This is a genomic window from Mucilaginibacter inviolabilis (genome assembly GCF_011089895.1).
Classification (GTDB): Bacteria; Bacteroidota; Bacteroidia; order Sphingobacteriales; family Sphingobacteriaceae; genus Mucilaginibacter; species Mucilaginibacter inviolabilis.
In genome coordinates this window covers 1-724,840 of record NZ_JAANAT010000004.1, presented here as the reverse complement: position 1 = coordinate 724,840, position 724,840 = coordinate 1, and the positions used below count along the sequence as shown (strand labels likewise).

Annotated in this window: 642 protein-coding genes, 8 tRNA genes and 1 riboswitch; of the genes, 330 read left to right on the top strand and 320 right to left on the bottom strand. The window is 41.7% G+C overall.

Translation table 11 applies throughout. The features are described from left to right. Positions 1-799 precede the first annotated feature (799 nt). The 3 genes from G7092_RS26645 to G7092_RS26635 all read right to left on the bottom strand — a co-directional run bounded on the left by G7092_RS26645 (position 800) and on the right by G7092_RS26635 (position 7,506). On the bottom strand, positions 800-2,668 hold the full coding sequence (locus tag G7092_RS26645; protein ID WP_166094513.1) for a RagB/SusD family nutrient uptake outer membrane protein: 1,869 nt from the start codon (positions 2,666-2,668) through the stop codon (positions 800-802). Between the two features lie 10 nt (positions 2,669-2,678). Then, positions 2,679-6,047, bottom strand: coding sequence for a TonB-dependent receptor (locus G7092_RS26640; RefSeq protein WP_166094511.1), 3,369 nt, complete (start codon positions 6,045-6,047; stop codon positions 2,679-2,681). A gap of 307 nt (positions 6,048-6,354) precedes the next feature. Beyond that, the gene (locus G7092_RS26635; RefSeq protein WP_166094509.1) at positions 6,355-7,506 is read right to left on the bottom strand and encodes a FecR family protein; all 1,152 of its coding nucleotides are present in this window, start codon (positions 7,504-7,506) and stop codon (positions 6,355-6,357) included. 157 nt (positions 7,507-7,663) lie between these two features. Here G7092_RS26635 and G7092_RS26630 point away from each other — a divergent pair, with 157 nt between their 5' ends. From G7092_RS26630 to G7092_RS26620, 3 genes are all read left to right on the top strand, one after another. Beyond that, entirely contained in the window at positions 7,664-8,272 is a 609-nt protein-coding gene (locus G7092_RS26630; protein WP_166094507.1) for an RNA polymerase sigma factor, read from the top strand. 168 nt (positions 8,273-8,440) lie between these two features. After that, positions 8,441-9,352 carry a lipase family protein gene (locus tag G7092_RS26625; RefSeq protein ID WP_166094505.1) on the top strand — a complete coding sequence of 304 codons (912 nt, stop codon included), beginning with the start codon at positions 8,441-8,443 and terminating at the stop codon, positions 9,350-9,352. A gap of 16 nt (positions 9,353-9,368) precedes the next feature. Continuing rightward, a complete protein-coding gene (locus tag G7092_RS26620; RefSeq protein WP_166094502.1) occupies positions 9,369-9,617 on the top strand; it encodes a hypothetical protein in 249 nt (82 codons plus the stop codon). Between the two features lie 88 nt (positions 9,618-9,705). Here the strand turns inward: G7092_RS26620 and G7092_RS26615 are convergent, their stop codons facing one another. Both G7092_RS26615 and G7092_RS26610 read right to left on the bottom strand, forming a co-directional pair. Further along, positions 9,706-10,341: a response regulator transcription factor gene (locus G7092_RS26615; protein ID WP_166094501.1), complete on the bottom strand. Its 636-nt coding sequence runs from the start codon at positions 10,339-10,341 to the stop codon at positions 9,706-9,708. Further along, complete coding sequence (locus tag G7092_RS26610) at positions 10,328-12,247, bottom strand: sensor histidine kinase (RefSeq protein ID WP_166094499.1); 1,920 nt, start codon at positions 12,245-12,247, stop codon at positions 10,328-10,330. Before G7092_RS26610 ends, G7092_RS26615 begins: the two co-directional genes overlap by 14 nt. A gap of 355 nt (positions 12,248-12,602) precedes the next feature. Between G7092_RS26610 and G7092_RS26605 the strand changes: the two genes are divergently transcribed. The 6 genes from G7092_RS26605 (at position 12,603) to G7092_RS26580 (ending at position 17,629) form a co-directional block, all read left to right on the top strand. Further along, complete coding sequence (locus G7092_RS26605; protein ID WP_166094497.1) at positions 12,603-13,022, top strand: hypothetical protein; 420 nt, start codon at positions 12,603-12,605, stop codon at positions 13,020-13,022. A gap of 58 nt (positions 13,023-13,080) precedes the next feature. After that, a complete protein-coding gene (locus G7092_RS26600; RefSeq protein WP_166094495.1) occupies positions 13,081-14,028 on the top strand; it encodes a DUF4407 domain-containing protein in 948 nt (315 codons plus the stop codon). 1 nt (position 14,029) lies between these two features. Further along, positions 14,030-14,488: a hypothetical protein gene (locus tag G7092_RS26595; RefSeq protein ID WP_166094492.1), complete on the top strand. Its 459-nt coding sequence runs from the start codon at positions 14,030-14,032 to the stop codon at positions 14,486-14,488. Positions 14,489-14,499: 11 nt separating this feature from the next. After that, on the top strand, positions 14,500-15,606 hold the full coding sequence (locus G7092_RS26590) for a peptidoglycan-binding protein (protein WP_166094490.1): 1,107 nt from the start codon (positions 14,500-14,502) through the stop codon (positions 15,604-15,606). Between the two features lie 11 nt (positions 15,607-15,617). Beyond that, positions 15,618-17,417 carry a helicase HerA domain-containing protein gene (locus G7092_RS26585; protein ID WP_166094488.1) on the top strand — a complete coding sequence of 600 codons (1,800 nt, stop codon included), beginning with the start codon at positions 15,618-15,620 and terminating at the stop codon, positions 17,415-17,417. Positions 17,418-17,482: 65 nt separating this feature from the next. Next, complete coding sequence (locus G7092_RS26580) at positions 17,483-17,629, top strand: DUF2147 domain-containing protein (RefSeq protein ID WP_166094486.1); 147 nt, start codon at positions 17,483-17,485, stop codon at positions 17,627-17,629. A gap of 219 nt (positions 17,630-17,848) precedes the next feature. Here G7092_RS26580 and G7092_RS26575 read toward each other — a convergent pair whose 3' ends face one another. The 3 genes from G7092_RS26575 to G7092_RS26565 form a co-directional block, all read right to left on the bottom strand. Further along, complete coding sequence (locus G7092_RS26575) at positions 17,849-18,274, bottom strand: 4-oxalocrotonate tautomerase (protein WP_166094484.1); 426 nt, start codon at positions 18,272-18,274, stop codon at positions 17,849-17,851. A gap of 113 nt (positions 18,275-18,387) precedes the next feature. Next, positions 18,388-18,978: a Crp/Fnr family transcriptional regulator gene (locus G7092_RS26570; protein ID WP_166094482.1), complete on the bottom strand. Its 591-nt coding sequence runs from the start codon at positions 18,976-18,978 to the stop codon at positions 18,388-18,390. Between the two features lie 149 nt (positions 18,979-19,127). Continuing rightward, positions 19,128-19,997 (bottom strand): helix-turn-helix domain-containing protein, encoded by an 870-nt coding sequence (locus G7092_RS26565; protein WP_166094480.1) that lies wholly within the window; start codon positions 19,995-19,997, stop codon positions 19,128-19,130. A 110-nt stretch (positions 19,998-20,107) separates the two neighbouring features. Here G7092_RS26565 and G7092_RS26560 point away from each other — a divergent pair, with 110 nt between their 5' ends. Genes G7092_RS26560 through G7092_RS26550 form a run of 3 tightly spaced genes read left to right on the top strand, consistent with a single transcriptional unit; the run spans position 20,108 to position 22,719 of the window. Then, entirely contained in the window at positions 20,108-21,256 is a 1,149-nt protein-coding gene (locus G7092_RS26560) for an FAD-dependent oxidoreductase (RefSeq protein ID WP_166094478.1), read from the top strand. A gap of 11 nt (positions 21,257-21,267) precedes the next feature. Beyond that, a complete protein-coding gene (locus tag G7092_RS26555) occupies positions 21,268-22,074 on the top strand; it encodes an inositol monophosphatase family protein (protein ID WP_166094476.1) in 807 nt (268 codons plus the stop codon). 9 nt (positions 22,075-22,083) lie between these two features. Further along, on the top strand, positions 22,084-22,719 hold the full coding sequence (locus G7092_RS26550) for an NAD(P)-dependent oxidoreductase (RefSeq protein ID WP_166094474.1): 636 nt from the start codon (positions 22,084-22,086) through the stop codon (positions 22,717-22,719). A gap of 240 nt (positions 22,720-22,959) precedes the next feature. Here the strand turns inward: G7092_RS26550 and G7092_RS26545 are convergent. Continuing rightward, positions 22,960-23,033: transfer RNA gene (locus tag G7092_RS26545), tRNA-Pro, on the bottom strand. Between the two features lie 187 nt (positions 23,034-23,220). Between G7092_RS26545 and G7092_RS26540 the strand changes: the two genes are divergently transcribed. Beyond that, a complete protein-coding gene (locus G7092_RS26540; RefSeq protein ID WP_166094472.1) occupies positions 23,221-24,462 on the top strand; it encodes an NAD(P)/FAD-dependent oxidoreductase in 1,242 nt (413 codons plus the stop codon). 4 nt (positions 24,463-24,466) lie between these two features. Here the strand turns inward: G7092_RS26540 and G7092_RS26535 are convergent, their stop codons facing one another. Next, on the bottom strand, positions 24,467-24,874 hold the full coding sequence (locus tag G7092_RS26535) for a DUF4199 domain-containing protein (RefSeq protein ID WP_166094469.1): 408 nt from the start codon (positions 24,872-24,874) through the stop codon (positions 24,467-24,469). A 241-nt stretch (positions 24,875-25,115) separates the two neighbouring features. Here G7092_RS26535 and G7092_RS26530 point away from each other — a divergent pair, with 241 nt between their 5' ends. The 8 genes from G7092_RS26530 to G7092_RS26495 all read left to right on the top strand — a co-directional run bounded on the left by G7092_RS26530 (position 25,116) and on the right by G7092_RS26495 (position 37,768). Next, complete coding sequence (locus G7092_RS26530) at positions 25,116-26,093, top strand: YeiH family protein (protein WP_166094467.1); 978 nt, start codon at positions 25,116-25,118, stop codon at positions 26,091-26,093. Positions 26,094-26,187: 94 nt separating this feature from the next. Continuing rightward, complete coding sequence (locus G7092_RS26525) at positions 26,188-27,333, top strand: methionine aminotransferase (protein ID WP_166094464.1); 1,146 nt, start codon at positions 26,188-26,190, stop codon at positions 27,331-27,333. A 115-nt stretch (positions 27,334-27,448) separates the two neighbouring features. After that, on the top strand, positions 27,449-28,234 hold the full coding sequence (locus tag G7092_RS26520; protein ID WP_166094462.1) for an amidohydrolase: 786 nt from the start codon (positions 27,449-27,451) through the stop codon (positions 28,232-28,234). 189 nt (positions 28,235-28,423) lie between these two features. Next, a complete protein-coding gene (locus tag G7092_RS26515; protein WP_166094459.1) occupies positions 28,424-29,698 on the top strand; it encodes a TolC family protein in 1,275 nt (424 codons plus the stop codon). 22 nt (positions 29,699-29,720) lie between these two features. After that, positions 29,721-30,824 (top strand): efflux RND transporter periplasmic adaptor subunit, encoded by a 1,104-nt coding sequence (locus G7092_RS26510; protein ID WP_235953941.1) that lies wholly within the window; start codon positions 29,721-29,723, stop codon positions 30,822-30,824. A 127-nt stretch (positions 30,825-30,951) separates the two neighbouring features. Continuing rightward, the gene (locus G7092_RS26505; RefSeq protein ID WP_166094458.1) at positions 30,952-34,092 is read left to right on the top strand and encodes an efflux RND transporter permease subunit; all 3,141 of its coding nucleotides are present in this window, start codon (positions 30,952-30,954) and stop codon (positions 34,090-34,092) included. Between the two features lie 423 nt (positions 34,093-34,515). After that, positions 34,516-37,119, top strand: coding sequence for a GH92 family glycosyl hydrolase (locus G7092_RS26500; RefSeq protein ID WP_166094456.1), 2,604 nt, complete (start codon positions 34,516-34,518; stop codon positions 37,117-37,119). A 283-nt stretch (positions 37,120-37,402) separates the two neighbouring features. Beyond that, a complete protein-coding gene (locus G7092_RS26495; protein WP_166094454.1) occupies positions 37,403-37,768 on the top strand; it encodes a magnetosome magnetite crystal formation protein family in 366 nt (121 codons plus the stop codon). Between the two features lie 167 nt (positions 37,769-37,935). Here G7092_RS26495 and G7092_RS26490 read toward each other — a convergent pair whose 3' ends face one another. Then, a complete protein-coding gene (locus G7092_RS26490; protein WP_166094452.1) occupies positions 37,936-38,814 on the bottom strand; it encodes a polyphosphate kinase 2 family protein in 879 nt (292 codons plus the stop codon). Between the two features lie 280 nt (positions 38,815-39,094). Between G7092_RS26490 and G7092_RS26485 the strand changes: the two genes are divergently transcribed. The 4 genes from G7092_RS26485 (at position 39,095) to msrB (ending at position 46,175) form a co-directional block, all read left to right on the top strand. Beyond that, positions 39,095-41,431 (top strand): penicillin-binding protein 1A, encoded by a 2,337-nt coding sequence (locus G7092_RS26485; protein WP_166094451.1) that lies wholly within the window; start codon positions 39,095-39,097, stop codon positions 41,429-41,431. Between the two features lie 175 nt (positions 41,432-41,606). Then, complete coding sequence (locus G7092_RS26480) at positions 41,607-44,822, top strand: DPP IV N-terminal domain-containing protein (protein ID WP_166094448.1); 3,216 nt, start codon at positions 41,607-41,609, stop codon at positions 44,820-44,822. A gap of 120 nt (positions 44,823-44,942) precedes the next feature. Further along, entirely contained in the window at positions 44,943-45,545 is a 603-nt protein-coding gene (locus G7092_RS26475; RefSeq protein WP_166094446.1) for a fasciclin domain-containing protein, read from the top strand. 153 nt (positions 45,546-45,698) lie between these two features. After that, positions 45,699-46,175: a peptide-methionine (R)-S-oxide reductase MsrB gene (gene msrB / locus G7092_RS26470; RefSeq protein ID WP_166094443.1), complete on the top strand. Its 477-nt coding sequence runs from the start codon at positions 45,699-45,701 to the stop codon at positions 46,173-46,175. On the opposite strand, the gene G7092_RS26465 is transcribed toward msrB, so the two are convergent. Further along, on the bottom strand, positions 46,165-46,521 hold the full coding sequence (locus G7092_RS26465; RefSeq protein ID WP_076370463.1) for a GIY-YIG nuclease family protein: 357 nt from the start codon (positions 46,519-46,521) through the stop codon (positions 46,165-46,167). The genes msrB and G7092_RS26465 overlap by 11 nt on opposite strands. Positions 46,522-46,607: 86 nt before the next feature. On the opposite strand from G7092_RS26465, the gene G7092_RS26460 reads away from it, so the two are divergent. The 4 genes from G7092_RS26460 (at position 46,608) to bioD (ending at position 49,626) form a co-directional block, all read left to right on the top strand. Further along, positions 46,608-47,384 carry an XRE family transcriptional regulator gene (locus tag G7092_RS26460; protein WP_166094441.1) on the top strand — a complete coding sequence of 259 codons (777 nt, stop codon included), beginning with the start codon at positions 46,608-46,610 and terminating at the stop codon, positions 47,382-47,384. A 74-nt stretch (positions 47,385-47,458) separates the two neighbouring features. Next, positions 47,459-47,830 (top strand): DUF4890 domain-containing protein, encoded by a 372-nt coding sequence (locus G7092_RS26455; RefSeq protein ID WP_166094439.1) that lies wholly within the window; start codon positions 47,459-47,461, stop codon positions 47,828-47,830. A 58-nt stretch (positions 47,831-47,888) separates the two neighbouring features. Further along, complete coding sequence (locus tag G7092_RS26450; RefSeq protein ID WP_166094437.1) at positions 47,889-49,016, top strand: aminotransferase class I/II-fold pyridoxal phosphate-dependent enzyme; 1,128 nt, start codon at positions 47,889-47,891, stop codon at positions 49,014-49,016. Further along, complete coding sequence (gene bioD, locus G7092_RS26445) at positions 49,009-49,626, top strand: dethiobiotin synthase (RefSeq protein WP_166094435.1); 618 nt, start codon at positions 49,009-49,011, stop codon at positions 49,624-49,626. The genes G7092_RS26450 and bioD overlap by 8 nt, the downstream gene beginning before the upstream one ends. Positions 49,627-49,715: 89 nt before the next feature. Here the strand turns inward: bioD and G7092_RS26440 are convergent, their stop codons facing one another. Further along, a complete protein-coding gene (locus G7092_RS26440; RefSeq protein WP_166094433.1) occupies positions 49,716-51,203 on the bottom strand; it encodes a RagB/SusD family nutrient uptake outer membrane protein in 1,488 nt (495 codons plus the stop codon). A 13-nt stretch (positions 51,204-51,216) separates the two neighbouring features. Further along, positions 51,217-54,375: a SusC/RagA family TonB-linked outer membrane protein gene (locus G7092_RS26435; RefSeq protein ID WP_166094431.1), complete on the bottom strand. Its 3,159-nt coding sequence runs from the start codon at positions 54,373-54,375 to the stop codon at positions 51,217-51,219. 355 nt (positions 54,376-54,730) lie between these two features. Between G7092_RS26435 and G7092_RS26430 the strand changes: the two genes are divergently transcribed. Further along, positions 54,731-55,636, top strand: a complete 906-nt coding sequence (locus G7092_RS26430) for a 3-hydroxyacyl-CoA dehydrogenase family protein (RefSeq protein ID WP_166094429.1) — start codon at positions 54,731-54,733, stop codon at positions 55,634-55,636. A 52-nt stretch (positions 55,637-55,688) separates the two neighbouring features. Next, positions 55,689-55,979 (top strand): YXWGXW repeat-containing protein, encoded by a 291-nt coding sequence (locus G7092_RS26425; RefSeq protein WP_166094427.1) that lies wholly within the window; start codon positions 55,689-55,691, stop codon positions 55,977-55,979. 149 nt (positions 55,980-56,128) lie between these two features. On the opposite strand, the gene argS is transcribed toward G7092_RS26425, so the two are convergent. Further along, complete coding sequence (argS, locus tag G7092_RS26420) at positions 56,129-57,895, bottom strand: arginine--tRNA ligase (protein ID WP_166094425.1); 1,767 nt, start codon at positions 57,893-57,895, stop codon at positions 56,129-56,131. Between the two features lie 86 nt (positions 57,896-57,981). Between argS and G7092_RS26415 the strand changes: the two genes are divergently transcribed. The 3 genes from G7092_RS26415 (at position 57,982) to G7092_RS26405 (ending at position 62,584) form a co-directional block, all read left to right on the top strand. Continuing rightward, entirely contained in the window at positions 57,982-59,424 is a 1,443-nt protein-coding gene (locus tag G7092_RS26415) for an arginine deiminase family protein (protein WP_166094423.1), read from the top strand. An 81-nt stretch (positions 59,425-59,505) separates the two neighbouring features. After that, positions 59,506-60,438, top strand: a complete 933-nt coding sequence (ctlX, locus tag G7092_RS26410; protein ID WP_235953940.1) for a citrulline utilization hydrolase CtlX — start codon at positions 59,506-59,508, stop codon at positions 60,436-60,438. Between the two features lie 751 nt (positions 60,439-61,189). Beyond that, positions 61,190-62,584 carry an arginine decarboxylase gene (locus G7092_RS26405; protein ID WP_166094420.1) on the top strand — a complete coding sequence of 465 codons (1,395 nt, stop codon included), beginning with the start codon at positions 61,190-61,192 and terminating at the stop codon, positions 62,582-62,584. A gap of 146 nt (positions 62,585-62,730) precedes the next feature. Here G7092_RS26405 and G7092_RS26400 read toward each other — a convergent pair whose 3' ends face one another. Next, positions 62,731-63,228: a hypothetical protein gene (locus G7092_RS26400; RefSeq protein ID WP_166094417.1), complete on the bottom strand. Its 498-nt coding sequence runs from the start codon at positions 63,226-63,228 to the stop codon at positions 62,731-62,733. Between the two features lie 338 nt (positions 63,229-63,566). Between G7092_RS26400 and G7092_RS26395 the strand changes: the two genes are divergently transcribed. Beyond that, positions 63,567-65,066: a malate:quinone oxidoreductase gene (locus tag G7092_RS26395; protein WP_166094415.1), complete on the top strand. Its 1,500-nt coding sequence runs from the start codon at positions 63,567-63,569 to the stop codon at positions 65,064-65,066. Positions 65,067-65,435: 369 nt separating this feature from the next. On the opposite strand, the gene G7092_RS30720 is transcribed toward G7092_RS26395, so the two are convergent. Next, positions 65,436-68,039: a M1 family metallopeptidase gene (locus G7092_RS30720; protein WP_166094413.1), complete on the bottom strand. Its 2,604-nt coding sequence runs from the start codon at positions 68,037-68,039 to the stop codon at positions 65,436-65,438. Positions 68,040-68,273: 234 nt separating this feature from the next. Here G7092_RS30720 and G7092_RS26385 point away from each other — a divergent pair, with 234 nt between their 5' ends. The 7 genes from G7092_RS26385 to G7092_RS26355 all read left to right on the top strand — a co-directional run bounded on the left by G7092_RS26385 (position 68,274) and on the right by G7092_RS26355 (position 75,862). Then, a complete protein-coding gene (locus G7092_RS26385) occupies positions 68,274-69,224 on the top strand; it encodes a glycosyltransferase family 2 protein (protein WP_166094411.1) in 951 nt (316 codons plus the stop codon). 89 nt (positions 69,225-69,313) lie between these two features. Further along, positions 69,314-70,282, top strand: coding sequence for a glycosyltransferase family 2 protein (locus G7092_RS26380; protein ID WP_166094409.1), 969 nt, complete (start codon positions 69,314-69,316; stop codon positions 70,280-70,282). A gap of 6 nt (positions 70,283-70,288) precedes the next feature. After that, positions 70,289-71,065, top strand: a complete 777-nt coding sequence (locus G7092_RS26375) for a glycerophosphoryl diester phosphodiesterase membrane domain-containing protein (protein ID WP_166094406.1) — start codon at positions 70,289-70,291, stop codon at positions 71,063-71,065. Positions 71,066-71,068: 3 nt separating this feature from the next. Then, positions 71,069-72,568 carry a GH3 auxin-responsive promoter family protein gene (locus G7092_RS26370; RefSeq protein ID WP_166094403.1) on the top strand — a complete coding sequence of 500 codons (1,500 nt, stop codon included), beginning with the start codon at positions 71,069-71,071 and terminating at the stop codon, positions 72,566-72,568. 80 nt (positions 72,569-72,648) lie between these two features. Continuing rightward, complete coding sequence (locus G7092_RS26365; RefSeq protein WP_202985425.1) at positions 72,649-73,836, top strand: 1-deoxy-D-xylulose-5-phosphate reductoisomerase; 1,188 nt, start codon at positions 72,649-72,651, stop codon at positions 73,834-73,836. An 18-nt stretch (positions 73,837-73,854) separates the two neighbouring features. Beyond that, positions 73,855-75,189, top strand: coding sequence for an RIP metalloprotease RseP (gene rseP, locus G7092_RS26360; RefSeq protein WP_166094399.1), 1,335 nt, complete (start codon positions 73,855-73,857; stop codon positions 75,187-75,189). A 223-nt stretch (positions 75,190-75,412) separates the two neighbouring features. After that, complete coding sequence (locus G7092_RS26355; protein WP_166094397.1) at positions 75,413-75,862, top strand: KTSC domain-containing protein; 450 nt, start codon at positions 75,413-75,415, stop codon at positions 75,860-75,862. Positions 75,863-76,188: 326 nt separating this feature from the next. Here G7092_RS26355 and G7092_RS26350 read toward each other — a convergent pair whose 3' ends face one another. Beyond that, on the bottom strand, positions 76,189-76,746 hold the full coding sequence (locus G7092_RS26350) for a DUF4199 domain-containing protein (protein ID WP_166094394.1): 558 nt from the start codon (positions 76,744-76,746) through the stop codon (positions 76,189-76,191). Between the two features lie 190 nt (positions 76,747-76,936). On the opposite strand from G7092_RS26350, the gene G7092_RS26345 reads away from it, so the two are divergent. The 3 genes from G7092_RS26345 (at position 76,937) to G7092_RS26335 (ending at position 79,390) form a co-directional block, all read left to right on the top strand. Then, complete coding sequence (locus G7092_RS26345; protein WP_166094392.1) at positions 76,937-77,401, top strand: hypothetical protein; 465 nt, start codon at positions 76,937-76,939, stop codon at positions 77,399-77,401. Positions 77,402-77,549: 148 nt separating this feature from the next. Continuing rightward, positions 77,550-78,521 carry an aldo/keto reductase gene (locus G7092_RS26340; RefSeq protein ID WP_166094389.1) on the top strand — a complete coding sequence of 324 codons (972 nt, stop codon included), beginning with the start codon at positions 77,550-77,552 and terminating at the stop codon, positions 78,519-78,521. A 47-nt stretch (positions 78,522-78,568) separates the two neighbouring features. Beyond that, positions 78,569-79,390: a helix-turn-helix domain-containing protein gene (locus G7092_RS26335; protein WP_166094386.1), complete on the top strand. Its 822-nt coding sequence runs from the start codon at positions 78,569-78,571 to the stop codon at positions 79,388-79,390. Positions 79,391-79,683: 293 nt separating this feature from the next. On the opposite strand, the gene G7092_RS26330 is transcribed toward G7092_RS26335, so the two are convergent. The 4 genes from G7092_RS26330 to G7092_RS26315 are packed head-to-tail and all read right to left on the bottom strand — an operon-like array spanning position 79,684 to position 84,277. Further along, entirely contained in the window at positions 79,684-80,268 is a 585-nt protein-coding gene (locus G7092_RS26330) for a DUF4199 domain-containing protein (protein WP_166094384.1), read from the bottom strand. 5 nt (positions 80,269-80,273) lie between these two features. Beyond that, entirely contained in the window at positions 80,274-80,942 is a 669-nt protein-coding gene (locus tag G7092_RS26325; RefSeq protein ID WP_166094382.1) for a hypothetical protein, read from the bottom strand. An 8-nt stretch (positions 80,943-80,950) separates the two neighbouring features. Beyond that, positions 80,951-82,201, bottom strand: coding sequence for a dihydroorotase (locus G7092_RS26320; RefSeq protein WP_166094379.1), 1,251 nt, complete (start codon positions 82,199-82,201; stop codon positions 80,951-80,953). A gap of 27 nt (positions 82,202-82,228) precedes the next feature. Further along, a complete protein-coding gene (locus tag G7092_RS26315; RefSeq protein WP_166094377.1) occupies positions 82,229-84,277 on the bottom strand; it encodes a BatA domain-containing protein in 2,049 nt (682 codons plus the stop codon). Positions 84,278-84,554: 277 nt separating this feature from the next. Between G7092_RS26315 and G7092_RS26310 the strand changes: the two genes are divergently transcribed. From G7092_RS26310 to G7092_RS26295, 4 genes are all read left to right on the top strand, one after another. Beyond that, complete coding sequence (locus G7092_RS26310) at positions 84,555-85,151, top strand: TetR/AcrR family transcriptional regulator (protein ID WP_166094375.1); 597 nt, start codon at positions 84,555-84,557, stop codon at positions 85,149-85,151. A gap of 16 nt (positions 85,152-85,167) precedes the next feature. Then, the gene (locus tag G7092_RS26305) at positions 85,168-86,310 is read left to right on the top strand and encodes an FAD-dependent oxidoreductase (RefSeq protein WP_166094373.1); all 1,143 of its coding nucleotides are present in this window, start codon (positions 85,168-85,170) and stop codon (positions 86,308-86,310) included. A gap of 38 nt (positions 86,311-86,348) precedes the next feature. Then, on the top strand, positions 86,349-87,068 hold the full coding sequence (locus tag G7092_RS26300) for a DUF72 domain-containing protein (RefSeq protein WP_166094371.1): 720 nt from the start codon (positions 86,349-86,351) through the stop codon (positions 87,066-87,068). 63 nt (positions 87,069-87,131) lie between these two features. Further along, positions 87,132-88,127: an aldo/keto reductase gene (locus G7092_RS26295; RefSeq protein ID WP_166094369.1), complete on the top strand. Its 996-nt coding sequence runs from the start codon at positions 87,132-87,134 to the stop codon at positions 88,125-88,127. Between the two features lie 214 nt (positions 88,128-88,341). Here the strand turns inward: G7092_RS26295 and G7092_RS26290 are convergent, their stop codons facing one another. From G7092_RS26290 to G7092_RS26265, 6 genes are all read right to left on the bottom strand, one after another. Then, positions 88,342-89,124 (bottom strand): hypothetical protein, encoded by a 783-nt coding sequence (locus tag G7092_RS26290; protein WP_166094367.1) that lies wholly within the window; start codon positions 89,122-89,124, stop codon positions 88,342-88,344. A gap of 16 nt (positions 89,125-89,140) precedes the next feature. After that, entirely contained in the window at positions 89,141-91,456 is a 2,316-nt protein-coding gene (locus G7092_RS26285) for a family 20 glycosylhydrolase (protein ID WP_166094364.1), read from the bottom strand. Between the two features lie 521 nt (positions 91,457-91,977). After that, a complete protein-coding gene (gene trxB / locus G7092_RS26280; protein WP_166094362.1) occupies positions 91,978-92,934 on the bottom strand; it encodes a thioredoxin-disulfide reductase in 957 nt (318 codons plus the stop codon). Positions 92,935-93,019: 85 nt separating this feature from the next. Then, positions 93,020-93,970 (bottom strand): toxin-antitoxin system YwqK family antitoxin, encoded by a 951-nt coding sequence (locus G7092_RS26275; protein WP_166094359.1) that lies wholly within the window; start codon positions 93,968-93,970, stop codon positions 93,020-93,022. Positions 93,971-94,082: 112 nt separating this feature from the next. Further along, positions 94,083-95,255, bottom strand: a complete 1,173-nt coding sequence (locus tag G7092_RS26270; protein ID WP_166094357.1) for a dipeptidase — start codon at positions 95,253-95,255, stop codon at positions 94,083-94,085. Positions 95,256-95,513: 258 nt separating this feature from the next. After that, a complete protein-coding gene (locus G7092_RS26265; protein WP_166094355.1) occupies positions 95,514-97,142 on the bottom strand; it encodes an acyl-CoA carboxylase subunit beta in 1,629 nt (542 codons plus the stop codon). Between the two features lie 228 nt (positions 97,143-97,370). On the opposite strand from G7092_RS26265, the gene G7092_RS26260 reads away from it, so the two are divergent. Together G7092_RS26260 and G7092_RS26255 are read left to right on the top strand one after the other, a co-directional pair. Continuing rightward, positions 97,371-98,141 carry a C1 family peptidase gene (locus tag G7092_RS26260; RefSeq protein WP_166094353.1) on the top strand — a complete coding sequence of 257 codons (771 nt, stop codon included), beginning with the start codon at positions 97,371-97,373 and terminating at the stop codon, positions 98,139-98,141. Positions 98,142-98,271: 130 nt separating this feature from the next. Further along, a complete protein-coding gene (locus G7092_RS26255) occupies positions 98,272-98,589 on the top strand; it encodes a cupin domain-containing protein (protein WP_166094351.1) in 318 nt (105 codons plus the stop codon). A gap of 131 nt (positions 98,590-98,720) precedes the next feature. Here G7092_RS26255 and G7092_RS26250 read toward each other — a convergent pair whose 3' ends face one another. The 4 genes from G7092_RS26250 to G7092_RS26235 form a co-directional block, all read right to left on the bottom strand. After that, entirely contained in the window at positions 98,721-99,305 is a 585-nt protein-coding gene (locus G7092_RS26250) for an LOG family protein (RefSeq protein WP_166094349.1), read from the bottom strand. Positions 99,306-99,399: 94 nt separating this feature from the next. Continuing rightward, positions 99,400-100,872: an IMP dehydrogenase gene (gene guaB, locus G7092_RS26245; RefSeq protein ID WP_166094346.1), complete on the bottom strand. Its 1,473-nt coding sequence runs from the start codon at positions 100,870-100,872 to the stop codon at positions 99,400-99,402. 255 nt (positions 100,873-101,127) lie between these two features. Continuing rightward, positions 101,128-102,405, bottom strand: coding sequence for a M16 family metallopeptidase (locus G7092_RS26240; RefSeq protein ID WP_166094344.1), 1,278 nt, complete (start codon positions 102,403-102,405; stop codon positions 101,128-101,130). A 33-nt stretch (positions 102,406-102,438) separates the two neighbouring features. After that, on the bottom strand, positions 102,439-103,695 hold the full coding sequence (locus tag G7092_RS26235) for a M16 family metallopeptidase (protein WP_166094342.1): 1,257 nt from the start codon (positions 103,693-103,695) through the stop codon (positions 102,439-102,441). Between the two features lie 221 nt (positions 103,696-103,916). Between G7092_RS26235 and G7092_RS26230 the strand changes: the two genes are divergently transcribed. Continuing rightward, entirely contained in the window at positions 103,917-104,474 is a 558-nt protein-coding gene (locus G7092_RS26230) for a HEAT-like fold family protein (protein ID WP_166094340.1), read from the top strand. 66 nt (positions 104,475-104,540) lie between these two features. Here G7092_RS26230 and G7092_RS26225 read toward each other — a convergent pair whose 3' ends face one another. Both G7092_RS26225 and G7092_RS26220 read right to left on the bottom strand, forming a co-directional pair. After that, positions 104,541-104,888 carry a phosphoribosylpyrophosphate synthetase gene (locus tag G7092_RS26225; protein WP_166094338.1) on the bottom strand — a complete coding sequence of 116 codons (348 nt, stop codon included), beginning with the start codon at positions 104,886-104,888 and terminating at the stop codon, positions 104,541-104,543. 186 nt (positions 104,889-105,074) lie between these two features. Further along, positions 105,075-106,691 carry a hydrolase gene (locus tag G7092_RS26220; RefSeq protein ID WP_166094336.1) on the bottom strand — a complete coding sequence of 539 codons (1,617 nt, stop codon included), beginning with the start codon at positions 106,689-106,691 and terminating at the stop codon, positions 105,075-105,077. A 190-nt stretch (positions 106,692-106,881) separates the two neighbouring features. Between G7092_RS26220 and G7092_RS26215 the strand changes: the two genes are divergently transcribed. Both G7092_RS26215 and G7092_RS26210 read left to right on the top strand, forming a co-directional pair. Beyond that, the gene (locus G7092_RS26215) at positions 106,882-107,280 is read left to right on the top strand and encodes a hypothetical protein (protein ID WP_166094334.1); all 399 of its coding nucleotides are present in this window, start codon (positions 106,882-106,884) and stop codon (positions 107,278-107,280) included. 86 nt (positions 107,281-107,366) lie between these two features. Further along, positions 107,367-107,555: a hypothetical protein gene (locus G7092_RS26210; protein ID WP_166094332.1), complete on the top strand. Its 189-nt coding sequence runs from the start codon at positions 107,367-107,369 to the stop codon at positions 107,553-107,555. A 61-nt stretch (positions 107,556-107,616) separates the two neighbouring features. Here G7092_RS26210 and clpB read toward each other — a convergent pair whose 3' ends face one another. Continuing rightward, entirely contained in the window at positions 107,617-110,235 is a 2,619-nt protein-coding gene (gene clpB, locus G7092_RS26205) for an ATP-dependent chaperone ClpB (protein ID WP_166094329.1), read from the bottom strand. A gap of 181 nt (positions 110,236-110,416) precedes the next feature. Between clpB and G7092_RS26200 the strand changes: the two genes are divergently transcribed. Beyond that, entirely contained in the window at positions 110,417-111,733 is a 1,317-nt protein-coding gene (locus tag G7092_RS26200; protein ID WP_166094327.1) for a sensor histidine kinase, read from the top strand. 5 nt (positions 111,734-111,738) lie between these two features. Here G7092_RS26200 and G7092_RS26195 read toward each other — a convergent pair whose 3' ends face one another. Together G7092_RS26195 and G7092_RS26190 are read right to left on the bottom strand one after the other, a co-directional pair. Beyond that, positions 111,739-113,010, bottom strand: coding sequence for a DUF1501 domain-containing protein (locus tag G7092_RS26195; RefSeq protein WP_166094324.1), 1,272 nt, complete (start codon positions 113,008-113,010; stop codon positions 111,739-111,741). Between the two features lie 19 nt (positions 113,011-113,029). After that, the gene (locus G7092_RS26190; RefSeq protein ID WP_166094322.1) at positions 113,030-115,009 is read right to left on the bottom strand and encodes a DUF1800 domain-containing protein; all 1,980 of its coding nucleotides are present in this window, start codon (positions 115,007-115,009) and stop codon (positions 113,030-113,032) included. Positions 115,010-115,189: 180 nt separating this feature from the next. On the opposite strand from G7092_RS26190, the gene G7092_RS26185 reads away from it, so the two are divergent. Both G7092_RS26185 and G7092_RS26180 read left to right on the top strand, forming a co-directional pair. After that, complete coding sequence (locus G7092_RS26185; protein ID WP_166094320.1) at positions 115,190-115,582, top strand: DUF4890 domain-containing protein; 393 nt, start codon at positions 115,190-115,192, stop codon at positions 115,580-115,582. 590 nt (positions 115,583-116,172) lie between these two features. Then, positions 116,173-116,496, top strand: a complete 324-nt coding sequence (locus G7092_RS26180; protein WP_166094318.1) for a hypothetical protein — start codon at positions 116,173-116,175, stop codon at positions 116,494-116,496. On the opposite strand, the gene G7092_RS26175 is transcribed toward G7092_RS26180, so the two are convergent. After that, complete coding sequence (locus G7092_RS26175) at positions 116,493-117,389, bottom strand: SMP-30/gluconolactonase/LRE family protein (protein WP_166094315.1); 897 nt, start codon at positions 117,387-117,389, stop codon at positions 116,493-116,495. The genes G7092_RS26180 and G7092_RS26175 overlap by 4 nt on opposite strands. 659 nt (positions 117,390-118,048) lie before the next feature. Here G7092_RS26175 and lysS point away from each other — a divergent pair. The 6 genes from lysS (at position 118,049) to G7092_RS26145 (ending at position 123,981) form a co-directional block, all read left to right on the top strand. Next, positions 118,049-119,770 (top strand): lysine--tRNA ligase, encoded by a 1,722-nt coding sequence (gene lysS / locus G7092_RS26170; protein ID WP_166094313.1) that lies wholly within the window; start codon positions 118,049-118,051, stop codon positions 119,768-119,770. A 265-nt stretch (positions 119,771-120,035) separates the two neighbouring features. Further along, positions 120,036-120,527, top strand: coding sequence for a YbhB/YbcL family Raf kinase inhibitor-like protein (locus G7092_RS26165; RefSeq protein ID WP_166094310.1), 492 nt, complete (start codon positions 120,036-120,038; stop codon positions 120,525-120,527). 11 nt (positions 120,528-120,538) lie between these two features. Then, positions 120,539-121,360: a helix-turn-helix domain-containing protein gene (locus tag G7092_RS26160; RefSeq protein WP_166094308.1), complete on the top strand. Its 822-nt coding sequence runs from the start codon at positions 120,539-120,541 to the stop codon at positions 121,358-121,360. A 5-nt stretch (positions 121,361-121,365) separates the two neighbouring features. Further along, the gene (locus G7092_RS26155) at positions 121,366-121,866 is read left to right on the top strand and encodes a DinB family protein (RefSeq protein WP_166094306.1); all 501 of its coding nucleotides are present in this window, start codon (positions 121,366-121,368) and stop codon (positions 121,864-121,866) included. A gap of 224 nt (positions 121,867-122,090) precedes the next feature. Next, positions 122,091-123,059 (top strand): NADP-dependent oxidoreductase, encoded by a 969-nt coding sequence (locus G7092_RS26150; protein WP_166094304.1) that lies wholly within the window; start codon positions 122,091-122,093, stop codon positions 123,057-123,059. Positions 123,060-123,063: 4 nt separating this feature from the next. Beyond that, positions 123,064-123,981, top strand: a complete 918-nt coding sequence (locus G7092_RS26145; protein ID WP_166094301.1) for a helix-turn-helix domain-containing protein — start codon at positions 123,064-123,066, stop codon at positions 123,979-123,981. 144 nt (positions 123,982-124,125) lie between these two features. On the opposite strand, the gene G7092_RS26140 is transcribed toward G7092_RS26145, so the two are convergent. Both G7092_RS26140 and G7092_RS26135 read right to left on the bottom strand, forming a co-directional pair. Continuing rightward, positions 124,126-124,347 (bottom strand): DUF6965 family protein, encoded by a 222-nt coding sequence (locus tag G7092_RS26140; protein ID WP_166094299.1) that lies wholly within the window; start codon positions 124,345-124,347, stop codon positions 124,126-124,128. Continuing rightward, on the bottom strand, positions 124,344-124,550 hold the full coding sequence (locus G7092_RS26135) for a hypothetical protein (RefSeq protein ID WP_166094297.1): 207 nt from the start codon (positions 124,548-124,550) through the stop codon (positions 124,344-124,346). Before G7092_RS26135 ends, G7092_RS26140 begins: the two co-directional genes overlap by 4 nt. Before the next feature lie 64 nt (positions 124,551-124,614). On the opposite strand from G7092_RS26135, the gene G7092_RS26130 reads away from it, so the two are divergent. From G7092_RS26130 to G7092_RS26115, 4 genes are all read left to right on the top strand, one after another. After that, positions 124,615-125,337: an SDR family oxidoreductase gene (locus tag G7092_RS26130; RefSeq protein WP_166094294.1), complete on the top strand. Its 723-nt coding sequence runs from the start codon at positions 124,615-124,617 to the stop codon at positions 125,335-125,337. A gap of 40 nt (positions 125,338-125,377) precedes the next feature. Next, positions 125,378-126,364, top strand: a complete 987-nt coding sequence (locus G7092_RS26125) for an amidohydrolase family protein (protein WP_166094291.1) — start codon at positions 125,378-125,380, stop codon at positions 126,362-126,364. 98 nt (positions 126,365-126,462) lie between these two features. Then, complete coding sequence (locus tag G7092_RS26120; protein WP_166094289.1) at positions 126,463-127,284, top strand: SDR family NAD(P)-dependent oxidoreductase; 822 nt, start codon at positions 126,463-126,465, stop codon at positions 127,282-127,284. Between the two features lie 58 nt (positions 127,285-127,342). Then, positions 127,343-128,239, top strand: a complete 897-nt coding sequence (locus G7092_RS26115; protein ID WP_166094287.1) for a helix-turn-helix domain-containing protein — start codon at positions 127,343-127,345, stop codon at positions 128,237-128,239. Between the two features lie 42 nt (positions 128,240-128,281). Here the strand turns inward: G7092_RS26115 and G7092_RS26110 are convergent, their stop codons facing one another. Continuing rightward, complete coding sequence (locus tag G7092_RS26110) at positions 128,282-129,046, bottom strand: class I SAM-dependent methyltransferase (RefSeq protein WP_166094285.1); 765 nt, start codon at positions 129,044-129,046, stop codon at positions 128,282-128,284. A gap of 301 nt (positions 129,047-129,347) precedes the next feature. On the opposite strand from G7092_RS26110, the gene G7092_RS26105 reads away from it, so the two are divergent. After that, complete coding sequence (locus G7092_RS26105; protein WP_166094283.1) at positions 129,348-129,563, top strand: hypothetical protein; 216 nt, start codon at positions 129,348-129,350, stop codon at positions 129,561-129,563. Between the two features lie 57 nt (positions 129,564-129,620). Here the strand turns inward: G7092_RS26105 and G7092_RS26100 are convergent, their stop codons facing one another. Next, positions 129,621-130,172 (bottom strand): DUF2892 domain-containing protein, encoded by a 552-nt coding sequence (locus G7092_RS26100; RefSeq protein WP_166094281.1) that lies wholly within the window; start codon positions 130,170-130,172, stop codon positions 129,621-129,623. 72 nt (positions 130,173-130,244) lie between these two features. Here G7092_RS26100 and ung point away from each other — a divergent pair, with 72 nt between their 5' ends. Continuing rightward, entirely contained in the window at positions 130,245-130,922 is a 678-nt protein-coding gene (gene ung, locus G7092_RS26095; RefSeq protein WP_166094279.1) for a uracil-DNA glycosylase, read from the top strand. Between the two features lie 122 nt (positions 130,923-131,044). Here ung and G7092_RS26090 read toward each other — a convergent pair whose 3' ends face one another. Continuing rightward, on the bottom strand, positions 131,045-131,515 hold the full coding sequence (locus tag G7092_RS26090; protein ID WP_090465496.1) for an Lrp/AsnC family transcriptional regulator: 471 nt from the start codon (positions 131,513-131,515) through the stop codon (positions 131,045-131,047). Between the two features lie 141 nt (positions 131,516-131,656). Between G7092_RS26090 and G7092_RS26085 the strand changes: the two genes are divergently transcribed. From G7092_RS26085 to smpB, 3 genes are all read left to right on the top strand, one after another. Continuing rightward, complete coding sequence (locus tag G7092_RS26085) at positions 131,657-132,310, top strand: metal-dependent transcriptional regulator (protein WP_166094277.1); 654 nt, start codon at positions 131,657-131,659, stop codon at positions 132,308-132,310. Further along, positions 132,307-134,190 (top strand): Nramp family divalent metal transporter, encoded by a 1,884-nt coding sequence (locus G7092_RS26080; RefSeq protein ID WP_166094275.1) that lies wholly within the window; start codon positions 132,307-132,309, stop codon positions 134,188-134,190. The genes G7092_RS26085 and G7092_RS26080 overlap by 4 nt, the downstream gene beginning before the upstream one ends. Positions 134,191-134,252: 62 nt before the next feature. Continuing rightward, positions 134,253-134,708, top strand: a complete 456-nt coding sequence (gene smpB, locus G7092_RS26075) for an SsrA-binding protein SmpB (protein ID WP_090465488.1) — start codon at positions 134,253-134,255, stop codon at positions 134,706-134,708. Between the two features lie 168 nt (positions 134,709-134,876). Here the strand turns inward: smpB and G7092_RS26070 are convergent, their stop codons facing one another. The 3 genes from G7092_RS26070 to G7092_RS26060 form a co-directional block, all read right to left on the bottom strand. Next, a complete protein-coding gene (locus G7092_RS26070; RefSeq protein WP_166094273.1) occupies positions 134,877-135,536 on the bottom strand; it encodes a protein-L-isoaspartate(D-aspartate) O-methyltransferase in 660 nt (219 codons plus the stop codon). A 201-nt stretch (positions 135,537-135,737) separates the two neighbouring features. After that, positions 135,738-138,227 carry a replication restart helicase PriA gene (priA, locus tag G7092_RS26065; RefSeq protein ID WP_166094271.1) on the bottom strand — a complete coding sequence of 830 codons (2,490 nt, stop codon included), beginning with the start codon at positions 138,225-138,227 and terminating at the stop codon, positions 135,738-135,740. Positions 138,228-138,310: 83 nt separating this feature from the next. Further along, on the bottom strand, positions 138,311-138,697 hold the full coding sequence (locus G7092_RS26060) for a DUF423 domain-containing protein (protein WP_166094269.1): 387 nt from the start codon (positions 138,695-138,697) through the stop codon (positions 138,311-138,313). Between the two features lie 85 nt (positions 138,698-138,782). Here G7092_RS26060 and G7092_RS26055 point away from each other — a divergent pair, with 85 nt between their 5' ends. Both G7092_RS26055 and G7092_RS26050 read left to right on the top strand, forming a co-directional pair. Further along, positions 138,783-140,378 (top strand): hypothetical protein, encoded by a 1,596-nt coding sequence (locus G7092_RS26055; RefSeq protein ID WP_166094267.1) that lies wholly within the window; start codon positions 138,783-138,785, stop codon positions 140,376-140,378. 138 nt (positions 140,379-140,516) lie between these two features. Beyond that, a complete protein-coding gene (locus G7092_RS26050) occupies positions 140,517-141,989 on the top strand; it encodes a DUF5723 family protein (protein ID WP_166094264.1) in 1,473 nt (490 codons plus the stop codon). A gap of 21 nt (positions 141,990-142,010) precedes the next feature. On the opposite strand, the gene tsaB is transcribed toward G7092_RS26050, so the two are convergent. The 4 genes from tsaB to rpmH all read right to left on the bottom strand — a co-directional run bounded on the left by tsaB (position 142,011) and on the right by rpmH (position 143,709). Then, positions 142,011-142,703 carry a tRNA (adenosine(37)-N6)-threonylcarbamoyltransferase complex dimerization subunit type 1 TsaB gene (tsaB, locus tag G7092_RS26045; protein WP_166094262.1) on the bottom strand — a complete coding sequence of 231 codons (693 nt, stop codon included), beginning with the start codon at positions 142,701-142,703 and terminating at the stop codon, positions 142,011-142,013. A gap of 124 nt (positions 142,704-142,827) precedes the next feature. Then, positions 142,828-143,070: a membrane protein insertion efficiency factor YidD gene (yidD, locus tag G7092_RS26040; RefSeq protein ID WP_166094258.1), complete on the bottom strand. Its 243-nt coding sequence runs from the start codon at positions 143,068-143,070 to the stop codon at positions 142,828-142,830. 1 nt (position 143,071) lies between these two features. Then, entirely contained in the window at positions 143,072-143,476 is a 405-nt protein-coding gene (gene rnpA, locus G7092_RS26035; RefSeq protein ID WP_166094582.1) for a ribonuclease P protein component, read from the bottom strand. A 74-nt stretch (positions 143,477-143,550) separates the two neighbouring features. Further along, positions 143,551-143,709 (bottom strand): 50S ribosomal protein L34, encoded by a 159-nt coding sequence (gene rpmH / locus G7092_RS26030; protein WP_110583460.1) that lies wholly within the window; start codon positions 143,707-143,709, stop codon positions 143,551-143,553. 141 nt (positions 143,710-143,850) lie between these two features. Here rpmH and G7092_RS26025 point away from each other — a divergent pair, with 141 nt between their 5' ends. Continuing rightward, entirely contained in the window at positions 143,851-144,726 is an 876-nt protein-coding gene (locus G7092_RS26025; RefSeq protein ID WP_166094255.1) for a ChaN family lipoprotein, read from the top strand. A gap of 113 nt (positions 144,727-144,839) precedes the next feature. Here G7092_RS26025 and mscL read toward each other — a convergent pair whose 3' ends face one another. After that, positions 144,840-145,250: a large-conductance mechanosensitive channel protein MscL gene (gene mscL, locus G7092_RS26020; protein WP_166094252.1), complete on the bottom strand. Its 411-nt coding sequence runs from the start codon at positions 145,248-145,250 to the stop codon at positions 144,840-144,842. Positions 145,251-145,441: 191 nt separating this feature from the next. Here mscL and rpoN point away from each other — a divergent pair, with 191 nt between their 5' ends. Further along, on the top strand, positions 145,442-146,917 hold the full coding sequence (gene rpoN / locus G7092_RS26015) for an RNA polymerase factor sigma-54 (RefSeq protein WP_166094250.1): 1,476 nt from the start codon (positions 145,442-145,444) through the stop codon (positions 146,915-146,917). A 131-nt stretch (positions 146,918-147,048) separates the two neighbouring features. On the opposite strand, the gene G7092_RS26010 is transcribed toward rpoN, so the two are convergent. Both G7092_RS26010 and G7092_RS26005 read right to left on the bottom strand, forming a co-directional pair. Beyond that, entirely contained in the window at positions 147,049-148,065 is a 1,017-nt protein-coding gene (locus tag G7092_RS26010; RefSeq protein WP_166094247.1) for a PorP/SprF family type IX secretion system membrane protein, read from the bottom strand. 126 nt (positions 148,066-148,191) lie between these two features. Next, positions 148,192-148,641, bottom strand: coding sequence for a response regulator (locus G7092_RS26005; protein ID WP_166094245.1), 450 nt, complete (start codon positions 148,639-148,641; stop codon positions 148,192-148,194). A 117-nt stretch (positions 148,642-148,758) separates the two neighbouring features. Here G7092_RS26005 and G7092_RS26000 point away from each other — a divergent pair, with 117 nt between their 5' ends. Next, a complete protein-coding gene (locus G7092_RS26000) occupies positions 148,759-150,894 on the top strand; it encodes a sensor histidine kinase (protein WP_166094243.1) in 2,136 nt (711 codons plus the stop codon). On the opposite strand, the gene G7092_RS25995 is transcribed toward G7092_RS26000, so the two are convergent. The 3 genes from G7092_RS25995 to G7092_RS25985 form a co-directional block, all read right to left on the bottom strand. Next, positions 150,895-151,599, bottom strand: coding sequence for an NUDIX hydrolase (locus G7092_RS25995; protein WP_166094241.1), 705 nt, complete (start codon positions 151,597-151,599; stop codon positions 150,895-150,897). It abuts the gene before it with no gap. A 487-nt stretch (positions 151,600-152,086) separates the two neighbouring features. Continuing rightward, positions 152,087-153,847, bottom strand: a complete 1,761-nt coding sequence (locus G7092_RS25990; protein WP_166094239.1) for an ABC transporter ATP-binding protein — start codon at positions 153,845-153,847, stop codon at positions 152,087-152,089. A 100-nt stretch (positions 153,848-153,947) separates the two neighbouring features. Further along, positions 153,948-155,699, bottom strand: coding sequence for an ABC transporter ATP-binding protein (locus G7092_RS25985; protein WP_166094237.1), 1,752 nt, complete (start codon positions 155,697-155,699; stop codon positions 153,948-153,950). A gap of 230 nt (positions 155,700-155,929) precedes the next feature. Here G7092_RS25985 and G7092_RS25980 point away from each other — a divergent pair, with 230 nt between their 5' ends. From G7092_RS25980 to G7092_RS25960, 5 genes are all read left to right on the top strand, one after another. After that, the gene (locus G7092_RS25980; protein WP_166094235.1) at positions 155,930-156,547 is read left to right on the top strand and encodes a MarR family winged helix-turn-helix transcriptional regulator; all 618 of its coding nucleotides are present in this window, start codon (positions 155,930-155,932) and stop codon (positions 156,545-156,547) included. 65 nt (positions 156,548-156,612) lie between these two features. Beyond that, complete coding sequence (locus tag G7092_RS25975; RefSeq protein ID WP_166094232.1) at positions 156,613-157,212, top strand: GNAT family N-acetyltransferase; 600 nt, start codon at positions 156,613-156,615, stop codon at positions 157,210-157,212. Between the two features lie 134 nt (positions 157,213-157,346). Then, a complete protein-coding gene (locus G7092_RS25970; RefSeq protein WP_166094230.1) occupies positions 157,347-158,036 on the top strand; it encodes an ABC transporter ATP-binding protein in 690 nt (229 codons plus the stop codon). A gap of 5 nt (positions 158,037-158,041) precedes the next feature. Then, complete coding sequence (locus G7092_RS25965) at positions 158,042-160,600, top strand: ABC transporter permease (RefSeq protein WP_202985424.1); 2,559 nt, start codon at positions 158,042-158,044, stop codon at positions 160,598-160,600. A gap of 4 nt (positions 160,601-160,604) precedes the next feature. Beyond that, positions 160,605-161,285, top strand: coding sequence for an arylesterase (locus tag G7092_RS25960; RefSeq protein WP_166094228.1), 681 nt, complete (start codon positions 160,605-160,607; stop codon positions 161,283-161,285). A 5-nt stretch (positions 161,286-161,290) separates the two neighbouring features. On the opposite strand, the gene G7092_RS25955 is transcribed toward G7092_RS25960, so the two are convergent. From G7092_RS25955 to G7092_RS25945, 3 genes are all read right to left on the bottom strand, one after another. Next, a complete protein-coding gene (locus G7092_RS25955) occupies positions 161,291-162,571 on the bottom strand; it encodes a serine hydrolase domain-containing protein (RefSeq protein ID WP_166094225.1) in 1,281 nt (426 codons plus the stop codon). 53 nt (positions 162,572-162,624) lie between these two features. Further along, a complete protein-coding gene (locus tag G7092_RS25950; protein WP_166094223.1) occupies positions 162,625-163,638 on the bottom strand; it encodes a LacI family DNA-binding transcriptional regulator in 1,014 nt (337 codons plus the stop codon). Positions 163,639-163,853: 215 nt separating this feature from the next. Further along, positions 163,854-164,570: a hypothetical protein gene (locus tag G7092_RS25945; protein WP_166094221.1), complete on the bottom strand. Its 717-nt coding sequence runs from the start codon at positions 164,568-164,570 to the stop codon at positions 163,854-163,856. 207 nt (positions 164,571-164,777) lie between these two features. Here G7092_RS25945 and G7092_RS25940 point away from each other — a divergent pair, with 207 nt between their 5' ends. Together G7092_RS25940 and G7092_RS25935 are read left to right on the top strand one after the other, a co-directional pair. After that, complete coding sequence (locus G7092_RS25940; RefSeq protein ID WP_166094219.1) at positions 164,778-166,088, top strand: PQQ-dependent sugar dehydrogenase; 1,311 nt, start codon at positions 164,778-164,780, stop codon at positions 166,086-166,088. Then, the gene (locus tag G7092_RS25935) at positions 166,088-166,549 is read left to right on the top strand and encodes a c-type cytochrome (RefSeq protein ID WP_166094217.1); all 462 of its coding nucleotides are present in this window, start codon (positions 166,088-166,090) and stop codon (positions 166,547-166,549) included. The genes G7092_RS25940 and G7092_RS25935 overlap by 1 nt, the downstream gene beginning before the upstream one ends. 114 nt (positions 166,550-166,663) lie before the next feature. Here the strand turns inward: G7092_RS25935 and G7092_RS25930 are convergent, their stop codons facing one another. From G7092_RS25930 to G7092_RS25905, 6 genes are all read right to left on the bottom strand, one after another. After that, on the bottom strand, positions 166,664-167,185 hold the full coding sequence (locus tag G7092_RS25930) for a tetratricopeptide repeat protein (protein WP_166094215.1): 522 nt from the start codon (positions 167,183-167,185) through the stop codon (positions 166,664-166,666). Positions 167,186-167,523: 338 nt separating this feature from the next. After that, entirely contained in the window at positions 167,524-167,766 is a 243-nt protein-coding gene (locus G7092_RS25925; protein WP_166094213.1) for a hypothetical protein, read from the bottom strand. A 34-nt stretch (positions 167,767-167,800) separates the two neighbouring features. Next, positions 167,801-168,550: an ABC transporter ATP-binding protein gene (locus G7092_RS25920; RefSeq protein WP_166094210.1), complete on the bottom strand. Its 750-nt coding sequence runs from the start codon at positions 168,548-168,550 to the stop codon at positions 167,801-167,803. Then, positions 168,547-169,416 carry an ABC transporter permease gene (locus G7092_RS25915; RefSeq protein ID WP_166094208.1) on the bottom strand — a complete coding sequence of 290 codons (870 nt, stop codon included), beginning with the start codon at positions 169,414-169,416 and terminating at the stop codon, positions 168,547-168,549. Before G7092_RS25915 ends, G7092_RS25920 begins: the two co-directional genes overlap by 4 nt. Next, positions 169,417-170,391 carry an ABC transporter substrate-binding protein gene (locus G7092_RS25910; RefSeq protein ID WP_166094205.1) on the bottom strand — a complete coding sequence of 325 codons (975 nt, stop codon included), beginning with the start codon at positions 170,389-170,391 and terminating at the stop codon, positions 169,417-169,419. 168 nt (positions 170,392-170,559) lie between these two features. After that, positions 170,560-171,018 carry an NUDIX hydrolase gene (locus G7092_RS25905; protein WP_166094203.1) on the bottom strand — a complete coding sequence of 153 codons (459 nt, stop codon included), beginning with the start codon at positions 171,016-171,018 and terminating at the stop codon, positions 170,560-170,562. A 75-nt stretch (positions 171,019-171,093) separates the two neighbouring features. Here G7092_RS25905 and G7092_RS25900 point away from each other — a divergent pair, with 75 nt between their 5' ends. After that, a complete protein-coding gene (locus G7092_RS25900) occupies positions 171,094-171,591 on the top strand; it encodes an SRPBCC family protein (RefSeq protein WP_166094201.1) in 498 nt (165 codons plus the stop codon). Between the two features lie 199 nt (positions 171,592-171,790). After that, positions 171,791-172,375, top strand: a complete 585-nt coding sequence (locus tag G7092_RS25895; RefSeq protein WP_166094199.1) for a riboflavin synthase — start codon at positions 171,791-171,793, stop codon at positions 172,373-172,375. Here G7092_RS25895 and G7092_RS25890 read toward each other — a convergent pair. Continuing rightward, on the bottom strand, positions 172,372-173,520 hold the full coding sequence (locus G7092_RS25890) for a tetratricopeptide repeat protein (protein WP_166094197.1): 1,149 nt from the start codon (positions 173,518-173,520) through the stop codon (positions 172,372-172,374). The genes G7092_RS25895 and G7092_RS25890 overlap by 4 nt on opposite strands. 118 nt (positions 173,521-173,638) lie before the next feature. Between G7092_RS25890 and G7092_RS25885 the strand changes: the two genes are divergently transcribed. Next, positions 173,639-173,929, top strand: coding sequence for a hypothetical protein (locus G7092_RS25885; RefSeq protein ID WP_076375385.1), 291 nt, complete (start codon positions 173,639-173,641; stop codon positions 173,927-173,929). A 26-nt stretch (positions 173,930-173,955) separates the two neighbouring features. Here the strand turns inward: G7092_RS25885 and G7092_RS25880 are convergent, their stop codons facing one another. Further along, the gene (locus G7092_RS25880) at positions 173,956-174,633 is read right to left on the bottom strand and encodes a hypothetical protein (RefSeq protein ID WP_166094194.1); all 678 of its coding nucleotides are present in this window, start codon (positions 174,631-174,633) and stop codon (positions 173,956-173,958) included. Between the two features lie 153 nt (positions 174,634-174,786). Here G7092_RS25880 and G7092_RS25875 point away from each other — a divergent pair, with 153 nt between their 5' ends. Both G7092_RS25875 and G7092_RS25870 read left to right on the top strand, forming a co-directional pair. Then, positions 174,787-175,707 carry a ketopantoate reductase family protein gene (locus tag G7092_RS25875; RefSeq protein WP_166094192.1) on the top strand — a complete coding sequence of 307 codons (921 nt, stop codon included), beginning with the start codon at positions 174,787-174,789 and terminating at the stop codon, positions 175,705-175,707. 246 nt (positions 175,708-175,953) lie between these two features. Further along, positions 175,954-176,481 carry a DinB family protein gene (locus G7092_RS25870; protein WP_166094189.1) on the top strand — a complete coding sequence of 176 codons (528 nt, stop codon included), beginning with the start codon at positions 175,954-175,956 and terminating at the stop codon, positions 176,479-176,481. A gap of 145 nt (positions 176,482-176,626) precedes the next feature. Here G7092_RS25870 and G7092_RS25865 read toward each other — a convergent pair whose 3' ends face one another. From G7092_RS25865 to G7092_RS25850, 4 genes are all read right to left on the bottom strand, one after another. Next, entirely contained in the window at positions 176,627-177,640 is a 1,014-nt protein-coding gene (locus G7092_RS25865; protein WP_202985423.1) for a hypothetical protein, read from the bottom strand. Positions 177,641-177,784: 144 nt separating this feature from the next. After that, positions 177,785-179,641: a Fe-S protein assembly chaperone HscA gene (gene hscA / locus G7092_RS25860; RefSeq protein WP_166094186.1), complete on the bottom strand. Its 1,857-nt coding sequence runs from the start codon at positions 179,639-179,641 to the stop codon at positions 177,785-177,787. A gap of 82 nt (positions 179,642-179,723) precedes the next feature. After that, positions 179,724-181,043, bottom strand: coding sequence for an MFS transporter (locus tag G7092_RS25855; RefSeq protein WP_166094184.1), 1,320 nt, complete (start codon positions 181,041-181,043; stop codon positions 179,724-179,726). A gap of 79 nt (positions 181,044-181,122) precedes the next feature. Continuing rightward, a complete protein-coding gene (locus tag G7092_RS25850; protein WP_166094182.1) occupies positions 181,123-181,932 on the bottom strand; it encodes an SDR family oxidoreductase in 810 nt (269 codons plus the stop codon). A gap of 184 nt (positions 181,933-182,116) precedes the next feature. Between G7092_RS25850 and G7092_RS25845 the strand changes: the two genes are divergently transcribed. Beyond that, a complete protein-coding gene (locus G7092_RS25845; RefSeq protein WP_166094180.1) occupies positions 182,117-182,770 on the top strand; it encodes a FadR/GntR family transcriptional regulator in 654 nt (217 codons plus the stop codon). Between the two features lie 27 nt (positions 182,771-182,797). Beyond that, complete coding sequence (locus G7092_RS25840; RefSeq protein ID WP_166094178.1) at positions 182,798-184,027, top strand: MFS transporter; 1,230 nt, start codon at positions 182,798-182,800, stop codon at positions 184,025-184,027. 117 nt (positions 184,028-184,144) lie between these two features. On the opposite strand, the gene G7092_RS25835 is transcribed toward G7092_RS25840, so the two are convergent. Then, the gene (locus tag G7092_RS25835; protein ID WP_166094176.1) at positions 184,145-184,951 is read right to left on the bottom strand and encodes a polysaccharide biosynthesis/export family protein; all 807 of its coding nucleotides are present in this window, start codon (positions 184,949-184,951) and stop codon (positions 184,145-184,147) included. A gap of 4 nt (positions 184,952-184,955) precedes the next feature. Beyond that, the gene (locus G7092_RS25830; RefSeq protein ID WP_166094174.1) at positions 184,956-186,116 is read right to left on the bottom strand and encodes a DUF1972 domain-containing protein; all 1,161 of its coding nucleotides are present in this window, start codon (positions 186,114-186,116) and stop codon (positions 184,956-184,958) included. 269 nt (positions 186,117-186,385) lie between these two features. Between G7092_RS25830 and G7092_RS25825 the strand changes: the two genes are divergently transcribed. Next, on the top strand, positions 186,386-187,054 hold the full coding sequence (locus G7092_RS25825) for an acyltransferase (RefSeq protein ID WP_166094172.1): 669 nt from the start codon (positions 186,386-186,388) through the stop codon (positions 187,052-187,054). Here the strand turns inward: G7092_RS25825 and G7092_RS31055 are convergent. From G7092_RS31055 to G7092_RS25780, 9 genes are all read right to left on the bottom strand, one after another. Beyond that, on the bottom strand, positions 187,051-187,323 hold the full coding sequence (locus tag G7092_RS31055; RefSeq protein WP_438861469.1) for a DapH/DapD/GlmU-related protein: 273 nt from the start codon (positions 187,321-187,323) through the stop codon (positions 187,051-187,053). The two genes, G7092_RS25825 and G7092_RS31055, sit on opposite strands and share 4 nt — an antisense overlap. 299 nt (positions 187,324-187,622) lie before the next feature. After that, positions 187,623-188,348, bottom strand: a complete 726-nt coding sequence (locus tag G7092_RS25815; protein ID WP_202985422.1) for an acyltransferase — start codon at positions 188,346-188,348, stop codon at positions 187,623-187,625. Continuing rightward, positions 188,332-189,474, bottom strand: a complete 1,143-nt coding sequence (locus tag G7092_RS25810; protein WP_166094170.1) for a glycosyltransferase family 4 protein — start codon at positions 189,472-189,474, stop codon at positions 188,332-188,334. Before G7092_RS25810 ends, G7092_RS25815 begins: the two co-directional genes overlap by 17 nt. A 1-nt stretch (position 189,475) precedes the next feature. Beyond that, positions 189,476-190,777: a glycosyltransferase gene (locus tag G7092_RS25805; RefSeq protein ID WP_166094168.1), complete on the bottom strand. Its 1,302-nt coding sequence runs from the start codon at positions 190,775-190,777 to the stop codon at positions 189,476-189,478. 28 nt (positions 190,778-190,805) lie between these two features. Then, positions 190,806-191,567 carry a glycosyltransferase gene (locus G7092_RS25800; RefSeq protein ID WP_166094165.1) on the bottom strand — a complete coding sequence of 254 codons (762 nt, stop codon included), beginning with the start codon at positions 191,565-191,567 and terminating at the stop codon, positions 190,806-190,808. Positions 191,568-191,578: 11 nt separating this feature from the next. Then, entirely contained in the window at positions 191,579-192,844 is a 1,266-nt protein-coding gene (locus tag G7092_RS25795; RefSeq protein ID WP_166094162.1) for a hypothetical protein, read from the bottom strand. 13 nt (positions 192,845-192,857) lie between these two features. Further along, positions 192,858-193,496, bottom strand: a complete 639-nt coding sequence (locus tag G7092_RS25790) for an acyltransferase (protein ID WP_166094160.1) — start codon at positions 193,494-193,496, stop codon at positions 192,858-192,860. 38 nt (positions 193,497-193,534) lie between these two features. After that, positions 193,535-194,896 carry a lipopolysaccharide biosynthesis protein gene (locus tag G7092_RS25785; protein WP_166094157.1) on the bottom strand — a complete coding sequence of 454 codons (1,362 nt, stop codon included), beginning with the start codon at positions 194,894-194,896 and terminating at the stop codon, positions 193,535-193,537. Positions 194,897-194,913: 17 nt separating this feature from the next. Then, complete coding sequence (locus G7092_RS25780; protein ID WP_166094154.1) at positions 194,914-197,316, bottom strand: GumC family protein; 2,403 nt, start codon at positions 197,314-197,316, stop codon at positions 194,914-194,916. Between the two features lie 282 nt (positions 197,317-197,598). Between G7092_RS25780 and G7092_RS25775 the strand changes: the two genes are divergently transcribed. The 13 genes from G7092_RS25775 to G7092_RS25715 all read left to right on the top strand — a co-directional run bounded on the left by G7092_RS25775 (position 197,599) and on the right by G7092_RS25715 (position 214,645). Then, complete coding sequence (locus G7092_RS25775; RefSeq protein ID WP_166094152.1) at positions 197,599-197,802, top strand: hypothetical protein; 204 nt, start codon at positions 197,599-197,601, stop codon at positions 197,800-197,802. Between the two features lie 333 nt (positions 197,803-198,135). After that, a complete protein-coding gene (locus G7092_RS25770; protein WP_166094150.1) occupies positions 198,136-200,688 on the top strand; it encodes a hypothetical protein in 2,553 nt (850 codons plus the stop codon). A gap of 483 nt (positions 200,689-201,171) precedes the next feature. Beyond that, positions 201,172-204,198, top strand: coding sequence for a SusC/RagA family TonB-linked outer membrane protein (locus tag G7092_RS25765; protein WP_166094147.1), 3,027 nt, complete (start codon positions 201,172-201,174; stop codon positions 204,196-204,198). Positions 204,199-204,217: 19 nt separating this feature from the next. Then, complete coding sequence (locus G7092_RS25760; RefSeq protein ID WP_166094144.1) at positions 204,218-205,843, top strand: RagB/SusD family nutrient uptake outer membrane protein; 1,626 nt, start codon at positions 204,218-204,220, stop codon at positions 205,841-205,843. A 251-nt stretch (positions 205,844-206,094) separates the two neighbouring features. After that, a complete protein-coding gene (locus G7092_RS25755) occupies positions 206,095-206,937 on the top strand; it encodes a phosphatidylinositol-specific phospholipase C/glycerophosphodiester phosphodiesterase family protein (RefSeq protein ID WP_235953938.1) in 843 nt (280 codons plus the stop codon). Between the two features lie 226 nt (positions 206,938-207,163). Continuing rightward, complete coding sequence (locus G7092_RS25750; RefSeq protein WP_166094142.1) at positions 207,164-208,216, top strand: UDP-N-acetyl glucosamine 2-epimerase; 1,053 nt, start codon at positions 207,164-207,166, stop codon at positions 208,214-208,216. 136 nt (positions 208,217-208,352) lie between these two features. Further along, positions 208,353-209,159: a cytidylyltransferase domain-containing protein gene (locus tag G7092_RS25745; protein WP_166094139.1), complete on the top strand. Its 807-nt coding sequence runs from the start codon at positions 208,353-208,355 to the stop codon at positions 209,157-209,159. A 32-nt stretch (positions 209,160-209,191) separates the two neighbouring features. Continuing rightward, entirely contained in the window at positions 209,192-210,055 is an 864-nt protein-coding gene (locus tag G7092_RS25740; RefSeq protein ID WP_317170014.1) for a transketolase, read from the top strand. 4 nt (positions 210,056-210,059) lie between these two features. After that, positions 210,060-210,998, top strand: a complete 939-nt coding sequence (locus G7092_RS25735; RefSeq protein ID WP_166094137.1) for a transketolase family protein — start codon at positions 210,060-210,062, stop codon at positions 210,996-210,998. 14 nt (positions 210,999-211,012) lie between these two features. Continuing rightward, positions 211,013-212,356: an aminotransferase class III-fold pyridoxal phosphate-dependent enzyme gene (locus G7092_RS25730; protein WP_166094135.1), complete on the top strand. Its 1,344-nt coding sequence runs from the start codon at positions 211,013-211,015 to the stop codon at positions 212,354-212,356. A 6-nt stretch (positions 212,357-212,362) separates the two neighbouring features. Beyond that, positions 212,363-213,166, top strand: a complete 804-nt coding sequence (locus G7092_RS25725; protein WP_166094133.1) for an SDR family oxidoreductase — start codon at positions 212,363-212,365, stop codon at positions 213,164-213,166. Positions 213,167-213,291: 125 nt separating this feature from the next. Next, positions 213,292-214,248 (top strand): sterol desaturase family protein, encoded by a 957-nt coding sequence (locus G7092_RS25720; protein ID WP_166094131.1) that lies wholly within the window; start codon positions 213,292-213,294, stop codon positions 214,246-214,248. 10 nt (positions 214,249-214,258) lie between these two features. Next, positions 214,259-214,645 (top strand): DMT family transporter, encoded by a 387-nt coding sequence (locus G7092_RS25715; RefSeq protein ID WP_166094129.1) that lies wholly within the window; start codon positions 214,259-214,261, stop codon positions 214,643-214,645. A 267-nt stretch (positions 214,646-214,912) separates the two neighbouring features. Here G7092_RS25715 and G7092_RS25710 read toward each other — a convergent pair whose 3' ends face one another. Further along, positions 214,913-215,887 (bottom strand): metallophosphoesterase, encoded by a 975-nt coding sequence (locus tag G7092_RS25710; RefSeq protein WP_166094127.1) that lies wholly within the window; start codon positions 215,885-215,887, stop codon positions 214,913-214,915. A 377-nt stretch (positions 215,888-216,264) separates the two neighbouring features. Then, positions 216,265-217,758, bottom strand: a complete 1,494-nt coding sequence (locus G7092_RS25705; protein ID WP_166094125.1) for a flavin monoamine oxidase family protein — start codon at positions 217,756-217,758, stop codon at positions 216,265-216,267. A gap of 366 nt (positions 217,759-218,124) precedes the next feature. On the opposite strand from G7092_RS25705, the gene G7092_RS25700 reads away from it, so the two are divergent. Both G7092_RS25700 and G7092_RS25695 read left to right on the top strand, forming a co-directional pair. Further along, complete coding sequence (locus G7092_RS25700; RefSeq protein WP_166094123.1) at positions 218,125-219,507, top strand: MFS transporter; 1,383 nt, start codon at positions 218,125-218,127, stop codon at positions 219,505-219,507. Positions 219,508-219,995: 488 nt separating this feature from the next. Then, a complete protein-coding gene (locus G7092_RS25695) occupies positions 219,996-220,880 on the top strand; it encodes a cyclase family protein (protein WP_166094121.1) in 885 nt (294 codons plus the stop codon). Positions 220,881-220,909: 29 nt separating this feature from the next. On the opposite strand, the gene G7092_RS25690 is transcribed toward G7092_RS25695, so the two are convergent. After that, positions 220,910-222,373 (bottom strand): tagaturonate reductase, encoded by a 1,464-nt coding sequence (locus G7092_RS25690; RefSeq protein WP_166094119.1) that lies wholly within the window; start codon positions 222,371-222,373, stop codon positions 220,910-220,912. Between the two features lie 307 nt (positions 222,374-222,680). Between G7092_RS25690 and G7092_RS25685 the strand changes: the two genes are divergently transcribed. Beyond that, a complete protein-coding gene (locus G7092_RS25685) occupies positions 222,681-223,712 on the top strand; it encodes a LacI family DNA-binding transcriptional regulator (RefSeq protein WP_166094116.1) in 1,032 nt (343 codons plus the stop codon). A 52-nt stretch (positions 223,713-223,764) separates the two neighbouring features. Here G7092_RS25685 and G7092_RS25680 read toward each other — a convergent pair whose 3' ends face one another. The 7 genes from G7092_RS25680 to G7092_RS25650 all read right to left on the bottom strand — a co-directional run bounded on the left by G7092_RS25680 (position 223,765) and on the right by G7092_RS25650 (position 235,237). Beyond that, positions 223,765-224,547: a hypothetical protein gene (locus tag G7092_RS25680; protein ID WP_166094113.1), complete on the bottom strand. Its 783-nt coding sequence runs from the start codon at positions 224,545-224,547 to the stop codon at positions 223,765-223,767. 41 nt (positions 224,548-224,588) lie between these two features. Continuing rightward, positions 224,589-225,320, bottom strand: coding sequence for an MIP/aquaporin family protein (locus G7092_RS25675; protein ID WP_166094111.1), 732 nt, complete (start codon positions 225,318-225,320; stop codon positions 224,589-224,591). Between the two features lie 36 nt (positions 225,321-225,356). Beyond that, positions 225,357-226,862 (bottom strand): glycerol kinase GlpK, encoded by a 1,506-nt coding sequence (glpK, locus tag G7092_RS25670; RefSeq protein WP_166094108.1) that lies wholly within the window; start codon positions 226,860-226,862, stop codon positions 225,357-225,359. 142 nt (positions 226,863-227,004) lie between these two features. Next, on the bottom strand, positions 227,005-228,600 hold the full coding sequence (locus tag G7092_RS25665) for a glycerol-3-phosphate dehydrogenase/oxidase (RefSeq protein ID WP_166094106.1): 1,596 nt from the start codon (positions 228,598-228,600) through the stop codon (positions 227,005-227,007). Positions 228,601-229,127: 527 nt separating this feature from the next. Beyond that, positions 229,128-230,759: a SusD/RagB family nutrient-binding outer membrane lipoprotein gene (locus G7092_RS25660; RefSeq protein WP_166094103.1), complete on the bottom strand. Its 1,632-nt coding sequence runs from the start codon at positions 230,757-230,759 to the stop codon at positions 229,128-229,130. A gap of 23 nt (positions 230,760-230,782) precedes the next feature. Next, positions 230,783-233,950, bottom strand: a complete 3,168-nt coding sequence (locus G7092_RS25655; RefSeq protein ID WP_235953937.1) for a SusC/RagA family TonB-linked outer membrane protein — start codon at positions 233,948-233,950, stop codon at positions 230,783-230,785. A gap of 48 nt (positions 233,951-233,998) precedes the next feature. Further along, positions 233,999-235,237 carry an ROK family protein gene (locus G7092_RS25650; RefSeq protein WP_166094101.1) on the bottom strand — a complete coding sequence of 413 codons (1,239 nt, stop codon included), beginning with the start codon at positions 235,235-235,237 and terminating at the stop codon, positions 233,999-234,001. A 332-nt stretch (positions 235,238-235,569) separates the two neighbouring features. Between G7092_RS25650 and G7092_RS25645 the strand changes: the two genes are divergently transcribed. After that, positions 235,570-235,929, top strand: a complete 360-nt coding sequence (locus G7092_RS25645) for a DUF1304 domain-containing protein (RefSeq protein ID WP_166094098.1) — start codon at positions 235,570-235,572, stop codon at positions 235,927-235,929. A 418-nt stretch (positions 235,930-236,347) separates the two neighbouring features. Here the strand turns inward: G7092_RS25645 and G7092_RS25640 are convergent, their stop codons facing one another. From G7092_RS25640 to G7092_RS25625, 4 genes are all read right to left on the bottom strand, one after another. Continuing rightward, positions 236,348-238,537 (bottom strand): alpha-galactosidase, encoded by a 2,190-nt coding sequence (locus G7092_RS25640; RefSeq protein ID WP_202985421.1) that lies wholly within the window; start codon positions 238,535-238,537, stop codon positions 236,348-236,350. 9 nt (positions 238,538-238,546) lie between these two features. After that, positions 238,547-240,235 (bottom strand): DUF4091 domain-containing protein, encoded by a 1,689-nt coding sequence (locus tag G7092_RS25635; protein ID WP_166094095.1) that lies wholly within the window; start codon positions 240,233-240,235, stop codon positions 238,547-238,549. Positions 240,236-240,556: 321 nt separating this feature from the next. Continuing rightward, the gene (locus tag G7092_RS25630; RefSeq protein ID WP_166094093.1) at positions 240,557-242,857 is read right to left on the bottom strand and encodes a glycoside hydrolase family 20 protein; all 2,301 of its coding nucleotides are present in this window, start codon (positions 242,855-242,857) and stop codon (positions 240,557-240,559) included. Positions 242,858-242,944: 87 nt separating this feature from the next. Next, a complete protein-coding gene (locus G7092_RS25625; protein ID WP_166094091.1) occupies positions 242,945-245,665 on the bottom strand; it encodes a GH116 family glycosyl hydrolase in 2,721 nt (906 codons plus the stop codon). A 212-nt stretch (positions 245,666-245,877) separates the two neighbouring features. On the opposite strand from G7092_RS25625, the gene mgtE (G7092_RS25620) reads away from it, so the two are divergent. Beyond that, the gene (mgtE, locus tag G7092_RS25620; protein WP_166094088.1) at positions 245,878-247,254 is read left to right on the top strand and encodes a magnesium transporter; all 1,377 of its coding nucleotides are present in this window, start codon (positions 245,878-245,880) and stop codon (positions 247,252-247,254) included. A 6-nt stretch (positions 247,255-247,260) separates the two neighbouring features. On the opposite strand, the gene G7092_RS25615 is transcribed toward mgtE (G7092_RS25620), so the two are convergent. Further along, positions 247,261-248,235: a sulfotransferase gene (locus G7092_RS25615; protein WP_166094086.1), complete on the bottom strand. Its 975-nt coding sequence runs from the start codon at positions 248,233-248,235 to the stop codon at positions 247,261-247,263. 6 nt (positions 248,236-248,241) lie between these two features. Continuing rightward, the gene (locus G7092_RS25610; protein ID WP_166094083.1) at positions 248,242-248,952 is read right to left on the bottom strand and encodes an aspartyl/asparaginyl beta-hydroxylase domain-containing protein; all 711 of its coding nucleotides are present in this window, start codon (positions 248,950-248,952) and stop codon (positions 248,242-248,244) included. 209 nt (positions 248,953-249,161) lie between these two features. Here G7092_RS25610 and G7092_RS25605 point away from each other — a divergent pair, with 209 nt between their 5' ends. After that, positions 249,162-250,751 (top strand): ABC-F family ATP-binding cassette domain-containing protein, encoded by a 1,590-nt coding sequence (locus G7092_RS25605; protein WP_166094081.1) that lies wholly within the window; start codon positions 249,162-249,164, stop codon positions 250,749-250,751. 127 nt (positions 250,752-250,878) lie between these two features. Continuing rightward, positions 250,879-252,498, top strand: coding sequence for a serine hydrolase domain-containing protein (locus G7092_RS25600; RefSeq protein WP_166094079.1), 1,620 nt, complete (start codon positions 250,879-250,881; stop codon positions 252,496-252,498). Positions 252,499-252,605: 107 nt separating this feature from the next. Here G7092_RS25600 and G7092_RS25595 read toward each other — a convergent pair whose 3' ends face one another. Both G7092_RS25595 and G7092_RS25590 read right to left on the bottom strand, forming a co-directional pair. Further along, positions 252,606-252,902, bottom strand: coding sequence for a hypothetical protein (locus G7092_RS25595; protein WP_166094077.1), 297 nt, complete (start codon positions 252,900-252,902; stop codon positions 252,606-252,608). An 87-nt stretch (positions 252,903-252,989) separates the two neighbouring features. Further along, complete coding sequence (locus tag G7092_RS25590) at positions 252,990-255,269, bottom strand: glycoside hydrolase family 3 N-terminal domain-containing protein (protein WP_166094075.1); 2,280 nt, start codon at positions 255,267-255,269, stop codon at positions 252,990-252,992. Positions 255,270-255,558: 289 nt separating this feature from the next. Here G7092_RS25590 and G7092_RS25585 point away from each other — a divergent pair, with 289 nt between their 5' ends. From G7092_RS25585 to G7092_RS25575, 3 genes are all read left to right on the top strand, one after another. Next, the gene (locus G7092_RS25585; RefSeq protein WP_202985420.1) at positions 255,559-256,017 is read left to right on the top strand and encodes a MarR family winged helix-turn-helix transcriptional regulator; all 459 of its coding nucleotides are present in this window, start codon (positions 255,559-255,561) and stop codon (positions 256,015-256,017) included. A 65-nt stretch (positions 256,018-256,082) separates the two neighbouring features. After that, positions 256,083-257,075 (top strand): NADP-dependent oxidoreductase, encoded by a 993-nt coding sequence (locus G7092_RS25580; RefSeq protein ID WP_166094072.1) that lies wholly within the window; start codon positions 256,083-256,085, stop codon positions 257,073-257,075. A 54-nt stretch (positions 257,076-257,129) separates the two neighbouring features. Continuing rightward, entirely contained in the window at positions 257,130-257,405 is a 276-nt protein-coding gene (locus G7092_RS25575) for a DUF4342 domain-containing protein (protein WP_166094070.1), read from the top strand. Positions 257,406-257,431: 26 nt separating this feature from the next. Here G7092_RS25575 and G7092_RS25570 read toward each other — a convergent pair whose 3' ends face one another. The 4 genes from G7092_RS25570 to G7092_RS25555 form a co-directional block, all read right to left on the bottom strand. Then, positions 257,432-257,905 carry a hypothetical protein gene (locus tag G7092_RS25570; RefSeq protein ID WP_166094067.1) on the bottom strand — a complete coding sequence of 158 codons (474 nt, stop codon included), beginning with the start codon at positions 257,903-257,905 and terminating at the stop codon, positions 257,432-257,434. Positions 257,906-258,025: 120 nt separating this feature from the next. Continuing rightward, positions 258,026-260,476 (bottom strand): TonB-dependent receptor, encoded by a 2,451-nt coding sequence (locus tag G7092_RS25565; RefSeq protein WP_166094064.1) that lies wholly within the window; start codon positions 260,474-260,476, stop codon positions 258,026-258,028. A 126-nt stretch (positions 260,477-260,602) separates the two neighbouring features. Beyond that, positions 260,603-261,754: a glycosyltransferase family 4 protein gene (locus G7092_RS25560; RefSeq protein WP_166094062.1), complete on the bottom strand. Its 1,152-nt coding sequence runs from the start codon at positions 261,752-261,754 to the stop codon at positions 260,603-260,605. A 149-nt stretch (positions 261,755-261,903) separates the two neighbouring features. Continuing rightward, positions 261,904-262,899 carry a hypothetical protein gene (locus G7092_RS25555; protein ID WP_166094060.1) on the bottom strand — a complete coding sequence of 332 codons (996 nt, stop codon included), beginning with the start codon at positions 262,897-262,899 and terminating at the stop codon, positions 261,904-261,906. Positions 262,900-263,415: 516 nt separating this feature from the next. Between G7092_RS25555 and G7092_RS25550 the strand changes: the two genes are divergently transcribed. From G7092_RS25550 to G7092_RS25530, 5 genes are all read left to right on the top strand, one after another. Next, positions 263,416-264,687, top strand: coding sequence for a DUF3108 domain-containing protein (locus G7092_RS25550; RefSeq protein ID WP_166094057.1), 1,272 nt, complete (start codon positions 263,416-263,418; stop codon positions 264,685-264,687). A gap of 8 nt (positions 264,688-264,695) precedes the next feature. Further along, the gene (locus G7092_RS25545; RefSeq protein ID WP_166094055.1) at positions 264,696-265,403 is read left to right on the top strand and encodes a hypothetical protein; all 708 of its coding nucleotides are present in this window, start codon (positions 264,696-264,698) and stop codon (positions 265,401-265,403) included. Positions 265,404-265,494: 91 nt separating this feature from the next. Then, entirely contained in the window at positions 265,495-266,667 is a 1,173-nt protein-coding gene (locus G7092_RS25540) for a metallophosphoesterase (RefSeq protein ID WP_166094053.1), read from the top strand. A gap of 225 nt (positions 266,668-266,892) precedes the next feature. Next, a complete protein-coding gene (locus tag G7092_RS25535) occupies positions 266,893-268,266 on the top strand; it encodes a right-handed parallel beta-helix repeat-containing protein (RefSeq protein WP_166094051.1) in 1,374 nt (457 codons plus the stop codon). A gap of 410 nt (positions 268,267-268,676) precedes the next feature. After that, a complete protein-coding gene (locus G7092_RS25530) occupies positions 268,677-270,140 on the top strand; it encodes a family 43 glycosylhydrolase (RefSeq protein WP_166094048.1) in 1,464 nt (487 codons plus the stop codon). 134 nt (positions 270,141-270,274) lie between these two features. Here G7092_RS25530 and G7092_RS25525 read toward each other — a convergent pair whose 3' ends face one another. Both G7092_RS25525 and G7092_RS25520 read right to left on the bottom strand, forming a co-directional pair. Beyond that, complete coding sequence (locus G7092_RS25525; RefSeq protein ID WP_166094046.1) at positions 270,275-270,889, bottom strand: YdeI/OmpD-associated family protein; 615 nt, start codon at positions 270,887-270,889, stop codon at positions 270,275-270,277. Between the two features lie 68 nt (positions 270,890-270,957). After that, positions 270,958-271,857 carry a helix-turn-helix domain-containing protein gene (locus G7092_RS25520; protein ID WP_166094044.1) on the bottom strand — a complete coding sequence of 300 codons (900 nt, stop codon included), beginning with the start codon at positions 271,855-271,857 and terminating at the stop codon, positions 270,958-270,960. A 182-nt stretch (positions 271,858-272,039) separates the two neighbouring features. Between G7092_RS25520 and G7092_RS25515 the strand changes: the two genes are divergently transcribed. The 3 genes from G7092_RS25515 (at position 272,040) to G7092_RS25505 (ending at position 273,773) form a co-directional block, all read left to right on the top strand. Further along, on the top strand, positions 272,040-272,831 hold the full coding sequence (locus G7092_RS25515) for a helix-turn-helix domain-containing protein (RefSeq protein ID WP_166094042.1): 792 nt from the start codon (positions 272,040-272,042) through the stop codon (positions 272,829-272,831). A gap of 70 nt (positions 272,832-272,901) precedes the next feature. Beyond that, positions 272,902-273,369 (top strand): hypothetical protein, encoded by a 468-nt coding sequence (locus G7092_RS25510; protein WP_166094040.1) that lies wholly within the window; start codon positions 272,902-272,904, stop codon positions 273,367-273,369. A gap of 185 nt (positions 273,370-273,554) precedes the next feature. After that, positions 273,555-273,773, top strand: a complete 219-nt coding sequence (locus G7092_RS25505; RefSeq protein ID WP_202985419.1) for a response regulator transcription factor — start codon at positions 273,555-273,557, stop codon at positions 273,771-273,773. 85 nt (positions 273,774-273,858) lie between these two features. Here G7092_RS25505 and G7092_RS25500 read toward each other — a convergent pair whose 3' ends face one another. The 4 genes from G7092_RS25500 to G7092_RS25485 all read right to left on the bottom strand — a co-directional run bounded on the left by G7092_RS25500 (position 273,859) and on the right by G7092_RS25485 (position 280,803). Further along, the gene (locus tag G7092_RS25500; protein ID WP_166094036.1) at positions 273,859-275,334 is read right to left on the bottom strand and encodes a RagB/SusD family nutrient uptake outer membrane protein; all 1,476 of its coding nucleotides are present in this window, start codon (positions 275,332-275,334) and stop codon (positions 273,859-273,861) included. Between the two features lie 11 nt (positions 275,335-275,345). Then, complete coding sequence (locus tag G7092_RS25495) at positions 275,346-278,468, bottom strand: SusC/RagA family TonB-linked outer membrane protein (protein WP_166094035.1); 3,123 nt, start codon at positions 278,466-278,468, stop codon at positions 275,346-275,348. 796 nt (positions 278,469-279,264) lie between these two features. Further along, entirely contained in the window at positions 279,265-279,858 is a 594-nt protein-coding gene (locus G7092_RS25490; protein ID WP_166094033.1) for a dihydrofolate reductase family protein, read from the bottom strand. Positions 279,859-279,927: 69 nt separating this feature from the next. Further along, positions 279,928-280,803: an alpha/beta fold hydrolase gene (locus tag G7092_RS25485; protein WP_166094031.1), complete on the bottom strand. Its 876-nt coding sequence runs from the start codon at positions 280,801-280,803 to the stop codon at positions 279,928-279,930. A gap of 141 nt (positions 280,804-280,944) precedes the next feature. Between G7092_RS25485 and G7092_RS25480 the strand changes: the two genes are divergently transcribed. Together G7092_RS25480 and G7092_RS25475 are read left to right on the top strand one after the other, a co-directional pair. After that, positions 280,945-281,925, top strand: coding sequence for a GlxA family transcriptional regulator (locus G7092_RS25480; protein ID WP_166094029.1), 981 nt, complete (start codon positions 280,945-280,947; stop codon positions 281,923-281,925). 213 nt (positions 281,926-282,138) lie between these two features. Further along, positions 282,139-282,870: a hypothetical protein gene (locus tag G7092_RS25475; protein ID WP_235953936.1), complete on the top strand. Its 732-nt coding sequence runs from the start codon at positions 282,139-282,141 to the stop codon at positions 282,868-282,870. Positions 282,871-283,016: 146 nt separating this feature from the next. Here G7092_RS25475 and G7092_RS25470 read toward each other — a convergent pair whose 3' ends face one another. The 4 genes from G7092_RS25470 to G7092_RS25455 all read right to left on the bottom strand — a co-directional run bounded on the left by G7092_RS25470 (position 283,017) and on the right by G7092_RS25455 (position 286,632). Next, positions 283,017-283,796, bottom strand: a complete 780-nt coding sequence (locus tag G7092_RS25470) for a tRNA(His) guanylyltransferase Thg1 family protein (RefSeq protein WP_166094024.1) — start codon at positions 283,794-283,796, stop codon at positions 283,017-283,019. Continuing rightward, a complete protein-coding gene (locus tag G7092_RS25465) occupies positions 283,786-284,232 on the bottom strand; it encodes an AAA family ATPase (RefSeq protein ID WP_166094022.1) in 447 nt (148 codons plus the stop codon). Before G7092_RS25465 ends, G7092_RS25470 begins: the two co-directional genes overlap by 11 nt. Positions 284,233-284,393: 161 nt before the next feature. Further along, positions 284,394-284,480 (bottom strand) — tRNA-Ser (locus tag G7092_RS25460). 82 nt (positions 284,481-284,562) lie between these two features. Then, complete coding sequence (locus G7092_RS25455) at positions 284,563-286,632, bottom strand: HD family phosphohydrolase (protein ID WP_166094019.1); 2,070 nt, start codon at positions 286,630-286,632, stop codon at positions 284,563-284,565. Positions 286,633-286,833: 201 nt separating this feature from the next. On the opposite strand from G7092_RS25455, the gene G7092_RS25450 reads away from it, so the two are divergent. From G7092_RS25450 to G7092_RS25400, 11 genes are all read left to right on the top strand, one after another. Beyond that, the gene (locus G7092_RS25450) at positions 286,834-287,688 is read left to right on the top strand and encodes an SPFH domain-containing protein (protein ID WP_166094017.1); all 855 of its coding nucleotides are present in this window, start codon (positions 286,834-286,836) and stop codon (positions 287,686-287,688) included. A 51-nt stretch (positions 287,689-287,739) separates the two neighbouring features. Next, positions 287,740-287,913: a type II toxin-antitoxin system antitoxin gene (locus G7092_RS25445; RefSeq protein ID WP_166094015.1), complete on the top strand. Its 174-nt coding sequence runs from the start codon at positions 287,740-287,742 to the stop codon at positions 287,911-287,913. Positions 287,914-288,148: 235 nt separating this feature from the next. Continuing rightward, positions 288,149-288,640 (top strand): hypothetical protein, encoded by a 492-nt coding sequence (locus G7092_RS25440; RefSeq protein WP_166094013.1) that lies wholly within the window; start codon positions 288,149-288,151, stop codon positions 288,638-288,640. A gap of 529 nt (positions 288,641-289,169) precedes the next feature. Beyond that, complete coding sequence (locus G7092_RS25435; RefSeq protein ID WP_166094011.1) at positions 289,170-290,348, top strand: acetyl-CoA C-acyltransferase; 1,179 nt, start codon at positions 289,170-289,172, stop codon at positions 290,346-290,348. A 96-nt stretch (positions 290,349-290,444) separates the two neighbouring features. Continuing rightward, positions 290,445-291,362 (top strand): hypothetical protein, encoded by a 918-nt coding sequence (locus G7092_RS25430; RefSeq protein WP_235953935.1) that lies wholly within the window; start codon positions 290,445-290,447, stop codon positions 291,360-291,362. A 114-nt stretch (positions 291,363-291,476) separates the two neighbouring features. Continuing rightward, positions 291,477-292,964, top strand: coding sequence for a POT-type proton-dependent oligopeptide transporter (locus tag G7092_RS25425; protein ID WP_166094009.1), 1,488 nt, complete (start codon positions 291,477-291,479; stop codon positions 292,962-292,964). Positions 292,965-293,078: 114 nt separating this feature from the next. Further along, positions 293,079-293,810, top strand: coding sequence for a polyprenol monophosphomannose synthase (locus G7092_RS25420; protein WP_166094007.1), 732 nt, complete (start codon positions 293,079-293,081; stop codon positions 293,808-293,810). Between the two features lie 169 nt (positions 293,811-293,979). After that, a complete protein-coding gene (gene ruvB, locus G7092_RS25415; protein WP_166094004.1) occupies positions 293,980-295,002 on the top strand; it encodes a Holliday junction branch migration DNA helicase RuvB in 1,023 nt (340 codons plus the stop codon). Positions 295,003-295,030: 28 nt separating this feature from the next. Beyond that, entirely contained in the window at positions 295,031-296,206 is a 1,176-nt protein-coding gene (locus G7092_RS25410) for a Gfo/Idh/MocA family protein (protein ID WP_166094002.1), read from the top strand. Between the two features lie 94 nt (positions 296,207-296,300). Continuing rightward, positions 296,301-297,191: a polysaccharide deacetylase family protein gene (locus G7092_RS25405; protein WP_166093999.1), complete on the top strand. Its 891-nt coding sequence runs from the start codon at positions 296,301-296,303 to the stop codon at positions 297,189-297,191. Positions 297,192-297,238: 47 nt separating this feature from the next. Beyond that, the gene (locus G7092_RS25400; RefSeq protein WP_166093997.1) at positions 297,239-298,066 is read left to right on the top strand and encodes a polysaccharide deacetylase family protein; all 828 of its coding nucleotides are present in this window, start codon (positions 297,239-297,241) and stop codon (positions 298,064-298,066) included. 1 nt (position 298,067) lies between these two features. Here the strand turns inward: G7092_RS25400 and G7092_RS25395 are convergent, their stop codons facing one another. Continuing rightward, on the bottom strand, positions 298,068-298,433 hold the full coding sequence (locus G7092_RS25395; RefSeq protein ID WP_166093995.1) for a SpoIIAA family protein: 366 nt from the start codon (positions 298,431-298,433) through the stop codon (positions 298,068-298,070). Positions 298,434-298,588: 155 nt separating this feature from the next. On the opposite strand from G7092_RS25395, the gene queG reads away from it, so the two are divergent. Further along, entirely contained in the window at positions 298,589-299,524 is a 936-nt protein-coding gene (gene queG, locus G7092_RS25390; RefSeq protein WP_166093994.1) for a tRNA epoxyqueuosine(34) reductase QueG, read from the top strand. A 116-nt stretch (positions 299,525-299,640) separates the two neighbouring features. Here queG and G7092_RS25385 read toward each other — a convergent pair whose 3' ends face one another. Further along, positions 299,641-300,669 (bottom strand): 3'-5' exonuclease, encoded by a 1,029-nt coding sequence (locus tag G7092_RS25385; protein ID WP_166093991.1) that lies wholly within the window; start codon positions 300,667-300,669, stop codon positions 299,641-299,643. 135 nt (positions 300,670-300,804) lie between these two features. On the opposite strand from G7092_RS25385, the gene G7092_RS25380 reads away from it, so the two are divergent. Together G7092_RS25380 and G7092_RS25375 are read left to right on the top strand one after the other, a co-directional pair. Next, positions 300,805-302,778: a DUF3858 domain-containing protein gene (locus G7092_RS25380; protein ID WP_166093989.1), complete on the top strand. Its 1,974-nt coding sequence runs from the start codon at positions 300,805-300,807 to the stop codon at positions 302,776-302,778. Continuing rightward, on the top strand, positions 302,778-304,688 hold the full coding sequence (locus G7092_RS25375) for a DUF3857 domain-containing protein (RefSeq protein WP_166093987.1): 1,911 nt from the start codon (positions 302,778-302,780) through the stop codon (positions 304,686-304,688). Before G7092_RS25380 ends, G7092_RS25375 begins: the two co-directional genes overlap by 1 nt. On the opposite strand, the gene G7092_RS30855 is transcribed toward G7092_RS25375, so the two are convergent. Further along, positions 304,675-304,803: a hypothetical protein gene (locus G7092_RS30855; protein ID WP_256367780.1), complete on the bottom strand. Its 129-nt coding sequence runs from the start codon at positions 304,801-304,803 to the stop codon at positions 304,675-304,677. The two genes, G7092_RS25375 and G7092_RS30855, sit on opposite strands and share 14 nt — an antisense overlap. 45 nt (positions 304,804-304,848) lie before the next feature. Between G7092_RS30855 and G7092_RS25370 the strand changes: the two genes are divergently transcribed. Continuing rightward, the gene (locus G7092_RS25370) at positions 304,849-305,601 is read left to right on the top strand and encodes a TMEM175 family protein (RefSeq protein ID WP_166093985.1); all 753 of its coding nucleotides are present in this window, start codon (positions 304,849-304,851) and stop codon (positions 305,599-305,601) included. A 9-nt stretch (positions 305,602-305,610) separates the two neighbouring features. On the opposite strand, the gene G7092_RS25365 is transcribed toward G7092_RS25370, so the two are convergent. From G7092_RS25365 to pyrF, 4 genes are all read right to left on the bottom strand, one after another. Continuing rightward, positions 305,611-306,189 (bottom strand): C40 family peptidase, encoded by a 579-nt coding sequence (locus tag G7092_RS25365; RefSeq protein ID WP_166093983.1) that lies wholly within the window; start codon positions 306,187-306,189, stop codon positions 305,611-305,613. A gap of 79 nt (positions 306,190-306,268) precedes the next feature. Continuing rightward, complete coding sequence (locus G7092_RS25360; protein WP_166093981.1) at positions 306,269-308,260, bottom strand: alpha/beta hydrolase family protein; 1,992 nt, start codon at positions 308,258-308,260, stop codon at positions 306,269-306,271. 87 nt (positions 308,261-308,347) lie between these two features. Then, positions 308,348-310,318, bottom strand: a complete 1,971-nt coding sequence (locus G7092_RS25355; protein ID WP_166093979.1) for an alpha/beta hydrolase family protein — start codon at positions 310,316-310,318, stop codon at positions 308,348-308,350. A gap of 221 nt (positions 310,319-310,539) precedes the next feature. Then, entirely contained in the window at positions 310,540-311,370 is an 831-nt protein-coding gene (gene pyrF / locus G7092_RS25350; protein ID WP_166094558.1) for an orotidine-5'-phosphate decarboxylase, read from the bottom strand. A 342-nt stretch (positions 311,371-311,712) separates the two neighbouring features. Between pyrF and rho the strand changes: the two genes are divergently transcribed. The 3 genes from rho to purS all read left to right on the top strand — a co-directional run bounded on the left by rho (position 311,713) and on the right by purS (position 314,509). Beyond that, positions 311,713-313,344: a transcription termination factor Rho gene (gene rho / locus G7092_RS25345; protein ID WP_166093976.1), complete on the top strand. Its 1,632-nt coding sequence runs from the start codon at positions 311,713-311,715 to the stop codon at positions 313,342-313,344. A 207-nt stretch (positions 313,345-313,551) separates the two neighbouring features. Then, positions 313,552-314,274 (top strand): CDP-diacylglycerol--serine O-phosphatidyltransferase, encoded by a 723-nt coding sequence (gene pssA, locus G7092_RS25340; RefSeq protein WP_166093974.1) that lies wholly within the window; start codon positions 313,552-313,554, stop codon positions 314,272-314,274. Then, a complete protein-coding gene (gene purS / locus G7092_RS25335; protein WP_166093972.1) occupies positions 314,255-314,509 on the top strand; it encodes a phosphoribosylformylglycinamidine synthase subunit PurS in 255 nt (84 codons plus the stop codon). Before pssA ends, purS begins: the two co-directional genes overlap by 20 nt. Before the next feature lie 188 nt (positions 314,510-314,697). On the opposite strand, the gene G7092_RS25330 is transcribed toward purS, so the two are convergent. Then, a complete protein-coding gene (locus tag G7092_RS25330) occupies positions 314,698-315,075 on the bottom strand; it encodes an Hpt domain-containing protein (RefSeq protein WP_166093969.1) in 378 nt (125 codons plus the stop codon). Between the two features lie 117 nt (positions 315,076-315,192). Further along, positions 315,193-315,672 carry a 2-amino-4-hydroxy-6-hydroxymethyldihydropteridine diphosphokinase gene (gene folK / locus G7092_RS25325; RefSeq protein ID WP_166093966.1) on the bottom strand — a complete coding sequence of 160 codons (480 nt, stop codon included), beginning with the start codon at positions 315,670-315,672 and terminating at the stop codon, positions 315,193-315,195. Positions 315,673-315,758: 86 nt separating this feature from the next. Here folK and sppA point away from each other — a divergent pair, with 86 nt between their 5' ends. The 4 genes from sppA (at position 315,759) to G7092_RS25305 (ending at position 321,317) form a co-directional block, all read left to right on the top strand. Beyond that, entirely contained in the window at positions 315,759-317,528 is a 1,770-nt protein-coding gene (gene sppA, locus G7092_RS25320) for a signal peptide peptidase SppA (RefSeq protein WP_166093964.1), read from the top strand. 491 nt (positions 317,529-318,019) lie between these two features. Next, positions 318,020-319,702: a DNA polymerase/3'-5' exonuclease PolX gene (locus G7092_RS25315; RefSeq protein ID WP_166093961.1), complete on the top strand. Its 1,683-nt coding sequence runs from the start codon at positions 318,020-318,022 to the stop codon at positions 319,700-319,702. A gap of 88 nt (positions 319,703-319,790) precedes the next feature. Next, a complete protein-coding gene (locus G7092_RS25310) occupies positions 319,791-320,756 on the top strand; it encodes a glycosyltransferase family 9 protein (protein WP_202985417.1) in 966 nt (321 codons plus the stop codon). 84 nt (positions 320,757-320,840) lie between these two features. Then, a complete protein-coding gene (locus G7092_RS25305) occupies positions 320,841-321,317 on the top strand; it encodes a SixA phosphatase family protein (protein ID WP_166093959.1) in 477 nt (158 codons plus the stop codon). Between the two features lie 287 nt (positions 321,318-321,604). Here G7092_RS25305 and dprA read toward each other — a convergent pair whose 3' ends face one another. Further along, positions 321,605-322,702, bottom strand: a complete 1,098-nt coding sequence (gene dprA / locus G7092_RS25300; RefSeq protein ID WP_166093957.1) for a DNA-processing protein DprA — start codon at positions 322,700-322,702, stop codon at positions 321,605-321,607. Positions 322,703-322,890: 188 nt separating this feature from the next. Here dprA and G7092_RS25295 point away from each other — a divergent pair, with 188 nt between their 5' ends. Both G7092_RS25295 and G7092_RS25290 read left to right on the top strand, forming a co-directional pair. Beyond that, complete coding sequence (locus G7092_RS25295) at positions 322,891-323,268, top strand: BlaI/MecI/CopY family transcriptional regulator (RefSeq protein WP_166093955.1); 378 nt, start codon at positions 322,891-322,893, stop codon at positions 323,266-323,268. Then, entirely contained in the window at positions 323,265-324,500 is a 1,236-nt protein-coding gene (locus G7092_RS25290) for a M56 family metallopeptidase (RefSeq protein WP_166093953.1), read from the top strand. Before G7092_RS25295 ends, G7092_RS25290 begins: the two co-directional genes overlap by 4 nt. Before the next feature lie 101 nt (positions 324,501-324,601). On the opposite strand, the gene rsmG is transcribed toward G7092_RS25290, so the two are convergent. From rsmG to G7092_RS25275, 3 genes are read right to left on the bottom strand one after another with little or no spacing between them, the layout of a single operon-like run. After that, positions 324,602-325,228 (bottom strand): 16S rRNA (guanine(527)-N(7))-methyltransferase RsmG, encoded by a 627-nt coding sequence (gene rsmG, locus G7092_RS25285; RefSeq protein ID WP_166093951.1) that lies wholly within the window; start codon positions 325,226-325,228, stop codon positions 324,602-324,604. Then, positions 325,218-325,823: an RNA polymerase sigma factor gene (locus G7092_RS25280; RefSeq protein ID WP_166093949.1), complete on the bottom strand. Its 606-nt coding sequence runs from the start codon at positions 325,821-325,823 to the stop codon at positions 325,218-325,220. The genes rsmG and G7092_RS25280 overlap by 11 nt, the downstream gene beginning before the upstream one ends. Beyond that, positions 325,814-326,932 (bottom strand): glycosyltransferase, encoded by a 1,119-nt coding sequence (locus G7092_RS25275; RefSeq protein ID WP_166093947.1) that lies wholly within the window; start codon positions 326,930-326,932, stop codon positions 325,814-325,816. Before G7092_RS25275 ends, G7092_RS25280 begins: the two co-directional genes overlap by 10 nt. A 271-nt stretch (positions 326,933-327,203) precedes the next feature. On the opposite strand from G7092_RS25275, the gene tgt reads away from it, so the two are divergent. The 5 genes from tgt (at position 327,204) to G7092_RS25250 (ending at position 332,656) form a co-directional block, all read left to right on the top strand. Then, positions 327,204-328,334, top strand: coding sequence for a tRNA guanosine(34) transglycosylase Tgt (gene tgt, locus G7092_RS25270; protein ID WP_166093945.1), 1,131 nt, complete (start codon positions 327,204-327,206; stop codon positions 328,332-328,334). A 106-nt stretch (positions 328,335-328,440) separates the two neighbouring features. Next, on the top strand, positions 328,441-329,544 hold the full coding sequence (locus tag G7092_RS25265; RefSeq protein ID WP_202985416.1) for an LptF/LptG family permease: 1,104 nt from the start codon (positions 328,441-328,443) through the stop codon (positions 329,542-329,544). Continuing rightward, entirely contained in the window at positions 329,541-330,449 is a 909-nt protein-coding gene (locus tag G7092_RS25260; protein WP_438861468.1) for a DMT family transporter, read from the top strand. Before G7092_RS25265 ends, G7092_RS25260 begins: the two co-directional genes overlap by 4 nt. A 1,024-nt stretch (positions 330,450-331,473) precedes the next feature. After that, positions 331,474-331,752: a hypothetical protein gene (locus G7092_RS25255; protein ID WP_166093940.1), complete on the top strand. Its 279-nt coding sequence runs from the start codon at positions 331,474-331,476 to the stop codon at positions 331,750-331,752. A 16-nt stretch (positions 331,753-331,768) separates the two neighbouring features. Then, the gene (locus tag G7092_RS25250) at positions 331,769-332,656 is read left to right on the top strand and encodes an NAD(P)-dependent oxidoreductase (RefSeq protein WP_202985415.1); all 888 of its coding nucleotides are present in this window, start codon (positions 331,769-331,771) and stop codon (positions 332,654-332,656) included. 122 nt (positions 332,657-332,778) lie between these two features. Here the strand turns inward: G7092_RS25250 and ispE are convergent, their stop codons facing one another. Further along, complete coding sequence (ispE, locus tag G7092_RS25245; RefSeq protein ID WP_166094551.1) at positions 332,779-333,585, bottom strand: 4-(cytidine 5'-diphospho)-2-C-methyl-D-erythritol kinase; 807 nt, start codon at positions 333,583-333,585, stop codon at positions 332,779-332,781. Between the two features lie 180 nt (positions 333,586-333,765). Between ispE and G7092_RS25240 the strand changes: the two genes are divergently transcribed. The 7 genes from G7092_RS25240 (at position 333,766) to G7092_RS25210 (ending at position 341,239) form a co-directional block, all read left to right on the top strand. Further along, positions 333,766-334,587 (top strand): thymidylate synthase, encoded by an 822-nt coding sequence (locus tag G7092_RS25240; RefSeq protein WP_166093938.1) that lies wholly within the window; start codon positions 333,766-333,768, stop codon positions 334,585-334,587. A 46-nt stretch (positions 334,588-334,633) separates the two neighbouring features. Further along, entirely contained in the window at positions 334,634-334,822 is a 189-nt protein-coding gene (locus G7092_RS25235; protein WP_166093936.1) for a hypothetical protein, read from the top strand. After that, the gene (locus G7092_RS25230) at positions 334,819-335,199 is read left to right on the top strand and encodes a type II toxin-antitoxin system death-on-curing family toxin (RefSeq protein WP_166093933.1); all 381 of its coding nucleotides are present in this window, start codon (positions 334,819-334,821) and stop codon (positions 335,197-335,199) included. The genes G7092_RS25235 and G7092_RS25230 overlap by 4 nt, the downstream gene beginning before the upstream one ends. Positions 335,200-335,245: 46 nt before the next feature. Continuing rightward, positions 335,246-335,728: a dihydrofolate reductase gene (locus tag G7092_RS25225; RefSeq protein ID WP_166093931.1), complete on the top strand. Its 483-nt coding sequence runs from the start codon at positions 335,246-335,248 to the stop codon at positions 335,726-335,728. A 115-nt stretch (positions 335,729-335,843) separates the two neighbouring features. Next, positions 335,844-338,837: a protein translocase subunit SecDF gene (gene secDF / locus G7092_RS25220; protein ID WP_166093929.1), complete on the top strand. Its 2,994-nt coding sequence runs from the start codon at positions 335,844-335,846 to the stop codon at positions 338,835-338,837. A 124-nt stretch (positions 338,838-338,961) separates the two neighbouring features. Beyond that, positions 338,962-340,275 carry an NAD(P)/FAD-dependent oxidoreductase gene (locus G7092_RS25215; protein WP_166093927.1) on the top strand — a complete coding sequence of 438 codons (1,314 nt, stop codon included), beginning with the start codon at positions 338,962-338,964 and terminating at the stop codon, positions 340,273-340,275. A 112-nt stretch (positions 340,276-340,387) separates the two neighbouring features. Next, complete coding sequence (locus G7092_RS25210) at positions 340,388-341,239, top strand: hydroxymethylglutaryl-CoA lyase-like TIM-barrel protein (RefSeq protein WP_166093925.1); 852 nt, start codon at positions 340,388-340,390, stop codon at positions 341,237-341,239. A gap of 86 nt (positions 341,240-341,325) precedes the next feature. Here G7092_RS25210 and G7092_RS25205 read toward each other — a convergent pair whose 3' ends face one another. The 7 genes from G7092_RS25205 to G7092_RS25175 all read right to left on the bottom strand — a co-directional run bounded on the left by G7092_RS25205 (position 341,326) and on the right by G7092_RS25175 (position 349,125). Then, positions 341,326-342,561 carry an ROK family transcriptional regulator gene (locus tag G7092_RS25205; RefSeq protein ID WP_166093922.1) on the bottom strand — a complete coding sequence of 412 codons (1,236 nt, stop codon included), beginning with the start codon at positions 342,559-342,561 and terminating at the stop codon, positions 341,326-341,328. A 213-nt stretch (positions 342,562-342,774) separates the two neighbouring features. Beyond that, a complete protein-coding gene (locus G7092_RS25200) occupies positions 342,775-343,494 on the bottom strand; it encodes a DUF2071 domain-containing protein (protein ID WP_166093921.1) in 720 nt (239 codons plus the stop codon). Between the two features lie 320 nt (positions 343,495-343,814). Next, positions 343,815-344,513 carry a DUF4288 domain-containing protein gene (locus G7092_RS25195; RefSeq protein WP_166093919.1) on the bottom strand — a complete coding sequence of 233 codons (699 nt, stop codon included), beginning with the start codon at positions 344,511-344,513 and terminating at the stop codon, positions 343,815-343,817. A 102-nt stretch (positions 344,514-344,615) separates the two neighbouring features. After that, positions 344,616-347,033 carry a glycoside hydrolase family 3 N-terminal domain-containing protein gene (locus G7092_RS25190; protein WP_166093916.1) on the bottom strand — a complete coding sequence of 806 codons (2,418 nt, stop codon included), beginning with the start codon at positions 347,031-347,033 and terminating at the stop codon, positions 344,616-344,618. Between the two features lie 440 nt (positions 347,034-347,473). Beyond that, positions 347,474-347,824, bottom strand: a complete 351-nt coding sequence (locus G7092_RS25185) for an alpha/beta hydrolase (protein WP_166093914.1) — start codon at positions 347,822-347,824, stop codon at positions 347,474-347,476. A gap of 45 nt (positions 347,825-347,869) precedes the next feature. Next, positions 347,870-348,487: an alpha/beta hydrolase family protein gene (locus tag G7092_RS25180; RefSeq protein ID WP_166093911.1), complete on the bottom strand. Its 618-nt coding sequence runs from the start codon at positions 348,485-348,487 to the stop codon at positions 347,870-347,872. 68 nt (positions 348,488-348,555) lie between these two features. Further along, entirely contained in the window at positions 348,556-349,125 is a 570-nt protein-coding gene (locus G7092_RS25175) for a Crp/Fnr family transcriptional regulator (protein ID WP_166093909.1), read from the bottom strand. Between the two features lie 166 nt (positions 349,126-349,291). Between G7092_RS25175 and G7092_RS25170 the strand changes: the two genes are divergently transcribed. Continuing rightward, positions 349,292-350,299, top strand: coding sequence for a Kelch repeat-containing protein (locus tag G7092_RS25170; RefSeq protein ID WP_166093908.1), 1,008 nt, complete (start codon positions 349,292-349,294; stop codon positions 350,297-350,299). Positions 350,300-350,354: 55 nt separating this feature from the next. Here the strand turns inward: G7092_RS25170 and G7092_RS25165 are convergent, their stop codons facing one another. Beyond that, complete coding sequence (locus tag G7092_RS25165) at positions 350,355-350,876, bottom strand: O-acetyl-ADP-ribose deacetylase (protein WP_166093905.1); 522 nt, start codon at positions 350,874-350,876, stop codon at positions 350,355-350,357. Between the two features lie 12 nt (positions 350,877-350,888). Continuing rightward, positions 350,889-351,203: a ferritin family protein gene (locus G7092_RS25160; RefSeq protein WP_166093903.1), complete on the bottom strand. Its 315-nt coding sequence runs from the start codon at positions 351,201-351,203 to the stop codon at positions 350,889-350,891. A 169-nt stretch (positions 351,204-351,372) separates the two neighbouring features. Between G7092_RS25160 and G7092_RS25155 the strand changes: the two genes are divergently transcribed. The 5 genes from G7092_RS25155 (at position 351,373) to G7092_RS25135 (ending at position 354,821) form a co-directional block, all read left to right on the top strand. Then, complete coding sequence (locus G7092_RS25155) at positions 351,373-352,119, top strand: DUF4262 domain-containing protein (protein ID WP_166093901.1); 747 nt, start codon at positions 351,373-351,375, stop codon at positions 352,117-352,119. Between the two features lie 22 nt (positions 352,120-352,141). Further along, a complete protein-coding gene (locus tag G7092_RS25150) occupies positions 352,142-352,699 on the top strand; it encodes a Crp/Fnr family transcriptional regulator (RefSeq protein WP_166093899.1) in 558 nt (185 codons plus the stop codon). Between the two features lie 76 nt (positions 352,700-352,775). Further along, positions 352,776-353,132, top strand: a complete 357-nt coding sequence (locus G7092_RS25145; RefSeq protein ID WP_166093896.1) for a VOC family protein — start codon at positions 352,776-352,778, stop codon at positions 353,130-353,132. 2 nt (positions 353,133-353,134) lie between these two features. Continuing rightward, entirely contained in the window at positions 353,135-354,010 is an 876-nt protein-coding gene (locus tag G7092_RS25140) for a hypothetical protein (protein WP_166093893.1), read from the top strand. A gap of 94 nt (positions 354,011-354,104) precedes the next feature. Further along, positions 354,105-354,821: a beta propeller repeat protein gene (locus tag G7092_RS25135; protein WP_166093891.1), complete on the top strand. Its 717-nt coding sequence runs from the start codon at positions 354,105-354,107 to the stop codon at positions 354,819-354,821. A 16-nt stretch (positions 354,822-354,837) separates the two neighbouring features. Here G7092_RS25135 and G7092_RS25130 read toward each other — a convergent pair whose 3' ends face one another. From G7092_RS25130 to fdhD, 4 genes are all read right to left on the bottom strand, one after another. Next, positions 354,838-355,089, bottom strand: coding sequence for a hypothetical protein (locus tag G7092_RS25130; protein WP_090464790.1), 252 nt, complete (start codon positions 355,087-355,089; stop codon positions 354,838-354,840). A gap of 201 nt (positions 355,090-355,290) precedes the next feature. After that, a complete protein-coding gene (locus tag G7092_RS25125) occupies positions 355,291-357,609 on the bottom strand; it encodes an FdhF/YdeP family oxidoreductase (RefSeq protein ID WP_166093888.1) in 2,319 nt (772 codons plus the stop codon). Next, complete coding sequence (locus G7092_RS25120; RefSeq protein WP_166093886.1) at positions 357,606-357,962, bottom strand: DUF7009 family protein; 357 nt, start codon at positions 357,960-357,962, stop codon at positions 357,606-357,608. Before G7092_RS25120 ends, G7092_RS25125 begins: the two co-directional genes overlap by 4 nt. Beyond that, the gene (gene fdhD, locus G7092_RS25115) at positions 357,946-358,815 is read right to left on the bottom strand and encodes a formate dehydrogenase accessory sulfurtransferase FdhD (protein WP_166093884.1); all 870 of its coding nucleotides are present in this window, start codon (positions 358,813-358,815) and stop codon (positions 357,946-357,948) included. Before fdhD ends, G7092_RS25120 begins: the two co-directional genes overlap by 17 nt. Before the next feature lie 620 nt (positions 358,816-359,435). On the opposite strand from fdhD, the gene G7092_RS25110 reads away from it, so the two are divergent. The 3 genes from G7092_RS25110 (at position 359,436) to G7092_RS25100 (ending at position 360,699) form a co-directional block, all read left to right on the top strand. After that, entirely contained in the window at positions 359,436-359,678 is a 243-nt protein-coding gene (locus tag G7092_RS25110; protein WP_076373395.1) for a MoaD/ThiS family protein, read from the top strand. A 174-nt stretch (positions 359,679-359,852) separates the two neighbouring features. Further along, positions 359,853-360,284: a GNAT family N-acetyltransferase gene (locus tag G7092_RS25105; RefSeq protein ID WP_166093881.1), complete on the top strand. Its 432-nt coding sequence runs from the start codon at positions 359,853-359,855 to the stop codon at positions 360,282-360,284. Continuing rightward, positions 360,277-360,699, top strand: a complete 423-nt coding sequence (locus G7092_RS25100; protein WP_166093879.1) for a molybdenum cofactor biosynthesis protein MoaE — start codon at positions 360,277-360,279, stop codon at positions 360,697-360,699. Before G7092_RS25105 ends, G7092_RS25100 begins: the two co-directional genes overlap by 8 nt. 185 nt (positions 360,700-360,884) lie before the next feature. Here G7092_RS25100 and G7092_RS25095 read toward each other — a convergent pair whose 3' ends face one another. The 5 genes from G7092_RS25095 to moaA form a co-directional block, all read right to left on the bottom strand. Next, positions 360,885-361,940, bottom strand: coding sequence for a HesA/MoeB/ThiF family protein (locus G7092_RS25095; protein ID WP_166093877.1), 1,056 nt, complete (start codon positions 361,938-361,940; stop codon positions 360,885-360,887). After that, positions 361,940-363,109: an NTP transferase domain-containing protein gene (locus tag G7092_RS30850; RefSeq protein WP_202985414.1), complete on the bottom strand. Its 1,170-nt coding sequence runs from the start codon at positions 363,107-363,109 to the stop codon at positions 361,940-361,942. Before G7092_RS30850 ends, G7092_RS25095 begins: the two co-directional genes overlap by 1 nt. After that, positions 363,090-363,560, bottom strand: a complete 471-nt coding sequence (moaC, locus tag G7092_RS25085; protein ID WP_166093875.1) for a cyclic pyranopterin monophosphate synthase MoaC — start codon at positions 363,558-363,560, stop codon at positions 363,090-363,092. The genes G7092_RS30850 and moaC overlap by 20 nt, the downstream gene beginning before the upstream one ends. Before the next feature lie 107 nt (positions 363,561-363,667). Further along, positions 363,668-364,864 carry a molybdopterin molybdotransferase MoeA gene (locus G7092_RS25080; RefSeq protein WP_202985413.1) on the bottom strand — a complete coding sequence of 399 codons (1,197 nt, stop codon included), beginning with the start codon at positions 364,862-364,864 and terminating at the stop codon, positions 363,668-363,670. A 111-nt stretch (positions 364,865-364,975) separates the two neighbouring features. Further along, positions 364,976-365,977 carry a GTP 3',8-cyclase MoaA gene (gene moaA, locus G7092_RS25075; RefSeq protein ID WP_202985412.1) on the bottom strand — a complete coding sequence of 334 codons (1,002 nt, stop codon included), beginning with the start codon at positions 365,975-365,977 and terminating at the stop codon, positions 364,976-364,978. 162 nt (positions 365,978-366,139) lie between these two features. Between moaA and G7092_RS25070 the strand changes: the two genes are divergently transcribed. Genes G7092_RS25070 through G7092_RS25060 form a run of 3 tightly spaced genes read left to right on the top strand, consistent with a single transcriptional unit; the run spans position 366,140 to position 368,345 of the window. Beyond that, positions 366,140-366,586, top strand: coding sequence for a hypothetical protein (locus tag G7092_RS25070; protein WP_166093872.1), 447 nt, complete (start codon positions 366,140-366,142; stop codon positions 366,584-366,586). 14 nt (positions 366,587-366,600) lie between these two features. Beyond that, positions 366,601-367,752, top strand: a complete 1,152-nt coding sequence (locus G7092_RS30920; RefSeq protein ID WP_166093870.1) for an XdhC family protein — start codon at positions 366,601-366,603, stop codon at positions 367,750-367,752. A 5-nt stretch (positions 367,753-367,757) separates the two neighbouring features. Next, positions 367,758-368,345: a nucleotidyltransferase family protein gene (locus tag G7092_RS25060; RefSeq protein WP_166093868.1), complete on the top strand. Its 588-nt coding sequence runs from the start codon at positions 367,758-367,760 to the stop codon at positions 368,343-368,345. Between the two features lie 154 nt (positions 368,346-368,499). Here the strand turns inward: G7092_RS25060 and G7092_RS25055 are convergent, their stop codons facing one another. From G7092_RS25055 to G7092_RS25035, 5 genes are all read right to left on the bottom strand, one after another. Continuing rightward, the gene (locus G7092_RS25055; protein WP_166093865.1) at positions 368,500-369,660 is read right to left on the bottom strand and encodes an aldose epimerase family protein; all 1,161 of its coding nucleotides are present in this window, start codon (positions 369,658-369,660) and stop codon (positions 368,500-368,502) included. Positions 369,661-369,721: 61 nt separating this feature from the next. Next, positions 369,722-370,777, bottom strand: a complete 1,056-nt coding sequence (locus G7092_RS25050) for a UDP-glucose--hexose-1-phosphate uridylyltransferase (protein WP_166093863.1) — start codon at positions 370,775-370,777, stop codon at positions 369,722-369,724. 412 nt (positions 370,778-371,189) lie between these two features. Continuing rightward, positions 371,190-372,059 carry an HAD-IIA family hydrolase gene (locus G7092_RS25045; protein WP_166093861.1) on the bottom strand — a complete coding sequence of 290 codons (870 nt, stop codon included), beginning with the start codon at positions 372,057-372,059 and terminating at the stop codon, positions 371,190-371,192. 107 nt (positions 372,060-372,166) lie between these two features. Then, complete coding sequence (locus tag G7092_RS25040) at positions 372,167-373,204, bottom strand: hypothetical protein (RefSeq protein WP_202985411.1); 1,038 nt, start codon at positions 373,202-373,204, stop codon at positions 372,167-372,169. 77 nt (positions 373,205-373,281) lie between these two features. Next, positions 373,282-374,640 (bottom strand): glutamine synthetase family protein, encoded by a 1,359-nt coding sequence (locus G7092_RS25035; protein ID WP_166093859.1) that lies wholly within the window; start codon positions 374,638-374,640, stop codon positions 373,282-373,284. A 119-nt stretch (positions 374,641-374,759) separates the two neighbouring features. On the opposite strand from G7092_RS25035, the gene G7092_RS25030 reads away from it, so the two are divergent. Further along, entirely contained in the window at positions 374,760-375,155 is a 396-nt protein-coding gene (locus tag G7092_RS25030) for a gamma-glutamylcyclotransferase family protein (RefSeq protein ID WP_166093857.1), read from the top strand. 65 nt (positions 375,156-375,220) lie between these two features. Here G7092_RS25030 and G7092_RS25025 read toward each other — a convergent pair whose 3' ends face one another. The 3 genes from G7092_RS25025 to G7092_RS25015 all read right to left on the bottom strand — a co-directional run bounded on the left by G7092_RS25025 (position 375,221) and on the right by G7092_RS25015 (position 378,882). Further along, positions 375,221-376,231: a glutamine synthetase beta-grasp domain-containing protein gene (locus G7092_RS25025; protein WP_166093855.1), complete on the bottom strand. Its 1,011-nt coding sequence runs from the start codon at positions 376,229-376,231 to the stop codon at positions 375,221-375,223. Between the two features lie 380 nt (positions 376,232-376,611). Further along, positions 376,612-378,096, bottom strand: coding sequence for a hypothetical protein (locus tag G7092_RS25020; RefSeq protein WP_166093853.1), 1,485 nt, complete (start codon positions 378,094-378,096; stop codon positions 376,612-376,614). Positions 378,097-378,162: 66 nt separating this feature from the next. Next, on the bottom strand, positions 378,163-378,882 hold the full coding sequence (locus tag G7092_RS25015; RefSeq protein WP_166093851.1) for an RluA family pseudouridine synthase: 720 nt from the start codon (positions 378,880-378,882) through the stop codon (positions 378,163-378,165). A 155-nt stretch (positions 378,883-379,037) separates the two neighbouring features. Between G7092_RS25015 and G7092_RS25010 the strand changes: the two genes are divergently transcribed. Next, entirely contained in the window at positions 379,038-379,520 is a 483-nt protein-coding gene (locus G7092_RS25010; RefSeq protein ID WP_166093849.1) for a hypothetical protein, read from the top strand. Between the two features lie 184 nt (positions 379,521-379,704). After that, entirely contained in the window at positions 379,705-379,932 is a 228-nt protein-coding gene (locus G7092_RS25005; protein ID WP_166093847.1) for a hypothetical protein, read from the top strand. A 75-nt stretch (positions 379,933-380,007) separates the two neighbouring features. On the opposite strand, the gene G7092_RS25000 is transcribed toward G7092_RS25005, so the two are convergent. From G7092_RS25000 to G7092_RS24980, 5 genes are all read right to left on the bottom strand, one after another. Beyond that, positions 380,008-380,697, bottom strand: a complete 690-nt coding sequence (locus tag G7092_RS25000; protein ID WP_076373414.1) for a response regulator transcription factor — start codon at positions 380,695-380,697, stop codon at positions 380,008-380,010. Between the two features lie 97 nt (positions 380,698-380,794). Beyond that, positions 380,795-381,919: a TlpA disulfide reductase family protein gene (locus G7092_RS24995; RefSeq protein WP_166093845.1), complete on the bottom strand. Its 1,125-nt coding sequence runs from the start codon at positions 381,917-381,919 to the stop codon at positions 380,795-380,797. 1 nt (position 381,920) lies between these two features. After that, positions 381,921-383,390 (bottom strand): Asp-tRNA(Asn)/Glu-tRNA(Gln) amidotransferase subunit GatB, encoded by a 1,470-nt coding sequence (gatB, locus tag G7092_RS24990; RefSeq protein ID WP_166093844.1) that lies wholly within the window; start codon positions 383,388-383,390, stop codon positions 381,921-381,923. Positions 383,391-383,836: 446 nt separating this feature from the next. Then, positions 383,837-386,491, bottom strand: a complete 2,655-nt coding sequence (gene alaS / locus G7092_RS24985) for an alanine--tRNA ligase (protein ID WP_166093842.1) — start codon at positions 386,489-386,491, stop codon at positions 383,837-383,839. 495 nt (positions 386,492-386,986) lie between these two features. Continuing rightward, entirely contained in the window at positions 386,987-387,607 is a 621-nt protein-coding gene (locus G7092_RS24980; RefSeq protein WP_166093840.1) for a hypothetical protein, read from the bottom strand. Between the two features lie 116 nt (positions 387,608-387,723). Between G7092_RS24980 and G7092_RS24975 the strand changes: the two genes are divergently transcribed. From G7092_RS24975 to G7092_RS24960, 4 genes are all read left to right on the top strand, one after another. Continuing rightward, positions 387,724-388,059: a MerR family transcriptional regulator gene (locus G7092_RS24975; protein ID WP_166093838.1), complete on the top strand. Its 336-nt coding sequence runs from the start codon at positions 387,724-387,726 to the stop codon at positions 388,057-388,059. A 148-nt stretch (positions 388,060-388,207) separates the two neighbouring features. Continuing rightward, positions 388,208-390,304: a ComEC/Rec2 family competence protein gene (locus G7092_RS24970; RefSeq protein ID WP_166093836.1), complete on the top strand. Its 2,097-nt coding sequence runs from the start codon at positions 388,208-388,210 to the stop codon at positions 390,302-390,304. A 75-nt stretch (positions 390,305-390,379) separates the two neighbouring features. Next, positions 390,380-391,024, top strand: a complete 645-nt coding sequence (locus G7092_RS24965) for a hypothetical protein (RefSeq protein WP_166093834.1) — start codon at positions 390,380-390,382, stop codon at positions 391,022-391,024. Positions 391,025-391,199: 175 nt separating this feature from the next. Further along, the gene (locus G7092_RS24960) at positions 391,200-393,077 is read left to right on the top strand and encodes an LTA synthase family protein (protein ID WP_166093832.1); all 1,878 of its coding nucleotides are present in this window, start codon (positions 391,200-391,202) and stop codon (positions 393,075-393,077) included. A gap of 139 nt (positions 393,078-393,216) precedes the next feature. Here the strand turns inward: G7092_RS24960 and G7092_RS24955 are convergent, their stop codons facing one another. Genes G7092_RS24955 through G7092_RS24940 form a run of 4 tightly spaced genes read right to left on the bottom strand, consistent with a single transcriptional unit; the run spans position 393,217 to position 396,501 of the window. Beyond that, positions 393,217-393,822 carry a hypothetical protein gene (locus G7092_RS24955; RefSeq protein WP_166093830.1) on the bottom strand — a complete coding sequence of 202 codons (606 nt, stop codon included), beginning with the start codon at positions 393,820-393,822 and terminating at the stop codon, positions 393,217-393,219. 2 nt (positions 393,823-393,824) lie between these two features. Then, positions 393,825-395,090, bottom strand: coding sequence for an adenosylmethionine--8-amino-7-oxononanoate transaminase (gene bioA, locus G7092_RS24950; protein ID WP_166093828.1), 1,266 nt, complete (start codon positions 395,088-395,090; stop codon positions 393,825-393,827). Beyond that, positions 395,087-395,527, bottom strand: a complete 441-nt coding sequence (locus tag G7092_RS24945; protein WP_166093826.1) for an NUDIX domain-containing protein — start codon at positions 395,525-395,527, stop codon at positions 395,087-395,089. Before G7092_RS24945 ends, bioA begins: the two co-directional genes overlap by 4 nt. Then, positions 395,527-396,501, bottom strand: a complete 975-nt coding sequence (locus G7092_RS24940; RefSeq protein ID WP_166093824.1) for a cation diffusion facilitator family transporter — start codon at positions 396,499-396,501, stop codon at positions 395,527-395,529. The genes G7092_RS24945 and G7092_RS24940 overlap by 1 nt, the downstream gene beginning before the upstream one ends. Positions 396,502-396,591: 90 nt before the next feature. Here G7092_RS24940 and G7092_RS24935 point away from each other — a divergent pair, with 90 nt between their 5' ends. Further along, complete coding sequence (locus tag G7092_RS24935) at positions 396,592-397,785, top strand: pyridoxal phosphate-dependent aminotransferase (RefSeq protein WP_202985410.1); 1,194 nt, start codon at positions 396,592-396,594, stop codon at positions 397,783-397,785. A 159-nt stretch (positions 397,786-397,944) separates the two neighbouring features. Here G7092_RS24935 and G7092_RS24930 read toward each other — a convergent pair whose 3' ends face one another. The 4 genes from G7092_RS24930 to G7092_RS24915 all read right to left on the bottom strand — a co-directional run bounded on the left by G7092_RS24930 (position 397,945) and on the right by G7092_RS24915 (position 404,820). Further along, positions 397,945-398,496 (bottom strand): hypothetical protein, encoded by a 552-nt coding sequence (locus G7092_RS24930; RefSeq protein ID WP_166093822.1) that lies wholly within the window; start codon positions 398,494-398,496, stop codon positions 397,945-397,947. 370 nt (positions 398,497-398,866) lie between these two features. Next, complete coding sequence (locus tag G7092_RS24925; protein ID WP_166093820.1) at positions 398,867-402,046, bottom strand: efflux RND transporter permease subunit; 3,180 nt, start codon at positions 402,044-402,046, stop codon at positions 398,867-398,869. Positions 402,047-402,073: 27 nt separating this feature from the next. After that, positions 402,074-403,276 carry an efflux RND transporter periplasmic adaptor subunit gene (locus G7092_RS24920; protein WP_166093818.1) on the bottom strand — a complete coding sequence of 401 codons (1,203 nt, stop codon included), beginning with the start codon at positions 403,274-403,276 and terminating at the stop codon, positions 402,074-402,076. A 200-nt stretch (positions 403,277-403,476) separates the two neighbouring features. Beyond that, a complete protein-coding gene (locus G7092_RS24915; protein ID WP_166093816.1) occupies positions 403,477-404,820 on the bottom strand; it encodes a TolC family protein in 1,344 nt (447 codons plus the stop codon). Positions 404,821-405,187: 367 nt separating this feature from the next. On the opposite strand from G7092_RS24915, the gene spt reads away from it, so the two are divergent. The 13 genes from spt to G7092_RS24850 all read left to right on the top strand — a co-directional run bounded on the left by spt (position 405,188) and on the right by G7092_RS24850 (position 419,460). Then, positions 405,188-406,399: a serine palmitoyltransferase gene (spt, locus tag G7092_RS24910; protein ID WP_166093814.1), complete on the top strand. Its 1,212-nt coding sequence runs from the start codon at positions 405,188-405,190 to the stop codon at positions 406,397-406,399. 106 nt (positions 406,400-406,505) lie between these two features. Beyond that, positions 406,506-407,624, top strand: a complete 1,119-nt coding sequence (locus tag G7092_RS24905) for a GNAT family N-acetyltransferase (RefSeq protein WP_166093812.1) — start codon at positions 406,506-406,508, stop codon at positions 407,622-407,624. Then, positions 407,621-408,607: an NAD-dependent epimerase/dehydratase family protein gene (locus G7092_RS24900; RefSeq protein ID WP_166093810.1), complete on the top strand. Its 987-nt coding sequence runs from the start codon at positions 407,621-407,623 to the stop codon at positions 408,605-408,607. The genes G7092_RS24905 and G7092_RS24900 overlap by 4 nt, the downstream gene beginning before the upstream one ends. 234 nt (positions 408,608-408,841) lie before the next feature. Continuing rightward, positions 408,842-410,158: an inositol-3-phosphate synthase gene (locus G7092_RS24895; protein ID WP_235953933.1), complete on the top strand. Its 1,317-nt coding sequence runs from the start codon at positions 408,842-408,844 to the stop codon at positions 410,156-410,158. Between the two features lie 651 nt (positions 410,159-410,809). Further along, positions 410,810-413,371, top strand: a complete 2,562-nt coding sequence (locus G7092_RS24890) for a DUF5686 and carboxypeptidase-like regulatory domain-containing protein (RefSeq protein ID WP_166093805.1) — start codon at positions 410,810-410,812, stop codon at positions 413,369-413,371. 29 nt (positions 413,372-413,400) lie between these two features. Beyond that, complete coding sequence (locus tag G7092_RS24885; RefSeq protein ID WP_166093803.1) at positions 413,401-414,120, top strand: CDP-alcohol phosphatidyltransferase family protein; 720 nt, start codon at positions 413,401-413,403, stop codon at positions 414,118-414,120. A gap of 267 nt (positions 414,121-414,387) precedes the next feature. Then, on the top strand, positions 414,388-415,014 hold the full coding sequence (locus G7092_RS24880) for a sterol desaturase family protein (RefSeq protein WP_166093801.1): 627 nt from the start codon (positions 414,388-414,390) through the stop codon (positions 415,012-415,014). 2 nt (positions 415,015-415,016) lie between these two features. Continuing rightward, positions 415,017-415,955 carry a phosphatase PAP2 family protein gene (locus tag G7092_RS24875; RefSeq protein WP_317170013.1) on the top strand — a complete coding sequence of 313 codons (939 nt, stop codon included), beginning with the start codon at positions 415,017-415,019 and terminating at the stop codon, positions 415,953-415,955. A gap of 215 nt (positions 415,956-416,170) precedes the next feature. Next, positions 416,171-416,959, top strand: coding sequence for a hypothetical protein (locus G7092_RS24870; RefSeq protein WP_166093797.1), 789 nt, complete (start codon positions 416,171-416,173; stop codon positions 416,957-416,959). Positions 416,960-417,128: 169 nt separating this feature from the next. After that, complete coding sequence (locus G7092_RS24865; RefSeq protein WP_166093795.1) at positions 417,129-417,695, top strand: CAP domain-containing protein; 567 nt, start codon at positions 417,129-417,131, stop codon at positions 417,693-417,695. Between the two features lie 162 nt (positions 417,696-417,857). Further along, positions 417,858-418,130, top strand: coding sequence for a hypothetical protein (locus G7092_RS24860; protein ID WP_076373439.1), 273 nt, complete (start codon positions 417,858-417,860; stop codon positions 418,128-418,130). Continuing rightward, positions 418,127-418,888, top strand: a complete 762-nt coding sequence (locus tag G7092_RS24855; protein WP_166093793.1) for an MBL fold metallo-hydrolase — start codon at positions 418,127-418,129, stop codon at positions 418,886-418,888. Before G7092_RS24860 ends, G7092_RS24855 begins: the two co-directional genes overlap by 4 nt. A 146-nt stretch (positions 418,889-419,034) precedes the next feature. After that, positions 419,035-419,460: a BLUF domain-containing protein gene (locus G7092_RS24850; RefSeq protein WP_166093791.1), complete on the top strand. Its 426-nt coding sequence runs from the start codon at positions 419,035-419,037 to the stop codon at positions 419,458-419,460. A gap of 178 nt (positions 419,461-419,638) precedes the next feature. Here G7092_RS24850 and G7092_RS24845 read toward each other — a convergent pair whose 3' ends face one another. Continuing rightward, on the bottom strand, positions 419,639-420,097 hold the full coding sequence (locus tag G7092_RS24845) for a hypothetical protein (protein WP_166093789.1): 459 nt from the start codon (positions 420,095-420,097) through the stop codon (positions 419,639-419,641). A 182-nt stretch (positions 420,098-420,279) separates the two neighbouring features. Here G7092_RS24845 and G7092_RS24840 point away from each other — a divergent pair, with 182 nt between their 5' ends. The 8 genes from G7092_RS24840 to G7092_RS24805 all read left to right on the top strand — a co-directional run bounded on the left by G7092_RS24840 (position 420,280) and on the right by G7092_RS24805 (position 429,098). Then, a complete protein-coding gene (locus tag G7092_RS24840) occupies positions 420,280-421,860 on the top strand; it encodes a GDSL-type esterase/lipase family protein (RefSeq protein ID WP_166093787.1) in 1,581 nt (526 codons plus the stop codon). Positions 421,861-421,960: 100 nt separating this feature from the next. Continuing rightward, the gene (locus G7092_RS24835; RefSeq protein ID WP_166093785.1) at positions 421,961-423,232 is read left to right on the top strand and encodes an alkaline phosphatase family protein; all 1,272 of its coding nucleotides are present in this window, start codon (positions 421,961-421,963) and stop codon (positions 423,230-423,232) included. Between the two features lie 15 nt (positions 423,233-423,247). Then, positions 423,248-424,093 carry a helix-turn-helix domain-containing protein gene (locus tag G7092_RS24830; RefSeq protein WP_166093783.1) on the top strand — a complete coding sequence of 282 codons (846 nt, stop codon included), beginning with the start codon at positions 423,248-423,250 and terminating at the stop codon, positions 424,091-424,093. Between the two features lie 236 nt (positions 424,094-424,329). Next, on the top strand, positions 424,330-424,872 hold the full coding sequence (locus G7092_RS24825; RefSeq protein ID WP_202985409.1) for a YbhB/YbcL family Raf kinase inhibitor-like protein: 543 nt from the start codon (positions 424,330-424,332) through the stop codon (positions 424,870-424,872). Between the two features lie 131 nt (positions 424,873-425,003). Further along, positions 425,004-426,629 carry an amidase gene (locus G7092_RS24820; RefSeq protein ID WP_166093781.1) on the top strand — a complete coding sequence of 542 codons (1,626 nt, stop codon included), beginning with the start codon at positions 425,004-425,006 and terminating at the stop codon, positions 426,627-426,629. A gap of 11 nt (positions 426,630-426,640) precedes the next feature. Further along, positions 426,641-427,045, top strand: coding sequence for a helix-turn-helix domain-containing protein (locus tag G7092_RS24815; protein ID WP_166093779.1), 405 nt, complete (start codon positions 426,641-426,643; stop codon positions 427,043-427,045). Positions 427,046-427,141: 96 nt separating this feature from the next. Continuing rightward, entirely contained in the window at positions 427,142-427,900 is a 759-nt protein-coding gene (locus G7092_RS24810) for an SDR family NAD(P)-dependent oxidoreductase (RefSeq protein ID WP_166093777.1), read from the top strand. Between the two features lie 271 nt (positions 427,901-428,171). Further along, entirely contained in the window at positions 428,172-429,098 is a 927-nt protein-coding gene (locus tag G7092_RS24805; RefSeq protein WP_166093775.1) for a DUF72 domain-containing protein, read from the top strand. Here the strand turns inward: G7092_RS24805 and G7092_RS24800 are convergent. The 4 genes from G7092_RS24800 to argH all read right to left on the bottom strand — a co-directional run bounded on the left by G7092_RS24800 (position 429,095) and on the right by argH (position 432,684). After that, on the bottom strand, positions 429,095-429,790 hold the full coding sequence (locus G7092_RS24800; RefSeq protein ID WP_166093773.1) for a DUF1345 domain-containing protein: 696 nt from the start codon (positions 429,788-429,790) through the stop codon (positions 429,095-429,097). The two genes, G7092_RS24805 and G7092_RS24800, sit on opposite strands and share 4 nt — an antisense overlap. A 169-nt stretch (positions 429,791-429,959) precedes the next feature. Further along, the gene (locus G7092_RS24795) at positions 429,960-430,163 is read right to left on the bottom strand and encodes a YwbE family protein (protein WP_112572483.1); all 204 of its coding nucleotides are present in this window, start codon (positions 430,161-430,163) and stop codon (positions 429,960-429,962) included. 18 nt (positions 430,164-430,181) lie between these two features. After that, positions 430,182-431,291 (bottom strand): TlpA disulfide reductase family protein, encoded by a 1,110-nt coding sequence (locus tag G7092_RS24790; RefSeq protein WP_166093771.1) that lies wholly within the window; start codon positions 431,289-431,291, stop codon positions 430,182-430,184. Positions 431,292-431,349: 58 nt separating this feature from the next. Continuing rightward, complete coding sequence (gene argH, locus G7092_RS24785) at positions 431,350-432,684, bottom strand: argininosuccinate lyase (RefSeq protein WP_166093769.1); 1,335 nt, start codon at positions 432,682-432,684, stop codon at positions 431,350-431,352. A 167-nt stretch (positions 432,685-432,851) separates the two neighbouring features. On the opposite strand from argH, the gene G7092_RS24780 reads away from it, so the two are divergent. Both G7092_RS24780 and G7092_RS24775 read left to right on the top strand, forming a co-directional pair. Next, positions 432,852-434,210: a hypothetical protein gene (locus G7092_RS24780; protein ID WP_166093767.1), complete on the top strand. Its 1,359-nt coding sequence runs from the start codon at positions 432,852-432,854 to the stop codon at positions 434,208-434,210. A gap of 134 nt (positions 434,211-434,344) precedes the next feature. Beyond that, positions 434,345-434,453, top strand: a riboswitch (SAM riboswitch). A gap of 422 nt (positions 434,454-434,875) precedes the next feature. Continuing rightward, positions 434,876-435,964 carry an acyltransferase family protein gene (locus G7092_RS24775; protein ID WP_166093764.1) on the top strand — a complete coding sequence of 363 codons (1,089 nt, stop codon included), beginning with the start codon at positions 434,876-434,878 and terminating at the stop codon, positions 435,962-435,964. Positions 435,965-436,120: 156 nt separating this feature from the next. Here the strand turns inward: G7092_RS24775 and G7092_RS24770 are convergent, their stop codons facing one another. The 5 genes from G7092_RS24770 to G7092_RS24750 form a co-directional block, all read right to left on the bottom strand. After that, the gene (locus tag G7092_RS24770) at positions 436,121-437,053 is read right to left on the bottom strand and encodes a bestrophin family protein (RefSeq protein ID WP_166093761.1); all 933 of its coding nucleotides are present in this window, start codon (positions 437,051-437,053) and stop codon (positions 436,121-436,123) included. 24 nt (positions 437,054-437,077) lie between these two features. Further along, positions 437,078-437,557 (bottom strand): hypothetical protein, encoded by a 480-nt coding sequence (locus tag G7092_RS24765; protein ID WP_166093758.1) that lies wholly within the window; start codon positions 437,555-437,557, stop codon positions 437,078-437,080. Between the two features lie 104 nt (positions 437,558-437,661). Further along, positions 437,662-439,029: a HAMP domain-containing sensor histidine kinase gene (locus G7092_RS24760; protein ID WP_166093755.1), complete on the bottom strand. Its 1,368-nt coding sequence runs from the start codon at positions 439,027-439,029 to the stop codon at positions 437,662-437,664. Further along, the gene (locus G7092_RS24755) at positions 439,013-439,711 is read right to left on the bottom strand and encodes a response regulator transcription factor (protein ID WP_166093752.1); all 699 of its coding nucleotides are present in this window, start codon (positions 439,709-439,711) and stop codon (positions 439,013-439,015) included. Before G7092_RS24755 ends, G7092_RS24760 begins: the two co-directional genes overlap by 17 nt. Positions 439,712-439,755: 44 nt before the next feature. Further along, positions 439,756-440,511, bottom strand: coding sequence for a YdcF family protein (locus tag G7092_RS24750; RefSeq protein ID WP_166093750.1), 756 nt, complete (start codon positions 440,509-440,511; stop codon positions 439,756-439,758). A gap of 416 nt (positions 440,512-440,927) precedes the next feature. On the opposite strand from G7092_RS24750, the gene G7092_RS30555 reads away from it, so the two are divergent. The 9 genes from G7092_RS30555 to G7092_RS24705 all read left to right on the top strand — a co-directional run bounded on the left by G7092_RS30555 (position 440,928) and on the right by G7092_RS24705 (position 450,027). Continuing rightward, the gene (locus tag G7092_RS30555; RefSeq protein ID WP_202985408.1) at positions 440,928-441,149 is read left to right on the top strand and encodes a YtxH domain-containing protein; all 222 of its coding nucleotides are present in this window, start codon (positions 440,928-440,930) and stop codon (positions 441,147-441,149) included. Positions 441,150-441,415: 266 nt separating this feature from the next. After that, a complete protein-coding gene (locus G7092_RS24740) occupies positions 441,416-444,094 on the top strand; it encodes an alpha-L-rhamnosidase (protein ID WP_166093747.1) in 2,679 nt (892 codons plus the stop codon). Positions 444,095-444,225: 131 nt separating this feature from the next. Beyond that, on the top strand, positions 444,226-444,876 hold the full coding sequence (locus G7092_RS24735; RefSeq protein ID WP_166093745.1) for an START domain-containing protein: 651 nt from the start codon (positions 444,226-444,228) through the stop codon (positions 444,874-444,876). A gap of 291 nt (positions 444,877-445,167) precedes the next feature. Further along, positions 445,168-445,908 (top strand): (Fe-S)-binding protein, encoded by a 741-nt coding sequence (locus G7092_RS24730; protein WP_166093743.1) that lies wholly within the window; start codon positions 445,168-445,170, stop codon positions 445,906-445,908. After that, positions 445,901-447,286 carry a lactate utilization protein B gene (locus tag G7092_RS24725; protein ID WP_166093741.1) on the top strand — a complete coding sequence of 462 codons (1,386 nt, stop codon included), beginning with the start codon at positions 445,901-445,903 and terminating at the stop codon, positions 447,284-447,286. Before G7092_RS24730 ends, G7092_RS24725 begins: the two co-directional genes overlap by 8 nt. Beyond that, positions 447,283-447,876 (top strand): LutC/YkgG family protein, encoded by a 594-nt coding sequence (locus G7092_RS24720; protein WP_166093739.1) that lies wholly within the window; start codon positions 447,283-447,285, stop codon positions 447,874-447,876. The genes G7092_RS24725 and G7092_RS24720 overlap by 4 nt, the downstream gene beginning before the upstream one ends. A 191-nt stretch (positions 447,877-448,067) precedes the next feature. Beyond that, a complete protein-coding gene (locus tag G7092_RS24715) occupies positions 448,068-448,811 on the top strand; it encodes an SDR family oxidoreductase (RefSeq protein ID WP_166093737.1) in 744 nt (247 codons plus the stop codon). A gap of 128 nt (positions 448,812-448,939) precedes the next feature. Then, positions 448,940-449,548 (top strand): TetR/AcrR family transcriptional regulator, encoded by a 609-nt coding sequence (locus G7092_RS24710; protein ID WP_166093735.1) that lies wholly within the window; start codon positions 448,940-448,942, stop codon positions 449,546-449,548. 80 nt (positions 449,549-449,628) lie between these two features. Further along, positions 449,629-450,027: a response regulator gene (locus tag G7092_RS24705; protein ID WP_166093733.1), complete on the top strand. Its 399-nt coding sequence runs from the start codon at positions 449,629-449,631 to the stop codon at positions 450,025-450,027. Positions 450,028-450,043: 16 nt separating this feature from the next. On the opposite strand, the gene G7092_RS24700 is transcribed toward G7092_RS24705, so the two are convergent. Continuing rightward, a complete protein-coding gene (locus G7092_RS24700; RefSeq protein ID WP_166093731.1) occupies positions 450,044-450,799 on the bottom strand; it encodes a hypothetical protein in 756 nt (251 codons plus the stop codon). A gap of 202 nt (positions 450,800-451,001) precedes the next feature. On the opposite strand from G7092_RS24700, the gene G7092_RS24695 reads away from it, so the two are divergent. The 5 genes from G7092_RS24695 (at position 451,002) to G7092_RS24675 (ending at position 453,620) form a co-directional block, all read left to right on the top strand. Next, positions 451,002-451,814 (top strand): oxidoreductase, encoded by an 813-nt coding sequence (locus tag G7092_RS24695; protein ID WP_166093728.1) that lies wholly within the window; start codon positions 451,002-451,004, stop codon positions 451,812-451,814. Positions 451,815-451,830: 16 nt separating this feature from the next. Then, entirely contained in the window at positions 451,831-452,637 is an 807-nt protein-coding gene (locus G7092_RS24690) for a helix-turn-helix domain-containing protein (RefSeq protein ID WP_166093726.1), read from the top strand. A gap of 56 nt (positions 452,638-452,693) precedes the next feature. Continuing rightward, complete coding sequence (locus G7092_RS24685; RefSeq protein ID WP_166093724.1) at positions 452,694-453,089, top strand: hypothetical protein; 396 nt, start codon at positions 452,694-452,696, stop codon at positions 453,087-453,089. After that, entirely contained in the window at positions 453,089-453,460 is a 372-nt protein-coding gene (locus G7092_RS24680) for a DUF1801 domain-containing protein (protein WP_166093722.1), read from the top strand. Before G7092_RS24685 ends, G7092_RS24680 begins: the two co-directional genes overlap by 1 nt. 88 nt (positions 453,461-453,548) lie before the next feature. Next, positions 453,549-453,620 (top strand) — tRNA-Arg (locus tag G7092_RS24675). Between the two features lie 220 nt (positions 453,621-453,840). Here G7092_RS24675 and G7092_RS24670 read toward each other — a convergent pair. After that, positions 453,841-454,029, bottom strand: coding sequence for a hypothetical protein (locus G7092_RS24670; protein WP_166093720.1), 189 nt, complete (start codon positions 454,027-454,029; stop codon positions 453,841-453,843). 645 nt (positions 454,030-454,674) lie between these two features. Between G7092_RS24670 and G7092_RS24665 the strand changes: the two genes are divergently transcribed. From G7092_RS24665 to G7092_RS24645, 5 genes are all read left to right on the top strand, one after another. Beyond that, on the top strand, positions 454,675-455,382 hold the full coding sequence (locus G7092_RS24665) for a hypothetical protein (RefSeq protein ID WP_166093718.1): 708 nt from the start codon (positions 454,675-454,677) through the stop codon (positions 455,380-455,382). A gap of 57 nt (positions 455,383-455,439) precedes the next feature. Next, positions 455,440-458,922, top strand: a complete 3,483-nt coding sequence (locus tag G7092_RS24660; protein WP_166093716.1) for an RHS repeat domain-containing protein — start codon at positions 455,440-455,442, stop codon at positions 458,920-458,922. A gap of 31 nt (positions 458,923-458,953) precedes the next feature. Beyond that, entirely contained in the window at positions 458,954-462,538 is a 3,585-nt protein-coding gene (locus G7092_RS24655; RefSeq protein ID WP_166093714.1) for a DUF6443 domain-containing protein, read from the top strand. A gap of 11 nt (positions 462,539-462,549) precedes the next feature. Further along, the gene (locus G7092_RS24650) at positions 462,550-463,179 is read left to right on the top strand and encodes a hypothetical protein (RefSeq protein ID WP_166093711.1); all 630 of its coding nucleotides are present in this window, start codon (positions 462,550-462,552) and stop codon (positions 463,177-463,179) included. Between the two features lie 424 nt (positions 463,180-463,603). Beyond that, positions 463,604-464,869 (top strand): hypothetical protein, encoded by a 1,266-nt coding sequence (locus G7092_RS24645; protein WP_166093708.1) that lies wholly within the window; start codon positions 463,604-463,606, stop codon positions 464,867-464,869. A gap of 52 nt (positions 464,870-464,921) precedes the next feature. Here the strand turns inward: G7092_RS24645 and G7092_RS24640 are convergent, their stop codons facing one another. Continuing rightward, entirely contained in the window at positions 464,922-465,140 is a 219-nt protein-coding gene (locus G7092_RS24640; protein ID WP_166093706.1) for a hypothetical protein, read from the bottom strand. A gap of 346 nt (positions 465,141-465,486) precedes the next feature. On the opposite strand from G7092_RS24640, the gene G7092_RS24635 reads away from it, so the two are divergent. Next, a complete protein-coding gene (locus G7092_RS24635; RefSeq protein ID WP_166093703.1) occupies positions 465,487-466,917 on the top strand; it encodes an MATE family efflux transporter in 1,431 nt (476 codons plus the stop codon). A gap of 165 nt (positions 466,918-467,082) precedes the next feature. Here G7092_RS24635 and G7092_RS24630 read toward each other — a convergent pair whose 3' ends face one another. Both G7092_RS24630 and ychF read right to left on the bottom strand, forming a co-directional pair. Beyond that, positions 467,083-467,538, bottom strand: a complete 456-nt coding sequence (locus tag G7092_RS24630; protein WP_166093701.1) for a nuclear transport factor 2 family protein — start codon at positions 467,536-467,538, stop codon at positions 467,083-467,085. Between the two features lie 36 nt (positions 467,539-467,574). After that, positions 467,575-468,678 carry a redox-regulated ATPase YchF gene (ychF, locus tag G7092_RS24625; protein ID WP_166093698.1) on the bottom strand — a complete coding sequence of 368 codons (1,104 nt, stop codon included), beginning with the start codon at positions 468,676-468,678 and terminating at the stop codon, positions 467,575-467,577. Positions 468,679-468,879: 201 nt separating this feature from the next. Here ychF and mgtE (G7092_RS24620) point away from each other — a divergent pair, with 201 nt between their 5' ends. Next, positions 468,880-470,250, top strand: coding sequence for a magnesium transporter (gene mgtE / locus G7092_RS24620; RefSeq protein ID WP_166093696.1), 1,371 nt, complete (start codon positions 468,880-468,882; stop codon positions 470,248-470,250). 214 nt (positions 470,251-470,464) lie between these two features. Here mgtE (G7092_RS24620) and G7092_RS24615 read toward each other — a convergent pair whose 3' ends face one another. Then, positions 470,465-472,105 (bottom strand): FMN-binding glutamate synthase family protein, encoded by a 1,641-nt coding sequence (locus G7092_RS24615; protein ID WP_166093694.1) that lies wholly within the window; start codon positions 472,103-472,105, stop codon positions 470,465-470,467. Between the two features lie 164 nt (positions 472,106-472,269). On the opposite strand from G7092_RS24615, the gene G7092_RS24610 reads away from it, so the two are divergent. Both G7092_RS24610 and G7092_RS24605 read left to right on the top strand, forming a co-directional pair. Further along, a complete protein-coding gene (locus G7092_RS24610) occupies positions 472,270-472,812 on the top strand; it encodes a YceI family protein (RefSeq protein ID WP_166093691.1) in 543 nt (180 codons plus the stop codon). A 288-nt stretch (positions 472,813-473,100) separates the two neighbouring features. Then, positions 473,101-473,721 (top strand): L-threonylcarbamoyladenylate synthase, encoded by a 621-nt coding sequence (locus G7092_RS24605; RefSeq protein ID WP_166093689.1) that lies wholly within the window; start codon positions 473,101-473,103, stop codon positions 473,719-473,721. An 88-nt stretch (positions 473,722-473,809) separates the two neighbouring features. Here G7092_RS24605 and trpA read toward each other — a convergent pair whose 3' ends face one another. The 3 genes from trpA to trpD form a co-directional block, all read right to left on the bottom strand. After that, positions 473,810-474,577, bottom strand: a complete 768-nt coding sequence (gene trpA / locus G7092_RS24600) for a tryptophan synthase subunit alpha (protein WP_166094534.1) — start codon at positions 474,575-474,577, stop codon at positions 473,810-473,812. 108 nt (positions 474,578-474,685) lie between these two features. Next, positions 474,686-476,494 (bottom strand): bifunctional phosphoribosylanthranilate isomerase/tryptophan synthase subunit beta, encoded by a 1,809-nt coding sequence (locus G7092_RS24595; RefSeq protein ID WP_235953946.1) that lies wholly within the window; start codon positions 476,492-476,494, stop codon positions 474,686-474,688. Between the two features lie 2 nt (positions 476,495-476,496). Then, positions 476,497-477,486, bottom strand: a complete 990-nt coding sequence (trpD, locus tag G7092_RS24590) for an anthranilate phosphoribosyltransferase (RefSeq protein WP_166093684.1) — start codon at positions 477,484-477,486, stop codon at positions 476,497-476,499. 288 nt (positions 477,487-477,774) lie between these two features. Here trpD and G7092_RS24585 point away from each other — a divergent pair, with 288 nt between their 5' ends. Further along, positions 477,775-478,722 carry an ion channel gene (locus G7092_RS24585; protein WP_166093682.1) on the top strand — a complete coding sequence of 316 codons (948 nt, stop codon included), beginning with the start codon at positions 477,775-477,777 and terminating at the stop codon, positions 478,720-478,722. A 99-nt stretch (positions 478,723-478,821) separates the two neighbouring features. Here G7092_RS24585 and G7092_RS24580 read toward each other — a convergent pair whose 3' ends face one another. The 5 genes from G7092_RS24580 to G7092_RS24560 all read right to left on the bottom strand — a co-directional run bounded on the left by G7092_RS24580 (position 478,822) and on the right by G7092_RS24560 (position 483,512). Continuing rightward, on the bottom strand, positions 478,822-479,637 hold the full coding sequence (locus G7092_RS24580) for an SDR family oxidoreductase (protein ID WP_166093678.1): 816 nt from the start codon (positions 479,635-479,637) through the stop codon (positions 478,822-478,824). Next, positions 479,624-480,457, bottom strand: a complete 834-nt coding sequence (locus tag G7092_RS24575) for a glycosyltransferase family 2 protein (protein ID WP_166093675.1) — start codon at positions 480,455-480,457, stop codon at positions 479,624-479,626. The genes G7092_RS24580 and G7092_RS24575 overlap by 14 nt, the downstream gene beginning before the upstream one ends. A 4-nt stretch (positions 480,458-480,461) precedes the next feature. After that, positions 480,462-481,079 carry a recombination mediator RecR gene (recR, locus tag G7092_RS24570; RefSeq protein WP_166093672.1) on the bottom strand — a complete coding sequence of 206 codons (618 nt, stop codon included), beginning with the start codon at positions 481,077-481,079 and terminating at the stop codon, positions 480,462-480,464. 49 nt (positions 481,080-481,128) lie between these two features. Then, a complete protein-coding gene (locus tag G7092_RS24565) occupies positions 481,129-482,166 on the bottom strand; it encodes an alpha/beta hydrolase family protein (RefSeq protein WP_166093670.1) in 1,038 nt (345 codons plus the stop codon). Between the two features lie 536 nt (positions 482,167-482,702). After that, the gene (locus G7092_RS24560; RefSeq protein WP_166093668.1) at positions 482,703-483,512 is read right to left on the bottom strand and encodes a hypothetical protein; all 810 of its coding nucleotides are present in this window, start codon (positions 483,510-483,512) and stop codon (positions 482,703-482,705) included. Positions 483,513-483,581: 69 nt separating this feature from the next. On the opposite strand from G7092_RS24560, the gene G7092_RS24555 reads away from it, so the two are divergent. Beyond that, on the top strand, positions 483,582-483,962 hold the full coding sequence (locus G7092_RS24555; RefSeq protein WP_166093666.1) for a DUF551 domain-containing protein: 381 nt from the start codon (positions 483,582-483,584) through the stop codon (positions 483,960-483,962). Positions 483,963-484,054: 92 nt separating this feature from the next. On the opposite strand, the gene G7092_RS24550 is transcribed toward G7092_RS24555, so the two are convergent. After that, a complete protein-coding gene (locus tag G7092_RS24550; RefSeq protein WP_166093663.1) occupies positions 484,055-484,852 on the bottom strand; it encodes an AraC family transcriptional regulator in 798 nt (265 codons plus the stop codon). A gap of 88 nt (positions 484,853-484,940) precedes the next feature. On the opposite strand from G7092_RS24550, the gene G7092_RS24545 reads away from it, so the two are divergent. After that, entirely contained in the window at positions 484,941-485,774 is an 834-nt protein-coding gene (locus G7092_RS24545) for an alpha/beta fold hydrolase (RefSeq protein ID WP_166093661.1), read from the top strand. A gap of 28 nt (positions 485,775-485,802) precedes the next feature. Here G7092_RS24545 and G7092_RS24540 read toward each other — a convergent pair whose 3' ends face one another. Beyond that, positions 485,803-486,357: a dihydrofolate reductase family protein gene (locus tag G7092_RS24540; RefSeq protein ID WP_166093659.1), complete on the bottom strand. Its 555-nt coding sequence runs from the start codon at positions 486,355-486,357 to the stop codon at positions 485,803-485,805. Positions 486,358-486,458: 101 nt separating this feature from the next. Next, positions 486,459-487,085: a DJ-1/PfpI family protein gene (locus G7092_RS24535; RefSeq protein WP_166093656.1), complete on the bottom strand. Its 627-nt coding sequence runs from the start codon at positions 487,083-487,085 to the stop codon at positions 486,459-486,461. Between the two features lie 301 nt (positions 487,086-487,386). Between G7092_RS24535 and G7092_RS24530 the strand changes: the two genes are divergently transcribed. Next, positions 487,387-487,965, top strand: coding sequence for a Crp/Fnr family transcriptional regulator (locus tag G7092_RS24530; RefSeq protein ID WP_166093654.1), 579 nt, complete (start codon positions 487,387-487,389; stop codon positions 487,963-487,965). 78 nt (positions 487,966-488,043) lie between these two features. Continuing rightward, positions 488,044-488,427, top strand: coding sequence for a VOC family protein (locus G7092_RS24525; RefSeq protein ID WP_166093651.1), 384 nt, complete (start codon positions 488,044-488,046; stop codon positions 488,425-488,427). Between the two features lie 78 nt (positions 488,428-488,505). On the opposite strand, the gene G7092_RS24520 is transcribed toward G7092_RS24525, so the two are convergent. The 3 genes from G7092_RS24520 to G7092_RS24510 form a co-directional block, all read right to left on the bottom strand. Beyond that, on the bottom strand, positions 488,506-488,712 hold the full coding sequence (locus G7092_RS24520; RefSeq protein WP_090464456.1) for a helix-turn-helix domain-containing protein: 207 nt from the start codon (positions 488,710-488,712) through the stop codon (positions 488,506-488,508). A gap of 3 nt (positions 488,713-488,715) precedes the next feature. After that, positions 488,716-489,261 (bottom strand): DUF2975 domain-containing protein, encoded by a 546-nt coding sequence (locus tag G7092_RS24515; RefSeq protein WP_166093649.1) that lies wholly within the window; start codon positions 489,259-489,261, stop codon positions 488,716-488,718. 78 nt (positions 489,262-489,339) lie between these two features. Beyond that, positions 489,340-490,752: an aminotransferase-like domain-containing protein gene (locus G7092_RS24510; protein WP_166093647.1), complete on the bottom strand. Its 1,413-nt coding sequence runs from the start codon at positions 490,750-490,752 to the stop codon at positions 489,340-489,342. Positions 490,753-490,852: 100 nt separating this feature from the next. Between G7092_RS24510 and G7092_RS24505 the strand changes: the two genes are divergently transcribed. Further along, the gene (locus G7092_RS24505; protein WP_166093645.1) at positions 490,853-491,749 is read left to right on the top strand and encodes a DMT family transporter; all 897 of its coding nucleotides are present in this window, start codon (positions 490,853-490,855) and stop codon (positions 491,747-491,749) included. 94 nt (positions 491,750-491,843) lie between these two features. After that, positions 491,844-492,608, top strand: coding sequence for a DUF4595 domain-containing protein (locus G7092_RS24500; protein ID WP_166093643.1), 765 nt, complete (start codon positions 491,844-491,846; stop codon positions 492,606-492,608). 110 nt (positions 492,609-492,718) lie between these two features. Here G7092_RS24500 and G7092_RS24495 read toward each other — a convergent pair whose 3' ends face one another. Next, positions 492,719-494,152, bottom strand: coding sequence for a glycoside hydrolase family 76 protein (locus G7092_RS24495; protein ID WP_202985407.1), 1,434 nt, complete (start codon positions 494,150-494,152; stop codon positions 492,719-492,721). Positions 494,153-494,351: 199 nt separating this feature from the next. On the opposite strand from G7092_RS24495, the gene G7092_RS24490 reads away from it, so the two are divergent. The 5 genes from G7092_RS24490 to G7092_RS24470 all read left to right on the top strand — a co-directional run bounded on the left by G7092_RS24490 (position 494,352) and on the right by G7092_RS24470 (position 500,964). After that, on the top strand, positions 494,352-495,665 hold the full coding sequence (locus G7092_RS24490; protein WP_166093640.1) for an Ig-like domain-containing domain: 1,314 nt from the start codon (positions 494,352-494,354) through the stop codon (positions 495,663-495,665). 197 nt (positions 495,666-495,862) lie between these two features. Further along, positions 495,863-497,347: a sodium:solute symporter gene (locus G7092_RS24485; protein WP_166093638.1), complete on the top strand. Its 1,485-nt coding sequence runs from the start codon at positions 495,863-495,865 to the stop codon at positions 497,345-497,347. Between the two features lie 23 nt (positions 497,348-497,370). Then, positions 497,371-498,078 (top strand): LOG family protein, encoded by a 708-nt coding sequence (locus G7092_RS24480; protein ID WP_166093636.1) that lies wholly within the window; start codon positions 497,371-497,373, stop codon positions 498,076-498,078. 278 nt (positions 498,079-498,356) lie between these two features. Beyond that, the gene (locus tag G7092_RS24475; RefSeq protein WP_166093634.1) at positions 498,357-499,613 is read left to right on the top strand and encodes a TCR/Tet family MFS transporter; all 1,257 of its coding nucleotides are present in this window, start codon (positions 498,357-498,359) and stop codon (positions 499,611-499,613) included. Between the two features lie 91 nt (positions 499,614-499,704). Continuing rightward, the gene (locus G7092_RS24470; protein ID WP_166093631.1) at positions 499,705-500,964 is read left to right on the top strand and encodes a TCR/Tet family MFS transporter; all 1,260 of its coding nucleotides are present in this window, start codon (positions 499,705-499,707) and stop codon (positions 500,962-500,964) included. A gap of 99 nt (positions 500,965-501,063) precedes the next feature. Here G7092_RS24470 and G7092_RS24465 read toward each other — a convergent pair whose 3' ends face one another. Both G7092_RS24465 and G7092_RS24460 read right to left on the bottom strand, forming a co-directional pair. After that, positions 501,064-501,660: a DUF502 domain-containing protein gene (locus G7092_RS24465; protein WP_166093629.1), complete on the bottom strand. Its 597-nt coding sequence runs from the start codon at positions 501,658-501,660 to the stop codon at positions 501,064-501,066. A 106-nt stretch (positions 501,661-501,766) separates the two neighbouring features. Continuing rightward, positions 501,767-504,229 carry a bifunctional UDP-N-acetylmuramoyl-tripeptide:D-alanyl-D-alanine ligase/alanine racemase gene (locus G7092_RS24460; RefSeq protein ID WP_166093627.1) on the bottom strand — a complete coding sequence of 821 codons (2,463 nt, stop codon included), beginning with the start codon at positions 504,227-504,229 and terminating at the stop codon, positions 501,767-501,769. Positions 504,230-504,288: 59 nt separating this feature from the next. Between G7092_RS24460 and G7092_RS24455 the strand changes: the two genes are divergently transcribed. From G7092_RS24455 to G7092_RS24445, 3 genes are all read left to right on the top strand, one after another. After that, the gene (locus G7092_RS24455) at positions 504,289-504,771 is read left to right on the top strand and encodes a regulatory protein RecX (RefSeq protein WP_166093625.1); all 483 of its coding nucleotides are present in this window, start codon (positions 504,289-504,291) and stop codon (positions 504,769-504,771) included. Positions 504,772-504,839: 68 nt separating this feature from the next. Next, positions 504,840-504,912 (top strand) — tRNA-Gly (locus G7092_RS24450). A gap of 141 nt (positions 504,913-505,053) precedes the next feature. After that, positions 505,054-505,138, top strand: a tRNA-Leu gene (locus G7092_RS24445). Between the two features lie 87 nt (positions 505,139-505,225). Here G7092_RS24445 and G7092_RS24440 read toward each other — a convergent pair. From G7092_RS24440 to G7092_RS24415, 6 genes are all read right to left on the bottom strand, one after another. Beyond that, positions 505,226-506,407, bottom strand: a complete 1,182-nt coding sequence (locus G7092_RS24440) for a serine hydrolase domain-containing protein (RefSeq protein ID WP_166093622.1) — start codon at positions 506,405-506,407, stop codon at positions 505,226-505,228. A gap of 242 nt (positions 506,408-506,649) precedes the next feature. Beyond that, the gene (locus G7092_RS24435) at positions 506,650-507,024 is read right to left on the bottom strand and encodes a hypothetical protein (RefSeq protein ID WP_166093620.1); all 375 of its coding nucleotides are present in this window, start codon (positions 507,022-507,024) and stop codon (positions 506,650-506,652) included. 45 nt (positions 507,025-507,069) lie between these two features. Next, positions 507,070-507,825 carry an SDR family oxidoreductase gene (locus G7092_RS24430; RefSeq protein WP_166093618.1) on the bottom strand — a complete coding sequence of 252 codons (756 nt, stop codon included), beginning with the start codon at positions 507,823-507,825 and terminating at the stop codon, positions 507,070-507,072. 72 nt (positions 507,826-507,897) lie between these two features. Continuing rightward, positions 507,898-508,470: a Crp/Fnr family transcriptional regulator gene (locus G7092_RS24425; RefSeq protein ID WP_166093616.1), complete on the bottom strand. Its 573-nt coding sequence runs from the start codon at positions 508,468-508,470 to the stop codon at positions 507,898-507,900. Next, complete coding sequence (locus G7092_RS24420) at positions 508,467-509,054, bottom strand: Crp/Fnr family transcriptional regulator (protein ID WP_166093613.1); 588 nt, start codon at positions 509,052-509,054, stop codon at positions 508,467-508,469. Before G7092_RS24420 ends, G7092_RS24425 begins: the two co-directional genes overlap by 4 nt. Positions 509,055-509,250: 196 nt before the next feature. Then, positions 509,251-509,706 (bottom strand): DUF6326 family protein, encoded by a 456-nt coding sequence (locus G7092_RS24415; protein WP_166093611.1) that lies wholly within the window; start codon positions 509,704-509,706, stop codon positions 509,251-509,253. Positions 509,707-510,005: 299 nt separating this feature from the next. Here G7092_RS24415 and G7092_RS24410 point away from each other — a divergent pair, with 299 nt between their 5' ends. The 3 genes from G7092_RS24410 (at position 510,006) to G7092_RS24400 (ending at position 513,402) form a co-directional block, all read left to right on the top strand. Further along, complete coding sequence (locus tag G7092_RS24410; RefSeq protein ID WP_166093607.1) at positions 510,006-511,181, top strand: YXWGXW repeat-containing protein; 1,176 nt, start codon at positions 510,006-510,008, stop codon at positions 511,179-511,181. A gap of 241 nt (positions 511,182-511,422) precedes the next feature. Next, positions 511,423-512,211: a LuxR C-terminal-related transcriptional regulator gene (locus G7092_RS24405; RefSeq protein WP_166093606.1), complete on the top strand. Its 789-nt coding sequence runs from the start codon at positions 511,423-511,425 to the stop codon at positions 512,209-512,211. Positions 512,212-512,346: 135 nt separating this feature from the next. Continuing rightward, positions 512,347-513,402 carry a flavin-containing monooxygenase gene (locus G7092_RS24400; RefSeq protein WP_166093604.1) on the top strand — a complete coding sequence of 352 codons (1,056 nt, stop codon included), beginning with the start codon at positions 512,347-512,349 and terminating at the stop codon, positions 513,400-513,402. 11 nt (positions 513,403-513,413) lie between these two features. Here G7092_RS24400 and G7092_RS24395 read toward each other — a convergent pair whose 3' ends face one another. Then, positions 513,414-513,698, bottom strand: coding sequence for a hypothetical protein (locus tag G7092_RS24395; RefSeq protein ID WP_166093601.1), 285 nt, complete (start codon positions 513,696-513,698; stop codon positions 513,414-513,416). Between the two features lie 249 nt (positions 513,699-513,947). On the opposite strand from G7092_RS24395, the gene G7092_RS24390 reads away from it, so the two are divergent. Beyond that, positions 513,948-514,373 carry an SRPBCC family protein gene (locus G7092_RS24390; RefSeq protein WP_166093598.1) on the top strand — a complete coding sequence of 142 codons (426 nt, stop codon included), beginning with the start codon at positions 513,948-513,950 and terminating at the stop codon, positions 514,371-514,373. 89 nt (positions 514,374-514,462) lie between these two features. Here the strand turns inward: G7092_RS24390 and G7092_RS24385 are convergent, their stop codons facing one another. After that, the gene (locus G7092_RS24385) at positions 514,463-515,443 is read right to left on the bottom strand and encodes a helix-turn-helix transcriptional regulator (RefSeq protein ID WP_166093595.1); all 981 of its coding nucleotides are present in this window, start codon (positions 515,441-515,443) and stop codon (positions 514,463-514,465) included. Positions 515,444-515,624: 181 nt separating this feature from the next. Here G7092_RS24385 and G7092_RS24380 point away from each other — a divergent pair, with 181 nt between their 5' ends. Beyond that, the gene (locus G7092_RS24380; RefSeq protein ID WP_166093593.1) at positions 515,625-516,287 is read left to right on the top strand and encodes a GIN domain-containing protein; all 663 of its coding nucleotides are present in this window, start codon (positions 515,625-515,627) and stop codon (positions 516,285-516,287) included. Beyond that, positions 516,277-517,494, top strand: coding sequence for an FAD-dependent oxidoreductase (locus G7092_RS24375; RefSeq protein ID WP_166093591.1), 1,218 nt, complete (start codon positions 516,277-516,279; stop codon positions 517,492-517,494). Before G7092_RS24380 ends, G7092_RS24375 begins: the two co-directional genes overlap by 11 nt. A gap of 59 nt (positions 517,495-517,553) precedes the next feature. Here G7092_RS24375 and tam read toward each other — a convergent pair whose 3' ends face one another. Beyond that, positions 517,554-518,321: a trans-aconitate 2-methyltransferase gene (gene tam, locus G7092_RS24370; protein ID WP_166093589.1), complete on the bottom strand. Its 768-nt coding sequence runs from the start codon at positions 518,319-518,321 to the stop codon at positions 517,554-517,556. Between the two features lie 128 nt (positions 518,322-518,449). On the opposite strand from tam, the gene G7092_RS24365 reads away from it, so the two are divergent. Beyond that, positions 518,450-519,130: a GNAT family N-acetyltransferase gene (locus tag G7092_RS24365; protein ID WP_166093588.1), complete on the top strand. Its 681-nt coding sequence runs from the start codon at positions 518,450-518,452 to the stop codon at positions 519,128-519,130. An 89-nt stretch (positions 519,131-519,219) separates the two neighbouring features. Here the strand turns inward: G7092_RS24365 and G7092_RS24360 are convergent, their stop codons facing one another. Beyond that, positions 519,220-519,465: a GlsB/YeaQ/YmgE family stress response membrane protein gene (locus tag G7092_RS24360; protein ID WP_166093584.1), complete on the bottom strand. Its 246-nt coding sequence runs from the start codon at positions 519,463-519,465 to the stop codon at positions 519,220-519,222. A 388-nt stretch (positions 519,466-519,853) separates the two neighbouring features. Between G7092_RS24360 and G7092_RS24355 the strand changes: the two genes are divergently transcribed. After that, positions 519,854-519,926: transfer RNA gene (locus tag G7092_RS24355), tRNA-Gly, on the top strand. A gap of 141 nt (positions 519,927-520,067) precedes the next feature. Next, a tRNA-Leu gene (locus G7092_RS24350) sits at positions 520,068-520,152 on the top strand. Between the two features lie 245 nt (positions 520,153-520,397). Here G7092_RS24350 and G7092_RS24345 read toward each other — a convergent pair. Continuing rightward, positions 520,398-521,018, bottom strand: a complete 621-nt coding sequence (locus G7092_RS24345; RefSeq protein ID WP_166093582.1) for a dihydrofolate reductase family protein — start codon at positions 521,016-521,018, stop codon at positions 520,398-520,400. Between the two features lie 360 nt (positions 521,019-521,378). Beyond that, positions 521,379-521,948: a dihydrofolate reductase family protein gene (locus tag G7092_RS24340; RefSeq protein ID WP_166093580.1), complete on the bottom strand. Its 570-nt coding sequence runs from the start codon at positions 521,946-521,948 to the stop codon at positions 521,379-521,381. A gap of 201 nt (positions 521,949-522,149) precedes the next feature. Between G7092_RS24340 and G7092_RS24335 the strand changes: the two genes are divergently transcribed. Beyond that, on the top strand, positions 522,150-523,217 hold the full coding sequence (locus G7092_RS24335) for a cobalamin-independent methionine synthase II family protein (protein ID WP_202985406.1): 1,068 nt from the start codon (positions 522,150-522,152) through the stop codon (positions 523,215-523,217). 85 nt (positions 523,218-523,302) lie between these two features. On the opposite strand, the gene G7092_RS24330 is transcribed toward G7092_RS24335, so the two are convergent. The 4 genes from G7092_RS24330 to G7092_RS24315 form a co-directional block, all read right to left on the bottom strand. After that, entirely contained in the window at positions 523,303-523,851 is a 549-nt protein-coding gene (locus G7092_RS24330) for an inclusion body family protein (RefSeq protein WP_202985405.1), read from the bottom strand. A gap of 195 nt (positions 523,852-524,046) precedes the next feature. Next, positions 524,047-524,850: a polysaccharide deacetylase family protein gene (locus tag G7092_RS24325; protein WP_166093578.1), complete on the bottom strand. Its 804-nt coding sequence runs from the start codon at positions 524,848-524,850 to the stop codon at positions 524,047-524,049. 64 nt (positions 524,851-524,914) lie between these two features. Further along, the gene (locus G7092_RS24320; RefSeq protein ID WP_166093575.1) at positions 524,915-525,808 is read right to left on the bottom strand and encodes an alkaline phosphatase family protein; all 894 of its coding nucleotides are present in this window, start codon (positions 525,806-525,808) and stop codon (positions 524,915-524,917) included. 129 nt (positions 525,809-525,937) lie between these two features. After that, entirely contained in the window at positions 525,938-526,312 is a 375-nt protein-coding gene (locus G7092_RS24315; protein WP_166093573.1) for a hypothetical protein, read from the bottom strand. A 196-nt stretch (positions 526,313-526,508) separates the two neighbouring features. Here G7092_RS24315 and G7092_RS24310 point away from each other — a divergent pair, with 196 nt between their 5' ends. After that, positions 526,509-526,781 carry a DUF1905 domain-containing protein gene (locus G7092_RS24310; protein WP_166093570.1) on the top strand — a complete coding sequence of 91 codons (273 nt, stop codon included), beginning with the start codon at positions 526,509-526,511 and terminating at the stop codon, positions 526,779-526,781. A gap of 62 nt (positions 526,782-526,843) precedes the next feature. Here the strand turns inward: G7092_RS24310 and G7092_RS24305 are convergent, their stop codons facing one another. Further along, positions 526,844-527,254, bottom strand: coding sequence for a DUF4267 domain-containing protein (locus G7092_RS24305; protein ID WP_166093568.1), 411 nt, complete (start codon positions 527,252-527,254; stop codon positions 526,844-526,846). Positions 527,255-527,470: 216 nt separating this feature from the next. Between G7092_RS24305 and G7092_RS24300 the strand changes: the two genes are divergently transcribed. Together G7092_RS24300 and G7092_RS24295 are read left to right on the top strand one after the other, a co-directional pair. Next, positions 527,471-528,508 carry a LacI family DNA-binding transcriptional regulator gene (locus G7092_RS24300; protein WP_166093566.1) on the top strand — a complete coding sequence of 346 codons (1,038 nt, stop codon included), beginning with the start codon at positions 527,471-527,473 and terminating at the stop codon, positions 528,506-528,508. 157 nt (positions 528,509-528,665) lie between these two features. Continuing rightward, positions 528,666-529,739: a phosphotransferase enzyme family protein gene (locus tag G7092_RS24295; RefSeq protein WP_166093564.1), complete on the top strand. Its 1,074-nt coding sequence runs from the start codon at positions 528,666-528,668 to the stop codon at positions 529,737-529,739. A gap of 317 nt (positions 529,740-530,056) precedes the next feature. On the opposite strand, the gene G7092_RS24290 is transcribed toward G7092_RS24295, so the two are convergent. Beyond that, complete coding sequence (locus G7092_RS24290) at positions 530,057-530,998, bottom strand: NAD-dependent epimerase/dehydratase family protein (protein ID WP_166093562.1); 942 nt, start codon at positions 530,996-530,998, stop codon at positions 530,057-530,059. A 168-nt stretch (positions 530,999-531,166) separates the two neighbouring features. Between G7092_RS24290 and G7092_RS24285 the strand changes: the two genes are divergently transcribed. The 9 genes from G7092_RS24285 to G7092_RS24245 all read left to right on the top strand — a co-directional run bounded on the left by G7092_RS24285 (position 531,167) and on the right by G7092_RS24245 (position 541,005). Further along, on the top strand, positions 531,167-531,760 hold the full coding sequence (locus G7092_RS24285) for an RNA polymerase sigma factor (RefSeq protein WP_166093560.1): 594 nt from the start codon (positions 531,167-531,169) through the stop codon (positions 531,758-531,760). After that, positions 531,757-532,212 (top strand): hypothetical protein, encoded by a 456-nt coding sequence (locus G7092_RS24280; protein ID WP_166093559.1) that lies wholly within the window; start codon positions 531,757-531,759, stop codon positions 532,210-532,212. The genes G7092_RS24285 and G7092_RS24280 overlap by 4 nt, the downstream gene beginning before the upstream one ends. A 45-nt stretch (positions 532,213-532,257) precedes the next feature. Continuing rightward, positions 532,258-532,695, top strand: a complete 438-nt coding sequence (locus tag G7092_RS24275) for a hypothetical protein (protein ID WP_166093557.1) — start codon at positions 532,258-532,260, stop codon at positions 532,693-532,695. Between the two features lie 84 nt (positions 532,696-532,779). Continuing rightward, the gene (locus tag G7092_RS24270) at positions 532,780-533,124 is read left to right on the top strand and encodes a hypothetical protein (RefSeq protein WP_166093554.1); all 345 of its coding nucleotides are present in this window, start codon (positions 532,780-532,782) and stop codon (positions 533,122-533,124) included. Positions 533,125-533,179: 55 nt separating this feature from the next. After that, positions 533,180-535,630, top strand: a complete 2,451-nt coding sequence (locus G7092_RS24265) for a TonB-dependent receptor (protein WP_166093551.1) — start codon at positions 533,180-533,182, stop codon at positions 535,628-535,630. Between the two features lie 84 nt (positions 535,631-535,714). Further along, positions 535,715-536,278 carry a TetR/AcrR family transcriptional regulator gene (locus G7092_RS24260; protein WP_166093549.1) on the top strand — a complete coding sequence of 188 codons (564 nt, stop codon included), beginning with the start codon at positions 535,715-535,717 and terminating at the stop codon, positions 536,276-536,278. 48 nt (positions 536,279-536,326) lie between these two features. Then, positions 536,327-537,247 (top strand): alpha/beta fold hydrolase, encoded by a 921-nt coding sequence (locus G7092_RS24255; RefSeq protein ID WP_166093547.1) that lies wholly within the window; start codon positions 536,327-536,329, stop codon positions 537,245-537,247. Positions 537,248-537,756: 509 nt separating this feature from the next. Further along, positions 537,757-539,160 (top strand): endonuclease/exonuclease/phosphatase family protein, encoded by a 1,404-nt coding sequence (locus G7092_RS24250; protein ID WP_166093545.1) that lies wholly within the window; start codon positions 537,757-537,759, stop codon positions 539,158-539,160. Between the two features lie 300 nt (positions 539,161-539,460). After that, positions 539,461-541,005: an arylsulfatase gene (locus G7092_RS24245; protein ID WP_166093542.1), complete on the top strand. Its 1,545-nt coding sequence runs from the start codon at positions 539,461-539,463 to the stop codon at positions 541,003-541,005. Positions 541,006-541,139: 134 nt separating this feature from the next. Here G7092_RS24245 and G7092_RS24240 read toward each other — a convergent pair whose 3' ends face one another. The 15 genes from G7092_RS24240 to G7092_RS24170 form a co-directional block, all read right to left on the bottom strand. Then, on the bottom strand, positions 541,140-541,778 hold the full coding sequence (locus G7092_RS24240) for an ankyrin repeat domain-containing protein (RefSeq protein ID WP_166093539.1): 639 nt from the start codon (positions 541,776-541,778) through the stop codon (positions 541,140-541,142). A gap of 167 nt (positions 541,779-541,945) precedes the next feature. After that, positions 541,946-543,745, bottom strand: coding sequence for a glycoside hydrolase family 35 protein (locus G7092_RS24235; protein WP_166093537.1), 1,800 nt, complete (start codon positions 543,743-543,745; stop codon positions 541,946-541,948). Positions 543,746-543,862: 117 nt separating this feature from the next. Further along, positions 543,863-545,185 carry a DUF3472 domain-containing protein gene (locus tag G7092_RS24230; protein ID WP_166093534.1) on the bottom strand — a complete coding sequence of 441 codons (1,323 nt, stop codon included), beginning with the start codon at positions 545,183-545,185 and terminating at the stop codon, positions 543,863-543,865. 9 nt (positions 545,186-545,194) lie between these two features. Beyond that, positions 545,195-548,308, bottom strand: coding sequence for a DUF5107 domain-containing protein (locus G7092_RS24225; protein ID WP_166093532.1), 3,114 nt, complete (start codon positions 548,306-548,308; stop codon positions 545,195-545,197). Between the two features lie 11 nt (positions 548,309-548,319). Next, the gene (locus tag G7092_RS24220) at positions 548,320-551,298 is read right to left on the bottom strand and encodes a glycoside hydrolase domain-containing protein (RefSeq protein ID WP_166093530.1); all 2,979 of its coding nucleotides are present in this window, start codon (positions 551,296-551,298) and stop codon (positions 548,320-548,322) included. Positions 551,299-551,330: 32 nt separating this feature from the next. Beyond that, entirely contained in the window at positions 551,331-552,341 is a 1,011-nt protein-coding gene (locus G7092_RS24215; protein WP_166093528.1) for a c-type cytochrome, read from the bottom strand. Next, entirely contained in the window at positions 552,341-553,750 is a 1,410-nt protein-coding gene (locus tag G7092_RS24210; RefSeq protein ID WP_166093525.1) for an aryl-sulfate sulfotransferase, read from the bottom strand. Before G7092_RS24210 ends, G7092_RS24215 begins: the two co-directional genes overlap by 1 nt. A 99-nt stretch (positions 553,751-553,849) precedes the next feature. Then, positions 553,850-555,370, bottom strand: a complete 1,521-nt coding sequence (locus tag G7092_RS24205) for a RagB/SusD family nutrient uptake outer membrane protein (protein ID WP_166093523.1) — start codon at positions 555,368-555,370, stop codon at positions 553,850-553,852. A 44-nt stretch (positions 555,371-555,414) separates the two neighbouring features. Next, entirely contained in the window at positions 555,415-558,495 is a 3,081-nt protein-coding gene (locus G7092_RS24200) for a SusC/RagA family TonB-linked outer membrane protein (protein ID WP_166093521.1), read from the bottom strand. A 528-nt stretch (positions 558,496-559,023) separates the two neighbouring features. Beyond that, positions 559,024-559,569, bottom strand: a complete 546-nt coding sequence (gene cysC / locus G7092_RS24195; RefSeq protein WP_166093518.1) for an adenylyl-sulfate kinase — start codon at positions 559,567-559,569, stop codon at positions 559,024-559,026. Positions 559,570-559,603: 34 nt separating this feature from the next. Then, entirely contained in the window at positions 559,604-561,553 is a 1,950-nt protein-coding gene (locus G7092_RS24190) for a M1 family metallopeptidase (RefSeq protein ID WP_166093515.1), read from the bottom strand. Positions 561,554-561,661: 108 nt separating this feature from the next. Then, entirely contained in the window at positions 561,662-562,678 is a 1,017-nt protein-coding gene (locus G7092_RS24185; protein ID WP_166093513.1) for a sulfotransferase family protein, read from the bottom strand. Next, positions 562,675-563,982 carry a chromate efflux transporter gene (gene chrA / locus G7092_RS24180; RefSeq protein WP_166093511.1) on the bottom strand — a complete coding sequence of 436 codons (1,308 nt, stop codon included), beginning with the start codon at positions 563,980-563,982 and terminating at the stop codon, positions 562,675-562,677. The genes G7092_RS24185 and chrA overlap by 4 nt, the downstream gene beginning before the upstream one ends. An 85-nt stretch (positions 563,983-564,067) precedes the next feature. Further along, the gene (cysQ, locus tag G7092_RS24175) at positions 564,068-564,853 is read right to left on the bottom strand and encodes a 3'(2'),5'-bisphosphate nucleotidase CysQ (RefSeq protein ID WP_202985404.1); all 786 of its coding nucleotides are present in this window, start codon (positions 564,851-564,853) and stop codon (positions 564,068-564,070) included. A 373-nt stretch (positions 564,854-565,226) separates the two neighbouring features. Further along, positions 565,227-566,297: an AI-2E family transporter gene (locus tag G7092_RS24170; RefSeq protein ID WP_166093509.1), complete on the bottom strand. Its 1,071-nt coding sequence runs from the start codon at positions 566,295-566,297 to the stop codon at positions 565,227-565,229. 647 nt (positions 566,298-566,944) lie between these two features. On the opposite strand from G7092_RS24170, the gene G7092_RS24165 reads away from it, so the two are divergent. The 3 genes from G7092_RS24165 to G7092_RS24155 all read left to right on the top strand — a co-directional run bounded on the left by G7092_RS24165 (position 566,945) and on the right by G7092_RS24155 (position 568,849). Then, a complete protein-coding gene (locus G7092_RS24165; protein ID WP_166093507.1) occupies positions 566,945-567,742 on the top strand; it encodes a HipA family kinase in 798 nt (265 codons plus the stop codon). Further along, positions 567,720-568,103 (top strand): DUF3037 domain-containing protein, encoded by a 384-nt coding sequence (locus G7092_RS24160; RefSeq protein ID WP_166093505.1) that lies wholly within the window; start codon positions 567,720-567,722, stop codon positions 568,101-568,103. Before G7092_RS24165 ends, G7092_RS24160 begins: the two co-directional genes overlap by 23 nt. Positions 568,104-568,231: 128 nt before the next feature. Beyond that, positions 568,232-568,849 carry a class I SAM-dependent methyltransferase gene (locus tag G7092_RS24155; protein WP_166093503.1) on the top strand — a complete coding sequence of 206 codons (618 nt, stop codon included), beginning with the start codon at positions 568,232-568,234 and terminating at the stop codon, positions 568,847-568,849. A 146-nt stretch (positions 568,850-568,995) separates the two neighbouring features. Here G7092_RS24155 and G7092_RS24150 read toward each other — a convergent pair whose 3' ends face one another. Together G7092_RS24150 and G7092_RS24145 are read right to left on the bottom strand one after the other, a co-directional pair. After that, positions 568,996-569,217 carry a YdeI/OmpD-associated family protein gene (locus tag G7092_RS24150; RefSeq protein ID WP_166093500.1) on the bottom strand — a complete coding sequence of 74 codons (222 nt, stop codon included), beginning with the start codon at positions 569,215-569,217 and terminating at the stop codon, positions 568,996-568,998. 266 nt (positions 569,218-569,483) lie between these two features. Further along, positions 569,484-572,231 (bottom strand): alpha-L-rhamnosidase, encoded by a 2,748-nt coding sequence (locus tag G7092_RS24145; protein WP_166093498.1) that lies wholly within the window; start codon positions 572,229-572,231, stop codon positions 569,484-569,486. A gap of 227 nt (positions 572,232-572,458) precedes the next feature. On the opposite strand from G7092_RS24145, the gene G7092_RS24140 reads away from it, so the two are divergent. Continuing rightward, positions 572,459-572,956: a DinB family protein gene (locus tag G7092_RS24140; RefSeq protein WP_166093495.1), complete on the top strand. Its 498-nt coding sequence runs from the start codon at positions 572,459-572,461 to the stop codon at positions 572,954-572,956. Positions 572,957-573,029: 73 nt separating this feature from the next. On the opposite strand, the gene G7092_RS24135 is transcribed toward G7092_RS24140, so the two are convergent. The 10 genes from G7092_RS24135 to G7092_RS24090 all read right to left on the bottom strand — a co-directional run bounded on the left by G7092_RS24135 (position 573,030) and on the right by G7092_RS24090 (position 584,590). After that, on the bottom strand, positions 573,030-573,230 hold the full coding sequence (locus G7092_RS24135) for a hypothetical protein (RefSeq protein ID WP_076373622.1): 201 nt from the start codon (positions 573,228-573,230) through the stop codon (positions 573,030-573,032). A 393-nt stretch (positions 573,231-573,623) separates the two neighbouring features. Further along, the gene (locus G7092_RS24130; RefSeq protein ID WP_166093493.1) at positions 573,624-574,454 is read right to left on the bottom strand and encodes an amidohydrolase family protein; all 831 of its coding nucleotides are present in this window, start codon (positions 574,452-574,454) and stop codon (positions 573,624-573,626) included. Then, positions 574,447-575,292: a fumarylacetoacetate hydrolase family protein gene (locus tag G7092_RS24125; RefSeq protein WP_166093491.1), complete on the bottom strand. Its 846-nt coding sequence runs from the start codon at positions 575,290-575,292 to the stop codon at positions 574,447-574,449. Before G7092_RS24125 ends, G7092_RS24130 begins: the two co-directional genes overlap by 8 nt. A gap of 26 nt (positions 575,293-575,318) precedes the next feature. Continuing rightward, on the bottom strand, positions 575,319-576,083 hold the full coding sequence (locus G7092_RS24120; RefSeq protein ID WP_166093489.1) for an SDR family NAD(P)-dependent oxidoreductase: 765 nt from the start codon (positions 576,081-576,083) through the stop codon (positions 575,319-575,321). A 266-nt stretch (positions 576,084-576,349) separates the two neighbouring features. Continuing rightward, positions 576,350-578,011 carry a UxaA family hydrolase gene (locus G7092_RS24115; protein WP_166093487.1) on the bottom strand — a complete coding sequence of 554 codons (1,662 nt, stop codon included), beginning with the start codon at positions 578,009-578,011 and terminating at the stop codon, positions 576,350-576,352. 75 nt (positions 578,012-578,086) lie between these two features. Further along, the gene (locus G7092_RS24110; protein ID WP_166093483.1) at positions 578,087-579,439 is read right to left on the bottom strand and encodes an alpha-L-fucosidase; all 1,353 of its coding nucleotides are present in this window, start codon (positions 579,437-579,439) and stop codon (positions 578,087-578,089) included. A gap of 21 nt (positions 579,440-579,460) precedes the next feature. Then, a complete protein-coding gene (locus tag G7092_RS24105) occupies positions 579,461-579,793 on the bottom strand; it encodes an L-rhamnose mutarotase (protein WP_166093481.1) in 333 nt (110 codons plus the stop codon). A gap of 613 nt (positions 579,794-580,406) precedes the next feature. Next, positions 580,407-580,937, bottom strand: a complete 531-nt coding sequence (locus tag G7092_RS24100; protein WP_166093479.1) for a GNAT family N-acetyltransferase — start codon at positions 580,935-580,937, stop codon at positions 580,407-580,409. A 135-nt stretch (positions 580,938-581,072) separates the two neighbouring features. Further along, positions 581,073-583,493, bottom strand: coding sequence for an ABC transporter permease (locus G7092_RS24095; RefSeq protein ID WP_166093476.1), 2,421 nt, complete (start codon positions 583,491-583,493; stop codon positions 581,073-581,075). Between the two features lie 224 nt (positions 583,494-583,717). Beyond that, on the bottom strand, positions 583,718-584,590 hold the full coding sequence (locus G7092_RS24090; RefSeq protein ID WP_166093474.1) for an AraC family transcriptional regulator: 873 nt from the start codon (positions 584,588-584,590) through the stop codon (positions 583,718-583,720). 138 nt (positions 584,591-584,728) lie between these two features. On the opposite strand from G7092_RS24090, the gene G7092_RS24085 reads away from it, so the two are divergent. The 4 genes from G7092_RS24085 to G7092_RS24070 all read left to right on the top strand — a co-directional run bounded on the left by G7092_RS24085 (position 584,729) and on the right by G7092_RS24070 (position 590,046). Then, on the top strand, positions 584,729-585,991 hold the full coding sequence (locus G7092_RS24085) for a hypothetical protein (protein WP_166093472.1): 1,263 nt from the start codon (positions 584,729-584,731) through the stop codon (positions 585,989-585,991). Between the two features lie 532 nt (positions 585,992-586,523). Then, the gene (locus G7092_RS24080; RefSeq protein WP_166093470.1) at positions 586,524-587,924 is read left to right on the top strand and encodes an ATP-binding protein; all 1,401 of its coding nucleotides are present in this window, start codon (positions 586,524-586,526) and stop codon (positions 587,922-587,924) included. Between the two features lie 178 nt (positions 587,925-588,102). Next, a complete protein-coding gene (locus tag G7092_RS24075) occupies positions 588,103-589,764 on the top strand; it encodes a response regulator (protein WP_166093468.1) in 1,662 nt (553 codons plus the stop codon). A 12-nt stretch (positions 589,765-589,776) separates the two neighbouring features. Next, on the top strand, positions 589,777-590,046 hold the full coding sequence (locus G7092_RS24070; RefSeq protein ID WP_202985403.1) for a UBP-type zinc finger domain-containing protein: 270 nt from the start codon (positions 589,777-589,779) through the stop codon (positions 590,044-590,046). 218 nt (positions 590,047-590,264) lie between these two features. Here the strand turns inward: G7092_RS24070 and G7092_RS24065 are convergent, their stop codons facing one another. From G7092_RS24065 to G7092_RS24030, 8 genes are all read right to left on the bottom strand, one after another. After that, the gene (locus G7092_RS24065; protein WP_166093463.1) at positions 590,265-590,699 is read right to left on the bottom strand and encodes a DoxX family protein; all 435 of its coding nucleotides are present in this window, start codon (positions 590,697-590,699) and stop codon (positions 590,265-590,267) included. Positions 590,700-590,879: 180 nt separating this feature from the next. Then, positions 590,880-591,866: a sugar phosphate isomerase/epimerase family protein gene (locus G7092_RS24060; RefSeq protein ID WP_166093461.1), complete on the bottom strand. Its 987-nt coding sequence runs from the start codon at positions 591,864-591,866 to the stop codon at positions 590,880-590,882. Between the two features lie 61 nt (positions 591,867-591,927). After that, positions 591,928-592,416 (bottom strand): hypothetical protein, encoded by a 489-nt coding sequence (locus G7092_RS24055; RefSeq protein ID WP_166093459.1) that lies wholly within the window; start codon positions 592,414-592,416, stop codon positions 591,928-591,930. A gap of 36 nt (positions 592,417-592,452) precedes the next feature. Further along, positions 592,453-594,642, bottom strand: a complete 2,190-nt coding sequence (locus G7092_RS24050; RefSeq protein WP_166093456.1) for a penicillin acylase family protein — start codon at positions 594,640-594,642, stop codon at positions 592,453-592,455. A 488-nt stretch (positions 594,643-595,130) separates the two neighbouring features. Next, positions 595,131-596,222 carry a DUF3810 domain-containing protein gene (locus G7092_RS24045; protein WP_166093454.1) on the bottom strand — a complete coding sequence of 364 codons (1,092 nt, stop codon included), beginning with the start codon at positions 596,220-596,222 and terminating at the stop codon, positions 595,131-595,133. A gap of 125 nt (positions 596,223-596,347) precedes the next feature. Further along, positions 596,348-596,866: a DUF2911 domain-containing protein gene (locus tag G7092_RS24040; protein WP_166093453.1), complete on the bottom strand. Its 519-nt coding sequence runs from the start codon at positions 596,864-596,866 to the stop codon at positions 596,348-596,350. A 276-nt stretch (positions 596,867-597,142) separates the two neighbouring features. After that, positions 597,143-597,343, bottom strand: a complete 201-nt coding sequence (locus tag G7092_RS24035; RefSeq protein ID WP_166093451.1) for a hypothetical protein — start codon at positions 597,341-597,343, stop codon at positions 597,143-597,145. A 103-nt stretch (positions 597,344-597,446) separates the two neighbouring features. Then, positions 597,447-597,686: a hypothetical protein gene (locus G7092_RS24030; RefSeq protein WP_166093448.1), complete on the bottom strand. Its 240-nt coding sequence runs from the start codon at positions 597,684-597,686 to the stop codon at positions 597,447-597,449. A gap of 182 nt (positions 597,687-597,868) precedes the next feature. On the opposite strand from G7092_RS24030, the gene G7092_RS24025 reads away from it, so the two are divergent. Beyond that, positions 597,869-598,498 (top strand): DUF47 domain-containing protein, encoded by a 630-nt coding sequence (locus G7092_RS24025; protein WP_166093446.1) that lies wholly within the window; start codon positions 597,869-597,871, stop codon positions 598,496-598,498. Positions 598,499-598,558: 60 nt separating this feature from the next. Here the strand turns inward: G7092_RS24025 and G7092_RS24020 are convergent, their stop codons facing one another. Together G7092_RS24020 and G7092_RS24015 are read right to left on the bottom strand one after the other, a co-directional pair. Further along, on the bottom strand, positions 598,559-601,033 hold the full coding sequence (locus tag G7092_RS24020; RefSeq protein ID WP_166093444.1) for a TonB-dependent receptor: 2,475 nt from the start codon (positions 601,031-601,033) through the stop codon (positions 598,559-598,561). Positions 601,034-601,161: 128 nt separating this feature from the next. Continuing rightward, entirely contained in the window at positions 601,162-601,575 is a 414-nt protein-coding gene (locus G7092_RS24015; RefSeq protein ID WP_166093442.1) for an EamA family transporter, read from the bottom strand. Between the two features lie 892 nt (positions 601,576-602,467). Here G7092_RS24015 and G7092_RS24010 point away from each other — a divergent pair. The 3 genes from G7092_RS24010 (at position 602,468) to G7092_RS24000 (ending at position 605,583) form a co-directional block, all read left to right on the top strand. Then, entirely contained in the window at positions 602,468-603,505 is a 1,038-nt protein-coding gene (locus G7092_RS24010) for a fatty acid desaturase (RefSeq protein ID WP_166093440.1), read from the top strand. Between the two features lie 174 nt (positions 603,506-603,679). Then, positions 603,680-604,510: a sterol desaturase family protein gene (locus tag G7092_RS24005; protein WP_166093437.1), complete on the top strand. Its 831-nt coding sequence runs from the start codon at positions 603,680-603,682 to the stop codon at positions 604,508-604,510. Between the two features lie 170 nt (positions 604,511-604,680). Beyond that, complete coding sequence (locus tag G7092_RS24000; RefSeq protein WP_166093435.1) at positions 604,681-605,583, top strand: hypothetical protein; 903 nt, start codon at positions 604,681-604,683, stop codon at positions 605,581-605,583. A gap of 567 nt (positions 605,584-606,150) precedes the next feature. On the opposite strand, the gene G7092_RS23995 is transcribed toward G7092_RS24000, so the two are convergent. Continuing rightward, positions 606,151-608,370, bottom strand: a complete 2,220-nt coding sequence (locus tag G7092_RS23995) for a putative Ig domain-containing protein (protein WP_166093434.1) — start codon at positions 608,368-608,370, stop codon at positions 606,151-606,153. 199 nt (positions 608,371-608,569) lie between these two features. Here G7092_RS23995 and G7092_RS23990 point away from each other — a divergent pair, with 199 nt between their 5' ends. Continuing rightward, positions 608,570-608,926 (top strand): glycoside hydrolase, encoded by a 357-nt coding sequence (locus G7092_RS23990; protein ID WP_166093432.1) that lies wholly within the window; start codon positions 608,570-608,572, stop codon positions 608,924-608,926. Between the two features lie 117 nt (positions 608,927-609,043). On the opposite strand, the gene G7092_RS23985 is transcribed toward G7092_RS23990, so the two are convergent. The 6 genes from G7092_RS23985 to G7092_RS23960 form a co-directional block, all read right to left on the bottom strand. Next, the gene (locus G7092_RS23985) at positions 609,044-609,250 is read right to left on the bottom strand and encodes a heavy metal-binding domain-containing protein (protein WP_166093430.1); all 207 of its coding nucleotides are present in this window, start codon (positions 609,248-609,250) and stop codon (positions 609,044-609,046) included. Positions 609,251-609,252: 2 nt separating this feature from the next. After that, a complete protein-coding gene (locus G7092_RS23980) occupies positions 609,253-610,704 on the bottom strand; it encodes a PepSY domain-containing protein (RefSeq protein WP_166093428.1) in 1,452 nt (483 codons plus the stop codon). A gap of 2 nt (positions 610,705-610,706) precedes the next feature. Continuing rightward, positions 610,707-613,058 (bottom strand): TonB-dependent receptor, encoded by a 2,352-nt coding sequence (locus G7092_RS23975; protein ID WP_166093426.1) that lies wholly within the window; start codon positions 613,056-613,058, stop codon positions 610,707-610,709. A 317-nt stretch (positions 613,059-613,375) separates the two neighbouring features. Beyond that, a complete protein-coding gene (locus G7092_RS23970) occupies positions 613,376-613,747 on the bottom strand; it encodes a hypothetical protein (protein WP_166093424.1) in 372 nt (123 codons plus the stop codon). Between the two features lie 502 nt (positions 613,748-614,249). Then, the gene (locus tag G7092_RS23965; RefSeq protein ID WP_166093422.1) at positions 614,250-614,606 is read right to left on the bottom strand and encodes a glycoside hydrolase; all 357 of its coding nucleotides are present in this window, start codon (positions 614,604-614,606) and stop codon (positions 614,250-614,252) included. 136 nt (positions 614,607-614,742) lie between these two features. After that, the gene (locus G7092_RS23960; RefSeq protein WP_166093419.1) at positions 614,743-615,108 is read right to left on the bottom strand and encodes a glycoside hydrolase; all 366 of its coding nucleotides are present in this window, start codon (positions 615,106-615,108) and stop codon (positions 614,743-614,745) included. A 182-nt stretch (positions 615,109-615,290) separates the two neighbouring features. Here G7092_RS23960 and G7092_RS23955 point away from each other — a divergent pair, with 182 nt between their 5' ends. Continuing rightward, positions 615,291-615,590: a hypothetical protein gene (locus G7092_RS23955; RefSeq protein ID WP_166093417.1), complete on the top strand. Its 300-nt coding sequence runs from the start codon at positions 615,291-615,293 to the stop codon at positions 615,588-615,590. 2 nt (positions 615,591-615,592) lie between these two features. Here G7092_RS23955 and G7092_RS23950 read toward each other — a convergent pair whose 3' ends face one another. The 3 genes from G7092_RS23950 to budA all read right to left on the bottom strand — a co-directional run bounded on the left by G7092_RS23950 (position 615,593) and on the right by budA (position 618,344). Next, positions 615,593-616,825, bottom strand: a complete 1,233-nt coding sequence (locus G7092_RS23950) for a DUF3179 domain-containing (seleno)protein (protein WP_166093415.1) — start codon at positions 616,823-616,825, stop codon at positions 615,593-615,595. Beyond that, on the bottom strand, positions 616,825-617,391 hold the full coding sequence (locus tag G7092_RS23945) for a carboxymuconolactone decarboxylase family protein (RefSeq protein ID WP_166093412.1): 567 nt from the start codon (positions 617,389-617,391) through the stop codon (positions 616,825-616,827). Before G7092_RS23945 ends, G7092_RS23950 begins: the two co-directional genes overlap by 1 nt. Before the next feature lie 146 nt (positions 617,392-617,537). Beyond that, positions 617,538-618,344 carry an acetolactate decarboxylase gene (budA, locus tag G7092_RS23940; RefSeq protein ID WP_166093410.1) on the bottom strand — a complete coding sequence of 269 codons (807 nt, stop codon included), beginning with the start codon at positions 618,342-618,344 and terminating at the stop codon, positions 617,538-617,540. 165 nt (positions 618,345-618,509) lie between these two features. Between budA and G7092_RS23935 the strand changes: the two genes are divergently transcribed. Further along, positions 618,510-619,217: a DsbA family oxidoreductase gene (locus G7092_RS23935; protein WP_166093408.1), complete on the top strand. Its 708-nt coding sequence runs from the start codon at positions 618,510-618,512 to the stop codon at positions 619,215-619,217. Positions 619,218-619,350: 133 nt separating this feature from the next. Continuing rightward, a complete protein-coding gene (locus G7092_RS23930; RefSeq protein ID WP_166093406.1) occupies positions 619,351-620,502 on the top strand; it encodes an MFS transporter in 1,152 nt (383 codons plus the stop codon). On the opposite strand, the gene G7092_RS23925 is transcribed toward G7092_RS23930, so the two are convergent. Beyond that, complete coding sequence (locus G7092_RS23925) at positions 620,503-620,676, bottom strand: hypothetical protein (protein ID WP_166093404.1); 174 nt, start codon at positions 620,674-620,676, stop codon at positions 620,503-620,505. A gap of 226 nt (positions 620,677-620,902) precedes the next feature. Here G7092_RS23925 and nhaA point away from each other — a divergent pair, with 226 nt between their 5' ends. Continuing rightward, a complete protein-coding gene (gene nhaA, locus G7092_RS23920; protein ID WP_166093402.1) occupies positions 620,903-622,204 on the top strand; it encodes a Na+/H+ antiporter NhaA in 1,302 nt (433 codons plus the stop codon). 172 nt (positions 622,205-622,376) lie between these two features. On the opposite strand, the gene G7092_RS23915 is transcribed toward nhaA, so the two are convergent. After that, a complete protein-coding gene (locus G7092_RS23915) occupies positions 622,377-623,507 on the bottom strand; it encodes a glycoside hydrolase family 26 protein (protein ID WP_166093400.1) in 1,131 nt (376 codons plus the stop codon). Positions 623,508-623,980: 473 nt separating this feature from the next. Between G7092_RS23915 and G7092_RS23910 the strand changes: the two genes are divergently transcribed. The 4 genes from G7092_RS23910 to G7092_RS23895 are packed head-to-tail and all read left to right on the top strand — an operon-like array spanning position 623,981 to position 626,903. Further along, positions 623,981-624,784: an MlaE family ABC transporter permease gene (locus G7092_RS23910; protein ID WP_166093398.1), complete on the top strand. Its 804-nt coding sequence runs from the start codon at positions 623,981-623,983 to the stop codon at positions 624,782-624,784. Position 624,785: 1 nt separating this feature from the next. Beyond that, positions 624,786-625,559: an ABC transporter ATP-binding protein gene (locus G7092_RS23905; RefSeq protein WP_166093396.1), complete on the top strand. Its 774-nt coding sequence runs from the start codon at positions 624,786-624,788 to the stop codon at positions 625,557-625,559. A 23-nt stretch (positions 625,560-625,582) separates the two neighbouring features. Beyond that, entirely contained in the window at positions 625,583-626,569 is a 987-nt protein-coding gene (locus tag G7092_RS23900) for an MlaD family protein (protein WP_166093394.1), read from the top strand. 16 nt (positions 626,570-626,585) lie between these two features. Next, positions 626,586-626,903 (top strand): DUF3784 domain-containing protein, encoded by a 318-nt coding sequence (locus G7092_RS23895; protein ID WP_166093391.1) that lies wholly within the window; start codon positions 626,586-626,588, stop codon positions 626,901-626,903. Between the two features lie 43 nt (positions 626,904-626,946). Here G7092_RS23895 and G7092_RS23890 read toward each other — a convergent pair whose 3' ends face one another. The 3 genes from G7092_RS23890 to G7092_RS23880 form a co-directional block, all read right to left on the bottom strand. Further along, on the bottom strand, positions 626,947-628,122 hold the full coding sequence (locus G7092_RS23890) for an acyltransferase family protein (RefSeq protein WP_166093389.1): 1,176 nt from the start codon (positions 628,120-628,122) through the stop codon (positions 626,947-626,949). A gap of 81 nt (positions 628,123-628,203) precedes the next feature. Continuing rightward, the gene (locus G7092_RS23885; protein WP_166093387.1) at positions 628,204-628,938 is read right to left on the bottom strand and encodes a hypothetical protein; all 735 of its coding nucleotides are present in this window, start codon (positions 628,936-628,938) and stop codon (positions 628,204-628,206) included. A gap of 280 nt (positions 628,939-629,218) precedes the next feature. Further along, positions 629,219-631,099 carry an SPFH domain-containing protein gene (locus G7092_RS23880; protein ID WP_166093384.1) on the bottom strand — a complete coding sequence of 627 codons (1,881 nt, stop codon included), beginning with the start codon at positions 631,097-631,099 and terminating at the stop codon, positions 629,219-629,221. A 334-nt stretch (positions 631,100-631,433) separates the two neighbouring features. On the opposite strand from G7092_RS23880, the gene G7092_RS23875 reads away from it, so the two are divergent. The 5 genes from G7092_RS23875 (at position 631,434) to G7092_RS23855 (ending at position 633,804) form a co-directional block, all read left to right on the top strand. Further along, on the top strand, positions 631,434-631,583 hold the full coding sequence (locus G7092_RS23875; RefSeq protein ID WP_166093382.1) for a hypothetical protein: 150 nt from the start codon (positions 631,434-631,436) through the stop codon (positions 631,581-631,583). Between the two features lie 49 nt (positions 631,584-631,632). After that, positions 631,633-632,040, top strand: coding sequence for a hypothetical protein (locus G7092_RS23870; RefSeq protein WP_166093379.1), 408 nt, complete (start codon positions 631,633-631,635; stop codon positions 632,038-632,040). Between the two features lie 167 nt (positions 632,041-632,207). Beyond that, entirely contained in the window at positions 632,208-632,753 is a 546-nt protein-coding gene (locus G7092_RS23865) for an RNA polymerase sigma factor (protein ID WP_166093377.1), read from the top strand. Then, entirely contained in the window at positions 632,734-633,003 is a 270-nt protein-coding gene (locus G7092_RS23860) for a hypothetical protein (protein ID WP_166093375.1), read from the top strand. Before G7092_RS23865 ends, G7092_RS23860 begins: the two co-directional genes overlap by 20 nt. Before the next feature lie 117 nt (positions 633,004-633,120). Continuing rightward, positions 633,121-633,804 (top strand): ATP-dependent Clp protease proteolytic subunit, encoded by a 684-nt coding sequence (locus tag G7092_RS23855; protein WP_166093373.1) that lies wholly within the window; start codon positions 633,121-633,123, stop codon positions 633,802-633,804. A gap of 299 nt (positions 633,805-634,103) precedes the next feature. Here G7092_RS23855 and G7092_RS23850 read toward each other — a convergent pair whose 3' ends face one another. The 6 genes from G7092_RS23850 to G7092_RS23825 all read right to left on the bottom strand — a co-directional run bounded on the left by G7092_RS23850 (position 634,104) and on the right by G7092_RS23825 (position 641,196). Next, on the bottom strand, positions 634,104-635,330 hold the full coding sequence (locus tag G7092_RS23850; protein WP_166093370.1) for a multidrug effflux MFS transporter: 1,227 nt from the start codon (positions 635,328-635,330) through the stop codon (positions 634,104-634,106). Positions 635,331-635,578: 248 nt separating this feature from the next. Beyond that, a complete protein-coding gene (locus tag G7092_RS23845; RefSeq protein WP_166093367.1) occupies positions 635,579-636,802 on the bottom strand; it encodes a BamA/TamA family outer membrane protein in 1,224 nt (407 codons plus the stop codon). Between the two features lie 229 nt (positions 636,803-637,031). Then, complete coding sequence (locus tag G7092_RS30550) at positions 637,032-637,349, bottom strand: YMGG-like glycine zipper-containing protein (protein WP_202985402.1); 318 nt, start codon at positions 637,347-637,349, stop codon at positions 637,032-637,034. A 103-nt stretch (positions 637,350-637,452) separates the two neighbouring features. Then, positions 637,453-638,262, bottom strand: a complete 810-nt coding sequence (locus G7092_RS23835; protein WP_166093365.1) for an alpha/beta fold hydrolase — start codon at positions 638,260-638,262, stop codon at positions 637,453-637,455. A 14-nt stretch (positions 638,263-638,276) separates the two neighbouring features. Continuing rightward, a complete protein-coding gene (locus G7092_RS23830; RefSeq protein WP_166093363.1) occupies positions 638,277-639,593 on the bottom strand; it encodes a gluconate:H+ symporter in 1,317 nt (438 codons plus the stop codon). A gap of 127 nt (positions 639,594-639,720) precedes the next feature. Further along, positions 639,721-641,196: an ATP-binding protein gene (locus tag G7092_RS23825; RefSeq protein WP_166093361.1), complete on the bottom strand. Its 1,476-nt coding sequence runs from the start codon at positions 641,194-641,196 to the stop codon at positions 639,721-639,723. A gap of 190 nt (positions 641,197-641,386) precedes the next feature. On the opposite strand from G7092_RS23825, the gene G7092_RS23820 reads away from it, so the two are divergent. Together G7092_RS23820 and G7092_RS23815 are read left to right on the top strand one after the other, a co-directional pair. Further along, on the top strand, positions 641,387-641,743 hold the full coding sequence (locus tag G7092_RS23820) for a response regulator transcription factor (RefSeq protein ID WP_166093358.1): 357 nt from the start codon (positions 641,387-641,389) through the stop codon (positions 641,741-641,743). A 1,023-nt stretch (positions 641,744-642,766) separates the two neighbouring features. Beyond that, positions 642,767-643,135 (top strand): response regulator, encoded by a 369-nt coding sequence (locus tag G7092_RS23815; protein WP_166093356.1) that lies wholly within the window; start codon positions 642,767-642,769, stop codon positions 643,133-643,135. A gap of 63 nt (positions 643,136-643,198) precedes the next feature. Here G7092_RS23815 and G7092_RS23810 read toward each other — a convergent pair whose 3' ends face one another. The 3 genes from G7092_RS23810 to G7092_RS23800 form a co-directional block, all read right to left on the bottom strand. Continuing rightward, a complete protein-coding gene (locus G7092_RS23810; RefSeq protein ID WP_166093353.1) occupies positions 643,199-643,570 on the bottom strand; it encodes a hypothetical protein in 372 nt (123 codons plus the stop codon). Positions 643,571-643,641: 71 nt separating this feature from the next. Next, positions 643,642-644,148 carry a GbsR/MarR family transcriptional regulator gene (locus tag G7092_RS23805; protein WP_166093351.1) on the bottom strand — a complete coding sequence of 169 codons (507 nt, stop codon included), beginning with the start codon at positions 644,146-644,148 and terminating at the stop codon, positions 643,642-643,644. 196 nt (positions 644,149-644,344) lie between these two features. Beyond that, complete coding sequence (locus tag G7092_RS23800) at positions 644,345-645,478, bottom strand: hypothetical protein (protein ID WP_166093349.1); 1,134 nt, start codon at positions 645,476-645,478, stop codon at positions 644,345-644,347. 232 nt (positions 645,479-645,710) lie between these two features. Between G7092_RS23800 and G7092_RS23795 the strand changes: the two genes are divergently transcribed. From G7092_RS23795 to G7092_RS23755, 9 genes are all read left to right on the top strand, one after another. Then, positions 645,711-648,821, top strand: a complete 3,111-nt coding sequence (locus G7092_RS23795; RefSeq protein WP_166093347.1) for a tetratricopeptide repeat protein — start codon at positions 645,711-645,713, stop codon at positions 648,819-648,821. 34 nt (positions 648,822-648,855) lie between these two features. Then, positions 648,856-650,718 (top strand): porin family protein, encoded by a 1,863-nt coding sequence (locus G7092_RS23790; protein ID WP_166093346.1) that lies wholly within the window; start codon positions 648,856-648,858, stop codon positions 650,716-650,718. 135 nt (positions 650,719-650,853) lie between these two features. Beyond that, positions 650,854-651,912, top strand: a complete 1,059-nt coding sequence (locus G7092_RS23785; protein WP_166093344.1) for an HU domain-containing protein — start codon at positions 650,854-650,856, stop codon at positions 651,910-651,912. Next, on the top strand, positions 651,909-652,622 hold the full coding sequence (locus tag G7092_RS23780; protein ID WP_166093341.1) for a MotA/TolQ/ExbB proton channel family protein: 714 nt from the start codon (positions 651,909-651,911) through the stop codon (positions 652,620-652,622). The genes G7092_RS23785 and G7092_RS23780 overlap by 4 nt, the downstream gene beginning before the upstream one ends. Then, entirely contained in the window at positions 652,619-653,017 is a 399-nt protein-coding gene (locus G7092_RS23775) for an ExbD/TolR family protein (protein ID WP_166093339.1), read from the top strand. Before G7092_RS23780 ends, G7092_RS23775 begins: the two co-directional genes overlap by 4 nt. Positions 653,018-653,119: 102 nt before the next feature. After that, positions 653,120-653,935: an energy transducer TonB gene (locus G7092_RS23770; protein WP_166093337.1), complete on the top strand. Its 816-nt coding sequence runs from the start codon at positions 653,120-653,122 to the stop codon at positions 653,933-653,935. A gap of 136 nt (positions 653,936-654,071) precedes the next feature. Then, positions 654,072-655,379 carry a bifunctional folylpolyglutamate synthase/dihydrofolate synthase gene (locus tag G7092_RS23765; RefSeq protein ID WP_166093335.1) on the top strand — a complete coding sequence of 436 codons (1,308 nt, stop codon included), beginning with the start codon at positions 654,072-654,074 and terminating at the stop codon, positions 655,377-655,379. A gap of 312 nt (positions 655,380-655,691) precedes the next feature. Then, on the top strand, positions 655,692-656,684 hold the full coding sequence (gene mgrA, locus G7092_RS23760) for an L-glyceraldehyde 3-phosphate reductase (protein ID WP_166093332.1): 993 nt from the start codon (positions 655,692-655,694) through the stop codon (positions 656,682-656,684). A 140-nt stretch (positions 656,685-656,824) separates the two neighbouring features. Then, positions 656,825-657,808 (top strand): Gfo/Idh/MocA family protein, encoded by a 984-nt coding sequence (locus tag G7092_RS23755; protein WP_166093330.1) that lies wholly within the window; start codon positions 656,825-656,827, stop codon positions 657,806-657,808. Positions 657,809-657,817: 9 nt separating this feature from the next. Here the strand turns inward: G7092_RS23755 and G7092_RS23750 are convergent, their stop codons facing one another. Continuing rightward, positions 657,818-657,994, bottom strand: coding sequence for a DUF6496 domain-containing protein (locus tag G7092_RS23750; protein ID WP_166093327.1), 177 nt, complete (start codon positions 657,992-657,994; stop codon positions 657,818-657,820). A gap of 204 nt (positions 657,995-658,198) precedes the next feature. Between G7092_RS23750 and G7092_RS23745 the strand changes: the two genes are divergently transcribed. The 4 genes from G7092_RS23745 (at position 658,199) to G7092_RS23730 (ending at position 662,544) form a co-directional block, all read left to right on the top strand. Continuing rightward, positions 658,199-659,293 (top strand): AI-2E family transporter, encoded by a 1,095-nt coding sequence (locus tag G7092_RS23745; protein ID WP_166093325.1) that lies wholly within the window; start codon positions 658,199-658,201, stop codon positions 659,291-659,293. A 336-nt stretch (positions 659,294-659,629) separates the two neighbouring features. After that, complete coding sequence (locus tag G7092_RS23740; protein WP_166093322.1) at positions 659,630-660,589, top strand: MBL fold metallo-hydrolase; 960 nt, start codon at positions 659,630-659,632, stop codon at positions 660,587-660,589. Positions 660,590-660,653: 64 nt separating this feature from the next. Beyond that, on the top strand, positions 660,654-661,541 hold the full coding sequence (locus tag G7092_RS23735) for an alpha/beta hydrolase (protein WP_166093319.1): 888 nt from the start codon (positions 660,654-660,656) through the stop codon (positions 661,539-661,541). A gap of 115 nt (positions 661,542-661,656) precedes the next feature. Next, positions 661,657-662,544 carry an alpha/beta hydrolase gene (locus G7092_RS23730; protein WP_166093316.1) on the top strand — a complete coding sequence of 296 codons (888 nt, stop codon included), beginning with the start codon at positions 661,657-661,659 and terminating at the stop codon, positions 662,542-662,544. Positions 662,545-662,610: 66 nt separating this feature from the next. Here G7092_RS23730 and G7092_RS23725 read toward each other — a convergent pair whose 3' ends face one another. The 6 genes from G7092_RS23725 to G7092_RS23700 form a co-directional block, all read right to left on the bottom strand. Continuing rightward, positions 662,611-663,183, bottom strand: a complete 573-nt coding sequence (locus G7092_RS23725) for a tetratricopeptide repeat protein (protein ID WP_166093314.1) — start codon at positions 663,181-663,183, stop codon at positions 662,611-662,613. 57 nt (positions 663,184-663,240) lie between these two features. Then, entirely contained in the window at positions 663,241-663,513 is a 273-nt protein-coding gene (locus tag G7092_RS23720) for an Ada metal-binding domain-containing protein (protein ID WP_166093312.1), read from the bottom strand. Then, the gene (locus G7092_RS23715; RefSeq protein WP_166093311.1) at positions 663,510-664,217 is read right to left on the bottom strand and encodes a 2OG-Fe(II) oxygenase; all 708 of its coding nucleotides are present in this window, start codon (positions 664,215-664,217) and stop codon (positions 663,510-663,512) included. The genes G7092_RS23720 and G7092_RS23715 overlap by 4 nt, the downstream gene beginning before the upstream one ends. Positions 664,218-664,227: 10 nt before the next feature. Next, positions 664,228-665,076, bottom strand: a complete 849-nt coding sequence (locus G7092_RS23710) for a bifunctional helix-turn-helix domain-containing protein/methylated-DNA--[protein]-cysteine S-methyltransferase (protein ID WP_166094524.1) — start codon at positions 665,074-665,076, stop codon at positions 664,228-664,230. A gap of 81 nt (positions 665,077-665,157) precedes the next feature. Continuing rightward, complete coding sequence (locus G7092_RS23705; RefSeq protein ID WP_166093309.1) at positions 665,158-665,691, bottom strand: GNAT family N-acetyltransferase; 534 nt, start codon at positions 665,689-665,691, stop codon at positions 665,158-665,160. 359 nt (positions 665,692-666,050) lie between these two features. Next, the gene (locus G7092_RS23700) at positions 666,051-667,253 is read right to left on the bottom strand and encodes a cation:proton antiporter domain-containing protein (RefSeq protein WP_166093307.1); all 1,203 of its coding nucleotides are present in this window, start codon (positions 667,251-667,253) and stop codon (positions 666,051-666,053) included. A gap of 288 nt (positions 667,254-667,541) precedes the next feature. On the opposite strand from G7092_RS23700, the gene namA reads away from it, so the two are divergent. Together namA and G7092_RS23690 are read left to right on the top strand one after the other, a co-directional pair. Beyond that, the gene (gene namA, locus G7092_RS23695; protein WP_166093305.1) at positions 667,542-668,627 is read left to right on the top strand and encodes an NADPH dehydrogenase NamA; all 1,086 of its coding nucleotides are present in this window, start codon (positions 667,542-667,544) and stop codon (positions 668,625-668,627) included. Between the two features lie 86 nt (positions 668,628-668,713). Then, positions 668,714-669,133 (top strand): OsmC family protein, encoded by a 420-nt coding sequence (locus tag G7092_RS23690; RefSeq protein ID WP_166093303.1) that lies wholly within the window; start codon positions 668,714-668,716, stop codon positions 669,131-669,133. 117 nt (positions 669,134-669,250) lie between these two features. Here G7092_RS23690 and G7092_RS23685 read toward each other — a convergent pair whose 3' ends face one another. The 3 genes from G7092_RS23685 to G7092_RS23675 all read right to left on the bottom strand — a co-directional run bounded on the left by G7092_RS23685 (position 669,251) and on the right by G7092_RS23675 (position 672,584). Beyond that, on the bottom strand, positions 669,251-669,652 hold the full coding sequence (locus G7092_RS23685; protein WP_166093302.1) for a hypothetical protein: 402 nt from the start codon (positions 669,650-669,652) through the stop codon (positions 669,251-669,253). Positions 669,653-669,733: 81 nt separating this feature from the next. After that, on the bottom strand, positions 669,734-671,143 hold the full coding sequence (gene dacB, locus G7092_RS23680; protein WP_235953932.1) for a D-alanyl-D-alanine carboxypeptidase/D-alanyl-D-alanine endopeptidase: 1,410 nt from the start codon (positions 671,141-671,143) through the stop codon (positions 669,734-669,736). Beyond that, positions 671,118-672,584: an APC family permease gene (locus tag G7092_RS23675; RefSeq protein WP_166093300.1), complete on the bottom strand. Its 1,467-nt coding sequence runs from the start codon at positions 672,582-672,584 to the stop codon at positions 671,118-671,120. Before G7092_RS23675 ends, dacB begins: the two co-directional genes overlap by 26 nt. Before the next feature lie 273 nt (positions 672,585-672,857). On the opposite strand from G7092_RS23675, the gene G7092_RS23670 reads away from it, so the two are divergent. The 5 genes from G7092_RS23670 (at position 672,858) to G7092_RS23650 (ending at position 679,123) form a co-directional block, all read left to right on the top strand. Beyond that, the gene (locus G7092_RS23670) at positions 672,858-675,098 is read left to right on the top strand and encodes a sodium-translocating pyrophosphatase (protein WP_166093298.1); all 2,241 of its coding nucleotides are present in this window, start codon (positions 672,858-672,860) and stop codon (positions 675,096-675,098) included. Between the two features lie 63 nt (positions 675,099-675,161). After that, the gene (locus G7092_RS23665) at positions 675,162-675,650 is read left to right on the top strand and encodes a hypothetical protein (RefSeq protein WP_166093296.1); all 489 of its coding nucleotides are present in this window, start codon (positions 675,162-675,164) and stop codon (positions 675,648-675,650) included. Positions 675,651-675,766: 116 nt separating this feature from the next. Further along, positions 675,767-676,429: a VOC family protein gene (locus G7092_RS23660; protein ID WP_166093294.1), complete on the top strand. Its 663-nt coding sequence runs from the start codon at positions 675,767-675,769 to the stop codon at positions 676,427-676,429. A gap of 403 nt (positions 676,430-676,832) precedes the next feature. Further along, positions 676,833-678,389, top strand: a complete 1,557-nt coding sequence (locus tag G7092_RS23655) for an amino acid permease (RefSeq protein ID WP_166093292.1) — start codon at positions 676,833-676,835, stop codon at positions 678,387-678,389. Positions 678,390-678,553: 164 nt separating this feature from the next. Then, positions 678,554-679,123, top strand: coding sequence for a MarC family protein (locus G7092_RS23650; RefSeq protein ID WP_166093290.1), 570 nt, complete (start codon positions 678,554-678,556; stop codon positions 679,121-679,123). A gap of 45 nt (positions 679,124-679,168) precedes the next feature. On the opposite strand, the gene G7092_RS23645 is transcribed toward G7092_RS23650, so the two are convergent. The 9 genes from G7092_RS23645 to G7092_RS23605 all read right to left on the bottom strand — a co-directional run bounded on the left by G7092_RS23645 (position 679,169) and on the right by G7092_RS23605 (position 688,743). Continuing rightward, the gene (locus tag G7092_RS23645; RefSeq protein ID WP_166093287.1) at positions 679,169-679,657 is read right to left on the bottom strand and encodes an SRPBCC family protein; all 489 of its coding nucleotides are present in this window, start codon (positions 679,655-679,657) and stop codon (positions 679,169-679,171) included. 12 nt (positions 679,658-679,669) lie between these two features. Next, positions 679,670-679,975: an ArsR/SmtB family transcription factor gene (locus G7092_RS23640; protein ID WP_166093285.1), complete on the bottom strand. Its 306-nt coding sequence runs from the start codon at positions 679,973-679,975 to the stop codon at positions 679,670-679,672. 84 nt (positions 679,976-680,059) lie between these two features. Then, a complete protein-coding gene (locus G7092_RS23635; RefSeq protein WP_166093283.1) occupies positions 680,060-680,431 on the bottom strand; it encodes a DUF4180 domain-containing protein in 372 nt (123 codons plus the stop codon). Between the two features lie 172 nt (positions 680,432-680,603). Then, complete coding sequence (locus G7092_RS23630; protein WP_166093281.1) at positions 680,604-681,779, bottom strand: RsmB/NOP family class I SAM-dependent RNA methyltransferase; 1,176 nt, start codon at positions 681,777-681,779, stop codon at positions 680,604-680,606. Beyond that, a complete protein-coding gene (locus G7092_RS23625) occupies positions 681,776-683,017 on the bottom strand; it encodes an ABC transporter substrate-binding protein (RefSeq protein ID WP_166093279.1) in 1,242 nt (413 codons plus the stop codon). The genes G7092_RS23630 and G7092_RS23625 overlap by 4 nt, the downstream gene beginning before the upstream one ends. Then, entirely contained in the window at positions 682,974-684,503 is a 1,530-nt protein-coding gene (guaA, locus tag G7092_RS23620) for a glutamine-hydrolyzing GMP synthase (protein WP_166093277.1), read from the bottom strand. Before guaA ends, G7092_RS23625 begins: the two co-directional genes overlap by 44 nt. A 613-nt stretch (positions 684,504-685,116) precedes the next feature. After that, positions 685,117-685,821, bottom strand: a complete 705-nt coding sequence (locus G7092_RS23615; protein WP_166093273.1) for an SDR family NAD(P)-dependent oxidoreductase — start codon at positions 685,819-685,821, stop codon at positions 685,117-685,119. 121 nt (positions 685,822-685,942) lie between these two features. Then, positions 685,943-687,721, bottom strand: coding sequence for an aromatic amino acid hydroxylase (locus tag G7092_RS23610; RefSeq protein WP_166093271.1), 1,779 nt, complete (start codon positions 687,719-687,721; stop codon positions 685,943-685,945). A gap of 71 nt (positions 687,722-687,792) precedes the next feature. Then, on the bottom strand, positions 687,793-688,743 hold the full coding sequence (locus G7092_RS23605) for a lysylphosphatidylglycerol synthase transmembrane domain-containing protein (RefSeq protein WP_166093269.1): 951 nt from the start codon (positions 688,741-688,743) through the stop codon (positions 687,793-687,795). Positions 688,744-689,016: 273 nt separating this feature from the next. Between G7092_RS23605 and G7092_RS23600 the strand changes: the two genes are divergently transcribed. Together G7092_RS23600 and G7092_RS23595 are read left to right on the top strand one after the other, a co-directional pair. Next, positions 689,017-689,886 carry a carbon-nitrogen hydrolase gene (locus tag G7092_RS23600; protein WP_166093266.1) on the top strand — a complete coding sequence of 290 codons (870 nt, stop codon included), beginning with the start codon at positions 689,017-689,019 and terminating at the stop codon, positions 689,884-689,886. A gap of 195 nt (positions 689,887-690,081) precedes the next feature. Next, positions 690,082-691,140 (top strand): agmatine deiminase family protein, encoded by a 1,059-nt coding sequence (locus G7092_RS23595; RefSeq protein ID WP_166093264.1) that lies wholly within the window; start codon positions 690,082-690,084, stop codon positions 691,138-691,140. 493 nt (positions 691,141-691,633) lie between these two features. Here the strand turns inward: G7092_RS23595 and G7092_RS23590 are convergent, their stop codons facing one another. From G7092_RS23590 to G7092_RS23570, 5 genes are all read right to left on the bottom strand, one after another. Further along, positions 691,634-692,380 (bottom strand): LytR/AlgR family response regulator transcription factor, encoded by a 747-nt coding sequence (locus G7092_RS23590; RefSeq protein ID WP_166093262.1) that lies wholly within the window; start codon positions 692,378-692,380, stop codon positions 691,634-691,636. Then, positions 692,377-693,411, bottom strand: a complete 1,035-nt coding sequence (locus tag G7092_RS23585; protein WP_202985401.1) for a sensor histidine kinase — start codon at positions 693,409-693,411, stop codon at positions 692,377-692,379. The genes G7092_RS23590 and G7092_RS23585 overlap by 4 nt, the downstream gene beginning before the upstream one ends. Before the next feature lie 206 nt (positions 693,412-693,617). Beyond that, on the bottom strand, positions 693,618-693,953 hold the full coding sequence (locus G7092_RS23580; protein WP_166093261.1) for a DUF4288 domain-containing protein: 336 nt from the start codon (positions 693,951-693,953) through the stop codon (positions 693,618-693,620). A gap of 103 nt (positions 693,954-694,056) precedes the next feature. Beyond that, positions 694,057-694,905: a LiaF transmembrane domain-containing protein gene (locus tag G7092_RS23575; RefSeq protein WP_166093259.1), complete on the bottom strand. Its 849-nt coding sequence runs from the start codon at positions 694,903-694,905 to the stop codon at positions 694,057-694,059. 487 nt (positions 694,906-695,392) lie between these two features. Then, positions 695,393-695,794, bottom strand: coding sequence for a LiaF transmembrane domain-containing protein (locus G7092_RS23570; RefSeq protein ID WP_166093257.1), 402 nt, complete (start codon positions 695,792-695,794; stop codon positions 695,393-695,395). A 653-nt stretch (positions 695,795-696,447) separates the two neighbouring features. On the opposite strand from G7092_RS23570, the gene G7092_RS23565 reads away from it, so the two are divergent. After that, positions 696,448-697,149 (top strand): L,D-transpeptidase family protein, encoded by a 702-nt coding sequence (locus tag G7092_RS23565; protein WP_166093255.1) that lies wholly within the window; start codon positions 696,448-696,450, stop codon positions 697,147-697,149. Positions 697,150-697,245: 96 nt separating this feature from the next. Here the strand turns inward: G7092_RS23565 and G7092_RS23560 are convergent, their stop codons facing one another. From G7092_RS23560 to G7092_RS23550, 3 genes are read right to left on the bottom strand one after another with little or no spacing between them, the layout of a single operon-like run. Then, on the bottom strand, positions 697,246-698,136 hold the full coding sequence (locus tag G7092_RS23560; RefSeq protein WP_166093253.1) for a flavin reductase family protein: 891 nt from the start codon (positions 698,134-698,136) through the stop codon (positions 697,246-697,248). An 11-nt stretch (positions 698,137-698,147) separates the two neighbouring features. Beyond that, on the bottom strand, positions 698,148-699,143 hold the full coding sequence (locus tag G7092_RS23555) for a fumarylacetoacetate hydrolase family protein (protein ID WP_166093252.1): 996 nt from the start codon (positions 699,141-699,143) through the stop codon (positions 698,148-698,150). Then, entirely contained in the window at positions 699,140-699,433 is a 294-nt protein-coding gene (locus G7092_RS23550; RefSeq protein WP_166093249.1) for a hypothetical protein, read from the bottom strand. The genes G7092_RS23555 and G7092_RS23550 overlap by 4 nt, the downstream gene beginning before the upstream one ends. Positions 699,434-699,798: 365 nt before the next feature. Between G7092_RS23550 and G7092_RS23545 the strand changes: the two genes are divergently transcribed. From G7092_RS23545 to G7092_RS23515, 7 genes are all read left to right on the top strand, one after another. Further along, a complete protein-coding gene (locus tag G7092_RS23545; RefSeq protein WP_166093247.1) occupies positions 699,799-700,956 on the top strand; it encodes a homogentisate 1,2-dioxygenase in 1,158 nt (385 codons plus the stop codon). A gap of 86 nt (positions 700,957-701,042) precedes the next feature. Further along, positions 701,043-702,167, top strand: coding sequence for a 4-hydroxyphenylpyruvate dioxygenase (gene hppD / locus G7092_RS23540; protein WP_166093244.1), 1,125 nt, complete (start codon positions 701,043-701,045; stop codon positions 702,165-702,167). Between the two features lie 46 nt (positions 702,168-702,213). Further along, positions 702,214-703,656, top strand: a complete 1,443-nt coding sequence (locus tag G7092_RS23535; RefSeq protein WP_166093242.1) for a P-loop ATPase, Sll1717 family — start codon at positions 702,214-702,216, stop codon at positions 703,654-703,656. Between the two features lie 16 nt (positions 703,657-703,672). Continuing rightward, positions 703,673-704,137, top strand: a complete 465-nt coding sequence (locus G7092_RS23530; protein WP_166093240.1) for a YciI family protein — start codon at positions 703,673-703,675, stop codon at positions 704,135-704,137. A gap of 3 nt (positions 704,138-704,140) precedes the next feature. Next, positions 704,141-704,800, top strand: a complete 660-nt coding sequence (locus G7092_RS23525; protein WP_166093238.1) for a DNA alkylation repair protein — start codon at positions 704,141-704,143, stop codon at positions 704,798-704,800. Positions 704,801-705,233: 433 nt separating this feature from the next. Continuing rightward, positions 705,234-706,712, top strand: a complete 1,479-nt coding sequence (locus tag G7092_RS23520; RefSeq protein ID WP_166093236.1) for a sensor histidine kinase — start codon at positions 705,234-705,236, stop codon at positions 706,710-706,712. Between the two features lie 13 nt (positions 706,713-706,725). Further along, positions 706,726-707,148, top strand: coding sequence for a response regulator (locus G7092_RS23515; protein ID WP_166093233.1), 423 nt, complete (start codon positions 706,726-706,728; stop codon positions 707,146-707,148). Between the two features lie 50 nt (positions 707,149-707,198). On the opposite strand, the gene G7092_RS23510 is transcribed toward G7092_RS23515, so the two are convergent. Together G7092_RS23510 and G7092_RS23505 are read right to left on the bottom strand one after the other, a co-directional pair. Next, positions 707,199-708,179, bottom strand: coding sequence for a type I phosphomannose isomerase catalytic subunit (locus G7092_RS23510; protein ID WP_166093231.1), 981 nt, complete (start codon positions 708,177-708,179; stop codon positions 707,199-707,201). 138 nt (positions 708,180-708,317) lie between these two features. Then, a complete protein-coding gene (locus G7092_RS23505; protein ID WP_166093229.1) occupies positions 708,318-709,547 on the bottom strand; it encodes an NADP-dependent isocitrate dehydrogenase in 1,230 nt (409 codons plus the stop codon). Positions 709,548-709,756: 209 nt separating this feature from the next. Between G7092_RS23505 and G7092_RS23500 the strand changes: the two genes are divergently transcribed. Further along, on the top strand, positions 709,757-710,464 hold the full coding sequence (locus G7092_RS23500) for a hypothetical protein (RefSeq protein ID WP_166093226.1): 708 nt from the start codon (positions 709,757-709,759) through the stop codon (positions 710,462-710,464). A gap of 57 nt (positions 710,465-710,521) precedes the next feature. Further along, positions 710,522-710,986 (top strand): hypothetical protein, encoded by a 465-nt coding sequence (locus G7092_RS23495; RefSeq protein WP_166093224.1) that lies wholly within the window; start codon positions 710,522-710,524, stop codon positions 710,984-710,986. A gap of 72 nt (positions 710,987-711,058) precedes the next feature. On the opposite strand, the gene G7092_RS23490 is transcribed toward G7092_RS23495, so the two are convergent. The 3 genes from G7092_RS23490 to G7092_RS23480 all read right to left on the bottom strand — a co-directional run bounded on the left by G7092_RS23490 (position 711,059) and on the right by G7092_RS23480 (position 713,748). Further along, positions 711,059-712,870 carry a DNA polymerase III subunit gamma/tau gene (locus tag G7092_RS23490; RefSeq protein ID WP_166093221.1) on the bottom strand — a complete coding sequence of 604 codons (1,812 nt, stop codon included), beginning with the start codon at positions 712,868-712,870 and terminating at the stop codon, positions 711,059-711,061. Positions 712,871-712,944: 74 nt separating this feature from the next. After that, positions 712,945-713,169, bottom strand: coding sequence for a hypothetical protein (locus G7092_RS23485; RefSeq protein WP_166093193.1), 225 nt, complete (start codon positions 713,167-713,169; stop codon positions 712,945-712,947). A 69-nt stretch (positions 713,170-713,238) separates the two neighbouring features. Next, entirely contained in the window at positions 713,239-713,748 is a 510-nt protein-coding gene (locus G7092_RS23480; protein WP_166093219.1) for a hypothetical protein, read from the bottom strand. A gap of 268 nt (positions 713,749-714,016) precedes the next feature. On the opposite strand from G7092_RS23480, the gene rpsF reads away from it, so the two are divergent. From rpsF to mtgA, 4 genes are all read left to right on the top strand, one after another. Next, complete coding sequence (gene rpsF / locus G7092_RS23475; RefSeq protein ID WP_166093217.1) at positions 714,017-714,382, top strand: 30S ribosomal protein S6; 366 nt, start codon at positions 714,017-714,019, stop codon at positions 714,380-714,382. After that, positions 714,382-714,645, top strand: a complete 264-nt coding sequence (gene rpsR, locus G7092_RS23470; RefSeq protein WP_022833472.1) for a 30S ribosomal protein S18 — start codon at positions 714,382-714,384, stop codon at positions 714,643-714,645. Before rpsF ends, rpsR begins: the two co-directional genes overlap by 1 nt. Before the next feature lie 15 nt (positions 714,646-714,660). After that, the gene (gene rplI / locus G7092_RS23465; protein WP_166093215.1) at positions 714,661-715,104 is read left to right on the top strand and encodes a 50S ribosomal protein L9; all 444 of its coding nucleotides are present in this window, start codon (positions 714,661-714,663) and stop codon (positions 715,102-715,104) included. Between the two features lie 116 nt (positions 715,105-715,220). Then, the gene (gene mtgA, locus G7092_RS23460; protein WP_438861467.1) at positions 715,221-715,985 is read left to right on the top strand and encodes a monofunctional biosynthetic peptidoglycan transglycosylase; all 765 of its coding nucleotides are present in this window, start codon (positions 715,221-715,223) and stop codon (positions 715,983-715,985) included. A gap of 228 nt (positions 715,986-716,213) precedes the next feature. On the opposite strand, the gene G7092_RS23455 is transcribed toward mtgA, so the two are convergent. Both G7092_RS23455 and G7092_RS23450 read right to left on the bottom strand, forming a co-directional pair. Then, positions 716,214-716,819 carry a YdeI/OmpD-associated family protein gene (locus G7092_RS23455; RefSeq protein ID WP_235953931.1) on the bottom strand — a complete coding sequence of 202 codons (606 nt, stop codon included), beginning with the start codon at positions 716,817-716,819 and terminating at the stop codon, positions 716,214-716,216. 39 nt (positions 716,820-716,858) lie between these two features. Further along, positions 716,859-717,341 carry an ABC transporter ATPase gene (locus G7092_RS23450; RefSeq protein ID WP_166093212.1) on the bottom strand — a complete coding sequence of 161 codons (483 nt, stop codon included), beginning with the start codon at positions 717,339-717,341 and terminating at the stop codon, positions 716,859-716,861. 45 nt (positions 717,342-717,386) lie between these two features. Here G7092_RS23450 and G7092_RS23445 point away from each other — a divergent pair, with 45 nt between their 5' ends. Next, the gene (locus G7092_RS23445) at positions 717,387-717,869 is read left to right on the top strand and encodes a hypothetical protein (protein ID WP_166093210.1); all 483 of its coding nucleotides are present in this window, start codon (positions 717,387-717,389) and stop codon (positions 717,867-717,869) included. Here G7092_RS23445 and G7092_RS23440 read toward each other — a convergent pair whose 3' ends face one another. The 4 genes from G7092_RS23440 to G7092_RS23425 are packed head-to-tail and all read right to left on the bottom strand — an operon-like array spanning position 717,870 to position 720,855. Beyond that, positions 717,870-718,268, bottom strand: a complete 399-nt coding sequence (locus tag G7092_RS23440; protein ID WP_166093208.1) for a hypothetical protein — start codon at positions 718,266-718,268, stop codon at positions 717,870-717,872. It lies immediately after the preceding gene. Between the two features lie 10 nt (positions 718,269-718,278). Beyond that, positions 718,279-719,067: a (Fe-S)-binding protein gene (locus G7092_RS23435; RefSeq protein WP_166093206.1), complete on the bottom strand. Its 789-nt coding sequence runs from the start codon at positions 719,065-719,067 to the stop codon at positions 718,279-718,281. Between the two features lie 19 nt (positions 719,068-719,086). Then, positions 719,087-719,527: a DUF2750 domain-containing protein gene (locus G7092_RS23430; RefSeq protein WP_166093204.1), complete on the bottom strand. Its 441-nt coding sequence runs from the start codon at positions 719,525-719,527 to the stop codon at positions 719,087-719,089. A 26-nt stretch (positions 719,528-719,553) separates the two neighbouring features. Continuing rightward, a complete protein-coding gene (locus tag G7092_RS23425; RefSeq protein WP_166093202.1) occupies positions 719,554-720,855 on the bottom strand; it encodes a 4Fe-4S dicluster domain-containing protein in 1,302 nt (433 codons plus the stop codon). 217 nt (positions 720,856-721,072) lie between these two features. On the opposite strand from G7092_RS23425, the gene G7092_RS23420 reads away from it, so the two are divergent. After that, positions 721,073-721,145, top strand: a tRNA-Phe gene (locus G7092_RS23420). Positions 721,146-721,663: 518 nt separating this feature from the next. Here the strand turns inward: G7092_RS23420 and G7092_RS23415 are convergent. The 3 genes from G7092_RS23415 to G7092_RS23405 form a co-directional block, all read right to left on the bottom strand. Beyond that, entirely contained in the window at positions 721,664-722,176 is a 513-nt protein-coding gene (locus G7092_RS23415) for a hypothetical protein (RefSeq protein WP_166093200.1), read from the bottom strand. Between the two features lie 646 nt (positions 722,177-722,822). Beyond that, positions 722,823-723,404, bottom strand: a complete 582-nt coding sequence (locus tag G7092_RS23410) for a hypothetical protein (protein ID WP_166093197.1) — start codon at positions 723,402-723,404, stop codon at positions 722,823-722,825. After that, on the bottom strand, positions 723,391-724,840 hold a 1,450-nt coding region (locus G7092_RS23405), incomplete at its 5' end, for an RHS repeat domain-containing protein (protein WP_166093195.1). The genes G7092_RS23410 and G7092_RS23405, both read right to left, overlap by 14 nt.

The following is a 724,840-nucleotide window of genomic DNA, read 5'->3' as shown; positions in this document are numbered from 1 at the left end:
CGCTTTCTTATAACGCACCGGAAGGGTTTAGTTTCCGATCGTTACGCTACATGATTTTCTATTTCTTAAAAGAACTTATCGCTTCACCATCCCGGATCCGCTTTATAATCTTGGAGTTCTTATACTCCTTAACTCTTCATTTTCTGTCCGTCAGAATCGCTCCGACTTCTCTCTTTTTTATCCAGGCCAACTCTCGTTTTCCCTTCTTTTATTTTACTGCCAAATTCGCTTTGGCTTTCCCCTTCTTTCTCTCTCAGCGTCTCCGCCTTTTTTCCTTCCTTCGTTTCGGGAGTGCAAAGGTAGTAACCTTTTTCTTATTTGCAAATAAAAATATCATATTTACATAATCAATTCATTTACAATTAAATAAAGTAAAACATAGATTATTATGGATTTAAACATGATCTATTTCTCACTTTTAGATTCTGTTGAAGCCCATTCACCCCTCCTCTGTCACCACCACCGCCATATATCCATGCATAGCGATCAAGAGACCACTGGTCCGACTCCGATATTATCAATTTGACAATCAATTTCTTACAATAGCTCGTAAAGACTTTTTTCTTTCTGATAAAACAAGAAATGGCTAAAACCAATTTAAAATGTCGGATAAAACGATCACCAACTCCATCAAACTTACCCTCAATTCTCAAAAGACACTTTCTTTGGATTGGCGCAGATGGTCAATAAAAGCGGTTGCCCTCGATTGGAACAACCGCCTAATAATTATGTGGTTATGCAATTGATGAAGCCTGTTGTTCTGCGCCAAAGGATAAACCCCTGAATATTCACATTAAATCTACCAGCCATAATTTTGAATAAGAGCAGGGTCGATATTGATTTCGGTTTGAGGGATTGGCATCAAATAATGTCGATCAGCAAACACGCGTGTCTGATCTACGACTGTTTTGTAGAACACCGCAACACCCGCAGCTTCACTGTTCGGGTCAAAACCCGTTGAATTTAACTCAGCAGAAGTTGGTCTGGCATTCAACCCATGCATATCACCATTGTCAACAGTCTTTGCAATCAACCAGCGGCGAACGTCCCAGAATCGCTGGTTCTCAAATGCAAATTCTATTCGTTTTTCGTTTTGAATCCTTTTGCGCATGCCTTCTTTTGTGTTATCAGAGGCGATGACAGGCAAACCAGGCATCGATACCCGGCTCCTAATCGCATTGACCGCGTTGTAGACATCGCTATTGGGGGCCGATAGATACTCATTCATGGCCTCCGCATAAATCAGATAGATTTCGGCTAGACGAATCAACGGGAAATTTCTGTTGGCGTTACCGCCACCTTTTAGATTTACCGATGGGTCTGCCCATTTTCTCCAATTGTAACCAGTTTCGCAGTTGGTGCCGGGTTTTGGCCATCCATCACAAGCGCCGCCATTATTGCCGAACCAAGCAAATTTCAGTGGCCTTGCATTGTTGGAATAGTTCCACACATCATATTGAAAGAATATCGTTGCGTAAAAACGGGGATCCCTGTTTTTATACATATTCGAGATATTGGAAACCGCTGTGTTTTGTATACCATCCCAAATTTGACCATTCCAAAAACCTGCTGTTTGGTAGCCCGATTGTGGGTCCGAAATCGGCCTGCCATTGTTCATCTCGTATGCGTCAACCAATTCTTGAAAGACGCTCATTTTCCCATTTCCATTTACCGCATTTGCATCGCGGCCATTGGGCATGTACGTCCCTTCAAAATCGCGATTGCCGCCGATAATCAGGGGCAATATAATCTCGTCGTAATTCCGGGTGAAGAAAAGCTGTGCGTAATTATCGACGGGATTCGATGGATTGGGATTAGATAGATTATAAGCGCCTAAATCCAATACAGCTTTTGCCGCGTTCGCGGCCAGGAGCCATTTGTTGTTATCGTATGTTTGTGGAAATAATAGGGTACCGTCAGCATTTTTGATGTTTGCGTACATCGTATTGCCGTTAAACAATGGACTGGCAGCGTAGACGAGTGTTCTGGCTTTCAAGGCGAGGGCAGCCCCTTTGGTAATACGGCCGTAATCACTTGATCCCTGAGGATAAGATACCGGTAAAATCCCTGCAATGACATCACATTCCGAAGTTATAAATTTCACCACGTCGTCAACGCTGTTCCTTGCCGTAGTGGTTGCTGCTGGGTCAGTAGTAGCCAAAACCTTATTAACCAAAGGAACAGCACCATACCTCCTAAAGAGCTCAAAATACTGGTTAGCCCGCAGAAAGCGCGCCTCTGCTTTATAAAGTGGAATGCGTGGCGTATAATAATCACTTCGCGATGCCGGGATCGGCGTTTTATCAATACTCGCAAGGAAAATATTTGCTGAACGTATATACTGGTAAGCTCCGTTCCAGATATCGAGTGAGTTATTGGTGGCATTCCATGCGCCGGAATTAAATGGCAATTCCGCAACGTTTTCCCAGTGGTTTTTACATTCGTCTGTACAGGCACCTAAAACTGTTCCTCCGCCGTGTATAAACTGAACATCACCGCTGTTTAGTGATGCATATAAATGAGCCCACGCGCTTTCTGCATTTTGAATATTATTGAAAACAGCGTCTTGCGTAACCAACTCTGTTGGAACCACATTAAGATATTTTTTACAGGAAGCCAAGCAAATGCTGGCTGCAATCATCAGGTATAGATATTTCTTGCTTTTCATGTCAAATGTTTTAGAATGTAAATTTCAGCCCGGCATTGATCACCTTTTGTTGTGGATACGTACCAGTTCCATTATTGCCAATTTCAGGGTCAAGATTGAAATCTTTCAACTTACTCCAGGTCAGGAGATTAATACCATTGACGAAAACACGGGCGTTGTCTATTCCGATACGCTTCATCCATATTGCCGGTAAAGTATAACCCAACTCGACAGTTTTTAAGCGGAGGTAATTTGACGAATAGATCCAAAAGGTGGAAGCTTGCTGGTTGTTCACATTGTCGGCAGAGGAAATGCGCGGGAACATATAATGGCCGTCGGGATTAGACGCTACCCAATGATTGTTGACCACCTGCACCAAAGCACTGGCGAATCGGGAAAATGGATAAACTCCGGAACCTGAAAGTAATGTCGATCCGCCAAGGCCACCCTGAAAGAGAACGCTAATGTCGAAATTTGCATAATGATAGCCCAAAGCAACACCAAACTGTGAAGTCGGATTTGCTACTTTTCCTGGCAAGTAACCTGCATCCAGGCTGTTAATGACACCATCTCCATTCAAATCCTTATATTTAATATCTCCGGGCTTTGTCACACCCAGACTGGATTGTGAGGGGCTATTATCGATATCTTGTTGGTTTTTAAATAAGCCCAGGGCGGTATAGCCATAGATTTCGTTGATACTTGTCCCCTTAAGTGCTTGCCATTCACGTCCCGGATAATCCGGCTGCGCATAAAACAGGATCTTATTATGCGCATAAGCGTAGTTGATAGTTATACTGTAGCCCTGATTTTTCCTGAAATCATGTCTGTGTGTCAGTGATATTTCATAACCGCGATTGTCAGTAATGCCTGCATTTACAGCCGGGATCTGAGGTAAACCGATGAAACCCGGAATTAGCTGAGAAGTAGCCAGAATATTTGTGCGACGTTCTCTGAACACATCGGCAGACAAGGATAGCATGCCCTTCCATAAGCTCAGATCAAGACCCAGGTTTAACTTTTTGGACCTTTCCCAGGTGAGCAATGTATTTCCGGCCTGTCCTTCCAGATAACCGCCATAGGAGTTACCATTGCTATTGAAACCAAACGTGTAACCGGAACCCGTTACCCATGTGCTTAGGTATAAGAATCTGCTGGAGCCTATTTTATCATTACCAACAAGCCCGTAGGAACCACGCAATTTAATCTGATCAATAAAATTAAGTGCAGGGTTATCTTTTATAAAGTGTTCATTGGAAGCTATCCAGCCAGTAGAGACAGCCGGGAAGAACCCAAAGCGATGACCTTGTGCAAAATTTTCTGAACCGTTGTATCCAAAATTGAATTCGGCAAGGTAACGGTCATCATAAGCATAGGCGGCACGTCCTAATACACCCTGATACTTATAAGGTAAACCGCCAATGGCATTACCGACACCGCCACCAACCGCATCAAAGAAACCTGACTGGTTATAGATAGCCATCGCTTTGACCGAATGTTTGCCAAAATCACGATCATAATTGATATAAGCCTCTAACACCGTACGACGGGAGCCATTGGCATTTACCTGATAATCTAATGTTCCATTACCATTGTTTACGATAACATAATGCCCGTTTGCAGCAAGATCAGTTTCCGTATCAGGCACACCTGGATTGAGCAGATATTGATAGGTAATATTGGAAAGCGGCCTGTTAACATTCCGGAAATTGTCATTATCAAAAGACAATCTTACCCGCGTACTCAGCCCTTTGGTTAGCCATCCTAAATCCCACTTAAACCCTGCCGTAGACTGCAGCTCCGTTTCAAACCCTCTGTAATAACCCGACTGGGTGAGGTCAACGTAAGGGGATTGATTGGTATTCGGCGCTGCTCCGGGGGATCCATCCGGGTTGGTAATCGGATAATACCAAGCCGGTGTTTGTTTAATATCGTTGAAAATCTGAGATGCACTTACCCCCGGATAGTTTCGGTCATATACGATCGCACCCAAATTAAGCTCCATCGTTAAGTTTTTGGTAAGGTTTAGATCAATGTTTGAACGGAAATTATACTTATGCGTAATGGCCTGAATATCATATTGGCTGACCGATTCTTCATAGTTATACAAGCCGTTTTGCTGCAGGTAGGATAAGGATATGAAATATCTTGCTTTTTCAGTCCCGCCGGAAACATTCAGATTTCCCTGTCGCAAATAGGAGAACGGCTTCAACATCGTTTTTGTCCAATCTACATTGGGATATAAATATTGATACGCCGGATAAGTCCTGTCCCGGTATTTATTCAGCAGGACATCTGAATAGGCGCTGGTATCTGCGAAAAGTCCGTCATTGACCAGCCCTTCTTTATACAGTTTCCTGCCGGTATAGGAATCAACATATCGGGGAAGGGATGTTGGCGACTGCCAACCATTCTGCGCAGTAGCCGAAATTCGTGAGGTTCCAATTTTACCGCGCTTGGTTGTGACCAGAATAACGCCGTTGGCACCCTGAATACCGTATATGGCAGTCGAAGCAGCGTCTTTGAGTATGCTGACATTTTCTACTTCGTTGGCATCCAGGCCGCTAAAATCCCGCTGGATACCGTCAACTAAAATCAAAGGTGACGAATTATTAGTGGTTCCGAAGCCCCGGATATTCAAATACGCACCGTCGGCCCCGGGTTCTCCGCTATTTTGAACAGTTAGCAGACCCGGTAATCGCCCGGCTAAGGCATTGCTCAAATTAGCAACAGGGCTTTGCTGTAGCTCTTTCGTTCCAATAGCCGCTATCGCTCCGGTCACCCGCTCCTTTCGCTGTGTGCCATAACCCACAACCACAATTTCCTGCAATCCTGTCCCCGGAGTCAACGCAAGAATACCAAGATCCTTTGCTGCGGCCACTTCCCTGGTTGTATATCCTATGAAGGAAATGACTAAGGTGCTATTTTCCGGAATACTTCTAAAATAAAATTCACCATTCTCATTTGTCGTCATACCCTGATTGGTACCTTTTATCTTTACAGAGGCACCGGGTAATGGTTTTCCGTTTTCATCGACAACGATTCCTTTGATTTCAATATCAGCCATTACAAGCTTATTTTTAGTAGGGATCGCTTCACTCGCACCTGTACTGCTCTTGATAACAATGATTTTATCGGCAAAGCTGTACGACAACGGCAACCCTTTCAATAGCTGGTCAAGGACGTCCTTAATCTCTGCATCCTTTACGTTTATAAATACAGGAGAGGAATCCCGAAGTAGCTTTTTCTTATAAAAGAAAGTATAACCGCTTTGCTTATCGATATCTTTTAAAGCTTTTTCTAGTGATACCCCGTTTTCTGACAGGGTAATCTTTTGGGCGAACACATTTGCTCTAACTTGCAGCGTAAAAGCAATCGTTAGTAAAATTATAAGCTTCATCAATAAAAATGTTCTTCGACATAAAAACAGAAATTCGCAGTTATTCGAACTACGTAGATTAATTTTCATAGTTTCGTTAGGTTTTTGGTTGGTTAAAATTAAACTGTGTCGGTTTTCTATTAATCTCAAGGCCAAAAACTTTCGCGTAAGCGGAATCAGCCGGTTGTGTTGGAAGCACCACCGGCATTTTTTTGGCCGAAATTTTCAAAGGGGGTCAGGTATCATTTTTCTTCATCATCAATTGGTTTAAAGGCTAATAATTGGTTTTCTTTATGTTTTTTTTTCTTTTGAAAGAATAGGTTAGTTGTTATTGCGATACGATGAGTTTTCGTCCGATTACTTTTACATGAATGTCATCTAACTTGAGCATCTGAATGACCTTCGAAAATGCTGCATTATCTGGTATCTCGCCATTATAGGTATCACCGTTCAACTGACCTTCGTAAACGACCTCGACATTGTACCAACGCGAAATTTTTCGCATCACTTCATGGATGTCTGCATCCTTGAATACGATTCGTCCACTGGTCCATGTCGTAAATTCGCCTGCATCAACAGTGATTTTTTCCAAATGCTCATTTTTGAAAACAGCCTGCTCATTTGGCGCAATAACAAGATTTGCTCCAGATTTCCGTCGCCCCTTCTGACGGACCTCGACCCGGCCCTCTAACAAGGTTGTTTTAACCGCATCTTCATCTTTATAGGCATTGATATCGAAGTGTGTACCGAGCACTTGAACGACCTGCTCTCCGCTGTTAACTTTAAAAGGTCTCCCTGCGTCATGGGCAACTTCGAAATATGCTTCGCCCTTCAGTTCTACTTCCCGGGTAGCTCCGGCAAATTCAACGGGATATCTGATTGAACTGGCAGCATTCAGCCAGACTTTGGTTCCATCTGCCAGGGTCAGCCGGTACTTACCTCCCTTGGGAGTGGTAACGACATTGTACAATTGAGTTGAATAGGTTCTAACCTTTGGCCTTATTTGATAGATCAAATTGCCGTCAGAAGTGTTTTCTGCTGAGACACGCTGAACGCTGAATAGCTTTCCAATACGTGATTTGTCAAGATTTAAGCGAGATCCGTCCGCCAACGTTAAAACAGCTATTTCACTGCCGGGCCTGATAGCATTTTTATCCATGTCACCGGTATAAGATGCCGCGCCTTTCTGCCTGAAATACCTAACCGCCAGGAATATCGCGCTAAGGAAAAAGACAAGAACGGCTGCCGCTGCTGCCCATCTCGAAAAATTAATCCTCTTCACCTTGTTATCGAAAATTCTGGCATACAGGTCGCTTTTCAGCTTTTTTTCAATTTCAGACCTATCGCCAAATTCGGAATGCCAGGGAGTATCTGACAAATCGAAGCTGTCACGATACTCTTCAAATAGTTTTTGTTCTTCCAACGTGCAGTTCCCGGACGTGCATCGCTGATATAGTTCCTGAAATTCTTCGTAAAACATGATTATAACGGTTACTGATATAGACAGTTCAGCGATTCAGTTCTCACATACTTTTTTAGTTTTTTTTAAAGTGCTTCAGGTCTGCCGTCGCGAAACAGCCAACAATAAAACTTTGTTATTAAATTGCAGGGTTCAAGTGTAGATTTAAAATCATTAAATGAGCAACCCCAATCAATCGGACAAAGATTTATTCGCCGCAGTACAACGCCACGATAAAAAAGCGTTTACGCTGCTGTATGATCGATACTGGGAGCTGGTCTACAAAAAGGCATATTCTTATCTAAAAGATACTGATACTTGCGCGGGCATTGTCAATGACATTTTCGTTAACATTTGGGAGAAAAGGGATGTCTTGAAAATTATTACATTCAAGAATTACGTCACGTCTGCTGCACGTTACAGGGTTTATAATGCGATTAGTTCGAACAATAGTTCACCCTTGACCTTTGTGAACGATTACCAAAGCCTTGATGCTTCAGTCGTAGTATATAACGACGCTGAAAGTAACATGCAGGTATCCGACCTCAAAAACAACCTGGATATTTTACTGGATCAGCTACCCGCAAGATGCAAAGAAATATTTCTTTTGAGCAGGGTTGGTCATATGAGCAACCATGAAATAGCTGAAAAACTTTCAATTTCAAAAAGGGCCGTTGAGAACCAGATATCACTGGCGTTAAAACACCTAAAACCTTATCTCAAAAATTATCCAACGGTTTTAATCATTGCAAAACTCATGATGCTTTATACCAGTCTGCGTTCTTAATACGAATAATCTTCATCAGGTAATGATTATGACATTGCCGATGGCGGTTTGCTGTTGCCGAGAGATCACTTTATTCGCAACTAGGTAAATGACGGATTGACTACAGAATAAATTTAAGCACGAAATATAATATTTGGTATATTCATTACCCTAAACATGATCACCGTTATGAAACCTTTAAACCTACACAAACTCTGGCCTGCACTCAACCGTACCGACTGGAACCTTAAAGCCTATACACTTGAAAAGACCGCCATTTGCTGCGCTTTTTCCAGAATGGCTTACTGGCAGATCCCTAAATATGAACTGGAAGGACATGACAACCTAAAGATCATGCCCTCCAGAGACTACCTGGAATTTGTAAAAAAGAAACAATGCCGGACAGTAAAGGAACTGCTGCAACAGGCAGACTTCGGACAAAACTTTATTATTGAAACCAAATCACTGGTATTGATAGCGCTTGACGTAAAAGGAACTTTATTTATCGCCATACGCGGTACCGCCAGTTTTCACGAGGCCTATACCGATCTCAAATTCCGTACGATTGGGATCAAAGGCGATCGAAGCATCCGCTATCATAAAGGGTTTTACGAGGCCGTCACCGAATGTATCGACCAGTTGGTTATCAAACTCCATAAATTTGATCCGGATATCCGGATCTATATTACCGGACACTCTCTCGGCGGGGCCATGTCGGCTATTCTGCATACCTTGATGTCCGGCAGCAACGCGTTTGAACATAACAAATATGCGCAAGCGTTGAAAGGCTACCGGTCACATTCCTGCTACACCTTCGGTATGCCAAGGTTTGGCAATAAAGAAGCCGTGAACATTTCCTCACCTTTTTCATTTTACCGGGAAGGCGATATAGTCCCGGGGCTACCACCCCGGTTTTTAGGTTATGCCAATAGCCGGTATGAATACCGTATTGACCGAAAAACGATTATCAGCAAAATCTTTATCGGCGGTAGCAACAAACTGCTGTGGGTTTATAACTGGGTAAGACGGCTTAATGTGAGCAATCATTTTATAGAGCATTACTATATTGACCTGTTTCATATCTATAAAAAAAGAAAATAACGGTAACCGGTTGATCTTGGCGCGTTCAACCACAACCAGCAGTCAGCCGGCAAACCTTTCGAACATCCTAATTGTTAAAAACATTAAAGGAGATTTTATACACTGGTATAACGGAGATTATCCCTCATCTTATAAAAATCAGCTGCCCAAGCTACAGGAAAAGGTGGTGAAAATTGCCAACAGGAGCCAGCACGGTTCTTTGGAAGCCAGATCAGCAGAATTGAGCATTTTGGCTGGTGATATATTCAGCGGTGTTTTTTCTTAAGTTGACTGACTGAATACGGGTTCTTTACAGGCGAACAATGCGACAGTCAGGATAATTATTTTCTCAACACATTTCATGATGCTGAACTTTATTTACATAATTGAGTCCTTGCAGCAAAAAGTCCCAGCTCCCCATCATTGCTGATCTCCAGTTTAATGTGGACGTTCTTTCGGTGTGACTTGACCGTATTTGCGCTTATCTTTAAAAACCCAGCAATGTTTTCAGATGTGAAGCCTTTGAGCACCAGGCATATCACTTCTATCTCGCGGTCAGACAACAACTTTTTTCTTAAACTATCATATTCTGGCATTTCCTTCGGATCGAACAATGGGGCTGGTGTAACCATGACAGGTTTCGCATCGCGTGCGTCCCGAAGTCCCTTGCGAAGGTCGTTAGCTGAAACATTTTTAGATAGATAACCACAAAGTCCATGCTTTTCAATAAATTTCTTAATACTTGTGTCCCAAAGCACGCTTAAGAAAAGGATCTTGATTTTGGGGAACTGCTCCCGGATCAGCGTTGCAGCTTTGAAACCATCCATGTACGGCATATTAATGTCTAATAGGATAATGTCCGGCTGATAATCTGTTACAGAATGCACCAGCTGATTGCCATCAGAAACAATTTTAATAACTTCAAAATCTTCCATCTCCCTAATGAGTGACGCCAGTCCCTGTGCGTTCAGGGCCATATCCTCGGCAATGATGATCTTAGTTTTTTCCATGGCTTTGATTTTTAAAGTTTGGTACATGAATGGTCACGTGTGTTCCTCCTTCACCAGAATCAAAAATGATCTCCCCTTTTATAAAGGCCACGCGACTGCGGATGTTGGTGAGGCCGATGCCTAAGTTTGCCGTGTGATTGGCGTCGAAACCAACACCGTTATCCTCAACGAAAATATCTACACTATTTTCGTTGATAAACAACTGGATAAATGCGCTCGATGCTTTAGCATGCTTCATGATATTACTGATCAGCTCATTGAGAATCTGGTAAACCATCAGCGCCACCGGTTTAGGCAATGACCGGTCATCCCCTTTGGTATATAATTGAAATTCGGTCGTCCTCAGCTGGTTCAGGGTCAGGAGCGTTTTTTCAAGACTGCGGATTAGCCAGTCGTTTTCAAAGCTTACCGGCGCTAATTCATGGGAGATCCTGCGTACATCCAGATAGGCGTTGTTGGCCAATTCTACCGAATTGCTGAGAACCGATTCCAACTGCGGGGCAGGCATGTCCGTAGTCGTATTGCTCAGCTGCCGCGACAGGTGTCCCAGTGCAGATGCGACGCCCTCATGAAGATTTTGAGAAATGCGTTCGCGGACACCCTCTTCTGCTGCAACGACAGAAGAAAGCAACATGTCTTTCTGGGCATCGAGTTCCCTCGCCAGCTGCCTGTAACTATATACGATACCAATAAAGACCACAACGGTTTCCCAGGCAATGCCCCATTGAATCAAGTTCGGATAGCTGGTGAGAACGTTTTTTTGATCTATATTGAAAAGTACCATCAGGATAAATTGGATCAGGCCCATATCAAAAACAACGATAGCTGCCAGGTAGAACCTTGCCGGTTTAAACCCTTGTTTTATCCGCTCGATAGCGCAGGCCAGGAAGAGCAGGCATTGAATAAACAGGACGACCGCCAACCCCTGTTCTGTATAACCCTGGAAAGCTAAAGCCTGTTTGAAAACAAAGTTTGCGAGGAGACAAAGCGCGGTCATCAGTATAATCAGGTACATGCCGATGTGTGCGATACGTCCAAAAATGGCGGGGCGTTCTTTATATTGAAGGAATTTGCGCATGATCAATGACATCAGGACGCCGAGGACACAAGGTGCAAGATGTTCGAAATAACCCGAAAATTCCGGGTGATGCGGGTAGAGGAACTGGATGTCTGCACCACACATCGTCAGGATCTCATAAAGCGCAACAACTACATAACCGCTGTAGAGCCAGTGGATACGGCGCTTGAGCGCGATAGCCAGTAAGACGTTAAGCAGAAATACCATGGCCATGACGGCAGTAAATATGCCAGTGATCATATAAAAGCGCTCTTCGCTGACCTGGAATTTTTTGGCCGGGGACAATTCAGGGAACATATGAAATTCGTCACCGTCATCAACATCAACCTTCATCACGACATATTTAGCCTCCCCGGATTTGAGCCTGATAGGAAAGACCATATCATAGGTGGGTATCATTCGTTTCTTAAAATCCAGATCGACCCCGGTTTGCCCGATCTGCCGGAAATCGCCTTGTCCTGTTTTGAAATATAATGTTGCCGTATCGACGACATGGCTGTGAAACTGAAAGTAGACCATCGTATCCACGGGCGCTGTATTCTTCAGCAGCAGTTTGAGCCAGAAGTGCCGGTAGATATCGATCTTTTGACTGAAGCCCCTCGCTGGCTCGATCTTAAAAAAATCAGCAGCCGGTATTTTACCGGCCAGGGTCTGCACGTCCAATTGTTTATTGGTGCCGTATAATAAAAGGTAGGTATCTACATCTGCGGTAGATTGCCTCCTGCCGACCATCAGTGTATCCTGCGCAACGGCCTTAGTCCATGAGCCTGCCAGTGCAAGTCCGCAAAACAACAAAATACCTTTCGCTAAGGATGCTAATTTTTTCATGGGTTTCCGATTGATCCGGGATAAAGGTAGCGGCTAATTGAATTTCGTCAATCCTCAAATGTGATGACGATTTTTTGTTTTCATGTAATCTAACTTTGGAATTATCGGGACGAAGATTGTACTGACGTTCAAATATATAAGAAAATGAATAACTAAAATAAACCATAACGACAAAGACTATTAATTAAAACACAAAACCATGTCATTACTAAGTTTTCTAGCGCTCGCTGCGCCCAAGGGGCTGCGGCGACTAATCGATGAAAAAATCGAGCAGATAGTTAAGGAGTCCAAAGCAGCTACTGACAATCAGGTTACTTCAGAAACAGCTGCACCGGACACCACTGTCACTGCCCCTTTGGCACAGCAGTCGCCTTCAGCTGCATCCTGGCGGCTGGCCTACCGGATGCGGCCCCATCAGCAGATGGGTAGCGATGATGCGGAGCTGCATCATTCCCACCAGGTATACCAGGACCATATCAACAGTCTGGCTGACGAGCATAAACTGATCCTGGCCCTGGAGATCGTTGAGAAAAAACGTGAGCTCCATCAGGCCGAGCTGGATCAGGCAACTATTGGCCCCGATACTGAACGGCAGGATCAATACCGGCAAAGGATCGCCAGGTTTAACGCCGAACTGGACGAACTGATAGCGGAATCGAAAATAAAAAACCATGTTACCGACGAAGCATCAGGTTGTCAGTTTGCGATCAATCTATACCGTAAAGGGTACAACATCGGTTTTCAGAAGCATTTCCTGATGACCGGGAAACAATAAATCAACGGGTTTTCCCGTAAGGGAAAACCTATTTAACCAAGCCATAAAATATAAGATCATGAAAAATATCTATTTAAAGCTGGTATGCTTCATTGCAGGCTACCGCTATGCGATCCTCAAAAATTACGACGGCTATTCGCAGCGTAAGATAGGCGTACTTGCCATCAGCATGATGTTCCCGGTGGGCATTTATGCTTTAGATGGCTGGCTGGTATCGCGCAATATTTGCCAGGCGTCGATCGGTGAGGCGGTTACCTCCAGCCTCGTGGCTGCCGGATTTATATTTTTGCTGGAGAAGGCTATTGTTATGACCAAGGTCTCCCTCGGCCTTTCGATCTTCCGTATCGCGGTAGCCTGCGGCCTTTCCTTTATTGGTGCCATTGGCTTGATGATCGATCTGTTTCACCAGGACGTTGACCGGCAGCTTGCCGTAATGCAGCAGGGGAAAAATGTCGAATACGCTAAAATAGTGGCTGACAAACACAAAAAAGAAATTGCGGATATGGACCGTTCGCTGGCAATGTATCTGGCACAGTATAAAAAATTCTCTGAGCTAGCGATCAGTGAGCCTTCTAATGTGAACGATCCGGGTGTTGGCAGGAAAACGCGTTACTATGAACAACAGCGCGATATCACTGAATCCCGCTTCCTGAAACCGCTGCGTGCAAAACGAGATAGTTTAGTGACAGTCATGGCCGGCGAAGTGGAAAAGGAGGCAAAGATTCAAGAGGGCAAAGTTGGGTTGCTGACCCGGATACAAGCCTTGTTCGATTTCTCCTTTGCAACAGGCTTTGGCCGGCTGCTGTGCTTCGTATGCCTGGGTGTCCTGCTGGGTTTAGAGCTTATGGTTCTCGCACTTAAAAATGGCATGCGTAAGTCCGCTTTCGAGCGTGATGAGGACGACTACAATGACAAGCACGAGCAGCGCAGCCAGGATGGCAAGAACAACCGTAACAAAAATGGTCATATGAGTATGACCTATCCTCTCCACATAGCTCATCAATAACATGAAAACAACATTCATCATTCTGCTGATATTGGTCGTTTGTTTCATCATTTACTGGCACCATCCGCGGTTCAAAGCCCATGGGCTACACCGCGCCATATTAACCACCTTTGGGATCGACCCCGATGGTGGCCAGTATTTCTACCGCTCAATCAAATGGTTGGGTTTCCTGCTCCGGTTTAATGCGTTTCCTTACGAGCTGAACCTCGATCAGATGGGGATTTATCTCATCCGCCGGCCCTGGCATGGTTTTAAGAAAAACAAATTCTTTTACCCGCTCTATATGGTCAAAATGGTCAATACGACGGAGTATTTCGGTCGCATCGCTAAAATAAATGTCTTTATTGATTATAACGGACAGAATACCCAGTTATCGATCCCGCGTTTCTTTTCTGTACAGGATGCACAGCAGTTTCACCGAAAATGGACCCTAAGTTTAATGACAGGCACTATTAACTAAGTAAAACGAACATGGCAGTATTTGACAAGTTTTTCGAATTTCTTCAACGGTCAGAACAGGGTTATCAAAATCACCCGGGCGATACCGGGAACCTGAATTCACGCGGAATTGCCGTAGGTACCAACCACGGCCTGTCGGCTAAGGTATACGAACAATACCTGGGCCGGGTACCCACCGAGCAGGATATGCGGCAAATGAGCCGCACGACGGCCAGGGAAGTCATCCACCAGGTTTACTGGAACCAGATGGTGCATGGTGACCAAATCAAATCCCAGATGGTGGCCAATGCAATCGGGGACGTCGCCGTGACCAGTGAAAAGGCTGGGATTTCGCTCGCCAACCAACGGCTCCTGCTTTCCGGTTACCCGGTTGCCGCGCACAACCAACATACCGAATTGCGCCCTGACGAGATCGGGGCATTAAATAGTATGACACCGCAACAGGAGGCTTTGTTCCTGAATGCATTCGCGGCCGACCAACGTGGGTACTACGCCGGGCTGGACGAAAGCCACGATGCGTTCAAACATGGCTGGGACAACCGGGTGGTTCACAATTTCCCGGAAACACCCGCCGAAGGCTGGGAGCAAGTTAAGGAGCAGGACTATTACCTGACTACAAAAGCAATACAACACGTTTTATGGCACGGTGCCCCCCATCAGGTGGACGGTCATTTCGGCGAACATACACAAGCGGAATTGCAGGAGTACCAGCGACTACATGAACTGCCACCGACCGGGCATTTGGACGAGGCAACCCGTGGTGTTTTACTGCAGGACATTATGGCTGATGATACAACCCGGAGCTGGGGGGAGCGAGAACAGCAGGATTCAGCGAACCGGGATCGGCATGCGCTTAGTGCAACTCCACATGTTCCGACGGCTCAGGACCATAGCTGGGCTTCCCCGGACAGCTTTTACGCGCCGGAACAACAAGCGTTAACTGATCAGTCTGCCGATCTGGGAAAAGTGCCCGAAGTGCTTGTTTCCCCGGATCAAAGCTGGTCCAGCGATAACCTGGTAGCCGATGTCGGGGCTGAACAACAAGTGAGTGATCAGCAGGTTTCGGCCGGTGCAGCCGACCAGCAAGTTAGTACAGGCATTTCTGATTCCATGAGTTAAAACTTATCATTATGAAACTGATATTTGAACGTGTTTACCAGGGCACTACCGAAGACCCGGTATTGCTCCTGAAAGATTATCTTTTACCGGGGGTGCGATTGGAATTCGGGAAATCTTCGGGCGGCTGGTTCTGGCATATCCACCTGCCGCATATACAGCGTGCAATGTTGCCTTCGGCCGTCAATGTGCTCATCCAAATACCGGTCAATACTTCACAGGCGGCAGCGCTGCCTTCCGACAAACTTTGGACATTGATCAACCGGCCTTTTAAACGGGGCCCAAACCCTTTCAACCGGACGATCACCCAACTGATCGACATACCCCTGGAATCACTTTTTTCAACCATTAGGGGGGATTTTTGGGTCGGCGCCGAGGTCTTACCGGATACCGATGGTTTCCTGCCAGGACTCAAAGACAGTTCCCATTGTGTGCGTATCATCACGGGCAGCCAGCTGGCCGCCGACCGCCTTAGCCGCTGGTTCGATGCGGAACCGGTAACTTATGAACACGGCAGGCGCGGTGAAGCGCGGATCTATGTAGGTTTCTCCGAATTACATTTTCTGTTCCGAGTACCGGTATTTATCGATGCTGTCCTGCCCCATTTGCAGGAGGTCCCTCAGGATATCATCCGGTATATTCAAGAAGATTCCGACCGGCTCTGCCGTGGCTTGCTGATCGCAGGACTTTCAGGTTCGGGCAAGACGACTACTGCCTGTAAAATACTTTCTGGCTTGCTGCAACAAAACAAACTTGCCTCGCTGCTGGTCACTGATGTTAAGGGGGAATACCAGGCTTTCGCCAAAGTGTACGGTCTAACTTACTTTGATATGGGACGCGACCTGAATTGTCTGAAACAACTGGGGGTCAACCCATTCATTCCCCTCGATGAGCTACGGCTGTCGAACCATATCGATCTGCTTTCGATATTACTGAGCATCGGCGCCAGCGGAGGTTCAGGTGTGCTGCTGCCCGCGTTTATGAAATTACTATTGGAGGGCTATTATTATGAGTTGCTTTGGCAGCCGCTGGTTAAAGACGGACTGCCGCCAGATATATTCGAACAGCGGCTCAGTCTGCTGAATATGACTGGATCCGAGCTTAGAAAACGGCTTGGCGGAACGTTCAGCATACTTAACCAGGCTCACTATAAATTATTCAATTACTGGAAAATGAACGCTTCGACCGTAATGAAGCGTATGTTTCAACAAGGTGGACAATCGAACGGCAGGGCGGAGATTATGGATGTGATTTCCAGTAGATTAGCACTTCTCGAGACATCAGTCATTTCCTACATGTGCTTTGAAAACGGACGGTCTTTCGACCACCTGAAGAATATGAAGCTGGTGTTAGGCTTGCGTGGGATGTCAGATAATTCGCTGCAGCAACTCATGGCGATGTTCTGCCTTTTCGGTATAAGTTCTGTGCTGAACGGTGAAGAGCAGCCACACCTCCGGCACCTTTTCCTGCTGGAAGAAGCCCACCATGTGGCTGGGCAGCCATCCGGCTCGGCCGAATTGCTGACGGTTTCACAATTGCTTGCCACCCAGGTGGAGCTGGGGCTGGTCCAAGGCCGCTCAAAGGGCTGCGGATTTATCATCGTGGACCAGCAACCCGGTACAAGGCTGATCTCCACTGTGACGGCCAATACCTCTATGAAGATATGCCATAACCTGTTAGGTAAAGATGGAGAGATCATGGCGCAAGCAATGGGGCTTACTGATGCCGTTAATTTTTCGACGCTCGGTGTCGGCGAAGCCTATATCAAACCGGCGGACCAATATCCAGCAGTTCGAGCGCGGATAAGGTTATAAGTACGGCTCATCACTAATTAATTTACTATTTTATATACATTATCAATCAATTAAAATCAAAAGCGATGAAAAAAATAATAGTATCACTGCCCCTGTGTTTTGTGGTGGCCACCGTAGCACAGGCTCAAACCAACTTGGAAGATCAAATACTGGGTACTTGGCCCAACCCAGATAAGGATGGTAAGATTGAAATTTACAAGACAGGTAATTAACTGGCCCGGGTAAAAGACATGTACCTGCCTTGTGGTTTGCGCTATAGAGTTACATTATTTATTTAATTGTTCGGATAACTATTGCTTAAGGTCGTTCATAAATGACGGTTCATTTGTATGCATCAACTATTTCAGAAAATTCATACCCGTCCTTAATATTACCAGCGCCTTTTTTAGGCACTGGTAACTATAAATAATAAATGTTTGGTCAATATTTTTTTAATAAGCATCATTGGTCTGAATCGCCTCCCCTAATTCAATGTTGGTATAGGCTTTTCCATTAATACCCCATGAACCATCTACTGCATGTACAACATTTACAAATACATTCTTCTTTAATAATTTACCATTGGATAGCTCAACAGCAATATTTGTAGCCTCCTCAACGTATTCATTAAGAATTTGCTGTGTCCCAAAACCGAAAGATGGAACTTTCCATTCAATAAAGGTAGAAATAACAGGAACACCGCCTGAAAATATAAGTTCCGGCGACACAGTGTTTAAATGACCTATAACAACCGGTGTCATAAATTTATTGCCGGTCAATCCATGCACTTTCAACATTAAGGCAGACAGTTGAGGCACAAGTTTTTTTTCGTTTTCTGGTGTAAAAACACCTTGAGTGGTAATAACTGTAAGTGGCATAATTATTAAATTTTAATTGTTAAATAACTATGCAAAGATGAAAACGAAAGAAAATATAAACGTTGTCATATGACAACGTTTTAGAAACCGTTTAAATTTTACTGAGAGATAATTTAAACGGTTTCTAAAAGTTTCGCTCTTAATTTGCTCAGAGTAGAATTAGTCATGCCCAAATAGGAAGCAACGGATTTACTTGAAATGCGATTTAATAGATCAGGTTCATGTTCCATAACCCACTTAAGCCTGTCAATCCCTTCCATACCTAGAAATATATATACACGCATTTGAGAATGTATAAATGCAAATTCTATAAAGCTATAATAGAACTTTGCAAGTTCAGGGAAGGATTCAAAAGCATTGTAAAAGTCTTTTCGGCTAATGACAAATATTTCAGAGGGCTCGTGGGCTATTAAATAATCTAAAGATTTTTTTTGAGTAATAAAGCTTGTTATCGCGCTTATTATACTATTTTCCAATGCGAATTTACCTGTTATTTCATTGCCCTTTTTGTCAATTTCATAAAGGCGTAAACAACCATTTGAAACAAAATAAAAATGTGTGCAAATTTGCCCTTCCTTTTCCAAAATTTCATTGCGTTTTACTTTCCTGAATTTAAAGAGAGCAGCTAATTTTTCAATGTCATCCTGATTTAATGCAGTATTCTCTTTCAGGTACCTCCTTAACTGTATTTTCGCTTTTTCCATAAAAATATCGACAGCGTTATTGTTTAACTAATCTTTATAAATTATTCAAAAAGAACAATAAATCCCACTATCTCCAAATTATTCATGTCTCCCAAGCCCAGCTTTCCGAAAATGCTCTTAAATTTATATTCTGCCATCATTCTTAGCAATTAAATTAAACGCTGTCTGTATTGAGCTGGCGTCAGGCCAACAACTGTTTTGAAAATTTTTATAAAGTGACTGGGCGTTAAATAACCTACCTGGTAACCTACCTCTTTTATGTTCAAATCAGTATAACGTAGTAATCGTCGCGCTTCCAGAATACAATGTTCTTGTATAGCTTCAGTAGCAGATCTACCCGTGATCCGTTTAACAGTATCATTAAGGTGTGCTGTAGTGATATTTAATTTTTCAGCATATATAGAGGGTTTCTTCCAATCTTTAAAATGCTGATAAAGCAGGTGCAGGAATTCTTGTTTAATCAGCGCGGGCCGGCTTTTCTTGTGATCAGTTTTAACTTCAGAAGCTGATATATTACCAGTAATGATATACAACAACCCCATGAGTAAAGCTCTTATTGCGCTTTGAGAAGTGATCAATGGCTTATAGTACAACTGACAGATCGTGAGGAATAAGCTATTTATCTGCTCTAACCAAACAGTAGGAACATTGTTAAAAGAAGGTGCCTGATCCTGCCAATCCTTTTCTAAAACACTTCTGATATCTTCATCAATCAAGGCCGCCTCAAAACTGACCGTCCAACCAGACAAGTGAGTTTGCGGTATTAATTGATGTACTTGCTCCGGAAAGATCATTAACAAACAGGGTGCGCTAAATTCGTGATCTTCAAAATCAATAACCGCTTTTAATTTGCCTTCCCATAGCGCTACCAACATATAATGATCATCGCGATGAGCAAATCCGGTCTGGTGTTCGCCCGGAGCCTTTTGGTCGAGGTCAAGCTTTTTCAAGGCAATGCCTTTTATATTACTCGCATGTATTCCAAATTCGGGAATTTGCCTATTGGTTCTGTTAGCCATATCGTTATTAATTAATTCTGCGATTTGAGGTATAATAGCAGCGATTTAATCTATACATCGTTTATAAATCCATCTTTCTTTGTATAAAATTAATCAAAAAGTAAAAGGCGATGGAGAATTCAAGTAAATTAACTGAACTGGCGACAAAAAAATTAAGGGTTGTAGTTGCCGGCGGCGGCTTGGTTGGCCTAACTGCTGGTATAGCACTGAAACGTATGGGAGCAGATGTTATAGTTTGTGAACAGGCTACGGAGATCAGGGCGGCTGGCGCTTCCATAGGCTTATGGAAAAATGCGCTGGATGTATTTGAAGACCTGGGAATGGGCGAACAAATGCGCAGCGTAGGTACACCGATAGAAGCCTGGTTTTATAATGCTGCCGGTCGCCGGTTCCGGGCTGAAGGATCCGGTGCAGAAGATCATTCTTTTGCATTATTTCCGCGGCCTCAACTCAATAACATACTTGCAGCGGCTATGGGAAATGACAATATTAATCTTCACGCACGCGTCGTAGGCTTTGAAGAAAACGCTGATGAGGTTAAAGTATTATTGGAAAACGGGGAACACATTTTAGCCGACCTGCTTATCGGCGCAGACGGTGTATATTCCAAAGTGCGAAATCAATTGTTACCAAATTATACAGCTCAGGAGCATAGCGGGCATCATGTATGGAGGGCTTTGGTTCCATCTGGTGATGAACCCCCGGTTGGAAGTGTCCTGACTATTGGCCATGAACGAACCCGGGGTGGTTATTTTCAAACATACGGGAATGAAACTACCTGGATGATCAATCAATTTGATAGTGCAGAGCCCCTTGGTTCAAACAAACAGGAAGCCTTAAAACGCGCAGCTCAAATGAACGATAATGGCTGGGGCGACGCTTTAATAAAATTAATTGAACGTACCCCCGAAGAAATGATCCTACACAACCAGATCATGTTTGTTCCTCCACTGCCTTCATGGGTATCACAGCGTGTAGCTTTGATTGGTGATGCAGCCCATGGACTATCCCCGCACATATCAGCCGGCGGAACTTTAGGGATAGAAGATGTAATTGTTCTCACCAATGCTTTAAAGACAACCCCATCTTTAGCAACCGCCCTAAAAATGTACGAAATCAACCGCATACCTCATTACAACAAGGTAAGGCAATTATCGTGGAATGTGGAAATAGCCCAGGGAGCCGAAGAGTATGCCCGGGAATATGCGGCCTTTAGTCATTGGATGCTTAATGAAGGTTATCAGGAATCACGTTCATAAAAATTAAAATCATGAAAAAAGACATTGATATTAAACAAATTATAAACCTGGTCAGAGGATTGGGTGGCAGCTTTTTAGGAGATTTCAAAAGCAAGCCCTTACCCGTAAACATGGACGATTTACGCGAACTTAGCCATGATATGGATATTCGCTTTCAAAAAGAACTCAAGTCAAAGCTGGAAACAATATATCCGCAAATTGGATGGCCTGAGGAGGAAACTGAGACTGCGCAACAATTAAAGCCTTTGGCCATCCCTGAATACTGGGTATGTGATGTGATGGATGGCGCAGTTCAATACGTTCAGCATCTATCGGGCTGGACAGTCAATCTTACCCTGATGAAATATGGAGAACCCTATTTTTCAGTCATTTACGATCCCATATTAAATGAAACATTCTGGGCGAAATCTAAAGAGGGTGCATTTATGAACGGCAAACGTATTGTACCAAATAAAAAGAAAAACCTTAATGAAATGCTTGCCGTTTGGGAGTATACACACCATAAGAAAGATGAATATCACATCTATCATCAAATGGGAAAAAGTGTCACCCATTTATTAGAACAATTCCTTTGTGTCCGAAACTATGGGCCGCATGCCTTGCAATTAGCCTATGTAGGCGCCGGCCGGATTGATTTATTTCATCAGGAAGATTTAGATACAACCAACTGGCTTGCGGGCTTATTTATTGCTAAAGAAGCAGGCGCTGAAATATTAACTACCGATGGTAAACCATGGAAATATGGCAGCAGCAGTTTACTGGTTGCAACTAAAGGTGTTGGCCGACAATTTTTAAAGGCGATTAAGAAAATTCAATAATTTAAAATCATGAATATCACTATTATAGGCGCAACTTCGGGTGTTGGGCTAAGCTGTGTTAAACAAGCTTTAGCACGAGGCTATCAGGTTACCGCATTATCTCCCAGAGCACAAGAGCTTCTTCAGGATGAGCCGATGCTCACAAAAATCAATGGTTCTGCTACCTCGCCGACTGACGTAAAAGAGGCCATTAAAAATGCAGATGCTATTTTGGTATGCATTAATACTAAGCAAAAAAGAGGGACTACCCTATTTTCGGAAATGGCAAATGTTGTTATCCCCGCAATGCAGGAAACTTGCCCGGACTCCGTTATATTGATTATATCTGGTTTTGGAGTTGGTAATAGCAAGCCTTATTTAGGTTTGTTTATGAAACTGGTCATTAACCTTTTATTAAAGGATCAATACAATGACAAGGCAAGAATGGAGGGTTTATTTGCAAAAAGTAAATTAAAATGGGAAATGATCAGACCGGGAGTCTTGTCTGATGCATTGCCAACAGGAAAATATCAGATATTCCCTGACCTCCATAAAGGAATGAAGATTGGAAAGATTACTAAAGATGATTTAGCCGGCTTCATGCTTAAAGAGGCTAACGAGAAAAACTTCATACTAAAAACTCCTGCGATTACTCAAACAATATAATTTTGTTAAAACATATAATGTCTATTGTATTGCTGCTATTGATAAAAGCTGGAGTAGCAGATAAATGATACGGGAACGAACATTTTTGTTGACTTTTATGCGTCATTCATAGAGTTATGAAGAAAATATAAATTAGAAATTTAATAGATTACTTTGGACTATAATTATTGAAATAGTCATAAAAAAACCCTCTAAATCTTACAATTTAGAGGGTTTTGATACTTATTGGTATCGCTTTTGTCGGGATGGCAGGATTCGAACCTGCGGCCTCCACATCCCAAATGTGGCGCGATACCGGGCTACGCTACATCCCGTTCCCGATTGGGTTTGCAAAAGTAGGATTTTAAATCAAGTTGCAAAACTTTTTTTAAAAGAATTTTCAAGTTAAATGCTAACCCATTCATTAGCACATATTTGAACTTAAAAAAAAATTCACATGAGTATTTATAGCACACAATCGTTGTTATTTAAACATATCAGAGCCTAATAAAACTTTAAATAATGAATCATGTTGTTCAAGCATACCTGCCTGAAAAATACATGAACCTTTACGAACAACATCCTTATTGGCTAATGAAGAACGGTATTGTTACCTCCTACCCTTCTTTAGATAAAGATCTCCGGATAGATGTGGCCATTATGGGTGCAGGTATCAGCGCTGCTTTAACTGCCTTTAATTTAAGAAACTCGGGATTGTCTGTAGCCGTTTTCGATAAAGGCCATACCGCGATGGGTAGTACCGCTGCGAGTACCGCCTTTTTACAATACGAGATTGACACACCGTTAAGTCAGCTAAAAAATTTAATTGGAGAAAAGGATGCGGTTAAAAGCTATGAGCTTTGCCGTAAGGCGATATATGATATCGGCGACCTGTGCGAATCATTTAAACCTAAATTTGATTTCCATCTACGGCCAAGTTTACAATATGCGAGCTTTAAAACCCACATCAACGCCTTACAGGATGAATTTAAACTTCGAAAGAAACATCATTTTCAAGTAGAATGGCTGGAAACATCAGATCTACGAAAAAAATTCAATTTTGACGCACCAGGTGCCATATTTTCTGCAGATGGCGGTGAGGTAGATGCCTATTTATTTACACATGCTTTATTTAAGGACTTTCAGCATGCCGGTCACCGGGTTTATAATAACACCGGGATAAAACAAATTGAATATTCAAAGCAGGGCATTAAACTGTACACCAACAATGATCATACTGTAAAAGCTAAAAAATTAATTATAGCCTGCGGTTATGAAAGCCTGCAATATATCCCAAAAAAGATCGCAGAGATCAATTCAACCTATGCCCTGGTATCAGAGCCCTTAGCCAATGAATTCTTTTGGCATAAAAATAGCCTGATATGGGAAACAGCAACACCATACTTATATTTCCGGGCGGTGAGCGAAAACCGCATTTTGGTTGGTGGACGGGATGACCCGTTTCATCATCCACACATTTACCCATCCGTAATTAACCGAAAAACGGAGTTATTAAAGAAAGCATTTTTGAAGAAGATTCCGCATATTCCTTTAGTACCTGATTTCAGCTGGGCCGGTGCATTTGCATCAACCAAAGATGGCTTGCCTTATATTGGTTCAATTATCGAAAGACCAAACACTTTTTTTGCACTAGGTTTTGGAGGCAATGGTATAACCTTTAGCGTAATAGCAGCAGAAATTATACACGATATGGTATTGGGTAAGAAAAACGCGAATGCTGATATTTTCAGATTTAACAGGTAATAACTTAATTCAGTTTACCCGACCGGTTCATCAGCGCGAGCGAAACAGCTACGCAAATCAATACCCCTATCAACGCCCCGCCCAGTAAACGGCCTGAAAAACCCAGAAAATTATTGCCCTGGTCAACATAATTCAGATAAACTAGGCCAGCCAGACAGGCGACGATGCCACCGATGACTAATATTCTGAAACTTTGAAAAAAGGCTTCAAAGAAACTCAGATTATTGTCTTTCTCATTTTCTTTATAGCTTTTCACTCCCATGTAAACACCTATCAGGGGTATTAAAATAGATAAATACTCAATAGGATAAACATGATTACCCGAATTGCTGTAACCAAAAGTGTGCATTACAAACAGCCAGGTTCCGCTAAAAACACCTACAACCAAACCACTAACAAATGCGTTTTTCATCAGCTCAGTATTAAATAGTACGTCTTACTAAATTTACATATAAAAAAGGAAATAATCAAAGTCAATTATTTTATGTAATGATTGTTTTACAGGGAAATAGATTATTATTTCATCCAACTTTAATCCTGTTCTCCTGTTAAAACAATTCTTTACTATAACCAAAAGTTATCAAGGATTGCTCTTTGTGATAAAAATCACGATGGGTAAAGCTTCACTTTTGTGGTGTTAAAACACACATCACATGCATACAAATCATCAATTTGCTAACAACACAAACGCAGTACTACTTAACGTAAGTTCCAATGCACGCATCATTATTTTTGCTGTGTGTATCATACTTTGCTTAACACCATTTGTAAGTCCGGCAGTGGCGCTCCTGATGGGGCTTGTCATAGCTCAGTTCACTGGCCATCCTTATCTTCATCTTAATCATAAAGCCACACACCTTCTATTACAGGTATCGGTGATAGGCCTGGGCTTTGGCATGAATGTACATAGTGCACTGCATGCTGGTAAAGAAGGTATTTTGTTCACAATAGCTTCCATCAGCGGAACACTTATTTTGGGATATTTCATGGGCAAATGGTTTAATATTGAAAGGAAAACATCTTTCCTTATTTCGTCAGGAACAGCAATTTGCGGTGGTAGCGCCATTGCAGCCATATCGCCGGTAATCAAAGCAGAGGAAAAGCAAATATCTGTAGCATTGGGCTGCGTTTTTATCTTGAATTCTGTGGCATTATTTATATTTCCGATGATTGGGCATCATTTAAATTTATCTCAAAACCAATTCGGTTTATGGTGCGCCATAGCTATTCATGATACCAGTTCGGTAGTTGGCGCGGCAAGTAAATATGGCGCACATGCTTTAGAAGTTGCTACCACCGTTAAACTGGCCAGAGCTTTATGGATCATACCGGTTGCTTTTTTATCTTCATTCCTGTTTAAAAACAATTCGCGCAAAATTAAAGTGCCCTATTTTATAGGATTATTTATCCTGGCTATGATCATTAACACCTATGTACCTGCCGTATCTATTATCAGCCCGTATCTTATAAAAATTGCCAAGACAGGCTTAACGCTTACTTTATTTTTGATTGGTGCCGGTTTATCCCGTACAATTTTATTATCAGTAGGTTTCAGGCCTCTATTTCAAGGCATATTGTTGTGGATAGCTATATCATCTAGTGCACTTTATGCGGTGATACATTGGGCATAATTATTTTTCTTATAAGAATAAATAATTTCAATAAACAAAAGAAACGTGTTTTTACGTATAGGTGGTTACCATTTTTTGTTTATTTTTAGCCCCGATGATACCCGTTGTTTCTAAACTCCCCCAAACTGGCACAACCATATTCACCATCATGTCGGCCTTGGCCAATGAGGTTGGTGCAATAAATCTTTCACAAGGTTTTCCAGATTATGATTGTTCTCCGGAGCTTATTGAATTAGTGAATAAGGCTATGAAAAATGGTCATAATCAATATGCCCCGATGGCAGGTGTAGTGAGCCTTCGTGAAAAAATTGCCGAGAAAACAGAAAAACTATACGGAGCAGTTTATAATCCGGATACTGAGATCACTATTACTGCTGGTGGCACTCAAGCTATATTTACGGCCATCAGCGCGGTTATACACCCCAATGACGAAGTGATTATTTTTGAGCCCGCCTTTGATTGCTATGCACCGGCTATCAAACTGATGGGAGGCGTTGTAAAGTCATTGGCGCTTGAGCCACCAAACTATCGTATTGCCTGGGATATGGTAAAAAGACTGATCAATCATAAAACTAAAATGATCATTCTTAACTCGCCGCAAAATCCAACATCCACTATACTGCACAAGCATGATATTGACGAGTTGAGCGCAATAGTTAAAAACCAGGACATATTGATATTGAGTGATGAAGTATATGAACACTTGATATACGATGGAGAAACACATCATAGCATGGCCCGGTATCCTGAATTGCAGCAACGTAGCTTTATAGTGGCTTCATTTGGTAAACCTTTTCATGCTACAGGCTGGAAAGTAGGCTATTGTATGGCCCCTGAGCACCTGATGAATGAGTTTAGGAAGATCCACCAGTTTTTAGTATTTGCGGTAAACACACCTATACAATATGCCATTGCCGAATACTTAAAAAATGAAGAAACCTATTTAGGTTTACGCGAGTTTTTTCAGCAGAAAAGAGACTACTTCAGAAAAGGGCTTGAACAAACCCGTTTTGAGCTGCTACCTTGCTACGGATCATACTTTCAGTCAGTCCGTTACAGCAACATAACAGATGAAAAGGATGCCGACTTTGCTATTCGTATGGCTAAAGAAAACGGGGTAGCTTCTATACCTGTTTCTGCATTTTACACCAAGGGGATCGACCACCATGTATTGCGATTTTGTTTTGCCAAAAGGCAAGAAACTTTAGATAAAGCCGTTGATAGGTTATTGAAGGTTTAATTTATGGTTAATATATTGTATATAAACCATAATTTTGGTTAATAGCAATGAGATAGATCAATTGTAATTTATTTTGACAAAGATCTGTCATCTATGAACTACTAAAATACTGCTTATGGATAATCTTAAAATTACTGTTTTTCAGGGTTACCTTTTTTGGGAAAATACCGATAAAAATTTACAGAATATATCGCTAAGATTATCAGGTGGTATACGCGAAAAAACGGATCTTATCATATTGCCAGAGATGTTCAGCACCGGTTTTACCATGGATGCCGAGAAACTGGCAGAATCCATGGATGATAAAACCATGAAATGGATGCTCAAAACAGCACAGCTATATGATTGTGTAGTAACCGGCAGCATTATTATAAAAGAAGGCGGTAAGTTTTACAATCGCCTTATCTGGATGCGGCCTGATGGTACTTATGAGCATTATGATAAGCGGCACCTTTTTGCATTAGGTAAAGAACATAACACCTATACTGCAGGTAACGAGAAGCTTTTTGTTAAACTTAACGGATGGGTAATTTGCCCGGTGATATGCTACGATCTGCGTTTCCCCGTATGGTTACGCAATATTAGTGAAAACGCCTACGACCTGCTCATTGTTGTGGCCAACTGGCCCGAACGCAGAGCATTACACTGGCGTACCCTTTTACCGGCACGTGCTGTAGAAAATCAAAGCTATGTGATTGGCGTAAACCGTGTAGGGCATGATGGCAACGAGGTTTACCACTCTGGTGATTCTACTTGTATCGACCCAAATGGTAACGTGGTATATTATAAACGCGATGAAGATGATGTATACACCTTCTCTATTATAGCCGATGAAGTGATAAAAGCACGCCGTGCATTGCCTTTTTTAAAGGATGCTGATACTTTTGAAATCGAAATCTAACTATTACAAATTCATTACTTCCTCTTCTTACTTATTATATTCAGCTGATTCTGAATGATTTTACAAAAGTCGGTGCTAAATATAATTTAAATTTAATTTATACCAAGGTTTCAAATTCGGCCATTTACTATCTTCATGGAAAATTCATACCTATTGTGAATGTTTGCAAAGTTGAATTGAACTAGGACTATGTATAAGATAAAACCCCTGCTTTTTTTATCAGTCGTACTTTTTATTTTTAGTACAAACGGGGCAGTCGCCCAAACTGACACACTCAAACTTACCTTCCAGGACGCCGAGAAACAATTTCTTGAAAACAATTTAAGCCTTTTAGCCCAAAAATATAATGTAGAAGCATCAAAAGCGCTCATACAACAGGCTAAGCTTTGGGACAATCCTGTATTAAGTACCGATCAAAACATTCATACCAGCGGAAGCAATAAGTTCTTTGACCACCGTAAAGGCCAGGGACAAGTGTTTGTGCAACTGAACCAGGTGTTTACCACTGCCGGCAAGCGAGGCAAACAGGTACAAATAGCCAAGGATGATGCCATGGTACAGGAGGCCGCTTTCAATGACCTGATGCGCAATCTGCGCTACAATCTGCGGCTTGATTTTAGTCAGCTGGCTACGCTTAACGCTCAACAAAGGGTTTATGAAAATGAGATCACTTCAGCCACTAACCTGGTAAAAGCCATTCAAAAATCATATGATGCGGGTAATACCTCTATGAAAGATCTGATCAGGCTTAAAGCTTTGCTTTTTGGGCTGCAGAATGATATGGTAGAGAATAATCGCCAGATTAATGACCTTCAAACCGAACTAAAAACTTTACTGCAAACCAAAGAAACTGCTTTTGTTGATCCCATCATTAATGATAAGCCAACAGAAAATGTAACGCTTGACATTCCTTCATTAATTGAACAAGCAAAAGCCAGCAGACCCGATTACCTGTCGAACCAGTATCAACTCAACTCGGCCACGCATAACCTTGCTTATCAGCGTGCATTAGCGGTTCCGGATATCACCATTGGCGCTTCATATGATAAAAACAGCAACTATGCGCCTAACTATTATGGTTTAGAAATTGGCCTCCCTCTGCCCTTTTTTAATCGTAACCAGGGTAACATCAAATCGGCCAAGTATAATCTACAGAGCCAGGAAAGCACTTTAAAACAAAGTGAGTTTCAACTTAAAAATGATGTTGTCGCTGCTGTAAATCAATATAAATTAAATCAACAGCTGTTTACTACCCAGCAGGTTGAATTTAATGAGCAGTACGATAAATTATTTAGCAGTATGCTCAAAAGCTTTCAGCAAAGACAGATCAGCCTGATTGAGTTTGTTGATTTTTTTGATACTTATAAAGATACCAAGCTTAAGATTTTGCAACAGCAGTATAATCTTCAAAAGTCTATTGCCGATCTCAATTTTGCCATCGGTATTCCTGTAATTAAATCCTGATAATTTTTATAAATATAAAATAATGATGAAAAGAGAAACGCTGTTATCCGGCATCTCCGCTTTACTATTGCTTGCCGCCTGCAAAGGCAAGCCCCAGCCTGTAGCAGAAAACCTGCCTGTTACCGTTAGCGACTCTATGGCGCGAATGATCACTATTGATACGGCCAAAACCACTGCCATGAAGGATGAACTTAGCCTTTCGGGTGAGGTATCTTATGATGACAACAACGTGATCAAAGTATTCCCTTTCGCTGGGGGACAAATACAGGAAGTCAAAGTTTCCCTGGGCGATAAGGTTACCAAAGGTCAAACGCTGGCTGTAATGCGGAGTGCGGATATTGCCGGTAATTACACCGATCTCACAGCAACCCGGTCAGACCTGGCTATTGCAAAACGCCAGTTGGAGCAGGCCGAATATCTATACAAAAATGGCATATCAAGCGAGCGAGATTATACAGAAGCCAAAGAAAACTATAATAAAGCTGCAGCAGCCAGCACTAAAATTCAACAGCAAATTGCCATCAATGGCGGCGGCAACACGTCGGCAAGTGGCTCACTGATCATCAAAGCCCCTGAGAGTGGTTTTATTGTTGAAAAAAGCATTACTGCCGGGAGTTTTATTCGCCCCGATAATAGTGGCAACATGTTCACCATCTCCAACATGAAAGATGTGTGGATATGGGCCAATGTGTTTGAATCTGATATTAGTAAAGTAAAAGTAGGTTATACAGCCAAAGTTACCACAGTAGCTTACCCGGGTAGAGTATTTATAGGCAAGGTTGATGCCATCAGCTCCGTTCTTGACCCTGATAACAAGGTAATGAAGATTAAGATCGTATTGCCCAATACGGATATGTTATTGAAGCCTGAAATGTTTACCAACGTAGTGATCTCTAATAACGATAAAGCTCAATCGGTAGCGGTACCTGCAAAAGCGGTTATTTTTGATAACAGCAAATATTACGTAGTAGTGTACAATAGTAAAAGCGATTTAAAAGTACGCGAAGTAAGCGTGATCAAAACAGTTGATGATGTAAGCTATATCTCCTCAGGCTTAAATGCAGGTGATAAGATCATCTCTAAGAATCAACTATTGTTTTATGATGCGTTAATGGGTGATAAATAGATTTTTTATTGGTATCAAGTAGCTAGTATCAAGTATCATGACCTCTAAGCGTGATATTTATGGTCTCCAAAAGATCTTGATACTTGATACTAGCTACTTGATACTAAATTAATTACAAGATACTAAAATGAATAAATTCATTAAAAATATAATCTACTTTTCATTAAGGCACCGCTACTTCGTGTTTTTCATGACGCTGGTGCTGGTAGTGCTGGGTATATGGAGCTACCTCAATACACCAATTGAAACGTTCCCCGATGTTACCAATACGCAGATCATCATTATAGCGCAATGGCCGGGCCGAAGTGCCGAAGAGGTAGAAAAAATGATCACCATACCTATGGAGACCGTTTTGAACTCTGTCCAAAAAAAGGCTAATCTGCGTACTACTTCCTCATTTGGTTTATCCTATGTCCGTATCATTTTTGATGATGACGTAGATGATGCCTTTGCCCGGCAACAGGTATTAAGTCGCCTGGGTAATGCAGACTTACCCGATGGTGTAAAACCAGAAGTAGAACCACCATACGGTCCTACCGGCGAAATATACCGTTATACACTTAAAAGCCGCACCAAAACCATCCACGACCTTACCGCCATTCAGGATTGGATCCTCGATCGCCAGTTTAAATCGGTACCAGGCGTTGCCGACGTAAACAGCTTTGGCGGTGAAGAAAAAACTTACGAAGTAAGCGTTAACCCTGCTTTGCTGCAGAAATACAGCCTTACCTCACTTGATGTTTATAATGCTATCAACCGCAGTAACATCAACGTAGGTGGTGATATCATTGAAAAGAACGACCAGGCCTACATTGTACGTGGTATTGGTTTGATCAACAACATTGATGAGATCCAGAACATCATCATCAAAAATGTAAACAATGTACCCATACTGGCCAAGGATGTCGCCGAAATTAAAGAAAGTGGCCTGCCCCGTTTAGGCCAGGTTGGGCGCGACAAGCATAACGACGTTATTGAAGGTATCGTAGTAATGCGTAAAGGCGAAAACCCTGCAGAAGTTTTAAAACGGATACGCGACAAAGTTGCCGAGCTGAACAATAGCATCTTACCTAAGGATGTTAAGATTGATACTTTTTACGATCGTACTAACCTGATGGATTTTTGTACAGAAACAGTTATCCATAACCTGTGCGAGGGTATTATTCTGGTTACTGTTATTGTATTCCTGTTTATGGCCGACTGGCGCACAACACTTATTGTGGCCGTCATTATACCACTTGCGTTATTGTTTGCCTTTATCTGTTTACGCTTAAAAGGTATGAGCGCAAACCTGCTCTCGATGGGTGCCGTCGATTTCGGTATCATTATAGATGGCGCTGTGGTGATGGTAGAGGGAATATTTGTGGCCCTTGACCATCGAGCCAAAGAAGTAGGTATGCAAAAATTTAATGGTTTAGCCAAACTGGGTCTGTTTAAAAATGTAGGTTCCGAAATGGGTAAAGCCATATTCTTTTCCAAACTCATTATCCTTACCTGTTTAGTGCCAATTTTTGCATTCCAAAAGGTAGAAGGTAAGATGTTCTCACCATTGGCTTACACCCTGGGCTTTGCCTTATTGGGGGCATTAATATTTACACTTACCCTGGTTCCTGCCCTATCCAGTATATTACTAAGTAAAAACGTTAGGGAAAAGCATAACCCTATCGTTATATTCTTTGAGAAGGGCATCCGCAGGATGTTTAATTATACTTATCGCAATCAAAAGCTAAGCTTAATTGTGGCGGTGTCCTTTATGGCGGTAACCTTCTTCTCGGCCAAATTTTTAGGCAGCGAGTTTTTACCACAACTTAATGAGGGGGCTTTATGGGTAACCGCGCAACTACCGATGAGTACGTCATTAGAAAGTTCAGTAAATGTGACCAATAAGATGCGCGATGTATTGTCGACTTTTCCTGAGGTAAAACAGACTTTGTCGCAGGTGGGGCGTACCAATGACGGTACCGACCCTAAGGGTTTCTTTAACGTACAGATCCAGGTCGACTTAAAACCTAAAGATCAATGGGAAAGTGGTCTGACCCAGGAGGAACTGATCGCCAATATTGATAAAAAACTGAGTCAGTTCCCTGGCATCATTTTTAACTATTCACAGCCTATTATCGATAACGTGGCCGAGGCCGTTGCCGGTGTACCTGCTTCTATGGCTGTAAAAATATTCGGACCTGATTTTACTGTACTCGACCATAAGGCTGATTCTGTCATGGATATCCTGAAACATGTTCAGGGTGTTGAAGACCTTGGCGTATTGCGTAACCTGGGCCAGCCGGAGTTCCGTATTGAGCTTGACCAGCGCAAAATGGCACTTTATGGTGTATCCACCGCCGATGCCAATGCTGTTATTGAAATGGCTATCGGTGGTAAAGCCGCCACTACTCTTTACGAGGGTGAACGCAAGTTTGACATCCGGATTCGCTATCAAAAAGCGTTCAGGAACACCCAGGATAAGATCGAAAACCTAATGGTACCTACTTTGAACGGCTCCAAAATTGCCATCAAAGAAATCTCAAACATAACCACTCAAACCGGGCCCGCCTTTATTTACCGCGACAACAATATGCGTTATATAGCGGTTAAATTCTCGGTGCGTGGTCGCGATTTGGGTAGTACCATTGCCGAAGCCCAACAGAAAGTAAATGCCGCCGTTAAGCTTGACCAAGGCTACTCTTTCACCTGGAACGGTGAATTTGAAAATCAGATCAGAGCTTCCAATACATTAGCTCACGTAGTGCCTATCTGTTTACTGGTTATATTCCTGATCCTATTCATCACCTTTGGCAACGCCAAAGATGCAATATTGGTTATCATGAACGTACCATTTGCACTTATCGGTGGTATCCTGGCATTGCATATTACAAACACCAACTTTAGTATATCGGCAGGTATCGGCTTTATAGCCTTATTTGGTGTATGTATTCAAAATGGGGTTATATTGGTATCCGTTTTCAGAAAAAATCTCGAAGCACGGATGCACCTTAACGAAGCTATACTGGAAGGCGTAATTTCCAGGGTTCGCCCGGTAGTGATGACTGCCCTGATGGCTGCTATTGGATTACTACCGGCGGCCGTATCAACTGGTATAGGTTCCGAAACTCAAAAACCGTTGGCTATCGTAGTGATAGGTGGTTTGGTAACATCAACCATATTGACGCTGCTCATATTACCTATTATTTATGCCATCGTTTACCGTTTGATTCATCGCCGCGAAAACCGCAAGCTTTTGAAAAAAATGGGAGTAGTACGTAACGCTTAAAAACTTTTTAAACCTTGGATTTTAACAAAAAACAGGACTAAAAACGATCAAAAACCGCTTAAAAAGTGTTAGAATCTGTTCAAAAAATATCGATTTTAACACTTTTTAACAAATTTTAGAGGTGTTTTGAAAGGTTTAAAAAGTATTAATAAATTGATAATCAAACAACTAAATACGAAATAGCTCATTTTTGTCTCTTGCAGACCTTAACTAAAGAGCCCCGGTTTTCATGAATATTGAAAACCGGGGCTCTTGGCATATACAAATATACGAAAAATCAGTCTGAATCAGAATTTTCATAATTCCACTTAGCAGTCTGGTACTTTACCGTTGCTCCATTAATCCTTACTCCCCTGGTTTACGTTTTTTAATTGTAACATTTAAGTTTTAATTTGCGTGATATAATAAACAGCGTTTACCTATATGTCCGCTATAAAATTTGCACTCCGGAATGTTTTAACCTTCTCTTTACTATTTGCCACTACATCTGTTGTTTTGGCCCAAAAAGCCGAAAAGAAAAAAGAGAGAGATTATGCACAACTGGTTGACCCTTTTATCGGCACCGGTGGGCATGGGCATACTTATCCCGGCGCTGTGCTACCTTTTGGTATGGTACAGTTGAGTCCGGATACGCGCTTAACCGGTTGGGATGGCTGTTCGGGTTATCATTTTACGGATACAGTGGTATACGGCTTTTCGCATACCCACTTGAGCGGTACAGGTATTGCCGACTATTGCGATGTATTATTTATGCCCACCACCGGCGATCCGCAGTTTAAAAACACCGATTACCGTTCTGGTTTTAAAAAGAAAAACGAGATAGCCTCGCCAGGCTACTATAAAACCCTGCTTGATAAATACAACATAGGTGTAGAACTTACCGTCACTACACGGGTTGGTGTGCACCGTTATAATTACCCCAGCACGCCAAAGGCCAATATTATCATTGATCTGCAACACCGCGATATTGTGACCGATTCCTGGATTGAAGTGTTGAACGACCATGAAATCCGTGGCTTCCGCGAATCCAGGTCATGGGCCAAAGGACAGCGGGTATACTTTTATGCCAAGTTTTCCAAACCTTTTAAAACTTATGGCATAGCCAGTAACGATCAGTTGCAGGAGGGCCAGACAAAGGCAGAAGGCAAAAACATCAAAATGTACCTGCAGTTTGATAACCCTGGTGAGGTGATCTCCAAAGTAGGTATATCTTCCGTAAGCGCCGAAGGCGCCTTAAAAAACCTGGATGCCGAAGTACCTGATTTCGACTTTAAAAAAGTACAAAAAGCAGCAAGAGCCATCTGGAATACCGAACTGAACAAGATACAGGTAGAAGGCGGTGCCCCTACCGTTGCCCAGGCCACACAAACGGCTCAAACAGAACTCCGGGCAAATGGTGGTGGTACCGGTCGTGTACCTAAAGAGAAACGCCCCGTGGTGCCCGATTATTCCCACATCAAACAAACCATTTTCTATACCGCTCTGTATCATGCTATGCTGGCACCCAACATTTATAACGATGTGGATGGGCAATACCTGGGGCTTGATCAAAACATACATACCGCGCAGGGCTTTAATTATTATACCGTGTTTTCCTTATGGGATACCTTCCGCGCCGAAGATCCATTACTTACACTGATCGATCGGAAACGCACCCGTGATTTTATTAAAACTTTCCTGGCTATGTATGAGCAGGGTGGCTTATTGCCTATATGGCCGCTGGCCAGTACCGAAACCTATTGTATGATCGGGAACCACTCCATCCCCGTTATTGTGGATGCTTATGCCAAAGGTATCCGTGATTTTGATACTGCCGAAGCTTTTACCGCCATGAAAGCCGCCGTAAACCGCGATCAGTTCGGGTTGGATAATTACCGTAAAAATGGCGCTGTACAGGCCGATAGTCAACCGGCATCTGTTTCCAAAACGTTGGAGTATGCTTATGACGACTGGTGCATTGCCCAAATGGCCAAAATGCTGGATAAGCCCCAGGACTATGCCGAATACATACAACGTGCGCAGTACTGGAAAAACGTATATAATAATCAGAACGGTTTTATGCAGGCCCGTATCAACGGAGGCTGGTTCGCTCCTTTTAACCCTACCGACATTAACCGTAATTATACCGAGGGCAATTCCTGGCAATACTCTTTCCTGGTACCCCAGGATGTGGATGGCCTGATAACCCGCATGGGCGGCAAACAAGCCTTTGAGGCCAAGTTGGATGAGTTGTTTACCACCGAATCAAAACTAAGCGGCAACGCCCCGCCTGATGTGGCCGGTTTAATTGGCCAGTATGCGCATGGCAACGAGCCAAGTCATCACATGGCCTACCTGTATAATTTTACCGACTCGCCCGATAAAACCCAATTTTATATAGACCGTATCCTGCGCGAGGAATACAGCGAAAAACCGGATGGCCTTGCGGGTAATGAGGATTGCGGGCAGATGTCGGCCTGGTACGTGATGAGCTCATTGGGTATTTATAATATTGCGCCCGGGCAAAACCAGTTTATGGTAGGTATCCCCCAATTTGATAAGGCTACGGTTTATCTCGAGAATGGTAAAAAATTCACCATCACCAATTCAGGAGCGGGTATAAGCCGGGCTAATACTTATCTGCAGGGCATGAGCCTCGCCAAAAAATCATATAATAAACTGTATTTAAATTACAGTGATATGGCCGAGGGCGGCGAGTTTGAAGTATTTACCGGCAGGCTCTCCAACAAACTGTTTTTGCAGGACCTCGAGAAACCGGTATCTGCCATTCCCGACAATCTCATCGTGGCCAATCCGTATATCATAGCGCCATCCAAAACATTTAAACAACCTTTCAGCATCCAGATCAAAAGCTCGGATGCTGATGCTAAAATATATTACACGCTTGATGGATCGACACCAACAGCCGGTTCTGTATTGTACACGGCTCCGGTTACCATCTCGGCCAATACAACAATTAAAGCTATAGCCATTGTAAATGGAAAAAGCAGTTTTGTTGATGAGGCCAGTTTTGTGAAGGAAAACTAAATGAGCTTTCGGTGTTTTTATTTATTACCACGCAACGCTGTCATTTCGACTGGAAGGAGAAATCTTATATGAGTAGTCTATCTTATCTATAAGATTTCTCCTCGTACCTCGTTCGAAATGACAGCTATTTTCCACTTTTTCTAATATCTTTCCCAGCACTTCTAAAACTCTATAACCTCCTACGGCATCCCCGAATACCATGATTTACAAAAAAATAAAACATTTGATTACAAATATGGTTAGCTTTAATTAATAAATAATAAAATCTAAATCATCAATCACCATGAATGACATTCCATCAAAAGACGACGGCAAAACAGCAGGAATTGTAAGCTACTTTTTTATCATCGGTTGGCTAATCGCTTACTTCGCTTTGTACAAGGATAATAAAACCGCGCAGGCAAGTTATCAGTTAAGACAAACCTTATTATTTCACATCGCGTCCATAGTTATTTACTGGGCGGCCTCGGCTATTTTCGCGGCTATATTTTTCTCCGGAGGGTATACTATTGGTTATTCACTTTTCTGGATAATCCGCGTTGGCCTATTTGTTTTATGGGTAATAGGCTTTATAGGTGCCATTAATGGCGAAAGCAAGCCTATACCACTTATCGGCGAAAGAGCACAATCAATGTTCTCAGGTATATAAGGCATTTCTAATGAGCAAAAGGTGTCAACTCTGAGCCCTGTCGAAGAGTTGTGCGCAGAGGCCCTGCCCACCATGTTTCGACAGAGCTCAGCATGACACCATTTTATATTTTTAATACTTACGAAGTTTTAAAAACTTCGTAAGTATTTCTTATGTACTAACACTCATCACTCCTTCTGCAGCATTTTTTTGCATTCATCCAACCTGTCCTTTTCCTCCTTTGGAAGTACCGGGTATTTTAATTTCAGGTCTTTTAAAGTTTGCAATATCACATTGGAGATAGCTATGCGGGTAAACCATTTTTTATCGGCGGGTACTACATACCAGGGACAATCCTTAGTGGCGGTTTCCTGGATGGCTTTTTGATACGCGGCCATATAATCGTCCCAATATCCACGTTCCTCAATATCGGATGCCGAAAATTTCCAGTTCTTTTTAGGGTCGTCTATCCGTTGTAAAAAACGCTCCTTTTGTTCGTCTTTTGATACATTAAGAAAAAACTTAATGATCACCGTCCCGCTATTAGTCAGGTGCTCTTCAAAACCCCGGATGCTTTCATAACGCTTATCCCAAAATTTAGAGTCGATGTCTTTTACACTATTTACACCAGGCAGGTTTTCTTTTAATATCAGTTCGGGGTGTACTTTGGTGATAAGTACATTTTCATAGTGCGAGCGGTTATGGATACCAATGCGTCCACGCTCGGGCAGGGTCTTATAATGGCGCCATAAAAAATCATGTTGATAATCTTCGGTACTGGGTTGCTTAAAACTATATACCTGGCAACCCTGAGGGTTTAGCCCCGATAAGGTATGCGCAATGGCACTGTCCTTACCTGCAGCGTCCATCGCCTGAAAAATAATCAGCAGCGCATATTTATTGGCGGCATAAAGCTCGGTTTGCAGGTCGGATGTTTCTGCTATCAGTGCGGTGAGCACATCTTTGGCATCGTCTTTTTCAAAACCATCGGCATAAGCGGCATCATGATCTTTAAGCGAAAAACCTTTGCCATTGTCGATCTTAAACTTGTTAATTATATTACTCATATTAAAAAAATTGCTTTACAGTTTTGCCAACTTAAAATTTAGATGTTAAAATTGCGTTGATAACGGTACTGTTTATTTAAATTTATAATTATCCATACCCATAAAAGTCAATTCAAATTTGACCGAACCTCTATAAATACGGTTTTAAGGTAATGAAAATTTAATGCCTTATGCTTACAAACAGGTTGGTGATGGGTATACTGTAACTTTTATGTAAACTGTATATATTAATATTTGTTTGATACTATGATTTAGTGTCATTATTTTACATCTTTACCCAATGTTCCGACGTATACGAAACCGATTTTTAAGATATTTCGCCATATTTATTTACTTCGTCATCATCTTTTTTTGTTGTATCGAACTCAATTTCCTTTGGCTTTCGGGTTACTCACCTGATATGCAAGACATTAAAAACCCCGTAATGTCTGTTGGTTCTGAGGTATATACCGCCGATGGTAAGCTGATAGGCCAGTACTATAAAGAGAACCGCTCACCTGTGGAGCTCAAAAACATCTCCCCCAACCTCATCAACGCCCTTGTTGCCACCGAAGACGTGCGTTTTTACAAACACAACGGGGTTGATTTTTACTCATTTTTTACCAGTATGCTATCCACTGCCAAAGGCGAACGCCGCGGTGGCAGTACGATTACCCAGCAATTGGCCAAAAATCTGTTCGAGACCAGGAAGCGGAAATCACAGGGCTTTATTAAACATATCCCGGTAATCCGCACTGTAGTTTACAAGTGTAAGGAATGGCTTACCGCCTTCAAAATTGAGCACGTTTATAATAAGGAGCAAATACTTACCCTGTATTTAAATACCGTACCTTTTGGCAATAATTCTTTTGGTATTAAAACCGCCTCATTAAAATATTTTAATAAAACACCTGATAAAGTTACCCCAGCCGAAGCCGCATTGCTTATTGGGATGCTTAAAGCTACTTCGAGCTACAATCCTATTAAAAACCCAGATCGTGCGCTGGAGCGCCGTAACACGGTTTTAGGACAGATGCAGAAATACGGCTATTTGACCAAGGCCGGCTATGATACCAGCTTCAAATCGCCCATAAAACTTAATCTGAGCTATGTGGAAGAAGATTCACATGGCGACTCTTACCTGCGCCGCGCGGTTGAAAAATGGCTGGATAAATGGTGCAAAGAAAATGGTTATAACCTGTATGAGGATGGTTTAAAAATATATACCACCATCGACTCTCACCTGCAGCAATACGCCGAAGAAGCAGTTGCCGAGAAAATGAAGATGCTGCAAAAGCGTTTTAACAATTTGTGGGGTAATAAAAATCCATGGCGCGACTCCAAGGGTGTGGAGATCAAAGATTTTATCCTGAAAAACGAACAACGTCTGCCTATATTCAGCCTGCTGGAAAAGAAATACAAGGGCGATACCGTTCAAATTCAACAATACTTTAAACAGAAAAAACGGATGACCGTTTTTACCTGGAACGGCGAAAAGGATACTACGTTTTCAACCATCGACTCGATTAAATATTACGCGAAGATCCTGAATACCGGTATGATGACGCTGGAGCCATCAACAGGCAAAATAAAGGTTTGGATAGGCGGTATCGATCACCGTTTCTTTAATTACGATCACGTAAACCAGGCGCGCCGCCAGGCGGGTTCAACCTTTAAGCCATTTGCTTATTTAACCGCGCTGGATAATGGTTTTACCCCCTGTGATAAATTCACCGACAAACCCGTAACCATTAAATATAAAGACAATGGCAAAGACGAAGTTTGGCAGCCTAACAATGCCGACTTCAAGTTCTCGTACCGCGAAATGTCTTTACGCTGGGCAATGGGCAAATCGGTAAACTCCATCACCGCGCAGCTGACAGAAAAAGTGGGCTGGGATAAAGTTGTAGAGTATGCCCATAAATGCGGCATTGAAAGTCCGCTCAAGTCGGTACCATCGGTATCCTTAGGCTCAAACGATGTTTCGGTTTTTGAAATGGTGAGGGCTTATAGCACCTTCCTGAACAAAGGCGAAAAACTGGACCCGATACTGGTAACCAGAATTGAGGATCAGGACGGAAGCGTGTTGAAAGAATTTACTTTAAAAACCGAACGGGTGATCAGCGAGGAAACAGCCTGGCTGATGCTTTATATGTTCCGTGGAGGTATGGAAGAACCGGGTGGTACCTCACAAGCTCTGTGGGAATACCCCGGTCTGTGGAAAAAGGATAACCAGATAGGTGGTAAAACCGGCACATCATCCGACTATGTTGACGGCTGGTACATGGGTATCACCAAAGATTTAGTAACCGGTATATGGGTTGGCGCCGATGACCGTAGCGTGCACTTCACCACTTCCGAAACCGGCGAAGGATCACATACGGCATTGCCTATATTTGGCCGCTTTATGGAAAAAGTTTATGCCGATCCAAAATCAGGCTACACCTATGGGTCGTTCCCGAAACCATGGGTAAAAATCACCAAGGAATACAATTGTCCGTCACCAAGAATAGTGGCCGATACCGCCGCAGTTGACAGTACAAGCAACCCTATTGATACAACGCACGTAATACCTGTACCGGCAACACCAACTACTACACCCGAAAATCCAGAAAATACACCACCGGGCAATAAATAGGGTGAGTCGATGTGCAGATGCAGACGGATGTGCAGATGTGCGAATATGCAGATGTGCAGATGATGAATGGATGATTCGTTTCAATTATTTGCACATCCGCACATCTGCATATTCGCACATCTGAAATCCACACATATTTTTCATTAAATTAGCGATGTCATCTATTAGTTAAGTTATGAATAAACACTACCCCTTATCAAATAAGGCCAAAAAGTTCACTTTTGTACTCCTTTGTATTATAGGTTCTTTATTGATAAGTACTGGTGCCCATGCCCAGTATTTCGGGCAAAATAAAGTGCGCTATAAAAACCTCAAGTTTAAAGTATATAAAACCCCGCATTTTGAAATTTACTATTACTTAAAAAATGATAGTATGGTAAAGCGCTTCGCGCAGGAAAGCGAATTGTGGTATACATTACATCAGCAGGTTTTTAAGGATACATTTAAAACTGCTAATCCTATCATCCTTTACGCCAATCACCCCGACTTTCAGCAAACTACTGCCATTGATGGCGAAATTGGTGTAGGTACCGGCGGTGTTACCGAGGGTCTGAAAAACCGCGTAGTAATGCCCGTGATGGAAACCAACCAAACCACCCGCCACGTTATCGGGCACGAACTGGTGCACGCATTTCAGTACCGTGCGCTGCAAGCTGGTGAAGGCGATAGTTTTGAGGAGATCAACAACATCCCACTCTGGATGATTGAGGGTATGGCCGAATACTTGTCCTTAGGTAAAAAAGATACCTACACAGCCATGTGGATGCGGGACGCGTATCTGAACCATGATATCCCCTCGGTACGTGACCTTACAGAAAGCAATAAGTATTTCCCTTATCGCTATGGCGAGGCATTTTGGTCGTTCCTGGGTTCAACTTATGGCGATACGGTAATTGTACCCTTCTTTAAAAATACAGCACGCTATGGTCTTAATTATGGCATCAGGCGTAGCTTTGGGTATGATGATAAGACCCTGTCGCGCCTGTGGAAAACCTCCATCCAAAACACTTATAAACCTTTTCTAAAAGATACGGTTCAAAAGCCAGTAGGTATGAAACTGGTTGATAGCAAAACAGGTGGCGATTTGGTAGTGGCGCCAGCTGTAAGTCCCGATGGTAATTATGTGGCCTTTTTATCGGCTAAAAGCTTGTTTTCTATAGATCTTTATCTTGCCGATGCACATACGGGGCGCATCCTGCGAAAGCTCACAAGCAAGGTATCAAACACGCATATTGATGAGTTTAATTTTATAGAATCGGCTGGTGCGTGGTCGCCCGACGGTAAGAGGTTCGCCTTCAGTGTATTCAGCAAAGGACGAAACCGGATGATTGTGGTTGATGTAGCCAGCGGCAATACACTGAATGATGTTTCGATGGGGAAAGCCGAGCAATTTAGCAACCTGTCCTGGTCGCCTACTGGTAAGGATATTGTTTTCCAGGGGCTATCCGAAGGTCAGGGCGATTTGTACTCCTATAATTTCGACACCCAAAAAGTCACCCAGCTGACCAACGATAAATATTCCGATTACCAGCCAAGCTATTCGAGGGATGGTAAAAAGATCATTTTCTCAAGTGACAGAACCACTTATGATCAGTCGCTAGAACAGGATATCCCGTTTAACCTGGCCGAGCTTGACCTGGCCACGGGCAAAATAACCGACATTAAAATATTCAACGGCTCCAACAATCTCAACCCGCAATACTCTGCCGATGGTTCGCAGATTTACTTTCTATCCAACCGCGATGGCTTTCGCAATATGTACCGTTATACCCCGGCTAGTGGTAAAATTGAGCAGATGACTGATCTGTTTACAGGTATATGCGGCATTACCGAATACTCACCGGCCTTAAGCATCTCCAGTCATGATGATGTGGTTTACTCTTATTATCGCGCCCAAAAATATTCTCTGTATAACGCAAAGGCATCCGATTTTAAACCGGTGACATTGCAGGCTACCGATGTAAACTTTAGCGCTGGTATACTGCCGCCAGCCCGCGCCGTTGGTGTAGATCTGATTAATTCTAATTTGAATAACTATCTGGCTTATAAAAAAATCCCGGCCGATTCGGTTGTCAACATCGCCTACAAACCCAAGTTTAAGCTTGATTACTTAGCTGGCAGTGGTATTGGCATTGGCGTGAGTAGCTTTTACGGCACAAGTTTATCAAGCGGAATACAAGGCGTTTTCAGTGATATATTGGGCCGTAATCAGATATTCGCGGCAGCCTCTGTTAACGGACAGATATATGACTCCGGCGCAGCGATCACGTACGTAAACCAAACTGGCCGCTGGAATCTTGGCTTTGGTATATCACATATCCCTTACCAGTTTGGTGTACAAACACAAACCTTCCCAACAAAAAGCGTGAGCGGAAAAAACGAAACCGTTTTGTCAGATAATATTGATATCATACGCAATTTTGAAGATGCTGCCAGGGTATTCACCTCCTATCCTATCTCCAAAACAACACGTTTTGAGGTTGGAGCCGGAGCTTCTTATAACTCCTACCGGGTAGATCGCTATGCCGATTACTATGCATTAGATACCACTGTTAATGCTGATAAAAGCAAAACCATCACCCAAAATTATTTAACATCTGATAAGAAAAAGATAGCTAATGATGATGAAAGCAAGCTAATCGGTACCAGCTTAAAATCATATTCGCTTTTCAACGTATCAACCGCTTTGGTGGGCGATAATTCCTTTTTTGGTGTAACCGCACCGCTCAACGGATTTAGATATCGACTGGAAGCAGAATACAACTTTGGCACCTACCATTTCTTTGCGCCAACTATCGATCTCAGAAAATACGTGCGGGTTGAACCTGTTACCTTTGCTGCCCGCTTTTATGGGTACGGACGTTTTGGTGGTGATGCAACAGGATTGTACCCTTTATATGTGGGCTATCCATTCTATATCCGTGGTTACGAAGGGCAAACTTTTTACAACAACGGCAGAGCAGGAACAAACGGCTTCACTATTGATCAGTTATCAGGCAGCCGAATCGCGGTATTTAATTTCGAGGTACGATTACCTTTTACCGGCCCCGAGAAGCTGGCCCAAATCAAATCAAAGTTCCTGTTTACCGATCTTAACTTATTTTTCGATGCCGGTTTAGCCTGGAACGCCGGCGATCATATTTATTTCCAGAAAAACCCACCGGTAATTGGCGAAAAACCGGTGCTTAATGACGATGGTACACCTTCCATAGTAAACGGACAGCCAGTTACTCAACCGGTATACGGCAGGGTTCCGGCACTAAGCGCGGGTATATCATTAAGGATTAACGTATTTGGAGCTTTTGTGTTGGAGCCCTACCTGGCCGTTCCATTTAATCGCACCGATGTTAAAAAACCATTATTTGGTTTAGGATTTACGCCCGGATGGTAGAATGATGATCATATAAAAGTAATAAAAGCAAAAGCGGCCCTAAAGCCGCTTTTTTTTATTTAAAACCTAAATGGTTCAAAATAGTTATGAAATAATATCTGTTTATATTTGCAGCCTGAAATGAAAAAAATACTGTTGTTGAGTTTGGCTCTGATGATGTGTAGCTTCGCCGTACTTGCCCAGGCAGCTGATACCGACCCTGTTGGCAATGTGCCGGCATTAGGTTCGATGAAAAGTACTGCTGGCGACAGCATGCAACCTGCCAATGATATTATACAAAATATAGCCGCAGATAAAGATCTGTCCATATTTTATAAATTTGTTAATTCGGCCAATCTCGCCGAAACCTATGAAAGCAAAGGTCCGATTACCATATTTGTACCTGCTAATGAAGCATTTGAAAGTTTACCGCCCGGTAAGCTTGATACGCTTTTAAAACCAGCACACGTTTGGGAATTAACTCATCTACTAGCCTATCACGCTATCGCAGGAAAATTTAGTGCCAAAGAGTTACACAAGCGGATCAATAAACACAAAGGATCAACCACTTTAACTACCATTAGCGGTGGTAAACTCATTGCTAAAACCGACGGTAATAATAATATCATACTGGAAGATGAAACCGGTGGCCAATGTATCATTAGCCGATCAGATATTGCACAAAGCAACGGTGTAGTACATATCATCAGTAAAGTATTGTTACCCAAACCAAAGGCTGTATAATAATACAGATAGGTGACAATCTGCCTAAAGCAGCGCTACGTATTTAAGATATAATAAATTGTAAGGTTTAGTTGCTATGAACGACTAAACATACAAAAACACAGATGGGCTTAGTAACTCATCAGGTTATTTATGTTGACTAAATACTTCCAAATGAAAAGATCAATTTTAGCCATAGCGATATTATTTGCTGTAACCGCATTCGGTTGCCAGAATAGCAGCGGACAGGATGCCAAAAGAAAGCTGAGCAAACCGGCAGAAGAGTGGAAAAAATCATTAACGCCCAACCAATACCATATTATGGTTGAAAGTGGAACAGAGCCGCCTTATAAAAACGAGTACTGGAACAACCACCAAAAAGGTGTTTATGTAAGTGCTGCTACCGGCGAAGTGCTCTTTAGCTCTGAAGATAAATTCGACAGCGGCACGGGCTGGCCAAGCTTTGTTAAACCCGTCGATTCTAAAAAAGTTGCCATTGTGCATGACGACAGTTATGGCATGAGCCGCGACGAGGTTATTGAAAAAAGTACCGGTTTACACCTGGGTCATGTTTTTGATGATGGCCCCACCAATCGCGGAGGCAAAAGATATTGTATGAACTCAGGCGCATTAAAGTTTATTAAAAAGTAACCGCCCGGCGATTAGCATTTACTGATGGGCGTAATTGTGGCCTTACACGCAACCCACTTTCATATTTTAGGCCAATGGTCAGATCTACCCAATCAGGATTAACAGGTCTGATCATTTTTTCTTTTTGCGGGCGTGTGTAGGTACTCACTACTTTAAAACGTTCCATAGCCTGCTCTTCGGTGTTGATCTCTTCAAAATAAACCAAACGGTTAAGCTGCTGCGCGCTGTCGAAAAACAAAGTGGGCATATCGCTATAAAATTGCAGTGTTTTTACAAGATCTGAGCATAAACCAACGTGAAGATTTTTCCTGTTTCTGTCGGTGATGATATATACAAAACGTTTCATTTTATGATAAAAATTTTGGTGAACCAATATTTATTACTAACTTTATGAGCATAAAATTACTAATAATTTTAGCAAATGCAAATTTTATGTCAATAATTTCACAAAATATTAAGTTTCTCCGCAAAAAGAAGGGTTTAACCCAGCAACAATTTGCCGATCAGTTAGGTATAAAACGTTCATTAGTAGGCGCATATGAAGAAGAAAGGGCCGAACCCAAATACGAACTACTAAAAACTTTAGCAATATTTTTTGACGTTACTATTGATGACTTTATTAACGAAACCATCGATGAAAAATGGGCACCTAAGCCCAAGGGCAATCCTGCCAACCTGCGTATACTAAGTATCTCTGTTGATAAAGAAGATAACGAGAACATTGAAATGGTACCGCTCAAAGCAAGCGCGGGTTATCTGAATGGCTATGCCGATCCGGAATATGTATCTCAATTACCTAAGTTTTATCTGCCCATGTTTAAACAAGGTACCTTTCGGGCCTTTGAGATAAAAGGCGATTCGATGCTGCCTATATTATCGGGCGATATTATTATAGGCGAATACCTGGAAAACTGGGCTGATATTAAAAGTGGCGAAACTTATATCGTGATATCCAAAAATGATGGTGTTGTATATAAACGCATCGGCAATAAATTTAAAGAAAACAAAAAGCTCAAACTGATATCCGATAATCCCGTTTACGAACCTTACGAAATAAACGGAGAAGATGTGCTGGAAATATGGAAAGCAAAAGGCTATATCTCCACGCAGTTACCACAACCCACTCCCGAGCCTACGATGGAAAGCCTCACCAGTATGATGGCTCAAATGCAGCGCTCTATATCCAATTTACAACAAAGCAACAATTAAGTTACATCGGCTTATTTAAACCTTTACGATATATCTTTATCCTAAGATTATAAAACGTAATAAATTAAAAAGCTATGAAAAAATTGTTGTTAATGTGCTGTTTTCTCATCGGGATTTCAGCGGTAAGCCGTGCACAAGGTGGCGGTATGAGAAAAAGTCCGGAAGACAGGGCTAAAGATCTGCAAACACAGCTCAAGCTTTCTGACGATCAAACCACTAAAGTAACCGCCATATATAAAGAACAGGCTACCAAAATGGATAGCGTAAGAACAGCTGCCAATGGCGACAGGGATGCAATGAGAAGCGCTATGATGCCGATGATGAAAGCAACTAATGATAAGATCAAAGCAGTTTTAACTCCGGAACAAGCAACAGCTTATGATGCCTGGATGAAAGAAAGAATGGGCAGAATGAGACAAGGCGGCGGAGGCGGCTCGCAAAATTAATTGATAATAAAAAGCGGCGCTAAGTCGCTTTTTATATTTTTGCACAAATCATTTCCATTTGACGGCTGCAGAAATACATCTAAAAAAGAAACTGGATGAAAGAAAATCATCGGGCGCTTACAGGACGTTAAAACCTGAAAGTGCTCTTATTGATTTTTGTTCAAATGATTATCTCGGCTTTGCACGGTCGGCAATCTTAAAACACCTCATTGATCAGGAAGTACAAAATCATCCGCATAGTTTAAATGGCTCAACCGGCTCACGGTTATTATCTGGCAATTTACAATATGCCGAAGACCTGGAAAAAATTATAGCTGCTCATCATCAATACCCGGCCGGTCTTCTTTTTAATTCAGGATACGATGCTAACCTGGGTTTATTGTCATCACTGGCGCAACGGGGCGATACTATTATATTGGATGAACTGATCCATGCTTCGGCCATTGATGGTGCCAGGTTAAGCTATGCCAATCGCTACAGCTTTAAACATAACGACATCGAAAGCCTGGAAGCTAAACTAAAATTAGCTAAAGGAAACTGTTACGTGGTAGTAGAGAGCATTTACTCCATGGACGGGGACACTCCCCCATTATTAGATATATTAAACATCACCGAAAAGTACGGTGCACACTTAATTGTTGACGAAGCTCACGCTGTAGGTTTACATCCTTTGGGCCTGGTAACAGAACTTGGTTTATCAAACAGGGTGTTCGCGTCATTAGTTACATTTGGTAAAGCACTGGGCGGCCATGGTGCCATTATGTTGGGCAGCGATATATTAAGACAATACCTGACCAATTTTGCCCGCTCATTTATTTATACAACCTCTGCTTCCTTTCATCAGCTGGCTTCCATAAAAATGGCTTACAGACTATTAAATAGTGCAGAAGAGGAGATTATTAGTCTTAAAAACAATATCAAGCTGTTTAAAGAACAAATTAAGCAGGAAAGCACGTATCCGCTATTAAATAGCGATAGTTCTATTCAATGCATCGTATTCAGGAACAATGACAAAGCCCGTGAAATAGCAAACATTTTGCAAAATAAAGGGTTTGATGTTAGAGCTATAGTTAGTCCAACTGTTGCAGTCGGAACCGAAAGAATACGAATATGTCTGCACTCGTTTAATACAGCCAGTGATATAAACAAACTTGCCACCATTATTAACCAATTTATAAATGCCTGATAAACAACCCATATTCATTACCGGCATAGGCACCGGGGTTGGTAAAACGATTATTTCGGCCATTGTAACAGAAAAACTGAAAGCCGATTATTGGAAGCCCATACAATCCGGAGACCTGGATAACAGCGACACTTTAAAAGTACAGAGCCTTATATCAAACAAAACCACCCGTTTTTACCCCGAGGCTTATCGTTTAACACAGCCTTTTTCGCCACATAAATCGGCTGCGATTGATAAGATTGTAATAGATATCAAAAGTATCATTCCCCCACAAACCCATAATCAATTGGTTATTGAAGGCGCCGGGGGACTAATGGTTCCATTGAATGACAATGGATTAATCATTGACCTGATCAAACAATTAAATGCGCGGGTGATACTGGTATCACAAAATTACCTGGGTAGTATCAATCATACCCTGCTATCGCTTAGTATGCTCAAACAATATGATATACCCGTAATGGGCATTGTATTTAATGGAGATAAGGACATCTATTCAAAAACATTTATTCTCAATTACTCAGGGGTAACAGAGCTTGGACATGTACCCTCTTTTGATAACATTAACCCCAAAACAATAATTGAAGCAGGTAATTACATTGTATTGTAATACAATTTCAAACGTTGACTCTCTGCATTATGAATAAAAAAAGCCGTATCCTATTAAATAGGATACGGCTTTTTTTATTGCGAAATAAATTATGGATTTTGACCTGAAGGCCCAATTGCCGGGTTAGCATTGATCTCATCCTGAGGAATAAGCCATTGCCATCTTACATCACCAACAACCTCACTTAGTGTTTGTGCTAAAGCAGTAGTATGGTTTGAGTTCTTCCTGTCTAATGGCAGGTTAAGACGCTTTAAATCTAAAAAGCGGAAACCCTCGCCCCACAACTCAACTCTTCGTTGAATGAGGATCTCATTAATTAAGGCATCACCTGTATTAGTAGACTGTACATAACCGGGGTTTCTGTTTTTAGCTAAGGTGTAAAGTACAGCTTGTGCATTGGCCGTTTCTCCTGCTTTTGCACGCGCTTCTGCTTCGATCAGATACATTTCGGCTACACGCATATGAGGTACATCGCCAATACTGGTTGTACCGGCAACTAAAAACTTTCTGTTCATGTATTTAGCTCTTGTACTTGTAGAAGTAGGAATAGGAAATGCTGTGTTTTTACCGGTTGGATCCCATAATGTTTTCCGGATATCGGTAGCTGCTATCTGATCATAAAGCAATGAATTGATAGCTTTAGGATTGGCCCTGATATTACTAGAGTTGTAGTTTGCCGACATATAGGCAAAGAATGAATAGAAATACTGTGTCTGATCTTCAACCTGATGGCTTCCCCACATCCATTCAACATTTTTATAATCATTAAATCCTGCGGTATAATCGGCGTTGCTCATCAACGAAAGTCCGGCTTTGGCCTCAGATGCATTTTGTGCTGCTTTAGCCCAGTTGCCTTGAGTAAGAGCAATTCTGGCCCTTAAACCCTTAGCAACATTAATGCTGAAATGTGATTTATTAGGGCTGGCGGTAGCAGTAGCAAATAAGGCCACGGCATCATCAATATCCTTATTTATCTGAGTATAAACAGCCTCAACAGTGGCACGTGGTTGCGGAGTAATTGTACTTGTAGTTAATATTGGCACTCCCGGTTGTGTATTATTACCAGCACTGTCGTATCGTTTACCATAAAGCTGTACCAATACAAAATGAGCCCAAGCGCGGTAACATAACGCTTCCGCCTTTATTAGGTCTTTGTCGGCCTGTGGGCCTGTTGCACCTCCTACTTTTTCAATTATAAAGTTAGCATTAACAATAATTTGATAATAAAACTGGTAGGGAAATTTATCATCAATGGAGGTAGCACTCCTGTGCGAGATCCATTTGTACATATTGTTAAACCATCCGTTGCCTGCACTTGTATTCACAAGATCTTCACCAAGCATGTCCAGATCGATCATAATACCACTTTCCCCACCCTGGTTTTGTGTATTATTATATTGTGTATATAAAGAACGGTGAATTCCGTTTAATGCTGCCATCGCATTAGTAGTAGTTGTAAAAACACCAGAATTATCAACCTGACTTGTAGGCGCTGTTTCCAGATAGCTTTTTTTACAAGCGGTAATACTTAATGCCACAAAAATTAGTGGTAAGAATATATATTTTAACTTTTTCATATTAAACTTCCTTTTAGAATCCAACATTTAACCCAAGACTAACTAAACGTGTTGGAGAATAACCATTAGCCGAAACTCCGCTGTATGCATAGGTTGGATCCATACCTTTACGTTTTGAAATTAAACCAAGATTTTCGCCGCTTACATATATCCGCGCATTACGAACATCAATTTTTGACACCCAGCTTTGAGGCAGGGTATAGCTAAAAGTTGCCTGTCTGAAGCTTAAGTAGGAGGCATCAATCAGGAAGCGGTTGGATGTTGCATTATTATAGGTTGACAAACCAATATCCATACGGGGCACATTAGTAACATCGCCTGGTTTTTGCCAGCTTTTCAGCGCATCAACATGCAGCGCGCCACCATAACTTGAGTATGACATTAAGGATTGATAATTACTGTCATAAACTTTACCACCTACAGAATAATTGATCAGGAAGCTCAGTGCAAAGTTCTTATAGCTAAAGTTATTGGCGAAACTTCCAAAGTATTTTGGTATGGCCGAGCCCGAATAAGCAAATAAAGCATTATTGGGATTAGTTGTATAATCGACACCATTAATGGTACGGCTTTGCGCAGGATTACCTACGGCTATACTTTTGTCTCTAACGTACAAAGAAGAACCATCCGAAGGATCAACCCCACCCCATTGACGTAACCAGTAATCATAAATAGAATGGCCAATAGCTAATTGCTTGGTACCGGTAATGATAGTTGGTTGTCCGTCAGGCATTTTGGTGATCCTATTTTTGATAATCGACCAGTTTAAAGTTGCATCCCATTTGAAATTCCTACTTTTTACTATATCGCCGGCAATCTGAACTTCGATACCCTTATTATACATAGAGCCGATGTTTTTTGCAATAGTACCTACCCCAGAAGATACAGGAAGAGGAACAGCAAATAGTAAATTACTTGATTTTCTGTTAAAAACCTCAACTGTACCATGTAATCTATTTTTAAACATTCCATACTCTACTGCGATATCAGTGGAGTAATTGGTTTCCCACTTCAGGTTAGGAGTTGGCAAACTATATAATAATAAACCAGGCTCCGAAGCATTGTTATTGTTCAGGTTATAAAGCGACTGGTAGTTATAGTAAGTTTCATTACTATTCACATCAAGCAGTTTATCGTTACCAACAGAACCGTAAGAAGCACGCAGCTTTAAATAATTAAGCCAGCTAACATTATTTAAAAAGTTCTCAGCACTTACTAACCATGCGCCACCTACCGAAAAGAAATTACCCCATCTGTTTTGTTTTGAAAACTTGGATGAACCATCGGCACGATAACTTCCGTTTAAAAAATACTTACTATCATAGTTGTAATTTACCTGTGAAAAATAAGACTCTAATTTATAAACATCAGTATATGAGTTTAAGTTACTGGTAGTTGTAAAGTTTGCCAGTTCGGTAATGCCGTCAACAACCTGGGTATTGCGTGAGCCTGTAAGGTATTTGTATTGATACTGGTAATTTTCATGACCGGCTATTGCGCTAATGCTATGCTTGTCAAGGTTTTTATTATAACTCAATATCTGGTTGATAGTATATGACGTGGTTGTAGATGCACTTACAGAAGCCCGGCCACCAGGTGCACCGTCGCCTACTATTTTGTTATCATAGGTTGATGCATCATAATTATCAATATCAACGTTAGCACTTGGAGTAAACTTAAAATCTTTCAAAAAGGATATTTCACCATAAGTACGGGCACTCAGAACATTACGTTTAAATAGGTTGTTATTTAACAATGTTTCTTCAACCACATGCCTGCCATTACTTGCACCGGCCGGGCGGGCGGCGCCAAGATCATAAACTTTGTTGCCATTTGCATCTAAAACAAATGCCCCGCTTGCATCATGAACGTATACCGGGTATATGGGTCCTATACCACGTGCAAAACTAAAAATGTTATTGTAGGCTGTAGTACCAATACCACTTGCCTGATTCGACTTGGTAATATTTCCTGCCAGGTTAAGTCCGGTTTTAAACCATTTCACAGGTCTGGCATTTAAACTTAATCTACCAGTAAATCTTTCATAATCAGACTTCTGTATATATCCCTTATCATTTAAATAACCCAAGGATAAGAAATAATCGTTTTTATCTGTAGCGCCGCTGTAATTTAAATTAGCATCGGTTCTTTTGCCGGTACGCTTCAATGGGGCATACCAATCAAAATCATTGTATAAAAGCTTAGCATCAGGATTAAGCTTACCATCCGTTCCTACTATACTATTATCCGCTACGTTAAAAGGATTATAACCTAATAGGCCTTTTATCGCTCCTGAAGCTTTTGTTGCAGCGTCAGCAGCACTGATACCCGTACCACTTGCGGGGTAAACAAGGCTATTTTTATAGGCTTGCCATGCTAATGGATAATATTGTTGAGCATTAACCCGGTCATACTCAGGCACCCCTCTTGAGCTTATACCCTGGTTAATATTTAAGTTTAACTGGTCATGTCCTTTTTTACCTTTCAGTGTGGTAATAATAACTACACCATTTGCTGCCCTTGAACCATATAATGCCGACGCCGACGCATCTTTTAATACAGATATGTTATCAATATCATTAACATTTAAATTTCCTATACCAAGGTCATATACCGAACCATCCACTACATATAAAGGCTCACTTGAAGCATTTATAGATCCAATTCCACGAATTCTGACAGATCCTGTAGCACCCGGTTGACCGCTACCCGCTGTTACCTGTATACCAGGGGCGGCACCTTGTAATGCATTATTAACATTGGTTAACGTTCTTTGCGCCAACGCATCTTTATTAATAGTAGCTACCGAACCTGTTAAAGCTTCTTTCTTGGATGTTCCATAAGCCACCACAACAACTTCTGTTAATTGTTTGTTAACGAGATCCAATTTTACATCAATTTTTTGCGATGAACCCGCTTTAACAGTTAGTGTGTTGTATCCAATAAAACTAAATACCAACGAATTTTCGCCAGATGCAGCACTAATGGTATACACACCATTAGCGTTGGTTTGTACACCCCGGTCAGTACCTTGAATTTTAACAGAGACCCCTGATAATGGCAATCCATCGTCAGCGCTTGATACCTTTCCAGTAATTTTTCTGACCTGAGCAAATACACCATTTAGTGAAATAATACTTAAGACAAAAAACAAGAGTAATGTTTTCTTCATACTTTTTTTGTTTTAGTTTTTATATAAATTAATTGTGATGAAAGTATGAATTTTGTATTTAGTAACATATGATTGTTACATAGTAAATGACATTTTACAATAAAATGACTACTTTATTAACATTATTACCTAGTTATCATTGAAATATTCTCTTATTTCCTTGGATATAATTAACCGGCAATAAACTCATTTACAACAACTAACAACATTATTTATTCCTATTTGGGCTATTAAACTTCACTACTATTAATAAATACAGCAATCATCATCCAGGTACCTGAAGGTATTTTGTCAAATAAATAATTTACGCCACTTTAGCTTATCGTTTTAAAGCAATATATAACCTCACATCAGCATGAAAAATATTACCGTAATAGGTTCAGGAACAATGGGCAATGGCATTGCCCATGCTTTTGCGCAGCATAATTTTGAAGTGTCATTAGTTGATATTAACCCCGACGCTTTAAATAAAGCTATACAAACCATCACCAGCAATCTCGATCGCCAGTTAAAAAAAGGGGCTATAGATGAACAATTAAAAAATGATACGCTTAGTCGTATTAAGACTTACACCGATTTGCAACAGGGAGTGGCGAATGCTGATCTGGTTATAGAGGCCGCTACGGAGAACAGGGACATTAAATTGAAGTTATTCAGGCAGCTCAGCGATATTTGTGGTGATAAAGTGATCCTCGCCTCCAATACATCGTCCATATCCATTACCCAAATTGCTGCAGTTACTAAAAATCCGGGCAATGTGATAGGCATGCATTTCATGAACCCCGTACCGGTAATGAAACTGGTAGAAGTGATCAGAGGTTATGCTACTACCGATTATGTTACTCAAACCGTAATGCAATTATCCAAAACATTAGGCAAAGACCCGGTTGAAGTAAATGACTACCCCGGCTTTGTGGCCAACCGGATCTTAATGCCAATGATTAACGAGGCTATTTATACGTTATATGAAGGGGTTGCCGGTGTTGAAGAGATTGATACCGTGATGAAACTGGGCATGGCTCACCCCATGGGCCCTTTACAATTGGCCGATTTTATAGGGCTTGATGTCTGTCTGGCTATTTTAAAGGTATTATACGATGGCTTTGGCAATCAAAAATATGCACCTTGTCCGTTATTGGTGAATATGGTAACAGCAGGCCATTTGGGTGCAAAATCAGGAAATGGCTTTTATAAGTATACCCAAGGCAGCAAAGAACTGGTAGTAGCTGACAAATTCACCAAAAATTCATTAAACCTATAATTATCTTAATGGTCTATAATCTGTAAGCATTTTTAATTAAAACACTTTACAGATGAAAAAGATAGCGAAAATAGGATTATTACTGGCCTTAACCGGCACTTTATTCAGTTCATGCGCCGCCGACTATTATGTAGCCGAACGCCCTGTTGAACCGGTATATGTACGCCCTGTTGCTCCCTATCCCGGCGCCTATTGGGTTCCCGGCGAGTGGGCCTGGCGGGGCGGAAGATATGCTTATATTAATGGCTACTATGCCCATCCTCGCCCTGGCCGTGTTTATGTACAGGGATATTGGCACCCCGTTCATCGTGGATACGCATGGCATCGAGGTTATTGGAGATAAGCTGCAAATGTGCAGATATGCAGATGTGCAAATGATGGATGGATAAAAAAAGACCTTGCTGAACTCAGCAAGGTCTTTTTTTATTTACACTTTATAATTAATCGTTTATTCATTCGCGCATCTGCATATCCGCACATTTTCACATCAAACTACATTCGCTCAGGTACATCAATACCCAGCAGGTTCATGGCCTTACTGATCACTTTGGCCGATGATGCCGATAACTGCAAGCGAAATTGCTTTGATATCTCGTCCTCGGCCTGGAGGATTGATTTTTCGTGATAGAATTTATTGTAAACCTTAGCTAGTTCGTATACGTAGTTTGCTATAACTGCCGGACTATAGTCATTAGCTGCTGTATGGATAACATCAGGAAACTGAGTTAACAATACGATCAGATCACGCTCAACATCTGCAAGTTCTGCAATTTCAACTGTAGTATTAACCTGATAATTGGCTCTGCTCAACACCGATTTGATACGGGCATGGGTGTATTGTATAAATGGCCCGGTATGCCCTTGAAAATCAACCGACTCATTAGGATCAAACAACAAGCGTTTTTTAGGATCAACCTTTAAAAGAAAATATTTCAGCGCCCCCATACCAATAGTGTGGTATAACTGTTGCTTATCTTCTTCACTAAAGCCATCAACCTTGCCCATAGCTTCGGTTTGTTCCTTAGCGGTAGCTTCCATTTCGGCCATCAGATCATCGGCATCAACTACAGTACCCTCACGTGATTTCATTTTACCCGATGGCAAATCAACCATACCGTACGACAAGTGGAACAAACCATCTGCCCCGGCTTTACCCAATTTACGCAATATCAGGAATAGTACTTTAAAGTGATAATCCTGCTCATTACCTACCACATAGATTGATTTATCCATGTGAAAGTCGTTATATTTTAACTGGGCAGTGCCCAAATCCTGGGTAATATAAACTGATGTACCATCGGAGCGTAATACCAGTTTCTCATCCAATCCATCAGACGTTAAATCTATCCAAACAGAGCCATCTGGCTTTTTGAAGAAAACACCTTTTTCCAGGCCTTCTTCTATAATATCCTTACCTAAAAGATAGGTATTTGATTCGTAGTAATATTTATCGAAATCAACGCCCAATTGCTTGTAGGTTTCAGCAAACCCTGCATATACCCAGCCATTCATGGTTTTCCACAGATTGATCACCTCAGAATCACCAGCCTCCCATTTTTGCAGCATTTGCTGAGCTTCTTTGATAACAGGAGCATTCTTTTTGGCTTCATCCTCACTTTGCCCTTCAGCTTTCAGCTCTTCGATCTGAGTTTTATAAGCCTTATCAAAAAGCACATAATATTTACCTACCAAATGATCACCTTTCATACCCGACGACTCAGGTGTTTCACCATTGCCAAACATTTGCCAGGCCAGCATGGATTTGCATATGTGTATACCGCGATCGTTCACCAGGTTTGCTTTTACTACTTCATAACCGGCCGCGCCTAATATCTGCGCTACAGAATAACCTAAGAGGTTATTACGGATATGTCCCAGGTGCAGTGGCTTGTTGGTATTGGGTGACGAATATTCCACCATTACTTTTTGACCATTGGACTTGGTTACGGCAAAACCACCCGGCAATATATGGCTATATAATTGACCAATCCAGTATTCATCACTGATAGAAATATTCAGAAAACCTTTAATCACGTTAAACGCGGCAATTTCCTTTACTTCATTTTTCAGGTATTCGCCTATTTCGGCACCCGTTTGCTCTGGGCCTTTGCGCGAAAATTTGGTAAAAGGAAATGTTACTATAGTTATTTGCCCTTCAAATTCTTTTCGGGTTTCCTGTAAACTTATAGCAGCCGGGGCTACATCTGTTTGATATAGTTGTTTTATTGCTTTAACAGCCGCCTCAATAATAAAATCCATTCGGCAAAATTAATTAAATTGCTAATATCCTTGTTATAATAAAATGTTGATTATTCTCAATAGATTTGCTCTTCTCATACCTATTTATGACACTTAAAAACAACGATTTTAAAATAGATGTAGCCTCCGAAATTGGAACACTCCGTACCTTACTCATCCATAGTCCTGATAGCGGACTTGGTAAAGTAGTACCCTCAAAAGCCCAGGACTGGCTGTTTGAAGATATTGTACATCTGGATACCATGCGTAAAAACGAATATGATTATTACGTAAAACTGTTGCTTTATTTTTTAGATCCGGATAAGATCAAAGGTAAACTACAGCAAGTTGATCAAGATCATCAACGTGCATTTTTTAAACCTGACAATCCTGATTTTCATGCTTCGGGAAAAGTAATTGAGATACAAACCCTGCTTGCCGATATTTTAAAACAAGCCGATATCCGCGAAAAACTGGTAGCATCAGTTTGCGCTATTGAAAGCTGTAATTATCGTCTGCAGCAGCAATTAATTGATACCGATCCTGTTGAGCTGTCTAAAATATTTATATCGGGCTCATTAAGTACCGAAGAAATGATCTTCGCGCCAATACCTAATCTTATTTTCTCGAGGGATATTGGCATTGCCATTAATAACCACATGCTGTTGAATAAGCCTGCAAAAAAAGCACGCTTCCGCGAAACATTACTGGCACGATATATATTTTTTAATCATCCATTGTTTACGGAGTACCGCAACAACATTTTAGAGATACCGGAAACCGCACAGCATTTTTTACGCCCCGGCGAAGACAATCTCGAAAAAACAACCCTGGAGGGTGGCGATGTAATGATGGTAAGTCCACAACACCTGGTTATCGGCTGCAGCGAACGCACCTCAATCAGCGGAGCCAATGAAGCCATTAAACTTTTGTTTGACAATGATGTAGTGAAGAAAGTAACCATTGTAAAAATTCCGCACAAGCGCGATTACATGCACATTGATACGGTTTTCACGCAGGTTAAACGCGATACCTGGGTACTGTTACGCTCGCTGGCTGTTGCCGAAGCCCCTATTGAAGAACAAGAGCCTATATCCTGGTTTGCTGATAAAAAACAAAAGGAACGACCAGAAATTGTACAATTTGAAAAAGGCGAGAAGCCAAGATTATTTGGCTGCATTGAAGATTTGTTAGCAGATATCAGCGAAAATGATTTGCAAAGCGGTCATAAAACAAAATTCATCTACTCGGGCAATAATACGTTCCCATTTGATGCCCGTGAACAATGGACAGATTCTTGCAACCTATTGGCCATTAAAGAAGGCGTAGTTTTAGGATACGATCGTAATGATAAAACCGTGGAAGCCTTTAAACAAAACGGCTTTAGTGTGATTAGAGTAAATGACCTGCTGCAGAAATTTGAATCCGGCGAACTTGATCCGCAAAACCTGACCAACACTTTAATTTTAATGCCATCGGCAGAGCTTTCCAGAGCCCGCGGTGGTTTTCATTGCATGAGCATGCCGCTTTTAAGAGATAAAGTTTTATAATCATCAATTTATTGGGTCATTAAGTCATTTTCTAAAAAAACTTAATGATCCAATGACTAAATGACTTAATGACTAAATAAAATGACCAACCATCAATCAACCAATAATATATTAATGATCAGGCCGGTAAGTTTCGGCTTTAATGAACAAACAGCCGGGAGTAACGCTTTTCAGAACCGTGATGCGGATCAACAGGCTGTGCAGGATAAGGCCCTGACAGAATTTAATGGTTTTGTAAAAACACTGAAAGAAAATGGGGTAAATGTTACTGTGGTTGATGATACTCCACAGCCGCATACACCCGATTCTATCTTTCCGAACAATTGGGTATCGTTTCATGCCGATGGTCAGGTGTTTTTATACCCCATGCAGGCCGAAAACCGTCGGTTGGAACGAAGGGAAGACCTCATCAGTAAACTGGAGGATCATTTCAAGATAAACCATGTTATAGATTTAAGTCGTTTTGAAGACGAAACCAAATTTCTGGAAGGTACAGGCAGTATGGTACTCGACAGGGAAAATAAAATAGCCTATGCCTGTCTTTCTCCCCGTACAGATAAAGATGTGTTGAACCTATTTTGCAAACAGGTAGACTATCAGGCCATCAGCTTTGACGCGGTTGATGAACATGGAAAAGCTATTTATCACACCAATGTACTCATGTGCATTGGAAGTGGGTTTACTGTTATTTGTTCCGACAGCATTCCTAATCCTCATGAAAAAATAGAAGTTCTGGAATCGCTGCGATCAACCCAAAAAGAAATTATTGAAATATCATTTGAACAAATGAACCGGTTCGCCGGCAATATGCTGGAGGTAAAGAACAAGACTGACGAAACCCTGATCGTGATGTCGAAAAATGCTTACGATGCACTTCATGAAGACCAGAAAAGCGCACTCCAAAAATACGGAAAGTTGGTTTATGCTGATATCAATACGATTGAAACCAATGGTGGCGGCAGTGCCCGTTGCATGATGGCGGAAGTGCATTTGCCTGCCGCATCAGATCATTAGTTTGCCCATCCATCATTTTGCACCAAAATGTATACAGCTTTCTGACACTTGGCACAGAAAAATTTTCTTACAGGCAGAAAAAATAAAATATTTTTAACAAACCAGTTTCTGTGCATTTGAAAATGAAACTGATTTTTACAGGTAGAACAATAGTACTTTTTGTTGTTATAATTTCGCTCAACCATAATTAATCAAAAGATAATTAATATAGCTAAAATAGAAATAATAAACAAAAAATTAACTATAAGGAATAAAATTTATGTAAACATTTATAACAAATATATCTTTTAACCGGCATCCAAAATAAAAGTGTCTTGAATAATGCACCTCTTGGAATCCTTTCAACCTGTGCTGCACCGCATTTTGTACAAAATAGTTGTCTCCTATTAAGAGTATTCGAATGAGAGGTTGTTATTGACTTTAGCGACATAAATTACCCTTTATATAATACAATAATAACCACGAGTGAACAAAATGAATGCCACACAGCAACTATCTTAACTATAAAATAAAAACTTTACTTTAACAAGATATCTTTTACGTTTTTTCCAATCTCTTTTTACCGGTTTAAAGCATTATCAGGCAACCCATATGACACATTATAATTCGCTGATTATTAACCCCAAAACGGCATGAACATACCATCCCCTACTGCTTGCTAAATAAATTACATTCAAACTATAAAATTTATCCTAACAATTAGCCGTTAATTCCGTTTAAAAATCACATTTTTGCCCCAAATTTTTTAAGGATGCAGAGTTACCAGGAATTTCTTGATTTGAGTGTAGGTTTCCCGCAGGATGGTTTTGAAATCATCGACGATGAACTATACTTTCAGGACCTTAATTTAATGGAGATGATCGAAACGTACGGTACGCCACTTCGTTTCACTTATCTGCCCATGATAACCAAGAAAATACAGCAAGCTAAGCTGTTATTTCAACAGGCTATCATCAAAAACAATTACCGTGGCAGTTATAAATACTGCTATTGTACCAAGAGTTCGCATTTCAGGCACATTGTGGAGGAAGCGTTGAAAAACGAAATCCACCTGGAAACATCCTCAGCCTTTGATATGCCGATGATTGATGCTTTAGAGAAAAAAGGCGCGGTAACCAAGGATATCACCGTAATATGTAACGGATTCAAAACATTCCAGTATAAAACCTATATTATCGACATGCTGCATGATGGTTTTAAAAACATCATCCCGGTACTGGATAATAAGGAGGAATTTAACCTGTACGATGATGAGATTGAAATGGATACCCCATGTAACCTGGGTATCCGTATAGCGGCTGAAGAGCAACCCGACTCGCAATTCTATACCTCCCGTTTGGGTGTACGTATGGAAGATGTGATCGATTTTTATCATAACAAGATCGAAGAGAATCCTAATTTCCAGGTAAAACTCTTGCACTTTTTCATTAATTCCGGTATATCAGATACTCCATACTACTGGAACGAACTAGAAAAATATGTAACACTTTACTGTAAGTTCAAGAAAGTAAATCCACATCTGGATACATTGGATATTGGCGGTGGTATGCCTTTCAAAGATTCATTGGTGTTTGATTTTGATTACGAGTACATGATCAACGAGATTGTGAGCCGTATTAAAGAGATCTGCGCTGATAACGACACTGTTGAACCGGATATTATTACCGAATTTGGTAAATACACAGTTGCCGAAGCTTCAGGCATTCTTTATAAGGTGTTAGGTCGTAAGCAACAAAATGATCGTGAAAGATGGTTGATGCTGGATGGTTCATTCATTACCAATTTACCAGATGTTTGGGCTCTGAACCAAAAATATATCCTATTGCCTATTAACAACTGGGATTCGGAATATGAGCGCGTAAACCTGGGTGGTATAACCTGCGATGGCCAGGATTATTATAACCAGGAAGCTCACATGAACAGTGTATTTATGCCTAAAACCCGTAAGGTACAGTACCTGGGCTTTTTTAACACAGGAGCATATCAGGAAGTACTAAGCGGATATGGTGGTATACACCATTGCCTGCTTCCTTCACCGAAACACGTGATCATCCGTCGTAACCGCGACGAAACATTCAACTTTGAGGTGTTTGGTGAAGAGCAAAACAGTAAACAGGTACTGAAAATACTGGGTTATACTACATAAAAGTTTGCAGTTCCGAGTTGATAGCCAATACAACTCTTCCCATACTTATAGCGATAGATTGAATCTATCGCTATTTTTTTGACCGTTGATTTTCATGATTTCGTTGATAACGCTGATTATTTTGAATCCTAATTCAAACTGCAAACTCACTTCGCCGAAGCTACTCCCCAGTAACAACTATTTCTGATCTTTTTTAAAATCTCAGGTGTTATGCTGGACATGGGCTGCTGATATTTACCTTCGTTATTAAGCAAATACATCGTTCCGCTTTGATTATTATAGGCATAGGAGCATAAATTATGCTCTTCCCCATCTTCATTTTTCCGAACATCTATTCTGATTCCATCGGTCAGGTTGGATTTATTTGCTGGCTCTGCCGGGGCTGAAGCTCTGATCCAATTAACAGTATAAGCTATATTTTGTGACGATACCGATGCTGTATTTTGTTTATAACTTTTGCTGGCCTGTATCACTTGCAGCAAGCATTTCACGCAAGGTTCTGCCACAGTAGCAGTACCATAGTTTTTCTGCGGGTTATTAATCACACTATCCTTTTTGCCCGCTACCTGTATAGTAGTTTTTGTAATATCGGCAGATACCGGTTTGGTTTTGGCATGTTCGCAGGCAGTTAAGGCTGCCATCATTATACAAAAACAAGTATTCAATTTTAATACCCTCATGCAAAATAACCTATTCTTTATTGTATATACAGCAATGAAAGCTTTTTGTGTTAACCGTATGTAAACTACACTAGCTCAAAACGACAAAATCACTGCCATTTTAATTTAAACAAGTTATTTATTGCATTTAATGGACATGAAAAGACCTGATTTTCTATAAAAATTTCTTAAAATTGTCTGATTTAATTTTCCCTTGCTGCTAAACATGCCTGCAGGACTTAATCATCACAACAATTTTCAAAAAACCGGGTTATACCTGGTATAATTTAACTTGAGCGTACCTCTACAGGTATTATAAAAAGATGACTAATAGCGATAAAGTTTCAGAATCAAAGGTTGACGTAGTTTTAATTGGCGCAGGTATCATGAGCGCTACATTGGGGGTAATGCTTAAAGAACTGCAACCCGATTTGACCATTGAAATTTTTGAACGACTTGAAGTTATAGCTGCGGAAAGTTCGGCCCCGATGAACAATGCGGGTACCGGCCATTCTGCTTTCTGTGAATTAAATTATACTCCCGAACTTCCTGACGGGACCGTTGAAATAAAAAAAGCCATTAAAATTGCCGAACAGTTTGAGATATCTAAAGAATTCTGGTCATATCTCATCGAACAAAAATATATTCCATCGGCACAAAGCTTTATCCGCAAAGTACCCCACATGAGCTTTGTTTGGGGACCTGAGAATGTAAATTATTTAAAAAAACGCCAGGAAGCCCTTACCAAACATCACTTTTTTAAGGGAATGCTTTATTCTGAAGACAAAGCACAGCTTCAGCAATGGATTCCGCTGGTGATGGAAGGGCGCAGCGAGAATGAAAAAGTTTCGGCCACATTCATGGGTTTAGGTACTGATGTAAACTTTGGCAGTTTAACCAGTAGCTTACTTGATCAGCTGAAACAAAAAAATGGAGTTGCTCTTCATCTTAACCATGATGTACGTAACCTTAAACGTAATAAAGACAATAGCTGGCAGGTGACCGTAAAAGACAAAACAACCGGTCAAAAAAGAAAACTGACCTCTGATTTTGTGTTTGTTGGAGCCGGTGGCGGTGCTTTACCCCTATTGCAAAAATCGGGTATTGCCGAAAGCAAGGGCTTTGGCGGTTTCCCGGTAAGCGGGCAATGGCTGGTGTGTAACAACCCTGATGTTGTTGCGCGTCATGAAGCCAAAGTATATGGTAAGGCATCTGTGGGTTCGCCGCCAATGTCGGTGCCCCACCTGGATACCCGGATGATCAATGGTAAAAGAGAATTGCTTTTTGGCCCATACGCCGGCTTCTCCACCCGCTTTTTAAAAAGAGGCTCATTGCTTGATTTGTTTTGCTCCATCAAGCTAAATAATATATGGCCCCTGCTTGCTGTAGGACGCGACAACTGGCCGCTTACCAAATATCTCATCAGCCAGGTATTACAATCGCCTACAGATCGCTTAAAGGCTTTACAAGAGTACATGCCTACTGCCAAGGCAAACGAGTGGGATCTGGATGTAGCCGGCCAACGTGTACAGGTGATTAAAAAGGACGCCAAACATGGCGGTGTACTGGAATTTGGAACTGAAGTAGTAACATCAGCCGATGGCAGTATATCGGCATTACTCGGCGCGTCACCCGGCGCATCAACTTCGGTACCTATCATGATCCAGTTAATAGAGCGTTGTTTTAAAACCCACATCAAAACTGATGAGTGGCAGCAAAAATTAAAAGAAATGATACCATCGTACGGGCAATCATTAGCTAATGATGAAGCCTTGAGTGAAGTTACCAGGACCAGAACAAGCAAGGTGTTAGGAATAGCATAGAAGACCCCAAATAAATAAATAAAAAAAGAGGCTGTATCATAAAATCATGATCAGCCTCTTTTTTTATTTATTCAGATACTTAAGCAACGTATAGTCTGAGGTTGGGTTAACTCCATTAACAAAAGTGGGTTTACATGGTTTACACTTTTTATGGCTAAAACCAATTTAAATACCTTACAATCAATTCGTTATGGTTTTTTATTCAAAAATTATGTAAACCCACTTTTGTATAATATTACCGGCTAAGTTTTAACTCATAAGAAAAACGACACCAGTGATGTCTGTTTTCAAACAGACAGTTCCCGAAGATGGCCAATTCGATTTATGATACAGCTTCTTTTTATTGAAAAGCTTCTGAAAACAAATAATCTACTGAAAAACACCGGCATTCATACCACTGTTAACAGCTGTTTCTTTAACCTTAAATTCGGCTGCTTGCCCCAGCAGGGTAGTTTTAAGGAGGAACGGTATGCGGATGCCTCCGTTGATACCCTCATAATCAGCAAATTCCGTCACTGAATTCACAGAGCCTTCAACTACTTGTTTTATTTTAAGACCAGTTTTCTGGCTATAAAAATTCCGTATTTGTGTTCCTTCGGCCAGGTTTATATCAATTTCATAAGCCAGGTCGCCATTTACAATCTTCAGGGTAGAGTCGAGTTCCATAGCATAGCTACCTTTTTCATAGTCGAGCTCGGGGAAAGGTCTGCTTTTTGCTTTTATTATTTTTTTGCCGCCTTCATCCAATGGTATTTCCCGGCTTAATTGCTGTATACTGATACGCTCACCATTCACCAAAACATGAGCTACAACTAAATTATTGTACGATGGTACGGTTATCTGCTGAAAAAACATATCAGGTGATCTGTACCGGCTAACCATCTGCACTTCGGAACCCTGAACGGTACCCGTTGAGGATATTTGCAGATCTTTTATATTTTTCAGTTTCTCGGTGCCGCCTATAGCATCAATATATGTTTTGATAACACTGGCAGCTGTAGTACCGGCGGGCACAGGCAATCCGCTGAATGAATTATTCTCAGGATTGATATCAGGCAAAAGATGATCGGGATCAAGTACAGCCGAAACAATTTTTGAAGTTGATTTATAGTGAAATGTCCAAACTCCGCCACGCTGCCATATTTCAACCGGGAGCTTTACAGTAGCGGTTTTACCGTTTTCTTCTTTGATGAGTATAGTTACCGGTAAAGCCATTTCTTCCAGGTTCTCCAACGTAATCAATGCTCCCTTGGAGGCATCACCATCTGGGTAAGTGATATCCCTTATCCCCTGGTCAAGCTTCCAGGTAGTGAAAAACCATTCATTCCAAAACCAGCTCAGATCTTCACCTGCCGCATTATCCATAGTATGGAAAAAATCCCATGGCGTAGGGTGTTTAAATGCCCAGCGTTTGATATAGGTTTTAAAGGCATAATCAAAGCGTTGTTCACCCAAAACCTGCTCACGCAGAATAGCCAATCCAAGTGCCGGTTTTTCATAAGCAGCTGCGCCTAAATAATCAGCCTGAATCACATCGGGGATAGTCATGATTGGCTCCGCTTCGGGACTAAATAATTGCAATGCGGCCTTTTGCTGATCGGGCTTTACATAAAACTCACCGTTGTTAAATACTTTGGTATCTACATTATTTAAAAACGTATTAAAACCTTCATCCATCCATGCATATTTACGCTCGTTCGATCCCACAATCATAGGGAACCAATTGTGTCCAAATTCATGATTGGTCACTTCCCATAACTCTCCTGCTTTATTCTCCGATCCGCAAAAAACAATTCCCGGGTACTCCATGCCACCAACTGTACCCGCCACATTGGTAGCTACCGGGTATGTATACTCAAACCATTGGTTGGAGTATAGCTCAATGGCACCCTTTACATATTCTGTAGAACGGCTCCAGGATTGCTTACCCTTACTTTCAATTGGGTAAACCGATTGTGCCAGGGCTTTTTTTCCGCTGGGCAAATTAATGCGTGCCGCATCCCATATAAATGCTTTTGAGGCAGCCCAGGCTACATCCCGCGCATTTTTGCATAAAAAATGCCAGGTAAGGGTTGATTTTTTAGAATAATCATCTTTTCGCAAAATATCAGCAGAGTCTTTGATCATGACTGTCTTATCACTTTTCCGGGCTTCGGTCAATCGTTTCAGGGTAGTTGGGGAATATACTTCGGTTGGATTAAGCAATTCACCGGATCCTACTACGAGCAGACTGGCCGGTGCAGTAATCGTAAAATCAAAATTGCCATATTCCAGGTAAAACTCTCCGGCACCAAGATACGGCAGCGTATTCCATCCGCTTACATCGTCATAAACCTCCATACGAGGGTACCATTGCGCCAATTCATATATCCAGCCATTTTTGGTAAGCAGGCGCCCCATCCTATCGGTACCATATTGCGGAATATCAAACCCATACTCAATCCTGATCTGTAGCTTGTTTCCATCGGCCCGTAAAGAATCTTTCAGCTTAATTTGCAAACGGGTATCGGTCACTAGGTAATCCGCTTTTTCCGTTTTGCCATTTTTAGTCACGAATATGGCTTTTATCTCATCGCCTTTGGTATAAGTACGATTGTTAAATCGCCCGCCGGTTATCGGACTGGTAGCTTCGGCCCTCGAATCTTCCCGGTAAATATTTTGTTCTACCTGTAACCACAAAAATCCCAGTGCGTCTGGGCTGTTATTGGTATAGGTAATCAGCGCAGTGCCATCAATACGATGTTTTAGCGTATCTAAAGTAACATTCAGCTTATAATCGGCCCTATTTTGCCAATACTTTAATCCTGGTGCCCCCCCGGCATTTCTGAATGCGTTACCTTTTTCGGGATAAAAACCGGGGTTGAATACTTTGTGCTGATCGTATTTTACGCCGGACTGATCGGCGTTTTGCGCATATCCGTTAAAGGTTATGACACAGAATAGTATACAAAGCGTTAGGTTATAAAGCTTCATGTAGGTGATTTATCATTTATAAACGCCAAGATATTAAAATTATGACGATGCCATTAACACAATTGAACCGTTATAACATATTTTAACATATCATTACTGTTACATACTTCGCCCTGTCTTATTTGCTTTATTATAACCGCACAAAAACAGTATGTAAACCATTATCTATTTTTTATATTTTTGCGGATGATAGAGAGTGTGCAAAATCGCGGCTCCGAATCACATTCCTAATAAATGGATATATCAGTAGTAGTACCGCTTTATGACGAAATAGAGTCCTTACCGGAGTTAACCTCCTGGATAAGCCGGATAATGGACGAAAACCGCTTTACTTACGAAATCATGCTTATTGATGATGGCAGTAAAGATGGTTCATGGGAAATGATTAAAAAACTACAGCTAAACAACCCTTTTATTAAAGGCATTAAGTTCAGACGCAATTACGGCAAATCGGCAGCATTAAATACCGGTTTTGAAGCAGCTAACGGTAATGTTATTATCACCATGGATGCCGATCTGCAGGACAGCCCTGATGAGATACCGGAACTATACCGCCGTATCACCGAAGAAAATTATGACCTGATATCGGGATGGAAGGCTAAAAGATACGATCCGCTGAGTAAAACCATTCCCACTAAGTTGTTTAACGCGGCAACCCGTAAAATGAGCGGTATCAACAACCTGCATGATTTTAACTGTGGTTTAAAAGCCTACCGTAAAACAGTAGTTAAAAACATTGAAGTTTACGGTGAAATGCACCGCTATATACCCGTACTGGCCAAATGGGCCGGCTTTACCAAAATTGGCGAACAAGTGGTTGAACACCGTGCACGCAAATACGGTAAAACAAAGTTTGGCATGAGCCGCTTTGTAAATGGATTTCTGGATCTGCTCTCGATATTTTTCGTAGGCAAATTTGGCAAACGTCCTATGCACTTTTTTGGAACCATGGGTACTTTGAGCTTTTTTGCAGGATTAATTATCACCATCTGGATTATCAGCGAAAAACTTTACCTGATTGCCCACAATGCAAAATACAGAGACATAACAGCTAACCCGCTATTTTATATAGCGCTTGTTGCTATTATTTTAGGCTCTCAACTATTTTTAACAGGTTTTGTTGCCGAGCTGGTTTCCAGAAATTCAAGCGAACGTAATAATTACCAGATAGAAGAGATTATTTAAAACAGATGTGAGATGTGAGATATGAGATTTGAGACTTAAAAAAATGTCTTCCATCTCATATCTCACATCTCATATCTCACATCTAAAACATGTTTTTTTCCCTCATCATTCCACTATATAACCGCCCGCAGGAAATCAAAGAACTGCTGGAGACTCTTGTACTACAAACTTATAAAACCTTTGAAGTTTTGGTAATTGAGGATGGTTCTGTAAATGATGCCGAAGCTATCGTAAATAGTTTTAGTGATAAACTGGATGTACGTTATTTTAAAAAGCCTAATGAAGGTCAAGGCTTTACCCGAAATTTTGGATTTGAACGTGCCAAAGGCGATTACTTTATTGTTTTTGACTCCGACTGTCTGATCCCACCCAATTATTTGGAGATTGTAAACAACTCGCTTGCCGCCAACTATCTTGATGCCTACGGCGGCCCGGATGGTGCCCATAGTTCCTTCACTCCCACACAAAAGGCCATCAGTTACGCTATGACCTCTCCTTTTACTACAGGCGGAATACGTGGCAATAAAAAGGCTATAGGGCAATTTCATCCCCGCAGCTTTAATATGGGTATATCCCGCCAGGTATGGGAAAAAGCGGGAGGCTTTATCATTACCCGTTTGGGTGAAGATATTGAATACAGTATCCGCATCCATTCGCTGGGCTTTAAAATTGGATTGATACCCGATGCCGTAGTATATCATAAAAGGCGCACCAACTTTTTGCAGTTTTATAAACAGCTCCACTTTTTTGGCCGGGCTCGTATCAACATCTACAAATTTTTCCCAAAGGAATTAAAGGCCGTACATTTTTTCCCGGCAGTGTTTACCATCGGCGTAATATTAACCCTCATTTTCAACCTGTTAAGTTTGAAAATAGCTATACTGGCTAACATTTTATTAGCAGTTTACATTTTGTTAATATTTTTTCACGCGTGGTGGAAAAATAAATCAGTAAAAATCGCATTTTTGAGCATTATAGCCGCCTTCACTCAACTTATCGCCTACGGGTTAGGATTTATGCAGGATTTTTGGAAGCGTGTAATTTTTAACAGATCATAAGAACCTATGTACCACCCATTTTCTGTTGCAGAAACCATTAAAACTGCATGGAATGTATTAAAAAGGAATTTTGTACCGCTTATAGTTTATTCGGTTATTTCCTTGTTCATTTATGAATTTGTTGATTTCCTGAAAGCATTTATCCTCATTGATGATGATATGGGGAGCCGTTTGGTTATCATTCTCCTGCAAATGGTTGTTCAGGCCTACATCGGGTTAAGTTTTTATAAATTGATACTTACCTTGATGGATAGGGAGTATTATGAATTTGAGTTTAAAGACATCGTACCTTCCTTTAAAATGGCCTTTAATTTCATTATAATTGGCTTATTATTAGGTGTTTTATTTCTCCTGTTATTTTTTCTATATGTTGCAGCTGAACGTTATTTGGGTTATCCGCGAATTTTTGAAGCGTTAGAACTCATACTTATCCTATTCATAGGCTTGCGCTGTATCTTCTGTATTTGCTTTATAGTGGATGATAACTCAGCCCCATTAGAATCATTAAAACAGAGCTTTGAAATAACTAAGGATAATTTTTTTAAGACACTGAGCATATTTTTGATCATCATTGCCATCTTAATTCTGGTACTGATACCCGTAATAGCCATCATGAACTTTTTTGGATTAGATGAGGATAATGGAGGATTTGTATTCAGATTAGCGTTTTACTGCTGGTTTATCCTTACATTTCCGTTCATACAGGTTATCATTATGGTTACCTACCGTAAACTGGTTTACAGCCACCTGGATGTAGATGATGATATTGCCGAAACTAATTAGCTCATGGGACTAAAATCTGCACTAAGCAAGGTATTTGCCGCCGCAGTGAACCGGCAGCTAAACCGGCTACGAAAAAATGCCATAGTACTACAACAAAATACATTTTCTGATCTGATAGACGCAGCTAAAGACACTGTATTTGGGCGTGAACACAACTTCGCAGAGATCAATAACTACAAAGATTTTAAAAAGAACGTACCTATACATGACTATGAGGATCTTCGCCCCTATATTGATCGTGTAGTAAATGGCGAGGAAAACATTTTGTGGCCCGGGAAACCGGCTTATCTGGCCAAAACATCGGGCACTACATCTGGTGTAAAATATATCCCCATATCTAAAGAGAGCATGCCTGAGCATATCAAGGCTGCTCGTAACGCCTTGTTGAGCTATATTCATGAAACCGGCAATACCGGTTTTGTGGATGGTAAAATGATATTTTTACAAGGCAGCCCCACGCTTACGGTTAAGGCGGGTATAGCAACCGGCAGACTATCGGGCATTGTAGCCCATCATGTGCCTGCTTATCTCCAAAAAAACCGGCTCCCCAGCTATGAAACCAATTGTATTGAGGATTGGGAACAAAAGGTTGATGCCATAGTGGAAGAAACTTTTAACCAGGATATGCGCCTCATATCAGGCATTCCACCCTGGTGCCAGATGTATTTTGACAGGTTATCTGCCAAGGCTGGTGGTAAAAAGGTAAAAGATATATTTCCTAATTTTAAGCTGTATGTACACGGTGGCGTAAATTTTGAACCGTACCGCGCCCGCATGGAAGAAAGCATCGGCACAAAAATAGACGCCATAGAAACCTATCCAGCATCCGAAGGCTTTATCGCTTTCCAGGACTCGCAGAAAGAAAAAGGACTGCTTTTGTTAGTCGACTCGGGTATATTTTATGAGTTTATCCCATCAGAAGAATATTTTAACGAAAACCCTACCCGTATCAACTTGAAAGATGTAGAACTGGATAAAAATTATGCGCTCATCATGAATACCAGCGCGGGTTTATGGGGTTATAGTTTAGGGGATACCATTAAATTTGTGTCAAAAGACCCTTATAAAATAGTAGTAACGGGTCGTATCAAACATTACATATCGGCCTTTGGCGAACATGTGATCGGCGAAGAAGTAGAACAATCATTAATGACCGTGGCACAGCAGGAAGGCATTGATGTGGTGGAGTTCACCGTAGCCCCGCAGGTTAACCCTCCGAGAGGACAATTACCCTATCATGAATGGTTTGTTGAGTTTGGCTCAGCACCGGCTGATTTAAAAGCTTTTGCACTTAAGGTAGATAAGGCCCTGCAAAAGAAAAATATTTACTATTTTGACCTCATTGAAGGTAACATTTTGCAACCTTTGATCATCCAAAGCCTGCAAAAGGACTCGTTCATTAATTATATGCGTTCGCAGGGGAAACTTGGAGGGCAAAATAAAGTACCACGATTAGCCAACGACAGGAAGATTGCCGACGTATTAAAGGAATACACTATATAATAAGTAAATTTGACGTTGTTTAGATAAACAGTTTGATCATTTAACCGTTTACCTGACTAACAATTGAAACAGGAATATCATTGATTAATCATACAAAAAACATTGCCATTCTTGGCTCTACAGGTAGTATCGGTACGCAAACGTTGGAGGTGATCAGGAACAATAGTAATTTGTTCAGGGCATTTTTACTTACAGCGCACTCCAATGCCGATCTGCTTATCAAACAGGCTATCGAATTCAAGCCCGAATATGCCATTATATGCGATGAAAGTAAATATCAGGAAGTTAAAGCAGCGTTAACGCATTTGCCGGTTAAGGTTTTGGCTGGTCATCAGGCCATTGTTGATACAGTAACTCACCCCGACATTTCTATCGTATTAACCGCCATGGTTGGCTTTGCAGGTCTTGAACCCACTATTGCCGCTATCAAAGCAGATAAAGATATAGCGCTGGCCAATAAAGAAACGTTGGTAGTAGCAGGAGAGCTGATAACCGGATTAGCCAAACAGCACAACGTAAAGATCTTACCTGTTGATTCAGAACATTCCGCTATATTTCAATGCCTTGCCGGCGAAGAGCATAACCCGGTTGAAAAATTGATCCTAACCGCTTCGGGCGGCCCATTCCGTGGGCGTAGTCTTGACTTTCTGGCCAATGTAACCCGTGAGGATGCTTTGAAACACCCTAACTGGGTAATGGGTGCCAAGATTACCATCGACTCCGCATCTTTGATGAATAAGGGCCTGGAAGTAATAGAAGCGCGTTGGCTGTTTGATGTGGAGGCCGATCAGATCGACGTAGTTATTCACCCCCAATCGATCATTCATTCTATGGCACAATTTAGGGATGGTTCCATCAAGGCGCAGATGGGTTTGCCAGATATGAAACTGCCTATCCAATATGCCTTAACCTATCCAAACAGGATAGCCAACGATTTTAAACGGTTTAACTTTACAGATCATCCTACCCTTACTTTCGAAAAACCAGATTTGGATACTTTTCGTAATCTTAGTTTAGCCTATACAGCCTTAAAACAAGGCGGCAACATGCCATGCATCATCAATGCTGCAAATGAGGTAGTGGTAGCTGGTTTTTTAAGCCACTCTGTCAGCTTTTTAGCCATGAGCACAATTATTGAAGAGTGCATGCAGAAGATCAATTTCATAAAGCAGCCAACCTTAACCGACTATTTGAATACTGATAAAGAAACACGCATCTTTGCGCAAAATTTAATAGAAAAAACGCCGGTAAAGGCAGTACAATTTTAATATACATAAAATTAAATAATGAGTATAGTGATCATGGTGGGCCAGCTAATACTGGGCCTTTCAATTTTAATAATCTTGCATGAGCTGGGACACTTTTTAGCAGCACGTGCTTTTGGCATTAGAGTAGAGAAATTCTACCTGTTTTTTGATGCCTGGAACATAAGTCTTTTTAAATTTACCTTTAAAGGTGTTGAATATGGCATTGGCTGGTTACCCCTGGGTGGCTATGTTAAAATTGCCGGTATGATAGATGAATCAATGGATACCGATCAGCTTGCCGGGCCACCGCAGCCTTGGGAATTCCGTTCAAAACCTGCCTGGCAGCGTCTAATTGTAATGCTCGGCGGTGTTACGGTAAACATTATACTGGGTATACTCATATTTTGGATATTAACCATGCGTTTTGGCGATAGCTATATTCCAAACTCAAGCGCTAAATACGGCATTGTACCTGGCGATATCGGCAAAAAGATTGGCCTTGTAGCCGGCGACAAAATTGTAGCCATCAATGGTAAATCTGTTGAACGCTTTGATGATTTAACCAGCCCTAAAGTATTACTCGAAAACACGGTATTTACCATACAACGCGGAACACAAACAGTAAGTGTTACTATACCACGCACTATATTAAACGATCTTTCTGACCATGGCATTGAGGAATTTATCAGCAGGATTCCCCGTAGCAAATTCATAGTTGACTCTATTATGCCTAACAGCAATGCACAAAAAGCGGGTTTGGCCAAGGGCGACAGTATCGTAGCTGTCAATAACCAACCTATCGCGTTTTATGACGAGTTAAAAGCAGAATTGCTTAAAGACAAAGGCCAAACGGTTGATCTAGGTGTAAAACGCAACAACCAGGTTATTACTTTAAAAACACAGGTAACTATTGATGGAACTATTGGTTTTGCACAATCAAAGAACGATTTACCCGAGGTAAAAACCATTTACTATGGTTTCTTTGGCTCACTGCCTATAGGCGCTTCAAGGGCCTGGGGCACATTTACTGATAATGCTAAAGGCTTAGGTAAAATTTTCAAAGGCGATGTTAAATTCAGCAAAGCAGTAAGCGGACCGGTTGCAATTGCCAACCTGTTTGGCAGCCATGTTGACTGGGTGCATTTCTGGAGCCTGGTAGGCTTTTTATCCATGGTGCTGGCCCTGATGAACTTATTACCAATCCCGGCGCTCGACGGTGGTCATGCACTGTTCCTGATCATCGAAATGATCAAAGGTAAACCACTGAGTGATAAGTTCCTGGAGCGTGCCCAAATAGTTGGTTTTGTAATATTAGTTACTCTGATGGTTTTTGTTTTTGGTAATGATATTGTAAAACAGGTCATGAAAAAATAAACCCAACCAAATAAGATATATGGCCCCTGGAATCAATTCAGGGGCTTTTTTGTTATTATACTCTCAATTTTCCTCATTTGATAAACCTGCGTTTACGCTAACTTTACTTTGTACGATTTTTTATAAGCTTTAAAAGCGTACCTTCGCGGAATTATTTTCCTGAAAAGTGCATAAGCCATTTGCTTAACTCTTCAACGACAATAAATACTTATTAATCAATACAATGAAAAAAATTGTCGACTACCGCAAACTTTTAGGCGTAACTGAAGCAGCTGAGTTACAGGAATTAAAAACAACATACAGAAGCCTGATGAAGGCCTGGCACCCCGATAAATTCCAGGATAGCCCGGAAAGCAAATTAGAAGCCGAAGAAAAAAGCAAAACCATTATCGAAGCTTATCACTTTTTGGTAAGTATCGCCCCGGAAACCCGCGAACAATCATTTGCCGAGTATACTATCACCACAACTACCTCAAGCATAGCCGATTTTGAATACAAATCACAGGTTCTGAAGATCAGTTTTGCTGATGGTAATACCTATGAGTATTTTGACGTACCCAAAGCGGTTTATATTAAACTGATCAATGCCGATTCACCCGGACGTTTTGCCCGCAGACATATCTACAACGATTATGTTTACCGCAGCATCAGCAAACTCGTGGCAACTGCCTAGTTTTTTTTACTAAAAACTTTTTAAAGCTTTTATTTTAACACTTTTCTGTTCAAAAAGAGGGCAAAAACGAGTCAAAAACTGTCAAAAATTGCTTCAAAACCATCGATTTTAACACTTTTTAACAAATTTCATCCCGGTTTTGAAACTTTAAAAAGTTTTAATTTATTGGCTATCAAATAACCCCATAAAAAACAGTCGGCTTTGGCTGTCTTTTTTGTTTAACTAAACAGCCCAGTTTTCTCTAATGAAAAAAACCGGGCTGTTTACTTTTTATAAATATACGAAAAATTCAGGACAACGTCAACTGTACTGGTTTTTCAACGGCCTTAAACTGTTGGTTCAAAGCTATCTCCATCGTTATCAGATATCAATACCGGTGGACGGTCTTTTTTAAAGATGGCAGCACCAATAAGCGCTATAATGGCTCCCATAATTGCCGCAGAGATCAACGCGCTGATAGTAACCCCCGCCGGACTCAGGAGCTTTTTGGTAAAGGACATCGCTTGGTCTACCTGCTCTTGCGACAAGCCCTTTGACGCCATTTTGGCCTCAGTAGAGGCGACTATTTTTTCGAGCATCTCAGGACTCAATACCGAGAAATACAGATAAGTAAATACAGCAAGTACAATGCCCGATAATATGGCAAACAAAAAGCCTGCTTTAAACCCTTCGCCAAAAGTTAAATATCCGCCGTTTACATCCCTGTACTCTTTTTGTGTCAGAAACATAAAGCCGATAAACAATAACGTACTCAACCATTTAATGGGCGAATCGGGATCGACATTCATAAATTGGATAATATAAGTAAGTACAATAGAAGCTATTACGTATATCGCCCCCCACTTAATAATTACCGGCATTGGACTTGTTTTTTGTATTTCCATGATAGTTATTGGTTTATGATTTATTAAAAGTAATTATTATTCGCACCTATTCAAAAAATCCCTGGGGAATATATTCCATGAAGGATGATAATTATTTTGGACTTTTTACTTTCACCTGTGATCAGGATTATCATCATCCGCTAAATTTGGAATGTCTTAACTCCATTTTAATTCTTAACATTGATGCCTTATGTATATCATACTATTAGCATTGCATTCATTAACCCGCTGGCTGGTATTAGTTAGCTTACTTTTTACCATTTACCGGGCTTACAGGGGCTGGTTGCTTAACAAAACCTTTTTTAAGTTTGATAATACTATACGGCTCATAACTGTTACTACAGCGCATATCCAACTCATCATCGGCCTTTGGTTATACGGTATCAGCCCTATTGTGAGCTATTTTCTTCATCATTTCAAAACGGCTGTTCATGAAAGACAGATCCGTTTTTTTGGGATGGAACATATTACAGTAATGCTGATCAGTATTGTTTTAATTACCGTCGGCTCAGCAAAAGCAAAGCGAAAAACTACAGATAAAGAAAAATTCAAGACACTGGCCATCTGGTTCAGTATTGCGCTGTTTCTTATTCTAACCTCTATTCCCTGGGCTTTTTCACCACTCACGAGCCGGCCATATTTCAGGGCTTTTTAGCATAAGTTGTACGGTGCAAAACTGATATTATAGACTAAAATAAAAAACAAACACAGAGCCATACAAGCAAGTAAATTGAGCCGTGAAAGACATCTGCCTTTACCTATAAGACTGATATTTGCATCATTAACTTATTAAAAATACAGCAATGTCAAACATAACAAAAATAGCCCTCGGCAAAAATGGCCCGCTTGTTTCTAAACTCGGCCTAGGCTGCATGCGCATGTCGCCCGTTTGGGGAGGGCTGGTGAATAATGAAAGTGAAAGTATCGCCACCATTCAGGAGGCGCTGGATAGCGGCATTAACTTTTTAAATACCGGCGATTTCTACGGTGCCGGCCATAATGAGCTGCTGGTAGGTAAGGCCATTAAAGGCAGAAGGGATGATGCCTTTATCAGCGTAAAGTTTGGTGGTATCGTTTATGGCGGTCAGTGGCTTGGCTTAGATTTACGCCCAATAGCCATCAAAAATTTTATTAACTATTCATTGGTACGATTGGGTATCGATACTATTGATCTTTACCAACCCTGCAGGATGGATAACAGCGTTCCGGTTGAGGATGTGATCGGTACCATAGCCGATCTGATCAAAGAGGGCAAGGTACGTTATCTTGGTGTTTCTGAAATTACGGCCGATCAACTGCGCAAGGCCCATAGTGTACATCCCGTAACCGCATTAGAAATAGGCTATTCCCTGGCCGACCGCCAGATAGAAAGCGACTTGCTCCCTACGGCGAAAGAATTGGGTATAGGCGTAGTAGCCTTTGCCAATACGGCTGAAGGGCTACTTACCGGCGAGATGAAAGCCCCGTTGGCCGCCAATGATTATCATAATCACTTCTCCCGTTTTCAGGGCGATAACCTGATCAAGAATCTGGAAAAAGTAGAGGTATTTAAACAAATAGCAAAAGAAAAAGGATATACACCAACACAATTGGCCATAGCCTGGGTGAATGCACAAGGAGATCATATTATGCCATTGGTAAGCATGAGCCGAAGGTCACGCTTGCCGGAAAACATACAAGCGATGGAGATAGCTTTTACTCCGGAAGAAATGAATACCCTTAACACTCATTTTTCTCCAGGCGCGATACTTGGAGGCACATACCTACAGCGTTAGCCAGGAGGGGCTGTATATAAGCCCCTCCTATTTTATATCTTTACGTAATGATAAATCCGACTGAAATAATTCCTGGGGTGCTATTTTATTCCTATCACGCTTCTGTGCGAAAGGATAAAGTAGCATTTTTAGAACATAACACCCTGGTATTGCAGGTTTCGGGCCGCTTTACATTGGAAACTGCCAACGAAAAGCTCTCGATGGCTCAGGGCGAAATGTTGCTCATCCGAAGAAATCAATTGGGAGAGCTCACTAAAACTCCTTTAAATGGTGAGGATTACCAAACTATAGTCATTTGTTTGAAAGAACCCCTCCTCAGACAGATCGCACTGGAAGAACAAATAGAACAAGGGAAAAAATACACAGGTGCCCCTAACATTCTTATTCCGGGGAATGATTTCCTAAAGGCTTTTTTCCAATCAGTAATTCCCTATGTGCGGCATTCAGAAGAAAAGATAACCCATGCGGTGGGTATGCTTAAGGTAAAAGAAGTTGTATTACTGCTTTTACATATTATGCCAGAGCTTAAAGATTTTTTGTTTGATTTTTCCGAACCTTATAAGATCGACATTGAAAAATTCATGCTTAACAACTTTCATTTCAATATACCCATTGAAAAATTCGCGCAGCTTACTGGCAGAAGCCTCGCGGGTTTTAAGCGCGACTTTCAAAAGGCATTTGGTATGGCTCCGCGGCATTGGCTACAGGATAAACGCCTGTTGGAAGCCAGGCACCTGATAGAAAAAAAGAATAAAAAACCATCTGCCATCTATCTTGATTTAGGATTCGAAACACTTTCACATTTCTCTCATTCTTTTAAGAAAAAGTTTGGCAGGACTCCTACCAATATTGCGGTGATAACACCATAAGTATTTGGAAGAATTCAAACAAAGACTACATAGGAGTTTGGCTAAAGCCCATAACTATTAGATCTAAGCCCGTTGGTTAAAACCAACGGCAATGAAAGAAAAATAAACTGTTCTTTTATTCATTGCCGTCCCATTTATGGGGCGGATAATGAATGTATTTTGCTGGCTTTAGCCAAAAACAATCTTCCGAACAATAGTAGAGATAGCACCTACCATAGACTGAAAAACACATAAAACAAAAGCGGCTTTCCTTAAAAGGAAGCCGCTTTTGTTTTATTTCAATAAGATCACAATCAAGCCGCAGGTGGGTTATAAACCTGTGCTTCCTTTTTAAAGAAAGCAGCAAAAATAATGGCCAGCACAAACATAAAGATGATGGAGATACCCACCCCTTGTATCTGCCTGCCGATGGTAACATCTTTTTGCGCGTCAAATTCTCCCTGAATCTCGGCCAGTTTCTTTTTGATAATATCCGGATTAGTTTTACTTTCTTTAAGAAACTTGGTTACCGAATTGGTCATGGCCGCTTGTGTTTTTTCGATCATATGCGGTTCTATCACTTTGGCAAACAATTGATCTCGCAGGGCAAACTGTATCACAAAGGCCGTAAAAAACATGATGAATATGCCTGTTGCCGCTTCGCGCAGGGTCCAGAAACCTCCAACTCTTTTCCTGAAATTAAAACACAATACCACCACCAATAAAATAGGGAACAATACTGAGAATATAAAAGGCACCGAGGATATAATCACTACTGATGTTGCCGATAATATGATATAAAACGAAGCGATACTCAACACAGTTAACACCACACCCAACAGTAAACCAAAAACTACACCGGTGGTTCTTAACCGTTTTTTGTCAATTTCGAAGGCCATTGATACTATTGAAAATTGATTAAAATATCTAAAACAGCCATATCAAATTCTTTATCCAGAGCGTATTCGGCTATTTCTGCTTTTGCCTCCTCGGTCGGATCGATAGTTTGAAAAAAGCAGATCATCGGATAAAACAACTCTTTCAATTCCGAATCTTGCGGAAGGCTTTGGGCTACTTTACTTACTTCCGAAACCGGGCTTTCAATCAGGATCTGGTTGGCTATCACCGGCTCATAAATACGGTATTCGTCCTGAAACTCGTCTTCATCAACCAGTAAAAACTCTTTCAGGTAATCTTCCAGCTCAGGTTCAATATCTTCATCCTCGCACTCGTTCAGGTACAGCAGCAGATTCAATAACTCGGTACCGCGGTCAAGGGTTTGCTCTTCAATATCTTCCCATTCTGGCGTATCCAGGTAATCTTCTTCCAGCTTTTTAACGTCGGCACTAAAAAAGTTCACCAACAGCAGGTCAAAAAATACCTCGCGTAATGATTCAACAGCAGGATTATTGTCAAACACTTCGTCCAAAGCGTCAACCTTGGTCAAAAAATCTTCGTCGAGCGCGAAAACTTCACCGAAGCTATTGTTCAGGAGAGTAGCATCAAAACTACTGTATTTTGAAAAAGCTTCCAGAGCGGCTTCAAAAGCGGTTTGTATTTTTGGATCGATCATGATTGTCGTTATTTAAATATTTGTTTGTTATTATAGGTTAGCTGTACTTTTCCTTTTAACTGTTGCCCAAAAAACGGTGAATTAACCGATTTGGAGCGATTATTTTTACTGCTGTATTCCCATTCTGTTTCGGCGTCAAAAAGCACCAGGTTGGCCCGTTCACCTTCAGCAATAACCGGTACGGTTACACCCAGTATTTCGCGCGGGTTAATGGCCAGCTTTTCAACCAGCAGCTCTACCGGTAAACCCGATTTAAGGGCCAGCGGTAAGGCGGTCTGGAAACCAGTTATCCCATATTCGGCCATTTCAAATTCCACATCCTTAAACTCCACTTCATGTGGGGTATGCTGGCTTACAATGGCATCGATAGTGCCGTCTTTAAGCCCCTTTATCAACGCCAAAACATCATCTTTGGTACGCAGCGGTGGTTTTACCTTGTACATGCTATCAAAGCCCATTAAGGCCTCGTCTGTAAGTATCAGGTGGTGTGCGGCCACATCGCAGGTAACTTCCAAGCCTTTACGTTTAGCTTCGCGGATAAGCTCAACCGAGCGGGCGGTTGATATGGTACTGAAGTGAATTCTGGATACGGTATATTCGGCCAGGTAAAGATCGCGCGCTATCATCAGTTCTTCGGCCAGTGATGGAATTCCTTTCATTCCCAACAGGGTGCTTACTTCGCCTTCGTTCACTTTGGCTTTCCCGGCTATGGCCGTATCCTCGGGGTACGAGAATACCGTGGCATCAAAACCCTGGGCATATAATAAAGCACGCTCCATGAGGCCTGCATCCTGTACAGGGCGGTTACCATCGGTAAAAGCACGGGCCCCGCTCAGGTACATATCATACATTTCGGCCAAATCCTTACCCTCTCGCTTGTGGGATATGGTTCCTAAAGGATATACGTCAACCAGGTTATTTTTAGCGCGGTTAAGCAGGTATTCAATTTCGGCTTTGGAGTGTACTGGTGGGCTGGTGTTAGGCATCAATGCAATACCGGTAAAGCCACCGGCAGCAGCAGCACGTGTGCCCGAATGCATATCCTCCTTGGTTTCCAGACCCAGTTCACCAATGTTACAGTTGAGGTCGAAAAAACCAGGCGATACATATTTACCTTCGCCATCTATCACTTCGGCATCGGCTTCGATGTCTTCGGCAATGCGGGTGATTACCCCGTTTTCAATTAAAATATCGGTAACTTGTTGATGAAAGGCTGATCCGGGATCAAGAATGGTGGCAGATTTGATAAGCAAATTCATGAGCACTGCTTTAAGGATTTGTATGGATCAAACAGGCTGCTTTATGGCTTGTTTACCCGGGTTAAAGTACCTGATCAACAAAATTTCGGCGGCCAGAAAAATCAATGCCAAAATTATACAAAGTTTCCATAATTGTGTGCCAAAATTTGTTTCGGTCACAATACCTTTTAGTGAAGCGTTACTACCTGTTAATAAGGTGGTTGAAGCCGGCATTAATTGTTTAAGGCTGGTCTGGCTCAAATAACTCATGTCAGATTCGCTGCGGTTATCGTTAAAGGCCAGCGTTGCCAGCGTGCTATCCTGCTTTTTCAACGTATAGATTCCGGTTTCGTGTAACTGATCAGACAGGTAGAGCATTGTACTCCCCTCCTGCTGTCGCACATCTGGAATGGTGCTTTGATTGCCTTTTACCAGTTTAAGCAACTGCTTTTCGGTAACCTGTACAGGTGGTATCTCCAGCGTTTCATCTTCACCTAAGGTGTAAAACAAAGGCAGGTCGTGCCCGCTTAGCAGCGCTATCCGGAACAGTGTAGGCACAAAAAGAGCGTGCCGGGGCAAATTGCTGTATGTTTCATCAAGAGGAACAGCTGCAACATATACTTTGCCGCGACCGCTGGTATAACCTGCCCAAAAGGTTTGTCCACCTGTTAGCTTCATCAGGTTATCCTGTCCTCCGCGCGAGGTATTTAACTGATAATATTTTTTAACCACCGGCAGATCGGGATTATCGGGAAAATTCTCAAACACATTTTTAAACACCGGGCTTTGCCTGTTCAGAGCTGAAACTTTGGTAGCTTCTGTAATTAACTTTTCGGGCCAGGCAGCATTCATGGATTGCAGGAACGCGCGATAGTTAGCCAGATCGATATCTATTGCAGGAAAAACAACCAGTGTTCCACCTTTAGCAACATAGGTTTTTAATTGTTGTGCCAAACCCGTGGATATGGCTTTTACATCGCTGATCACTACAATGGGCAAACTGTTGAGACCTGCATAATCTACATTACCATCAGGTACACGCTGGGCGGCAAAAAATGGATCAGAAGCAAATACAGCCTTTAAATACAGATTGGGTGTACCACCATCAATCAGCAGCACTGGCATTTCCGCGCTTACATTAAAGCTAAAGTAAAATTGGTTATCAAACGTAACCGGGTTGTCCTGCAGTTCAACCAGCCCCTGCTGCCAACCGGCCTGCAGCCCCATAAAGGCCAGTGTATCGGTTTGTACGGCACGTGCCGGAATGGTATAGCTGCCCAATGCTTTCTGCACGCCATTGATGGTGACTTTTAGCGGCACTTTATCAGCCTTTTCATCAGCATAGTTGTGTAATCGAACTACCAGCTTTTCGTTCTCGCCAGGGCGATGCACCGCGCTTAATAACCAAACAGAGTCAACCGCTACATTGGGCAGGTTGCCGGCTTTCAGCTGTATCAGGCTAACTGCTATACTGGTATCAGTTTTTACCGGCTTAGTGGCCATATTTTTTTGAAGATCGGAAATAATATAAGCCGATCTGATAGATCCCGGTTGTGTAATCAACAGGTTTTGCTGACGGTTGATGATTTGCTGCAGGGTGCGGCTTTGCGCGCTGATCTTTACCTGGTCAACCGCGTCGTTAAACTCATCGCGGCTGAGCAGGCGTTGGTGTTTGCCTTCAAAATCCTGCGTAAGCAGCTGGAAACGATCATTAATATTATAGGCCGATGCAATTTCTTTAGCCTTTTGTTTGGCATCATCCAGCAACGAACCTTCGCGATTGAGGGTTTCCATACTGTAGGAGTTATCCACAAAAATGCTTACCGCGTTTTGCCGACCGGTGTTACCGGAATTTTGCCCCGGCAAATACGGCCTGGCAAAAGCCAGTACCAGGAAAAACAGGGCCAACAAACGTGCAGCCAGTATCAACCGTTCCTTTAAGTTACGGCGCGATGCCTGCTGCTCCTGGATCTCTTTCAAAAACTGCACATTGCTGAAATTCACCTTCTGAAACTTACGAAAGTTGAATAAGTGGATGATAACCGGGATAGCTAACGTGAGCAGTGCAAATAAAAAAGCCGAATATATAAAGTGCATATTTTATCGGTGCAATAGGCAGATATACAAATGTGCAGATTTTATTTCAGATGTGCAGATATGCGGATGTGCAAATGTGCAGATGCGACTGGCATCGCTGTGCTTGCCATCCCTCTCTTCGCCTGCGGCGGAAAGAGAGGGTCGCCCAGCGAAGCATAGGCGTGGTGAGTCGACTACGCCATGCTAATCACCTATTATCCAGACATTATTCAAATAAATATTTGTAAGTAAATAATCATTTACTTACTTTTGTATCGAAATTGATAATTAGATCATTATGCGACCAAAGAATCTGGAAAAAGAAGAAGCCATCCGTACCATCGCGCTGCAAATTATTGCTGAGGAGGGCTTGGAAAATCTGACCATGCAGAAACTGGCTAAGGCTGCCAATATATCGCCCCGCACCATTTATATTAAGTACGATAATAAAGAGGATCTCCTGGTAAAGCTTTTTATTGAAGAGGTTTTAGGTAATTACGAACAGGCAGTGCTGAAAGATTTCAGGTTTGATATGGATTTTGCCGATGGGATAAAAAAACTCTGGTTCAATGGCTTTGAATATTTTAAAAATAATCGCCATGCCTTTGTGCTGATGCAATATGGCAAATCGTCGCCCCTGCTGAACAAGGCGTATCAGCAAAAAAACATTCAACAGGGCGATTTTTTTGGGCCTATTATGCGTTTTATGGAACACCATGTTTCGGCTGGTACCATCAAGGATTTTCATCATGATGTGCAACGGGCCTTATTGTTTTCGCCGCTGATCGACCTGATGAGTGAGTATTTTGATTACCAGGAAAGACCTGAACAAATTATTACCGAAGAAACACTTTTACAATGCTGCAACGCGGTTATAAAAGGAATGCTGAAATAACTTAAAACATAAAAAAATGAACAATATTAAAAATAAAAAGATAGCCATTGTGGGCGGTGGCCCGGGCGGCTTAACGCTGGCAAGGCTGCTGCAAATGAATGGTGCCGATGTAAAAGTATATGAACGGGACGTTAACAAAGATGCCCGGGCAAAAGGTGCTACACTTGATCTTCATGAAGAATCGGGATTGAAAGCACTGCATGAGGCCGGGTTAATGGATGCCTTTAATGCTAACTTCCGCCCCGATGCGGACAGGGTACGTATTATTGATCAACACGCTACCATCATCCTTGATGAGCACGATGGCCCAAAGCGCCCCATGGACCGGCCCGAAATTGACCGGGGCCCGCTGCAAAACATCCTGCTGGATTCTTTATTGCCCGGCACAGTTGTTTGGGATAGTCATTTCTTAAGTATGGTATCGCAAGGCGATTCCTGGAAGCTGGAATTCAAAAACGGAGCTTCGGTTATTGCCGATATCGTGATCGCTGCGGATGGAGCAAACTCCAAATTACGCCCATATATTACACCCATTAAGCCATTTTATTCGGGTGTTACGGCCATAGAAGGCGCAGTAGCCAATTCTGAAATAGCAAGCCCCAAAATACACCAGCTATTAAAGGGAGGTAAAATATTTGGTATGAGTAATGAAAAAACGCTGTTGGTAAGTTCCAAAGGTGATGGCAGTCTGGTGTTTTACGCAGGCTTAAAAACCGACGAAAATTGGGTAAAAGATTCGGGGATAGATTTTAGCGATAAGGCACAGGTTTTGGCCTGGTTCAAAAAAGATTATGCCGACTGGGATAGCGTATGGCAGGAATTATTTGAGAATTCAAGCCACGCCTTTGTACCGCGCCCGCAATACTGTATGCCTTTTGACCAAACCTGGGAAGCTTTACCCAATCTTACCATACTGGGCGATGCCGCACACCTGATGCCACCTTATGCTGGCGAAGGCGTAAATATGGCCATGCAGGATGCCCTGGAACTAAGCCATAGCCTGCTTAGCAATGATTTTGCCGATACACAATCGGCTATAGCTGCTTATGAAACCCAGATGCGGGCAAGGGCTAGTGAAATAGCCATGATCACGATGGAATCAACCGAGGCATTGCATTCGCCAAAAGCTATCGACTTTTTGCTCAGTATCATTGGTTAAGTTTAAAACAAAACGCCACTCGCATTCTTTTATATGGAATGGAGTGGCATATTGGTTGTTCGGGTTTTCATTATAAGGATTGGAGGGGGCGTTTTTACCCGGATGGCCTGCCGCAGCGTAAATGGTTTGATTATTATTGCGAACATTTTAAAACGCTGGAGCTTAATGTAACCTTTTACCGTTTCCCGCAGCTTTCGTTCCTGCAAAACTGGTATGGTAAAAGTCCGGATGATTTCCGCTTCGCGGTAAAAGCCCCGCGTGCTATTACCCATTACAAAAAGTTTAACGATACAACTGAACTCATAGCCAGTTTCTATGATACCATTAACCAGGGATTACAGCAGAAACTTGGCCCGGTGCTGTTTCAGCTGCCACCTAGTTTTACTTATGATGATGAAAAGCTTAACCGCATCATCAACAGCCTTAACCCTTCATTTAAAAACGTGCTGGAACCGCGTCATGTAAGCTGGTGGAATGACACCGTTTATCAAAAACTAACCCACCACAAAATTACCTTTTGTGGTATGAGTCACCCTGGTTTGCCCGATACCGTGATACAAAATACCCCGGTTATATATTATCGTTTTCATGGAGTACCAGTGTTGTATCGCTCGCCTTATTCAAAAGATTTTCTTAAAAAAATCATTAATACGGTAAAGCAAAACCCTAATGTCCGCGAGGGTTGGTTTTATTTTAATAATGATTTTGACGCAGTTGGTGTTAGTAACGCAAATGATATGATTTCGTTGATTAAATAATTTTTTAATCTCAACAATTAAATACATTTTGCTGTCGGATTTAAACCACTCATTTATTTATCTATGGAATTTAGACGATTAGGAGAAACTAAACTGGCTGTTTCGGTTATAACATTTGGTGCCTGGGCAGCCGGAGGCTGGATGTGGGGTGGTAATGACGACAAAGAGGCTATTGAAGCTATGCGTGTATCACACGATATGGGCATCACCTCCATTGACACCGCGCCTATTTACGGACAGGGTAAAAGCGAAGAATTGGTTGGCCAGGCTATAAAAGGCTTACCGCGCGATAAAGTACAAATCCTCACCAAATACGGCATGCGCTGGGATTTAGCTAAAGGCACTTTTGGTTTTAAAAGCCAGGATAATGATGGTAAGGATATCGACATTTATAAATATGCCGGCAAAGAAAGTATTATACTGGAATGCGAAAACAGCCTGAAACGTTTAGGAACCGACTATATCGACCTTTACCAGATTCACTGGCCAGATGCCTCTACGCCTATTGATGAAACCATGGAAGCTATATTGCGCCTTAAAGAACAGGGCAAAATACGCGAAGCTGGTGTAAGCAATTATGATATACAGCAAATGGCTACCGCCGAAAAAAGCATTAAGCTGGCATCCAACCAGGTGCCTTTCAGCATGGTAAACCGGGATATTGAGGATGAACTGATCCCCTATTGTATCGAAAATAAAAAATCGATCCTGGCCTATAGTCCACTGGAACGTGGTTTATTGACAGGTAAAATAAAACCCGGACATCAATTTGATGCAGGTGATCATCGCGCGAATGTTAAATATTTCAAAGAAGAAAATATCAGGCGTACCAATGAATTCCTGACTAAAATAAAACCCCTGGCCGACGAAAAAGGCGCCACCCTGGGACAATTGGTAATCCGCTGGACTATCAACCATCCGGGCATTACCATAGCGCTTGTGGGCGCCCGTAATGCAGCGCAAGCCAAACAAAATGCCAAAGCCATCGAGATACATATCAACGGCGAGGAAATGGAATTTATCAATAATCAACTGGGTGACCTGGAGATTATTGGATAATTTTTGAATATATAGCCAACTGTTATGCTAAAATAGGGGTGTCATGGTGAGCCCCGTCGAATCATGGTGGGCAGGCCTCTACGCACGAGTCTTCGACAAGCTCAGACCGACAGGCCTTTTGCTTCTTGAAGAAGATCCTTCGTTCCTCAGGATGACAAAAATATAATTATGTAATAACAAAAAGAGCGGCTCTAAGTGATGCCGCTCTTTTTATTTATTCATCTTCCTGATGCCTTCTTCTGTGTTTCTTCTTTTTCTTTGATTTCGACGAGGAAGACTTACTTTTCTTTTCAGATTTTTTCTTGGTAGTCGTAGTTTTCTTTTCTACGTTCTGTTTAACGGGCACAGCAGCTACTGCTCCTTTTTTATCAGCTACTTCGGTCGAATCTTTGCTGAGCTGTTTTACAGTAAATTCATTGCCTCTTAAACCATACTCCAGCTGGCGTTTAGCGCCTGTTGGTTTAGCATCTTTTCCGCTGCCGCTGTAAATCGGAAATTCACGCATCAGTTTGCCGTCACGGATGTAAAAGTTATCATTACCCCGGTAGCCTTTGCGCTGCGAGCTGTTTAGTTTTGGGAAATCGAGTTTATTGGCTTTGTTATTACTGAACTCAAAAGCATAAATACTCGCGTAATTGGTGGTATCTTTTGATTTGGCCTGTATCAATATCTCCGGATTCCCATCCAGATCCATATCGGCATTGTATGCATCAACTATAGTACCATCCAGATCGCCAGTAGTAGTGGTATATTTTATGGCGGATGAATCGGAATGCAGGATCATGAATGATCCGGCATCTAACGAACCCCGGCCCCAGCTCAATATATCATAGCTTTGCCCGGGAGATACCTCTATTAACTTATGAAACCTGAAAGGCGGCATCAGCTCCGGCTTTTTAGCTACCGGTGCGGTTGCCGCAGGCTTTTGTTGGTTACCACCACAACCGGCAATAACGGTACCTATTAATAGCGCGAAAAGATAAAATCTGTTTGTCATTTTATTTTGCAGGATATTAATTATATAAAGTATCGGCTGTCAATTCAGCTTTTTGTTTGCCCGGCGCGTTAATAAATATTTTCAGAGTACCCGGACCGCCTGCATCAACATATTTTAAAGTAACCTTATGATAGCCTTTTAATAAGGGCACCGCGCCTGCCTGCTCGGTAACCGCGTGTTTACCATCATTATCAACCACCGGCTGACCATCAATCAGTAATACCGATCCATTACCTGAAAGCGTTGAAAACCCGTAATTACCATCAGCATCGATATTTAAATAGCCCGAATAGATAATGCCGTATTTACCTTTGCTTTTCCGGAAATCAAGAGTGCTGAAAGTTTTAACAGCGCCGCTGTCGGCTGCCGGTAAATTTGTTAACTGGCTGGTTGCTGCATAAGTGCCCGAAAATAGCTGATATTTTACACCTGATGTTGATCCTGTATAATTAACGGCCGCCATTGGTGCTTTATTATACATTACGGTACGCGTTACTACGCTCCTTTTTCCGGATGGTGTGATCACGATGGTTTGCAGTTCCCGATATTGATCAGGCGGAACAGACAAGCTTAGCGGGATGGTATAGATCAGATCGGTTTCGCGCGGAGTATAACCATCAATAGTATAATATACTTTTGCGCCTTCTACCGATGGTTTTAAGGTAGCGTTCAACTGCGAACCTATCATCACCGTATCTTTAGCGCCGATAGCCACGGGTACACGATAGTTAATGTTATTTTTATCCAGCCACGCTAAATGGCCAGGTAAGCGGGTCTCTGAAAAGTCTTTAAAATTCTTATTAGCCAAAGGCGACCAGGCCACTTCTGACAGAGCCATCAATCGCGGCAGCAGCATATATTCTACTTTAGCATCGGTTGCTATATATTCCGTCCATAGGTTGGCTTGTACTCCTTCTATGTACTTTTGCTCATCCGCAGTTAAAACGGCCGGAGTTGGGTTATAACTGTATATTTTTGATAAAGGCTCGTTACCACCTATGCTCAATGGTTCCTGGTTGGGTTTACCCTGACCATGATCAATGTACAAACCACCGCTCCCCGGGGTCATGATCACATTGTGTTTTTGCTGGGCTGCTGCAATGCCGCCTTCTTCACCTCTCCAGCTCATTACCGTAGCATTTGGAGCAAGGCCGCCTTCCAGTATCTCGTCCCAACCTATAATGCTGCGCCCTTTGGAATTCAAAAATTTCTCGATTCTTTGGATGAAGTAGCTTTGGAGGCCATGTTCATCCTTCAGCTTTAACTTTTTAATCAGATCCTGGCAAAAGGCCGATTTTTTCCAGGCATCCTTAGGCGCTTCGTCGCCGCCAATGTGGATGTATTTACTTGGGAAAAGTTCCATTACCTCGGTCAAAACATCCTGCAAAAAGCCGAAAGTTTTATCAGACGGGCAATAGATATCCGGGAAGACGCCCCAGGTTTCGGCTACTTTAACCGGCGTTCCGGGATCACAGCCCAACTCAGGATAGGCAGCTAATGCTGCTGAGGAGTGACCCGGCATTTCAATTTCGGGAACGATGTTGATATACCTGTCAGACGCATATTTGACCACATCCCTGATCTGATCCTGGGTATAAAAACCACCATAAGGCGTACCATCAAATTGCTGAGGGGTACGGTCTCGATAACCGCCAATTAAGGTTTGCGCACGCATGCTGCTGATCTGGGTGAGCTTTGGATATTTCTTTATTTCGATGCGCCAGCCCTGATCTTCGGTGAGGTGCCAGTGAAAAGTATTCAGTTTGTACGCAGCCAACAGATCAATATATTTTTTAACCAATTCAACCGAAAAAAAGTGGCGACCAACATCCAGCATCGCGCCGCGGTAACCAAAACGGGGGTAATCTTCTATCTCCACGCATGGCAACTTAGCAGTAGCACTTCTGTCTAATGGCATTAACTGTAAAAGCGTTTGTATCCCGTAAAAGAGCCCAGATCCTTTACCTGCAATGATAATTTGTTCGGGTGTAATATTTAAGCGATAACCTTCGGCTGGTAAATTATCCGTACCTGCGGCCGTTAATTTGATAAAGTTTGCGTTTGGGTGATTCTTTATCATTGCTTTCACCACTACCGACTTGTGATAGTGCATATTGTTCGCCAGGTAATCTTTAAAAAACAAAACCGCTTTATTGGAAGGTGAGTCGGCCTGGATGATAGTTTCTTCACTTAATGTAAACTGTCCGGCAGCCTTTTTTAATGATACAGGAGCGGGAATAATACCCAGATTAGGATCGGAGTCCTGTGCTTTTGCCATGGTTACAAATACTGTTAACACAGCAAAAAGCACGGAAGATGCTTTTTTGTACATATTTATTAATCAGGTTGGTACGAAGAGGTGAATATAGATGTTTTTAAAAAAATATAAGAAGTTTAGCGTGTAAAAAATGTGTGCTAAAACGTATTTATTAGCGATATATATACTTTGCAAAAGTGATAAGCCATAACGTAGAGCGCTCAATTGCCGCTATGGCTGTTACTTTGCCTTGATACAAAGTAACCAAAAATCAAGTCAGCAGAAATGCTTCTTTTCACACGAGGCCTTTGCCCTGCAAAGCTGGTAGAACCACGGGCTGCAATTATTTTGCCCTACTTCGTTCGCACAGCCCACATGCTACAGCAAAAACTTGCTATGCCCCTACAGCCGCACGTGGCCACCATTGTTCTACCTGCTTTCGCCCGAAGCTGTTTTGCTGACAGGAACTCTTCGCGAAAATTTCAAAAAACGAATATCAATGAGCAAAGGTTAAAAACAAAAGCGCCAACTGTTTCCAGTTGGCGCTTGCAATATTTTAAAAGCCCTCTCCCTTTAGGGGAGGGTTGGGTGGGGCATTACGCGGTTACCACGTGTTCTTTAGCGGCCAGGTAACGTTCGGCATCAATGGCGGCCATACAACCTGTACCAGCAGCGGTAACTGCCTGGCGGTAAATATGATCCTGGGCATCTCCGCAGCAAAATACACCTTCTACGTTAGTTTCTGTTGATCCCGGACGGGTAAGGATATACCCGGTTTCGTCCATATTTAACCAGCCTTTAAAAATATCGGTATTAGGGTGATGACCAATAGCTACAAAGAAGCCGGTCACATTCAGATCGGTATCAACGTTGGTTTGATTATTAGTAACTCTTACACCGGTTACGCTTTGTCCGTCGCCAAGGATCTCTTTGGTTTCGGTGTTATAAAGAATCTCGATATTAGGGGTGTTCAGCACGCGATGTACCATGGCTTTAGAAGCACGGAACTCATCACGGCGAACAATCATATAAACTTTGCGGGCTAATTTGGCTAGGTAAGTAGCTTCTTCGGCAGCGGTATCACCGGCACCAACAATGGCTACATCCTGTCCTTTGAAAAAGAAGCCATCGCATACGGCACAGGCCGAAACACCAAAGCCGCTATATTTTTGTTCAGACTCCAAACCTAACCATTTAGCCGAAGCACCTGTAGCGATGATCACGGTATCGGCAGTAATGGTTTTGGTATCGTCGATAACTACTTTATGTGGCAGACTCGAAAAATCAACAGAGCTGGCATAACCAAAACGAATCTCGGTACCCAGGCGTTCGGCCTGTTTGCGCAGATCTTCCATCATTTCGGGACCCATGATACCTTCAGGATAGCCTGGAAAATTCTCTACTTCGGTAGTTTGGGTAAGTTGCCCGCCAGCCAGTAAACCAGTGTACATAACGGGTTTCAGATCGGCCCTTGAAGCATATATTGCGGCAGTATAACCGGCCGGCCCTGAGCCTATGATAAGGCATTTGATGTGTTCAGTTTCTTGAGACATTGTTATAAAAAAATGTATGCGAATTTACGATTTATTCAGAAGCCAATCAATAGCGCTTGGTCAGGATATTGCCATTGTTGATCCTCTAATCATACCTAAATATATCTTTTTCGGCATAAGAAATGTGAATTTTTCCTTTACCATCCACAACAACATTCAGATCAAATGGAATATGAAGTTCTTTCTCTTCGCTGTTATGGATACCCGATTCCTGATTGGGAGCGGATGTTAAAAGGAATATTTTCAACACCTCAGTACGGATCATGGGCTCCCAGTTAGGTGCTCCTGATAATTCGTTAATTATTGTACTATCAATTTCCTGATCAGATTTTCCCTCTATTAAAGGAGCCACTAATTTCCCATTTGGTGTTAAGTTAAAACTATAAGTTACATTATATCTTCCGTGTTTATTAAATTTTTTGGTTGAAAGTTTTAAATTTAAGTAATTAATCAAATCATATTTTGAACCTTGGCCCTCTTTCACATATTGAAATTTCCTGTCATTTAAATACGAAATAGTTTTAACTATTTTACCATCTTTATAAACCTCTGTTTTTATTATATCTCCATAATATGACAAACTATTCCAATCACCTTGCCTTACATTGTTTATAAAATTACCTTCCACCAATACTTTACCGGAACTATAGTCATAACTTTGGTACAGCCCATCCTGAATATCATCCCGATAAGTATTAATAAATGCAGGTTTTTGATGATTATACGACTTCCAGCTACCGTTCTTTTTACCATTTAAATATACCCCGGTTCGATCAATAAAGTTTCCACCCCGAGCAAACACCGAGTCTATTTTTTGAGTATCTCCATTTTGGATATTAAATTTACCCGGAGGTATTAATACATAATAGATAAACTTACCGTGGGGAATGGTAAACTGCTCATCTTTAAAAGTACCTATAGCCATTATGGTATCCTGCATATCATATTGCCTAATTGACCACGCAGAATCGCCATCCATTTTTTGATATAGAATATGAAGTTGCTTTAGATGAATCAATGGTTCTTGATCCATCATTAGTAATATAAATTTTTCGAACCTGCGCATTGGTCGTTATAGCGCAAATAAATAATAGTAAAGCAATAAAATAAGGCTTAAGCATAAATTAATTTTGAGCAGATAAATATAATCATTTACCTGTATTAGCTTTCAGCACCCGCATTACGTTGCCTCCTAATATTTTATCGATATCTTTTTCGGTATAGTTGAGTTTAAGCAGCTCCGCAGTTACTTTGGGATAATCTGCAACACTATCCATCCCTAAAGGGAATGATTCGGAACCATCAAAATCAGAGCCAATGCCTACGTGATCAACGCCTATCAATTTGACGATATAATCAATGTGTTGGATGAGCATGCTTAAAGGTGGCCGCAACTTGTCGGCTTCCGCCTGGTGCAGGGAGCTTGTTTTGATAAATCCCAGATCATTATCGTTATATACCTTGCTAAGTGAATCGATCTCCTTTTTATACTTTAAATAAAACCTGGTTACTTTGGCTGCATATGTACTATCTACAAAACCGCTGTAAAAATTCACACACACCACTCCTCCGTTTTTTGCCAGGGCTTTAAGCTGATCATCTTTCAGGTTACGCCTGTTCGGGTTGATATTGTAAACGCAGCTATGCGAGGCGATAACCGGCTTATTGGTAGTAGCCAGCACATCATAAAAAGTACGTTCGCCTACGTGCGATACGTCCACCATCACACCAAGCTCGTTTAAATGATGTACAATTTGTTTACCATAATCTGTTAAGCCCAAATGTTTCAGACTGTCTTTTTTGGTCACTTCATCACGTGCGGATGTAGCCCAGGAAGTACTGTTGTTCCAGGTAAGGGTTAGATAACGCATCCCCCTTTTGGCGAGACTATCGATATAATCCATCCGGTCTTCGATCATGTGCCCGCCTTCCACGCCTATCAAGGCAGCCAGCTTTTTCTGATCAACCGCTTTTTTCAGTTCGGCACTGTTATGCACCAGTACTATTTTATCGGGGTTGCGTTTGATGAGCGCGTATAAAGAGTCTATCTCCTGATTGGCTTGTGCAAAGGCAGTGCCCTTACCATATTTTTCACCGCACCAGATGGAAAATATTTGCGCATCCAAACCGCCCTCTTTTGCCCGAACCAGGTCGAAGTTACCCGCGCTTTGTCGCTTGGCCAGATCACTTTTGGTGATCAGCTGAGTTGACAACACATCGTTATGCGTATCTATCAAGACAGCCCTTTGATGTATTTGCTGTGCGTTTTGCGCTGAAAGCTTTAGCGAGATAAGCAGTAAAGGGAGTAGCAGCTTTTTCATGAGTTTAAGATAAGGTTGATTTTGTCTGAACCATGATTAATATGATTAAAGGATTTACAGGATTAAAACTTTGTCATGCTGAACGTAGTGAAGCACCTATCAATCGATATGGATAGTTTACGAATAGATCCTTCACTACGTTCAGGATGACAAGTTATATCTTTATATCCGTTCTGGATTTTAACTAATTTGCCAGGCATTTTTGTTCACTACTCACTACTCACTACTCACTACTCACTACTCACTACTCACTACTCACTACGTCTGTATCACCCCTACATTAAACGCTTTCTCTATCGGTGCGTGGTTGGCAGCCTCAATTCCCATGGAGATCACTTTACGGGTTTCCAGTGGATCAATGATACCATCCACCCAAAGTCTTGCAGCAGCATAGTATGGGGTAGTTTGGCTGTTGTACTTGTCGGTTATCTGTTTCAAGAGTTCAGCTTCTTTTACTTCATCCACCACTTCGCCCCGGGCTTTTAAACCAGCAGCTTGTATTTGTAACAGTGTTTTAGCAGCTTGCCCACCACCCATTACCGCGATTTTGGCCGATGGCCAGGCATAGATCAGCCTGGGGTCATAAGCTTTACCGCACATGGCATAATTACCAGCACCGTAGGAATTGCCTACTACAATTGTAAACTTAGGCACTACAGAATTGGCTACGGCGTTCACCATTTTGGCGCCATCTTTAATGATACCTCCCTGTTCAGACCTGCTACCTACCATAAAGCCGGTAACATCCTGCAGAAATACCAAAGGAATCTTCTTTTGATTACAGTTCATGATAAAACGAGTGGCTTTATCGGCCGAATCGGAATAAATAACGCCGCCAAACTGCATCTCGCCCTTTTTGGATTTGATCACTTTACGCTGATTAGCTACTATGCCTACCGCCCATCCATCAATACGACCCAGGCCGCAAATGATGGACTGACCATAGCCTTCCTTATATTCTTCAAAAGCCGAATCATCCAACAAGCGTAAGATGATCTCCTTCATATCATAGGCTTTTTCGCGGTTATCAGGCAGGATGCCATAAATATCTTTTTCGTTTAGCTTAGGAGCCACGGGTTTAATACGATCAAACCCAGCCTTGTTGTAATCGCCCACCATACTCATGATATTGCGGATCGAATCCAGGCAGGCCTTATCGTTGGGTTGTTTATAATCGGTAACGCCCGATATTTCGCAGTGAGTTGTGGCACCGCCAAGCGTTTCGTTATCCACATCTTCGCCAATGGCCGATTTTACCAGGTATGACCCAGCCAGGAAAACCGAACCTGTGCCTTCTACAATCATAGCCTCATCACTCATAATGGGCAAATAGGCTCCCCCAGCCACACAGGAGCCCATAATGGCGGAAATCTGGACAATGCCCATGCTACTCATGATAGCGTTATTGCGAAAAATACGCCCAAAATGTTCTTTATCTGGGAAGATCTCATCCTGCAGAGGTAAGTAGACTCCTGCAGAATCGACCAGGTAAATGATAGGCAGCCGATTTTCCATGGCTATTTCTTGTGCCCGCAGATTTTTCTTAGCGGTTATCGGGAACCAGGCACCGGCCTTTACAGTAGCATCATTAGCCACCACCACGCATTGCCTGCCCGATACATAACCAATACCACATACCACACCTCCTGACGGGCAACCACCATGTTCGGCATACATACCATCGGCAGTAAAGGCACCCATTTCCAGCCAGGGCTTGTCGTCGTCAATCAGATAGGCCACGCGCTCACGCGCCAGCATTTTGCCTTTTTCTTTTTGTTTGGCCGCGGCCTTCTCGCCACCACCCTCATGTATTTTTTTGAGCCGGGTATTGAGTTCATAAACAAGCTGTTTGTTTATATCCTCATTGATATTGAATGCGATATCCATAATTGGTTTATAATAGGAAAATGTAAATTAGGAAAAATTACAGGATCAAAAGCTAATGAATCGCTGTTTTGTTTTGCACATTATAGTGTAATAAATCTTTTGACATTGCTAATCAACTATTTATCTTGTTTAAACATTTAGGTGCCAATACGCAGCAAATAACGTAAAAACACGCATCTGAATTATCGGCAAACGCTATACCTTTAGCGCATAAATGCTCATCCCTATATGATACAAAAAACCAAACACTACGGCTGGTTACCCGACCTGCCCGATCACCGCGATTTTCAATATGCAATTGTACGCCATGAGGCCCTGGCGCAGCCCACTCCCCCATTAGTCGATCTCCGTGCGCAATGTCCGCCGGTCTATGACCAGGGTGAACTAGGTTCCTGCACAGCCAATGCTATAGCAGGCGCTTTTCAGTTTGAATTGATGAAACAAAAACTACCCGTATTTAATCCATCAAGGTTATTTATTTATTACAATGAACGTGTTTTAGAAGGTCACGTGAATGAAGATAGTGGTTCACAATTACGCGATGGTGTAAAATCAATTGCTACCCTGGGCGTTTGCGACGAAACGTTATGGCCATACAACGTGAGCCAATTTGCACAGCAGCCAACACCTGAGGTTTATACAAGTGCGCTATCAAACAAGGCCTTGCAATATACCCGTTTAAACAATACTGCAATTAATGAGTTAAAAACGTGCCTAGCCGGCGGTAATCCTTTTGTATTTGGCTTTACAGCTTACCAAAGTTTTGAAGGTGATGTTGTAGCTAAAAGTGGAGTTTTACCTATGCCCGCCCAATCAGAAAGCGTTATTGGTGGCCACGCGGTAATGGCCGTTGGTTATGACGACCAAAAGAGCGCATTTATTGTTCGTAACAGCTGGGGTAATGGATGGGGTCTTCAGGGTTACTTTTATATGCCTTATGACTATGTTACCAGCACCAACCTGGCCGACGATTTTTGGACCATTAGCCAGGTAGCTTAGTTTTCGCGTGATACGTATTACGTTATACGTCTCTAAATTATACCATAATTAGGTTCAACACGTCATATAATAAAATTCTTAAACAGTAATAACGTAATACGTATCACGTAAAACGCACAACATATTAAAGATGAAATCATCGGTCATTAAAGCCTTGCAGCATTTAAGCAACAAGCCCGAAAATTTATTTGTTAAAGTTATTGAACATGGCAGCATGTCTGTGGAGATATACAGACCAGTAAATATCGATCCTCAAACACCCCATCTACAGGATGAACTATACGTGATCATTAGCGGACACGGGGAATTTTTAAACGATGGCGTGCGTACAACTTTTCAGCAAGGCGATGTATTATTTGTGAAAGCCGGTGTTGAGCACCGTTTTGAAAACTTTACTGACGATTTTGCCACCTGGGTTATTTTTTACGGCCCGGATGGCGGAGAATAAGTCTTGGATGTGAGGAGGATGTGTAGATGTGCAAATATGTAGATGTGCAGATTAACTTTGTTGAGGACTTCGTCGTTTCAGATGTTTTGATTTTTCCATCTGCACATCTACATATCCGCACATTTGCACATCTAAGTAAGGTTTCTGTCCTTAAACCAAACTTCGTCAGGCGTAACGTTAAAACCATCCATGAGATTAATCAGTTCGATAGGATCGCCGGAAGTGATGACCAGGTCGCGGTTGGTAGGCTTCATGAATTTTTGTTCAACCATGACATCTAATTGTTTCAGGAGAAAATCGTAAAAACCGTTTACGTTGAGTAAACCTATCGGGTGTTTGTGCAGGCCCAATTGCAGCCAGGTTAATACTTCAAAAAACTCTTCGAGTGTACCTATACCACCTGGCAAAGTGATGATGGCATCGCAAAGGTCATTCATCAGTTGTTTGCGTTGGTGCATATTTTCAACAATATGCAACTCAGTTAAACCGGTATGGCCAACCTCCTTGTCCATCAAAAATTGCGGGATAATTCCAATGGCCTTGCCACCGCGTTGCAGAACATTATCGGCCAGCAGGCCCATTATGCCCACCTTACCACCACCATATACCAGGGTAATATTGCGGCTTACCATGAGTTCGGCCAGTTGTTCAACCACTTGTTTCAATACCGGATCGCCATTGAAATTGGCACCACAAAATACGCAGATAGCTTTCATGATTGGGTTTGGTTATTTATCTGGTCAGATGATGTTGATTGAGTTGAGTGAATTAAAAACTGAATCAACTCACTCAACATAATCAACTAAAAACTTATCTACTAGTATAGTTAGGAGCCTCTTTAGTAATGGTAATATCATGCGGGTGGCTTTCGCGCATACCTGCCGCAGTGATGCGTACAAACTTAGCTCTTTGCAGATCCTCAATATTAGCGGCACCGCAATAGTGCATACCGGCACGCAAACCTCCAATATATTGGAATATCACTTCGGCCATGTTGCCTTTAAATGGTACACGACCTACGATACCTTCTGGAACCAGCTTGGTCACTACATCAGTCTCATCCTGGAAATAACGGTCTTTTGAACCTTTAGCCATAGCCTCAACTGAACCCATACCGCGGTATGATTTAAATTTACGGCCTTCGTAGATAATGGTTTCGCCTGGCGACTCTTCCACACCGGCAAATAAGGATCCTGCCATAATAGAGCTTGCACCTGCTGCAATAGCCTTAACAATATCACCAGTTTGTTTGATACCTCCATCGGCAATTACCGGGATACCACGACCTTCTAATGCTTTGGCACACTCATAAACCGCATATAACTGTGGTACACCTACACCGGCAATAATACGGGTGGTACATATAGAACCTGGACCAATACCTACTTTTACCGCATCGGCACCGGCATCGGCTAGTGCAAGAGCAGCGTCACCGGTTGCTATGTTACCGGCTATAACCTGTAAGTTTGGATATAATTTTTTAACTGCCTTCACCATGTCAATAACTCCTTTTGAATGACCGTGAGCGGTATCAACCGTAACCACATCCACACCGGCGTTAACCAGTGCTGTTACACGGTCAATGTTATCCGCAGCAACTCCAACAGCGGCTCCTACACGTAAACGACCAAATTCGTCTTTACAGGCATTAGGGAAGTTTTTTACTTTTTGTATGTCTTTATAGGTGATCAGCCCTACCAGTTTACCATCTTTGTTTACGACAGGCAATTTTTCAATTTTGTTGCCTTGCAAAATAGCTGCGGCTTCGGTTAGTGTGGTACCTTCCGGAGCAGTGATTAAACCAACTTTGGTCATCACTTCGCTTACCGGTACCGACATATCTTTCTGGAAACGTAGATCGCGGTTGGTGATAATTCCTTTTAGTTTATGATCCGCATCAATTACCGGGATACCGCCGATGCTAAACTCTTTCATGATCTGGAAAGCATCTGCAAGCAATGCATCTTCCAACAGGGTTACAGGATCTTGTATCATCCCGCTTTCTGAACGTTTAACTTTGCGCACTTCATCAGCCTGAGCCTGTATGGTCATGTTTTTGTGCAACATGCCTATACCACCTGCCTGGGCTATGGCAATAGCCAAACCAGATTCGGTAACGGTGTCCATAGCTGCTGAGATGATTGGAATGTTTAACCGGATGCTTTTTGTTAAAAAAGTACTGGTGTTAACTTCGCGCGGTAAAACTTCTGAATAAGCCGGGAGTAGTAAAACGTCGTCGTAAGTTAATCCTTCGGCAACAAATTTTGATGGGTCTAACTGCATAGCAAATAATTATTTTGGAGTTATTATTTGCCGGGCAAAGGTAATAATTATTTCGGATTTAGGATGTACAATTTCGGATTTATTTAAAAGTGCGGGGAAAATTGCCTTTGTATGATAAATCTAATTTTGGCCTTTAATGAAAATGTCATTGCGAGCGAAGCGTGGCAATCGCACACTATACAGGGTCAACTTGCATAATTCGCGATTGCCACGCTTCGCTCGCAATGACATGATTTTTTATCTCTGGATAAAATCCTAATACTTCCCTACGATCACTTTATAAAACTGATCGAAGTTGAGGTATTTATTGGCCAGGTTACGTAATTCAAAAGCGGTTGTTGTTTTTACTGTTGTGGCGTACCTATCGTAATAATCATAATCTAAACCGGCAAAATAGATGCTTTTAAATTTGTCGGCATGTGAAAACACATTCTCCAGGCTGCCCAGTAACGATCCCAGCATAAAGTTGCGCACCAGCGATAATTCTTCTTCTGGTATTAGTTCAGTTTTAAGTAGTTCAAGCTCTTTTTCAATTTCGCCCACAGCCGCTTTGCATACATCAGCACCAACTTCCGTAGCGATAAAGAAAGCGCCGCCCTGTTTAAAGGAACTAAGGCCCGAACCGATACCATAAGTATATCCTTTATCCTCACGGATATTCGCCATCAGTCTTGAGCCGAAATATCCACCCAATACGGTATTCAACACCTGCAAAGGTTGAAAATCAGGATGATTACGATTAACAGTTGGTAAACCTATTCTGATGGCCGATTGCAGGGCATCTGGCTTTTCGGTAAAATAAAACAGCTCGGTTGCTGGCTTTAGTTCTGGCTGTGACGTATCAGCAGCAACAGGGCCATTAATCCAGCTTTTATCAAAAGTATCTTTGATGAGCGTTAAAGTTTCTGATTCAATCTTTCCGGCGATGATCAAGGTACAATTTGAAGGCTGGTACATTTGTTTAAAATGCGCCAGCAAATCTTCGCGCTGTAAACTTTTGTAATTATCAAAGCTTGCTCCCAGTCCGTAGATGGTTTCGCCATAAATAGCTTTATTAAAATCGCGCCGGGCAACCACATCATTTTTTTGAAGACTCACCTGTAGTTTCTGCTGCTGATTACGCTTAAAAGTTTCCAGCTCCTTTTCGGGGAATACAGAATTTGTAAGCACATCCAGAATTACCGGCAGCGTATGGTGTAAATGTTTATTTAAGCTATACAAGGTTACCAAGGAATTCTCATACCCGTAATCAACCTGCAAAAAGGCGCCATAAAAGTCAATTTTATCAGCAATTTCAGAGGCTGATAAGGTAGCTGTGCCTTCTGTAAGCATGGTATTTACAGCCATGTTAAGCAGGGGCTTGGCCTCGTCAAAACGCAGGTTATTAAATATCCATTCTATGCGTACCAGTTCCTGGTCGCCGGAGTTAAAACAATAAACATTGCAGCCATTATCCAGCTTTTTATGTTCAGGTTTTATGAGTTTTATATTTTCAATAGCCTTAAAATCCGGGGCTAATTTTCTGTCGATCATGTTTCTTATTTTTTTGTCAGAATCAGAATTTATTTAAGCTAAGGCCGATTCGGTTTTTTCGGCTAAATAAATCAGGGTTGATGAGTTATCTTTCCTGAATATCCTAACGGCCGTATCCTTTATCTGAGCAGCGGTTACAGCCAGATATTTAGGTGTTTCCTGATTAAGCATTTCGGCATCGCCCAGCAATTCAAATGAAGCCAGATTCATGGCTTTGTCCAGCAGTGACATTTCCGAAAAAACCATGGTCGATTCGGTTTTGTTCTGCACCTTGGTTAGTTCATCTGCCGGAATCTCTTCATTTTTAACCTTTTCCAATTCTTCCCACAGAGCAGCTTCTGCCTGTTCAATACTCACATTTTCGAGAGGTTTACCTTCCAGTACAAACATGCCTTTATCCAAACTGCTGGTGATGTAAGCATGTACTTCGCTGAATATCTGCCTGTCCTGCACCAAACTGCGGTATAAACGTGATGAGTTACCGCGTGAAAGCACATCCGATAATAATTCTGTTGCATAAAAATCATCATCCAGTCTGCCACCCATTTGAAATGCTATGTACACATCATTCAGCGGAACTTTTGCAGTAACCGTTTCGCGGCGTTCCTCATGCTGCTCGGCTTCCTGCGGTAAATTACGGTGATACTTTTCGCCTGCAGGAATAGATGCGAACCATTTTTCGGCCAGCTGTTTTACCTGCTCTGTAGTAACATCACCACCAACTACCATAATGGCATTTTGCGGGTTGTAATGTTTTTTAAAGAAGGCCTTTACATCTTCAATGCGGGCATCTTCAATATGTTTAATGGTTTTACCGATAGTAGCCCAACGATATGGGTGCTGCTTGTAAACCAGGGGACGCAGTTTTAACCATACATCGCCATAAGGTTGGTTCAGGTAACGCTGCTTAAACTCCTCTATTACCACGTTGCGCTGTACCTCCAGGCTCTTTTCGCTAAAAGCCAGGCTTAGCATCCTATCGCTTTCCAGCCAAAAGGCCGTCTCGATATTAGCCGAAGGAAGCGTGATATAATAGTTGGTGATATCATTGCTGGTAAAAGCGTTGTTTTCGCCACCTACCCGTTGCAGGGGCTCATCGTAGCTGGGTATATTTACAGACCCGCCAAACATCAGGTGCTCAAACAAATGTGCAAAACCGGTTTGCTCGGGGTTTTCGTCACGGGCGCCTACATCATACAGAATGTTAAGCACCGCCATTGGGGTAGTATTATCTTCATGAACAATAACCCGAAGACCATTATCCAGTGTGAAACGGTTGAATTTAACCATGTAATAATTTTAATTTAAAAACGGGTAAAGGTATAATTTTTAGCTTTGGGTGTATATACTTACCCAGTATAAATTACAAAAAGCTTAAAAACAGCTTAGTAAACGGTTATAAAAAACCACTATCAAAACACCTGCGTGTTTTAAATGATCTGCAAAAACAAGCAATTTTCAGACCGATAAAACATTTCTCTTCATTACAAAAACCTTAAATTTGTGATGATATGCTTACCCGTGAACAACTTACCGAAGAATTAGCACATACACTGGGCAAAACCAAAGTATTAAAGTTAACTCGTATTTTGGAGGAACAACATTTTGCTTTACGCGATCTGATCGACATTACCTTTCATCAGGATAAGGTGATCGGCTTTCGCGCGGTATGGATATTAGAAAATATGTTTTTGAAACATCCGGAGCACTATCTTAACGATCTGGAATACTTTGCATCCCGTTTCAAAGAGGTAAAAAATCCAAGCTGCATGCGGCATTATACCAAACTGATCATGCACATGACCGATACTTTATCGCCAGCTTCCGTTAGGCAAAAACTTCAAACCATCAATCTGGAACCGGTAGTTGAACAACTTTTTGACTGGATGATTGATCCTAAAGTTAAGGTAGCAGTTAAAGGCTTTGCCGGTAGAGCGCTCTTTAATTTAAAAGACCGTTATGACTGGATTGCCGAAGAGTTGGAAGGTCAGCTCAAAATATTTCTATGCGATCGCAGTGCAGGCATGAGATCGGCTGCAAAAAATACATTGAAATTAATTCAAAAGTAAAAAGCCAAAATGAGTTACGCTTACACGTCGGGCAACTACGCTTTGTTTTGACTTTTGAATTTTGACTTAATCCGAAGTTGGCCTGTCTTCTCTGTGCAAATTATTACTTACCTGGTGATGATGTAATTTCGCAGCAATAGCCGATTTACTATTATCGGCATAGGTTCCATAAGCATTGATGAGTACCCCTTTAAGACTATATTTAGGCGATGATACCGCGTAAATGATCGACATATCATCTGGGTTACTGGCTCCCTCAAACCTATAAAATTCATCAATTTCAAAGTCGTCGGCACTCATATGTATATCTTGTGCTTTATCATCTATCGTATCACCGTCCAGGCTCAGATTGGCGGTATATCCCCTTTTTATAAGGTCGTTAGTGGCATCCACTAAGGTTTCGTAACTTCTCATGGCGGTGATATTTTGTTTAATATAACAGGATGCAGTATTTAGTTGCTGATGTATATAACCATCAAACCCGCACCTTGTTTGAATACGCTGGGTTTAAAACAAAAAAACTTACGAAGTTTTTGAAACTTCGTAAGTTTTCAGAATGCTTTTTTTAAAGATCCCTCTTCTGAAAGGGTTTAGTAAGATTTAAATAGCTTTAGCCAACCACAGTGAAGCATTCAGGTGCAACGCAGGGTGTGAGGTATATCCGGATGGGGCATCGCCAGACCAACCGTTAAACAGGCTGTCGCCGGTATCGCCGGTACCGTCATCAGCAGGTGAACTATCACCAATCCACACAATACGACCAGTTCCATAAGTGGCCAATAGAGCCATTACGTTATTATTACCACCATTGGTAGCTGAATTACGCCAGAACAAGCCTTGTACGCTTGAATTATTTGACGGGAACAGTGTTGCTGTTGAACCATTATAAAAAGCCAGTTTAGAAGCTGTGCCAGCGGCTCCATTCAATACTTTTTGCGCATTGGCATTGGTACCAGTATAAACATTGGTTGACGGACCTTCGCTGATGTCAACATAATTGATGTTAAAACCAAATGGGTTGTTATTATTGATACCGTTATTGGTCATCAGGTCATTCCAAACACGTGGTGAATCATAACCATCACCATCCCTGTCAGACGGGTTGTAGCCATTGGCATCAGTTCCGGCTGTGGTAGCAGCTGTATGGTCGGCGATCATCATTAATCCGCCGCCATTATTAACAAAGTTCATTAAAGCTGTTTTTTCGGCAGCGGTAAATAAACGGTTGGGCTCATCAACCACAAAAACATCATAATTGCTTAAATCCTGTGGGTTTGATGAATTTCCATAGGTAATTGTTGATCCGCTTGGCAAGGTTTCAACCAGTTCACCTAATTTCACCAATGAAACGGCCCATGCAGATATACCACCCTTCCAGTAAGTTTCAGGAGTGCTGGCTGTTATGCCTGTGTAAGATGGTGTAGGGATGCGTTGTGCTTTGGTTTCAACTGTTGTACCACCGGTATAAATCGGCACATTCTCGGTACCATCGGCATCTATCTGCCAATCTGCACTACCTGCGTTTTCCAGGTGACTGGCATCAAACAGGAATTTTTTACCTGTAACTACTACCGGTGGAGGAGTTGTGCCGCCACCACCGTTATCATTAATGGTAATATCATCTATATTAATACGGTTAGTGCCACCGGTTAATTTGCGGATCTCTAAACGTGCACTTCCGGTTACATTAATGGTAAAAGTTTGTGCAGCCAATGTTGCACCGGTTGTAATGTTTGAACCTGATTGCGCCCAGGTAGTGCCACCATCAACAGAGTAAAACAATCCCCATTGACTTGCAGGATCGCTGCCATAAGTTGCAGAACTAATAGTAACAGTGCTTATGCCGCCGGTTACATCAAATAACATGGTAATTTTACCGGTATTACGTATACGGGCGCTCCATGATCCGTTTTTTTGATCAGCGCTCAGATTGCCGATTAACGCATCAAACATATTCCATGAATTGCCAGACAGGGTTACATTGTCGCCACTGCTGGAACCTGTTGGAGCCACATCATAAGCCGTTTTTGGGCTGGTTGATCCCACTTCGAAACCCTGTGTAAGCGATACCGCCTGGGTTTTAATGTTTTTGCTGATGGAAGCGGCCGCATCAGGAGTTTGGCCTTTGGGAGTACTGTTTTTCTGACAACCCATTACCAGCATTCCGGTAAGGGCAGAGGCTACGAATAATAGCCCGGGTTGGGTAAATTTAAGCATAGTGATTTTCGGTAAGTTTATATATGTGTCGGTACTAAATAATTGTGTGGTAAACTTCTATAAAAGTTTATAATCAAACATTTACACAATATTAACATATTATTAAATATTAACAATAACCTAACTACAAGACTTTTAAATAAGAATATTCTCCATTCATTAATCACTGTTTATTTAGCTATATTTACATATGGTTTGCAGCAATATCAAAGCTTTATTTAAAAAACACCTGTTAGTTTTTGGCTTCTTGATTAGCTTTTTTGCACTATCGGGCTATACAAGTCAAAGCATTGCAGGCAATAATTGTGTGTCTGAAACAGAATTGTTTTCCGATAAGAACTTTGTTGCAAAAGGTGGCATTAGTTATAAGAGAGCAGCATTAGCATTTTATACTAACCTAACGCCATCCGTTGCCAGCAAAAAATACACATTCCAAGGAATTAATGCTGATGATGTGCTTGTACTAACCAGCCATAGGTATTTAAAGCACTTGTATTTATCTACTAAACATTACCTCACCTACCACATTGATCATCTGTATCGCACAGCCGACTATCATGATAATGCTACACCTTTCAGAATAGGCTAATCTGGCCTGTTTATCAAAAACACATATATCAATTTATTAATGGCTTAGATATGCTTAAAGCATATTAGACCCTCACGGCTATCGGCATGAAAAAGCTAAAAAAAACATTCAGGCTTTTTTGCCTGGTACTGTTTTTATTATTGGCTGTTACCGGTGTGGCTATAACCGGAGCAGGACCAACACAATCAAAAAACAGGGACAGAATTATGGACAACGAAACCTTAATAGAAATGGTGGAGGAAAAAAGTAAGGAAGATGACGAGGAAAAACCTTAATCCTTAACATACAAAAAGAGCCGCCCTATTAAGGCGGCTCTTTTGCTATATAATAGATTTATTATTTTACTGGTTCGTCGGTAGTTTTAGGAGTGTTTAAAAACACAAAGTTGTTGTCAAACATATCTACCTTAATAGTACTATCCTTATCAACTGTGCCGGCCAGGATCTGTTTCGATAACTCGTTCAGAATTTTTTTCTGGATGACACGTTTTAACGGACGGGCGCCAAACTGCGGATCGTAACCTAACTGTGCTAACCAATCCAGTGCCTCGTCTGTAGCTTCCATGGAGATACCCATTTCGGCCAGGGTATTTTTTACCTGGTTAAACTGTAGTTTCACAATATCATGTATCTCATCGCGATTGAGCGGGGTAAACATGATGATCTCGTCGATACGGTTCAGAAACTCCGGACGGATAGTAGCGCGCAGCAATGTAAACAGCTCATTCTTAGTTTTGGCTATCAATTCCTCGCGGTTATCATCTTCCAGATTCTGGAAGTTTTCCTGTATAATGTTTGAACCAATGTTGGATGTCATGATGATGATGGTATTCTTAAAGTTTACCACGCGGCCTTTATTATCTGTCAAACGGCCATCATCCAATACCTGCAGCAAGATGTTAAACACATCCGGATGAGCTTTTTCGATCTCATCCAATAATACCACACTGTAAGGTTTACGACGTACAGCCTCTGTTAATTGTCCGCCTTCATCATAACCCACATAACCCGGTGGCGCTCCAATCAGCCTGGAAACCGCATGGCGTTCCTGATATTCGCTCATATCAATACGCACTAATGCGCTTTCGTCATTGAACAGATACTCAGCCAGGGCTTTGGCCAACTCCGTTTTACCAACACCGGTTGTACCTAAGAATATAAATGAACCAATAGGCCTGCGCTTGTCCTGTAAACCGGCACGACTGCGGCGTATAGCATCGCTAATGGCCTCGATGGCTTCTTCCTGTCCGGCTACGCGTTTGTGCAATTCTTCTTCCAGGTGTAACAGCTTTTCACGTTCGCTTTGAATCATTTTGGAAACCGGGATGCCTGTCCAACGCGAAACCACGCCGGCAATATCATCAGCGGTAACCTCCTCTTTCAGCATGCGGCTGTCGCTTTGATTCTCCAGCAGCGCGGCTTTTAGTTTTTCCACTTCGGCTTGTGCCTGTACAATAGTTCCGTAGCGTAATTCGGCCACTTTACCATAATCACCGGCACGCTCAGCCTGTTCGGCTTCCAGCTTGTAGTTTTCAATTAGTTCCACCTTTTGGTTGATACCATCAACCAGGTCTTTTTCGCCTTGCCATTTGGCACGTAAAGAATCGCGCTGAGCAGATAGATTGGCAATTTCTTCGCTTAACTCAGCCACCTTACGATCATCTTTTTCACGTTTGATAGCTTCGCGCTCAATTTCCAGCTGCATAATACGGCGTTCCAATTCGTCTACCACTTCTGGTACAGAATCCATTTCCAAACGCAGTTTAGAAGCGGCTTCATCCATCAGGTCGATCGCTTTATCGGGTAAAAACCTATCGGATATATAACGTTGCGACATTTCAACCGCGGCTATAATGGCCTCATCTTTAATACGCACTTTATGGTGGGTTTCATAACGTTCCTTTAAACCACGTAAAATAGATATGGCATCAGCAGCATCAGGTTCTTCAACCATCACTTTCTGGAAACGACGTTCCAGCGCTTTGTCTTTTTCCAGGTATTTCTGATACTCATTCAATGTAGTAGCACCAATTGACCGTAGTTCACCACGGGCAAGCGCCGGTTTTAAGATATTGGCTGCATCCATAGCACCTTCGCCACCTCCTGCTCCTACCAGCGTATGGATCTCATCTATAAACAGGATGATCTCCCCATCGCTTTGGGTTACTTCTTTGATCACCGCTTTCAGACGCTCCTCAAACTCGCCTTTATATTTGGCACCAGCTATCAGAGCACCCATATCCAGGGAATAAACTACTTTGGTTTTCAGGCTCTCCGGCACGTCGCCTTTAATGATCCGGAAGGCTATACCTTCGGCAATAGCGGTTTTACCCACCCCGGGTTCACCCACCAGTATCGGATTGTTTTTGGTACGGCGCGACAGGATCTGAATCACCCTGCGTATCTCTTCATCCCTGCCAATAACCGGGTCAAGTTTACCAGATCCGGCATATTCATTCAGGTTACGGGCATATTTATTTAGGGCATTGTAAGTAGCTTCGGCGTTCTGATCAGTCACCTTGCTGTCGCCACGTAAACTTACAATGGCTTTTTTCAAGTCTTTTTCATTTACACCGAGGTCTTTTAACAACGAACTGATAGTACCGCCAGCTGTTAGTATACCCAATAGTATGTGCTCAACCGATACAAATTCGTCTTTAAATTCTTTCAAATAACCCTGCGCTTTTTGCAAGGCCGAATTGGCATCTGATGACAAATAAATATTGCTTCCGCTTACCTTGGGGTATGAACTGATCTGCGCATCGAGCGTTTCATTCAACCGGTTAAGGTTTACGTTTAATTTTTTTAATAAATAAGTTATCACATTTTCATCAACCAGCAACAAGCCTTTTAACAGGTGTGCGGGTTCAATTGCCTGCTGTTGATTACCAGTGGCAATTTCCGAAGCTTTTTGTACAGCTTCCTGGGCTTTTATTGTAAAGTTGTTAAAGTTCATATTGCTGAGTATTAATCAAAACGCTTGCCACTTAATGTTAAGTGAAAAAAAGTCATGTAAATATAAACTTAAACGACATTTTGACTTGTTATTATTTGAAAAATTTCTTATTAAATTTTGATATTTTTGCCCAACAACCTTATATGCGATACAATTGAATACTCATTTCTTTTTCAACAGCTTGCCAGCAAAATATAAGGCATCCTACAGGGACTATTATACCTATCAAAACCTGGTTGCTATAAGGGCCGGAAGCATTATATTTCTGGTGCTGAATGTTGTTATAAGGATACTGTATTTTGTTTTTCCGGTGAGCCTTACCCGTGCCCAGAATTTTCCGGAATTTAGTTTGAGTAATTGGGTATTCATTATCATCACTCCCATTTTTCTGATTGTAAGTAACCTGTTCATCGCTGGTTTTAAAAGCCATAAAAAAGCAACTGCCGGTATGTCATTACTGGTATTCCTGTTTTCGGTATACATTATATCCTGTGGCATGTATTCCAGCTTTATTGCCACGTCTGATCCCAGTAATGCTTTAACACTGTACCTTATTGCCTTAAGTTTGATAAGCGCTATATATGTATTTGAGTATTATGAAACTATTATATTGATTATCACTATCGAGATACTGTTTACTGCACTACTGTTTTATAGCCAGACAAGCTCTACCCAAATGGTGTATAATCAGCTGATATCGGCCATTTTACTTTCTGCTTTTTATCTTACTTCCAGGTACTTTTTCTCTTACAAGGTTAATTACTACCAGCAGGTGATCGAGATCAGGGAAAAAAACGTAGAGATAGAAAAAGCAGGTGAGTTTAAGAACCAGGTATTAGGCATGGTGGCACATGATCTTCGAAATCCTATCGCAGCAGTAGAATCGCTGGCCATGATCATGGAAATGGATCATGACCTGAACGATGAGATGCAGGAAAACCTGAATATGATGAAGGCTTCCTGCGTAAAGGCACGAAACATTATTGATGATTTACTGGAAGCCGCCCGCAATGATACCAATGACGTTTTTGATATGGAAAGAACGGAGTTGAACCAATTGTTAAAAGGCATTGTAAACGACTGGGAAATACAGCAGGACCTTAAAGCCGATGTAATATTTATCAGCAATATTAACCCGGCCTATGCCAGGGTTAATAAAGAAAAACTTCACCGTGCCATCGATAATCTGATCAGTAATGCGATCAAGTTTTCAAAAGATAACAGCCGCGTAGATGTAAGGCTGAATAAAAAAGGCGAAGAACTGGTTATTGAAGTACAGGACTATGGATTGGGCATACCAGCCGATATGCTCCCGGATATATTTACCCGTTTTTCAAAAGCACGCAGAACCGGCCTCCGGGGCGAAGAATCAACGGGCCTTGGCTTAAGTATAGTACGCCAGATAGTCGAAAAACATAACGGCATTATCGATGTAGAGAGCATCGTTGGTCGCGGTACAGTTTTTTACATAAAATTGCCCGTTGCCTGGCTGGGATAGGATAACTACCCCCTCATTACCCCGATTCTGTTACCACTCCAATCAGGAAACAAAACATGATCATTATTGATGTTCAGATGCTTGTCTGCTACTTCACTAAATACGCTTCTGAAGTCAGTAGTAACTGCCAGATCCCGCCCATCTTCGAGGTTTTCTACAGCCAGCGGTTTCATATCGCCATGAACCAATCCACCATTGATGTCATTACCCAATATAAAATTACATGATGCCCGGCCATGATCTGTACCGCCGGTGCCGTTTTGATGTACGGTACGACCGAATTCGGTCATGGTCATTATAGTTACATCATCCTGATAAGCCCCCAGGTCAGTCCACAAAGCGGTAATACTGCCACTCAGGTCGGCCACATTACGGGCAAATATGCCGTTCTCAGTTCCCTGGTTAAAGTGGGTATCCCATCCGTTTGATTCGGCAAAGGCAACCTCTAATCCTACATCCATTTTAACCAATTGAGCTATTTGTTTTAATGAATTACCCAATGCCGAATTTGGGTATACCGCGTTGTTGGCAGGAGTATAGTTTTTAATGTTTGTTTTTTGCAGCATTTTAACGGCCTCAAAGCTCTCTTTACCGGTTTGTTTTAACAATCCCGATGAAGTTTGATCATACAAATCTTCAAAGCTTTTAGCAGCCATATTGGCACCCATAGGGTTACCGCGCATCTGGATGGCGAAATCCTGCAGATTACTGATAGATACCGAAGGATTATCGCCATAAAAAGACCGCGGCATGGCCGATGTCATGCTCACTGCTGTAAAGGGTGTTAAAGCATCATGCCCTAATAAACCAACAGCCCGGTTTAGCCAGCCGCTGGATGTTCCCTTATTAAATGGCGTACCCGACTCCATATAATCCTGCGCATCAAAATGCGAACGGGTATTGTTTGGCGATCCGATACCCTGAACTATACCTAACCGTTTTTCACGGAACAGCGGTTCAAAAACCTTCATAGAAGGATGCAGGCCAAACCTGCCGTCCAGATCAATCAGCGGGGAACCGTTACCTGCTTTTGCCGCCGACATGAATAATGTAGGCCGGGCGTCCTTTAAATACTGATCATTGAACGGAGTCACCGCCATCAGACCATCCATGGCCCCTCTTTGAAATATACAGATAAGCGTTTTACGTTTTTTATACGGCGATATGATTTTTTCGCTCGCAGCGGCTTCGGCCAAAAAGCCAGGGATACCACCCATTAAGCCAACACCCAATAGGGCTAAACCCCCTGATTTTAAAAATCCTCTTCTTGATACCATGATCTTATGTTTTTATAGATTAACGTCGTTGATATTCGGGTGAACCAATGATCACCCCTACTACCTGTCCCAACATAGAGTTATTGTTACCCGGACCTTGCATGGCCATTACATTATTGGGGCGCTTGCCTTGTGCGGCCAGTTTATTATCTGCCATCATCTTCTCGGGAGCGGTCATGCTCTGATCAGCCGGCTCTCCCACTTTCGCATAAAGTTTATTGGAACTTGCTTCATCAACCCTTTGAGCCAGGTTAGGATCGGTGAGTAATGGGGTAAGACGTTTGATAGTTTCATCGAGCTTTCGCTCTGGCATAATCAGTTTACTGTAGATAGCTAAAGCAGCCTGTGCGCTTTCGGGTTCATGATGATTGTTTAGAGCTGCAAGATCTACCTTTACACCAGGTATACGACCAGTTGCTAAAGCCAGACCAAAATTCATGCGATTAAGCAATGCTCCTGTATTGATCCAGTATTGTCCCTTATCCGGAAAGCCGGTTGGGGCCTGATAATAATATACCTTCTCACCCATTTTATTGATCCAATTATACAGCTGATAAGGTTGCTGTATACTGGCATGCAAACTGCGAACAGAACCGATTGCCAGTTCAAATGGCGACTTTGTTTTTTCACGCAGTGCGGAAGCACTCCAGAATTCAGGTGCGCTTACCATGGTAATCAACACCTGTTTGATATCACCATCTTTATCCAAAAACGTTTTGGTCATCTTATTGATCAAAGTCTGCGGAGGGTTATCGCTCACAAAACGTACCGCTATTTTATGACTGATGAACTTTGCCGTAGCGGGACTATGTGCCAGCATGGATAATAACTGTACCCCTTCCTGATACCCTTCATCCGGGCCAAAGTGTTTGCCCAAAACCACCTTCTCCGTTTTATCGTGACGGTTAGCATTGAATAAGAAATCACTATCACGAACAAAACCCCGCTTCTCTAAACGATCGGCTCCTGTTTTATCCATGATGTTTTTCCCCAGCTTGCCATATTGCCCTATTGGATATATTGTCCAACCGGTTAATACTTTGGCGGCCTGGGTAACATCCTGCTGCGTATATCCCCCGTCTACTCCAAGGGTATGCAGCTCCATTACCTCACGGGCATAATTTTCATTTAGCCCTTGGGTACTTTTTGCTTTTTGTAATTTATTCATCAGCGCAGCACGCCTGCCGCTATCCACCATCTGGCCGGGCATATTTTGTAATTGAGCCGCGCGAATCAATTTCTTTGCTGCCTGTGCATTATTATTGGAAGCCGAGCTGGTAAAATTATCCAGATAGTATAGCATGGCCGGCGATTTGGCTGTAGCCAGTAAAATATCATTGAATTTGCCCAGGGCATTTGGACGGATAACATCGCGCTCATAGGCGGGTATAAACTGTGCACAATCGTTTTTGGTGATAGAAACGTTAAAATGATTGAACCAAAAGCTGGTCATCACCTCTTGTAACTGATTATTGGTATAAGCTGCACGCAATATTTTTTGATTGATAAACTGCCTGAAAAGTTCCTGCTCGGGTTTCATTCCATTCTGCTGCATATAGTTTTGTAGCACATCGCGGTATGATTTTCGGTCAGCTTTCACAGAATCTTTATTCACTACTCCCGCATTTATTGCCATACGGAGCACCTGCGCGTTTTTCGGAAACTCGGTAACCACTTGTGTGTTACTCAAGTTAATGGCATCATACGGAGCTAACAAGCGGTTAAGAGAATCATCCGGAAGATCGGCATCCATTTGTTGTTTAAACCAGTTTTCCAGGCCCGATTTTACCACCTCATCAATTTCGCCGGGAGTGGCTCCATAGGTAAACCGGCTCAATAAATGTGCAGCTGCCTGTCTGTCCGTCAGGCCTTGTTGCTGGTACGGAAATTTCCATCTGAATGGCGAGGTATGACTATTTGAAATAAAAAATGATGAAAGCGATACTGTTCCCAAAATCAGCAACGCGATGCAACAAAGGCTCTTTATGGTCTTTTTCATAGATGATCATTTGTGCAGGATCATGAATTTATAAATCTTTCGACTTTAATATGACATTTTGGTTTAACTATAAATATGAGTTTTTTGTGTTAACTTTCTGTGAATTACATTCTTTTCAAGTTTATTAAACCAAATGAGCATCTGTTTGTCATACCAAACAAACCATCAATAAAATAAATAATGAAAAAATTAATTTTAATTATAGCGTTGGTAACAGGACTAAATGTATTGGCCAACGCCCAGCAACAACCAACTAGAACACCGGCTCAAAGGGCCGCACATAAAACACAAAACCTGCAAAAAAAGCTGATGCTTACCTCCAGTCAAACCAAGCAGGTAAATGCCCTGTTTTTAACGGAGGCTACCCGTATGGATAGCTTAAAAGCGCATAAAGCCGATAAAAAAACCAACAAGGCTACCCGCAAGCTTATCCAGGCACAAACTGATCAAAAATTGAATACCATTTTAACTGCCGACCAGAAAAAGGCTTTTTCCGACTTAAAAGCTGCAAAAAAAGCAAAGCATGATCAAAAAAAGGCAGCCGATGCCACCAACGCCGCTCCAAAGCAATAATTTAATACGATCAAATAAAAATTCGGAAAGCTGTTCCTGTTTGGGCAGCTTTTTTTATTTATCTACTAAAAAATATTTTTTTATGGATTAAAATATCCTCTGCAGAGATGTTTTAATCCCTATTCACGGCTTAATTTTGTCAGCGAAAAGCCATTTATTTTGTAAAACTGGCAGTAAACTCACTCTTAGTTTACAAATCCTCATCGCTTAAGTAGTGATTATTAACATACGCTACATGATAAATCTAATTGATATTCAATACTTAGCTGTAAAAACCACACTTAATTGTATTATTAATATCATACCTCAAGCGTTATATGATTAACAAATTGTTAACACCTAAATATTATCATTGAAACTATTGCAATACAAAACATGTTTACTATATTTGTACCGTAGTTATTGTAAGGAGCTGACAGGCAGCAAACGATGGTTCGACTCCTCCCTTGCAACTCTTCTCATAATTTAGGTTTATAATTGGTTAGAACGCGCCCCTGCCCATCAGGGGCGCTTCTTGTTTCTATACATTTTTAAAACAAGCCGGTCAAACAAAGTTTAAAACCCGCTGTATTATTCTGAAATAATAACCTATGAAAAATCCGGCAACTCTTATTTTAAAACATCCCGACGGCAGTTCAAGGAATATTATTATTGAACCTATGCTATGGGCCGATCTTACAGACACAGGTACTTATAAGATCTATAAAACCGCTATAGACAATGAATCAGCTCTGTTTACCGAAGCTTTGGAGATAGACGAAGGTAAACCTGCCCTAGCTGATGATGCCAATCCGGATTACCTGGGCACCATTGTTATGGAGCCTATGCATCGCTTATGGAAATATACCGGTGATCTGCTTACTACAAAAGAACAGCAACAGATCGCCAGTTTTATTGAGCTGCAGAAATCTTAATCAAATCCCTTTACTTTCATTTGCATGGTGTACACTGCCTTTGATGCCGTGATGAACAGAACATCCTTGTTTTTGCCACCGAAGCATACATTGGCCGACCATGGTTCATCAATATCAATATGCCCTATTTTTTCGCCCTGTGGATTTACAATGGTAACGCCTTTGCCGCATAAATAAATGTTTCCGCGCTCGTCAATAGCCATCCCATCAGATCCCTGGGCGATGAACAGTTTACGGTTACTCAAGGAGCCATCCCTGTTGATATCATATTTGTAGGTTTTATTATCCCCTATATCAGCTACATACAATATTTTGCCATCAGGCGTACCTACAATGCCGTTGGGGCGTACAAATTTATCGTCTACAATAACGGCTTTATGTTTGCCTTTGGCCAGATAGTACAATTTTTGTCCGTCCAGATCAGGCTTTTTGCGGGTCCAGTAATCGCGCTGGTAGTAGGGATCGGTAATGTAAATACCACCGTCAGGATGTATCCAGACATCATTCGGACCATTAAAAAGATGTCCTTCATAATCCTTCAGCAATACGGTAACTTTTCCTTTGGGACTGATAGACCATAGCTCATCCTTAGCATCCGCACAGCTGATGAGATTGCCTTTTTTATCAAAATACATCCCGTTGGAGCGGCCTGCGCTATCCAGAAAAACAGATAGTTTACCATCTGTATCATACTTCCAGATCTTGTTATTGGGCTGATCGGTAAAAAATATATTGCCCTGTTTATCTACTGCGGGACCTTCGGTAAAGGAAAATTGCTTGGATACTAGCTGTGGTTTGGTACCGGGATCATATAAGCCCGGAGCATCCTGACTAAACGCCCTGCCCGATACTGCTATCAAAAAAATAAATACCGAAGTTAGTTTCTTCATCATGGTTATGTTAGGTTTCAGCGTGTTAAAATACACATTCAAAAAACTTTTTAAACCTTTAATTTTAACACTTTTCTTGTCAAAAACAGCATAAAAACGGGTCAAAAACGTTTCAAAAACCCTCATTTTAACACTTTTTAACAAATTCCAACGCAATTTCGAGTAGTTTTTTGAACTTTAAAAAGTATTATATAATTGATTAACAATAAATTATATAAAAATAGATCGTTTTTCAACCTTGTTTTCTCTTAAACTAAACAGCCCGGTACTCTGATAAAAGAGTACCGGGCTGTTAATTGATATAAAGATACGAAAATGTTGGGAGAACGGCAACTTCCCGGCGGGCGGTGTAGACTCACCCCGGCATCGCTATGCTCGCCGCCCCTCTCTTCAGCTTCGCTGGAAAGAGGGTAAAAAAATCAAATTTATCATGCTGAACGCAGTAAAGCATCTATTATTGAACTTTTCAATTGTAGAATAGATCCTTCGTTCCTCAGGATGACAAAAATCCCCTCTTTCCGCCGCAGGCGAAGAGAGGGTGACCGGGCGCAGCGATGGTCGGGTGAGTCGATTACACAACTTTCACCCTCATCTAAAAAAACTAACCATCAAACTCATTAAAAACGCTATTTTTGCAAATTATTTAAAATACCGTTTATAACATGAGTATTGCACTATCCGAACAGGAAATTATACGCCGCCAATCTTTACAACAATTAAGGGAATTGGGTATTAACCCATACCCTGCCGAAGCTTTTGATGTTAACGCCTGGGCACAGGATATTACCGATAACTTTAAGGATAAACCCGAGGCCTACCAAAATGTAGTAATTGCCGGCCGTATCATGACCCGCCGCATCATGGGTAGTGCGTCATTTGCCGAGATCCAGGATTCAACCGGTCGTGTGCAGATCTATATTAAACGTGATGATATTTGTCCGGATGAGGATAAAACTTTATACAATACCGTATTTAAAAAACTGCTGGACATTGGCGATTACGTGGGTGTTAAAGGCTATGTATTTTTAACCCAAACCGGCGAGATATCGGTTCACGTTCGTGAGCTGATTGTTCTTTCCAAATCGCTTAAACCCCTGCCAGTTGTAAAACGCGAGGATGATGGTACCATACATGATGGCTTTACCGATCCGGAACTGCGTTACCGCCAGCGTTATGTAGATTTAACGGTTAACCCCGAATTCAAAAATATATTCATCAGTCGTTCCAAAGTGATCAGCGCTATGCGCGGTTATTTTAATGAGCAGGGCTGGATGGAAGTGGAAACCCCGATACTGCAGCCGGTACACGGCGGCGCGGCGGCACGCCCCTTCGCTACGCATCATAACACGCTGGATATGCCGCTGTTTTTGCGTATCGCCAACGAGCTGTACCTGAAACGCCTTATTGTGGCCGGTTTTGATGGGGTGTATGAGTTTGGTAAAATGTTCCGTAACGAAGGTATGGACCGTACCCACAACCCAGAGTTTACCGCCATGGAGATCTATGTAGCCTATAAAGACTATATCTGGATGATGAAAATGGTAGAGGAATGCCTGGAAACCGTAGCCCGTGCCGTACATGGCATCCCGGTGGTACAGGTGGGTAATAACGAGATCAACTTTGCAGGTCCGTACGAAAAGCTGTCGATGTATGATTCCATCCTGAAATATACCGGCATCGATGTGTCGGCTATGGACGAAGCTGCTTTGCGCCAAACCTGTGCCGAACTCAAAATAGAAGTTAACCCAACTATGGGTAAAGGCAAACTGATCGACGAAATTTTCAGTGCCAAAGTAGAGGCCAACCTGATCCAGCCAACCTATATTACCGACTACCCTATCGAAATGACCCCGCTAGCCAAAAAGCACCGCAGCAAGGATGGCCTTGTGGAGCGTTTTGAGCTGTTTGTAAACGGCAAGGAGATAGCGAATGCCTACTCGGAACTAAACGACCCTATAGATCAGCGCGAGCGTTTAGAGGAGCAATTGATACTGGCAGGCAGAGGCGACGACGAAGCCATGGCTATGGACGACGACTTTTTACGCGCCCTGGAATATGGTATGCCGCCAACATCGGGCCTGGGTATCGGCATCGACCGTTTGGTGATGCTGATGACCAACCAGAGCACCATACAGGAAGTATTGTTCTTCCCGCAGATGCGCCCTGAGAAAAAAGCCAAAGTAGCCACAGCCGAAGATTTTGTAAACATCGGCGTACCTGCCGAATGGGTACCTGTACTCAATAAAATGGGGTTCAATACGGTTGAAGAACTCAAAGCAGGTAACCCCAACAAAGTTTTCAACGACCTGGGCGGTATGCGCAAAAAACTAAAACTGGATATTACCATGCCCACCAAAGAAGTGGTGATGGCCTGGTTTGAATAATTCTGAACCTTGATTAAGGGATTTTAGGATCAACACGATTCTTTGTAGAGACGCATTTCATGCGTCTCTTTTTTGTTGCCACGTATTTCTCAATCATGGACCGGTAGTGGCTGTCATTTTGAGGAAAGTCCCCTCTTTCAATTCACACTATATTTACTGGAATTACAGAGTAAAATTTGAACGTTTAGCGATACTTTTTGAACGTTAATCTATTAATCACCTGAAATTAACAGTCTACCTTTGACCTATCAGATCAAACACGAAAATGACGACAACAACATTCACTTTGAAAAGTAACGACTTGGGCGGACAGTTAGCTCCGGAACAATATGCCAATGGTATGGGCTTTACAGGACAAAATCTGTCGCCCCAACTTTATTGGGAGAACCCGCCGAAAGAAACAAAAGCTTTCGCCCTGACCATACAAGATCTGGACGCGCCAACAGGGAGTGGTTTCTGGCATTGGGTAGTATTCAATATTCCCGCTCATATAAACGAAGTGCCATCCGGTGCCGGCGATCCTGCAAAAAACCTATTGCCAGAAGGTGTTATACAAAGCAACACAGACATGGGTACTCCGGGTTATGTTGGTGCAGCTCCTCCCGAAGGCCCCGCGCACCGGTATCAAATCACGGTGTATGCTTTAAACACCAATCTACAACTGGATAGTAATGCCACACCAGCATTCGTAGGGTTCAACCTGCACTTTGCTACTTTAGCTAAAGCCTCTTTGCTGGTTTATGGGCAAAAGCACTAAATTAGCTTAAGATGAAACAAGCAGAACCGATATCCATCTTTAGCTATCAAGCTGAAGGGGCCAGTATTAAAAACCGGATCACTCTGCAGCAAAATCTTTTCAGTTTCCTGCTGGAAGGCGAGAAGACTGTTTATTATGCAGGCTCAACAGTGAGTATTATACCGGGTGAGTTTCTGCTGATGGCTGCCGGCAATTGCCTCATGAGCGAAAAAATTGCAGCGGATGGCGGTTATTATCGCAGTATTCTGATTTTCTTTGATAACCAGCTACTGGCCGACTTTTTCATCAGGCAGCCAAACGTGCTGCATATTCCGTCTAGTGAAATACAGGAAGAATCTATACTACGCTTTAAACAGGATGCCTTTCTTCAAAATTTCATCAGTTCCCTGGAACATATGCTCGCAAATAATCAAAGCATTTCGGCAAATATGCAGCTATTAAAACTGCATGAGCTTTTGCTTTATCTCGGAGAAAATTATCCGGGGCAATTACAAAAACTCCGTGCGGTAAGCCACGAAACAGCCGACGATATCATCGTGAGACAGGCGGTCAACGCTAATATCGACCACCCGGTGAGTGTCGAGGATCTGGCCTTCCTATGTAATACAAGCCTATCCACTTTTAAACGACGTTTTGCCAGGATTTATGGCACTTCGCCCAGCAAATGGTTACTAAAAAAAAGGATGGAGAAAGCTGCTCAACTGCTTAAGCGGGGAAATCAAAAACCTAGCGAGATATACTATGAGCTCGGTTACGAAAACTTATCCAGTTTTATCCAATCCTTTAAACAGGTACATGGCATTACGCCCAAACAGTATCAATTAAACATTTAAAAAAAATGACCCAACAATATTTTACGGCCTTAGCAGCTTACAACAGCTGGGCGAATAATAAAGCTATGGCCTGGCTTTACGAGCTAAGCAATGAGCAGTGGGAACAACTACTCACCAGCAGTTTCGGCAGTGTTATGCAAACCGTAATCCATATTGCCAGCGCAGAAAAAATATGGATCGATTTCTGGACAAAAGCTCCAAACCCAATCTACCTATCTTCTCACTTCGGGGGCTCTAAAACCGAACTGATCAACACGTGGAAAACTGCTTCTGCCGGAGTGTATGATTTTATTAAAAATTGCCCGGAAGAGTATTATAGCACTCCCGTAACTTTTGTTTATCCCAGGGGTGGATCAGGACAATTGCTATACTGGCAAACTTTTGCACATATTTTAAATCACTCAACCTATCACCGCGGGCAGTTGGTAACGTTATTGCGGCAGGTAGGCTTCACCCAAATGTCTTCGATCGACCTAGCAACGTATTATTTGACATACCTCAATTAGCCTGATATGGAAACCCTCCCCCTCGCTACCGCAAGCGTCCCGCTTGTGGTCATCATGCTAAGTGAATGCTGTTCATACGCTGCATACGTTCCACAAGCGGGACGCTTGCGGTAGCGGAGTACTAATTTCATTTTTATTGCAAAGCCGCCGCTTCGGTTAAAACAAAGGGCATTTTGGTTAAATTTAACAACAAGCTGCTGCAGACCTTTGTAAAAAAAGAAATTATGAAAGCAATCAGAATTGATGAGTTTGGCGGACCCGAAGTAATGAAAATTGTGGAGGTTGAACACCTGCTGCCTGCAGCAGATGAAATCCTGGTAAAAGTTTACGCCGCCAGTGTAAACCCGGCAGATTACATTATACGCCAGGGTGGAAACGAAGGTTTAAAACCATTGTTGAAATTGCCAATAGGATTAGGTATTGATGCGGCAGGAATTGTAGAAGAGATTGGAAGCGATGTAGTTGAGTTTAAAAAAGGCGACCGCGTGTATGGTGTCCCCAATTATTTAGATGGCAGTTACGCCGAATATATTGCAGCAAAAGCCAACCAATTCGCCCTTATGCCACAAACAATCAACTTTAACGAAGCCGCCTCGTTACCCGCGTGCGCACGTATGGCCTGGAGCGGTATGGTAGAGAAGGCGAAAGTTGGGCCTGGTCAGCGTGTATTGATCCATGGTGCAGCAGGAGGTATTGGCAACCTGGCATTACAGTTTGCTAAAGCCTATGGAGCTTATGTTATTGGCACGGCATCGGCGCATAATGCCGATTTTTTAAAAGCTTTGGGCGCCGACGAAGTGATTGACTATAATACCCAAAAATTTGAAGATGTTGTAAGCGATATGGATATTGTATTCAATGCTACCCCTACCACTACTGTTGATGAAGCATTGCGCCTGAGATCTGTTCCGGTTTTGAAAGAAGGGGGTATCTTTGTATGTACACATGGCGTGTGGCCTAACGAAGAGTTTAAGGGATTATTGGCCAGAAAAAATGCAACAGTGTCTATGGCGGGTGTTGATATCAATCACCAGCATTGCTTCACCGAAGTGGCAAAATTGATTGACGCGGGCAAAGTAAAACCTATTGTGAGTAAGATTTATATATGGGAGCAGGCAGCCGAGGCACATCGCGATAGTGAAACGAAACATGTACGCGGGAAAATTGTACTTGAAATTCGTAAAGAAGATTAAACATATGGTGCATTATAAAACTATTAGCGAATGGTTCCAGGCCTGGCAACTGCCAAAACCCGAACATCCGCTCATCAGTGTAATTAAGGTAGATGTTGCCAGAATGATGCGCAGCGGTGATACGCTGACCTCTTTTTGCGATTTTTACTGCATAGCTATTAAGCGGGTTACAGGTGCCCAGGATCTCAAATTAAAATATGGACAGCAACCTTATGATTTTAATGAGGGGATCATATCATTCGTATCGCCCGGTCAGGTAACAAGCCTTACCGTGGAAAAAGACGTTGAAGTAAAGCAATCGGGATGGTATTTAATCGTCCATCCCGATTTTCTATGGGGTACGCCATTAGCTCATGCCATAAAAAGATATGAGTTTTGGGATTATGCTGTAAACGAATCTTTATTTCTTTCTGAAAAAGAAGAGGAGATTATCATCAGTATCGTTCAAAATATCTACAGCGAAACGCACGCTAATATTGATAAATTCAGCAAGCAGATCATTATATCACAGTTGGAAAGCTTACTCAATTATGCCGAGAGGTTCTATAACCGCCAGTTCATTACACGCGAAAAGGCTAACCATAAAATACTTGATCGCCTGGAAAAAGTATTGAATGCTTATTTAAGCAGCGGGCAACCGGCCATTAAAGGTTTGCCAACGGTTAATGATGTTGCCGCCAGGCTTCATATCACCCCCAAATACTTAAGCAGCTTACTCAGGATGCATACGGGGCAAAACACTCAGCACTATATCCACGAAAAGCTGGTTGAAAAGGCTAAAGAAAGAATATCCACCAGCGACCTTTCCATAAGCGAGATCGCTTATGAATTAGGATTTGAACATTTGCAATCATTTAGCCGACTGTTTAAAGCGAAAACACAGCTATCGCCTCTGGAGTTCAGAGCTTCATTCAAAAATTAACAATTGAAATCACCGCTCTTCAGCTTGTGATCGGTGTTATCGGCGCACTACTAAATAGCTTTATCGAATTACCTTTTCGCCCCCTGGGTCTTTTGAAAGAGATCCCGAGGAAACGAAAAAGGAGCATTTTAAAATGCTCCTTTTTTAATAGCGAGGTATTTCAGGACCCGCATAAGGGTTTTCGAGGGCATTCATGATTTGAACAAGCCTGTGTTTGGCATGTCCGCCTTTATCTTCAGTTTTTACTGCCGCTAAATTTCTTTCTACGGCATCCTTAACGTCGAATTGTGTGATCGCCCTGTCGATCCTGAGAGTTTGGGGCAATGTTGCTTTTTCAAAATAGTCTATTAGTTCCTGATCGGTCATCTTGCAAAAGTAGAAACATCTTTATGATAAATTCCTTTTATGGTTAAATAAGTGTCCATACAAAATGCTCCAGCTACCTTAAGCGTCCCGAAACGGCCCAACAAAAAAAGCATACCCACAAATAGTCCTATAACTACCAACATTGGTGCATTGCTGCTTAAAACAGGAGTGTGTTTCTTTGCGTTGATGTATTTAACGTCCATTCACTAAATGCAAGAGATTCTTTTTCAACTTAAAAGACTCAAAACATCAGTCAATAATATCATGATGAAAACAGTATTAATCACCGGGGCCAACAAAGGAATCGGTTTTGAAACCGCCAGGCAACTGGCACAGTTTAACTACTTTGTATATTTAGGCAGCAGGGATAAAAAACTCGGACTGGAAGCTATACAAAAATTGAATGATCTGGGTATAAACAATGTGGAAACTATTGTAATTGACGTGGCAGATATTAACTCTGTACGCCAGGCCAGACAGACCCTGGAGAGTAAAATCAGCTCTTTAGATATTTTGATCAATAACGCTGCTATTGCCGGCGATCAGCCTCAAAATTTCTCTGAATGCAAACTGGAAAACCTGCGGGCAATATTTGACGTTAATTTTTTTGGCGCTATACAAACCACCCAGGAATTTCTGCCATTGCTGAGAAAGTCCAGCCAACCATCCATTATCAATGTTTCCAGCGAAGTTGGTTCGCTCGCCGGGCATAGCAGCCCAAATAGAAACCTGGGTCGGGATAAATTCCACGCTTATGGTTCTTCTAAAACAGCGTTAAACGCTTTTACCATCATGCTGGCCAATGAGCTTCGTGATGCCGGAGTTGTGGTTAACAGCGTTACCCCTGGCCATACAGCTACAGATCTTAACCAATTTCAGGGTACAAAAACGGTGGAACAAGGCGCAGTACCAATCGTAAAACTGGCTACACAAGCTCACACGGATATCACAGGAAAATTCTTCAGGGATGAGGGTGAAGTAGCCTGGTAACTCATGTAAAAATCTCCTTTAACCTATATATCAATTTAACATGCGAATAGTAACACTGGAAGAACATATCTCTTTCCCGGAAATGGCGGCTCAAATACCCAAAGACGCTTTGGGTGGTTTTGGCCAATCAGAACGGATGCAGCAGCTTATACCAAAACTGGCCGATATTACCGGTGAACGATTACAATCAATGGATGCCAATGGCATTACCATGCAGGTGCTCTCTGTAGATAGCTCGGGCGCCAATTTGTTAAGCTCAGAGGAAGGCCCAGCTTTTGCACGGCAGTACAATGACTTAATTGCTCAAAGAATAGCTGGTTTTGAGCATCGGTTTACGGTCTTTGCACACCTGCCTATGACAGCCCCTATAGCTGCGGCCGACGAATTGGAACGCGCGGTGACTGAATACCACTTTCGTGGCGCTATGATCAGGGGACTAACACAGGATAAGTTTTTAGACCAGCCTGAATTTGCACCCATATTTGAACGGGCCGAAAAGCTGGATGTACCCATTTATCTTCACCCAGGCCTGCCGCCAAAAGGGGTAGCAGATATTTACTATAGTGGTTTACCTACCCATTCGGGTATGGCCGAAGCATTGGCCTGTTACGGCTGGGGATGGCACTCAGAAACCGCCCTGCATGTTTTACGCCTGCTCTATTCCGGAATTTTCGATCAGTATCCCAAATTAAAACTCATCATTGGCCATATGGGCGAAATGTTACCGATGATGATGGTCAGGTCTGAGCGGGCATTTAAACCCGGTAATGGAGGTGCCAACCAGCGTACGCTTACCGATACTTTTCATCAGCAGGTTCATATTACCACCAGCGGTTTCTTTACACAGCCGCCGTTAAAAATTGCCCTGGATACTTTTGGCATTGATAATTTGATGTTTTCTATTGATTATCCCTTTAGCACCAACGAAATGGGTATTGAATTTTTAAACGCTATTGAGCTTCCGGATCAACAAGTGGCTAAAATAGCGCATGGTAACGCAGATAAACTGCTGAAATTAAAATTATAAATCACATACAGAGGGGAAAATATGTATCCGATAATCAGCGATATGTATCACTCCCCAGATACTTGTCCGGGATAATTTTGTATCATAAAATAATTGATATGAAATCTAAAGTAATTTTAATAACAGGCGCGTCCAGGGGGCTTGGGAAAATATGGGCTGAAGCATTTTTAAAACGCGGTGATAAAGTAATTGCCACCGCCCGAAATATTGATTCATTAACAGAGCTCAAAGCAGCATATGGAGAAGCAATATTGCCCCTTCAATTAAATGTAAATGACCGCGGGCAATGTTTTGCTGTGGTTAAACAGGCTAATGAACATTTTGGAGGAATTGACATACTGATCAATAACGCCGGCTATGGTTTATTTGGCGCCATTGAAGAAACAAGCGAACAGGAAGCCAGGGATCAGTTTGATACAAATGTGTTTGGCTTGCTATGGATGACACAGTCCATTATCCCGGTTATGCGGGAACAGGGTCATGGACATATCATACAGATTTCCAGCTTGCTGGGTATTGTGTCCGGACCTGTTTTGGGCATTTACAATGCATCTAAATGGGCCATTGAAGCACTAAGTGAAAGCCTTGCTGCGGAAGTAAAAGGGTTTGGCATCAATGTAAGTATTATTGAACCCAATGCATTTGGTACCGACTGGAGCGGCGACTCGGCCATTAAGGCTAAATCTATCGCTCATTACGATGGTATTAAGGAAACATTTTACGGATATTTTAAACCCGAAATGATTGGTTATCCGGAAGCCACCGTACCGGCCATTTTAAAATTAGCAGATAGTGAACAGCCTCCTTTACGTCTGTTTTTAGGAAAGTTTACCTTACCTCGGGTACAACAGGTTTATGCCGACCGATTGGCAGTTTGGGATTCATGGAAAGAAGTTGCAATAGCGGCACATGGTCATTAATCAGTTAAATTAAAACCGATACAGTATCCCATCAGCCGGATACTGTATCTTTATCAAAATGAAGCATTTTAAAAATTTAAACGAACTTCATCAAGCCAGGGGCTGGCCGATATCGGAAAACCCTTTACTTAGTCTGATCACCTGTGTTGACGTATGCCCAACTACATGCGGCATGGCTCAAAATGAATATACAACCGACTTTTATATCATCGCATTTAAGAGAGTTATATCCGGTAGTCTTTATTACGGCCGCACCAAATACGATCATAAAGGAGGATCCATGATTTATATTAAACCCGGGCAGGTTATTGAGCTAAAAAACATCAGACTGGAGGGCAGCGGATTTACAATCATGTTTCACCGCGATTTTCTGAATGGCGAGCCCCTGCATCAAACCATCAAAAAATATAGTTTTTTCGACTACGAAACCAATGAGGCACTCCATATTTCGCCGCGTGAGGAAGAAATTATGTGGGAACTGTTTCGAAAGATCGAGACTGAATATAATAATAACCAGGACGAGTATACCAAGGAGATCATTTTGGGTCATATTGAAGCTATCCTCAAATATTCGCAACGATTTTATAAACGCCAATTCCTGAACAGGACCGAGCTAACGGGTAAGGTAATTTCCAAATTTAATAAAGCCATCCGGCAGTATTTTGAGAATGGTGCATTACAAACCAGTGGCTTGCCAACAGTTACAGCTATTGCAGCCCAACTCAAGATGTCCCCCCATTATCTCAGCGACCTGCTGAGGCAGGAAACAGGCAGATCGGCAATCGATCATATCCACAGCTATCTGATCACAGAAGCAAAAAACCTGCTGATTGGTGCCGACCTTACCGTAGCACAGATTGCCTATCAACTTGGGTTTGAAAACCCTCCTTACTTTTCCAGACTTTTCAGAAAAGAAACAGGTATTAGCCCGATAGCTTATCGCAAACAGCACTAAACAAGATTGTGGTTTGGTTAAATGCGTTCGACATATGAAATATTATGGTTTGGCAATAATCAAACGCAATGCACCGGTAAAAAATGGTTGCTTGCGTAAGTGCCCGTATTTTTCATCCCATTCACCTGATGCGAGTGCGTTTTTCAATCTGTTTACCATAACTTCCTGTTGTTCTGCCGGGATAAACCCCCAGGCCGACATGGCTGCTCTTACCTCTTTAGATATAAAGGCTTCCGGCCGACCATAAAAGGCTTCCTGAAAACCATCAACACAATGTAAGGGAATGGGTATTTTCTGAATTTCACAATTATTCCCTAACTGATCGCAGAGCCATTGCATATCCGGATAGCGCTGCCGCTCTACTTCTACAACCTCCGGAAAATAATCTGCGTTCCAGAACACGTCCAGATCATCGCGGTCATAGGTCATAATAATGATCGGGCCCCGGGTTACCCTTCTAATTTCTCTTAAGCCTCTCGCAATATCCGGCCAATGATGTATGGTGAGGAATGCAGTAGCGGCATCAAATGCTCCCTCATCAAAGGGCAATGCATCGGCAGTGGCATTAATTGCCGGAACTTTATGATGGCGCATACGCTGTGTACGCATGGTAATGGAGGGCTCTACAGCAATCACATAACGATCCTCCGGTTCATAGGAGCCTGCACCTGCGCCGATATTCAGAATAGTTTTGGCATCGCCCAGGGCTTCATGAATATATTTGGCTATTTCAGGCTCTGTTTGTCGCTGACCAGAATAATGTTGCCCGAATTTGTCGTAATTAAATGAAGGGTCTTGTATTTTCATAAGTAGTGGTAATTTACTCAAATATAAGAAGGTTTATATTTTGAATAAGTTCAATACCAGGTATGTTGATAAAGGGCTATCTGTATGAAAAAATAAAAACGGCCAGACGCTTATTCGGGCATTATTTTATGCTATTTTTGCTTTCCCAAGCCGCACAATAAGGCTCCTCCACATGCTGTTTTGATACCCAACTCTGTATCAGTAATTTAATAACAATTTATTAATAAAAGCTTAAAGCAAACGGTACTTTGTGTTTAATTATGTTGATTATACTTGCAATAAACAACTATTAAAAAAAGTCATGACCAATTCAATTTTGGAGATCACCGAGAACGAATACCTGATCAAACTGAACAGAAGTAACTTCAACTTATCGTTCATCAGGAGTTTATTAAAGATGGTCGAAGTGGCCAATCCGACCGAAGAAAACGACTATTCTTATAGCGACCGTGTTGTATCGCCTTACCAGAATCACTCTGCTACTGCCGATTATTTCAGCGCTATCGACGAGAAATAAAAAAGGGATGCTTTCGCGTCCCTTTTTTTATTTTATTCCTTTTATTTTCTTTCCTGATTAAAACTGGCGATATCCGCCTCTTACTACCTGCTGTTTATCCATCTGAGCCATTTGCGCTTTCATCATCTTGATCTGTTCGGCCAGTAATTTATTCTTATCATCTTTTGTCGCTTCAGAGAGGTACATCTGTGCTTCGCGCTTATTGCGTTTAGCCATAGAAATACCTGCCAGGCTCAATTTAGCCAAAGCTGTATTATGCGACATTTTCATACCCAGCTGAAGTGCTTTTTTAAAGTATTTTTCTGATTTCATAGGCGCCTTGCGCGATTCGATTAAACCTATGAGTAAGTTATAATAACCATGCTGATTTTTATGCAGCTGTTTTTCGTAATCAGTGATCTTCATTAACCAGGCCTCGGCTTTTTCTGAATTTTCTTTACGCAGATAGAACTGAGATATAAGCATATTCTCGTTAAAGAAGAAGCTCAACAGCACAATACCACCCAAAAATAAAACTAAAATTCCCCAGCCCCAAAATCCGAAGGCACAAAGCGCAACCGCCGCACCGAACAGTACACAGGCTATAATTAGCCTAACAATATTTGACATAATTTATGATACTATATATTGAGTACAAATATCCGTTAATTTGTACGCTTAATCAACATTATATCAATATTTATGGCAAATGCATTAGACCCCTCCTGGATGGATGTTTTGAAAGACGAGTTTGGGAAAGACTATATGATAAAATTAAAGGATTTTTTACAAAAAGAAAAAGCAGCAGGCCAGGTAGTTTACCCCAAAAACAGCGAGATATTTAACGCCTTTAACACCACCCATTTTGATGATGTAAAAGTGGTAATACTGGGGCAAGACCCATATCATGGTGCGCACCAGGCTCACGGGCTTTCGTTCTCGGTACAAAAGGGTATTGCCACGCCACGTTCGCTTATCAATATTTACAAGGAGTTGCAAACCGATATTCCCGGTTTTAAGATCCCTAATCACGGCAATCTGGAAGAATGGGCCAAGCAAGGTGTATTGTTATTAAATGCTACGTTAACGGTGAGGGCGAGCAGTCCGGGTTCGCATCAAAAACAGGGTTGGGAAGAGTTTACCGACGAGGTGATCAAAACCATATCCGACAAAAAAGAAGGCATTGTATTTATACTATGGGGAGCCTTCGCGCAATCAAAAGCGGCATTGATAGATGAAAAGAAACATTTTATCCTGAAATCGCCCCACCCCTCTCCTTTCTCGGCCGACCGTGGTTTCTTTGGCAGCAAACCATTTTCCAAAACCAATGAGATATTAAGAAGAGAAGGAAAAGCAGAGATCAACTGGCAGATAAGTTGAGAAGAGAATCAAGAAACCAGAGTCAAGAATCAAGAGTCTTGCTGATAGGTTATAAAACAAAAAAAGCCAAGAAGCTAAGTTTTGATCTTAATTCTTGACTCTAGTTTCTTGACTCTAAAAAATCAATATTCCAACGGAACGATAGGTTCCTTTTTGCTGGTCGACATGATCATCATGGTTTGGAAAGTTTTTACCACTGTGATGCGGCTTATCTTTTCCATGATCAATTGTTCGTATGATTTAATGTCGCGTACGTATACCTTCAGTAAAAAATCGCACTGTCCGGTTACGTGGTGGCACTCTGTTACCTCTTTGATGTGTTTGATCTCATCCAGAAATGTTTGAATGGTATTTTTCTGATGAAAATCAAGCGATATCTGTATAAAGGTTTTGATACCGAGGCCCAATTTTTCCTCATCAACCAGGGCGTGATAGCTCTTGATGTACTCGGCATTTTCCAGCTTGCGTACACGCTCCAGGGTTGGGGCTGGCGAAAGCCCTATCTCGTTTGAAAGTTGAAGGTTGGTTATTCTTCCGTTTTCCTGTAATATCTTAAGTATTTGAAGATCTATTTTATCTAATTCCGCAGCCATCAGGTTACAATAATGTACGCAAATATACAGTTTTCCTCTGTTCACAAAATTATATTTCTCTCAAAAGTAATTCAGCAAAAATATATTTCCCATGATTTTCATAATTTAGATAAGTCTAAATTTTTTATTAGATTTGTATAAATGAATACGTTAGCCGAGGAAAACTATTTAAAATCGATCTATCACCTGTCAATTAATGCTGGAAATGTGAGCACTAATCAAATTGCCGCGTCATTAAATACCAAGGCGTCGTCGGTTACGGATATGCTGAAAAAGCTGGCTGATAAGGCGCTCATCAACTATACCAAATATCAGGGTGTAAACCTTACTCCGTCTGGCGAAAAAATAGCGGTGAATATCATACGCAAACACCGCCTCTGGGAGTATTTCCTGGTAGAAAAGCTCAAGTTTAAATGGGACCAGGTACATGATATGGCCGAAGAAATGGAGCATATATCATCGGCAGAACTGATTGACCGCTTGGATGAATTTATGGATTACCCCCAACATGATCCGCACGGTGAACCCATACCCGATTGCAATGGCCGGTTTACTACCTCAGAGTTAAAGCCCATATCTGCATTGAGCATAAATGACTGCGGCACTATTTCCGGTGTGCGCGATCATAGTTCATCGTTTTTACAATATCTCGAAAAACAACAGCTTACACTCGGAAAAAAAATATCGATCATAGAGATCGTAGAATTTGATCATTCCATGATCATACAAATGGAAAACAAAAAACAAATACATATCAGCCGCGAAGCAGCCAATAATTTACTGATAGCTTTATGACAGATACCCATAACCAATCATTAGGAGACGTACACAGTTCGGTTACTACCGAAAATAAAACAGGCTGGCGCAAAATAATGGCCTTCCTGGGCCCGGCCTACCTGGTTAGCGTGGGCTACATGGATCCGGGCAACTGGGCAACAGACATTGCCGGCGGTAGTGCCTTTGGTTATAAACTCATATGGATATTATTTGCCTCTAATCTGATCGCGCTCCTTTTACAATCACTTAGCGCACGATTGGGTATCGTTCGCGGGCTCGACCTGGCGCAGGCATCCAAAAACGCCTATCCCCGTTTTGTGAATTTCTGGCTGTACATACTGGCACAAATAGCTATTATAGCCTGTGATCTGGCCGAAATTATCGGTATGGCTATTGGCTTAAAACTACTATTTAACCTGCCGTTGATCTGGGGGGTATCACTTACCATAACCGATACCATACTTATGCTTTATTTAATGAACAAAGGCATGCGTAAGCTGGAAGGTTTTATTATATCCATGATATTTATTGTAGGGCTATCCTTTTTAATAGAGATGTTTATTGTACAGCCCAGCGTAGTTGAAATTGCCAAAGGCTTTGTCCCCGGTAATTTAAGCGGCGAATCACTATACATTGCTATTGGTATCATTGGCGCTACGGTGATGCCGCATAACTTATATCTACACTCCTCGCTGGTACAAACCCGGCAGATCACCCGTACCGACGCGGGTATTAAATCGGCTATTAAATTCAATTTGTTTGATACCGTTATCGCGCTTAACCTGGCCTTTTTGGTGAACGCGGCCATTCTGATACTGGCAGCTACTGCGTTTTATAAGAATGGTTATTTTAAAGTTGCTGAAATACAGGATGCCTATAAACTACTGGAACACATTTTTGGTAAAGTTGCTCCTGTGCTTTTTGCTGTGGCGTTAATCGCTTCAGGACAAAGTTCAACTATTACGGGTACACTTGCCGGGCAAATTATTATGGAAGGCCACATTAACCTGCGTATTGAACCCTGGCTGCGCCGATTACTTACCCGCGTGCTGGCTATTGTTCCGGCAGTATTTACCATCATTTATTTTGGCGAAAATGGGCTGGGTAGCCTGATTATACTAAGTCAGGTGGTATTGAGTTTGCAATTGGGCTTTGCGGTTATCCCGCTTATCCACTTTACATCTGATAAGAAACGGATGGGTAAATTTGCCATCAGCTTTAAGGTAAAAGTATTGGCCTGGGCCTGCGCAATTCTTATTGTTGCCTTGAACGCTAAACTGGTATACGAACAGCTATTCGACTGGATAAAAGAGTACCCATCTTCTGCTCTCTGGATATATGCCCTGGTTTTCCCTATTGTAATTGGTGTAGCAGCACTGCTGATCTATGTATTTTTCAGACCGATGCTGTACAAGCATAAAGATCAGCCGGTTTATGTACCCCACGGCATTGCCAGCGCCATTACCGAGCTTGATGCCATTACCTATAAACATGTGGCCATTACTATTGATTTTTCAAAAAATGATAACGATTGTTTACGCCATGCCATTATGCAGGGCGGTAAGCGGGCCAGTTACACCCTGATACACGTGGTGGAAACTGCCGGTGCCCGCTATTATGGCAAACAGGTTATGGATAGCGAAACCCAAAGCGATGCAGACAACCTGGATAAGTATGTTACCGCGCTGGAAAATCTGGGCTATAAAGCGCAGGCACAAATTGGTTACGGCAACCCGGCAAGTGCTATCGCCAAGATTGTGAATGAGGAAGGTGTTGATTTTATAGTGATGGGCTCACATGGCCATAAAGCGCTCAAAGACCTTATTTTTGGCACAACTGTAAACTCGGTGAGGCACATGGTGAATGTGCCGGTATTGGTGGTGAAGCCAAGCAGGTAATAATATAGCAAGGCCTGTTTTGGTTATTTTGCGTAAATTTGCACCTCACCGAAAGGAAAAACATGACTACTCAGGATAAAATATATATAAAAAACAAGAAGGCTTATTTTGAATACCACATACTGGATAAGTATGTAGCCGGTATTCAATTACTGGGCACCGAAATAAAATCGATACGTGAGGGCAAGGCCAATATTAATGATGCTTTTTGCACTTTTATTAATAACCAGTTATTTGTACGCAACCTGCATATATCAGAATACTCCTATGGCTCGTTCTACAACCACGAAGCCAAACGCGATCGTGTACTGTTGCTTACCAAAAAAGAACTCAAAAAACTCCTGACCCGCGGCGAAGAAAAAGGCTTGACCATCGTACCCCTGGCCTTGTTCATCAGCGAGCGTGGTTTTGCCAAACTGGAAATTGGGCTAGCCCAAGGTAAAAAGACATTTGACAAACGCGAAACCCTAAAAGAGCGCGATACCAAAGTTGAAATGGACCGGGCGATGAAAAGGTAGCCCTTCGGGGATGTGCAGATGTGCGGATTTCAGATTTGCAGATGATTCTTATAAAATGAAAAGCCCGACTTTAAACAAGTCGGGCTTTTCATTTCTCATTTTAAATTTACCTACCTATCATTTGAAGTACCATCTACACATCTGAAATCCGCACATCTGCACATCTATCTACCACGCTTTATCCCCTACCAACGGCACAAACCTGAAGGTATCCAACACAATTTTTTCGTAGTCATTTTCAGCAACTTTGAGTATAGTTACCATTTTCTGGGTTTCTTCGTCGCCTACCGGAATTACCAGGATACCACCTATTTTGAGTTGTTTCAGCAGCACATCCGGTACAGTTGGCGCACCGGCAGTTACGATAATCTTATCATAAGGTGCATGTTTAGCTATGCCAATGGAGCCATCACCGCAAAAAAAGTTAGGCTTGTAACCCATTTTTTCGGGCAGGATAAACCGGGTACGCTCATACAGTTTCTCCTGGCGCTCAATGGTATAAACTTTAGCGCCGAGCTCCATTAATATACAAGTCTGATAGCCCGAGCCTGTGCCAATCTCCAGTACTTTATCCCCTTTGCGAATGTGCAACAACTCGGTTTGGTAAGCAACAGTATAAGGCTGCGATATGGTTTGCCCCTCGCCTATCGGAAAAGCGATATCGCTGTAGGCCTGGTTCCAGAAAGTTTCATCAAAAAAATAGTGGCGCGGTACTTTGCTTATGGCCAGCAACACTTCTTCATCCTGGATACCTTTTTTTCGCAGGATGTCAGTCAATCGTTTACGGGCGCCTTTTTCGCGGTAATTATCAATATACTTATAAGCCATTTATACGGCAAAGTTAGCAGGAAATTCAGCATTTGGGGGATGCAGGGAACGTACATATGGGTAATTCATTATGTGTTAGCTTATAAAAAATTACTTTTCATTTTGTCATCCCGAGGAACGAAGGATCTATTGTAAAGTATACAGGTTGTAGAATAGATGCTTCACTGCGTTCAGCATGACAAGGCTTTTTATAAACCCTATCTAATACGGATCAACATCGGGCTGAATAATACTGCCTTTGCTCAGCTTGGTAGTCTGAAACTGGGTGATCACATCCCGCAATATGGCTTTGGCCTTCACAATAGAAATACCATCGCGCTCAAATTTGAGCATGATAGATTTGATATAATAATTACGAATACGGCTGATCAACGGTGACTCCGGACCTATTACCCGTTCGCCGAAGTGCCTGCGTAGTTCGTTACCAAGATAATTAGCCTGGTTGTATAATACTTCGGGATCTTTATGCTTAATATCCAGGTTAATGATGCGATAAAACGGTGGATATTTAAAGCTTTTACGCTCCTCCATTTCTGTAAAGTACAGATCATTATAATCATTGGCAATCACCTGTTTGATAACGCGGTGATTGGGATCATAGGTCTGGATCACCACCTTGCCCTGCTTCCCTCTCCGCCCTGCACGACCGCTTACCTGTGCCAGCATCTGAAAACTACGTTCATTGGCCCGGTAATCCGGAAATTTAAGCATGCTGTCGGCATTAATAATCCCGATGAGGGTTACATCGGCAAAATCAAGTCCCTTGGCTACCATTTGGGTACCTACCAGTATATCTATTTTTTTTTCTTCCAGATTGTTCAGTATGGTTTGCAGCGAGTTACGGGCACGGGTAGTATCCAGATCCATGCGGGCGATACGTGCATCGGGTAACAGCAAACTCAATTCATCCTCTATCTTCTCGGTACCGAAACCTTTGTATTCCAGATGTGTTGAGCCACATGCCGGACAAACAGACGGCGAATCTTCCCTATAACCACAATAATGGCAATGTAATTTGCCACTGCTTTTGTGATAGGTAAGACTTACATCGCAATTAATACATTTTGGCGTATAGGCACATATTTTACACATCAGCACCGGCGCATAACCACGACGGTTTTGAAACAATATTACCTGCTCTTTATGAGCCAACGCTTGATTGATCCCCTCCATCAACACACTGGTAAAGTGCGACTGTATGGTTTTTTGTTTGGTTTCATGACTGATGCTCACCACCTGTACATCGGGCAGCTGTACACCACCATAACGTTCGGTAAGTTCAGCAAAACCATACTTATGGGTGCGCGCATTAAAATAGCTTTCAAACGAAGGCGTAGCAGAGCCCAGTAATACTTTCCCCTTATGCGTGTTGGCCAAAAAAATAGACGCATCACGAGCGTTGTATCGAGGAGCCGGGTCGAACTGTTTGTAAGAGGTTTCGTGTTCTTCGTCAACCACAATAAGACCAAGGTCATTAAAAGGCAAAAATACCGATGAGCGGGCACCCAAGATCACTTTGTAATCATTGTTCAATACTTTTTGCCAAACTTCCACCCTTTCGTTATCATTAAAACGGGAGTGATAAACGCCAATATCGGCACCAAAATATAGTCGTAGGCGTTCAATAATATGGGTGGTCAACGCAATTTCGGGCAACAGGTAAAGTACCTGCCTGTCATTACGCATCATTTCTTCTATCAGTCTGATGTACAGCTGTGTTTTGCCTGAAGAAGTAACCCCATGCAGCAATACTACATCTTTCTCTTTAAACTGATTGCGCACACTTTGAAGCACTTCGGTTTGCTGTTCGCTCAGTTCAAAATTACTGTCAAGATCTTCCTCTTCTTCAAAGTGCAGGCGACTTACATTTTTTTCTTCAGCTATCAGGATCTCTTTTTCGATGAGTGATTTAATGCTCGATTCGCCTGCACCGCTTTCTTCTATCAGCTCATTCTTGGTGATGACCTTTTGATGTCGAGCCAGTTTGATATAGGCCAACAACGCGTCGGCTTGTTTAGGGGCACGTTTCTCCAGTATAGGAAAAAGCTCCCGCAAATTATCGGGATGATTATAAACCGGATTTAGCGTAATAAAAGTCCGCTTGCGGGGTTTGTAACGTTCGCTTACCTCTTCGGATATATGGATGATGTTCTTCTCAAACATCAGCTTCAGGATAGGCATTACCGTTTTCTGACCCAGCAATTTGGCAATATCACTTACGGTAAGTTCCGGCTGAATATCCAGGGCTTCTACGATCAGAAATTCTTTATCATGAAGAGTTGAGCGGTCTATCTCATAATCTTTATTGAGCACAATACGGGTTTCGCTGGCTAACTTTAGTGCAGCGGGCAGCGCTGCATTCATGACCTCGCCAATATTGCACATGTAATAGTCGGCCAGCCATTGCCAAAAATTGAGCTGATGAGGCGTTACAACCGGCTGATCATCCAGTATTTCGATAATATATTTCGCCTCGTATTTTTCGGGTGCAAGAGTACTTATTTCTTTAACAATGGCAGTATACAGCTTGCTTTTACCAAACTGCACCACTACCCTTTTACCTATAGCGATGGCGTCATTTTGCTCATACGGAACCCGATAAGTATAATTTTTTGAAATTGCCAGCGGTAAAATCACTTCGGCAAAAAGCGTTTTACGATCGGTATGTTCAATTTCAGCAAATTCTAACATGGAAAGGGGGAAATTCTAAAAACTAAATTCTAAACTTTAAATATTAAATCCGAAATCGAACGGCCGAAGTCCGAAATCAAAAATCATTTATTCCTGAAAGCAGCAATAGCCAGCATCAGCCAGCCTAAAATAAACAGCAAGCCGCCCAGGGGTGTAATTGGACCAAGGGCTATCAGCCAGTCCCAACCCAGCAGGCTGCGACATGATAACAGGTATAATGACCCCGAAAAAAACAAGATACCAAAGCTAAAGAAGTAATAAGCCAGGGCTATCTGGTTATTTTTAAACCGTGCAAAGGTTGATAAGAAAAGCAAAGCAAATACATGATAAAAGTTATACTGTACAGCCGTGTGCCACACCTCCAGATCGGCGGCAGACAAGCGGCCTTTTAAACCATGCGCCCCAAATGCCCCGGTAATAACGGCCAGCATGCCAAAAACCGAAGCTGTAATAATTATTTGTTTGTTCATGCAGATATAAAAAGCTAAGTTAACCAATTGAAAGTATTACTTTAATGCCGCAGGGTAAAATTCTATCTTTGTAAAGCAATCCGCTATGAAACGTCTGATAGTTATCACCTTAATTTTACTCGCCGCTGCTATAGCTATAACAGTTGTTTATTTTAAAAACTTAAGTCCGCCGGGAGTGCGTACGGGCCAGGTGATGCATACCATACCTGATAATGCCACCGCCGTGTTTGAATTTAACAGCGAAAAAGGGTTTTACGACATTTTTAAGGGGAATCAGCTATTAAGCGCCGTTATTGGTAAAGATAAGCTAACCGATCTGGACACACTACGTAAGTTATTGATCGCATCACCACAGCTGGAGCGTTTTTTTGAAGGGCAAAATGTATTTATCTCGGTACATCCATCCAACAGCAACGATATTAATTTGCTTATTACCATACCCACCACTACCGATTTTAAAACGGATGCTTTTACTAATTTAAATACACAGCCTAACAGTGGCCTATCTGTAACACCGGTACACAATACGGTTGGGACAACTTATGATGTGCTGGTTAAAGCCATTAATAAACATTTTTACATCACCCAAAAAGAGAATAACATTTTTGCAGGCAGCTTTTCCAAAGAACTGATAGATCAAAGCATTCTATATAAGGACGATAAAAACCAAAATATTTTTATTCCACTGCCCGAACAGCAAAATGCCAACTCTCTGGCTAATCTCTATATTAACTATAGCCAGCTTACTCCCCTCTTTGATCAGATATTTAAAAACAAGAACACCGATATTTTTAAGAGCTTTAAATTATTACCCGCTTTAGCTGCCCTCACTTTAAATTTCAAGAACGATGCGTTGATGTTTAGCGGCTTCACCACTATACAGCACAACCATACGGCCAGCTATTTAAATTTATTTGCCGACCAACAGCCGGTAGTAAATCACTTGAAGGACATTTTCCCGTCTACTACGGCCTATACCATCAGCTTCGCGGTTTCTGACCCTGTAAAATTTTCTGCAGGGCTTACCCAATGGCACATTAAAGCCGGCATCAGCAATGAGAAAGACCAGCTTTTTAGTAAAATAAAAGCAGAAACCGGTGTATTTTTAAAACCAGAATTTGAGCACTTACTGGGCAACGAATTTGCGGTGGTTACTACCCGTTACCAGGAAAAATATGCTATTGTTTCTGTTAAGGATGGTTCAAAACTAAGACCTTTTATGATGAACATCAGCACCATGACCAGCGACAACATTGGGCAGTTTAATTATGATAAAGTTCCGTTTTATCTGCTGGGCGATGCTTTCAGCATTTTCAGAAAGCCTTATTTTATGATCATTGATAATTACCTGGTGTTGGCAGCTACCTCCTCCGAACTAACAAGCTATTCAGACACGTATTATAACCGCAAATTTATCAGTAAAACAGATCAGTACAATCAGTTTGACAACCTGTTGGCCGAAAGAAGTAATATTGCCTTTTTTATCAACTTTAAAAACTCACAATCTATATTCAAACGGGATCTGAAAGATGCTTTTTATGATGTCTTTGAAAACTCCAACCCTAGCTGGAAAAGCTTTTATGCCGCCGCCTATCAGTTTAGCGCTTCGGACAAAAACTTCTACACCAATCTATGTATGCGGCTGAATAATACCGACACCACCGCTACTCCAATTAAATAAAAAAAACACACAACCATACGCTAACAATTCCCGTTAAAAGGGGCTGTTGTGTTTGCAATATTTCCCTGCAGTTTATGGAAATATATCCCGGTGGTTTAAAATAAACCATTACTAAACAGAAAGTTGGCAAATTATCCTATGAATAAAAATAAGCTATTAATTGTCTTTGGTATATTATTTTTCTCTTTATCAGCTTCTGCTCAGCAATTTTCGCAATACAATACGGGTACCCTATATGATTCTTTCGAGAACCCCTCACAACGATCATTTATCCCCGACTCGAGCCGTCAATATGCCTTTAACTTTTTTATCCCAAACTTTAATGCTAATACGTACTTAACCGGCAACGCACAACGTACCTTTAAAAGCAAATTATTTGGCAGCAATTCACAATACTATACCGATAATTTACAAATAGGCCAGGGCAAATACAACCACTTTAATGCCAATATTAATGCTTATGCTATTATGTTTAAGCTATTCTCGAGTTTTAATGGCGACGTGGAAATCGGCTTTTCGGCGCAGACTAAAGCAGAGGCCCGGGGCTTTTTCTCAGATGAATCATTTGCCCTTCTAAACGGAACCAGGAATTTCCCTAATGATAATTATAGCAATATATTTAATGATAATTACCGATATCAGGCTTATCACCAGATAGGCTTTTCATACCGCGAACGGATCAATAAAAAAATAGCAGTAGGGTTTAAAATAAGCGCCTTGCTGGGTATCCAGTATCAGGAGTTTAATATCAATCACTCCCAAATCACTTTTGACCGTACTAACCCCAATAATCCAAGCGCGTTACTGGGCTTAACCGGCCGGTATTATGCCAATTATATACCCGGTCAGCGGGATGCACGTGATTATCTGCCCAACCTGCGCAACCCTGGCGCTGCTATTAGTTTCGGACTTTCCTATATTACAGACGATCGTGTAACTATACAAGGTAATATTAAGGATCTTGGCTTTATTCATTGGAGCAACCGATCAGCTACTTATGATTTTAATAACAGCGGTGTGATCAATAATTTGGGTTCTCAGCATTTTGCGGATACCCTTTATAACCGTGTGCGTACCATCATGCAGGATAATAATAACAAAACAGTTAAACCGCTTACAACCGCCACAAACGGGCTTGCCGAACTAAGTGCAACCAAAAGTTATTGGATAGGTTATGGCAATACATGGAAGTACTCGCCTACGCTTATAGCTTCAAAATCATTGTTTTACCCGGATTTTACAGGAGCTTTGGTTAATCATTTTAATTACCGTGGTCTTTTTACAGCCACCCTCACTACCAGCTATGACGATATGCATTTTTTCAATATCGGCACACAGCTCATGATCAAATCGCCCAATACCGAATTTTATATTGGTACAGAAAGGTTGACCAATACCAGCAAATTGGCAGCAGCAGCTTTGCATAACAACTCGCAAATAAATCAAGTAGGTAATTATTCAGGAGGCGATTTTTATTTAGGATTTACCCTGAAATTTGGACGTGTGATTGAACATCCCATGAATGCCAGCATTATCCCAATGGGCGAAAAAGGCTTTTTTGGTCGCCTGTTTGGTCGTTTGTTTAAAACCACTGGCAATAAAGGCATCTAAGATACCTGAAGGCTACTCTATCTATAAAGCTTTCTTTCCGGCGATAAAATCTTTGAGATAGTAAGGCTCGAAATAAGCGACATCCTCAAATTCTTTTTTATCGAACTTTTCAGCCGCTTTTTGACTCAGGAATGTGGCCGAATTTACAAATCCCGGTAAAAACTGAGCATTATGATTAGTGCCTAATGCAGCTTCACATTTATCGGCACCGTCGCCAAAAAATATAACCTTGTGTTTGTTGAGCTCTTCAGCAAAACTTTGCTCATCTATAATATCTGCGGAAGTTGATCTTACTTTTTGGCCATGAGCATCAAACAGTGCACAATAAACTTCCATCCGGCGGGCGTCGATCATGGGGCATAACAATGCACCCTCGTCAACTGTAAAATCATCACTGTGAATAATACCATAAGCCATAGCCTCCAGTGTTTCAATAGCGATGAGCGGTTTATCCAGGGCAAAACACAAGCCTTTAGCTGTTGAAACCCCAATCCGAAGACCGGTATAAGAACCGGGACCGCTACTTACCGCAATAGCATCAAGGTTATCATAAGTTAAATTTGCCAAGGCCACCAGTTCATCAATAAACAAAGTAATTACCTCTGCATGTATGTTACGCTCGTTGATCTGTTTAAATGCCATAACTTTGCCATCAATAGCTAAGGCTATAGAACAGGAAGTAGTTGCGGTTTCTATTTGTAAAATAACACTCATTTTCTTTTAGTTCATTAGTTCAATGGTTCATTTGTTTATTGGTTGCAATGTCAGCTATATCCGTTAGTACAGTATATCACAATACAAATACCAATGAAGCATTGAACTAATAAACAAATACCAATCACGGTACCGGATCATGGCCATGTCCACCCCAGGGATGGCAGCTGGCAATACGTTTCAAAGTTAACCATCCGCCTTTAAAAGCGCCATGTTTTTTAATAGCTTCTACACCATATTGGGAACAGGTTGGTGTATACCGGCACGAAGCGCCGGTAAGCGGAGAGATAAAATATTGATATATTTTTATCAGTAGTATGAAAATGCCGCCTACAATTGTCTTCAATATATTAACTGCCGCCTCCATATCACTTCAACGGGATATTGTTTGCGGTTGTTAATTGCTCGGCAAGCTGGCCAAGCATCTTTAACATCTTTTTTTCGATAACACTGTAAGGGACTATTTCTTTTCCGATATACCCTATCGATAGTACAATTGTTTTATCGGCTGTTTTAAGTAAGTCATACAGGTACTGATGCTTGTGCAGTCGGTACGACTCGCGCATGCACCTTTTTATTAAATTACGGTCAACAGCATGCTTATAACGCTTTTTTGAAACCGAAAATAAAATCTGAGCTGGGAATGGTTGTGGTTCGGAATTAAATAACCACGAAGCTTTGAAGGGATAACATAAAAAAGAAGAACCGTTATGAAAAAGCTTATCAATAAGCCTTTTGTTACATAATCGTTCTTCTTTTTTAAAAGTATACATAGTTGCCATAATTGAACCGGAGTTTGAGCATATAAACGGTCCATGTCCCTTATGAAAGGACCAAGCAACCAGGTTTATGCTTTATGACGACCTTCGTCAGAAACTGTTAATCTTTTTCTGCCTTTAGCTCTTCTGGCTGCTAATATTCTTCTACCGTTAGCAGTTGACATGCGCTCACGGAAACCGTGTTTGTTTCTTCTTTTTCTTTGAGAAGGCTGGAAAGTTCTTTTCATGACTGTATATTTTTATTCTATTTCGATCTTTTTAAAAACAAGAGCGCAAATGTAGTAATTTTTCAAAACATTTCAAATACTATTTTTCTTATTTGTTGCTCTATGTTTGTTGCTGTAAATTAAGCGTTTTAAAACTGCAATATGAAATCATTACTCATCCTGCTCTTAATAGCTTTACCATCAATTGTTTTAGGACAGGATGTATCGCCTGCTCATTACAAAATATACAGCACGGCCGAGCAAAAAATGGTCGCAATTAATGATATTATTGACCAAACCGGCAAAATTGATGTGCTGTTTTTTGGCGAGGAGCACAATGATTCAACCGCTCACAGCCTGGAATTTGCCCTATTTAAAGGCCTGACAGAAAAATATCCTGCGCATGCGGCGCTTTCACTGGAGATGTTTCAAACCGATTGCCAGCTGGTATTGGATGAATATCTTCATGATCTTATCCGCGAAAAAAACTTATTAACTGATGCCCGTGCCTGGCCAAATTATAAAGATTACCGTCCGCTGATTGAACTGGCCAAGCTCCAACACTTACTGGTGGTGGCGGCCAATGCACCTTCGCGTTATACCAATATGGTTACGCGCAATGGTCTTGGCAGCTTACAGCAATTAAGTACCCAGGCCAAAGGCTACCTGGCCCCTCTTCCTATTGATACCGCTGCCGGAGCGTATTACAATAAATTTGTGAAGATCATGGGCGGACATGAAGCGATGGCCGGTATGCAGATCTATCAATCCCAAAACCTTTGGGATGCCACCATGGCCTGGTCAATAGCACAATTTCTTAAAACCCACAACGGGTTTAAAGTATTACAGCTTAACGGTGGTTTTCACAGCGAAGAAAAGTTAGGAGCAGTGGCTCAGCTCAAAAAATACGCCCCAAAAGCAAAGGTAATAACCATAGCTTCTTATAGCGGGGAAAATTTTGATAACCCCGATTGGGCAAAATTTAAAACTCTGGCAGATTATGTTATTCTGACAGATACAAAATCGGGTAAGGAATAAAATAAACGAAGAGTAAGGACAAAAGGATCAAAGATTAAAGATAAACATCTTCATCCATGATCCTTTCATATGTATGGTCTTTGATCCTTGATCCAAAAATCTTTGATCTAAAGCTATGCTTTTTTAGCTAACAGATCGCGTATCTCGGTAAGTAAGGTTTCCTCTTTTGTTGGTACAGGATCTGCAACCGGAGCGGCTTCTTCTGGTTTCTTTAATGAATTTATTGCTTTTACTACCATAAAAATACAAAAAGCAACAATCAGGAACTCGATCACGGTGTTGATGAAATTACCGTAGTTGATAGATACGTCGGCTATTTTTTTAGCCGGATCGCCCGGTTTGATAAGAATTTTCAAGTTTTTAAAATCAATACCACCGGTTACATAGCCAATTGGCGGCATAATTACATCATTTACCAATGAGGTAACTATTTTACCAAAAGCAGCACCAATGATAACGCCCACTGCAAGGTCAACAACGTTGCCGCGCATGGCGAACTCCTTAAACTCTTTGATTATTGCCATAATGATAGATTTTAGTTAATAATTTAGTTCAGGTAACGGAATAAATAGGTTTTAGTTTTAACTAATGTAACGAATAAATTTCAATGGTGTTCAAACAAATTATATTTTCTAATATTTAATACCAGCATCCATATCCTATAAGATATTTTAAAGTTAATGGTAATTGATGTATTTTTGGGCTCATCTTAATTATGCTTAAACAGAATCTTCAACAAAAACTCTTACAAAAGCTTTCACCTCAGCAAATACAATTTATAAAGTTGCTGCAGGTTCCTACAGTTTCATTGGATACCAGGATAAAAGAAGAACTGGAAGAGAATCCCGCGCTTGAAGATCTGAGTTTAACTAATTTAAACGAGCCCGAAGAACAATATCCCGACCGTGATCCAGACGAAGACACTTATAATAGTGATGAGGAGAAGGGCGAAATGGATGAGTTTAATATTGATGATTACCTGCAGGATGATAGCGTAAACGACTACGGATCACGATATGATCAAAATGGTGATGATGAGGATGAGCGTAAAGAGATCCCTATCGCCGTACAAAATTCTTTTTTTGAAAGTCTGCAATTACAGCTTGACCTGCTTCCATTAAGTGATAAAGATTTTAAGATCGGGCAGCAAATTATCGGCAGTCTGGATGATGACGGCTATCTGCGCCGTCCTATTATGTCGCTTACCGACGATTTGGCATTCTCTCAAAATGTAATGGCCGAGGATGAAGAAGTGGAAGATATGCTACGGGTAATACAAGGCTTTGACCCAGCTGGTGTTGGTGCCCGGAGCCTACAGGAATGCCTCTTGATACAATTGCGTAAAAAGGACCCAACAGATCCTATCATTGCAAAAGCTATCATTGTTGTTGAACAATATCTGGATGAATTTACCCGTAAACATTATGATAAGCTGGAGAAATCGTTGAACATGAACTCCGACGAATTGCGCGGCGTGGTGAACGAAATACTCAAGCTTAATCCAAAACCCGGCGATTCCAATGAGATCAACACCAAGCAAATGCAGGTGATCCCTGATTTTCATATCACTAACAATGATGGTACGCTGATATTAACACTTAACTCCAAAAACGCACCGGAGCTTAGAGTGAGCCGCTCCTACCAGGAAATGTTTCAACATTACGATAAAGCGGCACAAAAAGATAAAAAACTTAAAGAAGCGGTACAGTTTGTAAAACAAAAGCTCGATTCGGCTAAATGGTTCATTGATGCTATCAAACAGCGCCAGCAAACGTTGCTGAAGACCATGAATGCCATTATGCAGTACCAATATGAGTTTTTCCTGACAGGGGATGACAAAAATCTGAAACCCATGATCCTGAAAGATATTGCCGATAGGATAAACATGGATATTTCGACGGTATCCCGCGTAGCCAACTCTAAATATGTACAAACAGAGTTTGGCACCTTCCTGCTTAAATCGTTCTTCTCTGAAGCTATTCAAACAGAAAGCGGTGAAGAAGTATCCAACAAGGAAGTAAAAAAGATTCTGGAAGAACACATCGGTAAAGAAGATAAGCGCCATCCTTTGGCCGATGAAAAACTAACCGATATCCTGAAAGATGCCGGCTACAATATTGCCCGCCGAACAGTTGCCAAATACCGCGAACAAATGAACATCCCGGTTGCAAGGCTGAGAAGAGAGCTGTAAGCCCCCCAGCCCCCTAAAGGGGGAGCAAAAATACAGGAACAATAAAAAGTAAAGCCCGGTTTTATTTAAACCGGGCTTTACTTTTTATACCGTTTGCAAATCAAGAGTTCCCCCTTTAGGGGGTTAGGGGGCTAAAACGTATGCTGGGCACTGCTTACTTTGTAACGGTTATTGAGTAATATACCTATCACAATTTCATGCGTACCATTACTTACGGTATTGAGAGCAGAAGTGGTAACATCGTAAGAGTATCCGATATTTACAAATGAGCTCAGATTAAGCCCTACCAGGCCCGCATAAGAGTCGCCATGACGATACGAGCCCCCTATCCAGAATTTATCGGCAAAAGATAATTTCATGTTGATATCGTAGGTTGTAGGTATAGGTTGGATATACTTCAACATAACCGACGGGATAAGCGTAACCTCATCTGATAAAAAAAACTTAAATCCCCCTGTTAAAAAATAGTGGGGTACTGTTTTATTTTGATACGCATTTGCTTTACTGGTTATATAAACGTTCTGCGGTAATATTTGCTGAGCCGAAAGGCCTATAAAATAATTAGAGGCGTAAGCCCACACGCCAATTCCCAAATCAGGTTTCCATTGGTTATTATTCAGGCTGTTGACTATGGGGTCCGATGGATCAGCGGTAGTGAGCTCTGATAAGTTTAGCACATTATGGCTAAAACCAGCCGACACCCCAACTGCCAGATTTAACTTGCTGGTTAGCCCCAGGTGGTAGGCATAAGTTGCATCAATATTTGTTTGTGTAAAAGGTCCGGCTTTATCTGTAACTACAGTTAACCCAACACCATGATGAGGCTCTGCCGCCTGGTATTGTTGTGTGTATAGCCTACTGGCCGGATTAAGCCCCCCGCTTGCCGGAAAAGCAGTAGCATCGCCCTGTATAAAATTTTGCCCAATGGGCATATTTACCGAAATATACGCTGTTACCGGTGCACCATCCAGGCCTGTCCACTGGCTGCGATAGCCTGTTTTCACGTCGGTATAGTTTTCAATACCAGATAGAGCAGGGTTTAAGAGATAGCTATTAAAAATGTATTGAGTGTACTGTGGACGTTGCTGCGCTATAACACACTGAATAAAAAGAACAAAATTAAAGGCTATGAATAAGATCCTTTTCATCAGTTAACGTTTACAGCCGGCTTAATTCAACCTTATTTCAGGGCCAAAAAGCCCTAAATGCAAGCAATAAACTAATATAATCTTTATAAATAACATTGTCCAGAACGCCGGACTGAGGGATCGGTGCTACCGGAAAGCTTTCGACAGGGTTTCCAGTTCCATATTGGCTATCTGTAATTTATAGGTGAGTTCTTTGTTCTCTTTTCGCAGGTTATAAATTTCAATGGCGTTTTGAATATGGATACGGAGTTCATCATTTTGCCAGGGTTTTACCAGGTATTTGTAAACCTGTCCACGGTTAATAGCATCAATAACCGCGTTGATATCCGAAAAACCGGTTAGTAATATCCTGATCGTATCGGGATTGGTTTGCAGAACTGATTCCAGAAATTCAATACCCGTGGTAACAGGCATACGCTGATCTGTTATGATCACCCCTATTTCGTTCCCATCCAGTATCCTGCGCCCTTCGGCAGCAGAGCTGGCCGTGTATATGTTAAAATCACGCCTGAAAGCAGCTTTAAAACTATTCAGGTTATTAATTTCGTCATCAACATACAACACTCCTACGGCCATAGCAAAACACTTTATTGAACGGATAATATCAGCTTACAAAAGTAAATTTATACAAAGTTTAATTTACTGCACATTTTTATTATAATTATTGTTCTTTATAGATGTAACAATTATATCATGAAAAAAATATTATTAACCATGTATCTGCTGGTATTAGGGGCGGTAGCTTTTGCATACCCAACTGATACGTTGGTTATTAATAATAATCAATCATGTTTGTTAACCAACAGATACCTTGATGAACTTGAAGCTCCTGATAATAATTTAACCATCGACCAGGTTATAAATAGCCCTCAATTTCGCCCCATTAAACAAACGCTTCCAGCTTTAAGGTTCTCAAAATCCACCACCTGGCTAAAGTTCAATTTAAAAAATAACAGTAAGGAGCCATTAATTACCATTGGTATAAATGCAAGTGTTATTGACGAGTTTGACCTTTATTATACTCCAAATACCAATAAGGCCCTACGCCACCTAAGTCCCGATCATACCCAGAATCTCACTTTTATTGATTGCCCGCTATCCCCCGGAACATCAACTACGGTGTACTTACGTGTTAAAAGCCATGCTTCGACTGTTATTCCGGTAAAAATTTATAGCAGTTTGGCATTTTTAGAAAGCCGTAACGTGGAAAATATAACCACCGGCGTTATTGTAGGCGTTTTTATTGTGATGGCCCTATATAATTTATTATTATTTTTCATCGTCGGCGATTACAGTTATCTGTACTATGTAAATTATATCATCTTCCTTGGGCTGTCCCAATTACTTAAACGTGGATATGCAACCAATTTATTTACAACCGACATCACTACTTTAAATAATTACGTGATCCCGGTAATAAGGGTATTGTTTGGGTTTTCTATTTTGCTTTTTATGAGCCAATTTTTACAACTCAAACAAAACTTAAAACAATGGTATAAATACTATCTCCTACTCTATTTATTATACTTAACAGCTCTTGTTACGATTATGATGGGTATGATTGGTATCGCTTATAACTTAATCACCATCAGTACAACTATTACTGCAATTAGTCTGCTTATTATAGGGGCTTATCTGTACCTTAAAAGTAATTTTAAACCAGCTAAATTCTTTTTGTTGGGATGGGGATTATTTTTAATTAGCTTGCTGGTATCTGTAGCGCGTAATAAAGGACTTATTCCATACAACAACATAACAGCTGATATTGTAATTTACAGCTCCGTTTTAGAACTGATCTTATTTTCGGCAGCTTTGGCCGAGAAAATTAACTTTTACCGGTATCAAAAAAACGAATCACAAAGCTTTGCCCTTACTGTTGCCCGTGAAAATGAAAGGTTAATAACGCAGCAAAATATTTTATTGGAAAATAAGGTAAAAGAGCGAACGGAAGAATTAATTGAGATCAATAAAAGTCTTTCATTATCAATTGATAACCTTACAGCAACCCAAAAGCAACTTATTGACAATGAGAAAATGGCCTCATTGGGGCAATTAACGGCCGGCGTGGCTCATGAAATTAATAACCCCATTAACTTTGTAAGTTCAAATATTGCCCCTTTACGACTGGATTTTGATGAACTTTTAGTTTTATTGGATAAGTATGACGATGCCTTGAACAACCCCGAACAAATTCTCTTTTTAAAGGCACTTGATGATTACAAACAAAAGATCAACCTTGATTTTATACGGGATGAGATATCTGTTTTATTAAATGGAATAGAAGATGGTGCAAACAGGACGGCGGAAATAGTAAACAGCCTGCGCACTTTTAGCAGTACCGATGAGCAGGTATTAAAAACAGCAGATATCAATAAGTCGATCCTGAATAACCTGCTTATTTTAAGAAGTACTATTCCCTATTACATCGAGATAAGACCTGTTTTTGACAAATTGGAGCCCCTAAACTGTTATCCTGGTAAAATTAACCAGCTAATCATTAACCTTATCAATAACAGCATATATGCCATTAAAAGTAAAGATCATCACAGCGATGAATGCATCATGATCATTACCAAAGATCACGCCGACCATATTTCTATCGAAGTTACAGATACGGGCATAGGTATGAGTGAAGAAACTAAACAGCGAATTTTTGAACCCTTTTTTACCACCAAAGGTATTGGTGAAGGCACAGGTCTGGGACTTTCAATCGTGTTTGGTATCATTGAAAAACACCGGGGCAGTATCGAAGTAACATCATCACCCGGTAAAGGCGCAACATTTATGGTATTGCTTCCCAAAAACTTAGCTCAGCCTAACCTGTCTTAACTAAAAGAATTTCTCGGGATTAGGTACAAGGTTCAGGAACGATTCAAAATTCTGCTCGTAATGCGATTGATCAAGCCTGTAATAAAAAGCGCCTTTTTTTGAGGAAAGCTTATCCTTTTCAGGTAGTTTTACCAGCAAGCCGGTTGATAATAGTTTACGGCTAAAATTACGGTCATCAAACTTGGTTTGGTAAACACCTTCGTAAAGTGCTTGTAGTTGCGGTATGGTAAACTTTTCGGGTAATAACTGGAACAAGATCGGGTGCAGTGCGGCTTTATAACGCAGCTGGCGCAGGGCAAGCCTTACCATTTCTGTATGGTCAAATATCAATTCGGGCATTTCATTGAGTAAAAACCACTCCGGATGATACTCTTCGCTCAGCTGTTTTTCATATTGATGGATATCAATAAGTGCAAAGTAAGCTATAGACAAGGTTCTTTCCACCGGATCCCGATCCGGATGACCAAATACATGAAATTGCTCCATGTATACATTTTTAAGCCCTGTACGTAATTCTAATATGCGATTGGCAGCATCATCAGGCGACTCCGAAGGTTGTATAAAGCCGCCCATCAGGCTCCATTTATTTTTTTCGGGTTCAAGACCACGCTGTACAACTAATAATTTGATGTTAAATCCGTCGAATCCAAAAATGATACAATCTGTCGCCGCTAAAATGCGCGTCTCGCCGGTATACTTCTGCATAATTTGGTTAAAGTTTATGTGCAAGTGTAAAAATAATTATGCAATTATTTAGTGTCGATACAACAACTATTTCATTCGAAACAGCATTTTCTTTATTCCATGGTATTGCATTTAAAAGATGGGGTAAACATCCCCACTAAACAGAGAAGCCATTTAATTGAAAACTGGGTTTACATGGTTTACACATTTCATGATTAAAATCTATTCAATCAACTGATAATCAATTTATTAAATTAATTCCATCATCATATAATGGGTTTACATGTAAACCCACTCGGGGCGAAGTGCTTCATGCGATAAGATAAGAAGCGATAAAAGAAGTCCTCCGGTCATTTACATCCCTTATGGTCTCCTGAAAAGCTTCTGAGGTTGATGCTGGCTAATACAAAGCAGGGTCCTCTCTGAGAGACCCTGCGAATACATAATGATTTTGATGCTGGGAATTCAAAATTCATTATTCGATATTCTTTCCCTTAAATAAGTTTCCTTAACTAACCCGCTTACCCTGCAGCAACATATCCATGGCATCATTCAATGAGCCTGCACGGGATACCTCACCTGAATTAACAAAAAATATCTCATCGGCGTTTTCAATGGTATTCAGGCGGTGGGCGATGATTACTCTTGTAGTGGTATCCGGTAATTTATTCAAAATATCGCTTAATAACTGCTCGGTTATGGTATCAATATTTGCCGTAGCCTCATCCAGTATCAATATTTGCGGGTTACGCAATACTGCCCGCATAAAAGCGATCAGTTGTTTTTGGCCAAGACTGATACTATCACCAGAAGAAAGTACCTGTGTATCTAACCCGCTTTCAAAAATAGCCAACAGGCTACCCAGGTTAGCATCAACAATCACTCTTTCCAATTGTTCGTTGGTATGGTCTTTATACAAATCATTACCGTATAAAATATTGTCTTTAACCGTCCCGGTAAATAAAAATGGTTCTTGTAAAATAAAGCCTATTTTTTGGGTACGCTCTTCCGGGCTGTAAGTTCTGATATCGCGGCCATCCAGCATAACCAATCCTTTTGACGGATCATATAACCGGGCAATCAGTGATGCCGTTGTGGTTTTACCACCGCCGGTTGGCCCAACCAACGCATAGGTTTTACCTTGCTCCAACTTAAAGCAAATGTTATGCAGTATCTCCTGATCATCGTTATAACCAAAATGAACGTTCCTGAATTCTAACAGGGCAGCATCCCGCTCAGTTATGCCATTCTCTATAACAGGCAGATCTGTTTCCAGGGATAATATTTGTGAGATCCTGTCCCAACCAGCCATAGCCAGCTGAAAGTTTGTCCATAACGCTGCCAATTGCCTTAGTGGGTTATAAAAGTTAGTAGAGTATGATAAATAACTCACCAGTAACCCAATACTAAACTGACCAATAGTAATGAGGTAAATACCCAAGGCCAGCACAATCAATTGTGCTATACTGGCAAACAAACCGTAAACGGGCACAAAAACATTGTTTGCTAAACCCGAACTGATGGCGGTTTTGTAATTATCGCGATTAGCCGTTTCAAAACGCTTGCGGAAATAATCGCGGCGGTTAAAGGCAATGATCACTTTAAAATTATGCAGGCTTTCCTGTATCTCTGAGCTCATCCCCCCTACACTTTTCAGGTTCAGGGCATTTTTCCGTTTTATCCAGGGCGATAAAGCCAACGTCAATATCAAAATAAGTACAGCCGGGGCCAATGTAGCTGCTCCTAATTCAAACTTGATCAGTAACAAAAACACACCTGCACCTACCATAATGGAGATATTACCGATAAACTGCATCAGCGATTGCGAAAAAAACTGATTGAGCTTATCGGTATCATTGTTTACTCTCGATATCAGGTCGCCAGCCTTATTCTGGTTAAAAAAGGCCACAGGCAGCTGCTGTAATTTGTTGAATATAGAGTTACGCAGGGTAAATAGCATCCGCTGACTTACGCTGCCCATTAATTTAGTTTGACTAAAACTGGTAAACAAGGCCAGCAGGTACATACATAGCAATATGATGGCATTATGTATAACACCGCTATAATCTTTATGCTGTACATAGGTATCTATAGTATGCCCGATAACCAGGGGCCCTAACAAGTTGAGTGAGGAGTTGGTTAATATGGCCAGCAATGCCAGTAAAAGCACCTTTTTTTCATGCGCTATTAATTGCAGCAATTTTTTAAGCCCGGCAAGCGTCGATGTCTTTTGCTGTGTTTGACTAAGTTTATTCAGATCGTAATTCATATATAATTATTGAATTAGTGATTTATTGAATTAGTAATTTCATTTCTCTACGGGTGTCTTCATTTGCACATCGGCAAACCTGAAACCTGCACATCTATTTTCAGTGAGCAATACCGTGTTCGTAATTACTGGTACTTTGCTGTGAGTTAAATATCTGTACGTAATCCGGACTGGTTTGCATCAGTTCATCATGTACTCCCCGGGCAACAATTTCGCCCTGTGTAAGCAACAGGATCTGGTCGTAATGCTCAACCGAGGCTATTTTCTGGGTAACTGATATCAGCGTTAGCCCGGGATAATTTTTCTGGATATTGGTTAATATCTTTTTCTCGGTGTTGTTGTCAACCCGGGCTGTAAAATCATCCAGCAATAAAACCTTTGGGTTAACTGCCAATGCACGGGCCAGCATGATGCGTTGCTTTTGCCCGCCCGAAAGACTTGATCCTCGTTCGGAAACTATAGTATTTAGCTTATTAGGCAAACTGTCGATAAAATCTTTCAGTTCAGCTGTTTCAATAGCTTTTTCTAACGATTCGTCGGTAACCGTATCGCTAAAGGCAATATTTTCGCGGATGCTCATGTTAAAAATAATGCTGTCCTGAAAAACAAAACCCACTTGGCTATGAAACGATTCGCTGTTATAATCATTAATACTGCGCCCGTCATAATGCACATAACCAGATGTTGGGTTAATAAGATTAGTAAGCAAATAAAGCAACTGGGTTTTACCTGCGGCTGTAGGACCGATGATAGCGATTTTTGAGCCTGCGGCTACCGAAAAGGATACATTTTTAAGCGCTGGTTTTTGGCCATATACCAATGATACATTGCCAAATTCCACGTCGCCTCGTAGCGTTTCCTTTAAAGTTCCGCCATCAACCATATCCGGGGCATCCAATACCACGCTGATCCGGGTAAATGAAGCCGAAGCCTGCGCAATCAGGTTGCTCATAAAACCCAATACAAATATGGGGAATATGAGTAGCGACAAGTAACTGTTAAAAGCGGCAAAGCTGCCCAACGTCATGCTTCCGCTGATTACAAAATGACCACCCATCATTAAAATAGTTAATGCTGCCATGTTGGCTGTAAAGGTTACTATAGGTATCAATCCGGCAAAAAAGCCCAATATCTTTAGGCCATATCGTTTAGCCTCGGTATTGGCTTCCAAAAATTTATGATACTCTAGTTGCTGCGAATTGATGACACGCACAAGTGCTGCACCCAGGATACTCTCATTAATTACCTTGTTCAATTGATCTATTACGCCCCTGCTTTTTATAAACAGCGCCCGCACGTTCTTCAATACATAAAAAAATGTACCGCCGATGATCGGGATAATCATAACTACCGCCATGGCCAGCTTCCAATTGATCGTAAACAGCAATATACTGGCTCCAATAATAATGAACAATGACGATACAATGGATACCAATGCCTGCGATACAAACAGCTTAATGGAATCTACATCGGCAGTCAAATTGGTAAGCAGCTTGGATGGGTTGGCTTTTTCAATAAAAGCATGACTTTGCCTGGATATCTTATCGGCCAGTTTTTGCCGCAGATCGCGAGCTACCCGCTCTGAGGCATAGGTTTGAATAATAGTTTGCAAATAACTGAACACAAAAATAAACAGTACCGCTAGCGAGAACTTTTTAATGATATCAATAAATACAAAATGTTGTTTGGTATAATCATCTATTCCGCTGGCTATAATTTTAGGCAACCACAAATTCACGCCATTACTAAGCAATGCAAACAACAAAAGTAGCGAAACCAGTCCCATATAGGGTTTTAGCAGGCTAAAAACACCAGGTGGTTTTTTATCGGGTTTTTGAGTATCAGCTTTCATATTTTCAGATATTCATCTACTAAAAGATGTTTTAAAGTTTAAGGCCTAATAAAAGTACACCTTTATACATGATGACGATTGTGAAAATAAAACATTTTGTCATGGTATAAATATTTGCGCTCTATTACAATACAACAATACAGGAATATTTATGCAAATATATTCCTATTATGGAATAATTAAAACATTTTGGAAATAATTTTATAATTTTACAACTAAACAGGAGTAACATGAAGCCAGTTGTGCAATTAATAGAAGAATGGACTGCTTTTGAGGATACCAACAATGAGCATTCTGTAGAAGCTTTTTGCAGGTATTACCTTCGAAAACAACAACCCAAGCCCAAACATACAAATGAACATATTATGAATGGTGTGAACCTGTTGAAAACTATAGGTCGCATTTTGAAAGCGTACTCCGTCTATTTCAGGTCGGCAGTTAGCCATGCAGACATGCCGGCCCCGGAAAACTTTTACTATTTGCACAGTTTGAATCACTTAGGTGAAGTAAAAAAGAGCGATTTGATTAATGATATGTTTGCCGAAACAACCACCGGTATGGAGATCATTAATAAACTTATCCGGGAAAAAAAGATAACAGAACGCACCTCTCCCGACGATAAACGCGCCAAATTGATCAAGATAACCGAAAAAGGCATCATTACACTTAGCGAGTACTATAAAATATCGGCCACAGCCACAGCAATGATGTTTAAAGGTATGAGCGATGATGTTTTAATTGATTGCAATGAGATGCTTGAACATTGTGCACAACACAATTCTGTTTTAGCGGTTGAATTAAAAAATAAGCCATTTCCGCAGATGTATGAGCGGGTGATGGAACAATAAAGCCTGCAATTTAAAAACACTAATCTTCTGTTATATTTGATACTTTAGGTTCAACAAAAATAGCTATGAGCTCAACATTTTCGCCGGAGGCCGATTATACTTTAGAAGATGAATGGATATTGATCAGACCCTTAATTACCGACGATTATAAAAACCTGCTTCCTTTTGCCTTATATGAACCGAATATTTGGGAATATTCACCTATAAGCGCCAAAGGAGCTGATGGCATGCGTAATTATATTGATCGTGCTCTTAAGGGCAGATCCGAAGGCAACGAATACCCATTTATTATATATGATAAAAAAGCAGGAGAATACGCAGGCAGTACCCGTTTTTATGATATACAAGCAGCTAACCAGGCGCTGGAAATAGGTTATACCTGGTATGGTGAAAAATTCAGGGGAACTGGTCTTAATAAGCACTGTAAATTCTTATTGCTGCAACTGGCTTTTGAAGAGCTGGATATGAAACGTGTAGGTTTTCGCGCACATGCTAAAAACGAACGCAGTATTGCCGCTATGAAAAGTATAGGTTGTACAGTTGAAGGCATTATCCGCAGCCATTTACCACTTCCGGATGGAACCCGTCGCGATTCTATTCTGCTGAGCATTTTACAACACGAATGGTTTGATGGCGTGAAAGAAATGCTGCAAACTAAGCTGTAATTGTATTTTTAAAGTCATTTAATAAAAACTCATCTGCGTTTAAGACACAAACGGCACAATTCATGGATATTTATGCAAACCGGCAGGGTAACAAATAATGGCCCGCTGCATCTATATCATAAAAAAGACACCGTTTGGAAACTATACTCAACATTGCAGATCTGGGCAAAACCTACCAAAGTGCAGGACGCACGCTCACTGTACTTCATGATATTAATTTCAGCATTGCTGCCGGCTCTACCAATGCGATTGTAGGCCCTTCGGGCAGTGGTAAAACTACCTTATTGGGCTTATGCGCCGGGCTTGATCGTTCCAGTGCAGGAGCAGTAGAACTAAACGGCATTAACCTGGGTAATTTAACCGAAGATCAACGCGCACAGGTACGCAACCAGTACGTAGGTTTTATATTTCAAAATTTCCAGTTACTGCCAACATTAACAGCCCTGGAAAATGTAATGGTTCCCCTGGAGCTTCGTAACGAGAAAAATATACGTGCAAGAGCGTTAGACCTGCTGGATAAAGTAGGCCTGGCCGATCGCGGACACCACTACCCTTCTCAATTATCAGGTGGTGAACAACAACGAGTTTCGCTGGCACGCGCCTTTTCCAACTCGCCCAAAATATTATTTGCCGACGAACCTACCGGAAATCTGGATGCGGAAACCAGCGAAAAAGTAGTAAAGCTCCTCTTTGATCTGAATAAAGAAGCAGGCACTACACTTGTTCTGGTTACTCACGACCTGGATCTGGCTGCAAAAACACAGCGCATTATCCGGATAAAAGGGGGGCAGTTGATAGCGGATGAAAAAACAATTAACGGTTAGATTTTATGGAAACTAATCCTGTTAATTATCATCGAAAAATGAATATCCCCTGGCTGTTTAATATGGCCTGGCGCGATAGCCGTAAAAACCGCTCGAGGTTATTTCTGTTCATATCTGCTATTGTATTTGGTATTGCCGCGCTGGTAGCTATTTACGCGTTTAAGTATAACGTTCAAAATGACATCAACGGACAGGCTGCTACCCTGATCGGCGCCGATCTTGCGGTATCAGGTAACAAACCGGCAGATGCACATCTGAAAAAGTTATTAGATTCATTGGGTGACGAACGCTCGCAGGAACGCAGCTTTGCTTCGATGGCCTATTTCCCCAAAAGCCAGGGTACAAGGCTGGTACAGGTACGGGCGTTACAGGGTAATTTCCCCTACTATGGAGCTATTGAAACTACTCCGGAACAAGCAGGTACCTCCTTCAAAAAAGGTCAAATGGCTGTGGTTGATAAAACCCTGATGCTGCAATTTAACGCGCACGTGGGCGATTCTATTAAGATTGGCAACAGTCAATTTCTAATTACCGGGATCTTAAACCGCGCACCCGGGCAAGCTGGTGCAGTAGCCGGTATAGCGCCGGTGGTTTATATTCCTATGCAATATTTGGAGCAAACCGGACTGGTCAAGATTGGCAGCCGGGTAAATTATAGCTTCTACTATAAGTTCACCAAACCCATAAACCTGGATAAGCTCACCAAAAAGCTCGACCCTATGCTGGATAAAGCTGGTATGCGGTACGAAACTATTGAGGGGCGAAAAGAAAACACTGGTCGTAATTTTGGCGACCTGAGTCGTTTTTTATCCTTGGTTGGTTTTGTTGCCTTACTATTGGGTTGTGTGGGTGTGGCCAGCGCTGTTCATATTTATGTACGGGAGAAGATCGCTTCTATCGCCATCATGCGCTGTTTGGGCGTAAAAGCATCCGAAGCATTTCTGATCTACTTGATCCAGATTGTGGGTATTGGGCTCATTGGTTCTGTTATAGGAGCTGGTTTGGGCACGGCGATACAACATCTGCTGCCCGTGGTATTTAAAGATTTTATCCCATTCACCATATCTGTTCAAATTTCGTGGATGGCTATTGGTCAGGGTATTTTATTAGGAGTGATCATCTCCTTGCTTTTTGCTTTGTTGCCGTTGATATCGGTACGCAATGTATCACCATTAAACACACTGCGATTATCATTTGATGATACAGTATTATCACGTGATCCCTTGCGCTGGTTAGTATACCTGCTGATCCTGCTGTTTATCATCACTTTTACTTATTTTCAGTTAGATAGCTGGTTAGGGAGCTTGTTCTTTACGCTGGGTATATTGGTTGCTTTTATGATACTATCAGCAGTAGCCTGGCTATTGATGCGTTTGACTAAATTACTGATCAGTGGTTCATGGAGCTATTTGTGGCGACAAGGCTTTGCCAATTTATACCGCCCCAATAACCAAACGCTTATACTCATGGTATCCATAGGTTTAAGTACGATGTTCATTTGCATATTGTTTCTTGTTCAGAATTTGCTTATTGGCCAGGTTACCTTGTCAAGCAGTGGTAATCAATCCAATATGATCTTGTTTGATATACAAAACAGTCAGAAGGATTCCGTTGCCCGTTTAACCCGCCAGCAGGGGTTACCGGTGCTGCAGCAAGTACCTATTGTGACTTTGCGCATAGAACAGATCAATGGAAAAACCGCTGCCGATTTGCAGAAAGATTCGACCATCAAAATCCCGCATGGTGTTTTTGCTTATGAGTACCGCGTTACTTTCCGCGATTCCCTTTCCGAATCTGAAAAACTAACAGATGGTAAATGGATTGGCAAAGCAACGCCAGGGAAAGACATTCCTGTTTCTGTGGAAGAAAACCTATCGCACCGCGCCAATCTCAAAATTGGCGACAAAATAGTTTTTAATGTTCAGGGTGTAGAAATGCCAGCTTATGTGGCCAGCATCCGTAAAGTGAACTGGGGTAAGGTACAAACCAACTTCCAGGTAGTTTTCCCAACAGGTGTTCTGGAAGATGCACCGCAGTTCCAGGTATTGTTGACACATGTGCCATCTAACAAAGTATCAGCTTCACTTCAGCGGGCTATTGTCCATAGCTTTCCCAATGTTTCTATTATCGATCTGGGCCTGGTTTTAAGCGTATTGGATGAGTTATTAAGCAAAATAAGCTATGTAATCCGCTTTATGAGCGCGTTTAGTATTATAACCGGTGTGGTGGTATTGGTAGCTTCGGTGCGTATCAGTAAATACCAACGCATACAGGAGAGTGTGCTGCTGCGTACATTAGGTGCAAGTCGCAGGCAAATTTTTGCCATTACCGCACTGGAATATCTGTTCCTGGGCTCTTTATCTGCCCTTACCGGTATCGTGATTGCCTTTGGTGGCAGCTGGTTATTGGCTAAGTACAGTTTTGAGATACCTTATACCGTTAATTATCTGCCGGCACTGATATTATTTTTCGTTATATCCATACTAACCGTTATTATTGGTTTGTTAAATAGCCGGGGCGTTTTAAACAAACCGCCGCTCGAAATATTACGCAATAACGCTTAATACCATGTACAAATTCAAATTAACGTTCCTGTTATTCGCCACACTTGCTTTAGCAGCCTGCGATCAAAATAAAAAACCGGCTACTGAAGAGGCGGCTAAAAACAGCGCAGCCACCCAGCCGGATGCGACAGCGACAAAAACAGTTTTGTTTTTTGGTGATAGCTTAACCGCAGGCTACGGCTTGGATGATCCATCTGAGGCTTTCCCGGGCGTGATCAAGGATAAGATCGATTCGCTGAAACTTCCCTACAAAGTGGTTAACGCGGGTTTAAGCGGCGAAACTACAGCTGGCGGCAATGCACGTTTAGACTGGCTGCTGAAACAAAAGGTAGATATTTTTATACTGGAGCTTGGCGCTAACGATGGTCTGCGCGGTATCCCGGTAAGTGAGACGCATAAAAACCTGCAGAGTATCATCGACAAAGTAAAAGCTAAATACCCTGAGGTAAAAATTGTACTATTGGGCATGCAGGTTCCGCCGAATATGGGTGCCGATTATGTTAATAAATTCAAGGCCGTTTTTCCTGATCTGGCAGCCAAAAACCACGCTCAACTGGTACCCTTTCTTTTACAGGGTGTAGCGGGTATACCTGCATTGAACCAGGCTGACGGTATCCACCCTACTGCACAGGGAGCCAAAATAGCGGCCAATAATGTCTGGGGAGTTTTAAAAGACGTTTTGTAAACTGGTCAATCTGCCAAAGCCTGGTAAACCAGGGCGCGGAATTTATCCTGTATAGCGTTATGAGGGAAAGGCCAGTTTTGTACAAAAAGCAGACAAACCAGGTGCTCTTTAGGATCAACCCAATACAAAGTTCCATAAAAACCACCCCAGGCAAATGAACCTGGGCTTATACCCAATTTGGTTGAGCTTGCCTGAGTTGTGATGCCAAAGCCTAAGCCAAATTTATCTTTATCCGCATTAATATACAGATCGCCTATCTGGTTCTCGGTCATCATTTCAACCGTATGCCGGGCCAATAACCGCTGACCGTTATAAATTCCTCCGTTCAGCATCATTTGCAAAAAGGTAGCATAATCCTTAATTGTTGAACTTAAACCTGCCCCTCCCGAAAAATAAGTGCCTGCAGTTTTAGGATAATCTACATCAATACCAGGCAATGTAGATGCGCTCCATCTTACCAGATGTCCTTGTTTATCGGGTGTATAAACCGCTACCAGGCGGTTTTGTTTGGTGGCTGGTATATAAAAGTAAGTGTCTTTCATCCCCAGCGGATCAAATATGCGTTCTTTAAAAAACTGATCCAATGTTTTACCCGATACTTTTTCAACCAGGTAACCCAGTACATCTATATTCAAACCATAAGTCCATTTTTCACCTGGTTGATGAGTTAAGGGTAATTTACCCAATCTGTCCATGGCATCGGCCAGGCGTATCTTGTCGGCTACAAAGCCTCCGGGAATTTTCGATTTGGCATAAATGGCATTCATCCTGGGCGAACCGATCTGCGCGTATTCAATACCCGATGTATGGGTAAGCAGATCGCGGATGGTTATTTCGCGTTTGGCGGGCACCGTAGTGTAGGTGGTATCTTTTTCGTTATACAGATCGATCACCTTGGGGTGGGCGAATGCAGGAATATATTTGGAGATAGGCTCGTCCAGCAAAAACTTTCCTTCTTCAAATAACATCATGACCGCAACACTGGTAATGGCCTTAGTTTGTGAAGCAATGCGGAATATGTTATCATTTTCCATCAGCTTTTTTTGCTCCACATCGGCAATACCGAACGACTTGTTGTACACAATTTTACCGTTCCGGGCTATGAGGGCAACAGCTCCGTTGATATACCCCGAATCGATATTGGATTCTATCAAATGATCAATACGTTGTAACCTTTCAACAGAAAACTTTTCTGCTACCGGGTTACCAACCTGTAAGGTAACGCCTTGCGCGAAGGCGCCTAAACCAGTGCTAACGAATAATAAAAGCAGTAAGATCTTTTTCATCATTGATAATTAAATAACACCTTACTGCTACGCTATACTATTGATGCAGTGTTTTATTTGGTTGATTTTCTCACTCTCAGATCAGTGGTTAATATCACTTGTTGTTTTACACCGTTCTCTACAGAAGTATTGAGCCTGTTAAGCAATAGGGTAATCACCTTATCGGCAATGGCATCAATGGGCTGCGCTATAGCTGTTAACGGCGGATTACAGAGTTCAAAAACCTCATAATCATCAAAACATATCAGGGCGATATCTTCCGGCACTTTTTTATCCAGTTTTCGGAGCACTTTAAGTCCGCATGTCCCTAAATGATTATTGCCGAATAAGATAGCATCGGTTTCCGGATGTTCATTCAGAAAAGCCATGATCGGCTCGGTCATCAGTTTTTCATCCTGGTAAAAATCAACCTCTTTAATACTGGTTTTAAGTTTACCTTGGGTCATGGCTTTGTTATAGCCACTGAGCCTGTCGGCCATTTGTGTTTGCTGGTTATTAAAGCTGATAAAGGCAATATTTTTATACCCTTTATCAATAAGATACCGGGTTGCATTGTAAGTGCTGAACAAATTATCAACCACCACATAATCGGTTTCTACTCCGGGCAAATACCTGTCAAACAATACCACAGGTAGGCCATCCTTGATCAGGGAGCTGATATCTTCCTCAATACCCTCCGGCGGAACGATGATATATCCGTCAACATGTCTGTCGCGAAACATGGCTATCAGCTCCTGGGTTTTTTGGGTATCGTTATCGGTACTGCTATAAATAATTTTATAACCGTTTTTATATGCCCGATCTTCAATCTGACGGGCTATGGTAGCAAAAAAATTATTGGATATGTCCTGTACCAATAAACCTATAATATTTGATTTGCCGGTACGCAGACTTTTTGCCAGCGAATTTGGCTTATAACCAACTTCTTTTACATATTTTAATACACGTTCAACCAGTTCTTCGCTTATCCGTTTTTCGCGTGCCCGGCCATTCAGAATAAAGGATACAGTGGTTTTCGATATGTTCAGGCTGTTGGCAATATCAACGATAGATAATTTCTTCTTCAAATTTTTTAGTGTTGTTTATCCAAATATATAACATAAATAATAACACAAAAGAGCCTTTAGTATGATAAGTTAGCTATAGGCTTAAATAAATGCTAAATCGAGTTATTTTAGGTAGTTCTTTTATCCGCCTAAACGCAAAACAAAAAAATCGCCCGTTACAGGCGATTCTTTTTATTAAAATATATATCAGGATATTAATCTATAAACCGGTAGTTCTATTGGCGGGTAGCGTACCCTCTGTTTTCGGCAAAGCGTTGACCGCCCCAGTTACCTCCCCTGTTACCATCGCCACGGTTGTCAGAACGTTGGCCTCCCCAGTTACCGCGGTTGCGGTTATCGTTGTTGTTGTCCCTGTTACCCCAGTTTCCACGGTCTTGATTACCTCTGTTCCATCCACGGTTATCATTACCACCCCAGTTACCACGACCATAGTCGCCCCTGCCCCATCCGCGGTTATCACGGCTTGAGTAAGCGTAACCTCCGTTGTAACGGTTGTCAAAGCGATGCCCCCAATTGGCACGGTCGCCGGCATAACCACCCCATCTTGACCTGTAAAAATCATGACGCATGTATGGCCTTGGAGCACGTACTTCATATCTTACAGCAGTACGCCAGTTATAGTTGCGATACGCGCCTGGTAAATAAGCCGCGCTTACCCATGAACTACCATCGTTGTAATAATAACAATGTCTTGGCACACAATAGTAAGCCTCAACTTCTGGCAAATAGTAGTAATCATCATTGTAGTCGGCAGGTACGTTATCATCGTCATAAACAGGCTCATCTTGCACAACAACTGGCTGAGGAGCGGGTACATAAACGTGACGTACAGGTATATTAAAACCCAGGTGAATAGATATTTGTGCACTGGCGGTTTTGGCATAAAATAATCCGCTTGCTGCTATGGCTGATAATATGATTAACTTCTTCATGGTTGTTAAATTTTATACAGTTAGGACGATAAGGAATGACAATGGTTTAATAGAGCAACTATTTTTGAAACAAAGACCAGAGAATCAAGGGGACCGTTTGCTTATTTCTTACTCCAAAAGCGGCTGATTTTGTCATAGCATTACTACAAAACAGATTTGGGTATTCCCCGTATATTTATTTAATTTGATAACCATTAATCAATTGCCATGAAGAACAGAAAATTATTTTCAGCATTGCTGCCTGTTGCAGCAATAGCGGGGTTCATATTATTTAATGCCTGCAAGAGCGGTGAACCCGCCAATAACGGCAAAGATTCCGTGGCCACAACCACACCAACTACCGATGGTGGCACCGGATTAAAGCTTCCCGAGGGCTTTAACGCTGCTGTTATTGCCGATAAATTGGGTGGTACGCGTGAAATTGCGGTAACCCCACAAGGCGATATTTATGTTAAACTTAACCGCGCCAAAAACGGTAAAGGTATCTTGTTCCTGCACCAGGAAGGTGATAAAGCTACTGTAAAAACAGGCTTTGGCACCTTTGGCGGTACTGGTGTATATGTTAAAAACGGTTATCTGTATGCGTCATCAGACGAGGAGGTTTTCCGTTATAAACTGAACGCGCAAAACGAGGTGATCAATCCTGATCAACCTGAGAAAATTGTGACCGGCTTGCTAAGTCGCCGTGAACATGAGGCCAAGGCTATTACGCTTGATAATGATGGTAACCTTTATGTAAACATCGGTGCCTACTCCAACTCCTGCCAGGTAGAAGACCGCAAAAAAGGTTCACCGGGTCAAAAAGGCTGCCCTATTTTGGACTCAGCAGGAGGTATATGGCAGTTTAAAGCCGACAAGCTGAATCAACACTATGGCGATGGTATTCGTTATGCCACAGGCCTCCGCAACGTGGTTGGCTTCGATTGGAATCAACAAAACAACCAGTTATATGTAATGCAGCATGGCCGCGATCAGTTGCATGATCTTTTCCCTGACATGTTTACCACCAAACAATCAGCCATTTTACCAGCCGAATGTATGTATGCCCTTAAAAAAGGGGATAATGCCGGCTGGCCCTACATGTACTATGACCAGGAACAACACAAAAAGATTTTAATGCCCGAATATGGTGGCGATGGCAAAAAAGAAGGAGGTCAGGGCGCTATTGACCCCGTTGTCGCTTTTCCGGGTCACCTTGCTCCTAACGGCCTGTTATTTTACACAGGCAATCAATTCCCCGAAAAATATAAGAACGGCGCTTTCATCGCTTTCCACGGTTCCTGGAACCGTGCGCCTGAGCCACAAGCTGGCTATTTCGTAGTATTTCAACCATTTAAGGATGGCAAACCAAGCGGCGAGTGGGAAGTATTTGCTGATGGTTTTGCAGGTACTGCAGCACAAACAGCTTCTGGCCGTGCCGAACATCGCCCATGCGGCCTGGCCCAAGGCCCAGATGGCTCACTTTATGTGACCGACGATAACCAGGGAACTATTTACAAAATAACTTATAAAAAATAATGGACTTTAAAAAAGCCCCGCTAATCATATTCGCATCTGTGTTGTTTGCCGTAACAGGCCTTCAGGCTCAAACCAAATATAAGGCTAAAGGACCGGTAAAACACCCAGCAGTTGGCTTAAAAGCTTCAATTGCAGCCGGTCAAAAGGTATTTACCCAATACTGTGTATCATGCCACCAGGCCGATGCCCTGGGGGTACCACACATGAATCCGCCATTGGTTAAAACAACCTATGTTTTAGGCGACAAAACTAAATTGATAAAAATTATTCTGAACGGTTTTAACGAAGATGTAGAAATCAATGGCGAAACCTACTCCAACAGTATGGCCTCGCACGATTTCCTGAAAGATCAGGAAATTGCCGATGTACTCACCTTTGTGCGTAACAGCTTCGGCAATAAAGCCTCTGCTATTACCGCCGCTCAAGTAAAAGCCGTACGGGCGACTAATAAAAAGAGCTAAAGACTAAAACAACAAATGCGGGGCATGCCCCGCATTTGTTGTTTTAGCTATCTTAAAGTCCTCTCCTTTGGAGAGGATTATTACATGTGGGCTTCGCCGTTTAGATGAGGCTCTTTACTCTGTTATCTGATAAGTATAAGCCAAAGTTTGTTTCATTTTTGAACGTACCCGATTCAAGCTCATTTCAATATCAGCTTTTTCCTTGTTATCGGTTACTTCCATAAAGGCTTTCTGATAGGCCTCCTGAGCTTTTGTCCATTGTTTGTTCTTTTCATAGAACAAGCCCAGCAGATCATAAATACCTGCCGTGTCGGCCCCCTGTGTATTTAATGCCTTAGTTGATATGGTGTTCACCAGCTTCTCCATGTTCAGAAAAACCAACAGATCAAGGTAATGCGTATAGTTATCCGGGAAGGATGGCTCCAATTCCATGCAGGTTTTGAAGTGATATCCCGCAGTTTGGTAATCCTTAATCTCATAATAATATATCATCCCCAATTGGTGATGAGCACGTGCATATAATGGGTCGTTGCTGATGATCTCGTTCAGTAGTTTAAGAGCTTTGGGTGTTTTCCCGTATGATATCTTATCGATAGCCTGTAGATACTTCTCTTCGATAGTATAGTAAGTGTTCATAAATTTTAAAATTGCAAAAGCTCACTTGCAGTAAGCATAAATTGAATAAATAATGATGTAATAAATTCTGTCCGTAGTAATGATGTTTTCTAGAACGGGCTGGAGAAGAGTATCATTGATGCACAACCCTTCTGCCGGGCCACCATGGGCCACATCATATTTTTTAAGCAGAATGAATTATTAAACAGCATCATTTATTTTTTTTACAAATTTACGCTTATTGATTGAAATTCCAAAATGGCGGACAAATGCAGTATAAGAGACGCATGTGATGCGTCTCTACATAGAGAGGAAGAACGTAGAGACGCATCACATGCGTCTCCCCCAAGTTCAATATCTTAAGCAGCTATTGCAGCCTTAGCCCCTTCGATCAAAAAATTGTTCTTTAATTCCTTTTCGGAGATGATCACACTGAAATCGTCATATTTTACACCATGCTCCAAAGGATACAGGGTATATCCTCTTTTTAAAGCATCATATATGCCCAGTTCAAATATCTCGTCTTGTTTTTTTCCTTTTATCTTGGCGCCGCTTACTAACTGGTAAGCGTCGAGTATGGGTGCAAAATTATTAGTCTTCATAGTGCACAACACTATACAATTACTTTGCCATTTTTTAGCTGAACCAGTCAAAAAGGTCATTTTGCTTTAAATCTGACTTTTGTTTGTTGTTCAGATCGCGCAGTAAGAGTCCTTCGCTCATCTGTATGATCCGTGTGCCATAATTGTAGGCATCTTTGAGATTATGGGTGATCAGTATGGCAGTCAGTTTAAAATCAGCGATGAGTTTATCAGCTGTACGCATCACCACCTCTGCCGATCGAGGGTCGAGCGCAGCGGTAGGTTCATCCAGCAACAGAACTTTGCAGCTATCCATCACACTCATCAACAGCGTTAAAGCCTGGCGCTGCCCACCGGATAGTGTACCCATGGATTGCTCTACCTTATTTTCCAGTCCCATGCCCAGGGTGGCTATTTTTTCCTTTACCTGCTGTTTGAATTTATCATTGATACCAATAGATAGGCCTTTGGCCCTGGTGCGGATAGCTGCTAATCTAAAGTTATCCAGAATACTTAGATCGGATGCAGTACCGCTTACCGGGTTCTGGAAAACGCGCGCTATCCATTGGCTACGGCGATAATCGGGTAGTTTGCTCACGTTATTTTCGTCTATGCTGATACTCCCAACATCCGGAAATACGCTTCCAGCTACTAAGTTGAGTAAAGTGGTTTTACCCGAACCATTAGAGCCCACGATCACCAGGAACTCCCCTTCGGTAATGGTCAGAGTGATGCCATTAACCGCGTTAACCTGGTTGGCTTTACCTTTATTAAACGTCTTATGTACGTCGTTTATCGTTATCATGATGATCGGAGTGATGATAAACGGGGTAAACTAACTATGAGCAATACAAAAACAGCGGTTACTATTTTAAGCATATTGGGGTCGACACCAATAGCCAGGGTAACCGCCAGCACCAGTTGAAATACCACAGCCCCGGCCAGCACCAAAATTAAACTGAGCCAAACACTGGTGATGCGTAGCCAATTGATGATTGACTCGGCAATAATAACAGAGCCAAGACCTACAATCACGATACCTATACCCATATTGATATCGGCAAAATCCTGCGATTGTACAAAAAAGTAGCCGCTCAAGGCAGTAAGTGCATTGGCCAATGCCAAACCGGTGATTTTCATCCTATCGGTATTAACCCCCAGCGCCCTGATCATGGATTCGCTGTTACCTGTTGCCCGCATGGCTATACCAAAATCCGTTTTGAGCAGGTAACCAATCAAAAAAGTGATCAGCACTACAAATAACAATAGTATCCAAAATGTATTCTGGTTAGCATCCGCCACTATTTGCACTGACGAGAACAACGAAGCCACATTACTCAACGGTATATTGGAACGCCCCATAATAGTGAGGTTTACCGAATAAAGGGCCGTCATGACCAGGATACCAGCCAGCAAAGCGTTTATTTTAAGCTTGGTATGGATCAGACCCGTTAACGCCCCTGCTATACCACCAGCTATAATAACAGCTGGTAAAATAACGTATGATGATTGATGATGGGTAAGCATTACAGCCGTAACCGCGCCACCCAGTGTATAACTGCCATCGGTAGTGATGTCCGGGATATTAAATATCTTCATGGAGATAAAAATACCCAGCGCCAAAGCCGCGTAGCAAAGCCCTAATGTTACAGTGGTTAAGTAAAAATCCATTTATTTTACAGCCTCAAAATCTGAAGGCACAGTAATATTATATTTTTTAGCAGCAGCAGGATTATATACCCGTTTCCTGATCTTCACCATTTGAGGTGCCAGTCCATCGGTTTTATGGTTTTTCAGGAAGTAAGCAGCCTGCTCGCCCGCCTGATAACCCCATTGGTAAATATCGGCACCAAAAGCAGCCACGGCACCGCGCTGTACCAGGCCGGCCTCGCTGGTAAATATGGGTACATTTTTTTGATTGCAGCTTTTTAAAATGGTTTCAAAAGCAGCGAAAACGGTATTATCCGGATTGGCAAAAAAGGCGTCGATATTTTTATTCAGCAATGATTGCGTAACTAGTTGTGCATCTGCGGAAGAATTTAAAGGCAAGGCAACAATGGTTACATTCTGTTTTTCGGCCAGTGATTTGATGCGGTTTAATGCATCGGTTGACTGTGGCTCAGACTGATTATAGATCATCCCAATCACCAGCTTTGCTCCTTTGGGCTTCAGCAATTTAGGGATGATGGTAAATGAGGTATCTATATAGTTTAAATCTTCTACCGCCCCAAAAAGATTGGCCGGAGCTTTGCCGCTGGCATCAAGCACTTTCATACGCTCGGGTACAGGTGCTACCATGGCAAAAATGGGTATAGTTTTAGTTTTTTGTATGGCCGTAACGGTAGATAAAGTTGTACAGGTAGCCAGCAGATCAACATTTTCAGAAACAAAATGATTAACTATTTGCGTAAGTGTAGGAATATTCCCCTGAGCGTTGCTGTACTCAATCTGCACTGTTTTTTTAGCCTCGCTAAAGCCCTCTTTTTTCAAAGCATCGGTAAAACCGGTACGGGCCTGGGCTATAGTGGCATCCTCAAACGCATCCACAAAACCTACTACCGGAATAGTGACAGATTTAGGTTTGGGTTTGCACGATACAATCGCGATCAATAAAAAAGTTATAGGTAGATATTTAAAAAACTTCATTTTACTAAGTTATGTAATTGCCCATAAAGGTAAAAGCAGAACGACAAAAGGTGAAATTAGTTTTACAAAGGGACTTTGAGATGATAGGACTTTAAGATAATGAGACCATGTGATCCTTGGATGAAAAATTGTTGACGATCGGGCTTTTCTCAAAGTCTCATTATCTCATCATCTTAACGTCTCAACTAACTCCTCAATTAACCCAGTTTGCGCAGGGTTTATCTTCACCCTGGCAATATCCATATCAAACCATCCCGCCCTATCCACTTCAGGAAATGATTGCTGTTTACCCGAACGTGGCGGCCATTCCATTTCAAAATGATTGCTTTTAACCATCAAATGGTTTATATCACCCTCTACAGCCCAGGCATGCACTTTTTTACCACCCTTTTGGGTGATTGGGTTGAGGTTGATGAATTTACCTGTGACGGTTTGTCCGGTTTCTTCTTCAAATTCCCGTTTGGCAGCTTGGAGTGGGTCTTCATCATCCAGAAACTCCCCCTTTGGGATCGACCAACTACCATCGTCCTTATTTTTAAAAAACGGCCCGCCCGGATGCACCAGGAAAACCTGAAGTTTACCTTCAGTTTTTCGATATAATAGTATTCCTGCGCTTTGTTTACCCATGGTTAATATTTAAAAGCAAGTTAATAAAAGGGTAAGGTATTATGATTATTTTTATATCAAACAATGCTGCTATATATGACCGACAACCGCTGGACAAGCTTTAAACTCACTGCCGATTTTAACACCAATGTTCGTCATATTTATGAGGCCTGGGCCACTCCTGCCGGGCTCGAAAGCTGGTTTTTACGCCAGGCTGATTTTTATACCATAGTTGGTCGCCAACGTGAAAAAGACGAATTTATCAGCAAGGAAGATACTTATTCCTGGTATTGGCACGGCTTTGACGACAATGCGGTTGAGAACGGACAAGTACTGGAAAACAACGGTTCAGACTTGCTCAAATTTACCTTTACCGGAGGTAGTATTGTTACCATTGATATCCAGAACAAATACGGCCTCACTCTCGTTGAGCTTACCCAGGAAAACATCCCCCTGGAAGATGATCCGGCAAAAAACCTATATGTACAATGCCAGATTGGATGGACTTTTTACCTTACTAACTTAAAATCGGTGATAGAAGGCGGTAAGGATCTGCGGAACAAAAGAGTGGATCTGTTTACCAGTTTCAAATAACCCAACTTCGATGTCATACTGAACGGAGTGAAGCATCTATTATTCAATATGTATAGTTCATTAATAGATACTTCGTTCCTTAGGATGATAAACTGAGATACTTACAGTTTTTTCATTTTAAGCTGACAAAAAACATCAACGATATTCTTTAGCTTTGGTACTTATCAAAAAACTCCCCCTTTAGGGGGGTGGAGGGCATATGTTTACAGGAATTATAGAAACTTTGGGTAAAGTGACCGATCTGCAGCAAGAGCAGGGTAATTTACATATCACTATTGAATCGGATATTTCGCACGAATTAAAGATCGACCAGTCAGTAGCACACAACGGGGTTTGTTTAACGGTGGTAGCGCTGGCCGATGGCCTGCACGTGGTTACCGCCATTGAAGAAACGCTGAACAAAAGCAGCCTGGGTCATCTGAAAGTGGGCGAACCCGTAAACCTGGAACGCTGTATGCAGATGAACGCACGGCTCGACGGGCATATTGTTCAGGGCCATGTTGACCAGACCGCAGTTTGTACTGAGTTTAAAGAACTTGATGGCAGTTGGGAATATACTTTTGAGTATGACGCCGCTACAGGTAATGTTACCGTTGAAAAAGGCTCGATCTGCGTTAATGGCATCAGCTTAACCGTAGTTAATTCCAAAGCCAACAGTTTTTCAGTAGCTATTATCCCTTATACTTTTGAGCATACCAACCTGCACAATGTTCGTGAAGGTTCGATGGTAAACCTGGAGTTTGACATCATTGGCAAGTATGTAGCCCGTTTAATGCAGCGTTAACGCGCCAGTTCGTCCAATCTCGACTTGGAATAGGCCACATATTTCTGCTCCTTCTCGGGTGGTTTGCTGTTTGTATATTTTTTATAATACTTTAAGGCAAGCGACTTGTTTTTCAGCTCGGTATCATAAACCGATGCCAACAGATAATACAGGATTGGCTTTTCTGAAAATTGCAGCGCTTTTTGATAGGCCCAAACTGCCTTTTGATATTTCTTACGTGCTTCGTAGCTATCGGCCATTTCTGCGTAATAATCGCTGATATTGGATGATATGCCTGCATCAATCGCTTTAGCAAGATTTTCAATCGCTTTAGGTTGATCTTTAAGCGCTTTGTATGCCAGGGCGGCAATATAAAAACTGCTTTCTGTTTGTTCCGCGGGCGATATTTCGGCAAAAGTTTCTACACTACAGGTGTAGTTTTTCAGGTAATAATAAGCCATTTCGAGCTTGGTTAGGGTAAAGGCGGAACCATCACCAAGTTGAACAAGCCTTAAGCAGGTATTTTTAACCTGTTCAAATCTTTTTTGTGAATAAGTAAGCTTGAGCAGACTTTGCAATAAGACCATATTGTCGGGATCCTGTGCAATGGAGCCATTCAATACCTTTTCAGCATCATCATATCGTTTTTGTATTACATACATATCGCTCAGATCAGATGCGACCTCGGGTTCAGCCGGATTAATTCTGTTAGCCTTTTGCAGATTCACCAACATTCCCGGCAGATCTCCCCTTTCCAAACATACCTTACCCAATTGTTTAAACACCATAAAATTAGTGGTATCTTTCAAACTCAGCATTTTATAGTAAAACTGTGCCTTTAAATTATTACCCCGCCGCAGGTTTATTGCTCCAAGGCTAAACAGCACCGCGTTATTAGTTGAGTCGATATTGTACATCCTCTGGTAATATCCTTCCGCATCAGGTAACCGTCCGGCCATTTGCGAAGTGTACGCCAGTTTGCCCAGCACCCGGATATTGCTTACCGGTTCTGGGTATGTTTTTTTGAGATAGTCGGCAGCCTCGGCAAAACGCTGGTTCTGGTAATAATCAAGCAGCAAGGAATCATTTACAGCCGGTTGCTGCTGCGCCTTTACCGATACCGGCAGATAAAAAATAAGCAAAATTAACAGAGCCAGGTTTTTCATATAACTAATATCTTAGTTTTAAACTAAAGTATTAGTTATTGATCAATAATCCAAATTCTAAACAATTTTTATTTTTTAGAGTTAATGAGATATACCTTAAATTAAAAAACACAACTGTATGGATAAGTTAAAGAAGTTTGGACTGATGGAGAAAATTGTCCATGAATTGGAAGATCTGAAAAATAGTCAGCAGGCTATTATCACCAAGCTGGCTAAAATTGAAGTAGATAATATAGAACTGGGTGATAAAAGACTGGAAAAGGACCTTCCGGACATGCACCAACGCGTAGCAGACAACCTGGACAACATCGCCAGCATCCTGGAGGATTTTGCTAAACAAACAGATACTTTCAGCGACAAGAACAACATCCAGGCGCTCAAAGAGCAAGACGCCATTAACAAATTATAAAAAAATAGGTCCCCGTTTCCGGGGATCTATTTTTTTGCAGCCTTTTCTGCACTCCGGTTATATTTCTTGATAGCTTTATAATAGTTTTTCTTTTGGATGTTTTCAAGCGCATCGGCATCCTGCCCAACCATTGGCTTTAAATTTTCAGGCGTCAATTTTAAGATGGGGCCCTCTCCCTTTTGAACTGCCACAATAGCAAAAGGATCGAAACCGTAACCATCAGTCTGACTTAACATAGAATAGGCATTTATAGAACCCGATATTGCTTTAAACATCCAACAGCTATCTTTAGCAATTCCTTTATACCAGTCATCGGGTGAGCCGCTTCCGCCTAAATTACGCGCGATACTAAGCGTTTGCGATACATATATTTTCTTGCTTCGGTTAGTATCCTTCTTACTGTAACTTTTATCAACAAATATCAGGTAAGCTTTATGTTTGGCTGTGTCTGAATATATTTTGGATTTAACAAATATCTGCGAGCTATCCTTCATCGTTACCAGGTAATTAAACTGGTAATTACTTTGGCTTCGGCTTAGCATCATCATATTCATCTGCATGTTCATTTGCATTTGCATCCGCATATTAAACTGCATGTTTTGCTTGTTAAGCATATTGTTAACAGCAGTCATATTTTGTGCAGACGCTTGCAGAGTAAATAGGGGCACTAAGATAAGCGTGAGGCAGGCGAACAGGGGTTTCATGTGATAAAATTAGTTATTCAAAGCTGCATTTTTAATTACATATAAACAAATCCGACTATGGGAAGTATCCCGCATTGGTGCTAACAAGCGTCTTTACCGATCTATGACAAAAGATAAAGCCAAGCGGTTAACTTTGACGAAAAATTCTATCCTATGAATAAGACCATATTTATTGTTGGCAATGGTGCTATTGGCAAAGCTTTAGCTGTTTTTTTGAAATTACAAGGCAAAAATGCAGTAATACTCCGCGGAAGCGTAGATGATGGCAGCAGCGTTATAGAAAAGATCACGGTGGTATTGGCTGATCAAAGCACATTAGAAGCAGAAGTTGAAACCAGCACCCTAAGCAGGTTCGCGACACTGGATGGCATGGTGGTTTTAACCAATAAATCCTTTGGTAACGAAGATTTGGCACTGGCTCTTAAACCTAAAATCAATACTTCTCCATTGATTATTTTACAAAATGGCCTGGGTGTAGAGCAGGTATTTACTGATCACGGGTTTCCCGGGGTTTATCGTTGTGTACTATTTGTAACCAGCCAGGTTACTACAGATGGCCGGGTGAGCTTTAAGCCTGCATTTGAGTGTCCTATTGGTGGCATCAGCGGCAGTGACACTTCTCTGAATGATATAGTTGAAGAACTAAGCACCCCTCATTTCAAGTTTCGCGCAGAGGAAAACATTCAGCAGGTGATCTGGAAAAAAGCCATCATGAACAGTGTTTACAATTCGGTATGCCCATTATTGAATATCGACAACGGCATATTTCACCGGAATGAACAAGCCCTGGCAATTGCCCGTGAAATAATTGCCGAATGTGTACAGATTGCCCATGAAACCGGAGTTATGTTGGAACAGGACGACGTGACTGCCAGCTTAGTGGCTATTAGTAAAGCTTCAGATGGTCAGCTGATATCAACACTACAGGATATTAACCGCAAACTACCAACAGAAATAGATACACTGAATTTCGCGATTGTACGCATCGCAGAAAAATTCGGCAAAACACATTTGGTTGAGCAGACAAGACTTCTTGGTGAACTGGTTAAATTAAAATCTGATATTAATCGCTAAATCACCGAAAGATTTTATTGCTGTCGAGGGTTGATCTCGCGGGGGGCTTGAAGATAAATAATAAGCTCCATCGAACCATGACGACAAGCCTCTGCACGCGAGTCTTCGATAGGCTCATACTGACAGGCAAAACATCATGGATCGGAACAAAGATCAATTACAAACTAGATACTTCCCTTCGGCATAACAAGGGAATTTAATAACTTAGTATAACCAATTATAAACCAATCTTAAAACTATTCAATTATGAAAAAGCTCACCTTTCTGTTTACTTTAATGGCAACTGTTTTTGCTTGCACAACTGTGCGTGCCCAGATTACCAATGATCAGATGGTTGCAGAATGGCAACGCGCCAAAAACTATACCAAGGCCTATCTGGATGCCATGCCCGATGATGGCTACAGCTTTAAGCCAACTCCCGAAATGAGATCTTTTGCAGGTCAGATGCTGCACCTGGCAGATGACAATTATTTTTTCTCCTGCTGGGTAAGCGGAAAAACCAATCCGCTAGGAAAAACATCCCTCGAAAAAACCGTTGAACCCACAAAAGCGGCTACCATTAAAGCGGTAATGGATAGCTATGATTTTGTGATCAACACTATACCGGGCCTTACCCCGGCACAATTACAGGAAACCATAAAAGTGGGTGGAAAAGATTTTTCCAAATTCCTTATTTTAAATAAAGGCTTTGAACACCAAACCCACCATCGCGGACAAGCTACGGTTTATCTGCGTTTAAAAGGCGTGAAACCACCGCAGGAAATGCTGTTTTAGAGAAGTAAGATTCAAGAATCAAGACAATAAAAAAATATCATCTCGAACCAAGTACGAGGAGAGATCTTATACAAGCGATATGCAAGTAGCAAAAGATTTCTCCTCGTACCTCGTTCGAAATGACATCCGCGTAGGATACCCAAACCTACTGGTATTGTATATAAATAGGCGCGGGTTTCAGACTCAAAACCTCTTTGGGTGTCAGCATGCGGTGAGGTACGTTTTTGATATCGTTTTTATAGAATAACTTGAAACCGGTAAACTGTACAGGCTCCTGTGATATAAAATACTTGTAGGTCCCTTTTTTCAGGTCTGGACCACCCCATCCGTCCATATCCATAACCACTTGTACCTCATTGCGCAATTTGATATCTTTTGAATTAGTTACCATGCGTTTGGTAAAGCGGTGGATTACAAATATTTTGGGTGGCAAGTTGTTCTTTTTTACCAATCCGCTTAAATAGCCGGTTACGTAGTTGATATCATCGGCATCAAAAGTACCTATGCGTTTGCCCGGTACACTCCCCTCTTTCATAGAAAACTCAGGGTCGATACCCAAGTGCACGTTGGGCATTTTCATGTATTTTTCCAGCAGGGGTAATTCGGTTTGTACTGTGCTGAAACCTACCTGGATATCCAAAAATACAATAGCGTTGATCTGTTTGGCCATATCAAGCACCTTGTCTATCTCTCTGAAAGGCATCCGCAGGTTATGCAAACCGTTTCTGCCGGCATCGGCCTGGGCAGTAACACAGATATAATGCAGCGCGGGTACAACCGGCGTAAGCGTATCGGCTTTTTCCCATACTTTAACCTCAGCTTTGAGCTTTGCTAACATATCTTTAGGCGCATATTCACCTAGCACGCCCATATTTTTGGAGTACATATTGCCATAGTAGGCTACAATACGATTAAAAGGTAAAATAGCACCAGGCAAAGGATATGGAGCCTTTTTTACGGGCCATCTGCCGGTTTGATCGCCGTTGGCCAGGCGTTTCATTAACGAATCATACCGTAGAGTATCCAGTGTTTCGGCGCTTTTTAAGGTGGTGTCTTTATATAAACGCAACGAACCTATCGCCTGAGCTTTATCAAATGAGCTGATTAAACAAACAGCCGCAATGGCTAACAATACGAATACCCTGGTAATTATCTTCAAACTGATATAATTTATTTATGGTGTATATGTAGAGCCAAGAATTAAGAAAACCATGAAAACATGCTGACATGATATTAAGCAACACCTTTCCGTGCTTCTTTCCTAGTTTCTGATTCTTGTTTCTTGACTTTAATAAAATGTCTATTATTCAATACTCTTACCCTTCATGGCAGTGCTGATAGCCTGATCCATCAGGCGCTCGGCAAATGGCCGGGTAAATTCGTTGATTTCGTCAATACGTTTCAGGATCAGGTCCTTATCACCAGACGTCAGCGACTCTTTCAGGGCCACCAGGTGTTTGTGTGTTTCGGCAGATTCTGCTACGGTAACGTAACTGCCGTTCTTTTGCAAAAAGCGTTCCACAGTATACACCATCTGTTCACCTTCGGTACGGGCTTCTATCAGCATACGCTGGTTTACATCGTCCTTGGCATGAGTAATACTGTCCATGAGCATTTGTTCTACCTGCTCATCGGTGATGCCATAGGTAGGTTTTACTTCCACCTCCTGTTTCACACCCGAACGCAGTTCAATGGCTTGTATGGTGAGTATCCCATCGGCGTTCAGTAAAAAGTTGATATCCACCTTAGGGAAACCGGCAGGCATAGATGGAATGCCTTTGAGGTTAAACTCGGCCAGTTTACGGTTTTCTTTGATCAGGTCGCGCTCGCCCTGGTAAACGGCAATTTTCATATTCACCTGTCCGTCGATGGAGGTGGTATACTGCCTGCCGCCCTTGGTTGGTACTTTAGAGTTACGGGGGATGATCACATCCATCAAACCACCCATGGTTTCGATACCAAGCGACAGTGGGGTAACATCCAGCAGTAAAATATCTTTACGGTTACCAGCTAAAATATCGGCCTGTATGGCGGCACCAAGGGCTACCACTTCATCAGGATTTAATTCGGCATGCACTTCGCGACCGAAAAATTCGGCCACCATTTTTTTAACCAATGCTGTACGGGTCGATCCGCCAACCATCACCACTTCATCAATTTCTTTAATGGTTAGTTTTGCGTCTTTCAATGCATTCTGACAAGCTGTAATGGTTTGCTGTACTTTAGGCATGATCAGCTCCTCGAACGTGGTACGGTCAAGCGTGCACCAGATCTCCCCTATTTTTTCATTAAACAGGCTTTGGTGCGCGAATGCTTTTTTGGCTTCTTCAGCTTTAAGGCGAAGTTGTTGTGCCAATTCGGTATTAGCAACTACGTCGGCTTTGTTTAGCTGGTTTTTATCAATCCAATAATCAACAATGATGCGATCAAAATCATCACCACCCAAAAAGGTATCGCCATTGGTGGCCAGCACCTCAAAAATACCGTTCTGTATTTGCAGTACAGATACATCAAAAGTACCACCACCCAAATCATACACCGCAATGGTTTTGGTTTCCTCGGGGTCAAGACCGATGCCGTAAGCTAAACTGGCAGCAGTTGGTTCGTTCACAATACGTAAAACGTCCAGTCCGGCCAGTTTACCGGCATCCCGTGTAGCCTGGCGCTGCGAATCGTTAAAATAGGCAGGCACGGTGATCACGGCGCGGTTTACAGGAGTTTTCAGCGCATGCTCGGCACGGGCCTTTAATTCCTTTAATATCAGTGCCGATAATTCAATCGGTGTATAAAACTTATCTCCAACCTTAATCTTTACCAGGCTTTCGGTATCGTCATCGATAACCTTGTATGAGAAAAAATCCTTATAATTTTCAATATCATGGTAACTGCGGCCCAGCAGGCGTTTTACCGAAAAAACAGTATTCTGCGGGTCGGTGATTAGAAATTCTTTGGCTTCATTACCAACCAAAACATCCCCGGTTGGCCCGAAGTGCACCACTGATGGCACCAACACACCTTTACCGGTATCATTGATAACCAACGGATTTTTATCGGGGTTGATGAATGCCACTAAGGAATTGGTGGTGCCCAGGTCGATACCTACAATAATATCCTCTTTTTGTATGGAACCCGTTGCCAGGTTGATAGAAACTTTAGCCATGGTAGTCAATTAACAAGCCGCAAATGTACTTAGTTTTGGCCGATGATGTGTCTTTTGAATGTGTAATTTGTCTGAATCAGAATCAAACTGCTACAGATTCTGCCGATCTCACCCTTGCCTCCATTACAATGAGCGATAACAACAAGATGAGTCCCATGGCAAAAAAACCATCGAGCATTAACGCCGAGTCTCGCATTTCATGAGTGAGAGATTCCACAAAGCCAAATGAAAACAGGCCTACTACAATGGATAGTTTTTCGGTAACATCATAAAAACTAAAATAAGAAGCAGTATCAGGAATATTAGCGGGGATGTATTTAGAGAACGTTGAGCGCGATAACGACTGTACGCCGCCCATAACCAGTCCTACAACAACGGCGGCGGCATAAAACTGGTGCGCGTTAGCCACAAAATAAACACTGCCGCATATCAAACACCAGATGCCTACTATACCTGCCAGCACCTTGGTATTGCCATACTTAGCCGACATTTTTGCGGTTATAGCCGCGCCAATAATAGCCACTATCTGTATCAATAAAATAATAATGATCAGGTCTTCTTCGGGCATTTTGAGTTCTTTGGCTCCGAAATTGGCAGCTACCAGCAGAATGGTTTGCACGCCTACCGAGTAAAAGAAAAAGGCAGGTAAAAAGCGTTTTAACAAAGGTAATTGTTTTACTTTTTTCCAAACCTTGGCCAGTTCCCTAAACCCACCGGTAAATACATTATACTCATGCGAGCCTGCGTTGGGCTGGCCTTTAGGCAGCATATAAAAAGCGATGAACGAAAAGCCTATCCACCAGATACCTACAATGAGGAATGATAAACGCGCCGCAACATCGTCAGTAATACCAAACGTTTTAGGCGATAATACAAACACAAAGCAAAGCACCTGCACCACAATACTACCGGCAAAGCCATAAATAAAGCCTTTTGCACTCACGGCATCTTGCTGATCCAATGTGGCTATTTGCGGCAGATAGGAGTTATAGAATACAAAGCCACCACAATATCCTATTGATGCCAAGCCATAGCAAACCATGCTGAAGGTAAAAGTATTCATGGTGAAAAAGAACATGGCCGCGCATGATAAGCTACCCATCCAGGTAAACAATTGCATGTATAGCTTTTTATGGCCCTTATAATCAGCAATTGAGGTCAGTATCGGCAAAATCACTACTATAATAAGATACGATAAGCCTAATACATAGGTAGACAATACCGTGTTGATATACCGGTGACCAAAAAAGGTAACCATAGCCCCCGGATTTTTATCCTGGGTAATGGCTACATAATAAGCCGGGAATATGGTAGATAAAATCACCATATTATAAGCCTGGTTGGCCCAATCAAACATGGCCCAGGCCCAAATGGTTTTCTTGTTATTTTTAACTGCTTCCATGGAGTGGCGAACAATGAGTGGTAAGTAGTGAGTGGGGCTGTTCTAACCATACACCACTCTCTATTCACCACTCACCAAATTATTTTATCCCGTAATGATCATTCATCAGTTTTACAAATATAGAGCCAGGCAGTATGGCTTTAAGTGTAGGCACAATGGTTTGCCCTAACGCTCCTACCAGGTAGTTATGTGCTGGTTTTGATTTAGCCACAATTTTGCAAACCTGCTCGGCTACTTTACTGGCTTCGCCACCAATGCTTTCGTCTTTTTCCATGCTGGCAACAGCGGCTTCAAATTCTTTTTTCAACTGCTCATTGGATAGAGTGAAGGTTACTTTTTCACGGCTGCCGGTAAAGTCGGTTTTAAAATCGCCAGGATTTACTACGGCAACTTTAACGCCTGTGTTTTGCAGCTCCATGCGCAAGCTCTGTGAATAACCTTCAACAGCAAATTTAGAGGCTGCGTATAAACCCTGGTAGGGCAAGCCAAACAAACCGGCCAATGAACTGATGTTGATCACTAACCCCTGTTTTCTTTCTATCATCCCCGGCAGTACGGCGCTGTTTACACGTACTACACCAAAAAAGTTCACCTCGAACTGTTTTTTGGCATCATCAACCTGCACTGCGTACAATGGGGCGGCAATACCGTTACCCGCATTATTTACTACCACATCAATACGGCCTTCGGCTTTGATGATAGTAGCAACGGCTGTATTCACCGAGGCATCGTTAGTAACATCCATCTCCAGGGGGGTAAACGATACATTGCTGATGCGTTTCAGGTCGCGGCTGGTGCCATAAACCGTATGCCCCTGGGCCGATAGCGCGCTGGCCGTAGCCAGGCCCAAACCAGATGATGCTCCGGTTACTAAAATTACTTTCTTCATCTTATTGATTAATATCTTATGCTTTACGTGTTTTTACTTTTGAGCCGTGAAAATAGGATTTTATCAGCTTATAAATTTATAAATATTGTACATTAAAAAAAGTATTGATCAAGCAGAGCATTTATCATTTTTTAATTAAATTTTGTTTTTCAAAAGAAAGCCCCTACCTTAGTCATCAGATGATATGATGATGAACGTTATCCATAAAAAATCACTAGCTGAAGAGGTTGCCGAACAGCTGCGGAAAGCTATTGCCGATGGTAAATACAAAACCGGCGAGCAACTGCCTACCGAACCCGAACTGATGAAACAGTTTGGTGTGGGCCGTTCGTCTGTGCGTGAGGCTATCCGGATCCTGGCCAATTCAGGCTTATTACGCGTGCAGCAGGGTGTGGGTACATTTATTGAAGCGCCCGCTGGTATCAATGAGCCTTTCCATCAACGTTTAAAGCGTGCTGAAGCCTATGACCTCGACGAAGTACGCCAATTGCTCGAAATGAAAATAGCCGAAAAAGCAGCAGTCAACCGTACAGAGGCGGACCTCAAAAAAATAAAAACCAAACTGGATAAACGGACAGCCATGGCGTTTGGAGGCACAATGGAAGAATGTATAGAGGCCGACATCGAGTTTCACATGAGCATTGCCGAAGCGGCGGGCAACCCTATCCTTGCCGATCTGTATCAATCATTTTGTATACAATTAAAAGGCTGGTTTTTGAAACTATATCCAGATACTACCATATTCCAGGATACGCTTCACGAAGAGCTTTATGAAAGCATAAAAAACCGCGATGAGAAAAAAGCGTGGAACTGCATTACACAAATAATTATGAGATAATTTTTTTACCACTAAACATCAGATGATATGACGAATGAAACATTAGCAGAGCCATTGGAACAAACGAAAACCATAGCCGAGAAAACGGTTTACTCCATCCTTTTTACTATTAGCCTGTCGCACCTGTTGAATGATATGCTACAGTCGGTTATCCCTTCTATTTATCCCCTCATTAAAACCAGCTATCATCTGAGTTTTAGCGATATTGGTCTGGTTACCCTAACTTACCAGTTATCAGCCTCGTTACTACAACCTTTTGTGGGGATGTATACCGACAAAAAACCCAAGCCATATTCGTTACCGGTAGGCATGGGTTTCACCTTAATAGGCTTAGCGTGCTTGGCTTATGCCCCGGGCTTTTACTCCATATTGCTGGCAGTGGCCCTCATCGGTGTTGGCTCATCCATATTTCATCCGGAATCATCAAGGGTGGCACATATGGCATCGGGCGGTAAACGGGGATTGGCTCAATCCATATTTCAATTAGGTGGTAATGCCGGTAGCGCGCTTGGGCCATTACTGGCAGCTCTAATTGTGGTTCCTTTTGGCCAAAGCAGTGTAATGTGGTTTTCTTTAGCTGCCCTACTGGCTATCATTATTTTAATCTATATAGGCAACTGGTATAAAGCTTTTGCCCTGCCTAAAACTAAAACAGCGCATACAGCTGTGGCTCACCATAAGTTATCTTCAAAACGGGTAGGCTTTTCACTGGCTATCCTTATTGTGCTTATTTTTTCGAAATACTTTTACCTGGCCAGCATCACCAGCTATTACACATTTTTCCTGATTGATAAATTCCACTTAAGCGTACAAAGCTCACAGCTTTATTTATTCATATTTCTGGCAGCGGTTGCAGCAGGCACACTTTTGGGCGGCCCCTTGGGCGATCGTTTCGGCCGTAAATACATCATCTGGATCTCGATACTTGGTGTGGCACCATTTACTATGATGCTACCCTATGCCAATTTATTCTGGACAAGCGTTCTTTCGATACTCATCGGGGTTATTATCTCTTCCGCTTTTTCAGCTATCCTGGTATATGCCCAGGAGCTGATGCCAGGGAAAGTAGGCATGATAGCCGGTTTATTTTTTGGCTTTGCCTTTGGAATGGGAGGCTTAGGATCGGCTATATTGGGCAAACTGGCTGATAGCACCAGCATTAGCTACGTATTTCATGTATGTGCTTATCTGCCTCTCATCGGTATACTTACCGCCTTTTTACCTAACCTGGAAGTAAAAAAGAAAAAAACAGCCTAAACCATAGATTCAATCTGCCGACAATTATTCAAAAAAGATCCCCGGACAAATTAATGTCCGGGGATCATGTTTTGTAAGTAGTGCAAACAGTAATCAGGTTTAAGATGTAGGGCTAACTTATTTTCTAAGTGTAAGAATAATTAAAGCCGTATTCAATAAAAGCAATGCCGGTTGGGCAATGGTGGTAATGTTCTGTAACTTCTCATTACGTATTGTGCGCCTGTTTTGTTCCACATAAATAATATCCTGGTTCTGAATAATGGTTTCGGGGTTTGTTAATGAGGCTACATCATCAAGATCAACTTCAATAACCTGCTTAGTTTGCAGCCCACCACCCCTCACTATTCTTACCTTTTTTTCGTTACCTTTTTCTGTAATGCCGCCTGCTTCGCCCAATATTTCCATCAGGGTGGTTTCATCTTTGAGCAACGGATAATTACCGGGCTTTTTCACCTCCCCCACTATGGTGGCCTTCAAGTTGATCACCTTTACTTCTATAATCGGGTTTTTAAGTACATTTTTCCGGTACAGGTCATCCAACTTTTTTGATGTTTCCAACCTTGATAAGCCCGCTACCTCTACTCTTCCAATTACGGGCAAGGCAATAGTGCCATCACTTTCAACCTGGTAATCCAATGCCTGCGAGCCTCCTCCTGATGATGCCTGATCTACCCCACTGGCAGCGCTGGCCTCATCGGTAATAAGCTTAATACTCTGTAAATTCCTAATCTTCAAAATATCACCCGTCTTAATTTTATAGTCGGCTATTTTATAATCGTCCATCTTTACAGGGGGAGCCTGAGCTTTGGAGTTTTGTTCAAAATAGGCCTGGTTTTGTTTGTAAGAACATGAACCTAAAAGCACAGTAAGGGCGCTTACCGCAAAAAGTAACGGTAAATAGCTTATTAATCTATTAATTCGCATTGATCTATAAATTTTCTAAAAGGAATGATACTTCAGGATTAACCGTTTTGGGTTGATAAGCTTTTCCACGTTCTGCCATGATTGCTTCAAAATGGTCTGCATATTGATCAATGATCCTATCGCAGGTATAAAGCTCTGTTATTTTCTGTTTGTTGTTCTCCATTAACTGGATATAACGGCTTTCACTTTTATTACCGGTGAGCAGGTGAAACACAACATCATCGGCATCTGTAAAATATAAGGCGTCGCTTTCCAGAATAGCCCGGTTAAATTTATTATCATTTGAGCAGATGAGCGCGCTGGATGCCATAGCTTCTAACAACGACGGATTGGTACCTCCGACAGTATGGCCATGAAAATATAAATTAGAATAATATCTCAAATTATTAAGTTTATTCATATTATAAACGCCACCACAGAATTTAATATTATGATAATAAGCAAATTTCGCTCTTAAATAAGTACCAAAATCATTATCGGTACTACCTACAACTAAAAACTCCCGGTTGGTATCTGCCTTAACTACGCCATCCAAAATGGTTTCAATACTATTTTCGGGTTCCATGCGGGCAATCAACATATCATACTGGTAAGGCTCCAACTTAAATTCATCAAGCACCAGGGGATTGGGCTGATCAAAGATCTCGGCTCCGTAAGCTATATAGGTTGATTTTTTATTGTATTTATGTTCGAGGTACCTTTGTATCTCGATCGAATCGGCTATCAAATGATCACTATAGCGTACGGCCAATTTTTCAGCAAACCTTAAAAATACCTGAACCGGCTTAGAGTATTTTGACCTCTTCCACTCTAATCCATCCATATTGGTGGTAACTATCGTGTTTCTGGGTAAAAGCCAACCCCAAACAGAACTGCTGGTATATCCTAATTGAAGAATGACATCAAACTTTTTTTTCTTTAAATCTTTTATGCAGTTGTAATCGTATAAAAACTGTCCCGCTGTTCCCAGTTTGAACTCCGGATCGTAGCAATGGCATATCTCAACAGAATTCCAGGTTTTTTCCTGGTACGGGTGGTTATGAGAATTATAAACAACTACCTCATAACCTTTTTTGACTAAGCCTGCTGCTAAGTACTCAGCGCACTGTTCAAAACCGCCGTAATGGTTCGGAATACCCCTGGTTCCTATGATAGCTATACGCATAATAATATATATTTAATATTTTTATCAATAATTGATCAATATTTTAGGGCTCTGGTCATCAGTTATTATCTTCTGATCGAACTATGTATAATTATACGTAGAAACATAGGCAAAAGCTTCGCTAAAGGCCTATGTGAACAAACAGGTTGTTAAAAAATTGAGTGAACAAAATAAACATAGAAGTGAAGGTGATTATGGAAAAACATTGTATTTTTTGGTAAACTTTTATTATACTTATATGTATTACGCTCCTAAATAATAATTAAACAATGATCAAAGCATTCAAGTTCCTGAGCAGAATCAATTTAAAGAGCATCATTTTTAACTTTAGATATTTCCCTTTCAAAACGGCCATCAAGTTCCCGGTATTAATATCAAGCAATGTATTTCTGCATAAAACAAAAGGCAGGGTAATCATTAATGCGCCCATCAGAACTGCTTTGATACAAATTGGCTATGGGGCCATTGGAGTTACCGATTTTAAAAGATCAAGGGCTGTATGGGAGGTAGACGGTGATGTTGTTTTTAACGGGAGGGCATTTATTATGCACGGCTGCAAAATCAATGTTTTTAAAAATGCTGAGCTTATTTTTGGCGATGATTTTAACATGAGCACCGAATGCGCTATTGTTGCTGCCAAAAAGATAACGATTGGCAATCATAGCGGCATATCATGGGAATCGTTGGTGATGGATACCGACTTTCATCACATTGCCGACGAAGCCACCGGCGAAGTTTTTAATCATCCCAAAGAAATCATCATTGGCGATAATGTTTGGGTGGGTTGTAAATGCACCATTTTAAAAGGGGCTGTGATACCATCGGGCAGTGTGGTAGCTGCCAACTCCATGGTAACCAAAACACTAAGCGGCGAAAATTCTATTTTTGGCGGCAACCCCATGCGGGTGTTGAAAACCGGAATTAAATGGTGGTATTAAATAATGGGTAAAACCGCATCACTTAAATCATAAGTAAGGTTTTCATTACGCTTGGCTATCGGTTTGGCGGGCACGCCACCAACCACTGTGTAAGGAGGTACATTGCGGGTAACTACCGCACCGGCAGCAACCACTGCGCCTTTACCAATGGTAACACCGGGCAAAATAACCGTGCGCGAACACAACCAAACATAATCTTCAATAATTACCGGTTGCCCGATTTGCGCAAAGTCGGTGCTGTTATAATCATGATGCAGTGTCCAGATCATCACCTCATTGCTAATATTCACGTTATTACCAATAGTTAAACCCATCCGTGCATCCAGTAAAGCGTTGTGCCCGATAATAGTACCCGCTCCAACGCTTAACTTCCACGGACTCCTTACCTCAAAGTTTCTGTATAAACCAACCTTCCAGCTTATTTTTGCTTTTAATATGCGCAGCAAAAATATCCGCAGCGTATGGAATGGTAACCAGCTTATAATGCCGCATACCATGTAAAGTACCGAGCCTTTGAGTTTTGCCATATTATTTGCGGACATAATTTTGATTGGGATTTACTGATCTTTTATACAGGGACTTCCTGGCTAAGTAATTCACCACGTTTCTTTAAAACTTTAGCAGGCACACCTGCCACTACCGAGTGTGGCGCTACCGTTTTGGTAACAATACTGCCGGCAGCTATTACACAACCTTCGCCTATGGTTACACCGGCTAATATGGTTACACCGGCGCCTATCCAGCAATTATCATGTATAAAAACACCATTCCGGGTAACTCCCTGATCTTTAATATTGATGTTAAAATCGGCAAAGTTATGGTTCTCTGAAAATATTTTAACCCCTGGGCCAATGATTACATTATCGCCAATTTCTATACCTCCCTGGCCGCCCAAATAAGTGCCCGCGTTAATACCGCTGCAGTTGCCAATAATGATTCCTTTACCTTTTTGGGCAATTACACCTGTACAAATCAGGGTACAATTACGGGCAATGGAAACATTGTTTTTGATGGTTATACCTTCGGACGATAAGGCATTGATGTAAACATGATCTTCAATAATGAGGTTTTTACCAGCCGAAAACAGATAAGAGTGCTTGATATTTACGTGTGAACCAATGAATACCAGTCCATCTGATTTTTTTAAAAACATCCGCTTCCATAAACCACGCGATAATTGCCGCCCCCTGCCCCATAAAATAACAGACAGCTCCCGCACACTATAATCGTTTTCGAATTTATAATCGGGATTATTTTTAAGCTTGCGTATTATCTTTTCAATTAATGTATGCATCGCCTATTAATTTTAATATTCCGTTTGCCGACACTTCCCAGGAAAATTTTTTGGCATGATCAATCCCCTCTAACACCTTTTTTTGATATAACACCTTATCATTCAACAAACAATTGATCTTTTCGGCAATATCCCCGGGATAATCAGGATCAATGTATATAGCCGCATTCCCGCAAACCTCGGGCATAGCCGTGCGCTGAGATACCACCACTGGCACTCCGCATTGCATGGCTTCCAGTGGAGGCAGGCCAAACCCTTCGGCATATGACGGAAAGCAGAAAACAGTGGCATTGGCATAAATCAAATACAGATCTTCTTCTGGAATATGCCCGGTAAATATCACCCGGTGCGAAACGCCTTCGGCCTGGATATGGTCTTTCAGTAAATTAATATCACTTCCTAATTCACCGGCCACCACCAATTTAATAGCCTTGTCATCCAGCAGGTTCAGGGCACTGACCAGGTGAAATATATTTTTGCGGATATTAACGCGACCAACGTACAACAGATATTTGTGGGGCAGATTATATTTCTGCATAAAACCACTTATACTGTCATTGCTATAATTCGCCAGTGTTTTAAATGCATGGTTGATGCCGTGATAAACAACGGCTATCCTGTTTTCGCCAGCAACATTGTTTTTAACAAGGCGCTCTTTTTCTGAATGGGATATGGTAATGATCATATCGGCCCTGGCAGCTAAACGCTTCATTTTACTGAAATACGCAATCTCCGAACCAGAGTAATACTGTGGATAGTCTAAAAACAAAACATCATGTATGTAAACTATCTTGCGTAACTTATTGGGCCATAAACTACTAAAATTTTGAAAAAGCACTGCCTGTAAACCATATACCCTTGCTATTAGAGGCACCAACAACATATTGGATAACATATTGGGGATAACCGGTAAAAAAATGAGTTTTACGGATGAAGGAAAATGTTCCAAGGCCTGCTTTTTACAATCGCGGGTAATGAGCAAGTAAAGCTGAAACTGATCAGTAGGATTGTTCACCATCTCATTAACCAGGTTTTTTACCACCATGTTGCCGCTCGGCGGTCCTTTGAAGAACCATTTGGCATCAATACCCAATTTGATTGTTTTATGTTGACCGTTGGCAAGCATATCAGGCAGTTAGTGTGGTTAGTTTAAGTGATGAATTATAACGTTTTTCACGTATCTGGATAGCCTCTTCATACATATTGTTTAACCGGGCAAGGCGGTTATCCCAGCTATGTTCAGCCGCACATGTTAATGTAGTTTGTGCCAAATCAACCAATTTATGTGGGTTAGCCAACACACTTTCCAGTGCGGCACTCATATTGTTAACAATGCTATCGTAGGTATCCAGTTTTATTTTGATGCCGCATTTATCGCATATCACGTTGCCCATGCCGCAATGATCCATGGTTAAGGTAGGTACGCCGTAAGTTAATGCCTCAAATATTACAGCCGGATTATCTTCGGCTATACTGGTAATGATGTGCAGATGAGCCCCTGACATCACCCGGATGGCCTCTGGTCTGGGAATGTGCCCATACCATATCAGGCGATTGCTTAGTTTTAGTTCGACCGCCTTTCGCTGTAATTTTTCTTTTAATGAGCCATCACCTAGTATGTGTAATATCCAATTGTTTTGTTTAACCTTTGCCAGCACATCAAGGCACATACTTAGGTTTTTACGTTCGATGAGCGTGCCCGACCATACTAATTGAACCTGCTGATTAAGGTGGTCAAACTTTGATTCGTTTAAAAAAGCGGCACTCATGATACCTTGTTCAGACAGGTAATAACTATCCACGCCAAATTTTTCGCGAATGGTTTGCTGCCCGGCAGATGTGGCGGCCACCAGTACATCGGCTTGTAAAAATGCCTCCCTGATACGCTTTGAATAATTAAGCTGGATATAGTTGATGGCGTTTTTTACTTTAAATTTCAATCTGGTCGAAAAAGGTTTCCCTTTCAGCAGTTCTTTATTGATGATGTTCATACCGCCTATCGGTCCCCAAACGGTTGGCTTGTCGAGTTTCCATAAAAAGCCGGGTTCGCGATACCCGATGGGCCCTAACTGATGCACCACGTCAATATCAACAGTTTTTAAAACTTCACGGGCAGCCCTCAAAGCCTTTTTTTGCCATAAATAGTAAGCCAAATAAAAAAACCAGCCTAAGCCCGCTTTATCTAACAGAGTGATAGCTTTGGCCAAACGTCCTGGCTGTACCTCTATAAATTGAACTGAGGCTAAAGGAGTTTCTTCTACATATTTTCTCATGGTTTGTGTATCGCCCATGAAATTATCAGACATGCCATAAAGCACCCATACTTCATGCTGGCTGGCCAGATGGGTTACCGTATTCCAGGCCGCACCATATTCCGACCCTCTAAAAGGAGATATTGCGTAAGCCGAAATGAGTATCTTTTTTTTCATAGCAGGGGTATCAGGTTTGTCGCTTATCTCAATTTAATTGTGTTCTTAGCGGATCTTTATAAAAATATTTCCAGCGCAGGCGGTTCAGGTAATTAAACATCCAGGAGTTAAAATAACTCAGGCCTCTTAAGTGCCTGCGCATTACGGCAAGCTCTTCATGATGCATCTTCACGGTATCGTTACTTACACCATCCATACGCATATAAGCCACGGTTTCATCAATATGGGCAATTTCAAAACCTTTATATTTTATTCGCAGAAACATATCAAAGTCCATCGCTATTTTCAGGCTGATATCATACTTACCGGTTTGCCGGTACACTTCCTTCCGGATAAAGCAGGTGGGATGCATAATGTACATACCAAAATTCAACCAGCCCACCTTACTCTTTTTTTCACGCTCAAACCCATTTTTACCTATCAGCATAATATTGCCGCAGCGCACATCGTCTTTCGCTGATCCATTATTCATCATCACCTCTACAGCGTGTAGGGCATACCAATCATCAGCATTAATCATTCCTATCCAATCACCGGTAGCCAGGGCAATACCCTTATTAAAACCATCGGCTATACCTTTGTCGGGCTCGCTTATAAAACGGGTTATATGCACCAGGTACTTATTAATTACATTTAAAGTACCATCGGTTGAGCCACCATCAACAATAATATATTCGATATTGCTGTAGGTTTGATTGATCACACTCAGGATAGTATCCTCAATAGTAGCCACAGCGTTATATACAACCGTAATAATGCTAACCTTAGGGGTAGGTAACTGTGTTTCCATTTTCATATCCATTAAGCCGCTTCAAACTGATAGGCTTGTATTTTTTCTCTCTCGCGCTGTTCCTGTTTAAAGACCAAGGCATTAAAATTGAGATAACTATAGCCCAGTGTTATCATCACAATACACATCTCGGCGTTAAACAAAGCAGTAACAATATAATTGGTAAGCAGCAGACTAAATATGCAACCAATACTCAAAGCAGCGAATAACCTGATAGCCGGTTTAGCATTTGCATCGGCATATTTCCGCCAGTTTTTGATGATCAATCCAAAAAATATCAGCATATAGGTAAGCACACCCGCTATGCCCATTTTTACCAGCAGATACAGCCAGCCATTATGTAAAACCGGGATAAACTGAAAATCGGTATCCTCACCCAGGCGTACAAAGGTTTTCAAATCGACAGTTTTTCCTAAACCACCAAATATCCAGTCCTTGGTATCGCCTTCCATATAACCCTTGAGCGCCATGAACGATTCATAGCCCCGATATTTCATATTGATATCCTGCTCCGTATTATAATCGCCCATTTTTAACTCATTAAATGAACCCAGCAACTTACTCATAAAGGTTTCGGATGAGGTAGCCTGAAAAATATCAGTTGGTATCAGTGCAATCAGCATAACCAGGAAAAAAATGGTTGGGATTATCCAGATCCTTTTAACCTTATCTGCCACCATGAGCAGGGCAAAACATACCATAATGATAAAATAGGTACGGGAGGCACACATATAAATTCCAAAGGCATTTATCGCCATAAATAATTTAAACCAGTGCGGTTTAAACAGCCGGATATTAAACTTCCAGGTAAAAAGCAAACAAGCCAGCCCCATTGGCGGCCCTGGTGCACCTACAATACCCATAGCGTAGTGGGCTGAGTAAGGATCAAACAAAGCGCTGATTCCCATATAGGATACCGATATGGCCGTTACCAATATAGATGTGATGAGGCCTGCATAAACCAGCGTTTTCAAAAACTTTTCGATATCCAGCCTGCAGGCCAATACAATACCCGACAGTACAAACAACACAGGTATACTGAAATAGTAGAAATCTTTTAAAATAAGATAATTGTCATTCCTGTAACCCACTACCAGGGCAAATAGCACAGGCAGCATTAAAATGCCGAAAATACGGGCAGCCTTTACCGCAGCTAAGCGATTTTTCAGAGGCATAAAAATGATCAGCAACGCAATACCAGTCACAATGGCCTGCATGTGAAAAAATGAGGCCACAATGAGTATCAGGAATAAAAGCGGATATATACGATTGATCATTTTTTTTAATTATTTAGGCCGTTGTTGCATAAACAAAATTATCGCGTACGTACCGGGCCGGGTTACCTGCCCAAACCTGTTCGTCGGGTACATCTTCAAACACCACCGAACCCGCCCCTACTATTGAATTTTTGCCGATAGTTACTCCCTTTAAAATAGTGCTGTGTCCGCCTATAAAAGCGCCATCGCATATAATAACCGGTTTTGTTTTTACGCCATCCAATCGTTCCGGGTAACTATTCCTCATTTTGGCGTCGAGCGAGTGGAAATCAGTATCATAGATAACCGTGTTGATGCCTATTTTTACATTATTGCCGATGCTTATTTTATTATGGCAAATAAAGGCTACCGAGGTAACCCCTACATTATCGCCTATGGTTAATTCGCCCCCTTTAGCTACCACAAAATAGCACTGCTGCTGCCGGCCGCCCATGGCATGATATTTACCACTGTTGAACCAAAACCTTTTGCCAATGGAAAAAGTGCCCTGCATGCTAATGTCCAATATGGGAATGCCGAAGCCAACAAAATCGCGGTGATATTTTACATCGTTTAAATAAAATTTAAAACTGCTCAGCAGCCACGAGTATTTACATGCTATTTGATAGTAAAGCACCCGTAACAACCTGTAAAACTTCCTGATATAATACATGATCAACCTGATAATTATATTTCACCCCCTGGCCTGTATCAGGCATTAAAAATGCCGTTAGCCGTTTTATTGATTATTTTTTTTGTTTGTATTGAAAAAACCACCCCCATGATGATAAATAAAATAACATTGGAGAGTGTTACCCCCGCCACTCCTATTTTTTTACCTAAAAAAACTGATAATGGCACATTGACCAGCGAGCCTACAATCCCCACATATAACTGCAGTTTTATTTTGCCTATTCCGTTTAAAAGCTGTACATGTATGGCCTGCCATATAATGGTTATGGTATACAGGCACATGGCTATAGATAGTAAAACAGGCACCGTTATTGTTTTACCCAGCCACAGGCGATATAACCAGGGCGATACCAGGAGCAGGCATATAGCACAAAAGCTAAGTGCTACCCATAGTTTATTTATTTTGGCCACCGCATTTTTGATCCACTCCAGATCATTTTTGGTATAGGCTTCGGTAAAAGCGCTCCAAAATGGCGTTATCACAATAACAAAGAACATCAGGATAACCGAAAACAGCTTATAAGCCACGTTAAAAGTAGTTACCTCCTTTGGGCCGAATAACTGGGTGATCACAATATTGTCTGTTTCATAAAGCACCAGGGCGTTTATTTGAATAATAAAAAATCCACCGCCCACACCCAGCAATTCTTTGGCGTGTTTTAAATTGATATACCTAAAACTGGGAGCCAATTCTTTATAACTGCCGTTATAATACCAGATACTCCCTGCAATCAAGACCACCAGCGGCAAACCGGCTATGATAATAACCACATCGAGTAATTCGCCTTGTTTTATCCGCATTAAGAACAATACCGCCAAAAGCGATAGTATTTGGCCCATCAGGTTTAAAAAAGCTGTTTTAGCCGGAGCCTGATTGGCTGTTAAAACGTTATTGATCAGCTGTATCACAAACTGGAAACAGAAAAACGCGAATACGATCAGTACAATCATGCTCAAATAGCCTGCCGGTGTATTGTGCGCGTTTAATATCTGTTGCCATTTGATGTAGGGATTAACAAAATAAAACACCACAAACATGATAGTTGAGATGATCAGCAATAACGCGTAGGTTGAGCTTACATAACTTTTTGCCGACGATACATCGCCCAGCGATATCATAGCGGCCAACTTATTCCGTAACCCGTTTCCAAGCCCCATATCAAACAGGCCCGCCCAGGTGATAATCGAGCTCAGCGTTAGCCAGATGCCATACTGCGTTGAGTTGATATACTTGATGGTAAGCGGAATGAGTAACAACGAAATAGCCACACTCCCGCCCTTTAGCAAAACCGACTGAATGATATTCTTTTTGGTTTTCAAAGAACGCTCGTGTCCCTTTGTAAAAAAGCGCTGAACATGAGTTTGTATAGCCTGCAGCATAAATTATATTCTGATATTTATGTGGTAGGTTCTTTTGTTTTATGGAAGATGGAGGTTAATGCGTTGCTTTTTTCCTCGATACCTTCATAGCCATAACCATAGTTACCGTAACCATGCCCGTAACCGGTAATGCTGTTCTTTTTAAGCTCAATATCATTTACAATAAGGTAAAGATGTTTAGCCTTTTTTGATTTGTGCAGATCGTTCACGATACCCAATTGTGATTTGTAGGTATAGTTTTGTCGTACCACGTAACAGGTAATATCCACAAACTCTTCAATGATCAACGCGTCAGAAACCAAGCCTACCGGAGCGCTATCAATAATCACATAATCAAATTTGGTGCGCAGTTCTTCTATCAATGTTTTTAACCTATCGTGCATTAATAGCTCGGTGGGATTCGGGGGGATCGGCCCTGAGGATATGAAAAAGAAATTTTCATTAAAAGTGGAAGGCTTGATCAAATTATCGATGCTTTCCTCTTCGTTTGAAATTACATAATTGGTAAAACCATGATCGTTTTCAACACCCATATTTTTCAGTAACCGGGGCTTGCGCAAATCAAGTTCAAGCAACACCACTTTTTTACCAGACATGGCTATGGAATTACCCAGGTTGAGGGAAATAAACGATTTGCCCTCGCCACTCATGCTCGATGTAAACAGGATTACGTTCGACTTACCTTTTTCCGTAACATATTTCAGATTGGTACGTACCGCCCTGATCTCTTCAGAAACTATGGAACGGAAATCATTGTATATTAAAAGCTTGTTACGGTTAGTGTTCCGGCTTATTTCGCCCAGCAAAGGCACACTGGTATGTTTCTCAATATCAGCCTTACTGTTGATACGAATATTAAGCATTTCCTTGATACTTAAACCGGTGGCCGGTAAAAAGATACCGGCAAACAATGCGATAAGATATATAAGCGATTGTTTTGGGGCAAAAGGTTTTTCGCTACTCTCGGCATTGTCCAATATCCGCACACTTGACATAGTTGCATTTTGAGAGATGGCTGTTTCTTCTTTTTTCTGCAGCAGAAATAAGTAAAGATCCTGTTTTAAACTTTGCTGTCTGGAATAATCCAGGTATATCCGCTCTTTTACCGGGGCATCAGATATTTTATTTTCGATAAATGAATTTTGTTTTCTGAATGCCTGTTGCGAAACCTCCAGACTATTACGATAGTTTTTAATACTGGCCATTAACGATCTGCGAGCCAGTTCAATCTGCTGGTTAAGGTTTTGTATAATGGTACTGTTATCGGTAAGGTTTAGTTTAAGCTGCTCCTTCCGTAAAAGCATTTCATTATAGGCGTTTATAGCTGTACCAAAGGCAACATCTTTAGTTATCAATGAACTTGGTACAACCTGGGGATTATTGGCATCATTTACATATTTGTACAGATCATTTACTACGGCCAATTGCACGGAGTTGTCATTCAGTTTGCTTTGATATTGATTAGCGCCTTCAACCAATGCCTTTGACTGTGCATTGATATCCGATATCTTATTTTGAACCTTATATTGTTCCAGGTTCTTTTCAACTTTGCCCAATTCGTCACCTACAACCAGCAATCGGGCATTAATAAATTTCATGGTACTATCAGCCTTACGTATCTTGTTGGATAGGTTACTTTGCAGATACATCTCCATCAGCGTTTGCAAAATCAGTTCGCCATGATCAGGGTTCTCATAACTCAACTGCAGGTTTATTACTGTGGCCTGTTTATCATCAAGCCCGGCAGCTAAATTATCAGTCAGATCTTTGGCGGCTTGCTTTTTCGACTGGATATTTAACTTGTAATATCCGGAAGGCTTGAATTTGTCTGTCTTGTTTAAGGTAAGGTTGTACTGACTAAGCTGAATTGGTTTCCCAAACTCACCTGTCATATCCAGATCCTCTTTACTATTTTTAATGCGGAACGTATTGCTGCTAAGAATAGCTATTTTGAATTGGCTTAAACGGATATCCTTCTTTTTGTAATCAACAAATACCGAAAAAGGCGCATTTTCATATATTTCAACGCTTTTCCAGCCACTATTATTTAATACATGAATATTCAGGTTTAACTTGCTAACAATACGGTTTATTAAACTTGTTGATTTTAATATTTTAACCTCATTATCAGCGTTGCTTTTTACATCGAACAAAGAAGCCAGATCGGAGTTCAGTCCGTTGGTCAGCGCTTTCTCCGGGGTACCCTGTTCATCTTCCACAATTACCTTACCCAATATGCTCCACTGATTCGGACTGTACTGTATATAAATGAATCCGGCTATCAGGCAAGCAATAATACTTAATGCAAAAACATACCAATAGTTAAGGCACAAAGCAATCAACCCTCTTACATCGCTGGGCCCTTCTTCTTTTTTGTAGGTAAAGTCAAGTTTTTCGGCCAAAATGTCTGTGTTATCCATCTGTTTTTTTAATATAAGTACAAGGTGTTAAGGTGTTCTTTTTAATTAGCAATTCTTCATAATTACTGGTACATACACATGTACCAAATTGTAAAGTAATACGGGTTTAGCTATAGGAAAGTTAAGCCCAAAAAGCCAGCTTAAAGGGAGAGTTAACAGAATGAACAATGTGAACATATATATAATAATGAACAAAATAAACATAGCAAGCGTATGAGCTTTATACATAACTATGTATAACCATTATAAGCTCCAAGCGGATTTAAACCAAAAAACCGACTTATGATAGATAATATTACAAACGACAGGATTGCGGTATTTGCCGTGATACTGGCTGCCATTACGGGCATTTACGGCCTTGTGAAATTAAAAAAACTAAGCATTAAAGCCCCGGTAAACATACTAACCGACGAACAATCAGATCTATTAGTAATGGGTATTTTTCACTTATTAATTTGCGCAGTATCTATTTTTTCACTCTTATAATAAACAAATACAAAAAACAGTCCCGGCAGCAACAAATTAACCAATAGATAACCATGCTACTAATTCATATATAATCACACTGCTCTCCAACATTAATACCTGGTAAGTACATCAAGAACAATTGTTCATTTAATAGCAAAAATGAACAAAACCATAGGAAACATTCATTTCGTTCATTAAGGGTAAAAATAAAATGTTAGCCTATAAAATTACATACATTCATAAACTTATAATTAACCTACTGATCAACTAAAACCTATAATGTAAGGTTATGATGCTTTAATTAACAATAAAACGGTTATTAAAAGCCTTATACCTGATATTTTTAATAATATGACAGCCTTTTCATCACAGCTATTTGAATTATTAAAATCATATGTTTTAGAAAACTCACATCTTACCCGTATCCAGGCAAGTGATTGTAAAATACTTTCTGCCCGGATAAGCGATAAAACCAGCCATACGGTAAGCGAAACTACCTTAAAGCGGATTTACGGTTTTGCGTTAAGCAAATTTAAACCATCATTATTTACCATTGATGTATTATCAAACTATTGCGGATACAATGGATGGGATGATTTTTGTAAAAAACAAGACAAGCAGCACACCAACAGTAACCACAAAAATGCTGACTGGGATTCTCTGAGTCAAAAAGCGGCCAAGATCACTAATTTTACATTGCAGGCCTTAAAAAACAAATCGGGCATTCCGTTTAATCAAAGTATCAAAAGAAGCTTTCTTGATAAACATTTTGATGAATTTTTAAAAGGTGATTATGCCGCTACGGTTTTACTTGCTCCTCCATCATACGGAAAAACCATAGCCCTGTGCCATTGGGTGGATCAAAAGCTGGCGCTAAATATTACATCTGGCAACAATGATATCATGCTGTTTTTTAGCAGCAACGCCTTAATGAATGTTTTAATAAGCGGTAAGGATTTTAATGACTGGTTACTGGCCTTATTGGGCTATACGCTTGAAGAAGATATTATATCGCTGCTTGATAGTAATAAACGCAAGGAGGGTAATTTTTATCTCATTATTGATGGCCTGGACGAACATATGTTTAAAAATAACTGGTTTCAGCTATTGCTCGACCAGTTAATGGACATTTTTTCATTTTATCAGTCGCACAAATGGTTTAAAATGGTTTTAACCATGCGGTCAGCAAACTGGATCAATAACCGGCATATATTGGATTATGATCATCCAAAATGGTTTATTGGCAACATTACCGATCAGCAATTAAACAGCAATGTTCCTTTATTCAACTTACAGGAAATAAAAGAGCTATGCCTTAACATTAATCCGGAAATGCAAACGCAGATACCGGCCGATGTAGCACACAGTTTTAATCATCCACTTTACTTTCAGTTTTACTATAAACAACATAAGGACAATTTCTCCCTTAATAATATAGATCACACTTCCATTTATGATCTGATTTCCAATTTTATATTTAATAAAATTTACCAGGGACATCACGCTGCAGATAAAACCCTCCTGTTAAAGGGGCTTATCGAGAACATGGATTTTAAAAAGCACGAATATGATGTGGATAAATTAAAAGTAAATGATTTGTTCAGTCAATATAACCAGGCCTATAAAGAGTTGTTAAGTATTGGCTTTTTAAAAGAAATTAATACAAGCAATGATGCCCAGTTTAATACCTATGTTCAGTTCGGGAATAATAATTTTTCGGAACTGGCCATTGCTCATAAATTACTGTACGACAATAACAACACCTTTGACGGCAACCTGATAAAAGCTATCAATCTGTCGTTTTCCAACAATGAGCTTAAAGTACCCATTCTTAAGTGGTGCATTATGCACGCTATGAAAAACGGGCAACAGGAAAACTTTGCGGCGCTTTCCAGAGCCGAGCTAAATCCCAGGGAAAGATTGGATGTGATTGCTTTTTTGGGCGATCTGCTTTATAAAGTTCATTTGGTTCAAAGCAATACAGGCGCGGCGACTAATTATTTTAAACAAGATTGCACTGATGGGCTATTTTATTACTTTTTCGGATTAGAACTGATAACTCCCGATTACAAAAAAGCGTTGCAATCATTACTAAAATTCGAATTATCTAATTACAAAAAAATCCTGACCTATAGCGCATTGGCTATTACATCTGTACTGCAGTTAGATCTGCCTGCATTGGAGGCCTATTTATTAAAACTCAACGTTTTTTCGCATGAAGATTTCCAGGAGTTTACGATAAGCCCTTTAGAATGCCTTAATACCATATACTACTTTTTTAAATATGGCATCATCAAAAAGGACTTCTTTATTACCATTACCCGGTTTTATTTTAACCCGCCAAAACAAACCGGAAATCTGCGTTACAGCCAGGGAAATGATCTCATTTATCTGTTAGCAGGCTACACTCTTTTAATATGCCAAAAACCCCGAAAAATGCTCCGGTATATCCAGGCACTTCAAAAAGTACATTTTAAAGATTCAACAGAATCAACCGGCTATAATTTCTTTTTAAAAATACTAATGGCCGATTCTTATTTTTTATTAGGTAAAGTAAAGGAGCTTAAGACTATTCATGATCATATTTCTGAGCTATTTAAAACAAAAGAAAGTTCATTTACACCCTATATGAAACAGGCGTTCTACAGCCTCAAAATTAAAAAAGCCATTCTTAACACTGAATACAATGCTATCCCAGGGTATTTTAAATACTTAAACCAGGCTACAGAAAAATCAGGTAACAAGTTTTCAAAGATATTTACGATAAATCTACTGATCAGTAACCCCGCGATAGTAAATCAGGACGAAACTTTTTATAAACAACTGGCTTACAACAACTCCAGAGCATTGCGCGAATGCGGGTTAAGTCCGGAAATATTTTCTCATCACGATTTTTCCAATTAATTAAGATAAGCAGGGCAAAACACGCTCATCCTCAAATTACTTTTAAACAAAAAACGTTTAAGTACTTTTCTAGCCTGCCAAATCAATTAATTAAAACCTACTTTTAAACCATGTAACAGTTATTTCTTTAACTATTAACGTTACAAACCAATATATAAACTTATTGAATTAATAAGGCTCGGCCACAGGTAATAAACCCATTTATTACGCTTTTAAGGTTGTTTAATACATATTAAACTAATTATTAAAATTAGTTTACCCCATATAACTAATTTATGATTAAACTAATATATTTTACATATTAAAATACTGTAAATCAATAAATTACCATAAAAAATCATCGAAAATTAATCAAATCATTCACTTCACCTTAACGGAAAAGCTAATGTTCACTTGATAATTTCCTAACATACGCATCATTCCTTTGCACCGGAAAAATGCGATTCCTGAGTTTAGTTAAGTTAATTGTTCAAAACACACATTATGAAAAAAATTTACCACTGTTTTTTCCAGAAAACACATCATTTATCCAGGCATGTCCTGCTCATTGCCTGTGCCATATTATTTACCGCGTTGCAGGCTTTTTCGCAAACCGGCAGGCTTGTAAAAGGAACCGTAACAGACGAAACCAATGCACCATTACCCGGGGTTGTTGTAACTGTTAAAAGCACAGGCAAAGCCACTACCACCAACACTAATGGTGGCTATTCTGTTACCGTTAGCGGACCAAACGATGTTTTAAAATTCACCTTCTTAGGTTCAGTACCAAAAGAGGTTACTGTAGGTGATAAAGGAGCAATCAATGTTTCCCTTGTAACCGATACCAAACAATTAAAAGATGTGGTAGTAATTGGTTACGGTACAGCGAGCCGTAAGGATGTTACCGGCGCTATTACCTCGGTAAAGGCCGAAGATTTTAACGCTGGTGTATTAACCACCCCTGCGGAGCTATTACAGGGTAAAGTAGCTGGTTTAAACATTACCAAAAGTGGTGACCCTAACAAACAACCCTCAACCATACTAAGAGGGCCATCAACTTTACGCGATGGCGCTACGCAGCCATTTTATGTAATTGATGGTGTACCAGGCGCTTCTATAGATTTATTGGCACCAGCCGATATTGAAAGCATTGATGTATTAAAGGATGCATCGTCAACGGCTATATACGGTTCACGTGCTGCAAATGGTGTAATCATGGTTACAACCCGTAAAGCCAAAGCAGGTCAGACCAGGTTAACTTATAGTGCTTACGGCGCTGTTGAAAATGTATCAAAAAATATTGATATGCTTACCGGTGATGAACTGCGTAAATATTTAACAGATAATGGCGTACCTAAGCTAAGCGCGGCAGACGATGATGGCTCAAATACCAACTGGCAAAAACTGGCTGAAAGAACCGGCTATTCGCAAAACCATAACCTTTCTTATGGGGGTGCCGGTACCAATTCAGAGTATGGTGCAAGTGTAAATTATTTAAAAAACAATGGTATATTAAAAAATACCAGTCTGGAACGCACTATTTATAAAGGCTATATCAATCAGCGTTTTTTTAATGACCGTTTAAAATTAGGTATCACGCTTACCAACAGTGCTACCAAAAATAACGATATATTCCAGAGCCAGGTATTGAATGGTATTTTATTCTATCTGCCAACTGTTAGTCCTTATAATCCTGACGGTACTTATAAAGAAAATTATACCCGTACAGGTAGCGGCCCGTTAAACCCGTTGTCGTTAATTAACAATAACTTTACTAAAACTGAGAATAACAAAACCCTGATCAATGGTTTTGCATCGGTCGACATCTTAAATGGTTTAAAATTCACCGTATCGGGATCAACTCAAAAGGAACAAAACAACGTTAATACATACTCAACAAGTCAGTCGGGCATATATGTTAACGCTGGAGGGGTAGCCGCTCGCAGTGCCTATACCAATACCAGTAACGTAGTGGAAGCTTATTTTAACTACGACCGCATTTTTGGTAAACACTCCATAAAATTATTAGGTGGTTATTCCTATCAACAGGATCGTACCGGCGATGGATTCGGCGTGCAAACCCAGGGCTTTTCAAATGATGCCTTAACTTATAATTATTTGGCATTCTCCAATCCAACCCAGCTTTCGCAGATCATTTTCAACCCCTCTTATAACATCAACGGAACTACACCGCCTACCTATATTTCTACATTAAGATTAATATCTTTTTATGCCCGTGCTAATTATCAATTTGCTGATAAATATTTACTGCAGGCTTCGTTAAGGGAAGATGGTTCTTCGGGTTTTGGTTTAAACGTTCGTCATGGTTATTTCCCTGCAGCTTCTGTTGGATGGAAGATCATCAGCGAAGATTTCATGAAATCCGTTCCGGTCATCAGCGATCTGAAATTAAGGGCTGGTTACGGCGTATCCGGTAATAGTGCCGGTTTCGACGCCTTTACCGCTCAGTTAATTTACGGCGTGCCTCCGGGTGGTGGTAAATTTTTAAGTAATGGTAATATAGTTAACCCTATAGGTCCGGTACGTAATGACAACCCCGATTTGAAATGGGAAAGTACCGCTACTACCAACATTGGTTTGGACTTTGGTATATTCAACAACCGCATCACCGGTTCAGTTGATTATTATATCAAGAAAACTTCCGATCTGATCACTACCCTACAGGTATCAACTACCCAATATTTTTATCCGCTGTTAACCGCCAATGTGGGTTCAATGAAAAATACAGGTATTGAAGTTGTGTTAAATGCAGTACCAGTAAAATCAGGTGCTTTTACATGGCGTACCTCATTAAACTTCTCACATAATAAAAACGTGGTGCAAAGTTTATCACAAGGTGGTCTGGCCCTTCCATACATTCAGACTGCTCAGTTAGGAGGTAAAGGTCAATCGGGTAACTACAGCCAGATCATTCAGCCAGGCTATGCTCTTGGCACTTTTGATCTGTGGCATTATCTGGGCAAAAATGCCAATGGTGTCAGTACTTATGAAAAAGCCGACGGATCAACAACAGCAGCGCAACCGCTTACTACAGATCAGTTCATCAAGTACGATGCGCAACCTAAATTGATATATGGTTGGAGCAACAGTTTCTTCTACAAAAATTTCGACTTTAACTTCCTGGTTCGTGGAGTTTATGGCAACAAAATTCTGAATGCTACATTGGCCTCCTTAAACAATCCAGCCGACTCTAAACTTCAGAACATTCCAAGATTTACTTTAGGCGAATCCTTTAAAGACATCAATGCTTACCTGATATCGGATCGTTTCCTGGAAAGCGGCTCATACCTGCGTTTGGATAATGCAACCATCGGTTATACCATTAAACCTCACATACAGGCATTCAAAAGCCTGCGCTTTTATGCCTCCGGTAATAACATTTTCATCATTACAAAATATCGTGGTGTTGACCCGGAAGTTGATATGGGCGGTTTAACCCCAGGTATTGATAACAGGAATTTTTATCCTAAAACACGCACTTTCAGCTTAGGTCTGACCGCATCATTTTAAGAACATTAAACAAACAAAAATGAAAAAGATATTCATCATATGTGCCGCGATAGTTGTGACGATAGGCACCTTCTCTTGTACAAAATTAGATGTACCTGTTGAGTCGCAATATGTAAAATCAAATTTCCCGGTAACCGATGCCGATTATACTGCATTGCTGGGTACTATTTACTCCAACCTGTCTTCAAGCTATGCGGTGCCTTACTGGCGCATGCAGGATATGTCAACAGACGAGGCTATTTTACCTGCCCGCGACGGTAACTTTGACGATGGTGGTCAGTACCGCCAATTACACTACCACACCTGGACCTTTGACCATCCAAACGTAATTGGTGTATGGCAATGGGGCTTTGGCGGTATTAATACCTGTAACCGTATCATTAGCGTTATCAATGGCTCATCATCATCAGCTGCAAAAAAGGCATCCTCTATTGCCGAAGTTAAAGCCATGCGCGCCTTATACCTTTATTTCATGATGGATTTGTATGGTAACGTACCCATCATTACCGATTTCCCGGTAACCGTACAACCGGCTACTCAACCACGTGCTAAAGTATATGCCTTTATTGAAAGCGAGCTAAAAGCTGTTTTACCTTTACTGCCTGCCAAAAGCAGCAACGCGGCAACAAACGTATTACAATATGGCCGCCCAACTAAAGGAATGGTATTTGCTTTATTGGCAAAAATGTACCTGAACTCCGGTATATACGTTGGAACTAACCGTTACCAGGAAACCGTAACCATGTGCGATAGCGTACAGGCTAATACCAATTATTCTCTGGATGCCAGATACAGGGATATATTTTTACCAACTAACGGTCCGCAGATTAATGAAACTATTTTTGCCGTGCCATATGACCAGCAAATACCAGGCAACCAGTTTACCCGTTTTGGTTTCTTCTATTACTTGGCACAGGCTTATGGATTTAACGTAGGTTTGAGTATCGCAATGAGCACCACTCCTGAGTTTTATAACCGCTTTAACATCCCGGGTGACGACCGTACCAAAACCTGGCTGGCAGGCCCTCAATTTTATCCTGATGGTAATGGCGGTTTTACCAATCAGCCAGTTTACTATCCAGCGGCAAATGGGGTTCCGGCTAATACGCAGATTAATATCATCCCTACCCTAACCCTAACCGGTTTAAAACCAATGGACTTAGGTAACGATGTACTTACCTCACAATCAGAAGGTGTAAGATCCATCAAATACTATCCTGACGTTAACATCATTCAGGCAACCCGCTTAAACAGTAACGACGTACCCGTATTCCGTTTAGCCGATGTATTACTGATGAAAGCTGAAGCTATATTACGCGGAGCTACACCAACTACCATAAATGGCGAAACACAACTTCCACTTACCCTGGTAAACAAATTACGTAACCGTGCTCATGCACAAGCTGCCTCGTCAATTGACCTAACCAGCTTGCTGGATGAGCGTGCGCGTGAGCTTTCATGGGAAGCATGGCGCCGTAATGACCTGATCCGTTTTGGCTTGTTTGAAAAAGAATACCCTTTACCGGTAATGGGTGGCAAAACGGATGATTTAAAAATGAACACCGACCCAACCAGAAGGTTATACCCGGTTCCATCAACCGAACTAAAAACCAACCCTAACCTGGTTCAGAATCCCGGTTATTAATCTTTAGAATAAGGATTTTTGGAGCAAAGAGTAAGGATAAAAAGAGCGATAAGCAATTTTCATCCTTACGCTTTGCTCCTTTTTTATTCTCGCATTTTTTATCTTTTTTCCACTATCCATATTCCAAAAATCATTACTCCTTGTTCCAAAAATCCCCTTTACATAAAGTTAACATCAATGAAAAATTTGTTAACCATGTGCTAATATTTAAAACACATTTAACAGGTAGCTTTGTGCAACAAAAACAATTAATGATGCAAGCAGCAAGCTTTTGCCTAAAGCACCTGAAATTATTGTTCTTAGTTCTACTCGCATTTACTGCCTTTAACTCCTACTCCCAAAATGTCCCGCTCGCCAACGCTTTTGCCCATAATGATTATTGGCACAAACGCCCCTTGTACGATGCTTTGGATAACGGGTATACCCATATAGAAGCTGATATCTATTTACGGCACGGAAAGCTTATTGTAGCTCATATGTTACCGGTTTTAAAAAGGCACCGGACCCTGGAAAGCCTTTACCTTGATCCGCTGGCTAGTTGTATCAATGGCTCAAACGAGCAGGAATCCCGCATTGTTTACCCTATTACGCTGATGATCGATATCAAATCAAACGCGGCTAAAACATACGAAGCGCTGTCTGAAGTACTTGAAAAATATAAAAACATACTTTCGGGTTACGAAAATGGTATATTTGTTCAGCGCCAGATCACCATTGTGATAACCGGTAATAAGCCCTTTGATATCCTGAAAAACCAGCAAAACCGTTTGGCATTTATTGATGAGGACCTAATGAAGGTTCAGCAGGACACTTCATCAACAAATATTTACCGTACAGCAAGCTGCAAATACTCGCGGTTGGTGAATTGGAATGGCAACGGAACCTTCCCCGTTTTACAAAAGCAACGTTTATGTAAATATGTAAGTATGGCACACCGGTATGGCAAAAAGGTACGCCTATGGGCATCGCCCGAAAAACCGGTGGTTTGGAATGAATTACTCGACTGTGGTGTCGATCTGATCAATACGGATAAACTTCCTGAACTTAAAAACTTTTTGACCAAGCGCGTCGCGTTTTCAGCCAATGCAAAGTAAGGTTAAATTGTAATCTTAAAGTTAAAATTAAAATTATCTCCATATATAATTAACTATTTTATAACTTTAAATTAGCAATATATAAAAGTAGCAGCCATACTTTTAATCCATTGCTATGGTTTTACTGATACATGAGATATAATTTATTATAAATATTTTATAATCATTAAGTTAAGCACACCATAACAGATAACATTTGCCTTAACAATTAGTGATCTTACTATAAATGCAGAAAATACTGTTTATAACCGGTTCTATAAACCAAACATCACAAATGCACCAGATAGCAAACGAACTTCCCGAGTTTGATTGCTGGTTCAGTCAGCTATTTACAGACAACTATATACTAAACTTATTAATTAATCATACCTCATTTCTTAACGGTACAATATTATCCAACTACTATCGTACCAACTCCGAAAAATACCTGCACCAACACGGGCTGCAAATTGATTACGGAGCAAGATTAAACCAGTATGACCTGGTAGTTTTTTGCTCAGATATATTAGTACCGCGGCGCATGCGTAAAACCAAAACGGTTTGGGTACAGGAGGGTATGGTTGATAAATATACGCTGCTGAGTAAAATAGTAAAGACGCTGAAGCTGCCTACTTTTTTATGCGGCAACACTTCATTAAACGGTTCATCAAACGTGTGCGATATCTATTGCTCAGCATCACCTGGCTATCGTCAGTACTTTATAAAAAACGGCACCGAGGAGCGCAAGATAGCGGTAACCGGTATGCCTAATTATGATAACCTGGAGCAATTTAGGGATAATGACTTCCCGCACCGCGATTATGTGATGGTTGCTACCACCGATATGCGCGAAACCTATCGTTTTGAGAACCGTCCGGCCTTTATTAAAAAAGCAGTAGTAATAGCCAATGGCAGACCATTGCTTTTCAAATTGCACCCAAATGAAGACGCAGAACGTGCCGAAAAAGAGATCAGGAAATATGCTCCGGCAAATACTATGATCTTTAAATCGGGTAACACCAATCAAATGATAGCCAATTGCTGCGAGCTCATTACTCAATACTCAACCGTAGTATATACAGGTATAGCTTTAGGTAAACCGGTACATTCCTGGTTTGATGTTGACGAGCTAAAAAGACTGGCCCCGCTTCAAAACGGGGGCATTTCAGCAAATAAAATAGCTCAGGTATGCCGGGCCTATATTAATCACATGGGTATACCCGAAAATTTTGATGTGCAAAAAGCTTTAAACACACAGGGCATTCCTTTTTATGCCAAAAAACTAGTGGCTAATTATTAATTTTTGGAACAAGGATTGGGAGAGCAAAGAACAAGGATTTTTGGAATAAGGAACTAGGTAGTAAAGACAGAATCCAAATTTTAAACTCAAGTAAAAAATCAATAATTCACTAAATCACTAATTCAATAATTAAAAAATGGTAGTTATCATTGTACAGGCCCGTATGGCATCAACCCGTTTACCCGGCAAGGTGTTGTTACCTGTTTTAGGTAAAAGCATATTGGCTATGATGGTAGAACGCCTGCAGATGATACAGCATAAGGCCGTTTTTGTTATTGCTACATCTGTTAATTCTGAGGATGATATTATTGAACAGGAAGCACGCTTGCTAAATATACCTTGTTACCGGGGCGATCAGAATAACCTGCTCGACAGGCACTATCAGGCTGCACTGCTGCACCATGCAGATGTAGTACTCAAAATCCCTTCTGATTGTCCGCTGATAGATCCGCAAGCTATAGACCGTGTGCTTACTTATTTTTTTGAGCAGGCTAACATCCCCGATTATGTAAGTAACCTGCATCCGGCTACCTGGCCCGATGGTAATGATGTAGAGATCATGACTATGTCATGCCTGAAACAAGCCTGGGAAAATGCGGAGAAACAGCTGGAGCTGGAACATACTACTCCTTATATCTGGGAAAACCCGCAATTGTTCAATATTGACAATGTGACCTGGGAAACCGGTTTGGATTATTCCATGTCGCACCGTTTCACCATTGATTACCAGGAAGACTACCTATTCATCAAAAGGGTGTTTGAAGAACTTTATCCTGCAAACAAAAACTTTTCATGTGCTGATATTCTGGATCTGCTGGATCGCAAACCGGAGATCTACCAGATCAATGCCAGCTATGCCGGTGTAAACTGGTACCGTAATCACTTAAACGAGTTAAAAACCATACAACCGGAGCAAACCAAACAGGCCCCGGTTAGCCAATAAATATTTAAATTTACCCATATAACCATTACCCCGTGGAAAACACAAAACATAGCGAACAGGATTTACAAGCCGTAGCATTAAAAGTACGCGAACATATTGTACGCATGTCAACCGCCGGCGGCTGCTTTACAGGCGCCTCATTATCGGCAGTTGATATGATCGTTTATTTGTACAGCGAATTTTTGAACCTTACCCCCGCAAACTTAAAAGATGCCGACAGGGATTACCTCTTCCTGTCAAAAGGCCATGATGTACCTGCCCTATACGGCACACTGGTAGAATTGGGCTTCATGGAAAAAGAAAGACTAAACAATCATCTTTCTTTGAACGACCATATTTACTGGCACCCCAATACCCATATTCCCGGAGTGGAGTTTCATTCAGGGTCCCTGGGACATTTACCTTCGGTAGCTATAGGTGTTGCTCTGGACCTGAAAATCAGCGGTAGCAGCAACAAAGTGATCTGCATTATGGGCGATGGCGAGCTAAACGAAGGCACTTGCTGGGAAGCGGTTCTGGTAGCTAATGCCTATGCTTTGGATAACCTGATCTTCGTGATCGACCGTAACCATTTCCAAGCTAATATGCGTACCGAAGACCTGATACCATTGGAACCTTTAGCACAAAAATTTGAATCATTTGGCGCAGCAGTGAAACGCATCAACGGACATAGCTATACCGAGTTACACGAGGCTTTCAGCGCCTACCCTTTTCAGCAAGGTAAGCTCAACGTGGTTATTGCTGATACCATAAGAGGCAAAGGTTTACCCAGCATACAGGAACGCGCCGACCGTTGGTTCTGCAATTTCTCGGCCGACGAAGTTGAGCAGCTTTTACTGGAATTGCATGGTGAACACACCACATCATTAACATCAGAAACTTTAATTGTCAGATAACCCCATGACCTACGAAGAATTACTAACCGAAACGGCCCTGAACGATGAACAGGTAATAGTGATGACAGCCGAAAACCGTGCGCTGGTACGTAACCTGCCTGCCGTTTTGGGTAAACGTTTTATTGATACCGGCATTACCGAGCAAACTATGATAGGTGCAGCAGCGGGTTTGGCCCTGCGCGGCCGCAGGCCTGTGATACATGCTTTAGCGGCGTTTTTAACCATGCGCGCTTTTGAATTTGTACGTACCGACCTGGGTATTGCCAATTTACCGGGTAAACTAAGCGGTTTTATCCCCGGCTTTTTATCAGACGCCAACGGCCCTACCCACCAGGCTATTGAAGACATTTCCATTATGCGGGGCATTCCCAACGTAACCGTATTTGCCCCCGCTGATGAGGACGACCTGGTAAAAATGTTACCAGAGATCTGGAAATCGCCTAACCCAGCGTACACCCGCATCAACACCCGTAAAACCAGTCACGTGCATGCGCCTTTTGAATTAGGCAAAGCCGAGGTAATCTCTTCAGGCACTGATGTAACCATTTTAACCTACGGATTGATGTTTGAGCAGGCGCTTATTGCTGTTGAAGTATTGAAAAACGAAGGTTTATCAGTTGGCCTGGTGAACATGCGCAGCCTTAAACCGGTTGACGAGGCTATCATTCTGCAAGTAGCAGCCAGCAGCAATCTCGTAGTTACCCTCGAAGATCATTTCCTGACCGGCGGCTTATACACCATTGTAGCCGAAGTATTATTGCAATACCAAACCACCGCCAAAGTGATGCCTATCGCCTTAAAAGAAAGATGGTTCAGACCGGCATTATTACCCGATGTATTACAAAATGAAGGTTTCTCGGGCAAACAAATAGCCGAGCGGATATTAGGCTATCAAACCGGGTACTCACAACCATCTATATTAACCCCTGAATTTTCAGAATAAAAAAAGAATTAACCATGGCTAATAAAATACAGTTAAACAATAACTATCCCGACATCACTGAGTCGGACAAAATATACAACCGCGCGTTAAAAGTTCAAAAACCTGTAACCCAAACCCTGGCTAAAGGTCCGGGGCAGTTTAGCAAAGGCGTAGCACCCAAATACCTGGTAAAAGGTAAAGGATCACACGTTTGGGATGCGGACGGCAATGAATATATCGACTATAATTCGGCTATTGGCCCTATCTCTTTAGGTTACGCTTACCCGGTTGTTGATGATGCTATCCGCGAACAACTGAATGATGGTATCACCTTTTCGCTGATGCACCCGCTGGAAGTGGAGCTTTCTGAACTGGTACAACAGGTGATCCCGAATGCCGAGGCGGTTAAAATCTCAAAAACAGGCGCCGATGTTTGTTCGGCCGCTATACGTGTTGCCCGTGCATTCACCGGCCGCGATAAAGTATTTTGCTGCGGATACCACGGCTGGCACGATTGGTACATCGGTATCACCAGCCGCAATGCAGGTATTCCCGGCGCCATACAGGATCTTACCTACACTTTTGAATACAACGACATCGAATCGATAAAAGCAGCCTTAGACGAAAGCGTTGCTGCCCTGATATTGGAGCCTTTTATTTTCGAAGCCCCCAAACCAGGCTTTTTACAGGAACTGGCCGAAGTATGCCGCGAAAATGGTACCCTGCTCATTTTTGATGAAATGTGGACCGGCTTCCGTATTGCCCTGGGCGGTGCGCAAGAATATTTTAACGTAAAGGCCGATTTGGCAGTATTCTCCAAAGCTTGCGCTAATGGTATGCCTATAGCCTTGCTTACCGGCCGTGCAGATGTGATGGAACTCTTCAATTCCGAAGTATTTAGCTATACCACCTTTGGCGGTGAAGCTTTATCATTAGCAGCCTGTATAGCTACCATCAATGAGCTGCGCGATAAAAAAGTACCACAATACCTTGATCAGCATGGCGCCTTGCTAAAAGACGGTTATAACGAGATAGCCATATCATTAGGTATGGATAAATATACCCGCTGCATAGGTTATAACTGCCGCAGTATGGTAACTTTTACACCCGAAGCAGGCAATGCACTGGAACTAAAAACCCTGATGCAGCAGGAAATGATTAAACGCGGTATCCTTTGGGCCGGTTTCCACAATATGTGTTTCAGCCATAATTCTGAAGATATTGATTATACGCTTTTAGCCTACCGCGACGTATTACAACTGGTAAAAGAAGCCATTTTAAGCGGCGATGTGAAAAGCTATCTAAAAGGCGAAGTACTGGAGGCTGTTTTCCGCAAAGTGAACAACTATAACATCAAGCCAAAAACCGCCGCGTTATAAAAATATATGGAACTATTTTCATTACAGGGAAAAACGGCTATCGTGACCGGGGCACTAGGCCTTATCGGGCAAAAGCATTGCGAAGCGCTGGCTTTGGCCGGTGCTAATGTGGTGGCTGCCGATATGGACGAAAAAAAGGTGGAAGCCTTTGCCGCAAAGCTTGGCGCACAGCACGGCGGTTTAAAGATTGACGTAACCAGCAAACATTCGCTGGAAATTGCCCGCGAACAGATACTAACCCGCTACGGCAGTATAGATATACTGGTGAATAACGCTGCCATTAATGATATGTTCGAAAACCCGGCTATGGCCAAAGAGCTTTCGGCATTTGAAAACTATCCGCTCGCGGCATTTCAGCAATCGCTGAATGTAAATGTGACCGGCGTATTCTTGTGCTCACAGGTGTTTGGTACCGTGATGGCCGATCAGGGTTCGGGCAGTATCATCAATGTGGCATCTACCTATGGTATGGTAGGTCCCGACCAATCCATATACAAAAACCCACAGGGCGAACAGGATTTTTATAAATCGGCAGCTTACCCGGTAACCAAAGGTGCGGTCATCAACTTCACCCGTTTTCTGGCTGCCTATTGGGGTAATAAAGGGGTACGGGTAAATACCCTGTCGCCGGGTGGTGTAGAGAATAACCAGAACGATTTTTTTGTACAGAACTATTCGGCCAAAACATTACTGGGCCGTATGGCAAAGTCTAACGATTACCAGGGCGCGCTGATATTTTTAGCCAGCGATGCCTCCGCCTACATGACCGGCGCCAACCTCGTAGTTGACGGCGGATGGACAGCGATATAGCTTTTTAGTATCAAGTAGCTAGTATCAAGTATCAAGACCTCATTTTCTTATATGCATAATTTAAAAAATCTTGATACTTGATACTAGCTACTTGATACTAGCTTAACTACTTGATAATAAAGAAAATGCCACAGGAAAAACTACTTACCATTACCACTACGATACTGGTTTTGTGGGTAATATTCATTATTACCTGGGAACGGGTATCGCCATACCGTAAAGGGCTAAAATTTTTCAGAGAAGGTTTCTGGATCGATTTGGTATGGTATACGCTCATTCAAAGCTATTTTTTAAAGATCCTGATATTTGATTATATCATCGCCCCTATTCAGCACCATTTGGATTGGTCGTCCTTTCAGTTTGTAGCCCATTGGCCAATCGCTGTGCAGGTATTGTTTTTCCTGGTGACGCACGACTTGTATATCTATCTGTTTCATCGCTTACAGCATCGCAGCAAGTTTCTTTGGCGTACCCATGAGGCACACCACTCAGGCAAAGAGGTCGACTTTTTATCCGGCTCGCGCTCGCATATCATCGAAATTATCATTAACCAAACCATTGAGTTTGCACCCATTATTTTATTAGGTGCTGATCCGGCTGTAATACCCATCAAGGCCCTATTGGATGCCATGTTTGGCATGTTTATACACGCCAATGTGAACGTAAAACTGGGCAAGCTCAAATACATCCTCAACACACCCGAGCTGCATTTGTGGCACCATGCCAACTACATCGAAGTTTTCCATGCCAATTTTGCTACCAAATTTTCGATATGGGATCACCTGTTTGGCAGCGCTTACGATCCGGGACATCCGCCTGGCAATGAACGCGAAAACTGGGGACTGGGTTACGAATACCCCAGAGATTATTTTATGCAGCACGCCTTTTCGGTGAAACGTTTCGACGAAAAAAAGCTACTGAAATATAAATGGTTTGAACGTTACTATAATTTACGCCCGGCTATTTTATCTTTGTTGTTATCACCATGGCAAAAACATTATTCAAAAGCAGATGCTTTACCCCCATCTGCAACCATAGATACAACCATAACCACTCACCCGCAAGAGGAAATTTTGCAATAACCCGATAAAATTGGCCTGGATATACATCATCATAGCAGCAGTATTTGAAACCGCATGGACATTTTCGGTAAAGTACTTTAAATTAAGCGATCTTAAACTGCTTACCTGGCACAACTTTTACCGGGTTGATGTAAGCTTCCCTTTATTGGCGCCATTGCTGGGCTATATCCTGTTTGGAGTGTGTAACGTATATTTCTTCTCCCTGGCCATCAAAGAGCTCTCCACAGCCACCGCATATGCCATCTGGACCGCCGCCACGCTGGTATTCATCAAAATCGCCGAAATGGCCTTCTTCAACAAAACCATCACCTGGACCGAAGCTTTCTTCATCTCTCTCATCATGATAGGCATCATGGGGCTAAAATTCTCGGTATCGCATATTAATCAGGTACCTTAAGGGAGGATTTTGGAGCAAGGATTTTGGGAGCAAGGACTGAAAGAGTAAGAAACAAAGACTTTTAGAGCAAGGACAAAATATAAAACCATGTCATTGCGAACGGAGTGAAGCAATCTCCTCGCGTTTATACATACGACGAGATTGCTTCGTCGTTCCTCCTCGCAATGACATGATGGTTTTTGATCATGGTTTATGAACTATTGTCCATGAACTATGAACCACTATCCATAAGCCATGGACCATCGTCTATGGACCATGGACTAAAAACTACTTCGTCAATTCCGTTTCGTAGATCACCTTACCTACCTGGTTAATGGCTTTTACATTAAACTTATTGGCATTTACCGAAAAAGCCATAAAACCATGCTCCGAAGCCTGGAACTTGCTGTACGGGATGCCAGCGGTTACCGGAGTCAGCTCCGAACCTGCGCCCGAAATAAACTGATGTGTAAAACCTTCTGGTTTCAGGTGTTGCAGGGAATGGTCGTGACCCGAGAGATAAACGTCAACCTTGTGCTCTTCAAATATCTGCGGTAATATTTTTCGTACAGTTAAAGTATCAAAGTTGGCGATACGCGGACCAACCGTATAATACGGATGATGCCCAATCACTATTTTCCATTTCACATCGGCTGATGCTTCTTTCAAGGTTTTACGTAGCCAGTCCATTTGTGTGGTTACGTAATCTTTCAAATGCTCATGCAGCATGGGGTCGGTATCAATCATCACCAACAGAGCACTGCCCTTTTCTTTACCCAGCGAAACTTCTTTAGAATAATAGCGCGCCGGCATGTTCCACCGGCGGCTTACCTTGCTGTAACGAATCTGCGCGTCGGGATCGGTCAGGTAATCATGATTGCCTAAAACCGGGTACCAGTCGCACTGTAAAGAATGCGCGGTATAGATATTTTCAAAAGAGTAATGTATCTGCGGATCCATTTCGCTGATGATGCCTTTAGGATAAAAATTATCCCCTACCGATATCACAAAATCATTGGGATGCGTGGTGGCCCACTGCCCCATTTGTTTAGCAACTTCGGCCTGATCATATTCACCGTTACGCCCCCAATCGCCAACTGCCAAAAAGTGCAGCTTAAATTCATCGGCCAGGGCTGCCCTGGGCGATACATCATCACTGCCCAGGTGCGTAATCTTTTCATCAGCAAAAGCCTCTAAAGGACCAATTAATGATGTTCCAAGAGCAGTAAGCGTAGCGTTTTTTACAAATTCTCTGCGTTTCATATGTCAGGCAAAACCGTTGCTTAAATACCGGTTTTAAGGAGCCTAAGATATTAAAGAAAGCGCAGCACAAAAGGATAAGAAATGTTTAATAAATTGTAAACTCCATTGAAATAGGGTATCGACTCACCCCGACATCGCTACGCTCGTCACCCCTCTCTCCGCTTTGCGCATAGAGGGGAAAAAGATTTGTCATGCTGAACGGAGTGAAGCATCTATTATTGAACTTTTCAATTGTAGAATAGATCCTTCGTTCCTCAGGACGACAAAAATATAAAAGAAAGTACCCTCTTTGCGGCAAAGCCGGAGAGAGGGCGGTCCAGCGAAGCATAGACCGGGTGAGTCGGCTATACGCCTGGCTAATATATAGTAAGGTTCCATCACACCTTGCCAATCTCCTGCGCTACCCGCTGTGCCGAGCGGATACATGATTCCATCCCCCGGCTCATATTATCGGCGTAAGTACCCGCGAAATAAATACGCCCCTCAGGCAGCATCACCTGCGGCCAAAATTTACGCATGGTACCTATCGGGAAAGGCTGCATTTCGCAAGCCGGGGCAAAGCGGTCCTTTGTCCAGTCGAAAGTCAGGGCCTGCTCTATCGTATCATGTTTACCCGGATAGACAGAGCGAAAAGCAGCCAGTACACGTTCGGGCGAAATACCACCCGGACCAAAAGCTTTCAGGATCACCCGCCGGGTATCTACCTCGTTGGTTTCTTCCCATATCGATGAAATATCCGGGTGTTCAAACTCCATATTGATGGTTTTAAACCCGTCATCGAGCCAGAACCTGGAACTGGCCTCAAACACATAAAAAGGATGTGAAGAATAACCCATGCGGTTAACCACATACTGCTTAGCCGGCGACAACGGCGGGCTAACCGGGATATTTTTAAAAATCGGCAGCGTGATACAGTTCACCAGGAAATCGGCTTTCATTTCCAAAATTTGAGCAGTACCATAGGCTTTGTATGATACCGTTACACCAGCGGCATCATGTTTAATAGCCGTAACCGGATGGTTGAGTTTTACCCTTGCACCCAGGCGTTTGGCAAAAGCGATGGGCAATTGCTCATTACCATCCTTCAGGTGATAAGTATCTCCTTCTGATGGCGGTATTCCGCGGGATTTCATGATAGCCGATCTCCAAAGCGCGTACAGGGCATTGGTAGTACTTCCGCCTAAAAACTTAAGCGCTCCTGTCGAAGCACCTTCTTTTTTATAGATCTCGGCTATGGCTATCTGGTCATAATCATCATAACCCACACCAAAGGGCTGGTAGGAATCGGTAAACTTGCTCCAATATGGCTTCAGGTAGAAATCGCTCAGCGCATACATCGGATTTTCCGAAAGAAATTTGATCTCTTTTTCATTAAACCCGAATTTGGCCAGCACCGCAGGATCCTTCATCATTTCGGGTGTATAAAATTTGCCATCTATCATTTTCAGGGTATGATTATCCGGCGCGGCCTCTGAGCCTTCGGCATGCGGATATGGGATAGCTTTAAGTTTAAACTCCTCCACATATTCAAAAAAACGCTCGTAGCCCGGCTTGGTGATATGATCGGCCCCATAGTCGGCATAAAGACCATCAGACAAACCATCGCGCCCGGTAAATACGTGCCCGCCATAACGGCCGCTGGCTTCCAGTACAACTACTTCGTGCCCGGCCTTCATCAGTTCGTAAGCACAGCACAAGCCGGTTATTCCCGCACCTGCTACAATAACTTTTTTACCGCTTGCTGATATGGGCTTATCTACGGTGCTTGTACCACTTACTTCTGCCGCCTTGATGATCTGCCGACCTAAAACAGTACCGGCACCAGCCAGCAAAGTGCTTTTGATAAATACCCTTCGTTTGATGTTAGCCATCGTATTGTTTTTATAAGGTAAATGAATTGGTCTGATTCCCGTCCTCTCAGGGTCTCTCGAAGAGTACCCTGTGGTTCTTAAATTGTTATAAACCAAGCAGCTTCCGTAAGTTAATGATTGATTTTGACAGACACATCTAAATATAAATAATTAAATAGGATAGCAGAAAATGATGTGAATTGCAGGATGCCTCAGGGTCCTCTCCGAGAGACCCTGAGGAGACAAAATACACTATACAAAGTGTTTGATAAAAAAGCAATTAAAACATTTATCCATATTCAATATGAATATCACATTTCATTTAAAACCGAACTGTAATGGTTTAGCAGGAGGTATCTTTGTGTTGTAAATCAACATCTGCAGATTATGACAGGGACGGCGATAAGCAAAGGACACCAAACAAAATCACCCTTTATTTTTATAGTAGGCACTACCAGTCTGGCCTTTGTGGTATCACAACTGGACGTATCCATTGTGAACATTGCGCTGCCGCAAATATCTGCCTCATTCAAGGCTGATATCAGCGAGCTGCAGTGGATTGTTGACGCCTATACCATCGCCTTTGCGGTGCTGATGCTTTCGGCAGGTGGCATGAGCGACCTGCTGGGCTCAAAACGACTTTTTCAGTTTGGCTTACTGGTATTTGGCATCGCCTCGGCAGGTTGTGGCTTTGCTTGGAACCCGTTTAGTTTGATCGCCTTCCGGGTGTTGCAGGGTGTTGGGGCGGCAGCCATGATCCCCAGCTCGCTATCTATCTTAAACCAAAGTTTTGCTCATGAACCTACCCAACGAAGCAAGGCTGTAGCCTGGTGGACAGCCGCCGGCGGTGTATCCATAGCCGCAGGCCCCATCCTGGGTGGTCTGCTGATGCATGTGAGCAACTGGCGGATGATATTCTTTGTAAACGTCCCTATTTGCCTGATCGGCATCCTGCTCAGTATCAAGCTTACCGAAAGTGAAAAACACACCAATAAAGGCTTCGATATTCCCGGTCAGTTTACCTGGATGCTGGCCCTTACAGCGCTTATCGCCGCCATTATTGAACTGCACCACCTCGGGTTTAACAATCCCATCATATACGGCGCGTTGATATTCAGCGCCGTCATGTTCATCATTTTTCTGCGGATAGAACAAAAAGCCAAATCCCCGATCCTGCCGCTTGATCTGTTTAAGTCGCCGGTTTTTAATGTGCTGGTACTGCAAGGCATTGTATTGAATGCCACCTATTACGGAACCGTTTTTGTACTGAGCCTATACCTGCAAAATGTGCTTGGCTATCCTTCGCTTACCGCGGGCATGGCCTTTTTGCCGCTTACTGCCGGATTTATCATCTCTAACCTCATCAGTGCCAGGCTCATGGCTAAATATGGTACGCGCGTACCCATCATCACCGGGCTCACTATTGGAGCTATCGGTTATGCGGGGCTGCTCATCGCTCACGCCCATACACCCTACTGGCAACTGTTTTTTCCCTTTATTATTATTCCCCTGGGTATGGGGCTTGCTGTACCAGCCATGACAACAGGCATCCTATCCACCGTGGCCAAAACCCGCTCGGGTACCGCATCAGCCGTATTAAACACTACACGCCAGGCCGCAGGTGCTATGGGGGTAGCTGTATTTGGTGCCATGACCAATGGAGGTCCCGGGGCTATAGTACATGCCATCACCATAAGCTCCCTTATTTCGGCAGCTGCTATTGTTTGTATCCTTTTGTTGATTTACCGGTATCTGAAGATAAGTAAATAGCGAATGCCTCAGCCCGGCATATTACCACGAGCAGAATAAATGACAATAAAACCATGTCATTGCGAGAAGGAACGACGAAGCAATCGCATGCTATACAGAGCCCCAAGGTATAGTTCGCGATTGCCACGCTACGCTCGCAATGACACTCTGAAACTTTTATCCTACTAAAATTTTCCGTATCTTTATATCAATCAACAGCCCGGATGTCTTTTTATAAGGCATCCGGGCTGTTTTGTTAAGGTGGAAACAAGACCAAAAACCGCCCGTTTGGCATATAGTTATTTGACAATCAATTATTTAATACTTTTTAAACCAAAAAAAACGCATCTAAACGGTCTTGAAATTTGTTAAAAAGTGTTAAAATCGATGGTTTTGAATAATTTTCAAGCTGTTTTCACCCCTGTTTCGATCAAAAAATTGTTAAAATTTGAGGTTTAAAAAGTTTTTTTGACCATATTCATCCCATCACCAAAACAGAATAAATAACCATGCCCGATAAAAGAGTAGTTTTTGATTTTGATATTTCTTTCACCAATGGCGGTGGTATCCAGGGCCAGGATTTCCGGCTGGATATTGCCGGCGATACCATCAGCGACCAGGAACTGGCCGACTATATTGTAAACGATATGCAATTGCTGATGGTTGGTAAAGTTGCTATCCTGAATAAATACTACATCGACGAACCACATAAACGCCAGCCAGTTAATATTTTACCCGATGATAAATACATCGATCTGAGTCATACCATTTTCGATGGGCTGGTTACTTATAAAGGCCTGCCCTCGCCTATTATTTGCGATTACCTAAGTCGGGAGCAATCCAAAGCCAATTATGAACCGGGAACGGAGTTCCAGATAGGAAAAATAGAAATGGTGACCAATACAGGCACTTATATAGACTGCCCATTCCACCGTTTTGAGCATGGCAAGGATTTATCCGAAATAGAACTGGAGCGTTTTGCTGATCTTGATGCCATCACCATTAATGCCGAAAATGCAACCGAAATCGGCAAGAGCTATTTTACTGGCAAAGAGATCCGGAACAAGGCAGTATTGGTTTATACTGGATGGGCAAAACACTGGAACACACCTCAATACTTTGAAGGCCATCCCTACCTTACCGCTGAGGCCGCCGAATATCTGGAAGAATGCAATGTAAAATTGGTTGGAATCGATAGCCACAACATAGATGATACCCGGGGCAAAAGCCGCCCGGTACATACCACTTTACTGGGCGCCGAAATATTGATAGTTGAGCACCTTTGCAATCTGGATAAACTACCGGAAAGTGGCTACAAATTCAACGCTGTACCACCCAAATTTAAAGGTGCAGGTACGTTCCCGGTAAGAGCCTATGCCAGTTTTAATTCCTGACAGCTTATATAGTTTGACGAACCCTTGGCCTATTTAAAACTATTAAATCGTTCAATTACTGCTTCTTTAAATCCTGGCAAAGTGGTAAGATCGGTATCCCAAAGTTCCGTATTAGTTAATATGTGGTGTATAGCTTCATCGGCTCCTGTATTTGTCCAAACCGTTGCAAAGTATTCAGCAAGGTTATCGGTAACGCGATACTCCCGCTCGTTTATTTTTCCGGTGTAATGGCCATCGTTATTTAATTTGATTTGCATAAACCGGATGAAAGCAGCAAAGCCCAGTACCATATGCTCCGGGATGCTGTTATTTAGCTTATAATGATTCAATAACAATGGAATCACCCTCATTTTGATCTTGGTAGTGTATTGTACCGAAATACTTAACCATTCATGCCTGATGTATGGGTTACGAAACCTGTCGAGCACCTTGCCGGCAAAATCGACTGCTATATTTTCATCAATTTTATAGGGTATAGCGGGCAATATCTCGTTAAATATTAACGGTGTGATGAAATTTAAAAAAGCATCATCACTCATGGCTTCTTTTACCGTGACAAAACCCTGTAAGATGGCCCAGGCGCAGCTTAAACTATGCGTCCCGTTCAGTAAGCGTAATTTAAGTTCCCTGAATAATTCAATGTCAGACGTAATGACAACACTTTCATCAGCTTCATAAAATGATAATACCGATTTTATATGATCATCACCTTCAATTGCCCACAGACTATATGGTTCTGCGATGATACTTAAGTTGTCTGTATAACCACTTTTTGTTTCCAGTTCATCGTTAAGGGCCTTATCTGGCCTCCCGGGTACTATACGATCAACCAGTGAGTTACAAAATCGGTTATGGCTTTCCAGCCAATCCATAAATGCAGGCTCCAGCTTGTTCAGATGTGCCAGTTCCAATATGATCGACTCTAATTTTTTACCGTTATCCGTTATCAGCTCGGTAGGTATAATAATCAATCCGCTATCGGCACTACCATTAAAAGCCTGGTATCGCTTATATAAAACAGCCAGTAATTTCCCTGGGTACGATTCAGGAGGATGCTTGCTGATATCTTCTTTTACCAATTTAATACCCACTTCTGTGGTATTGGAGATCACAACCTGTAAATGAGGACTTTGAGCAACTTCTAAAATGGCGTTCCAATCGTTTGTAGCCGATAATACGCGACTAATGGCCGAGCATATAACCTGCTCATTTATTTCTTTTCCGTTTTCAATACCTTTTGTGTAAACGGTATACAAACCATCCTGTTTATCAAAATCAGTTGCAGAACCTGTATCGGTCGACTTTACGACTACTATTCTACCATTAAAAATGCCGTTACGATTGGCTTTATCGATAAAATAATCTGGCAAACCGCGTAAAAGCACTCCGGTGCCAAATTGTAACACTTTTTCAGGAAGTTCAAATATTCGCTCGCCAGGAAGGCTCTGCTCCGGCAAATTGATTTTGTTTAAATTATATCTTGATAAGATCATGTACTCAATAAAAAAATGGATTTATCGGTTTTGTTGGTTGATAGTTATTAGACAATAAGCCTTACCAAATCAACGGTAAAGCTTAATTACTAAACAAGGTTAAGTACAAGTAGCTAATAAAAAAAAGATATACCGCATTAAAACCGTGCAAACGTTCCCGGAAACGTTTGCACGGTTTAGCGCATTCAATTGTATCCAAATCGGCATAGGAGATGTGTAATTTTACGTTAACTTAGCCCAATAACCGTGAACCCCTATTATAAACCAATGATTATGCTGGTCTCTTGAAACACCAGTACGCTAAATTATGTTCGAATCTTATACCATAAAAGATATAGCAAAGGCTCTGGGTCTGTCCACATCAACAGTTTCAAGAGCTTTAAATGGGAGTTATGAAATAGGTGCCGAAACCAAGAAATTGGTACTGGAGTATGCTGAGAAAGTAAATTACAGGCCAAACCCCATAGCGTTGAGTCTTAAAGAACAAAAGAGCCACTCCATTGGTGTTGTGGTATGCGAGGTTGCCAATACTTATTTTTCGCAGGCTATTAATGGGATCGAATCGATTGCCTATAACCGCGGGTATCATGTTATCATCACTCAAACACATGAGTCATTTGACCGGGAATGCACCAATGTAAAGCACCTATTATCAAGACATGTAGATGGCTTGCTGGTTTCCCTATCTGCCGAAACAACCGATACTTCACAATATCAATATCTGCACGAAAAAGGATTTCCTATCGTATTCTTCGACCGTGTTGCAGCGGATGTTAATACCCATAAAGTAATCGCTAACAACTATAAAGGATCATTTGATGCTGCAGAGCTTTTAATCAATACCCGTTTCAAAAAAATAGCCCACCTCACCAGTTCGAATAACCTGTCGATCACAAGGGAAAGGTTCAACGGTTTTAAGGCAGCGCTTGATAAACATAACCTTGATTTTAAACCTGGTTATCTAAAACATTGTAATCACGGAGGTATGATTCAGGATGAGGTAGAGTTTGCCCTTAAAGAATTATTAAATATGGACGACAGGCCCGAAGCTATTTTCGTTGGCAGCGACCGCCTTACTATCAGTTGCATGCATATTTTAAAAAAGCTCGGTATTAAAGTCCCTGACGACATAGCTATTGCCGGTTTTACAAATTCTGACGTGGCTGAGTTGTTTGACCCGCCGCTAACCGTGGTAAGGCAACCGGCATTTCAAATAGGGCAGCTGGCTACCGAAATGCTGATCAAGACCATTGAAAGCAAATGGCCTGTTGAGGAATTTACTACAGAACAAGTAGAAACTGAACTGATTGCACGCGCATCATCTCAGAAACAGCGTTAACATAAACGCGCTCCCTGCCCCATAAAATTCTCCTCAACAAGCCTGGAATTGTTTAAAAAACATTCATGATCAATTGTAATGCGCCATATTTATGTTCCGGACTAAACATAGCTGTCGCGGAAATTGGCAGGTGATAATTGAAAAGCACCAGATCCTTATCAAACGTTAAACCTGTATTTACAATATTAGGTTTTGATCCGTAAAAGTTTTGATCACGACCAAAAGCGAAGGCACCTGCTGCAAAAATGTGCAGATCAGAGGTTCCCTCTTTCCACAGTCTATAATCCAATATCACATAATTAGAGTAGGCATTGCCTAAATCACCATTACTTTTCACATAGGTATCCCGCCCCTGCACAATGGTGCTCCAATTGATACTCAGCGGAAATGAATCTTTAAATTGATAGCCTACAGTAACATCAATAAAGTGTGATGTGCTTGCTTTATTATAGTTAAACAGATCGGCATTGGGATAATTGGTAAAATTGTTAATATCCCATACCGAGGCGCTGAAGCCTGATTTTTTATCTTTATAGCTTACGTAGTAGTCAAACTCTTTGTAATCACCCGTAAAACCCGCACCGCCCCAAAAGCCCACAGCAAAACTGCCATCGCGGGTGGTATAATGCATATCTACGTCGGTTATAGGAGCATTTGACACCTTAAATCCGCGCCATATATATAATGATCTTACCTGTAAATTAGCATCAAACGGGCGATATTTTTTTACAACAATTGAGTCTTTTTTCCTTGCTGTGGTGTCCTGGGCCCTACTTTGAAGACAAAGGCATAGCCCAAGTATGGCCAAAAGGCCAACTTTATAAATCGTTTTCATAAAACTCTGGTTTTAAAAAGAAATAATAATTGGTTTATATGTTAATGACCCAGGTTAGTATATAAAAAGGCAGCTATCGCAGCACCAATTACAGGGCCTATCACAGGTATCCAGGCATACGCCCAATCGCTGGTACCCTTGCTCTTGATGGGTAAAATAGCATGCATAATGCGTGGCCCCAGGTCACGGGCCGGATTAATGGCATAGCCCGTGGTACCACCGAGTGACAAGCCAATTACCCAAACCAGTAAAGCCACAGGAATGGCACCCACCGATCCTAAACCAACAGGTGTTTTACTTGGGGTGATCTCTGCGCCTGATATATAAAATATGGTAAAGAGTAGCACAAATGCACCGATGATCTCGCTAGCTATGTTTGATTTGTAATTACGAACTGCAGGCCCGGTACAAAAAACAGCTAATATCCCGCCTGGATTATTGGTGCGTTGAAAATGGTCGTAGTACATCAACCACACTAAAAAAGCGCCCAAACAGGCCCCTAAAAGCTGTGCAGCTATATAAATTGGCACACTGGCCCAGGCAAATTTACCGGCAATGGCCAAGGCTATGGTAACCGCGGGATTTAAATGCGCCCCGCTATATGGCCCGGCTACAACCACACCTACAAAAACAGCCAGTCCCCAGGCGGTGGTGATAACTATCCAACCGCTATTATTCCCTTTGGTATCATTTAAAACAACGTTGGCAACTACGCCATCGCCTAAAAGTATAAGCAACATGGTGCCCAACAACTCAGCTATGAATGGTGACATATTGAAATTAAAATTAATGGTGAATAATCAAATTAATTAAGCCTCAGGCAGTTCATCGGTCCAGGATTGAGCGGCATGAATAGCTTTTTTCCATCCTTTGATACCTTTTTTAATCTCAGAAAGATCAGCCTCCGGCGTAAACTCCTTTTCTGATTTCCATAGCTGTTGTATTTCCTCCACGTTTTTCCAGTATCCAACCGCCAAACCTGCCAGGTATGCAGCACCCAGGGCCGTTGTTTCAACCACATTTGGCCTGATCACTTTACAATTCAGCAGGTTTGACTGAAACTGCATCAACAGGTCATTTGCCGTAGCGCCACCATCAACCCTTAATTCTTTAATTTCCATCCCGCTATCAGCCTCCATCGCTTTGAGTACATCCATCGTTTGGTACGCAATGGATTCTAACGCTGCACGGGCAATGTGCGATGCAGTAGTTCCGCGGCTTAAGCCAACAATAGTCCCGCGAACATCCGGTTTCCAATAAGGTGCACCCAAACCGGCAAAGGCAGGCACAAAATATACACCCTGGGTATCCTCAACTGCAGAGGCCAATTTTTCTACATCGGCAGATGATTTGATGATGCCCAATCCGTCGCGCAGCCATTGTACTACTGCCCCGCCAATGAATATACTGCCCTCAAAAGCATATTGTATTTTCCCGTTAATTTTCCAGGCAATGGTAGTTAAAAGATTATTTTTTGATTCGATAAACTGATCGCCGATATTCATCAGCATAAAACATCCGGTTCCGTAAGTGTTTTTAACCATGGCCTTTTCAATACACATCTGCCCAAAAAGCGCAGCATGCTGATCGCCCGCGATACCTGCGATAGGAACTTTGGAGGCGAAGATGGTTGTTGCTGTTTCACCATATATTTCACTGGATTGTTTTACTTCGGGTAACATACTTTTGGGCACACCCAATAAAGCAATCAGTTCATCATCCCATTGTTGAGTTTGAATATTGAAAAGCATGGTACGGCAGGCATTGGTGACATCGGTAATGTGCACACGCCCGCGGGTAAATTTCCATACCAGCCAGCTATCTACCGTACCAAATGCTAGTTCGCCTTTCTCGGCCTTTGCACGGGCACCTTCTACATTGTCCAGTATCCACCTGATCTTTGATCCGGAGAAATAGGCATCGATCACGAGTCCTGTTTTGGAACGGATCATATCTTCATGCCCATCGTGTTTTAATTGATCGCAAAAAGCAGCGGTACGGCGATCCTGCCAAACAATAGCATTATATACCGGCTCGCCTGTATTCCTATCCCATACGATAGTAGTCTCACGCTGATTAGTAATACCTATAGCTTTCAGATTGGTACCGTTTATGCCCATCTTAACGGTGGCTTCTGCCGCTACACTGGCTTGTGTCGACCAGATCTCATTCGGATCATGCTCAACCCAACCTGATTGAGGAAATATTTGTTTAAATTCTTTTTGGGCAACAGATTTAATTTGCCCCTTGTGATCAAATACTATAGCTCTCGAGCTGGTAGTTCCCTGGTCTAATGCTAAAATGTAATCTTCCATAATTTACGTTCTTCTTTGGTTTTATAATATAATTGGTTGGCCTCACCCTGCCCCTTCCAAAGGAGAGGGTTCAAAAAAGCAATTTTAAGTCCTCTCCTTTGGAGAGAATTATTATATGAGAGCTTCGTGAGGCTTTGGTTATTTATACTTTTTTGGATTGATAAGGCTCAAGCAGGTAACCATTGGCTAAAACGGTAAAAGACGCTACCTGCTCCTTCTCCCAGGCGGCATCTTTATTGAGTTCTTTGGCTATTAAACCGGCTACAGTTGGGGCCATATCAATGGCAGCACGGGCATTCAGGAATAATGACCGTACCCGGCGTGCCAGGATATCTTCTACATTACGGGCCATTTCATGCCTTACTCCCCACACCACCTCGGCTTGTAAATAAGGCATATCCGGGTGCATTTTTTTACCCCATTCGGCATTTTCATTTACCAATGCCAGTAGCTCAGCTTCGTCGCTGCCATACACATATAAATGATCGCTCCTGTCAACATTAAGCTTACTGCCATGTATCGACAAGTCCTTGGTAACACTTGGCTTTGGTTCCAGCTTACCTACTTCAATGGCTTTATCAATAGTATCCTGCCCCATCCTGCGGTAAGTTGTCCATTTACCACCGGTAATGGTGATGAGGCCAGAATCGGAAACCAATAATTTGTGACTACGCGAAATCTCCTTTGTTTTTGATGAGTCACCTTCCGGAGCTGCCAATGGACGCAAACCGGCAAATACACTGAGCACATCATGGCGGGTTGGGGCTTTGGTCAGATATTTTTCGGCTGTCCGTATAATAAAGTCGATCTCTTCTTCCAGAGCCCGTGGTTCCAGACTATGTTCATTAAGCGGGGTATCTGTTGTACCTACTACCAGTTTATCGTGCCATGGCACAGCAAACAGTACCCGCCCGTCTTCTGTTTTGGGGATCATGATAGCATCTTCTCCTGGCATGAATGACCTATCGAGCACCAGGTGCACACCCTGGCTTGGCCTAACCATCGGCTTTTTACCGGGTTTATCCATCTGCAACAAGTCATCAACAAATACACCTGTAGCGTTAATAACCGTTTTACATTTAATGGTATAGGTTTGATCGGTTTCCATATCGGTAGTAATTACCCCGGATATTTTCTGCTGATCGTTTTTGATCAGGCTAACTACGCGAAAATAGTTCAATACGGTAGCTCCTTGCTCCAATGCGGTTTGCGCCAGATTAACTGCAAGGCGCGAATCATCAAACTGACCATCATGATATACAACCCCGCCCCTTAAACCTTTTTGGTTGATAGTTGGCAGCTTGCCGATCACTTCTTTTTTAGAGATATGTTTTGCGCGGCCAAAACCAAGTTTTCCGGCCAGCAGATCATACATGGTTAAACCGATAGTATAAAAGGCTCCTCCCCACCATTCATAGTTGGGAATAACAAACGATTCGTTTTTTACCAGGTGCGGCGCATTTTTCAATAACAGACCGCGCTCATACAAAGCTTCACGCACCAGACCGATATCGCCCTGGGCCAGGTAGCGCACTCCGCCATGCACCAGCTTAGTGCTTCGGCTGGATGTACCTTTGGCAAAATCGGCCTGCTCTAACAACAAGGTTTTATAGCCCCTGGAGGCGGCATCAACCGCGGCACCTAAACCGGTGGCCCCGCCGCCTACTATCACCACATCCCAAATTTTATTAGTATCGGTTATAGATTTTACAATATCGCTTCTGTTAGTTGCAACCATGATCTTTATATTGTTATATTTTATTAATCAGTTTCGATTATTAAATCAAATTTATAAATAATAACAATTAGAAACAAAACAAAACTAATTAATAATTAATTTTTAACAAAAAGAGAACAAAAACTTCCATTTAGAATAAAAATCATATCAAAACAGCACATATCGAAACACATTTAAAACAAAACGAAATTAAAAAGAAGAAAATCTGAAATCCATGTTAATCAAAGCCACTGCACCATAAATCCCATCTCGGTACTACTTTATCCTATGAATTGAAATTTTACCGATAACATTTAGACAAAAAGTGGGTTTACACTTTTTTCAAAGAAATCACATTCAATTAATTGATTATCAACAATATAAATAAATATTAACCCTAAATTGTGTAAACCCATGTAAACCCACTTTTTCAATGGAATCAACCCAAGACCATGTGAATAAATCAAAAAAAAGAGGCTGATCATGATTTATGATACAGCCTCTTTCTATTAAAAGATTGAGTTTCTAACGAAACATGAAGTACTTAATTAAAAGTTAGGTTTGTTTACATCCCACCACAATCTTGTGCCCCCATTATCCGGACCTCCCAAAAGTTGAACACCTCCTTGTACACCAGGAGCATTTCCGGTATACTCACTTAAAGGATAAGGTAACCGACGTACCTGTATTTTGGTATCGATGGTTCCGTTACTGTTATTATTTACAACAGGGAACAATTTGGGATAACCTGTACGGCGGAATTCTGTCCAGGCTTCCTGCCCCTCAGGGAACATGGCCAACCATTTTTGGGTGATGATACGCTCCAGTTTAACCTCGTTATTGGCAGCAGGATCCCATTTAATGGTAATGTTTGATAATGCTGGTGAGTTGTTAGCTGCATTTTGAGGATCTGTGTAAGCTGTAGGCGTGCTGGTACCGTCGGCAATAAAAGCCGCTGCACCTGCCGCAACACCATACTGCGTCATGGAAGTACTGATACCGGTTTCATAATTGGTTTGAGCATCACCTGCACCTGTCCAATTTCTTAACGCTGCTTCGGCTTTCAGGAACCATACTTCTGCAGCTGTCATAAACAATTCAGGCGCCGCAGCTGTAAACGTATCATTGAAATTATATACGGAATAACCAGAATAAGCTGGTTTAGCCGGGATGTCTGAACCAATACGGATACCTATATATTTACCTTTATAGGCAGCTCCCGGGAAAGTAAACTTAGGATCGGTATTGGCAGGTGAAAAATATTTACTAATACGCGGATCATTATATCCTACCATGTATGATTGTATAGATGCGCTCATTGAATTATCTGTATAACTTTCTGTTATTACAAAATAATCATTTTGCCCGCTTCCGGCGATAGCCGCGTTATCGGTAACCGCCGAAAGCAAACCACCTGGCGCGCTTAACGCTATTTGGCCTTGCTGCTGAGCGGTTACCGCATCAACCTTTACAATATGCATAGCCAGGCGCAATCTTAATGAGTTAGCCAGTTTTAACCATTTGGTATAATCGCCACCATAAACCACATCAGATTTTGCAAAAGGTGTAGCACCTGGATTGGCTGCTATAAAGGCCCGCAGGCTTGTTGTTGCGGTATCAAGTTTTAAAAACATTTGTTGATAGATACTTTGCTGGCTATCATAAGGAATAGAGATTAATGATGAACCCACCTTGCTATAAGGAGCCGGTCCAAACTTATCAGTTACCCTGTCTATTGCTTCAACCTCCAATATCAAGGCAATTGCCCAAAAATCAGGCAAAGCGGTTTTAACTGATAATGGCGGCGGTGCTAATTTATTTTTAATAGGACCTAAAATTTTCGTATAAATCTCATTGAACGCATGCTGATTCCAGGCATCAACAAAAACATAGTTCATATTGTACAATGTTCTGCCAAAAGTTTGAGGTGGGGTTGAATAACCCGCGTAAGCATCGGCATTCAGGTTCTGAGCAACCTGGTAATTCTGGAATATTTGTTGTTCGATCGGAATAAACAGGGTTGGAATTTTCAGGTCCTTATCAGCAATACCGGTTTGATCTGTATTATATTTCTCGAAATTCTTTGTACAGCTGTTTAGCCCCAATATCGCCACCAGGCAAAGTGCAATCATATACGGATTGCAATTGCGGTATTTATTAAATTTATGATTCGTTTTCATTGCTTTCAATTAAAAATGTACAATTAAAGAGTAACATTCAGATTAAATCCATAGTTACGTGTTGCCGGCTGATTAAATACGTCAACACCGCCAAGACCGTTTGCAGTTGACGAAGTAACTTCCGGATCATAAGGCGCTTTTTTATAGAAATAGATCAGGTTTCTTCCGGTAAGAGACAATTTCACAGCTTTAACAGCCGAAGTTTTGGGCAATTGGAAAGTGTATCCTAATGCAGCCTGGCGTAAACGAACTACGGTAGCGCTATAAACATACTCGCCTAATGCCGCATTACGGCCACCAATAGAAGTATACCATTTTTGCGCATCAACATTAGTTACCGGGTTACCACTCGGATCAACACCATTTATTTTTACGCCCCCGGCAGCCCGGGCATCGCCGTACGCCTTCGATACGCCGTACGAATCTAAGATGGATTGCATAACAGATACTACCTGTCCGCCAAATTTGCCGTCAACCAATAGATTTAACGAGAAGTTTTTGTAATTGACACTATGGTTCCAACCTAATTGAAATTTTGGCTGAGGGTTAGCTATTTTACTAAAACCAGCGCTTAATAAAGGCAATCCCTGTGCAGTGATCATTACCCGTCCTTGTGCATCACGTTGCAATGTCTGACCCCAGATATCGCCAAATGATCCGCCTTTGGCCAGATATGACTGATAACTGTTACTGTTGGTTAACTGTAAGAGATTGATACCATCTTTTGAATCAACATCAATAATTTTGTTAACATTCTTTGAGCCATTAATAGAGCTGCTCCAGCTAAAATCTTTAGATGTTACCAGGTTGTAGCCCAATGTAAACTCAATGCCCGTGTTTTGAATATTTCCGGCATTTACAAAACCAGCGCCATATCCTGATGGTGCTGGTGGAATAACCGGAATGGATTGATTATAGGTATTTGATTTATAATAGGTAAAACTAAAAGATAGCTTATCATTCATAAACCGCAAGTCAGTACCCAATTCAAATGATTTGGTTTTTTCTGGTTTAAGAGAAGGGTAAGGAGGCCTGTTAGATAAGGTTACCCCATTTGAGCTTGGCGGATTGGTAACCCCTGTAGGATTAAGAGCAGGATTATCAGCCGCATTATTAACCGGATTAGCTGCATATGTCTGTACTCCATTACCTACCTGCGCATATGAACCTCTAACCTTTGCATAAGAAATAGCGTCAGGCAACTTAACCATCTCGTTTAAAATGAATGATAAACCCGCTGATGGATAAAAATAATGGTCAGATGCAGTAGACGCAAGAGTTGATGACCAGTCGGTACGTCCTGTGAGTGTTAAATACACCCAGTTTTTATAAGAAAGGTTAGCGTTGGCAAATACGGCTTGAAGCTGGGTATGAAAGTTAGGAACCGTATTAACACTGTTTGCTGAGTTTATACCTTGCGCCGCGTTAGAAACCTGGATATTCTGAATGGTAAACAAATTTGGTGTTATCAACCCGTAGCCACCAGGCCCTGAGCCCCAGTTAATACCTGATTGAAAATTATCAGTAATACTTGAACCAATTAAACCATCCAGTTTAAAATCAGATTTGCCGGGTAATGTAAAATTCACAATCACATCACCGTATTTTTGGTTCAATACCACATCTGATCCGCTATAGCTACCATTATTATTACCAGCCGCAAGGGGGGCCAATGTGCCCGCGTAATAACGCTGATCATAGCTATCGTCAATACGGTCAATACTTCCCCTGGCCTGTATATTAAGCCATTTGGTAAACTCATATTTAACGCTGGCATTCGCTAACACGCGGTTACGTTTTGAAAAATTGATATTGCGGTTAATGATCCACCATGGGTTTTGTTGAAGATCTTCCTGGTACGGCCAGTTTTGTGTTGGCACACCATTGCTGCCATTTGGCCCTTCATAGTTGGTTTTATAAGGTGTAATATCCTGCCCTCTTGGAAAAAGATATAAACCTGTTAAGGGATTAGTATAAAAGCCTATAGTTGGGCTATTATTTATTTGCTGCGTAATGTAATTTACATTACCATCTACGGTTAATTTATCAAAGAACTTAGCTGTTTCATGGAAGTTAATATTATTCCTGCCTAGCTTATTTCCAGGTTCAACACCTCTGGCTGTAACATTAGAATAAGAAAAATACGTTTGTGCGACTTCATTGCCTCCTGATAAGGTAAGTGAGTTGGTAAAGTTATTACCTGTTTGAAAAAACTTAGATAAATTATCGGGGGCACTTGAAATTTCAGGTCCAAAACTTGTGGTATTACCTTTACTGGTTACACCATAACGACTTTGAAACTCGGGCAGATAAGCATTTTTGTCAATGCTTGAAGATGATGAAAAATTAATTTGCATTTTACCTGCTTTACCTTTTTTAGTGGTAATAATAATAACGCCGTTTGCCGCCTGACTACCATATAAGGCAGCTGCTGTACCTCCTTTTAATACGGTAAGGCTTTCAATATCTTCAGGGTTTAGGTTGGATATACCATCACCGCCATCAGGCGTACCACCATACGTACTATTGGGTTGACCGTTTGCATTGGAGGCATTGCTGATAGGCACCCCATCAATAACATATAATGGCTGGTTATTCCCTGTAGCTGATCTGTTACCGCGCAATAATACTTTTGATGAGCCACCGACACCTGAAGCGCTCGGTGTAATGGTTATACCTGCTACTTTACCATTAATGGCGTTCATCAGGTTATCGCTTTTTACATTGGTCAATTCTGTTCCACCAACTGACTGGCTTGAATAGGCCAATGATTTTTCGGATCTTTTAACGCCCAAAGCAGTTACCACTACCTCGCCTAAGGTTTTTGAATCTTCTACAAGTACAATGTTCAAGGCGGCTGTTGAGCTTATAATTATTTCTTTTTTGGCGTACCCGACGTAACTGATAGCTAATGTTTCGCCAATGCTGGCTTGTACCGAAAAGGCGCCATTTACATCAGTTTGGGTACCACGGGTTGTTCCTTTTACTTGTACGTTTACACCAATAAGCGGTTGTCCGCTGGCGTCCTTCACTGTTCCTTTAATTGTTTCAATTGCTTTTACTGCTTGCCTGCTATCGCTCTTGGTCAAACGCGAATTGCTGCTTATTGCACTCATGTTTGCCTTCAAGTGAGCGTTAGCTCCCATAGCCAAACAGGGCATTATTAACGTGAGTAGTAATGTTTTTTTCATGATTAAGCGGTTATATTTATATTTAAAAATGTGGTTGTTTTTGCTTTACTATACTTGTGTTTTACTCATAGGCTGTTGTTTAAAGTGTGTATTTAAAATATCATCGTCTAAATATTCCATAACCAGGGCTGCTGCGCCCAAAAGCTCGGCATCAAAACCAAGTGACGAAATGAGTAGCTCTGTTCTTGCGGCTAAACGTGGAATACAGTATTTGTTTAACGCCTGCTGTATAGGTGCCAACATTATTTTAGCGGCTTTTGTACCCCGGCCACTTAAAATTATAGCCCGCGGATTCATAATATGTATCAATATGGCCAAGGCTTTACCTATTTTATAGCCTGCATCTGAAAGCAGATCTATCACGTACTGATCGCCAATGTCAATAGCATCAAAAATGGCTTTCGCGATCACTTCCAATGGCTCGTTAATAAATGATTTTAAGGATGATAGCTTGCCCTGTTTAATACCTTCTATCGCCCTTTTAGTTACAACCAGCATAGATGCCTCGGCTTCCAGACAACCTTGTTTACCACAGAGACATAGCGTACCATCTTCAGACAAAGGGATGTGGCTAAATTCACCGGCAAAACCATCGCTTCCCCTGAAAATATCACCGTTAACTATCATCCCTAAGCCAATACCCCAACCCAGGTTAATGACCATAGCCTGATCTTTTGACCGCGCCGCGCCAAATTTTTGTTCGGCCAACGCAATTAAGCTCGAGTCGTTATCAATATATACCGGAAGCCCGATAGCATTTTTTATGTAAGTGGTTAGCTTTTCGCCGCCTGAGTCCAGGTATGAGTAATTCATTCCGTCAGAAACACTAACAAAGCCTGGCATACCGATACCGATTCCCAGTACCCTGGCTTTATCTATACCACTATTTACAATACAGCTGTTAATATGCTCTATCAATTGCGACAAAGCATCAGGATTATCATTTAATGACAACGCTATCATTTTAACTTCCGTTACCGGTTCATTATGCATATCCGTAATTAACATCCGGGTAGAAAACTGATCCATCGCTATAGCCATGATGTACATAGCATCCGGTTTTACAGCGTACATCAGGGGTCTTCTTCCCCCGCTTGAAGCAGCATAACCAATTTCCGCTACAAACCCTTCTTTGATCAGCTGATTTATTATTTTATTTATTACAGGAATACTTTTGTTATAAATGGCGCTTAGTTCACTATATAAAAGCGATTTTTTAAAATACAATTGCTTTAAGATATCACTCTTTAATTGGGCACTTTTAATTTGCTTATGCCTACCTTCCATAAATAATTGGTTATTATTCAAACATAATTAATTAATTCTAGATTTTTAAGCAATCTTTTTGATTTTTTTTAATAAGTATTTGAATAAATAAAATAATTTTTTAAATTGATTGATATAAATAATATTATCTAATAAAAATTGCAATAATCATGAGCGATAATTATAATACTTACAATAATTAAGCTTTTTTGGCAAAAAGATAAGTTATATATTCATCTTGTACAGCAAGGCATAATTGAATGGCTGTATAGAGGGCTTTATGGATATAAGAACAATCTGGAGTAGTATATCTCTCACATTTTGCTACATTTATGCATAAATCGTTTAAACCTATGGATCTTATTATCAAAATATTCATTGGGCTGGTAGCCCTTATTCACTGTTATATACTATGGCTGGAAATGTTTGCATGGACAACCCGCGGCCCTAAAGCCTTTAACAAACCTCTGGCAGAACTAGAAAAGAGTAAAGTTTTAGCCGCCAACCAGGGCCTGTATAATGGTTTTTTAGCCGCCGGTCTTATCTGGACATTTTTTATCAATGATGCTAACTGGCACAATCATATTGCCTTGTTTTTCCTGATATGTGTGGCAGTGGCTGGTGTTTACGGGGCACTTACTGTAACCAAAAAGATATTCTTTATTCAGGCGGTGCCGGCGTTGCTGGCTATTATACTTATCCTGATCAGGTGAGAAAAACTTTTTAAACCTTGAATTTTAACAAATTTCTGTTCGAAATGGGATTAAAATCGATCAAAAACTGCTTGAAAAAACCTCATTTTAACACTTTTTAACAAATTACAACATGGTTTTGAGTAGTTTTTAAAACTTTAAAAAGTATTAAATAATTGATTATCAAATAACTACATACCAATCGATCGATTTTTGGTCTTATTTTCTCTTTAACCAAACAGCCCGACTCATCATTAAATATGAACCGGGCTGGTATAGATATAAATATACGAAATATCAGGGAGATTTTTGGAGTAAAGATTTTTTGGAACAAGGAGCAAAGATTTCCCTTGCCCTTTTATCCTTACTCTTTGTTCCTTCTATCCTTGCTCCAAAAGTCCTTGTTCCTTACTCCTCAAATCCTTGCTCAACCTCGCCGTTACCTTATCTGTACCCAGGTGTAGCTTTCGGGTTTCAGGGTGAATGTGCAGGTTATTTTATAATCACGGCTTAGCGCATATTTTTTGGCCGGACCTTCCTGCTCCTGAACCATAGCTGTGCTGGTGAGCCCGGTATAATACAACGGAATGGTGATGGTACGCGTGATGGCTTGCCTGAGCGGATTATACAGCATCAGCATACCTTTGGTTTGCAGATTAGGGTTTACGTGTAAAATGCCGTCCCAATCGCGGCCATCTGCCCGGCGCAGGTGGATGATCTGCGAGTTGAGGATATCGCGGTATTTTTTATACCAGTTAATCACTTTGATGACGGTTTGCTTAGTAGTTTCGGTATCATACAACCGCGGACCGCGATAACAGGCCTGCACCCCTGCCCCGTAATACTGGGCCATCAGTTGCTCGTAGTCCTTCAGATGGTCTTTTAAAGGTTCTAAAACCGCTTCCGGGCCGCCGCCCTGGTATTTGGTTAGTGGTACAAATCCCCAGCTCATGGAAGCTGTTTTTTCCCAGGTACCGTCAAAAATATTCTGCCGGTTCAGGATCATCTGGTCTTCGCGTGGCAATGAGAAATTCACTTCACGATAGCCGATACCTATTTTATTGGTGCCATCTAAAAAATACCAATCGGGCGCGTTGATGTAAACTCCTTTTTCGTGCAGGGAATGATACAGCTCCTTCTGGATCTCCATTTGTCGCCATTGCGAATCATCCAGACCTTTATGGCCAGGATGCGTTGTCGACGCGCATACATCGCCCGGATACGGGCCATCATTTTCCCAGATGTCGAAATCGGTTTGTGCGTAAAAGGTTTTAATCTTGTCGCGATAAGCCAGTCCCCATTTACTGCCAAAACAAGGCGCGTTGCCAAAGAAAGCGCCGCCTGGTTTGCCCGTTTTAGGGTCGATCACATCATCCTCATCACTGATCCTACGCGAGCTGAATAATGAATATCCGCCTATAAATACCTGCTTGTTGTGCGCATAAGCAGCCAGCTGTTTCCATCGTTTGATATTTGAGGCCGAAGTATCCTCCATATTGCAATGGCTGCCAAAGCTTAATATCACCGCCTCATAACCAGTTGCCGCACATTGATCTATCGCGGTGCGCACTTCCTCATCATTGCGGCTCACCAGGTGCATAAATATAGGGTTGGCGGTTGTCCATGGCGCTACGGTATTGTACATGGTACGAATGGCCAGTCCCCGGCGTTCCCGGTCGTAACTGTCCATCAACAGTTCGTTTGTCCGTACGGAGTTAAAAGTTTCCCCCTTTTGCAGGTCGATGCCGGGTGCTTTATCCGGATAGATCTCTAGCAAACATGGCGTCTGGTAATCAAAATTCACCTGTGAGGTATAGGTGGAATCAGCCTTCCAATGCGTGGTCTGATCGCTCAGGTCATAACGCATGGCGTTGTTAAAGGCATAATTGGTTTCGAGGTAAATACCCTGCGGTTTAGCCATATTGACGGGCGTACCCACTACGGCACTTTGCTCTTCTACCATACCCAGCACTTCGCTCACCACCCGGTTGATCTTGAATGACTGATCACTCTTATTATTGATGCTAAGCGACTTAATGATCAGTGGCAAGCCATCATATAGTTCATAGCTTACAGTTACCTCCAACCCCGCTAACTCAGGCGCGCCGGGCTGATAGTAAAAATCAATCTGTTGGCCACCAGGCTGATGATGATTGCTTGCCCAGAATTTACTTTTCCAGTTTAACCGGGGTGCAAGCGCTTTGATCTCGAATCGTTTTAACTGAAAATCATTTTTACCGGCACTGAAATTATCAATCCATTCGGGCAAAAGATAGGCGTTCTCCTTTTGGCCGATCAATCCGCCTACATTATAATTTTTGCCGTTGATGGTTAAACGGGCCTCGGGTTTAACCGATCGCAGCAACTGCTGACCGTTAACCAAATTGGTATAATCGGTACAAACCAGGTTAGGATTCAGCCTGAAAGTTCTTTTTACCAAACCGTTATTCAGCGTAATTTCCTTACCAGAAACCGAGGGTTTGATTACCGCTTTATAAGCTGCGGGATTAAGCAGCCAATCGGCCTCTGGCTTAGTTTGAGCATTAACGGGAACACATAGTCCTATCAGCATAAAAAAACCGATGATGACCACACATACATGTTTTGAGTTCAAGGAAGATATCATCATAGTGATTATTTATTTAGCATTAGCCTCCGTTGATTTTACCGATAAAGCTTTCAATAACTGGGATTTTGCCTCGCGGTATTTTTTTACCGATGTGTTGTAATCATTATAGCTGGTAAAAGTCTGAGCGATGATACCGGCGGCGACCGTACTATCTTTACTTTGCAGCATCCGCAACAGTTCATAATCCTCAATACCGATGCGGTGCGACTCAAAGCGCTGGGACGATAGTGGGCCATCCGTACCAGGGTAAATAATATGGGTATCGCCCGGCGGCAGTTCATTATTGAGTGCCGCGCCGGGGGCAAAATGATGCACCACACTTTGCTGTAAAGGATCCGGAACATGGTACTGGTTTAAGCCCCAGTGCAGAAAGCCTAACGTATTGTATTTGGCAGCGGCCCACCCAAAGTATACCTGCCGTAATCTTTCCTCATCCAACGTGCGGTTGAGCCATTTACCGCCTGGGGTTAAACAGGTATAAACCAACACGTTTTCGTTATGCTTTTTCCGTCCATCAAAAAAGGCCTGGTTTTCCTGGTAGTCATCAATGGTGGGGCACCACAGGTCGACACTACCGGCCAGGCTGTCTCTGTCATTAGTGGCCTCAATAATTTTTATAGCCGGATATATGGATCGTACTTGTGCCACTACCTCGCGGTAGCATTTGGACTGTATCTGTTTAGGTTCGTCGGATATATGCTGCAGCCAGCTGTGTTCCAGGTTGTTTTTAACGCAAAAGTTTTTGATCAAATGCACCATGGTATCTACATCCAATTTGGCTTCGGGCGTATGGTAGCGTCTTTTAGTCAGGGCAACTTTTAATTCCGGATCGTTCCAATCGTCATTATCGCCGCGGTACATGATATGTGGCGATTCAAAATATTTAAAACCATATTTTCTGAAAACGGCTATATAATCCAGCAGGCGTTTTTCGTCCAGTGCAATATGGTTATCGTGATAGCTCAACAGTTCGTCTGGAATATTGATACAATTTTGGCGGCCATGCGCCATCAACCTCGCATATTTATCAAGCATGGCAAACCAGTCTTTCGTCCAGCGTTCCACATGCTGCCGTTTTTCCATCTGCACGATATTAAACCAGTTAGTATAGAAAAATTGCTGATCGGCTACGGATGGCAATTTTACCGGGTAAACTTTTATGGTGAACACAGCCTTACTCTGCCACCCTTTTCCTTTTACCAGAATATGGCAGGTATAGTCACCGGCTTTGGAAATCAACGACCGGTCGATAGTCAATCTTAACGCGGTAAACCTATTGCTGCTTACTACCTGGGCCTGCTTAAGTGGCTGTATGGCCTCGTAAATACGAAAAGGTGCACGACGGATAACATAAGGGTTGATCTGGTGATTGTAGATTTCCGTTCTGCCTGTTAAACCTGTGTTCCGTTCCACAGGCACATCCAGCAGCTGGCTCCAGGCCGATAGCGGCACAGGACGCTTGTTGATATCTGCGGATACAGATATCTGGCTTCCCGGGGCAGTTTCGATCAGTAGATGAACATCGGCATTGGTGTTCAGGGGGAAATCCTCACGGTAATTGGCGCTATATTGCTCTACGTGGTTGGTATCGGGATATATGGGCTCTAAAGGATCGACTAATTTGATATTTTGCGCCCGGAGACTTGTTAATCCACCCAATATAAACAGGGCTAAGATGGTAGTAATTTTTTTGATCATTGGAAAAATCGTTTTTAAATCATGTGGTCGATAGGAGGCACCTAACGGAGCCTTTATAAAAATGTTTTTTTGCTATAAACAGGTTACTCCTCCGGAGTTTAACAGTTTGCCAAAACACAACTCCCGAGGCGTAACCATTTTGCAGATAAAATACCATAAGCATGCTTCGCCAGAGCTTAAAAGCCTGCTCAAACACAACTCCGGAGGAGTAACCTGTTTGTAGATAAAGTATAAAAAAGCATCGGCTCCGTAGGTGCCACCTATTTAAAAGCGGTTTCTCTATGCTGATCATGTATTCTTTTAGCTTTTTAAAGTTTAGGATTATTTCTCATTCGCAATTTCCTGGTCGGATAGTGCCCTGTTCCATATTTGCAGTTCATCTATTTTTCCGTGGAAGCCACCAATCTCCCGCAAGGGAAAAAATAGTGTTTCTACCTTACGCATCTTTGTTTTTTCTTTATCGGTAAACTGGATCCAGTTATCGTACAGTTTCTTTTGCAGTTGACCATTGATATATAAGCTTGTGCCTTTATTGGTACCGGAGATGACCACGTGTGTCCAAACGTTTTCGGGAATGGCATAATCAAAATCAAGATTATAACCATCCCGCGAGAAGCCCAGTTTGCCGGTGTTGCCTTGTTTTAATTTCACTATGGAGTTGGGGCCTTTGAACAATGTCACATCAGCAGCAGGGTTGTTAGCCGGATTGATCCAAAAGGAAACCGTATAATCATAACCGATTTCGGGATAAGGCAATGTGGCTGAATTTTTTTCGTCTGTAAATTCCAGGGCGTTGTCTTTTATGCCTTTGGTATAGGTAACTCCCTGAAGCTGTACCCGGTGGTCGGTTTTATCAAATGCAAAATGGGTAACAAAGGTGCTATCTGTTTTACTTATCCTACCCTTGATATTTACAGCCGGGCCTTCGCCAATATGTTTACTGGCTGCGGCAAAATCGGAGTAGGCGTTCTCCGTATGGTTTCCATCCCACATTTTTTGCGACAAAACCTGCATGGCCGGGAATACACGATCGTTCACATCTTTTTCGCTGATACCATTACCCACAATATCGTTCCATGCGGCAAAGGAGCCACCGATAATAGTGGGGTCACCAGCCGGGAAGCGCACATCGCCGATCATGGATGGTGTCCAATTGTCGTAAATGTTTTTATAATCCAGGTAATCATAATAATAACCGGCAGCGGGTACGATGTATAGCCAACCATCGGGCGTGCTGATCTGATTATAACCCAGTTTTTTCATATCGACAGGGTTGGCATAACCATTATACCAGGTATTCATGGTAACGTTTTTAACAGTCACAGGCGTGGTTCCTGCTGCATGTGTCAGCGCTCCCCAAACCCGCACATTTTTTCCGAAGCCTTGAACGTATTTGATAAAATGATCTGTAAAAGCGCGGAAAGCTTCCGCGTCTTTTTTGGCGTATTCGTCGGTACCGATATGGACCTCTTTACCTGTAAATACCGGGTGATCGCCGCTTATATATTCTTTCAGTATATTTTCGATAACGGTATAGGTAAGCGGATTGTGCAGATCAAGGTGATCCATGCCGTATAGTTTGCTGCCGATTTCAGGCACTACTTTGGTAAAAGCAAGAGCATGCGCGGGCACATCTATTTCGGGAATGATGCGTACGGCATAGTCGTTGGCCAACTGTTGTAGTTCAATAAATTCCTTTTTGGTGTACGAGCCATCTTTGGCGGTAAGACCGGGATAGGTTGTATTTTCTAACCGAAAAGCCGAATAAGTACTATCCCAGCTATTGTTAAAATATTTTTTGAAGCCATTGTCATTCAAATGGATCTGAAAATCGTTCATTTTATAGTAAGACATCAACTTTACATAGTCGCGTAAAAATTGCAGACTAAAAAACTTACGCCCATCATCCAGTACAAAACCCCTCACTCTAAATTCGGGATAATCACGGGCGATGCCTTTGGGGATGCTGGTTTGATGCTCCAGTAATTGCAATAAAGTACGTGTGCCCCAAAACAAACCCTGGTAATGAAGCGCGCTGATGGTGACATATTGATCAACCTTAAAATAATAACCCTCTTCGCCAATGCTTTTATCCGATTCCTGCAGGGTTAAAAAGATATCTCCCTTTTCGGGCTTGCCGGTTACTATGGGTAAACTTAATCCTGTTTGTTCTTTGATCTCTCGTTTTAAAATGGCGGCTACTTTTTGCAGTACATTTCTGTTTGCGGTATGCAGTACTATTCGGTCGGAAGATGTTAACACATAATTCCCCTGACCGCCGTGCCACTCGCGCAGCGCGGGGATAACAAAGGGCTGAGCATTGATACCTTTGCCGGCAAATTTCCCGGGTACGGTTACCTGCTTGGTAACATCATATTTAAGCGTGTCTGTTTGATTGCTAATCAGTTGAAAATACAGGTTTACCTTGCTTTCTACCAATGGAGTAATAATTGCACCCGTGCTATCAATGATGGGCGAGCGGTCGCTGCCTTTAAATAGCAAATGATACCCTTCAGGGCTTTGTGGCGAAACTATCTTTTTATCGCCGGGTTGTATAGCGCGGACTTCCGGTACGGCCGGGACTGTTTTGTTTTTTGTTTGAGCCAAGCCAAGCTCTGACATAAGCAGGATTGCAGGTAATAAGGCTTTGGAAAGATGTGATAATTTTGGTACGGACATGCTATTGTTTAGTATTTCTGTTGATGATGATCAGGAAAAAGTGATATGTAAAGTTTGATCCCGGGGAACGGTGATCTTTTTATTAAAAGAAAGTAGCAGGGCATTACCATCCTGTTTGAAGTTTACAGAAACAGGAGTTTTACCCAGCGTTACCGCTACCGAGCTTATTTTGCCTCCGGCGATCTTTTCCAGGGCGATATCTTTAAGTTCGAGTTTGCCGTATTTCAATTCCAGGGCATGCGTCTGCTTTGCCCCTGCTTGCTTTTGGGTGTAAGTGCCCCAGCCTTCAGCGGCGGTAAAGGGAGCTTTAAAATCTGCACTGCTCCATTTGGGCGCAAACCGGATATAACCCTTCGGACCATGATATTCAAAGCCGCAGGCTGTAAGGAAGGTACCATAACTGGCCATGGCACGGGCATAATGATCGCTGCATTCAATCTCATTAAAAGGGTTTCTTTTGGAGGCGTGGTAACGATCGTGGATAACCCTGGTTAGTATTAAACTTTCATCTACCATACCCTCGGCCATCAAATGGGCAGCTACCTGATGTTCAAACCCGCTCATACATTCATGAAAATAGCCCAGCTGCCAGGTGGTATTTTCGCCATAAGGTTTGGGTTCATTATGCGGGTTGGTATTCATGATCATCCCGCCTTCTCCCGCTAAGGCATAGGGCCGACCGCCGGTGTGCGTTTTGATATAGGGCCCTACATCGGTGGTAAAATTGTATTTCCACAAAGCTTTTAGCGCCAATGTTGATTTTTCCTTGCTGATAATCCGTGGTAAGCCAACCTGGAAAGCCCAGCTTTGCCCGTAAACCTGATCGATATGACAGGTATTGTAGGAACCCAGCTCTTTTCTTCCCTTAACCGCATCGGGACGATGGATAAAATATTCGCCGTTGAACAATTCCTTTTCCATGTTTTTGCTGCCGTTAGCTACATATTGCGCACAAACGTTTGCAAAAGGTTGATCGTTCATTTCAACAGCCATGGCATGAGCGGCGCTGGCAGCGGCAATACACAGACCGACTATCCAGGCTATCTCCCCTTCCCAAACGGCATCCAGCGTGTTTTCCATAGGACTGTCGGTCATACCATCACCGTTCTTATCCTGGGCCAGCATAAACTGTACGGCTTTTTTTATTTTGGGCCAATTAGTTTGTAGAAAAGTATTGTCGGCACTCATTTGGTGCTCCCTGTAAAAGCGGAGTATGGTTCCGGCCTGCCCGTCAATAGCCGGGCGGGTTTCGTCTTCTCCCCGGAAAAGAATGGCCCCGGAATCTTCTTTAAAACCAACACCCAGGTCAACCCGCTGGCGCAGATCCCTTTCCAACTCCGGGAATATACGGGCAACCGAATGGGCGTATTGCCATACATGCGTACAAGTGCCCGGGCAGGCACCCACCCCTTCCCAGCTCCAGAAGCGACCATCTGCAAAGCGATAGGTATTGGCCGTTGCCAGCGTACCTATGTTTACAAACGTACGCTCCAGGAACCAATGCGGCAGTGTGGAATTGTTCCAAGTTGCGCTCCATAGCTCCGTTGCAGTACTCAGTTTTTCGAAATTGGTATTCAGATATTGGCTCACCTCACGCGCGTCCTTAAAACGTGCGCCATAACGAAAGCCTGCCTCCGCGTCTTTTACAAAGTCTTTCAGTTTTGGGTGTGGATTATTAAAATGCCAGCTGATGGAATAATCGGCGGTGAATGATTTACCTGGAGCAAGATCCTGTTTTAGGGAGATACCGCCCACCAGTTTTTCGGGCGCATCAACACTGGCCGATTGGGTAGCAGGCAGTTCAAAGTGCTGTTCCGTAACCGGCCATGGTGATATGCTGGCCATGGCCCTGCCATTGCGGTGGTGCAGTGTAAAACACACCGTCCCGCTATCCGGTGCCGTTTTTATGGCTCCATTAGCTGCATCAAAAAACGAAAATATGTTGGTTGATTGTGTTACGGAAGATCCCTGATTAACACGTTTCCCTGTACCCTCTTTCCCGGAGAGTTTATTGGCCCCATTCTCCATCCATCCTAATATCGAAACCTGAATATGGCTACCAGTAGTATTGTTTACGGTAAGCCTTAAAATAGTAGCAGGCAAAGCCGAATTTTCCGCATCCAGGGGGATAAAGGGGGAGTACATTTTTAAGTTAACAGCAACCGGGAAGTCCTTACTTTTGTACTCAACCGTGGCTATGGGGTATGCCGGTTTAAATATGATCTCGTCCCACTGATCCTCATTCAGTTCTTTGATAAATGATTTTCCATCTACAACTACTTTTACAGCAAAGCCCTGCTCCAATATGCGCAGGTTATTGGCTATGGCAGGTTCTATATAAGCCGAGCCATCCCTTGCCCTTATCGTTCGTTCCGATGTGCCGTCGTTCCACTTTACGGCTTTGGGTTCAATCCCTTCATGGCTGCCTTCAAAGGTTTCATTATAAATTTGCCAGAGCCAGAGCCGGCCATCGCCACCCGCATAAACGGTTCCGGCATGAAGACCACCAACGGGCATACCGATATATTTAAGCTCATTTTTACTTTTATAATATGCCGTTGCTTCACCGCGATTGTACAGTGATTTTATCCACCTGGAATCGATATTTTTACGCCCGGGAATATTATGCAGTGGATAGCCTGGCGCAAATACATACCTGCTCCATGCCGGGAACTGCACAGCCGCCAAACCAGCAGTCAGCAGGCTTGTTTTTTTAATAAAATCTCTGCGGTGAATGGGTTTCTTCTGCATATTTCAATAGGTTTTCAGGTCTTGTACAAACCCACATTTGGCTTTTCTAATATCAATATTATCAGCAGCATATATTGTTATTAAACAAACGTTTGCGTGATCATAAAATCAGTAGGCCGCAATCTGGGTATATTTAAATTTCAATAAAATGATTTGTGGTTGGGTATTCAATTATAACTGGATATATTCGTTTAGCTAATACCCATGCTTCTATGAATTTAACAGAAATTAAGGATAAAATCATCAGCGGCGATCTGAAATCGTTGTTTTACAAAGGAACCAACACCGAGATCCACCCTACGGATGTGGCCAAAATATTAAACTCACTCCCTGCCGATATCGCCTTTAATTCTTTTGAAGCTTTTGCCGATAAGAAAAAAGTAACCTTATTTCCATATATCACGCATTTCCTGCAACGAAAAATCATTCAGCGTTTACCGGCGGTAGAGTCGGCCAGGATCCTGAACCAACTGAACTCTACCGACCGCTACAGCTTTTTTATTTCGTTAAATGCGATGGAACGGTCAAAGTACCTGGAGCTTCTGGATGATGATCATAAAAAAGAGACACAAGACACGTTGGGTTATCCCCGGCAAAGCATCGCACGGTTGGTTAACAATGATTTTGCCACCGTAAAAGCCGACATGACCATTGCCGAGGCCAATGAATACTTACGAAAAAACCATGCCGATACAGACATTGCCAACGTGATCTACGTGGTAGATGGTCAGGGTAAATTATTGGATGATATACCGGTGAGGCGTTTGGTATTGAATGAACCCAATAAACTGATCGGCGATATTATGGATGGGGTTTGTTTACAGCTGCACATGGAAGAAAGCACGGAAGAGGCCATTGCTAAGTTTAAAGAGTACGACCGTACGGTGCTGCCCGTAGTTAATAACGACGACCTGCTATTGGGATTGGTGAGCATTGACGATGTGTTGGATGTGGCCGAGCAGCGTAACACCCGCGAAATGCAGCGTTTTGGTGGTGTGGAATCTTTAGAGTATCCATATGTGCATACACCCATCTTCTCCCTCATCAGAAAAAGGGCGGGGTGGCTCATCATTTTGTTCCTGAGCGAAATGTTAACAGCCACCGCCATGGGTTATTTTGAGGTTGAAATTGCCAAAGCAGTAGTACTCGCCTTGTTTGTTCCCCTGGTAATTTCCAGTGGCGGTAACAGCGGTTCGCAGGCGGCAACACTCATCATCAGGGCTATGGCGGTAAAAGAACTATCGGTAAAAGATTGGTGGTATGTGATGCGCCGGGAAATATTATCGGGCTTATGCCTGGGTACTATCCTGGGTGCCATCGGCTTTTTGCGCATTACCCTCTGGCAGTATTTACATTGGTATAATTACGGGCAACATTGGCAGTTGATGGCTATCACTATATTTTTCTCCCTCATCGGTATTGTATTATGGGGAACCTTAAGCGGCTCCATGATCCCGATGATCCTTAAGAGATTGAAATTGGATCCGGCCACGTCTTCAGCACCATTTGTAGCTACATTGGTTGATGTAACCGGATTGGTGATCTATTTCAGCATTGCGGCTATTATGTTAAAGGGGACTTTGTTATAATACGGTTCACGCGGGGCTAACCCCCATCGTCCACCTCTTTTCTTCCAATTCATCATACAATTCCATGGCTTTATGTAGGCATGGTGGTATGGGTGCCGCAGTTATTTCAGTAAAAACCATTTCGGGTTGCTTGGAATGGTAACGGCTGCGCTCATCCATAGCTGCCGTATCCTGTGGGGTTAGCCTAGTATCGGAAAAAGCAGCTATCTTTTTGATCATCGGCATAGGCCCCTCGCTGTAATTAAGCAGCAGGAATCTATTGTCGGTTAATATAATTTTAAGGTACTGTTGTAAATATTTCTCGAGCACTTTTGCTATGTACATATCCTGTGCCTGTGGTGCTGCATCGTCCGTGCCAAATCCAAATATCGTGGGTTCGATGAGACCTGGTACCGACTGCAATGCCGGAATTCTTTTAAGTGAGCTGAATACTTCATTGGGGTTCCGATACATCAGCACAAAAGGTATATTAGGATAAAGTTGCCGCAATTGAGGATAAAAGAACATATGCCAGCTATCGGTCTTCACAAACAAATGCCGCTCTGCGCTCCTGCGTTTTTGCCCGTAGTATTTCATGGCCGTCATCAATAAGCGGGAACTTGTACCGGCATCAAAATCTTTATGCTGATAAGGCAGCCGGAGCAAATCGTCAAAAAACGGAACTTCAGGAAGTACAATATGTTTATCGGATGCGGTTAGCAATTGCGAAATCAATGTAGAACCACAACGGGAGATGTGAAAAATAAAAGCTGATGGTTCAACCACATCCAATCCCTGGCCCCATTCTTCAAAAAGGGCGAGGTCGCTTATAGATGATATACCCGCGTGTTCGCTGTTCAAGCCTTTGAGCTTAATAATGGTTTCGTCAAAAAAAGGTTCGGCAAATTGCTTGTCAAAAGTATTTAACCAGTGGCATTGTATTTCTCCCTCGCGGTTTACTAATTTATAAGGGATCCAGTTTTTTAGCGATAAATCAGCCATCTTCGTTTAAATAGCCGTATCGTTACCGGTTACAAAATCACCTGGTTGCTGTTCCAACTCGGCTGCCAGTTTATTGGAGACTGCCGTGTTTTGCAACCGCAGTTCCCTGATGATCTGAGGCAGCTCGTTTTTCTTATGCTCTTCCCGGAATGAAATCTTGTCCGATCCATTAATGATCCCGGCGAGCCAATCATTTACCTTACAATCAATAACGAGGTGTATGCGGTCGATAGCCCCTTCGTTTGATACTCTGTGCGGTAAATTGGCATTGATATACCAGGATTCACCTTCCTGCAGGAGGACACGTTCATCTTCGATGTAAAACATTACCTGCGGATTGGTGATAACGGGAAAATGCAGCCGGGCCTCCCCCTTTTCAAAGGCCAGTTCATTGTCACGGTGCTGCCTGATCACTGCACCGGCCTCCAGTTTTAAAAAACGTACCGCCATCACCGGGCAATGGAGATCGGAAATGAGCCGGCTTACCGAAGGAAAATGCTGCATGAACGAAGTATCCCGAAAATTGGTATCAGCCATCAGGTCGGGGGTAATATTGGTATGGTTTCCTCCCGGCGACCGTAGCGCCAGTACCGTCCAGGAGCCTTGGTAATAAGAAGTATTAAAATGCGCTTGCCATTGGTCACCAGGCAGAGCTAATTCGGCCTGCATAACCTTGGGATCAAATAGTAAAGACAAGCGTGCATAACGAATGATCATGATAAGAGGTTAATTAGGTTTTTCTTTTAAACGAAGTAAGTTATACTAAGTTGCAAAATTTCGCGGACAAGGTCTTTTATTTTTTTCCTATCTTTGCAGCAACAAAAACCCAGATCCCTTCCATGTAATAAATAATTTCTTCCAGGCAAAAATAAACACAGGCAGCGCAATGGCTTGCTTTACTTATTCACCCGTTTAGGAAAGAAATTATGCTTACTTTACAAGATATTACTTATATACACCCCAATAAGGATCTGTTGTTTACAGATCTTGATTTCATCGTTAATAATCACCAAAAAATTGCCCTGGTAGGCAATAACGGCACCGGAAAATCGACCCTGTTAAAAATTTTAGCCGGAGAACTGCAACCTTCTGGCGGACTGGTAAAGGCCGACCCAAAACCATATTATGTACCACAGCTTTTTGGGCAGTTTAATGACCATAGCGTAGCCGAGGCCCTCCGGATAGATGTTAAACTGAATGCACTCAGGGAAATTCTGGAAGGCCGGGTAACCGAGGAGAATATGGAGCTATTGAATGACGACTGGACCATTGAGGAACGCTGCCATGAGGCACTCGCACACTGGGGATTGGCCGACTTTGACCTAACGCAAAAAATGGAGTTACTCAGTGGCGGGCAAAAAACAAAAGTTTTCCTGGCGGGGATAGACATACACCAACCGGAAACTGTTTTGCTTGATGAACCAAGCAATCATTTGGATATAAGCGGCCGGAAACTTCTGTACGATTACATTACCAGAACATCCAATAGTTTGGTAATAGTGAGCCATGACCGCACCTTACTAAACCTGCTTAACACCGTGTGCGAGCTAAGTAAGCGTGGCATAACCACCTATGGTGGCAATTATGATTTTTATGCAGAGCAAAAAATGATAGAAAGCGATGCCCTGAACCAGGATGTAAAAAGCAAAGAAAAAGCGCTCCGTAAAGCAAAAGAAACAGCCAAAGAATCCATAGAGCGACAACAAAAGCTGGATGCCCGGGGTAAAAAGAAACAGGAAAAAGCCGGGGTGCCAACCATTATGATGAACACACTGAGGAACAGCGCCGAAAACAGTACCTCAAAAATGAAAGGCATTCATGCCGAAAAGGTGGGTAATATTTCGCAGGAGCTAAGCCAGTTACGGAAAGAGCTGCCCGGGATTGATAAAATGAAAATGGATTTTGATAACTCCACGCTGCACACCGGGAAAACATTGATCAATGCCAGGGGTATTAATTTTGGCTATGATGATGAGCTGCTTTGGAAACTGCCTTTAACATTTCAGGTCACAAGTGGTGAGCGATTGGTAATCAAAGGGGCTAATGGATCTGGGAAAACAACATTGGTCAGAATGATGCTGGGTGACTTGCATGCTACATCAGGCACGCTTGACAGGGCAACAGTGAAGACTATTTATATCGACCAGGATTACTCTATTATCAATAATGCCCTCAGTGTTTATGAACAGGCACAGCAATTTAATTCGGGGGCATTGCAGGAGCACGACATTAAGATCCGTCTGAACCGTTTTTTATTTACCAGGGAATATTGGGATAAACCCTGCCGGGCTTTAAGCGGCGGCGAAAAAATGCGTCTGATGCTTTGTTCCTTAACTATCAGCAACCGGGCACCAGACATTATGATACTGGACGAACCCACCAACAACCTGGATATTCAAAATATCGAGATATTAACCAATGCTATCAACGAGTACAAAGGCACACTTTTGATCATATCCCACGATGAATATTTTTTAAAAGAGGTAAACGTGGAACGCGCTATTGAATTGAGTTAAATATATTAAATGCTGTAATCTTCAACTGTTTTTATATTCTTTTTCGTGCTTGTCACCTATTTGATGATGGTGCGTCTATAAATAAGTTTTAATATTCTATACCTTTATGCATCACTCATCATCATCTATGAAAAAGGTCCTAATTCTTATCGCTTTTGTATTGGTTTCCTTCTTAACTCATGCTCAAACCTTACAGGACACCCTCGCGCAAATCGATAAAATATTCAGTGCTTGTCAGCCTCAAAATCCGGGGTACGAACTGGCTATCAGCAGGAATGGAGTGGTCATATATTCCAAAGCATGGGGCATGGCCGACCTGGAACACCAGGTTCCCTTAACCACAACATCTGTAACAGAAGCGGGATCGGTGTCTAAACAATTTACAGCCGCAGCCATCTTACTACTGGCGCAACAGGGCAAGCTTTCACTTAACGATGATATCCGCAAATATCTGCCCGAAATACCCGATTATGGCTCGATGATCAGGATAAGCAACCTGCTTCATCATACCAGCGGATTGCGCGATTGGGGCTCTGTTATGGCTATTGCCGGCTGGCCACGGTCGACCAAAACGTACAGCAATGATGATGTATTGTATATTGTATCGCGTCAAAAAAACCTGAATAATAAACCCGGTGATGAGTTTATTTACAGCAATTCAAACTTTAATCTGCAGGCACTTATTGTTAAGCGCATCACAGGCATGGAGCTGGCCGAGTTTACCCGTAAATATATTTTTGAACCCGCCGGGATGACACATACCCAGTGGCGCGACGATTTTAAACGAATTGTTTTAAACCGGGCCATTGCTTATGACAAGCTGGATACAGGCTACCAAATAGATATGCCCAATGAATATGCCTATGGTAATGGTGGCTTGTTGACCACTGCCGAAGATCTGTTAAAATGGAACGAATATTATTGGGGAGGCAAATTTGGCAACCCTTCTTTGCTATCGCAGCAAATAGCGATTGATCATCTTAACAATGGGGTGGAAAACGCCTATGGGATGGGCCTATTTATACAAAAAAATCGCGGATGGGATTATATTGTTCATGATGGGGCAACGGCGGGTTACCGGTCATTGCTGTTTCATTACCCTCAACTACATTTGTCGGTTGCTTTTTTAAGCAATGTTTCCAATGCCGACTTTAGTTTGGTTCGACGGGTAGAGAGTCTTTTAGTCCCGGATAATGAAAAACACTCATCACCAAAAACAACACAGGCTAAAACCTACCCCATTTCACCCGATAAGTTAAAGGCATTTACAGGCTGGTATCAAAATCCTAAAACCGGCAGTGGTATGCAATTGATGCTGAAAAATGACACATTATGCACTGCACGCTTTAAATTCCAACCTATTGGGCGTAGTTCTTTTAGTGTTAACGGAGAGCAGGCGATATTTAACGATAAAGGTTTTACCCACATCTCAAAAACAAAGGATACTACCTTTTACAAAAAAGTAAAAGCAGCCGCCAGCGGCGAAGCTTATCTTAAAACCTATACTGGTGTATATTATTCATCAGAAACAGAAAGCAAGTATATAGTTGTTATTAAAAACGGCAAACTTACCCTCCATATCGACCCGGTAAACGATGAACCCATTAACCCAACTTATTATGATGGTTTCAAAAGCGCCGAAGGAGGTGCGGATATATTTTTTACCAGGGATGCCAGCGATAAAATCACTGGATTTAAAATATCTGTTAGCCGTGCCAGAAATGTAACGTTTGTTAAAACACCATAAGTTGACTGTTCTATTCTATCTCTTAAATGTCCTTGATACGACGTTTAATTACCCGATAGTAAACGCTGGTCTTTATAACATTGCCACAAACAGCAATATCATGCAATCTAAATTGGGGCTGAATACAACACGAATGATGCTCCAGCTTCAATAGCGTTGTCATAATATATTTTATTATTGCTAACAGCTGCTTTTTCAGGGCTTACTTTTCCAACTCTTGAAAACTCAATCTTGTCATATCCCAGTTCGAAAATAATTTTCTCGGCGTCGCCTTGATTATATTCGGCATTGGGGTCTGCTCTTAAATAAAGCAAAAACGCATGTTTATCTCCTATTAGATATTTTGTCTTCGATTTTTCTGTGATAAGGACCGTCCCTGAGTATAAATGTACTTCAAAAAACATAAGTAAAAATAATGATTTTAAGTAAATGATCAGCAAACAAAGACCACTTCCCTTTGAGCAAGGAAGGAAATGCCCTTTTACATCTTTTTATTTCACCGTGATTGTTTTATTAAAATGAATATTATCTGATGCGCTGCCAATTTGGATTTCGAATTCGCCAGGCTCAACCACATACTGCATTCTTTCGTTATACAAACCCAATTCTGAAACAGGAACGGTAAGCGTGATCTTTTCGCGTTTGCCTGCTTTGATCAATTGCTTTTTAAACGCTTTAAGCTGTTTTACCGGCGTAGCCACCGAGCTGAATTTATCGTGCACATACAGCTGCACTACTTCTTTCCCATCACGGGTGCCTGTATTTTCAACCTCTACCTCTACTTTAATAGTTCCGCCTGCTGCCGAAAAAACAGAATCGGCCAGGGAACAGCTTACGTATTTAAAATTGGTATAGCTTAAGCCATAACCAAAGCTCCAGACAGCCTCGGGTTTGTCAAAAACGTAGTGCATATTAGGTTTTTCGGGGGTACCCGGACCATCAAACGGTTCTTCCCTGTCGGTTACATAATGATTATAAAAGCATGGGGTATTGCCGGTACTCCTCGGGAAGGAAATATTCAGTCTGCCTGACGGATTTATAGCTCCGGTCAGGATATCGGCCAATGTACGGCCCTGCTGTTCACCGCCATACCATTGAACAAGCACAGCATCGGCATTATCTTTTACCCAAGGCATAGCCAGCGGCTTACCCGATATAAACACCACAATCATAGGCTTTCCCGTAGCTTTTATCGCTTTCAGCAGATCTTCCTGTACACCGGGTAGTTCCAATGATGAAAGGTCAAATCCTTCGCCTGCAGTAGAATATTTAGGACTACGACCCAAAAACGTACTGCGCGTACCGATAGCCACGATGGCCAGATCGCTTGCTTCAACAGCCTTCACCGCTTCCGGAATATTGGTTTTGTTCTGGCTCCACCAGTCGCAGCCTTCTACATTACGGATAATAGCTTTATTGCCGATAACATCTTTAAGGCCTTGCAGCAGGGTTACACCTTCTTTGGTATCTCTTTGCGTCCAGGAGTAATCGCCAAAAATGGTTTGGTTACTGTTAGGGCCCACCACTGCTATGGATTTGTATTTGGACAGATTTAAAGGCAAAATATTATTGCTATTCTTAACCAAAATGGCACTTTCGTCAGCAACTTCTTTAGACATGGCAATATTCGCAGCACTGTGAACCATCTTGCTCACCTTGGCCGGATCGCCATAGGGATGATCAAACAAACCCAGGGTAAACTTCACCGTTAAAACTCTTCTCACCGCCTGATCGATATATTTCTTATCTAATTTACCGCTGCCTACCATTCTTTCCAGGGTTTCATAAGCGCCATCGACATCCAGATCAATACCAGCTATTAAAGCCATTTTCGCGGCGTCTTCCTGGGTTTCAACAGCATGATGAAAGGTCTGCAAACGATCAACCGATCCCCAATCAGAGTAGGCATACCCTTTAAAGCCAAGCTCTCCGCGCAATATATCGGTCATATAATAATGTGAGCCAGAAAGCGCCACACCATCATACGAGCTATAACATGACATTACGGATAGAGGATTGGTTTCAGCTATAACCCTTTTAAAGGGATACATGTACAGGCTCCGCAACTCCCGTTCACCACCGCTTACGTTTGCACAATTTAAACCACCCGAAGGACTGCCATGCGCCATAAAATGTTTTGGGGTACAGGTAATAGGGTATTTTTGATAACCGTTAACAAAGGCTACGCCCATTTCGGCTATCAGGTACGGATCTTCGCCAAAAGTTTCTTCAACACGCCCCCATCGCAGCTCTCTTGCAATATCCAACACCGGCGAAAGAATCTGGTGGATACCTATGGCGTTGGCTTCGGCTCCAGCTGTTTCCGTCATCCTCCGAATCAGAGCGGGATTGAAAGTACTGCCCTGCGCCAATGCTTGCGGGTAAATAGTACAATTATTTTGTAATATACCTTCAATGCCTTCGGCTGCAGTAAGGATAGGTATACCCAGCCTGGTTTTGGTGAGCATATAGGTTTGCAGTTTCTGATACATATCGGCACATTCAGCTGCTGTCCTGTTCATTTCATGGGTACAACCGTAGCTGTTACCTTTGAAAATATTCTCGATATCGGCGGCACCACCCGAAGCCCGGTTTTGCAATTGCTGAATCTTTTCCTGCAAGGTCATCCGCGATAGCAAATCCTCCACCCTATCATGAATGGCAGCCTTACTATTTTTATATAAAGGCGTATCTGTTTTAGGATGTAAAGCGCCAAAAGATGGACCGGCTACTAAAGCTAGTAAAGCGATCAGAGCAAATGTTTTTTTCATCAGAAATTAATTAGAGATATAGATTAAATGAGGATGAATGAACTGTAAAATCGTTTGACAACAATGCCTGAACCATCTATTTTGTAAAGTAATCGCATCATATCAACGGGGTAATTGAGAATATATTAAAAGGCTTTTACAATCGATTGCGAAAATAGTAAAAATATTGAAAGTACAATAGTAAAAGGTTTTATCAAATATAATTTCCGGTAATATGCTTGCCTTAAAAATGTCAGTCTATGGTAAATGCTGCAAAGAGTGGTTAACTGACAGGTTAAAATTACCATCCATGGTATATATTTGTAGTGTGAAAATAGAAGAAGAGATAAAACAGCAGCATTTCAATGCTCCACAGCATAGAGCCGGGATGAATATCATCTTTACGGCCAACTGGCTTCTGAACGAAATAGCTGTTGCACTAAGGCCTATTGACCTGTCATTACAACAATTGAATGTGTTAACCATTTTGAAAGGTCAGCCGAATCATACTGCAAACGTAAATCTGATCAGGGAACGTTTAATTGATCGTATGCCCAATGTATCCAGAATGCTGAATAAACTGATGGATAAGGGTTTTATTCAAAAGGACAGGGCGCATTCTGATCAGCGGGTGGTATATATCAAATTAACCCCAGAGGGAGAAAAGGCTGCGGTTAAAGGCCGTGAGCTTTTTGATAAAATTCATTACGGCCTTAATGATAAAGAAGCAGATCTGCTGAATGATCTTTTGGAAAAAATAAGAAAGTAAAAAAATTTAATCATATATAATCCATGGAATATAAATCCATGACTTATAATTTATTTTATATTATCATGAATAACAGAACAATTATATTAAACAGCAGGCCATCAGGGATGCCTGTAGCAAGTGATTTTAAATTGATAACAGAACCTATGCCTCCAATTGGCCCTGGTGAAATATGGTTAAAAACGTTGTATGTATCCATCGATCCGTACCTGCGGGGTAAAATGTCAGGAACAAAGTCACCACGTTTTGAACTCGACGCCCCCCTATCGTCAATGATCATTGCCGAAGTAGTAGAATCAAGGAACAAAGACTTTAGCAAGGGCGAATATGTGAAACAGTATCTTGATTGGAAGGAATACCAGGTATCCAACGGAGAAGGGCTGATTAAAATAAGTTCAACGCTGGCTCCTTTAAGCACTTACCTGGGTGTTTTAGGGATAACCGGCTTATCAGCCTATTTTGCATTATTGGAGATTGGTAAACCCCAGACAGGCGAAACACTGGTTGTTTCGGGTGCTGCGGGCGCTGTTGGAAGTATAGCCGGGCAGATAGGTAAGTTAATGGGTTGCCGGGTGATTGGCGTTGCCGGTACAGATGAAAAAGTAGAATTATTGAAAACCAAATTCGGCTTTGATGACGCTATCAATTATAAAACTACCCCTGATATGAAAGTGGCCATAGCAAAGGCTTGCCCTAACGGAGTTGATATTTATTTTGATAATGTTGGCGGCGCCATTTCCGATGCGGTAATTGCCAACATAAATAAATATGGCCGGATACCGGTTTGCGGTTCCATATCAAACTACAATGATACCACAGAACAAATAAGTCCGAGCTTATTACCACTAGTTGTTTATAAATTTCTCACCATTCAGGGCTTTTTAATAGCAGACTATGCATCAAAATTCCCAGAAGGCATCACCAGGTTATCTTCCTGGTTAAACGAAGGAAAAATAACGTATTCTGAAACTATACTGAATGGTTTTGACCGCCTGCCGGAGGCTTTTATTGGTTTGTTTGAAGGCAGGAACGAGGGCAAAATGATCGTGAAGGTTTAATTGTAACAAAAACTGCTGATTACCATCCAATCAATAAATTATAAATTTCTGCAAATGGGTAAAAAAGAATCATTTTCCATCAGTGGCGGAGCCCTGCTGGGAAAAATAAAAGAACTGGTTCATGAAGGTAATGTGAGCCGGATAACAATTAACGACAAGAGCGGTAAGGAACTCATGAGCTTTCCTTTAAGCGTGGGTTTACTGGGGGTTATACTGGCACCGGTATTTGCTGCTGTGGGTACATTGGCTGCCCTGGTGACCGAATGTACTATCACCGTAGAAAGGGAGGACGGCGACGATACAGAAAAAGGCGTTGAGCCTGTTAATTAAATATATTAATTCCTGGGCGAACGCTCCTAACGATGGCCCAGCCAGTAGCCCAGGATCAAAGCAATAGCGATCAGCGCCCACCAAATATATTGCCGGGTGCGGTAGCTATTGATTTGTTTTTCAAGACGGGAAATTTCCGACTGGTTAGCCAGTTTTTCGGTTTGCAGGCGCATATTTTGCTGCTGTAATTTAACTAACGTGCCGCCAACCTCCACAGGCTTTTGCTGCTCCAACTGGTAACGCCGGCTAAAGCCGCCATCTTTAAGAAACTTCTCGCCTTTTGGCTTCAATATCAGTTTCTCCGGCAGTTCGTAATCGCCATGATTGCCCGACTCCTTGATCAACCCCTCCCATGTCAATATTTGCACCATGGCAAAAGCGGTAGCTTCGTCCCCGTCAAAAAGTTTGAGTAATTGCGTGCGTGTCAGGCTGTCTGGTATACCAAAAGCTTCCAGCATAGCATCCAACATTTCACACTCATATTCATTCAATTCCGTCATTACCACAAACTTCGCAAAAAATTGCGATTATTTGCGATTTGCCAGCATTATCGTTGATAACAACCTCTCCAGGGAAAAGCTAAGATGAACGGATAAAATCAAACTATATAACTACTAAAATCAATGTGCCCGGCCTTGTTCGCTTTCGGCACCACCGGTGTCACGCTTATGCGGCACATTAGTCGATTTACCAAAACTGTAGGTAAATGCCAGGGTGGCCACTTGTGTATCTACAAAGTTGTGGTAGGTTGCGGTAGCATCTGCAATGTTGGTAATAGCACCGCTTGGACTAAATGATTTAAAAACATCGCGCATGTTTAACTTGATTGAACCCTTGTTGTTCAATATCTTTTTCTGAACGGCAATATTAACCATACCTGTAGGTATAGAAACAAACTGCCCATAAGTGCCCCCACTATTATACCAACCGCTTAACTCAGCGCTCCATGTTTTTGACAAGGTGAATTGATTATTGCCATTGGCACTAAAAGTATATTGTGATTGGTGGAGGTAACCCGTGTAAAATTGTCCCTGATAAGTATTATTATATTCCTCGGCGTATAAGTTAACCGACCACCATTTGGTAGGCTGAAGATTGCTATTAACCGAAAGATCCCAGGTTTTCTGCTGCCCTATATTACCCGTAGTGCTCACAAATACATTACCGTTTTTATGAATAGTTTCATTTTGGACATCGGTTGTGTAATTATAGGCAAGCGCTACTGTAAATAAACTTTTGAAACTATAAGCCAGTTTGTAATTATCCGTAAACTGTGGTTTCAGAAAGGGATTGCCGGAAAAGTAGGTAAACTTGTCTACAAAAAAAGTAAAAGGATTTAAACTTCCATAGCTCGGTCTCCCAATTCTACGGCCGTACGAAGCAACCAACACGTTATGGCCTGCGGTATCCAGATTGTAAGAAAAATAAGTTGTTGGGAACAGATTAGTATAATGTTTAACAAATGATGAATCACCCTTTTGCCCATTCCCTAACTGGTGCCCGTCGCCATTGGTGTTCTCTAACCGCAGGCCTGTTTGTAATGAAAACCGGCCAAAGGTTTTATTGAAATTAACATAAGCGGCATTTATATTTTCTTTGTACAAAAACCGGTTGGTATTGTTATAATCAATAGTGCTTACATTATCAATCACGTTAAAGTAATTGGCAGCGTTATCCGTATTAACATAGCTGCTCTTAACACCGGCCTCCAGTTTTGCCTTGCCTTTCAGCGGATGAGTATAATCGGCTTTTGCAGAGTAAATATTAATGGTAGAAGGCAAATTGTCACTTATAGTCTGTGAATTTGTTAAAGTACCATCGGGCAAGAAAGTATTATTTACAAACAATTGATTACTGCCCGATACATCGTGGATGTAATCCAGATCAAAGGTAAGAGACCTGCCGGTACTATCAAATTTGTGAGTGTAGTTTAGGTTGATACCTTTACTATCGAACTTATTTTTGGAGGTATTAAGTGAATTAACGGTAGAATCCAAGCCACCAATTTTATCATATAGTAAACTGTAAACCGGACTGCTGTCATGATCGCGGGATATATTACCGGTGAGCACTACTCCCCAGGTTGTTTTTGGCGATATAAAATAATCTAAGCCCGCTTTAATATTGGTATTGTTACTGGAGGGTCTGAAGTAGGAAATATCTTTTAAAGAAGAGGTCAGATCGCCGTTCGCATCCAAATAATTCCGGTCTATTTCCAGTCTTCTGAAGGTCTTCTGCTTGTTATAAGCAACATTGGTAAAAATGTTAACCTTGTCTATACGGTAATTAAAGTTGATGCTCTCATTTGTGCGGCCATAAAAACCCTGGGCAAAGTTTGCCGATACCACAGCATTAAACCCCCTGGTGGTATTTTTTTTGGTTTTGATGTTGATTACCCCCGCATTTCCTGCGGCATCATATTTAGCCGGAGGATTATCCATCAGCTCTATCTGATCCAATGCTGAGGATGGCAGAGAGCGCAGGTATGTTGCCAGATTCGCGGCCGAAAGGTAGGTAGGTTTATCATCAATCATCACCATTACACCGCTTTTCCCTTTAAAGGTAATATTACCATCGGCATCTACCAGCACACCCGGAGTCTTGGCCAGTACTTCCAAAGCATTGGCACCTGTGTTGGATATCAGCGCCCCAACATTAACTACGGTACGATCAATCTTTTGCTGTACGTATGATTTTTGGGCAGTTACAGTTACTTCATCTAACTTTTTCCCAATTGACGATAATATAAAGGGTGGTAGTTTAACCGTTTTTTGCCCATTCACCGGCACAGGCTCACTCCTGTAATTTTTATAACCTATATAAGATGTCTTGATGATATAGGTGTTATCTTTTAAGTTTTGAAAGGCGAAACTGCCATCCGTATTAGCCAGTTTGGTACTTAAAACAACCGAATCCTTTGCCGTAAGTAAAATCACGGTTGCCCCATCAAGTGGTTTCCTGGCATCATCCAATACCGCTCCCGAAATGCTACCGCCTTTTGTTTGAGCATCGGCAAAATTGAACAGAAATAATGTAAAGAAGGTTAAAAAAATTAGGGACGGTAATTTCATGCCTACAAGACATCGATTGCATTAAAATCGTTACAGAATTGTTATTATTTTTTTGCACAAACGCCAATGGTAAGGTTATAAAAAAAAACACCCCTATCTTAAATCGTTTGGTTAGGTTTTGAACCTTTATTTGTTTAATAAAACAGCCTCTACATATTGTTCTGCAATTTTATTCCAGTTAAATATTTGAGGTGATTTAGTGTATGCATTTTGAGAAAATTCGTTCAATTTCTCTTTGTTTTTACTGATATTGGCTATCGCGGCTGCCACCCCTTGAGGCGTTAGCTCATCCACAACCAGGCCAAATTGTTCTTTTTTTACAATATCGCCCAGATTTGTACCTTTTGACACCAGTACCGGCATACCATAGCACAACGCCTCAATTACTCCCGTAGGCATCCCTTCCCATCTGGAGGTATGAACAAATAAATGATGGGTGGAGTATAATTCCTCTTTTTCTGTTTGCTGGTAAACAGGCTCCTTAAGTTTAACTTTTTCTGTTAAATTCAGCTTACTAATAAGCTCCTGTAAATAGTTATATGAGGGTTCGGTAAATCGGGGGCCTATTAATGTTAATTCTACATCGATGTCCCCAAGATGGCTCATGCTTTCTATCAGCAGATCTAATCCTTTGTGCAATGGATCCAACCGGCCCAAAAACAACAATTTTAGTTTTTGACCGGATCTTATATCAGAGTGATTATATATTGATTTTTTGATCTTGCCCTCAGGAAACCCATTTAAAAGCGAATAGCAGGGTTTTGATGAATAACGCCCAATAAAATTGGCCTCTTGTTTTCCATGAATAAAAAAGTAATTCATTCGTCTTAAAAAGCTCTTTTCAAAAAGCAGCAGGAACAATTTCTTTTTGAGGTAGTTTCTCTGAAATGAATAATCATGATAGCCACCCTGCGGGGTTACACATAATGGGATATTTAAAGATTTAACAACCTTGCTTATACCAATATTTATAGGCGTAAAAACACTATGAAGATTAACACAGATAATGGAATCCCGATCGGCTGTCAATTTATTTCTCAACCCCTCTGATACTTTGAAGCTGAACAAACTATCATTAAAATGAACATAAAAAGGGTAATCATTCCGATCTATTTCGGTACTTAACCCCCACAATTCGCATTTATAACCAAGTTGATTGGTATGGACAGCAATATTTTCAATCACATTATACGCCCCATTAACCCGGTCGGTAGCGAAATTGGCAATAATTACAATCTTTTTATTATCATCCGTTTTTTTGAAAATCTCGTCGGCCATATATTTACTTATACGCAATTTAATAATGACGAGTTATAAAATAACTTATCCTACATGTATTAAACTTAATACATTGGGAGCCTCACTCAGAATGCATCACCAGGTAGGATCAGGGCCTGTCTTTATCGCTTCCCAGATTATTAATTAGATTACTTGTGCAGTAACTTACTCAGCTCATCCAGCTTCAACGCCTGCTCTTTCAGTTGATTCTTTAAATCTTTGTTTATTTGCTCCTGTTCTTGCTCTTTTTTATCCTTTTCTATTAAATACAAGGTCAATTCTTCCACTTTCTTCATCAGCAGCGTATTCATTTTACTCACATCAAGCCCTTTTTTGATCATCTCCTGTTCGGATGGCACTTCTGGTAGATGCTGGTTCTGGTCTATATACTCCTTTACCTCACTTAATGGACGCAGGCGGTAATCTTTTTTGAAAACATAATCGCCCCATCCGTTCAGATCGATTATTACAGATTTTGAGTGAATAGTACCATTTACATCCAACTTATTCTGCGGGTTGGTTTGTCCAATACCTACATTGCCGGTATGCAATACCGTAAATACCGGGCTGCCTACATTATTGCTCATAAATATCCCGGTTGTTCCCGCTGCTAAATATCCCGGATTAGCATCGCCGAATTTGATGTTATTGGTAAAATTGGAACTACTGACTGTAATATCCAGCTTTGCCGCCGGGGTAGATGTTCCTAAACCCAGGTTACCCTGTTTAATCGTTAGGTAAGTGTTGGCCGCTGTTCCCCAGGATTGCACATCCCCTGTTGGGTCGCGCTCCCACCATGTGCGGGTGTCGGTCTGCGGGGTCATAAAAGAACCATCTATCGATATACCATCATGTAATCTGGCCGTAGTAAAGTCGCTTCCTGCCGCATTTCTTACCAGCCATATGTTATTCTGAACGTTATTTGCTGCCGACCCACCAACTGAGCTCAGTAACAGATTATTTTTGACAACACTGCCCAAAGCTGTAGATTGATAAACGGCCAGTTTTGCTACCGGGTTGTTGGTTCCAATACCCACATTGCCTGTATTGGTATTATAAACGTTGTTAACATTAGTTGTCCATTGAGCATGGGAAAATTGGGCAATACCCAGTATTGCAACAATAGTGAGACTTACTTTTTTCATGGTTTAATCAAGAAGGGTTTAGTTTAATTGGATTAAGGTTTTATAAGTGTTTTCATTCGGCTTTCTTTAACAGATATTTTTCCGCTATTGAAGATTTCAGGAAGATGGGGTACTTGCATTGTGATAAATTGATCATATACGTCGTTCAGGTCTACCAAATATAATAAAATATCATCTTAACCTAGAGGTTTCTATAATTTTCACGGCCTATTTTTTATCAAATTCTAATATTTTATCAACTATTGTTAATACCTACTTGAATTACATTCAAAACAGATCCCATATCACATTCTGCCCACAGTTTGCTATAATTTTAGCAATGCCAGAACAGGTGTTTTCTTTAGTAAAGCAGGGCTGCATATCTTATTCTTAAAATACCAATTTTTAGGTATTACTAATGATTGGATTTTAGTATACCTTCAAAAATAAGAAATGAGTGAGGTGAATTTGTCGAAAAGAAATTGCTTTGCGAATGGTAATGGACAACTCCCGCGGGTATGCAAAAAGCAACATAAAATGAAAAAAGTACTATTTGTTATAATTACACTGTTGGGAATAAATGTTACAGCATTTGCCCAATCTTTAAAAGAAATGACGAATTATAGCATGTCCATTTTTTTGGCAGGCAAAACTACCATCGCGTTAACCCAATCGGTAGAAATCGATACAGGCAAAAATAAGGTAGCAGTTTATACGGCCATGATTAACCCGCTCACAAAAAAGAATGATGTTGCAGATACCAGTATAATTGATGCATCTACACTCGCCCCTATTTACCATGCGTCTGTTAACTCCGATCATAACTATGAGCTTCATTTTGGTAACAATGCAATTACCGGCTATTATATTGATAAACGGACCCAAAAAAATACCGCTATAAAGGATCCGGTAAATCTGCCATTAATTGACGGCAGTTCGCTTGACTATATGTTTACTAAACTTCCGCTTTCGGCAGGGTTCAAAAAAAATTTCAATGTTTATAATTACAATCCTAATGGCCAATCGAGTATCTCAAAAGCATCTATTGGTGATGTGGAAAATGACACCTATGCGAGTATCCATTATGGCAATCGTAATGTATGGAAAGTTAGCATGACAGCTATTACCCCAAACGGCGAGCAGCGCAAATACATTTATTATCTTGATAAAGATACTCGCAGATTATGGCATTATGATGTTGAAATAGGTGGCAAAATGATTTTCTCAGCCGTTAATAATGAGGATGATTACAACCCGTATCATAGCACATTTGACAAAAAAGAAACCCTTAAACTCATAACGGAAGGTAAATCTGTAATTTCGGGGCAAGCCTTTGCCCGGGAAAATGATGCAGCTATAAAAGGCATAGCTATTATAAATCTCAATAAAAAGCAGGTGGCGCAAATGGGTACAGCTGTAATATTAATCCCATATACCGATTTTTTTAAGGAGTGGTATGAACAAAATAAAAAAGCCAGCAAAACAGGAAAATCCGCACCGCTGCCCATGTCAGCAATCCAATGTATCAAAACAACAAAAATATCTGATAATGAAGGGCATTTTGAATTTACCAATCTGATGCCTGGCGACTATCTACTGATAACACAATTTACCATGAAGCATGGTGCTTCCCAAACTGAAGTTACAGGCTACACGGATACTTATATCAATGGAACATATCAGGGCACTAATACAAATACAACTACACATTACTTTAACGTGCTCATGACAGCCAGTGCCCAAAAAGTGGTAACCATAAAACAAGATGGTGAAACCGCAGTGGTTAAATTAAAGCAAACACAACAGTAAAATCTGTAATGCCTTTTAAAAAGAAAAACATGTATCGAATAATTTTAATCGTCACTTTATTATCTGCTCATTCGTTGTTTAGCTCTGCGCAAACCGCGCCGGATGTAACGGTATTCGGATTTACGCTGGGCGAAAAATTAACCATTCCTGAATGCCCCTGCCAGATTGCTGAATCAAAAACGATAGGTAATTCCGGAGTTTTTAGTATAAAACACTTTAAAGGGTATCAATATACTCAGGGAAAATTTCAACCCGTTGCCAGCACATGCTTTGAACGTAAAGACATAGATAAATATACGGTTAAAAAAAGCGAGCAATTGAATCCGCTTCCAGCGTTTAGCGACGGAGAAATTACCATTCGATTTGCACCATCAGATGCTCCCGCAAAGGAAATGTGCCCTTTGGGAACATTTGATGCAACTGTTGGCGATTCCAAATTACTTGCCGTTTACTCTGTAATTTACACTGGTGATGCGAACAATATATTTGAAATCCTGAAAAAAAAATATGGGACAAACGTTTCGGTGAAATCTGAAAAAATACAAAATTATTATGGGGCAACGCTGGAATATTATACAGCTGCCTGGGGTTTTACCAATTTATATGTCATATTAATGAGTTCAATGCATAGTTCGCTTTCAGAACAATTCGGTAAATTAATTATTGAACTACCGCCAAAACGAGAAGCACAACCCGAAGCTAAACGAAAATTATAGGAGTAAACCAGTTACTCTCCTTTTTGTCATCCAATTGCCATGATGTTGAGCTCTTTAAAATCTTCTGGAGGCTCGATCGTCTTAGCGATATATGAAAACACGAATCCCTGCCATTATCCTTTTATGGCTCATTATTGATATTTACTTTTTTTCGGCAGTTGCAACGCTTACTGCTAATACATCCATATACCTGGCTTATTGGTTATTTGATGCCTTGTTGGCCGGTACCATTATATACAGTGCATTTACCCGGAATACGAAACTCGTATCCTGGCTAATGGCCCTGATGCTGTTATCTTTTGTGCCCAAGCTGGTCAGTTCTATTGTATTGGTATTGGAAGATTTTACCCGTCTGTTTCGGGGCTTTCCTCCCCGCAGTTATGGTGTGAGTGAGTTTGTATTAGTAGTGGCGGCCGTGTTTTTCGGGCTGTTGCTATTTGGTATCACGCGTGGTCGGCATTATTATAAAGTGCGCCGGGAAACGCTCTTTTTTGACGATTTGCCCGAAAGATTTGACGGTTTTACGATTACTCAACTATCTGACATCCACTCCGGCAGTTTCAGCGATGCCCGTGGCGTACAGAAAGGTCTCGACCTGGTAAACGCCCAGGGAAGTGACATGATCTTGTTCACTGGCGACCTGGTCAATAACCAGGCCACCGAAATGGATCCCTGGATACCGGCATTTGCCGGGCTTGAGGCACCTTATGGCAAATATTCAGTATTGGGCAATCACGATTACGGCGACTACATGCAATGGGAAAACAAAGCCGATCAGCAGGCCAACCTTACCCGCCTGAAAGAGGTACACCAGGAAATCGGGTTCAGATTATTGCTGAACGAGGCAACCCCTATTCAAAAAGATAACCAGGCCATCGCCCTCATCGGTGTAGAAAACTGGGGTAAAGGCGGTTTTCATAAATATGGCGATCTTAAAAAAGCAACAGCCAATGTGCCTAACGAGGCCTTCAAGATCCTGATGTCGCATGATCCATCGCACTGGGATGCAGTAACGCTTGGTCATCACCAGCCTATCCACCTCACCCTTTCGGGCCATACGCATGGTGCACAATTTGGATTTGAACTGTTCGGTTTTAAATGGAGCCCCATCAAATACATCTATAAACAGTGGGCTGGTCTTTATCAAAAAAGCGGTCTTTACCTTTATGTAAACCGGGGCTTTGGCTTTCTGGGTTTAAAAGGCCGCATAGGTATCTGGCCCGAAATAGCAGTGCTTACCTTAAAGCGCAGATCCCTGATTTAACAGCCTAAACAAAAAAGGCCCGCAATTACTTAATTGCGGGCCTTTTTTGTTTGAATTTAACTCAGATGTATTGATAAATAAACCATTACTTTTTTTTCACAAAAACTAAGTAACAATATACTGAAAGCCCCGTATAATAAGTTACTTTGCCGGGCTGGAAAGCTTGATATAGGATACCATTTTGGATCCCATATATTTTTTTCGGCCTCCCCTAAAAATTTAAACATGAAAAAAAAAGATCACCTGATCCGTTTAATAGCCGGTATGTTGGCTATATCATCCTTTGCGATGTGTACTAAAAACAACATTGAAAAACCAATAAGCCCTACTACAGAGGCAGCCTCCTCCAACATAAAAACTCAAGCGATTTCTACCTTTACCTATACAGTTAAGCCTTCCGATTGGATGGTTGACGGCACCAATATACCGGCAGGCGCTACTATATTTATACCCGCAGGAACACGGGGGTCTTTGCTGTTTAAAAACCTTAAAGGAACGGCAGCAGCTCCCATTATTATTACTAATCAAGGCGGTAAAGCAATTCTCACTACATCTGTTACGGCTTCATACGGATTTAAAACACAAAACTGCAGCAATTTTAAAGTAATAGGCACAGGGACTGCTTCAGTTAAAAATGGATTGGTTGTAAACGGTGGAAACATCGGCATGACCATGGATGATCTGAGCTCAGATTTTGAGATTGCCGGGGTTGAAGTTTGTAATAGTGGTTTTGCCGGTATCATGGCAAAAACAGACCCATCCTGCGATCCAGCAACGTGGCGCGGTCATTTTACAATGAAAAATGTATTTGTTCATAACAATTACGTTCATAAAACGGGTGGCGAAGGTCTTTATATAGGCAATTCTTTTTATGCCGACGGAGTGTCTCTTTCCTGTGGCACAGTTTTACCTCACGATATAGTAAACGCTAAAATATACGCCAACTTTGTTGATTCTACCGGTTCTGAGGGAATCCAGGTTGGCAGCGCTGTTTCCGGATGCGAGATCTACAATAATATGGTTGTAAACCCCGGAATGAGTCCTTTTTCGGCATATCAGGATAATGGCATACAAATAGGCGAAGGAACCGGAGGCAAATGTTATAATAACCTGATCAGTAATGCACCCGGTAATGGCATTATTGTTCTTGGCCTTGGAAACAACCAGGTGTTCAATAATTATATTCTAAACTCAAAGAGCTATGGCATTTTTGCCGATTCCAGATACACGCCTGGCCCCTACTTTCAGTTTGTTAATAATGCCATCATCAATTCTCAATTGGGCGGTATAAAATTAAATTCGGAAACTATACCGATGAACACCGTTATCAATAACGTTATTGTGCAATCAGGAGGATCAAGCCTTGCCATTATCAGAAAAAGCACCAGCGTTAAACTCACCGCTTTAAATAATTACATCACTAACGATGTAAACAATGTAAAATATGTAAATTATAATGCGGGAAATTTCCATTTATTATCGTCATCTCCCCTTATTAAGGCTGGACAAAACACCACCGCTTATGGTGTAAGTTTTGATTATTTTAGCAATGCACGCCCTCCTCTCAGTGCCTTTGATATAGGCGCTGCTAAATATTGATATTACCTGGCAAAAAGGCCCGCTAATTAATAATTAGCAGGCCTTTTGTATCCATTCTAAATATCTCTCAAAAGGCTCTGATTTACAGACTATTCACAGAAAAACCCAAAAGGCATTTTCGCTCTAAAATGAGACGATTTAGCTAAATAATGATAAGATCTGTGCAGGCGCTATTGAACAGGAATCTGTATTTTGGTAACACAATTATATAACACCTGATCGCTTTTCGGGTACACAACCTAATATTCTTTAAATATAGATTTATAAGCCGTTCTGATAAAGATTGTTGCTATAGGGTCTGCAGCAGCTTATGTCTGGTTATTGATCGTGCATATGCAGGGCATAAAAGATGGCGTTTTTAAATAGTACCATCTTCATAAACCAATGAATAAATATAAACCTGAAAACCTATGAGAAATCAATTTACAAGAGCAGCCTCGCTGTTGACTTATGTCGTATTTATGGCCTTGAGTTTGGCTGCATGTACAAAAAAAGCAACCACATCAGGCCTGCAAGCAGACAGTTCAAAAACCTCCCGGGGCAAACACACAGATGCTATTGATCAAATGAGTGGCAATCCTGTCTTACCCGTTCCAACAGCCGATCCTGATATTATTTACGCCAATGGCAAATACTACATTTACACCACCGCCACCGGACCAAACGCCAGCCAGTTTCATGCCTACTCATCAACTGATTTGTTAAACTGGACTGATGAAGGCATTGTTTTAGATCTGGCAAATGTGAGTTGGGCACATACCGACGGATGGGCACCATCTGTATGCGCGCGTAATGGTAACTACTATTTTTATTTTACTGCGGCTAAAAAGATAGGTGTGGCAGTAAGTATCAGCCCAACAGGTCCGTTTGTTGATAAAGGAAGCGCCCTGGCAACAGGAGATGGTACCGACCCGATAGATCCGATGGCATTTATAGATACCGATGGGCAAGCCTACCTGTATTGGGGAAATACCACCATCAATATCCAGCAGCTTAATACCGATATGATATCGCTAACAGGTACCAGGGGGCACAATCAGCCATCTAATTATTTTGAGGCCCCGTATATGCTTAAACGGAACAGCACTTATTACCTGATGTACTCTATTAATGATTACCGTAATGATGATTATCATGTAGAATATGCCACTTCATCAAACCCAATGGGTCCATGGACTAACAAGGGGCGTATCACATCGCCTATAAATAACATCAAAGGACCCGGGCATAACGCAGTACTCAGGAAGCCTGGCTGCAGCGATGAATACTTTTTTGTTTACCACCGGCGTACCAGTACCAATGTAGATGAGCGTCAGGTGGCTATTGACAGGCTATTTTTTGATTCGGCAGGTAACATCATGCCCATCAATATAACTACTTCGGGCGTAACGCAATCGCCGGGCACAGCGCCTTGTTATGTACCCAACCCTATACCCGATGGTCAGTACGCTATCCGCTCAAAAGTAAATACCACAACTGGAGCAGGCTTATATCTTGATATTGCGGGATGTGCCACCGGTAACGCTGACGTACGAACCTGGACCCGTACCACTTGCGACGGGCAGAAATGGAATCTGACTTATCTCAACAACGGTTTTTACAAGATCATATCACAATTACCCACACACAAATCACTTGATCTGGATGCCTGTACCATTGATCGGGGTGCAAATATCCAGGTTTGGGATGTTTTTCAAAATGATTGCCAGCAGTGGCGTATTGAATCTTTAGGAGGAGGCTGGTACCGCATTATGGCAAAGGCAGGAAATAATGTACTCGATATTGTTAATGGCGATCCCACACCTGGTGCCGATGTACGCTCATGGACCTGGAACGGTGCCGATCCGCAGTTTTGGAAATTTGAAGCTCCCTGAATTTAAACTAACCCTAAAACTGTAATTAATGTTATCACCAACCATTGAAATAACCAGGCCTGCTCATTATGAGCGGGACTGGTTATTATATTCGTTCAGCAAACTCAGCGGATGAAAAAGTATTATAGGATAGTCTATTTTTGATGTTTCCAGAACCTGCCCTTACCTTCGGCTATCCACTCTAAAGCCTCATTGATTCTTTTTTGCCGGGTTTCGTCGGTTTTGGCATCGGTGATCCAAACAATATATTCCTTGCGGAAAGAGTTGGATTTGCTTTCAAAAATCTGGTTTGCCTGGGGATTAGCTACTAACGCTGCCAACAAATAATCGGGTGTTTCCAATACTTTGGGCTTATCAGATTCGGGCTTTTCTCTTTTTATTTTGATACCATTTTCATTTAATAACATCGCCTCTTTCAGCATGCTTATAAATTCTTCGTCAACAGGCAATTCCTCCATTTTGGTGATCTTGCCTAAAAACCGTTTAATAGGTTTAAGATCTTTATTGGCCTTGAGACGTTCATCGGTCATCAAATCTGCTTTTAAAAATGAGAATGAGCAGTGACTTTTATAAGCAGCCATCGTACACATAAAATCGCCTTTATAATCAAAATGAGGGAAACTCCATTTAACCGCTTCATCTGCATCGGGACAATATTTGTGAATAAGCTGGCGCCAATGCTTAAGAATTGGCTTTGCAAAATTGGCTGCGTTGTCTATGTAGGCATCTATGGCTGGATCGTGTTTCATATCCTCAAAGAAACCTAATCCTGCACCAAAACATTTGGTTAAAAAGTTGGATAAACAGGTTAATTTAATTACTTCTGTTGCTTGCGAAACGCTGAAGGCGGAAAACCTGTTTGTTTTTTAAAGAATTTGCCAAAATTGGCAGGGTCTGAAAAATTAAGCAGATAGGTGATCTCGGCTATTTCAAAATCGGTGTATTGAATAAGCGATTTGGCTTCGGTGGCTAAACGTTCGGTGATAAACGAGAGAGCATTTTTTCCCGAAACCTGTTTAACAGACTGCGATAAATAATTTGCGGTAACCGAGAGCATATCCGCGTATTCCTGCACGGTACGCTTATTAATATAATGGCTATTAACCAGCTGAATAAATTTACGCAACAGGATCTGCTGGGTTGTTGCCGGGCTGATATCTTTTTTCTTTTCCAATGCAAAATCTTCCAGGTAATAGAGCAAGCCCAGCAATTTCACCCTTGCTTCCATATACTGCGTTTTATCCGACCGCTCATAAGCGGTAAATACAGCTTCAAAATGTGGCGCCAGTTGCTTAAATGTGGCATGGTTAAACTTAAACAAGTTGGTAAATAACACATCAAACAGGGAAAATTGCTGGTGGAAATCGGGTTTGAAGAATGAAAAACATTCCGGCTTGAAATAAATAATATAGCCTTCCAGCGAATTGTTGTGCGCAAAGCTATATACAAGATTAGGCGAGTGAAAGACGAGATAAGATTCGGGATCATAAATAGTATGATCACCATAGTTAACTTCAATTTTACCAGAATTGAATAGCAGGGCGAAAAAATAAAATGCCCGTTTAAAAGGTGGCCGGTATACCTGTAAATCCTGGTCGAGCTGTTTTAAACGCAAACAGTAAAAGTTAGGATCATCCGTTCGGCCTGGCCATGGAATTGAAGCCAGGAAATCGTTGATCTCTGTGTAATAAGGGAGAGCGATTTTTATTTTTTCCATAAATAATCCCCAAAAGGATTGATCCTAAAATAAAAAAAGAAAATCTCTCCGCCTACTGGTTACAAAAGATTTACTATCATGACCTGCTCCTGTTGCTCTGTTTGATAAATTACCCACACACAACCTGTTATAATTAAATCTTAAATAATTTAATGTATTTTTAATAATTGTAAAGAGGTATTATGTTTTTGACAGCTCAGCCACATCCAGCTTTGAAACCATTTGTACGGGCCTACTGGTATCTACAATTAACACATAGTGAGCAACTCCTTGAATTACCTATAACCCCTGCTCCTGAAAATTGCCTATATTTTTATCCAAAGGATAAATTGCAAGCCAATTTCCAAGATCAATCAAAATCTAAATCAGACTTTCCTGATAATATCATAACCGGACAGTTTACCTCTCGTCATAATTTACTGATTCCGAATAATTACCTTATGTTCAAGGTACTACTTCAGCCCGCGGGCTTCTTTCGGCTATTTGGAGTTCCCATGACGTTATTTACAAATTCGCACGAGGAAGCCAACCTGGTTTTAGGTAGCGAAATGACTCAGGTTAACCAACAAATTCAAAATGCTGAAACTTTTGAAAGAATGGTTGAAATAATTGAAGGCTATTTGCTCAAAAAAATAACATCATATAAGGTAGACCGTCATCCCATTGATGAAGTTCTGAAACAGCCGAATTTTTATCAATTTTCGCTCGACCGGCTGGCATATGATGCGTGTTTAAGTTCACGACAGTTTGAGCGGAAATTTTTGGAACGAACGGGGGTTTCGCCTAAGTTTTATAGCCGTATAGCCCGTTTCAATCAAGCGATGAAACGGAAGGTTGATTTTCCGGGGCAGAGCTGGCTACACGTTGCCTATGATTGTGGTTATTTCGATCATAATCATTTGCTCAGAGATTTTAAGCAGTTTACAAACGAAGTACCTACAGATTTTGATTTTAAAAATGCAATTATCTATTAAAAACATGTCGGATTTTTACTAAGTCTTTCAATCACTCGCGCCTTATGTTTGTGAAAAATATTTAAAAAAGATGATTACACGCATTATTTCTTTGATACTGGTTGTTTATGCTTCCTATTTTTTCGGTCTGTATGTTCAGGGCCTGGTTGCTCCATGGGAATATAACGTTTCCGGAAAAGCTTTTGCCGAATATCATAAAGCAATAGATTTTTACATGAGTAAAAGAATGCCAGTCCTGGTACTTTCTTATATAGGATTTATGATCCTGTTTTTAATTTTTAATAGAAAGGAATGGGGAACTGTAGCTTATTGGCTTATTCCTGTGGCTATAGTTTTACAAGCAATTTCCACCTATATCGCTATAACAAGCAATGTACACATGAACCCCGAAATGAATGCATGGAATCCGGACAACCTTCCTGTAAACTGGCAGGAAATGCGCGATAAATGGTTGTACTATCACAACAGGGGCAGGTTTATTAATATTCCAATCCAGATGATCGTATTTACTTCCTGTTATTTATTTTGGAATAAATAACTTAATTACCGGCGCAGCCAACCCGAACTTCACTTCCTCATCGAAGTAAATTAAATAAAGGAAATTCAGCCACCACTTTTAATAAGGATTCTTATCCTAACGAATTTACTGTGCTATTACTTCTCAAAATCCGTGTTACGAGTTTAAAACGGTAAAGAGAGTTATGTGCTATTAAATAAATGCTTATGTACACAGAAAAAGTTAGAACATTTACAAAAAGAGAAATGGAAGTACTTACATTGATAGGCGAGGGTTTTTCTACCAAGCATATCGCGGAGCTATTATTTATCAGTGTTAATACCGTTGAAACACACAGGCGCCATTTACTCGAAAAAATGGAGGTAAAAAACTCCATGCAGCTGATAAAACATGCTACACATGCTTTGTGGCTCAATGCAAACTGATTTTTAAAACAGACCCCTGCTAACAGGTAAATAAAAAGCGGCCAATCGTTTCATTGGCCGCTTTTCTAATCGTGTTATTGATTTATTAAGGATTTGGCTGCATCAGCTTATTGGTCTGGAGCTCTACACCTGATATAGGCCAGATATAATTAGATGCCGTGACCGCTACAGCCGGAGAATTTCCCTGAGCCCCGGATTTGGCCGGGAGCGCCTGGCCTGTACGGAACAGATCTGTAAGTCTGAAACCCTCACCCACTAACTCAATCCGCCGTTCGGTTAGTATAGTATTGATCAAAGCAGCCTGCGAACTGATATCTGCCGGGTTGAAGGTAAAGGCTGCGTCTGAGCGATGTCTTACAGCATACAATAAAGAAGTTGCATTAACCAGATCACCTGTACGCGCGTAAGCTTCGGCTGCATTAAGCAATACCTCACTATATCTTAGCACCGGTACATAATCGGTAAAAGGTGAAGGTGTTTTATATTTGGTCAGATAATTAACCGTTCCTACTTTGGTAATAAAACCCTTACGTGCATCCGTTGAAGCAGTTCCGCTCAATGCAGCATTGGCATAAATACCTGTTGGGTTCAGATAATATTCACCGTTACCCGGCCCCGAGGTAAAGTAATACGCCAGCTGATTTTGCGTACCAGGGGCGTCACTAGTGGTAAACGGTAAAAATAATAAAGCTTCGGCCCCGCTATATGAACCGGTAAAAACAGTAGCAATACTGCTTTCCAGTTTACTGGCGCCATTAGGCGATTGGTACGGTGCTGTGGTCGTAATAATTTTGGAAGTCTCTGTTAGCACCTTGGCATAATTAGCCTGTGCAAGATAAACCCGTGTTTTTAAAGCAATTGCCGTGTTTTTATAGGCTCTGAAAGCACCGTTGGCCTGGGTTGCGCCCAATTTGGTCTCCGCATCGTCCAGATCTTTTAGTATCTGGGTATATACTTGCGCTACCGTGCTTCTGGCCAGGTCATTTGTTCCGGCACCGGTCAGGTCTGTTTCGGCCAGTAGTCGTAACGGCAAACCCGGACTTGCCCCACCGTCAAAAACATAGGGTTTGGCATAAGTTTGTACCAAAGCAAAATAAGAAAGCGCTCTTAAAAATTCTGCCTCGCCAATATATTGATTAGCGGTAGCCGCGTCAACTTTAGACAGGTTGGCATTAAGCCCAACCAAAAAAACATTAACCCGGTTAATAGCCGAATAAGCCGCGCTCCATAAATTAACTACCTCGTTGGTATTGGAGTTTACATTCTGGTTCCAGGTATCCAAACCAGTAACACCGTTAGGTTTATTTACTATAAACTCTTCGCCCCTTATCTCATTATAAATTACATAGCGGCCGCCATAAAACTGACCGTTTTTAACACCTGCATATAATCCGTTTACCTGGCTTAAAATCCTCGCCGGTGTTTCAAATGCTTTAGAGTCAATGATACTTGTAGTTGGCGATGGTGTTAATAGATCCTTTGTGCAGGAACTGCCCAGTACCATGGTTAATGCCAGCACTGCAGCATTAACGGCATATTTATATTTCTTTATTGTTATCATGATCGTAATAATTAAAATCCTACATTTAAACCAAACGTAAATATCCTGCTGGAAGGCACGGTATTACGGTCGATACCCGGTGCCAGATTGGAATTACCGTTGGCTGAAACTTCAGGGTCTGAGCCTTTGTAACCGGTAACTACAGCCAGGTTTGTGGCTTGTACATATACCCGTAATGAGGAAATGCCCGCGCCATTAACCAACCGCGACGGGAATTTATATCCCAGTGCCACGTTTTTAAGTTTGGCATAAGCGCCGTTTTGAACATTGGAAGAGTTAGGTATGGCCGACCCGTTCGAATAATTATCGCCGTAAACTACTTTAGGAATATCGGTAACCTGACCCGGGGTTGTCCAGCGCCTTAATATACCTGTTTCATTATTCCAGAATCGCTGATCGCGGAGGGTAGCCTGCGTTCCATTATATATTTTATTCCCTCCCGAAAAAGTAATACCAATGTTTAAATCAAAGTTTTTATAAGCAAAGGTGTTATTTAAGCCACCATAATAGGTTGGTATGGATCTGCCTACAATACGGCCATCAAGCGTGCCGTCAATAGCCGGAGCAGCTGTACCGTCGAGATATGTCCATTTAGATGGCGTACCAACCTGGTTATACTGAACTTTCTGGCCAAAACGATTGATAAATATGCGCTGACCGTTAGCCGGGTTTACACCATCCACAGGAACCACAAAAATAGATCCCAGCGTATACCCTACCCGGGTAACGCTTGCGGTTTCCAACCCTGAGGTTACACCGTAAATATCTGAATTACCCTGGGCCAGTGCTGTAACCTTGTTACTGAGCGTACTGATGTTAAAATTGGTAGTCCAGCTGAAGTTGGTTTTAACAATATTTCTTGAAGTGACATTCAATTCAAAGCCACGGTTATACATCGAGCCTACGTTGGCTGCAATGGTATTGCCGGGTATACCCCGTGAAGGTGATTGCGGCGCATTCAGGATAAGGTTATTGATACTGTTATTATAATAATCAAACTCTGCCTGTATACGTCCTTTAAACAAACCAAAACTGAGGCCTACATCTGTTTTTTTACTGGTTTCCCATTTCAGATTAGAATTACCGGCCTGGTTAAAATAAACCGTTGCTGCGCCGCCATACAAACCTGAGTTATACAACGATAAAGAAGCAAAATCGCCAACCCCCACATTACCTACTACACCGTAGCTTCCTTTCAGTTTAAGATCTTCGAAGATCCGCCCCAGCTTTGAATTTTTAAAAAAGCCTTCCTCCGCTATATTCCAACCAATAGAGCCTCCACCAAAATTACCATACTTATTATTGGCCGATAACCCGGAAAAACCATCACGTCTGAAGGTTCCGCTTAGCAGATATTTTTTATCAAAGTCATAATTTGCTGTTCCAAAAAAAGACCTGAAACCGTTTTCGGACTGAAAGTTCCCGGTTGTGGCATCACTTAAAACATTCAGGAAATTTCCCTGGAAATTATTGAAATAGGAATCGCCTAAATTGGTTCGCTGTGTTCCTGTGCCCAGATTGGTGGTGTGATATTCTTCATAACCTGCCAGGGCATTGATGTGATTTTTTCCTAAATCTACAATGTAATTCAACGTATTAGTCCAGTCCCTGCGGTTATACTCCTGAAAAGTATTCAAAGCCAAACCGTTTGAGCTCTGCCCGTCGCCGGCTATTGGGTTTTGAAATGTGGTATTGGCGGTATTGAGCTTGTTGATACTATACTGGGTTTTAAATTTCAACCCGGTAACCAATTGCCATTCGCCATACAGGTTACCTATCACGTTGGTATTGCTAGACGTATACTTGTCCAAATCAAGCAATACCAATGCGTTAGGATAGTTATTAGCAATGGTATTGGCGCCTAAACCCAGGGTTCCGGTACTGGTGATGTTGTAAGAGCCATCGGGATTGCGGGGAGCCACATTTGGGTTTAATACTAAAGGCAAACGGGCCAGTCCGCCGGTGTTATATGCCTGTCCCGGTAATGACCCGCTGTTAGGTCCTTTATTGAGCGTGTTGCTGTAACTAAAATTAGTACCTATAGTAATAGCCTTTGACAAATGATGATCCAAATTTCCCCGGAATATCTTTCGTTCAAATGAATTGGTTTTGATAAAGCTTTCCTGGTTGCTGTAACCGGCAGATACAAAATAAGATGTCTTTTCTGTAGCGCCGGAAACGTTCATGTTATGATTATGCGATAAACCGGTCTGGTAAACAATCTTGTACCAGTCGGTGTTAATTTCATTGCCATTAGCATCCTTTTGAATAGCAAAGCCAGGAGCTAAGCCTGCATTTGCGCGGGCTTCGTTCTTTAACTCTACATATTGATCGGCATTAAGCAGTTTAGGTAAGTTAAATGCCTTATTAATCCCCACCCAGCCATCATAGTTAACCTGGGTTTTGCCAAGCTTTCCTTTTTTGGTAGTAATTACCACAACGCCGTTGGCAGCCCTTGATCCGTATATGGCCGTAGCCGAAGCATCTTTTAAGATATCAACTGATTCTATATCGTTGGGATTAATGTCTCCAAGGGGATTGTTAGAAGCGCTGTTGCCGGTACTGCCGGTAAATACCGGAACGCCGTCAACAATAATAAGCGGATAGGAACTCAGGGATATGGAGTTAAAACCCCTGATCCTGAACACCGGCGGGTTATTCAACACCCCGTTAGGCTGTATAATGTTCACACCCGCCGCCTGCCCGGCCAAAGCCTGATCGAAACTTTGAACCGGTTTATTGGCAATTTGCGCCGACGTGACTTTAACTGCAGAACCGGTATAGTCTTTCTTGTTTATTCTGGAATAACCGGATATCACCACTTCAGATAGCTGGCTTGCTGTAGCAGTTAGGGAGATTGTAAGTTTATTTGAGGTTATGGTAACCGTTTGCTGAGTATACCCTATGAAATTAAAGGTTAAGCTTTGTTTTCCGGCGGGTACATTAATGCTAAAATTGCCGTTACCATCTGTTTGGGTACCTATGGTAGTGCCTTTGATAGAAACAGATACACCTGGAAGTGGACCGCCGTCACCGGCATCTGTCACATGGCCTGTTATTTTGCGGGTTTGCGCGTACGCTTGAGTGCATACCAATACAATAACCCATACTAAGTATAGTATTTTTTGATTCATCGTGAAATTGTCGTTAATAGTTAATAATTAATTGTTCAGGGATTTGAGACAACGCTGATCTGATCAGATTTGAATCTTGCGGATGATTATTTCATGGTGTTTAGGGATTACAGGATTAATGGGGATAAGTGAATTAAAGATCTTTAAAAGTGTATTTATGGGATTCGATACAGCCAAAACCGCAATGAGGGTCCTTAAAACAAGTCGTGCGGTTGTTACAGACAGCAGGAAATGGCAATTGATATGACAGATAAGACATCATCGTGATAATATAATCAATAAGAACAGCTATAGTTAAAAAATAGAAGCATTTAACACATAACGCTTCATTATAACCGATTAAAAGTTAGTTTTCACAAAAAATGACAATTTATATCTGTACATTTTTTAGTAATTTATAAATTTTATAGAAAATATATAAATTAAGTATAACTTTTTTTATAAAAAACAGATTTTTATAAAAAAATTTTAATAATTATAACCTATAATGATATATTATTAATTTTTCATTAAAAAAAACAGATTTAACTATTTCGTTTTTTTAGCAAATAGTCTTTTAAAAGATATTCATCTTGCACATTCAGAAACACATCTTAAATCTTAGCCGATTTATGACATAAAAGACCAGACTGAGATAGTGAACAGGCAAAAAATGACCAGGAATACGCACCAGGCGAAAGGCCAATAAAATACCCCGGGGGCACCGGGGCATATGGAAGAGTTAAGGATGATTACCCACAATAACCCAGGGCTCTTTCAGGAAGACCTGGGGAGGGGCGGAAATTACTTCAGGTTCTTAAGCGCCGATAGTGCCTGTTTTAACATTTCCGTTTCGCGCGTAATTAGCTACTATAACACCGCTTGGCGTAACAAGACTTTCTGTTAATTCAAATGCAGCAGGAACCGCCTGGTTGTCAAACAACTTTTTCCCTTTGCCAAGAATCACCGGGTATATTTTAAGCCAGAGTTCGTCCACCAGGTCATGCTTCAATAATAGCTGTGCGAGTTCGCTGCTACCCCAAACTTTGATATCAGAACCTTCTGAATTTTTGAGTTTTTCGATATCCGCCACACTGGTAAGGAACACCGTGTTTTCCCAATCAGACTTTTGCATGGTGTTGGATAGCACATATTTTGTAACATCATTGATGCCCGGCCAATGTTCCGCATGCTTGGGCCAGAAATCGGCAAAAATATCAAATGTTTTTCTGCCCAGAAGAATATCCGTGGCTTCCATCTGCTTTTGCATCACCTTGCCAGAAACCTCATCACCATAGGGAGCAGACCAACCACCGTATTTAAAGCCACCCGATGTATCTTCCTCCGGTCCGCCCGGTGCCTGCATTACTCCATCTAATGTAATAAATGTTAAAACGATTATCTTTCTCATGTTAGTTTAATTGAAGTTGTTGCTTTATTGTTTATTTAACGATTCTTATCGAACCATCTTTTCATATGTTTACTTTAAAAAGCCATCCAGATAGCCTAATATGGTTTTCGTCTGCATCATCAGGCTCACATGGCTCTGCGAAGGAACAACAGCCAAATGCGACTTCGGCATTGGTGCCAGGTCGGCAGATACGCCACCTCCCAGTAATTGATAAGTTTTCATCAGCTCAATCTTATCCAGACCATCATTGTCACCGGATATGATCAGTACAGGCGAAGTAATTTTCGCAATATTACTATCCCCCATATCAAAAGACTGCCCAACAAAAGCAAGCATTTGTTCCATAAATTTTGCCCATTTGGTTTTGTCGGGCGCTACTGCATCATATGCCGCCTTCATAGGACTATTCGCAAACATTTCGGGTTTCATATTTTTAAACGCATTGGCTATTTGAGGCAGCCAGCCACTGCTTTTATAAGTAGAAGAAATGATCACTAATTTTTTGACCCGTTTAGGGCTTTGTATGATTAACTGGTAAGCCACGGAGCCGCCCATACTATATCCTACAACATCAGCACTATCAACTTTTAAGTAATTCATTACTCCATCCACATCACTTGCCAGGGTAGCTAAGTCTAATTTTCTGTCCGAAAACGGCGTGTGTCCATGTCCCTGCATTTCAATGGCGATTACTTTTCTTGTTTTTGATAATTCGGGTATTAACTGGCCCCAGTTACCTTCAATGGTCATAAAAGCGCCATGCAATAAAACGATAGGTCTGCCCTCGCCATATACTTCATAATAAACTTTAATGCCATTAACAGGCACATAACCACTGTTGGCAGGCTTACTCTGTTGCCCGTTAGATTGAACCGTGGCAAACATAATGATTGCCATTAGTAGTATTAATTTAAGAGGGTTAGGTGTTTTGAATAAATTTTTCATGACAATATTTAGTTTTGGTTTGAAACTTATTAACAATACAAAGTTGGAATTTACCTCAGGATATAGCGCAGTGCAAAAACGACAACTTAGAGGGTAAATTCCGCCAAAACATATTTATCTTTATAAAAAGGAAATTCAACAATGAAAAAAGTGTCTGTTTATGTGCCCGAAAATGCTGCTATTGAAGCTGTAACCCCGGCCTACCGCTTGTTTAAAACAGCCAATGATTTTTTAAAAGCATTTGATAAAAAACCATTATTTGATGTGGAGTATGCAGGCTTAAAAGATTACATAGCTACCAACGACGGAGAATACTCCGTAAAAATAGACCGGCAAATAAAAGACATTAAAGAAACTGATCTGATCATCATACCTGCCGTTTTTGGCGATATTGATGAAGCAATAAAAGCAAATGAGCATGCAATTCCGTGGATAAAAAAAATGCACAGCAATGGCAGTGAAGTTGCCAGTTTATGTAATGGTGCTTTTTTACTAGGAAAAACCGGCCTGGTAAATGGAAAGAAATGTTCTACACACTGGGCCTATTTTAATCAGTTTAGGGAGATGTATCCCGAAGTAGAAATTGTAGATGGCGCGGTTATTACTGATGAAGGCAAGATTTACTCCAGTGGCGGTGCCAACTCGCTATGGAATCTGCTGCTTTATTTATTAGAAAAATACACCGATAGAAATACCGCTATTTTAGCCGCCAAATATTTTGCAATAGATATTGATCGAAATAATCAAGGCGCTTTTACAATTTTCACCGGACAAAAAGACCACAACGACAAGGAGATTTTGCAAACCCAAAACTACATCGAAAAAAGCTATCAGGATAAGCTCACTATTAATAGCCTGGCAGATAAAGTAGATATTAGCCAAAGGAGCTTTGAAAGAAGGTTTAAGCAAGCTACCAATAACACGCCTGTTGAATATATGCAAAGAGTAAGAGTTGAAGCTGCCAAACGCAGTTTTGAAAGCTCAAGAAAAAACGTATCGGAGGTAATGTTTGATGTTGGCTATAGCGACATGAAAGCATTCCGGGATATATTCAAAAGGGTTACGGGAATTACGCCCATTGAATACAGAAATAAGTATAGCAAAGTAGCAGTAGAGAAATAATAATCTATAACTGACAACCTCAGGGTGCCTTTCAGGAGACTCCGAGAGGACGGAAGATTAAAAGTCGCTGTTTTGTCAATTTTTCAGTACCATTAATATCTGCCATCCAACTACAATTTTGCTTCAGATTGCATAGATAGTTTTAGGGTGAATGTGATTTCACATTCATTTTAAAGCTGAATACTAATGAAATATCTATGCTTGCTAATCCTTATGTTTTCTACCCTGAAGCTTAGGGCACAGGACAATTATGAGATCCAGGTTTATGGTTCTGAAACGGTAGACAAGGGCAAAACAATGTTGGAGTTGCACAGTAACTTTACTTTAAATGGAAGTAAAACGATCACTAATGGCGAGCTCCCAACAAACCATGTAGAACATGAAACCATTGAAATAACCCATGGCTGGACCACCTGGTTCGAAACCGGCTTCTATTTTTTTAATTCCGTAGGTGATGCCGGACGCACGGCCTATGTAGGCTCTCATATCAGACCAAGGGTTGCTGCTCCACAAAGCTGGAACTGGCCCGTAGGTGTGAGTATTTCAACTGAATTCGGATTTCAGAAAAGTGCATTTTCCGCCAATACAAGCACATTGGAGGTGAGGCCGATAGTAGATAAAAAATGGAATAAATTATATATTTCCGTTAACCCAACACTGGACAAAAGCTTCAAAGGCCCGGATCAAAACCGGGGATTTATCTTTTCACCCAATGTTAAGGGAAGTTATGACGTAACCAAGGTTGTAGCGCTGGGACTGGAATATTATGGGAGTACCGGTCCATTTTTTCACTATGATGCCTTCAAACAGCAGGACCATCAGTTATTTGCAGCAACAGATTTAAATTTTGACCCTAAATGGGAGTTTAATGGAGGCGTAGGCTACGGCTTTACACAAAACGCAGATAAGGCCATCATTAAAATTATTGTGGGGAGGAAGTTTTAAAAAGACCTGTTTATAATACAAACGAGGCCTCTGTCCACACAGAACCGCTGCTGGCGCACGCGTGTCGCGTGCGCCTTCATTAGTTAATTATTTAATATCGTTAGGGCGACACGCATGCGCCAGCGGAGACACTCAGGATGGAAAATTTATTCAATAACAACGGCCTCATATTTATCTACAAGATTAGATATAAATCTATTGTATTCTTCCCTCATGGGTAGCTCAAAATCAGTGTATAGCATACGTTTATCGACCAATGCATGCTCATTAGTTTTAGGATTAAATCCCTCTTTTTTTACATCTTTCCAATAAATACCTATTCCTCTTTTTTGCCAGGTAGGAACATTATTGAAGTTGATACCATATTGAAATAACATTTCATTTTTGGCCGAAATGCTCATGCCTTCAATTTTAGCAGTAGCTTCGCTAACAGTAAAATTATCCTGCCTTAAACGCCAATAACAATGTGCATTCAGCGCATTTCTATGTGCATCTTCATTACGCCACCTAAAATAATCCTCTACTAATTTTTTGTTAGGAAGTTCAGAAAGACGAGCGTCAAAGGCTCCTACGTCTCCGAGTAGAGAGGAAAATTTAGCGCTGGCTTCCCCTGCAAGAATAGAAATATATTTCCTGCTTTTACGTCCAAAGGTATTTTCCTTGGGATGAAACAACAACGATATTTCGTCACTTTCTGTGTAACCATAGATTATGTTAAAACCGCAACTCATGAGATGCTTCACAGTTTCAACCATCAGATCCCGAAATTTTTCATCAAATGGTGCTTCGAACTGATGCACTTCTTTAGTCAGCCTCGTAAAGTTTCGTCCGTCGATTCTGGCTACAATATACATTTCTGGTAAAACGCAGCGGTCTTGTGAGGTTTCATAAACCCTCAGTTTAAGATCCAGATCATCAAATTTCATCAGACCATTCTTTTATAGTGAATGTATTGTTCTCTGCAATTACATAATAAAGTTCATCGAAACCTTCTTCTCTTAATGGCAGGCTTAGTTTTTTAAAAGTTCCTCTTATACCTATCTCCGGTATATTCTCTGCCCCTGAACGTCTGCTATTACGCTCCAATGCATCAGCAAGTTTGGATTGAAAATAATACCCTATCACTTTAAACTTATTTGTTTTTGCAATGGCTATATATTTTGCCCTTTCTTCTTTAGACGGATTAGTATTGTCTATTACAAAAGGGTGAAAAGTGTTAATACAGGTTTCAATAAACCTGAGTTCTTTATTTCTCGTGTTTAATTGGTCTAACGAAATACGAATATGCGTTTTAAAAAAACGCTCTTTAAAAAAAGTGGTTTTTCCTGTTGCCTGAATTCCGCAAAAGATCACTGCTTCCATTTTTTCAAAGGTGCAACTTTACGGACACAAAAAAAGAAGAACTAGTGATAATTCTTCTTTTTATTTTTCCTGCGGTGAGGGATTAGCCCATACCCGCTGTTATCACCAACCAACCCCAAACGAAAAAAGCCCGGCGATTGCCAGGCTCTTTTCACATTCAGCGGTGAGGGAGGGATTCGAACCCTCGGTACAGTTTCCCGTACGTCAGTTTAGCAAACTGATCCTTTCGGCCTCTCAGGCACCTCACCGTGTTCTTTTCAATATGTTCCCCGTTTTTCGGGATTGCAAATATAGTAATTCAAGTTTCCCGTCAAAAAAAAAGTTATATTTTTAATAATCTATCCGCACATGATAAATACTCATGAGCATCCGCTTAAAAATAGTTTTGATGGTTTCGATATCTTTTAAAGTTATATTACTGTCTTTCAACTGGTTCTGATCCAACTTATACTTCACTATCCGGTCAACCAAAATACTGATCGACTCTTCATCGGGCTCTTTCAGCGAACGTGAAGCAGCCTCAACCGAGTCGGCCAGCATCAAAACACCCGCTTCTTTGGTGAAAGGAATGGGTCCCGGGTATCTGAAAATGTTCTCGTTGATGAATTTTTCGGGAAAGTTTTTTAATGACGACTGGTAAAAATAATCCACCCGGGTATTGCCATGGTGGGTTCGTATAAAATCAATGATCACCTCGGGCAGGTTGGCCTTGCGCGCCATTTCAATACCCTTGCTTACGTGTCTGATGATGATCTGGGCGCTCTCTTCATACGGTAGCTTATCATGCGGATTAAAACCCGAGCTCTGGTTTTCGATAAAAAACAGCGGGTTTTCCATTTTACCAATATCATGGTACAATGCCCCTGCCCTTACCAGCAAAGCGTTGCCGCCAATGGTGTATATAGCGTTCTCGGCCAGGTTGGCTACCTGCAATGAATGCTGAAAGGTTCCCGGCGCATTAAAGGCCAGCTCACGCAGCAAAGGTGCGTTGGTATTGGTAAGCTCAATAAGGGTGATATCGGAGGTGATGGCAAATATCTTTTCAAAAATATAAATGAGCGGATAAGCCAGCAGGGTAAGCAGTACGCTCACCACAAAAGGCAGAAAATCCATCCAGTCGATATCCAGGAAAGTACCTTCACGGATAAAGGTGATACCCAAAAAGGCAACAAAATAGGTAAAGATAATGATGACCGCCGAGATCAGGAACTGCTCGCGCCGGATAAGGTTTTTGATACTGTAGATGGATACCATACCGGCCGTAATCTCATAATAGGCAAACTCAAAACTGTTGGGCACAAAAAAGCCCGCAATGAGCACTACCAGCAAATGGATGTTAAGCGCCAAACGCGTATCAAACAAAATACGGATAATGATAGGTACTATACAGTACGGTATATAATACAGGTTGGTGGGAAACTGCAGCTTAATAGCCAATGATAAAGTGGCCAGCATGGCCGTCATCACCAGTAATATTAAACTTACCAGGCGGTTATCGGCATAAATATCCTTACGGAAAAGGTGCAGGAATATCATCAGCAGCGATATCGCTATACCTACCAGGAAAAACTGCCCTAACAGTACCAGTTTGCGGTTACCATTGGTGCGGGCATTATCTTCAAAAGCCTGTTTATATGATTCCAGCTTTTGATAAACATCATCATTAATAACCGAACCTTTGTAAACAATTACCTCCCCTTTCTGCACCATACCACGGGTGATGGATAAACCATCAATAGCCTCATTAATGAGCCGCGAGGTAAGGTTATTATCATAGCTTAAATTGGTTTGCAGCCTGTTTTGCAGCATATCCAGTAAAAATGCCTTATCCAGATCGGTATGTTTGCTCAGGATCTTGTCGCAATAAGCCAGGGCCTTTTCTTTGGTAAACAGTTCGTTGGTATTTTTGGGAGTGGCTACGTTTTTATTTAAAACGGTGATGGGATAATTTTCGGAATTTACCTGGTATTGGGGGTTCAGCTTTAAAATACCGGTTTCATATATTTCCTGCAGCAGATCGGTACCGGTTGAAATAAATTTGGGCTTTAGCCTGTCGTTAATACCGGCATTATGCCATTTAATCTCGATATCACTTTTAAAACCTTCCAGCTGTTGATTTTCGATCGCGGCATCCAGCTGATAAATGGGGGTTATACTTTCCTTGGCTGTTTTCTGGTCGTTTTTAATCTCCTGCTGGGTTTTCAGGATGGCGAAGTTATAGGGTGATATCAGATCCTTCTGGTTCCAGATGCGTCCTTTTTCATATTCATAGCCAAATTTAGCCTGCTTGGGTAAAAAAAACACAATGATGCTTATGCTCAGCAGCATCATTAAAAACTTAACGTTGCGCGAGTATTTACGCAATAAAGCCTTTTGGCGCGAAGTGGATAGTTTTGCCATTTAATTAAATAACCGCTCAAAAATAATATAAGTTTCTGTTATCTATAGTATCAAGTAGCTAGTATCAAGTATCACGACAACTCAAACACGGCATCCGGCATTGCAAAATCTTGATACTTGATACTAACTACTTGATACTAAATTTGCTTTTATCAATTTAATTTTGATATCTTTATGATATCAATTTAAAATCATATTATCATGAAATCTGAAAAAATTATCAACCCGCCATCAGGCTTCTTTGCACTGGTGCTATTCGTGGTATTCATAATTGTTGCTGCTTTTTACCTGGTGTCAATCCCTGCACTCTCGGGTATTCTGTTATTTGTTGGTACAGTGTTTATACTACCTGGTTTAATCATTGTAAACCCCAATGAATCAAAAGTACTCACGCTTTTTGGTCAGTACATTGGTACCGTAAAAAAAGACGGCTATTTTTGGGTGAATCCTTTCACTGCAAAAAAGAAAGTATCATTAAGGGCTTTTAACCTTAACGGGCAGCAGCTCAAGGTAAATGATAGTATAGGTAACCCCATTGAAATTGCCGCCGTGATTGTATGGCAGATCAAGGATACTGCCGCTGCTGTGTTTGCGGTAGAAAATTATATCCAATATGTAAATATCCAGAGCGAGGCAGCGGTACGTCACCTGGCTAACTCCTTCCCTTATGATAACCTGGAAGATGAAAACGCAACCATTACCCTGCGTGGCGGCGCCGAACAAGTAAGCCAGATGCTGGAGCAGGAATTAAACGAACGCCTTGCCCGTGCCGGTATTGAAGTACTGGAAGCCCGCATATCGCACCTCGCTTACGCACCAGAGATAGCACACTCTATGCTGCAGGTTCAGCAGGCATCGGCCATTATAGCCGCCCGTAAGCTGATTGTGGAGGGCGCTGTAGGTATGGTAGAGATGGCATTGAACAAACTATCCGAAAAAAATATTGTGGAACTGGACGAAGAACGTAAAGCCGCCATGGTAAGCAACCTGCTGGTGGTATTATGCGGCGACAAAGCCGTTAACCCTGTAGTAAATACCGGAACTTTATATCATTAATAATGGATGAGCTAACAAATTTCGCCACGTTGAGAAGAACAGGAGGGTAATATGGCCGAAAAGAAAGCATTTATATTGCGTGTTAACCCGGATATGCTGAAGGAGCTAGAGACCTGGGCCGCCGAGGAATTCCGGAGCACTAATGGTCAGATCGAATACCTGATGCAACAGGCGTTGCTTGCGCGCAAAAAAAACACAAAGAAGAAAAAGGGCTCTTTGGAGTAAGGGTTTGGGGAGCAAGAGTAAGGACTTTAGTTCCCCCGTTGCCTGTGTCCTAGTTGATAAGCCATCTGCAAGATTGAGTATATTGTAGATTACATCATTTAAAACCAGCGGCATAAATTCAGTTAAAAATTGATATTAGGTATATATCAGGAAGCCCGATATATACCTAACAATCGGTATCTTTTAATTGAAAAACTATATCTAGCTTTAGGTAATTTATCTAAAACTTCATGACATGAAAAACTTATCTTTAGCACTGGTTCTTACGTTTTTTTCATTACAAGGATTTTCTCAATTTAAGGTCGGCAAAACGCAAGATCAGGTAAAGGCCGACGAGGCAAAAAAAACGCCTGTACTTATTGGCGCTAAGCGCGTAGCATTAACAGTAACATTTGGTCTGTTTCATATAGAGGAAGATAATTCAGAATTTCTGGAGTATCATACAACTACTAATTTTGTTAAAAGGCTCGAATTCCCATCCGTTCAGGAAGAATCGGATTTTTACAAATACGTACTAGGCTTGTATGACAGTTTTAAAGACAATGAAGTAACCTTAGGTAAAACTACCATAGTTCCGCTTCGGAATAATCTGCTGGGTGAAAATAGTCTTTTTTTCGAAATCCATCCCGATCCGGACAATAAACGTTATATACTCACTACACTCTCGATAGGCAAAAAAGGATGGGTAAAGCTTTTCGAAAAATCAAGAATTCAAAATTCAAAATGAGGTGATAATTTAACTTAATAGCAAGACAAGAAAATCCTTGCTCTTTGTTCCCTAAATCTTTACTCCAAAAGTCTCACTAATATTTCGTATTTTTATAATCACCATAGCCCGGGTTTCTTTTCTTGAGAAATCCGGGCTGTTTTATTAGAGATAAAACAAGGCCAAAAATCGACTATTAAACATTCAAATATTTGATTACAAATTATTTAATACTTTTTAAAGTTTAAAAAAGCACTCAAAACCGTGTTAAAATTTGTTAAAAAGTGTTAAAATGAGGTTTTTCCAAGCCATTTTTGATCGATTTTCGCCCCATTTTGAGTAGAAATTTGTTAAAATTTAAGGTTTAAAAAGTTTTTTGGGGTATACACAGCCCGGCAAAGGCGCACCTGCTGCCCACCTGTCAAATGGTATGGAGAAAAAAATAAAACTAAAAATCGTTATCCTGACCGATTGTAAATTATTATGCATGCATAGCTTTTTCCTTTCATCAAAATAACTAAATTTGCCACACCAATTTAATGAGGGACACATGAAAGAAGTAGTAATAGTGGCTGCCACACGCACGCCCATTGGCAGCTTTGGGGGCAGCTTAGCCACCTTAAACGCCACACAACTGGGTGCTTTAGCCATCAAATCAGCAATCGAAAAATCGGGACTGAAACCCGACCAGATACAGGAAGTTTATATGGGCAATGTGCTATCGGCCAATTTAGGCCAGGCACCTGCTACCCAGGCAGCTATATTTGCCGGTCTACCCTATTTACCTGCTACCACAGTAAATAAAGTATGCGCATCAGGCATGAAAGCTATTATGCTGGCTGCGCAAAGCATCGCCATAGGTCAAAATGATATTGTAGTTGCGGGCGGCATGGAAAGTATGAGCAATGTGCCCTATTACCTGGATAAAGCCCGCAATGGCTATCGCCTGGGCAACGGCCAAATCACCGACGGATTGATAAAAGATGGTCTCTGGGATGTTTATAATGACTATCACATGGGCTCAGCAGCCGAATTATGCGCTACCGACTGTCATATTAGTCGCGAAGAGCAGGATGCTTTTGCTATAGAGTCTTACAACCGTGCTCAAAAAGCCCAGACCGAAGGCAAATTCAAAGACGAAATAACCCCCGTTGAGCTTAAAGATAAAAAAGGCGATACCACTTTATTTGCCGAGGATGAAGAACCCAAAGCCGTAAAGTTTGAGAAAATACCTTCACTAAAACCTGTATTTAAAAAGGACGGTACCGTAACGGCCGCCAATGCATCTACCTTAAATGATGGCGCGGCCGCTTTAGTGCTCATGAGCAAAGAAAAAGCAGACGAGCTGGGCATTAAACCATTAGCCAAAATAGTAGCCCATGCCGATGCACAGCAGGCTCCTGAATGGTTCACTACTGCCCCATCCAAAGCCATCCCACTGGCGTTGCACCGCGCGGGCTTATCAGCAGATCAGATCGACTTTTTTGAAATCAACGAAGCATTTTCCGTAGTATCGATTGCTAACAATCAACTTTTAAAACTCGATCCAGCTAAGGTAAATGTTAACGGAGGCGCTGTTTCATTAGGTCACCCGCTGGGTGCTTCGGGAGCGCGCATCATAGTTACCTTACTCTCTGTTTTACAGCAAAATAAAGGCAAATACGGCGCCGCCGGAATTTGTAATGGAGGTGGCGGTGCCAGCGCAATGGTTATTGAAAATTTACGTTAAATTAAATAAACTGGCTGCTGAACTACAAGTTACAACGGCTATTAGGATAAATTATTAATTTAGCGGCAACATCATGTTAATTTTTAAATACCCGGTATGGTAGCCAGGCGCTTGTTTCTGTTCGTAATCTCCCTGTTTATTTGCAGCCAGACTTTTGGTCAGCACTCAGACGAGAGCTCACGCATAAAACAATTAAATATTTACCAGGATAGCCTTGCCTCGCTAGGAAAAAAAATAGTGAATGATGAGAATGACTTGGAACGTAAAAACGCAAACTATCAGTTTATTAAAACATTGGTGAGCGCCTTAAAAATCAACAATTCGTTCCTTTTTCCTTTTGATTCGGTTAAAAACATCAGCATTTTGAACTCGCCCGATAACCGTTTCCGGATCATGAGCTGGCACGTAATGAACCAGGATGGCAGTTACCGCTTTTACGGCACCATTCAACTCAATAGTGGTGGGCCACTTAAAATGTTCCCATTGGAAGATTATTCTCCCCTGCTCAAAAACCCGGAGGATTCGGTGACCGACAACCGTAAATGGTATGGCGCACAGTATTATAAGATCATCCCGGTTTATGCGCAGAAGCCATATTATGTGTTGCTGGGCTGGAAGGGTAACACCGTAAAATCGACTAAGAAAGTATTGGAGATATTGTCATTCAACAATGGCGATAAGCCTACGTTCGGCATGCCTGTTTTTGATGGCAACGGTAAAAGCCGCAAGCGCGTCATATTTGAATACACCCGGCAGGTATCTATGCTGCTGCGCTATGTATCGGATCAAAATCTGATTGTATTTGATCACCTGGCTCCGCCGGATAAAAAAATGAAGGATCAACCCGAAACATTTGGCCCCGATTTAACCTACGATGGTTATAAGCTAAAGAATGGTCGTTGGGTATATGTAGAAAACCTGGATATGCGTAACATCCCCAGTAATAGCGATGCAGAATACGTGGACCCCAAAAAACAAGCCGCTAAAGACAAGAGTTTAATACATTCCAATTAAAATATTCACCCTGCAAATAATTAATACATCAAAATAATAAACTTATAATTTGTAACACCTTTGGTATAAGACACTGAATTACAAGAATTATACTATTTTTAACAAAATTTAATAATGCAAGAAAGCCCAGCCGCAAAGGCTACCACAAAATCCAGATTCCCCAGGAGCGTTCCATATATTATCGGCAACGAAGCCGCAGAACGTTTCAGCTTCTATGGCATGCGTTCCGTATTGACACTTTTTCTGGTAAACCAGTTTTTTAATCCCAATCATATCGACACCTTAAACGATGTGGCTAACGCTAAAGCCAATAAGCTACATCACCTATTTGTGATGGTGGCCTATGCTTTACCATTTGTAGGCGGCATGATAGCCGACTGGTTTACCGGCAAATATAAACTGATATTATACGTATCGATGATCTATTGTTTAGGGCATTTAATGCTGGCCATGTTCGATGGTGGTCTTGGAGGCTTTGAATTAGGCTTACTTGTGGTTGCAATTGGCGCCGGCGGTATTAAATCATGCGTATCTGCTAATGTGGGCGATCAGTTTGATGCTACCAACCAGGACCTGCTTTCAAAGGTTTACGGCTGGTTCTATTTCAGTATCAATGCCGGCTCAATGATTTCAACCGTTGCTATTCCATGGACTTATGAACACTTTGGGCCCAGATGGGCTTTTGGTATCCCCGGCTTGCTGATGGCGCTGGCTACCATCATATTTTTTTCGGGCCGTAAAAAATACGTAAAAGTTCCTCCACAAGGCGTTAATCGCAATAATCTCGTATTTATAACCTGGTATGCCTTAACGCATTCAAGTCAACGCAAACCGGGGCAATCCCTACTTGATGTTGCCAAAGGCCCGTATGATCCCGAACGCGTTGAAGGCGTGAAGGCAGTATACCGGGTTATGGCGGTATTCTTTTTTGCACTGGCATTTTGGGCTGTTTGGGACCAATGTTTGTCTGAGTGGACCTTATATGCCGATAGAATGGATCGTGTAATTAACCTCGGTTTTACCTCGTTCACAGTGCTGCCTGGTCAGTTATCAACTGTTAATACGGTATTCCTTCTTCTATTCATTCCATTTTTTAACTACATAGTATATCCATGGTTTGACAAAATTGGTCTAAAAACAACCCCGCTGAGAAGACTTGGTGTCGGCCTGATTTTAACAGCTTTATCATTCGTGGTAATCGGCATAATACACACCAATCTGGATCATGGCGGTAAACCTACCATCTGGTGGCAAGTGTTTGCGTTTATGATACTTTCAGCAGCCGAAGTGCTCGTATCTATCACTGGTCTGGAATACGCTTATACACACTCACCAAAATCAATGAAAAGTACCATGACCGGTATCTGGTTCCTGGTTGTATCGTTCGGTAATTTGATTACCGCGCTTGTTAATGGCCTGATAGAAGACGGTGGCTGGTGGACACGTAATCTTAAAGGTGCAAATTATGAATGGTTCTTTGTTATTTTTATTGGTGTATTTATCCTGGTGTTTCTTTTTGTTGCACCACGCTTAAAAGAGCGCAACTATATTACTGATCCTTATATAGATAACCAAGTTATTGCAGATAGTACTAACTTATAAAGTTCAACCATACAATAAAGCAGTTAAGTAACAATATTATTTAACTGCTTTATTTATTTTAAAACCGGGTTTAAATCAATTATTTTTGCCTTTTGTTTACCTGATATTTTTTAAGTGCCGGATAGCATTGTTATAATACCCACCTATAATGAAAAGGAAAATATTGAGCGGATGATTCGCAAAGTATTTTCGCTGCCTCATGATTTTCATTTACTCATCATTGATGATGGATCGCCTGATGGCACTAATCTCATCGTTAAAGAATTGATGAACGCTTACCCGGAACGCCTTTTCATAGAAGAGCGGGCAGGTAAACAAGGCCTGGGCACGGCCTACATACATGGCTTTAAATGGGCCATCGCGCGTCATTACGATTATATTTTTGAAATGGATGCCGATTTTTCGCATAATCCCGAAGATCTGCTCAAACTTCGCCAGGCTTGTATTGATGGTGCCGATGCTGCCATTGGTTCACGGTATAGTAATGGTGTAAACGTGGTAAACTGGCCCATGAGCCGCGTGCTGATGAGCTATTTTGCATCGGTATATGTAAGGTTTATTACCGGAATTGATGTGCGCGATTCTACAGCCGGTTTTATGTGTTATAAACGTAAAGTGCTGGAAACCGTACGCCTTGATAAGATCAAATTTGTAGGCTATGCCTTCCAGATAGAAATGAAATATACCAGTATTAAACATGGCTTTAAACTGGTTGAAGTTCCCATCATCTTTACCGATAGAACAGCGGGCACTTCCAAAATGTCGACAGGTATATTCAAAGAAGCGTTTTTTGGGGTGATCCAAATGAAGATTAACAGTATTTTCAGGAAGTACCCAGAAGGATAGATGTGAGATATTAGATGTGAGATTTGAGACAAAATGATAATTGCCGGCAGATCTCCTTTTAGATATAGATAAAAGATGTACTATTGATTTTGAGTTTTTTGTAAAAAATCTGTCCCATATCTCATATCTCACATCTCATATCTAATTAAAAATACTAATTTCGTTGGCAATGAACGAGCATCTTGACCCCGGAGCAGAAAGATTGACCAATACCGAGCGCGATATTGAGCGGGTATTGCGTCCGCAGCAATTTGAGGATTTTACCGGTCAGCATAAAATATTAGCCAATTTAAAAGTTTTTGTACAGGCAGCCCGCCAGCGTGGCGAGGCGCTTGACCACGTATTACTACATGGCCCCCCGGGATTGGGTAAAACTACCCTATCGCACATCATCGCTAACGAAATGAGTGTGGGCATCAAGATCACCTCGGGCCCTGTACTGGACAAACCCGGCGACCTTGCCGGACTGTTGACCAATCTGGAAACCGGCGACATCCTATTTATTGATGAGATACACCGTTTAAGTCCGCTGGTGGAGGAATATTTATACTCGGCCATGGAGGACTTTAAGATAGATATTATGCTGGAGAGTGGCCCAAATGCCCGTTCCGTTCAGATATCGCTTAATCCGTTTACCCTGGTGGGTGCCACTACCCGTTCAGGCTTGCTTACGGCGCCACTACGGGCCAGGTTTGGCATTAATTCGCGTCTGGAATACTATGATGCCAAACTGCTTACTACCATCGTGCTGCGCTCCGCATCTATATTAAAAACACCGATTACGGATGAAGGTGCTTATGAAATTGCCCGCCGCAGCCGCGGTACCCCTCGTATTGCCAATGCTTTGCTACGCAGAACACGCGATTTTGCCCAGATTAAAGGAACCGGCAACATTGATACCGACATAGCTCAATACGCCCTGAATGCACTCAATGTGGATGAACACGGTTTGGATGAGATGGATAATAAGATATTGGTTACCATTATTGATAAGTTTAAAGGAGGCCCGGTAGGTTTAAAAACTATTGCTACCGCGGTTGGCGAAGATGAAGGTACTATTGAGGAAGTATACGAACCCTTTTTGATACAGGAGGGCTTTTTGATGCGCACCGCCCGCGGGCGCGAGGCTACAGAAAGCGCTTATAAACATTTGGGTAAAATAAAACTAGGTGGCAATCCATCCCTATTTTAGCAAACCAACAAATCTACCATAGTAAACCATGAGAACACCAACCAAACAAAGTTTCGGGTTTTATAGCAAAATGCTTTTAGCTATTGCTGCTATTTTCACGATCTATCAGGTTAATACACGGGCACAAACTACTCAGGCTGATTCCCTTGCTAAAATCCAGGCAGATAGTTTGACTGCCCGTCGCCTGGCTACCGGTACCAAGGTAGGTATTGCCGGGTTAAACCATGATCATATACACCTGATATTGAATGAGTACCGCCACGGAAACGTGAATATTGTGGGCATAGCCGAACCCGATAAAAAGCTGTGGCAAAAATTTGGTAAAATATATAACCTGCCCGATTCCCTATTTTTTGAGGATCTGAAAACCATGTGCCTTAAACGCAAACCCACCATTGTACTGGGTTATAATGCAGTAGGAAAACATATTGATATTGTGGAGACCTGCGCGCCCCTAGGTATATCCGTAATGGTCGAAAAACCTTTAGCAGCCACGCTCGATCAGGCTAAACGTATGGAATTTTTGGCGCTTAAATACTATATTAACCTGCTAACCAATTACGAAACCACCTGGTACCCGTCGGTACAAAGCGCCTACAATACGGTAAAAACTGATAGTATTGGCGTGATCCGCAAAATGGTTTTTCATGATGGCCATCAGGGGCCACGGGAAATTGGCTGCAGTGAGGATTTTTTAAGCTGGCTTACAGACCCTGAGTTGAATGGAGCCGGAGCCTTAAATGATTTTGGCTGCTACGGTGCCGATATGATGACCTGGCTGATGCAGGGCCAACGCCCTATTGCGGTAACGGCTATTGCCCGCCATTACAAACCATCGGTATATTCTAAGGTAGAGGATGATGCTACTATCATAGTAGAATATCCTAACGCTACCGGGATGATCGAGGCATCGTGGAACTGGCCTTTCAGCATCAAGGATATGGAAATATTCGGGGCCAAGGGCTATATCCATACTTTTGATCAGGATAAGGTCCAGATACGTATTAACAATGACGTAAAAGAGTTTAAAGCGCCACCACTTTCGGTGATAGAAAGCGCCCCTGTACCCTATTTTACCGCGGCTCTTAAAAACCCGATCAAAGTACGTAATGACCGGTCATCCCTAAAATACAACATGATCGTAATGCAGATATTGGATGCTGCCAAAAGATCCATTAAAGAAGGTAAAAGGATAGTTTTATAACTTCAGGTTGAATATTTGTTAATATAATTGTAAACCTGCACATTTATAATATTAATTTCGCCGTTAATAATTCATCTATAATCATTGCTATCTTATGTTAAAAAAAGCTTTTGTGTGGTTAACTGTTTGTGCATTAGGCGCAATGTCCTGCCAATCTAAACCTACTGATAAAACAACTACCGCTGCTGATAAAAATGCGGAAACTCCTGTCGCAACACCCGGCGGTAAAATTGATAATGCCGCTATTATGGCGCGTAAACAGGTACCTGTAGTTTGCTATCACCAGATACGTGACTGGAAAGCTACCGACTCAAAAAATGCCAAAGATTACATTATACAAATAGCCGCTTTTAAGGATCATATCAAAATGCTGGCCGACAGTGGTTATCATACCATCTTGCCCGATCAATTATACGCTTATCTGACAACGGGAGCTCCTTTGCCTAAGAAGCCGATCATGTTAACCTTTGATGATACCGATCTTGATCAGTTCACCATTGCTAACCCAACACTTAAAAAATACGGCTTTAAAGCTGTTTATTTTGTGATGACCGTATCTATAGGCCGCCCGCATTATATGACCGCCGATATGGTTAAAAAACTATCAGACGAAGGTAATGTGATTGGTTCTCATACCTGGGATCATCACCGGGTTGATAAATATTCGCATAATTCTGAGTTAAAGATCATCGGCAAAAATGGTAAAATAACCACCCGCCCGGTTGATGACTGGGTTACCCAAATAGACAAACCAACCAAAAAACTGGAAGAAATTACCGGTAAAAAGATAGACTATTTCGCCTATCCGTTTGGTATCTGGAAAAAGCCTGTATTACCGGAATTCCAAAAAAGAGGTTTCAAAATCGCTTTCCAATTGGCTGATAAACGCGATCCGGATTATCCGTTGATGACCGTTAGAAGGATATTAGATAGTGGTTACTGGAGCACCAAAACATTTGGTAACAGCGTAAGGAATAGCTTTTAACCCTCCTGCCTCTTAAAGGGTTAGTTTATTGATCAAACCTTATCTACATGTTAAAATCTCTGTTTTTGCTGCTTGCTTCTGGTATTATAGCATGCCAGTCAAATTCAATACATAAAGCCGTTGCCGTCCCACAACCGGCTACAAAACCAGCAGTATCAACAAGCACATCGCCTGTTGATACTGCTGCTATCATGAAGCGGAAACAGATACCAGTTTTGTGCTATCACCAGATACGTGACTGGCGTTCCACAGATTCCAAAAGCGCCAAGGATGATATTGTACAAATAGCAGCATTTAAGGAGCATATTAAAATGCTGGCAGATCAGGGATACCACAGTATCCTGCCCGATCAGTTATATGACTACCTTACTACGGGCGCTCCGCTGCCGTCAAAACCCGTCATGTTTACTTTTGATGATACTGATCTGGATCAGTTTACCATTGCAGCTCCGGAGTTAAAAAAGTACAATTTTAAAGCTGTTTATTTCATCATGACGGTATCTATCGGTCGGCCGCATTATATGAACAAAGCACAGATCAAACAACTATCCGACGAAGGCAATATTATAGGCAGCCATACCTGGGATCATCACCCATTTACCAAACTTAGCGGTAAGGATTGGGAAATTCAATTAGATAAACCCACTAAAAAACTGGAAGAAATAACAGGCAAGCCTGTTCAATATTTTGCGTACCCTTTTGGTTTATGGAATAAAGAAGGATTGCCGGAATTACATAAAAGAGGTTTCAAGGCAGCTTTTCAGTTATCTACCAAACGTTACCCTGCCGATCCGCTCATGACCATCAGAAGAATCATCGACAGCGGGCATTGGAACGCAAAAAATTTATTAAGTAATATTCAGCGAGATTTTTAACCTACTTTCCGGTAACCCATTTTACAGCCTCATCCAGCTGTTCTAGTGGATAGCCTTTATACTGGCCCGGAATAATATATTTAAACAGGTGACTAAATTCCCGCACACCTTTTTGGTCGGTTACAATAGCCAGTTTGTGCCATCGCAGAAAGTATTTCAGGCCAATTTCGATGTTTCCGCACCAGGCCCCTGCCGTAAAGTTTTGAATATTAGTTTCTAAAACTAATAAAAAATTGATCTTCCCTGTTTTTTTTACCTGCTCCTGAAGCAACGGCAAAAGGGCTTTCTCATAATCGTTAATGGTTACCTCACCAACTGCATGCATACCTAACACATGTGTAGGCAAATAATTCATGTGTTCAAGCATCTTTAAATATTTAAAGCAATAGTTACAAATACCACACCAATAATTAAAAACATAGTATTTTTATTAAAATATTATAGCTAAAAGCTTTTTTATTAATAACAGATTACTAAACAGCCCTGATCTATGAATTTTTATTTTGTACTATCTTTGCATCAATGGTGCAAAACAGGACAACATATAGCCAATTGATCAAAAACGAGGCTCAGAAGCTTGGTTTCCTGTTTTGTGGCATCTCTAAAGCCGATTTTTTGGAAGATGAAGCTCCCCGGCTAGAGTGGTGGCTAAAAAAGAACATGCATGGCGAAATGCAATACATGGAAAATCATTTTGATAAACGGCTTGACCCCCGCTTACTGGTTGATGGCGCCAAATCGGTTATATCATTAGGTATTAATTACTATACTAATGATAAACAGAACGACCCTAACGCCCCTAAAATATCAAAATATGCCTACGGAGTTGATTATCATACCATCATAAAAGATAAATTAAGACAGCTTTTACAGATCATTAACGAAAAAATAGGCGAAGTTGGCGGTCGTGTATTTGTTGATTCGGCACCAGTTTTAGACAAGGCATGGGCAAAAAAGGCAGGTATGGGCTGGATAGGTAAAAACTCCAACCTGTTAAATAAAAAAGCAGGCTCCTTCTTTTTTCTGGCTGAATTGATTATTGATCTGGAGCTGGAGTACGACATAGCTCCCACGATGGATCATTGCGGCACCTGTACCAATTGTATTGATGCCTGCCCTACTGATGCCATTGTTGGCCCATACGTGGTTGATGGCAGTCGTTGTATCTCCTACCTTACTATTGAGCTCAAAAATGAAATCCCCGCAGAGTTCAAGGGCAAGATGGATAACTGGATGTTTGGCTGTGATGTTTGCCAGGATGTATGTCCCTGGAACCGGTTCTCGATACTGAACAACGAGCCGGCCTTTGAACCACACCCCGAACTGCTTCATCTAAAAGCGGATGACTGGCAGGAAATAACACAGGATGTTTTTCAAAAAGTATTTAAAAACTCCGCTGTAAAACGCACCAAATTCAGCGGTCTTAAACGAAATATTGAGTTTCTGAAGAAGATATGAGATACAAAAAAAGGAACAGCGAGCTATTCCTTTTTTGTATCTATGCTTTTTTAATATTCTTTATATGAGATTTTTCAAGCAGTCTCAAATCTCAGATCTAGTATCTCAAATCCAATCTACCCCTTTTTAAACTTCAAAGCTAATTGTTGCAACATATCGTTATCAACCGGCTTTGCGGGCTCTTCCTTCTTTTTAAAAGGTTTGGGCGGATATTGTGTCCGGGTATGATCGGGTTTGGTAAATTCTTTCTTGGGGTAATCTGCTTTTGGAGCATCCGTTTTGGGGCTTTGTTGTTCTGGCTTGGGCTGTGAAGCTGCTTTAGCCTGACGCTCCGCTGCTTTTTTACTATTCCAACGGGTGTATATTTCTTCCAGTTTACGTTTGGTATATAGCGGAAAATCACCCTGCATCATCCAGGAGTAGTAGCTTGGTTCTACATTAAATACATCCTCCACTCGCTTGCCTTTATGTTTACCAAAGTTAATCAGTTCTTCGCCTTGTTCGTTAAAAACCATACGACCGGCAAAATCAACCGGTTTGCTCAAATTGGTAAAGTTATGAAGCGCCTCTACATCACCCACAACAGGGATGCTGATATTTCCTTTTTTATCTTCCCATTGTACATTTTCGTAACGCTCTATTTGTGCCAATAATACCTCCATGGTGGCACGGGTATCTGCTTCGGCAGAATGAGCATTTTCAATAGTCTTATGACAGTAAAACTGATAAGCTGCTTTCAATGTACGCTGCTCCATCTGGTGAAATATATTTTGTACATCCACAAAATGACGTTCGTCCAGGTTAAATGATACTCCCGCGCGCAAAAACTCCTCCATGAGCATGGGTATATCAAACTTGTTAGAATTGTAACCGGCCAAATCGCTTTCGCCAATAAATTCTGCTACCGCCTGCCCTATCTCTTTAAACAGCAACTCATCCTTGATATGTTCATCATAGATACCATGCACCAATGATGACTCTAAAGGAATAGGCATACCCGGATTAACACGCCAGGTTTTTACCTCCTCGCTACCATCCGGATTTAGTTTTATTACAGAAATTTCAACTATCCGATCCGAACCAATATTGGTACCGGTTGTTTCGAGGTCGAAAAAAGCAAGAGGGCGTTTTAAATTTAATTTCATTTTAAAAGTATCAATAGTAGATGGTACAAAGGTCGCAAATGTCCTAAAAAGAATCAGCAGAATAAATTTTTTAATTTATTTAATATAAACGTTTTATTTTTAATTTAATACCTTCCTATTTTATCACAATATTACATGAAGAAACTTTTACTTATTTCTCTTTTATCTATTGGTTTACAACATCTTGCAACCGCACAAGACTTTAAAGAAGGTTTTGTGCAGGAGGAGGTGGATATGAAAAGATACGATAAAGATACTGCTGCCCACGCTGTATTTTTAAATGAATTTGGCAATTCGAGGATGGATGTAACCGCCGACGATCGCGTCGGGCTCATTTATAACTACCATGCTAAAATAAAAATATTCGATAATAAAGGTTTTTCCAGCGGCACTATCGAAATACCTGTACATAATAGCGACAATGTAAGCGAGGAAGTTACCGACATAAGCGGCACTACTTACTATAAGGATGATAACGGCCTGATGCAAAAAATAGATCTGGACCCCAAAAAGATATTCAAGGTAAAAGATTACAAATATCAAAGCACAGTTAAATTTGCACTGCCAGGCCTGCGCCCGGGTTGCGTTATTGAGTTCCGGTACAGGCTCACCTCCCCTTTTTGGGACAACTTTCGTAAATGGGAGTTTCAAGACGATATACCCAAGATCTATTCTCAATACGAGGTTCATATACCAGGCTTCTGGACGTTTAACGCCACATTAAGAGGGCCGTACAAACTCGCAAAAAATTCCTCCGAACTGGAGCGGGAATGCTTTACTTCTCATGGATCAAAAAGCGATTGCTCGCACCTGGTTTATGGTATGAAAGATATCCCGGCTTTTGTGGAGGAAGACTATATGACCTCCCCAAAGAACTTTTTATCGGCCATATATTTTGAACTTGTGGAATGGACTAACCCCTACACCGGTGCTAAAACCCTTGAAACCAAGGAGTGGAAAGATATAGACCGACAGCTTAAAATTGAGGAGGGGTTTGGGTCGCAATTGAAGCGAAAGGATTTGATGAAAGAACGCATGACACCAGTTATAGCAGGTAAAACCACTGAAATGGATAAAGCAAAAGCCATTTATGCTTACCTGCAAAAGTGGTATAAATGGAATGATTATATTGGCATATCGAGCTCCGATGGTATTAAACGCGCCATGGACGCCCACACCGGCAGCATTGCCGATATCAATCTTACTTTAATTACCGCGTTAAATGCGGCAGGTATTAACACCGAAGCCGTATTGCTATCAACACGTGATCACGGCAACATTAATACGCTGTATCCGGTGATCAGCGATTTCAATTATGTAGTGGCCAAAACAAACATTGATGGAAAACCCTATTATCTGGACGCAAGTGATCCTTTGTTACCATTTGGCTTGCTCCCGCTTAAATGCCTGAATGATAAAGGCCGTGTAATAAGTTTGGATAAACCCTCCTACTGGGTTGAGCTAAGTACCTTACAAAAAACCAGCGAAACCCACTCGTTTGACCTTACCTTGCTTAATAACGGAAAGATCAAAGGCACCATCACCAATTATTATAACGGCTACGATGCTTATCTGAAACGCAAAGCGATCAAAAAATTCAACTCCGTTGATGAATATGTAGAGGACCTTGACGGAAAGCTACCTAAAATAAAGATATTAAAATCAGACATCAACAACCTGGATAGTCTTAACCAACCCCTGGGAGAAATATTTGAAGTAGAAATAGATGCCTATGATAATATGAACAAGGCCCGCCTGGTATTTAATCCTTTCTTTTGGGAAAAAAGAACCACTAACCCCTTTAAATTGGCCGAACGTGACTACCCGGTTGACTGGGGCATGGCGAGCGACAACAGGCTTGTATTAACCATGCACCTGCCTGCGCAATACACTATTGAAACCCCGCCCCAGGTAGTGGCTTTTTCTTTACCTAATAACGGAGGTATGTTTGTTACCAATTTTGACAGCCACGATAACGAGTTTTCTTTTTCAAACATGACCCGGTTTACCAAAGCTATTTATACCCCAGAAGAATATCCTTATCTTAAAGAATTATATAACAAGATCGTCCTGACAGAAAAAACGGATATGGTCTTCAAGAAAAAATAATGAAATATTGTTTATTACTGTTTTTTTTATCCATCATCAGCCTCAGTACCAGTGCACAGGAAAACTATGATGTATCCCTTATCTCCAAAGATCTGCTGCCTTATGCCAGCGCTGTAGTACGCAATAAAGAAGTAAGTGTTGAAGTGAAAGACTATGACAATACGCTTTACCATATTAAAAACGCGGTTACCATTTTAAACAAAAACGGCAATAATATAGCAGATATAGTGGTTTGGCATAATAAAAGCCGTGTGATAAAAAGTATTAAAGGCGTAGTTTACAATCAATTTGGCAAGCCGGTTAATAAGTTTTCAGAAAGCGATTTTGAGGATGTGAACGCACAGGATGGTTTTTCCTTATTTCAGGACTTAAAGGTAAAACATTACAATCCTGCGGTAACTGATTATCCCTATACCATTGTTTATGAATACGAGGTAAAATCAAAACAATCGCTTAATTTCGACGACTGGGACCCTAACTCCACTACTGGGCAAGCCGTTGAAAAAAGTTCGTACATCTTTAGCTGTAAACCCGATTTTAACATCCGGTACAAAGAGATCAATATGCCTGCTAAAGTAATTATCGGCACCAATAAAGATGGCTATAAAACTTATACCTGGCAGGTTACTAATATGAAAGCTGTTAAAGATGAACCCTATAGCCCTAATGAAGATAAATACCTGAGCAGCGTTAAAATAGCACCCGAAAAATTTAGTTACGAGGGCATTACCGGATCATTCAGCAATTGGAAGGAGATGGGAAAATGGATATACGACAAGCTACTGGTTAGCCGTACGCAGATATCAGTCGCTACAGCATCCTACATGAAACAACTAACTGATAGCATCACAAATCCCAAATTAAAAGCCAAAAAGATATATGAATATATGCAGGGTAAAACTCACTATATAGGTGTACAGATAGGCATTGGGGGCTATCAGCCATTTTTAGCTGCCGATGTAGATCAGCAAAATTATGGCGATTGCAAAGCATTGGTAAACTATACGCAAGCCTTGCTCAAAGCTGTGAGTATCGACTCCTATTATTGTATTGTGGAATCCGGTAGCCGTAAACAAAGCCCGTTAAGTGATTTTGCCAGCATGAATCAGTTTCATCATGTTATTTTATGCCTGCCTTTTAAAAATGATACTACTTTTTTAGAATGCACCAGTCAGAAAATACCATTCGGGTTTTTGAGTAATTTTACAGACGACCGCACCGTATTAGCCTGTACGCCCGAAGGCGGTAAATTGCTGCACACACCCAAATATACCGCCTCTAATAACCTGCAACAGCGCAAAGCCACTTTCGTTTTAGATGCGCAGGGCAATTTATCGGGCCAAATGCAAACTATTTTTAAGGGTATTCAATATGATAACCGTGAAGGAATAATTGAAGAGGCACCTAAAGAACGTATCAAAGCCTTACAAAAAGAATACGCCATTAACAATATGAATATTGAAAAAGCAGACTTTAAACAAAATAAGACTCTGCTACCTGTAATTACCGAAACCATTAAACTCAATGCCGGAGAATACGGGTCTGTAAATGACGGAAAAATAATTTTCCTGGCCAATGCTACTAACAGAAGCCACAGCGTTCCGCGCGAAATACGTAACCGGCGCCAGGAAGTGTATATTAACCGGGGCTATACCGATGAGGATGAGATTGCTTATACGTTACCGGCAGGCTATCATGTTGATTTGCGACCAACAGATGTTTCCATTAATAAACCATTCGGCAAATTTTCGGCTACCATTATGGTAAAAGGGAATGAGCTTGTTTACAAACGTCATGTGCAACTGGTTGATGGCACTTACAGTAAGGATATTTATCAGGATCTGATTGATTTTTTTCAGGCTATTGTAGAAAGCGACGACAACAATATCACCCTGGCTAAAGGTAACTAAATATCACAATGCCAAGTATAATGCCAATGATCATGACCAGGTAAAGTAATATCTCGTTTCCAGCAAAACGCTTATATTTAGTCCAGAAGGAGTAATTCTCTTTTTGATCTGACATAATACAGCAAAATTACCAATTAAATTAAAATTACCGGAGACAGATATGGTAAATGAAGACGAAATAAAAAAGGAATTTCAACTGGAGCGGGTTATCCTTTTTAGTGATGCCGTATTCGCTATCATCATCACCATTATGGTATTGGAGATAAAACTCCCCGAAGGTCTGCACCATGCAAACGCTCAACAAATAAACGATGCTTTTAAAGAGCTTGTACCTAAATTTTTAGGATACGCTTTTAGTTTTGCTTTAATCGGTAATTATTGGTACGGGCACTTACAGCTATTCAGTTTTCTGAAAGATTACAATCTTAACCTGATCATTCTGAATCTTCTCTTTCTCTTCTGTGTCTCCATGTTTCCATTTGCAGTAACTTTTGTAACCGCAGGCTTTGACATTATAAAGTATAGCTGGGGGCTATTTTCCTATATCGGCATTATATTCCTGGTGAATCTCTCGCAAACTTTGATTGGTTATTATCTCATTATAAATAAAACCTCATTATGCTTAAATACCGCTAGTATGGAAACCGTACTGAGATGGAAGGTACAACGTCTGAATTTTATTATTGTGCCGCTGGGTTTTATTTGTATGGCACTCATAATCTGGCTTAAATTAGATTCGCAAATATTACTGTACTTTGTGGGTGTGTATGGTATACTGGTAGCGGGGTTAAACAGGAAATACTATCCGGATCAAAACAACTCTGCCCCCATACTCTTCCGGCTCCTCAGATCCCGCAGAAAAACCGCGGCACAACCGGTTAAGAAGAAAAGCACAACAAAAAGAAAATCTTAGATCGACTGATTATTTACCCGCACTGGCGTCTGTAACGCTGGTATCAGCAATGATGGAACCTGCTCGTGAAAAGTATTTATACATAGAAGGGTCGCGCAGGCGAACAATGATCACGCCACGTCTGGAGCTGGCATGTACTACGTATCCATTTTGCAGATATACACCCACATGACTAAACTGCTTACCATCAAAATCAAAGAAAACAAGATCACCTTCTTTCAGATCCTCCTCGTATTTACGCTTGATCACGGTGATCTGCTTGCTGGTCATTCTCGGGATGGTAATACCATAAACCTGCTGTTCCAATAAAAAAGCAAGACCTGAACAATCAACCCCATTCTGATCCAAACCGCCAAATTTATAAGGAACCCCCATCCATTGGTCAATGAATGCATATAAACGGCCATTCTGGATATCGCTCCTATCCACTCCCATAATTTGCGAATACCTGTCGGCCATTTCGGTCTTTGGTTTCACAATTTCACCTGGTTGTCCTTTCATCGCCGCTTTACGCGAATGGCAGGAAGTTAGCACCAACGGCACAAAAAACACGGCAAACAGGTAAAGCAGGTGGCGATGTTTAGTCATGAAGTAAAATTATACTTAAACGATAGTTATTTAATATGGATATTTTTAACATATTAACAATGGGTAGATGTGCAGATATCTAAAACCGGGGCTGGGGGGCTAAATATTTCCCGAACCAATCGATATAGCGTTGTACCCTGTCAACCTGGTAACTGGGTATACTGATCATATGGTACTGCCCCGGATAAAGCACCAGCTGTGTTGGAATACCTTGTGACCTGAGTGCCTGATACATTTGCTCGCCACCTGCGGTTGGTACGTTAAAATCCTTTAAGCCCGACATAAATAACGTTGGCGTTTTGATCTTATCGGCATGAAAAAACGGATAGGAAAGTTTCATATACTTATCAGCGTTCTTCCACGGAACACCTAACTCATTATCATACTGAACCACCCACTGATCGCTGCCATAGATAGATAATTGCAACGCGCTACCGGCTCCGCTCGCCGCAGCTTTAAAACGGGGATCTGTAGCTATAGTATAATCTGTTAATATGCCTCCATAACTCCAACCGCCTATACCCAGTCGCTGCGGATCGGCAACACCGGTTTTCACCAATTCATCAACCGCGCCTAACAAATCTTTTACCTCTTTATTACCCCAATCGGCATAAATGGCTTTGGTAAATTCTAATCCACGGCCGGTACTACCCCGGTAGTTAACCGCAGCAACAGCATAGCCGGCACTTGCCAGTACCTGCCGGGTAGCATCAAATTCAAATTCATCCTGATCTGTTGGGCCGCCATGGATATATAAGATAAAAGGTAGTTTCTGAGTTACAAGACTATCCGGAGTATATAATATCCCCGATACCAGCGTACCATCGCTGCTAAACGACTGAAAACCTTTTACGTAGGCTAGTTTAACTTTACTCAGCCATTTATCCTGATGAAAGGTAAGCCGGCGGATTTTTCCATTTTCAATAGCCACCAATTCGTGTGGCATATACGGATTGCTCATCATTGCTATCCAGTTGCCCGGCGAATGGGCTATCAGGGTTTCAAAACTGCACTGCGTACCCTTATTAATTACGGTAGATTTACGAAGCAGCAAATTATACTGGGCCACGTACCTGATACGGTCATTACTTACCAGGTAAACAATGTTCTTCCCATCTTTACTCCAGGCATGGTTACTCACAGGCCTGTCTAGTTGATCGGTCAGTACCTTATTGTTTTTACCATCCGCATCCATGAGGCAAAGTACATCGTGCTGATAAATAAAGTAATCAGCATCGCTGGTTGACCGTAGGTAAGCGATATATTTACCATCCGGACTCCAAAGCGGCTTAATATCATGACCTGTAAAAGTGGTTAATTGCTGGGCTTCGGCTCCGCTTTTAGCTTCAATGGTAAAAATGTCCGAATTTTCGTTTTTGTCGGGATCATCAGTATGGTTACTTACAAAGGCGATGGTTTTACCATCCGGACTCCAAACCGGCGAATCATCATCCATATCTCCCATTGTTAAAGTATCCAGCTTTTTGGCATCCACATCGTAAACATACAAGTGTGAGTGCCGATGCTGCAGATAACCTTCAATATCCTGCTTAAAATGATACCGGTCAATTTTTATAGGGGCGACGGTTTTAGGTTCAGGTTTACCGCCATTTTCCGGATCTTTGATGATCAGCGCCAGTTTTTTACTGTTTGGGGCCCAGGCGTAATCCTGTAACTCCCCTTTTATATCGGTTAATTTATGCCCTTCGCCTCCCCTGCGATCCATCAACCAAACCTGTCCGCCATTTTTAGAATCTTTTTCAGATAGGAAAGATAAATATTTACCATCCGGGCTCCATTTTGGTGTTGAAGACGGCTCGTCATCAAAAGTAAGCTGGATGGACTGTTTACCGTCATAACTCTGCATCCAGATATGTGATATCCTTTTATCCTTAGCCGAATCAACCTCGGCCAAACTATAGGCTATCCACTTACCATCCGGCGAAAGCTGTGGATCGTCCAGTGTTGGAATATGATAAAAATCGGTTGGCTTAAACGGCCTTTTAACCGTTTGCGCCAAAGCACTGCTACAAATAAATACAGCTATAATTAATAATATATTTTTGTTCATGTGATCTATTCTTATGATTTCATCATCGCACTACAAGAGAACCGGCGTTGATGAAGTTAGCTATCGGATTATAAAAACAGTTCGGGTTTATTTTAAGTATTTATTATACCAATCTACATAGCGCTGTAGCCTATCCACCAGGTAACTTGGCTTGGTAAGGCCGTGAAACTGGTTGGGGTATAATATCAATTCTGTTGGTACCCCTTGCGATCGAAGCGCCTGATACATTTGCTCGCTCCCAACGGTGGGTACATTAAAATCGCGCAAGCCCGACATGAACATTACCGGTGTTTTTATTTTATCGGCATGGAAGAAGGGATAAGATAATTGTACCCATTTATCGGCGGTTTTCCAGGGTAGACCAATTTCATTCTCGTACTGTAATACATACTGATCGCTTCCATAAACAGATAGCTGCAAGGCACTGCCCGCACCACTGGCAGCCGCCTTAAAACGCGTATCTGATGCAATGGTATAATCGGTGAGGATACCACCATAACTCCAGCCACCAATACCTAAATGATCAGGATCAGCAACCCCCATTCTTTCCAGATGATCAATAGCACCTAATAAATCTTTTACTTCTTTATTACCCCAATCGGCATATATGGCTTTACAATAATCAAGTCCGCGGCCATTGCTACCACGGTAGTTTACTCCGGCTACAGCATATCCGGCTGCGGCAAGCATTTGTCGGGTAGCATCAAAGGTGTATTCATCCTGCCCCACCGGGCCACCGTGTATAAATAAAATGAACGGCCATTTTTTACCAGAAACGCTATCCGGCGTAAACAATATCCCTGATACCTGCGTACCATCAGCACTACGTGATTGAAAGCCAGACACATGAGCCAGCTTTACTGTATTTAGCCAATTCTGATGATGAAAGGTTAGGCGACGAAGCTTTTCGCCTTCCAAAGCAAATATCTCCGCAGGGGTATATGGATCACTTTTGGATACCACCCAGTTACCGGATAAGTTGGTATTAATATCGGTAATACCGAACATCCCCTTGCTTACAGTAGATGTTTTGCCATTGTTAATATTGATACTGGCCAGGTAACGCTGGCGATCGTCGGTTACTAAAAATGATATATTTTTATTGTCCCTTGCCCAGGTTTGTGCCGAAACCGGCCTGTCGAGCTGTGCCGTCAATACCCTGTTGTTGGAACCGACTGCATCCATAATACATAATACATTCTGATCATACATCATATAATCAGCATCACTGGTGCTGCGCAGATAAGAGATATAACGACCATCGGGGCTCCATTGTGGGTTGCTGTCGCGCCCTTTCCAGTCAGTTAACTGCAACATGGTAGAATTGGGGTGCGCATCAATAGTAAAAATATCCTTATTCTGATTTTTATCCGGATCAACAGTACGGTTGCTTACAAAGGCAATAGTCCTGCTATCCGGCGACCATACAGGGGAGTTTTCATCCTTGTCGCCTTTGGTAAGCGTATCCAGTTTTTTAGTATTTATATCAAACAGATACAAATGATCATGCAACTGCTGCAGATACCCTTCTACATCTTGTTTAAAGTGATAGCGGTCAATCACAATAGGTTTGGGTGTTTTCGGTTCTTCCTTGCCCTTGTTTTCAGGATCGCCAATAACCAGCGCTAATTTTTTACTATCAGGCGACCAGGCATATTCACTCAGGTTGCCTTTTACGTCAGTCAGCTTAAAACCCTCACCTCCCCGACGGTCTATCAGCCAGATCTGCGAGCCATTTTTGGAATCACGCGAAGAAAGAAACGCCAGGTATTTGCCATCTGGGCTCCACCTGGGTGTAGAAGCAGCTTCATCGCCATGCGTCAACTCTATCGACTCTTTACCATCCCAGCTTTGCATCCAGAGATGCGATACGCGTTTATCCTTAGCTGTATCAACCGTTGATACGCTATAAGCCACCCACTTACCATCCGGGGCAAGCTGCGGATCGCTCACTGCGGGTATCCGGTAAAGATCAATGGGCTTAAGCAGCTTTTTTTCCTGGGCTGATGCGAAACAGGAAAACGATAAGGCAACAAGCAAAGGTAAAGCTCTTTTCATGCAGTATAAGGTAAATAGTGATGTAATTTAGCAATTATGCTGCAAACTTTGTCTGAACCATGATTCGTACAATCAAAGGATTTACACGATTTTGACTAAGCCTAATTTGTCTGAACCGGAATTTATCGAATTTTTGAATTAACAGAATTTGAATACATATAGAATAAACGGTAAAAAATTCCAGCAATTCAAAAATTCAACAAATTCGAGTTCAGACAACCTTATATCACTCCAGCCTTTTCCAACTCCACCTGCATTTGTTGTTGCATGCGTTGTGCTTCGGCGCGGGCAGCATCGGCAAAGTCTTTTCCATTGCTGGCATAGATAATAGAGCGCGATGCATTCACAATAAGGCCGCAGTCTTTGGTGATACCATACCGGCACACCTCTTCCAAACTTCCACCCTGTGCACCAACACCGGGAACCAATAAAAAGTTATCCGGGGCGTATTTACGGATGTTGGTAAATTCGGTGCTTTTGGTGGCACCTACCACATACATGATCCTGTCGGCACCAGCCCAGGTATTGGCCTTTTGTATCACAGTTTCGTACAAATACCCATTGTCTGTTTGCAGGTATTGAAAGTCTTTACTGCCTACTGAGGAGGTAAGGGCCAGTAAAATAATCCACTTATCCTCATAAGCCAGGTACGGGGTCACGCTGTCGTTACCCATATAAGGGGTAATAGTAATGGCGTCAAAGCTCATACCCGATGCTTTTTCGTCAAAAAAAGCCTGCGCATATTTATCAGAAGTATTACCTATATCGCCTCTTTTGGCATCTATTATATTTAAGGTATCAGTAGGTAAATATTTCCAGGTATCAATAAGACTTTGCAAACCTTTTATCCCATAGGCCTCATAAAATGCAGCGTTGGGTTTATAGGATATACAAAGATCTTTAGTGGCATCAATGATCCTTTTATTAAATTCGAGTATCGGATCGGGGTAATCTTTTAAAAATTCGGGGATTTTATTAATATCAGTATCTAAACCAACACATAAAAATGATTTTTTCTGTTTGATCTGTTCAATTAGCCTGGCGCGTGAAATCATTAATGCTTAAATATTTTGAATGTCAAAAAAACTAAAAAATTAGCTTATATGCGATCAATTATGAGATATTTATTTAATTAATTTGAAATTATAAATTATTTGATTACAATTGCAGCGTTTTCCTTTGAATTTTTCTTGCACTAAAGAAACAATTTAAAACCCCACGTTATTTATTACAATAATATTTACCTGGATTTGGATGTTTACTTATACAAAGTTTCAAGATCAATTTCTTTTAATAATTCTTCATGTTTAACCACCAAAATTCACATGGGGCTTTATTACCGTCAAGAAAACAAATTACAACATTAAAAATCCCATTGAACTATAATTCATATCATGTCTGATAAAATAGAATTGAACGACAAACTCGTTTCTGAGTTGCGCGAAATTGCAAAAAATTTAGGTATTGCCGAGGCCGACGAACTCAGAAAGCCGCAGCTAATATCCCGCATCATTGAACAACAACAGCTTATTGAGGCTGCCCGCGCCCAACAAAACATTGTTGAGTCAAACTATACTCCTACCAACGCCCCGGTGGCCGAAGCAGGAGACAAAGCACGCAAAAGAACCCGTGTATTAAAACCCAAAACACAACCACGCGTTGAAGTACCTTTAGATGATACCAACCTGTTTGATATACAGGACGAAGAACCAACTGAAGAAACCGAAAACGAAATACCTGCGGTAGCAGTTACCGATGAAACCCCTGCGGTTCAACAAGGTGAAACTGCCGTAAGAAGCGAAGAACCAGCAACCGAGGGTCGTCCGCAAAAATTTGACAGGCGCGCCAATGCCAATGGTAATGGCAATCAAACCCAGCAAAAAAACCAGGAACCTGCCATTAACCTTGATTTTGATAATGTAATTGTTAATGAAGGTGTGCTGGAGATTATGCCCGATGGTTATGGCTTTTTACGCTCTTCAGATTATAACTACCTTACCTCGCCCGACGATATTTATGTATCGCAATCACAAATAAAATTGTTTGGTCTTAAAACCGGTGATACCGTTCGTGGTAGCATCCGTCCGCCAAAAGAGGGCGAAAAATATTTTCCGCTGGTACGTGTAGAAGCTATTAATGGTCGTATCCCGGCCGAAGTGCGTGACCGTGTACCATTTGATCACCTTACACCGCTTTTCCCATCAGAAAAACTGAGCCTGTTTACCGATCCGGGTAATTATTCAACCCGTATCATGGACCTGTTTTCACCAATTGGTAAAGGTCAGCGTGGTTTAATTGTGGCCCAGCCCAAAACAGGTAAAACCATGTTGTTAAAAGACGTGGCCAATGCTATAGCCAAAAATCACCCGGAAGTTTACCTGATCATATTACTGATTGATGAGCGCCCGGAAGAGGTTACCGATATGGCCCGCAGCGTACGTGCCGAAGTAGTATCATCAACCTTTGATGAGCCTGCAGAGCGTCACGTAAAAATTGCCAACATCGTTTTGGAAAAAGCAAAACGCATGGTAGAGTGCGGTCATGATGTAGTAATCCTGCTGGATTCTATCACCCGTTTGGCCCGTGCTTATAACACCGTTGCTCCGGCATCCGGTAAAATATTATCAGGTGGTGTTGATGCTAACGCCTTGCACAAACCAAAACGCTTTTTTGGTGCCGCCCGTAACATTGAGGATGGCGGTTCATTAACCATTATTGCTACAGCCCTTACCGAAACCGGATCCAAAATGGATGAGGTTATTTTTGAAGAGTTTAAAGGTACAGGTAACATGGAGTTACAACTGGATCGTAAACTTTCCAACAAACGTATATTCCCTGCTATTGATATCACTGCATCAAGTACCCGTCGCGACGATTTACTGCTTGACCGCGAAACCCTGCAACGCATCTGGATACTACGTAACCACCTTGCCGATATGAATTCGCAAGAATCAATGGAGTTTTTACAAGCCCAGATAAAAGGCACAAAAACCAACGAAGAATTTTTGATTTCAATGAATTCGTAATATTTTAGTATTTATGAAGTTATTGATAAAATGAGTATCGAGTAGCTAGTATCAAGTATCAAGACCTTTTCGTAAACAGCGAAAATGATCTTCAAAAAATCTTGATACTTGATACTAACTACTTGATACCTGGTTATCGTTAAATAAATTTTTATCTGTAACTTCATAAATACTTAATAAAATCCTGATAACTTCATGGCCTGATAAATGAAGAAGCGCGTTAAGAAACATCTACCCAATGCCATTACCTGTGCCAACCTGTTTAGCGGCTGTATAGGAATAGTATTTGCTTTTCAGGACAACTTGATCATAGCTGCCTACGCCATCTTTCTTTCATCCATATTTGACTTTTTCGACGGATTAGCCTCCAGAGTACTCAATTCATATTCTTTTATAGGTAAAGATCTGGATTCGCTTGCAGATATGGTTAGTTTCGGCGTGTTGCCCTCGGTCATCATTTACGAGCTGTTTTTAAAATCACATCAGATTGACAATATCGGTCACTTCTTAAATTTTGTGGCCTTCCTCATCCCGGTATTTTCAGCTTTAAGACTGGCCAAGTTTAACAATGATACCCGCCAGTCTGATAGTTTTATCGGCTTGCCTACACCCGCCAATGCTATTCTTATCGCATCATTACCTTTAATTATGCAGCAATATGAGGGCTTAGATACCTATATCTTAAACCCCTATGTACTCACTGGTTTAGTAGTGGTGATGTGTGTGCTGCTGGTATCAGAAATACCGCTGATGTCCCTTAAATTCAAGAATCGCGACTTTAATAAAAACATTTTCCGCTATTTACTGCTCTTGTTTTCGGCAATACTGATTCTATTTTTTAAATTTGTGGCAGTTCCGGTGGTGATATTTATATACATCACTTTATCTTTAATTCAATTAAAATTCACAAATGACAAAGTTCCAGGCTGAAATAGACGTAATGCCCAAAAAAGAAATACTTGATCCTCAAGGAAAAGCAGTAACCGGAAGCATGAAAAACCTTGGTTTAGCCGAAATACAAAACGTTCGCATTGGCAAACACATTACGCTTGAAATAGAAGCCGACAGCGCCGAAACCGCACACGCTAAAGTAGATCAGGCCTGCAAAAATCTATTAGCTAACCTCATCATGGAAAGCTATACTTTTACTGTACAAGCAGTATAATTATTAGGTTAAAGCTGAAAGGTAAAAGGCTAAAGGTTTTTTGATCTGCACTAGGCCGACTAACTAACTTTTTATTTTGAATTCGATATCTTTAAAATAGACCTTTTACCCTTCACCTTTATCTTTTTAGCTTGCTATTAAGCATTCAAATAACCTTTTGCCCTTCACCCTTTACCTTTCGCCTCCCTTCAAAGCTCCCCTTCTTTCTCGGCTTTTATTTGTTGGAGGGTAATCAGGTTTGCGTTTACCAATGTTTTTACCTGGTTAAATTTCTTCATAATCTCTTCAACATCCGCTACCCCATCCTTGCAGGCTATTTCCACTTCTTGTATAATTTCCTGGCTTATGGGCATGCCAAAAAATCCCAGATTGGGTTTTAATTTATGCGCGGCTTGTCCGGCTGCGGCCCAGTTTTTACTGGCAAGGGCACTGTCAATATCGCCAAGCAATTCTGGGGTTTGCTGCAGAAACATAGCTATCGATTCCACAATAAATTCCGTACTGCCATCGGCAATTTCGTATAAAAAAGAAAGATCAAGATCCTGATCCGGTGAAATATCGGCCATATTCATTAAAAGTTGATTCTGTTGATTAAGTGAGTGGTTGATTAATTAAATTAGTTATACCAGGTTTGACTAACTATTCACTCCATCAACCATTCACTTATCAACCACTCAACTAATTTATACTTTTTTTACAATCAAGTTGTCTGTAAGTTCATTTTTAAGCTGCAAAATATTCTTATGTAGCACTGGATGAACAAAAGCAGCTGCTATTTCGGCCAAAGGCTCCAACGTAAACCTTCGTTTATGGAGCTCGGGGTGGGGAACTTTCAAGTCTGGTTCCTCAATAAATTCATCGCCGTAAAACAAAATATCAATGTCAATAGTGCGCGAACCCCACTTTTCTTTACGCTCACGCCCCAGCAAAATTTCTATGGCCAGTATTTTCTCCAATAATACCCTTGCCGGTAACAAGGTATGCAGGTGTACTACCTGGTTCAGGTAATCGGGAGCATCGGTTTTTCCCCATGATTGAGTTTCAAATACCGATGATAGCTGTACAACAGGGGCAATATCAGCTTCAATATAGTCAATTGCCTGTTTCAGAAACAATTTCCTATCGCCAAGGTTACTGCCTAAAAGCAAAAAAATGTCATTCATGTTGTAACAAATATTATAGAAACGGCTCTTACCATTATCGGTACCTAATTACTAAGTTTGCATAGATAAAAAGATTTATAACATTAATGAAACAATTCTTCAAATTCGTTCTGGCCACCATTGTTGGTGTAGTTTTAATCACCGTTGTTTTGGTTTTAGTTGTGATAGGGATAATTTCGGCCAGTGGCGATAAAACAATTGAAGTTGAGCCCAATTCAGTATTGCACATAGCTTTTACAAATCCTATTACCGAACGCACACCCAATAATCCACTGGCTGGCTTAGGAATTTTAGGATTGGATAAAGATAAATCAACCGGGCTAAATGATATACTGGCCAACATAAAAAAGGCAAAAACCGATAATAACATCAAAGGCATATATCTGGATGAGAGCTACATGGTATCAGGCCAGGCTACTACCGAAGAGATCCGCAATGCCTTAATCGATTTTAAAAAATCAGGGAAGTTCATCGTAGCATATTCAGAAATATATACCCAGGGATTTTATTACCTGGCATCAGTTGCCGATAAAGTTTATATGAACCCTAAAGGCATCTTTGAGCTTAAGGGTTTTAATTCACAGGTTACTTTTTTAAAGGGAGCGCTTGATAAATTAGGTATCGAAGTGCAGATCATTAAAGTGGGTACTTTCAAAAGCGCTGTTGAACCCTTGTTTCTTACCAAAATGAGCGATGCCAACCGTTTACAGGTTACCTCCTACCTGGGGTCGTTATATGATCATTTTTTAACAGGTATCAGTAAAAGCCGGGGTATCAACAAAGATTCTTTATTTAATTATGCCAATGATGGCCGGGTACAACAACCCGAAGATGCTGTTAAGTTAAAGCTGATTGACGGCTTAAAATATAAAGATGAAATACTGGATGATTTAAAAACACGCACAGGAACCCCAAGTAAAAACGACCTGAACAGTGTTGAACTTGCCGATTATACCAAGAGCAATGCTGATGGTGATAACAAAGATGATTCATCGTCAAAAAATCGTATAGCCGTTGTTTATGCCTCGGGCGAAATTTCTGGTGGTGAAGGCGATGACAATACCATCGGATCAGAAAGAATATCAAAAGCCCTGCGTAAAGTAAGGCTCGATAATAAAGTAAAAGCGGTGGTACTTCGTGTAAACTCTCCCGGCGGAAGTTCGCTGGCTTCAGACGTGATCTGGCGTGAGGTTATGCTAACCAAAAAAGTAAAACCTATCATCGTTTCGATGGGCGATTTAGCGGCATCCGGAGGCTATTATATTTCATGTGCTGCCGATTCTATCATCGCTCAACCCAATACCATCACCGGTTCAATAGGTATTTTTGCCATTTTGCCTAACATGCAAAAGCTTTTTAACGATAAACTGGGCGTTACCTTTGATGGCGTAAAAACCGGGAAATATGCTGATCTGGGTGATATTAGTCGCCCATTAACTCCCGAAGAAAAACTAATACTTCAAAATAACGTAAACCGGGGCTATGACGACTTTACCAAAGCCGTTGCCGAGGGTCGCCACAAAACCCAGGCCTACATTAACAGCATTGGCCAAGGCCGTGTTTGGACAGGCGAACAAGCTTTAAAAAACGGACTGGTTGACCGCCTGGGCAATATTAACGATGCCATAGCCTCTGCCGCTAAAAAGGCCAATATTAAAAACTACAACCTGGTAGCCTATCCCGAGCAAAAAAGCTTCTTTAACCAACTCAGCGGTGATGTAACCGCAGAGGCGCGCTGCCGGATATTACAATCGGAACTGGGTGATAATTACAAAGTTTACGAGCAAATTAAAAGCGTTACCCAAATGATGCGAACCCCACAAGCCCGCATGCCTTACAGTATAGAAATTAAATAAAGTTTTCAGTTTATATTTTGATTAAAGCTGCTTGTATGGGCAGCTTTTTTTATTCTTAGGTGTAATAGGTGTCCTCCTTAATATTTCGTATTTTTAAATACACGACAGCTCGGTTTTCTTTTTTGAGAAAACCGGGCTGTTTTGCTAAGTGGAAAAAAGAGATAAAAACAGACTGCTTTTAAATTAATTATCAATATTTCAATACTTTTTAAACCTTTCAAAACCCATCAAAAATTTGTTAAAAAGTGTTAAAATGGCGTTAAAACTTTGTTAAAATGACCAAAAGTGATGCTTTTTTACCCTGTTTTTGAACAGAAAAGTGTTAAAATTTATGGTTTAAAAAGTTTGAAACATTGATTACTGGCTCATTTGGTCATTGGCACTTACACAAGATCGGTGTTGAATAAATTACTAATTAACCCCTGAACTAATGAGCCAATGAACCCTAAAAAACAAATGGCTTTTTGTATTTTTACTACCTCAATATTATTATGGAAAACAAACCCGTAGCCCGCACGCTTCGTTTACTATCGCAACTCATGGAACTGCATGAGGGTAATCCATTTAAAATAAAATCGGTAGCCAATGCCGCCTTTAAAGTTGATAAGCTGCCTTTCCCTATTGCCGGTAAAACACTGGAGCAACTGGAAAAAGTAGATGGTATAGGCAAAAGCATTGCATCCAAGATCATTGAACTGTTTGAAACCGGCACTATTGCCGAAATGCAGGAATTACTGGATAATACGCCTGCAGGGGTGGTTGAAATGATGGGCATTAAGGGTATAGGCCCAAAAAAAGTGGCCATTATCTGGAAAGAATTAGGCATTGAAAATACCGGCGAACTCTATTATGCCTGTAATGAAAATCGCCTGATAGAAGCAAAGGGCTTTGGTTTTAAAACCCAGGAAGAAATACGTAAAGCCATCGAATTCAGGATGGCCAGTAACGGCAAATTCCTGTTTGCCCAGGTAGAACAGGAAGCCAATGAGTTAATGGATGAGATAAAAGCCATTTTTCCAGATGCGCTGAAACATTTTGCGGGCGAATTTCGCCGGTTAAATGAAATCATTACCGAAATCGTGATTGTTATTGGTAGTATAAACCACGAGATAGCCTATAATGCCCTGCTTGGTTCAAAAATCCTGAATAATGTTTCCTTGAATGAAAACCACATAGCGGGCGAACTGCAAAATGGCCTATTAGTTGATATTATCTGTGTTGACAAAGCTGATTATTTTAAAGAATTATTCATCAATACAGGTACCGATGATCATGTTCAGGCCGTGTTAGAGCGCATTAACGTACCGCTGGAACAACCCGAATCTGAAGAGATTATTTATACCAAAGCCGGTTTAGCCTGGATACAGCCCGAACTGCGTGAGGGTAGTATCTTTATTGAAAAAGCCGAGAAAAATGAGTTGCCTACACTGATCATTACACATGATTTGAAAGGCAGCCTGCACAATCACAGTACCTGGAGCGACGGGGTAAATACTGTGGAGGAGATGGCATTGTATTGCCGCGACAACTTAAAACTGGAATACCTGGGCATGTGCGACCATAGCAAAAGCGCGTTTTATGCCAAAGGATTGAGTATTGAGCAAGTTTTACAACAGCAAGAAGAGATTGACCATTTGAATAAAAAGCTTGATGGCTTCCATATATTTAAAGGTATTGAGTCGGACATTTTGTATGATGGCTCGCTTGACTATCCGGACGAAATACTTCAAAAATTTGATTTTATAGTAGCATCCGTTCACTCCATACTCAAAATGGACGAGGAAAAAGCCACCTCAAGATTGATAACGGCTATTGAAAATCCATATACCACTATATTGGGTCACCCTACCGGCCGCTTATTATTAAGCCGTGGTGGATATCCTATCAACTATAAAAAAGTGATCGATGCCTGTGCGGCCAACAATGTGGTGATCGAAATTAATGCCAATCCACTAAGGCTCGACCTCGACTGGCGCTGGCACCAATATGCTTTGGAAAAAGGTGTCTGGCTGTCCATCAACCCCGATGCTCACCGTGTGGAGGGTTTCTTAGATATGCGCTTCGGTGTTTTAGCTGCACGCAAAGGTGGTTTGTATAAAGAAATGTGCCTCAACGCTCTATCATTACCAGAGATCACCAAGGTATTTGAAAAGAAGAGAGCGACAGTAAAATAGAGCTAGGAAAGTGAGCGGGGAAAGTCAAAAAATCAAAAATTCACTGCTCACCATTCACTAATTCACTAACTCACTAATTCAAAATTAAATGAAGATACTGGTGATCCGCTTTAGTTCTATGGGGGATATTATTTATACCACACCGGTTGTGCGTTGTCTCAAAAAGCAAATTCCTGGCGCTGAAATTCATTTTTTAACCAAACCTGCTTTCCAGTACATTTATGATAACAACCCGTATTTGGATAAATTACTGTTATTAAAGCCTGCATTATCAGCAACTATCGATGAAATAAAAGCCGAAGGATATGATTATATCATAGATCTTCACAATAATCTGCGTACCGCCATTATCAAATTGCGCACAGGTATCCGGTCATCAACTTATAAAAAACAGCCTGTAAAAAAATGGCTCAGCCTTAAATTCAGGTTAAAACTAATCCCTCCCACTCACCTGGTGAATCGATATCTTAAAGCGGTTAAATTTTTAGGCGTGATTAATGACGGACAACCTATTGATTACTATATTAAGGCTGATCATCAGTTAAACAAACTGTTACCGGAATCGCATCAGACCGGATACGTGGCTTTTGTAATCGGCGCCACACACTTTACCAAACGTATGCCCAATGATAAGATCATCAATATTTGCCGGCAACTAAATAACCCTGTGGTATTATTGGGAGGTAATGATGTAAAAGCTAATGGTGACATCATAGCCGGCGAAATCGGCACAAAAGTTTATAATGCCTGCGGCATTACCTCACTTGATGAATCAGTTTTCCTGGTATCTGAAGCTAAAAGTATCATCGGTTTTGATACGGGACTTACGCATATTGCCGAAGCATTTAACAGGCCCATCGTATCTGTTTGGGGAGGCACAGAACCCGATCTTTTGGGAGTACAACCTTATATGGTTAAAGATGTACTGGTTGCCGGCATTGAATTATCCTGCCGTCCATGCTCCAAATTCGGGTTAGAAAAATGCCCCTTAGGACACTTTAAGTGCATGAATGATATGCCCGAAGATGACATTGTTCAGTTCACAAACAAGTAAATTATTCTTAAAAACTTAATAAAAGTTAAGACTGTTACACTTATATTGTAATCAGTTGACATCCTAAACACACACTACCAATCTATGAAGAAGCTAATTTTAATTCGCCATGCCAAGGCAACTCATGAAAGCGGTTATGCCGATTTTGACCGTCCCTTAAAACAATCCGGGATGCAGGATGCGTTAATGATGGCCGACGTTTTAAAAGATCGGGCTATTGTTCCGGAAATAGTAGTAACAAGCCCTGCTTTACGTACGCTGACTACGGCTCAAATATTTACAGAGCACCTGCAATTGCCACCCTCACAAACCAATATGAAAATATATGAGGCCAGCGAAAATACTCTGGTAAACGTGATCAACAACCTGCCTAATGAGTATGGATATATTGGCCTGGTTGGTCATAATCCGGGTATAAGTCAGCTACTACATTACCTCACGGGTCAGCTGCGTGATGTACCCACCTGCGCCATGGCATTGATTAGTTTTGATAATGATGATTGGCGTTCTATCAGTAATGAAGATGGGCATTTATCCTTTTATGATTCACCAAAGGGATAGTTGTTGTACATGATATGTTTTAAGTTGTATGTAATTTCATCAACTAACTATTAGTGAAATATCTAACGTACAACTTGGTGGTATGTCAACCACAAATTAACGTATGTCTTGAATCGGGTTGACTCAGTTAACAAAAAGTGGGTTTACATGGTTTACACTTTTCATGGCTAAAACACACTTAACAAATTGATAAAAAACTATTTAAATTTTATTTCTTTAAAAAAGTGTAAACCATGTTTTCGGTATAAATATTATTGACCAGCCATCAATTCCTAAATGACACGGCACTAGCTCACTTTATAAGTTTTCCCCGGTAATGACTGAATATAACCCTGCATTTCCATATTGAGCAGATTCATCGCCAGCATGCTCATAGGCATATTAGCTTTTATAGTTAAATCATCAATAGCTAAAGGCGATGGGTGCTGTTGTAAAATATCAAATATCAAACGTTCATCTTTCGAAAGGTCAATAGGCAAAATAAACTGATCAACCGGCTTAGCCTTATCAGCTTTTTCCCAACCCAAACTAAAGGCCAGATCGGCAACACAAGTCAATAAGCCTGCTTTATTATTACGTATCAGGAAGTTACATCCTTCAGAATATTTATCATCCAAACGACCGGGGAAAGCAAATACATCACGGTTATAGGAATTAGCAATTTCGGCAGTGATCAGTGCCCCTCCTTTTATACCGGCTTCCACCACCACAGTAGCATCGGCAATGCCGGCTACGATACGGTTACGCTGAGGAAAATTCTCCCGATCGGGTATCGTTCCCGATGGATATTCACTCAGCAAACCACCGTTTTCCAGCATTTTATCGGCCGTGGCCCTATTTTGACTGGGATACAACCTATCGAGCCCATGTCCTAATACACCAACTGTGGGTATATTGTGCTTCAGACATTCTTTGTGGGCAGCTACATCAATACCTAAAGCTAAGCCGCTTACTATTAAAATATTATACTGTTGCAATTCTTCAATCAACTGTTTACATAATAACCGACCATAATCGGTAGCGTTGCGGGTACCAACAATACTGATCACATGCTTCGGGTTCAGATCCATATTGCCCCTTGCATACAATAGTATAGGTGAGTCACCGCAATTCTTTAACCGTTTCGGGTACCTGCTATCTGTGTAAAATATGGGGTCTATATGATGTTTTTCAATATATAACAACTCCTTTTCGGCTTTTCTAAGGGCATCATCAAAGTCCCATTGAGCCACTTTTTTATCACCGATGCCGGGTATCCTGGTCATTTTTACCGTGGAAGATCTGAATACCTCTTCCTCAGAACCCAAATAAGCAATCAATGATTTAGCCGATACAGGACCTAAGTTTTTAACAAACGATAACGCAACTCTATGTAGTAATGACATATTAATAAGGGTGCAAATTTCAGCTCTCAGATATGCAGATAATTGTTAGAAACCTGCCAATTTATTCACATCTAAAAATATAAAAATTCCTAAAAATATTAGCACAAATAAAAAAACTATAAAAATAGTTTGCAAACTATATAAATAGTTTATACCTTTATTTAACCCAACTATAAAAATAGTTTACCATGAACTTAAAAGAATTAACCAAGGCCGAAGAGCAAATAATGCAAATACTTTGGCAACTTAAAGAGGCTATTGTAAAAGATATTATTGAACAAATGCCCGATCCAAAACCGGCTTATAACACAGTATCGACCGTGGTGCGAGTGTTGGAAGGTAAGGGTTTTATTGACCATAAGGCATATGGTAATTCGCATGTTTACTACCCGCTCATTACTGACGATCAGTACAAAAAGTTCACATTTGATAAGATGATGAAAAACTATTTCAGCAATTCTTATCAAAGCCTGGTATCGTTTATTGTTGATGAAAAAAAGCTAGGCGTAAAAGAATTAGATGAATTAACCTCCTTAATTGATCAGCTTAAAACCAAAAAATCATGAACTGGCTGCATTATCTGCTCGAAGCAAACATCTATCTTGCTGTGTTTTATGCCGGATATTGCCTGTTTTTAAATAGGGAGACCTATTATACACTAAACAGGATTTACCTTTTACTCAGTTGCCTTATATCCTTTCTGTTACCACTTGTACAGGTGGGAATTTTAAAACCAACCGTGCATGAAACAATAAACGCAGGATATCTTACATCGCCCACAAACCAAGATATCAGTATACAATATATCCTCTTTTATACTTACTTGTTAGGAAGCACGATATTGCTTGGCCTATTGTTATTTAAGGTGTTCAAATTGGTAAAAATCACCCAAACTACCAGCAAAACGACTGACAATAGATACAAAATTGTAGTGCTTGAAGACTCTAATACGGCATTCTCTTTCTTCAATTACCTATTTATCGGCTCAAAAACAGCGGGCACCAATACCATTATCCGGCACGAAATGGTACACATTCGCCAAAAACACACTTTAGATGTGCTATTCCTGGAGTTTATCAAGATCATTAACTGGTTTAATCCTATTGTTTACCTGCTGCAAAACAGCCTTAAAACTGTGCATGAATACATCGCCGATGAGCAAACCGCCGCCTTTGAAAGCGACATCCTGGCCTATTCTTCGTTTTTGGTAAACAATGCGTACGGCCTTAGTGGCTCATCGATTGCACCTTCGTTTTTCAATTATAACTTACTAAAAAAGAGGATAATTATGTTAAATCAAAAACGCTCAGGGAATTTAGCCAGGCTAAAATACCTTGTAGCTGTACCCATTTGTGCCGGCGCCCTTTGTGCCTCCACGCTGGGTTTCAGTAAAACTTATGCACTGGTTGATCTGGTGCCGCAACACCTAGACACTATTATTAAGGCAAAACGCGGGAAGGTTCCGCCACCGCCGCCAACCCCTCCTGCAAAAAAATCCCAGATAACCGTTGTGAAATTTCCACCGCCAAAGGTAAAGGTAACAAAGCCTCAGCCTCCTCCGCCACCCCCGCCTGTACCACCAACCAAAAAAAATAAGGCAGCTGCTATAAAATTTATGCCACCTAAAATTGTAAAAGATCCTCCAGCACCTTCAAAACCGGTGGAAGAAATACAAATAGATGAGTCGCCAGTTGTTTCAAAAGCCCCTCCAAAAGTAGTCAAAGATGTTAAGGATAGACCGGCTAAAATCGGGGTGACAATTAGGACAAAATCTGACACATTGAATAATCATAAATAAAACGCCCTTTTCAATCCACCAAGTGGTAAAAGAGGCCGTTTTTAAAACTGCTGAACGGCTAAAACCGCTTCGGCATTTTTCCATGTAAAGGCATTATCAGCCTATCCCTTCACGTAGATCACCTGCTTGGTTTCAAAAAACTCTTCTGAGAAATAGTCTTTAAGGTGATATTGTTGCACTTTCAGGCCAGATTCTTTTATTTCCTGCTCCAGATCGCCGCCCTTTAGATACAAAATTCCGTTAGGTAAAGTATTTTTGGAGTCCTTACTGAACTTACCGCGTACCCAGGGATAAAAATCTTTGAGTTGGGTAACCGCCCTCGATACCACAAAATCAAACTTTTCATCCAGCTGTTCGGCCCTAAGATGGGAGGCTTTTACATTAGTTAAGCCTAAAGCTTTAGCTACTTCCTGTACTACTTTTATTTTTTTACCGATAGAATCAACCAAATGGAACCGGGTTTCCGGAAATAAAATGGCCAGCGGAATACCCGGAAAACCACCTCCCGTACCTACATCCAGCACACTTTCACCCGGTAAAAAGGACATTACTTGAGCAATTCCAATAGAGTGAAGCACATGACGCTCATACAAAAGGTCGATATCTTTGCGGGAAATCACATTGATTTGACTGTTCCATAAGTTATACAACTCAGGCAATTGTTCAATTTGAGAACGCTGTTTTACGGTCAGATCCGGAAAGTATTTAAATATGATATCAGATGTCATCCCTGTTAAAACGATTAATGATATTACCCAGTAAATATCTGGCTCTAAACAATTGTGCCTTAACTGTACCCAATGGCAAATCAAGCTGCTGGGCTATTTCTTCATATGATAACTCATCAAAATAGCGTAGCGTAATCAGGTTTCTGTACCGGTGAGGTAAGCTTTCAATCAATAATTTAAGCTCCTGTGTTTGTTGTTTTTTGATTGATGTTTCTTCGGGATTCAAAACATCTGCCCTTATTTGTAATGGTTTTTCGTCCCCGTCATCATCGGTCATTCCATGAATAGATTGGGTATTGAGCTTCTTTTTACGGATAAAATCGATACAATTATTAGTAGCCACCCTAAACAGCCAGGTACTAAAAGCATAATCGGGTTGGTATTTATCCAGTTTTTCAAAGGCTTTGGCAAAAGTTTCAACAGTAAGATCCATCGCATCTTCCTTGTTGTTAACCATTTTTAAAACCATAAAATAAATAGAATCTTTATACCTGTGCATCAGATCGGCATAGGCCTTTTGATCCCCTTCACGAGCCCTTACTACCAGGTGAAAGTCATTCTTTGCATTATCGGTAAAATTGGCGTTTATTTCCATTGGGTTGTTTTTAAAAATGTCCCGATCAGCCCAAAAACATTTAAGTACATATAATATATAATATCAAAAAATGGCAAATACCATATCAAATCTTTACCGTCGAGCTTTTTAAATATCTTACTGTATATAACAAACTGTAATATCAGCCTGAAAGCAAACAAACCTAATGCCAGCCAGGGTTCATATTTAAAAACGAGTGCTATTATGAGCAAAATATAAAATAAAAAACCACTCATAGCGTCAAAGCTGAGCATTCGCCTGTGTTTATTTTTATACAATTTACCAACCCCCATATGTCGTTTTTTTTGTCTGTACCAGGAGGATAAAGTTGTTTTTGCGCTGGTATAAGTAAACGTTTCTGGGTGTATTTCAATAATGGTATTATCGGCGGTAGCATGCTGGTTTACGAACAGATCATCATCACCGGATATCACATGCATATGCGAAGCAAAGCCTTTTTGACTAAAAAATAACGTTTTGGTATACCCCAAATTACGACCAATACCCATATATGGGTCTCCATTAAGTGCACTGGACAAATAGTTTATGGCCGTTTTTATAGTCTCAAAACGTACAAACGGATTCAAGAAGTTACGGGTTTTATAATAAGGTGAATAACCTAAAATAATTTGAGCTTTAGTACTAAAATTAACCGCCATACGCGTTATCCAGTTTAGCGAAGCCGGTTTGCAATCGGCATCTGTAAACAGCATGTATTCATTTTTCGCGGCCTTTATTCCCAGGGTAAGGGCAAATTTTTTCCCGGTTTTAAAGCGGTCATGTTCGGTTATGGTAACCACCTTTAAATGCGGGTATTCGCGTTGCATATCATCCAAAACATCATTTGATGAATCATATGAACAATCATTAATCACTACCACCTCAAAATCGGGATAGTTTTGCTGCAGTATAAAAGGTAGGTTTTCCTGCAAATTTTTGGCTTCGTTGCGCGCGCTTATAATTACCGAAACAGGTATCAATACCTCCGGTAATTCTTCCGCGGGTTTATACCGGGAAAGGCGGCTATGGTTACTTATCAGGTAATACAGCTGAACGATAAAACACAGCTGAAAAAGAATGAAGAGCGCGTTATGTATATAAGTTTCCAATCAGTTATAATATCAGGCAAATTTGTTAAAAATCGCCGGAATAAAAGTGGCCAACATGGGTTTATTTCATGATTATTACACACACTGACCTGTTTTTTTCCACACTGGGCGGGGTAAGGATAAAGGAACAAGGATTAAAGATTATAAACGATGAGAAAAGATAACCTGCATAAAAGTAAACCTGTCGAATTTTTATCTTTTGTTTCTTAATCCTTGTTCCTTTATCCTTTCGTCCTTTATCCGCTTTATTTGCTAATTTTGCAACCTCAAAATGAAATTTAATTTAACAGCACAAGACCCGCTTTCAAAAGCCCGCGCAGGTGAAGTTACCACTGATCACGGCACTATACAAACTCCTATATTTATGCCCGTTGGTACCGCCGGCACTGTAAAAGCAGTACACCAGCATGAGCTTAAAAATGATATAGAAGCGCAAATTATTTTAGGAAACACCTATCATTTATACCTCAGACCAGGGCTTAATACGCTTGAACAGGCCGGGGGATTACATAAATTTAATGGTTGGGATGGCCCTATTTTAACGGATAGCGGCGGTTACCAGGTGTATTCCCTTACCGAAGTCCGCAAAATTAAGGAGGAAGGCGTTACTTTCCGTTCGCATATTGATGGTTCAAAACACCTGTTCACACCCGAAAATGTAATGGATATCCAACGCATTATAGGTGCCGATATCATCATGGCTTTTGACGAGTGCACCCCCTATCCATGCGATTATCATTACGCCAGGCGCTCTATCGATATGACCCATCGCTGGCTTAAGCGTTGTTGCGATCGCTTTGACAGTACCGAGGCTAAATACGGTTACAATCAAACTCTTTTTCCTATAGTACAAGGCTCTGTATATAAAGATCTGCGGGTAAAATCGGCAGAAGTTATCGCCTCTTACGAGCGTGAAGGCAATGCCATAGGCGGACTTTCCGTTGGCGAACCCGCTGAAGAAATGTATGCCATGACCGAAATCGTTTGCAATATATTACCGGAGCAAAAACCACGTTACTTAATGGGTGTAGGAACACCTATTAATATATTGGAAAACATAGCTTTAGGAATTGATATGTTTGATTGCGTTATGCCAACCCGTAATGCCCGTAATGGCATGCTTTTTACTAAAAATGGCATCATCAATATCAAAAATGAGAAGTGGAAAAATGATTTCTCTGCTATTGAAGATGACAGTGATTTATTTGCAGATAAGAATTACACGAAAGCATATTTACGTCATTTGATACACTCGGGTGAGATGCTTGGAGCCCAGATTGCTACCTTGCATAACCTGCATTTCTATCTTTGGCTGGTTAAAGAAGCGCGCAAAAAGATCATATCCGGCGAATTTTATAACTGGAAAAACGTCATGGTTAAGCAACTTGGCCAACGATTATAGCCGTTCATTAGTTCATTGGTTCGTCAGTTTATTAGTCCTTTACAATGTTAATAACCGCTCGAATGAAACCAATGAACCAATGGGCCAATGAACTAATAAATAAAAAATGAAGGCTTTTATTCACCGGTATCTGAAGGTTATTGACAGGTTTATCATGGGCAAATACCTGGGCACTTTTGTGTTTACCATGTGTATTTTTGCTGCGGTATCTGTGGTGTTTGATGTGTCTGAAAAGCTAGATAATTTTACCAATAAACACGCATCGCTTCATGATATCGTATTTCAGTATTACGCCGGGTTTATACCCTTTTACCTGAATATGCTATCGCCCCTGATTAACTTTTTGGCGGTAATATTCTTTACAGCTAAGATGGCTAATCAAACAGAAATTGTGCCTATTTTGAGTGGAAAAGCCAGTTTTAACCGCTTTTTAAGACCATATTTTATAGCCTCAACCATCATATTTATCGTATCATTTTTTGCCAATGTATACCTCATTCCGTTCACCAATCACTTAAAAAACGACTTTGAGAATGCCAATGGCATAACTGATAATGACCCAACCAAAATTGAGGTACATATGCAGATAGATAAACATACCTTTGTATATCTGCAAAATTACGACCCTACTGTGCATACTGGCTATCAGTTTATTATGGAAAAATTCAATGGCGATACCCTCCGTGAAAAATTGATTGCCAACCAGGTTACCTACGACTCCGTTAAACGGATTTGGTCGCTAAAAAACTACACTGTTAAGTATATAAATGGCCTAAAAGAGCAATATATCAACAGCTCTGTGCCCAAAGATACCACGCTTGATATGCACCCAAGTGACTTTGTGGTATATGATAATGTATATGCTGCCATGTCTTTAAAGGATTTAAATAAGAATATTGACAAGGAAAAACTGCGCCGTCCGGAGGTTTTAAATAACCTCTATTACGAAAAATACCATCGTTTTATATACCCTTTATCTGCTTATGTTTTAACTATTGTGGGTGTAGCTTTATCGTCAAGAAAGGTGCGGGGAGGTGTTGGTTTACCTCTCGGAATTGGTATTTTACTTTGTTTTACTTACATTATTGTAGAGAGATTTTCTATCGTATTCTCCATAAAAGGTGGTGTACCTCCTATTTTTACCGTCATGATTCCTAATACTACATTTGGTTTGCTGGGCTATTATTTACTCTTAAAAGCGCCAAAATAGTGGTCACAAAAAGCAATAAGGAGAGCCTTAACAAGAACCTGATCATCCTCCATTTCACTGTTTTTATCTGGGGATTTACTGGTATTTTGGGTAATTTGATAACCATTTCTGCAGTACAATTGGTATGGTACAGGGTGCTTATTGCCGTTATATCTTTGTTTTTATACTTCAATTTTAACAAAACAAGTATCAAAGTTGACAGAAAAACGTTCCTAAAAATGGCTTTTACGGGCGCCTTAGTTGGCGGTCATTGGGTGCTTTTCTTTGCTTCCATCAAGCTATCTACGGTTCCGGTAACGCTGGTTTGCCTCTCCAGCATCACTTTATTTACGGCAATATTTGAACCTTTATTGAATAAAACAAAGATCTCAAAACTAGAGATCATGGCAGGTTTGCTAATCATAACCGGCATTGTTTTAATATTTAAATTTGAATCACATTACACTAAGGGCATCATTACCGGACTCGTAAGCGCCGTTTGCGCAAGTCTTTTTTCGATCATCAATTCAAAACTTGTAAAGAAAAACGAAGCACCTATCATTGCTTTTTATGAGCTGACAGGAGCATTTTTTTGGATATCCATATATCTCTTATTGACCATTGGATTTAACAGCTCGCTCATTCTAAACCCAAAAGATATCGGCTATCTGCTACTGCTTGGCACCATATGTACATCACTTGCCTACGTTGCCGGAGTATCCGTAATGCGCGAACTTTCGGCTTTTAAAGTAGCCCTCATCACTAACCTTGAGCCGGTCTATGGTATCCTGATGTCGTTCATTTTTTTCGGTGATATGAATAAAATGACGATAGGTTTCTGGGTGGGAGCGGTCATTATTTTGTCTACAATATTCCTATATCCCGTAGCTCAAAAGCAAATCGCCAAACGAAAAGTAAGGTCTTAATTTTTCTTTTTCGACTCCCTTAGCCTGTACTTTTCCCTGCAAATACCCGGGCTATTTATCCCCCAGGTAACCCTCTGCATGGAGACAAAAAGCAGACCAACTCCTTCTGTTTTTGACGCCGACCTATCCCGATAGGGGATAGAAAGCACCCGATTTTAAAGGCCATTTTTAAGCCCTGTAAGCCATTATTATTTTTTGACAGGTTTAGCACCGTTTAAACATTCTTTCACACAACAGTCGCAAAATTCATTTTTAAGTTAGTGTACTAAATAAAAACTCAATCAATTTTATGAAATCTTTAGTTCTACCATTTTTATACCTTAAATTTTATCAAAAAAAATTAAAAACATAGATTAATTAAATTTTATAATAATTTAATAATCAAATATTTATTTGATTAATCAAAAGTAAAAGTTAAACAAAGAAGACCTAAGTAAAATATCAAAAAACTAAAAATATTAGCAAATAAAATTTATATACTTAAATAATCTATTTATATAATTTATATTCAGATAAATATATAACATTATATAAATAAAAAATACAGATTAAGGATTTAGGATAAAAGCTTAAGGATAGTGTTATGAACCTAAAAATTCAGAATGAAATAAAAAGGATACATCCTTCCCAGTTGTATACAAAAAATTAAATCCTGTGAAATTTTTCGAACTCTCAGCGAAGGAGCAAGAGCTTATTTCCGACTCTACGTCTGGCAATCCAAGAGGCAGAAAAGGTCAAAAAACAGAAGAGCAGAAATCATGGAACAGGGTCTTCATTTGGCGCTCATATTTTTTTAAACTGGCAGTTTTTCCTTGGTTGATTTTTTCACCTGGATTTAAATTCTCCCCTATCCAAAATCCATTTCGCTTTCTTCATAAAAACTGAAAATCATTTTCCCAGGTGCTTCCATTTCAAACACACCCTTCCCTCCATGTTTTTGAATTTTCACAAAGCGCCGGATGAAAATGATTTTTAATAAAGATTTAAAAACCGGATATTGTATAAACTGTTAAATCAAATCATCATGAGCATTAAAACAATCACCATAATAGTCATCACCATTTTGCTCACAGCCGCGCTGGCGCAAAACACAGATAGGGTTCCGTTCGCTTTTTTATTCGCGAATTTTTATGTTTCAAAATTGATGATGATGGCAGTGGTAGCCGTAGTAGCTTTTATTTTAGGCTGGCTTGTCGGCCGACCCAAGAAAGCAAAATTTGACATTGAAGGCTATCACGACAACATCCGCAAGAAAGAAGACCCCAATACACTAAGCGACGAAGACAGAGAATACATCAGCTAACAGCTACACAACAATTATGGAAAAGAAAATCGGCTTTATCGGCCTTGGTAACATAGGCATGCCTATGGCTCAAAATCTTATCAAGTCGGGCTATCACTTACAGGTTTATAATCGCACCCATTCAAAAACCGATGAGCTCGATCAGGCATACGTCACCAAATGCCAAACGCCTGCCGATGCATCCGAAGGAGCCCACATCGTGATCACCGTACTTTCTGACGATGATGTTCTGAAGGAAATAACTTTGGGTGATCAGGGCATATTGGAAAAATTACCTGAGCACGCGCTGCACATTTCCATGAGCACTGTTTCGCCCGAAACGTCTGAACAGCTTACCTTGCTTCATGAAGAAGCCGGCAACCATTATCTGGCAGCTCCGGTATTTGGCCGGGCCGAAGCAGCAGCAGCCCGCAAACTCTGGATCTGTGTATCCGGCAACCAACACGCCAAAGATACTGCCAGGCCGATACTGGATTGCCTTGGTCAGGGAGTGATTGATTTTGGCGAATCGGCAGGTGGAGCGAATGTGGTAAAAATTGCAGGCAACTTTATGATCATGGCTTCGATGGAGATGATGGCGGAAGCTTATACACTCGCAGAGAAGAACGGACTGGACAGGGCACAGGTAGCCAACTTTTTCGGATCGACGCTGTTCAACGTCCCCATTTTTCAAAACTATGGCCGGGCCATCGCCAACAAACAATATGAGCCGGTAGGTTTCAAGTCGAAATTAGGCTATAAGGACGCGCGTCTTGCATTTAAACTATCCCAGACAAGCCAGACACCCATGCCACTGGTGAACACTCTACACAGCCGCTTATTGAGCGCCGTAGCAAAAGGCTGGGGCGAGACTGATTGGATAGAGGCTATTGGACGTGGCGTAAGTGAAGATGCAGGAGTGTGATTTTTTATTTCGGATTTCGGATGTTCGATTTCGGATTTGGTAATTATGGATTTAAAGACATTGAGTTTTCAAATCGGCAAGCTTTCAAATCCTAAATCGAACATCCGAAATCCGAAATCTAACTACACATCGTAAAACACTTCATTCTCTGCTTCCAGGTGCCGCAGATCTGGTGTTTGCTCAAATATGCCAAACACCGAGGCTCCACTCCCGCTCATGCTGGCGTAGATAGCACCGGCTTCGTACAAGGATGCTTTAACGCCCCGTATCTCCGCGTGGTTCTTGAAAATCGATAGCTCGAAATCATTTTTAATATACCTTTTCCATTCAGTGATGGGCTGCTCTGCGATGAGATCAAATAATGATTCTTTTACCAGTGCAGGCTTCACCCCTCTGTAAGCTTCGGCAGTTGATATGTGAACATCGGGCATCACCAAAGCAATTTTATAGTTGGACAGATCCAACCTGATCGATTCAAACTCGTCGCCCTTCTCAAAAGCGAATACAGGTTTATTCTCGATAAAAAAAGCGCAGTCGGCACCAAGCTTGCGGGCATAACCCGTCATTTCCTCCACGGATAACCCCAATTCAAACTGTTGATTCATCAGCCTGATAAAATAAGCGGCATCAGCAGATCCTCCACCAAGCCCGGCTCCTATAGGAATATTCTTATGCAGATGAATACTCACCGGCGGCAGGTCATAATCATTTTTCAAAAGGTGATATCCTTTGATACAAAGATTATCCTCCGCCCTCCCGGGGATATCCAAACCGGAGGATTCAAAACTCAATTGATCACTCTCTACAACCTCAAGCGCGTCCTTGATGTTGATGGGATAAAAAATGGTTTCCAGATTATGATAACCATCGGGCCGGCGTTCGGTAATGTTGAGGCCAATGTTTATTTTTGCGTTGGGAAAAAGGATCATAGAAAAAAGACTAACACCGCGTGTATTTTTACACATCGGTTAGGATGTCAAAATTAGATTATTTTTCTTTGCCTTTTAAAATTGTTCATTGGTTTACCGGTTCATGAGTTCATTAAGCCTTCAAAACTTAATCAACTCAATCCAACCATTTACCCAATCAACTTAATCACAATCTACAAAATGAAACAGTATCTCGATTTGATGAGCCATGTAATGGAAACCGGCGCGCAGAAGCACGACAGGACAGGAACCGGTACGGTAAGTGTGTTTGGCTACCAGATGCGTTTCAACCTCAAAGATGGCTTCCCGATGGTAACCACCAAAAAGCTGCACCTTAAATCCATCATCCACGAGCTGATCTGGTTTTTGAGCGGCGATACCAATATCAGCTACCTGAAAGAAAACGGCGTTCGCATTTGGGATGAGTGGGCCGATGCCGAAGGCAACCTCGGGCCGGTGTATGGTTATCAGTGGCGTTCGTGGCCAAAACCCGACGGAGGTCACATCGACCAGATAACCCAGGTGGTCAATCAAATTAAAAACAATCCCGATTCGCGCCGCATGATTGTATCGGCATGGAACGTGGCCGACGTTAATCAGATGGCCTTGCCGCCTTGTCATAGTTTGTTTCAGTTTTATGTGGAGCCCCCAAACCTGGGCAAAGGCGAAACAAAAGGCAAACTGTCTTGTCAATTGTATCAACGAAGCGCCGATATATTTTTGGGTGTACCATTTAACATCGCATCTTATGCTCTGCTCACGATGATGATGGCACAGGTTTGTGATCTGGATTATGGCGACTTCATTCATACCTTTGGCGATGCTCACCTGTACAATAACCACATGGATCAGGCCCATCTGCAATTAAGCCGTGAGCCTCGTCCCCTGCCAACCATGAAGATTAATCCTGAAGTGAAAGACATCTTCGCCTTTAAGTTTGAAGATTTCACTTTGGAGAACTATGACCCATGGCCGCACATTAAGGCCGAGGTGGCGGTGTAGATTGGGTCATTGCTTGCCATTACTTTAAAAATTTGTAAATTTGAATATGACTTCGGTTCAAATAAAAAACGAAATACAAAAAGTACTTGACCAGGTACCTGAAACTGTATTACAGGATATTTTAGATTTTGTAAAAGAATTACAAACACAATCACCCGAGCAAATCAAGCTTGCTAATAATTTAAGAAAAATCCTTTCTGAAGATAAAGGCTTATTGCAAAGACTTGCTCAATGATCGACTTTCAAACAACTCTTTTAATCCACAATATTTTAATTGAAAAGTTTGGTGGCGTTAAAGGTATAAGAGACCAGGGAGGGTTAGAAGCTGCTATAGCCCGCCCCAATGCAACCTTTGACGGACTGGATCTGTACCCAGAAGCCATTGACAAAGCTGCCGCTATCTTTGAAAGTATTATCATTAATCATCCCTTTCTTGATGGTAACAAAAGAACTGCCTATGCTTTACTCAGACTGACACTTCTTGATTTTGAACTTGATATCTATGCCACTGAAGATGAAAAATATGATATGACAATATCAGCAAGTAAAGGAGAATTAAATTTTGATGGTATAAAATTATGGCTGGCTGAAAAAGTTAAGCAAATAAATTAAGCTACCAAGACTAATTAACTACTGAACCAATAACACTAATAAACCAATGACCACATCTATCATAGTTGCTACAGCCAAAAACCACGCTATAGGCAAAGACAATAAATTACTCTGGTACTTACCTAACGATCTGAAACATTTTAAGGATGTCACCACCGGACACACCGTAATCATGGGGCGTAAAACCTATGAGTCGGTTGGCAAACCATTACCCAAACGTCGTAACATAGTAGTAACCCAGCAGTCCATCGCTATTGAGGGCTGTGAAGTTGCAGGTTCTATAGAAGACGCCCTGGAGCTTTGCATTGGCGAGGAGGAAGTATTTATCGTTGGTGGCGCCCAAATTTACCGGCAAGCCATTTCACTTACCGACCGGGTTTACTTAACCGTGATCGACCAGGATTTTGATGGCGACACTTTTTTCCCTGAATTAGATCCACAGGAATGGAAAGAGACAGAAAGGGAAAACTTTGAACCCGACGAAAAAAACAAGTACACCTACTCCTTCATCACGTTGGAACGCAGGTAACATTTTCTGTCATCAAATTGTTTTAATTTAAAATTTCATGCTTGCGAAATTTTATTAGATTTGCCGTCTTATTTAAAAAAAGCTTATAAACTAATTAATTACATATTATAATTCGATGCAAGGTAAAGGGGTTATTAAATTTTTCGCCATTCTGCTGGCTGTAGTATGCTTATACCAGCTATCTTTCACGTGGGTGGCGCGCAAAGTTGAAAGTGATGCCAAAGTATATTCAAAGGGTAACCCTGAGAGAGAAAAAGCGTATCTGGATTCTATGTCTACACAACCGGTATATCCGTTGTTCAAACACAATTATCAATACGTTAAGCAAAGAGAATTAGCATTGGGCCTCGACCTTAAGGGGGGGATGAATGTTACTATGCAAATTTCGCTCGACGAATTGGTGAGGAAAATTGCCAACAACAATCCTGATGTGGTGTTCAACCAGGCTTTGGCTAATGCCGACAAATTACAGGCAAACGCGCAAACCACTCAAAAGGATTACATCACACTTTTTGTTAGTGAGTATGAGAAGCTGAATCCAAACGGTAAACTGGCTGCTATCTTTTCAACAAAAGACAACCAGGATCACTTAAAGTTTAACGCCTCTAACAGCGAAGTTACTGCTTATCTGAAAGATCAGGCTAACACAGCGGTAAAACAATCGTATACTGTTTTGAACACCCGTATCAACCAGTTTGGTGTTACGCAGCCTAACATTCAATTAGAGCAAAGTTCAAATCGTATTTTGGTTGAGCTGCCGGGTGTAAAAGAACCAGAACGTGTTCGCAAATTGTTACAAGGTTCTGCCAAGTTAGAGTTCTATGAAACCTATGATAATGCCGAGGCTTATCAATACCTGATCAATATTGACAATTTGCTGGCTGCAAAAAATAAAACAGCAAAAGCAGATTCATCAAAAGCCAAAGCTGCTACAACAACTGCTGCCGCTAAAACTGATACTGCTGCTAAAGCAGGTTCATTATTGAGTAAAGTTCAAAAAAATGCTGCTAAAGATACATCTGCAGCGGCATTAGCTAACAAAACGCAATTTACAGCATTGCACCCACTGTTTTCAGTGTTGTCTCCAAACATTGGTCAGGATGCAAGCGGTCAGCAGCAATTAGGCCAGGGCCCTGTTGTAGGCTATGCTCCACTAAGAGACACTGCTAAAGTTAACTCTTACCTGCATAGTGCCGATGTACAAGCGGTAATACCACGCAACCTGAAATTTCTTTGGGAAGTAAAACCACTAAAAAACAACAAGGACAAAGCATTTGCATTATACGCTATCAAATTAACAGGTGCCGACAACGGCCCGGTATTATCTGGCGATGTGATCAATGACGCTCGTGCCGATAATGATCCTAAGGGAAATCCGGAGGTTGTGATGATCATGAACTCAGAAGGTGCCCAGAAATGGCGTACCATTACTGCCGAGGCATCATCAGGCACTAACAAAAAAGCAGTAGCCATTGTATTGGACGATAATGTTTACTCTGCACCAAACGTACAGAATGAAATCTCAGGTGGTGTATCTTCTATCTCCGGAAACTTTACTATTGAAGATACCAGGGATTTGGCCAACGTATTAAAAGCGGGTCGTTTACCTGCTCCGGCTCACATTATATCAGAATCGGTAGTAGGTCCGTCATTAGGCCAGGAAGCTATTAGTGCTGGTGTTACATCAAGCATATTAGGCTTGGTTGTAGTATTGATATTCATGATTGCTTATTACAACCGTGCGGGTACCGTAGCGGTAGTAGCGGTTATCATCAACATATTTTTCCTGATGGGCGTATTAACCAGCTTAGGTGCTGTATTAACTTTACCAGGTATTGCCGGTATCGTGCTCACATTGGGTATTGCGGTTGATGCCAACGTATTGGTTTACGAACGCGTTCGTGAAGAGCTGGGTTTAGGTAAATCATTAAGAATAGCCGTAGCAGATGGTTTCAAACACGCTTTACCATCTATCCTCGATTCGCAGATCAGTACATTCTTAACTGGTGTGATCCTGTTTGTGTTTGGTTCAGGTCCGATACAGGGTTTTGCGACCACTCTGATGATTGGTATCGTTACTTCATTATTCTGCTCTTTGCTAATCTCAAGAGTTATATTTGAGTGGATGTTGGATAAAGGTTGGGATATCAAATTCTCAAACCCATGGAGCTCGCATACTTTCAAAAACGCCAACTTCAAGTTTGTAAAGAATCGTATTAAATTTTATATCCTTTCGGGCTCATTTATCGCCCTGGGTTTAATTTCTATCTTCACCCGTGGATTTAACTACGGTGTGGATTTTGAAGGCGGTCGTAACTATGTCATTTCTTTCCCTAATAAAGGCGTCACTACCGAAGCTATTCATGATGCTGTTGATGCTACATTGGGTCGTGGTACCGAGGTTAAAACATTTGGCGCCGACAAGATTAGCATCACTACCAACTTAATGATCAAGGATAACAATGCTGCAGCAGACGCTAAAGTAAGGAACATATTGGTACAGGCACTGAGTACCAAAGAGGCAACCCGTATAACCGATAAGGATATAGTAGGTTTTTCAAAAGTAAGCGCTACTGTTGCTGATGAATTAAAAACATCAGCTATCTATACCGTATTGTTCGCCATATTTGTGATCTCGGCTTACATCCTGATCCGTTTCCGCAAATGGCAGTTCAGTTTAGGTGCGATGGTTGCAACCGCGCATGACGCCTTACTGGTATTATCGTTCTTCTCCATATTCAAGGATATACTTCCATTCTCGCTGGATATTGACCAAGCGTTTATCGCAGCGATATTAACTGTAATTGGTTACTCTATCAATGATACCGTGGTTGTATTTGACAGGATCCGCGAGTTCCTGGAACTACACCATGCTAAAACTGACAACCCGGAAGAAGTAATTAACCAGGCAATCAACAGTACGTTGAGCCGTACTATCATTACTGCTTTAACTGTGGTATTCGTATTGATCGTGTTGTTCATATTTGGTGGCGACGTGATCAAAGGATTCTCGTTCGCTTTATTGATTGGTGTGATCTTCGGAACATACTCATCTATCTGCGTAGCTACACCGGTTATTGTTGACTTTGGTAAAAAAGACCTGAGATAAACTCCATAAATTTATTTATAAGGCCCCAAAGAACTTTTGGGGCCTTTTTTGTTTCTATTAATATCCAAACTGTTCAAAAAAGATACATTTGTTGCATCATTGTATAAAATAAAACACCTGTGCTATGAACTTAACAGACAGCTCAAAATTTCCACTGGTAGTTATTGTAGGCGGGGGCTTTGGTGGCCTCCAGGTAGCCAAGCACTTGAAGGATAAACCCGTGGAGGTTTTAATGCTCGATAAGCATAATTACCACACCTTTCAGCCGCTTTTGTACCAGGTGGCCACGGGCAGTCTCGAGTCGGAATCCATTGCGTTTTCGCTGCGTAAGAACTTTTCCAATCAAAAGAACTTCAGGTTCAGGATTGCCGAGGTAACCAAAGTAAATGCCGCAAAAAACACTATTGATACTACCATTGGCGAAATAGCTTATGATTACCTGGTGATAGCCACAGGATCGACAACCAACTTTTTTGGTAACAAGGATATCGAAAAGTTTTCGATGCCGATGAAATCTATCCCGGAGGCGCTTAACCTGCGATATTCTATTTTGCAAAATATTGAGGAAGCATTACTAAAACCTACTCCGGAAGAGCGGGCGCCTTATTTGACCTTCGTATTGGTAGGTGCTGGCCCAACCGGAGTAGAGCTATCAGGCGCATTGGCCGAATTACGCAACCATATCCTCGCCAAAGATTATCCCGAACTCAAAAAAGAGGACATGAAAGTATACCTGGTCGATTTTCTTCCGAAGGTATTAGGCCCTTTTTCTGAAGAAGCATCCGCCGCTACTAAGGATTTTCTGACCAAAATGGGCGTCGAAGTGCTTTTAGGTGTAAAAGTAGATAGTTATGATGGTGACGAAATCAAATTTGAAGGAGGCAAAACCATCCGCACCAAAACCGTGATCTGGAGTGCCGGTGTTATGGGGGTTATACCTGAAGGCATCGATCCCAATTTTATCGAACGTGGCAACAGGATCAGGACGGATAGCGTTTGCCGCGTAGTAGGCACCAGCAATATATTTGCCATTGGCGATGTGGCAGCTATGATAACCGATGAAACCCCAAAAGGTCATCCCGGTGTGGCACAAGTAGCCATACAAATGGGGCAGCATGTGGCTAAAACCATTGCCCAATTAATCAATCATGAGCCTACAGAGCCTTTCAATTATTTCGACAAGGGTTCATTAGCCACTATCGGTCGAAATAAAGCCGTTGCCGATTTGGGTAAAATAAAATTTCAGGGATTTTTTGCCTGGCTGGTGTGGCTATTCGTCCACCTGATATCGCTTTTAGGAGGTCGTAACAAGGTGATCGTGTTCATCAATTGGGTATCCAGCTATATTACGTATAACGGTGGTACAAGGCTTATTATCCGTAAGTTTGAACGAGAGGGACTTACTGAGGATGAACATTTGCCCAAAACGGTTGATTAATTTCTGAGTCTTAAGCCGAAAGTCATAAAGCCTTTAGATCAGGTTTAAAAATTCAAAAACTTCAGACTTAAAAACTAACTTTGGACTATAAACCTCAGATTTAGTATCAGAAATGAGCATAAAAATAACCGAGTGCCCTCGCGATGCCATGCAGGGCTTGCATGATTTTATACCTACCGACATCAAAGCGGTTTATATCAACCTTCTGTTACAGGTAGGTTTTGATACCATCGACTTTGGTAGCTTTGTATCTGCCAAAGCTATACCTCAACTACAGGACACTGCCGAGGTATTAAAAAAGCTGGATATGGGCAATACACGGTCAAAACTACTGGCTATTATTGCCAACTATCGAGGTGCAGAGGATGCGGTTAAACATGAAGAGATCACCTACCTCGGTTATCCATTTTCTATATCCGAGACTTTTCAGCTTCGAAATACCAATACTACACTGCCTCAGGCATTTGATAATGTAAAAAAGATCAATGAATTATGCCATACAAGTGGTAAAAAATTGCTGGTTTACCTGTCTATGGGTTTTGGCAATCCATATGGCGATGATTGGAACACCGGTATTATTGAACAATGGACAGAAAAACTGATTGAATTAGACATAAAAAACATAGCGCTTGCTGATACGATTGGTATTGCCGGGGCTGAACAGATTAGCGGTATTTATCCCGATTTATGTCGTAAATTCCCGGAAACAGAATTTGGTATCCACCTCCATTCCACACCTGATACCTGGCAACCCAAGATAGAGGCGGCCTATAAAAGTGGCTGTAAACGTTTCGACGTAGCATTAAAAGGTTATGGAGGCTGCCCGATGGCCTCAGATGACCTTACAGGCAATATCGCTTCCGAAAACCTAATTAGATATCTCCAATCACAAAACGAGCTCCTGGAGCTTGATTTGAACAAATTTCAGGAAGCGATGGATTATTCTGGAAAAGTATTTGGGTAAATGTGCAAATTTTAAATTTCAGATGCGCAGATGAACAGTATAAGGATATCATTTGCACATCCAGAATCAGCACATCTGCATATTAGCTAAGCCACAGCTTTAACTGTTTTGCTCATTTTTGTTTTTACGTTTTTATCAAAATTTTCCATTACCAGTACCGCTGCACCAATCAGCTCGGCGTCAAAACCAAGCTCAGATACCAATAATTCGGTGCCGCCGGCCAATCTAGGAATACAGTATTTGTGCAGGGCCTGTTGTATAGGTGCCATCAGTATTTTGGCTACTTTTGCTCCTCTTCCGCTTAGTACAATATTTGCCGGGTTCATGATGTGGATAAGAATGGCCAGAGCCTTCCCTATTTTATAACCTGCATCAGACAGTAGCTCAATGGCAAATTGATCACCATTATTGGCAGCTTCTAATACAGCATCACCCATCAATTTAGAGTGATCGTTATCATTACTGTTGTATTTTAAACTGGTAATACGCCCCTGCTGAATACCTGCAATGGCTTTTCGGGCCACAACCAGCATGGAGGCCTCTGCTTCCAGGCAACCGCGTTTGCCGCATTCGCAAAGTGCGCCATCCTCTGATAAAGGGATATGGCTCAACTCACCGGCAAAACCATTATATCCGCGAAATAGTTTACCATTCACAATCATCCCTAAGCCAATGCCCCAGCCCAGGTTAATCACCATAACCTCATTTTGCGATTTGGCTATCCCAAATTTTTGCTCGGCCAAAGCAATCAGACTCGAGTCGTTATCAATATAGGTGGTAATACCGGTTTTCGCGGTCAGATAAGCTGTAAGGCTTTCACCGCCAGCATCAAGATAAGTGTAATTGATACCTTCGGTAACGTTTATAAAGCCTGGCATACCAATACCCATACCAGCTATTTTTTCTTTCGCAATACCTGAGTTTTTAATATAACTATTGATCTCTGCAGTCAGTTTACCAAGGGCATCGGAATTGTTGAGCAACTTAAGTTCAAAAGTAACCATCTCTGCCACAGCATTGTTAAGCAGATCAAAAAGCTGTATGCGAGCCGTAAGCTGGTCAAGTGCTATAGCCAGAATATACATCGTATTGGCCTTTACCGAGTACATGAGCGGGCGGCGCCCCCCGCTTGAAGGAGCATAACCATCCTCCACAACAAAACCCTCATCCATTAATTCATTTACAGCTTTGGCTATTGACGGTATGCTTTTATCAAACAACTCGCTCAACCCTGCACATGACATCGCTTTATTAAAGTAAAGCGTTTTAATGATCATATTTTTTAGCCTACTGCCCTTTATACCTTTGTTCTCCAGTTCCATTCAATAATTTATAATTGGGTTTATAACAGGCAATGCCTTAGTGTTTTGAATTGTATAAAAATAAAAATAAAGTATTTAACCACAACTGTTATTATTACACTTAGCGGATACCTGTATAATTGACAAAATTAATGAAACAATTGCCTACAGTATGTAAAAAAAGATATTCTTTATAGTCTCTATTCTGATTGCTCAAAACCTTCCGAAATCATTCTACTTCACAATGGCTTTATTCGGTTTTGACGACCATTCATGCTGTACATTGGTCATAAGCAGTGCGTTGTCAAACCTTACCGAACCTTTCGGGAATATTGATTCATCCTCAAAATAGCTTGATCTTACCTGTTTTACTTCCAGGGCCTTTACCTCCCATTGATCAGTTTCAAGCAGCAAACCTTCATATTTGTTTCCATTTGGAGAATACCCGGTAGAACCCGCTTTAAAAAAATCCGATGCTGTTGCAAGATTATCAAAAACAGAATCCGGGTTAAAAGTATCCGATAACGTGGCATCTATGCTAATAAAGGCTCCATCCGAGCTTTCAAAGGCTACATGATAATTACCATCATGCTCATCAACATCAAACCGGGCCCTATGATGTTTTCCCGGGAACATCCGGCCACCGGCGAGTGTATTGAACAAAGACGAGGTATCCCGTCGTGGTATGTATACGCCCTCCATGGTTTGGCCCCCCTCCTGCCACTCCACAGCTATGCGGTGGGCTCCGTTCTCGGAACCAACACCCACAAAAGCGGGTAAACCTTTTGGCCGCACCTGCTTAAGCCTTATGAGGCATATCCCGGCGATAGCTTTGCCTCTTACAATTTTAGGGGTAAAGGGCGGAGGCACCATGGTCTGTGCTACATCCGGATCAATGGCAAAGTTAACCAGTATTCGACGGTCGATAATTCCGTTTATGGTGGGGATTTTCATCGTAAAAAACTTTTTAAACCTTTTATTTTAACACTTTTTCAGTCAAAAACAAGGCAAAAAGGCCTCGCTTTCGGCAGTTTTAACAGATTTTTAACGCCATTTTAACACTTTTTAACAAATTTTAGGCCTGTTTTGAAGAGTTTAAAAAGTACTAATATATTGATTTGCAAATGGCAACATACCAAATGATAGATTTTTTGAACCTGCTAGCCTCTTAACAGGACAGCCCTATATTCTCTTAAGAAGAATACAGGGCTGCTTTATTGTAAATATACCGAAAATTAACGGGAAGCAAAAATGAATTAGGGAAATGTTAGATATCAAAACTTGCCATCCCAAATAGCTTTTTCCTCATTTTTCCGCGATTTAAGTTTAGAATAAACCTCTACCCCTGCAGCATCATTCATCTCTTCTATTGAATTCATATCAGTTTCAAAACAATCATCAAAACTATCAATCCGCCACCTAACAAATCTTCCTCCCGGATTTAAATACGGTTTGGCATATTCGTCCTTTTGATCTCTCAGTTTTTGGTAGGCATCCTCGGCCGACCGTGCCTTGATGAGCACCAGTCTTTTTTCTATCTCCTGCTTTTTACGTGACAACCCTTCAATTTCAATAACCACGGTCATTTTCACGCAGAAAAACTTATCTTGTATTTTACTTTCGGCTTCAATTTTCGTGGCATGCTCAACAGATTCGATCCATATTGATCTAACGAGATCAAGTTTATCGAGCTTACTTAAAGCGGTATATTTCACTTTTGTTTTAAGCCCTGTTGGGCGTTTTTTTGTTCCGATAAGCTCATCATACTCAAACCAATTTAAATCGCTCAGTTTTTTAAATGCAGTTTTAAAACCTTCGTCTATCTTTTTCAACCTTTCCTTAGGTGTAAGGTCGATCAGTACTCTTTGATCTGGATAGGGGTATGAAAGCATAATCTTTAGATTCACCAGGCGCTTATCATTTTTAACGTTGCTATCTAAAACCCAATTTTCTAATCCATATACTTTTTTCATCGTTATAAAACCTATATCTCAAACCTAATAAAAAAAGCCCTTTGAAACTAAACTTCAAAGGGCACTATTAATATTTTCACTTTCTACCTTAGGCTTTAAGCTTTACTCCACTTCAAACTCCTTCTTCAGCTTAATATCAACCGACGAGCTGCCGATCATGACCATGAATTTACCAGGCTCAACCGTCCAGTTCATGTTTTTATCCAGTAGGGCCAGGTCGTCAGGGTGCAGGGTAAACTGTACCGTTTTCTTTTCGCCTGGTGCCAGGTTTATACGCTCAAAACCGCGCAAGTCATACTCATAGGTAGTTACGCTGCTCACTTCATCTTTAAGGTATAATTGTACCACCTCATCGCCTTTGCGGCTGCCGGTGTTGGTTACATCCACACTTACCTGAACATCGCCCTGTGAGTTTTCTTTCTCTGGCGATACCTGCAGGTTACTGTACTCAAACTTGGTATAGCTTAAACCGTAACCATAAGGATACAATGCGCCGTTCACGCTGGTTTTACCCCAGCTGTTTTCGCCGCCCTGGCTGGCCTGCGATGCTGGCTTAAACGGAAAGTTAAACTCAATTTGTCCTGTAGTTTTGGGAAATGTAATCGGTAGCCTGCCGCCGGGATTATTATCACCAAACAGGGTTTCGGCCACTACACGACCGCTTTCGGGGCCCGGGAACCAGGCTTCGAGTATAGCCGGTACAAATTTGTTTTCCCAGTTAACAGTAAGCGGTTGCCCGTTAATCATCACCATCACCACCGGTTTGCCGGTAGCCTGTAGCGCCTGGATCAGTTTTAACTGACGGCCAGGCAAATTTAAACCCGTGCGCGAAAGACTTTCACCCACCCTTTCAAAATCTTCACCAACCACAGCTATCACTACATCGGCCTGTTTAGCCTGTGTTACTGCGGAATCAATACTAGCTTGCTCCTGCGTGGTAAGGGGCGTTTCGATAATCTCACTTTCGGGCCAGGTAGCATCAACCACATTACAACCTTTGGCGTAAGTAACATTAACATCCTTACCTACATAGTTTTTAATACCATCCAGCACATTGGTAACCGGGTTATGCGACGGACCGTAACGGCTGGTAGCATAATTTTTTTCGGCAGCCAGCGGACCAGTTACCAGTATATTTTTCAGTTTGCTTTTATCCAAAGGCAACAGATCTCCCTGGTTTTTCAGCAACACCATCGACTCCCGATTCATTTGCAATGACATGGCATCATCGGCCGGGGTATGTACTTTTTTATCAGCCGATTTTGGATCTTTTACATATGGATCATCAAACAAACCCAGGCGGAATTTTACACGTAATACATCGCTTACTCTTAAATCAACTACTTTCATAGATAGTTTGTTCTCCTTGATCAGCTCCCGCAAAGGCATAATATAAGTTTGCGGCATGGTGAAGTTGGTACGCACATTCAATCCGGCCTCTACTGCTTGTCTTACAGCCTCCTTATAATCGCCGGCTACGTGGTGTTTGGAATACAGGTATTCTACAGCCTCGCTATCAGATACAACATAGCCATTGAAGCCAAATTTTTGGCGCAACAGCTCGGTTAAAAAATAATAGCTGCCGGTAATGGGCACACCATCCCAATCGTTATAACTGCTCATCACGCCCATAGGATGTGCTTCCTGAATTACCCGGCGAAATGGATATAAGTAGATCTGGTACATCTCGCGCGGGGCCACATGCGGATCGGTACGGGCGCTGCCATCACGACCACCTTTAGGTACGCTATACACCGCGAAATGTTTTAGGGTTGATGCTACGCCCTCTTCCTGGATACCCAGCACCATTTGTTTGCCCAGTTCGGCAATGTGGAAAGGGTTTTCGCCATAGCACTCCACTACACGGCCCCAGCGCTGGTCGCGCGCAGGATCAAGGATGGGAGCGTAAACATTGGTATATCCTAAAGCTTTGGCTTCGCGGCCAACAGTCTGTCCGGCACGACGCACCAGTTGTTTATCAAAAGTACTGCCGATAGATATGGGGGCTGGTAAAGACGTAGCACGATCGTGATTCAGTCCGTGAATGCCCTCGTTGGTAAAATCAACCGGGATACCCAAACGGGTTTCTTCTACAAACCATTTCTGGATGGTATTGATAGCCGAAGCGTGTTTGCTGTAAGGGAACGAGTATTGCGTGTATGCCCTATCCGTGGTGGAAACCAAATTGTTCAGTTCCTCATCAATGTTGGCGATACCATCCTTCCAAACTTCATTTTTCCATGATGCGGCGGGCATCTCTTCCTTTAAAACCCGTTTGTAGCCATATAAAGTGGCCATCTGGCAGGTTTTTTCTTCAACGGTCATCTGGCTTAGCAGGTCGGCTACACGCTTATCAACAGTTTGCGACGGGTCTTCAAAAACGTCCATTTTGCCGTTCTTGTTAAAATCAACCCAACCTTTGTGGTAAATATTTTTTTCTTGTGCCGATGCGGATAGCGCCAGTCCTACTATCAGCGCCGAAGCCATGCTTGCGCGTGGCAGGGAGTACTTTTTTCTCATGCAGATATAATAATTGCGGTTAGTACTCCAAATATATGTTTTAAGAACCTGGTTGGCTTAAACGCCTGTTATAGAAATTACGAAAACGATTGCGGAGGGGGGATATTTATCATAAATGGCCTGTCATCCTGAGCTTGTCGAAGGACGTGCGCAAAGGCCCTGCCCACCATACTTCGACGGGGCTCAGTATGACACAGGACAGGTCAGTGCGCTAATTGACTCACCCCGTCTACGCTTTGCTGGCCGCCCCTCTCTTCGCCTGCGGCGGAAAGAGGAGACTTAATTTTGTCATCCTGAGGAACGAAGGATCTATTCTACAATTGAAAAGTTTAATAACAGATGCTTCACTCCGTTCAGCATGACAAAATATTTTCCCATCCCCTCTTTCCGCCGCAGGCGAAGAGAGGGATGGCAAGCGAAGCAATGCCAGGGTGAGTCGATTATCGCTTCAAATACTTCGTAAAAAACCCCACTGCCAAACTATCAACTTTCAAATGCACCTGATGTCTGTTTACGCTTGTGTCATCCGTAAAATAAGTTGGGGCTTGTTTCTTCACATCGTCAATGGCCTCCTGCAACATTACATAATGGCCGGTTTTGCCTGGGTTTACATAGTATTGAGAACCTTTGATAAGCTGATGGTAGCGCAGGGCATTGGTTTTTACCGGGGCAATGCTGTCACCTTGCGAGCCTACGATATAAACAGGCCCAGCGATGTCACGATCAGAAACAAAACCCGGACCTAATGCCGGTGAAATGGCGAAGAAAGCCTTGATCCGCTTATCATACAAGGGTGGAGGATTTTTGGCTACGGCCAGCAGATCTTTATCGTCCAGCTATTTGTTTATACCGGGAAATTCAGGTACGTTAATTTCGTTTCTTCCGATGGTTTTATAATAATTGAGCAACGACAGAAAATCAAACTTTCCTCCAGCCAATGCCATAGCCGTATAACCACCGAATGAAAAGCCAGCCATCCCAATTTTATCGGGATTGATCACAGCCTTCAAATCCGGTTGATTAAGCAAACAACTGATGACAAAGCTGATATCCTGCGGGCGTTCCCAGGGCTTTAAAAACTCAAGCGGGATCTTATGATCATAGGTGTTGCCCCAATGATCAACGGCAGCCACTATGAAACCCATTTGTACCAAAGCATCAGCCAGCCATTCCAGCGAAAGACGGCTACCTCCTGTGCCATGCGAGATCATGATGAGCGGGAGTTTACCTGTCGGGAGTTTCCCATCACGTACGGTTTGAACACGCGTAAATGGCGAAAATGCCTTGTCGCTTTGTTTTAAAGTATCTATTGTGGGGTACCAAATTTCGGTGGTTAAGGGGCGGTTACGTTTTTCGTCCTTAAAATGAAGGGTGCGCTCACCTATACGTGTTTGCGCGCAAATGGTATGATGAAACAGGGCAATGATGAGCGTAATATAAATGGAGCGGTGCATACGGTTATATGATTTAGAAACAAAGCAAGCTAATAACCATTGCAAAAAAATTGACAATAGTCAATAAATCATTTTTTTGATTTGAGACGGCTCAGTGTTTCCTGCGATATGCCCAGGTAATCGGCAATAATTTTGCCTGGCAATCTTTGTATCAGTCCGGGTTGTGTTTGCATCAGGATGTTGTAGCGATCCTTGGCATCCAGGGTTATCAGGCTTTCAATACGCTCTATAGAGGCTATATAATCCTGCTCCAGGCCCAGGCGGATCATGGTTTCCCAGCCGGGTATTTCCCTCATTAGCATCTGCGAATCCTGTCGGCTGATCATGAATAACTCCGAAGCTTCCATGCTCTGTATAGCCGCTACCGATGGCTTTTGCTGTACAAAACTGGGGAAGGCTGTACCGAAGTGATCTTCAAATATCAAAAACCGCGTCCACTCGCTACCATCATCCTTGGTTAAAAAAACGCGGAGACAACCCTTCACTACAAAAAACAAATACCGGGCAACGTTCCCTTTTTCAAGCAGTATCTCCCCACGTTTGGCCAGCCTGGGTTTATAACAGCGATTTACGAGTTGTTCCTGTTCGGCAGTAAGGATGATTTTTCCTTCGATTTGTTTTTGTAACGCGGGGTGCATTAGGCTAACATAAGCATTATTTATTTGCTGCTCAAGTGTGGTTTAAGCGAGAGAAATTAAAAACCTATTAGTCTAATTGTTAAGCAATTGTAATTATCAGAACATCATTAAACTATTTATTATTATATCCGTCTAAATAAATAAACTCACTTAAACTTATTACCCAATGAAAATCCTGAATCTCCTTTGCGCGTTTATGGTAATTGCCGGTCTCGGTATGAATAAAAGCCAGGCACAAACCAAACAACCTGCTTCTATTACCTTTAAAAGCGCGGCCAACTTACCTTATCCACTTACCTGGACTACCAGCGTTACCGATGGCACCTATATTTATACCATATCGGGCTATAGAGGGCTAGGTAGTTTTTCATCCGAAGTGTTAAAGTACGACCCTCAATTAAACAAATGGTCTGTACTGGCAGATATAGGTGGCACTAAAATACAAACCTCTGCTGCTTACGTGCCGGCTACCGGGAAAATTTACATTATGGGTGGCATTAGCGGTTTAGGTGGATCACGTATTGCAAGTCAGATATTTCAAGGGATACAAACCGTAGATGTTAAAACCGGGAAGGTAGAAAACCTGCATATTTTAAACCCAATGGCCAGTACCTATGGCAGCGCGGTTGAATGGAACAACAAAATATACCTTTTTGGTGGAACCATGGATAAAAAGCATACCTTAAATTCCCTGTATGAGTTTGACCCGCTGACTGCAAAATTCACACAGTTGGCCGGTATGCCCGAGAGCCTGCAAGCCGCCGGAGCGGTAGTTGATGGCGTGATATATACCTTTGGTGGTTTTGATGCCTTTATAGGCCGTCAATCCTATAGTATCAATGCTTATGATATTAAAAGCAATACCTGGAAAAAAATGGGTAAACTGCCTGAGTTTTTGTCGGCCAATAGTGTTTCGGCCTGCGGCGATAAGATATTTGTAATTGGAGGTTATGACGATGAAGATTTTATAGGGTACTATGACACCAAAACCAATCAGTTTGTAAAACTCAAATCGAACATGGAGCGGCGCCGGGCCACAGCATCGGCAGTGTATAATAATTACCTGTTTATTTTTGGTGGCCTAACCCGTTTTAAAGCTTTCAGAAATTCAACATTGCAAACCACGCAAGTGGCCAATTTGGAGCCTTTTTTGAACAATAGCGCGAGTAAGTAATTAAAGGATAAAGAATAAAAAAAGCATATTATTGATCAATAACACGCTTTTTTTATTAACGTAATAAATCCTGGTATATAGCGTAATTCTCGTCGTCAAAACAAACAAATGTTACCAATTGGATACCATCATTCCCGGCTAAAAATTGCTTTACAGTATTGACAGCTATTTCTGCTGCCTTTTGCTTGGGAAAATGATAAATTCCGGTACTGATATTAGGGAAAGCAATAGTTGCGACATTGTTTTGTACTGCCAGATTCAGACTGTTTAAGTAAGCCGATGCCAACAGTTCTTCCTCGCCGCTATTCCCCTTATTATAAACAGGCCCAACGGTATGGATCACATATGTGGCCGGTAAATTCCCGGCTGTTGTGATTACAGCTTCGCCAGTTTTGCAACCACCCTGCCTGTTTCGGATCTGAACACACTCTTCCAATATAGCTTTTCCCCCGACACGATGTATAGCACCGTCAACGCCGCCGCCGCCTAATAAAGAGGTGTTAGCTGCATTTACTATAGCGTCTGATTTAACCTTAGTAATATCACCCTTGATCAGTGTAATACGGCTATTATTCATGGTGCAAATATACTACTCTGCCGCTTCTTCGCCTTTGGTACCCAGCTTTACGATATCGCCTTTTTGAAATAAGATGGCTTGCAGGGTGGTACGCCACACCGGCTTTTTGCGCAGTAGGAATTCCAGATCCATACCAAAATGTTTAAACTCTTCCTGTTGAGCATTTTGCATAATGGCTTTTGCCGCCTTGTCGGTTTCAACAGAAATCCGTTGCTCGTACCAGTTGATGGCTTCGGCCTCTTCGGTTAAGGATACGATCATCCGCGCAAAAGTCCTGGTTTCGGCGGATAATTCATTGGCTGGTTCGTGATATTGATCAAATGACATAATATTTTTTTATTTTAAAAGGCTTGGCATATCGCATTTGTTTCGATATAACGATATTTAGAAAGGATACAGATTAAACCAGGATACCCTTATTGCTGTTGATACACCCGATGAACATGATTAAATTGTACGACTTTTAAATTCAGGTAGCCATTAAAATATAACATTAATGAGTCACGAGGAGCACGACAAAAAAACCAAAGAGGATATTCAACAGGCTATCGATAAATATGGATGGTTTGTAGCTTTATTAGAGGCCGATACTGCCACACCTGCCTTTGCTTACACTATTGGGCTATGGAAAAAATACCGTCAGCCAGAAATCATTTGTTTTGGCTTGTCAACCAGCACCATGCACGAACTATTAAATGATGCAGGAGAGGCAATCAAAAAGGAAGGTTCAATAATATTGGATGTAGATGATCTTAATTATTTAGATAACTACCCCGTAATGTTTAAAACTGTGGAAACGGAAAACATTCGGGATTACCTGGGCTATGCACGATGGTATTATGACTATAAAGATTTCCCGGTCATTCAGTTATTCTGGCCAGATAAACAGAGCATTTATCCTTGGCAGAATGGCTATAGTAAAGCTTTTGAATTTAGCCAGCCCCTGTTATACCAAAAGCTGGATTTTAAATTTTTTGAACCCCGCAATGTTTGCACCTTTACAGTAAAGCAGATTGTTAATGGAGAAAAACCAATACTGTATGTTGTTCACGACGAAGATGATGGTTCCTGGCAATTTTTAACCGGTGATGAGCTTTCCATGGATGACTCAAAGGTGGTTGCCCTAAGCCAAATCACACAGCTTGACCCTAGTGTAAATGAACTTTTCGATATGCCTACCGGGCAAAGTGCTACAAGAAAATTTATTGGCGATAAATGGATAAGGGAATCTACTAACGAATAAATTGCAATTAAGGTCATTGCTCATGAAACAGGAAGAACCATTAATAGCGCAGCCCGCCATCAGATTGGCCTGGAAAAAATACCGGCATTTATGGAAGGCAGCAGAGGTACCGGCCAAACAACTGCTTTTAAAAGAAGGCGATATAAGTCGTAAAGCCTTTTTAATTGAAAAGGGCTGTGTCCGCACCTGGTTTTATCATGACGGTAAAGAAATCAGTTTCCAATTCTTTTTTGAGGGCGATGTAGTTTCATCTCCGCAAAGCATGCGTAAACATATCCCAAGTCCGTTCAGTATCGAAACACTGGAACCTTGCACCATACGCTGGCTGGATGCGGCCGACATGGAAAAGGTACGAAAAGACCCTGTACTATACCAATTCATCATTGAACAAGCCGGCGATAAGCAAGCTGAGTTTATGCAGCATTTTTTCTCGTACTTAAAAGATAGTCCTACCCAGCGCTACGAAAACCTGTTACGGCAAAAACCCGAGGTGATCAAACGCGTTCCTTTGCAGCACATAGCCTCTTATCTCGGTATTACGCAGGTGTCCCTGAGCCGTATCCGTAATAAAATTAAGTGACCTGGTATTATTTATCTTTTGTTAAATGATACACCAAAAAAACTTCTGAATTTTAACATGTTAAATAGTTTAAATCATGAGTTTAGTAAAAATAATCCCCAAGATCATTTATAAAGATGTGCAGACCGGCGTAAACCTTTTCCTGGCACTTGGCTTTGAAACCAAATATTCTGAAGAAGGATTTTACATTATGGTCCGCGATGGCGTTACCATTTATTTAGTAGCCAGTGAAGAAGATTTCTATGTACATGACCGCCCGGAAATGAGGATAGTTACCGACGATATTGAAGGATTTTATGCCGAGGTAAGCTCCAAACATCCGGAAATATTGCACCCCAATTTAAAGGTAATCAAAAATCAGCCCTGGGGTTTAAAAGAATTTGCCGTGCTCGACGAAACAACCGTTTGTATTATTATTCAACAGGCTATTTAACTATGAACAACATTTCAAAAGATAGAGATTACAGCAGTATTAGCCCATCGGCACGATCATTATTATTGCTGAAAGGCTTTACGGATATTCCTTTTGCCTTGGAGGCTGCAAAATTGATCAGTCGGCCCAATCATTACAGGCCCGATTTCAGTATCAAGGATCTTACCTTTTGGGCGCGATTATTACACTTTGAATCAAGGTATAAAAGCATTAACCAATTATTGACGAATTTGCTGGTTCAGAATATTTTGGAGATATCTTCCGGGTTTTCGTTCCGCGGATTAAGCTCGGTATTAAATAAGGAGCTTTATTATATTGATACCGATCTGCCGGAGGTAATTACTACCAAGTTAGGTCTGCTGGACGATCTGCTGCCCCATGATGCCATCCCCCGTGGCGAACTGGAGACTTTAGCCCTCAATGCGCTCGATGAAGCTGCCTTTACATCCATAACCAATCATTTCCCAAAAGGCGAACTGGTAATTGTAAACGAGGGGTTGCTGGTTTACTTGGACACCGACGAAAAAAGAAAACTATGCAGCAACATCCGCAAGGTACTCCGGCAACGTGGCGGTTACTGGATCACGGCAGATATCTATGTTAAATCCCCAAACCGGCTTCCAGACCTTCAGATGAACGATAAACTACAGGAGTTTTTCCGGGAGCACCGTATTGAGGAAAACAAATTCAACAGTTTTGAAGAAGCCGAAGCTTTCTTTACATCAGAAGGTTTCATCATCGACAAAGAGGCTGAAGCAGAGCACCAAAACTCCGGCGCGCTAAAATATCTTCTGGCAAACGCCACCCAGGAACAATTGGAAAATATGCGCCGCGTGGGGCGAATCCGTGCATCGTGGCGTTTAAAACTGGCTGATTAATTTTTTATTATTAAACCAAATTATAAATTGCAGGTCATACCAATAATACCATATTACTGCTATAGTATGGTATTATTATTTATAAACCCTGCTTATGAAAAAATTAGTCCTTATCATCACTGCTATTGCCTTTATTATTGTATCCTGTAAAAAAGACAATAGTTCTTCAGTCGTAAAAACCCAGGAAGATCCTAACTGGATCAAACTGGAAATACCTAATGGTAATGCAGCTTATGCTGTTGCCGGCAATATTGACGGCACTCTGTTGGTTACTACCAAAGCCAAAGCTTATTTTACTACAGACCAGGGCAAAACCTGGCAGGAATCGAAAAACTTCAACGGCCCTATACAAGGTTTATATGCCAGCAAGGATACCGTATTGGCACTATTAGCTACCGGCGGGCTGGAATTGGAAGGTACCCTGAAAGCTTCGATAGCACAATTCTATACCCTTGATATGGGCAAAAGCTGGAACCGTTATTTAGATTACCAACGGGCACAAAAGATCAGCAAACCCATTGGTATTGTGCAGTCGGCGCAAAACAAAGTAACCTACGAGCTGAAATATAATACCAAGCCTGCTTCGGCTAATAGCAATGCTTATGTCCATGGGCCAACAACCATATTAAAGGATGGCCAAAGTATCAACCTTCCGTTTCAAGTCCGGATCGAAAACTTGTATATGGATAGTAACGATCGCCTGTACGTAGCCGCATCCGGTAATATTTACAACCAGGAAAAAGGTGACTTTATCTACAACGGAGATAATACTTCTGCCGTGATTTATGTGTCGCGCAAAGCGTTACCGTAGTTGGTACTGATTGCCCTTAATTTCTGACTTTAACTTCCAAAGGTGTTACATTCCTGAAAGCATATGGATCGATATCGCTGATGCTTACTTTCATAACATCCTGGGTATTTTTGATGGTAACGTTCAGACTGCCATCTGGATTAAGTGGTACGCTAACGTAATGTTTACCATCGGCCTGTGCAGGAGTTGCACTTCCTTTTAACAAATTTACGGTTAAAGCTACCGCAATAATGGTTAATACAATTTTGGTATACAGATCTGTTTTCATAGCTATATTGCTTTAAGTTTTAGATTGAGAGCAATATAATTAAAATCATATTATTTCGGTAAATAATAACCAACACTTGTCATTTCGAACGGAGAGAGAAATCTTATACGAGCAGTGTCCTCACGTAAAAGATTTTTCGCTGCGCTCAAGAGGTAGCTTCTCCTCGCACCTTGTCGAAATGATAAATTGCGATTATCTTATTCACCCAGCCTCGTGTTTTTTAATCTTAATAAACACCAGCTTTGAGGTGGGCGTATTGCTTTTCTCAGCTACACTGTCTATGGGTATCAGCACATTGGCTTCGGGGTAGTAGGTTGCCGTGTTTCTTTCGGGGATATTGTAGGGAACTACCACAAACAGATGGGCTACTCGCTCTACACCTCCATGATAGTTAAACAGATCAACCTTCTCGCCCGATTTAAAGCCAGCTTTGCGCATATCCTGCTCGTTCATGAATATTACCCGGCGCTCGTTATGGATGCCGCGATAACGATCGTCAAGACCATATAAAGTGGTATTAAACTGGTCGTGACTGCGGATGGTACCCATACGATACTCATCAGCGGCAATATCATGTTGTGGTAGCTCTGTGATAGCAAAGCCTATCCTGGTTCCATTGGTTTTATTTTCAAATTTACCTGTGCGTGGGGCATTGGGCAGGTAAAAGCCTGCCGGGATACGTACACGCTGATTATAATCTTCAAAACCGGGTATTACTTTGGCAATAGCATCGCGCACCGCATCATAGCTCCCGGCGTATTTGTCCCAATCAACCACAGAGCGATTGCCTAAGGTAGCCTTAGCCAGGTTACAAACAATCTGGTTTTCATTCATCAGATTGTCTGATATGGGTTTCAGCATCCCTTTTGACATTTGTACCACGCCCATCGAATTTTCGCAGGTGATGAATTGTGCTTCGCCGTTGATCTCATCTTTATCACTGCGCGCGAGTGTAGGTAATATCAAAGCCTCTTCGCCATGTACCAGGTGACTGCGATTAAGCTTAGTAGATACATGTACCGACATTTCCAGCTTGCGCATAGCCTCGGCAGTATAAAGCGTATCCGGCGTAGCCGAAAGAAAGTTACCGCCCATGGCAAAAAACACTTTTAACTTACCTTCGTGCATGGCCTGTATCGATTCCACCACATCATAACCATGTTCGCGCGGCGACTCAAAGCCAAAAACTTCTTTCAGTTTATCCAGTTGTTTGGGCGATGGTTTATCATATATCAGCATGGTACGGTTGCCCTGTACATTGCTATGCCCTCTTACCGGACACAGGCCTGCACCGGGTTTGCCGATGGCGCCTTTTAACGCGCATAGGTTAACGATCTCTTTAATGGTATCCACGCCGTTTTTATGCTGAGTGATCCCCATGGCCCAGCATACAATAACGCGGCTTTTATCTTTGAGCATATCCGCAGCCTGCTTAATCTGGGTTAAAGGCACACCGGCTTCAAGCGCCAGTTCATCCAGATCGTACTGGCTTAAATTGGTTAAAAAAGCCCCATAGCCTTCGGTGCTATTTTGGATGAATTCATGATCAAATACCCTGCCCGGGTTTTCCAGCTCGGCTTGATACAGCAACTTCTCTATAGCTTTGAGCAAGGCCATATCGCCGTTTATTTTTACCTGCAGGTAAAGATCGGCCAGGTGCGAATCGATCCCCAAGATGCCTTTAACGGTTTGCGGGTTTTTAAAACCCATCAACCCAGCCTCGTGTAGTGGGTTTATGGCGATGATCTTTGCTCCTCTCCTTTTACCTTTTTGTAAAGCGCTGAGCATCCTCGGGTGATTGGTTCCCGGATTTTGCCCCATAATAATGATCACATCGGTATCGTAAAAATCATCCAGGGTAACGGTTCCTTTCCCTATCCCAATGGTTTCGGTAAGAGCCACTCCGCTTGATTCATGACACATGTTGGAACAATCGGGCAGGTTATTGGTACCATACTCACGCACAAACAACTGGTAGGTAAAGGAGGCCTCGTTACTGGTGCGGCCAGAAGTATAAAATGCCGCCTCATTGGGCGATGCCAGGCTATTGAGCTTGTCGCCTATCTTTTTAAAGGCATCATCCCAGCTGATGGGCTGATAATGAGTAGCGCCTTTGGGCAGATAAACAGGTTGGGCGATGCGTCCCTTCTTTCCTATTTCATAATCATTCAATTTAGCCAGATCGAAAACGGAGTTTTGAGCAAAGAAATCGGCAGTCAGCTTTTTAGTAGTAGCTTCCTCGGCCAGGGCTTTGGCGCCGTTCTCGCAATATTCTGCAACCGGCGAGCGGTCATCATCAGGGTCGGGCCAGGCGCAGCCAGAGCAGTCAAAACCGTCTTTCTTGTTCATTTTAAACAAGCCTTCCATACCGCGTACAAAACCAGCTTCCTGTATAATATCAACCATGGCGACTTTTACCGCAGGGATACCCGCCGCCCAATGTTTTTGTTCGGTAATTTTCAGATCCAGCAGTTTCTCAGGATTTTCGGCTGCCGGTTGTTCCTGCTCTTTCTTGCTCATATCTTTTTTACCGCTAAAGGATTGGGATAATTATCGCTCTGATCTTCGGCTACATCATCCAAACAGGTAAAATCTTTTTCAACCAGCAGATACAGATTTCCATGTGTGCCTTCAAAACCTACTTTGTCGGTATCGGCAAACTCCTGTATCAGTGCTTTAGGCACATATATGGTGATGGCATCATCCCTAAAAGTGGCAGATAGCTGTTCGTCATCCACTACCCGTAAGGCGTAAAGCAGCTGTTTACTGCCAAAATCAACCGCCTCTTGTAGGTAACCTTTTTCTGCAAGCCTGGAAGTATCAGTGCGTGTAAGCCTGTATCTTAATGAATTGCCTTTAATACGTATCTTCATAACGGGGTATCTGTACGCGGTGTGCCGCGGTATATACATTAAAACGCTCATCGCGCAAAAAGCCAATGAGGGTGATGTTAAATTCCTGGGCCAGCTGCACGGCCAGGCTTGATGGTGCGCCAACCGACGCAATAATGTTGATGCCTGCCATGGCTGCTTTTTGTATCAATTCAAAACTTGCCCGGCCACTTAACAATAATATGGTTTGCCGCAGCGGCAGCCAGTTATAGTTTAATGCCGCACCAATAAGTTTATCCAATGCATTATGCCGGCCAACATCTTCGCGCAATAACAATAACTCGCCCATAGTAGTAAATAAGGCCGAAGCATGCAATCCGCCGGTATCTTCAAATATCCGCTGGTGTTTGCGAAGTATTACGGGCAGCTGGTATAAAACAGGGGATTGTATAGTATCGCTATCCCCGGACTCAATAGCAAAGCTGCTTACCGTGCGGATGGCATCAATAGAACCTTTTCCGCAAACTCCGCAGCTGGAGGTAGTATAAAAGTTTCGTTCGGTATTCTGCAAATGGGGTACCACGCCGGCCACCAGGCTTACCTGTATCACATTCTCCTTATTTTCGGCACAGGCAATAAAACAATGCTCCGTTTGCGCAATATCCTCCGGATTTTTAATGATACCCTCGGTAAATAAAAAACCGTTGGCCAGCTCGGCATCATGACCGGGGGTACGCATGGTAACCGAGATATTCTGCACCCGCCTTTGTCCCTCTGGCCCATGCTCCAGCCTGATCTCCAGGGGTTCTTCAATGGCCAGCACATCGACAGCAGAAGCTACTTCGGCAGCATTTACCTTAATAACCCGGGTTTTATGTGTAGAATTGGCAGCCATACATCAAATATACAATTTACGCGGCGGCTTTGTTTCTTTTTGGATTTTCGGAACAAGGACTTTTGGAACAAGGAACAAGGATCTTTGGAGCAAGGACAGAACGAAAAATAAATATGAGTTGATAAGCAATCCTTGTTACTTGCGCCTTTTATCCTTAATCAAAGAGCTGCCTGTTCCCAAATTCTCAAATTCAAAGATCTTTGCTTCCCAAATCCCTAATCCAAAAAGCCCTTACTTCCTAAGGTTAGCAGAGTAGAGTCTAACTTATTCATATATTTAAGTCGCCTAAAGAGTGGCATTTTTGATTTAAGAATTATGGCACTTTCACCCAAAACCCAAAGAACTTTTTTTATCATATTGAATTTAATACTTGCCTACAATTTATCGTGCCTAATAATATATTCCATTAATTTTGTTATTAAACTCATTTCAGATGTAGACCTTCTGGAATTAAAAACCGTCCCTGTTATTATTATTGGGTCGCTCTTGTTTATAGGTTCTTTATACCCCTGTTATAAAATCACAAACAGATTTTTATTATTCGTAAATAGAAGAAATAAAAATTCAAACTGAGACACTACCCTATTTCCTTTGTTAACTATTTTGCCTTAATTTTGAGTATGAAGATCAATGTGCTGGCATTTGGCGTGGCAAAGGAGATATTTGGAAATTCGCAGGTTAGCCTGGAATTGACAAACGATGCCACTATTTATAATTTAAAATACCTGCTGGAACAGCAATATCCGCGATTGAAGCAGCTGGCATCATACATGGTGGCAGTAAACAACGAATATGCCCTACCTGGCGATACCATACATGAACGTGACGAAATTGCCATTATACCACCGGTAAGCGGAGGATGATTTTGGGGACTTTTAGAATAAAGTTTTTTGGAACAAGGATTAAGGATTGAAAAATAAAAATACGCGTGGACAAAAAGTCTTTTTTCTTTTATCCAAAAATCCTTGATCAAAAAAGTCCTTACTCTTTGCTCCTTTTATCCTTACTCAACAAAAAATCTTTAATCAAATAAAAACATGTCTATCAGGAAAGCCACCTTAGCCGATCATCCGGCGATATCTAAATTATTGGAACAACTAGGCTACCCGGGAACCGAGAGTTATTTACCACAGAACCTGGAGGTGATGCTCAGTCAATCGTTATCAACAGTACTGGTTTATGAACTGGATGGTGCAGTGGCCGGATTTATCGCTTTTGATTTTATCCCACAGCTAACCACCCGTGGTGATTATGCCCGGATAAGCTGTTTTGCTGTTGATGAAAACATACGCAGCAAGGGCATAGGCAATGCGCTCGAAGAGCATTTTACTCAATTAGCTACCGAAAGAAAGTGTGACCGGATAGAAGTTCATTGTCATTCGCGCAGGGTTGATGCCCATCGTTTCTATGAACGCCAGGGTTATACTGAATCTCCAAAATATTTTGTAAAAATGCTGCATCATGAGTAACACCCAGATCCTGCTTTCGGCCGAAACACTGAACATTCAATCCTGTATTGATTGGATCATGTCGCCGGAATCCGGGGGAATAGATGTGTTTATTGGAACAGTGCGTAATGCCACCAAAGGCAAACCGGTACTGAAGCTTGATTTTGAGGCTTATGAGCCCATGGCCATCAGCGAAATGGAAAAGATAGCCCGACAAGCCTTTGAAAAATGGCCGGTACAAAGGATATTGATCCATCACCGTACAGGTACTTTACAGGTTGGCGAAGTACCGGTGATCATTGCCGTATCGGCAGCCCATCGAGATGCCGCTTTTGAAGCCTGTCGGCATATCATCGATACCCTGAAACAAACCGTACCCATCTGGAAAAAAGAAGCATTTGAAGATGGAGAGGTTTGGGTGGCGGCACATCCCTGAGGATTTGGGATTTCGGATGTTCGATTTATTTAATAAAAGTCTGTCATTCTGAGCGAAGCGAAGAATCTATTATGCGTTGTGCAAGTTTTAAGAATAGATCCTTCGCTTCGCTCAGAATGACAAATGATAAATTCATGCTTCAGACAAAATCCGAAATCGAACATCCGAATTCCCAAATCAAAAAATCACTTCCCCAGATATGCTCTCACCCCCCCCTCCAATGAAAAAATATTAGCATCAGGAATGCGTTTCAGGATCAGTTTTACTGCTTCCTCGCTCCGGTTACCGGTTGCACAGTAGAGTACTTTGGTTTTGGGATCGGTAAAGTAGGCCAGGTAGCCCTCCAATTCATCAAGAGGGATATGCGTACCTCCGATATCAAATGCATCACGTTCCTGTTCGGTACGTACGTCGACCAGGTCGATAGAATCATCATCCATATGTTCTTTCAATTCCAGTGCCGATATCAGGGGAATAGTTATCGTTGCAGCCAGGCTTCGCACCGGTGTTTTTGATGTAGCACCAATTTTGATGATACGGCTCTGCATACTTTGCGCATCGAATATCAATATTTTACCAACCAGCAGGTCGCCGGTTCTGGTGATGTATTTGATCACTTCATTGGCCTGCATACAACCGATGATACCAGCCAGCGTGGGTATTACACCACCTTCGGTGCAATTAGGGATCTGGGTAGGATCAACCTTGGGGAAAAGGTCGCGGTAATTGGGCGACCGGGTATTTTCATCATAAACCAGGTTCCAAACAGCTACTTGTCCTTCAAACTGATAAATGGCGCCATAAACCAGGGGCTTGCCGGTCATTACGCAGGCGTCATTCAGCAAATAGCGGGTTTCAAAGTTATCCGTACCATCAATTACAATATCATAATGCTGTATAATACCCAGAACGTTATCTGAATTGATCTTTTCGGTATGAGGAACCAGTTTTGTGTCCGGATTTTGTTCCTGCAAGCGCTTTACGGCAACAGCTACCTTATTTTGGCCAATATCAGATGGTGAATACAGTATTTGCCGGTGCAGGTTACTGGCAGATACCACGTCATAATCTGCAATACCTAAAGTACCTACCCCACTTGAAGTTAAGTATTGGGCAGCCGGGCAGCCCAAACCGCCGGCACCTACTATCAGTACCCGGGCTTGTTGCAATAGTATTTGTGTCTGCTCACTAAAACCGGGCAGGGCCATTTGGCAACTGTATCTTAAAATATCAGGAGTCATTAGTTTGTAGCTGTTTTTTGGTGAAGGACCCTTTTTACTTTTTCCAGCTCATCAGGAGTATTTACATTAGTCAACGCTTCGGGATCTGGTGCATTGAGCAAATTGATCTCGCTATTGATGAGCACCTTGCGCGGGCACGAATATCCCTGCGCTAAAAATGACAGTAGCACCGGGTAACTTTTAGGTTCCCATATGGCAACCAATGGTTCGGGAAAATTAGTTACCGGGCTATGATAAGCTGTTGCCACTGACGAGCTGTTTCGCCAGGCAGCAAGGTTACGCAGGGTGGCTTCATCCATCAATGGCAAGTCGCAGGCTATCACCAGCCAGGCATTATCGGGTCTTTCGCGAAAGGCCGACAAAATAGCCCCAAATGGACCAAGACCGGTAAAAGTATCTTCCAAAACGGGATATTCGACGTCGGCTTCATTATTATGTTGCCCGGGCCTGCGGGAAATAAAAACCTCGTTGCAAAATGACTTCAGCATATCGGCCATGTAGAACCGTTGAGGCTTACCATGCCAGTTCACATTACCCTTGTCAAAGCCCATTCGCTCGCTTTTACCGCCGGCCAACACTAGCCCGTTTAAAACCGGACGTGACAGCTTTAGGTTGGTATCAAAAAAACTGATGATCCGTTCCCTGTCTGATAGCCGGTAAACAGGTATATCCTGCCAATGAGGGATGGCTTCCTGTATAAAATCAAATATCTCCTCGCTGTTATCGGCCAGCAAAAACAATTGTACGTTAGTTAACTGCTCCACCCTTCTTTGTAATGAAGCCTTTTTATTGATATCAATGATCACTACCTGCGCTTTGGCCAATTGATGGTTGCCATTGACCAGCACCAGATCGGCATTGGCAAATTGCTGCTTAAGCTGATAAGGCCAAATGGGGTTCTGAAAATTAAACTGCTGATAATTGATCTGATCGGTATAATCCAGCATAGCTCCGTTGGTTAGTCTGCCGGGCACCAGGGTAATATCATCATTATGCGATGTATCGGCATAGGCACATTTGTACACAGTAGATAGTGCCCCGATCACATCGTGCGCCAGCAATTTGATGACTGTACATGGCCCACCTACAATAGACCATTCGTTACGACCGAAGTTACCAGAAGTTGGTTTGGCCAGTTTAGCGTGTTTTTTATGCTCGTTTAAAGTCACGTTTACCTCCTGTTTTTGCTATCAGTTTGGTTTCTTTAATTACAATATCATGGCTCATGGCCTTGCACATGTCATAAATAGTGAGTGCTGCTATAGATGCACCAACCAGAGCCTCCATCTCAATACCAGTTTTAGCGGTGATGCTGGCGGTACAATCAATCACAATCTCCTGCTGTTCATTAACCTGTATAACGATGTTACAGTTATCCATACCCAGGGGATGGCAAAGCGGTATCAGGTCGCCGGTTTTTTTAGCGGCCATAATACCGGCAATGATAGCCGTTTGAAAAACCGGACCTTTCTTGCTCACTAGATCGCCATTGGTTAAATGTTGCAATACTTCAGCAGGCAAAACAACCACACTGCGCGCCGTGGCTGTGCGGTGGGTAACCTGCTTCTCACTTACATCAACCATTAATGGGTTGCCTTGTTTATCTAAATGGCTTAACATTATATAATTTTCTTTTGTCTGAACCTTGATTTACCTGATTATGGGATTTAAGGATTTTTCTTATCAGATTAGAATCAAGATAATCCCCTAATACTAAAAATCATGGTTCAGATGAATCTTAATACCCTGAACACCTCTCCGGCTTTAAAATCAGTCCTTTCCAGGGGTAATTCTAAAAAGGCATCGGTATCTGCTAAGTTAGCAAAATCACCTGAACCATTTCCTTCAATTGGCAAGGCTATGAGTTGCCCTTGCGGATTGCTTTGCAGCCTTACCTGTAAAAAGTACTGTAAAGTCGGCTGAAACTGAAAATCTTTTGCTAAAATCGCATAAACGGATGATTGTTCTGCCAAACCTAAAGTATCCCTTAACCAGTTTAAAAAATATTTGTGCAGGCACATAAAGGTAGCCACTGGGTTACCAGGGAAAGCGAATACAAGGCTTCCATTTCCGTGCACACCAAACCAAAAAGGTTTACCGGGACGCTGGGCCACTTTATGAAATATTTTCTTCACTGCCGAATCTTCAAGTGCCTGGGGTATGTAATCAAACTTACCCATAGATATACCGCCACTCAACAGCAATACATCATAATTTTGTAGACAATGCTGTATTTGTTGCCGGGTAATTTCAGGATCGTCGGGGATATGGATCATATCCGGTTGCAAACCCTGTTTCTGTAATACCGCTTTTATGGTATAACCGTTTGATCTCCGGATCTGGTATGGCGCAGGAGCTTGATCAACCTCCACCAATTCGTCGCCTGAGGATATGATCACCACGCGCGGTAATTTTTTAACCAACAAGTGCGTTTTACCAACAGATGCTGCCAAACCAATAATGGCAGGCGTAATCATTTGCCCAATCGACGCTAATACCTCTCCTTCCCTTTTATCTGCACCCTTCAAATGCAGATTTTGACCTTTTTTGATATCCTGCACTTTTACCAAAGCCCGGCCACTGACGATTTCCACATCCTCATAACGGATCACCGTATCTGCAGAAACCGGCAACACTGCCCCAGTCATGATCTCGATACACTCCTCAGGATGGGTAATAGCAACAGGCTCATCACCGGCTGCCTGGGTAGCTTTGATATTAAACGTAAGGATACCACTTACAATAGACTGATAATGAACAGCTATACCATCCATCGTTACCCGGTTAAAGGGAGGCAGGTCACGGTCGGCTTTAATGACTTCGGCCAACACACGACCAACGGTCTGCTCAAATGGCAAACTTTCTGTACCATAATCTCTTAATTGCTCCAGTATCAGCTTTTCAGCTTCTTCAACAGTGGTCATATATATTTTTTTAGTATCAAGTAGCTAGTATCAAGTATCAAGACAGCTGCATTTATTTTATAAAACATTCAAAAATCTTGATACTTGATACTAGCTACTTGATACTGTGAATTATCCCCCAATAGTAGCCATAGATTCATGTATGCCCGGATGCACTATCCGTGTACGCTCGGCCTCCCAGCCATCTTTAGCCCGATGATTAATAGCATTTAGCAATATCGCCTGCAGTTCGTCATCACCTGTACCGGCACGCATTATACCTTTCATATTCAATCCGCCATCATCATACAAACAAGTTTTCAGTTCGCCCTGTGGAGTTATCCTGATGCGGTTACAGGTGCCACAAAACGTACGCGAATAAGCCGCTATAATACCTATTGAACCCTGGTGACCCGGTATCTGATAGTTATACGAAGTTGAATATGGCGGATCGGATAGTTTCTGTATCCGTGGATATTGACTTTTGATCTCTTCCAGTATCCGTACATGATCCCATTGCAAACCCGTGTAAATATGCCCATCACCATTAAAAGGCATTTCTTCTATAAAACGTACACTTACCGGCAGCTCTTTGGTCATCCGTACTAAGGGGATAATATCCTGCGTATTTTTACCATCCATCACCACCGCATTTATTTTTACTTCGATGCCGTATTTGAGCAAAACTTCCAGAGTGTTCATCACATGGGCAAATTCATCCCGGCGGGTAATGGCAAAAAAGCGGTTCGCATCCAGCGTATCCAGACTCAGGTTTACCGACCGTACACCGATTTCTTTCAATTCCGGAATATGCGGCGCGGTCAATACACCATTAGTGGTGAGGCTCAGCTCTTTCAGTCCATCCAACTGCGATACGGCAGTGAGCAATGGCATAATATCCTTACGAACAAAAGGTTCACCACCGGTAATACGAATCTTTTCGATACCCATTTTTACCAGCAGACTACAGCCACGCAACATTTCTTCATAGCTCATCAATTCCGTACGCGAAAGCCAATGCAAACCATCTTCGGGCATGCAATAAAAACACCGCAAATTGCATTTATCCGTTACCGCAAGGCGCAGGTAATTAATCTTCCGGCCGTGATTATCTATGAGCAATGAACCATTCATATGTAAAAGTATCCCCGCAGGTTACCTATTGTAAAAGTAAATATTACAAACTGCTGTTATGTTTTTTAAATGTACTTTTTGATTGTCTAATTGAACAATGATCGCATTCTATCGATATTAATAACTTTGAGTTATATTTACCTTACTTATATTACCTGAGTTATGAAGATTGCTGCTTGTTTGTTATTGCTTACTATTTATTCCTGTAAACATAAATTAAACAACAATATAATTATAGCCGATCATGTTGCCTTAAATCAGGGGCCCGATGTTTCATTAGTCAGTTTAATAGCCAACCCAGATAAATATAATGGAAAAAAAATCAGGGTGATAGGCTACTTACATCTCGAATTTGAAGGTAATGGATTATATCTCCATAAAGATGATTATGACCATGCTATAAGTAAAAATTCAATTTGGGTTAGTATTGGACCAAAACATCCGGAGGTCAGCAACCTGAAACAATATAGCAATCATTATGTAATTATGGAAGGCACTTACAATAGTGAAATGACCGGGCATATGGGAATGAACAGTGGCAGCATTGAGAAAATTACCCGTTTAGATATTTGGGAGCCTGATAATTGGAAACCCGTTAAGAAGAAATAAAGTTAAAACCAATTGTGAAAGAACTACAGGACATTGTACAGGCTTTTGACCGGGCCCACCAAGCAGCTAAGCAAACAGCCCTGGCTACGGTAGTGCATGTAGAAGGCTCATCATACCGCCGTGCAGGTGCCCGCATGCTCATCACCGAGGATGGGCAGCTTACAGGCGCTATCAGCGGTGGCTGCCTGGAAGGCGATGCCCTGCGCAAAGCCCGCCTGGTAATGGCGCAGAACAAGCCCATGCTGGTAACTTACGATACCACTGATGATGACGATGCCAAATTTGGCGTTGGCCTGGGTTGCAATGGTATTATCCATATCCTGATCGAACCGATATCTGCAACTAAACCCAATAATCCCATACAGTTTTTTAAGTTGTTTTTAAGCCAGCGCGAACCGGTGGTGCTCATCACTATTTTCACGATGAATGATAAACAGGCTCCGCAACCCGGCACTTGTTTGTTATTAACACAAGAAAGAGCCATCAAGGGTATTTTCCCCGATGAAACGATAAAAGATGTATTACTGGCCGATGCTAATGATGTGCTCATCAACGGCAATTCTGTTACCAAAACCTATATTTACGGCGATAAATTCACCTGTTTTATTGAGCTGTTACAACCCACCGTATCGCTCATCATATTCGGGGCCGGGAATGATGCTATACCTTTAGTGCAGTTGGCTTCGGTACTGGGCTGGCATATTTATATAGTGGATGGGCGCTCTAACTATGCTATACCTGAGCGATTTCCACTAGCCAAAAAGATCATTACAACTAAACCAGAAAATGCCCTGTCACAGATAGATATTGATGACCGCACCGTCATTATCCTGATGACACACAACTATAATTATGATCTGGCCGTATTAAAACAATTACTGCCTTTACAGTTACCTTACGTAGGGGCCCTGGGGCCAAAAAAACGCTTACACCGTATGTTGGATGAACTCAAAAGTGAGGGTATGGAAATAACAGATGAACATTTAGCCAGCATTTACGGACCGGCCGGTTTGGACATAGGATCTGAGAATGCCGACGAGATTGCTTTATCCATTATTGCCGAAATGCAGGCGGTATTAAAAAACAGGATTGGTACATCCCTGCGATATAAAAACGCGATCCATAGCCGCCACCCGGAGCAAATTATTACGCAAACGATGCAATAACTCTTATGACCGGATTGATCATATTAGCAGCAGGCTCATCAAGCCGCTTGGGCAGCCCCAAACAAAACCTGGTTTACCAGGGACAAACGCTGCTGCAGCGCGCTATTCAAACGGCACTGACTTCGGTATGTCATGAAAACGTGGTGGTGGTGCTGGGTGCTAATGAAGGGATAATACGCCCAGGCATATCAGATCAGCTGGTGCATATTGCCTATAATACCCTTTGGCAGGAGGGTATGGCGTCATCTATACGATTGGGTATTACCGAATTACTGAGCCTGCAACCTTTAATAACCGGCGCTATATTAATGCTCTGCGACCAGCCCTTTGTTGATCCCTTGCTGATATATCAGCTCACCGAAAAAAAAGCAGAAACTGATTTTGGCATCATTGCCTGCGCCTACCGGGATACGCTCGGAGTGCCAGTATTGTTTGATGCCTCCTACTTTCCCCAATTATTAATGCTGCAAGGTAAGGAAGGAGCCAAAAAACTAATCAAAATTTTCCCCAATGATGTTGCTCAGATTGCGTTTCCGCTCGGAGCCATTGATATTGATACTATCGAGGATTATGAACAGTTACACGGGCATTGAGATAATATCTGGTTTTAATTCAGCTATATTATAATTATAAACGCGTCATTGTGAGTCACGAAGCAATCCCCGATTTGCAGAGCGACTCTGTATAGTTTGGGATTGCTTCGTGCCTCGCAATGACGCGTGAAGAAAAGTGGTATATCTTTTCGGCTTACTTAACTACCGAAAATTTATATAACGACTGTGTTTTATAAGTCTGCCCTGGCTTAAGTTCTGTTGATGGGAACTGAGGTTGATTGGGTGAATCTGGATAATGTTGTGTTTCCATGGCGAATGAAGTGCGGAACTCGTCTTTTAAACCACGTTTCATTACATTTTTGGCCTGCATAAAGTTACCGCTGTAGAATTGTAAACCAGGCTCTTCGGTAAATACCTCCATTTTTATACCGCTTTTGTCGCCAATTACGGTGGCTATCGGCGTTTTGATATCATGCTTGTTCAGCACAAAATTATGATCGTATCCTTTGCCGTCTTTTAGTTGCACATTATTATCATTGATACGTTTACCAATGGTTTCGGGCTTGGTGAAATCAAACGGGGTACCTTTTACGCTCTCAATCTTACCTAAAGGGATCAAAGTCGAATCAACCGGAACATAGTTATCAGCATCAATCTGTACCAAATGGTCAAGGATGGTTCCGCTGCCTTCGCCATTCAGGTTAAAAAAGGCATGATTGGTTAAGTTAACAACGGTATTTTTATCGGTTGTAGCTTCGTAAACTGCTTTAAACTCATTGTTATCCGTTAAGCTATAAGTAACTTTTACGTTGAGGTTACCAGGAAAACCTTCTTCCATATCTTTTGACAGATAGGTAAACTCCACGGTAGATGAATCAACTTGTTTACCATCCCAAACTACGCTCTGATAGCCATTTTTACCGCCATGCAGCGTATTTGGCGGATTATTTATAGACGATTGGTATTCTTTACCATCAATTTTAAACTTGCCTTTGGCTATACGGTTACCATACCTGCCAATAGTAGCGCCATAATAAGGCTCGGTTGATTTTTCAAAACCCTCTACGCTTTCAAAGCCCAGCACCACATCGGTTAGCTTACCATTTTTATCCGGAACCAACAGGCTCACTATACGGCCACCGTAATTGGTAAACGTAGCTGTGATACCATTTTTATTTTTAAGGGTGTATAAATGCGTTTGCTTTCCATCGATTGTTTTTTCGAAAGCAGAAGCGGGTGTTTGGGTGCTATCCGTCATGTTTGTTTTTTTCTTGTCAGATGATTGATTACAGGCCGCTAAAGATACACATGCCGGTAACATTATTAGTAGGAGGTTTTTAGATAAATGTCTCATAGTTTTGTAAATAGTTGGTTGATATCGTTTAGTTTGGTTGGCCTAAATTAGTATTTTTTGCTTATCCCTTAGTTTTATAATGTACTTCGCTTAAATTCCGTAACCTGTCGGCTGCAAATTCGGCAGTAATATCTCTTTGCGGATTGGCCAGCATCTCATACCCCACCATAAATTTTTTAACCGTGGCCGATCGTAACAGCGGTGGATAAAAATGCATATGCCAATGCCAGTACGGATGATCGCCCATGTTTACCGGCGATTGGTGCATACCTGCAGAGTATGGAAACGAAGTCTCGAACATATTATCATAGCGTACCGTAAGGCGCTTAATGGCATCAGCAAGAGCTGTTTTTTCCTCATCTGTAAAATAAAGTAAACTGGTGATATGTCTCTTGCTTACAATCATGGCTTCATAAGGCCAAACCGCCCAAAAAGGAACCAGCACCACAAAATGTTCGTTCTCAAAAATAATGCGCTCCTGTTTTTTGAGTTCCAGCTGCAGGTAATCGCCCAGCAAGCTGCGGCCTTTTTGCTCAAAATAAACTTTTTGCTGTTGGGTTTCCTTAGCCACCTCAACCGGGATACTATTTTGTGCCCAGATCTGCCCATGCGGATGCGGATTGCTGCACCCCATGATATCTCCTTTATTTTCAAATATCTGGATGTGTTTTATCCATGGATAAGTAGCCAGGTCCTGGTATTCGGTCTGCCAAACATCCACTACCTTCCTGATATCGGCGGTTTCCATCTCGGGCAATGTGAGGTCATGTCTTGGCGAAAAGCTGATCACCCGGCATATTCCTCGTTGACTGTTGGCTACCAGCAGTTCATCATCATTCAATCCGCCCTCCGGTGTGTTTAGCAGTAACGACGAGTAGTCATTGGTAAAAACATAGCTGGCTTTGTACTCCGGGTTTTCGCTGCCATCAGCCCTTTTGTTTCCGGGACATAAATAACAATTGGGGTCATATGGTGGCCGCTGATCGGCCTGGGCAGCCTCTACCTTACCCTGCCAGGGCCGCTTGGTACGGTGTGGCGATACTAGTATCCAGTCGCCGGTTAAAATATTTAAACGACTGTGCGGGTGTTCTTTCAAATCAAAGTTTTCGTTGTTCATCACGTTTAATTAATTCAGGTTTTAGGGTGCTGACGCGCCCGTAGGCATGGGGTTAAATGCCCTTGTTAAACCAAAAGTAAAAAAACAAATGTTAAGTTTACATTTAAAATAAAATTTATTTGTCAGATAGACATTTTTAGTATTAAAGAGTATTAGTTCCCTCATCGTTGGAAGAGTAATTACCTATGAAAAGACCACTGCTATTAAAGAAAGGATGTCATGCTGAGCCCCTTTTCTATTCACTCCACCGCTCACGCAAGTCTGACGCTAAAGAATGCTTAAATGATCAAAAAGTCGGTTTACATAAATTCATCAAAAAACTCAACTAAAAATTTGATTATCAATAAATTAAATCAATTTAACCTGTAAAAAGTGTAAACCATGTAAACCCACTTTATTACGGATTTAGGAATTAAAACCCAAGTTCACCAAACTCTACCACTGCCGAGTCGCAGATGTAGGTAGGCACTATACCAGTAGCATTAATGCGGTTATCAGCGTCCGCTGCCTGGGTATTACCAGAGAGCACCAGCACCGTATCCAAGCCAAATTTATTACCTCCCAGGATATCGGTTTGCAAGGTATCGCCAACCATCACAATATCTTTTTTGCTGATGGGCCCCTGCTCGCGCAACAGATCGTACGCAAACATAAACATCTGCGAGTCGGGTTTACCAAAACGGATAAACTCCTTACCTACAATTTTTTCTACCATGCTGGCCAAACCGCCTATAGCAATAGATACATCGTGCTTGGTTACCGGGTAAGCCTTATCGGTATTGGCTACTATGACAGGAATGGGGCGCTTGCGCAGTATATTGACGGTTTTATTCAGATCTTCAAACCAGTTAAAACCCTCGTCGTCCAAAAATATCAAGGCATTTACCTTTTCAATATTATCAGCATTTATCTGGCTTACAGGCAGGGTATGCAAACCCGAACTATCGATATAATGCGCCGAATCTGGCGTACCCAGATAGGCTACTATCCCATCATTTACCTTCAGATCAAGATAATCCTTGGTCAGCATTCCCGAAGATATAATATGATCAGGGGTAATCGAATGCAGCCCCTTGATCTGGTAGGATTCGGCCAGTTGTGCAGGACTTCGCGAAGCATCATTGGTAACTATATAGTATTCCTTTTGCTGCTCTTCCAGGTAAGCAAATGTTCGCTCAATACCAGGAAGCAAACCATTATAGTTTTTCAGTACGCCAAAAGCATCAAAAAAAACAACTTTGTACCGGTCAATGATGGATTTAAAGTTGTCTATTCTGTTCATGCACCTGCTTAATTATTGAATTATTGATTTAGTGAATTAGTGATTTATCAAGTATCACAATTTTAAAAACCTTTATGAAAAAGGTCTTGATACTTGATACTATCTATTTATTTCAGTTTTAATGCTTCGATGATTTTTTCGGCATCAAAATCCCTGTCAACGGACGGAAGATAAACATTAAATGCTTCGGCTTGTAATTTTTCGGCATATTGCTCGCTAAAAAAGTGTTTGCCATCCTTAATTACATAATTCAGGATAAAAAAGCGGTAAGCTTCCTTCATAAACCTGATCTCATCAGCGGTAAGCGGGTTTACTTTATGATATTCTTTCAGAAAGATGATAAAACGGTCTTCCATCATGGTATTGATCACATAGCTAAATACCGTACGATCGCCAATATCAGATACTACACGGCTAAAAAAATAAAAATCGAGCACGCGGTAACTCATCCTGAACCAGTCGTAATCCCAACGGGAGTATAATTCCAGGTTCGGGGTAACCGAGAAGTTCCCGATATTCCAGTCAATAAATACCGGTATGATCTCGAACGAGCTCATGTTATATTTAGAGCGGTTTTTGAGGAAGGTTTCGCAGTGATATTTTAAAAAATCGGCCTGCATAGCGGAGCCAAACTGCTTTTCGTCCGTATTAAGCTGGGTTAATAGCGAAGATATATCCGTACGCAGTGTTTTTGATGATTTGGGCAATACGTTTTTCACCCTGGAGCAAGCCTTATGGAACTTACCCACCTGCTGGCCCAGTTTTTTGATGTGGCTTTCATCCAGGCGGCGCGGCAAACGCTGTAATATGCGGGTTGGGTTATAAAACACTACCCAGGCGTCTGTTTTACCATGTTTGTAATGATAAATATAAACCCGGTTGTTTTTCAGTAATGAACGGGCCAACAGATTCTCGAACGGGTAAAGCAGATTATTGGCCAGGGTTTGAATAATACGGTGATCTTCTTTAAAATGCTCGAATTTGCCAAAGTAGGATAGCTTGGCAATAATAATATCATCATCATCAAAAGTGATGCGATAAACGTGGTTGGTGGATACCATGGCACTGATATCTTCAATAACCTTAATAGTTTTTGAAGAATCATAGCCTTCCCAGGCTTTGCGTACAATTAAAGAGAAGTCCATTCTGATGGTTTATATTTGGAATTTGCGGGTGCAATATTAAACAAATTGTATCATCTTTTATATGAGATCAAACGGACTTATATAATCTCAAAGTACCTTTTCAATTCCCAATCGGTTACATGTTTAATATACTGGCGGTGCTCCCACAGGCGGGTTTGCGTAAAATGCTCAACAAAACCTTCGCCAAAAAGCGCTTTGGCTATAGGTGAATTTTGCATCATTACTGATGCATCATGCAGGTTGGCTGCTAGCACCCCGTTCTTTTTATCCTGATAACCGTTGCCAATGGTTTGGGGAATATCTAGCTTCAGTTTGTTTTTGATACCGTATAAACCTGAGGCCAGTGCAGCCGTCATAGCCAGGTACGGATTAGTATCAGACCCGGGAATACGGGTTTCCAGACGGGTATAGGCCGGTGTAGTATTGATCACCCGAAGCGCTGTAGTGCGGTTCTCCACTCCCCAGGTAACCGTAGTAGGCGCCCAGGCACCCTCAACCAGGCGTTTGTAGCTATTGATGGTTGGTGCGTACATGGGCAGTATATGAGGCAGGCAATGCAATTGTCCGGCAAGGTACTGTTTATGCAATTCACTCATTTTATGTTCATCCGCGGCATCGTGGAAAAGATTCTCACTTTTATCTTTTGTCCACAGGCTTTGATGGATATGACCACTGCAACCGGGCAAATTTTCATTCCATTTGGCCATAAACGAAGCCATGATTCCATGCTTGTAGGCAATTTCTTTCACCGCGGTTTTAAACAGCGTGGCTTTATCGGCAGCACTTAAAACCTCGTCATGTGCAATAGCGGCCTCGTACACGCCCGGCCCTGTTTCGGTATGCAGACCTTCAATGGGTATATTGAACTGGGTAAGCAGATTAAACAGATCATAGTAAAAATCACTGTTCTCTGATGTGCGCAGGATAGAGTAGCCAAACATACCCGGTGTAAGCGTATTGATATTGGTGAAGTTTTTATCGTTAATAGACTGCGGCGTTTCCCTGAAGTTGAACCATTCAAACTCCTGGGCAAACTCGGCATGGTAGCCCATATCTACACATTGTTTAACAACATGTTTCAGCAAACTGCGCGGACAGGCGGGCAGGTCATTGCCTTTTGGATTACTGTAATCGGCCAGGAAAAAAGGGATATTATCCTGCCAGGGGATATTGCGTAAAGTGGAAAGATCTATACGGCAAAGCTTGTCGGGATAACCGGTATGCCAGCCGGTCAGCTGTACATTATCATAACAAACATCACTGCTATCCCAGCCAAAAACCACATCGCAAAAGCCATAGCCGCTTTGCAACCCGTCAACAAATTTTTTAGTATGAATTACTTTGCCCCGCAAAATGCCATCAATATCGGCAAAAGCGAATTTTATCTTCTGTATATTATTTTCTTCTATATATGCTTTGATCTGTTCCTGGTTCATGATATAAATTGTAAAGGCAGGTTACCCTAGCAAGATAACCATTAATGATGTAAACATAAAAAAATGCCCAGTGTGTTTACACAATTTGATACGAATTTGCCCTTACCTTTGTTTGCAGTATGAAACCTGTTTGTCCGCATTTATTTATTTACGGCACTTTATTAGATAGTGCCAACAGCTATGGAGCATACTTGCAGCAACATTGCATCTTACTAAAAACCGGTAAGTTTAAAGGAAAGCTTTATGATATAGGCGAATATCCCGGTGCCATTGCTCACGAAAGTACCGATCAACAAGTACATGGCAGCATTTACTTAATGGATGAACCGGAGAAAATATTAGCTTTTATTGATGAATATGAAGGTTTTGGCAATGATCAGGAGCAGCCCAATTTGTTTATCCGGGAGTTAACAACTATTGAAACGGATATAGACACAGTTCACTGCTGGATTTATCTGTATAATTTGCCGGTTAACAATTTACCGCAAATACAGTCTGGGCGATATCTAAAATAAAGACAAAAAAATCCCCAGGCTTTTTGAGCCCGGGGATCGAATAAGTAAAAATATTTAAGAGGGGCTTAAACTTTTGCAGATTTTACTGTTTTGATAATCACCGCTGCTACTTTGTATGGATCGGCAGCTGAGTTAGGGCGACGATCTTCCAGGTAACCACTCCAGTTGTGATCAACAGCGTAAAGTGGGATACGGATAGAAGCACCACGATCTGATACGCCATAGCTAAAGTCATGGATGGAAGCGGTTTCGTGTTTACCGGTTAAACGCTGATCGTTATCGGCACCATAAACAGCAATACATTCTTTCACTGCCGGACGGAACGCTTCGCAAACTGCTTCAAATTTCTCTTTGCTGTTTGCTGTACGTAATAATGTGTTGGAGAAGTTAGCGTGCATACCAGAACCATTCCAGTCTAACTGACCCAATGGTTTGCAATGCCAGTTGATAGCAACACCATAGCTTTCGCCAATTCTTTCTAATAAATAACGGGCAACCCAGATCTGATCACCAGCTTCTTTAGCACCTTTTGCGAAAATCTGGAATTCCCACTGACCGGCAGCTACTTCAGCGTTGATACCTTCAACATTCAGACCAGCTTCTAAACAAACGTCTAAGTGCTCTTCAACAATTTCGCGACCGAAAGCGTTGTTTGCTCCTACCGAACAATAGTACGGACCTTGTGGAGCTGGGTAACCACCTTGCGGGAAACCAAGAGGCTTGTCGGTTTTAGGATCCCATAAAAAATACTCCTGCTCAAAACCAAACCAGAAATCGTTATCATCATCTTGTATAAGTGCACGACCATTTGACTCGTGTGGTTTACCAGTTGAATCTAACACCTCGCACATTACCAGGTACGCATCTTTTCTTTGTGGATCTGGAACTGTGAAAACCGGTTTCAGGATACAATCAGATGAGCCACCCGGTGCTTGTTCAGTTGATGAACCATCAAAGCTCCAGTTATCTAAATCTTCAACTTTACCGCTGAAGCTTTTAACAATTTTAGTTTTGCTGCGCAGGCTTTGTGTTGGTTTGTACCCATCAAGCCAAATGTACTCGAGTTTAGTTGCCATTTTTAAGTTAGTTTGTAAAATTTATGGTTCTAATAATAGTTTTATCTGTTATTCCGACTAATTATGAAGGCGAATTTAAATTATTTTTATAAAAATCATTATAAAATTGTGAATTTTTTATAAATTTTTTCAACAAACTACATTTTAACAGGCCAAATACGCAAAAAAGCAATGCAACAAAAATACATTTTATCATTTTTGCATTTTTAGAATATCAAACGGTGCGTTTTTTAACAAAAATGCAAAAAACACAAAAACAGAATATCCAGGATCTCTAATCTCAGTACAAATAAGGGTAAAAGACCCATATAATATAACTAATTATAAAACTATTTTATTAATAAAATAAAACAAAGCAAGCAAAGACAATAAGCCTGATTTTAAGCGCTTAATTTTTGAGAAACATCTCTGATAGCTGCATCCAGCTGTTCGGTAGAATACAATAAGTACTTTTTCGACTTCAAAAACTCAGCATCGGTAACATCTTTCATCAGATCGAGCAAGCCCATGATATTAGCTACATGCTTACGTATCTCATGGGAATTGATAAAAGCAAGTTCCTGCTTTTGAGCAGTATGTAATAATTTTTCGTAATGCCTTTTTTGCCTGTTACTGCGATAAAGAATAGCAATAACCACAACCATTAAAACAGCAATTACAATAACCAATATTAATATCAAGCGTTCGCGTTGGTATCTTAATAAATTTGCATAGTACAGCCCTTGTACATCATCTATTTTTATTTTTGACGATAAATTGCCTACCTGGGTAAGATTATTGATATTTTGCCTTGATTGCTCCAGGGCCAGCTTAAAATTGTAGGTAGCTAAATTGTAATTATTTTTTTGCTGTGCTATTTGCCCCAGCATTTCATATAAATGATATTTTACTTCAGAGCTATTATTTAAGGATGGCATGGTCAGTAAAGCATTGATTTTGCTAACAGCCGAATCTATTTGTCCATTGTTGAAATAGGCATCTGCCAGGCTCCGTTGCTCCTGATCGTTCTTAACGTAAAGACTATCTTTTATCAACCCATTAATGAGTTTTATTGCACCTGCATAATCGTTTTTTAACAGCTGCATATAATAGCCGGTACGTTTTTGATAGCTATACAGTTTACGTCCCTCATTATCGGGGCCAAAAAGTTTATCATGATACACTTTTAGCGAATCATAATTATGCATCTTAAAAAAGTTCTCGGCCTTATTATAGTTAATGACACTTTGAATATTACGATGGCTCAATTTATTGGTATTATTTATACTCTGCGCCTCATTAAGACAAGATACAGATTGAATGTATAAACCACTTCTATAATATGCGTCTGATAAATTAACGTTAAGCAATATTTCCAGATATTGGTCATTCATTTTTCTTAATGCACTCTTAGCCACGCCGTAACTATAAACAGCATCAATTAAATCGCCCCCATCTATTTGCAAAAATGCCAGACGCGAAAAATACAGGTAAAGCAGATAATGATCATTGGTTTTCCGAACCTCATTAATGGCTGCACGAAGTGCCTTTTCTGAATTTTGACTTTTTTGTAACCGTTCCTGATACACTCCCTCTAAAAATAACAGTATGGATTGTTTATTTTCAAATTGGAAACCAGAAAAGGCCTTAATGATTGCCTGTCTCTTTGCACCGATCTCAGAAATGGGTATATTTCTAAATACAGTCTGAATAAATTTGGTCACTTTATGCTCCCGTTCACCCTGATCTTTTATGCTGAGGTAATCCTCCAGACTATCTTTTTGAGCCTCATAGCTCGTATTTTGAACATGCGGATACGAATAGGCTACATTAAAACTACAGCAGACAAATAAAAAAAACAGGCATAAGCAAGGCACTTTAAACATGCAACGATAGTTTAGCATAAATTTAAGCTTGATGTGGGGTAAAACCAAGTATATATTATACTAAAACTAACTGTCAAACTTTTCCAGCTGTTTTAAAAGCGTTTCAAAGTCTTTAGGATACGGGGCATGTATGGTAACTTCTGTTTCGGGGTTTATTTTAAAGGTAACCTCGTAAGCATGCAGGGCAAAACGCTTCATAATTGGAAGCTCTTCCTGATCTTTACCCAAATGGTATTTACGTTTTATTTTTGATAGGAAAACCGGTTCGCCTTTATACATCTCGTCGCCGGCGATGGATGCCCTTTGGGTGGCCAAATGTATGCGAATTTGGTGCATACGACCGGTAACCGGCCTGCACTCTACCAGGGTGTAATGTTTAAAGTATTTTAACGACTGAAACCAGGTTTCGGCCCTTTTACCATCCTGCCTGCTTATAGTTACGTTACCTTTACCCACATTTAAAATAGGCAAATCAACCAATAGATTATCAAACGTATGCGTACCATCAATAATAGCATGGTAAACTTTTTTAACCTGACGTTTTTCAAACTGCATGGATACAAAGCGATAAGCTTCGGGATTTTTGGCGATAATAAGCGCCCCTGAAGTTTCTTTATCCAGGCGGTGACATATCTGTGCATCATCTGAGTAAGCTTTTGCCAATCGCAGCAAATTAACCTCCCCTCCTTCCCGTTCATCCAACGAACTCAAAAAAGGCGGTTTGTTTACCACAATCACGTCATCATTCTCAAACAATATCAGGTCGGCAAATTTCGGAAACTTCATACTTTAAATATAGCCGGCAAAAATACGGTTTATAATTTAAAACAGCAGTCAGGTTTGGTGATCATAAAATACCATTTGTTAATTCGTTGTAAAACAAAGGTTAATCATAATGGTTAAATACATCAATTAACATATATCTATCTAAAAAAACAATCATGAGTAACAAAGCAACAAAACCCGAAGAGAAAGGATTTTTTGAAAAGGTTAAAGAAACAATTGAAGAGTTTTGGGACAGCACAAAAGACAAAGCCGAAGAATTAAAAGATAAAGCCGAAGACAAAATAGATGCCTTAAAAGAAAAAGCTGCCAATGAAAAAGCAATTGTGGCTAAAAAAACCACAGCGGCTAAAACTAACATTACTAAAAAAGCCGATAACATTGCCGATAAAGTAAAAACAGCGACCTCAAATGTGAAAGCTAAAGCCGATACAAAAGCTAAAGCCGTAACCGCAAAAGCTAAAGACGAAGCTGCTACTGTAAAAAAGGCGGCTGCTACTGTTAAAGCCAAAACTACTGCCAAGGCTAAAGAAGTTGCCGATGCTGCAAAAACTAAGGTTGCCGACGCGAAAAAAGCAGCAGCTACAAAAACGGCCAAAGTGGCTACAGAAGTAAAGAAAAAGGCTAATGCGGCCAAATAAACCTTTATTATAGGTTTTGGTAAAGCGGTGAAGTATCAACTCCACCGCTTTTTTTATGTTGTTGATACAGTTAAAATTACATCAAAATATAAACCGCAATTCACTAAATAGATTGCAAAATAAATTTTAACTTTAATTGTAAATACCTAAATAAATCAATTATTCATAATCAAGGGAAAACATCATGAGCACTACACCGAACGAACCAGAAGAGCAAGGTTTTTTTGATAAGATCAAAGAATCTGCCGGCGAATTGTGGGAAAACGCCAAAGATAAAATTGGAGATGAAATAGACGAGCTAAAAGAAAAAGCATCAGAATTTTCGGGCGACAAAATAAAAGGTATTGTAGACGATCTGGAAACAAAAGCTTCCGACAAAATAAAGGATGTAACAGGTAAAATTACCGGCTAAAAATGACTTCATTTCATAAAAAAAGCGACAGGAAAAAGTCCTGTCGCTTTTTTTATTTTATTAGAGTGCGTTAATTTAAGCTTCAAACTTATAACCTACACCTTTTACTGTAGCTACGCAATCATCGCCTAATTTTTCACGCAACTTACGAATGTGCACATCTATGGTACGGTTAGTAACCACTACAGAATCTTCCCAAATATTTTTCAGGATCACTTCACGGGTGTATACCTTACCGGGTTTTGAGGCCAATAGATAAAGCAATTCAAATTCTTTTTTGGCTAATACTACCTTAACTCCATCTTTATAAACCAAATATGCTTCGCGATCGATAACCAGGTTACCAATTTCCAATTTATTATCGGGCGTATCTTCGGCAGGAGCATTGCGGCGCAGAATAGCATTGATGCGACTAACCAGGGCGCGGGGTTTTATAGGCTTGGCTATATAATCATCGGCCCCTACGTTAAAACCGGCAATTTCAGAATACTCTTCGCTGCGGGCAGTTAAAAACACCATAAAGGTGTTTTTAAATTCGGGCATGGTACGCATAATACGGCAAGCCTCAATGCCATCCATTTTTGGCATCATAATATCCAATACGATAAGATCAGGCAGTGACTTCTTTGCTTCTGCAACGGCTTCCTGTCCGTTACGGGCCAAAAACACCTGATAACCTTCTTTTTTCAGATTATATTCAATCAGCTCTAAAATGTCCGGTTCATCATCAACAATAAGTATTTTCTGTTTTGAGGAGTTGCTCATGGCACGTTAAATTTTTTGTATAAAAGTATACGCTTTACAAAAGCTAAAAGTTAAGTCAATATTAACAAATTGTTAAAGGTTACCTTATATTAACGATTTATTGAGGCTTACTAAATGTTTTGTTTAAAAAAGCTTCAAGATCGGCGCCTGTGATGTTCTTAGCCACTATATTTCCCTGAGGATCAATAATAAAATTTGACGGTATAGCTTCAATATGATACAGAGTTTCTGTTGGGCCCTCAAAACCTTTCAGATCAGATCCGTGTGCCCAGGTTAATTTATCATCATTAACAGCTTTTTTCCAGGCTCCGGTCTCTTTATCTAACGATATACCCAGGATGTTAAATCCTTTGGATTTAAAGGTATTATACTGTTTTACCACATTAGGGTTTTCCTGGCGGCAAGGCATACACCATGAGGCCCAAAAATCGATCATTACATATTTGCCTTTATAATCAGATAACTTTACAGGCTTGCCATCAATACCACCAGTCGTAAAATCGGGTGCTTTATGACCAATAGAAACAGGCTTTACCTTTTCCATTTGTTTAATGAATTGCTGAACCCCTGGATTATCCTGGAAACTGCCTTTAATTTCATCGGCATAAGCTACCAACTGAGGTTCGTATTTAAATACATCCAATGAAGTAGCCGCATAAAAACCAGCCAGCGATTTTTTGTTATCATTCACAAATTTGAGTACTGCAGTGCCATACTCGCCCATGTTTTTTTGAAATATGGGCATATATACTTTAAGCAGCGAATCTGATTGTTTACCCAGGGCTTGTGATTTTTCCTGGTACTCGGCCACCACCTTATTATTTTTATCGCCGTAAAAATTACTGATTTTATTGAATTCCTTAATCTTGTCAGAATCATCAGATCCGGTAATCACATAAGAATGGGTGTTATCTTTCAGATCAGTACTGAAATCGATATCGTCACCATTTTTAGCAATCAGGTCATAAATAGCATCACCTACCCGCAGTTTATACAAGTTAGCATATAGTGTTTGGTGCTTGAACTGAAATTTACCGTTTTCGCTTAAGGTGGTCGAATCGATCACTTTTACCTGCGAGCTGTCGGCTTCTAACAGGTAAACCATTTTCAGGGCAGCGGGGTTTTTGATAGCTCCCGAAATAGTAAATGATGTTTTATCCTTACATGAAAACAAGAAAACGGCCAGTAAAAATACACCTGATGCAATAATGCGATTCTTCATTTTATTTTGATTCTAATTCTTTTATCAACAGCTGATTTGTTTTCTGCGGATCGATCTTGCCTTTGGAGCTTTTCATGATCTCGCCCATAAACAAGCCTAAAACGCCTTTTTTCCCTTTCTGGTATTCCTTAACTTTATCCGGGTACTTGGCAATGGCATCGCGTATAAAACGACTCACATCGTCGGTATCCGTACTGATCAACAGGTTAAGTTCCTTAGCCAGATCATCGGGTGTTTTACCCGGTTCTTTGATCATGGCGGGGAATAACTTGTGCGAAGCTACAGAATTATTTATCACGCCACTGTCAACAAGTTTAATCAGGTCTGCCAGATGTTTCGCCGAAACTCCAAAATTAATGATAGCTACATCATGATCATTTAAATACGATTTTACGGCACCCATAAGCCAGTTTGCCGCGGCTTTGTAATGATCGGTATGTTTAATTAATTCTTCAAAATACAAGGCGAGGTCACGTTCGGCCGTTATTACTGAGGCGTCATAGGCCGAAAGACCTAATTCTTCAGTATATTTATGATACAACTGATTGGGCAATGCCGGTAAACTCTTCCGGATAGTTTCCAGGTATTGTTCGGTGAGCCTTAGTGGTGGCAGATCAGGTTCGGGAAAATAGCGGTAATCATTGGCCATTTCCTTTGATCGCAGAACAGATGTTTCGCCGGTATCCGCATTAAAATTCAAGGTATTTTGGTCGATATGACCACCTTGTTCAATGATGTTTACCTGGCGCACAAATTCATGCTCAATGGCACGCTGTACGTTACGTATAGAGTTCAGGTTTTTTACTTCGCAACGGTTACCATACTCGGTTGCGCCATGCAGCCTTACCGATATATTGGCGTCGCAGCGCATGCTGCCTTCTTCCATATTACCATCGCAAATATCCAGGTAGCGAAGTATTTTACGGGTTTCGGTCAAAAACTGGCCGGCCTCTTCAGCGCTGCGGATATCAGGCTGTGTTACAATCTCTATCAAGGGTACACCAGCCCTGTTCAAATCGATCAGAGAATCAGCATGGTGCTGGTCGTGCATACTTTTACCGGCATCCTCTTCCATATGAATGTGATGGATGGCGATATCTTTCTGTTTACCCTCGGCTAATCTTACGGGCACATATCCACCCAAACAAACAGGTGCCTGATCCTGTGTGATCTGGTAGCCTTTGGGCAAATCGGCATAAAAGTAGTTTTTACGGGCAAAGCTGTTATTTAAATTGATAGTGCAATTACAGGCAAGTCCCATTTTTACGGCATAATCTACCGCCCTTTTATTCAGGAACGGTAAAGTGCCCGGATGCCCCAATGATACGGCACTGATGTGATGGTTAGGTTCGGCACCAAAGGCGGCAGAATCGGCCGAGAATGCCTTACTTAAAGTGGATAACTGTGCATGTACCTCGAGGCCTACAACCAACTCGTACTTGTCACTTATCCCGTTTGCGAGAACTGTCATAAAATAAAACTTCAGCTATAAATTTTACTGATTGTAAGGTCAAATATATAAAAGTTAATACAGTATAATTACTATTTAACTATTAAACAACGCATAAAATTTATATTAAAGCAGCACTTATAGCTATAATGAGCCCAACAACCCAATTAAAACTATTGATTTTGTATAGTTTAAACAAGCTACCCGGTTGGTATGGTTTTATCAGCACGTTTAACCCTCTGCTACACCGTTATTAAATAAAATATTTTACCGCTTTTAAACCTTTTGGATATTGGCTCGTCTACCTATACAAATAAGCATTTATATCCCCAATATATATTAACAATTAAAAGGCCGTCTATTACGCGGTCTTTTTTTTGGGGTTGATTTTCATAAGAGAGACGCATGTGATGCGTCTCTACATTTATTTCCTGTAGAGATACATTACATGTGTCTCTTTAATATTTTTATCCAATAAAGCTCTTTGCCTTCGCTAAAGCAGCATCCAGGCCACTGGCATCACTGCCACCGGCGGTTGCAAAGAAAGGCTGACCACCGCCACCACCTTTGATCTCTTTGGCCAGTTCGCGTACTATGTTACCGGCATTCAAACCTTTTTCTTTGACCAGATTTTCGGCTATCATAACGGTCAGGCTTGGTTTGCCATCAAAATCGGCAGCCAGTACCAGGAACAGATCTGTTACGATATCTTTTAGCTGGTAAGCCAGGTTTTTAACCGCTTCGGCATTGGGCAGGGCTACCTTTTGAGCGATGAAATTAATGCCATTAATAACCTCTACCTTTTGTGCCAGCTCATTTTTTAAGCCTGATGATTTCTCCAGGATCGATTTCTCGATCTCTTTTTTCAGTTTGGCATTCTCATCCAACAGGTTCTCTACGCTTTTGGCCAGGTCCTTTGGATTTTTGAGCAACTCTTTTAACTGGTCAATCAGCTGATTTTGGTTGGTGATATATACCTCGGCAGCAACTCCTGTAATAGCCTCAATACGACGTACACCGGCAGCTACAGCGCTTTCGGCAACAATTTTAAAGAAACCGATCTGGCCGGTTGCTTTTACATGCGTACCGCCGCAAAGCTCCTTACTAAAGGTATCATCAAAAGTGATCACGCGTACATATTCTCCGTATTTTTCACCAAACAGGGCGGTTACGCCGCTAGTAATAGCTTCGGCATATAATACACTGCGTTCTTCCTTCAGTGGGATATTTTCGCGTACTTTTTGGTTTACGATAGCTTCTATCTGCGCCAGTTCCTCATCGGTTACTTTGGCAAAATGCGAAAAGTCAAAACGTAGGTAATCGGCGTTGACCAATGAGCCTTTCTGGTTTACGTGGCTACCCAAAACCTGTTTCATAGCCGCATGCAGCAGGTGCGTAGCCGAGTGGTTATTATTGGTTTGGCTACGCAATGCAGGATCAACAATAGCGGTTAAGGCATCATCAATATCCTCGGGCAGTTTGTCTACAAAATGCACAATGAGGCCGTTCTCCTTTTTGGTATCAGTTACTTTGACAATCTCGCCATCCGGGAAAACCAGCTCACCCCTATCGCCTACCTGGCCACCGCTTTCGGCATAGAAAGGCGTTTTATCCAAAACAATCTGGTATTGCTCTTTACCTTTTGCCGTTACCTTACGGTATTTTACTACGTGGGCAACCGTTTCGGTTTCGTCGTAACCAGTAAACTCCACGCTATCATTATCTTTCAGAACAACCCAATCGCCGGTATCAATAGCGGTTGCAGCACGGGAACGGGATTTCTGTTCTTGAAGGGCTTTATTGAAACCATCCAAGTCTACCCCCCAGCCCATTTCTCTCGCCATTAACTCAGTTAAATCAATAGGGAATCCATATGTATCAGAAAGCTCAAAAGCAAGTTTTCCCGGTAAGATTCTTTTATCATCGCCCCAAACAGATTCACCTACAATGTTATTCTTCAGATATTGTATCCCTTTATCAAGTGTCTTCAGAAAAGAATTTTCCTCCTCCAAAACTACCTTTTGCACAAAATCCTTCTGATTATACAAATTATCAAACACTCCTTTAAACTGCTCGGCCAATAATGGTACCAATTGATTCAAAAATGGATCTTTAAACTCTAATGTTTGATAGCTGTATCTTACTGCTCTACGTAAAATACGACGGATTACATAACCAGCTTTGTTATTTGACGGCAACTGGCCATCGGCGATAGCAAAACTAACTGCACGGATGTGATCGGCAAGTACGCGCATGGCTACAGCTTCGCTCCAATCGGCGTCGCCGGGTTTGGCTTTACTGTTATAGGTTTTACCGCTTTTTTCGGCGATAAATTGAATCATCGGCTGGAAAACATCACTATCATAATTAGATGTTTTACCTTGCAGCACACGCACCAGGCGCTCAAAGCCCATACCGGTATCCACGTGCTTAGCTGGTAATGGCTGTAAGGCACCGTCTTTTAAGCGGTTAAACTGCATGAATACAATATTCCAGATCTCAATTACCTGATCATGATCGGCATTGACGAGGGTTGCACCATTAACTTCAGCACGCTCGCTATCCGGGCGGCTGTCATAATGGATCTCGGAACATGGGCCGCATGGACCTGTTTCGCCCATTTCCCAGAAATTATCTTTTTTATTACCGGGTAGTATGTGAGCTTCGTCCACATATTGCTTCCACAGCTCGTAGCTCTCGGTATCTTTTTCCAGGCCTTCTTTGTCGTCGCCTTCAAAATAGGTTACGTACAAGCGGTCTTTAGGCAGTTTATAAACTTCGGTGAGCAACTCCCAGCCCCAGGCAATGGCTTCTTTTTTAAAGTAGTCGCCAAAACTCCAGTTGCCCAGCATCTCGAACATGGTATGGTGATAGGTATCGATACCCACCTCTTCCAGGTCGTTATGTTTGCCACTTACCCGCAAACAACGCTGTGTATCAGCCGCACGAGGCGCTTTGGCGGGTGCTTCGCCTAAAAATATATCTTTAAACTGGTTCATCCCCGCGTTGGTGAACATGAGGGTGGGGTCGTTTTTTATGACGATGGGTGCAGAAGGAACAATGATATGCCCTTTGGAAACAAAAAAATCAAGAAAAGCCTGTCGTATTTCGGTAGCTGTCATTTATAATTGCTTTATTATCAAAACCAGTATAGTGTGCAAAAGTGTGAATTTTTGATGTAAAAAATTTTGTACCATGTATTTTTTATTTTACAAAATGTGATAGTCATGCCGGGCCTTCCAATGTATAGTGGGCGAGCCTCTCCGCACGGTCTTCGACAAGCTCAGACTGACAGGCTACTACCTCCAAAAAACTTTTTAAACCTTGAATTTTAACACTTTTCTGTTCAAAAACGGGATAAAAACAGCTCAAAATCATTCAAAAAAACCTCATTTTAACACTTTTTAACAAATTCCAGCATGGTTTTGAGCGGTTTTTAAAACTTTAAAAAGTATTAAATAATTGATTTTCAAATAACTACATACAAAACAGTTGATTTTTGTTCTGTTTTTCTCCTTAACAAAACAGCCCGGCTTTCCTTTTTAATCAGGAAAACCGGGCTGTGGTATATACAAATATACGAAATATCGGACAGAATACCTGCTCCAACAATCGGCTTATTTTAATGAACTCAGATCTAATTTCTTTAAAAAATCTTGCAGATCTGAAAGGCTATAGCCTTCGCCCTGTAAGGTAACGGCATAACGTTCTTTGTATATAAACTTCAGAGAAGAGCTTACTGTAGTACCATTTTTGGTATCCTCTGTAGAATAACGCACGCCATCTACATCGATATTTTTGCTTACCGTACCGTTTGATTCTGATTCCGTTTGCATACTCAACCCCATGGCCAATAAACTAACCACAGCGCTGCCCGATTCGCCGGCACCATCTAAAATACTTACATGGATAGTTTTGTTATCTTCTTTTGCATATTCCGCATCCGCAGCAACAATATCGGCTACGGTACCGCCTGCGCTATAGCTCTTTCTTTTGAAATCGCCCACATTTTCGGGTACAACCGCTTTCAGCTCCTCAGTAGTTGCCGGTGTTAGCTTTTTAAGTTTCTCTGTCTGCTCTTTTAATTTCTCGCCCGACTTTGCGAATTTATTTAAGTTACTGGCGCCCTCTACTAATTGACCGAGACCTGATTTTTCTTCGTTTTCTTTTTTTTGAGAGTTACCACATGATGATAACGCAAGGACTACCGCTACGGCTAAAAGTGTTTTATTGATCATAAGGATTAGATTTAAATGTTGTCAAACTTAATAAATTATTGATAATTCGCATAAAATTTTCGTCAAGGTTGCAATTTTCTAAAATCGCAAATCCAAAATAAAATTTATCTTTGCGTATGCCTTATAAAGACCGCGAAATAAGCAAGATGTATTACACCATGGGCGAAGTATCGGCCATGTTTGATGTGAACCAATCGCTTATTCGTTTTTATGAAAAGGAGTTTGATGTATTGCAGCCCAAAAAAAACAAAAAGGGCAACCGCTATTTCACCCCCGAAGACATCGAAAATTTCAAGATCATCTTTCACCTCATCCGCAATAAAGGTTATACGCTTAATGGCGCCAAAGAGCATCTTAAACATAATATGAGCGACACCAAAGAGAACCAGCGCGTGATCGATTCACTCGAAAATATCAAAAAATTCCTGCTCGAAGTTAGAGACGAACTATAGGGAATAGAATCAAGAGATAAGAGCCAAGAATCAAGACTTAGGAACTTAACTCATGGAAATCTTAATAAGAGAAATCATTATTTTATTGTTGCTTGATTTTTTCTTCTATCTTGGTTCTTGACTCTTAAATCTTGACTCTTAAACCATCGTGACCCATAAAGGCGAAATCCCCGTTGTTATTCTGCTTATACCTTTTTTATTGGGATTGGCTATCGGGATGCAGTTGATGTCGGCGGCTTATTTACCCGTTTTGGCTATTGCCTTTGTTTGCCTGGCTCTTGTATTCGTTGTGCTGAATTTAAATTACCAACGCCTGGTTATTTATAAGGCCCGATGGATTGGCGGTTTGTTGATGGGTGCTATTTTATTTTCGGCAGGCTGGATCAGTGTGATCAGTTATAACGAGCTGAATAACAGACATCATTTTTCGAAAACACAAGCGCAATACCTGGCCGTAAGCATCAATAACGAACCACAGTTTAAAAACGGACTGGTACGATTTACGGCCACAATCAGGCAAAGCATTAACAACCGTCAAACCGCTGATGCCAATGGCACATTACTTTTAACACTGAAAGACAGCGATGCCATAGCCCTGCAATATGGCGATGAATTGTTGATACCAGCCAGCTATACGCCTGTCGATCCGCCTTTTAATCCGGCCGAGTTTAATTATAAAAAATACCTCGTCCATCAGAATATCTATTACCAGTTATTTTTATTCCCGGGCCAATACAAATTATTAAAGCACGATACAGGCAATCCCTTTATTGCCTATGCCTTAAAGCTGCGACAGCAAATGGTGGTGTTATTCAGGCAAAAACTACATGATCCAAACGCTATAGCCGTAGCCTCCACCCTTATCCTGGGCTATAAAGCCGATCTGAGTAATGATGTTTTGCAAGCCTATTCCAAAACAGGAACCATCCATGTGCTATCGGTATCGGGCGCGCATGTGGCTATCATTTACCTTTTAATGCAGTGGATGCTAAGCTTTTTGAACCGCTACAAATATGGCCGCCTTTTAAAAATGGCCATCATGATACTGCTGATAAGCTATTACGCTATGCTGACCGGCTTTTCACCGGCCGTTTGCCGTGCTGCGGTCATGATCAGTATGGTTATTATCGGCAACACTTTTGTGCGGCACATCAATATGCTCAATATCCTGGCTATATCGGCCCTGTTGCTGCTGTTGTACAATCCATTTTTTATAACCGATGTGGGTTTTCAGCTTTCATATCTTTCTGTAGTAGGTTTGATTGTATTGCAGCCGGTGGTTTACGGGTGGTTCCAATTCAAAAACAAATGGGCCGATAAACTGTGGGCGCTGTGTTCGGTGTCTATAGCGGCACAGGTAATAACTTTTCCCTTAAGCGCTTATTACTTTCACCAGTTCCCGGTTTATTTCTTACTCAGCAACCTGCTCATCATTATCCCTACCATGGTTATTATGTATAGCGGTATAGCCTATCTGCTGCTGGCCTGGGTACCCTGGCTTTCAAACGCGCTGGCATGGATACTGGAAAAATCAATACTGCTCATGAACAAAGCGCTAAGCATCATTGAGCATACCCCTTTTGCCAGCATTAATAAAATATGGTTCACAACGACCGAATACCTGCTTACTTATGCGTTGATCATCAGCCTGTTTTATTTTTTGTATGATAAAAAAACCTGGGTACTTAAATTTGGTATCGGTTGCTTGTTTTTACTATGTGTAAGTATTAGTGTAAAAAGGTACCGTGCTGATACCAGTAGCTCCGTTGCTTTTTTAAACCTGCGCAAAAACACCGGTATCGTTTTTAAAAATGGAGATAAGGCGGTTGTGCTCACTAACCTGGCCGATACCGATAAAAACTACAAATATTCGATACAGCCATACCTGGATAGCTGCAAAATAAGTCATGCGGAATTGTATACCCTTAACCGGGGCATCAGCAAAAATTTCATCAGGAAACAGGGCGGTTTTATCCAGTTCAATCATCAAAAGATCCTGGTATTTGACAAACAAATGCCCAATTTACAGCTATCCGAAAAATTAAAAACCGATTATTTATATATCACCGGTAACCCATACATCAACCTGGACCTGATCAACAAGAATTATGATTATCAAACACTTGTAGTGGATGGCAGCAACAGTACCAGGCTTATTGAACAGCTGGAACAGCAAGCAAAGAAAAAGCGTATAAATTATAGTATATTAAAGCGTAACATTTCGTTAATTGCCGTATCTAACTGAAAAAATTAAACCAAGTACTAATAAATTTGTCTTTTAATCAAAAACAGGTAAATTGGTATAAATCAAACTAACACTATGAATATTAAATTTTTTAATGTTGCCCTGGGCCTGGCTCTTACCGCAACAGCCATGAGCGCCAGTGCGCAGAAAAAATACACCGAAGGTACCATTAACTTAACTACTAATATGAGAGGTCAGGAAGTTAATGCAAAAGGATATTTCCGTGCCGACTCTAATGCATTTGCCTTTACTGCAGGTCCTGCTACGATTAAAATTTTAACTGATGCCAGCGGCAAATCAATGGCCATATTGGTTGATGTACCTGTTGCCAGCATTAAAAAAGCAGCTATCGCTACACCAGATGAAGTAGATCAGGCTCAGGCAGATATGCCAACCTTTACTTTTGCACCATCAACCGAAACCAAACAGATTTCGGGTTTTAACTGCAAAAAAGTAGTAGCTACAGATGCAAAAACTAAAAAAACTTATGATATCTGGGTTACTAACGATGTAGTTGTTCCGATAACCGGTATCGCGAAGTATTACAGGGAAATAGGTGGTTTCCCGGTACAATACACTTCATTTAGCCAGGGCCAGAGCACCGATGTAACTGTTAAAAGCATTGTTGAGGAAAAAGCTCCGGCAGGTACATTCGGCATCCCGGCTGATTTTGAAAAGATATCCCTGGATGATCTGAAAGCAATGAGCGGAGGCAGATAAAAATTAGTATCAAGTAGCTAGTATCAAGTATCAAGACCTCTAAAAGTGATCTTATAATCAAGTCAACAAAAAATTTTGATACTTGATACTAGCTACTTGATACTTACTACACGCCATCCTTTACTAACAATTCATTAAAGGTTTCTTAACATAAAGTACTACTTTTGTCACCTTTATGTTAAGAAACCTTTTTAGTATAATCAGATTCTTTATATTCTGGCTGCTGTTCTTCGTGATCACACGGCTCACGTTTGAATTATACTTCTTTTATAAAATCCGTGGCGCCAGCTTCGGAGATATTTTACAGACATTTTTTTACGGTTTTCGCCTGGATGCTTCGGCTACGGCCTATATCTGTACTATTCCTTTGCTGGTGTTCATTATTAACTGGTGCATCCCTTCCTGCCGCATCAAACCCATCTGGCTTAAAATTTATGTGGGTATCATCCTGTTTTGTATTTCCTTAAACACTATTCTTAACTTTAATATTTTCAGGGAATGGGGAACTAAAGTTACTTTCAGGGTATTTAGCTCGTTTTATCATGCTCCTTCCGAGGCGCTCGCATCATCGGGTTCATCGCCGGTGGGTAAGTGTATCCTGATTGGGGTACTGTTACTGAGCTCTGGCGCTTTATTATCTTATTATGTTATTGATTATAATTTCAAGAAACCCGCTGCCAAACCCGGTCTTAAAATAGCGATGATCTGTTTGCTGGTGTTTGTAAATTTCCTGTTTATGCGGGGTGGTTTGCAAACAGAACCCATTAATCAAAACGCGGCCTATTTTGCTGATAAGGAGATCCTGAATCAATCGGCATTGAATACCGAGTGGAACCTGTTTAATAATATATTTGAGAATTTTCGTAAGCCCTATAATCCCTACGTGTTTATGGAGCCCGCCGATGCGGAAAAACTGATACATGATTCGTATCGTGTTCAATCTGATTCCTCATTAAAAATATTAACCACCGATAGGCCCAACGTAGTGATCATCCAGCTGGAAAGCTATACGGCAAGTATCATTGAATCCTTAGGCGGCGATAAAGGAGTAGCGCCTAACTTTGAAAAATTTATTCAGCAGGGTCTCCTGTTTAATAATATTTATTCCTCGGCCGATCGTACCGATAAAGGCATCATATCTATTATGAGCGGTTTCCCTTCACAAGCTATCCGCACCATTATTGCCGATACCTTGAAACAGCGAAAACTGCCTGCGCTATCTGTCGTATTTAAAAACGCGGGGTACCATACCTCTTATTTTTATGGTGGCAAAAGCAGCTACATGAGTTTTAATACCTTCATGAACAGTCATGACATTGACCAGATTACCGATGAGCATGCTTTTGCTCCCGCACAGGTGCAAACCAAATGGGGTGTTTATGATAATGTATTGTTAAACAAGCACCTGCAGTTTGCGCAGCAACAAAAACAACCCTTCTTCTCGTACCTGCAAACATCAACCAATCATGAGCCTTTTGTGTTGCCCGTAAAAGCGCATTTCCCGGCTGATGAAGATGGCGATGCCAGCAATCAATTCAGGAGTACCGCTTACTTTACCGACTCCTGCCTCAACGCGTATTTTGAGCAGGCCAAAAAACAAGCCTGGTATAAAAACACCTTATTTATATTGGTGGCCGATCATGGGCACCGTTTACCGCGCAATATTGCCGAAGCATATGATCCGGTCAAATACCGTATCCCCCTATTGTTTTTTGGCGATGTAATTAAACCGGAATACCGTGGTAAAAAGATCAATAAACTAGGGGGACAAACCGATATTGCCGCCACATTGTTAACCCAACTGGGTTTACCGCATAACCAATTTGCCTGGTCGAAAAACCTGCTTGATCCGGCCAGTAAGGACTTTGCCTTTTTTACCTGGGATAATGGTTTCGGGTTTATGACGCCACAGCAAAGCATCTCCTATGATAACTCTGGCCGGAGGATAGTTTATAAAGGGAATAAGAACGCGGACGAGGCGGTTACAGATAAAACGCTGCTATATGGCAAGGCTTTCCTGCAATTGGTTTATACGGAGTATATGGCCTTTTGACCGTTGATTGGGCTGATTAGGGTGATTACGCTGATTTTTTCTGATTCAAAAAATGGTGTCATGCTGAGCCTGTCGAAGCATGGTGGGCAGGCCTCTGCACACGAGTCTTCGACAAGCTCAGACTGACAGGCTGTATTTCTTAATTATTCAGCGACTTTCCCAACTGCTCCACCCATTGGTTAAACAGTTTGGTTTCAAACTCCACAGCTTTGTTGGCGTGGCGCTCCCAATCGGGCGAAAATTGGTGCAATTGGTTCAACATTTCTTCCAGATGACCTTCTTCTTCCAGGATGATTGATTTTACGTTTACCTTGCTGCCGGCTTCGTCAAGCGCGTCCTGATAAATAGGATACAGTTCATCGGCACGAACCTCAATAGCATAGGTAACCAGCAGGTAGGCTGCAAAACGCAATTCGCTGCCGCTTAAGTTTAATTCCTTTTTCAGGTAGCGGCAAACGTCCACATCCAGTTGGTTCAGGTAGTATTTACTTGAACCGGGAGCCAGCAGGTATTCGGCAGCATAGGTTGGCAATTCCACACCTGTCTTTTCCAGCTGTTTTTTCAGATAGAAAGCGTGGCGATGCTCTTCAGCCGCGTGTTTGAGTATGATATAGGTAACGGTATGCGGGTCTTCGCTGGCCGATATTTTACGCGCGCCGGTATTTTCCATCAGCGATAGCGTGTTTAACCAGCGGGAGTGCAATTCGTTATCGGCAATTATTTGAGGTAGTAGTGTGTTTAGCATAATTATATTTCTTCAAGTGCCTGCTCAATTTTGCTGTAAACATAACCGAGTTCGGCATCAGTAATGCAATATGGAGGTAAAATATATATCACGTTACCCAGCGGGCGCAATATAATACCTTCGGCCAAAAAATACTGATACAATTTATCGCGCAGGGAACTAAAATACGAGGTATTATCGCCGGTTTCCCATTCCATGGCAATAATGGTACCCGTTTGCCGCACCGTTTTTATTTTAGGGTGATGCTTTATTTTGGAGGCAAAAGCGGCGTGAGATGTTTGAATGCGCTGCATGTTAGCCGCCATAGCCGGTTCCAGGAAAAGATCCAGGCTGGCCAGTGCAGAGGCTATGGCCACCGGATTGGCAGTAAAGGAATGCCCATGGAAAAGGGTTTTCAATTTATCCTCAGATAAAAAAGCATCATAGATCTGCTGGGTGCAGGTGGTTAAACCCAATGCCATAGTACCTCCTGTAAGTCCTTTGGAGAAACACATAATATCCGGCTGAACCTGCACATGATCGCACGCAAAACGCTTGCCTGTGCGACCAAAACCGGTAAATACTTCATCATCAATCATCAGCACATTTTCCTGTTTGCAATGGGCCATCAGTTGGTTCAGGTATTCGGCCTCGTACATGATCATCCCGGCAGATCCTTGTATCAGGGGCTCGAAGATAAAGCAAGCCAGTTCAGATTTGAGATTTGAGATTTGAGATTTGAGATCTTCTATGTTATCCTTGTTCGGGATATCGATAAATTCTACTTCAAACAGCAGGCTGTCAAATGCTGCGGTGAACGCGCTGCGGCCACTTACAGCCATGGCCCCAAAGGTGTCGCCGTGGTAGGCATTTTTGAAAGCCATTATTTTGGTACGCTGATCGCCTTTGTTGAGCCAATATTGCAGACACATTTTGATAGCCACCTCAATAGCGGTAGAACCGTTATCTGAGTAAAATGCTTTTTGCTGGTTATCAGGTAAAATAGCGAGTAACCTCTCGGCCAACTCAACGGCTCCTTCATGGGTAAAGCCTGCAAATATTACATGCTCCAGTTTATGTAGTTGCTCGGATACTTTTTTAGCGATATAAGGGTGTGCATGCCCGTGGATATTTACCCACCAGGACGATACCGCGTCGATATATTTTTTGCCTTGTTCATCAAATAAACCGGCCCCCTCTCCGCGTACAATGCCTATCGGCGGTGCAGCGGTTTTCATTTGGGTATAGGGATGCCATATTACTTTAAGGTCGCGTTCGGTAAGGTTCATAGTTCGTTCTGTAAAAGTTCAACCACACGTTTATCTGTCGGAAATTCAAAGTCGGCTACACTCAATGCAGTAATCGGCAGCCACCTGAAAGCTTGCAACACTTCTCCATCTCCGTCAAAATCAAAGGCAACAGTTTTTATATTAAGATTAACCGGCGTAGTATTTTTCACCATATAGTATACACTGATAATTTGCGAATTATTAAAGGCCGATTTTACGGCAAAATCCGTTGTATAAAAATGACTAACAATTTCTATCTCCAGATTGCACTCTTCCATAAATTCGCGTTTAAGCCCCTCAATCAGACCCTCGCCAAGCTCAAGACCGCCACCCGGGAACTTTGAAAAACGCATGCCATACTCCTGTTCATCACTAATCAGTAACTCGTCATTATCATTAAGCAGCAGGCCATACACCCTTACATTAAAGTATTCCATTATTCAAAGTGTTTTTTGTTGCGTACTACCTTATCCATCGTCCAGGCAATGGTTTCTGTTTGCGGTTCGGAGCGGATGGGGCAATCGGGCATGCTGCAATAGTGGCAGCAATCGGGTACGCAGGGATCCGAGTGAATAAACAATTCGGTTTTGATGCCTACCTCTTTGTTGATCAGTTTATCAACCAACGATACTTCGGCATGGGCTTTATTCAGGTCGAAGTAACTGGGTAGGGTCATATGGCAATCGATATGCAGTTCGTTACCATACTTCTGGGCACGCAGGTTGTGTACATCTATCCAAGACTCACGGCGTTTCTCGCTCAGTACATTAATAATATCCGTTACTACCTGAAAATCGGCTTCGTCCATTAAACCCGCAACCGATTTACGGATGAGTTTATAAGCACTATATATAATATACAATGCTACCAATATGGATAAACCACTATCGAGCCATTCAATGCCGGTAAACCTGATGAGCAATAAACCGGCTACCAGGCCAATGCTGGTTACCATATCGGCAATCAGGTGACGGCCGTCGGCATCCAGGGTGATGGAGCGTAATGCCTTACCCCTTTGGATCATATAGTAGCCCAGCGCACCGTTCACAAGTCCGGTTACGCCGATAATAGCAGCACCCGTAAGCAAATCGTGAATGGCGTTGGGATAAAATAAACTATAAACAGATTTAACGATAATGATAACACCGGCAATACCGATCAACGAGCCTTCAATAAAAACGGAGAAGAACTCCACTTTGCCGTGTCCGTAAGGATGATTTTCATCCCTGGGTTGTGATGAAAGATAGATGCTAAAAAAGGCGAAAGCGCTGGCAATTACGTTTACAATGCTTTCGGCGGCATCGGTCAGTACAAAATTGGACGCTGTTAAAAAATATGCTCCAAACTTCGCCAGCATGAGCACAATGCCCGTAATCAGCGAAATTAATATGATTCTTTTTTGCTCTTTCAAGGCATTCTTTATTAAGCGACAAATTTATAAATAACAAGCGTAAGTAGCAGTAAAGTTATTTTCTATATTTGCCGCGATAACATAATTTATATGAGCGCATTAAGTACCCGGATCAATAACTTGTCCGAATCTGCAACAATTAAGATGGCCAAATTAGGCCGTGAACTTGCCGCTAAAGGTGTCGACGTGATCAGCCTTAGCTTTGGCGAACCTGACTTTCATACCCCTGAGCACATCAAGGAGGCAGCGAAGCAGGCCATGGATAAAAACTTTACCTACTACACCCCGGTATCCGGTTATCCGGACCTGCGCAAGGCTGTAGTTGCCAAGCTGAAGAACGAGAACAACCTTGATTATGATTTCAGCCAGATTGTGGTATCAACCGGTGCCAAGCAGGCTATTGCCAACGCTGTATTGTGTTTGGTAAACCCAGGCGAAGAGGTGATTATCCCTACTCCATATTGGGTATCATACTCAGAAGTAGTAAAACTGGCCGAAGGTAAAAGCGTATTCATTAATACTACTGTTGAACAAAACTTTAAAATAACACCAGAACAACTGGAAGCGGCTATTACGCCAAAAACCAAGCTGTTCATGTTCTCCTCACCTTGTAACCCTACAGGTAGTGTTTACAGCAAAGAGGAACTGGAGGGATTAGCTAAAGTATTTGAAAAACATCCGAATGTATATATCCTGAGCGATGAGATCTACGAGCACATCAACTTTATTGATAAACATGAGTCGATAGCCCAGTTTGATTATATTAAAGACCGTGTAGTGATCATCAACGGATGGTCAAAAGCTTTCGCTATGACCGGTTGGAGAATTGGCTATACTGCTTCAAATTCTGAAATTGCTGCTGCCTGTGATAAAATGCAGGGTCAGATCACTTCAGGAACCTGCTCCATCACCCAGCGTGCCGGTGTGGCAGCTTATGAAGGTGGGTTAGAAAGCGTACTGGAGATGCGTGCTGCATTCAAAAAACGCCGGGACATTGTTTATAAATTATTGAGTGAAGTAGAAGGCGTTAAAGTTAACCTGCCCGATGGCGCGTTTTACTTTTTCCCGAACGTTACTTCTTTCTTTGGCAAAAGCTATAATGGCCGTACCATTAAAGATGCCGACGATCTGAGTATTTACCTGTTGGAAGAAGGTCATGTAGCCACCGTAGGCGGCGACTCTTTCGGTGATCCTTCATCTATCCGCATCTCTTACGCCGCTGCTGAAGATAAACTGATTGAAGCTGTACGCAGGATCAAAGAAGCACTTGGTAAATTAGTATAGCTATAAAATTTGTCATCCTGAGCGCAGCGAAGGATCTATTCTGCGATATGAATAGTTCAATAATTAGATTCTTCACTACGTTCAGAATGACAAAAAGTACAACAAAAAAAGCCCCTCAGCAAAACGCTGAGGGGCTTTTTAATTTATGGTCCTGTAAAATTACAGACCAAATCCGTAAGCTATACGTAAACCAACGGTACCATAGTTATTGCTTTGGCCCGAGTAGTTTTCATAACGTACACCTACATCCCATGATTTAGAGGCATACCCTATACCTGGAGAAAGAATAAGTTTGGTATTTTTTGAACCATCGGCGTTTGCATAAAAGTCTTTGGTTTCAAAACCAGCACCCACTTCTGCACCAAAATATAAGTTATCAGTAAAAAATGCTTTGATACCAGCCTTAACCGGCACCATACCTAAAGATGGATATTTAGCATCTGTACCATCTCCAATTTTTTTACCAAAGAAATTATAGTAACCAGAAGTAAGTGTTAATGCCAGGTTATTGGCTATTCCGTATTGTAAACGCGCTGTACCGCCTATACCAATGTTTGAGATATTATGCAGGTTACCTGTTGGTAATAAACCTTCAACACCTACTCCAAAACGCAATGCGTCTTTTGGTACCGACTGGGCTTTTACATTTGTTCCGATAAATATAGCTAAGGCAGTAAACGCTCCGGCTATAATTTTTGTCATTGTTTTCATAATTGTGCTTTTTAGTATACTCTACAATATTTATTGTATTAACACCTCCTTAACAAATACTTTGCCATTATAGCAATCTGTTATAGTTTTAACATTGTTAAAATCATAGCAGCTCAACTACACACGCTATTAAGTATTGATTATCAACACATTCATCTCCCAACTATTCTACCAAAACAAACAGTTACAAACCTTAATTACAGGTTAAATTTTAACACAAGAAGGTGTATTCCTTAATAGATTTATGTCGGCATACGATGAATTTTTGTTCTGTTTTGCCTAATATTTACACGAGAAGTGATCGCAAATTGTCTGAAACAAAAAAGGAGAGATATTACTACCTCTCCTTTTTTGTTTTTAATAGAACATATTAAACCTCGGGTTCGTGCCCTTTATGAGGATCATAATTTTTTTCAAGCTCGGCCAGTTTTTCTTTACCATAAGCAAATTTAGTAATGATATAGAATAACACCGGTACAATGAATATAGCTAAAGATGTAGCTGCAAGCATACCACCGAATACTGTCCAACCGATAGTTTGACGGGCTACCGCACCTGCACCACTTGCAAATAACAATGGCGCCACACCCAATATAAATGCCAACGAGGTCATGATGATTGGTCTTAACCTCAAACGCACAGCATCTAATGTAGCTTTTTCAAGCTCCATACCACTATCCACACGTTCTTTAGCAAATTCCACAATCAGGATGGCGTTCTTAGCTGCCAAACCAATCAGGGTTATCAAACCTATCTGCGCATAAACGTTATTATCAAGCTTGGCGTGGAACGACAGGAATAAAATAGCCCCGAATGCCCCCAGCGGTACGGCAAGCAATACCGAGAACGGCACCGACCAGCTCTCATACAAAGCAGCCAGGAACAGGAATACGAAACCAATTGACAACATAAAGATGTAAATGGTTTTTGATCCCGATAGTTTTTCCTCACGGCTCAAACCAGAAAACTCGTAGCCATAACCTTGAGGTAAAGTTTTGGCGGCAACCTCTTCCAGGGCGTTCAGTGCATCACCGCTACTGTAACCCGGTGCAGAGTTACCGTCTATCTCCGCCGAACGGAACAGGTTATAGTGCGATATCAACGGAGCATTTTCAATTACTTTATACGTTGTTAAAGTACTTAAAGGCACCATAGTACCTGCCTGGTTACGCACAAAGTACTGACCTATGTTCTGGATATTTGTACGATAATTGGTATCGGCCTGTGCCAGCACACGGAATGTACGGCCGTACAAGGTTAAATCATTAATATAAGTACTACCCATATAGGTTTGCAGTGCCGCGTTCACATCAGACAGGGCTACACCCAATCTTTTAGTTTTTTCCCTGTCAATAGTGAGCTGATAAGCTGGCGTGCGGGCGGTGAAGAAGGAGAACGCTTTGGATATTTCCTTTCGCTTACCTACTTCAGCAATAAAGCCACGCATTACGTTTTCAAAATTCTTGATATCTCCACCTGCCTGTTTCTCTTCTAATATAAAAGAGAAACCTGCGGTATTACCCAAACCAGGTATTGCCGGCGGCGGAATTACAACCACACTAGCCTCTTTAAACCGCGACAAACGTTTTTGCAACATACCTACCAACGGAAATATGCTATGCTGTTCGCCTTTACGCTGATCCCATGGCTTTAGCTGCACAAATATGGTTGCACTGTTTGATTTGGTTGCGAAAGTTACCGCATTCAAACCACCCAACGCCGCGTAGTGTCCTATCTCAGGGATACTATCCAGGGTGCGCATCATATCATGCAGTACTTGTACAGTACGCTGCGTTGATGATGCTTCCGGAAGATCATAAGTGATATAAATACGGCCATCATCCTCTGTAGGGATAAAGCCGCTTGGCTTGCCTCTAAATAGCAGGATAGTACCTATAATAATACACACCAATATAATAATAATGAATTTAGAGTTTTTGATACTTTTATCAACACCATTACGGTATCTGCCCGTTACCCGATCAAACCATGCATTGAATTTAAAGAAGAACTTATCAAGGCCTTTTGATTCCTGGTCTAGTTTACGGGGTTTCAATATCAATGTACAAAGGGCCGGAGTTAATGAAAGCGCCACAAAAGCCGATATCAATACCGATATCGCAATGGTGATAGCAAACTGTTGATACAAGCGCCCCACAATACCCGGCACAAAACCTACCGGCACAAACACCGCCGCCAATATCAAGGCAATGGCTATAACCGGCGCGGATATATCACGCATGGCATGTGTAGTAGCGTCCTTGGGTGACATGCCCTCCTCATCCATATAATGCTGCACCGATTCCACCACCACAATGGCGTCATCCACCACAATACCAATGGCCAGTACGAAACCAAACAATGTCAATGTATTGATAGTGAAACCAAGTGGTATAAAGAAGATGAATGTACCGATGATAGACACAGGAATGGCCAATACCGGGATAAGCGTAGTACGCCAGCTTTGTAAAAACAGGAATACCACCACAATAACCAGCACCAGCGCTATCACCAGCGTTTCGATTACTTCCTGTACGGATACCTTTACAACCGTTATTGATTCAAAAGGTACTACATAATCCACATCGGCAGGGAATGATTTTTTGAGTTCCTCCATGGTGGAGTATACATTATCTGCCGTTTGGATAGCGTTACTACCTGGTGCCTGGTAAACCAACAGGTAAGAAGCTCGCTTACCGTCAACAAAGGAATTACCGGCATAGTTAAACTTACCCAGCTCCACACGGGCCACATCTTTCAGGTGCACAATAGCACCGTTATTCGGTTGTGTACGTACAATGATATTTTCAAACTCGGCCTGGCTTGTTAAACGCCCCTTAACCAAAACCGTATACTCAAATGGCTGTCCGTTTTCCTGCGGGGTTGAACCTACCGAACCGGCAGCAACCTGCGCGTTTTGTTCAGCAAGGGCACTGGTAACGTCACCGGCGGTCATGCCTAAGGCGGCCATCTTATCCGGTTTAAGCCAAATACGCATACTAAAGTCATCGGCACGTGTAAACACGTCGCCCACACCTTTGGCCCGTAAAAGCGCATCCCGAACAAAAACGTTGGTGTAGTTATCTAAAAAGGTAACATTATGCGAGCCTTTGGGAGCATACATAGCTACCAGCATCAAAATACTGGGATTACGTTTACGTACAGTTAAACCCAAACGCTGTACCTCTTGCGGCAATGTTGGGGTAGCAATACCCACACGGTTTTGCACGTCAAGAGCGGCTATATTAATATCGGTACCCACCTCAAAGTTAACGGTCATGCTCATGGCACCGTTACTGGTACTGTTACTTTGCAGGTAGGTCATGCCTGGCGTACCGTTCACCTGTACTTCAACAGGTGTAGCCACGGTTTGCTCTACGGTTAACGCGTCGGCGCCGGTATAAGTACCGGTAATGTTTACGGTTGGAGGTGTAATTTCCGGATACTGGCCTATGGCCAGGCTACCTATTGCCAGGATACCAACAATTACTATCACTAAGGATATAACTATAGCGGTAACTGGTCTTCGTATAAAGGTATCTGCTATCATTCTTGTTGTCTTTTATAAAAATACCGGTTACTTTCCTTGTTGTTTTCCCTGTGCTGGTGCTCCCTGACCCGGGGCAGGCGCTTTAGACGGATCGCCCAATACAATTTTGCCACCATCGCGTAAACGCTGGAAACCCTCAGTAACCACTTTATCACCAGGCTCAATACCACTCATGATCACTACATCGGTACCCACACGCGGACCTAAAAGAACTTTATGTTGTTTGGCAATGAGCGCCTCTACCTTTTCGTTATTTTTAGTAGTATCTACAAAAGATGTGTCCTTACTTACAAATACAAAAAACTCACCCATTTGCTCGGTAATGGCTTTATAAGGAATCTGTACCCTATCACCAGATTGATTGTTAAGTACTTTAAGCACACAGCTCATACCATCTTTTAATATACCATCTTCATTTGGAAACTGGATCCTTACTTTAATGGTACCGGTTTGATTATTAACACCACGGTCAATAGCCAAAACCTTACCTGGTTTATTATAGGTGGTTACGCCATCAGACATCTGCAGCTTAAAAGTGGTATCACTACTAGCTTGTTGTAATTTATAAAAACGTTGAATATCCTGTTCGTTCACCACTACATCAACTCCCATTGGATGTTCGGCAGATATGGTGTTCAATAAGGTAGAACCTGCTGTTACCTGCGAACCCAGCCTTACCTGTGATATACCAATACGACCGGTAAATGGCGCCGTAATAGTAGCATAAGAAAGATCGGTACGTGCTGATGCTAAAGCCGCTTTAGCCACAGCGACGTCAGCCTTGCTTGTTTCAAAAGCTGCAGAAGCCTGATCAACAGTTTGGCGGGCGATCGCATCGTTCTTCAACAGCATATTATAACGGTCGATATCTTTTTGTGCTTTAACCAGGTTGGCTTGTGCACTCAATACATTAGCTTCTGCCTGTTGGTAAGCCGCTACGTATTTACGTTTATCAATTTCATATAATACCTTCCCCTTCTGCACCACATCACCTTCTTTAAAAAATATGCCGGTTACAAAACCAGGCACCTGACTTCTGAGCTCGGTGGTATTCACAGAAACAACCGTACCCTGGAACTGATCATAATAAATAGCCTCAGCCTTTTTAGCTTCGGTTAAATTCACAGGAGTTGGTGGTAGTGGGGCATTTTGTTGTCCGCTTTTACCTTTGCAAGAAGCTAAAGCCAATAAGGCCGCAGGGGCTAACCAGTATATATATCTGTTTTTCATCGTAGTGATTATTCGTTGGTTCTTTGTTTTTTAGCGGTACTCATGAGTGCTCCGCAGTTATTCGTTGGTTCTTTGTTTTTTAGCGGTACTCATGAGTGCTCCGCAGTTATTCGTTGGTTCTTTGTTTTTTAGCGGTACTCATGAGTGCTCCGCAGTTATTCGTTGGTTGTTAGTTTTTTTAAGGTGATCCTATCTTTTAATTATTCAACATTCAATGTTCCCAAAGCTTTTTGCAGATCTATTTTGCTCGATAACAATTGGAACAAAGCGTTATAATAGTTTAACTCTGCAGTTCGCAGGTCTGATTGAGATACAATAACATCAAGATAAGTTTTAACACCTTCGCGATACTGCAGGCTTACTACTTTATATACATCTTTAGCCAGGTCAACATTCTGCCTGATCAGCTGGTAACTGGTGTAATTGCTCTTGTAATTGGCTAATGCCTGCACGTACTCGGTATTGATAGTGTTTTTACTGTTTTCCAGATCAAGATCGGTACGTTCAACCTGCAATTTTGCCTTGCTCAGATTTTGCAGGCGCTTTGTCCCCAGGAAAATAGGAAGGTTTAAAGTAAGACCGGCATAACTTGTTGGATACGCCTGCTTATACAGATCGGAAAAATCATGACTAAAATAAGCCCGGTTATAGCTACCTATAGCTGATAAGGATGGTAAAAATCCATATCTGTAGTAATTCACATTAATATTTTGCAGCACTTTATTGGTTTGCAGCAAACGGTATTCAATACGATTGTTTACATCTAACTGTTGATTGGTGTCAATCACGGCCGCCTGTTCATAACGCGTTGAATCATAAGACAGCGCCAGGTCTTTTGATCCGCCGATGCCCATGATCTGTTTTAAATAGGCCGTTTTACTTTTGATAGCCTCTTCGGTTTGTTTGCGTGTGGCCAACGAATTGTTAAGCGATATGGTGGCCTGTTTATAATCTGTTTTGTCAGATACCCCAGCCTGATACCTGTTATAGGCATCTTTCAGGCTCCTTTGCAAGCGGGTGATATCCTCGTTGGTGATGTTCAACTGTTTTTGGGAAAGCAATACATCAAAAAATGCTTTGCTTACATCAGAAACTACATTGATCTGACTGCTGAGGGTATTTTGTTTATAATATTGACGGGAATATTTAGCTGTTTTGGCTGCCAGCAATACATCATTATTATAAATAACCTGATTTAACTGTAACCCCAGTGTAGAAAGGTTTCGGATACCCGAACTGCCCGGAAAGTTGGCACCAGATGCCCCGGACTGCGGAGTACCCTGGAAATAATAGTTATATATACCTGTACCGGTAACTTGTGGTAACCAGGCCGAAAGTCCGATCCTGATGTCTTTTTCGTTAATTTGCTCATCAATAGAAGCCTGGCGTACAGCAGGTTGGTTTCGCAAGGCGAATTCGACACATTGTTTTAAGGAAACAGGACCGTTAATACTATCAGCAACAGTTTGTGACCAGGTCGTTGAATGTAAAATTAATGTTAAGGCGATTGTGATAAAAAATACTAGATACTTATTTTTTTTCATAGGGTGGCTATAGGTGACGTTCATTGTTCGCAAAAAGAACAAAAATTTAATCATTCAGTTTTTGTCTATTTGCACAGGGGAAGTGCGAATATGTGATTAATATTACTAAATTAAAATCAAGAACAAGAATTTTACGTGAAATTTATAAAAACATGCCAAAATCATACGTTTTTGGGCTTTTTACAAAAAAATGAAAAATTGTGGTGCGAAATAAATAAAAAAATTAATTAATTTGCCGTGATATAATTTGGAATGCTTCCTGTTGTTTTGAGATCAGAATAAGCATTTTTTTAAAAAATTACATTTACCATATAGGTTATATGCTTATTCATGGTATTTTTACACAAAATTTAAGCAGGGTTAATACATGGTTAAAAAACTACATGGGAAAATCGCCGAGTTCCAGGTTGCAAATATGCTCCGGGAGAAGGGATTGTATCCTTATTTCAGGCCTATTGAGTCTGCTCAGGACACTGAAGTAATAATAGATAACAAAAGGGTGTTAATGTTTGGTTCCAATTCCTACTTAGGGCTAACCAATCACCCAAAGATTAAAGAAGCTTCGAAGAAGGCAATTGACAAATACGGCACAGGCTGTGCCGGCTCACGTTTTTTGAATGGTACACTTGATATTCATATCGAGTTAGAGAACAGGCTTGCCAACTATGTTGGTAAAGAAGCCACCGTTTTGCTCAGCACTGGTTACCAGGTTAATCTGGGTGTGCTTTCCTGCATTACAGGCCGTAATGATTATATTATATTAGATGAATATGATCATGCTTCTATCATTGACGGTAGCAGATTATCATTTTCAAAAGTGATCAAATACGCCCATAATGATATGGACGATCTTCAGCGTAAATTGAGCATACTGCCCGAAGAGGCGGTGAAGGTTATCGCTGTTGATGGTATATTCAGTATGGAGGGCGACATTGTTAAATTGCCGGAGATAGTTAAACTGGCAGACGAGTTTGGCGCCAACATTATGGTTGACGACGCGCACAGTTTAGGTGTTATTGGCCATAAAGGTGCCGGTACTGCATCTCACTTTAACCTTACCGAAGATGTTGACCTCATCATGGGTACATTCAGCAAATCGCTGGCATCATTAGGCGGTTTTATTGCTGCTGATAAAGATACTATTGATTATATCAAACATCGTGCACGTTCATTAATGTTTAGTGCCAGCATGCCTCCGGGTTCAGTTGCCAGTGTAATTGCGGCTTTGGATATCATTGAATCTGAGCCTGAGCGTATCCAAAAACTTTGGGACAATACCAATTACGCGCAAAAACTTTTACTGGAAGAAGGTTTTGATCTTGGCCCTACAGAAAGCCCGATATTACCTATCTATGTACGTGATAACGAAAAAACCTTCCTGGTAACCAAATATCTGCAAGCAGCAGGCGTATTTGTTAACCCGGTGGTTTCGCCAGCTGTACCTTCAGATTCATCATTACTGCGTTTTTCATTAATGGCTACCCATACCTTTGCTCAAATTGACGAAGCCGTTGAAAAACTTTCAAAAGCATTTAAAGAAGTTGGTGTATCTGCAGCTTCTGTTAAAGAAAATATCTAAATAAACAAAAACGTCCGTGTGCTCATAGCTTTTTTATCAAAACAAGCTTCTGCACACGGGCGTTTCATATTTTATGCCTTACACAACAATTTTATAAATACCACTCATGATAAAAATTGTAACTGTTAATTCGAAAAAAGAATTAGCTTCATTTATTGATTTTCCACATGATTTGTATCAGGACGATCCAAACTACGTCCCGGAATTGTTCATAGCTCAGCGCGACTTATTAACCATACACCCTTTTCATAAGCATAATCAGGTACAAACCTTTTTAGCTTATGATGGTGATAAGATTGTGGGTCGCATTGCAGCTATACTCAATAATGCACACAATAAGTTCAATAGTACCAACGATGGTTTTTTTGGCTTTTTTGATTGCATTAATAACAAAGAGGTAGCAACAACACTTTTTAATACCGTTACCGATTGGCTTAAACAAAAAGGAGTAACCGAAAAATTGATAGGCCCTGTTAATTTTTCAACCAACGAACCCTGCGGTTTATTAATAGAAGGCTTTGACAGTCCGCCGTTTTTGATGCAAACCTATAATGCTCCCTACTATACTGATTTGATAGACGGGTTTGGTTTTACTAAAAATGCCGATTTGATTGCCTGGCACTGGGACGATAAAAGTTACGACGATAAATCAGTACGTTTATTAAACGCGTTAGAAGAGCGTTTAAAGCGCAGTAATATCGTAATCCGTACATTAAACATGAAAAAGTTTAAAGAGGAAGCTGTAAAACTACGTGAAGTTTATAACTCGGCCTGGGATCATAACGAAGGATTTGTTCCTTTAAGTGATGATGAATATGATTACCTAGCAAAGGATCTTAAACTAATACTCGATCCGGATTTTGTGCTGGTTGCTGAACAGGAAGGAAAAATAGTTGCCTTTGGGTTGGCTCTGCCCAATTACAACGAAATATTTAAGAAAATTAAACGCGGCCGTTTGTTGCCAACAGGCATTTTCAAATTGCTCTTTGGCCGAAAGAAAATACAGAGTTTGCGCATATACGCGCTCGGCGTTATTGAGGGCTATCGTAAAATGGGGATTGAAGCCTGTTTATATGGTACCATTATCAAAGAATACAAACGCAAAGGCATGAAACAGGCCGAAGCCGGCTGGACCCTGGAGCACAACGATATGGTGAACCGTGCCATAGAAGCTATAAATGGCAACCCGTATAAAAAATACAGGCTATACGAAAAGGCCATATGAAACAACGGGTTTTAATAACCGGTGCAAGTGGTTTTGTTGGATATCACTTAATTGAGGAAGCGTTACAAAATGATTTGGAGGTTTATGCAGCAGTGCGCAAAACCAGTAATATTGATCACCTAAAACACTTTCCTATCAGTTATGTACAGCTCAGTTATAAAGACATTTCTACGCTAAAACAGCAGCTTACCGATATTAAGCCCGATTACATCATTCATGCAGCTGGCGTTACCTCTGCCCGCTCGCAAGCCGAATACAATCATATCAACGCTACTTATACACACCACCTGGCAACGGCAGCAGCCGATGTTTGTACTGGCTTACAAAAGTTTGTGTTGATAGGTAGTTTGGCTGCCATTGGTCCGCTTAATACATTAACCGGCATCATAACCGAAACCACTCCCCCCGCCCCGGTAACGGCTTACGGTCGCAGCAAATTATTGGCCGAGGAACAGTTAAGAACTGTTGAAAATTTAAATTATACTGTACTACGCCCTACCGCAGTTTACGGACCAAGGGATACTGGTATATTTATTTTTTTTAAACAAGTAGTAAAGGGACTTGAACCCTATATTGGCAAAGCCCAGCAAAAGCTAAGTTTTATCTACGTAAAAGATGTAGCTAAGGCCGCCATAAAAGCCTTATATGGTGGTAATCATCAAACCTATAACCTGAGCGACGGGAACTTTTATGACAAATACGAGTTAGGCAACCTGACCAAAGAGATTTTGCGTATAACTACCTTTAAATTTCATTTGCCTGTAAATTTTGTAAAAATAATAGCAGCCATATCAGAAAAAGTAAGTTCTTTGAGAAATAAAGCAGCCGTAGTGAATATCGAAAAGATAGATGAGCTTATGGCCGTAAACTGGTATTGCGACAACGAAAGTGCAAAATCAGATCTGGGTTTTTATCCGGCTTATAATCTAAAAACGGGTTTAACCGAAACACTAACCTGGTATAAAGCCAACAAGTGGCTTTGATATCAACAATTAAATAATTTATTAACAATGAATGTAAAAATTCCGTTGTTTTTATACTATAACTTAAACGTTTAAGTTATTTTTAGATATGGAAGATATAAAAGAATAATTAACATCTTTTGGTGTTACTTAAACGTTTAAGTAACACCAAAAACAATAAAAAAAGAGTAAAAACCAGGGAATTAAGCTAATCATGCCTTACCCTACTAATTAATAATAAATAAGTCAATGAAAATGAAAATTTCACCCGCCGAAGGCAAACTGGGTATCCTTATCCCAGGTTTAGGAGCTGTGGCCACTACACTGATTGCCGGTGTTGAAGCAGTAAAAAAAGGTATCTCACAACCCATAGGTTCACTTACCCAAATGGGCCATATTCGTTTAGGTAAAAGAACGGAGAACCGTAATCCTAAAATCAAAGATTTTGTACCATTGGCCAATCTGGGAGATGTAGTTTTTGGCGGATGGGATGTTTATGAAGATAACGTTTATGAAGCTGCAGCAAATGCCAAAGTTCTGGAGCTGGGATTACTAAACTCTGTAAAATCTGAGTTGGAATCCATTAAACCAATGAAAGCGGCATTTGATAAAAACTACGCTAAAAATCTGAACGGCACACACGTAAAACAAGGTACCCGTTATGAACTCGCTCAACAGGTTATGGAAGATATCAAAAACTTCAAAGAGCAAAACGGGCTGGACAGAGTTGTTCTGGTTTGGTGTGGTTCTACCGAAATTTATTATGAGGCATCAGCTATACACCAAACACTGGCTGCTTTTGAGCAAGCTTTGCTTGACGATGATAAATTGATTGCGCCGAGTATGATCTATGCATACGCGGCTTTAAAACTAGGTGTACCATTTGCTAATGGAGCTCCTAACCTAACAGTTGATATCCCCGCGTTAATTGAACTTTCAAAAGAAACTCAAACCCCAATTGCCGGTAAAGATTTCAAAACCGGACAAACTTTAATGAAAACTATCCTGGCTCCTGGCCTGGCTGCACGTTCATTGGGCGTACACGGTTGGTTTTCCACCAATATATTAGGTAACCGCGATGGTTTGGTACTGGATGATCCGGATAACTTTAAAACCAAAGAGGTATCTAAATTAGGTGTTCTGGAAGATATTTTTAAACCTGAAGAAAACAAGGAGCTTTACGGCGAGATCTATCACAAAATCCGTATTAACTACTACCCTCCGCACGGTGATAACAAAGAAAGCTGGGATAATATTGATATTTTTGGTTGGTTAGGTTACAAAATGCAAATCAAGATTAACTTCCTTTGCCGCGATTCTATCCTGGCTGCCCCTATCGCCCTTGACCTCGCTTTATTCTGTGATCTGGCAAAAAGAGCCAATATGAGCGGTATCCAGGAATGGTTGTCGTTTTATCTGAAATCGCCTCAAACAGCCGAAGGCCTTCGTCCGGAGAACGATATATTTAAACAGCTCATCAAGCTAGAAAACACTTTGCGTTACATGATGGGTGAAGATCTCATAACTCATCTGGGTTTAGATTATTATGAAGAGGCTTACGCCGAAGCATAAAACCAGCTAAACAAATTCCTATATAACCGGTTGTTTTACGGCCAAAGCTGTATACAACTGGTTATTTTTTTGCTTATAATTGTCGCAGGTTAACTGATCATTTATCTCTAATACATAAAGCTCTGATTTATTGATTATGTAAATATTTGTTCGCAGGTTGTTAAACTTTGTTAAATCTGATAACAAAAACACCTGATGGTTTCAAAGCAATTTAAAATTCAATACTTTAGGTAAAGTATAAAGCAAACAGTTCATCAACAGTTCATAATATATAAGGCATAGTGCCGTTTTCAGTGTAATATAATTTAAGGGTAATATTTAACAGATAAACGTGGTTTAAACGCTTTCCGCAGGGAATATTTGACTTTTTGACCACATTAGTCTGTAATAAATTTTTCTACCTTTGAAGCGCAATTACAAGCTAATGGGATAGCTACGCCAATGCAAAATAAGCTTTTGGTAAACTATTTCTGCCGTTATACAGGAGGTAAAGAAATATCGGTTTAATTGATATTAGTTACGACGATTTGTGCTTTTAAATAATAATTAGCTGTTCGCATCACCATAAATGACGCAAATAGTTTGTCACAGATAATAAGGGGGATTGGAGATAAAACAAAGAGTTTGTATTTGCATAATTGCATAAAGTACATGGATTTTAAAAATTTTTATAAAAGTTTATTTCTTTTAATACTCTTTTTTTCTGCTTCATCATTATTTGCGCAAACTACTGTTATAACCGGTACGGTTACAGATGCCAGTAATAAACAAACACTCCCCTATGTTGTGGTTTCGTTTACAGGCACTACAACCGGTGTAGCAACCGATAATAATGGTAAATACCGACTTTCGACCACAAACGCTACACTTAAGCAAATAAAAATTTCCTTTTTAGGTTATAAAGATGCTTTTTTACCTGTGGAGCCGGGCAAAGAGCAGGTCATCAATGTAAAGCTTTTTCCTTCGGCCAAGCAATTGAACGAAGTGGTTATCAAATCGGGAAAAAAACCTAAATATCGTAACAAAGATAATCCTGCTGTAGAGTTGATACGCAAGGTTATTGAAAACAAACCTAAAAACCGCCCCGAGGCTTATGACTACGTAGAATACCGCGAATATGATAAAATGATGTTCGGGTTCATCAACGTATCAGCAGCATTTTCAGACAGGAAGTTCTTCAAAAAATATAAATTCATCATCGATAACCGGGACAGTACCATCTTACCTGGAAAATCAATATTGCCGGTTTATCTCGATGAAAAATTATCACAGAATTACTACCGCAAAAACCCCGAAAAGAAACGCGAAGTTATTTTGGGCCAACGTGGTGTAAACTTCGGTCCGGCAGTTGATAATGAAGGTGTTAAACAATATTTTAAGCACCTATACAACAACGTTGATATTTATGGCAATGATATATTCTTGATCACCAGTCAGTTTTTAAGTCCGATATCCAATAACTCGCCAAATTATTACAAGTTTTTCATTACCGATACCATTACCGATGCCAAGAACCAGAAATTGGTTGAGTTAAGCTTTACTCCCCGAAACGATAACGACGTACTTTTTGAAGGGATGATATATATTACCCTTGATGGTAATTATGCGGTACAAAAAGCGGTATTGAAGATTAACAAACACATTAACATCAACTTTATACGTTCGATGGAGGTTGACCTGGATTTTGAACAAAACCCCGACAACCGTTACCACCTGAGCCGGAGCAATACCATAGCCGAGTTTGGCGCCACCAAAAAAGAGGGTAAAAGCGGATTGCTGGGTATGCGAACCATTACGTACGGAAATTATGTGGTGAATCATCCCCTACCTGATACGGCTTATACAAAACAATCAGAAGAATCGGCAGACGAAGCTAAAACCCGACCAGCCTCATTCTGGGAGCATAACCGCCTGGATACTTTAACAAAGGCAGAATCCAAAGTTTACAAGAATGTAGATAGCTTAAGGAACATGCCATCATATAAGCGTACGGTAGATATTGCTACTCTGTTGCTTGCAGGTTATAAAGGTTTTGGCAAATTTGAGATCGGCCCAGCCAATACCTTCTATAGCTTTAACCCGGTTGAAGGTTTACGCCTGCGGCTTGGTGGTCGTACCACGCCGGAGTTAAGCAAGCGCTATTACTTTGAAACCTACGCCGCTTATGGTTTTAAGGATAAGCAATGGAAATACTTTTTAAGTGCCACGTATTCGCTTAACAATAAGTCTATTTATAAATTCCCGCAAAATTACATCAGGGCAAGTTATCAGAAAGACACTAAAATACCGGGTGCAAACCTTCAGTTTGTACAGGAAGATAACTTTTTGCTATCCTTTAAACGGGGTACAAATGATAAATACCTGTATAATGATTTTTATCGCCTGGATTATGTGCACGAGCTGGAGAATCACTTATCCTTTGCAGGAGGCTTTAAAAACTGGAAACAGATGCCGGCCGGTTCATTATATTTCAACAATATTGTTGATGGACAGCCCAATGTGGTACACTCTTTAACCACTACCGAACTTACCGGAAGTATCCGCTGGGCGCCACATGAGGAGTTTTATCAGGGTAAAATTTACCGTGTACCAATTCCTAATCCTTATCCCGCTATTGAATTGGATTATGCCTCGGGTGTTAAAGGTTTGTTTAATGGGGAGTATAACTATCAGAAACTTGATTTCAGGATAGACAAACGTTTATATCTGTCGCAATTGGGTTATTCAGACTTGAATATCTCGGCTGGTAAAATATTCGGACAGGTACCGTTCCCGTTATTAACCATCCACCAGGCCAACCAGACTTATGCTTATGATATCGATTCTTATAACCTGATGAACTTTTTGGAGTTTGCCAGTGACAGATACGCAAGCTTCCGGATAGATCATCACTTTAGCGGTTTCTTTTTCAATAAAATACCGTTGCTGCGGAAATTAAAATGGCGTGAGACTTTTTCGGCAAAAGTATTGTACGGTGGCATCAGCGATAAAAACAATCCAAACATTCATCCGTCATTATACCAGTTACCGATTGATGCTAATGGCTTACCAATCACTTATGCCCTGGGTAAAACACCTTATGTGGAAGGTAGTGTTGGTGTCGAAAATATATTTAAATTTATACGGGTTGATTACGTAAGGCGATTTAATTATCTGGATCACCCCGATGTACCGCGTGATGGTATCCGTGTACGTGTTAAATTTGATTTTTAATTTTGTATAGCAAAATAATTACAAAGAAAATGGAACAGCAAACATCAATAAGAACAAACCTACAATTAGGTATTTACAAGGTTATTGATCCCTTTGTAAAAATTCTTATCAAAGTTGGGTTAACCCCAAATGCAGTTACTTCAATTGGTTTTGTACTAAATGTAGGCGTAGCCGCCATATTTATATTAGGCGCCGAAGAGGGTAACCGTGGCGATTTGAGTTATGTGGGCTGGGCCGGAGGTTTAATCTTGTTCGCAGGTTTGTTTGACATGCTCGACGGGCAGGTAGCCCGCCTGGGCAATATGAAATCAACCTTTGGCGCTTTGTATGATTCGGTGCTGGATCGTTACAGTGAGCTGATTATGTTCCTGGGTATCTGTTACTATCTGGTTGCCCATCATTATTTTGTGAGTTCTATTGCTGCCTTCATTGCCCTGATAGGTTCTATGATGGTTAGTTATGTTCGGGCTCGTGCCGAAGGCTTAGGCGTAGAGGTTAAAGGAGGCTTAATGCAAAGACCTGAGCGTGTGGTAACCATTGGTTTATGTGCAGCTTTAAGTGGTATAGTAGCGCAGTACATTGGCGGTAACTATAAATTATTTATACCCGGTATTAAGTTTCACGTTTTTGAAACCATATCCATATTCACCATTCCATTGGTAATATTGGCCGTGCTTACTAATATTACTGCGTTTAACAGGTTAAGAGAGGCTAAAAGAGCTTTAATTGAGGCTGAGAAAAACAACTAATCATTGAATTATCGGGTTACTGAATTAAAAAACGTTCAAGTGACTACGTTAGCGATTAGGTTAGTTAAAATCCAGAGAAATCACTAATTCAATAACTCAGTAATTCAATAATTAAAATATCATATCTTCGTAACCTTTAAATAAAGGTTTTACGAATTAGTAAATTCTTTATTAAAATTGAACCCGGTTAGGTTTTACTAACTTATATATTATTAAAAAGACAATAACAGGCAGAGAAATCGTCAAAATTTTAAAACCTGATATGCTATGAAAAAGAATTATGTCTCCAATTCTCAGGAGTCTGTGAGAATGTTTAAAAGTGACTTTTTAGAAGGTTTATCAAAGGTACATTACACCGTACCCCTATATATTTTTGTACCCGTTATTTTAGTATGTACTTATGAGGCTTTTTTTGAAGCAGGCCTTAGTTTTTTACTATATATCGGCCTGTTTTTAGCCGGATTATTTATCTGGACAATTGTTGAATACATTATGCACCGTTTTGTTTTCCATTACCAGCCAAACGAAAACTGGAAATGGGCACAAAGGCTGCATTTTATTATGCATGGCGTACATCATGATTACCCCAGCGATGCCAAACGATTAGTATTGCCACCTTCATTAAGCATCCCGTTGGCTACCGGCTTTTACTTTTTGTTTAAAGCTTTGTTACCTGTAAATTATATATTCGGTTTTTTCCCTGGTTTTATATTGGGTTATCTGTTTTATGACATATCGCACTATGCTATGCACCATTTTAACTTTAAAAGTGGCCTTTTCAAAAAAATAAAACAACACCACATGCTGCATCACTACCAGGATCCTGAAAAAGGCTACGGTGTGAGCTCGCCGTTATGGGACAAAATATTCCGTTCAGGTTTTCTAAAAAAATAAGAGTGGATAATACCGGGCAACATAGCGTAACAGTTAATCCAAAAAGCATACTTACTGTTTCTCTTCTTTCAATAGGCTATTTACTCATCTCTTACTTCCTTATTGGCTATAATTCTTCGGAGCTGGTATTGGTAGCCATATTTAACACGCTCTTTTATCTATCAGGAGTTACCCGCAAATTCATATTAGGCTTCAGCATATTCATTGTATACTGGATCATATTTGATTATATGAAGGCTTTCCCCAACTACCATTACACAGCCGTTCATATAGCCGATCTGTATAATTTCGAAAAACATATTTTCGGGATACATGACAATGGTAAACTACTAACGCCCAACGAATACTGGCGCATTCATGGCACCACGTTTATAGACGTAGTGACTGGTTTATTTTACCTGTGCTGGATACCCGTACCCTTAGGTTTTGCCGCCTTTTTATTCTTCAAAAATAAACGGCAGTTTTTGTATTTCTCTCTCACCTTTGTGCTGGTGAACCTGCTTGGCTTTGTAATTTATTATACATTTCCGGCGGCACCGCCGTGGTATGTTCAATATTATGGTTTCCATTTTACGCCGCTAACAGCTGGCAATGTTGCCGGTCTGGCTAAGTTTGATGCTTATTTTCATGCAGGTATTTTCAAATCCATTTATACCAAAGGCTCTAATGTGTTTGCAGCCATGCCATCACTCCACTCCTCTTACCCGGTTATTGTTTTGTATTATGGTATAAAAAACCGGTATAAAATTGCCAGTATTTTCTTTGCTATAGTTATGCTGGGTATTTGGTTTACTGCAGTTTATGCCAGTCACCATTACGTGCTGGATGTTTTGGCAGGTATTACTACTGCTACAGTAGGTATATCACTATTTAACCTTTTAATGAACAGGGTAAAATGGTTGCAGATGTCTATTAATAAATACGAACAGGTTATTTTATAAAATACTGTACTATTTACTATACCCTCTCCATTTTGCAAAAAGGTGATTTCTTTTGCCGCTTAATATTTAAGCATAAGCTCGATTACAAAAATATCCTTAAGGGATAAAAAGTTACAAATCACTCAATATCACACATATTTAGATTATCATACAGAAAACAGGCACGCTATTTGAAGGGATACATCAAAATTAACTGTTGATACGATAACCCTTACATGAAGAAACTGATTACCTGCCTTTTTATCCTCCTAGCCGGATTGCGATTATCAGCGCAGGCACATGATCTGGATAGCCTTAAACAACGACTGCAAGTCACCAAAGATTCGTTAAAGGGCCCTATATATGTGGAGATTGCCAATCAGTATCTATTAAAAAATGATACCATCAGCAGTCATCGCTTCAGATATTACAACCAGCTCGAAGCCTTAAATTATACCATGCTGGCCCTGCATAATTTCTCCAATTTATCTGACTCATTAGGTCTACGCACCTGTTATAATAATCTGGCAAAAATTTATCGTCAGCAATATAAATATGTGCAGGCCAAGTGGTTCATTTTACAATCAAACGCGATATCCCGTCAAAAAAAAGATGTACAAAATATCATTGCCTCATTAATTGAACTTTCGGCTATAAAGGCCGATATGAAAGATTACAAATGGGCCATGCATGATCTGAACGAGGCACTGGCGCTTTCCATCAAAAATAAAGACCCTAAAAACGAATCGGCTGTACAGGTAGGCTATGCTGGTTTATACCGGCAAATGAAAGATTTTGATAAAGCATCACTGGCTATAAAAAGGCACGAGGAGATTGATGATAGTCTGCATCAGGCTGAAATTGATCGTTTAGCACGCATCAACGCCCAGGATTCTCTCCGGATCAAAAAACAGGACTCGATCATCGTCAAAAAAAAAGTACTCGCCTCCAGCAAGAAAATGCCTACCGCCGGCAAGAAGAAGCCCTCCAAAACAAGCTCAATCAAACGCATAGCCTCGTTATAGTATTAATTATATCGCTTGCGCTGATTACGATAGCTGTGATCATTTATTCAAAATATCGCAAACGTGGTAAATGGCGGTTCCGCATAAGAAAACCACGATCATAACGTTGCTAATATCTCCCAGGTATTTAATTAAACCACTTATCGGGAAAATTGTCATACTGTGCAATATGAGGAAACCGATTGTTAAAACCATTTTTACTCTTGCTGCATTACTTACATTTTGCACGGCTCATGCACAAAGCAGGCAATTTAAAAATGAGTTTTTATACCGTATAAACTTAACAAGACAAAAAGGCTGTAATTGTGGGATAAAGTATTATGCTCCTGCTCCGCCTTTAACCTGGAACGATGATTTACAGGATGCTGCTGAAGGCCATGCCAAAGACATGGCCCGGCAAAACTATTTTGACCATACCAGCAAGGATGGCCGCAATATGGAAGATCGTATAGTTGCTGCCGGCTATAAATTTAAGGGGTATAAAAGCTTTGCCATTGGCGAAAACATAGCCGCCGGGCAACAAAGCATTGCAGAAGTAATGGATGGCTGGTTTAAAAGCGAAGGTCATTGTAAAAACCTCATGAATCCCGATTTTAGAGAAGTAGGCGTTGCCATGTACCGGAATTACTGGGTACAGGATTTTGGCGGGCGCCAGTCATTTTCGCCCGAACAACAAAAGCTCATCAAATCTGGCAAATACCGTATGGTGCAGCAACCAGCAACAGGCCATGATTAGATAGACGTGAGGATGTGCAAATTACAGTAGTGCAGACCATTGAATAGCTGTACCAATTTATGATGCATTGCTTGATTTTAGCAAGGCAATCCTAAAGTCAGCTTTTTAAAATTACCTAAATTCAAAGCACATTTACACATACTTTTGTTAATTTTGGAATTAATGCTACCCGCTACCAATCATACACTTGAAAAACTGGAAATGCTGCTTAAATCGGCTGGATACAAGGTGCGGTATGAGAAAGGCAATTTTAAAACGGGTTCCTGCCTGTTGCTCAGCAGTCGTATGGTAATTGTTAACCGTTTTTCGAACCTGGAAAGTAAAATATTGGCCATTGTTGAAATGTTACGTGAACTTGAGGTGGATTACAAACTGCTCGACGAAAAACAGGTTGCGTTTTTACAGGAAATCAAACAAACTAAACTGCAGCTGTGACCATAACATTTTTAGGAACCGGAACTTCTCAGGGTGTGCCTGTTATAGCCTGCGGCTGTGAGGTATGTACATCAACCGATAGCCGTGATAACCGGCTGCGCACTTCCATTTTAATAGAGACTGAAGATAAAACTATAGTGGTTGACTCCGGCCCCGATTTCAGGTATCAAATGTTACGTGCCGGCGTAAAGCACCTGGATGCCATTGTATTTACCCACGAACACAAGGATCATATTGCCGGCATGGACGATATCAGGGCATTTAACTATAAACAAAACAGCCCTATTGACATTTACGCTGATCTAAGAGTACAAAAGGCTCTGGTACGCGAGTTTCCGTACGTTTTTGACGGAACAGGCTACCCTGGTCTCCCACAGGTAAACATACATCCAGTTGATCTTCATCCTTTTTCAATTGGCCATACCATATTTACCCCGATTGAGGTTTTACATTATAAATTGCCCATACTAGGTTTCAGAATAAAGAATTTTACTTACATCACTGATGCCAAAACAATACCGGAAACGGAAAAAGAAAAGATAAAAGGAACAAAAACCCTGGTGATTAACGCCTTGCAAAAGCAAAGTCATATATCTCATTTCACCCTTGATGAGGCTATTAGTTTTGCGAATGAAATAGGTGCCGAAAAAACTTACCTTACCCATATCAGTCATCGTTTGGGCACTCATTTCGATGTATCAAAAGAACTACCGGAGAATATAGAATTGGCTTATGATGGCTTGAAACTCATTATCTGAGCAAATCTGTTAACAACGCTGGTGTTTAACATTTTACTACAAATAAGTAGAAAATAAGACAATTTTCGCACAAAAAAAAACAATATTTGCAGGCATCCGTTTGGGTACATAATATGTACACATTGCGGATAGCAAGCCCCTATTAGATGAAATATATTGTTTATGTAAGCACAGCTATAAGGCTGATGACTGAAGACGAGCTTTTAGATTTGCTTACTATTGCTCGCACTAAAAATAAAAAGTATAGCGTTACAGGCATGCTGCTTTATTGCCAAGGTACTTTTATGCAGGTTCTGGAAGGTGAAGAAAGTTCGGTCGACCTGATTTACAGCGCCATTGAATTGGATATCTTCAGGCACAAAAACATCATCAAACTAGCTTCCGGAACTATTGAAAAGAGGAACTTTCCGGACTGGTCAATGGGCTTTGCCTCTGTAAACTCAGAAACACTACAGGAAATTGAAGGGTTTCTCAGTTCACCCGACTTAAACTTAGCTAACAACTCTGAACATATTACCGTTAATATGCTTAAAACCTTTGTTGAAAACAATAAATTATATATTTCTTTTTAACCTCCGCTTTTATAATAATTGCCCCTTTGCTATATATCATTAACAATAAAACAATAACTATTAGCTAATGTTTTAGTAAAACGATGTGTTTTTTAATTATAATTTAACAAAAGCCACCTACAAATTTATAATTAGTTATTAGTTTATCAAAAAATTAAATAACTAAATATAAATTTGACTACAACTTAATAAAACTTACCTTCTCTATTGCTCCTTTATACTTATTTAAATGCCCGGTATTATGAACATTAATCTTCCCCTTTATGGTAATGAAACGTTTATTGATTTGGGTAAATGTGCCATTGTTGTATTCAAATAAACCTACCCGTGTACCAGTTAAGTATAATGGGCACTCCTGACTAAAATCGACCCAAAGCGCTTTTTTTAAGGAGTGATCGGCAAAAAGGCTATCGTTTAACAAAGCTGATTGTTCAATACCTTCTACGTATTTACCGGTAACCTCCACATACTGACCATTATAATTTTTAAGATGGTTGACTAATTCTGTAAATTCAATCTTCTTAAAATCTATTCCATCATTACAATTACTCTCAAAAACTTTAGGCTGTTTGCTGCATGACAGCAACAATAACGGAAGTATGGCAGGAAAGAACTTGTTTATTTTACCGGATACCATCACATCTAAAAATCAGTTTTATGAATATAACGAAAACATTTTTACTATAGTAGTGATATCTCTTACGTATCCTGATTATTACACAATAAGTATACTTAAGTAGAGATACTATCAATGTGTGCTAAATGCTTTTATAATATTATAATTAAGCACTACATTTAGCTACCAATCATACCAATTATATGAAACTAAAATTAATGTTTATAGGGCTGTTGCTTTTTACAACAATGGCAAAGGCACAGCAAAAAATTATCCGGTTGTACCCTGGTGCGGCTCCGGGTTCCGAAAACTGGAACTGGACCGAAGGTGAAAGTGAAAATAAGGTATATAACGTAAAGTTGGTATACAATGTGGTATATCCTTCTATGGAGGTATTTTTGCCCGATCCTGCAATTGCCACAGGCACGGCTGTAGTTATTTGCCCGGGTGGGGGGTTCGAGGTATTATCTATCGACAGCGAAGGCAATGAGGTGGCCAAATGGCTTAACCAACATGGTGTAGCGGCCTTTGTATTAAAATACCGATTAACACAAAGCCTTACTGATGACCCAATGAAAGAACTGGCCACAAACATGGCTAAAAAAGATTTTGAACAAAAAATAAGTAAAATAATCCCGCTTTGTATTGCCGATGCCAGGCAAGCCATCAGTTACGTGCGTGAGCATGCGGCCGAATATGGTTTGTCGCCATCACGCATAGGCATTATGGGTTTCTCGGCTGGCGGTACCCTGGCAGCGGCAACAGCGTATAAATATACCCCTGCTGACCGACCCGATTTTGTGGCGCCAATCTACCCTTATTTTCCCCCGGCATTGCAATCGGCTATTCCGGATGATGCTCCGCCACTGTTTTTGGCAGCTGCCACAGATGATGACCTCAACCTAGCCCCTCATAGTGTTGATCTATATTCCAAATGGCTAGCTTCAAAACACAGCGCCGAGCTGCATTTGTATGCACAGGGCAGCCATGGCTTTGGCATGCGTAAACAAAATATACCCACAGATACCTGGATAGAGCGTTTTAACGACTGGCTGGGTTTGAAAGGTTTTTTAAAACCAATAGATCCGAAGGCTAAATCGCCGCAGGATAAATTGGCAGAAGCGGAGAATAACCACAAAAAATATGATGAGCAGCTACATAAAGACTGGGCCAACATTAAACGCTATGCAACCGATAACGAAAAAGTAACCGCACAGGAAGCTAACCCTAAAAGTGTGGTTTACATGGGTGATTCGATCACTGATTTCTGGATCAGGAGCGACTCTGCGTTTTTTGCCGGTAAGCCATACTATGACCGGGGTATCAGCGGACAAACTACAACTCAGATGCTGGTTCGTTTCCGTGATGATGTGGTCAACTTAAAACCAGGTGTGGTAGTGATACTGGCAGGTATTAATGATATTGCCGAAAACAATGGCCCCATAAAATTGGAAGATGTTTTTGGTAATATACAATCCATGGCTTTGCTGGCTAAAGCAGCCGGCATTAAAGTTGTTCTATCGTCGGTATTGCCTGCATTTAATTTCCCTTGGCGCCCGGGGATGGAACCTGCCGAAAAAGTGATACGATTGAATGCTATGATCAAAGATTTTGCTGATAAGAACCACATGGTATATCTGGACTATTTTTCTGCTATGGCCGATGAGCGCAAGGGTTTACCCAAATCCTTATCTGCTGATGGTGTACACCCCAACCTGGCCGGTTACAAAGTAATGGAACCACTGGCCGAAAAAGCAATTGCCGAGGCTTTAAAATACAAGTAAAAAGATAACGGTTACCTCTCAGCCAGGAGAGAGGTAACCTTAACCCAATCTTATCAAAACGATAATGCTATTTATATAAATTTGCGCATATCGTTTCGTAATGAAAAAACTCATTCTCTTTATTACAACATTTTTTCAAGTTGTAATCGCATTTGGCCAGGCAGATACCATTCAAAAAATTACTCCGGGGCGTAAAAACAATCTTAAACAACAAAACAAGCCATATGTCATCCTTATTTCGGCTGATGGTTTTAGATATGATTACGCTAAAAAATATCAGGCCACCCACCTGCTTGCTTTGAGTAAAGAAGGCGTTAGCGCAACATCTATGATTCCTTCCTACCCTTCAGTCACTTTTCCCAATCATTATGCTTTAGTAAGTGGCTTGTACCCTTCACATTCGGGCCTGGTCAATAACGCTTTTTATGACCGTGACCGGCATGATTCCTATTACATGGGCGCCAAAGCCAAAGTAGCGGATGGTTCCTGGTATTATGGCTCACCGCTATGGGTATTGGCAGAACAACAGCGCATGCTTTCGGCCAGTTTTTACTGGGTAGCTTCAGAAGCAGCAATACAAAACATTCGCCCTACATATTATTATACCTATAACGAAAAAATAGCTATTCATGATCGCATTGATGCAGTGGTGAAGTGGTTGAAATTGCCACCGGCAGAACGTCCGCACCTGATCACCTTCTACTTTCCACAAGTTGATCATGCCGGACATATGTATGGCCCCAATGCACCGGAAACAGCCCATGAGGTACATTTTGTGGATTCGGCAGTTAGTGAGCTGAACAAAGCAGTAAAAGCAACCGGTATTAAAGCAAACTTCATCTTTGTATCAGACCATGGCATGACCAGTGTCGACAAAGAACACCCTATCGGTATTCCAGCAGCTATCGATACCTCTAAATTTTTGGTTTCAGGCGATGGCATCCTGGTGGAACTATATGCCAAAAACAAAACCGATATCAATGCTGCTTACAAACAGTTAAAACAGGAAGCAGTTGATTATGACGTGTATCTTAAAACCAATGTCCCAACCAGGCTACATTATGGTCAGGCCGATGACTGGCACAATCGTATTGGCGACATATTGCTGATACCCCATTACCCTAAAGTGTTTAATTTATCCAACAGAAAAATACACCCGGGCTGGCATGGGTATGACCCTACTTTGGTTAAAGATATGCACGCCACCTTCCTGGCCTGGGGGCCTGCCTTTAAAAAGCATACTACTATTCCATCTTTTGAAAACGTAGCAGTTTTTAACCTGGTAAAAAGTATATTAGGGCTCAAATATACCGGCAAGGTAGATGGTACCGATAAACTGGCGCATACTATCCTGCTTAAAAAGAACAAGTAATAGCACTGGCTACGCATGACAAACGTATACATACCTGAAACTACCGAAAATCAAAAAAGGATAACCGCGGGTAATATTTCGTTTGTGCATTACCAGGAGCAGGATAGCCTGCAAAATAGCCGGGTAGTGTTTAATTGTTATGCCATCAGCTTTGTAATCAATGGTGAAAAAGCTATTTATCGCCCGTCTGATAATACTATAGTACATACAGGCGAGGGCATTGTGATACCCGAAGGGAATTCCATCATGGCCGAGCATACGCTCAATGAGTTTCAATATAGTAGTGTACTGGTATTTTTTCCGGCGAGTGTAGCTATCGCTTTTTTAAATAAACATCAACTAAACAACAGGGCTTCGGCCACTCCCGATTATATTAAATTTAGGCAAACCAATTACCTTACGGGTTATATTAAAAGTCTGCAGGCTTTGATACATGAAGGGCAAAACCTGCCCTATGAATTAGCGGTGAACAAGGTAGAAGAACTATTGCTGGTTTTATTGCAAAGTCACCGATCGCAATTGATCGCTCTGTTGCAATGCAACGCTCTCTCACCTGCCCTATTGTTAAAAAATGTGGTAGAGAACAATCTTTTCAACAATCTTACCCTCGAAGAGCTGGCCTTTTTGACCCACAAAAGCCTGGCCTCATTTAAGCGCGACTTTGAAAAAGCTTATCATATTGCCCCTGGCAAATACATCCGCGAACGCAAACTGGAAGTAGCCCGGCAGGAGCTATCACAAGGAAAAAACGCTACATCCTTATACCTTGATCTGGGTTATGATAACCTGTCGAATTTTTCGTCGGCCTTTAAAAAGAAATTTGGGGTAAGTCCCAAACAATATCAGCTCGGCGCGCAATAAAAAATCAAACTCCAATATATCAAGGGCTGTCAGTCTGAGCTTGTCGAAGACTCGCGCGCAGAGGCCTCCCCACCATGGTTCGACGGACTCACCATGACACCCTGTTTTTTTTATTATCCTATATGCCCTCAATGTTATTGATCTGAGCTGTTTTCAATAGTTTTTGAGCCTGCAGCAATAACCGCGAAGCGCCGATTAGACGCACTTTTGAATAAATAAATATTATCCAAAAGATCATGAAAACATTCATCTCATTTGCACTTGTTATAAGCCTTGGCTCCATCGTAAATGCACAAACCTTTACCCTTAAAAGCGCCGATTTAGGTGGTCAGTTCAGCAATCAATTTGTTGCTAACACCTTCGGCTGCAGCGGTGGTAACAAATCGCCGCAACTGGAGTGGCAAAACGCTCCGGCTGGTACACAAAGCTTTGCGGTAACCATGTATGATCCGCAGGCACCTACCGGCAGCGGCTGGTGGCACTGGGTTATTTTTGATATCCCCGCCAATGTACACGAGTTGAAACAGGGAGCCGGTAACCCTTCGGCAGGGATAGCGCCAGCTGGCAGCGTACAAGGTCTTACCGATGCGCTCATTCCCGGATATAGCGGCCCATGCCCGCCGGAAAATGACGCAGCCCATAGCTATGTGATCACAGTTTATGCTTTAAAATCAGCCAAACTTGGTGTCGATAATAAAGTGTCGGCGGCGTTAACCGGTTTTATGCTGAATCAAAATGTGATAGCCAAAGCATCGTTAATTGTATATTATAAAAGATAAGACAAACCAAACCTGTTACATCTGCCCTGTATTTCGGGGCAGATGTAATTTTGTACATACATAATCGGGATGGCTATTTTTAATTAGCTAAATATTTTGTTACTTGTAATAGATTAAAAATCCCACCGGTTATGCACAGAAGAAACTTTCTGAAAACAGGCTCATTAGCAGGTTTAACTTTATCAACTTTAGTAGCCGCCTCATGCAGTCAGCCTGCGGAAGAGAAAAAAATCGATGACGCTGCCAATAATAAGGATGACCTCTTTGAACTATCAGAAGTTACCATCTCCTATCTGCAGCAAAAAATGCAGGCTAAAGAATATACCTCACGCCTCATTACCGAACTTTACCTGAAACGTATTGACAAAATAGACAAAAACGGCCCAAAGCTTAATTCAGTCATCGAGCTCAATAAAGATGCACTGAACATAGCCGATGCCATGGATAAGGAACGTGCAAGTGGCAAAGTTCGCGGCCCTTTACATGGCATACCCGTGCTCATCAAAGACAATATCAATACCGCCGACAATATGCACACTACCGCCGGAGCATTAGCACTGGCTGATAATTTTGCCAAACAGGATGCCTTTATCGTACATAAATTGCGCGAAGCAGGTGCAGTGATACTGGGCAAAACCAATTTAAGCGAATGGGCTAATTTTCGCTCCACACACTCAACCAGCGCCTGGAGCAGTCGCGGAGGGCAAACCAAATGTCCGTATATATTGGATAGAAATCCAAGTGGTTCAAGTGCAGGGTCAGGATCGGCTACGGCCGCCAATTTGTGCACCGTGGCTATCGGGACCGAGACCGATGGATCTATCGTATCACCATCGTCGGTAAACGGTCTGGTAGGCATTAAACCTACAGTAGGCCTTTGGAGCCGCTCGGGTATCATCCCCATATCCAAAACGCAGGATACCGCCGGCCCTATGGCCCGTACTGTGAAGGATGCCGCTATTGTTTTAGGTGTATTAGCTGATATTGACGCACAAGACAGCTATACCCTTGCCAGTAAAGGAAAAGCCGCCCCTGATTATACCAAATTTTTGGACGCAAACGGACTGAAAGGTAAACGCCTTGGTATCGAAAAATCGGCACTGGAGGGTAACCCAGCTGTGGTTGCTTTGTTGAATGATGCCATTAACACTTTGAAAGATAAAGGTGCCATCATTATTGAAGTAGAACTGAACAAAGTCCTGAAAGATATCAGCCGGGGCGAGTTTACTGTATTGCTGTATGAATTTAAAGATGGTGTCAATAAATACCTGAGCACTGCCAACAGCAAAATGAAAACACTGGCCGATGTAATCGCTTTTAATAAACAGAACGAGGCCAAAGCCATGCCGTTTTTTAAACAGGAGACCTTAGAAATTGCTCAAAGCAAAGGAGATTTGAACAGCAAAGAATACCTGGAAGCACTGAAACAAACCAACGAAGGCACCCGCAAAGCCATCGATAAAATACTAACCGATAATAAACTGGATGCCATCATCGGCCCAACCAACGGGCCTTCCATTTGCATTGACCTCATCAATGGCGATTATGATAATGGTTTTTCATTCTCCGGGCCTGCTGCTAAAGCAGGATATCCGCACATCACCGTGCCTATGGGTAAGGTACATGAATTGCCGGTGGGTCTTTCGTTTTTTAGCACCGCTTACAAAGAAGCCGACATCATTACCCTAGCCTATGCATACGAACAAGCCTCGAAAAAAAGAACCGAGCCTGTGTTTAAGCCAGACTTGTTTGCGTAGCTTTGTGAATCATGGCAACAACACCCATTCCTAAAAAGATACTGGCCAGGCAGCATGAAATAACCGGCGACTTTTTGAAAGCCATTGATCAGCACCTGGATGATCTGTTACAACACAAGGTAATGGATATGATGGAAATCCGCGATTTTGCCGATCAACTGCACATCCATCCTACCCATTTAAGTAATACCATTAAGCTAACCACAGGCCATGCCCCCTGCTATTTTTTTGAAGAAAGGATTATGCGGATAGCTAAAGATATGCTCCGAAGCAGTACTGTTCCTGTTGCCGAAATTGCCGCACAGCTTACCTTTGATCCATCTAATTTTACCAAATTTTTTAAGCGATTTGAGGGAGTTACACCCAAACAGTATCGTGAGGGAGTGTTGATAAAGCAATATGATCAGGTATCTTAAAAATCGGAAACAGTTACCATTTAAACTGAAGTAGTCACCATAATTACCATACTATTTAGCTGCAACTTTGTATCATAAACAATAAACAAAAATAAAATGAGTACAAATAAAATAGCTCTGATTACCGGCGGCAGCCGTGGCTTAGGCAAAAATGCAGCCCAGCACCTGGCCAAAAAAGGTATTGATGTGATACTAACCTATCGCAGTAAAAAAGAAGAGGCAGAAGAGGTTGTTGCCTCCATTGAAAAATTGGGTCAAAAAGCGGCCGCACTGCAACTGGATACCAGTATTATTAAATCTTTCGATGGGTTTATCAGTCAGCTTAAGGCTACTCTTCAAGAAAAATGGGGACGTAGTACTTTTGATTTCCTGATCAATAACGCGGGTATTGATGCGGCTTCGAAATTTGCTGAAACTACCGAGGAAGATTTTGATAACCTCATGAACATACACTTTAAGGGAGTGTACTTTTTAACCCAAAAAAGTCTGCCCGTTATTGCCGATGGTGGCCGCATCATCAATTTTTCAACCGGTTTAGCTCGTTTTTCGACTCCTGGTTATGCGGCTTATGCTTCTATGAAAGGCGCTATCGAGGTATTGACCAAATATCTGGCAAAAGAACTTGGCCCGCGCGGCATTGCAGCCAATGTGGTGGCACCCGGAATTATTGAAACCGATTTTACCAAAGAGGCTTTTTCGCACGAAGGTATGCATGACAGAATATCCAGTATTACCGCTTTAGGTCGCCCGGGCATGCCTGACGATATTGGCGGTATAGTAGCCTTTTTATGTACCGAAGAAGCCCGTTGGATCAACGCGCAGCGTATTGAAGCATCAGGCGGTATGTTCTTGTAATTGATTGGATTGCCTCCATTAACAAAAAGTGGGTTTACATGGTTTACACTTTTTAGGGTTTACATTGACTTATGTAATTAATAATCAATAAATTACATATTTTTTCCCGAAAAATATGTAAACCCACTTTTGTATACATATTATGAGCTAAATTTCAATTCATGGGTAACACAACACCAAGGGTAGTCAATGTGATTTATGGCACAGCCTTTTTTTCATAAATTCCAGCTGTCCTAACAAAATCCTATCTTGCATAAAATAATACATCGATATGGAATTTGGCCGCGTTACCCCGCAAGAATTAGCTTCTGTAGATTTCACCCTTCCGCCCGATACCGAACTCACTTTAAGCACTTTAGCAGCTGCAAAAAGCAAAGAACCATTGCAGGTTCGCGTGGGTTGCGCCAAATGGGGCCGTAAAGAGTGGGTGGGTCAGATCTACCCCCTTAAAACCAAGGAGGCCAATTTTTTGGATGAATACGTAAAGCATTTTGACTGTATTGAACTTAACGCCACCTTTTATAATGTTTACGGGCCAGATACCATTTCCAAATGGAAAGCCAAGGCCGATAGCAATCCGGATTTTAAGTTTTGTCCCAAATTTTCGCAAAGCATTAGTCATATCCGCAGGCTAAAAAATGCAGAAGATATCACTACCAGCTATTACGAAGGCGTGATGGCCTTTGGCGATAAACTGGGGCCCATGTTTTTACAGCTTAGTGATAACTATACACCCAAAAGCTTTCCGGAGTTAAAAGCATACCTGGAGCAATTACCCAAAGACGTTCCTGTTTTTGTAGAGTTGCGACATAAGGAATGGTTTGCCGTCCCTGAAAACAGCGAAAAGGTTTTTAAACTATTGCATGACCTTAACATAGGCGCAGTAATTACTGATGCTACGGGCAGGCGCGATGTGGTACACATGAATTTGCCCACACCGCATGCTTTTATTCGTTTTGTGGGTAACGGATTGGTTGATGGCAATTTTGATTCGGACAAAGCCCGTTTGGATGAATGGGTTACCCGCATCAAACAGTGGCAGCAACAGGGTTTGAGATCGGTATGGTTCTTTATGCACCAGCACGATGAACGCTACTCGCCCATCCTGGCCGATTATGTAACGGACAAATTGAACAAAGCTTTAGACACACAATTACTTCGCCCTAAATTCATCGAAGCACAAAGCAGTTTATTTTAGCTGGATACCAGACCCGATATCACGTTGATGCCCAAAGCTACGATGGCTGTGTTGAACGCAAAGGATATCATGCCATGTATCCAGGCCAGGCGACGTATCTGACGAGAAGATATCTCCACATCCGATACCTGGAAGGTCATGCCGATTACAAAGGAAAAATAAACAAAGTCCAGGTAATCCGGATGTTTTTCATCGCCGGGAAAATCAAGGCCTCCTATTGGTTTTTTGTTGCTATCGCCGTCCGTATCAGTGGTATAATACATATGCGCATAACGCAGCGTAAATATGGTATGCACCAAAATCCAGGAAACAATAACCGATGCCATACTCAGCAAAACATGCTCGGTTACCGCCTCGGCCGACAGGTGTTTGGATGATTTAAGCAGAAAAAATATAGCCAGTGTACTCACTAATGAAGCTATAATCACGAACAGGAATATCAATGTACGACTGGAATCCTGGATCCGGGCTATCTTACGTACTTCCATGGGGTGAGATGACAGGATGATCACCCAATCCATAATAATAATGGCTAATGCAAAAGCAATCCAGGTAACCAGGATTACTGCCGGCACACTAAAATGCCCCAGGGACACAAACAACACAATTCCGCTTATCACCAACGAAATAAGCATCCGGTAATGAGCATCCAACCTAAACCAAACCTTTGATTTTATTTTATTTGCAGGCATAAGAAAAGTTTATACCGTAAATATGGCGATGAATTGTGTAGAATTAATGAACTATGTAAAAAAGAATCAAGAGATAAGAGTCAAGAATCAAGAAAAAATAACTGCAAGGCAATCAGATCAACAATTTTTGCTCTGTCTTGATTCCTGACTCTTATCTCTTGACTCTCACCTAATCCTCCTCTTCCACTATCCAGGCTACGCGGCCAACCTGCCCATCATCCAACTGCACTTTGATACCTCGCGAATGGTAAGCGGCGCTGGTAAGTAGTCTTTTTACAAAACCACGGGTTAGGGTTCCGGTACGCTGGTCTTTCTTCAGGATAATATCAACTTCCAGGCCTGGGTATATATCGCTTCTGTTTTGTCCGTTCATATTTATAAATGGCAAATATCAGTTTTTTGCCAGGTAATTTGTTATAAAAGTTTTTACTACTTCTTCGTTTCCGGCATCAAAACCATCTATTTTTTTTACTATTTGCCTTTTACTATTAACCAGGTAAATTTGTGGTACCCATCCTAAATTATATTGTGCATTAGCCCTATTAACCTGTTTAGCGGGTATAATTAACTGCTGCCAGAGCATATTTTCTTCATTCACGGCCTTTATCCATTCAGTCTTTTGATTATCAACCGATACGCTTACAAATCTTAAATTATCGTTTTTACAGGCAGAAGCTATTCTTTTTAACGACGGGATCTCCCGTCTGCAAGGGCCGCACCAACTGGCCCAAAATACAACCATATTCAGTTTCCTAGTGGTATCAATCAGGGTTACCTGCTTGGCATCCCTGTCAACGAAAGTGGTATTTGGAAATTCGTTCTTATTTTGGGGCTGATCATCAAGAAACTGTTTGATATTTTTACCCTGATAGGATGTTTTTATTTCATTGTTAAATTCATCAAAAATGCTTTTGTTTTGCTGATGGCTTAGATCATACTTGAAATTATTAAATGCAAAAAGTGCCCAGTAAGCATCAGGAGTATCTTCAACCAGCTTTTTAATGCGTGCAGCCTGAGCCGATCTTTTAACACTATCCTTACTGATCCTGATAAACGGCAGATCGAAATTTTTGAAATAAAACTCGTTCTGATGACCTGATATTATGCTTATACCTTTGTTGTTTGCCAGATCCCCGGTGAGCGTTGTCAACCCTGGTTCCATAATAAAAGCCGCATAAGCCGATGGCTTGCTTTTATCTACTGTATAAGGGTCATTAATGCTCAGAAAACCACTTTTCCCTTTTTCATCGTGGTACTTCAACAAAATCAAATCGGCTATGAACGCGGTATCGGGATGACGGCTAAACTCAAATTTGCCATCAATAACTTTTGCGGAATCAATTGCAGGAGAGCCTATCGGATAATTGAGATGTAAGTATACCCATTTTGCATTTAACCCTTTAATATTGCCCGTGATAGTTATGCTATTGTCATGCTTACATGATACTAAAGCGACAAGCAATAAGAGGAATGCAATAAATAAGTTTTGCAAGCTTTTCATAGGTGTAGGCGGTTGACTGTTATGCAATAACAACAGAATAACCAATTTATTGTGTTACCTATTTCACCAGCTCTTTTATCGCCGTATCAACCTTTTCAAAATCAAAATTAGTCAGTAACTTATCAAAGGCAGCAGTAATCTGCTCGTTGCCCAGGTTGCCTATGCTCCCTTCGTGGGTATGGTTTACGGTTTTGTCGGGGTTAAAATCGCCCTGTTCAATAGCCAGACCTATTTGTTTGTAGGCATCACGGAAAGGGGTACCGTTCAATACCATACGGTTCACTTCTTCCACACTGAAGAGGTAAGCATATTTGGGATCTTTTAATATATCGGCATTTACGCTGATGTTCTGCAGCATAAAAGTGGCCATATGCAGGCAGCTTTTCAGATCGGTAAAAGCCGGGAACAACAGCTCTTTCAGCAATTGCAGCTCGCGGTGATAACCCGATGGCAGGTTGGTGGTCATCATGGCTACATCAGTTGGCAGCGCCTGCAGGCGGTTACATTTGCCGCGCATAATTTCCCAAACATCAGGATTCTTTTTATGCGGCATAATACTGCTGCCGGTAGTCAGCGTATCCGGATAACTCACAAAGGCAAAGTTCTGGCTTAGATATAAAGCCTGATCCATAGCCATTTTAGCCAGTGTAGCTGCAATGGACGACAAAGCCTGCGCGATGATCCGCTCGGTTTTGCCACGCCCCATCTGGGCGTATACTACATTATAATTTAAACTATCAAAACCCAGCAATTGGGTAGTTAAAGTGCGGTTTAAAGGAAACGATGAGCCATAACCCGCTGCCGAGCCCAGTGGATTTTTATTGGTGATGCGATAAGCCGCCAAAACAAGTTCCAGATCATCAGCCAGGCTTTCGGCATAGGCACCAAACCATAAACCGAATGACGATGGCATAGCTACCTGCAAATGTGTATAGCCGGGTAGTAAAACATCTTTATGTTTTTCGCTGAGCGTGATTAACTGCCGAAACAGTGCCTCCGTTTCTTCAACTACCTGCTGTAGCTGGTTGCGGAAGAATAGTTTCAAATCAACCAGCACCTGATCGTTACGGGAACGGCCGCTGTGAATTTTTTTTCCGGCATCACCTATGCGTTGAGTCAATAGCATCTCCACCTGCGAGTGTACATCCTCTACCCCATCCTCAATAGTGAAGCCACCTTTTTCAATATCGGCATATATGGCTTTTAGCTCGCGCTGTACCAGGTCAAGATCGGCAGCGTCCATCAATCCTATGCTTTGCAGCATACGGGTGTGGGCCAATGATCCTAACACATCAAAGGCGGCCATTTGCTCATCAAATTCCCTGTCGCGGCCAACAGTAAAGCTCTCTACCAGTTCATTTACATTGGTAGTTTTTTGCCATAACTTACTCATGATGCAAATATGTACATTAAGGAGAAATAAACCCCAAAAAAATGAATAATCCCTAAATCTGTATTAAACCTTTTTAATATTTATAAGTCATAATTATTACCAATATTTTACAATGCTTTTAATCTTATTTAATATTAAAACATTACCTTAACCATCATTTATTACCTATGAAAAATAACATTTACCTTATTATTGCCGCTGCTTTATTGCTTAACAGCTGTTCAAAGAAAAATGATATGCCGTTTTACCCACCGCCGGCTAAGGCTGTTATAAAGGATGCAGGCACTATTGCTTTTAAAATTGCACCCCTGGCCGGTAATCAGGTGCAAATTTTTCTGCGGTATGATCAAAATCCCGCACCTTCAAAAATCATCCTGAAACAAGATACCAATACCTTACAGACTGTAACTGTATCTAAAAATAATACTAATAACTACTCGGCAATTATTAATTACGCTTTTAAACCCGGCGTTAAGTACAATTTCAAAGTGCAAACCGTTGTGACTTCAGATACTATCCGTCAATATAGTATTAATGATTATACCCATCAGTTTGTTCAGGCTTTTAATTATAAAAAACTATTGGATCTGAAACAAAGCCTAGGCCCCGAAGCACTTGACATCTCACCTTCCCGAAATTATTTATTTATAACCGACGATGTGAATAATGTGCTTTATACCAAAAGAATATCATTGAAAACTTTTGCAGTGGATGTTATCAGCGATAAATTACCATCCACCTTTATAAGAGCTGTATCAGATAATGAGTTACTTATTTACGGTGATAAAAATACAGCCAGTGTTCCACCGGTAACTATTGACCGGGGTAGCGACAGGGTTACGTTAGCTAAATACAATATAAACACGCAACAATCAACTTTTGTTGATTTTGTATCTTCGGGTTACGGCCGGATTTCCCGTATTGTCAATAACCATGTATTGGTAACCAATCCTATATTTGAAGATAAAACAGCTTCGCTTATTAATCTGGCCGATCTGTCAAAAGTGAAATATTCATTGGATAATTTTGATTTTACCCGCATAAACGAGTATAGTGCAAACCATATCCTGTATGCTAATAATTTGATTAACACTACCAATGGCTCTATGTCTACCCCGCTGAATCTTGATCAAAATTCCGGTTTAATTGATATTGATAATACTTCGGGCTATGCATTTGTGAGTTCGGCAAAGGAAAATACAGCTAAAGATATATTAACTGCCTTCAGCGTTTATAAAGATGGTTCCCCTGTATATCAATCAGCCTATACCTATGGAGACGGAACTTACCCTCCGGTGATAGCCAATATAAAAGGCGATATCTTAACTTTTTACAGAACCTTCAACTACAGTACCCAGGTACAAATAGACGGGTATTATACCTTAAATTTGAAAACTAAAGAAGTAAAACTTGTTCAGGCCGACGGTAACGGTAATCTGTATGTGGTGAGCGATTATCAGCTACAAGATGGCAGCATTATATCCGTAAGGACCGATGGTGTATATCGTATAACTCCTGCCAATTAATTTTAATCTACTGAAATTAAGACAGATAAATACAAAATTCATTAAAAGAATAAAATATTCTACTAAATCTATAGGATTTATATAAAAACAATTTTATATTTGCAGTGTCAACAACGACAAATAGTTCTTTATCACGCTTATCAAGAAAGACTGAGGGAAAGGCCCAAAGACGTCTTAGCAACCTGTACATCCGCATAATGTAAAAGGTGCTAATTCCTGCTCCGCATAGGAGAAAGATAAATAAGATCTTACCCTTCCATCTTCCATAAGTGATTTATAGTTTTTTTTAAAAAGTCGCGTGACCGAGAGGATAGGTTAAGGTCTGCAAAACCTTCTACGGCAGTTCGAATCTGCCCGCGACGTCAAATTTTCTCCCTTACTTTTATACTATTTATCGCCCTGAGATAAAATCCAGGGACTTTGATGGTGAAATCACATAACATTAAAGATAAAACATGGATGTCTCGGTGATCTCCGTCGAACCATGATGGGCAAGGCTTCTAAGGCCATAAATTCCCAATAATCTACATGGCATACAGCAAGCCTTCGGTTCCCTGCCAAATTTCAAATCGAAAAAAATTGGCTAAATCGTTATTATTTGGTATTCTTGGAATTTATGCACAACCCCGGTGCAGCTGCTTTTATCCTGTATAAACCAAACACTAATGATCGAACACAAACTCAATAACGAGATTCTAAAAACTAAACAACACTTTGAAATTCTTGATGGCTTGCGTGGTATCGCGGCCTTCGCCGTGGTAATTTTCCATTTTATGGAAATAGCCTATTCCGATTACAGTCAAAACTTTATCGGGCATGGTTTCCTTGCAGTCGATTTTTTCTTTTGTCTGTCGGGTTTTGTGATCGGGTATGCTTATGACGACCGTATTGGTAAAATGGGCATTATGGAGTTTTTTAAATCCCGGATCATCAGACTGCACCCTTTAGTTATTTTTGGCTCGGTACTGGGCCTGTTAGCGTTTCTTTTTGATCCTTTTGGCGGTCACCCGGAGCTGTACAGCGCAAGCAGGCTAATCCTGTTATTTTTAATGTCTATACTGCTTATTCCCTTCCCGGTAATGCCAGATCGTTATTTTAACCAATTCGGCTTTAACGCTCCGGCATGGTCGCTATTTTGGGAGTATATAGCCAATATTGTTTATGCTTTTGTCCTTTGCCGTGTTAATAAACGGGTATTGCTTGTGTTAGCGATATTGGCGGCAGTAGGTCTTTGTTTTGTGGCTTCTCATTCCGGAAACCTGATGGGCGGCTGGGGTAAGGGCAACTTTTGGGATGGCGGCGCCCGCATCAGCTATTCGTTTTTAGCCGGCTTATTGGTATATCGCTTTAACTGGATCATCAAAAACAAACTGGGCTTTTTAGGACTGGCGGCGCTGCTGGCTTTAGCTTTCCTGATGCCTTTCTCTACTAAATGGAACTGGCTTTCCGAAACCCTGGTAGTGCTCTTTTACTTCCCGCTATTAATAGCCTTAGGTGCAGGCGCAGCCTTAACCCAGGGGATAAAGAAATTGTGCGTATTCTGCGGAAAAATATCATACCCATTGTATATGACCCATTACTCGGTAATGTGGATGTTTGGGAAGTATTACGCTGCTCACAAACCGGGGCCTGGCCAATTGGGATTAATTATCCCGGTTTCGGCCATATTGCTGGTTGGAATAGCTTACCTGGTGATGGTGATCTATGATATACCGGTACGCAGATATCTGACAGCTAAAAGGAAGCAGGCTTAGATACTAACCATGTCCTCAACTTTCCATATACTTATAACAAACGACAGCCCGGCTCCTTTTTTAAGGATGCCGGGCTGTTTGATTTAAAGCAACAGGAGAGCCAAAAACCACTCGCTCAGTAGGCAATCAATTAACTATTAACTACTTATAACCTTATTATAAAATATAGAATGCCGCCTGTTTTTGCTGCTGGTTGTTCGTCACCATATCGGTCACTTGTGGCATTTCGTCTTTCAGCATTTGTTTCAGATCCTGCTCAATTTTCCGGCTGATGGCGGTGGTAGGAGTATCTGTCGGCATATTTTCAAATGGATCTTGCAAATGGATAGCCATTTTTTCGATCAGGAAAAATGCCGACGAAATAGCGATCACCAGCGGCACCTGTAATATGCCAAAAGACTCCATCAGGCTAAAAGGTAACAGTAGTACAAAAAACAATACTAGCCAGTGTATATACACGCTATATGTAGCCGGGAATACGGTATTCTTGATCCGCTCGCATCCACCCATGGAGTTCATAAAACTGGTCAGGGTGCCATCCATAGTTACCTGCTGGTACTCGTTAACCCAACCCAGTTTGTACAAAGTGCGCAAATCATGCCCTTGTAACTCATTTAAAGCCAGCGGCACATGATCTACATTACGAATATTCCGGACATCATCATCGCTTAAAAACGCCTCCAGGTTTTGTTTAGCATCTTGTTTACGCAGGTGGCGGCTCAAACTGTAGCACCAGGCTATCTGCCGTTTTACAATCCGTTCTTTGAGCGCCCACTTCTCGTCGCCGTCAATACTGCTGTCAACAAAGGTGAGTACCTGGCGGGTAATCGTACGGCAATCATTCACAATGCCGCCCCACAAAATACGGGCCTCCCACCAACGACCGTATGCCTGATTTGACCGGAAAGCCAGTAACAGGGATATAATAGTACCCAATATGGTAGGTACCGTTAAGGGGATGGAAACTTCTCTCAAGTCATAGTACTGATGCACCAGGTAAATAGCCGAGGCATAAATGGCCACCATGATGAGTTCTTTTTTTATTTTTCCGAATACATAGGTAACCGGGATGTTTTCTTTTAGTAGCATGATATTTAATAATTTAGGGGTTAATTACTCTTGTTCTGTTAATTCTGGCTCCTTGGCAATGAGGTTTACTATTATGCCATCTGTTTCTGTGTTGTCAAGCACCCGTTTGCCGCATTTTTCAATCAGCACTTCGGGGTCAATGCTATTTTTAAAAAGTAACTGATAGTTATCGTGCGGTGGCACAATGGCATCCACGTTATGTGCATCCAGGTAGTTATTAAAAACCGCCACGGTACTGCCATAAAAAATATCGATATGGATACGGTTGATCAGGTGACTGAAGTCTTTTTCAAGATCGCGGCAGCGGATATAAAAATTATCAGGGATCTGCCTGTACTCAGTTGAACGACGCGACAGCATCAGCAGTTCGCCTATGTTATCAGTAATCTTCAGCATGTGTACCAGCCTGATATCTACTTTTTGCGGATAGTATTGCTGAGCTATGGTTGGTATACTTTGGAGCGATTGGTAGGTAAAATCGGTGGGGATGAACAGCGTTTTCATAGTCGTAATTATTAATGGTTAAACTTGTACTGTTTTGTTTGATACAAGTGTAGCCACCAATAATTAAGATGATCTAAGAAAGTTATTAGAAATTGATTAGAGTTTTACGCCGATGCCTCTACAGGTAAAAACACCTTGATCTCGGTACCTTTACCAACGTCTGAACGAATACCTATACTCCCCCTGTGCAAACGAATAATGTTAAGTGTTAGAGGTAAGCCTACCCCATGTCCTTCGTAGCTGTGCGTATTGGAGGCCCTGAAAAATGGTTCAAAAATATGCTGCAGTTCACTTTCGGGTATACCTATGCCCTGGTCTGTAATGGAGATAATCACTTTATTATTTTCGGTCAGCAACCTTATTTTCACCATACGGTTGTCCGAATATTTACAAGCATTGCTGATAATGTTGGTAACGGCCAGGCGCAGTAAGTTACTGTTACCGCTTACATAAAGCAAGTGCTCGTCGGTTGGCATATCTTCCAGATCAATCTGTATATTACTGTCGATATTGATCCTTTTGATTGATTCTGAAGCGGTCATCAAGAGCTCATCAATCCGGATGCTTTCCCAGCGCTGTTTTTTACCGTCAAAGCCCGATTGTGCAAGCGTCAATAAACTATTCAGTATCTGTCCCAGCTTTTCAGCCTCAGAGTAGATGATACCAAATACCTCTCGCTGCTCCGGGCTTACATCAGTTTTACTTATGGCCAGTTCAGCTTCGCTACTGATAATGGTTAAAGGTGTACGCAACTCGTGCGAAGCATTGCTTACAAAGTTGTTTTGCGTTTCAAAAGCGGTTTCCAGGCGGTTAAGCATGTCATTGAAGGTATAAGATAGTTCGGCTATCTCGTCCTTGCCACTCAATTCATCCAGCCTAAAATGCAGATTATTGGCCGTTATATTTTTAACATTATTAATGATACGCCGTACCGGCTGAAAGGTATAAAAGGAAAATATTTTACCTATAAAATAAACCAGAATCATAGCCGCCAAAAAGCCATAAACCAATATTCTCTGCAGATCTTTCAATTCCTGAAAACCGGATGGGTCAATGGCCGAAACAATAACAATATATTTACTATTACCTTTTGTAAATACCCTGCCAGCATAAAAAATATTATCAACCTTATAGCGTGCCGCACTATCTTTTAAGATATTTTTAATAAAACTGCTTTTAGCATCAATTCCTCCATTTATATTAATTTTATTAAGTGTATCCGTGCTAAAAAAATGTTCTTTTTCTGATTCCAGTTTTTCCAGATAACGGTTTCTCACTTCCTGATAAGCCTGGCTTTTGGCACCAGGAAACAGGTGCACCTCGGCCGATATATTTACACGGGCTTCCAATCGCTTAAAAAAATCGTCGAAACCAAACCTGTATACCAGGTAAAAAATAGTGATATTGAGCAATAACAATATCACGCCAGAAAGTAACAGGAACAGTAAGGTTATTTTACTTTGTATTTTCATCGGGCTCTCCCTCTTTCATGATATATCCCATACCAAAAACTGTGTGTATGAGTTTTGAACCACCACCTTTTTCTAATTTTCTGCGCAGATAGTTTACATATACATCAACCACGTTGGTACCCATATTAAAATCAATATCCCATACACTTTCCAGTATCTGGATACGTGACAGTACTTTTTTCTGATTCTTTACAAAATACTCCAGCAGCCGGTACTCTGTAGCCGTGAGTTTTAATGGTTCCTGGTTACGGTAAGCTATTTTTGATTCGGCGTTAAGCTCCAGGTCGCTGATGGTAAATATATTTTTAGGTTGTAGCTCGCCGCTTTTACGACGTAGCAGCGTTCGCAAACGTGCCGCCAGTTCGGCAATTTTAAAGGGTTTTACCAGATAATCATCGGCACCACTATCTAAACCATTCACAATATTTTCGGTAGAGTCAAGCGCAGTAAGCATAATAACAGGCACTGTTTGTTTTTGCTGCCTGATGAGCTTACACACTTGTATGCCGTCCATTACGGGCAGCATAACGTCTAGTATCACCAGGTCAAAATCATGATCAAGCGCCATTTGCAAACCGGTTGCTCCATTTCCTGCAACGCTTACTTCGTAGCCAAATTCTGCCAGTCCGCGCTTTATTACCGATACCACATTGGGTTCATCCTCAACCAGTAATATCCCCATAGTATTAATTTGTATAAATTTTAATCTCCAAACGCTAAAGCATATTAACCGCGTCCGGAGATATAGTTAACAGCAAGACCAATTATTTCTTTGATATAAAAGCTCCATTTGTTTAGCGAATCGGCACTGGGCACAAACTCGCTTAAACTAAAATTGCCGGTTCCGGCCATATAATTACAAGGATATGGTAATACATCAACACCCATTTTTTTAAAGATCCGTACCGAGCGGCGCATATGAAAAGCAGAAGTTACTAATAAATACGGCCCCCGCTGTGCATGCTTTTGAAGCAGGGCTTTTGTTAAAGATGCATTTTCCAAGGTATTACGCGATTGGTCTTCTATCAGGATGCAGCTATCCGGGATCTGCGCAGCCTTAAGCTGATATTTAGCCCAGGCTCCTTCCCGAAAAGCAGATGGGTTTAAATTGCCGTTACCTCCCGAAATTAAGACGTATTTCACCCTACCCGTCTTTTGCAAGAGAACCCCTTGTATAAACCTGTCGGCCGCAGGACCGAACATACCACGACCTTCACTATCGTCTGATGCAAAACCTCCAAGCACAATGGCCGCACTATATGTTTTGCCTTTTTCCAGCTCAACGGGTGCTATGTCCCAAGCATGGGCCAGCCGGTTGATCAGGAATGAATTAGAAAAAAAATAAAGCACCCCGATACCCCATAACAGATATTTGCGTTTACGTTTTATGTTCTTTGCAAAAGCCGCCATCAGTAATAAAACAAATACATATGACAGTGGAAAAAGCAAAAACGCCAATATTTTCGACAGGATAAAAAACATATACAGGTATACTTTTGTCGTAAAAGTAATTAAAATTTAGAGTCAAGATAATAAGAATCAGGAACCAGGAAAAAACAGAGATCATTTTGTCCCCTCCGGTTCTCCGGAAAGGGCTCCGGAAGTTACATAAGGACAGTCTATAACCCAGAGCCCTCTGCAAGAGGTCCAGAGTGGACAAAAGTGGGTTTACATGGTTTACACTTTTCATGGGTTACCCTTATTTAAATTATTTAAAATCAATAAATTACATAACAATCATCAATAAAATATGTAAACCATGATTTTTACTAATTTGCAATTAGCTGGCTTGCTGTTTAACTATGCTCCTGATCCCTGATTCTTATACTCTGGCTCTTAACTCGAGCATGTAACAAACTGGCATCATCATTGTCATACAAACAATAAAAATTAAAATTATGGGCTTACTAAAATTTCTTGTCGTTGGTGCAGCGGTTGCATACGGCATAAACTATGTTACCAAAAAGGGGCCGAATGGTAAATCGATCATTGATGACCTTACCGAGAATGGGCCTGAATGGATGGATCGTGCAAAAAGATACGGCGAACTTACCGTAGAGCAAATAGCTGCCCGCACTCAAAATTTCAGAGACAATTTCAGAGATAACAGCAGGTTCTAAAACAGCTGTTATATTGCTATACACAATATTCTTTTTTAGGTGATAACCGAAAGGCTCGATATGGCCCGAAAATGCTGAAACGGACAGCATTCACGGTGTTGATACAATAAAAAAATGAACGCGGTTATTATAGTTTAAACTACTCCCTGTAATACCTATTACCCCTTCAGGACAGTGAGGGTTGCGCAAGCAAAAATATCGGCTTAACATTGCTATAAGCCCTTAAATTATCTTGCTTACCTTTATAAACCGCTTTATTGCACCGTATGAAACAACTTTTCTGTAAGCCCGCGCTTTACATCGCTTTACTATTTCATTTTTTCATCGCTAACACAAGCTTCGCAGGTTCACCCGGCAAAGCGGCAGGTTTACAATGCGAACACCTAACTAATCCTATTGGCATCGATTCCCGGTATCCACGCTTAAGCTGGTTATTGGTTGATGAAAGACAAGGTGCCGCCCAAACTGCTTATCAAATTAGTGTTGGTACCGATTCAATTAGTGTAATTAACGGTAAAAGCAATATCTGGCAAACTACTAAGGTTGTGTCTTCAACAAGCCTGGTAAGCTATCAAGGTAAGCCTTTACAACCATTCACCAAATACTATTGGCGGGTGCAGCTGTGGGATCAGGCAGGTAAAAAGCTCCTGCCATCGGATGTAGCCAGTTTTGAAACCGGGATGATGGATATGCGCAACTGGCAAGGATCATGGATAAGTGATAATAAAGGCATAGCGGTAAACCCGGCGCCATATTTTCGGCATACATTTAAAGTTGCTAAACAAATTCGCTCGGCAAGGGCTTATATTGCCGTGGCAGGCTTGTATGAATTATATATCAACGGCCAAAAGATCGGCAACCACCGCCTCGACCCCATGTATACCCGGTTTGACAGGCGTACCTTGTATGTAACTTACGATGTTACCGCGCAACTGCAAAACGGCAAAAACGGCATCGGGGTTTTGCTGGGTAACGGCTGGTATAATCACCAAAGCACGGCGGTATGGTATTTTCACCAGGCGCCATGGCGTGGCAGACCAACATTTTGTATGGATCTGCGTATTACTTATACCGATGGTACGGTGGAGACCGTAAGCTCCAATACGCAATGGAAAACATCTTTAAGTCCTGTTGTATTTAACAGCATTTATACTGCGGAACATTATGATGCCCGCAAAGAACAACCCGGCTGGAATACGTCCAACTTCATCGATACTGCCTGGAAACAGGTGATCAACCGTTCGGCTCCTTCACAAAATATTGTAGCACAGAGCATGCAGCCCATCCGTAATGTGGAAGAGATAGCTGCCAAAAGCATTACCAAAATTGACAATAACTTATGGGTATTTGATATTGGGCGAAATATCTCCGGCGTGAGTAAGATCACTGTGAAAGGCGATTCGGGCACGGTGATCCGCCTAAAACACGCTGAGCGACTGAACAAAAACGGACATGCCGATCAATCTAATATCGACCTGCATTACCGCCCTACCGATGATAAAGACCCTTTCCAGACCGACATTTTTATTTTGAGCGGCAAAGGCGAAGAAACCTTTATGCCCAAATTTAACTACAAGGGCTTTCAATATGTAGAGGTGAGCAGTAGCAAACCTGTAGCGTTAAACAAAGAAAGCCTGAAAGCTTATTTTATGCATAGCGATGTAGCGCCCATCGGCACAGTTACTTCATCCAACAAAACCATCAATCAAATATGGAGTGCCACCAATAACTCCTACCTCAGCAATCTGTTTGGTTATCCTACTGATTGTCCACAACGCGAAAAGAACGGCTGGACAGGTGACGCCCATATTGCCAGCGAAACGGGATTATATAATTTTGACGCCATTACCATTTATGAAAAATGGCTGGCCGATCATCGCGATGAACAACAACCTAACGGGGTGCTCCCTTCCATTATCCCAACCGGCGGTTGGGGTTACGAATGGGGTAACGGCCCCGACTGGACAAGCACCATCGCCATTATCCCCTGGAACATTTATTTGTTTTATGGCGATAGCAAACTACTGGCGGATAGCTATACCAGCATCGAAAAGTATGTAAACCACATTGATGAGCTTTACCCAGCAGGCTTAACCACCTGGGGTCTGGGCGATTGGGTGCCGGTAAAATCCGTATCGCCTGTTGAACTAACCTCTTCTGTATACTATTATACCGATGCCTGCATTCTGGCAAAAGCCGCTAAAATATTGGGAAAACAGGCCGATTTTGTAAAATATTCGGCACTGGCCAATAAGATCAAAAATGCCATCAATACTAAATATCTGAACACCGAAACCGGCATATACGGCAAGGGATTGCAAACAGAACTGAGTGTACCGCTTTATTGGGATGTGGTACCGCAAAACCTGAAAAGTAAAGTAGCCGCCAACCTGGCGCAGCGTGTTGCAGCCGATAATTACCACCTGGACGTGGGCATCCTTGGAGCCAAAGCCATTTTAAGCGCTTTAAGCGATAATGGCTATCCCGATGTAGCTTACAAAATAGCATCACAGGAAACTTTCCCATCCTGGGGATGGTGGATGGTAAACGGGGCCACTACCTTGTATGAAAACTGGAAGATAGACGCCAAATCAGACATCTCATTAAATCATATTATGTTTGGAGAGATAGGCGCCTGGCTATATAAAGGTATAGCAGGTATCCACACCGATCCGGATCACCCGGGTTTTAAAAACATTCTGTTGCAGCCGCACTTTGTGGCCGGGCTCAACGAATTTACCGCTACCCATGATGGCCCCTATGGCAAAATCATATCCTCGTGGCAACGTACCGGTCAAGGTATAACTTACAGGGTTACCGTACCGGCCAATTCAACCGCTACCATTACTTTACCCACAGGCAAAACCTATCTGGGTGGTAAACTGATCGCCAATTCAGGCCCTTACAAGGCGGTTGCCGGAAGCTATGTTTTTGAGGTGAAATAATCTTCACTTCAATTGCCATAGGTATTTCATATTTACATTAACTTAACATCAAATGACCTTTTGCTGACAAGCCGGTTCACTAACCGGCTTATTTTGTATATACTTTTGTTACATTATATCGGCTCTATATCATGTACAAAAAAGTCACTTTATTAGTCTTGCTGCTTGCATTCGCGTTAATCAACATCACCCATGCCGATGAGCCCTGGGCTTTAAGTACTAATAAAGAAGGTGTTAAAGTTTACACCAGGCATGTGCCAGATTCCAAAGTAAAAGCCATTAAGGTAGAATGTGAGTTCAATGCATCGGCAGCTCAATTGGTTGCCGTATTATTGGATATCAAAGGCAGTATAGATTGGGTTTATCATACCAAATCTGTTGACATGATTAAACAGGTTTCCCCTTCAGAACTATATTATTATTCTGAAGTATCCATACCCTGGCCTTTACATAACCGCGATTTTATTGCCCATATCAAAGTTACCCAGGACCCTAAAACCAAGGTGGTTACCGTTGACGCTCCATGTTTGGCAGATATGGTACCACGTAAAGATGGTATTGTACGTATTGAGCACTCAGTAGGTAAATGGATTATTACACCGATAGACAGCAGCCACGTAAAAATTGAATATACCCTGCATTTGGATGCGGGTGGTAGCGTACCTGCCTGGTTACTCAATATGTTTATTACCCAGGGCCCAACAGAAAGCTTCAAAAAGCTGAAAGTACAATTGCAGAAACCAACCTACAAGAACATCAAACTGCCTTATATTACTGATTAATTAGTTCATTTGTTCACTGGCTCATTAGTTTATTGGTCTCGAAACCATTTAAACTTCCGCTCCATTGCCCGCATTACAATACAAATGAACTAATGAGGCAATGAACATTCAAGCTAATTACCATCAATCATTTGCAAAAAAAGCTGATAACAGTTGCCTGCTATAAACGTAATTTCGTTGCCTAGCTATGATTGTTTATGCTGTTACCGCGATACTTGCGGACACCTGATGACAGTTTTACAATTTATAACTGCTAACATTGCTTTAACCAATTAAAGTAAACACTATAAAATGAAGGTAGCTTTATTTGTACCCTGCTATGTCGATCAGTTTTATCCCAAGGCGGCTATTGCCACACTGGAGCTACTGGAAAAGCTTGGCGTTGATGTACACTATCCTAAAAATCAAACCTGCTGTGGGCAGCCTATGGCCAATTCCGGCTATGAACACCTCACTAAGGGCTGCAACAGCTTATTTATTGACAACTTTTCGGGATATGATTATATCGTATGCCCATCCGGCAGTTGTACCCTGCATATCAAAGAACATTTACACTCAGCCGAAAAAGAAGAACAAGCTACCGATATCCGCAAACGGGTTTATGAGCTTACCGAATTTTTGGTAGATGTATTAAACGTAAAAGATTTAAAAGCCCGTTTCCCCTATAAAGTTGGATTACACCAAAGCTGTCACGGATTGCGCGGTTTAAAGATATCGCAAATGAGCGAACTGGTTGCTCCGGCTTTCAGCAAGCCCGCACAACTACTGGATATGGTACAGGGATTGGAACTGGTACCCTTAACCCGCCAGGATGATTGCTGCGGCTTTGGAGGAACATTTTGCGTGGCAGAAGAAGCGGTATCATCCAAAATGGGGAAAGACCGCGTAGACGATCATATTGAACATGGCGCCCAATACATTACCTCGGCCGATCTCTCCTGCCTCATGCATATGGAAGGCATTTTACGCCGCCAAAAAAGCGATGTCAAAGTAATTCATGTGGCCGAAATTTTAAATCACAGTCATGAGTAACGTTACCGGAAAAACCCATCCCCAGCTAGCTGCTATATTTAACCAGGATGAACCACGGGTTGACTGGCATGATGAAACGCTATGGTGGGTACGCCAGAAGCGCGATATCCAGGCGCATAAACTGCCCGAGTGGGAACTATTAAGGGAAACCGCATCGCAGATCAAAAACAATGTATTATCAAACCTGAGTACATACCTGGAGCAATTTGAAGCCAACGCGATCAACAATGGTGTTATAGTGCATTGGGCGGCCGATGCCGAAGAACATAACAAGATAGTTCATCAGCTACTACAGGAACGCGGCATCAACCGCATGGTTAAGAGCAAATCGATGCTTACCGAAGAGTGCCACCTGAATGAATATCTGAAAGAACAAGGCATCGATGTGATCGACTCCGACCTGGGCGAGCGCATTGTCCAACTGGCCAATGAGCCACCAAGCCATATCGTACTGCCTTGTATCCATAAAAAGAAAGAAGAAATAGGCGATATCTTTCATGAGCACTTAGGCTCGGCCAAAGGCGAATCAGATCCCAAGATCCTCACCGAAACCGCCCGCCAGCACTTGCGTGAAGTATTTCTGACGCGCCGTGCAGCGCTTACCGGCGTTAACTTCGCCATAGCCGAAACCGGGGAGTTTGTAATATGTACCAATGAGGGCAATGCCGACATGGGCGCCCATCTGGCCGAGATACACATTGCCTCGATGGGCATAGAAAAGATCATCCCCGAGAGGAAACATTTGGGTGTTTTTTTAAGGCTGCTCACACGCAGCGCCACAGGTCAGCCTATCACCACTTATTCCAGCCATTTCAAAAGACCGCAACAAGGCACAGCCATCCATATCATTATAGTAGATAATGGCCGGAGCATACAGTTAGGTCGTGAGGATTTTCGTAACTCTTTAAAATGCATCCGTTGTGGCGCCTGTATGAACACCTGTCCGGTATATCGCAAAAGCGGTGGTCATAGTTACCATACTGCTGTTGCAGGACCTATAGGCTCTATACTGGCACCCAACCTCGACATGAAAAAATATGCCGATCTGCCCTTTGCCTCTACCCTTTGCGGCTCATGCAGTAATGTATGCCCGGTGAAAATTGATATCCACAATCAGCTTTATAAATGGCGGCAAGTTATTGTAAAAGAAGGCTATAGTCCTACAGCAAAAACTATAGCCATGAAAGCGATGGCTTTTACCCTATCCTCTCCTGGTTTATACAGGTCAGGTGGCAAGATGGGTCGTATAGTATTTAAATATGCCCCGTTTGCGGTTAATAATGGATTAAACCCCTGGTACAAACACCGCGAAATGCCCAAAACACCCGAAGAGTCCTTTGGCGAATGGTACAGCAAAAGAAAGGAAGCAAAACAATGAGCAGGGAAAAAATATTAGCCGCAGTTAAAAAAAATCAGTTTACTCATGCTCCACTGCCCGATCTGGAAATATTAAACAGCTTGACAGCAACCGGGGATAACTTAACACAACAATACACCAGTGTGGCCAGTGCCGGCGGCAGTTTTGTTTATGAAGTAAAGGATTGGAAAGCGATAAAAACTATACTGCACAAAGAATTTAAACCCGGTGTAAAGATCATATCCGGCATCCCCGAACTGGATGAATATACCTATGCAGGCAGCGTACTCGATGAATCATCACACAGCTTTGCTGATACAGAACTGACTATATTACAATCAAACCTGGGTGTTGCTGAGAACGGCGCCTTATGGCTTACAGAAAGCCAGATGAATATACGCGTGCTGCCTTTCATCAGTCAGCACCTGGCAGTTGTGATCAGTAAAGATGCCCTTGTGCCTACTATGGCGCAAGCCTACGCCCAAATAGGCAACGCCGATTACGGTTACGGGGCGTTCATCTCTGGGCCTTCAAAAACGGCAGATATCGAACAATCATTAGTAATCGGGGCACATGGGCCCAGAAGCCTCTCTGTATTCATTCTTACATAGCTCGTTTTACTTCCTACAAATATCTGCGCAGACCTGTTATTGGTAAATAACAGGCCCTATTTTATGTTACTGCTATCTTAAAATTATTCATTTCAGTAATGATGACACAAGGATGAGTTTTGCCTATTGCAAAAATATACCGATTGGTATATTTTTGTCGTGTTGAAATTAATCATCAACAATAAATCAAAATGAAAACCACACAGAACACTGTACTCATAACCGGTGGAAGCGCCGGCATAGGATTTGAAATAGCCAAACAATTATCAGCTAAGAACAACCACGTTATTATTATTGGCCGTACTCCAGAGCGTTTACAAAAAGCTGCCGCTCAATTACAAAATGTAACTGCTATCAATGCCGATATCTCTAACGCTGCCGACGTTGAAAATCTGGTAGCCACATTATTCAGCGATTTCCCGCACCTTAACATAGTGATCAATAATGCGGGTGCTGCTTCTTTAAGTGATCTGTTAAACAATACCGATACCTTTGAAAAAGCAAGCGCCGAAATGCAGACCAATTACCTGTCTGTTATCAGACTAAACGAAAAGCTGCTGCCCCTGCTTAAAAAACAAAGCGAAGCTGCTATCGTAAATGTATCATCTATAGTAGCTTTTGTACCGGGAAAATTAACCGCCACTTACTCAGCCAGCAAAGCAGCATTACATTCTTATACCCAAGCCTTAAGAGTTGCCCTCACAGATACCACCGTTAAAGTATTTGAATTGATGCCTCCTTTGGTTGATACCGAATTTTCAACCGAAATTGGTGGTCATTTGGGTATTCCACCGTCACAGGTTGCCGATGAATTTTTAGCATCTTTGGAAACCGATAATTACGAGATCAGAGTAGGTAATACCGAGCAACTTTACCAGCTATACTTGTCGTCTCCTGCTGAAGCGTTAAATTTCATGAACTCGCGTAAATCATAATTTATCCCTGAATATGATCTTGAATAAAAGCATATCGTTGGGTATGCTTTTATTGATTCTACAAGTAGTTATATTACAGTCACTAAACAAAATTATAATATTAAAATACCAATTGGTACATTTGTATTATGGAAACGGAATTATCAAAAGCTGCAAGAACGCGCCAGTTCATTGTAGAAAAAACTGCTGGTATCTTTAATAAAAAAGGATATGCTGGTACTTCCTTATCAGACCTTACCGAGGCTACGGGCCTTACCAAGGGTAGTATATACGGTAATTTTAAAAATAAAGAAGAAGTTGCCGTTGCCGTGTTTGAATACAACGCTGCAAAAGTACGCAAGCAAATTAAACACTTTATTGATGAGGCATCTACCTATCATGATAAACTGATGGTTTATGCCCAGGTTTACCATAGGTTTAACGCCGTGAGTTTCCCGGAAGGTGGCTGCCCCATATTGAATACCGCTGTTGATGCCGATGATACCAACCCCGTATTAAAGGAAAAAGCCGCGCAGGTGGTTATTAACTGGAAGAAAAGAATTGAAGACCTGATACAAGGGGGTATAACAGCCGGCGAGTTTAAAACAGGAATTGATATTACCCAAACGGCACTTTCTATTATTGCGCTGATCGAAGGAGGTATCATGATAGCTAAAGTAACCAACACCCCTGCCAATCTGGATAAGGTATTAAAAACAGTGGATACCATCATTAAGCAGCTTAAAACCAACGTGTAACCTAATTATTACAGCAATAATTAGCAGGCTAAAAACAAAAGTTGTTAACTCAACGTTATAGAGTGTACCAATTTAACAATATGCCTAAAAAAATCTTAATCCTTGATGATAGCGAGGATGTACTTGACGTGATGAAAGAAGCGCTCGAGATGGAGGGCTACGAAGTTCAGGGAATTAATTTTACCGATGACATATGTAAGGCAGCTATCAGCTTCAATGCCGACATTGTTATCCTGGACTATATATTATTTGGGATAAACGGTGGCGAACTTTGCCACATGCTTAAAACCACGCCCGAAACATGCCACATTCCCGTAATTATGGTATCAGCCTATCCCCGGGTATTGGAGTCATTAGGTAATTATGGCTCCGATGCTTTTATTGCCAAACCTTTCAATCTTTCTGATATAACGGATACTATCAAAACCTGTTTCTTAAAGGCAGGCAATGACGTAGAACATGCCGATTGCGATTTTTAGCCGATCCCCGCTCTTGCTATTTATTAATCTTTAAAAAATCTTCCGACTGTCGTTGCTCAGCCGGGATTTTGAGAAATTCCTTATAACTGGAGGTTAAATAATCTAACAGATTAAATCCTTTGCTATTATAGGTCTTGATACTGGGAATATAAAGGGTAATAAAATTTCTTAGTTCCTGGTTGCTGATAGGCAAATAGTTTTGAATGTTTTCGGGACTGAAAACTTTTGAAATTTGTACCTTTTCCTCCTCACCCCGAAGAAATTGCTGTTCCATTATTCTTTTATTTTCATCTTTATTCCAATCGTGTATCATGATTTTGACTCCTCCTATGGGACGACCGGCAGCATCTGTTTGATACAGTACGGTTTCACTGTTAAACGGTCCTTTTGTTGGCGTAATTTTTAACGATCCTGTCTTTAGTTCAGCAGATGTTACTTGAACCTCTTTGAGAGTCTTAGTTTTTAAATTAAGGTAGATCTTCAAATAATTCAAGTTGATAATATAAACTGTATCTGGCTGGTAATAAGGCGATGAAAAAGATAATAGATCACCAATCTTCGCGCTAATAGCAAAGCTTCCGTCCGAAGCTGAAATTTGTTTTAGATGTGTGTTTAAATTTTCTATATTAATTCCGGAGAGCGGGATTTTGGTATTATTTTCAAATATTTGCCCGCCAAAATTTACCTGGGCGTAACTTGTTTTACAAAAGCATCCGGTTAGCATTACAACCAACAAGCTTTTTATGATCAATGCATAAGCGTTTTTGTACATTGTTTGGTTGATAGTTTTATATGAAATTACAAAAAGTCATTACTTAAATATAAACGTCTTTTTTTGTAATTCTTTATCATTTATTTATAACAGGATGAACATTATTTTGAGCTTCTCACCAAACCAAAGTTGAGCTATTCAACAAACCTGTGCTGCTGCTTTTACCGCCATCTTTGTTTTGTAATTCACAGAACAGAAAAAAATGAAAAAGATCATATTAATAACCGGCGCTTCTGCCGGCATGGGTAAAGAAATGGCCAGGCATTTGGCACAGGATGGTCATATTGTATATGGTGCGGCCCGTCGCGTGGAGAAAATGGCCGACCTTAAATCGTTTGGTGTAAAGATATTGGCTATGGATGTAACCGACGAAGCTTCGATGATTGCCGGTATCGAAACTATAGTAAAAACCGAAGGTGGTATTGATGTGTTAATTAATAATGCCGGCTTTGGTTCATATGGAGCCATTGAGGATGTGTCCATTGCCGATGCGCGCTATCAGATGGAAGTAAATGTTTTTGGTGCGGCTCATTTAACACAACTGGTGTTACCGTACATGCGCGGCAAGCGTTCTGGCACAATCATTAATATATCATCAATCGGTGGTAAATTCGCGGCAGCCCTGGGCGGTTGGTATCACGCCAGCAAATTTGCTTTAGAAGCCCTGAGTGACAGTCTGCGTAACGAGGTAAAGCAATTTGGTATTGATGTAGTGGTGATTGAACCCGGCGGCGTAAAATCTGAATGGAGCAGCATCGCGATGGATAACCTGCTCAAAATTTCGGGACATACCGCTTATAGCAATTTAGCCGGGCAATTTTCTGCCATTGCCAAAAAAGCTAATGAAAAAAATGCCGACCCAATAGTTATTGTTAATCTGGTTAGGAAAGCTATAGCCGCCAAACAGCCAAAAACCCGCTACCACGGTGGCTATATGGCCGGCCCTGCATTATTTATGCGAAAAATACTGCCCGACCGTACATTTGATAAAATGCTGCTGGCCCAACTGAAGTAATTGTATATTTAGATTCATGATGGAAGACAAAAGCCACATATTACTCAACAACCTGCTATACTCCTGTGTTGATAAAAAACAACGCAGCAACGAATCATTTGTACCCGAACATGCTTTCGGGTACATGATATCGGGAGAAACGCATCAAAAAACCAACGAGGGCACCAGGGTGTTCGGTGCCGGCACAATTGCGCTTGCCCGCCGGAACCAATTGGTAAGGTCGGAAAAGGTACCGGAGCCAGGGGGTGAATTTAAAGCGATTAACATATTTATAGACCAACAATTTTTGCGCAGATACAGTGCCGAACATAAACTTGCACCTGCGAAACCTTATACCGGAGATCATATCCATATATTACAACCCGATCCCTTTATTAAAGGCTATTTTGATTCCTTGAAGCCCTATTTTGATCATCCGGAAAGAGCAACAGATAACATGGCGGAGCTAAAAACCAAAGAAGCGGTTGAACTGCTCCTGAACTTCAATCCGGATTTTTATGATTTCCTTTTTGATTTTAGTGAGCCATATAAGATAGATCTGGAGGCCTACATGAATCAAAATTACATGTTCAATGTTCCGGCTACTCAGTTTGCCAAACTTACCGGCCGCAGCCTGGCCAGCTTTAAACGTGATTTTGAGAAAGTATTTCGCATGGCACCGGGACAGTGGCTGCAGCAAAAGCGATTAAATGAAGCCTATTACCTCATCCGGGAAAAGGGGCAGAAACCATCAGAGGTATATCTTGAGGTAGGTTTCGAAAATCTGTCGCACTTTTCATATACTTTTAAAAAGGCTTTTGGGATAGTGCCTTCAAGGGTTTAAGTTTTAAAAACACTGGTTTTTATATAGATTTATACACATAAACCTAAAAACCTGATATGAACTGGAAACTGATCTTTAAACTCTCGATGTTTGGCTTGGCTATGGGACTGGCTACCGCATTTTTTATCCCAAGTAACATTGAGGGAGCTATATGGCCGGTTATCTTTATTATCTGCGCCTATATCATAGCCAAAAACTGTACGCAAATGTATTTTACCAATGGCTTTTGCCTTAGTTTGGTCAATTGTGTATGGATTATTGCTTCACATGCTATCTTTTATAAAAACTACCAAGCAGGTCACACGCAGGAAGCCAGCATGTATAATGGCAACCCTTATCATATCCCACCACAAGCAGCCCTGGCAGTTATTGGTGTTGTAATTGGTATGGCCTCAGGATTGGTACAGGGACTGTTTGCCTTTATAGCCTCCAAACTGGTTAAGAAAAGGTAATGGCTTTAACCCAGTTGGATAACTTTTACCTGCAAAAGGACGAACCCATTCGTGGATGTTTACTGGTGCTTAAAGACATCATCCTAAAACAAGACGAAAACATATCGGCCGAATGGAAATACGGCATGCCATTTTTCTGCTACAAAGGCAAAATGTTTTGTTACCTGTGGGTACACAAAAAGCACCACCAACCCTACATCGGTATTGTTGAAGGACAACGGTTTGATCATCCCGGCCTCATCATAGAAAAACGTTCCCGCATGAAAATCATGCTTTTGGAGGCTGATAAAGATTTACCTGTAGATATGATAAGTGATATTTTAAAGCAGGCCCTTGATCTGTACAGAACAGGGATAATAAAGACGGACTGACAGGACAATGGCTTTCATAATAGCAACATCTATTTTTTATACAATCCATCGTAAATAAAACAATTGAATGTATATCTTTGCAGCAACTGCACCCGTAGTTCAACGGATAGAATTATGGTTTCCGGTACCATCGATATGAGTTCGAATCTCGTCGGGTGCACAATAAAGCCCCTAATTATCATAATTAGGGGCTTTATTTATAATAAAACACTGAGCGCTTTGTGAGCGGATTTAAGTTTGTAGAGTTATTATGGTAATTAAGGCACCTGATAATTTATTACTCCATTTTAAACTGTATGCTCAGAGATGTCTCTTATTTCGTTTTCAAAAAGCAGCATTTGCTATTATTAAGTCTAAAACTATCCACGGCAAATTATCTGTTAACTTCTAGTTCCATAGCCTTTATAAAATACTTCATCGGTAAGATCATTAACATCTATAGAATATTTATTGAATAAGCTGATCAATCGCAGATCGTTAAGGTATTTTTTGTAAACATCATAAGCAGAATTAAGGGCGCCGACAGGCAGGTTTTTAGAAAGAGCGATGCCCACCTCATCCCTACCCATCGCTACATAAATTTCGGCCAGCGTCGCAAAATATATGGGCTGGTTGGTATCGAGCTGTATCGCCTGTGAGATATCATTCAGGATAACGGGTGATTTCCCAGAGCCTTCGGGAGTCTAACCTGGAACTCCATAACCGGTCACTGGAAGGATTGAGGCCAGGCCAGGTTAAAGGCGGTAAGGTATCTTCTAACCTACCCATCTTCCGGTAAACAATTGCCTTTTAAGCCGATTGAAGATGACCGAAACCGTCCGCTTGTTCTAAATAGGATAATGATTGCTCAAAATCCTTAAACTTTACTGACACAGTAGCGCCACCATCCAAGCAACTTTAACCAGGTATTTTTGTATGTGCCCGGCTATAAAAGCGCATTATTGATCTCGATAAATAAATCTATAGTTATATCAATCATCGAGGATTATACTTAGAAAGTTTTGTATAAGCCTATTTGTTTGGAATGATAAATAATTATATTTGAGTCACCTTAACCCTGCAATATGATCGCATTATCACAGTAAAAATCAGTCATTAGCCTTCAGAAAGGCTCCAATCAAACAGCATTTATTCATTCCATAACAACTTAATATTAATCTATATAGATTGATCCTGAACGTATATTCTTGAGCAAACTTAAGATCCCTTATACCATGAAAAAATTATTCTTTTCACTATCTCTAGTTTTAAGTTTTTCTTCATTAGTACACGCCCAATGGGTAACTAATGGGAACAATATCTATAACATCAATACTGGAAATGTTGGTATTGGCACCTCTTCGCCCCAAACAAACCTCGATGTATCGGGAGGTATTTTTGGAGTGGGATCAGAGTCCCATTTTTCATCGGGAATCTATGCTGATCCTGTACCTGGGAAAAAATTCGATGTTAAAATTGGGACAAATGGACTTGCTGTAAATGGGTCTTCCGTTTTTAATAACGGAATTAGCATAGGAACAACAAGTTTACCTCCAGGCTATAGCTTTTCCGTTAATGGGAGCGCCGTTGCAACCTCTATGACAGTGAAATTGAATTCAGCATGGCCCGATTATGTTTTCAAAAAAGACTACCAATTACCCTCACTTCAAGAAGTAAAAGCTTACATCGATCAAAACCAACATTTACCAGAAGTTCCTTCCGAACAGCAAATAGCTAAAGAAGGATTGAACTTGGGCGAAATGAATAAATTATTGATGAAGAAGGTGGAGGAGTTGACTCTGTATTTAATTGATGAGCATAAAAAAAATAAAGAACAGAATGAGAAAATAATCACTCAGGGCCAAACTGCTAAACAACAAGAAAACCGTATAGATGAACTCGAAAAACAGGTAAAGATATTATTGCAGAAACATTCCAAATAATACAGCGCTAATCTATTGGAGCTACTGATACTGTTATTCTATTAAAATTAAACAATAATGAAACAAAAAGATACTTTAAAAATATACAAAATTACCAGTTGTTTTCTTGGCTTTATTCTATCCTTAATCACGGCAACAGCAAACGGGCAAGACCCTTATGACCCATTAAAAGTAATTTCCCCATCACCTACAGCTGCGTCGCTTGGAACTTATGCCAACAATCCTGTAAATTATTATTCGGGAACAGTTGGAGTATCCATTCCCCTTTATGACATCAAAACTAGTAGTAACGCTTTATCTATTGGTCTACAGTATTATTCAACAGGAGTAAAAGTTGCGGATAACGCCAGTTGGGTAGGACTCGGCTGGTCCTTATCTTGTGGCGGAGTGATAACCAAAACTGTCAGAGGTAAAGATGACCTGTTTGGAACAGGGTCTTCCTTTACCGGGTATTATAATGCAGGAGCAATACCACCCGTAACAGACCTGTTGGGTTCAGATGGTAACGTGCTGAATTCTTATGATCAAACTTATTTTTCTAGTTTTTACCAAGGATATACGGATACGGATCCGGATGTCTTTAATTATAATTTTGGCAACTATACCGGAAAATTCTGCCTGGGTAAATTGGCAGACGGCTCGCCGATATACCTGGATCAACAGAATGGTATAAAATTAGTATATGTTCAATCCACGGATAGTTGGGTAGCTACAGATCCTATGGGCTACAAATATTATTTGGGTACTCAGGAAAAAGCACAGGATTTTAATGTCTATTCCAAAGGCTATGAAAGTGCTGATGATCTATTAATAGGCGATAATTCCAGTAGCAGCAACAACTTAACCACATCCTGGTACCTTGATCAAATAGTTGCACCTACTGGCGAAATTGTTCAGTTTACCTATCAAAAGCCAAGTCAGAGTAAAAGTTTAATCAGCAAGTCTGAGCAAGAATATGATGCCATGAATGCTTTATTTGGTTTTGTCAATGCTTTTGGCGTCGGTCCTAACCCTCAGGCTGTCTATCATCAATACTCGGCATCCCAGCAAGTCATTCAGGATGTAAATTTAAAGCAAATCACCTTTGCTAATGGAAGCATTACTTTTAACACAACCGATAGGGATGATATAGAATATATTGGTACAGGCAAACCGCAAAAGCTCTCTGAAATTGTTATAAATGACAACCAGAATAACCTGATTAAAAAATATACACTTAATTATATCGATTTTTTATCCCCTGCAACAACAACACTCTCTAATGATTATACCAATCGGAGAAGGCTCGCTTTACAATCCGTTGTGGAAACAGGTAACGATGGAAAAACAAAGCCGCCTTATTCCCTTACTTATTTTAACCCTAATAATATTCCCTATAAATTTTCAAAAGCCACAGATCACTGGGGATATTATAACGGGCAAACAACAAATACTACATTACTGCCACCCAAAGTAATTATTTCTGGCAATGTTTTTCAAAGCTTTCCTGGTGCAAACCGGAAACCGGATCCAGTAGACAGTGATTTATTATGCGGCATTTTATCATCAATAACTTATCCTACCGGTGGTAGTTCCAGTTTTACGTATGAACTTAATGATTATGCGAATTTAAAGGGGGATGATCAATATTCTTTGCAAGCACAATATGCTATTGCTAATTCCATAACTTCTACTTATACGGTTAGTTTTGATATTGCACCTATTGATACGGTGGGGGTAATATTCCAAAGTAATTTTAAGGAACAAGGCGATGTAAGTTATGTAGGAGATTACTCTCATATATATAAAGACGGCACCCCGATTTATCAATTTTCTGAAACTACAATGCAACCTCAAGGTTCCTTTTATTCCCACCCGCAAACGACAACGCTTGTCCTAACTCCCGGGCATTACACCATGGATGTAAGAAATATAACAGGCGTTACCACATCTATTTCTGCCAGTTGGAACCACAAGGTGCCTGTCGCCAAGCAAAAGGGAGGAGGCTTGCGAATAAGCTCAATTACCAATTATCAGAATAGCAACAGCATAGCCAGTTTTAAAAAGATTCTATATACTAAGGCTGATGGTACCTCATCCGGGCGTTTAACCTCTCCACAGCTGTATGATTTTATCCTCCCCGACTTTGCTTATTTATGTCGTTTGGCAAACTCCTTTGTAACGCCTGGCTTAAATTCTAATATCGGTGTAATTGGCTATAGTAAAGTAACAGAATTGGAAGGGGCAAACGGTGAAAATGGTAAAACGGAATATTACTACCACAACACTGATGATGTAGTTGATTCACATTATATGATGAATGTACCGTCTATTCATGATCCGTTGAATGGAAAATTGGAAGAAAAAATCATTTATAACGCCGCTGGCCAGGTGATTGAAAAAACTGGGTATCAATATCAACTTCAACTCTATCAGACTACCAGTCTAACAGGTTTAACAAGAACCCCTCTTCTTCCAGGGTATGGTATTACGGATTATCTCCCTACGCTGACCTCTGCCATAAAAAGTTTTTTACGATATTATAAGATGCCGTCCTACTGGGTAGTAAAAACTGCTGAAGCAGATACTTTATATGACCGGAACCAAAATGCAACAATTTCAAACAATCGCTATTATTATAATAACCCTGCTCATCGCAATGTTACAGCATCGGAATTGACAAAAAGCAATGGCAATACTTTCGGTACCAGCTATACCTATTCTCAGGACTATCTTCCGGGCACGACATTTATTAATGATATGGTCGCTGCCAATATTGTTTCAACCCCGATTGAAGCCGTAAAATACCAAATTGACGGAAGCGGAAGTAAAACCATTTTAGATGGAACAATAAAAACTTACAAGGCCGGTGGAAAAGGATTGTTGGATCAGGTGCAGATGTTGGAAAGCAATCAGCCAATCAATTCAACCGGGTTTAATTATTCATACGGCAATTATACAAGTCCAACTACTTTTACACCTGATTCCCATTATAATCCCCGATTAACAGAAAATAACTATGATAGTTATGGTAATTTATTAAGTCAGTATAAAACAAATGGCGTGCATTTAGCCTATCAGTGGGGTTATAATGGCCAATATCCCGTAGCTGCGGCAACTAATACGGAAAATAATAATATTTTTTATGACAGTTTTGAAGAGGGTAATGGCAATAGTGGACTGAATGATAGTAAGACTGGGCATTATAGTCATCTTAGTGCCTATTCCAAGGCTCTGACCGGACTAGACGCCGGGAACTATACTTTATCTTATTGGCAGAAAGTGTCCGGTGCCTGGTCATTTGTAAAAATGCCTATTACTGTAAGTGGCAATACCTACACCATCAGCTTAAATGCACAGATAGATGATATTCGTTTTTATCCTGCTAATGCCCAGATGACGACCTATACATATGACCCATTGGTCGGCATGACGAGTATGACAGATGCGAAAGGAGAAATCACGACCTATGAATATGATAATTTCCAACGGTTGATGAATATGAAAGACAAAGACGGGAATATCGTGAAACGCATGGACTATCATTACCAGGGGCAATAACAAAAGGGATAACCTACAAGACATTATCACGATGAAAATTATAAAAAGACTTACAATAGCCCTTAGTTTATGGCTTGGGGTAATAAATGCCGGTGCACAGACACCTATCCAGGTAACAGCTCCAATGACGGGAACACCAACGGCGGGTTCTTACTTCAGTTACAGCGGCATTACGTTGAGTCCGAATTTTAGTTTTACCGCAGCAGCAGGCAGCAGCCTGAGCCTGTATATAGCCAACCCGGATTGTCAGCCACTATTGAACAGTTTCAACCAGGACCAAAATTATATCGTAACCAGTGTACCGAGAGTTGGCGGCATGAAAACGGTGGGTTCAACACCGAACTCAGGAGATTTTGCAAACAGGACCAGCTGTGACCTGATGCAGACGGTACAATATTTCGATGGATTGGGCAGGCCCTTGCAAACGGTTCAGGTAAAAGGTAGTACGGCGAATAAAGATATGGTACAACCCGTAGTCTATGACCAGTTCGGACGGGAAGTACAAAAATACCTGCCTTATGCAGCGCAGGGTACGGCAGACGGAAGTTATAAAAGTACGGCGATCAGTGACCAGGGCACTTTTTATAATAGCCCTCCATCAACTTCAGGTGTATCAATAAATACGGCGCCGTATGCTATTACGAACTTTGAACCTTCACCCCTGAACCGGATAGTAGAACAGGGCGCTCCCGGAGCAGTTTGGCAACCCAACGGTACCAGCGGACATACGAATAAAGTAGATTATACAACCAATAACACCACAGCCCTGAGCGATGTAAACAACAGCTACCTGGTAGCCCTGTATACAGTTACGATCAACAGCGACCAGAGCCGGACCCTCAACTGGACAGCCGGAGCCAATGGAAACTATACCACCGGTCAGTTGTATGTGACCATCAATAAAGATGAGAACTGGGTGAGCGGTAAGGTCGGAACCACTGAAGAATATAAAGATAAAGAAGGACATGTGGTGCTAAAACGAACATTTAATCAGGTGGGTACTACGGTACAAGTATTGTCGACCTATTATATATATGACGATCGGGGTAACCTAGCCTTTGTACTGCCACCAAACAGCGGCGCCGATGCAGGCATTACCAGTACTGCTAATCAAACTACACTGGATAATCTATGCTATCAATATCGTTACGATGAACGAAACCGACTGACAGAGAAAAAGTTACCAGGAAAAGGTTGGGAGTTCATAATATACAATAAACTAGACCAGGTGATTTTTACCCAGGATGCCAACCAACGAAACCAAACCCCACAGATATGGACTTACACCCAATATGACGCGATGGGACGAGTGGTGGTCAGCGGATTGTGGAATTCAGCCGGAGCCTCGGGAAGTAATGGGGACACTAACCAAAGCAAACCAGATCATACCCTGAAGAACTGGCTGATCAGTTGGGCCAATGCCCAGACCACACTATGGCTAAGCCCGGATGGCACTACACCGACAGGTTATAGTAATATAGACCCCAGGGGAACGGTACTGCAGGTAAATTATTATGATGACTATAACAATATGCCGGGTCTGCCAGCTGGTTACCTGGTAAGCAGCGGCGTAAGCACGATGACCAAAGGACTGTTAACAGCAAGTAAAACCGCGGTACTAAACAACCCCTCAGATTATCTGTGGATGGTACATTATTATGACGATAAGGGGCGGGAAACACAATTGTTTAAACAACACTACCTGGGTGGCGTAGCCAGCCCCTATAATTATGACCAGATCACCAATACCTACAATAATATTACCAGTGAACTGACAGACAGCAAACGGGATCATTATACTAAAAATGCCGGCAATACAGCCGCAGTAAAAGCCGTAACGATAGGCAATACCTATGTTTACGATCATATGGGCCGTAAGATCCAGATCAAAGAACAAATTGGAGGAGGCCCGAATATACTGTTAAGTCAAACCGATTATAACGAAATCGGCCAGGTGCAGACCAAACATCTGCACGGGGCCTCAGGAGCAGCGCCATTCCTGCAAAATATCGCTTATACATATAACGAGAGGGGTTGGTTAACAGGCAACAGTGCCCCCTTGTTTGCCATGCAGTTAATTTATAATAATGGTAATGCTGCTCCATTTAATGGCAATATCAGCAACCAGACCTGGCAGGTACAGAACGGGGCAAATAAAACGTATAACTATAGCTATGATGCACTGAACAGGCTAACGGCAGGTATCTCGAATGAAGGCTATAGCGAACAAGGTATAGATTATGATCTGGCAGGAAACATCCAGCATTTAACCCGTCAAAGTGCCGCGTACACGTATGTCTACACCGGGAACCAGCTACAATCGGTAAGTGGCTTAACGACAGGAACATACCAATATGATCCCAATGGCAACGTCAAATTCGATGCCCGCACCCAAAAGAACATCACCTATAACTTGCTGAACTTACCACAGAGTATCACCGCAACAGGCTTTAACCTGAGCTATACCTACGATGCAGCAGGCCAAAAGCTACGGAAGAACAACGGGGCCACGACAACTGATTATATCAGTGGTATCCAGTATGAAAACGGCAATATCATTTTTATCCAAACCGAGGAGGGGCGTGCTATCAACAGCGGAGGCAGTTACCTGTATGAATACAGCCTGACGGATCATTTGGGCAACTCGCGATTAAGCTTTGATCAGAACTCGGCAACAGCGATCAAACAGCAGGATGATTATTATCCATTCGGGATGGAGATATCAAGAGGCACTGTTGTAAGTCCGAAGAATGAGTATCTTTATAATAAGAAGGAATTACAGGAGGAATTGGGGCAGTACGATTACGGCGCAAGGTTCTATGACGCAGTAATTGCCAGGTGGGGCAGCATTGATGCTTTTGCTGAAAGATATGACGGGATTAGTCCTTACAGTTATGGAGGTTTAAATCCCATAGTTAATATTGATGTTCATGGGGATAGTTTAATGATGTTTAAGAACGGGGTTTATCAATTCACCGTAGATAATGGAAAAAAGGAGATGACCGGTTTTAATCAGGAGTCAACGAGAGATAAGGATGGCAAGGAAACATTTACTGGTGGTCAATCGTTTGAGTTTAATGACATCAAGTTAGATGAAGGGGATCTCAAAACAAAAAAAGAGAAATTAAAAATTTTGTCGCAGAGTGATGTTGAAAATTTCATGAAGAACAGTGGCGCAGATAAACAGGGTTTTTTTTCGAGGTGGGGTTATACATTACAAGAAAGTAACGGAAATAATCTTTATGGTAGTGGTAATTTGGATTTTAGAGCCGGGCATGGCATTAATCACGAGGGGACAATGTACGTAATCAATGGTGTTGGTTATAATGGTGATGACGCAGGAAATTACCTTTGGGGTTATGCGATGGCCAGAATGGGATTCACAAGTTCATTAACTGCCATTGCATCTAACGCAAATGCGTGGTGGTCGGCTAAGACAAGTAACGGGCAAGGAAGTACTTCCCGGAATAGCTTGATTAGATGGTTTGAAAATAGAACCTGGACAGGCGATGCGGTAGCAGACCAAAGAGCAATTCTAAAAGGATATAATGATGCTGGCGGTTATTTTAAATATAAATGGCGATCTGTAAAAATATCGTTTTTCGGAGAAAAATAAAATATAAGTAAATGAAAGCTGTTGGTATCTTATCCTTATGTTTTTTAGCATTGACTATAAATATAAATTGCGAGCAACCTCATTATAATCAAAGTGAACTGTGTTATCAGTTTTATAAGCTTAATAAAACTAATGAATTTCGAGAATTGTACGATTTAAATATAGGCGGACGGTATAAAAGTGAATATGATAAAAATGCAAATCAATATGATCTTTCGTTTAACTACATCGAAGAATATGATTTGAAAACCAAACAATATATAACTATACCCGTATTCAATCGCGGGGCAAACGATACCACAAAGAAAGTTGCTTTTAAAAAATGTAGCGACGACATAAAAGATTATTTAAAGGATAAATTTAAAAGCACTTCTGACCCCGATTTATTTCTCTCCTATGTTAACTATGTTGAAAGAGTACTGATCGAATATTATAGCATTAGAACACCTTCGTTTTACAATAATAAAAGCGTCGCGATTGAGGGCAATCCATCATCCGGGCAGTTCATTACTTTTAAACTTAATGATAAAACCAAATGTTTTTATTTAAAAGACCGAATTGGACTGAGCGCATACTGGTTGAATTTTTTTAATAATTCAAAGAAGTTTAGCGATAATTGGTATTATGAAATAAGACCATAATGCTACCGAAAGCGTCCCGCTTGTGGTGCCAGATAAATAAAATAATCCAGCCCAACCAAGCGTTGGGCTTTTACTTTTTATAAACTAACCTTGTTTTAGATGTTGGAATTATCACTTTACCATGTACATGTCAGGCTCCTAAAGCAAATTTTAAGGTTTTTTTGTTAAAATCCTCGGCAGAAACAACTGAAATATTAGATGTAATTTTTTATAAGCAGCATTTGTTTGGAATGATAAATAATTATATTTGAAACACCTAACCTGCAAGATATGATTAGATTATCATAATAAGAAAACCCCAACTCTTTGCCTTCCGAAAGGCTTTAATCCACTAGTATTTATTCAGTCCACAATAACCAAGTCCAATCTAACACAGATTGATACGGAACATACATTCTTAATTAAATCTTTAGCCCCAATCATTATGAAACTTTTTAGCCTAATCTTATTTGCTGTTCTGCTGACAGGCTATAACAGCTATGCTCAAAACTACTTCCCCGCAACTGGGAATGTAGGTATCGGTACAACTAATCCCTACGGACCATTAAATGTAGACCCTCAAGGTACAGGAGGAATAACCATCGGAAATCCAAGTGTTAACTCAGGTGGATTTACCAGTTTGCAAATGGGTATCTCTGCCGTTCAAAACGGATATTCTTTTCTTCAAGGCGTTCAAGCTTCGGGAGGAACCTGGGGTAATATCATATTAAACAGAAGCGGAGGCAACATTGGTATTGGCATAACCACGGCAGATGAAAAACTGGTAGTAAACGGTAATATCAAAACTTTACTGGAATCTACTTATTACCCAGCAAAAAATGTGGCCACAATTAAGCAGTTAGGCCTTTCCGGAGCAACCGGAGCCATGAACTGGACCCTTAGGGGGGTATATCAATACCCAAACGGTGTTTTGGGTAATGCTGACGGCGGTGACCTAGATATTATTAAAGCATTGAATGGTAATACTATTTTAGGAACAAAAACAGATGGAACGGCATTAGGTAATGTGGGTATTGGAATAGTCACTCCAAAAACTAAATTGAGTGTTCAAGGCACAGGCACAATGTCAAATCTTAATAGCCCTGCTATTGCAGATTTATTTGGAGTAAATGACCGAAGTCGGTTAACCATTGGTAATAGCACAACTACTGCTGGCGGCACCAGAAGCAGTGCAATAGCATTTTATGGGATGAATGCCACCGGCAATGCTTATAAAGGTAATTGGGAGATCGGCAATGATTTAAGTTTAGCCGGCAAAAATGATTTTTATTTTTATAGTGCTGATTTAAATAGCGTTCCGCTTTATATCAACCCAGTAGGCAATGTTGGCATAGGCATAACCAATCCCCAAAACAAACTGGATGTAAACGGAACTATTCATTCCAAAGCAGTAAACATTGATTTGAATGGCTGGAACGATTATGTTTTCAAAAAAGATTACCAGCTAAGGCCATTAAGTGAAGTAAAAGCATACATTGATCAAAACCAGCACTTACCTGAGATTCCGTCCGAACAGGAGATGGTAAAAAAAGGACTTGACGTAGGTGAAATGAATAAGCTACTGATGAAAAAAGTGGAAGAGCTCACACTTTACCTGATTGAAAAAGACCAACAGGTAAAAGAACAAAACAAGCGAATCGATGATCAACAAAAACAGATCAATAAATTAATAGAAGCTGGGCATAAATAAATAAAAAAAGCCTCTTGAAATAAATTCAAGAGGCTTTTTTTATTCAAATCAGTCAATCTTCACAATGTGAAATATGATTCATATTTAAAATGGCATCTACCTCCTGGAGAAAATGCTGATGCTCCATTTCTTCTACCTCAAGCTGCGTTAAGCCGCTATACTTTTCTTTGTTTTTGTGCCCGTGTCTAATAATGATCACAATAGGTATGCATACCTGTATGATCATAAAGGCTACCGTGATCTGGAACATATAAGTGACTAATGTATCCATAATAGTAAGACAAATAAGGTATCAATTGGTGTTGTTAATTTAACGATTTTTACCCGGTTTTAGATGCGTATTTGCTACTTTTTCCACTTTTTTAACCAATTAAAGTGTTTTTAACATTTTATATAATAAAATGCCTTCACAGCTAAAAAGCTTATATTTTTAAACCTATTTATCGCCAATTTGTTTGTCCGCCTTTACCACTGGCGTAACGTTTTATCTATTTCCGACGTAACGATTATTATATTTTTTTAATAATACTTGACTAACTAAAAGGCTTCAGTATATTTGTAACCAAAAGGTTTCATATAAATGGTTAAACATCTATTCTTTATAATCCTGTATATTTATGTTAGAGACAATTCAACCCAAACCTAAAAGTAAACTATCCTCTTTTTTCTCTGTTTTAAAGCAATCGCTTAAAGGTACCGAAGTTGACCTCACCTCTACCAGTATTAAAAGAGCCATTATTTTGTTAGCCATTCCCATGATGCTGGAGATGGCCATGGAATCGGTGTTCGCATTGGTCGATCTGTATTTTGTAGGTCATTTGAAAAACAGCAGTCTGGCCATTCAAACAGTTGGCTTAACAGAATCTGTGTTAATGGTCATCTATTCCCTGGCCATAGGCCTGAGCATGGCCGCTACTGCGGTGGTAGCCCGTCGTATCGGCGAAAAAAATCCCGAGGCGGCATCAAAAGCGGGTATGCAAACTATTATTATTGCTGTAATTGTTAACCTCACCATCAGCATTATTGGACTGCTGCATGCCCGGGACATTCTGCTGATCATGGGCGCCTCTGCCGAAACTGCCGATCACGGAACCAATTTTGTGCGCATTATGATGGGCGGAAGTATCATTATCGTGATGCTGTTTTTGATCAACGGTATTTTCAGAGGGGCTGGCAACGCCGCCATTGCCATGCGAAGCCTGTGGATAGCCAACATGGCCAATATCATCCTGTGCCCTCTTTTTATCAGGGGTTTAGGGCCCATCCCTGCTTTTGGTTTAACTGGTGCCGCCATTGCTACTACTATTGGCAGAGGGCTGGGCGTTAGCTACCAGGTTTACAATTTATTCAACGGTAAAAATATTCTGAAAATACGGTTAAGTTATTTCGCGCCCGACTGGCAACAGATTAAAGCCATTGTTAAAATTGCAGCACCGGGTATTTTACAATTTATAATAGCCAGTTGCAGCTGGATATTTCTGGCCGAACTGGTGGCTACCACTGGTGGCGAAGCTGGTTCTGCAGGCTATCAAACCTCTTTGCGGTTAATGATGTTCTTCCTGTTACCTGCCTGGGGCTTAAGTAACGCAGCGGCAACCCTGGTAGGCCAAAACCTGGGTGCAGGACATATAGACAGGGCCGAAAAATCAGTATTTCAAACTATTAAATACACCATGGTGTTCCTGGGCATTGTAAGCATCTTGTTTTTAACCTGCGGACATTTATTCGCCTCCTTTTTTACCGAGGACAAGGCTGTTATAAAAGTGGCTACACGCTCTTTACAAATTTTAAGCGGAGGCTTTATTATTTATGGTATGGGTATGATTTTTACCAGTGCCTTTAACGGTGCCGGCGATACCTGGACACCTACCAAGATCAATATTTTTACTTTCTGGGTGTTTCAGATCCCTTTTGCTTATTTACTGGCTAAATACTTTGAAATGGGGCCTACAGGCGTTTTTATTTCTATCCCCGCCGCCGAAGTGGGGCTTACCTTGGGAGCCTACGTTTTATTTAAACGCGGTCGATGGAAAAAAATCAAAGTTTAAGCTGGAGGTTTTATAGTCGATAGACTATAAAGTGGATAAAGTCTGTAAGTCAGCAACATAAAGATCAAAAGAAAAGTCCGAAAGCTTAGAGGGTGGTACTCTCCAAACTTTCGGACTTTTTTACTTGCGGACTTCATGGACTATCGACTATGGACTCCCGGCTTATTACGGTACTTTTACGGCCTGGCGGGCCAGCAATTGCCATTGCGTTTTATTTTTAACCCACACCAGTAATATACCCAACTTGGTTATACCAGGGCCTTTACCTTTATCATTGGTAGCCGCGGTAAGTATATGACGTACAACGGCCGTATTACCAACTACCTTAACGTCTTGATCGGTTAGGCTGATAGATACAAAATCAGATGCTCCCGTAGCAAGATCACTTATAAATTCTTTTTTAGTTTGCAGTTTGCCTGATGAATGACCATAGCTCAACTCGGCCGAAGTCAATTTCTCCAGTGTAACCGTATCCGCATCAACCATGGCTTTACGTAATTGCTCGGTAGCTTGTGTTACTTCACTAATCAGTTTTGAATTTTGAGCTGAAGATTTTTCCATATGGAGTATAAAGGTTACTGCAAAGCAAAGCAGGGCTTTTAATAAAAAAGTTTTTTTCATAAGGATTTTCAAATTAGGTTTTCAACAAATATAATGTTAAACGTTAAATCTGAAGTGCATAATGTCGCCGTCTTGTACAATATAGGTTTTTCCTTCAATAGCCAGCTTACCGTTTTCTTTGATAACCGCTTCTGAACCGTTAAACTTAACAAATTCATCGTACTTGATCACCTCGGCACGGATAAATCCTTTCTCAAAATCGGTATGGATTACTCCTGCAGCTTGCGGTGCTGTAAAGCCTTGGGTAATTGTCCAGGCGCGTACTTCCTGCACACCGGCGGTAAAGTAAGTAGCCAGGTTAAGCAATTTATAAGCCGCTTTGATCAGTTTGTTTACGCCCGATTCTGTCAGTCCCAGATCATCCAGGAACATCTGGCGTTCTTCATAAGTATCCATCTGGGCTATCTCTGATTCTATCTGTGCTGAAATCACCAGTACTTCCGCATTCTCTTCCTTAACGGCAGCTTTTACTTTTTCTACATAAGCGTTGCCTGTGTTTACCGAGGCTTCGTCAACATTACAAACATACATTACCGGCTTTGCAGTAAGCAACCACAGGTCGGCAACATATTCTTTATCCTCCTCAGCAACCGGTGCCGTACGAGCCGATTTACCAGTTAGCAGGTGTTCTTTGTAAACGGTTAAAACATCAAAGGTCTTTTTGGCTTCTTTATCGCCGCCGGTTTTAGCCATTTTTTCAACTTTCTGGATCTTTTTCTCTATCGATTCCAGATCTTTTAGCTGTAACTCGGTATCGATGATCTCTTTGTCGCGTATCGGGTCAACCGAGCCGTCAACGTGGATCACATTATCGTTATCAAAGCAGCGCAGTACATGTATAATAGCGTTGGTGGCACGTATGTTACCCAAAAACTGGTTACCTAGCCCCTCGCCTTTGCTGGCACCTTTAACCAAACCTGCTATATCAACAATTTCAATAACATTAGGTACAATGCTTTTTGGTTGTACTATTTCGGTAAGTTTGGTTAAACGCTCATCCGGTACCGTAATTACGCCTACGTTTGGCTCAATAGTACAGAACGGAAAGTTAGCCGCCTGTGCTTTGGCATTTGATAAGCAATTAAAAAGTGTCGATTTACCTACATTTGGCAAACCCACTATTCCACATTGTAAACCCATTTTTCAGATATTAATTCTTTTGTCGATAGTCGATAGATCATGGCCAATGGACTATCGGCCATCGACTATTATCTATCGATAAAATTCGCGCAAAGATAACACAAAATTTTGCCTATAATTTGAAAAAATAAACGACTTTTGCCATCGTCAAATCAAGGCAAAACAGATTAATAATAACATGTAAACAACAGGGGGACACTTATGAACGAAATGGTTGAACAAATAGAATTGTTGCTGGAGCAGGAAAACAATAAACAATTAAAGGAATATTTGAACAACCTAAATATATCAGACGTTGAAGAGCTGATTGGTGAATTGCCCGAACATGGCCCCCGATTTATTGAAACCCTGTCGCTCAACCGGGCTGTTAATGTTTTCCGCATATTGGATTCTCCTACCCAGGAGCGTATCATTAAAAAGCTTTCCGGCCAAAAAGTTGCCGACCTGATCAACGCATTACCTCCCGACGACCGTACGGCTCTTTTTAGTGAATTACATGGCGATGCCGTTAAAACACTCATCCTGCATCTATCGCCGGATGACCGTAAAGAAGCGCTCTCTTTATTAGGTTACGAAGAGGAAAGCGTTGGGCGTTTGATGACTCCCGACTATATCGCAGTTAAGAAAAATTGGGATGTTACCCGAGTACTATCCCACATCCGCCGTTATGGTAAAAACTCCGAAACCATTGATGTGATCTATGTAATAGACGAAAACGGAGTATTGCTTGACGATATCAGGATACGGGAGATATTATTAGTTAAACCCGAAACCAAAGTAAGCGACCTGATGGACGGGCGTTTGATATCCCTCAGTGCCAGCGATCCGCAGGAAGAAGCCATCAATATATTCAGGATGAACAACCGCGTGGCTTTGCCCGTGGTCGACAATGAGCACATATTACTGGGCATTGTAACTGTCGACGATATTTTGTGGATAGCCAACGAAGAGTATACTGAGGATATTCAGAAAATTGGCGGTACCGAAGCATTGGATGAGCCTTACCTAGATATTAACCTGTTCCTGCTGGTTAAAAAGCGGGTTGGTTGGCTTATTATATTGTTCCTGGGCGAAATGTTGACTGCCACCGCCATGGGATTCTTTGAAAAATCAATTGAAAAAGCTGTTGTACTTGCTCTGTTCATCCCGCTTATTATATCAAGCGGTGGTAACAGCGGTTCGCAGGCTTCTACCTTAATTATACAGGCCATGGCCCTTGGCGAAGTTACCGTTGCCGATTGGTGGCGGGTAATGCGCCGCGAGCTATTGTCGGGCTTAATGCTGGGCCTAACGCTTGGATTAATAGGATTTATGCGTATCTACATCTGGACCATGTTTTCGCCCATTTACGGACCTCACTGGATACTGGTAGGCTTAACTGTTGGCTGTGCCCTGATTGGTGTTGTATTATGGGGATCGCTGGCAGGTTCTATGTTACCACTCATCCTGAAAAAATTAGGTGCCGACCCTGCTACATCCTCCGCCCCCTTTGTGGCAACCCTGGTAGATGTTACCGGACTTATCATTTACTTCAGCATCGCTGTAATGATTATGAAGGGTGTGATGTTGTAATGGCTGATTACTTATTCCGCAGTCGCTCGGCTCCAGCCGAGTGACTGCGTGAATAAATACGGTGTCATGGTGAGCCCGTCGAACCATAGCGAGCAGGCCTCGGCGCGCGAGTCTTCGACAAGCTCAGACTGACAGCCCTATTATACTATTTCCTCATATAAAATTTAACAGCTTATCAGCGCTATCAACGTAATCCCCCAAAAAAATCAGCGGTCTAACTCATATACGAATTCACATTGCTATAATCAATATTGGTTACGTTGCTGTAATCTGGTACAAAGCTATCCTCGTTGCTGATGGCCATGTCCAGTTCAAAACTTGATGGATATGGTGTATTGAGCAAACTACCTTTAGGGATATAAGGGAACAGCTCGCCGTAGGTTTGTATCTGACTGTGGTTAATGCGGCGATAGATGAACATACGGTGCAGATCGCAAGGTTTTACCAGACCAGCGGCACCTATCATTTGTATAGCACTGCTTACCGTTTGGTTATGAAAATTAGCAACACGCACCTTTTTATCATCGACCACCAGACCACGCATCAGGCTTTTATCTTGTGTGGCTACACCGGTTGGACAAGTATTCATATTACATTCCAGCGCTTGTATACAGCCAAGGGCAAACATCATTCCGCGGGCGCTATTACACATATCGGCCCCCAAGGCAAAATTCTTCACCAGGTCGAACCCAGTTGCTACTTTGCCTGATGCGATAAGCTTGATATATTTTTTAATGTCGAAACCTGTAAGGGCATCATAAATAAAGGCCAGGGCCTCACGCAGGGGCATACCTACCGAGTTAGAAAACTCTAACGGAGCAGCTCCGGTACCTCCCTCGCCCCCATCCACAGTAATAAAATCGGGATAGATGCCTGTTTTTACCATAGCCTTGCATATCGCTAAAAATTCGCTCTTATGGCCTACACAAAGCTTAAAGCCTATAGGTTTACCACCTGATAGCTCGCGTAATTTTTTGATAAACTGGGTTAAGCCAATAGGATCATTAAAAGCGGTATGGTAAGGTGGTGATACGACATCCTGCCCCATCTCTACCAGTCTGATACGTGCAATCTCGGGCGTAACCTTGGCCGCAGGTAGTATCCCGCCGTGCCCGGGCTTAGCCCCCTGCGATAGCTTAATCTCAATCATTTTTACCTGTGGTAACACGGCACGCTGGGTAAAAGCATCATAGTCAATAGTACCATCCGGGTGACGACAGCTGAAATAGCCGGTACCTATCTGCCAGATAATATCACCACCGGGTTGCAGGTGATAATCGCTCAAACCGCCTTCGCCGGTATTATGGGCAAAGTTGCCCAGTTTGGCGCCGCCGTTAAGGGCCAGGATAGCATTCTCGCTCAGCGAACCAAAGCTCATGGCCGATATATTATACACACTGGCCATATACGGTTGCTTACAATCGGGGCCGCCAACTTTTACTCTTGGCGCCAGATCAAGATGATGATGATCAACAGCTGCTATACTGTGATTGAGCCATTCATAACCATTTTCATACACATCCAGCTCGGTACCAAAAGGCCGCGTATCATCTACCTTTTTAGCACGTTGGTATATCACGCTACGGTTTTGACGGTTAAAGGGCGTACCGTTGGTATCGCTTTCAATAAAATACTGGTATATTTTAGGACGCAGATCTTCCATTAAAAAGCGCAGGTGACCAAATACCGGGTAGTTGCGTACAATGCTGTGCTTCTTTTGAGCCAGATCATAAAAGCCTATAGCATATATAGGCACCATGATCACAAACGACCAGGCGGCCGGTTTCCATAATATAGTCCACCCGATAAGCGCAGCGAATATAATAATGAACGAGGTAATGAAAAGCTTCTTCATAAATAGATTATTTAATATAAAAATAACTCTTAAAGTTAAACATTAGCACAATTGTATGGTTAAACTTGTACTTGATTGTCGGCGAATTGTAATGAAATAAAAATACATGTTTAAACATGTATTTTGTTATTATCTTTGACTTAACAAAACAAAATAAAAAAATCATGGCAACAGAAACAGCAACAAAATGGGTTATCGACCCTATGCATTCAGAAGTACAATTTAAGGTAAAACATTTGGTTATTTCAACCGTAAGCGGTTTTTTCAAAAGCTTTGGCGGTGAAGTAATTACCGAAGGAGATGATTTTGACAATGCCGAAGTGGATTTTACATTAGACATTGACAGTATTGATACCAACCAAACTCAGCGCGACGAGCACTTAAAAGGCGGTGAATTTTTTGACGCTGAAAAATATCCAAAGATCAGCTTCAAATCAACCTCATTAACCAAAACTGATGATGAGGAATATGAATTAAAAGGTGATTTGACTATAAAAGACGTTACCAAACCGGTAACCCTTAACGCCGAATTTGGTGGTTCAGCAGCCGATTTTTATGGCAACACTAAAGCTGGGTTTGAAATCACCGGTAAAATAAACCGTAAAGAATTTGGCTTAACCTGGGATGGCGTAACCGAAGCAGGTTCAGTTGTGGTTGGCGAAGACATTAAATTGCTGATCAACTTACAATTGACCAAACAAGCTTAATTGTTTTAATACTGTTGCTGTGTTTTAACATTTAAAAGCCGGTGTTGTTGCCCAGGTAGCAACCCGGTTTATTAAAACACTTTAAACAGGTTAAAATATAATGATGATGATGGAAAGTCATTTGCCTTTGGCAAGTGACTTTTTTGATTTCTGAACCTTTTTTGATATGATTAAACGATTTTCTGGATTTTTTTGAATACGGCTATCATGTCAAACCCATTGAAATTAGGATGCCAGGCTCTTTCCATGCATATGTAAACCAACTTATGAGTATATTTGTTATACATCATGCTTATTAAAATATATCCCGAAAATCCTAACCCTAAAGCTATAGAGCAGGTGGTTGAAGTGTTACGCAAAGGAGGCCTCATCATATATCCGACCGATACTGTTTACGGCTTGGGCTGCGATATCACCAATCATAAAGCCATCGAGGCCATTTGCAAAATCAGGAACATTAAACCCGAAAAGGCAAATTTTTCATTTATATGCTATGATTTGAGCCATATATCAGACTATATCAAACCCATCGATAATACCACGTTTAGGGTGCTCAAAAAGGCCTTGCCTGGACCATTTACCTTTATATTCAATGCCAGCCATATGGTTCCCAAGCTATTGAGTTCCAATAAAAAAACGGTGGGTATCAGGGTACCCGATAATGATATTGCCCGCGAAATTGTGCGCGTATTGGGTAACCCCATCCTCTCAACCTCTATCAGGGATGATGACGATATTATAGAATACTCTACCGATCCGGAACTGATCCACGAAAAATACGAGGATCTGGTTGATATCGTGATCGATGGCGGTTATGGCGATAATATACCATCAACTGTAGTCGACTGTACAGAAGGCGATTTTGAGATCATCCGCGAAGGAAAAGGAGATCTCGAGCTGTATTTGTAGCTTTTTTGGAGCAAGGAACAAAGATTTTTGGAACAAGGACAAACGCATGAAAAGAAAGTCCTTGATCCTTGCTCCTAAAATCCTTGATCTATCTTATACTTTGTATAAACGCAGGTATTTTGCTCATATAATCCTGCTCAGCCAGCAATTTTACAAACTTGCTGCCAACAATGGCGCCGTTGGCGTATTCGCAGGCCTTTTTGAAAGTTGCGTTATCTGATATTCCAAAACCAATGATAGTTGGATTTTTAAGGTCCATGGCTTTGATCCGCTTGTAGTAATCTTCGATGCTATTGGTCAATTGCAGACTGCCACCGGTTATGGACGATGAGGATAACAGGTAAATAAAACTATTACTCAATTCATCAATCTTGCGAATCCTATCTGGCGAGGTTTGTGGCGTAACCAGGAATATATTGCTCAGGTTATTATTGATAAAATGAGCCGAGTACAGGGCTTCATACTCATACATCGGCAAATCGGGTACAATAACACCGTCTACACCCAATTCTGCCGCTTTTTTGCAAAAACGTTCAATCCCATATTGCACTATCGGGTTAAAGTAGCCCATGAGCAGTATAGGAATGGTAACTCGTTTACGCAGCTCAGTTAACTCTCCGAAAAGATGGTCGAGTGTCATACCATTGATCAGTGCCTGTTCAGAACTATGCTGAATAGTTGGCCCATCAGCTACCGGATCAGAGTACGGGAAACCTACTTCCAGAAAATCAGCACCGGCTTTTTCCAAAGCTTCGGCAATATCTACTGTGGTATTCAAGGCAGGATATCCAGCGGTATAATATATCGATAACAGGTTATTTTTTTTTGCAGCAAAAAGCTGGTTTAATCGGTTCATTGTGTAGCTTATAGTTAATGGTTCATTGTTCATGGCCCTGATCGGTTTTATAGTTGACGGATGTACATAGCCTTCACTATGATCCATGAACTATTATCCATGAACTAATTAATAACCGAAATATTTAATAAATGTATCCAGATCTTTATCGCCGCGGCCAGAAAGGCAGATCACGACATTATCTGTTGAGTTAAATTTCATTTTTTCAAGCTGTGCCAGCGCATGCGACGATTCAATGGCCGGAATAATACCCTCCATTTGCGAACAAAGCAAGCCTGCCTTCATCGCTTCATCATCAGTAACACTTACATATTCGGCCCTGTTTATTTTGTATAAATGCGCATGCTGCGGACCAATACCCGGGTAATCCAATCCTGCCGAAATAGAATATGGTTCAACTACTTGCCCATCGGGTGTTTGCATCAGTATGGTACGGCTGCCATGCAAAACACCTTCATTGCCCAGGAACGTTGTAGCCGCCGAATGGCCACTGTCAACACCTTTACCGGCAGCTTCCACAGCTACTAACTTTACCTGTTCATTATCTAAAAAATGGTAGAACATCCCCATGGCATTGCTGCCACCACCTACACAGGCCAGTACATATTCAGGCAATTCTTTACCAGTATGTTCTATGAGTTGTTTTTTTGTTTCTTCGGATATGATCGACTGGAAACGAGCCACCATATCGGGATATGGATAAGGGCCAACCACCGAGCCAATGATGTAATGGGTATCAACGGGATTAGCTATCCAGTCACGCAGGGCTTCATTGGTGGCATCTTTCAGCGTTTTGCTACCTGATGAAGCCGGCCTTACAGTAGCACCCAGCATCTTCATGCGGGATACGTTGGGCGCCTGGCGAGCCATATCAATTTCGCCCATGTAAACTACACATTCAATACCCATCAGGGCACATACTGTAGCAGTTGCTACACCATGCTGACCTGCGCCGGTTTCAGCAATGATGCGTTTTTTGCCCAAACGTTTGGCCAGTAGTATTTGCCCTATGGCGTTGTTGATCTTGTGCGAGCCGGTATGATTCAAATCCTCCCGTTTAAAAAATATATTAGCGCCATATTTTTCCGAATACCGTTTGGCATGATATAAGGGTGATGGCCTGCCTACATAATTTTTGAGCAGATCATTAAATTCCGCTTTAAAATCCGGATCATTAATAATGTTGAGGTATTGTTGTCTTAACTCTTCAACGTTTGGATATAGCATTTCGGGAATGTATGCGCCGCCAAAATCGCCATAGTAACCATGTTCGTTAACTCCGTATTTCATCTGTAATGTTCTGTTTTTGATGATGTCAAATGCGTTTTCCAACTTCGGGATGTTTTTCAAACCCGGTTCATCCTCAAACCGGCTGTTCAAATCAACCGCGTAAAATTGCGGATGGGTTATATTTTTTACTTCCTCTATATTATCAGGGCTTATTCCTCCTGATAAAAAGAAGGGAATATTCAAGGTATATTTATCCAGGATGCTCCAGTTAAACGCTTTTCCAGATCCACCATAAATAGAAGTTTTGGTATCGAACAGGAAATAATCCACCTCTCCTGCATACGCATCCAGTTTACTAAAGTCAAAGTCGTTATCAACTCCAAAGGCTTTAATAACGGTAACCTTACCGTTAAAGGCATGGCAAAACTCCGGGCTTTCATGTCCATGCAGCTGTATGGTATCAAACCCATATTGATCAATCAGTTGGGTAATAATTTCGGCGGTTTCATTTACAAAAACGCCTGTTTTATGGATGGATGCCGGGATTGTTGCCAACACATCTGCAGATAACGTATCTATATAACGTGGCGTTCGGTCATAGCAAATAAAACCCATATAGTTCGGCTTTAAAGCAGCTACTGCTTGGATATTTTCAGGATACTTTAAACCACAAACTTTAATCTTCATCATTAATTCTGTAATAAAGTATGGAAACTATTCAGGGCCTTTCCACCTATCAAGGCTTCCTCCGCTTCATAATAACAATCAGCAAAGCTTTTTTCAGGGCCAATGGTTTTAATAGCCAGCGCGGCGTTGGAGAGAACTACGTTATTTTGGGCAAACGTACCCCGACCGCTAAGCACATCGGTAAATATCTTCGCCGAAGCAGCTACAGTATCGCCTCCTGTAATTTCTTTAGGGTCTAACTTTTCAAAACCAAGCCCTTCAACCGTATTGATCTTCTCGCCTTCGGCCGAAAAGGTTTTGAAATCGCAGGTAAGCGAAACCTCATCATAGCCTTCCAGTGCATTTACTATAGTATATTTGGTGTTTGACTTTTGATACAGATAGGCAAAAACCCGGGCAAGCTCCAGGTTAAATACACCAACCAACTGGTTTTCAGGCTTGGCCGGATTAACTAATGGGCCCAACATATTAAAAAACGTTTTCACTCCTAATTCACGTCGTATAGGAGCCACTGTTTTCATAGCCGGATGGAACAAAGGTGCATGCAAAAAGCAAATGTTAGCCTTATCGATGCTGGTTTTCAATTTATCGGTATCATTGGTAAACTGATAGCCAAGGTATTCTATCACATTGGATGATCCACACCCCGACGATACACCATAGTTACCATGCTTAGCCACCTTATAACCCGCACCAGCTACCACAAACGATGCCAGCGTTGATATATTAAAAGTATCCTTACCATCGCCACCAGTACCGCAAAGATCTATAAGCTGATCGGTTTCCAGATCAATAGGCAAACAAAGCTCCAACATAGCATCACGGAAACCTTCCAGTTCGTCAACGGTAATGCTGCGCATACAATATGCCGTCATAAAGGCTGCCATTTGTGAGTTGTTGTATTGCCCCTGGGCAATATTCATCAAAATATTTTTTGATGCTTCCCTGGTAAAGGTTTTGTGTTCAAAAAGATGATTTAGTATCTGTTTCATGCCCCCTAACCCCCTAAAGGGGGAATTTTTTAATGGTTATTTACTTTTCCCCTTATGCTCCCCCTTTAGGGGATTGGGGGGAATAAAAAAAGGGCTACCGTATGGCAACCCTTCTCAATATTATGTTAAAAAACAAAAAACGGAATTGCCTTACGATTAATCGTTAAGCCACCACCAGTTATTGTTTAATACTATCATTTTCATTTGTGCCACAAATATGGAAATAGTTTTTACTAAAAGCAAACAGAATGATAAATTTACGCAAAAGCCGAAAAGCTTACACTTCCAATGAACCATAACACGCGAAAAGTAAATCCCGAAGATGATCTTGGCTTTGGCACACAGCCGGTTATAAAGAGCCAACCTGTAATTAATAAAGATGGATCTATCAACGTAAAACGTACCGGCCTGCCTTTTTTTAACCGGCTGAACAGTTACCAAACCCTCATTAATATGAGCTGGACAAAATTCTGGCTGATTGTTTTAAGCGGTTATATGGTAGCCAACATCATCTTTGCCAGTATATATGTTGCTCTGGGGTCGGATAGTCTTGATGGTAAAAGCGGCAGTACTTTTTTTGATCACTTTATGGATGCTTTCTTTTTTTCGGCACAAACCATATCTACAGTTGGTTACGGGCATATTAGTCCGCAGGGAATGGCAGCCAACTGCGTGGCAGCATTAGAATCTATGATGGGGCTGCTGGCGTTTGCTTTGGCAACTGGTTTACTTTACGGGCGTTTTTCAAAACCTACAGCCAAGATCAAATACAGCGAAAATATACTCATTGCCCCCTATAAGGGAGATAAGACCGGGCTTATGTTCAGGCTGGCTAATTCCAGACATAACGTACTAATTGACTTACACATAGAGGTTAATTTCTCCTATAACGAAGAAGTAAATGGCAAAACAGAACGCAAATTTTATCCACTGGTGCTGGAGCGTAAAGCGGTGAGCATATTATCCATCAACTGGACGGTAGTACATCCCATCGATGATGATAGTCCGCTGAAGGATTTTACGCCGGAAGATTTTGAAAAGGCCCAGGTAGTTTTCTCGGTACTACTAAGAATATTCGACGATACCTTTTCACAAACCATACACTCCCGTACTACCTATACCTATAAAGACATGGTCTGGAACGCCAAATTCAAACCCACTTTTGACCGCGACGAGGATGGGCGCGTGGTATTACATTTGGATAAGATCAATGAGCACGAGGTGTTAGGAAGTTAAGTCATTGAATCATTTGCTTTGTGTCATTAAGTCATTTTTCGGATGATTTCGACACTTTTAAAAAATGACTTGATTACTCAATGACGCAACGCCAATAAACTATTTCAGCAACGGATTTTTCTCTTTTGAAAATACTTTATACGCCATTTTATCTACAAATGATGGTACAAACTTACTAAGCAATACGGTCAGCTTACCCTGTCCGGTCATAATGAGGGTTCGGGAGCGGTTTTCGATACCATTGGCTATTATTCGGGCTACTTCTTCGCTGCTCATCATCTTGTTCTCGTCCATAGAACTTTCGCTCTGCTGACTTCCATCTTTCGTCAATGCGGTGTTACGGATATTTGATGTAGTAAAACCCGGGCAAGCCGTAAGTACATGAACACCTGTTTTCAAATTTTCCACGCGTATGGAGTCCAAAAAACCATTCATGGCAAACTTAGAGGCCGAATAGCCTGTGCGACCCGGCAATCCTTTATACCCAGCTATGGAGGAGATACCTACTACGCTGCCTTTCGTTTTCAGGATTTCGGGCAAGGCATATTTGGTACAGTATACTGTTCCCCAGAAATTAACATCCATTACAGTTTTTAATACATTCAGATCCGCATCCTGAAACAAAGCCCGCATGGAGATACCCGCATTGTTGATGAGCATATCAATTTTACCAAAGGTTGTCAATGTTTGCTTTACCAGGTGTTCGCAATCTTGTTCGATAGCGACATCACATTGTACAGCAAGGGCTTTTATGTTATATTGTTTTTCCAGATCCTGCGCCATTTCGCAAAGGGTAACATACTTGCGGGCAGCCAATACTACATTTGCCCCACGTTTTGCACATTCATTGGCCAGTGATTTACCAATGCCCGATGAGGCGCCGGTGATGATAACGATTTTATTATTCAACTTCATATGATGGAGGGTAAAGCTGCGGTAAGCCCTCCACTTTTATTTCGGGCACCTTAAACAAGTATTTTGTGGCGAATATAATCATAGCGCCATAAAATTCCCTGATATAAGCATAGCTAAATTTAGCCTTACCCCTTGTATTGAAATTGATGATATATGTTTTTGGAAAATAGTAATTTTTAAACCCGGTAAGCCTTACCCGGTATGACAAATCAATATCATATCCATAAATATGGAAACGCTCATCCAGCAAACCGGCCAGATCAAGAGCCTCTTTTCGGTACAGCATGAAAGCGCCGTTCAGCACATCAGTTTCGGAGGTTTGAAACTCTTCTACCCAGTCTTTACGCTGTACATCTGTGAGGCGCGATTTTGAAAAATACTTAGCTAGTCCGGTCAGTTTAAAAAATATGCCCCAGGGTCTGGTAAAGCCATGTTTTGACTCTTTCAGGAAACGACCATCAGGTGTAATCATACGCACCCCAAGTCCGCCGGAATCGGTGTGCATATCCATAAACTCTAATGCTTTCTCTATAGTCTTTTTGCCTGTAATAGTATCCGCATTGACCATTAAAATATACTCTCCCGAAACCAGTTTCAAAGCATGATTATAAGCTTTAGCCATACCTTCATTTTTGGTATTGGCTATCACATTCACCTCCGGAAACTCTTCCTGGATCATGGCCAACGACCTGTCGGTTGAGGCATTATCAACCACAAAAACCTCATTGGTAATATCCTGGGCGGCTCTTACTACGGAGTTAAGCGCCAGGCGGAGCATGTTGCAGGTATTGTGATTAACAATGATAACCGATAGTTTCATCTTTCTACTTTGTCAGTGAGTTTTCATACGGAACACGTGTAGCGATGGATCGACCTAAGGTAATCTCATCAACGTACTCCAACTCACCTCCAAAAGCTATGCCACGGGCTATAGTTGAGATAGTAATATTAAAGTTTTTTACTCTTTTATGAAGATAGAACAAAGTAGTATCGCCTTCCATAGTGGCGCTCAGGGCAAAAATGATCTCTTTGGTCTCATTTGCCTTCAGTCGTTCCACTAAAGTATCCACCTGCAGATCTGATGGCCCTACACCGTCCATAGGCGATATCAAGCCGCCCAAAACGTGGTAAACACCGTTGTATTGGTTGGTGTTTTCAATAGCCATCACATCGCGGGTATCCTCTACTACGCATATGAGGCTATGATCACGTTTGTGCGACGAGCAGATTTCACATACCGATTGATCCGAGATGTTATGGCAAACGCTGCAAAACTGTATCTCGTTGCGTAACTTACTGATAGCCTTGCTAAACTGCTCCACCTCCTGCTTATCCTGATTCAATAAATGCAGCACCAGGCGCAGGGCGGTTTTTTGTCCTACTCCCGGCAGTTTGGCAAACTCCGCCACGGCATTCTCCAGCAATTTGGACGAAAAATTCATAGCACGAAGTTAATGAATAACCCGCAATTCAGAAAAACAGGGTGTATTCTCAATTCGGTTTTAAAGTGCTTATAAAAAATTGATAGGCTATCTCGCTAACCTCCTGTAATTCAGCCGGACGTTCATGGGCCAGTTGCGGTTTGGTGTAGTGACCGCGCTCACCGGGCAGCACGATAAGTTTTCTGGCCGTGGGGATGTTTGCTGTATAGTATGCTGCATTTAGTTCCTTCGGAGCTATCAGGTCCGCATCTCCGACTACTATCTGCACGGGCACGGTGATACCATGCAGACTTTGCATGCTAAAAGCATGCCCTATAGCCGGCCCCAGTGCAAAAACAGCTTTAATACGCTCATCCCTAAAGGAATCGCCCTGACGCTTAGCCGATTGGATCATCACCGGATCTGTTTTAGACAAGGCTGTCAGCCGGTTAATGGCCGCACGAATCTGGGTGGGTGGCTCGGGTTCGTTTTTTACCAGGCTCTCCATATTGAATATTGGGCCAGCCAACCAGATGGCCGTTGCTCCACCCAATGAAAAACCAGCTACAGCGATTCTACTGGTATCTATTCTATTTTTAAACTCTTTATCTATGAGTATTTTATCCAGCACTACCGAGATATCCCGGGGACGCTCCCACATGCAGAAATCAGACAGGGTGCGATCGCTTTCTGTTGCGCGGCGCTCCTCCTGGTTGGTGCCGTTATGGGCCACGATGACCGCTATAAAGCCCCTGGCCGCCAGGTAATAGCCCAGCCAGCGCATTTGTACCGGGTTGCCCTGCGCGCCGTGCGATATCATGATGAGCGGATATTTCCCCTTACCCGCTATGGCAGCATTACGATGTACAGCCACCGGCGATACAAACTGCTGTGGATCATCTACTTGCTCCTCTACTCCCCTATTGCCGGCCGGGTACCAGACCACCGTACGGAGCGGCCGCGGACCTGTGCCCAGCCAGTTGCTGCGGCTGCTATCGGCAAAATCGCGGGTGGTGGTGCCCACTTGGGTAAGTTTTACCGTAGCGGTTTGCGCATGGGCCATTTGGGCGGACATGAGCAGGCATAAAACAAGTGCAATATTTTTCATCGATCCTTACCCGGGAGTTTTAATTTATCCTTGTCCAAATATCCGGCGGCAAAGTGGTGATCAATTTGACAAAAGTCAATAAATGAAATTTATTAAAATTGAGCTCTGGGGACTTTTTAAACCCCGGATTTTAACACTTTTCTGATCAAAAACAGGGCAAAAACACTCACTTTTTGGGCACTTTAACTAAATTTTAACGCCATTTTAACACTTTTTAACAAATTTTTGATGGGTTTTAAAAGCTTTAAAAAGTATTAAATTATTGATTGTCAAATAACTACATGAAAAACAGTGATTTTTTGGCCTTGTTTTTCTCTTAACTAAACAGCCCGGTTACTCTTTTTGCAGGGTAACCGGGCTGGTGTTTATATAAAGATACGAAATTTTTGTGGGATGAAGAAAAATTAGGATTACAGTAGTTGCAAACCATTAGCATAATCATTCAAAGTCTCGGACTTTGGACAGCGTGAGTGATCGATTAAGCATATTGTTTAAATTTAATTTAAAACGCAGACTATTTAAAGTCAGCAGCAGACTTATTTCAAAAACAGATTTATAATTTCTTCTTTGTTTCCAGGAATCCCAGACTCTAACGTTTTAAAATTATAGTAAATTAATTGATCGATAGGATACTTAACATTATCATAAAAATAATAACCAGTTACATGGAAGTATATATAATCTAAATCAAGCTTTCTCAAATTAACGACTACTGGTCTTCTAATAAGATAGACAGAATTTTTACTAAGCTTTACATTTGGTGGAAAAAAAGCTTTATCAACGGATAATCTTTCATAACTACTTCCTCTTTTTAGTATTGTTTGCGATTTTATGTTGACCTCCTCAGCGGCAGCCTCTTTACAAACAAGCTGAAAAGAGAAACTTAAAGAATCATTTTTATAACCAAGATAGCGAGTCTCATTTATATCAATATCTGGCTTAATCGTAGAAACTATAATTGTTTTTTTATTAATCGAATCTTTTACGAGTTTCTGAATAACTTTTTCTACTGAATCATATTTTAGACCATGCTTTGCAAGCGCATTGGTAAATGCCGTAACTATGGATGCGTTACTTTCATTATTTATTTTTCGAGCTATTGAATCATTTTTTCTTTTTTCCGTTTCAGCCAACTTATTCTTGGCTATTTCGATTCTATCAGCATGATCATCTTTTAAAAAAGTTACAATTACACTTCCTACCACAGCTGAAAATAGTATCCAACCTCTAAAAGTAAATTTTCTGTACCATTTATTTCTTGCATCATGTACTTTGCCAGTAAAAGGTACAATCAACGCTGTACCGGCCAAAATAGCTAAGATAAGGTTATAGATATAAGGTTTCATTTCTTAAAAATACAAATAGAATAACTTACTTAAATGCATTTTGAAGAAACATTATGATTATCTTTATATATGCATTGGATATCTACAAAAGAAGCATCCCCTGAAACACTTGAATTAGTACTCATCTTTGACGAGTCCGAAGGCCAGTTTGTGGGGCATCTTGATCAATCTAAAAAATATTGGCAGATGTACGGAACCAATAGTCAACATTTTAATGTAACGCATTGGATGCCACTTCCACCAAATCCTCCAAAAACATCAGAACGTTTGTTAGATGATTTTAAAAAGGAACTTCATAATGCTGTTGTTGGATCTACTATTAAGGTAACTAATGTGGTTCCTGAAATGGTAGTTGATAAATTGGTCAGGGAAAAAGCTCGAGCATTAAAATGTGGGGTTAAATTCGAAAAAATATCACAAGAATATATTATTGGATTTGTAGAAGAATAAAAATCACACGCTACCGCAAGCGTCCCGCTTGCGGCAGCAGAAGCATAATCATCCAAACTCCCTGACTCAGGATAGCGTGTAATATATGATTCTTAATAAATAACATATTTGGCATCTAGCAGTTCGCCGGGGGTATAGCCTGTATAGCTTTTACAATCATTGATAAAATGCGCCTGATCATAAAAACCGGTTTCATACGTGATATCGGTGAGGCTTTTTCCGGGCGAGTTCTTTAACTCGGCTAAAGAGGTTATAAACCTGGATACCCTTGCATAGGCTTTGGGAGACAAACCTGTAAAATAATGAAAATTACGGGCCAATTGACGCTGACTAATCTTAACACCAGCCGCAAGCGACTTGATTTGAACATTGCCTCTCTGGGTGATGATTTGCGCATGCGCCGTCTGGAAATCCTCGTTATCTTTAAAATGCCTTCTAAGCTCAATTGTCAAAAACTCTTGAATAAAGTTTACTTTCTGATCAATAAATGGTAAAACATCCAATTGATCAAATAAATCGTTTTTCACATTGGGCCAAAGCGCCTGAAACTGGCTTATATGATTTGCAAACTGCTCCATTGGTGCCTTAAAAAAGTGATGTGCCGCACCCGGTTTGAACTGGATAGTGATACATGCCGCCTCGGGTAGAAACTGGAGATCGAGCACCTCATTCATACGGTATGTCACAAAACTATCCAAAATAAGATACTCCTGATTTTGTTTAATAATAGCAACCGGATTTTTTCCCAGTTTGATGAATAGCTCAACGCAGGTATCTGGTAAAAACCGGATAAATGGATGCAAGCCCTGGTAGCCGCTAAGATCGGTATAACCGATTCTTTGCAGGTAAGGTTGTAACTCCTCGGCAATATCGTACAGCTGGGATTGCATCGTTAATGGCCGATAAATGTAATGAGAATTATTAACAGATGTCCATTATTTACAATCGGGCCCGACACCTCAAAGGTAATTTTGAGGCATGAAAAAGTTAATATTTAAAACTGAGGAAGGCAAAAATGAGGTACTGACCTGTTATAATCGATTACTGGCCAATTGGCCTATTGATTACGATGAATTAACGATACCAACCAGGCATGGCGATACGTTTGCTATTGCCTGCGGAGATCCTGATTTGCCCTCGTTGATCATGTTGCATGGAGCAGCGGCAAACGCCTTATTCTTTAAATACGACATCCAGACTTATGCCAGTGCTTTCCGGGTTTATATTTTGGATATCCCGGGCGAAGCCGGCAAAAGCGCACCTAACAGGTTAGCCTGGAACGGGCCGGGTTATGCAGAATGGCTGGAAGATGTTTTGATTTACCTCAAGCTAAAAAAAGTAAATCTACTTGGCATCTCTCAGGGCGGTTGGACAGCGCTGCGCTTTGCTACTTTGCATCCGGGTAAAGTAAATAAAATTGCTTTACTGGCCACCGGCGGCATCGTCAAAACTAAGCCCGGCTTTATTTTAAAAGCGATCATTTACTCTTTATTGGGCCGTAAAGATCGGATCAATAAACTGGTAGTAGGCGCGCAGGTCATTCAGCCTGAGATCAAACAATTGATGGACCTGATAGCTGAACATTTCAAAGCGCGCATCGAAAAGGAATACCTGTTTACCGATGCGGAACTACAGCAATTAACCATGCCTGTCTACTCCATCGGCGGAACTGAGGATGTGATCAGATCTGTTATGGCTATCAATAAGCGCCTGGAGTTGAATGTGCCGTTATTTCAATCTGCCATCATACCGGGTATGGGACATGTAGTACTCGGACAGGCAACGCCTATTATTGATTTTTTGAAAGGATAGCTCAGATGCGTATTTTATTTAAAAAACATCATTCCCTTTTACGGTAGCTAAGCGCTACGCAGCCGTTTTTGAAGGTTCGGGTTTCTACCAGGTCCAGCTTAAAGCTCTTTGGGAGGCTGCCGGCATCGAGTAAGTGCCGTCCACCACCTGCCATAACGGGGTGCACCACTAAATAAAATTCATCAATCAGGCCCGCTGCCATCAGTTCCGGCAATATGCTTACGGTGTCTATCGAAATCGTTTTGCCGGGCTGCTGTTTCAGCTTCCGTAGTTCAGCTGCCGGGTCGTTTCGGATGATTGTTGTATTGCCGTCCACGCTTTCCAGGGATCGCGACACGACCACCTTATCAATGGCCACAAGCCTTTCCGCAAATCGGACCTCAGCAGCAGAACCGGAACGGTCTCTCGCAACATCGGCCCAGTAGGGAAACATAAGCTGATACATGACGCGACCATAAAAAAGCATATCCACATCATCCATCATTTCCGTAAAATACTCCATCAGCTCTTCGCTGGGTTCGCCCAGGGTGTGGTCGCAATAGCCATCCAGACTAATGTTCATGCCAAATGATACTTTTCTCATACTACAAAAATAAGCGACGCGTCTGATACAGGTCAGGGTTACCCGCGACAAAAAAAGGGTGTTTTACGTCAAAGAGACCAGGGGATAAACTCAATGACTGCCTAATTTAATTCTTGCGCAGCTACTAACTCGGGTAAGTAAGGCATGATATTACGTAGGGCCCGTTCCATGTATTCTTCTTGTTCACCAACCGGTACTACGTAGCTTAGTGCGTTTTTGGCTTCCTCAATACCTTCCAATCGTGCTATGATCCAGGCAGCCAGATAATGTGAAGCCAGGCAGCCGCCAACGGTAGCTATATTACCATTGGCAAAAAAGGGCTGATTTAAAACATCTATACCGGCAGCTACAACCCATGGCTTGGTTTTCAGGTCGGTGCAGGCAGGTGTGCCATTTAATAAACCCAGCTTAGCCAAAATAAGCGCGCCGGAACATTGGGCCGCCAATAACTGCCGGGTTGCATCAAACTTTAAACGGGCCATAATTTCCTGATCTTCTACAACTTCGCGGGTCCTTTTTCCACTGCCAAAGATAACTGCATCCGCCTGGCATGCTTCTTCCAGCGTGGCTTGAGACTCAATAACAACTCCATTCATAGAGCTAACCTTAGCCTTAGGGCAGGCAATAGAAACCCGCCAGTCGGGCTTCTTAACGCGGTTAAGAATACCCAATGCAATGAGTGAATCCAGCTCATTAAATCCGTCGAATGTAAGAATAGCAATATGCATACCTTAAAGGTTTTATTATCAAAAAATACTATAAAGTAAATATAGATTGACGCTCGTGCTTAACTCAGTATCAGTTTTGCAAAGTTTAATGGACACAGTCGCTACCGCAAGCGTCCTGCTTGTGGGATGCTTGAATGGTTTAACTAATCATGACAACCACAAGGAAACCCTTAAGATGGCAAAAAACAATCCTCCACTACGCGTCATTGCAATGACGTAATTTACATACTAATCGTTATCAGAAATACACAGTTTCCTATGCCCATTAGCAAAAAAGGGATGTTAGCTGTAAATTTGTTTAATGGGATCAGAATTTATTCAGGCAATTTATAACCATCCGCTGCTCCGGGTTTGTGATTATCAAAAGATAGCCGAAGCGCATACACTAATGGAGTTTAAACAAGGCGCCATACTTTTGGAAACCGGTAAAACAGCCCGTGAATTTTATATCATAGAAAATGGCCTGCTCCGGTCTTTTCTATATGACTATAACGGTAATGAAACTACTACAGCATTTTATTGCCCCAATGAAATACTGATAGAGTCGCTATCCCTATTTCAACGCATACCTTCAAAGGAAAACTTTCAGGCCATAACCGATACGGTAGTATGGAAAATCAGGTATGATACTTTTCAGCAACTGCTCCAGGAAATTGAAGGTTTCAGGGAGTGGGGACGGACCTGGGCCACCAGTCAATTATTTCAATTAAAACAGCGCTCTATTGATACACTTACCATGAGCGCAACAGACCGGTATCTTAACCTCATCAAAGAAAAGCCTTCCATTGCTCAACATTCTCCCTTAAAATACATTGCTTCATATTTAGGCATCACCGATACCTCATTGAGCAGGATCAGGAAGGAAATTTTTACAGCGTAGTTTTACTTGCCATATGGCAAGTACCTTTTTCTGCAGGGTAGCTAATTTTGAAGCATTAGTTCAATTTAAAAGCTTAGTATGAAAAATGTAATTAACTGGTTTGAGATCTACACCTCGGACTTTAACAGGGCCAAAAAGTTTTACAGTGATGTATTTAAATGTCAGCTCAACGATATTCCGATGAATAGCGACAGGCATTCGCAAATGTATTATGCCACATTTTTGAATACCGAAAATAAGTTTAATATAAACGGCGCCCTGGTTAAGCTTGATGAAGCGAAACCGGGTATTGGCGGCACCTTAATATATTTCGCTACCGAAGAGATCACGGCCGAGCTGAACCGGGTTGAACCTGCCGGCGGAAAAATTATCCGCCCCAAGTTAAGCACCGACGGTTTTGGTTTTATAGCACTGATTCAGGATACCGAAGGAAACATGATCGGCTTGCATTCGGAACGATAAATTTTTTACTATCGTAAACATAAGAGCCTCACCCAACCCTCTCCAAAGGAGAGGGCTTTAAAATACTTTTTAAGTATTTTACTCTTTCGAATACTCCAGCAGATCGCCCGGCTGACAGTCCAAGGCCTGGCAAATGGCCTCCAGCGTACTGAAACGAATGGCCTTGGCCTTGCCTGTTTTTAAGATAGAAAGATTGGCCAGGGTAAGATCAACCTTTTCAGACAATTCATTTAATGACATTTTTCGTTTAGCCATCATCACATCTAAATTTACAATGATTGGCATGGCTTATATAGTTAAATCGTTTTCTGCCTGAATTTCGACACCTCTTTTAAATATCTGACCGATTACAAAAAGGGTAACACTCATAAACAGCCACACATCGGCACCACCCAGGCGCAAATATTGTACATCGGGCATGGTTATTCCCAGTCTAATCAACCAGCCGGTATATTTAACGCCCCACCAGGAAAACAGTCCAATCATGAAGGTGATACACGCTATATTAAAAATAAAACGCCTTACCTCCCTGTTAAAAGGCTGAGCTAAATTGAACTTTTTATCGTGCAGAATTTTGATGATGAGGTAAAACAACCAGGCTTTCAATGCGGCGACAACACTCATCAACAACATCTCCGTAAAAAAATACCACATGCTGTGCTGATAAAGGGCAGACAGATCGGCCTCGTGCCAAAGATGTTTAACAACTGCCGGGTTCACCAATGCAAAAAACGCATTTGTTATAAAACCACCGGCCTCAATACATAAACCCACAAATATTATCCAGGAAAGGACGAGTAATACTGTCAGCGTTCGTTTGGTAGTAACTTCCATAACTGTTCTGTTTTTTAAGAATAACTACACAATTATAGATAAATATTTATCGATAAACAATAATTATTTATTGAAAAATTAAATCATCCTGGCCAGATTACCTAATTGTTTTAATTTAAATTTCAGTTCGTCTGTCCAGCGTAAGCCGATGCAGAGTCGCATACAGTTTTCGAATTGATCCTGCAAGGTAAACATCCGCCCCGGAGCAATGCAGATACCTTGTTTAATAGCCAAATCATATAGCTTCGCGGTATCAATTCCCTTGTCAAATTCAACCCAAAGCGAAAGCCCGCCCAGGGGTCTGCTGGTTTTAGTGCCCTCCGGAAAATATTGAGCTATAGCCCGCAGATAGTTTTGATAATTGTCTTCCACCGTACGGCGAAGCTGGCGCAAATGATTTTCATATTTACCCGTGGTCACAAAATTAGCCACCGCCTCCTGTACTATAGACGAAGAAGATATGGAATGAATGAGTTTTAGCTTGAGCAATTTCTCTTTGTATTTACCCGGCGCCACCCAACCCACACGATAACCCGGCGCTAAAGTTTTGGATACCGAGCCGCACCATAAAACATTACCTTCTTTGTCAAATGCTTTGCAGCATTTTGGGCGTTGTGTACCAAAATACAGGTCGCCATAAATATCATCTTCAATCAGCGGAATGTTATGGGCAGACAAAAGCTCAACCACTTCTTTTTTATGTTCGTCGGGCATACAGCTGCCCAGCGGTGTGTTGAAGTTTGGAACCAGCAAACAAATATCAATCCTGGGAATAGCTTCTTTTAAGGCCTCTATCTCCAGGCCGGTAACCGGGTGTGTTGGCAGTTCCAGTATTTTACAGCCGAGGCTTATAGCCAGCTGCAGAATGCCAGGATAACAAGGGCTTTCCACAGCTACCGTGTCACCCGGTTTTACCAGGGCCATTAAACAAAGCGCAACGGCGTTCATGGCGCCGCCGGTAGTCACCAGATCGTTTTCATGTAAATTCCCTCCCCAGGCTAAAGAACGCACGGCAATCATTCTTCGCAACTTTACATTGCCCTGTAAAGGCTCATAGGCGGTACCGCCTTCCCGGAGTTCGCGTGTGGCATGCACTATTTCCTTTTTCAGTTTGGCCAGGGGTAACAAATCGCCGGAGGGCGCACTGATAGAAAAAAGTGTGAGCCGGCTATTCCCCATATTGCCATATACTTTACTAATTAACTCATTGGGCTCATTACTGTTAGCTAAGGATGAGGGCCGACTTACTTCGGGCAGCGGAAGCTTCTGATACGGTAACCTGCTCACAAAATACCCCGACTGCGGTTTGGAGTCGATCAATGATTGCGCTTCCAGTTCCAGGAACACCCTTTTGGCTGTATTCATGCTGATGCCATGCTCTTTACATAGCATCCGTACCGAAGGCAACTTGTCGCCAGGCTGCAAAACCCCTCCGGTAATCTGGATAACAATTCCATTTGCAATTTCATTGTAAAGAAAATCCTTGCTCATGTTACAAATATAACTGTATCCATCAAAATACACAAAACTGAGTCTGTAACCTTTATTATCCCTTATTTATTTTTGCCCAATAATAATTAACCATCATACCATGATCAGCAGTAAAGCAATTCCCCATAAATTAGTAGCAAACAGTAACAGTGGTTGGATCAATGGGTTCATCGGCATATTGATATTCAGCGGTTCGATGCCTGCCACACGCGCCGCAGTACAGGGTTTTAATCCCCTATTTTTAACCGTTGCCCGTGCAACCATCGCGGGTTTACTAGCCCTTTGCGTTCTGTTGCTCTTTAGGGAGAAGCGCCCGGCAAGAGAGCATATTTTTTCTTTGGCTATTGTGGCTGCAGGTTGTGTTATTGGCTTTCCGCTACTATCAGCCCTGGCCCTACAGCACATTACCTCGGCACATTCTATTGTGTTCCTGGGGATGCTACCGCTTACCACAGCCATATTCGGTGTTATACGCGGCGGCGAACGCCCTAAGCGGGCATTCTGGATATTCTCGATACTGGGGAGCTTATTTGTTATAGGCTTTGCCGTAGTGCAGGGACTGTCTGCGTCGCCCATTGGAGATATCCTGATGTTACTGTCTATTATTTTATGTGGATTGGGCTATGCCGAAGGCGCAAAACTTTCCAAAACACTGGGTGGCTGGCAGGTGATTTCCTGGGCACTGGTGCTATCGTTACCTTTTATGATACCTATCCTATTCTTCCTGCTTCCGCCATCATTTTCAGAAGTTGGAACATCTGCATGGGTGGGTCTGGCTTATGTTTCGGTATTCAGTATGCTCATTGGTTTTGTATTCTGGTACCGGGGATTAGCCCAGGGAGGCATTGCTGCCGTGGGTCAGTTACAACTACTGCAGCCCTTTTTCGGCCTGGCCCTGGCAGCTTCCTTATTGCACGAAAAAGTAAGCATAGGCATGGTAGCTGTTACCATCGGCGTAATTCTGTGTGTTGCCGGTTCAAAAAAGTTCGCAAAGTAATTAATCACTATCTATAGAAAAACAAATAAATACACCTGCATAACCGTGTTGCTTTCCTGACTCTGAGCAACACGGTTATCAATCTAAAAACAAAATGAAAAAAACCTTATTACTGTTTTCAGTTTCATTACTGATCATGTCTTCCTGCAAAAAAGACAAAAACGACAATACCAAACAACCCGATAAAACCGCAAATAGCTGCTTATTAACCGAAGGCACCTATACGGCTAAACGTACGGGCGCAGGACAAGTTGGCAAAACCACCTATACTTATGACGATAAAGGAAGGGTAAGTATTTTAAAATGGGAATCTGCCAATGACTCCTATGCAGATCAATATACTTATGCAAATGATCAGATAACCGTAAAAAGAAACAATGGGGCCATCATTACCTATAAATTAGATAATGGCGGCAGAATTATAAAGGCAGTTTATGCTAATAGTCGCAAGGAAACAAATTATACCTATAATACCGATGGCTATTTAATTCAGGAGATTTCAAGCGATGGCTCGTCTTCAAAATATACCTATACCAATGGCAACCTTACATCCGATGCTTATACCGATAAAAACCCCGACTATAATCATACAGCTACCATTCAGTATACTACTGACGCGGCGCAAAATAACTTTATCGATGAACAACTGGTCAATTGGTTACCACAGCACTATAACAAAGCGCTAAAAGCCTATTTTGGTAAAGCCTCCAAAAATTTACCCTTAAAAAGCTCCGATAGCAATGGCTTCTATGAGAATTATACCTATGACAAAGATGCCAAAGGCAATATTGTTAAATTTACAACTACTGACAAACATGAATTCGGCTACTTGCTGGATATGAAATACAGTTGTAAGTAATACAGCATTCGACTCACCCCGACATCGCCTGCCATGAGCCGGAAACCTTTACCAAACTAAAAAAGCCTCCGTTGTACAACGGGGGCTCATGAGCATGAATAAAGTAAAGGTTATTGTATTTTAACAGACGACACCACGTCATTGGCCGTTGGCGTAAGGTTAGGAAAATGCGGGGTATCGGCATTAAGCTGCCAGGAGGTACCTTGGAAGTTGTCATCGCTGTACATGGTTACCGTCCAACCCTCGGGTATGCTTACCGAAGATGCCCAGTTATCCACAAAACCATACTGCTGTAGCTGTGCTAAAGTGTAGTTCCCTTTAGGAATTGGCTTGGTAGCGGCGCCACCGTACATGGTATTGGCATAAAAAGTTACTCCCGGCGGAAACAGGCAAACATTTTTGGGGAACAACTGCAAAAAGGTAACCAGGCTGCTGGCCTCGTACGATTGGATGTAGCCAGTCGGACAAGTCACGGCATAATTTCGATAAGTAAGGTTGCGGGCCCTGTCGCGGTTGAGCCAGCCAGTGGTTAAGTTTTGTTTGATCCAGTCCAGGTACTGGGTTTGGCCTCCTTCGTTAACCAATTGCATCATGTAATCGGCAAATATGGCTTTCATCACACCCTGTTCGTTAAAATCGCCTTCGGCAGGCAGTATGCCATCGGTACACAGGTTATTTTTAACATAATCAGCATATCTTTTAGCATCGGCCAGGTAAGCGGCATCATGCGATTGTTTATAAAGTAAATAAGCAGCGCCAATGGCGGTACCGGCGTTGTACGTATAAGCCTGTCCGCCCGGAGGGTTGCTGCCTATCTTATTATCATAAACCTCACCAGTGCCGGCATCTGTAAGATTGGTTTTAGCCCAGGTATAAATGGATTGCGCTTTGGTTAAATAGGCCTGGTCATGGGTGATATTGTACAGGCGCATAGCTCCTATAACGGTTGGAAAGTTGATACAGGAGTTTTTACCACTATGGTTAAAATCCCAAAACATGCCGCCATCAACCGGATCATAAGAGCCCGCCCAAACCCGGTCGAAACCAGCCTTGGCATTTTGCAGGTAAGCCGCGTTACCGGTGAGCTGGTGAGCGCGGGCCAGAGCCATTACCCACCACATCATATCATCGTAGATAAACCAGGTGGTGGTATTGTTCCAGTTATAGCCATCGTACTGGTTAAAGCCACCCTGGTACATGGCGTTTACACGGGCTAGTTGCGCTGGTTTATGGGTGCGGTTATACACATCCATGGCCATATCCCAGTAAATAGCCTGCGTCCATATAGCAGCTATACCATCCTTGTTAGTGGTGCTGTAATATAGATTTGTATTGGGGTTAAAACAGGCTGTGTCAAAAGCCGAATAAGCCAGATCGGCAATGGCATCGTTGGAGTTGGACAGCTTGGCTACGTTGATCTGCTGTTGTTTACCCATGGCATCGGTATTAGCAGTATCCGGAGGGATAGTCCTGGCTTTACTACAACTCAGCAAAGTGGCGCACGCGCCCCAGATCACAAAAAAGAAAGTTTTTTGTACATTCATAGATTTCGGTATTAAGGTTTAATAATTGGTTATTATTGATAACAATAATAAGGCGAACCCATGCTTAAATAATGATTAAACCCTATAAAAAAATCGTTAACCCGTTTATTAACCAAATTATTAACCCCTTATTTAACAGTATGATAACTTTAGTCAATATTGTTGTCACACAATACTTTTTCAGGTGTCTTTTATTTATATGAAGCACCTTATTACCTCTCTTGTTTTTTGCCTGTTTATTTTTCAAATGGCATTTGCCCAGAAAACCGATCCAAACTTTATCACTTCGGATATCGATAACTTCTGGACAGCTTATGATCAAATTGTTACTACTAAAGACAGCGCACAACAGTATGCTTACCTCAATCAGCTTTTTATTGAAAAGGGTACGCCGGGCTTAAAAGCTATTATGAAGGCCAGGCAATACACCCCAAAATCATATATCGATGCCATTAACCAATACCCGTTGTTTTGGAATTCTATCCGGGCAAATACACTAAAGGCAAGAGATTTTTCAAATGAAATAGCTGTCAACGTAATAAAACTCAAAAAGCTTTATCCTGATTTAAAACCGGCACAGATCTATTTTACTATAGGCGCTTTCAGAACTGGCGGAACAACGCAAGGCAATATGATCCTCATTGGCAGCGAAATAGCCCTAACCGATAAAAATACGGTAAAACAGGAATTTTCTAAAAATCAGAGCGACACAAAAACTCCTGCAAAAACCTACCCTATTGATCTTTTAGTTTTTACCAACATACATGAATATGTGCACACGCAGCAAAAAACAACCGAGGGTAATTATTTATTAGCACAATGTGTATTGGAAGGCGTGGCGGAGTTTGTGGCCGTGAAAGCGACTGAGCAGGCTACTACCCTGCCTGCCCTATATTATGCCAAAGATCATTATGAAAGGATAAGAGAGGTATTTTCCCAACAACTGTTTAATCCAGCTTACAGCTTTTGGTTATATAGCGATGCGCAGAATGAGTTTGGCGTACGCGACCTGGGCTATTATGTGGGTTATGCCATCTGTGAAAAATATTACAACAAGGCAAAAGATAAAAAGCAGGCCATCAAGGATATGATTGAGCTGGATTATAATGATGAGCCGGCATTGAGCCGCTTTGTAGATGAGTCGGGCTATCTGGCTAAACCGGTTCAAGCACTCAAAAGTGAATATGAAAAGCACCGGCCTACAGTAACCGGCATTAAAGAGTTTAAAAACAACACCACAAACATTGATACTGCGAGCACACAAATAACGCTGCTTTTCTCTGAAGAGATGAACAAACACTACCGCAATTTTGAATTTGGCCCCTTAGGCAAAAGCAACTTGCTTAAAATTAAAGAATTTAAGGGTTTTTCAGAAGACGGCAGGTCGATCACTCTTATAGTCGAATTAAAACCTGGGCAGCATTATCAGATATTGATTGGCCCCGGATTCAGGAACAAGGATGGCATCCCGCTGAAACCTTATCTTGTTGATTTTAGTACGGCGGGTAAATAATGTTACCTGTGATTCTCATATTCAAAAAAACGACTGATTTAAACCTACAGCCTAGTGCTTTTCATTCACCTCTCTAATAAAATAATAAACCCGGGTCAATAATTACCTTTTGTAAAAAAAGTTTCCGACTTTCGGAATAATCAAACTATTGAACTTCCGGAATCCTCAACACTCGGTATCCGGACTAATTAAAACATATGTCGCCCGGAATACTGCTTTCTTTTATTATCGGTTACTTTTTGGTGCTCCTGGTTATATCGTGGCTCACCTCTAAAAAATCATCGGATAATGATACTTTTTTTGTAGCCAACCGCAATTCTAAATGGTACCTGGTAGCATTCGGGATGATCGGTACGGCACTAAGTGGTGTTACCTTTATATCGGTACCAGGCAAAGTTGGCGCCCCTTCCGGCGATCAATTCTCTTACTTCCAGTTTGTATTGGGCAACGCTGCCGGCTTTATCATCATTGCTACCGTTCTACTGCCGTTGTACTACCGGCTTAAGCTTACCTCTATTTATAGTTATATAGAAGGCGCACTGGGTACCTGGAGCTATAAAACCGCGGCGGGCATATTCCTCATTAGCCGGGTTATTGGCTCCGCATTCAGGCTTTACCTGGTGGTTATTGTATTGCAAAAGTTTATTTTCGATAGTTACCATATTCCTTTCGCTGTCACGGTACTGATTTGTTTGCTCCTCATCTGGTCATACACCTTTAAAGGGGGCTTAAAAACCATCATTATTACCGATAGCTTGCAAACTTTTTTCCTGGTGCTGTCGGTATTCCTGTCGATATATTTTATTTGCCAAAGCCTGCACATGAATATATTTGAAGCTGCCAACGCCATCAAGGATAGCAGCTATTCCAAGATATTTTTCTTTAATGATTTTCTGAGCAGTAAGCTCCATTTTACTAAAGCTTTCCTGGGTGGTTTGTTCATTACCGTGGGCATGACTGGGCTTGACCAGGATTTGATGCAAAAGAACCTGAGCCTTAAAAATATCAAAGAGGCGCAGAAAAACATGTTCAGTTTTACCAGCGTGTTTGTGGTGATCAATATCTTCTTTTTAAGTGTGGGTGCTTTGCTTTGGTTATATGCCAGCAAATACGGCATCCATGTAGATAAAACCGACTACCTATACCCAACCATCGCGCTTAAATACCTGGGCATAGTACCGGCCATGGTATTTATGCTGGGCCTAACCGCCGCCACCTTTGCTACTACCGATTCAGCCCTTACAGCCCTCACCACCTCATTCTGTGTTGATTTTTTAAACTTCAATAAAAAAGGCGATCTCAACAGCAAAAAGATGGTAGGCATCAGGCATGGCGTTCACATCGCCTTTTCGGGATTGATGTTTTTAACCATTGTAATATTTAATGCTATTAATAATGATGCCGTGGTAAGCGCCATATTCGCGGTAGCTTCTTATACCTATGGGCCGCTACTAGGCCTTTATTCTTTTGGCCTGTTTGTGAGCAACCGGCAGGTACGCGATAAGCTGGTGCCTTTTATTTGTTTAATATCACCGGCGGTATGTTACTTTTTAAGCACCGAATCGGCCAAATTATTAGGCGGTTATGTTTTTAGCAATGAGCTGATCATTGTAAACGGATTAATTACTTTTGTGGGGTTGCTGCTTACCTCTACATCAAAAACCAAAATGGCAACGTTATAGTTAATTACAATCAGAATAAGATAATGACAGGCGAAGAAAAAATAAGACAAGCGTTTGAAAACAAAAACTGGCAGGAAATTAAAGTGACCGATTCCTGGCAGATATTTAAAATAATGGCCGAATTTGTTGACGGTTTTGAAAAACTGGCCAAAATAGGTCCTTGCGTATCCATATTCGGATCGGCACGTACCCATAATGATAACAGATACTATAAACTGGCCGAAGATACCGCACGCCTGCTTACCGAGCACGGATATGGTGTAATATCGGGCGGCGGACCGGGTATTATGGAAGCAGCTAATAAGGGTGCCTATGAGGCGGGCGGTAAATCGGTGGGCTTAAATATCGAACTGCCGTTTGAGCAATTTCATAACAAATACATCGACAGGGATAAGATACTGGAATTTGATTACTTCTTTATCCGCAAGGTAATGTTCATGAAATACTCGCAGGGCTTTATCATCCTGCCTGGAGGTTTCGGTACTATGGATGAATCGTTTGAGGCTATTACCCTGATACAAACCGGTAAAATTGCCCGTTTCCCTATTATTTTTGTTGGGGTAGAGTACTGGAAAGGCCTGTTTAACTGGGTAGAAGAAAAAATGCTGGCCGAACAGCATAACATTAACCCCGATGATTTGAACCTGTACCGGGTAGTTGATACTGCAGAAGAAGCCGTAGAGCACATTACCAGATTCTATAACAAATACGTACTAAAACCGAATTTTTAATAACGATAAACTTTATTTTAAGAAATGCCGCTCAACAAGCGGCATTTCTTATTTTAGTTAACTACCAGGCAGTTAAAACAATTGTGGATATCTTCGCTGTAACAAATAGCGCCCTAGAGAGTCTTTTCTATCTTTAAGTCACTTACCAATATTGCTTAATAGCCTAAAGGATATCATTATGTCACGATGCACCCCTTAATGTGTCGTAATAGCCCCTTTCAGGTTTTAATGTGCAGAGGTAAATTTAACCTGTAAACAATTTGCAAAAACATATACTTATGAGTACTAAAGTTAAACCCCAGGCCGCCTTAGGATTTATTTTTGTTACCCTATTGATAGATATTATTGGCTTTGGCATCATCATACCCGTTTTACCCAAACTGATACAACACCTTATTCATGGTAATTTGAGCGATGCTTCGCGCTATGGAGGCTGGCTGGCCTTTGCCTATGCCTTTATGCAGTTTATTTGCGCCCCGTTGCTGGGTAACCTGAGCGACAAATATGGTCGACGCCCGGTACTGCTGGCATCTTTACTGGGCTTTAGCATCGATTATACCTTTCTGGCCTTTGCACCATCTATAGGCTGGCTATTTGTAGGCAGACTTATAGCCGGTATTACCGGGGCCAGTTTTACAACAGCCTCAGCTTACATAGCCGATATCAGCACACCCGAAAAACGCGCACAAAACTTCGGACTTATCGGCGCAGCCTTTGGTTTGGGCTTTATCATCGGCCCGGTATTGGGCGGTATACTTGGGCAATACAGCACTAAGCTACCTTTTATTGCCGCAGCAGTATTGGCACTCATTAATGCGCTATATGGTTTTTTTATTTTACCAGAATCATTATCAATGGATCATCGCCGCAAGTTTGAATGGAAAAGGGCAAACCCGGTGGGCTCCCTGATGCAGTTAAAAAAGTACCCGGCCATCAGTGGTTTAGTAGTATCATTGATCCTGATCTATATAGCTGCACAGGCGGTACAAAGCACCTGGACCTTTTTCACTATGGAAAAATTTAGCTGGAACGAGGCTTGGGTAGGCTATTCACTGGGTTTTGTTGGGGTGATGTCGGCATTGGTACAGGGCTTGCTTATTCGCATCACTATTCCTAAATTGGGGCAGCAAAAAAGTATCTGGATTGGTTTATTATTTTATAGTGCAGGTCTTTTTCTGTTTGCCTTTGCTACCAAAGGCTGGATGATGTTTGCCATACTGGTTCCTTATTGCCTGGGCGGTATTGCAGGCCCGGCACTACAAGGCCTGATTAGCCAGGAAGTGCCACCTAATGAACAGGGTGAATTACAGGGCGGCTTAACCAGCCTCATGAGCGCTACCACCATTATAGGTCCGCCAATGATGACCAGCCTGTTTGCTTACTTTACCAGCAAGGGCGCACCAGTACAATTTGCCGGGGCACCTTTTATGATGGGTGGTATACTGATGCTGTTAAGCACGATATTGGTGATACGAAGTTTCAGAACAGTTAAGAAGCATCCGGTAGAAGAAATAAAGGTAGAGTCGCTTCCATAAAATCATCTATTTTTGAAACACGATTAGCCGGGTAAAAGTGTAAAACATCTTGTATCAAAACTTTTACCTGATTTAAGCCTTTATACTTTTAATGACCTCCAAACCTAAAAAAAAGCACTCAGCAGCGCTGGGATTTATATTTGTTACCTTATTTGTTGATGTGCTTGGCCTTGGGGTTATTATACCGGTAATGCCTAAATTACTGGAAACATTGGGCCATATTGATGTAAGTACCGCCACGCAGTACAGCGGCTATCTTACATTTACTTATGCCTCTATGCAGTTCCTGTTTTCGTCGGTACTGGGTAATTTAAGCGATCGGTATGGGCGCAGACCGGTATTGCTAAGCTCATTGCTTGGTTTTGGTATCGATTATATTTTTATGGCCTTTGCCCCTACCATAGGTTGGCTTTTTGTTGGACGCACCATTGCAGGCATTACCGGCGCCAGCAATTCAACCGCTACAGCTTATATTGCCGACATCAGTACCGGGAAAAACCGGGCAGCCAACTTCGGGTTAGTAGGTGCAGCATCGGGACTTGGTTTTATCATTGGTATAGGTTTGGGAGCGTATCTGGGCGATCTTAACGTAAAATATCCATTTATGGCCGCTGCTGCTTTTGCTTTGATCAATGCGGCCTATGGTTATTTTGTACTGCCCGAGTCATTAGCACTTAAAAACCGCCGCAAATTTGAATGGAAAAAGTCAAACCCTATCAGCTCTTTACGTAATCTGGGCAAATACCCCGCGCTTATTGGATTGGTGGCTTCATTTTCACTTGTTTATGTAGCCCAAAAAGCGGTAGAATATGTTTTATCCTTTTTTCTGATAGAAAAATTTAACTGGACGCTTAACAGCATTGGCACCCTGGGTATTTTTATTGGTGTAGTGCTGGTGGCTATACAGGGTGGACTCATTCGGTACACTATCCCCAAATTCGGGCAAGAAAAAAACATAGTGGCCGGTTTGCTCTTTTACACCATTGGTTTAACGCTGATAGCCTTTGCAAACCACGGCTGGCTCATGTATCTGTATATGATACCCTATTGCCTGGGTGGTATATCCGGACCCGCCCTGCAGGGGTTGATTACCAGCACCGTATCACCCAAAGAACAAGGCGAACTGCAGGGTTCATTAACCAGCTTAACCAGCGTGGCTGTTATTATTGGCCCATTATTAATGAGTTCTGTGTTTCACCTGTTCACGCATCGCAATACTACAGCCTACTTCCCTGGCGCACCCTATATCCTGGGCGCCGTGTTAATGCTGATCAGTGTATTTTTGGCTATCAGAAGCTTTAAGAAAGCTCAAGGCTTAAAGCCGAAAGAAGAAAGCCTTGAACAGGGCTAAAAGCCTAAAGCTTTTATCATCATTAATAAAATAAGCGTTTTGAGGCTTTCAGCTTTATGTAGTATGAAGGCTTTCTGCTTTCGGCCTTCAGCTCTAAGCTCAATGATCCAGGCCGCTTACTCCACCAGATATGACAAACTTCATCATGTCGGCAGCGTTTTTATCGAGATGCTTTACTTTTGTGGCGGATATGATCACTACCTGGCCCGCAAAAGAGTAGGAATACGGGAAATAAACAGCTACCTCCCCGGGAAGATCAAGGGAAGCCAGATCTTTTTGAACAATAAATCCGATTTTCTTTAGTCCGAATTCATTGACTTCGACAATAACCGGTTCGTTGAATTTTTTCTCCTCCCCTACAATAGCTTCGGTCAAATCTTTAATAGAGGAATACAGGAATTTAATGAGCGGTAGGCGGTTAAGCCAACGGTTAAACCAGCGTTTTATAGGATCGGTGATCACATTGGTAACCAGTATTCCCGCTATCAGGATCACTACCAGCACATTCAAAATACCTAAACCGGGAATGTATACGTGCTTACCTTCTTTATCAACCCAAAGCACATCGCTTAAATTCAATGCCTTATCAATAGTTGATACCGCCCAGTAAATTAAAAAGAATGCCGCGCCTATGGGTACTACCACTAATAACCCTTTTACAAAATACCTTAATAAAGCGCCCGCTAATCTGTTCATACCTTCTTTTTTAGTATCAAGTAGTTAGTATCAAGTATCACGATTTTTTTCTTTTGACATTGAAGAAGTAAGATGTCTTGATACTTGATACTAACTACTTGATACTCTATTCATAAAAATACACTCTTTTTACCCTTTGTGAAACATTAGTTAATATTTCATAGGGGATAGTGCCTATTTGTTTGGCTAATTCTTCGATACGGTGTTTATCATCAAAGATGATCACTTCGTCGCCTTCGCTTACATCCAGGCCGCTTACATCCAGCATACACATATCCATTGTAATATTGCCTACTGTAGGCACTAATGTACCTTTTACCAGCATTTTACCCACACCGTTACCAAATGCACGCAAGTAGCCATCGGCATAGCCAATACGTACGGTGGCTATTTTGCCATCTTTTAACAGGCTGCCGCTACGACCATAACTAATGGTATCGCCTGCCCCTATTTTTTTAACCTGGGCAACACTGGTTTTTAAGCGGGCCACGGGTTGTAAAGCCTGATCAGTGGTAGGTACCGATGAATCGATACCATATAAACCAATACCCAATCGTACCATATCATAATGAGCGCCCGGAAAACGGATGATACCAGCTGTATTACAAATATGCTTGATCACCTTATAGCCCAAGGTTCTTTCTATCTCTTTAAAAGCTTTTTCAAAACGCTTGATCTGCGTTTTAGTAAATTCGTCATGCTGTGCGGCCTCACTGGCCGCCAGGTGCGAAAATACCGATTCCACACGGATATACCTGTTCTGCTCCAGCATATCACATAACATATCTATTTCAAAACCTTCAAAACCCAGGCGGTGCATGCCTGTATCGATTTTGAGGTGCACTGGGTAAGCCGACAAACCATGATCGCGACTGTAGGATACAAAATCATCCAACAAACCAAAACTGTAAATCACCGGCTGTAGTTTATGTTCGATCAATTTATCAAATGCCGATGCTTCGGGGTTAAGCACCACCAGAGGCAGGTTGATACCAGCCTGGCGCAGAGCCACACCTTCATCAATATAGGCTACGGCGAGGTAATCGGCCTTGTTATATTGCAGCATATTAGCCACCTCAAAGGTGCCGCTGCCGTAGGAGAAAGCTTTAACCATGGCCATCACTTTTACGCCTGGTTTTAGTTTGGAGCGATAAAAGTTAAGGTTGCCCAATAAGGTATTCAGGTTGATCTCCATGATGGTTTCATGCGCCTTTTGTGTAAGCGCGCTGCTAACGCGTTCAAACTCAAAACTACGCGAACCCTTGATCAGGATAGTCTCTTCTTTAAAATTGAGTGCTTTGAGTTGTTGCACCAACGCCGATGTATCGGCAAAAAAATGCTGCTCGGGCAATGCAAAACAAGTTTGGTTATTCATAAGCGCTGGGCCCACACCAATAAACCTGTCAATCTTTTGTGTACCAATAAGTGTTGCTACCTGGCAGTACAACACATCCTGCTGCAAGCCTGATTGCAAAATATCCGACAGAATCAGCGTTTTTTTTTGGTGCTGATTTTGCTGTCCCAGGAAATTGAGCGCTATCTCCAGCGATTGCAAATCGGAGTTGTAGGTATCATCAATAACCGAGCAATTGTTGATGCCGTTTTTCAACTCCAGGCGCATGCTCACCGGGTTTAGGCGCTCAATCCGTCTATCAACCTCAGCCGGGCTATAACCCAGGGCCAGCATAGTAGCCCAACAAGTAATGGCATTTTCTACCGAAGCCTGATCAGAAAACGGGATCAAACATTCGATCTCTTTTTTTTGATAGTAAGCCCGCAGGTAATATTTCTTGGAGATCACCGTCTCGCTAAAAACATACAAGTCGGCTACTTTAAACTTGCGGCTCCAGGTAAAAGTTTCTTTCACCGGAATGTCTTTCTGATAATCTAACAGATCATCGTAATGATAAATCAATTTTTTACTCCTTTTAAAGAGCAGAAGCTTTTCCTGCACCTTTTGGCGCCTATTGGTAAAACCCTCGTCATGTGCCGAGCCAATATGTGTGAGCACACCTATCTGCGGCCTGATAATAGTCCAGAGCTTTTCCATTTCGTTTACAGTGGAAATACCGGCTTCAAAAATCCCCAAATCGTTACGGCTATTGATCTGCCATACCGATAGCGGCACACCAATTTGTGAATTATAGCTTTTTGGATTACGTACAATATTTTTATCAGCAGTAAGCAATTGATAAAGCCATTCTTTCACTATGGTTTTACCGTTACTCCCCGTTATACCAATCACCTGTAATTTAAACTGGCACCGATGAGCTGCGGCTAGTGCCTGTAAAGCAGCCAAAGGGTCTTCTACCCGTAAAAAATTAGCTCCTGGCAGGTTAAACTCCGGTCCGTGTTTAACCACAAAATTACGAACGCCTGCAGCGTAGGCCTCGGCCACAAACTCGTGCCCGTTTCGGCGCGCGCTCAACGCAAAAAACAATCCTTCGGCCGCGTTGCTAATCCGGCGACTATCGGTAAGCAGAGTGCTTACGATACTGTCGTTTACAATATTGCCTTCGGCATTAATGATCTGCTTAACTTCGGTGATGGTGTATTGATTGTTATGCATGCCACGAATTTGAGTATATTATCTAACAATAGAAGAATTTTTAACGAATTTTGACATTGATGGACGAGCCTAAAAAAATTAAAATAAGCAACCCGGAAGTAGCATTGGCCAAGGCCGAACATTTTTGCGCGTACCAGGAACGCTCGCAGCAGGAAGTTAGGGATAAGCTTTATGAATGGGGACTTTGGCCCGACGCTGTGGAACAAACCATTAGCCGACTGATTGAAGGTGGTTTTTTGAATGAGGATCGTTTCGCCAAAGCTTATGTGAAAGGTAAATTTAGTCAGAAAGCCTGGGGCAAAATCAAAATAAAACAAGGCCTGAAACTGAAACGTGTACCCGATGTGCTGATCAAAAAGGCATTGCTCACTATTGATCTTGATGACTATATGACCGCCCTAACCCGCTTGCTGGAGAAAAAAGCGACAATGGTAATCGAAAAAAATGAATTTAAACGCCGTTACAAACTACAGCAGTATGCCATGAGCCGTGGATATGAAGCCGACCTGATAGCTGAAGTTTTGAAAAACAGCGACTTATAAAAAACTTTAAAAAATTTCATTTTTATATTTGTGTAATATGGTTTTCTGTCTATATTTGCACTCCCAACGCGAAAGTAGCTCAGTTGGTAGAGCACGACCTTGCCAAGGTCGGGGTCGCGAGTTCGAATCTCGTCTTTCGCTCAAAGCCCTTCCTTCAAAAAGTTGGGCTTTATTTTTAAAAGGTTAACACCTGCTCAGATGGTGGAACTGGTAGATCGCCCCGATTTAAATCGGGGTTCCCGTAAAGGAGTACCAGTTACGAAAAATGAGTAAAACCCATCCGCTCAGATGGTGGAACTGGTAGACACGCAGGACTTAAAATCCTGTTCCCGTAAACGGAGTGCGGGTTCGATTCCCGCTCTGAGTACAAATCCCCGATACTGGCGTATCGGGGATTTTGTTTTTATATCCAACACAGGTTACGATAAAGTACTGCGATAATACCAGTCTCTAATCAAAATAAATAGTTAAATGTTTCTTTGGCATCAAGTACAGCCTGAACTTTGTTGGAAAATCCATTCAGCAGTATAACCATTGTAATTTTTTGTTCCGGAAAATAAAATGCTTTTCCTATAAAACCATACACATGGCCATCATGCCCTATCACAGTCCCATGATCGGTTTCTGCTTTCATTAAGCCCAAACCATACTGTTTATAGTACCTCAGATCCAAAGGCAACTGGCTTGGCGGTATATCATAAAATGTTTCCATCTGGGCTAATGATTGTTGTGAAATAACCTTTCCGGTTAGCAAAGCCTCTAAAAATTTAGCTACATCGTATGAATTGGAAATAATCCCTCCATCTAATTCGTCTTCTCCGCCCACGGCGTTATTATCTAAATTGGTTACATCTTTCATGATCCCATTATTGTCAACATCATAATATGATTTTGAAAGTGTATTGGGTACCGTGGTACTGGCAAATGTATTTTGAAGTTGAAGTGGAGTAATTATCTTTTCTGTCACTACATCATAGGCTTTTTTACCCGTTGCGTACTTTATTACTTCAGAAAGCAAGAGATAGTTGGAGTTGGAATATACCATATTTTCCCCTGGCGGGAAATCGGCGCTTTTTCCATAAATCAGTTTCAGATTATCTTCCGCAGAATTTTTAACGATTGATAAATTGAGTATGGCGCTTATGGTACTTGCCGTTAAATAATCTGTAATTCCAGATCTATGATCCATACACTGTTCAATAGTTACATCATTTGCATTGGCAATGTGATCGGTGATGCTTCTGGGGATATACTTGTTTATTTTATCTGTTATTTTTAAAACACCTGCTTCCTGTAGTTTTAAAACAGTTGCCGCAGTGAACATTTTTGACATACTACCAACACGCAAGGTATTACAAGGTGTTAAATTAATATTGTTCTGCACATCGGCCTTACCACCGGTTCCGGACCAGGTACCCTGGGGTGAAATAACGGTTACACTGACTCCAGATGCACCAGCTTCCATAAATTTATCAATTATGCGCTGATACTTACTGCTGTTGGGATGATGGTTTGCGCCGATACCGCATGACTCATTCGCAGTAGCATCTTTGTTCTTTTTACAACACATGGTTAAGGTTGCTAGTACTGCTAAGGCAAGTACTTTTAGTACTCTAATTGATTTCGTTTTAGGCATGATTTTATGATTTTATTGTGAGACACACTAAAATCAATCTACCCTGATACAAAAAGCATTTAACTGCTACTCATTCATTATCTGAAAAACGGACTTCTTTAGAAAACGGAGAAGAACTTTGAAACTATAATAGAAATCGACAACGATGGGATGGTGATCGCCTATCCTGAATTATTTAAGAGAACGATGCCTCCAGAGAAATAGCAGCAACGCCCGATACAATAATTGTATCGGGCATTCTATTAGTTATGCGGCACGAATGATTCTTTGACAACCTGCCATCTTCCTGACAAATATTCCCAGATCAGTGTAATGTACTTTCTTCCAGACGGTCCATCCTGTTCCAGATCACGGGTGAGGATCACCATACCCATATTTTCATCACAAACAGCGTAATGAAACTCGGCTTTGGTAGAAAGCGGCGATGTATTTGAATCCTTATTTCCCTGAACAAACCCAACAAGCTGCTCTTTGTTCATCGTATCAACTACACCATTTTTATCAACTTTAACTATCAGCAAATTATCTGCATAAATTTGCTTTACGTAGGGTACATTAAAATGCGTAGCTTCATAAATGAGCTCTTTAGTTAATTCAATTAATTGTTCACTATTCATTTTTTAACTTTTTAAAATTGATCATTTGATATTTAGATTACGTTTTTATCGCTGATTTTCAGGCATTGCTATCCATCCGGCGTAATGTGTTTGGCCCAGGAAAACAGCGTTTTCCGGTACTATGGTATCAGCAGTAATTGGTGCTCCTGAATACAGAGCTTGTGCATCAGATGTTACTTCGTTGTTTTTATGAGTTGCCTGCAGATATTGTTTTATCCATGCTGCCATATCATATTTTTCGGGGCCGCCTATTTCCAGTATCTTGTTGGCGGGTTTTTCTAATGCTGTTTTGGCCATAAAAGCCGCCACATCTTTGCTTGCGATAGGCTGGATATTGGCTGCCGGAAGTATTACTTTCCCGTTCACCATACCCATTTGAACAATGCCTCCTGCAAATTCAAAAAACTGTGTAGCATGCACAATGGTATAAGGGATACCTGATGCTTTGATCATATCTTCCTGTACTTGTTTTGCACGGAAATAACCGCTGGCCTGTAGTTTTTGAGTTCCCACTACCGATAAGGCGATATGATGCTGTACCCCTGCTGCTTTTTCTGCAGGTAACAGATTTTCGTTGGCTGTTTTGAAAAAATTCATCACCGGAACATCTTCAAAAGACGGTGAGTTAGATACATCTATCACAACGTTTGCACCTTGTAACACTTCTTTTAAGCCTTCGCCGGTTAGGGTATTGACACCGTTGTTTGGTGAAGCGGCAATTACTTCATGCCCGCTTTGTTGTAATTGTTTAACTGTTTGACTACCGATAAGGCCGGTACCGCCGATAACTACTATCTTCATGACCTATAATATTTAAGGTTAATTATATATTACAAAGATGAAAATAGCGTTGCCGCGAAAACTTAAGCTGGTTTAAGAAACATAAAGGTCCTGGTAAGTCTTTAAATCTTTCATCGAAACACCCATATAGCTGGCAAAAATGGTATCAGGTATTCTTTGGATCAATTCCGGATAAGTATCTCTGAAATAGCAATAGAAATCTTTTTTGGATACGGTAGCAAATGTTTTCTGCTTCAATAAGGCTGCTCCATAGGCCCGCTCATGAATTTTATTGAAATATAACGCCAGTAAGGGATATTGCAACAACAGTGTTTCGTAGTTTTTCCTGCTTATCATGGTAATTTCCGAATCTTCCATCGCTGCAATTGAATAAACAGCAGGTCTGCCATCTGGGAATGTTTTATAGTCGGTTATCCACCAGTTTTCCAGCGCAAAATGTACAACTTGTTTTTCTTCATTATCATCATAAAATAAGTACAAGCACCCTTCATTAACAAAATAAATAGTGTTGCAAATCTCGTTTTCGTGTAAAAGCAACTCCCCTTTTTTCACCTGCTTTGTTTGGAAGAATGATGCTATTTTTTCCTGCCCTGTAGCAAAAACAGGAACAAGTTTTTGGATATGCTTGTACAATTGTTCGGTCATGAATTATTTTTTCCCTTTACTTTATGTTTTCGTAATTCACTTAGGTATTCAGGTGTAAAGCCCAAAAAAGAGGCCAAAACTTTTTGTGGGATCCGTTGAATAAATTCGGGATACCTGGATTGAAACAGCTCATAAAATTCATCCTTAGGCATCCTGGAGATCATCCGGATGCGGAGCAAAGAGGCAGCATAAGCCCGCTCGTATATCAATCGGAAATAGCTCTCGGTGATGGGAAACTTTGCCATGAGCAATTCATAGTTTGCGGCGGTAATGGCCAGCACCTCCGTTGCTTCCAGCGCCTGGATGGTATATCCTGATCTCTGCCCGGACCGAAAAGCGTTCAAATCTGTCATCCACCAGTTTTCCAATGCAAATTGCATGGTTTGTTCTACTCCATTATAATCTGTAAAATATAAACGAAGACATCCTTTTATTACAAAAAAATACCACAAACAACGCTTGTCCTCTTCCTGTAAAATGTCTTTTTTCTTAAATATTTTGGTTTCAAAAAAGGGTAATATGGCATCTCCGTCTACCCCGGAATCGGAGGTGATTTTTTGAATGTGTTGTATAAGTGGGTGCATTTGTTTGAAAAAACAACAACCAAATATAAGAAACAAAGCCCAATTTTAGGGTTTGACAGAAAGTTGGCAGTATCGTTTTTACCCTTGTGGTAATAATGCAGCTGCGTTTAGTTTGACAGAAAGTTGGCAGTATCGTTTTTACCCTTGTGGTAATAATGCAGCTGCGTTTAGCTTATTCTGTAATACTAGTAACAAATTAATGCTCAACCGTATTTTGTTCAGGCCAGCGCCAGGCATGCCATATGATCATGATGGTAACTACACTTTCCAATACCCCGAGTAATATATAAAAGTACCACATTGGTTTCAAAGGGGTGAGCATGGTTACTGTAAGCAATTGAATTAATGTATATATAATTCCGATGATGATATTAAGCAGACGCGTTATTGCAGGCCTTAGTATTAATGATATTAACACCAGGCTTATAGGAATTGCAACCACCAATGTATAGGCCATTAATACCGCAGGAGTAGTAGCACCCGCCCCGCTATCCCCCTCCAGTAATCCTTTCAATCTTTCAGGAATAAACATGGAAAAAACATCTCCATAAACGTAAAGTAACATTACGGCGATCCATAAAGCAGATAGCTTAATCCTTGTATTGATTTTAAAATCCTGAAATTTGTTAGACGTTGTAGTTTGTGAATTCATAGTTAGGTTTAATAATTAGATGATAAAAACTATTTATATGTTACAAAAACATTTCCCATTTTATAATCATGTGGCTTTATTTTGCAAACAGTACTGATAATCTTTTACCGGCAGCAGGGAAATATTCTTATTGGCAACAAATTAAATAATATTCTTTTTCAATAGTTTCTGCCGGATCGACCAGGCGGATAAAAATAGTCGGACGGATTTTCAATCTTACACGAGTTACCTTCCAAATTAAAAAGGGTTATTCATTAAACCTTCTTAACCTATAACCGTCTCTATGAAAAAAACAAACTATGAAAAAGATATTAAAAAGCTTTGTTTTACTTGCAGCCTTTACCATTGTAATGCCGCAGGTTTATGCACAGGTAAGTGTTGGTATTAGTATATCAGCACATATTGCGCCACCGGCTTTACCCGTTTATACACAACCGGTTTGCCCTGGCGATGGCTACATCTGGACACCCGGTTATTGGGCTTATGCAGATCCGGATGGTTACTATTGGGTACCCGGTGTTTGGGTTAGGCCACCTCACGTAGGCGTATTATGGACTCCCGCATATTGGGGCTATGCAGGTGGCGTTTATGGTTTTCATGCGGGTTACTGGGGGCCTCATGTAGGCTTTTATGGCGGTGTTAATTATGGTTTTGGATATGGCGGTGTTGGCTTTGGTGGCGGTGTTTGGGCAGGTAATGTATTTAGATATAATACAGCTGTAGCTAATGTAAACACTACCGTGATACATAATACTTATGTAAACAAAACGGTGATCAATAATAATACTACTATAAATAATCGTACCAGCTTTAATGGACCTGGGGGAGTTAATGCAAATCCAAATGAGCAGGAACGCAGGGCTATGAATGAAAATCATATACAGCCTACGTCAAATCAGATGGATCATCAGCAAACCGCCAGCCGTGATCATAATCAGTTTGCATCTGTTAATCATGGCGCGCCGGCAACTACTGCTATGAACAGAGTAAACGGACGTAGCTTTAATCAACAAGGCCGCATTGCCAATGGTATATCTTCTGGCAAATTAAATGCCGGTGAAACCAAAAATCTCGAGAATCGTGAAGCTAACCTCAACAAAGAAGTTCGCACAGACAGAGCCGATAATGGTGGGCATTTAACCGGACAGGAACGCAACCAGGTTAATAACCAGCAAAACAAACTAAGCAATGCTATTGATGCAGATAAGCATAATGCTAACAATGCCAATTATGGAAACAATGAAGTTGGGCAAAGAAGAGCTAATCAACAACAAAGAATAGCTCAGGGAATCCGCAACGGACAAATGAATGCCAGGCAAGCTGCAAGGACCGAGAATCGTGAACAAAATATTAATCGCAATATCAACGCCGACAGACGGGCCAATGACGGACGATTGACCGCCCAGCAACACAGACAAATCAATCATCAACAAAACAGAGCCAGCAGGCAAATTTCTCATCAGCGTCATGGATAATTTCCAGTGATATAAATAAAAAGAGCCATCGTTTAAAACGATGGCTCTTTTTATTTATACGCTTTAAGCCAGATTCTTATCCCCTCTCAATCGCCTCCTTATGGTTAACTGATTATAAAATTTGGCAGCCAAATACCTAACTTTGTATCGCAAACATAAAACGCCAATTTTGGTTAACCAATATATTTGATCATAAAGCATCCATGGTCTGAATTGAAAAAATCAAATCTTAGTTTTATTTATGAATAATTTTTCAGAAGAATTACCGGCTTTCCTGGGTCCTGGTTTCAAGATACCACAGAGTTTTTTTAAACCTAAATTTAATGATGGTGAAAGCGCATTTTTTGTTGTCGATTGCCCTACTAACAAACTTTGCTACATGCAAGGCCCCCTGGTAGATGAAATTGGTATAAATGAAGATCAATTTAAAGCCAAAGGCTTTGATCTTTGGGTATCACTTATACATCCCGATGATGTAGAAAGAGTGCTGGCAGAATACGTTGATTTTACTCACGCCATTCACGAATATCACCAAATTACCCCTGGAAAAAAAAGCAATAAACAAATATTAGAGTTTAGGTTTAAAATGATAAATCAAGAATATTTATGGGTACGGGAAACAAAAATAATTATTGCCCATAAACAACAGCCTGACCAAACTAAAGCCGTTGGTAAACTAACCGATATTACTCAACAAAAGAATGATTATCAATCCAGTCTGGAAAAATTTCGCCTAAAAAAAGAGCAGGATAATGTGATGGTAAAAGCCTGGGCCAAATTACTCGAATCTAAAAACAAACCAGGTATCGATCAAACTTTGGTTGATCAATATTATCCAGACCTGGATGTTTTGACCAAAAGAGAAAAAGAAGTTTTAAAATGTATTGGTGAAGGGTTTTCATCAAAACAAATTTCTGATAAGCTTTTTATAAGTAATAATACGGTAGAAACCCATCGCAGGCATTTATTGGAAAAATTAAAAGTAAAAAACTCTGCCGAACTAATCAGTCGTACCGCCAGGATCTCATAATCCGGTCCCGTCTTTCTCTGCAAACTTCCCTGCATCTTTCATCATTGCGGTTAAAAATCATCATTTTCCGTGATTGTCGCTTGCTCTATTTTAATACAATTTTGCCCCGTTCATTTAAAAGAGTAAGAAGATTTTATGAAAGACAAGATAATGGTATATGATACGGTTGTTATTGGGGGCGGACAGGCTGGCTTAGCCATGGGATACTATCTGAAAGAACAACAACGTGATTTCTTGATTATTGATGGAGAAGAGCAAATAGGCAACTCCTGGCGTAAAAGGTGGGATTCGTTAAAATTATTTACTCCTAAAATTCATAATCAACTTCCGGGATTATTAAATGAATTCGAAACCTCGGGTCGTACCTCTAAAAACAACATGGCAGATTATCTTGAATCATACGCTGCCAAATTAAAACTACCCATCCTATTGAACACACGTGTATCACGACTGGATAAAACACGATCGGGCTATACTCTGATTACTACATCCGGAACAATTAATTGTAAACATGTAGTAATAGCCACAGGAGCAAATCATGCAGCTAAAATCCCTTCATTTGCGGAAGAGCTTAATAAAAAGATATTTCAAATCCATTCATCAAACTATAAAAACATAGCATCCTTACCAGATGGAGAGGTACTTATAGTTGGATCGGCCACTTCAGGTATTGAAATCGCATTGGAGATACCAGCCAGCCGGAAACCTACCCTTGCAGGTATGCCTACAACCATTTTACCGGCTTTTCTTTTTAAGATTGGGGGATTGTCCTGGTGGATCTTTAAAAATATTTTAACTATCCGTAATTCTTTAGGCAGAAAGATGAGAATTGGCTACCTTAAAGGAGGAGCAGTGTCTCCATTATTACTTGCCCGCCTTGATCAATCTGCGGTTAACCGTAAACCACGCGTGGTAAGACTAAATAATGGTTTCCCCGAACTGGAAAATGGAGAAGTGGTTTATCCCGACATTGTGATATGGTGTACGGGCTACCAACCTGATTTTTCATGGATTAATTTTTACTTTAAAAAGGAAAACGGATGGCCTATTGCCCCCCGGGGAATTGTACCTGATCAAAAAGGTCTTTATTTTATTGGAATGCCCTTTCAATATAACTCAACCTCGAGCCTGGTGGGTGGTGTGGGCGCGGATGCAGCATATATTGCTGAACACATCAAAAAAAGCAGCTAATACAATCTAATTTAAAGCTTTATGAACTTTAACCAGCCCCAAAACTTTCGTTGCTTTAAATAATCATTATCAGCTTCATGTGCATATGCTTCGCGTTCAAAAATGATATTCAAGTAAGCTTTCTCGCGATTACGATATCTGATTATATTGATCAAATAGTTAACCAGGTATAGTATATAAAAAGGCAATATCAGTAACTCCAGTTCCTGCCTTAAATGAATGGTTTCATGCCTGATCAATTGGGCATCATTTTTTAAATCCCGATGTTTTATCAAGATAAAAGGAAAAATAGCCATACCACTTACCTTAAGAAACGGAACAATAATAATGAGGGGGAATAAACGCGACTTATTCAATCGGACCATCACTAAATATAAATAAAATATTCACTGAAGAGGGATAATCAGTTAACGAAACATCCCTCCTATCATCTGCTCATTTTTTAAGCGTAGCAATCCCCACCCCTATAATTGTCGTGATTGCCCCCTGTCTTTTTGAATATGTTGCCCTACCTTTATTTTATCAAAACAAAACAGCAATTAAAAATGGAAACAGCAAATAACACAGCAATAACTGTAGAGAGCATTGTAAATGCTCCCGTAACAAAAGTTTGGGAATCATGGACAAAACCCGAGCATATTACCCAATGGTGCCAGGCATCTGATGATTGGCATGCACCTTATGCAGATAACGATCTGCGCGTGGATGGAAGCTTCACAACCACAATGGCAGCCAAGGACGGCAGCTTTAGTTTTGATTTTGGAGGTATTTACACCGCTGTAGAAGATAATCGCCTTATTGAATATACTGTTGGCGACGGCAGAAAGGTTTCCATCATTTTTGAAAACCAGGGCAATAGTACTAAGGTAATTGAAACCTTTGATCCTGAAAATACAAACCCTATCGAAATGCAACGTGGAGGATGGCAGGCTATTCTTGATAATTTCAAGAAGTATACCGAAACACTATAATATTTTTTTAACGATCAGAATAGCTTTTCTGTTCTGCCTACCACAAGGCCCGATATTATATCGGGTCTTGTGGTTTATGGGGTGCTATATTACCTTAACTGGCTTGGCGCCACGTTGAATTTCTTTTTAAAAGCAGCACTAAAATGCTGAACGGAAGAATAACCTAATTCAAATGCAATCTCCGTAACTGATTTCCGTGCCTCTAGCAAATCAATCTTGGCCAGTTCCAGGCGACTTTCGGCCAAGTAACTGAATACAGTAGTGCCGAACATCTCCTTAAAACCCCTCTTTAACTTATACTCGTTGATACCTGCCACACGAGCTAATTGCGTTAAGCTTGGCGGCACTTCCATATGCTGTATTAGATAATCGCGGGCATAAACCAGACGTTCCTTATCATAATCTGTTTTAGCGTATATTTTTATCGGGCTAAGCAGCTGATTATAAGATTCGGCTTGTAAAACCAGTATTTCGATGGCTTTGGAAAACAAAAACATCTTTTTTAAAGAGTCGGTAAATTTACAATTAATGGCAGCATGGATACAACTTTGAATAGCCAGATTGATACTTAAATTATCAGCAGATAGCGCGGCCGGCTCTCCCTTTAATATTTTATCAGCAAATCTTTTCAGTGTATCGTTACCATCGCGGGTAATGTTCAGAAAAGCATCTTCGGTAAACTGGATCATGAACGATCGCATTTTTAGTTCCTCTACCTTCATCTTACCTTCTGCCTCTTTGCCATAAAAAAGATTGTGTTGATTGGTGTTCAGTTCAAATTGCTTGTTCAGGTGTTTATCTACCAAAAGCAATTTACCTTTCAGGCTAAAGTACATGGTCACCATTTTCATATCGCCCCGCCAGTCCAACGTAACCTGCTCCCTGAAAACAGATTCAGAATAGCTCATCCGGATACCATTAAATATCCAGATACGCGTTTGCATATCGCCAAATGGTAAATTCAAATTAACCAATTCTGTTTTTAGCTCATCCATATTAAAGCCAGCCTCATCAAGAGGATGGATATACAGCATATCATTACTGGCCGCGTCTTTTAATTCAAATGGCATTACTCCGTATTATATAAATCATACTCCTTTTGATGTAACTGGCTACTACCGGGTTACGGGCATCTTTGTAATACAAAAACTGATCAAATCCCGGTAATCAATAGTAAGATACAGAAAAGTACTTCTTGTTACTGACGCCGGGCATACTAATCAAAAAATGAATTTTAAAAAATTAAGACAAATGATTGAAATAAAAGGAAATGGGAACATAGTTTCCAAAGAGATACCGGTAAGCTCATTTATCAGGCTTCACCTGGCATCAAAAGGACTGATAGAATTGGTACCATCTGATGAAGAAAAAGTATTAATAGAGACCGACGAAAATTTGCTTGACTATTTTGAAGCAGTTAATTCGGGTCGTACTCTCTATATATCCTCCGAAGCAAAATTCAGGAGGCCATCTTTTACCAGGTGCAACATCAAGGTTTATTTACGCCATATAGACACCCTTTATATACGCTGCGACGGCGGTGATGTAAACTGTAGTCAAGCGATTACACTGAATAATCCGCTTGAGATAAAAATACAAAGCATGGGCAACACCACCCTGAACATTTATGCTTCAGCTATAAAAGTATTAAACCAATGCGCTGGGAATGTTACCCTTAAAGGCAAATGTGGTACGCTGACCATCAAAAATCAAAGCGAAGGAAATTTATTTGCACTGGAAATGGTTGCAGACGATTTGATTATCAAAAACATGGCGGAGGGTAATGTAGAATTGTATGCCAACAGATCAATCAGTATTGCTCACTGGGGTCAGGGTGATGTACACTACGCCGGCAATGCATTGCTGACAGACGTAAAACAATATGGAGATGGTATCATTAAACATGTTAAATAAGATGGGAGCTACCAATAAACCCGTAATCATTATAGGAGCTGGCTATGCGGGCCTATCCTTGGCTTTATTTTTGAAAAAAGCAGGTATTCCATCAATTGTTTTTGAGGCATATTCTGAGGTAAAAGGAGGCGGCGGCATAGGTCTGGCTCCTAACGGCATAAACATATTAAAGGAGTTGGGCTTGAGTGAAAAGGTGATCAATACCGGAAAGACCTTCGATTATAATAATTTCAGGAATTACAAAGGAAAGTTTCTGGCGAGGATAAAGCTCAATGCTATCAAAAAGTACGGACAACCATTCGTGATGATCTCCCGGGCAATGTTACAGCAGATACTTTACCAGGAAGTGGTTGAACAGGGCATCACAGTAAACTTCCAAAAACGGTTGCAGGATATCAGTGAGGGTGCAGAAGGAATAACCACTATTTTTGATGATGGAAGCAGAGTAGAGGGAGGGCTGTTAATTGGCGCTGACGGCATACATTCCACAACCCGGAAAATCATCTTTAACAATGCTTTCCCCGAAGAATATACTGGTTTTTATGGCTCCGGAGGATTTACGCAAAGATCGGCGGTTTGGCATTACCTTGGACAGTATGACCATGATGCCCTTAACCTGTCCTTTGGGTTAAATGGCTTTTTTGGTTTTAATTTCCAAACTACAGATGAACTGATGTGGTGGTGCAGCTTGGAATTACCGGAGCAGGATGCTAAACAAACTTTAATGAATCTTTCGGCAGAGGCGCTAAAAAGCAAATTAGCTGTTGATTATAAAGATTTTTACCAACCCGTCCAGCAATTGATCGTCAACTCAGATCATATCATCAAAACTGTTATGTATGATATGCCCAGCCTGCCCGAATGGCATAAAGGCAAAATCATTTTAATAGGCGACGCTGCACATGCGGTGAGTCCCACCAGCGGCCTGGGAGCATCCTTAGCTTTGGAAGATGCCATGATATTAGCCAAACTACTCAGGAAATATACTACAACCGAGTATCCTAAGGCTTTTTTCGATTTTCAATCTATCAGAAAATCGCGGGTGGAGAAAGTACGTGCCGATGCCCAAAAACATAATACCGATAAAAAAGTGCACACGCCCATCTCGGCATGGTTTAGGGATACTATCATGTCTATTTTTCTCAGACTATTTGAATTAGGCTCAGTCGACTGGAAGTACGATTATAAAATTAAATGGGACGATTAATAACAAAGCCTCCGGATAATATTATCGGGAGGCTTTGTTGCTTTATAAGTTTATAAAATTCAAACAGTTGCCACAATAAACAATCTTGGAAATGGCAACAATACCGAACCGTCTGAGTATTGAGGATATGCTTTAGCTATTCCTTCTTCATATTGAGCCAGAAAAGCCTTGCGTTCGGCATCATGAAGCGGCTCAATAAATGGGCGAAGACCGGTTCCTTTAAACCACTCCACAATTGCTGCGGCGCCACCCTGAAGTGGGTGATGGTAAACTGTGCGCCAGATATCCAGCGTAGCCACCCTATCGCGCAGATTACGATAATACCATTCGGCTGTTTCCCTTTTTATTCGTTTTGATGCTTGATTTAATTTAGCTGCCCAGGGCCCGTTTTCGGCTGTTTCACGCATGAGGCGATGCGCGGGTTCATCAAAATTATCGGGCATTTGCACAGCCAGACAGCCTCCTTTAGCAAGTTTATTGATCAATGCAGGAAATAACGTTTGATGGTCAGGCACCCATTGTAAAGCCGCATTCGCCAGGATAACATCATAGGGTCCGGGATCGCGCCATGTTGAAATATCGTCAACCTCAAAATGAACATCGGGCATACGTTTACGGGCCGCTTCAATCATATTTTCGGAGCTATCCATGCCCGTGATTTGAGCATAGGGAAACTGGGTCAGTAATAACTCTGTTGAGTTACCAGGCCCGCATCCGATATCTGCAGCAGTATTTACCTGGTTAATTGGAATATTAAAAAGTAGATCCCGAATAGGACGGTTTCGTTCGTTCTCAAATTTTGAATATTGTTCTGATGACCAGCTCATAGGGTTTTGTATTTAATATTAAAACAAAATATGGGCAAAAAAATTGCACACTCAACGCTGTTTCTTATTACCCTAAGATAACTGTCGCCTCCGGTATTTCTTTTAATTTTGTCCATCACACTTATATTATGAAACATCTGCTCGACAACCCTATCTGGAATGCTTTAATATCAGGAAACAGTAATTTAGCCTATGGCAGCAACCAGGTTAAATATTTCGCCGAAAACGTAGCTCCTTTTGTTGGTTTTGAAGATTATTCGGCTGCCAATTTTAATACACTGCACAATTTGATAACCGGTCAGCGGGTTTTAGCTGTTGTTTCGGCAGATGAAATTACCATTCCTGCTCAATGGAAAGTATTGAACAATATGAAAATATTACAGCTGGTATTTGATGGCCCAATACCACCAGAACCTTTAAATCACGAACTGATTGACCTAAAGGATGAACACATAACAGCCATGCTTTCACTAACCAAAATGACCAATCCGGGGCCCTTTACGGAGCGCACCATTGATTTTGGAAATTACAAAGGTATCTTCCATAATAATGAGCTCATCGCAATGGCAGGATACCGTACGCAGCCATCGCCTTATATAGAGGTTAGCGCTGTGTGCACTCACCCCAGCCATCATGGCAAAGGCTACGCGGGCACACTCATTAATTATCACATACGCCAGATTATGGCGGCATCAGGCATCCCTTATCTTCATTCGCGTACTGATAATGCAACAGCCATTAAGCTTTACCAAAAACTGGGCTTTGTAGCCAGAAAAGAAATGACTTTTAATATCATCCAGAAAAATTAACGATTTTGTATCACCAGGATTTATTAACAAACTGGCCTGGTATTTTCATACCAGGCCAGTTTGTTTTACGATACGGCTGTATAAGTAACTTATGAATTACCCTTAATGAGCCTTGATATCCACACCAGCAACACAGCACCCAAAAAGGCAGTGATCAGGTAACCGATACTCCCTCCCCAATGAATACCCAGCCATCCTAAAATAGCACCACCGATCCATCCACCAACCAAACCCAACAGAATATCTATAATAATTCCGTAACCATCCCCCTTCATCACTTTCCCGGCGAGCCAACCGGCAATACCGCCTAATAAAATTTGAAATAATAAGTGCATAATTATATGAGTTTAAGTTAAAAATTGACCAATGAGTAACATGGCTATAATGCGTTATACACTATAGCCCATAAGTATTGTGAAGCGTGTTTTAATAATTTCAGAGGCGAAATTGCCCTTATTCAATTATTTAGGTTTATATAAAGGTATCTAAAATTTTGTAATACTTATTCACATCAGATACAATTATTTAAAATTGATAATCAACACATTAACACCACACAAGGTATACTATTATACCAAACTAAGCTTTTTATAATGCTTGCCTTATTCCCTTATTTTACTAAAATATCATTGATCACTTTAAACTTTTTTGCGATACACAAAATGCCAAATTTAATTTTCTGCTTGCAGAATATGGTTTTCTGTCTATATTTGCACTCCCAACGCGAAAGTAGCTCAGTTGGTAGAGCACGACCTTGCCAAGGTCGGGGTCGCGAGTTCGAATCTCGTCTTTCGCTCAAAGCCCTTCCTTCAAAAAGTTGGGCTTTATTTTTAAAAGGTTAACACCTGCTCAGATGGTGGAACTGGTAGATCGCCCCGATTTAAATCGGGGTTCCCGTAAAGGAGTACCAGTTACGAAAAATGAGCAAAACCCATCCGCTCAGATGGTGGAACTGGTAGACACGCAGGACTTAAAATCCTGTTCCCGTAAACGGAGTGCGGGTTCGATTCCCGCTCTGAGTACTTAAACCCTGATACATGCCCGTATCAGGGTTTTTGTTTTTATCCGGAAGCTAATTCTCGGGAACTCTATATAAAATCAATGAAAAGTCGTGTTTTTATTGAAAAGCTTATCTCCAATTCACAAACTAAGACTTAAAATCCTGTTCCCGTAAACGGAGTGCCCCGATTTGATCGGGGCTCTGAGTACAAATCCCCGATACTGGCGTATCAGGGATTTTGTTTTTATATGCCTTTTATTACTGTTTTTATTTCTTCGTCAGTTTGTACCCCAAATGTGTTGTTAAGTCTGACGGTATTACTTCTACAATTTGAATATCATATTTGTCCTTATCCATGCCGTCAAAGAGCCGGGTGCCGCTTCCTAAAAAAACGGGAGCAATGTGAATGAAAAATTCGTCTATAAGACCTGCATTGAGATATTGCTGAATAGTATCTGCACCACCCTGTATCCTTATATCCTTTCCTTTGGCTGATTGTTTTGCTTTTTCTAAGGCACTTTCTATTCCATCATTGATAAAATAAAATGTGGTTGTCCCCTTTTGAACCCAAGGTTCTCGTTTTTCGTGTGTCAGAACATAAACATCTGTTTTGTACAAATCTTCTTTCCAATGCACTTCGCCTTCTTCAAACATTCGTTTTCCCATAATGTAAGAACCTGTTCTTGCAAACACATCATCAATTAATTTACTGTCTGCACCGTATTCTTCACCGCCTTCCATATTGACCTGTTTCCAAAATGCCTTTTGTTTAAACATCCACTGGTGAATTTTGGGTGAAACGCCACCCATTGGGTTGTCTGGACTTCTGTTATCGCCTGCGAAAAAACCATCAAGTGATATTCCGCAATCAAAGATAATTTTGCTCATAATTTTTATTTATTGTTTTTCAAAGTTAAAACGGACAAGGTACGTGCATGAGGGGCAATTGCGACAATATAAAGGCGTTTTATGACAACCTGCATTTGCCAAATCTAAAGTAACCATTTGATATCAAACAATGATTGGATAATTTTCCAGCTACCCACCTCATATTATGCGGTTAAGCGCGATAGAAGTTCTATGTCTTCTAAAAGTGATTGGAAAATTGTTACTGTTGGAGTGTAAAGCCCTAATACATGTCCGTATCAGGGCTTTTTTGATAATATGGTGATAATACAAGCCATAGATCAGATAAACCGATAATTCCTAGCGTTGTCGCCCATGCAGTCGCCCCGCGTTAGCGAAAAATTAGTTTTTCAACGATCCAAGATGCCGGTAAGCATTGATGAGTACGCCTGTAGGTGTAGTTTTAGTACTGATAAAAGCGAGTTCGCGGGCATCAAAGTTGTCCGAAAAGAGACGCTTGCCGCGGCCAAGCAAAACGGGATAAGTGATGAGCACAACTTCGTCAACAAGCCCCTGGTCAAGTAACAAAGATGTAAGTGTCGAACTTCCCACAACAATCAGATCGGGCCCGTCTGTCGACTTCAGATCGCGAATTGCCTTTACAACATCCTCACCCAAATTCTTTACAGGTCCCCATTCTAGGCTCTCTGGCCTGTGTGTTACTATATGTTTTGTTGCAGCGTTTATAGCATTAGCCATTGGAAAATTCCCCGCACTAGGCCAAAAATTACTAAATATATCGTAGGTATGGCGGCCAAGCAGCAGGTCGAAATTCGCCCCGTATGACTCTAAGACTAAGGCCGCGCCATCAGGACTTCGATAGGGGTTCGTCCATGCGCCATAGGTGTAGTCTCCATCATGTTCGATCACGCCATCCAGCGAGATATGTTCAAAAATTCTGATCTTTCTCATTTTGTTTGCTATTAGTTTATGTTATACTAAGTTAGACCGGATAAGGTAGGTGCACAAGGGTGAATCATGACAATTAGCGGGGGGATTCACGACCACTTGCATTTATTGAAAAAGCATATTTTACTTCGTTGTAAAGTTTTTATCTAATTCTCTGTGGGGCAATACCTAAATAATTTAACTTTATGAACAATCTTAAACCAAATGATGAAAATATTAACTGAACCAATTGGGAGCATTCCCCGTCCGGCCTATTTACAACAAGCGATGAGCGCATTTGGAGCCGGACAAATTAAAGCCGAAGAATTAAACAAACTATTTGATCAAGCTACGCAAGAAACTATCAAAGAATTGGAAACTACGGGATCACCGGTAATCTCTGATGGAGAGCAATCCAAACCAAGCTTTGTTACCTATCCTTTGCAAGGCTTTAAAAACTTTACCCCAGATGGAGTGGTAATTCCTTTTGCCGATGGGCATACCCGGCAATTGCCAAAGCTTACCGCAGGGCCTTTTCGCTATACCACTTTTGCCAATTCATACCTACAAAAAGCCAAACAATTTTCGTCCCTTCCTATAAAACAAGCTGTTATTTCGTGCTCAGCAATGAGTTTACTTTATCCACAGGAGGGCATTGATGGCTATTCTCGTGAACAATTTTTAACAGATCTGGTCAACGATGCGGCTTATGATATCAGAACCTGTTTAAATAATGGAGCATATAACGTACAAATTGATTTTACCGAAGCCCGGCTAGCCATAAAATTAGATCCAAGCAAGCAATTGCTTTCGGCATTTATTGATTTAAATAACCAGGTGTTGGATAAGTTTACTGCCGAGGAGCAAAAGAGAATAGGCATTCATACTTGCCCTGGAGGCGATCATGACTCTACCCATAGTGCAGATATTCCTTATACAGAGCTACTCCCTCTATTATTTAAACTGCATGCAGGTAATTTTTACCTGGAATATGCTGCCGAAAAAGATAAGAAAACCATTCTTGAATCGATCAAAGCAAACCTGAAACCGAATCAACATGTGTTTTTGGGCGTTACCAATGTGCTTGATCCACGTGTGGAAACAGCAGAGCAGGTTAGCGACCTGATTTTGGAAGCAGCGCAAGTTATACCTGTTCAACAACTAGGCACTACTGATGATTGTGGTTTTTCTCCTTTTGGCGATGATACTTCTACCGCCAGAGAAATCGCGTTTTCGAAAATTCGCTCCCGGGTAGATGGCACCAGACTGGCAGAGAAAATACTTTCTAATTAAAATTCCCAATCAAAAGTAAAATATTGATTATTGAAACAATAGAAGCCTGGGTAAATCCGGGCTTTTATTGTTTGGCATATTATGACTAATTCTGTACAGTAACCGTTGGATCCCAGTAATAATAACCAAACAATATCGGGTCAGCAAAATCTTTATGGCGAACATATAGCGCAAACTGAACGTTGTAGTGTTCTGTCCCTGTATTGATCACATTGGCTTGATTAAACCAAAAATTCTGCGTAGAAAAGCCAACCGGCAGTGTATCACGGTCAACAGGTAAAATCCCTTGCCTGGTATAAACACTAAAGGTTAGATTATTAAATACAGTTGTTCCTCCAAACTGAGCCAGATTGTAAATAACTACCGCCGAATCAAAATTGCTGTATTCAGATACAGCATGCCAGCGGATAATATCACCAACATTTGCCTTTATACTTATGTTTGCCGTTCCTGATCCGGTAATAACATCACTCCTGGTAGCTACCATATACATATAATTATGCGGCAAACTGGTTGGATTGGCAGGATCTTTACTTGGGTTCGGATAATCAGTAGTAATTGCATCAGTATCAATCACTATCTGGATGTTAATTATTTCCTGCGAGGAAGAATGAAGCTCATTATAAATTGCCACAGTGATAAAGTTGAAGGTATGCGCTGGTTTGTTTTAAGCGTAACAGGGAAATACTACAAATTCAAGGTAAACCTTGCTCATTTCCCTTTATCATACAAACCTGGCATAAAATATCCAACCTACTTAGCGTATAAATACTGCATGCAAAAAATGAGTATTTATACGCTCAAAAGCTTCTTTAAAGCCCCTCAACAGCTATCGGGATATAGCAGATCCACCCGCTTTACTTGCCTTCATGGCATAATCCATCGCTTGCTGAAAGGTGGTTACCCATATATCATTCCGGTTTTTCACCAAATAGGTAAGCAATTCCTGGTGAGCTTTGGCCGACGTGGTGATGTAATCGCCACCAATACCATGAAACATGATAATGCCCATACCGCCTTTCTGTTGCACATTTTTCACAAAAGCGATGAGTTGATCTGCGCTGGTATTATCTTCCAATCCAAAAGACGGTACCCGCAAAGGATCAAGATGTTTAAAATCAGTGATCACTCCGTCGCTTGCATCGCCGCCTATACGGGCGTATTTTGCCATGTCGTATTTGCGCAAGGTATCTACATAATCTTTACCGCCGGCCAGGGTTTCGGCACAGGGGTACGCATAGGTCCGTGGCTCTTTGCCATCAACCGCATATAAAAGGTGATTCATTACCTCTATTTCCCGTATCATGCTATATGGCGTATACCGGTCAGAAGGAACGGGATTATCATCTTTACTCAAGCAAGGATGGAATATAGTATGATTACCCAGTTCGAAACCCTCTTTACTGAGCGCCCGCCACCGTGGTATGGTTAACCTGTTGATATCACCCGTTAAAAAAAACGTGGCTGTAAAATGTGCCGCTTTAAGTTGCGGTATAGCCACATTCAATTGCGATTCAAGCGCATCATCATAAGTAAGCACAATAACAGCCTTCTTTTGCCCCGGCCATTTTATTTTTTCCTGCGCCTGGGCCGTAAAATTTAATAACAGAAAAAGCAGCAGCATTTTTTTCATAACTATATGTTTAATAATCGATCAAAAATTAAATCAGAAACATGTCTATTAAATTATGAAATAACTATTTATTCCAGATATCGGTAATGCTTGCTTCTTCATTTTTATCTTCAACAGGCAAACCATACATAGCTTCCAGCGTATGTAGTACATTATAATGGTTTATCTTTTCATTATATAAACCAGGTTTTACGTGCGCACCATAGAAAATGGTAGGAATATGATTCACCGTTTTAAAGTCATCTTCATCAAAGGTGATAATCAGCAAACTATTATGGGTTTTGGCCCAGGTAGCATAAGTGGCTAAATTTTCTTTTAACCAATCGTCACCACGTTTTACAGCGGCCGCATCACCTGGTTTACCAATATTGTGCATATCATTATCCATATCCGGAATAACAAATGATACAGTTGGCAGCTGGCTAAAATCTTTCGGGAAAGCAGTCATTAGCTGGCTCAACTCCGTTGGAATATTATTTTCCTGATCGCCCTGCCAATTAACCCATGGCGCATGTTTACGCGCATAAAGATGCGCATCAGTAAGGGTGCTGGTTTGATAAGTACATTCTTCAAAACCCACCGACGGCATAGTTTGCGCATAACCCTTAAACGTAAAATGATGACTGATGAGCGATGCCGCCAGGTTTGGGGTAGTATACGGTGTTACATTGTCAAGACAGTCATCATTGGTAACACTCTGAGTGCTTCCTGAAAATATAGCCAAGTAATTTGGCTGACTAGGGTGAATAACCCCGTGTGCATCTGTAAACAAGGCGCCACCGTGGGCAAGTTGGCTAATATATGGTGCATTAGCCGATCCTATCACTTCATCATAACCATGGTTTTCTTCAATCACCACAATCACATGGTCAAACCTGGGCACATCTGGAGTATGATGGCAAGCGGTTAACATAATGGCTACAAAAACAGTAACCACAAAAGGCAAGAAATTTTTCATTTACTCTTATTAAATATTTTAAATGGATATAGGCGGTTAACTATTAAGCCGTCTTAATAGTAAGAAACAAAACATTACTGGCCCGAATAGCTTAAATGATATTGTAGCAGTTTTAGAAACAACTAATGTTCAAATCTGAAAGCGGGAAATAAGCCGGTACCGGTGATTTTCGGGTAATATTTGAAAAACCGACATAACCGATATTTGAGTAATCTTTATAGATAAAAAACTCAAAGGTATTCCAATACCAGCCAAAAAGGCCTCAACCCATATTACTGGGAGTTGAAATGAGAATCTTGAGCGTTGGTTTACTGTTGCTATCACTTCAGTAACTTCATGATGCTCATCTTTTTTCTTAACCAGGCGCTGCAATAAGCTATACGCTTTTACGGGGTTGTCGGCCGTTACATTTTTTTGTGTAAACCGATACACTATATACGGGCGCAGCAGGAGCATCATAGTGCCTAAGGCAAATATCAATATGCTGCATACCCTTCTATTCATATTAAATTAATGTTAATATTATATACAATATTAACACATGTTCTTCTAATATCAAATTAGTAAGATAGCTAAAACTGGTTCTTACCTAAGTATTCAAAGTGCAATATGCCGCGGTGCCCCCTTTAAAAGTAGTGTTTGCCCCTACCTATGCGTCTCCTACTAACTTAAATTTGTATATAAACTTAAATATTGCAATATGAGCACTTTAAATAAACAATTTACCGCTACGCTGTTGAAAAGCCCCGGCAAAGGTGGTTGGACCTATTTGATCTGGCCCGATTCTGTTAGTTTTTTTGGCACCCGTGGTCTCGTAAAAGTTAAGGCCACGATCGACGGACACCCTTTCCAAAGTTCTTTTATGGCATTGGGTGATGGAACTCACAAATTACCTATTAAGGCCGATCTGCGTAAGCTTATTGGAAAGGATGTAGGCGAAACGGTATCAATTAACTTGTTGGAGCGTATATAATAAATAAAGATTCAAGAATACCCGGCACGAAAATGCCAGGTATTCTTGAAAAAATTGCCTTATCAGTCCTTCCGCCAAAAAAGCAAAACGCTGGTGATGATCATTACAAAGGCAGTACCGCCATGTATCATCAAGTGTGCAATATCATGTATTCCGTTGGTTGTTAGAATAATGAGTGCATCGGTTGTAGGTACAATAATAGCAATGGTAAATACCCATGCGGTTACTCTCCGCATACGCATCCATAGAAAAGGTAACAATACCAGACCGGAGAAGGTATCACGGATGCCTTTGATTTTGCCGTAAGCTGCATCGCCGGTGTTTGAAAAAGATATACCAAAACCCGTGGCACCTACCTGCGGCACTATCATAAAACGGACGCCTATAAAAATAATACCTGTAGCCAGCAATAAAGTAATCCACCAGGATACAGAGCGCAAGCCCCAAGGCTTAATGTCAATTTGTGTTTTCATTTTTATTTTAATTAATGTCACAAATCTCGATTGCTCAAAATTCCTGTTCATGCACCTGGGTTAATAAATGAATTTTAGCAGGATCCAGAAACAAACGTTTGCGTGAAGATAAACGACTTTTTAGCCCCCCGAAAGCTCTATCTTTTTCAATAAACCAATGCTTAAATTGCCAGTTTAAAAGCATTTTACTAATTTTAATGATTACTAAAACCGATAATGACCGGAAAACCAGCCACCATCAAAGAAATAGCCAAAATTCTTAATGTTTCTGTATCAACAGTTTCAAGGGCTTTGCACAAACATCCTACTATTGGTATTACCACCCAATTGAAGGTGCAGGCATTGGCCGAAAAACTGGGTTATGAGCCTAATCAGAACGCCATATCTTTTCAAAAAGGGAAAACCTACACTATCGGTGTTATAATCCCCGAATTGTCCGAAGCTTTTTTTTCGGCGGCTATCAGTGCTATTGAGGATACGGCCTACAAAAGAAATTATACCGTTTTGATAGCCCAATCACATGACAACGAAGAAAAGGAGATACAGCTGGTTGAAAAAATGAAAAATTCCCGTGTAGATGGTTTGCTGATATCTGTAGCCAAAACCACATCGTCATTTGCTCATTTCGATATGCTGAAGCGTTTTAACATTCCCGTGGTATTTTTTGATCGCATCCCCCCGCTTAAAAACATACATTATGTGGCCTGTAATATGGAAACCGGCAGCATTGAGGCTGTAAACTACCTATTACAAAAAGGACACCGTAGCATAGGCCTTATCAATGGACCAACTACCTTGGCTGCCAGCGGCGAACGCAAAGAAGGCTACATTAAAGCCATGACAAAGAACAGGTTAAAATTTGACCCTTCATTAATAGTAAGCTGTAATTTAACCGAAGACGGTACCCGGGCCGCACTTGACGGCTTGCTTGCCCACAAACGCAGGCCTACCGCTATTGTTACTTTTAATGACTATGTGTCTTTATACGCCATAAAACATGCCCGCAACCTGGGTATCGATCTGGATAAAGACCTGCAATTTGTAAGCTACGCCAATTTACCCATCATCAATTATATGGACTATGCCCCCGTGGCGTCGGTTGAGCAGTTCCCCTACCTCCAGGGGCAAAAAGCTGCCGATATTTTATTAGATCTCCTATCACGTAAAGAACAATCGCCAGACGAAGTGCAGGCTTATTACAATGTAATGGTAGAGTCGCAGCTGGTAGAGAATAAAGCCAAAAACAGCTATTGAAATTGTGAATAGTACACCATTCAAATCAGCTACTGGTTTTGAACTTATCTTAAAGGATTGTCAATTAAAAAAACAGGCAAACGTTTGCGTGAAAAGTTTAGCAGTTTATTAATTAGGTTTGGTTTAAGCATTCAAAAAACCTTAAAAAACTTAGTAAATGTTTGATGTTATTCTAAAATCCTTTAACCTTATTGCACACGATTATCATATTGAAAAATTTGGCGAAGGGTTGATCAACCGAACCTGGAAAATAACCGGTTTTAAAAACGACAATGAGTTTATATTACAGCAGATCAATAAAAACGTTTTTAAAACACCTGAACATATAGCCCAAAATACCAACAAGATAGATAACTATTTGTCAAAACGCTATCCAGATTATTTGTTTGTAGCGTCGCTGCCAACTACAACCGGCGATTACATGGTAAAATATACCGACAATGAGTATTACCGGTTGTTTCCATTTATCAAAAATTCCATCACCTTAAATACGGTACAAACCCGAGATGAAGCATTTGAGGCCGCTCGCCAGTTTGCCAAATTCACCAATTTGCTGGCAGGCTTTAATGTAAGTAACCTGCAATACACCCTGGCTGGTTTTCATGACCTGTCTGGCCGGTTTGAAACTTTTAAGCGCGTGGTAAAAAACGCCAGTGCTGAGCGACTGGCTGAAGCCCATGCCACCATCGATCAGGCTTTTGAGCATCGTGATATTGCCGATGTGCATCAATCCATCATGCACGACCAGTTGATACCTTTACGTGTTGTTCATCATGATACCAAGATCAGTAATATTTTATTTGATACCGATCATAAAGGCCTCTGCGTCATTGATCTGGATACGGTAATGCCGGGCTACTACATCAGCGATGTGGGCGATATGATGCGCACTTACCTCTCCCCCGCCAACGAGGAAGAGCAGGATTTTTCCCTTATTGAGGTGCGCGAAGATTTTTTTGCCGCCATTGTAGAAGGCTATCTTTCGGAGATGAACAACAACCTCACCGAGGGCGAGCGCGAGCTGTTTGTGTACTCGGGTAAATTTATGATCTATATGCAAGCTATCCGTTTCCTGACTGATTATCTGAACAATGACATTTACTACGGCTCCAGCTATCCCGGGCATAACCTGGTGAGGGCACGTAACCAGTTCACCCTGCTGGAAAAATATATGGCATCCGAAGATAAATTTATGCAGATGGTATCCGCCACCCAGAGTCAGCCTAAATGATGCCGGAAAAACTTTTTAAACCTTAAATTTTAACACTTTTCGGCTCAAAAACGGGGTAAAAACAGCTCAAATTTTGTTCAAAATCCCTCATTTTAACACTTTTTAACAAATTTTAACACGATTTTAATACGTTTTGAAAACTTTAAAAAGTATTAACCTATTGCCTATCAAATAAAACACACCAAACAGTCGGTTTTTGTTCCCGATTTGCGCTTAACCAAACAGCCCGCTCCTCTTTTATCAGAGAAGCGGGCTGTTTCAATTCCCGTAAATATACGAAATTTTTTGCGGAATTATGATAAGGTTTGGTTCTTCTATTATATCACCAGCGACAGGTGTTTGATCATATCACCGGTCATCGCTTTCAGATCGAATCTGGCATGCCAGCCCCAGTCCTTCTGGGCTTCGCTGTCGTCAATTGATCTTGGCCAGCTGTCGGCTATTTGCTGGCGAGGGTCGTTTTCGAGATAACTGATGGTAAAACCCGGAATATGTTCGCTGATCTCAGTTGCCAATCCACCGGGTGTACAACTAAAACCAGCCAGATTATAGGAACGGAATACTTTTAACTTTTCCAGTGGGGTTTGCATCAGCTCAATGGTGCCACGGATGGCATCATTCATATACATCATAGGCAGGCGCGTATCGGCCGAAAGGAAACATGCGTAGCTTTCGCTCGCAATGGCGTCGTGAAATATCTGTACGGCGTAATCGGTAGTACCTCCGCCAGGCGCGGCTTTCCAGCTGATAAGACCGGGATAACGGATACTGCGGACATCCAGACTATATTTTTCGCGATAATAGTTGCACCAGTGCTCGCCGGCCAGCTTGCTGAAGCCATAAACCGTTTGCGGATCTTTTTCACCAAACTGCGGGGTATCATCCTTGGGCGAACCCGGCCCAAACACCGCGATAGAACTGGGCCAGAAAACTTTTTCCACCCGGTAAGCTACCGACAGATCCAATACATTGAGCAGACCATTGATGTTCAAATCCCAGGCGTAACGGGGTTTGGTTTCGCCGGTGGCTGATAAAAGTGCCGCCAGCAGGTATACTTGCTTGATGCGATATTGCTCAAAAATCGTTTTTAGCCGCTCCAGGTCATTAACATCGGCTTGTACAAACATATCGCCCTTTAACTGCTCACGTGGTCTTATATCGCAGCTAATAACCTGATACACAGGCCAGGTTTCCTTTAAGGCATCAATCAGCTCGGTGCCTATCTGCCCGTTTGAGCCTATTACTAAAATACTATCCATATCCGGTTTCAAAGCCGAAAATTAGGTATCATTAATTGAAAAAAGACCGTTGGTACCCTTCAATTTCTACACAAACGTTTGATACTTGTGGGTTTTATTTCGGTCGCTACTATAGTTGTGCCAAAAAATAATTTGCAACATAAATTACGTTAACCGGTCTAATCAACAGTGAGCAATCAAAAGGATGAACAATTAAGCGATCAACGCCTGGTAACAGCTGTGTTAAACGGCGATCGCCATGCTTTTGGTTTGATCATTAAAAAGACGGAAGGACTGGTTGCGCAAATGACCTTCAAAATGATCAGCAGCCCGGGCGACCGGAAAGACATTGCCCAGGACGTTTACCTGAAGGCCTTCAAAAATCTTCGTGGCTTTAAGTTTCAATCTAAATTATCTACCTGGATCGGTCAGATCGCTTATAATACCTGTCTTCATTACCTGGAGAAAAAGAAGCTGGTACTCCTGGATAACTTTGGAGAAGACAGTGAGTCGCCCCTAAACCACATTAGCGAGGATCTGAAGAATGACACCGAAGATATCCTGTTTGGTAAGGAACTGGCGGCTCTGCTTAACACAGAGATAGAACAGCTTAAGCCACTTTATAAAATGCTTATTTCCTTATACCACCAGGAAGAGCTAAGCTATGCCGAAATTGCTGAAATTACATCCCTGCCAGAGGGCACAGTGAAAAACTACCTTTTCAGGGCAAGAAAAACGCTGAAAGAAAACATTTTATTAAAATATAAAAGGAACGAGTTATGATAACAGCACATCTTACCGATACCGAGATACAGCTTTATGTAGCTGAACCGGAAACCATCAGTGATCAGTTGAAAACACATGTGCAAAACTGCGTTGACTGCCAAACAAACATCGCCAACTACCAGCTGCTTTTTAACGGCATCCACAACCAGGCAAAACCCCAGTTTGATTTTAACCTTACCAATCTTGTACTGGAGCAGTTACCAGAGCCGAAACGCGCGTTCCCATGGGCAGCGGTTTTGATATCCGTGTTTTCTGTCATGTTGATTGCCTCGTTAGCACTATTCTTCTCATCTTATATAGAGGCGACTATCACGAGTGTGTCAACAGTGCTCACAGCAACGGCAATTACCGCGGCAGTGGTTATCCTGATTTTCCAGGGTGTTGAAATGGTTAAAAACCATCAAAAGCAGGTACACACACTTTTAAATACAAAAACATTGCAACTATAATCCGGGTAACCGGTCTCATCTGGTATAAAAGCAAATTATAAAAACATGAAAAAGAAAAAGATATATGTAACCCTGCTGTTGTTCTCAGCCGCTTTTGGAGCGCAGGCACAAAGCAGCACCAATTTAATGAGCGACAAGGGCACCTTCGAAGAATTTGTGCGCGATATTGTTATCCTGCTGATGATCTTTATGGCTACGAGTTTTATTCTAACAATGATCAGGCTCTTTCTGGATAACAGCCTTAAGAAAAAGATTGTAGAAATGGGTACCCCGGAAACCGTAGTTACACAGTTGATGGCAACTGGTAAAAATGAGTTCAGGAACAGCCTCAAATGGTTCTGCGCACTTTGCGGAATTGCTGCCGGGCTTGGCATCATCGGCTGTTATCATCTCACAGATATCTATGCCCTCATGGTTATCGCGTTTTGTTTGGCCATAGGTTTTCTCGGCCATTTCCTGTTAGTCAGCCGCCTCAATAAGTAATACCTCCAAACTTCTTTTCAAAAGTAAAAAATCTTAAGGGCATGGGAATGCTATGCCTTTTCTGTCAACATTAACACGTTAAAGATGAAAAAATTAACTCCGGTAATTATTACCGCCTTGCTATTGCTATGCATTTGTTTTGCCTTTTTCATTCAAAATCAACGTAAGGGCGAAACGGTTTTGTCCATAAAAGACTCGGAAACCAGGTATACTTTCAAAGCATCCTTTTACGCCGGAATAACGCCGAAAGTAACCGGGTATATGGATAGTTGCGCCAACATACTCCGGACAGAAAATGCCGATTTCCGGATTAAAACCTCGGAAGGTGATCTATTAATTACGGCCGATAAGCAGGCAAATTCTGCTGCTGCTATTTTTCGTATCAGGAAAATGTGCCAGGGTATTAGCGATATGCTTGTGCAGAATTAACCCGTCCCGTTTATTACTTAAACCGGTCCGGTTTCCACTTAATTAAAACACTTGTATGAAAATATTTATCATGGCATTTTTGGCCATAGGGCTTTGCTTTACCCCAAATTTTCTAATCGCCCAAACCATCAACGGTACAATATCCGGGAAGGTTGCAGATGCAAATGGTCGCCCCGTTGAAGGCGCTACGGTATCCCTCATGCGGCTAAAAGATTCTGTGACAGTAAAATATAAACTTACACTTAAAGATGGAAGTTTTAACATTGGTATAAACAGTGCCGGCACCTTTTGCATAAAAGTTACTTCCATTGGCCTGATGCCTTATCAAAGCGGAGGTATCACAGTTGATGCGCAGCATCTGCTGATCAGTTTAAACCAGATCACGATGCAAACGTCGGCCCAAATTTTAAAGGAAGTGATAGTCACATCCAGAAAGGCATTCCTGGAGCAAAAGATCGACCGCACGGTCGTTAATGTAGATGCACTGATCAGCAATGCAGGCACCACTGCGCTGGATGTGCTGGAAAAGTCGCCGGGTGTTGCCATTGACCAGGCCGGGCAGATTAGTTTTCATGGCAAATCCGGCGTAGCGATCTATATAGATGATAAACCGACTTACCTTTCTGGTAGCGACCTGGAAAACTACCTGCGCTCGATGCCTTCATCAACCTTATCGCAGATCGAGCTGATGACCAATCCCCCAGCCAAATACGATGCAGCCGGTACCGCCGGTATCATCAACATTAAAACCAAAAAGACCAAAGTGAAAGGGTTTAACCTGGGGCTGAGCCTTGGTTTGCGTCAAAGCCGGTACACGGCTACCAATAACAGCATGGATTTTAATTACCGTAAGGATAAGATCAACGTGTTCGGCACCTTTGCTTATACTTTCAGCAATGGTTTTAATGATGTAGACATCAACCGCAACTACTTTTATAACGCCGGGCAGCCATCCGGTGCATTCAGCCAGAACTCGTACATCCGCACTACAAGCAGCGGATACAATGCCAAACTGGGTATGGACCTTTATGCATCTGAAAATACTACTATTGGCGTGCTGTTAAATGGTATCATCCGCTCGCCAGATCAGCTTAATAACAGCAAAGGGCAATTATCAGATGCTGCGGGCAGGCCCGATTCTTCCATCATTTCAAAAAATAAGGAACTGGGCCAATTTAAAAACGGCAGCGTTAATCTAAATTACAGGCATACCTTTAAAAAAGATGGACCTGAAATAACGACCAACCTGGATTACCTGGCTTTTGCGACGGACAATAACCAAACTTTTTTAAACCAAAGTTATGCCACAACGGGTTCGGGCTCTATGGATCAGCTTAATGGCAGGCTTCCTACAGCTATTCATATCTATTCGGCCAAAGCGGATTATAGCCAACCATTAGCCGGAGGCTTGAAACTGGAGGCGGGCGTGAAAAGCAGCTTCACCAACACCGATAACCAGGCCAATTATTTTGATATCGTAAACGGAAATGCCATTACGGACGATGATAAGACCAATCATTTCTTATATAAAGAGGCCATTAATGCCGGTTACATCAATTTAAATAAGGATTTTAAAAGACTAAACATACAGGCGGGTCTCCGGGTGGAAAACACAGATTCGCGCGGTCATCAGTTGGGCAACGCGCAAAAGGCCGACTCTGCCTTTAAACGCAATTACACGGGTCTGTTCCCAACCTTTTATCTTTTGTATAAACTGGATACCCTGGGTGATCACCAACTAAAAATGACCTATGGACGCCGGATAGAGCGCCCTTATTATCAGGATTTGAATCCCTTTATTTCTCCGCTGGATAAATATACCTTGTATATCGGGAACCCATACCTGCGGCCTTCGTACTCGGGCGACTTTGAGTTGGGTTATATTTATAAAGACAGGATTTCGGTAACCATGACCTATACCAATATCCACGACCGATCAACAGAAACCATAGAGATCCGTAACGGGTATTATTATGATCGCCCGGGAAATATCGGGAACACGCAATTGTATGATCTAAATGCAGATGCCAGTTTCGATCCGGCGAAGTGGTTTCGTCTGGAATTGAGCGGGGATGTATGGCAGCTTCGGCAGGCCAGCGATTTTTACACCGGTACTTTAAACAACCATAGCACCAGTTTCTCCGGGCAGGCGGTACTGCAGTTCAAGCTTAATAAAGGATGGACTTTACAAACAGACGGCAAGTATCAAAGTAAACAGACCGATGCCCAGTTCACGCTGGCTGCCAGGGGCCGCCTCAACATAGCCGTGGCCAAGACCCTGTCGCCGCGTACTACGCTAAAACTCAGTATCAGCGACCTTTTAAATACCAATATTAACCAGGGCGCTATCAACAATCTGTATCAAACAAATGCCAGTTTCCGCACACTGAAAGATTCACGTGCCGCACTGCTTACTTTAAGTATGCGCTTTGGAAATACGGTGAAGGATCAGCGCAAGCACAATCAAACAGGTGCAGGCGAGGAAAGCGACCGGGTGAAAAATTAATTTTGGCAACTTGTTATAATTTATTTTTATATAGATCTATCTATTTTATAAAACATTATTTACATTTGTCCCAACATTAATTTTATGTCAGATAAAATAAAAGTTAGGGACCGGATACTGAATGTAGCATCGGATCTTTTTTCGCACCAGGGATTCAATCAAACCGGCATCAATCAAATTATTGCCGAGGCGGATATCGCCATTGGTTCCCTGTATAATCACTTCCCGTCAAAAAATGAGCTGCTGGTAGCCTATTTGAAAAAACAGGAAGAAGAATCATTTGCCGGATTCGAAAACATCAGCAAGGGACTCAGCAACCCAAAAGACAAGCTGTTTAAATTTATTGATTACCGGATCAGTCAGCAGGTTAATTCTGATTTCGCGGGCTGTCCCTTTATAAAAATTGCTGCCGAAGTAGGCGCCAATGATACCAAAGTGCTAAAGATAGCCGACGTTTATAAAGAAAAACAACGCGCTTTGATAACCGGGCTTTTTGAGCAATTGGAAACAAAGAGGGTTTTGGATACTCAACTGCTTGCCGATACCCTTTTCCTGATGATAGAAGGCGCTACGGTAAGTACCACCATCAGCAGGAACACGCTGGCTTTGGAAAACGTGAAAAAATTTCTGAGCCAAATGATTGGCTGATTTTTTTTGACTTATAAAAAATAGATAACTCTATATAATTTTACATACATGATAGCTATAAATGAAACCTTTGATGGAAGCTTTCCATTTACCCCCCACTTTACACAGGCTCCGGGATTTAACATGCATTATGCCGACGAAGGTCAGGGCGCAGTGGTACTTTGCCTGCATGGCGAACCCACCTGGGGCTATTTATACAGACATTTGATTCACCAGCTTTCCGGCAGCTATCGGGTAATTGTACCCGATCATATGGGCTTTGGGAAAAGTGAAACTCCACAAAACCGGACTTACTGGCTGCAGGACCATATTCATAATATTGAAAAGTTAGTGCTCGACCTTAATCTCCGGGACATCACCCTTGTTATGCATGATTTTGGCGGACCGGTAGGTATGGGCCTGGCAGCTCGGCAATCGGATCGTATTGCCCGGGTAATTAGTGTAAACACTCCCCTCCCCTTTGGTCAGCCCGAATTAGGTAAAGCATTAGAAGCCAACACCAAGGAATCGCCCTGGTTTCAATGGATCATGCAGGCCGAAGCATCCGGAAAGCTCGGGACAGTATTAAATGAGATCCATTACCATATCTTAAGTACGCTTAAACTGAATGGTTTTGAACAGAACAACCTGATCACCAATACCTGGATAGAGGCCTACCGTGCAGCCTTTACCACCCCGAAAGAAAGCCGCGGCGCACTTGGCTGGGCAAAAGGTTTTGCCATTGGCGCGCACATTTTTGAAGAACCATCTGATGAGGCTAAAAGAAGCATTGGCAAGCTCCCTGCACTATGCATCTGGGGTGCTGAGGATAAAACCTTGCACGGAAAACACTTTATCCCGCTTTTTCGTTCGGCATTTCCTCGGGGATCGGTTTATGAACTGCCAAACGTTGGCCATTATAGTTTGGAAGATGCACCGGATACGGTTGGCTTACTCATCCAGCAGTTTTTGGAACTTACTGCACGGTAATCATCAGTGGCCCTTTTGTTCTTCGCTCCTGCGAGCTTCCAGCTCGCGGGATACATGGTTCAGCTTTCAGCTGACGTAAGCTGAAAGCTTACTACAAATCACCCACGAGATACGCTATCACTAATCTCGCGGGAGCTTGAAAAAAATGGCCTGTCACCCTGAGCCCGTCGAAGGGTAGAGCGCAGGGGCCTGCCCACCATGCTTCGACGGAGCTCAGCATGACACCCCTTTTTGGCTAATGTCTAATCATGAGCTATTACTCTCTCAAGAGGGGAATCGCACCGTCCTCACGCTCTTTTTAATCCACACTAGCCGCCCCTCACTCCATATTAAAAGCAACACAAACGTTTGTTAAACACTTATTTTAATAACTAACGATCAGTAATTTTAGCAAAGACAGAAGCCAGAAACCAAGACATAAACATTACTATTTTACACATGATATAATATAAAAATAATATTATCCCAATAGTGTATGTATTGCTTTGTATTTAAATAAGAATCATCAAATGAAAAAAAGCTACCTCATCCCATTACTTTCATCACTCTTGCTTTTAAACTGCAAAAAAGCATCCTCATCTTTTGCATCAGATAGTATAAAGCCGGTTAAGGCTCAAACAACGCAGGCAATCGCGGCAGACTCCGTTACACTAAAAGTTTTGCAATTAAATACCTGGCAGGAAGGTACATCAGTAAGCGGTGGATTTGATGGTATTGTTGATGCTATTATTCAATCAGGCGCCGATCTCATAACCTTAAGCGAGGTTCGAAATTATAACAGCACTAAGTTTAGTGAACGCATTGTAGCGGCTTTAAAGGCAAAGGGGTATACTTTTTATTCGTTTTATGACTATAATGTGGGTATTGTATCAAAATATCCAATTGCTTCATTTAAAACCAATATCTATGGCAATGCTTTTGATAAAGCCACTGTTAATCTGAATTCTACCACACAGGTTACCCTTTACTCGGCCCATTTAGACTATACCAATTACGCCTGTTACCTGCCACGGGGCTATGATGGTGTAACCTTTAATAAAATAGCCGCGCCGGTTACCAACGTAGATAGCGTTTTGGCAGCCAACCTGAAATCAACCCGTGACGAAGAGCTAAGCGCCTTTGTAAGCGATGCCAAACAGGAAAGGGACAATGGAAGGATTGTTATATTAGGGGGAGATTTTAATGAACCATCGCATTTAGATTGGGTTAAGGCACAAAAGGATTTGTTTGATCACCACGGCACCATTGTGCCCTGGCAAGGCAGTGTTAAGTTATATGGAGCAGGCTACCAGGATTCATACCGGGTTAAAAACCCCGATCCGGTAAAATACCCAGGATTTACCTGGGCCGCTTTTAACACCAGCGCCAAGTTATCATCACTGGTATGGGCACCGGATGCCGATGAGCGCGACCGCATTGATTATATTTATTATGCCGACAATTATAACAGGGTAAACGTAAACGAGTCTATCGTATTCGGGCCATCAGGTTCCATTGTAAGGGGCCAGGGGTATGAAGATGCTACGTATACCAATCCTTTTTTGAAGCCAACAGGAACATGGCCTTCGGACCATAAAGGAGTTATAACTACTTTTTCTATCAAAACAACCACTACTCAGGCAAGCATTAGTTTAAATAAAGCAAAATTTTCAACCGGAGAAACCATTACCGTGAATTTTGCCAATGGCTCTGCCGATACTAAAGCATGGATCGGGATCTATCAAACCGGCAAAGTACCCGGCGCCGCTAACACTTATGCTGATGCCTGGCAATATACCAATGGTGTGGTATCTGGCAGCCTAACGTTAACCTTACCATCGGGCAAGCCTTCTGGCTCTTATTATGTTGCCTATTTTAAAGATAACGGCTATGTTGAAATCGCCCCAAGGCTTTCGTTTACTTATGGTAATTAGATCGATCCTGCATTCACAAAACTTTCGCTCCTGTGAGATATGCTCCGGAAGCTCGGAAAGCATGACGCATAGCAGACTCACCCGGTCTACGCTTCGCTGGACCACCCTCTCTTCGCCTGAGGCGGAAAGAGGGTAAAGAAAAAAGAAAGAGCCCCCTCTATGCGCGAAGCGGAGAGAGGGGTGACGAGCGCAGCGATGTCGGGGTGAGTCGTTACCATGCGAGCTCACTTAATATTAAAAACCACACAAACGTTTGTTATCTACATAACTAAGCAAATGACGATCAGTAACTTTAGTTCGATGAAAAGAATTTCTGTAAGCATAGCTTTACTGTTCGGGATATATGTTAACGTGTTTGCACAAACCGGCTCATCGCCTAAAACATCAAAAGCAAAACCTAATATTGTTTACATCCTGGCAGATGACATGGGATATGGCGAGTTAGGTTGTTACGGGCAGCAAAAAATTGAAACCCCCAACTTAGATGAACTGGCCAAACATGGTAAACGCTTTACACAACATTATGCCTATCCGGTTTGCGCTCCATCACGCTATTCACTCATGACCGGTAAAAACTCGGGTAAAGCCTTTATCCGCGGAAATCATGAATGGGGAGAGCGGGGCGATGTATGGAGTTTCAAGGAAATGGAGAAAAACCCGACATTGGAAGGGCAATATCCCATCCCCGATTCAACTATTACTATTGCCAAAGTATTAAAGGCAGCCGGTTATACCACTGGTATTGTTGGCAAATGGGGATTAGGTGCACCCATGACCAGTGGCACACCCAATAACCAGGGGTTCGACTATTTTTTTGGCTTTATATGCCAGCGTCAGGACCATACCTATTACAGCGCACATTTATGGGAAAACAATAACCGGGTTCCGTTGGATAATAAAGTTGTTGATCCTAATGTACTATTTCCTAAGGATCTGGATTCGCTTGATGAAAAAAACTATGAAAAATATCAGCAAAAGGGCTATACACCTGATTACCTGCTGAAAGCGGCGCTGAAATTTATTGACCACAACCAAAAGAAACCGTTCTTCCTGTATTACCCAACGCCTTTGCCGCATGTATCACTGCAAGCACCAAAGGCCCTGGTTGACTATTACCACCAAAAATTTGGCGACGAAAAACCATTTTTAGGAGGCAGTTATTTCCCGGTGCGTTATCCGCATGCTACTTATGCCGCCATGATCACGCTGCTGGATAAGCAGGTTGGACAGATCATTCAAAAATTAAAAGATGACGGGCTATATAACAATACCATTATCATGTTTTGTTCTGATAACGGGCCAGCCTATAATGCCGGTGTGGATCCCACATTTTTTAAAAGCGCGGGACCGTTTAAAGGCGAATATGGTTGGGGAAAAGGTTTTGTTCATGAAGGCGGTATACGGGAACCATTCATTATATCGTGGCCCGGAAAAATAAAGCCCGGAAGCACCAGCAACCTGATATCGGCAACCATCGATATAATGCCAACACTGTGCGACCTCCTAAAGTTAAAAATACCGAAAGAGGTGGATGGACTCAGCATTTTACCGGCCATACTTGACCAAGGAAAACAAACTTTACATGAGTACCTGTATTTTGAATATCCCGAATATGATGGCCAGCAGGCTATCCGGATTGGCAATTGGAAGGGCGTACGGTTAAATATGTTAAAAGGAAACACAAGATGGTCGCTCTTTGATCTTTCCAATGATCAGCAGGAACAAAATGATGTGTCTGCACAACACCCCGATATTATACAAAGAATGACCCTTATTTCGAAAAAAGAACACCATACACCAGAGCTTAGCCGCTTTATTATCCCGGTATTGGAACAGGAAAAGTAAGTAACTGATTTTTGATGGGGTTTCGCCTGTGCTTTATAAGGTCACACGCGGCACGCGTGCGCCAGCAAGTCTGGAACAGCTTATAAAAGAATATGTCATTGCGAGGAGGAACGACATGGGAGAGAAAGATGGATTTAAACCTCTTTCAATAATTCCTTCAATTCCACATCACCGTCATCCAGCATATCGAAAACGGTGGTTCCTCCAGCATTGGGGATATTTTTATCGGCGCCAGCCTGGAGCAGTATCTTAACACATTCCACACTATCAGATGAACTCGTTGTACCGCCATTTTTTAACCCATGAACGGCCCAAAATAGCGGTGTGGATTTAAAATCGATACATAACTTATTAACTTTTGCGCCTTGTTGCACGAGCTTTTTAACCACTTTATCCCTTCCGCAGTACGCTGCCCAATGTAAGGCGGTGCCTCCATGACATCCTGGATGATTTATAATCGCACCGTTTTCGATATACAAAATAGCTACCTCATCGGCATACAGGCTTGTTGCAGCAACAAGCGGGCTATCCTGCTTTTCTACCAATTGATTACCATTAACATTTGCTCCGTGTGCCAAAAATATCCTGGCCATTTGTACGGCTTCGGCATCGGTATACGTTCCGGAAAATACCCCGTCGCAGAGTCGGTGCAGGGGGTGGGCTTTGGTGGTGTTGACACTATCATATGGAATACCTTCATTAGCCAAACTTGGATCATTGGCAAGGGCCTCATCTATCCCTTGGTAATCTTTATTATCGATAAGTGTTTTCATGTTTGCTACTCTCCTGTTTATATACGCTGAATTTAACTATTTGTTTATAAAAACAATAGCAAAAACGGGTGTCACCCTGAGCTCGTCGAAGGGCGGGGCGCAGAGGCTTGCACACCATGCTTCGACGGGGCTCAGCATGACACCCGTTTTACAAATTTTCCTCCCCCCTATTCCAAAGTAGTTTTACCACTGATTGTTTTGGCTTCATTCAAATGGAAATCAAACACTATAATTTCGTTGCTTCCTTTTTTGAGCCATGATGCCGGGCAGTATAGCCTTTGCTGCGGACCGGTGTTCCAGTACCGGCCCAGGTTGTGGCCATTTACGTAAATAATGCCTTTGGCATAATTACTCAGATCGAAATAAGTATCGCCGGTTTCCTGCAGATTGAAGGTTCCTTTAAAAAACATGCCTTTGGCATCTGCTTCGGCTTTTGCCGGTTTTAATGTTTTGATGAAGGCCTCAGTCATAGGTAATGGATATATCTGCCAATCCATCAAAGTCATACCGTTAAGGGTAACACGGTCGGTAATACCTTTACGATCAATGATGTACTGGGCAAAATTGATGTGTCCCATGCCTTCTACCAAAATATCCAATACCGGGTCTTTGCTGCTGCTTTCGGGGATCTTGATGTTCCATTTGCCGCCATCGCGGTAAACGGTATCAATCAATTTACCATCTACAAATACCATGGCATAATCGTGTGGCTCGGTAATGGTGAGCGTGCCTTTTTTGTGACCGATAAGTTTGGTGCGGTAAAGCATCAGGCCCTGGTTTTGATCGTAATATTCCATCGGCTGAGGCTGCGGCGACAGGAACGGTTTTGGTAATTGCTTCCAGATACTAGTAAGTGGCGCTAAAGTAATAGCCGGTATGCTGATGGCTTTTGCAGCCTGTGGCACAGCCGGAATTTTATATTTTACGTATTTGCTGATGAGATTGCGCAGCATATAGTATTTGGGCGTTGCCTGGCCCTGTTCGTTGATGGGTGCATCGTAATCATAACTGGTCAGATCGGGCTGGTATTGGGTAGCCGAAAACGCGTTGGCGCCAGCGGTAAAACCAAAGTTGGTACCGCCGTGAATGACGTACAGGTTAAATGATTTATGGTTCTCCAGCAGATAGGTAATTTCCTTCTTCAAACCATTGGTATCGGGTTTGGCAAACTTCTCTTTCCAGTGGGTTAACCAGCCGGGATAGGTTTCGCTGCTGAATGATGGAACATTAGGGTTACGTTTGGTGGCCTGGGCAAAATCCTCATCGCTGGTGCCGCTGTCTAACCCGATAGCCGCGCCATCAATGTTGCCGGCTTCCAGCATATAAGGCGTTGCGCCATCGGCTGTGTAAAAAGGTACGATGATACCATTTTGCACCCATAGTTTACGCAGAGTTTCCAGGTAGGTTTTATCATTGGCGTAGCTGCCATACTCATTTTCGATCTGCGACATAATGATTGGACCGCCATTGGTGCACTGCAATGATTTAACCTCGGCTGCCAAATGGGCCACATAACGACTTACCGCGCTCATGTATCGGGTATCCATGCAACGCACTTTAATATCAGGGATTTTTAACAGCCATGAGGGCAATCCGCCAAAATCCCATTCAGCACAAACGTACGGACCTGGGCGTAACAGTACCCACATGCCCTCTTCCTTACAAATACGGATAAATTCGGCTATATCATGGTTGCCTGTTTTAAAGTCGAAAACACCCGGGGTAGCCTCATGGTAGTTCCAGAATACGTAAGCCGCAATGGTATTACAACCCATAGCCTTAGTCATGCGGATACGGTCGCGCCAGTACTCTCGGGGGATACGGGCCGGGTGCATTTCACCGCTGATGATCTGGAAAGGTTTGCCATCCAGCAAAAATTCGTTTTTACTCAGGCTGAAAACGTGTTTGTCCTGCGCAAAACAGAATACGGGTAATAAAAAGAGTAAGGGTAAAAGGTATTTTTTCACGGATTGTTGGTTTTATGTTAGTATCAAGTCGTTAGTATCAAGTATCAAGACACCCTGCCTCTTCAATGTCAAAAGAAAAAAGTCGTGATACTTGATACTAGCTACTTGATACCAATCTCACGGTAGTTTATTAAAATCAATAACTGGGTGATCTGTGCCGGATTGTTGACGGCTAAGATCGGTTTTGAGCGTTGAAAAATCATTAAAAAATCCACAGTTTCTGAGGTAAAAATGATTGCCCTGCACACCACCGCCATAATCTTTGCGGTATTTGATGTTCGCGGTAGCATCGCCGGTAAAAATCGCTTTGGTTAATGGATACCATTTGCCGTTAGTATCCACCAGCCAGCCATTGCCAAAGTTTACCCGGCGCTCCACAGTACCCATTTCCGGATCAAAATTCTCCAGGAACGAATACAAACCCGTTAAATAAAAGCCCGACATAGGGCGTTTAAAGCTGGCAACCAGTTGCCAGGTAGTTTGGTCGGCTGGTTTAAAGTATGCTGTAAATGTGGTGGTTTTGGCTACGGCATTGGCCTGGGCATGTATTAAAAATGCATAGGTTTTACCTGCCACCCATGGATAATTCATATAGCTTTGACCGCCCGAACCTTCGCCGCCAAATTCACCGCCATGTACGCCTACACCTTTTTTTAACAGGTGGATTTTTAAACTATCGGGGATGCTTTTAGGATCGTCGGTATTGAAAGGGCTCCAGATAGAGAACAATACGTGGCGCTCCGTTGGAGAGTTTACCTGCATACCGAAGTATCCGCCGGTAAAGCCATCGGCCATAAAGTATGAACCCAGTACATCGTTACCTACGGGAACAGTCACTTCATTGTAGAACCACTCCGTAGTAGTTTTGGCTTCATCTGGTAATGGATAGTTCAGATGTACCGACGGCCCTCTCCTGCCCCAGTAAAAATAACTACCATGATTGTCCTTGGTATACTCGGCACCATTGGCCGTAGCCGAACCGGTCAATAACAAGTCGCTTACCTGGGCGAATACCTTTCCGCTCTTTTTTACGCCCTGTAGTTTTATTTGCAGATAACCCGGAGCTTTAACATGTGTGGTACCAAAATCAACAACTGCGGATTCGCGGTTAGATACCGTTTTGGTTAAAACACTTTGTCCTGCCGATACTTTGATGGTACTGCTGCCTTCAGGTACTTGCAGCCTCAACGCTATTTTCAAATCGCCGGGAGCTTCCAAACGCACGTATACACTTATTACATCAGCATTCGAGCTCCAGTTGCCCAGGCCAGCGCTGTCAATAATAGCCTGCCCATTTTTGCTTACCCAACTGTTGCCGCCGAGGGGTACTTTAAGCGCGGTATCTGCCGGGAGCGTAGCTGCGCGACTATTCAATTGCAGTAGTGCAAAGGCTGCACCTAGTAAAGCAATTTTAGCTGTGATTATTCGATGTTTTTTCATTTGGAGTGATTATTTCAGCGTCATGATTTGTTGCAGGATGCGTACGATGGTATCGCTGGTATCCGCTTTTTCGGCCGATCCTTTTTCAAAAACCTGCTGGCACCATTGCATGATATCGTTATCTGGATATTGTTTAACCTGTGCATCAAGCCAGGCTGTGGCGGCGGCTTTACTATCCAGTTTTTCCATGGCCCAGGCGGTTACGAGACTGTTGGCCGGCAAAAAATTCTTAACCGTATTGTCGGTTTTGGGTGTAAAGGCAATGATCTTTTGCAGATACTTGCGCGCATCGGCATCTTTGCCTTGTTTGGTGTAGCACAGGTAAGTCAGCCAATCCTCGGCTCTTTCGTCAATATTTTCTGGGTAAGGTTTACCCGCGCCCAGGTTAAGCGGCCATAGTTTGGCATCAACTGTTAAAGTCAGCGCGCCTGTATAGTTATTGCTTCTGAGTTTTTCTATAGCCAGCATCAGCTTGGCCTCGCGGTATAAATCGCGACCAATAGTAGCCCCTTCAAAAGGCAATATATTGATGCCCGACAGTAGTTTGGCACATTCTGCATAACGTTTATTCAGCAGCAGCGTTTTAGCATACAGTATACCGATGATATAATTTTCGGAATGTTTACGATAAAAAGGCTCCACCGTAGCTAAAGCCTCCGAATATTGGTCGTGAGCCACATAATACTCACCCAATAATTTATAATAACGCCACTCGTTAGGTTGCAATTTCAAAGCTTTTTGCAAATCAGTCAGATCAGACGCCCCCATCTGCATGGCTGCCCTGGCCGCATAAAACGGCGCAAAATCTGGTTGATCTCCACATTGCGTAAACAGATTTTTACTTTCGGCTATACGGTTACGATCTTTATACAACAAGGCCAGGAAATATTTCGGTTTCCAGTTGTCGTTTTGCTGTATGGCCCAGGTGAGCACTTCTTCATCATCAGCCCTGAAGGGGAATACAAAGGCGGGAGTAGCAATAATGGCCTTATCCAATTCTTCTAAAAACGGTCTCTTTACTTTATTCTGTAAAAATGCTTGCCAATAGTTTACCAAAGCATTTTTTGGCGAAAGTCTCAATACTTTAAGGCATTCCTCCGGATATCCATATTGATAATAAACATTGGCCAGATCCAGGTAGCTTTCAATAGGTTGTTCGTTCCGGACAGAAGCTATGAACTGGTTTTTGGTGGAGGCATCCCACAGATATTTTTCGAACCCGGCAAAATGGTCAAGCGGATTAAAGATCAGTATCTGAGCTAACACCCGTTCGGCATTTTGCTGCTGATGCAGATAGCGATAAGCGATAGCCTGCACCTGCAAAGCAGACAGATCATACCGATTAAAGTCGAGCGCTTTGGCAGCGTACTCCAGTGCTTTATCATAGCTTTTTTCCTGCAGATACAAACCGGCCAGCCCGTTATAGGCGGCCGTACGGTACTCCATGGACAAGGCTGCTATATCAAAACCATCTTTGGCGTCGGCTGTATGGTTGAGTTTGGCATTAATCACGCCGTAGTAATAGTTAGCTCCCCCGTCATAAGTATCAATACTTAAGGCATGTTTGGCCAGTTCCAGGGCTTCGGTATATTGCAGATTGCGGTAATGTAGCTGCGCCATTTTCACCAGGGCAGGTACATAGTTATGATCAAGTTTTAAGGCTGCCTGCAATTTTTCTTCGGCCTGCGGGTAGGCTTTTTCGTCCATCAATTCCTTGCCCTGTATGTACAAGCCGTAGGCCGTATTCCAGTTAAAATCTTTGGGTGAATCCAGCGGACGGCTCAGATCGCCTTCGTCAGGTTTTGAATTGTAGATGATCTTATCTCGGCCCAGCGTAACCACAACACTGCCTTTGCCTGCATCCATTTGAACAGAGTCGGCAAATGTTTGCAAGGGGTTTAGTTCCAGCTTTTTGCTGTAGATGATCGTTTGGCCTTGTTTAACCACTAGGCTATCGGCAATTTTTTGTACCGGGCTCAGTGCCAGTTTCAGCCAGCCGTTTCCTGTTTTCACATTGAGTGCACCGTAGCTATTAGCCTCTACAAAACCTTTGGTTTTGAGTACGGGGTACCAGTATTCTGTCCATACCGAGGCTTCGCCGGGAGCAAAACCTTTATGTTTAAATGGCGTAAATGTACTTTCGGGCGATGTTTGGTTAAACAACCTGCCCGATTGGATCTCGGAATATTGCCCGTCCTTATCCGTCAGCAATTTTTCCCAGATCATGCCCTGATCTGACAATCCCCAGATCCAGATCTTTTTACCGGCCTTATCATCACGACCCGAATAACGGGCCATGCCCATTTCATCGTCGTGCCAGTAAGCGCCAAAAAAGTCGGTGTACTTGCCAAATACGTGGTACGATTTATAACCGCCAAAATTGTTGTTATTATAAAAGGATACGTCCTTACCATTTTGCTTGTTGATGGGCCAGTCGCCATGCTCACCCTGATGACCCAGGAAACCGGTTCCAGGGTACATATATTGCAGGTTGCCTTTTGTTTTGATGCCGATGTTCATCCAGTGGTAATAGGGCTCATCCAGCGTGTTGGCATTGTACCAGGTTGATTTGGTGGTGAAATAGGCCTTATCTTTAGGCAGGTTGATCTCCATGGCCCAGGTGGTGCTGGTGAGTAGATCAAGCACGCTGATGATGCAGCTTACGCTGCCATCATCATTATTACGTACGATGTAATCAACCGGCGTAACGGAATTGGGGGTATGCCCAATGATGCCGTAATTAGGTTCGATGCCGCCGCTTGTCCAGGGGCCGCGCATGGCAATATCCCGAAACTTCACCACATGGTTCTCATAAATGAAACCTTTGCCGGTCGACCGTTCCACAGCCGACCAGATCTTGCCGCCTATCTGCGGCAGCACGGTTAAGGTGATATACTTATTTTGCAGCTCCACCACCTTCCACTCCTTTTGCACGGGCTTATCGGTAAAGCCATCATACCTAAAGTATGGGTAGATATTGGTGAACGCCGGTATCGGGTTAGGATCCGAGTACGGATAGGTAGTGATCACCTTATTGTACTCCCGGTAAGCCGCCTTTTCCTGGGCCTTGACCCATCCTGCCGATAAACATAGCCCTAAAGCAAGCAGTCCTATTCTTCTCATAGCTACAGGCATTATTTAATGATCAGTAACCAGCCTTTGGCCTTTTCAACCGGGATCTTATCATTTAAACCGAACGTTTTGGCCGGTTGGAACGTTCTGATCTCCGGCGCGGTTATGGTTGCTTTTGATGGGTCGATGCCTAATTTTTTCCAGTCTATTTTTAATTGAATCTCAGTATCTGTATCCTCCCAGCTTGCTATGGAAACCAGTACGGCGCCATCTTTTTTGTAAATGGTGGCTAATACTTTATCGTGATCAGTCTTCACCGGGTTATCATCAACCCAGTAACCTATCATTTTGGTGCCTTTGATGCCAAAATCATCCCAAACTTTCCATATCGGGCGCGGATCGGCGCCATCGCTCCATGGCATGCGGTTGGTCATGCCGTAAACCATGCCGCGCCATTTGTTGCCGCCGCCTTGCAGCATTTCGCCCATCAAACCAAATGGGATACCGCTCACTTCGGTCAGGAAGAAATCAGGGCTGTTCTTTTCGTAATCAAAATACTCCCCAAACCACAGGCGGTTTAAGTATGGAAAATGCTCCATGTACAGGTTGGCACTGTTGTTAAAGCCATCGCTTTTGTTGTATTGGTTGGCCGAGTGCAGGTCGATAATACCCGGGTGACCGTCTTTGGTCAGCACTCTTTTAACGCGTTTCATAGTTACGCGGTCAAAAGCCACATCGTCCAGGTAGATACCATCGATGCCTACATTTTGGGTTAACCAGTTCATGCCTTCCACGTAGTAGTTGTGCCAGCGGTTCATACCGCTGTTGATGATAGCGGCATCCTTAATTTCGGGAACAAACCAGGCGGCTATATAATCGTCGCCTATGTGCTCCTGTAACCAGCTAAAACCACCGCCTTTACCCGATGAGTAAATCTCGTGCCCAAGGCTGCGTAAAGCGAATGTTTCATAAGCATGGTTGGACAGCTCACGAATGGTATTGTAGATCTTCACCTTTAAACCCGCTGCATGCGCCGAATCGTCATAAGCCTTCATGGCTTTCCACGCGATGAAAGGATAGTTGATATTGGGGTTGATAGCCGTAGCATGGTGAATATTGATCACCGTAGCACCAGCCTGTTTAATAGTATCAATAGGTTTGTAGGCATGATAAAAACGGGTAGCCCACTGAAAGTCGGTATTGATGGTATGGAAAGGCGTAACAAGTAGGTTAAAGTTGTAATAAAGCACATCGCCTTTGTTCAGCTTGCGTTCGCCGCTATAGTTGTTGGCCAGTACTGCTTTGCCATCGTCTTTTACATTGATACCGCCTTTGTCGCCATTACCCCATGACGATGGCAGGATGAGTGGTTTTTGCAGGTAGAAATTGGTATTGAGTGGACGAACATACTTCTCATCGCGCAGCGAGTATTGCAAACCGGCATTTACATTACCTATCCAGGCACCATCCTGGTTTTTATGACTTACGTCCCATTTCCATTCAAAGTTTTCAGGGCGATAGCCGCCTTTCTGGCCCAGGCCCATCATATATTTAGCTACATCTCTTTTAAAAGGAATGTGCATGGTAATGTCTTTAAAACTCACATCCTGCAAGGCTTTTACTTTGACGGTATATGCTATAAAACCGTCAAACTCCATGGAGGCGGTTACTTCCATTTGCAGGCTGTCGTTAGCGCTGGTAGCAGTCCACTGCACCGTGCCTGGCTCCTGTTTGGTAAATTGCAAGCCCTGGCTTTTAAGTTTGATATTTTTACCGGCTGCGTTCAGGAAATGAAAATGAATAGCCTCGGTCAGCAGGTTGTTAGGTGCATCGGCATACTCGGTCATTTCAGGAGTGAAAAAGGTTTGGATCTGTTTAGGGAAACCATCGGTATTCACTTCTACTTTTCTGCCCAATAATTCAACCGTATTATTTTTCACCACAAGTGGTTTATATGGCGCTATCACCGTATTTTTTTGCGCCATGGTAGAGTTCAACCAGCCCAAGCGGGTCATTTTCCAGGGCTCATCCACGCCGCCGTTTTTAGCTAATGCGGGACTTACCTTTAAGGACAATTGGATTTCTTTGGAAGTCTTGCCGTTGCTGATAATAGCTTTACCGGTATAAACAGCAGCAGTAGCGCTTGCAGGCACATCAATACCACACCATAAAGCCTGGATGGTGTTGGGGGTTACGGTCACTGTTTTAGTCAATGGTGAACCGTCATAAGCAGTACCACCTGTATTGATACAGAACAAAGCCGAAGCCGGGATCTTTTTACCGGTAGCAGTTTTCAGATCACTGAAAGTCACTTTTACATCGTCCAGGTTTTGCAGGGCATATACACCCAACTGAAACGAGAAGTTTTCACCGCGCAGGGCTGAAGCTACATACTTACTCTGCGGACCAAGCTCTATCCAGCGCTGCGGCAAATCTTTGGTCATGCGGATGGAGTTCAATCTATCCTCCGGAAAAACCAAAAAAGTTTCGTTTTTATGTTTGGCGATCAGCGCATCCGTTTCATTTTTAGTAGCGATCACTTCCATCGGGTAAAAGCTGTTGAACGCATCTATCGACTGAAACTCTTTCACCGTAGCCGCAGGGATATTGCCACTTAAGCTGTTTAGCCATGCTGATGAAGCAGTATTCTCCGGTTTCAGGTAGATACCTCTTGGATAATTGGATCGACCCTCATTTTTATAAGGCATGTAATACACAAAGTAAGTTCCCTTGCCAGATGTTGGCTCAAAAACCACTTCGCCGCTTTCGCGGGTAATGGCGCCCAGTTTTACATTGGTAACTTTTTGCTTTGTTTGAGCATCCTCTATGATTACGCGTTTATTTTCAGGATCGTTATCCCTCCTTCTCCAGGGGATAATTACTTTGGCGACCTTACCCGTACCATTAAAAGTTAAAACTACACGGTGGTTTCCCAATGAATCGGGCAGCCAGCAGTTTTTACAATTGGTATAAGGTATTTTTTGGGCCTGTGCCGCAAGGGCAGGCAACAAGAGGATGAGCGCAAAGAGTTGTTTTTTCATGTTCATTGGTCAATATCAGTAGTATTCAAAATTTAGTAAGTGGGCTTTAGTCCTTTACTTTTCCAATAATCGGCAATTGGTTTGTATGGCCCGTATTTATGTTGTGTTTCAGAAAAAGGATCGTTAAAAGGCCCTTTATCATAATCAATAGCTTTTTCGTTGGCGTGTGGGTATTGCACTTCGGTTATTCCCTTTGATGGCCGGGGATGTTTTTTATCATCATTGATAAAAGCAGCCAGATCAAGCGCTTCGGCATCGGTGAGGAATGGTTTGTTATGAGCTACCTTGTCAAAAGGCATATTGGCTACCAGCCATTGCGCCAGTTTTACCACACGATGCATACTTGATCCCTGACGATACGCTTTTGGCCCCCAAAGCGGCGGATAGGTGTAAGTTGCCTGATCAAACTGCATTTGGCCTTCACCGTTTGCAGCGTGGCAGCGTTCGCAATGTTGCGCGTACAATTTTTCGCCCTGATCTGAAGATGCAGCTCTGTCGGGAAAGCTGACTTCCATATTTTTCAGTCCTTTGGTATGGCTGTTCACACTGGCAGAGTCGCTGAGCCATTTGAGGTATGACATGATCGAGATCATTTCCCGTCCGTCCAGCGGCAAAGGTCTACCCAGGTTGGGGCGCATTACACAGTTATTGATCCTTTCGGCCAATGACAGGATCCTTCCTTCCCTTGCCCGGTATTGAGGATATTCCTTAAATGAATTGACCAGGTTAAAGGCGTAAGGTCTTGTACCTGCATCACGGTGACAATTGGTGCAGTTCATTTTGTTACCGGTGTAATGCCCATTTACACCATCAGGGCCAATATAATAAGCTGTACGTAGCATTAATGCACGACCATATCTTACTGCCTCGCCAAATTTATCATGTGGTATTTTGAGGGTGTCAATAGTCACCAGGTTATCTTTGGTTGCAGCACTTTTTAAAGTCGCTGCGTGGTCTTCGTTACAGGAACTGACCTGCGCCAGGTTCCACAGTATAAAGACCGTTACCAGCCAGATGATCAAATATGGATACCTCTTGTTCATCACGGTTTTAAATAGGGACTAAGCTCGCTACTCTTTACAAAAATAGCCCGGTACGTAGGCACAGCCGTTTCCATCGTCCATAATAATACCCCTTTGCGGTCGCTCAACACAACGATATGCCTTTTGGAGCAGCAGCAGAGCACGCTGGTATCGTTGATCATATAAGCGCTGCCCATGCGCCCGTTAAATACTTCTTTGGGCAATTGAATGTGCAAATCTATTGTTGATGTTTTTTGTTGTTGATCCAGCTTCATGGCAAATACGCCCGACTGGTGCTTTTCGACACCATTATCAAAAAACATCAAATTGCCCTCCATATTGATGTGTGCTGCATGGGCCTGGGTAAAGTTACATTCGGCAGGCATGGTTATATTACCTCCCTTGCCAAACTTCCAGATCACCTTGCCGGTATGGGCGTCAACTTTCCAGATCTGACCATTGTTGTAGAAAGAGATCAGATAGTTACCATCCTTATCATAGTTCAGACTGTTGGCGTGCATCCAGTCTTTTTTGGTTTTAAGCAGCTTGGGATCTTTAAACGGATCCATCACATCAAACACACTCCATTTCCAGAGCTGTTTACCGGTTTTGTCCATCACTATGATGCCATCGCCATTCACGGTATCTTTTTTACCGCCTCCAACGGTGCTTAGGTCCATGATCTTTTGATCAACAAAAAGGGTTACTATCTGGTTGCTGGTGTTTTTTAAAATTTCGTGGTGTATGGTTTGTTTAAAATCACCCTGACCTTTTTTCAAGTGTAGCAGGGTATCACCTTCCAGGTTTACCTCCAATATTTCGCTGCCGTAACTGGTAGGTTCATCATTCCGGCCCAGGATAGAAAGCAGCGTATGATCTTTAGTAAAATGAATCACTTTGAAGCCCAGATTATCAATCATGTGATACCATTTAATCTGGCCTTTATAATCAACCATATAAGCTACACCGGGTGCATACCGTTTGTTGATGAGCATTAAGCCATCTTTAAATTCGGCAGGGATATGATTTTCAGACGCACTTTTAGCCGTGAACTGCTCCTGCAAAAACAAAGGCAACTCATGCGAGCTGAAAGTGTAGGTTTTGCTTATCGTTTTAACCCCATTAACTACAGTGACAATATGGTAAGCATAATTGGTTTTTGGAGCGATATTGCATAGTACCAATTTATGCCTCTCGGTATTTTTTGATATGGGCGAGACCTGTTTGGTACTATCCGAGCCTTTATCAACCCAATATTCGGCATAGGCATCCACCGGCGAAGCGGTGAGCACATCTATCTGAATCTTTAATTCGTTGTTATTATGCAGACCTACCTTTATTTCTTTGATAGCGGTGCTGTTATTGGCACAACCCGCACAAACCAATAAAAAAATCGACAAGGTTATACCTTTAAAGAAACTCTTCACCATATCATTACAATGCTAAACAGACTTTGTACCATCTGATTTAAATATAAAGAATATACAGCCTTTTGAGCCGTATATTCTTTTTTCAGAAAAGTATATCAATTACTGTTGCCTTCCGGCATTATTTAAATTAGGATTGATGTTAACCTGGTTTAAAGGATACGGAAAATACTGGTCGCGCGGCATTTGAACGGTTGGCGTTTGGCCTGTACGTTTCAGATAAGCATTCACCACATCGGCGTATTTACCAAAGCGCATCAGATCTGCCCGGCGTTTACCTTCGTAATAAAGCTCCCATCCGCGTTCCTGTAAAAGGGCATCGCGCATGCTAGCCTGGGTAAGGTTGGCAGGAACCAGTAATTTGGCATGCGAACGTGCCTTTACCTGGTTTACCAGTGAAATAGCTTCGGCTGTTGGACCGCCTAACTCATTCAGCGCTTCGGCCCTGCTTAACAGTACATCGGCATAACGTAAAATATCTACACTGTGACCGTCATAATAGGTGTTAGCACCATTCGGATCAGCATATTTCATGGTGGCTACATCGGGCATATACAATACACCTGCCGGTGCCGTTGCGCCTAAAGTTGGCGCTTGTTTATGAGTTAAATTGTCAACACCCTGGTATTCGGTAAAAAACATTTTTTTACGATCGTCCTCATCACCGTAGCTGTTATAAAAATCCCAGGTTACGGCATAATACTGCCACCTGTCGGTTAATACCGGGTGACTCAAGGGACCAAAGTGATTTAACAGCTCGGTTCCATTTACGTTAGCATCACTCAGTACTGAGAAAATATTTTCAGAACACCAGGTATTAGTTTCTTTAAACAGACCCGCGTAAGTTGGATACAATTGATATACACCCAAATCCATTACCTGTTTGGTCATATCAGCAGCCTTCTGCCATTGATGCTGACGCAGGTAAAGCTTAGCCAGCAATGTCATGGCTGCACCTTTAGTAGCACGACCTACATCATTGGTGGTGTAGATATCGCTTTTGGTATAATCAACGGGTAATATATTAATCGCATTTTGCAAATCGCCTATTAAAAGGGCTTCTACATCTGCAACTGCACTTGGAGCCGTTTTTGTGGTGTAGTTAGGGTTAGCTACATCCTTTTCGGTGTTCAGGATTACCGGCCCCCAGGCATCGGTTAAGTCCATATAGGCCACCGCACGTAAAAATTTCATTTCGGCCAGGAACTGGTTTTTCTGCTCGGCTGTAATGGCCGTCATTGGCGAAATATTTAAAATAGCATTGTTGGCATTAGCTATCAGTTTATAGATCTGCCTGTAATCCTCAGCTATTAAACCATTGGCAGAGTTCCATTGAACCAATGAAAGCTGACCAGGATCGCCGGTATAGCTACAGTGGCCTACATCGGTGGTTAAATCGGTAAGGGCAAAGTGCCTTACAGTCCAGTAGTCAAAATTATCACCAACAGAAGGGCCTTTTAAGCGGGCATAAACCGCATTAACCGCCGCAATAGCGTCAGATTTGGTTAAAAAAGCATTTTGGCTGGTTAAACTGCTATATATTTTGGGCTCGAGGTTGGTTTTATTACAGGAAAACTGTACAACCGCCGCCGCCATGATGAGTATAAAACTATATTTTTTCATTTGCTTAAACTTTATATTGATCCTTCAAAAGGAATGATTATCAATTAATGAACAGAAACCTTAATACCTACGGTTACGGTTTTAAATGCAGGGAACGAGTTAAAATCCAAACCACCAGCTGTTGCACCATTGGCTGAATGCACGTTAACTTCCGGGTCGGTACCTTTATAACCGGTAATGGTTAACAGATTTTGTGCTTCTGCATAAATCCTTATCCCCTGGATAATCTTCATATTCTGAAATAATGAAGACGGGAAGTTATAAGCTAATGAAACAGATTTTAAACGCATGTACGAAGCATTTTCAACAAAGCGGGAGTTTACGTAACTACCATAAGTGCTCAGGTAATAACCTTCGCGCGGCACATCAGTATTTTCGTTTTTACCGGCCACAAACCTGTTCAGCGCAGCGGCTCCAGTGGTTGATTCCAGCACCATTTGGTTCATGTTATATAAGCTATAACCAAATGCTCCCTGGAAAAACACGTTAAGATCAAAACCTTTGTAATGAAAATCGTTACCGAAACCAGCCATATAATGCGGGTTTGTGTTGCCCAGATAAGTACGGTCGTCTGGGGTAATTTTTCCATCACCGTTCACATCCTTATATTTAGGGTCGCCAGGTTTTGAATTTGGCTGAGGCGCGTAATGTTCCCCGGTTTTTATTACTCCTTCATATACATAGCCATAAAGTTCGCCAAGCTCGATACCAGGTACAACCCGGCTAAATTCCTGTGCCGAAACCGTACCACTTGGATTGGCGGTATTGGAACTGATTACATTAATGCCAGGACCCAGGTTAAGCACCTTCTGTTTGTTATAGGCAAGGGTTACCATGGTATTCCATGAAAAATCCTTGCTTTGTATATTATTGCTATTTACAGAAAGTTCAATACCCCGATTTTGAATAGCACCTCCATTTCCCCATACAGTAGAGAAGCCCCATTCCTGACCGATCGGGATCTGAATTAACAAATTGGTGGTTTTTTTGCTGTAATAATCAATTGTTGCATTAATACGGCCATTGGCAAAACCCATATCCAAACCAGCATCAAGTTGTGCTGTGCTTTCCCATTTAAGGCTTGGATTTGCTAATGCTTTAGGCTCAACACCTGGTTGTAAATTCCCGCTTTGGTTAATTACTGTATTGTAAGAACCAAAAGTAGCATAGTACAAATAATCTGGTAAGCGGTCGTTACCTGTTAAACCATAACTAACCCTTAGTTTCAAATTGGAGAAAGTATTCAGATTTTTGATAAAATCCTCATCAGTAAATTTATAAGCTAAAGCTCCCGAAGGGAAATAACCAGACCTGTTATTCGGTCCAAACCTTGACGATCTGTCATCTCTGAAAGAGAATGTAGCTAATAATTTATCTTTATAAGCGTAGTTGATCCTGGTATAATAAGAGGTCCACATGGTTTCTGTTTTGCTGCTGCCGTAACCATTTGGCAATGAGCCGGCACCTAAATTGTAAAACAGAAAGGCATCGGTCGAAAAGCCTTTAGCACCGGCATTTAAACCATTGGTTACGTCCTTTTGATTGGAATTACCTAACAAAACGGTAAAATCGTGATCTTTATTAATGTTGAACTTATAGGTAAAGTAGTTCTCCACCAGCCATCTGAAGGTTGAGTTGTCTGATTCTGTAGCTACGCCACCCTGTTTTCCACCTGAAATAGTAGTTGAAGGATTATATTGACCCGCAACTGTTTGATTATATTCACTGCCTGCACCCAAGTGATAAGTTAAGCCTTTAATAATCTTATAATCCAACGCGATGTTGGCATTGATCAATTTATTGGTGCTGGTATTGGTTGGCAATAACAAATTGGCAAGGGCATTTGACTTAGCGCCTTGTGTTATATAATAGTTATAAGTACCATCGGGATTATAAACCGGTACGTTTGGTGGTGCAGTTAACAGACTAAACAATGGTGCGGTAATATCACCTGTATAGGTTTGCAATGTTGAGTTTGAACTGGCGCCATAAAAATTAGCACTCAGTTTCAAATTTTCGTTCATGTTTTTTTCGGTTCCTATACGGGCGGTATATCTTTCAAAACCGGTATTTTTTAATACACCTATTTGTTTAATATAATTACCTGATGCGTACACCCTTGAATCCTGATTACCAGAGCTGATACTTACACTGCGATTTTGTACCGTAGCGTTTTGCGTAGCCAATTTTAACCAATTAGTATTGGCTACCTGAAACCCTGATGGATAAGGTTGTGGTTTACCATCCTCAATAGCGGTAGCATTCTGGATATCGGTATATTGCTGACCAGTTAACAAAGTTGGATTGTAGGTTAAGCGTTGTGTACCACCTGATATATCGGCATCAAGAGATACTTTCCCAATTTTTCCTTTTTTAGTAGTTATCAAAACTACGCCATTACCTCCCCTTGCGCCATATATAGCTGTTGCAGATGCATCTTTCAATACCTGAATATCTTCAATGTCATTCGGGTTAACCTGGTTACCATTATCACTAATGAAACCATCAATTACATACAGTGGCGAAGTAGATGTGTTAATAGAATTGCCACCACGTACTGTAATACTGATGCCGGCCCCCGGGGCAAAGCTTGATTGCTGTACCTGTACGCCTGCTGCTTTACCCTGTATAGCCTGACCAATATTTGAGGTAGTACCACCAAGTATAAGGTTGTCACTTTTAATAGAGCTCACGGAACCAGTAAGGTCGCCCTTTTTTACGGAACCGTACCCTACTACCACTACTTCATTCAGCTTATTCAGGTCCTCCTCCAGAACAACAGATACTTCATTTGATGACCCTACTGTTACTTCCTTCGCTTTATAACCTATATAAGTTACTGTTAAAACTCCCGAATTACCTTTAAGAGTTAATTTGAATTTGCCGTTGATGTCGGTTACAGTAGAATTCTTAACTCCTTTTTCGGATACTGTAGCGCCAATTGCGGCTAAACCTTTGGTATCTTTTACGGTACCATTAATTACCGTTTGGGCACTGGCCCAGGTTGGTAATAATACAAACAGATAACAGCAGACTAATTTCCAGAAAGGACTGATGCCGGAGCGTCCTTTTGAAAAAATACCTTGCATGAAATCCGAGCTAAGTTGTGAGTAAATTTTAATCATACATTGTTGGTGTTAGTATTAATTAATCAAGAAATTTTTAGTTCGTTTTTTATGTTTTTTGGATATTGGAAATTAGAGATAAGGCCCAAACAAAGCAAAATTGAAGGCCTTCAAACACCACGCAAACGTTTGTTTTACAAAAGTTTAAACAACGCAAACGTTTGATAAACAACCAAAATTCATGGATATCCGAGAGAAAAACCTTATTAAGCAGCGGGCTTTATGGTTTTACAGATTGATAATTGGAGGCTAATTGTTCAAAAACTTCCTATTTCAGGCAAAACAGGAAAATTTTTGATTTTTGACCATGTAATAAACACATTTTTAAGACGGTAGCTTTAATTGTTATAACATATTTATACAAAAGAAAAAAAGGATTATCGGGGTTGAAGCGTTGCTGAAAAAATCACTTTCACATTAGCACCTTTGGTTCTGTGCTCAGGTTGCATACCTATAGAATGATGAATTCTTAATGGATGTTGTTAAAGCTATCACTCCGGGTAACTGTGACTGAATAACAGGGGAGTTTTAGATACCTTTTAATAACGGCTCTATATAACGATATACCTTCTCCATGCATTCTACCGGAGTTTCGGTGGCAGTATGAATAATCAATTCAGGGTTGGCAGGGATCTCAAATTCTGAACTGATGCCGGTAAAATGGGTTATTTGATTGGCCTGGGCCTTTTTATACAGGCCTTTAACATCGCGTGTCTGACAAACATCCAGCGGACATTCAATAAAAACCTCAGCATATGATTCGCCTATAATACCGGCAGCCAGGGCCCTGTGTTTTTGGAGCGGTGTAATGAAAGAGCAAATGGTAATGATATTGTTCAGCAGCATGAGCCGGGCAATTTCTGCGGCCCTACGGATATTCTCTTCCCGGTCATTTTCGGTAAAGGTCAGGTCTTTATTAATACCCGATCGTAATTCATCTCCATCCAAACAAATCACAAAAAGGCCATCATTCTCCAGCTTCTGCTTTAATAACAAAGAAATGGTTGTTTTACCTGCGCCGGATAATCCGTACAGCCAAACAACCATTCCTTTTTGATCTGATATTATACTCATTTGATGCCTTTTAGCAACTCAGATGTTAAACTGTTTACTCAGGCAATTTAAAACTATTATTGCTACGGTCAATATCAGGTAATTGCCTGTCCGGATCGGCTATAACCGAAGTTATTTTTGATGTAGTGTTGCATTTCAGTTTCCACTTTGCTCCTTTTTGCCAAACTTCAACCGGAAGATTGATCAGTTGCGTTTTACCGTTTTGCTCTGTTACTTTTAAGGTTATGGGCAGGGCCATCTCCCCTAAATTTTCAATGGTGATGATGGCACCTGCGGCAGGATCGTTTTTGTTATATTTTACATCGGTAATCGCCTGATCAAGTTTCCAGGTGGTATAAAACCATTCCTTCCAAAACCAGTTCAGGTCTTCGCCAGCGGCATCATTCATAGTGCGGAAAAAATCCTGCGGTAACGGATGTTTATAAGCCCAGCGTTTTATATACATATTGAAGGCATAATCAAACCTGTCGGCACCCAAAACCACATTGCGTAAAATATTCAGCGCCAGGGCTGTTTTGTAATAATATTGTCCGCCATCGTGCATTACTTCGGGCGCAGTCATCAGCGGGTCTTTCTCCCTCATCAAACTGCGGGTCATGCGAACGGCCATGCTGCTGGTATCGCCATACTCACCGTGATTGAACCAATTGGAGGCGTAACCGTTAATAAAAGTGTTCATCCCCTCATCCATCCACATAAAACGACGCTCGTTGCTGCCTACAATCATCGGGAACCAGTTATGCCCCATTTCATGCGTGATATCGTGCCAAAGATCGTCCTGTTTAATTTGGTAGCTGCAAAACACAATGCCTGGATATTCCATACCTAAGGCTACACCGGCCACCACAAATGCCGAATGCCATGGATACTCAAAGTAGTTTTTGGAATAAAATTCGATACTATTTTTTAAGTATTGTGCCGCGCGGCCATAACGGTCATAACCACGACTTTCAACCGGATAAACCGCGTTGGCCATTCCTTTTTTACCACCCGGCAGATTAACCCTTGCGGCATCCCATATAAAAGCCTTGGAAGCTGACCAGGAAACATCGCGCGTGTTGTGCATTTTATAATGCCAGGTAAGCGTACCTTCATGCTTTGGCCTAATGCCCGCAGTACCCACCTCGGCCTCGGTAATGATATGTACCGAACTATCACTCTTTGCAGCAGCAGCCAGGCGCCTATTTTGTTCGGCAGTTAATACCTGCTGCGGGTTTTGCAGATCGCCGGAACCGGCTACAATCATATCGGCAGGCGCGGTAATAAAATAATCGTAATTACCGTATTCGCAGTAAAACTCACCGGTGCCAATATATGGCAAAGTATCCCAGCCATTTACATCATCATACACACACATGCGCGGATACCATTGAGCCAATTGATAGATCACTCCTTGTTTTACGCCTAACCTACCCATACGGTCGGCGCCATAGTGAGGCACATAGAAGGAGTAGTTCACTTTTACATTGATCTGATCGCCATGGGGTTTTACCACAAACGGCAAGCGCAATTGCATGCGGGTATCAGTAATGGTAGGTTTGATCACATAGTTTTTGCCCATGTAGGTAACCGAAACCGCGCCAATGTCATATCCACCTTTGGTATAGCCTTTAGCGTCGAAGCGGTCACCGCTAACCGGGGTCGAAGCAGCGCCTCTTGAATCGGGTTTAAACAGATTCTGATCCAGCTGCAGCCAGAGGTAATTGAGTGTATCCTGACTGTTATTGGTATAGTTAATACTTACATTGCCTTTTATTAGAGTGTCTTTTTCTACCAGTTCGGCATTAATCACATAGTCGGCTCTGTTTTGCCAGTATTTAGGACCCGGTGCGCCATTGGCACTTCTGAACTCATTACCATTATAGGTAAAAAACGAATGGTCAAAAACCTGGAGTTCGTTATAAGCCGATTTAGTTTGGGCAATTGCCAAAAATGGCATCATGGCCGCACAAAAAAGCCACAAATTGATCTGTTTAAACTTCATATTGTATTGGATGTATTAGTTGGTTTGCTTTTAGCGAATTGAAAGATAGGACGCCAAAACAAGCTTTACACGATATTGTTTAACGCAAACGTTTGATGATTTAACCGTTTAAACAACCTTATTTTTAATATCGGCCAGTATCTGTAATTGCAATTCACGGCGGTCAAGATCTGATTGCCGGGCATTGTTCAGCACTTCTTTTTTTTGCACACTGTTCTCGACATTATATACTTCGATAGCTTCATGCGTTAGGAGTTCTTTATTGTTTAATGCGGTAAATATGGGATAATCCAATTTTGTTAAAACCTGATGACTCAACAGTTCAAATATTTCAATCTCCAGAGGTGTTAATTCCTTATGAAACTTGCCTTTGTTATTAGTCATAATAGGTTTTTCGAGGTTCTGCCACATCTCGCCAGCCGCTGCAGTAGCTTTTGACTCGTTGGAATTGTAAAAGCTCAGCATATTGTCGCTGTAATCTATCTCCAGGAAAGCACAAAGCTTGCGGATCAGCATTTCGGGCTGGGTAATCAGCGTTTCATAATTCAAGGCGAAGAAGCGGTTGTTGCTAATACGTTCAGCCAGATCGATGCAAGCCTGCTGGTCATGTGTCCATTGCTGGGCCAGGTGATAGATGTGTTTTTCGCCGACGATAGCTTTTTTAAACGATACAGCTACATCCCGGCCATCGCGATACAGGTAAATGTATTTCAGGCCGGGATTATGTTTTTCCAGTTCATCAGCATAATGCACATTGGCCATGCTCTTGCAGCACCAATACCGGGCGTTTTTTGATATAGCAGCCTGCTCATAAATAAGCCGGTTGATCTCAAAAATGCTGTGTATGGTTGAGTTTTCAAAGATCCAGTCTCTGTTTAAACTGATGCCTTCCCAAGGTACAGGATTGGCTTCTACATAGTCAACCACATCGTTAATGAGTATTTTATAGGCACTCTCATCCAGCGGACCGTAAAACTGTAATAAAGGTACAAACGTAACCAGTATATGTGGCGGATGCGGCGATGCGATAGCTTCCGACTGATCTAATATCACCCTTAGTAAATTGGAGCCAGAGCGTTGCGTGCCTATCATCTGGATGCCTTGAGGTTGGTAAAATTTACTCATATGCTATAAAATTTTGCTACTACTCCAAGTGCGATGGAGCCTATAATTAAATAAACCGGGTTTATTTTATACTTGAAACTCAGCAACAGGGACACCAATCCCACGGCTACAAAAAGTACAGATAAGTGCTGCTGAAAGAATATTTTAAATGCCGATGAAATGATCAGGCCGATAACCACTACTTTGATACCAGATACCATATCTTTTACCAGGCGATGGTCTTTATTTTTCTTAAATAGCTTGCTCAGCACAATCATTAATACTGCCGATGGACCGAACATAGCCACTGTTGCTAATATAGCCCCAGCAATACCCGCCAGTTTATAGCCGATAAAAGTAGAGCTTACCAGGATAGGCCCTGGCGTTGCCTGGCTAAAGGCTATGGTATCCACAAATTGCTGTGCGGTAACCCAGTGTAGGTCTTTCACAAATAAGGATTGCATAATGGGGATCATCACATAACCACCACCAAACAAAGAAAGACTTATCCCCGAAAAAACCACCCCTATTTTTAGCAGTATATTGTTTATATTTTTGTAGATACCACTGATAAATACGCCCTCGTTAATCAACAGCAAACCGATTAGTCCCGAAGCAAGATTGAGCTTAAAGCTACCTTTGAAAAAGGAAAGCAGGGCTATGTTCCTGTGTTTATTCCCACTCATAAAAAGCCCGGCCACAGCCCCGATTAAAATAAGCGCTATGGTAACCAGGTAGTTATTGAACCATGAAATAACCGCAATGGCAAACAGGCACAATATCGTTTTTGGATAGTTTTTAGCAATCTCCTTTTTAAACAGTTGCATGCCCGCCGAAAGGATAATGGCGCTTACCGCAGCGGCTACGTATTGCATTATCTGTGCCCATTCAATTTTGTATGAATAGCTAAAGTAGAGCCATGATAATAACAGTATTAGTGTACAAGCTGGTAATAGCACAGCCAGCATACTAATCACAGCGCCAGATTTACCTTTTAAATGATAGCCTATATAGGCTACAATATTTACCGCCAAAGGGCCAGGCAGCAAACTGGCTACGGTAACACTATCCAGGATGGTATCATTATCCAACACCTCATCCTGATCAACCATTACTTTTTGCACCAGGGCAACCAGGGCCATATAGCCGCCAAAGCTTACACAACCTATTTTCAGAAAGGTAAAAAACAGGTATTTTAAGCTGGCCTTAACCTTTTGCTCTTGTGCTATATTGATAACTGCCCCATCCATTAATATGCCGCCGATTTGAATTATACCGATGAAGTTAATGATTAACTCACGCTGCCTTAATAATAAACTTAACACAAACGTTTGTTATAATCCTAATTACTTTAAGATCAGTTAATTTTCGATACCGATATTTTGCGACCTGAGGGCGGTATTTCAACACCTATTTTACCTTACATAAAAAGCCCGAATTGAGTAGCGAAACCTTGTTGTACAGAAAAGGCTCGCCATGGGGCATGGTCATTTTTGCACCGCTAAAAGTGGCTATGGCCTGGCCTGCGGCGGTATCCCATTCCATTGTTGGGCCATGGCGGTAATAAATATGGGCCTTACCTTCGGCTATCAGGCAAAATTTAAGCGAACTGCCGGCCGAAATAGTTTCTTTTATAGGGTACTGGCTCAATACCGCGGTTTCTTCGGGCGAGGCATGGGAGCGGCTGCCGGCGGCTGTCCAACTGGTGCTGCTTGTATCGGCGTGCAGGCGGGTGGTTGTTCCATCGGGGCTCTCTTTCCAACTCCCGATATTTTGACCGCCGTAGTATAGTTCGCCGGTAACGGGTATGTAGATAATACCCAAAACCGGGGTATGTTGGTAGATAAGGGCGATATTCACTGTAAACTCGCCGTTATGCTTAATGAACTCCTTGGTGCCATCCAGCGGGTCAACACACCAGAAATATGGCCAGTTTTTGCGGGTTTCATAGGGGATATCCTTACCTTCTTCAGAAATGATGGGGATATGTGGTGTTAGTGCGGTCAGGGCCTTGAATATCACCTCGTGCGATAGCTTATCAGCGGCGGTAAGCGGCGATTGGTCGTCCTTGAGGGTAAGCCCAATATTTTCTGGCGACAAGTTATAAATGCTGAGTATGGCGGCCCCGGCTTCTTTGGCTATCTGGTTAATTTGAGTTAGATCGATGGGTTCCAGATCCTGGTAAGTAAAAATCATTTTGATGGATATATTGTTTTTATGATCGGGTAAATATTTTAACAAATTACGGTTCTAAAAACTTTTTAAACCTTGAATTTTAACATTTTTCTGAGCAAAAACGGGCTAAAAACGCTTGAAAATTGATTCAAAACCATCGATTTTAACACTTTTTAACAAATTTTAACGTGTTTTTTAAGCAGTTTTGAAAAGCTTAAAAAGTATTAATATCTTGATTGTCAAATAACTATATACCAAACGGTCGGTTTTTGTTCTCCTTTTCCCTTTAACAAAACAGCCCGGTTTCTCTGGTAAAGGAGAACCGGGCTGGTGTTTATTCAAATATACCGAAAATCGGGTGGATAAACAAGCCTTACCTAAAACGGCGAGGCTCTCAAGACTCTACACCCAAAACTTCCGACTCCGCCTCAATCTTCTTCACGTACAGCTCATCAACCAGTATCATCACAATAGCCAGCAACGGAACCGCCAGTATAATACCCAGTACGCCTGATAGTGTGCCCATCAATACCTGCGACAATATGGTGAGGGCAGGCGGCAGATCGATCATTTTTTTCTGGATCAGCGGGGTTACAATATTGCTCACAATGGTTTGCGAAACAACGTAAATCAGTGCTACAATAATGGCTGTATTGGTACCAATGGTGAGCGCCAGCAGCACACCGGGAATCATGGCTGCCAGTGAGCCAAAGTTCGGGATCAGTTTCAGCAGACCCGTTAACAGGGCCAGCACCAACGCTACCGGGATACTCATGATACTCAAGCCCACCCCTATCAAAATAAACACCAACACCATAGATAACATCATCCCCTTCAGCCAGCCCTTGAGCGCGGTGCTGATCCGGTCGATCACACAACGGCCCATTTCCTTACGATCTGCCGGGATCAGCTTAATGATGCCATCTTTATATAAAGTGGGATTGGCCGTAAAAAATATAGCCAGGAACATAATGATATAGATATTACCCAAAACGCCAAAACTGGTATTGAAGAATTGTTTGGCCGTGGCAAACAACTTGTCGGAATTATCGTCAGACAAATAAGATAACACCTTATCACCCAGGGGATATTCAGCCAGCTTTGCCTTAACGGTATTTATGGTTTGAGGTAGCGAATCGCTCAGTACGGTAATCTGTTTGGAGATCTTGGCGCCCATAAACCAAAACAAAACCGTGAGGATAATAAAAGTGCCTGCTACAGAAATACTCATAGAGACTCGCCTGCTCCATTTGGTTTTGCGCTGTATTATATCGCCCAGGCCATGAAAATAAACCGATACCAGCACACCGGCCAGCACCATGAGCAATACATTAAAAGCTACACGCGCTATCAGTATCACTACCACCAACAGGGCCACAATAGCTACCGTGTGCCACACTTTCTGAATATAGGTTAGTTCTTTTTCTACGGTTTCTTTTGCAGGTTGTTGGTGATGTTGGGCCATAGTTTCTTAAAGGTTAATTCACACTTACATTACAATAATTAAACATAAAAGTTTTGCGGGTTATGTTTAGTGTCGGCTTAGCTTACAGCGAAATCTATTTAGTTTTTTTGGCTAAAGCCATTTTTAACCCATCTATCCGTCCCATAAATGGGACGGCAATGAATTTTAATTTCCCTTTTACCTATTTTTTTACAGTCGGTTAATTCTTTTATTATTCATTGATCCTCTGGCTTCAGCCAACGGTTAAATCGGCAATAATTTTAATCTTCCTTATACCCATTCTTTACCGTCGGTTAATTCTTTTATTATTCACTGCCATTTGGCTTCAGCCAATGATTAAATCGGCAATGAATTTTAATCTTTTTTTTACCCATTCTTTTACAGTCGGTTAATTCTTTTATTATTCATTGCCATTTGGCTTCAGCCAACGGTTAAATCGGCAATGAATTTTAATCTTTCTTATACCCATTCTTTTACAGTCGGTTAATTCTTTTATTATTCATTGCCGTTTGGCTTCAGCCAACGGTTAAATCAAGGCGCTTAAAAAGGCTTTAGCCAAATTTTCTGCAATTCAACACCGAAGGATGATTCTCCCGTGGGCCGCTATGTTTTTAGTTATATTTGTCTGCTTCATTTGAATAGCTGCAATGAATTATACTGAACCACAACTCAGAACCATTAATGTGATACGCTACGTTACCCCGCTGCGCGAGGGCGGCTCGCTGCCGGCCATTGCCGAGGGTGACGACGAATTTTTATACGTACTTAAATTCCGGGGCGCAGGCCAGGGTGTAAAAGCCCTCATAGCCGAGCTTATAGGCGGCGAGATTGCCCGTTTGCTGGGCCTGCGTGTACCCGAGCTGGTATTCGCCAACCTCGACCCGGCTTTTGGCCGCTCAGAAGCTGATGAAGAAATACAGGACCTGCTTAAGTTTAGCGTGGGCCTTAACCTGGCGCTGCATTACCTGCAGGGCGCTATTACCTTCGACCCGGTGGTGACCACGCTTGACGCCAAAACGGCCTCGCAAATTGTATGGCTGGATTGCCTGCTTACCAACGTTGACCGTACCCCGCGTAATACCAATATGCTGATGTGGCATAAGGAGCTTTGGCTGATAGATCATGGCGCCTCGCTTTATTTTCATCACTCCTGGTATAACTGGGACGAGCAGGCTATACGCCCTTTTATGCCCGTAAAGGATCATGTACTGTTGCCCCAGGCTTCGATGCTGGATGAGGTTGATGCCGAGTTTTGTTCGATTTTGACCGATGAGCGTATCCTGGCTATTGTTAATCTGATACCTGACGAATGGCTGACCGACGATTCGGAAAACGGTACGCCTGCCGAGCGCCGCGATGTTTATTACCGTTTTTTAACCACACGCATAGCCGCGTCTGAAAATTTTGTAAAAGAAGCACAACATGCAAGAGCCATACTTATTTGAGTACGCCGTAGTACGCGTTGTGCCCAGGGTAGAGCGTGAGGAGTTTATCAATGTGGGCGTGATTATCTACTGTCCCAAACAGCAATTCCTGAAAGTTAGGTTTGTGTGGAACGAAGCCCGTATAAGTGCACTAGCCCCGAGCCTGGATCTGGATTGCCTGAAAGATAATATCAACTCGTTTGAGCGGATATGCCATGGCGATAAACATGCCGGCCCTATTGCCAAACTGGATATCGCTTCTCGTTTCCGCTGGCTTACAGCCACCCGCAGCACGGTGGTACAATCGTCAAAAGTACATCCCGGCTTGTTGCTGGATGCTGAGGCCACATTGAATAAATTATTTGAGCAGTTAGTGGCGTAAACTCACGCTGCTATCGCAATGACATATTGGGAAAGCGTCAATGATAAATTATCCTAAGCCAATTAAAGTCCCTCAAGTTGGTAAAATCAAAAAAGCTGATTAATATTGACGCCTAATCCATAACACCCATGAGCACCCCTGAAAAACAACATTGGGAAAATGTATACGGCACTAAGGCCGAAGATGATGTAAGCTGGTTCCAAACTTATCCCAAAACTTCGATGGATTTTGTGGCATCCCTACCGGTAGATCTGTCGGCCAATATCATTGATATCGGTGGTGGCGATAGCCGGTTAGTGGATGCTTTGCTGGATAAAGGTTATCAAAATATATGGGTACTGGATATTTCTGCGGCATCTATCGAAAAGGCGCAAAAAAGATTAGGTGCCGATGCCTCCAAAGTACATTGGATAGTATCAGACGTTACCGAATTTGTTCCGCCTGTAAAATACCATGTGTGGCATGACCGTGCTGCTTTTCATTTTTTAACCACCGAAGAAAAAATAGCCAGCTATGTATCTATAGCAGAAAATGCCATTCATCCGGGCGGATATCTGGTACTGAGTACATTTTCAGAAAACGGTCCTACCAAATGCAGCGGCCTGGAGATCAGGCAATACTCTGAAGCCTCGATGGTTGCCAGGTTTGCCGCTTCTTTTGAAAAGTTGCGATGCATCACCGAAGATCACCAAACCCCGTTTGGTACCACGCAAAACTTTACTTTTTGCAGTTTCAGAAGGATTTAAATCCGCGTAGCAATCTCAGGGTCCCTTTCAGGAGACCTTGAGCGGACGAAAAAGCAAGTAATATCGAATAATGAATTTTGAATGTCCAACATCGAATTTTCACATTCATCATTCGGTATTGGACATTCAAAATTCGGTGTTCCTCCTTACGTTTTCAACGTCTTTTGCTTATTAAGCAGCATCTTGAGCGCTTTATCGGCCCGAACCTTACGCGTATCTTCCTGCTTGGCCGATCCTACCCAATCACAATACCCTTGCTTGTATGATTTAGAAAGGCTTTCAAAAAATTCATTGGCTTCCGCGTTTTGGTCAAGTAAGACCTGCAGCTCGGCAGGTGTGCCTTCAATATGTTCGCCTTTTTTGAGCATGATGGTTTGTTTTGAGCTAATATAATAAATTTCACAGTCTCAGCGGTAATAGAGTTCCCTCCCAACGGGAGGGGTGCGACTGGCATGAGCGCAAAGGCAGGGAGGGGTTTATACACTCTGCATAAATTGCAAATTTCAGAAACCCCTTCCTCCCCTTCCCGAGGGAAGGAATCGCACACCCCTCACTTTTGAAAATCTTTTAACTCCACGCGTCATAACTTCGTGTCTCGCAATGACGCGTGGAGAGAACGAATTAAAAAAGCCTATTACATCTTTGCCGTGACAGCCTTCTTTTCTTTTACCTCTACCCAGGGATAACTGAAGGTATAATCACCGGAGCCAACGCTGATGGTAGTACCGTCATCATCGGTATGTGCTGTATCCGGGGCGATGGGCTTACCGTCGAGTTTTACCTCTTCGGCGCGGGCCTTCGGCAGGATTATATCGGCCGTAGTGTTAGCTGGTATGGTTACATGGATCTGCATGGCACCATTATTTACCTCCCATCCCGATAATACCTGGCCGTACATGCTCTGGAAGGTAGCTTTAACAAAACTGAATTTTTGATGAGGTTCGGGTTTAATAATGATATGCTTATAACCGGCCTTACCCAATTGTAAACCGGCCATTTGCTGATACATCCAATCGCCAACAGCACCGTAAGAGTAATGATTAAAGGAGTTCATGCTTTTATCCTGAAAAGTACTGTCGGTTTTAATGCCGTCCCAGCGTTCCCAAATGGTGGTGGCGCCCATTTTTACCGGGTATAGCCAGGAGGGATATGTTTTTTGCAACAGCAGATCATAAGCCACATTACTATAACCATTTTGCGACAGCACCTGGCATAAATAAGGCGTACCCAAAAAGCCGGTAGAAAGGTGATTATTGCGGCTGCGCACATCTTCAACCAGGTAAGCCGCGGCTTTGGCTTTCAGGCTGTCTGGTATTAAACCAAATTTTAGCCCCAGCACATAACCGGTTTGCGAATCGGCAAAAATGCGCCCTGTTGGGGTCATATAATTGCGTATAAATGCCTTTTTAACCTGCTCATATATTCCCTTGTAGTATGTTTCATCCGCTGTATTACCTAGCACCCCGGCAGACTCGCTCAGCAATTTGGCTGAATAAGCATAAAAAGCAGTAGCGATCAAATCGGGATTGGTATAGCCATTAGGTTCCGAAAAATCATAGATACCTGGGCGATAAAATAACCAGTCGCCAAAAACACTCCCGTTATGCCATATATATTTATCCCCGGAGGTCTTGATGATATAATCTACATAGCCTTTCATACTGGCATATTGATTTTGCAGGATGCGTTTATCGGCATAAACCTGGTACATCGTCCAGGGTACAATAACCGACACATCGCCCCAACCAGCCGAGGTGGCGTGATTAGTATCAAAAACATTAGGCACAACAAAAGGCACGCGCCCATCAGCTGATTGATCGGCAGCCACATCTTTTGTCCATTTGGCAAAAAAGGTAGCCACCTGCATATTAAAGGCCGCCGTACGCGAAAACACCTGGGCGTCGCCTGTCCAACCCAGGCGCTCATCACGCTGCGGGCAATCAGTAGGAATATCCAGGAAATTACCTTTTTGCCCCCACTGGATATTATGCTGTAACTTGTTGATCATGGTATCGGAACAGGTAAACTGCCCGGTGACCGGCATATCTGAATGTACCACTACCGCTGTAAAATTCTCAGGCTTTAGCTCGCCCGGAAAACCTTCTACCGCAATATAACGGAAACCCATAAACGTAAAATGCGGCTCAAATAATTCTACTCCGTTCCCCTTAAGGGTGTAATTGATAGTTGCCGTTGCCGAGCGCAGGTTGGCGGTATAAAATTCACCAAATTTATCCAGCACTTCGGCATGGCGGATCTTTACCGTTTGGCCGGCACTGCCGCTCACTTTTAAGCGAACCCAGCCTGTAAGATTTTGACCAAAATCAACAATCTGTGTGCCTTTGGGGCTTTTAAATATGGCAATGGGCTTAATCTCCTGTATTTTGTGCACGGGCACGCTTTGTACACCTACCAGTATTTTATTATTAAAGGATGCCACATCTACCGGCTCCCAGGCAGCATCATTAAAACCTTTGCTGGCCCAGCCGGATATTTCCTTTCGGGCATCATAGTTTTCACCATCATAAATACCATCTAGCCGTATGGGGCCATCATTTGTACCCTTCCATGAACTGTCGGTATTGATGTTTTGTACTGTACCATCGGCATAAGTGATCTGTAACTGGCAGAGCAGGGCCAGTTTTTTACCCCAAAATCCCCATTGATTAGTATAGCCCGTTGTTCCGCGGAACCATCCATCGCCCACCATGGCGCCTATTACATTATTGCCTTGCTGCAACATGGCGGTAATATCATAAACCTGGTATTGCAGGCGTTTTTTATACGATGTCCAGCCGGGGGTGAGCACCTGATCGCCTACTTTTTTGCCGTTCAGATATAGTTCATATAGGCCATGCGCGGTGGCATATGCCCTGGCCGATATAATCTTTTTAGATATGCCAAACTCTTTGCGGAGCATCACTGCAGGTATTTTACGTTGGGCGGAGTCTTGTTTTGGCTGTACCCAACTAGCCGTCCAGTCGGCGGGTGACAACATACCTGTTTCAAAATAAGCCGGTTTACTCCAACCAGATGCATGGCTGTGATTATCCCAGATCCTTACCTGCCAGTAATAGCGGGTAGCCGATTTTAAGGGAGTACCTGTATAAGTAACCAGGATAGAGGAATCTGTGCTTACTTTCCCTGTGCTCCAAACGGTTTTGGATGAAGAAAAAGATGCATCTGTTGCCACCCTGATATTATACGCCTGTTGCATAGTATTACGCTGAGTGGAACTGATCTTCCAGCTAAGGCGCGGGTTTACGATATCGATACCTACCGGGTTGTTGAGGTATTCGCAGGTTAAACCATCGGCTACCGGGCTTTGCGCCATGCACATTACCGGGAAAAAGAGTAAGAGATAAAAGAGTATAGGTTTCATGATTGTAATTGGTAAATCAATTATATCAATTGCGCCTTAAAGCGGCAACCCCGTCCATCCTCTACTACACGGGGTGACTTTTATTTTGTCGTGATACTGTCAGTAAGCAGCTCATCTGTTACCCCATTTCACATTTCTTTCATTTAATAAAAACCTGTTGACATAGGGCTGTCACCAGTAGGTTGTTACTTTGAATCATCAAACCACAACAATAAAACAATAAAGCTATGTCAACCATCAATATGCTCTTAAAAGAAATGGATCAGGAAGCGCAAACCACCCGCAAAATGTTGGAACGCATACCTAACGATAAATTTCAATGGCAACCACACGAAAAAAGCATGAACATTCAGCGTTTGGCCAATCATATTGCCGAGCTACCAGCCTGGGTTACTATAACCCTAACTACCGACGAGCTTGATTTCGCGGCGAAACCTTACAAGCCCATACCTAACAATAATACCCGTGATTTACTGGACTATTTTGAGGAGTCGCTAAAAAGTGGTAAAACTCACCTGGTTCATGCCAAAGAAGCGGACCTGAACAAAAAATGGACTTTACGCAATGGCGACCAGATCATTAATGTAAGAACCAAAGCCGATGTAATCAGGATGACCTATTCGCAAATTGTTCATCACCGGGCTCAATTAGGCGTTTACCTGCGCATGCTTAATATACCTTTACCAGGCAGCTACGGCCCAAGTGCAGACGAGGGTGCCTTTTAAAAACAAATACCTATGAAAAACAAAAAAGCCATTGTTTAATAACAATGGCTTTTTGCATGAGGTATAATTAATACTAATGCCTGTGTTTTGATAAATTGCTTACGTTAATCTCTTCCAGGAAACCATCTTCGTTGATGGCATAGCGGGCATACTCGGTATTGGTATCAATCTTATACACAGGTTTTGATCTTTTCCTGAACTTTTTTCGCACAACCAATAACGGAAGAATGATTACGGCAAGCAGGGCGGTAACTTCTAATAAAATAATATACATGACTTTCTCTTAAAAAAATTTGCTTGATGACATTGGTTATCAACAACAAACAAAGCAATAGTTTTATCCTGTTTCCTGGTTTGGCCGCCGTCTGATAATCATACAGCTAATTATGTGCCATAATTTCCACTTACACAAAATATTGCACTTTTATTATGATCTGGGTTATAAATATAGTTGGTAAAAGCTTGTTATTAACTACAGGGGCGCTGGTTAATAACTCATTAATGATTAAGGTGCATTAACGATAAAATAGACTTACAGCTGCATAAATCAGCCATATTCAACAGAAGATTACCGTGCTGCTACCACAGTACATAGTTACTTACTTTTATTTTATTTAGCAACAAAAAATTTCAAAATGATAATAGTGTATCATTTTGACATTCAAGCCTATAAATTATAAAAGCGTGTGGCATTTTCGCCCCAGAATAATTCCTGCTCTGTTGCTGAGAGCTCTGCGCAATAATTATTTATCACCTGCATAGTACCTTCATAACCGCCAGCCAGCAGGCACACGGGCCAGTCGGATCCAAACATAACCCGGTTGATACCAAAAGCGTTAAACACGATATCCAGGTAAGGTATAAAATCTTCGGGTTTCCATGATTTCCAGTCGGCTTCGGTCAACATGCCCGATACTTTGCAATGTACATTGGGATACTTGGCTAAAGCGAGGATATCTTTTTGCCAGTCATTGATATTTTTGTCTTTAATAAGCGGTTTGGCCAAATGATCAAGCACAAATTTTTGATCGGGGAAAGCTCCGGCCAGTAATGCGGCATACGGCAGGTGTTCGGGATATATCAGTATATCATAAGTATAGCCATACTTTTGCAGGCTGGCAATTCCTTTCTGGAATCGGGGTTGCAGCATGTACTGCTTATCGGGTTCTGATTGTAGAATATGCCGAAAGCCTTTTAGTTGGTCAAACTGTTTAAAATATTCCAGCCGCTCGTCCAGATTATCGGCTTTCAGATCAACCCAGCCTACCACACCTTTTACAAATGGATTTGCAGCCGCCATTTCCAACAGAAATTCAGTTTCCTGTTCGGATTGATCGGCCTGAACGGCTACACAACCATCGATGCCGTTTTGTTGTAGTACGGGCAGCAGGTCGGCTGGTAAAAAATCACGTTTGATCACCAGCATTTCATCGTTGATCCAGCTATCACGAACCGGGTCAAATATCCAGAAATGCTGGTGTGCATCAATTTTAGGCATAAGCTACCACGTTTTGTTTTGATTCGCCCAGGCCATCGATACCCAGTTCAACCACGTCGCCGGGTTTTAAATAAAATGGCGGCTTCATACCCAGACCAACACCGGCAGGTGTACCTGTTGATATGATATCGCCCGGCAGCAGCGTCATGAACTGGCTGGTATAGGAAATTAAATGGGGCAGGTTAAAAATAAAGTTTGAGGTAGTGCCATCCTGCAATATTTTACCATTCACTTTTAACCATAAACGCAGGTTGTGCGGATCGGCAATTTCATCAGGCGTAGCCAAAAACGGCCCAAGCGGTGCAAAAGTATCACAACCTTTTCCCTTATCCCAGGTACCATTACGTTCCAGTTGAAACTCACGCTCAGATACATCATTGTGAAGCACATAACCAGCCACATAATTCATCGCATCAGCCTCATCAACATACGATGCTTTTTTGCCGATCACAACGGCCAACTCCACTTCCCAATCGGTTTTTACCGAATTTTTAGGGATCACGATGTTATCATTAGGGCCCACAATAGCGGTGGTAGCCTTCATGAATATTACAGGCTCCGGTGGAAGGGGCGCGTTGGTCTCTTTAGCATGATCGGCATAATTTAAGCCGATACATACAATTTTTGAGGGACGTACTATCGGACTGCCCAAACGTACGCTATCCGCAACTTCTGGCAATTGTTTATCTTTTATAAAAGCCGCCAGGCGGGCCACACCGTCAGTTTCAAAAAACTGTTCGGTGTAATCTTCGCCAAAGGCAGATATATCATATTTTTTATCGTTAAGGATCACTCCTGGCTTTTCTTGCCCAATTGCTCCAAATCGTATCAGCTTCATATTGTTGTAGTATTGTTTTTTAAAGGTTAGTTATTCAAAGTGATAAATCCGCCATCGATAGGATAATCGGTACCGGTGATAAAACCAGCTTCATCCGAGCAGAGATATAAGGCCAAGGCTGCTACTTCTTCGGATCGACCCATGCGGCCGATAGGCTGGCTTTTGGACAGCTTTTCAAATATCTCCTCCTCTTTACCAGCGTAGTTTTTGGCGATAAAACCATCTACAAATGGCGTATGGATACGCGCCGGCGAAATACAGTTACACCTGATATTATCATGCAAGTAATCGCGCGCTACAGAAAGCGTCATGGCATGTATGGCGCCTTTGCTCATGGAGTAAGCAAACCTGTCAGTAATACCCACACTAGCCGCTATTGATGCGGTATTCAATATTACGCCGCCACCATTGGCTTTTAACGCAGGAATCACCGCGAAAAGGCAATTGTAAGCACCTTTTACGTTTACGTTAAATACACGTTCAAAATCTTCGGTGCTGGTATTATCGGCCCTGCCAACATGGGCTATACCTGCGTTATTGACCAGTATATCGATCTTACCGATCTTATTAAAAGTATCCACCACCTGCTGCTGATTGCTTACATCGCAGGCGTAGCCAATACCTTTTCCGCCAGCTGCTTCAATTTCGCTTACGGTTTCGGCCGCGGCCTTGTCATTTAGTTCGATGATATGAACGGTAGCACCTTGTTGTGCAAACAATACCGACATGGCTTTACCTATGCCGCTGCCTCCGCCTGTGATCACTACCGATTTATTGGTTAGTTTAAACATAAGCCCCCTCTCAATCTCCCCCTAAAGGGTGAGACTTTTTTGTTTTATTGGTTATTTAAATAGTTAGTATCTATATTTTCAGCTCCTTGCGCTGTTCGAAGTCTCTGGCTTCGAACCAATATGCCCGTAGTCTTCAGACTACAGAAACATTTGGTCAGGCATCCGGTAGTTGTAAACTACCAGCATAATGATCCGAAGTCAGAGACTTCGGATAGCATAATCATCTTTTATCCTAAAGTCCTCTCCTTCAGGAGAGGGTGAGGCTTTTACAACGACACCCCTCTTTTCCAGGGTATAAAATCATCCTGGCCCAGTTTTACCGATTTGGGTTCAACCTCACCACTGGCTAATTGGATCACGTAGTTTAATATACGTTCACCGGCCTGCTGAATGGTTTCATCCCCTTCGATGATGGTTCCGCAGTTAATATCGATAATATCCGGCATACGTTCAAACATAGCCGTATTGGTTGATAATTTTACTACCGGAGTGATCGGGTTTCCCGTAGGTGTGCCCAAACCGGTAGTAAACAACACGATATTAGCGCCTGAGCCTACTTCGGCTGTAGTACTTTCCACATCGCTGCCTGGAGTGCACAATAGATTTAGCCCGGGCTTGGTTACCTTTTCGGGATAATCCAATACCGCTGTTACCGGCGATGTACCGCCTTTTTTAGCTGCTCCTGCCGATTTAATAGCATCGGTAATTAAACCATCGCGGATATTACCGGGTGATGGGTTGGCGTAAAAGCCAGAACCATCTGCCTCGGCACGGGCGTTATAGGTGGTCATCAGTTGCATAAAGCGATTGGCGGTTTCTTCATCCACACAACGATCACTCAGTTCCTGCTCCACACCGCAAAGCTCCGGAAACTCTGATAGTATCACCGAACCGCCCATAGTTACCAGCAAATCGGACACATAACCCAATGCCGGGTTCGCCGAAATACCCGAAAATCCATCAGAACCGCCGCATTCCATACCAATACAAAGTTTGGATAATGGCGCTGGCTGGCGCTGATTTTGGTTGGCCTGTACCAAACCGGCAAAGGTTTGTTTCAGCGCCTGCTTCAGCAATTCGCTCTCGGTGCCTACCTTTTGCTGCTCCAATACTACCATTGGTTTGCTGAAGTTGGGATCGCGTTTCGCAATCTCGGCTTGTAAAATGCTTACCTGCGCGTGCTGACAGCCCAAGCTCAAAACCGTTGCCCCGGCTACGTTGGGGTGGGTGATATACCCGGCTATTAGTCCGCAAAGTGCATCCGAATCATCTTTGGTACCGCCGCAGCCCATGCTATGGTTCAGAAATTTAATACCGTCGATATTTTTGAAAAGGCGCTTGGAATCTGCTTTTTCTGCAGATGCCTGGATATCGGCATTCAATATTTCTTCAACAGATTTACCCGCCTGGTAAAGTTCCATCAGCTGCTCTACATCTCCCTCATAGCTTTTGGCCTTTTTGTAACCCAGTTTATCAACCAAGGCTTCCTTCAATACATTAATATTCCGGTTTTCGCAAAATACAAGCGGCACCACTATCCAATAATTGGCAGTACCTACGGAGCCATCGGCCCGATGGTAGCCATTAAATGTTTTAGCTTCAAACTTACTGGTATCGGGCTGGTGCCATTTTAATTTGCGCTCGCCCAGGCGAAAACCGTCAGAGGCGTGGTGCACATTTTGCGTGCTCAGCAAACCTCCTTGTGGTATAGTACTGGTAGTTTTACCTACCAGTACGCCATACATATAAATTTCCTGACCGGATTTTAGTTCATTGATCGCGAATTTATGTTTCGCGGCAATACGATCGGCTAAAGTAAAGGTGTTACCCTCAAAAGTGATCTGTGTTCCCTGCTCCAGGTTTTGCAGGGCTACCAGCACATTATCATGCGGGTGTATCCTTAAAAATGTTTCTTTTTGTATTGACATTATATCCTAAATTCTAAACTCTAAATCCGAAACACTAAACTTTACGATTAGGGGGCTTATCCGAATTCTGTTACCTTAATTTACTAAGGTTAATTCAATTACCGGTATTTCGTAATTTGGTTTTTTAACAGGCAGGGTTAATTCTACATCCTGACCTGCAGCTTTACTTAAAAGCTCTGAATGATCATTTAAAAACTGCGCGTATTTAATTTTGCCATTATAGCCCGGCAAGGTTAATTTGCCATCTTTAGGGTAATCAAACACATGCACGTATAAACGGCCGTTCACTTTATTATACGTTAGTTTAGTACCTTCTGGTATCTTATAGCTATCGGGTGCAAAGGTACAGTTATAAATAGACTGATTGTTGGCATGCATCCAATGGCTCAGGCTGTCCAGCGCATTGGTTGCGCGGTAGTCAAATTCCCCACGGGCGGTTGGGCCAACGTTCAATATCAGGTTACCACCATTACTGGTTGAAGTAATCAACAGATCGAGCAGCTGACGGTGTGTTTTCCAGGTATTTTCGTCGCGGTAATAACCCCATGAACCAGAAAAAGTTTGACAGGTTTCCCAGGTTTTGCCACGGTATTTGGCCAGTTCGGCAGTGCTCACCTGCTCCGGGGTTTCAAAATCGGCGCCATCTTTATATTCTTCCAGGTTCAAACGGTTATCTACAATGATACCCGGCTGTAATTTACGGATCAGTTTTAACAACTCCACAGAGCCCCATTCATCCTTACCTTTTCCGTGACCATCTTTACGCGGGAACGAAAAATCGAGCCAAAGAATATCAATTTTACCATATTTAGTTAACAGCTCGGTGATCTGGTTACGCATGTACTGGCGATATTTGGCCATGTCGCGGTTCTTGTTTAAAGCGGCGTAGGAGGCGTCGCTTTTATCTTTTGGCGATTGTGGGTGAATCTCGTCGATAGTATAATCCGGATGGTGCCAATCAAGCAGGGAATAATAAAAACCTACTTTAAGACCCTGCGCACGGAAAGCATCTACATACTCACGTACCAGGTCGCGTTTGGCTTTGGTATTGGGTGCTTTGTAATCGGTAAATTTAGAGTCGAAAAGGCAAAAACCTTCGTGGTGTTTAGTAGTAAGCACCGCGTATTTCATACCTGCTGCTTTGGCCTGCTTGGCCCATTTTTGCGGATCGAACAGATCAGGGTTAAACTGGTCGAAATATTTTTGGTAGCCGGCGTTATCAATCTTTTCATTATGCTTTACCCATTCGTGCCTGGCCGCACCGGAGTACAGACCCCAGTGAATAAACATCCCAAAACGGTCGTCTGTCCACCATTCCATACGTTTTTGTTTCTGGGCATCGGTTTCGGTACCGATCATTTTTTGCGCGAACACCGGTGAGAAAGACAGGAGCACCAGCGCGAATAGCAATTGAGTTCTCTTAAGCATAATTTATTTAATTTGAATTGGTTACAAGGCAAATATTTTATCCATCAAAACCCATTTTTCACCATTCAGCGCTCCTTTTACCGGTTGCTGGTATTTCCACATGAGGGTTTCCCATTCCTGTACTTTTACATTGGCGGCATCCGCGGCGGCTTTTCGCTCAAAGCTGAAGCTGTCATCGGTTTCCATGATCATAAACAAGCGCACATCAAAACGATAGATCTCCATGCTGGTGATACCCGAATCAACGATGCTTTTACGGATCTCGGGCCAGATGGCTTCGTGATATTTTTCGTACCCGGCAATCAGGGTTTCATCATCAACCAAATCAAGTGTTAAACAGTATCTGTGGGCCATAGCTATCTTATAAAGCTGGTTAAATTGGTAATACAAAGAAATAAGGTTTGGCTTTAAATAGTTATCCCAAAATCGTCAAAGTGTTAAGCTTTTTTGGCATGGGTTTATGGGGGAGTAAGGATTTGGAGAGCAAGGAGCAAAGACAGGAATAGTGAGACTGATTAGTTCCCTCCCCACGGGAGAGGTACGATAAATTTTGTCATCCTGAGGAACGAAGGATCTAATAGTCGGTTTGTATGGCGCATACCCGCTCCTGGCCGCGGGAGGGCCAGTTACTTTTCCTTGATGAAAAGTAACCAAAAATCAAGTCAGCAGAAATGCTTCTTTACGCTCTTGGCCTCTGCCCTACAAAGCGCGCAGAACCACGGGCTGCAATTATTTGCCCAACTTCGTTCACACAAAGCCCCATGCTTCTGCAAAACTTGCTATGCCCCGCATCCGCACAGGCTCGCATCGTTCTGCCCGCTTTCGCCCGAAGCTTATCTGCTGACGGGAAAAAGAAATAATCTCCTTAGCGCTTCTTTTTGGGTTTATGCGACATACATCATGTATAAACCTACCCTCCCGAAGGAGGGAATCACACAGGCCATGGCTTTCAAAAATCTACAGCGCTTTAAACTATACCTGGACCAATCCGCTTCCAGTAAATCATAGTAGCGGTTAAACCGCCGTGTGGTTTCAGGGCATAATCGGGAATGATACCGGTTAAAGTAAACCCTTGTTTTTCGTACAGGCCGGAAGCGCCTTCGTCCTGGGCGGTATCGAGCACTAATAGGCTACGTCCGTGCTCAACGGCCAGCCGTTCGGCTGCCTGCAATAAGGCTTTGGCTATACCTTTGCCGCGGTAGTTAATGCGGGTCATCATTTTGGCTATTTCGGCGCGATGCGGCTGGTTGGGCGGCAGGTTAAGCAACAGGGTTACTGTGGCTACCACTTCATTGCCATCAAAAGCACCAAGGATGATGCGCTCACCGCGATCAGCAGCAGCCAAACAACTTGTCCAAAAGCTATTAGCCTCGGCCGGACTTAAAGGATGCATAAAACCCACCGAACCGCCGTTGGCTACCACTTCAATCAGCATATCGCTCAGCGCTATAATGGTTTCCGGCGTACTGCTTAATGGTTTTATTTTGATGTTGGACATAGTATTATAATGTATTCAAATATACAAAACAGGGGCTGTCACCCAGAGCTCCGTCGAAGAGGCGAGCTCAGAGGCCTGCCCACCATGCTTCGACTGAGCTCAGCATGACACCTTTTTTATCCTCTCTATTTAAGACTACTCATTCCTCAAAGATGATGTTGGATTAGTTAGTGCCGCCCTGAACGTGAGATAAAACGTGGTGCCTATGGCGATAACCACCAGCGCGAATACCGGCAGCGCAAACTGCCACCAGGTAAGCGTCACTTTAAACGCGTAATGATTAAGCCACTGGTTGATGAAAATATAAGCCACCGGCAAAGCAAAAAGACTTGATACCAGTATCAGCTTCACCACATCCCAGGTAAGTAAGGATATGATACTTTGTACCGACGCGCCTAATACTTTACGTACGCCTATCTCCTTGGTACGGCGCGCGGCCGAGTATGCGGTTAAGCCAAACAGGCCGATACAGGCAATAAATATAGCCAGCGATGAAAACAGCGTAAACACATGCCCAAACTGTGTTTCCTGGTTATACTGGCGGTTATAGAAATCATCCAGGAAAAAGAAGTCAAATGACGATTCCGGGAAATTATCATTCCAGGTACTTCTGATGTTATTTACCATCTGGGTCATGTTGTTCTGGCTCACTTTAACCGAAAAATAATCGGCAGGTATCCATCGAAGGGCTGGGTCCATAAACAATATCACCGGGGTATACTTTTGTTGCAGCGATTGCTGATGATAATCTTTGATGACACCAATCACCTCATCGGGGTGCTTGTCGACTGTTTCGAGCCACACTTTTTTCCCAACAGCATCCTCCGGCGAGCTAAAATCAAACTGTTTTACTGCCGATTCATTGAGCACCACTCCGGTAGAATCTGCTGGGCGACTCTTATCAAATGCCCTGCCGGCAATCAATTGCATGCCATATGCCTGCATAAAATCATGGTCAACTTTAAGCATTTCGTAAGTACGTTCTTCTGATTTTGGAGCACCGAAACGCCTGTTGGCTAAAAACTCGCGCACTTCCCTGCCCGGTACAGCACCCGAAAGCGTAACCGCCTTTACACCCGAAAAACCCAGTAACGTATTTTTAAAACTATTGATTTTTTGAGCATAATTACTGGTATTTACCGGAGTTTTAATAACGATGGTTTGGTTGATATTTACACCTGTGCTTTGGCTGCTCATGTAAATAATTTGCCTGTAAACCGCAAAAGTACCCGCAATAAGCAGTACCGATGCCATAAACTGAAAGGCCACCATTCCCCGCCGCAGCAGTATCCCGCTTTTCGAAAACGCGAACCGCCCTTTCAATACTACTATTGGTTTTAACCGGGCGAGTACCATTGCCGGATAAATACCAGATATTAAAATGCTACCCAAAAACACCGCACTTACTTTTACCAGCAAGCCACTATTAAATAACAAACCATAAGTATTGCTATCGGATAAATAACGCGACAATCCGTAACGGGCACCCAATACCAGTACCATGCTTAGTAACAAGGCCACTACATTAATAATTACCGATTCCATCAAAAACTGCAGGATCAATTGCGATACATGTGCCCCACTTACTTTACGGATACCTACCTCCCGTGCACGATCGACCGATTTGGTAGTTGCCAGGTTAATGTAGTTGATACAGGCTATCATCAGGATAATGAAGGCTATGATATTTAAAAAATTAACCGCGAAACGATTGCCTTTTACCTCTATTTCATAAGGCTTGGCCGGGTTTAAATGAATGTCTGTAAGCGGCACAAGTTTAATTGTCCACTTTAGCTCTTTTAACGACGGACCAGTTTTATATTGTTCCGCTAGTGCCGGGAATTTAGCTTCCACCGACTGGATGCTGGCACCTGGGTTCAATTTTACAAACGTGTAGCTTTCATGCTGATACCAAAAGTTTTGAACAAACTTAGATGAGGTACTCCAGGACATCAAAAAATTAAACTGCATGGTTGAATTAGCCGGTATATCCTTGAACACACCAGTTACCATACAATGATATTTATCACCAAGGGTGCTTACGTCCAGGAATTTGCCCATCGCATCAACATCGCCAAAATACTTTTTTGCTGCCGATTGTGATATCACAATGGTATTCACTTCCTTAAGCGCTGTTAATGCATCGCCTTTTACCAGTGGATAGGCAAAAAAACTAAAGAAGTTACTATCGGCAAAGCAAACATGCTCTTCCCGGTATTTGGTGTTATTATACTTGACCACCCTTTCAGAACCGGCCCAGCTGATACGGGCGTAAGATGCTATCTCCGGAAAATTGGCTTTCATGGCCGGGGCGTATCCGTTGGTACTGGTTGGCCAGCTGTCGGTAAGTTCTTGGCCGCGATAAAACTGGCTCTCTACCCGGTAAATATTGGCTGCATCGGGATGTATACGGTCAAAGCTTTTTTCAAAATTCACAAAGGCGGTAATGAGTATGAATGCTGCCATACCCAGCGCCAAACCGGTTACATTAATAAATGTGTATATTTTGTTTTTTACCAGATTGCGGTAAGTAACCAATAGAATATTGCGAATCATAATTTGAAAAGGTTGGAGGCTAAATATAAGGATAATTGCCTATTTATCAAGCCGCTGCTATACCTAGTCGGGATAAATTATCTTTGTTAAAGTGGGTTTACATGGGTTTACACTTTTTACGGCTTACATACTTTTAATTTACTGATAATCAATTAATTAAACAACAAATCTCATCATCAAGTGGGTTTACATGTAAACCCACTTGATGATGAGATCCTATCCCCTTACGGATTTTTAGTAAACTCCTTTTGGTACATCAGCGGGCTTTTCCCGGTTACTTGTTTAAAGTGCTTATGGAAAGTTGAAAAGTTATTGAAGCCGCTATCGTAGCATAATTGTTTGATGTTCATCTTGTTTTCTATCAGCAGCTTACAGGCATAACCTACTTTTATTTCGATGATAAACTGTGAATAGGTTTTACGGGTTTTTGATTTAAAATACCGGCAAAAAGAGTTGGAGCTTACTCCTGCTATTTCGGCAATCTCATCCAGGTATATCTTTTTCCTGAAATTACGTACCGAGTATTCATATATATTGTTGAGCCTGTCGTTCTCTGATTCGTTATGATCATACTTGAAACCAATAGAGGTGAGGTAGTTAACCGGATTGCTGATGGCCATAGTATTGAGTGTTTTGAGCAGCGTAATGATTCTTTCGGCACCATCAGTATCCAGCATATCTTCCAGCAATCGGGTGAGTTTTTCTTTGGTGCTTCCACTTATCTGCAGGCCCCTTTTTGATCGTTCCAGTAAAACTTTGATCAGCTTGTTTTCGGGTAGCTGCAAAAAATGGTCACCCCAAAAGTTTTCACAAAAGTGCACTACAATTATTTCTACTTTCTCGTGCCCGTTATGATCAAAGTAAACATCATCAAAACGCCAGTAATGCGGCAGGTTTGAGCCAACCAAGGTCATATCGCCAGCCTTAAATTGCTTAATACTGTCGCCGACAAACTGGGTACCACTACCTTTTTTAAAGTAAATTAATTCAAGTTCCGGATGGCAATGCCAGCGGTTATTGATATCGGGCAACACATCGCGCCTTACACTAAATGAATGTGCGGGCCCCGAAGAAACTTTCAGTAAAAGCGGTTTCATTCAAGCTAATTTACAATTGACAAGGTAAATGTATATAAAAAATGTACAAATAGCTTAATTTTTGAAGAATATACGTCTAAGTACTTCAGCGCATTAAATAATTTAATAAATTACATACAATTAAACCTGAATCACTCCATGAAACATCTTTACAAAATTACCGCGTGTATACTTTTATGCCTTCCTCTTTATTGTTTTGCCCAAAGTAATTATAAACCAGGCTATATTGTTACCAACAATGGCGATACTGTACGCGGGGCAATTAATCTTCGGGAATGGGAAAACAGCCCCCATAATGTCGACTTTAAAACTGCTACCGGGGTAAAAAATTACAAAGCAAAAGATATCCGGGGTTTTGGAGCTCTCAACCTGGCTTACCAGCAATACGCCGGCCCTGTGAGTACCGACGAAACCAATATTTCAAGGCTTTCAACCGGTCGCGATACTAGCTATAAGCTCGACACCGCTTTTTTACAAGTATTGCAAAAGGGCCCCAGTATTACCTTATACGCTTACGTCGACGACATAAAAATCAGGTATTTTATTGCGGATAATCGTAATAACCTCCCCTTTGAATTAATTTACAGAATATATCATATACCAGACAGAGGTATAGATACCCATCTTGAAAATGTTTTTGTTTCCCAGTTATATGGGTTAGCCCAGAAGTACAATCCCAATTCTGATGAGCTCAAGAGGCTCATTGAGCAAACGGGTTATAATGCCCCCGATCTGAAAAAGATTTCTGAAATGATAAACAAAATGGCTTACGATACCAAAGATTACGGGACCAACAGTTCTGTTCGTTTTTTTGCTGGTGCCGGAATTAATATAACCCGTTTAAAACCCAGCGGTGCGTTTCCATTTTATAACCCGGCTACCTTAACCTCTGTTAATCCTACCCTATCCGGAGGTGCCAATATTTATATTAACCCAAATGTTGGTCAGTTTGTACTAAGAGGCGAAATTCTATTTACCCGCGACTCTTACAACACCGTTGCCGATGTTTATTTTAACCAACCTGAAAAACCGAAAAGCCAGTATCGCCTTACTCAATATATCGCGGTCTTTTATCCACAGTTGGTATTTAATGCTTATAATACCAATGACTTTAAGTTTTATCTGGATGCGGGCCTTGCTCTTAATTTTTCAAAAAACAAAGGTGATGAACTTTACAACGGCTACACCCAGGTAACCGAAAAACACTACTTAAATGTTAATAGCTATTGGATAAATTATCCGCTAAAAGTGGGAATAGTTTTAAATAGAAAAATCGATATTTCCGTAGCTTACATTATATCAACCTCAATAACTAATAACATTAGCTCAGGATCCAAAACCAGTGGTGACTATTCTTTAAACTTAAGCAGTATACTGGCAGGGTTACATTATAATTTTTAACATAACGTAAAATCTAAAAACCTATACCGGTACTTTTTCGTATGATATAAAAAGCGTTCCGGCATCTCACCTCCGGAACGCGCTTTACTGATTAAATCAATAACATCAACTAAATCCAGATCAATCTCATGTTTGATCTTTCTTACCAGCTTTCTCAGGGATGGTAAGGCCTTTAATGCTTTATCTCTCCAACAAGGTGGCGGCCTCTGGTCGCCACCGGGAAGTTGTTTGTAAATCTTTTAATTTAAACCTTATTCAGAGGCAACAAATATGAGTGTTATTTGTTTAAAAATAAAATTACAATAATCTTATTATCAATAATATATAAATAAAAATCAATTTCTTAAGATTTTTAAACAGTCCTGATATTGCTTCGCGAAATTTAGATTTATCCTATTAATGTAAATCGTTGGGACATAAGTCACCCAATTTAAAAATCATACGTATTTTAGCAAATGCAATTTTGCTGGGTTTAGTGCTGCGCAATATTGTGCTCATTAAACTGTTGAATAATAATAGCTAATTTTAATACATGCAAACGGTAACTGTATCCTGGCTAAAATCGCTCGAAGCTTTTAATAACGTACCCGAAGACCAGCTGCAATGGCTGCTGGATAATAGTATAGATAACTTTTTTGAGGATGGTGAGTTCCTGATGCAACCCGGTGAACCCATGAGCGGCCCTCATATTATGGTTGATGGCAGCATGCGTTTTTTTATGATGCAAGGTGGTTTCAGACGCGAATTTACAGTTGTGGGCCCGGGTAATATTACCGGCTACCTGCCGTTTTCAAGAGGAAAAATATCCAAAGGGTATGCGCAAGCCATTGGCAAACTGCACATACGCAGTTTTAATACCGACCTGATACTCGATATGATCAGGAACCATTACGAGCTTACAGAATCGCTGGTGAGTATCATGACCAACCGTGTACGTGATTTTACAGCCCTGCAACAACAAAACGAAAAAATGATGGCCCTGGGTAAATTATCTGCCGGATTGGCGCATGAGTTAAACAACCCCGCATCGGCCATTGTACGTGATTCGCTCACATTAAAAAAACACCTGGAACAGGAGCCTGAAAGTGTGAAGGCTATCTTTACCATGAGGCTTGAGCCCGAACAGGTTACCGGTGTTACCGACCTTTTATTTCATCAAATTTCACAGCAAAATACAACACGCTTAAGCCTTAAGCAACGCACCCACCGTGAAGATGAAATAATGGAATGGTTTGATGAGCACGAGATAGAGAATGGTTATGATATTGTAGAAAGCTTTGTTGATTTTAATTTCAGCACCGAAACACTCGAAAAATTCAATGCGCTTGTTGCTCCCGAAGAATTATCAGATATACTGAACTGGATAAGTGATGTGCTGATTTCCGAGAAAATGATTAGCGATATACAGGAATCGGCCAGACGAATTGCCGAACTGGTAAGTTCTGTTAAAACATTTACCCACATGGATCGTGGGCAGGATAAGCAATATGCCGACATCCATATTGGTATACGCAACACGCTTACCATGCTGGGTTACAAGATCAGAAAAGGCAATATCAATGTTATTGAAGACTTTGACGAAACCTTGCCCGAAGTAAAGGCGCTGATAGGTGAGCTTAACCAGGTATGGACCAACCTGATTGATAATGCTATTGATGCCATGAGCGTTAACGGCCAGGGTACATTAACCGTTAAAACACGCCGCGACCGCGAGTTTGTGGAAGTGTTTATAGTTGACGATGGTCCCGGGATACCCGAAGAGATACAAAGCCTGATATTTGACCCCTTTTTTACAACCAAAGAAATGGGCAAAGGTACAGGTATGGGGCTCGAAGTAGTACAACGCATTGTAAAACAGCATCGTGGCTCTATCAAAGTTAAATCAATACCGGGCAAAACCGTATTCAGCGTTTGTTTCCTGATTGACGGATGAGCTATTTAGTATCAAGTAGCAAATTAAAGTATCAAGTAATTAGTATCAAGTATCACGACAATCTGCGTTTTGGATTCAACCTTCAGAGGATCTTGATACTTGATACTAACTACTTGATACCAAATACTAACTACTTATCTCAAAATATTAATAATTTTACCTTTAGAAAAACACCCCTATGAGCCGCCCTATAATATTCTCCATTGACGATGACCCGCAGGTACTGCGGTCCATAAGCCGCGATATAAGATCGCAGTATGGTAAAGAGTACAAAATTTTGAGCACCACATCAGCAACCGAGGCCCTGGAAAGCCTTACCGAACTAAAAAACAGCTCGGACGTGGTTGCTTTGTTCCTGTGCGACCAGCGCATGCCCGAGATGGAAGGAGTGAAATTTTTAGAGAAGGCAAAAAAAATATACCCCGATGCTAAACGCGTTTTACTTACCGCCTACTCAGATACCGAGGCCGCGATAAAAGCCATTAACGATGTACAGCTTGATTATTACCTGATGAAACCCTGGGATCCGCCAGAAGAAAAGCTATATCCGGTAATCAATGACATGCTTGACGATTGGCAAAATAACTATGTACCCGAGTTTGTAGGTATTAAACTGGTGGGATTTCAATTTTCACCGCAATCGCACCAGATCAAAGATTTTTTGGCAGGCAACCTGATACCCTACCGTTGGTTTGATATCGAAAAAAATATTGATGCCGCGGGTTTACTTACCTTAAATAATTTAACAACCGACGACCTGCCCCTGGTAATTTTTGAAGATGGCAGCCACATAGCTAAACCAAGTATAAGGGCTATAGCCGAAAAGCTGGATAAAAGTCCGCAGCAATTAACCGATGTTTATGATGTAGTGATCATAGGCGCCGGCCCTGCAGGCCTGGCAGCAGCCGTTTACGGTGCATCGGAAGGTTTAAAAACATTATTAATTGAACGCAAGGCACCGGGTGGCCAGGCAGGTACCAGCTCGCGTATCGAAAATTACCTGGGTTTCCCGGCAGGTTTAAGCGGAGCTGATTTAACCAGGCGCGCCATAAGCCAGGCTATGCGTTTGGGTGCCGAGTTTTTATCGCCACAGTCGGTAAGTGATATCAAACAAAAAGATGGTTACAAAACCATTATTTTGGATGATGGCCCCGAAATTATCAGCCGTACCGTAGTCATTACCACGGGAGTTGATTATCGTAAGCTGGAGGTTAAGGGAGTTGAAAACTATACCGGCGCAGGTATTTATTACGGCGCAGCCACTACAGAAGCTACGGCATGTACAGGTAAAGAAGTATACGTAATTGGCGGCGGTAATTCCGCAGGCCAGGCAGCTATGCACCTGTCCAAATTTGCCAAAAACGTATATATCATTATCCGTCGTGATGATCTGGTGGCTACCATGTCGGCATATCTCATTAATCAAATAGCAGATACACCTAACATTCAGGTGGTACCTAATACAGAGATTGTGGAAGCCGAGGGTACTAATTGCCTGGAAGAATTGACCCTGTTAAACTGCAAAACCCAGGAAACAGAAAAAAAGATAGCCAACGCCCTGTATATTTTTATCGGTGCAAAACCTTATACCGACTGGATCAAGCTCGACATTATCAAAAACAATAAAGATTTTATTGAAACCGGACGCGAGCTACGCAGCTACGAAGGCTTTGGTAAGATATGGAAACTGAAACGCGATCCATTTTTACTGGAAACCAGCTGCTCGGGCATATTTGCCGCCGGCGATGTACGTGCCGGAGCGATGAACCGGGTAGCATCAGCCGTAGGCGAAGGATCTATGGCCATTAGCTTTGTACATAAATACCTGGCAGAAGTTTAATAAAATAAAATGATGGAAGAGGAAACATGTCAGCATTTAGCTGCCGTTAAAGATATCAAACAACCACAGGATTACATTTGCGAGGAGTGTGTAAAAACACATTCCTCGTGGATGCATCTGCGTACCTGCCAAACCTGCGGGGTAACGCTTTGCTGTGACAGCTCGCCAAATACACACATGACCAAACATTTTGAGCAAACCGGGCATCCGGTTGTGATATCTGCCGAACCCGGCGAACGCTGGCTTTGGTGCTATGTGGATGAATTGGCTACAGGGTATTAGTTTTTTGTCTGAATCAGAATTGTCTGAACCTTGATTTTCAGGATTAATGGATTCGCAGGATTTTTACTGTCCGAATCAGAATTAAAGAATTGACAGAATTATCTAAATTGCTTATCATTTTTTCAAACCACTCACCACTCACCACTCACCACTCACCACTCACCACTCACCACTCACCACTCACCACTCACCACTCACCACTCACCACTCACTACTCACTACTTTTCGCTCAAATACTTATCTAAGGAGATAGGTCCCGATCCCAGGATCATGAAAAGCACCAGTAATACCAACGCTACAATGGATGGCCATGCCAGGGCATTGATAGGCTCCTGGAATATGCTGGTTAAAAATACCGCACCCAAAACTATAGGTATTTGTATAATGCAGCCCAAACGGGTGAGTATACCTACCGCTATCAGTACGCCGCCAACCATGTGGGCAAACGTTACATAATAAACCAGCGCCATCAACACACCAGGCGTCAGATCGACTACATTCTGACTATCAATCAAACTTTTGAGGTATGCGGTATTTTCCATAAAGGCTATACCTTTCAGTAATAAAAATACGCCTAGCGCAATACGTATCAGATCAAGGGCTTTAGGGTGATGGGTATCTCCCCAATTTTCAATTTTATGAACCAGGTTCATGACAGCCTCCTTTTTTTAAAGGTTAATTGGTATAAAGGCAGCGGCTTTATGAGTTAAAGGGGCATACCTTATTTTACTAAATATAATAAGAAACGTGCTATATATGCAAATTATTTTTTCGACAGGAGGATATGCAAGTAGTTGAAAGCAAGGGCAAGTCATCAATTATTGGTCAATTGATCACAAAGCGTGATCTTTTAACCATCCCCGCAATGTGGATAAGTCTTTTTGTACCGCATTGGTAAACTGTTGTTTACTGATAGTTAATTGTTTGGCACCATCCTGCGCACCGCCCAGTTCATATTCGCAATGCAAACTCATGGGGCTGCCAATACCTTGTTGTTTAATCACTTCAAAGTATTTCTTAAAATCAACCATCCCCTCGCCCAGCGGAACGCTTTTTACCTGCCATTTACCATCTTTTTTCTCCCAGTAAAAATCCTTGATATTAGTGGTTTTAATAAAAGGCACCAAGGGTTGTATCGACGTAGCCCAGGTATCGGCCCCTTCTGTAGTGGCATGCCTGATATCGTATTGGCAACCGATCAGTTCCGGATCAAGGTCTTTAAGCGCCAGCCAAAGATCCCAGACAGAGGCACCAAACAGATCACCTGAATGATTCTGATAAGCACCATGCATATGATATTGTTTATTTAAAGCTGCCAGTCCGGCAAGCTGATTACTAATAGTCTGCAAATTTGCCGGTATATTTATGGCTTTGTTATAATTAAACCAGGCTGTACGGTAATATTTAATACCCAGTGCCGAAGCTGCTTTTAAAATATCAGCAGCATATTTTTCATCGGGCTGTTTAATATTGGTAACAATGGAGTACACTTTTAACCCGGCTTTTTCAACCGCGGCAACCGCCTTTGGCAGATCGGTAGTAACATTTTCCGGCAATACATGACCGTCGGGGCGCACGGTAAGATCAACACCGTCGAAACCCATTTCGGCAGCCAAAGCAGCCATATCGGTATAATTAAGCCAATGTAAATGCTTGGAGAAGATGCTGACCTTAATTTTTTCGGGAGTGCGTGCGCTGTTTTGATTCGTAATGGTTAGAGGGTCTGAAGATACTTTCTCCAAGGCACTTAGCCCCAAAGGCATACCGGCTGCTGCCAGCGCGGCTGTGGTGATAAACTTTTTACGGGTGATGGTTTTCATAGGCTTTATCAATTGGTTATGCAATATAATAAAGCTGTACTGAATTTTGACCGGGGAAAGCTTAATCGAAACCGATAAACTCCTTCTGTTTCAGCTCTAACGACCCAAATGTGTTGTTACGGTTAACATATATAGCTATGTGATAAAAGCTATTGTCAAAAAGATAAATATTATTGGCGGCATCAGCTCCCTGGATGTTCATTTTTAACCCGGCGCTTTTGGCCTGTGTTATCAAATTGAATAAGTGTTGCGGCGTTTGCGATTTGTAACTAACGGTGCGCAACATGCTTCCATTACTGAGCTTATAGCCCTCGCCTATGATCACTGTTTCCTGGGTTTTATTATTTGCAATTTTGTGCAGGTGTTCAACCGTGTGGCCATTAACATCCTGCAGGTATTCGTTTTTAAATCCTTTGCCGTTCACTAAATAATTATGGGCATCGTCATTAGGCAGGTTGGAGATATTGATCAAATCATTCAGCGTAATGCTTTGACCAAATACATGAACACTGCAACAGGCCAGCAAGGCGATCAGGAGATATTTCTTCATTTTTTTGATATCCAAATATATTGTTCAGTGCGTGATTTAATCGCCCGGATGATAGGTTTTCTGAGCATGTTTCAACACATCACTTTTATAAAATAACACATCCTTAAACTTACCATCAATAAAACCTTGCGCCTGGTCGGTAAAGTTTTTTGATCCGGCATCAAAAGACTGCCCACCAGTAATAATACTTTTGGCCTTTATACGCGGACCAAACTCAACAGCTGCTACAAAACTATTACCCGAATAACCATAGCGTTTTTGCGTATTCATGGTACGGCTCTGGAACGATGGCAACTGCCCAAAGCCCGATCCGGTTGCCCCAACCGGAATACTCGATAGTTTATCATCAAAGGTAATGCCATCAGCAGGGCGCTGGTAGCGGTTTATATCCCCCCAGGGCATTTTCCACGTACCAAAGCGGCTTTGCAGGTTTTTTAAAACGGCTGTTAAAAGTTCAAGCTGATGCCCACCATCCATCTGAGCAAGTTTTTTCACACGTTGGGTAATAAAAGTGCTCTGTTGATCGGTTTGGGGCGGAGGTAAATTTTTCATCATTGCCGTACCCCACTCAATAGCCAGGGTGCTGGCTACCGAATTTGCGGCGCTGTATTTATCCCATTGCTGCAATAACTCGACGGGTTCCCTTAGGGATTGTTTAACGGAATCCGGGGCATTGTTATAAGCTGTAAATAAGGGTGGCAGCAGATCGTCAAAAGCAGCCAGGTAATGGTTATAGCCTGTTGCTATCAGACTGTCAAGCGTGATATGATTAGCATCTTTGAGCAATCTAATTGCAGTAATGGCCCGGTAATTTTCTCCGTCAGGAGCCATGTAAACAGGGTAGTTATTTTTATCCGGACTGCTGGCTCCGGAAGCTGTATACGGTGTAGAATTACAATTCTGTATCCAGCCGGTAGCCGGGTTTATATCGGTTATAATGTCTTTTAGAGCATGTATACCTTGCCATTCGGTTGCCGAAGTACTGCCATCAACGGGTAGGCTCCAGTCAAACTTTGGATCCCGCCTGGGGATATAATTGCCGTACCAGAAAACGATATTACCCTTATCATCAGCATAAACGGTATTGTTTGAGGCGTTGGATACCAGGTCCATTGCCTTTTTATATTCAACCAAGTTATTGGCCTTAGTGATCAACCATGATTCCAGCAAGGCATTGTAGGAGCGATTATTAGCTTTCAACGCCAGCCATTTGCCATTGCGACTCGCCAATACAGGCCCGTGATGGGTATAATAACCAGTGATTGTTTTTTGTTCCAGCTTATCGCCGTTTTTAATATTCAGTACCAGGTTACGGATAATAACCGGCTTCAATGAGCCATTATATTCATAATACCACTGACCATTTTTTTTGCTCATCTTTTCGGCATATAGGTCGCCAACATCGGCGTAACTACTGGTATGCATCCAGCCGCAATGCTGGTTAAAGCCCTGGTAAATAAAAAACTGTCCCCAGGTAACCGCCCCATAGGCATGTAAGCCCTCATCGCTCACCAGTTCTACTTCACTACGGAAATAAAAAGGCACATGCGGGTTAATATATAACAAAGCATGCCCCGATGCCGATTTGGATGGCGCTATTGCAAAACCATTTGATCCGGTTTCGCGCTCATTCACCATATCATAAATTGGACTTGATTTACTACTCAAGGCTCCCAGTTTTTCACCTGCGCCATTATAAAACAATCCAGTTTCGTTAGGATAAATCCCCCCGGTTTCGGTAGCGGCAACACTGCCATCGGTAAACATTAAAGCATACCAGGGTTCAAAGTGCTTAAATACCTGTGGTTTTACTTCCGGGTGTCTGTACAGGTAATAATTGATGCCATCGGCAAAAGCATCCATGAGCTTTTTAAACCAGGGCGCACTGGCTTTATAATCTTTGATGGCTTCGGTACTGTCGGCTATTAGCTGTAATTGTACATCTGTATATAGCTTACTATTCCCATCTGCTTCAGTTTGCCTGCCTAATTGGTAAAGGTAATTACGCTCGATGCCTTTAAAATTGTCTTCACATTGGGTATACATCAAGCCAAAAACTACCGCGGCATCTGTTTTTCCATAAATGTGCGGAACTCCCCAATTATCACGTATAATGGTAACTGCTTTTGCCTGCTCTTTTGCTCGCTTTATTTCGTTTTGATTAAATATTTGAGCAAAAATTACTCCAGGGAAAAATATTAAAATTACAGTTATATAAGACTTCATGGTAACGATATTTTTACTGGTCAATTTGACTTTTTGATTATAAAGTTTAAAATGATTTCATAATAATTACAGTAGATTTGCCGTTCAAGCGTACAATGTTTACAATACAAAGGCGTTTCCATTCAATTATTCATAATTGAATACTAAACTGATCAATCTTATTGCTACAAACAGCATACTTACAAAGTAATAAAGTTTTGTTTACTGTGCACTTTTTACAACAGTAAATTTATAAGGGCTTAGGTACTCATTAAGCATGATATCTGAGATTTAGTTGATACAATATCATTTGATGATATTGCAGTGCGTTCCGGGGGTGAGATACCGGGACGCATTTTTTTTAGTTCATTAGCTCACTGGTTCATTCGTCCATTGGTAAACGCGGATGAACCCTTTATTTTCTATATGTTAGTAACCGCAATAGCTAATGAGCAGGTGTTATACAACCAGATACCAATAAACTAATGAACCAGTGAACTAATGAACCTCTAATGAACCCAGTTTTTGCGTTCCTGAGCCATAACTAGCAATACCATCCGGTTATAAGTCTCAAGTCCTTTAGGTTGATTATTCGCTTTTAGGAAACTATCATAAAAAATACTACTGATGGCGTTGAGCTTATTCTCATAGGATAACCAGTAATTGTGTTCGGTGGCGTAATCGTGGCGTACTTCCTTTGAAATAGTAGCTTTTAATGCTTTATAGGCCACTGTATCACGCCTGCCCAGCGTGTACATAAATTCGCTGACAGCCAGGTGATAAGCCGAATAGCGTAACAGCCGATCCCTGGAATGCACGGCAACTACAAAGCCGGCAAAATCGGCCTCATCTTCGGCACCGTAACCCATTTGATGCGACATTTCGTGACAGGCAACAAAGGGCCGGTTAAAAACAGGCATCTGGTAATTGATCTGCGCTTCGGAAGTAAAAGGGTTATAATAACCCGATGTGCCCATAAAGTTGAGCAAAAACGTGAGTATGGAGGGTTTAACCCCAGGATGCCAGGCCTCAAAGCTGGCTGAACTGGTCGACAAGGATCGTATTGCCCGTTCGGCAGTTTGGTAAATATTACGGTTACTTTGGGCCATATCGGCTGCAGTGACCCGCGCCCGTGTGGCATTTACGCTATCTATAAGCAGTTGAGTTACTTTATGCAGATCGGCTGTTGTAAATGAGGTATCGCGTAAATTAAGCCGTTCTGCTGCTGATGGCCGAAAGTAGTTCATCCCCCAAAAAAGATAAAACGCTAATATGCCAACCTGCACCCCTATCACCAAACCCAGCAACATTAAACCCGTTTCTTTAAACTTCTTTTTAAAAAGCAATTTAAAGAAACCGATAGTTTTATAAATGAGGTATACTATTACAGCTATATATACCACATCGCCTACACTAAAAGGAAACAGGTTAAAAACCGGGTGCAGTACATAGCAAATAAACATATAAAACCCTTTTGAATAATATCGCTCAACCCAGGCGGGATGATCGGCAAATTGCATCAATATAAATATGGCCAGGGTCAGTGATAATATGACTACTATTCTTTTTAATAAAGGTTTCTCGCTAAGATTATAACGCATCAGGGGTGTATGTATAAGCTAATAGTAATTTGCTAAATTACTATTAAACGGCTATTGGGAGTTAGTACGCCATAAAAAAAGCCCCTCGAAGGGGCTTCTATAGGTTCAAATCACCTAAAATATTTTTATTTTACAGAAACAGGGACTTCGGTAGTGTCCCAAAGCAGACTAAAACCTTTAGCTGATATGGTATAAACCAAACGCTCATGTGCAGCAGCTTTTTTGACTTTTACGTTAACACGTAAGGCATCCTGTTTTTCGTCATATTTAAAAGCGCCCCATTGTTTAGCCACTTTGTTAAATATAACAGCCCAAGTACCGTTCTCATTCGGTATCAGGAAAAATCCATAAGTACCGGCTGCCAGCTCTTTACCTTCAACTTTGATTGCTTTAGTTGTTGTAAAAGTGGTAGCCTCGTTGGCACCGGCCCGCCATACTTTACCCCATGGCTCAAGATCGCCCCATATTTTACGGCCCTTAACCGATGGACTGCCATAATTGATAGTTAAGGTTGAACCCGCTGCTTTACCGCTAACGCTATCGCGTGGGCTTGCCATTGGTTTTTTATCCTGTGCAAAGGCAACCGAAGTTAAAAGCACAAATGCAAAAAGCAATCCTGCTTTAAATTGTAATAATCTTCTCATAGTGTGTTTTATAGTTTTATTGGTAAATATAAGATGAAATTTGTTTGCTTTTCATTTACTATATAAATAAGTTAGTTTAACACATTACCCCTAAAAATATGTAAACGGCTAAAACTAATTATGCTATCACAACGTTATATAAATAGATTGCCACATTGCAGTTAGGAATTGATCTTAGGGTTTCATAGCCTTAAGATTAAACAATTGTTGTGGTTTTTTACCCTTGCCGCAAGGCAGGGGTTTTTTATATTATCTTTTCCATGATTAAGCACAGGCTTAAACATTAATGTCGTCTTTGAACTCTTCCCAGTAAACAGTTTCAAGGTATATCCCATTTTTAATGGCCACCCTGGTTTTAATTTCCTGCAATTCGGTCCTGATCTGTTCGGCGGTATGATCGCTGCTTATGGAATGATAATAAATTACATAACCAGTTTTACTGTTTATAAATTTATAATGTTTATCAGCGGGTTTCATAAATAATGAACTTATGTAATAATAATACAGAGTACAGGTATATTGTTTTATCCACCCCCAAATATTACAAAGTATTTATCAGTACCTGAATAACGAATGGAGATCAGGCTTTCCTGAAACGTAAAGCCATTTGCAACAATTCGTCATCGCTAATCGTAGTTGGGTCTTCAAATTGCCGGAGCACAATATGGGTTGGAAAACTGATGCTCCCTCCCGAAGTTTTAACCATCACCCCTGTATCAAACGCACTGTGATTCTTGTAATCGCCTATCAAATAATTGTATTGCGATAACCTTATTAACAGCTCAACAATGGCATAAGTAGGTAAATGATGTTTAGACATGCTATAAATATACGTCATTAATAATATTAAATTAACATTACATTAACAATAAGGTGACGTTTAAACGTAAATTAATATCTACATTTAGGCAAAATATTATTGAGGACTTAAGCAAGTTAATCAACTAAAATACAGCATTTTAGTTTAATGATATTAAAAAAGAGGATCATAAAGTTCAGTGTATGTCGATACTTCCAAATTCCAATAAGATTTTTTACGACTTGTTTAATAGGGCAGCAGCCAATGTAGCCGAAATGGCTAAGTTGCTTGATATGGCTGTAAACTCAAAAGATGTTTTTGAGCAAAAATACAGCTTTACGCATATTGATAAATTAAAGATAAAAAGCTACGAACTTACCCACCTGGTATTCACAGAATCAGGCAAACAGCTCATATCGCCATTTCAGCGTAAGGATATGTGCGATCTGGCGGCTGCTATTGACGATGTAGCTGATAGTATAGCCATGGCATCGCGCAGGATACATTTGTATGATGTGCCCAAAATAACACCTCCTATGTTAAGTCTGGCCAACCTGATACTACAAACCAGTACCGAGCTCGAAAAAGCGATTAACGCCATGAACAACCTGGGTAACTCTGCACGAATATTTGAACTTTGCAGCAGTATCAAAAAACTGGAATTCCAGGCCGATGCGGTTTATAATAAAGCTTTTGCCGATTTGCTGGCCAATGAAACAGATGCCATCCAACTCATTAAATATACCGATGTATTTATGGCGATGGAAACCGCAACGGACAGTTGTGAAGATGCAACCCTTATTATTGAAAGCATCCTGATCAAAAACGGTTAACCATTTTTCCTCCGTATCAAACCTTAACTTATAATAAAGAAAGGTAAATAAGCCAATTGCTTATTTACCTTTTTCGGCCGGACTGTCGTTATTGCTGTTATTATCGTCTTCTTTGTCCTTGTTATCTTTCTTAAAATCAAGCTTGCCAAATTTGTAGCTCAGGCTGATGCCAAATGATTGCACCGGAACCAGGCGCAAGTTGGTTTGATAAAAGCCATTTCCAAAAGTTGATGAACTCTGACTAACATACTTGGCAAACGGATTTGACGCCGTAAGTCCGATGCTGGCCTTTTTATTCATGAACATTTTACGCATGGCCAGGTTATAGAACACAAATTTAGGGTTGGTACCTTGTATGCCTTTCTGCGACGAGTTGTAGTTGCCAAAAAACTCAGCACTCAAATCATGTCCAAAGTTGTATTGTGCGTTCAGGTTTAAGCGATAGGCAAAAGCACTCACACTTGCAAGACCCGGGTTATTACTGGTTCTGTCGCTAAAAATCATATTGGTGCGCAAACTCAGTTTACTGGTAACCGGCACTGAAGCGTAAATGTTGATGCCTGTACGGATCTCTGACCCTAAATTGTATCGCTGGCTATAGGATACGTTGGTATAGGTAGTACCATTTACATCCAGTGTAGGGTAAAAGGTTGTAAACGATTGTATATCATCTGTATTGCGGCGATAAAAAGCGGCAATATTAATATTAGCCCCTTTATCATAAGTTTTGTTGTAGCCAAGCTCAAAATTATCGCCTTTTTCAGGTTTCAGGTTAGGGTTACCGGTACTGATGTTATGCACATCGCTGATATTTAAAAACGGGTTCAGATCGCCATAATCCGGGCGCTGTATCCTGCGGGTATAGCTTAGCTTGATGGATTGTGTAGCATCCAGCTTATGCGAAAACACCAACGATGGCGCCAGGATATTATAGTTAGGGATATTAACGCCCTGAAAATCCGCTGTTGTAACCGTGTATTCATCGCGTAAACCACCTTTTACATCCAGGAAATTATTAAATAATGATGCCGAAGCTGATAAATAGTACGCGTATATTTTACGATCATACTTAAAGCTATAAGTTTGACCAGGGCTCGGCTCAAACACACCATCCGGCGATAATACCGAAGTAGCTACGCTGTTGTTGATGTTATTAAAATCAATTTTACCGCCTGTCTCTACTGTAAAAGTTTTACTTACCGGATGTGTATAATCAACAGCAACCGTGGTTTCATGATCTTTACCCGGGTTGGTATTTGATATACCTGTAGAAGGCTTAACATTGTTTAAATAGTCCTGCTGCTGAAAAGAGCTGAAACTATTATTGCCAAAACTGGAAGTATACAATACATTAAGCTCCTGTCCTTCTTTATCGAAAGTTTTTTTATACCCCACGCTAACATCGGTAGATGTACCATTAAACTTACTGTTGGAGTTACGGATGTCGCTCGTATCAGAAAGTAAAGCACCACTAGCACTTGTTTTACGCGAATCCTCATTCGTTAAGCCATCGGCATGATTACCAAAGTGATTAAAGCCAATAGAAGCGGTCAGATCATCATGTTTGGTAATATTCCAGGTAAAATTCAGACCCGATTGATAGCCGTTCCGCCTGAAGTTGTTACTGCCCTGCTGAAACAAGTTGGTATTGTTGTTCAGCGAATCTTTTGAATCACGGTTACGGGTATTGGGCGAGTTACTGTTGATCTGCGCGTTACCGCTGAAAAAAGCATTCACACCAAAGTTTCCCTTACGCACATTCAGGTTAAACGACCCGTTTTCGCGACGCGTACCAGCCGATAGGTTAACACTACCGTTTACCCCTTCTACTCTGCTGTCCTTTAAAATAATGTTTACTATACCTCCGGTACCTGCTGCATCATATTTAGCGCCCGGACTGGTAATCACCTCAATACTTTTAATCTGGCTGGCTGGAATGCTGGCCAGCGCGTCGGCTAAACTCGCCCCAAAAATACTGGAAGGTTTTCCGTTGATCAAAAAACGGATATTGGCATTACCCTGCAACTCCACGTTACCATCAATATCAACCGTTATTTGCGGCACCTTTTTTAATATGTCAATAGCTACACCACCCTGGGCGCTTAAATCGTTTTGAGGGTTATAAACCATCTTATCGATCTTATTTTCAACCGTAGGGGTTTTAGCCGTGATGGTTACACCCTGAAGCTGGTGCGGCACAGGGCTTAATTTTATTTCACCGATAGATACATTGCCATCTTTTACAATCACATGCTCAATAGTAGCCCGCTGATACCCTAAAAAATCGGCGGTAACTTTATACTCACCTGCGGGGATATGATCTACCGTAAAATTCCCTTTAGTATCGGTACTGATGCCGTTAAAAGGCGATGTACTGCCTTGTTTATAAACAGATACCGTGGCATAGTCAACCGGCTGTTTGTTAGTGGCATCGGTAACTTTACCGCTTATCTTACCCTTGGCAGCAGGGTTAACCTGGGCCTGGGCGTTCACAAAAAATACAACAAATAAAAATAGTATATAAACGGGCTTCATTACTGTGCTAAAAGGGTTATTCAAGCCGCGAATTTGCCAAGAAAGATTGGATTAAAACTGAATTTTATGAATTGTTGTGTATTTGTTACAATATGATTAAGCCAAAGTAAAATGCCTGGTATAAACCCCTAAAAAATAAGCACTAAAGTACCTCCGATGATGAGCAAAGCACCTGATGCAGTTTTCCAGGTAAGCGGTTCACCTAAAAAAATCACCGATAGCACAATGGCAATAGCCACACTCAGTTTATCAACCGGCGCCACCTGCGATACCTTACCTAATTGCAGCGCCTTAAAATAACAGATCCATGAAAGTCCGGTTGCACAACCCGAAAGCACCAGGAATGTCCAGTTAACTTTAGTTAAACTACTGATGCCCTGGTTACTCCCTTTAAATAGCACAATACCCCAGGCCAGTATCAGTATCACTACGGTACGTATGGCGGTTGCCAGGTCGGTATCAACCCCTTTAATACCTATTTTGGCAAATATGGCCGTAAGTGCCGCAAACAAGGCCGAAAATAAAGCATATATCCACCACATAGTTTTAAGTTTTGAGTTATCAATTTATTGTTATGAATTTGATGATTTCTTTTAACATACGAGGCCTGACCCTACCCCTGTAAAACTTTTTAAACCTATTATTTTAACACTTTTTTATTCAAAAAGCTGGTAAAAAGGCCAGATAATTATCCGTTTTAACTAAACTTTAACGCCATTTTAACACTTTTTAACAAATTTCAGGCACGTTTTAAAAGGTTTAAAAAGTATTAAATAACTGTCAGTCAAATAACTACATACAAAACAGCCTGTTTTGTGCTTCTTTTTTCCTTTAACCAAACAGCCCGGATTCCTTTGTTATCAGAAAACCGGGCTGCTGTATATACAAAAATACGCAATATTATACAGAAGCCCAAGCACCGGGTACAAACCTCCAGACTAAAACTGTAGTAAATCTGCTTAAATACAAAATGTCTACAAATTGATGCTATAGCTTAGCTTACATACTGGTTAAAAATCGTTAACAATTACAAAATATTACACCAGCAGAGTAAGGGTAAAAACAGCAATAAGTGTTATAAATAAAAAAATAACGACAATTAATTTAATATGATAAAAATTTTCAGCACTTTCGGGAACGCTTGTTATAGCCCTTATCATGGATCTGATTACAGCAAAAGCACTATAAAAATCCCTATAAGTGTTAATGCAAAGTTTAAAGCCTGAGTCTACCAAGTAAATTTTTAACGGGAGCCGGTTTACTACCCGTTTAGAGCATATTACGCTTAAAGCAACAGTGTTCAGGTGTCGGCAAAGTAAATTCTATATAAAATATTCGTGAATTGTTGATGAATTTTTAACCCTTCGCGATAATTTTTTACAAAAAAATGATAGTTTCAACACGTTATTGTTATATTTAACGTTTACACTTTATATGATTAAGAAAACTGATTTTGTTTATTCCCAGGAGTCTGAACCTCATCGTATCCGCACAAAAAAGATCTTAAAGCAATTTCCAGAATTACGTAAGCTGATTGGCAAAAACCCAAAAACCATATGGGCTATCATTGGCCTGGTGGCGTTCCAGGTGGTTTTAGCCTGGTTTGTTCGTGACCAATCCTGGTGGATTATTTTCGGAGCGGCTTATTTATTAGGCGCCTTTGCCGATCATGCATTGTTTGTGATGATACATGAATGCACCCACCAACTGTTATTTAAAAATCGTAATGCCAACCGCTGGGCTTCTATGTTTGCCAATTTACCGCAGATATTACCAAGCGCTATATCCTTCGAAAAATATCACATCAAACACCATTCATTCCAGGGTGTACATGAACTTGATGCCGATTTACCTAATAAATGGGAGGCAAAACTGATCAGCAATTCTTTCTTTGGCAAAGCTATGTGGCTGTTGTTCTTCCCGGTTTTTCAACTTTTCCGTTTATCAAGGTTAAGAGAAATACACCCTTTTGATGGCTGGATACTGACCAACTTTGTATTACAGGTGATATTTACTACCGCCATATGGTACTTTATGGGCTGGCCTGCAGTTGCCTTTTTATTGTTAAGCTTTTCCTTTTCTATTGGCTTACACCCACTGGGTGCTCGTTGGATACAGGAACATTACCTTACCCACACCGAAGAGCAGGAAACCTATAGCTATTACGGTAATTTTAATGTGGTAGCTTTCAACGTGGGTTTCCATAATGAGCACCATGACTTTCCGTCAATCCCCTGGAATAAATTACCAGAGATCAAAAAAACAGCTCCTGAGTATTATGATACCTTACATTATCATACTTCGTGGACAAAATTATTTTTCCGTTTCCTTTTTGATCGTGAAATATCCCTGTTTAACCGCATCCTGCGTAAAGAGCGTGGCAAAGTTGCGTTAACTGATGTATCAAAACCGGATATAGATATAACCCGGGCCGAAAGTACAAAACCTAAGCTTGAACCAAGCCAGGTATAAGGGCACTACATAATGAAAAAGGGCCCCGAAAGGCCCTTTTTCATACACAGGTATTTTTTTATTGATGCCATAAACATTAATAAAAAATGAACAAATCATGAAGATAAAAAGATCAACTATTTAAAATATGCTAAATTAATTTACCTTTAACTCCCTATTAATTTAATTTAATAAATGGCTGAATTGCGTTCCTTTTTCTCACATCACGAAGATTTAACCCAGGTAATTTTATACGCAGGCATTATTACCAGTTTATGGTTTGCCGAAGTTATAGTTTCATCAGAAGGCGCCCTGACCAAGTGGAAACACTCTACTGTAAATGCCTTATTTATTTTTACAGCGTTACCTATACAACTGTTATTAACCACCTTTGTTATCCTGATATCCAAATGGACCATCGCTCATCATTGGGGGTTGATTAATTTTATTCCATACCATAATAATCCTTGGGTATATTACACCAGCTTGTTTGTACTACTTGATCTGTGCGAGTACATTTATCATGTTACCATGCATAAGGTGGAGGCTTTATGGAGATTTCACCTCGTACATCACAGCGACCTGAGTGTTGATGTATCCACCACCACCCGCGAACACCCTTTTGAAACCGGCATACGTACTTGTTTCCTGATGCTTTGGGTATTTATTTGCGGCCCTGCTATCGGTGTTTTAATTTTACGTCAAACGTTTCAATCGTTCTCCAATATCATCGCGCATACGCAGTTCAGACTGCCCGAAAAGGTTAATCGTATTGTAGGTCTGGTGTTTATTACCCCCAACCTGCACCATGTGCACCACCACTACCAGTTACCTTATACCGATTGTAATTACGGCGACGTATTAAGCATCTGGGACAGGCTATTTGGCACTTTTGGCAAATTAAGCAAAGAGGAAACTGTGTTTGGTATTGACACCCATATGGACGAGAAATTAAACGGAAGTTTTGCGGGCGCAGTGAAAATGCCGTTCCAAAAATTTGAACGGAAACCTCAGCAACTGGATTAAAAATCAGTTTCTAAACAACGATTAAACACGATAAAAAACAGCTCTTACATACTGGTTTACACCCTCTAATTTACTACGTTCCAAAGCATTGCTAACAGGTTAAGGCGATTTAATTAATGCTATCTTCATAATATTTTGGTTAATTTGCGTTATTATTTGCAACAAATAAGATGACCAGATCAAAAAAATTAAAATTAATAGCGCCTTTAGTCATCCTTATTTTTGTAGGGGCATTTGCCAAGCACAGGCTGTTTGACAAAGTTGCTCAATCTGGCACACTCAGCAGTAAACAAATGGATGAAATATCGGGTATAGCCGCCTCATCCATCAACCCAAACATTTATTACGTACATAACGATAGTGGCGATACCAGTCGTTTTTTTGCGATAACCCCCGATGGCAAATTAAAAACTACCATTTACTTTAATGGCGCCAATAACATCCCATTAGGTGTACGTGACTGCGAAGATATTGCCGTGGGGCCGGGCCCGGCTAAAGACAAAAGCTACGTTTATATAGGCGACATTGGTGACAATGCCGCCAGATGGCCATACATTACCATTTACCGGATTCGCGAAAAAAAATCATGGGCTACGGACAGCCTTACCCATGCCGAAGCTGAGCCCCTTTATTTGAAATACCCGGATGGCCCCAAAGATGCCGAAACCCTGATGCTTGACCCGGTTGAAAAATTACTATGTATTGTAAGCAAAAGAAAAGATACCGTATCCGTTTATACTACGCCTTTATTATATACGGCTAAAGATACCGTTACCCTTACCAAGCGTGCCAAATTGTTTTTCGCGGGCTTTAAGCCTTTTAAATGGATCACTGCCGGTGATATATCAAAAGATGGAAAACAGATATTGCTGAAGAGCTATGAAAAGGTATATTACTGGAAACGTGAACCCAAAGAACACATTTGGGAAACCATGGTCAGAAAGCCGGACGAACTGCATTATAAGGTGGAAAAACAAGGTGAGGCTATAGGATTTACTCCAGACGGAAAAGCCTACTATACCACCAGCGAAGGTGTTTTTGCTCCTATCTATTATTACGAAATACCGGAGTAGATTAAATTCGGTACGTCATTGCGAGGAACGAAGACAACCGACCGGAGGGAGCTCATTAATACAATTAAAAACAAACACAACATTAATAATCTCTAAGCTATACAGAGTCGCTTTATATGGCGTATACCCGCTCTTGGCCGCGGGAGGGCCTTTACTTTGTAGCCACAAAGTAACCAAAAGGCTTTCAGCAGAAATGCTTCTTTGCGCTCTTTGCCTTCGCCCTGCAAATCGGACAGAACCAGGGCTGCAATTATTTTGCCCTACTTCGTTCGCGCAATCCTACGCTTCAGCAAAAACTTACTATGCCCCGCAGCCGCACCGCCCTGCATTGTTCTGCCCGCTTTCGCCCGAAGCTTATCTGCTGACGAGAGGAAAGAAAAGGAAAAATGAAAATATGTCATTGCGAGGAGGAACGACGAAGCAATCTCCTCGCGTTTCTCGCCGGCTAGAATAGCTACGAGATTGCTTCGTGCCTCGCAATGACATGGTGTTTAATCTAATGGGGAGAAAGACTTACGAAGTTTTAAAAACTTCGTAAGTCTGAACTGACCATTTCTATGCTTCATCTTATTTCTCTACCCTGATCAGCATAACGCCATGCGGCGCTACTTTGGCGCTGAAATCTTTACCGGTGGTGATCACATACCTTTGCTGCCATACATCCCTGAATTTGGTGTAGCCTTTTAAAGCAGGGTCATTTTTATCCAGGCTGATGGTTTGGTACTTGTCCGACAGGTTGAACAGACCAATGGCTTTCCCGCCATCCTTAAGCTCCTTTACCCAAATCTGGTAACCCTCCTTTTTGATGTATTGACTTGCGCCCTTACCTAATGCATCCTGATCAATGGCCAGTACTTCATCATTAGTGAGCAAGTTAAGCGTAAACCTGTCCAGATGCCCCATATCGCAACCAATTAATAATGGTGATGATAGCAAGCTCCACAAGCTGATGTGGGTGTATTGCTCATCATAGGTAAGGCGGGTATTATGCAGGCTAGGCCCCCAGCCTACTTTGCCAACTACCAGCATGTCCGGATCGTTAAAATGACCGGGCTGCGAAAACGGCGCTGCCTTATCCTGGTTAAAACCTATAGACGATAAACTGCGCCAGGTATCCTGAATGTCGCCGGTTGTACGCCAGCTATTGCCCCCTACTTCGGCGCCCCATTGCCATACATCGCCCCAACCATATTGGCAAAGGCTGTACATAATATCGCGGTTTATTTTATCTAAAGAGCTACGCATTACCTGGTAAGGTTTTTTCAGCGCCGGCAGATCGGGATTAGCCGGGGTAACCTCAGAATACGAACACCAGTCATATTTCAGGTAATCAATGCCCCAGTCGCCATAAGTCTGAGCGTCCTGGTCTTCATGCTGCCAGCTACCCAGGAAACCACCACAAGTACGCGGCCCTGGCGATGAATAGATCCCCATGCGCAGGCCCAGGCTATGCACATAATCGCTGAGTGCTTTCATATCCGGAAATTTACTGTTGGCGGCTATTTTACCATCAGCCTGGCGCTGTTCGGCTTCCCATCCATCATCAATATTAATATAGGCCCATCCATGCGCGCTCAACCTATCTACCATCGCTTTTGCTGATATACGTACCTTTTTATCATCCACACTTAAACCCCAGGCGTTCCAGCTGTTCCAGCCCAGAGCCGGTGTTAAACCAATTTTATCGCCAATAATAATAGTGAAGGCCTTGGTTTTGCTACCCAGCCTGTTGCTCACTGTAAAAGTCACGGGATAAGTACCTTGCTGGGTTACTACGCCCGTAATAATACCGGTAGCCGCATCCAGCTTTAAGCCATCAGGTAAACCCTGCACTTTATAAATTAAAGGTTTTTGACCGGTTGCCGGTATGAGGTATAAGAAAGGGTGACCCGGACGCGCACCAAAAACTTCGGCGCCGTTTATTTTGGGTTTGGCCGATGGATATGGAGTAAGCAGATAGGGTGTAGTTTCTGTATGACTTATTTCTTTACCCGATTTTTCGTCGGTAAAGGTGTAAACAATAGTGTATGATTTTTTCTCCAGCCGGGCTATTTCAAATGAATAGGTAAAGGGCCTGCCAGCCGAAAAAGCCGCATCATTTGTTTTTTCGTATAAAACCGCGTTGGTTTCCGGGTCGGTAACTTTAAAAGCCAGTTTACCTTTATAATCATAATGATTAGTGGTGATCAGTTTGATGGATTTACTCAGGCTATTGCGTTCGCCATAATTAAAATCGGCTTCGGTGTTTACGGTTACATGATCCATCACATCGGCCATACCTATGCTAAAGTTGGTGCCGTAGATGCCGCCGTCGCCGCCAGTATCAAAAATACGTACGGCTAAAACATTCTCTTTATCCCACAAAATAGCCGGGTTATTTGCCGCGATGGTATACGTACGCGGACCATAAAAGCTACCTGTTTTAATATCACCGGTTTTGCCGCCGAACCGGCCAATCAATTTGCCGTTAAGGAAAACCTCATCATTATCATCAACACTGCCCAGGTTAATGCGCAGGCTATCTTTCAAAAACGCATTTTGTTTTAATGACGAAGGGATAACCACATGGTTACGGTACCAGCCAAAGCCGTCGTAACCGGGATGCCCTTCCTGCTCCCAGCTTTGGGCCACATTAACGGCCTGCCAATGCTGATCGTTATAAGTTGGTGAGGCCCATTGTGCCGAATCGCCAATGGCCAGTTTCCATCCCTTAGTTAAGGATACATCCTGCGCACGGACGCTTAAAAAGCCCAGGGCAAGCAAAGCAAGTAAAAGTAATTTTCTCATTCAAAGTAATTTATTAGGTAAAACAGTTCTCTCTTTATGAAAATTCAGGAGCAACTAAGATACATGATTACAACATAAAATGTATGCTTAACAATTATTGTTTTAACAATAATATAGCATTGGAGACATTGAAATTTAACCTCCTGTTGACCATGAATTATAATACGGATTTTACCTTTAAGTATTGAAAAACAACCATATGAAAAGGACAATTTTAACGACCGCCCTGTTAATTTGCTGCTTTTTAGCCAGTTTTGCAGCTATCGCCGACTTCTCCGGCATGTGGACAGGCTCCCTAAAAGTTGAAAACGGCGAGGTTTATCCGCTCCTTTACAATTTTAAAATTGATGGTGATAAATTAACCGGGACTGCCAAAACTCCAAAAGGCGACCTGCCTATTGACGATGGCAAAATAACCGGTAACGAATTTAAATTCACCGTAACGCTGGGCGACATGGAGATTGCCCACACCGGCAAATTTTATACAGATTCTATAGGAGTTGATATTGCAGTGGGTGATACCAAAGCGCATACAACGCTGTTGAGGAAGAAGTAGAGCCCCCTCTAAATCTCCCCCTAAAGGGTGAGACTTTGATGAGCTAAAGGCAATTCGCTAAATATCTTTCCTTAGATATAAAAAAAGCCCTCCCCTTCAGGGGAGGGTTGGGTGGGGCTAATTCTCCGTTGTATCCCTTTCCACCAATTCCATACCACATTTGGAGCAAACGCCGGGTTTATCAAAGCTCAGGTCGGGGTGCATGGTGCAGGTGTACTTACTTTTCTTTTGATGCTTTTCGGTGGCTTTATTGCCATTACTGCAAGCCGTGATGGTACCTAATGACCATACGGCTAAACACAAAATAATGATTGATCTTTTCATGGTTATTTATTTTTTATAAAAGCGGCAAAGCCAAACAGCGATGCCACCAACACACCTAGGGCGGCCAGCATACTCACGATATCGCGGATATCCTTACCGGCCCAGCTCATACCAAAATATTTATGCAGGAAGATAAAGGATAAACCCTCGGCCCTGTCGATACCGGCAACTTTGGTAGCCAGTTTTGACGATGTTGTTTCGATATACCAGTTATCGCCATTGGGATAGCTTACCCGCGCAACCGGCAGGCGTTTGTTGATAAAGCCGTATTCGTTATTAAACTGTTTGATCACATCTACTTTTACCCTGCCTTTGAAGGTAGTTAAACCAGAGCCTTGAGTGTGATAATAGGTGCTTAAAAAACGGGCATAGTCCTCGTCGGCCAATTCGCGTTCTTTACCGGTTTGGGTATCAAAATAAAGCACTTCTTTTTTACTGTCGACCACCTGGTAAAAAGTATTACCGTTAAAGCTTACCAGGCCGCTTTGTTTGATGGCGCTATCGGCAATGGGTAAGTTGAGATTAGAAACAGTTAATTGCTTACGGGTGATCACCTGCCCATAATCTGCCTTGGCGGGTTCGTTGTGATATAGTTTTACAAACAGGTGAAAAGCCCCGCTTACCACAAATGTGAACATCACAAAAGAAACGATGAGGCCTATCTGCCGGTGAAAACGGTGTACAAAACGTTTGTCTTCCGTGCCTTTGGCTTTACGGTTTTGCTGTATGGTTTTGAATTTTTTCCAGAACAGGCCGTAAATGGTTATCCCGCTGATGAGCGAGAACAACATCACCACCATAATAGCCAACATGAACGCATTGCGGAAAGTATCGCCGGCAATATCGGCCAAAAACTGCCAGGTGTGGAACTGCTCAAATACCCAGAGCATGGTTTTACGGGTGTTATTATTAAATGTACCCATGCGGTTATGGCCTGTTTCTACGTAAACATCCATACCATCGGGGCGGTTAAAGGAAACTTTCCAAACAGGCAGCAGGTGATTGATGGGCTGGTATTGCGCGTCGAAAGTGGTTTGCAGCAGGATGCTTTTCAGGGTAGATGTAGAGTCCTGTGTAAAAAAACGGGCGAGGTATTCGGCATACTGTACGTCGCCATTAGGCAGCAGTACGCCGTCGGTAGCCGAATAGTATTGGTAAACACTATCGCGCCCCTGTACCTGGTAAAAGGTGCCTTTGTTAAAATGGATGAGATTAAAGTTCCGCAGCTCGTGCAGGTTGTTTTGATCCATCACTTGCTGAAGCGATAGTACAGGCTGCATTTTGCTTTGCGGCAGAGGCTTAAAAACCTCTTTGGCAATGGATGGCCTGAACCAGTTTGACATAAATGGGTGCGAAAGCCCGCTCAATGTCCAAAAGATCACCGGTACCAGGCCTATTAAGCCCAGTACGCGATGCCATTTATAAAAACTACTTTTTATTGCTGATGATGCCATGATCAATATTTTGAAAAAGAATAACTGATGCCCAAAGTGTAGGTACGTGGCGGCGCGGCGTTATACGTGTCGCCATACTGGTTGCTGGTTACCGTGGTTGCATACAGCTTGTTGGTTAGGTTGAGTACATTAAACCAGATGCCGGCTCCTTTGATCACGCTGCTTTTGATATCATAGCCCAAACGCAGGTTGTAAATATCATAGCCGCCGTACGTTTTAGTATTGGCCGGGTTGGTATAATACTGGTTGATGTGCTGCCACTCCGTAGCAATACGGAAGCCCGGCAAATACTGTGGCTTATAGGTCAGCTCGGAGTTGGCTATCCAGGCGGGTGCATTGTTCATGCGGTTACCGTTGTAGCTGATCACCGTGCTGGTACCATTGCTGCTGCGTACTTCGCTGTACTCTACATAAGTATGGCGGGCATTGGTACCGCTAAACCTGAAGGTAAGCTCTTTAACAGGAGCCACGGTTACGGAATATTCTACTCCGCGGTGGCGGGTTGCGCCTGCGTTTTGGTTTTGGGTGGTATTATCGGGCAACAGCTGACTGATGATCTCGTTATGACCTTCCATATCAAACAAACTCAACTCAAAATATAACTTCTTGTTGAACGCCGAAAACCATCCGCCTACTTCGTAATTATCAAAAGTAGCTTGTTTCAATGGTGTTAGCTGGCGAGAGCTGTACAGATCGCCGGTTTCTGGTGGTTGAAAACCTACACTATAGTTGGCGTAGAAACCTTTATTATGGCCCAGATCATACGTTAAACCCAGCTTGGGCGCCAGGATGTTAAAATTATTGGTTTCCTGCTGTTTGTATTTGGTTTGCCCTGCCGGGATGCTATTGGTAAAATCATAATGCACCCTGTCATATCGCAAGCCTCCCACAATGCGCAGGGCTTCTACAGGTTTTATTTCGTATTGCAGATAAGCGGCTGTATTGAACAATTTGATGTTGTAATTATCAATATACCTGCCCGTGTTGGTAAAGCCGGTGTAGTAATTGTTCTGTACGTCTTTATCAATATTCAGGTATTGTGCATAATATGAGCTCGGGCTATCGTCCATATACACACCACCAATTAAGCGCGAGTGCAGAAAATCAATATCCACACGATGCTGGGCCAACAAACCATAGCTCTGGAATTTCTGATCATTCACCTGTCCATTGGAGCTTACGTATTTGCCGGTATTATCCCGCACATCAGAGATATAATAGCTGGGCAGCTGCGCGGTAGAGTTATCGCGGAAGAACAGGGTCACAAAAGTACTGTTCTTATCATCCCACTGATGATCCAATCGGGTGCTGGCCCTAAAAGCCTTTACCCTGCGGTAAGTAAAGCGTTGATTGGCGCTATACTTTCGGCTGTAAAAACGGGTGCTATCCAAACTACCCGGTGTTTGGGTGTCCAGATAGTTGTAAGCTGCTGCTGTGGTTAAACGCGTGGTAGGATTAAAATCATAAGTGGTTTTAAAGTTAACCGAGTATTTGTCAAAGTCAGAGTAATCCTGCCAGCTGTCTTTCTGGTGGGCAACATATCCGCCAACATACAAACCAAACTTGCCCTGGCTAAAACCACCATCGGCATCAACCCGGCGATAGTGATAATTATCGCCCTGAACAGAAACATTGCCCGCGTAACCCGTTGGTGGCCCTTGTGTAATAAAGTTAACCGCGCCGCCAATGGAGTTACTGCCATACAGCGATGAGGCCGGACCTTTGATCACCTCAATATCCTTAACACCCGACATATTGATCTCATACAGCGAGTTATGGTTAAAAATCCCCGTTGGGCGTATCGGCAAACCATCTTCCATATACAAATAAAGCGCGTTATAAGTAATGGGCTGACGGATAGCCATAGTATGCTGCTCGTTACCCAGGTTCACCATATACACACCGGCTACCTTGTTTAATAGCTGATACAATGCCGTGGCTTTGGCATCTTTTATTTGGGTGGAATTTATTTTGCTGATAGCGATAGGTGCATCCTGCCGCGCCTGCCCTTCCCTGCTGGCGGTTACCACCACGGGCTGCAGATCGACGGTAGAAGGTTCCAGGGCGATGTCCAGATCCTGCCCTTTTAAAGTGCTTACATCAACAATACGGGCATTATAGCCCACCATAGCAAATTTAAGTTTGGTTACGCCTTGCGCATTGATGGTAAAATGGCCTTTAGCATTGGTTGTAGCCAGTTTTACGCCGGTCGTTGCATCGGCTTTACATACAGATGCGCCTACCAAAGCCTCATGTGTATTGGCATCTGTAATAGTTCCCTGTAAAGTGGTTTGGCCGTATGACCGGGTAAAAAATGATATAAATAGTATAGATAGAATTAGATATTTTTTCATGAATAAGCAATCAGGAGCCGAGGCCCCGGTATAAAAATTAGTATAGGATAATGAATTTCCCGGGGGATCTATTTTAACTTGTCATGCTGAACGCAGTGAAGCATCTATTGTGCGGCTTACCTGGCCGTGAACAGATCCTTCGCTATGCTCAGGATGACAAATCCAATGGCTGTCATGCTGAGCCCGTCGAAGCATGGTGGGCAGGCCTCTGCGCGCGATCCTTCGACAAGCTCAGGATGACATGGGCCACTTTTTCCACACACAAAAGCGCATAGCAAATCCATCAATCAACAAGATCCGGGAAAATGAAATGGGAATTATCCTAACTGGGGAGGCTGGAAGATCGTACCGACACGGTCAAGGGGAAGGGTACAATCATAAGGGGTTACAATCACTTGCAACAAGCTGGAGTGAAATTTAATAACCGTTGAACTGGCTACATAAACTTCCTGAAAAAGGCTCTTTTGCGACTGCCTTTCATCGCTGGCCTGCTTTTCCTCCGCCTGTTTTATCTTTTTCGCAAAATAACATTTACCATCGCAATGCATCCAGGGTTTATCCCGGTTTTCGCAAAGCTTGGTGGCAATGTAGTTTCTGTTCAGTTCAAAACCCGCGTAAATAAAAAACCGCGAGAAATTAACCGTGATCAGCGAAACGATGAGTAAATAGGCTGTAAAACGTTGCAGCATGATGCCGCAAAGGTAGTAGCTGTACCTTTAATAAGCAACGCCTGATAAAAAATAAGTTTTAATTAGGAAGAATCGAATGTATCTTCACCAATAAGAAACCAAACATAGGAGGCTCCGATGGAGCCACTACATCTTTTCCTATTTTCTATAAACAGGATGCTCCTCCGGAGCTACGAGGCACTCAAGCCCCAGCGGAGCTACGTATTTATAGACTGTATTCATGTAACCCTTCGGGCTACGGGATCTTTTCCTATTTTCTATAAACATGTGGCTCCTCCAGAGCTGCAACGCACTCAGGCTCCAGCGGAGCCACATGTTTATAGACTGTACTCTTGTAATCCTTCGGGGTACGGTATCTTTTCCCATTTTCTATAAACAGGATGCTCCTCCGGAGCTATAAGTTATTTAGGCTCCGTAGGAGCCACGTGTTTATAGACATACAAAGCGCTCTTTATGGCTCCTTCGGAGCCTCCTCCACAACTGCAAAGAATACTCATCCTATTTAATTGGCTCGCTTCAACACCGTGTTCAGATGCTCCCCTTTGTAAACAATATGCATCTGAATTGAATCTGCGTAAATTTTACCGGTATGCGGAGCATTGCCATCGGGCACGGGTACATTGAAAGAAAAATCGCTTCCGTTGATCATACCATCGGTAATTTGTACGTCCCCTTCGGGCATGTGAGCCGTGCCGGTAAGTTTGTCGCTATCCACCTTAAAAGTGTAGTTTAATACAAACGTGGTATTGTTGGGCAATTTGAGCGTTCCTGTCCACTTTCCGTTAATGTTCATCACCGCGGCAAAACATATCATGACACCAATAACCATGGCAACGGTTGCAAATATTTTTCTTTTCATGGGGCAATGCAGACAGCGTTATTGCCTTTCCGCTATAGATATACAAACTTTTAGTTAATTGGTTTAACTAAATAAAAAAACCTTACTTATAAGCAAGGTTTTCATAGCGAGGTTTAAGTATGAAAATACTTTTAGGTTATTTCTTTTCTTCTGGTCTTTTTAATACAGAATGAACTTTTGCGCCGTTAATTTCCAGATCGATACCTGTTGAATCGCCATAAAATTTACCTGTATGCGGAATATCCATGCCGCTGGTAGTAACACTGAATGAAAAAGTGGTACCATCTGTTTTACCATTAGCTATCTGCACATCACCTTCTGGTGTTAAAGCCGTTCCGGTTAATTTGTCGCCATCTACTTTAAAATTATATAGTAATGGATATTCTGAACCATCGCCCAAAACTAATTTCCCGGCCCATTTACCATTCAGATCGGCAATGGCTGCCATACAAACCATAAAACAACCTACCAACATCGCGGTAGTAAAAAACTTTCTTTTCATGACGGATTTTTTTATTTACCTAAGATAATGTGTTTTTTGTTAAAAACCAGTTAAGTACACGTTATTTAAACTATACAAAAGTTAAGCTAAAACTCCGGTTTAAACAAGTTATTTACTCTTTTATTTTTACATATTAACTGAATGTTATTTAGCGGCACAAATAATTGTTTAATTTTGACCCGATGAAAAAGGTGGAAGTACTAAAGCTGATGGACTTGGTTGAAGACATCAAAAAATTGGATGAATTGATTGTTTCCAGTCGTAAAAAAAAGACCTCAGATTTTGTGCTGAACCAGTATGAGGCTAAAAAGATCAAGATGGTAGGTTCTATCATCAATGAACTGGCTAATCCTCCCATTCAATCCATAGAAAGCTACCTGCTCATCAAAAAGATCCTGAATAAATACTATCCCAACATGCCCGAAGAAGAGCTGATGAGTGATAGCGATATCGGTAAAATTGTGGCTGTTATTGAAGGATAACTTTAATAAATACCAGCTATGGGTTCTTCCATTTCGCCGCCTTTCCAGAATATCGTAGTTGGATGAAAATGTTTCCAGGAGCGCCAGTACTCCTGATATGCTTGTACTTTGGTTAGCCGCTGCCCTTTTTGTGTGCCCGATATACACAGGCCGTCCCAATCCCAAACCGAGGCCGTTTCCTGATCAGTCAGCAGGCCATCATTGCCCAGGTTAAAATGCAGTTTTTTACCATCTACCATCGTGTTCCAGGCATGATAAGTAAGGCTATCGTGCTCAACGCCCAATAGCAAGGATTGGTGATTAAACTCATCATTAAGCAAGCGTTTGTTATTTAAACGGCGCCAATCATAAGCCTTGGCTTTGCCGTTGATGATTACACCCACTACCCAGCTTTTACCAATCAGGGAGTCTTTGTTTTTCAGTGTGCTATCCCGATCAATAACCTGCACCCGGTCGTAATTTTTCAGATCGGCATAATCGTCAGCATATAGTTTATCGGGCTGCATAATTAATGTGGCCGGATGTTTTTGCAGCCAGGCTCCCAGGGTTGATTGTTCATAGGGCAATTCCTGTAATTGATGACCTTTCAACTCCCCTACAGCTGCAAGGCCCGTAGCCTGGTACCACCAGGTTTTAGTACTTTCATCTTCAATAATAGCATTGTAATGCCTTGCTCCTACCAACCTAAAATGTTGCGTAACACCATTTATAACGGGGCTGTATACCCTACCGGTACGGCACATGGTGCAGTAAGTTATTAAAACGGGTTCACGCCCAACTTCGTCCTGTACCTTATGATGATAGCCCAGGTAAACTACCGGATAGGCCCTGGCCGCGCCATTATTTACTACTCCTATAATTAAGTAATTTAAAGGGACTTTATTGGTGAAGCCGTTAGCAAATTTCACCCTGCTTGTTTCTTTAAACATGGCCTCGGCCTTGAAGGCCACATCGGTAAAATAAAAACTGATGAGACAAAGCACCAATACAGTTATCTTTACAATATTGCCCCTTTTAGTATCTTTTCCGTAATATTTGATCAGGAACCAAACCACCAGTAACGTACCGATAACGCGTAAAGGATTAACCAGTTTTTCGAGATAATAACATACAGTAATGGCGTCAAGATCCTGGCTGCCTGGAAAAGGCATCAGCAGGTAAGCATGCACCAACCCCGGTACGATCAGTAAAATAACACCCAGCCAAAATATCCACGATCTATTCTTATATGCCATTATACTTCGGGATTTAAAGCTGCGTATCTGTTTGCTGATGGCAAATAGCCACTGTTTTTCAATATACCTGCAAGGTGATCATAAAAAGCAGGATCTGTTGGGGTTACACTGGCCAACCCATCAACATAACGATTATATAAACTAAACAATGCGGCAATTAATACGGTATCATGTATTTCCAGATCGGTAGCGCCGGCGTTACGGGCCTTATCAACCAAAGCCGGGCTTACATTTTTACCGCTTACCTGTGTTTGGCGGGCAATTTCAAGCAGGCACTTCATTTTTTCGCTTACGGGAGCGTTATCGGGGTCATTCTTTACCTTTTCTGCTGTTTCTGTTTCGCCCAAAAGCACATTAGCTGCGGCAGTGTGCGCATTAGTACAAAACCGGCATTCATTTCCATTACTTACTACGGTAGCTATCAGTTCGCGCTCCCCTTCAGTCAGGGTCGATTCACCACGCAACAAAATCTGGGTTAGCTGCCTGATGGGTAGCGCAGTATCCTGACGATAGTTTAGTAAACCTGTAATTCCGGGCAGGTTTTCGTCTAACGGTATGTATGGCATATCAATATAGGGTACCGGCTTGTGCCGGTTAGTAAATTTCCAATAATCAGGTTTATAATAATTCCGAATTTATTAAAAAATACTTTGATAAAGAGCAGCTGTCACCATAATTATTTTTAGTCAAAAACCCACCTCATTAAGCCTGGCTATTGCTTTTTACCGTTCTCCACACTTTTTATCTCTTCCTTGCGATCTTTTGCAAAATCAAAATTGTTAAAATCAGCTGTCTGCGGTACATCAAGGGTAAAACTGCTTAACGGATCAATTTCAACCGTAATATCTTCGGCTATCAGATCAACCACATGACCTCCAAAAACTTTATCTGTGGATAAGAAGTGAAAGTGGTAACCGGCAATGTGCGGACCTTCCATAAACTTTGGTATCCGGAAGCCGATCAGGTCGCCGTTCATATCTGCATGGTTAAAAAAATGTTGCCTATCCAGCATGGAGGCCAGTGGCAGGTACGGCTTTTCAACCGGCGGGAAAGCCCTGGTTTTTACCAGTTTAAATTTACCGCTGATGTGGATGGCGTAAATACCATTCTGATTGGTGAGCAAGCTATCCAGATAACCGTAAAACGCGGTCTTGTTTAAGGTACCGCTATGCTTATACACTTTTTTGGCATTAAAAAAGCAAACTACTGCGTAAGGTGTTTTACCGGTATCAGGTATCTCGGTTGTTTTGCCGGTTGCCTGAGTTTGATAAAGATGCCCCTTGAAAACAAGCAGTTCACCATCGAGCCTGGCCGGGGCGCCCAAGCCAAAATCGCCGTGTTGCTTCAATTGTTTATAAGGATAGTACGAATCATACAAACCACCAATAAATGCCGAAGCTAAACCGGCGCTGAACAAGTTGTCATTATTGAGATTAGCGGGCTTTGCTTTTTGCTGTGCCGAAGCCGTAAAGCTGTAACCAATAACAGCCAGCAAGAAATAAATAGGGGATTTTTTCATAGCTCATAAATATTGTAAATGTGGCAGCAAAACAATCGTTTTTTTGGCAGTATGGCAAATATTATAGCATACATTATTAATAATTTGCTGTAAATTTTTACTTTGCTTTTACCACGGGCTGGCTGGGCTATGTTAACTTTGCAGTCTACTTAAAACAAGGAAAACATGAAAATAGAGATATGGTCTGATGTGATGTGCCCGTTTTGTTACATCGGCAAACGCAGGTTTGAGGATGCACTGCAACAATCAGGGCACCAGGAGCAGATAGAAATTGAGTGGAAAAGCTTTCAGCTTAACCCGGATATGAAAACCGACCTCTCTACCAATATTAACCAGTACCTGGCCGATGCCAAAGGCTGGACACTGGATTATGCAGCGCAGTTAAATGATCATGTAACCCAAATGGCAGCCGAAGTAGGTTTAACCTATAACTTTGATCGTGCCGTGGTAGCCAATAGTTTTAACGCTCACCGTTTTACGCATCTCGCCAAAAAACATGGTTTAGGTGATGCTGCAGAAGAAGCCTTATTTAAAGCCTACTTTACCGAAGGACAGAACATTGATGATAACGATACCCTGATTAAACTGGGCGTTAACATTGGTTTAAATGCTGCTGAAATAAAGCAAGTATTGGAAAGCGATACCTATGCTGATGAGGTAAAATACGATATTGCACAGGCGCAACAGTTAGGTATCCGTGGCGTTCCATTTTTTGTGATGAACAATAAATATGGCGTATCCGGAGCTCAGGCTGTACCAGTGTTCCTGGAGACTATTGAAAAATCATTCACGGAGTGGAATCAGGAAAACAAGAAACCTTCATTAACCGTTATTGAAGGAGAATCCTGCTCGCCCGATGGTGATTGCGGATAAATTTCTTGTAGCGCGTAAATCTTTCTGTCTCAAGCAAATCAAAAAACGATTTAGCCTGTTCATGTTGTAACATATTTATTATACCTTTGTATATATGAATCATAGTGTACTTACTACACTAACGTAAATATAAATGATCGACGCGCCGGCTGTACCCCTTCCGCTATCAAAAAAAGCACTCCGCATTGCTGTTGGAGCCATGTTTTTTATGGCCGGGCTCAGCTTTTCGAGCTGGGCATCGCGTATAGCCACTGTACAGCAGGACATGGGCCTTTCTGACGCGGCTTTGGGTGCAGTATTATTCGCGCTGCCTGTAGGTTTAATGTGCTCCCTCCCGTTTTCAGGCTGGATCATCACCAAAATAGGCAGTCGTAAGTTGCTTATCAGTGCCTTGTTAGTATATTCAGTAGCATTGGTGACTTTGGGGCTAGCTCAAAATCCATTCCAGCTCATCATTTGCCTCATATGTTTTGGCTTCAGCAGTAATGCCGTGAATATTTCTGTGAATACACAGGCTGTAATTACCGAAGAATTATATCAACGACCTATCCTGGCTTCGTTTCATGGTTTATGGAGTTCGGCAGGGTTTGTTGGTGCAGGTGTAGGTACTTTTATGATCGCTAATCACGTGGCACCTTATCTGCATTTTTTAATCATGATGGTAGTGATCATGATCGGTGTAATTGTAGCGGCACGCTATCTGAAAGATGATAAGGTAGCCAATGCTGGCCCGGTTTTCGTGATGCCCGATAGTTCGCTGATCAAGCTGGGGGTTATCGCTTTTTGCTCCATGATCTGCGAAGGTGCCATGTTTGATTGGAGTGTTATCTACTTTAAAAAAGTGGTACTTGCCCCTACGGCCCTTGTAGGTGTAGGTTTTACCGCTTTCATGCTTACCATGGCTGGAGGCCGCTTTTTTGCTGATAAATTCGCTCATCGCTATGGCTTAAAACGTACGCTGCAGGTAAGCGGTACATTAACGGCTACGGGCTTGCTTTTCGCGGTAGCATTTCCACATGTATATACGGCCATAGCCGGTTTTTTACTGGTAGGTGTTGGTGTATCATCAGTAGTGCCTATGGTTTTCAGCGCGGCTGGTAAATCAAAAACCATGCAGCCGGGTGTTGCTTTGGCGGCAGTATCAACCATAGGATTCCTGGGCTTTTTGGTAGGTCCTCCCCTAATTGGTTTTATAGCAGGTTTGGCCACTTTAAGAGCTTCCTTTATCCTGATAGCCTGCATGGGTGTATCTGTAGTAGTGGTATCTACCAAGGCCAAGATCTAATCATTCCCGGTTCAGATCGCCCCCTGCCGGATTAAGCAGGTATTCAAATTGCTCGTATCCGTTATGAAAAATAAATTTCAAGCGCTCCTTAGGAAGATTGATATCCAACGACATCAAGCCCATGGTTTGTGGCAGATTATCCCTTATTAATTTCAAATCGGTTACATGGGGCATCTCAATAAATATATCCTAATCACGCGCTTCTATTTTCCATCCCGGCAGGTTGGCATGATGCAATACATCAATCCATTTTTGCTGATAAGTGTTCATAATTGTGTTTTGTAAATAAAGATGAAAATGCGCGGGTTGGTTTTAAATATTTCATTTCTGTTAATGGTTTTGGTACTACAGTGATCTGTAAAACCCGGATAGAAACTTTTAATTCCTTAATTTAGGAGCGATGCGGCAAAAAACTCCAATTGAAAAAATTACGGCACCGGTAAACAAGTTCATCCACCAGGAACATACCAGTGGGATTGTGCTTTTTATAAGTGTGGTAATAGCCATTATATGGGTTAATTCACCACTAGAACACTTTTATCATGCCCTGTGGGATCTTAAATTGTCCCTGGGGTTTGACGGTTTTATGCTCGACCACTCCCTGCACCTCTGGATAAACGACGGATTGATGGCCATATTCTTTTTTGTAATAGGCCTGGAATTGAAGCGGGAGTTTATGGCCGGTGAACTTTCTTCTATCAAAAAAGCATCCTTACCTATGGTGGCTGCTTTGGGAGGGATGTTAGTGCCTGCCCTTATTTATTTCCTGATCAACAAAGGTACAGCATCTGAACATGGCTGGGGTATCCCCATGGCTACCGACATCGCCTTCGCGCTGGCACTGCTGTCCATTGCCGGTAAACATATCCCATCATCTGTAAAAGTTTTTTTATCGGCCCTGGCCGTTGCCGACGATCTTGGCGCGGTACTGGTGATTGCTATATTTTACAGCTCACACATTGCCTTAATGCCTTTAACCATCGGGGTTTGGCTGTTGGTTGTGCTACTTATAGGAAACAAAATGGGGGTACGGCACATTGCTTTTTACCTGATAATTGGCTTTGGGGTTTGGGTGGCATTTTTACTTTCGGGCGTTCATGCAACCATTGCCGGTGTATTGGTAGCCTTTACTATCCCGGCACGCACCCGCATCAACGAAAAAAGTTATGCCGATAGCCTCCGTAAGCTTTTGCTCAATTTTGAACAGGCAATTCCTAATAACAGCACCTTAACTACACCCGAGCAGCACGACACGATTGAAAAAATAAAGAAATTAAGCATGGACGCCGAAACGCCACTTCAAAAGGTGGAATTTATGCTGCACCCATGGGTTGCTTTTATAGTAATGCCCCTTTTTGCATTAGCCAATGCGGGTATTGTGATCGGTGCCAACTTTTTTTCGTCACTGGCTAATCCGGTGAGCCTCGGGGTAACCATCGGTTTACTAGCCGGTAAATTTATTGGTGTACTGCTGGCTACCTGGCTCATGGTAAAATTTGGTGCACAATTGCCGGCAAAATCTACCTGGAAACAAATAGTTGGTGTAGCCTTACTGGCTGGTGTGGGCTTTACCATGTCGCTGTTTATATCTGGACTCGCTTTTAGTCATCCAGAGATGGTTGACCAGGCCAAGTATGGTATCCTCCTAGCTTCGTTAGTGGCTGGAGGGCTTGGGGTGCTGGTATTGAGGAAAGCCCGATAGTGTTTTTGTCTGAATCAGAATTTCCAGAATTAAAGAATTTTCAGAATTTGTCTACTTTACACCCCATTTTTTTCAAACTCACCACTCACCACTCACTACTCACTACTCACCACTCACTACTCACTACTCACCACTCACTACTCACTACTCACTACTCACTACTCACTACTCACTACTCCCCCGCATTCGGCTTACCATATACACTCAGCGGTGTAAGCCTGTCCTGAAACATTATTTGCGGACTATTATAGAATTTCACAAAATCACCGCCGCTTACCTGACCTGGATATGGCACAAAATAATGACTTGCAGTACCGTTACGCCAGGCCAGTACGTAGGATAGTTGATGTTTGGCCAGCGTGGGCAGTAAGACCTTTGTCCACCAATCGGCCTGGGGTATTTGCTCGTAACCGGTTTCGGGCAGGCAAGCTACTTTGTGATGTTTGGTGGCTACTCCCTCTAAAATAGTAAGGCGTTTATCCAATTTGGTTTGGTAATCGGCAACGTTTTGGAAACAGTAATTGTCAAAGCCCATAAAATCCACATATCCATCGCCTGGATAACGTTCCAGGAATTCTTCTTCTGAATCAAAATCAGCAGTTGAATATACGATGAGCAGGTTATGGAGTTTTTTCTTTTCACGCAGATAATCTATAGTGAAACGCCATAAGGCTTTAAATTCTTCAGGTGAGCTGGTGTTTTTACCCCACCAAAACCAATTGCCGGTAAGTTCATGAAATGGCCTGAACAATATGGGGATGGCTTCACCGCCAGAGCCTTTCAAATCGACCATATAAGCTGCCGCTTTATCCAGCCAGGATACATAAACTTCGTAATATGCACCACCCGGAATCAGCTCTTTAATGGTATGTTGAGTGGTATCCCAGGCTGTTTTGCCATTAGCGGGATTATCCATGTGCCAGCAGAAGGTATTGATACCACCACGTTCATAGGCCTCTTTTACCAACTGCTTTTGTAGCTTAAATGGTACACCATTAATATCATTAATACTATCATGTTCAATTTTTGCCAAATCCCACCCATATATAGCCGGATAAGAACCTGTAACACTTTTTACATCAGACCCATTGGGCTCAAATTTCCAGTTAACCCCATAGGCAGTATCGTCATGATGACCAAATAAAATTCCAGCACCCAGCAAGCGCTGCATACTGAAAAAAAGAACGCTGGTTTCGGCCGTGGCTTTTTTATCACTAGGGCTATATAATTGTGCGCTGGCAAACAAATTGTAAAACAGTAAAAATAAAGCGGTAATGGTTATATACCTCAAAACTGGGTGCATACTAAAATAATAGGGCCAAAGTCAAAATTACTATTATTAAAACTCATGTCACCAAGCTATTTGTTTAATAATTTCAATGCAGGCACGCATCAAAAAATATTAGCTGTAACTATGCAACACACAGGGTATTAAACGCCTTGTTGCCAAATTTTACACTCCATTAACCATATTTTTCTGGGTGCATTGTTCAATATAAATTATAACTATTAGGTTTGCAGCCAATTGCGATTTTAACTTTTTACCCGAACGGTCAGAAACTTAAGCTCAATTTAATATGTTATTAAACCACCTCTCCTTAACTTACGGGAGAATGATCGGTGGTTTTGGGTTTGGCTTGTAAATTGTATAATGAATTCGACTTTGTCAGTCAAAAACATGAAATTGCCATATAATATATAAGGTTCAAACAATTGCCATAAGTTATTGTAGAGTAACCATAATTAATTTGTACAAATACTACTATATCATATTTAATGGATACAGCAGAAAGCGCAACAACGGTTAAAAAGAATTCGAAGTTTAAACAAAGCCTCATCAACTTTTTTACCGACCTGTATAAGATCAACCAGTTTATTTTACGCTTTTTCAGAGAGGCCTTTGTACCTCCATTTGAACTGAAAGAGATTGTACGGCAGTGTTTTGAAGTAGGTGTGCGTTCCTTTACATTGATATCCGTAACAGGTTTTATAGTTGGGGTGATATTTACCAAACAATCACGTCCGTCGCTATCAGAATTTGGGGCACAATCATGGTTGCCGTCGCTGGTATCCATTGCCATTATGCGCGCGCTGGCACCTTTAGTTACAGCGCTTATCGCATCGGGCAAGGTAGGTTCAAGCATTGGTGCCGAACTTGGCTCCATGAGGGTAACCGAGCAAATTGACGCCATGGAAGTATCGGGCACCAAACCTTTTAAATTTTTGGTGTGTACACGCGTACTGGCTACCACCCTTACCATTCCTATCTTATCAACCTATACCGGTTTGATAGCTATATTAGGTGGATACTTAAACGTAAGCCAAAACGAAGGCACCAGTTGGAGCACCTTTATACAGCAGGTATTTGAACCCTTAACTTTTGTTGATTTTGTAGCCTCGCTAATCAAATCCATCGTGTTTGGTTTTACCATAGGTATTGTAGGCTGTTACCAGGGATACAACTCAACTAAAGGAACCGAAGGTGTTGGTAAGGCGGCTAATGGCGCGGTGGTGACCGCCATGTTCCTGGTATTTATTGAAGAAGTGATCATCGTACAGATAACCAGCTGGTTCCGTTAATATGAAAAAGACACACACACCAACAGATCATAGCAACCCGGTTATCAGCATTAGGGGGCTTAAAAAAGCTTTTGAGGATTATGCCGTACTGCGCGGTATCGACCTTGATCTTTACCAGGGCGAAAACCTGGTGGTGCTTGGTCGTTCGGGTACGGGTAAATCCGTACTGATCAAGATCATTTCGGGCCTGCTGAAACCAGATGCGGGCGAAATAACCGTATTGGGACATAACCTGGCACAAATAACCGAAAAAGAGCTACAGGAATTGCGTGTGAGAATCGGCTTTTCGTTTCAGAACAGCGCCTTGTATGATAGTATGACAGTACGCAAAAATCTGGAATTTCCACTGGTACGTAACCGCAAAGGCATCACCCGGGCCGAGATCAATACTTCGGTTGAAACCGTATTGGATGCCGTAGGCCTGTCGCAAACCATCAATCAGATGCCTGCAGAGCTTTCGGGCGGCCAGCGTAAACGTATCGGTATTGCCAGAACATTAATCCTGAACCCGGAGATTATGCTGTATGATGAGCCTACTGCCGGGCTTGATCCGATAACCTGTATCGAGATCAATGACCTGATTAACGAGGTGCAGCAACGATACAATACTTCATCTATCATTATTACGCACGATTTAACCTGCGCCAAACAAACCGGCGACCGGATTGCCATGCTGCTCGACGGGCAATTTCAACGTACCGGCACTTTTGATGAGGTGTTTGATACCGACGATAGCCGGGTTAAACCATTTTTTGACTATAACTTTATTCACTAAGAACAGATATTATAACCATTATCATGGACGCAACAGAAAATAAAAAAGCAATTATAGTAGGCATATTTTTAGCACTCGGCCTCATTGTATTTATACTAGGGGTATTTACGCTTGGGGGCCAGCAGAAAAGCTTCGTAAAAAATATAAAAATAAGCTCCGTTTTTAGCGACGTAGCCGGATTAAAAAAAGGCAATAACGTATGGTTTTCGGGGGTTAAGGTTGGTACCATCAGCGAGGTTAAGTTCATCGGCCCTTCAAAAGTACAGGTGTTTATGAATGTTGACCAGGCCACCCAGCAATATATACACCGCAACGCTGGCGCCAAAGTAAGTTCCGACGGATTAATTGGTAATAAGATCATCGTGATTGATGGCGGTAGTCCGCAAGCTCCTGAAATTCAGGATGGCGACGTGCTACAGGCCGAAAAAATGCTATCGACCGACGATATGCTTAAAACTTTACAGGATAATAACCAGAACCTGCTGGCCATTACTACCGATTTTAAAGCCCTGAGCCATAAAATACTGGAAGGCAAAGGAACTGTTGGCGCATTAATGGCCGATAGCACCATGGCCATCCAACTGCGCGGAGCCATGCGCAACTTACAGGCCGCCACGCAAAGTGCTGCAAACATGGCCGTGCAGTTGAATAATTTCAGCGCCAAAATGAATACCAAAGGCGGCTTTGCCGATAAACTATTGACCGACACCGCTACTTTTAACAAAATAAGCCAGTCGGTTGCCCAGCTGCAAAAAACAGCAGCTAATGCATCAACCCTCACCGAAAACCTGACCAAGGCCAGCAATAAGCTCAATACTACCGATAATGCTATCGGTGTACTACTAAACGACCCTAAGGGTGCTACACAAGTACAAACCACGCTAAACTATCTGCAGCAAAGCTCGGTTAAACTTAATGACGACCTGGAAGCTGTACAGCACAATTTTCTGCTACGCGGTTTTTTCAAAAAGAAAGCGAAAGCCAAGGCTGATAGTTTAAAGGCTCAATAAACTTTATACTACAGGTATGCAAAGCGGATGTATGGTATTGGGGATAATTGAAATGTGCGCGGCGGGACTGCTCATTTTTTTGGCCTATCTTATCAAATACAAAAAAAGGGTTGAGATCATTGCCGGTTATGACGAGCGAACCTGTAAGGACAAAGACGGTCTGGCCAATTGGATAGGCGGCAGCCTACTGGTCACCGGGCTAATATGTCTTTTATTAGCTATAATAGCTACCTTGATGCCCAACCATACCGATCAAATGATGATTGCTTTTGGCGTTATCATACTATTGTGGGCTATTATCGCCAATATTGGCGGCAAAAAATTTAAAGTTTGATCCTTTGTTTACGCGCCCCTTTTCAATAGGATTGGGATCGGCGTTAAATAATCGCTTTTACTCCCGGTATTTTCACCAGTAAGTCGCCTAAGGCAAACGAACCAATAACAGCCAATGGTGCAACAAAAAGTAATTTAATGGCAGGGTCGGTATGGAAGGGCCTGAACAACATAGACAAGGATATCAACACCAAGGGATGAAATATATACACCGCAAACGTGGCCCGCGACATATTCTTCATAAATACCGATTGACTATTCCATTTTTGCCGCGCAATACCCAATAAAGCTAAGATGATAAATATCCCGGTGAATTGCTCCCAGCAGGCATACATTAACGATTGCCAGTGCCCATCGCCATTAAAGGTTTCAATCGGGCTATTGGTTACTATTTTTATATAATAAATTATCGGGAACAATACTACAATCATAAGGGCAACCATAGCAGCAAAGCCCTTACCCATCTTATAACTTACTACTTGTAACCATTGCCCTCGCGAGGCTACTATACCTAAAGCAAATAAGGCGATATACTGTACAAAGTGTCCCAATTGAAAACCGACCGGCTTGAGTACCCAGCCAACCGGGAATACCGACCTCACCAGGTAGCTGCCTAAAGCCAAAGTAAGCGCAAATAAAACAATCTTGTTTACCGGTGGTAATTTACCTGGTTCTGGTTGTGATGGTTTGTTACTTTTAAATAGCAACATGATACCCACATATAATAAACTGAAGGTCAGCAGAGCTGCTACAAACCACAATACCCCGAAATCTATCCAGGGGTGAAAACCGTGCAGGTAATCAACATAGGGAATATCATGTCCCAGTGCAAACCGGTAAACCAGGTAACTTAATACCGGCGACAGGATAAAAGAGTAAAATATAAGGGGGATGCCTAATCGCTTTAATCTATCGGCTGTAAAGCGGGCTGCCCCTTTTTTATGAAAAGACGATTCTGTGAAATAGGCGGAGATAAAAAAGAAAAAACCCATAAAAAACGACTGATTAGTAGCCACAAACAAGGTCATGGGTATTAATGCAGCAGTATGGGTTGTTTTTTCGGCATAATACCAGCCACCTGGAGCGCCATAGGTAATAAATGTATGATGCAGCACCACCAAAATGGTAAGCATTACTTTTAAATTATCTATATATATAATTTTACCGGTTTGTGTATTACTGCCAGCGGTAACGGGTGATACAACGGTTTGAACTTGCATTGGTATAGGTTAAAACGATATTTTATAATTTGATACATCTAAAGGATGCTTTTTTTTCAAATTAGTTACACCGCTTTGCAATTATTTGATCAATTGCCCTGCATTGCGCTTATCTGGGGGGAGTGCCATGAAGCTTTTATAGCTGGCATTCAAATAGTTGGTCAGATTAAATTCACTGGCGGTATAAACTTTAACCGATGGGATGTAAAGCAAGATAAAATTATCAAGATCAGTACCTTTAAGGGGTACATACTTGGCTATATTATCGGCAGTAAATACCTTGGCTATTTCATCACTGGTTTTCCCATTCTCCAAAAGCTCGGCCTGCTTCTTTTTATCCTTTTCGTCTTTGTTCCAATAATGCAAGCGAAGTATTACGCCGCCTTTGGGATCACCTTTTGGATTAGCAGCACTGGGTGCATTACGCTGATAGATCATGGTTTGCCCATGAAACTCAGGATCCACATAACCGCTTGCAGGCTTTTTGATCTCCACATTGGTTACCTTAACCTCTTTCAATTCATTTTGCTTAGCTGTTATAAGCACCTGCATCCCGCGCAAATCGGTTACAACAACAGTATCCGGAAGATAAAAAGAGCTTTTAAACAGGAGTATGTCGCCGCCTTTGGCGGGGATGTTGAACTTACCTCCTTTGTCGGTTGTGGTAACTTTGCCATTGGTTGAATTTTCCACCCGCAAACCAGCAACTACAGTATGAGATTTGATCTCATAAACAGTACCCTTCTGCACGCCCTGCCCATAGGCAAGTGCCGAAACAAAACAAGCGATCAATATAAGCAGGAGCTGACGAGGCATATATAAAGTATCCAAAATAACAAAACACAAATTTACAGATAAACTTTTTAACTTATTTTAACATTATAGAGAATAGTGAGTGGATGAGTAGTGAGTGGTTGTCAGAATCAGAATTTTCAAAATGTAAGGATTTTCAGAATTTGACTAATTTGCCTGCCATTTTTCAAACCACTCACCACTCACCACTCACCACTCACCACTCACCACTCACCACTCACCACTCACCACTCACCACTCACCACTCACCACTCACCACTCACCACTCACCACTCACCACTCACTATTGCTCACTTTTTCCCCCTTCATTCTCTTTCTGTAGCTTTTTAAGCATTTCGGTGCCTATCAGGGCATCTATTATACCGTTACCTCCGTTGTCTTTACCGCTTACCAATATTTCTGGTACCAGTTTAATACCGGCGGCGGCTAAGGCTTCGGCTACACGTACAATGGCATATTGTTCGGTACCCATGGCTTCGGTTTTTTGTTTGGTAACCTCGGCTTCGGCCAAACCAATGGCTTTGATCTTGGTACTTTCGGCAATACCGTTCACTTCGGTAGCGTTGGCATCGGCTTTGGCATTCACTGTTTTAGCTTCGGCATCGGCCTTGGCTATGGTGATCCTTACCTCAGCATCAGCCTTGGCATTAATGGTTTTAGCTTCAGCCTCACCATGTGAAGCAGCAACTTTTGAGGCGGCCATCTGGGTGTTGATCTCAACCTGGCGGGTTGATTTCACCACCTCAGGCTGCATATCAGCACCGGCGCGGGCGCTTTCAAATTCCTTACGCTCAATTTGCGCGTGGCGTTGTATCTCGTAGGTCACTTTTTCCTCTTCGGCCAGTTTACGGTCGGTCAGGGTTTTCATCAGGGCGGCTGGCGGTACAATGTCACCAATCAGGGTATCCACACCGATCACGTTATAGGTGGTTAATACCGCACCGATATGATCACGGGCATCGCTTTGTCTTTGGATACGGTTAGCTAAGAAACCGATAACATCACTCTTTTGCGCCGAGTTACGGAAATAGTTGGCGATGGTAGGCTCCAATACCTGCGATACCAGATTTTTCATTTTACCAAAACGGGCTATTACCTTTGGCGCTTCGTTACGTGGCACGTGGATGATCTGTGACACATCCAGATTGAATGTGAAACCATCAGATGACCTTACCGTAATGGTACACAGGTTTTTATCCAGTTCATGCGCCTCGGTACGACTATCGGCCCAGTTCAACACAATGTTGGTTGTTGGTACAATTTCAACCGCATGTGTGTAGATGTTGATAGGGTGTTTACCCGGATCGAGCGGATCTTCCCAAACACCTTTTTGCCCGCGATGAACAATGTTACCATGTTTAAAGGCATCGCCGCTGGTGTCTTTACCTTCGGGCCCAACAAAGGAGTTTACTACACCCACATAACCAATAGGTATATAGGTCATATCCACCTGTTCCACAATTACAAACCAAGGATTCAGATAATAGGTACCGGCCAGTATCACATCCTCCTGTAACCCTTTACGGCCACCAGCGTTAATGAATGCAATAGGATCCTGGTAGTTTTTATGGCCTGATACAGACTCACCGGCAATTTCGCCTTTGTCCAACGGCTCACCATCCAACGTGGTTACAATACCCACTTTGTTTTCATGGATCTGGGTAATAGGAACCATCTCAATCTCAAACAAAAAAGTATTGATACGGTAACTACCCGGTGTAAGGAAAGCGGCCTGCGGACCCTTCTGACCATTGTTGTCCAGAAAGGCAATAGCGTCCTGGAACTTGTCGCAGTCAACAGGTTTACCCAACACACGGCCAGTATCCAGCGATGCACCGTCTTTAGCCTTTACCAGCCCCAGCTTGTTTTGCTCAATAACGGTAAACGGTTCCATGGTAATACCATACTGCCATGGCCATAAGCCCCAGTACAAGCCCGGTGCCAACGCTTTAGCCTGCATACCAGCCTCGCCATGAATGGCTATGATACGGCCATCGGGCAAACGCGATTTACTCGATAAGGTGAACTTTTTAACCACCAGGCCAATACGATTATCCGGCACGATCACCATGCCGAAAAAGACGCGCAAAACAAATTTGTACATCAATAAAATCAGGACGATAGGCACAGCCCACCAAAGCATAACAATTAGATTGTTGTTCATTTTTTTAAGATTTAGTTTTTTGATTTTTTTAACGGAACCCTTAAGGTGCGGGCCCTCACAATAACTTATAGCTTAACTGGATTGGAGTACCTTGGCTATATAGTGTCATTAAGACAGTTGCAATTACAGGATGTTACAACTTTTTTAAAAAATATTTTTGACCGTTGATTTTTTCGATTTCGTTGATTGCGCTGAAGCATAATTTAATTGATTAAGGATTATAGGATTTTTGCCTAAGTTGATATTTTACTTCAACAATTCATAATGAATTAATTGTAAACAATTCAGTTTACCGGTAGTTAAATCAATAGTATCTCATTTAATCTTTATGGTCATGAATACTTCAACATCAAAAAACACCAGCAAAAAAACTACAGACGGTAAGGGCAGAAAGCAACTGGAAACAGAAGCGCCGATAAGCGAAAAAGACGAGGTAAAAAAAGCCGAGGAACGTGTTAAAAAACACCTGAAAGGTAAGCACTGATTTTATACTTTACTGGTAATTGCATAGCTTAGATAAAATTAATGCTATCATGAAATTTCAAGGTTTTATATTATTTACGCTGGTGTTAGGTGTTATGGCATCATGCAAACCCGCAGTTACCACCCAGGCGCTTACCGGCAAATGGAAATATATTAAAATAGAACACCCCAATGCCAGTCCGCCGGATACCATGAAAAAGGCCGAACTGGATGAGGTTGTGCCATATATACAGTTCACACCCGAGATGAAATATGTAATTGTTTGGGGTGGCAAATTCCTGTCGCATGGTACCTTTACCCTTAACGGCAGCAATATGAATGTAAAAGAAGTACTGCCTGACGGCAAGACCCGAGATTTTGTCTTTTATGTATCCGAATTGACGGATGATAAGATCATTTTTGAAAGCACGGGCCCCGAAGGTTCAAAGGTTACGGCTTTGCGGGCAAGTAAGTTTTAATCCCGGTTTTGTCATGCTGAACGCAGTGAAGCATCTATTATACAACTATTCCCGTGAAGAAGATCCTTCGCTATACTCAGGATGACAAGGTAAATAAATCCAAAAATCTTTTATCCAAAAAGGTGATATATCTGTTATAATTTACACATCGTAATAAACAGTAAACAATGGATGCAGTTAATTTGGAAGAGCAGGTTGCAGAACGGCAGCAGCTTTTCATCGCACTATATCAAAAAGTTTTCCCGGCGGTGGCCCGCTATGTAAGCAAATGCGGCGGATCATTTGATGAGGCCAAAGATGTTTTCCAGGACGCCCTGCTGAGCTATTACGAAAAAAGCAGATCGGCCACAGCTGATATCAACACCAGCGAAGGAGCTTACATTTATGGCACTGCCCGGTATCTGTGGATAAAAAGGTATAAAGAAACTCAACAAACTACGCAGCTGGAAGACAATGCCGCCTCAGATATGGCTATCGAAACCACCGTGCCCCTTGCTGAAGATAAATTATTACATTTTTTAGAAACCGCTGGCAAACGCTGTATGGAACTGCTTCGCTCCTTTTATTACGATCAGTTACCCATGACCAAATTAGCCCAATTGTTCGGCTTTTCGGGGGTACGTTCGGCAACGGTGCAAAAATATAAGTGCATTGAAAAAGTAAGGGAATCCGTTAAAAAAAAAGCATTAACTTATGAGGACTTCCTTGAATAACATAGCACAAACCGAAGCCTACCTGTTAAAAAAGGCAAATCCGGCCAACTCCCTCTTGTTCGAAGCCAAAATATTGCTTGATCAGGATCTGCAGACCCGTGTTTCGCAACAGCGGCAAGTTTATACCCTCGTGCAGCAATATGGCCGCAAACAGGTAAAGGCCGAGATAGAAGCCGTTCATCAGCAATTATTTAACCAGCCCGAACATCTGAGTTTCAGGCAAAAAATAACACGTATTTTTTTAAGATAGAATCAAGAAGTAAGAGTCAAGAATCAAGATTTCGTTTTTAAAATCCGAGACTGTTTTTCGTTGTCTTGACTCTTGATTCTTACCTCTTGACTCCTAACCACTAAAACACAAAAATTTATGAATATCGATAAACAGGAATTCCGCAAATATGCGGTCATGCACCATTCTATTGCCGGTACCCAGGTAGATAGTTTTATTTCGAAGGTTGAAAAAAGCGCCCTTCCCACCGCCATGACACCCTACATCACCGAAGAACGCGAAATGCGCGTAGCCCAGATGGATGTATTTTCGCGCCTGATGATGGACAGGATCATCTTTCTTGGCGAAGCCGTCGACGACCATGTGGCCAACATCATCCAGGCGCAGCTGCTCTTTCTGCAATCAACCGATTCAAAAAAAGATATCCAAATGTACATCAACTCGCCGGGTGGTTCGGTTTATGCCGGTTTAGGCATTTATGATACCATGCACTTTATAGGGCCCGATGTGGCTACTATTTGTACCGGCATGGCCTTGTCTATGGGTTCTGTGCTATTGTGCGCGGGTGCTGCGGGCAAACGTGCCGCCCTCAAGCATTCCCGCATCATGCTGCACCAGCCATCGGGCGGGGCGCAGGGCATGGCATCAGACATCGAGATAGCATCCGTCCAAATACGTAAAATGAAACAGGAACTATACGAGATCATTGCCCAGCACAGCGGCCAGCCTTATCAAAAAGTTTATGATGTATCCGATCGGGATTACTGGATGACAGCCAGCGAATCCAAAGAGTTTGGGATTATTGATGAGGTGTTGGGGTAAAACCTCACCCTGCCCTCTCCAAGAAGAGGGTTCTGAAATAAACTGCATAGCCAATAAAAGCCTCTTAATAAGAGGCTTTTTTATTTATCTTGGTTTTATTATCGCAAGCAATGAGCATTAGATTTATTACCATATTACTAAACGACGACGTTGTAGCCGGTGGATTTTCTTTCAGACTTATTTTTAGTTGGTGGCAGATCCTTGTGTTTCTTATTCTTGTTGTTTGTTTAATTTACTTCATCCGAAGAAGTCGTAAAAACAGGCGGATATAGCATTGCGTTAAGTAACAAAACATGTCATTAGTGCGCTATCACACCCGCACCTGCGGATGCCGCTACTTTATGCTTAATAAACCGTCTGCCTATTAGCAAAGTTAACAGCGCTACAACGGCTGATGCTGCCATAACCCCGGCCATAGGTAAGGCGCTATTACTTTTGATGAGTGTGATACCCACCGATGCCAGCGAACCCACAGCCATTTGAAAGGCCCCCATTAATGCGGAGGCCGAACCCGCGTTTTTAGTGAACGGTGCCAACGATAAAGCGGCTGTATTTGGATAACTGATACCAACACCGCACAATACACCAAATATCATGGCAATGGTGCCGCCAATATCAAACCAGTTATTGAAAGCACCTGTTAAAAACACCACCGATATGCATACCAGCCATATGAGCGAAGCATTTACCAATTGCTCGCTTTTATATTTTTTCATCAGGATACTGTTTACCTGGCTCGAGCCAATAAATCCTACCGAAAGTCCCGCGAATATCCATCCAAACCCTTTCTGACTTACTTTGAATACTTCAATAAATACAATTGACGACGATGATACGTAGGCGAACAGACCCGCAAACGCGAATGCCCCGCAAAGCGCGTAAGTTAAAAACTGCGCATTTTTTAACACATGCCAAAAGTTGCGGATAATGGGCAATGGCTTTAAAGAGTACGATGGATCGGGCTGATAGCTTTCGGGCAATAAAAATACAACGGCCAGCAATATCAATACAGCAATAACAGTTAATATCAAAAATATCACCTGCCATTCAAAGGCTGCTGTAATATAACTGCCAATAGTTGGCGCCAACATGGGCGAAGCACCTAGCACCAGGATCAACAACGAAAATACTTTGGCGTTATCTTCCACCGGAAACAGATCGCGTACCATGGCCATAGCCGCCACACTGGCTGCACAACTGCCCACCGCCTGAAAAAAGCGCATCAAGATCAGCATCTCCAGCGAAGTAGAAAAGAAACAGCCAATGGAGGCTACAATATAAAGGCCTAATCCAAAGTATAAGGGTCGTTTACGGCCATACCTGTCCAGCAAAGGGCCATACAATAATTGCCCGGCAGATATACCAATAAAATAGCTCGACAATGACAAAGCCACCCTATCGGTACTGGTATGCAAATATTTGGCAATGGCTGTAAAGCCAGGCAGGTACATATCTATCGAGAAAGGGCCCAATGCGGTTAATGACCCCAAAATGAGTATTAGTGTTACGTAACGTTTTTTTGTCATGTGATTTTTGGCAGATGGTCGGTTTTTTGACCAGGGTAAACAGAATAATTACAGGATATTACCGGCGAGGTACAGAAGGATTTTTTACTACGAGTGGCCGGATAAAAACATAAGGCGAAAATAAAATTTAAATTCCAAAACGCGTATCGTTATTTTGTCATTTATTCTTTTTAGTTTATCGACTATAGTCTATGGACTTGTCTTACTCTATCAACTATGGACTATTGACCATGGTCTATGGACTTCTCTTAAAAAGTTTCGCCCAGATTAAGATAGATGGCATTGTAGTTTTTACTTGCACCATAATCCAAACTGATATTGGTTCCGGATTTTTTATTGAATTTAAACCGAAGCCCTGTACCACCAGCGGGGTGCCAGTAAACAAAAGCATGGGTATGTGGCTCCGTAACGGAGTTTATATTGGCAAACAAAACAAAACCTAATAATCCATTACGGGTAATATCGCGCCGGTATTCGGTCTCAAAATAGGCCAGCCGCTGGCCGCGGTATCTGTTTTGCACAAATCCCCTGCCCGATCGTTGATAAGGCTCCCAGCCCAGGCTGGGCAGGTTCAGATAAGGGGTACCGGGTGTAAGTGATGTCCAGAAATAAGACCAAAACGCCAGCACATTTTTAGGCCCGGCATCGGTTAAGGAGATATACTTGCGCAAATCAATATATAAAGAGCTCCAGTTGGTATTGCTCCCCAGCATTTTGGAGTTTACCCGATAAATGATGTTAGCATAAGCGCCTGGTAAAGGATTGATAGAGTTTTTACGGGTATCATATAACAAATTGAAAGTTACGCCCGATGAAAAAACATTCTGATCCGAAGCAGTGCCGTATTTATAGTTTGTAAAATTATGCAGGTTAACATCCCCATCGCTGTCTATATCCTGGTAATAATCTAAATCGTAACCTAATCCTGCATAAAAATAAGGCTCTATTCTTTTAAGCACAGTCTGATAAAAGCGTCCATAATTATAGTTCACCAAAAAACGGCGATCCTCCGGCTGTTTGCCTCCAAGCCCCCAGGTATATTGTGGATATACCAATACCCGGGTATCGCCAACTATATTCCATTGATTATTATTGAGCCATATATTTGACCGGATAGGCAAACCATACCGTCCTTTAAAGTTAAAGTAGGGGGTAAATATAAAGCTCGACAGATTAGTTGTTTGCGGGTCGCCGAGATATACGGCCAAAGAAGTTGATGTAAAAAGCGCTTTACCGCCGCTTCGGCCATCGGACGAAGAAATGGGTAAAATGGAAAAATAGACTTTCTTTTTTTCAGTGGCTGATATCTTGCGTGGTTTTATTTTAAACAAAGATCTGGCTATATCAATTAAATCTTTTTGAGCCACTGTATCAGCAGGAGTTTTAACTGTATCGGCGATGGTAACTGAGCTTTGGGCCATTACAACAAAAGGGAACAAACAAAAAAGTAATGCCGAAAGCGTTTTAATCATTATATATTAAACCTAATATGGAATGCTACTGTTTGTAAAATGCCTGTTATATTAACGCTCAAAACGGGATTTAAATTTTCAATTCGATTATATATCTTAAATTATCCGTATAACGATAGTTGTTTTATAATACGGAATAGATGTACCGGAAATAACAATTCCTATCAGGATAACATAAAAAAATGCCGTGGTTTATATCTAAACCGCGGCATTTTTTTATGATTAACATTTAGTGTGTGGTGGTTTTGGTGTAATGATGGTGATGTTTAGGATGCGCTCTGCGCCATGCGGCGCGACGTTTTTTCTCGTCGGCACGGCGTTTTTCATTACCTATTACATAACCACCACCTGCTCCGATGGCGCCACCAATTAATGCTCCCCCAACATTATGACCGATAAGTCCGCCTGCTACAGCACCGCCGGCACCACCGATGATGGCACCTTTAGCTTGCGGACTCATTTTTTTCTTTGTTTGTGCCTGCGCGTTAACTCTTAGCGTTAGCAGAAACGCTACAAACAGGCAAACATATATCGTTAGCTTTTTCATAAAATATGTATTGATAAGTGTTAAAAATTATCTCTGAACATACTTATGCAAATAGTAAGCCGATTATATAAAAAAGCCCTTTTAATAACCTAAAAATGACATTTTACTTTAGGAAAGCTAGCACAGCTGTCGAAAACTGTATAGTTCTGGATGCACTATTATGATCGCCGGGAACATAATTGAGCTTTGAGCCGGGAATAAGTTTATTGAGGGCTGTCTCTGATCCGTTATCATGATCGTCGGTACCACAAATGATCATGACGGGTATTTTTACTTTGGCCAATTCCTGCGGACTTGTTGAGGGTTGATATTTTTGCTGCAGCGCCAACGCTGTTACATCAAAGGCTGGATTACTGTGGATATAGTTAATCATGCCATCTACATCATGAAAAGTAGTATCGCCCATCAACGCTTTGTAGGCATGGATACGCCTGGGCCATTCTGGGTTGGTATAAGCATCACCCATGCCGCCCATTACCAGTTTTTGTATCCGCTTATCCAGTACTAACAACCGGGAAGCAATAATGGAACCGCGCGAATAGCCTACCACATCATATTTTTTAAGCTTAAGACTACCGGCCAATTCCATGATATCCTTAGCCTCGGCATCATTTGCATAGGCCGCATCGGTGTGTGGTTTATCCGACAGACCATTACCCCGCTGATCTAAAATGATAACCTGATAACCGGCCTTTAACAGATCTGGATAAAGCTGACCTTTTTTCCAGCCTTCTCCTGTACCTGAAAAGCCGTGCACTAATATCACCGGAAAACCATCCCCTTTTACCTCGTAATGTATTTTTGTACCATCAAAAGAAGTATAATAATTACCTGCCACTTGTTGCGAATAACTGTTATAACCAACCAGTAACCATAGCGCCAGGATATTAAGAATGATGATACTTTTTTTCATGACAACCGGGGATACTATTTTACAAACTGATTGATAATCAAAACACCTATTAAACCAATAACAGAAACTAACGATTCCATCATCGACCATGATTTAATGGTATCTTTTATACTCAGGTTAAAATATTCTTTATAAAGCCAAAAGCCAGAGTCGTTCACATGCGAAAAAGCCAGGCTACCAGCCCCTATGGATAATACCATTAAGTTGGGATTCACATGGTTTTGTACTACTAATGATGCTACAATACCTGCAGCTGTTAACCCCGCCACCGTAGCTGAACCCAGGCTGATGCGGATAATAGCAGCGATAACCCAGCCCAAAACAAGCGGTGGCAGGTTCAGTTGCTCTAACTGGGCGGCTATCTGGTCACTCACGCCACTTGCGGTCAATACCTCTTTAAAAGCCCCTGAACCGGCAATGATCAATAAGATCAAGGCGATATCTTTTATGGCATCGGTATAATTAATGGCCAGCTGACTCATACTCCGACCTTGTTTTACACCCAAAGTAAATGTGGCCACAATAAGAGCAATCAGCATCACAATAGATGGATCACCCAGAAAAGCGACTATTTTTAACAAACCCGGATCTTTGATACCCAGGTACGGAAAAAATGCGGTGAGCATCAACAGCATCACAGGTAGTAAAGCAGTAAAGAAACTATTAAAAGCGCCAGGTAGTTTTTCTTCAGGCAATTCTTCGGCCCTGAAAGTAGCCAGGGGTTCTGATGGTATTTTTTTTAGAAAATTTGCAAATACAGGACCGGCCAATATTATAGCCGGGATAGCTATCATTAAACCATAAATAAAAGTGGTAGCCATGTTGGCATGAAACAATACTACCAATGCCGATGGCGACGGGTGCGGTGGTAAAAAACCATGTGTTACAGACAATGATGCCAGCATAGGCAAGCCTATATATACTGCCGGTAATTTGTATTTATACACTACCGAAAATATAAGCGGAACCATCAGCACAAAGCCGATACCATAAAATAATGGGATACCGATAATAAAACCGGCTGTTACCAGGGCCCATTGTATATATTTTTGGCCAACTGCGTTAACCAGCACTTCGGCAATTTTTTGAGCGGCGCCACTTACTGCCACCAGCTTGCCCAGCATAGCACCCAGGCAAATGATAATAAGCAGCTGACCCATAATATCGCCCATTCCCTTTTGTACAGAGGCTGTTACTTTATTGATGGGGATACCCAACATTAAACCGGCGGCAATGGATACCAAAAGAAATGCTATAAACGGATTAACCTTTGCCCAGCTTACTAATAAAACAAGCAGAATAATACAGATCAGTATAGTTAATAATGCCATGATTTAAACGGTTATTTACAGGTAAGCAACATGTGAAGCCAGACTGCCTGTTATCTGCCTAAAGTAATAACAATATTTGAGTTTCGGATTTTTATAGACAAAACCGTTACAATTAATCAATCGGTGATTATAAAAGCAGATCCTGATCGGCATGTAAAGGCAGCAGGAAGTAAAATTCGGCGCCTTTGTCCTCTTCGCTTTCTACAGCAATTTTACCGTGATGCAGCCTGATGATCTCTGCGGACAGATACAAACCAATACCAAAACCCGATAGTCCCCGCGTGTGCTCGTCCTCCACCCGGTAAAAACGCTGGAAAACATTTTGCTGGTCTCTGAGCTTTAAACCAATACCCTCATCCTTTACACTTACCCACAAATTTTCGCCCAACTTTTTGGCTGATATAGTTATAATACTGCCTTTGGGCGAGTATTTTACAGCATTGCTGATAAAATTACCAATCACCTGAGCTATCTTTTCTTTGTCGGCATAAACCTGTATAGTTTGTCTGCTTTTATAAGATAAAACGTGATCTGGCGCTATAAGCAATTTATCAGCCATTATCTCGGTAAGCAACTCATCAATATCAAACGTATGGGTATTTAACTGTAATTTACCCGATTCAATTTTTGACATATCCAGGAAACCATATATCAGCCGGGCCATTTTGTTGATCTGATTTTCGGATTTTTCAAGAGCATTGATAAAAAAATCATTATCCGCTTTTTTAGCCTTTGCTACCAGTAACTGTGTATAGGCTTTCAATGAGGTGAGCGGCGTTTTTAACTCATGACTGGCCATAGCTATAAAATCATTTTTCATGATCTCTTCCTGTTTGCGTTTGGTAATATCATTGATAGTACCCAACATGCGTACAGGTTTGTGGCGTTCGTCATACAAAACCTTGCCGGTTGTTCGTATCCAGTGTACAGATCCATCAGTCCATATTATACGCACCTCGTATAAATAAACACCGGTTTTTATAGCATTTTTATAAGCAGTATTTACTAACGCTTTATCATCAGGATGTATCATATCCTTCAGTTCCGGATGCGTTAACTTATCTTCAGGGTCAAGACCAAATATAACGGAAAGCGTAGGCGATACAATAACATCGTTAGTCACCAGATCAAGATCCCAACTACCTATCCCCGTAGCTTCAATGGCCAGGCGCAGACGCTCTTCCGCGTCTTCCAGCAGGCGTCTGGCTATTACCTGCTTGGTTACTTCGGTAGCAATCACCATTACACCGGCTATATGATTTCCGCTATCCCTAACAGGCTGGTAAACAAAATCAAAATAAAACAAATTAACATGTTCGTTCCGGTTAAGCTTGATGGGGGTTTCATAACCATAATGGATATGGCCACTTTGATAAGCCTTCCGAACCAGTTCTACATAATCCCAGGGCCCTTCTCCTTCCAATGCAAGGGCAAGCGGCCTGCCAATGATATCGGCCGGCTTTCCCCATAATTCAAGCACATGCATATTGGCCTGTTCAATGATGAGATCGGGCCCTTTTAGAAAACTGATGGCCACCGGAGCCTGGATAATCAGATCATCTATGTATTGCCTTGCAGCTATATTTTGATCTTTATTTTTCAAAACTTTAATTAAAACAAAAAATATACGAAGGTTGGCTATTTTTTATAATTCAATGATATAAAAAATAGTTAACTTTGTGTGTTATTTACCCGATAAAGTTTTTAGCCCGATCCATAGCTTTTTTGCTATCTATGTATTAGTTTTACGTACTTGAGCGCCTTTCCAGCCTTTTCACTTTTTAATATTTTTTATGTCAAAACGTATTTTAGTATTGGATGATAATCAGGACATATTAGATATTGTACATGAAACCCTCACTTATGAACAGTTTGAGGTAAAAAGTACTTCGAACAGCCATGATGTATTACCTTTAATGGAGCAATTTCTCCCGGATTTAGTTATATTGGACTATCGGGTTTCTGGTACAACCGGAGGTGAAATTTGTAAAAGTATTAAGCTCCACAGCAAATTCAATAACGTACCGGTTATTATATTTTCGGCCTACCTTAATGGCGACGATCATTTACTCAATTATGGTTGCGACGGCATTATCAACAAGCCCTTTGATCTTTCAGAACTGGTTGAAAAAGTGAATAACTTGATATAAATTTTTTAAATACTCTTTTTCCCATGTACCCATAATTATTACTTTACCGATTACTTGTTTTTAACCCGGAGAATCAATCGAAAACCGCTTTTTTATCCACTCCTCCCAACAATCATTAACATACGGGTAAAAAACATTCCTCAAAATGCCATTTTATTGCCACATCCATTAAAATTTAGTTATAAAAATCACAATTAATTAATAATCAAGCATCGGGGTTAAAATATTGATAATTATCCTTAGATTTGTTACTAACAGGTCTTAACAAGGATTGATATACAATAAACCCCTGATCGTATATGGTTATTCCAGTAAATTCAATTGAATCTATCGGGTCTAATGGTAAAAAACTCCCCCTGTGCCCAAAATGTAAGGCTCAACTTGACGACCGCATACCAAGAGGTTTCTTCGTAAAAACAATACTTTTCTTTCTCCCCTTAAAACGTTACATCTGCTACAGATGCCAGCGTAAGACTTATGTATTACAATAATTAACCCAAGTATTATTTTTTATCACTTTAAATTAACACAAACATACCTATAAGTATGTTTTTATTAATTACCACCTTATATTTATAACAGGTGTTGTAATTTGCGCACTATTTTATTTGTAGTGACCGACCTAGATTCAAGCATCAAAAGAAAAAAAAAGTACCACTGCTCAAAATGTGGTGAGCCTTTCCATTTCCAGTTAAAGAGAAACTGGTTTGTAAAAAGAGTATTATATTTTTTGCCGGTAAGAAAATACTTCTGTGCTAAATGTAAAAAAGCATCGTATGTTTTTATTGATAAGTCCCATTCCTAGTTATGGATGGTGTTTATTTAAACAGGCATTAAAAACCTTTTGTATACGGCTTAACGCCTTTCACGAAAAAAAATCATTTTATTATTAAGTATAAACGACAATATTAAACTGTACTTTAAGTACTTAACTATTACTTTGGTACAAGAATTGCTAAATCTATCACAACTTGCTTTTTTACTATTTGAAAGCAATTTATAGATGATACTTAAAGATAAAATATGAGACGGATATTAGCGGTTGACGATGACAGTGACATACTGGAGGTTTTACAATACATATTAGAAGATTCCGGTTATGAGGTGGTAACCCTGGCCGATGGGCATTATCTTTTTGATAAAATAAAAGAAAGTCAGCCCGATTTGATTTTACTGGACATTATGCTGGGCAATTTAGACGGCCGCGATCTTTGCAAAAGTGTTAAAACCAGCCAGGAAACAAATGGGATACCGGTAATACTGATATCGGCAAGTCATGAAGTTTCCAGAACACTAAACCAAACCGGCGCCCCGGATGATTTTATAGCCAAGCCTTTTGATATTGATGTTTTGCTCGGCAGCATCAACCGACAATTAGATAATGCCGCTTAAGATATACAAACAAACCGGGCCGCTTAATTAAGCAGCCCGGTTTGTTTTTACGCACTATTACACTCAAACATTAATATTGAATTCCTTTTCTCTTTTGGCGCGGTTACGCAATTTGAAAAACACTATCAGGTTCATAAAATGCATGCCACCTAGTATCAGGATAATCCAGCCTCCTTTGTAACTTAAAACCTCCACCACTACCTGCGTACTCGCTATATTACCAGACTCTTTGAGTGCCAGGCTCATGTAACCTATATTCACCAGGTAAAACCCCACTACCAGCAGTTTATTTACAGAGTCGGCTAGTTCATTATTGCCGTGAAAAATGTCAACCAAAAATATACGTCCGTTTTTAAACAACACCCTGGCAACCCATATGGTTAAAGCGATGCTTACCAGCAGGTAAACAACGTAAGTTAAAATAAAGTAGTTCATGATTGTGATTATTTATATGTTATTAATTATTGAATTTTCAGAAAAAAATGAAATTTACGATTAAAAAAATATTATTTAAATATTTTAAATATCGAACCAAAAAACCAGTTCTCTTCGGCTTTTAGCATCGTGTCTAAAGTTTTGTTCACATTATTGGCCAATCTGCTAATATCAGTTACAGATGAATGGAATGCTTTATAGGCGGGATCTTTTTTATCGCCCTTTACCTCCGTTAATTGACCTAATATTTTAATCACGGGGTCAAGCTCCCGTTTTTTTCGCTCTTCAGCTACTCTTCTGGCAATTATCCAGGTATCTTTTTCGGCATAAAAGTATTCTTTACGCTCGCCCGTTTTATGTTGCTTTTCAACCAGGCCCCAATCTATCAGGTCGCGCAGGGTCATATTGGCATTCCCCCGGGATATACTCAGTTCAGCCATCACTTCCTCAGTGGTTAAAGCTTCTGGCGAAATCAGCAACAAGGCATGTACCTGGGCCATGGTACGGTTAATCCCCCACTCCGATCCTAATTTACCCCAGGCTTCAATAAATTTCAGCTTTGCTTCTGCCAGTTCCATATACAAATATAAATAACTTTTTAAACTTTCAAAAATAAATGAAAGATATTTTTTTAACTTCAGAATTGGGATGTTCGATTCGGATTTAGAAGGTTTGTCATGCTGAGCGAAGCGAAGCATCTATTGAACAGCAGGCATATTGAAGAAGATCCTTCGTTCCTCAGGATGACAACTTAGTTTGATCGCAAACTGGAAACTACCTAAATCCAACCAGTTCTTTATCTATCTTTTTATTCCACTCCTCCTGCGCAGCCATATTCATTCCGTGAGCGGTTTCTGTATCGTACTGATCCTGCATTACGTTCATTTCATGGAACGATTCGAGGTATTGCACATTGATTGGGCCATCGTAATTATCTACGGTAAATTTTTCTGCTTTCAGCTTTTGTTTAAACCGCTCTATGATGATCTTTACAATATCAAAATGCCGCTGTTCGTGGTTCAGACTGTAAGCGTTTTTGCTATCAGTCCTTACCCAACAGGCGCTTTTGGGTAAAAAAGCCTTCAAATCCAGGTGCACATTTACTGTGCTTTTATTTACACCTACATCTTCATTATAACCAATGCTGGGCAAAACTTCGGCTCCAAAGCGGCTATTGCTGAGTGGTTTGGCCTTAAAATCGTCCCACCGCAGAGGGCGCTTAAATGAGTAATAAATAGTATCCCCTTCTGGCTGTTCTGTATAATCAGTAAAACTGATCTTTACATTCTTTGCCAGTTTAATATTGGTACCAGCTTCATTGTTTATCCAGGTGTTAAAAAAAGTAAGGCTGTACTCCAATGCATGCCGCAATACCATTTCGATATCAACCTCCTGATTAGCAAACCGGTTATAACCCGCACTCCCATTATAATCCGTAAGATGAATGTTTTGACCATCCCTTTGCAGGTAAAAAGATAGCGATACTTTTACTTTACCTTCTACATGGTTACCCGGCAGCTGTGTTTCATCAAGTCTGAATTTTTCTATATGAATAATAACTGGTCTTAACATTTTATCGGGCGGAAGAGCAGCATTCACAAACTGTCTGATAGCCGTTGAGGCACCTCCTTTAAGATCAACGGCATATTTTGCTACACCGCGTCCTGGTGATAATAACCAGGCTATTGCAGTACGATCGGACCGGTCATCTATAATACCAGCCACATAAAATTCCTTGGCAGTTACCGATAAACGCTCATTATTTAAAACAAGCGGGCCTGTTATTTTCTGAGCCCGTAAAATTGAAGTAGAAATTAAAATAATGATTAACAGCAACTTAATTCGCAGCCGCGCCAAATGCAAAAAGCTGGCTGTTAAAAACACCATCAACACCATACCTGCTACCATACTATATCACGCATAATGTTCAAATAAATTGCCCATAAATGTTCTATTTGGTTACCTTTGGCCATCGATACCAGTGCCATGGTTTTTGTTTAACAATTTTAAAGTTTTCCACACACATATTGTCTTAAGTATTACCTTCGTTAATTAAACGTGTTATCCACATTTGTTAATTACTTATGTTAATAGCTCTTTTTCGTTTCGCTAATTTAGCACCATCGTTAGTATGCGCTTTATGATCAAAATAAGATACATTTCCCTATTAATCCCCGTATTTATTGTTTCAACGGCCAGCGCGCAGCAAAATCCATCCTTCCAGGTGTACCGCACTTATCATACGGCTATGGACCTGATGGACAAAGGTAAATTTGCCTCCGCTGCCGAGCAATTCCGCTCTGTTGAAGCATCACGCCTTAAAACAGCCACCCAGCCCCAGTTCGAATCGGAGCTATCGCTGGTTAAAGAAAACAGCCAGTACTACGAGGCTTTTTGCGCCCTTAACCTGGGCAATGACGATGCAGAAAGCATGTTTCTGCGCTTTATTAAGGAGCACCCCGAAAACCCTTTAACTAAGCTGGCCTACTTCCAGATTGGTAAATCATATTTTAAACAGGGTAAGTATGAGGATGCTATCCGTTGGTTTGATAAAGTACAGGCCGGCGAACTTAACGGGCACGATAATACCGAATACAAATTCCGTAAGGGCTATGCTTATTTCTCTCTTAAAGATTTTAAGAATGCTCAGTTGCTTTTTGCCGAAGTAAAAAACAAACGCTCGGAGTTTACCGAGGATGCTACCTATTACTTTGCTTACATAGCCTACCTCAACAAAGATTATCACCTTGCACTAGCCAACTTTGAAAAGCTTAAAAACTCTAAAAAATACGAGCGGAGCTATCCATATTATATATCGGCAGTTTACTTTTTAGACAAACGGTACGACGATGTGATCAGCTACGCGGTACCTATTGTAAACAGTACCCATCAGGAACACGAAACAGAAATGCTGCGCATTATTGCTGCCTCGTACTTTGCCAAAGCCGACTACGACAACGCGGTTAAATATTACGACCGTTTCCAGAGCGGCGACCAGGGCAGAACCCAAAACACGCAGGATAGCTACCAGATTGGTTATACCTATTACAAGGTGGGTAACTACGCCAAATCGGCCACAGAACTGGAACGTTTAATTGAACAGGGTGATGTGTACAGCCAAAGCGGTAACTACACGCTGGGTGATGTTTTCCTGAAAATGAATAACAAACAAAGCGCGCGTAACGCGTTTTTGGCAGCCTCAAAACTTACTTACGATAAGCAATTACAGGAAGATGCTTTGTATGAATATGCCAAGCTTTCCTACGAACTCGATTTTAATACCGAAGCACTGGCGGCTACCCGTTTATATTTAAAGAATTATCCGCGCTCACGCCGTAACGACGAAGTGAAAGTATTACTGGGCGAGGAACTATTAAATTCCCGCAATTACAAAGAAGCGGTAGAAATACTGGAGCCAATACCCAACAAATCAGAAAGTGCACAGATAGCTTATCAGAAAGTTACCTATTACCGCGGTTTGGAGTTTTATAACGAGCGGGCCTTTGAAAATGCTATCGGTATTTTCCTGCGTTCGTTAAAAAATCCGGTCGACCCTAAAACCCAGGCTTTAACTACCTACTGGATGGCTGAGGCGATGTACGAAGTACGTAAATATGGCGAATCGGTAGAGAACTTTGAAGCGTTTTTAAGCATGCCCGAAGCCAAAGAGACCGATTTATCTAACTACGCCAATTATGCACTGGCTTACGCCGCCTTTTATGGTGAGCAATATAAAAAAGCGGCCAACTACTTCGAAAAATTCCTTCGGGGGGATGTAAAAGATAAAAACACCGAGAACGATGCGATAACCAGGCTGGGCGATAGCTATTTTGTATTGAAAAGCTACAGCACAGCGCTTGATTATTATAACCGCATTATAGCTATGCACAACCAAGGCGAAGATTACGCCTTGTTTCAGCGTGGTATGATACAGGGTTTACAAGGCTCGCTGGATACCAAGATCAGCACACTGAATGATGTATTGAACACTTTCCCGAATTCGGATTATGCGGATGATGCCTCGTTTGAGATCGCCTATACCTACTTCCTGAAAAATGATGGAGACAGGGCCAAAACCGACTTGAATGCCATGATCCAGAAGTATCCGCACAGCAGTTATGTACCGAGGGCGCTGGTTACTATTGGTCTGATTGATTACAATGCCGGCCATGACGACCTGGCTGTAGAGTCATTCAAAAAAGTGGTTGCCGATTACTCCTCAACTGATGAAGCCAAACAATCGCTTAAACAGATTGAAAAAATATATACCGATAAAGGCGACGCACAAACATTTATCAATTACGCGGGCTCTACCTCTATTGGTAACTATACCACCTCGCAACAGGAAGATATCATGATCACCGCGGCCAACAACCTTTATTTAAAAGGCGACTGGCAAGGTACAGTAGGTGCAGTTAACGCTTATCTGGATAAGTTCCCGACCAAACAGATCTATGAAAAACAAGCACGTTTTATCCGTGCACAAAGTTTGGTTAACCTCAACAGATCTAAAGAAGCTGTTGTTGATTATAACATCATCCTGAATGACTGGACAAGTGCCTATACCGAGAAATCGTTGATTAGCATGGCTAAGCTGTATATCTCTCAGAAAAAGTATAATGAGGCCATCGTGTTCCTGAAAAAACTGGAGACCAATGCAGAGTTTAAAGAGGATTATTCTTACGCCATCAATAACCTGATGCTTTGCTACGCGCAGATGAACATGCCCGATGATGTGTTGAACTATGTGAAACAGATCAGGGGTAATGATAAGGCCGCCCAGGAAGATAAATTCCGTACAGGCTTATATGCTGGTGAAGCTTATCTACTAAAAGGCGATACCACTGCAGCGGTTAAAGAATTTGATTACACGGTAACCAATACCAAAACTGTAGCTGCCGCCGAAGCCAAATACAACATTGCTAACGTGGAATACTTAAAAGGCAGGTACAAAACATCGCAAAAAATGTGTTTCGACCTGGCTAAGGAAATGCCGAACTATGATTACTGGGTAGCTAAAACCTATATCCTGCTGGCTGATAATTATGTAAAACTGAAAGATAACTTCCAGGCCAAGGCCACGCTGCAAAGTATTATTGAAAACTATAAAGGTAATGACGATATACTATCGACAGCCAAACAAAAGCTGGGTGTATTAACGGGTAAACCTGTAAAAATAGAGACTCCGGTAACCGATACAAGTGATAATAAACCGGCCCCGGCCGATACTACCAAAACCGGTCAAAACTAACAGGATGGCAAAGAATAATATAAAAAGACAAGCAATGAAATTAAAATATATCTATACGCTGCTTACCTTAATACTAGCATTATACTTTGTCCCTGCACAAGCGCAAACAAAGAAACCGGCCAAAAAGGCCACTACTAAAACAAAAAGCACGGCCAAAAAAGCTCCGGCAAAACCGGCAACCAAAAAGCCTGCGGCAAAAACTACTGCTCCTAAAAAAGCCAGCACATCATCAAAAAACTTAGGTGATGCCGCGGCCCGTGCAGCTGCTGATACCACCAAAAAAGGCGGTAGCGGCAACAATGCTGATAATGGTGGCAGTCTTTCTGAAGAGATTGTGGTAACTACTGCTTACAAACCAGTATTGGCTGATGCGGTAAAAATACGTCGTAATCCAGATTTGGAGGATAAGGTTCCATTTAAAGCACCTTTGGTGTACACTCCTTTGGATAAAAGACAGGAGCAAAACTCCGAGATCAGGCAATTGGAAGCCATGAAGAGACCACCAGAACAGGACTCTATTCTATTAAACAATTATGTTAAAGTAGGCGCCGGAAACCTGAAATCACTTTTTGGGGAAGCTTACTTTTCTAACGGTCGCGACCAGGCGTTGCAGTTTGGTGGCTATCTCAAACATTTTTCACAATCTGGTTCATTAGACAAACAAAGCCAGAGCAAGGATGATGTTGGCATATTTGGCAAAAGCATCCTGGGCGATAACAACATTAGCGGTCGTATTACTTATAACCGCATGGGTACCAATTTTTATGGCTTCGATCAATCGGCCCCTCCACCCAGCACTTTTGTACCTGGCAAGCAACACTTTAACACCATTGGTGCCGAAGCCGAACTGGCCAAAAACTATAAGGATGTACAGAACGATTTTACTTACGCCCTGAAAATAAAAGGTTATGCCTTTAGCAATGCTTATCAGGCCAGGGAAAATAACCTGGTGATCTCGGGCTTTATCAACCAAACCGTAAAACAATTTTACGCGGGTTTAAGCGGATCGGTTGACCTGAACTCACAGAAGGATAGTCTTTACAAAATCGGTAATAATATTTTACGCTTAAATCCTTACATCAAATTTCAGGGTACCAATTATAAAATTGATGCGGGTGTAAACATCGAGAAGGAATTTGGCGAATTTGGCAAATTCTATATCTTCCCTGCTGCTAAATTAGAGGTACAGGTAATCCCGAAATATGTACGCTTGTTTGTAGAAGCCAAAGGCGATATCAACCGGACATCCTTACATGACCTGGCTTACATCAACCCCTTCATTGGTCAAAATATTGCCATCCAAAACTCGGTTGATCAGCTGGATCTTAGTGCCGGTTTAAAAGGCACCCTTGCACCCGGCTTAAGCTTTAAGGCATCGGTGTTCCGCAACAGCATTAAAAACATGCCGTTACTGGTAAGCAATTTCGACGCCGAAGTAAACAAGTTCAAAGTGATATATGACGATGGCAAAGCCCGTGTGAACGGCTTTAACGGCGAGCTTGATTTTAAAGCCAGTGATGATTTTAACATTTTTGGCCGCGTGGAGATTAAAGATTACCAAATGGCATCCGAAGTACAGGCATGGAACCTGCCTAAGTTTTTGTTAACCGCCGGTACTTCTATCAATATTAACAACCAGGTAAGTATTACCGGTTCGGTATTGTTCCGCGGCTCAACAAACGACAGGACATTTACCAACACCGGTGGTACATCAACTATGGTTCAAAAACCGATAGCCTCATTTGCCGACCTAAGCGGAGGTGTTCAATACAAGGCTACCCGTCAAATAACCGTATTTGTACAGGCTAATAATATTTTAAGCACCAGTTATCAAAACTGGTTATACTATCCTAACTACGGATTTAATATCTTTGGCGGCGTTGGGTATTCGTTTTAAATCGGGAGCGGGGTTCGGGGAGCAAGGTTCGGGTGACAAGCCTCGAACCACATAACACGAACCCCGAACCGTGCGACACGAACCAATTTACCTCAAAGCCTTTTGATGTTTTATAATTAACCGTATTTTTAGCCAATGGATATAGCCAATTATTTAAGCGAACTGTTAGGCCGGCATAGCAAAGTAGGTGTGCCGGGCCTGGGTTTTTTTACACAGGTGCGTGTAAATGGTTATTATAACAACGCCGAAGGCAAACTATATCCGCCAGGCTATCAGGTACAATTTAGTTCTGAACCATTTGAGGACGATACTTTGGTGGAGCACATCGCCCAAAAGAAAAACATATCGCTGGCATCATCCAAATACTTTACCGAAAAATATATTACCGGACTTAAACAGGACGCTGCTTTGAAAGAAGTTCCTTTTGCTAACCTGGGCTGGTTTTATATGAACAATGGGGAGATAGCTTTTAAATCCGGCGAAAATCATAATGAAGGGCCTGAATTTTATGGCTTTACGCCCATAACTATCAAAAAGCTGAATCAGCCGGAACCTGAAAAGCCAGCTGCGCCACTGCCATTTACAGTAGCACCACAGCTAATTACTCCACCTACGCCAACAGCCGATCAGCCAGAGGTATACGAGGATGAAGAGACGGAAGAAAAAACGCGTTCGGGAAGCCCGTGGCTTATCGCGCTTATCGTTTTGCTGGTTATCGCTGTAGCAGCATTCGCTATATATAAATATAACCCGGCTTTGTTCGGTTTTGGTAAGCAACCTGCAAAACCCGTTAACGGGCAAACAAAAACACAACCCGCTGCCGCTGCAGACAGTGCCGATGATAGTAATAAAACAGCCCCTCCACTTTTGGATACGGCATCAAAGGCAATTTCTAAACCCGATACTACGTTAAAGAAAACAGTAGCCACAGCCGATACTGCCGGTAAAACCGAATATGTTATCTTCGCCGGCTCATTTAAAACACAAACTAAAAGCGACGAAGCTGTTAAAATATTTAAAAGTGTTGGTGTGGATGCCCGCACATGGCATGGCCCAGGCTCTGGTAAACGCATTAAAATTATTATTGGAAGCTTCAGTACATCTGCCGAGGCCGAGACCGAAAGACTTAAACTTGTAAAAGCAAAAAAAATAGATCAAAAATCCTACAGCAAAGAAATTAACGAAAAGAAATGACATTATTATTGATACAGCAGATAGCAGATACCGCGAAACACGTAGCAGACACCGCAGGTCACCTTACACAACCCATCACTACACAGCCCGAAGAGCTGCGTTTTGGCGATCTATTGATCAAGGGTGGCTGGGTAATGGTTCCCATTGGTATTTTGGCTGTTTTAGGTTTGGTAATATTTTTTGAACGCTATTTTACCATCCGTAAAGCTTCAAAGAATGAGGCCAACCTGATGTTACAGGTACGCTCCAGTATCCATTCGGGTAACCTGGAATCGGCTATAGCGCTTTGCCGTAATAATAATTCGCCACTGGGTCGTATGCTGCAAAAAGGTTTGTTGCGTATCGGTCGCCCCATCAAGGATATTGAGGGCGCTATTGAAAACGTAGGTAAACTGGAAGTATCCAAGCTGGAAAAAAATATCGGTATCCTGGGTATCGTAGCAGGTATTGCACCCATGTTTGGGTTCCTGGGTACTATTGCCGGGGTAATCAAGATATTTTATGATATATCTAAAACAGATAATATCAGTATGGGTGTTATATCTGGTGGTCTGTACGTAAAAATGGTTACATCAGCCGCAGGTTTGATGGTGGGTATTGTGGCTTACGTATGCTATCATATTTTGAATATGATGGTTGATAAGGTAATTTTGAGCCTAGAAACTGATGCTATTGAATTTATTGACCTGTTAGAGGAGCCAAGCAAATGAATTTAAGAAAAAGACATAGAGGTGCATCGGCAGAAGTTCATACATCGGCCATGAACGACATTATGTTCTTCCTGCTTTTGTTTTTCCTCATTGCATCTACAGTTACCAACCCTAATGTGATCAAACTGGTATTGCCCAAATCATCAAGCGGGCAATCGGTATCCAAAAAAACCATTACGGTATCGGTAACCAAGGATTTGAGATACTACGTTGACAAAAAGGAAGTTCCGGTAGATGCCTTGCAAACTACTCTGTCTGGTTATAAAAACCTGGCTACAGAACTCACTATAGTTTTATATGTCGACAAAACTGTAGCCATACAGGATGTGGTACAGGTAATGGATATAGCACAAAAATTAAACATCAAACTGGTTCTGGCAACGGAACCGAAGTAGTATCAAGTAGCTAGTATCAAGTATCACGACATTCAAAAGTTGACCACAAAAATCTTGATACTTGATACTAGCTACTTGATACCAACTACGTGATACTAAAAAATGGACTACAGGGAAGAAAATAACTATCCAAAGGCATTTGCGGCAACAGGCATTATTTTGGCTGTGCTTATTGCTGCCTGTTATTTTATTGTATTTAAAAATCCACCAAAAATGGAGGATGGTACCGGGGGAATACTGGTAAACTACGGAACTGTTGACGAAGGTATGGGCAGCGATTATATGAGTACCGAGGAACCTTCGGTTGCTGAAAAAGCCAATAATACCAAACCAGATAAAGTTACCCACGAAAAACCAACCGAGGATAAACCCACTCCGCAAACCAGCGACAAAACCGTAGTGACCCAAAATACCGAGGACGCCCCGGAAGTAGCCGCCCCAACAAAAAAACCAACCAATACCGTAGCTACACCGCAGCCAACAAAAACCCCGGCCAAGCCTACGGTGAATCAAAACGCCTTGTATAAAGGCAAAGCCACAACCGGCACCGGCGAAGGTGACGGAACCGGGCACGCTCCGGGCAACCAGGGTAAGCCAACTGGAACAACCCTTACCAACAACTATAACGGAACAGGCTCTGGCAACGGCGGTAATTTGAATTTAACACAACGTAGTTTTGTTTCGCGCCCTAGCGTTGATGACGGAAATCGTCATAGCGGTAAAATTGTAGTAGATATCCTGGTTGATAAGGATGGCTATGTAATACAAGCCACTGCAGGAGCACGCGGCACTACCATATCTGATGCCAGCCTGTTACAAGCCTGCGAGGATGCCGTGCGCAAATCAAGATTCAATGCCTCTGATACCGCTCCCGAAACCCAAAAAGGCACCATGACCTTTGTGTTTAAGGTAAATTAAGTTCGGCTGATGGATCATAGCTAATGGTTCATGGCAATATTTTACAATAACAGGAATCTCAATCAAACACATCCGTATTACCTTTGCGCTCATTAGCGGTTCATCAGGTGTTACTATGAACCATCAACTATGAACCATGAACTACCAGGAAACCATCCAATACCTATATACTCAGCTCCCCATGTTTACGCGCGATGGGGCTTCGGCTTTTAAAAAGGATCTTACCAATACCATTGAGCTTTGCAAACGACTGGACAATCCGCAGCATAAATTTAAAAGCTTGCACATAGCAGGTACCAACGGTAAAGGTTCTACATCGCACATGCTGGCTGCTATTCTGCAAACAGCAGGATACAAAACCGGCCTGTATACATCGCCCCACCTAAAAGATTTTAGGGAACGTATCCGGGTTAATGGCCAAATGATCAGCGAGCAAACCGTGATTGATTTTGTTGAGGATCATAAAGCTGATTTTGAAGAGATAGCACCTTCTTTTTTTGAGATGACCGTAGCGTTAGCCTTTGATGTTTTTGCAAAGGAAAAAGTAGATATAGCCATTATTGAAGTGGGTTTGGGTGGCCGTTTGGATTCCACCAATATCATTACCCCGCTCCTGTCGGTCATAACCAACATAGGCTGGGACCACATGAATATGCTGGGCGATACGCTGCAACTGATAGCCGGCGAAAAAGCAGGTATCATCAAGCCCGGCATCCCGGTGGTGGTCAGCGAAACCCAGCCCGAAACAGTGCCCGTTTTCATAGCTAAAGCCCAACGGGAAGGCAGCCCCATCACTTTTGCATCGGACGTGTGGACGATTGAAGAAAAGTCAAAAGTTAAAAGTCAAAACTCAAAACTTTTGGAAATTGAAGTTAGCAACTCACTACTCAACACTCATCACTCATCACTTACTATCCAGCTCGACCTCACAGGCACCTATCAGCTTAAAAACATCAAAGGTGTTTTATCGGCTGTGGACGAGCTGCGCAAACAAGGCTTCATAATAACCAATGAGCATATCACCACCGCGTTGAAGCAGGTGAAAACACTCACCGGCCTGCATGGCCGCTGGGAAGTTTTAAATATCCAGCCGTTAACCATTTGCGATACCGGTCATAACCCCGACGGTATACAGGAGGTGGTCAAAAATATTGCCGCGGTTAATTACCAGCAATTACACTTTGTAATAGGCATGGTGAATGATAAGGACATTACCAAAGTATTGGCTTTGCTCCCAACAAAAGCTATCTATTACTTCTGCAAGCCCGATATACCAAGAGGTTTAGATGCAGAAAGTATGCAGCAGCAAGCCGCAAGTTTTGGCTTACACGGCAACACCTACCCATCAGTAAAGGCAGCTTTATCGGCGGCTCAGGCTAATGCCACAGATAATGATCTTGTATTTGTAGGCGGCAGTACATTTGTTGTAGCGGAAGTGGTATAACACCAATTGCCACCTCGAACGAGGTACGAGCAGAGATCTTTTGCTATAGGATAGCTTCTAACCAACGTTGCGAGCGAAAATGTGGGTTTACATAAATTCATTGAATTTCAATACAAGTATTTGATTATCAATAAAATAATACCATGTAAACCATAAATTATGTAAACCATGTAAACCCACTTTTTACCAAAATAGTCCTCCTTTTTATTGACTCAAGTTTTAGTATATAACTTTTCGACTTAACAAATAATTTACTTCTGTTATCTCCATAAAGTTCTATTTTTACTTTTAAATATAATCCCCATATTTTATATGACATATCTACCATCAGCAGACAGATACAAAAAAATGCAATACCGCCGCTGCGGCCATAGCGGTATCAAACTTCCGGCTATTTCGCTGGGTTTGTGGCACAATTTCGGACATGTGGATGTAACCGAAACCTACCGCAAAATTTTACACCTGGCTTTCGATAGCGGCATTACCCATTTTGATCTGGCCAATAATTATGGGCCGCCGCCGGGCTCTGCCGAAGAGAATTTTGGTCGTATTTTGAAGGAGGATTTCCGCGGCTACCGCGATGAAATGATCATCTCCAGCAAAGCCGGTTATACCATGTGGGATGGCCCTTATGGCGACTGGGGTTCCAAAAAATACCTGGTAGCCAGCTTAGATCAAAGCCTGAAACGCATGGGTTTAGAGTATGTTGATATATTTTATCATCACCGCCCAGATCCGGAAACCCCGCTGGAAGAAACCATGTCTGCACTTGATCTGATTGTTCGTCAGGGTAAAGCTTTATACGCTGGTATTTCCAACTATCCTGCTGCGGAAGCTGCCAAAGCTATCACGATATTGAAAGATCTGGGTACGCCATGCCTCATCCATCAGCCTAAATACTCCATGTTTGTACGTGATCCTGAAGAAGGCTTACTGGATGTGCTGGGTAACGAGGGTGTAGGTTGTATCCCATTTTCGCCATTGGCACAGGGATTACTGACCAATAAATACCTGCATGGCATTCCCGAAGATTCAAGGGCAGCCAAATCAACCGGCTTCCTGCAAAAGGACCAGGTAACACCTGAACGGATAGCCCAGATAAAACAACTGAATGACCTGGCCCTGAAACGCGACCAGACATTGGCACAAATGGCATTAGCATGGCTGCTGAAAGATAATCGCGTAACCTCGGTACTGATCGGTGCAAGCCGTGCCGAACAACTGGCCGACTCGTTAAGGGCGCTGGACAATATCGTATTCTCTGCTGATGAATTAACGCAGATAGAAAAAATATTAGCCTCCTAAACCCCGGAGTTTCGCCGGAACGACCATTTATATATAATTGTCATCCTGAACGTAGTGAAGGATCTATTCGTGACCCTATTTACCGGAGAATAGATGCTTCGCTACGCTCAGCATGACAATGTTTTTAAACACTTATTTATATGAGCAATATCAATTGGGGCATTATTGGTTGCGGCGATGTAACCGAATTAAAAAGTGGACCAGCATTTAAAAAAGTAGCCGATAGCGATCTGTTAGCCGTGATGCGGCGCGACGCTGCCAAAGCCGCCGACTACGCGCAGCGTCACCATGTTAATCAATGGTACAGCGACGCCGAAAAGCTAATGGACAAGGCTGGTGTTAATGCCATCTACATAGCCACTCCCCCATCCTCGCACCTGGAATATGCACTGAGCGCTTTAAAAAAAGGATTGAACGTTTATGTCGAAAAACCGGTTACCCGTAATGCTGCCGAGGCCCGAGCTATGGCCGAGGCTGTAAAACAGAGTAATACCAAACTCACAGTTGCTCATTACCGTCGGGCAGTGCCCATGTTTTTAGCTGTTAAAGAATTGATTGATACCCAAAAGGTTGGCGACATCCGTACCGTGCAAATCAGAATGTGGCAAAGCCGTAAACCGGAACTAGTTAGCAAAACCAAAGACAACTGGCGGGTTAACCCCGAGCAATCCGGAGGTGGCTATTTCCATGATTTGGCCCCGCATCAGCTCGATCTGATGCTGTATTACTTTGGTGAGCCAGAGAAATATCATGGATTTTCGCTCAATCAATCGGGCGCTACCCCAGCCGACGATCACGTTTGCGGGCAAATCTTATTTAAAAACAAAGTAGTGGTCAATGGCTCCTGGTGCTTCAACGTGGCCGAAAACCTCACTACCGATACCTGCGAGATCATCGGTACCAAAGGTAAAATCACATTCCCCTTCTTTGGCAATTATATTAGCTGGAAAACTGATACCGAGGATGAAACCATAACCTTTACACATCCGCAGCATATACAACAACCCATGATCGAAAAAATTGTAGCTTACTTTAAAAACGAGGGGTCGAACCCCTGCAGTATTGAAGAAGCCATTGTATTAATGGATGTGATGGATGCTTTTACCGGTCGGAGTGCCTTTTAATTAAAAATACTAACTTTTCTTTTTAGGCACCTTGGCTCCTTCTTTACGCGCCTCGGATAAGCCTATAGCAATAGCCTGCTTTTTGCTGGTCACTTTTTTGCCGCTACCGCTTTTGAGTTTACCTTCTTTCATTTCGTGCATAGTTTTTTCAACTTTTTCACTTGCTTTTTCTGAATACCTTGCCATAATGTTAGTTTTTAAGTAGATAATTAACTCGTGCAAAACATTTGCCAAAACTATGTTCCGAAACAGCTAATACAGCCAGGGCAAAATCAATCATCGATAAATTCCACATTCACAAAAAATAAAAATGGTAAATTATTATTTGTAATTATTGCTTAACTTCAAACATCCGGTCGCCCTATACGTTACCAACTGAAAATCATCACTATGTCTGCCAAAAAACTGATTGCCCCCTTTTACGAACGACTTGCATTAACATTAATAGGTTTTTTGGCGCTTGGTTATCTGATCATTATAGGTAAAGATTTGCTTGACCCCATGATATTCGGGTTCATTTTCGCAATATTACTGTTACCGATAGCTAACTTTCTGGAGAAGAAATGCAGGCTGCCGCGCAGTGCATCATCCTTAATATCTATATTATTGCTTATCGGTTTTGTTTATGGTGTATTATACCTGGTAGGCTCACAGATATCAAAAGTGGCCAACGACTGGCCCATGCTCAAAAACCAGGTAACACAATCATTACAAGACCTACAGCAGTGGATACAAACGGCATTCCATATTAATACTGAAAAGCAGATGAGCTATGTTCACAGTACTGCCGATAAGCTTATGGCTTCTGGGGGTGACGTTTTGGGCACAACCTTCGGAGCTATTTCGTCACTCATGCTTTTTTATGTATTCATCCTGATATTTACCTTTTTTATATTACTCTACAGAAGATTGCTGCTGCGTTTCATTATTTGGGTTTTCCGGGATGAAAACCAGCATATCGTAATGGATATAGTAGAAAATATCCAATCTATACTAAGACAATATATCCTGGGCTTACTTTTAGAAATGGTGATTGTAGCTGCTGTTGCTATCAGTGTTTTCCTGCTCATTGGCATCAAATACGCTGCATTGTTGGGTATTATCGTAGGCCTGTTCAACATCATACCTTATATCGGTATTTTTACGGCCTTGCTGCTTAGCGCCATTATTACTTTTGCAACCGGGAGCATTAAAGATACTCTATTCGTAATGGGCAGTGTGATCGGTATCCATGCAATAGATGCCAACCTCCTGTTACCAACCATTGTTGGTTCAAAAGTGAGGCTTAACGCATTGATATCATTTGTGGGGATCATTGTAGGTGAGATGATATGGGGTTTGTCGGGCATGTTTTTATCCATACCGGTTATTGCTATTTTCAAAATCATATTTGACCGTATCGAAAGTTTAAAACCGTGGGGCTACCTGCTTGGTGGCGATAATGAAAACAAAAAATCTGCTCCTATCAAAATAAAAGCAGACTAACAGCAATTTAACAAAAATTTAACATCTCATTAAGAGGCAATTCTAGTCTTTTATTTTAGGTTTGCATTGTATTAATCCCCCTAACTAATGCAAACTATTAGTACCCCTCAACGCCCTGTTTACAGGTGTCAAAAGTGTAATGAAGTACTTGATATACGTCGTAAAAGAAGCCCGTTCATCAAAACATTTCTTTTTTGGCTTCCCTTAAAAAAGTTTTTTTGTACCCGCTGTCTTAAAGTGCGCTACCTTTTTTAATTATCACGTTGCTTAATACTATTGTATCATTAATTTAGTACCTCCCAGTTGCAAGGTTTGCAATTGAAAAACTTACCGGATATGCGCATTAAGCAAACTTTATTGATCATTACCTACATTTTACTGCCTTTTATTACATTGGCGCAACCTAAAAACAAACCCGTTTTTAGACTGGTGCCTTTAGGCGTGTTAGGTGGTATTGATGAAAGTAATTTGTCGGCTTATATGCTGTCTGCTGCTGGTACTGATCAATATATTTGTTTAGATGCAGGTACCTTGCATGTTGGTATCCAAAAAGCAATAACCAACAAAACTTTCCGGGTTTCTGGCGAAAGAGTATTGAGGCAATATATCAAAGGGTATTTTATATCACATGCTCACCTTGATCATATAGCTGGGCTCATCATCAATTCACCCGAAGACAGCAGCAAAAACATTTATGGTCTTCAGAGTACTATTGAAACCATCAAAACCCACTACTTTACCTGGGCAAGCTGGGCCAACTTTGCCGATCAGGGCGAAACGCCTGCTTTAAAAAAATACCGTTACCAGGTACTGAGCCCCGGCACCCAAACTGATATCGAAAACACCCCGCTTAAAGTGCAGGCATTTCCGTTGAGCCATTCCAACCTTACCAGTACCGCTTTTCTGGTACAAAGTAATGATGATTATATTTTGTACCTGGGCGATACCGGAGCAGACGCTATTGAAAAGAGCACAAATCTGCAAAATCTGTGGCAGGCTGTTTCTCCGCTCATCAAAAGTAAAAGGCTAAAAGCTATTCTTATTGAGGTATCTTTTCCTAACGAACAGCCGGATAAAACGCTTTTCGGGCATTTAACACCACATTGGTTTATGGCTGAAATGGACAAGCTAGCTGGGCTGACAAGTCCGGCCGAATTAAAAGGATTAAATATTGTAGTTACGCATCTTAAACCACCGGTAAACAGTATAACTCAGATCAAGGCCCAACTTAAAGCTGCCAATCAATTACAACTAAACCTCATATATCCTGTGCAGGGTAAAGCGCTTAGTTTTTAGATAGTATTTGGCTAACGCGGAAAATTACCTAAATTTCCGTCGATCAAAACCAAACCACCTATCTATGAATATCATTCAGAAATGCCTGCTGCTCTGCTGTGTTATATGGACTAATGCCTTATTTGCACAACCACAAGGTAAAGTATTGGAGGAAGAAACCGTTAAAAGCAGTATTTTAAAGCGCAATGTAAAATATACTGTTTACCTGCCTGCCGATTATGAAACAGCCAACCGCAGCTACCCCGTTGTTTATTTACTGCATGGTTATACTGATGATAATACCGGCTGGCTGCAGTTTGGCGAGATAAACCGCTATGCCGATAAAGCCATCGCCGAAGGCACTATTCCACCAATGGTTATTGTAATGCCCAATGCCGATTCGAGCTGGTATATTAATTCCTATGATGGAAAAGAGAAATATGAGGATTTTTTCATTAAGGAATTTATGCCGCAGATTGAAAAGGTTTACCGTATTAAAGCCGATAAAAAATATCGCGGCGTAGCGGGTTTATCTATGGGTGGTTATGGAACATTGATTTATACTATCAAATACCCGCAACTGTTTGCGGCAGGAGCGGCCTTGAGCGCTGCGGTATTTCCAGACGATCAGATGACGGGCATGCCCGATGAAAACTGGGATAGGGTATTTGCACAGTTATATGGTCGCGGGCTCAAGGGTAAAGACCGCCTGAACAAGGCCTGGCAGGCTAATTCTGTTTTGAGCATGGTACAGGATAAATCCACAGAACAATTGAGCGGCGTACGTTATTGGATTGATTGTGGCGATGATGACTTTTTAACCAAAGGTAATTGCCTGCTGCATATAGCGCTGACGGAGAAAAAAGTACCACATGAATTTAGAGTACGCGATGGCGCTCACACCTGGACCTACTGGCGTACGGGTATTACCGATGCGCTGGCATTTATAGGCGATAGTTTCAGGCAGAAATAGAGCCCCCAGCCACCTGGAGGGGAGTTTTTTGATGTGCGGATAAGCAAAATGACCAGGTATATATCCAAATGAGAAAATGTCTTGATACTTGATACTCCTTATCTACTAAAAATCTATGAAAATATACCTTAAGCTCTCCTTGCTTTTATTACTTTTAAGCACTGGCACTGCATTTGCCCAGCATATAGGTAAAGTGATAGACGAGCAAAACATTAAAAGCGACATTTTAAAGCATAACGTAAAATATGCTATTTATTTGCCTCCCGATTATGAAACATCAAACCGGACATATCCGGTGGTGTATCTGTTACATGGTTACGGCGACGATCAAACCGGCTGGCTGCAGTTTGGTGAGATAAACCATTATGCTGATAAGGCTATCGCCGAAGGCAAGATCCCGCCTATGATCATTGTGATGCCCGATGCTCAGACCACTTATTATATCAATTCATACGACGGGAAACAAAACTACGAGGATTTCTTTTTTAAGGAATTTATCCCTGATATCGAACGAGAGTATCATATCAAAGCCGAAAAAAAATATAGAGGTGTAGCCGGACTATCCATGGGTGGCTTTGGCACATTGGTATATAGCATCAAACATCCTGAAATGTTTTCGGCAGCGGCTGCTCTGAGCGCGGCTGTACGCAGTGATGAGGACCTGATGGCTATTCCGGATGCACGCTGGGCCGAAGTGTACAGCAAAGTGATCGGTCCCGACCTGAAAGGACGCGAACGATTAAATGCTACCTGGCAAAACTACTCGGTACTCGGCCTGATACAGGGCAAAACCACCGAAGAATTGAATACGGTGCGTTATTGGATTGATTGCGGCGATGACGACCCATTAAGCAAAGGCAATTCCTTACTGCACATTGCCCTGATGGAAAAAAAAGTTCCACATGAGTTCAGGATACGGGATGGCGGTCACAACTGGACTTATTGGCGCACCGGAATTACCGACGCATTGGAATTTATAGGTGATAGTTTCAGGCAAAAATAAGCCCAGCTCCTGAAGGAGAAGTTTTTTGGATTAATAAATCCCAAATCGAACATCCGAATTTCGAAATCACTGGGTCGGGGGGCTCAGAATATCCTCACAATTCTTTTTTAATTCATTGAGTCGAGCAGGTAAAGTCTCTATCCCATGCTGATCTTTTATATTGCGGTAAAGCAGCTTGATCAGATTAAGGGTTTCATCATCCGGGTCGCAGGCCTGGGCCTTTTCCAGATGCGGCAGGGCCTTTTTTACCTTACTGATATACACAGCATCTACAACTACTTCATTTGCGGGCTTTCCCGAGATATCCTTGATATACAAATACCCCAATGCCCGATGAGCTACGTAGAAATTGGGTTGTGCAGCCACTACCCTGTTGTAATATATAATGGCATTCCCGCTTTGCAGATCACCTTCATAAACCTGGGCCATAAAATTATAAAAGCTGGTACGAATACCTGGTTTTAGTTTAGCGGTATCAGGCAGTATTTGTTCGCCAAGAGTCATGGCTTTTTCCATGTTGGCATTTAGAAACGCTTCGTTAAAATCAACATATCGGTCATATACCTCATCAGCTGTTTGCGCGTAGGCGGTTCTACCGGCTATAAGTATAAATATAATAAAGATGATTTTTCTGAACATGATGATAAGATTGGCTAAATGTACTTAGCCAATCTTATAAACGCAATAAATCCGGATTTAATTATATTGGGGATTTCCCTGTTTCCATTTCCTGTATTCCGCGGTCATACAATGCCCGCATGGACGATATCCCAAACTTTCAGCCTCTGCTTCCGAAGCAAAGAAAACACGGTTCTCCGGCTTCATCCGTTTTCCTGAATTACAGCTCATTGTACCATAAATTTTAAGACGGGCATTGCCGCCAAATCTGATTTGTTCAGTATCGAGCAGTTGTTTTAGCTTTCTGCCGCGGACAAAGGCTTTATCACCCAATTCAAGATGCCTGATCATTTGGCATCATGAAAAATGACACCCATGCTGCGGCGTTTACCCACGGTGACCTCACCTACTCCATGTTTCATATTTATGCGGTGATAGCCAGTACTGCCTTTGGCCGGGCGATAACTGGTGGTAAATAGCAGCATATCGCCCTTACCTGGCTTCAGCACCATGGCACGCGATTGTGCCCTTGGCTTTTGCTCCATCAGTATAAATTCACCACCTTCATAGTCATGGCCTGGTTCGTCCAGTATAAAAACCAGCTGCATCGGGAAAAACACTTCGCCGTACAAATCCTGGTGCATGGCATTATAGCCACCCTGGGAATATTGCAATATCAGGGGTGTTGGCCGTAGCTGTTCATGCTCATGGCAATGCTCCAGCAATTCATCTAAAGTATCGGGGAAACGCTGTTCCTTATCCAGGTACTGCATCCACCTGTTTGCAATGGGCACCAGTTGGGGATAAACATTCTCCCGCAGCTGCTGTATCAAGGTGGGCAAAGGATATTTAAAATATTTATACTCCCCCAGCCCATACTGATGATGCTCCATCACTATAGTTTTGCGGTATAACTGCTCATTGGTGTATTGAGCAGTAAGGTTGTCACACTCATCAGCCCTTAATACATTTTTTACTAGCGCATAACCTTTGCTATCCATCGAATTGGAAATGCCGGCCCAGTTCAGGCCGGCAATTCTTTCTTTAATACTCATACCTGTATTATTAAGCCTCGTTGTTAACTAAAGCAGCTTCCCAGCCAATAATAGCCGATTTACGGGTTGGCCCCCAGTGATATCCGCCAGATTCGCCGGTTGATTTGATAACCCGGTGACAAGGGATCAGGAAAGCAACCGGGTTAGCCCCTATCGCGCTGCCTACCGCCCTGCTGGCATTAGGCTGATGTATCTGCTTAGAGATATCGGAATAAGTACTCAGATCGCCCATGGGGATCTTTAACAATGTCTCCCATACCTTAAGCTGAAAGCTGGTACCTTTCAGATGCAGCTTTATATTAGACAGCTCCGACCAATCCTTTTTAAAGATATGCAGCGCATCCTGCTGAGCCACATCCACCACCTGTGTATACGAGGCATTGGGGAATTGCTCCAAAAGCTTACTAAAAGCATCTTCCCGGTCATCAGCAAAAGCCATATAACAAATGCCTTTGGAGGTTGATGCTACAATGATGTTACCAAAAGGGCTCTCGGCAAAGCTGTAATTAATGTCCAGCTCTTTACCTCCATTTTTGTACTCGGCCGGGGTCATACCTTCAATGTTGATAAACAGATCGTGCAGCCTGCCGGTGCCTGACAGACCCGTTTCAAAAGCGGTGTCAAACAAAGTTGCCTGTTTATCTTTTAACAGATTCTTGGCATAATCCAAGCTCAGGTATTGCAAAAATTTCTTGGGACTGATACCTGCCCAATCGGTAAATAAACGCTGAAAGTGGAAAGGACTTAAATGCACCTTTTCAGCCACATCATCCAGGTTGGGTTGATTTTTGAAATTCAGCTTTATATAGTTGATCGCCTCGGCGATACGGTCGTAATTAATTTTTTCTTGTGTGTTCATCATCTTGTTTATTAATTATTGATAAACAAATTTACCCCGATATCGACCCCTATAAAACCCGAAACTTGCGCTGTTTGTCCGTTACGAAGCCTTATACATCTTTACTATAGGCAGCACTTCGCCATCGGGCAAAGGCTGTTCAATATGCTCCAGCGGACGATAGCCCATTACCTCGTAAAGCGGCACACCCGGTAAAGTGGCCCCCAATTGAAAGTTGGTAAAACCATTCTCTTTAGCTGCATTTTCACATACCTGCATAATATGCTTGCCGATACCTTTCCGGGCCCAATCTGGGTGTACAAAAAAGGCGCGGATACGGGCGGCATCTGTTACCGGATCAAGCAGCGGATCTTCTACATCTTTATGCTGATCGCCACCGTACAGCGTATTACGCTTGCTCCAGCCACCGCAACCCACAATGACATCGCCAACCTGGGCCACATAGTATGTACCATCGATGATGAGCTGAGTATCAATACCGAAAATATATTTGATAGCACTTTCTATCTGGTTTGGGGTATTGTAAGCGGTGCTCAAACCGCGTACTGATGCCCCTATCAATTGCTGTAAAAAAGGTATATCCTCAAAAGTAGCGAGGCGTGTAGTAATAGTCATAGGTATAATCTTTTAATCAAATATCATGAAATTCTTAATAATTGTTCGGAATGGATGCAATTCAAATTGTGGCGTAGAGGGTTAGAAAAAACCGTTTGTCATGCTGAACGGAGTGAAGTATTTATTCTACGGCTCGCAAATTCACGAATAGATCCTTCGTTCCCCAGGATGACAAATGGTATACCCCATTATTGCGCTGCTCATTTTGCAGCAAAAAGTGGGTTTACATGGTTTACACTTTTTATGATTAATATTAATTTAAATAATTAATTATCAATTATTTATTTAAATAAAATCATCAAAATCATGGTTTACATGTAAACCATGATTTATAACTTTTCAAAAGAGTAAGGTGAGGCCTAAACATCGCCAAATTCCTGGCTTTGGCTTGTGGCATGTCGTTTGGTTATCAGCAAACCAAGGCTCAATATAATACTGGTGCCCAAAACCACCACAAATAATAAACTGGCGCCAACCTGCGGGATGCGCAAATCAGCGGGCAGGTTATAATATAACAGTACATTGATCAATCCGCGGGGTACAATAAAAAGTTCAGGTATCAGGTCTGTTTTTGACACTAGTTTAATATACAGGAAACGCACAATATAAATAGAAAGCAAAATAGCTCCGGCACTTAGTAAAACCGGTATATGATTCAACTCGCGGATATTCATCGTATAACCAAAAACAATAAAAAAGAAGGTTCGCATCAAAAAAGCACTCTCGGCCGAAAGCTGGTGCAGTTGCTTAATATCATGCTTAAAAGCCGGGTAAATAAACGTGTTTCTGAACCAGGAAAAGTTGATCTGACTGGCATTGTTCAGGAACAGCCCCAAGGCCAGTACAATAATCAACGCTGATAAGTGATACGACTGGCCGATAGAATAAACCAGGATCAATAAAGATATGATCAGGAACGATTTGATATGATGTTTTAGTCGTCCGATAACATATAACAGAGCCAGGCACGATAGAATAGCCACCAGTATAATACCGGTAAGCTCTCCACCCAATTTGGCAAATGAGCCTATATCGATTTTAGGGTTTCTGACTATAAAGTTAAACAACACCACGGTGAGTATGTCCGAGAACGAAGATTCATAAATGATAAACTCCTTTTTGCTTTTGATCAGATTAGCCGCGGAAGGTATAGCGATAGATGAGCTCACCACACAATAAGGGATGGCATTTACAAAGCATTTATAAATACTCTCGCCGGTTAAATAGTATATAATACCGGTGATGACCGCAGCGCTCAGTAATAATATACCCAATGCCGAAAAGAATGCCTTTTTGATAATGGCATTTTTATCACTATTGTACCGCAATTCCAAAGCCCCTTCAAATACAATCAATATCAAACCCAGTGTACCCAGCGTAGGCAGAATGAGCGAGAAATTGAGCATGGGAATATTAAAATACTCTACCACCTGCTTTAAACCGATACCCAGTAACAGTAATAAAATAACCGAAGGAATTTTGGTTTTACCGGCCAGCAGATCAAACAAGTACGAGAATATGACCAGTCCGCTGAGTATAATAAGGGTTGTGTATGTAGTCAAATTAGGGTTGCTTTAATGTTTGTCAGTAAATGAGCCTTAACATACGAAATTTAGGTATTGTTTTGGAGATTGTGGTGTTTGATGACACATTGAATATATTTATTACTCATTAATGTCATTTAGTAACTTATGAGAAAACTGAAAAACAGGAAAGTAGAAAGCCTCTGAATCATGATAAAAAAAGCTTTAAGCCTTCCGCTTTTGGCTTTTGGCTTACCCAACAGGTATTTTACAAAACAGTGTGGCAGTTACGGCTGTTAGTTAGCATATTTACAAGAAAAATCATCTATGGCTCATCTTTTTTCGCCTTTAAAAATAAAAAACATCGAATTAAAAAACCGTATCGCGGTATCGCCTATGTGCGAGTATTCCAGTGAAGATGGTTTTGCTAACGACTGGCACCTTATCCACCTGGGCAGCCGGGCTGTTGGCAGCGCGGGCCTCATCATTACCGAAGCCACCGCAGTATCGCCCGAGGGCCGCATCACCTACGCCGATCTGGGTATTTATAGCGATGAACACGTTGAAAAATTAAAACATATCACCAATTTTATTCATGAACATGGAGCCGTTGCTGGAGTACAATTGGCTCATGCAGGGCGCAAAGCCAGTCATGAAAAGCCATGGAACGGCAACAAACAAATACCATCAGATCAACATAACGGATGGAAAGCCGTAGCCCCAAGCGCCATACCCTTTATCGAAAGTGAAGAAGCTCCGCTTGAATTGGATAAAGCCGGGATCGAAAAAGTAAAAGCTGATTTTAAAGCGGCTGCCCAAAGGGCCATAGCCGCTGGTTTTAAGCTGATCGAATTGCATGGCGCCCACGGTTATCTGTTGCACCAGTTTCTTTCACCTATCAGTAATAAGCGTACCGATGAATATGGCGGATCATTTGATAACCGGATCCGTTTACTATTGGAAGTACTGGAATCTGTTAAAGAAGTTTGGCCTGCAGACAATCCTTTGTTTGTACGTATCTCCTCCACCGAATGGACCGAAGGTGGCTGGACAGCCGACGATTCTGTGGCATTGGCAAAGATATTGAAGGATAAAGGTGTCGACCTGGTTGACTGCTCAAGCGGCGGAAATGTGATCAATGCTAAAATACCGTTAAAACCAGGTTATCAAGTGGAGTTTGCAGAGAAAATTAAAAAGGAAAGTGGTATACTTACAGGAGCGGTAGGCCTCATAACAACAGCTTACCAGGCCGATGAAATTATACAGGAAGGCGAGGCAGACCTGATATTCCTGGCCCGCGAAATGCTGCGCGATCCGCATTTCCCGTTACGTGCCGCACATGAACTGGGGCACGAAGTAAAATGGCCCGTACAATATGAGCGTGCCAAATGGCCGTCTTTAGAAAAAAGATAAAAAGAACAGGAATAAAAATTATACACTTGTTTTGAACTACTAACTTTGGTATTAACCAACACAAAATACATCAATAAACAACAACTATGAAACGTACAGCAAACGCCCATTGGAACGGCACTTTACAAGCAGGTCAGGGAGAGATCACTACCCAGAGCACCGTATTAAACAAAACCCAGTATTCATTTAAAACCCGTTTTGCCGATGGCATTGGTACCAACCCGGAAGAATTGCTTGCCGCTGCGCATGCAGGTTGCTTTACCATGGCAGTGGGCGCGGCTTTAACCCAAGCCGGTTTTACACCTAATGATTTGACCACCGATGCTATATTAGATCTGGATATGGTTGGCTTAAGCGTTACCGCCATTCATCTGGAGCTTAAAGGATCAGTTATTGATGGTGTTGATGAGGCTACCTTCAAACAAGTTGCCGAAGGCGCTAAAGCCAATTGCATTATTTCAAAAGCACTAAATGTGCCTATTACTTTAAACGTTACTTACGCTTAAAAATTTCTTATACATGTCATTGCGAGGAGGCACGACGAAGCAATCTCTTCGTTAGTATAAACGCGATGAGATTGCCACGCTGCTCTCGCAATGACATATTTATTTATATCCGGGTTATTATTTCTGTATCAGCGCCAGCAATGCTTGTGGTGTTTCGTAGGTGGCACTTTTATAAGTGAGTACTTTTACACCTACGCATAAGGTATCAACCGTGTTGTTAGGATGGTTGATATATATTTTCCCGCGAACATCTGGCTGATACCCCTCATCTGCTCTTTTCATATCGGTTAATAGTTGCATCACACTATCAATACCGGCTTTCTGCGTAAAATTTTTAACCTTCCCTTCTGGAAAATAATAATCAAACTTATCGCAGGTTATCCTGAATTGGGTTTCACGCCCAAGCTCGGTAAATTTAAACCGGATGCTTTTAACCTCATCGGCAGCATTAGTTTTGGGTTTGCAGGCGAAGAGGGTGGACACCGATAGCAGGATAATGAGGATGTAAAGCTTTTTCATGATTTATGATTGATATATAAACTTACAAAGTTTTATAAAAACAGCAAATCAAAAAAAGCTCCCCTTTAGGGGATTGGGGGCTTACTTCAGTACATCCAGCACCCGGAACATTTTTTCCTTAATACCACGGCTCGATCCATTGAAATTGTTCACCATGATGGAGAAACACAACTCGCGGCCATTATGTGTTTGATAACCGGCGTAACAAAGCACACTGTTAATGCTGCCGCTTTTCATTTTCATATCATTATAAACCGGCAAACTCTCATACAGATCGGCAAACCAGCTTTCCTTTTTAGCCGATTGCAATATTTTGGCCAGCGTTAAGGTAGTTACCCTGTCACCAGGCGAAAGTCCGCTGCCATCATAGGTGTTGATGCTGTTAGGATCGATGCCGCGTGCCTTCCAGAACTTTTGTACTTCTTCTACCCCATTTGCCGATGTTGGTTTGCGGCCCTGTTTCCAGGCAATGGTTTTGAGCAATTGCTCAGCATACAGGTTGATGCTTTTCTGATTGAGCCAATAAACAATACGGCTCAATGGAGGCGATAGTATAGTGGTTAAATTTTTGCTAATGAGCGGTAACTTCAGATCTTTAGCGGCTAAAGTAGCAGCCGATTCGGGGTTACCAGTCACCAAAACACCTAATTTTTTTAGAGTATCCGATAAACGCAGGGCGGCATCATAAGCAGGATCCGGCATGGCTACAGATATACTTTTCTTCTCCTTATCAATAGCATAGCTACCACGCAAATACATCACCGAACTGCCAACAGGCAAAAAGGCATAAGCGTTATCGCCACTGCCCGCCTCGCCGTTGATCAACTCGCTTTTAAAAGTGAGGTATGGAATTGTAGGAACGGTACGGGATATCCCAACCGGGTTACCTACCACACCGGTACGCAATTTAATATCAAATTGGTTCTCGCGCCAGCACAGGCCCGATGTACCTGCACCATAATAGTTGCCCACATCCTGCCAGATCCATCCTTCGGGGATAGACTGGGTGCCAAAAACGCTGTCGTCGCCGATAATACGGCCGTTAATTTTTTTGATACCGGCCTTTTTCAAGACATCAGTCATCAGCGCCAATACATGGTCTTCTTTGGTCTGCTCATACCGCCAGCTGCCCAGGGTCGGGTCGCCCGCACCTTTGATAATTACATCGCCGTTCAGTGTACCATCGGCTGCAATTTCGCCAGCATAACCCAATTGGGTTTGGTATTTAAAATCAGCTCCTAAAATATTAAAAGCCGTAATACTGGTAATGGTTTTTAAGGTAGATGCAGTAGCCAACCCCATATTGGGATTGGCTGTAAATACCTGTTCGCCGGTTTTGGCATCCAGCACGGTGAGTGATACCGAAGCATAACTGCACTGGCTATCTGCCTGCAATCTGCCAAGGGCGTTCGATAATTTTTGTTGAAGATCCTGGGCATAAAGCTGCCCGCTTATTAAAAATAAACTAACTATCAGTAACCGTTTCATCATGATGTTTAACGTTCCGCTGCGATATAAAATATAATGGGATACCAATGAGTACGATCATTAATCCATATAACGCGTAATCTCTTTTGTAAGCAAATAGTAAGCCACAAAAGGCTATTCCCATTAAAATATAAATAGCTGGTAAAACGGGATATCCCAATGCTTTATAAGGCCGTTCAGCATCCGGACGTTTCTTACGTAAAATATAAATGCCTACAATAGTTAATATATAAAATATAACCACCACAAAGGATATCATATCCAACAGATCGCCATAACGACCGCTCAAGCAAAGCAATGAGGCTACAATACACTGTATCCACAAGCCAAATTGCGGAACCGAGAATTTATTTAAAGTGCCGGTTTGCTTAAAAAATAGCCCATCCTTTGCCATGGTATAATAAACCCTGGCACCCGATAGTATCAACCCGTTATTGCAACCAAAGGTTGAAACCATGATCATTAAAGCAATAATAATGGTACCTATATTGCCAAATATCACATGTGAGGCGGCAACAGCTACTCGGTCCTTCTCGGCAGTAGCTATTTCATGCAGTGGTAAAACACCAGTGTACACCACATTTGCTGACACGTAGATAATAGTAACTATCAAGGTACCTAAACCCAGGCTTATTGCTACATCGCGTTTGGGATTCTTCATTTCGCCAGCAATAAAGGTTACGCTGTTCCAGGCGTCACTGCTAAAAATAGAACCAACCATAGCTGCTGCAATAGCGCCTAAAGCTGCCCCTGTTGTTAAGTTGGTAATACTGCCATCCTTATTTAAATTATGCAGACTCCAGGCATTTGTCCAGTTAGCATGCCATACATCAGGTTTCAACATAATAAAACCAAAAATGATCAACCCAAATAAACTTAACAGTTTGGTTAAGGTAAAGGTGGTTTGTATCAGCTTGCCGGCTTTAACACCTCTTGTATTTACAAAGGTTAAAAAGATAATGAGTATGATGGATACAATTTGTGCTGCACTGATTGAAAAAAATTTGTCTTGTCCGGCAGCATCAACGCCTGTTTTTAGCTTCCAGAGAATGTTGTCCTCGCTAAAGGCAGGTATTAAGTAGGCGGTGAACTTTGAAAATGCCACACCTACCGCAGCGATAGTTCCTGTTTGTATTACAGCAAATAAACTCCAGCCATATAAAAAAGCAATGAATTTATTGTAGGCTTCTTTCAGGTAAACGTATTGTCCACCAGCCTTGGGGAACATACCGCTTAATTCACCATAGCTTAAAGCAGCGGTAAGGGTCATGAAACCGGTGAGTACCCAAATAGCTATCAGCCAGCCTGCCGAGCCTACATTACGGATAATATCAGCACTTACAATGAAAATACCTGAACCTATCATCGAGCCGGCTACCAGCATAGTGCCGTCGAGCAAGCTCAGTTCATGTTTCATTTTTGGTTGATCAATTTTTTTTGTCATGTGTTATTCAAAGGGGTTTTAAGTTCCTAAACTATTTAAAAAACTTTATAATAAGCAGGCTCTTGGGAAAGAAAATAAAATTACTATTTTGCATCCACCAATTAATAGAAGCCAAGGATTAAGGATTTTTGGGGCAGAGATTTTTAGAACGAGGATCGGTTATCAAATATATACATTTTAGATATACCGCAAAATGTTCGTTTTAAAATTATCCTTGCTTATTGTTACCCCGATCACGGCTCCTAACTACCATTTGTAAACCAAATTTTGAATATGGATTTTTTGAACAATTACTTGATCTACTTAATTCCGGTGATAGGCCTTATCGGCATTATCGCTATGGCGGTTAAAGCCGCCTGGGTTACCAAACAGGATGCTGGTGATGGCGACATGGCCCAGCTGGCGGGTTACATTGCCGATGGGGCAATGGCCTTTTTACGTGCCGAATGGAAAATACTCAGCTATTTTGTGATAGTTGCCGGTATCTTACTGGCCTGGTCTGGCACTACAGTGGCTACATCAAGCCCGGTTATTGCCATCTCCTTTTTAATTGGTGCATTTTTATCTGCCTTTGCCGGTTTCCTGGGCATGCGTATTGCAACCAAAGCCAACGTGCGTACTACACAGGCAGCACGCAGCAGTCTGGCCAAAGCATTAAAAGTTTCGTTTACCGGTGGTACGGTAATGGGCTTAGGTGTTGCCGGTTTAGCTATTATTGGCTTAGGATCGTTGTTTATTGTTTTTTATACCATGTATGTTAAAAACGTAGCGGGTAGTACCGTAAATGGTGAGGATATGGCTAAAGCACTTGATGTTTTGGCAGGCTTCTCTTTAGGTGCCGAATCCATAGCGCTGTTTGCCCGTGTTGGTGGCGGTATTTATACCAAAGCGGCCGACGTAGGCGCCGATCTTGTAGGTAAAGTAGAGGCAGGTATCCCCGAGGATGACGTACGTAACCCTGCAACCATTGCCGATAACGTAGGTGATAACGTGGGCGACGTTGCCGGTATGGGCGCCGATTTATTCGGATCGTACGTAGCTACTATGCTGGCTACCATGGTGCTGGGCCGCGAAATTGTATCGCATGATGCTTTTGGCGGTATAGCCCCGGTATTGTTGCCTATGGTAATAGCCGGTTTAGGATTGATATTCTCTATTATAGGCGCGGCTTTTGTGAAGATCAAAAGTGAGACAGATAGTGTTCAAAAAGCCCTTAATATGGGTAACTGGGCATCTATTATTTTAACCGCTATTGCTACTTATTTTGTAGTACAGTGGATGTTACCTGCCGGAGAGTTTCACATGTCTCGTGATGAAGTGAATGGCGGTATTAAAGCAGGCTCGCTGATATTTACTAAAGACGGAGTTTTCATGTCGATAGTGGTTGGTTTGGTAGTAGGTACTTTAATGTCCATCATTACCGAATATTATACGGCTATGGGCAAGCGCCCGGTATTGAGCATTATCCGCCAATCATCAACCGGTCACGCTACCAATATCATTGGTGGTTTGGCTGTAGGTATGGAATCAACGGTATTACCTATCCTGGTATTGGCATCGGGTATTTATGGCTCGTACCACTTCGCAGGTTTATATGGTGTAGCTATCGCTGCAGCCGGTATGATGGCTACTACGGCCATGCAATTGGCTATCGATGCATTCGGTCCTATTGCTGATAACGCCGGTGGTATTGCTGAAATGAGTCGCCTGCCCGAAGAAGTACGTCACCGTACAGATAACCTGGATGCTGTAGGTAACACTACCGCGGCAACCGGCAAGGGATTTGCCATTGCTTCGGCAGCATTAACCTCACTGGCCTTATTTGCGGCATTTGTGGGTGTAGCAGGTATTGAGCATATTGATATTTATAAGGCTGATGTTTTAGCCGGTTTATTTGTAGGCGGGATGATCCCTTTCATCTTCTCGGCCTTATGTATCTCGGCCGTGGGCCGCGCAGCTATGGCCATGGTAGAAGAAGTAAGACGCCAGTTTCGCGAAATACCAGGCATTATGGAATACAAAGCCAAACCTGAATACGAAAAATGTGTGGCTATATCTACCAAAGCCTCTATCCGCGAAATGGTTGCCCCGGGTTTAATTGCCCTCATCACCCCTATCATTATTGGTTTTGCCTTTGGCCCCGAAGTTTTGGGTGGTTTATTGGCAGGTGTAACTGTATCGGGCGTGTTGATGGGTATTTTTCAGAGCAACGCAGGCGGCGCCTGGGATAACGCCAAAAAATCATTTGAAAAAGGTGTAGAGATCAACGGCGAAATCCATTACAAAAAATCAGATCCGCATAAAGCATCTGTAACCGGCGATACCGTAGGCGATCCGTTTAAAGATACTTCAGGCCCATCCATGAACATCCTCATCAAACTGATGTCGATCGTTTCGCTGGTAATTGCACCGCACCTGAATCATTTGGTTGATACCAGTCCGCGTATACAACGGGAACTACACAGACAATCCATCAATACGCATGTGATAATCAAAACTGACAAAAACCTTTAATTCAAATAAATAGTGTTGAAAAGAGCCGCCTGCGAGGGTGGCTTTTTTTATATTTGAGTAATCATGAAACCTCTCTACAAGATTATTATTAAATATAGCCTTATCTCTTTTGTGGCATTTTTAGCCAATTGGTATATCTTATTCGGATCTCCATTAAATATTCCTGAATACATACCCCTTACACCTGTTAAAACAAATGGAGCCATTCTATTCGCCATCTGCATTACGGTAATCATTCTGGCTCAAAAAAGCCTTATAAAAGTACAGAAGGATATAAGTATTATTCTTTTAATGCTGTATAGTGCAGGAATATTTTTCATAGCAGAATGTCTTTTTCACAGTATGATGCTGATCATTACCATTGATTATACTTTGCACGAATTTTTATCGGGTATTATAGTTATCACATTATTTAGTACCGTACTGTCTTTCTTTGTCGCTTTTCAATTAAAAACAAAGCGAACAGGTCAGTTGATCCTTTTTTTTGTAATACTCTCCATTCTGTTTAATGTACTTGCATACTTTTTCCCGAATCTTAAGGCAAATAATTAAACTCGGTTTTAGTTCTCCGTTACATACTTTATCATTTTATTTCCATGTTTTTACTTGCAATCTCTCAGGCATCAAGTAATTTTTAAATTAGCAGCGTTATACTACTCTGCACAACTATGAAAATTAAGGAAATCCATTTGCTGACGAATAACCTGCCGGCAACAGAACAATTTTACAATCATATACTCGATATTAAAACTAACCGGAAAACAGATCAGGAGATTTCATTCCTGATAGGCAAAACCGAGCTCATCTTTATCAATTCAACAGAAAGCATTAACCCTAACTATCATCTCGCGTTTGATATCCCCAACAATAAACTCGAGGAAGCACTGGCCTGGATGAAAGAAAAGGTGGTTATACTCCCGGTTACTAAGGATAGTCATCTTTCGGACATTAAACTTTGGAATGCCCGCTCATTTTATTTTTATGACAACAATGGCAACCTGCTGGAGCTGATATCACGCTACGATCTTCAGAATCAATCCGAGGTCCCGTTTACTGGTAATTCCATCCTGCACATAAGCGAAATTGGTATAGTAAGTCAGCATGTGCAAGACTGCGCCGATGATCTGATAGCCAGATACGGTCTGGATTATTATGCCAAACAACCCAAACAGGATAATTTTATGGCCCTTGGTGATGAGGCCGGTTTATTTATATTAGTTGATCCGAACAGGAATTGGTTTCCAACCGATAAAAAGGCTGAACCCTTTTGGACAAAAATCATATTCCACTCAGAAAATGAGGATCAGGTGCTGGAGGTAAACCAGATCTGAAAATAATAATGTTTTGAAACCGGTAAAGGATCATAAAACTTTACCGGCTAAAATATCTTTTTAAGCAAAACGGGAATAAATCAGCCGAAAAAAGCAGGGGATTCCCTTTAACTTTAAAAACATTTCGTGGTTTTTATTCCTCCCTGTTTTGCGCTAATTCTATCCAAAAATCTAAGTGTTGCTCAAACACGGCAATTTGCTTACTTCCATTACAAATGAGGCACTTATATAAGCACTTATAAAAATTCAATCACCTATAGATTTACTCGATTTTCCATACTTTTATTTGGAAATACCTCATTATTCCATTGTTACATTCCGCACTTTAGGATTTCAATAAATTTAAGTACGTTTGGGGGAATGTGAATTTTTAAATTTTTAAAACTGATCTTACTATTTTCAAATGAAGTTATTTATTAAGAAGCCTATTCAGCAATTGATGGCTGCCTCTGTTGAGACGGAGAAATCGCTGAAAAGAACCTTAGGCGTTGGATCGCTAATAGCGCTGGGTATTGGTGCTATCATTGGAGCCGGTATTTTTGTGCGTACAGCAGCGGCAGCCGGTGAACATGCAGGTCCGGCTGTTACCATTTCATTCCTTATTGCAGCCGCAGGTTGCGCCCTGGCCGGTTTATGCTATGCAGAATTTGCCAGTATGATACCAATAGCCGGTTCGGCTTATACTTACTCTTACGCCACCATGGGCGAATTTATAGCCTGGATCATAGGCTGGGATCTGGTACTGGAATACGCGCTTGGAGCCGCTACCGTAGCCATTGGCTGGTCGCAATATTTTAACGAATTTTTGATTACCTTTTTTAATTTTCATATCCCCTACCAGTGGACACACTCCTTCTTTGAGGTGTCAAACACTACCTCCGGCATGTATGCCGCAGAGCTGGGCACCCGGGGTATTGTTAACCTGCCGGCTATATTAATTATATTCCTGCTTACTTTATTGCTGATACGCGGTATGGCGGAATCGGCTGTGGTAAACAATATCATCGTAATTGTTAAAGTAGCTATTGTGCTCCTGATTATCGGTTTAGGCTGGCATTTTATCAACCCTGCTTTTCACACCCCTTACATGATACCTGCTGATGCGGGTACCGTAAAGGTAAGTACAGGTATTGTTGATTATGGCGATACTTTTAACCATGGATGGTTAGGTGTGTTACGCGGCGCCAGTGTAGTATTCTTTGCCTTTATTGGTTTCGATGCGGTTTCAACCGCTGCGCAGGAAGCTAAAAATCCGCAAAAAGATATGCCAAAAGGTATCCTGATATCGTTGGTTTTCTGTACTGCTTTATACATCCTGTTTTCGCACGTATTAACCGGCTTGGTATCTTACAAAGATTTCCTTATTCAAGGTAAAGAAGCCTCTGTGAGCTATGCTATTAAAACCGCGATGCCTGGTTATGGTTGGTTAGCTTCGTTTGTTACAGTGTCTATTCTTGCTGGTTTTTCTTCGGTGATTCTGGTGATGCTGATGGGCCAAACCCGTGTGTTTTATACCATGAGCACCGATGGTTTGATCCCTAAAGTATTCTCTAAGCTTCATCCCAAATACCGCACACCCTATAAATCACAGTGGTTATTTTTTGTATTCGTATCTATATTCGCCGGTTTTATACCTGATAAATATGTGGGTGATATGGTGAGTATCGGTACTTTATTTGCATTCGTGCTGGTTTGTATAGGTATATTTATCCTGCGCAGAACCGATCCAACCATTGTTCGTCCGTTCCAGACACCACTTTATATGATCGTTTGCCCGCTGGGCGCGCTGATCTGCCTGTGTATGATTGCCAGCGAAGGCTGGGAAAACTGGGCACGTCTTATCGTTTGGTTACTTATAGGCTTTATCATTTACTTTGGCTACAGCATCAAACGCTCACATGTAAGGCATGGTAAGGTTGAAGCCGCAAATGACCCTATCAACCCCAAATTTATGGAGTAAGCTCATAAAATTATTACTATTACACAAAAAAGGTCCTGATTGCTCAGGACCTTTTTTGTGCCTTGATTTGGAAGATTTGCCGCATAAATTTCGGCACATCGTATTTTCTTATTATCTTTCTTTATATTTTAATTGCATTTTTGCACCAGCATAAACCTACAGCCATGCATCCATTAGTTTTCAGGGAAGTACTATCCGTTACCATGATCCTTTTTGCCATCATTGATATCCTTGGCGCTATACCCGTTATAATCCAGGTAAGGCAGCGTGTGGGGCATATCGAATCGGAAAAGGCTAGCATAGCAGTACTGGTGCTGATGGTGGTGTTTTTATTTGTAGGCGATCAGTTGTTGGCCGTTATCGGGCTTGATATAGCCTCCTTTGCTATTGCAGGATCGCTGGTAATATTTATTATCGCTATGGAAATGATACTGGGCATGACATTTTTTAAAGAGGAAATTCCCCAGTCGGCATCTATTGTACCTATCGCTTTTCCGTTGATAGCCGGGGCCGGAACCATGACCACCCTACTCTCGCTCAAATCACAATACCAAACCCAAAACATACTGGTAGGCATTGTATTAAATACTATTGTAGTTTACCTGGTACTCAAAAATGTAAAATGGCTCGAAAGATTGCTTGGCCCCATTGGGCTCAGTATATTGCGTAAAGCCTTCGGTATTATTTTGCTGGCTATAGCTATTAAACTATTCAGAAGCAATACGCATTTGTAGCGCCATCTCCTGAAGGGTTGACCTCCGTTTCTTGGATATAAAAGCTTATGCAGCCAATAGCTCGTCCAGATTGTCCAGTGCCATGGTATAGCCCGCCTCGAAGCCCATTGCAACAATTTTCTCTAAATCGGTTTCGCTATCAAATGTAAGCTCTGCTATTACCCGCGTAGCTGCTTCAACCGTTTGAAAAGTAACCAGCCAGTGCATCGCCGGAAAACTCGGATCTATAACACCATTTTCATCGCAGAATAAGGCTGTGGAGGTAAAGCTTTGCTGTGGTACTATGGTTTTAAAATTAACCCGGCACCAAGCTGCTTCGCCATTTGGCCCGCTCATACAATACAGCCAGAAACCGCCTTCGCTAAAGTCATATGATTTAGATACGGCTTTCCAGGGCTTTGGCGCCCACCATTGCTCCAGCAAGCTCACATCTGTCCATGCTTTCCATACTTTTTCAACGGGGGCGGCAAATTCCCGTGTAACACGTAGTTTTTTGTTAGCCAAATCTTTGGTGATCTCTGTTTTTGCACTCATATTGAATTTGTTTTATAGGTTTTCTAATAAATTATCTAACTGATCAAAACGATCTTCCCACAACTTGCGGAAACGATCGAGCCATAAGTCAATCTCTTTCATCTTCTGCGGATTAAAATGGTAATGAATTTCCCTGCCGGTTTGCTGCTGTTTAACCACTTCGCATTCCACCAGGATTTGGATATGTTTGGATACCGCCTGCCGGGTACTGTCAAAATGCTCGGCAATAGCGTTTGGTGTCATCGCCTGCAAGGCCAGTAAACTTAAAATTGCCCGCCTGGTAGGATCTGCTATAGCTTGAAAAATGTCTCGTCTCATATTATTTGCAACCGATTGATTGCAAATATAAGCGCAATCAATCAGTTGCACAAATTTATTTTCATTTTTTCCGCTTGATTCAGCTTATACCTTCACGCCTTTTAACAGCGCTTCTATAGCATCCTCCTTAGTGGCTACAAAACTAACCCTGCCGGCTTTATTACTTTCGTAAATAAAATCGCGCAGACTTTTGCTGCCATATCCGGAAAAATCGCCGACAATGGCTAATTTGGAGTTATAATTAGAGAATTTTTGAAGTACCTCCCCGGCCAGTTTGGTTTTGAGCTCGAAGAAATCTTCCGTGATATCTTTCTGGTAAACGATGATCCGGTTTGCATCCTGATACGCGCAGTTAGCCAGTATATCCAATGCATCCTGGGCATCATTAATGATGATGCTATCAGATACAATTTCGGCTATAATTAAATTATTCGTGTTGATCAGGTTAATGTCCATAGTATGTTTTATTTAGTTACATAGACGGAGGTTTGCTATGGTTTGTTACAATGGTGTGCTATAAAGTGACTCTTCTTATAACAAGATTTGTCATCCTGAGGAACGAAGGATCTATTATAAACTTTGTCTATTAAATAATAGATTCTTCACTCCGTTCAGAATGACATAATTTTTATATTACGGGTACTGGAAAACTCAACCTCGCTATAAACATAGTATCGGCACGGCGTTCATAGCCTTTGAGTATTTGACTTTCTTCGAGCTTAAGACCAAGCTCTTTTACCAGGAAATCAACTACATCCTCATTTTCGCCTTTAAAAGCCGAGCAGGTGATGTAAATAAGCGGTTTACCGGGCTTGAGGTATTTTACTACGTTTTGAGCTATGCTTTTTTGGAGCTTCTGGAAAAACTCGATCTTATGCTGATCAAACTGGGCAATCATCTCGGGTGTACGGCCCCAGGTGCCTGATCCGCTGCAGGGGGCGTCGAGGATGATGCCATCAAAAGCATAATCATGCAGTACCTGATCCACATTGGTGGTGAGGTCAAGCGCCTTTTTCTGATATTTGGTTAAACCGGCCAGGTGAAAGCGTTCGTCCAGATTGGCCAGTACCGATTCGCGGATGTCTGACACCACCAGCTTAATGTTGGGCTCATCCTCATGCAGCAGCAATGATTTACCGCCTGATGCCGCGCAGGCATCCCACCAGCTATCCCAGCGTTGCGGCCTGAAAAAATCGCCGGTTTGCTGCGAGGAAAAGTCCTGCACCTCAAACCAGTGTTGCTTGGAAAATATAGTTTCAAGCCGGGTACCGTTCGGCAGTGAAAGACAGCCATTGCCCTCGTCCTTAAATACTATTTGCGCCTTGGTCAGCTCGCCCTTAACCAAATGGTCATAGCCATTGCGTACCCGGATAAAAAGATCGGGTTGGGTGAAGAATGATTTTAAAAAAGCGTCACGATTGATTTCCGGAGATAGTTGTGACGCCCATGGAAACACATCCTCCAGGTCAAAATCGGGATGTGCTATTTTTACCAGGGCCAGTTTATCATCGATATTAAAACCGATGCAAGCTGCCCATTCCGGTTTAAAGTTTTGTAAAAAGGAGTTGGTTTGAGTATTGCATAAAAATTCGGCAACAAACAAACGCTCATCGGCAGGTAAATGGCGCAGGGCAAGACCTATCCTAAAGTAATTGTACATCAACCGGTTGGCAATACGCCTATCGGTTGATCCCATTTGTTTATTTTGCCTGTAGAAGCCGGGTAAAAACTTACTTAGAGGCGTATCGGCAGGGTATTCACCCAAAATTCGCTGAAACGTTTTAAGCTGGTTTATAGCCTTCATTCTACCTGTTTTAACTCAAAGTTACTATACATTAATATATTTACATGCGTGTTAACCCAACCCAAACCAGGTTTTTTTACAAAATGGAAACCATTGTGTATCCCCGTAAAATCGGTTTTGTCTATTTCCGCCATATTCTTACTTCCTTCCGAAAGCTGGCGGCCAAAAAACAAGCCCTCGTCAAAGCCTTTGATGGCGTATTCGGTAGGTTCAACATGATATACTTTACGATAGCTGCGCAAAAACGCAACAGTGCTCTCTTGCTTGTAATTTACCTTATCGCTGGAGGTAATATGCGTTTTAAGCCGCTGTAAAATATCGGTCTTTAAAAAGCTAAATTTCTCCCAACTAGGGTGGCCAAACAGTACCACAGGATAGTTTTTATTTAAAGTATCCAGTGATCGCAGTGTAACACCTAAAAATGCCTGATCGGTAGCCGGGATCACAAACACATTTCGCTCTGTTTTTGACAACTGCGGTAGCAAACCGCTCAATTTACCCCGTGTTATAATAACGCTTACAATTTTAATCTTTTTATTGCTTAAACTATCAGTTGCTTTTTTAAAGTTTATAATATAATCGTTTTCCTGGCTAAAACCCGAGCGCAGGATAAATATTTTTTTAGGCTTGAGTTTATCGTTAATGTATTGCGCCGCGCCCACGGCATGGTATTCCAGCGGCGGTATAGCGGTAATCAGGTTATTGCTTTTGATAGTAGCTGGCGAAGCAGGCGACAGCGGCGATAAAACAGCCATGCGTGTACCCATCACCACGGCAAATTGTTTTAGTCCATCGGGATAAACAGGGCCTACTATCAGGTCGCTGTTTCTTATTTCCGTATGATAGGCTAAACCAAGCGTTGTGGAGTTATCATCTTTGGAATCATAAAGCTGCAGTTTAAAATTGGCGCCCTGGGCGGCCAGCGAATCTAAAGCCAGTTTAAAGCCCTGGTAGTATTCAATACTCATATTGGCCTGACTCAAACCTGCGTTGCTATAATTGCGCGGCCGTACATGATCAAGCCCCATAGGTAATATCATGGATATAACAGAAACTTTTGCTACTGGCTTAACGGGAGGTTTTTCTACGGGCTTGGGCAGGGGCTTTTCAACTTTTTTTACGGGCGTTGATACAGGCTGCACTTTTGGTGAGCATGCACCCAGTATCAGCGCCGCGCTAAAAAACAATAACCATTTATTCCCACTCAATGGTAGCAGGTGGTTTTGAACTGATATCATATACTACCCGGTTAATTCCTTTTACGTTATTGATGATCTCGTTTGAGATCTTGGCCAGCAGGTCATAAGGTAAATGGCACCAGTCGGCTGTCATCCCATCCAATGATTCCACAGCACGCAGGCATATCACGTTCTCGTAAGTACGCTCATCGCCCATTACCCCTACCGATTGTACCGGCAAAAATATAGCGCCGGCCTGCCAAACCTTATCGTAAACACCATATGACCGCAAATTGTTGATATAAATCGCGTCGGCTTCCTGCAATATAGCTACTTTTTCTGGTGTAACATCGCCTAAAATCCTGATTGCCAGACCCGGACCCGGAAAAGGGTGCCTGCCTAAAATATTCGGATCGATGTTCAGGGCAGCGCCTACTCGTCGTACTTCATCTTTAAATAAAGTATTTAGCGGCTCAACCACCTTCAGTTTCATAAAATCTGGCAAACCGCCAACGTTGTGGTGCGATTTGATGGTAGCCGACGGACCTTTTACCGATACCGACTCAATAACATCTGGATAAATAGTGCCTTGTCCTAACCATTTTACATCCTGAACCTCGTGCGCAGCATCATCAAATACCTCGATAAATACACGACCGATAGCCTTACGTTTTAATTCAGGATCTTTAAGGCCTGCCAATGCATCGTAAAAACGTTGCTTGGCATCAATACCTTTTATGTTTAAGCCCATGTGCTTGTAGGAGTCGAGCACTTGCTCATACTCGTCCTTGCGCAGCAGGCCGTTATCTACAAATATGCAATGCAGGTTTTTGCCGATGGCATGGTGCAGTAATACTGCCGCTACGGATGAATCCACACCGCCTGATAAACCTAATACTACCTTATCGTCGCCCAGTTTTTCGCGCAGGGCAGCAATGGTGGTTTCAATGAACGAATCTGGTGTCCAGTCCTGTTTGCAACCGCAAATGTCAACCAAAAAATTCTCCAGCAATTGCTTGCCATCAATACTGTGTGTTACTTCGGGGTGAAACTGGATACCGTATGTTTGGGTACCGGTTACCTGGTAGGCTGCAACCTTTACGCTATCGGTACTGGCAATAACCTCAAAATTATCGCCGATGCGGGCAATGGTATCGCCATGCGACATCCACACCTGTGAGTTCTCCGGAATATTTTTAAACAGCGGATTTTCCTTGTTGATATAATCCAGATTAGCGCGACCATACTCACGGGTGCTCGAAGCCAAAACTTCGCCGCCATGGAAATGGGCAACATACTGTGCACCATAACAAACCCCTAAAATAGGGCGGGTAGTATGGAACTGCGCGAAATCAAAATGCGGTGCATCTTCCTGCCTTACAGAATAAGGACTACCGGAAAGGATGATACCTTTTACAGTGCTGTCAATTTCGGGATAATGATTGAAGGGGTGGATCTCACAGTAAATATTGAGCTCCCTGACGCGGCGCGCGATGAGTTGGGTGAATTGCGAGCCAAAGTCAAGAATGAGGATTTTTTCTTGCATGGGCAAAGATAAAAATTTGATGTGAGATGTGAGATATGAGATTTGAGATTTTGGTAATCAATGATTTCGTTGATTCCGCTGATTTTTTCTGAACCATGATTTATAGGATTAAAGGATTATCAGGATTTCTTCATTATTCGATTAAACTAACTTGTCATCCTGAGGAACGAAGGATCTATTAGCAAATATGCATATCGTTTAATAGATACTTCACTCCGTTCAGCATGACAAACATATTGTAAAAAAATTTCTCTCTTTCCCCTGTCAGCAGATAAGCTTCGGATGAAAACGGGCAGAACAATGGTGGCCTGTGCGGCTGAAGGGGCATTGCGAACCTTGCCTGAAGCGTGGGATCTGAGCGAACGAAGTGGAGGTAAGGTTTAGCAGCCCGTGGTTCTGCCTGATTTGCAGGGTAAAGGCCTCGTGCGGCAAAGAAGCATTTCTGGTGACTTGATTTTTGGTTACTTTTCATCAAGGAAAAGTAACTGGCCCTCCCGCGGCCAAGAGCGGGTATACGCCAAACAAAGCTGCCCTGTATAACATGCGATTGCCACGCTACGCTCGCAATGACATGTGTAAAAATGGCTTAAATGAGGCGTTTTTATTAATTGATTTATGGTGTAGTCGCCGCTACAGGCAATACTTTCCCATTAAAGAACTTATGCCCTGTAAGCGCAAAATCGGCTATGTATTTACCCATTTCAAAAGCCATTACCGGCGATTGATAACCCGGAAAAGCTTTCTCGAGCATTTCGGTTTGTGCCGAACCTAAAGCCAGACAGTTTACTTTGATATCCTGCTCTGTGAGTTCCTGGGCCAGGCACTCCGTAAGGGTGTGCAATGCGGCTTTACTGGCCGAGTAGGCAGATAAGCCCGGGAATTTGACACTACCCTGAAAACCACCCATGCTGCCCACGTTGAGGATATGCGAACCGGCGGGCATCAGCGGTAATAGCGCCTGTATCATACGCACATGACCAATAAAATTGCTTTGCAGCATTTCTACAAAGTCCGTTTCCAGTAATTGCGTAAATGGCTTGTTGATGAGCATACCGGCGTTATTGATGAGCACATCAACCCGGTTATCAAAATTGGAGGCTATAAATTGCTGCAGACCCTCATAATCATCATGTACAATATCAAAATTAAGGGCAAATAGCTGACAATCCGGGTTAAGGCCATGGGCAATCTCCAGCAGACGCTCCAGTTTGTCCTGCGAGCGGGCCAATGCAATTACCTTGTTGTTACCCGAAAGTATCAGTTCAATTACTGCTTCAAATCCCACGCCGCTGCTGGCGCCTGTTATAATAATGTTCATATGCCCCTGTATAATACATGTCATTGCGAGCGTAGCGTGGCAATCTCCTTACTTAATGAGAAGATTGCTTCGTTCTCGCAATGACATATTCTTTTGTTTATTTTATTGCGTTTAACCGCGCCTAAAATACCAATTTTTGTTCAACAGGGTGATCAATCAGATAAAAACCGTCGCTAATCAATTTTTTTAGCTCGGGCTGGTCTTTGGTTTTCTGTTGCAGAAACTGTCTGATCTCGGTTCTAAGTGCAGGCTCAACATCTTCATGCTCCAGTAATTCCAGTATTTCGAGAGCACAGAGCCAGTCGTCGTGATGGTTTTTCTGCAGCATGAACCATACATTGCCCAAAAAGCCAAAGTCGCCGCCTGTTTGTCGCCGATTACGTACCTGCTGGTAAAGTTTATGTAGCTCCCGGGTCCGCAGATCATATTCTGCGTGGTGGGTAGCCGTTTGTGATTTATAAACGATCTCTTCAAAAGCCGCTTTGTCAGCAGCGCCGCAAAATACCGAAACGATGCTTTCGCCAACAGCCATATCGTACACACCCCATGACGGGTCGAATAATACATGTCCTTTTTTATCGGTAACTGTACAATCAGCAAAAGTGATGAGCTGCGTTTTGCCCAGGAAGGCTAATATGGTTTTTATCGTTCCTTTAACTTTTATACCGCTTTCAAAATCGAGTTCTACTGTTTTACCTTTGGCGATGCCTATGTTTTCCAGTTCGTCCTCGGTCAGATCTTCTAAAGGCGTTGGGATATTTTTCAATTTCCCTACCGGCGAGCTGAAACCGTCCGCGTGATAGTTTTTCCCATGTCCCGGCAGTTGCTTGTTATTCACCGCTAACGACGTTGGACCAGTAGTTTTGATAAAGTAAGGATTATCGTGTCCATCAACCTTAAATTCGGTAATGGTGCCCGATACTTGCAAGCCCGAACTGTAAACTATGGTGCAGGTATTTTTGCTTTCAACGGCCTTGGTCAGGCCATAAGCTCCACCCTTGCGGAACGACATAGTATTGGCAAATTCTTCCAGCACATCAATCAGGTTCTGAAAAGTTGGCGTTACAAACAGCTGCGGCTGTGGTTTGGTAATGTCATAACTATAGTTCAGGGCATCAATGGTATACCATAATTTTTCCACCTCAGGATTCATACAGCTGGAACTCTCGCCTATTGACGACAACAAACCCGCTCCATAGATCTTAGGGTTTTCCAACGTACCGATCAGACCGTACTCTACCGTCCACCAGTGCAGACGGCTCAGCAGGGCCATTTCAGATGGCGCCCCCATGTTTTCCTGGCGATAAGCTACCAACTCTTCAGCTTTGCTGATCTCCGCGTCATTCGCATCGGGCATTTCTTTTAATATGGATAGCGCCCTGATCGCTTCATACAGTTCAAAATCCTGTGCCGAAAACATGGCTTTAGCTCCTATCGAACCAAAATAGCTCAGGTACTCGTGATAATCCTTATCAGCAATAATAGGCGCGTGCCCGGCCGACTCATGGATAATATCCGGTGCCGGGGTATATTCAATATGGCGCAACTGGCGGATATCTGCCGCTATCACCAATACGCGGTAGGCCTGGTATTCCATAAAAGCGGCGGGCGGTATAAAACCATCTACAGTAACGGCGCCCCAGCCTATTTTGGCCAGTGCATCGTTCATCTCCTGCAAATCGGGAATACGTTCAATGGTAAGGCCTGCTTTGGTTAAGCCAGGTATATAAGGATAGTAGGCAACATCTTTAAGATAGCTGTAATTCTGGCGCATCACATAGCGCCAAACAGCATGATCAATAGGTGTATAATGTTCGTAGTGCTGGTCGACTATAAATTGTTTTAAATGACCGGGCAAGGCCGCAACCTGCGGATTGTTAAAATCATTAAAATGGCTCATTTACGTTGTTGTAGTTTATAAGAAGAAACGCAAATTTAGAAAATTAGGTGTACTCACACACTTTATTTTCGCTACTCGCCGCCCGGATCTGCGGCTGTTTCGGTCACCTCTTCGTCATACTTTTTCAGCCCCTTATCTAAGCGGCTTGGGCGGATCACATAATACAAGCCAAATAGTGCCACTAAAAGTGATATGAGGTAAAATGATGACGGTAAAAAAACCGAGAGCCCTTTATCCATCGGAAAATAATCGGACAGTTTAGTAAATATGGCTTCCCTCGCCCCTGCTCCACCGGCAGTAATGGGTATAATAGATGCGAGCGCTGAGATCAGGAATGATAAAAGGTATGGCGAAAACTTACCATCAAAATTCTGCCCGAACATGACGCAGATGATAGCCAGCAACTGGAAACCCTGTAATACCAGGGCTTTTAGATGTGCCTCGAAGAAGTATTTGGTATACTCCCTGAAAAACATGTAGGCCACAAAATAATAAACCGCCGAACCACCCAGGAAGATACTCACCGGCAGCGCTTTATGTATATCGATCTGCGGGATCATGAATATCAGGGCAACGGTGATCAGGCCGATGGCCCAAAGTCCGCTGAGCCTATCAAACATAATGGCCCAGAACAGTTTTTTGCCGGGAACTTTATGCGCTTTGTTCAAAATGAAGATCTTGTAGCCGTCGCCGCCTATACCACCGGGCAGCAATACGTTATAAAAAAGGCCGAGGAAATACAGTCGCAGGTTATATTTAGGGTTCAGCTTTAAGCCTATCGACCGGAAGAAGCTGAGTAAACGCCACGATGATACCACCATCGAGCAAAAATAACAAACAACGGCAGCGCCCATCCACCAGTAATTGGCGTGCAGCAGGCGGTATTTTACCAATTGGATAGGTACCTTACTAAATACCCAAATGAGCAGCGCTGTGGTAACAGCAATTTTTAATACAGTTTTAGTAACATTCCACAGTTGCTGCTTAAATGTTTTTGGCGCTGGTATTTCGTCTTCCGTCATTGGCTGCAAAGCTAGTTATTTTTTAGTATCAAGTAGCTAGTATCAAGTATCAAGACTTTTCTTTATTCAGTATATCAAGTATCATGACTTGAACCGTTTTTATTTTTTAATGTTTTACAAAATATTTTTTAATCGCGCCAACGTAAGTGTCTCGATACTTGATACTAGCTACTTGATACTATAATGGCGATTTTACATTTAAGTCACAATACTTGATACTTGATACTCGATACTTTAAACAGCAATTGTTATTTTTGCGCAAATTTTAGGAGTATGAGTAAAGTAAAAGTTGGCCTGGTACAGATGAGCTGCACTGCTGATAAACAGCAGAACCTGCAAAAGGCTATTGTTAAAGTAAGGGAAGCCGCCGCAAAAGGCGCGCAAATAGTTTGTTTACAGGAGCTTTTTACCTCGCTTTATTTTTGCGACGTAGAAGATTACGACAACTTTAAACTTGCCGAAAGCATCCCTGGCCCCTCAACCGATGAGCTGCAAAAAGTAGCCGCCGAACTGAATGTGGTGATCATTGCCTCGTTGTTTGAAAAACGCGCGCAGGGTGTTTACCACAATACCACCGCCGTGCTGGATGCCGATGGCAGCTACTTAGGCAAATACCGTAAAATGCATATTCCTGACGATCCGGGTTTTTACGAAAAATTTTACTTCACTCCCGGCGATCTGGGTTATAAAGTATTTAAGACCAAATACGGCAAATTGGGTGTACTTATTTGCTGGGACCAATGGTATCCCGAAGCGGCCCGCATTACCGCGTTAATGGGTGCCGATATCTTATTTTACCCAACCGCTATTGGCTGGGCCACTACGCAGGATGAAGCCACCAATGTGGAGCAATACAATGCCTGGCAAACCATACAACGCTCGCACGCGGTAGCCAACGGTGTACACGTAGTAAGCGTAAACCGTGTAGGCGAAGAAGCCGGTGTAAAATTCTGGGGCGGATCGTTCTTTGCCAATCCGTTTGGCGCCATCATCCACCAAACTTCGCATGATCAGGAAGAAGTGGTAGTACAGGAACTTGATCTTGATAAATCTGATTACTATAGAAGTCATTGGCCGTTCCTGCGTGATCGGAGGATTGACAGCTACCAACCGATCACCAAACGTTTATTAGACGAGGATTAAATTTCCAATATTAATATGTCATTGTTAATTCTATAACAAATTTGTCATTCTGAGCGTAGCGAAGAATCTGTCGCCGGATAAATCCTTCGCTACGCTCAGGATGACAAACATAAATAGCTAAGAGATTGTCGTCGTTCCTCCTCGCAATGACATAGGGAATAAAACCATATTGCATTTATTTGCTTTTAACCAAATATGAGCCAAAACATTTCAACCATACAAACTCCTGCTTCGCAGGGATTTTCCTTTCCCGCTGAATGGGCCAAGCATACTGCCACTTGGTTAAGCTGGCCGCATAAGGAGGCTTCGTGGCCGGGTAAATTGGATACTATTTATCCTTCGTACATCGAGTTTATTAAAATTTTAACCCGTAACGAATTGGTACGCATCAATGTGGTTGACGAGGTCATGAAAGCGGCCGTAGTTTTTCAACTGCAGCACGCCGGTGTTGATATGAGCCGGGTTGAACTGTTTGCTTTTGGCACTAATGATGCCTGGTGCCGTGATCACGGACCAGCATTTGTGATCAATCCTGAAACCAAACAAAAGGCAATTATCGATTGGGGTTACAACGCCTGGGGCGGCAAATATCCGCCATTTGATCTGGACGATGTGATACCTACCAAAATTGGCAATCACTTTGATTTGCCGGTATTTAACCCAGGCATTGTGATGGAAGGCGGCTCGGTTGATTTTAATGGTAAGGGCACTATACTCACTACCACCGCCTGTCTGCTCAACAAGAACCGCAACCCTTTGTTAAGCCAGGATCAAATAGAAACCTACCTGCGCAACTACTATGGCGCCGAGCAGATCCTGTGGCTGGGCGATGGCATTGTTGGCGACGATACCGACGGCCATATAGATGATATTACCCGCTTTGTAAACGAAGATACCGTGGTTACCGTTGTGGAAGAAGATAAAAACGACGAAAACTATCACCTGTTACAGGAAAACCTCGAAGCCTTAAAAACCATGCGCCTGCTCAACGGCAAACAGCTTAATATTGTAGAGCTGCCTATGCCCGAAGCTGTGATTTATGAGGATACCCGTTTGCCGGCATCATACGCTAATTTTTATATTGCCAATTCGACGGTTATTGTACCAACCTACCGCTCGGTTAATGACGATAAGGCCTGCGATATTTTACAAAAATGTTTCCCCGATCATGAAGTGATCGGCATCGATTCAACCGATATTATCTGGGGCCTCGGCAGTTTCCATTGCCTTAGCCAGCAGGAACCAGAGGTTTAATGCTGCGAAATCTATCGAGCCCTTTCGGTGAGATAAAATAATTATGTAGAGATTGCTGCGTACCCCGTAGCAATCTTTTTTATATAAGCAGATGTTACCCGCCAATGTCATCAAGTTAAGAAACTTTTCAAACCCCATAGGAGAGCCTTTAACCCTAACTTAATGACATTTGCCCCTTCCCAAGAGTAATAGCCCATCAAGTGGCAGCTATCCCCAAAAGGGTGTCATGCTGAGCTCCGTCGAAGCATGGTGAATTGGCCTCTGCGCTCTACCCTTCGACGGAGCTCAGGGTGACATCCCCTTTTTAGTATTATTTTTTCCTTATGCCTTTTCATGGGCTACTATCTTCCCGAGAGAAGAATCACAAGAAGCTCTAACTCTTTTTGCCGGGTGTCGCCCTTACGGATAGGACTTAATGACACAAAAAAGAGACGCATGTGATGCGTCTCTACAAAAAATCTTGTCAATCTTATAAAAATCCTTTAATCCTGTTTTATATACCCAGTACTTGTTTAAGCTTTACATAGCCGGTTTTGCTTACCGGTATTTTGGCGCCCGATTTGAGTATGGCCAGGTGGGCGTCTTTTTCGTACGGGTCGATACGGGTAATTTGTTGTATAGCGATGATGTAAGAGCGATGTACACGCACAAACTGGCGGGCATCCAGGGTTTTCTCAAAAAAGTTCATCGTCTTATTTTTCAGGTACGATCCTTCTTTGGTAAACACGCTTACATAATCATCATCGGCCTGCAGGTACTCCACATCAGCCACTGGGATAATTTTAACTTTAGTGCCTGTTTTTACCACGATACGCTCATTTTGTGCCGGTGATTGTGAAGCGGCAGTTTCCAGCAGGTCTTCGGTTTGTTTAGGCGCATGTTTTTCGGGCGCAGTAGCCAGGAATTTTTCGATGGCCTTGGTAAAACGATCTCTGCTGAAAGGCTTTAACAGGTAATCAACAGCGTGGGCCTCAAATGCTTTAATCGCATACTCATCAAAAGCGGTTGTGAATATAACGGCTGGCGGTTGCTCCACCAGTTCCAGCATTTCAAAACCATTTATTTTAGGCATCTGCACATCCAGAAAAATCAGATCGGGTTGGTGCTGCTGTATGGCTTTTAATCCTTCAAAGCCATCACCGCACTCCTGTATCAATTCAATTTCACTAAAACTTAGCAGATACTCCTTTACAACCATTCGTGCTAAAGGTTCATCATCAATAATTAAGGCTCGCCTCATAACTGTGGTATTTTTATAATGGTTGTAAATATATTATCATTTCCATGAGTTTCCATCAAATCGTTACGGGCAAAAAGCAAATATAGGCGGCGTTGTACCCCACGCAAGCCAAAACCGGTACCTTTTTGAGGGCGCGAGGTTTGCGGATCATAGGGGTTTTGAACCATCAGCACTAAATAATTATCATCCATTTCGCTGCGGATGCTTACGGTTACTTCGCCGGTGGTATCATACAAACCAAATTTTATGGCGTTCTCTACCAATGGCTGTAGTAACATAGAAGGCATTACAGCACTGCCACATTTATCATCGCAGCTTATTTCGGTTTGCAGACGGTGCCCGAAACGTACTTTTTCAATCTCCAGGTATAGGTTCAGGTGTGCCAGTTCTTCACTTAACGGCACCTGCTGCTGATCGTCCTTTTTCAGCGTGCCCCGTAAAAAGTCAGACAGCTGGTGAATCATCTTGCGGGCCTCATCCGGTTTAAAGCCGATAAGGGCATTGATAGAGTTAAGGCTGTTGAACAAAAAGTGTGGTTGTAATTGCTGGCGCAGGTTATACAGTTCGGCATCACGGGCCAGTTGTTCGGCTTCAGTTTTACGTTTTTGTGTTTCTTTCTGGTCGAGCTGAGAATACCAAAGCAAGCTGATCATAGCCATCCAACCGATAGCCAGGAAATCGGTAAAAAAGCGGATAGTTAAGGATTGTTGTACAAAGGTAACAAATACCTTATCGGTATTAATAAGAGGCAGCAGGTAGCGGCATCCCAGGGTACAAATACCTGCCAGCGCTACGCACCAGATAAACAGGTTAATATAACTGCCTTTACCGGGCTGGTAGTAACGCAGGTTATTATTAATAAGCCAGCAGGCCCCCGAAAGCAGGATGGCACTCAGCAGACCATCGGTTGAGGCTGTGAACCAATAAAAGCCAAAACTATGCACAATATAAGTTTGCAGGCCGGCCCAAACCAGGCCGCAAACAATAAATGCGCCGTATAATTTTGAAGCTGATATAGAGGGTAATGCCAAAACTTATATTTTTATTTTTAGTATCGTTATTAGTATTAAGTAGCTAGTATCAAGTATCAAGACCGAATTAAACATCGACAACAAAGTCGCGATGTTTAATACAGATTATCTGTGTTTTTATGTTTTACGTTTAGTATTAAGGTTTTAGTATTAAAGTTCGGATTCTATCTTGATACTTGATACTAGCTACTTGATACTAAAATAAATCAGTTTCTCACCCCCAATAATGCCGATTTGTGATGTGCCCAGGCAATGTACAAATCGGCGTCGGGTGTTTCATGTATATTGTAGTACAGTTCGGTGCCATCGGTAAGCTCGCCTATCTGGTTTAACTCGGCCACATCAATAAACTGCCATTTAACGGTTTGTTTTTCGATATTTTTAAAACTATCCTGATTGGCATGACCAATTTTATTTGCTTTTTCAAAGGCGCTCAGTTCGTTATCTGCACTGATAAGGCGTAACTGCTCATCAAACTGCGCCTGGTGATCGCCTGCACCACTGATCACCCTGAAAACTAATTTTGCTACGTACCAGTTCATTATGTTTGTTTTTTAGAAGTATCAAGTAGCTAGTATCAAGTATCAAGACCGAATTAAAACGTTGATGATAAAGTCTTGATACTAGCTACCTGATATTAAATCATCAATAGCTGCGTATGTCAACCCCGGCAAAAATGGAGGTTCCTTTAAGTACCAGTATTTTATCGTTATTGGATGATGCCGTGCTGCGGATGCGTTTATCGTCAACACCGGCAAAAACAGCCGCCAGGTCTGATACCACTTGCCAGTTGGATGGTACAATGATTTTGGTACCGCCAAATACCTGGGTAATGTCTATATAAACCCTGCCGCTAATATCAGCTTGTGTAAAATCAAGCTCAGCGCCGCCAAAAATGTTCACTATTTCGCCGCCTTTAAAATTTTTGGAGAGTATGGTTTTGTTAACTCCGCCAAAAATAGATACAGCATCCAGGTAGTCGTCGCCATTGTGGTAACCGAACGGAGGCGTATTAGGGTTTTTAGGTGGTACATCGTCGCCATCTTTTATAGCGTAATCAGCTTCCGGATCGTTTTTACCAAAATCAAAATTGGCTGCTTGTTTACTCCATTTTCCGTCTTGCTTAGTCCATTTACCATCTTTGATGTTCTGTTCCCATTCATTATGCCTGCCGCGTCTTAAAATAAGCCATATACCAAAACCAATAATACCAATTGGCCATACTATACGACTGGCATCGTCAATATTATCATTTAATAAAAAGATAATTCCTAAAACAATCATGATACTCCAGGTTGCTTTTCTGAAGTTATGTTTAGCGCCAAAATAAAGACCTATTACAATGAGCCCCATGGGCCAGCTGAATATCCAATCGGGAATGAAAAAATCGGCAAATTGCTTTAGGAGCAGCACTCCTCCTACGGCAAGTAGTATAACCCCAGCCATCGCTTTTCCTCTATTGGGGTTGGTTGTATGTTCTATATCGTTGTTCATTTGTGTGCAAATTAAATCATATCCAAAACTAAGGTAACATTATACATGTGCCAAACAAAAACTGGCGATATATTTAAAGAAATCGGTAGAGGTGGATGTTTTGTCGGTGAAAAAGTTTGAGGGGAAGTAGTATCAAGACTTTGAAGGGGGGATTTGCGCTGGTGATGACATGGCGCATAGTAGACTTACCCCGCCACGCTTCGCGGGCGCCCCTCTCTCCGGCTTCGCCGCAAAGAGGGGCACTCACCCACGCGTCATTGCGAGGTACGAAGCAATCCCCGATTTGCAGAGCCGCTCTGTATAGCATAGAGATTGCTTCGTACCTCGCAATGACGAATTTATACCCTTAAGTGTATTCGTTTGCAAGCGAGTGTAAGAGTCATGATACTTGATACTCGCTACTTGATACTAAAAACACCCACAACAAAAGGGAGCCCGCAAACCGGTACTCCCTCATGAATTGACTATAAACTATTAAAATGAAAAATTAAACTTCAGGTTCGGTTGTTTTATCGAAATGAAAAGTATCCTTAGGCTTTTCAAAATAAAACTCTTCTTTGTGTTTACGCGGTCTGAAGGCTATCCAGGCACCAAAACCCATAATGGCTACCGGCCAAACAATACGGTCGGCATCGGCTATGTTGTCATCGAGTAGAAAGGCCACACCCACCAGGGTGATCAGTATCCAGGATGTTTTACGGAAATTGTACTTGGCACCCATATATACACCCCAGGCCACTATCCACATAGGCCAGCTAAACAACCAATCGGGGAAAAGGAAAAGATCAAATTCTCTGATCAATAGTATACCGCCAATGATCAGTAAAATTACCCCTGCAGCAGTTTTGCTATTATTGGGGGTAATGGTAGTTTCTATATTGTTGTTCATCGCTTTAAGTATTAATATTATACCCTAAAGGTACAGCGGTATACCAGGCAGCACAAGGTGATATAGGTGAACAGCGTGTAGGAAATCGGTAAAAGTGTGGGTTTATCCGGTGAATGGAGAAGGGCAAAAGAAACCTGGATCGAGAATCTGGAGCCAGGAAAAAACACCATGTTATTGCGATGACAAAACGTTCAGCTCATCCGCCCATCATTACCCGAGGCAACCACTTCTGCCGCATACTATATGCCAATCTTCGCCACCAAAACATCCAATAACTTTCCGTATATTTATATCAATCAGCAGCCCGCTTTCCTTTTTATCAGGAAAACGGGCTGTTTTGTTAAGAGCAAAACAAGGCCTAAAACCGGTCATTTTTAATATAGTTATTTGAATATCAAAAAATTAATACTTTTTAAAGTTTCAAAAACACATCAAAACGGCCCTGAAATTTGTTAAAAAGTGTTAAAATGAGGTTTTTTAAAGCAATTTTCGATCGATTTTCGCCTCAATTCGAGCCGAAAAGTGTTAAAATTTAAGGTTTAAAAAGTTTTCAGGGCATCAAAATGTTAAAATTTGGGTGGAACTATTTTTCGGCAGCCCTACGTAACTATAAATATAGTTATATTTACTCTTATTAAAACCGATTAAACCCGATGCCTAAATTATTGCAATTGCTGTTGTTGTCATTATTAACAGTAACCAGCCCCAAAACCGAATTACCCGATAGCAAACGCGCCAGCGATGTACGCACCATTGTATGGCCAAGGTTACAAAAAGAATTGAAAAATAAAGGTCTGAAAGCAGGATCAGCCGTTTACCTGCGCATATTCAAATACCAGGATGCGTTGGAAGTGTGGCTAAAAGCGGGGCCGAAATATATCCTGTTTAAAACCTATGATATTTGCTACTACTCCGGCGGTGTGGGAACCAAAACCCGTTCGGGAGATGGCAAAAGCCCCGAAGGTTTTTATACTATTGAACCTAAACAACTTAACCCGGTGAGTAACTATCACCTGGCCATCAATATAGGCTATCCCAACAAGGTAGAGCAGCTCAAAGGTTATACTGGCAATGCGGTAATGATACATGGGCACTGTGCGTCTATCGGCTGTTACGCTATGACTGACCCCAGGATAGAGGAAATTTACACATTGATTTACAAGGCTTTTGAAAGCGGCCAGCAAAAGATCAACCTGGATATATATCCCTTCCGGATGACTAAAAACTACATGGGCATTTTTGCTCAACAACCCTATATGCCGTTCTGGAAAACCCTGCAACCAGGATACGATCTCTTCGAGAAAAACCACATCCCTGCCGAGTATCACATTAAAGGTAATGATTACGCGTTTTAAAGGGAATAGAATCAAGAGGTGAGAGTCAAGAATTAAGACAAGAATAAAACTTTGAGGTTTCTCTTGATTCTTGGCTCTAATATCTTGATTCTTTTTTTACTCCATGAGCAGTACCATCAGGGCCTCTTCTACCCTGTCCTCGTCCAGCAATCGTTTGGCTTTCAGGTGTAATTGCAGTTCACGGGTCTGGCTATCACCTATGGTGGCGTCCAATAGTTCTTTTATGGCGGGATCTTGCTTATACAGCTCAATAGCGTCATCAATAGGCAGGGCCTCCAGGTTGCCCAATTGCCCCAGGTTATTGCCGGTAAGTACCCTGGAATTGCGTATGCTATACGGCAGACTATCAACGCCTATGCCTATTTTGGCATTGGGCTTGGCTACCTTGAACAGGTTATCTTCGGTGATTCGGCAATACCAGTCGCCGCCGAGACGAGCCACCAGGTCCATTTTAGCCTGGTCGATTTTACCCTCGGCATCTAAAACATGGTCTTTGATATGGATGATCTTGATCTCAGCCAAAATCAGGTTACCGGCACCGGGAGTATCTCCAAGCGAGATCACCTGGTTCACCACGCATTCCAGTTGTACAGGAGACTCGGCCACACGGGGTGGTTTAACCAGTTCAGACGCTACAGGAGTTAAACCCGATTTTATAAATTCGTTCACCCCCTTAGGATACATCACACTCGAGAGGGAAACCTGTTGTACCATATCGTAATCAACAATATTGATCACGCATTCCGGAACTTCTAAAATGTTCTGTAGCGTATGCTTGGTAATATTATCCCGAACACTCCGTGAAGGCGAAAACACGCAAACTGGCGGGTTAGTACTGAATACATTAAAAAAACTGAATGGGCTCAGGTTCACCTTACCATCTTTATCAACTGTGCTGGCAAAACAAATAGGCCGTGGTGCAATGGCATGGTTCAGGTAGCTTTGCAATTGAAGAATGGAAAGCTCGCTTACTTTTAGGGATAGCATCGGTATTTGGTTTATTTTTTCAATCCCAATATCGAAAAATCACTGTCGGCTTTTTTGATGATATTGCCCAGCATACCCAAGCCGGTGATCTCCATTTCAACCAGGTCGCCGTCTTGCAGCCATTGTGGCTGATAGTTGGCATCATTGAGCAAGCCGGTTCCGTTTAGCTCCAGCAAACAGCCAGTACCAACCGTACCTGATCCTATTACATCGCCAGGGAGCACATCGCAACCGTAGGCACAGCGTTCAATGATCTCGGCAAAGGTCCAATCCATATCGGCCATATTACCTGCCGACACTTGTCTACCGTTCACGGCACAAGTCATCTGCAGATTATAATTATTACCAGTATGCCCGGGTTTTGGTGCTGTTTTATATTGCTCCAACTCATCGGGTGTTACCAACCAGGGACCGATAACTGTCGAAAAATCCTTGCCTTTTGCCGGACCAAGGTTCAGCAACATTTCTTCCATTTGCAGGGTGCGGGCGCTCATATCGTTCATGATCATATAGCCGGCAATAAAGCTATCCGCATCAGCAGCTTTAATATTTCGGCCTTTTTTGTTGAGCACTACAGCTACTTCCAGCTCAAAATCGAGCTTATTGAAATGATCGGGCATGCATTCAATTTCACCGGGCCCCTGTATGGCATTGTGGTTGGTGAAATAAAATATAGGGTATTGATCAAATTCGGGTATCATATCTACCTTGCGGTTGCGGCGCGCGGCTGCCACATGCTGCCTGAAGGCATAACCGTCACGGCACGAGGTTGGATGAGGCACGGGAGCTATCAGCTCAAAAAACAATTCCTCCTTAGCCTCCATTTTCCCCAAACTAATGGCCTCATGAACACGGCGGGCATGATCCATCAGCTCATCGCCGCCCCACAAAAACTCATTCATATTGTCGGGGATCAGTTTATCGCAGGAGTTCAGGTTATAAATGTGCTTGTTTATAAAAATACCTAAATGCTCGCGGTCTTCGGTTTTATAGGATACTAATTTCATAGGATAGTGTATTTATTCTGAGTTTTGACCGGCTTTCGCCTACCGGGTAAAATAATATAGATCAATATAATAAAAGTTAATAAGGCCACAATATCTACCAGAAGTCCGGTTAAAACAAGTCCGTAAGTTACACCGCTACCCGAGGCTGATTTGCCTTCAAAATGCGTATAAAAATGCAGAGGAAAGCCAATAGAAGTGATTCCATCCGAGGCAGTATTAAATTTTGAAAACACTACGGTAATTATGATCCAAATGGCTATCCCTAACCATATAGCTTTCCTTTTTATCATAACCGGTAATTGGTTGGGTCAAAACTAAACATTTTACCTCATGCGTGGTTAAAATATTATGCTTGCATATTAAAAATATTACTTCTAATTTCGTACTGACCATGTTAAGCATACAAAAACATTTCCTGTTTTCACTGGGCCTCACCAGCATGAGCGATTCATCATCGTTCAGGGATGCTATGCTTGCCAAAATAGTACTGGCTCAATACTAATTAGATTTTGGGATAAAGAGACTCTGGGAGTAAGGATAAGTAAGGCTTGTGCCTACTTTTCGTACAATCCAATAGTCTACAAATTCTTATTCCTCACTGTCCAAAAACTATCCGGATATTTTAAACGTTTTATTGTTAACCAATTAAAACATCATGCCTTTATATCATACATTAGGAGCTATCCCGCATAAGCGGCATACACAGTTCCGCAAACCTGATGGTTCGTTATATGCCGAAGAACTGGTATCAACCGAAGGTTTTTCGAGCCTTTACTCGCTGGTATATCATGCCTACCCACCTACCATTGTAAAAACCTTGGGTGAGCCATACAGTGTGGAGCCTAAAATAGCCCGCGAAAAACACCTGAAACATACCAGTCTGATTGGTTTTAATGTAAAACCCGAGGATGATTACCTGAAAAGCCGTAAACCGGTGCTGGTAAACAGCGATCTGCATATTTCATTGGCAGCACCGCGTAAATCTATGACGGATTATTTTTACAAAAACAGCCAGGCCGATGAAGTGGTTTTTATACACGAAGGCTCAGGAACCCTGAAAACAGGTTTCGGCGATATCAAATTTGTATACGGCGATTACCTGGTGATCCCTCGCGGCACCATTTACCAGCTGGAATTTGATACACCAGATAACCGGCTGTTTATTGTTGAAAGTTTTAGTCCGATAAGACCTCCTAAACGCTACCGGAATCAATACGGGCAACTGATGGAGCATTCGCCTTATTGCGAGCGTGATATTAAGCGCCCTACCGATCTGAAAACGCATGATGAAAAAGGCGACTTTAAAATTTTGATCAAAAAACAGGGTTTAATCTATCCATACATCTACGGCACACATCCTTTTGATTTTATTGGCTGGGATGGTTTTCATTATCCCTGGGCCCTGTCTATACATGATTTCGAGCCGATAACCGGTCGCCTGCACCAACCACCGCCGGTGCACCAAACTTTTGAGGGTAATAACTTTGTGATATGTTCCTTTGTACCCCGAAAATTTGACTATCACCCATTGTCTATCCCCGCTCCATATAACCATAGCAATGTGGATAGCGATGAGGTATTATACTATGTAGATGGCGATTTTATGAGCCGTAAAAGTGTAGTAAAAGGACAAATCACGCTACATCCGGGCGGTATTCCTCATGGGCCACACCCAGGTTCGGTAGAAAAATCAATCGGCAAAGAATCAACCGATGAACTGGCGGTAATGATAGACCCCTTCCGTCCGCTAATGCTAACGGAAGATGCTATAAAAATTGAAGACGAAAATTATTACAAAAGCTGGCAAATGTAGAAGGTGAAAGGGAAAAGGCGAAAACTGAAAGGTAGCCACAATTCCCAAATCGATAATTCAATAATTCACTAAATCACTAATTAGTAATGCAAACACAAACTTTAGATAAAAAACCAGGCACCACCGATTTTTTACCGCTTAACGGTACCGATCATGTGGAGTTTTACGTGGGTAATGCCAAACAGGCCGCTCATTATTATAAAACAGCCTTCGGCTTTCAAAACCTGGCCTACTCCGGTCCCGAAACAGGGGTGCGCGACAGGGCATCATACGTATTACAACAAGGGAAGATCAGGATAGTGCTCACTACCCCACTACACTCCAATCATCCTATTGCCGAGCATATTAAAAAGCATGGCGATGGCGTAAAAGTGCTGGCCCTTTGGGTTGATGACGCATATGATGCCTTTGAACAAACCACCAAACGGGGCGCAGTGCCTTATCAGCAACCGCAAACCTTAAAAGATGAGCACGGCGAGGTACGCACCAGCGGTATCATGCTTTATGGTGAAACTGTTCATATGTTTATCGAGCGTAAAAATTATAATGGTCTGTTTTTACCAGGCTATCAAAAGTTGGAGAACAATTATAATCCACCAGCTGCTGGTCTTCTTTATATCGATCACTGCGTAGGTAACGTGGGTTGGCATAAAATGAACGATTGGGTGAATTTTTATGAAGATGTAATGGGCTTCAAAAACATCCTCACCTTTGACGATAAAATGATCAGTACTGAATACTCTGCCCTCATGAGCAAGGTAATGAGTAATGGAAACGGTTATGTAAAATTTCCGATCAACGAGCCTGCCGAGGGCAAAAAGAAATCGCAGATTGAAGAATATCTTGAATTTTATGAAGATGAAGGCGTGCAACACCTTGCCTTAGCTACCGACAATATTGTGGCGACCGTAACCGATTTGCAGAGTCGTGGCGTAGAGTTCCTTACCGTACCTACTACTTATTATGATGAACTAACCGATCGTGTAGGTCATATCGACGAAGACCTGGAACCCTTGAAGAAACTAGGCATCCTGGTTGATCGTGATGATGAAGGCTACCTGCTGCAAATTTTCACTAAACCTATTGAAGACAGACCTACCCTGTTCTTTGAGATCATTCAGCGCAAAGGGGCAAAATCATTCGGTGCGGGTAATTTCAAAGCCCTGTTTGAGGCCATTGAACGCGAGCAGGAAATAAGGGGCAATCTTTAATTTTTTGTAAGTTTTACATATCTTAGATGCTTAAACCTAAGCCATCATGTTAAATAATAAACTACTGGAAATATCAGAAAATTGGAAATTAGAAGCCAAACAAGAAGATAATGAAAAATACTTTTTTCATATAGATGAGTCTAAAAGAGTATTAAATGGTGAAAGATTCTATGTAATAGGCAGAAAAGGGACTGGAAAATCTGCTATAAGCGAATACATACTGAATCTAAAAAAATACGATATTTATTCAGAGAAACTATCTTTTAAAAACTTCCCATTTAATGAGTTATATAACTTAAACAATTCTGGATATACGCCACCAAACCAATATATAACGTTATGGAAATATATTATTTATTCATGCATATGTAGGTTGATGGCAAAAAATCAAAATATTGATTCAGCGGCAAGATCCGTATTAAACCAACTTTATCCTCCAGATCCTATAAAGTCATTATCAAAGTTAATTGACAAATGGACTACTAAAGAATTTGGAGCTACTATTATGGGTACGGGAGCTCATGTCAAAGTTGATAACAAATTTTCGGCACTACAAAATATTCCATGGATAGAGAAAACTCACATCTTAGAAGAAGTTATAGAACAATATATTGATAATTCTAAATACTATGTGGTTTTTGATGAGTTGGACGAAGATTATAGAATATTTCAAGATGCAAATGACTTGAGTCAATATACTTATTTAATAACTAGCTTATTTAAGGCAGTCCAAGACGTTAAAAATATTTTTAAAAACAAGAAGCAAATTATATGCCCTGCAATTTTTTTACGAGATGATATTTATGAATTGATAAGAGATACCGACAAAAACAAATGGGGTGATTTTAGAATAAATTTGGAATGGGATGAAGATAAGTTAAAAAAAATGTTAGCTTTTAGAATTTCCAAAGTGATCAATCCTAACGGGCCAGTTCTACAGTTTAATGAAGCTTGGCATTCAATATTTAGGAAGGAGAATGTGGGTATGGGAACAAGAAGTAATAAGCGGGTAGACACTTTTGGCTACATAACCCTAAGTTCACAATTAAGACCAAGAGACTACATAAAATACATTCAAGTCTGTGCCGAAAAAACCTATAATGATGGCCAGCCTTTCATTTCTGCTAAAACTGTAAAAGTGGTTGATAAGGGATTTTCTAATTATTTAAAAGATGAAATTGTAGACGAAATTCACGCAGTACTTCCAGAAATTAACACCATTTTTTCTATAATTTCCCAAATTAGAAAGTGGAATTTTACAATTGCTGAATTTAAAAAAACTTATAACTCTTATATTCAAAAGGGCACAATAAAGGAAAAAAATATCGATTATGTGTTACAAACACTTTTCAATTTTAGTGTGATTGGCAATAGACCTCAAAACAGGGATATCTCATTCTTTAAATACATCAACAAAGAAGCGAGATTTAATTTTAATGAAAATATAATAGTTCATAGAGGATTATTTAAAGCGTTACAAATATTATGACCTAAATGTGTACGTCATGAAAAAGCTCATCCTCCTCATCGCTATTATTACTTGTTGTATCAGCTGTTTTGCGCAAAATACTACTAAACCTATTTATGATGCCGCCCTGGCTAAAAAACTGGGTGCCGACCAATATGGCATGAAAAAATATGTGCTGGCTTTTTTAAAAGAAGGCCCAACTCAACTCAAAGATTCCGCTGCTCGGATGCAGCTGCAAATGGCTCATTTAAAAAACATTGGCCGTTTAGCTGCCGAAGGCAAACTGGTAATGGCAGGGCCTTTCTTGGATGATCAACCTATCCGTGGCATATTTATTTTTAACGTAGAAACCCTTGAAGAGGCTAAAAAGTTAACCGAGACCGATCCGGCTATAAAAGCGGGTACTTTAATTATGGAGCTACATCCCTTTTACTGTTCGGCTGCGTTGATGGAGGTTGTGAATATTCATAGCAAGCTGCAAAGCAAAAGCATAACCGATTGATATATGGCTGTTACTGAGATTATTGATTTTTTAAAAGATAAAGCTGATGCAGGTTACCTGACAGGTATGAAACGTTATGGTATCGACAATACAAATGCAATCGGCGTTCGCCTGCCAGAATTGCGAAAGCTGGCCAAAATCATTAAAAAAGATCATCAACTGGCACTTGCTCTTTGGGATACAGGCTTGCATGAAGCCCGTCTGCTGGCATCGCTAATTGACAACCCAGCCCAGGTTACCGAAGAACAAATTGATAACTGGACAAAAGATTTTTATTCCTGGGACTTGTGCGACCAGGTATGTGGTAATTTATTTGATCGAACTCCCTTTGCCATGAGTAAAGCGCTTGAATTTAGCGCTCATGAAGCAGAATTTATTAAAAGAGCAGGCTTTGTACTCATGTCCGAATATGCCGTACATAATAAAAAAGCTACTAATGAATTGTTTATAGCGCTAATGCCCATAATTGAACGAGAGGCCTGGGATAACCGGAACTTTGTAAAAAAAGCGGTAAACTGGGCCCTCAGACAGATCGGAAAAAGAAACGAAATTTTAAAAGCAGTAGCCATACAAACAGCCCAAAATATTTCTAAACAAGATCACAAAGCTGCCAAATGGATAGCTTCCAATGCCCTTGCCGAATTAATAGTTACACGCTCATAATCTCCTGTTAACACAAAAACGAATTAAAAACAGGACATTCGTTTTAAAAATATCAGGTTTTAACCTTCTTTTTTTCTTTGGCCATCCAATTATTGGCTCTTTCTCAAAAAATCACAGCTCAAATTACAGTTCTAGTATCTTTTTACAATTAAATGTAGAAAAACCATGACCAAATCAACTATTTTGAGCAATGAATCTATCCAAATGGCAATATTTTAATATAATAAATTTTATTTGGTAATCATCAGTATTAGAGTTGTTTATATAATTTCAAATATTATATTTGAAGTCCGGTGATTTAAACTTTAATGTTACAGATCAGAAAAAAACATCCACAACTTATGGTTGTAATTTTCATGATTTTAAATTATGGCACATAATTTTCTTGTACAGAGCGTGTCGTTACCAAAAAAATGAGTAGGTATTAATTTATATGAGTTTTTCTGAGGATAAGTTTTCTGATGACAGCAGGCTGCATCTTGCTCAAATAATTGATAACATTAATGCAGGCATTTGGGAATATAATATTAATACCAGGGCTATTAAATGGTCGGCAGGTTTTTATAGTATTTTGGGATACGAAACCAACGAAATTGAATGTTCCAATCATATATTTTTTGACCATCTTTTATACCATCAGGACAAAAGCGTTTTTCTGAACGCCTTAAGTGATCAAAGCTCAAATCCTGCTAAACCGATTCATATAAGATTACTCACCAAATCATCCGGATACCATTGGTTTGAAAGTACCATTAGAAGGCAACATGATAAAAGCGGGCAAATCATCTATGGTTCTATTATTAATATAAACCAGTATAAACAAGCAGAACTAAAAGCCGCACGCAACGATCAGCATTATGGCGATACTATCAGGATTGCTAAATTGGGCAGCTGGGAAATTGATGCCGCTTCTCTTAATTTAACGTTATCCAAACAGATATACGATATTTTTGAATTACAAACCGAAATAAAGCTCAGCATTGAAGAAACAGTAAGTTTTTTTGAACCGCCCTATCGGCCTGTTATACAAAACGCCATTAATAACGCATTAGAATTTTGCCAGCCTTATGACCTCGAATTATTATTCAGAACAGCCAAAAACCATGTAATCTGGGTAAGGGCTAAAGGAGTACCTATCATTAACGAATATGGCCGTTGTATTACGATAAGGGGCATTTTACAAGATATTGACAGCAATAAACGTAAGGGGCTTAGCCTGGAATCATCACTCAATTTACTGACCGATCAAAACAGGCGTCTGCAAAATTTCGCTTACATTGTATCACATAACCTGCGATCACATACCGGTAATTTACAGTTCATGGTGAACCTGTACGAAGAAACAGAACTGGCAGAAGACCGTACCGAAATCTTCGCGCACATCAAATCGATCAGCGGCAGCTTAAACGCTACAATCGAGCATTTGAATGAGATTGTTAAGATACAGACCGAAATTACCAACGAACGGAGCATCATTAACTTTGAGGCCATTTTCAACAACATCCAGTCTGCTATAAAAAGTAATATAGAAGCAGTTAACGCCCGTATAGAATATGATTTTAGCCAATCTCCGCAAATAAGCTATATACCGGCTTATATGGAAAGTATTTTGCAAAATTTGCTTACTAATGCTTTAAAATACAGCCATCCGGAAAGGCAACCTCTTATCAAATGTTATACTTTAAAAGAACGGAATCATATTTACCTCATATTTGAAGATAATGGAATAGGGATAGATCTTGACCGCTATGGCGATAAGGTATTTGGCATGTACAAAACATTTCATCAAAACCCCGACGCCAAAGGTATAGGCCTATTTATTACCCGTAACCAGATAGAAGCACTTGGCGGTACCATTAAAGTTGAAAGCACCGTAAATATTGGCACTAAATTTACCATTAAGCTGGTATAATTTAAACTGATAAATGATTGTACCCGCTCCTCTGGTTAATGCCTGTATTATTGATAATAACAAAATTTACGCTTACGGATTTAAAAAACTACTCAGTATCAAAGACCTGAGCAATCAGGTTACGCATTTTAGTAATGGCAGTGAAGCAATCTCCCATTTAAAAGATCCTTGCAACGCTTACAATTTACCTGATATTATATTTCTTGACCTTAGTATGCCTGTAATGGATGGCTGGGAGTTTATGAAAGAATTTGAGGAAATAAAATCACAGTTGGGGAAAAAAATCTTCATTTATATACTCAGCTCCTCTATTGACTCACACGATGTTGATCGTGCAAAAAGTATCCCATCTGTTTCGGGCTACATTTTTAAGCCGGTAGACGTTCCACGCCTTCAGGAGATCTTCAAAAACCTGCAAGGAATAGCAAGGCAGTAAAAAAATTAGCACAGGTATTGTAAAACAATATCTGTGCTAATTCAAATATATTATTCAATATAGCTTTCCAATATTTTAAAGCCACCGGTTGTTTCCAACTCCACCTGATCGATGCTTTTTGGCAGTAAAATGCATTCACCCATTTTTACTTCATATTGCTCACCATTATACTTTATAGCGTAAGCTCCCTCTACACACACATGAATTACAAATGAATCAAGAGTTGAGTAATCTTTAGAGGTGCTATGCGTAAAATCGAGCAGGTTAGTTGTAAAATAAGGACAAGTAACCAGCTTTACGGTTTCGTCCTTTTTAGGCTGATAACTGGTTTTATATTCCGGGTAGTGTTTATAGTCGATAGCGGCAAGTGCTTCCTGGGTGTGCAACTCCCGTTTGTTGCCTTTATCATCAACCCGGTCAAAATCGTATATACGGTAAGTAATATCCGATGTTTGTTGGATTTCGGCGATCAGCAAACCTTTACCAATGGTGTGTACCCTACCAGCCGGCAAAAAGAATACATCGCCCGCTGTTACATCTTCCTTATTCAAGATATCTGTAAGATGACCACTGTTAAATTTATCCAGGTAAATCTGCTCGTTAAGTCCCTGATTAAAACCAGCAATCAAGGTTGAACCAGGGTCGGCTTCAATAACATACCACATCTCGGTTTTTCCAAATGAATTATGGCGCTTTTTGGCCAGTTCATCATTCGGGTGTACCTGGATAGACAAATCTTCATTGGCATCAATAAACTTTACCAGCAAGGGAAATATGTTACCAAAATGCTCGTAAACTTTTTGGCCTACCAGTTCGCTTTGATATTTCTCCAACAAGTCTGCCAGTGATTCACCGGCCAGTTCCCCGTTGGCAACTACAGACACATCAGATTTTACACCTGATATTTCCCAGGTTTCGCCACAGTTAGGTAAAGCACCAAAATCTTTATGCAGATAGGTTTTGATTTTTTGACCACCCCAAATTTTATCTTTATAAATGGTTTTAAATTTTAACGGATATAATGTTGACATCGGTTTTGTTTTTATAGCGCTAAGTTAGGAGTTAAAAAAAGAAACAGATAAACCGATTCAGCTTTTTTTACCAAAAACTTGCGGGCACAAAAAAGCCCGCTTTTTAAGGGCGGGCTTTTATATAATTTAAGCGATAGCTTATTTACCTAATTTAGCTTTCAGGTTTTCGTTTATAGCTTCTAAAAACTCTTCGGTGTACAGGTAATCAATACCATGTTCCACTTTTGGTTTTATAGTGATGGCCAAATCTTTAGTCATTTTGCCACTTTCAACAGTTTCTATACAAACCTGCTCTAAAGTTTTGCAGAAGTTAACAAGCTCATCGTTTTTATCCAGTATACCACGGAACTCTAAACCACGTGTCCATGCAAAGATTGACGCAATTGGGTTTGTAGACGTTGGACGGCCAGCCTGGTGCTCACGATAGTGACGGGTCACTGTACCATGCGCTGCTTCGGCTTCCATAACAGTACCATCTGGTGTAACTAAAGTAGAGGTCATTAAACCTAATGAGCCAAAACCTTGTGCAACCGTATCTGACTGTACGTCGCCATCGTAATTTTTACAAGCCCATACAAAGTTACCATTCCATTTTAATGCAGATGCAACCATGTCATCAATCAGGCGGTGCTCGTAAGTAATGCCCGCTTCAGCAAATTTTTGTTTATAATCCTGCTGATAGATTTCTTCAAAAATATCTTTAAAACGACCATCATATTTTTTCAGGATGGTGTTTTTAGTTGATAAGTATAAAGGCCAGCCTTTCATAAGCGCCTGGTTAAAACAAGCGTGTGCAAATCCTTTTATAGATTCATCTGTGTTATACATGGTTAAAGCAACACCATCGCCCTTAAAATTATACACTTCGTATGATTGCTCAGCTCCACCATCTTCGGGAGTAAAAGTTACGGTTAGTTTACCTTTTCCTTTAGTTAAAAAATCGGTAGCGCGGTACTGATCGCCAAAGGCATGACGGCCAATACATATAGGAGCAGTCCAGTTAGGAACCAAACGCGGCACATTAGCCATTACAATAGGTTCGCGGAAAACGGTACCGTCCAAAATGTTACGGATAGTTCCGTTTGGCGATTTCCACATTTGTTTTAAGCCAAACTCTTCTACACGGGCCTCATCAGGTGTAATAGTGGCACATTTGATACCTACACCATATTTTAAGATAGCATTAGCGGCATCAATGGTCACCTGATCATTAGTTTCATCACGATACTCGATACCCAGATCATAATATTTGATATCAAGGTCCAGATAAGGAATTATCAATCTGTCTTTGATAAATTTCCAGATAATTCGGGTCATTTCATCGCCATCCAGTTCAACTACCGGATTTTCTACTTTAATTTTTGACATACCTGATGTTGTTGTTTTTTATTTTAATGGCTTCAAATATATTAAATAGACTTTACCATTTTCATTAATAATAAATGAAATTTGATTTATTTGGGCCCAAATGCTTGTTATGGCAGGTTTCTTGTGTTTGCTGGTGCAGATACTATTTTCATAAAATTAAACGTTGGTAGATAAACAGATTGCCAATTAATAGCCCCCTAATGTCTATTATGACAAAACTGATATTAAGAACAGCACTCACAGCTATTTTATGTACCAGCGCATTTTTAGCGAAAGCCCAGTTAGGTTATGATTATGCACAGTATGATGTTGGCGCAGGCGTTGGTATTAACTACCCCATCGCCACAGACGTAACCAAAGCGTTAAAGTATACTTCCTCGGCCCAATTTAATTTCACGTATAACCATGGCCCCTTTGTAAACTATGTTTTTGAAGGGCAGTTTGGCAGCCTTAAAGCCGGCGATCCGAATCAGGGATATGGCCGTATCTTCGAAAACCATTTTTGGGCATTTGCTTTACGCGTACAGTTACAGGCCGGCGAGTTAATAGATTATTCTAAAAGCCCTGTAGCTAATGCATTTAAAGGCTTTTACGTTTCAACCGGCATCGGATATCTTGTAAACCATGTAAAAAAAGGTGGCGATAATACGCTGCCGGCAGGGGTACAACCTCCGGGCGATAATAACAGCCAAATACCTTATATACCGGTACGAATAGGTTATGAGATAAAGTTATTTAACCAATACAATGATCCCGGTATTAAGATAGATCTGGGTTATCAATATAATAAGGTGATGGATGATAACCTTGACGGATATAAGGCTGGGCGCCATAACGACGCATTTACGCAATTTATCCTGGGTATAAAAGTTGGTATTGGTGGTATAACCTCTTACCGTAAACAGATATATTATTAATTACTCTTTTTGAATTTTGGCAAGGTTTTTTGGTATATTTAATCAAAGCAAAAACCGATGAACAATCAAAATATAAACCCCGGATTTGATGATGATTATGAAGACGATGACGCTTTAAATGATAACAGCGCCGATCGGGACAGAACATTAAAAGACGAATTAGGCGAAACTATTGACAAGGAGGATCTTAAATACAATCCTGACGACAACAGCTTTGAATATGATGTAAGAAGCGATGATCCGGATTACGATCATCCGGATCCATACAAAACCTCGGTTAAGAACGGCAACGACATGAATTCTACCTATGACGAGGCCAACCCTTATGATGATACTGACGATGAATATGCGGGAAAAAGATCATTGGAAACAGATGTTGACGATCTTGGCATGCACATTGACGAGGGCGATATTGTAGAGGTTGACCCCGCAGATTCTGCATTAGCACACACTCCTGAAGATGATCGTGACGATTTGGATGAAGAGGGTTATCCTAAAAATGATTCGGAATTCTTTAAGTAATTTTAGTTGTGGGTGATGAGTAATGAGTTTTCATAACTACTTTCCGCTCACAACTCATCACTAACTAATTCCCTAATCAAAATCAAGATTAAATCGGTTACGGAGGTCGACCAGCTGAGGGTTGCGGGCAGCCAGGTACTGAAATTTCTCAACAGCCGTATATGGCTTTCTAACTACCTCCTGTTCGTCAACACGGGCATTTACTTCAATAGTAAAGTTTCTTAACCGCCCCCGCAGATAATTGTGCAAAGCTGGTCTTTCTTCCTTAAATAAGTTTTCCTGCAGTTTGGTGCCAACCACTATCTCAAACTCATAGGGCTTAAGCATCCGTGGAGCATTAGCTATAAAAATAGTTACCAGGTTCTTTTTACCATCTGCCTTAATTTTTGCGGCAAAATCGCTCCAGCACTGTAAAAAATTGTCCATGGTAAAATCATCTCGGTCATTTCCTTTTAAATAAGGATCTTCCTCCTCTGCTTCTTCTTCAACCGTTTTACCGGTATCTGTAAGTGAAGGTATTTTTATGGATAACGAACCCAGACTTGGCGAGGGTATAAATATTTTAGGCTTTTCGGCAGGTGCTTGCTCTTTTACTTCTGCTACCTGTTTATTTTCAACGTTTTGCGGTTTTGTTGTATTATAAGACAGGGGTGTGTCGCTTAATACAGCCGCATCATTATTGATCTTATTGGCTTGTGCCGGCGCCGCTACTGCTGAGGTATCAGGTTTTTTTTTTAATGACCCGTCGGTGGCGGATGTTGCTGTAAGCGGCGAAGCCACCATATTAAATGCCGAGGGCAAATGGCACATTTTGAGCAATGCGAGCTCAACCTGGAGTCGCTGATTTTTACTTAGCTTATAATTGATATCGCACTGGTTGGCAATATTCATAGCCGAAAGTAAAAACGATACCGGGCTGCTTTGCGATTGCTGCAGGTATTTACTCTTAATTCCCTCGCTTACCTCCAATAATTTTAAAGTTGACTGATCTTTACTTACCAGCAGATTGCGAAAATGCTCACACAAGCCGGCTATAAAATGAGCCCCGTCAAATCCGCGTGATAATATTTCGTCAAAAAATAACAGTGCCTTGCCCGTATCTTCCTGTAGCAGGCTATCGGTTATGTTAAAATAGTAATCGTAATCAAGTATGTTCAGGTTATCAATTACCGAGCGATAGGTAACCTTACCACCAGAAAAACTAACGATCTGGTCAAACATGGATAAAGCGTCACGTAAACCGCCATCGGCTTTTTGCGCTATAATATGTAGACCATCAGGCTCATAGCTAATATTCTCTTTACCAGCAATAGATGCCAGATGCGCAGCCATATCCTCTACGCGGATACGGTTAAAATCAAATATCTGGCAGCGTGAAAGTATAGTGGGCAGTATTTTATGTTTCTCGGTAGTAGCCAATATAAATATGGCGTAATGAGGTGGTTCTTCCAGCGTTTTCAAAAAAGCGTTAAAAGCCGCCTGCGACAGCATGTGCACCTCATCAATAATATAAACTTTATACCGTGCTGCCTGTGGTGGTATACGTACCTGGTCTATCAGGCTCCTGATATCATCAACCGAATTGTTTGATGCGGCATCCAGTTCATGTACGTTAAAAGAATTTCCATTCTCAAACGCTTTACAGGAGGCGCACTCGCCACAAGCCTCGCCATTAGGTTGTAAATTGGTACAATTGATAGTTTTGGCCAGGATGCGTGCGCAGGTAGTTTTTCCCACACCACGCGGCCCGCAGAATAAAAATGCCTGAGCCAGCTGATTATTTCTAATAGCGTTTTTAAGTGTGTTGGTTATATGTTGCTGACCAACAACAGTTTCAAAAGTAGCCGGGCGGTATTTACGAGCCGAAACAATAAAATTATCCACAGCTACGAAGTTAGCAAGAAAATGCCTGAAGTTAAAGTATCGATGAAACGATTGTGTAATTAAACTATTTGGTCTTACTCGTCGTCATCATCTGGCTGAGGGTAATCACCTTCCGGATCAGGTTCGTTCAGATCATCATCTACCTGTATTTCATGCAAATCGTCTACATGATCATCAAGGTCATCGTCTTCGTCAATCCAATCACTTTCAAACTCATCCTCTTCACCGGGAGCTAACATCGTGATGTTATTATAGGACGGTAATACTGTATCCTGATATTTAAGATCTACAAATTCCATAAAAAATAATTTACGTTTTAACTACTGCGCTAAATATAAGCTTCGTAAATTAAGTTTAATGACTATTATCTATAAAATATCAACACTTAAAATTTCTTTTACTTTATAATAACCTTTCGCCTGTGGTAAATATACTTCGATCTCCTGCCATTTTATACTTGCTTTTTTCCCGACATATTTTGTGGTTCCATTCATAAAGTTTTCTGATCCCGGAAACTGGCGAAGCCAGATAAAAGATTTTTCGTTGCCGGTATTGTCTGTTAAAACTATATAATTAAACCCCTTATTATCTATTCGTTTAAACGTTCCGCTGGTTACTTGCTCAGCTACAGTCACAGCCGCATCTTCATCCTTTTTTCCCATGAGCATAGCCAATTTTACAAATGATGAGCAGTTGCGTTTTAACAAATTCGCCCCTATTTCTGTGCCGATACGGTTCATAGCTGCATCATCGGTAAATTCTGCATTTTGTTCTTTGGCAAGATCCGGCAACAAATCAGCATGTGCAGTAAAACATTGCATAAAAACATCGTTTGCTTCCTTAGCCGTTTTTATCTTTGAAATATCAATTTTAGACATGCAGGCACAGATCGAATCGAGCATTTTTTGTTGTGCAGGACCCGGTTCCGTTTGGGCATTAACTACACTGCAGTTAAGCGCGAAGACGGTGATAATAAGGCTCAGGTATTTTTTCATATTGGGTTTTTCATCAAATATATATTTTGATCTTTATTTTATACTGAAACAATTTGATTTTCATGCTAAAAACATTTGATAAATACAGATAATATTTCTACATTTGCAGCCCCGTTATAGCGGGTAATTAATTAAAAATCAAAGTATAATAATGCAACAGTACGAAATCGTGATCGTTCTAACCCCGTTGTTATCAGAAGAAACTGCTAAAGAAGGCATTGCCAAATTTAGCAAAATCTTAACTGATGGCGGAGCCGAAATTGTCCAGGAGGATAATTGGGGTTTGAGAAAATTAGCGTACCCTATTCAAAAAAAGACTACAGGGTACTATCACTTAACTGAATTTAAGGCTCCAGGTGAATTAATTAACAAATTGGAGGTAGAGTTAAGGCGCGATGAGCGTGTTTTGCGTTTCCTGACCATTGCTTTGGATAAACATGCCATTGCTTACAATGACAAAAAACGCAGCGGTGCTTTTAACAAAAAACCAGCAGCTAAAGTGGAGGACGCAAACTAATGGCTAACGAACAAATTAAATACGTTACCGCTCCCAAAGTGGAGGATAACCGTAAAAAATACTGCCGTTTCAAAAAGAACGGTATTAAGTATATTGATTACAAAGACGCTAACTTTTTATTAAAGTTCATTAACGATCAGGGTAAAGTATTACCACGTCGCTTAACCGGTACTTCATTAAAGTTCCAGCGTAAAGTGGCTCAAGCCGTTAAACGCGCACGTCACATTGGTTTATTACCTTACGTTACAGATTCATTAAAATAATAGGAGATTCAGAAAATGGAAGTTATTTTAAAACAAGATGTAAAAAACCTGGGTGATAAAGACGATGTAGTAAACGTTAAACCAGGTTATGGCCGTAACTACCTTTTACCAAAAGGCTACGCCATACTAGCTACAGAAAGCGCTCGCAAAGTTTTAGCTGAAAACTTGAAACAAGCTCAGTTTAAACAAGAAAAAATCCGTAAGGATGCTGATGCGATAGCTGCCCGTTTAGAAGGCGTTAAACTTAACATTGGCGCTAAAGCCGGTGAAAGCGGTAAAATTTTCGGTGCCATCAACACTATTCAAATTGCTGATGCATTGAAAAAAGAAGGCTTTGAAGTTGACCGTCGTCGTATTACTTTTGATCAGGAGCCTAAGTTTGTTGGTGAATACATCGCAAACGTAAACCTGCACAAAGAAGTAAAAGTACAGGTTCCTTTCTCAGTAGTAGCTGAGTAATTTATATTTCGGAATTCGGAGTTTTGATTTCGGATTTTGAACTTAATTGTAGAATTTTAGAGGGTGTTTTGCATTGGCAAAGCACCCTCTTTGTTTTATAGAATTTATTATCAATTGTGAAACGCACTCCCGCCCCATCGTCAAAAAAAGGCTCAAAATCAAAGTCAAAGTCCTGGTTTTCAAAACTTAAAAACAATGGCATTGCCCGGCTTTTATTTAGAGTTATAAAACTTACCTTTTTACTCTTTGTAGGGCTAAGCTTGCTGGGTGTGTTATTTTACCGTTTTGTAAACCCTCCTTTTACCTGGTTGATGATAGAACGCGGTTTTCAGCGTAAAGCCGCCGGCAAGGATTGGAAGATTGACAAGCAATGGAAAGATTTTGATGATATATCTGACAATATGAAACGAGCAGCGGTTGCCGCCGAAGACCAAACCTTCCTGGAGCATCACGGCTTCGATTTCCAGGCCATTGAAAAAGCTATTGAAAAAAATGCGCACAGTAAAAAGCTCATTGGTGGCAGCACTATATCGCAGCAGGTGGCCAAGAACGTTTTTTTATGGGATGGCCGTTCCCTGTTACGTAAAGGCATCGAAGCTTATTTTACGGTATTGATAGAAACCTTCTGGAGTAAAAAGCGTATCATGGAGGTTTATTTAAATGAGATTGAAATGGGTGATGGTATCTACGGTATTGAAGCTGCCTCACAAGCCTATTTTCATAAATCAGCCGCTGACCTAACCAAACATGAAGCAGCGGCCATAGCAGTGATATTCCCGAGCCCGCTCAGATGGTCGGCCACCAATCCTACCCCTTATTTAAAACACCGGCAATATCTGATCATGAAAAATATGCGCAGATTAGGTCCGTTGGATTTTTAAATCCTGCTTTTAAATACATGTCATTTTTTTATATTCAGCTTTCTCGGAATCCCTCGAAGAAAATCCAGAGATATAAAGCTGAAAAGTGAGCAATTTCAGGAGTCTTTGAGTGGGTTTACATGTAAACCCACTTTTTTACAACATAATCAATATAACTTATTGATTACAAATACATTAACCAAATTCTAACCATAAAAAGTGTAAACCCATGTAAACCCACTTTTTATCTTACTTATATTTCCAATTTCTTGATTTACCTTCAGCTATCCATTCAGCAGCGGTTTCCATTCTTTTTTGGCGGGTAGCTTCTGTTTTAGCATCGGTAATCCATTCTACGTATTCCTTTTTATGGGAATAACTAAAATCATAAAACACCTGTACAGCTTTAGGGTAAGCAGCTAAAAAATCAATAAAATAATCAGGGATCACTAATTCAGCTTTTTCGGAAGGAGCTTTTTTCGGGCTGGCTTTTTTTATGCCTTTTTCATTTAGTTCGATACCACGCAATACGTACGCCATCAGCGTTTCTTTGGCAGGAAGATCAGCAATACTCATAACACGACCAAAACTGCCTGCAGAAGCATCCTCTGTAGGTTTTAAATCACCACTTATAAGCGACCATCGCCAGAAGCCAAAGGCGCAATGCTGTTTAAAGGCAGCCATTTGACATACCGGTCCTTTATAATCAAAAAATGGCATTCCCCATTTTACGGTTTCGGTGATTAAAGGCGATGCTTCATGAACCACCTCCCGGATATACTCCAGTATTGGTTTTGCAAAATCAGCCGCTTGGTTAATATAAAGATCAACCCGATTATCGTATTGTTCCATCATTAAATTTATGCAAACAACCTAACTTTAGCAATAGTGCTATTAGCTAACCAGATCTCTGAATAATTGTATATGCCAGCTATTTTTAAAAGGTACTTCCCATTTGCTTTCCAGTTCAGTTACATTTTGCACCATGTTATTATAAACAATGGTTTCGGTATTTATCTTCCCTTGTTTCAAAAGGTCTTCAAAAGCATGTCGTGGTAGTGAAAGCACCTCTCCACCTTCCCTGTAAGCCAGATTAAACCTGTCGAACAGATTGATGTGATAGTGCTGCTCCAGATGCTTCATAAAATGAACCGATTTGTCAATAGAGCATCCACTGGCACCTTCCTGACTTTCATCAACTATTAAAATCAAAAAGCGGTTATACCTGATTTCGGCACCGGCTTTTAACTGGTTATTGTGGGCCGTCCAACCGGTGGTAAAATCATCCAGTTCCTCCTGTATCTGTGCCACTTCAGGATCAGTTAATTTCCGGTCAGACTGATATATCCAAACTCTTGAGTGTTGAGAAAATTCCATTTACAAAAATATCAATTTATTAACTTCGGGTTACATTTTGTTGTCATGAAAAAATCACTTCAGCCGCAAACAAAAAAGATTTTAGTATTTACCCTCATTTTACTAGCCGGATGGGTAAATTATAGCTTCAGGCCACAAACAGACGATCAGGAATGGCTCAGCTGGAGCAATAAATGCCTCACGGAGTCATACAATCCACCGCCTGATATCAAATTAAAAAAGTGGGAACTGACCCTTACCAACGACTATTTTTTACGTCTCAGAAAAACTTATCAACATGGCAGGCAGGAATATTTTTCGTTTAATTTACACCGTTTAAACCAGGTACAATACCAGGGCGATGATAAAGCCGGCACCCTGGAATTAAGCACCAATGCTGATGATATTATTGTACAAACCTATGAAGACCCCAAGGGAGATATCGACTCTATGTCGACAGTATTAGAACTACCTGTCAAAAATATGAGCTCAATCCGTTTGGATAGCTTAAAAAACGCATTAAACTATTTTAAGGCAAAGGCTTTATAGCTATTTACTTTTTTTCCTGTATTGAAGCAAAGGTACATAATCAGCCTCGGCAATGTCCATAACCTCTATATAAGGTTCGATATTTTCCTGCTTAATTTTATCCTTTTTTATTCTGAAAAAATACCGGCTCTCAAATCTTGACGGGCCATCATACCCAACAGTCACTTCATAATACGGGCTATCAGAAGTAGGTTTTGCGGTTATCATGACAGAAGCTGAGGCTTTATATTTTTTTAATTCGATGTTCAGCTGTTTAACTTCAACTAACCTGAATAATTTATCTATAAGTATATCCTCGATACCTTTGTCTTGCTGATAGCTAGTACAAGCTACTTTATCTTTTGCGTTAATATTGGCAGATGCCATAAAAAGCAAAAAACAGAAACAATATGTTTTCATGCGAGATATGCTATAAACCATTTGCCCGAACAGTAATCTCGGCAATGTCCAACACCTGTATCTCCTGTTCCTTATCCTGATGTTTTACACCATCGGTAAGCATAGTCATGCAAAACGGACAGGCAGCGGCAACAACCTGCGATTTTGCTTCCAGGATGTCAACCATACGTTCCATGTTGATCTCTTTTTTGCCGGGTTCCGGCTCTTTAAACATTTGGCCGCCACCCGCACCACAGCATAAGCCGTTTGACTTGCAGCGTTTCAGCTCCACCAGTTCCGTATCTAAAATTTCAAGGGCTGCTCGCGGTGCTTCATAAACATTATTACCCCGACCCAAATAGCATGGATCATGAAAGCTGATACGTTTACCCTTAAAGCTTTCTCCGCCTTCTGCACGAAGCTTTCCTTCATCAATCAACTGCTGGATAAGCTGCGAATGATGGATCACTTCATAATTACCACCTAAACCTGGATACTCATTTTTGATGGTGTTAAAACAGTGTGGGCAACCGGTCACTATTTTTTTAATATTATAACCATCAAGCACCTGTATATTGGTCATGGCCAGCATCTGAAATAAAAATTCATTACCGGCCCGTTTGGCCGGGTCGCCGGTACAGCTTTCCTCGGTCCCTAAAACGGCGTAGTTAATTCCCACATGTTGCAATATTTTACAAATATCACGGGTTATCTTTTGTGCTCTTTCGTCAAAACTACCGGCACAGCCAACCCAAAACAATATCTCGGGTTCTTGTCCTTGCGCGGCCATATCGGCCATGGTAGGTATTTTTTGATCCATTATTTATGATTTTCCTCAGTTAATCAAGCGACTCACTGATCTCGGTTATAAATTCGTTTATACTGCTATAATTTTTAAAGCTAATTGCTGAGTTAATAGAATTCAATTGTTCTAAGATATCAACGGCTAAAGCTAAAGCAGTATTTTCCTTTCCAAACATATTGGCATCCCAATTAATCCCGGCTAATACTTCATTATCAGCCATCTCCATACACCAGTTTTCCAAAAACTCGGCCAATGGGATTTCAACAGGCAAGTAACCCTTCCAATCATCCCTGGCACAGGCCTTGGCATAGGCTCTGTCTGACCAAAATGGGATCACATCCACATCTTCACTGTCATTAGAATGAGAGTTAGCCCAGCCATTTTTGCTTTTTAACGCCCACACCAGTTTTGACGCGGCCGTTTTTTCTATAAATAGTTTATATTTTAATTCGGTAGTTGCTGTATCCTGTAACATATCGCTAGTCATTATAAGCCATCAACTTACTCATTATTCGCCCAATTAAATCTATCGGCCTGGCTGTATTTCCATGGAGCTCCGTTATTCTCTACATTGCCAAACATATTGTTGAGGCTGGCCGGCGCCTGCGACTCTTCCATTACGATATAACGACGCATTTCTGTAATGATCTCCAACGGATTAATATTTACCGGGCAGGCCTCAGCGCAGGCATTACAGGTAGTACAAGCCCAAAGTTCTTCTCGGGTGATATAGTTATCCAATAGTGTTTTACCATCATTATGGTCTTTGCCATGCTTATCCAAATTATTACCCACTTCGGTAAGCCTGTCGCGGGTATCCATCATAATTTTCCGGGGTGATAACAGCTTCCCAGTGATATTAGCCGGGCACACGGAAGTACATCTGCCACACTCGGTACAAGTATAGGCCTCCATCAGATTTTTCCAACTCAGGTCGGTAACATCTTTGGCGCCGAAACGTCCGGGTTCACCTGTGTTCTCCGGAACAAAAGAGGGATCAAGCATGGCCTTTACTTCATTAGTAACCGACGCCATATTGGTAAACTTGCCTTTGTTATTCAGGTTGGAGTAATAAGTATTGGGAAAAGCCAGCAGAATATGGAAATGCTTGGAATATGGCAAATAATTTAAAAAAGCCAATATTCCTATAATGTGGAACCACCAGCAAGACCGTTCAACCATTTCCAAAGCGCTGGCATTATTGGGCAATAACGGGGCTATTAACGAACTTACCGGAAAGCTACCCGCTTTAACATAATGACTAAAATGCAATAACTGCAGTTTATAATCGGCAGCATTCATAGTTAAAAAAGCGCTCATTAACAAGATTTCTGTAATGAGGATATAATTGGCGTCAGACCGCGGCCATTTGGTCATCTCGGTGCCTGTAAACCGTTTTAAATGGACAATGTTACGCCTACAAAGAAAAACAACGCAGGCCGTAAGTACCAACACCGCTAATACTTCAAAGCTTCCTATCAAAAAGCCATACAAACTTCCTAACGGATGAGAAAATATACGATGTGAACCGGATACCCCATCGATCATGATTTCCAACACTTCCAGGTTAATGATCACAAAACCGATGTAGATAAAAAAATGCATAACGGCAGCAACCGGACGTTTTACCATCTTAGTTTGTCCCAAAGCTACCTTTGCCATTACTTTCCAGCGCTCGGCTGGCCGGTCAGATCGGTCAGTATCTTTCCCCAGCAAAATATTACGCTTTATTTTAGCCACGTTTTTGGCAAACAGGTAAACGGCAACCCCTAAAATGATAATAAATATAACTTGTGCAATCATTATGCGTGCATAGTATTTTATTCAAAGTTAATTGAATTGTTGAAAGAGAAAAATGTTTTAAGATTGAAAAATATCTTTAAAGCTAAGTAACTGATTAACTGCTTAATTGTTTAATTTCAAAAACGAATACCTATTCTCCAGAGAATATTTTTAAACTTTTTTCAAAAAAAACTTTTCAAACATAAAAAAAAAGCTACATTTGCACTCCCCAAACGGAGGTATCATAGCTCAGTCGGTAGAGCAAAGGACTGAAAATCCTTGTGTCGCTGGTTCGATCCCAGCTGATACCACACCTCAAAGTCTCTTAGTTATACTAAGAGACTTTTTTTGTATAAAAGTACCTTTACAGCTTCAAAGTACAGTTTTTGCTAATTTATTAATAACTCCTTGTTTGGTTTCTGTTTCCTCAATTCCTATTTTCTATTTCGTATTTGACGACTTTGATGAGTATTTGGCACAGTTTGGTCTTTAGTTGGATAGCAGCTTAGTGAGTTCAGGCTTTGTTCCTCCATGTTTATATGTTTAATAAATGAATAATTATGCTCTTAAGCGTTTAGTGGATAGGGTTGATCAACCTATAGATTCCCTCTCTCAAATAAGGAGATATCCATCCAACAGCTTCCTAATAATGATAGAGCATATCATGTATGCCATAAATGGCTTCATTCAACATGCTAAGACCACGTTAACTTATAAAAAATAAAGTCCAACGCTTTGTTGAGCTTTATTTTCGCATTGTAAGTGCTATATCCATATTACGCACTGATCACAAATCAGCGCGAGGGTGATACACAACCAACCTGATACACTACCCTTTTCGGCGTATATAGTAAAGCTTGTTTGTCGCCGAAGAATAAAGAAAAAAATATTGTTCTGTGTCGTTAATTGATATATAACTGTAGAAATTTCGGGGATTTAGTATCTCGTTTTTAAATAAAATGGCACAATCAGAAGTGTTAAGATTATTAGCGCCTATGGTAAATCTATATAGTTTTATAACACCTTTATTGATAGGACAGTTCCGCCATTTGCCAATAGTCGTTTCCTTGGTGACAGTACCATTCTCCAAATTGCGAAACTGAGGGTAGTTATTATTAATTTTGACGTCACCAAGAGAATACACATAAAGCTCAAAAAAATCTCCACTTGTAGTGATGCCAATGAAGTTTTTTTTACAGACAAGCTTTGTTTTACCATTGTATCCAACGAATATTTTCGCAAAATCAGCTCTCTGTAATGCATCGAAAGCGAGGTCATCATATATTAAATATAAGATTCCTAAAATTAATACAATAGATAATAGTTTTAACACTTTTCTCATATCGTTATTTTTCAATTGGTACAGTTGCATGTCCATAGCTCTTAATAACGAAATCTTTTCCGTCATTTGACCCTCCGGGTCTACCCGAACTTGTAGTAAAATTTCTTAGTAGTCTATTTTTTTCATGCCGAATTTATAAGTATCTACCTTCTTTTCTCCGCTACTGCAAACGTCCCGCTTGTGGTAAATGTGCAAGGCTTTAGCTATGTAATTATTACGCTCACCATTCCACTTAAACCTGCATAATCCCGTGCACTGCTATGAAGATATTCGTAGTCATGTTCCACTGTTTCTGATACAACAGGGTTATTATGAATATAATCTATCTTTTGTTGTATCACTTCTGCACTCTATAGCCCAACTGGTTGATTATGCTGCAGCCAAAATTCAACCCAAAATACGGTAACGTAACCTACAAAATATAACCCCTCAGCATTTTTAAATTTATAATTACGACTCATTTGTTAAAAACACCTGCTTTTTCTGTAATTTAATCAGGCTTGTTTAGGGCAAACGTGCCGCTTGCAACAGCCAGGAAAATCAACTTTAGCAGTAAAAAGTAAAGCCCAACCGTTATGGTTGGGCTTGGTATTATATTTACCTGCCTGTTTGCCACAAGCGGCATGCTTGCGGGAGCGGGGGGAAGTTAATTAAGCTTTTCACCGGCTTGCGTTCTCAATATAACTTCGTCAAGTTTCTTAAAAATCGTTAGAAGTGCATTTTGACTTAAATTATCTATCCTGAAAGCAGGAATATTACTTACCAAACTCCTTTGTATCTTTCCAGCAACTAAATAATAATAATAATAACGCGTATAAATAGTTGAATGTACATCATCCAAACAAGCATTAATTATATGTTTTTCTTCAATTGGAGCGTCAGTATAGTCTTTTAGTAGACGCAATAAATCAGGATTCCGAATGATTATTGCATTCTTATCGTCATTCTTGTAAACCCATTTATTACTAACTTTATATATTCTATTTAAGATTATATTTGCTGAATAATCCCCGGATTCTTGTATTCTTATGATATCAAAATTAAAGCCAGAATCAAGTAAAGTATTTATTCGTTTATTTACAACAACGGGAGGTTTTTGAACAATTTCAAGAAAGCATTTTTTATCGCTTCCTTCATTATTTACTTGGGCTAACAAAAGACAAGGCGATCCCCAAAATGCGATAAACAAAATTACCCCTTGATAAATTTGTAATTTACTTCTTTTCATCGTCAATGAGGTTTATTGGTACAGTTGTTTCGGAATAACCGGTGCTATTAATAGACTGCTTGGTTAAGTCGTAAGTCTTCCTTAATGGAATAATTTTGTGAGTCGGATCAAATTCAGATCTAATTAAATTCTCGGTTCGGCCTGCCGATTTTTCCTGGGCAGCTCTTGTATCAAAATTTGCCTTGAAAATAGCGTTTTGGATATCAATAGGCTTATCTTTCAAACCAAATTCAGGTTCTACCTTAAAATTAACTCCATTATTCATGTCTATAGCATGTTTTTGTTCATGCCCAATAATTATAGATTGAGGGGCTCCATCTGGTGATTTTTCGTTCAGATTTATAAAAATGTCTGCGCCATTACCCTTTTTAGGATCAACCTTGTCTCCCTTCATATTAACGTGACTACCTTCTCGATCCCCATCTTTCTGATTAAGATGGATTGTAAAAACATTGTCCGATTTCTTTAACTCTTTCCATTGTTTTTTGGCAGTTTCTGAATTACGATTTAATTCTCTTTGACGTTTCATATACTCCTTTTTATCTTGCCTTGAAGTACCTTTTGCAAACTCTACCTCCATCCCATCAGGATCTATTTTCCCTATTGGATCGTCCTCCCCGTAAACATAAGGGCTCCACCTTCTCCCTTTCTCCGCCAGCGGATCAATAGATGTCCATCTTGCAATCACTGGATCATAGAACCTTGCACCATAATCATATAAGCCCAGGTTCTCCTGTAATTCCTTCTTATTGTAAAGGTACTCATTTTTCGGGCTGGCTACACTTGTGCTGATCTCCATACCAAACGCATAGTAATCATCTACCTGTACCTGACGGGTGGTACCCGTGCCCGTGTCAAAGTTCACCCTGCTGTTACCCAAATGGTCTGTCAGGCTGTATTCATAATTGTAGCTTGTGGCATCTTTTGGTAAAGCTCTTCCTTCTTCTGTCTGGATAAAGGTGATCGTAGATGACGCCGATGTACCGTCATACTGGATCCCTGATATATAATCCGTCTTGGCCGTATTGATCAGCCTGCTTAGTTTTTGTCCTGTAGCGTCATACGTATAGGTGGTACTCTTGCCCGTGATCGCCTGTGGCAGGTTCAGCAGGTTATAGCTGATACCGGTGATCCCTTTGCTGTTGTCGGTGAGCAGGTTGCCGTTACCGTCATAGGTATAACTCGTTGTTCCATGCATTTGCCCATAATCGTTTGCTGTTGCATCTGTTACGCTTTGCAGGGTATTGGTACCCGTAGTATAGGTATAGCTCAACTGGTCTACCGGGGTATTGGCTTTGTCCCGCTTCAATGCCGTGATATTACCCATCATATCATAGGTTATCCCGGTTTCATTGTTCCCTGTTGTTGCCCCTGCGGAGGTCAGCCGGTTCAGCTGGTCGTAGTAATACGAATAGTGGTTGTTCAGGTTTCCTGCC

Bases quoted from the DNA above. Each gene is read 5' to 3' on its own strand.
- G7092_RS26645 (WP_166094513.1), bottom strand. From the start codon at position 2,668: ATGAAAAGCAAGAAATATCTATACCTGATGATTGCAGCCAGCATTTGC.
- G7092_RS26640 (WP_166094511.1), bottom strand. From the start codon at position 6,047: ATGAAGCTTATAATTTTACTAACGATTGCTTTTACGCTGCAAGTTAGA.
- G7092_RS26635 (WP_166094509.1), bottom strand. From the start codon at position 7,506: ATGTTTTACGAAGAATTTCAGGAACTATATCAGCGATGCACGTCCGGG.
- G7092_RS26630 (WP_166094507.1), top strand. From the start codon at position 7,664: ATGAGCAACCCCAATCAATCGGACAAAGATTTATTCGCCGCAGTACAA.
- G7092_RS26625 (WP_166094505.1), top strand. From the start codon at position 8,441: ATGAAACCTTTAAACCTACACAAACTCTGGCCTGCACTCAACCGTACC.
- G7092_RS26615 (WP_166094501.1), bottom strand. From the start codon at position 10,341: ATGGAAAAAACTAAGATCATCATTGCCGAGGATATGGCCCTGAACGCA.
- G7092_RS26610 (WP_166094499.1), bottom strand. From the start codon at position 12,247: ATGAAAAAATTAGCATCCTTAGCGAAAGGTATTTTGTTGTTTTGCGGA.
- G7092_RS26600 (WP_166094495.1), top strand. From the start codon at position 13,081: ATGAAAAATATCTATTTAAAGCTGGTATGCTTCATTGCAGGCTACCGC.
- G7092_RS26595 (WP_166094492.1), top strand. From the start codon at position 14,030: ATGAAAACAACATTCATCATTCTGCTGATATTGGTCGTTTGTTTCATC.
- G7092_RS26590 (WP_166094490.1), top strand. From the start codon at position 14,500: ATGGCAGTATTTGACAAGTTTTTCGAATTTCTTCAACGGTCAGAACAG.
- G7092_RS26585 (WP_166094488.1), top strand. From the start codon at position 15,618: ATGAAACTGATATTTGAACGTGTTTACCAGGGCACTACCGAAGACCCG.
- G7092_RS26580 (WP_166094486.1), top strand. From the start codon at position 17,483: ATGAAAAAAATAATAGTATCACTGCCCCTGTGTTTTGTGGTGGCCACC.
- G7092_RS26575 (WP_166094484.1), bottom strand. From the start codon at position 18,274: ATGCCACTTACAGTTATTACCACTCAAGGTGTTTTTACACCAGAAAAC.
- G7092_RS26570 (WP_166094482.1), bottom strand. From the start codon at position 18,978: ATGGAAAAAGCGAAAATACAGTTAAGGAGGTACCTGAAAGAGAATACT.
- G7092_RS26565 (WP_166094480.1), bottom strand. From the start codon at position 19,997: ATGGCTAACAGAACCAATAGGCAAATTCCCGAATTTGGAATACATGCG.
- G7092_RS26560 (WP_166094478.1), top strand. From the start codon at position 20,108: ATGGAGAATTCAAGTAAATTAACTGAACTGGCGACAAAAAAATTAAGG.
- G7092_RS26555 (WP_166094476.1), top strand. From the start codon at position 21,268: ATGAAAAAAGACATTGATATTAAACAAATTATAAACCTGGTCAGAGGA.
- G7092_RS26550 (WP_166094474.1), top strand. From the start codon at position 22,084: ATGAATATCACTATTATAGGCGCAACTTCGGGTGTTGGGCTAAGCTGT.
- G7092_RS26540 (WP_166094472.1), top strand. From the start codon at position 23,221: ATGAATCATGTTGTTCAAGCATACCTGCCTGAAAAATACATGAACCTT.
- G7092_RS26535 (WP_166094469.1), bottom strand. From the start codon at position 24,874: ATGAAAAACGCATTTGTTAGTGGTTTGGTTGTAGGTGTTTTTAGCGGA.
- G7092_RS26530 (WP_166094467.1), top strand. From the start codon at position 25,116: ATGCATACAAATCATCAATTTGCTAACAACACAAACGCAGTACTACTT.
- G7092_RS26525 (WP_166094464.1), top strand. From the start codon at position 26,188: ATGATACCCGTTGTTTCTAAACTCCCCCAAACTGGCACAACCATATTC.
- G7092_RS26520 (WP_166094462.1), top strand. From the start codon at position 27,449: ATGGATAATCTTAAAATTACTGTTTTTCAGGGTTACCTTTTTTGGGAA.
- G7092_RS26515 (WP_166094459.1), top strand. From the start codon at position 28,424: ATGTATAAGATAAAACCCCTGCTTTTTTTATCAGTCGTACTTTTTATT.
- G7092_RS26510 (WP_235953941.1), top strand. From the start codon at position 29,721: ATGATGAAAAGAGAAACGCTGTTATCCGGCATCTCCGCTTTACTATTG.
- G7092_RS26505 (WP_166094458.1), top strand. From the start codon at position 30,952: ATGAATAAATTCATTAAAAATATAATCTACTTTTCATTAAGGCACCGC.
- G7092_RS26500 (WP_166094456.1), top strand. From the start codon at position 34,516: ATGTCCGCTATAAAATTTGCACTCCGGAATGTTTTAACCTTCTCTTTA.
- G7092_RS26495 (WP_166094454.1), top strand. From the start codon at position 37,403: ATGAATGACATTCCATCAAAAGACGACGGCAAAACAGCAGGAATTGTA.
- G7092_RS26490 (WP_166094452.1), bottom strand. From the start codon at position 38,814: ATGAGTAATATAATTAACAAGTTTAAGATCGACAATGGCAAAGGTTTT.
- G7092_RS26485 (WP_166094451.1), top strand. From the start codon at position 39,095: ATGTTCCGACGTATACGAAACCGATTTTTAAGATATTTCGCCATATTT.
- G7092_RS26480 (WP_166094448.1), top strand. From the start codon at position 41,607: ATGAATAAACACTACCCCTTATCAAATAAGGCCAAAAAGTTCACTTTT.
- G7092_RS26475 (WP_166094446.1), top strand. From the start codon at position 44,943: ATGAAAAAAATACTGTTGTTGAGTTTGGCTCTGATGATGTGTAGCTTC.
- msrB (WP_166094443.1), top strand. From the start codon at position 45,699: ATGAAAAGATCAATTTTAGCCATAGCGATATTATTTGCTGTAACCGCA.
- G7092_RS26465 (WP_076370463.1), bottom strand. From the start codon at position 46,521: ATGAAACGTTTTGTATATATCATCACCGACAGAAACAGGAAAAATCTT.
- G7092_RS26460 (WP_166094441.1), top strand. From the start codon at position 46,608: ATGTCAATAATTTCACAAAATATTAAGTTTCTCCGCAAAAAGAAGGGT.
- G7092_RS26455 (WP_166094439.1), top strand. From the start codon at position 47,459: ATGAAAAAATTGTTGTTAATGTGCTGTTTTCTCATCGGGATTTCAGCG.
- bioD (WP_166094435.1), top strand. From the start codon at position 49,009: ATGCCTGATAAACAACCCATATTCATTACCGGCATAGGCACCGGGGTT.
- G7092_RS26440 (WP_166094433.1), bottom strand. From the start codon at position 51,203: ATGAAAAAGTTAAAATATATATTCTTACCACTAATTTTTGTGGCATTA.
- G7092_RS26435 (WP_166094431.1), bottom strand. From the start codon at position 54,375: ATGAAGAAAACATTACTCTTGTTTTTTGTCTTAAGTATTATTTCACTA.
- G7092_RS26430 (WP_166094429.1), top strand. From the start codon at position 54,731: ATGAAAAATATTACCGTAATAGGTTCAGGAACAATGGGCAATGGCATT.
- G7092_RS26425 (WP_166094427.1), top strand. From the start codon at position 55,689: ATGAAAAAGATAGCGAAAATAGGATTATTACTGGCCTTAACCGGCACT.
- argS (WP_166094425.1), bottom strand. From the start codon at position 57,895: ATGGATTTTATTATTGAGGCGGCTGTTAAAGCAATAAAACAACTATAT.
- G7092_RS26415 (WP_166094423.1), top strand. From the start codon at position 57,982: ATGACACTTAAAAACAACGATTTTAAAATAGATGTAGCCTCCGAAATT.
- ctlX (WP_235953940.1), top strand. From the start codon at position 59,506: ATGACCAACCATCAATCAACCAATAATATATTAATGATCAGGCCGGTA.
- G7092_RS26405 (WP_166094420.1), top strand. From the start codon at position 61,190: ATGCAGAGTTACCAGGAATTTCTTGATTTGAGTGTAGGTTTCCCGCAG.
- G7092_RS26400 (WP_166094417.1), bottom strand. From the start codon at position 63,228: ATGATGGCAGCCTTAACTGCCTGCGAACATGCCAAAACCAAACCGGTA.
- G7092_RS26395 (WP_166094415.1), top strand. From the start codon at position 63,567: ATGACTAATAGCGATAAAGTTTCAGAATCAAAGGTTGACGTAGTTTTA.
- G7092_RS30720 (WP_166094413.1), bottom strand. From the start codon at position 68,039: ATGAAGCTTTATAACCTAACGCTTTGTATACTATTCTGTGTCATAACC.
- G7092_RS26385 (WP_166094411.1), top strand. From the start codon at position 68,274: ATGGATATATCAGTAGTAGTACCGCTTTATGACGAAATAGAGTCCTTA.
- G7092_RS26380 (WP_166094409.1), top strand. From the start codon at position 69,314: ATGTTTTTTTCCCTCATCATTCCACTATATAACCGCCCGCAGGAAATC.
- G7092_RS26375 (WP_166094406.1), top strand. From the start codon at position 70,289: ATGTACCACCCATTTTCTGTTGCAGAAACCATTAAAACTGCATGGAAT.
- G7092_RS26370 (WP_166094403.1), top strand. From the start codon at position 71,069: ATGGGACTAAAATCTGCACTAAGCAAGGTATTTGCCGCCGCAGTGAAC.
- rseP (WP_166094399.1), top strand. From the start codon at position 73,855: ATGAGTATAGTGATCATGGTGGGCCAGCTAATACTGGGCCTTTCAATT.
- G7092_RS26355 (WP_166094397.1), top strand. From the start codon at position 75,413: ATGAAAAAAATTGTCGACTACCGCAAACTTTTAGGCGTAACTGAAGCA.
- G7092_RS26350 (WP_166094394.1), bottom strand. From the start codon at position 76,746: ATGGAAATACAAAAAACAAGTCCAATGCCGGTAATTATTAAGTGGGGG.
- G7092_RS26345 (WP_166094392.1), top strand. From the start codon at position 76,937: ATGTATATCATACTATTAGCATTGCATTCATTAACCCGCTGGCTGGTA.
- G7092_RS26340 (WP_166094389.1), top strand. From the start codon at position 77,550: ATGTCAAACATAACAAAAATAGCCCTCGGCAAAAATGGCCCGCTTGTT.
- G7092_RS26335 (WP_166094386.1), top strand. From the start codon at position 78,569: ATGATAAATCCGACTGAAATAATTCCTGGGGTGCTATTTTATTCCTAT.
- G7092_RS26330 (WP_166094384.1), bottom strand. From the start codon at position 80,268: ATGGCCTTCGAAATTGACAAAAAACGGTTAAGAACCACCGGTGTAGTT.
- G7092_RS26325 (WP_166094382.1), bottom strand. From the start codon at position 80,942: ATGATCGATCCAAAAATACAAACCGCTTTTGAAGCCGCTCTGGAAGCT.
- G7092_RS26320 (WP_166094379.1), bottom strand. From the start codon at position 82,201: ATGAATTTGCTTATCAAATCTGCCACCATTCTTGATCCCGGATCAGCC.
- G7092_RS26315 (WP_166094377.1), bottom strand. From the start codon at position 84,277: ATGCACTTTATATATTCGGCTTTTTTATTTGCACTGCTCACGTTAGCT.
- G7092_RS26310 (WP_166094375.1), top strand. From the start codon at position 84,555: ATGCGACCAAAGAATCTGGAAAAAGAAGAAGCCATCCGTACCATCGCG.
- G7092_RS26305 (WP_166094373.1), top strand. From the start codon at position 85,168: ATGAACAATATTAAAAATAAAAAGATAGCCATTGTGGGCGGTGGCCCG.
- G7092_RS26300 (WP_166094371.1), top strand. From the start codon at position 86,349: ATGGAGTGGCATATTGGTTGTTCGGGTTTTCATTATAAGGATTGGAGG.
- G7092_RS26295 (WP_166094369.1), top strand. From the start codon at position 87,132: ATGGAATTTAGACGATTAGGAGAAACTAAACTGGCTGTTTCGGTTATA.
- G7092_RS26290 (WP_166094367.1), bottom strand. From the start codon at position 89,124: ATGACAAACAGATTTTATCTTTTCGCGCTATTAATAGGTACCGTTATT.
- G7092_RS26285 (WP_166094364.1), bottom strand. From the start codon at position 91,456: ATGTACAAAAAAGCATCTTCCGTGCTTTTTGCTGTGTTAACAGTATTT.
- trxB (WP_166094362.1), bottom strand. From the start codon at position 92,934: ATGTCTCAAGAAACTGAACACATCAAATGCCTTATCATAGGCTCAGGG.
- G7092_RS26275 (WP_166094359.1), bottom strand. From the start codon at position 93,970: ATGATGGATCAAGAACCATTGATTCATCTAAAGCAACTTCATATTCTA.
- G7092_RS26270 (WP_166094357.1), bottom strand. From the start codon at position 95,255: ATGAAAAAGCTGCTACTCCCTTTACTGCTTATCTCGCTAAAGCTTTCA.
- G7092_RS26265 (WP_166094355.1), bottom strand. From the start codon at position 97,142: ATGGATATCGCATTCAATATCAATGAGGATATAAACAAACAGCTTGTT.
- G7092_RS26260 (WP_166094353.1), top strand. From the start codon at position 97,371: ATGATACAAAAAACCAAACACTACGGCTGGTTACCCGACCTGCCCGAT.
- G7092_RS26255 (WP_166094351.1), top strand. From the start codon at position 98,272: ATGAAATCATCGGTCATTAAAGCCTTGCAGCATTTAAGCAACAAGCCC.
- G7092_RS26250 (WP_166094349.1), bottom strand. From the start codon at position 99,305: ATGAAAGCTATCTGCGTATTTTGTGGTGCCAATTTCAATGGCGATCCG.
- guaB (WP_166094346.1), bottom strand. From the start codon at position 100,872: ATGCAGTTAGACCCATCAAAATTTGTTGCCGAAGGATTAACTTACGAC.
- G7092_RS26240 (WP_166094344.1), bottom strand. From the start codon at position 102,405: ATGATCGACAGAAAATTAGCCCCGGATTTTAAGGCTATTGAAAATATA.
- G7092_RS26235 (WP_166094342.1), bottom strand. From the start codon at position 103,695: ATGGTTAAATTCAACCGTTTCACACTGGATAATGGTCTTCGGGTTATT.
- G7092_RS26230 (WP_166094340.1), top strand. From the start codon at position 103,917: ATGCTTACCCGTGAACAACTTACCGAAGAATTAGCACATACACTGGGC.
- G7092_RS26225 (WP_166094338.1), bottom strand. From the start codon at position 104,888: ATGAGAAGTTACGAAACCTTAGTGGATGCCACTAACGACCTTATAAAA.
- G7092_RS26220 (WP_166094336.1), bottom strand. From the start codon at position 106,691: ATGCTTAAATTTACCCAACCCGGGCTATTATTCGTAGCCTCTGCCCTT.
- G7092_RS26215 (WP_166094334.1), top strand. From the start codon at position 106,882: ATGGTTTGCAGCAATATCAAAGCTTTATTTAAAAAACACCTGTTAGTT.
- G7092_RS26210 (WP_166094332.1), top strand. From the start codon at position 107,367: ATGAAAAAGCTAAAAAAAACATTCAGGCTTTTTTGCCTGGTACTGTTT.
- clpB (WP_166094329.1), bottom strand. From the start codon at position 110,235: ATGAACTTTAACAACTTTACAATAAAAGCCCAGGAAGCTGTACAAAAA.
- G7092_RS26195 (WP_166094324.1), bottom strand. From the start codon at position 113,010: ATGGTATCAAGAAGAGGATTTTTAAAATCAGGGGGTTTAGCCCTATTG.
- G7092_RS26190 (WP_166094322.1), bottom strand. From the start codon at position 115,009: ATGAAAAAGACCATAAAGAGCCTTTGTTGCATCGCGTTGCTGATTTTG.
- G7092_RS26185 (WP_166094320.1), top strand. From the start codon at position 115,190: ATGAAAAAATTAATTTTAATTATAGCGTTGGTAACAGGACTAAATGTA.
- G7092_RS26180 (WP_166094318.1), top strand. From the start codon at position 116,173: ATGAAAAATCCGGCAACTCTTATTTTAAAACATCCCGACGGCAGTTCA.
- G7092_RS26175 (WP_166094315.1), bottom strand. From the start codon at position 117,389: ATGATGAAGAAACTAACTTCGGTATTTATTTTTTTGATAGCAGTATCG.
- lysS (WP_166094313.1), top strand. From the start codon at position 118,049: ATGAGTATTGCACTATCCGAACAGGAAATTATACGCCGCCAATCTTTA.
- G7092_RS26165 (WP_166094310.1), top strand. From the start codon at position 120,036: ATGACGACAACAACATTCACTTTGAAAAGTAACGACTTGGGCGGACAG.
- G7092_RS26160 (WP_166094308.1), top strand. From the start codon at position 120,539: ATGAAACAAGCAGAACCGATATCCATCTTTAGCTATCAAGCTGAAGGG.
- G7092_RS26155 (WP_166094306.1), top strand. From the start codon at position 121,366: ATGACCCAACAATATTTTACGGCCTTAGCAGCTTACAACAGCTGGGCG.
- G7092_RS26150 (WP_166094304.1), top strand. From the start codon at position 122,091: ATGAAAGCAATCAGAATTGATGAGTTTGGCGGACCCGAAGTAATGAAA.
- G7092_RS26145 (WP_166094301.1), top strand. From the start codon at position 123,064: ATGGTGCATTATAAAACTATTAGCGAATGGTTCCAGGCCTGGCAACTG.
- G7092_RS26140 (WP_166094299.1), bottom strand. From the start codon at position 124,347: ATGACCGATCAGGAACTAATAGACTATTTTGAAAAAGCAACATTGCCC.
- G7092_RS26135 (WP_166094297.1), bottom strand. From the start codon at position 124,550: ATGGACGTTAAATACATCAACGCAAAGAAACACACTCCTGTTTTAAGC.
- G7092_RS26130 (WP_166094294.1), top strand. From the start codon at position 124,615: ATGAAAACAGTATTAATCACCGGGGCCAACAAAGGAATCGGTTTTGAA.
- G7092_RS26125 (WP_166094291.1), top strand. From the start codon at position 125,378: ATGCGAATAGTAACACTGGAAGAACATATCTCTTTCCCGGAAATGGCG.
- G7092_RS26120 (WP_166094289.1), top strand. From the start codon at position 126,463: ATGAAATCTAAAGTAATTTTAATAACAGGCGCGTCCAGGGGGCTTGGG.
- G7092_RS26115 (WP_166094287.1), top strand. From the start codon at position 127,343: ATGAAGCATTTTAAAAATTTAAACGAACTTCATCAAGCCAGGGGCTGG.
- G7092_RS26110 (WP_166094285.1), bottom strand. From the start codon at position 129,046: ATGAAAATACAAGACCCTTCATTTAATTACGACAAATTCGGGCAACAT.
- G7092_RS26105 (WP_166094283.1), top strand. From the start codon at position 129,348: ATGACCAATTCAATTTTGGAGATCACCGAGAACGAATACCTGATCAAA.
- G7092_RS26100 (WP_166094281.1), bottom strand. From the start codon at position 130,172: ATGTCAAATATTGTTAGGCTAATTATAGCCTGTGTACTGTTCGGTGCG.
- ung (WP_166094279.1), top strand. From the start codon at position 130,245: ATGGCAAATGCATTAGACCCCTCCTGGATGGATGTTTTGAAAGACGAG.
- G7092_RS26090 (WP_090465496.1), bottom strand. From the start codon at position 131,515: ATGGCTGCGGAATTAGATAAAATAGATCTTCAAATACTTAAGATATTA.
- G7092_RS26085 (WP_166094277.1), top strand. From the start codon at position 131,657: ATGAATACGTTAGCCGAGGAAAACTATTTAAAATCGATCTATCACCTG.
- G7092_RS26080 (WP_166094275.1), top strand. From the start codon at position 132,307: ATGACAGATACCCATAACCAATCATTAGGAGACGTACACAGTTCGGTT.
- smpB (WP_090465488.1), top strand. From the start codon at position 134,253: ATGACTACTCAGGATAAAATATATATAAAAAACAAGAAGGCTTATTTT.
- G7092_RS26070 (WP_166094273.1), bottom strand. From the start codon at position 135,536: ATGGCTTATAAGTATATTGATAATTACCGCGAAAAAGGCGCCCGTAAA.
- priA (WP_166094271.1), bottom strand. From the start codon at position 138,227: ATGTTAGAATTTGCTGAAATTGAACATACCGATCGTAAAACGCTTTTT.
- G7092_RS26060 (WP_166094269.1), bottom strand. From the start codon at position 138,697: ATGAACAAACAAATAATTATTACAGCTTCGGTTTTTGGCATGCTGGCC.
- G7092_RS26055 (WP_166094267.1), top strand. From the start codon at position 138,783: ATGAAACGTCTGATAGTTATCACCTTAATTTTACTCGCCGCTGCTATA.
- G7092_RS26050 (WP_166094264.1), top strand. From the start codon at position 140,517: ATGAATAAAAATAAGCTATTAATTGTCTTTGGTATATTATTTTTCTCT.
- tsaB (WP_166094262.1), bottom strand. From the start codon at position 142,703: ATGAGTGTTATTTTACAAATAGAAACCGCAACTACTTCCTGTTCTATA.
- yidD (WP_166094258.1), bottom strand. From the start codon at position 143,070: ATGGAGGCGGCAGTTAATATATTGAAGACAATTGTAGGCGGCATTTTC.
- rnpA (WP_166094582.1), bottom strand. From the start codon at position 143,476: ATGTATACTTTTAAAAAAGAAGAACGATTATGTAACAAAAGGCTTATT.
- rpmH (WP_110583460.1), bottom strand. From the start codon at position 143,709: ATGAAAAGAACTTTCCAGCCTTCTCAAAGAAAAAGAAGAAACAAACAC.
- G7092_RS26025 (WP_166094255.1), top strand. From the start codon at position 143,851: ATGAAATCATTACTCATCCTGCTCTTAATAGCTTTACCATCAATTGTT.
- mscL (WP_166094252.1), bottom strand. From the start codon at position 145,250: ATGGCAATAATCAAAGAGTTTAAGGAGTTCGCCATGCGCGGCAACGTT.
- rpoN (WP_166094250.1), top strand. From the start codon at position 145,442: ATGCTTAAACAGAATCTTCAACAAAAACTCTTACAAAAGCTTTCACCT.
- G7092_RS26010 (WP_166094247.1), bottom strand. From the start codon at position 148,065: ATGAAAAGGATCTTATTCATAGCCTTTAATTTTGTTCTTTTTATTCAG.
- G7092_RS26005 (WP_166094245.1), bottom strand. From the start codon at position 148,641: ATGGCCGTAGGAGTGTTGTATGTTGATGACGAAATTAATAACCTGAAT.
- G7092_RS26000 (WP_166094243.1), top strand. From the start codon at position 148,759: ATGAAAAAAATATTATTAACCATGTATCTGCTGGTATTAGGGGCGGTA.
- G7092_RS25995 (WP_166094241.1), bottom strand. From the start codon at position 151,599: ATGCAGAAGTATACCGGCGAGACGCGCATTTTAGCGGCGACAGATTGT.
- G7092_RS25990 (WP_166094239.1), bottom strand. From the start codon at position 153,847: ATGAATTACGATCTGAATAAACTTAGTCAAACACAGCAAAAGACATCG.
- G7092_RS25985 (WP_166094237.1), bottom strand. From the start codon at position 155,699: ATGAAAGCTGATACTCAAAAACCCGATAAAAAACCACCTGGTGTTTTT.
- G7092_RS25980 (WP_166094235.1), top strand. From the start codon at position 155,930: ATGAAGCCAGTTGTGCAATTAATAGAAGAATGGACTGCTTTTGAGGAT.
- G7092_RS25975 (WP_166094232.1), top strand. From the start codon at position 156,613: ATGAGCTCAACATTTTCGCCGGAGGCCGATTATACTTTAGAAGATGAA.
- G7092_RS25965 (WP_202985424.1), top strand. From the start codon at position 158,042: ATGGAAACTAATCCTGTTAATTATCATCGAAAAATGAATATCCCCTGG.
- G7092_RS25960 (WP_166094228.1), top strand. From the start codon at position 160,605: ATGTACAAATTCAAATTAACGTTCCTGTTATTCGCCACACTTGCTTTA.
- G7092_RS25955 (WP_166094225.1), bottom strand. From the start codon at position 162,571: ATGAAAAAGATCTTACTGCTTTTATTATTCGTTAGCACTGGTTTAGGC.
- G7092_RS25945 (WP_166094221.1), bottom strand. From the start codon at position 164,570: ATGAAGAAGTTAATCATATTATCAGCCATAGCAGCAAGCGGATTATTT.
- G7092_RS25940 (WP_166094219.1), top strand. From the start codon at position 164,778: ATGAAGAACAGAAAATTATTTTCAGCATTGCTGCCTGTTGCAGCAATA.
- G7092_RS25935 (WP_166094217.1), top strand. From the start codon at position 166,088: ATGGACTTTAAAAAAGCCCCGCTAATCATATTCGCATCTGTGTTGTTT.
- G7092_RS25930 (WP_166094215.1), bottom strand. From the start codon at position 167,185: ATGAACACTTACTATACTATCGAAGAGAAGTATCTACAGGCTATCGAT.
- G7092_RS25925 (WP_166094213.1), bottom strand. From the start codon at position 167,766: ATGAAGACTAATAATTTTGCACCCATACTCGACGCTTACCAGTTAGTA.
- G7092_RS25920 (WP_166094210.1), bottom strand. From the start codon at position 168,550: ATGATAACGATAAACGACGTACATAAGACGTTTAATAAAGGTAAAGCC.
- G7092_RS25915 (WP_166094208.1), bottom strand. From the start codon at position 169,416: ATGGATTTTTACTTAACCACTGTAACATTAGGGCTTTGCTACGCGGCT.
- G7092_RS25910 (WP_166094205.1), bottom strand. From the start codon at position 170,391: ATGAAGTTTTTTAAATATCTACCTATAACTTTTTTATTGATCGCGATT.
- G7092_RS25905 (WP_166094203.1), bottom strand. From the start codon at position 171,018: ATGGGTAAACAAAGCGCAGGAATACTATTATATCGAAAAACTGAAGGT.
- G7092_RS25900 (WP_166094201.1), top strand. From the start codon at position 171,094: ATGACCGACAACCGCTGGACAAGCTTTAAACTCACTGCCGATTTTAAC.
- G7092_RS25895 (WP_166094199.1), top strand. From the start codon at position 171,791: ATGTTTACAGGAATTATAGAAACTTTGGGTAAAGTGACCGATCTGCAG.
- G7092_RS25890 (WP_166094197.1), bottom strand. From the start codon at position 173,520: ATGAAAAACCTGGCTCTGTTAATTTTGCTTATTTTTTATCTGCCGGTA.
- G7092_RS25885 (WP_076375385.1), top strand. From the start codon at position 173,639: ATGGATAAGTTAAAGAAGTTTGGACTGATGGAGAAAATTGTCCATGAA.
- G7092_RS25880 (WP_166094194.1), bottom strand. From the start codon at position 174,633: ATGAAACCCCTGTTCGCCTGCCTCACGCTTATCTTAGTGCCCCTATTT.
- G7092_RS25875 (WP_166094192.1), top strand. From the start codon at position 174,787: ATGAATAAGACCATATTTATTGTTGGCAATGGTGCTATTGGCAAAGCT.
- G7092_RS25870 (WP_166094189.1), top strand. From the start codon at position 175,954: ATGAAAAAGCTCACCTTTCTGTTTACTTTAATGGCAACTGTTTTTGCT.
- hscA (WP_166094186.1), bottom strand. From the start codon at position 179,641: ATGGCTAAAGTTTCTATCAACCTGGCAACGGGTTCCATACAAAAAGAG.
- G7092_RS25855 (WP_166094184.1), bottom strand. From the start codon at position 181,043: ATGGAAGCAGTTAAAAATAACAAGAAAACCATTTGGGCCTGGGCCATG.
- G7092_RS25850 (WP_166094182.1), bottom strand. From the start codon at position 181,932: ATGAAGAAAGTAATTTTAGTAACCGGAGCATCATCTGGTTTGGGCCTG.
- G7092_RS25845 (WP_166094180.1), top strand. From the start codon at position 182,117: ATGATGATGAACGTTATCCATAAAAAATCACTAGCTGAAGAGGTTGCC.
- G7092_RS25840 (WP_166094178.1), top strand. From the start codon at position 182,798: ATGACGAATGAAACATTAGCAGAGCCATTGGAACAAACGAAAACCATA.
- G7092_RS25835 (WP_166094176.1), bottom strand. From the start codon at position 184,951: ATGCGAATTAATAGATTAATAAGCTATTTACCGTTACTTTTTGCGGTA.
- G7092_RS25830 (WP_166094174.1), bottom strand. From the start codon at position 186,116: ATGCGTATAGCTATCATAGGAACCAGGGGTATTCCGAACCATTACGGC.
- G7092_RS25825 (WP_166094172.1), top strand. From the start codon at position 186,386: ATGATCAAAGCATTCAAGTTCCTGAGCAGAATCAATTTAAAGAGCATC.
- G7092_RS31055 (WP_438861469.1), bottom strand. From the start codon at position 187,323: ATGATCTGGACACTGCATCATGATTATAACAGCACCGACTTTGCGCAA.
- G7092_RS25815 (WP_202985422.1), bottom strand. From the start codon at position 188,348: ATGCATACATTAATTGAAAAGATAATACGCAAGCTTAAAAATAATCCC.
- G7092_RS25810 (WP_166094170.1), bottom strand. From the start codon at position 189,474: ATGCTTGCCAACGGTCAACATAAAACAATCAAATTGGGTATTGATGCC.
- G7092_RS25805 (WP_166094168.1), bottom strand. From the start codon at position 190,777: ATGAAAAAAAAGATACTCATTTCGGCTTACGCAATATCTCCTTTTAGA.
- G7092_RS25800 (WP_166094165.1), bottom strand. From the start codon at position 191,567: ATGGAAACACAGTTACCTACCCCTAAGGTTAGCATTATTACGGTTGTA.
- G7092_RS25795 (WP_166094162.1), bottom strand. From the start codon at position 192,844: ATGATCAATCGTATATATCCGCTTTTATTCCTGATACTCATTGTGGCC.
- G7092_RS25790 (WP_166094160.1), bottom strand. From the start codon at position 193,496: ATGTATTATATCAGGAAGTTTTACAGGTTGTTACGGGTGCTTTACTAT.
- G7092_RS25785 (WP_166094157.1), bottom strand. From the start codon at position 194,896: ATGCTGCAGGCTATACAAACTCATGTTCAGCGCTTTTTTACAAAGGGA.
- G7092_RS25780 (WP_166094154.1), bottom strand. From the start codon at position 197,316: ATGGATAACACAGACATTTTGGCCGAAAAACTTGACTTTACCTACAAA.
- G7092_RS25775 (WP_166094152.1), top strand. From the start codon at position 197,599: ATGATAGATAATATTACAAACGACAGGATTGCGGTATTTGCCGTGATA.
- G7092_RS25770 (WP_166094150.1), top strand. From the start codon at position 198,136: ATGACAGCCTTTTCATCACAGCTATTTGAATTATTAAAATCATATGTT.
- G7092_RS25765 (WP_166094147.1), top strand. From the start codon at position 201,172: ATGAAAAAAATTTACCACTGTTTTTTCCAGAAAACACATCATTTATCC.
- G7092_RS25760 (WP_166094144.1), top strand. From the start codon at position 204,218: ATGAAAAAGATATTCATCATATGTGCCGCGATAGTTGTGACGATAGGC.
- G7092_RS25755 (WP_235953938.1), top strand. From the start codon at position 206,095: ATGATGCAAGCAGCAAGCTTTTGCCTAAAGCACCTGAAATTATTGTTC.
- G7092_RS25750 (WP_166094142.1), top strand. From the start codon at position 207,164: ATGCAGAAAATACTGTTTATAACCGGTTCTATAAACCAAACATCACAA.
- G7092_RS25745 (WP_166094139.1), top strand. From the start codon at position 208,353: ATGGTAGTTATCATTGTACAGGCCCGTATGGCATCAACCCGTTTACCC.
- G7092_RS25735 (WP_166094137.1), top strand. From the start codon at position 210,060: ATGACCTACGAAGAATTACTAACCGAAACGGCCCTGAACGATGAACAG.
- G7092_RS25730 (WP_166094135.1), top strand. From the start codon at position 211,013: ATGGCTAATAAAATACAGTTAAACAATAACTATCCCGACATCACTGAG.
- G7092_RS25725 (WP_166094133.1), top strand. From the start codon at position 212,363: ATGGAACTATTTTCATTACAGGGAAAAACGGCTATCGTGACCGGGGCA.
- G7092_RS25720 (WP_166094131.1), top strand. From the start codon at position 213,292: ATGCCACAGGAAAAACTACTTACCATTACCACTACGATACTGGTTTTG.
- G7092_RS25710 (WP_166094127.1), bottom strand. From the start codon at position 215,887: ATGAAACGCAGAGAATTTGTAAAAAACGCTACGCTTACTGCTCTTGGA.
- G7092_RS25705 (WP_166094125.1), bottom strand. From the start codon at position 217,758: ATGGCTAACATCAAACGAAGGGTATTTATCAAAAGCACTTTGCTGGCT.
- G7092_RS25700 (WP_166094123.1), top strand. From the start codon at position 218,125: ATGACAGGGACGGCGATAAGCAAAGGACACCAAACAAAATCACCCTTT.
- G7092_RS25695 (WP_166094121.1), top strand. From the start codon at position 219,996: ATGCCCGATAAAAGAGTAGTTTTTGATTTTGATATTTCTTTCACCAAT.
- G7092_RS25690 (WP_166094119.1), bottom strand. From the start codon at position 222,373: ATGATCTTATCAAGATATAATTTAAACAAAATCAATTTGCCGGAGCAG.
- G7092_RS25685 (WP_166094116.1), top strand. From the start codon at position 222,681: ATGTTCGAATCTTATACCATAAAAGATATAGCAAAGGCTCTGGGTCTG.
- G7092_RS25680 (WP_166094113.1), bottom strand. From the start codon at position 224,547: ATGAAAACGATTTATAAAGTTGGCCTTTTGGCCATACTTGGGCTATGC.
- G7092_RS25675 (WP_166094111.1), bottom strand. From the start codon at position 225,320: ATGTCACCATTCATAGCTGAGTTGTTGGGCACCATGTTGCTTATACTT.
- glpK (WP_166094108.1), bottom strand. From the start codon at position 226,862: ATGGAAGATTACATTTTAGCATTAGACCAGGGAACTACCAGCTCGAGA.
- G7092_RS25665 (WP_166094106.1), bottom strand. From the start codon at position 228,600: ATGGTTGCAACTAACAGAAGCGATATTGTAAAATCTATAACCGATACT.
- G7092_RS25660 (WP_166094103.1), bottom strand. From the start codon at position 230,759: ATGAAAACGAATCATAAATTTAATAAATACCGCAATTGCAATCCGTAT.
- G7092_RS25655 (WP_235953937.1), bottom strand. From the start codon at position 233,950: ATGAAAAAAACATTACTACTCACGTTAATAATGCCCTGTTTGGCTATG.
- G7092_RS25650 (WP_166094101.1), bottom strand. From the start codon at position 235,237: ATGGAAGGTAGGCATAAGCAAATTAAAAGTGCCCAATTAAAGAGTGAT.
- G7092_RS25645 (WP_166094098.1), top strand. From the start codon at position 235,570: ATGGATCTTATTATCAAAATATTCATTGGGCTGGTAGCCCTTATTCAC.
- G7092_RS25640 (WP_202985421.1), bottom strand. From the start codon at position 238,537: ATGATGATATCTTCCTTGAACTCAAAACATGTATGTGTGGTCATCATC.
- G7092_RS25635 (WP_166094095.1), bottom strand. From the start codon at position 240,235: ATGATCAAAAAAATTACTACCATCTTAGCCCTGTTTATATTGGGTGGA.
- G7092_RS25630 (WP_166094093.1), bottom strand. From the start codon at position 242,857: ATGTCAGAGCTTGGCTTGGCTCAAACAAAAAACAAAACAGTCCCGGCC.
- G7092_RS25625 (WP_166094091.1), bottom strand. From the start codon at position 245,665: ATGCAGAAGAAACCCATTCACCGCAGAGATTTTATTAAAAAAACAAGC.
- mgtE (WP_166094088.1), top strand. From the start codon at position 245,878: ATGAATTTAACAGAAATTAAGGATAAAATCATCAGCGGCGATCTGAAA.
- G7092_RS25615 (WP_166094086.1), bottom strand. From the start codon at position 248,235: ATGGCTGATTTATCGCTAAAAAACTGGATCCCTTATAAATTAGTAAAC.
- G7092_RS25610 (WP_166094083.1), bottom strand. From the start codon at position 248,952: ATGATCATTCGTTATGCACGCTTGTCTTTACTATTTGATCCCAAGGTT.
- G7092_RS25605 (WP_166094081.1), top strand. From the start codon at position 249,162: ATGCTTACTTTACAAGATATTACTTATATACACCCCAATAAGGATCTG.
- G7092_RS25600 (WP_166094079.1), top strand. From the start codon at position 250,879: ATGAAAAAGGTCCTAATTCTTATCGCTTTTGTATTGGTTTCCTTCTTA.
- G7092_RS25595 (WP_166094077.1), bottom strand. From the start codon at position 252,902: ATGTTTTTTGAAGTACATTTATACTCAGGGACGGTCCTTATCACAGAA.
- G7092_RS25590 (WP_166094075.1), bottom strand. From the start codon at position 255,269: ATGAAAAAAACATTTGCTCTGATCGCTTTACTAGCTTTAGTAGCCGGT.
- G7092_RS25585 (WP_202985420.1), top strand. From the start codon at position 255,559: ATGGTATATATTTGTAGTGTGAAAATAGAAGAAGAGATAAAACAGCAG.
- G7092_RS25580 (WP_166094072.1), top strand. From the start codon at position 256,083: ATGAATAACAGAACAATTATATTAAACAGCAGGCCATCAGGGATGCCT.
- G7092_RS25575 (WP_166094070.1), top strand. From the start codon at position 257,130: ATGGGTAAAAAAGAATCATTTTCCATCAGTGGCGGAGCCCTGCTGGGA.
- G7092_RS25570 (WP_166094067.1), bottom strand. From the start codon at position 257,905: ATGACGGAATTGAATGAATATGAGTGTGAAATGTTGGATGCTATGCTG.
- G7092_RS25565 (WP_166094064.1), bottom strand. From the start codon at position 260,476: ATGAAATTACCGTCCCTAATTTTTTTAACCTTCTTTACATTATTTCTG.
- G7092_RS25560 (WP_166094062.1), bottom strand. From the start codon at position 261,754: ATGGCCGACGAGATTTTCAAAAAAACGGATGATAATAAAAAGATTGTA.
- G7092_RS25555 (WP_166094060.1), bottom strand. From the start codon at position 262,899: ATGAAAAAAGTAAGTCTCACTATTGTTGCAATACTGGGTATTGCCCAA.
- G7092_RS25550 (WP_166094057.1), top strand. From the start codon at position 263,416: ATGAAAAAAGTACTATTTGTTATAATTACACTGTTGGGAATAAATGTT.
- G7092_RS25545 (WP_166094055.1), top strand. From the start codon at position 264,696: ATGCCTTTTAAAAAGAAAAACATGTATCGAATAATTTTAATCGTCACT.
- G7092_RS25540 (WP_166094053.1), top strand. From the start codon at position 265,495: ATGAAAACACGAATCCCTGCCATTATCCTTTTATGGCTCATTATTGAT.
- G7092_RS25535 (WP_166094051.1), top strand. From the start codon at position 266,893: ATGAAAAAAAAAGATCACCTGATCCGTTTAATAGCCGGTATGTTGGCT.
- G7092_RS25530 (WP_166094048.1), top strand. From the start codon at position 268,677: ATGAGAAATCAATTTACAAGAGCAGCCTCGCTGTTGACTTATGTCGTA.
- G7092_RS25525 (WP_166094046.1), bottom strand. From the start codon at position 270,889: ATGAAACACGATCCAGCCATAGATGCCTACATAGACAACGCAGCCAAT.
- G7092_RS25520 (WP_166094044.1), bottom strand. From the start codon at position 271,857: ATGGAAAAAATAAAAATCGCTCTCCCTTATTACACAGAGATCAACGAT.
- G7092_RS25515 (WP_166094042.1), top strand. From the start codon at position 272,040: ATGTTTTTGACAGCTCAGCCACATCCAGCTTTGAAACCATTTGTACGG.
- G7092_RS25510 (WP_166094040.1), top strand. From the start codon at position 272,902: ATGATTACACGCATTATTTCTTTGATACTGGTTGTTTATGCTTCCTAT.
- G7092_RS25505 (WP_202985419.1), top strand. From the start codon at position 273,555: ATGTACACAGAAAAAGTTAGAACATTTACAAAAAGAGAAATGGAAGTA.
- G7092_RS25500 (WP_166094036.1), bottom strand. From the start codon at position 275,334: ATGATAACAATAAAGAAATATAAATATGCCGTTAATGCTGCAGTGCTG.
- G7092_RS25495 (WP_166094035.1), bottom strand. From the start codon at position 278,468: ATGAATCAAAAAATACTATACTTAGTATGGGTTATTGTATTGGTATGC.
- G7092_RS25490 (WP_166094033.1), bottom strand. From the start codon at position 279,858: ATGAGAAAGATAATCGTTTTAACATTTATTACATTAGATGGAGTAATG.
- G7092_RS25485 (WP_166094031.1), bottom strand. From the start codon at position 280,803: ATGAAAAATTTATTCAAAACACCTAACCCTCTTAAATTAATACTACTA.
- G7092_RS25480 (WP_166094029.1), top strand. From the start codon at position 280,945: ATGAAAAAAGTGTCTGTTTATGTGCCCGAAAATGCTGCTATTGAAGCT.
- G7092_RS25475 (WP_235953936.1), top strand. From the start codon at position 282,139: ATGTTTTCTACCCTGAAGCTTAGGGCACAGGACAATTATGAGATCCAG.
- G7092_RS25470 (WP_166094024.1), bottom strand. From the start codon at position 283,796: ATGAAATTTGATGATCTGGATCTTAAACTGAGGGTTTATGAAACCTCA.
- G7092_RS25465 (WP_166094022.1), bottom strand. From the start codon at position 284,232: ATGGAAGCAGTGATCTTTTGCGGAATTCAGGCAACAGGAAAAACCACT.
- G7092_RS25455 (WP_166094019.1), bottom strand. From the start codon at position 286,632: ATGGCAAAACTATCCACTTCGCGCCAAAAGGCTTTATTGCGTAAATAC.
- G7092_RS25450 (WP_166094017.1), top strand. From the start codon at position 286,834: ATGAAATCTGAAAAAATTATCAACCCGCCATCAGGCTTCTTTGCACTG.
- G7092_RS25445 (WP_166094015.1), top strand. From the start codon at position 287,740: ATGGCCGAAAAGAAAGCATTTATATTGCGTGTTAACCCGGATATGCTG.
- G7092_RS25440 (WP_166094013.1), top strand. From the start codon at position 288,149: ATGAAAAACTTATCTTTAGCACTGGTTCTTACGTTTTTTTCATTACAA.
- G7092_RS25435 (WP_166094011.1), top strand. From the start codon at position 289,170: ATGAAAGAAGTAGTAATAGTGGCTGCCACACGCACGCCCATTGGCAGC.
- G7092_RS25430 (WP_235953935.1), top strand. From the start codon at position 290,445: ATGGTAGCCAGGCGCTTGTTTCTGTTCGTAATCTCCCTGTTTATTTGC.
- G7092_RS25425 (WP_166094009.1), top strand. From the start codon at position 291,477: ATGCAAGAAAGCCCAGCCGCAAAGGCTACCACAAAATCCAGATTCCCC.
- ruvB (WP_166094004.1), top strand. From the start codon at position 293,980: ATGAACGAGCATCTTGACCCCGGAGCAGAAAGATTGACCAATACCGAG.
- G7092_RS25410 (WP_166094002.1), top strand. From the start codon at position 295,031: ATGAGAACACCAACCAAACAAAGTTTCGGGTTTTATAGCAAAATGCTT.
- G7092_RS25405 (WP_166093999.1), top strand. From the start codon at position 296,301: ATGTTAAAAAAAGCTTTTGTGTGGTTAACTGTTTGTGCATTAGGCGCA.
- G7092_RS25400 (WP_166093997.1), top strand. From the start codon at position 297,239: ATGTTAAAATCTCTGTTTTTGCTGCTTGCTTCTGGTATTATAGCATGC.
- G7092_RS25395 (WP_166093995.1), bottom strand. From the start codon at position 298,433: ATGCTTGAACACATGAATTATTTGCCTACACATGTGTTAGGTATGCAT.
- queG (WP_166093994.1), top strand. From the start codon at position 298,589: ATGGTGCAAAACAGGACAACATATAGCCAATTGATCAAAAACGAGGCT.
- G7092_RS25385 (WP_166093991.1), bottom strand. From the start codon at position 300,669: ATGAAATTAAATTTAAAACGCCCTCTTGCTTTTTTCGACCTCGAAACA.
- G7092_RS25380 (WP_166093989.1), top strand. From the start codon at position 300,805: ATGAAGAAACTTTTACTTATTTCTCTTTTATCTATTGGTTTACAACAT.
- G7092_RS25375 (WP_166093987.1), top strand. From the start codon at position 302,778: ATGAAATATTGTTTATTACTGTTTTTTTTATCCATCATCAGCCTCAGT.
- G7092_RS30855 (WP_256367780.1), bottom strand. From the start codon at position 304,803: ATGTCAGATCAAAAAGAGAATTACTCCTTCTGGACTAAATATAAGCGT.
- G7092_RS25370 (WP_166093985.1), top strand. From the start codon at position 304,849: ATGGTAAATGAAGACGAAATAAAAAAGGAATTTCAACTGGAGCGGGTT.
- G7092_RS25365 (WP_166093983.1), bottom strand. From the start codon at position 306,189: ATGACTAAACATCGCCACCTGCTTTACCTGTTTGCCGTGTTTTTTGTG.
- G7092_RS25360 (WP_166093981.1), bottom strand. From the start codon at position 308,260: ATGAACAAAAATATATTATTAATTATAGCTGTATTTATTTGTAGCAGT.
- G7092_RS25355 (WP_166093979.1), bottom strand. From the start codon at position 310,318: ATGAAAAGAGCTTTACCTTTGCTTGTTGCCTTATCGTTTTCCTGTTTC.
- rho (WP_166093976.1), top strand. From the start codon at position 311,713: ATGTCTGATAAAATAGAATTGAACGACAAACTCGTTTCTGAGTTGCGC.
- pssA (WP_166093974.1), top strand. From the start codon at position 313,552: ATGAAGAAGCGCGTTAAGAAACATCTACCCAATGCCATTACCTGTGCC.
- purS (WP_166093972.1), top strand. From the start codon at position 314,255: ATGACAAAGTTCCAGGCTGAAATAGACGTAATGCCCAAAAAAGAAATA.
- G7092_RS25330 (WP_166093969.1), bottom strand. From the start codon at position 315,075: ATGGCCGATATTTCACCGGATCAGGATCTTGATCTTTCTTTTTTATAC.
- folK (WP_166093966.1), bottom strand. From the start codon at position 315,672: ATGAATGACATTTTTTTGCTTTTAGGCAGTAACCTTGGCGATAGGAAA.
- sppA (WP_166093964.1), top strand. From the start codon at position 315,759: ATGAAACAATTCTTCAAATTCGTTCTGGCCACCATTGTTGGTGTAGTT.
- G7092_RS25315 (WP_166093961.1), top strand. From the start codon at position 318,020: ATGGAAAACAAACCCGTAGCCCGCACGCTTCGTTTACTATCGCAACTC.
- G7092_RS25310 (WP_202985417.1), top strand. From the start codon at position 319,791: ATGAAGATACTGGTGATCCGCTTTAGTTCTATGGGGGATATTATTTAT.
- G7092_RS25305 (WP_166093959.1), top strand. From the start codon at position 320,841: ATGAAGAAGCTAATTTTAATTCGCCATGCCAAGGCAACTCATGAAAGC.
- dprA (WP_166093957.1), bottom strand. From the start codon at position 322,702: ATGTCATTACTACATAGAGTTGCGTTATCGTTTGTTAAAAACTTAGGT.
- G7092_RS25295 (WP_166093955.1), top strand. From the start codon at position 322,891: ATGAACTTAAAAGAATTAACCAAGGCCGAAGAGCAAATAATGCAAATA.
- G7092_RS25290 (WP_166093953.1), top strand. From the start codon at position 323,265: ATGAACTGGCTGCATTATCTGCTCGAAGCAAACATCTATCTTGCTGTG.
- rsmG (WP_166093951.1), bottom strand. From the start codon at position 325,228: ATGACATCTGATATCATATTTAAATACTTTCCGGATCTGACCGTAAAA.
- G7092_RS25280 (WP_166093949.1), bottom strand. From the start codon at position 325,823: ATGGAAATAAACGCCAATTTTACCGATAATGCAAAGAATGACTTTCAC.
- tgt (WP_166093945.1), top strand. From the start codon at position 327,204: ATGAAATTTAATTTAACAGCACAAGACCCGCTTTCAAAAGCCCGCGCA.
- G7092_RS25265 (WP_202985416.1), top strand. From the start codon at position 328,441: ATGAAGGCTTTTATTCACCGGTATCTGAAGGTTATTGACAGGTTTATC.
- G7092_RS25255 (WP_166093940.1), top strand. From the start codon at position 331,474: ATGAGCATTAAAACAATCACCATAATAGTCATCACCATTTTGCTCACA.
- G7092_RS25250 (WP_202985415.1), top strand. From the start codon at position 331,769: ATGGAAAAGAAAATCGGCTTTATCGGCCTTGGTAACATAGGCATGCCT.
- ispE (WP_166094551.1), bottom strand. From the start codon at position 333,585: ATGATCCTTTTTCCCAACGCAAAAATAAACATTGGCCTCAACATTACC.
- G7092_RS25240 (WP_166093938.1), top strand. From the start codon at position 333,766: ATGAAACAGTATCTCGATTTGATGAGCCATGTAATGGAAACCGGCGCG.
- G7092_RS25235 (WP_166093936.1), top strand. From the start codon at position 334,634: ATGACTTCGGTTCAAATAAAAAACGAAATACAAAAAGTACTTGACCAG.
- G7092_RS25230 (WP_166093933.1), top strand. From the start codon at position 334,819: ATGATCGACTTTCAAACAACTCTTTTAATCCACAATATTTTAATTGAA.
- G7092_RS25225 (WP_166093931.1), top strand. From the start codon at position 335,246: ATGACCACATCTATCATAGTTGCTACAGCCAAAAACCACGCTATAGGC.
- secDF (WP_166093929.1), top strand. From the start codon at position 335,844: ATGCAAGGTAAAGGGGTTATTAAATTTTTCGCCATTCTGCTGGCTGTA.
- G7092_RS25215 (WP_166093927.1), top strand. From the start codon at position 338,962: ATGAACTTAACAGACAGCTCAAAATTTCCACTGGTAGTTATTGTAGGC.
- G7092_RS25210 (WP_166093925.1), top strand. From the start codon at position 340,388: ATGAGCATAAAAATAACCGAGTGCCCTCGCGATGCCATGCAGGGCTTG.
- G7092_RS25205 (WP_166093922.1), bottom strand. From the start codon at position 342,561: ATGGAACTGGAGAACAAAGGTATAAAGGGCAGTAGGCTAAAAAATATG.
- G7092_RS25200 (WP_166093921.1), bottom strand. From the start codon at position 343,494: ATGAAAATCCCCACCATAAACGGAATTATCGACCGTCGAATACTGGTT.
- G7092_RS25195 (WP_166093919.1), bottom strand. From the start codon at position 344,513: ATGAAAAAAGTATATGGATTAGAAAATTGGGTTTTAGATAGCAACGTT.
- G7092_RS25190 (WP_166093916.1), bottom strand. From the start codon at position 347,033: ATGAGAAAAAAGTACTCCCTGCCACGCGCAAGCATGGCTTCGGCGCTG.
- G7092_RS25180 (WP_166093911.1), bottom strand. From the start codon at position 348,487: ATGCACCGCTCCATTTATATTACGCTCATCATTGCCCTGTTTCATCAT.
- G7092_RS25175 (WP_166093909.1), bottom strand. From the start codon at position 349,125: ATGCACCCCGCGTTACAAAAACAAATCGAAGGAAAAATCATCCTTACT.
- G7092_RS25170 (WP_166093908.1), top strand. From the start codon at position 349,292: ATGAAAATCCTGAATCTCCTTTGCGCGTTTATGGTAATTGCCGGTCTC.
- G7092_RS25165 (WP_166093905.1), bottom strand. From the start codon at position 350,876: ATGAATAATAGCCGTATTACACTGATCAAGGGTGATATTACTAAGGTT.
- G7092_RS25160 (WP_166093903.1), bottom strand. From the start codon at position 351,203: ATGTCATTTGATCAATATCACGAACCAGCCAATGAATTATCCGCCGAA.
- G7092_RS25155 (WP_166093901.1), top strand. From the start codon at position 351,373: ATGAGTCACGAGGAGCACGACAAAAAAACCAAAGAGGATATTCAACAG.
- G7092_RS25150 (WP_166093899.1), top strand. From the start codon at position 352,142: ATGAAACAGGAAGAACCATTAATAGCGCAGCCCGCCATCAGATTGGCC.
- G7092_RS25145 (WP_166093896.1), top strand. From the start codon at position 352,776: ATGAGTTTAGTAAAAATAATCCCCAAGATCATTTATAAAGATGTGCAG.
- G7092_RS25140 (WP_166093893.1), top strand. From the start codon at position 353,135: ATGAACAACATTTCAAAAGATAGAGATTACAGCAGTATTAGCCCATCG.
- G7092_RS25135 (WP_166093891.1), top strand. From the start codon at position 354,105: ATGAAAAAATTAGTCCTTATCATCACTGCTATTGCCTTTATTATTGTA.
- G7092_RS25130 (WP_090464790.1), bottom strand. From the start codon at position 355,089: ATGAAAACAGATCTGTATACCAAAATTGTATTAACCATTATTGCGGTA.
- G7092_RS25125 (WP_166093888.1), bottom strand. From the start codon at position 357,609: ATGAGCAAGAAAGAGCAGGAACAACCGGCAGCCGAAAATCCTGAGAAA.
- G7092_RS25120 (WP_166093886.1), bottom strand. From the start codon at position 357,962: ATGAAGATACGTATTAAAGGCAATTCATTAAGATACAGGCTTACACGC.
- fdhD (WP_166093884.1), bottom strand. From the start codon at position 358,815: ATGGCTGCCAATTCTACACATAAAACCCGGGTTATTAAGGTAAATGCT.
- G7092_RS25110 (WP_076373395.1), top strand. From the start codon at position 359,436: ATGAAGATCAATGTGCTGGCATTTGGCGTGGCAAAGGAGATATTTGGA.
- G7092_RS25105 (WP_166093881.1), top strand. From the start codon at position 359,853: ATGTCTATCAGGAAAGCCACCTTAGCCGATCATCCGGCGATATCTAAA.
- G7092_RS25100 (WP_166093879.1), top strand. From the start codon at position 360,277: ATGAGTAACACCCAGATCCTGCTTTCGGCCGAAACACTGAACATTCAA.
- G7092_RS25095 (WP_166093877.1), bottom strand. From the start codon at position 361,940: ATGACTCCTGATATTTTAAGATACAGTTGCCAAATGGCCCTGCCCGGT.
- moaC (WP_166093875.1), bottom strand. From the start codon at position 363,560: ATGTTAAGCCATTTAGATAAACAAGGCAACCCATTAATGGTTGATGTA.
- G7092_RS25080 (WP_202985413.1), bottom strand. From the start codon at position 364,864: ATGACCACTGTTGAAGAAGCTGAAAAGCTGATACTGGAGCAATTAAGA.
- moaA (WP_202985412.1), bottom strand. From the start codon at position 365,977: ATGAATGGTTCATTGCTCATAGATAATCACGGCCGGAAGATTAATTAC.
- G7092_RS25070 (WP_166093872.1), top strand. From the start codon at position 366,140: ATGAAGATTGCTGCTTGTTTGTTATTGCTTACTATTTATTCCTGTAAA.
- G7092_RS25060 (WP_166093868.1), top strand. From the start codon at position 367,758: ATGACCGGATTGATCATATTAGCAGCAGGCTCATCAAGCCGCTTGGGC.
- G7092_RS25055 (WP_166093865.1), bottom strand. From the start codon at position 369,660: ATGAGACATTTATCTAAAAACCTCCTACTAATAATGTTACCGGCATGT.
- G7092_RS25050 (WP_166093863.1), bottom strand. From the start codon at position 370,777: ATGAACAACGAAAACTTTGATTTGAAAGAACACCCGCACAGTCGTTTA.
- G7092_RS25045 (WP_166093861.1), bottom strand. From the start codon at position 372,059: ATGAACAGAATAGACAACTTTAAATCCATCATTGACCGGTACAAAGTT.
- G7092_RS25040 (WP_202985411.1), bottom strand. From the start codon at position 373,204: ATGGACTTCTCTTTAATTGTACGCAAAGCCTGGGAAGGCTATGATTCT.
- G7092_RS25035 (WP_166093859.1), bottom strand. From the start codon at position 374,640: ATGAACCAGGAACAGATCAAAGCATATATAGAAGAAAATAATATACAG.
- G7092_RS25030 (WP_166093857.1), top strand. From the start codon at position 374,760: ATGAAACCTGTTTGTCCGCATTTATTTATTTACGGCACTTTATTAGAT.
- G7092_RS25025 (WP_166093855.1), bottom strand. From the start codon at position 376,231: ATGGCAACTAAACTCGAGTACATTTGGCTTGATGGGTACAAACCAACA.
- G7092_RS25020 (WP_166093853.1), bottom strand. From the start codon at position 378,096: ATGTTTAAAGTGCCTTGCTTATGCCTGTTTTTTTTATTTGTCTGCTGT.
- G7092_RS25015 (WP_166093851.1), bottom strand. From the start codon at position 378,882: ATGAAGTTTCCGAAATTTGCCGACCTGATATTGTTTGAGAATGATGAC.
- G7092_RS25010 (WP_166093849.1), top strand. From the start codon at position 379,038: ATGAGTAACAAAGCAACAAAACCCGAAGAGAAAGGATTTTTTGAAAAG.
- G7092_RS25005 (WP_166093847.1), top strand. From the start codon at position 379,705: ATGAGCACTACACCGAACGAACCAGAAGAGCAAGGTTTTTTTGATAAG.
- G7092_RS25000 (WP_076373414.1), bottom strand. From the start codon at position 380,697: ATGAGCAACTCCTCAAAACAGAAAATACTTATTGTTGATGATGAACCG.
- G7092_RS24995 (WP_166093845.1), bottom strand. From the start codon at position 381,919: ATGAAGAATCGCATTATTGCATCAGGTGTATTTTTACTGGCCGTTTTC.
- gatB (WP_166093844.1), bottom strand. From the start codon at position 383,390: ATGACAGTTCTCGCAAACGGGATAAGTGACAAGTACGAGTTGGTTGTA.
- alaS (WP_166093842.1), bottom strand. From the start codon at position 386,491: ATGACAGCTACCGAAATACGACAGGCTTTTCTTGATTTTTTTGTTTCC.
- G7092_RS24980 (WP_166093840.1), bottom strand. From the start codon at position 387,607: ATGATCAATAAAACACTTTTAGCCGTAGCGGTAGTCCTTGCGTTATCA.
- G7092_RS24975 (WP_166093838.1), top strand. From the start codon at position 387,724: ATGCCTTATAAAGACCGCGAAATAAGCAAGATGTATTACACCATGGGC.
- G7092_RS24965 (WP_166093834.1), top strand. From the start codon at position 390,380: ATGAATATTAAATTTTTTAATGTTGCCCTGGGCCTGGCTCTTACCGCA.
- G7092_RS24960 (WP_166093832.1), top strand. From the start codon at position 391,200: ATGTTAAGAAACCTTTTTAGTATAATCAGATTCTTTATATTCTGGCTG.
- G7092_RS24955 (WP_166093830.1), bottom strand. From the start codon at position 393,822: ATGCTAAACACACTACTACCTCAAATAATTGCCGATAACGAATTGCAC.
- bioA (WP_166093828.1), bottom strand. From the start codon at position 395,090: ATGAACCTTACCGAACGCGACCTTAAAGTAATATGGCATCCCTATACC.
- G7092_RS24945 (WP_166093826.1), bottom strand. From the start codon at position 395,527: ATGGAATACTTTAATGTAAGGGTGTATGGCCTGCTGCTTAATGATAAT.
- G7092_RS24935 (WP_202985410.1), top strand. From the start codon at position 396,592: ATGAGCGCATTAAGTACCCGGATCAATAACTTGTCCGAATCTGCAACA.
- G7092_RS24930 (WP_166093822.1), bottom strand. From the start codon at position 398,496: ATGAAAACAATGACAAAAATTATAGCCGGAGCGTTTACTGCCTTAGCT.
- G7092_RS24925 (WP_166093820.1), bottom strand. From the start codon at position 402,046: ATGATAGCAGATACCTTTATACGAAGACCAGTTACCGCTATAGTTATA.
- G7092_RS24920 (WP_166093818.1), bottom strand. From the start codon at position 403,276: ATGAAAAACAGATATATATACTGGTTAGCCCCTGCGGCCTTATTGGCT.
- G7092_RS24915 (WP_166093816.1), bottom strand. From the start codon at position 404,820: ATGAAAAAAAATAAGTATCTAGTATTTTTTATCACAATCGCCTTAACA.
- spt (WP_166093814.1), top strand. From the start codon at position 405,188: ATGGTTAAAAAACTACATGGGAAAATCGCCGAGTTCCAGGTTGCAAAT.
- G7092_RS24905 (WP_166093812.1), top strand. From the start codon at position 406,506: ATGATAAAAATTGTAACTGTTAATTCGAAAAAAGAATTAGCTTCATTT.
- G7092_RS24900 (WP_166093810.1), top strand. From the start codon at position 407,621: ATGAAACAACGGGTTTTAATAACCGGTGCAAGTGGTTTTGTTGGATAT.
- G7092_RS24895 (WP_235953933.1), top strand. From the start codon at position 408,842: ATGAAAATTTCACCCGCCGAAGGCAAACTGGGTATCCTTATCCCAGGT.
- G7092_RS24890 (WP_166093805.1), top strand. From the start codon at position 410,810: ATGGATTTTAAAAATTTTTATAAAAGTTTATTTCTTTTAATACTCTTT.
- G7092_RS24885 (WP_166093803.1), top strand. From the start codon at position 413,401: ATGGAACAGCAAACATCAATAAGAACAAACCTACAATTAGGTATTTAC.
- G7092_RS24880 (WP_166093801.1), top strand. From the start codon at position 414,388: ATGAAAAAGAATTATGTCTCCAATTCTCAGGAGTCTGTGAGAATGTTT.
- G7092_RS24870 (WP_166093797.1), top strand. From the start codon at position 416,171: ATGAAGAAACTGATTACCTGCCTTTTTATCCTCCTAGCCGGATTGCGA.
- G7092_RS24865 (WP_166093795.1), top strand. From the start codon at position 417,129: ATGAGGAAACCGATTGTTAAAACCATTTTTACTCTTGCTGCATTACTT.
- G7092_RS24860 (WP_076373439.1), top strand. From the start codon at position 417,858: ATGCTACCCGCTACCAATCATACACTTGAAAAACTGGAAATGCTGCTT.
- G7092_RS24850 (WP_166093791.1), top strand. From the start codon at position 419,035: ATGAAATATATTGTTTATGTAAGCACAGCTATAAGGCTGATGACTGAA.
- G7092_RS24845 (WP_166093789.1), bottom strand. From the start codon at position 420,097: ATGGTATCCGGTAAAATAAACAAGTTCTTTCCTGCCATACTTCCGTTA.
- G7092_RS24840 (WP_166093787.1), top strand. From the start codon at position 420,280: ATGAAACTAAAATTAATGTTTATAGGGCTGTTGCTTTTTACAACAATG.
- G7092_RS24835 (WP_166093785.1), top strand. From the start codon at position 421,961: ATGAAAAAACTCATTCTCTTTATTACAACATTTTTTCAAGTTGTAATC.
- G7092_RS24830 (WP_166093783.1), top strand. From the start codon at position 423,248: ATGACAAACGTATACATACCTGAAACTACCGAAAATCAAAAAAGGATA.
- G7092_RS24825 (WP_202985409.1), top strand. From the start codon at position 424,330: ATGAAAACATTCATCTCATTTGCACTTGTTATAAGCCTTGGCTCCATC.
- G7092_RS24820 (WP_166093781.1), top strand. From the start codon at position 425,004: ATGCACAGAAGAAACTTTCTGAAAACAGGCTCATTAGCAGGTTTAACT.
- G7092_RS24815 (WP_166093779.1), top strand. From the start codon at position 426,641: ATGGCAACAACACCCATTCCTAAAAAGATACTGGCCAGGCAGCATGAA.
- G7092_RS24810 (WP_166093777.1), top strand. From the start codon at position 427,142: ATGAGTACAAATAAAATAGCTCTGATTACCGGCGGCAGCCGTGGCTTA.
- G7092_RS24805 (WP_166093775.1), top strand. From the start codon at position 428,172: ATGGAATTTGGCCGCGTTACCCCGCAAGAATTAGCTTCTGTAGATTTC.
- G7092_RS24800 (WP_166093773.1), bottom strand. From the start codon at position 429,790: ATGCCTGCAAATAAAATAAAATCAAAGGTTTGGTTTAGGTTGGATGCT.
- G7092_RS24795 (WP_112572483.1), bottom strand. From the start codon at position 430,163: ATGAACGGACAAAACAGAAGCGATATATACCCAGGCCTGGAAGTTGAT.
- G7092_RS24790 (WP_166093771.1), bottom strand. From the start codon at position 431,291: ATGAAAAGCTTGCAAAACTTATTTATTGCATTCCTCTTATTGCTTGTC.
- argH (WP_166093769.1), bottom strand. From the start codon at position 432,684: ATGAGTAAGTTATGGCAAAAAACTACCAATGTAAATGAACTGGTAGAG.
- G7092_RS24780 (WP_166093767.1), top strand. From the start codon at position 432,852: ATGAAAAATAACATTTACCTTATTATTGCCGCTGCTTTATTGCTTAAC.
- G7092_RS24775 (WP_166093764.1), top strand. From the start codon at position 434,876: ATGATCGAACACAAACTCAATAACGAGATTCTAAAAACTAAACAACAC.
- G7092_RS24770 (WP_166093761.1), bottom strand. From the start codon at position 437,053: ATGCTACTAAAAGAAAACATCCCGGTTACCTATGTATTCGGAAAAATA.
- G7092_RS24765 (WP_166093758.1), bottom strand. From the start codon at position 437,557: ATGAAAACGCTGTTCATCCCCACCGATTTTACCTACCAATCGCTCCAA.
- G7092_RS24760 (WP_166093755.1), bottom strand. From the start codon at position 439,029: ATGAAAATACAAAGTAAAATAACCTTACTGTTCCTGTTACTTTCTGGC.
- G7092_RS24755 (WP_166093752.1), bottom strand. From the start codon at position 439,711: ATGGGGATATTACTGGTTGAGGATGAACCCAATGTGGTATCGGTAATA.
- G7092_RS24750 (WP_166093750.1), bottom strand. From the start codon at position 440,511: ATGTTTTTTATCCTGTCGAAAATATTGGCGTTTTTGCTTTTTCCACTG.
- G7092_RS30555 (WP_202985408.1), top strand. From the start codon at position 440,928: ATGGGCTTACTAAAATTTCTTGTCGTTGGTGCAGCGGTTGCATACGGC.
- G7092_RS24740 (WP_166093747.1), top strand. From the start codon at position 441,416: ATGAAACAACTTTTCTGTAAGCCCGCGCTTTACATCGCTTTACTATTT.
- G7092_RS24735 (WP_166093745.1), top strand. From the start codon at position 444,226: ATGTACAAAAAAGTCACTTTATTAGTCTTGCTGCTTGCATTCGCGTTA.
- G7092_RS24730 (WP_166093743.1), top strand. From the start codon at position 445,168: ATGAAGGTAGCTTTATTTGTACCCTGCTATGTCGATCAGTTTTATCCC.
- G7092_RS24725 (WP_166093741.1), top strand. From the start codon at position 445,901: ATGAGTAACGTTACCGGAAAAACCCATCCCCAGCTAGCTGCTATATTT.
- G7092_RS24720 (WP_166093739.1), top strand. From the start codon at position 447,283: ATGAGCAGGGAAAAAATATTAGCCGCAGTTAAAAAAAATCAGTTTACT.
- G7092_RS24715 (WP_166093737.1), top strand. From the start codon at position 448,068: ATGAAAACCACACAGAACACTGTACTCATAACCGGTGGAAGCGCCGGC.
- G7092_RS24710 (WP_166093735.1), top strand. From the start codon at position 448,940: ATGGAAACGGAATTATCAAAAGCTGCAAGAACGCGCCAGTTCATTGTA.
- G7092_RS24705 (WP_166093733.1), top strand. From the start codon at position 449,629: ATGCCTAAAAAAATCTTAATCCTTGATGATAGCGAGGATGTACTTGAC.
- G7092_RS24700 (WP_166093731.1), bottom strand. From the start codon at position 450,799: ATGTACAAAAACGCTTATGCATTGATCATAAAAAGCTTGTTGGTTGTA.
- G7092_RS24695 (WP_166093728.1), top strand. From the start codon at position 451,002: ATGAAAAAGATCATATTAATAACCGGCGCTTCTGCCGGCATGGGTAAA.
- G7092_RS24690 (WP_166093726.1), top strand. From the start codon at position 451,831: ATGATGGAAGACAAAAGCCACATATTACTCAACAACCTGCTATACTCC.
- G7092_RS24685 (WP_166093724.1), top strand. From the start codon at position 452,694: ATGAACTGGAAACTGATCTTTAAACTCTCGATGTTTGGCTTGGCTATG.
- G7092_RS24680 (WP_166093722.1), top strand. From the start codon at position 453,089: ATGGCTTTAACCCAGTTGGATAACTTTTACCTGCAAAAGGACGAACCC.
- G7092_RS24670 (WP_166093720.1), bottom strand. From the start codon at position 454,029: ATGGGTAGGGATGAGGTGGGCATCGCTCTTTCTAAAAACCTGCCTGTC.
- G7092_RS24665 (WP_166093718.1), top strand. From the start codon at position 454,675: ATGAAAAAATTATTCTTTTCACTATCTCTAGTTTTAAGTTTTTCTTCA.
- G7092_RS24660 (WP_166093716.1), top strand. From the start codon at position 455,440: ATGAAACAAAAAGATACTTTAAAAATATACAAAATTACCAGTTGTTTT.
- G7092_RS24655 (WP_166093714.1), top strand. From the start codon at position 458,954: ATGAAAATTATAAAAAGACTTACAATAGCCCTTAGTTTATGGCTTGGG.
- G7092_RS24650 (WP_166093711.1), top strand. From the start codon at position 462,550: ATGAAAGCTGTTGGTATCTTATCCTTATGTTTTTTAGCATTGACTATA.
- G7092_RS24645 (WP_166093708.1), top strand. From the start codon at position 463,604: ATGAAACTTTTTAGCCTAATCTTATTTGCTGTTCTGCTGACAGGCTAT.
- G7092_RS24640 (WP_166093706.1), bottom strand. From the start codon at position 465,140: ATGGATACATTAGTCACTTATATGTTCCAGATCACGGTAGCCTTTATG.
- G7092_RS24635 (WP_166093703.1), top strand. From the start codon at position 465,487: ATGTTAGAGACAATTCAACCCAAACCTAAAAGTAAACTATCCTCTTTT.
- G7092_RS24630 (WP_166093701.1), bottom strand. From the start codon at position 467,538: ATGAAAAAAACTTTTTTATTAAAAGCCCTGCTTTGCTTTGCAGTAACC.
- ychF (WP_166093698.1), bottom strand. From the start codon at position 468,678: ATGGGTTTACAATGTGGAATAGTGGGTTTGCCAAATGTAGGTAAATCG.
- mgtE (WP_166093696.1), top strand. From the start codon at position 468,880: ATGAACGAAATGGTTGAACAAATAGAATTGTTGCTGGAGCAGGAAAAC.
- G7092_RS24615 (WP_166093694.1), bottom strand. From the start codon at position 472,105: ATGAAGAAGCTTTTCATTACCTCGTTCATTATTATATTCGCTGCGCTT.
- G7092_RS24610 (WP_166093691.1), top strand. From the start codon at position 472,270: ATGGCAACAGAAACAGCAACAAAATGGGTTATCGACCCTATGCATTCA.
- G7092_RS24605 (WP_166093689.1), top strand. From the start codon at position 473,101: ATGCTTATTAAAATATATCCCGAAAATCCTAACCCTAAAGCTATAGAG.
- trpA (WP_166094534.1), bottom strand. From the start codon at position 474,577: ATGAACCGATTAAACCAGCTTTTTGCTGCAAAAAAAAATAACCTGTTA.
- G7092_RS24595 (WP_235953946.1), bottom strand. From the start codon at position 476,494: ATGAAGATTAAAGTTTGTGGTTTAAAGTATCCTGAAAATATCCAAGCA.
- trpD (WP_166093684.1), bottom strand. From the start codon at position 477,486: ATGAAACAGATACTAAATCATCTTTTTGAACACAAAACCTTTACCAGG.
- G7092_RS24585 (WP_166093682.1), top strand. From the start codon at position 477,775: ATGAACCATAACACGCGAAAAGTAAATCCCGAAGATGATCTTGGCTTT.
- G7092_RS24580 (WP_166093678.1), bottom strand. From the start codon at position 479,637: ATGAAGTTGAATAATAAAATCGTTATCATCACCGGCGCCTCATCGGGC.
- G7092_RS24575 (WP_166093675.1), bottom strand. From the start codon at position 480,457: ATGAAACTATCGGTTATCATTGTTAATCACAATACCTGCAACATGCTC.
- recR (WP_166093672.1), bottom strand. From the start codon at position 481,079: ATGAATTTTTCGTCCAAATTGCTGGAGAATGCCGTGGCGGAGTTTGCC.
- G7092_RS24565 (WP_166093670.1), bottom strand. From the start codon at position 482,166: ATGAAAAATATTGCACTTGTTTTATGCCTGCTCATGTCCGCCCAAATG.
- G7092_RS24560 (WP_166093668.1), bottom strand. From the start codon at position 483,512: ATGAAACCTTATATCTATAACCTTATCTTAGCTATTTTGGCCGGTACA.
- G7092_RS24555 (WP_166093666.1), top strand. From the start codon at position 483,582: ATGCATTGGATATCTACAAAAGAAGCATCCCCTGAAACACTTGAATTA.
- G7092_RS24550 (WP_166093663.1), bottom strand. From the start codon at position 484,852: ATGCAATCCCAGCTGTACGATATTGCCGAGGAGTTACAACCTTACCTG.
- G7092_RS24545 (WP_166093661.1), top strand. From the start codon at position 484,941: ATGAAAAAGTTAATATTTAAAACTGAGGAAGGCAAAAATGAGGTACTG.
- G7092_RS24540 (WP_166093659.1), bottom strand. From the start codon at position 486,357: ATGAGAAAAGTATCATTTGGCATGAACATTAGTCTGGATGGCTATTGC.
- G7092_RS24535 (WP_166093656.1), bottom strand. From the start codon at position 487,085: ATGCATATTGCTATTCTTACATTCGACGGATTTAATGAGCTGGATTCA.
- G7092_RS24530 (WP_166093654.1), top strand. From the start codon at position 487,387: ATGGGATCAGAATTTATTCAGGCAATTTATAACCATCCGCTGCTCCGG.
- G7092_RS24525 (WP_166093651.1), top strand. From the start codon at position 488,044: ATGAAAAATGTAATTAACTGGTTTGAGATCTACACCTCGGACTTTAAC.
- G7092_RS24520 (WP_090464456.1), bottom strand. From the start codon at position 488,712: ATGCCAATCATTGTAAATTTAGATGTGATGATGGCTAAACGAAAAATG.
- G7092_RS24515 (WP_166093649.1), bottom strand. From the start codon at position 489,261: ATGGAAGTTACTACCAAACGAACGCTGACAGTATTACTCGTCCTTTCC.
- G7092_RS24510 (WP_166093647.1), bottom strand. From the start codon at position 490,752: ATGAGCAAGGATTTTCTTTACAATGAAATTGCAAATGGAATTGTTATC.
- G7092_RS24505 (WP_166093645.1), top strand. From the start codon at position 490,853: ATGATCAGCAGTAAAGCAATTCCCCATAAATTAGTAGCAAACAGTAAC.
- G7092_RS24500 (WP_166093643.1), top strand. From the start codon at position 491,844: ATGAAAAAAACCTTATTACTGTTTTCAGTTTCATTACTGATCATGTCT.
- G7092_RS24495 (WP_202985407.1), bottom strand. From the start codon at position 494,152: ATGAATGTACAAAAAACTTTCTTTTTTGTGATCTGGGGCGCGTGCGCC.
- G7092_RS24490 (WP_166093640.1), top strand. From the start codon at position 494,352: ATGAAGCACCTTATTACCTCTCTTGTTTTTTGCCTGTTTATTTTTCAA.
- G7092_RS24485 (WP_166093638.1), top strand. From the start codon at position 495,863: ATGTCGCCCGGAATACTGCTTTCTTTTATTATCGGTTACTTTTTGGTG.
- G7092_RS24480 (WP_166093636.1), top strand. From the start codon at position 497,371: ATGACAGGCGAAGAAAAAATAAGACAAGCGTTTGAAAACAAAAACTGG.
- G7092_RS24475 (WP_166093634.1), top strand. From the start codon at position 498,357: ATGAGTACTAAAGTTAAACCCCAGGCCGCCTTAGGATTTATTTTTGTT.
- G7092_RS24470 (WP_166093631.1), top strand. From the start codon at position 499,705: ATGACCTCCAAACCTAAAAAAAAGCACTCAGCAGCGCTGGGATTTATA.
- G7092_RS24465 (WP_166093629.1), bottom strand. From the start codon at position 501,660: ATGAACAGATTAGCGGGCGCTTTATTAAGGTATTTTGTAAAAGGGTTA.
- G7092_RS24460 (WP_166093627.1), bottom strand. From the start codon at position 504,229: ATGCATAACAATCAATACACCATCACCGAAGTTAAGCAGATCATTAAT.
- G7092_RS24455 (WP_166093625.1), top strand. From the start codon at position 504,289: ATGGACGAGCCTAAAAAAATTAAAATAAGCAACCCGGAAGTAGCATTG.
- G7092_RS24440 (WP_166093622.1), bottom strand. From the start codon at position 506,407: ATGCCTAAAACGAAATCAATTAGAGTACTAAAAGTACTTGCCTTAGCA.
- G7092_RS24435 (WP_166093620.1), bottom strand. From the start codon at position 507,024: ATGAATAGTGAACAATTAATTGAATTAACTAAAGAGCTCATTTATGAA.
- G7092_RS24430 (WP_166093618.1), bottom strand. From the start codon at position 507,825: ATGAAGATAGTAGTTATCGGCGGTACCGGCCTTATCGGTAGTCAAACA.
- G7092_RS24425 (WP_166093616.1), bottom strand. From the start codon at position 508,470: ATGACCGAACAATTGTACAAGCATATCCAAAAACTTGTTCCTGTTTTT.
- G7092_RS24420 (WP_166093613.1), bottom strand. From the start codon at position 509,054: ATGCACCCACTTATACAACACATTCAAAAAATCACCTCCGATTCCGGG.
- G7092_RS24415 (WP_166093611.1), bottom strand. From the start codon at position 509,706: ATGAATTCACAAACTACAACGTCTAACAAATTTCAGGATTTTAAAATC.
- G7092_RS24410 (WP_166093607.1), top strand. From the start codon at position 510,006: ATGAAAAAGATATTAAAAAGCTTTGTTTTACTTGCAGCCTTTACCATT.
- G7092_RS24405 (WP_166093606.1), top strand. From the start codon at position 511,423: ATGAATAATTTTTCAGAAGAATTACCGGCTTTCCTGGGTCCTGGTTTC.
- G7092_RS24400 (WP_166093604.1), top strand. From the start codon at position 512,347: ATGAAAGACAAGATAATGGTATATGATACGGTTGTTATTGGGGGCGGA.
- G7092_RS24395 (WP_166093601.1), bottom strand. From the start codon at position 513,698: ATGGCTATTTTTCCTTTTATCTTGATAAAACATCGGGATTTAAAAAAT.
- G7092_RS24390 (WP_166093598.1), top strand. From the start codon at position 513,948: ATGGAAACAGCAAATAACACAGCAATAACTGTAGAGAGCATTGTAAAT.
- G7092_RS24385 (WP_166093595.1), bottom strand. From the start codon at position 515,443: ATGCCATTTGAATTAAAAGACGCGGCCAGTAATGATATGCTGTATATC.
- G7092_RS24380 (WP_166093593.1), top strand. From the start codon at position 515,625: ATGATTGAAATAAAAGGAAATGGGAACATAGTTTCCAAAGAGATACCG.
- G7092_RS24375 (WP_166093591.1), top strand. From the start codon at position 516,277: ATGTTAAATAAGATGGGAGCTACCAATAAACCCGTAATCATTATAGGA.
- tam (WP_166093589.1), bottom strand. From the start codon at position 518,321: ATGAGCTGGTCATCAGAACAATATTCAAAATTTGAGAACGAACGAAAC.
- G7092_RS24365 (WP_166093588.1), top strand. From the start codon at position 518,450: ATGAAACATCTGCTCGACAACCCTATCTGGAATGCTTTAATATCAGGA.
- G7092_RS24360 (WP_166093584.1), bottom strand. From the start codon at position 519,465: ATGCACTTATTATTTCAAATTTTATTAGGCGGTATTGCCGGTTGGCTC.
- G7092_RS24345 (WP_166093582.1), bottom strand. From the start codon at position 521,018: ATGAGCAAAATTATCTTTGATTGCGGAATATCACTTGATGGTTTTTTC.
- G7092_RS24340 (WP_166093580.1), bottom strand. From the start codon at position 521,948: ATGAGAAAGATCAGAATTTTTGAACATATCTCGCTGGATGGCGTGATC.
- G7092_RS24335 (WP_202985406.1), top strand. From the start codon at position 522,150: ATGATGAAAATATTAACTGAACCAATTGGGAGCATTCCCCGTCCGGCC.
- G7092_RS24325 (WP_166093578.1), bottom strand. From the start codon at position 524,850: ATGAAAAAAATGCTGCTGCTTTTTCTGTTATTAAATTTTACGGCCCAG.
- G7092_RS24320 (WP_166093575.1), bottom strand. From the start codon at position 525,808: ATGAAAAATTTCTTGCCTTTTGTGGTTACTGTTTTTGTAGCCATTATG.
- G7092_RS24315 (WP_166093573.1), bottom strand. From the start codon at position 526,312: ATGAATAGAAGGGTATGCAGCATATTGATATTTGCCTTAGGCACTATG.
- G7092_RS24310 (WP_166093570.1), top strand. From the start codon at position 526,509: ATGAGCACTTTAAATAAACAATTTACCGCTACGCTGTTGAAAAGCCCC.
- G7092_RS24305 (WP_166093568.1), bottom strand. From the start codon at position 527,254: ATGAAAACACAAATTGACATTAAGCCTTGGGGCTTGCGCTCTGTATCC.
- G7092_RS24300 (WP_166093566.1), top strand. From the start codon at position 527,471: ATGACCGGAAAACCAGCCACCATCAAAGAAATAGCCAAAATTCTTAAT.
- G7092_RS24295 (WP_166093564.1), top strand. From the start codon at position 528,666: ATGTTTGATGTTATTCTAAAATCCTTTAACCTTATTGCACACGATTAT.
- G7092_RS24290 (WP_166093562.1), bottom strand. From the start codon at position 530,998: ATGGATAGTATTTTAGTAATAGGCTCAAACGGGCAGATAGGCACCGAG.
- G7092_RS24280 (WP_166093559.1), top strand. From the start codon at position 531,757: ATGATAACAGCACATCTTACCGATACCGAGATACAGCTTTATGTAGCT.
- G7092_RS24275 (WP_166093557.1), top strand. From the start codon at position 532,258: ATGAAAAAGAAAAAGATATATGTAACCCTGCTGTTGTTCTCAGCCGCT.
- G7092_RS24270 (WP_166093554.1), top strand. From the start codon at position 532,780: ATGAAAAAATTAACTCCGGTAATTATTACCGCCTTGCTATTGCTATGC.
- G7092_RS24265 (WP_166093551.1), top strand. From the start codon at position 533,180: ATGAAAATATTTATCATGGCATTTTTGGCCATAGGGCTTTGCTTTACC.
- G7092_RS24260 (WP_166093549.1), top strand. From the start codon at position 535,715: ATGTCAGATAAAATAAAAGTTAGGGACCGGATACTGAATGTAGCATCG.
- G7092_RS24255 (WP_166093547.1), top strand. From the start codon at position 536,327: ATGATAGCTATAAATGAAACCTTTGATGGAAGCTTTCCATTTACCCCC.
- G7092_RS24250 (WP_166093545.1), top strand. From the start codon at position 537,757: ATGAAAAAAAGCTACCTCATCCCATTACTTTCATCACTCTTGCTTTTA.
- G7092_RS24245 (WP_166093542.1), top strand. From the start codon at position 539,461: ATGAAAAGAATTTCTGTAAGCATAGCTTTACTGTTCGGGATATATGTT.
- G7092_RS24240 (WP_166093539.1), bottom strand. From the start codon at position 541,778: ATGAAAACACTTATCGATAATAAAGATTACCAAGGGATAGATGAGGCC.
- G7092_RS24230 (WP_166093534.1), bottom strand. From the start codon at position 545,185: ATGAAAAAACATCGAATAATCACAGCTAAAATTGCTTTACTAGGTGCA.
- G7092_RS24225 (WP_166093532.1), bottom strand. From the start codon at position 548,308: ATGAGAAGAATAGGACTGCTTGCTTTAGGGCTATGTTTATCGGCAGGA.
- G7092_RS24220 (WP_166093530.1), bottom strand. From the start codon at position 551,298: ATGAAAAAACAACTCTTTGCGCTCATCCTCTTGTTGCCTGCCCTTGCG.
- G7092_RS24215 (WP_166093528.1), bottom strand. From the start codon at position 552,341: ATGAACAAGAGGTATCCATATTTGATCATCTGGCTGGTAACGGTCTTT.
- G7092_RS24210 (WP_166093525.1), bottom strand. From the start codon at position 553,750: ATGGTGAAGAGTTTCTTTAAAGGTATAACCTTGTCGATTTTTTTATTG.
- G7092_RS24205 (WP_166093523.1), bottom strand. From the start codon at position 555,370: ATGAAAAAATATAGTTTTATACTCATCATGGCGGCGGCGGTTGTACAG.
- G7092_RS24200 (WP_166093521.1), bottom strand. From the start codon at position 558,495: ATGATTAAAATTTACTCACAACTTAGCTCGGATTTCATGCAAGGTATT.
- cysC (WP_166093518.1), bottom strand. From the start codon at position 559,569: ATGAGTATAATATCAGATCAAAAAGGAATGGTTGTTTGGCTGTACGGA.
- G7092_RS24190 (WP_166093515.1), bottom strand. From the start codon at position 561,553: ATGAAGTTTAAACAGATCAATTTGTGGCTTTTTTGTGCGGCCATGATG.
- G7092_RS24185 (WP_166093513.1), bottom strand. From the start codon at position 562,678: ATGAGTAAATTTTACCAACCTCAAGGCATCCAGATGATAGGCACGCAA.
- cysQ (WP_202985404.1), bottom strand. From the start codon at position 564,853: ATGATTTTTACTTACCAGGATCTGGAACCCATCGATCTAACTCAAATT.
- G7092_RS24170 (WP_166093509.1), bottom strand. From the start codon at position 566,297: ATGGCCCAACATCACCAACAACCTGCAAAAGAAACCGTAGAAAAAGAA.
- G7092_RS24165 (WP_166093507.1), top strand. From the start codon at position 566,945: ATGAATTATACTGAACCACAACTCAGAACCATTAATGTGATACGCTAC.
- G7092_RS24160 (WP_166093505.1), top strand. From the start codon at position 567,720: ATGCAAGAGCCATACTTATTTGAGTACGCCGTAGTACGCGTTGTGCCC.
- G7092_RS24155 (WP_166093503.1), top strand. From the start codon at position 568,232: ATGAGCACCCCTGAAAAACAACATTGGGAAAATGTATACGGCACTAAG.
- G7092_RS24150 (WP_166093500.1), bottom strand. From the start codon at position 569,217: ATGCTCAAAAAAGGCGAACATATTGAAGGCACACCTGCCGAGCTGCAG.
- G7092_RS24145 (WP_166093498.1), bottom strand. From the start codon at position 572,231: ATGAAACCTATACTCTTTTATCTCTTACTCTTTTTCCCGGTAATGTGC.
- G7092_RS24140 (WP_166093495.1), top strand. From the start codon at position 572,459: ATGTCAACCATCAATATGCTCTTAAAAGAAATGGATCAGGAAGCGCAA.
- G7092_RS24135 (WP_076373622.1), bottom strand. From the start codon at position 573,230: ATGTATATTATTTTATTAGAAGTTACCGCCCTGCTTGCCGTAATCATT.
- G7092_RS24130 (WP_166093493.1), bottom strand. From the start codon at position 574,454: ATGCCTAAAATTGATGCACACCAGCATTTCTGGATATTTGACCCGGTT.
- G7092_RS24125 (WP_166093491.1), bottom strand. From the start codon at position 575,292: ATGAAGCTGATACGATTTGGAGCAATTGGGCAAGAAAAGCCAGGAGTG.
- G7092_RS24120 (WP_166093489.1), bottom strand. From the start codon at position 576,083: ATGTTTAAACTAACCAATAAATCGGTAGTGATCACAGGCGGAGGCAGC.
- G7092_RS24115 (WP_166093487.1), bottom strand. From the start codon at position 578,011: ATGTCAATACAAAAAGAAACATTTTTAAGGATACACCCGCATGATAAT.
- G7092_RS24110 (WP_166093483.1), bottom strand. From the start codon at position 579,439: ATGCTTAAGAGAACTCAATTGCTATTCGCGCTGGTGCTCCTGTCTTTC.
- G7092_RS24105 (WP_166093481.1), bottom strand. From the start codon at position 579,793: ATGGCCCACAGATACTGTTTAACACTTGATTTGGTTGATGATGAAACC.
- G7092_RS24100 (WP_166093479.1), bottom strand. From the start codon at position 580,937: ATGTCCAACATCAAAATAAAACCATTAAGCAGTACGCCGGAAACCATT.
- G7092_RS24095 (WP_166093476.1), bottom strand. From the start codon at position 583,493: ATGATTCGCAATATTCTATTGGTTACTTACCGCAATCTGGTAAAAAAC.
- G7092_RS24090 (WP_166093474.1), bottom strand. From the start codon at position 584,590: ATGAAACCGCTTTTACTGAAAGTTTCTTCGGGGCCCGCACATTCATTT.
- G7092_RS24085 (WP_166093472.1), top strand. From the start codon at position 584,729: ATGAAACATCTTTACAAAATTACCGCGTGTATACTTTTATGCCTTCCT.
- G7092_RS24080 (WP_166093470.1), top strand. From the start codon at position 586,524: ATGCAAACGGTAACTGTATCCTGGCTAAAATCGCTCGAAGCTTTTAAT.
- G7092_RS24075 (WP_166093468.1), top strand. From the start codon at position 588,103: ATGAGCCGCCCTATAATATTCTCCATTGACGATGACCCGCAGGTACTG.
- G7092_RS24070 (WP_202985403.1), top strand. From the start codon at position 589,777: ATGGAAGAGGAAACATGTCAGCATTTAGCTGCCGTTAAAGATATCAAA.
- G7092_RS24065 (WP_166093463.1), bottom strand. From the start codon at position 590,699: ATGAACCTGGTTCATAAAATTGAAAATTGGGGAGATACCCATCACCCT.
- G7092_RS24060 (WP_166093461.1), bottom strand. From the start codon at position 591,866: ATGAAAACCATCACCCGTAAAAAGTTTATCACCACAGCCGCGCTGGCA.
- G7092_RS24055 (WP_166093459.1), bottom strand. From the start codon at position 592,416: ATGAAGAAATATCTCCTGATCGCCTTGCTGGCCTGTTGCAGTGTTCAT.
- G7092_RS24050 (WP_166093456.1), bottom strand. From the start codon at position 594,642: ATGAAGTCTTATATAACTGTAATTTTAATATTTTTCCCTGGAGTAATT.
- G7092_RS24045 (WP_166093454.1), bottom strand. From the start codon at position 596,222: ATGCGTTATAATCTTAGCGAGAAACCTTTATTAAAAAGAATAGTAGTC.
- G7092_RS24040 (WP_166093453.1), bottom strand. From the start codon at position 596,866: ATGAGAAGATTATTACAATTTAAAGCAGGATTGCTTTTTGCATTTGTG.
- G7092_RS24035 (WP_166093451.1), bottom strand. From the start codon at position 597,343: ATGAAACCCGCTGATAAACATTATAAATTTATAAACAGTAAAACTGGT.
- G7092_RS24030 (WP_166093448.1), bottom strand. From the start codon at position 597,686: ATGTCTAAACATCATTTACCTACTTATGCCATTGTTGAGCTGTTAATA.
- G7092_RS24025 (WP_166093446.1), top strand. From the start codon at position 597,869: ATGTCGATACTTCCAAATTCCAATAAGATTTTTTACGACTTGTTTAAT.
- G7092_RS24020 (WP_166093444.1), bottom strand. From the start codon at position 601,033: ATGAAGCCCGTTTATATACTATTTTTATTTGTTGTATTTTTTGTGAAC.
- G7092_RS24015 (WP_166093442.1), bottom strand. From the start codon at position 601,575: ATGTGGTGGATATATGCTTTATTTTCGGCCTTGTTTGCGGCACTTACG.
- G7092_RS24010 (WP_166093440.1), top strand. From the start codon at position 602,468: ATGATTAAGAAAACTGATTTTGTTTATTCCCAGGAGTCTGAACCTCAT.
- G7092_RS24005 (WP_166093437.1), top strand. From the start codon at position 603,680: ATGGCTGAATTGCGTTCCTTTTTCTCACATCACGAAGATTTAACCCAG.
- G7092_RS24000 (WP_166093435.1), top strand. From the start codon at position 604,681: ATGACCAGATCAAAAAAATTAAAATTAATAGCGCCTTTAGTCATCCTT.
- G7092_RS23995 (WP_166093434.1), bottom strand. From the start codon at position 608,370: ATGAGAAAATTACTTTTACTTGCTTTGCTTGCCCTGGGCTTTTTAAGC.
- G7092_RS23990 (WP_166093432.1), top strand. From the start codon at position 608,570: ATGAAAAGGACAATTTTAACGACCGCCCTGTTAATTTGCTGCTTTTTA.
- G7092_RS23985 (WP_166093430.1), bottom strand. From the start codon at position 609,250: ATGAAAAGATCAATCATTATTTTGTGTTTAGCCGTATGGTCATTAGGT.
- G7092_RS23980 (WP_166093428.1), bottom strand. From the start codon at position 610,704: ATGGCATCATCAGCAATAAAAAGTAGTTTTTATAAATGGCATCGCGTA.
- G7092_RS23975 (WP_166093426.1), bottom strand. From the start codon at position 613,058: ATGAAAAAATATCTAATTCTATCTATACTATTTATATCATTTTTTACC.
- G7092_RS23970 (WP_166093424.1), bottom strand. From the start codon at position 613,747: ATGCTGCAACGTTTTACAGCCTATTTACTCATCGTTTCGCTGATCACG.
- G7092_RS23965 (WP_166093422.1), bottom strand. From the start codon at position 614,606: ATGAAAAGAAAAATATTTGCAACCGTTGCCATGGTTATTGGTGTCATG.
- G7092_RS23960 (WP_166093419.1), bottom strand. From the start codon at position 615,108: ATGAAAAGAAAGTTTTTTACTACCGCGATGTTGGTAGGTTGTTTTATG.
- G7092_RS23955 (WP_166093417.1), top strand. From the start codon at position 615,291: ATGAAAAAGGTGGAAGTACTAAAGCTGATGGACTTGGTTGAAGACATC.
- G7092_RS23950 (WP_166093415.1), bottom strand. From the start codon at position 616,825: ATGGCATATAAGAATAGATCGTGGATATTTTGGCTGGGTGTTATTTTA.
- G7092_RS23945 (WP_166093412.1), bottom strand. From the start codon at position 617,391: ATGCCATACATACCGTTAGACGAAAACCTGCCCGGAATTACAGGTTTA.
- budA (WP_166093410.1), bottom strand. From the start codon at position 618,344: ATGAAAAAATCCCCTATTTATTTCTTGCTGGCTGTTATTGGTTACAGC.
- G7092_RS23935 (WP_166093408.1), top strand. From the start codon at position 618,510: ATGAAAATAGAGATATGGTCTGATGTGATGTGCCCGTTTTGTTACATC.
- G7092_RS23930 (WP_166093406.1), top strand. From the start codon at position 619,351: ATGATCGACGCGCCGGCTGTACCCCTTCCGCTATCAAAAAAAGCACTC.
- G7092_RS23925 (WP_166093404.1), bottom strand. From the start codon at position 620,676: ATGCCCCATGTAACCGATTTGAAATTAATAAGGGATAATCTGCCACAA.
- nhaA (WP_166093402.1), top strand. From the start codon at position 620,903: ATGCGGCAAAAAACTCCAATTGAAAAAATTACGGCACCGGTAAACAAG.
- G7092_RS23915 (WP_166093400.1), bottom strand. From the start codon at position 623,507: ATGCACCCAGTTTTGAGGTATATAACCATTACCGCTTTATTTTTACTG.
- G7092_RS23910 (WP_166093398.1), top strand. From the start codon at position 623,981: ATGGATACAGCAGAAAGCGCAACAACGGTTAAAAAGAATTCGAAGTTT.
- G7092_RS23905 (WP_166093396.1), top strand. From the start codon at position 624,786: ATGAAAAAGACACACACACCAACAGATCATAGCAACCCGGTTATCAGC.
- G7092_RS23900 (WP_166093394.1), top strand. From the start codon at position 625,583: ATGGACGCAACAGAAAATAAAAAAGCAATTATAGTAGGCATATTTTTA.
- G7092_RS23895 (WP_166093391.1), top strand. From the start codon at position 626,586: ATGCAAAGCGGATGTATGGTATTGGGGATAATTGAAATGTGCGCGGCG.
- G7092_RS23890 (WP_166093389.1), bottom strand. From the start codon at position 628,122: ATGCAAGTTCAAACCGTTGTATCACCCGTTACCGCTGGCAGTAATACA.
- G7092_RS23885 (WP_166093387.1), bottom strand. From the start codon at position 628,938: ATGCCTCGTCAGCTCCTGCTTATATTGATCGCTTGTTTTGTTTCGGCA.
- G7092_RS23880 (WP_166093384.1), bottom strand. From the start codon at position 631,099: ATGAACAACAATCTAATTGTTATGCTTTGGTGGGCTGTGCCTATCGTC.
- G7092_RS23875 (WP_166093382.1), top strand. From the start codon at position 631,434: ATGAATACTTCAACATCAAAAAACACCAGCAAAAAAACTACAGACGGT.
- G7092_RS23870 (WP_166093379.1), top strand. From the start codon at position 631,633: ATGAAATTTCAAGGTTTTATATTATTTACGCTGGTGTTAGGTGTTATG.
- G7092_RS23865 (WP_166093377.1), top strand. From the start codon at position 632,208: ATGGATGCAGTTAATTTGGAAGAGCAGGTTGCAGAACGGCAGCAGCTT.
- G7092_RS23860 (WP_166093375.1), top strand. From the start codon at position 632,734: ATGAGGACTTCCTTGAATAACATAGCACAAACCGAAGCCTACCTGTTA.
- G7092_RS23855 (WP_166093373.1), top strand. From the start codon at position 633,121: ATGAATATCGATAAACAGGAATTCCGCAAATATGCGGTCATGCACCAT.
- G7092_RS23850 (WP_166093370.1), bottom strand. From the start codon at position 635,330: ATGACAAAAAAACGTTACGTAACACTAATACTCATTTTGGGGTCATTA.
- G7092_RS23845 (WP_166093367.1), bottom strand. From the start codon at position 636,802: ATGATTAAAACGCTTTCGGCATTACTTTTTTGTTTGTTCCCTTTTGTT.
- G7092_RS30550 (WP_202985402.1), bottom strand. From the start codon at position 637,349: ATGAAAAAGCTAACGATATATGTTTGCCTGTTTGTAGCGTTTCTGCTA.
- G7092_RS23835 (WP_166093365.1), bottom strand. From the start codon at position 638,262: ATGAAAAAAAGTATCATCATTCTTAATATCCTGGCGCTATGGTTACTG.
- G7092_RS23830 (WP_166093363.1), bottom strand. From the start codon at position 639,593: ATGGCATTATTAACTATACTGATCTGTATTATTCTGCTTGTTTTATTA.
- G7092_RS23820 (WP_166093358.1), top strand. From the start codon at position 641,387: ATGTCAAAACGTATTTTAGTATTGGATGATAATCAGGACATATTAGAT.
- G7092_RS23815 (WP_166093356.1), top strand. From the start codon at position 642,767: ATGAGACGGATATTAGCGGTTGACGATGACAGTGACATACTGGAGGTT.
- G7092_RS23810 (WP_166093353.1), bottom strand. From the start codon at position 643,570: ATGAACTACTTTATTTTAACTTACGTTGTTTACCTGCTGGTAAGCATC.
- G7092_RS23805 (WP_166093351.1), bottom strand. From the start codon at position 644,148: ATGGAACTGGCAGAAGCAAAGCTGAAATTTATTGAAGCCTGGGGTAAA.
- G7092_RS23800 (WP_166093349.1), bottom strand. From the start codon at position 645,478: ATGGTAGCAGGTATGGTGTTGATGGTGTTTTTAACAGCCAGCTTTTTG.
- G7092_RS23795 (WP_166093347.1), top strand. From the start codon at position 645,711: ATGATCAAAATAAGATACATTTCCCTATTAATCCCCGTATTTATTGTT.
- G7092_RS23790 (WP_166093346.1), top strand. From the start codon at position 648,856: ATGAAATTAAAATATATCTATACGCTGCTTACCTTAATACTAGCATTA.
- G7092_RS23785 (WP_166093344.1), top strand. From the start codon at position 650,854: ATGGATATAGCCAATTATTTAAGCGAACTGTTAGGCCGGCATAGCAAA.
- G7092_RS23780 (WP_166093341.1), top strand. From the start codon at position 651,909: ATGACATTATTATTGATACAGCAGATAGCAGATACCGCGAAACACGTA.
- G7092_RS23775 (WP_166093339.1), top strand. From the start codon at position 652,619: ATGAATTTAAGAAAAAGACATAGAGGTGCATCGGCAGAAGTTCATACA.
- G7092_RS23770 (WP_166093337.1), top strand. From the start codon at position 653,120: ATGGACTACAGGGAAGAAAATAACTATCCAAAGGCATTTGCGGCAACA.
- G7092_RS23765 (WP_166093335.1), top strand. From the start codon at position 654,072: ATGAACTACCAGGAAACCATCCAATACCTATATACTCAGCTCCCCATG.
- mgrA (WP_166093332.1), top strand. From the start codon at position 655,692: ATGACATATCTACCATCAGCAGACAGATACAAAAAAATGCAATACCGC.
- G7092_RS23755 (WP_166093330.1), top strand. From the start codon at position 656,825: ATGAGCAATATCAATTGGGGCATTATTGGTTGCGGCGATGTAACCGAA.
- G7092_RS23750 (WP_166093327.1), bottom strand. From the start codon at position 657,994: ATGGCAAGGTATTCAGAAAAAGCAAGTGAAAAAGTTGAAAAAACTATG.
- G7092_RS23745 (WP_166093325.1), top strand. From the start codon at position 658,199: ATGTCTGCCAAAAAACTGATTGCCCCCTTTTACGAACGACTTGCATTA.
- G7092_RS23740 (WP_166093322.1), top strand. From the start codon at position 659,630: ATGCGCATTAAGCAAACTTTATTGATCATTACCTACATTTTACTGCCT.
- G7092_RS23735 (WP_166093319.1), top strand. From the start codon at position 660,654: ATGAATATCATTCAGAAATGCCTGCTGCTCTGCTGTGTTATATGGACT.
- G7092_RS23730 (WP_166093316.1), top strand. From the start codon at position 661,657: ATGAAAATATACCTTAAGCTCTCCTTGCTTTTATTACTTTTAAGCACT.
- G7092_RS23725 (WP_166093314.1), bottom strand. From the start codon at position 663,183: ATGTTCAGAAAAATCATCTTTATTATATTTATACTTATAGCCGGTAGA.
- G7092_RS23720 (WP_166093312.1), bottom strand. From the start codon at position 663,513: ATGATCAGGCATCTTGAATTGGGTGATAAAGCCTTTGTCCGCGGCAGA.
- G7092_RS23715 (WP_166093311.1), bottom strand. From the start codon at position 664,217: ATGAGTATTAAAGAAAGAATTGCCGGCCTGAACTGGGCCGGCATTTCC.
- G7092_RS23710 (WP_166094524.1), bottom strand. From the start codon at position 665,076: ATGAACACACAAGAAAAAATTAATTACGACCGTATCGCCGAGGCGATC.
- G7092_RS23705 (WP_166093309.1), bottom strand. From the start codon at position 665,691: ATGACTATTACTACACGCCTCGCTACTTTTGAGGATATACCTTTTTTA.
- namA (WP_166093305.1), top strand. From the start codon at position 667,542: ATGGCTCATCTTTTTTCGCCTTTAAAAATAAAAAACATCGAATTAAAA.
- G7092_RS23690 (WP_166093303.1), top strand. From the start codon at position 668,714: ATGAAACGTACAGCAAACGCCCATTGGAACGGCACTTTACAAGCAGGT.
- G7092_RS23685 (WP_166093302.1), bottom strand. From the start codon at position 669,652: ATGAAAAAGCTTTACATCCTCATTATCCTGCTATCGGTGTCCACCCTC.
- dacB (WP_235953932.1), bottom strand. From the start codon at position 671,143: ATGATGAAACGGTTACTGATAGTTAGTTTATTTTTAATAAGCGGGCAG.
- G7092_RS23675 (WP_166093300.1), bottom strand. From the start codon at position 672,584: ATGACAAAAAAAATTGATCAACCAAAAATGAAACATGAACTGAGCTTG.
- G7092_RS23670 (WP_166093298.1), top strand. From the start codon at position 672,858: ATGGATTTTTTGAACAATTACTTGATCTACTTAATTCCGGTGATAGGC.
- G7092_RS23665 (WP_166093296.1), top strand. From the start codon at position 675,162: ATGAAACCTCTCTACAAGATTATTATTAAATATAGCCTTATCTCTTTT.
- G7092_RS23660 (WP_166093294.1), top strand. From the start codon at position 675,767: ATGAAAATTAAGGAAATCCATTTGCTGACGAATAACCTGCCGGCAACA.
- G7092_RS23655 (WP_166093292.1), top strand. From the start codon at position 676,833: ATGAAGTTATTTATTAAGAAGCCTATTCAGCAATTGATGGCTGCCTCT.
- G7092_RS23650 (WP_166093290.1), top strand. From the start codon at position 678,554: ATGCATCCATTAGTTTTCAGGGAAGTACTATCCGTTACCATGATCCTT.
- G7092_RS23645 (WP_166093287.1), bottom strand. From the start codon at position 679,657: ATGAGTGCAAAAACAGAGATCACCAAAGATTTGGCTAACAAAAAACTA.
- G7092_RS23640 (WP_166093285.1), bottom strand. From the start codon at position 679,975: ATGAGACGAGACATTTTTCAAGCTATAGCAGATCCTACCAGGCGGGCA.
- G7092_RS23635 (WP_166093283.1), bottom strand. From the start codon at position 680,431: ATGGACATTAACCTGATCAACACGAATAATTTAATTATAGCCGAAATT.
- G7092_RS23630 (WP_166093281.1), bottom strand. From the start codon at position 681,779: ATGAAGGCTATAAACCAGCTTAAAACGTTTCAGCGAATTTTGGGTGAA.
- G7092_RS23625 (WP_166093279.1), bottom strand. From the start codon at position 683,017: ATGATATCAGTTCAAAACCACCTGCTACCATTGAGTGGGAATAAATGG.
- guaA (WP_166093277.1), bottom strand. From the start codon at position 684,503: ATGCAAGAAAAAATCCTCATTCTTGACTTTGGCTCGCAATTCACCCAA.
- G7092_RS23615 (WP_166093273.1), bottom strand. From the start codon at position 685,821: ATGAACATTATTATAACAGGCGCCAGCAGCGGCGTGGGATTTGAAGCA.
- G7092_RS23610 (WP_166093271.1), bottom strand. From the start codon at position 687,721: ATGAGCCATTTTAATGATTTTAACAATCCGCAGGTTGCGGCCTTGCCC.
- G7092_RS23605 (WP_166093269.1), bottom strand. From the start codon at position 688,743: ATGACGGAAGACGAAATACCAGCGCCAAAAACATTTAAGCAGCAACTG.
- G7092_RS23600 (WP_166093266.1), top strand. From the start codon at position 689,017: ATGAGTAAAGTAAAAGTTGGCCTGGTACAGATGAGCTGCACTGCTGAT.
- G7092_RS23595 (WP_166093264.1), top strand. From the start codon at position 690,082: ATGAGCCAAAACATTTCAACCATACAAACTCCTGCTTCGCAGGGATTT.
- G7092_RS23590 (WP_166093262.1), bottom strand. From the start codon at position 692,380: ATGAGGCGAGCCTTAATTATTGATGATGAACCTTTAGCACGAATGGTT.
- G7092_RS23580 (WP_166093261.1), bottom strand. From the start codon at position 693,953: ATGAACTGGTACGTAGCAAAATTAGTTTTCAGGGTGATCAGTGGTGCA.
- G7092_RS23575 (WP_166093259.1), bottom strand. From the start codon at position 694,905: ATGAACAACGATATAGAACATACAACCAACCCCAATAGAGGAAAAGCG.
- G7092_RS23570 (WP_166093257.1), bottom strand. From the start codon at position 695,794: ATGAACAACAATATAGAAACTACCATTACCCCCAATAATAGCAAAACT.
- G7092_RS23565 (WP_166093255.1), top strand. From the start codon at position 696,448: ATGCCTAAATTATTGCAATTGCTGTTGTTGTCATTATTAACAGTAACC.
- G7092_RS23560 (WP_166093253.1), bottom strand. From the start codon at position 698,136: ATGCTATCCCTAAAAGTAAGCGAGCTTTCCATTCTTCAATTGCAAAGC.
- G7092_RS23555 (WP_166093252.1), bottom strand. From the start codon at position 699,143: ATGAAATTAGTATCCTATAAAACCGAAGACCGCGAGCATTTAGGTATT.
- G7092_RS23550 (WP_166093249.1), bottom strand. From the start codon at position 699,433: ATGATAAAAAGGAAAGCTATATGGTTAGGGATAGCCATTTGGATCATA.
- G7092_RS23545 (WP_166093247.1), top strand. From the start codon at position 699,799: ATGCCTTTATATCATACATTAGGAGCTATCCCGCATAAGCGGCATACA.
- hppD (WP_166093244.1), top strand. From the start codon at position 701,043: ATGCAAACACAAACTTTAGATAAAAAACCAGGCACCACCGATTTTTTA.
- G7092_RS23535 (WP_166093242.1), top strand. From the start codon at position 702,214: ATGTTAAATAATAAACTACTGGAAATATCAGAAAATTGGAAATTAGAA.
- G7092_RS23530 (WP_166093240.1), top strand. From the start codon at position 703,673: ATGAAAAAGCTCATCCTCCTCATCGCTATTATTACTTGTTGTATCAGC.
- G7092_RS23525 (WP_166093238.1), top strand. From the start codon at position 704,141: ATGGCTGTTACTGAGATTATTGATTTTTTAAAAGATAAAGCTGATGCA.
- G7092_RS23520 (WP_166093236.1), top strand. From the start codon at position 705,234: ATGAGTTTTTCTGAGGATAAGTTTTCTGATGACAGCAGGCTGCATCTT.
- G7092_RS23515 (WP_166093233.1), top strand. From the start codon at position 706,726: ATGATTGTACCCGCTCCTCTGGTTAATGCCTGTATTATTGATAATAAC.
- G7092_RS23510 (WP_166093231.1), bottom strand. From the start codon at position 708,179: ATGTCAACATTATATCCGTTAAAATTTAAAACCATTTATAAAGATAAA.
- G7092_RS23505 (WP_166093229.1), bottom strand. From the start codon at position 709,547: ATGTCAAAAATTAAAGTAGAAAATCCGGTAGTTGAACTGGATGGCGAT.
- G7092_RS23500 (WP_166093226.1), top strand. From the start codon at position 709,757: ATGACAAAACTGATATTAAGAACAGCACTCACAGCTATTTTATGTACC.
- G7092_RS23495 (WP_166093224.1), top strand. From the start codon at position 710,522: ATGAACAATCAAAATATAAACCCCGGATTTGATGATGATTATGAAGAC.
- G7092_RS23485 (WP_166093193.1), bottom strand. From the start codon at position 713,169: ATGGAATTTGTAGATCTTAAATATCAGGATACAGTATTACCGTCCTAT.
- G7092_RS23480 (WP_166093219.1), bottom strand. From the start codon at position 713,748: ATGTCTAAAATTGATATTTCAAAGATAAAAACGGCTAAGGAAGCAAAC.
- rpsF (WP_166093217.1), top strand. From the start codon at position 714,017: ATGCAACAGTACGAAATCGTGATCGTTCTAACCCCGTTGTTATCAGAA.
- rpsR (WP_022833472.1), top strand. From the start codon at position 714,382: ATGGCTAACGAACAAATTAAATACGTTACCGCTCCCAAAGTGGAGGAT.
- rplI (WP_166093215.1), top strand. From the start codon at position 714,661: ATGGAAGTTATTTTAAAACAAGATGTAAAAAACCTGGGTGATAAAGAC.
- G7092_RS23455 (WP_235953931.1), bottom strand. From the start codon at position 716,819: ATGATGGAACAATACGATAATCGGGTTGATCTTTATATTAACCAAGCG.
- G7092_RS23450 (WP_166093212.1), bottom strand. From the start codon at position 717,341: ATGGAATTTTCTCAACACTCAAGAGTTTGGATATATCAGTCTGACCGG.
- G7092_RS23445 (WP_166093210.1), top strand. From the start codon at position 717,387: ATGAAAAAATCACTTCAGCCGCAAACAAAAAAGATTTTAGTATTTACC.
- G7092_RS23440 (WP_166093208.1), bottom strand. From the start codon at position 718,268: ATGAAAACATATTGTTTCTGTTTTTTGCTTTTTATGGCATCTGCCAAT.
- G7092_RS23435 (WP_166093206.1), bottom strand. From the start codon at position 719,067: ATGGATCAAAAAATACCTACCATGGCCGATATGGCCGCGCAAGGACAA.
- G7092_RS23430 (WP_166093204.1), bottom strand. From the start codon at position 719,527: ATGTTACAGGATACAGCAACTACCGAATTAAAATATAAACTATTTATA.
- G7092_RS23425 (WP_166093202.1), bottom strand. From the start codon at position 720,855: ATGATTGCACAAGTTATATTTATTATCATTTTAGGGGTTGCCGTTTAC.
- G7092_RS23415 (WP_166093200.1), bottom strand. From the start codon at position 722,176: ATGAGAAAAGTGTTAAAACTATTATCTATTGTATTAATTTTAGGAATC.
- G7092_RS23410 (WP_166093197.1), bottom strand. From the start codon at position 723,404: ATGAAAAGAAGTAAATTACAAATTTATCAAGGGGTAATTTTGTTTATC.